General features: G+C 67.9%; 830 protein-coding genes, 4 tRNA genes, 10 pseudogenes and 1 riboswitch (2 of these 845 cut by a window edge). Of the genes and pseudogenes, 391 read left to right on the top strand and 453 right to left on the bottom strand.

The genetic code is table 11. The features are described 5' to 3' along the window. Positions 1-475, bottom strand: partial view of a sigma-70 family RNA polymerase sigma factor gene (locus tag A3OM_RS0110705; protein WP_018043755.1) — the 5' portion only. It extends 152 nt beyond the left edge of the window; the window shows 475 of its 627 coding nt (coding positions 1-475); the start codon lies at positions 473-475; its stop codon lies beyond the left edge, outside the window. A 250-nt stretch (positions 476-725) separates the two neighbouring features. Here A3OM_RS0110705 and A3OM_RS0110700 point away from each other — a divergent pair, with 250 nt between their 5' ends. The 9 genes from A3OM_RS0110700 (at position 726) to A3OM_RS25805 (ending at position 6,782) form a co-directional block, all read left to right on the top strand. Further along, complete coding sequence (locus tag A3OM_RS0110700; RefSeq protein WP_018043754.1) at positions 726-2,186, top strand: PAS domain S-box protein; 1,461 nt, start codon at positions 726-728, stop codon at positions 2,184-2,186. Between the two features lie 93 nt (positions 2,187-2,279). Then, positions 2,280-2,441 carry a CsbD family protein gene (locus tag A3OM_RS25810; protein ID WP_147831283.1) on the top strand — a complete coding sequence of 54 codons (162 nt, stop codon included), beginning with the start codon at positions 2,280-2,282 and terminating at the stop codon, positions 2,439-2,441. Positions 2,442-2,523: 82 nt separating this feature from the next. Next, positions 2,524-3,027, top strand: coding sequence for a CsbD family protein (locus A3OM_RS0110690; protein WP_018043752.1), 504 nt, complete (start codon positions 2,524-2,526; stop codon positions 3,025-3,027). 124 nt (positions 3,028-3,151) lie between these two features. Then, the gene (locus tag A3OM_RS0110685; protein ID WP_018043751.1) at positions 3,152-4,072 is read left to right on the top strand and encodes a hypothetical protein; all 921 of its coding nucleotides are present in this window, start codon (positions 3,152-3,154) and stop codon (positions 4,070-4,072) included. 77 nt (positions 4,073-4,149) lie between these two features. Beyond that, positions 4,150-4,353: a CsbD family protein gene (locus tag A3OM_RS0110680; protein WP_018043750.1), complete on the top strand. Its 204-nt coding sequence runs from the start codon at positions 4,150-4,152 to the stop codon at positions 4,351-4,353. 161 nt (positions 4,354-4,514) lie between these two features. Then, positions 4,515-5,015 carry a YidB family protein gene (locus A3OM_RS0110675; RefSeq protein ID WP_018043749.1) on the top strand — a complete coding sequence of 167 codons (501 nt, stop codon included), beginning with the start codon at positions 4,515-4,517 and terminating at the stop codon, positions 5,013-5,015. Between the two features lie 107 nt (positions 5,016-5,122). Next, entirely contained in the window at positions 5,123-6,256 is a 1,134-nt protein-coding gene (locus A3OM_RS0110670) for a hypothetical protein (protein WP_018043748.1), read from the top strand. A gap of 78 nt (positions 6,257-6,334) precedes the next feature. Continuing rightward, the gene (locus A3OM_RS0110665) at positions 6,335-6,610 is read left to right on the top strand and encodes a hypothetical protein (protein WP_018043747.1); all 276 of its coding nucleotides are present in this window, start codon (positions 6,335-6,337) and stop codon (positions 6,608-6,610) included. A gap of 25 nt (positions 6,611-6,635) precedes the next feature. Then, positions 6,636-6,782 carry a hypothetical protein gene (locus A3OM_RS25805; RefSeq protein WP_018043746.1) on the top strand — a complete coding sequence of 49 codons (147 nt, stop codon included), beginning with the start codon at positions 6,636-6,638 and terminating at the stop codon, positions 6,780-6,782. A gap of 226 nt (positions 6,783-7,008) precedes the next feature. On the opposite strand, the gene A3OM_RS0110650 is transcribed toward A3OM_RS25805, so the two are convergent. The 3 genes from A3OM_RS0110650 to A3OM_RS0110640 all read right to left on the bottom strand — a co-directional run bounded on the left by A3OM_RS0110650 (position 7,009) and on the right by A3OM_RS0110640 (position 10,042). Then, complete coding sequence (locus tag A3OM_RS0110650; protein ID WP_018043744.1) at positions 7,009-8,403, bottom strand: FAD-binding oxidoreductase; 1,395 nt, start codon at positions 8,401-8,403, stop codon at positions 7,009-7,011. 87 nt (positions 8,404-8,490) lie between these two features. Further along, entirely contained in the window at positions 8,491-8,973 is a 483-nt protein-coding gene (locus tag A3OM_RS0110645) for a nucleoside deaminase (protein WP_018043743.1), read from the bottom strand. Positions 8,974-9,031: 58 nt separating this feature from the next. Beyond that, on the bottom strand, positions 9,032-10,042 hold the full coding sequence (locus tag A3OM_RS0110640) for a hypothetical protein (protein ID WP_018043742.1): 1,011 nt from the start codon (positions 10,040-10,042) through the stop codon (positions 9,032-9,034). A gap of 385 nt (positions 10,043-10,427) precedes the next feature. Here A3OM_RS0110640 and A3OM_RS23800 point away from each other — a divergent pair, with 385 nt between their 5' ends. The 4 genes from A3OM_RS23800 to A3OM_RS0110620 all read left to right on the top strand — a co-directional run bounded on the left by A3OM_RS23800 (position 10,428) and on the right by A3OM_RS0110620 (position 14,288). Then, positions 10,428-11,081, top strand: coding sequence for a response regulator transcription factor (locus tag A3OM_RS23800; RefSeq protein ID WP_018043741.1), 654 nt, complete (start codon positions 10,428-10,430; stop codon positions 11,079-11,081). Between the two features lie 13 nt (positions 11,082-11,094). Then, a complete protein-coding gene (locus A3OM_RS0110630; RefSeq protein WP_157196464.1) occupies positions 11,095-12,393 on the top strand; it encodes a HAMP domain-containing sensor histidine kinase in 1,299 nt (432 codons plus the stop codon). Positions 12,394-12,555: 162 nt separating this feature from the next. Beyond that, entirely contained in the window at positions 12,556-13,809 is a 1,254-nt protein-coding gene (locus tag A3OM_RS0110625) for a glutamate carboxypeptidase (RefSeq protein ID WP_018043740.1), read from the top strand. Between the two features lie 389 nt (positions 13,810-14,198). Then, positions 14,199-14,288: transfer RNA gene (locus A3OM_RS0110620), tRNA-Ser, on the top strand. A gap of 301 nt (positions 14,289-14,589) precedes the next feature. Here the strand turns inward: A3OM_RS0110620 and A3OM_RS0110615 are convergent. After that, a protein-coding gene (locus tag A3OM_RS0110615) for an IS3 family transposase (RefSeq protein WP_085984263.1) occupies positions 14,590-15,758 on the bottom strand; the annotation gives its coding sequence in 2 pieces (ribosomal slippage) (positions 14,590-15,494 and positions 15,494-15,758; 1,170 coding nt in all). 62 nt (positions 15,759-15,820) lie between these two features. Here A3OM_RS0110615 and A3OM_RS26325 point away from each other — a divergent pair. Next, positions 15,821-15,928, top strand: a pseudogene (locus A3OM_RS26325) (electron transfer flavoprotein subunit beta/FixA family protein); the annotation flags it as partial. Positions 15,929-16,295: 367 nt separating this feature from the next. Further along, on the top strand, positions 16,296-18,155 hold the full coding sequence (locus A3OM_RS0110605) for a DUF1302 family protein (protein WP_157196463.1): 1,860 nt from the start codon (positions 16,296-16,298) through the stop codon (positions 18,153-18,155). Positions 18,156-18,415: 260 nt separating this feature from the next. Here A3OM_RS0110605 and A3OM_RS25795 read toward each other — a convergent pair. Continuing rightward, positions 18,416-18,613: pseudogene (locus tag A3OM_RS25795) on the bottom strand (IS21 family transposase); the annotation flags it as partial. 539 nt (positions 18,614-19,152) lie between these two features. Here A3OM_RS25795 and A3OM_RS0110595 point away from each other — a divergent pair. Both A3OM_RS0110595 and A3OM_RS23795 read left to right on the top strand, forming a co-directional pair. Further along, positions 19,153-20,829 carry a cache domain-containing protein gene (locus A3OM_RS0110595; protein WP_018043735.1) on the top strand — a complete coding sequence of 559 codons (1,677 nt, stop codon included), beginning with the start codon at positions 19,153-19,155 and terminating at the stop codon, positions 20,827-20,829. Positions 20,830-20,992: 163 nt separating this feature from the next. Then, positions 20,993-22,200 (top strand): annotated as a pseudogene (locus A3OM_RS23795) (IS3 family transposase). 30 nt (positions 22,201-22,230) lie between these two features. On the opposite strand, the pseudogene istA reads toward A3OM_RS23795, so the two are convergent. After that, positions 22,231-22,845, bottom strand: a pseudogene (gene istA / locus A3OM_RS23790) (IS21-like element ISMex39 family transposase); the annotation flags it as partial. A gap of 123 nt (positions 22,846-22,968) precedes the next feature. On the opposite strand from istA, the gene A3OM_RS0110575 reads away from it, so the two are divergent. After that, positions 22,969-23,514: an MFS transporter gene (locus A3OM_RS0110575; protein ID WP_018043731.1), complete on the top strand. Its 546-nt coding sequence runs from the start codon at positions 22,969-22,971 to the stop codon at positions 23,512-23,514. An 809-nt stretch (positions 23,515-24,323) separates the two neighbouring features. Here the strand turns inward: A3OM_RS0110575 and A3OM_RS0110570 are convergent. The 6 genes from A3OM_RS0110570 to A3OM_RS0110545 form a co-directional block, all read right to left on the bottom strand. Continuing rightward, positions 24,324-24,512, bottom strand: a complete 189-nt coding sequence (locus tag A3OM_RS0110570) for an Rmf/CrpP family protein (RefSeq protein WP_018043730.1) — start codon at positions 24,510-24,512, stop codon at positions 24,324-24,326. 160 nt (positions 24,513-24,672) lie between these two features. After that, on the bottom strand, positions 24,673-24,885 hold the full coding sequence (locus tag A3OM_RS0110565; RefSeq protein WP_018043729.1) for a hypothetical protein: 213 nt from the start codon (positions 24,883-24,885) through the stop codon (positions 24,673-24,675). 100 nt (positions 24,886-24,985) lie between these two features. Then, on the bottom strand, positions 24,986-25,762 hold the full coding sequence (locus tag A3OM_RS23785; protein ID WP_018043728.1) for a hypothetical protein: 777 nt from the start codon (positions 25,760-25,762) through the stop codon (positions 24,986-24,988). After that, a complete protein-coding gene (locus A3OM_RS23780; protein WP_018043727.1) occupies positions 25,759-25,977 on the bottom strand; it encodes a hypothetical protein in 219 nt (72 codons plus the stop codon). Before A3OM_RS23780 ends, A3OM_RS23785 begins: the two co-directional genes overlap by 4 nt. 115 nt (positions 25,978-26,092) lie before the next feature. Beyond that, complete coding sequence (locus A3OM_RS0110550) at positions 26,093-26,335, bottom strand: hypothetical protein (RefSeq protein ID WP_026175924.1); 243 nt, start codon at positions 26,333-26,335, stop codon at positions 26,093-26,095. Between the two features lie 717 nt (positions 26,336-27,052). After that, positions 27,053-29,515, bottom strand: coding sequence for a flagellin (locus tag A3OM_RS0110545; RefSeq protein ID WP_018043725.1), 2,463 nt, complete (start codon positions 29,513-29,515; stop codon positions 27,053-27,055). Between the two features lie 241 nt (positions 29,516-29,756). Between A3OM_RS0110545 and A3OM_RS0110540 the strand changes: the two genes are divergently transcribed. After that, positions 29,757-30,170: a flagellar biosynthesis repressor FlbT gene (locus tag A3OM_RS0110540; RefSeq protein ID WP_026175923.1), complete on the top strand. Its 414-nt coding sequence runs from the start codon at positions 29,757-29,759 to the stop codon at positions 30,168-30,170. A gap of 215 nt (positions 30,171-30,385) precedes the next feature. Here A3OM_RS0110540 and mdoH read toward each other — a convergent pair whose 3' ends face one another. Together mdoH and A3OM_RS0110530 are read right to left on the bottom strand one after the other, a co-directional pair. Continuing rightward, positions 30,386-32,536 (bottom strand): glucans biosynthesis glucosyltransferase MdoH, encoded by a 2,151-nt coding sequence (gene mdoH, locus A3OM_RS0110535; RefSeq protein ID WP_018043723.1) that lies wholly within the window; start codon positions 32,534-32,536, stop codon positions 30,386-30,388. After that, positions 32,524-34,101 (bottom strand): glucan biosynthesis protein D, encoded by a 1,578-nt coding sequence (locus A3OM_RS0110530; protein ID WP_245257780.1) that lies wholly within the window; start codon positions 34,099-34,101, stop codon positions 32,524-32,526. The genes mdoH and A3OM_RS0110530 overlap by 13 nt, the downstream gene beginning before the upstream one ends. Before the next feature lie 275 nt (positions 34,102-34,376). Between A3OM_RS0110530 and A3OM_RS0110525 the strand changes: the two genes are divergently transcribed. From A3OM_RS0110525 to A3OM_RS0110485, 9 genes are all read left to right on the top strand, one after another. Then, positions 34,377-34,616 (top strand): hypothetical protein, encoded by a 240-nt coding sequence (locus A3OM_RS0110525; RefSeq protein WP_018043721.1) that lies wholly within the window; start codon positions 34,377-34,379, stop codon positions 34,614-34,616. A gap of 136 nt (positions 34,617-34,752) precedes the next feature. Continuing rightward, the gene (gene glmU / locus A3OM_RS0110520; protein ID WP_018043720.1) at positions 34,753-36,156 is read left to right on the top strand and encodes a bifunctional UDP-N-acetylglucosamine diphosphorylase/glucosamine-1-phosphate N-acetyltransferase GlmU; all 1,404 of its coding nucleotides are present in this window, start codon (positions 34,753-34,755) and stop codon (positions 36,154-36,156) included. Positions 36,157-36,390: 234 nt separating this feature from the next. Then, positions 36,391-38,217 carry a glutamine--fructose-6-phosphate transaminase (isomerizing) gene (gene glmS / locus A3OM_RS0110515; protein ID WP_018043719.1) on the top strand — a complete coding sequence of 609 codons (1,827 nt, stop codon included), beginning with the start codon at positions 36,391-36,393 and terminating at the stop codon, positions 38,215-38,217. A gap of 189 nt (positions 38,218-38,406) precedes the next feature. Further along, entirely contained in the window at positions 38,407-39,453 is a 1,047-nt protein-coding gene (locus tag A3OM_RS0110510) for an endonuclease/exonuclease/phosphatase family protein (protein WP_018043718.1), read from the top strand. A 146-nt stretch (positions 39,454-39,599) separates the two neighbouring features. Further along, positions 39,600-40,241: a nitrile hydratase subunit alpha gene (gene nthA / locus A3OM_RS0110505; protein WP_018043717.1), complete on the top strand. Its 642-nt coding sequence runs from the start codon at positions 39,600-39,602 to the stop codon at positions 40,239-40,241. Further along, entirely contained in the window at positions 40,238-40,903 is a 666-nt protein-coding gene (gene nthB / locus A3OM_RS0110500) for a nitrile hydratase subunit beta (RefSeq protein ID WP_018043716.1), read from the top strand. The genes nthA and nthB overlap by 4 nt, the downstream gene beginning before the upstream one ends. Beyond that, positions 40,903-41,250 (top strand): nitrile hydratase accessory protein, encoded by a 348-nt coding sequence (locus A3OM_RS0110495; protein ID WP_018043715.1) that lies wholly within the window; start codon positions 40,903-40,905, stop codon positions 41,248-41,250. The genes nthB and A3OM_RS0110495 overlap by 1 nt, the downstream gene beginning before the upstream one ends. Positions 41,251-41,481: 231 nt before the next feature. Then, complete coding sequence (locus tag A3OM_RS0110490; RefSeq protein WP_018043714.1) at positions 41,482-41,679, top strand: hypothetical protein; 198 nt, start codon at positions 41,482-41,484, stop codon at positions 41,677-41,679. Positions 41,680-41,797: 118 nt separating this feature from the next. After that, complete coding sequence (locus A3OM_RS0110485; protein ID WP_043764323.1) at positions 41,798-42,601, top strand: DUF502 domain-containing protein; 804 nt, start codon at positions 41,798-41,800, stop codon at positions 42,599-42,601. Positions 42,602-42,711: 110 nt separating this feature from the next. Here A3OM_RS0110485 and A3OM_RS0110480 read toward each other — a convergent pair whose 3' ends face one another. Continuing rightward, positions 42,712-43,044, bottom strand: a complete 333-nt coding sequence (locus tag A3OM_RS0110480) for a hypothetical protein (protein WP_026175920.1) — start codon at positions 43,042-43,044, stop codon at positions 42,712-42,714. 283 nt (positions 43,045-43,327) lie between these two features. Beyond that, positions 43,328-45,469: an ATP-dependent DNA helicase RecG gene (gene recG, locus A3OM_RS0110475; protein ID WP_026175919.1), complete on the bottom strand. Its 2,142-nt coding sequence runs from the start codon at positions 45,467-45,469 to the stop codon at positions 43,328-43,330. A 270-nt stretch (positions 45,470-45,739) separates the two neighbouring features. Between recG and A3OM_RS0110470 the strand changes: the two genes are divergently transcribed. From A3OM_RS0110470 to mfd, 3 genes are all read left to right on the top strand, one after another. Next, a complete protein-coding gene (locus A3OM_RS0110470) occupies positions 45,740-46,003 on the top strand; it encodes a hypothetical protein (RefSeq protein ID WP_018043710.1) in 264 nt (87 codons plus the stop codon). Positions 46,004-46,085: 82 nt separating this feature from the next. After that, positions 46,086-46,379, top strand: coding sequence for a succinate dehydrogenase assembly factor 2 (locus tag A3OM_RS0110465; RefSeq protein WP_018043709.1), 294 nt, complete (start codon positions 46,086-46,088; stop codon positions 46,377-46,379). Positions 46,380-46,557: 178 nt separating this feature from the next. Next, the gene (gene mfd / locus A3OM_RS0110460) at positions 46,558-50,157 is read left to right on the top strand and encodes a transcription-repair coupling factor (protein ID WP_018043708.1); all 3,600 of its coding nucleotides are present in this window, start codon (positions 46,558-46,560) and stop codon (positions 50,155-50,157) included. Between the two features lie 105 nt (positions 50,158-50,262). Here mfd and A3OM_RS0110455 read toward each other — a convergent pair whose 3' ends face one another. Both A3OM_RS0110455 and A3OM_RS0110450 read right to left on the bottom strand, forming a co-directional pair. Further along, a complete protein-coding gene (locus A3OM_RS0110455) occupies positions 50,263-50,607 on the bottom strand; it encodes a hypothetical protein (protein WP_018043707.1) in 345 nt (114 codons plus the stop codon). Between the two features lie 303 nt (positions 50,608-50,910). Then, positions 50,911-52,197 carry an AMP-binding protein gene (locus A3OM_RS0110450; protein ID WP_081612738.1) on the bottom strand — a complete coding sequence of 429 codons (1,287 nt, stop codon included), beginning with the start codon at positions 52,195-52,197 and terminating at the stop codon, positions 50,911-50,913. A 446-nt stretch (positions 52,198-52,643) separates the two neighbouring features. Here A3OM_RS0110450 and A3OM_RS0110445 point away from each other — a divergent pair, with 446 nt between their 5' ends. Further along, on the top strand, positions 52,644-53,417 hold the full coding sequence (locus tag A3OM_RS0110445) for an invasion associated locus B family protein (RefSeq protein WP_018043705.1): 774 nt from the start codon (positions 52,644-52,646) through the stop codon (positions 53,415-53,417). A gap of 113 nt (positions 53,418-53,530) precedes the next feature. Here the strand turns inward: A3OM_RS0110445 and hspQ are convergent, their stop codons facing one another. Continuing rightward, on the bottom strand, positions 53,531-53,884 hold the full coding sequence (hspQ, locus tag A3OM_RS0110440; RefSeq protein WP_026175917.1) for a heat shock protein HspQ: 354 nt from the start codon (positions 53,882-53,884) through the stop codon (positions 53,531-53,533). Positions 53,885-54,176: 292 nt separating this feature from the next. Further along, a complete protein-coding gene (locus tag A3OM_RS0110435) occupies positions 54,177-55,229 on the bottom strand; it encodes a CoA ester lyase (protein WP_018043703.1) in 1,053 nt (350 codons plus the stop codon). A 329-nt stretch (positions 55,230-55,558) separates the two neighbouring features. On the opposite strand from A3OM_RS0110435, the gene A3OM_RS0110430 reads away from it, so the two are divergent. Beyond that, a complete protein-coding gene (locus A3OM_RS0110430) occupies positions 55,559-56,839 on the top strand; it encodes a patatin-like phospholipase family protein (RefSeq protein ID WP_018043702.1) in 1,281 nt (426 codons plus the stop codon). Positions 56,840-56,842: 3 nt separating this feature from the next. On the opposite strand, the gene A3OM_RS0110425 is transcribed toward A3OM_RS0110430, so the two are convergent. Then, positions 56,843-58,045, bottom strand: a complete 1,203-nt coding sequence (locus tag A3OM_RS0110425; protein WP_018043701.1) for an FAD-dependent monooxygenase — start codon at positions 58,043-58,045, stop codon at positions 56,843-56,845. A 195-nt stretch (positions 58,046-58,240) separates the two neighbouring features. Here A3OM_RS0110425 and A3OM_RS0110420 point away from each other — a divergent pair, with 195 nt between their 5' ends. Then, entirely contained in the window at positions 58,241-59,632 is a 1,392-nt protein-coding gene (locus A3OM_RS0110420) for a GntP family permease (RefSeq protein WP_018043700.1), read from the top strand. A 95-nt stretch (positions 59,633-59,727) separates the two neighbouring features. Further along, the gene (locus tag A3OM_RS0110415; protein ID WP_018043699.1) at positions 59,728-60,519 is read left to right on the top strand and encodes an alpha/beta hydrolase; all 792 of its coding nucleotides are present in this window, start codon (positions 59,728-59,730) and stop codon (positions 60,517-60,519) included. A 223-nt stretch (positions 60,520-60,742) separates the two neighbouring features. Here the strand turns inward: A3OM_RS0110415 and A3OM_RS0110405 are convergent, their stop codons facing one another. Continuing rightward, positions 60,743-60,946 (bottom strand): hypothetical protein, encoded by a 204-nt coding sequence (locus tag A3OM_RS0110405; protein WP_018043697.1) that lies wholly within the window; start codon positions 60,944-60,946, stop codon positions 60,743-60,745. A gap of 193 nt (positions 60,947-61,139) precedes the next feature. On the opposite strand from A3OM_RS0110405, the gene A3OM_RS0110400 reads away from it, so the two are divergent. Next, positions 61,140-62,114 (top strand): quinone oxidoreductase, encoded by a 975-nt coding sequence (locus A3OM_RS0110400; RefSeq protein ID WP_018043696.1) that lies wholly within the window; start codon positions 61,140-61,142, stop codon positions 62,112-62,114. A 48-nt stretch (positions 62,115-62,162) separates the two neighbouring features. Further along, positions 62,163-62,798, top strand: a complete 636-nt coding sequence (pncA, locus tag A3OM_RS0110395; protein WP_018043695.1) for a bifunctional nicotinamidase/pyrazinamidase — start codon at positions 62,163-62,165, stop codon at positions 62,796-62,798. Positions 62,799-62,823: 25 nt separating this feature from the next. Here pncA and rimO read toward each other — a convergent pair whose 3' ends face one another. Further along, positions 62,824-64,167, bottom strand: coding sequence for a 30S ribosomal protein S12 methylthiotransferase RimO (gene rimO, locus A3OM_RS0110390; protein WP_018043694.1), 1,344 nt, complete (start codon positions 64,165-64,167; stop codon positions 62,824-62,826). A gap of 271 nt (positions 64,168-64,438) precedes the next feature. Between rimO and pabB the strand changes: the two genes are divergently transcribed. From pabB to A3OM_RS0110370, 4 genes are read left to right on the top strand one after another with little or no spacing between them, the layout of a single operon-like run. Then, positions 64,439-65,848 carry an aminodeoxychorismate synthase component I gene (gene pabB, locus A3OM_RS0110385; RefSeq protein ID WP_018043693.1) on the top strand — a complete coding sequence of 470 codons (1,410 nt, stop codon included), beginning with the start codon at positions 64,439-64,441 and terminating at the stop codon, positions 65,846-65,848. After that, positions 65,845-66,447: an aminodeoxychorismate/anthranilate synthase component II gene (locus tag A3OM_RS0110380; protein ID WP_018043692.1), complete on the top strand. Its 603-nt coding sequence runs from the start codon at positions 65,845-65,847 to the stop codon at positions 66,445-66,447. The genes pabB and A3OM_RS0110380 overlap by 4 nt, the downstream gene beginning before the upstream one ends. Beyond that, positions 66,434-67,279, top strand: coding sequence for an aminotransferase class IV (locus A3OM_RS0110375; protein ID WP_018043691.1), 846 nt, complete (start codon positions 66,434-66,436; stop codon positions 67,277-67,279). Before A3OM_RS0110380 ends, A3OM_RS0110375 begins: the two co-directional genes overlap by 14 nt. A gap of 41 nt (positions 67,280-67,320) precedes the next feature. Continuing rightward, positions 67,321-67,701: a DoxX family protein gene (locus tag A3OM_RS0110370; RefSeq protein WP_026175915.1), complete on the top strand. Its 381-nt coding sequence runs from the start codon at positions 67,321-67,323 to the stop codon at positions 67,699-67,701. Between the two features lie 37 nt (positions 67,702-67,738). Here A3OM_RS0110370 and mazG read toward each other — a convergent pair whose 3' ends face one another. After that, a complete protein-coding gene (gene mazG, locus A3OM_RS0110365; protein WP_043764322.1) occupies positions 67,739-68,569 on the bottom strand; it encodes a nucleoside triphosphate pyrophosphohydrolase in 831 nt (276 codons plus the stop codon). 727 nt (positions 68,570-69,296) lie between these two features. Between mazG and A3OM_RS0110360 the strand changes: the two genes are divergently transcribed. Beyond that, positions 69,297-70,415 (top strand): replication protein RepA, encoded by a 1,119-nt coding sequence (locus A3OM_RS0110360; protein ID WP_018043688.1) that lies wholly within the window; start codon positions 69,297-69,299, stop codon positions 70,413-70,415. An 89-nt stretch (positions 70,416-70,504) separates the two neighbouring features. Next, positions 70,505-70,975: a winged helix-turn-helix domain-containing protein gene (locus A3OM_RS0110355; RefSeq protein WP_018043687.1), complete on the top strand. Its 471-nt coding sequence runs from the start codon at positions 70,505-70,507 to the stop codon at positions 70,973-70,975. Between the two features lie 3 nt (positions 70,976-70,978). Here A3OM_RS0110355 and A3OM_RS0110350 read toward each other — a convergent pair whose 3' ends face one another. After that, positions 70,979-71,677, bottom strand: coding sequence for a DJ-1/PfpI family protein (locus tag A3OM_RS0110350; RefSeq protein ID WP_018043686.1), 699 nt, complete (start codon positions 71,675-71,677; stop codon positions 70,979-70,981). A gap of 84 nt (positions 71,678-71,761) precedes the next feature. Here A3OM_RS0110350 and A3OM_RS0110345 point away from each other — a divergent pair, with 84 nt between their 5' ends. From A3OM_RS0110345 to A3OM_RS0110325, 5 genes are all read left to right on the top strand, one after another. Continuing rightward, on the top strand, positions 71,762-72,790 hold the full coding sequence (locus A3OM_RS0110345) for a GlxA family transcriptional regulator (RefSeq protein WP_018043685.1): 1,029 nt from the start codon (positions 71,762-71,764) through the stop codon (positions 72,788-72,790). Between the two features lie 145 nt (positions 72,791-72,935). Next, a complete protein-coding gene (locus A3OM_RS0110340; RefSeq protein ID WP_018043684.1) occupies positions 72,936-74,675 on the top strand; it encodes a glycosyltransferase family 39 protein in 1,740 nt (579 codons plus the stop codon). After that, positions 74,672-75,439 (top strand): glycosyltransferase family 2 protein, encoded by a 768-nt coding sequence (locus tag A3OM_RS0110335; protein ID WP_018043683.1) that lies wholly within the window; start codon positions 74,672-74,674, stop codon positions 75,437-75,439. Before A3OM_RS0110340 ends, A3OM_RS0110335 begins: the two co-directional genes overlap by 4 nt. A gap of 4 nt (positions 75,440-75,443) precedes the next feature. Further along, positions 75,444-75,785, top strand: a complete 342-nt coding sequence (locus A3OM_RS0110330) for a lipid-A-disaccharide synthase N-terminal domain-containing protein (protein ID WP_018043682.1) — start codon at positions 75,444-75,446, stop codon at positions 75,783-75,785. Continuing rightward, positions 75,772-76,404, top strand: coding sequence for a pyridoxamine 5'-phosphate oxidase family protein (locus tag A3OM_RS0110325; RefSeq protein WP_018043681.1), 633 nt, complete (start codon positions 75,772-75,774; stop codon positions 76,402-76,404). Before A3OM_RS0110330 ends, A3OM_RS0110325 begins: the two co-directional genes overlap by 14 nt. A gap of 34 nt (positions 76,405-76,438) precedes the next feature. Here the strand turns inward: A3OM_RS0110325 and metC are convergent, their stop codons facing one another. Beyond that, entirely contained in the window at positions 76,439-77,629 is a 1,191-nt protein-coding gene (gene metC / locus A3OM_RS0110320; RefSeq protein ID WP_018043680.1) for a cystathionine beta-lyase, read from the bottom strand. 288 nt (positions 77,630-77,917) lie between these two features. On the opposite strand from metC, the gene A3OM_RS0110315 reads away from it, so the two are divergent. The 7 genes from A3OM_RS0110315 (at position 77,918) to A3OM_RS0110280 (ending at position 84,811) form a co-directional block, all read left to right on the top strand. Continuing rightward, the gene (locus A3OM_RS0110315) at positions 77,918-78,913 is read left to right on the top strand and encodes an amino acid ABC transporter substrate-binding protein (RefSeq protein ID WP_043764613.1); all 996 of its coding nucleotides are present in this window, start codon (positions 77,918-77,920) and stop codon (positions 78,911-78,913) included. Between the two features lie 252 nt (positions 78,914-79,165). Beyond that, complete coding sequence (locus A3OM_RS0110305) at positions 79,166-80,326, top strand: ABC transporter permease subunit (protein ID WP_018043677.1); 1,161 nt, start codon at positions 79,166-79,168, stop codon at positions 80,324-80,326. A 3-nt stretch (positions 80,327-80,329) separates the two neighbouring features. Further along, positions 80,330-81,463: an amino acid ABC transporter permease gene (locus A3OM_RS0110300; protein WP_018043676.1), complete on the top strand. Its 1,134-nt coding sequence runs from the start codon at positions 80,330-80,332 to the stop codon at positions 81,461-81,463. After that, a complete protein-coding gene (locus A3OM_RS0110295) occupies positions 81,460-82,221 on the top strand; it encodes an amino acid ABC transporter ATP-binding protein (RefSeq protein ID WP_018043675.1) in 762 nt (253 codons plus the stop codon). The genes A3OM_RS0110300 and A3OM_RS0110295 overlap by 4 nt, the downstream gene beginning before the upstream one ends. 134 nt (positions 82,222-82,355) lie before the next feature. Then, entirely contained in the window at positions 82,356-82,763 is a 408-nt protein-coding gene (locus A3OM_RS0110290) for a hypothetical protein (RefSeq protein WP_157196462.1), read from the top strand. A gap of 138 nt (positions 82,764-82,901) precedes the next feature. Further along, positions 82,902-83,807, top strand: a complete 906-nt coding sequence (rarD, locus tag A3OM_RS0110285; protein ID WP_018043674.1) for an EamA family transporter RarD — start codon at positions 82,902-82,904, stop codon at positions 83,805-83,807. Between the two features lie 20 nt (positions 83,808-83,827). Continuing rightward, positions 83,828-84,811 carry a P1 family peptidase gene (locus A3OM_RS0110280; protein ID WP_018043673.1) on the top strand — a complete coding sequence of 328 codons (984 nt, stop codon included), beginning with the start codon at positions 83,828-83,830 and terminating at the stop codon, positions 84,809-84,811. 35 nt (positions 84,812-84,846) lie between these two features. Here the strand turns inward: A3OM_RS0110280 and A3OM_RS0110275 are convergent, their stop codons facing one another. The 3 genes from A3OM_RS0110275 to A3OM_RS0110265 all read right to left on the bottom strand — a co-directional run bounded on the left by A3OM_RS0110275 (position 84,847) and on the right by A3OM_RS0110265 (position 87,142). Beyond that, complete coding sequence (locus tag A3OM_RS0110275; protein ID WP_157196461.1) at positions 84,847-86,424, bottom strand: calcium-binding protein; 1,578 nt, start codon at positions 86,422-86,424, stop codon at positions 84,847-84,849. A 199-nt stretch (positions 86,425-86,623) separates the two neighbouring features. Further along, entirely contained in the window at positions 86,624-86,899 is a 276-nt protein-coding gene (locus A3OM_RS0110270) for a hypothetical protein (RefSeq protein ID WP_018043671.1), read from the bottom strand. 36 nt (positions 86,900-86,935) lie between these two features. Then, positions 86,936-87,142, bottom strand: a complete 207-nt coding sequence (locus A3OM_RS0110265; RefSeq protein ID WP_018043670.1) for a hypothetical protein — start codon at positions 87,140-87,142, stop codon at positions 86,936-86,938. Positions 87,143-87,427: 285 nt separating this feature from the next. Here A3OM_RS0110265 and A3OM_RS0110260 point away from each other — a divergent pair, with 285 nt between their 5' ends. Further along, on the top strand, positions 87,428-88,966 hold the full coding sequence (locus tag A3OM_RS0110260; RefSeq protein ID WP_018043669.1) for an ATP-binding protein: 1,539 nt from the start codon (positions 87,428-87,430) through the stop codon (positions 88,964-88,966). 12 nt (positions 88,967-88,978) lie between these two features. Here A3OM_RS0110260 and A3OM_RS0110255 read toward each other — a convergent pair whose 3' ends face one another. From A3OM_RS0110255 to rutA, 8 genes are all read right to left on the bottom strand, one after another. Beyond that, positions 88,979-90,289 carry a solute carrier family 23 protein gene (locus tag A3OM_RS0110255; protein ID WP_018043668.1) on the bottom strand — a complete coding sequence of 437 codons (1,311 nt, stop codon included), beginning with the start codon at positions 90,287-90,289 and terminating at the stop codon, positions 88,979-88,981. A gap of 109 nt (positions 90,290-90,398) precedes the next feature. Continuing rightward, complete coding sequence (locus tag A3OM_RS0110250) at positions 90,399-91,586, bottom strand: O-antigen ligase family protein (protein ID WP_018043667.1); 1,188 nt, start codon at positions 91,584-91,586, stop codon at positions 90,399-90,401. A 3-nt stretch (positions 91,587-91,589) separates the two neighbouring features. After that, on the bottom strand, positions 91,590-92,798 hold the full coding sequence (locus A3OM_RS0110245) for a glycosyltransferase family 61 protein (protein WP_026175910.1): 1,209 nt from the start codon (positions 92,796-92,798) through the stop codon (positions 91,590-91,592). Between the two features lie 313 nt (positions 92,799-93,111). Further along, the gene (locus A3OM_RS0110240; RefSeq protein WP_018043666.1) at positions 93,112-93,669 is read right to left on the bottom strand and encodes a flavin reductase; all 558 of its coding nucleotides are present in this window, start codon (positions 93,667-93,669) and stop codon (positions 93,112-93,114) included. A 120-nt stretch (positions 93,670-93,789) separates the two neighbouring features. Beyond that, positions 93,790-94,569 carry a pyrimidine utilization protein D gene (gene rutD, locus A3OM_RS0110235; RefSeq protein WP_018043665.1) on the bottom strand — a complete coding sequence of 260 codons (780 nt, stop codon included), beginning with the start codon at positions 94,567-94,569 and terminating at the stop codon, positions 93,790-93,792. Further along, entirely contained in the window at positions 94,566-94,955 is a 390-nt protein-coding gene (gene rutC, locus A3OM_RS0110230) for a pyrimidine utilization protein C (RefSeq protein WP_018043664.1), read from the bottom strand. The genes rutD and rutC overlap by 4 nt, the downstream gene beginning before the upstream one ends. A gap of 174 nt (positions 94,956-95,129) precedes the next feature. Continuing rightward, positions 95,130-95,861 carry a pyrimidine utilization protein B gene (gene rutB, locus A3OM_RS0110220; RefSeq protein ID WP_018043662.1) on the bottom strand — a complete coding sequence of 244 codons (732 nt, stop codon included), beginning with the start codon at positions 95,859-95,861 and terminating at the stop codon, positions 95,130-95,132. Further along, a complete protein-coding gene (gene rutA / locus A3OM_RS0110215; protein WP_018043661.1) occupies positions 95,861-96,961 on the bottom strand; it encodes a pyrimidine utilization protein A in 1,101 nt (366 codons plus the stop codon). Before rutA ends, rutB begins: the two co-directional genes overlap by 1 nt. Before the next feature lie 354 nt (positions 96,962-97,315). Here rutA and A3OM_RS0110210 point away from each other — a divergent pair, with 354 nt between their 5' ends. Further along, a complete protein-coding gene (locus A3OM_RS0110210; protein WP_026175908.1) occupies positions 97,316-97,675 on the top strand; it encodes a cytochrome c family protein in 360 nt (119 codons plus the stop codon). A 73-nt stretch (positions 97,676-97,748) separates the two neighbouring features. Here the strand turns inward: A3OM_RS0110210 and rutR are convergent, their stop codons facing one another. Continuing rightward, positions 97,749-98,393 carry an HTH-type transcriptional regulator RutR gene (rutR, locus tag A3OM_RS0110205; RefSeq protein WP_051074395.1) on the bottom strand — a complete coding sequence of 215 codons (645 nt, stop codon included), beginning with the start codon at positions 98,391-98,393 and terminating at the stop codon, positions 97,749-97,751. Positions 98,394-98,556: 163 nt separating this feature from the next. Beyond that, positions 98,557-99,444 (bottom strand): annotated as a pseudogene (puuE, locus tag A3OM_RS0110200) (allantoinase PuuE); the annotation flags it as partial. A 125-nt stretch (positions 99,445-99,569) separates the two neighbouring features. Between puuE and A3OM_RS0110195 the strand changes: the two are divergent. The 9 genes from A3OM_RS0110195 (at position 99,570) to chrA (ending at position 106,491) form a co-directional block, all read left to right on the top strand. Then, a complete protein-coding gene (locus A3OM_RS0110195; RefSeq protein ID WP_026175905.1) occupies positions 99,570-99,860 on the top strand; it encodes a type II toxin-antitoxin system RelE/ParE family toxin in 291 nt (96 codons plus the stop codon). A gap of 40 nt (positions 99,861-99,900) precedes the next feature. Beyond that, the gene (locus tag A3OM_RS0110190) at positions 99,901-100,191 is read left to right on the top strand and encodes an addiction module antidote protein (protein WP_018043656.1); all 291 of its coding nucleotides are present in this window, start codon (positions 99,901-99,903) and stop codon (positions 100,189-100,191) included. Between the two features lie 66 nt (positions 100,192-100,257). Then, positions 100,258-100,878, top strand: coding sequence for an urease subunit gamma (locus A3OM_RS23775; RefSeq protein ID WP_018043655.1), 621 nt, complete (start codon positions 100,258-100,260; stop codon positions 100,876-100,878). Beyond that, complete coding sequence (locus A3OM_RS0110180) at positions 100,875-101,435, top strand: HD domain-containing protein (protein WP_018043654.1); 561 nt, start codon at positions 100,875-100,877, stop codon at positions 101,433-101,435. Before A3OM_RS23775 ends, A3OM_RS0110180 begins: the two co-directional genes overlap by 4 nt. After that, positions 101,435-103,162 (top strand): urease subunit alpha, encoded by a 1,728-nt coding sequence (gene ureC / locus A3OM_RS0110175; protein ID WP_018043653.1) that lies wholly within the window; start codon positions 101,435-101,437, stop codon positions 103,160-103,162. Before A3OM_RS0110180 ends, ureC begins: the two co-directional genes overlap by 1 nt. Before the next feature lie 8 nt (positions 103,163-103,170). Further along, on the top strand, positions 103,171-103,692 hold the full coding sequence (locus tag A3OM_RS0110170; RefSeq protein ID WP_026175904.1) for an urease accessory protein UreE: 522 nt from the start codon (positions 103,171-103,173) through the stop codon (positions 103,690-103,692). Between the two features lie 79 nt (positions 103,693-103,771). Then, positions 103,772-104,446 carry an urease accessory UreF family protein gene (locus A3OM_RS0110165; protein WP_018043651.1) on the top strand — a complete coding sequence of 225 codons (675 nt, stop codon included), beginning with the start codon at positions 103,772-103,774 and terminating at the stop codon, positions 104,444-104,446. 11 nt (positions 104,447-104,457) lie between these two features. Continuing rightward, a complete protein-coding gene (ureG, locus tag A3OM_RS0110160; protein ID WP_018043650.1) occupies positions 104,458-105,087 on the top strand; it encodes an urease accessory protein UreG in 630 nt (209 codons plus the stop codon). 168 nt (positions 105,088-105,255) lie between these two features. After that, positions 105,256-106,491 (top strand): chromate efflux transporter, encoded by a 1,236-nt coding sequence (gene chrA / locus A3OM_RS0110155; RefSeq protein WP_051074315.1) that lies wholly within the window; start codon positions 105,256-105,258, stop codon positions 106,489-106,491. 48 nt (positions 106,492-106,539) lie between these two features. Here chrA and A3OM_RS0110150 read toward each other — a convergent pair whose 3' ends face one another. Next, entirely contained in the window at positions 106,540-106,920 is a 381-nt protein-coding gene (locus A3OM_RS0110150; RefSeq protein WP_018043648.1) for a hypothetical protein, read from the bottom strand. After that, positions 106,920-107,798 carry a hypothetical protein gene (locus A3OM_RS0110145; RefSeq protein WP_085984262.1) on the bottom strand — a complete coding sequence of 293 codons (879 nt, stop codon included), beginning with the start codon at positions 107,796-107,798 and terminating at the stop codon, positions 106,920-106,922. Before A3OM_RS0110145 ends, A3OM_RS0110150 begins: the two co-directional genes overlap by 1 nt. 307 nt (positions 107,799-108,105) lie before the next feature. On the opposite strand from A3OM_RS0110145, the gene A3OM_RS0110140 reads away from it, so the two are divergent. The 3 genes from A3OM_RS0110140 to A3OM_RS0110130 all read left to right on the top strand — a co-directional run bounded on the left by A3OM_RS0110140 (position 108,106) and on the right by A3OM_RS0110130 (position 109,935). Next, positions 108,106-108,675, top strand: a complete 570-nt coding sequence (locus tag A3OM_RS0110140) for a nitroreductase (protein ID WP_245257779.1) — start codon at positions 108,106-108,108, stop codon at positions 108,673-108,675. Between the two features lie 8 nt (positions 108,676-108,683). Next, entirely contained in the window at positions 108,684-109,295 is a 612-nt protein-coding gene (locus A3OM_RS0110135) for a flavin reductase family protein (protein ID WP_018043645.1), read from the top strand. A gap of 181 nt (positions 109,296-109,476) precedes the next feature. Further along, entirely contained in the window at positions 109,477-109,935 is a 459-nt protein-coding gene (locus A3OM_RS0110130; RefSeq protein WP_018043644.1) for a hypothetical protein, read from the top strand. Positions 109,936-109,968: 33 nt separating this feature from the next. On the opposite strand, the gene A3OM_RS0110125 is transcribed toward A3OM_RS0110130, so the two are convergent. Continuing rightward, positions 109,969-110,634: an aldolase/citrate lyase family protein gene (locus A3OM_RS0110125; protein WP_018043643.1), complete on the bottom strand. Its 666-nt coding sequence runs from the start codon at positions 110,632-110,634 to the stop codon at positions 109,969-109,971. A 49-nt stretch (positions 110,635-110,683) separates the two neighbouring features. Continuing rightward, positions 110,684-111,601: a LysR family transcriptional regulator gene (locus A3OM_RS0110120; protein ID WP_018043642.1), complete on the bottom strand. Its 918-nt coding sequence runs from the start codon at positions 111,599-111,601 to the stop codon at positions 110,684-110,686. A 99-nt stretch (positions 111,602-111,700) separates the two neighbouring features. Between A3OM_RS0110120 and A3OM_RS0110115 the strand changes: the two genes are divergently transcribed. From A3OM_RS0110115 to A3OM_RS0110100, 4 genes are all read left to right on the top strand, one after another. Further along, complete coding sequence (locus A3OM_RS0110115) at positions 111,701-112,870, top strand: MFS transporter (protein ID WP_018043641.1); 1,170 nt, start codon at positions 111,701-111,703, stop codon at positions 112,868-112,870. 116 nt (positions 112,871-112,986) lie between these two features. Next, the gene (locus A3OM_RS0110110; RefSeq protein WP_018043640.1) at positions 112,987-114,138 is read left to right on the top strand and encodes a hypothetical protein; all 1,152 of its coding nucleotides are present in this window, start codon (positions 112,987-112,989) and stop codon (positions 114,136-114,138) included. After that, positions 114,135-115,727, top strand: a complete 1,593-nt coding sequence (locus A3OM_RS0110105) for a DUF2336 domain-containing protein (protein WP_018043639.1) — start codon at positions 114,135-114,137, stop codon at positions 115,725-115,727. Before A3OM_RS0110110 ends, A3OM_RS0110105 begins: the two co-directional genes overlap by 4 nt. Before the next feature lie 64 nt (positions 115,728-115,791). Further along, positions 115,792-116,685, top strand: coding sequence for a DMT family transporter (locus tag A3OM_RS0110100; protein ID WP_026175901.1), 894 nt, complete (start codon positions 115,792-115,794; stop codon positions 116,683-116,685). Between the two features lie 221 nt (positions 116,686-116,906). Here the strand turns inward: A3OM_RS0110100 and A3OM_RS0110095 are convergent, their stop codons facing one another. Next, the gene (locus tag A3OM_RS0110095; protein ID WP_018043637.1) at positions 116,907-117,677 is read right to left on the bottom strand and encodes an NAD kinase; all 771 of its coding nucleotides are present in this window, start codon (positions 117,675-117,677) and stop codon (positions 116,907-116,909) included. Positions 117,678-117,763: 86 nt separating this feature from the next. Between A3OM_RS0110095 and cutA the strand changes: the two genes are divergently transcribed. Next, positions 117,764-118,084, top strand: a complete 321-nt coding sequence (gene cutA / locus A3OM_RS0110090; RefSeq protein ID WP_018043636.1) for a divalent-cation tolerance protein CutA — start codon at positions 117,764-117,766, stop codon at positions 118,082-118,084. Between the two features lie 102 nt (positions 118,085-118,186). Here the strand turns inward: cutA and A3OM_RS25790 are convergent, their stop codons facing one another. From A3OM_RS25790 to croR, 12 genes are all read right to left on the bottom strand, one after another. Continuing rightward, positions 118,187-118,354 (bottom strand): hypothetical protein, encoded by a 168-nt coding sequence (locus A3OM_RS25790; RefSeq protein ID WP_018043635.1) that lies wholly within the window; start codon positions 118,352-118,354, stop codon positions 118,187-118,189. 210 nt (positions 118,355-118,564) lie between these two features. Beyond that, a complete protein-coding gene (locus tag A3OM_RS0110080; RefSeq protein ID WP_027173505.1) occupies positions 118,565-118,762 on the bottom strand; it encodes a hypothetical protein in 198 nt (65 codons plus the stop codon). Between the two features lie 155 nt (positions 118,763-118,917). Next, complete coding sequence (gene oxlT, locus A3OM_RS0110075; RefSeq protein WP_026175900.1) at positions 118,918-120,213, bottom strand: oxalate/formate MFS antiporter; 1,296 nt, start codon at positions 120,211-120,213, stop codon at positions 118,918-118,920. A gap of 644 nt (positions 120,214-120,857) precedes the next feature. Then, positions 120,858-121,991: a glycosyltransferase family 2 protein gene (locus tag A3OM_RS0110070; protein WP_018043632.1), complete on the bottom strand. Its 1,134-nt coding sequence runs from the start codon at positions 121,989-121,991 to the stop codon at positions 120,858-120,860. After that, positions 121,988-122,740: a lysophospholipid acyltransferase family protein gene (locus A3OM_RS0110065; RefSeq protein WP_051074394.1), complete on the bottom strand. Its 753-nt coding sequence runs from the start codon at positions 122,738-122,740 to the stop codon at positions 121,988-121,990. Before A3OM_RS0110065 ends, A3OM_RS0110070 begins: the two co-directional genes overlap by 4 nt. A gap of 50 nt (positions 122,741-122,790) precedes the next feature. Continuing rightward, positions 122,791-124,332, bottom strand: coding sequence for a phytoene desaturase family protein (crtI, locus tag A3OM_RS0110060; protein ID WP_026175899.1), 1,542 nt, complete (start codon positions 124,330-124,332; stop codon positions 122,791-122,793). 181 nt (positions 124,333-124,513) lie between these two features. Next, entirely contained in the window at positions 124,514-125,719 is a 1,206-nt protein-coding gene (locus tag A3OM_RS0110055; RefSeq protein ID WP_018043629.1) for an ABC transporter permease, read from the bottom strand. After that, a complete protein-coding gene (locus A3OM_RS0110050) occupies positions 125,716-126,693 on the bottom strand; it encodes an ABC transporter ATP-binding protein (protein WP_018043628.1) in 978 nt (325 codons plus the stop codon). The genes A3OM_RS0110055 and A3OM_RS0110050 overlap by 4 nt, the downstream gene beginning before the upstream one ends. An 11-nt stretch (positions 126,694-126,704) precedes the next feature. After that, positions 126,705-127,109 carry a DUF2141 domain-containing protein gene (locus A3OM_RS0110045; RefSeq protein ID WP_018043627.1) on the bottom strand — a complete coding sequence of 135 codons (405 nt, stop codon included), beginning with the start codon at positions 127,107-127,109 and terminating at the stop codon, positions 126,705-126,707. A 14-nt stretch (positions 127,110-127,123) separates the two neighbouring features. Further along, positions 127,124-128,704: a phytoene desaturase family protein gene (gene crtI / locus A3OM_RS0110040; protein ID WP_026175898.1), complete on the bottom strand. Its 1,581-nt coding sequence runs from the start codon at positions 128,702-128,704 to the stop codon at positions 127,124-127,126. Positions 128,705-128,828: 124 nt separating this feature from the next. Continuing rightward, entirely contained in the window at positions 128,829-129,626 is a 798-nt protein-coding gene (locus A3OM_RS0110035) for an RNA methyltransferase (RefSeq protein ID WP_245257840.1), read from the bottom strand. A 95-nt stretch (positions 129,627-129,721) separates the two neighbouring features. Continuing rightward, positions 129,722-130,201 carry a 3-hydroxybutyryl-CoA dehydratase gene (croR, locus tag A3OM_RS0110030; RefSeq protein WP_018043624.1) on the bottom strand — a complete coding sequence of 160 codons (480 nt, stop codon included), beginning with the start codon at positions 130,199-130,201 and terminating at the stop codon, positions 129,722-129,724. Positions 130,202-130,379: 178 nt separating this feature from the next. Between croR and A3OM_RS0110025 the strand changes: the two genes are divergently transcribed. The 3 genes from A3OM_RS0110025 (at position 130,380) to A3OM_RS0110015 (ending at position 132,202) form a co-directional block, all read left to right on the top strand. Further along, positions 130,380-130,991, top strand: coding sequence for a cation transporter (locus tag A3OM_RS0110025; RefSeq protein ID WP_018043623.1), 612 nt, complete (start codon positions 130,380-130,382; stop codon positions 130,989-130,991). 10 nt (positions 130,992-131,001) lie between these two features. Further along, complete coding sequence (locus A3OM_RS0110020) at positions 131,002-131,853, top strand: metallophosphoesterase (RefSeq protein ID WP_018043622.1); 852 nt, start codon at positions 131,002-131,004, stop codon at positions 131,851-131,853. Between the two features lie 127 nt (positions 131,854-131,980). After that, positions 131,981-132,202 carry a hypothetical protein gene (locus A3OM_RS0110015; RefSeq protein ID WP_018043621.1) on the top strand — a complete coding sequence of 74 codons (222 nt, stop codon included), beginning with the start codon at positions 131,981-131,983 and terminating at the stop codon, positions 132,200-132,202. A 3-nt stretch (positions 132,203-132,205) separates the two neighbouring features. Here the strand turns inward: A3OM_RS0110015 and A3OM_RS0110010 are convergent, their stop codons facing one another. Then, a complete protein-coding gene (locus A3OM_RS0110010) occupies positions 132,206-132,583 on the bottom strand; it encodes a 4a-hydroxytetrahydrobiopterin dehydratase (protein ID WP_018043620.1) in 378 nt (125 codons plus the stop codon). Between the two features lie 254 nt (positions 132,584-132,837). Here A3OM_RS0110010 and A3OM_RS0110005 point away from each other — a divergent pair, with 254 nt between their 5' ends. From A3OM_RS0110005 to A3OM_RS0109975, 7 genes are all read left to right on the top strand, one after another. Further along, on the top strand, positions 132,838-133,824 hold the full coding sequence (locus tag A3OM_RS0110005) for an ABC transporter substrate-binding protein (protein ID WP_018043619.1): 987 nt from the start codon (positions 132,838-132,840) through the stop codon (positions 133,822-133,824). A 59-nt stretch (positions 133,825-133,883) separates the two neighbouring features. Next, complete coding sequence (locus tag A3OM_RS0110000) at positions 133,884-134,636, top strand: ABC transporter permease subunit (protein ID WP_043764318.1); 753 nt, start codon at positions 133,884-133,886, stop codon at positions 134,634-134,636. Then, positions 134,617-135,366, top strand: coding sequence for an ABC transporter ATP-binding protein (locus A3OM_RS0109995; protein ID WP_018043617.1), 750 nt, complete (start codon positions 134,617-134,619; stop codon positions 135,364-135,366). Before A3OM_RS0110000 ends, A3OM_RS0109995 begins: the two co-directional genes overlap by 20 nt. A 704-nt stretch (positions 135,367-136,070) precedes the next feature. Then, positions 136,071-137,873, top strand: coding sequence for a lanthanide-dependent methanol dehydrogenase XoxF1 (xoxF1, locus tag A3OM_RS0109990; RefSeq protein WP_018043616.1), 1,803 nt, complete (start codon positions 136,071-136,073; stop codon positions 137,871-137,873). A 134-nt stretch (positions 137,874-138,007) separates the two neighbouring features. Then, positions 138,008-138,613, top strand: coding sequence for a c-type cytochrome, methanol metabolism-related (locus A3OM_RS0109985; RefSeq protein ID WP_018043615.1), 606 nt, complete (start codon positions 138,008-138,010; stop codon positions 138,611-138,613). Beyond that, on the top strand, positions 138,613-139,467 hold the full coding sequence (gene xoxJ / locus A3OM_RS0109980) for a rare earth element methanol dehydrogenase accessory protein XoxJ (RefSeq protein ID WP_018043614.1): 855 nt from the start codon (positions 138,613-138,615) through the stop codon (positions 139,465-139,467). Before A3OM_RS0109985 ends, xoxJ begins: the two co-directional genes overlap by 1 nt. Before the next feature lie 72 nt (positions 139,468-139,539). Then, a complete protein-coding gene (locus A3OM_RS0109975; protein WP_018043613.1) occupies positions 139,540-140,085 on the top strand; it encodes a L,D-transpeptidase family protein in 546 nt (181 codons plus the stop codon). Positions 140,086-140,096: 11 nt separating this feature from the next. On the opposite strand, the gene folK is transcribed toward A3OM_RS0109975, so the two are convergent. The 14 genes and pseudogenes from folK to A3OM_RS0109905 all read right to left on the bottom strand — a co-directional run. Continuing rightward, on the bottom strand, positions 140,097-140,570 hold the full coding sequence (gene folK, locus A3OM_RS0109970) for a 2-amino-4-hydroxy-6-hydroxymethyldihydropteridine diphosphokinase (RefSeq protein ID WP_018043612.1): 474 nt from the start codon (positions 140,568-140,570) through the stop codon (positions 140,097-140,099). Then, a complete protein-coding gene (gene folB, locus A3OM_RS0109965; RefSeq protein ID WP_018043611.1) occupies positions 140,567-140,944 on the bottom strand; it encodes a dihydroneopterin aldolase in 378 nt (125 codons plus the stop codon). Before folB ends, folK begins: the two co-directional genes overlap by 4 nt. Beyond that, on the bottom strand, positions 140,941-141,777 hold the full coding sequence (gene folP, locus A3OM_RS0109960) for a dihydropteroate synthase (protein WP_018043610.1): 837 nt from the start codon (positions 141,775-141,777) through the stop codon (positions 140,941-140,943). The genes folB and folP overlap by 4 nt, the downstream gene beginning before the upstream one ends. Positions 141,778-141,989: 212 nt before the next feature. Then, positions 141,990-142,319 (bottom strand): hypothetical protein, encoded by a 330-nt coding sequence (locus A3OM_RS0109955; protein WP_018043609.1) that lies wholly within the window; start codon positions 142,317-142,319, stop codon positions 141,990-141,992. 19 nt (positions 142,320-142,338) lie between these two features. Continuing rightward, positions 142,339-143,052: a hypothetical protein gene (locus tag A3OM_RS0109950; protein ID WP_018043608.1), complete on the bottom strand. Its 714-nt coding sequence runs from the start codon at positions 143,050-143,052 to the stop codon at positions 142,339-142,341. Continuing rightward, positions 143,049-144,206, bottom strand: coding sequence for a pyrroloquinoline quinone biosynthesis protein PqqE (gene pqqE, locus A3OM_RS0109945; protein WP_018043607.1), 1,158 nt, complete (start codon positions 144,204-144,206; stop codon positions 143,049-143,051). Before pqqE ends, A3OM_RS0109950 begins: the two co-directional genes overlap by 4 nt. Then, a complete protein-coding gene (pqqC, locus tag A3OM_RS23770; RefSeq protein WP_018043606.1) occupies positions 144,203-145,279 on the bottom strand; it encodes a pyrroloquinoline-quinone synthase PqqC in 1,077 nt (358 codons plus the stop codon). Before pqqC ends, pqqE begins: the two co-directional genes overlap by 4 nt. Positions 145,280-145,427: 148 nt before the next feature. After that, complete coding sequence (gene pqqB, locus A3OM_RS0109935; protein ID WP_018043605.1) at positions 145,428-146,327, bottom strand: pyrroloquinoline quinone biosynthesis protein PqqB; 900 nt, start codon at positions 146,325-146,327, stop codon at positions 145,428-145,430. 44 nt (positions 146,328-146,371) lie between these two features. After that, complete coding sequence (gene pqqA / locus A3OM_RS23765; protein ID WP_018043604.1) at positions 146,372-146,461, bottom strand: pyrroloquinoline quinone precursor peptide PqqA; 90 nt, start codon at positions 146,459-146,461, stop codon at positions 146,372-146,374. A 181-nt stretch (positions 146,462-146,642) separates the two neighbouring features. Beyond that, positions 146,643-147,347, bottom strand: a complete 705-nt coding sequence (locus tag A3OM_RS0109925; protein ID WP_018043603.1) for a response regulator transcription factor — start codon at positions 147,345-147,347, stop codon at positions 146,643-146,645. Next, a complete protein-coding gene (locus A3OM_RS0109920) occupies positions 147,344-148,957 on the bottom strand; it encodes a HAMP domain-containing sensor histidine kinase (RefSeq protein ID WP_018043602.1) in 1,614 nt (537 codons plus the stop codon). Before A3OM_RS0109920 ends, A3OM_RS0109925 begins: the two co-directional genes overlap by 4 nt. A 176-nt stretch (positions 148,958-149,133) precedes the next feature. After that, positions 149,134-151,902, bottom strand: a complete 2,769-nt coding sequence (topA, locus tag A3OM_RS0109915; RefSeq protein ID WP_018043601.1) for a type I DNA topoisomerase — start codon at positions 151,900-151,902, stop codon at positions 149,134-149,136. 209 nt (positions 151,903-152,111) lie between these two features. Next, positions 152,112-152,945 (bottom strand): molybdopterin-binding protein, encoded by an 834-nt coding sequence (locus tag A3OM_RS0109910; RefSeq protein WP_018043600.1) that lies wholly within the window; start codon positions 152,943-152,945, stop codon positions 152,112-152,114. Between the two features lie 146 nt (positions 152,946-153,091). Further along, positions 153,092-153,955 (bottom strand): annotated as a pseudogene (locus A3OM_RS0109905) (cytochrome b/b6 domain-containing protein); the annotation flags it as partial. 190 nt (positions 153,956-154,145) lie between these two features. Between A3OM_RS0109905 and A3OM_RS0109900 the strand changes: the two are divergent. From A3OM_RS0109900 to dprA, 4 genes are read left to right on the top strand one after another with little or no spacing between them, the layout of a single operon-like run. Beyond that, positions 154,146-155,090: an aspartate carbamoyltransferase catalytic subunit gene (locus A3OM_RS0109900; RefSeq protein WP_018043598.1), complete on the top strand. Its 945-nt coding sequence runs from the start codon at positions 154,146-154,148 to the stop codon at positions 155,088-155,090. A 5-nt stretch (positions 155,091-155,095) separates the two neighbouring features. Further along, positions 155,096-156,406, top strand: a complete 1,311-nt coding sequence (locus A3OM_RS0109895; protein WP_026175896.1) for a dihydroorotase — start codon at positions 155,096-155,098, stop codon at positions 156,404-156,406. Continuing rightward, a complete protein-coding gene (plsY, locus tag A3OM_RS0109890) occupies positions 156,403-157,011 on the top strand; it encodes a glycerol-3-phosphate 1-O-acyltransferase PlsY (RefSeq protein ID WP_018043596.1) in 609 nt (202 codons plus the stop codon). Before A3OM_RS0109895 ends, plsY begins: the two co-directional genes overlap by 4 nt. 36 nt (positions 157,012-157,047) lie before the next feature. Then, positions 157,048-158,223: a DNA-processing protein DprA gene (gene dprA / locus A3OM_RS0109885; RefSeq protein WP_026175895.1), complete on the top strand. Its 1,176-nt coding sequence runs from the start codon at positions 157,048-157,050 to the stop codon at positions 158,221-158,223. A 198-nt stretch (positions 158,224-158,421) separates the two neighbouring features. On the opposite strand, the gene A3OM_RS0109880 is transcribed toward dprA, so the two are convergent. The 7 genes from A3OM_RS0109880 to A3OM_RS0109850 form a co-directional block, all read right to left on the bottom strand. Next, positions 158,422-159,351, bottom strand: a complete 930-nt coding sequence (locus A3OM_RS0109880) for a beta-propeller fold lactonase family protein (protein ID WP_018043594.1) — start codon at positions 159,349-159,351, stop codon at positions 158,422-158,424. Between the two features lie 240 nt (positions 159,352-159,591). After that, entirely contained in the window at positions 159,592-160,122 is a 531-nt protein-coding gene (locus A3OM_RS0109875; protein ID WP_018043593.1) for an SRPBCC family protein, read from the bottom strand. Next, complete coding sequence (locus A3OM_RS0109870; protein ID WP_018043592.1) at positions 160,122-160,748, bottom strand: DUF447 domain-containing protein; 627 nt, start codon at positions 160,746-160,748, stop codon at positions 160,122-160,124. The genes A3OM_RS0109875 and A3OM_RS0109870 overlap by 1 nt, the downstream gene beginning before the upstream one ends. A gap of 4 nt (positions 160,749-160,752) precedes the next feature. Further along, positions 160,753-162,336, bottom strand: a complete 1,584-nt coding sequence (locus tag A3OM_RS0109865) for a DUF6513 domain-containing protein (protein WP_018043591.1) — start codon at positions 162,334-162,336, stop codon at positions 160,753-160,755. Next, positions 162,333-162,911: a hypothetical protein gene (locus A3OM_RS0109860; RefSeq protein ID WP_018043590.1), complete on the bottom strand. Its 579-nt coding sequence runs from the start codon at positions 162,909-162,911 to the stop codon at positions 162,333-162,335. The genes A3OM_RS0109865 and A3OM_RS0109860 overlap by 4 nt, the downstream gene beginning before the upstream one ends. Beyond that, positions 162,908-163,615, bottom strand: coding sequence for a (5-formylfuran-3-yl)methyl phosphate synthase (locus A3OM_RS0109855; RefSeq protein WP_018043589.1), 708 nt, complete (start codon positions 163,613-163,615; stop codon positions 162,908-162,910). The genes A3OM_RS0109860 and A3OM_RS0109855 overlap by 4 nt, the downstream gene beginning before the upstream one ends. 35 nt (positions 163,616-163,650) lie before the next feature. Further along, complete coding sequence (locus A3OM_RS0109850; RefSeq protein WP_018043588.1) at positions 163,651-164,169, bottom strand: DUF3280 domain-containing protein; 519 nt, start codon at positions 164,167-164,169, stop codon at positions 163,651-163,653. Between the two features lie 320 nt (positions 164,170-164,489). On the opposite strand from A3OM_RS0109850, the gene A3OM_RS0109845 reads away from it, so the two are divergent. The 9 genes from A3OM_RS0109845 (at position 164,490) to A3OM_RS23760 (ending at position 173,808) form a co-directional block, all read left to right on the top strand. Further along, positions 164,490-165,716, top strand: a complete 1,227-nt coding sequence (locus tag A3OM_RS0109845; protein WP_018043587.1) for an ABC transporter substrate-binding protein — start codon at positions 164,490-164,492, stop codon at positions 165,714-165,716. Positions 165,717-165,870: 154 nt separating this feature from the next. Continuing rightward, positions 165,871-166,857 carry a YVTN family beta-propeller repeat protein gene (locus A3OM_RS0109840; protein ID WP_018043586.1) on the top strand — a complete coding sequence of 329 codons (987 nt, stop codon included), beginning with the start codon at positions 165,871-165,873 and terminating at the stop codon, positions 166,855-166,857. A 175-nt stretch (positions 166,858-167,032) separates the two neighbouring features. Beyond that, positions 167,033-167,467 (top strand): hypothetical protein, encoded by a 435-nt coding sequence (locus A3OM_RS0109835; RefSeq protein ID WP_026175893.1) that lies wholly within the window; start codon positions 167,033-167,035, stop codon positions 167,465-167,467. A 14-nt stretch (positions 167,468-167,481) separates the two neighbouring features. Next, the gene (locus A3OM_RS0109830) at positions 167,482-167,724 is read left to right on the top strand and encodes a hypothetical protein (protein WP_018043584.1); all 243 of its coding nucleotides are present in this window, start codon (positions 167,482-167,484) and stop codon (positions 167,722-167,724) included. After that, positions 167,721-168,476 (top strand): ABC transporter ATP-binding protein, encoded by a 756-nt coding sequence (locus A3OM_RS0109825; RefSeq protein ID WP_018043583.1) that lies wholly within the window; start codon positions 167,721-167,723, stop codon positions 168,474-168,476. The genes A3OM_RS0109830 and A3OM_RS0109825 overlap by 4 nt, the downstream gene beginning before the upstream one ends. Before the next feature lie 202 nt (positions 168,477-168,678). Then, positions 168,679-169,563: an ABC transporter permease gene (locus A3OM_RS0109820; RefSeq protein WP_018043582.1), complete on the top strand. Its 885-nt coding sequence runs from the start codon at positions 168,679-168,681 to the stop codon at positions 169,561-169,563. Beyond that, on the top strand, positions 169,560-170,186 hold the full coding sequence (locus A3OM_RS0109815; RefSeq protein WP_018043581.1) for a hypothetical protein: 627 nt from the start codon (positions 169,560-169,562) through the stop codon (positions 170,184-170,186). Before A3OM_RS0109820 ends, A3OM_RS0109815 begins: the two co-directional genes overlap by 4 nt. A gap of 548 nt (positions 170,187-170,734) precedes the next feature. After that, on the top strand, positions 170,735-173,185 hold the full coding sequence (locus A3OM_RS0109810) for a TonB-dependent receptor (RefSeq protein ID WP_018043580.1): 2,451 nt from the start codon (positions 170,735-170,737) through the stop codon (positions 173,183-173,185). Positions 173,186-173,385: 200 nt separating this feature from the next. Next, a complete protein-coding gene (locus A3OM_RS23760) occupies positions 173,386-173,808 on the top strand; it encodes a hypothetical protein (RefSeq protein ID WP_245257778.1) in 423 nt (140 codons plus the stop codon). Between the two features lie 115 nt (positions 173,809-173,923). Here the strand turns inward: A3OM_RS23760 and A3OM_RS0109800 are convergent, their stop codons facing one another. From A3OM_RS0109800 to A3OM_RS0109790, 3 genes are all read right to left on the bottom strand, one after another. After that, positions 173,924-175,468, bottom strand: a complete 1,545-nt coding sequence (locus tag A3OM_RS0109800; protein WP_026175890.1) for an undecaprenyl-phosphate glucose phosphotransferase — start codon at positions 175,466-175,468, stop codon at positions 173,924-173,926. 110 nt (positions 175,469-175,578) lie between these two features. Continuing rightward, positions 175,579-176,817: a glycosyltransferase family 4 protein gene (locus tag A3OM_RS0109795; protein ID WP_245257777.1), complete on the bottom strand. Its 1,239-nt coding sequence runs from the start codon at positions 176,815-176,817 to the stop codon at positions 175,579-175,581. 410 nt (positions 176,818-177,227) lie between these two features. Continuing rightward, positions 177,228-177,800 carry a polysaccharide biosynthesis/export family protein gene (locus A3OM_RS0109790; protein ID WP_018043576.1) on the bottom strand — a complete coding sequence of 191 codons (573 nt, stop codon included), beginning with the start codon at positions 177,798-177,800 and terminating at the stop codon, positions 177,228-177,230. A gap of 182 nt (positions 177,801-177,982) precedes the next feature. Here A3OM_RS0109790 and A3OM_RS0109785 point away from each other — a divergent pair, with 182 nt between their 5' ends. Further along, positions 177,983-180,262, top strand: coding sequence for a GumC family protein (locus A3OM_RS0109785; protein ID WP_018043575.1), 2,280 nt, complete (start codon positions 177,983-177,985; stop codon positions 180,260-180,262). A 31-nt stretch (positions 180,263-180,293) separates the two neighbouring features. Here A3OM_RS0109785 and A3OM_RS0109780 read toward each other — a convergent pair whose 3' ends face one another. After that, positions 180,294-181,559, bottom strand: coding sequence for a GNAT family N-acetyltransferase (locus A3OM_RS0109780; RefSeq protein WP_026175889.1), 1,266 nt, complete (start codon positions 181,557-181,559; stop codon positions 180,294-180,296). A 187-nt stretch (positions 181,560-181,746) separates the two neighbouring features. On the opposite strand from A3OM_RS0109780, the gene A3OM_RS0109775 reads away from it, so the two are divergent. Further along, the gene (locus tag A3OM_RS0109775) at positions 181,747-182,811 is read left to right on the top strand and encodes a polysaccharide deacetylase family protein (RefSeq protein WP_018043573.1); all 1,065 of its coding nucleotides are present in this window, start codon (positions 181,747-181,749) and stop codon (positions 182,809-182,811) included. Between the two features lie 31 nt (positions 182,812-182,842). On the opposite strand, the gene A3OM_RS0109770 is transcribed toward A3OM_RS0109775, so the two are convergent. Beyond that, entirely contained in the window at positions 182,843-183,259 is a 417-nt protein-coding gene (locus tag A3OM_RS0109770; protein ID WP_018043572.1) for a hypothetical protein, read from the bottom strand. A 117-nt stretch (positions 183,260-183,376) separates the two neighbouring features. Then, on the bottom strand, positions 183,377-183,595 hold the full coding sequence (locus A3OM_RS0109765; protein WP_018043571.1) for a DUF2842 domain-containing protein: 219 nt from the start codon (positions 183,593-183,595) through the stop codon (positions 183,377-183,379). 222 nt (positions 183,596-183,817) lie between these two features. Here A3OM_RS0109765 and A3OM_RS0109760 point away from each other — a divergent pair, with 222 nt between their 5' ends. The 3 genes from A3OM_RS0109760 to A3OM_RS0109750 all read left to right on the top strand — a co-directional run bounded on the left by A3OM_RS0109760 (position 183,818) and on the right by A3OM_RS0109750 (position 186,287). Then, positions 183,818-184,945 (top strand): COX15/CtaA family protein, encoded by a 1,128-nt coding sequence (locus A3OM_RS0109760; RefSeq protein ID WP_018043570.1) that lies wholly within the window; start codon positions 183,818-183,820, stop codon positions 184,943-184,945. 336 nt (positions 184,946-185,281) lie between these two features. After that, on the top strand, positions 185,282-185,470 hold the full coding sequence (locus A3OM_RS0109755; protein ID WP_018043569.1) for a hypothetical protein: 189 nt from the start codon (positions 185,282-185,284) through the stop codon (positions 185,468-185,470). Between the two features lie 136 nt (positions 185,471-185,606). After that, the gene (locus A3OM_RS0109750) at positions 185,607-186,287 is read left to right on the top strand and encodes a hemolysin III family protein (protein ID WP_018043568.1); all 681 of its coding nucleotides are present in this window, start codon (positions 185,607-185,609) and stop codon (positions 186,285-186,287) included. Between the two features lie 143 nt (positions 186,288-186,430). Here the strand turns inward: A3OM_RS0109750 and A3OM_RS0109745 are convergent, their stop codons facing one another. Next, positions 186,431-187,300, bottom strand: a complete 870-nt coding sequence (locus A3OM_RS0109745; protein ID WP_026175888.1) for a GH25 family lysozyme — start codon at positions 187,298-187,300, stop codon at positions 186,431-186,433. A 204-nt stretch (positions 187,301-187,504) separates the two neighbouring features. On the opposite strand from A3OM_RS0109745, the gene A3OM_RS23755 reads away from it, so the two are divergent. The 3 genes from A3OM_RS23755 (at position 187,505) to A3OM_RS0109730 (ending at position 189,347) form a co-directional block, all read left to right on the top strand. Further along, positions 187,505-187,948, top strand: a complete 444-nt coding sequence (locus tag A3OM_RS23755; RefSeq protein ID WP_043764316.1) for a DUF488 domain-containing protein — start codon at positions 187,505-187,507, stop codon at positions 187,946-187,948. A gap of 128 nt (positions 187,949-188,076) precedes the next feature. After that, on the top strand, positions 188,077-188,808 hold the full coding sequence (locus A3OM_RS0109735; RefSeq protein ID WP_018043565.1) for a LuxR family transcriptional regulator: 732 nt from the start codon (positions 188,077-188,079) through the stop codon (positions 188,806-188,808). Positions 188,809-188,870: 62 nt separating this feature from the next. Beyond that, positions 188,871-189,347: a VOC family protein gene (locus A3OM_RS0109730; RefSeq protein WP_018043564.1), complete on the top strand. Its 477-nt coding sequence runs from the start codon at positions 188,871-188,873 to the stop codon at positions 189,345-189,347. A gap of 27 nt (positions 189,348-189,374) precedes the next feature. On the opposite strand, the gene A3OM_RS0109725 is transcribed toward A3OM_RS0109730, so the two are convergent. Beyond that, positions 189,375-190,319 (bottom strand): DMT family transporter, encoded by a 945-nt coding sequence (locus tag A3OM_RS0109725; protein WP_018043563.1) that lies wholly within the window; start codon positions 190,317-190,319, stop codon positions 189,375-189,377. A gap of 118 nt (positions 190,320-190,437) precedes the next feature. After that, complete coding sequence (locus A3OM_RS0109720) at positions 190,438-191,382, bottom strand: DNA-3-methyladenine glycosylase (RefSeq protein WP_018043562.1); 945 nt, start codon at positions 191,380-191,382, stop codon at positions 190,438-190,440. 212 nt (positions 191,383-191,594) lie between these two features. On the opposite strand from A3OM_RS0109720, the gene A3OM_RS0109715 reads away from it, so the two are divergent. The 3 genes from A3OM_RS0109715 (at position 191,595) to A3OM_RS0109705 (ending at position 196,951) form a co-directional block, all read left to right on the top strand. Further along, entirely contained in the window at positions 191,595-192,659 is a 1,065-nt protein-coding gene (locus A3OM_RS0109715) for an efflux RND transporter periplasmic adaptor subunit (protein WP_026175887.1), read from the top strand. A gap of 1 nt (position 192,660) precedes the next feature. Next, the gene (locus tag A3OM_RS0109710; protein WP_018043560.1) at positions 192,661-195,816 is read left to right on the top strand and encodes an efflux RND transporter permease subunit; all 3,156 of its coding nucleotides are present in this window, start codon (positions 192,661-192,663) and stop codon (positions 195,814-195,816) included. Positions 195,817-196,159: 343 nt separating this feature from the next. Beyond that, positions 196,160-196,951: an SGNH/GDSL hydrolase family protein gene (locus A3OM_RS0109705; protein ID WP_018043559.1), complete on the top strand. Its 792-nt coding sequence runs from the start codon at positions 196,160-196,162 to the stop codon at positions 196,949-196,951. Between the two features lie 34 nt (positions 196,952-196,985). Here A3OM_RS0109705 and A3OM_RS0109700 read toward each other — a convergent pair whose 3' ends face one another. The 9 genes from A3OM_RS0109700 to A3OM_RS0109660 form a co-directional block, all read right to left on the bottom strand. Then, positions 196,986-197,789, bottom strand: coding sequence for an MBL fold metallo-hydrolase (locus tag A3OM_RS0109700; protein ID WP_018043558.1), 804 nt, complete (start codon positions 197,787-197,789; stop codon positions 196,986-196,988). A 43-nt stretch (positions 197,790-197,832) separates the two neighbouring features. Next, positions 197,833-198,630, bottom strand: coding sequence for a TatD family hydrolase (locus A3OM_RS0109695; protein ID WP_018043557.1), 798 nt, complete (start codon positions 198,628-198,630; stop codon positions 197,833-197,835). Between the two features lie 41 nt (positions 198,631-198,671). Then, on the bottom strand, positions 198,672-200,276 hold the full coding sequence (metG, locus tag A3OM_RS0109690; RefSeq protein ID WP_018043556.1) for a methionine--tRNA ligase: 1,605 nt from the start codon (positions 200,274-200,276) through the stop codon (positions 198,672-198,674). Positions 200,277-200,329: 53 nt separating this feature from the next. Continuing rightward, entirely contained in the window at positions 200,330-201,394 is a 1,065-nt protein-coding gene (locus tag A3OM_RS0109685) for a DNA polymerase III subunit delta' (protein ID WP_018043555.1), read from the bottom strand. Further along, positions 201,384-202,088 (bottom strand): dTMP kinase, encoded by a 705-nt coding sequence (gene tmk / locus A3OM_RS0109680; protein WP_018043554.1) that lies wholly within the window; start codon positions 202,086-202,088, stop codon positions 201,384-201,386. The genes A3OM_RS0109685 and tmk overlap by 11 nt, the downstream gene beginning before the upstream one ends. Beyond that, the gene (locus tag A3OM_RS0109675; RefSeq protein ID WP_018043553.1) at positions 202,085-203,344 is read right to left on the bottom strand and encodes a D-alanyl-D-alanine carboxypeptidase family protein; all 1,260 of its coding nucleotides are present in this window, start codon (positions 203,342-203,344) and stop codon (positions 202,085-202,087) included. Before A3OM_RS0109675 ends, tmk begins: the two co-directional genes overlap by 4 nt. 174 nt (positions 203,345-203,518) lie before the next feature. Further along, on the bottom strand, positions 203,519-204,958 hold the full coding sequence (locus tag A3OM_RS0109670; protein WP_018043552.1) for a septal ring lytic transglycosylase RlpA family protein: 1,440 nt from the start codon (positions 204,956-204,958) through the stop codon (positions 203,519-203,521). Positions 204,959-205,353: 395 nt separating this feature from the next. Beyond that, positions 205,354-205,659: a ribbon-helix-helix domain-containing protein gene (locus tag A3OM_RS0109665; RefSeq protein WP_018043551.1), complete on the bottom strand. Its 306-nt coding sequence runs from the start codon at positions 205,657-205,659 to the stop codon at positions 205,354-205,356. Then, on the bottom strand, positions 205,643-206,281 hold the full coding sequence (locus A3OM_RS0109660) for a ParA family protein (protein ID WP_018043550.1): 639 nt from the start codon (positions 206,279-206,281) through the stop codon (positions 205,643-205,645). The genes A3OM_RS0109665 and A3OM_RS0109660 overlap by 17 nt, the downstream gene beginning before the upstream one ends. Positions 206,282-206,756: 475 nt before the next feature. Here A3OM_RS0109660 and A3OM_RS0109655 point away from each other — a divergent pair, with 475 nt between their 5' ends. Continuing rightward, entirely contained in the window at positions 206,757-207,335 is a 579-nt protein-coding gene (locus A3OM_RS0109655) for a hypothetical protein (RefSeq protein ID WP_018043549.1), read from the top strand. Between the two features lie 15 nt (positions 207,336-207,350). Here A3OM_RS0109655 and cobF read toward each other — a convergent pair whose 3' ends face one another. Next, positions 207,351-208,109: a precorrin-6A synthase (deacetylating) gene (gene cobF / locus A3OM_RS0109650; protein WP_018043548.1), complete on the bottom strand. Its 759-nt coding sequence runs from the start codon at positions 208,107-208,109 to the stop codon at positions 207,351-207,353. A 42-nt stretch (positions 208,110-208,151) separates the two neighbouring features. On the opposite strand from cobF, the gene A3OM_RS0109645 reads away from it, so the two are divergent. The 4 genes from A3OM_RS0109645 (at position 208,152) to A3OM_RS0109630 (ending at position 213,967) form a co-directional block, all read left to right on the top strand. Further along, positions 208,152-208,613 (top strand): hypothetical protein, encoded by a 462-nt coding sequence (locus tag A3OM_RS0109645; protein ID WP_018043547.1) that lies wholly within the window; start codon positions 208,152-208,154, stop codon positions 208,611-208,613. A gap of 86 nt (positions 208,614-208,699) precedes the next feature. Next, positions 208,700-210,388, top strand: a complete 1,689-nt coding sequence (locus A3OM_RS0109640; protein WP_018043546.1) for an efflux RND transporter periplasmic adaptor subunit — start codon at positions 208,700-208,702, stop codon at positions 210,386-210,388. A gap of 12 nt (positions 210,389-210,400) precedes the next feature. Continuing rightward, on the top strand, positions 210,401-213,541 hold the full coding sequence (locus A3OM_RS0109635; RefSeq protein WP_018043545.1) for an efflux RND transporter permease subunit: 3,141 nt from the start codon (positions 210,401-210,403) through the stop codon (positions 213,539-213,541). A 15-nt stretch (positions 213,542-213,556) separates the two neighbouring features. Continuing rightward, on the top strand, positions 213,557-213,967 hold the full coding sequence (locus A3OM_RS0109630; RefSeq protein WP_018043544.1) for a DUF305 domain-containing protein: 411 nt from the start codon (positions 213,557-213,559) through the stop codon (positions 213,965-213,967). Positions 213,968-214,059: 92 nt separating this feature from the next. On the opposite strand, the gene A3OM_RS0109625 is transcribed toward A3OM_RS0109630, so the two are convergent. The 4 genes from A3OM_RS0109625 to A3OM_RS0109610 form a co-directional block, all read right to left on the bottom strand. Next, positions 214,060-215,604, bottom strand: coding sequence for a M10 family metallopeptidase C-terminal domain-containing protein (locus A3OM_RS0109625; protein WP_018043543.1), 1,545 nt, complete (start codon positions 215,602-215,604; stop codon positions 214,060-214,062). Between the two features lie 179 nt (positions 215,605-215,783). Then, complete coding sequence (otnI, locus tag A3OM_RS0109620; RefSeq protein ID WP_018043542.1) at positions 215,784-216,581, bottom strand: 2-oxo-tetronate isomerase; 798 nt, start codon at positions 216,579-216,581, stop codon at positions 215,784-215,786. A gap of 40 nt (positions 216,582-216,621) precedes the next feature. Further along, positions 216,622-217,335 carry an anti-sigma factor gene (locus A3OM_RS0109615; RefSeq protein WP_018043541.1) on the bottom strand — a complete coding sequence of 238 codons (714 nt, stop codon included), beginning with the start codon at positions 217,333-217,335 and terminating at the stop codon, positions 216,622-216,624. Beyond that, positions 217,332-217,883 carry a sigma-70 family RNA polymerase sigma factor gene (locus tag A3OM_RS0109610; RefSeq protein ID WP_018043540.1) on the bottom strand — a complete coding sequence of 184 codons (552 nt, stop codon included), beginning with the start codon at positions 217,881-217,883 and terminating at the stop codon, positions 217,332-217,334. Before A3OM_RS0109610 ends, A3OM_RS0109615 begins: the two co-directional genes overlap by 4 nt. Before the next feature lie 270 nt (positions 217,884-218,153). Between A3OM_RS0109610 and A3OM_RS0109605 the strand changes: the two genes are divergently transcribed. Beyond that, positions 218,154-219,128, top strand: a complete 975-nt coding sequence (locus A3OM_RS0109605; protein ID WP_018043539.1) for a S1C family serine protease — start codon at positions 218,154-218,156, stop codon at positions 219,126-219,128. 31 nt (positions 219,129-219,159) lie between these two features. Continuing rightward, positions 219,160-220,590 (top strand): methylenetetrahydrofolate--tRNA-(uracil(54)-C(5))-methyltransferase (FADH(2)-oxidizing) TrmFO, encoded by a 1,431-nt coding sequence (gene trmFO / locus A3OM_RS0109600; protein ID WP_018043538.1) that lies wholly within the window; start codon positions 219,160-219,162, stop codon positions 220,588-220,590. 130 nt (positions 220,591-220,720) lie between these two features. On the opposite strand, the gene A3OM_RS26565 is transcribed toward trmFO, so the two are convergent. From A3OM_RS26565 to A3OM_RS0109580, 4 genes are all read right to left on the bottom strand, one after another. Next, the gene (locus A3OM_RS26565; RefSeq protein ID WP_018043537.1) at positions 220,721-220,852 is read right to left on the bottom strand and encodes a hypothetical protein; all 132 of its coding nucleotides are present in this window, start codon (positions 220,850-220,852) and stop codon (positions 220,721-220,723) included. 6 nt (positions 220,853-220,858) lie between these two features. After that, positions 220,859-221,095 (bottom strand): hypothetical protein, encoded by a 237-nt coding sequence (locus A3OM_RS0109590; RefSeq protein ID WP_238253895.1) that lies wholly within the window; start codon positions 221,093-221,095, stop codon positions 220,859-220,861. A 36-nt stretch (positions 221,096-221,131) separates the two neighbouring features. Then, positions 221,132-221,656, bottom strand: a complete 525-nt coding sequence (locus A3OM_RS0109585) for a GNAT family N-acetyltransferase (RefSeq protein WP_018043535.1) — start codon at positions 221,654-221,656, stop codon at positions 221,132-221,134. Positions 221,657-221,796: 140 nt separating this feature from the next. Beyond that, complete coding sequence (locus A3OM_RS0109580) at positions 221,797-223,482, bottom strand: L-lactate permease (RefSeq protein ID WP_018043534.1); 1,686 nt, start codon at positions 223,480-223,482, stop codon at positions 221,797-221,799. 304 nt (positions 223,483-223,786) lie between these two features. Here A3OM_RS0109580 and A3OM_RS0109575 point away from each other — a divergent pair, with 304 nt between their 5' ends. Continuing rightward, positions 223,787-224,710 carry a manganese catalase family protein gene (locus tag A3OM_RS0109575; protein ID WP_026175884.1) on the top strand — a complete coding sequence of 308 codons (924 nt, stop codon included), beginning with the start codon at positions 223,787-223,789 and terminating at the stop codon, positions 224,708-224,710. A 228-nt stretch (positions 224,711-224,938) separates the two neighbouring features. Here A3OM_RS0109575 and A3OM_RS0109570 read toward each other — a convergent pair whose 3' ends face one another. From A3OM_RS0109570 to yajC, 5 genes are all read right to left on the bottom strand, one after another. Next, a complete protein-coding gene (locus tag A3OM_RS0109570; protein ID WP_018043532.1) occupies positions 224,939-225,817 on the bottom strand; it encodes a phytoene/squalene synthase family protein in 879 nt (292 codons plus the stop codon). Then, complete coding sequence (locus tag A3OM_RS0109565) at positions 225,814-226,200, bottom strand: MTH938/NDUFAF3 family protein (RefSeq protein WP_018043531.1); 387 nt, start codon at positions 226,198-226,200, stop codon at positions 225,814-225,816. Before A3OM_RS0109565 ends, A3OM_RS0109570 begins: the two co-directional genes overlap by 4 nt. Positions 226,201-226,202: 2 nt before the next feature. Next, entirely contained in the window at positions 226,203-227,150 is a 948-nt protein-coding gene (gene secF, locus A3OM_RS0109560) for a protein translocase subunit SecF (RefSeq protein WP_018043530.1), read from the bottom strand. Positions 227,151-227,437: 287 nt separating this feature from the next. Further along, positions 227,438-229,045, bottom strand: coding sequence for a protein translocase subunit SecD (secD, locus tag A3OM_RS0109555; RefSeq protein ID WP_018043529.1), 1,608 nt, complete (start codon positions 229,043-229,045; stop codon positions 227,438-227,440). A gap of 91 nt (positions 229,046-229,136) precedes the next feature. Next, the gene (yajC, locus tag A3OM_RS0109550; RefSeq protein ID WP_018043528.1) at positions 229,137-229,472 is read right to left on the bottom strand and encodes a preprotein translocase subunit YajC; all 336 of its coding nucleotides are present in this window, start codon (positions 229,470-229,472) and stop codon (positions 229,137-229,139) included. 233 nt (positions 229,473-229,705) lie between these two features. On the opposite strand from yajC, the gene A3OM_RS0109545 reads away from it, so the two are divergent. Then, positions 229,706-230,596: an ATP-binding protein gene (locus tag A3OM_RS0109545; protein WP_026175883.1), complete on the top strand. Its 891-nt coding sequence runs from the start codon at positions 229,706-229,708 to the stop codon at positions 230,594-230,596. A gap of 149 nt (positions 230,597-230,745) precedes the next feature. On the opposite strand, the gene A3OM_RS0109540 is transcribed toward A3OM_RS0109545, so the two are convergent. The 10 genes from A3OM_RS0109540 to argS all read right to left on the bottom strand — a co-directional run bounded on the left by A3OM_RS0109540 (position 230,746) and on the right by argS (position 241,681). Next, positions 230,746-232,158: a M23 family metallopeptidase gene (locus A3OM_RS0109540; protein ID WP_026175882.1), complete on the bottom strand. Its 1,413-nt coding sequence runs from the start codon at positions 232,156-232,158 to the stop codon at positions 230,746-230,748. Between the two features lie 212 nt (positions 232,159-232,370). Continuing rightward, positions 232,371-233,018 carry a protein-L-isoaspartate O-methyltransferase gene (locus tag A3OM_RS0109535; RefSeq protein WP_043764593.1) on the bottom strand — a complete coding sequence of 216 codons (648 nt, stop codon included), beginning with the start codon at positions 233,016-233,018 and terminating at the stop codon, positions 232,371-232,373. 69 nt (positions 233,019-233,087) lie between these two features. Continuing rightward, positions 233,088-233,852, bottom strand: a complete 765-nt coding sequence (gene surE, locus A3OM_RS0109530; RefSeq protein WP_018043524.1) for a 5'/3'-nucleotidase SurE — start codon at positions 233,850-233,852, stop codon at positions 233,088-233,090. After that, complete coding sequence (serS, locus tag A3OM_RS0109525) at positions 233,852-235,138, bottom strand: serine--tRNA ligase (protein WP_026175881.1); 1,287 nt, start codon at positions 235,136-235,138, stop codon at positions 233,852-233,854. The genes surE and serS overlap by 1 nt, the downstream gene beginning before the upstream one ends. A gap of 231 nt (positions 235,139-235,369) precedes the next feature. After that, positions 235,370-236,170, bottom strand: coding sequence for a twin-arginine translocase subunit TatC (tatC, locus tag A3OM_RS0109520; RefSeq protein WP_018043522.1), 801 nt, complete (start codon positions 236,168-236,170; stop codon positions 235,370-235,372). After that, positions 236,167-236,682, bottom strand: a complete 516-nt coding sequence (tatB, locus tag A3OM_RS24755) for a Sec-independent protein translocase protein TatB (RefSeq protein WP_018043521.1) — start codon at positions 236,680-236,682, stop codon at positions 236,167-236,169. The genes tatC and tatB overlap by 4 nt, the downstream gene beginning before the upstream one ends. A gap of 149 nt (positions 236,683-236,831) precedes the next feature. Continuing rightward, entirely contained in the window at positions 236,832-237,095 is a 264-nt protein-coding gene (locus A3OM_RS0109510) for a twin-arginine translocase TatA/TatE family subunit (protein WP_018043520.1), read from the bottom strand. Positions 237,096-237,270: 175 nt separating this feature from the next. Next, complete coding sequence (gene nagZ, locus A3OM_RS0109505) at positions 237,271-238,275, bottom strand: beta-N-acetylhexosaminidase (RefSeq protein WP_018043519.1); 1,005 nt, start codon at positions 238,273-238,275, stop codon at positions 237,271-237,273. Positions 238,276-238,480: 205 nt separating this feature from the next. Further along, entirely contained in the window at positions 238,481-239,905 is a 1,425-nt protein-coding gene (locus tag A3OM_RS0109500; protein WP_018043518.1) for an SPOR domain-containing protein, read from the bottom strand. A 30-nt stretch (positions 239,906-239,935) separates the two neighbouring features. After that, positions 239,936-241,681: an arginine--tRNA ligase gene (argS, locus tag A3OM_RS0109495; protein ID WP_018043517.1), complete on the bottom strand. Its 1,746-nt coding sequence runs from the start codon at positions 241,679-241,681 to the stop codon at positions 239,936-239,938. Positions 241,682-242,012: 331 nt separating this feature from the next. Here argS and A3OM_RS23745 point away from each other — a divergent pair, with 331 nt between their 5' ends. Beyond that, a complete protein-coding gene (locus A3OM_RS23745; RefSeq protein ID WP_245257776.1) occupies positions 242,013-242,543 on the top strand; it encodes a DUF1003 domain-containing protein in 531 nt (176 codons plus the stop codon). Between the two features lie 47 nt (positions 242,544-242,590). Here A3OM_RS23745 and A3OM_RS0109485 read toward each other — a convergent pair whose 3' ends face one another. Next, complete coding sequence (locus A3OM_RS0109485; RefSeq protein WP_018043515.1) at positions 242,591-243,859, bottom strand: deoxyguanosinetriphosphate triphosphohydrolase; 1,269 nt, start codon at positions 243,857-243,859, stop codon at positions 242,591-242,593. A gap of 99 nt (positions 243,860-243,958) precedes the next feature. On the opposite strand from A3OM_RS0109485, the gene A3OM_RS0109480 reads away from it, so the two are divergent. After that, positions 243,959-244,285, top strand: coding sequence for an iron-sulfur cluster assembly accessory protein (locus A3OM_RS0109480; protein WP_018043514.1), 327 nt, complete (start codon positions 243,959-243,961; stop codon positions 244,283-244,285). 131 nt (positions 244,286-244,416) lie between these two features. Next, complete coding sequence (locus A3OM_RS0109475; RefSeq protein WP_026175879.1) at positions 244,417-246,246, top strand: hypothetical protein; 1,830 nt, start codon at positions 244,417-244,419, stop codon at positions 246,244-246,246. A 67-nt stretch (positions 246,247-246,313) separates the two neighbouring features. On the opposite strand, the gene rnd is transcribed toward A3OM_RS0109475, so the two are convergent. Next, positions 246,314-247,465: a ribonuclease D gene (gene rnd / locus A3OM_RS0109470; protein WP_018043512.1), complete on the bottom strand. Its 1,152-nt coding sequence runs from the start codon at positions 247,463-247,465 to the stop codon at positions 246,314-246,316. Positions 247,466-247,559: 94 nt separating this feature from the next. Next, positions 247,560-247,979 (bottom strand): hypothetical protein, encoded by a 420-nt coding sequence (locus A3OM_RS0109465; protein ID WP_043764586.1) that lies wholly within the window; start codon positions 247,977-247,979, stop codon positions 247,560-247,562. A 189-nt stretch (positions 247,980-248,168) separates the two neighbouring features. Here A3OM_RS0109465 and aspS point away from each other — a divergent pair, with 189 nt between their 5' ends. From aspS to A3OM_RS0109450, 3 genes are all read left to right on the top strand, one after another. Then, positions 248,169-249,983 (top strand): aspartate--tRNA ligase, encoded by a 1,815-nt coding sequence (aspS, locus tag A3OM_RS0109460; RefSeq protein WP_018043510.1) that lies wholly within the window; start codon positions 248,169-248,171, stop codon positions 249,981-249,983. A gap of 180 nt (positions 249,984-250,163) precedes the next feature. Then, a complete protein-coding gene (locus A3OM_RS0109455) occupies positions 250,164-251,033 on the top strand; it encodes a glycosyltransferase family 2 protein (RefSeq protein WP_018043509.1) in 870 nt (289 codons plus the stop codon). Next, positions 251,030-251,362 (top strand): hypothetical protein, encoded by a 333-nt coding sequence (locus A3OM_RS0109450; RefSeq protein WP_018043508.1) that lies wholly within the window; start codon positions 251,030-251,032, stop codon positions 251,360-251,362. Before A3OM_RS0109455 ends, A3OM_RS0109450 begins: the two co-directional genes overlap by 4 nt. Positions 251,363-251,378: 16 nt before the next feature. On the opposite strand, the gene A3OM_RS0109445 is transcribed toward A3OM_RS0109450, so the two are convergent. Together A3OM_RS0109445 and A3OM_RS0109440 are read right to left on the bottom strand one after the other, a co-directional pair. Next, entirely contained in the window at positions 251,379-251,642 is a 264-nt protein-coding gene (locus tag A3OM_RS0109445) for a DUF3297 family protein (RefSeq protein ID WP_018043507.1), read from the bottom strand. A gap of 76 nt (positions 251,643-251,718) precedes the next feature. Then, positions 251,719-252,342, bottom strand: a complete 624-nt coding sequence (locus A3OM_RS0109440; protein WP_026175878.1) for a CatB-related O-acetyltransferase — start codon at positions 252,340-252,342, stop codon at positions 251,719-251,721. An 84-nt stretch (positions 252,343-252,426) separates the two neighbouring features. Between A3OM_RS0109440 and A3OM_RS0109435 the strand changes: the two genes are divergently transcribed. Beyond that, positions 252,427-254,760: an NADP-dependent malic enzyme gene (locus tag A3OM_RS0109435; protein ID WP_018043505.1), complete on the top strand. Its 2,334-nt coding sequence runs from the start codon at positions 252,427-252,429 to the stop codon at positions 254,758-254,760. A gap of 150 nt (positions 254,761-254,910) precedes the next feature. Here A3OM_RS0109435 and A3OM_RS26320 read toward each other — a convergent pair. After that, positions 254,911-255,278 (bottom strand): annotated as a pseudogene (locus A3OM_RS26320) (PhnA-like protein); the annotation flags it as partial. Between the two features lie 363 nt (positions 255,279-255,641). Between A3OM_RS26320 and A3OM_RS0109425 the strand changes: the two are divergent. Next, positions 255,642-257,084: an acetamidase/formamidase family protein gene (locus tag A3OM_RS0109425; RefSeq protein WP_018043503.1), complete on the top strand. Its 1,443-nt coding sequence runs from the start codon at positions 255,642-255,644 to the stop codon at positions 257,082-257,084. A 16-nt stretch (positions 257,085-257,100) separates the two neighbouring features. Here the strand turns inward: A3OM_RS0109425 and A3OM_RS23740 are convergent, their stop codons facing one another. The 5 genes from A3OM_RS23740 to A3OM_RS0109400 all read right to left on the bottom strand — a co-directional run bounded on the left by A3OM_RS23740 (position 257,101) and on the right by A3OM_RS0109400 (position 263,517). Then, entirely contained in the window at positions 257,101-257,424 is a 324-nt protein-coding gene (locus A3OM_RS23740; protein WP_018043502.1) for a hypothetical protein, read from the bottom strand. Positions 257,425-257,467: 43 nt separating this feature from the next. Then, positions 257,468-258,958 carry an exopolyphosphatase gene (gene ppx / locus A3OM_RS0109415; RefSeq protein ID WP_026175877.1) on the bottom strand — a complete coding sequence of 497 codons (1,491 nt, stop codon included), beginning with the start codon at positions 258,956-258,958 and terminating at the stop codon, positions 257,468-257,470. Positions 258,959-259,044: 86 nt separating this feature from the next. Then, complete coding sequence (locus A3OM_RS0109410; RefSeq protein WP_081612736.1) at positions 259,045-261,249, bottom strand: RNA degradosome polyphosphate kinase; 2,205 nt, start codon at positions 261,247-261,249, stop codon at positions 259,045-259,047. A gap of 445 nt (positions 261,250-261,694) precedes the next feature. Next, a complete protein-coding gene (locus tag A3OM_RS0109405; RefSeq protein WP_018043499.1) occupies positions 261,695-262,417 on the bottom strand; it encodes a DnaA/Hda family protein in 723 nt (240 codons plus the stop codon). 8 nt (positions 262,418-262,425) lie between these two features. Beyond that, the gene (locus A3OM_RS0109400) at positions 262,426-263,517 is read right to left on the bottom strand and encodes an AI-2E family transporter (RefSeq protein WP_018043498.1); all 1,092 of its coding nucleotides are present in this window, start codon (positions 263,515-263,517) and stop codon (positions 262,426-262,428) included. A gap of 283 nt (positions 263,518-263,800) precedes the next feature. Between A3OM_RS0109400 and A3OM_RS26560 the strand changes: the two genes are divergently transcribed. The 3 genes from A3OM_RS26560 to purN all read left to right on the top strand — a co-directional run bounded on the left by A3OM_RS26560 (position 263,801) and on the right by purN (position 267,454). Next, positions 263,801-265,489 carry a HAMP domain-containing methyl-accepting chemotaxis protein gene (locus tag A3OM_RS26560; protein ID WP_280790496.1) on the top strand — a complete coding sequence of 563 codons (1,689 nt, stop codon included), beginning with the start codon at positions 263,801-263,803 and terminating at the stop codon, positions 265,487-265,489. Between the two features lie 214 nt (positions 265,490-265,703). Next, positions 265,704-266,786: a phosphoribosylformylglycinamidine cyclo-ligase gene (gene purM / locus A3OM_RS0109390; RefSeq protein ID WP_018043496.1), complete on the top strand. Its 1,083-nt coding sequence runs from the start codon at positions 265,704-265,706 to the stop codon at positions 266,784-266,786. Next, positions 266,786-267,454, top strand: coding sequence for a phosphoribosylglycinamide formyltransferase (purN, locus tag A3OM_RS0109385; protein WP_018043495.1), 669 nt, complete (start codon positions 266,786-266,788; stop codon positions 267,452-267,454). The genes purM and purN overlap by 1 nt, the downstream gene beginning before the upstream one ends. A gap of 48 nt (positions 267,455-267,502) precedes the next feature. On the opposite strand, the gene A3OM_RS0109380 is transcribed toward purN, so the two are convergent. Next, positions 267,503-267,880, bottom strand: a complete 378-nt coding sequence (locus tag A3OM_RS0109380; protein ID WP_018043494.1) for a hypothetical protein — start codon at positions 267,878-267,880, stop codon at positions 267,503-267,505. A gap of 169 nt (positions 267,881-268,049) precedes the next feature. After that, positions 268,050-268,472: a nucleoside-diphosphate kinase gene (gene ndk, locus A3OM_RS0109375; protein WP_018043493.1), complete on the bottom strand. Its 423-nt coding sequence runs from the start codon at positions 268,470-268,472 to the stop codon at positions 268,050-268,052. A 313-nt stretch (positions 268,473-268,785) separates the two neighbouring features. On the opposite strand from ndk, the gene A3OM_RS0109370 reads away from it, so the two are divergent. After that, positions 268,786-269,325, top strand: coding sequence for a DUF2147 domain-containing protein (locus A3OM_RS0109370; protein WP_018043492.1), 540 nt, complete (start codon positions 268,786-268,788; stop codon positions 269,323-269,325). A 4-nt stretch (positions 269,326-269,329) separates the two neighbouring features. Here the strand turns inward: A3OM_RS0109370 and A3OM_RS0109365 are convergent, their stop codons facing one another. Then, positions 269,330-269,965 carry a glutathione S-transferase N-terminal domain-containing protein gene (locus tag A3OM_RS0109365; RefSeq protein WP_018043491.1) on the bottom strand — a complete coding sequence of 212 codons (636 nt, stop codon included), beginning with the start codon at positions 269,963-269,965 and terminating at the stop codon, positions 269,330-269,332. 211 nt (positions 269,966-270,176) lie between these two features. Here A3OM_RS0109365 and A3OM_RS0109360 point away from each other — a divergent pair, with 211 nt between their 5' ends. The 6 genes from A3OM_RS0109360 (at position 270,177) to A3OM_RS23735 (ending at position 276,161) form a co-directional block, all read left to right on the top strand. Further along, the gene (locus tag A3OM_RS0109360; protein ID WP_018043490.1) at positions 270,177-270,446 is read left to right on the top strand and encodes a hypothetical protein; all 270 of its coding nucleotides are present in this window, start codon (positions 270,177-270,179) and stop codon (positions 270,444-270,446) included. Positions 270,447-270,510: 64 nt separating this feature from the next. Continuing rightward, positions 270,511-270,927 (top strand): DUF4345 domain-containing protein, encoded by a 417-nt coding sequence (locus A3OM_RS0109355; protein WP_018043489.1) that lies wholly within the window; start codon positions 270,511-270,513, stop codon positions 270,925-270,927. Between the two features lie 53 nt (positions 270,928-270,980). After that, positions 270,981-272,948, top strand: coding sequence for an FUSC family protein (locus A3OM_RS0109350; RefSeq protein ID WP_018043488.1), 1,968 nt, complete (start codon positions 270,981-270,983; stop codon positions 272,946-272,948). A 12-nt stretch (positions 272,949-272,960) separates the two neighbouring features. Continuing rightward, on the top strand, positions 272,961-273,155 hold the full coding sequence (locus A3OM_RS0109345; protein ID WP_018043487.1) for a DUF1656 domain-containing protein: 195 nt from the start codon (positions 272,961-272,963) through the stop codon (positions 273,153-273,155). A gap of 35 nt (positions 273,156-273,190) precedes the next feature. Beyond that, the gene (locus tag A3OM_RS0109340; RefSeq protein ID WP_018043486.1) at positions 273,191-274,216 is read left to right on the top strand and encodes an HlyD family secretion protein; all 1,026 of its coding nucleotides are present in this window, start codon (positions 273,191-273,193) and stop codon (positions 274,214-274,216) included. A 139-nt stretch (positions 274,217-274,355) separates the two neighbouring features. Beyond that, positions 274,356-276,161 (top strand): methyl-accepting chemotaxis protein, encoded by a 1,806-nt coding sequence (locus A3OM_RS23735; RefSeq protein ID WP_018043485.1) that lies wholly within the window; start codon positions 274,356-274,358, stop codon positions 276,159-276,161. Positions 276,162-276,802: 641 nt separating this feature from the next. Here A3OM_RS23735 and A3OM_RS0109330 read toward each other — a convergent pair. From A3OM_RS0109330 to A3OM_RS0109305, 6 genes are all read right to left on the bottom strand, one after another. Further along, positions 276,803-277,201 (bottom strand): hypothetical protein, encoded by a 399-nt coding sequence (locus tag A3OM_RS0109330; protein WP_018043484.1) that lies wholly within the window; start codon positions 277,199-277,201, stop codon positions 276,803-276,805. Between the two features lie 262 nt (positions 277,202-277,463). Beyond that, complete coding sequence (gene gatB, locus A3OM_RS0109325) at positions 277,464-278,936, bottom strand: Asp-tRNA(Asn)/Glu-tRNA(Gln) amidotransferase subunit GatB (protein WP_018043483.1); 1,473 nt, start codon at positions 278,934-278,936, stop codon at positions 277,464-277,466. A 68-nt stretch (positions 278,937-279,004) separates the two neighbouring features. After that, on the bottom strand, positions 279,005-279,304 hold the full coding sequence (locus A3OM_RS0109320) for a hypothetical protein (RefSeq protein WP_018043482.1): 300 nt from the start codon (positions 279,302-279,304) through the stop codon (positions 279,005-279,007). Positions 279,305-279,314: 10 nt separating this feature from the next. Beyond that, positions 279,315-280,808: an Asp-tRNA(Asn)/Glu-tRNA(Gln) amidotransferase subunit GatA gene (gene gatA, locus A3OM_RS0109315; protein ID WP_018043481.1), complete on the bottom strand. Its 1,494-nt coding sequence runs from the start codon at positions 280,806-280,808 to the stop codon at positions 279,315-279,317. A 92-nt stretch (positions 280,809-280,900) separates the two neighbouring features. Next, positions 280,901-281,188 carry an Asp-tRNA(Asn)/Glu-tRNA(Gln) amidotransferase subunit GatC gene (gene gatC / locus A3OM_RS0109310; RefSeq protein ID WP_018043480.1) on the bottom strand — a complete coding sequence of 96 codons (288 nt, stop codon included), beginning with the start codon at positions 281,186-281,188 and terminating at the stop codon, positions 280,901-280,903. Positions 281,189-281,293: 105 nt separating this feature from the next. Then, positions 281,294-281,524, bottom strand: a complete 231-nt coding sequence (locus A3OM_RS0109305; RefSeq protein WP_018043479.1) for a hypothetical protein — start codon at positions 281,522-281,524, stop codon at positions 281,294-281,296. A 108-nt stretch (positions 281,525-281,632) separates the two neighbouring features. On the opposite strand from A3OM_RS0109305, the gene A3OM_RS0109300 reads away from it, so the two are divergent. Both A3OM_RS0109300 and ruvX read left to right on the top strand, forming a co-directional pair. Then, positions 281,633-282,172 carry an SMI1/KNR4 family protein gene (locus A3OM_RS0109300; protein WP_018043478.1) on the top strand — a complete coding sequence of 180 codons (540 nt, stop codon included), beginning with the start codon at positions 281,633-281,635 and terminating at the stop codon, positions 282,170-282,172. Then, entirely contained in the window at positions 282,169-282,669 is a 501-nt protein-coding gene (ruvX, locus tag A3OM_RS0109295) for a Holliday junction resolvase RuvX (RefSeq protein ID WP_018043477.1), read from the top strand. The genes A3OM_RS0109300 and ruvX overlap by 4 nt, the downstream gene beginning before the upstream one ends. A gap of 13 nt (positions 282,670-282,682) precedes the next feature. Here ruvX and A3OM_RS0109290 read toward each other — a convergent pair whose 3' ends face one another. Together A3OM_RS0109290 and A3OM_RS0109285 are read right to left on the bottom strand one after the other, a co-directional pair. After that, positions 282,683-282,883 carry a hypothetical protein gene (locus A3OM_RS0109290; RefSeq protein ID WP_018043476.1) on the bottom strand — a complete coding sequence of 67 codons (201 nt, stop codon included), beginning with the start codon at positions 282,881-282,883 and terminating at the stop codon, positions 282,683-282,685. An 18-nt stretch (positions 282,884-282,901) separates the two neighbouring features. Then, complete coding sequence (locus A3OM_RS0109285) at positions 282,902-283,963, bottom strand: hydantoinase/oxoprolinase family protein (protein ID WP_018043475.1); 1,062 nt, start codon at positions 283,961-283,963, stop codon at positions 282,902-282,904. 27 nt (positions 283,964-283,990) lie between these two features. On the opposite strand from A3OM_RS0109285, the gene A3OM_RS0109280 reads away from it, so the two are divergent. Beyond that, entirely contained in the window at positions 283,991-284,674 is a 684-nt protein-coding gene (locus A3OM_RS0109280; RefSeq protein WP_018043474.1) for a HisA/HisF-related TIM barrel protein, read from the top strand. A gap of 139 nt (positions 284,675-284,813) precedes the next feature. Here A3OM_RS0109280 and fae read toward each other — a convergent pair whose 3' ends face one another. From fae to A3OM_RS0109245, 7 genes are all read right to left on the bottom strand, one after another. Then, positions 284,814-285,326 (bottom strand): formaldehyde-activating enzyme, encoded by a 513-nt coding sequence (gene fae / locus A3OM_RS0109275; RefSeq protein WP_018043473.1) that lies wholly within the window; start codon positions 285,324-285,326, stop codon positions 284,814-284,816. A gap of 269 nt (positions 285,327-285,595) precedes the next feature. Next, positions 285,596-286,432 (bottom strand): triphosphoribosyl-dephospho-CoA synthase, encoded by an 837-nt coding sequence (locus A3OM_RS0109270; protein ID WP_026175875.1) that lies wholly within the window; start codon positions 286,430-286,432, stop codon positions 285,596-285,598. Beyond that, positions 286,429-287,343: a RimK family alpha-L-glutamate ligase gene (locus A3OM_RS0109265; RefSeq protein WP_018043471.1), complete on the bottom strand. Its 915-nt coding sequence runs from the start codon at positions 287,341-287,343 to the stop codon at positions 286,429-286,431. Before A3OM_RS0109265 ends, A3OM_RS0109270 begins: the two co-directional genes overlap by 4 nt. Positions 287,344-287,452: 109 nt before the next feature. Continuing rightward, a complete protein-coding gene (gene mch, locus A3OM_RS0109260; protein ID WP_018043470.1) occupies positions 287,453-288,439 on the bottom strand; it encodes a methenyltetrahydromethanopterin cyclohydrolase in 987 nt (328 codons plus the stop codon). Beyond that, entirely contained in the window at positions 288,436-289,605 is a 1,170-nt protein-coding gene (locus tag A3OM_RS0109255; protein ID WP_018043469.1) for an ATP-grasp domain-containing protein, read from the bottom strand. Before A3OM_RS0109255 ends, mch begins: the two co-directional genes overlap by 4 nt. A 194-nt stretch (positions 289,606-289,799) precedes the next feature. Further along, entirely contained in the window at positions 289,800-290,693 is an 894-nt protein-coding gene (locus A3OM_RS0109250) for an NAD(P)-dependent methylenetetrahydromethanopterin dehydrogenase (RefSeq protein WP_018043468.1), read from the bottom strand. 112 nt (positions 290,694-290,805) lie between these two features. Continuing rightward, positions 290,806-291,789: a beta-ribofuranosylaminobenzene 5'-phosphate synthase family protein gene (locus A3OM_RS0109245; RefSeq protein WP_026175874.1), complete on the bottom strand. Its 984-nt coding sequence runs from the start codon at positions 291,787-291,789 to the stop codon at positions 290,806-290,808. A gap of 375 nt (positions 291,790-292,164) precedes the next feature. Here A3OM_RS0109245 and A3OM_RS0109240 point away from each other — a divergent pair, with 375 nt between their 5' ends. The 5 genes from A3OM_RS0109240 to A3OM_RS0109220 all read left to right on the top strand — a co-directional run bounded on the left by A3OM_RS0109240 (position 292,165) and on the right by A3OM_RS0109220 (position 298,320). Further along, positions 292,165-293,244: a formyl transferase gene (locus A3OM_RS0109240; RefSeq protein ID WP_026175873.1), complete on the top strand. Its 1,080-nt coding sequence runs from the start codon at positions 292,165-292,167 to the stop codon at positions 293,242-293,244. Further along, the gene (locus A3OM_RS0109235; RefSeq protein ID WP_018043465.1) at positions 293,238-294,881 is read left to right on the top strand and encodes a formylmethanofuran dehydrogenase subunit A; all 1,644 of its coding nucleotides are present in this window, start codon (positions 293,238-293,240) and stop codon (positions 294,879-294,881) included. Before A3OM_RS0109240 ends, A3OM_RS0109235 begins: the two co-directional genes overlap by 7 nt. A gap of 39 nt (positions 294,882-294,920) precedes the next feature. After that, on the top strand, positions 294,921-295,877 hold the full coding sequence (fhcD, locus tag A3OM_RS0109230) for a formylmethanofuran--tetrahydromethanopterin N-formyltransferase (protein WP_018043464.1): 957 nt from the start codon (positions 294,921-294,923) through the stop codon (positions 295,875-295,877). Beyond that, entirely contained in the window at positions 295,874-296,674 is an 801-nt protein-coding gene (locus A3OM_RS0109225; protein ID WP_018043463.1) for a formylmethanofuran dehydrogenase subunit C, read from the top strand. Before fhcD ends, A3OM_RS0109225 begins: the two co-directional genes overlap by 4 nt. 821 nt (positions 296,675-297,495) lie before the next feature. Continuing rightward, positions 297,496-298,320, top strand: a complete 825-nt coding sequence (locus A3OM_RS0109220; RefSeq protein ID WP_018043462.1) for an outer membrane beta-barrel protein — start codon at positions 297,496-297,498, stop codon at positions 298,318-298,320. Positions 298,321-298,554: 234 nt separating this feature from the next. Here the strand turns inward: A3OM_RS0109220 and parE are convergent, their stop codons facing one another. After that, a complete protein-coding gene (gene parE / locus A3OM_RS0109215) occupies positions 298,555-300,645 on the bottom strand; it encodes a DNA topoisomerase IV subunit B (RefSeq protein WP_018043461.1) in 2,091 nt (696 codons plus the stop codon). A 181-nt stretch (positions 300,646-300,826) separates the two neighbouring features. Further along, complete coding sequence (locus A3OM_RS0109210) at positions 300,827-302,815, bottom strand: PhoX family phosphatase (RefSeq protein WP_018043460.1); 1,989 nt, start codon at positions 302,813-302,815, stop codon at positions 300,827-300,829. A gap of 133 nt (positions 302,816-302,948) precedes the next feature. Between A3OM_RS0109210 and A3OM_RS23730 the strand changes: the two genes are divergently transcribed. Continuing rightward, the gene (locus tag A3OM_RS23730; protein WP_043764315.1) at positions 302,949-303,146 is read left to right on the top strand and encodes a hypothetical protein; all 198 of its coding nucleotides are present in this window, start codon (positions 302,949-302,951) and stop codon (positions 303,144-303,146) included. 9 nt (positions 303,147-303,155) lie between these two features. On the opposite strand, the gene bchE is transcribed toward A3OM_RS23730, so the two are convergent. The 6 genes from bchE to A3OM_RS0109175 all read right to left on the bottom strand — a co-directional run bounded on the left by bchE (position 303,156) and on the right by A3OM_RS0109175 (position 308,792). Further along, the gene (gene bchE, locus A3OM_RS0109200) at positions 303,156-304,694 is read right to left on the bottom strand and encodes a magnesium-protoporphyrin IX monomethyl ester anaerobic oxidative cyclase (RefSeq protein ID WP_018043458.1); all 1,539 of its coding nucleotides are present in this window, start codon (positions 304,692-304,694) and stop codon (positions 303,156-303,158) included. A 28-nt stretch (positions 304,695-304,722) separates the two neighbouring features. Then, positions 304,723-305,433 (bottom strand): di-trans,poly-cis-decaprenylcistransferase, encoded by a 711-nt coding sequence (locus A3OM_RS0109195; RefSeq protein WP_018043457.1) that lies wholly within the window; start codon positions 305,431-305,433, stop codon positions 304,723-304,725. 38 nt (positions 305,434-305,471) lie between these two features. After that, entirely contained in the window at positions 305,472-305,840 is a 369-nt protein-coding gene (locus A3OM_RS23725) for a transcriptional regulator (protein ID WP_018043456.1), read from the bottom strand. Next, positions 305,833-306,444 (bottom strand): hypothetical protein, encoded by a 612-nt coding sequence (locus tag A3OM_RS0109185; protein ID WP_018043455.1) that lies wholly within the window; start codon positions 306,442-306,444, stop codon positions 305,833-305,835. The genes A3OM_RS23725 and A3OM_RS0109185 overlap by 8 nt, the downstream gene beginning before the upstream one ends. Positions 306,445-306,543: 99 nt before the next feature. Then, positions 306,544-307,272: an aspartate/glutamate racemase family protein gene (locus A3OM_RS0109180; RefSeq protein WP_018043454.1), complete on the bottom strand. Its 729-nt coding sequence runs from the start codon at positions 307,270-307,272 to the stop codon at positions 306,544-306,546. Positions 307,273-307,289: 17 nt separating this feature from the next. Beyond that, positions 307,290-308,792, bottom strand: coding sequence for an NCS1 family nucleobase:cation symporter-1 (locus A3OM_RS0109175; protein WP_018043453.1), 1,503 nt, complete (start codon positions 308,790-308,792; stop codon positions 307,290-307,292). A 321-nt stretch (positions 308,793-309,113) separates the two neighbouring features. Between A3OM_RS0109175 and A3OM_RS0109170 the strand changes: the two genes are divergently transcribed. Together A3OM_RS0109170 and A3OM_RS0109165 are read left to right on the top strand one after the other, a co-directional pair. Next, on the top strand, positions 309,114-310,694 hold the full coding sequence (locus A3OM_RS0109170) for a DEAD/DEAH box helicase (RefSeq protein WP_018043452.1): 1,581 nt from the start codon (positions 309,114-309,116) through the stop codon (positions 310,692-310,694). Positions 310,695-310,802: 108 nt separating this feature from the next. Next, a complete protein-coding gene (locus A3OM_RS0109165) occupies positions 310,803-311,870 on the top strand; it encodes a GGDEF domain-containing protein (protein ID WP_018043451.1) in 1,068 nt (355 codons plus the stop codon). Positions 311,871-311,900: 30 nt separating this feature from the next. Here A3OM_RS0109165 and A3OM_RS0109160 read toward each other — a convergent pair whose 3' ends face one another. Further along, positions 311,901-312,278 carry an iron-sulfur cluster assembly accessory protein gene (locus A3OM_RS0109160; protein WP_018043450.1) on the bottom strand — a complete coding sequence of 126 codons (378 nt, stop codon included), beginning with the start codon at positions 312,276-312,278 and terminating at the stop codon, positions 311,901-311,903. Positions 312,279-312,436: 158 nt separating this feature from the next. Here A3OM_RS0109160 and A3OM_RS0109155 point away from each other — a divergent pair, with 158 nt between their 5' ends. Continuing rightward, positions 312,437-313,030 (top strand): Uma2 family endonuclease, encoded by a 594-nt coding sequence (locus A3OM_RS0109155; RefSeq protein ID WP_043764581.1) that lies wholly within the window; start codon positions 312,437-312,439, stop codon positions 313,028-313,030. A gap of 6 nt (positions 313,031-313,036) precedes the next feature. Here the strand turns inward: A3OM_RS0109155 and A3OM_RS0109150 are convergent, their stop codons facing one another. The 7 genes from A3OM_RS0109150 to A3OM_RS0109115 form a co-directional block, all read right to left on the bottom strand. Then, positions 313,037-313,417 carry an SUF system Fe-S cluster assembly protein gene (locus A3OM_RS0109150; protein ID WP_018043448.1) on the bottom strand — a complete coding sequence of 127 codons (381 nt, stop codon included), beginning with the start codon at positions 313,415-313,417 and terminating at the stop codon, positions 313,037-313,039. A gap of 11 nt (positions 313,418-313,428) precedes the next feature. Then, positions 313,429-314,673: a cysteine desulfurase gene (locus A3OM_RS0109145; RefSeq protein WP_018043447.1), complete on the bottom strand. Its 1,245-nt coding sequence runs from the start codon at positions 314,671-314,673 to the stop codon at positions 313,429-313,431. A gap of 360 nt (positions 314,674-315,033) precedes the next feature. Continuing rightward, positions 315,034-316,356, bottom strand: coding sequence for a Fe-S cluster assembly protein SufD (gene sufD / locus A3OM_RS0109135; RefSeq protein ID WP_018043445.1), 1,323 nt, complete (start codon positions 316,354-316,356; stop codon positions 315,034-315,036). Between the two features lies 1 nt (position 316,357). Beyond that, on the bottom strand, positions 316,358-317,110 hold the full coding sequence (sufC, locus tag A3OM_RS0109130) for a Fe-S cluster assembly ATPase SufC (RefSeq protein ID WP_018043444.1): 753 nt from the start codon (positions 317,108-317,110) through the stop codon (positions 316,358-316,360). Between the two features lie 99 nt (positions 317,111-317,209). Further along, positions 317,210-317,662, bottom strand: coding sequence for a hypothetical protein (locus A3OM_RS0109125; protein WP_018043443.1), 453 nt, complete (start codon positions 317,660-317,662; stop codon positions 317,210-317,212). 89 nt (positions 317,663-317,751) lie between these two features. After that, positions 317,752-319,221 carry a Fe-S cluster assembly protein SufB gene (gene sufB, locus A3OM_RS0109120; RefSeq protein ID WP_026175872.1) on the bottom strand — a complete coding sequence of 490 codons (1,470 nt, stop codon included), beginning with the start codon at positions 319,219-319,221 and terminating at the stop codon, positions 317,752-317,754. A gap of 74 nt (positions 319,222-319,295) precedes the next feature. Then, complete coding sequence (locus A3OM_RS0109115; RefSeq protein ID WP_018043441.1) at positions 319,296-320,456, bottom strand: cysteine desulfurase family protein; 1,161 nt, start codon at positions 320,454-320,456, stop codon at positions 319,296-319,298. Between the two features lie 266 nt (positions 320,457-320,722). Here A3OM_RS0109115 and A3OM_RS0109110 point away from each other — a divergent pair, with 266 nt between their 5' ends. Beyond that, the gene (locus tag A3OM_RS0109110) at positions 320,723-321,379 is read left to right on the top strand and encodes an alpha/beta hydrolase (protein WP_018043440.1); all 657 of its coding nucleotides are present in this window, start codon (positions 320,723-320,725) and stop codon (positions 321,377-321,379) included. Between the two features lie 51 nt (positions 321,380-321,430). On the opposite strand, the gene A3OM_RS0109105 is transcribed toward A3OM_RS0109110, so the two are convergent. The 4 genes from A3OM_RS0109105 to A3OM_RS0109090 form a co-directional block, all read right to left on the bottom strand. Then, a complete protein-coding gene (locus A3OM_RS0109105) occupies positions 321,431-321,757 on the bottom strand; it encodes a type II toxin-antitoxin system PemK/MazF family toxin (RefSeq protein ID WP_018043439.1) in 327 nt (108 codons plus the stop codon). Beyond that, positions 321,754-321,975: an antitoxin MazE-like protein gene (locus A3OM_RS0109100; RefSeq protein WP_018043438.1), complete on the bottom strand. Its 222-nt coding sequence runs from the start codon at positions 321,973-321,975 to the stop codon at positions 321,754-321,756. Before A3OM_RS0109100 ends, A3OM_RS0109105 begins: the two co-directional genes overlap by 4 nt. Before the next feature lie 77 nt (positions 321,976-322,052). Further along, positions 322,053-326,168 (bottom strand): Pls/PosA family non-ribosomal peptide synthetase, encoded by a 4,116-nt coding sequence (locus A3OM_RS0109095; protein ID WP_018043437.1) that lies wholly within the window; start codon positions 326,166-326,168, stop codon positions 322,053-322,055. A gap of 154 nt (positions 326,169-326,322) precedes the next feature. Beyond that, the gene (locus tag A3OM_RS0109090) at positions 326,323-326,907 is read right to left on the bottom strand and encodes a histidine phosphatase family protein (RefSeq protein ID WP_018043436.1); all 585 of its coding nucleotides are present in this window, start codon (positions 326,905-326,907) and stop codon (positions 326,323-326,325) included. 182 nt (positions 326,908-327,089) lie between these two features. On the opposite strand from A3OM_RS0109090, the gene A3OM_RS0109085 reads away from it, so the two are divergent. Together A3OM_RS0109085 and A3OM_RS0109080 are read left to right on the top strand one after the other, a co-directional pair. Further along, positions 327,090-328,079 carry a polyphosphate kinase 2 family protein gene (locus tag A3OM_RS0109085; RefSeq protein ID WP_018043435.1) on the top strand — a complete coding sequence of 330 codons (990 nt, stop codon included), beginning with the start codon at positions 327,090-327,092 and terminating at the stop codon, positions 328,077-328,079. A gap of 60 nt (positions 328,080-328,139) precedes the next feature. Further along, positions 328,140-329,294 (top strand): AAA family ATPase, encoded by a 1,155-nt coding sequence (locus A3OM_RS0109080; protein WP_018043434.1) that lies wholly within the window; start codon positions 328,140-328,142, stop codon positions 329,292-329,294. A gap of 24 nt (positions 329,295-329,318) precedes the next feature. On the opposite strand, the gene A3OM_RS0109075 is transcribed toward A3OM_RS0109080, so the two are convergent. From A3OM_RS0109075 to A3OM_RS0109060, 4 genes are all read right to left on the bottom strand, one after another. Continuing rightward, positions 329,319-330,359, bottom strand: a complete 1,041-nt coding sequence (locus A3OM_RS0109075; RefSeq protein WP_018043433.1) for a hypothetical protein — start codon at positions 330,357-330,359, stop codon at positions 329,319-329,321. Positions 330,360-330,459: 100 nt separating this feature from the next. Then, positions 330,460-331,305 carry an enoyl-ACP reductase FabI gene (gene fabI / locus A3OM_RS0109070; protein ID WP_018043432.1) on the bottom strand — a complete coding sequence of 282 codons (846 nt, stop codon included), beginning with the start codon at positions 331,303-331,305 and terminating at the stop codon, positions 330,460-330,462. A 114-nt stretch (positions 331,306-331,419) separates the two neighbouring features. Beyond that, positions 331,420-332,361: a DnaJ C-terminal domain-containing protein gene (locus tag A3OM_RS0109065; RefSeq protein WP_018043431.1), complete on the bottom strand. Its 942-nt coding sequence runs from the start codon at positions 332,359-332,361 to the stop codon at positions 331,420-331,422. 202 nt (positions 332,362-332,563) lie between these two features. Then, complete coding sequence (locus A3OM_RS0109060; protein ID WP_018043430.1) at positions 332,564-333,091, bottom strand: RT0821/Lpp0805 family surface protein; 528 nt, start codon at positions 333,089-333,091, stop codon at positions 332,564-332,566. Between the two features lie 177 nt (positions 333,092-333,268). On the opposite strand from A3OM_RS0109060, the gene pdxH reads away from it, so the two are divergent. From pdxH to A3OM_RS0109030, 6 genes are all read left to right on the top strand, one after another. Next, the gene (gene pdxH, locus A3OM_RS0109055; RefSeq protein ID WP_026175871.1) at positions 333,269-333,847 is read left to right on the top strand and encodes a pyridoxamine 5'-phosphate oxidase; all 579 of its coding nucleotides are present in this window, start codon (positions 333,269-333,271) and stop codon (positions 333,845-333,847) included. Positions 333,848-334,057: 210 nt separating this feature from the next. Then, a complete protein-coding gene (locus A3OM_RS0109050; RefSeq protein WP_018043428.1) occupies positions 334,058-334,780 on the top strand; it encodes an SDR family oxidoreductase in 723 nt (240 codons plus the stop codon). Beyond that, a complete protein-coding gene (locus A3OM_RS24750; RefSeq protein ID WP_018043427.1) occupies positions 334,773-336,056 on the top strand; it encodes a hypothetical protein in 1,284 nt (427 codons plus the stop codon). The genes A3OM_RS0109050 and A3OM_RS24750 overlap by 8 nt, the downstream gene beginning before the upstream one ends. A 19-nt stretch (positions 336,057-336,075) precedes the next feature. Further along, complete coding sequence (locus A3OM_RS0109040; RefSeq protein ID WP_018043426.1) at positions 336,076-336,561, top strand: NUDIX hydrolase; 486 nt, start codon at positions 336,076-336,078, stop codon at positions 336,559-336,561. A 116-nt stretch (positions 336,562-336,677) separates the two neighbouring features. Further along, positions 336,678-337,106, top strand: coding sequence for a TIGR02301 family protein (locus tag A3OM_RS0109035; protein WP_085984260.1), 429 nt, complete (start codon positions 336,678-336,680; stop codon positions 337,104-337,106). A 167-nt stretch (positions 337,107-337,273) separates the two neighbouring features. Next, positions 337,274-337,528 (top strand): hypothetical protein, encoded by a 255-nt coding sequence (locus A3OM_RS0109030; protein ID WP_026175868.1) that lies wholly within the window; start codon positions 337,274-337,276, stop codon positions 337,526-337,528. 122 nt (positions 337,529-337,650) lie between these two features. Here the strand turns inward: A3OM_RS0109030 and A3OM_RS0109025 are convergent, their stop codons facing one another. After that, positions 337,651-338,985, bottom strand: coding sequence for a dihydroorotase (locus A3OM_RS0109025; protein ID WP_018043423.1), 1,335 nt, complete (start codon positions 338,983-338,985; stop codon positions 337,651-337,653). A gap of 155 nt (positions 338,986-339,140) precedes the next feature. Between A3OM_RS0109025 and A3OM_RS0109020 the strand changes: the two genes are divergently transcribed. The 6 genes from A3OM_RS0109020 to dxs all read left to right on the top strand — a co-directional run bounded on the left by A3OM_RS0109020 (position 339,141) and on the right by dxs (position 344,367). Then, on the top strand, positions 339,141-339,992 hold the full coding sequence (locus tag A3OM_RS0109020) for a folate-binding protein YgfZ (protein ID WP_018043422.1): 852 nt from the start codon (positions 339,141-339,143) through the stop codon (positions 339,990-339,992). 121 nt (positions 339,993-340,113) lie between these two features. Next, complete coding sequence (locus A3OM_RS0109015; protein ID WP_018043421.1) at positions 340,114-340,734, top strand: DNA-3-methyladenine glycosylase I; 621 nt, start codon at positions 340,114-340,116, stop codon at positions 340,732-340,734. Further along, entirely contained in the window at positions 340,731-341,327 is a 597-nt protein-coding gene (locus tag A3OM_RS0109010; RefSeq protein WP_018043420.1) for an HD family hydrolase, read from the top strand. The genes A3OM_RS0109015 and A3OM_RS0109010 overlap by 4 nt, the downstream gene beginning before the upstream one ends. After that, the gene (locus A3OM_RS0109005) at positions 341,327-341,839 is read left to right on the top strand and encodes a hypothetical protein (RefSeq protein WP_018043419.1); all 513 of its coding nucleotides are present in this window, start codon (positions 341,327-341,329) and stop codon (positions 341,837-341,839) included. The genes A3OM_RS0109010 and A3OM_RS0109005 overlap by 1 nt, the downstream gene beginning before the upstream one ends. A gap of 160 nt (positions 341,840-341,999) precedes the next feature. Continuing rightward, positions 342,000-342,284, top strand: coding sequence for an exodeoxyribonuclease VII small subunit (locus A3OM_RS0109000; RefSeq protein ID WP_018043418.1), 285 nt, complete (start codon positions 342,000-342,002; stop codon positions 342,282-342,284). 97 nt (positions 342,285-342,381) lie between these two features. Next, entirely contained in the window at positions 342,382-344,367 is a 1,986-nt protein-coding gene (dxs, locus tag A3OM_RS0108995) for a 1-deoxy-D-xylulose-5-phosphate synthase (RefSeq protein ID WP_026175867.1), read from the top strand. Positions 344,368-344,480: 113 nt separating this feature from the next. Here the strand turns inward: dxs and A3OM_RS0108990 are convergent, their stop codons facing one another. Then, positions 344,481-345,017 (bottom strand): superoxide dismutase family protein, encoded by a 537-nt coding sequence (locus A3OM_RS0108990; protein WP_018043416.1) that lies wholly within the window; start codon positions 345,015-345,017, stop codon positions 344,481-344,483. A 354-nt stretch (positions 345,018-345,371) separates the two neighbouring features. On the opposite strand from A3OM_RS0108990, the gene A3OM_RS0108985 reads away from it, so the two are divergent. Further along, the gene (locus A3OM_RS0108985; protein ID WP_018043415.1) at positions 345,372-346,046 is read left to right on the top strand and encodes a hypothetical protein; all 675 of its coding nucleotides are present in this window, start codon (positions 345,372-345,374) and stop codon (positions 346,044-346,046) included. Between the two features lie 126 nt (positions 346,047-346,172). On the opposite strand, the gene A3OM_RS0108980 is transcribed toward A3OM_RS0108985, so the two are convergent. Beyond that, the gene (locus A3OM_RS0108980; RefSeq protein ID WP_018043414.1) at positions 346,173-346,406 is read right to left on the bottom strand and encodes a GcrA family cell cycle regulator; all 234 of its coding nucleotides are present in this window, start codon (positions 346,404-346,406) and stop codon (positions 346,173-346,175) included. Positions 346,407-346,915: 509 nt separating this feature from the next. Further along, positions 346,916-347,326, bottom strand: a complete 411-nt coding sequence (locus A3OM_RS0108975) for an EF-hand domain-containing protein (RefSeq protein ID WP_018043413.1) — start codon at positions 347,324-347,326, stop codon at positions 346,916-346,918. Positions 347,327-347,574: 248 nt separating this feature from the next. Here A3OM_RS0108975 and A3OM_RS0108970 point away from each other — a divergent pair, with 248 nt between their 5' ends. Both A3OM_RS0108970 and A3OM_RS0108965 read left to right on the top strand, forming a co-directional pair. Beyond that, entirely contained in the window at positions 347,575-349,143 is a 1,569-nt protein-coding gene (locus A3OM_RS0108970) for a glycosyltransferase family 61 protein (protein ID WP_018043412.1), read from the top strand. A 313-nt stretch (positions 349,144-349,456) separates the two neighbouring features. Then, positions 349,457-351,541 (top strand): hypothetical protein, encoded by a 2,085-nt coding sequence (locus tag A3OM_RS0108965; RefSeq protein ID WP_018043411.1) that lies wholly within the window; start codon positions 349,457-349,459, stop codon positions 351,539-351,541. Positions 351,542-351,553: 12 nt separating this feature from the next. On the opposite strand, the gene A3OM_RS0108960 is transcribed toward A3OM_RS0108965, so the two are convergent. The 7 genes from A3OM_RS0108960 to A3OM_RS0108930 form a co-directional block, all read right to left on the bottom strand. Then, positions 351,554-352,561: a PAS domain-containing protein gene (locus A3OM_RS0108960; RefSeq protein WP_238253909.1), complete on the bottom strand. Its 1,008-nt coding sequence runs from the start codon at positions 352,559-352,561 to the stop codon at positions 351,554-351,556. Positions 352,562-353,035: 474 nt separating this feature from the next. Beyond that, positions 353,036-354,292, bottom strand: coding sequence for a Zn-dependent hydrolase (locus tag A3OM_RS0108955; RefSeq protein ID WP_018043409.1), 1,257 nt, complete (start codon positions 354,290-354,292; stop codon positions 353,036-353,038). Positions 354,293-354,478: 186 nt separating this feature from the next. Next, the gene (locus A3OM_RS0108950; RefSeq protein ID WP_018043408.1) at positions 354,479-355,510 is read right to left on the bottom strand and encodes an oligopeptide/dipeptide ABC transporter ATP-binding protein; all 1,032 of its coding nucleotides are present in this window, start codon (positions 355,508-355,510) and stop codon (positions 354,479-354,481) included. Further along, on the bottom strand, positions 355,507-356,568 hold the full coding sequence (locus A3OM_RS0108945; RefSeq protein ID WP_018043407.1) for an ABC transporter ATP-binding protein: 1,062 nt from the start codon (positions 356,566-356,568) through the stop codon (positions 355,507-355,509). Before A3OM_RS0108945 ends, A3OM_RS0108950 begins: the two co-directional genes overlap by 4 nt. Beyond that, on the bottom strand, positions 356,565-357,494 hold the full coding sequence (locus tag A3OM_RS0108940; RefSeq protein ID WP_018043406.1) for an ABC transporter permease: 930 nt from the start codon (positions 357,492-357,494) through the stop codon (positions 356,565-356,567). Before A3OM_RS0108940 ends, A3OM_RS0108945 begins: the two co-directional genes overlap by 4 nt. Beyond that, entirely contained in the window at positions 357,494-358,447 is a 954-nt protein-coding gene (locus tag A3OM_RS0108935) for an ABC transporter permease (RefSeq protein WP_018043405.1), read from the bottom strand. Before A3OM_RS0108935 ends, A3OM_RS0108940 begins: the two co-directional genes overlap by 1 nt. A 172-nt stretch (positions 358,448-358,619) precedes the next feature. Then, complete coding sequence (locus tag A3OM_RS0108930) at positions 358,620-360,170, bottom strand: ABC transporter substrate-binding protein (RefSeq protein WP_245257839.1); 1,551 nt, start codon at positions 360,168-360,170, stop codon at positions 358,620-358,622. A 319-nt stretch (positions 360,171-360,489) separates the two neighbouring features. Here A3OM_RS0108930 and A3OM_RS0108925 point away from each other — a divergent pair, with 319 nt between their 5' ends. Together A3OM_RS0108925 and cls are read left to right on the top strand one after the other, a co-directional pair. Beyond that, complete coding sequence (locus A3OM_RS0108925; RefSeq protein ID WP_018043403.1) at positions 360,490-362,712, top strand: FUSC family protein; 2,223 nt, start codon at positions 360,490-360,492, stop codon at positions 362,710-362,712. 68 nt (positions 362,713-362,780) lie between these two features. Further along, positions 362,781-364,217, top strand: coding sequence for a cardiolipin synthase (gene cls, locus A3OM_RS0108920; protein ID WP_018043402.1), 1,437 nt, complete (start codon positions 362,781-362,783; stop codon positions 364,215-364,217). Here cls and A3OM_RS0108915 read toward each other — a convergent pair. From A3OM_RS0108915 to A3OM_RS0108905, 3 genes are all read right to left on the bottom strand, one after another. Then, positions 364,108-364,851: an endonuclease/exonuclease/phosphatase family protein gene (locus A3OM_RS0108915; RefSeq protein WP_081612733.1), complete on the bottom strand. Its 744-nt coding sequence runs from the start codon at positions 364,849-364,851 to the stop codon at positions 364,108-364,110. The genes cls and A3OM_RS0108915 overlap by 110 nt on opposite strands. 154 nt (positions 364,852-365,005) lie before the next feature. Next, positions 365,006-365,188, bottom strand: coding sequence for a DUF3606 domain-containing protein (locus A3OM_RS0108910; protein ID WP_018043399.1), 183 nt, complete (start codon positions 365,186-365,188; stop codon positions 365,006-365,008). A 159-nt stretch (positions 365,189-365,347) separates the two neighbouring features. Then, the gene (locus A3OM_RS0108905; protein ID WP_018043398.1) at positions 365,348-365,719 is read right to left on the bottom strand and encodes a hypothetical protein; all 372 of its coding nucleotides are present in this window, start codon (positions 365,717-365,719) and stop codon (positions 365,348-365,350) included. Positions 365,720-365,817: 98 nt separating this feature from the next. Between A3OM_RS0108905 and A3OM_RS0108900 the strand changes: the two genes are divergently transcribed. The 7 genes from A3OM_RS0108900 to A3OM_RS0108865 all read left to right on the top strand — a co-directional run bounded on the left by A3OM_RS0108900 (position 365,818) and on the right by A3OM_RS0108865 (position 376,018). After that, entirely contained in the window at positions 365,818-366,750 is a 933-nt protein-coding gene (locus tag A3OM_RS0108900) for a LysR family transcriptional regulator (RefSeq protein WP_018043397.1), read from the top strand. A gap of 148 nt (positions 366,751-366,898) precedes the next feature. Beyond that, positions 366,899-367,687 (top strand): ABC transporter permease, encoded by a 789-nt coding sequence (locus tag A3OM_RS0108895; protein WP_051074311.1) that lies wholly within the window; start codon positions 366,899-366,901, stop codon positions 367,685-367,687. A 7-nt stretch (positions 367,688-367,694) separates the two neighbouring features. Then, positions 367,695-368,447 (top strand): ABC transporter ATP-binding protein, encoded by a 753-nt coding sequence (locus tag A3OM_RS0108890; RefSeq protein WP_018043395.1) that lies wholly within the window; start codon positions 367,695-367,697, stop codon positions 368,445-368,447. A 674-nt stretch (positions 368,448-369,121) separates the two neighbouring features. Further along, positions 369,122-370,093, top strand: coding sequence for a GDP-mannose 4,6-dehydratase (locus A3OM_RS0108885; protein ID WP_018043394.1), 972 nt, complete (start codon positions 369,122-369,124; stop codon positions 370,091-370,093). A gap of 38 nt (positions 370,094-370,131) precedes the next feature. Next, positions 370,132-371,082: a GDP-mannose 4,6-dehydratase gene (locus A3OM_RS0108880; RefSeq protein WP_026175863.1), complete on the top strand. Its 951-nt coding sequence runs from the start codon at positions 370,132-370,134 to the stop codon at positions 371,080-371,082. A gap of 489 nt (positions 371,083-371,571) precedes the next feature. Then, positions 371,572-374,748 (top strand): glycosyltransferase, encoded by a 3,177-nt coding sequence (locus A3OM_RS24745; protein WP_018043392.1) that lies wholly within the window; start codon positions 371,572-371,574, stop codon positions 374,746-374,748. A 158-nt stretch (positions 374,749-374,906) separates the two neighbouring features. Further along, a protein-coding gene (locus tag A3OM_RS0108865; protein ID WP_085984217.1) for an IS3 family transposase occupies positions 374,907-376,018 on the top strand; the annotation gives its coding sequence in 2 pieces (ribosomal slippage) (positions 374,907-375,156 and positions 375,156-376,018; 1,113 coding nt in all). A gap of 107 nt (positions 376,019-376,125) precedes the next feature. Here A3OM_RS0108865 and A3OM_RS23710 read toward each other — a convergent pair. Then, on the bottom strand, positions 376,126-377,043 hold the full coding sequence (locus A3OM_RS23710) for a rhamnan synthesis F family protein (RefSeq protein WP_081612650.1): 918 nt from the start codon (positions 377,041-377,043) through the stop codon (positions 376,126-376,128). Positions 377,044-377,237: 194 nt separating this feature from the next. On the opposite strand from A3OM_RS23710, the gene A3OM_RS23705 reads away from it, so the two are divergent. Further along, a complete protein-coding gene (locus A3OM_RS23705) occupies positions 377,238-378,119 on the top strand; it encodes a rhamnan synthesis F family protein (protein ID WP_018043388.1) in 882 nt (293 codons plus the stop codon). Between the two features lie 100 nt (positions 378,120-378,219). Here A3OM_RS23705 and A3OM_RS25175 read toward each other — a convergent pair. After that, positions 378,220-379,175, bottom strand: a protein-coding gene (locus A3OM_RS25175) for an IS630 family transposase (RefSeq protein WP_085984216.1) whose coding sequence is annotated in 2 segments (ribosomal slippage) — positions 378,220-378,824 and positions 378,824-379,175 — 957 coding nt in all. Because the reading frame shifts where the segments join, the coding sequence is not laid out codon by codon here. A gap of 146 nt (positions 379,176-379,321) precedes the next feature. Between A3OM_RS25175 and A3OM_RS0108840 the strand changes: the two genes are divergently transcribed. Further along, positions 379,322-380,392: an IS630 family transposase gene (locus A3OM_RS0108840; protein ID WP_026175861.1), complete on the top strand. Its 1,071-nt coding sequence runs from the start codon at positions 379,322-379,324 to the stop codon at positions 380,390-380,392. Between the two features lie 84 nt (positions 380,393-380,476). On the opposite strand, the gene A3OM_RS0108835 is transcribed toward A3OM_RS0108840, so the two are convergent. From A3OM_RS0108835 to A3OM_RS0108815, 5 genes are all read right to left on the bottom strand, one after another. Continuing rightward, a complete protein-coding gene (locus A3OM_RS0108835; RefSeq protein ID WP_081612649.1) occupies positions 380,477-381,685 on the bottom strand; it encodes an FkbM family methyltransferase in 1,209 nt (402 codons plus the stop codon). A 43-nt stretch (positions 381,686-381,728) separates the two neighbouring features. After that, complete coding sequence (locus tag A3OM_RS0108830) at positions 381,729-382,703, bottom strand: NAD-dependent epimerase/dehydratase family protein (protein ID WP_018043383.1); 975 nt, start codon at positions 382,701-382,703, stop codon at positions 381,729-381,731. Beyond that, positions 382,696-383,946 carry a glycosyltransferase family 4 protein gene (locus A3OM_RS25170; protein WP_198290815.1) on the bottom strand — a complete coding sequence of 417 codons (1,251 nt, stop codon included), beginning with the start codon at positions 383,944-383,946 and terminating at the stop codon, positions 382,696-382,698. Before A3OM_RS25170 ends, A3OM_RS0108830 begins: the two co-directional genes overlap by 8 nt. A gap of 10 nt (positions 383,947-383,956) precedes the next feature. Further along, the gene (locus tag A3OM_RS0108820; protein ID WP_081612647.1) at positions 383,957-385,069 is read right to left on the bottom strand and encodes a glycosyltransferase family 4 protein; all 1,113 of its coding nucleotides are present in this window, start codon (positions 385,067-385,069) and stop codon (positions 383,957-383,959) included. Positions 385,070-385,692: 623 nt separating this feature from the next. Then, positions 385,693-386,649 carry a rhamnosyl transferase gene (locus A3OM_RS0108815; RefSeq protein WP_245257775.1) on the bottom strand — a complete coding sequence of 319 codons (957 nt, stop codon included), beginning with the start codon at positions 386,647-386,649 and terminating at the stop codon, positions 385,693-385,695. Positions 386,650-386,922: 273 nt separating this feature from the next. Between A3OM_RS0108815 and A3OM_RS0108810 the strand changes: the two genes are divergently transcribed. From A3OM_RS0108810 to A3OM_RS0108800, 3 genes are all read left to right on the top strand, one after another. After that, positions 386,923-387,120 carry an Rmf/CrpP family protein gene (locus A3OM_RS0108810; RefSeq protein WP_018043379.1) on the top strand — a complete coding sequence of 66 codons (198 nt, stop codon included), beginning with the start codon at positions 386,923-386,925 and terminating at the stop codon, positions 387,118-387,120. A 149-nt stretch (positions 387,121-387,269) separates the two neighbouring features. Further along, positions 387,270-387,599, top strand: a complete 330-nt coding sequence (locus A3OM_RS0108805) for a hypothetical protein (RefSeq protein WP_018043378.1) — start codon at positions 387,270-387,272, stop codon at positions 387,597-387,599. A 257-nt stretch (positions 387,600-387,856) separates the two neighbouring features. Then, complete coding sequence (locus tag A3OM_RS0108800) at positions 387,857-388,207, top strand: translation initiation factor 2 (protein WP_245257774.1); 351 nt, start codon at positions 387,857-387,859, stop codon at positions 388,205-388,207. An 18-nt stretch (positions 388,208-388,225) separates the two neighbouring features. Here the strand turns inward: A3OM_RS0108800 and A3OM_RS0108795 are convergent, their stop codons facing one another. From A3OM_RS0108795 to A3OM_RS0108770, 6 genes are all read right to left on the bottom strand, one after another. Next, positions 388,226-391,198 carry a response regulator gene (locus A3OM_RS0108795; RefSeq protein ID WP_018043376.1) on the bottom strand — a complete coding sequence of 991 codons (2,973 nt, stop codon included), beginning with the start codon at positions 391,196-391,198 and terminating at the stop codon, positions 388,226-388,228. Between the two features lie 67 nt (positions 391,199-391,265). Next, positions 391,266-392,654, bottom strand: coding sequence for a pentapeptide repeat-containing protein (locus tag A3OM_RS0108790; protein ID WP_043764562.1), 1,389 nt, complete (start codon positions 392,652-392,654; stop codon positions 391,266-391,268). Positions 392,655-392,658: 4 nt separating this feature from the next. Next, entirely contained in the window at positions 392,659-394,569 is a 1,911-nt protein-coding gene (locus A3OM_RS23700; RefSeq protein WP_018043374.1) for an AI-2E family transporter, read from the bottom strand. A gap of 84 nt (positions 394,570-394,653) precedes the next feature. Further along, positions 394,654-395,034 carry a response regulator gene (locus A3OM_RS0108780; RefSeq protein ID WP_018043373.1) on the bottom strand — a complete coding sequence of 127 codons (381 nt, stop codon included), beginning with the start codon at positions 395,032-395,034 and terminating at the stop codon, positions 394,654-394,656. Positions 395,035-395,455: 421 nt separating this feature from the next. After that, positions 395,456-395,917 carry a DUF4126 family protein gene (locus A3OM_RS0108775; protein WP_018043372.1) on the bottom strand — a complete coding sequence of 154 codons (462 nt, stop codon included), beginning with the start codon at positions 395,915-395,917 and terminating at the stop codon, positions 395,456-395,458. Between the two features lie 154 nt (positions 395,918-396,071). Further along, positions 396,072-396,866 (bottom strand): lytic transglycosylase domain-containing protein, encoded by a 795-nt coding sequence (locus A3OM_RS0108770; protein WP_018043371.1) that lies wholly within the window; start codon positions 396,864-396,866, stop codon positions 396,072-396,074. Positions 396,867-397,341: 475 nt separating this feature from the next. On the opposite strand from A3OM_RS0108770, the gene A3OM_RS0108765 reads away from it, so the two are divergent. Next, entirely contained in the window at positions 397,342-399,561 is a 2,220-nt protein-coding gene (locus tag A3OM_RS0108765; protein ID WP_081612646.1) for a TonB-dependent siderophore receptor, read from the top strand. Positions 399,562-399,641: 80 nt separating this feature from the next. On the opposite strand, the gene A3OM_RS0108760 is transcribed toward A3OM_RS0108765, so the two are convergent. The 5 genes from A3OM_RS0108760 to A3OM_RS0108740 form a co-directional block, all read right to left on the bottom strand. Then, entirely contained in the window at positions 399,642-401,963 is a 2,322-nt protein-coding gene (locus tag A3OM_RS0108760; protein WP_018043369.1) for a TonB-dependent receptor, read from the bottom strand. Between the two features lie 63 nt (positions 401,964-402,026). Further along, a complete protein-coding gene (locus tag A3OM_RS0108755) occupies positions 402,027-402,428 on the bottom strand; it encodes a hypothetical protein (protein WP_018043368.1) in 402 nt (133 codons plus the stop codon). Positions 402,429-402,453: 25 nt separating this feature from the next. Continuing rightward, positions 402,454-403,854 carry a PepSY domain-containing protein gene (locus A3OM_RS0108750; protein ID WP_018043367.1) on the bottom strand — a complete coding sequence of 467 codons (1,401 nt, stop codon included), beginning with the start codon at positions 403,852-403,854 and terminating at the stop codon, positions 402,454-402,456. Positions 403,855-403,895: 41 nt separating this feature from the next. Continuing rightward, positions 403,896-404,258 (bottom strand): hypothetical protein, encoded by a 363-nt coding sequence (locus tag A3OM_RS0108745; protein ID WP_018043366.1) that lies wholly within the window; start codon positions 404,256-404,258, stop codon positions 403,896-403,898. 115 nt (positions 404,259-404,373) lie between these two features. After that, a complete protein-coding gene (locus A3OM_RS0108740; protein ID WP_018043365.1) occupies positions 404,374-405,042 on the bottom strand; it encodes a GntR family transcriptional regulator in 669 nt (222 codons plus the stop codon). A 299-nt stretch (positions 405,043-405,341) separates the two neighbouring features. On the opposite strand from A3OM_RS0108740, the gene mdcA reads away from it, so the two are divergent. The 9 genes from mdcA to A3OM_RS0108695 all read left to right on the top strand — a co-directional run bounded on the left by mdcA (position 405,342) and on the right by A3OM_RS0108695 (position 412,809). Next, the gene (gene mdcA / locus A3OM_RS0108735; RefSeq protein ID WP_018043364.1) at positions 405,342-406,988 is read left to right on the top strand and encodes a malonate decarboxylase subunit alpha; all 1,647 of its coding nucleotides are present in this window, start codon (positions 405,342-405,344) and stop codon (positions 406,986-406,988) included. A 14-nt stretch (positions 406,989-407,002) separates the two neighbouring features. Continuing rightward, a complete protein-coding gene (gene mdcC / locus A3OM_RS0108730) occupies positions 407,003-407,314 on the top strand; it encodes a malonate decarboxylase acyl carrier protein (protein WP_018043363.1) in 312 nt (103 codons plus the stop codon). Further along, entirely contained in the window at positions 407,314-408,246 is a 933-nt protein-coding gene (locus A3OM_RS0108725; RefSeq protein ID WP_018043362.1) for a biotin-independent malonate decarboxylase subunit beta, read from the top strand. Before mdcC ends, A3OM_RS0108725 begins: the two co-directional genes overlap by 1 nt. Beyond that, entirely contained in the window at positions 408,233-408,964 is a 732-nt protein-coding gene (gene mdcE / locus A3OM_RS0108720) for a biotin-independent malonate decarboxylase subunit gamma (RefSeq protein ID WP_018043361.1), read from the top strand. Before A3OM_RS0108725 ends, mdcE begins: the two co-directional genes overlap by 14 nt. After that, complete coding sequence (gene mdcG, locus A3OM_RS0108715; protein ID WP_018043360.1) at positions 408,957-409,628, top strand: malonate decarboxylase holo-[acyl-carrier-protein] synthase; 672 nt, start codon at positions 408,957-408,959, stop codon at positions 409,626-409,628. The genes mdcE and mdcG overlap by 8 nt, the downstream gene beginning before the upstream one ends. Beyond that, the gene (gene mdcB, locus A3OM_RS0108710) at positions 409,625-410,488 is read left to right on the top strand and encodes a triphosphoribosyl-dephospho-CoA synthase MdcB (RefSeq protein ID WP_018043359.1); all 864 of its coding nucleotides are present in this window, start codon (positions 409,625-409,627) and stop codon (positions 410,486-410,488) included. Before mdcG ends, mdcB begins: the two co-directional genes overlap by 4 nt. After that, complete coding sequence (locus tag A3OM_RS0108705) at positions 410,485-411,426, top strand: hypothetical protein (protein ID WP_018043358.1); 942 nt, start codon at positions 410,485-410,487, stop codon at positions 411,424-411,426. Before mdcB ends, A3OM_RS0108705 begins: the two co-directional genes overlap by 4 nt. 560 nt (positions 411,427-411,986) lie before the next feature. Further along, positions 411,987-412,436, top strand: coding sequence for a GNAT family N-acetyltransferase (locus tag A3OM_RS0108700; protein WP_026175858.1), 450 nt, complete (start codon positions 411,987-411,989; stop codon positions 412,434-412,436). Positions 412,437-412,515: 79 nt separating this feature from the next. Further along, the gene (locus A3OM_RS0108695) at positions 412,516-412,809 is read left to right on the top strand and encodes a hypothetical protein (protein WP_018043356.1); all 294 of its coding nucleotides are present in this window, start codon (positions 412,516-412,518) and stop codon (positions 412,807-412,809) included. A 21-nt stretch (positions 412,810-412,830) separates the two neighbouring features. Here A3OM_RS0108695 and A3OM_RS0108690 read toward each other — a convergent pair whose 3' ends face one another. Together A3OM_RS0108690 and A3OM_RS0108685 are read right to left on the bottom strand one after the other, a co-directional pair. Further along, positions 412,831-414,027, bottom strand: a complete 1,197-nt coding sequence (locus A3OM_RS0108690) for a phosphatase domain-containing protein (protein ID WP_018043355.1) — start codon at positions 414,025-414,027, stop codon at positions 412,831-412,833. Between the two features lie 87 nt (positions 414,028-414,114). After that, positions 414,115-415,104, bottom strand: a complete 990-nt coding sequence (locus tag A3OM_RS0108685) for an Ldh family oxidoreductase (protein ID WP_018043354.1) — start codon at positions 415,102-415,104, stop codon at positions 414,115-414,117. Positions 415,105-415,364: 260 nt separating this feature from the next. Here A3OM_RS0108685 and A3OM_RS0108680 point away from each other — a divergent pair, with 260 nt between their 5' ends. The 3 genes from A3OM_RS0108680 to A3OM_RS0108670 all read left to right on the top strand — a co-directional run bounded on the left by A3OM_RS0108680 (position 415,365) and on the right by A3OM_RS0108670 (position 418,636). Further along, positions 415,365-415,661 carry a hypothetical protein gene (locus A3OM_RS0108680; protein ID WP_018043353.1) on the top strand — a complete coding sequence of 99 codons (297 nt, stop codon included), beginning with the start codon at positions 415,365-415,367 and terminating at the stop codon, positions 415,659-415,661. Positions 415,662-415,971: 310 nt separating this feature from the next. Then, complete coding sequence (locus tag A3OM_RS0108675) at positions 415,972-417,075, top strand: tlde1 domain-containing protein (protein ID WP_018043352.1); 1,104 nt, start codon at positions 415,972-415,974, stop codon at positions 417,073-417,075. A gap of 388 nt (positions 417,076-417,463) precedes the next feature. Next, the gene (locus tag A3OM_RS0108670; RefSeq protein ID WP_018043351.1) at positions 417,464-418,636 is read left to right on the top strand and encodes a zinc-dependent alcohol dehydrogenase; all 1,173 of its coding nucleotides are present in this window, start codon (positions 417,464-417,466) and stop codon (positions 418,634-418,636) included. A 64-nt stretch (positions 418,637-418,700) separates the two neighbouring features. Here the strand turns inward: A3OM_RS0108670 and A3OM_RS0108665 are convergent, their stop codons facing one another. Both A3OM_RS0108665 and A3OM_RS0108660 read right to left on the bottom strand, forming a co-directional pair. After that, complete coding sequence (locus tag A3OM_RS0108665) at positions 418,701-419,981, bottom strand: D-serine ammonia-lyase (RefSeq protein WP_018043350.1); 1,281 nt, start codon at positions 419,979-419,981, stop codon at positions 418,701-418,703. A gap of 86 nt (positions 419,982-420,067) precedes the next feature. Beyond that, the gene (locus tag A3OM_RS0108660; RefSeq protein WP_018043349.1) at positions 420,068-420,532 is read right to left on the bottom strand and encodes an Lrp/AsnC ligand binding domain-containing protein; all 465 of its coding nucleotides are present in this window, start codon (positions 420,530-420,532) and stop codon (positions 420,068-420,070) included. Between the two features lie 160 nt (positions 420,533-420,692). Here A3OM_RS0108660 and A3OM_RS0108655 point away from each other — a divergent pair, with 160 nt between their 5' ends. Beyond that, positions 420,693-421,703, top strand: a complete 1,011-nt coding sequence (locus A3OM_RS0108655) for a 1-aminocyclopropane-1-carboxylate deaminase (protein ID WP_018043348.1) — start codon at positions 420,693-420,695, stop codon at positions 421,701-421,703. Between the two features lie 10 nt (positions 421,704-421,713). Here A3OM_RS0108655 and A3OM_RS0108650 read toward each other — a convergent pair whose 3' ends face one another. Then, positions 421,714-422,622, bottom strand: a complete 909-nt coding sequence (locus A3OM_RS0108650) for a LysR family transcriptional regulator (RefSeq protein ID WP_026175857.1) — start codon at positions 422,620-422,622, stop codon at positions 421,714-421,716. A gap of 176 nt (positions 422,623-422,798) precedes the next feature. On the opposite strand from A3OM_RS0108650, the gene A3OM_RS0108645 reads away from it, so the two are divergent. From A3OM_RS0108645 to A3OM_RS0108625, 5 genes are all read left to right on the top strand, one after another. Further along, on the top strand, positions 422,799-424,325 hold the full coding sequence (locus tag A3OM_RS0108645; RefSeq protein WP_026175856.1) for an ABC transporter substrate-binding protein: 1,527 nt from the start codon (positions 422,799-422,801) through the stop codon (positions 424,323-424,325). Positions 424,326-424,622: 297 nt separating this feature from the next. Then, positions 424,623-425,537: an ABC transporter permease gene (locus A3OM_RS0108640; RefSeq protein ID WP_018043345.1), complete on the top strand. Its 915-nt coding sequence runs from the start codon at positions 424,623-424,625 to the stop codon at positions 425,535-425,537. Continuing rightward, positions 425,534-426,499, top strand: a complete 966-nt coding sequence (locus A3OM_RS0108635) for an ABC transporter permease (protein WP_026175855.1) — start codon at positions 425,534-425,536, stop codon at positions 426,497-426,499. Before A3OM_RS0108640 ends, A3OM_RS0108635 begins: the two co-directional genes overlap by 4 nt. Positions 426,500-426,543: 44 nt before the next feature. Further along, the gene (locus A3OM_RS0108630; protein WP_018043343.1) at positions 426,544-427,965 is read left to right on the top strand and encodes a M20 family metallopeptidase; all 1,422 of its coding nucleotides are present in this window, start codon (positions 426,544-426,546) and stop codon (positions 427,963-427,965) included. Between the two features lie 3 nt (positions 427,966-427,968). After that, a complete protein-coding gene (locus A3OM_RS0108625) occupies positions 427,969-429,579 on the top strand; it encodes an ABC transporter ATP-binding protein (RefSeq protein WP_018043342.1) in 1,611 nt (536 codons plus the stop codon). A gap of 13 nt (positions 429,580-429,592) precedes the next feature. On the opposite strand, the gene A3OM_RS0108620 is transcribed toward A3OM_RS0108625, so the two are convergent. Then, positions 429,593-429,967, bottom strand: a complete 375-nt coding sequence (locus tag A3OM_RS0108620; protein WP_018043341.1) for a hypothetical protein — start codon at positions 429,965-429,967, stop codon at positions 429,593-429,595. Positions 429,968-430,025: 58 nt separating this feature from the next. Further along, the gene (locus tag A3OM_RS0108615) at positions 430,026-430,205 is read right to left on the bottom strand and encodes a hypothetical protein (RefSeq protein ID WP_018043340.1); all 180 of its coding nucleotides are present in this window, start codon (positions 430,203-430,205) and stop codon (positions 430,026-430,028) included. A gap of 248 nt (positions 430,206-430,453) precedes the next feature. Between A3OM_RS0108615 and A3OM_RS0108610 the strand changes: the two genes are divergently transcribed. After that, entirely contained in the window at positions 430,454-430,759 is a 306-nt protein-coding gene (locus tag A3OM_RS0108610) for a hypothetical protein (RefSeq protein ID WP_018043339.1), read from the top strand. Positions 430,760-430,772: 13 nt separating this feature from the next. Here A3OM_RS0108610 and A3OM_RS23695 read toward each other — a convergent pair whose 3' ends face one another. The 8 genes from A3OM_RS23695 to A3OM_RS0108570 all read right to left on the bottom strand — a co-directional run bounded on the left by A3OM_RS23695 (position 430,773) and on the right by A3OM_RS0108570 (position 439,698). Next, positions 430,773-431,372: a biliverdin-producing heme oxygenase gene (locus A3OM_RS23695; RefSeq protein ID WP_081612732.1), complete on the bottom strand. Its 600-nt coding sequence runs from the start codon at positions 431,370-431,372 to the stop codon at positions 430,773-430,775. Between the two features lie 32 nt (positions 431,373-431,404). Next, a complete protein-coding gene (locus A3OM_RS0108600) occupies positions 431,405-433,603 on the bottom strand; it encodes a histidine kinase dimerization/phosphoacceptor domain -containing protein (RefSeq protein ID WP_018043337.1) in 2,199 nt (732 codons plus the stop codon). Positions 433,604-433,937: 334 nt separating this feature from the next. Further along, complete coding sequence (locus tag A3OM_RS0108595; protein WP_026175854.1) at positions 433,938-434,864, bottom strand: histone deacetylase family protein; 927 nt, start codon at positions 434,862-434,864, stop codon at positions 433,938-433,940. Positions 434,865-434,931: 67 nt separating this feature from the next. Continuing rightward, positions 434,932-435,729, bottom strand: a complete 798-nt coding sequence (locus A3OM_RS0108590; protein WP_018043335.1) for an inositol monophosphatase family protein — start codon at positions 435,727-435,729, stop codon at positions 434,932-434,934. Continuing rightward, positions 435,729-436,667, bottom strand: coding sequence for a phosphotransferase (locus tag A3OM_RS0108585; RefSeq protein WP_018043334.1), 939 nt, complete (start codon positions 436,665-436,667; stop codon positions 435,729-435,731). Before A3OM_RS0108585 ends, A3OM_RS0108590 begins: the two co-directional genes overlap by 1 nt. Before the next feature lie 34 nt (positions 436,668-436,701). Further along, positions 436,702-437,652 (bottom strand): phosphotransferase, encoded by a 951-nt coding sequence (locus tag A3OM_RS0108580; protein ID WP_018043333.1) that lies wholly within the window; start codon positions 437,650-437,652, stop codon positions 436,702-436,704. Beyond that, positions 437,649-438,971: a Zn-dependent hydrolase gene (locus A3OM_RS23690; protein WP_018043332.1), complete on the bottom strand. Its 1,323-nt coding sequence runs from the start codon at positions 438,969-438,971 to the stop codon at positions 437,649-437,651. The genes A3OM_RS0108580 and A3OM_RS23690 overlap by 4 nt, the downstream gene beginning before the upstream one ends. Then, the gene (locus A3OM_RS0108570; protein ID WP_018043331.1) at positions 438,946-439,698 is read right to left on the bottom strand and encodes a DeoR/GlpR family DNA-binding transcription regulator; all 753 of its coding nucleotides are present in this window, start codon (positions 439,696-439,698) and stop codon (positions 438,946-438,948) included. Before A3OM_RS0108570 ends, A3OM_RS23690 begins: the two co-directional genes overlap by 26 nt. Before the next feature lie 826 nt (positions 439,699-440,524). Between A3OM_RS0108570 and A3OM_RS0108565 the strand changes: the two genes are divergently transcribed. The 3 genes from A3OM_RS0108565 (at position 440,525) to A3OM_RS0108555 (ending at position 443,583) form a co-directional block, all read left to right on the top strand. Further along, entirely contained in the window at positions 440,525-441,895 is a 1,371-nt protein-coding gene (locus A3OM_RS0108565; RefSeq protein WP_245257837.1) for a carbohydrate porin, read from the top strand. A gap of 216 nt (positions 441,896-442,111) precedes the next feature. Then, positions 442,112-442,675, top strand: coding sequence for a YcxB family protein (locus tag A3OM_RS0108560; RefSeq protein WP_018043329.1), 564 nt, complete (start codon positions 442,112-442,114; stop codon positions 442,673-442,675). Positions 442,676-442,809: 134 nt separating this feature from the next. Further along, entirely contained in the window at positions 442,810-443,583 is a 774-nt protein-coding gene (locus A3OM_RS0108555) for an MOSC N-terminal beta barrel domain-containing protein (RefSeq protein ID WP_026175852.1), read from the top strand. Positions 443,584-443,780: 197 nt separating this feature from the next. Here A3OM_RS0108555 and A3OM_RS0108550 read toward each other — a convergent pair whose 3' ends face one another. The 8 genes from A3OM_RS0108550 to A3OM_RS23685 all read right to left on the bottom strand — a co-directional run bounded on the left by A3OM_RS0108550 (position 443,781) and on the right by A3OM_RS23685 (position 452,538). Continuing rightward, entirely contained in the window at positions 443,781-445,337 is a 1,557-nt protein-coding gene (locus tag A3OM_RS0108550; protein ID WP_018043327.1) for an amidase, read from the bottom strand. Between the two features lie 60 nt (positions 445,338-445,397). Then, entirely contained in the window at positions 445,398-446,177 is a 780-nt protein-coding gene (locus A3OM_RS0108545) for an ABC transporter ATP-binding protein (RefSeq protein WP_018043326.1), read from the bottom strand. Further along, positions 446,174-446,941: an ATP-binding cassette domain-containing protein gene (locus A3OM_RS0108540; protein WP_018043325.1), complete on the bottom strand. Its 768-nt coding sequence runs from the start codon at positions 446,939-446,941 to the stop codon at positions 446,174-446,176. Before A3OM_RS0108540 ends, A3OM_RS0108545 begins: the two co-directional genes overlap by 4 nt. Then, complete coding sequence (locus tag A3OM_RS0108535; protein ID WP_018043324.1) at positions 446,938-448,026, bottom strand: branched-chain amino acid ABC transporter permease; 1,089 nt, start codon at positions 448,024-448,026, stop codon at positions 446,938-446,940. The genes A3OM_RS0108540 and A3OM_RS0108535 overlap by 4 nt, the downstream gene beginning before the upstream one ends. Next, entirely contained in the window at positions 448,023-448,889 is an 867-nt protein-coding gene (locus A3OM_RS0108530; protein WP_018043323.1) for a branched-chain amino acid ABC transporter permease, read from the bottom strand. The genes A3OM_RS0108535 and A3OM_RS0108530 overlap by 4 nt, the downstream gene beginning before the upstream one ends. Positions 448,890-448,900: 11 nt before the next feature. Continuing rightward, positions 448,901-450,151 (bottom strand): ABC transporter substrate-binding protein, encoded by a 1,251-nt coding sequence (locus A3OM_RS0108525; protein WP_018043322.1) that lies wholly within the window; start codon positions 450,149-450,151, stop codon positions 448,901-448,903. 228 nt (positions 450,152-450,379) lie between these two features. After that, positions 450,380-452,065: a methyl-accepting chemotaxis protein gene (locus A3OM_RS0108520; protein WP_043764551.1), complete on the bottom strand. Its 1,686-nt coding sequence runs from the start codon at positions 452,063-452,065 to the stop codon at positions 450,380-450,382. 260 nt (positions 452,066-452,325) lie between these two features. Beyond that, on the bottom strand, positions 452,326-452,538 hold the full coding sequence (locus tag A3OM_RS23685) for a DUF2934 domain-containing protein (RefSeq protein WP_018043320.1): 213 nt from the start codon (positions 452,536-452,538) through the stop codon (positions 452,326-452,328). A 507-nt stretch (positions 452,539-453,045) separates the two neighbouring features. Here A3OM_RS23685 and A3OM_RS0108510 point away from each other — a divergent pair. Continuing rightward, positions 453,046-454,170 carry a metallophosphoesterase gene (locus A3OM_RS0108510; protein WP_018043319.1) on the top strand — a complete coding sequence of 375 codons (1,125 nt, stop codon included), beginning with the start codon at positions 453,046-453,048 and terminating at the stop codon, positions 454,168-454,170. 424 nt (positions 454,171-454,594) lie between these two features. Next, positions 454,595-455,158, top strand: coding sequence for a hypothetical protein (locus A3OM_RS25780; RefSeq protein WP_157196460.1), 564 nt, complete (start codon positions 454,595-454,597; stop codon positions 455,156-455,158). A 301-nt stretch (positions 455,159-455,459) separates the two neighbouring features. Here A3OM_RS25780 and A3OM_RS0108505 read toward each other — a convergent pair whose 3' ends face one another. The 4 genes from A3OM_RS0108505 to A3OM_RS0108495 all read right to left on the bottom strand — a co-directional run bounded on the left by A3OM_RS0108505 (position 455,460) and on the right by A3OM_RS0108495 (position 457,785). Continuing rightward, positions 455,460-456,095 carry an NAD(P)H-binding protein gene (locus A3OM_RS0108505; protein WP_018043318.1) on the bottom strand — a complete coding sequence of 212 codons (636 nt, stop codon included), beginning with the start codon at positions 456,093-456,095 and terminating at the stop codon, positions 455,460-455,462. Positions 456,096-456,139: 44 nt separating this feature from the next. Next, the gene (locus tag A3OM_RS0108500; protein WP_018043317.1) at positions 456,140-457,117 is read right to left on the bottom strand and encodes an HWE histidine kinase domain-containing protein; all 978 of its coding nucleotides are present in this window, start codon (positions 457,115-457,117) and stop codon (positions 456,140-456,142) included. Positions 457,118-457,294: 177 nt separating this feature from the next. After that, positions 457,295-457,438 carry a hypothetical protein gene (locus tag A3OM_RS25775; protein WP_157196459.1) on the bottom strand — a complete coding sequence of 48 codons (144 nt, stop codon included), beginning with the start codon at positions 457,436-457,438 and terminating at the stop codon, positions 457,295-457,297. A gap of 59 nt (positions 457,439-457,497) precedes the next feature. Then, positions 457,498-457,785, bottom strand: a complete 288-nt coding sequence (locus tag A3OM_RS0108495; RefSeq protein WP_018043316.1) for a hypothetical protein — start codon at positions 457,783-457,785, stop codon at positions 457,498-457,500. A gap of 428 nt (positions 457,786-458,213) precedes the next feature. On the opposite strand from A3OM_RS0108495, the gene A3OM_RS0108490 reads away from it, so the two are divergent. After that, positions 458,214-458,447, top strand: a complete 234-nt coding sequence (locus A3OM_RS0108490) for a hypothetical protein (protein ID WP_018043315.1) — start codon at positions 458,214-458,216, stop codon at positions 458,445-458,447. A 17-nt stretch (positions 458,448-458,464) separates the two neighbouring features. Here the strand turns inward: A3OM_RS0108490 and A3OM_RS23680 are convergent, their stop codons facing one another. From A3OM_RS23680 to A3OM_RS0108455, 7 genes are all read right to left on the bottom strand, one after another. Further along, positions 458,465-459,703, bottom strand: a complete 1,239-nt coding sequence (locus tag A3OM_RS23680) for an MFS transporter (protein WP_018043314.1) — start codon at positions 459,701-459,703, stop codon at positions 458,465-458,467. Continuing rightward, positions 459,700-461,544 (bottom strand): glycoside hydrolase family 15 protein, encoded by a 1,845-nt coding sequence (locus A3OM_RS0108480; RefSeq protein WP_018043313.1) that lies wholly within the window; start codon positions 461,542-461,544, stop codon positions 459,700-459,702. The genes A3OM_RS23680 and A3OM_RS0108480 overlap by 4 nt, the downstream gene beginning before the upstream one ends. A 49-nt stretch (positions 461,545-461,593) precedes the next feature. After that, positions 461,594-462,751: a Gfo/Idh/MocA family oxidoreductase gene (locus A3OM_RS0108475; protein WP_018043312.1), complete on the bottom strand. Its 1,158-nt coding sequence runs from the start codon at positions 462,749-462,751 to the stop codon at positions 461,594-461,596. Positions 462,752-462,954: 203 nt separating this feature from the next. Then, the gene (locus A3OM_RS0108470; protein ID WP_018043311.1) at positions 462,955-465,360 is read right to left on the bottom strand and encodes a PAS domain S-box protein; all 2,406 of its coding nucleotides are present in this window, start codon (positions 465,358-465,360) and stop codon (positions 462,955-462,957) included. A 227-nt stretch (positions 465,361-465,587) separates the two neighbouring features. Continuing rightward, complete coding sequence (locus A3OM_RS26555) at positions 465,588-465,713, bottom strand: hypothetical protein (RefSeq protein ID WP_274533767.1); 126 nt, start codon at positions 465,711-465,713, stop codon at positions 465,588-465,590. Positions 465,714-465,943: 230 nt separating this feature from the next. Then, positions 465,944-466,513: a PIN domain-containing protein gene (locus A3OM_RS23675; protein ID WP_018043309.1), complete on the bottom strand. Its 570-nt coding sequence runs from the start codon at positions 466,511-466,513 to the stop codon at positions 465,944-465,946. Next, entirely contained in the window at positions 466,514-467,245 is a 732-nt protein-coding gene (locus A3OM_RS0108455; RefSeq protein ID WP_018043308.1) for a hypothetical protein, read from the bottom strand. Positions 467,246-467,398: 153 nt separating this feature from the next. Between A3OM_RS0108455 and A3OM_RS26110 the strand changes: the two genes are divergently transcribed. After that, positions 467,399-467,542 (top strand): hypothetical protein, encoded by a 144-nt coding sequence (locus tag A3OM_RS26110; protein WP_018043307.1) that lies wholly within the window; start codon positions 467,399-467,401, stop codon positions 467,540-467,542. Between the two features lie 48 nt (positions 467,543-467,590). On the opposite strand, the gene A3OM_RS0108445 is transcribed toward A3OM_RS26110, so the two are convergent. Beyond that, the gene (locus A3OM_RS0108445) at positions 467,591-469,015 is read right to left on the bottom strand and encodes a phosphatase PAP2 family protein (protein ID WP_018043306.1); all 1,425 of its coding nucleotides are present in this window, start codon (positions 469,013-469,015) and stop codon (positions 467,591-467,593) included. A gap of 388 nt (positions 469,016-469,403) precedes the next feature. Here A3OM_RS0108445 and A3OM_RS0108440 point away from each other — a divergent pair, with 388 nt between their 5' ends. Further along, positions 469,404-472,082, top strand: a complete 2,679-nt coding sequence (locus A3OM_RS0108440; RefSeq protein WP_026175848.1) for a glucosidase — start codon at positions 469,404-469,406, stop codon at positions 472,080-472,082. Positions 472,083-472,428: 346 nt separating this feature from the next. Here A3OM_RS0108440 and A3OM_RS0108435 read toward each other — a convergent pair whose 3' ends face one another. Then, positions 472,429-472,743 (bottom strand): hypothetical protein, encoded by a 315-nt coding sequence (locus A3OM_RS0108435; protein ID WP_018043304.1) that lies wholly within the window; start codon positions 472,741-472,743, stop codon positions 472,429-472,431. Continuing rightward, on the bottom strand, positions 472,740-473,111 hold the full coding sequence (locus tag A3OM_RS26105) for a hypothetical protein (protein ID WP_018043303.1): 372 nt from the start codon (positions 473,109-473,111) through the stop codon (positions 472,740-472,742). Before A3OM_RS26105 ends, A3OM_RS0108435 begins: the two co-directional genes overlap by 4 nt. 255 nt (positions 473,112-473,366) lie before the next feature. Between A3OM_RS26105 and nhaA the strand changes: the two genes are divergently transcribed. Both nhaA and A3OM_RS0108420 read left to right on the top strand, forming a co-directional pair. Continuing rightward, a complete protein-coding gene (nhaA, locus tag A3OM_RS0108425) occupies positions 473,367-474,566 on the top strand; it encodes a Na+/H+ antiporter NhaA (protein ID WP_018043302.1) in 1,200 nt (399 codons plus the stop codon). Positions 474,567-474,645: 79 nt separating this feature from the next. Then, positions 474,646-475,680 (top strand): cytochrome c peroxidase, encoded by a 1,035-nt coding sequence (locus A3OM_RS0108420; protein WP_018043301.1) that lies wholly within the window; start codon positions 474,646-474,648, stop codon positions 475,678-475,680. Positions 475,681-475,748: 68 nt separating this feature from the next. Here the strand turns inward: A3OM_RS0108420 and A3OM_RS26100 are convergent, their stop codons facing one another. After that, positions 475,749-475,910, bottom strand: coding sequence for a hypothetical protein (locus A3OM_RS26100; RefSeq protein ID WP_018043300.1), 162 nt, complete (start codon positions 475,908-475,910; stop codon positions 475,749-475,751). A 360-nt stretch (positions 475,911-476,270) separates the two neighbouring features. Between A3OM_RS26100 and A3OM_RS0108410 the strand changes: the two genes are divergently transcribed. Then, positions 476,271-477,305: a hypothetical protein gene (locus A3OM_RS0108410; RefSeq protein WP_245257773.1), complete on the top strand. Its 1,035-nt coding sequence runs from the start codon at positions 476,271-476,273 to the stop codon at positions 477,303-477,305. Between the two features lie 29 nt (positions 477,306-477,334). Here A3OM_RS0108410 and A3OM_RS0108405 read toward each other — a convergent pair whose 3' ends face one another. After that, a complete protein-coding gene (locus A3OM_RS0108405; protein ID WP_018043298.1) occupies positions 477,335-477,685 on the bottom strand; it encodes a hypothetical protein in 351 nt (116 codons plus the stop codon). A 145-nt stretch (positions 477,686-477,830) separates the two neighbouring features. Here A3OM_RS0108405 and A3OM_RS0108400 point away from each other — a divergent pair, with 145 nt between their 5' ends. Beyond that, on the top strand, positions 477,831-480,704 hold the full coding sequence (locus A3OM_RS0108400; protein ID WP_018043297.1) for an EAL domain-containing protein: 2,874 nt from the start codon (positions 477,831-477,833) through the stop codon (positions 480,702-480,704). Positions 480,705-481,959: 1,255 nt separating this feature from the next. Here the strand turns inward: A3OM_RS0108400 and pufC are convergent. The 12 genes from pufC to A3OM_RS0108340 all read right to left on the bottom strand — a co-directional run bounded on the left by pufC (position 481,960) and on the right by A3OM_RS0108340 (position 493,443). Continuing rightward, positions 481,960-483,054 carry a photosynthetic reaction center cytochrome PufC gene (gene pufC / locus A3OM_RS0108395; RefSeq protein ID WP_018043296.1) on the bottom strand — a complete coding sequence of 365 codons (1,095 nt, stop codon included), beginning with the start codon at positions 483,052-483,054 and terminating at the stop codon, positions 481,960-481,962. Then, positions 483,051-484,028, bottom strand: a complete 978-nt coding sequence (gene pufM, locus A3OM_RS0108390; protein ID WP_018043295.1) for a photosynthetic reaction center subunit M — start codon at positions 484,026-484,028, stop codon at positions 483,051-483,053. Before pufM ends, pufC begins: the two co-directional genes overlap by 4 nt. Positions 484,029-484,042: 14 nt before the next feature. Then, entirely contained in the window at positions 484,043-484,867 is an 825-nt protein-coding gene (gene pufL, locus A3OM_RS0108385; RefSeq protein ID WP_018043294.1) for a photosynthetic reaction center subunit L, read from the bottom strand. Between the two features lie 271 nt (positions 484,868-485,138). After that, positions 485,139-485,327 (bottom strand): light-harvesting antenna LH1, alpha subunit, encoded by a 189-nt coding sequence (gene pufA, locus A3OM_RS0108380; RefSeq protein WP_018043293.1) that lies wholly within the window; start codon positions 485,325-485,327, stop codon positions 485,139-485,141. 14 nt (positions 485,328-485,341) lie between these two features. Further along, positions 485,342-485,569, bottom strand: coding sequence for a light-harvesting antenna LH1, beta subunit (gene pufB / locus A3OM_RS0108375; protein ID WP_018043292.1), 228 nt, complete (start codon positions 485,567-485,569; stop codon positions 485,342-485,344). Between the two features lie 170 nt (positions 485,570-485,739). Continuing rightward, positions 485,740-485,973, bottom strand: coding sequence for a hypothetical protein (locus A3OM_RS0108370; protein WP_026175845.1), 234 nt, complete (start codon positions 485,971-485,973; stop codon positions 485,740-485,742). A 143-nt stretch (positions 485,974-486,116) separates the two neighbouring features. Continuing rightward, complete coding sequence (gene bchZ / locus A3OM_RS0108365; protein WP_018043290.1) at positions 486,117-487,583, bottom strand: chlorophyllide a reductase subunit Z; 1,467 nt, start codon at positions 487,581-487,583, stop codon at positions 486,117-486,119. After that, the gene (gene bchY, locus A3OM_RS0108360) at positions 487,583-489,160 is read right to left on the bottom strand and encodes a chlorophyllide a reductase subunit Y (RefSeq protein WP_018043289.1); all 1,578 of its coding nucleotides are present in this window, start codon (positions 489,158-489,160) and stop codon (positions 487,583-487,585) included. The genes bchZ and bchY overlap by 1 nt, the downstream gene beginning before the upstream one ends. Before the next feature lie 5 nt (positions 489,161-489,165). Continuing rightward, the gene (locus A3OM_RS0108355) at positions 489,166-490,152 is read right to left on the bottom strand and encodes a chlorophyllide a reductase iron protein subunit X (protein WP_018043288.1); all 987 of its coding nucleotides are present in this window, start codon (positions 490,150-490,152) and stop codon (positions 489,166-489,168) included. Next, complete coding sequence (gene bchC / locus A3OM_RS0108350) at positions 490,149-491,084, bottom strand: chlorophyll synthesis pathway protein BchC (protein ID WP_018043287.1); 936 nt, start codon at positions 491,082-491,084, stop codon at positions 490,149-490,151. The genes A3OM_RS0108355 and bchC overlap by 4 nt, the downstream gene beginning before the upstream one ends. A 100-nt stretch (positions 491,085-491,184) precedes the next feature. Next, the gene (locus A3OM_RS0108345; RefSeq protein WP_018043286.1) at positions 491,185-492,336 is read right to left on the bottom strand and encodes a methyltransferase; all 1,152 of its coding nucleotides are present in this window, start codon (positions 492,334-492,336) and stop codon (positions 491,185-491,187) included. Between the two features lie 237 nt (positions 492,337-492,573). Continuing rightward, positions 492,574-493,443 (bottom strand): polyprenyl synthetase family protein, encoded by an 870-nt coding sequence (locus A3OM_RS0108340; protein ID WP_018043285.1) that lies wholly within the window; start codon positions 493,441-493,443, stop codon positions 492,574-492,576. A gap of 86 nt (positions 493,444-493,529) precedes the next feature. Here A3OM_RS0108340 and crtD point away from each other — a divergent pair, with 86 nt between their 5' ends. Both crtD and A3OM_RS0108330 read left to right on the top strand, forming a co-directional pair. After that, positions 493,530-495,080 (top strand): 1-hydroxycarotenoid 3,4-desaturase CrtD, encoded by a 1,551-nt coding sequence (crtD, locus tag A3OM_RS0108335; RefSeq protein ID WP_018043284.1) that lies wholly within the window; start codon positions 493,530-493,532, stop codon positions 495,078-495,080. Then, positions 495,038-495,937, top strand: a complete 900-nt coding sequence (locus A3OM_RS0108330; RefSeq protein ID WP_018043283.1) for a hypothetical protein — start codon at positions 495,038-495,040, stop codon at positions 495,935-495,937. Before crtD ends, A3OM_RS0108330 begins: the two co-directional genes overlap by 43 nt. Before the next feature lie 82 nt (positions 495,938-496,019). Here the strand turns inward: A3OM_RS0108330 and A3OM_RS23665 are convergent, their stop codons facing one another. Further along, a complete protein-coding gene (locus A3OM_RS23665; RefSeq protein ID WP_051074310.1) occupies positions 496,020-496,910 on the bottom strand; it encodes a hypothetical protein in 891 nt (296 codons plus the stop codon). Further along, positions 496,907-497,170: a helix-turn-helix transcriptional regulator gene (locus A3OM_RS0108320; RefSeq protein WP_026175844.1), complete on the bottom strand. Its 264-nt coding sequence runs from the start codon at positions 497,168-497,170 to the stop codon at positions 496,907-496,909. Before A3OM_RS0108320 ends, A3OM_RS23665 begins: the two co-directional genes overlap by 4 nt. Positions 497,171-497,214: 44 nt before the next feature. On the opposite strand from A3OM_RS0108320, the gene A3OM_RS0108315 reads away from it, so the two are divergent. Next, positions 497,215-498,114, top strand: a complete 900-nt coding sequence (locus tag A3OM_RS0108315; RefSeq protein ID WP_018043280.1) for a Dam family site-specific DNA-(adenine-N6)-methyltransferase — start codon at positions 497,215-497,217, stop codon at positions 498,112-498,114. Positions 498,115-498,284: 170 nt separating this feature from the next. Continuing rightward, positions 498,285-499,090, top strand: a protein-coding gene (locus A3OM_RS25135; RefSeq protein WP_085984205.1) for an IS5 family transposase whose coding sequence is annotated in 2 segments (ribosomal slippage) — positions 498,285-498,615 and positions 498,615-499,090 — 807 coding nt in all. Because the reading frame shifts where the segments join, the coding sequence is not laid out codon by codon here. 163 nt (positions 499,091-499,253) lie between these two features. On the opposite strand, the gene A3OM_RS0108305 is transcribed toward A3OM_RS25135, so the two are convergent. After that, entirely contained in the window at positions 499,254-499,682 is a 429-nt protein-coding gene (locus A3OM_RS0108305) for a helix-turn-helix domain-containing protein (protein WP_026175842.1), read from the bottom strand. A 76-nt stretch (positions 499,683-499,758) separates the two neighbouring features. Between A3OM_RS0108305 and A3OM_RS0108300 the strand changes: the two genes are divergently transcribed. After that, positions 499,759-500,637, top strand: a complete 879-nt coding sequence (locus A3OM_RS0108300; protein WP_018043278.1) for an SDR family oxidoreductase — start codon at positions 499,759-499,761, stop codon at positions 500,635-500,637. 183 nt (positions 500,638-500,820) lie between these two features. Here the strand turns inward: A3OM_RS0108300 and A3OM_RS26095 are convergent, their stop codons facing one another. The 6 genes from A3OM_RS26095 to A3OM_RS0108270 all read right to left on the bottom strand — a co-directional run bounded on the left by A3OM_RS26095 (position 500,821) and on the right by A3OM_RS0108270 (position 506,496). Beyond that, positions 500,821-500,973, bottom strand: coding sequence for a hypothetical protein (locus A3OM_RS26095; RefSeq protein ID WP_018043277.1), 153 nt, complete (start codon positions 500,971-500,973; stop codon positions 500,821-500,823). Continuing rightward, positions 500,970-502,073, bottom strand: coding sequence for a phytoene/squalene synthase family protein (locus tag A3OM_RS0108290; RefSeq protein ID WP_018043276.1), 1,104 nt, complete (start codon positions 502,071-502,073; stop codon positions 500,970-500,972). Before A3OM_RS0108290 ends, A3OM_RS26095 begins: the two co-directional genes overlap by 4 nt. Further along, entirely contained in the window at positions 502,054-503,583 is a 1,530-nt protein-coding gene (locus A3OM_RS0108285) for a phytoene desaturase (RefSeq protein ID WP_018043275.1), read from the bottom strand. The genes A3OM_RS0108290 and A3OM_RS0108285 overlap by 20 nt, the downstream gene beginning before the upstream one ends. A 126-nt stretch (positions 503,584-503,709) precedes the next feature. Beyond that, positions 503,710-504,681 (bottom strand): ornithine cyclodeaminase family protein, encoded by a 972-nt coding sequence (locus A3OM_RS0108280; RefSeq protein ID WP_018043274.1) that lies wholly within the window; start codon positions 504,679-504,681, stop codon positions 503,710-503,712. After that, positions 504,681-505,355 (bottom strand): helix-turn-helix transcriptional regulator, encoded by a 675-nt coding sequence (locus A3OM_RS0108275; protein ID WP_026175840.1) that lies wholly within the window; start codon positions 505,353-505,355, stop codon positions 504,681-504,683. Before A3OM_RS0108275 ends, A3OM_RS0108280 begins: the two co-directional genes overlap by 1 nt. Before the next feature lie 13 nt (positions 505,356-505,368). After that, positions 505,369-506,496, bottom strand: a complete 1,128-nt coding sequence (locus tag A3OM_RS0108270) for a pyridoxal-phosphate dependent enzyme (RefSeq protein ID WP_018043272.1) — start codon at positions 506,494-506,496, stop codon at positions 505,369-505,371. A gap of 381 nt (positions 506,497-506,877) precedes the next feature. Between A3OM_RS0108270 and A3OM_RS0108265 the strand changes: the two genes are divergently transcribed. Continuing rightward, a complete protein-coding gene (locus A3OM_RS0108265; RefSeq protein ID WP_051074387.1) occupies positions 506,878-507,747 on the top strand; it encodes an amino acid ABC transporter substrate-binding protein in 870 nt (289 codons plus the stop codon). A gap of 12 nt (positions 507,748-507,759) precedes the next feature. Here A3OM_RS0108265 and bchO read toward each other — a convergent pair whose 3' ends face one another. The 17 genes from bchO to bchF all read right to left on the bottom strand — a co-directional run bounded on the left by bchO (position 507,760) and on the right by bchF (position 527,559). Beyond that, the gene (bchO, locus tag A3OM_RS0108260; protein WP_018043270.1) at positions 507,760-508,677 is read right to left on the bottom strand and encodes an alpha/beta fold hydrolase BchO; all 918 of its coding nucleotides are present in this window, start codon (positions 508,675-508,677) and stop codon (positions 507,760-507,762) included. 11 nt (positions 508,678-508,688) lie between these two features. Then, positions 508,689-510,452, bottom strand: coding sequence for a magnesium chelatase subunit D (locus A3OM_RS0108255; protein WP_018043269.1), 1,764 nt, complete (start codon positions 510,450-510,452; stop codon positions 508,689-508,691). Beyond that, entirely contained in the window at positions 510,449-511,423 is a 975-nt protein-coding gene (bchI, locus tag A3OM_RS0108250) for a magnesium chelatase ATPase subunit I (RefSeq protein WP_051074386.1), read from the bottom strand. The genes A3OM_RS0108255 and bchI overlap by 4 nt, the downstream gene beginning before the upstream one ends. Positions 511,424-511,784: 361 nt before the next feature. Beyond that, positions 511,785-513,002: a 5-aminolevulinate synthase gene (gene hemA / locus A3OM_RS0108245; protein ID WP_018043267.1), complete on the bottom strand. Its 1,218-nt coding sequence runs from the start codon at positions 513,000-513,002 to the stop codon at positions 511,785-511,787. 67 nt (positions 513,003-513,069) lie between these two features. Then, on the bottom strand, positions 513,070-513,987 hold the full coding sequence (gene puhE / locus A3OM_RS0108240) for a putative photosynthetic complex assembly protein PuhE (protein ID WP_018043266.1): 918 nt from the start codon (positions 513,985-513,987) through the stop codon (positions 513,070-513,072). Between the two features lie 11 nt (positions 513,988-513,998). Further along, the gene (gene acsF, locus A3OM_RS0108235) at positions 513,999-515,036 is read right to left on the bottom strand and encodes a magnesium-protoporphyrin IX monomethyl ester (oxidative) cyclase (protein WP_085984256.1); all 1,038 of its coding nucleotides are present in this window, start codon (positions 515,034-515,036) and stop codon (positions 513,999-514,001) included. Between the two features lie 50 nt (positions 515,037-515,086). Beyond that, a complete protein-coding gene (locus A3OM_RS0108230; protein WP_018043264.1) occupies positions 515,087-515,386 on the bottom strand; it encodes a hypothetical protein in 300 nt (99 codons plus the stop codon). Next, positions 515,383-515,856, bottom strand: coding sequence for a photosynthetic complex assembly protein PuhC (gene puhC, locus A3OM_RS0108225; RefSeq protein ID WP_018043263.1), 474 nt, complete (start codon positions 515,854-515,856; stop codon positions 515,383-515,385). The genes A3OM_RS0108230 and puhC overlap by 4 nt, the downstream gene beginning before the upstream one ends. Positions 515,857-515,874: 18 nt before the next feature. Then, positions 515,875-516,561, bottom strand: coding sequence for a photosynthetic complex putative assembly protein PuhB (gene puhB / locus A3OM_RS0108220; protein ID WP_018043262.1), 687 nt, complete (start codon positions 516,559-516,561; stop codon positions 515,875-515,877). Then, entirely contained in the window at positions 516,558-517,331 is a 774-nt protein-coding gene (gene puhA / locus A3OM_RS0108215) for a photosynthetic reaction center subunit H (RefSeq protein WP_018043261.1), read from the bottom strand. Before puhA ends, puhB begins: the two co-directional genes overlap by 4 nt. A 2-nt stretch (positions 517,332-517,333) precedes the next feature. Continuing rightward, complete coding sequence (locus A3OM_RS0108210) at positions 517,334-518,794, bottom strand: BCD family MFS transporter (RefSeq protein ID WP_018043260.1); 1,461 nt, start codon at positions 518,792-518,794, stop codon at positions 517,334-517,336. Beyond that, the gene (gene bchM / locus A3OM_RS0108205) at positions 518,791-519,534 is read right to left on the bottom strand and encodes a magnesium protoporphyrin IX methyltransferase (RefSeq protein WP_018043259.1); all 744 of its coding nucleotides are present in this window, start codon (positions 519,532-519,534) and stop codon (positions 518,791-518,793) included. Before bchM ends, A3OM_RS0108210 begins: the two co-directional genes overlap by 4 nt. Positions 519,535-519,546: 12 nt before the next feature. Continuing rightward, positions 519,547-520,440 (bottom strand): ferredoxin:protochlorophyllide reductase (ATP-dependent) iron-sulfur ATP-binding protein, encoded by an 894-nt coding sequence (gene bchL / locus A3OM_RS0108200; protein WP_018043258.1) that lies wholly within the window; start codon positions 520,438-520,440, stop codon positions 519,547-519,549. Next, complete coding sequence (locus tag A3OM_RS0108195) at positions 520,437-524,147, bottom strand: magnesium chelatase subunit H (RefSeq protein WP_018043257.1); 3,711 nt, start codon at positions 524,145-524,147, stop codon at positions 520,437-520,439. Before A3OM_RS0108195 ends, bchL begins: the two co-directional genes overlap by 4 nt. Next, positions 524,122-525,768: a ferredoxin:protochlorophyllide reductase (ATP-dependent) subunit B gene (gene bchB / locus A3OM_RS0108190; protein WP_018043256.1), complete on the bottom strand. Its 1,647-nt coding sequence runs from the start codon at positions 525,766-525,768 to the stop codon at positions 524,122-524,124. Before bchB ends, A3OM_RS0108195 begins: the two co-directional genes overlap by 26 nt. A gap of 4 nt (positions 525,769-525,772) precedes the next feature. Beyond that, on the bottom strand, positions 525,773-527,056 hold the full coding sequence (locus tag A3OM_RS0108185; protein ID WP_018043255.1) for a ferredoxin:protochlorophyllide reductase (ATP-dependent) subunit N: 1,284 nt from the start codon (positions 527,054-527,056) through the stop codon (positions 525,773-525,775). Next, positions 527,053-527,559, bottom strand: coding sequence for a 2-vinyl bacteriochlorophyllide hydratase (gene bchF / locus A3OM_RS23660; protein WP_018043254.1), 507 nt, complete (start codon positions 527,557-527,559; stop codon positions 527,053-527,055). The genes A3OM_RS0108185 and bchF overlap by 4 nt, the downstream gene beginning before the upstream one ends. Before the next feature lie 444 nt (positions 527,560-528,003). Between bchF and A3OM_RS0108175 the strand changes: the two genes are divergently transcribed. The 10 genes from A3OM_RS0108175 to A3OM_RS0108130 all read left to right on the top strand — a co-directional run bounded on the left by A3OM_RS0108175 (position 528,004) and on the right by A3OM_RS0108130 (position 538,081). Next, positions 528,004-528,747 (top strand): cobalamin B12-binding domain-containing protein, encoded by a 744-nt coding sequence (locus tag A3OM_RS0108175; protein ID WP_018043253.1) that lies wholly within the window; start codon positions 528,004-528,006, stop codon positions 528,745-528,747. A gap of 44 nt (positions 528,748-528,791) precedes the next feature. After that, a complete protein-coding gene (gene ppsR, locus A3OM_RS0108170; protein WP_026175837.1) occupies positions 528,792-530,228 on the top strand; it encodes a transcriptional regulator PpsR in 1,437 nt (478 codons plus the stop codon). Between the two features lie 103 nt (positions 530,229-530,331). Then, positions 530,332-531,255 (top strand): chlorophyll synthase ChlG, encoded by a 924-nt coding sequence (gene chlG / locus A3OM_RS0108165; protein WP_018043251.1) that lies wholly within the window; start codon positions 530,332-530,334, stop codon positions 531,253-531,255. Further along, entirely contained in the window at positions 531,255-532,592 is a 1,338-nt protein-coding gene (locus tag A3OM_RS0108160; protein WP_018043250.1) for a BCD family MFS transporter, read from the top strand. The genes chlG and A3OM_RS0108160 overlap by 1 nt, the downstream gene beginning before the upstream one ends. Positions 532,593-532,602: 10 nt before the next feature. Then, positions 532,603-533,787, top strand: coding sequence for a geranylgeranyl diphosphate reductase (locus tag A3OM_RS0108155; protein ID WP_018043249.1), 1,185 nt, complete (start codon positions 532,603-532,605; stop codon positions 533,785-533,787). Beyond that, a complete protein-coding gene (locus tag A3OM_RS0108150) occupies positions 533,784-534,305 on the top strand; it encodes a TspO/MBR family protein (RefSeq protein WP_018043248.1) in 522 nt (173 codons plus the stop codon). Before A3OM_RS0108155 ends, A3OM_RS0108150 begins: the two co-directional genes overlap by 4 nt. Next, positions 534,302-534,661, top strand: coding sequence for a hypothetical protein (locus A3OM_RS0108145; protein WP_018043247.1), 360 nt, complete (start codon positions 534,302-534,304; stop codon positions 534,659-534,661). Before A3OM_RS0108150 ends, A3OM_RS0108145 begins: the two co-directional genes overlap by 4 nt. A gap of 46 nt (positions 534,662-534,707) precedes the next feature. Continuing rightward, on the top strand, positions 534,708-536,276 hold the full coding sequence (locus A3OM_RS0108140) for a c-type cytochrome (RefSeq protein ID WP_018043246.1): 1,569 nt from the start codon (positions 534,708-534,710) through the stop codon (positions 536,274-536,276). Positions 536,277-536,593: 317 nt separating this feature from the next. Continuing rightward, positions 536,594-537,487: a transporter gene (locus A3OM_RS0108135; RefSeq protein ID WP_018043245.1), complete on the top strand. Its 894-nt coding sequence runs from the start codon at positions 536,594-536,596 to the stop codon at positions 537,485-537,487. A 195-nt stretch (positions 537,488-537,682) separates the two neighbouring features. Beyond that, complete coding sequence (locus tag A3OM_RS0108130) at positions 537,683-538,081, top strand: hypothetical protein (protein ID WP_026175835.1); 399 nt, start codon at positions 537,683-537,685, stop codon at positions 538,079-538,081. A 245-nt stretch (positions 538,082-538,326) separates the two neighbouring features. On the opposite strand, the gene A3OM_RS0108125 is transcribed toward A3OM_RS0108130, so the two are convergent. After that, the gene (locus A3OM_RS0108125) at positions 538,327-538,851 is read right to left on the bottom strand and encodes a hypothetical protein (protein ID WP_245257772.1); all 525 of its coding nucleotides are present in this window, start codon (positions 538,849-538,851) and stop codon (positions 538,327-538,329) included. 49 nt (positions 538,852-538,900) lie between these two features. On the opposite strand from A3OM_RS0108125, the gene A3OM_RS0108120 reads away from it, so the two are divergent. Genes A3OM_RS0108120 through A3OM_RS0108105 form a run of 4 tightly spaced genes read left to right on the top strand, consistent with a single transcriptional unit; the run spans position 538,901 to position 544,243 of the window. Further along, positions 538,901-539,191: a hypothetical protein gene (locus A3OM_RS0108120; RefSeq protein ID WP_018043242.1), complete on the top strand. Its 291-nt coding sequence runs from the start codon at positions 538,901-538,903 to the stop codon at positions 539,189-539,191. Then, positions 539,188-539,871 carry a TetR/AcrR family transcriptional regulator gene (locus tag A3OM_RS0108115; RefSeq protein WP_018043241.1) on the top strand — a complete coding sequence of 228 codons (684 nt, stop codon included), beginning with the start codon at positions 539,188-539,190 and terminating at the stop codon, positions 539,869-539,871. The genes A3OM_RS0108120 and A3OM_RS0108115 overlap by 4 nt, the downstream gene beginning before the upstream one ends. After that, positions 539,868-541,100 (top strand): efflux RND transporter periplasmic adaptor subunit, encoded by a 1,233-nt coding sequence (locus A3OM_RS0108110; protein WP_018043240.1) that lies wholly within the window; start codon positions 539,868-539,870, stop codon positions 541,098-541,100. Before A3OM_RS0108115 ends, A3OM_RS0108110 begins: the two co-directional genes overlap by 4 nt. Before the next feature lie 50 nt (positions 541,101-541,150). Beyond that, complete coding sequence (locus A3OM_RS0108105; protein ID WP_018043239.1) at positions 541,151-544,243, top strand: efflux RND transporter permease subunit; 3,093 nt, start codon at positions 541,151-541,153, stop codon at positions 544,241-544,243. A gap of 130 nt (positions 544,244-544,373) precedes the next feature. On the opposite strand, the gene A3OM_RS26550 is transcribed toward A3OM_RS0108105, so the two are convergent. Continuing rightward, positions 544,374-544,508, bottom strand: a complete 135-nt coding sequence (locus A3OM_RS26550; RefSeq protein ID WP_274533766.1) for a hypothetical protein — start codon at positions 544,506-544,508, stop codon at positions 544,374-544,376. On the opposite strand from A3OM_RS26550, the gene A3OM_RS0108100 reads away from it, so the two are divergent. From A3OM_RS0108100 to A3OM_RS0108080, 5 genes are all read left to right on the top strand, one after another. Beyond that, positions 544,507-544,785, top strand: a complete 279-nt coding sequence (locus A3OM_RS0108100; RefSeq protein ID WP_043764538.1) for a hypothetical protein — start codon at positions 544,507-544,509, stop codon at positions 544,783-544,785. The genes A3OM_RS26550 and A3OM_RS0108100 overlap by 2 nt on opposite strands. A gap of 69 nt (positions 544,786-544,854) precedes the next feature. Next, positions 544,855-545,928, top strand: coding sequence for an ABC transporter substrate-binding protein (locus A3OM_RS0108095; RefSeq protein WP_018043237.1), 1,074 nt, complete (start codon positions 544,855-544,857; stop codon positions 545,926-545,928). 9 nt (positions 545,929-545,937) lie between these two features. Then, positions 545,938-546,981, top strand: a complete 1,044-nt coding sequence (locus A3OM_RS0108090) for an ABC transporter permease subunit (RefSeq protein WP_043764311.1) — start codon at positions 545,938-545,940, stop codon at positions 546,979-546,981. Beyond that, positions 546,975-547,769, top strand: coding sequence for an ABC transporter ATP-binding protein (locus A3OM_RS0108085; RefSeq protein ID WP_018043235.1), 795 nt, complete (start codon positions 546,975-546,977; stop codon positions 547,767-547,769). Before A3OM_RS0108090 ends, A3OM_RS0108085 begins: the two co-directional genes overlap by 7 nt. Positions 547,770-548,101: 332 nt before the next feature. Then, the gene (locus A3OM_RS0108080) at positions 548,102-551,413 is read left to right on the top strand and encodes a DEAD/DEAH box helicase (protein WP_018043234.1); all 3,312 of its coding nucleotides are present in this window, start codon (positions 548,102-548,104) and stop codon (positions 551,411-551,413) included. Between the two features lie 45 nt (positions 551,414-551,458). On the opposite strand, the gene A3OM_RS0108075 is transcribed toward A3OM_RS0108080, so the two are convergent. Further along, complete coding sequence (locus tag A3OM_RS0108075; protein WP_018043233.1) at positions 551,459-552,811, bottom strand: LLM class flavin-dependent oxidoreductase; 1,353 nt, start codon at positions 552,809-552,811, stop codon at positions 551,459-551,461. A gap of 50 nt (positions 552,812-552,861) precedes the next feature. After that, entirely contained in the window at positions 552,862-554,079 is a 1,218-nt protein-coding gene (locus A3OM_RS0108070; protein WP_018043232.1) for an acyl-CoA dehydrogenase family protein, read from the bottom strand. Between the two features lie 324 nt (positions 554,080-554,403). Between A3OM_RS0108070 and A3OM_RS0108065 the strand changes: the two genes are divergently transcribed. The 3 genes from A3OM_RS0108065 to A3OM_RS0108055 all read left to right on the top strand — a co-directional run bounded on the left by A3OM_RS0108065 (position 554,404) and on the right by A3OM_RS0108055 (position 557,577). Continuing rightward, positions 554,404-555,801: an LLM class flavin-dependent oxidoreductase gene (locus A3OM_RS0108065; RefSeq protein ID WP_018043231.1), complete on the top strand. Its 1,398-nt coding sequence runs from the start codon at positions 554,404-554,406 to the stop codon at positions 555,799-555,801. A gap of 41 nt (positions 555,802-555,842) precedes the next feature. Next, on the top strand, positions 555,843-556,643 hold the full coding sequence (locus tag A3OM_RS0108060; RefSeq protein ID WP_018043230.1) for a MetQ/NlpA family ABC transporter substrate-binding protein: 801 nt from the start codon (positions 555,843-555,845) through the stop codon (positions 556,641-556,643). A gap of 115 nt (positions 556,644-556,758) precedes the next feature. Then, positions 556,759-557,577, top strand: a complete 819-nt coding sequence (locus A3OM_RS0108055) for a MetQ/NlpA family ABC transporter substrate-binding protein (protein WP_018043229.1) — start codon at positions 556,759-556,761, stop codon at positions 557,575-557,577. On the opposite strand, the gene A3OM_RS0108050 is transcribed toward A3OM_RS0108055, so the two are convergent. Next, a complete protein-coding gene (locus A3OM_RS0108050) occupies positions 557,541-558,128 on the bottom strand; it encodes a cytochrome c (RefSeq protein ID WP_018043228.1) in 588 nt (195 codons plus the stop codon). The two genes, A3OM_RS0108055 and A3OM_RS0108050, sit on opposite strands and share 37 nt — an antisense overlap. Further along, positions 558,118-559,371: a sulfite dehydrogenase gene (gene soxC, locus A3OM_RS0108045; RefSeq protein ID WP_018043227.1), complete on the bottom strand. Its 1,254-nt coding sequence runs from the start codon at positions 559,369-559,371 to the stop codon at positions 558,118-558,120. The genes A3OM_RS0108050 and soxC overlap by 11 nt, the downstream gene beginning before the upstream one ends. A 482-nt stretch (positions 559,372-559,853) precedes the next feature. On the opposite strand from soxC, the gene A3OM_RS0108040 reads away from it, so the two are divergent. From A3OM_RS0108040 to A3OM_RS0108000, 9 genes are all read left to right on the top strand, one after another. Further along, positions 559,854-560,978: a methionine ABC transporter ATP-binding protein gene (locus A3OM_RS0108040; protein ID WP_018043226.1), complete on the top strand. Its 1,125-nt coding sequence runs from the start codon at positions 559,854-559,856 to the stop codon at positions 560,976-560,978. Beyond that, a complete protein-coding gene (locus tag A3OM_RS0108035) occupies positions 560,968-561,633 on the top strand; it encodes a methionine ABC transporter permease (RefSeq protein ID WP_026175832.1) in 666 nt (221 codons plus the stop codon). Before A3OM_RS0108040 ends, A3OM_RS0108035 begins: the two co-directional genes overlap by 11 nt. 316 nt (positions 561,634-561,949) lie before the next feature. After that, positions 561,950-562,981, top strand: a complete 1,032-nt coding sequence (locus tag A3OM_RS0108030; protein ID WP_018043224.1) for an ABC transporter substrate-binding protein — start codon at positions 561,950-561,952, stop codon at positions 562,979-562,981. Beyond that, the gene (locus A3OM_RS0108025) at positions 562,953-563,897 is read left to right on the top strand and encodes an ABC transporter ATP-binding protein (protein WP_245257771.1); all 945 of its coding nucleotides are present in this window, start codon (positions 562,953-562,955) and stop codon (positions 563,895-563,897) included. Before A3OM_RS0108030 ends, A3OM_RS0108025 begins: the two co-directional genes overlap by 29 nt. After that, a complete protein-coding gene (locus A3OM_RS0108020) occupies positions 563,894-564,784 on the top strand; it encodes an ABC transporter permease (RefSeq protein WP_018043222.1) in 891 nt (296 codons plus the stop codon). The genes A3OM_RS0108025 and A3OM_RS0108020 overlap by 4 nt, the downstream gene beginning before the upstream one ends. 375 nt (positions 564,785-565,159) lie before the next feature. After that, entirely contained in the window at positions 565,160-566,122 is a 963-nt protein-coding gene (locus A3OM_RS0108015; protein WP_018043221.1) for a sulfonate ABC transporter substrate-binding protein, read from the top strand. A gap of 169 nt (positions 566,123-566,291) precedes the next feature. Further along, complete coding sequence (locus tag A3OM_RS0108010; protein WP_245257835.1) at positions 566,292-567,062, top strand: ABC transporter permease subunit; 771 nt, start codon at positions 566,292-566,294, stop codon at positions 567,060-567,062. Then, on the top strand, positions 567,059-567,793 hold the full coding sequence (locus A3OM_RS0108005) for an ABC transporter ATP-binding protein (protein WP_018043219.1): 735 nt from the start codon (positions 567,059-567,061) through the stop codon (positions 567,791-567,793). The genes A3OM_RS0108010 and A3OM_RS0108005 overlap by 4 nt, the downstream gene beginning before the upstream one ends. 269 nt (positions 567,794-568,062) lie before the next feature. Then, on the top strand, positions 568,063-569,088 hold the full coding sequence (locus tag A3OM_RS0108000) for an NrtA/SsuA/CpmA family ABC transporter substrate-binding protein (protein ID WP_018043218.1): 1,026 nt from the start codon (positions 568,063-568,065) through the stop codon (positions 569,086-569,088). A 102-nt stretch (positions 569,089-569,190) separates the two neighbouring features. Here the strand turns inward: A3OM_RS0108000 and A3OM_RS0107995 are convergent, their stop codons facing one another. The 5 genes from A3OM_RS0107995 to A3OM_RS0107975 form a co-directional block, all read right to left on the bottom strand. Further along, positions 569,191-569,793 carry a hypothetical protein gene (locus A3OM_RS0107995; protein ID WP_018043217.1) on the bottom strand — a complete coding sequence of 201 codons (603 nt, stop codon included), beginning with the start codon at positions 569,791-569,793 and terminating at the stop codon, positions 569,191-569,193. After that, complete coding sequence (locus A3OM_RS0107990; protein ID WP_018043216.1) at positions 569,790-570,938, bottom strand: YcxB family protein; 1,149 nt, start codon at positions 570,936-570,938, stop codon at positions 569,790-569,792. Before A3OM_RS0107990 ends, A3OM_RS0107995 begins: the two co-directional genes overlap by 4 nt. A 578-nt stretch (positions 570,939-571,516) precedes the next feature. Further along, on the bottom strand, positions 571,517-572,947 hold the full coding sequence (locus tag A3OM_RS0107985) for a phosphomannomutase (protein ID WP_018043215.1): 1,431 nt from the start codon (positions 572,945-572,947) through the stop codon (positions 571,517-571,519). Positions 572,948-573,152: 205 nt separating this feature from the next. Beyond that, positions 573,153-573,716, bottom strand: a complete 564-nt coding sequence (locus A3OM_RS24735) for a helix-turn-helix transcriptional regulator (protein ID WP_157196458.1) — start codon at positions 573,714-573,716, stop codon at positions 573,153-573,155. Positions 573,717-574,304: 588 nt separating this feature from the next. Then, complete coding sequence (locus A3OM_RS0107975; protein ID WP_018043213.1) at positions 574,305-575,273, bottom strand: LysR family transcriptional regulator; 969 nt, start codon at positions 575,271-575,273, stop codon at positions 574,305-574,307. Between the two features lie 142 nt (positions 575,274-575,415). On the opposite strand from A3OM_RS0107975, the gene A3OM_RS0107970 reads away from it, so the two are divergent. The 6 genes from A3OM_RS0107970 to A3OM_RS0107945 all read left to right on the top strand — a co-directional run bounded on the left by A3OM_RS0107970 (position 575,416) and on the right by A3OM_RS0107945 (position 582,572). After that, a complete protein-coding gene (locus tag A3OM_RS0107970; RefSeq protein WP_018043212.1) occupies positions 575,416-576,438 on the top strand; it encodes a carbon-nitrogen hydrolase family protein in 1,023 nt (340 codons plus the stop codon). A 92-nt stretch (positions 576,439-576,530) separates the two neighbouring features. Next, complete coding sequence (locus tag A3OM_RS0107965) at positions 576,531-577,844, top strand: substrate-binding protein (RefSeq protein ID WP_018043211.1); 1,314 nt, start codon at positions 576,531-576,533, stop codon at positions 577,842-577,844. A gap of 12 nt (positions 577,845-577,856) precedes the next feature. Continuing rightward, the gene (locus A3OM_RS0107960; RefSeq protein ID WP_018043210.1) at positions 577,857-578,732 is read left to right on the top strand and encodes a branched-chain amino acid ABC transporter permease; all 876 of its coding nucleotides are present in this window, start codon (positions 577,857-577,859) and stop codon (positions 578,730-578,732) included. After that, positions 578,732-580,648 (top strand): branched-chain amino acid ABC transporter ATP-binding protein/permease, encoded by a 1,917-nt coding sequence (locus A3OM_RS0107955; RefSeq protein WP_018043209.1) that lies wholly within the window; start codon positions 578,732-578,734, stop codon positions 580,646-580,648. Before A3OM_RS0107960 ends, A3OM_RS0107955 begins: the two co-directional genes overlap by 1 nt. Then, positions 580,635-581,339, top strand: coding sequence for an ABC transporter ATP-binding protein (locus A3OM_RS0107950; RefSeq protein WP_018043208.1), 705 nt, complete (start codon positions 580,635-580,637; stop codon positions 581,337-581,339). The genes A3OM_RS0107955 and A3OM_RS0107950 overlap by 14 nt, the downstream gene beginning before the upstream one ends. Before the next feature lie 231 nt (positions 581,340-581,570). Beyond that, on the top strand, positions 581,571-582,572 hold the full coding sequence (locus A3OM_RS0107945) for a polysaccharide pyruvyl transferase family protein (RefSeq protein ID WP_018043207.1): 1,002 nt from the start codon (positions 581,571-581,573) through the stop codon (positions 582,570-582,572). A 273-nt stretch (positions 582,573-582,845) separates the two neighbouring features. Here A3OM_RS0107945 and A3OM_RS0107940 read toward each other — a convergent pair whose 3' ends face one another. Next, complete coding sequence (locus A3OM_RS0107940; RefSeq protein ID WP_018043206.1) at positions 582,846-583,505, bottom strand: 3-oxoacid CoA-transferase subunit B; 660 nt, start codon at positions 583,503-583,505, stop codon at positions 582,846-582,848. A gap of 20 nt (positions 583,506-583,525) precedes the next feature. Then, entirely contained in the window at positions 583,526-584,254 is a 729-nt protein-coding gene (locus A3OM_RS0107935) for a CoA transferase subunit A (protein WP_018043205.1), read from the bottom strand. Positions 584,255-584,696: 442 nt separating this feature from the next. On the opposite strand from A3OM_RS0107935, the gene A3OM_RS0107930 reads away from it, so the two are divergent. Further along, entirely contained in the window at positions 584,697-586,628 is a 1,932-nt protein-coding gene (locus tag A3OM_RS0107930; protein ID WP_018043204.1) for an AsmA family protein, read from the top strand. Here the strand turns inward: A3OM_RS0107930 and A3OM_RS0107925 are convergent. Genes A3OM_RS0107925 through A3OM_RS0107910 form a run of 4 tightly spaced genes read right to left on the bottom strand, consistent with a single transcriptional unit; the run spans position 586,616 to position 590,059 of the window. Further along, positions 586,616-587,401, bottom strand: a complete 786-nt coding sequence (locus tag A3OM_RS0107925) for an ABC transporter permease subunit (RefSeq protein WP_018043203.1) — start codon at positions 587,399-587,401, stop codon at positions 586,616-586,618. The two genes, A3OM_RS0107930 and A3OM_RS0107925, sit on opposite strands and share 13 nt — an antisense overlap. Beyond that, entirely contained in the window at positions 587,398-588,285 is an 888-nt protein-coding gene (locus A3OM_RS0107920; RefSeq protein ID WP_018043202.1) for an ABC transporter permease subunit, read from the bottom strand. The genes A3OM_RS0107925 and A3OM_RS0107920 overlap by 4 nt, the downstream gene beginning before the upstream one ends. Further along, positions 588,285-589,370: an ABC transporter ATP-binding protein gene (locus tag A3OM_RS0107915; RefSeq protein ID WP_018043201.1), complete on the bottom strand. Its 1,086-nt coding sequence runs from the start codon at positions 589,368-589,370 to the stop codon at positions 588,285-588,287. Before A3OM_RS0107915 ends, A3OM_RS0107920 begins: the two co-directional genes overlap by 1 nt. Further along, the gene (locus A3OM_RS0107910; protein WP_018043200.1) at positions 589,367-590,059 is read right to left on the bottom strand and encodes a Crp/Fnr family transcriptional regulator; all 693 of its coding nucleotides are present in this window, start codon (positions 590,057-590,059) and stop codon (positions 589,367-589,369) included. The genes A3OM_RS0107915 and A3OM_RS0107910 overlap by 4 nt, the downstream gene beginning before the upstream one ends. A gap of 409 nt (positions 590,060-590,468) precedes the next feature. Here A3OM_RS0107910 and A3OM_RS0107905 point away from each other — a divergent pair, with 409 nt between their 5' ends. Then, positions 590,469-591,347, top strand: a complete 879-nt coding sequence (locus A3OM_RS0107905; RefSeq protein ID WP_018043199.1) for a UDP-3-O-acyl-N-acetylglucosamine deacetylase — start codon at positions 590,469-590,471, stop codon at positions 591,345-591,347. Positions 591,348-591,368: 21 nt separating this feature from the next. Here the strand turns inward: A3OM_RS0107905 and A3OM_RS0107900 are convergent, their stop codons facing one another. After that, positions 591,369-592,304, bottom strand: a complete 936-nt coding sequence (locus tag A3OM_RS0107900; RefSeq protein WP_018043198.1) for an AEC family transporter — start codon at positions 592,302-592,304, stop codon at positions 591,369-591,371. Positions 592,305-592,410: 106 nt separating this feature from the next. Between A3OM_RS0107900 and A3OM_RS0107895 the strand changes: the two genes are divergently transcribed. The 6 genes from A3OM_RS0107895 (at position 592,411) to A3OM_RS0107870 (ending at position 599,519) form a co-directional block, all read left to right on the top strand. Further along, the gene (locus A3OM_RS0107895) at positions 592,411-594,285 is read left to right on the top strand and encodes an ABC-F family ATP-binding cassette domain-containing protein (RefSeq protein WP_018043197.1); all 1,875 of its coding nucleotides are present in this window, start codon (positions 592,411-592,413) and stop codon (positions 594,283-594,285) included. A 71-nt stretch (positions 594,286-594,356) separates the two neighbouring features. Next, positions 594,357-595,373 carry an alpha/beta hydrolase gene (locus A3OM_RS0107890; protein ID WP_018043196.1) on the top strand — a complete coding sequence of 339 codons (1,017 nt, stop codon included), beginning with the start codon at positions 594,357-594,359 and terminating at the stop codon, positions 595,371-595,373. Between the two features lie 73 nt (positions 595,374-595,446). After that, positions 595,447-595,881: a heme-binding protein gene (locus A3OM_RS0107885; protein ID WP_018043195.1), complete on the top strand. Its 435-nt coding sequence runs from the start codon at positions 595,447-595,449 to the stop codon at positions 595,879-595,881. A gap of 8 nt (positions 595,882-595,889) precedes the next feature. Beyond that, positions 595,890-597,488, top strand: a complete 1,599-nt coding sequence (locus tag A3OM_RS0107880; protein WP_018043194.1) for a peptide ABC transporter substrate-binding protein — start codon at positions 595,890-595,892, stop codon at positions 597,486-597,488. Positions 597,489-597,501: 13 nt separating this feature from the next. Beyond that, on the top strand, positions 597,502-598,425 hold the full coding sequence (locus A3OM_RS0107875) for an ABC transporter permease subunit (protein WP_018043193.1): 924 nt from the start codon (positions 597,502-597,504) through the stop codon (positions 598,423-598,425). Next, on the top strand, positions 598,422-599,519 hold the full coding sequence (locus tag A3OM_RS0107870) for an ABC transporter permease subunit (protein WP_018043192.1): 1,098 nt from the start codon (positions 598,422-598,424) through the stop codon (positions 599,517-599,519). The genes A3OM_RS0107875 and A3OM_RS0107870 overlap by 4 nt, the downstream gene beginning before the upstream one ends. Before the next feature lie 295 nt (positions 599,520-599,814). Here A3OM_RS0107870 and A3OM_RS0107865 read toward each other — a convergent pair whose 3' ends face one another. Together A3OM_RS0107865 and A3OM_RS0107860 are read right to left on the bottom strand one after the other, a co-directional pair. Continuing rightward, complete coding sequence (locus A3OM_RS0107865; RefSeq protein WP_018043191.1) at positions 599,815-601,539, bottom strand: sensor domain-containing diguanylate cyclase; 1,725 nt, start codon at positions 601,537-601,539, stop codon at positions 599,815-599,817. A 535-nt stretch (positions 601,540-602,074) separates the two neighbouring features. Then, complete coding sequence (locus tag A3OM_RS0107860) at positions 602,075-602,329, bottom strand: hypothetical protein (protein ID WP_018043190.1); 255 nt, start codon at positions 602,327-602,329, stop codon at positions 602,075-602,077. A gap of 124 nt (positions 602,330-602,453) precedes the next feature. Here A3OM_RS0107860 and A3OM_RS0107855 point away from each other — a divergent pair, with 124 nt between their 5' ends. After that, the gene (locus A3OM_RS0107855) at positions 602,454-603,932 is read left to right on the top strand and encodes an MFS transporter (RefSeq protein WP_026175828.1); all 1,479 of its coding nucleotides are present in this window, start codon (positions 602,454-602,456) and stop codon (positions 603,930-603,932) included. A gap of 37 nt (positions 603,933-603,969) precedes the next feature. On the opposite strand, the gene A3OM_RS0107850 is transcribed toward A3OM_RS0107855, so the two are convergent. Both A3OM_RS0107850 and A3OM_RS0107845 read right to left on the bottom strand, forming a co-directional pair. Beyond that, the gene (locus A3OM_RS0107850; protein ID WP_018043188.1) at positions 603,970-604,671 is read right to left on the bottom strand and encodes an SDR family NAD(P)-dependent oxidoreductase; all 702 of its coding nucleotides are present in this window, start codon (positions 604,669-604,671) and stop codon (positions 603,970-603,972) included. A gap of 64 nt (positions 604,672-604,735) precedes the next feature. Continuing rightward, positions 604,736-605,209, bottom strand: a complete 474-nt coding sequence (locus tag A3OM_RS0107845) for a nucleoside deaminase (protein ID WP_018043187.1) — start codon at positions 605,207-605,209, stop codon at positions 604,736-604,738. Between the two features lie 139 nt (positions 605,210-605,348). On the opposite strand from A3OM_RS0107845, the gene A3OM_RS0107840 reads away from it, so the two are divergent. The 6 genes from A3OM_RS0107840 to A3OM_RS25765 all read left to right on the top strand — a co-directional run bounded on the left by A3OM_RS0107840 (position 605,349) and on the right by A3OM_RS25765 (position 610,836). Further along, entirely contained in the window at positions 605,349-605,552 is a 204-nt protein-coding gene (locus A3OM_RS0107840) for a CsbD family protein (protein ID WP_026175827.1), read from the top strand. Between the two features lie 139 nt (positions 605,553-605,691). Beyond that, a complete protein-coding gene (locus A3OM_RS23650) occupies positions 605,692-607,914 on the top strand; it encodes a pseudouridine synthase (RefSeq protein ID WP_018043185.1) in 2,223 nt (740 codons plus the stop codon). Next, a complete protein-coding gene (rsmD, locus tag A3OM_RS0107830; protein WP_018043184.1) occupies positions 607,911-608,468 on the top strand; it encodes a 16S rRNA (guanine(966)-N(2))-methyltransferase RsmD in 558 nt (185 codons plus the stop codon). Before A3OM_RS23650 ends, rsmD begins: the two co-directional genes overlap by 4 nt. Positions 608,469-608,526: 58 nt before the next feature. Next, positions 608,527-609,660: a spore photoproduct lyase family protein gene (locus A3OM_RS0107825; protein ID WP_018043183.1), complete on the top strand. Its 1,134-nt coding sequence runs from the start codon at positions 608,527-608,529 to the stop codon at positions 609,658-609,660. 299 nt (positions 609,661-609,959) lie between these two features. Next, complete coding sequence (locus A3OM_RS23645; RefSeq protein ID WP_026175826.1) at positions 609,960-610,316, top strand: hypothetical protein; 357 nt, start codon at positions 609,960-609,962, stop codon at positions 610,314-610,316. Positions 610,317-610,371: 55 nt separating this feature from the next. Continuing rightward, entirely contained in the window at positions 610,372-610,836 is a 465-nt protein-coding gene (locus A3OM_RS25765; protein WP_157196457.1) for a hypothetical protein, read from the top strand. Positions 610,837-610,841: 5 nt separating this feature from the next. On the opposite strand, the gene A3OM_RS0107810 is transcribed toward A3OM_RS25765, so the two are convergent. Further along, a complete protein-coding gene (locus A3OM_RS0107810) occupies positions 610,842-611,246 on the bottom strand; it encodes a helix-turn-helix domain-containing protein (protein ID WP_026175825.1) in 405 nt (134 codons plus the stop codon). 76 nt (positions 611,247-611,322) lie between these two features. Between A3OM_RS0107810 and A3OM_RS0107805 the strand changes: the two genes are divergently transcribed. Continuing rightward, a complete protein-coding gene (locus A3OM_RS0107805) occupies positions 611,323-611,934 on the top strand; it encodes an NAD(P)H-dependent oxidoreductase (RefSeq protein WP_018043180.1) in 612 nt (203 codons plus the stop codon). 4 nt (positions 611,935-611,938) lie between these two features. Here the strand turns inward: A3OM_RS0107805 and mutL are convergent, their stop codons facing one another. The 3 genes from mutL to A3OM_RS0107790 all read right to left on the bottom strand — a co-directional run bounded on the left by mutL (position 611,939) and on the right by A3OM_RS0107790 (position 615,233). Continuing rightward, complete coding sequence (gene mutL, locus A3OM_RS0107800) at positions 611,939-613,891, bottom strand: DNA mismatch repair endonuclease MutL (RefSeq protein ID WP_018043179.1); 1,953 nt, start codon at positions 613,889-613,891, stop codon at positions 611,939-611,941. Between the two features lie 71 nt (positions 613,892-613,962). Continuing rightward, positions 613,963-614,787, bottom strand: coding sequence for a hypothetical protein (locus tag A3OM_RS0107795; RefSeq protein ID WP_018043178.1), 825 nt, complete (start codon positions 614,785-614,787; stop codon positions 613,963-613,965). After that, entirely contained in the window at positions 614,784-615,233 is a 450-nt protein-coding gene (locus A3OM_RS0107790; RefSeq protein WP_018043177.1) for an abscisic acid-deficient protein Aba4 family protein, read from the bottom strand. Before A3OM_RS0107790 ends, A3OM_RS0107795 begins: the two co-directional genes overlap by 4 nt. A 39-nt stretch (positions 615,234-615,272) precedes the next feature. Here A3OM_RS0107790 and A3OM_RS0107785 point away from each other — a divergent pair, with 39 nt between their 5' ends. After that, positions 615,273-615,926 carry a TetR/AcrR family transcriptional regulator gene (locus tag A3OM_RS0107785; protein WP_018043176.1) on the top strand — a complete coding sequence of 218 codons (654 nt, stop codon included), beginning with the start codon at positions 615,273-615,275 and terminating at the stop codon, positions 615,924-615,926. Between the two features lie 85 nt (positions 615,927-616,011). Here A3OM_RS0107785 and A3OM_RS0107780 read toward each other — a convergent pair whose 3' ends face one another. Next, the gene (locus tag A3OM_RS0107780; RefSeq protein WP_018043175.1) at positions 616,012-617,001 is read right to left on the bottom strand and encodes a KpsF/GutQ family sugar-phosphate isomerase; all 990 of its coding nucleotides are present in this window, start codon (positions 616,999-617,001) and stop codon (positions 616,012-616,014) included. 327 nt (positions 617,002-617,328) lie between these two features. On the opposite strand from A3OM_RS0107780, the gene A3OM_RS0107775 reads away from it, so the two are divergent. The 4 genes from A3OM_RS0107775 (at position 617,329) to A3OM_RS0107760 (ending at position 621,879) form a co-directional block, all read left to right on the top strand. Beyond that, positions 617,329-619,017, top strand: a complete 1,689-nt coding sequence (locus A3OM_RS0107775) for a methyl-accepting chemotaxis protein (RefSeq protein ID WP_026175824.1) — start codon at positions 617,329-617,331, stop codon at positions 619,015-619,017. A 198-nt stretch (positions 619,018-619,215) separates the two neighbouring features. Further along, positions 619,216-619,710, top strand: a complete 495-nt coding sequence (locus tag A3OM_RS0107770; protein WP_018043173.1) for a hypothetical protein — start codon at positions 619,216-619,218, stop codon at positions 619,708-619,710. 99 nt (positions 619,711-619,809) lie between these two features. Then, complete coding sequence (locus A3OM_RS0107765) at positions 619,810-621,240, top strand: protein adenylyltransferase SelO (protein WP_018043172.1); 1,431 nt, start codon at positions 619,810-619,812, stop codon at positions 621,238-621,240. A gap of 42 nt (positions 621,241-621,282) precedes the next feature. Beyond that, positions 621,283-621,879 (top strand): hypothetical protein, encoded by a 597-nt coding sequence (locus tag A3OM_RS0107760; RefSeq protein WP_018043171.1) that lies wholly within the window; start codon positions 621,283-621,285, stop codon positions 621,877-621,879. Positions 621,880-621,964: 85 nt separating this feature from the next. Here A3OM_RS0107760 and hpxZ read toward each other — a convergent pair whose 3' ends face one another. The 3 genes from hpxZ to A3OM_RS0107745 are packed head-to-tail and all read right to left on the bottom strand — an operon-like array spanning position 621,965 to position 623,954. Beyond that, positions 621,965-622,345 (bottom strand): oxalurate catabolism protein HpxZ, encoded by a 381-nt coding sequence (gene hpxZ / locus A3OM_RS0107755; RefSeq protein ID WP_018043170.1) that lies wholly within the window; start codon positions 622,343-622,345, stop codon positions 621,965-621,967. 8 nt (positions 622,346-622,353) lie between these two features. After that, the gene (locus A3OM_RS0107750) at positions 622,354-623,748 is read right to left on the bottom strand and encodes an AtzE family amidohydrolase (RefSeq protein ID WP_018043169.1); all 1,395 of its coding nucleotides are present in this window, start codon (positions 623,746-623,748) and stop codon (positions 622,354-622,356) included. An 8-nt stretch (positions 623,749-623,756) separates the two neighbouring features. Next, entirely contained in the window at positions 623,757-623,954 is a 198-nt protein-coding gene (locus A3OM_RS0107745; protein ID WP_156465785.1) for a DUF4089 domain-containing protein, read from the bottom strand. A gap of 299 nt (positions 623,955-624,253) precedes the next feature. Between A3OM_RS0107745 and A3OM_RS0107740 the strand changes: the two genes are divergently transcribed. From A3OM_RS0107740 to A3OM_RS0107730, 3 genes are all read left to right on the top strand, one after another. Further along, complete coding sequence (locus tag A3OM_RS0107740; protein WP_018043167.1) at positions 624,254-624,979, top strand: NUDIX domain-containing protein; 726 nt, start codon at positions 624,254-624,256, stop codon at positions 624,977-624,979. Positions 624,980-624,996: 17 nt separating this feature from the next. After that, on the top strand, positions 624,997-625,980 hold the full coding sequence (locus A3OM_RS0107735) for an SPFH domain-containing protein (protein ID WP_018043166.1): 984 nt from the start codon (positions 624,997-624,999) through the stop codon (positions 625,978-625,980). A gap of 105 nt (positions 625,981-626,085) precedes the next feature. After that, complete coding sequence (locus A3OM_RS0107730) at positions 626,086-626,979, top strand: NAD(+)/NADH kinase (RefSeq protein WP_018043165.1); 894 nt, start codon at positions 626,086-626,088, stop codon at positions 626,977-626,979. A gap of 79 nt (positions 626,980-627,058) precedes the next feature. Here A3OM_RS0107730 and A3OM_RS0107725 read toward each other — a convergent pair. From A3OM_RS0107725 to xseA, 13 genes are all read right to left on the bottom strand, one after another. Then, positions 627,059-627,135 (bottom strand) — tRNA-Met (locus A3OM_RS0107725). A 116-nt stretch (positions 627,136-627,251) separates the two neighbouring features. Then, a complete protein-coding gene (trpB, locus tag A3OM_RS0107720; protein WP_018043164.1) occupies positions 627,252-628,493 on the bottom strand; it encodes a tryptophan synthase subunit beta in 1,242 nt (413 codons plus the stop codon). 135 nt (positions 628,494-628,628) lie between these two features. Then, entirely contained in the window at positions 628,629-629,273 is a 645-nt protein-coding gene (locus A3OM_RS0107715) for a phosphoribosylanthranilate isomerase (RefSeq protein WP_018043163.1), read from the bottom strand. A gap of 7 nt (positions 629,274-629,280) precedes the next feature. After that, a complete protein-coding gene (locus A3OM_RS0107710; protein WP_018043162.1) occupies positions 629,281-629,652 on the bottom strand; it encodes a lipopolysaccharide assembly protein LapA domain-containing protein in 372 nt (123 codons plus the stop codon). Between the two features lie 40 nt (positions 629,653-629,692). Further along, on the bottom strand, positions 629,693-630,013 hold the full coding sequence (gene ihfB, locus A3OM_RS0107705; protein ID WP_018043161.1) for an integration host factor subunit beta: 321 nt from the start codon (positions 630,011-630,013) through the stop codon (positions 629,693-629,695). Between the two features lie 78 nt (positions 630,014-630,091). Beyond that, the gene (gene sppA / locus A3OM_RS0107700; protein WP_018043160.1) at positions 630,092-631,072 is read right to left on the bottom strand and encodes a signal peptide peptidase SppA; all 981 of its coding nucleotides are present in this window, start codon (positions 631,070-631,072) and stop codon (positions 630,092-630,094) included. A gap of 380 nt (positions 631,073-631,452) precedes the next feature. Beyond that, a complete protein-coding gene (mqo, locus tag A3OM_RS0107695; protein ID WP_245257770.1) occupies positions 631,453-633,183 on the bottom strand; it encodes a malate dehydrogenase (quinone) in 1,731 nt (576 codons plus the stop codon). Positions 633,184-633,913: 730 nt separating this feature from the next. Further along, positions 633,914-635,644 (bottom strand): 30S ribosomal protein S1, encoded by a 1,731-nt coding sequence (rpsA, locus tag A3OM_RS0107690; protein ID WP_018043158.1) that lies wholly within the window; start codon positions 635,642-635,644, stop codon positions 633,914-633,916. A gap of 284 nt (positions 635,645-635,928) precedes the next feature. Further along, positions 635,929-636,507: a hypothetical protein gene (locus tag A3OM_RS0107685; RefSeq protein WP_018043157.1), complete on the bottom strand. Its 579-nt coding sequence runs from the start codon at positions 636,505-636,507 to the stop codon at positions 635,929-635,931. 155 nt (positions 636,508-636,662) lie between these two features. Beyond that, the gene (locus A3OM_RS0107680) at positions 636,663-637,373 is read right to left on the bottom strand and encodes a DUF1013 domain-containing protein (protein WP_018043156.1); all 711 of its coding nucleotides are present in this window, start codon (positions 637,371-637,373) and stop codon (positions 636,663-636,665) included. 225 nt (positions 637,374-637,598) lie between these two features. Further along, positions 637,599-638,543 carry a ribose-phosphate pyrophosphokinase gene (locus A3OM_RS0107675; protein WP_018043155.1) on the bottom strand — a complete coding sequence of 315 codons (945 nt, stop codon included), beginning with the start codon at positions 638,541-638,543 and terminating at the stop codon, positions 637,599-637,601. 126 nt (positions 638,544-638,669) lie between these two features. After that, positions 638,670-638,897 carry a DUF4170 domain-containing protein gene (locus A3OM_RS0107670; RefSeq protein WP_018043154.1) on the bottom strand — a complete coding sequence of 76 codons (228 nt, stop codon included), beginning with the start codon at positions 638,895-638,897 and terminating at the stop codon, positions 638,670-638,672. A gap of 171 nt (positions 638,898-639,068) precedes the next feature. Continuing rightward, positions 639,069-640,709 carry an exodeoxyribonuclease VII large subunit gene (xseA, locus tag A3OM_RS0107665; protein WP_026175823.1) on the bottom strand — a complete coding sequence of 547 codons (1,641 nt, stop codon included), beginning with the start codon at positions 640,707-640,709 and terminating at the stop codon, positions 639,069-639,071. 565 nt (positions 640,710-641,274) lie between these two features. On the opposite strand from xseA, the gene purD reads away from it, so the two are divergent. After that, on the top strand, positions 641,275-642,558 hold the full coding sequence (gene purD, locus A3OM_RS0107655) for a phosphoribosylamine--glycine ligase (protein WP_018043151.1): 1,284 nt from the start codon (positions 641,275-641,277) through the stop codon (positions 642,556-642,558). An 84-nt stretch (positions 642,559-642,642) separates the two neighbouring features. After that, positions 642,643-642,813 (top strand): hypothetical protein, encoded by a 171-nt coding sequence (locus tag A3OM_RS26090; RefSeq protein WP_018043150.1) that lies wholly within the window; start codon positions 642,643-642,645, stop codon positions 642,811-642,813. Between the two features lie 9 nt (positions 642,814-642,822). On the opposite strand, the gene A3OM_RS0107645 is transcribed toward A3OM_RS26090, so the two are convergent. After that, positions 642,823-643,833 carry a glucokinase gene (locus tag A3OM_RS0107645; protein ID WP_018043149.1) on the bottom strand — a complete coding sequence of 337 codons (1,011 nt, stop codon included), beginning with the start codon at positions 643,831-643,833 and terminating at the stop codon, positions 642,823-642,825. Positions 643,834-643,959: 126 nt separating this feature from the next. Continuing rightward, positions 643,960-644,706 (bottom strand): trehalose-phosphatase, encoded by a 747-nt coding sequence (gene otsB / locus A3OM_RS0107640; protein ID WP_018043148.1) that lies wholly within the window; start codon positions 644,704-644,706, stop codon positions 643,960-643,962. A 241-nt stretch (positions 644,707-644,947) separates the two neighbouring features. Between otsB and A3OM_RS0107635 the strand changes: the two genes are divergently transcribed. Further along, a complete protein-coding gene (locus tag A3OM_RS0107635) occupies positions 644,948-645,442 on the top strand; it encodes a DUF427 domain-containing protein (RefSeq protein ID WP_026175821.1) in 495 nt (164 codons plus the stop codon). 207 nt (positions 645,443-645,649) lie between these two features. Further along, positions 645,650-646,867: a serine hydrolase domain-containing protein gene (locus A3OM_RS0107630; RefSeq protein WP_026175820.1), complete on the top strand. Its 1,218-nt coding sequence runs from the start codon at positions 645,650-645,652 to the stop codon at positions 646,865-646,867. A 118-nt stretch (positions 646,868-646,985) separates the two neighbouring features. Here A3OM_RS0107630 and A3OM_RS0107625 read toward each other — a convergent pair whose 3' ends face one another. The 3 genes from A3OM_RS0107625 to A3OM_RS0107615 form a co-directional block, all read right to left on the bottom strand. Continuing rightward, positions 646,986-649,055 carry a hypothetical protein gene (locus A3OM_RS0107625; RefSeq protein ID WP_157196455.1) on the bottom strand — a complete coding sequence of 690 codons (2,070 nt, stop codon included), beginning with the start codon at positions 649,053-649,055 and terminating at the stop codon, positions 646,986-646,988. A 666-nt stretch (positions 649,056-649,721) separates the two neighbouring features. Then, the gene (locus tag A3OM_RS0107620; RefSeq protein WP_018043144.1) at positions 649,722-650,363 is read right to left on the bottom strand and encodes a DUF2147 domain-containing protein; all 642 of its coding nucleotides are present in this window, start codon (positions 650,361-650,363) and stop codon (positions 649,722-649,724) included. A gap of 294 nt (positions 650,364-650,657) precedes the next feature. Further along, positions 650,658-650,867 carry a hypothetical protein gene (locus A3OM_RS0107615; RefSeq protein WP_018043143.1) on the bottom strand — a complete coding sequence of 70 codons (210 nt, stop codon included), beginning with the start codon at positions 650,865-650,867 and terminating at the stop codon, positions 650,658-650,660. Between the two features lie 354 nt (positions 650,868-651,221). On the opposite strand from A3OM_RS0107615, the gene A3OM_RS0107610 reads away from it, so the two are divergent. Then, positions 651,222-651,419 carry a hypothetical protein gene (locus A3OM_RS0107610; protein WP_018043142.1) on the top strand — a complete coding sequence of 66 codons (198 nt, stop codon included), beginning with the start codon at positions 651,222-651,224 and terminating at the stop codon, positions 651,417-651,419. A 369-nt stretch (positions 651,420-651,788) separates the two neighbouring features. Beyond that, positions 651,789-653,045 (top strand): hemolysin family protein, encoded by a 1,257-nt coding sequence (locus A3OM_RS0107605; RefSeq protein ID WP_051074380.1) that lies wholly within the window; start codon positions 651,789-651,791, stop codon positions 653,043-653,045. A 68-nt stretch (positions 653,046-653,113) separates the two neighbouring features. On the opposite strand, the gene A3OM_RS0107600 is transcribed toward A3OM_RS0107605, so the two are convergent. From A3OM_RS0107600 to A3OM_RS0107575, 6 genes are all read right to left on the bottom strand, one after another. Next, positions 653,114-653,947, bottom strand: a complete 834-nt coding sequence (locus A3OM_RS0107600) for a 3-keto-5-aminohexanoate cleavage protein (protein ID WP_026175819.1) — start codon at positions 653,945-653,947, stop codon at positions 653,114-653,116. A gap of 193 nt (positions 653,948-654,140) precedes the next feature. Next, positions 654,141-655,073, bottom strand: a complete 933-nt coding sequence (locus tag A3OM_RS23635; RefSeq protein WP_198290814.1) for a hypothetical protein — start codon at positions 655,071-655,073, stop codon at positions 654,141-654,143. A 486-nt stretch (positions 655,074-655,559) separates the two neighbouring features. Next, positions 655,560-655,880, bottom strand: a complete 321-nt coding sequence (locus tag A3OM_RS0107590) for a hypothetical protein (RefSeq protein ID WP_043764525.1) — start codon at positions 655,878-655,880, stop codon at positions 655,560-655,562. A gap of 24 nt (positions 655,881-655,904) precedes the next feature. Further along, complete coding sequence (gyrB, locus tag A3OM_RS0107585; protein WP_026175818.1) at positions 655,905-658,358, bottom strand: DNA topoisomerase (ATP-hydrolyzing) subunit B; 2,454 nt, start codon at positions 658,356-658,358, stop codon at positions 655,905-655,907. A gap of 238 nt (positions 658,359-658,596) precedes the next feature. After that, on the bottom strand, positions 658,597-658,845 hold the full coding sequence (locus A3OM_RS0107580; protein ID WP_018043136.1) for a hypothetical protein: 249 nt from the start codon (positions 658,843-658,845) through the stop codon (positions 658,597-658,599). A 162-nt stretch (positions 658,846-659,007) separates the two neighbouring features. Further along, the gene (locus A3OM_RS0107575) at positions 659,008-659,652 is read right to left on the bottom strand and encodes an MBL fold metallo-hydrolase (RefSeq protein WP_018043135.1); all 645 of its coding nucleotides are present in this window, start codon (positions 659,650-659,652) and stop codon (positions 659,008-659,010) included. Positions 659,653-659,950: 298 nt separating this feature from the next. Here A3OM_RS0107575 and A3OM_RS0107570 point away from each other — a divergent pair, with 298 nt between their 5' ends. Both A3OM_RS0107570 and A3OM_RS0107565 read left to right on the top strand, forming a co-directional pair. Beyond that, on the top strand, positions 659,951-661,585 hold the full coding sequence (locus A3OM_RS0107570) for an AarF/UbiB family protein (protein ID WP_018043134.1): 1,635 nt from the start codon (positions 659,951-659,953) through the stop codon (positions 661,583-661,585). Between the two features lie 105 nt (positions 661,586-661,690). Beyond that, positions 661,691-661,951 (top strand): DUF3892 domain-containing protein, encoded by a 261-nt coding sequence (locus A3OM_RS0107565; RefSeq protein WP_018043133.1) that lies wholly within the window; start codon positions 661,691-661,693, stop codon positions 661,949-661,951. A gap of 89 nt (positions 661,952-662,040) precedes the next feature. On the opposite strand, the gene A3OM_RS0107560 is transcribed toward A3OM_RS0107565, so the two are convergent. Further along, positions 662,041-663,708: an alpha-amylase family protein gene (locus A3OM_RS0107560; RefSeq protein WP_018043132.1), complete on the bottom strand. Its 1,668-nt coding sequence runs from the start codon at positions 663,706-663,708 to the stop codon at positions 662,041-662,043. Between the two features lie 206 nt (positions 663,709-663,914). On the opposite strand from A3OM_RS0107560, the gene A3OM_RS0107555 reads away from it, so the two are divergent. After that, a complete protein-coding gene (locus A3OM_RS0107555) occupies positions 663,915-666,932 on the top strand; it encodes a transglycosylase domain-containing protein (RefSeq protein ID WP_018043131.1) in 3,018 nt (1,005 codons plus the stop codon). Between the two features lie 43 nt (positions 666,933-666,975). Next, a complete protein-coding gene (locus A3OM_RS0107550; RefSeq protein WP_018043130.1) occupies positions 666,976-668,043 on the top strand; it encodes a hypothetical protein in 1,068 nt (355 codons plus the stop codon). Positions 668,044-668,053: 10 nt separating this feature from the next. On the opposite strand, the gene A3OM_RS0107545 is transcribed toward A3OM_RS0107550, so the two are convergent. Continuing rightward, positions 668,054-668,260, bottom strand: coding sequence for a hypothetical protein (locus A3OM_RS0107545; protein WP_018043129.1), 207 nt, complete (start codon positions 668,258-668,260; stop codon positions 668,054-668,056). Between the two features lie 238 nt (positions 668,261-668,498). On the opposite strand from A3OM_RS0107545, the gene A3OM_RS0107540 reads away from it, so the two are divergent. From A3OM_RS0107540 to A3OM_RS0107515, 6 genes are all read left to right on the top strand, one after another. Next, complete coding sequence (locus tag A3OM_RS0107540; protein ID WP_026175816.1) at positions 668,499-668,747, top strand: hypothetical protein; 249 nt, start codon at positions 668,499-668,501, stop codon at positions 668,745-668,747. A 399-nt stretch (positions 668,748-669,146) separates the two neighbouring features. Continuing rightward, positions 669,147-669,950: a Crp/Fnr family transcriptional regulator gene (locus A3OM_RS0107535; protein ID WP_018043127.1), complete on the top strand. Its 804-nt coding sequence runs from the start codon at positions 669,147-669,149 to the stop codon at positions 669,948-669,950. A gap of 265 nt (positions 669,951-670,215) precedes the next feature. Then, positions 670,216-672,117, top strand: a complete 1,902-nt coding sequence (locus A3OM_RS0107530; RefSeq protein WP_018043126.1) for a PAS domain S-box protein — start codon at positions 670,216-670,218, stop codon at positions 672,115-672,117. Between the two features lie 300 nt (positions 672,118-672,417). Continuing rightward, complete coding sequence (uvrA, locus tag A3OM_RS0107525) at positions 672,418-675,408, top strand: excinuclease ABC subunit UvrA (RefSeq protein WP_018043125.1); 2,991 nt, start codon at positions 672,418-672,420, stop codon at positions 675,406-675,408. Between the two features lie 497 nt (positions 675,409-675,905). Next, on the top strand, positions 675,906-676,904 hold the full coding sequence (locus tag A3OM_RS0107520; RefSeq protein WP_018043124.1) for a hypothetical protein: 999 nt from the start codon (positions 675,906-675,908) through the stop codon (positions 676,902-676,904). A 278-nt stretch (positions 676,905-677,182) separates the two neighbouring features. Continuing rightward, a complete protein-coding gene (locus A3OM_RS0107515; RefSeq protein ID WP_085984253.1) occupies positions 677,183-677,695 on the top strand; it encodes a fasciclin domain-containing protein in 513 nt (170 codons plus the stop codon). Between the two features lie 132 nt (positions 677,696-677,827). Here the strand turns inward: A3OM_RS0107515 and hflX are convergent, their stop codons facing one another. From hflX to A3OM_RS0107495, 4 genes are all read right to left on the bottom strand, one after another. Continuing rightward, positions 677,828-679,237, bottom strand: a complete 1,410-nt coding sequence (gene hflX, locus A3OM_RS0107510; protein ID WP_026175814.1) for a GTPase HflX — start codon at positions 679,235-679,237, stop codon at positions 677,828-677,830. Between the two features lie 144 nt (positions 679,238-679,381). Beyond that, on the bottom strand, positions 679,382-679,636 hold the full coding sequence (hfq, locus tag A3OM_RS0107505) for an RNA chaperone Hfq (RefSeq protein ID WP_009866358.1): 255 nt from the start codon (positions 679,634-679,636) through the stop codon (positions 679,382-679,384). A gap of 166 nt (positions 679,637-679,802) precedes the next feature. Further along, on the bottom strand, positions 679,803-681,173 hold the full coding sequence (locus A3OM_RS0107500) for a sigma-54 dependent transcriptional regulator (RefSeq protein WP_018043121.1): 1,371 nt from the start codon (positions 681,171-681,173) through the stop codon (positions 679,803-679,805). Then, positions 681,170-683,491, bottom strand: a complete 2,322-nt coding sequence (locus A3OM_RS0107495) for a PAS domain-containing sensor histidine kinase (RefSeq protein WP_018043120.1) — start codon at positions 683,489-683,491, stop codon at positions 681,170-681,172. The genes A3OM_RS0107500 and A3OM_RS0107495 overlap by 4 nt, the downstream gene beginning before the upstream one ends. Positions 683,492-683,725: 234 nt before the next feature. Between A3OM_RS0107495 and A3OM_RS0107490 the strand changes: the two genes are divergently transcribed. The 3 genes from A3OM_RS0107490 (at position 683,726) to oxlT (A3OM_RS0107480) (ending at position 687,589) form a co-directional block, all read left to right on the top strand. Further along, positions 683,726-685,324 carry a gamma-glutamyltransferase family protein gene (locus A3OM_RS0107490; protein ID WP_018043119.1) on the top strand — a complete coding sequence of 533 codons (1,599 nt, stop codon included), beginning with the start codon at positions 683,726-683,728 and terminating at the stop codon, positions 685,322-685,324. Between the two features lie 52 nt (positions 685,325-685,376). Further along, positions 685,377-686,252: a class I SAM-dependent methyltransferase gene (locus A3OM_RS0107485; RefSeq protein WP_018043118.1), complete on the top strand. Its 876-nt coding sequence runs from the start codon at positions 685,377-685,379 to the stop codon at positions 686,250-686,252. A gap of 62 nt (positions 686,253-686,314) precedes the next feature. Continuing rightward, positions 686,315-687,589 carry an oxalate/formate MFS antiporter gene (gene oxlT, locus A3OM_RS0107480; protein ID WP_018043117.1) on the top strand — a complete coding sequence of 425 codons (1,275 nt, stop codon included), beginning with the start codon at positions 686,315-686,317 and terminating at the stop codon, positions 687,587-687,589. Positions 687,590-687,810: 221 nt separating this feature from the next. Here oxlT (A3OM_RS0107480) and A3OM_RS0107475 read toward each other — a convergent pair whose 3' ends face one another. The 5 genes from A3OM_RS0107475 to dusB all read right to left on the bottom strand — a co-directional run bounded on the left by A3OM_RS0107475 (position 687,811) and on the right by dusB (position 693,973). Beyond that, a complete protein-coding gene (locus A3OM_RS0107475) occupies positions 687,811-689,538 on the bottom strand; it encodes a GGDEF domain-containing protein (protein ID WP_018043116.1) in 1,728 nt (575 codons plus the stop codon). A 171-nt stretch (positions 689,539-689,709) separates the two neighbouring features. Then, positions 689,710-690,321 (bottom strand): DUF6886 family protein, encoded by a 612-nt coding sequence (locus A3OM_RS23630; protein ID WP_018043115.1) that lies wholly within the window; start codon positions 690,319-690,321, stop codon positions 689,710-689,712. Beyond that, complete coding sequence (gene ntrC, locus A3OM_RS0107465; protein WP_018043114.1) at positions 690,318-691,781, bottom strand: nitrogen regulation protein NR(I); 1,464 nt, start codon at positions 691,779-691,781, stop codon at positions 690,318-690,320. Before ntrC ends, A3OM_RS23630 begins: the two co-directional genes overlap by 4 nt. 9 nt (positions 691,782-691,790) lie before the next feature. Further along, positions 691,791-692,930: an ATP-binding protein gene (locus A3OM_RS0107460; protein WP_018043113.1), complete on the bottom strand. Its 1,140-nt coding sequence runs from the start codon at positions 692,928-692,930 to the stop codon at positions 691,791-691,793. Beyond that, positions 692,927-693,973 (bottom strand): tRNA dihydrouridine synthase DusB, encoded by a 1,047-nt coding sequence (dusB, locus tag A3OM_RS0107455; protein ID WP_018043112.1) that lies wholly within the window; start codon positions 693,971-693,973, stop codon positions 692,927-692,929. Before dusB ends, A3OM_RS0107460 begins: the two co-directional genes overlap by 4 nt. Positions 693,974-694,107: 134 nt before the next feature. Here dusB and A3OM_RS0107450 point away from each other — a divergent pair, with 134 nt between their 5' ends. Continuing rightward, positions 694,108-695,397: a bifunctional 2-C-methyl-D-erythritol 4-phosphate cytidylyltransferase/2-C-methyl-D-erythritol 2,4-cyclodiphosphate synthase gene (locus tag A3OM_RS0107450; RefSeq protein ID WP_018043111.1), complete on the top strand. Its 1,290-nt coding sequence runs from the start codon at positions 694,108-694,110 to the stop codon at positions 695,395-695,397. Next, entirely contained in the window at positions 695,394-695,903 is a 510-nt protein-coding gene (locus tag A3OM_RS0107445; protein WP_018043110.1) for a nicotinamide-nucleotide amidohydrolase family protein, read from the top strand. The genes A3OM_RS0107450 and A3OM_RS0107445 overlap by 4 nt, the downstream gene beginning before the upstream one ends. Positions 695,904-696,110: 207 nt before the next feature. Here A3OM_RS0107445 and A3OM_RS0107435 read toward each other — a convergent pair whose 3' ends face one another. From A3OM_RS0107435 to A3OM_RS0107420, 4 genes are all read right to left on the bottom strand, one after another. Beyond that, positions 696,111-696,371, bottom strand: a complete 261-nt coding sequence (locus tag A3OM_RS0107435) for a PepSY domain-containing protein (protein WP_018043108.1) — start codon at positions 696,369-696,371, stop codon at positions 696,111-696,113. A 91-nt stretch (positions 696,372-696,462) separates the two neighbouring features. Further along, the gene (locus A3OM_RS0107430) at positions 696,463-696,918 is read right to left on the bottom strand and encodes a type II toxin-antitoxin system RatA family toxin (protein ID WP_018043107.1); all 456 of its coding nucleotides are present in this window, start codon (positions 696,916-696,918) and stop codon (positions 696,463-696,465) included. A 6-nt stretch (positions 696,919-696,924) separates the two neighbouring features. Beyond that, positions 696,925-697,893 carry a lipoyl synthase gene (gene lipA, locus A3OM_RS0107425; RefSeq protein ID WP_026175813.1) on the bottom strand — a complete coding sequence of 323 codons (969 nt, stop codon included), beginning with the start codon at positions 697,891-697,893 and terminating at the stop codon, positions 696,925-696,927. 104 nt (positions 697,894-697,997) lie between these two features. Beyond that, on the bottom strand, positions 697,998-698,288 hold the full coding sequence (locus A3OM_RS0107420) for a GlsB/YeaQ/YmgE family stress response membrane protein (protein WP_018043105.1): 291 nt from the start codon (positions 698,286-698,288) through the stop codon (positions 697,998-698,000). A gap of 371 nt (positions 698,289-698,659) precedes the next feature. Between A3OM_RS0107420 and A3OM_RS0107415 the strand changes: the two genes are divergently transcribed. From A3OM_RS0107415 to A3OM_RS25130, 3 genes are all read left to right on the top strand, one after another. Then, a complete protein-coding gene (locus A3OM_RS0107415; RefSeq protein WP_157196453.1) occupies positions 698,660-699,889 on the top strand; it encodes an SDR family oxidoreductase in 1,230 nt (409 codons plus the stop codon). 108 nt (positions 699,890-699,997) lie between these two features. Next, positions 699,998-701,344 (top strand): sorbosone dehydrogenase family protein, encoded by a 1,347-nt coding sequence (locus tag A3OM_RS0107410; protein ID WP_018043103.1) that lies wholly within the window; start codon positions 699,998-700,000, stop codon positions 701,342-701,344. A gap of 252 nt (positions 701,345-701,596) precedes the next feature. Continuing rightward, on the top strand, positions 701,597-703,072 hold the full coding sequence (locus A3OM_RS25130) for a glycosyltransferase family 61 protein (RefSeq protein ID WP_081612637.1): 1,476 nt from the start codon (positions 701,597-701,599) through the stop codon (positions 703,070-703,072). A 134-nt stretch (positions 703,073-703,206) separates the two neighbouring features. Here A3OM_RS25130 and A3OM_RS0107400 read toward each other — a convergent pair whose 3' ends face one another. The 7 genes from A3OM_RS0107400 to A3OM_RS0107370 all read right to left on the bottom strand — a co-directional run bounded on the left by A3OM_RS0107400 (position 703,207) and on the right by A3OM_RS0107370 (position 710,182). Beyond that, the gene (locus A3OM_RS0107400) at positions 703,207-703,440 is read right to left on the bottom strand and encodes a hypothetical protein (RefSeq protein ID WP_018043101.1); all 234 of its coding nucleotides are present in this window, start codon (positions 703,438-703,440) and stop codon (positions 703,207-703,209) included. Between the two features lie 112 nt (positions 703,441-703,552). Further along, positions 703,553-704,992, bottom strand: a complete 1,440-nt coding sequence (lpdA, locus tag A3OM_RS0107395) for a dihydrolipoyl dehydrogenase (RefSeq protein WP_018043100.1) — start codon at positions 704,990-704,992, stop codon at positions 703,553-703,555. Between the two features lie 85 nt (positions 704,993-705,077). Next, complete coding sequence (locus A3OM_RS0107390; protein WP_018043099.1) at positions 705,078-706,487, bottom strand: pyruvate dehydrogenase complex dihydrolipoamide acetyltransferase; 1,410 nt, start codon at positions 706,485-706,487, stop codon at positions 705,078-705,080. A gap of 43 nt (positions 706,488-706,530) precedes the next feature. After that, on the bottom strand, positions 706,531-706,821 hold the full coding sequence (locus A3OM_RS0107385; protein WP_018043098.1) for a DUF5076 domain-containing protein: 291 nt from the start codon (positions 706,819-706,821) through the stop codon (positions 706,531-706,533). A gap of 142 nt (positions 706,822-706,963) precedes the next feature. Then, positions 706,964-708,409, bottom strand: a complete 1,446-nt coding sequence (locus A3OM_RS0107380; RefSeq protein WP_018043097.1) for a pyruvate dehydrogenase complex E1 component subunit beta — start codon at positions 708,407-708,409, stop codon at positions 706,964-706,966. Positions 708,410-708,650: 241 nt separating this feature from the next. Then, on the bottom strand, positions 708,651-709,736 hold the full coding sequence (gene pdhA / locus A3OM_RS0107375) for a pyruvate dehydrogenase (acetyl-transferring) E1 component subunit alpha (protein WP_018043096.1): 1,086 nt from the start codon (positions 709,734-709,736) through the stop codon (positions 708,651-708,653). 134 nt (positions 709,737-709,870) lie between these two features. After that, entirely contained in the window at positions 709,871-710,182 is a 312-nt protein-coding gene (locus A3OM_RS0107370; RefSeq protein ID WP_026175812.1) for a septum formation initiator family protein, read from the bottom strand. Positions 710,183-710,266: 84 nt separating this feature from the next. On the opposite strand from A3OM_RS0107370, the gene A3OM_RS0107365 reads away from it, so the two are divergent. Both A3OM_RS0107365 and mntR read left to right on the top strand, forming a co-directional pair. Then, complete coding sequence (locus tag A3OM_RS0107365) at positions 710,267-711,202, top strand: LysR substrate-binding domain-containing protein (RefSeq protein ID WP_198290813.1); 936 nt, start codon at positions 710,267-710,269, stop codon at positions 711,200-711,202. An 85-nt stretch (positions 711,203-711,287) separates the two neighbouring features. Further along, positions 711,288-711,719, top strand: coding sequence for a manganese-binding transcriptional regulator MntR (gene mntR / locus A3OM_RS0107360; RefSeq protein WP_244478851.1), 432 nt, complete (start codon positions 711,288-711,290; stop codon positions 711,717-711,719). Between the two features lie 116 nt (positions 711,720-711,835). Here the strand turns inward: mntR and A3OM_RS0107355 are convergent, their stop codons facing one another. The 4 genes from A3OM_RS0107355 to A3OM_RS0107340 all read right to left on the bottom strand — a co-directional run bounded on the left by A3OM_RS0107355 (position 711,836) and on the right by A3OM_RS0107340 (position 716,009). Then, the gene (locus A3OM_RS0107355) at positions 711,836-712,432 is read right to left on the bottom strand and encodes a hypothetical protein (protein WP_018043092.1); all 597 of its coding nucleotides are present in this window, start codon (positions 712,430-712,432) and stop codon (positions 711,836-711,838) included. Positions 712,433-712,888: 456 nt separating this feature from the next. Next, on the bottom strand, positions 712,889-714,190 hold the full coding sequence (locus A3OM_RS0107350; RefSeq protein ID WP_018043091.1) for a type III PLP-dependent enzyme: 1,302 nt from the start codon (positions 714,188-714,190) through the stop codon (positions 712,889-712,891). Beyond that, positions 714,183-715,685, bottom strand: a complete 1,503-nt coding sequence (locus tag A3OM_RS0107345; RefSeq protein WP_018043090.1) for an AMP-binding protein — start codon at positions 715,683-715,685, stop codon at positions 714,183-714,185. Before A3OM_RS0107345 ends, A3OM_RS0107350 begins: the two co-directional genes overlap by 8 nt. 54 nt (positions 715,686-715,739) lie before the next feature. After that, positions 715,740-716,009 carry an acyl carrier protein gene (locus A3OM_RS0107340; RefSeq protein WP_043764521.1) on the bottom strand — a complete coding sequence of 90 codons (270 nt, stop codon included), beginning with the start codon at positions 716,007-716,009 and terminating at the stop codon, positions 715,740-715,742. Between the two features lie 274 nt (positions 716,010-716,283). On the opposite strand from A3OM_RS0107340, the gene aqpZ reads away from it, so the two are divergent. Continuing rightward, entirely contained in the window at positions 716,284-717,024 is a 741-nt protein-coding gene (aqpZ, locus tag A3OM_RS0107335) for an aquaporin Z (RefSeq protein WP_018043088.1), read from the top strand. A 297-nt stretch (positions 717,025-717,321) separates the two neighbouring features. Here aqpZ and A3OM_RS0107325 read toward each other — a convergent pair whose 3' ends face one another. Both A3OM_RS0107325 and sseA read right to left on the bottom strand, forming a co-directional pair. Then, positions 717,322-718,155, bottom strand: coding sequence for an urease accessory protein UreD (locus tag A3OM_RS0107325; RefSeq protein WP_018043086.1), 834 nt, complete (start codon positions 718,153-718,155; stop codon positions 717,322-717,324). Between the two features lie 55 nt (positions 718,156-718,210). Beyond that, positions 718,211-719,059 carry a 3-mercaptopyruvate sulfurtransferase gene (gene sseA, locus A3OM_RS0107320; protein ID WP_018043085.1) on the bottom strand — a complete coding sequence of 283 codons (849 nt, stop codon included), beginning with the start codon at positions 719,057-719,059 and terminating at the stop codon, positions 718,211-718,213. 186 nt (positions 719,060-719,245) lie between these two features. Between sseA and A3OM_RS0107315 the strand changes: the two genes are divergently transcribed. The 6 genes from A3OM_RS0107315 (at position 719,246) to yciA (ending at position 723,210) form a co-directional block, all read left to right on the top strand. After that, positions 719,246-719,488 carry a hypothetical protein gene (locus A3OM_RS0107315; RefSeq protein ID WP_018043084.1) on the top strand — a complete coding sequence of 81 codons (243 nt, stop codon included), beginning with the start codon at positions 719,246-719,248 and terminating at the stop codon, positions 719,486-719,488. A gap of 2 nt (positions 719,489-719,490) precedes the next feature. Continuing rightward, positions 719,491-719,844 (top strand): hypothetical protein, encoded by a 354-nt coding sequence (locus tag A3OM_RS0107310; RefSeq protein ID WP_018043083.1) that lies wholly within the window; start codon positions 719,491-719,493, stop codon positions 719,842-719,844. A gap of 290 nt (positions 719,845-720,134) precedes the next feature. Next, positions 720,135-721,628 (top strand): DEAD/DEAH box helicase, encoded by a 1,494-nt coding sequence (locus A3OM_RS0107305; protein ID WP_018043082.1) that lies wholly within the window; start codon positions 720,135-720,137, stop codon positions 721,626-721,628. A 265-nt stretch (positions 721,629-721,893) separates the two neighbouring features. Continuing rightward, the gene (locus tag A3OM_RS0107300) at positions 721,894-722,079 is read left to right on the top strand and encodes a DUF1508 domain-containing protein (protein WP_018043081.1); all 186 of its coding nucleotides are present in this window, start codon (positions 721,894-721,896) and stop codon (positions 722,077-722,079) included. A 179-nt stretch (positions 722,080-722,258) separates the two neighbouring features. Continuing rightward, positions 722,259-722,558 (top strand): hypothetical protein, encoded by a 300-nt coding sequence (locus tag A3OM_RS0107295; protein WP_026175810.1) that lies wholly within the window; start codon positions 722,259-722,261, stop codon positions 722,556-722,558. Between the two features lie 238 nt (positions 722,559-722,796). Beyond that, positions 722,797-723,210: an acyl-CoA thioester hydrolase YciA gene (yciA, locus tag A3OM_RS0107290; protein WP_018043079.1), complete on the top strand. Its 414-nt coding sequence runs from the start codon at positions 722,797-722,799 to the stop codon at positions 723,208-723,210. 18 nt (positions 723,211-723,228) lie between these two features. On the opposite strand, the gene A3OM_RS0107285 is transcribed toward yciA, so the two are convergent. Then, positions 723,229-724,377 carry a putative zinc-binding peptidase gene (locus tag A3OM_RS0107285; RefSeq protein ID WP_018043078.1) on the bottom strand — a complete coding sequence of 383 codons (1,149 nt, stop codon included), beginning with the start codon at positions 724,375-724,377 and terminating at the stop codon, positions 723,229-723,231. A 372-nt stretch (positions 724,378-724,749) separates the two neighbouring features. On the opposite strand from A3OM_RS0107285, the gene A3OM_RS0107280 reads away from it, so the two are divergent. The 3 genes from A3OM_RS0107280 to A3OM_RS0107270 are packed head-to-tail and all read left to right on the top strand — an operon-like array spanning position 724,750 to position 731,461. Beyond that, a complete protein-coding gene (locus A3OM_RS0107280; RefSeq protein ID WP_018043077.1) occupies positions 724,750-728,019 on the top strand; it encodes a transglutaminase family protein in 3,270 nt (1,089 codons plus the stop codon). Continuing rightward, positions 728,016-730,547, top strand: a complete 2,532-nt coding sequence (locus A3OM_RS0107275) for a circularly permuted type 2 ATP-grasp protein (protein WP_051074306.1) — start codon at positions 728,016-728,018, stop codon at positions 730,545-730,547. Before A3OM_RS0107280 ends, A3OM_RS0107275 begins: the two co-directional genes overlap by 4 nt. After that, positions 730,544-731,461, top strand: a complete 918-nt coding sequence (locus A3OM_RS0107270) for a transglutaminase family protein (protein ID WP_018043075.1) — start codon at positions 730,544-730,546, stop codon at positions 731,459-731,461. The genes A3OM_RS0107275 and A3OM_RS0107270 overlap by 4 nt, the downstream gene beginning before the upstream one ends. 216 nt (positions 731,462-731,677) lie before the next feature. On the opposite strand, the gene nikR is transcribed toward A3OM_RS0107270, so the two are convergent. Continuing rightward, complete coding sequence (nikR, locus tag A3OM_RS0107265) at positions 731,678-732,196, bottom strand: nickel-responsive transcriptional regulator NikR (protein WP_018043074.1); 519 nt, start codon at positions 732,194-732,196, stop codon at positions 731,678-731,680. A 102-nt stretch (positions 732,197-732,298) separates the two neighbouring features. Here nikR and A3OM_RS0107260 point away from each other — a divergent pair, with 102 nt between their 5' ends. The 10 genes from A3OM_RS0107260 to atzF all read left to right on the top strand — a co-directional run bounded on the left by A3OM_RS0107260 (position 732,299) and on the right by atzF (position 745,896). Further along, positions 732,299-733,315 (top strand): ABC transporter substrate-binding protein, encoded by a 1,017-nt coding sequence (locus A3OM_RS0107260; RefSeq protein WP_018043073.1) that lies wholly within the window; start codon positions 732,299-732,301, stop codon positions 733,313-733,315. Then, entirely contained in the window at positions 733,312-734,457 is a 1,146-nt protein-coding gene (locus A3OM_RS0107255; protein WP_157196452.1) for an ABC transporter permease, read from the top strand. Before A3OM_RS0107260 ends, A3OM_RS0107255 begins: the two co-directional genes overlap by 4 nt. Further along, positions 734,454-735,407 (top strand): ABC transporter ATP-binding protein, encoded by a 954-nt coding sequence (locus A3OM_RS0107250; protein ID WP_018043071.1) that lies wholly within the window; start codon positions 734,454-734,456, stop codon positions 735,405-735,407. Before A3OM_RS0107255 ends, A3OM_RS0107250 begins: the two co-directional genes overlap by 4 nt. Before the next feature lie 603 nt (positions 735,408-736,010). Then, positions 736,011-736,787, top strand: coding sequence for a creatininase family protein (locus A3OM_RS0107245; protein ID WP_043764519.1), 777 nt, complete (start codon positions 736,011-736,013; stop codon positions 736,785-736,787). Positions 736,788-736,804: 17 nt separating this feature from the next. Next, complete coding sequence (glnT, locus tag A3OM_RS0107240; RefSeq protein WP_018043069.1) at positions 736,805-738,178, top strand: type III glutamate--ammonia ligase; 1,374 nt, start codon at positions 736,805-736,807, stop codon at positions 738,176-738,178. 230 nt (positions 738,179-738,408) lie between these two features. Continuing rightward, positions 738,409-738,870, top strand: coding sequence for a cupin domain-containing protein (locus A3OM_RS0107235; RefSeq protein ID WP_245257769.1), 462 nt, complete (start codon positions 738,409-738,411; stop codon positions 738,868-738,870). A 96-nt stretch (positions 738,871-738,966) separates the two neighbouring features. Next, positions 738,967-739,776, top strand: a complete 810-nt coding sequence (locus A3OM_RS0107230; RefSeq protein ID WP_018043067.1) for an urea amidolyase associated protein UAAP1 — start codon at positions 738,967-738,969, stop codon at positions 739,774-739,776. Positions 739,777-739,791: 15 nt separating this feature from the next. Next, positions 739,792-740,412, top strand: a complete 621-nt coding sequence (locus tag A3OM_RS0107225) for an urea amidolyase associated protein UAAP2 (protein WP_018043066.1) — start codon at positions 739,792-739,794, stop codon at positions 740,410-740,412. Then, a complete protein-coding gene (gene uca / locus A3OM_RS0107220) occupies positions 740,412-744,074 on the top strand; it encodes an urea carboxylase (protein WP_018043065.1) in 3,663 nt (1,220 codons plus the stop codon). Before A3OM_RS0107225 ends, uca begins: the two co-directional genes overlap by 1 nt. Before the next feature lie 22 nt (positions 744,075-744,096). After that, complete coding sequence (gene atzF, locus A3OM_RS0107215; protein ID WP_018043064.1) at positions 744,097-745,896, top strand: allophanate hydrolase; 1,800 nt, start codon at positions 744,097-744,099, stop codon at positions 745,894-745,896. Between the two features lie 9 nt (positions 745,897-745,905). Here the strand turns inward: atzF and A3OM_RS0107210 are convergent, their stop codons facing one another. Next, the gene (locus A3OM_RS0107210) at positions 745,906-746,940 is read right to left on the bottom strand and encodes a GNAT family N-acetyltransferase (RefSeq protein WP_018043063.1); all 1,035 of its coding nucleotides are present in this window, start codon (positions 746,938-746,940) and stop codon (positions 745,906-745,908) included. Between the two features lie 577 nt (positions 746,941-747,517). On the opposite strand from A3OM_RS0107210, the gene A3OM_RS0107205 reads away from it, so the two are divergent. Then, complete coding sequence (locus A3OM_RS0107205) at positions 747,518-748,060, top strand: sigma-70 family RNA polymerase sigma factor (protein WP_018043062.1); 543 nt, start codon at positions 747,518-747,520, stop codon at positions 748,058-748,060. A gap of 67 nt (positions 748,061-748,127) precedes the next feature. Continuing rightward, positions 748,128-748,253: a hypothetical protein gene (locus tag A3OM_RS26545; protein WP_274533734.1), complete on the top strand. Its 126-nt coding sequence runs from the start codon at positions 748,128-748,130 to the stop codon at positions 748,251-748,253. Here A3OM_RS26545 and A3OM_RS0107195 read toward each other — a convergent pair. Next, positions 748,242-748,317 (bottom strand) — tRNA-Ala (locus A3OM_RS0107195). The two genes, A3OM_RS26545 and A3OM_RS0107195, sit on opposite strands and share 12 nt — an antisense overlap. A gap of 112 nt (positions 748,318-748,429) precedes the next feature. Between A3OM_RS0107195 and A3OM_RS0107190 the strand changes: the two genes are divergently transcribed. Both A3OM_RS0107190 and A3OM_RS0107185 read left to right on the top strand, forming a co-directional pair. Continuing rightward, a complete protein-coding gene (locus A3OM_RS0107190; protein ID WP_018043061.1) occupies positions 748,430-748,732 on the top strand; it encodes a YggT family protein in 303 nt (100 codons plus the stop codon). Positions 748,733-748,782: 50 nt separating this feature from the next. After that, complete coding sequence (locus A3OM_RS0107185; protein ID WP_018043060.1) at positions 748,783-749,829, top strand: MaoC family dehydratase; 1,047 nt, start codon at positions 748,783-748,785, stop codon at positions 749,827-749,829. Positions 749,830-749,836: 7 nt separating this feature from the next. Here A3OM_RS0107185 and A3OM_RS0107180 read toward each other — a convergent pair whose 3' ends face one another. Both A3OM_RS0107180 and A3OM_RS0107175 read right to left on the bottom strand, forming a co-directional pair. After that, positions 749,837-750,634, bottom strand: a complete 798-nt coding sequence (locus A3OM_RS0107180; RefSeq protein WP_026175805.1) for a TSUP family transporter — start codon at positions 750,632-750,634, stop codon at positions 749,837-749,839. A gap of 67 nt (positions 750,635-750,701) precedes the next feature. Next, positions 750,702-751,238, bottom strand: coding sequence for a L,D-transpeptidase (locus tag A3OM_RS0107175; RefSeq protein ID WP_051074377.1), 537 nt, complete (start codon positions 751,236-751,238; stop codon positions 750,702-750,704). 1,068 nt (positions 751,239-752,306) lie between these two features. Between A3OM_RS0107175 and A3OM_RS0107165 the strand changes: the two genes are divergently transcribed. Both A3OM_RS0107165 and A3OM_RS0107160 read left to right on the top strand, forming a co-directional pair. Beyond that, positions 752,307-753,488: an efflux RND transporter periplasmic adaptor subunit gene (locus A3OM_RS0107165; protein WP_018043056.1), complete on the top strand. Its 1,182-nt coding sequence runs from the start codon at positions 752,307-752,309 to the stop codon at positions 753,486-753,488. 3 nt (positions 753,489-753,491) lie between these two features. Beyond that, entirely contained in the window at positions 753,492-756,653 is a 3,162-nt protein-coding gene (locus tag A3OM_RS0107160) for a multidrug efflux RND transporter permease subunit (protein WP_018043055.1), read from the top strand. 146 nt (positions 756,654-756,799) lie between these two features. Here the strand turns inward: A3OM_RS0107160 and A3OM_RS0107155 are convergent, their stop codons facing one another. Both A3OM_RS0107155 and A3OM_RS0107150 read right to left on the bottom strand, forming a co-directional pair. After that, a complete protein-coding gene (locus A3OM_RS0107155) occupies positions 756,800-758,482 on the bottom strand; it encodes an acyl-CoA dehydrogenase family protein (protein WP_018043054.1) in 1,683 nt (560 codons plus the stop codon). Positions 758,483-758,672: 190 nt separating this feature from the next. Next, positions 758,673-759,572, bottom strand: a complete 900-nt coding sequence (locus A3OM_RS0107150) for a DMT family transporter (RefSeq protein WP_043764310.1) — start codon at positions 759,570-759,572, stop codon at positions 758,673-758,675. A gap of 168 nt (positions 759,573-759,740) precedes the next feature. On the opposite strand from A3OM_RS0107150, the gene A3OM_RS0107145 reads away from it, so the two are divergent. Together A3OM_RS0107145 and A3OM_RS0107140 are read left to right on the top strand one after the other, a co-directional pair. Further along, positions 759,741-760,625: a YihY/virulence factor BrkB family protein gene (locus tag A3OM_RS0107145; protein ID WP_018043052.1), complete on the top strand. Its 885-nt coding sequence runs from the start codon at positions 759,741-759,743 to the stop codon at positions 760,623-760,625. A 123-nt stretch (positions 760,626-760,748) separates the two neighbouring features. Continuing rightward, a complete protein-coding gene (locus A3OM_RS0107140; RefSeq protein ID WP_018043051.1) occupies positions 760,749-761,576 on the top strand; it encodes a transglutaminase family protein in 828 nt (275 codons plus the stop codon). A 47-nt stretch (positions 761,577-761,623) separates the two neighbouring features. Here the strand turns inward: A3OM_RS0107140 and A3OM_RS0107135 are convergent, their stop codons facing one another. Continuing rightward, complete coding sequence (locus A3OM_RS0107135) at positions 761,624-763,405, bottom strand: glucan ABC transporter ATP-binding protein/ permease (protein WP_018043050.1); 1,782 nt, start codon at positions 763,403-763,405, stop codon at positions 761,624-761,626. A 277-nt stretch (positions 763,406-763,682) separates the two neighbouring features. On the opposite strand from A3OM_RS0107135, the gene A3OM_RS0107130 reads away from it, so the two are divergent. Together A3OM_RS0107130 and A3OM_RS0107125 are read left to right on the top strand one after the other, a co-directional pair. Continuing rightward, entirely contained in the window at positions 763,683-764,456 is a 774-nt protein-coding gene (locus tag A3OM_RS0107130) for a MotA/TolQ/ExbB proton channel family protein (RefSeq protein ID WP_018043049.1), read from the top strand. Between the two features lie 21 nt (positions 764,457-764,477). Beyond that, entirely contained in the window at positions 764,478-765,308 is an 831-nt protein-coding gene (locus A3OM_RS0107125; RefSeq protein ID WP_018043048.1) for a flagellar motor protein MotB, read from the top strand. A gap of 13 nt (positions 765,309-765,321) precedes the next feature. On the opposite strand, the gene A3OM_RS0107120 is transcribed toward A3OM_RS0107125, so the two are convergent. Next, the gene (locus tag A3OM_RS0107120; protein ID WP_026175803.1) at positions 765,322-765,813 is read right to left on the bottom strand and encodes a CAP domain-containing protein; all 492 of its coding nucleotides are present in this window, start codon (positions 765,811-765,813) and stop codon (positions 765,322-765,324) included. Positions 765,814-765,855: 42 nt separating this feature from the next. Further along, complete coding sequence (locus tag A3OM_RS23625) at positions 765,856-768,528, bottom strand: DUF3772 domain-containing protein (protein WP_245257768.1); 2,673 nt, start codon at positions 768,526-768,528, stop codon at positions 765,856-765,858. Positions 768,529-769,174: 646 nt separating this feature from the next. On the opposite strand from A3OM_RS23625, the gene A3OM_RS0107110 reads away from it, so the two are divergent. Then, positions 769,175-769,723 (top strand): HNH endonuclease, encoded by a 549-nt coding sequence (locus A3OM_RS0107110; RefSeq protein ID WP_018043045.1) that lies wholly within the window; start codon positions 769,175-769,177, stop codon positions 769,721-769,723. Between the two features lie 375 nt (positions 769,724-770,098). On the opposite strand, the gene A3OM_RS0107105 is transcribed toward A3OM_RS0107110, so the two are convergent. The 3 genes from A3OM_RS0107105 to A3OM_RS0107095 all read right to left on the bottom strand — a co-directional run bounded on the left by A3OM_RS0107105 (position 770,099) and on the right by A3OM_RS0107095 (position 773,084). Next, positions 770,099-770,926, bottom strand: a complete 828-nt coding sequence (locus tag A3OM_RS0107105) for an outer membrane beta-barrel protein (protein ID WP_018043044.1) — start codon at positions 770,924-770,926, stop codon at positions 770,099-770,101. Positions 770,927-771,144: 218 nt separating this feature from the next. Continuing rightward, positions 771,145-772,005, bottom strand: coding sequence for an outer membrane beta-barrel protein (locus A3OM_RS0107100; protein ID WP_043764514.1), 861 nt, complete (start codon positions 772,003-772,005; stop codon positions 771,145-771,147). 227 nt (positions 772,006-772,232) lie between these two features. Next, on the bottom strand, positions 772,233-773,084 hold the full coding sequence (locus A3OM_RS0107095; protein WP_018043042.1) for an outer membrane beta-barrel protein: 852 nt from the start codon (positions 773,082-773,084) through the stop codon (positions 772,233-772,235). A 229-nt stretch (positions 773,085-773,313) separates the two neighbouring features. On the opposite strand from A3OM_RS0107095, the gene A3OM_RS0107090 reads away from it, so the two are divergent. Next, positions 773,314-773,637, top strand: a complete 324-nt coding sequence (locus A3OM_RS0107090) for an MmcQ/YjbR family DNA-binding protein (RefSeq protein WP_026175801.1) — start codon at positions 773,314-773,316, stop codon at positions 773,635-773,637. Here the strand turns inward: A3OM_RS0107090 and glmM are convergent. The 7 genes from glmM to A3OM_RS23620 form a co-directional block, all read right to left on the bottom strand. After that, positions 773,634-774,974 (bottom strand): phosphoglucosamine mutase, encoded by a 1,341-nt coding sequence (gene glmM, locus A3OM_RS0107085; protein ID WP_026175800.1) that lies wholly within the window; start codon positions 774,972-774,974, stop codon positions 773,634-773,636. The genes A3OM_RS0107090 and glmM overlap by 4 nt on opposite strands. A gap of 98 nt (positions 774,975-775,072) precedes the next feature. Continuing rightward, complete coding sequence (locus A3OM_RS0107080; RefSeq protein ID WP_018043039.1) at positions 775,073-777,151, bottom strand: hypothetical protein; 2,079 nt, start codon at positions 777,149-777,151, stop codon at positions 775,073-775,075. Between the two features lie 158 nt (positions 777,152-777,309). Continuing rightward, entirely contained in the window at positions 777,310-779,229 is a 1,920-nt protein-coding gene (ftsH, locus tag A3OM_RS0107075; protein WP_018043038.1) for an ATP-dependent zinc metalloprotease FtsH, read from the bottom strand. 145 nt (positions 779,230-779,374) lie between these two features. Next, positions 779,375-780,382 carry a tRNA lysidine(34) synthetase TilS gene (gene tilS / locus A3OM_RS0107070; RefSeq protein ID WP_018043037.1) on the bottom strand — a complete coding sequence of 336 codons (1,008 nt, stop codon included), beginning with the start codon at positions 780,380-780,382 and terminating at the stop codon, positions 779,375-779,377. After that, a complete protein-coding gene (gene ybgF, locus A3OM_RS0107065) occupies positions 780,379-781,347 on the bottom strand; it encodes a tol-pal system protein YbgF (protein ID WP_018043036.1) in 969 nt (322 codons plus the stop codon). The genes tilS and ybgF overlap by 4 nt, the downstream gene beginning before the upstream one ends. A 116-nt stretch (positions 781,348-781,463) precedes the next feature. Then, a complete protein-coding gene (gene pal / locus A3OM_RS0107060) occupies positions 781,464-781,964 on the bottom strand; it encodes a peptidoglycan-associated lipoprotein Pal (protein WP_018043035.1) in 501 nt (166 codons plus the stop codon). Between the two features lie 323 nt (positions 781,965-782,287). After that, on the bottom strand, positions 782,288-782,686 hold the full coding sequence (locus A3OM_RS23620) for an Hpt domain-containing protein (protein ID WP_018043034.1): 399 nt from the start codon (positions 782,684-782,686) through the stop codon (positions 782,288-782,290). 93 nt (positions 782,687-782,779) lie between these two features. Here A3OM_RS23620 and A3OM_RS0107050 point away from each other — a divergent pair, with 93 nt between their 5' ends. Further along, complete coding sequence (locus A3OM_RS0107050; RefSeq protein WP_018043033.1) at positions 782,780-783,187, top strand: response regulator; 408 nt, start codon at positions 782,780-782,782, stop codon at positions 783,185-783,187. 11 nt (positions 783,188-783,198) lie between these two features. Here A3OM_RS0107050 and A3OM_RS0107045 read toward each other — a convergent pair whose 3' ends face one another. Then, positions 783,199-784,239, bottom strand: a complete 1,041-nt coding sequence (locus tag A3OM_RS0107045; protein WP_026175799.1) for a diguanylate cyclase — start codon at positions 784,237-784,239, stop codon at positions 783,199-783,201. Between the two features lie 143 nt (positions 784,240-784,382). Then, positions 784,383-785,306 carry a hydroxymethylbilane synthase gene (gene hemC, locus A3OM_RS0107040; RefSeq protein WP_026175798.1) on the bottom strand — a complete coding sequence of 308 codons (924 nt, stop codon included), beginning with the start codon at positions 785,304-785,306 and terminating at the stop codon, positions 784,383-784,385. A 304-nt stretch (positions 785,307-785,610) separates the two neighbouring features. On the opposite strand from hemC, the gene A3OM_RS0107035 reads away from it, so the two are divergent. After that, positions 785,611-785,886: a hypothetical protein gene (locus A3OM_RS0107035; protein WP_244478854.1), complete on the top strand. Its 276-nt coding sequence runs from the start codon at positions 785,611-785,613 to the stop codon at positions 785,884-785,886. Between the two features lie 369 nt (positions 785,887-786,255). On the opposite strand, the gene A3OM_RS0107030 is transcribed toward A3OM_RS0107035, so the two are convergent. Both A3OM_RS0107030 and A3OM_RS0107025 read right to left on the bottom strand, forming a co-directional pair. Then, entirely contained in the window at positions 786,256-786,555 is a 300-nt protein-coding gene (locus A3OM_RS0107030; protein WP_018043029.1) for an antibiotic biosynthesis monooxygenase family protein, read from the bottom strand. Between the two features lie 39 nt (positions 786,556-786,594). Continuing rightward, positions 786,595-787,461 (bottom strand): Kdo hydroxylase family protein, encoded by an 867-nt coding sequence (locus A3OM_RS0107025; protein ID WP_018043028.1) that lies wholly within the window; start codon positions 787,459-787,461, stop codon positions 786,595-786,597. A gap of 332 nt (positions 787,462-787,793) precedes the next feature. Here A3OM_RS0107025 and A3OM_RS0107020 point away from each other — a divergent pair, with 332 nt between their 5' ends. Continuing rightward, positions 787,794-788,237, top strand: coding sequence for a DNA-directed RNA polymerase sigma-70 factor (locus A3OM_RS0107020; protein ID WP_018043027.1), 444 nt, complete (start codon positions 787,794-787,796; stop codon positions 788,235-788,237). A 204-nt stretch (positions 788,238-788,441) separates the two neighbouring features. Beyond that, the gene (locus A3OM_RS0107015) at positions 788,442-788,633 is read left to right on the top strand and encodes a hypothetical protein (RefSeq protein ID WP_348625448.1); all 192 of its coding nucleotides are present in this window, start codon (positions 788,442-788,444) and stop codon (positions 788,631-788,633) included. Between the two features lie 57 nt (positions 788,634-788,690). On the opposite strand, the gene A3OM_RS0107010 is transcribed toward A3OM_RS0107015, so the two are convergent. Next, positions 788,691-789,164 carry an Hsp20 family protein gene (locus A3OM_RS0107010; protein ID WP_018043025.1) on the bottom strand — a complete coding sequence of 158 codons (474 nt, stop codon included), beginning with the start codon at positions 789,162-789,164 and terminating at the stop codon, positions 788,691-788,693. 179 nt (positions 789,165-789,343) lie between these two features. On the opposite strand from A3OM_RS0107010, the gene A3OM_RS0107005 reads away from it, so the two are divergent. Then, positions 789,344-790,348: an alpha/beta hydrolase gene (locus tag A3OM_RS0107005; RefSeq protein ID WP_043764309.1), complete on the top strand. Its 1,005-nt coding sequence runs from the start codon at positions 789,344-789,346 to the stop codon at positions 790,346-790,348. Positions 790,349-790,436: 88 nt separating this feature from the next. Here the strand turns inward: A3OM_RS0107005 and hisN are convergent, their stop codons facing one another. The 3 genes from hisN to A3OM_RS0106990 form a co-directional block, all read right to left on the bottom strand. Continuing rightward, entirely contained in the window at positions 790,437-791,225 is a 789-nt protein-coding gene (gene hisN / locus A3OM_RS0107000) for a histidinol-phosphatase (RefSeq protein WP_018043023.1), read from the bottom strand. 157 nt (positions 791,226-791,382) lie between these two features. Continuing rightward, positions 791,383-793,329 carry an AI-2E family transporter gene (locus tag A3OM_RS23615; RefSeq protein WP_018043022.1) on the bottom strand — a complete coding sequence of 649 codons (1,947 nt, stop codon included), beginning with the start codon at positions 793,327-793,329 and terminating at the stop codon, positions 791,383-791,385. 265 nt (positions 793,330-793,594) lie between these two features. Then, entirely contained in the window at positions 793,595-794,356 is a 762-nt protein-coding gene (locus tag A3OM_RS0106990) for a 5-oxoprolinase subunit PxpA (RefSeq protein ID WP_026175796.1), read from the bottom strand. A gap of 379 nt (positions 794,357-794,735) precedes the next feature. On the opposite strand from A3OM_RS0106990, the gene A3OM_RS0106985 reads away from it, so the two are divergent. Beyond that, on the top strand, positions 794,736-795,839 hold the full coding sequence (locus A3OM_RS0106985) for a methyl-accepting chemotaxis protein (RefSeq protein WP_018043020.1): 1,104 nt from the start codon (positions 794,736-794,738) through the stop codon (positions 795,837-795,839). On the opposite strand, the gene A3OM_RS0106980 is transcribed toward A3OM_RS0106985, so the two are convergent. Further along, positions 795,829-797,121, bottom strand: coding sequence for a nicotinate phosphoribosyltransferase (locus A3OM_RS0106980; protein WP_018043019.1), 1,293 nt, complete (start codon positions 797,119-797,121; stop codon positions 795,829-795,831). The genes A3OM_RS0106985 and A3OM_RS0106980 overlap by 11 nt on opposite strands. Before the next feature lie 375 nt (positions 797,122-797,496). Then, the gene (locus A3OM_RS0106975) at positions 797,497-798,000 is read right to left on the bottom strand and encodes a pyridoxamine 5'-phosphate oxidase family protein (RefSeq protein WP_026175795.1); all 504 of its coding nucleotides are present in this window, start codon (positions 797,998-798,000) and stop codon (positions 797,497-797,499) included. Between the two features lie 130 nt (positions 798,001-798,130). Between A3OM_RS0106975 and A3OM_RS0106970 the strand changes: the two genes are divergently transcribed. The 3 genes from A3OM_RS0106970 (at position 798,131) to mobA (ending at position 800,315) form a co-directional block, all read left to right on the top strand. Beyond that, the gene (locus A3OM_RS0106970; protein WP_018043017.1) at positions 798,131-798,433 is read left to right on the top strand and encodes a hypothetical protein; all 303 of its coding nucleotides are present in this window, start codon (positions 798,131-798,133) and stop codon (positions 798,431-798,433) included. A 125-nt stretch (positions 798,434-798,558) separates the two neighbouring features. Continuing rightward, complete coding sequence (locus tag A3OM_RS0106965; protein WP_018043016.1) at positions 798,559-799,695, top strand: Mrp/NBP35 family ATP-binding protein; 1,137 nt, start codon at positions 798,559-798,561, stop codon at positions 799,693-799,695. 5 nt (positions 799,696-799,700) lie between these two features. After that, entirely contained in the window at positions 799,701-800,315 is a 615-nt protein-coding gene (mobA, locus tag A3OM_RS0106960) for a molybdenum cofactor guanylyltransferase MobA (protein ID WP_018043015.1), read from the top strand. A 3-nt stretch (positions 800,316-800,318) separates the two neighbouring features. Here mobA and A3OM_RS23610 read toward each other — a convergent pair whose 3' ends face one another. The 7 genes from A3OM_RS23610 to A3OM_RS0106925 form a co-directional block, all read right to left on the bottom strand. Continuing rightward, positions 800,319-801,407 carry a GSU2403 family nucleotidyltransferase fold protein gene (locus A3OM_RS23610; protein ID WP_018043014.1) on the bottom strand — a complete coding sequence of 363 codons (1,089 nt, stop codon included), beginning with the start codon at positions 801,405-801,407 and terminating at the stop codon, positions 800,319-800,321. Between the two features lie 127 nt (positions 801,408-801,534). Further along, entirely contained in the window at positions 801,535-801,993 is a 459-nt protein-coding gene (locus tag A3OM_RS0106950) for a peptidylprolyl isomerase (RefSeq protein WP_018043013.1), read from the bottom strand. Positions 801,994-801,997: 4 nt separating this feature from the next. Then, complete coding sequence (locus A3OM_RS0106945; protein WP_018043012.1) at positions 801,998-802,471, bottom strand: hypothetical protein; 474 nt, start codon at positions 802,469-802,471, stop codon at positions 801,998-802,000. Between the two features lie 23 nt (positions 802,472-802,494). Continuing rightward, positions 802,495-803,061 carry a peptidylprolyl isomerase gene (locus A3OM_RS0106940; RefSeq protein ID WP_018043011.1) on the bottom strand — a complete coding sequence of 189 codons (567 nt, stop codon included), beginning with the start codon at positions 803,059-803,061 and terminating at the stop codon, positions 802,495-802,497. Between the two features lie 44 nt (positions 803,062-803,105). Continuing rightward, positions 803,106-803,606, bottom strand: coding sequence for a pantetheine-phosphate adenylyltransferase (gene coaD / locus A3OM_RS0106935; RefSeq protein WP_018043010.1), 501 nt, complete (start codon positions 803,604-803,606; stop codon positions 803,106-803,108). Positions 803,607-804,052: 446 nt separating this feature from the next. Continuing rightward, positions 804,053-806,809, bottom strand: coding sequence for a DNA gyrase subunit A (gene gyrA, locus A3OM_RS23605; RefSeq protein ID WP_018043009.1), 2,757 nt, complete (start codon positions 806,807-806,809; stop codon positions 804,053-804,055). 359 nt (positions 806,810-807,168) lie between these two features. Then, on the bottom strand, positions 807,169-807,543 hold the full coding sequence (locus A3OM_RS0106925) for a YciI family protein (RefSeq protein WP_026175794.1): 375 nt from the start codon (positions 807,541-807,543) through the stop codon (positions 807,169-807,171). A gap of 127 nt (positions 807,544-807,670) precedes the next feature. Here A3OM_RS0106925 and A3OM_RS0106920 point away from each other — a divergent pair, with 127 nt between their 5' ends. After that, positions 807,671-808,363 (top strand): HAD-IA family hydrolase, encoded by a 693-nt coding sequence (locus A3OM_RS0106920; protein WP_018043007.1) that lies wholly within the window; start codon positions 807,671-807,673, stop codon positions 808,361-808,363. A 251-nt stretch (positions 808,364-808,614) separates the two neighbouring features. On the opposite strand, the gene ssb is transcribed toward A3OM_RS0106920, so the two are convergent. Both ssb and A3OM_RS0106910 read right to left on the bottom strand, forming a co-directional pair. Then, complete coding sequence (gene ssb, locus A3OM_RS0106915) at positions 808,615-809,172, bottom strand: single-stranded DNA-binding protein (protein ID WP_026175793.1); 558 nt, start codon at positions 809,170-809,172, stop codon at positions 808,615-808,617. Between the two features lie 181 nt (positions 809,173-809,353). Next, positions 809,354-810,370: an NADP-dependent oxidoreductase gene (locus A3OM_RS0106910; RefSeq protein ID WP_026175792.1), complete on the bottom strand. Its 1,017-nt coding sequence runs from the start codon at positions 810,368-810,370 to the stop codon at positions 809,354-809,356. A 179-nt stretch (positions 810,371-810,549) separates the two neighbouring features. On the opposite strand from A3OM_RS0106910, the gene A3OM_RS0106905 reads away from it, so the two are divergent. Further along, positions 810,550-810,954: a DUF4174 domain-containing protein gene (locus tag A3OM_RS0106905; RefSeq protein ID WP_018043005.1), complete on the top strand. Its 405-nt coding sequence runs from the start codon at positions 810,550-810,552 to the stop codon at positions 810,952-810,954. A 167-nt stretch (positions 810,955-811,121) separates the two neighbouring features. On the opposite strand, the gene A3OM_RS0106900 is transcribed toward A3OM_RS0106905, so the two are convergent. Beyond that, complete coding sequence (locus tag A3OM_RS0106900) at positions 811,122-812,789, bottom strand: calcium-binding protein (RefSeq protein ID WP_018043004.1); 1,668 nt, start codon at positions 812,787-812,789, stop codon at positions 811,122-811,124. Positions 812,790-813,161: 372 nt separating this feature from the next. After that, the gene (locus A3OM_RS0106895; protein ID WP_026175791.1) at positions 813,162-813,629 is read right to left on the bottom strand and encodes a hypothetical protein; all 468 of its coding nucleotides are present in this window, start codon (positions 813,627-813,629) and stop codon (positions 813,162-813,164) included. A gap of 224 nt (positions 813,630-813,853) precedes the next feature. On the opposite strand from A3OM_RS0106895, the gene A3OM_RS0106890 reads away from it, so the two are divergent. Beyond that, positions 813,854-814,615, top strand: coding sequence for a phosphodiester glycosidase family protein (locus A3OM_RS0106890; protein ID WP_085984214.1), 762 nt, complete (start codon positions 813,854-813,856; stop codon positions 814,613-814,615). A 10-nt stretch (positions 814,616-814,625) separates the two neighbouring features. Here A3OM_RS0106890 and A3OM_RS0106885 read toward each other — a convergent pair whose 3' ends face one another. The 4 genes from A3OM_RS0106885 to A3OM_RS0106870 form a co-directional block, all read right to left on the bottom strand. After that, a complete protein-coding gene (locus A3OM_RS0106885) occupies positions 814,626-814,982 on the bottom strand; it encodes a hypothetical protein (protein ID WP_018043001.1) in 357 nt (118 codons plus the stop codon). A 20-nt stretch (positions 814,983-815,002) separates the two neighbouring features. Beyond that, a complete protein-coding gene (locus tag A3OM_RS0106880) occupies positions 815,003-816,121 on the bottom strand; it encodes an NADH:flavin oxidoreductase/NADH oxidase (protein WP_018043000.1) in 1,119 nt (372 codons plus the stop codon). A gap of 164 nt (positions 816,122-816,285) precedes the next feature. After that, a complete protein-coding gene (locus A3OM_RS0106875) occupies positions 816,286-818,229 on the bottom strand; it encodes a propionyl-CoA synthetase (protein WP_018042999.1) in 1,944 nt (647 codons plus the stop codon). 180 nt (positions 818,230-818,409) lie between these two features. After that, a complete protein-coding gene (locus A3OM_RS0106870) occupies positions 818,410-818,592 on the bottom strand; it encodes a DUF465 domain-containing protein (RefSeq protein ID WP_018042998.1) in 183 nt (60 codons plus the stop codon). A gap of 222 nt (positions 818,593-818,814) precedes the next feature. On the opposite strand from A3OM_RS0106870, the gene A3OM_RS0106865 reads away from it, so the two are divergent. The 3 genes from A3OM_RS0106865 to A3OM_RS0106855 all read left to right on the top strand — a co-directional run bounded on the left by A3OM_RS0106865 (position 818,815) and on the right by A3OM_RS0106855 (position 820,814). Next, positions 818,815-819,033 carry a DUF465 domain-containing protein gene (locus A3OM_RS0106865; RefSeq protein ID WP_018042997.1) on the top strand — a complete coding sequence of 73 codons (219 nt, stop codon included), beginning with the start codon at positions 818,815-818,817 and terminating at the stop codon, positions 819,031-819,033. A gap of 183 nt (positions 819,034-819,216) precedes the next feature. Then, positions 819,217-819,714 (top strand): 5-(carboxyamino)imidazole ribonucleotide mutase, encoded by a 498-nt coding sequence (gene purE / locus A3OM_RS0106860; RefSeq protein WP_018042996.1) that lies wholly within the window; start codon positions 819,217-819,219, stop codon positions 819,712-819,714. A 5-nt stretch (positions 819,715-819,719) separates the two neighbouring features. Beyond that, positions 819,720-820,814, top strand: a complete 1,095-nt coding sequence (locus A3OM_RS0106855) for a 5-(carboxyamino)imidazole ribonucleotide synthase (RefSeq protein WP_043764508.1) — start codon at positions 819,720-819,722, stop codon at positions 820,812-820,814. A gap of 7 nt (positions 820,815-820,821) precedes the next feature. Here A3OM_RS0106855 and A3OM_RS0106850 read toward each other — a convergent pair whose 3' ends face one another. Then, positions 820,822-821,577 carry a helix-turn-helix domain-containing protein gene (locus tag A3OM_RS0106850; protein ID WP_198290812.1) on the bottom strand — a complete coding sequence of 252 codons (756 nt, stop codon included), beginning with the start codon at positions 821,575-821,577 and terminating at the stop codon, positions 820,822-820,824. A 959-nt stretch (positions 821,578-822,536) separates the two neighbouring features. On the opposite strand from A3OM_RS0106850, the gene A3OM_RS25760 reads away from it, so the two are divergent. The 3 genes from A3OM_RS25760 (at position 822,537) to A3OM_RS0106840 (ending at position 824,783) form a co-directional block, all read left to right on the top strand. Then, on the top strand, positions 822,537-822,764 hold the full coding sequence (locus tag A3OM_RS25760) for a hypothetical protein (protein ID WP_157196451.1): 228 nt from the start codon (positions 822,537-822,539) through the stop codon (positions 822,762-822,764). A 414-nt stretch (positions 822,765-823,178) separates the two neighbouring features. Next, a complete protein-coding gene (locus tag A3OM_RS25755) occupies positions 823,179-823,325 on the top strand; it encodes a hypothetical protein (RefSeq protein WP_157196450.1) in 147 nt (48 codons plus the stop codon). A 585-nt stretch (positions 823,326-823,910) separates the two neighbouring features. Then, entirely contained in the window at positions 823,911-824,783 is an 873-nt protein-coding gene (locus A3OM_RS0106840) for a tetratricopeptide repeat protein (RefSeq protein WP_043764308.1), read from the top strand. 160 nt (positions 824,784-824,943) lie between these two features. Here the strand turns inward: A3OM_RS0106840 and A3OM_RS0106835 are convergent, their stop codons facing one another. From A3OM_RS0106835 to A3OM_RS0106810, 6 genes are all read right to left on the bottom strand, one after another. Further along, positions 824,944-827,451 (bottom strand): PAS domain-containing protein, encoded by a 2,508-nt coding sequence (locus A3OM_RS0106835; protein WP_018042991.1) that lies wholly within the window; start codon positions 827,449-827,451, stop codon positions 824,944-824,946. Continuing rightward, positions 827,451-827,642 carry a type II toxin-antitoxin system ParD family antitoxin gene (locus A3OM_RS23600; protein WP_018042990.1) on the bottom strand — a complete coding sequence of 64 codons (192 nt, stop codon included), beginning with the start codon at positions 827,640-827,642 and terminating at the stop codon, positions 827,451-827,453. Before A3OM_RS23600 ends, A3OM_RS0106835 begins: the two co-directional genes overlap by 1 nt. Positions 827,643-827,821: 179 nt before the next feature. Continuing rightward, complete coding sequence (locus tag A3OM_RS0106825) at positions 827,822-828,277, bottom strand: GNAT family N-acetyltransferase (RefSeq protein WP_018042989.1); 456 nt, start codon at positions 828,275-828,277, stop codon at positions 827,822-827,824. 5 nt (positions 828,278-828,282) lie between these two features. Then, the gene (glpX, locus tag A3OM_RS0106820; RefSeq protein WP_026175788.1) at positions 828,283-829,278 is read right to left on the bottom strand and encodes a class II fructose-bisphosphatase; all 996 of its coding nucleotides are present in this window, start codon (positions 829,276-829,278) and stop codon (positions 828,283-828,285) included. A 48-nt stretch (positions 829,279-829,326) separates the two neighbouring features. After that, complete coding sequence (locus tag A3OM_RS0106815; protein ID WP_018042987.1) at positions 829,327-830,649, bottom strand: homoserine dehydrogenase; 1,323 nt, start codon at positions 830,647-830,649, stop codon at positions 829,327-829,329. 187 nt (positions 830,650-830,836) lie between these two features. After that, positions 830,837-831,559 carry a ceramidase domain-containing protein gene (locus A3OM_RS0106810; protein ID WP_018042986.1) on the bottom strand — a complete coding sequence of 241 codons (723 nt, stop codon included), beginning with the start codon at positions 831,557-831,559 and terminating at the stop codon, positions 830,837-830,839. Positions 831,560-831,645: 86 nt separating this feature from the next. On the opposite strand from A3OM_RS0106810, the gene xth reads away from it, so the two are divergent. The 4 genes from xth to A3OM_RS0106790 all read left to right on the top strand — a co-directional run bounded on the left by xth (position 831,646) and on the right by A3OM_RS0106790 (position 835,189). After that, entirely contained in the window at positions 831,646-832,440 is a 795-nt protein-coding gene (gene xth / locus A3OM_RS0106805; protein WP_018042985.1) for an exodeoxyribonuclease III, read from the top strand. A 159-nt stretch (positions 832,441-832,599) separates the two neighbouring features. Further along, positions 832,600-833,847 (top strand): DUF3419 family protein, encoded by a 1,248-nt coding sequence (locus A3OM_RS0106800; RefSeq protein WP_018042984.1) that lies wholly within the window; start codon positions 832,600-832,602, stop codon positions 833,845-833,847. A gap of 26 nt (positions 833,848-833,873) precedes the next feature. Further along, the gene (locus tag A3OM_RS0106795) at positions 833,874-834,500 is read left to right on the top strand and encodes a class I SAM-dependent methyltransferase (RefSeq protein ID WP_018042983.1); all 627 of its coding nucleotides are present in this window, start codon (positions 833,874-833,876) and stop codon (positions 834,498-834,500) included. Positions 834,501-834,565: 65 nt separating this feature from the next. Next, positions 834,566-835,189 (top strand): glutathione S-transferase family protein, encoded by a 624-nt coding sequence (locus A3OM_RS0106790; protein WP_018042982.1) that lies wholly within the window; start codon positions 834,566-834,568, stop codon positions 835,187-835,189. Positions 835,190-835,330: 141 nt separating this feature from the next. On the opposite strand, the gene A3OM_RS0106785 is transcribed toward A3OM_RS0106790, so the two are convergent. The 11 genes from A3OM_RS0106785 to A3OM_RS0106735 form a co-directional block, all read right to left on the bottom strand. Continuing rightward, complete coding sequence (locus A3OM_RS0106785) at positions 835,331-836,230, bottom strand: tetratricopeptide repeat protein (RefSeq protein ID WP_026175787.1); 900 nt, start codon at positions 836,228-836,230, stop codon at positions 835,331-835,333. Then, the gene (ilvD, locus tag A3OM_RS0106780) at positions 836,217-837,947 is read right to left on the bottom strand and encodes a dihydroxy-acid dehydratase (protein ID WP_018042980.1); all 1,731 of its coding nucleotides are present in this window, start codon (positions 837,945-837,947) and stop codon (positions 836,217-836,219) included. Before ilvD ends, A3OM_RS0106785 begins: the two co-directional genes overlap by 14 nt. A gap of 417 nt (positions 837,948-838,364) precedes the next feature. Further along, entirely contained in the window at positions 838,365-839,174 is an 810-nt protein-coding gene (gene eutC / locus A3OM_RS0106775; RefSeq protein ID WP_018042979.1) for an ethanolamine ammonia-lyase subunit EutC, read from the bottom strand. Then, positions 839,171-840,571: an ethanolamine ammonia-lyase subunit EutB gene (locus A3OM_RS0106770; RefSeq protein ID WP_018042978.1), complete on the bottom strand. Its 1,401-nt coding sequence runs from the start codon at positions 840,569-840,571 to the stop codon at positions 839,171-839,173. The genes eutC and A3OM_RS0106770 overlap by 4 nt, the downstream gene beginning before the upstream one ends. Positions 840,572-840,640: 69 nt before the next feature. Further along, a complete protein-coding gene (locus A3OM_RS0106765; RefSeq protein WP_018042977.1) occupies positions 840,641-841,396 on the bottom strand; it encodes a hypothetical protein in 756 nt (251 codons plus the stop codon). Positions 841,397-841,651: 255 nt separating this feature from the next. Continuing rightward, positions 841,652-842,512 carry a transglutaminase family protein gene (locus A3OM_RS0106760; RefSeq protein WP_018042976.1) on the bottom strand — a complete coding sequence of 287 codons (861 nt, stop codon included), beginning with the start codon at positions 842,510-842,512 and terminating at the stop codon, positions 841,652-841,654. 149 nt (positions 842,513-842,661) lie between these two features. Continuing rightward, positions 842,662-843,255 (bottom strand): LUD domain-containing protein, encoded by a 594-nt coding sequence (locus tag A3OM_RS0106755; protein ID WP_018042975.1) that lies wholly within the window; start codon positions 843,253-843,255, stop codon positions 842,662-842,664. Positions 843,256-843,385: 130 nt separating this feature from the next. Next, positions 843,386-844,975: a lactate utilization protein B gene (locus A3OM_RS0106750; protein ID WP_026175786.1), complete on the bottom strand. Its 1,590-nt coding sequence runs from the start codon at positions 844,973-844,975 to the stop codon at positions 843,386-843,388. Further along, positions 844,972-845,715, bottom strand: coding sequence for a (Fe-S)-binding protein (locus A3OM_RS0106745; RefSeq protein WP_018042973.1), 744 nt, complete (start codon positions 845,713-845,715; stop codon positions 844,972-844,974). The genes A3OM_RS0106750 and A3OM_RS0106745 overlap by 4 nt, the downstream gene beginning before the upstream one ends. 93 nt (positions 845,716-845,808) lie before the next feature. Further along, a complete protein-coding gene (poxB, locus tag A3OM_RS0106740; RefSeq protein WP_018042972.1) occupies positions 845,809-847,569 on the bottom strand; it encodes a ubiquinone-dependent pyruvate dehydrogenase in 1,761 nt (586 codons plus the stop codon). Positions 847,570-847,650: 81 nt separating this feature from the next. Further along, on the bottom strand, positions 847,651-848,250 hold the full coding sequence (locus tag A3OM_RS0106735; RefSeq protein WP_018042971.1) for a cysteine hydrolase family protein: 600 nt from the start codon (positions 848,248-848,250) through the stop codon (positions 847,651-847,653). 299 nt (positions 848,251-848,549) lie between these two features. On the opposite strand from A3OM_RS0106735, the gene A3OM_RS0106730 reads away from it, so the two are divergent. Continuing rightward, positions 848,550-848,840 (top strand): hypothetical protein, encoded by a 291-nt coding sequence (locus tag A3OM_RS0106730; RefSeq protein ID WP_018042970.1) that lies wholly within the window; start codon positions 848,550-848,552, stop codon positions 848,838-848,840. A 185-nt stretch (positions 848,841-849,025) separates the two neighbouring features. Here A3OM_RS0106730 and A3OM_RS0106725 read toward each other — a convergent pair. Beyond that, positions 849,026-849,102 (bottom strand) — tRNA-Arg (locus A3OM_RS0106725). A gap of 219 nt (positions 849,103-849,321) precedes the next feature. On the opposite strand from A3OM_RS0106725, the gene A3OM_RS0106720 reads away from it, so the two are divergent. Then, positions 849,322-850,905, top strand: a complete 1,584-nt coding sequence (locus A3OM_RS0106720; RefSeq protein ID WP_018042969.1) for an integrase family protein — start codon at positions 849,322-849,324, stop codon at positions 850,903-850,905. Here A3OM_RS0106720 and A3OM_RS0106715 read toward each other — a convergent pair. Next, positions 850,887-851,108, bottom strand: a complete 222-nt coding sequence (locus tag A3OM_RS0106715; RefSeq protein WP_245257767.1) for a hypothetical protein — start codon at positions 851,106-851,108, stop codon at positions 850,887-850,889. The genes A3OM_RS0106720 and A3OM_RS0106715 overlap by 19 nt on opposite strands. A gap of 235 nt (positions 851,109-851,343) precedes the next feature. Here A3OM_RS0106715 and A3OM_RS0106710 point away from each other — a divergent pair, with 235 nt between their 5' ends. Further along, the gene (locus tag A3OM_RS0106710) at positions 851,344-851,886 is read left to right on the top strand and encodes a metallophosphoesterase family protein (protein ID WP_018042967.1); all 543 of its coding nucleotides are present in this window, start codon (positions 851,344-851,346) and stop codon (positions 851,884-851,886) included. 3 nt (positions 851,887-851,889) lie between these two features. On the opposite strand, the gene A3OM_RS26540 is transcribed toward A3OM_RS0106710, so the two are convergent. Continuing rightward, positions 851,890-852,018 (bottom strand): hypothetical protein, encoded by a 129-nt coding sequence (locus tag A3OM_RS26540; protein ID WP_280790495.1) that lies wholly within the window; start codon positions 852,016-852,018, stop codon positions 851,890-851,892. A gap of 960 nt (positions 852,019-852,978) precedes the next feature. Continuing rightward, positions 852,979-853,386 carry a hypothetical protein gene (locus A3OM_RS0106700; RefSeq protein WP_018042965.1) on the bottom strand — a complete coding sequence of 136 codons (408 nt, stop codon included), beginning with the start codon at positions 853,384-853,386 and terminating at the stop codon, positions 852,979-852,981. An 897-nt stretch (positions 853,387-854,283) separates the two neighbouring features. Here A3OM_RS0106700 and A3OM_RS0106690 point away from each other — a divergent pair. Continuing rightward, the gene (locus A3OM_RS0106690) at positions 854,284-855,123 is read left to right on the top strand and encodes a hypothetical protein (RefSeq protein ID WP_018042963.1); all 840 of its coding nucleotides are present in this window, start codon (positions 854,284-854,286) and stop codon (positions 855,121-855,123) included. A 64-nt stretch (positions 855,124-855,187) separates the two neighbouring features. Beyond that, the gene (locus A3OM_RS0106685; protein WP_018042962.1) at positions 855,188-855,784 is read left to right on the top strand and encodes a hypothetical protein; all 597 of its coding nucleotides are present in this window, start codon (positions 855,188-855,190) and stop codon (positions 855,782-855,784) included. A 134-nt stretch (positions 855,785-855,918) separates the two neighbouring features. Here the strand turns inward: A3OM_RS0106685 and A3OM_RS0106680 are convergent, their stop codons facing one another. Continuing rightward, positions 855,919-856,173 carry a hypothetical protein gene (locus A3OM_RS0106680; RefSeq protein WP_245257766.1) on the bottom strand — a complete coding sequence of 85 codons (255 nt, stop codon included), beginning with the start codon at positions 856,171-856,173 and terminating at the stop codon, positions 855,919-855,921. A gap of 247 nt (positions 856,174-856,420) precedes the next feature. Between A3OM_RS0106680 and A3OM_RS0106675 the strand changes: the two genes are divergently transcribed. Then, positions 856,421-856,702 (top strand): hypothetical protein, encoded by a 282-nt coding sequence (locus A3OM_RS0106675; RefSeq protein ID WP_018042960.1) that lies wholly within the window; start codon positions 856,421-856,423, stop codon positions 856,700-856,702. Between the two features lie 567 nt (positions 856,703-857,269). On the opposite strand, the gene A3OM_RS0106655 is transcribed toward A3OM_RS0106675, so the two are convergent. From A3OM_RS0106655 to A3OM_RS26300, 3 genes and pseudogenes are all read right to left on the bottom strand, one after another. Next, positions 857,270-857,482 (bottom strand): hypothetical protein, encoded by a 213-nt coding sequence (locus tag A3OM_RS0106655; protein ID WP_018042956.1) that lies wholly within the window; start codon positions 857,480-857,482, stop codon positions 857,270-857,272. A 1,351-nt stretch (positions 857,483-858,833) separates the two neighbouring features. Beyond that, positions 858,834-860,396 carry a hypothetical protein gene (locus A3OM_RS0106645; protein WP_245257765.1) on the bottom strand — a complete coding sequence of 521 codons (1,563 nt, stop codon included), beginning with the start codon at positions 860,394-860,396 and terminating at the stop codon, positions 858,834-858,836. 738 nt (positions 860,397-861,134) lie between these two features. Beyond that, positions 861,135-861,290 (bottom strand): annotated as a pseudogene (locus tag A3OM_RS26300) (IS630 family transposase); the annotation flags it as partial. Positions 861,291-861,500: 210 nt separating this feature from the next. Between A3OM_RS26300 and A3OM_RS0106635 the strand changes: the two are divergent. Further along, positions 861,501-862,669, top strand: a protein-coding gene (locus tag A3OM_RS0106635; RefSeq protein ID WP_085984250.1) for an IS3 family transposase whose coding sequence is annotated in 2 segments (ribosomal slippage) — positions 861,501-861,765 and positions 861,765-862,669 — 1,170 coding nt in all. Because the reading frame shifts where the segments join, the coding sequence is not laid out codon by codon here. Here A3OM_RS0106635 and A3OM_RS23585 read toward each other — a convergent pair. The 7 genes and pseudogenes from A3OM_RS23585 to A3OM_RS0106590 form a co-directional block, all read right to left on the bottom strand. After that, complete coding sequence (locus A3OM_RS23585) at positions 862,666-863,277, bottom strand: phage integrase N-terminal SAM-like domain-containing protein (RefSeq protein WP_018042951.1); 612 nt, start codon at positions 863,275-863,277, stop codon at positions 862,666-862,668. The genes A3OM_RS0106635 and A3OM_RS23585 overlap by 4 nt on opposite strands. Positions 863,278-863,655: 378 nt before the next feature. Continuing rightward, complete coding sequence (locus A3OM_RS26295) at positions 863,656-864,150, bottom strand: hypothetical protein (protein ID WP_245257764.1); 495 nt, start codon at positions 864,148-864,150, stop codon at positions 863,656-863,658. 514 nt (positions 864,151-864,664) lie between these two features. Further along, positions 864,665-866,626, bottom strand: a pseudogene (locus A3OM_RS0106620) (PAS domain S-box protein); the annotation flags it as partial. Positions 866,627-866,666: 40 nt separating this feature from the next. After that, the gene (locus A3OM_RS0106615; RefSeq protein ID WP_018042948.1) at positions 866,667-867,455 is read right to left on the bottom strand and encodes an alpha/beta hydrolase; all 789 of its coding nucleotides are present in this window, start codon (positions 867,453-867,455) and stop codon (positions 866,667-866,669) included. A gap of 460 nt (positions 867,456-867,915) precedes the next feature. Next, the gene (locus A3OM_RS0106610; protein ID WP_198290811.1) at positions 867,916-869,391 is read right to left on the bottom strand and encodes a diguanylate cyclase; all 1,476 of its coding nucleotides are present in this window, start codon (positions 869,389-869,391) and stop codon (positions 867,916-867,918) included. 833 nt (positions 869,392-870,224) lie between these two features. Next, a complete protein-coding gene (locus A3OM_RS0106600; protein ID WP_026175782.1) occupies positions 870,225-872,138 on the bottom strand; it encodes a potassium transporter Kup in 1,914 nt (637 codons plus the stop codon). Between the two features lie 576 nt (positions 872,139-872,714). Further along, entirely contained in the window at positions 872,715-873,254 is a 540-nt protein-coding gene (locus tag A3OM_RS0106590; RefSeq protein WP_348625447.1) for a response regulator, read from the bottom strand. A gap of 105 nt (positions 873,255-873,359) precedes the next feature. Here A3OM_RS0106590 and A3OM_RS0106585 point away from each other — a divergent pair, with 105 nt between their 5' ends. From A3OM_RS0106585 to A3OM_RS0106545, 9 genes are all read left to right on the top strand, one after another. Further along, positions 873,360-873,770, top strand: coding sequence for a response regulator (locus tag A3OM_RS0106585; RefSeq protein ID WP_018042943.1), 411 nt, complete (start codon positions 873,360-873,362; stop codon positions 873,768-873,770). A gap of 200 nt (positions 873,771-873,970) precedes the next feature. Beyond that, on the top strand, positions 873,971-876,709 hold the full coding sequence (locus A3OM_RS0106580; RefSeq protein ID WP_018042942.1) for a PAS domain-containing protein: 2,739 nt from the start codon (positions 873,971-873,973) through the stop codon (positions 876,707-876,709). Between the two features lie 223 nt (positions 876,710-876,932). Continuing rightward, positions 876,933-878,108 carry a hypothetical protein gene (locus tag A3OM_RS0106575; protein WP_018042941.1) on the top strand — a complete coding sequence of 392 codons (1,176 nt, stop codon included), beginning with the start codon at positions 876,933-876,935 and terminating at the stop codon, positions 878,106-878,108. 5 nt (positions 878,109-878,113) lie between these two features. Beyond that, positions 878,114-878,935: a mechanosensitive ion channel domain-containing protein gene (locus A3OM_RS0106570; protein WP_043764306.1), complete on the top strand. Its 822-nt coding sequence runs from the start codon at positions 878,114-878,116 to the stop codon at positions 878,933-878,935. Between the two features lie 105 nt (positions 878,936-879,040). Next, positions 879,041-880,030, top strand: coding sequence for a mechanosensitive ion channel domain-containing protein (locus A3OM_RS0106565; RefSeq protein ID WP_018042939.1), 990 nt, complete (start codon positions 879,041-879,043; stop codon positions 880,028-880,030). Positions 880,031-880,353: 323 nt separating this feature from the next. Further along, positions 880,354-881,493, top strand: a complete 1,140-nt coding sequence (locus tag A3OM_RS0106560) for a PAS domain-containing sensor histidine kinase (protein WP_018042938.1) — start codon at positions 880,354-880,356, stop codon at positions 881,491-881,493. Then, positions 881,477-881,902 carry a response regulator gene (locus A3OM_RS0106555; RefSeq protein ID WP_018042937.1) on the top strand — a complete coding sequence of 142 codons (426 nt, stop codon included), beginning with the start codon at positions 881,477-881,479 and terminating at the stop codon, positions 881,900-881,902. Before A3OM_RS0106560 ends, A3OM_RS0106555 begins: the two co-directional genes overlap by 17 nt. A 14-nt stretch (positions 881,903-881,916) precedes the next feature. Beyond that, complete coding sequence (locus A3OM_RS0106550) at positions 881,917-883,065, top strand: hybrid sensor histidine kinase/response regulator (RefSeq protein WP_018042936.1); 1,149 nt, start codon at positions 881,917-881,919, stop codon at positions 883,063-883,065. Continuing rightward, positions 883,056-884,771, top strand: coding sequence for an HWE histidine kinase domain-containing protein (locus A3OM_RS0106545; protein WP_018042935.1), 1,716 nt, complete (start codon positions 883,056-883,058; stop codon positions 884,769-884,771). Before A3OM_RS0106550 ends, A3OM_RS0106545 begins: the two co-directional genes overlap by 10 nt. Before the next feature lie 423 nt (positions 884,772-885,194). Here A3OM_RS0106545 and A3OM_RS0106535 read toward each other — a convergent pair whose 3' ends face one another. Both A3OM_RS0106535 and A3OM_RS0106530 read right to left on the bottom strand, forming a co-directional pair. Beyond that, positions 885,195-885,848 (bottom strand): 2,3-bisphosphoglycerate-dependent phosphoglycerate mutase, encoded by a 654-nt coding sequence (locus A3OM_RS0106535; RefSeq protein ID WP_018042933.1) that lies wholly within the window; start codon positions 885,846-885,848, stop codon positions 885,195-885,197. Positions 885,849-885,864: 16 nt separating this feature from the next. After that, complete coding sequence (locus A3OM_RS0106530) at positions 885,865-886,470, bottom strand: hypothetical protein (protein WP_018042932.1); 606 nt, start codon at positions 886,468-886,470, stop codon at positions 885,865-885,867. A gap of 123 nt (positions 886,471-886,593) precedes the next feature. Further along, positions 886,594-886,672: riboswitch (Fluoride riboswitch) on the top strand. Between the two features lie 23 nt (positions 886,673-886,695). Here A3OM_RS0106530 and A3OM_RS0106520 point away from each other — a divergent pair. The 3 genes and pseudogenes from A3OM_RS0106520 to A3OM_RS23575 all read left to right on the top strand — a co-directional run. Then, positions 886,696-888,090, top strand: coding sequence for a voltage-gated chloride channel family protein (locus A3OM_RS0106520; protein ID WP_018042930.1), 1,395 nt, complete (start codon positions 886,696-886,698; stop codon positions 888,088-888,090). A 10-nt stretch (positions 888,091-888,100) separates the two neighbouring features. Beyond that, on the top strand, positions 888,101-888,502 hold the full coding sequence (locus A3OM_RS0106515) for a DUF190 domain-containing protein (protein WP_018042929.1): 402 nt from the start codon (positions 888,101-888,103) through the stop codon (positions 888,500-888,502). 136 nt (positions 888,503-888,638) lie between these two features. Then, positions 888,639-889,277 (top strand): annotated as a pseudogene (locus A3OM_RS23575) (Na+/H+ antiporter NhaA); the annotation flags it as partial. Between the two features lie 176 nt (positions 889,278-889,453). Here the strand turns inward: A3OM_RS23575 and A3OM_RS0106505 are convergent. Next, on the bottom strand, positions 889,454-889,897 hold the full coding sequence (locus A3OM_RS0106505) for a hypothetical protein (RefSeq protein ID WP_018042927.1): 444 nt from the start codon (positions 889,895-889,897) through the stop codon (positions 889,454-889,456). 20 nt (positions 889,898-889,917) lie between these two features. Further along, complete coding sequence (locus A3OM_RS0106500; protein ID WP_018042926.1) at positions 889,918-890,562, bottom strand: TetR/AcrR family transcriptional regulator; 645 nt, start codon at positions 890,560-890,562, stop codon at positions 889,918-889,920. 234 nt (positions 890,563-890,796) lie between these two features. Here A3OM_RS0106500 and A3OM_RS0106495 point away from each other — a divergent pair, with 234 nt between their 5' ends. From A3OM_RS0106495 to A3OM_RS0106475, 5 genes are all read left to right on the top strand, one after another. Next, positions 890,797-891,873: an efflux RND transporter periplasmic adaptor subunit gene (locus A3OM_RS0106495; protein ID WP_043764499.1), complete on the top strand. Its 1,077-nt coding sequence runs from the start codon at positions 890,797-890,799 to the stop codon at positions 891,871-891,873. Beyond that, a complete protein-coding gene (locus A3OM_RS0106490; protein WP_018042924.1) occupies positions 891,870-892,943 on the top strand; it encodes an efflux RND transporter periplasmic adaptor subunit in 1,074 nt (357 codons plus the stop codon). Before A3OM_RS0106495 ends, A3OM_RS0106490 begins: the two co-directional genes overlap by 4 nt. An 87-nt stretch (positions 892,944-893,030) precedes the next feature. Further along, positions 893,031-896,126, top strand: coding sequence for an efflux RND transporter permease subunit (locus tag A3OM_RS0106485; RefSeq protein WP_018042923.1), 3,096 nt, complete (start codon positions 893,031-893,033; stop codon positions 896,124-896,126). Beyond that, positions 896,123-896,713 carry a TetR/AcrR family transcriptional regulator gene (locus A3OM_RS24730; protein WP_018042922.1) on the top strand — a complete coding sequence of 197 codons (591 nt, stop codon included), beginning with the start codon at positions 896,123-896,125 and terminating at the stop codon, positions 896,711-896,713. The genes A3OM_RS0106485 and A3OM_RS24730 overlap by 4 nt, the downstream gene beginning before the upstream one ends. Before the next feature lie 65 nt (positions 896,714-896,778). Further along, positions 896,779-897,987: a patatin-like phospholipase family protein gene (locus A3OM_RS0106475; RefSeq protein ID WP_051074374.1), complete on the top strand. Its 1,209-nt coding sequence runs from the start codon at positions 896,779-896,781 to the stop codon at positions 897,985-897,987. 51 nt (positions 897,988-898,038) lie between these two features. On the opposite strand, the gene A3OM_RS0106470 is transcribed toward A3OM_RS0106475, so the two are convergent. Beyond that, the gene (locus A3OM_RS0106470) at positions 898,039-898,947 is read right to left on the bottom strand and encodes a VOC family protein (RefSeq protein WP_018042920.1); all 909 of its coding nucleotides are present in this window, start codon (positions 898,945-898,947) and stop codon (positions 898,039-898,041) included. A gap of 42 nt (positions 898,948-898,989) precedes the next feature. Then, a complete protein-coding gene (locus tag A3OM_RS0106465; protein WP_018042919.1) occupies positions 898,990-899,430 on the bottom strand; it encodes a DoxX family protein in 441 nt (146 codons plus the stop codon). Positions 899,431-899,553: 123 nt separating this feature from the next. Between A3OM_RS0106465 and A3OM_RS25115 the strand changes: the two genes are divergently transcribed. Together A3OM_RS25115 and A3OM_RS23565 are read left to right on the top strand one after the other, a co-directional pair. Continuing rightward, a protein-coding gene (locus A3OM_RS25115; RefSeq protein ID WP_085984212.1) for an IS5 family transposase occupies positions 899,554-900,314 on the top strand; the annotation gives its coding sequence in 2 pieces (ribosomal slippage) (positions 899,554-899,893 and positions 899,893-900,314; 762 coding nt in all). 77 nt (positions 900,315-900,391) lie between these two features. Next, positions 900,392-901,318, top strand: coding sequence for a LysR family transcriptional regulator (locus A3OM_RS23565; protein ID WP_018042918.1), 927 nt, complete (start codon positions 900,392-900,394; stop codon positions 901,316-901,318). Here A3OM_RS23565 and A3OM_RS25585 read toward each other — a convergent pair. Both A3OM_RS25585 and A3OM_RS0106440 read right to left on the bottom strand, forming a co-directional pair. Further along, positions 901,228-902,136, bottom strand: a complete 909-nt coding sequence (locus A3OM_RS25585; protein ID WP_243910422.1) for a CsbD family protein — start codon at positions 902,134-902,136, stop codon at positions 901,228-901,230. The genes A3OM_RS23565 and A3OM_RS25585 overlap by 91 nt on opposite strands. Before the next feature lie 139 nt (positions 902,137-902,275). Continuing rightward, positions 902,276-903,190, bottom strand: a complete 915-nt coding sequence (locus A3OM_RS0106440) for a LysR family transcriptional regulator (protein WP_018042915.1) — start codon at positions 903,188-903,190, stop codon at positions 902,276-902,278. 124 nt (positions 903,191-903,314) lie between these two features. On the opposite strand from A3OM_RS0106440, the gene A3OM_RS0106435 reads away from it, so the two are divergent. The 5 genes from A3OM_RS0106435 (at position 903,315) to A3OM_RS0106415 (ending at position 906,646) form a co-directional block, all read left to right on the top strand. Further along, complete coding sequence (locus A3OM_RS0106435) at positions 903,315-904,025, top strand: SDR family oxidoreductase (RefSeq protein ID WP_018042914.1); 711 nt, start codon at positions 903,315-903,317, stop codon at positions 904,023-904,025. Between the two features lie 10 nt (positions 904,026-904,035). Next, a complete protein-coding gene (locus A3OM_RS0106430; protein WP_018042913.1) occupies positions 904,036-904,437 on the top strand; it encodes a VOC family protein in 402 nt (133 codons plus the stop codon). Continuing rightward, the gene (locus A3OM_RS0106425) at positions 904,434-904,964 is read left to right on the top strand and encodes an ester cyclase (RefSeq protein ID WP_018042912.1); all 531 of its coding nucleotides are present in this window, start codon (positions 904,434-904,436) and stop codon (positions 904,962-904,964) included. The genes A3OM_RS0106430 and A3OM_RS0106425 overlap by 4 nt, the downstream gene beginning before the upstream one ends. A 47-nt stretch (positions 904,965-905,011) precedes the next feature. Next, positions 905,012-906,136 carry an L-dopachrome tautomerase-related protein gene (locus A3OM_RS0106420; protein ID WP_043764305.1) on the top strand — a complete coding sequence of 375 codons (1,125 nt, stop codon included), beginning with the start codon at positions 905,012-905,014 and terminating at the stop codon, positions 906,134-906,136. Between the two features lie 84 nt (positions 906,137-906,220). Further along, positions 906,221-906,646, top strand: a complete 426-nt coding sequence (locus A3OM_RS0106415; protein ID WP_018042910.1) for a cupin domain-containing protein — start codon at positions 906,221-906,223, stop codon at positions 906,644-906,646. 350 nt (positions 906,647-906,996) lie between these two features. Here the strand turns inward: A3OM_RS0106415 and A3OM_RS26290 are convergent, their stop codons facing one another. After that, positions 906,997-907,137, bottom strand: coding sequence for a helix-turn-helix domain-containing protein (locus A3OM_RS26290; RefSeq protein WP_274533561.1), 141 nt, complete (start codon positions 907,135-907,137; stop codon positions 906,997-906,999). Between the two features lie 199 nt (positions 907,138-907,336). Between A3OM_RS26290 and A3OM_RS0106405 the strand changes: the two genes are divergently transcribed. Together A3OM_RS0106405 and A3OM_RS0106400 are read left to right on the top strand one after the other, a co-directional pair. Then, positions 907,337-909,520 carry a M48 family metalloprotease gene (locus A3OM_RS0106405; protein WP_018042908.1) on the top strand — a complete coding sequence of 728 codons (2,184 nt, stop codon included), beginning with the start codon at positions 907,337-907,339 and terminating at the stop codon, positions 909,518-909,520. 10 nt (positions 909,521-909,530) lie between these two features. After that, positions 909,531-909,818 carry the 5' portion of a hypothetical protein gene (locus tag A3OM_RS0106400; protein WP_018042907.1) on the top strand. 237 nt of this gene lie beyond the right edge of the window, so 288 of the gene's 525 nt are visible here — the first part of the coding sequence; its start codon is at positions 909,531-909,533; its stop codon lies beyond the right edge, outside the window.

The raw sequence follows: 909,818 nt of genomic DNA, 5'->3' as shown, positions 1-909,818 counted from the left end.
GGAGGGCGTCCAGGGCGCCCTGCAACGCGACGAGCGCGACCCGGTGCTCCTGGTCGGGGGGCGAGGACAAGGCCCCCGCGATGGCCCCGTCGACGTCCTCGATCTCGCGGCGCAGGCGCTTGCGCTGGTTCAGGTGGGCGTTGCGCAGGATCGTGAACAACCACGCGACGAGGTTGGTGCCGTCCTTGAAGCGGGACCGGTGTTCCCAGGCCCGCATCAAGGTCGCCTGCACCATGTCGTCGGCCTCCGCGGTGTTGCCGGTACGAAGCAGGGCGAAGCGGCGCAGGCGCGGCACGAGGGCGATGAGGTCGTCGCCGAACGCCTTGGTGATCTGGCGTTCCGCCTCCGCGTCGAGCAGGGCGGCCCTCAGTCGAAGCAGGACCCGGCCGAGGCGCGTATCGGTGTCGACCGCGCTGGCGCTGGGAATGAGTTCGTCCAGTCGCCGTCCGATCTGGTCCTGGACATGACGAGGCAATCCCTCGCTCGGCGAATGTTCTTCGGAGATTATACTGACATGCATAGGGAGGATTCGTCCTTTTTCCGGACAACGACCGGGTGTGTCCGCCCCTCTACGGTGGAATATGCGTGTCTGGTTGTGGCTGATCGCTCGCGTTCACGTCAATGATACAGATATACCAGATAATATCTTGCGCGATCCGGAACCGTCGCTGGTCGTCCCCTGTTACGGCTCGGTTCCATCCCAGCAGTCAGGAAGGCGGTCGCAGGTGACACTCGGCGTCGACAGGCATGAGCTTCGGCAGATCGTCGCCGGCCTCAGCGAGGGCGTGATCCTGGTCGAGCCCGACCAGACCATCGCCTACGCCAACGAGGCCGCGCTCGCGATGCACGGGGCCGAGACCGTCGGGGAGCTCGGCGGGACGGTGGACGCCTACCGCGAACGTTTCGCCCTGCGCTACCGCAACGACCACACCCCGAACCAGTATCCGATGGAACGGGTCGTCTCGGGCGAGCGCTTCCACGACGTCATCGTCGAGGTGACGCGGACCGACCAGCCCGATGTCGACTTCGTCCATTCCCTGCGCAGCCTCGTGGCCACGGACCGCGACGGCAACCCGAGCTGCCTCGCCCTCATCCTGAAGGACGTATCGGGGCAGTTCGAGGCCGAGGAACGGTTCGAGGCCGCCTTCGACGCCAACCCCGCGCCGGCCGTGATCTGCCGGCTCTCGGACCTGCGCCACGTCAAGGTGAACGACGGCTTCCTTGAGATGACCGGCTACACCCGCGACGCCGTGATCGGCCACAGCGTCTACGAGGTCGACGTGCTGGCCGGAGCCCGTAGCCGGGACCTGGCGATCTCACGCCTGAACGGCGGGGGCACCATCCCGCAGATGGAAGCCTGCCTCGATTTGCCGGATGGCGGATCGCGCTACGTCATCGTCGCCGGCCAGCCCATCGAATGGGGCGACGAGCCCTGCATGCTGTTCACCTTCGCCGACCTGGACCTGCGAAGGGAGGCGGAGACGGCCCTGCGCCGGAGCGAGGAGCGCTTCGCCAAGGCGTTCCACATGGCCCCGGTCCCGACCCTGCTGGCGCGCGTCGAAGACTTCTCCATCACCGGTGCGAACGAGGCCTTCACCCGGGTCTTCGGCTATGGCGCCGACACGGTGTCCGGGCGCTCGCCGGCCGATCTCCGGCTCTGGGTCCACGATGTCGCACGGATCAGGTTCGAGACGGCGATGGCGCGCACCGGTCGCGTGCTCGGCCTGGAAGTATGCCTGCGCCACGAGGACGGCACCGATGTCGACTGCCTGGTATCGGCCGAGCGCGTCGAGATCGGCGACCGGACGTTCGCCCTCGTAGTCCTTCAGGACATCACCGAGTGCAAGCGCACGGAGCGCGAACTGTTCGAGGCCATCGAGGCGGTGATGGCCGACACCTCGTGGTTCAGCCGCGGGCTGATCGAGAAGCTCGCCAACCTGCGCCGGCCGGCGAGCGAGCACGAGGACGGCATCGTCCCGAACCTCACGGTCCGCGAGCGGCAGATCCTCGACCTCGTCTGCCGGGGGCTCGGGGACGATGCCATCGCCAGGCGTCTCAACCTGTCCAGGAACACGGTGCGCAACCACTCGGCGTCGCTTTACCGGAAACTCGACGTGCACAAGCGCTCCGAGGCCATCGTCTGGGGCCGCGACAACGGGTTCCCGATATCCGAAACCAGCAAATAAAAACCTCATAACCAGTATATCTGCATCATTGCCGCCCGGAACCGGCGGGCCACTTGAGGGACGGTGTCAATCGCTGAGGCATTGGAGCACCCCGTGAGCGCGCAAAAGACGACCGACACTTCCGACAAGCTCAAGGGCTCGGTGAAGGAGGCCATCGGAAAGTTGGTCGGCGACCCGAAAGTCGAAGCCGAGGGTAGGTCTCAGCAGAAATCACCGACGCCCGACGTAAAACCAAAGACCACCCCCAAGTCGTAGCTCGAGCGTCACGTCGTAGCTCGGGCGTCACGAACACCGTTCGCGACAAGAACACCTGCGCGACAACATCAGGAGAGACATCATGGTCGATGCGGATCGCATCACAGGCGCCGCCAAGGAGCTCGGCGGCAAGGTGCAGGGCACGGTGGGCGACCTCACCGGTTCGAAGCGGGATTCGGCCGAGGGCCGTGCGCGCGAAGCGCAGGGGGCCGCCGAGAACCTTTACGGACAGGCCAAGGACACCGTGCGCGACGCGGCCGAGCACGTCGCCGACACCGCCCGCGACATCGGCGGCAGGGTTCGCGACACGGTCGGCAGCCTGATCGGGTCGGACGACGTCGAGGACCGCGCGCGCCGCGCCCAGGGAGCCGCCGCCGATACCTACGACCGCGCCGAGCGCTCCGTCCGCGGTGCCGGCCGCGAGGCCTACGACCGGGCCGAGGACGCCTACGAGAACGGTGGCCGGTACCTGCGCCAGGGCGGACGCGAAGCCACCGACCGGATCGCCGAGCATCCGGTGGCCGCCCTGCTCGTGGCTGGCCTCCTCGGCTACGGCGTCGGCCTGCTCATCCACCGGCGCGACTGATCCGCAAAGCCGCGATCGATCGGGCCTACCGCGCCGGAACTGCGCGGTCGGCCCCCTGAGTTCCACCAGCCCCCCTCGAACGACCGACCTTCTCGGACGACCGACGACCCGGAGTATCAGTATCGTGTCCACTTCCCCCCTTCTCGCGACTTCATCCACAACGGCCTCGGCCGATACCCGCACCGTCCTGCTGAACCAGGTTTCGTGGGGCGCGATCTTCGCCGGCGCGGTCACCGCCCTGGTGACCCAGGTCGTCCTCAACATGGTCGGCGTCGGCATCGGCCTGTCCAGCGTCGGAGCGAACGCCGCCGACAACCCGGCCGCCTCGACCCTGTCGCTCGGCGCCGGTGTCTGGTTCATNGTCTCGGGCATCGTNGCCGCTCTCGCGGGCGGCTTCATCGCCGGNCGCCTGTCGGGCAAGCCCGTGACGGGCGCGGCCGGCCTGCACGGCCTGGTCTCCTGGGCGGTGACCACCCTCGTCGTCCTGTATCTTCTCACCTCCGCGGCCGGCGGCCTCATCGGCGGCGCCTTCTCGGGCGTGACCAGCACGCTNGGCGGCGCCGGNTCNCTCGTCGGCGGTACCGTGCAGACCGCCGCGCAGGCCGCAGCCCCGTCGCTGTCCAAGATCACCAACCCGCTGGACGGCATCGAGCAGAGCGTCCGCCAGCAGGCGGCCGGCCAGGACCCGCAGGCCGCCAAGGANGCCGCCGTCGCCGCCATCCGCGCCCTGTTCACGGGNGATCCCGCCCAGAAGGCCCAGGCCGAGAACCGCGCCGCCGANGCGCTGGCCAAGGCCCAGGGCATCCCGGTCGATCAGGCCAAGACCCAGATCCAGGACTACAGGAAGCAGTACGAAGAGACCGTCGCCAGCGCCAAGCAGAAGGCCGAGGCCGCGGCNGTGGCCGCCAAGTCCGCNGCCACNCAGGGCGCNTTCTACGGCGCGCTCGCCCTGATCCTCGGCGCCCTCGCCGGCTTCTTCGGCGGCCGTCTCGGCGCTCCGACCCTCGCCACCCTCACCGATCGCTACGACGCCCGCCGCATCTGAGCCGGATCGCCGGCCGGTCACCGCGACCGGCCGGACCTTCCCTTTCGACGATCACCCCGAACCCAAGGAGCCATCCCATGAGCAGCACCACGGACAAGCTGAAGGGTCTCGCCAACGAAGCCGTCGGCAACCTCAAGGAAGGTGTCGGCAAGGTCACCGGCAACGACAAGCTCGTCGCCGAGGGCAAGGCCCAGGAACTCAAGGGCGAGGCCCAGCGCACCGTCGGCGAGGCCAAGGACGGTGTGGCCTCGGTCGTCGACAAGGTCACCGGCAAGCGGTGATCCACCACCGCTGACCGTCCCACGCCGACCCGCCGTCCAGGACCGCCATCCGGTCATCGCATGATGGCCGTCGCCCTGGCCCGGCTCCCATGCCGGGTCAGACCTCGCCGTTGCCCACGCGGCGGTCAACTCCTCCACCTTCCCACCCACAAGGACGACCGATGAGCAAGGGTTACCCCTCGATGACCGCGCTGCTGGGCCTGCTGGCCGTGGCCGGCTACCAGAACCGCGACAAGCTCGCCGAGCTTCTGAAGGGCCACGACGCCCCGTCGACCCCCTCCCTGAGCCCGAACCATGGCACCGTCCCACCGATCCCGAGCACCGGATCGAACACCGGAGCCACGGGTGGCTTCGGCAACCTCGGCGGCCTTCTGGGCGGCCTCGGCACCGCCGGCGTGGGTGGGCTGATCGCCAGCGGCCTGAGCGAGCTCGTCGACCACTTCACCAAGGGCGGCCATGGCGAGACGGCGAATTCCTGGGTCAACCAGGGCGCCAACCGCGACATTCCAGAGGCGGACCTCGAACGCGCCATCGGCCCGGACACCCTCGACCATCTCACCCAGCAGACCGGCCTGAGCCGCGCCGCGCTCCTGTCCCGCCTCTCCCGCGAGCTGCCCTCGGCCATCGACCGCTACGCTGCCGACAGCCGCAGGCCGGCCTGACGACACGACACGAGGCCGGTGCCACCGGGCGCCGGCCCCACACGATTCCGGGCGAGCCCGCGCCGGGGTTCGATCCACAGCCTTCCCCCGACGCTCGCGAGACCCCCATGGCCATCGACTACCGCTCGGAACTGCGCCGCCCCTTGCCCTTCAGCCTCGCGGTCGTGGCCGCAATCCTGCTGGTCTGGCTCATCGTCGCCTCCATCGCGGACGCGCGCCAGCGCAGCGCCCGGGACCACCGCATCGAGGACCTGCAGACCCAGCAGACGGCGCTCCGCGCCGACCTCGAGCGGCAGGTCTCGACCGCCGGTACCCTGACCGCCCTCCAGGCCAGGATCGCCACCGCCCAGCAGCAGGACCAACAGGCGAGCCAGGCTGCCGAGCAGGCGAAGTCCCGTGCCGCGACCCTGACCCAGGAGCAGCAGGCGGCCGAGACCAAGACGGCCGAGGCGAGGAAGGCGGCCGAGGCCGAGACCCGGAAGCTCACCGAACTGCAGAGCCAGGTCGCGCAGGCCGAGGGGAAGCTGGCGCCCCTGCAGGAGGCCATCACCGGCGCGGAGACATCCGCCGTCGACCGTGCCCGGGATCTCGCCGAGGTGGGACGCCGCCTCGAGGACGCCCGGGTGCAGGAGGCCAAGCTTCGTGCCGATCTCGCGACCATGACCCAGGAGGCGACGGCCAAGACCGCCGACCTCGCCAAGGCCGAGGAACGTCAGCAGAACGCCCGCGAGGCCGCCGCCGCCGCCCAGAAGGAGTTGGCCGACGCGCGGGCCGCGACCGAGCAGGCCACCCGGCAGCGCACGGACACCGATCAGGCCGTCGCCGCGTTGACCGTCGGCAAGGACAAGCTCACGTCCGAGATCGACCTCGCCAACCGCGACGCCCAGCAGGCCCGCGACGCCCTGGAGAACGTCCGCAAGGAGCTCGCCGAGGCCCAGGCGCAGCGTGACCGCGTCGTCTCCGAGCGTGGTCAGGCCGAGCAGGCCTTGCAGACGCTCTCCGCCGACCGCGATGCCGGCGCCAGCGCCCTCGATGCCCTCCGCAAGCGCCAGACCGAGGCGCAGGGAGAATTGGCCACGCTCACCGAGACCCTGGCCACCCGCAACAAGGAGGCCGCTTCCCTCGACGAGCGTCTGGCTTCCGCCCGGCAGGACCTGAGCACCGCCCAGGCGAAGCTCGCGGAAATCCGCCAGCAACTCGCCGCCCCGCCTGCCCCCGCGCCGAGCCAGCCGGCTCGCTGAGGCGATTTCGACCCACGCGGGCGGCCGCTCGCTCGCGTGGGTCGCCCATCCGGCCCCACCGCACGCAAAGATCTCGCGATGAAGCTCCGTATCCTCACCCTCACGGCACTCGCTCTCGTGGGAGCCCCGCATGTCTCCCGGCCATCCGTGGCGCAGGAGGGGCCCGAGATGGAGACCCTCCGGGCGAATTGCGGTGGCGATTACCTTCGCCTGTGCGCCGGCATGAAACCGGGTGGCCCCGAGGTGAAGGCCTGCTTCAAGCGCAATCGCCCGAATCTGTCGGAGGGATGTTCACGGGCCATCGCCGCCTACGAACGCTCCCGCGGCGGATCCTCCGGCGAGGCCGACGACTGACTCACCGGATGAGGAAGGCAGGTGGATGCGCTTGGCCGGCGGCCGGTACACCGCGATCGGCGACGCCAACCAGGACCAGATCCGCGATTCGGACCTGATCTGTCCCGGCCAGGTTTCCGTGCTGCCGAGCGAAGACATCGACGATGCCGTGCGGGACGAGAAGCGCGGCTGAGGAGAAAGCACCCATGACCACGTTCACCAAGACCGTCACCTATGTCCTGGCCGCCGCGGCCGTCGTCACGCTCGCCATCGTCGTCCTTCAATCGACGAGCATGCTGGCGAGCTCATAGCCGCGCTGACGGAACGAGAGTGTCGGTGACTTCGGCGGTCGGCCCTTGTGAAGGTCGGGCCGCGGGGGAGGGCATCGAGGACGGTTCGGACGTCTCGAGCGACGTGCTTCATTCGTCGCCGAGTGCGTCGAAATAATCGAAAAACACGCCTTCCGGATCGTGCTTGCGTCTCAGCGCACACAATCGTTCCCATTTCTCGGGCGTGAAGGCCTGTGGGACGTTCGCGGGCTGCTCGACCGTATTCGTCTCGCCGATATAGTAACCCGTATTGTAGGGGCGCAGCGTCGTCGTGATCCGGCGATGCCACTCGGTGTTGGCGGCGTCGTCCTCGGCCTTCCACCACATGGTCCATGGGCCGCCATAGACCTTGGCGGAGACGGAATAGGCCATGTCCTTCTGCGCGGCCGGGACATCCGGGCCGCAGAAGATGGTCAGCAGGAAGACGGAGATCGCGGACGGCGCATCGGGCAGCAGGGGCAGGATGGCCTGGACCAGCTCTCCCGGACTGTGATCGGAATAGGTCGCTTCCACGCGCGAGCGGGCGCCTTCCGGCCAGAAGGATCCCGACGCGTCGAAGAGCTGCTCGAAGGTGAGCGGTGTCGCGAAGGACGATGAAAGGGGTGTGATCGGAGAGCGCTCCAGCACCTGCAATGCAGTCCTCGCGGCGTCCGGCGTGTCTTCGAACGCCGTGGCCGTCACCATGCAGAGCCAGCCGTTCTCGGCGGCGGCCTCTTCTCTCAACTCCGGCGGAGCCTGCACGACGAACAGGCTCAACTCGACCGAGGGGGAAATGCCGGGGGCCAGCTTGCCGAGCCAGGTCCCGATCGCCGGAGCGTCCGCGAGGCGATAGTAAGAGGTGCTGCCATGCATGGCTTTCGGCAGCGGATGAAGCTTGAGATGGTACTTCGTCACGACACCGAAGAATCCGGACCCCGCCCCTCGGGCGGCCCAGAAGAAGTCCGTGTTCTGCGTCGCGCTCGCCGTGATCAGGTCGCCCTGGGCGGTGACGAGTTCGATGGCCTCGACGCTCTCCGCTCCGGAGCCCCAGACGGTCGGGTTCCAGGCCATGCCGCCGCCGAGCAGATAGCCGCTGGCTTTCACCTGAGGGCAATGGCCGGTCGGGAAGGCCAGCCCGAGGGGATTCAGCGCCTTCTGGATGTCACGGTTGCTGACGATCGGCTGAATCACCGCCTTCAGGTTATCGGCATCGACGGAGACGATCTGCGTGAGTTGCGAGAGATCGATCAGGATGCCGCCGTGACGCAGGCTCGGCTGGCACCAGTTGTGGCCGCCTCCGCGCACGACGACCTTCAGCCCGCTCGCGCGGGCGAACCGCACGGCCGCGACGACGTCGTCCTCGTCCAAGGCCTTCACGATCGCCTCGGGGGCGCGATCCGGGATCAGCCTGTTCCAGAGATTCCCGTGAATCGCCTCGAGGAATTGCGGATCACCCGCAGTGAAGACCTCGCCTTTGCAGGCATCCCTCAGACCGTCGATGTTCATGGCGTCACGCAGTAGGACTGAGGGACCGCCCGGACGACAACGATCCGGGCGGGAGATCTTGCTTCAGGCGGAATCCGAGCCGTCGGTTCAGTAAGGAACCCGGTCCGCCTTCTGGGCATACTTCTTCCAGACCTCGACGGCTTCCGTGCGCATGATCTGCGTTGTCGGAATGGAACGCTCGGAGACATCCTTCTTGAGCTCGGCATAGATCATGCTGTCGTCGAAGCCGCCGTATTCCAATGCGTCTTCGACCTGGGCGGCGTAGTACACGCGCTTGATGCCGGCCCAGTAGGCGGCCGCCATACACATCGGGCAGGGCTCGGCGCTGGTGTAGAGCGTCGCGTCGCGGAGCTTGAACGTCCCTTGCGACTTGCAGGCCTTGCGGATGGCCTCGATCTCGCCGTGCCAAGTCGGATCGTTTTCCGCGACGACGCGGTTGGCGCCCTCGGCGATGATTTCGCCGTCCTGAACGATGACGCAGCCGAAGACGCCGCCGGCGCTCTCGACCAGTGAGGTTTTCTCCGACAAGGCGATTGCCCGAGCCATGAAATCAGTGTGGTCGTGAGCCATTTCCAGTCTTTCTCGTTAGGTGTGGTCAGCTGATGCTGTCACGGGTGTCGATGAATTGTTAAAACAGGTGGGAGAACAAGAACATTTCGAGCCCGTAGAGGACGGCCAGAATCGTCACGCCCAGTGATTCCGTACGCCAGCGCGTCTGCGGATCCGGTTTCAGCCACCAGCCCAGGCCGAAGATCGCGACCGCCATCAGGGGCCACGACACCAGCGAGACGCTGATGGCATTGCCGATGAAGGTGGAGGCGGCCAGGGGCAACCCGTTCAGCAGAGGGCTGAGGAAGCGGATTTCCAGCATGACGACGGGAAACAGGACGAGCAGGACGAGGCAGGTCTGCTTCCAGGCCGGAGGCGGAGCGAGACGCTGCTCGTTGGCGAACCACCCGGCGAACGGGTTGCTCATCCGGTGGCTGTGCCAGGTCGAGACCTGAGGCGTCGCTTCGGCCAGGATGGCCTTCCTCTCCGCCGATTGCAGCCAGGCATCGAGGAAGGCCGGGCCTTCGAAGCGCACCAGCGTGGTCCAGTAGGGGACGTCCGACGACAGGGGCGCCTGGACGAGGGTGCCCATGTATCCGGGAAAGCGGGCCTGGACCTGCTGGATGCGCTCGGCCCAACGCCGGAACGCCTCCTCCTGCCCCGCCTTCACGATGGTCGTGATGACCTCCGTGACGGTGGTCGTCGAATGGTAATCCGGTGCCGCCTCGTCGGCACGGGACGTCTTGCCGTCGCCCTCCAGGGCCGCGAGGTCGGCGAGGAGGGCGGTGCGCGCCTCGTCCTCGATCCATCGGGTCAACGCTTCGGGCGAGCGGAACCGTTGGATGATCTGCCATTCGGACGAGCCGGAGAAGGCGGGGATGATCTCCAGGCTGACGAAGTCGTGAGAGGCCGAGACGACCCGGGTGAACTCGGCCTGCCACGCGGCGAAGCGCGCCTCCATGCCGGGCGGCACGGTGAGCTTCGTCGCGACGGCTTTCGTCGCCCCGACTTTTATCGAACGCGACGAATCCCGGCGGGAGCCCGGAGCTTCGCCTGCATTCGAGACATCGATCGCACCCGTTTCGAACATCGTCGACGAAGCCCTTCCATTGGCAGCTTCCAGAATACGCCACCCATGAGGCCGCCCTGTAGGTCGATGACCTACAAGACTTCGATCCTCACGCCTCTTTCGAAGGCACATCGTCAGCTACGCCCAGAACTGTAAACGGACTACGCCGCGTCGGTTCTGATTTATTGGCGAGACGAGCATGATCGCCGTGATGGTAAACGGCTGGTCTGCAATCCATGCCGCCTTGTCCGGCTGTCCTCAGCGTTTCGATCCCTGTTCGAAGGCTCGCTGTTCATGATCGCGAGCGATGGGCATTTGCCGGAGGCTGCTGTAGGTCGATGACCGACAGCAGCGGCACGGATTTTATGGAACACTACCCTGGTTGGCCGGCTCGCTCGGGGTAGACATGTCCTTCTTTCGGCTGCTGATCGTCGACGACCACCCGATCGTGCTGGCGGGCCTGAAGCTGCTGCTGCGTGGCGACGGCCGTTTCCACGTGTGCGGAGAAGCCCGATCGGCGCAGGCGGCCTGCCTCGAGGCCGAGCGGCTGCAGCCCGACGTCATCATCACCGACCTGATCATGGGAGACGGCGACGGCCTCGCGCTGATCGAGGATCTGCGCGCCATGCTGCCGGCCGCCAGGATCGTCGTCTATTCCAGCCGCGACGAGACGGTCTGGGGTCCGCATGTGATCTATGCCGGCGCGCATGGCTATGTCGCCAAATCCGAGCCGCTCGAAACCGTCGCCGTGGCCCTCGACCGGGTGATGGCGGGCGCCATCCATGTCAGCGAGCCGGTGCAGCAGCTGTTGATGCGCGATCTCGCGCGACGACGCGACCGTCGGACGGAGATCGGCGACCTGTCCGGCCGCGAACTGCAGGTGCTCCGGCTGATCGGCAGCGGTGCGACGCTGCAATCGCTGGCCAAGGAATTGGGATTGAGCGTGAAGACGGTCGGCACCTATAGGGAGCGCCTGAAGATCAAGCTCGGGCTGGACAGCGTCAGGATGCTCGAACGCCATGCGGCGGATCACGTCGCGGGGCGTCTCGATCCGTCATGAAGGACAGTCCGTCATGAAAAGCTGGCTGGCCCGCTGGGATGTGACCCCTGCCGAACAGGCCGGCATGACGTTCGGAGAGGTGCTGACCCTCGTCAATATCCGACGGGTCGAGATCGCCTGCATGCTGGGGCTGTTCACCAAGGCGATCGAGTTCGCCACCGGACTCAGGACCGTTCAGATCGTCGTGGAAATCGTGCTGGCGTTCGCCTTCCTCCTCGCCTCGCTGGCGTTGCGGCGCGGCGGCGGACCGTGGCTCCGGCGCGGCTTCGTCGCGGTCTTTCTGGTCCTGACCCTGCTCGACACCCAAGGGGCGATCGCCGCGATGGGCGCCAAGGGACGATTGACCAGCGGATATCCGATGATGCTCCTGTCCCTGACCCTGCTGTTCGTGCTGCCGCCCCTGGCTTTCGCGCTGGCCCTGATCCCGCTGCTGGTGAGCTATTGCTGGATCGTGCTCGCCACGGCGACCTTTCCCGCCGAGCAGGTCGTCGCCATCGTCAATGCCGCCATCGTCTCGGTGATCGCCGTCGTGGCCGCGGCGCTGATCCATTCCGGACGGCGCAGCGATTACGAGCAGAAGCGGACGATCCGTCTCCAGAACGATCGGCTGACGGAAAGGAACAGCGAACTCGACACCCTGATGGCGATCACCGCGCACGACCTGCGCAGTCCCCTCTACGGCCTGCGCAACCTGTTCGACCTCGCCGTCCGGCGCGCGCCGCGGGAGCCGGAACTGCCGCTCGTGGTGCTGCGAGAGGCGAAAGCGAGCATCGACGCGATGCTGGGTCTCGCCACGCGTCTGCTCGAGGCGCACGCCGCCGAGCATCGGCCGCTCGCGCGCCTCGCGAACGAGGATGTGCGCAGGCATGTGCTCGCCGCCGTCGACCGGATCCAGCCCCTCGCCCAATCGGCCGACGTCCGGATCGAGGTGGATCTGCCGGAACGGCCGTTGATCGCCACCCTCGATTCGGGCGCCCTCTCGCAAATCCTCGACAACCTCCTCAGCAACGGCGTTCGGTTCAGCCCGACGGGCGGCATCCTGACGATCGGCGCCGCGCGGGATGGCGGGTCCGTGGCGATCGAGGTCCGGGATCGCGGACCGGGCATCGATCCGGCCGGGTACGCTCTCCTGTTCAAGAAATTCCATCAGGCCGCCGGGGCACGCTCCGAAGGGGCGCCGAGCACGGGCATGGGCCTGTTCATCGTCGCGACCCTCGCCGACCGCATGGGTGCCGCGGTGCGGTGCGAGCCCGCGACGGATGGGGGCGCGGTTTTTGTAGTGACGCTGTCCGCGGGCGGGACCGAGACGTAGAGCGCCCGATGCCCGGTTCCCCATCGAGGGCGAGCGGATCGATCCTGCCCATCGAATTGATGCGTCGGCGTTTTGCGAGCAATGATACGCCATCCCCGAGGAACGCGGACCCGGCGCGTGCGGCATGACGTGCCGCGTCGGCCGCCGACGAACAGGATCTCCATGCGCACGATCGCCTCCTCGCTCGCCCTCACGCTGCTCGCGGCCCTGGCGCCGCTTCCGGCCCTGTCCGCGCCGGACAAGGGCGTTCTGGAAGCGGCCGAGGCCCAGAATGGCCCGTATCGCGAGACCCTGAAGGGGCTCGTCGACGTCGACACCGGAACCGGCGATGTGCCCGGCCTTTCCAAGGTCGAAGCGGTCCTGACGAAGCGCCTCGAAGCGTCGGGGCTGACCGTGAGCACCCGGACTGCCCCCGCCTTCGGCGGCAACACCCTCATCGGCACGCGATCCGGCACGGGCACGCGCAAGATCCTGCTCCTGGTGCATTACGACACCGTGTTCGGCACGGGCGACGCGGCCAAGCGCCCCTATACCGAGCGCGACGGCCGCGCCTACGGGCCGGGCGTTGCCGATGCCAAGGGCGGCGTGGCGATGATCCTGCATGTCCTCAGCGCGTTGGAGACATTGCGGTTCGACGGCTACGGCACCCTCACGGTGGTGTTCAATCCGGACGAGGAGCGCGGCTCGCGCGGGTCACGCGACGAGATCGCCAGGATCGCCCGCGAACAGGATGTGGTCCTGTCCTTCGAGCCTTCCTTCGCCGAGGCCGGCGTCGACGCCGTCACGGTGGCGACCAAGGGCATCAACTACGCGAGCCTGACGGTGAAGGGACGCGCGTCCCATGCCGGGGGCGCGCCGGAAGCCGGGCGCAACGCGGTGGTCGAACTCGCCCACCAGATCCTTCAACTGCAGGACCTCGGTGACCCGAGCAAGGGGACCAGCCTGCATTGGACCATGATCCAGGGGGGCACCAAGCCGAACATCATCCCCGAGACCGCCAAGGCGGAGGGCGACATGCGCTACTTCGTGCCGAGCGAGTACGACCGCATCCTGATGGAGGCCCGCAGGATCGTCGGTGCGCATCGCGTTCCCGACACGCAGGTGACCTTCGATCTCGCCAGGGGCCGTCCGCCGCTGCCGCGCAATCCGGCATCGACGTCGCTCGGCGACCGCGCGAAGGCGATCTACGCCGAACTGGGGGCGGGCCTCGCGCTGGCCGAGATCGGCGGCGGCACCGATGCGGGCTACGCCTTCCAGCCCGACAGCCCGGCAAAACCCGCCATCCTCGAGTCGCTCGGCATCGTCGGCGGCCACTATCACAGCACCGATGAGTTCGCGGTCCTCGCCAGCATCACGCCGCGGCTCTACCTCGCGACCCGCCTCGTGATGGAGGCGGCGCAGGACACGGGCCGTTGATCGGCCCGGCCAGGGCGTCGTCCCGAGCAGGTATCGCCGACATGGTCCCGGTTCTGCTATAGACGCCCGCGCTACATCGAAGAGCCTGCTTGGCTGCCGATAGAGGGCGCGACGCCCACCTCCGCCGTTCGCCGAGTGTCTCTCACACAACTCCCGCTTCCCCGTCTGCCGTGAGCGAGAACCGACGGTGACCGGGAGTGGTGTGAGGCGCTCATGATCGCTTTCCGTTAACCCCGGACTCGCTGCCTTGTGTGTGGGGCCGCGAAGGTTGACGCTGCCCTGCGTGCCGCCATAGACAAGGCGGCCGGACGATCGGGTCGCGATCCGGTAGCAAGGGCGAGAAACCCAAGCATCCGCAAAGGCAAATTATTCAGCCTTTGCACCAGCTTGGAAGGGTGGCCGAGTGGTTTAAGGCAGCGGTCTTGAAAACCGCCGTGGGGGCAACCCCACCGTGGGTTCGAATCCCACCCCTTCCGCCAATGATCCTTTCGCTGGCATTCGCACCCAACCGCTAAACCATTGAAAACGAACCACTTTGCGTCGCCTTGCTTTCGTGGGTGACCGCTGGCGTTTGCCTGATTTCGCGTTTATGGTGTGGGTAGAAACGTGGGTCGGATTGTATGGCTGGAAAGCTCACTTGGCCTGCCCCCTGAAAAGTGGTCCTCCCTGAGGTATGGCTTTGAGCCATGTGGAGGATGTCATCATGGGACGGAAGAAGCATACGGCTGAAGAGATTGTTGCCAAGCTGGCCTGCCCCCATGCGGTGGCCCAAGTTCGAAGTTAGTGCATCGTCGGTCGCGTGACGATGGCGGGGTGAGCGAGCGGCGCTGAGCTACTCGGTTCCGTTGGCCAGATAACGACCTCCGGTGCAGGTGGCTGGTAGCCCAGCGACGAGTGCGGTCGGATAGTATTGTAGTCTTTCCGCCACTGCTCGATGACGACACTGGCTTCCTTGAGGGTGTAGAACACCTCGCCGTTGAGGAGTTCGTCGCGGAGCTTCGCGTTGAAGCTCTCGCAGTACCCGTTCTCCCATGGACTGCCCGGCTCGATGTAGGCGGTCACTGATCCAACCGCCGCGATCCAGTCCTGAACAGCCTTGGCGATGAACTCCGGCCCGTTGTCCGAGCGGATGTGACCGGGCACCCCGCGAAGACTGAACAGGTCCGAGAGCACGTCGATCACGTCCAGCGCCTTGAGCTTACGAGCGACCCGGATTGCCAAGCACTCGCGGGTGAACTCGTCGATCACATTTAGCATTCGGTACTTGCGCCCGTTGTGCGTGCGGTGCTCGACGAAGTCGTAGGACCAGACGTGGTCGGGATGCTTCGGCCGTAGTCGCAGACAGGAACCGTCGTTGAGCCAGAGACGCGCTCGCTTCGGTTGCCGAGCCGGGACCTTGAGCCCCTCTCGTCGCCAGATCCGTTCGACCCGCTTCACATTTACCGTCCAGCCGTCACGCCGGAGCAAAGCCGTGATCCGACGGTAGCCGTAGCGCCCATACTGCAGAGCCAGGGCGATGATGGCGGCTGTCAGAGTGGCCTCGTCCTCGACCATCACAGCACACTTGCGCTGGGTCGAACGATGCTGTCCCAGGACACGGCAGGCAAAGCGTTGCGACACGCCATGCTTAGCAACGACGTAGTCGACACAAGCCCGGCGGCGAGCCGGGCTCAGAAGTTTCCCGATGCGGCCTCCTTGAGGATGAGCTTCTCCAAGGTCAGGTCAGAGATCGCCCGACGAAGCCGTTGGTTCTCTGTCTCCAGGGACTTCAGCCGCTTGACCTGGTCACCCTTCAGGCCGCCGTACTCAGAGCGCCAACGGTAATACGTGACCTCGGTTACCTCGATGGACCGGATTGCTTCGGCAACCTTGCGACCCTGCGAGACCAGAACATCCACTTGGCGCAGCTTGGCAACAATCTCTTCAGCCGTATGCTTCTTCCGTCCCATGATGACATCCTCCACATCGCTCAAAGCCATACCTCAGGGAGGACCACTTTTCAGGGGGCAGGCCAAAGGTGCTCAAGACAGCGGTGCCTCCAGAACGCTCTGCCGACGTAAAGGCCGGATCGGCGGCGGAGCTTGTACGCAAGCTCAGGATCGAGACTGGCGTCATCTGAACCCGGCCAGCCTTCGTCCTGAGCCGACTTGGCAGACCGGAACAGCCGCTGGGCAGCGCATGGCCTGTTCGCGTGTCGACCCATGGGAGGTCGACATTTCCGTCAATCGATCACATCAAAGCCCATTGATATTTGATATTAATCTGATATATGTGCCTTACTATGCAATATATAGTGCATTAACACTTTGAGGATTTGTATTAATAGCTATATATGCTCATTAAATTATTAAATTTGTATTAAAAAATTAGGAATTACATTTATTTACATTTAATTAATCAAAATAATATTAATTATAGACTGGAATTATGACAAACATCGACTCCATTAATTCAGCACCGATTCGAATCTCGGAGGCGGATCAGCCGTGAAACATCGTCACTATCTTTGGGCAGCTGTCGCTGCCGGTCTCGGCGCTATAGGCACGGCGCAGGCCCAGTCCCGACTACAGGTGAATCCGGCACCGTCCGACGCGAAAGTCCTTCCAGGCACACCCAACTCGGGCACTGCTGCTCCTCCAACATTCGCGGCCGAGGGCTTCGTGTTCAACAACACGATGTCGCTAGGCAGTTTGTGGCGGACACAACCTCGCGACTTCAGCCTTCTTGGGATTGCCAACGGCGGCACGGGAACCAGTTCGAACTGGGACAACGGCAACCTTAATTTCGATCAAGGTCTGGTGCTCGGAGGTTTGCGGGGAAGGGGCAGCATCGCGTGGTCGCACGGTCCTTTCGAAGCTTTGGTCGACGGCGTGTACTTCGCGAATGGGCTTAACAGCCGAGACCGATCCTATGTCGCGGGGACGGTCGATCGGCAGTTGAGCTTAGGTGGTTACCTCAACGATGCGTGGGTCGGCGCGAAGGTCGCCACAGATATCGGAGCAGTACGCCTGCGAGCCGGCAACCAGATCTTGCGCTGGAACGAAACGTCCTTCTCGTTCGGAGCACAGGTTACGAATCCACAGGTCTTCAGCCGAATCTTCCTTCCGGGCGCCGGTCTGGCCGATTCGCTCAAGGCGGTGCCGATGATTACCGCAGCGATGGGGGGCCCTGGAACGGGGGGCTTTGAAGCTTTCTACAAGCTCGACTTCGCGCCCGACGAGTCTATACCCTGCGGTTTCTTCCTCGAGACAAACGACTATACCTGTCCTGGTAGCCGCTTTCTCAGTCTGTCGGCGCTCGCGCCCGACGGGCCAAATTCCATCATTACGCCGGCAACTCCTCTTGGCTCCGGCCTGGTTAGAGGCCGGGACCGGGTCGAGAGTACGGCCGGCCAATTCGGCATCAATATCCGGTCACCCGATTTCGGCGGCCCCCTCAAAGCGAGCATATCGCTACTGGCTGCGCGGTTCACGGATATGGGCGGCGTGACCAGCGCGCTTAGAGGTACACAGTCGGATCTTCTGCGTATGACGGCCGCGAACTACGATGCCGGTGGTCAGTATATCCGCGATTATCGATCTGGTGTCGGGATGCTCGGCGCAGCCTTCAGGGCTAGCCTGACGTCGACGACGCAGATCAAAGCCGAGTATAGCATTCGCCTCGGCCAGCCCGTGCAAGTCGACGACGCACAACTCATCGGAGCCTTCCAACTGCCCGCAGCCGTCATCGGCGCCTGCTCCAATGCCTCGGCGTCCACTCCCTGCCAACAGGTGCTGGCAAGAGCCAACTCAAATCAGGTGATCAGTCGCGCCGGCGGAATCACTGCCGCAAATGCCGCAGGTTTCCTTGGTCAGTTCGTGAGTGGCGCCGACTATCATGATGTATCGCAATTCGGCATCGGCGTCGTCCAGACGCTGCCTCCCATCTTAGGGGCATCCGAGTGGTTTGCGGGGGCCGAGTTCGGCGGAATGTACGTTCATGATTATAACCCGCAGATACTTCTTCTCGACTCTCCGAGCTCCCCGAGGGCTGGCACGGCGAATGGAACAGCCGACCCCTTCTCCGGCGGTTATCGTCTATTGACCCGACTTGTGTTCAAGGACCTCCTCGGCCTCCGAAGCATCGCACCTGCTCTGGCGTTCCAACACGACGTGGCCGGCTTTTCGCCAGTGCCGTTGCCGCTCTTTCTCGAACGGACGATGCGCATCCGGCTCAATGTTGACGCCGCGATCAATGAGCGCTTAACCGCAAGCCTTACCTATGTCAGCAATATCACCAGGTCCAGCCGTGCGGACCTTCTGTCCGACAGGGATTACGTACTCACGTCGTTATCCTACCGATTCTAACTCATGTTGTGGCTCCCCGCGACTTCCGGACCAAAACCCGACTCAGTAATACCAGTCCTCGAAGAGCCGGACTCATCGAAGTCTGCCCACGCAACGGCGCGGCGGCGGTCGTCCGTCGGACCTCGGTGAGACCGGCCTATGGGCAGGTTTCATCGAGACTGGGTATAACATGCCGACCACCCCGGTGCCTGACCTCGCGTCGAGAGTACATCCGACACGAGGTCGTTGCCTGCTTAGGATCGGAGGCAGATCCAGACGAGGGCGAACGATAGCGGCACGAAGGTTTGCGTAGTGACGAAGGCGCGCTCGCGCTTCCAGGTCTTGGCACAGCGCCGAACGGCATCGCAGTCGCCCTCGTAGCAGAGCCCGCGCAGCGTCTCTTAGATCCGGATCAGCGTCAACCGCCCGCGGCAGGACCTGCCGGCGTTGATGAAAAGCATCCGATCGAGATCGTCCCATCCCGGCTGCGCTCCGCCGTGATCCATTGCCTTGTCATAGGCCTCGGCCGAGTGGCACGCGTGAACGCGGAAGCCGCCTCAAGAAACTGCAGGTTCATCAGTACGAATGCGGGCGATTTGTTTTTCGAAAGCACTAGAATAATCTCCTTGCAAGATAAGTTATAACTTATAATTTAGATAAATGCTGATTTTATGAGATTGAACACCGCATACTTATCTTGTAGATATGAAAACATAGTCAGTATTCAATGGCACAAGTACCGCAAAATATTGCATTGTATCAAGATATTGATTATGCAATGCTGGTATATACCTCCGGACCCTAGCTAGCCTGCGGCACCTAGTTTCAGCCGAGAGTTTTAATATCGGTGATTTCAGGACCATAACGGCGCTAGGAATTCCTCCGCTGACCGCCAACGCGCGTTCCTCCATAAAAAAGGCGGCACAACCGCACCGTCAGACCGCTCCAGTCAGGCAAATTTAACGGTTTATATTTATCTATGTGTGGAGCAATAGTTCTACGCTGATGGAATAAATCGATGAAAATTGGCATAGCTGCAAAAATTCAGGCAATAACCTTCATTAGCATCCTGGGTTTGATAAGTCTAATCGCGGTTGCAGTGAATGGCCTTCGCAACGAGGTCACAGATAGCCGAGTTCTCAGGACCAAGCAGCTCGTAGAAGTAGCGCTCGGAGTCGTCACATACTTCGAAGTGGAGGCCCGGGCCGGCCGCCTGACTGACGCGGTAGCGCGCGAGTCAGCGCTCGGTGCCCTAAAGACCTTGCGATATGGTGACGGGGAATATTTCTACGTCCTTGATGAGCACGGCCGGTTTTTGATGACCCCGATCAAGCCGGAACTCACCGGCAAGGACATGTCCGGCTTCAAGGATTCGACGGGCAGGGCTATTTTCGCCGAGATGCTGCAAACGGCTAAGGCCAGCGGCGGTGGCTTCGTCTCGTATTATTGGCCCAAGCCGGGCGTTGAGCGGCCTGTGGAGAAGATTGCAGGCGTCATCAGCTTCAAGCCCTGGGGCTGGATCATTGGCTCGGGTGTCTATGCCGACGATACGTTCGAGCATCTGAAGAACCTTGTGATCGGCTTGGCAATGGCGCTGGCCTGCATCACGCTCGTGGTCGCGGCGGCCGCACTTGTCATCGGTCGGCAAGTCTCGCGCCCCGTCCGCGATCTGACGAAGGCGATGAGTGCTCTCGCCCGTGGGGATCTCGCAACGGGCATCCCGGGCCTCACGCGTCACGACGAAATGGGCGAGATGGCGCGGGCGGTCGACGTCTTCCGCCAGAACTCCCTCGCCCGCGTCGAACTGGAGGCTCGTCAGACGTCCGAGCAATTAGCCCGCCAGCAACGGGCCGACCGGGTCGACCTGCTGGTGCGCGGGTTCGAGGCGAGGATCGGCGGCGCCATCGGTATCGTCACCTCGGCCGCCACGGAACTCGATGCGACTGCGCGCTCGATGACGAGCGTGGCCGATGCTACCAGTCGGCAAGCGACGGCGTCGAGCGCGGCGGCCGAGCAGACGTCGGCCAACGTGCAGACGGTGGCCGCAGCGGCCGAGGAGATGGTGGCCTCGCTCCAAGAGATCGAGCGGCAAGTGCAGCAGTCGAACTCGGTCGCGAGCGCGGCAGCCCATGAAGCGCAAGCGACCGAGGCGGCAATGACCAGCCTGTCCGAAGCCGCCGAGCGCATTGGCGAGGCCGTACACATGATTTCCAGCATCGCCAGTCAGACCAACCTGCTCGCCCTCAACGCCACTATCGAAGCGGCCCGTGCCGGCGAGGCCGGGCGCGGATTTGCGGTCGTGGCCAGCGAGGTGAAGGAACTGGCCGGTCAGACGGCACGGGCGACGGGCGAGATCAGCAGTCACATCGCGGCCATCCAGCAGGCGACCGCCCAGGCCGCAGGGGTGATCCGGCAGATCGGACAGACCATCGGATCGGTCAACGCGATTACGGAAACGATCGCCGCCACCGTCGTGGAGCAGACGATCGCCACGGGCGAGATCTCGCGCAACGCGGTTGAGGCGGCTAAAGGTACTCAGGACGTGTCGATCAACACCGCGCACGTCCTCACTTCGGCCGGAGAGACCGGCAGCGCGGCCCAGCAAGTGATGTCGGCAGCCGGCGAATTGTCCGCCCAATCGGTCAATGTGAAACGTGAGGTTGACGAATTCCTCGCGGCGATCCGCGTGGCGTAGAGCAAGGCAAGATGGCCATGGATCGTTATGGGAGTTCCCAAACCGGTTCGGACTCATCTCTTCGGACTGCTGCGCAAGGATGTCGCTTAGGCCGGGGATAATGATCCTCCCCCGGTTTAGCGAACACCTCTGATACGCTCCTTGCGGGCGGGGAAGGTGTTTGATGGCCAAGACGAGACGCGAGTTTGCTTCGCTGCACCTTTGGTGTCACGCCAGAGTTCAAACGCGAGGCGGTGGCCCTGCTGGAAAGCAGCGGCCGGCCGCAGATGCAGATCGCGGCCGAACTCGGGATCCAACCCTCGATGCTGAGGCAGTGGCGCTCGGCACTGATGGGAGGCTGCCCGCCACCGCGGCCAGCGGGATTGCCAGGAACCGCGCCGATGAGCCCGGTGTCATCGCGGTCCGATCAGGCGGCCGAGATTGCCCGCCTGCGGCGTGAACTCGACCGGACGCGCATGGAGCGCGACGTCCTAAAAAAAGCGATCGGCATCTTCGCGGAGATGCCCAAGTGACGTTCGCTTTCATCGCGCAGCATGCGGGCGACCCAAGCCGGTGCGTCTCATGTGCCGGGTGCTCGAAGTCTCCCCGAGCGGCTATTACGGCTGGCGATCACGCCCCGAGAGTGCCCGGTCGGCGTCGAACCGTCAGCTCCTGGCCGACGTCCAGCGTATCCATGCCGGGCATCTCAGGCGCTACGGCGCGCCTCGCGTGCATGCCGCGCTGCGGGCAGAGGGCCGAACGGCCAGTCGCGGGCGGGTGGAACGCCTGATGCGCCGTCACGGCATCAGGGCTTTGGCAGGACGTCAGTTCCGGCCCTGCACGACCGACAGCCGTCATGACCTGCCGATCCCACCGAACCTCCTGAAGCAGCTCTTCTCGGCCGCGCTGCCCAATACGGTCTGGCTGGCAGATATCACCTATCTGCCGACCGGAGAGGGCTGGCTCTACCTGGCCGCCGTCCTCGATCTCGCAACCCGCAAGATCGTCGCCTGGTCCATGCGCGAGAACATGCGGACCGAATTGACGTCGGCGGCTCTGATGATGGCCACCCAACGGCAACGACCGGGGGCTGGCCTCATCTGCCACTCGGATCGCGGCAGCCAATACGCCGCCGAGGCCTATCGCAAACAGCTCGCCGACATCAAGGCGACGCCCTCCATGAGCCGGACGGGCTGCTGTTACGACAACGCTCCCATGGAGAGCTTCTTCCATACCCTCAAGGTCGAACTCGCCCACCAGCGACGATGGACGACCCGGGACGAGGCTCGCCGCGACCTATTCGCCTACATCGAGGGCTACTATAATCGGCAGCGCATCCATTCGGCTCTCGGCTACATCACCCCCGAGCAAGCCGAGCGGAACGCGAGCTAACCACCGTGTCCGCAAAATCGGGAGAGGATCAGTCTCCACCGCGGTCTTCATGTTGTCGTAGATGCCGCGCTGGCAGGTGCCTTGGAAGAACGCGAACGCCCGGTCGTGGGCGTCGAACACCATCTCCTGGCTCTCGCGCGGATAGGCCCGCACGAACAGCATGCGCGAGTGGCAGAGTCGGACGTGGGCGACCTTGACCGTGACGGTCGTGCCGCCGATCAGCACGATCTCGTGGCTCCAGTCGAACTGGTAGGCCTCGCCCGGGGCGAAGATGAGCGGCACGAAGGCCTGGGCCGTGACCGAGGCGCGCTCGCGCTTCCAGGTTTTGGCATAGCGGCGAACGGCATCGTAGCCGCCCTCGTAGCCGAGCCCGCGCAGCGCCTCGTAGATCCGGATCAGCGTCAGCCGCTCGCGGGCGGACTTGCCGGCGTTGGTGGTCAGCATCCGATCGAGATCGTCGCGCCACGGCCCGAGCTTGGGCAGCGGCTGCACTTCACGCTCATAGGCGAAGGCGGTGGCCCCCGATCGGATGACCTTCCGGACCGTGTTGCGGGAGACGTGCAGATCGCGGACGATGTCCTTGATCGCGCGGCCGCGGGTGAAGAACTCGCGCCGGATGCGCGCAATCGTGTCCACGCCCTTCATCCCCCTACACCACCCTTCCGGCCGTACCGGAGGGCAGTCTGCCAGAACGAGGTTAGGGGGTCGGAATTGGACGCCGATCCCCCACCTCACGGGGTCAAAGTTGCACGCCGAAACACACCGGGGGTGCGGCCGGTGCTGGCGGTGACGCTCTGCTTCGTCCTGGCCCACAACCTCCTCTACACCTACATCGCGCCGCTTCTGGCCGGCCATCTCATGGCTGGACAGATCGACAGGGTCCTTCTGGTCTTCGGGGTTTCCGCACTTGTCAGTATCGGTCTGACGGGCATGCCGATCGACACATGGCTGCGACCATTGACCTTCACCGGCATAGGCCTGTTTCTCGTGGCCGTCTCGATACTTGCGGTGACGACCGAAGCACCGTTGGCGATCTACGGGGCTGCACTGATCTGGGGACTGGCTTTCGGCGGGTCGGCGACGCTCTTTCAGACCGCATCGTCGCGTGCTGCCGGTCCTGCGGCCGACGTGGCCCAGGCCATGATCGTCACGGCATGGAACATCGCCATTTTCGGCGGAGCCGTCTTGGGCGGCGCCATCCTCGACAGTGTGGGGGCGGATGGGCTGCCGTGGACAGGTATCCCCCTGCTTGTGGTCGCCGCTGGATCATCGCTGTGTATGGGGCGCTCCGCTGACGGATCACGCACGGTGTGAAGGCGGCCCGCCAGTGAGTCCTTCGCCGGCATCCGTGTTTGCCCGCTCAATCACGGAAAGAAAGAAATCACGCCGGGGCGCCTTCGCTGACGACCATGAGTGTTCGCTCGTTTTCACGTCCATGACTTGGGTGGAAACCTGGGTCGGCTGGAGCGGCGGAACGCGTTCAAGGTCGATGTCCCCCGAACCGACGTGATCGGCCGCCTCGAGGGCCGGATCGATGCCAGGGTGACGTCGGCGCGGGGCGTGAGGCTGAAAGCGTTCGTCGAGCGCCCGCCCCGTTGGCGGATCGCCACTGATACCCTCGCCGGGCCGCCTCCGGGTCGGCAATGCCTGAGCGACACCGAAAATTTTGTATTTTCGTCTGAAACCGGAGCAACGATTCGTCCGTTTCGGCGCACATGACGAAAGCGAAAGCCCGCCCGAGGCCCGCCCCCTTCTTATCGGTTACAGCCAGCCGTCTCCATGCTGCCGACGCGGCCTGGGCTGCAGAGCTTGCGGCATGGTTCGGCGACGAGATGGTCAATGCAGTCTCGAACCAACCGGCGGGCCGTGGGGAAGAGGGAACCAAACTTCGGGCTCTCTACGATGCCCGAAGCCGTGAGCTGACCGATTGGCAGCGCATCCGTGGCCTGAGCTAGCCCCGCGAACCCGCTCCTCCGAGATATCTGCCAAACCGAAAGCCCGGCCGCCGTGATGACGCGCCGGACTTTTTCTGCGTTCACAGGACCATTCGAGCAGTCCCCGTCTCGGCTTTCCTCTTACCTCCCGCTCCCTGGGGCCGGACAGCCATCTGGTCTGAGGAAGGCTCAGCGGCGGCTCTCGCCGGATGGCATATCGGGCCCATCCTCACGCGGCGTACCGTCGTAGCCCTCCATCCAAGAGGTCCGATCTTCGCTGTCGCGGGGATAGGGGCAGGCATCCTTGGGGTGACCGTGGATCCGCGCCTGGGCGCCCTGCTCGATGGGATCGGAATACGCGTGACGGATGTCGGCCATGAGACTGGCTCCGGGGTGTGGCTGTCATCGATCAACCCGCCCCCTCGTCCGATGATCCCGCGGCCAAAAGGTTCGGGCAGAGTCCAGGACGGTTTCGCAGACGTGGGCCCCGGTTCTGCGATGAAAACCTGCGACACATCAAAAAGCTAAGCAGGTTCGCTCACTTCGACCGCTTGGCCGGGGGCTTTGCGGCGGCGGCATCCGCGGCATCGCGCTCGAGACGCTGAGCCTTCAGGCGAACGATCTGATCGTCACGCGCCGTCTCCCGGCCTCTGACCTCTTCCCAGACCTGACCGGCGATGTCCGCGCGCTCCGCGGCCTTGGCCGCCTTGGTGTCCTTGCGATCCTGATGGCCGGCCTTGTCGTCCGTCACTTGGATTCCTCCGATTGGCACGGCGACGCACCGCGCTGCTATCCTCGACACCACGGCACCCGATGGGCGGGCGCGATCGACATGTTCTCCGACAGGTGGCTCAAGCCTGCGTCGGGAGAAGCATCAGGCCGTCCGGCTCCACATCGAGGCACACCCCGGACACGAGGGCACGCCGTTGATGCGCCCTCTCGCCTGCCTCCGTGCTGCATTTCTCCACGTGAACAACGCGGTTGACGACCTGAAGGTTCGGCGCTCCCCAGTAGGCCAGGAGTTTGGGCCAAGGGGCATCGCGGTGCTCGCGCCAGACGCGATAGAGCGGCGTGCGATGGTCGATTTCGGCCGTCTTCAGCAGGCGCTTCCCGGAGGCGGCGCAGCGATGGCGCTGATGCGCCTTCAAAACCTTCACCTGGTCGCTGGGCGCGGCCCAGAACTTCCAGGCCGTGACGCAGGCCGAATGCCAGCGGGCGTTCTTGTTCGGCGTGCCGGTGCCCCACAGATCCCTGTGCCAGCCGAAGCGGAAGACCGGCTGTCCGCAGATGCAGCAATGGCCGGGGCCGCGGGCATGCGCGGGCTCGCGATAGGGAGAGGGCGGCATCCGGAAGGTGGCGGCGAGGCCCGAGCCTTTCTCTGTTCCCAAGCGCCACGTCCATCCCTCCGGCTGGCCCGAGCGCGTGGCCAGCGCCCGCGCCAGGCGATCGGCACGGTGGACGTGGTTGCGCCAGTAGCTCTCGACGGCGAGCCGTGGTGTGGGCGGCAGCAGCGGGCGGGACAGCGCGTGCTGCAGGACGGGCGCGGGAAAGACGGCCGGGAGCGCCCGTTCCAGCCGGGCGCGGGAGCGCTCGTTCCGCTCCGCACGCCACTCCGATGCAGCGGTCACGCCGGGTCGAGGACGCGAGCGCGGGAGACCGCAGGCGCCGGTGCCGGGGCCGGTACGCCCGCGATGGCATCGGCGAGTTGGTTCAAGCGTAGCGCGAGGTCGCTCACCTCGTTCAAGGCGATGGCCTTGTCGCCGCTCTTCACGGCCCGGGTGATATCGCTGATCTGCATCTTCGCCATGCGCGACAGTTCGGCGGCAAGCTGGTCCCTGGTCATCGGTATCCGTCTCGGTTCGGCGGTTTCAAGCCTAACGAGGCCTAAAGCCGGAGGGTTACCGGGCGGTTTCAGCCGGCGGAAAGCGGGCGTGCCGCCGGCGCCCGATCCGCGACTGTCACGGCCGCGGTGCGGGAGCGGGGCTCTGCTGCGTCGGCGCTTGCTGGGTGGGGCTCTGCGGCGCCGGCGACGGCTGTTGCGGAGCCGGGCCGGGGGCGGTCTGACCGTCTGACAGCGTCTGGTTCGCCTTGGTCTGCAGCTGATCCGCCGTCTGCTGGTTGATGAGCCCATAGGACACGGCAGCGGCGAGGGCGACGGCGATGACGGCGCCGATGATCGTCTTCGTGAGCTTGCTCTGCATGGACATGCCTCCTGCGGTCGCCTCACGCGAGGCGTCCTCCACAAGAGCAAAGGTGGCGGCTCTCGGGCTGGTTCCGCTCGGGTCCTTCGTCCCCTCGAAAGACCGGAGCAGCCACGTCGAGCGTCTGGCGCCCGCTTCCTCGGCCTCACCCCCGGCCCTTCAGCTCTTCCCCCGCTTCGAAGCGTGAAATCGTGTCGGTCGATCCTTGCGCTGTCTCGGCACGCTCTCGGATGCCGACCCCCAGCGAGGCACGACCCCTCCATCCACGCCCGAATCCAGGCCACCACCATATCCCGCGAGGTGTTCGAGCGCCTGTGTCCGCGCGCGGGGCAGCGTCGCGGCATCGCGGGAGAGGACGGATGCCGGAATGTGCCGGCCGCTTTGCGCGATCCCGGTCTGCAAGGATCCCGGGAGGAACGCCGGGCGCCTGTGGCGCAAGCCGTGGACGCGGGTGCGGGGCAGGGTGACCGATGGGGGCGGGGAACCGCGTGAACGCGGGCGTCGGGCCGTTTGCCATTTGGCCGGCTCGTCGCCCCAGCATGAGGACGGCGTCGTCCGACAGGCGCATGCCGAGCTGGAGACGCTCCGCAGCCTGCCGAAGGCGGTGGCGGCGCGGTTCGTCGCCGGAGAAAGGTGCGCGCGGGGGAGGGACGGTCTACGCATAAAGAAACGGCCGGGGTTTCCCCCGGCCGCTCATCGTCGTGACGGCTGATCCGCTTAGCGGAGGAGCTGCAGGATGCCCTGCTGCGCCGTGTTGGCGAGCGAGAGGGCCGAGATGCCGATCGACTGGCGGGTCGACAGGGCCTGGGAGTTGGCGGCTTCCTCGTTGAGGTCCGCGTTCGTCAGGTTGGCCGAGCCGGTGTCGAGGATGTTGATCAGGTTCTTCGAGAAGTCCTGACGGTTCTGCACCACCGAAAGATTGGAGCCGAAGGTCGAGGATTGTGTACGAAGCTGGCTGGTGGCCGCCGTGATGGCCGTCAGCGTCTGGCTGATCTCCGTATCGGTCTGGAAGCCGCCGGTGGAGGCGGTGAGGCCGAGGCCGTCGGCATCCAGCTTGGAGCCGGCGATGGTCAAGCTGGAGGAGCCCGATTCGTTGAAGGTCACCTTCAGTGAGTTTTCGCTGGCATCGTCGCCGCTCCGGTAGAGCAGGTTGATGCCGTTATAGCTCGAATCCTTGGCCTGCTGGGTGATCTGGTTCAGGATTTCGTTGAACTGCTTTGCGAGAGTCTGACGGACCGTGTTGGTCGAGCCGGTGCTGTCTTTGCCAAAGCCGGACATAGCCGTGGCCGGACCTTGGCCCGCGACGCTGGAGGACTGAAGGCCAAAACCAATATCGGCGTTCAGGGAAGCTGTCGCACCCTGCGCTGCCTGGATCGTGAGTTTCTGGCTGGCGCCAGCAGTCGTGGAACTCAGCACGAGCTTATCATTCACATCGAGACTGGCCACGACGTTTCCGGCAAGACCCGTATCAGCACCAATCTGCTTGTTGATGGAGTCGACGATCTGCTGCTTGGTCGTCGTCGCCGGCGTGGTCCCGGTCGTGTTGTCGATCTTGATGGTCTTGGCCGGACCAGTCCCGAGCTGAATGGTGAAGTTGGCGTTCTTGGTGCTGAGGTCGAGACCAGCCGTCAGGGCTGCAGTGCCGTTGACCACGGCCTTGGCGGAACCGTCAGTGGCATCGGAACCCGTCGACGACAGGCCGATGGCTGCAGTGCCGGTTCCGGCTGAAGGCGTACCCGCGCTCGTCGCCGCATTGGTGCCGAAACCGAGACCGATCGTGTCGGAGCTGGCGGCGACCGTCACGCCGGTACCGGTGAAGGCGAGCCCAGTCGCTGCGCTAGCGGTGATGCCCGTTACGCCGCCTGCCGTGATCTTGGCGTTGATCGCCTCGAGCAGCTTAGCCTTGGCAGGGTTGTCACCCAGCGCCGTGCCACTCGCGTCGAGGCTGGTGCTGTCGATCTTAAAGGTCGTCGAATTCGTGCCGTTCCCGACGGTGAACGTCGCGGATTTACCACTCGACAGATCGGTGTTCGCACCAAGGGTGACGGAACCCGTGGAAGCAGCCGTGGCGCCGCTGCCCGAGGCCGTGCCGGCCACAGGCGTGAATGCGCCACCAAAGCCCAGATCGACACCACCGGCGCTGGGCGTCACGGTCAACTGCGCATCGGGGCCGGAATCCGTCGAGGAGAACACGAGCTTGTTGCCCGAGTTGATGCTCGCCGTGACCGTCGATCCACCGTCCTTGAGCTGCTTGTTGATGGCTGCCAGGACTTCCGTCTGGTCGCCCGATGTCCCGACCGTTCCGCCGTTGGCATCGGTCGCGCTGTTCTGATCGATCTTGACCGACACCGCTTTCAGACCGTCATTCACGGTGAAAGCCGCCGAACCGCCGCCCGAGAAATCGGTCGCGGCAGCAACGTTCGCGCCGGTAGCGGTGAGGGTCGCGACCTTGGCGCTCGACGCTTTGCCGAAGCCGATATCGAGAGTCGATCCCTTTGAGCCGGCCACGGTCAACTGCTGGGTCGATCCCGCACTGGTCGTCGAGAAACCAATGCGTCCATCGGAGCCGAGCGACGCCGAGACTTTGCCCTTCAGATCAGCGTTGTTGGCGATCTGGCTGTTGATCGCTGAAACGACCTGACCGGCGGTGACTTTGGTGAGGTCGGTACCAGCGCTCGTCAAAGTGGAGGAATCGAGCCGAATCGTTGCTGTCTTCGCAGCCGCACCAGTTCCGATGGTGATGTCGAGCGAGCCGTCCTTGCCCAGCGTCGAAAAATCCTGGGTGCCGTCGGCGGTACCGGCAAGGCCCTGGAAGCTCTTGCTGCCGTTCACGGACGCGGCAGTCGCTGCGAGTCCGCTGGTCGTCGCGCTCTTGTCTGCCAGCGCCTGATTGGCGGTGGACTTGGCGGAGTCGACCAGCTTCTGGATCGAGGTGATGCCCTGGTTGGCGGCCTGGATCGTCTGGACGCCGTTCGAGATGCCGTTGAGGAGCGAACCGAGATCGCCCGAGCGGCCCGAGAGGGCCTGCGAGGTGAAGAAGCTCGTCGGATCGTCGAGGGCCGAGTTGACCTTCTTGCCCGTCGACAGACGGTTCTGGGTCTGGGTCAGGAGGTCGGCGGTGCCCTGCAGCGAGAGCAGGTTCTGACGCGTTGCCGCGGTGAGCGTGATGCCTGAAGACATGTGGTCCGATCCATTCTGATCTGGAAGCACCCTTTTTTGGGTGCGACGTCACCAAACCACGAGGACGTTGCGAAGGTCTTAAGGCGGACAGTCAACGAAACATGTGAGAAATCCGCTGCATTCTCCTCATCTTCGCGACCTCCGGGGCGATGCCGGATTCGACCAAGCAACCCCGGCCAAAGCGGTGACGTATTGTTAACCGCCCGGATCGATGATCCCACCCGAACCCGAAGGACCGGTCATGCCCCTGAAGATCGAACTCAAGCCGTTCGAGCGGTTGCTGATCGGCGGAGCCGCGATCCGCAACGGGTCGCGGCGGTCGAGTTTCGTCATCGAGACGATGACGAAGTTCCTGCGCGAATCCGACATCATCACGGAGAGCGAGGCCGATACGGCCTGCAAGCGCCTCTACCTGACCCTCACGGTGCTCTATCTCTCCGACGACGTGTCGGAGATCGAGAACCTGTTCGTGGCCCAGGCGAGCGAATTGCTCGAGGCGGTGCCGAGCACGGCCCCCTATGTCCGGGACATCAACGCCCATGTGGCGGCGCGGGACTTCTACCGGGCGATGAAGCGGGGCAAGGATCTCATCCAGTACGAGGCCTCCCTGGCCGACCGCCTCGCCCAGGCGCCCGATTCGGGAAGCGCCGACTGATTCTTCTAATCGGCCGCCGAGCGGGCAGGGGGTTGGCATCGGCAATCCCGATGCGGCAGGCTCTCGTGGAGCCCGGCTCCGGGTCCGGACGCCCCCCGGTCTCAGGCAGGCTACCGGGTTCACACATCTGCTCTCGTAGGCAGACCGCGTCCCTCTCCCCCTTGTGGGCAGGAGGGCTCGTCAGCGCATCCCGCGACATGCGTGACTGTTGTAGCTCACGCAGGCGCGAGGCGGGTGAGGCGGTCGAGGAGGGCGCGGTCGTGGAGGAGGGCCATGCGCTCCTTGGGGCTGAGCCACTCGGCGGCCTCGGCGATGGTCTCGGCCTCCACCACCTTGGCCTGGGCGAGGGCGCGGTCGGTGTCGATCACGCCGCGGGGGCGTTGGGGCATCTCCGGCAGCATCAGGGCATGGGCCTCGGCGAAACCCGCATCGGCGTGGAGGGCGCGGATCGCATCCGATTCGTCGAGGCCGGCCTCGGCGTTGCGGGCGGCGATCGCCCCGGCGCTCGACGCGATGGCGGGCGGGTCGCGCTCCTCCGGGGTCATCAGCAGGCCGAGGCGCTTCAGGGCGAGGCCCCAGGAGAGCTGGCCGCTCGCCCAGGAGATCGGGATCGCCAGGACGAGGCCGAGGATGGTGGGCGACATCCAGAGGAACAGCGAGGTGGCGATGGCGAAGGCGGCGATGCCCGTCACCAGCCCCAGCACCATGTGCCAGCGGTGGCGGCGGACGATGTCGCGCAAGGGGATCGAGCCGTCGTCGCGCCGCTGCGGGTTCCAGCCGGTGTCGCGCCCCACCAGGATCTCGAAGACCGAGCCCGACTGGATCAGCATGGCGATGGGCGCGATGAGCGCGGAGAGGATCGTCTCGATCAGGCTCGACAGGACGAGGCGGATGGCGCCGCCCGAGGCCCGGCGCACCGGCCCGTCGATCAGCGCCAGGATCAGCCCCAGGAGCTTCGGGGCCAGCAGGATGCCCATGGTGAGCCCGAACAGCTGGAGCGCGCGCACGGGGTCGAAGCGCGGCCAGACCGGGTAGAGCCCGAATTCGGAGGTGAAATATTCCGGCCGCACATAGGCGGTCTGGAGCACCAGGGCGATACCGACCACGAGCTGGCCGAGCCAGAGCGGAGAGGCGACGTAGCCGGCGATGCCGGTGGCGAAATGCTGGCGCGAGGCCAGCGTCAGGCCCGCCGCACCGATGACGCGGCTGTGCTGCAGGTTCCCTTGCGCCCAGCGCCGGTCGCGCACCGCCACGTCGATGAGGGAGGGCGGGCTCTCCTCGTAGGAGCCGGGGAGGGCGGGCAGCATGGTCACGCTCCAGCCGGCCCGCCGGATCAGCGCCGCCTCGACGAAATCGTGGCTGAGGATGTGGCCGCCGAAGGGCGGCTTGCCCTTGAGGTCGGGCAGGCCGCAGGCCTCCGCGAAGGCGCGGGTGCGGATGATGGCGTTGTGGCCCCAGTAATTGCCGTCGCGGCCCGACCAGACGGAGAGGCCCGTGGCGATGACCGGGCCGTAGATGCGGGCGGCGAATTGCTGGACGCGGGCGAACAGGGTGTTGCGGTTGATGATGAGCGGCAGCGACTGGACGATGCCGGAATCCGGGTCCGCCTCCATGGCGGCGGCGAGATGCACCACGCAAGCGCCCGTCATCAGGCTGTCGGCGTCGAGCACCAGCATGTGGTCGTAGGCCCCGCCCCAGCGCGAGACGAAGTCGCCGATATTGCCGGCCTTGCGGTGGTGGTTCTTCGCCCGGTGCCGGTAATAGAGCCGCGCATCCTCGCCCCAGCGCGCGCGCAGATCGAGGAAGGCGCGCTCCTCGGCGATCCAGGCGTCTCCTTGCGTCGAGTCCGACAGGACGAAATAGTCGAAGGCCGCGCCGTGGCCGGTGGCGTCGATCTCCGCCCGCATGGCTTCCACGGCCGCGAAGGTGCGGGCGGTGGCCTCGTTGTAGACCGGCATGACGATGGCGGTCTTCGTGGCGAGCCGGGTCGGCGGAAGCGGAGCCTTCGGCCGGCGCAGGAGCGTGGCAAAGCCCAGGATCGCGCTCATGAAGGAGAGGGCGATCCAGGAGAAGTTCAGGGTGAAGAGCACGAGCAGCACGTATTGCAGCGCCGTCGTCCCGCCCGAGACGGCCACGACCTCGTACATCTCCAGGGCGCCGTAGGCGGTGAGCAGCGCCGCCCCGCCGAAGACGAAGGCGCGGGCGGCCCAGGGCCGCCGCGCGGGCTTGGCCGGACGGTGCCCCGATGCGGTGTCCCAGCGGTCGAGCGCCTGCACCGGCATGGGCAGCGGGGCTTCGGGCGGCATCGCGGGCCGGAAGGAAGCCGGGGCGGTGGGGGGAAGCGCGTGCGTGTTCAGGGTGTCCACCGGTAGAGCCAGGTTTCGGTGACGGGGGCCTCCCCACGCTTGAGCACGAGGCGCAGTTCGCAGGTCTTCTCGCCGCCCGTGTCGAGCTCGAAGGAGACCCGCACCGTCTTACGGTCGGGATAGCGGTACAGGGTCGGAGCCGCCACCGTGCCGGGCGAGGTCAGCAGCGTCGGCTGCAGGTCCGGATCGGCGAACAGGATGTCGCCGGTGAAATCCACCAGGAACAGGCGGCGGTTGCTCCCCGTCGCCTTGCCGCTGCGGGTGCCGGAGACGAGCGCCACGGGCGGCGCCTCCGGTGGCTGCCAGCACCAATGCTGGCGATAGCTGAACGCATGCTCGGTGCCCGCCGCCAGCGTCGCCTTCGGGCGCCAATAGGCCAGGATGTTCTCGTTGAACTCGGAATCGCTCGGGATTTCGAGGAGCGTCACCGCGCCCGGCCCCCAATTGCCGAAGGGTTCGAGCCAGAGCGACGGGCGCCACTCCCAATGCTGCACGTCGTCCTCGAAATCGGCGTAGCTGCGCGCCCGCTGCATCAGGCCGAACCCTTTGGGGTTCTCGTCGACGAAGGACGAGACCTGCAGCGTCTCCGGGTTGCGCGCCGGGCGCCAGATCGCCTCGTTGGCACCGGTGCGGATCTGCAGGCCGGTGGAGGCATAGGCGCCGGCGCGGGCATCGTCGGCGCCGCGCCGGTCGTAGGGGCCGAAGAGGTAGCTCGTGGTCATGCCGCCGAGACCGAGATGATCGATGGCCGCGCGGGCGAACACCGCGCCCTCGACATCGCAGAGCGAGGCGCCGCCGGGCCGCAGGCTCATCCGCAGGGCGGCGGTGGCCGAGGGGGAATCGACGAGGCAATGCAGCACCAGCGGGCCGCCGGGACCGGGACGCTCGACCCAGATGGCGCGTAGTTCGGGAAACTCCTCGCCGCGTGAATCGGCCGGGCGCAGGGTGAGGGCGCGGGCGGTGACGCCGAAGCCCTGGCCAGTGGCCACGAGGCGGAAGAACGAGGCCCCCTGGAACGTAGCGAAATCGGTGAGTTCGCCGCCATCGAACCGGGCGCGGATGCGCAGGCCCGAATAGCCGGGATCGTCCTTGAACTCGGGCAGGGCGATGCCCTCCGCCTCGAAGCGGGAGCGATCGTAGGCCAGCGGCCGCACCGTGCCGTCCTCCACCAGGGCCAGGGCCACGCGGCCGGTGAAGACCGAGCCGCGATGCAGGGGCTCGAGGGTGAAGCCGAAGGCCTCGTTCGCCCAGACCGCGCTGCCCGGCACGGTCCGGATGGCGTTGTATTGCTCGCGGTTGAGGCCGGTCAGGGCACCGGGTAGGTCGTCGGTGCGGGGGGCGGCGTAGGGGCGCTTGGCCAGCGCGCGGGCCAGGTCGGGCAAAGTATGGCCGAGGAACGGCGCGCCCTCGGCGGGGAGGGCGGGGGCATCGTCCGCCCAGGCGGTCGAGGCGGTGCCGGGGAGGGAGAGAGCCAGCGCGGCGGCGCTCGCCTGCAGGAAAAGCTCCCGGCGGCTCCGGTCCTGCGGTCCCGTCACCACGGGATCAGCGGAGGAGGGTTCTGTCACGGCGCGGCGAAGTCCCGGAATCGTCGGCGTCATTGGACCTGTAATGTCGGCGCGGGAAGGCGCGGGGTGCGATGCGGTATGTCCCGGCTTTACCACGGCACGGCCTGAACCCAACCTTAAGCCGGAAGGAACCGAAACCGTTCAACGGAACGCGGATTTTCCGACGGGCGAGCGGCCGGCCAGCGCCGGGCACGGCAGGCGAGGGGGCTCGGACTGGCCGAATGGCCGCGCTTGTGACAGATTCCGTGGGTCGTTCACCTCACACGAGGCACCTCATGGCGCTCATCCCATGCCCTGCCTGCGCGCGACAGGTCTCCGCGCAGGCCCTCGCCTGTCCGGGCTGCGGCCACCCCGGTGACGCCGCCTCCCCGGCGGGAGGCGGCGTCACGCGCATGCTGGGAACCGTCGCCGGCACCTACATCTCCACCACCACCCTGGCGAGCCTGGTCCTCGGGGTCGTCATGTTCGTCTGCGTGGCCGCCGTGCTGATCACCCTGATCCTCAAGAGCCAGTGACCGCGACGGGGCGGACCGGATCTCCGTCAGCGCGCCCGGCTTGCCGGCCGCGCAGGCTTGCTACCCGACAAGCCACGCAGTAGCGCAGCCGGACAGGACGCGAGCCGGCCCCCGGCCCGACAGCGGCGGAGCGACGATGACGGCGCAGACCCCCCATTCGACCGAGCCCGCCAGGACGGGCGGACGCAGCCTCACGGCCATCGTGCTCGCCGCCGGCAAGGGCACACGGATGCGCTCCGACCTGCCCAAGGTGCTGCATGCGGTGGCTGGGCGGACCATGCTCGGCCACGTGCTCGCCGCCGCGAGCGAGGCCGGGGCGACCCGCATCGCCGTGGTGGTGGAGCCGGGGCAGGAGGCGGTCGCCGCCGAGATCGCGCGGGCCGCACCCGGAGCGTCGGTCCATCCGCAGGTGGAGCGCCTCGGCACCGCCCATGCGGTGCTCGCCGCCCGCGAAGCCCTGGAGGCGGGCTCCGACGACGTGGTCATCGCGTTCGGCGACACCCCCCTCGTCACCGGGGCCACCCTCGCCCGCCTGCGCGCGCCCCTGGCCGATGGGGCTGCAGTGGCGGTGCTGGCCTTCACGGCGGAGACTCCCACCGGCTACGGACGGGTGCTGACGGAGGGCGGGCGCGTGCTCGCCATCCGCGAGGAGAAGGATGCGAGCGCGGAGGAGCGCGCCGTCACCCTGTGCAATGCCGGCCTCATGGCACTCTCCGGCCCCCATGCCCTCGGCCTGCTGACGCGGATCGGCAACGCCAACGCGGCGGGCGAGTACTACCTGCCCGATGCGGTCGCCCTCGCCGTGGAGGACGGGCTCGCCGTGGCGGTGGTGCCCGTGGACGAGGCCGAGGCGCAGGGCGTCAACGACCGGGTCCAGCTCAGCGTCGCCGAGGCGACGATCCAGGCCCGCCTGCGCCGCGCGGCCCAGATCGGCGGGGCCACCCTGGTGGCGCCGGAAACGGTTTTCTTCAGTGTCGACACGGTGTTGGGCCGGGACGTTCTCGTGGAACCTCATGTGGTGTTCGGCCCCCACGTGACGGTCGGCGACCGGTGCGTGATCCATGCCTTCTCGCATCTCGAGGGCGCGACCCTGGCGCGGGGCGTCCATATCGGCCCCTATGCGAGGCTTCGTCCCGGCGCGGTGCTGGAGACCGGCTCGCGCATCGGCAATTTCGTCGAGATGAAGAACGCCCGCCTCGGCGAGGGCGCCAAGGCCAACCACCTGACCTATCTCGGCGATGCCGAGATCGGGCCGGGCGCGAATGTCGGAGCCGGCACCATCACCTGCAATTACGACGGGGTGAACAAGCACCGGACCGAGATCGGGGCCGGCGCCTTCATCGGCTCGAACACCGCCCTTGTGGCGCCCGTGAGCGTGGGTGCAGGGGCCATCGTCGGCGCGGGCTCGGTCATCACCTCCTCTGTGCCGGCCGATGCCCTCGCCATCGCCCGCAGCCGCCAGCGCATCATCGAGGGCATGGCCAGCGGGATGCGGGCGGCGCTGCAGGCGATGAAGGCGTCTCGATCCAAGAAAAACTAGTCTCTTCAGTATTTTGCTAACAAGTATGAATGTAGGCATTGAGCCAAATTCGGCCTCGGATATGGCATGACGGCAGGAGCCCTGGCCGGATCGTGTTCCGATCCGGTACAAGGCCCTTCCAGAAGGCTTGGGCCGCTCCTTGCGTGGGCCACCGCCAATATCCCGGTCGGAGACGTCGGAGGCCTGTCCCGCTTCCGCCATTCCGGCCCGGCCCCTCGTGTGAGAGAAGCGACCATGTGCGGAATCGTTGGCATCGTCGGGCATGAGGCGGTGGCGGGACAGGTGGTCGAAGCCCTGCGCCGCCTCGAATATCGGGGCTACGATTCGGCCGGGGTCGCCACCCTGGCTCATGGCCGGCTGGACCGTCGCCGGGCCGAGGGCAAGCTCTCCAACCTCGAACTCAGGCTGCGCGACGAGCCGCTGCCTGGCGCCATCGGCATCGGCCATACCCGCTGGGCCACCCATGGCCGCCCCAACGAGACCAATGCCCACCCGCATGCCACGGCGCGGCTGGCCGTCGTCCATAACGGCATCATCGAGAACTTTCGCGAGCTGAAGGCCGAGCTGCAGGCCAGCGGCGTGCGCTTCGAGAGCGAGACCGACACGGAGGTCGTGGCCCAGCTCGTCAGCGCCGAGATGGACAAGGGGCTGGGCCCGGTGGAGGCCGTGGCCGCCGCCCTGCCGCGCCTGCGCGGTGCCTTCGCCCTGGCCTTCATCTTCACCGGCTACGACGATCTCCTCATAGGCGCCCGCCACGGTGCGCCCCTGGCCATCGGCTTCGGCGAAGGCGAGACCTATCTGGGCTCGGACGCCCTCGCTCTCGCCCCCTTCACCGAGGAAATCACCTATCTGGAGGAGGGCGACTGGGCGGTGCTGACCCGCGAGGGCGCCGCGATCCGCGACATCGACGGCAATCCGGTCTCGCGCCAGCGCCAGCGCATCGTCGCCCAGGCCTACCGGGTCGAGAAGGGCAACCACCGCCACTTCATGGCCAAGGAAATCCACGAGCAGCCCGAGGTGGTGGGCCGCACGCTGGCCCATTACGTCGACCTCGCCAACGGCCGGGTCGCCCTGCCCGAGGCGCTGCCGTTCGATTTCAAGGACCTCTCGCGGCTCTCGATCACCGCCTGCGGCACCGCCTATTATGCCGGGCTGGTGGCGAAATACTGGTTCGAATCCCTGGCGCGCCTGCCCGTGGAGATCGACGTCGCCTCCGAGGCGCGCTACCGCGAGCCGCCCCTCGACACGGCCGGCCTGACCCTCGTCATCTCGCAATCGGGCGAGACCGCCGACACCCTGGCCTCCCTGCGCTACGCCAAGAGCCAGGGCCAGCACACCCTGGCGGTGGTCAACGTGCCGACCTCCACCATCGCCCGCGAAGCCTCGGCCGTGGTGCCGACGCTCGCCGGCCCCGAAATCGGCGTGGCCTCCACCAAGGCCTTCTCCTGCCAGCTCACGGTGCTGCTGTGCCTCGCCATCGCGGCGGGCCGGGCGCGGGGCACCCTGAGCGCCGAGCGCGAGCGCGAACTCGTCGACGCGCTCATCACCGTGCCGGGCCTGATGGCGGACGCGACCAAGCTGGAAGGCGAGATCGAGCTTCTCGCCCGCGAGGTCTCGAAGGCCCGCGACGTGCTCTATCTCGGCCGCGGCACGAGCTACCCGATGGCCCTGGAAGGCGCGCTGAAGCTCAAGGAGATCAGCTACATCCACGCCGAGGGCTACGCCGCCGGCGAGCTCAAGCACGGCCCCATCGCCCTCATCGACGAGAGCGTGCCGGTCATCGTCATCGCGCCGCACGACGCGATCTTCGAGAAGACGGTGTCGAACATGCAGGAGGTGGCCGCGCGCGGCGGCCGCATCATCCTCATCGGCGACGCCAAGGGCGCGGCGGCCGCCGGCCTCGACACCATGGCGACGGTGACCATGCCCGACCTCGACCCGGTCGTGTCTCCCATCGTCTACGCCGTGCCGATCCAGCTCATCGCCTACCACACGGCCGTGTTCATGGGCAAAGACGTCGATCAGCCGCGCAACCTCGCCAAATCCGTGACGGTCGAATAGGCCGGAACCGCCACCGGAATCCGTCGATTGTCAGGCGCGCCTCGAAACGGGGTCGCGTGGCGGTCGAAGCGGGGGTCGCATGGCGGTCATACGGGGCCGCGTGGCGGTCGCGCGAGACGACGCGGCATGGCCCATTGAATGGCCCGGTTGGGCGGCTCCCTGACGGGCGCACGGCGGCGGAGACCAGGTTTGACGTATCTCACGCTCGCCCTGCAGGGCATCGCCGGTCTGCTCGTGGCAGCGACGGTGCTGCCCCTGATCGAGACCAATCTCGGCTTCATCCGCAGCCTGGACTTCCCCCGGCTCCAGATCGCGGTGGCGCTGGCGGCCTGCCTCGCCGGCCTCCTTCTGGTCTCCAGGGACACGACCTCCCTCGTCCTCGCCCTCGCCATGGCGGCGGCTTTGGTCATGCAGGTCCGCTACATCCTGCCCTTCACGCCGCTCGCCGCCACCCAGGCGAAGGCGGCCAAAGCCTGCGAGCCGGGAGCCCGGCTCAGCCTCGTGGTGCTCAACGTCCTGCAGACGAACAGGAATTACGGCGCGGCCCTCGATCTCGTCACGCGTCGCTCGCCCGATCTCGTCCTGCTGCTGGAGACCGATTCCGCTTGGCAGGAGGCCATGTCCCCATTGCGTGCGCTCTACCCGAACCGGGTCGAGCAGCCGCAGGACAACACCTACGGCCTGCTGTTCTACTCGCGCCTTCCCCTGCGCGGCCCCGAAATCCGCTTCCTGCTCCAAGACGACGTGCCGTCGCTGCGCACGCAGGTGGTGCTGCCGGACGGCGAGACGGTGAGGCTCCATGGCCTGCATCCGCGCCCCCCGCATCCCGGCCATAGCAGCGCGCCGCGCGACGCCGAACTGGTGATCGTCGCCCGCGAAGTCGCAGAAGCGCCAGGTCCCACCATCGTCGCCGGCGACCTCAACGACGTGGCCTGGTCCCGCACGACCCAATTGTTCCAGAGCATCAGCGGCTTGCTCGATCCGCGCCGGGGCCGCGGCCTGTTCGCGACCTTCCACGCGCAATGGCCGGTGATGCGCTGGCCCCTCGACCATGTCTTCTTCAGCGAGCACTTCCTGCTCGGCCACATGGAACGGCTGCCCGGCGTCGGATCGGACCATTTCCCGATCACGGTCAGCCTCTGCGCCGCGCCGCAGGCCCCCGTCCGGCAGGAGAAGCCCGAGGCCACCGCCGAGGATCACCGCGATGCCCAGGAGGCCATCGAGGCCGTGCGCTGAGGCTCTGCGAGGTGGTGTCGACACGGTGCCTCTCCGGTATCAGACTGGCGCTCGCACATCGCCCGGCGCGCCCCGTGCTTCGTGCTTGCCGGCCTCCGGGCCGGACAACCGACGTGAAAGCCGTTCCGGGCACAGGACGAGACGCCATGGCGCACGATCACGACCATCACCACGACCATCCGGACCACGCGCATGGCAGCGCCCTCAGCCCCATCGAGGCGCGGGTGAGGGCGCTGGAATCGCTGCTTCTGGAGAAGGGCTACGTCCAGGCCGACGCCCTCGACGCGCTGGTCGAGATGTACGAGACCCGCATCGGCCCCCATAACGGCGCCCGTGTCGTCGCCCGCGCCTGGACCGATCCGGCCTATCGCGAACGGCTCCTCGCCGACGGGACGCCGGCCATCGCGGAACTCGGCATCGGGGGGCGCGGCGGCGAGCACATGGTGGTGGTCGAGAACACGGCCGACAGCCACAACCTCGTCGTCTGCACCCTGTGCTCCTGCTATCCCTGGCCGGTGCTCGGGCTTCCGCCGGTCTGGTACAAGGCGCCGCCCTACCGCGCCCGCGCCGTCCTCGACCCGCGCGGGGTCCTCGCCGAGTTCGGCCTCACCCTTCCCGAGGCGACCCGCATCACCGTGTGGGATTCCACCGCCGAGACCCGGTTCATGGTCCTGCCCCTCCGCCCCGCCGGCACCGAATCCCTCAGCGAGGCCGAGCTCGCCGCCCTGGTCACGCGCGATTCCATGATCGGCACCGGGCTGCCGCTCACCCCGGAGACGGCCCAATGAACGGCGCGCAGGATCTCGGCGGCGGCCACGGATTCGGCACCGTCATGCCGGAGGCGAACGAGCCGGTTTTTCATTCGGAATGGGAACGGCGCGTCTTCGCCTTGGCTCTGGCGGTGGGCTATACCGGTACATGGACCCTGGACGGCAGCCGCGCCGCACGGGAATCGCTGCCCCCGGCGGAGTACCTCGCGTCGAGCTATTACGAGATCTGGCTCGCTGCCCTCGAAGCGCAGGTCGTCGCGCATGGCCTTGCCACGCAAGAAGAAATCGCCGCGGGCGCCAGCGCCGGGCCGGCGAGCCCGGTGAAACGGGTGCTGCGTGCCGAGGAGATCGCACCCCGCTTCTCCGCGGGATTCCCCAGCGACCGGCCGCCGGATGCGCCGGCTCTATATGCGGTACGCGACCCCGTCTTGACCCGCAACGACCACCCCATTGGCCACACCCGCCTACCCCGTTACGTCCGGGGCCGGCGTGGCGTCATCGAGCGGATCCACGGCGCCTTCGTCCTGCCCGATGCCAGCGCGGAGGGCCGGGATGCCCCGCCGCAATGGCTCTACACGGTGGGGTTCGAGGCCGCTGAGTTGTGGGGGGCGAGCGCCGACCCGGGCGGGCGCGTCACCGTGGCCGCCTTCGAGGGGTACCTCCTGCCGGGGACGCCGTAATGACCGCCACAATGACCGCCATGTGCCGGCCAGACGATCCGGGACCGTTCGCGGAACCCTGGGAGGCGCAGGTCTTCGCCCTGGTGGTCGCCCTGCAGGAGCGAGGCCTGTTCACGCAGGAGGAATGGGCGCGCGCCCTCGGGCGCACCATCCAGCCGGAGGGGAAGCCGGAAGCGGCGGCCGATTACGGACGCTGGCTCGCGACCCTGGAAGCTCTGCTCGCCGAACGCGGTGTCACCGATTCTGCGAGCGTCCAGGCCCGCAGTGACGCCTTCCTGCGCGCCGCCGCCGCGACCCCGCACGGCGAACCGATCCGGCTGGCCAACGACCCGCATCCGTCGCCCTGAGGACACCCAGCCCCCAGACGGGGCAGGGCGACCGCCTATGACATGCCGCTGCCGGCGGGGTAAGGGTCTGAACCTCCTGCATTTCTGGATCCCGGGCTCCGCTACGCGGCCCCGGGACGACGGGGTGCCGGCACAGGCCTTCCGCGCCTTCGCGTCACGTCATGGATCTGGCACAAGCAGCGTCGGCGGGGCATCCTGCCACTTCCCTCCCCGACGAGAACGGACACGACCATGGCAACGCCGCGCGACCTCAAGGTCCAGATGGCCGGCGAGACCCGCGCCCGCGAACGGGCCCAAGCCCTGGCCTCGGCCAGCGCCGTGCGGGCTCAGCGCGCCGAACTCGCCCTCAAGGAGGCCCTGGCGGAGCGGGATGCGTGGAAGGAGAGGGCGCTGGCGGCAGAGGCGGCGCTCGGCGAGACCAAGCCGTGATCCTCGGCCTCGGATCATCCGGGGCAGGGGGCGCTTCCTCGCGCTTGAGGTGACACGCCCGACCCGCTAACCCTTGTCATGCAGGCTGACGATCGGCCTCCCACGAGACAGGCCGCCCGTGCGCGAAACGCTCACCCCGTCGCCGGAACCAGACCCCGCCGGAGCACGGCCGCCGCCTCGGGTGAGCAAGAAGAGCCGCCTGCGGACCTACTTCCTCACCGGCATCATCGTCGCCGGGCCGCTGGCGATCACGATCTACATCACGTGGTGGTTCATCAGCCTCATCGACGGCTGGGTGAAGCCCCTGGTGCCGGCGAGCTACCTGCCGGACCATTACCTGCCCTTCTCGATTCCGGGCATCGGCCTCGTCATCGCTTTCATCGCCGTGACGCTGCTCGGCTTCCTCACCGCCAATCTCGTCGGCCGCAGCGTGGTGGAGTTCGGAGAGGTGCTGCTCGCGCGCACCCCGGTGATCTCGGGCCTCTACAAGGGTCTGCGGCAGATCTTCGAGACGCTGTTCTCGGCCAACGGCACGTCGTTCCGCACCGTCGGCCTGGTCGAATTCCCGGTGAAGGGAACGTGGTCGGTGGTGTTCGTCTCGGCGCCGGCCGGCCCCGACGTGCAGACGGCGCTCGGCGAGGAGAACGACCATGTGGGCGTGTTCCTGCCCTGTGCGCCCAACCCCACGACGGGGTTCTTCTTCTACCTGCCGCGGGCGGACATCATCGAAGTGCCCATGAGCATCGATGACGCGGCCAAGCTGGTCATGTCGGCGGGGGTCATCCAGCCGGAGGACCCGCAGGTCAGGCTGCAGGCCATGGCGGCATCGATCCGTGCGGCTCAGAACGGGCAGGCCACCGGGCCGGAGGCGGCGCTCGAAGCCTCGTCACGTCGCCAGGAGAAGCTCGTCAGCACGGAGTGAAACGCTCGCCCATGCAGGGCTGCCGGTGCAAGTCTTTGGGCAGGGACGTCGACCCGACGCACATCTCCCGAACAGCGAATTCGCCTTTCGGGAGCCCTGCTCGAACGCGCCTAGTTGTGGACCGTCATCGAGGCCTTCTCGATGGGCAGCGTCGGCGGCGAGGCATCGGCGACATGGCTGTTGGCGTGCGGGGCAATGGTGGAACCACCCCAGCCCATGGCGATCTGGGCAGTGACGGCCACCAAGAGCAGGACCATCAGGGCATTCGCCGCGATCTGGAAGGGGCGGGCGGATTGACGGACCGCGAGGAGGACATCGTCCGTCGTCTTCAGCGCGGGCTCCTTGCCATCCGAGATCGGAAGCAGCCAAGGCTCGCTCGGAAGGGCGTGGACGCTCCCCATTTCATGGGCACCCGGTAGGTTTTGGAACAGTCCGGCAGACATATCCATCCTCCTGAATTCTGTGTGGCAGCCCAGTCTGGCGGGCTGTTCGTTCATGTTCAGTTAAGGGGAGAATACGTTCATTTCAAGTTCAGGAAGTCCGTGCGGCACCGCACAACGGCTCGGGGAAAGAGGTCCGGAAGTCAGCCTACCCTTTAAAAGATAAGGGATTTCCGGCGTTCTGCGGCTGCGGTGCCATGGTTCGTGAAGCTGAACTGCGCAGACGTCATCGGGGGTCGATTCGTCGCTTTTGTGGCGATGCGTTCAGGTTTGGCGCGGGGCTCGTTCAGCCGGCTCCGAGCAACCGAATCGCCGCGTCCCGTTCGAACAGGTAGAGCAGCACCCGGAGTGCCCTGCCACGCTCGGATCTGAGGCCGGGATCGCGCTCGACGATGAGCCTGGCATCATCACGGGCCACTTCGAGCAGGCTGGCATCGCTCTCTAGATTCGCGAGGCGGAAGGCAGCCGCGCCCGATTGCCGGGTGCCCAGCACCTCCCCCTCGCCGCGCAGGCGCAGATCCTCCTCGGCGATGCGGAAGCCGTCATCGGTCTCGCGCATCATTTCGAGGCGGGCACGGGAGACCTGTCCCAGCGGCCCGCGATAGAGCAGCAGGCAGGTCGAAGCCTTGGCCCCGCGCCCGACCCGACCGCGCAGCTGGTGCAATTGCGCGAGACCGAAGCGCTCGGCATGCTCGATCACCATGATCGTCGCCTCCGGCACGTCGACGCCCACCTCCACCACCGTGGTGGAGACCAGGATCTTCGTCTCGCCGGCGGCGAACCGCTCCATGGCGGCATCCTTGTCCGGCCCCGGCATCTTGCCGTGGATCAGCCCGACGGCGTCACCGAATTCCTGCCGCAGGTCGGCGAAGCGGTCCTCGGCGGCGGCGAGGTCGACATATTCGGATTCCGCCACCAGCGGGCAGATCCAGTAGACCCTGTCCCCGGCGGCAAGCGCCCGGCCGAGCCCCATCACCACCTCGTCGAGCCGGTCGATGGAGACGAGGCGCGTGGCGATGGCTTGGCGGCCGGCCGGCTTCTCGTCCAGGACCGAGACGTCCATGTCGCCGAAGCAGGTCAGCGCCAGGGTGCGGGGGATCGGCGTCGCGGTCATCACCAGGATGTCCACCGCCGCCCCCTTGGCGCCGAGCGCGAGGCGCTGATGGACGCCGAACCGATGCTGCTCGTCCACCACGGCGACGCCGAGATCCTTGAAGATCACGCTGTCCTGGAACAGGGCATGGGTGCCGACCACGATATCGATATGGCCATCGGCGAGGTCGGCGAGCGTCGCTCGGCGCTCCGAAACCTTGTCGCGCCCGGTGAGGAGGCGTAGACGCAGCGAACCGACCAGCCCCGTCAGGCGCTCGAAATGCTGGCGCGCCAGGATCTCGGTGGGCGCCATCAGCGCCGCCTGCCGGCCGACCTCCACAGCCGAGGCCATGGCCAGCAGCGCCACTGCCGTCTTCCCCGAGCCGACATCGCCCTGGAGCAGGCGCAGCATGCGCCGGTCGGAGGCGAGGTCGGCGCGGATCTCCTCGACGGCCCGGGCCTGGGCGCCGGTGAGCGCGAAGGGCAGGGCGGCTTCGATCCGGTCCTTGAGGTGCCCGTCCCCGGCATTGGCCCGGCCGGGCGCGCGGCGGTTGCGGGCGCGCATCAGGGCCAGCGCCAGCTGCGAGGCGAGGAGTTCGTCATAGGCGAGCCGCCGCCGCGCCGGGGGGCGGGGCGTGATGCCGTCGCTCGCCGGTGCCGGCGGCGCGGCCTCGGGCCGATGCTCGGCCCTGAGCGCGTCGGCGAAGCCCGGCAGCCCCTCCCGCGCGAGCCAGGCCGGATCCTGCCATTCAGGGAGGGTCGGCAGCCGGTCGAGGGCGGAATGCGCCAGTTTCGAGATCGCCCGCGAGGTCAGGCCCTCGGTGGCGCCGTAGACGAGCTCGACGGCGGGCAGGGCGGCGAGCCCCGCCTCGTCCACGATCCGCGACGGATGCACCATCTGCCGGTGCCCGTCCCACAGGTCGATCCGGCCGGAAATGTAGCGATGGGCGCCGAGCGGCAGCATCTTCTCCACGCGGGCCTGCGGCATGCCGAAGAAGACGAGGGTGATGTCGCCGGTGCCGTCCTCCACCAGGACCCGGAACGGGCGCCGCCCCGTCCCGGCCTGGGGCGGGCGATAGCCGGTGACCGTGACGCCCAGCGTCACGGGCTCGCCCGGCGGCGCCTCGGCGATGGAGCCCATCATCGTGCGCGCCACCCCGCCCTGGGGCAGGTGGAACAGGAGATCGACGATCCGCGCGGGCTGCTCGGGCGTGCCGAGGAGCCGCTCGATCAGCGGCGCCATCTTCGGCCCGACGCCGGGGAGGGTCCGGGCCTGGGCGAAGAGCGGATCGAGGATGCTGGGGCGCAGGTTCGTCGAGCGGGGTTCGTCTGTCATGGGCGAAGCGACCATCCCTCGTCTGGATGCGGGACGGAAGACACCCGAAGGCGGGATGACAGTGCCGGACCTCGCGTATCCGTCATGTCCGGAGGAGAGAGCATGAGACCGGCATAGAATGCGGGGACCGAGCCGGGCAACGATCTCTTTGCCGCTGCCGCCGCGCGTGACGATATGGTCCGGCGGCGTTGCAACTCTGTCGGGATCGGCCATATTTGGGAAGCCGGTCCCGTTGTGGACATTGCGGCATGGAATTCCGGCGCACGCACCATGGCCACGATCGCCCTCGATACTCTCGCCATCGCCCGGAAGCTGAAAGCCGCCGGGTTCTCGGACGACCAGGCGGAGGCCGTGACTGGCGTCCTTCGCGAGACGCGGGAAACCGATCTGTCGACGTTGGTGACGAAATCCGACCTCAAGACCGAGATCGCGGAGTCGAAATACGACATTCTCAAATGGGTCCTGTCGGCTATCGGATTCCAGACCATCGTCATCGTGGGCGCAATCGTCACGCTTGCGCGAGGGCTGCGCTGAAAAGGCCTGCGCTGAACCTCGTGCGATCCGACCACTCCACCGATCCGGGGATCCCAGGATCGCAGCATCACAGGCTGACCCCATGTCCGGAACCACCCGCACCAGCGCGGATCTCGATCCGCGCCGCCGCCGCACCCTCTTCCGCGCCTGGCATCGCGGCATGCGCGAGATGGACCTGATCATGGGCCGTTTCGCCGATGCGGAGATCGGCACGCTGAGCGATGAGGAGCTGACCACCTTCGAGGCCCTGATCGAAGTGCCCGACCGCGACCTGTTCCGCTGGCTCACCGGCGAGGACGAGACGCCGCAGAATTACGACACGCCGGTATACCGCCGCCTCCAGGCGTTCCATAAGCACGACGCGCCGATTCACTAGCGGTCCAGGCGATGCGGGGCTCTCCTCCCCCTTGTGGGGAGGAGTTGGAGGTGGGGGTAGCGCCGCTCGCCTCCGCAGTTGGATTGTCACCCAACCACCCCCACCCTCGGTCCCTCCCCACAGGGGGGAGGGAGGCGCGTCGCGTCACACTTTCCCATGAGTTCGAAACCCCGACCCGATGGCCAAGCCCCAGCCCAAAGCGCCCGCTCCCGCTCCAAAGCCGCAGACGGCGCGGTTCGCCCTGCCGAAATCCGGTGCCCTCGCCCGTGCGCTGGAGGCGCTGAAGCGCGGCGACAGTCCGACGCTCGCCAACGTGCCCGAAGGGTTCGACGCGGTGGTGGTGGCCGATCTCGCCCGCGCCCTGTCGCGGAGTTTCGAGGGGCCGGCGGTGCTGGTGCATGTGGCCCGTGATTCCGGGCGCTCGAACGCGTTCCAGACCGGGCTGAAATTCGTCGCCCCCGAGATCGAGGTGATGAGCATCCCGGCCTGGGACTGCCAGCCCTACGACCGGGTCTCTCCGAACGCCGCCATCGCCGCCCAGCGGATGACCGCGCTGTCGCGGCTCTCGCGCTCGCGCTCCTCCGAGGAACAGCCGCGCATCCTCTGCACTACCGTCAACGCCCTGATCCAGAGGGTGCCTCCCAGAGAGAAGATCGCGGTGGAGACCTTCTCAGCGGCGATCGGCAACGTGGTGCCGATGGACACCGTCACCGCCTGGGTCGAGGCCAACGGCTTCCTGCGCACGGGGACGGTGCGCGAGACGGGCGAATACGCCGTGCGCGGCGGCATTCTCGACCTGTCGCCGCCGGGCCTGCCGAACCCGATCCGCCTCGACTTCTTCGGCGATACCCTGGAATCGATCCGCGCCTTCGACCCGGAGACCCAGCGCACGGTGGGCTCGCTCCGCTCCCTCGACCTCGTTCCGATGAGCGAGGTGCAACTGACCACGGAGACGATCCGGCGCTTCCGCCAGGGCTACATCTCCACATTCGGCGCGGCGACCCGCGACGACCGGCTCTACGAAACGATCAGCGAGGGACGGCGCTATGCCGGACTCGAGCACTGGATGCCGCTGTTCTACGACCATCTCGACACCCTGTTCGACTACGTGCCGGGCGTGCCGCTGGTCTTCGACGCGCAGGCGGAAGAGGCGGTCGCCGAGCGCCTCACCCTGATCCGCGATTATTACGACGCCCGCGCCGAGGCGATGAAGACGCCCTCCACCGGCGTCGCGCCCTACAAGCCGCTCAGGCCGTCCTCCCTCTACCTGACGCAGAACGACTGGAAGGAGCGGGTCGCCGCCGCCTCCGTCGCCCGGCTCTCGCCCTTCGCGGTGCCGGAAAGCCCGGACCGCCTCACCATCGATTGCGAGGGCAAGGCGGGCCGCAGCTTCGCCGCCGAGCGGGCGGACGAGACGGCCAGCGTGTTCGACGCCGCCGTCGCGCATGTGAAGGAACTCCAGGGATCCGGTCATCATGTGATCCTCGCATCCTGGTCCGACGGCTCGCGCGACCGGCTCTGTGGCGTGCTCACCGATCACGGCCTGAAGAAGCCGGTCTCCATCAACACCCTCACGGCGGTGAACGCCCTGAAGCGCGGCACCGACATGGCGGTGGCGGTGTGGGGGCTCGATTCCGGGTTCATCGTCGACAAGCTCGCGGTCATCTCGGAAGGCGACATCCTCGGCGACCGGCTGGTGCGCCAGAAGCGCAAGTCGAAACGGCCACAGGACATCATCCTGGAGGTTCAGGCGCTACAGCCCGGCGATCTCGTGGTCCATGCCGATCACGGCATCGGCCGGTTCGTCGGCCTCAAGACGGTGACGGCGGCGGGCGCGCCGCACGATTGCCTGGAGATCCAGTATGCCGGCGGCCTGCTGCTGCTGCCGGTGGAGAACATCGAGCTTCTGACCCGCTACGGCTCGGAGGATGCGGAGGTCGCCCTCGATCGTCTCGGCGGCGGTGCCTGGCAGGCCCGCAAGGCCAAGATGAAGAAGCGCATCCTGGAGATGGCCGGCCAGCTCATCAAGATCGCGGCCGAGCGCTTCGTGCGCCAGGCACCCCGCCTCCAGGCCCCGGATGGGCTCTACGGCGAGTTCGCCGCCCGCTTCGTCTTCGAGGAGACCGAGGACCAGGCCACGGCCATCGATGCCGTCCTCTCCGACCTCAATGCCGGCCGCCCGATGGACCGCCTCGTTTGCGGCGATGTCGGCTTCGGCAAGACCGAGGTGGCCCTGCGCGCTGCCTTCGCGGGCGCCATGGGCGGCAAACAGGTGGCGGTGGTGGTGCCCACCACCCTGCTGGCGCGCCAGCATTACCGGACCTTCGCCGAGCGCTTCAAAGGGCTGCCGGTGCAGGTGGCGCACCTGTCGCGCTTCGTCTCCGCCGCCGAGATGAAGCAGAACCGCGCGGGGCTGGCCGCCGGGACCGTCGACATCGTGGTCGGGACCCATGCGCTCCTCGCCAAGAACGTGGCGTTCAAGGATCTCGGCCTGATCATCGTCGACGAGGAGCAGCATTTCGGCGTGGCCCACAAGGAGCGCCTCAAGGCGCTCCAGGCCGATGTCCACGTGCTGACCCTGTCGGCGACCCCGATCCCGCGCACGCTCCAGCTCGCCATGACCGGGGTGCGCGAGCTCTCGATCATCGCGACGCCGCCGGTGGACCGCCTCGCCGTGCGCACCTTCGTGATCCCGTTCGACGCGCTGATGATCCGCGAGGCCCTGCTGCGCGAGCGCTATCGCGGCGGCCAGTCCTTCTACGTGGTGCCGCGCATCGAGGACCTGGCGGAGGTGAAGCGCTTCCTCGACACCGAGATGCCCGAGACCAAGGTTGCGGTGGCCCATGGCCAGATGGCGGCGGGCCAGCTCGAGGACGTGATGACCGCGTTCTACGAGGGCAAGTTCGACGTCCTGCTCTCCACCACCATCGTCGAATCCGGCCTCGACATCCCCACCGCCAACACGCTCATCGTGCACCGGGCCGACATGTTCGGCCTCGCCCAGCTCTACCAGCTCCGCGGCCGCGTCGGGCGCGCCAAGGCCCGCGCCTACGCCCTGTTTACGACCCCGGCCAACAAGCAGCTCACCGTACAGGCCGAGAAGCGCCTCCAGGTGCTTCAGACCCTCGACACCCTGGGGGCGGGCTTCCAGCTCGCCTCCCACGATCTCGACATTCGCGGCGCCGGCAACCTCCTCGGCGATGCCCAGTCCGGCCATATCAAGGAGGTCGGCTACGAGCTCTACCAGCAGATGCTGGAGGATGCCGTCACGGCCCTCAAGGCCGGCATCGAGGAGCCGGTGGAGGAGGCGTGGTCGCCCACCATCGCGCTCGGCGCCCCGGTCACGATCCCGGAGGATTACGTCGAGGACCTTACCGTCCGCCTCGGCCTCTATCGCCGGCTCTCCACCCTGGAGAACGATGCCGAGATGGAGAGCTTCGGCGCCGAGCTCATCGACCGGTTCGGACCGCTGCCGCCGGAGGTGGAGCAGCTCCTCAAGATCGTCACGATCAAGATCCTGTGCCGCGACACCAACGTGGAGAAGGTCGAGGCCGGGCCGAAGGGCGTCGTCGTGCATTTCCGCGACAAGTCGTTCGCCAATCCGCAGGGACTGGTGGCCTTCGTCGGCGGTCAGGCCTCCTTCGCCAAGGTCCGCCCGGACATGAGCATCGTGTTCATCCGCGAGCTCGATTCCATCCCCGAGCGCCTCAAGATCACGACCTCGATCCTTCGCGAATTGTCGAAGATCGCCCGCGCCACGAAGAAGAAGGCGGCCTGAACGGCATCGCACCGGACCACGAAAAAAGGCGGGCCCAACGGCCCGCCTCGCATGTAAATTCTCGATCTCGCTCAGTCGCCTACGACGACCTGTTCATCGTCGGTGTCAGAGATCCGGCTGGTTCAGGACGTAAGGCCCGATGCGGCTCTGCAAGTCGATCGCGGAACCGCCGCCACGCCCCGTCACACCGTCGATGACGATCACGGGGATGCCCGCCTGCTGCATCTGCTCGCGCAGGCGCTCCGAGAGCATGGCATAGGCCGGGTCGAGGCGGGACGAGGTCTGAAGGAGGATGGCCGCGGGGCGGGCGATGACGGCGAGAACGTCGTCGGCGGCCTCGAGGGATGCGGTAACGCTCGCATAACCCAGCTCGGCAAGCTCGGCGGCGAGGGAGTGATCGATGGCGCGGTGACCATCATCGACGACCAACACTTGTTGCAGCGCACTCATGACTGTCAGGGTTAGCCCATCAATCGCCCCTTGGGAAGGGACCTGTGCGATAACACACGTCAACCCGGATGGTTCGCCGGCTGTGGGGCGAAATTACTGCGGCTACCCGGCCGATGTCCCGGGGTCGGACGGCGACGTCGCGCGCTTGCCAGCCTTCACACATGACGTCAGCCGATCACTATAAGAAACTGCTTTCACACGCAGATTTTATTTTCCAAGCACACTGAATCTTGGCCTTTTGCGATGGCCGCTCACCATTCCTCGAAAGCGGTGGATTTCGGGCAAAACCCGAAGCCGGGACGATCAGCAGCGGACGATCTCGGTTGCTCGGCCGGCAAATATTTTTGCCGCGAAAGGCACGGCATTCCAGAGATCGGCGGTTTTTCCCGGCGGAATTCCGCGCTGCAATGGGCTGGCCCCGGAGGCGCGACCCCGGAACGCGAATCGCCCGTCCTCGTCCCGCGCGATATCGAGCAGGGCCGGAAACGGCGCCAGCGGGTGAGCATCCGCAAGGAAGTGGGCGAGATCCCCGTCGGCTCGCGAGGCGGTGAGGAGCGCCGTCTCGTCGAAGGCGAGGACATCGACCACCCGTCGCGGAGCATGGACGGAGGCCGGCGCCAGCAGCCGGGCGTGAAGGCGGGTCGGTAACCGATGGGCCAGGACGATGGATTCGAGTCCGTCCGGGCTGCGGCTCGCGGCCAAATTGCGTTCGAGGGCGGCCGGCGCGACGAGATGGGTCGGGCCTGGCCGGCCCAGCGCTTCGGCGAAGCGGCCGGCATCGAACGGCCCGACCATTTCCAGGCCGGCCCCCGCCACGAGGGCGGCACCGAGACCGGTGACGAGCCCCCTCAGGTCGACGGGAGCGAGGAGGGTCAGGATGCGCTCGCGGGGGGCGACCCGGGCCGTGGCGAGATGGACGGCGATGGTGGCGATCAGCGCGTCGGCGGGACGATAGACCGGCTGCGCGGGATCGGCGGCGGCGAAGGTGACGAGCCCGGCGCTCTCCGGTGCGAAGGGGCCGCCGCGTCCGTCGAGGACCATGCCGTCGAGGCTGATGACGCCGTCGGGCACGTCCGGCCCGAAAGCCGCGAGGTAGCGCAGGCCGAAATAGCGTACCGCCACCTGGCGCAGGCACTCGGCCGGAAGCTTTCCCGCGACCCGGGACTGGGTGAGCACGGCCTGGATGCCGGCGGCCTGGATGCCGGAGACCAGGGCATCCTCGTCCCATGCCTGGGGCAGGAGGCAGGGAATGTGGCCCGCGGCCTCGATGGCGAGGTAGGACAGCAGGGTCTCGGACCCGGCGGCGGCGATGAGGCCGACCCGGCTCGCCGGAGCCAGGCGCCATTGTCGCATTCCGTTGGCGAGGCGCGCGACGATCTCGGCGGCGGCCCCATAGGTCCAGGTGATGGGGCCGCGCCCGGACCAGCCTGCCTTGTCCTTCGGATCCACGAAGGCGACCCGGCCGGGATCGGCATGGGCGGTCGCCGCCAGCAAGGTGCACAGGCCGGGCCTGGCCGTTTCCGAGCGCTGGCTCGGCGCGACGGGGCTGTCCGCCGGTACGGGGACGGGGAGGGCGTCACGAAAGGACATGATCGCTGGCTGCGCCGACACCTCCGCTCAACTCCCCGCGCGCATCGACTCCTCGTGCCCTCCGGTCATGGACGATTAGGGTTAAACCTTGCTTAAACCGATCCGTGTCGAGGAGGCCGAACGGGGACGATCGCGCTCCTCCGGACGAGACAGGTGTCATGTCTTCGCCGCATTCCGCAGGGAAGCAGGCCGCCCGGTCGTTCGAGCGGGTTCGAGGCGTTGAGCGCCCCGTCCGGCGCCTTGGCGGGCCAGGTTGGCCATCCAAGCTCCGGGAACGGGCAATTTGCGCGCGCCGAGGGCTTGACCGCGCGGACCAGGGCGGCGAGGGCTCGACCGAACACCGTCCGCGGGTTTCGATCCGCACCATCGAGTTCAGGAAACGCCTTGCTGGGCTCGAGAGCCGCAGCATTCCTTCGTCATTCGCGATATCCAAGGGGTCAGAGCTGATGTTCTTTGCCAACCGTCCCGCGCGCCCGATGCGCGCCGCCGCGATTCTCGCCCTGGCCGGCATGATGGGCAATACGGGCTTGGCGGCACCGGCCTTCGCCCAGGCGCCGAAGGGCAAGGCGCCCGCTCCGGCCGCCCCGGCACCGGCGGCTCCGGCCACCCAGACCCCGGCCGCCCAGCAGCCGGCCGGCCCGCAGATCGTCAACGTGAAGTCCGAGCCGTCCCAGGCCGACTGGACCAAGGTGTGCGGCAAGGACCAGAACACCAGCACCGACGTCTGCTACACAACCCGCGACTTCGTCTCCGACCAGGGCCAGCCCGTCCTCGCCGTGGCGGTCTACGACATGAAGAACGCCCAGCAGAGCGTGCGCGTGGTGCGCTACCTGCTGCCGCTCGGCCTGCTCCTCGGCCCCGGCATCCGCTTCACCGTCGATGGCCAGCAGGCGACCCCGGGCAAGTTCGCCGTGTGCTTCCCCAACGGCTGCTTCGCCGAAGCCGGCAATGTCGGTAACGACCTCGTGAACGCGCTGAAGAAGGGTACCACCCTCAACATCAGCGTCCAGAACCAGGCCCAGCGCGAGGTGACCTTCGCCGTGCCGCTGGCCGGCTTCGGCAAGGCCTTCGACGGCCCGGCCGTGGACCCGAAGGTGCTGGAAGAGCAGCAGAAGAAGCTCCAGGCCGAGCTCGAGAAGCGCAGCGAAGACATGCGCAAGAACCTGGAAAAGCAGAACGCCGCCGGTACCGCTGCCGGAAGTGCCGCTCCGAAGCCCTGAGACCGTCTCCTGGCCTCGATCCGAACATGAAAAAAGGCCGGGCTCGTCGCCCGGCCTTTTTCATGCGCACATTCGACGACGGCGCCCCATGCCGTGGGGGACCCGTCCCGCACTCAGTTCGCGTGCGCGCTCCGGAGACGGTAGGCGCCGTCCGAATCCCGCTCGAACACCTCCGGAATCCCGGCATGGCGCAGGGCCTCGCCGGATGTATCGGGAACGAGGTTCTGTTCGGAGACGTAGGCCACGTACTCGCTCTCCGCGTTCTCGGCGAGGAGGTGGTAGAACGGCTGGTCCTTGCGCGGCCGGACCTCCTCGGGGATCGCCAGCCACCATTCCTCGGTGTTGTCGAAGATCGGGTCCACGTCGAAGACGACGCCGCGAAACGGGTAGATCCGGTGGCGCACCACGGCGCCGAGGCCGAACTTGGCGGTGCGCGTCTGGGTTCCGGTGGGAGAGAGATCGGTCATGACGCCAAAATAGGATGCGTCGGACAGGTTGTCATCGGCGGCGTTGCCACGCCGCATCGCAAGGTGCCGTCCCGGTCTGCAGATCCCGGACGGCATCCGGCCGATCGCTTCGGGATCCGTGGCTGCGGGAAGCGGCGGTGAGGGGGGGCGAACGAACGAGGCTGTGCCTGAGCCGCCCCCTCACCGTCGGCTGCCGCCTCGCTTCATGCCCCGACGAGGGGGCATGAAGCCCTTCTCCCCGCGTGCGGGGAGAAGGGGAGCCAGGGGAGGCCATCTCAGTTCGGGCCAGAGGTCACTTCAGGCCGTAGGTCTTGGCGAGCTCCGGGTCCTTCTCGGCCACCAGCCGGGCGAGGTCGACGATGACCTTGGCCTGCTTCCAGGTGGCGTCGTCCTGCATCTTGCCGTCGAGCATCACCGCACCGGTGCCGTCCGGCATCGCCTCGACGATCCGCACCGCGAAGGCGACCTCCGCCGGATCGGGGGCGAAGACGCGCTTGGCGATGGCGACTTGGTTCGGGTGCAGGGTCCAGGCGCCGGCGCAGCCCATGAGGAAGGCGTTGCGGAACTGGGCCTCGCAGGCATCCCCGTCCGAGAAGTCGCCGAACGGGCCGTAGAAGGCCTTGAGGCCGTTGGCCATGCAGGCATCGACCATCTTGGCGATGGTGTAGTGCCAAAGGTCCTGCTGGGCGCTGGCCCGAGCGGCGCCGTCGCTCGTCGGGTCGGCGATGACACGGTAATCCGGGTGGCCGCCGCCGACGCGGGTGGTCTTCATGCCGCGGGAGGCAGCGAGATCGGCGGGGCCGAGGCTCATACCGTGCATGCGCGGGGAGGCGGAGGCGATGGCGTCCACGTTGGCGACGCCCTCGGCCGTCTCCAGGATGGCGTGGACGAGGATCGGCTTGCCGACGCCGTGCTTCGCTTCGAGCTGGGCCAGCAGCTGGTCGATGTAGTGGATGTCCCACGGACCCTCGACCTTGGGCACCATCACCACGTCGAGCTTGTCCCCGACCTGGGACACGATCTCGAACAGGTCGTCGAGAATCCAGGGGCTGTTGAGGGCGTTGATGCGGGTCCACAGGCCTGTGCCGGACGCGGCGAAATCGGTCGCCTGCGCCATGGCGACGAAGCCCTTGCGGGCCGCCTCCTTCTGGTCGACCGGCACGGCGTCCTCGAGGTTGCCGAGCACTACGTCCACGGTGGCGGCGAGGTCCGGCACACGGGCGCGGACCTTGTCGTTGTGAGGCGGCACGAAGTGGATCATCCGCTCGAGCTTCACCGGCAGGTCACGGAACGGGGCCGGGGCGCCAGTGGCGAGGGGCTGGAAGAAGCGGCGCGGCAATTTCATGGGGTCTCGGGCTCCGTGTGTCGATCGATCGTCGGACTGGGTCATCGCTCTGGATATCGTATTCAGGACGATGCCGTAGGATGTTCAGGGCGCATCATCTTTGCCGAAAACTCGGGTCGGACTTTTCGGGGTGAGGCTCTAGCCTCGAAGCGGTTAGTCAAGGTTACCCCCCACGTAAAGGCGGGTTCGAGGCGAAGACCACTTTCCCAACGACGTGCGCTGGCGCATGTTCGACGCAGGGGCCCGTGCAGCGGGTAGGAACCGGCAGGTACAGGCCGGGTTCTCGCAACAGAGGCGGGCGTTTCGAGACTCATCAAGGACACTCTCTCATGTCCGGATCATCGACCCGACACGGTCTCCTCTACGCTGCCGGCCTCGTCGCGATGCTGAGCGTCGCCGCGCCGGGCGAAGCCGCTCCGGCCCATGCGGGCGCTCCGGCGAGAACCGCTTCTCCCAGGGACTCCTCCAAGGCATCGCCCGCCAGAGCATCCGAGCGCGTGCCGTTCACGGCCGGTGACGCCGCCGAGGCCCGGCCCGACGGCCTGAAGGGCCAGCTACGGATCGCGGCCGACGACACCAAGGCATTCCAGAGCCTCATCGACGGGGCGAGCGCGGCGGCCGATCCGTGGCTTGTCCTGTCGGGTGGCGGCGAGAACGGGGCCTTCGCCGCCGGCCTCCTCAACGGCTGGTCGAAGGCCGGCGACCGGCCCGATTTCGGAATCATCACCGGGGTGAGCACGGGGGCGATGATCGCGCCCTTCGCCTTCCTCGGCTCCAGCGCCGATGCGACGCTGGCGCGGGCCTATACCGAGATCTCAGCCGCCGACGTGTTCGAGTTCGGCGGCACCAATGAGGCGCTCACCGATACCTGGCCGCTCAAGCGCCGGATCGACCGGATGGTGACGGGCAAGCTCCTCGCCGACATCGCCGCCGAGCACGCCAAGGGACGGCGCCTGCTGGTGGCGACCACCGCCGTGGACAGCGAGCGCCCGGTCCTGTGGGACATGGGCGCCATCGCCTCCGAGGGCAGCCCGAAGGCGCTCGACCTGTTTCGCTCGATCATCCTCGCCTCCTCGGCGGTGCCGGGCGTGTTCCCGCCGGTGATGCTCGACGTGGTCGGTACGGGCGGGAAGCGCTTCCAGGAGATGCATGCGGATGGCGGCACCACCGCGCCGTTCTACCTGGCGCCGGAAGCCGCGATCCTCGGCAAGGCCAAGGTGAGGCTTCCCACGAGAACGGTCTACCTCGTGGTCAACAACACGGTGACACCGGACTTCCAGATGGCCACACGCACGACCCTGAGCGTGCTCGGCCGGGCGATGTCCGCCGCGATCAAGGCGCAGACCCGCGCGGCGCTCGCTCTCACGGAGCGTTTCGCCGAACGCAACGGCCTCGATCTCGAGGTGGCCGAGATCGACAACCGGTTCACGCGCACCAGCTCGGCACCCTTCGACCAGGATTACATGAAGGCCCTGTTCGCCCATGGCGAGAGCCTCGGGCGCGACGGCACCGCCTTCAGCCGCGGAACCCCCGCCGCCTCGATCCCCACCGGATCGACGGGCGACCGTGTCGGGTCGGCGGAATCGCCCACGAGTCTCGCCCGGCGCTGACCGTCACCGCATCAGCGAGGGTGCGCCGAGGCGCGGCAGCACACCCTCACGCATGACGACGCGGCGCAGCGGCCCGATCGTGGTCATCGCCAGCAGGCCGAGCCCGCGCAGGGCATCGACGGGAATCAGGGAACTGAGCAGGCTGCGGTTGAGGGTGTCCACCGCCGCCGTGCGCAGGCGGGCATCCAGCGACCGGGACCGGGCGAAGCCGGACAGGGCCTGGCGCGAGCCCGGATCGCGTCCGTCCGAGGTCGCGGCCAGGACGCTGTCACGCATCGCCGCCGCATCGCGCAAGCCGAGATTGAGCCCCTGCGCACCGATGGGCGGGAAGGCGTGGGCCGCCTCGCCGATGAGCGCGATGCGAGGCCCGACCGGGGAGGCGACGGAGAGGCCCCGCATGGGAACGAGCCCGCGCGGCCCGTCGATGCGCATGGCTCCGAGCATGGCCTGGGCCTGGTTCTCGATGGCGCGCGCGAGGTCGGCATCCTCCAGTTCGGAGAGGCGCCGCGCCGGTCCCGCGCCGGTGACCCAGACGAGGCTGGACCGATGCCCACCGGGGAGGGGGACCAGGGTGAACGGCCCCTGCCGGGTATGGAACTCGGTGGAGACGTCCCGGTGCGGGCGCTCGTGGGCGAGCAGCGTGGTGATGGCGGCCTGCGGATAGGACCACTCCCTGGTGGCGATGCCGGCCTGCTCCCGCATGCGCGAGCGGGCACCGTCCGCGCCGACGACGAGGCGAGCGACGACGGGTCCGCCCTCTTCCAGACCGATCCGGGCCTCGTCGGCATCCCGTTCCAGCCCCACCGCGTCGCTCTCGAACAGGGTCAGGCCGGGAGCCGACCGGGCCTGCGCCCGCAGGGTCTCCACGAGGCGGGCGCTCTCCACGTTCCAGCCGAAGGCGGGAAGGCCGATCTCGGTGGACACGAACCGGGCCGGCGGCGGACGGAACAGGCTGCCCGTGTCATCGACGATATGGAGTTCGGCGAGCGGCGCTGCATGCGGCGCCACCTCCGCCCAGGCCCCCAGTGCGTCGAGAAAGCGCACCGACCCGTCGAGGAGGGCGACCGTGCGTCCATCGGCGACGGGGGCGTGGCGGCCGACGAGGGCCGTGGCGATGCCCTCTCGGGCCAAGGCCAGGGCGAGACCGAGCCCGGCGGCACCCGCGCCGACGACGGCCACGTCGAAACGGGGAGGGGACGAATCCATGCATCGCTCCTCGGCGAGGGGTACCCTCACCAGACCAGTCGAAGCGGCACCGACCGGACCGCTGCCGTTTCAAATAGGTGCCGTCCGTCTCGGGTCACCTCGCTGTGGCATTGCCACGCTGCGGCTTCTAGCATCAGCTGAGCGTCCCGACAGGGGCAGAGTGCCCGGAGGTTGCCCCATCATGAGAGCGTCGTCATGAGCCTCGCCATCGCGCTGCTGGCGCTCGGATTCCTGATGCTCGTCGCCTATCGCGGCTTCAGCGTCATCCTGTTCGCCCCGGTGGCGGCGCTCCTCGCCGTGCTCCTCACCGACCCGTCCGCCGTGCTGCCGGTCTTCTCCGGCCTGTTCATGGAGAAGATGGTCGGCTTCGTGAAGCTGTACCTGCCGGTCTTCCTCCTCGGCGCGGTGTTCGGCAAGGTCATCGAGCTCTCGGGTTTTTCGCGCTCCATCGTCACCGCCGTCATCGATCTCGTGGGCGCGCGCCGGGCCGTGCTCTCCATCGTGCTGGTGTGCAACCTGCTCACCTATGGCGGCGTCTCGCTCTTCGTCGTGGTGTTCGCGGTCTATCCCTTCGCGGCGGAAGCCTTCCGGTTGAGCGAGATCCCCAAGCGCCTCATCCCCGGCACCATCGCGCTCGGCGCTTTCTCCTACACGATGGACGCGCTGCCCGGCACGCCGCAGATCCAGAACATCATCCCCACCACCTTCTTCGGCACCAACACCTGGGCCGCCCCCTGGCTCGGTCTGATCGGCGCCGCCTTCATCCTCGTGGCCGGCGTGGCCTATCTCGACTGGCGCATCGCCTCGGCCAAGGCCAGAGGAGAGGGCTACGGCAGCGGCCACACCAACGAGCCGACGCCCGTCTCCGACGAAGCCCTGGCGCATCCCCTGGTGGCGCTGCTGCCGCTCGTCGTTGTCGGCCTCTCGAACCTCACCTTCACCGCGCTCATCCCGCGCCTCTACGGGGCGAAGACCGAGACCATGCTGGCGGGGCTCGACAAGCCCATCGTCACCACGGTCTCGTCGGTCACCGCGATCTGGGCGGTGGAGCTAGCGCTGCTGGCCGGCATCCTCACGGTCTTCGTCTTCGCCTGGAAGCCGGTCTCGAAGAGCTTCGCCGAGGGCAGCCGCGCGGCGGTGGCCGGCTCGCTGCTGGCCGCCATGAACACGGCCTCCGAATACGGGTTCGGCGCGGTCATCGCGGCCCTGCCGGGATTCATCGTCATCCGCGAGGCCCTGTCGGCCATCCCCGACCCGCTGGTCAACGAGGCGGTGACGGTGACGGCGCTGGCCGGCATCACCGGCTCGGCCTCCGGAGGGCTGAGCATCGCCCTCGCCGCCATGTCCTCCACCTTCATCGCGGCGGCGCAGGCGGCCCATATCCCCATGGAGGTGCTGCATCGGGTGGCCGCCATGGCGAGCGGCGGCATGGACACCCTGCCCCATAACGGCGCCGTCATCACCCTGCTCTCGGTGACGGGGCTGACACACCGTCAGGCCTATGCCGACATCTTCGCGATCACCGTGCTCAAGACCAGCGCGGTCTTCCTCGTCATCGGGATCTATTACCTGACCGGGCTGGTGTGAGGCTCGGTCAGAGGCATCGCGGTTCCCGATGGCCTGGACTTTCTCGGGGCGCGGGCGGCCAATGCCGCGACATCCGATGCGACGGGAGCCTTCCGATGGATCGTCGAACCTTCCTGACACTCGCGGCCGCCGGTGCCGCATTCCCGCTTGGCGCGGACCCGGCCAAGGCGGAATCAGCCAAGGCGGACCCAGGCAAGGCGGCCCCGCCGCCGGCGCGGAACGTCGTCCTCGTCCACGGCCTCTTCGCCGACGGGTCGTGCTGGTCCGAGGTCATCGGGCGATTGCAGATGGCGGGCCTGACCGTCACCTCCGTGCAGAACCCGCTGACCACACTCGACGAGGCGGTGGCTTCGGTGCGGCGGGTGCTGGCGCGGCAGGACGGGCCGACCGTGCTCGTCGGCCATTCCTTCGCCGGCATGATCGTCTCCGAGGCCGGCACCGATCCGAACGTATCCGCCCTCGTCTACGTGGCGGCCCGCGCGCCGGATGCCGGCGAGGATTACGCGGCCCTGGCACGAACCTTTCCGACGCCCCCCGCCAGCGCCGGCATCGTCTTCGACGGAGAATACGGGCGCCTCGGCGAGGCGGCCTTCCTGCGTGATTTCGCCGGCGACCTTCCCGAGGCGAAGGCGAAGGTGCTCTACGCGGTGCAGCAGCCCTTCGCGAAGGCGCTGCTGGCGGGCAGGACCACCCAGGCGGCCTGGCGATCGAAGCCGAGCTTCTACGCGGTCTCGACGGAGGATCGGACGATCGACCCCGATCTCGAACGCTTCATGGCGAAGAGGATGGGCGCCACGACGATCGAGGTGAGGGCGAGCCACCTGTCCCTGATCTCCCAGCCCGACACGATTGCGATGCTGATCCTGAACGCCGCCGGACGGCCCTGAGGCATCTCGCGGGATCAGGGCGATGCCACAGCCCGAGCTCCCGTTTGCCGACTGCCGGGACCTGTCCTATCGTCCGATGCGGCGGTGCCGGATCATCGCCGGGAGAGGAGAGCTCACCATGGCATTCTTCATCGGGATCGCAGGTCCCTGGCTGGTTATCGCCGTCCTCGACCTCCTGGCGATCCGCCGCGACCTGGAACTGTCGCGGATCCCGTGAAAAGCTTCAGCCTTCCGGCTCCTCGACGATCTTCAAGGTGAGTTGCGTGAACGGCCTGATTTCCCAGGCGATCCCGGCCTTGAACATCATCACCACCCGGCAGCGGTCCATGACCTCGAAGGCGGGAAGGCCTGGCTCCGGCTGGAACACGAGCCCCGCGACGACGGCGGGATCGTAATCGGCGGGCCTGATCCAGACGATCTCTTCCATGGAACGCGGCACCCTCCTGCGCAGCTGCCGGGGAACGATACCGACCGGCCTGTCTCACGCGAAGCCGGGCGATGGTTTGCAACGGCCATGCCGCCCGCGCCTCCGGCCGGGCACCTCTATCGGCAGCACCGGGCTTGCTCCTTAAGGCCAGCAGCTTATGTCGCGTCCATCGAACAGACGAGGAGTGACGACGATGCCCAAGGCGATCCGGGTCTACGAGTATGGCGAGCCCGAAGTGATGCGCTACGAGGAGGTGGCGGTCGGCGAGCCCGGCCCCGGCCAGATCCGCGTCCGCCAGACGGCCATCGGCGTCAACTTCATCGACATCTACTTCCGCTCGGGCGCCTACAAGGCGGCGCAGCTCCCCTTCACGCCCGGCAAGGAGGGTGCGGGCGTGGTCGCCGCCATCGGCGAGGGCGTCACCGGGTTCCGGGTGGGTGAGCGCGTGGCCTACGGTTCGGCCGAGGGCACCTATGCGGAGGAGGTGGTGATCAATGCCGGCGCCGCCGTGCATCTCGCCGACGGGGTCGACGACGCCACCGCCGCGGCCATGATGCTGAAGGGCCTCACCGCCGAGTATCTCCTGCACCGCACCTGCCCGGTGAAGCCGGGCGACACGATCCTGTTCCACGCCGCCGCCGGCGGCGTCGGCCTAATCGCCTGCCAATGGGCCAAGCATATCGGCGCCACCGTCATCGGCACGGTGGGCTCGGCCCAGAAGGCGGAACTGGCGCGGGCCAATGGCTGCGACCACGTCATCCTCTACCGCGACGAGGATTTCGCCGCGCGGGTGAAGGAGATCACCGGCGGCAAGGGCGTGCGCGTCGTCTATGACGGCGTCGGCAAGGACACCTACCCGGCCTCCCTCGACTGCATCGCCCCGCTGGGGATGTTCGTGAGCTTCGGCTCTGCCTCCGGCCCGATCGAGAACTTCAATCTGGCCCTCCTCGCCCAGAAGGGCTCGCTCTTCGCCACGAGGCCCACGCTGTTCACCCATGCGGGGACGCGGGCCACCCTCGATTCCATGGCCGAGAACCTGTTCGGCGTGGTGGCGAGCGGCGCGGTGAAGATCCCCGTCCACGCGCGGGCGAAGCTCGCCGACGCGGTGCAGGTGCACAAGGATCTGGCCGGACGCCAGACCACGGGCGCCACGATCATGACCCCGTGATCCGGGCATCCCGTGATCTCGGGATCACCTGACGACAGGAGGAGGCGGATGATGCCCCCAGGCGAGCGTGACCTTCTCCTCGTGGTCGACGTCCAGAACGACTTCCTGCCCGGCGGAGCCCTCGCGGTGCCGGACGGTCATGCGGTGATCGCCCCGATCAACCGCCTCGCCGCCCTGTTCCCGCACGTGGTCCTGACCCAGGACTGGCATCCGCCCGGCCATGTCTCCTTCGCCTCCAGCCATGCGGGGAAGTCCCCCTTCGAGACCGTGGACCTCGCCTACGGCCCTCAGGTCCTTTGGCCCGACCATTGTGTCGAGGGCTCGCCCGGTGCCCGTTTCTCGTCCGAGCTTCACGTCGATTGGGCCGAACTGGTCATGCGCAAGGGCTATCATGCCCATACCGACAGCTACTCGGCCTTCTTGGAGGCCGATCGGAATACGCGAACGGGGCTCGACGGATACCTGCGCGAGCGCGGGTTCGAACATCTCTATCTCACCGGTCTCGCCACCGATTACTGCGTGCTCTGGAGCGCGCTCGATGCCCGCAAGGCAGGCTTTGCCGTCACCGTCCTCGAAGATGCGGTGCGGGGGATCGATATCGACGGATCGGTGGAACGCGCTTGGGCAACCATGCGTGAGGCCGGGATCGAACGGATCACGAGCGGGGCGATCGGGGGCGGATAGAACCTGAACACGCCGGTGCGCGGTCCTAAACCGCGCTGCCGTAGAGGTCGTAGGCGTCGGCCCGCTCGATCTTCACGGTGACGATGTCACCGACCCGCAACGGCCGGCGCGAGGTGACGTGGACGTTGCCGTCGATCTCCGGCGCGTCGTATTTCGAGCGGCCCTTGGCGATGCCGCCATTGGCCTCGTCGATGATGACGGGCAGGCGCTTGCCCACGCGCGCCTTCTGCAGGCGGACCGAGACACCCTGCTGCGCCTCCATGAAGCGGCGCTTGCGCTCGGCCTTGAGTTCCGGCGGGACGAGATCGCCGAGTCCGTTGGCCACCGCGCCGCCCACGGGCTCGTATTCGAAACAGCCGACGCGCTCGAGCTTGGCTTCGCGGATCCAGGTCAGCAGCTCTTCGAACTCGGCCTCGGTCTCGCCGGGGAAGCCGACGATGAAGGTCGAGCGGATGGCGAGGTCCGGGCAGATCTCGCGCCAGCGCCGTATCCGCTCGAGCTGTTTCTCCTGGTTGCCCGGCCGGCGCATGCGCTTGAGCACGGATGGGCTGGCGTGCTGCAGCGGCATGTCGAGATAGGGCAGGATCTTGCCCTCGGCCATCAGTGGGATGACGTCGTCCACGTGCGGGTAGGGATAGACGTAATGCATCCGCACCCAGGCACCGAGCTCGCCGAGTTCGGCGGAGAGGTCGTAGAACTTCGCCCGCACCTCGCGGTCGCGCCAGGGGCTCGTGGCATAGCGGATATCGACGCCGTAGGCGCTAGTGTCCTGCGAGACCACCAGCAATTCCTTGACGCCGGCCTTCACCAGCTTCTCGGCCTCGCGCAGCACGTCGCCGGCGGGCCGGCTGACGAGATCGCCGCGTAAAGACGGGATGATGCAGAAGGTGCAGCGGTTGTTGCAGCCCTCGGAGATCTTGAGATAGGCGTAATGGCGTGGGGTGAGCTTCACCCCCTGCGGCGGCACAAGATCAAGGAACGGGTCGTGCGCCGGGGGCACCGCCTCGTGCACGGCCGCCACCACCGATTCGTAGGCCTGCGGCCCGGTCACCGCGAGGAGGTTCGGATGCTTTTCGCGAATTTCCTCGGGCTGGGCGCCCATGCAGCCGGTCACGATGACGCGTCCGTTCTCGGCCATGGCCTCGCCGATGGCCGAGAGCGATTCGGCCTTGGCCGAATCGAGGAAGCCGCAGGTGTTGACGATGACCACATCCGCCCCGTCATGCCGGCGCGCGAGCTCATAGCCTTCCGCCCGCAGATGCGTGAGGATGCGCTCGGAATCCACCAGCGCCTTGGGGCAGCCGAGGGAAACGAACGAGATCTTGGGCGCGGCTTTCGCCGGGGTCGGAATGGTGACGGGTACGGTCATGGTCGCTCGTCGGTCGCGGCCGAGGAAAACTCGACCGGCCGTGATTCTCGGGGCGGAGGGTGCCGGGTTGCAGCCTTCCTATACGCCCATCCTCGCGCGGTTGCGAGGGCGGCGGTTCCGGGCACCATGCCGACAGCCTGCACGGCCCATGCAGCCCGCGCGGCTTCCGTCGAACCGCGACCCGTGTCACCTGTGGCGCGTTATCAGGAAACCATGCCGCAGGAGGGGCCCGTGTCCCCGCCCGCGCGAAGCTTTTAAGTCCGACAGCATCATGTGGACCCGCGAGATCCCCTTCATCGATCCCGTCGCGGCGGCGGAGGCGTTCTCGTCCCTGCCGGGGCTGGCCTTCCTCGACAGCGCCATGCGCCACGAGACCCTGGGGCGCGTCTCGATCGTGGCCGCCGACCCATTCGGGCGGTTCCGCTACGCGAACGACCGCGCGACGCTCGACGGACGGCCCCTCGAGGGGCGGCAATCCGGCGAAACTGGCCTGGAGGCGCTGCGCGCCTGCCTGGCGCCCTACCGGCTGGCGGGCGACGAGGGAACCGGCTTTCCCGGCGGGGCCATCGGCTATTTCGCCTACGATCTCGGCGCGAGCCTGGAGCGGGTGAGGCCGCCGGCCCGCCGGGCCGGCCTCACCGACGACATCGCCTTCAACCTCTACGACACGGTCCTATCCATCGACCATGACAGCCGCACCTGCCGGCTCGTCGCCACCGGCTTTCCGGAGCTCACGGAATCCGCCCGCGCCGACCGGGCACGGGCGCGGCTCGACCGTTTCGCGGAGTTGCTCGCGGCCGGCGGCACCGGAACGAGGACGGAGACGCCGCCGCTCGCCTGGCGCTCCAACTTCACCAGGGCCTCCTACGAGGCGGCGGTGGAGACGGTGCGCGACTACATCCGGGCCGGGGACATCTACCAGGCCAACATCGCCCAGCGCTTCGAGGCGGCGCTGCCGGCGGGATACGATCCCTTCTCGCTCTATCACCGCCTGCGCGAGACCAACCCGGCGACCTTCGGCGCCTATCTGTCCTTCGGTGCTCTCACCATCGCGTCGAGCAGCCCCGAGCGCTTCATGAAGCTGCAGGGCAGGGCGGTGGAGACCCGGCCGATCAAGGGCACCGTGCGCCGGGTGGAGGATCCCGCCGAGGACCGGGCTCTGGGCGAGGCGCTCCAGGCCAACGTCAAGGAGCGGGCCGAGAACATCATGATCGTCGATCTCCTGCGCAACGACCTCTCGCGCATCTGCGAGCCGCACAGCGTCAAGGTGCCGGTCCTGTGCGGGCTCGAATCCTACGCCTCGGTCCATCACCTCGTCTCGGTGGTGACCGGGACCCTGCGCCAGGGCCTCGACGCCATCGATCTGATCGCCGCCACCTTCCCCGGCGGCTCGATCACCGGGGCGCCGAAACTGCGCGCCATGGACATCATCACGGAGATCGAGGGCGATGCCCGCGAGCTCTATTGCGGGGCCATCGGCGCCATCGGTTTCGACGGGTCGCTCGACACCTCCATCGCCATCCGCACCGTGTTCATGGACGAGGCCCGCGCCGTGCTCCAGGCCGGGGGAGGGGTGACGCTCCTCTCCGACCCGGCCGCCGAATACGAGGAGACCCTGACCAAGGCGGCGCGGGTCTTCGCCGCCTTCGAGCCGGATCGCAACCGGGGCGAGGCGTCATGATCCTCGTCGTCGACAATTACGATTCCTTCGTCTTCAACGTGGTGCGCTACGTGAAGGAGCTCGGCCAGGAGGTGAAGGTGCTGCGCAACGACGCCGTCGACGTCGCCGGCATCCGCGCGCTCGCCCCCGAGGCGCTGATCCTCTCTCCCGGCCCCTGCACCCCCAACGAGGCCGGCGTGACCCTGCCCGCCATCGAGGCCCTTTCCGGCGAAATCCCGATCCTCGGCGTCTGCCTCGGCCACCAGGCCATCGGCGCGGCCTTCGGTGGAAGGGTCGAGCGGGCGGCGCGGCCGCTCCACGGCCAGGCGACGGCGATCCGGCATGACGGGTCCGGCCTGTTCGCGGGCCTGCCCGACCCGATGCAGGTGGGCCGCTACCATTCCCTCATCGTCACGCCCCAGCCCGGCATGGACGAATCCCTCGTTATCGACGCCGTGTCGGGGGAGGGCGAGGTGATGGCCCTGTCCCACCGGCGCCACCCGACGATGGGCGTGCAGTTCCACCCGGAATCGGTGCTGACCGAGAACGGCCACGCGGTGTTCGGCAACTTCCTCGACCTGGCGCGCCGGTGGCGGGAGACCCGCGATGCTGTGGTTTGACGGCGCCCTCCACGAGGGCAGCCGCCACGGTTTCGACCTCGCCGACCGGGGCCTGACCCTCGGGGACGGTCTCTTCGACACGGCCCTCTGCCTCGGCGGCCGCATCGCCTTCCGGGAGGCGCATCTCGCCCGGCTCGCCGCCTCGGCCGACGATCTGGGATTCTCCATCGACCGGGCGGCGGTGGGGGAGGCGATGTTAGCCGTCGCCGCCGCCATCGGCGACGGCGCGCTCCGCACCACGGTGACCCGCGGCACGGGCGCGCGCGGCCTCGCCCCGCCGGAGCCGGCCTGGCCGGTCTGGTGGATCGCCGCCACGCCGCGCCGGGCGGGATCGGGCTTCGCGCCGGTCTCCCTCCATCCGAGCACGATCCGCCGCAACGAGACCTCGCCGGCCGCGAGGATCAAGACGCTGGGCTATCTCGACGCCATCCTCGCCGCCCGCGAGGCGAGGGCGCGGGGCTTCGACGAGGCCCTGTTCCTCAACACCAGAGGCCACCTCGCCTGCGCCGGGACCGGCAACCTCTTCGCAATCCTGGACGGGCGCCTCGTCACCCCGCCCCTGTCGGACGGCGTGCTGCCCGGCATCGTCCGGGCGCAGGTTCTCGGCTTGGCGCGATCCCTCGGCATCGGGACCACGGAACGCTCCCTCGCCCTCGAGGAGGTCCTGGCCGCCGAGGCGGTGGTCATGACCAATTCCCTGCGCGGCCTGTCCCCCGTCACGACGATCGGGACGACGGCGTTTCCCGGCGGGCACGAAGCCGTCGCCGCGTTGAGCCACGGGCTCCGCCGTCTCATCGCCGAGGAATGCGGCGTCGTGCCGGAGGTGGCGTGAGGCCGGGCGGCATCGCGCCGGAGGCTCCTACGGAAAGCCGCCTGCTCTCGCGGCTATGCCTCGCCGCGCTCTATGGCGGCATCGGCCTCCTCCACCTCGCGGCCACCGACAGCTTCCTGCCGATCATGCCCGATTGGGTGCCCTGGCCGAGGCAGGTCGTCATCCTGACGGGCTTCTACGAACTCGCCTGCGTGGCGGGCCTGTTCGTCGCGCGCACCCGCCGCGCCGCAGGCTACGCCCTGGCCGCCTACGCGATCTGCGTGTTCCCGGCCAACATCAAGCACGCGGTGGAGGGGATCTCCGTTCCCGGCCTGCCCGACAGCTGGTGGTATCACGGCCCCCGCCTCGCCCTGCAGCCGGTTCTGGTCTGGTGGGCGCTCCACGCCACGCGAATCGTCGATTGGCCGTTCGGGCGGCGCTAGAGCGCGGGCGGCCGAACGGACCGAAGCGAGCCGGCGATCAGGCTTCCGAACGCTTCACCCGCTGCCAGGCGGCCTCCATGGCGGGAAGATCGGCCTCGTCCAGGCTTGCCCCATCCTCCGCGATCAAAGCCGCCATGGCGTGGAAGCGCCGCTCGAACTTGATATTCCCTTTTTTCAAGGAATATTCCGGGTCTATTCCGGAATGCCGGGCGAGATTCACCACCGCGAAGAGCAGGTCGCCGATCTCCTCGGCGAGGTGATCCGGATCGTCCCGCCCGAGCGCGTCGGCGACCTCGTCCACCTCCTCGCGGATCTTGGCGATGACCGAGGCCGCGTTCGGCCAATCGAATCCGTGCCGCGCCGCGTTGCGGCTGATCTTCTCGGCCCGGGTAAGGGCGGGCAGGGCCTTGGCGACGGAGCCGAGGAGGTCGCCCCCGGCGTGTTCGGACGGTCCCGTCTTCTCCGACCGCTCCGCCGCTTTCGAAGCGGTCCAATTGGCGTCGAGCTGCGCCAGGCTCAGGCGCTCGGGACCGTCCGCCAGCGGCGACCCATCCGCCTCGAACACATGCGGATGCCGCCGGATAAGTTTGCCGCAGATCGTCCGGACCACGTCGTCGAAAGCGAAGCTCCCGGCCTCCTCGGCGACCCGTGCCTGGAACACGACCTGGAGCAGGAGATCGCCGAGTTCGCCTTTCAGTTCGTCGAGATCACCGCGCTCAATGGCGTCCACCACCTCGTAGGCTTCCTCCAGCGTGTAAGGCGCGAGGGTTTCGAGGGTCTGGACCTGGTCCCAGGCGCAGCCCCGTTCGGGATCGCGCAGCACCGCCATCAATCGCAGCAGGGTCTCGATCGGCAAGTCGGATGTCACGGGTTCACCACGCTTGGGAAATCGGAGGATCGGGAAGAAGCGGAAGCGAGTGTTGGACCAGGGTTAGGCCACGCGGCGGGGTTTCCTCAACCCGCTGTCGCAAGGTGAGCGGTCCATCCTCGCCTGTGCCGAACCTGTGGACTGGGAGAGGAGGAATTCTGGAAATTCCAAGATATCGATCAAAAAACCGTGCCGTCCGTCAAAACGAACGATCCACCGGACCCTTAGGAAAGATATCAGTAACCTCTTTTTAGAGAGTCAGTTCAGCAAGTTATATGGGACGGCGAATTCGCGTGGTCGTCCCGTGGGTTGAGCCCCTTTCGCGTATCGAACTCTGCGCGGGGACGTATCGAACTCTGCGTGGCTCCGTATCGGATTCTGCGCTGTCGCGGCCCCGATCCGTATGGGATTCTGCGCCGATCCGTATGGAATTCTGCGGGGAGAACGGGGTTTGCCGGTGAAGTATGGGGATAGAACGGAATTCCGGCCCGTATCGAACTCTGCGTAGGCGCCGGAACGGCCAGGGGGCGGTCTCTTCCGGCGGCGGGATCGCCGCACGGGTGCGGCCCATCCCCCGGCTGCGGGGTTTCGTGGCCGAGCCCTTCGCCGAGCCCTTGGGACGACTCCGTGGATTGTCGGGATAAGACCCGGCCCCGGCGACTCCTGGCCTCGGAATCGTGCGATGGCGGGAGTTCAGTGACCAGAGCCGCCGGTATCGATGACAGCCATGGGGATCGAGGAGAAGCTCGCCCAGATCCGTGATCCCGACCTCCTGGAGGAGGTCGAGGCCGGCCGCGGCAGCTTCCTGTTCGGAAGCATCGTCGAGCATATCCTCCATCGGCAGCGTGCCCGCGACGCCGAGTCGGCGAGCCTGCGCGAGGCCGCCGACATGCGCGGCGCCATGCCCCGCGACCGGCGCCGGCGCGACATGGTGCGCGAGGTCATCGAGAACGAACCGACCCTGCCGGAGAACCTGCAGCACATCCACAGCGTGCTGGCCCTGTGCGGCCTGCCCTATCGCGATCCGGGCGATGCCCGCGAGTTCTTCCGGGAATACGGCCGCAACTCCCTCAGCCTGCTGGCCGGTCGCCTCAAGAACCCGGTCAATGGCGAGATGGAGTTCCAGGGCCTGCCCTACGGCCCCAAGGCCCGCCTCGTCCTGCTGCATCTCTGCACCGAGGCGGTGCGCCAGCGCAGCCCCACCATCACGGTGGCCGACAGCCTGTCGGGCTTCATGAAGGAGATGGGATTTTCCGTCACCGGCGGCGAGCGCGGCACGATCCGGCAGTTCAAGGAACAGCTCAACCGGCTCGCCGCCTGCACCCTGCAGATCGGCCTCTGGGACGGCAGCGACAAGGCCAGCACCCTCAACGTGCCGCCCTTCCGCCAGCTCGACCTCTGGCTCTCGCACGGATCGGGGGAGGGGCAGGTCTGGTCGAAGACCGTCCAGTTCCACCAGGATTTCTACGACAACCTGATCCAGCACGCCCTGCCGGTGGATATCCGCGCGGCCCGCGCCTTCGCCGGATCGGCCCGCAAGCTCGATCTCCTGTTCTGGCTCGGCTACCGCCTGCGCGTCCTGCAGCGCCCGCTGCGGCTGACCTGGGCCAACCTGCACAGCCAGTTCGGCGCCGACAATGCCAGCATCCGCAGCTTCCGGCAGGCGTTCAAGGCCGATCTCGCCCATATGCAGGAGGTCTTCCCGAAACTGCCCGTCTCCCTCGACGAGGCCGGCATGATGCTCCAGCCCGCCCATCCCAGCGCCCTGCTGGTGCCGCCCAGGCTCGGCGGGGCGAAGGCGGGCGCATCCAAGGCCGGTGCGGCACGGCGCGCCCTCGCGGGCTGAGGCATCTTCCAAATTTCCGTCTGGAATATTCCCTTCCGGTGCGTCATCTGGTAGATATTCCATAAGTGGAATATTCCAGAGGTATCACCATGTTCCTGACGGAAGCCGAGGCCGAGGCGCACCTCTCCGACCTCTATCGTGAACGGTCCCGCATCGAGCGGGCCATCGCCGACCTCACGCTCTTCCTCGATATCGGCCGGCGGATATCCGTGCCCGCCCGAGGGGCAGTGGACGGGCGGCGCGATCCGGCCCCTGTCGCCCCGTCGACGGATACGGCAAGCGAGGAGCCCACCCTTGAGGCCGGCGGCGACCGGTCGCAGGCCCGGCGCGAGGGCCGTCTCCTCATGGAGGCGGCCTCCGAGATCCTCGACGAGGCGGGCCGGCCCCTCCACGCCGCCGAGATCCTGGAGGGCCTGACCCTGCGCGGCCTGTCGGTTCCCGGCATCGACCCGGTGGCGGCCCTCAACACCCGGCTGTGGAAGCGCTCGGGACCCGACGGTCCGTTCCAGCGCCTCGGCGACGCGGTCTATGCCCTCGCCTCCGGGCCCGACGACGCATGAGGCTCAGAACCGCCCATTCCGGGTGATCTCCGCGATGATCTCTTCGCGGGCGGCGCGCGAGGCGGCGAATCGCGCGCGGGCGGCCACGACCACCTCCGGCGAGGCCGTGCCGGGATGGCCCGCCGAGAAGGGCGGGGCCGGCGCGTATTCGAGGGCCAGCTGGATCGTCTCGGCTTCCGTCCGGCCCGCGAGCTCGGCCACCGCCGCGAGGGCGAAATCGAGACCGGCCGTGACGCCGCCCCCGGTGATGATCCGTCCGTCGCGCACGATCCGCTCGTCGACCGGGATCGCCCCGAACGCGGCCAGCAGGTCGAGGGCGCCCCAATGGGTCGTCGCGCGCTTCCCCCGCAGCAGGCCCGCCGCCCCGAGGATGAGGGCGCCGGTGCAGACCGAGGTGACGAGGATCGGCCGCTCGGCCTGGGCGCGCACGAAATCGAGCACGGGCGCGTGCGTCATCAGGGCGTTCACGCCGATCCCGCCCGGAATGCACAGGAGGTCGAGGGGCGGGCAGGCGGTAAGATCCGTCGTGGGCGTCAGCGGCAATCCGGTGGCGCTGACGATGGTGGCGCGGTCGAGGCCGACGAGATGGACGCGCGCCCCCGGCAGCGAGGCGAAGACCTCGTAGGGCGCGGTGAGGTCGAGCTGCTGCACGCCCTCGAAGGTCAGGAGGCCGATCTCGAAGCGGATCTCGGTCTGGGACATGGCAAGGGTCTCCGGGAGGGGGGCGGCAACGGAAAGTCCGCGACTGGACAGCTCCGACGATACCGGCGCAGGCTGCCGGCCGACATGACCAAAAACCCTCCTATCCTGCCAAACCACCGGCCCCAGGAGCCGCCCCTCGCCGGGGCGATCATCACCGTGGCGATCCTGGCCTATCCCGGGGTGCAACTCCTCGATGTGGCCGGTCCGCTCCAGGTCTTTGCCACCGCCAACGACCTTTTCGTCGATGCCGGCCGGCCATCCCCTTATCGCGTCAGCGTCGTCGCCGAGCGCGCCGGCTCCGTCGCCACCTCGTCGGGCCTCGCGCTGACGGCCGAGGGGCTGGTCCCGGATACCGGCTCCATCGACACGCTGATCGTCGCCGGCGGGCGAGGGGTTCAGGCCCAGCTCGACAATGCCGACCTTCGGAGCTGGCTGCGCGCGCGGGCCGCCCGGTCGCACCGCGTCGCCTCGGTCTGCACCGGCGCCTTCCTCCTTGGGGCGGCGGGCCTCCTCGACGGCCGCCGGGTGGTGACCCACTGGACCCGCTGCGACGCCCTCCGGGCCCTCTATCCGGCGGCGAGGGTCGAGGCCGACCCGATCTTCATCCGCGACGGCGCGCTCTGGACCTCGGCCGGGGTCACTGCCGGCATCGATCTCGCGCTCGCCCTGGTGGAGGCCGATCTCGGGCGGGAGACGTCCCTGGCCGTGGCGCGGCACCTCGTCGTGTTCCTCAAGCGCCCCGGCGGGCAGGCCCAGTTCAGCGCGGCCCTTTCGCTCCAGGGCGGCGACGACCGGTTCGGCCGCCTCCATGCCTGGATCGGCGAGAACCTCGCCGCCGATCTGACGATCCCCGCTTTGGCCGACCGGGCCGGGATGAGCCCGCGCAGCTTTGCCCGGCATTACCGCGCCGCGACGGGCCGCAGCCCGGCCGAGGCGATGGAGGGCATCCGTTTCGAGGCCGCCCGCCGGCTGCTGGAGGAGACCGACCTGCCGCTGAAGCGCATCGCCGAACGCTGTGGCTTTGGCGCGGAGGAGACCCTGCGCCGGGTCTTCCTGCGCCGGATCGCGACGACGCCCGGCGAGTACCGCCGTCGTTTCGCTGCTTTTGCGTGATCCTGGCAGCCCTCCTCCGATGCGGGCGAATTTGACTTTCCCGGCCGCATCATCGACACCGCCGCCCGTCGCGGCATCGACCGATCGTCAAGGGCTGCCCGTCGGCCCGGAGCCGCCCCATGTCCGCCCCACTGCGTCCCGTCTCATGAGAACCGCCGATGCCGGACATGCCGTCCCGCCCGGCGCCGAAGCGGGTTTCCTCGACAGGCTGATCGAGGCGGCCTCGGCGAGCCATGCCCGCGCCTGCGCCCTGCTCCTGGCTCTCTGCCTCGTCTGCTTCCTGCCGGGCTTCGTCTCGCTCCAGCCGATGGACCGCGACGAGCCGCGCTTCGCCCAGGCCTCGAAGCAGATGATCGAGACCGGCGACATCGTCGACATCCGATTCCAGGGCGAGGCGCGCCACAAGAAGCCGGTGGGGATCTACTGGGTGCAGGCCTCCGTGGTGAAGGGGGCCGAGTCCCTGGGGCTCGACCACGCCCGCACCACCATCGCGCTCTACCGCGTGCCCTCGCTGATCGGCGCGCTGCTGGCGAGCCTGTTCACCTATTGGGCGGCTCTCGCTTTCCTGCCGCGCCGGGGCGCGCTCGTCGCCGCCGCCCTGTTCTCCGCCTGCATCATGATCTCGGCGGAGGCGCGCCTCGCCAAGACGGACGCCCTCCTCACCGCCTGCTCGGTCGCCGCGATGGGCGCGCTGGCGCGGGTCTGGCTCGGCCGGATCACGCCCGGACGGACGCGGGGCCGGCCCGATCTCACGACCGTGCTGGTGTTCTGGCTGGCCATGGCGATCGGCATCCTGATCAAGGGGCCGATGGTGCCGCTCTTCGTCGGGCTCGCCGCGCTCGCGCTGTCGCTGAAGGAGCGGTCCGGCCGCTGGCTCATGGACCTGCGTCCCGGCCTCGGCCTAGGGCTGACCCTGGCCATCGTCGCCCCCTGGTTCGTCGCCATCGCGTGGAAGAGCGGCGGCGCGTTCTTCGGCGAGGCGGTGGGGCACGACATGCTGGGCAAGGTCGGCGGTGCCGCCGAGAAGCACGGCGCGCCGCCCGGCACCTACCTGGCGGTGTTCTTCGCCACCTTCTGGCCGGGGGCCGCCTTCGCGGCGTTGAGCGCGCCCTTCGCCTTCGCCAACCGGCGCGACGATGCGATCGCGTTCCTCCTCGCCTGGATCGTGCCCGCCTGGATCCTGTTCGAGGCCGTGCCGACCAAGCTGCCGCATTACGTCCTGCCGCTGATGCCGGCCGTGGCGATCCTCACCCTCCTGGCCGTGGCGCGCGGGGCCCTCGATCCGGGCCGGCGGGGAGCCAGGGCCGTGGCCGCCCTGGTGGTGCTGATCCCGGTCGGCCTGACCCTCGGCCTCGTCGGGGTGGCCTGGACCTTCGACCACGTGATCCCCGTCGCCGGGCTGCCGCTGCTGCTGGCCTCCTGCGCTGCCGCGATCCTCGCTGTCGTCCTGTTCGCCCGCCGCCTGCCCGAACGGGCGCTGGCCTGCGCCATCCTGGCCTCGGCCCTGCTCTCGCCGGCGGTGTTCGGGCTGACCCAGCCGGTGCTCGCGGCGCTGAAGGTCTCGCCGCGCCTCGCCGCCCTCCGCGACGGGCTGCCCTGCGCCGCCCCGAAGGTCGCCAGCCTCGGCTACCGCGAGCCGAGCCTCGTCTTCCTCATCGGGACCGATCTCGCCATGATGAACACCGGGGCCGAGGCGGCGGAGTTCCTGGCAGGGGGCGGTTGCCGCCTCGTCTTCGTCACCGAGCCGTTCCTGGACGAGTTCCGGCGGGCGGAGACACGCGCTAAGGATACCCCCGTCAAGGCTGCCCCGGTCGGCCGGGTCTCCGGCTTCAACATCAACAGCGGCCGGCGGATCGACCTCTCGGCCTATGCGGTGACTCCGTGACCCAAACCGACACAGCCCCCTCCACCCGCCTGTCCATCGTCGTCCCGGTGAAGAACGAGGCCGGCAATGTCGAGAGCCTCGTCACCGAGATCGAGCGCGCCTGCTCGGCCCTGTCCCCGTTCGAGGTGATCTACGTGGATGACGGCTCCACCGACGCCACCGGGGCGATCCTTGGCGATCTGCGCCGCAGCCGGCCCTGGCTGCGCGTGGTCCGCCATGCCCGCAGCGGCGGGCAGTCGGCGGCGATCCGCAGCGGCGTCGCCGTGGCGCGGGGCGCCCTCATCGCGACCCTGGACGGCGACGGCCAGAACGATCCGGCCTTCATCCCCGCTTTGGTGGCGGCCCTGGAGGAAGGCGGCCGGAGCACCGGCCTGGCCCAGGGCCAGCGCGTCGGCCGCAAGGACGGGCGCCTGAAGAGCCTGCAATCGCGCATCGCCAACGGCGTGCGCGGCCGCATCCTCAAGGACGACACCCGCGATACCGGCTGCGGCATGAAGGTGTTCCGGCGCGAGGTCTACCGGGCGCTGCCCTATTTCGATGCGCTGCACCGCTTCATGCCGGCCCTCGTCGCCCGCGAGGGCTACCGCGTGGTCCATGCCGACGTGGTCGACCGGCCGCGTTTCACCGGGCGCTCCAATTACGGCCTGTTCGACCGGCTCTGGGTCGGGCTCCTCGATCTCGCGGGGGTGTGGTGGCTGATCCGCCGCAAGCGGCCCTCGCCCGAGGCGGTGGAGGTCGCGCTCGTCACGGACAGGGAGGCCTGAACCCATGCTGATGCAGCTTTCGGAAGACCTGAGCGGCTACGCCTATGACATCTTCGTCACCAAGTTCGACGGCTGGCTCGTCTTCGGCATCCTGGCCCAGGTGGTGTTCGGTGCCCGCTTCATCCTGCAATGGTTGGCGAGCGAGAAGGCCGGCCGCAGCGTCATGCCGCTCTCGTTCTGGTTCCTCTCCATCGCGGGCGGGCTGATGACCCTGGTCTACGGGCTGGTGCGGCGCGAGCCGGTCATCATCTTCGGGCAGGCTCTCTCGACGGGCATTTATCTCCGCAACGTCGCGCTGATCCTGAAGGAAAAGCGTCGGAAGCCCGGGGCGGATGCCGTTCCGTGACGTCCTCGGTATGACTCTCCCGACGATTCCGCTGCCGGATTTCTTCGACGATCTCGACGCCAGCCTGGCCCATCTCTGGCGGCTTCTGGAGGACGGGCCGAGGCTGCGCCGCAACGCGTTCCACATGCCGGCCCTCGCCACGGTGGATGCCGACGGCTGCCCGCAGGTCCGCACCATCGTCCTGCGCGAGGCCGAGCGGCGGACCGGGATCCTGCGCTTCCATTGCGACCGCCGGTCCCGCAAGGCCGCCGAGATCGCCGCCTCCGGCCGGGCCGCGCTGCACGGCTACGATTCGGCGAGCAAGGTCCAGATCCGGGTCTCGGGCCCGGCCACGCTCCATACCGACGATGCCCTGGCGGATGCCGCCTGGGACGGATCGATGACGATGAGCCGGGTCTGCTACGGCGTGGCGCCGGGACCCGGAACCCAACTCGCCTCGGGCGAGGGCTATTCCCTGCCGGAGACCGACGCGGCCATCGCCGCCGGCCGGCCGAATTTCTGCGCGGTTCAGGTGAGTGCCACCCGGCTCGAATTCCTGTTCCTCGACCGGCGGGGACACCGGCGCGCCGCCTGGAAGCGGGACGGCGACGGCTGGGCGGGGACCTGGCTGGCGCCGTGAAAGACCCTTCTCCCCACAAGGAGGAGGGAGGGGCTCATCCCATCGCGGCGCGCAGCCGTGCGAACCCCGCATCGAGATCGGCCTGCAAATCCGAAATCTCCTCGAGGCCGATATGGAAGCGCAAGCCCGGTCCGCCCGGCTCCCAGCGCGTGGCGGTGCGGTAGGTGCGGCAATCGAACGGGATGACGAGGCTCTCGAAGCCACCCCAGGAAAAGCCCATCCCGAACAATTCGAGCCCGTCGAGCATCGCCGCCACGGCGTTCGCCGGAGCCGGTTTGAGGACCACTCCGAACAGGCCGGACGACCCGGAAAAATCCCGCTTCCAGATGGCGTGGCCGGGATCCTCCGGCAGGGCCGGATGGAGCACCCGCAGCACTTCCGGCCGCGCCTGCAGCCAGCGCGCCATGGCGAGGCCCTGGCGCTCGTGCTCGCGCAGGCGCAGGTTCATGGTGCGCAGGCCGCGCAGGGCCAGGAACGCATCCTCCGGCCCGGCGCACATGGCGAAATGCTCGAAGGTGCGGTGGAGCGCGGGCCAGTATCGCTCGTTGGCCGAGGTCAGGCCGAGGAGCAGGTCCGAGCCGCCGCTGAGATATTTGGTCCCCGCCTCCACGGCGATGTCGACGCCCCGCTCATGCGGCGGGAAGAACAGCGGCGTCGCCCAGGTATTGTCCATGATGACGGCGGCGCCGTGCGCATGGGCGACCTCCGCGATGGCCGGCACGTCCTGCATCTCGAAGCTCTGCGAGCCCGGCGCCTCCACCAGCACCGCTTTCGTATTCGCGCGCATCAGCTCGCCGATGCCGGCGCCGACGAGGGGATCGTAATAGGTCACCTCCACGCCGAAGCGCTTCAGCACCCCGTCGCAGAAGATGCGGGTGGGGCGGTAGGCGCTGTCGGTGACGAGGAGATGGTCGCCCGCGCTCACCACGCTCATCAGGGCGACCGTGAGGGCGGCCAGGCCCGAGGGCGTCAGCACCGTGCCCGCCGCCCCCGCGAGCTCGCTCCAGGCCTGGGTGAGCGAATCCATCGTCGGCGAGCCGCTGGTGCCGTAATCGTAGCGCCCGCGCCGGTGCTGCAGGTCGTCATAGGTGGGGAACAGCACCGTCGAGCCGCGATAGATCGGCGTGTTGACGAAGCCATGCTGCGCGGAGGGGTCGCGCCCCGCATGGACGAGGCGGGTGGCCGGGCCGAAACGGGCGGGATCGCGGGGAGGGGTGTTCGACATGGAAACCGGTATGGGGGGAGGGCGGTTGCGCCGCAACCTCAGCCCGGCCTGTGCGATGGCGTCAAGCGGAAGCCCTTGACCGGACCTGCCGATCCTTTGCAATGCGCGGGCATGATCAACGGTCTCCCGGCATCGTCGACGCCTCATCCGACCCGTTCACCTCATCCTGAGGTGACGCCGCGCAGCGGCGGCCTCGAAGGAGGCCTCCAGATCGCACGATGCTGGCTGGAGGCCTCCTTCGAGGCCGCTTCGCAGCACCTCAGGATGAGGGTTTGGGTGGGAGGGATCATGCTGTTCTGCCTCACTCCCGCCCTCGCCCAGAACGGTTCCGCCCAAGGCACCCTCGCCCAGGTGAAGGCGCGAGGGCATCTCGTCTGTGGCGTCAGCGGCGGAGTCGCGGGGTTCAGCATTCCGGACAGCCAGGGCCAGTGGCGCGGGCTCGACGTGGATTTCTGCCGGGCGCTGGCCGCGGCGATCTTCGACGATCCGGCCAAGGTGCGGTTCATCCCGCAATCCTCGGCCGCGCGCTTCACCGCCCTGCAATCGGGCGAGATCGACGTCCTGTCGCGCAACACCACCTGGACCCTGTCGCGCGACACCGCCGCCATGAACTTCCCGGTCATCACTTTCTATGACGGGCAGGGGTTCCTGGTGCGCAAGTCCCTGAACATCGCGTCGGTGAAACAGCTCGACCGGGCGACGATCTGCCTGCAGCAGGGCACCACCACCGAGCTCAACCTCGCCGATTGGTTCCGCACGCGGGGGCTGACCTACAAGGTCGTCACCTTCGCCAATAGCGAGCAGACGCTGGGTGCCTACGAATCCGGCCGCTGCGATGCCTATTCCACCGACAAGTCCTCCCTCTACGGCGAGCGCCTGAAGACGGCGCATCCGGACGAGCACGTCATCCTCGACGAGGCGATCTCGAAGGAGCCGTTCGCCCCCGGCGTGCGCCAGGGCGACGACCAGTGGCGCGATCTCGTCGCCTGGACCCATTACGCCATGATCGACGCCGAGGAGGCGGGCATCACGCAGGCCAATGTCGAGGAGATGCGCCGATCGGCGCTGAGCCCCGACGCAAAGCGCATCCTCGGCCTCGAGGGCAAATACGGCGAGGGCCTCGGCCTCACCACCGACTGGGCCTACCGGATCGTCCGCCATGTGGGCAATTACGGCGATTCCTTCGAACGCAATGTCGGCGCGCAGACACCGCTGAAGATCCCGCGCGGCCTGAATGGCCTCTGGAACCAGGGCGGCCTGCAATACGGGCCTCCGATCCGGTGAGGGGCGTGTGGCACTCCCCCTCTCCCCGCTTGCGGGGAGAGGGTTTCGGCCCCCTCGCCGGGGCCGAAACGAGGCGGCAGCCGAGGGTGAGGGGGGGGCTTCGGACGAGCCTCTTCCGGGGGCACCCCCTCACCCTCGCTGCGGCTGACGCCTTCGCTTGCCGCAGGGACGACGAGGTCCCCGCGGCCCTCTCCCCGCCCAGCGGGGAGAGGGGATGGCGCGCGGATTTCTCGTTCAACGGGAAGCGGCTCCATGGCTGAATCCCGAAAGACCTCCCTTCGCGCCCTCGCGCTCCAGATCGTCCTGGCGCTCGCCGTCGCCGGCCTCGTCTACGTCGCCGCCGGCAACGCCGCGCAGAAACTCGCCAAACAGGGCATCGTCGCCGGGTTCGGCTTCCTGTCGCGCAATGCCGGGTTCGACATCAGCCAGCGGTTGATCCCCTACGCGGCGGCGACCTCGACCTATCTCGATGCGTTCTTCGTCGGGCTCTGCAACACGCTGCTGGCCGCGGCGCTGGGCATCGTGCTTGCCACGCTGATCGGCTTCGTGGTGGGCATCGCCCGGTTGTCGCCGAACCTCCTCGCGCGGGGGCTGGCCTCCGCTTATGTGGAGGCGGTCCGCAACGTGCCGCTGCTGCTGCAGCTCCTCGTCTGGTACGTGGCCGTGCGAGTGGCCCTGCCCTCGGCCGAGGCTCCCGCGAGCCTGGGGGGCGCCTTCGTCTCGCAGCGCGGCCTCGTCCTGCCGCGCCCGGATTTTTCAGGTTTCGCCTGGCTGGTGCCGGTGGCTTTCCTCGCCGGCCTCGCCGCCCTGTCGCTCCTGCGACGGCGGGCGCGCCGCGCGGCGGAGACCGGGCGACCCCCGGTCCGGGTCTGGCTGCCGGGGCTCGCCCTCACGATCCTCCTGCCGGGTCTCGCCTGGATCGGATTGGCGCTCGCCGGCCATCCGGTCGCGGTCGATTGGCCGGCGCGCGGTCCCTACGATGTCGAGGGCGGGTTGCCGATCCTGCCGGAATTCGCCGCCCTGGTTCTCGGGCTCTCCACCTATACCGCCGCCTTCATCGCCGAGATCGTGCGGGCGGGCCTTTCCAGCGTGGCGCGGGGGCAGGGGGAGGCGGCCTCCGCCCTGGGGTTGAGCCGGGGCCAGAGCTTGCGCCTCGTGGTGGTCCCCCAGGCGATGCGGGCGATCGTGCCGCCGCTCACCAGCCAGTATCTCAACGTCACCAAGAACTCGTCGCTGGCCGTGCTGATCGGCTATCCCGACCTCGTCCACGTCTTCATGGGCACCGTGCTCAACCAGACCAACCAGGCGGTGGAGGTGGTGGCGATCACCATGGCGGTCTACCTCACGCTCAGCCTCACCACGGCCTTCCTGATGAACCTCTACAATCGCCGCGTGACCATGGTGGAGCGCTAGAGGATGGAGCGATTCGTCCGTGCCGATCTCGTCGCCTCGCGCCCGCCACCCGCCACGGTCGGCGGACCGCTCGGCTGGCTGCGCCGGAACCTGTTCTCGAGCTTCGCCGACGGGCTCACCACCCTGCTGATCCTGGGATTGCTCGCCTGGCTGCTCCCCATCGCGATCCGCTTCCTCGTCATCGATGCGGTCTGGACCGGGGCGTCGGGGGATGCCTGCCGGCCGGAGGTGGCGGGGCGGCCGGTGGGGGCCTGCTGGGCCTTCATCGCCGACAAGATCAACTACCTCGCCTACGGCTCCTACCCCGCGCCGGAGCGCTGGCGCCCGAACCTCGCCGTCGCGCTGCTGGCCCTCGCCGCGGGATGGATGCTCTGGCTCGGGGCGCCCCGGCGTGATCTCGGCGCGCTCTTCGCCTTCGTCGCCTTCCCGGTCTCCGCCTACCTGCTGCTTGCCGGCGCGCCGTCGCTCGGCCTCCCGTCGGTGGCGACGGGCCTGTGGGGCGGCTTCCTCGTCACCGTGGTGGTGGCCACGGTGGGCATCGTCGTCTCCCTGCCGCTCGGCATCCTGCTGGCGCTGGGGCGGCGCTCGACCCTGCCGGTGGTGCGCGTGCTCTCCACCGCCTTCATCGAGTTCTGGCGCGGGGTGCCGCTGATCACGGTGCTGTTCATGGCCAACGTGATGCTGCCGCTGTTCCTGCCGGGCGACATCACCGTGGACCGCCTGCTGCGGCCGCTGGTCGGCATCGCCCTCTTCGCCTCCGCCTACATGGCCGAGGTGGTGCGCGGCGGGCTGCAGACCGTACCGAAGGGGCAGGCCGAAGCGGCGGCGGCGCTCGGCCTCGGCCGGGGCCAGGCGCTGCGCCTCGTCATCCTGCCCCAGGCGCTGAAGGTGGCGCTGCCCGGCATCGTCAACACGATGATCGGCCTGTTCAAGGACACCACCCTGGTCTCCATCGTCGGCATCAGCGATTTCATCCGCGTGCTGGAAGCCTCCCGCGCCGATCCGCGCTGGTCGGCCGCCACCATCCCGGCCACCGCCTACATCTTCGCCGCCCTCGTCTATTTCGCCGTCTGCTTCGGCATGGCGCGCTATGCCGGGTTCATCGAGCGCCGCCTCGCGGCGGGAGAGAGACGATGACGAGTGAATCCTTGACGACACCGCAGACTTCCCCCGCCGTCGCGCTCTCCGGCGTCAACAAGTGGTTCGGCGCCCATCACGTCCTGCGCGACGTCGACCTCACGGTGGCGAAGGCGGAGAAGATCGTGATCTGCGGTCCCTCGGGCTCGGGCAAATCGACCCTGATCCGCTGCGTCAACGGGCTCGAGGCTCACCAGCAGGGCACGATCCGGGTGGACGGGACCGAACTCACCGGGGCGCAGGCCAGCGTGGACGCCGTGCGCCGCGAGGTCGGCATGGTGTTCCAGCACTTCAACCTGTTCGCCCATCTCACCGTACTGGAGAATTGCACCCTCGCCCCCATCCACGTGAAGCGAATGGGCCGGGCGGCGGCCGAGGCGCTGGCGATGGAGTATCTTGAGCGCGTCCGCATCCCGCAACTGGCGGGGATGTTTCCCGGCCAGCTCTCGGGCGGGCAGCAGCAGCGGGTGGCGATCGCCCGCGCTTTGTGCATGAGCCCGAAGGTGATGCTGTTCGACGAGCCGACCTCGGCGCTGGACCCGGAAATGGTCAAGGAGGTGCTCGACACCATGGCCGAGCTGGCGCGCGGCGGCATGACCATGCTCTGCGTCACCCACGAGATGGGCTTCGCCCGCGAGGTCGCCGACCGCGTGGTCTTCATGGACGAGGGCCAGGTCATCGAGGTGGCGCCGCCGGCCGAGTTCTTCGACAGGCCGCGCCATGCCCGCACCCAGGCCTTCCTCAGCCAGATCCTGTGACCACCTCCCGCCCGCGACGGGAGGAAGGGTCAGAAAATGGCACGGTCGGGCCGGACGGCGATGCTCGGGTTCGTTAACGGCCTTGGTTTAAAAGCGGTATTCAAGGTGTTGAGTATTTGTAGAAAGCGTATCGCGTGCGTATTTTGCGCTTCCTCGTCGTCGGCAGCGTCTTCGGCCTGAGCGTCCTGGCGATCGGCTTCGTCAGTGCCGACCGGCTGGCCCATCTCCCCGCCCCGTCGCCGCCACAGATGGTGCGGACCCCCGTTCCCAGCGAACCGCAGGATACCGGCTCGATCCCGTCGCCGTCCTTGCCCCTCGGCGGCACGGCCAGCGTCTCCACCACCGCCCCCGCCGCACCCCGCCCGACGGGAGCCAGGCCCACCGGATCGAAGCCTTCCCCATCCTCCGCCGCCAAACCCGCGGTGACGAAGACGGCCTCGCTCAAGCCCGCGCCGGCCAAGCCGAAGGCCACGGACGGGTTCGACACCGAGCGCCTGAACGCCCTCCTGCGCGGCGACCCGATCACCCCGCCGCGCCGCTGATCGGCCTCCCCCCTTTCGCGGACGGGGAGGGCGAAGCGGCCCCTCGACGCATTGCTTCCCCCCATCCCGCGCCCGAGCTCCGCTTCGGATCTTGGTGTAAACCCCGTCCCATCCCCGAAGCGGGACGGGAGGAACGTCGTGGGGCTGATCTACGCGCTCGGAGCCTACCTGAGCTGGGGCATCGTCGTACCGGTGCATTTCCGGCTGCTCGATTCCGTGCCGGCCGGCAGCATCCTCGCCCATCGCATCGTCTGGTCGAGCGTGCTCGTGGTCGGTCTGCTGGCGATCCTGCGCCGGCGGGTGCGCAACCCGTTTCCCCTGAGGCGCCGCCACCTTCTCCTCGTCGTCTCGGCTGGGCTCATCGCGATCAACTGGCTGCTCTACCTCGTGGCGGTCCAGTCCGGGCACATGCTCGATGCGAGTCTGGGCTATTTCATCAATCCGCTGATGAGCGTGGCGCTCGGCGCCCTCGTTCTCGGCGAGCGGCTGCGGCCGGTCCAGGCCGTGGCGGTGGGGCTCGCCGCCGCCGGCGTGATCCTGGCGGTGGTCCTGGCCGGGCACCTGCCCTGGCTGTCCCTGACGCTCGCCGCGAGTTTCTCGCTCTACGGGCTGGTGCGCAAGGTGGTGGGCGTCGACGCCATGGTGGGCTTTGCCGCCGAGACCTTCCTGCTCCTGCCCGCCGCCGGCCTCTATCTCGTCCTCGCCGCCCCCGCCGTGGTGAACGGCGATCCCGTCCGCCTCGGCCTCCTGCTCCTCACCGGCGCCACCACAGCCCTGCCGCTGATCTGGTTCGCCGCCGCCGCCCAGCGCCTCACCCTCTCCACCCTGGGGCTGATGCAATACCTCGCCCCTTCCTGCCTGCTGGGCCTCAGCGTCCTCGTTTATGGCGAACGCCTGGAGCTGCATCGACTGGTCCTGTTCGTCCTGATCTGGCTGGCGCTGGCGCTCTATGCCGCCGATTCCTTCCGTGCGGCGCGGCGGACCAAGGAACCGCCCGAGCCCGCCGCCGCTGGCCCCGACCGCCCGGGCATGCGATCGTTCTGAGCGAGGTTCGGAGGCTCTGGATGCGCAACCTGATCACCGACATCGCCGGCATTACCGTGGGCCATGCCCAGGATGCGCGCGTGGCGAGCGGCACCACCGCGATCCTGTTCGACCCGGCCGTGGTGGCGGGTGTCGACGTGCGCGGCGGGGGGCCGGGTACCCGGGAGACCGACCTCCTCGACCCCGAGCGCACGGTGGAGCGCATCGACGCCCTGGCCCTGTCCGGTGGCTCCACCTTCGGTCTCGACGCGGGGGCCGGCGTCGTGGCCTGGCTCGCCGAGGCGGGGAGGGGGGTTCCCGTCGCCGACATCCGCGTCCCCATCGTCCCCGGCGCGATCCTGTTCGATCTCCTCAACGGCGGTGACAAGAACTGGGGCCGCTTCCCGCCCTACCGCGACCTCGGCTACGCGGCCGCCGACGCGGCGGCACGGGATTTCACCCTCGGCACCGTGGGGGCGGGCTACGGCGCGCGCACGGCCAACCTCAAGGGCGGCCTCGGCTCGGCTTCCTCCCTCGTGGACGGCACGCCCGCGCGGGTCGGCGCGCTGGTGGCGGTGAACGCCTTCGGCCGGGTCACGGTGGGGGAGGGGCGGCATTTCTGGGCGGCGCCGTTCGAGCGGGAGGGGGAGTTCGGCGGCCTCGGCTTCCCCGATCCGATGCCGGCGGACGCCTTCACCTGGCCCCGCGAGGCCCCGCCCGGCACCAGCACCACCCTGGCCCTCGTCGCCACCGACGCGATCCTCACCAAGGCTCAGTGCCGCCGCCTCGCGGTCATGGCACAGGACGGCCTGTCGCGGGCGATCCACCCCGTCCACACGCCGCTCGACGGCGATGTGGTCTTCGCGGTCTCCACCGGACGGATTCCCCTCTCCGACCCCATCACCGATCTCGCCCGTATCGGCGCGGCGGCGGCCGACACCCTCGCCCGCGCGGTCGCCATCGGAATCCACGCGGCGACCAGCCTGCCGGGTCTGGCGATGCCGCCGGCCTGGCGCGATCTGTAGGGCGGGTGAAGGCCCCGGAGTGCCCCCCGGTGCTCCTACAGGATGTAGAAATCGTCCGACGTCAGCTTGAGGTTCGCGTTGAGCGTGGCGAACTGCACCGCACTCGCACCGCCGTTGCCGTCGGCATCGTACGACACGGCGCCGGTCTTGAAATTGTAGAGAATCCGATCACCGGCATCAGTGGCCTTGGCGCCGATGACGAAGGCGTCGGAGGCGAGATGGCCCTCCGCGAGGGCGGCAAAGACAGGGTGATCGAGCCTGATCCTGTCGTCGGACACGGAAAAGTCGACGATCCTGTCCACGTTCGACACGGCATTCGGCGTGCTATCGAAGACGAAGGTGTCGTGGCCCGAACCGCCCGTCAGGATGTCCTTGCCGAGACCGCCGAAGAGAATGTCGGCTCCATCGCCACCCGACAGGCGGTCGTTTCCCGCAAGACCTCGAAGCGTATCGTTGCCGTCGAGCCCTAGGAGCGTATTCTTGAGCTGGGAGCCCGTGATGAAATCTCTCGACCCCGATCCGGTGACGTTTTCGATGGAAATCAGATCATCCTTTTTTCCCATCAAGTCGTAGCCGGACGATTGTTCCAAGTTTACCCTGATGCCGATGCCCCATCCGGTTTCGAGAGAGTAATCCACCGTATCGATCCCTCGTCCGCCGTCGAGATGATCGGCGCCCGCAAGGCCGGAGAGGATGTTGTTTTCATTGGAGCCGATGATCGTATCGTCGCTTGTCGTTCCCACGACGTCTTGAATGCCGATCAACCTGTCATCCTCAAGCGGGGAGAGGGAGCGTCCAAAGCCGCTCCCATCCGGATTGCCCGCCAGTTCGACGATCACGCCCGTCGAATTCGTGATGTCGTACCGGACCGTGTTGTGGGTTCCGCCGCCGCCGTTGATGATGTCCGCGCCATCACCGCCGCTGAACGCTTCGTAGGACGCCGTCTTCGATCCCATGAAGGAATCGGCCTTGTCCGTACCGATGATCAACTCGACGTTCTTGATCGAATCCACGAATCCGTAGGTATCGGTCGCCGTGCCCTTCTCGAGATCGACCTTGATGGCCCTGCCGCCGGACTCGCGACTGTAGTCCACGACGTCGTAATCCCCGATCCCTCCGTCGATCGCATCCTTGCCGGAGCCACCCACGAAGGTATCCGAGCCGAACCCACCGAGAAAGGTATCGGCCTTTTGGCCGCCGAAGAACTTATCGTCTAGAGACGCGCCGTAGACGGTCAGTGCAATGGGGGCGAACAGCTTGAGGAGCGGCCCCTTATCATCGAAACTCGAATCGGTCAGTGCAATACGAAAGGCATTCGCGTTGAGCGAAAGTCCCGACATCGTCCATTGCGTCGATCCATCGACGTGGATCAAGCTGATCGACTTGATCGTCCCGGCTTTGATGTCTCCGCTTTTCGTGTATTCGAAGCCGGATCCGACCAGCTCCATTCCATAGGAGGTGCCATCGTCGCGCGAGAGCGTATATTTGGTGGCCGATGTCTTTCTAAGAAATCCTGCGGACCATGCGCCATGGATTGCTTCAATATCGAAGTAGTTATCTTCAACCTGAACGGTGGCCATGGATGTTCCCCAGTCGATCAGGGGAGCAATCATGGGTTTTCAGGTGTAAGTCGAGATTCTCTTCCGCAACACTCTTAAAATCGACGGTCTGTTGCGATTTTGTCGCAGATCGATCGAGGACCTAGCCTGGTCGCGACGGACAGCGCCCGGAGAGGCGCGGGGGCCGCGGCATCTACCGCCGCACCGGGTTCCGCCGGCGGCCAGACCTGCGTGTGGAAGGGACCCGAGAAGATCACTCTCCCTTGGCATCCTCCACCAGCTGCGCCAGCCCCGCATCCACCTCGGCGCCGAGCATCGCTCGCTCCGCATCGCTGAGGTCGCGGGCCCAGGCCGGGCCTGCGAACCCGGCGGCGCATTTGGCGCGCTCGGCCGCGATATAGGCTTCCGTTTCCTCCGGCTGCCGGCGCATGGCCTCGGCGAAGCCGAACCAAGCCGCCCGCTCCACCACCGCGAGGCGGGCGCGCAGGCGGATCATCACCGCCCGGTCCGGGCTGACGTCGTTACTCATGGGGCTCCGTTCCTGGGGGATTCGCGCCCGGCCGGCTCAGCGCCGCGGCTCGCAGCGGGTCTTCACGTAGGTGTCCGGATTGTTGCCGTGGCCGGCATTGGCCGCCAGGACCGGCCCCTGCATCATGCATTCCTGAAGCGTGTGGGCAGGCCCCGTGATCACGTCGAGGGCCGTCTCGCGGGAGCAGTCGGGGGCCTGGATTGTCGAGGCGCAGACCAGGGCAACGATGAGGACTGGGTTCATGAGACCGGAATCTAGATGCGCGGGGCAGGGCGGCAAGGGCGGCCTGCAGGAAAATGCAGCGCCCATGGTCGATGGAGCGGCCGTGTGCGCGTCCGCAAAGCCTTGAGCGTGGAGTGTCTAGGATGTTCGTCCTTTGCTTAAAAACCTAGGGCAAATAGCCTAGGTCTTTATGTCCAATCGACGAGGCTCGTGCCTGTGGATGCGCCGCCCTCGTGCTCCGCACCCTGGGCCTATCCGTGCTAGGATCGGTCTCGTCGCGGGCGCGATACGGACAGCGGAGCGGGAATGACGGTGGGGATCGAGATGGGTCTGAGCATGGGGCCGGGCGAAGAGCCCGCCCGGCTCGATCTCGAGGAACTCTTGGCCACCCGACTCCTGGTCCAGGGCAATTCCGGCTCCGGCAAGTCGCATCTCCTGCGCCGCCTGCTCGAGCAGAGCGCGGGCTCGGTCCAGCAGGTGATCATCGATCCCGAGGGCGATTTCGTCACCCTGGCCGAGGCCTACGGCCACGTGGTCGTGGACGGCGCCCATGGGGAGGGCGATCTCCAGGCCATCGCGGCGCGGGTGCGCGCCCATCGGGTCTCCGTGGTCCTCACCCTGGAGAGCCTCGACATGGAGGCGCAGATGCGCGCCGCCGCCGCCTTCCTCGGTGGCCTGTTCGAGGCCGAGCGCAGCCATTGGCACCCCGTCCTCGTCGTCGTCGACGAGGCGCAGATCTTCGCGCCCGCTGCCGCCGGCGACGTCTCCGACGAGGCGCGCAAGGCCTCTCTCGGGGCTATGACCAACCTGATGTGCCGTGGCCGCAAGCGCGGGCTCGCCGGCATCATCGCCACGCAGCGCCTCGCCAAGCTCGCCAAGAACGTGGCGGCCGAGGCCACCAACTTCCTGATGGGCCGCACCTTCCTCGACATCGACATGGCGCGCGCCGCCGACCTGCTGGGCCTTGACCGCCGCGGCGCCGAGCGGTTCCGCGATCTGTCTCGCGGCGAGTTCGTGGCCCTCGGCCCGGCGTTGAGCCGCCGGCCGTTGGCCCTGCGCATCGGTCCGGTCTCCACCTCGGCGCGCTCGGGCTCGCCCAAGCTCGTGCCGCTTCCCGCTCCCGCCGACGCGGATCTGCGCGCCCTCATTCTCACCCGCTCGGCCGAGGATGGCCCGGCCTCCTGGGCTCCGGCACCGCGCACTCCGCCGACGCCCCGTGCGAGCCCCGCCGACCTCCTGCGCGAACTCAGCGCCTACCGGCCCGAGCCCGTCGAGGCGCCCGAGCCCTTGAGCGAAGAGGAGCTGCGCGCCGGCCTCGACGAGGTGCTGCGCGGCATCGCCGCCGACCCCGATGCCGGGCGCCAGCCCGTGGCCGTGATCTACCAGGACTTCCTCGTGCGCTGCCGCATGCGCGGGCTCGACGGCGAATCCCTCACCCTCGCCGCCTTCCGCCGCCGCCTCGGCGTGGCGCGGGCCGGGTTCGACGGTGAGGCCTCCCCGGCCGACGGGGACGGGCGCTGGGACGAGGCGCAGGCCGCCGCCGCCAACCTGCCCGACGAGGTCCAGGGCCTGTTCCTGCTCCTCGCCCGCGCGGCCCTGGCCGGAGAGCCCTGCCCCGGCGACGAGGCCTTGGCGCGGGCCATCGGCAGCCGCTCGCCGGGGCGCGCCCGGCGGCTCCTCGCCTATGTGGAGACGCGGGGCACCATCGTCTGCCGCACGGATTTTCGCGGGCTGCGCGTCATCGCCCTGCCCGTCCTCGGCTGCGAGACCGGGCCGGGCGACCCCAAGGCATCCCTGCCGGGAAGCGCCGTGCCGGAGATGCCGGGGCTGTTCGCTGCCGAATAGGCCGCGCCGTCGTCACACCCGCGCGCGTCCGATCCTCGTCATGCCGAGGAGGTGATAGATCAGGATGGCGCCGAATGTGGCGGTGCCGATGCCGCCGAAGGCGAAGGACCCGAATTTCAGGGTGAGGTCGCCCGCGCCCAGCACCACGGCGACGCCGACCGTGAGGAGGTTGCGGGCATTGGCGAAGTCCACCCGGTTCTCCACCCAGATCCGCCCGGCGGTAGCGGCGATCAGCCCGAACACCACCACCGAGAGACCGCCAATCACCGGCACCGGCAGGGTCAGGATCAGCGCCCCGAATTTCGGGCAGAGGCCGAACAGGATCGCGGTGAAGCCGGCTACCACGAAGACCAGGGTCGAGTAGATCCGGGTCATGGCCATGACGCCCATATTCTCCGCATAGGTCGTCACCCCCGTGCCGCCGAGCCCGCCCGACAGCATGGTGGCGAGGCCGTCGCCGAGGAAGGCGCGGGCGATGTAGGGGTCGAGGTTGCGGCTCGTCATCGCGCCGATGGCTTTGATATGGCCGAGATTCTCGGCGATCAGCACCACGAAGACCGGGGCGATGAGGGCGATCGCCTTGGGGTCGAAGACCGGCGCCACGAAGCCCGGCACGCCGATCCAGGGGGCGGCCATGACGGCGGAGAAGTCGATGGGCTTGGCGAGACCGAACCCGTTGGCGAGGAGGAGATAGAGCAGGTAGGCGAGGGCCGCCCCGATCAGGATTGGCAGGCGCCGGGCGAGGCCGGGCGCGTAGATGGTGATGACGCTGACGATGACCACCGTCAGAAGGCCGAACCAGGTGTCGAAGGCGGAGGCCGAGATGATCCGCGTCGCGATCGGCGCGAGGTTGAGGCCGATGGCGGCCACCACCGCGCCGGTCACCACCGGGGGCATCACCCGCTCCACCCAGGCATAGCCGACGAGGCCGATGACGGCGCCCACGAGGCCGTAGAGCAGGCCCGCCGCGACGATGCCGCCGAGCGCCACGGCGATGTTGGGGTTCGGCCCCGCCCCGGCATAGCCCGTGGTTGCGATCACCACCCCGACGAAGGCCGCCGACGAGCCGAGATAGCTCGGCACCCGGCCGCCCGTGGCGAGGAAGAAGATCAGCGTACCGATGCCGGAGAAGAAGATCGCCAGGTTGGGGTCGAACCCCATCAGGATCGGCATCAGCGCGGTGGCGCCGAACATCGCCACCACGTGCTGGAAGCCGAGGAGCAGGGTCTGGCCCGCGGGCAGCCGCTCGTCGGGCATGACGTCCGTGGCCTCCGACGTCGCATCCCTGGCGCGCCAGACGGGGAAATAGGATTCGGCTGCCATGATCGCGTCGTCTCCGGACCGGTGTGGGCGTGTGATGCGGATCGCGTGATGCAAGGAGCGTGGCAGCCGCACCCCATGGAGCGGCGGCGCGACGCTTCGGGACGATGTCCTAATCCAACCCGGTCGCGGCCTCCTCCGACTGCCCCGCCAAGGCGAAGGCGATGGGCAGCCAGAGGAAGAAGAAATGCATGTTCACGAACGAGAACGGGTTGGGAAGGTCCGATCCCATGTAGCCGAAGCTGAAGATCAGCGCGGCGGCGCAGAACGTCGAGAGCCCTCCGTCGACGGTCGCGAGGTGACGGCAATAGACGAAGGTCGTGGCCAGGGCGGCCACCAAGGCCGGGACGCCGAAATACATCGCCGTGCCGAAGAGGCCGTTATGGGCGTGGTTGAAGAGCGAATCGGCAAAGCGGAAGACGGGCGTGAAACCGAGCAGGGGCCTCTGCGAGATATGCTCGAACACCCAGGTCCAGATCTGCTGGCGGCTGGAGGGTCGGCAGAAATTCGACTGGTCGACGCAGAGCATCGCTCTCAGCCAGGGCTCGATCACGATCAGCGCCGTGGTCAGGCTCCAGGCCAGGAGGGCCACCGCGAAGAGGCGCCAACCGTCCGGACGCCACGGCAGCCGCGCCGCCGCCAGGGCGACGACCGTCGCGAGGATGGGACCGCGGCTCTGGGTCATGGCCACGGCCACGACGATCGGCAGCGCGGCCAGGGCGACGAGGGCGATCGTCGCGGGCGTGGCCGGGCGTGACCGGTCGCCGAGGAGGGCGACGATGCCGATCAGGGCGATGCAGAGGCCGCCGGCTCCCGGGATGGAGTTGGACGGCCGGCCCAGCGGCACGAGCCTGTCCGCCAAGGAGAGCCCCCCGCCGAAATGCAGGACGAGCGTCAGGAGGGCGCTGAGGCTGGCCACGGCAAAGAGCGCGCCCAGGATGAAGCGGAGGCCGCAACAGGCGAGCAGGCGCCGTCCCGCCAGGAGGGCGACGGCCAGGAGCGCGAAATTCGCCACCGCATCGCTCGCCGGCCCCAGGGGAATGCCATTGACGAGAAGGCCGAGCACCGTCCAGGCGGCGAAGCCCGCGAGCGCGGCGAGCCCCCATTCCAGGGGGCGCGGCAGGCGTTCGCGCAGGAGGGTCGGATCGCTCACGGCGATGGTGACGAGCCCCGCGATCATCAGCTTGGCCGAGAGGTTCTTGGCGATGAAATAGGCGGAGACCAGCAGCAGGAGGTAGCCGGCCACGCAGAGGGCGTTCCGCACCGCGAGGTCGCGTGCCGAGCTGTCCGGGGTCATCATGTGTCAGGCCCCGGCATGGAGTCTCGGTGCGGGTTCCACGACGCGGAGGATGGCCTCCGCCGTGGCCGCGGGATCGATCGCGAAGGATTGCCGGGCGCCCTCCGGGCCGCCCAGGACCGGCACGTAGCCGGCCCCGCCCTCACTCGCCCAGTGAAGCACGGTGCTCTTGCGGGAGGTCGAGGCCATCAGCTCGACGACGGTGGCGCCGGGCTTGCAGAAGATCGTGTTGGCCAGGGCGGCGCCATGCACGGCGGCCACGACGTCGGCACCCGCTATCGCCGCCATCTGCTCGGCATGGTTGCCCCATCCCGGCTCGAAGATGCGGAAGCCCGCGCGTTCCAGCCGCTCGACCAGCGCGTCCTCGCCCTCCACGACGCGCAGGCGCTGGTTGCGGCGCCGGAGATAGAGCTTCGAGGCCGGCGGCGTGACCGGATGCCCCCGATAGGCCGCGCGGAAGATGGCCCGTGCCGTATCCAGCGCCTGGGGTACGCCGAAGATCCGTTCGATATTGGGGCAATGGCTCCGGGCATAGACATAGCGCTCCGTGACCACATGATCCGTCGCCTTGAGCACGAGTTGCCGGATCGGGTAGCCGAGCGCCTTCAGCCCGTCGAGGAAGGCGGTCACCAGGGGCGGGTGCGAGGCGGTGACGAACACCGTCTCCTCCCGCTTGTCGATGGCACCGACCCGCACGGCCTCGCAGATCGGCATCAGCACGTCGGTGAGGAGATGGCCGAAATGGAAGACGGGTGGGATCGCGAGGCAGCGCTCCGTCAGGACGATCTTGCGCAGGCCGATCGGTGCGGGGTGGCAGAAGGCCCAGCGCGCCTGGCCCCGCTGGCCGAGGGAGATCTGGCGGCCCGTGTCGTAATCGGCGGGGATCACGGTGTGGCCGGGAATCAGGATGCCGCCGATCCCGGCGATCATCGTGCGGGTGGTGTCCCCCGTGCAGGCCGTCTCCAGCCCATTCATCACATCGGCGTTGTGGCGCATCACGATGGCCCGCGCCGCGTCGTAGCCGGGCGCGCAGAGGCGATGTGTCCGGGTCTCGTCGCTGATCACCCGCGCGCGGTCGGCCGGCCAGGCGAAGTCCGGGAAGTAACCCGTGCTCCGCCGCAGGGCGGGATGCCAGCCCAGCAGGGCAGTGCTGAAGGCCGACGCATAGGGTTTTAGATCGAACAGGCGTTCGAGGAAGGTATGGTGCCGAGCCAAGCAGGTCCCCCACGAAATCGCACGCTCGACCCTACGGCACCATTGGTGAAGATCGTTGGAACGACACAACCGAGTCTATGGTCTCGCCCCGCAGCGTAGGGCGGAAAGTGTATTTCGAATGCCCGATGCAAATAGAGAGCTTGGCACGCCCGGTCGAACCCGGTTCTCCGGGCCGATGCCGTGGCGCATGACAAGTCCGACGTCGTTCAATGGCTATGCGGTAAGCAGCCCCGGTGGATAAATCAACATCCTCCCGCCCATCGAACTTGCGCGATCAACGGCCTGATGGGCCGCATGGTTCGGATGCGCGGCGTCAGAGCGCCCCCAGCAGGCCGTCCGTCTTGCGGGCGGGCGCGGGTGACGCCGGCGATGACACGGGCAAGGTGTGGTAGCGCCGGCCGGCATAGACGAGGCCCTGTCCGCCGCCGGGCTCCGAGAGATCCACCACCTCGCAGAAGAGCACGTCGTGGCTGCCGACGGCGTGGCGCGCGACGATGCGGCAATCGAAGGCGGCGAGCGCCCCCTCCAGCACCGGCGCCCCGGTGGCGAGTTCGCCCCACGCCGCCGCGGCGAAGCGCTCGTCCATGGGGGTGCGACCGCCGAACGCACCCGCGATACCGGCCTGCTCGCCCGACAGGGTATTCACGCACAGGACCGCGTTGGCGTTCACCGCCGCGTAGGCCGAGGAGGTGCGGTTGATGCAGACCAGGAGGGTCGGCGGCGCGTCGCTGACGCTGCAGACGGAGGAGGCGGTGAAGCCCGCCCGTCCTCCGGGGCCATCGCTGGTGACGAGATGGACCGAGCTGGCCAGATGCGACATCGCCTCGCGGAAGGCGCCGGGTTCGACCGTGGGCATCGTCGTGTCGCTCATGGCCGGGGGCTTTCCTCTCAGCGGGTTCAGCAAAAGTGGTCACCGGTTTTGCGCCTCAAAACCTGCGACACTTCAGAGGCCTGAGCGAGGTGACGCGTTGGCTTGCCAATGCGAACCTGCTCAGGGTCGGTCGAGAAAGGCGAGGAGGGCGCGGTTGAACGCCTCCGCCTGCGTCACGCTATGGGCGTGGCCGCCGCCCTTGGCCAGATCCAGCCTGGCGTCGGGCAGGCCCGACGCGAGCCGCTCCGAGCACAGATAGGGCACCAGCACGTCGTCTTCCGCCGCCATCACCAGGGTTTCGTGCGGGATGTCGGCGAGACGATCGCTGAGATCGAAGGCCTCGAGTGCCGCGATCCGCCGAAACGTGTTCTCAGGCCCGGGGAAATGCGCCAGGGCATGGGCCTCGTCCGCCGCCACCCGCCCGGCGTTGAGGGACAGCCAGGGCGCCGGGTAGAGGAAGATGGCCTGCGCGGCCACATAGGCGTCCGGTCCGGCATGGGTCAGGAGCGCCTTGCGGGCGGCAAAGCAGCGCTTCGTTGCCGGATCGGCCCTGTCCCAGCCGTTGACGACCACGAGGCGCCCGACCCGGTCGGGATGGGTGCGCGCGAGTTCGAGGCCGGTCAGGCCGCCCAGCGCATGGCCGACGATGTCGGCGCTGGCGATGCCGAGATCGTCCAGCACCCGGAGCGCGTCGCGGGCCATCGCCGCGATGTCGTGGCCCTCCTCCAGGGCATCGGGCGAGCGCCCGGTGCCGCGATGGTCGTAGCCGACCACCCGGAAGCGCTCGGCCAGAGCCGGGATCTGCGGCGCGAAATAGCCGCAGGAGCCGCCGAGACCCGGCGAGAGCAGGATGGTGCGCGCTCCGGCCCCGTGGATCTCGTGGTGGATGGCTGCGCTCACGGCTTGCCCACATGCGCGATCGTGGCGATCTCCACCAGGGCGTCGGGCTTCACCAAGCCGCACTGGATGCAGTAGCGCGCCGGCTTCTCGCCGGGGAAGTAGCTGGCATAGACCGCGTTGATCGCGGCGTAATCGGCCCAGTCCTTCAGGAAGATGTGGTTGAAGGTGACGTCGTCCATGGTACCGCCCGCCGCCGTGACGACGCCCTTGATCGTCTCCAGCACGTGGCGGGTCTGGGCGCCGGCATCGCCCACATGGACGACGTTGGCGTCGGCATCCAGCGGCAGGGTGCCGGAGACGTAGAGCACGCCGTCGGCGAGGGTGCCCGGCACGTAGGGGGCCAACGGCTTGCCGGTGCCGGGGGGAATGATCACGGTCTTGGGCATGGTTCGCAGTACTCCCGTTCGATCGTCGAAATGGCCGTCTTCGTTGCCTGTGTTGCCTGTGTCGTCTTGCCCGCCCGTGACCTCATCCTGAGGTGCCGCAGCGTAGCGGAGGCCTCCTTCGAGGCCCGCTGACGCGGGCACCTCAGGATGAGGTCGAGGGCGGGAGGGAGGATGTCACTCCGCCACCACGGCGTCCCGCTCAGCCAGCGCCGCTTTGAAACTCGCCACGTCCGAGACCCAGCCGAAGAAGGTCTCGATATTGGCGAGCGCGGCCGCCTGCAGGCTGTCCGGCCCCGCCTGATGCGTCGCGTCGGCGAGGACGACGCCGAAATATTCGAGGAAGAACCCGTCGCGCAGGGTCGATTCCACGCAGACGTTGGTGGCGATGCCGGTGAAGACCAGGGTGCGGATGCCGGCCGAGCGCAGAAGGCTGTCGAGCTGGGTGTTGTAGAAGCCGCTGTAGCGCGGTTTGGGCAGCACGATGTCGCCGGGCTCGGGCTTCAGCGCATCCACCAGGGCGTAGTCCCAGGTGCCCTTGGCCAGCAGCCGCTCGTTCATGTCGGGGCGGCTGCGCATGGTCTTGAGGGCGTTCGACTTGTGCCAGTTCGGTGAGCCCGGCCCTCCGGCCTCGACATAGTCCGGGTCCCAGCCGTTCTGGAACCAGACGATCCTGATTCCGGCCTTGCGGGCGGCGGCGACGGCCGTCGCGATCCGTCCGATCACCGGCCCGGTCGCCGAGACGTCGAACCCGGCGAGATCGAGGTATCCGCCCTTCGTCGCGTAGGCGTTCTGCATGTCGACGACGATGAGAGCCGTGGCCTCGGCATCGAAGGCGATGGGTTCCGGCCGCGCGGGAAGGGTGATGCCGCCATGGCGCCCGGCCGGGTCGTGATAGCCGGCGACCATCACGCCACCTTCGCCATCGGCACCGCATCGGCGGTGACATGCGCCCGCGAGCGCATCAGCGGCTGGATGCGGGTGCCGTAGGCGTCGAGGCCTTCGAGGAAATCGTCGAACACCAGGAGCACGCCTTCGGTGCCGGGCACGGTGGCGACCTCGTCGAGCATCCGCGCCACCTCCGCGTAGGAGCCGACGAGGGTGCCCATGTTGATGTTCACCGCCGAGGTCGGGTCGGCCATCTGCCGCACGTTGGTGTCCGAGCCGGATTTGGTGTCGGCCGCCCCCTGGACCCCGAGCCAGGCGATGGCCTCGGCATCGGCCCCCGCCTTGTAATGCTCCCAGGTGGCGCGGGCCTCCTCGTCGGTCTCGGCGGCGATGATCATGAACAGCACGTAGGACGACACGTCCCGGCCCGTCTCGGCCTTGGCGAGTTCCAGCCGTTCCACCGTGGGGGCGAAGGCTTTGGGCGTGTTCACGCCCTTGCCGAAGCAGAAATTGTAGTCGGCATATTTCGCCGTGAACGCCATGCCGGCGGCCGATTGGCCGGCGCAGATGATCTTCATCTCCGCCTGAGGCCGGGGCGAGAGCCGGCAATCGTCCATCTGGAAGAACTCGCCCTTGAGGTCGCAGGACCCCGTCTCCCACAAATCGCGCAGCACCTGGGCGTATTCGGAGAGGTATTCGTAGCGCCGCGAAAAGTACTCGTCGCCGGGCCACAGGCCCATCTGCGAGTATTCCGGCCGCTGCCATCCGGTGACGAGGTTGAGGCCGAAGCGGCCGCCGGAAATGGAATCGATGGTGGAGGCCATCCGCGCGGTGATGGCGGGGGGCATGCACAGGGTGGCCGCGGTGGCGAAGAGCTTGATCCGGCTCGTCACCGCGGCGAGGCCCGCCATCAGCGTGAAGGATTCGAGGTTGTGGTCCCAGAACTCGGTCTTGCCGCCGAAGCCCCGCAGCTTGATCATCGACAGGGCGAAATCGAACCCGTAACCCTCGGCCTTCAGCACCACCTGCTTGTTGAGCTCGAAGCTCGGTCTGTATTGCGGCGCGTTCTCCGACAGGAGCCAGCCATTGTTGCCGATGGGAATGAAGACGCCGACATTCATGACCGCCTCGCTATTCTGGCGGAGATTGGACGATGGGATCCAATCCCGGTCAAGGTTGCGAACGGAAGAGTGTCCTGTTCGTCCCGTTCGATGATGAACGGTAGCTGTTTGGACCATATGGTCAAACTCGAAATCGGCCTTTTCGGCCGTTTGCTCAAACTCTCTTCGATCTGCCCGGCGGGAAGGCGGTTTCTGCTGAAACGGCGGGGGGGCCCGAGCGGGTTCGCGTCGGCGGCCCGGTTCATCCCCCCGCCGTGACACGTTCTCGTGAGGTCTCACTCGCGGACATTGCCTTCGCGGAGGGCGCGGTCAGTTTTCTGGAGGTATTCAAAACAACCACGGAGAGGAAACCCCATGCGGTACCCGATGCTCGGTGCTCTCGTCGCGATGCTGCTTCCGATGGCGGCCCATGCCGAAGGCGATGCGGCCGCCGGCGAGAAGGCGTTCGCGCCCTGCAAGGCCTGCCATGCCTTCGGCAAGAACGGTGTCGGCCCGGATCTGACCGGGGTCGTCGGGCGCAAGGCGGCCTCCCTCGACGGGTATTCCTACTCGGCCCCGCTCAAGGCGTCGGGCCTCACCTGGGACGAGGCGAACCTGCACGAATGGCTGAAGAACCCGAAGGCCAAGGTGCCGGGGACGAAGATGGTGTTCGCCGGCTATCCCGACGACAAGAAGATCGACGACGTGATCGCGTATCTCGCCTCGAAAAAGTAGGTTTTTCGGGGATCTCGCCGCCGATGGGGCCCGCTTCCCGAGCGGGTCCCGGGACGCGAAACCTGCCGAGTGCCTATCGCAGGCCGAGCCCGGTGAGGATCAGGGCCTGCGTACTCGCCACGGTGCTCTCGAAGAAGTCGGATTCGTCGAGGCTCCGGCCCGTGACCGCATCCACCTGGACCGCGAAATCGGCGTAGTGCTGGGTGATCGCCCAGATCGAGAAGATCAGGTGGTGGGGGTCGTGGGCACCGATGCGGCCCTGGTCGATCCATCCGCGCAGGATCGCCGCCTTGCTCTCCACCAGCCCGCGTAGGGGGCCTTCGAGTTCGGCCCGCAGGAGCGGCGCGCCCTGGACGATCTCCAGGCAGAACAGCCGCGAGGCCTGCGGCGCGTCCCGCGACAGGGTGAGCTTGGCGCGGATATAAGCCCGGATCGCCTCGGCCGGATCGCTGTCGGCGTCGAGTTCCTGCAGTGGGTCGAGCCAGACGTCGAGGACGCGTCGGAGCACCGCCAGATACAGGTCCTCCTTCGAGGGGAAGTAATAGAGCAGGTTCGCCTTCGACAGCCCGGCCCGCTCGGCGAGCCGGTCCAGGCTCGCTCCGTGCAGGCCGAGCCCCGAAAAGATCTCGAGCCCCGCATCGAGGATGGCCTCGCGCCGCGCCTCGCCGTCCTTGCGGCGGCGGCGGGCGGGGGGCTTGTCTGCGAGGCTCGTTCTCACGTCGATCTTTCCCTCCCGCTGCCACAAACCGGACGACCGCGCGGCGGCGGGCGTCCGCCGAGCGCGCCGAGGACGATCATCGGTCGGGATCGGCGCCGCTCGGGATGAGATCGAGAACCACGACGAACCCTACCGTCGAGGTCGGGTTCTATGCCCCCGCCGGGTGATGGTCGATCCAGTGCCGGGCGATGTCGATCCGTCGTGCCACCCAGACGTCCTCATGGGCGGCGATATGGTCGAGGAAGCGGGCCAGCGCCCCGATCCGGCCCGGCCGTCCGACGAGGCGGCAATGCAGCCCCACCGACATCATCTTCGGCGCGCTCTCGCCCTCCGCGTAGAGCGCATCGAACGTGTCGCGCAGGTAGGTGAAGAAGTGGTCGCCGGTGTTGAACCCCTGCAGCGCGACGCAGCGCATGTCGTTGGCGTCCAGGGTGTAGGGCACCACGAGGCCCCGCCCGCTCGGTTCCTCGATCCAGTAGGGCAGGTCGTCGGCGTAGGAATCGGCGAGCCAGGTGAAGCCGGCCTCCACGCCGAGATCGAGGGTGTGGACCGAGGAGCGGCCCGTGTACCAGCCCAGCGGCCGCTCGCCGGTGATCTCCGTGTGGATGCGGATCGCCTCGTCCATATGCGCCTTCTCCTCCTCGCGGGTGAAGTCGCGGTAGTCGATCCATTTCAGGCCGTGGCAGGCGATCTCCCAATCGGCCTCCTTCATGGCCGCGGCGATGTCGGGATGGCGGGCCAGCGCCGTGGCGACGCTGAACACGGTGACGGGAATGTTCCGCGCCTGGAGCAGCCGCCAGATCCGCCAGAAGCCCGCACGCGAGCCGTATTCGAACATCGATTCCATGTTCATGTGCCGCTGGCCCGGCCACGCCTGGGCGCCGACGATCTCCGACAGGAACGCCTCCGAGGCAGCATCGCCATGCAGGATGCAGTTCTCGCCGCCTTCCTCGTAGTTGAGCACGATCTGCACCGCGATCCGCGCGCCGTTCGGCCAGCGCGGATGGGGCGGGTTGCGGCCGTAGCCGACGAGGTCGCGGGGATAGGTCACGGGGCCTGCCGTTCGGATGGACATATGGACGTTCGACGCACAGTCCTGCCACGACCTGTCCCCTCGATCCAGATCGCGCCTGCTCCATCGATTGTAGAAACGTAGTCCATGAGCTACATTCCTGAATCATGGACATGCGCCGCACCGACGTGTTCGACGGCTGGCTGAGGGGCCTTCGCGACACCCGCGTAACGGCACGGATCGCGCTGCGCCTCGACCGTCTCGCCCATGGCAATCCTGGCGATGTAAGGCCCGTCGGAGAGGGCGTGAGCGAACTGAGAATTGATTATGGGCCCGGCTACCGGATCTATTTCGTTCGTCGGGGCGAGGCTCTCGTCATTCTCCTGTGCGGCGGTGACAAAGGAAGCCAGGATCGCGACATCGCTCGGGCCAAGGCGATCGCGCGGACCGTGTGAGGTGAGACTCCTAAAGCGAGAACTCCGCAAGGAATGAGCGATGACCACGACCCAGCCCTATGATTCTGCCGACTATCTCGACACCGATGAAGCGGTGGCCGAGTATCTGGCCGCTGCGTTCGAGGAGGGAGACGCCGCTCTCCTGCGACATGCGCTCGGCGTCGCCGCGCGCGCTCATGGCATGACCCAGATCGCCAGAGAGACGGGTCTCTCCCGCGAGAGCCTGTACCGAGCCCTGTCCGACGAGGGCAATCCGAGCCTCGATACGACCATACGCGTCCTGAAAGCCCTCAACCTGCGCTTGACGACGACGGTGGTCCCGGCTCCCTAGGAACGGCCCGCGCACGGTCCTTGCCTGCGCGTCACCGCACCCCGCGACCAACACCCGAGGTTTCCCGTGCTCCTGACCCCGCGCGAAAAGGACAAGCTCCTCGTCGCCATGGCCGCCCAGGTCGCCCGCAACCGGCTCGCCCGCGGCGTCAAGCTGAACTATCCCGAAGCGATCGCGCTCATCACCGATGCGGTGGTGGAGGGCGCGCGGGACGGCCGCTCGGTCTCCGAACTGATGCAGGCGGGCGCCCATGTGCTGACCGCCGACCAGGTGATGGAGGGCATCGCCGAGATGATCCACGACATCCAGGTGGAGGCGACGTTCCCGGACGGCACCAAGCTCGTCACCGTCCACCATCCGATCCGTGGCGCGCCCTCATCGGATGTGCCCGGCACGGTGACGACGCTTCCCGGCGAGATCGTCTTCAACGACGGCGCTCCGCGCACCCTGCTCACCGTGTCCAATGTCGGCGACCGGCCGATCCAGGTCGGCTCGCATTACCATTTCTACGAGGTGAATCCGGGCCTGACCTTCGAGCGCGAGAAGGCGAGGGGCCAGCGCCTCGACATCGCGCCGGGCACGGCGGTGCGGTTCGAGCCGGGCGCCACGCGGGAGGTCTCGCTGGTGCCGCTGCTCGGCGCGCGGACGGTCTACGGGTTCCGCGGCGGCGTGATGGGGTCCCTATGACCGACGAGACGTCCCGTCTGCGCGACGGCATCCTCCTCGTCACCCGTTCCGCCGAGTTCGCCGCACGGCGTCACGTGGGACAGACCCGGAAGGGCGCGGCGCGCGAGCCTTACGTGAACCACCTCGCCGAGGTGGCCTCGCTCCTGGCCGCGACCGCCGAGGAGCCCGACGCGCATCTCGTGGCGGCGGGCTGGCTCCACGATACGGTGGAGGATACCGGGACGAGCCGCGAGGAGATCGAGCAATTGTTCGGTCGGCGTGTCGCCGAACTCGTGGCCGAGGTCACCGACGACAAATCGCTCCCCAAGGCCGAGCGCAAGCGTCTCCAGGTCGAGCAGGCGCCGCACAAGTCGCCCGGCGCCCGCGCCCTCAAGATCGCGGACAAGATCAGCAACCTGCATTCGCTCGTGGCGAGCCCCCCGGACGATTGGGGCGCGGAGCGCGTGGCGAACTACATCGATTGGGCGAAAGAGGTCGTCGCCGGCTGTCGCGGCGTCAACGCGGCTCTGGACGCTCTTTTCGACCGCGCCGTCGCAGAGGCACGAGAGGCCGCCTGATGTCCAACACACCCCGCCCCGCGAGCCTGCCCCGCTCTGCCTATGCCGACATGTTCGGCCCCACCACGGGCGATAAAATCCGTCTCGCCGACACCTCCCTCGTCATCGAGGTGGAGCGCGACCACACCACCTATGGCGAGGAGGTGAAGTTCGGCGGCGGCAAGGTCATCCGCGACGGGATGGGGCAGTCGCAGGTGACGAATGCCGATGGCGCGGTGGACACCGTCATCACCAACGCCGTGGTCCTCGACCATTGGGGCGTGGTGAAATGCGATGTCGGCATCGTGAAGGGCCGCATCTTCAAGCTCGGCAAGGCCGGCAACCCGGACATCCAGCCGGGCGTCGACATCATCGTCGGCCCCGGCACCGAAGTGATCGCCGGCGAAGGCAAGATCCTCACGGCCGGCGGGTTCGACAGCCACATCCACTACATCTGCCCGCAGCAGATCGAGGAGGCTCTGTGCTCGGGCGTCACCACCATGCTCGGCGGCGGCACCGGCCCGGCGCACGGCACTTTCGCCACCACTTGCACCCCCGGCCCCTGGCATCTCGCCCGGATGATCGAGGCAGCGGACAGTTTCCCGATGAACCTCGCCTTCGCCGGCAAGGGCAACGCCTCGCGGCCCGAGAGCCTCATCGAGATGGTCCGCGCCGGGGCCTGCGCCCTGAAGCTCCACGAGGATTGGGGCACGACGCCCCAGGCCATCGACACCTGCCTCACGGTGGCCGACCTGCATGACGTGCAGGTGATGATCCATTCCGACACGCTCAACGAATCCGGCTTCGTCGAGGACACGATCCGCGCCTTCGCGGGGCGGACCATCCATGCCTTCCACACCGAAGGAGCGGGGGGCGGACACGCGCCGGACATCATGAAGGTGGCGGGGCTGATGAACGTGCTCCCGTCCTCCACCAACCCGACGCGCCCGTATACGAAAAACACCATCGACGAGCATCTCGACATGCTCATGGTCTGCCACCACCTCGATCCGGCGATTCCCGAGGATCTCGCTTTCGCCGAAAGCCGCATCCGCAAGGAGACCATCGCGGCCGAGGACATCCTGCACGATATCGGCGCGCTCTCGATGATGTCGTCGGACAGCCAGGCCATGGGCCGGGTCGGCGAGGTCGTCATCCGGACCTGGCAGACGGCGGACAAGATGAAGCGCCAGCGCGGGAGCCTGCCGGGCGACACCTCCGGCAACGACAACCTGCGCGCCCGCCGCTACATCGCGAAATACACGATCAATCCGGCCATCGCGCATGGCGTCTCGGCCCATGTCGGTTCGGTGGAGGCCGGCAAGCTCGCCGATCTCGTGCTGTGGACGCCGGCCTTCTTCGGGGTGAAGCCGGACCTCGTGATCAAGGGCGGCATGATCGCCACCGCTCCCATGGGCGACCCCAATGCCTCGATCCCGACGCCCCAGCCGGTGCATTACCGCCCGATGTTCGGGGCGATCGGGCGGTCGCCGTTCTCCACAGCGCTCACCTTCGTCTCGAAGGCCGCCATCGAGGACGGGCTCGGCGAGAGGCTCGGGGTGCAGAAGCGGCTCGTCGCCGTGGAGAACGTGCGCGGCGGCATCTCGAAGAAGAGCATGATCCTCAACGACGCCACGCCGACCATCGAGATCGACGCGGAGACCTACGACGTGCGCGCCGATGGTGAGCTCCTGGTCTGCGAGCCGGCCGAGGTGCTGCCGATGGCGCAGCGGTATTTCCTGTTTTGAGCTCTTCCCTGATCCGCGCCACGAAAGTGATCCGCCGAGACGCGCTCTCCGGCGAGATCGTCGACCGCATCGTCCTCGACCATGGCGACCGGCATCGCCGCCGCATGGCCATGCGCGGGGTCGGCGGCCTGTCATTCCTGCTCGACCTGCCCGAGCCGACGGTCCTCGACGACGGCGACGCCCTGGTGCTGCAGGATGGCCGCCTGGTCTGGGTCGAGGCCGCGCCCGAGCGCCTGCTCGAGATCCGCGCCGCGGACGATCTCGCCCTCAAGCGCCTGATCTGGCATATCGGCAACCGGCACATCCCGGCCGAGATCGGCACGGACGCGGTCCATATCGCCTACGACCATGTGCTGGCCGAGATGGTGCGGGGCTTAGGGGGGACGGCCGAGCCGGTGGAGCGTCCGTTCCGGCCCGAGGGCGGCGCCTATGCCGGCGAGGCCGCCGGGCACCACCACGGCCATGGCCATGCCCACGATCATGGGCACGACCACCCTCATCCGCACAGCCACGGCACGGTGTCCGGTTGAGCCTCGTCCTATGCCCCCATCCTCTGCCGGTTCGGGCTTCCAGGGAAGGGCGCCCGGCGCGATGAGGGGCGAATCCCCGATGATCGACACCGTCCGGCTCATGGCCTGGCTCTCGCCGGGCTATCCCGTCGGGGCCTATGCCTACTCGCATGGGCTCGAATGGGCGGTGGAATGCGGCGATGTCGGGGGCGAGGCTTCGCTGCTGGCATGGCTCGGCGACGTGCTCGAACGGGGCGCGGTGCGCACCGACCTGATTCTTCTGGCCCATGCCCATGCCGCCGCCGAGGCGGGGGACATTCCGGCGCTGGCGGAGGTCAACGACCTCGCCGTCGCCCTGGCGCCCACGCGCGAACTCCATCTCGAGACGACCCAGCAGGGTCGCAGCTTCCTCGACGCCACCCGCGTCGCCTGGGGAAGCGCGGATCTCGACCGGTTGAGCGAGGCATTGCCCGGCGAGGTGGCCTACCCGGTGGCGGTGGGGCTCTCGGCCGGCACCCACCGTATGGCGCTCGCCCCGGTGCTCGCCGGGTTCGGCCTCGCCTTCCTGCAGAACCTCGTCTCGGCGGCGCTGCGCTGCGCTCCCATCGGCCAGAGCGCCGGCACGCGGGTGATCGCGTCCCTCACCCCCCGGGTGGCGGCTTTGGCCGCGGCCATCCCGCCCCTGAGCCTCGAGGAGATCGGCACCGCGACCCTGCGCCTCGATCTCGGCTCGGCCCGGCACGAGACTCAGTATTCTCGGATTTTCCGCTCGTGAAAGACCCCGTCATGACCTCACTGAACGGCCCCTCACCGAACGGCCCCCTGCGCGTCGGCATCGGCGGCCCCGTCGGCTCCGGCAAGACCGCCCTGATGGAGCAGCTCTGCAAGCGCTTCCGCGATCGCTTCGAGATCTGCGCCATCACCAACGACATCTACACCAAGGAGGATGCCCGCATCCTCACCGTGGCGGGCGCCTTGCCCGAGGAGCGGATCATGGGTGTCGAGACCGGCGGCTGCCCGCATACGGCGATCCGCGAGGACGCCTCGATCAACCTCGCGGCGGTGGCCGAGATGCGCCGTCGCTTCCCGAAGCTCGACCTGATCCTGATCGAATCCGGCGGCGACAACCTCGCCGCGACCTTCTCGCCGGAGCTCGCCGACCTCACCCTCTACGTCATCGACGTCGCCGGCGGCGAGAAGATCCCGCGTAAAGGCGGCCCTGGCATCACCCGGTCCGATCTCCTCATCGTCAACAAGACCGACCTCGCCCCCATGGTCGGCGCCGATCTCGGGGTGATGGAAGCCGATACCCGGCGCATGCGGGGCGCGCGGCCCTACGTGTTCTCGTCCCTGCGCGAGGGACACGGCGCCGACACGGTGGCCCGCTTCATCGTCGAGGCCGGCGGGCTGGGATAGTTCCGGGGGCCATCCCACCCACCACCTCATCCTGGAGCGGCGCAGCGCAGCGGAGCCCTCGAAGGCGGCGTCCAGGGATCGCCAGTCAGGCTGGAGCCCTCCTGAGAGGCCGCTTCGCGGCATCTCAGGATGAGGAATTCGGGTAGGAGGGTGGTCAGGACCCGAGCCATGACGCCAAGGTCAACCACCGTGATGACACCACTGCCTTCCCGCGAGGGTTCCGTGCGGGAAGTCTTTCTCGCCTTCCTCAAGCTCGGCCTCACCGCCTTCGGTGGCCCGATCGCCCATCTCGGCTACTTCCGCGCCGAGTTCGTGCATCGCCGCCGCTGGCTCGACGAGGCGGCCTATGCCGACCTCGTGGCCCTGTGCCAGTTCCTGCCCGGCCCGGCCTCGAGCCAGGTCGGGTTCTCCCTCGGGGTGATGCGGGGCAGGGGGCTCGCCGGCGGGCTCGCGGCCTGGGCCGCCTTCACCCTGCCCTCGGCGCTCCTCCTCGTGGCCTTCGCCTATGGGGCGGACGCCCTCGGCGGCCCGGTCGGATCGGGCATCGTCCACGGGCTGAAGCTGGTCGCCGTGGCGGTGGTGGCGCAGGCGGTCTGGGGCATGGGCCGCACCCTCGCGCCCGATGCCACCCGCGCGGCCATCGCCTTTGCCGCCCTCGCCCTGACCACGGTGCTGGCCGGATCGACCGGTCAGGTCGCCGGCATCGGTCTCGGAGCCGTAGCCGGGCTCGCAGTCTGCCGCCGGGCATCCGGAGCGGCGGGCGGGCATCTCGGCATCCCGGTCTCGCGCCGGGCCGGCGCGGTGGCCCTCCTCCTGTTCGGCCTGTTCCTCGCGGTCCCGCCGTTCCTGGCCAGATCCCTGTCCTCGCAGGGGCTCGCCCTGTTCGATGCGTTCTACCGCTCCGGCGCCCTCGTCTTCGGCGGTGGCCACGTGATGCTGCCGCTCCTGCGCACGGCCCTGGTGGGGACCGGCTGGATCGGCCCGGATGCGTTTCTCGCCGGCTACGGCGCGGCACAGGCGGTGCCGGGGCCGCTCTTCACCTTCGCGGCCTATCTCGGCGCGGCCCTCGGACCGCAGCCGAACGGTCTGGCCGGGGCCGCCATCGCCCTGGTGGCGGTGTTCCTGCCGGGATTGCTCCTGGTCTACGGAGCTTTGCCCTTCTGGGATGCCGTCCGCGAAAGACCCCTGGCGCAGGCGGCCATGCGCGGCGCCAACGCGGCGGTGGTGGGGATTCTCGCCGCCGCGCTCTACGATCCGCTCTGGACCGGCGCCGTCCTCGGCCCGCGTGACTTCGCCGTGGCGGCCGGCGCGTTCCTGCTCCTGACGATCGGGGCGGCCCCGCCCTGGATCGTGGTCGTGCTCACGGCCGTCGCGGGGGCGGGCTTGGCGGTGGTGGGGGGCTGACGCTCGAGCATCATCGATTCGACGTCGCCGGAGCGAATCGGGAAGCGATCACCCGTCGCAATTCGCCGAGAGCAGCGCGAGTGTGCGTTGGAAACCCTGGTACTGCGCCATGCTGGACGGGTGCCGGATCTCGGCGGCGTCGGGCATGATGCCGGAAAAGCCCGACTCCGGATCGGCGACGAACGGGCGCGGGCCGACATGCGCGCCCATCCGGTTGGTGACGTCGACCTCGCCGCAGATGGCGCCCGCCTTGCCCCGGCGCAGCCGGCCGTAGCGCGCCTCGGCCGGGCTCTTGAGCCCGTGGCCGACCAGCACCATCACGGACGCCGACATCTCGGCCCCGATCGTGGCATCGGACCCGTCGATGACGGTCTGTGCCGTGGCGGGGACGGCGGCGAGTAGGGCGACGGCGAGGACGACGGCGCGCATCAGGAGGCCTTCGCCACCACTTCGATGTCCCGGTCCATCCCGCTTTCCACCTTGAACTCCCGTGTGAAGACCTGGCCGTCGTGGCGCGCGATGAGGACGTAGTCGCCCTCCGCCAGGGTGACCTGCGGGAAGGCGCCGATGGCCTCGCGGATCGTGTCGCCGCCCGGCGTCAGCACGCTGAAGGCGGTGCCGGCGAAGGCCTCGGCGCCGGGCGCGGCCACGAGCTTGAGGGTGACGGTGGCGGCCCGATGGTTGAGGGTGGCGTCGGTGACCTTGCCGTTCTCCACCTTGAGGTCGGCGCGCTGGATCGCGTTCGATTCCCCGTAATTCGAGACCACGTGGTAGGTCCCCTCCGGCAGGCGGATCAGCTCGCCCGCCTTCACGCCGCTGCGCACGAGGCGCCCTTCCGAATTGGTGCCGATGGGCACGAAGACCGAGAAGGCGAGGTCGGCGGGGGTGATCTTCATGTCGCCGATGGCACCCGAGAGCTTGAGCGCCCCCGCGGTGATCGTCAGGCGGTCGCTGAGTGCCGCGCCCGCCATGGTGATGCGCTTCGAGGCTGTGGCGAAGCCGTAGGTGACGGTGGCGACATAGGCGCCGGGCGCCAGGGTGAAGCTCGGATCCGCCGCCTCGGAGCGCGCGACGATGTTCGGCCGCACCCCATCGGACCGATCCTCGTAGATGCGCCAGGCGAGGCCGGAGCGCACCGGCTGGTTGCTGCCCGCGAACAGGGCGGTGAGGGTGAGGGGCGCCTCGCCCTCGACGGGGGGAAGCGGCAATTGCGGCCCCGTGATCGAGGGGGAGGGCAGGGCCGGGCCGTTGCGACCGCCGAACGGGCCGCGTTCCTGCGCCAGCACCGGCAACGCCGCCATCGACATGACTCCCGTCACCGCGAGCGCGCGCATTACCGGTCCCATCCGCTGTCTCCTTTACGGGTCCGCCCCGCACGGGTCCGCCATGCATGGCGGCGATTGCCAAGCTGCGGGCCGCACGGCATGTTTTCGCTTGTCGGCCGTTCCTTTGCCGAATGCGACATCCCGCTTTGGATCCAGACCGTGGCGGCTCCAAGGCCGACGCCTCTTATCGATCGCCGAAGCGGCCCGCCTCACCTCGCACCGGCCGCCCGGCGGTGCCCCCCACGTCCCTCATTCGCGCCGAACAGGTTCCATGGACACCATATCCGACATGCCGCGGAACGACACAATCGACCTCCTGCGCGTGCGCCGCTCCGTTCCGCCGGTCAATCTCGACGGGCCGGGTCCGAGCGCCGGAGAGCTCGATGCGATCCTCACCGTCGCCGCGCGCGTGCCCGACCATGGCAAGCTCAGCCCCTGGCGCTTCCTGGTGATCGAGGGTGAGGCCCGCCTGCGCGTGGGCGACACCATCGCGGAGGCCTACGCGGCGGATCATCCCGAGGCCGATGCCAAGCGCCTCGACCTGGAGCGCCACCGCCTCGCCCACGCCCCCCTGGTGGTCGCCGTCGTCTCCAGCGCCGCCCCCCACGTCAAGATCCCGGAATGGGAGCAGGTGCTGTCGGCGGGCGCCGTCTGCATGAACCTCGTCGTCGCGGCCAATGCCGCGAGCTTTTCCACCGCCTGGCTGACCGAGTGGTTCGCCTACGACCGTCGCATCCTCGACGCGCTGGGCCTCGACCCGCGCGAGAAACTGGCCGGCTTCATCCATGTCGGCCGCGCCCGCGAGGTCCCGAGCGACCGCCCGAGACCCGTCCTGTCCGACATCGTCACACGAGTCTGAGCGGCGCCATGCATTACGATTCCGAGAACCGCACCCTGCCGCACAACCCGCTGAAGGCCCTGGTGGCGCCCCGGCCCATCGGCTGGATCAGCGCGATGAACAAGCAGGGCCACGTCAACCTCTCCCCCTATTCCTACTTCAACGCCGTCGCCACCGGCCCCGACATGGTGATGTTCTCGTCCTTCGGCCGCAAGGACGCGATGACCTTCGCGGAGGAGGGCGGGGAGTTCGTCTGCAACTTCGCCACCTACGGGCTGCGCGACGCCATGAACGCCACTTCGGCCCCCCTCGCCCGGGGCGACAGCGAGTTCGTCGCGGCCGGTCTGACGCCGGTGCCCTCGCGCAAGGTGCGTCCGCCACGGGTCGCCGAATCTCCCGCCGCCCTGGAATGCCGGTGGCTCCAGACCGTGCCCCTGACACCTCTCGACGGCAGCGAGGCCAGTCACTTCCTGGTGATCGGCCAAGTCGTGTCGATCTATGTCGACGATGCCTTCGTCAAGGATGGCCGGGTCGATACCGGCGCGATGCACCCGCTCCTGCGCGGTGGCTATTTCGACTATTTCAGCGTCACCGACGAGGCACGTTTCGAGTTGAAGCGCCCTCCCGGAGCGGGTCAGTAGCCTCGTCTCAGCCTCTATCCTGCGAGAGGTGCAAGCTCAGCCATGGACAAGGGCGGCCGGGGAGTGCTTCGTGCCAAAAAGGGAACCAAGGCCGGGGCCGAATGCTTAATGGCCCGAGCCGCCGTGGAGCAGCTCATTTCCGCGAACCGCCTGAGGGGGCGCTCGCAGAGGTCTGCATCGTATGATCGTCAAGTTCACTGTACCGCTCCTCATCGCCGCCGGTCTTGCGACTCCCGCCCTGGCACAAGCGACGAACCGCCCGCCGACCATGCTGATCCATGGCAATTACTGCGGGCCCGGCAACAATGCCCCACTCCCGCCCATCGACGCCCTCGACGCGGCCTGCGCCCGGCACGACGCCTGCACGCCGGATGGCGGGCTGCCGACCAAGGCCTGTAACCTGCGTCTCCAGCGCGAGGCCGCGCTGGTCTCACGCGACGTGCGCCAGTCCGACGATCTCCGCTCGCTCGCCGGCCTGATCTCGGTGACCGCCTCGATGATGCTGGCGGATACGGCACCGCGTTCCACCCCCACCGCGACGGCGACCCCCGTCAGCCACGATGCCGTCTCGCCCGAGGCCCAGCGCGGGCCGGATACTCGGGCCGTGTCGGCGGTCGAGGACGGCGAGGACGCCGAATAGGTCGTATCCGAAGCGCATTCACGCTGAAGCGCTTCATCCCCGGCATCGTCCGCTGAATTCCCTGACGAATCCCGCCTGATCCGGTTCGAGGACGAGTTTCGCCTCGAACCCGTCATCCCGTGCCGCCTCGACCTCACCGGCGAGGTCGCCCCCGGTCAGGCATGGCGTATCGATCGCCGTGACCCTCGCCGCCGCGGCGGTGAGGCGAACCAGGGCGCGGACCTGAGCGAGGGGCGAGCTCAGCCCGCCCTCGTGATCGCGGGCGGTGGGCGCTCCGACTTCGGCCTTCACGGCCGCGGCGTCCCAGGCGATGCCGACGAGGCGTTCCCCCGCATCCGCGAGGGTGTGCAGGGCCAGCGCGCCCCTTGCCGTTTCGATGAAGGCGAGGATCTGCGTCGCCCCATCGGTCAGCCCCTGCATCGCCTCCTCGACGGCGAGGCGCGCGCCGAGGCGCATGACGTCGCGGGCGCCCTCGCAACGGGGCAGGACGATTCCGTGCGGTGCCGCGGCCATCATCGCCGGGAGGTCGCGTTCCAGGTCGTGCGAGCGCAGGTAGAACGGCGGTGCGCCCTGTCGGCGCTCGGGGAAGAAAGCCGGCGACGCGAGGCCCGTCACGTCCACGATCAGCGCATGCGCGTCGCTCGCCATCGCCGCCGCGACGGCTCGTGCGTCGCCGGGGACGATCAGGAATGCGCGCATGACGGCCTCTCCGAGGGGTTGGTGCGGGACGCCCGATCGCCGAGCACCGTCATGGAACCGGTCCCTGGCTGCGGCCCATGCGCTCGGCGAGGAAATCCACCAGCACCCGGATGCGGGCGGGCATGGCCGGGCCGCCGACGAACACCGCATGGATCGCCTCCCGGTCCTGGGGATTGTACGCCTCCAGAAGCGGCACGAGGTGGCCCGCTGCGAGATCCTCCGCAATATGGAAGGTGCCGACGCGGGTGACGCCGATGCCCTGCAGGGCGAGTTGCACCAGGGTCTCGCCGTTATTCGCCGCGATGTTGCCGCGCACCGCCAGGAGGTGGTCGCGCCCGTCCTCGCGGAACGGCCAGCCCGGCTCGATCCGGCGAAAGTTGAAGTCGAGGCAGTTGTGGCCGGCTAGATCCCCCGGAACCCGTGGCGTGCCGGCGCGGGCGAGATAGGCGGGCGAGGCCACGATCATCCGCCCGGTCTCGCCGAGGCGCCGGGCGGTGAGCGGGCTGTCGGCCAGCGGCCCGAACCGGATCGCCAGATCGGCCCGCCCGCCGATCACGTCCGCGACCTCGTCGCTGAGGTCGATCTCCACCACGATCCCCGGATGGCGGGCGACGAAATCGCCGATGAGGGGAACCACCACACGCCTGCCATGGGCCATTGAGGCGCTGACGCGGACCCGGCCGCGCGGGCAGCCCTGGTCGGCGATCTGCGCTTCGGTCTCGTCGAGATCGGTGAGGATCCGCCGCGCCGCCCGGGCATAGGTCTCGCCCTCGGCGGTGAGGTGCAGGGAGCGCGTGGTACGCACGAGGAGCCGGACGCCGAGCCGGGATTCGATGCGTGCCACCACCCGGCTCACGGCCGAGGGCGTCAGGCCGAACCGGCGCGCCGCCGCCGACAGGCTGCCTTCCTGGGCCACGGCGAGGAAGAGGGCCATGTCACCCGCCCGGTCGACCCTGTCGCGCAGCATTGATGCCTCCGGCGCACGGATGTTGGTCCCAGCCCGATACTACCTGGGAGAGGCGGTATCCGCCATGTGCTGGTCTGGAACAGACGGAAAGCACTCATCATGAGACTCAACCTTCCCCTGCTGGCGCTCTCGGCCGGTGCCTTCGGCATCGGCGTCACCGAGTTCACGCCGATGGGCATGCTGCCCCTGATCGCCAACGACCTCCAGGTCTCGATCCCGGCGGCGGGCCTCGTCGTCAGCGCCTACGCGATGGGCGTGCTCCTCGGCGCGCCGCTGATGACGCTGGCCTTCGCCCGGATGCCGCGCCGCCGCCTGCTCGTCGGATTGATGGGCATCTTCACCCTCGGCAACCTGCTCTCTGCGATGGCCGACAGCTACGCGATGCTGGTCGTCGCCCGCCTCGTCACCTCCCTGAACCATGGCGCGTTCTTCGGGGTCGGCGCGGTGGTGGCGGCCGGCATCGTGCCGCCCGAGCGCCGCGCCGCCGCCGTGGCCGCGATGTTCTCCGGGCTCACCATCGCCACCATCGGCGGCGTGCCGCTGGCGGCCTGGATCGGGGAGATGCTCGGCTGGCGCGCGGCCTTCTGGGGCATCGCCGCGGTGGGGGCCGTGGCCATGCTGTCGCTGCGCCTGGCCCTGCCGCCCCTCGAGGCCGAAGCCGGTGGCGACATGCGGGCCGAACTCCGCGTCCTGATGCGGGGGCCGGTGCTCGCCGCCCTCGCCCTCACCGTGCTCGGGGCGAGCGCGATGTTCACGGTGTTCACCTACATCGTGCCGATCCTGCGGATCGAGACGGGAGCCGCGACGCCGTTCGTGACGGCGATGCTGGTGCTCTACGGAATCGGCCTCACCGTGGGCAACTGGGCCGGCGGGCGCTTCGCCGACCGCTCGGTGGACGGCACACTCTTCGCCTCGCTGGGCGGACTCGTGATGGTGCTGGCCCTCTTCGCCTGGGGCGTGCGCTGGGAGGTGCCGGCCGCCATCCTGATCTTCCTCTGGGGCGTCGCCAGTTTCGCCCTGGTGCCCCCGCTCCAGATGCGGGTGATGGAGCAGGCGCGAGGGGCGCCCAACCTCGCCTCGGCCATGAATATCGGCGCGTTCAACCTCGGCAATGCCATCGGTGCCGCCCTCGGCGGAGGCGTGATCGATGCGGGGCTCGGCTACCCGGCCGTCCCCCTCGCCGGTGCCGCCATGGCCGCTGGCGGCCTCGCGATGCTGGTGGCCCTGCGCCGGGGGCGGCGCGGGGTGGCGGAACCTGTCGTGTCCTGAAACTTATGCAGGTTCGGGACGGCGCGGACGGCACTTCCTTTAATCTTTGTTTACCATGATCGGAACAGGTTGAGACTCAGGCCGACATCGTCAGGTCCGCCTGCAGCCGGACGGCCATGTTCCTCTTCACCACGCCCCCCGCCAGCACTCGCGAGACCGGCCTCGGCCGGGACGCGGGCACGCGGAACGGGGCGACCACGGGGACGCCCGCCGGATCGGCTTCGGCGGGCGTGGTCGATGCGATCCGCAGCGGCGCGCGCAGCACCGGCGCCGAGTTCGACTATCTCCTCGCCACGGCCAAGCGCGAATCCTCCCTCGACCCGTCGGCCAAGGCCGCCACCTCCTCGGCCACCGGGCTGTTCCAGTTCATCGAGCAGACCTGGCTCGGGACGATGAAGAATGCGGGGCCCAAGCTCGGCCTCTCGGCCTATGCCGACGCCATCACCGCCAGACCCGACGGCACCTATACGGTGCAGGACGCCTCGGCCCGCCAGACCATCCTGGATCTGCGCCGTGACCCGGCCGTGGCCGCCACCATGGCGGGCGCCCTGACCCAGCGCAACGGCGAGGCGCTCACCGCCGCCCTCGGGCGCGAGCCCACCAGCGGCGATCTCTACGCCGCCCATGTGCTCGGCGCGCGCGGGGCGGCGACCCTGATCGGCACCGCCCAGGCGAGCCCGGCGCGCGCCGCCGCCCTCGACATGCCGGAGGCGGCCGCCGCCAACCGGAGCCTGTTCTACGACAAGACCGGACGGCCTCGCGGCGCCGCCGAACTCTACGCGCTCCTGTCCACCAGCCAATCCGCCTCGCGGCCCGCCCCCACGGCCCTGGCGGGCGCCGCCATCGAGCCGGCCTCCACCGCCGATCCCGTCTCCGCCTATGCGGCTATTGACGGCGGCGGATTGCGGGCGCTGTTCCAGACCGACAAGCGCCAGGGGGCGATGTCCGAGGGGGTCGCCCGCCTGTGGCAGGGCAGGGCCGCGTCGCCGCCGGCCTCCTCGCCGCAGCCGACCCGCAGCGCGCCCACCTATTTCCCGCGCTCGGACGGGACGGGAGAGACGGCCTCGACAACGGCTGCAATCCCCGTAGAGCCGGCGAAGGTCGCGGCGACGGCGTCGCTTGCCGCCGCCCCGGCCACCGCTCTCGTCGGCGCTCCGCTGCCCCCGCGCCGGCCCGCCGAATTCACCGCCGCCGCCTCCCGGCAGGCCGGCACCGTCGCCTCCAAACCTCTCGATCTCTCACTCTTCGCGACCCGGAGCGGTCAATGATCATCCGCCAATTCCTGTCCTGGACCCGTGACGCCTCCATCGACCGTCGCGCGGAGGCGGCGGCGGCGCTGACCCGGGCCTATCTCTATGGCGGGCTCGATGCCGGGGCGGCGCGCGACGCGCGCTCGGCGATCCTGGCGCTCCTCGACGACCCGGCCCCCGCCGTGCGCCGCGCCCTGGCGCAGGCCTGCGCCGGTTGCGCCACCGCGCCCCGGCCGCTGGTCGTGGCTTTGGCCGGCGACCAGCCCGACATCGCCGCCCTGGTCCTGCGGCGCTCGTCCGTCCTCACCGATGCGGATCTCGTCGACGGCATCGCGGTCGGCTGCGAGACCACCCGCACCGCCATCGCCGGCCGGCTCGGTCTCTCCCACGCGGTGTCCGGGGCCATGGCCGAGATCGGCGGCGTCCCCTCCCTCACCGCCCTGGTGCGCAACCGGAGCGCCGGTATCACCACCGGCAGCCTGCTGCGCATGGTGGAGCGGCACGGCGACGATGCCGGCCTCAGGAACGCCCTGACGATACGGGCCGATCTCCCCCTCGAAGTGCGGCAAGCCGTCACCGCCCGCGTGGCGGCATCCCTCTCGGCCTTCGCCGTCGCCTCGGGCTGGCTCACCCCGGCGCGCGGGGAGCGGGCGAGCCGCGAAGCCCTGGAGCGCAGCACCCTGGAGGTGAGCGCCGGGGCTGACGGGGCGGACCTCGCCCGCCTCGTGAGCCATCTGCGCATCCGGGGCCAGCTCAATGCCGGCTTGATCCTGCGGGCGATCCTGTCGGGCCGCATGGCCTTCGCGGAGGCGGCGCTGTCCGATCTCACCGGCCTGAAGGCCGACCGCGTGGCCGGGCTGATGCACGACCCCTCCGCCTCGGGCTTCGCCGCCCTCCACCGCCGCGCCGGATTGCCCGCCGTTCTGCTGCCCGCCTTCGTGGCCGCACTCTCGGCCTGGCGCGAGGCCGGTCTCCAGGCCGAGCCCGGCCAAGCCAGGCCCGGGAGTGCCACCCTGTCGCGCCGGATGATCGAGCGCGCGCTCACCGCCTGCGAGACCATGCCGCTCGCCGAGGCGCAGAGCGTCATGGCGCTTCTGGCCCGCTACGAGGCCGAGGCCGCCCGCGAGGAGTCCCGCGTCGCCGCCAAGGCCATGGAGGCGAAGGCGAGCCGGGAGACCCGGACGCGGATGCAGATCCTCGACGTGGAATGGCGCCTGGCGCAGCAGCTCGTCTCCCAGCGGCCGGCCCAACCCACGCCGCTGGCGCTTCAGCCCATCCGCATCGACACCGTCGTCGAGCGGGGGAGGACGGTGGAAGCCGTGCTCGATTCTTTGTCCGACGGTCTGATGGCGAGTGTTCGCGAGGCGAGGGCGCAGGTTCGCCCGCTCGCCGCCGCGCCCATCGACCTGACCGGCCACGACCTCGTGACGATCGACGTGCCATCCATCGTCGTGTCCCAGCCGGAATTCGATGTCGTACCCGACCCCGTACGGATCGATGTCGGCATGTCGCCGACCCGCGAGGTCGATGCGGTCCTGGACGCGATTCCCGACGCCCTCATCGCCAGCTACCGCGCCGACCGCGACAGGATGCGCCTCGCCGCCTGACCCGGAGCGGCCATCCGGCGCCATGATCGTCGCCCCTTCGCCCTCATCCGGCTATGAGGGCGGCATGACAGGCACCGACACCCGAGCCGTTCTCGCCGGCCTCGCCCCCGTGGCCGCCCTGGTGGGCTCGATCGTCTCCCTCGTGATCGGCACCTCCTTCGCCAAACAGCTGTTCCCGGTCATCGGCGCGGAGGGCACCTCCGCCTACCGCGTCACCCTGGCGGCGGTGCTTCTGCTGGCCGTGTGGCGGCCCTGGCGCCGGACCCTCGGCCGGCGGGATGCCGGTGTGGTGGTGCTCTACGGGCTCGTGCTCGGCGGCATGAACCTGCTGTTCTACCTCTCCCTGCGGACGATCCCCCTGGGGCTCGCCATCGCCATCGAGTTCGTCGGGCCGCTCCTCGTGGCGGTAGCCTCGTCGCGGCGCGCCGTCGATCTCGTCTGGGTGGCGCTCGCCATGCTGGGGCTGTGCCTGCTGCTGCCCCTGGACCGGGCGAGCTCCGGCCTCGACCCCGTCGGCGTCGCCTGCGCGCTGGGCGCGGCCCTGTGCTGGGCGCTCTACATTCTCGTCGGCCAGAGGGCGGGGCACCTGCCCGGCGGGCAGGCGGTGGCCCTCGGCATGAGTGTCGCGGCCCTGGTGATCCTGCCCTTCGGGATCGCTCAGGCGGGCATGGCGCTGCTCTCCCCCTCCCTCGTCGTGGCCGGCCTCGCCGTGGCGATCCTGTCGAGCGCGATCCCGTATTCCCTGGAGATGGTGGCCCTGCGGGGCCTGCCGCGCCAGACCTTCGGCATCCTGCTCAGTCTCGAGCCGGTCTGCGGCGCGCTCGCCGGCTTCCTTATCCTCGGGGAGCGCCTCACGCCCCTGCAGGGTGCCGCCATCGCCTGCATCATGGCGGCCTCGGTGGGCAGTACGGTCGGTGCGTATCGGGCGAAACGAGAGAATCTGCGTCAAGCTGGGTGAGCGAGGAAGATATAGTCTCTGCAGTCTATTGCAGGCGTCCGTTCTTGCAATCGATGAGGATCTGCGCCGTTGACGCGGCACGTCTTGCCCCGACGCTCCGGGCGCCCGGGAAAGGTGCCGGCACTGACGGGAGCGGGAAAAGCCGCGCCCCTTCCCCGGACGGCTGGAGCGCCAGCGGGACCCGATCCGGCGGCCGGCGCGAGACGTCGCGCAGCGTCACGTCAGCCGAACTGTTCGCGAAGAATCCGCTCGTCGAGGCTGTGGCCGGGATCGTGGAGGAGGGTGAGGTCGGTCTTGAGGTCGAGCCAGGTCTCCACGGTGCAGACCCGGCGGAACTCGGTGTGGTCGGCCACCGCGGCCACCGGGCGATGCGCCGCGTCGAGCACCTCCACTTGGATGCGGGCGTGATCCGGCAGCAGGGCGCCGTGCCAGCGCCGGGGGCGGAAGGCCGAGATCGGGGTCAGCGCCAGGAGCCGCGAATTCAGGGGCAGGATCGGGCCGCCCACCGAGAGGTTGTAGGCGGTGGAGCCGGCGGGCGTCGCGCAGAGCACACCGTCGGCGATGAGCTCGGGCAGGCGCACATGTCCGTCCACCGAGATCTTGAGCTTGGCGGTCTGGTGCGTCTGGCGCAGCATGTAGACTTCGTTGATGGCGCGCGCCGTGTGCCGGCGCCCTTCCACGTCCACCGCCTCCATCATGAGCGGATGGATGGTGCTGCGCTTGGTGCTCTCCAGCCGTTCGAGGAGGTTGTCCTCGCGCCACTCGTTCATCAGGAAGCCGACGGTGCCGCGGTTCATTCCGTAGATCGGCGTGCCGGCCAGCATGAAGCGGTGCAGCGCCTGCAGCATCAGCCCGTCGCCGCCGAGCGCCACGATCACGTCGGCCTCTTCGGGCGCGACGCTGTCGTAGCGCCGCATCAGCGTGTCCGCTGCGCTCCTCGCATCGGCGGTGGGGCTCGCGATGAAGGCGATCCTCTGGAAGCGCCGCGCCATGGATGATCGTCCGCTCGTGTTGACGCCGGGCTTCGCCGCGCGCCTCATTCCCCTCGGAACAGGCCGCTGACCCGGAGACCCATAGCATGGAGCGTCCGCTTCTCGTCTACACCACCTTTCCCGATGCCGAGACGGCGCTGGCCATCGGCGAGGAACTGGTGCGCGGGCGGCTCGCCGCCTGCGTCAACGTCCTGCCGGGAATGCGGTCGGTCTATGCCTGGAAGGGGGCGGTGGAGCGGGGTGAGGAGGTCGTCGCCATCCTCAAGACGCGGGAGGGGCTCGCCGATTCCCTCGCCGCCGCGCTGAAGCAGCGCCATCCCTACGAGACGCCGATCATCCTGCATCTCGCCACGAGCGGGGCCGATGCCGACACCGCCTCCTGGATTCTTGCTGAGACCGGCGGCTGAGGCGCGTCCGATCGCCATCCCGCCGGGCCATGAAAAACCCCGCCGCGGCGGGGCCCGGCGGAGAGAATCCGTGGGGGAGGGGCCCGATCGACCGGTCTCGGCTCAGGCAGCCAGACGGTAGGACGCCCGGGCGTTGTCGTTGATGGCGACGAACATGCCGGCCGAGGTGGTGCCGGCGACCGGCGCGGCCGATTCGGGACGATCCGTGAGCAGGGCCAGGGCGGGGCCGACGGCGACGGCGGCGAGACCGAGGATGAACAGAGCGATCATGACAGGAGCCTCTCTTGCAACTGCAATGAAGCTTATATCGCACCGCACCATGATCCTTGGTATATCACATTCCGTATGACGCCCATGTTTCCGGCGCTGAGCTGCGCCGTCGTCTCGGCGGAGGCGATGCCGCGCGAGGGGAGAGGGATGGAGCGGGAGGGGAGCGCGTCGCTGTTCCGCGCCGCCTTTTCCTCCTCGGTCGAGGGCGTCTCAACGATGGTTGCCGCCGGACATGCCGGGCATCAGCGGCAGCGTGTGATGCCCGTCGCCGAAGATGATGATGGATAGGGTCAGGCCCAGGGCCGCGACATACAGAACCGCGAAGAGATCGCGGTTGGCACCGGCCGTGGCGAGCACCAGGGCGGCGAACGGAATACTTTGGAGGGCGAGGATGGCGGCGATGTTCATCTCGGGCACTCCGGCGACGGCCGAGCAGAGTTGGACATGACGGCGCATGGGGCGACACGGGAGTGCGGACAGGATGGCGCCCCTCGGACGGGACGCCATCGGCTCCTTCGGTCGTGCCGGGCTCGCCCCGCCGGTCGGGCGGGGCGAGGGGTCGGTCAGGCGTGGGCCAGGGCGCCGGCCGGACTGACCGAGCCGTTGGCAACGTGGTGGCGCTTGAGCATCGGCCGGAGGACGGCCACGGCCAGGAACGCGGCGAAGAGATCCATGATCGCCACCGTATACAGCACCGTCGCCCAGGTGCCCGTGGCCTGCATCAGGATGTTGCCGAGCGGGACGAACAGGGCGGCGAAACCCTTTGCGCAGTAGAGCACGCCGTAGATCTTGCCGATGTGCTTGGAGCCGAACGTATCGGCGGCCGTGGCACTGAACAGCGAGTAGACCTCGCCCCAGGCCAGGAACACGATGCCGGACAGGATCACGAAGGCCCAGGGGTTCGAGCCGAAGTAACCGAGAGCGACGATGCCGATGCCCTCCATGGTGAAGGCGATGAACATCGTCTTCTCACGCCCGATCCGGTCCGAGATGTAGCCGAAGAGCGGCCGCGAGATGCCGTTCATGATCCGGTCGAGCATCAGCGCGAAGGGCAGGGCCGCCATGGCGAAGAAGTACAGGTTGACCTGGAACTCCTTCACGCCGAGATCCTGCGCGATGACGCCGAGCTGGGCCACGGCCATCAGGCCGCCGGTGACCGTGCAGGTGAACATGAGCAGCATGACGTAGAAGACCGGCGTGCGCAGGGCTTCCCCGAGGGTGTAGTCGCGCCGGCTCTGCAGGACCTTGGTCGAGAAGATGACCTGGTCCTTGGCCGGGGAGCGCAGGCCGATGGCGGCCAGCATGATGACCGCGCCCTGGATCAGGCCGAAGATGAAGAAGGCCTGGGCGTAGCTGCCGTGCGAGATCATGCTGGCGATCGGCAGGATCGTGAGGGCCGAGCCGGCGCCATAGCCGCCCGCCGTCAGGCCGACCGCGAGGCCGCGCTTGTCCGGGAACCATTTCAGGGCGTTGTTGATGCAGGTGGCGTAGACGCAACCGACGCCGATGCCGCCGGCCACGGAGCCGAGATAGAAGCCCGTGAGCGAGGTGGCGTAGGAGTTGATGACCCAGGCGAGGCCGGTCATCAGACCGCCGAACATCACGACCCGGCTCGGGCCGTACTTGTCGATGAAGTAGCCTTCAATCGGGGTCAGCCATGTCTGCACCACGACGAAGATCGTGAAGGCGACCTGGATCGCGGCGCGGTCCCAGCCGAAGGTCTTCTGAATTTCCGGGACGAACAGCGTCCAGGCGTACTGAATGTTCGCTGCCGCGACCATACAGGCCACGCCGAGGACGAGTTGGAGCCATCGCTTTGAAGGTTGCGCCGTTATGGGCGCGGTCACGGACGTCGCCATGAGCTTTCTCCCTGATCATGGACATGGATACTTGAGGGCTTGGAGATCGAGGCACCCCAGCGGATCGGCTCCCTCCGCCGCGGCAAGTGATCGTCGGGATCAGAAGTCGTCGGCTGGTATTCAGTATTTGGCATATCAGATGTGCTGGCAAGCACCATAATGCATGTAAGGGCGGAGATTTGCTGGGATTTCGCGAAATCTTGCCCTATAGCGCCCCACGAATGAGCAGGATGTTTCATCCACCACAGTCGGGGAAATTAATCGGGACGGGGCGGTCCCGGGGGTGACGAGAAGCGGGACCATCGAAGCCATCGCATTCCGACCTGTTTGACTGGCACGGGCAGGCTATGATCGGATCCCTATCGGGGTAGACAATGTCGCGCCGCGTAGACCCGAGTATTCGATCTGCATAAATTATAAAACTAAGAGTTTTTGACATTTACGTCAAAAAAAACAAACACTTGGTATACTTCGTTCCACGGTCCGACGGACCTCGGTTCGGTCGACGCTTCATCGTCGTGACGCCGGGACTGTCCTTGCGTCACGGGGAGGGGAACCGTGCGCGCGGCCGTCACCCGGGGAGGCGGACGGGAGACGCCGCCGCTCGGAAACCCAGCCTCGCCGACAGCCGGGAAGAGGGCGAGTTACGCCCCCCGCACCGGATAGCTCCGCCCCTTCCACACCGCCGCTCCGGCGCGCTTAGGGTCCAGCAGGACGTTCCACTGGATCGCCAGGGCCACCGCCACCCCGAACGGGTGGAGGAGGACGGTCGCGGCCGGCTCGTGGGTGACGAGGGTGATCGCCGCGCGGGTGGCGAGCGACACGACGAGGGCGGCGAGCGCCACCAGCCCGGCCGTGGGTGTCGCGAGGCCGAAGGCGGCGGCGAGGACGAGGACGAGCGGCAGGACATGGCCCGCGAGCAGGAGCAGCGTCCAGACCGGGAGGGCGCGGGGCGTGGCCATGCCCTCATGGGCGTTCTTCGAGAACCCGGCCCAGGATTCGGCGAGGTTCCGGTACATCCGGCAGGTGGCGAGCGCGTGCCCCGCCACGAGGTCGGTGCGATGACCGGCATGGCGCAGGATCCGGGGCAGGAACACGCCGTCATGCAGGCGTCCGCGGATGGCGCCGTGGCCGCCGGTCTCACCGTAGACGGAGCGGTCGATGAGGACGAGCTGGCCGCAGGCGGCGCCGAGAGCCGGACGGAGCGAGGCGCGCATCATCGGCACGGGGAGGTAGCCGACGAGGAGGAAGTTGATCATCGGCACGGTGAGCCGCTCGCCGAGGCTGCGCATGATCTGGCGCGGCACGGCGCTCACCAGGGCGGCCCCCGTGGCGCGGGCATGGGCGACGAGCCCCGCCGCGGCGCCGGGCGTCAGGGTGACGTCGGCGTCGATGAAGAGGAGGTGCCCGCCCCTCGCCTCGGCCGCGAGGGCGGCGCAGGCGTGGTTCTTCCCCGTCCAGCCCTCGGGCAGGGCGGGAACCGGGACGAGCCGGAGCCGGGGATCGGTCTCCGCCAGGGCGCGGACGAGGCCGGCCGTGGCATCGGTGGAATGGTCGTCCCCAACCAGCACCTCCACGGCGATGCCGGTGCTCGCCAGGGCGGCCCGCACCGTGCCGACGATGGTACCCTCCTCGTCGCGGGCGGGGATCAGGATCGAGACCAGCCCGTCCTGCGCCGATTCCGGCTCCGGTGTGCGCAGGGCGATGAGGTTCGCGCAGGCCAGGATGGCGGGGAGGAGGGCGAAGGCGAGGGCGACGAGCGCCAGGACGAAGGTCACGGGGCTCTGTCTTTCTCGGAGCTGTGGGCCGGGTCGAAGCGGCGGCCGGTGAGGACGGCCCGCATCCGGCGCCAGCCGTCATAGATTCCGCCGATACCCTTGCCGCCGGAGGTCAGGGTCGTGAAGCGCTCGGGCTCGCGGGCGACGACGTCCGCGGAGAGCCGGTCGAGGGTGGCGGTCAGGTCGGCCTCCATCCGGGCCAGCCGCTCCGGCCGGGACAGGGCGAGGAGATCGGCACCCCGCACCGGCGTGCCGAAGGCCGCGAAGGCTTCGGCGCCTCGTTCTTCCCAGAAGGCGTAGTCCAGGGCGAGGGGCACGAACAGCGCGTCCGGGGCGATCTCGGGGAGTCTCGCCACTCCCGCGCGCAGGTCGAGCGGGCGGGCGCGGACATCGACGAAGCGTCCCTGCGCCGTGATCCAGAGCATCTGTCCGGGCGCGCCAAGGATCGCGCGGGAATGGGCAAGGAACTGCGCCGCCCCGCGCAGCGACTCGAGATCCACCGGAAACGCGCCGATTCGCCCGAAGACCGCGTATTTCTCCAGCGCCGCCGCATCGAACGGGGCGTGGCTCGTCCGCTCGGGAAACAGGCGGCCGGCCAAGAGGATCACCACGGCCGCGTCCCACCAGGACGGATGATTGAGGACGACGACGACGGGGCCGGGATGGCCGGTACAATCCGGCGCGCCCCAGCGGGCGAGCCGGAGCGCGTTCATGTGGCGGCGCAGGAAGCGGTCGAAATACCCGACCATGAACCGCCAGATCAGCGGCGAATGGCGCGGCGTGGGGGGAGCCGGCGGGCTCACGCGCTCTGCCGCACCTCACCGCGGGTGTCTCTGCCCTGCGCGTCGGAATCGAGCGCGTCGGCGGCGATCCAACCCGACATCATCACCATGGGCATGCCGGGGCCGGGATGAGCTGCGCCGCCGGCGAGATACAGGCCGCGCACCTGCCGCGAGCGGTTGCCCGGCTTGAACGCGCCCATGAACTTGCCGTGCGAGGCGAGGCCGTAGATCGCCCCGTTGAGCACCTTGTAGCGCTCGTGGATGTCCTGCGGCGTCAGATGGCGCTCGACAACGATGCGCTCTTCGAGATCCGGCATGTGGCCGGTGCGCTTGAGCTTGTCGAGGATGACCTGGCGGTAGGCCGGGAACATCTTGGACCAGTCGTGATGCGGCCTCAGGTAGGGCGTGTGGACGAGGACGTAGAGGGCCTCGCCGCCCTCCGGTGCCACGCTCGGGTCCGTGGAGGAGGGGGCGGCGAGATAGGCGGTCGGGTCCGGAGCCGGCTCGCCCTTGCGGTAGATGTAGTCGAACTCCTCCTCCGGATCGCGGGAGAAGACGAAATCGTGGTGGTTTAGGTGCTCGTAGCGCTTGTTCAGGCCGAGATAGAGCACCACGCCCGAACAGGCCGGCTCGAAGCTCTTCTTCTCGTAGGCCTTGCCGACATCGCCGCCGACGAGCTCGCGGTAGGTCCGCACCGAGTCCATGTTGGAGATCACCGCGTCGAACGGGGTGATGCCGGCGGCGGTCTTCACGCCCTTCACCGTGCCCTTCTCGATGGCGAGCCCGGTGACCTCGTCGCCCGGCCGCAGGGTCGCGCCGAGTTCGGAGGCGAGCTTCGTCAGCGCCTCGGCCACCGCGCGGGTGCCGCCCATCGGGTACCAGACGCCCTCGGCGGTCTGCATGTGGGCGATGGCGCAGAGCACGGCCGGCGCGCCGTAGGGGGACGAGCCGACATATTGCACGAAGTGGTCGAGCATCTGGGCGAGGCGCGCATCCTTGACCTTCGAGCGGATGGTGCCGGCCACCGACGAGCCCATGCGCAGGGAGAGCACGTCCCGCAGGGTACCGGGATTCATGTTGGCGCGGATGTTGATCGTGTCGAACAGATCCTCCACCGGCTTCCAGAAGAAGAACTTGTTCGAAACGTCGTGCAGGTGCTCGGAGATCTCGAGGAACTTCTTGTAGCCCTCGCCAGCGCCGGTATTGGGCGCGAAACGCTCCATGTCGGCGGCCATGGTGGGCACGTCGGCCATGAGGTCGAGATGGGTGTCGTCGTCGAAGAAGCAGCGCCATTGCGGATCGAGGCGGCGCAGGTCGAGGTAGTCGTGGATGTTGCGGCCGGCTTCTTGGAAGATCCGCTCCAGCACCTTCGGCACCGTGAGGATGGTCGGGCCCATGTCGAAGCGGAACCCGCCCTCGTGCAGCACCGCCGCCTTGCCGCCGAGCCAATCGTTCTTGTCGTAGAGGGTGACTGTGTGGCCGCGCGCCGCGCTGACGCAGGCCGCCGCGAGGCCGCCCAACCCTGCGCCGACTACGGCGACCGAAGACCCGACCCGCATGTTCATCGTCACTCCCTGGGCCCGGCCGATGCCATGCCTCACGGGTGAAGCTAGACCGGATCGCCGCGCGGTCAACGCGCTAACCGGTCGCGCCATCGGAGTTATCGCCCATTTCAGGGCCGGGAGCGGGGATAGGAGGTCCGGCTCGGCCAGTTTCGGGTTCGAGGTGACGCTCGCTGGCTCACACCACCCGGCGCGCCACCAGACCCACGGCGGCCACCAGGCCCAAGGCCGCCACGGTGATCATCACCCCCCAGGCCGGCATCGCCGCGGCCATGCCTTCGCCGAGCGCCGTCTGATAGGCCTCGATCGCCCAGGCGTTGGGGGTGAGCCAGCCGACCTGCTGCAGCCAGGGCGGCATCAGGAAGCGCGGCACCATGCTGCCGCCCACCGCCGAGAGCAGCAGGACGCCGAAGGTGGAGGCGAGATGCGCCTGCTGGCGGGTATTGGCGGCCGCGCAGGCGGCGAGCGCCAACCCCGCCGCCATGGCCGAGACGAGGAACGAGGTGACGATCCAGGCCGGCCAGTGCGGGCCGATCTCGACCCCATAGACGAGTGCGGCGGCGGCGAAGATCAGCCCGGCCTGGACCACGCCCTGGATCACCAGGAACAGGAACTTCCCCACCACCACCACGGCGAGCCCTCCGGGCCCGGCCATGAGCCTGTCGGCGAGGCCCGATTGCCGCTCCTCCACCAGGGACATCGCCCCCTGCATGGCCGCGAACAGCAGGAACACGGCGGTGATGGCGCCGGCATAGTAGCTGACCCGCTCGTTGGTGCGGCCCGAGGCGGTGCTCCGGCGCTCCACCAGGGAGGCGAAGGAGAACGGCTCCTTGCGGGCGCGCTGCTCGGCGAAGGCCGAGTTGAGGAAGGCGCGTTCGTCCGGCCCGATCTTGCCCGACCGTTCCACGTCGGCGACGATCCGGGCGAGGACCACGTCCGGCAGGGCCTCGTTGAGGATGCGCTGCAACTGGCCGAGCGCGATCGGCGTGGCCAGGGCCCGGGCGGGATTCTCGATGAGGATCACCGGCTGGGCGGCCTCGGGCGGGGCTCCGGCCACGGGTGCGTCGAGATCGCCGCGCAGGACCAGGGCGGCATCCACCTCCCCGCGCCGGACCGCGCTCGTCGCCCCGGCGAGATCGGTGGCCTTCAGACGCTCGATGCGCAGGGAGGTGTCGGCCTCCAGGGCCGCCATCAGCCGCTCGGTGGTTGCCGTGCGGGCGAGGTCGACGAGACCGAGATGGATGCGGATCCGGTCGCCGATGGCGCCCGAGAAGATCGCGGCGAAGATCATGAAGATCACGGTCGGCAGGACGAAGGCCATGACCAGGGCGGCGCGGTCGCGCCGCAGGCTGATCAGCATCACCCGGAAGGCGGCGGTGATCATGCCTCGTTTCCCGTGTGGAGGGTCAGGGGCCGGTCCGGTCCGGCGCGGTCGAGAGCCTCGCGGTAGATCGCGTCCAGACCCGGCGCGCGGATGCGGATTTCCCCCACCGGCACGCCTTGCGCCCGCAGGCTGCCGAGGAGCGCGGTTCCGTCGAGCCCGGCCCGGTGGCTCGCCCGCCAGGTCAGTCCGGTATCGATGGGGGTGAATCCCGCCCGGCGCAGGGCCGCCACGGCGTCCGGGCCGGCGGGATTGGTGAGCGCCACCTCGTGCTCGGGAACCTCCGCACGGATGCGTTCGAGGAGGAGGGCGAGCCGGCCTTCATGGATGAGCCGCCCGTCCGCCAGGATCGAGACCCGGTCGGCGAGGCGTTCGGCCTCGGCGAAATCGTGGGTGGCGATGAGGATCGCGGCGCCCTGCTCCCGCAGGCGGGCGAGCACCGCATGGATCGCGGCGCGCGCGTGCAGATCCACTCCCTGGGTCGGTTCGTCGAGGAGGACGAGGCGCGGCCGCGCCATCAGGCTCGCGGCGATGTTGGCCCGGCGCTGGTAGCCGCCGGACAGGTGGCCCACCGGACGCCGCGCCACCTCGCCGAGATCGGCCAGATCGAGGGCGGCCTGGACCGCCGCCTTGCGCTCGCGCCGGCCGATCCCGGAGAGCTGTGCGAAGACGGAGAGGTTCTCGGCCACGGTGAGGCGCGGATAAAGGGCGATCTCCTGGGGCACCCAGCCGATGGCGCGCCGCGCCTCGCGCTCACGGAACGGGTCGGCACCGGCGATCCGCACGGTGCCGCTCTCCGGCGGCAATCGTCCGGCCACGATGCGCATGAGCGAGCTCTTGCCGGCACCGTTCGGGCCGAGCAGGGCAAGGGTCTCTCCGGCCTCGATCCGGCAATCGACGCCGCGCAGGACGCGATGCCCGCGATAGGCGAGGGTGGCGCCCCGGACCACGACCAGGGGCTCCTGTCCCGGATTCATGAGCGGCGGGGTCAGTGGGGTGGCAGGGCGCGGACGAGGCGTACCCGCACCGCGACCCCGGGCTCGCGCAGGGTGAAGCGCGCGCGGCTGAAATCCGGGCGGGCACGGCCCATCTCGCCGGAGAAGCCATAGGGTTCCAGCGGCAGGCCGAGGCCGGTGCGGTCGAGGCGGCGGTTGCCGTCGAGATCCTGGTAGGCGGCGACCGCGTAGATACCGGGCTCGATCCCGGTGAGGACCACCCGCCGGCTGCGGCCGTCCGCCGGGACGTCCTGCCCGTTGCGGCATTCGGCCTCCGACAGGCCGCCCTGGCACAGGGCGACGTAGACCGTGCCGGCGCCGGGCTCGATCCCCTCCACCAGTACCTCAACCGTGGCCGCTTGCGCGCCGCCGCAGGCCAGGGCGACGGTGAGGGCCATCGCGAAAACGCCCCTCACGAAGCGTCGCCCGACGTGGCGAGCGGCTGGGTGGTGGGGATGCCGGCGGCCTCCGCGCCGACGCGCCCGGCGGAGAGCTCCTCGATGAGGAGGCGGGCGGTGATGCGCGCGCCCTCGTAGATCACCGGCAGGCCCGAACCCGGATGAGTGCCGCCGCCCACGAGGTAGAGCCCCGGTCCGAAGCGGTTGTGAGGGCGGAAATACAACATCTGCATCAGGTCGTGGGCGAGGTTGAAGGTGGCGCCCTGATACACGAAGAAATCGTCCCGCCATTGCGACGGGTCGACGATGCGCTCGTAGCGGATGCGATCCTCGATATCGTCGAGGCCGAGCAGCTTCAGCCGGTCGAGGACGAGGCGGCGGTAGCTCTCACGGGTGGCGGGCCAGTCGATCCCCGATTTCAGGTTCGGCACCGGCACGAGGACGTAGAGGCTGGTATGGCCGGCCGGCGCCATGCCGCCATCGGTGTAGCCCGCGTGCTGGACATAGAGCGAGGGCTGCATCGGCAGGGTGCCCTCGGTGATCTCCCGGATGTTGCGGGCGTATTCCTCCGACAGGAAGATGGTGTGGTGGCCGAGCCCCGCCGGCACTTTCCCCTCGATCCCGAGATACATCATGAAGGTCGAGCAGGAGAGGCGGGCCTTGTCGATCTTGGCGTCGCGCCAGCGCGGGCGGTGCGTCTGAGGAACCAGATCCTTGATCACCTTGGCGAAATCGCCGTTGATGACCACGGCGTCGGCCTTCAGCGTCTCGGTCCCGCAGACCACGCCGATCGCTTTCTTGCCCTCGAAGAGCACCCTGTCCACCGAGGTGCCGAGGCGGATGTCCACGCCCATGCGGCGGGCGAGCCCGGCCATCGCTTCCGACACCGCGCCGCAGCCGCCGACGGGATGATAGACCCCGTGCTCGTATTCGAGGAACGACAGGATCGTGAACAGGCTCGGGCACCGGAACGGCGACATGCCGAGATATTTGGTCTGGAACGCGAAGGCGAGGCGGACCCGCGGGTCCTTGAAGTAGCGCTGCAGGTCCTTGTCGACGCTGCGGCCGGGATGGAGGTGGGGCAGGGCGGCGATCATGGCCGGTGAGGCCATGGCGCGCAGGGTGTGGAAGGCCTGTTCCAGCACGGGCTTGAAGAATTTCAGCTTCACCCGGTTGTCGGCGAAGAACTTCCGGACGTTCTTGGCGTCGTCCGGGGCGATGCGGGCGACCTCGGCCTCCAGCCGCTCCATGTCGTTGGTGGCGCGGATCTCGCCGCCCGCCTCGAAGACGAGGTGGTATTGCGGGTCGAGCCGTTCGAGCTTGACGTGATCCTCGAGTCGCTCGCCGCAGGTCTCGAAGATGTCAGCGAGAATCTGTGGATAAAGGAAGAAGGTCGGGCCGATGTCGAACCGGTAGCCGCCGGGGGCCTCCACGGTCTTCGTCCGGCCTCCCACGGCCGGGTCCTTCTCGACCAGGGTGACGTGAACGCCGGCGCGGGCGAGAAGAAGTGCCGTCGCCAATCCCCCAGGACCGGCGCCGACGACGATGACGCGGCGTCCTGATAGGGTCCGCAGGCCATCCCGTGACTGAAGCAACGCAATCAACTCCCTCGTCGACGACCTCCGATGGGAAACCTCCCATGCGCCAGGCGTATCGGCATCCGTGCCAAGCTCAAAGCCCGGAGTCGGGGATGCCCCCCGTACCGGTCTAGCTTGCCGCCTAATCTCGACCGGCGGCAGGGGCGGGACAATTGCCACGGATTGTCGCGTGTCCGCATGAAGGACGCTGCATGGCCAGATGGTGGAGCCCCAATGCCCCGGCGGTGGCCACGTTCAGCGAATCGAAGCCGGCGGCCATGGGGATCCGCACGGTGCGGATCCGCGCCATTAGGCCGTGCGACAGGCCCGGCCCCTCGGTACCGAGCAGCAGGAGCGTGCGGGGCAGCGGCGGCAGCTCGGCGAGCACGTCGTCTCCCCGCGGGCTGAAGGCGAGGGGAACGAGGGCGTTGGCGTGCGCGAAGCCCAGCATCGCCTCCGCGTCGAGGCGGGCGAAGGGGACGGTCAGCGCCGCGCCGGCCGAGACCCGGATGGCCTTGCGGTAGAGCGGGTCGCAGGTGGCGGGGTCGAGGAGCACGCCGTCGGCCCCGAAGGCCGCGGCGTTGCGGAACAGGCCGCCGACATTGTCGTGGTTGGTCAGCCCGACGAGGCCGGCCACGAGGGCAGGGGCCGGAGGCGGCGGAAGGGCGAGGGGAGGCTCCGCTCCGCGCACCCCCACCGCCATCACGCCCCGGTGGATCGGGAAGCCGGCGATGGCGCTCATCACCGCCTTCGAGGCCGTATAGACCGGCACCGAACCGGGCAGGGCGGCGAGCGCATCGGAGAGGGGCGCCACCCGCTCATGGCTCAGCAGCAGCGATTCGGGCGCGAACCGCGCGGCCCCCGAGAGCAGCACCCGCAGGGTCACCTCCCCCTCGACGATGAACCGGCCCTCGCGCCCGACGAGGTCGCGCTCGCGCATGGCGGCATAGGCGGCGATGCGCGGATCGGCGGGGTCGTCGATGGGGATGGGTGTCACCGGTGGCCGCATCCTGTGCCCTGGCGGACGATGCCGCGCTACGCGCTCGCGGGACGTCCGCCCATGCGGATGGCAAGCGGGTCCGCCTCTTCCCTCGTGGGCACCTTCACCAGGGCCTCGCCGTCGAGCACGACCTCGCCGGCGACGGAGCAGGTGCATTTGAGACGGGCGCGGCGGCGCTCGGGGACGAGTTCCGCCACTTCGACGGTGACCTGAACCGTATCGCCGATGCGGACCGGAGCGCGAAAGTTCAGGGTCTGGCTGATGTAGATGGCGCCGGGGCCGGGCAGGCGGGTGCCGAGCACTGCCGAGATCAGGCCGGCGGTGTAGAGGCCGTGGGCGATACGGGTGCCGAAGGGCGTGCGCGCCGCGAAATGCTCGGAGAGGTGGATCGGGTTGCGGTCGCCGGTGATCTCGGCGAAGCCCACCACGTCGGAAGAGGAGATCTCCTTGTTCAAGGTTTCGGACAGGCCGACTTCGAGATCCTCGAAATACAGCACGCGCAGCTCTGGCATCATCGGTCGGTCTCCCCCGCCTCACGTCGTTGTCACGGGCATGATCCCGCGTCTGACGTGTCGCGTCGCACAAGCGGTGCTGCAAATCCAGCGCAGGGACATCGAAAAATCGGCGCTCGACAGGTGTGTCGTACCCAGTCCAAGAGGCGAAGACCTGCCCGCGAGCCGACCCTGAAAACCGATGACCGACGCATCCGCCCCGGCGATTCCCATCTCCCTGCGTCCCGTCGTCCTCCGGGTGGCGGGGCTGAACCTCGCCTATTTCGGCGTCGAGATCGCGGTGGCCGTGGCGATCGGCTCCCTCGCCCTCATCGCCGACAGCCTCGACTTCCTGGAGGACGCGGCCCTCAACCTGCTGATCTTCGCCGGGATCGGCTGGAGCCTGCGCAACCGCGCCCGCCTCGGCATGGTCCTGGCCGGCATCCTGCTGCTGCCCGCCCTCGCCACCGCCTACGCCGCCTGGGAGAAGGTGGCGGACATGGCCCCCCCCGCGCCATTGCCGCTGACGCTCGCCGGCCTCGGGGCGCTCGCCGTCAACCTCACCTGCGCCGTGATGCTGGCCCGCCACCGGGACGGGGGGGGAAGCCTGACGCGGGCGGCCTATCTCTCCGCCCGTAACGACGCCTATGCCAATCTCGCCATCATCGGCGCCGGCCTCGTCACGGCGTTGACGCTCTCGCCCTGGCCCGATCTCGTGGCGGCGGCCGGCATCGCCGTGCTCAACGCCGATTCGGCGATGGACATCCTCAAGGCCGCCCGCGCCGAGTGGCGCGCGGCCCATCCAGCGGCCTGAGAGGTCTCCCTTGCGCCTGTTCCCGATCTCCGACCTGCATCTCGAGCGCCGCCGTCCGGAAACGATCGCCCGGCCGGACGCGCCGTTCGACGTCCTGGTCTGCCCGGGCGATCTCTACGAGGGTCGACCGGAGGCCGGCCTCGCGGCGCTTCGCGGGATCGCGCAGGGACGACCCATCGTGCTCGTGCCGGGCAACCACGAGCATTATGCGCCGACCGGCGATTCACGCACCGCGCCCGCGCTGATCGCCGCCCTCGAGGCGGAGGTGGCGCGGATCAACGACGAGGGGGAGGGCGCTCCGGTCCACCTCCTCAACCACGGGGCATGCGTCGTCCTCGACGGCGTGCGCTTCGTCGGCACCACCCTGTGGAGCGACTGGGCTCTCGCCGGCCGCTGGCTCGACGAGACCGTGCCCGACCGCCCGGCCGATCCCGTCGCCTATGCAGCCGCGCGGATGACCCACCCGGTGACGGGCTCGCGCGAGTTCCGTGGCTCGATCCGCAAGGGAGATGGGAGCGTCTGGTCGCCGGCCGACGCCATGGCGGCGCATCTGGCGCAGAAGGCCGCCCTCGCCGCCGCCCTCGCCGCGCCGCATGCCGGCCCCACCGTGGTCGTCACCCACCATCCGGCGAGCCCGCTCGCGGCCGACGCGTTCCGGGCCATCCCCGGCGTGCCCTGGTGGGTGCCGGCCTTCTACGCCACCACCGCCCTCGACGACCTGCCCGAGGCGAGCCGCCCCGACCTCTGGGTCTCCGGCCATTTCCATGCCGGCCACGACCTGCGCATCGGCCGCACCCGCTGGATCGCAAACCCGGTGGAGGGCGGGACGTATTCGGCCGAGCGGTTCGTGGAGGTGGGGTGAGGGGCGGGCGCGGCCGGCCTCGGCTCTCGGATCGTCTTTCGAGAGCGCGCGTCCCGCGAAACCTCCTCCCCCCGCCCTACGTAGGGGCGGGCAGGGGCGCCGCCCCGCGCCAGGATCGGAGTCGCCCATGAACACCTTCATCGCCGTCGTGCTCGTCTGCGCCAACGCGATTCCGATCGAATCCTGCTCCGACGACAGGGCGAGCGAGGTGCGCAAGGTCCGCGTCTCGAACGAACTCGGCTGCACCAACGGCTGGCAGGAGATCATCTCCCGCACCGACCTCGGCGAGGAGATCGGCAAGACCGCCTACCTCAAGACCGAGTGCCGCCGGGTGAAGGAGGCGCAGTGACCCCTATTTGTCGTACTTGATGTAGGCGAAGCGCGCGTCGGTGGGCGTGCCCTCGAGGCCCTGGCCCTCCGTGCCCGGTTGCCAGCCCACCACCTCCTCGATCTTCTTGGCCAGGGCGAAGTCCTTGTCGGTGATGCCCTTGGCGGCGTGGTTCATCAGCCGCACCTCGACCCAGGCATAGGAGGCGGTGAGGTCCGGGTGGTGCCAGGCGGCTTCCGCCAGGTGGCCCACCGTGTTGATGACCATGAGGGTGCTCTTCCAGCCCGCCGTCTTGTAGGTCCGCCGGATCCAGCCGTCCTCGTAGGTCCAGGCCGGCAATTCGGCAGCCAGACGCTCCGAGATGGTGGCGTCGTCGAGGGCGTCTTCGCGCGATCCGGCCATGGCTGCACGTCCTTTGAATGAGTGGTGGTGGTCGAGGAACTCTGCGACGCGCCGCGTGTCCGGGCAAGGCCGGCGGCAAAGATCTCCGGAACCGCGAATGCCGTGGTCGCCTGCGACGTGGTGGCCCTGCCCCCTCCGGCAGCCGATCGGATCTGTGGACGCCGGGGGGGCGAGACCCTATGAAGAAAGAACAATAGTTCGTCGGTCCCGGATGCCGGGGCCGGATACGGGCCGGTTCCAGGGAGACGACGTTCATGCTGTCACGGCGCGGAGTGCTCGCGACGGCTGCGCTGTGGCCTCTGGCCGGGTCGGTGACGGCCGCGGCCGCCGCTCCCGCAATCCGTGTCGGAAGCCTGCCCTTCGGCACCGTGGCCTGGGAGGCGGCGGTGATCAAGGCGCGCGGGCTCGATGCCGCCAACGGTTTCACCCTCGACGTGGTCAAGCTCGCCGGCAACGATGCCGCCCGCATCGCCTTCCTCGGCGGACAGGTCGACACCATCGTGGGCGACCTGCTCTGGGCCGGGCGCCTCGGCAACGAGGGCAGGGCGATGCGCTTCATCCCTTATTCCACCACCGAGGGCTCGCTGATGGTGCCGGCGGGCAGCGCCATCGCCGGCCTCAAGGATCTCGTCGGCAAGCGGCTCGGGGTGGCCGGCGGACCGCTGGACAAGAACTGGCTCCTTCTCAAGGCCCAGGCCAAGGACGCCGCCGGCATCGATCTCGAATCGCAGGCGCAGGTCGCCTACGGCGCGCCGCCGCTCCTGGCGCTCAAGCTCGAACAGGGCGAGCTCGACGCGGCCCTGCTCTACTGGACCTATTGCGCCCGTCTCGAGCCGAAGGGCTTTACCCGCCTCATCGGGTCGGACGACATCATGCGCGCGTTCGGTGCCACCGGATCCATCGCGCTCATCGGCTACCTGTTCGAGGGCGCCACCGTATCGGAAAAGGCCGAGGCCATCGCCGGCTTCGCCCGCGCCGCTCGCACCGCCAAGGAGATGCTGGCCAACGATCCCACCACCTGGGACGTGGTGCGGCCGCTGATGTCGGCGGAGGACGAGCCGACCTTTGCGGCGCTCAAGCGTGATTTTCTCGCCGGCATCCCGCGCCGGCCGCTCGCCACAGAGCGCGCGGATGGCGAGCGCCTGTTCGGCGTGCTGGCCAGGCTCGGCGGCGAGCGGCTGGTGGGGGCGGGCAAGACCCTGCCCGCCGGCCTGTATTTCGACGGGGCCGGAAACGGTTGAGCCGCGTCACGCCCTCCCCCGCGGTACGCTGAATCGTGGCCCGGCCCGGCGCGAACGCCATGGGAGAGGCGACTCGGGGAGTGGCAACTCGTCTCGTCTCCGTGCTGGTGCTGCTCGCGGCCTGGCAGGTGGCGGCGTCACTCGCGGAATCGCGGCTCCTGCCCGCGCCCCTCGCCATCCTCGATTTCATCGTGAAGGAATCCGCCACCGGCGACCTCTGGCGCAACGTCGGCATCACGTTGACGCGGGTGGGCGTCTCCTTCTTCTTCGCCATGGGGCTCGGGGTGCTGCTCGGCATCGCGCTCGGCCGCTGGAAGGCGCTCAACCTCGTCCTCGATACGCCGCTCCTCATCCTCCTCAACACGCCAGCCCTGGTGATCACGGTGCTGGCCTACATCTGGGTCGGCCTCAACGAGAGCGCGGCGGTGCTGGCGGTGGTGCTCAACAAGTTGCCCAACGTGGCGGTGATCGTACGTGAGGGCGCGCGCGGCCTCGATCCGGGGCTCGAGGAGATGGCGCGGAGCTACCGTTTCGACCGCCGCACCTGGATCGCCCACGTCCTGGTGCCTCAGCTCCAGCCTTTCGTGGTGGCCGCCGCCCGCTCCGGCCTGTCCCTCGCCTGGAAGATCGTGCTGGTGATCGAGTTGCTCGGGCGTCCGAACGGGGTGGGTTTCGCCATCAACTTCTACTTCGTCCAGAGCCTGAACGTGGCGGCCATCATCGGTTACAGCGTCGTCTTCATGAGCGTGATGATCGCCATCGACATCCTCATCCTCCAGCGCCTCGAAGCCCATGTCCGACGCTGGCGCTGAGAGGGCGGACGCGCTCTCCGTCTCCATCCGCAGCAAGGTCTACGGAGCCGGCAGCCCGGAGCCGGTGGAGGCGGTGCGCGATCTCTCCTTCGTCGTCCGCCGGTCGGAGATCGCCTGCCTCATCGGCCCCTCGGGCTCCGGCAAGTCCACGACCCTGCGCATCCTGCTCGGACTCGACGACGCCTATGACGGCGCGGTGACCCCGGACCCACGCGAGGCCGGAATCGCCATGGTCTTCCAGGAGCCGCGCCTCCTCCCCTGGCGTAGTGTCGAGCAGAATGTCCGCCTCGGCCTGCCCCGTGCCGAGCGGGGGCGCGATCTCGACGCCCTGTTCGAGTCCCTCGGGCTGACGCCATGGCGCGGCCGCTATCCGGGAAAGCTCTCCCTTGGGATGGCGCGCCGCGTGGCGCTCGCCCGTGCCCTGGCCCTCCGTCCCCGCATCCTGGTGCTCGACGAGCCCTTCGTGTCCCTCGACGACAGGGCCGCGGCGTCCCTGCGGGAGATCGTGGTGGCGACCGTGGCGCGCGAGGGAATGAGCGTGCTCATGGTCACGCACAACGTGGCGGAGGCCATCGAGATCGCGGACCGGCTCCTGCTCGTCTCGGCGCGCCCGGCGAGCCTCCTCGCTGCCGTCGCCCTCGACCGGCCCCGAAGCGAGCGCGATAGGGCTTGGGCGGAAGCGATGCGGGAGGATCTCGCGAATCGTTTTCCGGGCGTCATCGCCGCCTGAATGCGCTTTCCCGGTGGCAGGGGAAGCGCACGATATCGCCGACGCGACATTATGCACATGTGCTCGGCGTTTAGGCCGCTCTCGGTGGCGTCTACGCAGTCATGCGGCGAGACAACGCAGCGCTCGATCGAATGGCGCCCAACCGATCCCGAGACATGCACGGCCAGCGCAGGATTTGCCGGTGAGTATTGCATGATAATTCATGTCGATGGAGCTTGAGTTTGGCCTCGTATCGAACGAAGCGACCGTTTTATCGAACAATCTTCGTCAGTTCAGGGGATGACTGGCATACCAAGCGACCTGCATGCGCGTGACGCATAAGAAGCGCCCGAGTCTTTTAAATGCTTTTGTCTTAAGGTTTCTCGATTTTGCAGCGCAACATTTTAGGGTGCGCTGGCTCAGATCACGGTCAACGAAGACGTTCGTTCACCAGGTCTTGATGCCGCCTGAGGTCAAGCTTGCTCAATCGAGTTGACGTCGCCGCGATTTTTCTTATAGTTCATTCAAGCTTCGGTTCGAAGGGGCGCCGCAAAGGGGTAGCGGCGACCGGGAGAGCAAGTGGTGGTTTGGGCGAAAATCTCGCGGAAACAACCGCTTAGGAAACTCTATCGAAGTGAACTATCCCTGTCGCAAATAACAGGTCGCACAAGTGGGGGCAGGTTTCGCTGCTCTCCAGGCGTGTCAAAGACTTGTCGGAGGAATGCATGAGAGCGGTCCATCTTCTCGCACTCGGCGCTGGTCTGGTGGCTTCGGCCCCCGCCTTCGCCAATGACGACGTCCTGAAGCGCTCGGCCGATCCGGCCCAGCAGGTTCTGCAGACGGTCGATTACGCCAACACGCGCTATTCGAAGCTCGACCAGATCAACGCCGGCAACGTGAAGCAGCTGCAGGTGGCCTGGACGTTCTCGACGGGCGTCCTGCGCGGCCACGAGGGTTCGCCTCTCGTCGTCGGCAACATGATGTACGTCCACACCCCCTTCCCGAACATCGTCTACGCCCTCGACCTCGACAAGGACGGCGTGATCGTCTGGAAGTACGAGCCCAAGCAGGACCCGAGCGTCATCCCGGTGATGTGCTGTGACACGGTCAACCGTGGCCTGGCCTATGCCGACGGCGCCATCATCCTGCACCAGGCCGACACCACCGTCGTCTCGCTCGACGCGAAGTCCGGCAAGGTGAACTGGTCCGTCGTCAACGGCGACCCCAAGAAGGGTGAGACCAACACCGCCACCGTTCTTCCCGTGAAGGACAAGATCATCGTCGGCATCTCCGGCGGCGAGTTCGGCGTGCAGTGCCACGTCACTGCCTACGACGCTAAGTCGGGCAAGAAGGTGTGGCGCGGTTACTCCGTCGGCACCGACGAGCAGATGATCATGGACGGCGAGAAGACCACGTCGCTCGGCAAGCCGGTCGGCAAGGATTCCTCGCTGAAGACCTGGGAAGGCGATCAGTGGAAGACGGGCGGCGGCTGCACCTGGGGCTGGTTCTCCTACGACCCCAAGCTCGACCTGATGTATTACGGCTCGGGCAACCCCTCGACCTGGAACCCCAAGCAGCGTCCGGGCGACAACAAGTGGTCGATGACCATCTGGGCGCGTAACCCCGACACGGGTGCGACCAAGTGGGTCTATCAGATGACCCCGCACGACGAGTGGGACTACGACGGTATCAACGAAATGATCCTCACGGATCAGAAGGTCGACGGCAAGGATCGTCCGCTCCTCACCCACTTCGACCGTAACGGCTTCGGCTACACCCTCGATCGCGCCACCGGCGAGCTCCTGGTCGCCGAGAAGTTCGATCCGGTGGTGAACTGGGCCTCCAAGGTCGACATGGACAAGGGCTCCAAGACCTACGGTCGTCCGCTCGTCCAGGCCAAGTACTCGACCGAGCAGAACGGTGAAGATACCAACTCCAAGGGTATCTGCCCCGCGGCCCTCGGCACCAAGGACCAGCAGCCTGCTGCGTTCTCGCCGAAGACCAACCTGTTCTACGTGCCCACCAACCACGTCTGCATGGACTACGAGCCGTTCCGGGTGTCCTACACCCCCGGTCAGCCCTACGTCGGTGCGACCCTGGCCATGTACCCGGCCCCCAACAGCCACGGCGGCATGGGTAATTTCATCGCCTGGGACGGCGTCGCTGGTAAGATCAAGTGGTCGAACCAGGAGCAGTTCTCGGTGTGGTCGGGCGCCCTCGCCACCGCCGGTGACGTGGTGTTCTACGGTACCCTCGAGGGTTACCTGAAGGCCGTCGACTCGAAGACTGGCAAGGAACTCTACAAGTTCAAGACCCCGTCGGGCATCATCGGCAACGTGATGACCTACCAGCACAAGGGCAAGCAGTTCGTCGGCATCCTGTCGGGTGTCGGTGGCTGGGCTGGCATCGGCCTCGCGGCCGGTCTGACCGACCCGAATGCCGGTCTCGGCGCGGTGGGTGGCTATGCCGCTCTCTCGAACTACACCAACCTCGGTGGTCAGCTGACCGTCTTCGCGCTCCCGAACTAATCGGTCGCACGAAGCCTGAGACGATAGGGTGCCGGCGCGGGTTTCCGCGCCGGCACCTTTATGATTAGATCGTTATTAAGAACACTTCGAACGTCGACCGAACGGGTCGACGGTTGCTCCTGGGAGAAACGTCGTTGCAGTACCAAAGCAAAGCCGCCATCCGTCCGCTCGTGGCCGCCCTCGTTTTCGCATTCGCCTCCGCCGGTGCCGTTCAGGCCCAGGACGCCAAGCCCGCCGATCCCGCCGTGGCGAACCAGCTCGATCCCAATGCTCCTGAGAAGGACGCCAAGCTGATCGACAAGTATCAGGCGGTGAAGGTCGAAGACGGCAAGTATTTCGACAAGGACGGCGCCCCGACCTACCACATCACCAACGACGGCAAGAAGTTCGACTGGTACGCCTATTCCGGCTACCGCCGCTATCACGCCGAGTGCCACGTGTGTCACGGTCCCGACGCCATGGGTTCGACCTACGCACCCGCCCTCAAGGATTCGCTCAAGCGCCTATCCTACGAGGAGTTCGTCGGCATCATCGCCGGTGGCAAGCAGGACATCAGCTCGAGCGGCACCAACGTGATGCCCGCCTTCGGCGATAACAAGAACGTGATGTGCTACGCCGACGACCTCTACACTTACCTGAAGGCCCGCGCCTCCGGTGCGATGCCGCGCGTGCGTCCGACCGACAAGGAAGACAAGCCGGAGGCCGCCAAGAAGGCCGAGAAGGAGTGCCTGGGCGGCTAATGGCTCGCTTTGGCTCCTTCACAACGACGGTTTGCGCGCTCCTGCTGATCTCGGCAGGGGTGCGCCCCGCATCTGCGCAGTCGCTTCCCGATCTCGTCACCACCGATGTCCTGCGCGTCTGCGGAGATCCCGGCAACATGCCGTTCTCCCAGCGTAAGGAGGACGGGTTCGAGAACAAGATCGCGGCAATCCTCGCCGACGAACTCAAGGTCAAGCTCCGCTATTACTGGCTGACGCAGGGGCCTGGATTCGTCCGCAATACGCTGGGCACCGGCCTATGCGACCTGATCATCGGTTCGGCCGCCGGTGGAGAACTCGTCCAGCACACCAACCCTTATTATCGCTCCAGCTACGCCCTGGTCACCCGCGACGGTGATCTCGAGGGCGTGACGAAGCTCGACGACCCGAAGCTCAAGGGTAAGGCCATCGGCGTCATTGGTGGCACGCCGCCCGTGAACCGGATGGGCGAGGTCGGCCTCATCGCGTCGATGAAGGCCTACGCACCTTACCAGCTCGATCCCTCGCGCAAGTACCAGACCGTCTCCGCCGAGGTCATCGGTGATCTCGCCGAGAAGAAGATCGACGCGGCGATCCTGTGGGGGCCGGCCGCGGGTTGGCTCGCCAAGCAGAGCGGTGTCGCCATGAAGGTCGTACCACTCCTTCAAGAGCCGGATCGTCCCGCTCTCACCTTCCGCATCGCCATGGGCGTGCGGATGGAGGAGAACGACTGGAAGCGCAGCCTCAATACGATCCTGCGCAAACGCCGGGCCGATATCGAGAAGGTCTTGCGCGACTACGATGTCCCGTTGCTGGAGGACGAAGGCAACAAGCTCCTCGAGCCGGCGGCACCCTGAGACCGGGCCTTGCCGGTCGTCACGATCGGCGGGGTTTGCTATGAGCCTCCCGGATCAACGGGGAGGGCGGTTATGGGACGAGTGCGGATCGGTCTTGCGGTCGGGGCTCTCGTCGCCATCGCTGCGGTGGGCGTCGTTGCGGCCGATCGCATGCAGATCGGCCGCGTCGCTCCGGACCTCGTTGCCGAGACCGAGCGCGCCGACCGCGTCCTCGTGGAGAAGTCGGCCCGGCGCCTGACCCTGTTCCGAGAAGGGCGAGTCCTCGCGACCTATCCCGTCTCCCTCGGCTTCTCTCCCATCGGCCACAAGCAGCGGGAAGGTGACGGGCGCACGCCGGAGGGGCTCTATTCCATCGCCTATCGCAACCCCCTCAGCGTTGCCCATCTGTCCCTGAAAGTGTCCTATCCGAACGAGGCCGACACCGCGGCTGCCCGTGACGGCGGCTACGAGCCGGGCGGCGACATCATGATCCACGGGATCATGAACGGCTTCTCCTGGCTCGGCCGGCTGCACCGGCTCACAGACTGGACCAGCGGCTGCGTCGGCGTCGCCAATGACGAGATGGCCGCCATCTACGCGCGGGTGGATGTGGGGACGCCCGTCGAACTGCGGCCCTGAGCGGCCGGATTTCAGTCCCGCACGATGCCGGCGGTGTCGAGCTTCGACAGGGCCTGGCTCACGGTCTCCTGCCCGATGACGAGATTCGGGGCGATCTCGGCGAGCGGAACCAGGACGAAGGCGCGTTCCCGTACGAAACGATGCGGCAGGACGAGACGCTCGTCCGAGATCGCCGCCCCTTCATACGAGAGCACATCGATATCGATGACGCGCGGTCCCCAGCGCCGCTCCCGCACCCGACCCATGGCGGTCTCGATGGCGAGGCCTGTCTCCAGCAGGTCGTGCGGGGTCAGATCGGTCTCGACGGCGATGGCCGCGTTGAGGAACCAGTCCTGGTCCGTATCGCCCCAGGGAGGCGTGCGGTAGTCGCTGGAGCGTGCCGTGAGCCGGATGCCCGGGCTGGCTTCGAGCCGTCGGATCGCCTCGGCGATGGTCGCGGCCTTGTCGCCGATATTGCTACCGAGACCGAGATAGGCGGTACTCATCCTGCCAGTCCCGCGCGGCTGCGCAAGATCGAGATGGCGACGCCGTCGATCACCGCCGGGACCGGCGCGCTCGGCTTGTCGACGCGCACGACGATGCTGTCCACGCCCTCGAACCGCTCGAGGATCTCGGCAGCGATGGCCTCGGCCAGAGCTTCGATGAGGGCGAAGCGCCGGGTGGTGGCGATGCGCACGACGATCTCGGTGAGATCGGCATAGCTCACGGTCTTCGCCATGTCGTCCGACAGGCCCGCCGGCCGCAGGTCGATCCGGCAGTCGAGGGAGATGTAGAAGCGCTGGCCGATCCGCGCTTCCTCTTCGAGGAGGCCGTGATAGGCGAAGACGGCGATGCGTTCGACGAGGATGCGGTCGGTCATGAGGCTGTCCGCATCACGGCGTCGACCACGCGGAGGGCGTCGACATGGGGAGCCACGTCGTGGACGCGGACGATGTCGGCCCCCAGCGTGGCGGCGAGGACATGGCTCGACAGCGAGCCGATCAGGCGGTCCACCGGCTTCGTCTCGGCATCGTGCAGGCGCCCGAGCATCGATTTGCGCGAGACGCCGACGAGGACGGGAAGGCCCAGCGCCTTGAGTTCGGGCAGGCGCCTCAGGGCTTCGAGATGCTGGGCCCAGCTCTTCCCGAAACCGATCCCCGGATCGAGCACGATGTCCGCGTCCGGGATGCCGGCGCGGCGGGCGATGTCGAGGGAGCGCTCGAAGAAGCGCAACATGTCGGCCACGATGTCGATGGCGGGATCGATGGTCTCGCGATTGTGCATGACCATGACCGGCGCACCATGGGCTGCGGCCACGCGGGCGATGTCGGGCTCGCGCTGCAGGCCCCAGACATCGTTGACGATGCGCGCGCCGGCAGCCAGCGCCGCATCGGCGGTGGACGCCTTGTAGGTGTCCACCGAGATGGGGACCGCAAGGCGCGGGGCGAGATCCCGGATGACGGGAAGGATGCGCGCTTGCTCCTCCTCCGCCGACACGGGCGTATGACCCGGGCGCGTCGATTCCCCGCCGATGTCGATCAGGGCCGCTCCTTCCGCCACGAGGGCATCGGCCTGGGAGCGCGCCGCTTCCACATTCTCGAAACGCCCCCCGTCCGAGAAGGAATCCGGGGTGACGTTGAGGATGCCCATGACGAGCACGCGCTCTCCGAGACCGGGCAGGAGGGCTTTCAGGATCGGAGGAGAAGACGTCACGGGGGCTCTTCGACGAGGGATCGATCTCTATGCTGTAGACCAGGACGATGCCATTCTTCCACCTCATCCTGAGGTGCCGAAGCAAAGCGAAGGCCTCGAAGGAGGCCTTCCGATCGCGCCGCGAGCGCGGGAAGGCTCCTTCGAGGCCGCTTCGTGTCACCTCGGGATGAGGGAGAAGGTGGGATCGCCGTATCCGAGAGGGGTCGAGCCGGTCACACCCCGCCGCGATAGCAGCGGATCTCGGCTTCGGCCTGGGCGCGGCGCAGATCCGCGACCTTGTCGTCGAACACCTTCGTCGAGCGGAACTCGTTCGAACGGGCGCCGATGCCCTGGCGCATGGACAGGACCGTGCTCGCCTGGACGTATTTGTCATAGGTGAGGATCGAGGCGAGGGCGTCGATGGAGCAGGAGCAGCGCGAGAGCGATTCCCGCGACTGCCCGTTGGCCGCCATGCAGCCGAACACGTAATCCGCCCGCGCCTCGGTGGGGTAGTCGTTCTCGCTGTCTGCCGCCTGGACGGGAGCGCCGGCGAGGCCGAGCATGAGGGCGAGAAAGCCGCCTTTAACCAGCGTTCGGATCATAGGTCAGGTTCTCCTGGAGAAGTTCGCCGCCATCCGCCGTCTTCGACTGCGCCTCGATGGAGAGTAGTTCGCCGGGCACGGCGGGCGACGTCACGAAGGTGTATTTCAGGTTCTCGAGGCCGCGCATGCGGTCCTTCATCTTGTCGTCGAGGAAGGGCTGCACTTCCACGCGCCAGGCATCCACTGTCTGTCCCTTCACGGTGGCGGTCGTCGCGGTCACGGTCGCGTTGTCGCGCAGGGCCTTGCGGATGCCGTTCTTGATGTAGCGCGGGTTGGCCGAGAGCACCTTGGCGAGGTCGATGAGGTGATGCTCGAGGAAGAGCGTCATCACCGGGTTGCCGGGCATGTCGTTGAACGGGCCGGCGGGGAATCGGTTCGCGCCCGAGAACATCTGCACGCGGATCGTCCGGTTCTCCGGCGCCCCGCCCGGCTCGATGCTGAGCTTGATCTGGTCGTCCATGGTCGGGCCGAACGGACCCTTGGAGATGCCGCTGCGCCGGAGATACGCGTAGGTGAGGGTCGAGCCCGGCGCCACATTCTTCATCTGCGGCTCTTCGAACAGCAGGTCCGAGGCATTGGGCGGGGTGGCGGTGTTGGCCTTGGTCACGGCGGGGGCATCTGCCGGGGGCGTGCCCTGCGCCAGGGCGGGCAGACCGGCAAACGACAGGGCGAACGCGACGAGAACGGGCTTCACAGGGGAGCATCCTCTTTCAGGGGCGGCGGCGCAGCGCGATCCACGTTGCTGCCGATCGTCCGGTAGACATAATCGGGCGGCGTCTCGGCCGCCTCTTCCGTGGCGAGTTCCCGCACCTTCGCATGGAGCGGAGAAAGCGAGCAGGCCGGGTCGGTGGCCGCGGCATCGCCGGCCAGAGCCAGCGCCTGGCAGCGGCAGCCGCCCCAATCCTTCTCGCGCCGATCGCAGGAGCGGCACGGCTCCTTCATCCAGTCCGTCCCGCGATAGGCGGTGAAGGCGGGGGAATTCGCCCAGATATCGGCGAGCGAATGGTCGGAGACGTACCAGAATTCGAGATGCTTGATGGTCTCGGCGGCGTGGCAGGGCAGCACCTTGCCGGCCGGCGTCACGTTCATCAGCTTGCGGCCCCAGCCGCCGGCGCAGGCCTTCGGGTATTTCGCATAGTAATCGGGAACGACGAGATCGATGACGAGCTGGCCCTTCAGCCGCTCGCGCGCGGCCTCGACGATGCGGATCGACTGATCGACCTGGGCCTTGTCCGGCATCAGGGCGGCGCGGTTCACATAGGCCCAGCCGTAATACTGGGTATGGGCGACCTCCAGGCGCTTGGCGCCGAGCTTGACGGCCAGATCGATGAAGCCCTCTACCTCGTGGATGTTGCCACGGTGGATCACGGAATTCAGCGTCAGCGGCAGGCCGAGCCGCGTCACGCGCTCGGCAAAGGCGAATTTCTGCGGCTGAGCGTTCTTCAGGCCGCCGATCTTCTCCGCGTTGGCCGCGTCGACGCCTTGCACCGACAGCTGCACATGGTCGAGGCCCGCATCGTAGAGGGCGTCGAGCTTGGCCAACGCACCGCCGACGCCCGAGGTGATGAGATTGGAATACAGACCCAGCTTGGCGCAGGTCTGGGTGATCTCGACGATGTCGCTGCGGGCCGTGGGCTCGCCGCCGGAGAGGTGGACATGCAGCACGCCGAGACCCGCCGCCTCCGTCAGCACCCGCTGCCACGTCGCCGTGTCGAGTTCGCCCGAGCGCCGGTCGAGTTCGAGCGGGTTCGAGCAATAGGGACAGCGCAGGGGACAGCGATGGGTCAGCTCCGCGAGGAGCCCGACCGGAGCCGGCAGGGAAGGGGTATTCGGCGTGATGGCGTTCATCGCTCCAGAACCCGTTTCGTGGCGAGGTCGTTGAGCATGGCCAGGACGTCGGCCTCGATCACGTCCGGGTCGGCGGTGAAGGTCTCGGCGAGCTTCACCGCAATGTCTCGCACGCTGCGCTGGCCATCGACCAGCGACAGGACCGCCACGGCATTGGCGTCGAGGTCGAAGGTGCGCTCGGGCGCCAGCAGCACATGCTGACCGCGGACCTCGTCGTGGCGCAGGCGCACGCCACGGGGCAGGCGTGGCACGTCGCCCGACCGGACCGTGCCGGTGCCGGCCGCCTGCGCCACTTCGGCGACGAGGCCGGTGCCGGGCGTCCAGGCATCCGGCGGGGTCATGCCCGGAGCCACGTAGGAGAAGTAGAGCGCGTCGAGCTGCGTCCAGAGCACGTTACACTTGAAGGTCAGCGCGGCCATGGCCTGACGCTGCAGTTCGGGTGTCGTGGCGTGCTGCTTGACGTAGTCGATGGCGAATTCCGCATCGCGCGGGGCCTGGGTCAGGCGCTTGTCGAAATAGGCCAGCGTGTCCTTGGTGATGAAATCGTAGTTCTTCAGCATCCCGGCCACGCGCTCGGAGATGATCGTCGGCGAGAACATCTCGGTGAGCGAGGAGGCGATGGCCTCCAGCAGCGAGCGCTCCTTCACGAAATGCACGTAGGCATCCACCGAGAAGCGGGTCGCCGACAGGATCCCTTGCGTCGATTCCACGTAGTCGCGACGGAAACCGACGCCCTCGGCGAGTTTCAGCCAACGCTCGATACCGCCGTCTCCGGGCGCGTCGCCATCATGGTCGACGATGCGCTGGCGCCACACGCGTCGCAGGCTCGCATCCTCCATGCGGGCGAGCACGGCGGCGTCCTTCACCGGGATCATCGCCTGGTAATAATAGCGGTTGAGCGCCCAGGCCCTGACCTGATCCTTGTTCAGCTTGCCGTCGTGCAGCAGGCGGTGGAACGGATGCAGGTTGTGATAGCGCCGTGCGCCGATGTCGCGCAACGCCGTCTCGAGTTCCTCGGGGCTGAGCAGGCGCTGGGACGCGTCGGTTTTGGGCGTGGGAAAGGGCGCGGTCATGGCGTGGCTCGGCGTTTCGACGAAGGGCGACGGTCGGAACTTTTCTTACAGATAGCGACGATCCCCGTGAAGGCCACGGACGACAAGCGCGCAATCCTATTGGACACAATATAAGGCGGCGGCATTAAAATGCCAGCCGTGCATTCGGCTAGAGCGACAGGGTCAACCCGTCATGGGCCACTGTCCAGCCCTCGGCCTCCACAGATCTCCGTTCGGCGGAGCCCTCTACCAGCACCGGATTGGTGTTGTTGATATGGACGAAGACCCGGCGGCCGATCTCCACCTCGGCCAGCGCCGCGATCGATCCGCCCTGTCCCGTCATCGGCACGTGGCCCATGCGCCATCCGGTCTTCACGCCGACCCCGGCGCGGATCATGTCGTCGTCGAGGAGCACCGTCCCGTCGAACAGAAGCGCATCGACGCCCGAGATGCGTTGCTTCAGCCCGTCCGTGACGCGCGCGCAGCCGGGAATGTAGGCGAGGCGGCGCCCATTCGCCTCGATCATCGCGCCCACCGTCGTCTCGGTCTCGGCGCCGATCTCCATGGTCTCGTCCTCGAGCCAGAGCGGCACCTTGCCCGGCACCGCGAACAGCGTGACGGTGAGGCCGGGGACCGGTTCGAACGCGTGGTCGAGCGCGATCTTCTCGCGCGTCACCACGTCGGCCGCCATCACGTCGAAGACCCGGTTGGCGTTGACGGAATCGAGGATGCCGGAGGTGGCGTAGAGTGTGTAGGGCTGGCCCTCGCGCAGGGTCAGCAACCCCGCCACGTGGTCGACATCGCCGTTGGTGAGGAGCACGGCATGGATCGGCGAGTGACGCAGGCCCTCCTGCGGATGCATCGCCGGATTGTCGAAGAGTTGCTGCCGGATGTCCGGGGAGGCGTTCACCAGGAGCCACCGCTCGCCATCGGGCGACACGGCGATGCTCGACTGGGTTCGTGGGCGCACTCTGGAGGAATCCTCCCGCGCGAGCGAGCAGATGGGGCAGCGGCAATTCCACTGGGGAAGGCCGCCGCCCGCGGCCGAGCCGAGGATCACGACATGCATGGCTGAACCGGCGCTGCCTCGATCCTCACGCGCGACGCGATATCTCAGTTGAAGGTGTCGATCTCAGCCGACTCGTAGCTGGTGACTTCCATGCCGACACAGATCTCGGAAACGACGGGGGCAGCCCAGGTCATGGTGTTTCTCCTCGGTATGTTTCTTGGACGTCAGCAGCATCCGGATCTCGTATTAAGGAGATCCTAAGACACTGACGGCGCAGTCATTTCTGTCGCGGGAGCTATATCGACAATTCCACCGGACTCTTCAAGCGATAAATTGCCGGATCGTCCCGCGATACGGCGAGAAAACGCATCACGCTCAATGGCGGAAATCTTGGCCCCGCAGGTCGAGCATGAAGCCGCGCCCCCGCACCGTGACGATGACCGGACCGCCGAAGCGGACGAAATCCGAGAGCTTGGTGCGCAGGTAACCCACGTAGACGTCGACGACATTCAGCGACAGGCCGCCCTGGCCGGCCCAGAGCTTGTCGAAGATGTCCCCGCGCGACACCGGCTGGTTGGCCTTGTCCATCAGCAGGGCCAACAACTCCGATTCGCGGGGCGTGAGGCGCGCGGTCGCATCCCCGAGGGAGACCTGCCGGATGTTGAGATCGAGAACGAGCTTGCCGGCGGTGACGATGGTGCGCGGCTGGTCCGATTCCTTGCGGCGCAGGAGGTGCGTCTGCAGGCGGGCCAGCAGCTCGTCGAAGACGAAGGGCTTGACGATGTAGTCGTCGGCCCCGAGCGCCAGGCCTTCGGCCCGGTCGCGGACCTCGTCGCGGGCGGAGAGGAACAGGATCGGGCCGGGATAGCCGCCCTCACGCAGGGAGCGGCAGACGTCGTGGCCCGACCCGTCGGGCAGGGTGATGTCGAGGACGACCGCACCGGGTGCCTCGTCACGGGCGGAGGTGAGGGCGTCGTCGACGCAGCCGGCCACCCCTACGGAGAACCCTTCGGCCTCCAGGCCCCGCGCCAGCATGGCCCTGATGTCGCTGTCGTCCTCGACGATGAGCACTCGCGTCATGCGGCGCCGTCCTTCCGCTTCGTTTCTTGTCCATCCTCGGGATCGAGGTCGAGGACGGGCAGGACGAGCGTCACGCGCGCGCCCGTCCCGTCCTCGCCGGCCCCGAGGCTGATTGCTCCATCATGGCGCTCCGTCACCCAGCGCGCCAGTGCCAAGCCGATGCCGAAGCCCGATTCCCCCGAATGGCCTTCCCGCCGGAAGCGTTCGAACAGGTCCGCCCCGGCCGCCGGAAAGCCAGCCCCGTCATCCGTCACCGTGATCGTGGCCGAACGTGCCTCGTCGACGGCGAGTGCGACCACCACCCGTGTCAGCCCAGTGGCGTGCCGAAGGGCGTTGTCGATCAGGCTCTCCACCACCTGCCGCAGCCATTCCCGGTCGGCGAGAAGCGTCGCGTCGCGGGGGGCGGGGTCGAGGATGAGGCTCACCCGCCGGCGCGCCGCCTCGGAGGCGGCGCTGTCCACGGCGTCGGTGAGGATGGCGAGGGCGCTTGCGGCGCGCCGGTCGAGCTCGATCTGGCCGGATTCGGAGCGCGCGACCCGCAGCAGATCCTCGACCCGGCGCTGCAGGCGCAGGGCCCGCTTGCGGATGGTGGCGAAGACCGGGGCGTAATCGACCCCCGCCCGGCCTGCCGAGCGGGCGGCGATGTCGCATTCGCCGAGGATCACGGTGAGCGGCGTGCGCAGCTCGTGGCTGACATCGGCGAAGAAGCGCCGGCGCGAGCGGTCCACCGCCTCCAGGCGCTCGTTGGCGGCGCGCAGGTCGGTGGTCCTCGCCTCCACCGTGTCCTCGAGGGCGGCGCGGTCGGCGGCGAGCCGCCCTTCGCGCCGGGCGAGGCGTGCGGCCATGCGGTTGAAATTCGCCACCAGCAGACCGAGCTCGTCCCGCGTCGCCACCGAGAGGCGCGTGTCGAGCTCTCCGCGCCCGACGGCACCCGCCGCCTGGCGCACCGCCTCGATCCGCGCCAAGGTCGGCCGAGTCACCGCCCGGTACAGGACGAAGACCAGGGCCAGTGCCAGGATGACGGCGGCGAGCGACGCGATCCGCAGGGTCGCTGAGAGCTGGCGCGCCTCGTCCGAACCCGCGATCATCGAGCGGCGCTCCACCTCGATGAGGAAGGAGAGCGGCTGGCCGGTCATGGCGCCGAACCCGTTCAGGGCGCCGCGGATGGAATTGCGCCGCTGATCCTCCTCGGATTGGCGCAGGACCTGGGAGACCTGCCGGTCGAGGATGGCGCGGGCCGAGCGGAGCTGGGCCAGCGGCCGCGTGCGCGCGGCATACTGCATCCGGTCGAGGGGATCGTCGCTGACGGCGATGCTCTTGCCCAGCGCCTCGTCGACGGCGACGAGCGCCCGGTCGACATTGGTGCGGGCGATGGCGAGCCCTTCAGGTTGGGCGTCCGGGTTGCTCACCGTCTCCAGCGCGGCGAGGCCGTACTGGGTCATGCGGCCGGACAGTTCCACCAGGAGTTCGAGCCGCGCCTGCGCCGCGAGCGTCCGGTCGATGGTGCGCTCGGCCGCGCCGATGGAGCCCAGCACCCCGAGCGCCGCCAGGATCACCAGCAACGCGGCGCCGCCGAGCAGCAGCGCGAACCGGACCTTCAGAGAGCGCATCGCGTAGGGCCGCCCGTGTCTCGCCGTTTCCTCGGGCGCGAGCGATAGCGCAATCCGCCCCGGCGTCCAGGGCCATAACGCTCAACGGTCCTTGTCCCGGTCGCTCGTGAAAGCGCATCCTCTCTCCCCGCATGCGGGGAGAGAGCCGCGACGCCCATCCTCGACGAGTCGACGGATCAAGCCTTCTTGCGTGCGGCCGTCTTTGCCGCCGGCTTCTTTGCCGTGGTGGTCTTGGGAGTGGTGGTCTTGGGAGTGCTCGTCTTGGCAGCGGTCGCCGTGCTCTTCGCCGCCGTCCCGGCTGCCGCCTTGGTCCCCGCCGCCTTCTTGGCGGGAGCCTTCGCCGTTCCCGCCTTGGTGGCGGTCTTGGTCGCCGTCTTGCGGGCCGGGGCCTTCTTCTTGCCGCCGCCCGCCGCCTCGCGGGCGGCGATCAGCTCCAGCGCCTGGGGCAGGGCGATGTCCTCGGCCGCCAGGGTCTTGGGCAGCGTCGCGTTGGTGGTGCCGTCGGTGACGTAGGGGCCGTACTTGCCCGACTTCACCACGATGGCCTTACCGGTCTCGGGATGGTTACCGAGCGCCCGGCCGGGATCGGAGGCAGGGCCGCGGCGTCCGCCGCCCTGCTCCTTGGCGACGATGAGGTCGATGGCGCGGTTGGCGCCGATCTCCAGCACGTCGTCGTCGCGGCCGAGATTGGCGTACATCTTCCCATGCTGCACGTAAGGACCGAACCGGCCGAGATTGGCCAGGATCGGCTCGCCGCTCTCGGGGTGCCTCGCCACTTCGCGGGGGAGGGCGAGGAGACGCAGCGCCTTCTCCAGATCGACGTCGGAGGGGCTCAATCCCTTCGGCAGGGACGAACGCTTGGGCTTGGGCGCTTCCTTGTCGGTGGAGGCTTCGCCGAGCTGGACGAAGGGACCGAAGCGCCCGTCGCGCAGGGTAACGGACATGCCGGTGACCGGATCGTCGCCGAGCACCCGCGTGCCGGGCTGGCCGCCGCCGGAGGTGCCGTCGCCCTCGCCCTCAACGGCGTTGGCCGCGAGCTGGCGGGTGTACTTGCACTCGGGGTAGTTCGAGCAGCCGACGAAGGCACCGAACTTGCCGAGCTTGAGCGAGAGCTGGCCCGAGCCGCAGGTCGGGCAGGTGCGCGGGTTCGAGCCGTCCGCCTTCTCGGGAAAGATGTGCGCCCCGAGGAGGTCGTTCAGGGCATCGAGTACCTCGGTGACGCGGAGCTCCTTGGTGCCGGAGATCGCGGCCGAGAAGTCCTTCCAGAAATCGCGCAACACCTCGCGCCAGTCGATCTCGGCGTTGGAGACCCGGTCGAGCTGGGTCTCGAGATCGGCGGTGAAGTCGTACTCGACGTAGCGCTTGAAGAAGCTTTCCAGGAAGCCGGTGACGAGGCGCCCCTTGTCCTCGGCCACCAGGCGCTTCTTCTCGATCCGTACGTATTCACGGTCGCGCAGGGTCTGCAGCACGGCGGCATAGGTCGAGGGCCGGCCGATGCCGAGTTCCTCCATCCGCTTCACGAGGCTGGCCTCTGAGAAGCGCGGCGGCGGCTCGGTGAAATGCTGGGTCGAGACGATACGCTCGCGCTTGAGCGCGTCGCCCGCCTTCATTGGCGGCAGGCGCTTGCCGTCCTCGTCCTCCTCGTCGTCCTTGCCCTCCTGGTAGAGGGTGAGGAAGCCGTCGAACTTCACCACCTGACCGGTGGCACGCAGCTCGATCCTACGAGGGCCGACGGAGGCGACGATGTCGACGGTGGTGCGCTCCAGCTCGGCCGATTCCATCTGGCTCGCCACCGTGCGGGTCCAGATCAGGTCGTAGAGCTTGGCCTGCTCCGCATCCACATAGCGGGCTACGGATTTGGGTAGCCGGCTCATGTCCGTGGGGCGCACGGCCTCGTGGGCCTCCTGCGCGTTCTTGGCCTTGGCGCTGTAGCGGCGCGGGACGTCGGGAAGGTAGCGTTCGCCGTATTCCTTGCCGATGACGCGGCGTGCGTCGGCGATGGCCTCGGGGGCCATGTCGACGCCGTCGGTTCGCATGTAGGTGATCAGACCCACGGTCTCACCGCCGATCTCGACACCCTCGTAGAGCTTCTGCGCCGCCCGCATGGTCTGGGCCGGCGCCATCCCGAGCTTGCGCGAGGCCTCCTGCTGGAGTGTGGAGGTGGTGAAGGGCGGGGCCGGATGACGCTTGGCGGGCTTGGCCTCGACGCTGCCGACCTGGAACGTGGCGAGTTCGAGGTCGCGCTTGAACGCGGCGGCGTCCTCGCCGTTGCCGACATCGAGACGCTGGATGCGCTTGCCGTCGGCACCCACGAGACGTGCCTCGAACACCGCGCCGTCCTGGGTCACCAGGGTCGCCACCAGCGACCAGTATTCGCGGGGCTTGAACGTCTCGATTTCGCGCTCGCGCTCGCAGACGAGGCGAAGCGCCACGGACTGGACGCGGCCGGCCGAACGGGCTCCCGGCAGCTTGCGCCAGAGCACCGGCGAGAGGTTGAAGCCGACGAGATAATCCAGGGCGCGACGCGCCAGATAGGCGTCCACCAGGGCCTGGTCGATCTGGCGCGGATTGCGCATGGCGGTGTCCACCGCCGCCTTGGTGATGGCGTTGAAGGTCACGCGCTCGATCGGCATGCCCTTGATCGCCTTGCGGGCGTTGAGGGCCTCGACCACGTGCCAGGAGATGGCCTCGCCCTCGCGATCCGGATCGGTGGCGAGGATCAGGCCATCGGCACCCTTGAGTGCCCTGACGATCTCCGAGACGCGCTTCGAGCCGCGGTCGTCGAGCTCCCACAGCATGCGGAAATCCGCCTCCGGGTCGACGGAACCGTCCTTGGCGGGAAGGTCGCGGATATGGCCGAACGAGGCGAGCACCTCGTAGTCGCGGCCGAGATACTTGTTGATCGTCTTGGCCTTGGCCGGCGACTCGACGACGACGACTTTCATGTGCGGATCAGCCTCTCGTCAGCGCCCGAGCTGCCGCCGGGACTCGCAGCCGGCGGGGTTTCTCCCACCGGGACTCACAGATTGTGTGCAAGACTTCGAACGTGGCCTGGCACCATGGCCGGCCCGGCGCTTTGCGGGGGACAAGTGGGTCAAGGGCGCGGGGTTGTCAAATCGGGAGGAGGCGGTGCCGTTGCAAGATGCGGTACCCGTCAGATCCCCGCATACCATTCGTAGCCGCGATCCTCCCAATAGCCGCCCTGGCCGTCGCCGATCCCGGACAGGCTCTCCACCACCTCGATCCGCATGACGTATTTGGCGTGTTTGTAGCCGAGCTGGCGCTCGACCCGCAGGCGCAAGGGGGCGCCGTTCGAGACGGGCAGGGCCTTGCCGTTCATGTCGTAAGCCAGGATCGTCTGCGGGTGGAAGGCGTCGGTGAGGTCGATGCTCTCGTAGTACCGGATCGGACGGCCGTTCGGACCGCCATCGCCAGCCTCTATCTCCGCCACGTCCCCGCCCTCGAGACCGCCACCGGCCATCTCCATCGTGTCGGCGCAATGGAACATGACGTAGCGTGCGTTCGGCTTCAGCCTCGCCCGGGTCAGGACTTCGCCGAGCGGGACGCCGGTCCATTTGCCGATGGCGCTCCACCCCTCGACGCAATCGTGCCGGGTGATCTGGGTCCGCGAGGGCAGGGCACGCAGGTCCGCGAGGGACAGGTCCTGCGGCTGTTCGACGAGGCCGTCGATCCTCAGTCTGAAGGTCGCGAAGCCGGCCTGCACCAGGGCCTTGTAGCCGTCGTCCGGAGGGTCGATCGTCCCGTTCGGCTTGAACCGGGGCGAGATGTCGCCCTCGTCGAACTCGTGGGCGAGGGAGGTCGGCGTCAGAAGCAGGCGCTGCACGAACAGGTTGGCATCCTCCCCGAGCTTCAGCGTGCGCCGGCCCCAATCGCTGCCGGCGATGCGGTCGCAGCCGCCGAGGACGGCGGAACCCAGCAGGCCGGCCGCGCCGGTGAGGATGCCGCGACGGTTGGGAGCGCGCGTCATCGGCCCTTCCCCGGATAGGAGGTCTTGCCAGGGTAGGAAGTCTTGCCCGGATCGGAGGTCTTGCCCGGATCGGAGGTCTTGCCCGGATCGGAGGTCTTGCCCGGATCGGAGGTCTTGCCCGGATCGGAGGTCTTGCCCGGATCGGAGGTCTTGCCCGGATCGGAGGTCTTGGTGGTCTCGATGACGAACCAGCCGGTGACCATGCCGCGCAGGTTGTTCCAGGCCCCCGAGACCAGCACGAGCGCCACATGGACGAGGGTGAACAGCACGAGCAGGTTCGTGACGATGAAGTGGACGGTCCGGGCCGATTGCCGGCCGCCGAACAGGGCGGGCAGGGGCAGCACGGCGTTGAAACCCGGCGACATGGCGAGGCCCGTGAGCAGCATCATCGGCAGGAGGAGGACGATGACGGCGAAATAGCTCAGTTTCTGCAGCGTGTTGTAGCGCCGGGCCTCGTCGCCTTTCGGGAAGGTCAGGGTGAGGTGCTCGCGGATCGAGCCGCCGAGATTCCGCAACTGGTCTCTTTGAGGCACGATCCGGCGGCGCAGCTGGCCGCTCTCGATGCCGTAGATGAGATAGACCAGCCCATTGATGAAGAAGGCCCAGGCGAACAGGAAGTGCCAGTGGCGCCCGGTGGCGAGGTCCTGGTTCGCCGGCAGGGTGATCCAGGCGGGGAAGGCCCTGCCCGTGGTTTGGCCCTGCGCGGTGGAGAGGCCGAGCCAGCCGGTCGTGTCGACCGTGCGATCGCCGATCCTGACGATTCCTCGCGCCGCGCCCTCCGCCGTCTCGTCGTTCGTGACGGCAAGGAGCGGCGCGTCGAAGGTCGAGGCCGAGCCCCAGTACAAAGCCGGATGGGCGTTGAAGATCTGCAGCCCGCTCATCAGCAGCACGGCGAGGCAGACGAGGTTGATCCAGTGGGCGGCCCGGATCACCGCGGGGTGGCGGAAGACCCAGCGGCGGCGGATCGTCTCGATCCGCTCGTTGGGCCGTCTCGTCGTGCTGGCTGCCAAGGGGCGGACTCCGGCCTCGATCACGAATCGCGCCCATCTGAGTCAGCCGGAGGGCGCATTCTAAAGGAGACTACGAGCCACGGGGCGGAAAGGTTACACGCCCCCGTCACGCCGCGGCAGCAAGCGACCGGTCCCCGGCCCATCGCTCCTTGCCGCTCCCCGTTCGCCTCCCTATAGCCATGGTCTCAGAATGACCGTCGCACCCGCCTCCTTCCCCCATCGGCACCTTCTCGGCATCGAGGGGCTGTCGCGCCCCGATATCGAGGCCCTCCTCGACCGGGCGGAGGATGCCGTGTCCCTCTCCCGCCAGGTGGAGAAGAAGCGCACCACCCTGCGCGGCCGCACTCAGATCAACCTGTTCTTCGAGCCCTCGACCCGCACCCAGAGTTCGTTCGAACTCGCGGGCAAGCGTCTCGGCGCCGACGTCATGAACATGTCGGTGGCCTCGTCCTCGGTGAAGAAGGGCGAGACCCTCATCGACACGGCCGCCACCCTCAACGCCATGCGGCCCGACATCATCGTCGTGCGCCACCACTCCGCCGGGGCCGTGCATCTCCTGGCCCGCAAGGTCGATTGTTCGGTGGTCAATGCCGGCGACGGCGCCCACGAGCACCCGACCCAGGCCCTCCTCGACGCGCTCACCATCCGCCGCAACAAGGGGCGGATCGAAGGGCTGCGGATCGCGATCTGCGGCGACGTCCTGCACAGCCGCGTCGCCCGCTCCAACATCATCCTGCTCCAGGCCATGGGCGCCCGCGTACGGGTCATCGGCCCCTCGACGCTGCTCCCCACCGGGATCGAGCGCTTCGGCGTCGAGGTCTTCACCGACATGCGCAAGGGGCTCGAGGGCTGCGACATCGTGATGATGCTGCGGCTCCAGCGCGAGCGCATGAACGGCTCCTTCGTGCCCTCGGTGAAGGAGTATTTCCGCTATTTCGGCCTCGATGCCGAGAAGCTGGCGCTGGCCGCGCCCGACGCCCTGGTGATGCATCCGGGACCCATGAACCGCGGCGTCGAGATCTCGTCCGAGATCGCCGACGGGGCGCAATCCCTGATCCGCGAGCAGGTGGAGATGGGGGTCGCCGTCCGCATGGCGGTCCTCGAAGCCCTCGCGACGCATCTGCCGAACGCGTGATGGCCATGACCGGACACGTCCTCCTCACCCATGCCAGCCTCCTCGATCCGGCCACGAGCCGCGAGGGGCCGGGCCATGTCCTCGTCCGCGACGGCCGCATCGCCGATATCGCCTGGGGCGCGGCACCGGCTGCCCCCGAGGGCGCCGAGATCGTCGATTGCGGCGGGCATGTCCTGAGCCCCGGCCTGATCGACCTGCGCGCCTTCGTCGGCGAGCCGGGCGCCGAGCACCGCGAGACCCTGGCCAGCGCCAGCGCGGCGGCGGCGGCCGGCGGGGTCACCACCCTGGTCTGCATGCCCGACACCAACCCGGTCATCGACGGGCCGGCCATCGTCGATTTCGTCCTGCGCCGCGCCCGCGACACGGCCTGCGTCACCGTCCTGCCCGCCGCCGCCATCACCAAGGGGCTGGCCGGCCAGGAGATGACCGAGTTCGGCCTGCTGCAGGAGGCCGGCGCCGTCGCCTTCACCGACGGCCTCAAGGCCGTTCGCAACGCCCAGGTGATGCGCCGCGCCCTCACCTATGCCCGCGATTTCGACGCCCTGCTGATGCAGCACGTGGAGGAGCCCGACCTCGTCGGCGAGGGCGTGATGAACGAGGGCGAGATGGCCTCGCGGCTGGGCCTCGTCGGCATCCCGCGGGAGGCCGAGACGGTGATGCTGGAGCGCGACATCCGCCTCGTGCGCCTCACCGGCGGCCGCTACCACGCCGCGATGATCTCCTGTGCCGATTCGGTGGAGATCGTGCGGCGGGCCAAGCACGACGGCCTGCCCGTCACCTGCGGCGCCTCGGTGAACAACCTCGTCCTCAACGAGGGCGATATCGGCCATTACCGCACCTTCTGCCGGCTCTCGCCGCCGTTGCGGCACGAGACCGACCGCCTCGCTTTGGTGGAAGCCCTGAACGAGGGGGTGATCGACGTCATCGTCTCCGATCACAATCCTCAGGATGTCGAGACCAAGCGCCTGCCCTTCGCCGAGGCCGCCGACGGGGCGCTCGGCATCGAGACCCTGCTGGGCGCGGCGCTGCGCCTCGTCCATACCGGCGACGTGGCTCTGCCGCGCCTGCTGGAGGCCCTCACCGTCACCCCGGCGGCGATCCTGCGGCGCGAGGCCGGGCGCCTCGCCGTCGGCGCGCCGGCCGATCTGGTGCTGATCGACCCCGACCTGCCCTACGTGCTCGACAAGCGGCGCCTCAAGTCGCGCTCCAAGAACTCGCCCTTCGACGAGGCGCGGCTACAGGGGGCGGCGATCCTGACCATGGTCGGCGGGCGCATCGTCTTCCGGGCGGTGCAGGGTACGGAGACGGCGGCGTGACCCCTCTGCTCGATGCCGGCTGGCCGCTCCTGCTCGCGAGTCTGGCCGGCGGCTATCTCGCCGGCTCGATCCCGTTCGGGCTGATCGTCACGCGTTTCGCCGGTCTCGGCGACGTCCGCGCCATCGGCTCGGGTAACATCGGCGCCACCAACGTGCTGCGCACCGGCCGCAAGGGGCTCGCCGCCGCGACCCTGCTCGGCGATGCGCTGAAGGGCACCCTCGCCGTACTGGTGGCCGCCCGCTTCGGCGAGGGCGCCGCTCTGGCGGCGGGGCTCGGCGCCTTCCTCGGCCACCTCTTCCCGATCTGGCTCGGGTTCAAGGGGGGCAAAGGAGTCGCTACTTTCCTTGGTGTGCTCCTCGCCTTCAGCCCCATCGGCCTCGCCGCCTTCGCGGCGATCTGGCTCGGCCTCGCCTTCACGTTGAAATACTCGTCACTGGCGGCGCTCGCCGCCTCGGCCGCGACACCCATCGTCCTGTGGGCGGCGGGACAGCCTGCGGTTGCGCTGCTCTTCCTCGTGCTCGCGATCCTGCTATGGTGGAAGCACGCTCCCAACATCCGCCGACTGCTCGACGGCTCCGAGGGGCGGATCGGGCAGAAGGGCTGACCCGATCGGCCGTCGAGGGAGGTCCGGGGCATGGGCATGCAACTCAACCCCGCCCAGCGCCTCGACTGGCTCCGACTGATCCGCACCGAGGGCGTCGGCCCGCGCACCTTCCGGACCCTGATCAACCGCTTCGGCGGAGCCGGCGCGGCGCTGGAAGCCCTGCCGGACCTCGCGAAGCGCGGGGTCAAGCGCGTCGTGCCGGTGACGCGGGCGCAGGCGGAAGCCGAATTGGAGGCGGCGGCCAGGATCGGGGCCCGCCTCGTGGCCATGGGCGAGGACGATTACCCGAAATTGCTCCAGGCCGCCGATTCGGCGCCGCCCCTGATCGCGATCCGGGGGCAGGCGGCGATCCTCTCCCGGCCCGCCATCGCCATCGTCGGCTCCCGCAACGCGTCGGCCGCCGGCCTCGGCTTCACCGAGCGTCTGGCGCGGGGCCTCGGCGAGGCCGGCCTCGTGGTGGTCTCGGGGCTGGCGCGCGGCATCGATGCCCGCGCGCACAAGGCGTCGTTGGCCTCGGGGACGGTGGCGGTGCTCGCCGGCGGCCATGACCGGATCTATCCGGCCAATCATCAGGCCTTGGTGGAAAGCATTCTCGATTCCGGCGGCGCGGTACTGGCCGAGATGCCCATGGGCTGGGAGCCCCGCGGCCGGGACTTTCCCCGGCGCAACCGCATCATCTCCGGCCTCGCCTACGGTACCGTGGTGGTGGAGGCCGCGCGGCGCTCGGGCTCGCTCATCACCGCGCGCTTCGCCCTCGAACAGGGCAGGGAGGTCTTCGCCGTGCCCGGCTCGCCCCTCGATCCGCGCGCCGAGGGCACCAACGACCTCATCCGCCAGGGCGCGACCCTGGTCTCGGAGGTGGAGCACGTCACTTCCGCCATCGCGCCGCTGCTCGGGCGCGGGGATTTCGAACAGGGGGCCGGACAATTGGCCCTCGACCGGCCCGACCTCGCCGACGCCCCGATCTTCTGGGACGAGCTCGACGGAATCGGCGGCCCGGCCCCCGAGGTGGAGGAGGAGCCCGAGGAGGCGGAACCCGCCGACGACCGCGCCCGCCTCATCGCCTATCTCAGCCCGACCCCCATCGGCACCGACGATCTCGCCCGCGCGGCGGGTCTCAGCGTGCGCATCGTCCAGACGACGCTGCTGGAACTCGAACTCGACGGCCGGATCGAACGGCATGGCAGCGGAGCGGTGTCGCTGGTGTCGTAGGGAGGACGGGTGTCCGTCCCTCTTGCGTCCCTCTCCCCCTTTTGGGGAGAGGTCAGGAGTGGGGGTGGCTCCGCCAGCCTCCGTAAGTCGAGGGTCGCCCGACCACCCCCACCTCCAACTCCTCCCCACAAGGGGGAGGAGGGTAGGGCGGCGCATCCCGCGACATGTGTGAATGCGCCGCCGGCGGGGATGCGCCCCCTACCGCAAAAAATCCCCGAACGAGCGTGGGCCGTCCGGCACCGGGATGTCCTTGATCACCTTGAGCGTCGTCGCGTCGATGACGCCCAGCGTGTTCGAGCCCCAGTTGGTCACGTAGAGAAGGCTGCCGTCGCGGGAGGCGGCGATGCCTTCCGGATGGTCGCCCACCTCGATGGCCGCCACGTTGGTGAGGGTCTTCAGGTTGAACACCGTCACGGTGTTCGAATACTGGTCGGTGACGAAGCCCCGCGTGGCGGTCAGCGCCACCACGTAGGGCCGCTCGCCGGTGGTGACCCGGCCGAATTCCCGCCGTCCGGAGACATCGATGACGGAGACGTCGTTCGACATGACGTTGGCGGTGTAGGCGCGGGTGCCGGTCTCATCGAGGGTGATGCCGAACGGGTGCTCGCCGACCGGGATCTTCACCGTCTCGGTGGCGGTGGCCGCATCGACCAGGGAGACGGAATTGCCCTCGCGGTTGGCCACCAGGATCGTGGCGCCGTCCGGCGTCACCGCGATGCCCGAGGGCGAGGCGCCCACCTGGATCTCGGTCTCGATCTTGGAACCGTCGGCCGAGACCACGAAGATGCGGCTGCCGTACCAGTCGGCCACGTAGACCGCCCCAGATTTCGGATTGACGGCGACGCCGAGCGGGCCGCCGGGCAGGGCGAGCGTGCCCGTCACCGCGCGGGCGTCGAGATCGACGATGGCGAGGCCGTGGCCCTCGGGGCGGGTGACGTAGGCGGTCTTGCGATCAGGCGACAGGGCGATGCCGGCCGGCGCCCCGTCCACCGGGATCTGGGCGGTGACGACCTGCGTGTCGAGATCGACCAGGGCGAGGATGTTGGCCCCCTGCGCCGTGACCAGGGCCTCGTCGGCGAGGGCGGGGGACGCGATCAACGCCACGGCGAGAGCACCTGCACGAGCCATCCCGGCAATCCCCTCTCCCCGCATGCGGGGAGAGGGCCGCGACGACCTCGTCGTCGGCGCGGCGAGGCGGCAGCCGAGGGTGAGGGGGCGGGGCCGATAGCGTCTCATCCGGAATGGCTCCTCACCGTCGCTTCGGCTTCGCCTGCGCTCATCGCGGACACGACGAGGTGCCCGCGATCCTCTCCCCGCGCGCGGGGAGAGGCGATGCGCACCGTCGCCGAGCCTTGGGACGTCCTTCGATCAAGAGCCCTTCTCGGCCTTGGCCTTCACGTTATCCAGGCCGGCCTTGTAGAGGCCGAGGACGGCCGCCTTGGAGGCGTCGTCGTTCAGGTCCGGCGGCGGATCGTTGTTCATGTAGCCGCGGTAGAACGCGCCGCGCCAGGTGACCTTGGTCTTGGCGCCGTCGCCCTCGACCTCGATGGTCGAGGAATAGTCGTTCACCGGCAGCGTCTTCACGTCCACCTTGTTGATCCGGTACATGTAGGTCTTCTTTTCGGCGTCGTACTTGGCGAGCTCTTCCTCGACCGTGGCGCCGCCCTTGAGGGTCAGGACGCGGGTGGCCTTGACCTCGTTGCCGCCCTTGCCCTCGGTCTTCTCGACCACGGGAATCCAGCTGGCATCCTGGAAGTTGCCGAGCACGGCCCAGACCTTGTCGGCCGGGGCGTTGATCTCGATGGTCTGCGAGACCTTCTGGCGGGTCGGGCCATGGGCCTGCGCCGCGTAGGATACCGTGGCGAGCGCCGCCACGGCGGCCAGCGTCTTGAATCTCATCAACCCTGTCTCCTCGGGAACGCACCGTCTAGGGTGCTTGGGGGGGCTCGTGCGAGAACCGGCTCGTCGCGCCCGAGGGCGGCGGCGACCTTGTCCTCGATCCAGTCCCAGGCCTCGCGCTCGGCGGGCCCGGCTGTCTTGGATATCGCGATGGCGTGGTAGCGCATCTCCGTCAGGATCTTGTCCGGCTCCAGCATGTGCAGGCGCGTCGACAGGATCGCCGCCTCCAGCACCGCAGCTTGAGCGCGGTTGTAGCCGAAGAACGGCATGTGGCTGGCGCTGTGTACCATGCGGGCGCGGTAGCGCGGGCGCGTCGCATCGTCCTCCACAGCGATCACCTCGAACTCGGCATGGCCGAAGCTCTTGGCGAGGCGCCGGCCCGGGATGCGGTCGCAGGGTAGGGTCGCCCAGTCGCGCCGCCCGGTGACCGCGCCGGCGATCACCCGCACGTCGCTCGGGCTCGACGCGGCGAAGACCGGGTTGGCGTCGAGGTTGAGGATGGTGGGCGAGGGCCGGAATGGGGCGAGCACCCACTCCTCGCCCTCGCGGATGAGGCCGAAGGGCACGAGATGCAGGTCGCCCGCGGGCGAGGTGGTGGTGACGATGGTCTCGAGGATCAGCGGCATCGGATCAGGACTCGCCGCTCTGGTCAGTCCGGTCGTTCGGGACGAATTTTCCGCAGACGATGCGGCCGCCCTCGTCCGAGAGCGCATCGCCGGCCCGCGACCGGCGGGGCTCGTTCGGGGCTGGCTCGATCGTCTCCGGCCTGACCGCACCCGCTTCCGGGGGCACGGCATCGCGGGTGGCGCGCTCCGCGCCGCCGGGGCCGGAATGCTTGGTATGCCCGGCCTTCTTGAAGGCGGTGGTGTCCTCGACCTCCTCGTCCGCGGCGACGCCCCAGCGCAGGGGCTCGTCCTGGACGTAGCGCTTGCCGAGACGCCAGGCCGTCTCGGCCTTGGTCAATTCGCCGCCGAGATAGAAGGCGTGGGCACCGTCAGAGGCGACATCGAGATCGGGAAAGAACGCCATGGCATCGGTGCCGATCGTGTGGACGTCGCGGTTGAAGGCGTGGATGCCGTCCTCGGCCACCGCGATGCGGTAGTTCGGATCGCGCACCTCCGCCGCCTGGGCCGCGATCTCCTCCGGGGTCTGCACGAAGGGGCGCTTGTCGTGCAAGGCCAGCAATTGGCGTCCGTAGCCCTTGGGCAGGGCGGAATCGGCCTTTGCGGCGAACATCACCCGGCGGGCGGCATCGTGCTCCTCCACCGTGCGCCGGGTGTGGTTGGAGACCTGCACGATCAGGACGTTGCGGATCGACAGTTCCGAGCACATGCCGACCAGGAGGGCGGTGACGCCGAGGCTGTCGGCCTCGGTGAGTTCGGTGAGGTTGCCGGTGCCCATCATCATCTCGATGCCGGGCCAGCGCTTGCGCGTCTCGTGATAGCGCGTGATCGATTCGACGAAGCCGAAATGGATCGGCTCCAGGATCGGATCGGCCATGTAGGGCCGGCCGGCCTTCTCCATGCGCTCGATGGCGCGGTCGAGGGAGGGCAGGTCGTCGGGCCGCATCGGCACCAGGACCGGCACCGCATCGGTCTCGAAGGCGAGGTCCAGGGTCTCCTCGTTGAGGCTGAGGAGAAAGTCGGCCCCGGCCTTCGCCCCGCGGGTCAACTCGTCGAGGGAGAAGGAATCGACGCTGACCTTCAGCCCCGCCCCTTTCAGCAGGCGCACGCACTCTTCGAGATGCGGGAACTCGGTGTCGGGCAGGCCGCCGAGATCGATCACGTCCGCGCCGCGTCGCGCCAGGTCGAGGCCCTTGGCCAGGATCTGCTCAGGCGTCATCTTCGAGGCATCGACGATCTCGGAGAAGATGCGCAGATCGTGGCGCGAGAGATCGACGTTGCGTCCCGCGAGGCCGAGATAGGCCGGAAGGTCCACCACCTCGTCCGGCCCGCGCTCCACCGGCAGGCCGAAATGGGCGGACAACGCCTCCGGATTGGCGCGGCAGCGGCCCGGCAGGACGATGCGGGTGGCGCCCTCTGGGATCGTCACGCGGCGGCGGATGATCTCCTCGGTCATCAGGGCCGCCACTTTCACGCCCGCATCGGCGATGCTCCAGGTGAAGCGCTCGGCCGGCAGGGCCGCGGCGACCTTCTCCAGGCGCGCCTTCGCCATCCGGCCGGTGATGAAGACGAGATGTTCGGGCGTGCTCACGCGGCGGCCCTTACGATGTCCGCGCCCGGACCCCGGATCACGATCTCGCCAGCGTAGGACGCGGCGAAGGCGGGAAAGGCCGCGTCGACCACGCCCATCCGGACGAGGTCGGACAGGCTCGCGCCCGCCGGGCGATCGATGGATTTCACCAGGATGCAGCGGGGTGCCCCGAGTTCGGTGGCGAGCCAGAGGGCGAGGCTGTCCGACGTGACGTCCCAGGATTCGGGGATGGAAGGGTGCCCGTCTTTCAGCGCGACAGGGTCCCAGATGACAGGCGCCTCGGCCGAGCGGGCTTCCCTCACGCTGCGCACGATGGCGAGGCGCGGCTCGCCCTCCGAAAGCACCTCCGCCATCCGGCCCATGGCATCGAGGGCGAGGCGGTGGGCGAGGGCGTCCGAGAAGCCCAGTCGCCCCTGGGCCTGACGCACCGCATCGGCGAACGGGCCACCGCCCGGCACGACGACGCAGCGGCCCTCGCCGCCATCCGCCAGTGCGCCGAGAAGGCGTCCGAGCCGCGCCGCGTCCGAGACGAGGCTGCCGCCGAGCTTCACGATGGTGGGAGACGCGCCCGTCACGCCGCGTTCCGCCGGTCGAGCCCGCGAAGCGTCTGCGCGGCCAGGGCCACGCGCTCCGGGTCGAGGCCGCGCGTCCGGTCGCTGCCGAAGCAGAGGCCGCCGCGAAAGCCGAGATAGTCCGGCCGGTGCGCGGCGAGGACGGCGATGTCGGCGATCGTCAGCGATCCCGCGAGGCCGGAGAGCAGGCCATGGCTACGGGCGTCGGCGGTGAAGGCCGAGAGGCGAGGGGCGGGCAGGAGGTCGCCGAGGCGCCGGCCGTCCTTGGTGGCGGTGTCGATCATCACCCCGGCAAAGCCCGCCCCGGCGAGGCGGCCGACGAGGTCGTCCGGCATCGGTGCTCCGGCGAAGAGGACCGCGATCAGGCGGCCGGGGGCGGCCCGCGCCGCGGCGGCGAGGGTGTCGTCGTCGAAATCGGCCCGCACGGCGACCTTGACGTAGCCGATGCCGGTCCCGGCCATCGCCGCCACCGATCCGGGCAGGGAGGCGGCGTCCTGCGGCTCGCCGGCCACCGCGCTGCTGACGGCCTCGTCCGCGATGGACGCGACGATCGCCCGGACCGTCTCGACGGGGAGCGCCCCGAGCGCGCCCCGGACGGGGTCCTTGGCATCGACGAGGTCGGCGCCCGCCCGCGCTGCCATCACGGCCTCGTCCGCGTCGCGGACGCTGACGAGGAGGCGGGGACGCGCGCGCAGATCGGATGACATCGGCTTCGACACGGAATGATGGGGCAACGGGAGACTCAGGATCGGTTGGGCAAGGGTTCGGCCAGGAGACGGTTCTTGACCACCCATCGCATGGCATGGGCCCATGTGTCGTCGGTATCGGCCCGGATCACCACCTGTCCAGCCCGCACCACCTTGCCGGAAGCGGCGTCCGAGATGAGGACGTAGAGATTGAAGATCTGGTTGGAGCCCTTCTCCACGAAACCGTTGACGGCGAGATCGGCCCCGAGGGTCTTGGCGATGGTGGCGGCGCAGCCCTCGCATTTGAAGAGGGGAGCCTGCTTGGCGATCTCGGCGGCCTGGGGCGCCACGTCCACGACCTCCACCGCATTGCCGGCGGTGAGCGCCTTGCGGAGCTCCTCCGTGACCAGGGCGAGGCGTCGAGCCTCGTCGGGACGCGCCTTGCGGCCGCCGACCACACCCGGATCGTTGAGCTCGATGCCGAAGATCGCCGCCTTGTCGGGAGCGGCGAGGGCCGGTCCTGCCAGGACCGATCCGGCCAGGATCGCGGCCAGGGCGAGGGCGGCGGGCCGCATCACCGCGCGTCCGAGGCCGGTTGGCGGCAATGACTTCACGCACTTTGGCATCATGGGCGTGGCGCGACGAGACCTGACGAATGGGGACATGGCGAACCTGTGTCACGATCGATGCGGCCTGCGGCGGACACCGCGCCCGAGCCTTCAAAGTCGAGCAGTGACCGGATTTGACAAGTCGTGCAAATCGGCTCGCCGGCGCGGAGCGATCTCGCGTGTATTCGCGCCCATCGGCACGCAAGCGACGCTCCGCCGCGCCTTAGGGTTTCCTTATGCTTCCGTGATTGAGCGTATCCGCGCAATGTTGTTAGCGTGCCGACCGTATGAACGCATCGCTCCTCTCCCGATCCGCCGCCCTCGTCCTCACGCTCGGCCTCGGCGGCACGGCGTCCCTCGCGGTGGCGCAGGAACCGGCGGCCTCCGCGCAGGCGGCGGAGGCCGCTCCGGGTGACACCCATATCGGCCTGATCTACCGGCCCGAGATCGCGCCGTCCTCCTACGATGCCGAGGCCGCGCCGGAGGATGAGGGCGTTGCCGGCGCCCGCATGGCGGTGAAGGACAACAATACGACCGGGCGCTTCACCAAGCAGACCTACGCCCTCGACGAGGTCGCCCTCACGGAGGGAAAAAGCGCCGTCGACGCCGCCCGCGACCTCGTGGGCAAGGGGATCCGCTATCTCGTCCTGGCCCTGCCAGCGGACGAGGTTCTGGCGGTGGCCGACGCGGTCAAGGGCGAGGGCGTGACCGTGTTCAACACCGCCGCGCCCGACGACCGCCTGCGCGGCGCCGATTGCCGCAAAAACGTCTTCCACGTGATCCCGAGCCGGGCGATGCAGACCGACGCGCTGGCGCAGTTCTTCACGCTGATGCGCTGGCGCAAGATGTTCCTGATCGTCGGCCCCAACGACAACGACAAGCTCTATGCCGACGCGTTCCGGGCCTCGGCCAAGAAGTTCTCCCTGAAGATCACCGCCGAGAAGCCCTGGACTTTCGGCCCGCTCGCCAAGGCGCGGGGCGACACGCCGACCCGCTCCGAGGCGATGGTCTTCACCCGCGGCGTCGATTACGACCTCGCCATCGTCGCCGACGAGGCGAACGATTGGGGCGACTACGTCCCCTTCCGCACGGTGGACCCCCGGCCGGTCGCGGGAACGCAGGGGCTCATCGCGGCCACCTGGCACCCGACCCTGGAAACCTGGGGGGCGGCGCAGGCGCAGAACCGCTTCCGGCGTCTCGCCGGCCGGCTGATGCGGCCCCTCGATTATCAGGTCTGGGCGGCTTTGCGCTCGGTGGGCGAGGCGGCGACGCAGAAGAAGACCGCCGACCCGGCCGTGCTCGCACCCTACTTCGCCGACCCGGCCTTCAGCCTGCCCGCCTACAAGGGCGTCTCGCTGACCTACCGGCCCTGGGACCACCAGCTGCGCCAGCCGATCATCGTGGTGCAGCCCAAGGCCATGGTGACCGTGGCGCCCGAACAGGGCTTCACCCATCAGCGCACCCCGCTGGACACCCTCGGTGTCGACCTTCCCGAGACGGCGTGTCGGTTCTGACGGTCCGCGAATGTTCGGGGATCTGCGAATTTTCGCGCCCGTCCTGCGGCAACGCGCTTGCGTTCCGCGTGCAGGCATGCGCTCCCCGTCAGGACAAACTGCACTATAATCACTGTCAATCGCGCAAAGAAGCGATGCCCAGGGAGAAGACGGAATGAGCCTCGGCTTCAAGGCAGGCGTGTGTGTGGCCGCCCTCGTCGGCGCGACGATGGCTCTGAGCGCCACCGCGCAGGCCTACACGGTCTACGTGACCAACGAGAAGGCCAACACCGTCAGCGTCATCGACACGGCGACGATGGCCGTGACCGGAACCTGGAAGGTCGGTCGGCGCCCCCGCGGGGTGACGACGAGCAAGGACGGCAAGGAGCTGTTCGTCTGCGCCAGCGACGACGACCGCATCGACGTGCTCGACACCGCCACCGGCAAGGTGGTGCGCTCGCTCCGCTCCGGACCCGATCCGGAGCAGTTCATCTTGGGGCCGGGCGGCAACCCGCTCTACGTCGCCAACGAGGACGACAGCCAGGTCACCGTCATCGACATCGAGAAGAACAAGGTCCTGGCCGAGGTGCCCGTGGGGGTGGAGCCGGAGGGGATGGGCCTGTCGCCGGACGGCAAGATCCTGGTGAACACCTCCGAGACCACCAACATGGCGCATTTCATCGACACCACCACGTTCCAAGTGATCGACAACGTGCTGGTGGATGCGCGACCGCGCTTTGCCGAATTCACCTCGGACGGGAAGTTCCTCTGGGTCTCGGCCGAGGTCGGCGGCACGATCAGCATCATCGACGTCGCCGCGCGGCGGGTCATCAACAAGATCGCCTTCAAGATCGCCGGCGTGAACGAAGAAGCGATCCAGCCCGTGGGCATCCGCATCACCAAGGACGGCACCAAGGCCTTCGTGGCCCTGGGGCCCGCCAACCGCATCGCGGTGATCGACGCCAAGACCTACAACGTCGAGAAGTACCTGCCCGTGGGGCAGCGCGTGTGGCAGCTCGCCTTCACGCCGGACCAGAAGTTTCTGTTCTCTACGAACGGCTCCTCCAACGACGTCTCGGTGGTGGATGTGGAGGCGAACAAGGTCATCAAGAGCATCCCGGTGGGATTGCTGCCCTGGGGCGTGGCGGTGTCGCCGAATTGAGGTGCACTTTCCCTCCCCCTTGTGGGGAGGGTCAGGGTGGGGTCGGCTCCGCCTGCCTCCGTAGAGGGTCACCCAGCCACCCCCACCTCCAACTCCTCCCCACAAGGGGGAGGAGGGACGCGCGGATATGCCGAAGGACGGACCGCCTCAAGGCGGCCAACGGGAGGACGATCACATGACGAGGACAATGCGGACGATCACCCTCGCCCTGGCGGCCCTGCTCGCCACGGGGCCAGCCTCGGCCCTCGATCTCACCAAGAAGCGCTCGAACCTGCCGGATCTGGTCCTCGGCAACGAGGAGGGCAACGATTTCGTGGTCGAGAACCGGGAGATCGAGCTCGAATCCGGCAAGGCCTATCGCCTGCGCATCGTCGCCAAGGGTCGGCAGGAGTACAAGTTCTACGCCACCGAGTTCTTCCGCAACATCTGGTTCAACCAGATCGTGATCCAGCATCTCGAGATCCACGGCAGCGGCCCGCCGGACCACCTCGAATTCGACGATCCGGGCGAGATCGCCATCGAGTTCGTCACGATCAAGCCCGGCGAATACCCCTGGTCGATCCATGGACTCGAATCCAAGGGCATGACCGGCAAATTCATCGTCAAGTAAGGCAGGGCCTCCGCATGCGTCTCCTCATCCCCACATTCGCCTTCCTCCTCGTCGCCGGCCCGGCGCTCGCCGACGACAAGGCCGCCTGTGCCGAGGGCATCGCCACGATCAAGGACGCCCTCGCCAAGGGGCCGTCCGAGACCGCCGCGCCGAAGCTCAAGAAGGCCCTGCGCGTGGCCGAGCGCGAGCAGGGCGAGGGCGAGTTCGACGAATGCCTCGACGCGGTCGGTGACGCCAAGCGGGCGATGAAGCCGTGAGCGACGGGGCAGGGGAGAGTGCGGCCCTCGACGTGGCCGGCGTGAGCCATCGCTTCGGCGCGCGCGCGGCCCTGTCCGACGTCTCGATCCGGGTGGAGCGGGGCCGGTTCATGGCCCTGCTCGGCCCCAACGGCGCCGGCAAGACCACCCTGTTCTCGGTGATCACCCGGCTCTACGCCAGCCAGGACGGGCGGGTCTCGATCTTCGGTCACGGCCTCGACCGCGAGCCGTCCCGGGCGCTCGCCCGCCTCGGCGTGGTCTTCCAGGCCCGCACCCTCGACACCGACCTCACCGTCGAGCAGAACCTCCTCTACCATGCCAGCCTGCACGGCATCGCGCGCCGGGCCGCGAAGGCCCGCATCGCGGCGCTGCTCGCCCGCGTTGGCCTGAGCGACCGGCGCGACGACAAGGTGCGCACCCTCTCCGGCGGCCAGTCGCGGCGCATCGAAATCGCCCGCTCCCTGGTGCATGAGCCGAAACTCCTGCTCCTCGACGAGCCCACCGTGGGGCTCGATCTCGAATCCCGTGCCGATATCGTCGCCATCGTCCGCGCCCTGGTGCGGGAGGAGGGGCTGTCGGTCCTCTGGGCGACCCACATCTTCGAGGAGATCGACGGGGCCGACGACGCGGTCGTCCTTCACAAGGGCCGCATCGTCGCGCGTGGAACTGCGGACTCCATCGCGCAAGGCGACGAGACCCTGGAAGCCGCCTTCCGGCGCCTCGTCGCCGAACCGCCGAGGCAGGCCGCATGAGTGCAATGCCCAAAGGCCTCCGATCCCACTCACGACCTCATCCTGAGATGCTGCGCAGCAGCCTCGAAGGAGGGTTCCAGGGATCATGGAGCGAACTGGAAGCCTCCTTCGAGGCCTTCGCTGCGCTCCGGCACCTCAGGATGAGGGTGGGGATGGGACGTGCCGATAGGCCTGTACCCCGGCTATCGATGGGTTCCTTCTCATGACAAAGACCATCGCCTCGACGGTTGCTGGCCCGACGGAAAAACCCGTGCCCCATCTCGGCCGCCTCGACGCGGTCGGCTACCTGATCTGCCTCGGCGGCATCGTCCGTCGCGAGTTGCTGCGGTTCTTCAACCAGAAGGAGCGGTTCTTCTCCGCGCTCGTGCGGCCACTGGTCTGGCTGTTCATCTTCGCGGCGGGCTTCCGCAACACGCTCGGGGTTTCGATCGAGCCGCCCTACCAGACCTATGTCCTCTACGAGGTCTACGTGGTGCCGGGGCTGGCCGTGATGATCCAGCTCTTCAACGGCATGCAATCCTCGCTCTCGATGGTCTACGACCGCGAGGTCGGCTCGATGAAGGTTCTGCTCACGAGCCCCTATCCGCGCTGGCTGCTGCTGCTGGCCAAGCTGATCGCCGGCGTCACCGTCTCGGTGGTCCAGGCCTATGCCTTCCTCGCCATCGCCTGGTTCTGGGAACTCGACATCCCGGCCATCGGCTACGTGGCGGCGCTCCCGGCCTTCATCGCCGCGGGGCTGATGCTCGGCGCCATCGGCCTGCTCCTGTCCTCGATGGTCAAGCAGCTCGAGAATTTCGCCAGCGTGATGAACTTCGTGATCTTCCCGATGTTCTTTGCTTCATCGGCCCTCTACCCGCTCTGGCGCATCCGCGAGTCGAGCGAGACGCTCTACCTGATCTGCATGGCCAACCCGTTCAGCCATGCCGTCCAGCTCGTGCGCTTCGCCCTCTACGGGCAGTTCGAACCTATCGCCTGCGCCGTCGTCGTGGGCACCACCATCGCCTTCTTCACACTCGCCGTCATCGCCTACGATCCCGGTCGCGGCATCATGGCCCGGCGCGGCGGACCGGCCGGAGACAATTCATGATTCTTTCGCGGACATTCGTACTGGCCCTGGCGGCCGGCGCTCTCCTCTGTGGGCCGGCCCTCGCCCAGCCCAAGGCGGACCCGGACTGGCCCTGCGTCCAGCGCAAGGTCTCGACCCTGAGCCCCGGCACCGTCTGGACGGGTCCGGATCTGGAGGCCGCCGGCCCGTGGGGCGACGATTACGAGGCGGCCTCGCTCGCCCAGAAGATCGCCTCGCGCCGCACCGAACTCGGCGAGGTCGATCCGCTGCTGGATGAGTTCGTCGCCAAGGCCGGCGACGACAAGGCCAAGCGCCTGACGCGGGTCTTCGCCGGCGTGTTCGAGGTGGTGAACAACGAGCGCAACCGGGTGATCGGGGGGATCACGCGCTACGCGCAGGGGCAGCGGCGGATGGCCGAGCGCATCCGCCAGGAGGCCGACCAGATCAGTTCGGTGAAGGACGGCCCCAGCGCCAACGACGCCCGCGAGATGCCCAAGGAGGCCTCGGAACTGGAGACGAAATTCGCCTGGGACCGGCGCATCTTCCAGGAACGCAGCCAGTCCCTGACCTATGTCTGCGAAGTGCCGACCCTGTTGGAGCAGCGTCTCGGCGAGGTCGCCCGCAAGATCCAGGCGCGCCTCTGACCCGACGTCACCATCGGGATTTCGCCAAGCCAAGTGTCCTCAGGCCCGCCGGACCCTCCGGCGGGCCTTTTGTACCCTGTATCAGTGACCCTGACCCATAGGTCAGGGTCACTGAGGTCCGGCGGACGAATGCCGCCGCGCAGTCGCGCGGGCAGACCTCGATGAGTCGGGCTCATCGAGGTCTGGTATTGCTCGCCGTGGATACTCGCCTCGGACGCGGAAGGATTGGACGCCGTCGATTCGCTCGACCTTCGTGACGGTCCGCCACGTACGAAGAGGCTCATCCCATCCCCAAGACGCGGAAAACATTCCGGCAGCGCTTGTTGCCTAATCGTCCCGCTTGTCGTTCCTATTGATCCTGAAGTCTTTGTATTCTCTGGCAAATCGTGTTGCCCGCAGATCACGCGCGGACGCCATCTCTGTGTGTCCTTATTAGAATCGTCGAATCCCCCCGCGACCGCATTGTCGAAGCCCGATACGCCCCGCAACATTCGGTAACGAGCCGGGACAAACCGGCCACGCCATTTTGAATCGAAGGGTCTCGGGACATGAAGAAGCGGACGCTGCGGAGCAGCCTCCTCGTTTCGGTAGCGCTGCTGCCGGGCGTCGCCTATGCGCAGACGACGGTCGTCGGCGGCCAGCAGGCCGTGACGCTGCAGGAACTGGACGTGGTCGCCACCACGCCGACGCCCACCCTGCGCAACGCCCAGGGCGTCCTGCTCGGCCAGGACCGTGACAAGCTTCCCCAGAACACCAGCGTCCTGACCTCGGCGGACGTGAACCGGGTCGGCACCCCGAGCGTGCTGCGCGCCCTCGACGAGCGGATCGGCTCGATCAGCATCAACAACGCGCAGGGCAACCCCTTCCAGCCGACCATCACCTATCGCGGCTTCGAAGCCTCGCCGCTGGGCGGAAGCCCCCAGGGTGTTGCCGTCTACGTCAACGGCAACCGCTTCAACACCTCCTTCGGCGACACGGTGCAGTGGGATCTCATCCCCGACATCGCCGTCGACCGCATCGAGCTCGAAGGCTCGAACCCGGCCTACGGCCTCAACGCCCTCGGCGGCGCGCTCAGCGTTCAGCTCAAGAACGGCTTCACCTATCAGGGCACCGAGCTGAACCTCTCGGGCGGTTCGTTCGGGCGCTTCGGCGGCTCGTTCCAGCACGGGCAGCGCTCGGACAATGTCGGCCTCTACGTCGCCGGCACGGCCCTCTCCGAGAACGGATGGCGCCAGCACTCGCCCTCGCGCCTGCGCCAGTTCTACGGCGATCTCGGCGTGCAGGCGGAGAAGGGTGAGTTCCACCTCAACTTCATGGGCGCGATCAACAGCCTGACCGGCAACGGAACCCTGCCCGTCGATCTGCTGGACTTCAAGCGCAACGAGGTCTTCACCTATCCCGACAAGACGCTGAACGCGTTCGGACGCATCGGGCTCTCCGGCACCTACGACATCACCCCCACCGTGACGATCCAGGGCAACGCCTATTACGGCCGATTCGAGCAGAACACCGCCAATGGCGACGCCGCCGAGGTGGAGCGCTGCGAGGCGAACGAGCGGTTCCTCTGCTCGGAAGGCGCTAACGAGGAGCAGTTCTTCCTGCGCGACCGGCTGAACCGTCGCGTCCAGGCGAGCAGCGTCAGGACGGCCAACTTCGCCCGGCTTCCGGCCTTCGCCGAGCGGTTCGACGAGGGCGGCCCCTACGCCTTCCTCAACTCGACCCGGACCAACACCGAGAATTTCGGCGTCTCGGTCCAGACCAACGTGCGCGAGACGCTGTTCGGGCTGCCGAACCGCTTCGTCCTCGGCGGCTCCTACGACGGCGGCCGCACGGCCTTCACCGCCGACAACGCGGTGGGCGGCCTGACCTTCGACCGCGGCTTCTTCGGCCCCGGCATCGTCGTGCGCAGCGACGACAACTCGATCACGCCGGTGAGCGTGAAGTCGAGCAACGATTACGGCGGCATCTACCTGCAGAACAACACCGACCTGACCGATCGCCTGACCCTGACGCTGCAGGGCCGGTTCAACATGGCCAAGATCGTGCTGGAGGATCAGCTCGGCACGGCCTTGAACGGCAACCACTACTTCCAGCGTTTCAACCCGGGCGTCGGCGCGACCTACAAGCTCGTGCCCGATCTCCTCACCGTCTATGGCGGCTATGTCGAGGCGAACCGTGCGCCCACCCCGGCCGAACTCTCCTGCGCCGATCCGCTCGCCCCGTGCTCGCTCACCAACTTCTTCGTCGGCGATCCGCCGCTGAAGCAGGTCATCTCCCGCACCGTGGAAGCGGGTTTCCGCGGCAAGCTGCCATCGCCGATCGAGCTCGGGGTGCTCAGCTGGAAGGCCGGCGTGTTCCGGGCTCGCAACGAGGATGACATCACCTTCGTGCCCTCCGACATCACCATCGGCCGGGCCTATTTCCAGAATGTCGGCTCCACCCGCCGCCAGGGCGTCGAGGCGAGCCTCGCCATCACCACCCCGGTCTGGAACGCCTTCATCGACTACGCCTTCGTCGACGCGACCTTCCAGTCGCCGCTGACCCTGGCCTCCGGCGGCAACCCCTTCGCGACGCCGAACCCGGCCCAGCCGGACAACTCGGAAGCCAACCAGATCTTCGTGCGGCGCGGCGACAAGCTCCCCGGCGTCGCGCCGCATCAGGTCAAGGTCGGCGTGCAGTACAACGTCACGCCGGAATGGCGGGTCGGCGTCCTCGGCCGTGTCGCCACCGGCAAGTTCCTCGTGGGCGACGAATCGAACCTCAACAAGACCACCGGCAACTACGCGGTCATCGGGTTCAACACGAGCTACCGGGTGAACGAGAACATCGAGCTCTACGGTTACGTAGAGAACGCGCTGAACGCGAAATACGCGACCTTCGGCACCTTCTCGCCGGTCGGCGAGGTTCCGATCCTGGCCCTGCCCAATGCCAGCTCCAACCGGAGCCTGGCCCCCGGCGCGCCGATCGCGGCCTATGGCGGAATGCGCATCTTCTGGTAGCCGCCCCTCGAGCCCCTACGATGGGCCGCCGCTCCGGAGACGGGGCGGCGGCCTTTTTTGTCGCTCGCCATGGTCGGTCGCCATGTGCGGCGGAGTGCCCCGTCAGGGGATGATCCGCCACAGGTTCGACGATGTCGCAGCAACATGCCGGGTGGGTCGAGCGTTGGCGTGCCATGTTCGACATCATCGGAAAGCATCGCATGACCAAGGCCCTTCGCGAGACCAGGACCTCCTCGGACAAGGCGCATTCGCCGACGACGGCCTCGCCGCTGATCCGGATCCTCGCGCCCGCTCTCGTCTTCACCGCCATTGCCGGTCCGGCCTTCGCCTCGGCCTGCTCCGACCAGATCGCCACGATCGAGCGACGCCTCAACAGTTCCGGCGCCGTGTCGGTCACCGGCACCGCCTCGGCCGACGGCAAGGTCGCGTCCAATCCGTCGATGGGCCTCGACGCCCCTCCCGGCGGCAAGCCCACCGATCCCTCGACCACCCCGAATGCCAAGAGTGTCGACCACGCCCGTCACCTGATCGAGCAGGCGCGCAAGCAGGAAGCGGCCGGAGATGCCAAGGGCTGCGAGAACACGATGACCGAGGCCAAGAAGGCTGCCGGTTCCCTGCCGTAACGCAGCACACCTGTCGCGCCGGCCTCCGGCGCAAGAACGGCAAAGGCCGCCCTTCGCGATGCGAGGGGCGGCCTTTTTGCGTCGCCGGGTGCATGCATCCCGGGAGGATATCGGATCAGTAGGCGTTCTTGGTGGTGACGAGGGAGAGCGGAGTCGCCAGCATGATCTGTACGTCGAACAGGATCGACCAGTTCTCGATGTAGTAGAGGTCGTGTTCGACGCGGCGCTGGATCTTCTCGTCGGTATCGGTCTCGCCGCGCCAGCCATTGATCTGGGCCCAGCCGGTGATGCCGGGCTTGACCTTGTGGCGGGCGAAATACCCGTCGACCACCTGATCGTAGAGGGTCGTGCTGGTCTTGGCCTGGACCGCGTGGGGCCGCGGCCCGACCAGGGACAATTCCCCCTTCAGGACGTTGAACAGCTGCGGAAGCTCGTCCAGCGACGTCCTGCGGATGAACCGGCCGAGGGGCGTGACGCGCGGGTCGCCGCGGGTGACCTGCTTCGCGGCCGTGAAATCGGACTGGTCGGCATACATCGACCGGAACTTGTAGACCTCGATCGTCTCGTTGTTGAAGCCGAGGCGCTTCTGCCGGAACAGGATCGGACCGGGCGAGGTGAGGCGAACCGCGATGGCCAGGCCGAGCATGACCGGCGCCAGCACGATCAGCATGGCCATGCCGACGACGCGATCGAAGATGGCCTTGGTGACGATGTCCCAATCGGCCATCGGCTTGTCGAACACGTCGAGGACGGGGACTGAGCCGAGATAGGAATAGGCCCTCGGGCGCAGCTTGAGCTTCGTCGCCTTGGCGGAGAGGCGGATGTCGATGGGCAGCACCCAGAGCTTGGCCAACATTTGGAGCAGGCGATCCTCGGCCGCGATCGGCAGCGTGAAGACCACGAGGTCGAGGCGCGTGGAGCGCGCGTAATCGACGAGATCGCTCACCGTGCCGAGCTTCGGGTAGCCGGCGATCACCGAGGAGGACCGGTTGTCCCCGCGATCGTCGAACACGCCGACGATGCGGATGCCCGCATCGGATTCCGCTTCCAATGCGCGGATGAGCTCTTCCGCCAATGGCCCGCCCCCGACGATGGCCGTGCGGCGGTCGAACTGTCCGCGCAGCATGCGGGCGGTGACGAAACGGAGCAGGACGAGGCGTTCGGCGAGGAGCAGGGCCAGCCCCAGGGCGTAGAACAGCGCGAGCCAGATGCGGGAATAATGGTCGGCGACCTTGGCGAAGACCATGACCGTGGCAACGACGAGGAACGTCAGCGACCAGGCGGCGGTGAGGCGCAGGGCGGGTTTGAAGAAGGTCCGAAAGGCGGCGATCCGGTAACTGCCGAAGATCTGGAACAACGCCACCGCGAGCCCGGCCACGGACAGGATCGCCGTGGGATAGCTCCATCCCAGTGCGACGATGCCGCGGAGTTGCACGAAGTGGGTGGTGAAGCCGAGGATGGCGATGAGCGCCATGTCCGCCAGCCGCACGCTGCCCGACAGCACGACGGGAGACAGGACCCCGCCATGGTCGCGGGGCGCCCCGATTTCGGCGGGAGGAATCGCGGATTCGGCGGAGCCGTCATGAGCCGTATCGACCGCATTCGGCTGGCTGGGATTCCCCGCCGCCTTCAGAAGGTCGCGAACGTCGAAGGCGCTCATCGTCTGCTTTCGTTCGAACTTTTCGTCGGTGAGATGGGGGGACGATGCCGAGCCGGCATCACGGAACATTTAACGAAGGCCCGGTCGCCGGAAGCATGGCAAAGAGCAAGTTAGCGCGACTTCGGCAGTTCCTTCATCGGCGGCAGCGCCGTTGCTAGGGTAAACGTTCCTCGAAGCCGCAGGGCGGCAGCGTAGCCGGATAGCACATCCGCCCCCATCCGTTTCATCGAGAACCGTGTCCGCACGGATTCGCTGAGTGCCTGGGCTCGCGCGAGACCCCGGGCGGGGTCTTCGTCGAGCAGGCGGAGGATGGCATCCTTGAGGGCGGCGGGGTCTTTGGGCGGCACGAGATCGTCCGCCGCCGCCCCGAATATCTCCGGGATGCCGCCCACATTGGTCGAGACGAGGGGCTGGCATGCCGCTGCGGCTTCCAGCACCACGTAGGGCAGGGACTCGGCGAGCGACGGAACCACCATGATCCGTCCCTTCGCCAATGCGGTACGGATCGGCTGGGGCGTCTCGAACGCCACGGAGGCGGACAGGCCGAGCCGCCGTGCCCGCTCCACCAAGAGGTCGGCGTCCGGGCCCGATCCCACCATGAGGAGGCGGCAGGGGCGCCCCTCGGCCCGTAGCGCGGCCAGGGCGTCGAGCAGGACCGCGATCCCCTTCGCCTCGCGCAACTCGCCCACATAGACCAGGTCGTAGGCGTCCGCCCGGTGCGGCACCGGCGCGAACTCCGCCTCGTCGATGCCGTTATGGACGATCCGTAGGGTGCGGGGCGTGCCCCCCACGAAGCGCCGGTGCCGCCCGGCCACGTATTCGCTCTCGAACAGGAACACGTCGGTGCGCGCCGCGAGCAGGCGCTCGACCCCCATGTAGAGCCGGTGGCGCAGGGAACCGGGTTTGTAATTGTAGCTGCCGCCATGCGGCGTGTAGGCCCGGATCGGCGAGGGCGAACCCGGGGGCAGGCGGGCGATGCGGGCATAGGCCCCCCCCTTGGCGCCGTGGCCGTGCAGGATCGTGGCGCGGACCTCCCGCGCCCGCGCGGCGACCGCGCGTACCGCGGCGAGGTCCGATCCGTGCGGGTTGCGCCGCATGGGGAGCCGGACGATGCCGAGTGCGAGGTGGGGCAGGAGTTCGTCGAGCGCCCGCGCCGCGTTCTCCCCGCCCGTGGAGGCATCGCAGACGAGGCCGATCTCGTGGCCGGCGGCGGCCTGGATCCTGACGAGGTCGCAGACGTGGCGGAACAGCCCTCCCACCGGCGCGCGGAAGACGTGAAGGATGCGGTAGACGCTCCCGCCCTCGCCGGTGGAGGGGCGAATGGACGGGATGGAGGCGGACGCACTCACGACGGACAAGCTCCACGCGACGACCATTCGAACCGGGCGACGGTATGACCTTAGCGAAGACTGGTTTCCAGAGATGCTACCACCGTCGAGGACCGTACGCCGCAGGATCGGTTCAGGCGGTCGTGAGATCGAAAACCTCTCGTTCGGTCAGGCGGCCCCTGACGGAATCTCGAAAGTGCGGATTTCCCCGCAAGGGTGAAGCCTGGCTTTCCGCCTTGCGGAGAGATCCGCCGGTGGCAGGCCGCTCCCCGAATGACCGGCCCCCGCCAGCGGCAAGGGAACGGACGCCCTCCTGGGCGGGGCCGGATGTTCGACACGGTGGTCGTCATCAGCAATGCCGCCAGTGCCGCGAGGATGAGTTATCTCGACATCGTCCGACCGGGCCTTCGTCGATCGACGACGAGACGTCCTCAGAAGAAGCGTTCCTTGATGACGATCGTGTCGCCGGGCCTCACCAGGTAGGTCATCGGGACGATGCCCGAGACGAGGCCGTTCGGTCCCTCGCGGGTGAGGACGGCATAGTCGCGGGCCGCCCGCGGCCCGAAGCCCGCCGCGATCGCCACCGCCGTCTCCACGGCCATGCCGTTCACGTAAGGGTACTGCCCCGAGGTGGTGACCTCGCCGAGGATGTAGAACGGCCGATAGGCATCCACCTCCACCGTCACATGCGGCTCGCGCACGAAGCCCGCCGCCAGCTTGGCCTCGATGGTCCGGGCGGCCTGGGCCGTCGATTGCCCTCCCACCTTCACGAGCCCGATGAGCGGCATGGCGATGCCGCCCGTCCCGTCGATGGCGTAGATGTTGGAGAGATTGTCCTGGCCGAAAACGATGACGCGCAGCCGGTCGCCGGTGGCGAGCGTATAGCGTCCGCCGATCGATCCGGTGGCGGTGGCGTCGAGCTGCGCGGTCCGGAAGTCGGGACGCAGGCATCCGCCCAGTGCCAGAGTGGAGGAGAGAGCGAGGAGAAGGGAGCGCCGGTTCATCATCCAAGCCGCTAAGAGCAAGTTTCTGCCTCTATTGGTAGGTTCATATGGTTAACAAAAGCTGATGCGCCGCCCGGAATGCGCTGCGTTGCAGTCGATCTTAACCGACGATCAATCTTAACGAGTTCTACTCTTCCGTGAGGCGTCCGATACGCCGTCCTGCCTTGCGTAAAGATCGTCTCATGCCCCGCTCGCAGCAGACCGTTTCCTCGATCGAACCGATCCCACAGCGGGACGAGGGGCTCGGCCTGTCCCAGCTGTTCGGGGTGCTGGCGCGGTCCTGGCGCTGGATCGTCCTTCCCACCCTGGCGGCGGGCATCGGGGCCATCGTCTTCGTGCAGGTGGTTCCGCCCCGCTATACCGGCGAGGCCAAGATCCTGCTGGAGAGCCGCGACGCGAGCTTCGCGCGGACCGCCCAGGAACGCGGCGAACAGCCCCTGGCCATCGACGAACAGGCGGTGGCGAGCCAGGTCCAGGTGGTGATGTCCCGGGATATCGCCCGGGAGGCGATCCGCCGCCTGAAGCTCGTGGGCAATGCCGAATTCGATCCCGAGGTCGACGGCATCGGTCCGGTCCAGCGCGTCCTGATGATGCTCGGGCTCGGCAGGAACCCGATGGAGCGGGCGCCCGAGGACCGGGTGCTGGAGACCTATTTCGACCGCCTCCTGGTCTACCCGGCCGGCAAGTCCCGCATCCTGACGGTCGAGTTCCGCTCGCGCGATCCGGACCTCGCGGCCAAGGCCGCCAACACCATCGCGGAACTCTACATCGCCTCCCTGGAATCGGCGAAGGTGGACACCGCCCGCTACGCCTCGACCTGGCTCGGCGGCAACATCGACACCCTGCGCACCCGCGTGTCCGAGGCCGAGGCGAAGGTCGAGGCCTTCCGCGCCCGCAACGGCCTGATCAGCGGGGGCGGCGGCACCACAAGCCAACCTCTGGGCACCCAGCAGCTCAGCGAATTGTCGACCCAGCTGTCCCAGGCCCGCACGGTCAAGGCCGATCTCACGAGCCGGGCCAAGCTCATCCGCGAGATGATCAAGGACGGCCGCGCCTTCGAGATCCCGGATGTGGCCAACAACGAGGTCATCCGCCGCACGGTGGAGCAGCGCATCACTCTGCGCGGGCAGCTCGCCCTCGAATCGCGGACGCTGATGCCGGCCCATCCCCGCATCAAGGAACTGACCGCGCAGATCGGCGACCTCGACGCGCAGATCAAGGCCACCGCCGACCGGGTGGTGCGGACGATGGAGAACGACGCCCGTATCGCCGAGGCCCGGGTCGAGAGCCTGAACGCCGCCGTCGACGCGCAGCGCGAGGTCGTCTCGAAGGGCAATTCCAGCGAGGTCCAGTTGCGCGCCCTCGAGCGCGAGGCCAAGGCCCAGCGCGACCAGCTCGAATCCTACCTCTCGCGCTATCGCGAGGCCTCGGCCCGCGATGCCGAGAGCGCGGCCCCCGCCGATGCCCGCGTGGTCTCCCGCGCCGTGGTGCCCCAGATCCCGTCCTTCCCGAAGAAGCTGCCCATCGTGGCCCTCGCCCTCGTGATGGCGATGCTGCTGTCCAGCGGCGGGGTGGCGGCGCGCCATCTCCTCCGCGATCCCGACGAGACCCGCCGCCGGACCGGGCCGGACGATCGGGCTCCCGAGCCCGCCCCCTTCGCCTTTCCGGAAGCGTCCACGGCCCTGTCGCGCACCGGCACCGCCGCCGCCCTCTACGAGGCGCCGTTGATCGCCCGCGTCGTCGTCCCCCTCGTCGCCGCCGCTCCGGCCTCCGTCCCCGAAGCCACGCCGCTTCCGGTGCGGGAGGATACGGAAGAGGCCGCCGGGGAAGCGGGCCGGACGGCCGTTCCCAGCTACGATCTCCAGGCCCTCACCCGTCGCCTGCGCGAGCGCATGGGCCGCAACGGCGGAAGCCTCCTCGTGGCGGAGACCGATACGGACGCCGACCGGCAACTCGCCGGGATCCTGGCGGAGGCACTGGCCGCGAGCGGGCGCGTCCTCCTCGTGGACGTCAATGGCCCGGCTTCTCCCTCGGACGATGCCGGCCTCACCGACCTCGTGGCGGGCGAGGCGGCCTTCCTCGACGTGATCCGGTCGGTGCCCTCGGTGCGCAGGCTCCATGCCATCCCGCGCGGCTTCGTCGATTGCGACATCCTCACGGACGAGCCGGAGGCCCTCGCCATCGCCCTGGATGCCCTGGCCCAGAGCTACGATTGGGTCGTCTATCGCCTGGGCGAGGCCCAGTCCGAGGGGGCTCGCGACCTGCTGACGGCCATGGCGGGCCGGATGAACGCCATCGTCATCGCCTCCGACACGTCGCCCGAGGATCCCGAGCTCGTCGCGCTCTACGGCCTCGCCGACCGGGAGGGATCCGGCTCCGTCCTCGTCGCCGGAGAGCACCCCGCGAACGAGCACGCCGCTGGGGGAAAGCCGGGGACCGGCGCAAGACTTTCGGCGGCCTGAGGACTTTCGGCGGCCTGAGCGAGTCGTCGCGTCAGGTTTGCGCCTCGCCGGCGCTCCGGCCATGGCGGGCCGAGCGTCGGATCGCCTTCTGAACCGCCTTCGCCCAGCGCGCCAGTCGCTCGCTCCGCTTGATCCGGCGCTTGAGGCGGGTAGCGGCCATGGCCGGAACCGCGAAGAGATGGCCGCGCAGGGTGACGGCGATGGTGACCTCGCCCAGCTGAATCGTCTCGTCGCAGATGTTGGCCTTGTAGCGGGCCTCCCCGACCCCGAGATCGAAGCTGCTGCGGCCACGCTCGGTCTGATCGCGGATGAGGTGCTGCAGCAGGATGTCGCCGGGGCTCGACCGTCCGACGATGGGATCCTGATCGAAGGAGGTCATCATGCCGCTGTAGCGCGCATCGCTGACCGCACCGGCGAAGGTCGCGAAGACCCGCCCATCGTTGCACGCCACCAGGGCGGAGACCTCGATCGCGGCGCCCCGGACCTCGTCCGGATCGTCCTGCCGGCAGGCGCCCGTGGCAATGAAGCGGCGGATCCCCTCGTCGGCATAGGGATTGGCGATGCCCATGGCGGCGAAGCGCGCGGCCTTCTGCGTGAAGAAGGCGGCGAGGTAGGCTCTCACCTCCTCGGCATTCGCGGCCACCCGATACTCCACGGGGCCGAAGGCCTCGATCAGCTTCCTTTCCTTCGAGCGCATCTTCTTGCGCGCATCGGCACTGAAGACGCGCTTTGCGGTGGTCTCGGGGTCGGGGCCGAGGATCAGGCCGTAAGCGTCGCTCACGGCCGGCGCGGCGTGGAGGGTCAACGGATTGGCGGCGCCGTCCCAGAAGCGCGGCTGATGCCCGAGCAGATAGACGTCGATGCCGGCCTCATGCCCGATCTGGCGCAGCAGGCCGACGAGATCCTCCGCGCGCATGGCCGCCGCCTCGCGGGAGGCGAACATCGGCATGTGATAGTTCGCGTGCTTGCAGCCGATCACCCGCGCCACGCGGACGCCGCGCTCGCGTGCCACTTGCAGCGGCAGGATCACGCGGGGCCGTCCGCCGGGATCGCGCAGGACGATGACCCGCAGGGAGGCGTCCTGCTCCGCAGGAGTGCAGCCGAGCTTGGCCGAGACGAAGGCCGAGACCCAGTCGAAGCGCTGATAGGGGGTCGACAGCGCGGCCGGATCGCTCTCGACGCTCCGCCACAAGGCCTCGACGCTGGCCAGGTCGCGAAACACCTCCGGAACCAGTTGCCCGCGGACGCGCTCCTGAATCATACCCGCTCCGGTGAGATCGTGAACAAGAACCGCCATCACCGCTCCCTGGCACGGCTCCGCGAGCGCGGCGCACGAGCATGCATCGTCCAGTACCTAGACCTCCGGCTCCTTAAGCGCCGGTGACGATGGAAAACGGCACGGCATCATCTCGCGATGTGGGTAACGAAACCTTGCGGGTTGGTGGTCGAATCTCCGCCCGTTCCGCTCTTCTCCGGTGACGCCCATGCCCTCGCCCGAGTTCCGTCACCGCCTGTTCGATGCGGGCTTTCGCGCCATCGCCGCCTCGGGAGCCGACCGCTGGCTGAGGCGGGTCGCGCAGGGGCGCGGCCTGATCCTGACCTTCCACCATGTCGATCCGGCCCCCGTGAGGGCCTACGCCCCCAACGGCATTCTCTCGATCACGCCGGACTTCCTCGACGAAGTCTTGGTCACGTTGGCCGCGGAGGGGTTCGACGTGATCGGCCTCGATTCCGTGCCCGAGCGGCTCGCCCGGCCCGGCGGGGACAGGCCCTTCGCCGTCCTGACCTTCGACGACGGCTACCGGGACAACGCCCGCCACGCCGTTCCCATCCTGAGCCGGCATCGCGTTCCCTGGACGCTGTTCGTCGCGAGCGACTTCGCCGAGGGGCGGGGCCGCCTGTGGTGGATCGAACTCGAACGCGCGATCGGTCGCCTCGACCGGGTGAGGGTGCGTCGGGACGAGGCCCCGCCCCTCGATCTGCCCGCCGCCACGGCTGGGGAGAAGAGGGCGGCCTTCGCCGTGATCTACCGATACCTGCGCGCCGGATCGGAGGAGCGCCTGCTCGCCACCATCTCTGACCTCTGCGGCGAGGCCGGCATCGGGATCGGGCGGGTGGCGGAGGAACTCTGCCTGTCCTGGGGGGAGTTGCGCGGCCTGGCGGCCGATCCCGCCTTGTCGATCGGAGCCCATACGATCGGCCATCCCATGCTGGCGAAACACGGGGAGGCGCGGGTCCGCCATGAGATCGGGGAGGGCAGGGCGCGGATCGAACGGGAGATCGGACGGCCGGTCAGGCACCTGTCCTATCCGGTCGGCGATCCGACCTCGGCCGGGGGGCGCGAATTCGACATCGCCCGCGAGGCCGGGTTCGACACGGCCGTGACGACCCGACCCGGCCATCTCTTCCCCGGTCATGCCGCCCATCTCCATGCCCTGCCACGGGTCTCGGTGAATGGGCTGCATCAATCGAAGGCGGCGCTCTGCGCACTGCTGTCGGGGGTTCCGTTCCTCGCCTGGAATCGCGGGCGACGGCTCGATGTCGCGTGAGCCCGGTCGGGTCAGTCCTGAACGGGGCCTGTCAATGTCGCCGGCGGCGGCGGTAGGACGAGCGGCCCTCGCTTCCACCCACGGTGAAGCTGGCGCTCTGGCGGCCGTGGCGGGTGTAGCGCCCGCGCCTGCCGCGCTGGCCCCTGCTTGCCTCCTGCGCAGGCTCGTCGGCCATGGGCAGGGATTCTGTGCTGACCGGCGGCACGGCGGCGAGCGCCGTCGCCACGGAAGAGGCCGATCCACCATCGCTGCCCCCGCCCCCGCCGCCGACATTCTTGGCGGCCGGTCCGAACATCGCGAGGCACTGGTTGTAGGCGAGGTCGTTCTTGAGACGCTCGCATTCCGCCATCGAGCGGGGCGCATTCTGCGCCGAGGCCGGCGTGCCGAGAGCCGGAAGAGCGGCGCAGCCGAAGCCTGCGAGCAGGAAGGACGCGAGGAATCGGTTCATGAGGATCGGATCATGGAGCGGCGGATCTCGGCCTGGGTCTGAGGGAACATCGAAGCGTGCCCAAGCCTGTGACGGCCGAGTGCGGCGAAATCCCGGCGTCGGGGGAAACCCCGGTTCTCAACTGCCGCCGTCGACGTCCTTCCGTTCCATCCAGCGGATCAGCGGCATCAACGGGAAGATCCAGGCGATGCCGAGGAAGGCGTAGAGGATCGCCTGAACGGCCGGGGGCGTCTGGGAGATGCGGCTGTCGGCCAAGGCCATGGCGAGGGGCGCGTAGAGCGCCACGAAGGCGAGCATGCCGATCGTGCCGAGCAGCGTGCGGGTGCGGCGGCGCATGAGCGCTCTCCTGTATAGGGGCCTTTGGCAAGGGCCTTCTCCCCAGCGTCAGGTCCGCCGGGGTTAGGCCGACCGCCCCGGCAAGGCAATCGCCGCTCGCGCCGCATCCAAACCCTCTGCGGCCCTGGGCGACGTTGCCCCGGTGGCCCCGCATGCGTAACGCAGGGCGCAAGGCACGGGAAACCCGCGCCGATCCCGACACCACGCGAGCTCCCCACCGCGATGCCTTCACGCGAAACCACCCCGACCGCGCCGGTCCGTTCCACGAACCCGGTGCGCATCTGGCTCTACACGCTGGCGATCCTCGTCGTGGCCATGGTCGCCGTCGGCGGTGCCACCCGCCTGACGGGATCGGGATTGTCGATCACCGAATGGCGGCCGGTGACGGGCGTGGTCCCCCCGGTCTCCGAGCAGGCCTGGGCCGCCGAGTTCGACAAGTACAAGGACACGCCGCAATACCGCATCCTCAACCAGGGCATGGGGTTGTCGGACTTCAAGGTCATCTATGCCTGGGAATGGGGCCACCGCCTGCTCGGGCGCATCCTCGGGCTCGCTTTCTTCGTGCCGCTCCTGGTGTTCTGGTGGCGCGGTCTCGTCGACCGGCGCCTGGGATACGGGCTCCTCGCCCTGGGCGTCCTCGGCGGTCTTCAGGGCACCATCGGCTGGATCATGGTCGCTTCCGGCCTCCAGCCGGGCATGACGGCGGTGGCGCCCCTCAAGCTCGCCCTCCACCTGACCACGGCGAGCCTGATCCTGGCCGGCCTCGTCTGGCTGGCCGCCGGGTTGAGGTCCGGCCCATCCGAGCCGGCACCCGGTCGCCTGCGGATCATGGCGGCCCTGCTGCCGGTCCTCGTCCTGCTCCAGATCGGTCTCGGCGGCCTCGTCGCCGGATCGAAGGCCGGGCTCGTGCACAATACCTGGCCAGACATGGACGGCGTCCTCGTGCCGGGGGCGTCGGACCTGTTCGCGGTCAGCCCGTGGATCGAGAACTTCGTCGACAACGTCACCCTGGTGCAGTTCAACCACCGCCTCATGGCCTATCTCCTTCTGGCCGTGGCGCTGTTCCACGCCGTCGACGCGGGCAGGCGGCTTCCCGGCAGCGGGACGGCCCGCCGCGCAATGGGCATCGCCGGCCTGACCCTGGCGCAGGCGGGGTTGGGCATCGTGACGCTTCTGCTGGCGGTGCCGCTCTGGGCGGGCCTCGCCCATCAGGTCTTCGCCATGGCGGTCCTGATGATGGCGACGGTGCATGCCCGGCTCAGCCGGGGAGCGACCCCGCGGACCCTGCCGTCTCTCGTCGCTGGTTCCGCCGCCTTCGGTTTCGAGGGCCTGACGGGCCGAGGCGCTTAGCCCCTCTCCGGGGACACATCGTAGCGGAGGCCGAGAGGGCTCGGGGAGACGGCCTCTTGACCGGACGCGAGGGGGTCTGTCCCGGCCCTCTTTCCGGATCTCGTCGGCGCGCCGGCTGCTGCATCGCACAGACCGCAACACCGCTATGCCGGATGATAAGCGCGGATTGGCCGGATGCTTGCACCGTGTCGGTCCACATCGGCGAGCGTCGCCCCGGCCATATTTTGTTGCATCGCAGCGAAACCAAGCTTGGGTTTGTACCGTTAGCCGATGTGTCGATGGCGCCGCGAAAGCGGCGTCCGGCAGTGTCACGCCACAACCGAAAGGCCGTCCAGCATGCACGACCAACGCCTCGTGTCGGAAGAGCAGGTACTCGTTGAGCGCGACCAGACGGCACGCGAGGGCGCCGACACGGACGGGACGCGCCATGCGCGGACCCGGAAGGTCGTCGTCGGTCTCACGGGACTTCTCGGCGCCGCCTGGGCCGTCGTCCTCGCAAGCCGCTTCACGACCTTCTCCTTCTAGGACTCCTCTCGCCGGGACAATATGCGGCAATCAGGTGGGCGGCGGTTCACGATGCTCGCCGCCTACGCAGTTCGATCAGGGAACGAGTCCAGGCCTTCGGTGCTTAAGCTTGGGTTAGGAAAGTTCGGAGTCAGCGATGTTCCTGGCTGAGGACGGTAGACCCATCGGACTGACCTGGAACTATACCCGCCGGGAGCTGATGGCGGATGCCGCCGTGCATATCGCTGGCATCGCGTTCGGTGTGGCAGGCTCCATTGCCATCGTCATCCTGGCGGCGATGGCCCCGCTGGATTGGACCGAGCGGGCGGCCGTCGCGGTCTATGCCGCCGCCCTGGTGTCGATGCTCGGTGTCTCGGCCACCTACAACATGTGGCCCGTGGGGCGCCGCAAGTGGATCCTGCGCCGGGCCGACCACGCCCTCATCTACCTCATGATCGCCGGCACCTACACGCCTCTGGTCGCCCTGGTCGGGCGCGGCTCGACGGCCTGGATGCTTCTAGCCTTCATCTGGGTGCTGGCGGCGATCGGCATCGCCCTGAAGCTGCTCCTGCCCGGCCGTTTCGACCGGGCCGCCATCGGGCTCTACCTGCTCCTCGGATGGAGCGGCGTCGCCACCTACGAATCGGTGATCGGCGCACTGAACCCCGAGGCCCTCTGGCTTCTGGCGATCGGCGGCGTGCTCTACTCGGCCGGGGTCATCTTCCATGTCTGGCGCAGCCTGCCGTACCAGAACGCGATCTGGCACGCCTTCGTCCTCGCCGCCACGGCCTGCCATTACGGCACCGTCCTCACCAGTGTGATGAGCGCCGCTCCCTAGAGCGCTCTCCGCCGAAGTGGATGCCGGTTCGGCGAAAAAGAGCGCGGCACAACAAAGGCCTAGAGGTGTGCCCCGACCCAACGTGGTCGGGCGTAGCTCTAGCGGCGCTCGGTGACACGTCCCCCGACGTTTCGGTTCTTCGCCTACTTCCCGTTGCAGAGACCCTGCCCGGCGAGTCGGTTGTGTTCGCGCGGATCGCAATCCGTAGCCAGGAAGGAGGCCCATTCCGCGGTGGAGCCGTAGAACGCGTTGCGGTCGACGTCGCCGCGCACGCCCGGAACCCGGCCCGTGGAGGTGAACTGCCACAGCATCCACTTGCGCTTGGCGTAGCGCTGCTCGGGCTCGGCCGCCGTGGAGCGGACCCAGTGCGGGTAGTCGGGCAGCTCGTCCTCGAGCACGTCCTTATGGAAGGTGATGTCGGTATAGATGATCGGACGCTTGCCGGTGTAGCGCTCCATCTCGTCGAGCATGTAGCGCATCATCGCCAGCGCCTGGGCTTTCGGCAGCTTCTTGGGGCAGAGCTGCGAATGGCCGTTCCACTCCACGTCGAGGACGGGGGGCAGGGCGGTCGGATCGTTGGGGACGTTCTTCTTGAACCACTCCATCTGGTCCTGGGCCGAGCGGCACCAGAACACGAAATGGTAGGCCCCACGGGGCACGCCCGCCTTGGCGGCGCCGTCCCAATTGGCGCGGAACCGCTCGTCCACGTGGTCGCCGCCCTCCGTCGCCTTGATGAAGGCGAACTGCGTGCCGGCACCGCGCACCGAGGCCCAATCGATCGGCCCCTGCCATTTCGAGATGTCGATGCCCTGGATCGGGTGCTGCTTGGCGCGCGCCACCCCCGGATGGGGCTTCACGTCGCCCTTGGTGGGGTAGAAGTCGCTGTGGTTTCCGGCGCAGGCCGCGAGAGTCGCGAGCAGGGCGGCGGTCAGAGAGCGTTTGGCCCAGCGCATGGCAACGCCGCGTGGCATCCCGGCCATGATTGTCGGGGCGATCCCGTTCTTAAGCGACATCGATGCCCGGCCCACCGTTCTCACGCGCTACACTCATCGCTAAGGGATGGCCCCTGCGCGGTTAACAGAGCTTTGACGGCAATGCGGCGGAATTCCGGAAGTCGTTGCCTACGAGCCACATAGGGTGCATTCCGGCGCTTAGGCCGCAGGCCGGCGCCCGAGGCTAAGTCACGAGTCGGTCTGGCGTTTCGAGGGGAGGGGAGACTGCAGAAGGTTTTGTTCACCATCGGCTACGAAGGGCTTGATTCCGAGCGTTTCGTGGCGACACTGAAGGATGCCGGCGTCGCGACCCTGGCCGACGTTCGCGCGGTGGCGAATTCGCGCAAGCGAGGTTTTTCGAAGAACGCCCTGAAGACGAGCCTGGAGGAGGCGGGTCTGGCCTACGCGCATGCGCGCGAACTCGGCACGCCCAAGGCCGGGCGGGAAGCCGCCCGGGCTCATGACGCGGCGCTGATGCGCCGGATCTACTGCGAGGAGGTCCTCGATACCGCCGATGGCGGCCTCGCCCTCGATGCTCTGTGCGAGCTCGCCGCGCGGGCGCCCACCTGTCTCCTCTGTTTCGAGCGCGATCCGGAACGGTGCCACCGCCGCGTCCTGGCCGAGCGACTGGAGGCGACCGGTTTCAGGACCGTCGACCTGTTCGGCTGATGCTCCCTCGGATATTCGTTTGTGCAAAATCGATCCTACCCGAGGGAAGGCGTTGACAATCTAGAGTTAGCGCGCTCACATGCCCTTCGATCATGTAAACGTGATCGGACTCTCCTGGCAGTACGCGTGTGACGCGCAAATCCCTCGATCAGACCCTCGGCTTCCTCCGCTCCCTCGATCGTACCGCAAGCGGCGAGGACGTCGCCCGGCTTCTGATGGCGGAACTGGCGGATCTCGGCGTCGCCCACATCATGGCGGCCACCGTGCCGGCCCGTGGCGCGCCCGTCCGACAGCAGCGCGGCCACGTCCTTCTCAACACTTTCCCGATGGAATGGGGCCGGCGCTACCTGACGCGCGGCTATGCCTTCCACGACCCCACGGTGCAGCGCCTCGGCCACTCCACCGCGCCCTTCGCCTGGAGCGACGCCACCGATGAGCATGCCGACGATCCCTTGGCGCGCAAGGTGATGGACGAGGCGACGGATTTCGGCCTGCGCGACGGCCTGACCATTCCGTTGATGACCCTCGACGGCGAGACCGCCGGATTCAGTGTTTCGGGCGAGCGTCTCGCCATCGATCCGGCGGATCGCGGCATGCTCCAGCTGGCCGCCACCTACGCGTTCGGCCACCTGCTGCTGTTGAACGGCCAGAACCCGGCGGCCTCCGCGCGCCTCGCCCCGCGCGAGCGCGAGGCCCTGCAATGGGCGGCCGAAGGCAAGACCGACTGGGAGATCGGCGAGGTCATGGGGATCTCCGCCCATGGCGTCGATTTCCATCTGCGCTCCGCCCGCGCCAAGCTCGGCACCGCCAACCGGACCCAGGCCGTCGCCATCGCCCTGCGGCGGGGGCTCATCATCTGATGGGCTCGAGGCCGGACATTCGATAGTCTCGCGCGAGCTCAACCTCGCAAGAGGAGTCGACGATGCCCAAGGTCAGCACCTGCCTGTGGTTCGGTAAGGACATCGAGGCGGCGGTCGGCCTCTACGTCTCCCTCGTCCCCGATTCGCGGATCGACCATGTCCAGCGCTCGCCCGGACCCTGGCCGGGCGGGGAGGCGGGCGATGCGCTGCTGGTGGCCTTCACCCTCGGCGGACAGAGCTTTCAGGCCCTGAACGGAGGCACCACGGCCGATTACGGCACGGCGGCTTCGATCTCCGTGGCCTGCGCCGACCAGGACGAGGTCGACCGGTTATGGACGGCGCTCACGGCGGATGGCGGGGCCGAGATCATGTGCGGCTGGCTTCGGGACAGGTGGGGTGTGCCCTGGCAGATCGTGCCGACGATCCTCCCCCGGCTGCTGGCCGATCCCGATCCGGCCGTGGCGCGCCGCGTCTTCTCCGCCATGCAGGGCATGATCAAGCTCGACATCGCCGCGCTCGAGCGCGCGGCCGCCGGCTGAACCGGACGTCTCGCCTCGCTCGCCGCCTCACTTGCCGCCCGGGCGTTCGCGGCGGCCGAAGCGCTCGGCGATGACGATGCCGCCGAGGACGAGGGCCAAGGCCGCGGCCTGGTACCATTGGAAGGGCTCGCCGACGACGAGGATGGCGAGGCCCGAGCCGAAGATCGGCACGAGGTTCACGAACACCCCCGCCCGGTTCGGGCCGATCAGTTCGACGCCCCGCATGAACGAGAGCTGGGCGATGAGGGACGGGCCGAGGGCCACGAAAGCGACGATGGCCCACCCCTTCGGTTTCGGCCAGATCAGGGTTCCGGCGGCCTGTTCGAGGACGAGGGCGGGCAGGGAGGTCACGAGGGCGGCCAGCGCCATGGCAGAGAAGAAGGTCAGACCGGACATCTTGGGCCGGTCGGCGAGGGCGACGGTGTAGCCGGCATAGAGCAGGCAGGCGCCGAGCATCAGCATGTCGCCGATGTTGAAGGACAGCGTCGACAGGATGTGCCAGTCGCCGTGGGTCGCCGCCACGCCCGCGCCGCCGAGGGTGATGACGACGCCGAGGATCTGCGCCCCGGTGACGGCGACGCGATGCACGACGTAGTTCAGCAGGATGACGAGGACCGGGATCGCCCCCTGGAACAGGGCGACGTTCACGCCGGTGGTGTAGATGCCGGCGGCGTAGAACAGGCTCGCATAGGCGGTGTAGCCGCAGGCCCCCATCAGCAGGACGTAGCGCCAGTGGCGCGCGATCAGGTGGCGCTCGGACACGATCCCGCGCCAGGCCGGCCAGGCCAGCGCGAGGCAGGCGAAGGCCCAGCGCAGGCAGGTGAGCACCTGGGGCGAGACCTCGCCCACGGCCCACTTGCCCGCGACCACGTTGCCGCCCCACAGCAGGGTCGTGAACAGGAGGAGCGGGTAGGCGGCGGCGACCGCGCGGGTCTCGACGGCCGGGCCGGGGGAGGCGGACGGAGAGGTCATGATCCCTTCGGCGGCTTTGCTCGGAGATGGTTCTTCGCTGGCGGTACCGCCGTCCCCTTCTGTCCCGCCCATGACGGGCGAAGCAAGCGCGCCGGAAGCAGGGCTGACATCGCGGATCCTACCCGGAGACGGGCCGGGCAGGGCGGCGCTTGGCGGCGGGTTCGGGGACAGGCAGTGCGGCGGCGATCCGCGCGGCGTCGCTCGTCCAGAGATGCACGGCGGCATAGGCCCGCCAGGGCCGCCAGGCTTCGGCCCGGACGAGCAATTGCGCCGGTGTCGGACGCCCCGCCCCGGTATCGAGGGACCGGAGCAGGGCGAGGTCGCTCGCCGGCAGCGCATCCGGTTCGCGCAAAGCCCGCAGGGCAATGTACTGCGCCGTCCACTCGCCGATCCCGCTCAACCCCCTCAGGGCGGCCACCGCCGGATCGAGCCCGCGTCCCCGTGCGAACAGGTCGGGCTTCGCATGGGCCTCCGCCGCGAGGGCACCGATCGCCCTGCCGCGTGCGCCGGGCATGCCCAGCGTCGCGGCCACGTCCGCATCGAGCAGGCGATCCGGCGTCGGGAACAGGTGGGTCAGCCCCGTCCCGGCGTAGTCCGGCGCCATCGCGTCACCGAAGGCGGAAACCAGACGGCCGGCGAGACGGGTCGCCGCATTGACCGAGACCTGCTGTCCGAGAATGGCACGTACCGCGATCTCGAACCCGTCCCAGGCGCCCGGAACCCGCAGGCCCGGCCGTTCGGCCACGAGGGGTGCGAGGTCGGGGTGGCGCGAGAGCGCAGCCGCGATGAGGGCCGGGTCAGCATCGCAATCGAACATCGGCCTCAGCCGCGCCAGGACGTCCGGCAGAATCGCCGGATCGGGATGATCCACCGTCGCGACGAGGGTATCGTCCCCGCCCCGCATGACGGAGATCGTGCCGGGGCGACCGCCGAGGTAGACGGTCCGGGCATAGGCGTCCGCCGTCACCACCTCGACACCCGGAATGGCCCGGCCGCCGAGATAGGCCAGGATCGCGGGCCAGTCGTAGGGCGGCCTGTAGGGCAGCGGGATGATGTGGGTCACGACGCTCTCCGGCCGCCTCCACCATCTCACGACCGCGGGAATCGCGAAACCGCGCGCAGGCCGGCGCAACGGTGCGGGGCAGGGCGAGAGGCAAGACGGGAGGCAAGACGGGAAAATCCGGCATCGCCCGTATCGGGTTGCGGGGCGACGCTGTATCCGTTCACGAGGGACGACGCGGCGTATCGATCGCGAGGCCGGGGAGGGCGGTTCTGGTGTCGTGGGTGCGTGGTCTCCTCTTCGCGGGAATCGTGGGTGGAATCGCCGCCTTCGCGGTGAGCGAAGCCGGCACGGCCCTCATCGCCGAACTGCGCGAGCGGGTCGCCCCCGGTCCCCCTGCCCCGCGCCATCTTCCGGCCCAGCGCACCGCCATCGAGGACGGGCGCACCGTGGTGCGGCTCAAGCCGGCGGAGCGCGAGCGCCTCGGCATCGCCACGCAGGTGCGGCCTTCCGCCCCCCACCGCGAGGAACTCCAGGCCTATGGCAGCGTCCTCGACGTCGCCAGGGTCACCGACCTGACCAATTCCTACGCCAGCGCCAGGGCGCAGCTCCAGACCGCCCAGGCCCGGGTCGAGGTCTCGCGCAACGCCTTCCAGCGCGCCAAGAATCTCGGCCCCTACGCCACCACCGTTCAGGTCGAGACCACCGAGGGCACGTTCCAGACCGACCAGGCCGCTCTGGCGGCGGCGGAATCGCAGGTCCGTACCCTCGCCGCCACCGCGCAGCAGGAATGGGGGCCGGTGATCGGCCGGGCCATCGTCGAGCGCTCGCCGGCCATCACCCGGCTGATCGAGCGCGTCGACTTCCTGGTCCAGGTGACCCTGCCGCCGGGCGAGAGCATCAAGGGCCAACCCGCCGCCGCCTTCGCCGAGGTGCCGCCGCAGAGCGCGCGGATCGCGCTGCGCTACGTCTCGCCGGCCACCCGGACCGACCAGCGCATCCAGGGCCTCAGCTACTTCTACACCGTGCCGGGTGACAGCGGCTTCCTGCCCGGCATGAGCATGCTCGCCTTCCTCGCCTCGGATCGGACCGTCACCGGCCTCAGCGTGCCCGAGGACGCGGTGGTGCATTGGCAGGGCGGAACCTGGATCTATCGCGCGGTGGCGCCCGACGCCTTCGCGCGCCACGCCCTCAAGGCCGACCCGCCCATGTCGGCCGATGCCTATGTGGTGGAGGACCTGCCCGGTGACACCGAGATCGTGCTGACGGGCGCGCAGGCGCTCTTGTCCGAGGAGATGAAGAGCCTGCTCTCCGTCTCCGGCGGCGTGGACGACGATTGACGTGAGCGACGTTCCGAACGCTTTCCCGAGTGGCCCCCAGGCGGCGCTCGTCGCCTTCGCGGTGCGCTTTCGCGGCATCGTCCTGGCGCTCAGCCTCGCGCTCGCCGGCTACGGCGTCTACGTGCTCGGGGACGCGAAATACGACGTGTTCCCAGAATTCGCGCCGCCTTCCGTGGTGGTCCAGACCGAAGCGCCGGGCCTCAACCCCGAACAGGTGGAGGTGCTGGTCACCCAGCCGATCGAGGTGGCGGTGAACGGCTTGCCGGGGATCGAATCCCTGCGCTCGAGCTCGATCCAGGGCCTGTCGGTCATCACCGTCACCTTCGGCACCGGCAGCGACGTCTACCGCGTCCGCCAGCTCGTCACCGAGCGCCTGACGGCGCTCGCCGGCCGCCTGCCCCAGGGCGTGCTGCCGCCGGCGATGACGGCGCTGACCTCGGCCACCAGCACCGTGCTCCTCGTCGGCCTGACCTCGGAGCGGCGCTCCGACCTCGACCTGCGCACCGTCGCCGACTGGACCGTGCGCCTCCGGCTCCTGGCGGTGCCGGGCGTCGCCCAGGTCTCGGTCTATGGCGGCGCCGTGCGCTCGCTCCAGGTCCAGATCCGCCCGGCCGACCTCATCCGCTACAATATCGGCATGAACGACGTGCTCGCCGCCGCCCGCAAGGCCACCGGCGTGCGCGGGGCGGGCTTCGTCGACACGATCAACCAGCGCGTCACCCTCCAGACCGAGGGGCAGTCGCTCACCCCGGAGGAACTGGCCCGCACGGTCCTCATCAACGAGGGCGGGGCGAGCGTGACCCTCGGCGACGTCGCCACCGTGGTCGCCGCCGGCGAGCCGCCGATCAGCGCCGCCCTGGTGGACGGCAGGCGCGGCGTGCTCCTCATGGTCGGCGCGCAATACGGCGCCAATACCCGCGAGGTCACCGCCCGCGTGGAGGCCGCTCTCGAAGACCTGCGCCCGGCCCTCGACCGGGAAGGCGTGGCTTTGCGGCCGGATCTGTTCCGGCCGGCGAACTTCATCACCATCGCCAATGCCAACGTGCTCCAGGCGCTCGGGCTCGGCGGCATCCTCGTCGTCGTCGTGCTGTTCGCCTTCCTGTACGATTGGCGCACCTGCGTGATCTCGTCGGTGGCGATCCCGCTCTCGCTCATCGCCGCCGTGGTGGCGCTCCAGGCCATGGGCGAGAGCCTCAACACCATGACGCTGGGCGGCCTCGCCATCGCCATCGGCGAGGTGGTGGACGATGCGGTGATCGGCGTCGAGAACGTGGTGCGGCGCCTGCGCGAGAACCGGCGCCTCGCTTCGCCCGTCCCGGAGGGGAGGGTGGTCATCGACGCCATTCTCGAAGTCCGTACCGCGGTCGCCTACGCCACCTTCGCCGTGCTGCTGGTGTTCCTGCCGGTGCTGGTCCTGTCCGGCATCGCCGGCAAGCTGTTCGCCCCCCTCGCCCTCGCCTACATCCTCGCCGTGGTGGCCTCGCTCGCCGTGGCGCTCACCGTCACCCCCGCCCTGTCGATGATGCTCCTCACCGGGCGACGCGAGACGGACATGCGCGACCCACCGGTGATGCGTTGGTCGCGCGGCGGCTACACCCGCCTCCTCCAGCGGATCAACCGCGCACCGCGCATCGTCATCGCCTCCGGCATCCTCGTGACCCTCGCGGGCGCCGCCGCGACGCCGTTCTTCGGCAGCACCTTCCTGCCCGACCTGAAGGAGGGCCACCTGATCCTGCACATGGCGGCGGCGCCCGGCACGTCGCTCGGGGAATCCATGCGCCTCGGCGGCCGCATCACCACCGAACTGCGCAAGATCCCCGGCATCCGCGCCGTGGCCTCGCAGATCGGCCGCGCCGAGGCCGGCCAGGACACCGCCGGCACCCATTACAGCGAGATCCATATCGACCTCGACCAGGGGCTGGACGGCGCGGGGCAGGGCAGGGCCGAGGCCGATATCCGCACCCTGATGGCGGGGTTTCCCGGTGCCGCCTTCTCGCTCAAGACCTTCCTCACCGAGCGCATTGAGGAGACCGTCTCGGGCTACACCGCGCCGGTCGTCATCAACGTCTTCGGCAACGACCTCGCCCGGATCGAGGCCGCCGCCCGCGACATCGCCCGTGAACTCGCCGAGGTGCGCGGTGCCGCCGACATCCAGCAGGCGTCGCCCGCCGGATTGCCGCAGATCAACGTCGGTCTCCGGCCCAACGACCTGCGCCATTGGGGGCTCTCGGCCGTCGAGGTGATGGAGGTGGTGCGCACCGCCTATCAGGGCGACGTGGTCGGCCAGACCTACGAGGGCAACGCGGTCTTCAACGTCCTCGTCATCCTCGATTCCGGGGCGAGGGGGCGCCTCACGGCTGTAGGCGACCTCCCCTTGCGCTCCTCGAACGGCCGCTTCATCCGCCTCGCCCAGGTGGCGGACATCTACGAGACCTCGGGGCGCTACCAGGTCCAGCATCAGGGCGCCCAGCGCGTCCAGGCCATCACCGCCAACGTCACGGGGCGCGACGTCGCCTCCTTCGTCGAAGCCGCCCGGCGCAAGATCGCCAAGGAGGTGGCGTTGCCGACGGGCGTCTATGTGAGCTTTGCCGGATCGGCCGAGGCCCAGGCGCGGGCCAAGCGCGACCTGCTGCTGTTCTCCGGACTGGCGGGCCTCGGCATCGTGCTGCTGCTGGCCATGGTCACGGGCAGCGCGCGCAACCTCATGCTGGTCCTGGTCAACCTGCCCTTCGCCTTCGTCGGCGGGGTACTGGCGGTCTTCGCCACCGGGGCCGTGCTGTCGCTCGGCTCCATCGTCGGCTTCGTGACGCTGTTCGGCATCTCGCTGCGCAACACCATCATGATGATCTCGCATTACGAGCATCTCGTCGCCGTCGACGGCCGGCCGTGGGACCGCGACACGGCGGTGGAAGGGGCCGCCGACCGCCTCGTGCCGATCCTGATGACCTCCCTGGTCACCGGCCTCGGCCTGCTGCCCCTGGCGCTGGGCGCCGGCGAGCCCGGCCGCGAGATCGAGGGGCCGATGGCCATCGTCATCCTCGGCGGCCTCGTGACCTCGACGGTCCTGAACCTCATGATCCTGCCGACCCTGGCCCTGCGCTACGGCCGTTTCACCACCGGCGAGGGCAGGGCGCCGGATACGGCGCGGGCATCCTAGAAGGCTCGGAGCCGGTCGTCGGGGAGGGCTGCCCGGGATGGCGATCCAAGCCCGTTCCGAACCCGCACCCGTCATTCGCATAAGATATATTATGGAACTTGAAGCCCCGGAGGACGGGGTGAGGGGGGCTTGCAGGGCAGCTTGACACGAAGCTGGGATTCACCATTCCATGAACTGTTGCCGAGAGATGGCGGCTTTACCCCTTGCTCACCAGCTTCCTTAAGCGATCCGCCAGTTTCAGGGGCAATCGTCACAATCCTATCTCAAACCGCGTGTCTAACCCGTGGCGGAGTGGGACCGGTCATCGCGACCGCCCGCCCCGATCGTTCTCGAAGCGGATCCGATGCTGACCCTGCTCAAACCCTGCGCCGCCCCGTTCCTCGTCCTGGCCCTCGCGGCTCTGGGCCTCGGTGCCCCGGCATGGGCGGAGCCGGTCGCGGCCAAGCCGGCGATCCCCGCCAGGGCGCTGGCCAAGCTCTCCCACGTGGCCGCCCTGGTGAAGGCGGGATCCGACATCCGCATCGTCGCCTTCGGCTCCTCGTCCACGGAAGGGTCGGGGGCCTCCTCCCCCGCCGCCGCCTACCCCGCCCAATTGCAGGAAGACCTGCAGGGCCGCCTCGATATCGCCGGCGCCAAGCACCCCATCGTCACGGTCCTCAACCGCGGCAAGGGGGGGGACGACGCCGAGGCCATGGCGCGACGCCTCGACCGGGACGTGCTGGCCGAGCGGCCCGACCTCGTGATCTGGCAGACCGGCAGCAATGACCCGATGACCGGCGTCACGGTGGAGCGTTTCACCGAATTGACCCGTCAGGGCATCACGGCGATGCGCGCGGCCGGCTCCGACGTCATCCTCATGGACCAGCAATGGTGCCGCCGCCTGACGACGACCAACGGTGCCGAGCGCTACGGCGAGGCGTTGCACAGCCTCGCGGCCGAGCTCGACGTGCCGGTGATCCGCCGTCACGCCCTGATGCGGACCTGGGCTGCCAGCGGCCTCCTGAGCCCGGCGCAAATGATCGGCCCCGACGGGCTGCACATGACCGATGCGGGTTACGACCGCCTCGCCAAGGCCGCCACGGCGCAGATCCTGGTCAATGCCGGCCTGATCCCGGCCGACCCCCTGCGCAACTGACGCGCGCCCTCCCCGGCGCTCCGCTCTGGCGAGCCTAGAGGTCCACGCTCACCGACAACCCGTCATAGGCCGGCACCACGCCCGGCGGCAGCTTGGCCGCGAGGGTGGCGTAGTCGAGATCGGTGTGGAGGTTGGTGAGGATCGCGCGGCGCGGGCGCACCTCTTCGATGAGCGCGAGCGCGTCCGAGACCGAGTAATGGGTCGGGTGAGGGGTGTCGCGCAGGGCATCGATGATGAGGAGATCGAGGCCGTGGAGCCGCGCCTTGGCCGCCTCCGGCATCAGGCTCACGTCGGGCGCATAGGCCGCCGGCCCAAAGCGGAAACCGTGGGCGGATTCGGCGCCGTGCTCCATGCCGAAGGCCACCGCCTCGATCGTACCGCCCTCACCTCCGATCGAGACCGGCTCGCCCGCCACGAGATCGTTCATGTCGAGGATCGGCGGATAGGCGCTGCCGGGCGGCGTCTCGAAGCAATAGCCGAAGCGCATCGTCAGCAGGGCGCGCGTCTCGGCATCGGCATAGACCGGGATGCGCCGGTGCATGTGGATCACCAGCGGTCGCACGTCGTCGATGCCGTGGGTGTGGTCGGCATGGGCATGGGTGTACAGCACCGCGTCGAGGCGGCTGACCCCCGCCGACAGCAATTGCTCGCGCAGATCGGGTGAGGTGTCCACGAGGAGGCTGGTGGCGCCCGCCTCCCCTCGCCGCTCCACGAGGATCGAGCAGCGCCGCCGCCGGTTCCTGGCATCGGCCGGGTCGCAGGCGCCCCAGCCGTAGCCCACGCGGGGAACGCCGCCGGACGAGCCGCAGCCGAGGATCGTCAGCGTCAGAGAACCCATTCGCACCTCCCGGTCCGTTGGTATCGGAGCGCGCGGGCCGCTGTCATGCCGCCCGGCCGCCGGATGGGGTCGCCTTGTCGAACAGACGGTGGAAATTGGCCGTCGTCAGGCTCGCGAAGGCCTCGAACTCCATGTCTAGGGTCTTGGCCAGGGAGCGGGCGGTGTCGGCGGTATAGGCCGGCTCGTTGCTGCGCCCGCGATGCGGCTCCGGCGCCAGGAACGGCGCGTCGGTCTCCACCAGGATGCGGTCGCGGGGCACCGCGAGGGCGATGTCGCGCAGCTCGTGCGAGCGCCGGAAGGTGACGATGCCCGAGAAGGAGACGAACAGGCCGAGTTCGACCCCGACTTCCGCCAGGCGTCGACCCGAGGAGAAGCAGTGCAGCACCGCCTTGAAGGCCCCGCGCTTCATCTCGTCGACGAGCACCGATTCCATGTGCTCGTCGGCATCGCGGGCATGGATGACGAGGGGGAGGCCGGTCTCGCGGGAGGCCGCGATATGCCGGCGGAACACCCGCTCCTGCACCGCCTCCGGCGCGGCGTCCTCGTAATGGTAGTCGAGCCCCGCCTCGCCGATGCCGACACAGCGCGGATGGTGGGTGAGGGCGACGATCTCTTCCGTGGGTACGTCGGGCTCGTCCCCTGCCCCGTTGGGATGGGTGCCTACGGTGTGCCAGATCTGCGGATGAGCCTCGGACAGGGCCTCGTAGACCCGCGCCTTGGCGATTCGCGTCGAGATCGTGAGCATCCCCGTCACGCCCGCCGCCTCGGCGCGGGCGATCACGCCGGGAAGATCCTCGGCGAAGTTCGGGAAGTCGAGATGGCAGTGGCTGTCGACCAGCATGGACAAAACTCGGGATTCTTGTTGACGCTGCGGACCCCGCCTCAGACGGCGGGAGCCTCCGGCTCGACGAAGCGCGGGAACAGCCCGCTCGGCGCGGGGAGCGCCGTGCCCGGCGCCAGCCGACCCCCCTCCCCGATATCGGCGAGCTGCCGCCTGCCCGCGGGCACGGCCAGGAGGTCGAGGAGCTTGGCGCCCGAATCCGGCATGAAGGGCTGCACCAGGATGCCGATGGCGCGCAGGGTCTCGGCCACCACGTAGAGGGAGGCGGCCATGCGGGCCGGGTCGGTCTTGCGCAGGACCCAGGGCTTCTGCGCGTCGAAATAGCGGTCGGACGCCGTCACCACGGCCCAGATGTCGGCGAGCGCCGTGTGGAGGGCGAGCTTGTCCATCGCCACACGCACGGAGCCCGGCAGGGCGTCCGCCAGCGCCAGGAGCGCCCGGTCGTCCTCCGTGAAGTCGCCGTGCTCGGGGACGAGGCCACCGCAATTCTTGGCGATCATGGAGAGAGAGCGCTGGGCGAGGTTGCCGAGCCCGTTCGACAGGTCCGCCGTGTAGCGGGTGATGATGGCCTCGTGGCTGTAATTGCCGTCGCCGCCGAACGGCACCTCGCGCAGCACGAACTGGCGCAGCGCATCGACCCCGTAGGTCGCGATGAGGTCCATCGGATCCACCACGTTGCCGAGGGACTTCGACATCTTCTCGCCCTTGGAGAGCAGGAAGCCGTGGCCGAAGACGCGCTTCGGCAGCGGCAGGCCCGCCGACATCAGGAAAGCCGGCCAGTAGACCGCGTGGAAGCGCACGATGTCCTTGCCGATGACGTGCAGGTCCATCGGCCAGAATTTTTTGCGGGAGTCGGCCTCGTCGGGGAAGCCCGTCACCGTGAGATAGTTGGTGAGTGCATCGACCCAGACGTACATCACGTGGTCCGGGTGCCCCGGCACCGGCACGCCCCAGTCGAAATTCGTGCGGCTGACGGAGAGGTCCTTGAGGCCGGAACGGACGAAGCTCGCCACCTCGTTGCGCCGTGTCTCGGGGCCGATGAAATCGGGCTGGGCCTCGTAGAGGGCGAGCAGGCGATCCTGGTAGGCGGAGAGGCGGAACAGGAAGTTCTCCTCCTCCATCCAGGTCACGGCCGTGCCGGTCTCCCGCGCGCGGCGCGTCCCGTCGGGGGCGGTCTCGGTCTCGTCCTCGTTGTAATAGGCCTCGTCGCGCACCGAGTACCAGCCGGCGTATTTCGACAGGTAGATGTCGCCATTGGCCTCCATGCGCCGCCAGAGTTCCTGGGCGGCGGCATAATGGTCCGGCTCCGTGGTGCGGATGAAGCGGTCGTGGCTGCAGTTCAGCGCCTCGGCCATGGCCTTGAAGCGCGCGGCCATGTCGTCGACCAGGGCCTTCGGGCTGATCCCGGCCTTGGAGGCGGTCTGCTGGATCTTGAGCCCGTGCTCGTCGGTGCCGGTGGCGAACAGCACGTCGTAGCCGTCGAGGCGCTTGAACCGCGCGATCGCGTCGGTGGCGATCACCTCGTAGGCGTGGCCGATATGCGGCGCGCCGTTGGGATAGGAGATCGCTGTGCTGATGCCGAAGGTCTTAGCGTCGAAACCGGACGTCTCGGCAATGGATGGGCTGGGCCCTGACTCGTTGGCCATCGCGTCGAAATACCCTCGGATACGCGGTTCATCGGATCACAGGACGAGCCTGCTCATGTCCCGGCGCGCACGGCCCCCGCGAGGTCGCCGAACAGCGAGAGGATCAGCGGCCGGCGGTCGAGATTGTAGGTCGCGGCCTCCCGGGCGGCGCGGGCGATCTTGTCACACACCTCCACCAGGGCCGCAAGGCGAGCGGGGGGCTCGTGGCGGCGGCGGTCGAGTTCCGACGAGACAAAGCGGAACACCGTGTCGAGGCTCGCGGCGAAATGCTCGTCCGCGTCCCGGCCGGAGAGTTTCTCGGCCAGTGCCAGGATGCGGCGCCAATCGGGATGGTCGAGGCGCGACAGCAGGGTCTCCATTTCGCCGACGAGGTTGGATGTCGCCGGATCGAGCATGGCGAAGCCCTGCGCCACCGAGCCCTCGGACAGGGCGGCGGCGCGGGCCAGGGCTTCCGGTTCCGGCCGCACGAAGGGGGGAGGGAAGCTCTCCAGCACCCGAGCCACCTCCCCCTCCCCCAGGGGGCGCAGGTTGAGCGCCCGGCAGCGCGAGCGGATCGTCGGCAACAGCCGGCCCGGCGCGTGGCTGACGATAAGGAACAGGCAGCGGGGCGGCGGCTCCTCCACCATCTTGAGCAGGGCATTGGCGCTGTTGGCGTTGAGATCCTCGGCGCTGTCGACGATGCAGATGCGGTAGCCGTCATTGCCTGCCGTCGAGCCGAACAGGTCGAGGGCATGGCGCGCGGCATCGACCGAGATCTTGGTCGCGAGCGTCTTGGCATTGTGCGGCCGGGTCCGGCGCAGGGCCACGAGGTTGGGGTGCGACAACGCCGCCACCTGCCGCGCCGCCGGATGCGAGGGATCGACCGCGAGGGTGTCCGGGACGTGGCCGGGGCGCGGGTTAGCGATCAGCCAGCGCGCCACCCGATAGGCCAGGGTCGCCTTGCCGATGCCGCGCGGGCCGCCGATGAGCCAGGCATGGTGCAGGCGGCCGGAACCGATCCCCTCGATGAAGGCGGCCTCCGCCTCCGCATGGCCGACGAGACCGGCCTGCTCGCGCGGGCGGGGGATGTCGGCGAGATCGCCGGGCTCGACGTCCTCGGGCGCGCGTTCAGGCCGCATCGTCGGCAGCCTCCGGGCGGGAGAGAAGGCCGGGCAGGCGGGCGGCGAGGGCGGCCGCGATCGCCTCTTCCACCGCATCGGGGGGGAGGCCGGCATCGATGACGACGCAGCGCTCTGGTTCCGCCGCCGCGATGGCGAGGAAGGCCTGCCGCAGGCGGGTGTGGAAGCCCAGCGCCTCCGCCTCGAACCGGTCGGCCGCCTCCCCTGCCCCGGCACGGGCCTTCGCCCTGGCGAGACCGATGGCGGGGTCGAGGTCGAGGATCAGGGTGAGGTCGGGCGTCATATCCCCGACGACGACCCGCTCCAGGGCCGAGAGCAGGGCGGGGTCGAGGCCGCCCGCCGCTCCCTGATAGGCACGGGTCGAATCCGAGAAGCGGTCGCACAGCACGGTCTCGCCGCGGGCGAGGGCCGGGCGGATCAGCGTGTCGAGATGGTCGATGCGGGCGGCGGAGAACAGCAGCGCCTCGGCGAAGGGTCCGTGCCGCTTCACCGTTCCGGCCAGCAGTGCCTCACGGATCGCCTCGGCCTTGACCGAGCCGCCGGGCTCGCGTGTCGTCACCACCGGGGCGGAAGACGCACCACGCAGGCGCGCCGCGAGACGGGCGATCTGGGTCGATTTCCCGGCCCCCTCCCCGCCTTCGAAGGTGATGAACGCCCCGCCCTGCCCGAGCCGCTTGCGGCTTCGGTCGATCACGACTTGGCGCCGGCCTTATCGGTCGCGCCGGCCTTGTCACCCGCGCCGACCTTGTCGAAGGCGCGCCGGAACAGCCCGGTCCCGACCTCCCAGGCCCCGTCGAGGGCGCGCTGCGGAATCGTGCCGGCCGGCACGTCCTCCCCGGCATAGACCGGTAGGTCGAGGGCCTGGGTGTCGCCACGGGTGATGCGCAGGCGGCCCACCTCCCTGCCTTGCTCCACCGGCGCGATCAGCGGCCCCTGATAGACGACGCGGGCGCTGATGCGGTCGCCATTGCCCCGGGGCAGGAGCACCCGCACTGGCTTCTTGGCCACCAGCGGGACGCTGCCCTGCGCCCCGCCGAAGACGGAGGCGTCGGCCACGGTCTCGCCGCTGGCGAAGATCTGCCTCGGCTCGAAGGCGCGAAAACCCCATTCCACCAGCTTGCGCGATTCGCCGGCGCGGTCGCGCGCCGTCTTGAGGCCGCTCACCACCATGATCAGGCGCTGGCCGTTCTGCACCGCCGAGCCGGTGAGGCCGTAGCCCGATTCCTCGAGATATCCGGTCTTGAGCCCGTCGGCGCCGATATCGAGGGTCAGGAGCGGGTTGCGGTTCTGCTGCTTGATCTTGTTCCAGGTGAACTCGCGCTCGGCGAAGATCTTGTAGAGATCGGGGTAGGTGTCGATCAGGTGGATCGCCAGCTTGGCGAGGTCGCGTGCGGTGACTTTCTGGTCCGGCGCGGAATAGCCGGTGGCGTTGCGGAAGGTGGAGCGCGTCAGGCCGATTTCCTTAGCCCGCGCGGTCATCATCCGACCGAAATTCTCCTCCGAGCCGGCGATGCCCTCGCCGATGGCGATGGCCGCGTCGTTGCCCGATTGCACGATCAGGCCGCGCAGCAGGTCGGACAGCTTGATGCGGCTGTTGAGCTGGGCGAACATCGAGGAGCCGCCTCCCCCGGCACCGCCCCGGCGCCAAGCGTCCTCGGTGATCTGGAATTCGCTGTCCATGCTGAGCCGGCCCTGCCGGATCTCGTTGAACACGATCTCCGTGGTCATCAGCTTGGCCATGCTGGCCGGCGAGAACGGCTCGTCGGCCGCCTTTTCGAACAGCACGGAGCCCGAATCCGCGTCGATCAGGATGGCGTGGGGGGCGGATGTCTGGAAGCTCTGGGCCAGGGCGGGAAGGGCGGCGAACCAGCCGATCGCCGACAGGCTCAAGCCGGCCAGTCCGGCCCGAAAGCCGGCGGCCAGATTCGTCCGGTTCGTCGTCGCACGCATCGTTCGCCTCATGCCCGTCGGCTCCGAGGCTTGGCTGATAAGCCCGGTCCGTTCTCGCCCCTGCGAGATGGTATAGCGGATCGCCCGCGAAATCGAACGCAACTTTGCCGATGAGGTCGCGACACGGTGGACCAGACGATGCCGCCGCCCGCACCAATCCCGACCGTTTTCCGGTCAGTTCACCTCGGCGATGCGCGAGCGGCGTGCCTGGGCCGGCTTTGCCGTGGCGGTGGCGACCGCCGGGGCGGGCGACTTGCCGCGCCCGGCCTGGGCGCCGGCGGGCTGGGAGCCGGCGGGGGGCACGGACAGCTTGGCGACGCTGGCCTTGGCCGTTCCCAGAGGGCCCGAGGGAGGCGAAACCGGACGCAGGTTCGCCACCGCGGCATGGCCCGTCGCGGAGCGTGCCGGGGTCGCGGCGCCCGCCGTCTTCACGACCGTGCCGCGTGCGGGGGCCGAAGCGGCGGCCATCCGCTGCGGTGCCGCCGTGACCGGCGACAGGGCGAGTTTCGTCTTCGGAGCGGAGGTCTCCACTTTGGCCTGAAGCGACTTCGCGTCCTTGGGCGTCCCGGCGCCGTGCTTCGATGCCGGGGCATGGGTGGGGCCGGCGATCGAGGCGAGGCGCGTCGGTGCCGGGGGCGGCGGTACGGCCCCCTTCGCCTTCGGCCCCGCATGGGCCATCTGCATGGCGGGAACCTGGAGAGCGGGAGCCGTGCGATCCGGCATGGTCGGCCGGAACCCGTGTGACCGGGACGCAGTGGGCTGCAGGGCCGCCGGCACGGCGACGCTGGAGCCGCCCGCCACCAGGACCGGCGCGGGCCGGACGGGACGCGGCGCGGGAGCGGCGTCGTCCTCGTCGGCCGCAGGCTTGAAGGCCAGGGCGGGACGCTGCGCGCGCGTCAGACGCTCCGGTTCGGCATCGGGTCCGAGATCGGCCATCATCACCGGCGAGCCGCCGCCGACGCGGGCGGGCGCCCCATCGGTGCGCAGGGTCGCCATCAGCTTGCGGTCGTCGCTGCCGGCGGTGGAGGCCTTGCCGACATACTCCACCCGCACCTTGGCGGTGCCGCTGCGATGGAATTCCAGGGCCTGGGCCACCTCCTCCGACACGTCCATGAGGCGATTGGCATGATAGGGGCCGCGATCGTTGACGCGCACGATCATCGAGTGGCGGTTGGCGAGGTTGGTCACCCGGACGTAGCTCGGCAGCGGCAGGGTCGGGTGGGCGGCCGCGATGGAATGGCGGTCGAACACCTCGCCATTGGCGGTCATCCGGCCGTGGAAGGCGCTGCCGTACCAGGATGCCAGGCCCTCGCGGACATAGCCCTTGGCATCGTCGCGGGGCACGTAGGTGCGGCCGGCCACCACGTAGGGCTTGCCCGAGAAGCGGCGGCCGCCTCCCTTGGGGATGGTGTCGCCCTCGTTATAGAGGCGCGGGCTGGCCTTCACGCCATATTTTGGATCGTAGGACGATCCGGAAGAGCCGGCCGGGCCAGCGAGTTTCTGGGTGTTCTGCGCGCAATTCGCGGTGGTCAGTGCCACCACGGACACGGCGAGGAGGCGCAGCAGCGGTACGCCCGCCGTTGGAGCCAATCCGGCCTTCGTCGAACGCGCCATACCGAACCGCCCAGCACTCTTACGCTCTCGAAACGCCATACAGGGCTGAGGAACGGAAGAGCGATCCGGTCCGGCCGTCGAAGGCCGCCCGGAAAGAGCGGGCTTCGATTGCACAGACAATTGTCGGGTTGACGTAAAGGAAACCTGAACGCTGCGGATGGGGCTCTGATTCGCCACCCATGGCTCATCCGTCGAACGAGGGCCCGGCCCTATCGGATTGCGGGATCGAATGAAATTGCTGTTCCGAGGATGTGGATATCATGCTCCGGATCCGTCCTCCCGACCCATTGGGAAGAGATGTCGCGGGCTGATGCGGGACGTGAGAGTTCAGGTGCAAGGCTCTGACAAAAAACGATTTTCTCCTGTCGATCGTCGATATCGACAGGAGAGGGCCGTCAGCGGTGGTTGGTCTCGTTCAGCCGCTCGATCGGCATGGTCCCCCGCTGTTTGAACAGGAGGTCGAGGGCTTCGAGCATGAGCGCGTGCATCTTGGTGCGCTCGGTATGGGCGAGGTCGCGGAGCTGGTCGTAGACCGGTGGCTCCAGATAGACCGACATCTGTCGGGCACGCTCCTTCAAGGTGCTCGGGGCCTTGCGGAGGGGAACGTGGCCCGTATCGAGCTGGACGATGTCGGCGCTCCTGGCCGGGGGAACGCTTCCCGCGACGATGGAGGCGAGGCTCGGCCTAGGCGGCTTTGGCATGCTTGGCGACCTGCATCCGTTTCTCGATCCACGTCCAGAGCCTGCGTACTTCGTCGGCGGCCTGGCCCTTGGGGTTGAATTCGGTGACACCCTGACCGACGCCGATCGCGTCCTGGTGATCGGTGCGCGCGACGATGTTGACGTCCGGCAGGATGCCCAGCACGGCCAGGCCATCGGCCGCGTCGCGGATCCGGTAGGAGCGCGGCGGGGTCTGGTTCAGCACGAAGGCGAACTTCTTCTCCAGGCGGTAGACCGCGGCCAGGGTTGGCTTGAACGCGCGCAGGTCCGCCGGGGTGGGGCGGCAGGGGATGATGCAGAGATCGGCCGCGCGGATCGCCGAGAGCGTGCCTGTGGAATCGACGCCCGGCGTATCGATGAAGACGTAATCGTAGGAGGAGTCGCGCAGCTGGGCCATGACGGCCTCGATCTGTGACGCATCGATCTGCGCGACTTCCGGCCCATCCACCGTGCGGTGGTCGAGCCAGTCGCTGATCGTCGCCTGACGATCCATTTCGAGGATGCAGACCGACAGGCCGCGCTCCTGCGCCGCGACGGCCAGTGAGATGCACAGCGTGCTTTTCCCACTCCCCCCCTTCTGGGTGACGAAGGTGATGGCTTTCATACGGGAGCCCTTCTCGCGTCCTGAGATGTCGCCTCCTGCCGTGCCGGGACGATCCCTCGGCCCAAAAAGCCGATCGAATCCCCTGCCTCGGATGGTCACCGGTCGGGCTCGCAGCCGCCGTCCCGTGACACCAGGATGCCCTGATCCCGGTTTTGGCCCGTCATGGTTAACCAGTGGTTAAGGGCGGGGCCGGGGATCGGCGCGTGCCGTGAACCGGGGATCGAGATCGCGACGAACGATGCCGCCTGCGTTCGACCCCAGGGCCTCAGATCAATCTCAGGTTGCCAAAAATTCCCGCAGGGCGTGTCTTGCCCTTCCAATAGGAGGCTTCGACGTTTAGGTTGCCGCTGACATCGCGGGTCGACGGGAATTATCAACTTCAGGTAAATTCGATGCGAGGGCGATCCCTGCCTCGTGTCGATCCGCGGTCACACGTTTCGTCCCCAGCGATCCGCCGCGGCGGCCCAGGAGATCCATGCCTGCGCGCACGAGCCTTCTCTCCGGTGACACGGACGGAATCCTGGCGGCACTCGACGCGTCGGGCGTCGTGGGCGTCTGGTCCCACGACGTCTGGGCCGGCCGGATCGTCGTCTCGGACTCCCTCGCGGACGTACTCGGTCTCGTTCGGGAAGCGGCGGGCGTGAGTCTCGACGCATTCCTGGCGACGATTCTCGCCGAGGACCGGCTTCGCGTGGAGAACGCCCTGCATGCCGCCGTCGAGGCGGGCGGCCCGTTCGAGATCGCGTTCCGGACGGTTCGAGGCGAACGCCGGCTCGGCTTGCGCGGACGGATCGACCGGGGCGAGGCCACCGGGCGGGCGAGAGGCCTCGGCATCGCCATCGATCGCAGCGAGGACCGGGCAAGTCTTCACCAGCCCGCCCTGCACGCAGAGGCTGCGGCCAACCGCATGGCGGAACACGCCATCGCCCTGCACGACCTCGCGGCCGACCTCCACCAGCCGAGACTGGTCGCGGTTCTCGACTGCCTGATGCGGGAGATCGCCTTCACCCTGGCCGGCCACCTCGGAGGCGCACGGCGTCCGCGCGAACATTGAGGGCGAGGATCCGGCTCAATCCGCGGGCCTGCGCAGGAGGTAGATGTCCATGATCCAGCCGTGGCGCGCCCTCGCCTCGGTCCGGAGGCGCCGGATCTCGCCGGCGACGTCGCCGAGGCGGCCCGACAGGGTGATCTCGTCGTCGCTCCCGAGATAGGCGCCCCAATAGATCGTCAGGTCCGGGTCGAGATGGGCGAAGGTCGGGTCGCCGTCGAGCATCACCACGGTGGTGTCGGCCTCGGCGGACAATCCTCCGGCGATCTGGCGCCCGGTTGTGATCTGCACCGGCGCACCGATGCGGTTGAGGGCGATGCGGTGGCTCGCCGCCAGGGCCTGAACGCTGGTGATGCCGGGAATCACCCGATGGTCGAAGGCGAGGCGCCCCCGCGCCACGATCCGGTCGATGATCCGCAGGGTGCTGTCGTAGAGCGAGGGATCGCCCCAGACCAGGAAGGCGCCGGTGCCGTCCTCGGGAAGCTCGCGCGCGATCATCGCCTCGTAGAGAGCCGCACGGGCGCCGTGCCAATCCTCCACGGCGACGCCGTAATCGGCCGGATTCCGGTCCCGCTCCGGGTCCTGCGCCTCGACGATGCGGTAGGGGCGGTCCTCGATGTAGCGCTCGCAGATCTCCCGGCGCAGGGCGACGAGGTCGGCCTTCTCTCCTCCCTTGTCGAGGACGAAGACCACATCCACCGTATTCAAGGCCCGGATCGCCTGGATCGTGACGTGCTCCGGATTGCCGGTGCCGATGCCGATCACGAGGATCTGTCTCACGCGTCTAGCCTTCCGAGTTGCGATCGGCCCTGTCGCGGGCGCATGCCCTATGCTACGCTCTTCGCCGACATGAAACCCATCCGGCGCAATCTGGACCGGAGCCTCGCGCTCTGGCTGATGACGGTGATCCTCGCGATCGCCGGCTTCGGCATGTCGTCGCCCGCGAGCGCCCATACGGGCCACGGGCACGATGGCGGTGCCCCTGTCGCATGGGTCCAGGCCCTGGACTCCCTCGATGCGCTGGCCGTCCGGGCGAATGCCGCCACCCCCGGCATGCATGAGATCGTGTCCGTCCTGCGGGCGGAACCCCATCTCGGCTGTGCCGGACCCTGCTGCACCGGTCCTTGCGGAGCCGCCTGCTGCTGCGCCATCGGCCTGGCACCGGCCGACGGGGATATGACGTCCGCAGCCGGCTTGACCGGTCCCGTTCCCGTGGGCGCCATCTCCGCCCGTACGGACGTCGCTCCGGATTCTCCGTCCGAACCGCCGAGACCCTTCGCCTGACGTAACGACGGCGTTCCGCGCCCGGCCGCCTGACGGCGCCGCGTGGAAAGCCGTCCCTGCTTCATCGGCGTCGAGGTTCTTCCATCATGTCCATCGTTTTCCCGGCAGCCCTGCGCCTCGTCGCGGCGTGCGCCATCGCCTGGGCGGCCCTGTCCGGCGCGGTCCTGTCCCATGAGGGCCATTCCCACGGAGACGAGGCCCCTGCCCTGCCCGTCGCGGCGGCCGCACCCCGGGCCGAGGCGAAGTCGGAGCGCTACGAACTCGTCGCCACCGTGCAGGGCCACGATCTCGTCTTCTATCTCGACGCATTCGAGACCAACACGCCGGTCACCGACGCCACCCTCGCCCTCTCGACGCCGGACGGACGCAGGAAGGCGGAACTCCAGACCGATGGCACCTACCGGCTCCCGGCGCCCTGGCTGGAGGAATCCGAGCACCACGACCTCCTCGTCGCGGTGACGGCGGAGGGCAGCACCGACATCCTTTCCCTCGATCTCGACCTGCCGGCCGCCAAAGCCGCGTCGCCGACGTCCGATTCGGCGGCCACCGCTTCCCTGGTCGAGCGCCTGACGCACCAGCCGCCCTCCGTCACCGCCGCCGGAGGCTTCCTCCTCGGCCTCGGCGCCGTCGTCCTGATCCGCCGTCGGCGCACGATTCCCATCGTCGTCGTCCTGGCGGTCACGGCGACGATCGTGCTGGGCAGCGCCGCCCTCGCCCATGAAGGCCACGATGCCGCGCCGGCCGAGGGGGGGATGATGGCGAGCCCGCCCTCCGGCGGCGCCGACCGGGCCAAACGCCTGGGCGACGGATCGATCTTCGTGCCCAAATCCCTGCAGCGGCTCCTCGTCCTGCGCACCGCCGTGACGGCGACCCAGAGCGTGGCCCGCACCGTGGCCCTGCCCGGCCGGGTCATCGCCGACCCCAATGCCAGCGGCGTGGTGCAATCCTCCGTGGGCGGCCGCCTGGCCCCTCCGGCGAACGGCTTCCCGCGCCTCGGAACCCGCGTGACGCGCGGCGAGGTCCTCGCCACCGTCACCCCGCCGGTCCAGGCGGTGGACGTCTCCGACATGCGCCAGCGCCAGGGCGAGCTCGACCAGCAGATCGCGATCCTCGACCGGCGCGTGGTCCGGTTCGAGCGTCTGGCGGGGACCGGCGCCGTGGCGCAGACCCAGCTCGACGATGCCCGCTCCGAGCGCGACGGGCTCAAGGACCGCCGCGCCGCCCTCGACACGGTCCGCGGCTCGCCCGAGGCCCTGGTCGCACCGGTGGACGGGGTCATCGCCGAGGCGAGCGCCACGGCGGGCGCCATGGCCGCCCCCGGCACCGTCGTCTTCCGCATCGTCGATCCGGGCAAACTCTGGGTCGAGGCGCTGAGCTTCGAGGCCCTGTCGCCGGAAGGCTCGGCGACGGCCCGCCTCGGGGACGGGCGCAGCCTTGCCCTGACCTATCGCGGGGCCGGCCTCGCCGACCGCAATCAGGCGGTGCCGGTGCAATTCGCGGTGGCGGGCGAGTCCACCGGCCTTCGGCTCGGCCAGTTCGTCACCGTCCACGCCCCCCTGACGGGGGAGCGGAGCGGCCTCGCCGTGCCGCGCTCCGGCATTCTGCGGGCGGAGGGCGGCAGCGTGGTCTACGAGCATGTCGGCGCCGAGCGCTTCGTGGCGCGCAGCGTCCGCACCGATCCCCTCGATGCCGACCGCACGCTCATCGCCGACGGTCTCGAGCCGGGACGGCGCGTCGTCGTGCAGGGCGCCGAACTCCTCGACCAGATCCGCTGAGGAACCGCGAAGATGTTCGGCCTCATCGTCGCGCAATCCCTGCGCAACCGCCTCCTCGTGGTGGCGCTCGCTTTCGCCCTGGTCCTGACCGGCGCGCTCTCCCTCGCGCGCCTGCCCGTCGACGTGCTCCCCGACCTCAACCGGCCCACGGTCACGATCCTGACCGAAGCCGAGGGCTTCGCCCCCACGGAGGTGGAGCAGCGGGTGACCTACCCGATCGAGACCCGCATGAACGGCCTGCCCGGCGTCAGCCGGGTGCGCTCGGTCTCCGGCATCGGCCTGTCCATCGTCACGGTGGAGTTCGAGTGGGACACCGACCTGTTCCGGGACCGGCAGTTCGTCAACGAGAGGCTGGCGCTCGCGCGCTCGGAACTGCCGCCCAACGTGGTCCCGCAGATGGGGCCGGTCTCCTCGATCATGGGCGGCATCCTGCTCGTCGCCGTCACCTCGAAGACCGCGACCCCGATGCAGGTGCGCGAGACCGCCGACTTCACCTTGCGCCCGCGCCTGCTCTCGATCCCGGGCGTGGCGCAGGTGATCCCCATCGGCGGCGAGGTGCGCCAGTTCCGGGTCGCCCCCAATCCCGCCGCCATGCGGGCGCTCGGCGTCACCGACGAGGCCCTCGCCCGCGCCCTCCAGAATTACGGCGGCAATGCCGGCGGCGGCTATTCCGAGGCCGGCGGCCGCGAGGTCCTGATCCGCGCGCTCGGCCGCACCACCGATCTCGACGACCTTCGCAATCTCGTCGTCACGACGCCGGGCGGTCCGGTCTACCTGCGGCAGGTCGCCGAGATCGCCTTCGGGGCGCGGCCCAAGCGCGGCGACGGCGGCTTCATGGGTAATCCCGCCGTGGTGGTCTCCATCGAGAAGCAGCCCGGCATCGACACCGTGCGCCTGACCCGCGAGGTCGAGGCGGCGCTCAAGGAGATCGGCCCCTCCCTGCCGCACGGAATCGAGGCCGGCAACGTCCTGTTCCGACAGGCGGACTTCATCGAGACGTCGCTTCGCAACGTGATCACGGTGCTGATCGAGGCCGTGGCCGTGGTGGCCGTGGTGCTGTTCGCCTTCCTGATGAACGTACGGACCACGCTGATCTCGCTCGCCGCCATTCCCGTCTCGATCCTCGCCACCGCCACGGTGTTTTCGCTGCTCGGACTCTCCATCAACACGATGACGCTCGGCGGCCTCGCCATCGCCATCGGAGAGCTGGTGGACGACGCCGTCGTCGATGTGGAGAACATCCTGCGGCGCCTGCGCGACAACCGGGCGGAGGGTTCGCCTCGCAGCACCTTCTCGGTGATCGTGGACGCCTCGAACGAGGTGCGCTCCGGCATCGTCTATGCCACGATCATCATCTGCCTCGTCTTCGTGCCGCTCTTCGCCCTGTCGGGCATCGAGGGCCGGCTCTTCGCGCCGCTCGGCCAGGCCTACATCATCGCCATCCTGTCGAGCCTCGTGGTCTCGCTGACCCTGACGCCCGCCCTCTCCTCCTGGCTGCTTCCCGGCCTCAAGAGCCTCGACCATCCCGAGAGCCGGCTGATCCGCGGCCTCAAGCGCGCCAACGGGCGCCTCGTGGAGACGGCCTTCGCCCATCAGCGCCTCGCCATCGTCTGCGCGATCGCCGCGGTGGTCGCCGCCGGCTATGGCGCGGGACGCTTGCCCCGCGCCTTCCTGCCGACCTTCAACGAGGGCTCGTTCACGGTCACCACCACCTTCACCCCTGGCATCTCGCTCGCCGAATCCGCCCGCGTCGGCGCCATCGCCGAGCGCCTGCTCCTAGACATCCCCGAGGTGGACAAGGTCGGGCGCCGCACGGGCCGCGCCGAACTCGACGAGCATGCCGAGGGCGTCCATTCCACCGATCTGGAGATCCGCCTGAAGCCCGGCGGGCGCGAACGCCCGGCCATCGTCGCCGACATCAGGGGGCGGCTGTCCGTCCTTCCGGTCACGGTGAATGTCGGCCAGCCGATCTCGCACCGGCTCGACCACATGCTCTCCGGTGTCCGGGCCGAGATCGCCCTGAAGCTGTTCGGCGAGGATCTCGACGCGCTGCGCCGCACCGCCGAATCCCTGCGCGAGACCTTGTCCGGCATTCCGGGCGTCGCCGACCTCCAGGTGGAGCGGCAGGTGCGCGTTCCCCAGATCGAGATACGGGTCGATCCGGCCAAGGCGGCGCTCTACGGTGTCTCCCCCGCGACGGTGGTGGAGACGGTGGGGAACCTCGCCAACGGCCGCGTGGTCTCGACCCTGGTGGACGGCCTTCGCCGCTTCGACGTGATCCTGCGCCTGCCCGAGAGCGGCCGCTCCATGACGGCCTTGCGCGAACTCCTCATCGAGACGCCCTCGGGCTGGGTGCCCGCCCACGCCCTGGCCGATATCGCCGAGCGCGACGGTCCCAACCAGATCCAGCGCGAGAACGGCCGCCGCCGCATCGTGGTCCAGGCCAACACCGTGCCGGGCTCGGACGGCTCGAAGGTCGCCGCCGACATCGCGCAGGCGCTGGCCCGGACGACGCTGCCGGAGGGGATCAGCGCGCGCCTCGAAGGCGCGTTCGAGGCACAAGGGGAGGCGACCCGCAGGATCGGCCTCCTCGGACTCGTCTCCTTCGCCCTTGTCTTCGCGCTGTTGGCGAGCCGCTACCGCTCCGGCGTGCTGGCCCTCATCGTCATGGGCAACGTGCCGCTCGCCCTCATCGGCAGCGTCGTCGCCCTCACCATCGCCGGGCTGCCCCTCTCCGTGGCCTCGATGATCGGCTTCGTGACGCTCACCGGCATCGTCGCCCGCAACGGCATCCTGAAGATCAGCCACGTGCTGAATCTCGGCCTCAGCGAAGGGCTGCCCTTCGGCCCGGCCCTGGTGCTGCGGGCGAGCAACGAGCGCCTCGTGCCGGTGTTGATGACGGCGCTCGCCGCCGGCATCGCCCTGGTGCCGCTCCTCCTCGACGGGACCGCGCCGGGCAAGGAGATCCTGCACCCGGTCGCGGTGACGATCTTCGGGGGGCTCATCAGCGCGACCCTGCTCGATGCCGTTCTGACGCCCGTCCTGATGCTGCGCTTCGGCGGCCCCGCCTTCGCTCGATTGCGCGAAGCGCCCGGCGATGACACGCCCTCCCCGGTGACGGGGGCCGCCCCCTCCCAGCCCGCAACCTTCTGACGACAGGAACCTTGCATGACGCCGACCCTCGTTACCGCGATCCTGGCCTTCGCCCTGGCCTCCCCGGTTCTCGCCGCCGAGCATCGGCACGACGACGGCACCGTGCACACCGACAGCCACGATCACGGCCCGAAGACGCCCGCAAAGGGCAAGGCCGCCGACACCCCGGCGACGCGCGCCTTCAAGGAGGCGGCGATGCGCATGCATGGCGACATGGAGATCCGCTATTCCGGCGACGTCGACCGCGACTTCGCCGCCGGCATGATCCCGCACCACAAGGGCGCCCTCGCCATGGCCAAGGTCGCGCTTCAGTATTCGAAGGATCCGGAGGTCCGAACCCTGGCCGAGGCCATCGTCAAGGCGCAGGAAGCCGAGATCGCCCAGATGGAGGCGATCCTGAAGCGAACCGATCCCGCCAAGAAGTGAGGCTCCCGCCTCGCCCCTGAACACTGTCGCTCAGGGGAGCCTCCGCTTGTCGTCCCAACGCCGGACCGGTCGCCTCGTCGACGGTGGGAAACCTAGACGACGAGGACATCCGCGAAGGTCAGGAGCACTTTCGTATCGATGACGGCGACGGTGCGGGCGGTGCCCGCGCCGCTCCCGTCGGCATCGTAGGAGAGCGTGCCGGTCGTGGCGTCGTAGAGAACCCGGTCATCCGCATCGGTCGGCCCCGACGAGAGGTCCTTGAACGCGTTCTCCGCGAGGGGGCCGGCGCGAAGGGCCGTGAAGACCTTGCTCGAGAGCGCGACGACATCCTCGGCGACGGAGAAGTCGCGGATGTGATCCGTGTTGCCGGTTCCGGGCCGCGTGCGGAACAGGAAGGTATCCGCCCCCTCCCCGCCGGTGAGGACGTCGTTTCCGGCCCCGCCCGTCAGCATGTTGGCGGCGCCGTTGCCGGTGATCGTATTGGCGACGGCGTTGCCGATGCCATCGACTGCGTTCGAGCCGAAGAGCCTCAGAGCTTCGAGATTCGTGCCGAGGCGGTGGCTGGCCGAACTCAGCACGTGGTCCGTACCGCTCCTGGCCGCCTCCTCGATCGTGTCGCGGCCGTCCGTGACATAGGTGTCGTTCCCGAGCCCACCGCTCATACGGTCGGCCCCCCGTCCGCCGTCCAGCCGGTTGGCGCCGTCGTTGCCGATGAGGATGTCGTCGCCCGCCCCGCCCTTCGCCTTCTCGATGGAGACACCGTTGGCGATGGTCACGCCGCCGGTCAGGGTTTCCGACGTGGAGAGCCAGCCGCCCCCGCCGATCTCGGCTTTCAGGGTCGCGGCGCGCAGGTCGATCTTGGCCGCGCTCGACCCCTCATAGACGATCGTATCGGAGCCGCCCGTGTCCCAGATCGTGGTGTAGCCGCGGTTGGCATCGACATCGTCGCTGAAGCGGTAGACGTCGTTGCCGGTGTTGTGGGCGCGGGCTCCGTAGAGATGCTGCAGGGCCGCGATGTCGATGGCACCGAAGGAGCCCGGCTGGGCGTTGAGCGGCGTATTCTCGTCGTGCTCGGGTGTGAACGGGTTGTCCTCGCCCCAGAACGGGAAGGTGTATCCCATCACCGTGTAGATCTGGGAATTGAGGTTGCCGGTGCCGAAATCGCCCGGCTCGACGACGCCCGGCAGCTTGCCGTTCTCCCCGTCATGGGGGTGGCCGAGCCCCAGGCTGTGGCCGATTTCGTGGATCCAGGTTTCGGAATAGGTGCCGAGGCGGACCACGTCCGCGGCCCCTTTCACGCTCGTCGGGTCGATGCCCACCGCTGTTTCCAGCGAGGTGGTGCCCGGGGCGGGCGTGCCGGATTCGCCGCCTCCGCCGACATCGAGCCGCTGGATCAACTGGGCCCGAGCCACGCTGCCTTCGACGAAATCGACATTCGCGACGCTGCTGACGGTGTCGTAGATCTCCCTGTAGAACGCCTTCCAGTCGCCCTCGGAGAAATCGTCGATCCCGTTCGCATCGATGTCCTGCGCCTTGAACCCGTAGGTCAGGGTCGCGGCGTTCCAGGCGCCGCCGAGGATGAGGCTGTCCACGACGGCGTTCCCCGTCACGCCGACGGGTTTGAAGAGGTCAGCCATCGATTGATCTGTCCCTTGGGGAAAAGCTTCTGGAAGCTTGGCCGTTCGAGCCAGCCGGGGCAGTCCCTAACCACGATGCCGCGTCATAAACAATTGACGGTCCCACACCTCCGCGGCGAACCGTGCCAGGTGAAAGCGGTATGCTTCATCGGGTTCGGGAGGGAAGCGGCCTCACCGCGCTAAATCCGTGCTCGTCCGCTCGCACAGGCGCTCAGCCAGCCGAGCCCATCCTCGGTTCGGCCACGCGGATTGTACTCGCACCCGACCGAGCCCGAATATCCGAGCCGGTCGAGTTCGGCGAAGACGAAGGCGTCGTTCACCTCCCCCGTGCCGGGCTCGTGGCGCGCCGGTACGCTCGCGACCTGGACATGGCCGATCAGCGGCAGGAGTCGGGTCAGCCGCGTGGTGACGTCTCCGTGCAGGATCTGGCAGTGGAAGATGTCGAACTGGAGCTTGAGGTTGGCGAGACCCTCCGCGCGCAGCTCCACCACGAGATCGGCGGCGGCATCGACATCGTCGAGGAAATAGCCCGGCATGGAGCGGCGGTTGATGGGCTCGATCAGGAGGTCGATGCCATGCTCGGCAAGGCGCCCGGCGGCGTGGCGCAGGGATCGGCGATAAGCTTGCCCGGCTTGGCTGTCGCGCCCGTCGGCCAGGCCCGCCATCATGTGCAGGCGCGGGCAGCCGGTCGCCAGCGCATAGGCGAGCGCCGTCTCGACCCCGGCGGTGGTCTCATCGAAGCGGTCTGGCAGAGCGGCGAGACCGCGCTCACCGGCCATCCAATCGCCGGGCGGCATGTTGAACAGGACGAGGTTGAGCCCGTGCGCGGCGAGGCGCGCGGCGATCGCCTCCGGCGAATGCTCGTAGGGGAACAGGAACTCCACCGACGTGAACCCGGCACGGGACGCGGCCTCGAACCGATCGAGGAAGGCGTGCTCCGTGAAGAGCAGCGTCAGGTTGGCGGCAAAGCGCGGCATGGGAGGGCTCCATGGTGGCGGGGTCCCATCCGGGCCGTCCTCAATCGCGGATCAGCTTGCCCGTATAGACGACGGGGCCGGTGGGCAGGCCGGTGGCCGAGCCGTTCGGCGGCTCCACCGAGACGGCGAAGACACCCTCGCCGCGCCGCGCGGCCTCGGATCCGGCGGGCAGAGCCAGGCGTGCGGCGTCCTTGCCGATCAGCCCGAGGGATTTCGGCGTCTTGTCGGCTCCCACATACCACAATTCGAGGCTGCGTCCCGCCGGCGCCTCGGCGCCCACCGGGCGTACCCGCGCGGTTCCCGCCGCCGTATCGATGCTGACGATGAGGGCCGGCGCCTCGCCGCCGCTGCTGACCACGGCGACGTAGCGTGTCTCGCCCTCCATGCCGGGACGGGGGCCGACGGCGATGAACAGGGCGAGCCCGGCGGCCAGGGCTCCGGCGCCCGCCGCTGCCGCCCGCCACAGACCGAGCTTGCGCGACAGGGCGGTCACGCGGTTGTCGTTCGCCGCCGGAGACGCGGAGGAGCGGTGGGGCAGCGCGCGCAGGATCGCCGGCCACACGCCCTCGCCCGGCTCGATCTCCGGTATGGCGGCGGCGAGGGGCGCCAGCCGGCGCTCCCACTCCCGCACGGCGGCGCGTGCGGCGGGATCGACCGCGAGTTCGAGATCCATGGCGGCGCGCTCGGTGGCGTCGAGCGTGCCGATGACGTATTCGGCGGCGCGCAGGTCGCGCTCGGCGGGGTCCTCGGTCATGCCGGCCCCTCCAGGCAGCCGCGCAGGGCCGCGAGCCCGCGATGCAGCCAGGTCTTGATGGTGTTGACGGGACGCGCGAACCGCTCGGCCAGCTCTTCCCGCGAATGGCCCTCGCAATAGGCGAGCACGATGCAGTCGCGCTGCGTCGCCTCCAGGCGGGACAGGCAGGTGCGAAGGGCGTCCCGCCCGAGAATCGCACCTTCGCTGTCATGCGGATCGGCCAACCGTTCCACCCAATCCTCTCCGTCCTCGCTCACCGGCCCCTGCACCTCGCCCTTGCGCCGAACCCCGTCGATCGCCCGGTTGCGGGCGATGGTGCAGAGCCACGGCAACGGGCGGCCCGCTTCCGGAGAGAACGAACCGGCATTCTGCCAGATGCGCAGGTAGACGTCCTGGAGCACGTCTTCCGCCATACCGCGATCCCGTTGGATACGGAGCACGATGCCGAAAAGTTTCGGAGCGGTGAGATCGTAGAGAGCCCGAAGGGCCTGCTCGTTGCCGGATGCCACGGCCGCGATCAGTCGCGCCAGTGCCGCGTCGTCACGCAAGGGTCGGGGCATCCTCTCGGCACGACATGATACGACCGTTCGATCTGGCGGGAACGTTGCAAGCGAGTCTTAATGGAGCGGACGCGCGCCGGCTACTGCATGGCGCGCGATCGATGGGGATCGGCATCCCTTCTCTCAATGCTGATCTGCGTGCGGCCGGGCGTGGGTGTTCGACGGCGAGCCGGCGACCTATCTCCCGCAGACGGCCGCCGATCCTTCGAGGATGTGGGGCCGCGGAACTCCCAGGCGCAGGACAAGGATACGGGATTCATGACGTCGCACGGAGACTGGAAAATTCCCGCCGCCGTGCAGCCCAAGGCGGGCGATTACGCGTACGACCTCGACAGGGCCCTGTCGGCGATCGTGTCGCTCTCGACACGCATCCCGCCGGAGGCGTTCACCGCCGAGACCCTGGGCACGGAGCGGGCCGGCAACGGCGTGGTGATCCGCGAAGACGGCCTCGTCCTCACCATCGGTTACCTCGTCACCGAGGCGGACAGCGTCTGGATGACGACGCATGACGGACGCTCGGTCCCCGGCCATGTGGTCGGCTTCGACGCCGTCACCGGGTTCGGCCTCGTCCAGGCCCTGGGCGACCTGGCGCTGCCGCCGCTTCCCATCGGACGCTCGGCCAGCCTGAAGATCGGCGACAAGGCGGTGGTGGCCGGAGCCGGCGGACGCACCCGCTGCGTCGCCGCCGAGCTGATCGCGCGACAGGAATTCGCGGGCTATTGGGAATACGTCCTCGACGAGGCCCTGTTCACCGCGCCCTCGCACCCGCATTGGGGCGGCACGGCCCTGATCGGTCCGGCCGGCGACCTCCTCGGCATCGGCTCGCTGCAGCTGCAGCAGGGCGGCGCGGAAGGCCCGAAGGCGATCAATCTGGTCGTTCCCATCGACCTCCTGCCGCCGATCCTCGAGGATCTGACCACTCGCGGGCGCGCGGATCGTCCGACCCGGCCCTGGCTCGGTCTCTATGCCAGCGACAGCGACGGGGCGGTGGTGGTGATGGGGCTCGCCGATGACGGCCCCGCCGAGAGCGCGGATCTGCGCGTGGGCGACGTGCTCGCGGCGGTGGCTGGCGAGCCGGTGGAGGATCTCGCCGGGTTCTTCCGTCAGGTCTGGGCACTGGGCGAGGCGGGGGTGCGGGTGCCGCTCACGATCGAGCGTGACGGGCGTCCGATCAAGCTCGTCGTGACGTCGAGCGACCGCGAGCGTTTCCTGGTCTCGCCGCAGCTGCATTGATCGGGACGGGACGCGGGTCTATCCCGTGCCCATGACGGACCGAGCAGACACTTCCCCCATCCATATCGTCGGCGGCGGCCTCGCCGGGTCCGAGGCCGCCTGGCAGATCGCCGAGAGCGGTCATGCTGTGGTGCTCCACGAGATGCGCCCGGTGCGTGCCACCGAGGCGCATCACGGTCAGGACCTGGCCGAGCTCGTCTGCTCGAACTCGTTCCGCTCGGACGATGCCAACGGCAACGCCGTCGGCCTGCTGCACCAGGAGATGAGGACGCTCGGTTCGCTGATCCTGCGCGCTGCCGACGCCAACCAGGTGCCGGCCGGCGGCGCGCTCGCCGTGGACCGGAACGGGTTCGCCGCCGCCGTCACCGCCGCTCTGGAGGCGCATCCCCTCGTCACCATCGCCCGCGAAGAGGTCGAGGGGCTGCCGCCGGAGGAATGGGGCCGGACCATCATCGCCACCGGCCCCCTCACTTCGCCCGCCCTGGCGGAAGCGATCCGCGGCCTTACCGGGGCCGAGGCGCTGGCCTTCTTCGACGCCATCGCGCCCATCGTCCACCGCGACTCCATCGACATGGACAAGGCCTGGTTCCAGTCGCGCTACGACAAGGTCGGGCCGGGCGGGACGGGGGCCGATTACATCAACTGCCCGATGAACCGCGAACAGTACGACGCCTTCATCCAGGCGCTGATCGCGGGCGACAAGATCGGGTTCAAGGAATGGGAGGCGACCACCCCCTATTTCGACGGCTGCCTGCCGATCGAGGTCATGGCCGAGCGCGGGCCCGAGACCCTGCGTCACGGCCCGATGAAGCCCGTCGGCCTCACCAACCCGCACGATCCCACGGTGAAGGCTTGCGCCATCGTCCAGCTGCGCCAGGACAATGCGCTGGGCACCCTCTACAACATGGTCGGCTTCCAGACGAAGCTGACCTATTCTGAACAGGTCCGGGTGTTCCGCACGATTCCCGGCCTGGAAAACGCCGAATTCGCGCGTCTCGGCGGCCTCCACCGCAACACCTATCTCGATTCACCCCGTCTCCTCGACGGGACCCTGCGCCTCAAGGCCCGGCCGAGCCTGCGCTTCGCCGGACAGATCACGGGCTGCGAGGGCTATGTCGAGAGCGCCGCCATCGGCCTCATGGCCGGTCGCTTCGCCGTGGCCGAGGCACGCGGCGAGACCCTGGCGCCGCTCCCCGCCACCACGGCGCTCGGCGCCCTCATCGGCCACATCACCGGCGGCCACATCGCAGCCGAGGAGGTCGGGAGCCCCCGCTCGTTCCAGCCGATGAACGTGAATTTCGGCCTGTTTCCGCCCCTCGCCCAGTCCCCGAAGGGCGAAGGCGGCAAGCGCCTGAAGGGGCCGGAAAAGGCGGTGGCGAAGAAGCGCGCCTATACCGACCGGGCGCGGGCGGATCTGGCTTCGTGGATGAGAGGCGAGGCGGTACCGATCGCGGCGGAATAGACGGCGCGTGCGCATGCCCTCTCCCCGCGTAGGGGGCGGGGGACATGCGAACCAAGACTTCGGTTTTTCCAGCGAACGCTTTCGGGGCAGTGCCACCAGAAGCCGCAACCGACCTCAGGTCCGTCCACGATCAATCGCGTGATGCGGGCTCGGTGCGGCGTGGGTGGCGCCGGTCGAAATCCATCGCCGCGAGCTTGAGCGCGGACAATCCACCAACGATGAGAATGGCGGCGAGGCCGGCGATCTGCAGGGAGAGCGTCATCGAGCTTCAATCCTCACTGCGCATGAATCGAAGAGCAGCGTGCCCCGCTAAATGTAGTGCGAGGGCAGCGAAAATCAAAATCCAATGTCCTCCGCTGAGCACGCCATATTGGCCTTGCGCGAGCGGCACGACGAAGGCGGCGCCGAATGTTGCAATCGACAAGGCGTTGAAGAGCGTCGCGAGAAGCTTGACGTGCTCATTGAACCGCTTGGCAAGAAATTTTCTATTGCCGCCTTCGGTCACGCCTCCCTCCGCGGCTGCGATTCCGACATCGTCCAATCACACCGGATCCAGCGAAAAGATGCGCCGGCCCGGCCGGTGGCCCTCGTCACCGGTATCGCGAAACCCGGTCTTGAGAAGGAGGCCGCGCGAGGCTTCGTTCTCGGGCCGGCACTCGGCGACGATGAAGCGGTGGGGGAAGCGCTTGCGCAGGATCGCGATGGCCCCCGTCACCGCCTCGCTGCCGTAGCCCTGGCCCCGGGCGCCGCCGCCGACCCAGTAGCCGAGTTCCACCGCGTGCTCGCCACGCAGGTGGAGACCGACCACCGCCACGAGAACGCCGTCGGCCTTGGCCCCGAGGAAGCAGTCCTTGGTCGGCTTCCCCCTGCCGATCAGGCGGCGGGCATGATCGAGGGTGAAGGGATCGGGCAGGAAATCCACCGCTCCCGTGATCGCCTGATCGTCGGTGAGGGCCTGGACCGCCTCCGCATCCGCCTGGACCAGCGGCGCGAGACGCAGGCGTGCGGTCGCCTGCGCGGGCAGGTTCGACAGGGAGTAGCGCGAGGCGAGCGTGCGGAAGAACATGGCTTCCGTGGTGGAGCCGCGCGGCCACGAGGGCAAGATCCCTCTTCGCCGAAGGGCTGGTTCCTCGCGCGGCGCGACAAAAATGAAACCCGCCCCGGCATCGCCGGGACGGGTCATCGATCCGGCCTATCGGTTCGCCCTTACGGATGGATGACCATCGCGTTGAACGGATAGACGTAGGCCTGCAGCATCACGAGCACGCCGACGAGGCAGGCCAGCACGATGGAGTGCCAGAACACGAAGCGCAGGATCTTGCTCTCCTGGCCGAAATAGCCGGTGGCGGTGGAGGCGACGACGATCGACTGGGCGTCGATCATCTTGCCCATGACGCCGCCCGACGAGTTCGCCGAGGCCATGAGGATGCCCGACAGGCCGAGCTGTTCCGAGGTGATTTTCTGCAACCCGCCGAACAGGACGTTCGACGCGGTGTCGGAGCCCGTGAGCGCGACGCCGAGCCAGCCCAGCAGGGTGCCGAAGAACGGGTAGAGGATGCCCGTGCCCGCAAAGGCGAGACCCAACGTGGCATCGACGCCCGCGTAACGGGTGAGCACGCCGAGCGCCAGCATCGCCGAGATGGTGATGAGCGAGTAGCGCAGCACCCAGATGGTCTCGATGTAGGCGGTCACGAGGCGCCAGGGCGAGAACCGCATCAGGAGGCCGGAGATGATGGCCGCGAACAGCACGCCGGTGCCGGTGTAGGACATGTAGGCGAACTTGAAGACGGCAGGCTCCGGATGGGCGGTGGCCACCACGGGGGGCACCTTCATGATGACGTTGTGCAGGCCCGGCACCGGATAGTTCCAGATGAAGATCGGGTCGACGATGTCCTTGAAGAACTTGGTGCCCCAGATCGCCACGATCACCGAAAGGATGATCCACGGCACCCAGGCCAGCAGGATCTCGGAAGAGGTGGCGGTGCGGGTGGCGGCGGCGGCCTTGGGGCCGTCGACGGTGGTGACGTAGCCGATGGACGGATCGTTGCCGCGAAGCGCCGGCGAGGTCCAGATCACTGCCGGGCGCCAGAAGCGCAGGAACAGCACCAGGGCGCCCATGGAGACGAGCGCGGCGCCGATGTCGACGATCCACGGGTTGACGTAGTTCGAGATGCCGAACTGGGCGAGCGCGAACGAGCCGCCGCAGACGAGGATGGCGGGCCAGATCTGCAGCATCCCGCGGAAACCCGCGAACACGCAGATCAGCCAGAACGGCACCAGCACCGAGAAGAACGGCAGCTGCCGGCCGATCATGGCGCCGAGAACGTAGGGGTCATAGCCGGTCACCGAGGCGAGGCCGGCGATGGGCGCTCCGAGCGCGCCATAGGCCACCGGGGCGGTGTTGGCGATGAGCGACAGGCCCGAGGCGGCCAGCGGCGAGAAGCCGAGGCCGATCAGGATGGCGCCGGTGACCGCCACGGGGGTGCCGAAACCGCCCGCTCCTTCGAAGAACGCGCCGAAGGCGAAGGCGACCAGCAGCAGCTGGAGCCGCCTGTCGGTGGTGATGCCGGCTACCGACTGCTGCAGGGTGGCGAACCAGCCCTTCTCCACCGTGAGCCGGTAGAGGAAGATGACGTTGAGGATGATCCAGCCGATGGGGAAAAGCCCGAGGGCGATGCCGTAGCCGGAGGCGCGGGTGGCCAGATCCGCCGGCATGCCGAACAGGAAGACGGCGACGCAGAACGCCAGGACAAGGGAGAGGACAGCGGCGATGTGAGCCTTGACCTTGCCGCTGGCGATCATGCCGAGCAGGGCGATCACCGGCAGGGAGGCGGCCAGTGTCGAGAGCCAAGGGCTCCCGAACGGGTCGTAGACTTGATTCCAGGTATTCACGGGCGTCGCGCTCCTCGGTGAGCCCGATCTCTCGCCGGGCCCTTGACATCGTAGCTAGCAGAGCAGTGGAGCAGGCTCAACGCGAAGAATCTTGTATTCAGATCATGTTGCGCGCGTGCTTCGCTTTCTGTCCGCCGAGACCGGAGACGCTCCAAAAACAGCAAGGCATGTCCTTCGAAACGCAAGCGGAGCCGTTCCAAAACGGAAGCGAAGCCGCTGTGCGACCTGTCGCAGCCTCGGAACATGAGAGTGGGGAGACCGTTCCCGTTGGTATCCTGCATACCGGCGATACGGAGATAAACCTATGTTTATGCGAGTCGACAAGCTACAAGCCGAGCTTCCCGCACCCAAAAGGAAAGATCCGAACGCCGCTGCGGCCCTGCAGGAATTGCTAGGCGGTAAGTATGGGGAGATGTCGACTCTTGGGAATTACATGTTCCAGAGCTTCAATTTCCGCAGCAAGTCTAAGCTACGCCCGTTCTATAGCCTCGTTGCCGCGATCACCGCCGAGGAGCTGGGCCATGTGGAGTTGGTGAGCAATGGCGTCGCCATGCTCAACAACGGCCCCGACAATGACGGCGACGAGAAAGATGGCGGCGACATTTCGGGTGCGCCCTTCGAGGACATGAAGGACATTCGCCTTGCGGCCGCGTTCCTGTCGAATGGCGGTGGCGTCACCCCGGTGAACAGCAACGGCGCGTCCTGGAACAACGATTTCATCACCACCACCGGCAACGTGGTCGTCGATCTGCTCCACAATTTCCATCTCGAATGCGGCGCCCGCCTGCACAAGCTGCGCGTCTACGAGACCCTGACAGACCCCACGGGCCGTGAGGTCTGCGGCTACCTTCTCGTGCGCGGCTCGGTCCACGCCCATGCCTACGCCCTGGCATTGAAGAAGATCACAGGCGTCGAAATCGAGAAGTTCCTGCCGACGCCGAACATCAACCTCGACAAGATTCCCGAATGCCAAAAATACCTGCAGGAGGGCTCGCACCGCCGGCTCTACACCTTCAGCCCCGGTGACTACACGGAGATGGCCGGCATCTGGGGCAATGGCGAGATGGCTCTGCCGGGTGATCCGCCGGGCGAATTGTCGGTGGTCGAGGGCATGCCCGACGGCGGCAAGATCCACCAGCTCACCGGCGTCCCTTCGGCCTTTACCCCGGACTACGCCCCGCAGGAGATGTTCGAGATCGCGGAGAAGCTGACGAAGAAGGCACGCTGAAGCCTTGGCCTCCCGACGGAGTACTGTCGGGGGGCTTTTCTTTCGTTTCGTGCGACGGGCAGGAATGCAGTCCGGGGTGCACGCCCTCCCACCCACCACCTCATCCTGAGGCGCCGGAGTGAAGCGCAGGCCTCGAAGGAGGCCTCCAGTTCGCGCCGCGGGTACTGGAGGTTTCCTTCGAGGCCGCTGCGCGGCGTCTCAGGATGAAGTGGCAGGTTGGGGGAAATCTCATCCCCTTCTTGACCCCCTCCAGAGGCGCCACAGCCGCCGCCAGCGCGGCAGGGCGATGATCGTGTTGAGCGGGTCGTAGCCCGGCCGCTCCATCATCGCGAGGCTCGGTTCCACCAGGGCCGTCGGCAGGAAGGCGGGCAGAGCGGCAGGCGCGATGGTGGCTCGCGCGTCCTCGAAGGCCTTAAGGTGGCGCCGGGCCAGGGTCCGCAGATCGGCCGTCGCCCCGAGGAGACCGGGGCCGCCGCGTCCCGTGACGATGTCTTCGCGGGTGACGCCATGATCCTTGAGGATATCGGCCGGCAGGTAGACCTGCCCGTTGCGGGCGTGCCACGGCAGCGCCCGCAGCAATCCGACGACACCGAAGGCGACACCGGCATGGCCGGCGGCTGCGGCGCCCCCCGGCTCCGCGCCGTCGCAGAGGACGAGGCCGCCGAGGCGGATGAGCGAGGAGGCGGTCTCCCCGCAATAGCCTTCGAGATCGTTCACCCGCGGCATCGGATCGTCGTAGAGGTCGAAGACGCGGGCATCGATCAGATCGACGAAGGGTTGGCGCCCGAGCTTGCGCTTGACGATGGCGTCGTCCAGCGCGGCGGCCACCGGGTTGGCCTTCACGTCCCCCCTCGCCTCCCCCTGCAGCGCGTCGCGCCACCATTGCAGGCGGATCTCGCCCGCCATCGGGTTGGTGACGGCGTCGCGCACGCGGGCGATGGTGAGGCTGAAGGCGGCAAGCGCGAAGAGATGCGGCCGGAAGGCTGCCGGCGCGAACAGGGTGGCGAAGTAGCGGTCCGGGTCGCCCTCGCGGACAAGGGCCTCGCAATGCGAGAAGGCGAAGGCGAGGGGTTCGGCCGTTCCGGGGCTGGTCTCGGTCTTCGTCACGCGACCGCGATCATCGCGGCGGCGACCTTGCGGTTCTCCGCCATCAGGATGTTGTAGGTCCGCGCGGCGGCCCCCGTCTGCATCACGTCCAGGCCGATTCCGTTGTCCTTGAGCCAGCGGCGCAGATTGTCCGGAAACGGCGCGATGTCGAGGCCGGTGCCGATGAGGAGGAGCTCGACCGCCCCCGCCTCGGCCACGACCGGGCGCAGGGCGTTGCGGTCGATGGCCTTGGCCTCCACGACATCCCAGGCCCTGATGCCCCCCGGCGTCACCAGGATCGAGCCGCGATGCGACATGTCGGCGAAGCGAAAGCCGCCATTGCCATAGGCGTCGATGAGGTGGCGCCCGGGAACGAACCCGTCATGCAGGCTGCCCTCCGCCATTTCTACTCCGCCGCCTGGGGCACGCGGCCGCCGGTGGGACGGCTCTGCGACTTCACGCCCGACAGCATCAGGCCGAGATAGATCAGGACCGGGGTCGACACGAAGATCGCCGAATAGGTGCAGATCACCACGCCTGCGAGCATCACCACGGCGAAGCCCTGGATCGCCTCTCCGCCGAACAGCACCAGGGCGAGCAGCGACAGGAAGGCGGAGGTCGCCGTCATCACCGTGCGCGACATGGTGGAGTTGATCGACAGGTTGAGCAACTCCACCGTGGGAATGGTCTTGTAACGCCGCATCAGCTCGCGGGTCCGGTCGAACACCACCACTGTCTCGTTCAGCGAGTAGCCGACGATGGTGAGGATCGCCGCGATCGAGGTCATGTTGAACTCGATCCGGCTGATGACGAAGATGCCGATGGTGAGCACGATGTCGTGCAGGGTCCCGACGATGGCGCCGAGCGCCAGTTCCCGCTCGAAGCGGAACCAGAGGTAGAGCAGCACCGCGAGCACCGACAGCACCACGCCGAGCGTACCCGACTGAACGAGCTCGCCCGAGACGCGCGGTCCCACTGTCTCGGTGCGGCGGAACTCGTATTCCGCGTCGAAAGCGCCGTGCGCCTTCTGCATCACCGCCGTCTGGCCCTGCTCGCCGGGCTGGAGCGGGAAGCGGACGAGGATCTGCCCGTCGCCGCCGAGTTCCTGCACCTCGGTCTCGCCGAAGCCGAAGCTGTTGGCGGTGTGGCGCACGGCGGCCACGTCGGCCGTCTTCGATTTCGCCTGCAGCTCCACCAGGGTGCCGCCCTTGAAGTCGATGCCGAAATTCAGGCCGACCGTCAGGAACAGGATCACCGTCCCCACCGACAGCAAGGCCGAGAGCGGGAAGGTGAAGCGCCGGAAGCGCATGAAGTCGACGTGCGACTCATCGGGCCAGAGGCGGAGCAGACGCATGTTCGGTCTCGGTCTTTCGGCAATGAGGTCGATCGGGTCGTCGAAAAGAGCGCGTCCGGTTCCACCGCACGTCCGTCATTCCGGGGCGCCCGCAGCGCGAGCCCGGAATCCAGGCACACAGGTGGAGGTTCTCCTGGCAATCCCGGGTGTCTGGATCCCGGGCTCCGCTTAGCGGCCCCGGGGTGACGGGATTGTTTTGCAGATGGACGGATCACTCGAAAACCGGATCGGGCTCCTCTCGCAAACTGTGAATGCTCGGACTGATTTCAGAACGGCAGAGCTTTGTTTCAGAACGGCAAGGCCTTGGGTCGGGCGTAGTTGTACCACAGGGCGATCATCATGCGGGTGAGCGTCACTGCCGTGATGACGGTGGTGAGGATGCCGAGGATGAACACCACGGCGAAGCCCTTCACCGGGCCGGAGCCGAGGAAGAACAGGATCAGGGCGGCGATGGCCATGGTCGAGTTCGAATCGATGATGGTGGCGAAGGCCTTGTCGAAGCCGGCCTGCAGGGCCGAGACGATGGAGCGTCCCGCCCGCACCTCTTCCCGCACGCGCTCGTAGATCAGCACGTTGGAATCCACCGCCGTGCCGATGGTGAGCACGATGCCGGCGATGCCCGGCAGGGTCATGGTCGCCTCCAGCACCGACATCAGGCCGAGGATGAGGCCCACATGGACGAGGAGGGCGATGTTGGCGAAGAAGCCGAATACCCCATAGGTGGCGAACATGAAGACGATGACGAGGATGCCGGCGACCATGGTCGCCTTCTTGCCCGCCTCGATGGAATCGTTGCCGAGGCCGGGGCCGACCACGCGGCGCTCGACCACGGTGAGCTTGGCGGGCAAGGCGCCGGCGCGCAGCAGGATCGAGAGGTCGTTGGCCTGCTTGACGGTGAAGTTGCCGGTGATCTGGCCCGAACCGCCGGTGATCGGGGTGTTGATGCGCGGCGCCGAGACGACCTCGTTGTCGAGCACGATGGCCATGCGGCGGCCGACATTCTCCGAGGTCGCCTGACCGAAGCGCTGGGCGCCCTTCAGGTTGAACTTGAAGCTCACCATGGGCTCGTGGCTCTGCTGGTCGAAGGCCGGCTGCGCGTCGGTGAGATCGCCGCCATCGGCCATGACCCGGCGCTCCACCGGTACCTTGCCGCCGCCCTCGTCCTTGTTGGTGAGCATGTCCACGTCGCCGGAGGGCGAATCGGCGAGCATGCGGAATTCGAGCTTGGCGGTCTTGCCGAGCTGATCCTCGAGCTGCTGCGGGTCCTGCAAGCCCGGGACCTGGACGAGGACGCGGTCGGCGCCCTGCTGCTGGATCGAGGGCTCTTTGGTGCCGCCGAAATCGATGCGGCGGCGGATAACTTCGATGGCCTGGGTCACGGCCCGGCGGGTGCGGTCGGTGAGGCCGGCATCGGTGAGCAGGAGCTGGATCGTGCCGTCGGGCCGGTCTGTGACGTCGAGGGTCTGGCCGCCGGCCTGGGCCACCATGGCGTTGGAGATCGGCTGGGACAGTTCGCGCAGCTTTGGCAGGGCCTTGGCGCGGTTGGCCGGATCGGAGATGCGGATCTGGACGCCACGCGGGATCACTTGGATTCCGCCTTCTGGGGTGATGCCGGCCTCGCGCAGGGTGCGGCGCACGTCGTCGCGCAGACCCGTGGTTTGCGAGCGGATCAGGTCGTTCCGGTCGATCTCGAGGAGGATCTGCGAGCCGCCCTGGAGATCGAGCCCCAGCACGATGGCACGCTGGGGCACGATCCAGCTCGGGAACCAGCCCGGCAGGGAGGCCATGAAGCCCTTGCGCTGCTCGGCCGAGAAGAAGCTCGGCACGGCGAGGCTCAGGCCGATGAGGATGACGGCCAGCGTCGCGACGATCTTGGTTCTCGAAAAGCGCAGCATCCGCCCGTTCCGTTTCTTCTTACGATGCCGGTGTTTGCACCGGCATCTTCAAGCGGTGCCTAAGGCAGCCGCGCGTGACGGCCCCGGGATGTCAGGCCGCTTTGACCGTGCCGCCCTTGACGCGGACTTCCGAAATCATGGTGCGGACGATCTTCACCCTGACGTTCGGGGCGATCTCGACCTCGATCTCGGAGGCCTCGTCGGCAACCTTGGTGACGCGGCCGACCAGCCCGCCGGTGGTGACGATGGTGTCGTCCCGGCGCACGTTCTTCACGAGGGCCTGATGCTCCTTCACGCGGCGCTGCTGCGGGCGGAGGATCAGGAAGTACATGATGACGAAGATGAGGACGAACGGCACCACCTGCAAGGCGATGTCCGCTCCGCCAGCGGCCGCGGTGGCCCCTTGCGCGAAGGCGGGGGTAATCAAGCGGGTGACTCCTTGGGCTGAGCCGGTCCTGGGGAGCTGCGCGCAGGCGGGTATGGGCGCGTCAGGACAGGTCGAAAAGCGCGCGGACTATAGCCATGCACTTGGTGAAAGCAACGGCGCGTCCGCAGGATGCGCGGATCGGATGGCCCGCCCCCGATGCCGCACCCGTGATTTTCCGCCGCATTGTCCGTATGGACGCGCTCGACAGCACATCCAAGGAGTTTCGAGACGCCATGACCTCGACCCCACCTGCCGACCGGGCGATGCTCGACGCGATCCTGCCCGTCCTCGAGCGGATCGCCGCCGCCCTGGAGCGTTCCGCCCCGGCCGCGAAGCCGGTCCTGGACCTGAATGCGGCGGATGCCTTCCTCTGGGGATCGGACCGTCGTCTGATCCCGGTGCCGAAGGTCAACCGGGTGGAGATCGATCTGCTGACCGGCATCGACCGGGCCCGCGACATCCTCGTGGACAACACCACGCGCTTCGCCAAAGGCCTGCCTGCCAACAACGCCCTGCTCTGGGGCGCGCGCGGCATGGGCAAGTCGTCCCTGGTGAAGGCGGCCCATGCCCGGATCAACGCGGAGTGGGCGGAGGGCGAGCTACCGATGAAGCTGGTGGAGATCCACCGCGAGGACATCGAGGCCCTGCCCGACCTCATGGCGACCCTGCGCGGCGATGCGCACCGCTGGATCGTGTTCTGCGACGACCTGTCCTTCGACGGCGACGACACATCGTACAAGTCGCTCAAGACGGCTCTCGACGGCGGCATCGAGGGCCGACCCGACAACGTGCTGTTCTACGCCACCTCCAACCGGCGGCATCTCCTCGCCCGCGACATGGTGGAGAACGAGCGCTCCACCGCGATCAATCCCGGCGAGGCTGTGGAGGAGAAAGTTTCGCTCTCCGACCGCTTCGGCCTCTGGCTCGGCTTCCACAAATGCAGCCAGGACGAGTACCTCGCCATGATCCGCGCCTATGTGGAGCGCCACGGGCTGAAGGCCGACCCGGATACGGTACGGGCCGAGGCCCTGGAATGGGCCACCACCCGCGGTTCGCGCTCCGGCCGCACCGCCTTTCAGTTCATCCAGGACCTGGCAGGGCGGCTGGGACAGCGGCTCGATTGAGGCCTCGCGCGCTCCCGGCCGAAACGGCGGATCGCCCCTTCTTCCCATTCACGACCTCGTCCTGAGGTGGATGGGTAGGGATCAGGCGGATCTACAAACGAAAACGGCGGCTCCTGCGAGCCGCCGTTTTCGTTGGGTCTTGAATGCGCTCAGTTGCTGGCGAGGTGCGGCATCGGATCGACCGGGGTCGCACCCTTGCGGATCTCGAAGTGCAGCTGGGGCGAAGTCACGTTGCCCGAGGCGCCGGACTTGGCGATGGTCTGGCCGCGCTTCACCTTCTCGCCGGGGCGGACGTCAAGTTCGCCGTTATGGGCGTAGGCCGAGACGTAGCCGTTGGTGTGGCGAACCAGCACCAGCTTGCCGTAGCCCTTCACGTCCGAGCCGGCATAAGCGACCGTGCCGTCCTCGGCGGCCTTCACCGCCGTACCCTCGGGCACCGAGATGTTGATGCCCTCGTTGCCGCTGGTGCCGTAGCCGGAGATCACCCGGCCCTTGGCGGGCCAACGGAACGACTGGTCGGGCTCGGCGGCGGGAGCCGCGACGGAGCCGGTGCTGGCGGGCTCGGCCTTCTCGGGCACGGGCGTCAGTGAGGCGACCTTGACCGGCGCGGTCTTGGCCTTGGCGGCTGCCAAGTCGGCGGCCTTGGCCTCGGCGACCTTCTTGGCCGCATCCTTGGCGGCTTCGGCCTTGGCGAGCTTGGCCTCGGCGTCCGCGGCCTTGCGGGCGGCCTCGGCCTTCGCCTTGGCGGGATCGACCTTCGGAGCCTCGGCCTTGGCGACCTCGACGGGCTTCTTCGCCTCGGCGGCCTTCTTCACCTCAGCGACCTTCTTGGCCTCCGCGAGTTTCCTGGCTTCGGCCGCATGCTTGGCATCGGCCGCGAGCTTGGCCTCCGCCAGCTTCTTGGTTTCCACGGCGCGCTTGGACTCCGACGCCTTGTTCGCCTCGGCGATCTTTTTGGCCTCGGCGGCAGTCTTGGCCGCAGCCAGCGTCCGGGCTTCGGATTCCTTGCGGGCGGCTTCCTGGCGGACGCTGTCCTGGCGCGCAGCCTCGGCGCGGGCAGCTTCGGCTCGAGCCTTCGCCTCGGCGGCCCGGGCCTCCGCGGCCTTGGCCCCGGCATTGAACGGGATGCGCGGCGGGGGCGCCGCAGGAACGGTGCGCGGGGTCGCGACCATGCCGCGGCCGGCATCCGGATTCATGCCCGCCGGATTCATTCCCGAGGGGTTCATGCCGGAGACCATCCCGGAGGACGGCGCGGTGGAGGCGACGCGGCCCGTGGCCATGGGAGGCGTCGCGGCCAGCGGACGCGGCGACATCGGCGCACCGAGGGCCTGCGACTGGATCCTGGGGGTCCGTACCGCCGGAGCCGGAGCCATCTCGCCGTCATCGGGCAGGCTGCCCGTGGCGCTCGGCTCACTCGAAACATTCGAGGCGAAGGGGTTCCCGAAGGGGTCGCCCAACCGCGACGCATCGGTTGAGCATCCGGCGGCACTGCCGCCGATCACACCGATGAGCGCGAAACGCGACAGCGTCCTCAACCCTAGACCAGTCCCGCGAACCCGCATCGACGCACCTGTTTGCCTGACGCAACTTGATGACGTCATTCAAACGGGATTCAGGTTAAACAACCGTTCCCGTTCACCACGTTTTCGGCGCGCAAGGAACTTTCCTGGCAGGCACGTCCCGGCTCGCTCCAAATCGACCGCGGTAGTGCCCGGCGAGAAGATCGTGATGGATCAAGGATTTGGGTCCCTGGATCCGGGCCTGTGCCCGTTGCCTAGAGAACGAAGGCTCTGCCGGGTGTGAGGGGCGCCAGCCTTAATTGGACGCCGAGATTTTTAACGACGGCGCCGTCCCCGCCCCGATCGGCGAGGACGAGGCGCGCCCCGCCCGACTGCGCGAGAGCGCCCACCAGCCTGCCGCCGGGCGCCAGGAGGGAGTCGAGATGGGCGGGCATGGCCGGCAGGGTGCCGTTGACCAGGATGCGGTCGAACGCCCCCTCCCCTGCGACGTCGGGATCGAGGCCGTCGCCGACCTCCACACGGGCGATCACTCGGTCCTCCGGGTCGAGGGCCGAGACGGCATCCTCCGCCAGGGTGGCGTAGCGCTCGACGCTCAGGATGGAGGCGGCGCCGAGGCGGATGAGCAGGGCGGTGACGTAGCCCGAGCCGGTGCCGATCTCGAGGATGCGGGCGCCGGGCTTCACCTTCAGGGCGGTGAGCATCGCGGCGACCACGGTGGGGGCCGACATGGTCTGTCCGCAGGCGAGCGGCAGGGCCACGTCCCGCCGGGCGAGATCCCGGTGCTCGCGGGGCGCGAAACGAGCGCGGGGCACCCGCTCCATCGCCCGCAGGGTATCGGTGTCGCGCACGCCGAGGCCGCGCAGGGCCATGACGAAGGCGGCATCCTCGACCGAGCCTTCCATCGTCATGGACGTCGTCTCACGGCTGTGCGCGGACGTTCCGATTCCCGGAGCGTCTCACTCGGCGAAGGCTCACTCGGCGAAGGCTTGCGCGAAGCGCGTCAGCGTCGGCTCGTCGGTGAGATCGAGGCGCAGAGGCGTCACCGAGATGCGATTCTCGGCGATGGCCTTCAGGTCGGTGCCGTGGCCGGGCTCGAACCGCGCCTTGGCGAAGGCGAGCCAGAAATACGGGTTGCCGCGTCCGTCATGGCGCGCATCGATGGCGAGCAGCGCCTGATTGCGCATCCCCTGCGCGGCCACGGAGGTGCCCGCGACTTCCTCGGGCTCGCAATCGGGGAAGTTGACGTTGACGACGATGCCGGGCTCGATCCCGATCTCCAGGATCTTCTTGACCACGCCCGGCCCGTGATGGGCGGCGCATGCCCATTTGATCGCCCCGCGCCCGCCGGCGCCGTAGGCCTGGCTCAGGGCGATGGAGCGCACGTTGAGGATGGTGCCCTCCATGGCCGCCGCGATGGTGCCGGAATAGGTCACGTCCTCGGCGACGTTCTGGCCGCGATTGACCCCGGACAGGACGAGGTCCGGCCCGTGGTCCTTGAGGATGTGGCGCACGCCCATGATCACGCAATCGGAGGGCGTGCCCTTCACGGCGAAGCGCTTCTCGGAGACCTGGCGCAGGCGCAGGGGATCGTTGAGCGACAGGGAGTGCGAGACGCCGGACTGATCGCTCTCGGGCGCCACGACCCAGACGTCGTCGGACAGGGTCCGGGCGATGCCCTCCAGGGTTTCGAGGCCCGGCGCGTGGATGCCGTCGTCGTTGGTGACCAGGATGCGCATCAGCTCTTGAGCCCTTCGATCTTCTCGATTCCGCCCATGTAGGGCTTGAGAACCGACGGGATGGTGACGCTGCCGTCCGGGTTCTGGTAATTTTCCATCACGGCGATGAGGGCGCGGCCGACCGCGACGCCCGATCCGTTGAGGGTATGCACGAATTGTGCGCCCTTGCCCTCCTTCGGGCGGTAGCGCGTATTCATCCGCCGCGCCTGGAAGTCGCCACAGACCGAGCAGGACGAGATCTCGCGAAACGTCTCCTGCCCCGGCATCCAGACCTCGATGTCGTAGGTCTTCTGGCTGGCAAAGCCCATGTCGCCGGTGCAGAGCGTCATCACCCGGTAGGTCAGGTCGAGCTTCTTCAGGATCGCCTCGGCCGAGCCGAGCATCCGCTCGTGCTCGTTGGCCGATTGATCGGGCGTGGTGATCGAGACGAGCTCGACCTTGTTGAACTGGTGCTGGCGCAGCATGCCGCGCGTGTCGCGCCCGGCCGACCCGGCCTCGGCGCGGAAGCACGGGGTCAGCGCGGTGAAGCGTAAGGGTAGCTCGTCCTCGGAGAGGATCGACTCACGCACGAGGTTAGTGAGGGGGACTTCGGCCGTGGGGATGAGCCAGTGCTCCTCTCCGGCCCGGAACTGGTCGTCCCGGAACTTCGGCAGCTGCGCGGTGCCGAACATCGCCTCGTCGCGCACCAGGATCGGCGGCGCCACTTCGGTGTAGCCGTGCTCGCCGGTGTGAAGATCGAGCATGAACTGGCCCAGCGCCCGCTCCAGCCGCGCGAGCTGGCCCTTGAGCACCACGAACCGTGCGCCGGACATGCGCGAGGCCGCCTCGAAATCCATCAGGCCGAAGGCCTCGCCGAGCTCGAAATGCTGGCGGCCGGTGGCGAGCTTGGTGCGGCTGCCGGAAAAGGCGCGGTGCTCGACATTGCCGTGCTCGTCGGCGCCTTCCGGCACCTCCGGGTTCGGGCGGTTGGGGATCGCCGCGAGGCGGTCGTCGAGGACTTTGCCGGCCTCCGTCTGGGCCGCCTCCAGGGCGGGCCCCTCCTCCTTCAGCCGCGCCACCTCTTCCATCAACTCGGCGGCACGCGCCTCGTCCTTCGCCTTCTTCGCGCCGCCGATCTCCTTGGCCAGCGCGTTGCGCCGCTCCTGGTTGGCCTGCGCCGCCGAGGTGGCGGCTTTGCGCGTGTCGTCGAGGGCGATCAGCTCGGCCGAGAGCGCGTCGAGGCCGCGACGGCGCAGGGCTTCGTCGAACGCTTGCGGATTCTCGCGGATGGCGCGGATGTCGTGCATGGGCGGCTCGGTTCGCTGTGAGTCGCCGACGCTTTGCAGCATCGGGGCGACCCCGACAAGGTCGGGCATGAGTCGACGGAGCATCCCCGATACCCCCTCATCCTGAGGCGGCACAGCGCAGCGCAACCCTCGAAGGAGGCCTCCAGACACCAAGGTGCGGACTGGAGGCCTCCTTCGAGGCCGCTTACGCGGCACCTCAGGATGAGGGGGTGGATGGCGTTTATGTGGCGCCTACGGCTCCAGCCCTTCCGCGACCCGCTTGGCTTTGCGGCGGCGCTCAACGCGGGCCACCGAAAAGATCGAGGCTTCGTAGAGGAGGAGCATCGGCAGGGCCAGCGACAACTGCGAGATCACGTCGGGCGGCGTCAGGATCGCGGCCGCCACGAAGACGAGGACGATGGCGTAGCGGCGCTTCTCGCGCAGGAAGACGGTGTCGATCACGCCGATCTGGCCGAGCAGGGTGAGGATCACCGGCAGCTGGAACGCCAGCCCGAAGGCGAAGATCAGGGTCATGATGAGCGAGAGATACTCGTCCACCTTCGGCAGAAGCGAGATCGTCGCTTCGCCCGGCTGGCCGACTTGCTGCAGGCTCACCGAGAACTGGATGAGCAGCGGCATCGCCAGGAAGAACACCACCAGTGCGCCGAGAACGAAGAAGATCGGCGTCGCCACGAGATAGGGCAGGAAGGCCTGACGCTCGTTGCGGTAGAGGCCGGGCGCGACGAAGGCGTAGATCTGCGTCGCGATGACCGGGAAGGCGAGGAAACCCGCGCCGAACACGCTGAGCTTGATGTTGGTGAACACCTGTTCGAGGAAATGCGTCGCGATGAGCTGCGCCTTCTCCGGGCCGACGATGGAGACGTAGGGGTGGAGCAGGATGTTGTAGATGTGCCGCGAGACGAAGAAGCACGCGAAGAACATCACGACGAAGGCCGCCAGGGACTTGATCAGCCGCGAGCGCAATTCGATCAGGTGGTCGAGGAGCGGCGCGCGTGACGCCTCGACCTCGGATTCGTCGACCGGATCGATCATGAGGTGGCGCCGGGCTCGGTAGGCTTGGTGGAGGGTTCGGTCGGGGCCATGGCAGTCCGGGGCGGGAGATCGGGCAGCGCGTAGTCCGGCGGGGGCGGTGGCTCGGCATGTGCCGGCTCGGCCGATGCGGGAGCCTGGATCGACGGCTCGGAGGGCGCGGGCGGGTCGTTCTCGGCGAGCTTGGCGGCCACGTTGGCCAGGGGCTGCGTGCTCGATTGCGAGCGTCCGTCCACGGCGCCGCGGATCTCGTCGCGGATGGTCTGGACCGGATTGAAAGTCGGCCCCATCGTGCTCGCAGAACGCTTGATGCCGTCGACCTCGCGGCGGACCTCGTCGAACTCGGCCTCGCGGATGGCCTCGTTGAACTGGGCGTGGAACTCGCCGGCCATGCGACGCATCTTGCCCGTCACCTGGCCCACGGTGCGCAGGGCTTTGGGAAGATCCTTGGGCCCGATGACGATGAGGGCGACGCCGCCGATCAGCATCACCTCGCCCCAACTCATGTCGAACATGGTGTCGCTCGTCCCGCGGCCGATGGCCTATGCCTTGTCACGACCGACGGCCTAGCATGGTTCACGCAAGACCGATCTCCGTCGGGCGATTTCGCTCACACGAACTTCGGGCGATCCCGTCCAGGACCGCCGATGTCGCCTTGACGGTCTCAGACGACCTTGCGGTCGGCCGAAACGTGGCTGGCGGTGGCCGGCTCGCCCTGGTGAGGCAGGGTGCGAACGGGCTCGCCGTTGCTCGGCGGCGGCACGGCCGGCGCCTGCCCGGCAGGCGTCTCATCCTCGGCCATGCCCTTCTTGAAGGCCTTGATGCCCTTGGCGACGTCGCCCATCAGGTCGGAGATCTTGCCGCGCCCGAACAGCAGCATCACGATGCCTGCGACGATGATCCAGTGCCAGATACTCATGCTGCCCATGGCAAACTCCTGCGCCCATGCGGTCGCCTGCCCAGCGACGCCCTCTCACGACGGATTGTCGGGAACCTAGGGATGGGAGGAAGCGAACACAAGAACCACGGGGTCTCTGGCCACGGCATTCGCGGCATCTGAGGCAATTGTGCAGTGCGTCATAAACGCGTCGGGAGCATCGCGCTCATGCCTGGGCGGAAAGGCCCGCCTCGAAGCGCGAGCGCGCCTCGGCGACGTCGAACTCATCCTGCGGTGCGAGCCGGGCCAGGGCGGCCTCGGCGCGGCGCAGGGCTTCGCCGGACAGGATCGGCGTGCCTTCGAGAACGGCCTGCATCTCTTGCCGATCGCCGTTGCAATGGAGAGCGACGTCGATTCCGGCGGCGAACGCCTTCTCGGCCTTCTCGCGAAAGGTGCCGTCCAGTGCCTTCATCGAGAGGTCGTCGGTCATGAGCAGGCCGTCGAAACCGATCAGGCCGCGGATCACCTGTCCGATCACCACGCTGGACTGCGTGGCGGGATGGTGCGGGTCGAGGGCGGCGTAGACCACGTGGGCGCTCATCGCCATCGGCAGGTCCGCCAGGGCGCGGAAGGGAACGAAATCGTGGGCGGCCAGGCTCACGCCCTCTGCCTCCACCACGGGCAGGTCCATGTGGCTGTCGCAGGCGGCGCGGCCGTGACCGGGGATGTGCTTGATGACGGGGAGGACGCCCCCCTCCATCAGCCCCTCGGCCACCGCGCGCCCCAGGGCGATGACGGCGTGCGGATCGGTGCCGTAGGCGCGGTCGCCGATGATGTCGTGGGCGCCGGCCACGGGCACGTCGAGAACGGGCGCGCAATCGACGTTGATCCCCACCGAGGCGAGATCGTGTGCCATCAGCCGCGCGCCGAGGCGCGCCATGGCGATGCCCGACCCGTCCAGCCGGCCGAAACGGGCGCCCGCCGGGTAGGACGGCCAGTGCGGCGGCCCCATCCGCTGCACCCGTCCGCCCTCCTGGTCGATCAGGATCGGCGTGTCGGCCCGGCCCGTCGTGGCCCGCAGGGCATCGGTCAGCGCCCTCACCTCGTCCGGCGAGCCGATGTTGCGCTTGAACATGATGAAGCCCCAGGGCTGCGCATCGCGGAAGAACGCGGCCTCCTCGTCCGAGAGGGTCCGGCCGGCACAGCCGAGGATCAGGGCGCGAGTGGTCATGGGGGATGCTGCTCGGCTTGAATGGACAGACGATCCGAGGGACGTCCGCCCCTGCTCGTTCCGGTCGCAGCGGTCCTCGCCCGGGCGGGGCTCGCACGAAGCGCCACCGGGATGCGAGGCGTCGACGATCGCCTTCGAGGTCTTCGCTTCGGCTCCCTCGGCCTGGAATCCTCAGGCCCGGATCCCGAAACTCAATTCCCTTGACTCAGTTCTTGGCCACGAAGCACTGGCCGCCTGCACCCTGCAGTTCGGTGCAGAGGGTGGTGGCTTCGGCCTTGGCCAGGGGTCCGACGCGGACGCGGTAGATCGTCTTGCCGCTGACCTCGGCCTGACGGATCAGGGCGGGCTTGCCGGAGAGCTGGCTGAACTTGCCCTGCATCTGCTTGAAGGCGGCCTGAGCCTCGGCCTCGCTGGTGCGCACCCCGAGCTGGACCGAATACCCGCTGACCGGCGCGTTCGAAGCCGCCGGAACGGGGGCGGGCGTCGGCAGGGCGGACGTCGCATCGGGAGCGACGGCGCTGACGCGCTGCGGGGCCTTCACGCGGGGAGCGGGGGCGGCCTGCTCGGGCGCCGCAGCTTCGTCGGCCGCTGCGGGCGTCGCCGTCGGCAGCTTTCCGACACGCGGATGCATCGACCCGCTGGTGGAGCCGCCGTTATCGCCCGGAAGCGTCATCGTGGGGATCACGGATTGGGCGGCGGAAGCCTCGCGCTGGGGCGGCGGCGGAGGCGTATCCGGCTTGACGGAGACGGTCCGCACCCGGCGTGGCTCGCCGAGGGTTTCGGTGAGGGGGGCCGTATTGCCGCCCTGCCCGGTCGAGGGCGTGGCTCCGCCCTCCCCGGCGCGCTGGGCGGAACGGGCGGCCTGCGCGACGTCGACCGGCTGCTCTTCGCGGTTGACGATGCGGATCTGGCCGTCCTTGGCGTTGCGATCGTAGATCTGCTTGTTCTGGTCGGGAATCTCGACGCCGTCCGCCTTCTGCGGGGCGATCTTCAGCGGAGCCTTGTCGGCCAGGATCGTCGGCACGGTGCCGTCGCCCTGGCTCGAATGCAGGCCGCGCCAGGTGAGCGCGCCGGTGACGCAGACCACCAGCACGCCGAGGCCGGCACCCACGGAGACGAGGCGGCTGCGCTGGCGGGGCCGTTCGGCCGCGCGGTTGAGGCGGTCGTCCTGCTCCGGCGCATAGGCCTCCGATCCGCGGGGATCGTGGACCCCGTCGGCATAGGCGCCGTGATCGACGGAGGCGAGATACTGGTCGAAGGCATCGGCCGGATGAGCCGAGAGCGAGGCCTCCGATTCGGACTGGTACTGGGGATGCTGGGCGTAGGCCGCAGGCGCAGGTGCATAGGCCGCAGGCGCCCCGGAATGGGCCGACGGGGCGGCTGCCGGTGCCTCGTCGTGGAAGCTCGGCTCCCTCCGCCCGCCCTGGCCCTGCGGCTGGGGCGCGGTACGGGAATCGCGGGCTTCGAGGAGGGCGCGGAAGGGGTCGTCCTGGCCAACGATGCGGGCGAGTTCCGCCAGCGGATCGGGCTTGGCCGCAGGCTGGGCCTGCGGCTGGGGCGGCGTCGTGGGCTGCAAGTCACGCGCGAAGGCGTCGAAATCGACAGGCGCTCGCGAAGCGTTCGTCGTCATGGCAGCATTCCTCTTCACGCCGAGATCACCTCACCGCATTTCATCCGGCGCGGTGACACCCAAGACCGCGAGGCCGGAGGCGACGACGCCCCTCAAAGCCTCCACGAGGGCCAGTCTTGCCCGTGTCGAGTTTCGGTCGTTTGGATTAATAAACCGTAATTGCGGCAGGTCTTTGCCTTTGTTCCAGAAACCATGCAGGGAACTTGCCAGCTCGTAGAGGTAGAATGCCACACGGTGTGGCTCGTGTGCCGCCGCCGCCGCTTCGATCACCCGCGGGTATTGGGCGATGAGCCGCATGATCTCGATTTCCGCGGAATCGGCCAGCAGCGTCAGATCCGCATCCGCGAGGCCGGCGACGGAAAAGTCCTCGCCGGGCATCGCTTCGCGCGCCTGCCGGAACACCGAGGCGCAGCGGGCATGGGCGTACTGGACGTAGAAGACCGGGTTGTCCTTGGATTGCTCCACCACCTTGGCGAGGTCGAAGTCCAGGGTCGCGTCGTTCTTGCGGTAGAGCATCATGAAGCGGATCGCGTCGCGGCCGACTTCGTCGACCACCTCGGCGAGGGTGATGAACTCGCCCGCGCGCTTGGACATCTTCACCGGCTCGCCGGCCCGCAGGAGCCGCACCAACTGGCACAGCTTCACGTCGAGGGTGGCGTTCCCATCGCTCACCGCCTTAACCGCCGCCTGCATGCGCTTGACGTAGCCGCCGTGATCCGCGCCGAGGACGTCGATCAGGTCTGTGGCGCCGCGCCTGATCTTGTCGCGATGATAGGCGATGTCCGAGGCGAAGTAGGTGAACGAGCCGTCCGATTTCAGCAGCGGCCGGTCGACGTCGTCGCCGAACTCCACGGTGCGGAACAGGGTCTGCTCGCGGTCCTCCCAATCCTCGGGCAGCTGGCCCTTCGGCGGCGGCAGCCGGCCTTCGTAGACGAGGCCCTTTTCACGAAGCTCCGCCAGAAGAGCGGGCACCGCCTCCTTCAGGGTGGCTTCCGAGAAGAACACATCGTGATGGATGCCGAGCCTAGCGAGATCGCCCCGGATCAGGTCCATCATCGCGGCGATGGCATCCGCCCGCACCTGCGGCAGCCAGTCGGATTCCGGCGTGTCGAGGAGCGCGCGTCCGTGCGTCTCGGCGAGCGCCTTGCCCACCGGCACGAGGTAGTCACCGGGATAGAGGCCTTCGGGCACGGGGCCGACCTCTTCGCCCAGCGCCTCGCGGTAACGCAGGAACGCGGAGCGGGCGAGCACGTCCACCTGCGCACCGGCATCGTTGATGTAGTACTCGCGCGTCACGTCGCGGCCGGCCGCCACGAGCAGGTTGGCCAGCGCATCGCCGAACACCGCCCCGCGGCCATGGCCCACATGCATCGGCCCGGTGGGGTTGGCCGAGACATATTCGATGTTGACCTTGCCGCCGGGCAGGTGGGCTCGGCCGTACTCGGTGCCCTCGCCGAGCGCGGCACGCACGACCTCGTGATAGGTCTGGGGCGTCAGGCGCAGGTTGATGAAGCCCGGTCCGGCCACGCTCGCCTCGATCACGCGGGGATCTTGCCGGAGCTCCGCCGCAAGCGCTTCGCCCAGCGCCTTCGGATTGGTCCGGGCCTCCTTGGCGAGGACCAGGGCGGCATTGGTGGCGAGGTCGCCATGAGTGGCATCGCGCGGCGGCTCGACCACCACGCGGGAGAGATCGAGCCCCTCGGGCAGCGTCCCGGACCGGATCAAGCGCTCGAGCGCCTCGCGCACGCGCGTCTCGAAGGTGGCGAAGATGTTCATGGGTAAGCCGAAACGTTCCAGTTGCGCGGCCGCGCCCAGGGCTGGGCCGCTCTCGTCCTGACCGGGCGGGCATAGCAAGGGCGGACAGGGGTGTCACGGCGCACATGCGGCGTGACACCCGATTGCTCGCGTTCCCGTCGGACAGGCGATAGAGTGCGCTTGGCCAGATACCCTGTGCGGGGCTGGCGGACTATCCGGCCGGGGTCGTCCGTCTGGTTGCGCGCGTGTCCGCCGTTCCAGACTGGATACCCTCATGGACGAGGCAGTTACCGATCTCGCGCGTCACCTGCTCGATGAGGGTCTAGAATGCCTGTCCGACCGCGAGCGCCGCGTGATCCGCCTCATCGCCAGACGCCGGCATGCGACCGTGGACGTGAACAGCGCATTCGCCGCGAAGGAGACCTTCGGTGAACGGATCGCCGACCGCGTCGCGCAGTTCGGCGGCTCATGGACATTCATCATCGTCTTCAGCGGGATGCTCGTGGCCTGGGTCGTGGTCAACACCGTGATCCTGTCCCGGCTCGGCGGCGGCTTCGACGCCTACCCCTACATCTTTCTCAATCTAATCCTCTCCATGGTCGCCGCCCTGCAGGCGCCGGTGATTCTGATGTCCCAAAACCGTCAGGCCTCCCGCGACCGCCTTGCGGCGGCGCTCGACTACGAGATCAATCTTAAGGCGGAGGTCGAGATCATGGCGCTGCACGATAAGCTTGACCGTCTTCGGACGGACCGTATCGAGGCGATGATTGGCGCGCAGACTGTGCAGATCGCCGCCATGGACACGGATCTGCGCGCCCTCCTTGCCGATCGGTCTGGGTCACGCGGCGACGATGCGGTCCGGCGAACGGAGACTGGCCGCTAGCGCAGCGTCTTTTTCCGAAAGCCGAGGCCACCTTTCAAAACGATGCTTCAATCCTCCGCCAGCGGCAGGCCCCGGCTCTCGGGGCTCCAGTGCAGGTCCGGCGTCGTCGGAAACAGGCGCTTATGGGCGAGCACCGCGTAGGTGTCGGTCATGCCGGCGATATAGTCGGCCACCCGGCGGGCGATGCGCCCCTCCCCCGCCGCCTCGAGCCCGGCCCGCCATTCCTCGGGCATGCAGGCAGGGTTCGTGCTGAAGGCATCGAACAGGTCCGCGACGATGATGTCCGCCTGCGCCCGCACCGCCAGCACGCTCGGGTGGCGGTACATCCGCGCGTAGAGGAAGCGCTTGATCGCGGCATCCGCCTCCTCCAGGGCCGGCGAGAAGGAGACGACCGCCTCGTCGGCCGCGCGGATATCGGCGACGGAAGCCGGTGCCAGGGCCTCGATCCGCCGGGTGCTCTCGGCGATCACGTCCTCCACGAAGCGGGTGATTACGCGCCGCGCCAGTTCGTGGATCTTTCGAGATTCCTCGAGATTCGGATGCAGCGCGTCGATCTCGTCGAGGATGTCCCGGAGGAAGGGGACGCCGTCGAGATCCGACAGTTCGAACAGGCCCGCCCGCAGACCGTCGTCGAGGTCGTGGCTGTCATAGGCGATGTCGTCGGCCAGAGCCGCCGCCTGCGCCTCCGGCCCGGCGAAACGGGCGAGGTCGAGGTCGTTCTGCGCGTTGTATTCGAGGATGGCGGCGGGAATGCCCCGTGCCGCCCAGCGCGGGGTCGGGTCGCCCTCCTTCGTGAGGAGCGGGCCATTGTGCTTGACGAGGCCCTCCAGGGTCTCCCAGGCGAGGTTGAGCCCGTCGAACCCGGCATAGCGCCGCTCGAGCCGGGTCACGATCCGCAGGGCCTGGGCATTGTGGTCGAACCCGCCGTGAGCGGCCATGAGGGCATCGAGCGCGTCCTCGCCGGTATGGCCGAAACAGGTGTGGCCGAGGTCGTGGGAGAGCGCCAGCGCCTCCGCGAGGTCCTCGTCGAGGCCGAGCGCGCGGGCCAGCGCACGGGCGATCTGGCTGACTTCGAGGGTGTGGGTCAGACGGGTTCGGTAATGGTCGCCCTCGTGGTGGACGAAGACCTGGGTCTTGTGCTTGAGGCGGCGGAAGGCGGCCGAATGGATGATCCGGTCGCGGTCGCGCTGGAAGTCGCTGCGCGTGGGCGAGATCGCCTCCGGGATCAGCCGCCCGCGCGTGGCCGCCGGATCGGTGGCGTAGCGCGCCCGCCAGCGTTCGCCCCTGTGCCGCACGTCACCTCCTGAATGCGCCATCGCGCGCAACGATCATCCCGCGTTGCAGCGCGTCTCTACGGCGCATATCTTGTGTGGGCTAGCGCTTCTGGCAATCGACGAAAACCCAAGAGCATCACGATGGCCGACATCACCCTCACCCCCCGCGCGGCCAAGCGCATCAACGAGATCATGGGAGCCGAGCCTCCCGGCGCGTCCCTGCGGATCAGCGTGAACGGCGGCGGATGCTCGGGCTTCTCCTACGCCTTCGACATCGAGCGGGCGCGGGCCGAGGACGACGTGGTGATCGAGCGGGACGGCGCCACCGTCCTCGTCGATCCGGTTTCCCTCGAATACATGAGCGGATCGACCATCGATTTCGCCAACGACCTGATCGGCCAGGCCTTCAAGATCGAGAATCCGCAGGTCACCTCCTCCTGCGGCTGCGGCACCTCGTTCTCGCTCTGAGGCTTCGTCATTCCGTCACATCGCGGCGTGAGGCAGCGCGATTGCCTCGCCGTGGAAAAAGCGGCACGGATGCGGTTCGGCGCGGCACCGTTGCACGAAGCGCCTTTTTTCGCAGCGCCCCGGATCCGCTCATGATCGTCCCACAAGGTCGTCCCTTTCTCATGCGGACGGCTGGCCTTTCGGTCTGCGCCCTCCTCGTCTTCGGCGGCGGCGGCCCGATCGGCCCCTTGCCGGTCTCGGCCCAGGAAGCCGCCTCCGCCGTGCAGGACGTCACGCTCCAGAACGTGACGATGACCTTCGGCGGCACGGTCCTCACCGCGCCGCAGGTCATCGTCAGCGGCACGCGCCTGACGAAGGACGACCTTCTCGCCCTGCTCAGATCCGGCCCCGAGCCTCTGCCAGCGCGTCTCGCGAAGTTCGATGCCGCGAGCATCGTGATTCCCGAGCTTCGCTCCGAGATACGGATCGGCACCAAGACCCAGACCGCGACCTATCGCGACGTGACGGCCAGGGATGTGCGCGGCGGCCGCATCGCCCAGGCGGCAGCGGCGGGGGCGACGGCTGCCGAGGCGGGAGGCGGCGAGAAGCGCAGCGCCAGCTACGGCCGCATGGAGATGCGGGACGTCGATCTCACGGCGATGGCGCGTCTCTACGGTGAGGCCGGCGATGCCAAGAGCCCGATGATGCGCCTCTATGGCGCGTTCTCGGTCTCCGATACGCTGATGGAGGCCGACGGCACGGTGGTGAAGGTGGCGCGCATCGAGGGCACCGACCTCAGCGGGCGCCAGATTCCGGCGACCTGGACGGGCGCGCTGGACGCGATGGCGCGCGCGGACCAAGCTCAGGGCAATCCCGCCGACAGGGCGAGAATCTTCGGGGTGATGGCGGACGTTCTCGACGGCTTCTCCGTCGGCTCGGTCCAGGCCACCGGGCTCACCATCAGCCAGACGAAGGACGGCGAGCCCGTATCGATCGGCATGGGGCGCATGGTCCTGTCCTCCGGTGGCCTCAGCATGGAAGACCTCGGCTTCACCGCGGGCGATGCCGCCGGAAAGCTCGCGCGCTTGAGCGTGGCGGGCTTCTCCTTCGCCCCGACCGTGGTGGCCATGCGCAAGCTTTCGACCCAGGCCGGGGAGCCCACCGAAGCGGATTTGCGGCAGATGACGCCGGCGCTCGGCACACTGGCATTCAAGGACCTGAGCCTCCACCTGCCGCCGGACGAGGTGCCCGCTTCGCCCAAGCCCCCCGGCGCCGCCTCGCCCGCGCTCCCCTCGGCCGTAACGGCGCCTACGCATATCGGCCTGCGCGACGGCGCTCTCGCCTTCGGCCCGCTGCGCGACGGCGTGCCCACCACCGGCCGGGCCAATCTCTCGGGTCTCACCCTTCCCGCCTCGGCGGTGGCCGGAATCCCGGGGCTCGGCTCCCTCGGCGCGTATGGCTACCGGGACCTCGACCTGAACGTCGTCGCCGACACGGCCTGGAACGAAGCCGCCAAGGAGCTCTCCTTCAGCGAGGTATCGGTGTCGGGCAAGGACATGGGCAGCGTGACGATCAACGGCACCCTCGGTGGTATCGGACCTGCGGTGTTCGACCCCGATCCGAGCGTCTCGACCTTCGCCATGCTGGGCGCCACCGCCAAGGCCCTCGACCTGCGGATCGAGAATACCGGCCTGTTCGAGCGCTTCATCGCCTCGCAATCGAAGAGCCTGAGCCTCAAGCCGGAGGAACTGACCCAGGAATACGTCACCGCCACCACGTTCGGCGTGCCGGCCATCCTCGGCAATTCGGCCGGCGCCAAGGCCATCGGCGCGGCCCTTGGCCAGTTCGTGACAAAGCCGGGCACGTTCTTGCTCAGCGCCAAGGCGAAGAATGCCGGCGGCATCGGCATGCTCGAATTCAGCGCGGCCCCGACACCGGGCGCCGTCCTCGACAGGCTGGATGTGAGCGCGAAGGCGAATTAAGCGACCCGGGACGACGCCCACGTCGCTCGCTCCCTACAGGAGGGGGGCAGAGCGTTTGGGGCCGGGTTCAATTCAGTTCGCGCACAACGATGCGGCCATTTTCGGCCGACAGGGCGAGGCGGCCGGCCTTGAGGGCGAGCGCCTTCTCGCCGAACAGCGTCCGGCGCCAGCCGTGCAGCACGGCGATGTCGGCCTCGTCGTCTTCGGCGATGGCTTCGAGGTCATCCATCGTGGCGACGATCTTGGGCGCCACGTCCTCGGCCTCGCAGACCGCCTTGAGCAGCACCTTCAGCAATTCCACCACGGCGCCGTTGCCGCCCCGGCCCCGGCTGCGCTCGGGCAGGACGATGTCGGACAGGTCGCGCTGGAAGCCGCGCTCCACGGCGGCGAGGATGTCGGCTCCGGTCCGCGAACGCTCGAAGCCCGCCGGGATCGAGCGCAGGCGCCCCAGGGACTCGACGCTACGCGGAGCGGAAGTGGCGATGTCGATCACCGCCTCGTCCTTGAGGATGCGCCCGCGCGGGACGTTGCGGGTCTGCGCCTCGCGCTCGCGCCAGGCGGCGACCTCGGCCAGAACCGCGATCTCGCGCGGCTTGCGCATGCGGCCGGACAACCGGCGCCAGGCCTGGGCCGGGTCGGCCTTGTAGGTCTCCGGCGAGGTGAGGACGCTCATTTCCTCGTCGAGCCATTCGCCGCGATCGGTGGAGAGGAGCTGCCCAGCCAGCACCTCGTAGACCTTCACTAGGTGGGTCACGTCGGAGAGGGCGTAGCTCGACTGGGCGTCGGAGAGCGGACGGCGCGACCAGTCGGTGAAGCGGGAGGATTTGTCGATCTTGGCCTTGGCCACGTCGTTGACGAGCTGCTCGTAGGAGACCGAATCGCCGTAGCCACAGACCATGGCGGCGACCTGCGTGTCGAAGAACGGCTGCGGCAGAAGCCCGCCGAGCAGCCAGATGATCTCGAGATCCTGGCGCGCCGAGTGGAACACCTTGACCACGCCCTCGTCGGCCATCAGCGCGAAGAACGGCGCGAGGTCGATGTCGGGGGACAACGGGTCGACGAGCACACCCGACCCGTCCGGCCCCGCCATCTGGATGAGGCAGAGCTTGGGGTAGTAGGTCGTCTCCCGCATGAACTCCGTATCGACGGTGACGAACGGCTGTCCGGCGAAACGGCTGCAGGCCTCGGCGAGAGCCGGCGTGGTGGCGATGAGATCCATGAGAGCCGGCTATATCGGAGGTTGACGCGCGAGGCGAGATCGTATCTCGCACCGCGCGCGCCTATCCCCGACATCCCGTGCTGCACGTCCCTCCTCAGGCGGCGCGCTTGCGGGACCGGTTCCGGCGCGCGAGGCTGCGCACCAGTTCGGTACGCTCGCGCCGCTGGGCCTCGGCACGGGCGAGAAGCCAGTCGAAGATGCCGCCATTCCTCCGAGGCCCGCCCTCCTCGGTCAGGCGCCGGATCCGGTCCACCCGGAAGCCGCGATAACCGCCGCGTGCGCGGTCGATGCCGCCGAGCAGCGTCCGGCCGGGGCCGAGCCTCAATTCGCGCGCGTCGAGGGCACGCGTGCTCCAGAGACCACGGGAATCCTCGTAGACGATCTCGAACCGGCCTTGGAGCGGCAGGACCTGCCATGCGCCGGGCTTATGCTCGCCCCATTCCGCGGGCTTCCCGCGTGCCGAGGGAGCCACTGCGGCCTCGTGCAAAATGTCGAAAAACGCGTTCGCATTCATGGGCTTGATATGGGAATGCACCCTCGTTCTCGTAAGGTCCCTCCCCCTCGGGCCCCTCGGCGGCGCCCGCTCCGGGTTCATCCCGGCTTCCGCTTACGCGCCCTGCCGTCGCGATCTCCTGGGATCGCCTTCGCCTTGACTTGCCCGCCCTCGCGTGAATGGTGCGCCGCTCAATCTGAAGAGCCCGTCATGCACCGTTATCGTACCCATACCTGCGGGGCCCTCCGCCCGTCCGACGTCGGCGAGACCGTTCGCCTTTCCGGCTGGTGCCATCGCATCCGCGACCATGGCGGCGTGCTCTTCATCGATCTGCGCGATCATTACGGCCGCACCCAATGCGTGGTCGATTCCGATTCGAAGGCGTTCAAGACCGCCAACCTCGCCCGCTCGGAATGGGTGATCCGCATCGACGGACGCGTGCGCACGCGCCCTGCCGGCACCGAGAATGCCGACCTGCCCACCGGAACGGTGGAGGTCTATATCGACGACATCGAGGTTCTCGGCCCCGCCGGCGAGTTGCCGGTGCCGGTCTTCGGCGACCAGGACTACCCGGAGGAGACGCGCCTCAAGTACCGCTTCCTCGATCTGCGTCGCGACAAGCTCCACGCCAACATCATGAAGCGCGGCGCGATCATCGATTCGCTCCGCCGCCGCATGCGCGAAGGCGGCTTCTTCGAGTTCCAGACGCCGATCCTCACCGCTTCCAGCCCGGAAGGCGCCCGTGACTACCTGGTGCCGTCCCGCGTGCACCCCGGCAAGTTCTACGCGCTGCCGCAGGCGCCGCAGCAGTTCAAGCAGTTGACGATGATCGCCGGCTTCGACCGCTACTTCCAGATCGCGCCGTGTTTTCGCGACGAGGATGCCCGCGCCGACCGCTCGCCGGGCGAGTTCTATCAGCTCGACATCGAGATGAGCTTCGTCACCCAGGAGGACGTGTTCCAGTCGGTGGAGCCGGTCCTGCGCGACGTCTTCAAGGAATTCGCCGAGGGCAAGCGCGTCACCGAGACCTTCCCGCGCATCCCCTATGCCGAGGCGATGCTGAAATACGGCGTCGACAAGCCGGATCTGCGCAACCCGCTGATCATCGCCGACGTGACGGACGAGTTCGCCCGCGACGAGGTCGAGTTCAAGGCGTTCAAGGGGGTGATCAAGTCCGGCGGCGTGGTCCGCGCCATCCCGGCCACGGGGGCGGCGACGCAACCGCGCTCGTTCTTCGACAAGCTCAACGACTTCGCCCGCGCCGAGGGCGCGCCGGGCCTCGGCTACATAATCTTCGAGGACGACAACGGCACGGTCACCGGCAAGGGGCCGATCGCCAAGTTCATCCCTTCGGAGATCCAGGCCCTCATCCGCGAGAAGACCGGCACGAAGGCCGGCGACGCAGTGTTCTTCTCCGCCGGCACCGAGGGCAAGGCCGCGGCTCTGGCCGGCAAGGCCCGCATCCGCATCGGCGACGAACTGAACCTCTCCGACAAGGACCAGTACGCGTTCTGCTGGATCACCGACTTCCCGATGTACGAGTGGAACGAGGACGAGAAGCGGATCGACTTCTCCCACAACCCGTTCTCGATGCCGAATTTCGACCGCGAGGAATTCCTCGCCCTCGATCCGAGCGAGGCCGAGAAGATCCTCGGCATCAAGGCGTTCCAGTACGACATCGTCTGCAACGGCACGGAGTTGTCCTCCGGCGCGATCCGTAACCACCGCCCCGAGGTGATGGAAAAAGCCTTCGGTCTCGCCGGCTACGGCCAGGAGGTGCTCGAAGAAAAATTCGGCGGCATGCTCAATGCGCTGAAGCTCGGCGCCCCTCCGCACGGCGGCATCGCGCCGGGAATCGACCGCATCGTCATGCTCCTCTGCGGCGAGCAGAACCTGCGCGAGGTGGTGCTGTTCCCCATGAACCAGCGCGCCGAGGATCTGATGATGGGCGCCCCCGCCGAGGCGACGCCGAAGCAGCTGCGCGAACTCCACATCCGGTTGAATCTGCCCGAGAAGCAGGGCTGAGCCGCGACACACCCCCCTCCCCACTGCGGGGGAGGGTACCTACGGAGCAGGCGGGAGTGGGGGCGACCTCTCCGGATTGCGCGCTCCCCTCTCCCGACCCTCGCTGACGCGAGGGCCACCCTCCCCCGCAGAGGGGGAGGGTTTGCAGCGCCCGATCCCTCCAACATTGACAGGGCCGACATGCCCTCCCTCGTCGCCATCGTCGTCAGCCATGACAGCGCGCATGCGCTGCCGACCTGTCTCACGGCGCTCGCAGCCGAGCACGTGCCGGCCATCGTCGTGGACAATGCGAGCCGCGACGGGTCGGCGGGCGTCGCCGAGGCGGCCGGGGCCAGGGTGGTCCGCAATCTTCGCAACGAGGGCTACGGCCGGGCCAACACCATCGGTATCCGCGCCGCCGACCGTGCGGAGCGCGTGCTCATCCTCAACCCGGACATCGTGCTGCGGGCCGGCGCGGTGGATGCGCTCCTGCGCGCGGCTGCCGCCTATCCGGATGCGGGCCTGCTCGCGCCGCGCCTGATGGAGCCGGACGGGCGGTTCTTCTACCAGCCCCGCTCGCTGCTCGCGCCCTACCTCACCAACCCACCCGGCAACCGTGCCCTGCCCGACGGCGATGCCTGCGCGCCGTTCCTCTCCGGCGCCTGCCTGATGATCCGGCGGGACCTGTTCCTCGCCCTCGGCGGGTTCGATCCGAACATCTTCCTGTTCTACGAGGATGACGATTTGTGCCGCCGGGTCGCCGATTCCGGCCGCTCCCTGGTCCATGTCCACGGCGCGGTCGCCCTGCATGGGCGCGGGCGCTCGTCGGCGCCGGAGCCCGGCCGGGTCTTCCGCACCCGCTGGCATCAGGCCTGGTCGCGGGCCTATGTCTCGCGCAAGTACGGCCTGCCGGACCCGAGCCCGTCCATGCTCGCGGTCAACGCTCCGAAGGCGGCCTTGGCATCCCTGGGCTTCCGCCGACCCCTGATCGAGCGCTATGCCGGTTCGGCGGCCGGCGCCCTCGCTGCCATCCGTGGGCGCACCGCCCTCGCTCGGGAAGGGCTCGCATGAGCCTGCTCAATCCGACGGCCGCCCTGGCCCGCGCCGTCGCCGGCGTCGCAGCGCAGGGCTTCGTGGTCGTCGCCCGCAACACGCGCGGCGACAGCGTCTACCTGAAGCCGGAGGGCTGCACCTACGCGCTTCGGGTCTCGAACCACGCCCGGACGCCCAAGCAGCGCAAGAACCATCCCGACGCGATCACCAGCCTGGTGATCCGGGCCTCCACCGGCCCGGCTCAGGTCGACGCCCTGGTCGAGACCGCCCTGCGCAACTTCGCCGGGGAGCGGCGCAAGCGCGAGGGAGACCGGGGCGGGGAGAACGACGGGCCGGCCGTTCCGTGACCGGGCGGGCCGAGGATCAGGCGGAGGCCGAATCGCCCTCGGCCGCATCGCGAAAGTACGGCTCTACCGGGCCCTTCAGCTTCACCGTCATCGGGTTACCGGCGCGGTCGAGGGTCTTGCCGGCCGACAGGCGGACCCAGCCTTCGCTGACGCAGTATTCCTCGACATTGGTCTTTTCGACGCCCTTGAAGCGGATGCCGATGCCGCGTTCCAGGATGGCCTCGTTGTAGAACGGGCTGGTCGGGTTCACCGCGAGGCGGTCGGGAGGCGTGTCGGACATCGGCGTTGCCTTGGGAATCGATGATCGGAGTCGAGCGATCGTTGACGCGTCGGGACGAAGGGTCCGGGTAAGCGATTCACGCCCCGCCCGCAACGCCGCCGGCCCTGGCCGCCCGCGCCGCCGCGATGAGATCGTCGATACGGTCGCTCTGAAGCAGGGGCACCAGAGCGTGCACCGCCTCGGGGGGCAGGTCCCACCACGCCGTCTCCAGCAGCGCCGCCACATGCTCCGGATCGAAGCGGTGGCGGATCACCCGCGCGGGGTTGCCGGCGACGATCGCGTAGGGCGGCACGTCCCGGCTGACGACGGCATGGGCCCCCACCACGGCGCCGTGCCCGATGGTGACGCCGGACAGGATCATGCAGCCCGAGCCGAGCCAGACGTCGCTGCCGATGGTCACGTCGCCGCGCGAGGCATGATAATCGGCCGGCGCCTCCACCCCCGGCCAGAGTCCCCCCATGGCCGCGAAGGGATAGGTGGTCACCCAGTCGAGGCGGTGGCCGCCGCCGAGGAGGATCTCGACCCTGTCGGCGATGGAACAATACCGGCCGATCGTAAGGTGCCGCCCAGCTTCCGGGAACCGCACTTTCGGACGGCCATAGGAGTACGAGCCGATGGAGAAACCATGGGTTTTCACCATTTTGGCGAGGTGCAGGCGGGTTTCGTTGTGCGGGTTGCGCCCACTCCGCAAGCGGTGCAACAGAGTTTTCAATCAATGCATCCCGAAGACCGGCGGGAAAGCTCCGCGGCGCCGTCAGAGCCCGCGATGAAGGGAGTGAGGCTCATGGGCGACAACATGTCCGACGATCTCAAATCCGGAGCCCTCGTCTACCACCGCCTACCCCGGCCCGGAAAGCTCGAGATCCAGGCGACGAAGCCGTTGGGGAACCAGCGCGATCTGGCGCTGGCCTATTCCCCCGGCGTCGCCGCGGCCTGCATGGCGATCTACGACGACCCGCAGGAGGCCGCCACACTCACCATCCGCCAGAACCTCGTGGCGGTGCTCACCAACGGCACCGCCGTGCTCGGTCTCGGCAATATCGGCCCCCTCGCCTCGAAGCCGGTGATGGAGGGCAAGGCGGTCCTGTTCAAGAAGTTCGCCGGGATCGACGTGTTCGACATCGAGGTGGACCAGAACGACGTCGGCAAGCTGGTGGACGTGGTCTGCTCCCTGGAGCCGACCTTCGGCGGCATCAATCTCGAGGACATCAAGGCACCCGAGTGCTTCGAGGTCGAGGAGCAGTGCCGGGCACGGATGAACATCCCGGTCTTCCACGATGACCAGCACGGCACCGCGATCATCGTGGCGGCGGCCGTCCTCAACGCCCTGGAATTCGCCGGCAAGCAGCTCTCCGACGTCCGCATCGTCACCTCGGGCGCGGGCGCCGCGGCGCTCGCCTGCCTCAACCTGCTGGTGTCGCTCGGCGCCAGGGTCGAGAACATCACCGTCACCGACATCAAGGGCGTGGTCTACAAGGGCCGCGCCGAACTGATGGACCGCTGGAAGGACGTGTACGCCAAGGAGACCGAGGCCCGGACATTGGCCGAGGTCATTCCGGGCGCCGACGTGTTCATCGGTCTCTCGGCCGGCGGCGTGCTGAAGCCGGAATACCTGGAGAAGATGGCCGAGAAGCCGCTGATCATGGCGCTCGCCAACCCCTATCCGGAGATCATGCCGGATCTGGCGCAGGCGAAGCGCCCCGACGCGATGATCTGTACCGGGCGCTCGGATTTCCCGAACCAGGTCAACAACGTCCTGTGCTTCCCCTACATCTTCCGCGGTGCCCTCGATGTCGGCGCCACCTCGATCAACGAGGAGATGAAGAAGGCCGCCGTGAAGGCGATCGCCGCGCTGGCCCGCGAGACTCCGTCCGACGTGGTCGCCCGCGCTTATGGCGGCGAGGCCCGGCCCTTCGGCCCGCATTCGCTGATTCCGAGCCCTTTCGATCCGCGCCTGATCCTGCGGATCGCCCCCGCCGTGGCGCAGGCCGCGATGGATTCGGGCGTCGCCGGCCGGCCGCTGGAGAACATCCAGGCCTACGCCGACAGTCTCGACCGCTTCGTCCATCGCTCCGGTTTCATCATGAAGCCGATCTTCACAAAGGCGAAGGAGAATCCCAAGCGCGTCCTCTACGCGGAGGGTGAGGACGAGCGCGTGCTGCGCGCCGCCCAGGCCATCGTCGAGGATCATGTGGCCCGACCCATCCTGGTGGGGCGCCCGCGGGTGATCGAGACCCGGATCAAGCGCTTCGGCCTGTCGATCCGGCAGGGCACCGATTTCGACCTGATCGATCCCGAGGACGATCCGCGCTACCGCGACTATGTCGCGACCTATCTCGAAGTCGCCGGCCGTCGCGGGATCACGCCGGATGCCGCGCGGACTCTGGTGCGCACCAACAACACGGTGATCGGCGCCATCGCCGTGCGCCGGGGCGAGGCGGACGCACTGATCTGCGGCCTGGAGGGCCGGTTCGAGACTCGCCTGCGGGTGATCCGCGACGTGATCGGCCTCGCGCCGGGCGTGCTCGATTTCGCCGCCATGAGCCTCATCGTCACCAAGGAGGGCGCCTACTTCCTCGCCGACACCCATGTCCGGCCCGATCCCAGCGCCGAGGAGATCGCCGACGTGGCGGTGGCCTGCGCCGGCCACGTAGCGCGCTTCGGCCTCACTCCGAAGATCGCCCTCCTCAGCCATTCGGATTTCGGCCAGTCCGATTCCCGCTCGGCCCAGAAGATGCGCGCGGCGCTGGGGCTGATCCAGGGCCGCCGGCCGGATCTCCAGGTGGATGGCGAGATGCAGGCCGATACCGCCCTGTCCGGCCTGATCCGCGACCGGGTGCTGCCGGGCTCGCCCCTCAAGGGCTCTGCCAACGTCCTGATCTTTCCCAATCTCGACGCGGCCAACATCGCCTTCCAGTTCTCCAAGGTCCTGGCCGACGCCCTGCCCGTGGGGCCGCTGCTGATCGGCCCGGCCCGGCCCGCCCACATCCTGTCGCCGTCGGTGACGGCGCGCGGCATCGTCAACGTCACCGCCGCGGCGGTGGTGGAGGCGCAGGCGGGCGCCGTCGAGCCGACGATCGCGTCGGTCGAGCCGGGTCTGACGCCCCTCTCCGAATAGGAAGAACAGGCGGGACGTCGCTCGTCCTCCGCGGCCGATGCCATGAAAAAGGCCCCCGATTCTTCGGGGGCCTTTTTCGTTCGTGTGCCCGGAAGCGGTGGGATCGGACAAGGCGGTCGCCGTAGGCGGACCGAGTCACGGCGCCGAATCGGCCGCCGAGGTGAGCAGGTAGACGATGACCAGGGTGGTGACGGCCCAGGAGACGAGGCCATGACAACCGCTGGTGTGGCCAGCGGCTTGCCCGAGAGGCGCCAGGCGAGGAGCCCGCCGGCGAGCGAGGCGACGATGCCGGAGACGACCCACCACAGGCCGGCGCCGGGGGACAGACTGGCGGCGGTCGGGGTGTCGTTGCCGGCGGGATCCAGGGTCGACAAGCCGATGCCGAGGCCGATCATGTTGAGGATCATCTGCGCCACGAGGGCCGCCACGGCGCCGGCGAAGATCGCGCCCCAGGAGACCTGATTGTACAGGGCCGGGCGGGCGTCGAGGTCCGGTGGCGTTGCGACGACAGGCTTCAGAGTGGGGGATTGAGCCAAGGAAGGAGATCCTGAAAACAGATGTGAAGGATGAGGATCACGCGCAAGGACACCGTCGCCCCGGCAGAATTTTGCGGGGAGCGTGAAGTCGTTCGTGTCTTCGATATCCAGGGACGCGTTCCAGCTTCCCCGACACGCTCGGGGAGGCTGGAAATCAGCGCCGGTCCACGTGCATCGTCGGGGAATGTTCGCTCCGCCCGACGGAAATCCATCCGCCCATCATCCCGTCGGTCCTCGCCTACCGGCGAGCGGATCGTGTCGGGATTTCCCTTGAGCTCCGGCGCGTGAAAACTGGCCACTGGATTGCATACAGGATTCGGATCAAGGGCCGGTCGGGAGATTCCAATGTGCCGTGGTGACGATCCGAACTGCACCCATTTCGCCGAGCATCGCCGCCGTTTCCTCGGCGACCTCGCGCCCGAGCGGCGGGCCTTCCTCAAGAGCGGCTTCGTCGCCACCGGGGGCGCGGCGGCGATGGCGGCCGGCGGCCTGTCCCTCGTCGGCCCCGCGCTGGCGCAGACGAGCGCCAAGGGCATCCGGCAGACGGCGCATTATCATCTGCCGGCCACAGCCGAGACCGTCCATTGGGGCTATTTCTCGAAACTGCTGAAGCCCCAGGTCGAGATCGCGTCCGGCGACTACGTCACCATCGAGACCCTGACCCACCACGCCAACGACGATGCCGAGCGCATGGTGACGGGCGATCCCGGCGCCGAGAGCGTGTTCCTCTGGACCAAGGACAAGAAGGGCGTCGCCCGCCGCGGCGCCGGGCCGGAGACCGGCCCCCTCGGACCGGGCGGGGGGCTCGGCGTCCACATCTGTACCGGCCCGGTGGCGATCCGCGGCGCGGAGCCCGGCGACGTGCTGGAGGTGCGCATCCTCGATGTGGCGCCCCGCCCCTGCGCCAACCCCGCCTTCAAGGGCCGCAGCTTCGGCAGCAACGCCGCCGCCTGGTGGGGCTACCACTACAAGGACATGATCACCGGCGACCGGGCGCGCGAGGTCATCACCATCTACGAAGTCGATGCGAGCGGCGCCCGCGACTGGGCGAAGGCGGTGTACAATTTCCGCTGGCCGGGGGTCACCGATCCGTTCGGCGTGGCGCATCCCACCATCGATTACCCGGGCATCCCCGTCGACCACACCAAGACGCAGCGCAATTTCGACGTGCTCAAGGGGGTGCGCGTGCCGATCCGCCCGCATTTCGGCACCATGGGCCTCGCGCCCAAGGAGGCCGACATGGTGAACTCGATTCCTCCGAGTTACACCGGCGGCAACATCGACAACTGGCGCATCGGCAAGGGCGCGACGATGTACTATCCCGTCGCGGTGCCGGGCGCCCTGTTCTCGGTGGGCGATCCGCATGCCAGCCAGGGCGATTCCGAACTCTGCGGCACCGCCATCGAGTGCTCGCTCACCGGCACCTTCCAGTTCGTCCTGCACAAGAAGGCGGATCTCGCCGGCACGGCGCTGGAGACCCTCGATTTCCCGATGATCGAGACGTCCGAGGATTGGGTGCTCTCGGGCTTCAGCTACCCGAACTACCTCGCCGATCTCGGCCCCGACGCGCAGAACGAGATCTTCTCCAAATCCTCCATCGACCTCGCCATGCGCGATGCTTTCCGCAAGATGCGGTCCTTCCTGATGCAGGCGAAGGGGCTGACGGAGGACGAGGCGATCTCGCTGATGTCCATCGCCGTCGATTTCGGCATCACCCAGGTGGTGGACGGCAATTGGGGCGTCCACGCCATCGTCAAGAAAGCGATCTTCGCGGACAGGCCGGCGTGACGCGCCGCGTCGTCGATCAGCCGATGAGGTGCCGTCGCAGCATGAAGAGATAGAAGATCTCGGCGGCGATCAGGATGGCTCCGACCGTCGCCATGTTTCGGGCGACAGCGGACCCGTCGTCGCCGGAGCCATGGCTGACGGCCACTGTCGCCATGACGATCAGGCCGATCGCCGGGATGAATCCGAGCGCGATCCATGTGGGCGCGTACCATGTCGGCTGCCCGTTCAGGCCCCATTGCATCGGAAGCCGGTCGAGATCGCCCACCCAAGAGCCCGCAAGGGCCGACAGGCATGAGAGAATGACGAAGGTCAGGACGGCGAAGACGTAGACGGTCGGCATCGACAATCCTCCGAACGGCCGAGGCTATGACCCCGCGACGCTATCAGGCGGTATCGATCCGCCCTTCCAGACCGAGCACGCGGCCGAGGCCGCGGACCCGGTTGAGGAGGCGATCGCCCGGCAGCGCGGCCAGATACGCAGGCAGGGTCAGGGTCACCCGTCGATCCGCGACGAGGAGGGGCATGCGCCACAGCGCTCCCTCCATCCCCGCCGAGATCGGGAAGGCGACACGCAGGAGGGCGCCGAGGAGGCGGGCCCGTTCGAACAGGCGCGGCCCGGCGAGACTGCGCAGCATCGGGCTGGCCTTGTCCGCCGCAACGCCCTCGTGGCGGAAATAGACCGCCAGGGCGAGATAGGCCCGTCCGGGGTGGTCGATCCCGACGAAGGCGGCATGCGTGATGACGTTGATGCTCTGTTCGCCCCGGTAATCGGGATGCGCGCGCCAGCCGATATCCGAGAGGAGACAGGCGGCGTGCCGCAGGCGGCGCTCGTCGGCCGTCTCCGGCCCGTCGAGGGTGGCGACGAACCGGTCGGTCCAGGCGATGAGGTCGCTGCCATGGCCCGGCGAGCGGGCGCGGAGGCGGTTCAGTTCCGCCGCCGCCGCGAGGAGCGGGTCGGTGAGGCGGGTGTCGCGGTCGAGCTGCTCGTAGAGCAGCCCCTCGCGCACGCCGGAGGCCGAGATGGCGAGCTCGCGGGGGCGGCCGACGCGGATGATCTCCTCCAGCACCACGGCGCCGTAGGCGAGGAGGGGCCGGCGCGCCTCCGAGACGGCCTCCACGTCCTGCAGCAGGGCGGCGTCGGTGCGCTCCACCACTTCGAGGAAGCTGAGTTCGTCGGAAGGCTCGATGCTGTAGCCGTGCATGACGTGGAGCGGGTAGCCCCGCGCGGCCTGATGCAGGCGGGCGAGCGCCCGCCAGGTGCCGCCCACCGCGTAGAAGCTGCGCCCGCGCAGGGTCTCCAACTGGGGGGCTGCCTTCGCGAGGTTCTCGCGGGCGATCTTGAGGGCCTTCTTCACCGACCCGCCGGAGAGATCCTGGAGGGCGAGACCGCCGAGCGGCATCGTCACCCCCTGCCCCACCGTGGCGCCGCGCACGTCCACCAGTTCGAGGGAGCCGCCGCCGAGATCGCCGACGACCCCATCCGGCGTATGGAAACCGGAGATCACACCGAGGGCGGAGAGCTCCGCTTCCCGCCGCCCCGACAGGAGCTCGATCCGGTGGCCGCAGGCGGCCTCCGCCGCGGCGAGGAATTCCGGGCCGTTCTGCGCGTCGCGCGCGGCGGCCGTGGCCAGCACGAAGACGCGGCCGACGCGCATGGTCTCGCAGAGGATGCGGAAGCGCGCCAGCGCGCTGAGGGCGCGCCGAACCGCCTCCTCGTTGAGCCGGCCCGTGCTGAAGACGTTACGGCCGAGGCCACACAGGACCTTCTCGTTGTAGAGCGGCGTCGGCGCGCGGTTCAGGCCGTCATAGGCCACGAGACGCACGGAATTCGAGCCGATGTCGATGATCGCTACCGGTTCCACGCGATCTTGCACGCCGGGATCCCCCTGAGTCGTGAAGCCCGTACCTGTCATGCCGTCACGAGGAAGTCCCACGACCAGCTCCTGCCGGTATCGTCCGCTCAAGGACGCTGGGCTCTACGGCTCAGCGCGCGCGGACTCGACTTCTTCGAGGACTTGCCCCGGCCGGACAGGCTCGGGTTCGTCATGAAGTACTTGTGCGCGTTGAACGGCTCCTCGCCCTCGGAGGGCTGGACACGTTCACTCGCGCCAGACGCCAGTACACGCCAGCTCTGCTGGTTGTCGAGGAGATTGGCGAGCATGATCTGGTCCAGCACCTGCTGATGCACGGTTTGGTTAGTGATCGGCAACAGCGCCTCCACGCGCCGTTCGAGGTTGCGGGTCATCAGGTCGGCCGACGAGATCGACACCGTCGCCTTCGGGTGCGGCAGGCCGAACCCGTTGCCGAAGGCGTAGATCCGCTCGTGTTCGAGGAAGCGCCCGACGATGGATTTCACCCGGATCGTATCCGACAGGCCGGGAATGCCCGGCCTGAGGCAGCAGATGCCGCGCACGATGCAGTCGATCTGCACCCCGGCCCGGGACGCGTCGTAGAGCGCGTCGATGATCTGCCCGTCCACCAGAGAGTTGCACTTGATCCAGATCGCCGCCGGCCGCCCGGCTTTGGCATGGGCCACTTCCGCCGCGATGTTTTCCAGGAGCCGGGGCTTGAGGGTCAGCGGCGAGACCGCCATTCGCTCGAGTTCGGCCGGTTCGGCATAGCCGGTGATGTAGTTGAACATGCGACTGACGTCGCGGGCCACCGCCGGGTCGGCGGTGAAGAACGACAGGTCGGTGTACACCCGCGCCGTGATCGGGTGATAGTTGCCGGTGCCCACATGGCAGTAGCTCACGAGCTTGTCGCCCTCGCGCCGCACCACCATCGACAGCTTGGCGTGGGTCTTCAGCTCGATGAAGCCGAACACCACCTGCGCGCCGGCCTTCTCCAGGTCGCGGGCCCAGCGGATATTGGCCTCCTCGTCGAAGCGCGCCTTCAGCTCCACCAGCGCCGTCACGGACTTGCCGAGTTCGGCGGCTTCCGCCAGCGCCGCCACGATCGGCGAGTTCGAGGAGGTGCGGTAGAGCGTCTGCTTGATCGCGACCACGTTGGGGTCGCGGGCGGCCTGGGCCAGGAACTGCACCACCGCGTCGAAGGATTCGTAGGGGTGGTGGACGATGAAGTCCTTCTGCCGGATGGCGGCGAAGACGTCGCCGCCGCTCTCGCGGATGCGCTCGGGGAAGCGAGGGTTGTACGACTTGAACTTCAGGTCCGGCCGGTCGATCCCGACGATCTGCGACAATTCGTTGAGGGCGAGCATGCCCTCGACCACGAAGATCGCGTCGTAGCCGATCTCGAGTTCGTCGGCGACGAAGGCGCGCAGATCCTCCGGCATTCCCGCCTCGACTTCGAGCCTGATGACGACGCCGCGGCGGCGCTGCTTCAGGGCGCTCTCGAAATGCAGGACGAGGTCTTCGGCCTCCTCCTCGATCTCGAGGTCGGAATCGCGGATCACCCGGAACGCACCCTGCCCTTTCACGAAGTAGCCCGGGAACAGGCGGCCGGTGAACAGGACGATGACCTGCTCGATGGCGATGAAGCGGGCGGTGGAATCCCCCGCGACCTCCGGCAGGCGCACGAAGCGGTCGAGGACGGCGGGCAGCCGGATCAGGGCGCGCAGGGTCCGCCCGTCGCGCGGGCGCACCATCATCAGGGCGATGCTGGAGCCGAGGTTCGACAGGAACGGAAACGGATGGGCCGGGTCGATGGCGAGCGGCGTCAGCACCGGGAAGACGTGGCTGAGGAAGTACTCCTCGAGCCAGGCCTTGTGATCGGGGGTGAGGTTGCCGGGCTCCACGAGGTCGACGCCGACACCGTGGAGGTCGTCACGCAATTCGCGCCAGCGCCGCTGCTGGTCGAGGGCGAGGCGGGAGACTTCGGAACCGATGCGGGTGAGCTGCTCGGACGGGCTGAGCCCGTCCTGCGACGGCTGGATCAGGCCGGCGCGGACCTGGTCGTGCAGGCCCGCCACGCGGACCATGAAGAACTCGTCGAGGTTGTTGGCCGAGATCGAGAGGAAGCGCAGCTGCTCCAGCAGCGGATGGCTGGCGTTGGAGGCCTCTTCCAGCACCCGGCGGTTGAACTGCAGCCAGGACAGCTCCCGGTTCACGAAGCGCTCGGGCGAATGGCGCAGGGCGCGGCCGGCGGCGAGCACGGTCTCCCGCGCCACGGGTTCGACTGTCGCTCGTTCTGTCGCCGTGTCGGCCATGATCGTCTCCGCCAGAATCGAGCCCGATTCCGTCTGTGCCTTGGGGGCCTCGTCGAACGAAGCCGATTCTGCCGGGAGAGGCGCTCCGGGGCCGGGCTTCGTCGTCCGTGTCCGGACGGTGGCGGGGCGAACCGGACCGGCCTCCGCCGGCCGGCGCCGGGCGGCGGGGCGTTTGGGCGCCAGGGATTCGGGTGCCGCGGAGCCGCGGCCGTCGTCGCCGGAGCGGGGTTCGTCTGGCGAGGCGTCGGCCGCTGGAGCGATCTTCCGCTCCTCGACAGCCGTTCCCTCCGTATCCGATCCCTTGATGTCCGACTCCTTGGCGATCGCGTCCGAATCCACTTCCGGCAACGGGTCTTCTCCTCACTCTGCTCGAACGAACGGCCTCGTAGCATGCGGCCGGGCCGTCGCGTCTGACAATTCCATGACAATCGGGATGGGCGGGCGATCAAGCCGGCGCGTCGTCCTCGTCGGTCTCGTCGTCCGGCACTCCCAGATCGGCCAGGACAGACATGGCCAGCGGCCTCGTGATGCGGCGGCCGCGCCTCAGGGCGTCGCGGTCGAGTTCGGCCACCACGGCCCTGGCTCTGGCGAGGGAGCGGTCGATCCGCAGGGCGATGGCCTCGACGACGCTGAGATCGACCACGAGCTGGCGGTCGACGAAGAGCTTGACCAGCACCGCCCGCATCAGCGCGTCGTCGGGGGGAAGGATGGTGGCGCCCGGTGCCAGCCTCAGGCGCGAGCGCAGATCGGCGGTGACGAGGCCGAGCGCCTCCACCGGTGCGGCCGCCGTGATGAGGACGGGGCTGCCGTTCTCGCGGGCGAGGTTGAGGAGGTGGAACAGGGCCGCTTCCTCGCGGCCCTCGGGGCGGTCTATATCTTCGATGACCAGGGCGCCGTTGGAAACGAGATGCGTGACCGAATCGGCGGTGACCTCGGAGGCCGGGACGGTCCAGGCATGGGAGCGCGTTGCCCAGATCGAGGCGAGGTGGCTCTTGCCGCTGCCCGATGGCCCGGTGATGAGGCAGACCGTATCGGGCCAGCGCGGCCAGGCCTCGATCAGCCCGTAGGCCGCCTCGTTGGCCGGCCCCACCAGGAAGTCCTCGCGGCCGTAGCGCGGGTCGAGGGGCAGGTCGAAGGCGAGCTGCTTCGGGGGCGCGGCCTCGCGCATCGGCGATCTCATCCCTCGCGCTTCTGAATCAGGATCGGTTCCTCGGCATAGTAGAGCGGACTCTGGAGATAACGCGAGATCGCGAAGCGCACGATGACGCCGATGGAGGCCGCGACGGGGACGGCCAGCAGCAGGCCGAGGAACCCGAACAGCGAGCCGAAGGCCAGGAGCGCGAACATCAGCCAGACCGGGTGCAGGCCGACCGAGTCACCGACGAGCTTGGGCGAGATGACGTTGCCCTCGAAAAACTGGCCCACCACGAACACGGCGACGGTCAGTCCGATATGGAGCCAGTCGGAGGTCGGCCAGAACTGGACCAGGGCGACGCCCACCGAGAGCAGGAACCCGACGAGGGTGCCGACATAGGGGATGAAGGTGAGGAAACCCGCGATCATCCCGATCAGCACGCCGAAATTCACGCCCACGAAGAACAGGCCGACGGCATAGAACGTCCCCAGGATGAGGCAGACCAGGGTCTGCCCCCGCACGAAGCCGATGATCGCCCGGTCGATCTCGCCGGCCAGACGCCGCACGGTGGTGCGGTGGCGCGGAGGGGTCCAGCCGTCGACGGTGGCGACCATCCGGTCCCAGTCGACGAGGAGGTAGAAGGCCACGACGGGGGTCACGACGAGGAGCGAGGCGATGGAAACCAGCGCCTGGCTGCCCGACCACAGCGATTTGAGGAACGCCAGGAACCACGTGCCGCCCTGCCCCACCAGGGCTCCGACGGAGGATTGCAGGTCGTTGAGAACGTCCGCTCCGCCGACCCGTGTGAGGATCGGCCCGACCCGCTCGACGATGATGCCCTGAAGCCGTGACACCATGCCGGGGAACGTCGTCACAAGCGCCGAGATCTGATTGGCCGCCAGGGGCACCACGATCAGCAGGATCACCACGAGCCCGACGACGAACATGGCGAGGATGAGGAGCGAGGCGGAGAGCCGCCCGAGACCCCAGCGCTGGAGCCTGTCGGCCATGGGGTCGAGGAGATAGGCGAGCGCCAGCCCTGCCACGAAGGGCAGCATCACGCCCGAAAGCAGATAGAGCAGAAGCGCGACGACGCCGAGGCCCACCAGTCCGATTACCGCCCTGCCGCGCATCGGCCCTCCTCCGTCTCGCCCGTCGCCCGCGCACAAGAGTGGGAAGGCGGTGCGGCGCGGTCAAGGCTCGCCCGCGGAGGCCCGGCCCGCGACCGGGGGCGGGCTTGGATGACTTTCATCGGCACGAGAGCGGATTTTTAACAAGATAGACTGCATTATTCCCGTTACGACGGGGGATAAAATGAGTCTATCGCGAAAGTTTGCTGTTTTAATCGCAGCTATGCTGGTATCCAGCTTGCTCCTGGCTGGGTCCATCATCCTTTATGGACGGGCTGTCGACCAGGTGAGCGCGGCCTACGCGACCCGCCAGCAATCGATCCTCCTCGCCGACGAGATCCGGCAGAGTTCGGACGACCTCACCCGGCTCGGCCGCACCTACGTCGTCACCGGCCAAGCGTCGTACAAGCAGCAATATTTGGACATCCTCGACATCCGCTCCGGCCGCAAGCCGCGCCCGGAGGAGTATCATCGCATCTACTGGGATTTCGTCGCGGCCGGCGTGGCGAAGCCGCGCCCCGACGGCGAGACCGTGTCGGTGCACGACCTGATGAAGCGTCTCGGCTTCAGCCGGCAGGAAACCGACATGCTGGCGGAATCCGTCCGGAATTCGGACGGGCTGGTTCATCTCGAGGTTGAGGCGATGAATCTCGTCGAGGGCAAGGACAAGGATGGCCAGCCCCTGGCACAACCGAACCCCGCCCGAGACCGCGATCGGGCGATCGGGCTCGTCCATTCGGAGGCCTATCACGGTTTCAAGGCGCAGATCATGAAGCCGCTCGACGCGTTCTACGGGCTGATGCAGTCCCGCACCGACGCGGCCGTCGCTGCAGACGAAGCCCAGGCACACTTCTACTTCGCCGTCGTCATCGGCACGCTGGTCGCCACCGTCGCCACCTTCCTGGCCCTCGGCTGGTTCGCCCACGAGGCGCTGGTCCGCGGCTACGGCGCGGTCGGCCTGGCCATGGGCCGGATCGCCGAGGGCGATTACGCCGCCGCGGTGCCCTGCCTGGACCGCCGGGACGAGGTCGGCAGCCTCGCCCGGGGCCTCGAAGCGTTCAAGGCCAACCTCGCCCGGGACGTGGCGGAGCGTCATGCCGGGGAAACCCGACAGCGCGAGATCGCGCGCCGGGCTCAGACCGAGACGCTGGCGCAGGCCTTCGAGGCGGCTTTCGGCGGCATCGTCCGCGCCGTGGCGACCTCCGTGGACGAGTTGCAGGACACCGCGCAGGCGATGTCGCAGATGGCCGGCGACACCGCCGACCGTTCCGGCGCGGTGATCCGTGCCGCGGAGGAGGCCTCGGCCAACGTCGCCGCCGTGGCGGCGGCGGCGGAGCAACTCAGTGCCTCGGTGTCGGAGGTCGGCCGTCAGGTCGACAGTTCGGCGGCGCTGACGCAGGCGAGCGCGACGGAGGCCGGGCGCACCGCCGGGCTTGTCCAGGATCTGAGCCGGGCGGCGACCCGTGTCGGCGACGTGGTGGCGATGATCAACGGCATCGCCAGCCAGACCAACCTGCTCGCCCTCAACGCCACCATCGAGGCCGCGCGTGCCGGCGAAGCGGGACGCGGCTTCGCGGTGGTGGCGGCCGAGGTCAAGGAACTCGCCACCCAGACCGCCAGGGCCACCGACGAGATCGCCTCCCAGATCGGCGACATCCAGTCGGTCACCCGGGAGGCGGTCACGGCGATCGGCGCCATCGCCGGGCGCATCGACGACCTGAGCGGGATCTCGGGCGCGATCGCGGCCGCGGTGGAGGAACAGGGGGCAGCGACCCGGGAGATCGTTCGCAATATCCACCAGACCGCCGATGGCACCGGTCAGGTCACGTCTCATATCGGCGGCGTCGCCGACGCGGCGCAGAGGGCCGGCGGAGCGGCCGAGAGGGTGCTTTCCGTCGCCTCCTCGGTCTCGCACGATGCCGACCATCTCGATGCCGAAGTCACCCGTTTTCTGGCGCAGCTTCGCGCCGCCTGAGGACGATGCTCCGATCCGCGCAAGGCGTCGCCTGTCCGGTTCATCGAAGCGGGCGCGGGGATCGGCGAGCCCGGTGCGGCCCTCGTCGAACGGTTGAGGCGATCGAAATCTGCTTCCGCGCCCGGCACCGGGTGCCGAACTCGTCAGCGACGACTCGCCGAGACCGCCGCGACCCGTTAGAGCAGCCGGGACAGGACGTTGAGACGAGGTGCCGATGACGGCCGAGAGCAAGAACGGCGAGAGCCGGAACGGAATGACCTACGCGGATGCGGGCGTCGACATCGATGCGGGCAACGCCATGGTCGAGACGATCAAGCCGCTGGTGCGCTCCACCCGCCGGCCCGGCGCGGATGCCGAGATCGGCGGGTTCGGCGGGTTGTTCGACCTGAAGGCCGCCGGCTTCTCCGACCCGATTCTGGTGGCAGCCAATGACGGCGTCGGCACCAAGGTCAAGATCGCCATCGAGACCGGCCGCCACGATACGATCGGCGTCGATCTCGTGGCGATGTGCGTGAACGACATCATCGTCCAGGGCGCCGAGCCGCTGTTCTTCCTCGATTATTACGCCACCGGCAAACTGGTGCCGGGGGTCGGCACCGACATCGTGCGCGGGATCGCGGCGGGCTGCCGGATCGCGGGCTGCGCGCTGATCGGTGGCGAGACCGCCGAAATGCCGGGCCTCTACGACGGGGCGGATTACGATCTGGCCGGCTTCAGCGTCGGCGCCGCCGAGCGTGGCAAGCTCCTGCCACGCCCCGGCATCGCGCCCGGAGACGTCGTCCTCGGGCTGCCCTCCTCCGGGGTGCATTCCAACGGATTCTCGCTGGTCCGCCGGATCGTCGAGGCAAGCGGCCTCTCCTACGACGACCCGGCCCCGTTCGAGCCGTCGCGCTCGCTGGGCGACGCTCTCCTCGAGCCGACCCGGATCTATGTGAAGCCGCTGCTGGCCGCCCTGAAGGCAACGGACGGGATCAAGGCGCTCGCCCACATCACCGGCGGCGGCTTTCCCGACAACCTGCCCCGCGTCCTGCCCGACGGTGTCGGCATCAGCATAGACCTCGACGCGATCATTCCGCCGCCCGTCTTCGGATGGATCTCGAAGGTCGGCGGGGTCGCGGAATCCGAAATGCTGCGCACCTTCAATTGCGGTATCGGCATGGTGGCGGTGGTCTCGCCGGAGAGCGTGTCGGCGGTGACCCGGGCGCTCGACACCGCAGGCGCCTCGCCGATCCGCCTCGGGCTCATCACCGAGCGCGGACCCGATCCGGTGACCTTCCAGGGCAAGCTCGCCCTGTGATGGCTCCCCGACCCAAGATGCGGGTCGCGATCCTGATCTCGGGACGCGGCTCGAACATGGTCTCGCTGATCGAGGCCGCGAAGGCCCCGGATTATCCGGCCGAGATCGTCCTCGTCGCCTCTAACCGGCCGGAGGCGGGCGGGCTCGCCCATGCCGCGAGCGCCGGGATCGCCACGACGGCGCTCGATCACCGCGCCTATCCCGACCGGGCGAGCTTCGATGCCGCCCTGAACGCGGAACTCGAAGCGGCCGGGATCGAGCTCGTTGTGCTCGCCGGCTTCATGCGGATTCTCTCCGCGGGCTTCGTCGAGGCATGGGCCGGGCGGATGATCAACATCCATCCTTCGCTGCTGCCGCTGTTTCGCGGCGTCCATACCCACGAGCAGGCCCTGGCGGCGGGCGTGCGCCTGCACGGCTGCACGGTGCATTACGTGGTGCCGGAACTCGATGCCGGGCCGATCGTGGCCCAGGCCGCTGTCCCGGTCCTGCCGGGCGACGATGCCGACAGTCTCGCCGCGCGCATTCTCGTGGAGGAACACCTCCTCTACCCGCGTGCCCTTGCGCTGATCGCCGGCGGACGGGCAAGGCTGGAGAGTGGCCGCGTGGTGTTCGCCGGAGACATCAGGCCGGCCGAGGGGGCCTTGCTCAGCCTGTCCGCGCAAGGCTGAGGCCCGAGCCGCCGATCCCGAGATATCGAGATCGGCGATGATGACGGCTTATGCCGGGCGCGGCAGCTGGCAGCTGTCGAGGGCCGACAGCGCCTTGGCGCGGGCGGAATCGTTGAAATAGCCGGTGGTGCGGTAGGATTCGAGCTCGGCCGGGTTGAGGCTCGCCAGGGTCTGCTTGGCGTAGCAGCCGCACGGGCGAGCGAGCGACGCCTCGGGGACGCTCTGCAGGCGGGACTGCGTCACCGTGCAGGCGTGGCGCACACGACCGGTGAGGTTGCCGGCGGAAGCCGTCTTCAGGGCCGGATCGGGCGTGTAGCCTTCGAGGGAAGCCGTGGGCGTCCCCTTGTTCGCGTTACACGCGGCGAGCAGGGAGATGAGGCCGGCGGCGAGCAGGATCCGGCCGGTGCGCGGAGCGATGGAGCGCATGGAATGTGGGGTCCGTGAAAGGGATTCGGTGAGGGAATTCCTTTCACGTTCACACGACTCGCGCGCAAGGGCGTTCGCGCCACACCCGGCATCGTTCCGCGCCACGCTCCCGGTTCACCGGACGACGATGCGATCACGAACCCGTTGGCGGCGCGAAAGCCGGTCGGGTTCAGCCGACGATGTCGGAATCCTGGAAGAACTGCGCGATCTCGATCTTCGCGTTCTCGGCGCTGTCCGAACCGTGCACGGTGTTCTCGCCGACCGACTCGGAGAAGGTCTTGCGGATGGTGCCCTCGTCGGCGTTGGCCGGGTTGGTGGCGCCCATCACGGTGCGGTAGGCGGCGACGGCGTTCTCGCCCTCGAGCACCTGCACGACCACGGGGCCCGAGGTCATGAAGGAGACGAGTTCACCGAAGAACGGGCGCTCCTTGTGGATCTCGTAGAACTTTTCGGCCTGGGCCTGGGTCATCTGGATGCGACGCTGGCCGACGATGCGCAGGCCCGCCTTCTCGATCACGGCATTCACGGCGCCGGTGAGGTTCCGCTTGGTCGCGTCGGGCTTCAGGATGGAGAAAGTGCGCTCGGTGGCCATGTTCAGTCCGGTTATGTTCGCTCAGCCGAAAACGGCTTCGGCGGCCGGCTTATAGCGGGCACGCCCCGTCCTCTCAACCCGAAGGACGAAGACGGCGCATCCACAACGGAATTCCCTTGGCCATGGCTTCGGCGCAACAGTGCCGGAAATTCGCCCGATTGCTGGTGTCTTCTCGCACCAGAAGACGCCGGCCCGGACCGCTCTCGGCGTCCGGCGCGGCCACGACCAAGCTTTCGACCCCAGGCTCACGACCCTTCGCGACGCTCCCGCCGATGCGCCGCGGCCCTTCACAGGCACCAGGAGACCAAAAGCCATGCGCGTTGCCCTGACCTCCGCCTTCCTGCTTTCCGGACTCGTCGCCGCCGCTGCGGCCCCGTCGAAGGACCCGTCCGGCACCTGGCTCACGAAGGACGGCCGCGCCAAGATCCGCATCGATCATTGCAGCCCGAACAGCGCGAACATCTGCGGCAAGGTCGTGTGGCTGAAGACGCCGACCACCGAGACGGGTGCGCCGCGCACCGACGCCAAGAACCCCGACCCGAAGAAGCGCCTGCGCCCGGTCATCGGCCTGCAACTCATCGAAGGTCTCGCCCCCGACGAAGAGAAGTTCTCCGGCGACATCTACAATATCGACGAGGGCAAGATCTATCAGGTCAGCCTGGAGCGTGAATCCGGCTCCGAGCTGAGCGTGTCCGGATGCCTTCTCAAGGTCCTGTGCGGCTCGGAAACCTGGACCCGCGTGCCGGACGTGAACCAGCAGGCCGCCGTGACTCCGGCTTCCGAAGCCGCTCCCAAGCCGGCGCCGAAGCCCGCGGCCAAGCCAGCCGCGCCTCAGGTCGAAGCCAAGAAGTAGCGGCTCAGATCGCGGCGAGGCCCCGTTTCACGGCGGGCCTCGCCAGGACTGTGTCGATCCAGCGACGGACATTCGGCAGGGTCGCCAGATCGATTCCCTGCTTCTCGTGATGCTTGGCCCAGGTCAGGACCGCGATGTCGGCGATGGAATACGTATCGGCGATGTAGTCGCGATCCGCCAAGTGCCGGTCGAGCACGCCGTAGAGACGATGGGCTTCCGCCGAGAACCGTTCGATGGCGTAGGGGATCTTCTCCTCCGCATGGATGCGGAAATGGTGCATCTGACCGAGCATCGGCCCGAAGCCGCCGACCTGCCAGAACAGCCATTCGTCCACTGCCACCCGGGCGCGTTCGTCGGCGGGGTATAGGCAGCCGGTCTTTCGCCCGAGATATTGCAGGATCGCCCCCGATTCGAAGACCGTGATCGGCTTGGCCCCCGGGCCGTCCGGGTCGACGATGGCCGGGATCTTGTTGTTGGGCGAGATCGCCAGAAAGTCCGGCGCCAACTGGTCGCCCTTGCCGATATTCACCGGCACCACCCGGTAGGGCAGACCGCACTCCTCCAGCATGATGGGGATCTTCCAACCATTGGGGGTGCCCCAGGTATGGATGTCGATGGGCTTCTGGGTGGCGGCGGCCATGGGAAACGTTCCGCTCGTGTCAGGGTCGCATCATGTCGCCGGATCAAACCGGGCGAGGGGCGGATGGTTGCAGGATCCGCGCCGCCATCGAACGGTGGACGGTGCGCCGCGGCACCGCGAAGGACCTTGCCCTTTCCCCGACTTCTGGCTGTGATGATGGCGGTTCCGGCGCCTCACCGTGAGCGCAGGACAACAGCCTGGGGTTGCGATCATGCGGTTTCGTTTTCTTCCGGCCGCGGTGGTCGCGGCGTCGATGGTGCTGGGTTTCGCGACGACGGCGTCCGCCAAGGACCCCGTTGCCGCCGCTCCGGAGCCCGCCGCGAAGGAACTGACGGTCGGGCAGAGCGCCGCCCGCGAGCGGCAGAAGAAATGCGGTGCCGAGTGGCGCGCCCTCTCGGTTGCCGACAAGGCCGCGCAGGGGCCGAAATGGCCGCAATATTTCAGTAAGTGCGTCAAGCGCTTGAAGGAGATCAAGGCCTGATCTAGTTCGACTCGGGACCGGCTCGAGCTACGATTGCTCCGGGCCGGAGCGGAGAAACGGGCGGATGCGGGAACGCGAGGCGCTGCAGCGCGTGGTGGCGGTGGCCGCGATCATACCGGTGGCGTCGGGGCTCTTCGGAATCCTGTTCGGGCTCGGAGGAGTCGGCGGCGACAGCCTGTCCCAGATCTCCGCCGACAGCCATTTCCGCTACCTGTCGGGCCTCCTGACGGGCATCGGCATCCTGTTCTGGAGCTGCGTGCCGGCCATCGAGTCGAAGTCGCGCCTGTTCCGCTTCCTCACCCTCGTCGTCGTGCTCGGCGGGCTGGCGCGGTTGCTGGGCCTCTACCTCACCGGCCTGCCCTCGGCGGTGATGCTGGGTGCCCTGGCGATGGAACTGGTGGTGACGCCCCTCCTCTGCCTCTGGCAAATGCGGGTCGCGGCCAAGGCCGCGGATGCGGCGGCGGCCGGGCCTTCTCCGTGAGCGTGATTTCCGCCGGAACACGCCCCTCCCCGGTCGACCGCGCCCTTTCGCTCATGGAGCGCATCGTCCCCGCGCCCTCCGCCTGGGCTTTCGCCCTGCGGATCTGGCTCGCCATGGTGCTGGCCCTCTACGCCGCGTTCTGGCTTCAGCTCTCCGGTGCCTCGTCGGCCGCCGTCTGCGTGGCGATCCTGGCCCAGCCCAAACGCGGCCAGGCCCTGTCCAAGGCGCTGTACCGCTTTCTCGGCACCCTGGCGGGGGGCGCGATATCGATCCTGCTGATCGGTGCGTTCGGACAGGACAGGGTTCTCCTCCTGGTCTCCGTGGCGACCTGGCTCGGCCTCTGCGTCTTCGTCGCCCACTTCCTGCAGGACACGCGGGCCTATGGCGCCATGCTGGCGGGCTACACTGTCGCCATCGTCGCCGTCGCCCATATCGACACGCCGCAGGCGGTCTTCGAGGCCGCCATCGACCGCGTCGCGGCGATCACCATCGGCATCGTCGCCATCACCTTCATCAACGACGCCCTGGCCTCGCCGAGCACGTGGCGCACCCTGCGCAAGCCGCTCTCCGAGGCCCTGTCGGCCACCCGGGCCTTCGCCTGCGAGACCCTGTCCCAGGCGGATCCCGGCTCGGAGCGGGCGGCGGCCCTGATCCGGCAGATCGCGGTGATGCGCGCCGATGCCAGCGCCATCGGCGGCGAGCTCGACGACGGCGCCCGCCGGGCCGCCGGGGCGCGCAGCGCCATCGCCGCGCTCTACGCCATGGCGGCGGCGAGCCGCGCCTTCACCGCCGCCGCTGCGATGCTGGGCCGCGACAGCGCGGCCGTCGCCGAGGCCCGCCGGATATGCCTGGGTCTCACCGATGACGGGACGCCCGATGCCGAGGCGGCCGCGCATCGCCTCGGTGCCCTGGTGGATGAGGCGATCCAGGGTGGGACGAGCGAGCCCCTGGAGATCCTGGCGATGCAGCGCGGCCTCGATTTCGCGCGCGCCGCCTCCTTCGCCGCGGACGGTCTGAACGCCCTCTCCACCGGCTGCCGACCGAAGCGCGATGTCGCCCTGCCGACGCATCGCGACATGCCCGTGGCCCTTCGTGGGGCGGCGCGGGTGGGCATCGCCTTTGGCGCCACCGCCCTCCTCCTCATCGCCGCCGGCTGGCCCGCCACCTCCTTCGCCCTGGTGCAGGTGGCGGCGACCTGTTCGCTCTCGGCCATCGCGCCGGATTCGAAGGCCTTTGCCCGCGGCGTCCTCATCGGCATGCCGCTCGCGGCGCTCTGCGCCGGGATCGTGCTCTTCGGCGTGCTGGGGGGCGAGCAGGGCTTCCCGCTGCTCGCCATCGCCATCGCGCCGGTGATCTTCGTGGCGTGCTTTCTCAGCCTGAACCCGCCGACCTTCGGAATCGGCTTCATCCTGCTCGTGTTCTTCATGGTCCTGCTGTCGCCGTCGAACCCGCAGACCTACGACGCACAGACCTTCCTGGCGAACGCGTTCCTGGTGACCATGGCGGCCTGCATCCTGTTCGTCGCGGTGCGGATCGTGCTGCCGATCTCGCGCGCCCAGCGCCGCGCCTTCGCCCTCGATTCGGCCCGGGATTCGGTGCTGGACGCGCTGGCCGGCGATGGCGGCGACGCCACCACCCGCACCAGCCTCAACAGCGATCGGCTGCTGCAATTCTCGCAATGGAGCTCGGGCAGCGGCGCCGTCCGCGCGGCGAGCCTGGACCGTGCCTTCGACCTGGCCCGCCTCGAATCGGCCGCCGCCCGCGCCCATGCCCAGCTGTGCCGCCTCCCCGACGATCCCGCCCTGAACGATGCCGCGAGGCAGGCGCGGGAGGGTCTGGAGGCGGCGGACGCGGCCACGCTCGCCCGGTCCGTTCGCGCGTTCCTCCGGCACGGCCGATCCGTGAGCGCCCCGACGCGGCTCGACATCGCCCGCCTCGTCAGCGACCTGGTGACGGCGGGCGGCATCATGGAGAGCCAGCAGCGCCTCCTGCGCCGCCTCGGCATCCTGCGACCGGCCTGATGGAGGCGCCCCATGCGGCATGACATCGATCTCGGCGGCGTCCTGATCTCGCCCTTCGTCGCCTATGTGCTGGCGGCCCTGGCCATCATGGTGCTCCTGCGCTTCGGCTTCAGCCGCATCCGCTTCAGCCGCTACGTCGCCAACCCGCCGCTGGCCGAGGCGGGGATCTTCGTCTGCATCCTCGCGCTTCTCATCGTTCTCTTCTGAGCAATGTGGCTCGCCGACATGGATCCTGCCTGACAATGGCCGACGACGATCTCTCCGACGCTCCCCCGTCCCGCGAGCGCGTGCCGTCCCTCGCGAGGCGCCGGCGTTGGCGCGTGGTGCGGCTCCTGGCGACCGTGGTGATCCCGGCCTGCGCCTGCCTGGCCGCCGCCCTGGTCTGGCAGTTCTACGTCACCGCGCCCTGGACCCGCGACGGGCGCGTCCGCGTGCAGGTGGCCAGCGTAGCGCCCCAGGTCTCCGGCCAGATCACCGAACTGCGCGTGTCCGACAACCAGACCGTCGCCAAGGGCGATGTGCTCTACGTCATCGATCCGGTGGATTTCGACATTGCCATCGCGACCGCCCAGGCGGAGCTCGAGAACCGCGAGGCCGACCTTCAGGTCAAACGGACCCAGGCGGCCCGGCGCGAGGCCCTGACCACCCTCTCCACCTCGGTGGAGGAGAAACAGCAATATGCGGGCACCGCCAAGATCGCGGAGGCGGCGCTCGCCTCCGCGAAGGCGCAGCTGCATCAGGCCCGGGTCAACCGAGGACGCACGGAAGTGCGCTCGCCGGTGAACGGGCGCGTCACCAACCTCCTCCTGCGCGCGGGCGACTACGCCGCCGCCGGCACCGTCAACGTTGCGGTGATCGATACCGATTCGTTCTGGATCGACGGCTATTTCGAGGAGACGAAGCTGGCCCATATCCATGTGGGCGACGCGGCGAAGGCCGAGCTTCTCGGCTACTCGGCGCTCATTGACGGCCGGGTGGAGAGCATCACCCTCGGCATCAGCAACGCCAACGCCTCGCCGAGCACGCAGGGCCTGCCCAATGTCGACCCGGTCTATACCTGGGTGCGCCTCGCCCAGCGCGTCCCCGTGCGCATTCGCATCGATCGGGTTCCCGACGGCGTCACCCTGGTGGCCGGCATGAACGCCACCGTCTCCGTGGGCGAGCCCGGTGCCCATGGCGGCACGTTCTGGAAGACCCTGCGCGACCGCTTCACGGGACCCTCCGCCTCCTTCGGGCAGGAGCGTGTTTCGGGGGCGGCGGCCCGCTGAAGCCCTGGCCAGGACGACGTCGCGCTTCGCCGAATGCCTCGGGGCAGCATGCCCAGGCGATGGAGCGGTGAAAACTTCTTCAGTATTGGCGCGAAGTTGAGCACGGATCGCGAAGCTGTTTCAACCGCGCTTAAGGACCATGAGCGATTCTTCCGGCATCTTCTCGGCTGGGTCGGGTCACGTGCTGAAATCCATCGACGCCTTTGAGAACGACCCGACCGCGGCGCCCGAAGACGGGGGCGTCACCGACGCGGTGGCCGGCATGGCGACACTCATGCGCCACGCCGCCCGCGCCAATGGACAGGCCGCCAGCTTCACCCGCGAGATCCGTCGCCAGTCGACCGGCGTCGACCGTTCCTTGGCGGCGACACTCGGCAGCGTCGGCCGCGACACGGCGGCGGGAACGGCCGAGCGCCTCCGCGTCGAGCTCGTGGATGCGGTCGGTCAGGCCATGCGCGAGATCAACGCCGAGATCGCCCGCATCGGCGCGCGCATCGACACCAAGGCCACCGAGGCGAGCCGGATCGTCGCCGCCATCGACGGGATCGGCGCGACGATCCGGATGCTGTCGTTGAACGCGACGATCGAGGCGGCGAGAGCCGGTGAGCATGGGCGCGGCTTCGCCGTGGTCGCCGCCGAGGTCTGCGCCCTGGCCGACCAGACCCGGGAGAGCGCGCGTAACGCGGCCGGCATCATTGATTTCTCCGATGTCCGCGCCGATCTCTCTGCCCTGCGCGTCTCGACGGACCATGCCCTCGACGGACTCGCCGGTTCCGTGCGGGCCACCGCCGACCGGATCGAAACCCTGCTCGGCGGTGTCGGCGTCGAACTGTCCGCGATCAGCGCCAGCAACGCCTCCATCGGTGAGGCTCCCGGTGCCATGCAGAGCAGCATCGACCGGACGGAGGCCAAGGCCGTCCGCGCCCTGGCTCTGGCCGATGCCACACTGCAGGCGGCCGCCTCGGGCCTGCCCGCGCCGGACATGGCCCGGCACGGTCTCGCCCGCCGCCCGAAAGGTTTCGATCTCCTCGACGACATCCGGGCTCGCGGTACCCTTCGGATCGCCGTGGAGCCCGATTTCAAGGGGTTGTCCTTCCGCAAGGCCGCCGGCGGCGCCCTGCTCGGCCTCGACATCGCCTATGCCACGGCCTTCGCGCGATCCCTCGGCGTTACGCCGGTCTTCGTCGAATGCCCCTGGGACCAGTGCACGGAACTGCTCGATGCGGGCCAGACCGCCGCCGAGGCGCCCGCCGACATCGTCTGGTCGGCCCTGCCGCCGAGCCCGGGATTCGGCGCCATCGCCTATTCGCAGGCCTATACCCATCTCCACTACGTGCTGGCGCGCCGGACCGGCGACACGCGCATCCGCAGCCTGTCCGACCTCGACGGCCGGACGCTCGGCGTCATCAACGATCCGAGCGCCTACGCCACGCTGGAGGCCGCCGGACTGCGCTGGGCCGAGAACCTGCAGGCGAAGGGAAGGCGGGTGGCGACCCTCGGCAGCCTCGTGCCGATCACCGACCAGGGCCGCATCCACGACGCTCTGGCCGAGGGCGTGGCGGATGCCTTCGCCGTGGACGCGCCGATCATGCACTGGGCCTGCACCGGCGCCGACAGCCCGTGGCGCGGCCGCATCGAGATCGTACCCGGCAACATCGCGCCCGCACCCTGGTACTACACCGCCGCCGTCGCCGACCATCCGAGCGCCTGCCGCCTGCTCATGGCGGCGGATGCCTTCATCGCCGCCTTCGCCGGCACGCCCGAGCGTGCCGCGATCGAGCGGCAATGGCAGGGCGGTGCCATTGCTGGCACGGGCGGTTACCGGGACGAGCCGGGAGGCTTGCGCGGCGCGGCGGAACTGGCGGCCGATTACGCGGAGGCGATGGGACGGATGCCCAATCTCGCACCTTCGCGCGGCGGCGTGGCACTCCGGAACGTTGCCTGAATCCGGCCCCGGAACGCGGACGATCCTTTGCCGACCACTTTGTCGACCACCTGGCCAACCACCTGAATGGGCAGCGCTTTTTAAGATGTGGCGGAATGGGAAAGAATACAGTTGCCGGAAAGACGAGATAGGGGCTTGACGTAAGGGCGATCCAGTCGCACCTTGATCATGTGCTCTTGAACAAAGCACAGCTCAAGCAACGAGGAGGCGTAGATCGGTTGTCGATCACGACCAACTTAGAGGCAGGAGATGGGAATGACTCCACCCCAGCAGGATGCTGCGACGATCATCCGGGACTAATTCGGCCTGGACGTTGAGCAGCACAAACGCGAATCACGGGACGGAAGCGGTCTCCGGGGCGCAGAAGCGGCCGATACGGCACGACTTCGAATGCGCAGAATGCCCCAATTCGACCGCTTCCGCCGCCTGTCCATTGTCTTCACCCGACGTGTCCGAGCCTCGAGGCCCGCAAGACCTTCCCACATGACTGATCGCTGATTTTGAGAGAGCGTGGTTTTAGCCCCAGGGCAAGAAACCGCCGTCCTCATACCTCCGGATCATGAAAGTGTTGGATGCTCTCGCGATCGATCTCGGAAGCCTTTCGCCCGCGAGGGGCCGGCTTGCCGAGCGCCATGGTCTCGTCAGCGCTGGCGGATCGGCCGCAGCGGGCCGTGGAAGAATCCGGGCTCCATCCCGATCTCGGCGGCGCGCTCACCGATCACGCCGAGGCCGCCCATAAGCCCCATGATCGGCGCATCCAGCAGGGCCGGATGGTTCAGGGCGTTGCCGATCTGGCGGCCCTCCCACCATAACTCCGCGAAGAGAAGGGCGAGGAGGCCGAGCAATCCCCAGGTCTCCAGGCCCCACCCGAGGAGATAGACGCCGTAGGGCGGCGACAGGACCGTGCTGAGACGGGACAGGCCGATCACCCCGGCGAAGCCCAGGACGAGGATCAGGGGCAGGCGAACGAGAAGGCGCCGATACAGGCGCAAGGCCAGGTTGAGTTCCTCGACGGAGGAGTGGTCGAGCCTGAGGGGCATTTGGGATTTTCCTGTGACGTTCGCGCGCCCGAGCGCCATGCCCCCCGATAAAAGTGGGAGATGTGTGGCTGACGGGCGCCCGCCCCGCCACCGGTGCCATCACGGGGGCCGACACGTGTGCCTCTAAGACATCTCGTCAGCCGCCTCCGCGCGCTCGCCGGCGCATGCCGCTGACCATGATGCGCCAGGGCCGATCGAGGATGTCTTTGTCGGGTTTGAGCAACCGGTTGAAATGAGAGCCTCGACAACGGCGCGGCGCGGGTCACTCGATCCCGAGCTTCGCCTTCAGCAGGGCATTGACCGCGGCCGGATTGGCCTTGCCGCCCGTGGCCTTCATGGTCTGGCCGACGAACCAGCCGAGCAGGGTCGGCTTTTCCTTGGCCTGCTGAACCTTGTCGGGGTTCTTGGCGATGATCTCGTCCACCGCCGCCTCGATGGCGCCTGTATCGGTCACCTGCTTCATGCCGCGCAATTCGACCAGTGCACGCGGGTCGCCACCCTCGGACCAAACGATTTCGAACAGGTCCTTGGCGATCTTGCCGGAGATCACGCCCTCGCCGATGAGGTCGACGATGGCGCCGAGCTGATCGGCCGAGACCGGGCTCGTCTCAATGCTGTGGCCCTCCTTGTTGAGGCGGCCGAACAGCTCGTTGATCACCCAATTCGCCGCGGCCTTGCCGTCGCGGCCCTTGGCCACCGCCTCGAAATAATCGGCGGAGGACCGCTCGGCGATGAGCACGCCGGCATCGTAAGGAGAGAGGCCGTAGGATTCGATGAATCGGGCCTTCTTGGCGTCCGGCAGTTCCGGCAAACCCTCGGCCAGCGCATCCACATAGGCCTGGTCGAATTCCAGCGGCAGCAGGTCCGGGTCGGGGAAGTAGCGGTAATCGTGCGCCTCTTCCTTCGAGCGCATGGACCGGGTCTCGCCCTTGCCCGGATCGAACAGGCGGGTCTCCTGGGAAATCGTGCCGCCATCCTCGATGATCGCGATCTGGCGCCGGGCCTCGACCTCGATGGCCTGCCCGATGAAGCGGATCGAGTTGACGTTCTTGATCTCGCACCGGGTGCCGAGCGGCGCGCCGGGCTTGCGCACCGAGACGTTCACGTCGGCGCGGAGAGATCCCTTCTCCATGTCGCCGTCGCAGGTGCCGAGATAGCGCAGGATGGTGCGCAGCTTGGTCACGTAGGCGCGCGCTTCCTCGGAGGAACGCAGATCCGGCCGCGAGACGATCTCCATCAGGGCGACGCCCGAGCGGTTGAGGTCGACGAAGCTCTGGGTCGGGTTCTGGTCGTGCAGGGACTTGCCGGCATCCTGCTCGAGATGCAGGCGCTCGATGCCTACCGTGATGGTCTCGCCCTCGGGCAGATCGACCAGCACCTCGCCCTCGCCGACGATGGGGTCCTTGAACTGGCTGATCTGGTAGCCCTGCGGCAGGTCCGGGTAGAAATAGTTCTTCCGGTCGAACACCGAGCGGTGGTTGATCCGCGCCTTCAGTCCGAGGCCGGTGCGCACGGCCTGGGCCACGCATTCCTCGTTGATGACGGGGAGCATGCCGGGCATCGCCGCGTCCACCAGGGAGACGTGGTCGTTGGGCTCGCCCCCGAATTCCGTCGAGGCGCCGGAGAACAGCTTCGAGCGGCTCGTGACCTGGGCATGGATCTCCATGCCGATCACGACCTCCCAGTCGTGCAGGCCGCCCTTGATGAGTTTCTTGGGGTTCACGGCAGCGGTCATGATGGCCCGAATTCAGTGTTGCGCGGCGCGAAACCGCACCGGAAAGGTGGAAGGACCGGCCGGCGCGGTCAAGCGCGCAGGCGATAGAGCTGATGGGCGAGGAAGCCGAGGGTGCCCCACAGGAAGCCCGCCATCCAGCGAATGGGGAAGAAGGTCGGCCCGTCATGGCTGATCGGCGCCGGCCAGGGAATGCCGATGGCCGTGACGGCCCAGGACACCAAAACCGAGATGGCGAAAGCCATCAGCGAGACCAGGATGACCTTCACGAACTGGTCCGACTTCCAGCCCATGACCAGGGCGATGGCGATCAGGACGGGATCGAACGCGGCCCAGATCCAGACGTCGAAGGGATAGACCGGAACGGTCATGGTCGCGCTTTCATGCCCACCACGCCTTCGGCAGCTTGGTCCGCCCGGCCGCCGTTTCGATCACCTGGGCGGCGGCGAACAGCGTCTCCTCGTCGAACGGGCGCCCGATGAGCTGGAGGCCCAGCGGCAGCCCCTGCGCGTCGAGCCCGGCCGGCACCGAGATGCCGGGCAGCCCCGCCATGTTCACCGTGATTGTGAAGACGTCCTGGAGGTACATCTCCACGGGATCGCCCGAGCCCTTCTCGCCGATGCCGAAGGCGGCGGACGGGGTGGCGGGGGTCAGGATCGCGTCGACGCCGGAGGCATAGGCCTGTTCGAAATCGCGCTTGATCAGGGTGCGGATCTTCTGGGCGCGGACGTAATAGGCGTCGTAATAGCCGGCCGAGAGCACGTAGGTGCCGATCATGATGCGGCGCTTCACCTCGCGGCCGAAGCCCGCCGCGCGGGTGTTCTCGTACATCCCGGCGATGTCCTTGCCGGGCACGCGCAGGCCGTAGCGCACGCCGTCGTAGCGGGCCAGATTCGAGGAGGCCTCGGCCGGGGCGACAATGTAATAGGCCGGCAGCGCGTAGCGGGTGTGCGGCAGCGAGATCTCGCGGATCGTGGCGCCCGCATCCTTGAGCATCGCGGCGCCCTTGTCCCAGAGCGCCTGGATCTCGGCGGACATGCCCTCGACCCGGTATTCCTTCGGGATGCCGATGGTGAGGCCCTTCACCCCCCGCGCCACCGCCGCCTCGAAATCGGGCACGGCCAGGTCGGCACAGGTGGTGTCGCGGGCATCCGCCCCGGACATGGAGCCGAGCAGGATGGCGCAGTCGCGCACCGTGCGGGCGATGGGGCCGGCCTGGTCGAGGGAGGAGGCATAGGCCACCGTGCCCCAGCGCGAGCAGCGCCCGTAGGTCGGCTTGATGCCCACCGTGCCGGTGAAGGCGGCGGGCTGGCGGATCGAGCCCCCGGTATCGGTGGCGGTGGCGCCAAGGCACAGATGCGCGGCCACGGCAGCGGCCGACCCGCCGGAGGAGCCGCCCGGCACCAGCTTCGTGTCGGAGAGCGTTCCGTTTTCCTGCCGCCGCCAGGGCGAGACCACGTCGCCATAGGCGGAGGTCTCGTTGGAGGAGCCCATGGCGAACTCGTCGAGGTTGAGCTTGCCCAGCATCACGGCGCCGTCGCGCCACAGATTGTGGGTCACGGCCGATTCGTAATGCGGCTGGAAGCCTTCGAGGATCTTCGAGCCGGCGGTGGTGGCGACCCCGTGGGTGCAGAACAGGTCCTTGACGCCGAGCGGCAGGCCTTCGAGGGGCCGGGCCTCGCCGGAGGCGATCTTGGCGTCGGAGACCTCCGCCATCTGCAGGGCGCGCTCGGGCGTCTCCAGCAGATAGGCGTTGAGGCCGCGCGCCGCCTCGATCGCCGAGAGATGGGCCTTGGCGAGGTCGGTCGCCGAGAAATCCTTGGCCTTCAGCCCGTCGCGAGCCTCGGCCAGGGTGAGTTCGTTGAGATGGGTCATGCCGCCTGCTGTCCTCAAAGCCCGCCGGACCCCGTCGCCATTCTCAGGCGCCGCGCGATCCTGGCCGGGCACGCATCACGAAATCGAGCGTGCTACTCGACCACCTTCGGGACGAGGAAGTAATGGTCCTCGGTCTCGGGGGCGTTGAAGACGATGTCGCGAGCGTGACCGCCGTCGGTCACCACGTCGGTGCGCTTCTTCATCGCCATCGGCGTGACCGAGGTCATCGGCTCGACGCCCTCGACATCGACTTCGGAGAGTTGCTCGACGAAGGCGAGGATGGCGTTGAGTTCGCCCTGGAGCGGCGCGACCTCCTCGTCGCTCACCGCGATACGCGCCAGATGCGCGATGCGCCTCACTGTGGTTGCGTCGACCGACATGCTGCCTTCGGACCTCGGGACCTGCGCCGGAACGCGCGTTCAGAGGCCGGGCTATAGCACCGGGCTTCGCGGCCCCGCAACGCCGGGGCGGGCGGAAGCGTCGTCTCAGACGATGGCATTGCCGGGATGAGAGGGAGCCTCGACCACGATCCCCTTGTCCTGGCGGAGCGTTTCCGACTGCCGGAAGCCGAGGACGAGGATCTCGAGGGCCAGGGCGAGCATGAGCTTGTGCCGGAACGGCATTTCGCGCGTGGCGTCGACGTTCCAGGCGCTGCCGCCTTTGCCGGGCGACCGTAACATGCCGAGAACCTGGGAGAGGCGGCCGCGCCGATTCATGCTGTCTCCGTATCGTTATCAAATCCTTAACGAGCTTATGGCGCATTCGCTCCCGGTGCGGCTATTCCCCTTCGGACGTAGGATCGGGTCGCGTTGGGGATAGACATCATGTGGCAGACGGTGTTCGCCGATTTCACCGCCGGGCCGAAGGCCGATCCGGCCGATCTCGACCGCGCGGAGACGGAGCTGGGGTTCCCGCTGCCGGAGAGCTACCGCAGCTTTTGCCTCGCTTGCGGAATCGGCCTCGCTTGCGGCTCCCTCCGCATCGCGATCCCGAGCCCCACCGAGAGCGCGGACCTCGGCACCCGTTCGGAACTGATGGCGCACAGCATCGCCTCCGTGCTGGAGACGCGGGAGGGGCATCGCTTCGAGGTGGAGGGCGACGATCCGAGCGTGGTCGAACGCGCCTGTTTCTTCGGTGAGACCGAAGCAGGCGAGTTCCTGTTCTGGGACGTGGTCGTCGGCGCGGACCAGACCGAGCGCCGGGAATACGAGATCTGGGTGATGGGCGCCGATCTCGAATCGGTGCGGTTCGGGGGCGCCGACCTCCCCGATCTCATGCGCCGGCTTCAAGGTCCCGCAGTGCGCGGCATTCTCGGCATGGGCGCCGAGCCCCTGCCCTCCAGTTTCCTGGGTCAGGTCTCGTGACGGAAGACGAGGTCCGGGCGTTCGTCGCGGCGTCCGCGGGCGGCCGGCGCCTCATCGGGATCGATCTCGGCACCAAGACGATCGGGCTCGCCCTGTCGGATGTGGGCCGGCAGATCGCCTCGCCCCTCGAGACCATCCGCCGGGTGAAATTCACGCCCGACGTCGCCCGCCTGCGCCTCCTGTGCGAGGCTCACCAGGTCGGCGGCCTCGTCATGGGCCTGCCCCTCAACATGGATGGCAGCGAAGGGCCGCGCGTCCAGGCTACGCGCTCCTTCGTACGCAACATGAAGCCCCTGCTCGACCTGCCGGTGCTGTTCTGCGACGAGCGCCTGTCCACGGCGGCGGTGACGCGGGCGCTGATCGCGGCGGACGCTTCGCGGGCCAAGCGCGGCGAGGTCGTGGACATGCTGGCGGCGGCCTACATCCTCCAGGGATGCCTCGACCAGATCCGGGGTCTGCTGGGGGACGAGGAGCGCGAGGAGCGCGACGCGTATTGAGGGGAGCGGCGCGTCACGCCGCGGCCGGCGGCTCGTCGTCACCGGGCTCGACCGGCGAATTGAGGATGTCCTCCAACTCGTCCACCAGCATGTCGATCTGGTCCTGGCTCGCCAGCACCTTGAGGGTCTGGCCGCTCTCGGTGGCGAGGGCGAGTTCGATTCCCGCGCCGGAGCGCGTGGCCAGGATGCGGGCGAGTTTGTGCGTGGCGCTCATGCGGGTCTCCCGTTCGGCTCAGTGTTGGATGATTTCGGCGGCCAGCAGGGCCACCGCCACGGCCGGGCCACAGGTGGAGGCCCAGTCGGCGCCCTCCTCCGCGAGCGACGGCGCGATGAGGTCGGTGAGCGCCACGGCGGGGCGTCCCAGGCGCCGGGCCAGCCGCCCGGCCAGGAACCGCCCTGCCCCGCAGACCACGAGGGGCGCATCCGCCGCGATGTCGGGGCGCGAGAGCAGGATCGCCGCCGCGTCGTGGAGGGGCCGCAACTGGCACTCGGCGAAATGCGCCGCGAGGGCACGCCAATCGGCCGAGTTTCCCTCCGCATGGTCGCGGCCGATCATCCGGGCGAGGCGGATCTCGGTCTCGGGGATCGATTTGCCCTTCATGTCGGCGCTGTGCTGCTGGTCGGCCCCCTCGGGCAGGTCGCCGGTGAGGCGGTAGACGTCGGCCGTGGTGGCGAAGGTCTCGGCCATCAGGCCCGTACGTCGGCCCTTGAACGGCGCTGATGCGGTGAAGGCGAGGACGGGCGTGCGCACCACGCCGGAATAGACCAGTTCGCCCGTCTCCAGGCGCTCGGCGTCGCTGTAGCCGGTGGCGGCGGGGCGGCCGCCCACGATGGGGATCAGGTCGGCGGTGGTGGAGCCGATATCGACGAGGAGCGCGTTCGTCGCGTGGCGGCCGACCAGGGCCGCCGTGGCGTGCCAATTGGCCGAGGCCACGTCGAGGGCGGCGCCCGTCGCCTCGCCGGGCGGGAGGAGCCCGGCCCGGCCGCCATAAATCCGCACCGAACCGGCGAGATTCGCGCTCGCCCAGGCGGAGAGCTGCGCCACGCCATCGGTGCGGTCGGAGAAGCAGTCGGTGAGTTCGCCGGTCATGGTCACCACATGGTCGGCCTCTCCGCGCGCCCAATCGGGCAACTGCGAAAACGTCTCGTCGAGGGCGGGCAGGCCGCGCCATAGACGGCAGGGTGCCTGTACCACCGCCTCGACACGGCCGTCGCGAACCAGGGCCGCCTTGACATGGACCCCCCCGAGATCCCAGCCGATCACCGGGTTGTGCGTGGATGCGGCAGGCGTCACGGGCAGGTCCGTACAGGGAGGAACGGGATGAAGGACGGGTTTCGGATCGTTCCGGTGATCGACCTGCGCCACGGAGAGGTGGTGCGGGCCAGGGCCGGGGATCGCGCCTCCTATGCCCCGATCGTGACGCCCTTGGCAAAGGGATCGTCGCCCGGGGATGTCGCGCAGGGGCTGGTCGCCGCGATCGCCGCCCGCATCCTCTACGTCGCGGATCTCGATGCGATCATCGACGGCAGGCCTCCCGATCTCGGGAGCCTCGCGCAGGTCGCTCGCGCCTGTCCGGGTGTCCAGCTCTGGGTCGATGCGGGATTCTCCGGCGGCCCCGGCGTGGATGCGTTCCTGGCGGAGGGGGTGGGGCGTCCGGTGATCGGCAGCGAGAGCCAGCACGATGCCGCCCTGGTGCGGGCGCTCGGAGACCGCGCAGTCTTCTCCCTCGACAGTCGGGGCGCGGAGCGGATGGGGCCGGCGGAGCTCCATGACGAGCCGGCGTACTGGCCCTCCGAGGTCATCGTGATGACCCTGAGCCGTGTCGGTGCCGGGACCGGGCCGGACCTCGACCGCCTGTCGGAGATCCGCGAGATGAGCCCCGCGACGCGACTCTACGCGGCGGGCGGGGTGCGCGGGCCTGCGGATGTCGCCGCGCTGGAGGAGATCGGCGTCGCGGGTGCCCTGGTGGCGACCGCGATCCACGACGGGACATTACGGAGGTAGCGGGCCGGAGACACAAAAAAACGAGGCGGCCGGAGCCGCCTCGTTTCATGTTTCATCGTCCGAGGAAGATGGAAGCCAGTCGCTGGAGCAGGCCCCGCGGTACGGGCGGAGGCGCGCTCTGCCCAGGACTGTCCCCGATCTAAGCGTTCGACGCGAAGGGGTGCGAAGCGGAGTTGCGCTGCTCGGTGGCGTAGGCAGCGGTGGGCTCGCCCTTGACGGCGCGCTGGATCGACAGCTTCACGGCGTCGTAGTTGTACTTCTGGATCTTGGCGTCGTCGGCAGCTTCCCAGTGAATGAACACGCCGACCAGGATGAACAGGTCGTCGGCTTCGTCAGCGGGGATGATGCCTTCGGCAACGGCGTCCTGCACGGCCTTGGCAACGCCGTACTGGGCGGGGCCGAACATCTGGACGGCCTGACGGGCGTCGTTGATGGTGACCTTGTTGAACATCAGGGTGTTCGGCTTGCAGGGCAGGTTCGGCGCGATGACCGCGAGCAGGCTGGTGAAGCCGTGCTTGTTGTTCACGAGGCCGTTGCAGAAAGCCGTCTCGGCCGGCGAACCGCGCGGTCCGATGATGAGATCGATGTGGGCGACCTCGTTGCCATCGCCGACGAGAGCCTCGCCGACCAGAACTTTGTTGATCTTCGCCATGTGGGGTTTCTCCCAGGAGTCTTGAAAAAGCATGACCGCCCCGTAGTTTGGCGCGGCCGAAAGCCATCCTTGTTCACGGCGTCCAGCCCCAATGGGACCGGACCGGTTTGCCCGGATCGCGGCGCGGACCCTACTCTGGGGTCTCTGCCGGAACAACCCTGCAAGGGGGGCGGATTCGAGCAAAATCTTTGCCGAACGGGGGCTTGAACGCGCCACGGCATCGATTATGGCGCCCCTCGCCGCCGTAGGGGCAGCTGAATTCCCTGGGTTTAGGTTCCAGCCGCCAGCAATCGGTCGGCGAAGAGGGTGGCCACCGTCATGTCCGCGCTGGTGCCCGGATTGAGGTTCTGGCCTTTCCACGAACGGTCCCGCACCAGGAGCTCGGTGACGGGGTGGGTGGCGAGATCGAGGGAGAGAAGCTCCGCCGCCTCGGCGCACAGGGCGTCGGCGCGGGCCGCGCCGTGCTTGCGCGCCACGTGGCTGTCGGGAACGGCCGCGAGGTAGCCGAGGAACACCGCCGTCGTGCTCCAGGGGGGCGTGAGGCCATTGCCGCGCGCCTCCGCCAAGGCGGGCAGGCCGATGCCGAAGATGTCGGCGAAGCCGGTGACGTAGGCGCGGGCGATCCGGTCGCGCGGGGCCGCCTCCGCCATGGCCGCGACGAGGCTGGCCGGGGCTTCCGGTCCGGTCACGTCGTGGCGTTCGGCCCGGCCGAGGCCGCCGGGATTGGCGGCGCGAATCGCGGCGAAGACGTCGGCCGCATCCGCCGCGTCGAGGGTATCGAGAACGTGGCTCAGCGCCCCGCGCAGAGGGCCGCCGCGCTCGGCGGCGAGCGCCAGGGGCGCGCAGAGGAGGAGAATGCCGAGATTGGTGTTCTGGCCCACCGCGCCGAGGGTCGCCTCCATGGCGGTGCGCACGCGCCGGCCGATCCGCGCGCCGGGTTCCGCCAGATGGGGCGCGGAGACCTCCGCGCTCGTGACGAAATCCGCCACCGCCATGCGATGGCCGTCGCCGAAGACATGGACGTTGCCGGGCTTCAGGGCATCGAGCTCGGCCAAGCAGCACGCCCTGTAGGCCGCGGCGATCACGTCGGGCGAAAGCCCGCTCATCCCGATGCCGCCAGGAGCCGGGGGGGCCTTGCCGCCCGCACGGCGTTGAGGAAGCCCCGGGCCACGGCGGCCGCGACGTCGACCGCGGTGACCTGTTGCAGGCCCGACCAGGCCGGCATGGAATTGACTTCGAGGACGAGGTAGCCGCCCTCCCCGTCCTCCACGAGGTCGATGCCGGTGTAATCGACACCGATGGCGGCCGCCGCGCGTTCGGCGAGTTCGGCGGCCTTCTCCGGCATCGCCCAGGGCAAGGGCCGGCCTCCGCGATGGACGTTGGTGATCCAGCCGTCGCCCTCGCGGATCATGGCGGCGATGGCCCTGCCCTCGCAGACGAAGACCCGGTAATCGCGCCAGAGGCCGTCGTTCCGCGCGATGTAGCGCTGGAGATAGTAGACCCGCGACACGGCCTCCTCGTCGGGCAGGTCTTCCGGCCGTTCGATGAGCTGCAAACCCTCGCCCTGCGAGCCGAAGAGCGGCTTGAGCACCAGCGGCCGGCCCGGTCCCGCCTCGCGGGCGACGCAGGCGGCGGCGGCCTCGCGGCTGGAGAACACGAAGGTGTCGGGGGTGGGGAGGCCGGCCCTGGCGACGAGGAGGCTCGTCATGGCCTTGTCCACCGAGCGCTCGATGGCGCCGGGGGAGTTCCACACCGTGACCCCGGAGGCCACGAGGGCGTGGAGCACGCCGAGCCGCATGGTGGTGGCCTCGAAGGTGCCGCCCGCGATGGTGCGCAGGAGGACGCCGTCGGGCAGGCCGTCCGCGAAGCCCGGCACACGAAGCGGCTCGCCCGCGCCGGTGACCACCGCCACGTCTGCGAGCGAAAACAGCACCGGCTCGGCGCCGAGATGTTCCAGGGCGGCCCTCAATCGGGCCTTGTGCCAGTTGCCGTTGTCGGCCGCGAGCCCGATGCGCATGGATGTGGTCTCACACGGTGATCCGGTCCCGGTCCGGCCGGGATGACAGGCGTTCCCCTCTCCCCGCCCGGCGGGGAGAGGGGCTGGCGCTGCGGCTTTTCCGTTCAGATCAGCTGAAGGAGGCGTCCACCAGTTCCGGCATCAGCCGGCCACCGCGGAAACTCTTGCCGGTGGTGACGGAGGTGACGATGACCTCGGCCGGGCTGAAGAGCGCGCCGTCGATTTTGTAGAAATCGCCGTTCACCCGGCCGAAGATCTCGGCGAAGGGGGCGCCGTGGTCGGCCGAGGTGGTGGAGGGCAGCTGCTCGGCGAGTTGCTTGGCATCCGCCTCGTCGGCCTCGACGAAGAGCTGCACCCGGCCGCCATAGATGATGGCGTCGTTGGTGCGGCCCATGGCCTGGATGAAATCGGGATGCTGCGGCGAGAGCGGGGCCGAGCCGATTCCGTCCACGATCTTGTGCAGGTCGAAGCCCACGGTGTGGGCCTTGTGCAGGGCGACTTCGAGGACGCGGGCGACGACCTGTGTCGCGCCGGCCAGCGACTGTGTCGGGGCGTAGATGAAGGTCAGCGCGTCCGCCGACAGGCCGCAGGCCTCGGCGACCTTGGCGATGACGGAGGCGGGCGGTCCGCCGGCGGCCTCGAGCACCAGGGCGGTTCGGCTGGCGGAATCGCGGTAGCCGAGTTCGGTGTAGAGATCTTCCACCACCGAGACGGCGCGGCCGGGGCCGGAGCCCAGGGCGAAGAAGCCGGAATCGCCGGTCTCGTCGGCCAGCGACCAGCCGGCATACTGGCTGCCGAGGCAGGCGAGCACCGGGTCGGCGGAGTGCACCACCACGGAATAGGGCCAGGCCGCGATCGGCCCGGTGGGGACGATCGACACGGTGCCGAGGCCGCCGAGGCAGATCTCGGCGATGCGCCGGCCGGCCTCAATGGAGCCGCGCACGGTGGCGCCGGCATCGACCATGCGTGCGCCGTTCTCCGTGGTGACGGCAAGGCGCAGGGCCTCTGCATCGGCCACCAGCTTCTCCACGAGGGGATTGGCGAGGGCGTTCAGGCTCGGCGTGGTCCGGAGCGTGGCGGGGGGATGGGTGGTCATCGGGCTTCCTCCGTCGGGGCGAGCAGGGTCCGCAGAGTGGCGGCCCGGACGCGCAATAGGTCTCGGGTGGCGGCCGAGTCCGGGCCTGCGGCGAACACGGTGCAGAGGGGAGCATCGCGTGGCACGCAGGTGCCGGATTGTGGGCGGTCGCGAACGAAATCCGGCCAGTCGAGGGGCGGCATCGGCGCGTAGCCGGCTGCCGCGTAACAGATTTCCGTGGCCGCCGCATCCACCGGTGCGGGTTCGATTCGCGGCAAAACGCCGAGGCTCGCGTCGATATGCGCGGCCAGGAGCGGCGTGTCGCGGCGGTCGAGGACGTCGAGGGTGGCTCCTGGGCGCGGGTTGATCTCGGTGAGCCACCACCCCGTCTCCGAGACGAGGAGGTCGGCGCTGGCGAGCCCGACGAGCCCGGTCTCCGCGACGAGTCCGGCGATGGCCGCCGTCACTTGGGAGAGGGACGCGGGCGACAGGGCCGGCGCCTCGTGGGCGGCGCGTTCCAGCGCCCCGGCATAGCGGAAGGGGCGTAAGGGAGACGGCGCGCTCCATTGCTCGGTGACCGCCACGATCGCCGCCTCGCGCCCGTCGGCGAGGAAGGCGACGGCGTGCGCCGTGCCGGCGACCCGCCGCTGAAAATAGGCGCCCGTCGGTGCCCTCCCCGCGCCGGCGAGGCGGATATGGCTGCCACCGGACCCGCCGGAGCGCTTGAGCAGCCAGTCCGAGCGATCCGTCACGGCCTTCCGCGTCACCGCCGGATGAGGAATCGCGAGGCGGTCGCAGAGGGCCGCGAAGGCGAGCGGATCCTTCAGCACCCGGACCGTATCGGGGCTGGCGCCCAGAAGCCTGCGGCACCGGCCGATCCTCGCCATCAGGTCGGGCGCATTCTCGAAGCCGCTGCCGAGCACGATCCCGATCGGTGGCTTGTCCGCCATGGCGGCCAGCGCATCGAGCCCGGCGAGCACGCCCTCCCCCGCCAGCCCGTCGCCGAAGCGACCCACGGCAGGGCGATAGCCTTCGGCGAGGGCGAGCGTGTCGGCATCGCCGAAGAGGTCGAGGACATAGGGGCGCAGGCCCGACCGGCGCGCGGCCTGCGCCAGGGCGCGCCCGGACTGGGCGGCGATGAGGATCGCGTCGCCCCGGGGCGGCGGCCGTTCGGATGATAATGCCATCGCGGCGATCGCTCGGGATCACTCCTACGCTGCTGTCACCACCCTGCCTTGTCCTGAGGCGACGAGCGAAGCGAAGGCCTCGAAGGAGGCTTCCAGTTAGCTCGGCGAAAGCTGGAGGCCTTCTTCGAGGCCCGCTTTCGCGGACACCTCAGGATGAGGTCATGGGCGGGATCGAGCGGGCGGGTGAGTGCCCGTCAGCCGGCCACCTCGACGGCGACCTTGTAGGCGTCGCGGAAGTCGAGGCAGAGGGGCTCGCTGGCGGCGAGGATCTGGCGGAACAGGCGTGACTGGGTCTGGTACTTGACGTTGCCGACCGCCAGCGCGCCGATGCCGATGCCCTTGCCGGTGGGCAGGGCCACGTCCTTGGCGTTGACGTCGATCCCGGCGATGCCGGCGGGCGGCACCGCGTTCACGTCGGAGGCGACCAGCAGCTTCGGCGCGGATTCGAGATCCGTCGCCGACAGGATCGGGACGCCGGCCGGGCCGGCCGAGAGGATCACGTCGGCCTCGGCGATGGCGACGCGGCGCGCCTCGGCGGTGGAGCCGTCGACGGCGCCGACCTCGATGCCGAAGCGCCATTTCATCGTGAAGGCGATCTTGCTGACTCGCTCCTCGCCGTCATGCCCGACGAGGACGGTCTTGGCGCCTTCGAGCGCACCGATCACCGCCGCCACATAAGCCACGACGCCGGCCCCACCGAAGATGACGATGCGCTTGCCCTTCAGGTCGGTGCCGAACTTCGCCTTGAGGGCGCGGGTCACCTCGGCGACCATGGCGGCACCGGTGGTGAAGGACCCGGCCGGATCGGCGACGATGTGGTTGGCGAAGGGCGGCACCAGGGCTTTCTTGGCCCGGTCCATCATGTCGAGGGCGTCCTCGGCGTTCTTGCCGCCGATGAAGATGGTCGTGCGGGCGCCATCCTGGGGCGAACGGGAAAAGATCGAATCCTGCACCAGGGAGGTCACGTCCGGCAGGGTCACGTCGGTATAGGTCGCGATCGTCTCGAAGCCGGCATCCACTGCCATGTTCACGTCGAACGGGCTCATGTGCTTGAGGGGCGTCAGCATATGCAGAATCGAGCGGGCCATCGTGTCTCTCCCTCCGCAAGTGTCCGGCGCCATCGCGGTGCCGCCTCTCGCATGTGTACTGTCGGAACCGGCCGGGCCGGCTGCGTCAAGCGTCGCTGATGCGCTTGTTGTCTTAAAGTGGCGTGACCGAGGCGCCGGTATTGCGACCGCGCGCGATCACGAAACGCAAAGGCCCTGGCCGGTCGAGGGACGCCACGAGGACGCGTGCCTCCGCTTCGGACGGCACCAGGGCGAAACCCGTCGGCCCCCACGAGCTCTGGCCGTAGCCGGCGATTCCCTGGGCGGCGATGGCGGCGAGCGCCTCGGCCACGGCAGGACTGGCGTAGCGCCCGCCCTGGTGAGGCGCGAAATGATCGCCGATGAGGCGCTGGATCGTGGTGATGCCGGCGCCGAAGCCATCCGGTTCGGCGGTGGCTGCCGCCGGCAGGACCTGCATCAGCACGATCCGGCAGATCGCGGCGGCCTGCTCCTCGGGAAAGCGCGGGAGATCGCGAAACGCCTCGACCTCGCGGGTGCCATGCACGCCGGTCATGCTCTCGTCGAGGATCAGCACGATCCGCCACGCCTCCGGATAGGCGAGGCGCGCGATCAGCGGCGGCGGGCCGTTGCTGGCGTCACGGCCGCCATCCACGATGAGGCCGCCCTGGGTGAAGGCGGCCAGACCCACGCCCGAGCGGTTGCCGCGATCGAGGGCGTCGGCGAAGGCGTCGGGCGAGAAGGGGCGGCCGTCGAGGGCGGCGAGCGCCGCCGCCACGCTGAGGGCGAGCTGCGTGCCCGAGCCGAAGCCGGCATGGGCCGGGATCGCCTCGTTCACCCGGATGGAGGCCGCTCCCCGAGGGCCGAGATGGCGCGCCGCGGCCTCGGCATAGGTGCGGGCGCGGGCCGCCTCCGGCCCGATCACGTCGAGGGCGGGGGCCGCACGCGCGATGAGATCGATGGAGGGGGCGTCGACGGCGAGCCCGATGCTGCCGAAGCGCCGGCCGAGGCCCCCGTGCAGATCGAGGAAGCCGAAGTGAAGCCGCGCCGGTGCGCGCACCCGCACCGCACGGGTCCGTCCCGCCGTCTCGGCCGGCCGTTGATCCGGGATCTGGTCCACGTCGACCCCCTTCATGCGATAAGCCTTCATCCCTGCGCCGCGCGGGCCGCGAGCCGATCCGCCCCGGCGGGGCCTGACCGGAATTGCGACCGCATGGCGCTTGCCGGCGCGGGCTTCTCCCACGGAGGACGGATCGGTCGCAAGCATCGCCATACCATCAATCGTCGGGCTTCCGCAGGCCGGGGCTCCACCGGAGGCCGGGAAGGTGCGGCGTGGCGGGACGGCAGAAGGGAGTCGACGGCGGTCGGTGGGGGGTTGCTTGCGGCGCCTCCGCGATGCAAACGTGCCGGCCCACTAGGAATGGACTGGCGCAGTCCCGCCGTGTGCGACGCTGAACACAGCGCGTGCCGGGCCCTCGTTCTCCAAGGTGTAGGCATGGCTGCCTGGGTAAAGGGTGGTGCGGCGGACGTGAGCGCAGCGGTGGAGGCCGCAGCCACGCTCCTCGCCGCAGCGAAGACTCCGATCGTCACGGGATTGAGTGCGGATACGAGCGCGGTGCGGGCGGCCTATCATCTGGCCGGACTCATCGGTGCCTCCGTCGATCCCGTCGGTGGCGACGGCCTCTATGCGGAGCTCGGCCCCCTCAGCCAGTTCGGCAATCTCAACACCACGCCGGCCGAGGCGATCGGCCGGGCCGATGCGGTGCTGATCGTCGGTCTGCGCCCGTGGGACAGGCCGATCGTGCAGGAGATCGCCGCTTCCGCGCCGGTGCGCGGTCGCGCCGCCGGTTCCGAGCGCACGCTGCTCTCCCTCGGCGGCCCCGGCGACGGCGCCACACGGCACGTCTCCTATCCGGCCGCGGCCGGCGGTCTCGCCGTCTCGGTGGCGCATCTGCGCGCCTACGTGAAGGGCAACCTCGCCGGCGAGGCGGCCTATGCCGATCTCGCCCGGCGCCTGACGACGGCCCAGTACGGTGTCGTCCTCTACGATGCCGCCGAACTCGGCGATCTCGGCGTCGAGATGCTGCAGGGGCTGGTGCGCGATCTCAACGATCTGACGCGCTTCTTCGCGCTCTCCGTCTCGGATGGGTTCCAGGGCCGCGCCGTGACCCAGCTCGCCTCATGGACCACCGGCCAGCCGCCGCGGGTCGGCTTCGGCCGTGACCTGCCCGAGCATGATCCCTGGCGGTTCGACAGCGCGCGCCAGGTGGCCGCCGGCGAGGCCGATGCCGCGCTCTGGCTCGCCTCCCTCCCCGCCCCGCGCCCTGACTGGCTCACCGCTCTACCCTCCATCGCCATCGTCGGTGAAGGAAGCCCCGATGCCACGGGCGACGTCGCCGAGATCGTCATTTCGGTGGGCGTACCCGGCGAGACCGCAGGTGGCGCCCTGTGGAACGAACGCCGTGCGGCGATCACCTATTCACCTCCGGTTGGCCAGCCGGCCGACCTGACTGCGGCCGGCGTGCTCGCCGCCATCCAGAATCGCCTCACGCAGAAGAAGGGCGCCTCATGCTGATCCTGATCCAGGGCGGCCGGGTCGTCGATCCCACCGCCGGCCGCGACGGCGTCGGCGACGTCTGGATCGAGGACGGCCGCGTCGTGGCCCCGTCCGAGCGCGCGCCCGACAAGACCATCGACGCCTCCGGCTGCGTCGTGATGGCGGGCGGCGTCGAGGTGCATTCGCACATCGCCGGCGGCAACGTGGTGATGAGCCGCCTGCTCCTGCCCGACCTCTATGTCAGCGAAGCCGCGCCCGAGGGCCATCCCTTCGCCCATGCCGGCGGCTCGGCCGCCTGGATCGGCGCGAACTACGCGCGGATGGGCTACACCATCGCCGTCGAGCCGGCGATGCCGCCGACGAACGCGCTGGCGACCCAGCTCGAACTCGCCGACATCCCGCTGCTCGACCGCGGTGCACTCACCGTGATGGGCAACGACGACCAGCTCCTCGACTTGCTGCGCCAGCGCGAGGGCAAGGCGGCGGTGCGCGACCTCGTCGCCCTGTCGGTGGCGACCTCGCGCGGTCTCGGCGTCAAGTGCATCAACGCGGGCGGCGCCTCGGCCTTCAAGGACGGGATGCTCAACCTCAGCCTCGACGAGGAGATCCCGGTCTACGGCCTCTCCACCCGCAAGATCATGAACGCCCTCCTCGATGCGGTGGAGGAGATCGGCGTGCCGCATCCGCTGCATGTCCATGCCAACAACCTCGGCATTCCCGGCGCCGACGATTCCTTCGTGGCGACGATGGAGGCGGCGGAAGGCCGGCGCATCCACTTCGCCCATGCGCAGTTCTACGCCTACGGCGCGGTCGATCCGGCCAATCCCGGCACCGGCGGCTTCCGTTCGGCGGCCGAGCGCATCACGGAGGCGATGGAGAAACACCCCAACGCCACCTTCGACGTGGGTCAGGTCGCCTTCGGCCAGACGGTGACGATCTCGCTCGATGTCATCCGCCAGTTCGCCGGCCGCAAGGGTGCGAACCCGAAGAAGTGGATCATCACGGCGGGCGACGCGGAAGGCGGCGGCATCGTGCCGTTCCTATACAAGCCGCGCGGCCCCGTGAGCTCCCTGCAATGGGCGATCGGCCTCGAACTGATGCTGCTCTCGGGCGACCCCGAGCGCACCATCCTCACCACCGACCACCCCAATGGCGGCCCCTTCACCGAATATCCGCGGATCATCCATCTGCTGATGGACAAGGAGGAGCGTGACCGCGAGATATCCTCCCTGCACAAGGTCATCGCCGAGCGCTCTGGCCTCTGCGGCATCGAGCGGGAATACACCTTCTCCGAAATCGCCCAGCTGACGCGCTCCGGCCCGGCCAAGCTCCTCGGCCTCGCCGATCGCGGCCACCTGCGCGAGGGCGCGCGCGCTGACGTCGCGATCTACCGCGATGACCAGAACCGGACCGCGATGTTCGCCCGCGCCAAACTGGTGCTCAAGGACGGCCACGTCATCGTCGAGGATGGCGAGATCGTCGATTGGCGCGCGGGCCATACCCTGGAACTGACGGTGGAATCCGACAAGGCGATGGAGACGCGCACCGACGCTTATCTCGATGCCCGTTTCGGTGCCGGTCTCGACAGCTTCACCGTGCCGGACGAGGCCTTCCCCGTGAGCGATGTGTTCGAGGACGTGGCATGTCGAGCGTGAGAATGATGACGACGCCTCGCGTGGGTACGGTGACCGAGCATGACTGACCTCACCCTCAACGGCATCCCGGTGATCGACACCTTCGCCGAGGCGTTCGACGTCGCCGGCACGGCGCTGATCATCACCAACGACACCGCCAAATGGGCGATGATCGCCGCCGTCACGATGACCGGGTTCGCGACCTCGGTGATCGGCTGCGGCGCCGAGGCCGGGATCGATTGCGAACTCTCGCCGGAGGAGACGCCCGACGGCCGCCCCGGTGTGCGGGTGCTGCTGTTCGGCTTCGAGCCGAACGGCCTCAAGGACCAACTCCTGAAGCGCGTCGGCCAGTGCATCCTCACCTGCCCCGGCACGGCCTGCTATGCGGGCGTCGACGGGCCGCACAAGATCAAGCTCGGTGGCGCGATCCGCTACTTCGGTGACGGCTTCGCCGTGGCCAAGCGCCTGACCGATCCCGTCACCGGCAAGGCGCGGCGCTATTGGCGCGTCCCCGTGATGGACGGCGAGTTCCTGTGCGAGGATTTCGTCCGCGCGGTGGATGGCGCGGTGGGCGGCGGCAACCTGCTGTTCCTCGGGCGCAACCATGCCGAGACCCTCAAGGTCGCGGAGATCGCCGTGGATGCCGCTCGTTCGGTGGCCGACGTGATCCTGCCCTTCCCCGGCGGCATCGTCCGCTCCGGCTCGAAGGTCGGCGCGCGCACCAAGGGCATGATGGCCTCCACCAACGACGCCTATTGCCCGACCCTCAAGGGCCGTGCCGGCTCGGAACTCGTGGCCGAGGTCGGCGTGGTGCTTGAGATCGTCATCGACGGGCTCACCTCGCGCTCGGTGGCCGAATCCATGCGCGCGGCGCTCCACGCCTCCACCGAAGCCGGTGCGGCGCACGGGCTCGTCGCGGTGACGGCCGGCAATTACGGCGGCAATCTCGGCCGCCACCATTATCACCTGAAGGACCTGCTCTCGAAGGAGCCGGCGAGCGAGGCTGGAGCGGCATGAGCACCCTCACCCTGCGCCAGGAGCCGCCGGAGCGGCTCGATTTCCTCCACGTGACTCCGCTCTCGCTGAGCGGCCTCTCCGAGACCGAGGCGGCCAGGCTCCCCATCGGCACCAGCCGACGCGGCCTGACGCTGGGCGACGTCTTCGCCATCAGCCTCGACGGATCCGACAGCCTGACCATCGAAGGCGGTTCGTCCCGCTTCGACAGTGTCGGTGCCTCGCTCAGTGGCGGCTCGATCCGCGTCGTCGGCGATGTCGGTCAGCGCCTCGGCGCCGGTATGGCGTCGGGATCGGTGACGGTCACGGGATCGGCCGGGCCTTATGCCGGATCGGGCGCCAAGGGCGGCACGATCACCATTGAGGGCGATGCCGGCGATCATGCCGGCGGGGCGGTCTATGCCGCCAAGGCGGGGCTCGACGGCGCCACGCTGGTGATCTGCGGATCGGCCGGCGACTATCTCGGCGACCGCATGCGGCGCGGTCTGATCCTGGTCGGTGCCGCGGGCGCTCATGCCGGATCGCGGATGATCGCGGGTACGATCGCGGCCCTCTCGGTGGGCGACCATCCGGGCTACGGCATGCGGCGCGGGACGATTCTCGCCGGCGGACACGGTGCCCTGAGCCCGAGTTTCGCCGAGACGGGAACGCACGATCTCGTGTTCCTGCGGCTGCTCGCCCGGTCCCTGCGTGCCCTCAGCCCTGCCCATGCCGACCTCGCCGCCGGTGCGCTCAAGCGCTATTCCGGCGATCTCGCCACCCTCGGCAAGGGTGAGCTCTGGGTCACGGCCGGGCGATAGGCCCTTCGATTCCTCCCCGGCGGCGGCACGGCCCCCGTCGGGGAGACGATCCCCGAAGCCTTCAGGGGCATGGCTTCGATCGAGGTTGCCCGCCGGGCATTGCCCGAAGACCTGCCGCCTCCCGCGAGGGATGGGCGTCTCCGTCGGTTCACCGGGCGCTCCCGCCAAACTCCGAGCACAGTCGGTCCGGGTAAGGCCCGCGACGGCCAAGCACCCAAGGCCAAGACCGATCACTGTCAGGACAAGTCGGACCTTGGTGGAGCGGCCGTATTGTGGTGTTGCCTTGCTACCCGAATGTCTCGGTCTCGCCTCGAGCCAGCGGCCGGATCACCAGGATGGATTCTGCCGCGACGGGGCCGCGAATGCCGCAGCGGGCTGAATGCCGGCTTCGGACGCGCGACCACGGAATCGTCGGGCGCGCTTAACCTTCTGTTGTCTGCATTTGCTTGCCGAGCCTTGCCGATGGAGCGACGCCTTCGCATCGCTCACCAGACGGGTAATCTTCACATCGCAAGCGGGGACAAAAAGCTGTTCCTAACTCGCATGATGCAGAATTGTTCCGCTTAATAAATGCTTGCGGGAAGTGAAAACCGGTCGTCACGGCAGTGTGATCTGGATCAGCAGCGAGGTGAGCCGGAAAGGCACCGGAAGTGCGCCAGAGCACGTCACTGGTCTCTCCTTCCTCACTTGCGCCTAACCTTTACCCTTCGTTGACGGGTGCCGCTGTATTCGATGGATGTTGTTGCAGGAATGCGACAGACCTCACGCCCGTCCGAGCCTACAAGCACCTAGGCTTAATGCCCATCAGGACCAGACACACAATGAAAAGACTGCTTCTCGCTACGACCGTTCTCGCCGGCCTGACTGCTGTCGCTTCGGCCGCCGACCTTCCCCGTCGCGCCGCCCCGCCGGTCTTCGTCCCGGTCCCGGTCTTCACGTGGACGGGCTTCTACGCCGGTATCAACGCCGGTTACGCTTTCGACGCCGGTAAGGAAGGCCCGAACGCCTTCACGGTTCCGGGTGCCTTCACTGAATCCCGCGTGCCGCAGGTCGCCACGTTCCGCAAAGACAGCCAGGACGGCTTCACCGGCGGCGCGCAGATCGGCTACAACTACCAGTTCACCCCGGGTTCGGGCGTAGTCGTCGGTATCGAAGCTGACGCCCAGTACCTCGATTTCGGCGCCAAGCGTCGTGACTCGGGTGTGGTCGCTCGTGACGGCTTCGCCATCAACGACCCGCGCGGTCTCTCCAGCCTCGACTACTTCGGCACCGTCCGCGGCCGTCTCGGCTACGCCTTCGACCGCACCCTCGTGTACGGCACCGGCGGTTTCGCCTACGGTGCGGGCAGCGCTGATCGTGACTTCGGTGGCTTCCGCGGCAACGATGACTTCCGCACCGGCTACGCCGTCGGCGGTGGTATCGAATACGCTCTTCCCACCGAGTCGTTCTTCAACTTCTTCCGCGCTTCCGCTGTGACGTTGAAGGTCGAAGGCCTGTACGTGAATCTCGATCGCGGTAACCGTAGCACTGGTCCTTTGGTGGTCACCACCGCTGGCGACATTGCGCGTTCGGTCAGCACCGGTCGTCGCGACGACGAGTTCGCCGTCGTCCGCGCCGGCCTGAACTACAAGTTCGGCACCTACTAGGATCGTCCATGATCGTCGCGCGGTCCTCATCGAGGATCGCGCGGCATCGGGATCGTCCACGTGAAAAACCCGGCCTCACGGCCGGGTTTTTTGCATTGATGGAGGCTTTCTCGCAATTCACCCGGCGTGACTCGAATGCGGACGCGACGTGGCACTTCGCCTCCGACTCCGTTGGTGCTCCACCCCTGGGAAGAGAGGCGGCTCGGATAGGCCGAACTCGCGACCCACCCGTCCTCAGATGTCGAGTGTCGCCTCGTCGGCGAAGGCGGCGCGCTCAGAGATGAAGGCGAAACGGGCCTCCGGCTTGTTGCCCATCAGCCGTTCCACGGCATCACCGGTGGAATCCCGCGCCTCGTCGAGGACAGCCACGCGCAGGAGCGTGCGCTTTTTCGGGTCCATCGTGGTCTCCTTCAACTGCGCCGGCATCATCTCGCCAAGGCCCTTGAAGCGGCTGATCTCCACTTTGCCGCCCTTGAAGACGGTCTTGATCACCCGCTCCTTGTCGGCGTCGTCACGGGCATAGACCGTCTTGGCGCCGTGGGTGAGCCGGTAGAGCGGCGGGATCGCCAGGTAGAGATGGCCCTTGTCGATGAGCTTGGGCATCTGCCGGTAGAAGAAGGTGATCAGCAGCGAGGCGATGTGGGCGCCGTCGACATCCGCGTCGGTCATGATGATGACCTTCTCGTAGCGGAGGTCTTCGCCCTTGTAGCCGTTACCCGTGCCGCAACCGAGCGCCTGGGTCAGGTCGGAGATGAGCTGGTTGGCGCCCATCTTGTCACGGCTGGCCGAGGCCACGTTGAGGATCTTGCCGCGCAGGGGCAGGATGGCCTGGCTGGCGCGGTCGCGCGCCTGCTTGGCCGAGCCGCCGGCGGAATCGCCCTCGACGATGAAGATCTCCGAGCCCGCCGTACCCGCCTTGGAGCAATCGGCGAGCTTGCCGGGAAGGCGCAGCTTGCGAGTCGCGGATTTGCGCGCGACCTCTTTCTCCTGGCGTCGGCGCAGGCGCTCCTCGGCCCGGTCGATCACCCAGTCGAGGAGCTTGTTGGCCTGGGCCGGGGAGGCGGCGAGCCAGTGGTCGAACGCGTCGCGGATCGCCGTCTCGACGATGCGCGAGGCTTCCACCGTGGCGAGCTTGTCCTTGGTCTGGCCTTGGAATTCCGGCTCGCGGATGAAGACCGAGAGCATCGAGGCGCAGGTCGCCATTACGTCGTCGGTGGTGACCGAGGTCATCCGCTTGGCCTGGCCGACGCGCTCGGCATGCTCGCGCAGGGCGCGCAGCAGGGCCACGCGCAGGCCGCTCTCGTGGGTGCCGCCCTCGGCGGTGGGAATCGTGTTGCAGTAGGAGTGCGAGACCCCGTCTTCCACCACCATCCAGGCGACGGCCCATTCGAGGGAGCCGTGGCCGCCGGGCTTCGTCACCTTGCCGGCGAAGACCGCGTCGGTGACGAGCTCCTTGCCGTCGAGGTCGCGGGCGAGATAGTCGCGCAGGCCGCCGGGGAAGCGGTGCACCGTCTCGGCCGGCACGTCGGCGATGCCCTCCAGCAGGGCGGGGGCACAGCGCCAGCGGATCTCGACGCCGCCGAACAGGTAGGCCTTGGAGCGCGCCATCTTGAACAGCCGGCGCGGATCGAACTTCAGCGCCCCGAAGATCTGCGCATCGGGGTGGAAGCGCACCCGCGTGCCGCGCCGGTTCTGCACCCGGCCGACGGTTTCCAGCGGACCCTGGACATGGCCCCGCGAAAAGGTCTGGCGATAGAGGACCTGGCTTCGGGCCACCTCGACTTCGAGGATGTCGGAGAGGGCGTTGACCACGGAGATGCCGACACCGTGCAGGCCGCCGGAGGTCTCGTAGACCTTCGAGTCGAACTTGCCGCCCGCATGCAGCGTGGTCATGATCACTTCGAGGGCGGATTTGCCCGGAAATTTCGGGTGCGGGTCCACCGGGATGCCGCGGCCATTGTCGGTGATGACGAGGTGGCCGGTCTCCTCCAGCTCCACCTCGATGTAGCTGGCATGGCCCGCCACCGCCTCGTCCATGGAATTGTCGATCACCTCGGCGAAGAGGTGATGCAGGGCGCGCTCGTCGGTGCCGCCGATATACATGCCCGGCCGGCGCCGCACCGGCTCCAGGCCTTCCAGCACCTCGATCGACGAGGCGTCGTAGCCGGCTTCCGCCGCATCGACCGGTGCTCTGTCGAGGGGAGCGCGCGCCGCCGAAGCGGCCTTCGCGCCGCGCACGGGCGCCTGACCGCCCGCGAACAGGTCGCTCGGCCGGCCGCCGGCGGGGGCCGGAACGGCCTGACGTGAGGTCTCGCGCTGAGTCATGGACCAACCATACAGGAACGAAACGGAAACGTGAAGCGATGCCGCCCTGGCCGGCGGCCGCTCTCCCGGTGTTCCTGCGCAGCTTGCGCCGATTCCGTTAATGCTGTGTCGCCGGGGTACCGGAAGCGGGGGCTCGGCCACGCCTGCCCCCTTGGCCGCAGGGGGCGTTCGCGTCGCCCCGTCAGCTTCCGACCCGGCCACCTCCACGCCTGGTGATCGCGACGATGGCGGGGCGGGGCGGCATTCCGTCGATGAAATCCGGCCAGCGGGTGGAGGGCGCCTCGAAGGTGGCGGGCATGGCCTTCGGATCTTCCTCGTCGGCCTCGCCGGGATGCTGCACGGCGACGAAGAACGTGGTGTCGTCGGGGGTGAAGTAGGGGCCGCACATTTCGGCGCCGTTCGGCACCCTGAAGAAATGCTTGCCCGTGCCCCGTCCCTGCCCTTCCGTCTCCATCGCCCAGATGCCGTCGTTTCGCCCCGTCTTCGACGGCGAGTTCCCGTCGGTGGCGACCCAGAGCCGTCCCTGCCCGTCCACCGAGCAGTTGTCCGGCATGCCGAACCAGCCGTCCTTCGTCGTCGCCGAGGAGAAGGTGGCGCCGACCGCCGCGATGGAGGGATCGCCGCATTTGACGAGGATTTCCCAGGCGAAGCCCGAGGCCGCGTGGTCGCCGTCGTCTGGGGTCAGTTCGACGATATGGCCGAAGCGGTTGTCGGGCCGCGGATTGGCGGCGTTCTCATCGCCGGGTTTGCGCTTCCCGTTGTTGGTGAGCATCACGTAGACCTTGCCGGTCTTCGGGTTGGCCTCGACATCCTCTGGACGGTCCATCTTGGTGGCGCCGAGGAGGTCGCCGGCGCGCCGGGCCTCGATGAGCACGTCGGCCTGGGCGGTGAACCCGTTCTCGAGTGTCAGCGGCCCCTGTCCGAACACCAGGGGCATCCAGGTACCGCGTCCGTCGGCATCGAACCGGGCGACGTGCAGCGTGCCGGAATCGAGGATGTCGCGGTTGGCCGCCCGGTCGGCGAGGTCCACGGCCGCGTCGGTCACGAACTTGTAAACGTAGTCGAAACGCTCGTCGTCGCCCTGGTAGACGACGTACCGACCACTCTTCGAGACGATGCCGGCGGCGCCCTCGTGCTTGAACCGGCCCATGGCGGTGCGCTTGACCGGGACCGAGGCGGGATCGAACGGGTCGATCTCCACCACCCAGCCGAAGCGGTTGGGCTCGTTCGGTTCCTTGGAGAGGTCGAACCGCTCGTGGAAGCGGCCCCAGGCATAGGCGTTGCCGGGCAGGCCGAGACGCTTGTGGTTGGTCGCCTCGGCCGACCCCTCTGCGAGGGTGCCGGAGAAGTAATAGTTGATGTTCTCCTCGCAGGTGAGCCACGTCCCCCAGGGTGTGGTGCCGCCGGCGCAATTGTTGATCATGCCCTTCACCGCGCGGCCGGACGGGTCGTCGGTGGTCTTCAGCCGATCGGAGCCGGCGGCCGGGCCGGAGAGGGCCATCGGCGTCTCGACGGTGATGCGGCGGGCGTATCGCGACCCCGGCACCACGGCCCATTTGCCGTCGTTACGCTTCACCTCGATCACCGAGCCGCCATGGGCGGCCATCTCGATGTCGACGAGGTCGCGATTCATGCCCTTGAAGGCCACGGTCTTGATGTCCTGGCGGCCGAGGCCGGGAAACATCAGTTCCTCGTTGGTGTATTCGTGGTTGACCACGAGAAGGCCATGCGCGGCCGGATCGGCGGCGCCGGGCATCGGGAAATAGCCGACGAAGTCGTTGTTGTAGCCGAATTGCCGGGCCTGGGCCGCGGCGCTCTGGTTGAGCGGGTCGAAGGCGGGCGCCCCGGGCAGGACCGGATCGCCCCAGCGGATCAGGATGTCGGCATCGTGCCCCTCGGCCACGTGATGGTGTGCGTCCGATCCCGCCTCGATCTCCATGAAGGGGAACGGCGTCGCCTGTCCCTGCGCCGCCGCGGCCGGGCCGGCGGCGAGCGCGCGGGGCGTCACCACCGCCGCGATGGCGCCGACCCCAAGAAGGCCGCGCAGTAGGTCGCGCCGGTCGAACCGGGCGGCGACCACGTCGCCGAAGGTGGCGTTCCGGCTCGGATTCGAACCGGCATCCTCGCCGTCTTCGGCGGCCTGCGAGCGAGTGCGCAGCGGCTCGGTCATGGTGAACTCGTTCCTTGGAATGGATCGAGTTCGAGTTAGGCGCGCGACATGGCGGGCGGATGACGCCGGCGTTCCGGAACCAACCCTGAGTTTGTGCGTTAGCACACATAGAACGTATCTATGGGAGAGCGACATGGCGCCGTCCGCAGCCTTGAGCATGGTGCGCCACGACGATCTCATTCGCGCATCGCAGGCGGCAGGCCGCGCCTTCTCGCCCATCGAGGATGGGCAGGATGAGGGCGCGGTCGCATCGTCCAGGTTTCTGGCCCTCTCGGCCGTATCGCTGGCGGGGTTCATCGCCAGCTTCGGTATCTTCTTCGTCTTCATCTGAGGTCGACCGTCACGCCGCATCGGCGCGGGGCCTCGCGGCTTCGGGACGCCGTTCCGCGTTGACGACGACCATGGATTCTTCCTCGCCGTCCTGTGGCTCCCCCCAGAATTCTGCGACGCTCGGCCCGTTCTTCACCAACGGGTCGCGCAGGAAGTTCCTGATCTCATAGGGCCATACCCGACGCCCCATCCGCGTGTACCAGCGCATGGCGTGGCGTAGTCCCGCGTCGCGATGGAACAGGACGCGTGCGAGTGCACGCGGGCGAGCCTGGACCGCCACCTCGATGAACTTGAACCACAGCAGCACCCGCCACGGCGCCATGTGCCGGGTCGCCAGCACCTGATGCTTGTAGTCCCAGCGGCGACGATCGGTCTGGATCACCCGCCGATTCGCGGCGATGCTGAAATACGGCGTCCAGCGATGGGGCGTCACGTAGAGCATCTGGATCTGGTCGGGATCGTAGGACAGGAGCTGGCGCAGGCCGCGCCAGTAATCCCGGTCCGTTTCTTCCTCGAACCCGACGACCCAGGTCGCCATGGAGAGGATGCCATGGCGGCGAAGAAGGCGGATCGCCTCGCGGTCCGTGGTGGTGGCGCCGCCCTTCCTGATGCGCGCGAGGGTCGCCTCGTCGGTGCTTTCCAGCCCGAGGAGGAAGCGCGTCCAGCCGGCGCGCTTGTAGAGATGCAGGATGTCGGCATCGCGCACGATGTCGTCGGCGCGGGTCGAGCCCACGAGGATGAGGTCCACATTCTCCGCGATCAGCGTTTCGAGGAAGACCCGCCACGCCTTCTTCGAGACGGTGGGGTTCTCGTCGGCGAAGTTGATGACCCGCACCCCGTGGTCGCGATGGAGCCGGGCCAGTTCCCTGGCGAACTTGACCGGGTCGCGATGACGCCAGCGGGTCCAGAAGCCACGCTGGCCGCAGTAATTGCAGAGATGCGGACAGCCGCGCGAGAACTGCACGACGACGGCTCTCCGGCCGCCCCAATAGCTGTAGCGGGCATGGTCGATGAGTTCCCAGCCGACGCGGTAGGCGTCGAGGTCGCGGATCACCGGCGCGGCCTGCGTGGCATGGGGACCGTCGCCGCTGCGAAAGGCGATGCCCGGCACGGAGGCGAGGGGCGATCCCGCTGAGAGCGCAGCCATCAGGCGGCGCGCCGTCTCCTCGCCCTCCCCGCGCACGATGGCGGTGACGTAGGGCTCGTCCCTCAGGATTTCGCGCCAGTGGTAGGTCGGAAACACACCGCCATAGACGATGGGGAGACCCGGCCGGGCGCTCGCCAGTCGAGATGCGATGTCGGCGATGACCGGATGGCCCGAGGTCGAGCCGGAATGCCCGAACAGGACGGCATCGGGACGGAAGGCCAGGGCCTCCGCGACGATGGCGTCCGGGTCCATCGGGCCGAACTCCCCGTCGATCAGGCGCACCTCGTGCCCGTCGTCGATGAGGGGGCCGCCGACGGCGAGAAGCCCCAGGGGCGGGAGATGGTCGTCGGGAATGCGGCTGCCGATGGCCGGGTGGGGCACGTTGACGAGGACGATGCGCATGGTTTCCCTTTCTCCTGTCTCGATCCTCTCAGGCGGCGGCGGACGTGGCATCCAATCCGCCGAATCGCCGGTCGCGGCACCGGTAGGCGGCAAGCGCCTCTTCGAGGTCGGCGGAGCTGAAATCCGGCCAGTGGCGGTGCGTGAAGTGGAGTTCGGCGTAGGCGCTCTCCCAGAGCAGAAAATCGGATAGCCGCTGCTCGCCGCTGGTGCGGATCACGAGATCCACCTCGGGCACGCAGGCATCGCCCGTCACCAGGGCCGAGAAGGCGGTGCGGGTGATGCCGGGATCGCCGGCGCCAGCGAGGGCGGCGGCGAGGATGGCGTCGCGGGCGGAATAATCGACGGCGATCCGGAGGTGCAGCGCCTTCCCGGCGAAGGTCGCGGCTTCCGCGCGGCCTATGGCGGCGGCGAGACCCTCGGGCAGACGGTCGCGCCGGCCGATCACGCTGAGCCGCACGCCATTCTCCACCAATCGGGAGACCTCGTTGCGGAGATAGAGCCGGAGGAGCCCCATAAGGGCGGAGACCTCCGCTTCCGGCCGACGCCAGTTGTCGCAGGAGAAGGCGTAGAGGGTGAGGGTGCCGATTCCCTGCTTCGGCGCCGCCTCGACGACCCGGCGGATCGCCTCGACACCTTCCTTGTGGCCGAGCGCGCGGGGCAGGCCGCGCGCCGAGGCCCAGCGCCCGTTGCCGTCCATGATGATCCCGACATGCAGGCCGGGTGTGTGTTCACTTTGCATTACAAAGTTCCTTGGCAAAAAAAGACGGATTTCGGGCGTCAGGCCGGTCGGGCGACGAGGGGGAGGTTCGCGGTTTCGGCGGCCTTGGCAGCGTCCCGGACGACCTGTTCGAGGACGGCGAGGTAGTCGAGGAAACGCGTGCGCCCGGCCTGCGTCAGGTGGCAGGTGGTGAGCGGCCGCGTACCGCCCCGGCCCGTGCCATGACCTTTGCGGATCTCCACGAGGCCGGCCTCCTGCAGCACCTGGAGGTGGCGGCTGAGATTGCCGTCGGTGAGGCCGCAGAGCTGTTTCAGGTCGCCGAAGGCGAGGCCCTTCGGGGCCGCCATCAGCGAGGTGAGGAGGCCGAGCCGGGCCTTCTCGTGGATGACCCGGTCGAGGCCGTCATAAGCGAAAGGTGCCTCAGGCATCGGTCTCCTCCCGGGCGCGGTAGAGGATCGCCGCCATGAGGAACTGGCCGATGGCGAAGGGCAGGCCCATGGTCCAGGGCGAGAGGGCATGGTCGGTACTGGCCAGCATCAGCACGGCGAGGCCTGCCACCATGTACCAGGCGCCGGGCAGCGCGACGCCCTTCGGCAGGGACCGCACCGAGGCGAAGAGCCCGAGGCTGACGAGCACCTGCCACAGGCCGGGCAGCATCCAGAGGCTTTCCGGCGAGACCCGCACCAGGACCAGGGCGAGCAGGGCGCCCGCCGCGCCCGCCGGCAGGAATTGCTCCACCGCGTTCACGATCGCCGTGTCGGTGAGCCCCGCATGGTCGCGCCGCGAACGGGCTCGCATCTCGGCGCCGATGAGGCCGGCGGAGGCCAGGGCGGTGGCGATCCAGCCGCCGAGGAACAGCAGCGGCTGCCCGGTCGGGGCGTCGAGCCAGGCATGCTGCGCCAGGGCGGTGCCGAGGGCGAGAACGCCCGTGGCGGCGATGGCGGAAGGGCCGAACCCGCAGAAGGCGTCGCCGCGGGCGAGCTGCGCGCGGATTGCTACGATATCGGCCAGGGCCTTGTCGAGATCGGACATCCGATACTCCCGGATCAACTTTGTATCGCAAAGTAAGCCGATCCGGCGGCCGCCCGCAAGTGCCTTCCGGCACGCGGGGTCATCGGCTGCGGGTTTCCTTCAATCCTGCGCCAGCCGCTCGGCCAGGGTGGGCGACAGGCCGATGCTCTCGATGGACGGTGCCGGCTGCCCCGGCGGCAATCCGCAGATCGCGGCGGCGAGGACCGCGCGGGTACCCACTTCCACCGAGCACAGGACGGGCACCGGAACCTGCGGCTGGATGCGCTCGGCGAGGCCGGCGAGCGCCGCTCCGCCGAGGATCACCACATCCGCCCCGTCGCGGAGGGCGCAGGTGGTGCAGGCGGCGGCCAGATCCGCCAGGGCCGCCTCGGGGTCCCGTGCGATGCGGTCTCCCGTTGGGGCGATGGTGCGGATGCCGGCGAGTTTGTCGGACAGGCCGATCCCCGCCACGAACTCCTCCAGCATCGGCCCCCACAGGGCGCCCCCGGTGACGATGGCGAAGCGCCCTCCCCGCGCGGTGGCGGCAAGGCACGAGGCTTCCGCCATTCCCACCACCGGAAGGGGGGAGATCTCGCGGAGCGCCCCGAGCCCCGGATCACCGAAACAGGCGAGATAGACCGCGTCGCAGCCCTCCGCGTGCTCGGCCAGCGCGTCGAGGGCGGCATGGGCCGCGATCGCCGACGCGGCCCGGCTGGTGATGTAGCGGGCGCCGAAGCGCCCGGTGACCGGCACGAACTCGGCGGCGTCGCCCGCCACCCGCCGTGCATGCCGGGTGACGAGGTCGGTGACGGAGTCGGTCGTGTTGGGGTTGATCAGCAGGATGCGCAAAGGGAATCGGTCTCCGGTCAGGCCTTGGCCGCGACCGCCGTCTTACGCATCAGGACGAGATAGATCGAGAAGCCCAGGGCCACGCCGATGAACCAGCTGAAGTTCGCCAGACTCCCCAGGGCCGGGATGACGGCGCAGAGCACCGGCACCAGGGCGGAGGGAATGACGCTGTAGATGGCGGCGCGGTTGTAGCCGCCATCGTACCAATACGTGCCCGTCGGGCTCATCGTGTAGAGGTCGTCCACCACCACGTGCTGCTTCCGCACCACGAAGAAGTCGGCGATCAGGATGCCGAAGAGCGGGCCGATGAACGCGCCGAGGATGTCGAGCGTGTAATGGATCACGGCCGGGTTGTTGTAGAGGTTCCACGGGGTAATGAAGATCGAGGCCACGGCCGCGATCATGCCGCCCATGCGCCAGCTGATGTGCTGCGGCGCCACGTTCGAGAAGTCGAAGGCCGGCGAGACGAAGTTGGCCACGATGTTGATGCCGATCGTCGCCGTCATGAAGGTGAAGGCGCCGAGCACCACCGCGTAGGTGTTGTCGATCTTGCTCACCGTCTCCACCGGATCGATGATGAGATGGCCGAAGACCGGGAGTGTCGACGAGGTGGTGATGACGGTGAGCAGCGAGAAGCCGATGAAGTTCACCGGCAGGCCCCAGAAATTGCCGGCCTTCACCGCCGGGAACGACTTTCCGTAGCGTGAGAAGTCGCCGAAATTCAGCATCGGCCCGGAGAAGTACGAGACGACCAGGGCGACCGCGTTGATCATCACCGGCAGGGCGTCCCAGCCCTGGTACTTCACCTCGCCTAGCGTGAGGCCGACATTCGACACGCCGGCCTTGGCCACGAGGTAGACCGCCAGGGCGATCATCACCACGTAGACGGCGGGGCCGGCCCAATCGATGAACTTGCGGATCGCCTCCATGCCGCGCCAGAACACGAGGGCCTGGATCACCCAAAGGGCCATGAAGGCCGCCCAGCCGAGGCTGGACAGGCCGGCGAAGCCGAACTGGGTTACGTCGGCATAGGGTTTCAGCTCCGGATAGAAGCGCAAGGCCACGATCATGAAGGCGCTGGAGGCGAGGTAGGTCTGGATGCCGTACCAGGCGACCGCGATGAGGCCCCGGATGATGGCGGGGATGTTGGCGCCCTTCACGCCGAAGGAGGCCCGGCAGATCACCGGATAAGGCGTGCCCGTGACCTGGCTCGGCTTGGCCACGAGGTTGCAGAAGAATTGCACGATGAGGATGCCGACGAGCAGCGAGACCAGCACCTGCCAACTCACGAGGCCGAGGGAGAACAGGCTGCCCGCGGTGATGTAGCCGCCGACGCTGTGGACGTCCGACATCCAGAAGGCGAAGAAATTGTAGGTGCCCCAGGTCTGCTTCCTGAGGGGGGCCAGGTCCTCGTTGGTGAGGCGGTCGTCGTAGCCGGGCTTGATCACCACGTCGGCATGGGATGTGGGGACGGCGCCTCCAGACGCGGCCGGTTCGGTGATCGATGCGCTGTGTGACATGAGCCCGGTCCTCCTTCGTCGAGAGGGCCGAAGCCCATGTCCGATGGGCGTCGGCCCAAGCAGGGCGTGTGCCAGCTTGGCAGTACTCCCGCTCACTCGGCCGATATCCCGTAGGGTGCGGTATGCACCGGATAAGCGAGGGTGCTCGGCGAGTGGTCGATTGACAAGACACCTCAAGGCTCTAAGTGTCCCGCAACGCGTGTGCGCGGCTGGTCTAGTGTTCGAACGATCTTTTTCGAACGGACCTCGAAGCCTGGTTCACGACGATCTTCTCCGCGCGGACCCGTACGAGTTCCTGCGCGCAACGGTTCACATCAGCATATGTCTTTTGCCGACCTCGGATTGAGCGACAAGGTCCTCCAGGCCGTCACGGCCGCGGGCTACACGGACCCGACGCCGATCCAGGCTCAAGCCATCCCGCATGTTCTGGCGCGTCGCGACGTGCTCGGAATCGCCCAGACCGGGACCGGCAAGACCGCCGCCTTCACCCTTCCGATGCTCACCCTGCTGGAGAACGGCCGGGCGCGCGCGCGCATGCCGCGCACGCTGATCCTGGAGCCGACCCGCGAACTCGCGGCCCAGGTGGTCGAGAATTTCGATCGCTACGGCCTGAACCACAAGCTCAACGTGGCTCTGATCATCGGCGGCGTCTCCTTCGCCGAGCAGGATGCCAAGCTGATGCGCGGCGCCGACGTGCTGATCGCGACGCCCGGTCGCCTGCTCGACCATTTCGAGCGCGGCAAGCTCTTGCTCACCGGCGTCGAGCTCCTCGTCATCGACGAGGCCGACCGGATGCTCGACATGGGCTTCATCCCCGACATCGAGCGCATCGTGAAGATGGTGCCGTTCACGCGCCAGACCCTGTTCTTCTCCGCCACGATGCCGCCGGAGATCGAGCGGCTGGCGGACGTTTTCCTGCACAACCCGCAGCGGATCGAGGTGGCACGTCCCGCCTCCACCGCAACCACGATCGTACAGAAGCTGGTGGCTGCCGGCTCGGAGGGCCACGAGAAGCGCGACCTCCTGCGCCGGCTCATCCGAGGGGAGGCCGACCTCAACAACGGCATCATCTTCTGCAACCGCAAGCGCGACGTCGCGCTGCTGCAGAAGTCGCTGGCGAGCCACGGCTTCAACGTCGCGGCCCTGCACGGGGACATGGATCAGCGCGCCCGCACGATCGCCCTCGACGGCTTCCGCTCCGGCGAGGTTCCGCTGCTGGTGGCAAGCGACGTCGCGGCCCGCGGCCTCGACATCCCGGCGGTGAGCCACGTCTTCAATTTCGACGTGCCGCATCATCCGGAGGACTACGTCCACCGCATCGGCCGCACCGGCCGCGCGGGTCGTGCCGGCCATGCCTTCACCCTGGTGACCCGCTCCGACGAGCGCTCGGTGACCGCCATCGAGAGCCTGATCGGCCAGCCAATTCCCTGGGCGGAGGGCGATCTCGGCACCCTGGCCGAGCCGTCGGTTGATGTCGTCGAAGAGGGGGAGACCCGGACCCGCCACCGCGGACGCAGTGGCGATGCCGCGCGGCGCTCGCGCGGCGGCGAAGGCGGTCGCTCCGAGGCGGCCAAGCCTGAGGGACGGCGCTCGTCGTCTCGTGAGCGCCCGCCCGCCCGGCGTTCCGAGCCCGCACGGGCCGAGGCCGCCGTCGTTGCCCCCCCCGCTCACGAGGACGTCGCCGATACGCCGCGTGAGGCCCCGCGCCGGCGCGAGCCGTCGCGTCCTCCGCAGGAGCAGCGCACCCCGGATCCGCGCAGGGCCGCCCCCGACCGTAGCCGCGACGAACGCCGTCCCTCACCCCGCCGCCGGGACGACGAAGAGGGTGACACGCCGCTGGGCCTGGGCGAGCATGTGCCCGCCTTCCTTCTGCGTCCGGTCGTTATCAAAAAGGCGAAGTAACGCGCGGGTCCGCAAACTGTTCCCGATACTTTAACGGGCTCTCCACCATCCATCCGCTAACATGCGCTCCCCGGCCATCGATGCCGGATCAGGGGGCGAACGGGGTCGATGAGTCACGGAAGCTACGGTGACAGGGAGAGAACCTTCGCTCTGGCCGACCGCGCCAACGTCCTGATGCGTGACTACGGTTCCTCGGCGACGCCCCAGGCCTATGCCGTCTGGTACACCTACGTGTCGGGCACGCAGCCGTTGATGAACGACGCGATCAAGGGGCTGACCACGGAGAACGGCAGCCTTTCGGATGCCGATATCGATTCCCTCTACGAGACCTATATCGACAGCCGCCGCCTCGTCGCCGCCACCGAGCGGATGAACGCGAACATGCTGGCCGAGATCGAGGGCATCATGGAAGTGATGGACCTCTCTCTGGGTTCGACGGCCCAATACGGCGAATCGCTTCAGGCCCTGTCGCACGACCTCGACGTATCCGACCAGAACCGCGCCCGCGTCCGCGAGATCATCACGACCCTGGTCTCGACCACCCGGGAAATCACCGCCAGCAACCGGACCCTCGAAGCGCGCATGCGGGAAAGCCGCAACGAGATCGAGACCCTGCGCGAGACCCTGGAAGCGACGCGGCTGGAGAGCCTCACCGATCCCCTCACCGGACTGTCCAACCGCAAGCACTTCGAGGAAAGCCTGCGCAAGATGGTCGACGGCGCCGCCAGCCAGGCGATCCCCTCCAGCCTGATCGTCATCGACGTCGATTTCTTCAAGCGCTTCAACGACGTCTACGGCCACCTCACGGGCGATCAGGTGCTCCGGCTCGTGGCCATCGTCATGCGCGAGCATCTCAAGGCTCGTGTCACCCTCGCCCGTTTCGGCGGTGAGGAATTCGGGATTCTCCTGCCCGAGACCAACCGTGCCGCGGCCGTCGCCATCGGCGAGAAGGTCCGTGCCAGCGTGATGGGCCGTGAACTGGTGAAGCGGACCACGGGAGAGTCCCTCGGCAAAGTGACGATTTCCCTCGGGGTCGCCACGTCGCGCCCAGGCGACACTGCCGTGTCCCTCCTCGAACGCGCCGACCAGTGCATGTTCATGGCCAAGCGCGACGGCCGCAACCGGACCGTGGACGATTCCCGCGTCGCGTTGGAGACGCTCACGGCCGTTGCGTGAGCGACTCTGCGAGCTGAGGCCGCTCTCGCTTCAGGCCGATGCGCGGAGCGCTTCGGGATTGGCCGGCGTGATCGCGACGGACTCGCCACAGCCGCAGGACGAGGTCTGGTTCGGGTTGTTGAACACGAACTGCGACGACAGCTTCGTCGTCTTGAAGTCCATTTCCGTGCCGAGAAGGAACAGGAGCGCCTTCGGGTCGACGAACACCGTCACCCCGCGATCCTCCACCATGTCCTCGCCCGGGTTGCGCCCTTCGGCATATTCCATCGTGTAGGACATGCCGGCGCAGCCGCCGTTCTTCACACCGACCCTCAGGCCGGCGATGGGCTTCTCGGCATCGGCGATGATGGCCTTGATCCGGTCCGCCGCTGCGTCGGTGAGGGACAGGACCTTGAAACTCTTGAGCATGGGTCTCTCCGGCAGCCGGGTTCAAGGCCCGGGCGGTTGAGGATGATGGTACGTCGTTAAGATAAGGATGGCGGAGGCCGCGGTCCACTGTCGTCATGAGGCACCAGCCGGCGGTCTTCGGATTATGCTATCATCCCGGGTGGCCGAGGACGGATTTCATGGCACAGACGGCACGACGCCTGATGAGCGTAGAAGAATTCTTTGATTGGCAGCAACGCCAGGATTTTCTCTACGAACTCGTCGATGGCGTGCCGGTCCCGCACGTGAAAATGATGACGGGTGCCATTGCGCAGCACGACCGCGTCACCGTGAACATCATTGCCGCTCTCCACGGCCAGCTTCGCGGAACGGGGGGTCGGCCGACGACGGACGATATCGGCCTGCGCACGGGGATCTCGACCTTGCGCCGGCCTGACGTGACCGTGGAATGCGGCGATCTCATCTTGGACAGCTACGAGAGCCGGACACCCAGACTTGTCGTCGAGGTATTGTCACCCTCGACGAGCACCATCGATCGCTTCCGGAAGCTGGAGGAGTACAAGCGTCATCCGACGATCGCTTACATCCTGCTCGTGGAGACCCGGTGGCCCAGCGCGACCTTGTATCGGCGCGACGGCGAGGCATGGATGACACAAGCCTTCGAGGCGATCGACGACACCATCGATCTGCCGATCATCGGGGCAAGGCTGCGGATGACGGATGTCTACGACAGCATGACGTTTGCCCCGCACCGCGAGGCACCGATCAACTGAGGCGTGCTACCACATGTCGAGGGCGACGCGGGCTTCGTCCGACATCCGGCTCTGATCCCACGGCGGATCGAATACCATCGTGACGCTGCAGGATTGGATGCCCGGCACGGCGGCGACCGCCGTCTCGACCCAGCCCGGCATCTCGCCGGCCACGGGACAGCCGGGCGCCGTCAGCGTCATGTCGATGGCGACCGTGCGGTCGTCGGCGATGTCGACCTTGTAGATCAGGCCTAGCTCGTAGATGTCGGCCGGGATCTCGGGATCGTAGACGCTCTTCAAAGCGGCGACGATGGCGTCGGTCAGCCGGTCGAGCTCTTCGGGCGGGATCGCCGAATCGCTGGCGATGGCGGGGGTGTTGGCTCCGCCGGTGATGGTCGAGTCGCTCATGGTGTGGATCCTCAGGCGAACATCATCTCGGCCTTGGCCAGTGCCTCGGCGAGGGCGTCCACTTCCGCATGGGTATTATACAGGCCGAACGAGGCGCGACAGGTGGAGGTCGCACCAAATCGTGTGAGGAGCGGCATGGCGCAATGGGTGCCGGCCCGGATCGCGACGCCGTAGCGGTCGATCACGGTGGCGATGTCGTGGGCATGCGCGCCTTTCATCTCGAAGGCGATGACCCCGCCCTTGCCCTTCGCGGTGCCGATCATCCGCACGGAATTCATGGCTCCGAGGCGCTCCTGCGCGTAGGCGAGCAGCGAGGCCTCGTGCGCCGCGATTCTCTCGCGCCCGAGGGTCATCATGAATTCCAGCGCCGCGCCGAGGCCCACCGCCTCGATGATCGCCGGCGTTCCGGCCTCGAACCGGTGCGGCGGGTCGTTATAGGTGATCGTGTCCTGCGAGACGGTCCGGATCATTTCGCCGCCGCCCTGATAGGGAGGCAGGCGCTCCAGCCATTCCTTCTTGCCGTAGAGCACGCCGATCCCGGTGGGGCCGTAGACCTTGTGGCCGGTGAAGACGAAGAAGTCGCAATCGAGCGCCTTCACGTCGATCTCCTGGTGGACCGCGCTCTGGGCGCCATCCAGAAGCACCGGCACGCCGTGAGCGTGGGCGATGCGGACGATCTCGGCCGCCGGTGTCACCGTGCCGAGCACGTTGGACATGTGGGTGATCGCCACCATCCTGGTGCGCGGCGTGAACAGTTTTTCGTACTCGTCGACGAGGAAATTGCCCGCGTCGTCCACCGGCGCCCACTTGATGACGGCTCCTCTGCGCTCACGCAAAAAGTGCCAGGGCACGATGTTGGAATGGTGCTCCATGATCGAGAGGATGATCTCGTCCCCCTCCCCGATCTGGCCGAGCAACCCCATGGACGAGGCCACGAGGTTGTAGGCCTCGGTGGCGTTGCGGGTGAAGATGATCTCGTCGGTGGACTCGGCGTTGAGGAACTGCCGCGTGGTCTCGCGCGCGCCCTCGAACCCCTCGGTCGCGGCATTCGCCATGAAATGCAGCCCGCGATGGACGTTGGCGTAGCCGGTCTCCATGCAGTTCACCATGGCGTCGATCACCGCGCGCGGCTTCTGCGACGAGGCCGCGTTGTCGAGATAGACCAGCGGCCGGCCATAGACCTTCTGGGCCAGGATCGGGAACTCGGCCCGGATCGCCTGGACGTCGTAGGGGGTGTTCGGGACGGGTGCGTTCATGGCGATACCTGTTGGGCGTTGGAGGCCCACGACCCTCCCCCCTCTGCGGGGGAGGGTGCCTCGCGGAGCGAGGCGGGAGAGGGGCAGCACTGCCGCTGGATGGCGTGTTCGACCGTGTCCATCACCAAACCGAGGTTGCTAAGGACGAGGTCTTTCGGGAAGCGAGGCGAGATTTCGTTCAGCTTCGGCGCCTGATCCATCGATCGTACCCCTTCAGCGTCTTACGCGGTCCTTCTCCCCTCTGCGGGAGAAGGTGGCCCGCGAAGCGGGTCGGATGACGGGAGCGCCCAATCTAGAAACGTCGTCCCCTCTCCCGGTCGCTCCGCGACCACCCTCCCCCGCAGAGGGGGGAGGGTTTTGTCAGGCCCGCGCCGCGAGCCACGCCTCGATCGTGCCGATCAGTGCCTCGCGGGCGCCCTCGTGGCTGACCGACTCGATGGCCGCCCCGAGGAAGGCCTGGACCAGCAGGCTCTCGGCCTGGGCCTTCGGCAGCCCGCGCTGCATCAGGTAGAACAGCAGGTCGTCGTCGAGTGCGCCGCAGGTAGCACCGTGGCCACAGGCGACGTCGTCGGCGAAGATCTCCAGTTCGGGCTTGTTCATCATCTGGCCCTCGTCGGACAGGATGAGACAGGCCGACATCATCTTGCCGTCAGTCTGCTGGGCCGCCTGCTGGACGATGATCTTGCCCTGGAACACGCCTGTGGCTTCGCCATCCACCACGGTCTTGAATAGCTCGCGGCTGACGCCGCCCGTGGCGGCATGGTCGGCCAGGAAGGTGGTGTCGGAGAGTTGCTTGCCGTTGAGCATGGCCGCGCCGTTCACCACCGCGCGGGCATCGGCCCCGGCGAAGTTCAGGTAGACCTGATGCCGGGAGAGCACCGCGCCCACCACCACGTTCACGGTCTCCACCGCAGCCTCGGCGCCAAGCTTGACGGACAGGGTCGACAAGGCCACCGCCTCGCGGCCCTCCGCGTTCAGGCGCGCATGCCGGAAGGTGGCGTTGTCGGCCACCACCACGTCCATGGCATCGTTGGGCTGGTAGGCGATGCCGTCCGGCCCTTCGTGACTCTCCAGGATCAGCGCTTCCGCGCCCTCCCCCAGCGTGACGAGCACGCGGGTGGCGGTGGAATAGGCCTCCGACCCGGTGCCGATGAAGCGCAAGTGCAAGGGCGTCTCGACCTTGGCCCCGGCCTCCACGCTGATCAGCGCGCCGTCCGCCAGGAAGGCGGTGTTGAGCTGGTAGATCGGGTTCTCGGAGGCCTGACGAACGGGGGTCAGTTTCTCCAGAAGCGCGTTCCCGGTGGTCAGCGCCTCGTTGAGCGGCGTCACGGTGATGCCGGCCGGGATGCGGCCGAGATCCGACTGGTCGGCGATCAGGTGACCGTTGACGAAGGTGAGGCGCACGGCGTCGATCCCCGCGAAGCCCTTCGCCTCTTCGACAGCCGCCTTGGCGGTGTCGGCGGAGGGCATCTCGGCCGGGTGGGCGGCATCGCGGAACGCGGAGCGCAGGTCGGTGTATTTGAACGCCTCGACGCGGCGGGTCGGCAGGCCCACCGCCTCGAAATAGCGGAAGGCCTCCTCACGGGCGATGGACACGCCCGTGGGGTACTTCATCTTCGTGGCTTCGAAGAGCTTCGACAGGCCGGTCTCGGCCGCCGTGCGCAAGGGGGTGATGTCGGCCATATCAGGCGGCCTCATTCGTGCGGTACTCGGCGTAGCCGGAAGCCTCGAGCGCCTTGGCGAGGTCCTTGTCGCCCGACTTCACGATCTGGCCCTGCGACATCACGTGGACCACGTCCGGCACGATGTAGTCGAGCAGGCGCTGGTAGTGGGTGATGACGAGGAACGAGCGGCCCTGCGCGCGGAGCGCGTTCACGCCGCCGGAGACGATGCGCAGGGCATCGATGTCGAGGCCAGAATCAGTCTCGTCGAGGACGCAGAACTTCGGCTCCAGCAGAGCCATCTGCAGGATCTCCATGCGCTTCTTCTCGCCGCCGGAGAACCCGACATTGAGGGCGCGCTTGAGCATCTCCTTGTTGATTTCCAGCTTCTCCGCCGCCCCATTCACCTTACGGATGAAGTCGGGTGTGGAAAGCTCACCCTCGCCGCGCGCCCGGCGCTGGGCATTGAGCGTCGCCTTGAGGAAGGTCATGGTGCCCACGCCCGGGATCTCCAGCGGGTACTGGAAGGCCAGAAACACGCCCGAGGCTGCGCGCTCGTCGGGGCTCATCTCCAGGATGTTCACACCGTCGAGCAGGATCTCGCCGTCGAGGACCTCATAATCCTCCTTGCCGGCGATGACGTAGGACAGGGTCGACTTGCCAGAGCCGTTCGGACCCATGATGGCGGCGACTTCGCCGTCCTTCACGGTGAGGTTGAGACCGTTGAGGATCTGCTTGTCCTCGATGGCGACGGTCAGGTTCTTGATTTCGATCATGCGTCGGTTCCGTCTAGTCAGTTATTCGTTGAGACGCCGAGGCGAAGCGCCATCGCCGGCCTCGTCTTGGTCGTCATGTTGCAACGGGCATCGCTGCCCTCAATCACCCATCCCGAGATAGCCGATCACCACCTGGATCATGCGCTTGCGCATGGCCGTCTTGGTGAGCGGATCGAACTCGCCGAGATCTACGCGTTGCATCGTGGCCCGCTGGCCGCCTGGCGCGAACAGCACCGAGAAATCGCCCCCGCCCGTGACCACGATGACGACTTCCGCCGGGCGGCCGGCCTTGGCGAAAGCAATCTGGTTGGGCTTGAATCCCGTCGATACGCCCCGCTGCTTGAGCGCCTTCGCGCTCTCCACGTCACTCTTGTAGAACGCGGCGAGAAACTCGCCCGCCGCGCGGTAGCGCATCCGCCGCTCCGCTTCCGCCCGCCGCTCCGCCGCTCCGAGTTCGCTGAGCGCCTGATCGAAGCCGGACGTCGTTGGCTCCTGACCCCACGCACTGTCCACATCGAGCGACTCGTGCGACGGAGGGTCTTCCTGGGTCATTGATCGTCGCTCCAAGCTCGCACCCAAGCCCTTCGCGTGCACAGGTGCCGGAATTGTTCCGACGCCTGTCGGTGCAAGATGCAGGCTTGTCACCCCACCGAGCCTTCGAGGCTGATCGAGATCAGCTTCTGGGCCTCGACGGCGAACTCCATCGGCAGCTGCTGCAGCACGTCGCGGACGAAGCCGTTGACGATGAGCGCGGTCGCCTCCTCGTTGGAGAGGCCGCGCTGCTGGCAATAGAACATCTGGTCTTCCGAGATCTTCGAGGTGGTGGCCTCGTGCTCGAACTGCGCCGACGAATTTTTGGACTCGATGTAAGGCACCGTGTGCGCGCCGCACTGGTCGCCGATGAGCAGCGAATCGCAGTTCGTGAAGTTGCGCGCGCCCGTGGCCTTGCGGTGCGCGGACACCAGCCCGCGGTAGGTGTTCTGCGAACGCCCGGCGGAAATACCCTTCGAGATGATCCGGCTCGTCGTGTTCTTGCCGAGATGGATCATCTTGGTGCCGGAATCGACCTGCTGCATGCCGTTCGACACCGCGATCGAGTAGAACTCGCCGCGGGAATTGTCGCCGCGCAGGATACAGGACGGGTACTTCCAAGTGATCGCCGAGCCGGTCTCGACCTGGGTCCACGAGATCTTCGAGTTGGCGCCGCGGCAGTCGCCGCGCTTGGTGACGAAGTTGTAGATGCCGCCCTTGCCCTCGTTGTCTCCGGGGTACCAGTTCTGGACCGTCGAGTACTTGATCTCGGCATCGTCGAGCGCGACGAGCTCGACCACGGCGGCATGGAGCTGGTTGTCGTCGCGCTTCGGGGCGGTGCAGCCCTCGAGATACGAGACGTAAGAGCCCTTGTCGGCGATGATCAGCGTGCGCTCGAACTGCCCCGTGTCGCGCTCGTTGATGCGGAAATAGGTCGATAGCTCCATCGGGCAGCGCACGCCCGGCGGGATATAGACGAACGAGCCGTCGGAGAAGACCGCAGAGTTCAGGGTCGCGAAGAAATTGTCGGTCACGGGCACGACCGAGCCGAGGTACTTCCGCACGAGGTCCGGGTATTCGCGGATGGCCTCGGAGATCGGCATGAAGATCACGCCGGCCTTCGACAGCTCGGCCTTGAACGTGGTGGCCACCGAGACCGAGTCGAACACCGCGTCGACGGCGACCCGGCGCTCGGGGGCGATGCCCTCCAGCACTTCGACCTCGCGCAGGGGAATGCCGAGCTTCTCGTAGGTCTTCAGGATCTCGGGGTCGATCTCGTCGAGGGACATCGCCGCCGGGCGCTTGGGGGCGGCGTAGTAGTAGATGTCCTTGTAATCGACCTTGTCATAGGAGACCCGCGCCCATTCGGGCTCCTTCATGGTCTGCCAGCGCTTGTAGGCGTCGAGGCGCCAGGCCAGCATCCATTCGGGCTCGTCCTTCTTGGCCGAGATGAAGCGGATCACGTCCTCGGAGATGCCCTTGGCGGACTTCTCCATCTCGATCGTGGTCTCGAACCCGTACTTGTACTGGTCGAGGTCGATCGAGCGGACCCGGTCGATGGTTTCCTGCACTGCAGGCATTGCACGTCTCCTGACCTACACCGGCGTCAAGGGCCGGGGGTTTTCGCGAGAGGATGGCTTGGGTGGGCGGCGCTTCAGGCCGCCTGCCCTCGCCGTTGATATAGGGTCCCCACGTGCCGTTCGAAGGCCGTGAGGAAGCGTGAGCGGTCGCTTTCCGTGCTGTTCCAGCCGAAACTGACGCGCAGCGCCCCCGCAGCCAGCGCGGGGCTCACGCCCATGGTGGCCAGAACGGTCGAGCGGGCGACCTTGCCCGACGAGCAGGCCGATCCGGACGAGATCGCGATGCCGGCGAGATCCAGCGCCATCAGCGCGGTTGCCGCATCGAGGTCCGGCACGGAAAAGCACAGGGTGTTGGGAAGGCGCGGCGCGCCGCTCCCGAAGATGACGGCATCCGGTGCGATCCGAAGAAGAGCGCTTTCCATGGAGTCACGAAGACCGGCATCGATCGCCGAGAGGCCCGCCTGGGCGATCCGTGCCGCCTCGCCCAGCCCAACGAGGCCGGGCAGGTTCTCCGTACCGCAGCGCAGGCGAGATTCCTGGCCGCCGCCGCGCAGGAAAGCCTGCTCCAGGGTGACGCCTTCGGCCAGCACGATGGCGCCCGTGCCCTTTGGCGCGGCGAACTTGTGTCCGGACAGGGTAAGGGCATCGAGGCCGAGCCCCGCACAATCAAGAGGGATTTTCCCCACCGCCTGCACCGCGTCGCTATGGACGAGGGCGCGGCCATGCGCTTTGGCCAAGGCGACGATCTCGGCGAGGGGCTGGATCACGCCGGTCTCGTTGTTGGCCGCATGGATGGAGACCAGCACGGCCTCCTCGCGCGCGCGCTCCAAGCCTCGCTCCAAGGCGGAGAGGTCGATCAGCCCGGACGGCAGCACCGGCACGACCTCCACCGATTCCGGCGCGAAGCGGTGTCCCGCCAGAACGCAAGGATGCTCGGTGGCGCCCACCAGGAGGCGTGTGGGCGCGGGACGTCCGGCCTTGGTCAGTGCGCCGGACAGGACCGCATTGGCCGCTTCGGTGCCGCCGCTGGTGAAGACGACGCGGCCCCGGCCGGCCCCGACCAGGGCGGCGACATGCTCGCGTGCCGCTTCCAGCGCGGCCTTCGCCGTCCGGCCCTCGCGATGGATCGACGAGGGGTTGCCCGGCAATTCCAGCGCCCGCGCGACCGCCGCCGCCACCTCCGGGCGAACCGGCGATGTCGCGTTGTGGTCGAGATAGGCGCGCGAAACACTCATGCGTTGGTCAAGGTCCGAACCGACATTTCCTTGCTTTTGCCCCCCGTCATCATGCTAAGGCGCCGGAACGACACGTCTTCGCCAAGCGCCGAGCTTCGGGAGGCGACCGATCCGAGATCTCTCGAAACGATCTAGTTTAGAATGATTCTAATAACCTAGAATTATTCTAAGAGCGTTTTTAAGAGTGCGGCGCAGCGAGTCAAGGCGCGTTGGCCGACAAGGATGGGTTGCCCTCGCACTGCGGCGCCAGGAGTTTTGGAAAGACCATGCCCGAAGTCATCTTCACCGGACCCGCCGGCCGTCTCGAGGGGCGCTACCAGGCGCCCAAGAAGAAGGGCGCGCCGATCGCGATCGTGCTGCATCCGCACCCCCAGTTTGGGGGCACGATGAACAATCAGATCGTGTACAATCTTTTCTACACCTTCGCCAATCGCGGCTTCGCAGCGCTTCGCTTCAATTTCCGCGGCGTCGGCCGCAGCCAGGGCAATTTCGACCATGGCACGGGCGAATTGTCCGATGCGGCCTCGGCGCTCGACTGGGTGCAGTCGGTCAATCCCGAGGCGCGGGCCTGCTGGATCGCCGGCGTCTCGTTCGGTTCGTGGATCGGCATGCAGCTGCTCATGCGCCGCCCCGAGATCGAGGGTTTCATCTCCATCGCTGCCATGGCCAACCGCTACGACTTCACCTTCCTCGCCCCCTGCCCGTCTTCCGGCCTGTTCGTGCACGGCTCCGAGGATCGCGTGGCTCCCGCCCGCGAGGTGATGCCGGTGATCGAGAAGGTGAAGGTGCAGAAGGGCGTCATCATCGAGCATCAGGTGGTCGAGGGCGCCAACCACTTCTTCGACGGCAAGGTCGACGAGCTGACCCAGACGGTCGACACCTATCTCGACAAGCGTCTCGGCCCGAAAGATCAGGTGGGCTGAGACCAGCGAGGGGAATGGATCCGTCGCCCTCGGCCTCTCGCGGGCGACCTCTCAATCGGCGAGACCCAGAACCACCGACAGCATCTGGTTCAGGGTGATCAGCGAACCGGTATCCAAGCGGCCGACAATGGCTCCGCATTTGTCTCGCGGCAGGGCCATGATCTTGTCGACCATGACCTGAGACGGAAGCTTGAGGCCGTTCCCGACGGAAGGCTGAACGGTCAGGCGGAAGATCGGTGCCTCCCGTAACGTGCTGGTGAGCAGGGCCACGAGCACGCTTTCCGTCTCGGTCAGCCAGTCGGATTGAACGACGATCGCGGGGCGCGGCTTGCCGTAGGCCCCGGGGGCCGAAACGGTGACGATGTCGCCTCTCTTCACGCCTCGAGCCAGTCGGACGCGGCGGCGATGAAACCGAGGGCCTCCGCTTCTTCCGGAGCCTTGCGCAATAAGGCCGCCTGGCTTGCAGCCGCCGCCTGAAAATCCGGGGAGCGGGGATCCGGCACCCAGACACGCAGAAGCTTCATTCCCCGGTGGGCTTGCGCCTCGCGGTAGCGCTTGAACTTGCTCGATTCGTCCCGGGGATCCGCGCGGGCCATGGCTTCTCCTACATAGCGCAACCGATGAGTCACATAGGTAGCGCGCTACCCCGGCAGACGGAAGAGCGGTCTCCGCGTCAGGCCCCCGCCGCCTTGTGAATCACCGGCACCGCCGGCGCCCCCTCCCATTCCGAATGGCTCGGGATCGATTCGCCCTTCATCACGATGGTGAGCGGGCGAAGCCGCGCGTAGTCGCCGACCTTGGTGTCGTAGAGGACGGTGGAGAAGGCACCCACGGACACGCCCTCGCCCACCACCACCCGGCCGACCTTCATGATCCGGTCCTCGTAGAGATGGGTCTGGAGCGCCGAAGTCCGGTTGATCACCGAATAGTCGCCGATGGTGACGCAATCGAACTCGGTGATGTCGGTGGTGAGCATGCAGACGCCCCGGCCGACCTTGACCCCGAGCAGGCGCAGCATCCAGGGCAGGAACGGCGTCCCGACCAGATGCTCCAGCAGCACCTTTCCGGCCAGGCCCCAGTACAGCACGGCCACGGCCTCGGTGCGCATGGCCCACCACGACCACATCGGCCGCATGCCGGGCTGGTAGACTCCCATCAGCAGCCATTTCACCCCGATCACGGTAAAGGACTGGATGAAGGCGATGGCGACACTGACGACGACGAAGCTGATGGCCAGACCGGTCCAGTCCTGGGCGAGGATCGCGGGGTAGAAGTAGAAATCGATGGCCGAGATCGCCAGCGTGATGAACAGCATCGGCGAGAACGAGGTCGAGAACGCCTCGAAGATGCCGCGCCGCAGCTTCGGTCCCAGACCCGGCTCGTAGGTCTGAGCGTTGGAGCCGAGATCGACCTTCTGGCGCGAGGGCAGCTTGATCGGAGGCGAGCCGAACCACGTATCCCCCGGCGCCATCAACTCGTTGGCGGGCGGCTTCGACTTGATGCCCACCAGCATGTCGTCGGGAATCACCGCCCCCGGTGGCACTACGGCGTCGTTGCCGACGAAGACGCGTGCGCCGGTGCTCACGGGATGCATGTGCATCCAGCCCCGGCGGATTTCCTCCTCCCCGAACACCACCTCGTCGGCGATGAAGTTGCGCGCGCCGACATCCGCCAGATCGTAGCGCCCGGCGAGGTTGGTGGAGATCTCCGCCCCCTGCCCCATCCGCGCGCCCATCAGCCGGTACCAGGCCCGCATATAGACCGTGGCGAAGAGCGAGGAGAGCGTCTCCAGCGTCACCTCGGCGGCGAGCGCCACCGCCCATTTGCGCAGGTAGAAGCCGCTATGGATCGAGTAGGTGCCCGACGAGACCCGCGGGAGGACGAGCCAGCGGATGCCCGCGATGAGGAGCACCGTGCCCGCCGTCATCAGCATGGCGGTGGGCCAGGTCAGCAGCGGCAGGTACCAATGGTAGTCGATGTCGGTGATGTCGCTGAGCGAGTCGCTGAGCTGGTCGAAGATGTAGAAGGCCGGGAAGATCGGCAGCAGGCCGACGGCCGGGATCGCCGCGAGCAGAAAGGCGTAGACGGCCAGGAACCCGGCGCGCCTACGGGGCGAGGCCTGGGCGGCCTCGGGTAGGTCCGCGGGATCGGCCGTGCCGACCTTGCGGCCGGGCGAGCCGTCCCATTGCTCGGCGCGTCCCACCACCGTGCCGGTGGGAATCGTCGTCAGATCGGCGATCTCGGCGAAATCGCCGATCGTCGTTTCGGGGCCGATGACGCAGGAAGTGCCGATGGCGACATCGGCGCCGATGCTGACGGGGCCGATGACGAGTTCGTTGCCCACCACCTCGGCATTGGCGATGACGAGGCGGCCGCCGAGCGAGGCTCCTTCCCCGACGGTGAGGAGGTCGGGCGCGCCGACCTCGATGTCCGAGATGAGGGCGTCCGCGCCGATCTTCGCGCCCAGCAGGCGCAGGTAGATGGCGATGGCGGGCGAGCCCTGGAGCCATTTCACGTGGACGAGCGGGGTCAACCGCTGCGTCAGCCACCAGCGGTAATAGTAGACGCCCCAGAGCGGGTAACGGCCGGGCTTGGTGCGCCCGAGGATCAGCCATTTGGCGGCCACCGCGATGGAGGCGGTGACGGCGTTGATGCCGATATAGACGAGGAGCAGCACCGCCATCTCGCCGAAGAATCCGAGCGAGCCGCCGGTGAGGAGCAGGTAGGTGACGAAGATGCCGAGCCATTGCGAGGTGGCCAGCGCGATGACGAAAGGCAGGGCGAGGGCCTGCGCGGTTCCGCAGAGGACGCGGCGGAGGAGCGGCGGCGCTACGAATCCGAGGTCGCGCACCGCCATCTGCGTGCCGACGCCGCCGGTGCGCTCGATCAGCGCCTCCGACATGGCCCGGAGGGTGCGCCTCGTATAGACGTCCTGCAGGGTGATGGCGGCCAGCGCGGGCGCCTCGCGCACCGCGCCGACGAAGCGGGCGGCCAGAAGCGAGTGCCCGCCGAGATCGGTGAAGAAGTCGGCCTCGAACGGGATCGGCTGGTTGCCGAACACCTGCTTGGCCGCGGCCAGCATCGCCGCCTCGGTCTCGTTGTCGGGCAGTTCCTGCTCGCCCGACAGGTCGGCGACCGTGAGGGTCGCGATGCGCAGGGCCTTGCGGTCGACCTTGCCTGAGGTGAGGCGGGGCAGCACCTCCACCACCTCGAAATGCCCCGGCACCATGTAGGGCGGCATCTGCTCGGCGAGGGTGTGGCGCAAGGCGGCCTTGTCGAACTCCGTTCCCCGTTCCGGGATCAGGAAGGCGACGAGCCGGTCGACGCCGTCGTCCTGGCGCAAAACCACCGCCGCCTGATTGATGCCGGTCTGCGCCTGGATGCGGGATTCGATTTCGCCGAGCTCCACTCGGAAGCCGCGGATCTTGACCTGGTCGTCGATGCGGCCGTGGAAGACGATCCGCCCCTGCGCATCGAGGGAGACCGCGTCGCCCGAGCGGTAGAGAACCGGATCGGTCCCATCGGAGGCGAACGGGTTGGCGACGAATTTCTCCGCGCTCAGTTCCGGACGCTGGAGATAGCCCTTGGCGACGCCCGGGCCGCCGATGAGGAGTTCGCCCTGCTGGCCGGGCCCGAGCAGTTCCAGTCCCTCGCTCGCGACATAGACGGAGTAGTTCGGGATCGGGCCGCCGATGGTGACGGGCTCGCCCGGCCGCATCTCGGCGGCGGTGGCCACCACCGTGGCCTCGGTCGGCCCGTAGGTGTTGAACAATTGCCGGGAGGCCGTGGCCCAGCGGGCCACCAGGGGCTCGGGCAGGGCCTCGCCGCCCAGGAGCACGAGGCGGACGCTCGGCAGCGTCTGAGACAGCATGGCGAGCAGCGTCGGCACCGTGTCGAGGACGGTGACGCGGTTCTGCGTCAGGATGTCGGGCAGCGCCTCGACATCGCCCATCATCGCCGGGCTCGCGACGAACAGCGTCGCTCCGACGAGGTAGGGAACCCAGATCTCCTCCATGGAGAGATCGAACGCCACCGAGGCGCCCTGGAACACCACGTCGTCGGGCCGCATGCCGTAGAGGGCGTTCCCCGAGCGCAGGAAGTGGCAGATATTGGCGTGGCTGATGACGATGCCCTTGGGCAATCCCGTCGAGCCCGAGGTGTAGATCAGATAGGCCGGATGCGCGGGGGTGAGGCCGGCGCCGCGCGGATCGGGGCGCGGCGCATCCGCCGGCACCTCGGCGAGAAGCGCCTCCGTCGTGAGGGACGGGGTTCCCGTGGGCGCCTGGGGCGCGAGGGCGGTCGAGACCAGGAGCAGCTTGGCTTGCGCGTCGTCGAGGCAGACCGCCACGCGGTCGGCGGGAGCCTCCGCATCGAAGGGGAGCCATGCGGCTCCCGACATCGTGATGCCGATCTGGGCGATCAGCAGGTCGGGGCCGCGTGCCATCCAGAGGCCGACGACGTCGCCGGGGCCGATGCCGCGATGGACGAGGCCACGGGCGATGGCGAGCGCGCGGGCCTCGACCTCCGCATAGGTGAACTTCGGATGACGGCCGGCCGCGTCCCGGCTCGCGCCGTCCACGATGGCCGGATGGTCGGGGCGCAGGCGGGCGCTGTCGGAAAAGATCTCTCCCAGAACCTCGTCCCGGATGAGGTCCGGGCGGCTCTCTCCGCGCAGTACGGCCTTCCGTTCCGGCGCTCCGGCGCCGCTATGCGACCCGATCTCGCCCCGTTCGGCCTTGTCCACAAGCGACTCCGCCCGAGGCCGGGTCGTCTCGGCGAGACTGCTCATCCGATGCTCCGCTGCCGGCCCCGCCGCTGCGAGACCGTCCTTTTGGCCGGGTTAGGCGCCCGGATCGTGCCGAAATCGCGGCGCCCCACTGTGGTCGCGCCCGCTTAGCACGTTTGCCGAGCCGCCTAGAACCGGTCTTCGCGGAGAAAGCGGATCAGGCCCAGCGCCAGCGGGACTGGTCGAGGACGAGGACGCTGCCCTGGCGGATGCCCATCCGGGGGGCCTCGCGGATGCTGGTATAGCCGAGGATCACCAGGATGGCGCGGGCGACCCCGCCATGGGCGACGATGACCGCCGGCCGCTGCAAGTCCGCGATCGCCGGCCTGACCCGGTCCACCAGCATGGCATAGCTCTCGCTATGCTCGCCCGGCGGACGATAGCCCCAGCGGTCCCGGTCGCGTGCCAGGGCGCCCCGGCTGTCGCGCCGGCGGATCTCGGCCCAGGTCGAACCCTCCCAGGTGCCGAAGTTGATCTCCATGAGGCGAGTGTCGACGGCATAGGCCTTCGGCGCGAGATCGAGGCTGGCCCGGAGCACCTCCATCGTCTGTCGCGTGCGCATGAGCGGGCTCGCGACGAACGCGGCCTCGGCAAGGCTGGCCCCCGCCACGGCCTTCAGCCGCTCGGCCACGCTTTCGGCCTGGCCCAGGCCCGTGGCATTGAGAGGCACGTCGCGCTGGCCCTGGAGGCGGCCCTCCGCGTTCCAGTCGGTCTGGCCGTGGCGGATGAAATACACCGTCATGCGCGCCGGCCGTTCGTGGCGGGGCGCCGCGCTTGTCCGGAACGGGCACGGCCGCGGATCGTTGTCGCGCTCAAGGTTGCTCCAGGCGTTACAGGCATCGGCACACTGCTTTCCCGGAGCGGCGGTGCCTTGGTGCGGTGCCCGCGGCATCGATTGAATATCGTATAAGGCGAAATGTGATCATGGCGAAGAAGCGCGGCAAGCGGCATTCGGGCCAATCGGACACCACGAGGGCGCGCAAGCCGAAACCGCTTAGCCCACGTCCGGAATCGGACAAGCCGCCCTCCTCCGCCGCCTGGGCCCGTTCGGCGATGCGCCATGCCAAGCGCGAAAGCCCGGTCGACACGGCCGCCCTCGGCTCCTGCGCGGCAGCCGGCATCGTCACCGTGCAGCCGGGCGAGGCGTTGGATCTGGCCGCGATCGACGCCAATGCCGATGGCGGGCTCGACAAGGAGGCGTCCAAACAGGCGCTCCTCGTGGAGCATGGCCGCATCCAGGCACTGCAGGAGCGGCTCTATGCCGAGCATCGGCGCAGCCTTCTCGTGGTGCTCCAGGCCATCGATACCGGCGGCAAGGACGGCACCATCCGGTCGGTCTTCGAGGGGGTGAACCCGCAAGGGTGTCGGGTGTGGTCGTTCAAGGTCCCGAGCGCGGAGGAGCGCGACCATGATTTCCTCTGGCGCTACCACGCCAAGGTGCCGGGGCGCGGCATGATCGGCGTGTTCAACCGCAGCCATTACGAGGATGTGCTCGTGGTGCGGGTGAAGTCCCTGGAGCCGGAGGGGGTATGGCGACCGCGCTACGACCTCATCAACGATTTCGAACGGATGCTGACCCTGTCGGGCGTCACCGTGCTGAAGTTCTTCCTGCACATCTCGAAGGACGAGCAGAAGGAACGCCTGGAGGCGCGGATCGCCGATCCCGAGAAGCATTGGAAGTTCGATGCGGCCGACCTCGTCGAGCGCCAATCCTGGGACGCCTATCAGGGCGCCTTCACCGATGCCCTGAGCCGTTGCTCCACCCCGCACGCGCCCTGGCACGTGGTGCCGGCCAACCGCAAATGGTACCGCAACCTTCTCGTCGCCCGCACCATCGCCAACACCCTGGAGGCGATGGACCCGCGCTATCCGGACGCTCAGCCGGGCATCGCCAAGCTGACGGTGCCGGATTGACCTGATCCGACCGCACGACGATGGTTCGTGCGTCGGGAGCCGGTGCTTGAGAATGCGCGCATGCTGACCGTCCGCGACGTGGCGGCCTCGGGATACCGCTCCCTGCGGTCCATCCGGTTTCCGGTGGAGGCCCTCTCGGTCTTCATCGGGGCCAATGCCGTCGGCAAGACCAACCTCTACCGGGCGCTCGAACGCCTGCAGGCCGCCGCCGCCGGCACGCTGGTGCGTGATCTCGCGGCGGAGGGCGGGATGGCCTCGGTCGTCTGGGCCGGACCACGCAGCGGCAAGGGGCCGGTGCGGGTGGGATGGTCCGTCGAGCTCGGCGACGAGGCTGCGTCCGTCGCCTACCGATACGAGATCGAGGTCGGTCTGGTGCCCCAGTCGGAGGACGGCCCCAGGGGGGCCGCCTTCCTGCTCGAACCGCAGATCAAGCGGGAGCGGCTCACCGTCCTGTCGGGCCGGCGGCCGGCGGTCATGCTCGAGCGTGACGGGCCTTCCGGCTTCGTGCGCGGCGATGACGGCCGCAAGCGCTCTCTCGGCTCGAGTCTCCTCGCCACGGAAACCGCGCTCGCGGCAGTTCAGGACGCGGTCGCGTTTCCTGAACTGCATCTCGTCCGGCATGCGCTGCTGGATTGGCGCTTCCACCACGATTTCCGCACCGACGCGGCCTCGGCCCTGCGCCGGCCCTGCCTCGCCGTCACCACGCCGACCCTGTCGTCGGACGGATCCGACCTCGCCGCCGTGTTCGCCACCCTCCGGCACATCCGCGAGGACACCGTCGATCTCGATGGGGCCGTGGGCGATGCCTTCCCCGGGGCGCGCCTCGTCATCCCGTCGCCCGGCCGCGAGGCGAGCTTCGGGATGGTCTTCCCCGATTACCCCAAGCGCGTGTTCGAGGCCGCCGAACTGTCGGACGGGACGCTTCGCTATCTCGCCCTCGCCGGGGCCCTCCTCGCCTACCGGCTCCCGCCCTTCATCGCCCTCAATGAGCCGGAGACGAGCCTCCACCCGGACCTGCTCGATCCCCTGGCACGGATGATCGTGACCGCGTCGCGTCGCACACAGGTCTGGCTGGTGACCCATTCGGAGCGGCTGGCCGACGCGATCGAGGAGCAGGGTGGCGTGTCGCCCCGCCGGGTGTTCAAGCGAGACGGGGCGACTTGGATCGACGGGCTCAAGCTGTCGGGAGAGTTTGCGGAAGCCGACGACGCTTGACGGGGGCTCTCATGGCTCAGCCGGTCATGCCCTGTCGCCGTGGTCGGGCCGCAAGCGCCGGAGAGATCCCGGCAGCGACCGCATCATCGCCCCGCCGATCCTGTCGGCATGGCGTTGGTAGAGGATGCCGAGGCCGATCAGGCCGAGACCGATGAGTGACAGGGCGAAGGGGAAGAGCAGCGAGTCCTTGAAGACGCGGTTCGCCAGGTCGCCGAGATAGAGAGCCACGCCGATGGCGCCGAACACCGCGTAGATCCGCCGAGACAGGAAGATGGCGAGACCGATGAGCGCGACGTTCAACAGGGCATAGAGCGCCTTCGCCACCTCGCTGTCGGAGGATTGCCAGGTCAGGGCGCCCCAGAAGGTGAGGATGCCGCAAAGATGGAGCCAGAACGCGTAATCCGTCCGCCTCTGGCGCAGGTCCACCGCCGAGGCGAAGGCGATGAGGGCGAGGCCGAACCAGAGCGAGATCGTCCGGCGGGTTTCCCAGTCGAGATCCGGCCCCGTGGCCCAGAGGCCGATATCCATGGACAGGAACCACAGGGCCACCGCCGCGATCAGGGTGATGAAGCCGAAGCGTGTGGCGCGCAGGGCGATGGCCGAGACCACGAGGGTCGCCGCTTCCATGGGCACCCAGCCGCCCTTGATCCAGGTGAAGACGTCGCGATAGGCGCCCGGCCGGCCCTGCTCGCCCCAGCCCCAGCTCTCCTGCAGGCCGTAGACGGCGAGCGGCGTCATGGCCACGGCGCAGGCGATGAGGAGACCGCCGGGGACCGGCAGGTCGTGCGCGATGCGAAGGTGCCGCCCGGCGGCGACGAAGGCCGCCGCGTAGATCAGGGCGGTGGCGGTGAGAGCCGGTCCGCCCATCATCCCGAAGGCGAGGGTCGAGAACAGGCCCATGGCGCCGATGACCACCAGGGCGCCAGCATACCAGAGCACGTGGGCGAGATCGAAGGAGACGGCCCCTCCCGGCCGTGTGGCATAGAAGGCGGAAAGCGCGCGTGCCTGTTCGGCGGTGATGATCCCGGCGGACGCCGCATCATCGAAAGCGGGACGGGTCTTCATGGCGAGAGAGCCTCGGCGGGACGCGGCCCCGGAGCGGGTCGGTCCCTCGCCTTATCCGCCGGAGCCGGCCGGCGCGGCGCGCTCCCGCACGCGGCCCGCCTCACTCCTTGCTGTCGAGCCTCAGATCCGGCGCGTCCGGGTTCTTCATGCCGACCACGTGGTAGCCGGCATCCACATGGAGGATCTCGCCGGTCATGCCGCGCGACATGTCCGATATCAGGTAGGAGGCGGTCTCGCCGACCTCCTCGATGGTCACCGTCCGCCGCAGGGGCGCGTTGTACTCGTTCCACTTGAGGATGTAGCGGAAGTCGCCGATGCCGGAGGCGGCCAGGGTCTTGATCGGGCCGGCCGAGATCGCGTTGACGCGGATCTTCGAGGGGCCGAGATCGGCGGCTAGATAGCGCACCGAGGCTTCCAGCGCCGCCTTGGCGACGCCCATGACGTTGTAATGCGGCATCCATTTCTCGGCGCCGTAATAGGTCAGGGTGAGGAGCGAGCCGCCATTGGGCATCAGCTTCTCGGCGCGCTGGGCCACCGCCGTGAACGAGTAGCACGAGATCATCAGCGACTTGGTGAAGTTCGCCTCCGAGGTCTCGACGTAGCGTCCCGTCAGCTCGTCCTTGTCGGAGAAGGCGATGCAATGGACGACGAAGTCGATCCCCTGCGGAAAGACGCGGCCGGCTTCCGCGAAGACGGCGTCGATGGAGGCGCCGTCGGTGACGTCGCAATGGCCAACCACATGGGCATCGAGCTCGCGCGCCAGGGGCTCGACCCGCTTCTTCAGGGCATCGCCCTGGTAGCTGAAGGCGAGCTTGGCGCCGTGGGCATGGGCGCTCTTGGCGATGCCCCAGGCGATGGACCGGTTGTTGGCGACACCGAGCACCAGACCGCATTTCCCGGCGAGCAAGCCGCCGACGTGATCGTGTACCGGGTTCGTGTCCGCCATGAGTCACCTGAGCCAGAGGCCGTCGCGCGCCGGAGCGCACCCGTCCGGACCTGGGGGGAAGCGCTCGCGCCGAGGCATCCTTAGCGGAGGTGCGCCGGGGACGGAAGTCCGCGCCTATGCCTGTCCAGAGGCGGTGCGCGCCGCCCGGCGCCCGTTGGCATAGGCGAGGAGGGTTTCGTCCTCGCTCGCCGGCAGCGAGATCGCCGTGGTGGCGAACAGGTCGCCGCGGGTGCCGTCCTTCTTCGGCAGACCCTTGCCCTTGAGGCGGAAGGTCCGGCCCGAACTCGTCATGGCCGGAACGCGCATCTCCACCGCGCCGGTGAGGGTGGGCACGCGGATCGGGCCGCCGAGGATCGCATCTTCGAGGGCCAGATCCACGGAGGTGCGCAGATCCGCCCCCTCCACGGTGAAGCGCGGATGCGGCAGGATGCGGATGGTCAGCAGGGCGTCGCCCGGCGAGGAGCGTGGACCGCCCGGGTTTCCGAGGCCGCGCAGGCGGATGGTCTGCCCGTCCACGACGCCCTTGGGAATCACCACGTCCACGTCGCGTGAGCCCAGCGAGATCCGCAGCTTCTCCTCGCTCGCCACCTGCTCCAGGGTCACGGAGAGTTCGGCCGCGAGATCCTCGCCTTTCATCGGTCCCCTGGCGCCCGGACCGCCACCGGCACCGCCCCGGAACGTGTCGCCGAACAGGTGCGAGAAGATGTCCTCGCCGATCCCGCCGCCACCGGCCCGGCTGCGCGCGGCGCTCTCGAAGTCGAAGCCCGCGGAGCGGGCGCCGCCCGGGCCGCCACCGAAGCCGCCGAACCCATCGAAGCCGGATGGCGCACGAGGCCTGCCGTCGGAGTCGATCTCGCCACGGTCGAACTGGGCGCGCTTGGTCGCGTCGCCGAGGATCTCGTAGGCGCTGTTGGCCTCCGAGAAACGGTCCTTGGCCTTGGCATCGTTCTTGTTGGTGTCTGGGTGGTAGGCCTTGGCGAGCTTGCGATAGGCCTTCTTGATGTCGGCCTCGCTGGCGCCCTTGGCCACACCCAGCACGTCGTAGGGATTGCGCATCGTCTGTTATCGGTCTCGGTGCCGCACGGGGCCGGGCTCATGCCCGCCCCTGTCGAAGTCTTCCGCTATGTGGAATGGATGTTGCTTCTATGCAACGGTCATCCGGCAGGATTCGACGGTTCGATCCACGCGTCAACCCGCCGCCACGCCGGACGATCCCAAAGGCGGCACGATCTTGCCAACAGCCGAGCCGTTCTCGGCGTCAGGCCTTGGCTTTGGCCGTGCGGATACGGGTCAATTCCCATTCGCCCCCCGAAGGCTTGCAGCCGGTACCGCGCACGAAACGACTGCGCGATGGCGCGATGACCGAGGCGAGGAAATCCCGGCAGATCAGGTCGTTGGCGACGTAGGGAAGGCCCGTCGGGTTGACGGAGCCGCGCAGGGACGAATCCGGGTTGTCCCACTTGACCGGACGACCGTTGCCCTGCGGATCGAGGGCCACCGCCAGGGCCGCGTGCGCCCGGCGCCAATCCTCGTCGGACATCTCGCTGCCGAAGCTCTTGGGGCGCTTGTCGATGCTCCCCGTGACCAGGGGCTCGGGGACCGTCACGTCCGGTTCCGACTTGCTCTCGCTCTGGAAGGTGAGGATCGGAATGCCGCAGCCGGCGAGCGACAAGGCCAGGGCCACGCTGCCCGACGTCAGCACCGCCGCGCACCGGGCGCGGGCCAGATGGGGTGCGACGACGGCACGGATGGAGACGGGTTGGGCTTTACTCTCGCTCCGACGCATTACACCTGTTCTCACGACGTGACCCGAACGACGACAAATCGTGTCCCACGTCGGTGCCCCCGACCCGGATCTCACTCACAGGATTACGCCTTGGATCGGTTAAGGATCGATGAGCCGGCCACGCCCGGCAGTGTCTCACCCGCCGCCTCCCCGCTCGGGGCCGGTGGAGACTTCACGCTGTCCACAGACCCCTGGGGACTGTTTTCCGCCTGGATGGGCGAGGCCGAGCGTGCTGAGCCCGAGGATCCCAACGCCATGGCGCTCGCCACGGCCGGCTCCGACGGCCTGCCGGACGTGCGCATGGTGCTGCTCAAGGGCGCCGATGAGCGGGGCTTCGTCTTCTATACCAATGTCGATTCCGCCAAGGGCGAGGAACTGGCGCAGAACCCCCAGGCGGCCCTTGTCCTGCATTGGAAGAGCCTGCGCCGGCAGGTCCGTGCCCGCGGACCCGTGAGCCATGTGTCGATCGAGGAGGCCGACGCCTATTTCGCGAGCCGCCGCCGCGAGAGCCGCCTCGGCGCCCATGCCAGCCGCCAGTCCCGGCCGCTCGCCGACCGCGCCACCCTCGAGGCGGAGGTCGCCGCCCTGTCGGCCCGCTACGAGGACCAGCCGGTGCCGCGCCCGGAGAACTGGACGGGGTTCCGCATCGCCCCGGTCTCCATCGAGTTCTGGCAGGATGGGCCGTTCCGGCTCCACGACCGCGTCCGCTTCACCAGGGACGGCGGTGGCTGGAGTGGGGCGAGGCTCTATCCTTGAGGGATGGAGTTCCGCCGCCAGACAGGCTCCCTCGCGGTGATCGTATCCTGGAGCAATTCCAGTCTTGCTGCGGCGCGGGATCGACCCTGGATTTCCCGGTCGCCGCGGCTTAGACCTTGGCATGGCACGGCGGGATGATCTCGGCTGTCCACCGCGTCCGAATCCTGAGGAACGGCTTTGGCCATATCGAGCAATGAACGCCGCCGCGTCATGCTGCTGACGGGCGGAAGCCGCGGAATCGGCCACGCCACGGTCAAGCGCTTCTCTGCGGCCGGGTGGCGGGTGATCACCTGTTCCCGCCATGCCTTCCCCGAGAATTGCCCCTGGGAGATGGGGCCGGAGGATCACCTCCAGGTCGATCTTTCGGACCCCGAGGATACGATGCGCGGTGTGGCTGAAGTCGCCGGCCGTCTCGCCGACGAGGGCGGCCTGCTCCATGCGCTGGTCAACAATGCCGGCATCTCGCCCAAGGGCTCGAACGGCGAGCGCCTCGGCGCCATCGCCACGGAATTCGGCGACTGGCGCAAGGTGTTCCAGGTCAACGTCTTCGCGCCCCTGCTCCTGGCGCGCGGCCTGTGCGAGGAACTGACCCGCGCCAAGGGCTCCATCGTCAACGTCACCTCGATCGCGGGGTCCCGCGTGCATCCCTTCGCGGGCGCGGCCTACGGCACGTCGAAGGCGGCGCTCGCCGGCCTCACCCGCGAGATGGCCAGCGATTTCGGCCCCCTCGGGGTGCGGGTGAACGCGATCTCGCCCGGCGAGATCGACACGGCGATCCTCTCGCCCGGCACCGACAAGATCGTGGCCGGCATCCCGCAGCGGCGCCTCGGCACGCCCGACGAGGTGGCCAAGGCGATCTACTTCCTCTGCACCGAGGCCTCCTCCTACGTGAACGGCGCCGAGTTGCACATCAACGGCGGCCAGCATGTCTGAACGAGGTGCGCTCTCGGCGCTCCTCGCGGTCTCCGTTCTCGTCGCCTCGCTTCTGAGCGCGCAGCCCGTCCGGGCCGATCCGGTCGTGACGATCCTCGACCTGCCGTTCAGGGCGCGCGCCATGCGCGGCCCCGGCAGCGAGGTGTCCCTGGCGGTGGCGACCTCCGGCCTCCTTCCGCTCGCCCGTCCCAAAGGGTTGAAGGGCGAGGTGGTGGAGGATGTGTCCCTGGCCGTCCTGTGGGGCGACGAGGGCGGTGCCGCCCTGACCCTCGCAGACGGCAAGGTCGCCACCACCCTTCTCGGTGCCGAGGCCATCGACGGGCTCGCGGTCTCCGAGACCCCGCGCGGCGCCGTTGCCGGCACCCGGCGCGCGACCCTCGGTCCGCTCAGTGTGCACCTGTCCGACCCCGTCCGCCCCAATGCCAGCGAGTTCGAGCGCGCCGGGACGCTCACCATCCGCGAGCGCCAGCCGGTGGGGATGAGCGCCGATCCGAAGCCCGTCCCCATCGTGACCACCGCGGTCACCGCCGGTCACGGCGCCGCTTTCGCCCTGCGGCGCCCCATCGCGATCCTCATCGACGGCCGGCCGGTCATCGTGGCGGTGACGGCGCAGGAGGGCGGATCGGCCCTGGTCGTGGTCGGCAAGCCTTCGGCAGAGCTGGGCAAGCCCTCGGCGGAGCCCGGCAAGCCTTCGGCGGAGCCCGGCAAGCCTTCGGCGGAGCCCGGCAAGCCCTCGGCGGAGCCCGGCAAGCCCTCGGCGGAGCCCGGCAAGCCCTCGGCGGAGTCCACCAAATCCCCGGCGGAGCCGGACAAAGCATGGGCCATTCTCGCCCGGAGCCCGGTCCAGGCGGCGGGGCCGGGTGGGCAGTCGCTGACACTCGCGGCGATCGGCGATGTCTCGAAAGCCGGACAACCCCGGATCGCTGCGGTGGCGGCGCCCGACGGGGCGGGCATCCTCCAGCTCTGGGCCTACGAGACCGGAGCCCTGCGACTGGTCGGCGAGGCCACCGGCTACACCACCCTGTCTCCGGGCGAGGCCGGGGCCGACCTGTCGGCCGTTCTCGATGCCGATGGGGACGGTGTGGCCGAACTCGCCTTGCCGGTGGCGGATCGGAGCGCCCTGGCCATCCTGTCCCTGAAGGACGGCATCCGCGAGGTGAAGCGCATCCCCTTGCCCGGCCTTGCCGCCTTCGGCGTCGCGGCAATCGGCCACGGCCCTCGCACACGCCTCCTCGTCGGCCTCGCCGACGGGCGGGTGGCGTTCATCTCTCCGTAACCGAGAAACGTCGAGCCCCATGAGCGAAGCAGCGAGCGAGGACGGTTCCGACGTCCGGCTCTTCCCGGCGCGCCCCTTCCTCGGCGCGTCCATCGCCGTCATCCGCGACGGGCGGGTGTTGCTGGCCGCCAGAGCCAACGAGCCCCTGCGCGGGGTCTGGACGCTTCCCGGTGGGCTGGTGGAGCCCGGCGAGACCCTGGCGCAGGCGGCGCTGCGGGAGCTCGGCGAGGAGGTCGGCGTCTCGGCCGTGGTCGTCCGCTCCCTGACCCCGACGGAGATCATCCTGCGGGCCGAGGATGGCCGCGTGCGCCATCATTACGTCGTCCATCCCCATGCCGCCCTCTGGACCGCCGGCGAGCCGGCCCCCGGCCCCGAGGCCCTGGACGTGCGCTGGGCTCTTCCCGACGAGCTCGCCGATCTCGCCACGACGCCCGGATTGCGGGAGACGGTGGACGAGGCCTTCGCGCAGGTCGCTGGCCAGGGTGGCGATACGGGATCCCGATGAGACCGACGGGCTCCTCGTCTCGACCGGGAAACGGTGTAAACCTGCCCGATGAGGTTCGCGGCGGAGGACGGGGCGTGGCTGTGACGTGGGTGAGGCGATGCCTGTCGCCCGTGCTGATGTTCGCCGCCCTCGCGGTGGGCATGCCCGATCTTGCTTCGGCTCAGCAGCGCGCCAACCCGGCGCGGCCCGCGCAGAAGGCCCCGGAGAAGGACAAGGAGCCCCCTGCCCCCGCCGAGCCGCCGCCCGCTCCCTACGACCGGGACCTGATGCGGCTCTCCGAGATCATCGGCTCCCTCTCCTTCCTGCGCAGCCTCTGCGCGGCGCCGGACGCCGCCGAATGGCCGACCCGGATGAAGGCGTTGATGGAGGCCGAAGGGGTGACGCCGGGGCGGCGGGACCGCCTCGCCGGGGCGTATAACCGCGGCTATCGCGGATATTCCCTCACCTACCGGGCCTGCACGCCATCGGCGACGGAGGCGGCGTCCCGCTATGTCGCGGAGGGAGAACGGCTGTCCCACGCCCTGGCCAGCCGTTTCGGGGGCTGAGGCGGCGATGTGTCTTTTGGGAGACAGGGCACAAGGCTGAAGGAAATTCGTCGCATTCGACCCCCGGCGTTAACCGCTTCGCAATTCTTGGCTTCCCGATGCGCGAAGCTCAGCCTATGTTTCGGTCATCCGCCGAGCCATTCTTCGGCGCAACCGATGTTATCGCCATGCAGATCGACACCGCCCCCGCGCCCTTCGAGGCCGATCTCGACGACAAGCGCGTAGCCCTCGGCTACGTCTCGGAAGCGTTCGCTGAAGGCTGTCTCGACGGGCTCGACGGCGATTGCATGGCGCAGGCCGCCCTGTTCGCCGCCTTCCAGGAACTGGTGATGACCTATGGCGAGGACGCCACCGCGCGTTACGCCGAGGGTTTTCCCGACCGCATCCGCGGGGGCGCCTTCACCACCGCCCCCCAGCATTGAGGCGCGGGACCGGGCCGCACCCGACCCGTTGACGTTTTGCGTGTGATCGATCGAGCCGCCCGGACAGGACCGGGCGGCTCGATGCGTTTCGGGGCCGGGATCGAGCTCTGCCGGTAAATCCGTTAACCCGGCGACAGCGCCTCGTCGAACACCACCGCCTCGCCGCTGGACGGGCCGACGAGGTCCCCCTGCCACATCACGCGCCTGCCGCGCACGATGGTGCCCACCGGCCAGCCGGTGACGGTGACGCCGTCATAGGGGGTCCAGCCGCATTTCGACGCGATCCATTCGTTGCGGATGGTCTCGCGGCGCTTGAGGTCCACCACCGTCACATCGGCGTCGTAGCCCACCGAGAGTCGGCCCTTGCGGCTGATGCCGAACAGGCGCTTCGGCCCGGCGCTGGTCATGTCGACGAAGCGGGCGAGAGACAGCCGTCCGTTGGCGACGTGATCGAGCATGATCGGCACCAGCGTCTGGACGCCGGTCATGCCGGAGGGGGAATCCGGATAGGGCTTGGCCTTCTCCTCCAGCAGGTGCGGCGCGTGGTCCGAGCCGAGGATGTCGGCGACGCCCTGTGTCAGCCCGTGCCAGATCCCGTCGCGGTGCGCCGCGTCGCGCACCGGCGGGTTCATCTGCACCAGGGTGCCGAGGCGGGCATAGGCCTCGGTCCCGTCGAGGGTGAGGTGGTGCGGCGTCACCTCGACGCTGGCCACGTCCTTATGGTCGGCGAGAAACACCATCTCCTCCGCCGTGGAAATGTGCAGGATGTGGATGCGGGCACCCGTCTCCTGCGCGATCCGCACGAGGCGCTGCGTCGCCTTCAGCGCGGCCTCGGGCGAGCGCCAGACCGGGTGCGAGGACGGATCGCCCGGCACCCGCAGGCCCTTGCGCTCGCGCAGCATGGGCTCGTCCTCGGCATGGAAGGCGGCCCGGCGCCGGGTGCGCTTCAGGATCTCCGTCACGCCGGCATCGTCCTCGACCAGGAGCGCGCCGGTGGAGGAGCCGACGAAGACCTTGATCCCCGCAGCACCCGGCAGGCGCTCGAGGATGGCGACCTCATGGGCGTTCTCGTGGGTGCCGCCGACCCAGAAGGCGAAGTCGCAATGCATGCGGTGGTGCCCGCGCGCCACCTTGTCGGCCAGGGTCTCGGCGCTGGTGGTCAGCGGGTTGGTGTTGGGCATCTCGAACACGGCGGTCACGCCCCCCATCACCGCCGCGCGGGAGCCCGATTCGAGGTCTTCCTTGTGGTCGAGGCCCGGTTCGCGGAAATGGACCTGGGTGTCGATGACACCCGGCAGCAGGTGCAGGCCGGTGCAATCCTGGCGCTCGCCCTCCGCCCGGGACAGGTCGCCGATGGCGGCGATACGGCCGTTTCGAATGCCGAGATCGGCGGTGTGCTCGCCGTCGTGATTGACGATCCTGCCGCCGGTGAGGAGGAGATCGAAGGGCTGGTCCATCGGGGTCGCTCCTGAACGGCGTTGAGACGCGGGTGGCGGCGGCTTATGTCAGCCTCGCGCGGCGTGCAACGCCGTGCCCTGCCGACAGGCCCGCCGGCGCATCGCCACGATGCGCGCCGGAGGGGCCTTTGCAGGATGACCTTCGAGGAGTTGCCATGCCGATCGCCCTGCTGCCGGACCGCGCCGTCATCGTCATCGCGGGCGAGGAGGCCGCGAGTTTTCTCCAGGGCGTGGTGACCTGCAATATCGAGACCCTCGAACCGGGTGAGGCGCGGCTCGGCGGGCTGCTGACCCCGCAGGGCAAGATCCTGTTCGATTTCCTGATCTGGCGCTCCGGCGACGGCTTCCGCCTGGATTGCCCGGCCGATCAGGCCCCGGCGCTCGCCAAGCGCCTCACGCTCTACCGCCTGCGCGCCAAGGTGACGATCGCCGTCGACCCGACCCTGGGGCTCGCCGCCGCCTGGGGCGGGGCGGAGGCCGCCGCCGCCACCGAGCGCCTCCGCGACGGGCGCCTCCCGGCGTTGGGCGAGCGCCTCGTCTCCGCCGAGGGCGCGTTCTCGGCCGATGCCACCGAGGCGGATTATCACGCCCACCGCATCGCCCTCGGCATCCCCGAGGGCGGACGCGACTTTGCCTATGGCGATGCCTTCCCGCACGAGGCGCTGATGGACCAGCTCGCCGGCGTCGATTTCAGGAAGGGCTGCTATGTCGGCCAGGAGGTCGTGTCGCGCATGCAGCATCGCGGCACCGCGCGCACCCGCATCGTTCCGGTGATCTCCCGCGACGGGGAGGCCGTGACCTCCGGCGCGGAAGTGACCGCCGGACCGCGCGTGCTCGGCACGGTCGGCAGCGTGTCGGGCGCGCGCGGCCTCGCCATGCTCCGCCTCGACCGCCTCGCCGATGCGGTCGCCGCCGGCGAGCCGGTGCGCGCCGGCGCGACGATCCTCGGTGTCGAGAAACCCTCCTTCGCCACCTTCGCCTTCCCGGAGGTGACGCCGGCCGGGTGATCGGTGGACCGGGGGCGATTCTGACGCTCGGCGCGCTTCCCCTTTTCCCGCTCTCAGGGAGAGGGAATGCGTACCTGTTCGCTGCTAGCGTTCTTGATCCGTTCCGATTATTCTCGATCCCATGCCGCACGATTCCACAGGCCTGATCCAACATCCCGACGGCTGCCCGCGCTGCTGGTGGGCCGGGCTCGATCCGGTCTACGTCGCCTATCACGACACCGAATGGGGCGTGCCCGAGCATGACGGCCGGGCGTTGTACGAGAAACTGATCCTCGACGGGTTCCAGGCCGGCCTGTCCTGGATCACCATCCTGCGGCGGCGCGAGGGGTTCCGCCGGGCGTTCGCCGGGTTCGACCCGGAGGCGATCGCGCGGTTCACGCAGGCCGATGTCGAGCGGCTGATGCAGGATACCGGGATCATCCGGAACCGCGCCAAGATCGTCGGCACCATCGCGGGCGCCCGCGCCTTCCTCGCCATCGAGGAGCGCGGCCCCGGCTTCTCGCGCTTCCTGTGGGACTTCGTCGAGGGCCAGCCGATCCAGGGCCGGGCGACGGACCGGGCCGGCATCGCCACCGAGACGGAGATCTCGCGGGCCATCTCGCGCGCCCTCAAGAGCGAAGGGTTCAGCTTCTGCGGCCCCACCATCGTCCATGCCTTCATGCAGGCGGTGGGCATGGTGAACGACCATCTCGCCGGGTGCCATCGACACGCTCCCTGCGCCGCCATGGGGGCGGGCCGATGAGCGCCACCGCCCCCCGCGCCTGGCAGCGGATGCTGTCGGGCCGGCGCCTCGACCTCCTCGATCCCTCGCCGCAGGACATCGAGATCGCCGACATCGCCCACGGTCTCGCCCGCGTCGCTCGCTGGAACGGCCAGACCGCCGGGCCGCACGTCTTTTCCGTGGCCCAGCACGCGCTGCTGGTGGAGGCCATCGGCGCGGATCTGGCCCCCGGCCGGACCCGGATGCAGCGCCTCGAACTCCTGCTGCACGATGCCCCGGAATACGTGATCGGCGACATCATCTCGCCGTTCAAGGCGGCGATCGGACCGTCCTACAAGGGTGTGGAACTGCGCCTGATGGCGGCGATCCGCCAGCGCTTCGGCCTGCTGGAACCCGACGAGGACGAGGTTCGCCTGGTCAAGCGCGCCGATGCGATGGCGGCCCATCTCGAAGCCACCCGCCTCGCCGGCTTTTCGGCGGACGAGGCCAGCGCGGTCTTCGGGCATCTGCACCCGGCGGCCCCGGAGGCGCAGGCGCTGATCGAGCCCTGGCCGACCGCCGAGGCTCAATCGAGGTTCCTCTCGCGTTTTCAGTTTCTTGCGAGCGCTTCCTGATGTCGGATATCCACGTCTGCCCCCTGTCGCAACTGCCCCGGATTCTGGAGCGCACCGGGGCGAGCCACCTGATGACGCTGATGAAGGTCGGCACCGCCATCGCACGCCCGGAGGGCATCGCCGACGGGCGCCATTGCGTGGTCGAAGTCAGCGACATCGTCGCCCCCCTCGACGGGCATGTCCTGCCGGGCGAGGTTCATGTGCGTCGTATCCTCGATTTCGCCGCTTCTTGGGACCGGGATCGGCCGCTGCTGATCCACTGCTATGCCGGGATCAGCCGCTCCACGGCGGCGGCCTACATCGCCGCCTGCGCCCTTGCGCCGGAACGGGACGAGGCCGAGATCGCCCGCGCCCTGCGCGCCGCATCGCCTTCGGCGACGCCCAATGCCCTGTTCGTGGAGATCGCCGACCGTCTGCTTGAGCGCGGAGGACGGATGTCCGCCGCCATCGCGGGGATCGGGCGGGGCGCCGACGCGTTCGAGGGAAATCCCTTCGCGCTCGCGCTGGGGTAAGGGCCGAGGCCGCGATCAGCTTGTAATTGTGATGAATCGAGTGTGGCCGAAACGACGCCACCCTTGACGAAGTGCTTGCCGATGGAGCAGCCAACGGCCCCTTGGGCTTGTCGGGCAGGCAGGCGCAGGCTTAGACCGGCACGATGAGGGGTACCCTGGGATGACCACAGCGCGATCCGCCGTGGCGGCGACAAACGATTCGAAGGTGTCCGACGAGGGACTCGACCTGCCGTTCGAGAAGGCGCTCGAACAGCTCGAGGAGATCGTGCGACGCCTGGAGAAGGGGGATGTGCCCCTCGACGAATCGGTAGCGATCTACGAGCGCGGCGAGATCTTGAAGCGGCATTGCGAAGGTCTGTTGCGCAAGGCCGAGGCGCGGATCCAGACGATCACGCTCGGGCCCGACGGGCGCGCGGCGGGTGTCGCTCCCCTCGATGTCGGCTGAACCCACGGGGTCGCAATGATCCGTGGTTTCATAAAAATTATTCATCTGCCGCAACAAGTTGCGCGCTTATCTTCCCTCCGGACGTGAGGTTGATTCGGTGTCACGGATAGAAACCTCGATCCTCGACGGGCTTGACGAGACGTCTGCTCTTCGCGCGCTTCCCGAGAGCCAGCTTCAGGCGGTGGCGGACGCTGTGCGTCAGGAGATGATCGACGCGGTGTCGGTGACGGGCGGTCACCTCGGGTCTGGTCTGGGCGTGGTCGAGCTGACGGTGGCCCTGCATCACGTGTTCGAGACGCCCGACGACCGGATCGTGTGGGATGTCGGGCACCAGGCCTATCCGCACAAGATCCTCACGGGGCGTCGCGACCGGATCCGGACGCTGCGCCAGCCGGGCGGGCTGTCAGGCTTCACCAAGCGGTCGGAGAGCGTCTACGACCCGTTCGGGGCGGCGCATTCCTCCACCTCGATCTCGGCGGCGCTCGGCATGGCGGTGGCGCGCGACCTCGACGAGGCGTCGGCCAAGGCCAAGGGCGCGCCCGCGCCCAGGCGCCGCAACATGATCGCGGTGATCGGCGACGGCTCGATGTCGGCGGGCATGGCCTACGAGGCGATGAACAATGCCGGGGCGCTGCATTCGCGCCTCATCGTGATCCTGAACGACAACGACATGTCGATCGCCCCGCCGGTGGGGGCGATGTCGGCCTATTTCGCCAGGCTCGCCTCGGGCGGGACCTATCGCGGCCTGCGCGAGACCGCCAAGCAGCTCGGCAAGCTCCTGCCGAAGGCGATCTACCAGCGCGCGGCGGCGGCGGAAGAGTACGCCCGCTCCCTGGTGGTGGGCGGCGGCACGATGTTCGAGGAGATGGGCTTCCACTATGTCGGCCCGGTCGACGGGCACAATCTCGACCATCTCCTGCCGATCCTGAAGAACGTGCGCGATTCGGACCAGGGCCCGATCCTGCTCCATGTCGTGACGCAGAAGGGCAAGGGCTACGCCCCGGCCGAGGCCAGTGCCGACCGCTACCACGGGGTGGTGAAGTTCGACGTCCTGTCGGGCGTCCAGGCCAAGGCCAAGCCGAACGCGCCGGCCTATACCCGCGTCTTCGGCGAGAGCCTGATCAAGGCGGCGGATGCCGACGACAAGGTGGTGGCGATCACCGCCGCGATGCCGGGCGGCACCGGGATCGACCTGTTCGGCAAGGCGCATCCGGATCGGACCTTCGACGTGGGCATCGCCGAGCAGCATGCGGTGACGTTCGCGGGCGGCCTGGCGACGGAAGGCTACAAGCCGTTCGTGGCGATCTACTCGACCTTCCTGCAGCGGGCCTACGACCAGGTCGTGCACGACGTGGCGCTGCAGAACTTGGCCGTTCGGTTCTGCCTCGACCGGGCGGGTCTGGTGGGTGCGGACGGGGCGACCCATGCGGGCGCGTTCGATCTGGCTTATCTCTGCTGCCTGCCGAACATGGTGGTGATGGCGGCCTCCGATGAGGCCGAGCTGGTCCACATGGTGGCGACCCAGCATGCCCATGACAGCGGCCCGATCGCCCTGCGCTACCCGCGCGGCGAGGGGGTGGGCGTGGACCTGCCCGAGCGCGGCGTGCCGCTTCCCATCGGCAAGGGCCGGATCGTCAAGCGCCCCGAGGGGGCGCGGGTGGCGCTGCTGAGCCTCGGCACACGTCTGTCTGAGGCGCTGAAGGCGGCCGACCTGCTGGAGAGCGCCGGGATCGCCGTGAGCGTGGCGGATGCGCGCTTCGCCAAGCCGCTCGACGAGGCGATGATCCTCGATCTGGCGGCGAGCCACGAGGTCCTGGTCACCCTGGAAGAGGGGTCGGTGGGCGGCTTCGGGGCCATGGTGCTGCATCTCCTGTCGGAGAAGGGGGCGCTGGACACGGGCCGGGTGCGGGTGCGGACCCTGACGCTGCCGGACACCTACCAGGACCACAACAGCCCGGAGGCGATGTACGTCGAGGCCGGCCTCGACGCCGACGGCATCGTCAGGACCGTCCAGGCCGCCCTCCCCGAGCAGAAGGCACGCAGCGGTGCCAAGCTCGTGAGCATCGGCAACGGCCAGCGCTGACCGGACGACAAACACGAGAGCTCGGCATCACGGCTCCGCTTCTGCGGCGGCCGTGATGCCGTTCGCGGCATTCGCATCCTCCGGCGGCCCTGCGCCGAGGATGCGATGGCCGGCTACTTGATGACCGAGCAGGCGAGGCGGGCGCCCGCCCCGCCGATCGGCTGGCTGGTATGGTCGTCCTCGTTGGCGTGGATGATGAAGGCCGAGCCGTCGGCATCCTTCAACCCGCCCTCGCCCGTGAGCGGCGTCTCGCTCGACACCTCCGCATTCACCGAGCCATCGGCATTGGCATAGACGTTGGGCAGGTCGCCCTCGTCAGGCCCTTCCGGGTTGAGCAGGCCGTGCTTGCTCTGGTCGTGATTGACGTGAGCCTTCGATTTCTCGAACTTCTCCATGTCCGAGCAATCGGCCACGGCGTGGAAATGGATGCCGTGCCAGCCAGGAGGCAGGCCACCGGGCTGGATCGCCAGACGCAGCACCAGGGCGCTCGCTCCATCGCGGATGGTGACCGTTCCGATCGGTTCGCCCTTCGTGTTGACGACCTTGCTCTCGTAGGTCTGCGGCGCGGTATTTGCCGCCGGGGCAGGCGCCTGCGCGAGGGCGGGCGCGACGCCGCCCACGAGGGCGAGGACCGACAGGAATCGTCTCATGGCGTTTCTCCTCTCCACGCCGGGGCGATTGTGGAGCTCTGCAAGGAAAATCCCGGCCGCGACCGTGTCCGACGACGATGGCCCGGGCAAGGCTGTCGTCGCGGTCGGGTCGGGTGCCATGTGTGTCGGCCGAGCCCGGACGGCAACCGCATCCGGACACCGAAGCAGGTCCGGTGCCGGGCATCCCCACGGGGCATCCACCCCAAACGGAATGCCGGTTAACATAGCATCGTGGACGCCATCGTAAGCTTTCGTTAAGCTGACATCTCAGTCCGACAGCGATTGCCGTGCGGCCGTGCGGAGGTGGAACGCCGATATGCGTCCGATCTCTCGGCACCAGCCTGGAGAGAGCCGATGCCAATCCGTCTTCATCGGTTTTCGACCATCGTTTCGGCGCTCGGCCTGTCGGCGCTCTGCGCCATGCCGATGATCGATACCGTTTCCGCTCAGGACGCGCCCTTCGCCAAAGACGCGACGCCCGCTCCCGCCGGCCGTGCATGGACCGATCCGCCCGACCGGAAGGCCGCACCCTCACCCGTCGCCGGGCGCGAGGATGGCAAGCAGCAGGATGTCCGGAAGGCCGACGCGACGGCCCGTGCCGGGAAGGCGGCGCGAAACCGCCGTGACGCGGCTGCCAGACCCCGGTCCGCCACGGCCAGCCGGCATGCGAGCAGAAAGGCACCCGGCCACGGGATCGCCCGACGCTTGGTCCCCGCCGGACGCGAGACCATCCGCCCCGTCGCCGTCAGGGCGCCCGCCAGCCGGGCGGCGAGAGACGGAACCTGGACCGTCCGCGCCTTTCAGCCGAACTACGATGACACTCCCGGCTATCGCTACGGCTACCTCCCGGAAGAGGGGCCGGCCTATCGCCGCCGGGATGACGGGGGCAGAGATTATCAGGCGGCCCGCCTGCGGGAGGCCCGCGAGGCGGGATATCTCGTCGTCCGCTCGAATGACCCCCGCACGATGGACGGACGCCCCTTGGAGGCTCTCCGCGGGCCCGAGGATCGGGGCGATCCCGAAGACTGATCGTGCGCGTCGGGCCTTACCGTCGACGTCAATGACTGAACTTGCGCGTGCCTCAGTCCATGCAAAAAACCTCGCTGGCGAGAGCCGGCGAGGCATTCCATGATAGCGGGGGAAGCGACGACCGCTTTAGCGAAGGCGGCCGGGACGTGCCGGCTCGAAGACGATGCGGCGGTGAAACGCACACCAGCTCTTGCCGTCCGGCGCAGGCGCACCGCAACAGACCGCGCGATCGTTCGGCTCGCCGATGATGAACTTGCAGACGAAGGCGCCCGACTGTGCGAAGGGGACGCGCAGTTCGGCCGACGGTTCGGCAATGGCGTCAGCATCGCCGATCTGTGACAGGCGAACGAGTTGATTCATGTAAAACGTACTCGCAGGATCTGCGTCTCTGGCGGGCGCACGCCCGGTGGGACCGTGGATTGAAATCCGCCGTACGAACGGTCCTTCCGCCACGAGGCACGACGATGCCCCGGTTGCTTCCGATCCGCCCCGTGACTTCATGGGAAGCCGCGATACGACGCTGTCATGATGTCACTGTATCTAGGGATCTTTCGCCCTTAAACAAGTCTCGACGCATCAAGGTGCTGCAGCGCACAGATTCTGGCGTGTTTCGGCGTGGTTCGAGGTCGAGTTCGCCTCTTCTAGCGCCAAATCCCTTTCTTTTTTGAGAATGCCGACCACCGAATCATCCGTCGTCGGTCGACGCCGCGCAGTGATTCGCCGGGTACGTCGGCCTTCGAGCGCCTCGCGAAACCTTCGCTCACGTCCGAGACGACGAAAAAACCCCATGCGCCGGCCGGCACATGGGGTCTGGTCGTTGTTCGAAACCGTGGTCCGGCCCGCTCGCGGCGAGCGCGGCCCCTGCCGGCTTACTTGAGCAGCTTGACCAGGGCCTTGCCGGCCGGGGTCTTCAGCTCAGCCGCATCGAGGGTGCCGTCGTTGTCCGGATCGGCCGCCTTGAAGCGGGACTCGACCAGGGCGAGGTACTCTTTCTTGTCGATCGTGCCATCCTTGTCCGGATCGGCTTCCGCGATCACCTTCTTGCCACCGCGACCCTTGAGCTCCTTGGCGTCGAGGGTGCCGTCCTTGTCGCCTTCGAGGGCGTCGAACTTGGCGCTGGCGACGGCCTGGACTTCCTTCAGGTCGATCGTGCCGTCATTGTCGGTGTCGATCATGGAGATGATCTTGTTGCCCTTGGCGGAGGCCGGGGTGGCGACGGCGAAGGGGACGGCCAGGGCGGCGATGGCAAGGAAAAGGGGGAGCTTTGACCGGTTGAGCATGCGTAAACCTCCTAATTGCGTCAGCGTTGTGGAACTATCACAGGCTTTTGCAGATGCGAAGGTACTCTATTGCAGGGCAGCGGCCCGTTCTTGGGCCGGCTGTGGATGACGGACTCTCCGATACCGGCGGATTGGAGCCCCAAAGGGCACGGGCACACGACACATGCCGCTGATGACGGATTGGTTTTCCCTTCTCCTTCATGAAGGAGCGATGCCATGGGAAGCAACGAAGGACATGATCCATCATTATGTTTCAGCCCGTCATGGAAACCGGCCGTCGTCTTCTCAGGCGCATCTGGCGTTGGGCCGTCTTCAGGGGGACGGGATTCAAGTACCGGGATTTCGAATTGGCCTTCGAGCGAGGCGATTGGCCGACGATCCTGACACGGGCCCGTAACGGCGAGCGACTCAAGAAAAGCCCGTCGATGATGGGCATGTTCATCCGCGCCGCCGGCGAGATGCGTGACGTCGAAGCATTGGCCTGGGCCGAAAGCCAGTGCCTGGGCGCGCGATGGTCGACGCGGGATCGGTATGCGGTGAGCCAGAGGTTCCTGATGCTCGGCGAAGCGGCGGCCGCATGGGCGGTCTTCACCGCCGATGCGGCCGTGATGGCCGAGGCGAGATTCGCCCACCAGGCGAAATCGTTCCTCCCCCATACCAAGGATGCCGCCCTCCGGTCGGCGATCAAGGCGGCCATGGCGAAGGCCGTCCCCGTCGGATCCTCCGCCGCGGCGGGCGTCGTCAAGGCGGCGGCCACGACGATTCGATTTCCGTTCTTCGGCTCCGGGCAGCGGGTTCAGGGCTCCGTCGAGATCCGGTCGAGCGAGCGAACCCCGCCGCGCCATGCCATCAAGGTCACCGCGGATATCGAGAGCTTCCGGACCAAGGTCGCCCGGGCCAAGCCGCCCGAGATCATCGAGCACCGGGAGGTGTTCGTGGACCGGAGCGGCCAGATCTGGAAGGAGGACGGCAGCGTCATCGTCTCGAAGGGAACGCCCATTTCCCGCTTGTCGCGCGCGGAAGCGCCCGGCATCGCGACAGGCTTCTTCGCCATCAAGAGCACGCGTGGCATCTATCACTGGCTGGTGGATCGCCTGCCGCTCTTTGCCTGGATGCTGGAGGACGGGGCGCCGGATGCGGTGATCCTCCTGAGCGACGAGGCCCCCTCCTTCGAGAAAGAGACCCTGCGTCTGGCCGGCCTGCCCCAGACGGTGGTGGATGTCGGTGATGCGGTCTTCGTCCAGCGGCTGCTGATCGCCCGCAGCGGCATGCAGGGTTTCAGCTATTGGGAGCAGGTGGCACCCGTCATCGAGCGGGTGAAGCGGTCCGCCCGTGCCATCGCTGCGCAGGAAAACGTGAGCGCCGGCGATGCTATCTACATCTCGCGCCGCGATTCGAGCCGACGGGTCATGAGAAACGAAGCCGAACTCGAGGCCCAGATCACGACGAGGGGCTATGCGGGCGTCGCCCTCGGGACCATGCCCCTGTGGCAGCAGGTCTTCGTCGTCTCGTCGGCGAAGCGGATCGTCGCTCCTCATGGGGCCGGGTTGGCACATATCGTCTTCTCGGAGCCCGGAACCCACATCACCGAGATCGTGCCGGTCCAGGACGGGACCTACTTCCTGCGTCTGAACTATGCCCGGCTCAGCCTCGTGATGGGACATCGCTATCGGGGCTGGCTGGAGCCTCACCACGGCGCCAGGGACAGTTGGACCGTGGATGCCCCGGCCTTCCTCGATTATCTCGATGAGCGGCCCGGCGATGCGGCCGCTCACGTTCGCGTGGAGGATGCCGGCGACCGGTCCCGGATGGGGTGAAGAGGCCCCTGTCCGGCAGCGGATCACGCGATTGTTGGAGGTGCCCCGACGAATGGGCGCCCTCATTCCGGCCACGTCGTTGCAGCAGGGGCTGCGTTCATGGGAGACACCCGGCACCGGCATGGGGGCCGGACTCGGTCGGCCGGGTCGAAGCGTTCGGCTAAGTCTTTGTCGAGACGCGGTGTATCGATGTGGGCTGTTGCGTCCTTGCGTGACGCGGCATTAGATTTCGGGTTGGGAGATCGGGATTGGGCGCTCGACCGGGAACACGTTCAGTGAAGGGCTGTCCACCGGTCTCCTGGCGAGATGGTTCATGCTGATCTTGGAGAACGTCTGGGTCAGGTCGCTCCAGTCGCGGTCGCATGCGGTTCTGTGCGGTCTCTCCGGGGTCATCCCGACGAACCGTCGCGTCGGCATCCTCTGCGCCTCGAAGATCGAGCGCCGTGCCTTCAGCGACCTCATCTCGGGGGTACGGCAGCCTGCCGTCGGCAAGGTGCGGCGCGAGGCGGACATTTCGAGTCCCGTCGGGCGCATGGCCGGGATCGTGCCGGCCCATTCCCTGAGACGGAACTGCGTGTTCGCCGCCAAGATGCACCGCATCGAACCGGGGAGCCTGATCAAGTTCGTCGCCTTCGTGGCCAATATCGATGCCTTCATGGACGTGCCGTACAAGCACGTGCCCGCCGATATCGCCTTAGCGTTTCGGTATGCCCTGTCCTACGGGCTGCCCTACGAGACCTACTTCATCGACGGCGACATTCTTCCGCAGACGGCCGAGTTCACCGACCGTTTCGCCAGCGTGATCAAGCAACGCTCGGCCACGAGCGGCTTCATCGTCATTTCGTCGAACGTCGCCCAGGTGCGGGAGTTTTGCGACATCGTCGGTGTGGTACAGGCCGATAAGATCGTCCTCTACTCCAATGCTCAGCGGGCCATCCACGAATACATGAGGCTGGTTGACCTCAACAAGCCCGATGTCGATGCCACCGAGACCTTGCTGGCGCGGATCCGTCGCGCCCTGAAGCTCGAAGATTGGCCGATGGTGGCCGCCATCGCTACGTCCGAGATGCAGGACGATCCGGATAGCCCCACGGCGATCTGGCTGTATGGGGAACTCGCCCTGTCGCGGGGGGACCGTCGACGCGGCATCGACCTGATCATACGCGCCTGTCAGGCCAACCCCTCCTTCGAGGAGCCGTGGAAGGCCCTGGTGCGCGTCGCCGAAGACGAGCAGGACGAGGAGAGGCTCAAGCTCCTGGCCTCCGTGCTGATGACCAACGATCAATGCCGGATCTTGCGGATGGCCGCCAAGATCATCGAGCAGACCGGCACCGATGAGGCTGCCGTCGATGCTTGGCGTAGAGTCGCTGCCGCGGCCCGGACGGATGTGGGCGTGCTGATCGAGGCCGGCGACCGCTTGCTCCGCGCGGGGGCGGGGGAGGATGCGGCCCGGATCTTCGAGGCCGCCTATGCGGCCGATCCGACGAATGGCCGCCTCCTGGTGATGCTCTACCGCAGTGAACTGCTCTTTTCCGACAACGAGCGGTTGGCCGAATTGGCGGCTCTCATCGTGGAGTTCTACCCGGAGGAGGCCGAACGGGCCGTGCGCCTCGCCCAGCGCGCGCGCCGTCCGGAGGTGAAGGCGATCGAGGATGGCGGCTCGTCTACCCTTCTCGAATCCGTTGCCGAGGAAGCCCTTCCGGTCAGAATCGGGCGCGCCCTGAAACAGCAGGATGTCGACGCCCTGGCCGAGATCGCGGAGGCCGAGATCCGGCGGGAGGCGGACGGCGCCACCGGCATCTGGCTTCTCGGTGAGATCGCACTCATCAAGGGAGATCGCGAGCGCGGCGGGGAACTGATCCTGCGCGCGTGCCAGGCGGATGCCGAGTTGGAAGAGCCGTGGAAGACTCTGGGGCGTCTTGCGGAAGAGGAAAAGAGCGAGGAGCGGCTCAGCTATTACGTTTCCGCCCTGATGACCAACGGTCAGGGGCGTATCCGTCGGCTGGCCGCCAAGGCGCTCGAGCCGACGGGCGACGAGGAATCGATCCTGGCGGCGTGGCGTGCCGTCGCCCATGTGGCCGGTGCGGATCTCGCCCTGATGCTGGAGGCGGGCGACCGGCTGTTCCGCTATGGCGCCGCCGGCGAGGGAGCCCAGGTCTTGTCACGGGCGCTTCAGGTCGATCCCCGGAACGGACGCGTGCTGATGCTGCTCTATCGCTGCGAACTGACCTTCTCCGACGACGAGCGCCTATTGGCGCTCGCGGGCCAGATCAACGATGTCTCCCCGGCCGATATCGACCGCGCCATCCGTCTCGCCTTTAATGCGCGCAAGGCGAACCTCGGCAAGCGGATGAAGGAACGGTTCAAGCAGCCCGCGCCCAGCGACGCGAGCGCCTGAGCGGAGGCGGCCTCACGCCTCCCGCACACCGGGCTTCTGCCCCGGATCGAAGGTGAAGACGACGCCCGCCTGTTCGAGAACCTGACGCACCGCCTGCACCGTGTCGCGTCGCGGGCGGATGGTCGCCTCCGGATCTTCGATCCGCACGATGGTCGAGACCGATACGCTCGCCCGCCGCGCCAATTCGTCCTTCGACAGGCCGGCCATCCCGCGCGCGGCCCGGACCTGTGCGGAGGTGAGATCCCCGCTGCCGCGGCCGATATCGGTCGCGGGCCCGCGAGCGTCCGTGCTCGACGAGGCCGCCTGGAAGCGGCTCTGTCCGGGGACGCTCAGGCACACGCCGACCCATTCCTTCACCGAGCCGTCCCGGTTCATGATCGGTACGCCACGGGCATTGAACCAGCGATAGACCCCATCGACGCAGAGGATTCTGTAGTCGGTGTTGTAGGCCGTGTCGTGGCTGAGGGCCGTCCGCCAGGCGAAGTTCGTGCGTTCCCTGTCGTCGGAATGCAGGACGTCGATCCAGCCGAGGCCCTGGAACTGATCGTGTCGCTGCCCGGTGAGCTCCTCCCAGAGCGGCATGTCGATCGACTTCCCATCGGGGCTGACGATCCAGACCACCGCAGCCGTGGCCGAGAGCAGAGCCTCGAAGCGATCGGGTCCCTGTTTGGTGGAATGCTTCGCATCGTAGCGATCGGTCACGTCCTCGACGACGCCGATCGCCTGGCTCGGGCGGTTGCCGGGGCCGAGCACCACCTCGGCATGGCTGGCGATCCAGCGCAAAGTCTGGTCCGGCCGGATGATGCGGAACTCGCGCCGGAGCGGCTGCCCTTCGCGCAGCAGGGTCAGCATATCCGTATGCGCGGCACGGTCGTCGGGATGCATCATGGCCTCCACGACGCCGAAGCTCAGGGCGACCGAGGGGGAGAGGCCGAGAACGCGATGGAGGCCGATCGATCCGTGGATGTCGAGCTCTTCGAGGTCCGCCGACCAGAAGCCGACATCCGTGGCATGTTGCATGAACTTCAGGAGGCGGCGGGAGGGCAACCGGCGCGATGCGCCATCCGACCGTCCGGATGGATCCATCGACGACCGTGGCGGCATGTTTCTTTCTCCTCGGCCGATGTGCCGCCTGACATGAACGATTTTATGCCAGGATGTTCCGAAACACTATGTCGTTGCGTGTTTTTCTCCTGCCGCACAACCCGCTGTAGGGCGAATGGGACATAATTTCGCTCGGTGCATTGTCCGTCCCCGTTGCCACCCCGTGGATGGGCGAGGTCATGCATCTGCCCTCGCCATCCCGGCCCTCCTGCGGGCGCCCGTCACAGCCGCGCCCATGACGGAACCGGTGCGATCGCTCCTTTCGATGCGGGCGAACTCGCATGTCGCGTGCCGGTGACGGGAACCTCAGAGGGATTCTCGGCGGTCTCGCGCGGTGAATGGCCGGAAGCGGTGCGGCGTCGGCTTCGCCCGGCGCACATGGCGTCCCGCTCAGCCGGCCCGAACCGGTGCGTTGGCCAGGGTCAGAAGGGTCTGGAGCAGGACATCGGCGCCGGCGGTGCAATCGCCCTGCGTCGCCGATTCCGCCTCGTTGTGGCTGATCCCGTCGCGGCAGGGCACGAAGATCATGGCCGTCGGGGCGAGGGCGGCGATGTTGCAGGCATCGTGGCCAGCGCCCGAGACCATGCGGCGATGGCTGAAACCCAAGCCCCTGGTCGCCGCCTCGACGGCGCCCACAACCCCGGCATCGAACGGCACGGGTTCCTTTCGCCAGATCCGGGTCAACTCGATAATGAGCTTGCGCCGGCCGGCGATGGCGTCGAGTTCCGCTCGTAACTCGCTTTCGACCGCGTCGAGGGTCTCGGCTTTCGGGTCGCGCACGTCGAGGGTGAAGCGGATGCGGCCGGGGATGACGTTGCGCGACGGCGCGCCGATCACCGCCTCGCCGATCGTCGCCACCGCCGTGGGACCGTGGGCATGGGCGATCCGCTCGACGGCCAGCGCGATTTCGGCGAAGCCGTTGAGGGCGTCGCGACGGCGCGGCATCGGCGTCGTGCCCGCATGGCTCTCGAAACCCGTCACCACGCCGTCGAACCAGGCGATCCCCTGCCCGCCCTCGACCACGCCGATGGTGGTCTCCTCGGCCTCCAGGATCGGCCCCTGCTCGATATGCAGTTCCACGAAGGCGCCGATCCTGCGCTCGCCCACCGGCTCGTCTCCGAGATAGCCGATGGCCTCCAGCGCCTGCTTCACGGCGATACCGGCGGCATCCCGCCGGGAATGGATGTCCTCCACCGTGAATTCTCCGGCATAGGCGGCGGAGGCCATCATGGCGGGGGCGTAACGCGAGCCCTCCTCGTTGGTCCAGTTGACGAGGAGCAGGGGCGCCTCGGTTTCGATGCCGGCGTCGTTCAGCGCCCGCATGACCTCCAGGCCCGCCAGGGTGCCGAGGATGCCGTCGAACTTGCCCCCCGTGGGCTGCGTGTCGAGATGCGAGCCGCAGGCGACCGGCAGGCGCGTCATGTCGCGTCCGCGCCGCAGGGCGAACTGAGTGCCCAGCGCATCGACACGCACCTCCAGTCCCGCCGCCTCGCAGGCATCCCGGAACCAGTCCCGGACCCGGCCATCCTCCTGCGACAGGGTCAGCCGGTTGATTCCGCCGGCCGGGGTGGCGCCGAACCGGGCGGTCTCCATGATCGTGGACCACAGGCGCGCGCCGTCGACGCGGAGATTGTGGGTCGTGCTCATATGCGTATCCGTTGTCTCGGTTCGGTCTTTTGGGACCTGGATCTGTCCTCCACCCCTCCTCCTCATCCTGAGTTGCCGCGAAGCGGCCTCGAAGGAGGCTTCCAGGGATCGGAGGGTGAATGGGAGGTCTCCTTCGAGGCCTGCGCTTCGCTCTGGCACCCCAGGGCGAGGTCGTGGGGAGGAGAGCTACGCCTCCACCATCTCCGCCCGCTGTGCCTGGAAGCTCCGCGCCGCCTCGTCGGTCTTCCAGCAGGCGGCGCGATGGCCAGGTCCGGCCTCGACCACCGGCGGGTCGCCCACGCGGCAGCGTTCCTCGGCGAGGAAGCAGCGCGGTGCGAAGGGGCAGCCCGGCTGGCGGTTGGCGAGGTCGGGCGGGCTTCCCGGGATGGTCTGGAGCCGCGAGCCCTTGGCGAGCGCCCCGTCGGCGCGGCTGCGCAGCAGGCCGATCGTGTAGGGATGATGCGGGTTGAGCACCACCTGCCGGGCCGAGCCCTCCTCCACGATGCGGCCGGCATACATCACCGCGATCCGGTCGGCGACCTCGACGGCGGCACCGAGATCGTGGGTGACGAAGAGGGTGGAGAGCCCGAGCTCCGCCTGCAGGTCGCGCAAGAGAAGCAGGATCTGGATCTGCACCGTGGCGTCGAGGGCCGTCGTCGGCTCGTCGGCGAGGAGGACCTTGGGGTTGCAGGCGAGGGCGAGGGCGATCATCGCGCGCTGGCGCATGCCCCCCGACATCTCGTGCGGATAGGCGTCGAGCCGCCGCTCCGGGCTCGGAATGCGCACCCGTTCGAATTGCTGCAGCGCGCGGGCGCGTGCTTCGGCCGCGCCGATTCCCTCGTGCTGGCGGATCGCCTCCATGATCTGGCGGCCCACCGTATAGACCGGATCGAGGGCCAGCAGCGGCTCCTGGAAGATCATCGCCACTTCGCGGCCGCGTAACGCCGTCAGGTCGCGCTTGCCCATGGCCATCACGTCGCGGCCGGCGACGAGGATGCGGCCTTCGATCGCCGTCTTGCGCTCGGGGTTGAGGCGCATGATCGCGCGCAGGGTCACGCTCTTGCCCGAGCCCGACTCGCCGATGAGGGCGATGGCCTGGCCTCGGCCGAGGGTGAGATCGACCCCATCCACGGCGCGGACCTTGCCGCCGAAGGTGACCTTCAGGCCTTGGATTTCGACGGCGGGTCCGGCCGGGGGCTTCGTCCTGGGCTCGCTCATGCTGCGACCGCCTCCGCGGACGGCGCCGCCGAATGGCCGGAGCCCGGCTGGCGGGCGAGGCAGGCGACGCGGTGGACGGGGTCGACCGGGGCGAGGGGCGGAGCATGGCTCCGGCAGATATCCTCCACGAGACTGCAGCGCGGGTTGAAGCGGCATCCCGGCGGCGGGTCGATGGGGTTGGGCGGGTCTCCGGCCAGCGGGGCCACGGTGGTGCGGTTGTCCGGGTCCATCGACGGCATCGAGGACAGGAGCGCCTTGGTATAGGGATGGGCGGGGTCGGCCAGCACGGTGTCGGCCGGGCCGATCTCCACCACCTGCCCGAGATACATCACCGCCACCCGGTCGCAGATGAAGCGGACGACGTTGAGGTCGTGGCTGATGAACAGGTAGGTGAGGTCGAATTCCTGCTTGAGGTCCATCAGCAGGTTCAGAACCTGCGCCTCCACCGACTTGTCGAGGGCCGAGACCGCCTCGTCGAGGACCACGAGGCGCGGCTCCAGCGCCAGGGCGCGGGCGATGTTCACGCGCTGGCGCTGGCCGCCGGACAGTTCGTGCGGATAGCGGGCGGCGAAGCGCGCCGGTTCCAGGCCGACACGGGCGAGGAGGCTGCGCGCCCGCTCGATGGCCTGGCGTTTGGGCACGCCGTGGACCCGTGGCCCGAAGGCGATGGACCCTTCGATGGTCATGCGCGGGTTGAGCGACGAGTAGCTGTCCTGGAACACCATCTGGGCCTGGGCGCGAAACTCGCGCAGGGGCAGCGCCCGGCTGCCGATGCGTTCGCCGTCGAACAGCATCTCGCCCTTGTCGTGCTGGGTCAGGCCCATGATGAGGCGGGCGGTGCTGGACTTGCCGCAGCCGGATTCGCCGACGACCCCCAGGGTCTCGCCCTTCTTGATATCGAAATCGACGCCGTCCACGGCGCGCACGACGGCCTTCTTTCCGCCGATCCCCTTCTTGACCGGGAAATGCTTCACCAACCCCTCGACGGTGAGGAGTGGCTGGCCCGGGCCGCCCCGGTCGCGGGAGGAGAGCGGGCTCGACGCGATGGGCGTGCTCATGACTTCACTTCCATTGCCGAACGCAGGCCGTCCGAGAACAGGTTGAACGAGATCGAGACGATGAAGATCGCGAGGCCGGGCAGCGCCGCGACCATTGGGTTCACGTAGATCGCGGTGCGCAGCGTGTTGAGCATCAGGCCCCATTCGGGCTCCGGCGGCTTCACGCCGAGACCGAGGAAGGAGAGGCCCGAGGCCAGGATCATCGACACGCTGATGAGGCTGGTCGAGTAGACGAAGATCGGTCCGAGCACGTTGCCGAGCACCTGCGCGCGCAGGATCGTCAGGGTGGAGGCGCCGGACAGGCGGGCGGCGTCGACATAGTCGCGTGAGCGGATCTGCGTCGTCACGCTCTCGGCCACGCGGGCGATCTGGGGCGTGAACACGCAGGTCAGCGAGACGATGGAGTTGAACACGCCCGCCCCCAGGGCGCCGGAGAGGGCGATGGCCAGAAGCACCGAGGGGAAGGCGAAAAACACGTCGATGGTGCGCATGAGCACGGTATTGAGCCAGCCGCCGACATAGCCGGCGAGGATGCCGATGCTGGAACCGAGGAGGAAGGCGAGGATCACCGGCGTGACGCCGATGAACAGAGAGAGGCGCCCGCCCAGCATCAGGCGGCTCAGCATGTCGCGCCCGAGCTCGTCCGAGCCGAGAATGTATGTGGCGTCGCCCACGGGCTTGAGCCGCCGCACCATCGAGCCACGATACGGGTCCATGGGCGTGATCCACGGCGACAGCAACGCGATGACCACGATGGCGAGGATGACGAAGGCGGCGATCATCGCCACGGGATCGCGCAGGAGCTTGGCCAGCACGTTGCCCCAGAACCCGCGCGAGGCGACGAAGGCCTCCGGCGTCGAGGTGAGCGGAGGGGCGCCCCCGGCGATGTCGATGGCCGATACGGCCGGACTGGTCCCGAGTGCCATCAGCCCCTCTCGATGCGCGGGTCGAGCGCCGTCTGCACGACGTCGACGATGAGGTTGAGGGCGACGAAGAACATCGCCAGGACGAGGATGGCGCCCTGCAGCAGCGGCAGGTCGCGCTGGAAGATCGCGGCGTTGAGGAGGAATCCGGTGCCGGGCCAGGCGAACACCGTCTCGATCAGGATCGAGCCGCCGAGCAGGTAGCCGAGCTGCAGCCCCATGATCGCCAGAGCGGTGGGAGCGGCGTTCTTCACCACGTGCTTGAACACGCCGAATTCGGAGAGGCCTTTCGCCCTGAGCGCCCCGACGAAATCCTGGGAGAGGATGTCGCCCACCAGCGCCCGGACGGTGCGGGCGATGACGCCCATCGGGATCACCGACATCGTGATGGCGGGCAGGATGATGTAGCGCAGGTGCTCGAGATCCGGCTTCCAGTTGCCCGACCCGTCGGGGCCGGCGCCGGTGGAGGGGAGCCAGCCGAGCTGGGCCGAGAACACGATCACCAGGACCATGCCGAGCCAGTAATGCGGCACGCTCACACCGAAGACCGAGATGGCGGAGGCCGCCCGGTCGAGCACGGAATCGCGGAAATAGCCGGCGACGAAACCGAACAGGCAACCGAAGGTGAAGCCGATCAAGGTCGCCACGGAGGCGAGGATCAGGCTGTTGACGACGGCGCGACCGACCTCGCTCAGGACCGGCCTGCCGGTGGCGATGGACGTGCCGAGATCGCCGTGGAGCACCTTCCACAGCCACAGGGCGTACTGGACCGGCAGCGGCTTGTCGTAGCCGTAGGCGATCCGCATGGCGTCGATCGTCTCCTGGGTGGCGTCCACCGGCAGGATGGAGCTGAGGGGATCGCCGTCCGCCAGATGTACCAGCGAGAAGCAGACGATGCTCACGCCGAGCGCCACCGGGGTGACGGTGAGGAGGCGGCGGAGGATGAAGCTCAGCATGGCGCGGTCCCTCGTCCCCCTCCCCCCTCTGCGGGGGAGGGTGGCCCTCGCGTCAGCGAGGGTCGGGAGAGGGGAGCGCCAGTTCCGGAGAGGTCGCCCCCTCTCCCGCCTGCTCCGCAGGCACCCTCCCCCGCAAAGGGGGGAGGGTTGGTATGCATGGCGGCCTTCGTCATCACTTCCCCACGGTGATGGGTGAGAAGTCCTGGTACCAATTCTGGGCCTGGACGAAGCCCTTCACTTTCGAGCTCATGGCGCGCGGGTTGGTGTCGTGGGCGACCATGAGGAACAGCGCCTCGTCGACGTATTTCTCGTGGACCTTCTGCAGCACCTTGATCTGCTCGGCCGGATCGAACGTCGTGCGGATCTGATCGAACAGCTTGTCCATCTCGGGGTCGCAGTAATGGCCCCAGTTCGTGCCGTTGGGGGCCGCCAGATTGCATTGCAGATGGCGGATGAAGCCGGTGAAGGGGTCCTGGATGAAGTAGGAGAAGTTCATCCCCGTGGCGCCGCGCGACACGTCGGCCTTCGCGCCGGCCCGCCACAGGTTGATGAGCGCGTTCCACTCGACGACTTCGAAATTCACCTTGATTCCGATATCGGCGAGGTTCTGCTGGATCAGCTCGTTCATCGGCAGGGGCTGCATCTGGCCCGAGCCCGAGGGCGCGATGAGAATCTTCGTGACGATGGGCTTGTTGGGGCCGTACCCGGCCTCGGCCAGGAGCTTCTTGGCCGCTTCGGGGTCATAGGTCGGCTTGAAGGTCGGCGAGCCGAACCAGGCCGAGCCCGGCGGCATGAAGCCCTGCGCCGGGATCATCAGGCCGCTGAGCATCTCCTTCATGCCCTCGCGGTCGACGGCGAGGTTGGCGGCCTTGCGCACGCGGATGTCGTTCCACGGCGAGCCCTCGGCCCGCGACAGGTGCCAGGTCCAGTTATGCGGATAGGCGTTGGTGACGATGCTGAACCCCGCTCCCTTGAGGGAGGCGATGGCGTCCGGCGGCGGGGCCTCGATCCAGTCGACCTGGCCCGAGCGAAGGGCCGCCACGCGGGCATTGGCCTCCGGCAGGGGAACCAGCACCAGCTTGTCGAGCTTGGGCACCCGCGCCTTGTCCCAGTATTCGGCGAAGGGGGCCATCTCGGCGCGCTCGCGCGGGGCGAAGAGGGTCAGCTTCCACGGGCCGGTCCCGGACGGCGTCTTGGCGAACGCGTCCCAGCTCTTGCCCAGCTTCTCCCACTGCGCCGGCGAGGACATCATGATCCAGGCGATCTGGTAGGGCAGCGTCGCGTCCGGTGCCTTGGTGGTGATCTCCACCGTCATCGGATCGACGACGCGGTAGCTGGCGACACCGGGGATGCGCGACCTACCCTGCGCCGACTGGCGCGGATCGAATTGCGGCGCATCGGTCTTGAGGAGCTTGTCGAAGTTCCACACCACCGACTCGGCGGTGAAGGGCGACCCGTCGTGGAAGGTGACGCCGGGGCGCAGCTTGAAGATCCACTTTGTCTTGTCGGCGGCATCCACCGCCCAGGAGGTGGCCAGACCGGGGGTGAGGTCGGAGGGCTTGGTCGCGCTCGACAGGTCCCAGTTGATGAGCGCGTCGTAGACCGTGTAGCCGGTGAAGCGCATGCCCTCGCCGCCATTGTCGGCCTGCCCCGTGGTGAGCGGGATGTCCGACGCGGTCATTCCGATGCGCAGCGTTCCCTGTGCCCATGCGGACGGCACCATGCCGCCGACGGCCAGCGCCGCGGCCACGAGTCCAACGCGAAGATGTTCTGCCAAGCCTCTCATCGTGTTACGCTTTTCCTCGGTCGACCGATGATCGGTGAAATTGCCGGTGTCGCGAACGCCCATGCAAGGCGCCGGCCAGACTGGACTCTTTCCAACCCCGGCGGGTGAAAATGTATACGAAATCCAGCGCGGCCGGGCGGTTCGCCATGCGCTGGGGGCCGGCCCGCCCGGCGGGGGCGACGTCGTGGGTTTTGCGCTGCGGCGATCGGCTCTAAACCGCCTCACACCGGGCATGCCGCCCGGCGGAGCGTCCCGGTTGTCCCTCCCTCCGAACCCAAGGGCCAAAGCGAGCGGCGCCGTCTCCGACGGCCTCCGGCGCGGGCGCGTGGCCGGCTTCCTCATGGGGCGGGGCTCCCTCTCCACGCCGGGATCGAACCTCGCGCGCCTGCCGATCGCCCTCGACCCGCGTGGGCTCAGCATCATCGAAGGCATCCGGGCGGCCTGCGCCTTCGGCACCGTCATCCTTCTCCACGAATTCGTGGCGTGGCCCCCGCTCCTGATCATGGCGCTGGCGGCCAACCTCACCTGCTTTGCCGATATCGGCGGCCCGATGCGCTCCCGCCTCATGGTGCTCGCCGTGTTCTCCGTGCTCGGCAGCCTGATCTGGAGCCTGTTCGGCCTGCTCCAGCCCCATGGCCCGGCACTCGTGGTGCCGCTCGCCACCCTCGTCATCTTCTGCTGCAGCTATGCGCGGGTCTGGGGCGTGCAGGAGCAGACCGCCGGCAACGTCCTCGTCCTCGTCCTGGCCTTCGCCCTCGACCGTCCCCTCACCGGCGGCGAGGCCGTCATCGCCGGAGCGATGGTGCTGGCCGGCGGCCTGTGGGCGACGGTGCTGGCCCTCGCTCTGTGGCGGCTCAACCCCTATCGCCCGACCCAGAGGGCCGTGGCCGAGGTCTGGCGCCGGCTCGCTCTGCTCAGCGGCGATCTCGAAGACCTCGCGGCCTCGGACGAGGCCGGCGCGGCGGGATTCGACGACCATGCCCGCGCCCATCGCCGCGGCGTGCGCGAGGCGATCGAGCTCGCCCGCGGCCTCATCGTCGACCTCGCCCGCAGCCGCGAGCGCGTCTCCGACCGCACCGCCCAGGCGCTGATCCGGCTGGAGAGCGCCGAGCAGATCTTCGCCGCCCTCATCGCCCTGTCCGACCGGATCGAGGCCGACCGCAACCCCAACCGCCAGGTCCGGACCCGGCGCCTGCTGCGCCGCCTGCGGCCGCTCCTCCTCGTGGTCGCGCGGGCGATCCGCGACGACACCGTCCTCGACCTGCCGCGCATCGAGCGCTCGATCGCGCGGGCGGGACGCGGATTCGCGTCCGACCCGGCCCTCAAGGCCCTGGCCGAGCGCATCCTCGACCGCGTCCGCATCGGGGCGAAGCTCTCGACGCCGGAAGGGTATCGCCCCGGCGGCACGCTGCTGGGGAGCGCCAGCCTGCCCCTGCGCCAGCGGCTCGTCGGCCCGTTGAAGGCGAACTTCACCCTGGCCTCGCCGAACCTGCGGCACGCGATCCGCGCCAGCACCGTCACCGCCCCGGTCCTCGGTCTCACCCTGCTCTGGCCGGGGCCGTTCACGCACTGGCTCACCATCACGGTGGTGCTGACCATGCAGCCCTTCTACGCCGCCACCTGGCAGCGGGCGCTGGAGCGGATCGGCGGCACGGTGCTCGGCGGGCTGTTCGGCGCATTGCTCGCCAGCCTCGCCACGACGACCCTGGCGCTCGCGGCGCTGATCTTTCCGTTGAGCATCATCGGTTTTGCCGCCCGGCAGGTGAGCTATGCCTTCTTCATCGCCTGCCTGACGCCCCTGGTGGTGCTGCTGGTGGAGGTGATGGAGCCCGGCCATGCCTCCTGGGAAGTCGCGGGCATGCGCGCCCTCTTCACCCTGCTCGGAGGTCTCATCGCGGTGGCGAGCAGCCTGCTGCTCTGGCCGGTCTGGGAGCCGGATCAGGTCCGTCTCGAACTGAGGAAGGCCGTCAAGGCCCATGCCGATTTCGCGCGCACCGTGCTCTCGAATCGGGCGGAGGCCGAGCGGAGCGGGGCGGCGGAGGCCGCGGCGCGGGCGAGCGGCCTCGCCCTCAACACCCTGGAGGCCGCCCTCTCCCGCGCCCTCCAGCAGCCCCGCGCCGGGCGTCACCCCCAGGTCGAGACCGCGATGGTCGCCGATGCGACCCTGCGCCGGATCGGTGCGCGCCTCTCGGCCTTGCGTCATGCCGCCGACCCCAAGCCCGCTCTCGCCGAAGAGCTCGCGGGCGATGCCGGAGACGAGGCGGAGGCGTGCCGCGCCTGGACCTTGTGGATCACCACCACCCTCGCCCGCCTCGCCGAGGATGGCGGCGCCCTGCCCGCCCATCCCGCCCTGCCCCGCGCCGAGTCTCTCGTGCGCCTCGTGACGCAGGTGGAACTGCTGGCCGAGACCCTGCGCCCGCAACGGTCGCGCGAGGAGGCCGCCCCCGCCGAGGCCGTCCCCGAGAAGGCCCGCCGCTAGGTCTTTCCACCCGCCCGGGGCTAAAGGGGGGCGTGTCTCGCGATCCCCTTCTCAGGCTGGGCTGATTCTTGGAAGACCTCCTCCACCGATGGCTGCAGGCGACCGGGTCGATCCGGGCCGACGTCCTCGCCGTCCTCGGCATCGTGCTGGCGCTTCTCGTCACGGTTCACGCCTTGCTGCGCAAGCGCGAGATCGGCACCGCCATCGGCTGGATCGGCCTCGCCTGGCTGTCGCCGATCTTCGGGACGGCCCTCTACGCGATCTTCGGCGTGAACCGGGTCTCGCGCCGGGCGCGCCAGTTGCGGGTGAGGCCGTCGCAACAGGCGGGCTCCCCCGTCATTCCCGACGCCAGCGTGCCCGAAGACCTGCGGCCCCTCGACCGCGCCGTCCGCCGGATCACGCGGCTCGTCCTCCTGGGCGGCAACGACTTTTCCATCCTGCGCAACGGCGACGCAGCCTATCCGGCGATGCTGGAGGCGATCGGGGGAGCGACGCGCAGCGTCGCCCTGTCGAGCTACATCTTCCGCAACGACGGCGCCGGGTCGCGCTTCTTCGAGGCGCTGGTGGCCGCGCGCGCGCGCGGCGTCGAAGTCCGGGTGCTCATCGACGGGATCGGCAGCGGCTACTTCTTCCCCGCCATGGCGCGGCGCCTGCGTCGGGCCGGGGTGCCGGTGGGGCTGTTCATGCATTCCGCCCTGCCCTGGCGCATGCCGTTCCTGAACCTGCGCACCCACAAGAAGATCCTCATCGTCGACGGGCGCATCGCCTTCACCGGCGGCATCAACATCGCCGACGAGAACCTCGTCGCCACCTCCCCTCCGGACCCGGTGCGCGACACCCATTTCCGCATCGAGGGGCCGGTGGTGGAGCAGCTGTCGCAGGCGTTTTCCGCCGACTGGGCCTTCGTCATGGGCGAGGAGCTCGACGGTCCGCGCTGGTTCCCCCCGCTCGGCGCGGCGGGCGAGATCGAGGCCCGTGTCGTCACCTCGGGGCCGGATGCGGATATCGAGAAGATCGAGTTCGCGGTGATGTCGGCGATCACCTGCGCGCAGCACAGCATCCGTCTCGTCACCCCCTATTTCCTGCCGAGCGAGATCCTGTCCACGACCCTGGCGCTCGCCGCGACGCGGGGCGTGCGCGTGGACGTCATCATCCCGCGGGCGAGCAACCACAGCTACGTGGACTGGGCGACGCGGGCGCATGTGGCGCCGCTGCTCGAGGCGGGCGTGCGGATCTGGCTCGACGAGCCGCCCTTCGACCATTCGAAGCTCCTCGTCGTGGACGGGGAATGGAGCTTCGTCGGCAGCGCGAACTGGGACATGCGCAGCTTCCGCCTGAACTTCGAGCTCAACGTCGAGGTCTACGACCGCGCCTTCGCCGACCGCCTCGACGCGTTCATGCGGACGAAGATGGACGCCCGCCTGACGGCCGAGGAGCTCGCGCGGCGGCCCTTGCCCGTGCGGTTGCGCGACGCAGCCGTACGACTAATGCTGCCATACCTCTGACGGTCCGCTCGCCCGCCTGGGCCGGCGCGGGGCCGAGATGCACCACGATGGGCCGGTGGTCGGAGGCGCCACGCGGCAGCACCGTGCGGCCGAGGCAGGCGAGCCCGCGCACGAGGCAGCGGTCGATGCGCAGGGGCACGAGATCGACCATGGCATGGGTCGGGATGCGGGGCCCGGCATCGCGGAACCCCGGCAGCAGGGCGGGGCCCACGAGGTTGTAGTCGCCGATCACCGCGGCGCGCGCCGGCAGGCTTTGCTCGATCCGCCGTAGCTGCCGCCGGTTGAGCACCTGCCCATGGGAGAGATGGACGTTGGCGACACCGAACTCGCCGAAATCGAGGATCTGGCAGACCCGGTCGACGACGGCGCCCGACGGCAGGGCGATGACCACGGGCGGGGAGGCCCAGGGATGCGGGCTCCACATGGCGAGCCCATGGATGCGGCCGGGCAGCGGTGCCCAGGCATAGACGCCGCCGAGCCGCTCCTCGATCACCGCGATGTCCTTGGTCGCCTCCTGCATCAGCAACAGGTCGGGCCGCTCGCGCTCCACCAGGGCGACGATGGCATCGACCTTGGCTCCGGTGCGCCGCAGCAGGTTCCAGCTCACGATCTTGCGGAAGTGGCTGCGGTCCAGCCCATCGAGGGCATGAAGGTCCGGGAATCGGGCGGGATCCTGGGACGCGTAGCGGCGGTCGTTGAGCGGGCCGCGCCAGGGCAGCGAAAAGTGTCTCTTGTCCGCCACCTGCCCGCCCCCGCCGTCGCCTCGTCCAGCCTGACGCTGCCTTCCTCTAACGCTTCTTGCCGAGTTCGGCTGCGATGTCCTTGATCATATGTCCGACCTTGCGGTGGGCGCTCGTCAACTGGTCGCGGGTGACGCCCCAGCGCTTCATCCAATGCTCGACGGCCTGCCGCTCGGACAGATCGAGCCTGTCCTTGTCGATGAAGCCGCGCTTGTCCTTCAGGCCTGCCATCTGTCCCGCCTACCTCGGTCCGCATCCCCGGCGATGCGCGTCTCCGCACGGCTCTTAACCCATGTGCCGGTGTGGTGACGAACACGAAAACAACCTCCCCGTCATCGCCGGCGGGGAGGTTGGTCCGGTTCGGCGAGCCCGGTCACGTCGGGCTCGCCCTCAATTCTGCGCCGCCGCTTCGCGGGTGACGTCCGGGCGCGGCCGGTTGACGGCGACGGTGTCTCCGGTGCGGCTGATCTCGACGGCGTCGGCGGTGCCGCCGAGTTCCTGCGGGGTCGAGAGGGTCACGCTCTGGCCGTTGGCCAGGACCGTCTCGAATCGCATTGCCCGGCTGGTCCCGGTGCGGGCCAGGGTGACGACCACCCGGTAGCCCTTGGGCTCGGCGGTGTAGTAGGCGACGCCCGAGAGCTCGCCCAGCGAGACGCTGCCACCGTCGAGGGGCTTGATCGTCTCGGCGGAGGCCGGAAGGGTGGCGACGCCCACGGTGACGTTGGCGAGGGCGGCGGCGGTGATGAGGCTACGGAGTGTCATGATGACGGGTCTCGCTGTCTTGGCAGGGGCGGTGCGCCCTTGCCGGTGACGCGAAGATGCTGTGCGGTGCATCATGGATCAAACAGATTGGATCGATAATGACTATTGACCATGTCGATCTATCCCGCATCGACCTCAATCTGCTGGTGGCCCTCGATGCCCTCCTCGCCGAGCGCAGCGTCACCCGCGCCGCCGCCCGGATCGGCATCGGCCAGTCGGCCATGAGCAGCAGCCTCGCGCGCCTGCGCACCACTTTCGGCGACGAACTCCTCACCCGCGCCCCCGAGGGGATGCGCGCTACTCCCCGCGCGCTCGCGCTCGCCGCGCCCGTGCGCACCCTCCTGCGCCAGATCCAGTCCCTGGTGCGCCGCGACGAGGCGTTCGATCCGCGCAGCGTCACGCGAACCTTCACCATCGGCCTGCCCGATTCCACCGAGGTGCTGCTCGGGCCGCGCCTTCTGGCCTACCTGCGCGAACATGCGCCGGGGATCAGCCTGCTCCTGCGATCCATCGACCGCATCCGCATCCTGCAGGAACTCGACGCGGACCGCGTCGATCTCGGCATCGGCACGTTCAGCCACGGCCAGACGCACCACAAGCAGCGGCTGCTCTACCGCGACCGCTACGTCTGCCTGTTCAATGCCGAGCTCGTCGGGCTCGAGCCTCCGATCTCCCTGGACGATTACCTGCGCTTTCCCCATGTGCTCACCAGCCTGAAGGAAACGGCGCACGGGGTGGTGGACGACGCCCTCGCCCTCCTCGGCCTGCGCCGCGACCTCGCGGTGACGACGCCGCGCTTCCTCGCCGTGCCCTTCCTGGTGCGCAGCGCGCCCGTCCTCACCACCATGCAGGAGCGCCTCGCCACCCTGTTTGCCGGAACCCTCGGCCTCGCCGTCAGCCCCGCGCCGGTGGCCCTCGACGAGGTGGCGATCTCGATGCTGTGGCACGCCTCCTACGACAACGACCCGGCCCATCGCTGGCTGCGCCAGACATTGCTCGCCCTTGCCGACGACGCGGCGCAGGTCGGTTGAGGCGCTTCGATTCTCGCCGCCCGGCACCACGTCCGGTCCGGATCTCCTGCCGCCGGCGACCCAAAACTTGCCAATGCGCGCAGGCGCGTGCTTTGGGAGGGCCGGCATCGGCTGCTCCGCAGGAGCAGGGCTCCGGGAAAGAGGCCGCATGGGTTTGGTAGCAGGAGGGGTCGCCGACGTCGTCGGAGGCTTCGGCGCGTGGCGCATGTGGTGGATGCTGGCCAAGAACGACGTGATTCGGCGGTATCGCCGCTCGCGCGTCGGCCAGCTGTGGCTGACCCTCAGCATGGCCGTGATGATCTTCGGCATGGGCGGGATCTACGCCTCGCTCTTCGGCACCTCCATGGCCGATTACCTGCCCCATCTCGGCACGGGCCTCGTGCTCTGGGGATTGATGTCGCAGACCATCAACGAAAGCTGCTCGAGCTTTACCGATAACGACAGCATCATCCGGCAGGTCGCGCTGCCGCGTTTCACCTACCTGCTGCGGACGATCGCCCGGAACCTCTTCATCTTCGCCCATAACCTGATCATTCTGCCGGTCCTGTTCCTCGTCACCGGCACGGTGATCGACTGGCACATCCTGCTGTTCGTCCCCGGCCTGCTGCTCGTGCTCGCCAACCTGGCCTGGATCGGCTACCTCCTGGCCATCCTGTCGGCGCGGTTCCGCGACATTCCGCAGATCGTCGCGAGCATCGTCCAGGTCGCGTTCTTCGTCTCGCCGGTCGTCTTCAAGCCCTCGCAATTGCGGGGTGACCATCCCGTTCTCATCCTGAACCCCTTCGCCAGCATGCTGGACGTGATGCGCGAGCCTCTGCTCGGCCATCTGCCGAGCGCGACGTCCTATCTCATCCTGCTCGGCCTGCTGGTCGTCGGGTGGCTCGTCGCCCTGGCCTTCTCGGGGAAATATTCGCACCGCGTCGTGTACTGGCTCTGAGGGCAGGATGGCTCATATCGTCCTCGACAAGGCGAGCGTCGAGCTCGCCGTCTACAATTCCCGCGGCCGGGCCCTGAAGAGCGAGATCCTGCGGCGCACGGTGGGCGGCGGCCTGCAGAACGACCGCGACAGCAGCATCCAGGTGATCAAGGCGCTGAACGCGGTCAGCTTCGAAGCGCGCGACGGCGACCGGATCGGTCTCGTCGGCGGCAACGGCGCCGGCAAGACGACGCTCCTGCGGGTGCTCAGCCGAGTCTATCCGCCGACCTCGGGCACCGCCACCATCGAGGGGCGCATCTCATCCCTGATCGACCTGTCCATGGGCATGGATACGGACGCCACGGGCTACGACAATATCGAGATGCGCAGCATCATGCTGGGGCTCAGCCACAAGCAGGCCCAGGCGATCGTGCCCGACGTGGAGGAGTTCAGCCAGCTCGGCGAGTTCCTGTCCCTTCCGATCCGCACCTATTCCAGCGGCATGATGCTGAGGCTCGCCTTCGCCGTCAGCACGGCGGTTCACCCCGACATCCTGATCCTCGACGAAGTGATCGGCGTCGGTGACGCTGCCTTTGCCGAGCGTGCCGAGCAGCGCCTGCACGGCATGATCCAGAAGGCCAGCATCATGTTCCTCGCCTCCCACGACAACGCCTCGATCAAGCGCTTCTGCAACCGCACGCTCTGGATGAAGGGTGGCACGCTGATGATGGACGGAGCTCCGGAGGAGGTGCTGGCGGCTTATGCGGCGGATAACGCATAGGGTGCGCCGTGCCCTCGCGTGAAGAGGACGCGAGAGCACCGAAGATGCTTCATTGCGCTCTGCGACGAGCGGCGTCAGGCGCTTGGCTGCTTGCGGAGCGGGTCTGCGACCAAGCCCTTGCTGACAGATCGCGATTGCCCTCGGCTGGCCTGGGCGGACCGCCGACTGGCAAGTGAGAGCGAACTGACTCGAGCAGTTGCCGTCCGGCCCCCATCCTCCATGGCGCCGCCGGCTATGAATCCCTGCCCCGCTGATTGAGGCCCCGCAGAAGGAAGTCGTCGTGTGTCCAGGCCCGGCATAGGCGGAGCCGTTCCATTGATAGCCTTTCTGATGCTGGATACTTGGCTCGCGACGGACGAGACACCCCTCTCCGGTTGCATCCGCCTCCGTAACATCCCGAGGTGAATGGCGTGGTCACGACCGCGCCCGAACTGGCGATGTCACAGGGAGACGAGACATCCGGCCTCGCCTTGCATTCCCTTAATGCCTGTCGGGCCATGTATCCTGGATGCACCGGACGCCCTCCGAACCCGCCGTGCTCCGAGGACGCTCCACGCAATCGCTGATCGTAAGTCCGGCCCCGCTCGCTCTCTTGCCTAGCCCTGGCGGAGGTTCTAGGAGCGTAGAATGACGAGGGAGCCGGTCAGCTTGCCGTTTTTCTTTGGAAGATATTCATGACGAAACGCGCATTCATAACCGGAGTGTTGGGGCAGGATGGTGCATATCTGGCCCGGCTCCTCCTGGAAAAAGGCTATGAGGTATCAGGGCTCGTGCGTCGTTCCAGCACCGCGGACGTCAACGATGTGCGCCTCAAGTGGCTGGGGATCGCCAATCATGTTCGTCTGATTGACGGCGATCTCCTCGATCTGTCGGGCCTCATCCGGACGTTGCGCGATGTCGGCCCCGCCGAGGTATACAACCTGGCTGCGCAGTCCTTCGTGCGTTCGTCTTGGCAGCAGCCGCTTCTCACCGGTCAGGTGACGGCGATCGGTGTCAATAACATCCTCGAGGCCGTACGTCTGACATGCCCGGAGGCGCGGTTCTACCAAGCTTCGTCATCGGAGATGTACGGGCTGATCCAAGAGGACATGCAATCCGAAACGACGCCGTTCTATCCTCGCTCGCCCTACGCTGTTGCAAAGCTTTACGGCCATTGGATTACGGTCAACTACCGCGAAAGCTTCGGGCTCCACGCATCGAGCGGCATTCTCTTCAACCATGAGTCTCCGCTGCGCGGCATTGAGTTCGTTACCCGCAAGGTCACCGACGGCGTGGCCCGTATCAAGCTCGGTCTCGCGAGTGAACTCAGGCTCGGCAACATCGATGCGAAGCGGGACTGGGGCCACTCGCGCGACTACGTCGAGGCCATGTGGCTGATGCTTCAGCAGGATATTGCCGACGATTATGTCGTGGCGACGGGACGCACAACGACCGTGCGGGACATGTGCAAGATCGCGTTCGAGCATGTCGGTGTGTCGATGGACAGGCATTTGGTGATCGATCCGCAATTATTCCGACCGGCTGAGGTCGATGTGTTGCTGGGAAATCCCGCCAAGGCGAAGGCCAAGCTTGGATGGAAGGCGACGACGACATTGGAAGAAATGATCGTCGAGATGGTGGACGCCGATCTCAAGCGTCTGGGCTGATCGGCGTCGATCTCTCATCAGCTACGGAGAGCGGCTCCATGTCCCCTGCATTCAGACCTTGGCGAATCGCCGTTACGGGATTGACGGGCTTCGTCGGCACGCATTTCCGGCGGCACATGTCTGAGCTTGGCCGGCCGGAGATCAAGGTCGTGCCGCTGGCCGTGGACGGCGATCGGACTGTTGACATCCGTGATGCGCGACAGGTCGCAGAAGCGATAATCGCATCTCACCCTGACGTCGTGCTGCACTTGGCGGCGATAGCGCTGCCGGCCTCGGCGAAGGCCGATCCGGGGACGGCCTGGGACGTCAACGTGATTGGTACGCTCAATATCGCTCAGGCGATGAAGTCCGGGGCGCCGCATGCACGACTGATCTATGTAGGCAGCTCTGAAGCCTACGGCAGCAGCTTTATGGACAGTGCTGAGCCCTTGCCCGAGCGTGCAGCTCTAGTGCCGCGCTCTGCTTATGGCTCAACCAAAGCGTCCGCCGACTTGATGATCGGTCAGATGGCGATGGACGGACTTAACGCGGTGCGGTTTCGCCCCTTCAACCATACGGGGCCTGGCCAGACCTCCGACTACGTTGTCCCCGCATTCGCCCGTCAGATCGCGATGATCGAACGCGGCCTTCAGCCCCCTGTCATGCAAGTGGGCAACCTGGAGGCGGAGCGCGACTTCCTGGACGTGCGCGATGTTGTTGCTGCCTACGCGCTAGCAGCGCTTCCCGAGACCGAGATGCCCGCCGGCGCGGTGATGAACCTTTCGACGGGATCGCCGTTGCGGATTGACGAGATCCTCTCGTCTCTCTTGACACTGGCCAAACTGCCCATCGCCACTGAGGTTGACCCGCTTCGCCTGCGTCCGACTGATATCAAACGCGCCTCAGGCTCCCCAAATTTTGCGAAATCCATGCTTGGCTGGGAACCGCGGATCCCGATCAAGACCGCGATTGCGGACGTGCTCGAGTTTTGGCGGAGTTCGAAGAATTGACATGCGATGCCGCTGATGAGCATCCTCTGACATGCGGTCGATGTTTTTTATGAAATCTATAATGGTGCTGGAGTAACAACGACGCTTAAGAGGCGCGAGAAAGATAGTTGCATCAGCTTTGGCTGCCGTTGATTTAAGATCTGTCGCTGATTGACGCTCTCTGATGTTATGTTTTTCAGGCGGATCGGGCTGCCGATGGGACCCAAAGGCGTCCGCCCGAATTTCGACAATGACCCGTCGACGTCGTCGAGGATCGTCCAGGGCGCAGATGAGCAGGTGCTGCCCGTTCGGCCACTATCTCTCGCCGTTTGCAAGACTTGAATTTAGCCAGCCCGGCCGCGCTGCGTCACCAACTGTTGTCTGCGCGGAACGGCAAAATTCGAATTATGTCTATGCGCTGATCCTGTTTAACCGCTATCTAGATTAGCTCCCAAGATCGGCGTCAGGCTTCAATCTCGCCGCAAGACCAAAGTGATGAGCGGATCGTAAATGGCCGATTTTCCCCCGGGCAGACTTTTGATGGCGATCCCGTCGATAAACGGCGGTCCGCTTTTGGCGCATATGCTCCCCACATTGCGTGTGCCGGGCGACTGCGTGATCGTGCTCGATCAGGGGAGCAGCGACGACACTGCCTCGATCTGTGCGAAGAATGGTGTCGAGCTGGTTCAACTCGGCCGGCCTCATACCTATACCGAAGCCTCAAATATCGGCGCACGAATCGCGCGGGAGCGTGGCGTCGATTACGTTTGCATTTCGAATAATGACATCGCTTTCAAGACGGATGTCCTGCGTCAGATGCTCGTCGAGATGGACGAAGATCCGCGCCTGGGAATCGTCGCTCCGTCGCAGATCATCGTGGACAAGACCCTCGATGCGCAGGCTCTTTCATATCGGGTTTGCTGGAATCTTGAGGCCGTAGAGTTTTTTCATGACACGATCGGATCGGTTGATCCGGTTCAGCGCCTTGAGGCCGATTTCTGTGAATTGACCTGTGCTCTGGTCAGACTGTCGGCGATCGACGAGATCGGGTTTCTGGACGACGAGTATGGGTTCTATCACGAGGATGCGGATTTCGGGTTCAGGCTCCAAGCTGCCGGGTACAGCTGCGCTTATCTTCCGACTGCGCAGATCGAGCATTTCTCCAGCTCGACGTTCAACCGGGAGCCAAATCAGAGAAAGGCGGAATATATTGCAAAGAACAGACTGTATTTTGCTTGCAAGCATCTTGGGCTGCGAATAAATTACGACCGGTCTTCCCCGCTGGATAGTACTGACGATCAGCTCGCGGCCACGCTTGGTGCCTACATCGAAAGCTACGGCTTGCTCGACCCGTCCGCGCCGGAACTGGTTATGGGCAATCCGGGCCCGCATCGCTCGGACTATCTTCTGACTACTTTCAGCGGGGCGTCGCTGCCGGGACACTGGGTCAAATATATAGACCAATACACGGCGATCATGGCCTCGTCGCGATGGACTCAGGCGCTCATGGAGAAGGCCGGGTTCGATCGGGTGTTTCACCTGCCGGTCGGAGTCGAAACCGACATCTTTCATCCTTGGGGCCAAGTCCGACCTCGCGGCCAGGGCAGGCTTTATCTCATGGTCGTGGATGGCGGCCAAGTTACCGGCATCGCTGCCGCACTGACGGCTTGGCGCCGCTTTCGAGCGAACGGACGTGATGCCAAGCTCATCATGCTTGGCCCCCGTCTTCACGACTGCATCGGGGGTGTGCCGAACTCGAGCTATCGCGATGGCAAATTCGATATCTCGTATTTCAAGGACGACAATATTGAGATCTACGAAACCCTTAACATGATCGATAGCCAAGTCCTGGCGACGTTCTACCGAACGGCTGATTATTCATTGTTCGTGACGTCGGACCCGGTATCCACCATCCCAATCCTGGAATCTCTGGCTTGCGGCACGCCTTGCCTTTTTGGGGCTTATGGAGCGGCTGCCGAGCTCGCGCATGAGCATGCGCTGACGTTTGCCGACGCTGGGCCGGGCTCCGTGTCCGCGTCTGTGTTTTCGCCCGGACTGGATGATCTTCTTAGATGCCTCGACAAAAGCTTCATGCTTGACGCCGGCAGTTATCAACAGCTTCGGCGCAGCGGGCTCAGTTTTGTCTGCTCGACGTATACGATGCGCCATACGGTTATGGCGCTGTACAATGCCCTAAGCACTTTGCAGACGCGCGATCCACGTGAGAAGCTCGACATCCTACGGCGTCGACAGCGCACCAGCGTGCAGGCCATCGGTTGGCAGAGGGACGTTGCCGCTGCTTCCCCGGGCGTCACACAGAAAGTCGGTGCCGTGTTAGCGCGGCGTACGATTACCCTTGGGCGGCTGATTCAGCAGTTCGGGCGGACCTGGCAGGACAGTGGGCTCCGGGTTGCGACGCGCACGATCACAGCCGAACTGCAACTTTTTACCAAGCACCGGTCCCGCCTGCTCGTACGCTCTGCGAGCAAAATAATCCGATCGGCGAGGTTTGCTATCAGGGGCAAGCTAGGAGCCTCCCGGGCAAAGCGCAGGCGGATCGAGAATGCAGCACTGCTAGTCGGCTATATCGACGCCGACCTTGGGCTCGGACAATCCCTACGGGGACTTGCGTTGGCGCTGTCCGGAACCGACGTCCGCTTCGGCATATATCCATTCACGGCTGGGGTGGAAGGGCGTCGCTCCAAGCCTTACATGCGCGAACGCTACGATCGCGAACACGTCTATGCCGTCAACGTCATCGAAGTCGCGACCAATGAGCTGCGGACTGTCTTCGAGAACGTTACAAACGCGCATTATGCCAATAGCTACAATATTTTGAGAACCTACTGGGAACTCAGCCGCGCGCCCGACGAGTGGCGCGGGCTTCTCGGACGCGTCGACGAGATCTGGGCTCCCAACAGCTTCGTCGCCGACAGCTTCCGGCACATTTTTGAAGGGCCCATCACCATCGTTCCACCCTGCGTCAAGGTTCCGGAGGTCGCCATCGATGGACGGATGCACTTCAAGCTGGATAACGGACGCTACTATTTCGTGTTCTCATTCGATTATTTCTCGTTTCCTCAGCGTAAGAACCCCCTCGCCGTGGTGCGGGCCTTCCGGCAAGCGTTCCCGGACCTTGCGACCCCCGTCGGTCTCATCGTCAAGTCCACCGGCGCAGTTGGTCATTTCCCGAAGGTCAAGCAAGAGCTTCAGGATGCAACGCGGCAAGATGGCCGGATCGAGATCATGGATACGACGCTCGATCGCACTGAAATGCTCGCCCTATTGAAGGCCGCGGACTGCTATGTGTCTCTGCACCGGGCGGAAGGTTTCGGATTGGGAATGGCAGAGGCCATGGCATTCGGAAAACCCGTGATCGCGACCGGCTATTCGGGTAACGCTGAGTTCGTCACGCCTGAGACAGCTTATCCGATACCCTACAAACTGCGGACAGTGCCGCCGGACGGTTATGTCTATCCGAAAGGGCAGGTATGGGCCGAGCCGGACGAGTTCGCCTGCGCGGCGGCGATGCTTCGCGCCTTCGGCGACAGGGCGGAAGCTGCTGAGCGAGCCCGGGCTGGACAAGACTTTATCGAGCGTCGGTTCGGCCCGGAGAACGTCGGCCGGATCGCTGCAGACAGGCTCAACGCAATATTTGCACAGCTTGCAGTCCGGCCAACCCCATGATTGTGCCGGCCAAGCGATCATAAGGACGGCGAGATCGGCAACGGCGGTACGGTCGCGTCGGTCCTGTCCGACCGACTCTGGCAGCCTGATCGTCCCTGACCTTGCCCCCTGGTTTGCCCTCGTTCTTAAGCTAGGGTCCGTCGATGAGGAGACGGACGATGAAGAAGAGCCGGTTCAGCGAAGAGCAGATCATCGGCATCCTGAAGGAGCAGCAAGCCGGGCTGCCGGTGGCCGAGATCTGCCGCCGCCACGGCATCAGCGACGCGACGTTCTACACGTGGCGCTCACGCTACGGCGGCATGGAGGTCTCGGACGCTCGTCGCCTGAAGTCGCTCGACGAGGAGAACCGCAAGCTCAAGAAGCTCCTGGCCGAGGCGATGCTCGACGTGGCGACGCTGCGCGAGGCTTTGGGAAAAAACTGCTGACGCCCGGCGCACGGAGAACAGCCGTGAGCTGGGCCATCGAGGAGAAGAGCTATTCCCAGCGTCGAGCCTGCGGGCTGATCGGCCTGGAGCCGAAGACGTACCGCTACGCCTCGACCCGTGGTGACGATGCGGCTGTGCGGGTACGCCTGTGCAGCCTGGCCGGCGAGCGCCGTCGCTTCGGTTACCGGCGCCTGCTCATCCTGTTGCGGCGGGAGGGCCTCACGCTGAACCACAAGAAGCTATTCCGCCTCTACCGGGAGGAACGTCTGTCGGTGCGAAGGCGCGGTGGGCGCAAACGAGCCCTTGGCACGCGGGCTCCCGCCGCCGTGCCGCAGGAGCCGAACCAGCGCTGGAGCCTCGACTTCATCTCCGACACGTTCGACGATGGACGGCGCTTCCGCATTCTGGTCGTGGTCGACGACTGCACGCGGGAGTGTCTCGCGCTGGTGGTCGACACGTCGCTGTCCGGCCAGCGCGTCGCGCGCGAACTCGACCGGATCATCGCAGGCCGGGGCAAGCCGCTGATGATCGTCTCGGACAACGGCACCGAGTTGACCTCGCACGCCATCCTACGTTGGCAGGAAGAGCGTGCGGTCGAGTGGCATTACATTGCGCCCGGCAAGCCGCAGCAGAACGGTTTTGTCGAGAGCTTGAATGGGCGCTTGCGCGACGAGTGTTTGAACGAGCATCTGTTCCGGAGCCTGCCGGCGGCCCGGACCCTCATCGAGGCGTGGCGGGTGGACTACAACACCTGCCGCCCTCACACGAGCCTCGGCGGGCTCACCCCGAACGCGTTTGCAACCCGGTCCAAACAGGACCAGAACCAGAACGGACTCTGGTTATGAACGGGGGCAAACAGGGGGCAAGGTCATCCCGGCCAAGCCGGTGATATTGGTTGTCTTCGGGGACCTGCATCATGCCCAGGTATACGACCGCCGGGGAGGGCCGATTCTCAACGGCGTATCCCGGTCCTGATCATCGAGAGAAGACGGCGAAGACGGGTGCGCGGTCGTGATTGCGGCGAGGCTGGAGGCCCGCCCGAGGAGACGCCAGGGGCGGGAAAGTAAACGTTGGGCACGTCGGCATGCGCGCGAGCGAGGGCGAAAAGGTCCTCACTGCTCTGGTCCGGTCTAGAGGCGGCCAAAGCGCCGATCGTCGTCGTTATCAAGCCCCGGCGACGCGTCTCGACCGCGAAGAGGCGCTCGATCGCATGAGCGATCGTACCGTCCAACTGTCCTTCCTCCGCCTCGAAAACACTTGGCAAAGCCGGATCCGCGAGCGCGGCGAGGGCCGGTTTCCGAAACCAGAACATGGAGCCGGCCGCAAAGAACGCGTCGTCCAGATCGGCATCGACGAGTTCATGGCCCAGGATACTCATTACTGTGGCCATCGGCTCGGCGTTGACGAAGACCCACGGGCGAACGCTCAGCGAGAAGCCATCGGGAGCGACGAGGCCAATACGACGATCGGCGCGCATTCGCGCCACGAGATTCGATACGCCGCCTTCGGGCGGCAGTAGCGTGTCGTACAACTGAGCCCGCCACGCGCTGCCATCGGTCCGCTGGGGCGACTTTTTCGTATGGAGCTTCAAGCCGATATCGAAGTCACCGATGTCGGCGAGCGCCCGCAGAAAAGGCAAGATGTCCCGGCCACGATTCTCGACCGGCAACACGTCCATGGCCTGCAAGAAAGATGTGGCAGGCCGGCGTAGTTCCGCCGCCTGCGTCGATGTCGTTACGACGAGGCGGAACGGGACATCCATGCGCTCGGCCAGTCGTTCGGCGAACTCGTTCCAGATATCCGGATAATGCACGTGAGCGAGAACGACCACCGGAGCGGATCGTGGAATTGGAGGGGTGACGGCATGCATAGCTTCGTTCCGATGTGGACTCGGTCACGGCATTCGATGCCGTAAGGCCCCTCTTGACGCGAGCCGGACTTTGCCGTCAATCACCACCCACGCGGGCAGCCATTGAGACGACTGCGCTTCCGGAGGGTGGGGGATGTTCCGGTGACGCGGCCGGTGGAGCCTCCTCGCCGGCCAGTTCGTACAGGTTTCTCCCCATGGCTTTGCCGACGCGCCTGACCGCCATCAGTGGTCTTGGGTTTCGCTCCCGTGCCTATGCTGTCCATGTCTATCAGAAGATCGCCACGCTCACGATCGGGGCCGTCTTCGTATCACCGATGGGGCAAAAGCTACGGAGACGGGTCGCCCGTTTCAGCGCGCCGGCACCTCGGCCGGATGTCCGGACGGCCCTTGTCGCGCACCTGTTTTATCTCGACCTTCTGCCGGAGCTTCTCGCATGTCGCGCGATGCTGCCCAATGGCGCTACGTTGCACTTGACGGTTCCGACTGATCGGGTCGAGGAGGCACAGCGGCTCGTTCAAGACGTGTCCGCGGTGGTCATGCACCCCTGCGACAACCGCGGCCGCGACATCGCGCCTTTCGTCGCTCTGCTCAATACCGGGGCATTTGACGGCTACGATGCCGTCCTGAAACTCCATACCAAGCGCAGTCCCCACCTGCTGGACGGTGAGATCCGGCGCAAGCTCCTCTTCATGCGGTTGGCGGGCGAGCGGAACGCCACGTGGCGGACGCTGGCAGCGTTCGCGCAGCCCGATACCGGCATCGTCGGCTGGAAGGCGTGTTATCGCGAAGCGCCACCCTATTGGATGAGCAACGAGCCGCGTGTGCGAGCGATCGCGGCAAGAATGAATGCGCCGGAGGACGCGGTCCGGCTGGGCTTTTTCGAAGGCTCGATGTTCTGGTTTCGACCCGCCGCGCTGGCTCGGCTGCGGCAGCTCCGGCTGACGGCCGAGGATTTCGAGCCGGAGGAGCGGCAGCTTGACGGGACGCTCCATCATGCACTCGAGCGAGCCTTCACCATCGCGGCTCGCTCTGATGGCTTCACGGTGCGAGGGCTCGACGGGCGGGTTCTGACCTGACGCGCTGTTCACCGCTCAACGATGCGGTCGAACCTGCGGGTTGACGCGGCAATCTGGGTGCGAGGCGTCGACTACCCGCGCCGGTTAGAGCCGTGCCCGCTCAGCTTGGATCATAGGCATCGTATCCAGCGGCGGTGAGATAGTTGCGGCACTCGTTCGGCCGGAAGGCGGAGAAAGCCTCTCGAATGGCGATGGTCAGGTCGTCGGCGGTTCGCGCTGCGGCGGTCCGAAGGAGGGCTTTGACCTTGGCAAAGACTTGCTCGATGGGATTGAAATCGGGTGAGTAGGGCGGGAGGTAGAGCACCCGTGCACCGACCGCCTCGATGGCTTCGCGCACCCCGGCGACCNTGTGGGCGTTCAGATTGTCGAGGATGACGGTGTCGCCGGCCCTGAGCACAGGAGCCAGGGTGTCGGTGACGTAGGCACGGAAGCGCATGCCATTGGTTGCTCCATCGAAGACGCTCCTGGCGATCAGTCCCGTGGCCCGCAGGGCGGCGGTGATGGTGGTGGTCTTGTAATGCCCATGCGGCACGGCGATCCGACAGCGTTCGCCGCGGGGAGCACGACCATAGCGGCGGGCCATCTTCGTCGTGGCGGCCGTCTCGTCGAGGAAGACCAGGCGATCCGGATCGAGGTCGGGTTGGCGCTCGAACCAGTCCTCGTGTGCGGCCTTCACATCCGGCCGCTCCTGCTCGGCCGCGTGGACAGCCCCTTTTTACGGGTGATGCGGTGCCGGGCGAAGAAGCGTGACAGGCTGCTCGTGCTCGCTTGGACACCGCGTTCCGAGAGAACGTCACGGAGCTCGCGCAGGAAGGATTGCGGGTGTTCTTCGTTGGCCCGAAGGATCAGGGCGGCCTGCGCTTCCAGGCGCTGCGAGTTGCGGTCGCCGCCCATGGGCTTGGGCGCGATCCGCCCTTCTTGCCGAAAGCAGTCGTGCCAGCGGATCGCGCTGGCCGCTCCGACACCGAAGCGTTTGGCTGCCTGACGCCGCGATGTGCCCGCTTCAATCGCGGCGACCACACGCTCGCGCAGATCGACCGATAGAGCTGAAGGCATGGTGATCCTCCCTCATAAGCCTGTCCAGTGAATCACAACCGGTCCAAATCGCCTACCCCCAACGATTCAAACCGCCAGGGCACGGCTCTAGTGCAGTGACGCGGACTGATGATTCACGCGGGTCGTGAAGCGTGCGAGTCTGGGCCATGGCTCAGACTGTCTGTGTACTCCTCGATGACGCCACGATGTCCCAGTTGGCCGGGATCGCGGGTGACCGCTCCCGTCCCCTCAAGCACATCCTGCGCGCCCGGATCGTCCTGCTTTCAGGCAAGCGCCTGACCGTGCAAGAGGTGGCTCGGCAAGCCGGCGTCAGTCGGCCCGCGGTCTGGCGCTGGCAGCAGCGCTTTGCCGAGGAGGGCGTCGAGGGCCTGCTACGCGACAAGACCCGCCCACCCGGCACGCCGCCGCATTCCACGCGGACGGTGGCGGAGGTGCTCGCACTGACCTGTTCGGAGCCGCCGGACGAGGTCACCCACTGGACCGGGCGCGCCCTGGCCAAGCGCGTCGGGATCTCCTTGCGCGCCGTGCAACGGATCTGGGAAGCGCACCGCCTGCAGCCGCACCGGGTGCGCACGTTCAAGCGTTCGCACGACCCCGCCTTCGCTGCAAAGGTCGAGGATGTGGTGGGTCTCTACATGGACCCGCCCGCCCATGCCGTCGTGCTGTCCATCGACGAGAAGAGCCAGATCCAGGCCCTGGAGCGCACGCGCCCCGACCGGCCCCTCGGACCCGGGCATCCGGCCTCGCAGACGCACGACTATACCCGCCACGGCACCACGACGCTGTTTGCCGCCCTTGACGTCCTGCACGGCACGGTGCTCGGCCGCTGCATGCAGCGCCATCGCCACGGTGAGTTCATCCGTTTCCTCAACGCCGTCGAGGCCGCGGTCCCTGCGGGCAAGGTGATCCACGTGGTGCTCGACAACTACGGAAGCCACAAGCACCCGAAGGTGCGCGCCTGGCTCGCCCGCCATCCGCGCTGGACCTTCCACTTCACCCCGACCTCGGCCTCATGGCTCAATGCGGTCGAAGGCTTCTTTTCCACGCTCACGCGCCGCCGCCTGCAACGGGGCACCTTCACCGGTGTCGTCGATCTTCAGGCTGCCATCAAACGCTACATCGCCGAGCACAACAGCAGCGCCCGCCCCTTCGTCTGGACCAAACCCGCAGCAGCAATCTTCAACGCCCTCAATCGTGCCACTGAACCATCCGTCTGAGTCAGTGCACTAGCTTCCTGAGGTATGTCGGCCGGAGCGCGTATCCCGATTGTAGTGCCGTCATTGTGACAAAGCATCGGGACTTCACGCAACGGGCCGAGGCCTCGCGATATAGTCAAGCTGCCGGTCTGGCGCTGTTATGTGCAGAACTTCTACCTCATAATCAAGATTATCGAATAATGCGTGTAAATCCTCGATTTTTGATCCATGAAGAGCGGCAAGATCCCGCTCCCACTCAAATAGAATAATGGGGCGACACCGTGCTATTGTCTGCTTCGCGCCTTTTAATACATTAAGATCTGAGCCCTGTGTATCGACTTTAATCAGCCTGACATTATCAAGCTCAAGAGCGTCCAGCGCGATCGCATCGATCTGCTTCTCGCCAGGGGCCGCGATTTCGAATGACAAGGCAGCGGCGTTCTCAACTCTATCGTATCTGGGATGGCCGTCTCGGATCGAAACCTCGACCTCCTGGTGGTCCTGTGGCGCCAACCGCATCGCAGAACTGCGATCATAGAGTGCAACATTATGGGTCGTGACGTTCAACCGTTCATTGAGGGCCAGATTGCCGCATAGAACTTGAAAGATGCCTTTCTGCGGCTCAAAGGCATGCACCGCTGAGAAGCAACGCGACATCGTTATTGTATGGATTCCAATATAGGCACCGGCATCCACAGCGATCCCGTCTAGCTTTGCGGCTGCCTCAATAGCCTTACGGACATGAGGCTCCCACTCTTCTCCATCTATAATCCGCCGTCCGATATGATCGTGCTGGCGCACTAAAAGACGATCTCCGGAAGAGCTCTTTGCGACGATCAAACCCTTGTCATCGGGGTGCGATGCCACCTGTGCCTGCACATCACGGATTGCCTGTTCGAGCTGTCCGTGACGCCGATCAAAGCCGTCCGTCGCTGAATAGAATTCCCTCATCAGGGATGACATGCGTTCGGTGAGGGTGCCGCGTTCCTCCTCAAGGCCTGCGAGGCGCTGGGCGATCGCGTAGGAATCCTTTCGTAAGCCACCCATCTGAGACGCTACTGTTGCGGCTAGCCGCTCCTGCCAGGTCTTCCCGAATTCGGCGGCGGCTGCGCTGCTGCCCGCACCGGCCGACGCATCGAGAGCATTGGCGGCGACAAGCGCATCGAATTTGGCGTTGATCTCAGCGTTGATCCGTGTCGCGGCACCGCGGAAATAGGGGGCGATGAGCCACCACACGATACGGCGCAGTGGATTGGTCGCCCACCCTGTGGCCGATCTAGATCGACCAAATTGCGCAAGGTTGCCAAGATCCATCTCAATTCCCCAGTTGACTTTTGAAGAGCGTCATGCCTGCCAATCAGATCAAGCTCGAAAACGAACGGCCGGTCTTCAAGTCCGCGATGGTATTCTCGATGCCCGTGGCCAGCGAGACGCGCGGTGACCAATCGAGAACACGCCTGACGCGTTCGATGCACAGCACATTAATCGGCACATCGATCGAACGTGAGGGCGTGCGCATCACTGCGACGGGATGACCTAAGACACGCTCGATCGTCTCAATCGCGTCATTGAGGCTCGCGCTACTCCCCGTACCGATATTGAATACGAAATCATCGGATCGAGGCACGCAGGCGAGTTCTGCCAAGCAGGATGCCAGATCTGCAATGTGGATGAAGTCCCGCACGACCCGACCGTCGCCCCAGATTACGATCTCTTCCCCATCCAACGCACGATGCAGGAAGGTCGTGATCGCTCCAAGCCCACGTTCAACGTTCTGCCCAGCGCCATAAGGATTGGCGATCCGGGCGATCCTGCAATCCAGATCATGCATGGCGCGATACAGGCTCAGATAGATCTCGGCAGAGACTTTGCCCGCGCCGTAGGCGGTGATCGGTCTGAGTACAGTGTCCTCCATGATGGGCGTGTTCAAGACTTTTCCGTAGACGGTCCCTCCAGACGAGGTAAACACGACACGACCGCCGCCCCGGCGCCTCAGAGCATCCAGCAGCCCTATCGTGGCGGAAACGTTCATTAGAAGGTCGCCAACCGGATTAGCATTGGCACTGGCCGGTATCGAACTCCACGCATAGTAGTGAACGACATCCACGTCCTCCACCAGACTATCCCAATCCGCGGATGCCAGCTCGAACCGTACTTTAGCGATGCGACCGGCGATGTCGGGTGGAAACTCGAAGCTCGGAAGCGAACGGTTGGCGATGGTCACCCGCTGCCCGCGCCGGGCCAGAAGAATCGCCACGTGGCGGCCGATGAATCCGTCGCCGCCCAAAATCAGATGATGCCGCTGCTCGGTCGGCTCGCCAACCTCAGCCAAAGCGCAACCTCACCGATAGATTGTGCTTGAGAAACAGAAGCAGAGGAAGCTTCGGATCATTCTGCAGGTTCCATGGGCGCATATGATCCTTAAAGGCGCTTTCCAGCTTGTCCAGATGACGATCAAACGACAGGTCGCTCATGACCAGACGGCGGCCGGCACGTCCCATCTTGGCGAGGTCGATGTGGCCGGCCGCGACATCCGACATGGCTTTGGCCAGATCGTCGACGGTACGCTCGATCTTGATGCAGTGGACGCCGTCCACCAGCCGTTCACTCGTTCCGCAATTGCGCGTGATGATGGGCGGTGCGCCACAGCCAGAGGCACATAGAGGCGCGAAGGGAAAGGGATCTCGCTCCCAGGTTGGGCATAAAAACGCGTCATAGTCCGCGTAACTTCTTAGCAAGTCGGCGTACGGCAACTGACCGCGGAAGCGAACACGGTCTTGCAGATGCAGCCTTTTCACCTTGTCAATATAATGCGGTATATCACCTTCGCCGAAGAGATCGACCGAGAAGTCTACGCCGGCATCGTGCAATCGAGCGCTGGCTTCAAGGATCAGGTCGGTACCTTTGTTCGGCCCAATGGAACTCGCTGCCACGAATCGCGCTTTTCCTTCGCGGAGGTAAGTCCCATGAGGGACCGAACTCGATAGATCCGCCCAGCCGGCCACAATATCTACGCCCTGCGAAAAAGTAATGCCCGACAATGTTTCAATTTCATTGAGGAGATTTTGGCTGACGGACTGGACGAGTGCTTTTTCGTAAATGTTGCTGCCCTGGCCATTGAACAGACCCCTGACGTCTTCAGGAACATTCGTAGCGATATCGACCGGGATCCGGTCGCCAAGCCAAATCGCCCATGGGACATCAAGATAGTTTAGAAGATCGAGCATTGCGAGGCCGCCAATTCCTATTATATTCCAGACCGAGACGATGTCGGGCCGAAAATCTGTTACCGCATCCAATAATTGCAATGTATTGGCATACGAGGAACAGACGGCGTTATGGAGATCTCGCGCTTCGTAAGTTGAGTTTGATGTATGAGGGATGTACCAATGCAAGTCTAGGCGTCGGTGAACCCAGCCCGCCGTCTGCGTTTTTTCAGGCAGGTGGGACCAGGTTGTCAGAACTCGAACGTCGTGGCCGCGTTTCTGCAATGCCTCTGCTGCTTGGGCGCAAGAAATCTCGTAGCCGCCAAGAACGACCGGCGGATAGAGGTTAGTCAGAAACAGAATGCGCAAGACCGTTCCTCTAGTTTTTCTTCTCAGCGATGATGCGCTTGTAGAACTTAGATAGCCTGTGCCCGATTGTATCGAAGCCATGGTTTTCTAGCACATGGGCACGTGCGAGTTCGCCTGCATTGGGGCCGGGCCAGGATCCCGCTGCAATTGCCTGCAAAATGGAAGCGAGGTCCTCCTGGTTGGCAAACACACGTCCGAATCGTGGATCCGGCACAAGTTCTGGAAGCGATCCAGCATCGGACACCAGCACCGGGAGACCAAACGACATCGCTTCCAGGGTAGTTAGGCCCATCAACTCCGGCTTCGCGATCTCGTTTCCATAGATATCGCGCGCAGTCGAGGCTTGCACAAACACGCCGCTGGCATCGTACAGATCCAGCAATGCATCGTCATCGGCATCAAGGATGAAGCGAACATTCTTTCCTTCAGCCATTTTACAAAGTAATTCATAGTATGGCTGATGATAGGCGCGGCCTACGATCGTCAGCGAAAGGGCGTCGGGCAACGCGGCGACGACCCGATCGATACCTTTGTGCGGCAAGATTCGGCTGACGCAAATGAGATTGCGTGTGTTGCGGCCCGTCTTGGCCGGGCCGGATTGGAAACGATCGGTATCGACAGGCCCGATCAGAATCTCATGGGGGCCCGTGAAGTAGGACCCCAGCAAATTATGGGCGTACTGCGAGATCGAAACGACGCCATCGAGCAGTTCGATGCAGCGTCCGCGGAGCATCTGCCTATCCTCGCCGCCGCCGAGGTCCGTGCCGATGGTGGGGATCCCTAATGAGCGAACGATGGCCGTGCTGTAAGCGCCAAACAAGGTGAGGCATTGATGGATATGAACCAGATCGAACCCGGCGAGCTCGCGCCACAAAGCGCCGGAGAACGCGTTGGTCATGCCAGGATGCGACGATTCATTGCGCAGCACACGGATCGGTATGCCGTCTCGTAGAAAAAACTGATCGTCCTTGCCCATGGAAAAAAGGACTTGGTCGAATCCGCCCGCAGACTGCAGTGACTGCATAATGTAGTCTACGTAACGCTCCCCGCCGCCAACATATGAATTTGGAGAAAAATAGGCGGGGTTTAAGTGAGCAATGCGGAGCTTTTGTTTGGTTAGCATTGCGCTCACAAGATTACATATTCAGCAGAGATCAATCGATTAAGCCCGTAAAAGCCGTCCAGCTGGAAGCCTATAAAATCAAAATTTACCTCTTATAAAGATTGGATAGGTGGGTTATTCTGCTAGTTTGGTCGTGGAACGATTTTCAGTTGCCGAGGCTTAGCCCGTGGGTAGTGATGGGTCAAGCTGGACCCTTCCAGAATCGCTGCTGCCATAATATGAAGTTGTGAGCCTGCGGGGCCATCAGGACCGGCCGTGACACCGATCTTTGACTGCTACCTCGAACGCGCGCTTCATGCGGGCGCTGCCAGTGAGACTGCAGCCCAAAACCTTGGCCCATGGTGCGTCTTGCCACTCGGTCGTGACAACCGTGCCATCTAACCGTGGGATCGGTGGCAGGGCGGTGGACGGTATGCGGCTGCGACCCGCACCGGTCAATCCTGGCGCGAAGGGCGCCCATTGGAGATGTAGGTGGTGCATTGTGCCGACGGCAGCCGAAGATGAGGAGGCTTCCTGCAGGAAAGGATGCATTCGCTGACCCGCCTCCGCTCCCATCCGGGGAGGAACGCGGCGAGGCGCCGGAAAGCCGTTGCTTGCAGTTGCGCATGCGAGAGTGGCCAGCCTCACTCGGACCTTTCGACCGCCTCCGCCTCATGGCGCCGTCGGCGCTCCAGTCCCTTAAGCGCGGTCTCCGGCGGTCCGAGCTTGGCGCGGGCGCCGTCGATTACGCCGTGCCAGAGCGCGCTCCGGATGTCCCGCGAGAAGCGGTTGTGCGCGAGATACACGGCGATGCGCAGGGGAAGCGCGAGCAGGGTCTTCGCCTTGTGAGCAAGCGGAACGTGGCCCATTCGCAGCATAGCCAGCTGGTTGCGCAGGAAGGTGTAGAGCCGCCGCGGCGGCTGGTCGGTGGGAAACAGGCCGAAGAGCAGCCGGATCAGGCCGCGCCCGAGTTCATGGGCCATCAGGACATCGTCCGCCATCCAGATCGAGTAGCCGCGGTAATTGGCGCGCATGCACCACTCGATGTCGATGGCGTCGATGAAGAAATCCGCGCGGAAGGGGCCGATCATCCGCGCCGCTTCGCAATCCACGAGGGAGCCCGAGGAGATGACGAACTGCACGCGCGTGACATGCGCCTCGTCCCTGTCGCTCGCCTCCCCCGGGGGCGCCCTCAGGGGCTTGCCGGACCAATCCGTCGGTCGCGGGCCGACGATGGCGGGGCGCTCGCCTGCCGCGCACAGGCGCCCGTGGATCGTGGCGAGGCGTGGGATTGTGCCCGCGGAAGGCAGGCTGTCCTGATCGAGGAGAAACAGGAAGGCACCGCCCTGACGGTGGGTATGGTCCAAGAGCGCGTTATAGGCGACCCCGAGGCCGAGATTGCCGCCGGGTCGTATCACGGAGAGGTCGGTGCCCTGCGCCGCCGCGCGCAGGCGGTCCTCCTCCTGCGAGGAGACGGCGGAATTGGCGTAGATCACGATCTCCCGCACGTCGGGCGCCAGCGCGCCGACGAGGCGAAGGAGGTTCGCCTCGTCGGGATGATAGATGACGATCCCGGCGATCGTCTGCGGTTGCGCGGACAAGGCGGCTTCCTGTTGCGGCATATGTCGGCGGGACTGCCATTCTGATGAGGCCTACGCAAGCCGCAGAGGTCATGTGGCGGAAACCATCCTCTTGCGGCGGAGGAGGGAACCCGCGGCGCCCGAGCCCGTTCTCATCTGGCTTAGAGACTCCACCTTCACCCGCCCGGCTCATGCCGCGGCGGGTTTTTCGTCGCAGGGCGAGGGTGGAATCGATCCTCCTCCCCGCTGTCGCGTTTCCCCGGTTCCAGAAACGGTCGGGATGGGAGACGAACCATGAGCGACGGCGCCACCGCGAGCGACAGCCCCTTCATCAAGGGGCGGAACGCCCGCCTCTACGGCAAGACACGCGACAGCTGTCCCTATTCCGAAGGCAGCGACGATCACGCCGCCTGGATACAGGCTTTCGATGAGGCCGCCGGCGACGACAGCGCGACGGACACCGGAACCGTCGATCCGCAAAAGGCGACCTGACCGCATGCCGTCCGGCCGGGAACACCCGGCCGGCGGTTCCTCTTTACCATCGCCGTGCCCTGATTCACGCGGGAAGAGGTCTCGAAGACTTGGTGTCCGTCATGCGATAGTCGATCCGGCCTGAACTTTTCCAAGCGCCGGAGCCATCCATGAACGGACGAAGCCCGAAGGGCGGCGGCGCCCGAGCCCTGTCCCAGCACATCCTGCCCGCGGCGGGAACGATGATCGGGGTCTGCACGACGCTCGTCGGGTTGGTGAAGATCGCCGAGGCTCAGATCGGCCCGAGCCACGTGGACGAGGCCGTGTCCCTCACGGCGATCCTGTTCCTCGTCAGTGCGGCGGCTTCGTATCTCTCCATGCGTCTCGACGACGACCGTCCCCTCGCCCTTCGGCTGGAGCGTGTCGCCGACATCTGCTTCGTCATCGGCCTCCTCGGCCTGTCCACGATCACGCTTCTTTTTGCCTACGAGACGATCTGAACCGACGCGGGGATCTCACCGTTGGCAGGCACGCCTCGAACTACCGACGGATGCCTGTGTATCGGGAATAAAGGGACGCGCTACTACTCTTGCGGGACGAGACCCGTCGCGCGACAACCTTTCGCCGACTGAGAATGCGGCGCATGGGGGACGTCATGGTGGGTCGGATTGTTAGGGCTGCGGCAATGGCCGCGGTGGGTGTCGGTTTGCTCGGATTGGGAGCGTGCGGCAGCATCACGCGCGGAACCTCCGAGAAGATGGCGTTCCAGACCGAGCCCGCCGGCGCCATGATGACCAGCACCAAAGGTTATGCCTGCCCGGCCACGCCCTGCTCGCTCGATGTCGACCGTTCCGACGAGTTCGACGTCACCTTCGCCAAGCCCGGCTTCCGGCCCGAGACCATTCCCGTGCGCACCAAAGTCGTGGGAACCGGGGCCGCCGGTATGGCGGGCAACGTCATTGCCGGCGGCATCATCGGCATTGGCGTCGATGCCGCCACGGGCGCGGCGTTCGACCATTTCCCCAACCCGGTCGTGGCCACCCTGGTGCCGGACAGCCTGCCCAGTGCCCAGCGCGAGCGCAGGCGCCGTGGCAGGCCCGGCGTGTGAGGGCGCAGCACCGTCCGCCTACGACGTGACCAGGGAGCGGAGGGCGTCGGCGAGGTCGGACAGGCTGAGCTGTCCCTTCTGCAGCACCCGGTCGGCCTGACCGGCCAAACGCCGGCGGTCGTCGGCGGTGACGTCCTTGGCGGTGAGCACCACCACGGGGATGTCGCGCCATTCGGGTTTCGCCCGCAGGACGCGGAGGAAGCCGAACCCGTCCATCTCCGGCATCATCAGGTCGAGGAGGATGAGGCAGGGCTTCTTCACCGCCACCGCCTCCAGCCCGGCCCGGCCGTGCTCGGCGGAGGTCACGCGCCAGCCCTCGCGGGTGAGCATCGCCGTCATCCGCTCGCGCACGTCGGCATCGTCGTCCACCACGAGGACCGGGCCGTCGGAGCCCGTGGCCCGGAAACGCTCCATCGCTTCCTTCAGGTGCCCCCATTCGATGGGCTTGTGCAGGTAGTCGGTGGCGCCCAGCGAGAAGGCGAGGCTCTGCTCGTCGAGCACCGTGACCATGATCACCGGCGTCGCCCCGAGTTCGGGATCGGCGCGCAGCGCCCGTAGAACCGACCATCCGTCCATGCGCGGCATGGTCACGTCGAGGAGGATCACCCGCGGGCGCAGGGCGCGGGCGCGCTCCAGGCCCTCGCGCCCGTCCGCCGCGCTGGCCACGCGAAAGCCGTCCTTCTCGAGGTAGCGGGTGAGGAGATCGCGGGTCGCGGGATCGTCGTCGATGATGAGGACCTGATCCCCCTTGGCGGTGGCGGAGGGCGCCGTCGCGGGTCCGTCATGGGCGATCGCGGAGGCGGGCTGCACCTCGACGTAGCGGGCGGGAATCCGGATCGTGAAGGTGGTGCCCTCCCCTTCGCGGCTCGCCACGTCGATCTGCCCGCCGAGCATGGTGGAGAAGGCGCGGGTGATGGCGAGGCCGAGGCCGGTGCCGCCGAACCGGCGCGTGGTCGAGGCATCGGCCTGGGTGAAGCGCTCGAACAGCTTGGCCTGCTGCTCCGGGCTCATCCCGATGCCGGTATCGGCCACGTGGAAGACCAGCCAGGTGTCCTCGCCATCACCCTCGCGCATGGCCGAGAGGGTGATCCGCCCGTTCTCGGTGAACTTCGCCGCGTTGCTCAGGAGGTTGATGAGGCACTGGCGCAGCTTGGTCTGGTCGGTATGGGCGAGCCCGAGATCCTCGGCGAGGTCGAGGTCGAGGGCGTTGCCCTTCTTCCCGATGAGGGCGTCCACGGTGGAGGCGACCTCGCGCACCATCTCGGCGACGGGGAAGTCCTCGGCGTAGATCTCCATGCGCTCGGCCTCGATCTTCGAGAGGTCGAGGACGTCGTTGATGAGGCCGAGGAGATGGCGGGCATTCGCCTCGATCTTGCGCATGTCGGCGAGCAGGCTCTCCTGGCCGAGATCCTCCATCTCCTCCTGCAGCATCTCGGAATAGCCGATCACCGCCGAGAGCGGCGTGCGCAACTCATGGCTCATATTGGCCAGGAACTGACTTTTCGCGCGGTTGGCCTCCTCCGCCGATTCCTTGGCGGCCTCCAGGGCCTGCTCGGCCTCCTTGCGCGCTGTGATGTCGGTATGGGCGCCGACCCATTCGCGGACCGTCCCCGCCTCGTCGAGGATGGGGACGCCGCGCACGGCCATGTGGCGCCACACCCCGTCGTGCCGGCGCAGGCGGTGCTCGATCTCGTAGAGCGTGACGTTCGAGACCGCGTGGTCCCATGCGAGTTGCGTCTTGTCGCGGTCGTCGGGGTGGATGGCGGCGAGGAAGCCGTGGCCGGCGGCCTCCGTCGGGCTCTGGCCGGTGAAGCGGGTCCATTCGGACGGGGCGACGGCGAAGCCGCCGTCCGGCGGGGTCGCCCAGACGATGGAGGACGTGGCCTCGGTCAGGGAGCGGAACCGCTGCTCGCTCTGGCGGGTGCGCTCCTCGGTGAGCTTGCGGAGGGTCTCGTCGGTGACGACGAAACCGACGCCGTCCACCGTCCCGTCGGAAAGGCCCGCCGCGCCCGGCAGCGGATAGACGCTGATCTGGAGATGGCGGACGCCGCCCGGCGCACTCGGGGTCGGCACGGCGACGTCGATATCGGGCGTGATCAGGCCATTGTCGCGCGCCGCCTCGAATTTCGGACGGAGCAGGTCTTCGAGCTCGGGAATCGCTGCCCAGATCGGGCCGCCGAGGGACGCCTGGAATCCGCGCGCGTTCATGGTCTCCAGGGCGCGGTTCATGTGGCGGATCGACAGGGTCTGGTCGAGGAAGCCGAGGCCCACGGGAGCGTTGGCCAGAACCCCATCGAGGAGCGCCGTCATGCGCTGGCTGTCGCGCCGGCGCAGCAGGGCGATGCGGCCCAGCAGTCCCATCGCGGCGAGCCCCGAGGCCGCGCAGACGAGGGACAGGATCAGCCCGCGCCAGAATTCCGTCGCCTCGGAGCGGGCGAGGCTGTCGCGGGCATGGTCCTGGCCGACCCGCGTGGCTTCGCGGATGCCGTCCATCATCCGTTTGCCCTCCCCGGTCTGGACCAGGGTCACGGCCGCGTCGAAGCCGCCGGCATCCCGCGCCTCCACCACCCGGCGGGCGAAATCGCGCTCACCCGTGATGAGGGTCCGCAGCTCCCGACGCCGGGCGGTTCCCGGATCGGCGGATTCCGATTCCAGCCGGTCGAGCTCGCCGATCTGTCCGTCGAGGGTGTCGACCGCGCGCTTGTAGGGGGTGAGGTAGTTCGGCAACCCGGTCAGGGTGTAGCCGCGCATGCCCGTCTCGAGGTCCTTCATGGTCGAGAGCAGGCGCTCGTTCAGCGTGATGATGTCGTGCTGGCGGGAGGCTTCCGTGCGGCTGCGCTCGGCGAACACGTAATTGGCGAGGCCGGCGACCACGGCGACCGCGAACAGGCCGAAGGCCACGGGGGAGCCCGGAATCCCCTGCAGGGCGGTGGGAACGGTCTTGGGGCCGCGCCAGCGCCAGAGGCGGCGGGATGAGGTCGGGGTGTCCATCGGTGCGGCTCGCGGTGATGTCGATGACGGATCGGTGGTGTGCGGGGACGGCGTTTCCGGCGGGTGCCTATCGTCGCAGCCGGTTGCCCAGGACGAAGCCGAACAGGCCCATCAGGATGATGCCGGCGGCGCCCTCGATCCCGACGAGGAGGTTGGTGAATCGCCCGACCGGCTTGACGCCGATCTCGGGAGGGTTGGCCGTCATCATGTTGAGGGCGCTGTAACTGAGGAGGTCGAGGGGGTTGTACGTCGCGCTTCCATTGCCGCCCTCGGGGATCAGCCCGCCGGCGATGCCGAACAGGGCGCCGAAAACGAAGATCAGGATCACGAAGGCGCGGGCGATGCGCGACAGGCTCTCCCCGTAATCGCACAGCCATTCCACGAACCGGTCGGCGACCCAGCGATAGCCCGATTGCAGGACGGGCTTCCAGGTTTTGGGTGCCCTGGTCCGCCGGGACCAGGCCGCCCGCGCCTCGGCGCCGGCATGGAGCCGGCCCATGCGACGGCCGCGCTTGTAGGCCCAGCTCGCCTCGTCATGGCTGCCGATGCTCTTCATGTTGTGCTCGATGGCGAGGTAGCTCGCCTGCGCGGCCTCGTATTCGCCCGCGATCTCCTCACCCACCGCGCCGCCGAGCTGGTCCACCCGGAAGCGGACACCGGTGAGGAGCGCGCCGGAGAATCGCGCATGGCGCAGACGGCACGACATCAGGTTGAGGCGCACGAGGTTGGTGTCGGACAGATCGGCGCCGGAGAGGTCGGCCCCGTCGAGGGCGGCGCCGGAGAGGCTGGCGCCGCGCAGGCGCGAGCCGGTGAGACGCGCCTTCTTGAGGCTCGCGCCGTCGAAATTGGCGAAGGTCAGGTTCATGTCGGAGAGGTTCGCCTCATCGAGGCGGCCGCCGTCGAACCGGCTGTAATCGGCATCCGCCCCGGTGAAGTCGGCCCCCCAGAGATCGGCGCGGGCGAAGGTCGCCCCGTCGAGGAGGGCGCGCTGCATCCGGGCAAAGCGCATCGTCGCGCCCGTGAAGTCGGCGTCCTCCAGCATCGCGTCGGAGAAATGCGCCTCGCCGCCGACGATGCCGGTGAAGTTCGCGCCGCTGCAATCGGCCTCGCTGAAATTCGCCTCCTCCAGGATGGCGCCTTCGAAACGGGCGGAGCGGGCCAGCGCTCCGACCAGGGAGGCGCCGGACAGGTTGGCGCCGGAGAGGTCGGCCTCGACGAGGTCGGCTCCGTCGAGATGCGCGCGGCACAGGCCGAGGCCGCGATGCCTGGCGTCCCACCACGGGGGAGCCGCCTCGTCGGGCGGGATGCGCGCCAGCAGAACCTCGCGCCCGGCCCGGAGGCCGGACAAGGCGAGGCGCTCGTCATCGGCGCGGAAAGGTTGCCCGTCCACTTCCGCGATACGGGCCAGCAGCCCTTCGGTGGCGGCGTGGGCGGGGGGGGGATCGCGATCGGCCATGGCCTCAGCCGCGTCCCGCCCGCCCCGGCGCGGCATAGCGCAGGGCCGCGTCGAGGGCGTCGTTGAGGGAGGTCACCAGCACGTCGGCGGAGGTGGTCCGGCGCAGGCGGTCGAGGGTCGAGGGGTCGCGCTCACGCCAGAACCCGACGAGCACCTTCACGCCCGGCAGTTCCTTGCGGGCCTGGCGGACGGTGAGACGGATCTGCGAGAGGCTGACCGGTTCGAGATAGGAGAAGCAGATCATCGCGATCTCGTCGGCGCGCTCGGGCCGCTTGTCGGCGCGCAGGTCGGCGAGCGAGGTCATCTGGGCGGCCAGACCATGACGGCCGAGGATCTGGCTCAGCATCAGGGTCGCGGCCTCGTCGAACGGACCCCGGCTCGACACACAGAGGATCGGGGTGGCGCCGCGCCAGTTCGCGGCGAGATCGTCCCGCGCCAGGACGATGCCGGCGCTGCTGCTGTCCGGCCCCGCCGCGGCGATGGCCGCCGCCGCCTCGGCATTTCCGGCGGAGCCCGACCGCTTGATCGGCGCGAGCTTGAGCCTGTCGACCACGGTGCGGATCGCCGCGCCGACTTCGCTCTGACGCGACCGGTCGAGGGCTCCGCGGGCGAGGTCGTCCTGGGCGAGGCGAAGGCCCGCCAGCACGACCTCGTCGTAATAGGTCACCAGCGCCCGCGCCTTCAGCACCTGCCGGCCCTGCTCGATCGCCTCGGCCGGGTCTCCGGCGAGCATGCGCTGGTAGAAGATTTCGGGCGGCGCCAGGGCCGGCTGGTCGCCGAGGATGACGTCGAGGAACCAGAGCCGGTCCACGTGACGGCCGAGGACGACGAGGCAGACCGTGATCGGCGTCGCGAGGACGAGGCCGATCGGTCCCCAGAGGAAGGTCCACACCGTGGCCGCCAGGATGACCGCCAGCGGCGAGAGGCCGGTGGAATGGCCGTAGAGCAGCGGTTCGACCACATGGCCGGCGATGGGCTCGACGATGAGGAACAGGAGCGCCGTGGCGATGACCATCGACCAGCCGGGATCCACCGCCGCCGCCAGGATCAGGGGCAGCAGGGCGCTGATGGCGCCGCCGATATAGGGCACGAAGCGCAGGATGGCGGCGAGCACGCCGAACAGGATCGGGCTCGGCACGCCGATGAACCAGAGGCCGGTGCCGATGACCGCGCCGAAGGCGATGTTGAGGGCGAGCTGCGCCAGGAAGAACCGGCTGAGCCGGCTGGTGGCGTCGTCGATGGCCGCCGTGGTGCGGCGCAGGTCGCCCGACCCGGCGAGCCGGATGGCGCGGTTTCGCAGGTCCTCCCGCTGCAGCAGGATGAAGATCGTGAAGAGCAGGATCAGGCCCGCTGTGGCGAGCGGGTGCAGGATCGGCCCGACGAAGGCGCCGAGCGTCGTGGCGAGGGCGGCCTGCGGGGTCGCGACCACAACGTGGAGGGGGTTGGCGCGACTGCCCGACCGGCCCGGAAGGTCTTCGTCCTTCGAAGGCGCTGGTTGCAACTCCTCGCCGAGGTCCTGCACCATGTCGACGATGCGCGACAGGGTTCCGCTGCCCGAGGTCGCCTCCTTCACAGAGGCGATCTTCTCGCGGATGGTGATTTGGTAGCGCGGCAGGTCGGAGGCGAGCTGCCCCGCCTCGGTGGTGATGAGCAGCCCGACCCCGATGATCGCCGCGAAGGCCGCCACCACCACGAGGGGCGCCGCCGCGGCGCGCGGCACCATCGCCCGCCTCAGCACGCGCACGGCGGGCACCAGGACGAAGCTGAGGAGGATCGCCAGGACCACGGGCACGATGATGTCGCGGCCGAAATACAGCATCGACGCGATGGTGACGACCAGCAGGCACGAGGCCAGGATCGTGAACACCGGCATCGCCTGCCGCATCAGGCGCGCGGTGATGGGATCGTCACTCATGGAGGATGGGTCTTCTCGTCTCGACGCGTGTCAGTGGAAGCCCCGTCCCGTCGGGACGCGCGAAGTCCTGGATCGGACCGGCGGTCAGGCCGGCGTTTCCGCGCCGCCCAAAGCCGCGCCGATCTGGGTGAGGAGCTTGGAGAAGTCGATGGGCTTGGGATGGTAATCGTCGCAGCCGGCCTGGATCGCCTTGTCGCGGTCGCCGAGCATGGCGTGGGCCGTGAGCGCGATGATCGGGATGTCCCGGGTGTCGCCGCTGGATTTCAGGGCGCGGGCCGCCGACCAGCCGTCGAGGATGGGCAGGTTCATATCGAGGAGGATCACGTCCGGCCGTCCGGCGCGCGCCTGCTGCACGCCGGCCTCGCCGTCATGAGCCAGGATGACGTCGTAGCCGCGTCGCTTGAGACGGCGGGAGAGGAAGTCCCAGATCTCTTCGTGATCTTCCACCAGTAGGATCTTGGCCATCAAGGGAACTCCGGCATCATGTCGACCCGACTCGTCGGGGCTGCGTTTGCGTGAGCGGTCGTTCGGCAGGCCGGGAGCCCTCACATCCGATCGCTCGTGTTCTGGTCATCACGTTCCGTGCCTGCCGGCCCGGTCGCCACATCCTTGTCACGACGTCCTTGTCACGACGTCTTTGCCCGCCTCCGTCGAAGACCGGCGCCGGATAGGTCCGGGCATTCGGCGGATGGGTGCAAAGAGGCATCGTCCCCTCCCCGCCCGGCCTCGGATGGCCGCTCCTCACGACGGAGCGCCCTGGTGTCAGGCGTGGTGACGAAGTGCAACGCACCAATCGGGCTTCCGGTCCTTGAGCACGACAATTCTGTCGACCGTCACGCAGGGGGGATCGAAGGGGTAGGGCCTGGAGCGAGACCCGGAGGCGGCGCTAGAGCGCACTCGTGACGAGGATCGCGGCGACGACGGCGACGGCATCCTCGGTGAAGGCGGCGGGCCGGTCCGAACCGAAGGCGGCGGCCATCCGCGCCCTCGCCCGTGCGCCGCCCAGCGTACCGATGACGGCGCCCGCCGCGCCCGCAAGGGCTCCGGCGACGGGCTGTCCCAGGCCGATCCCGATCGCGCCTCCGCAGAGGGTGCCGCTCGCGATCCGCGCGGCGAATTGCACGGGCACGGTGCGGCTCGGCGTGGCGGGAAGCGTGTCCGTGACGAACTCGGCGAGCGCGAGAAGGGTGAGGATGACGGCCGTCGAGCGGTAGCCGAGAAAGGCGAGCCAGCTCCCGTCGAGGGAGATCCAGCCGAGATGCGCCGCCCAGGCGATTGCCGCCGGTGCGGTCAACGTCCGCAGACCCGCCACCATCCCGATCAACCCTGCGAGAACGATCCCGGCCATGGAGTATGTCCCGCTGCGACGCCATCGTCGAAGCCGGAAGATCGACCGGGAAGGGGCCAAGTCAAGGTGGGCCTATGGAAACAGCGCCGAGCGAGCCTCCGGCGCGAAAGCCCGGCCCGAACGAAAACGGGGCCCCGCAGGGCCCCGTGATCCGTCACTGGCCGTCGATCTGGCGTCCGAGCTGGGCGATCGCCTTCTGGTAGACGGTGGCCGCGTTCCATCCCTGGATCGCCGCGAAGTTCGGCTCGCCCGGCTGGTATCCGGCTCCGGCCTTCCAGCCGTGACCCTTCAGGAAGTTCGCGGTAGCGTTGAGGGCATTCGGAATGCTGTCGAGGCTTCCGCCGGTGCCGTAGGTCAGCACGTTCTTGGGCAGGAACTGGGTATGGCCGACCTCGCCATGGGCGGCGCCGCGGGTCCCGGAGTTGAGGATGCCACGATCGACGAGGGTGAGGGCCGCGTAGAGCTGGTCGGTGAAGAAGTCCGAGCGGCGGCAATCATAGGCGAGGGTCGCCACGGCGGAGAGCGTGTTGATGTTGCCGCGAACCGCGCCGAAGCCCGTCTCCATGCCCCAGATCGCCAGGAGCGGGCCGGCCGGCACGCCGTAGCGCTGCTCGATCGAGTCGAACAGGGCCGCGTTGGTCTGCTTCAGCTTGCGGCCGCGGGCGACGATGGTGGGGCCCCCGCGCTTGGCCAGGAACTGGTCGAGGGTCAAACGGAAGCTCTTCTGGCCCCGGTCGGCCGAGATGGTGGCGCCGGAATAGGAGGTCTCCATGAGGGCGGCGAGGCTCGCGGCGCTGGCGCGTCCCTTCGCTTCCTGCGCGAACTGGGTCTTCCACGCCTCGAAACCGCTGGCCGTGTTGCCGCACTGGGCCGCCTGCGCCGTGCCGGCCATGCAGGCCAGGGCACCGAGGGCGGCGGCGATGGCCCCCTTGTAGCCGCGTCTGGTCATCCGAAACTCCTTCGTCGCGGCAGCTCTCAGGAGACTGCCAGCTTTGCCGATCGCCCTAAGCCGTTCCGCATGGGAAGGCTACAACCTTGCCGAGGTGTCGGTGCGGCCCGTGCCAGTTCCCGGCAAGATGTGATCTTACGGTTACCACCCTGACCGTTCGCGAGTGCGCTGCCGGCACGCGATCCGGCGGCGTTACACGCGCTGCCGAACCCGCGATGTGCCCGATCCCGCTCGCCTCCGAGGACCCCGCGAACGGGCGCACGTCGCATCACGCTTTAGATGGTCAGGCTATTGTGCATGCGAGATAAAGTAGCAGAAATTTAATTATTCGTGGATTGTCCACTCAGATGAAAAATATTGCCCAACAATCTACCATTAAATTGCATAATTAGAAGAATTACAATGTTTATAATGGATATTGTCAGCATATATCATTGGTAATACTTGTGCTTCCGGAGTGTTCCGGGAGCCGACGATGCAAGACCAAACAGGATGCCCGCCTCATGCGGCGAGGCTCGACCACAGAGCCGCCAATCGCCTGCCATGGTTGCTGGCGGGCGGGGCCGCCCTCGTCCTCGCGGACACGGCCTGGGCTCAGAACAACCCGGCGGCGGTGCAGACCCCCTCCACGACCGCCGTGTCCCTCGATCAGATCACCGTCGATGGCGATGGCGGCGGCACCATCGGCTACCAGCCCCGGCGTACCAGTTTCGGGGCCGGGTCGGACACTTCGCTCCTCGACACGCCCGCCAACATCGCCGTGGTGCCCGCCACGGTCCTGCGCGACCAGGCCGTCCTCTCCCTCGACGAGGCCTTGCGCAACGTCAGCGGCACCGCCCAGGCCAACAGCCTCGGGGGCACGCAGGAAGGCGTGATCCGGCGTGGATTCGGGACCACGCGGGACAGTTCGATCCTGCGGGATGGCCGCCGTACGGTCCTGCAGCAGAACTTCAACTACGCCATCGAGCAGGTGGAGGTGCTGAAAGGGCCCGCCTCCCTGCTTTACGGCATCTCGGAGCCGGGAGGTCTCATCAATCTCGTCTCGAAGCGTCCCGAATTCACGTCACACGGCGCCCTCAGCGTCACCGGGACGAGCTTCGGCGGCGGCCTCGTCCAGGCCGACGTGACCGGGCCGGTGGAAGGCACCAACCTCGCCTACCGGGTGGTCGGGGATTTCCAGGATTACCAATACTGGCGCAATTTCGGCGCGATCGAACGGCAGGTCGTGGCCCCGTCGCTCACTTGGAAGGGCGACGACACCAAGGTGACGGTGGCCTACGAGTTCGCGCATTATAATATCCCGTTCGACCGCGGCGCCATCTTCGATCCGCGCAACGGCCAGCCCCTGCGGGTCCCGCGCGACCGCCGCTTCGACGAACGCTTCAGCCGCGTGGACGCCACCAGCCATCTCGCCAGCCTCGACATCGAGCATCGCTTCAACGACGATTGGCGGCTGCATTTCGGCTACAGCTTCAGCCATCTCGGCTACGACGACAATCAGGTCCGCGCGGTCTCGTACAATGCCGAGACGGGCATGCTGACCCGACGGGCCGATTCCACGCAGGGCGGCGACTTCAACGCGCATGTGGCGCGGCTCGACCTGACCGGACGGGTCGACACGTTCGGCCTGCGGCACGACATCCTGGCCGGCGCGATGTACGAGCGGGTGGATTACTTCCGCAAGACCACCATTCGCGGAGCGAACCAGGGCGGTTTCGACGTCTTCGACCCGGTCTATGGTCGCCTCGGCCCGTCGAACCAGGTTTCGCTCACGGGCAGCGACGTCCGCGACCGGCTCAACAACACCAGCCTCTACCTCCAGGATTCGTTCCACCTCACCGACCAGCTCATCTTGGTGGCCGGTGTCAGCGCCCAGATCTACGATCAGCTCGCCTATGCCGGGCGGCCGTCCGTGGTCACCACCGACATCAACGGCGTGCAGCCGGTCCCGCGTGCCGGGATCGTCTACAAGCTGACGCCCGATCTCTCGCTCTATGGCAGCTTCAGCCGCTCGTTCCGGCCCAACGTCACCGATCTGGAGACCAACGGCTCCCTCGCCCCCGAGGAGGGGGAGGCCTACGAGGTCGGCGTGAAGGCCGATCTCGGCCCCGGCCTCACCGTGACGGGGGCGATGTTCGATGTCGAGAAGGCGAACGTGCTGGTCACCCAGGTGGTGGACGGAGCGCGGATCGCCACCACCGCCGGCAAGGCCCGTTCGCGCGGGTTCGAACTGGACTTCGCCGGACAGATCCTGCCCGATTGGGCGGTGATCGGCAGCTACGGCTTCACCCAGGCCCTCGTGACCGAGGACCCGGTTCTGGCGGGCAAGGAGCTCCAGAACACGCCGCGCGTGACGGCGTCCGCCTTCCTCACCCACCAGTTCGGCGCGGTGACGCGCGAGGGCGAGCTCGGCTCGCTGCGCCTCGGCCCCGGTTTCCTCGAGGCCGGCTTCGGCACCCGCTATATCGGCGAGCGGCCGGGCGATGCCGCCAACACCTTCACCATGCCCCACTACCTCGTCTGCGATGCCTTCCTGGCCTATCGCACGGCGGTGAACGGTCGGGCGACGACGATCCAGCTCAACCTCAAGAACCTGTTCGACGAGACCTATTATTCGTCGTCGGCGGCCAGCAACCTGCTGGTGGCCGTGGGCGAGCCGTTCCAGGCCCTGGTGACGGCGCGTGTGACGTGGTGACGGCAATCCGCCGATAGGCCGATCTCACGATCGGCCCCGATGGCGGCGGGCCGGATGTGGCATCCGGCCCGCCGCCATCATCAGAAGGACAGCCTCATCCCGGCGACCACGTTGCGCGGTGCCCCGGCGAAGACCGAGCCCGGGGTGGTGGCGAGCACGCCCGTGCCGTTCTGCAGGCCGGTCGTGGAACTGAGGGAGTTCGCGAGGTTCTGGGCCGAGGAGACGTAGGTCTCGTCGAAGACGTTGCGGACTTCCGCGTAGAGGCTGATGCGCTTGGCGTAGCCGCCGGGGAGGTCGGCCGCGTAATGCACGTTGGCATTGACGACGGTGTAGCCCGGCGCCTTCAACTGGTTGGCGTTGTCGATGAAGAACCCGTCCTGGACGACCGCCTCCACATAGGCGCCGAGGCCGGCGAGCGGCCCCGTCGGCTGGTCGTAGCCGATGCGGGCGAGGAGCTGATGGGCGGGCACGCCCGGAATGGCGTTGCCGGCGCGGTCGAACCTTTCGGTGAAGGCTCCGGCGCTGAGTTGCTCGGTGTATGTCGTGTAGATCTGGTCGTCGAACGTGTAGGCGGCGACCGCCCGCCATCCGGGTGAGAAGGCCCAGTCCGCCGCGAACTCGATGCCGCGATGCTCCGAGGCCGGGGCGTTGAACGTGTAGCTCAGGAGCCCGGCGCCGGGGGATTGCGACACGAGCTCGTTGCGGAAGAACTCGTAGAACCCGGTCAGGCTGAGGCGCAGGTTCTCCGTCGGCGTCCAGTCGGCGCCGAGGTCGAAGCCGAGATTCTCCTGGGTCTGGAGTTGGGTGTTGCTGCCCGGAACACCGGCGGGCGTAATGAACAGGTTGCTCGCCGCCGGCGTGGTGTATCCGGTGGCGACCCGCCCCCGGAACGCCCAGGCGGCGTTCGGCCGGTAGACCAGGGCGAGTTCGGGGGCGACGTTGAGGAAGCTGCGGTCGGTCGTGGCCACGGTGGTCGTCCGTCCGTCCGCCGAATAGCCGTAGGCGAGGTTGCGCCCGGTGATGGTGGTGTTCTCCGCCGCGATCCCAAGGACACCCGTCAACTGGTCCGAGAGCGCGACCTCCGTCCTTGCACGGCCGCCGAGATTCGATTGCACGGCCTCCTGGTCGCCGATCAGCGCGCCGAGGGTCGCCCCGCCATAGGGGGCGCGGTTGAAGGTCGTGATGTGGTTGTCGATGGTGTTGTAGGCCAGCGCCACGTAGCCCACCGCCGGCAAGCCGAAGAGCTCGCCGCGCCGGGTCAGGTCGGTGAGGAAGTTCCAGGATGGATAGGAGCCGCGCGACGAGGTCGTATAGAAGGGCTGGTTGAAGTTGCGCTCGTCGAAGCCGAGCTGGGTGCGCCACGTGGTCTGCGCGTCGATGTCGTGTTCCCAGCGGGCCGCCACGATGGTGCGGCGGTCCTTGCGCCCGAAGGCGCCCTCGTCCGCCGTGACCGGCACGGTGGCGCCGAAGGCCCCGTTGATGCGCAGGTTCGTGAGCGTGCAGCCCGGGGCCGCGGTGGCCGCCGCCGCGCAGCCGCGCTGGTAGGGGTTGATGCCGAACTGGTCGAGGGAGGAGCGGGCGGGAAGGTCCGCGTTCACCTGGTTGTTGATCACCTTCAGGGTGAAGCGGTTGTCCGGGGTCGGGGTGTAGCTCGCTAGCAGGTTGATGGTCTGGGTGTCGTAGGAGGAATGGTCCTGGTAGCCGTTGCCGCGCGCGTCGCTGGCGAACAGGCTGATCTCCACCGGACCGCTGGCGCCGCCGACGGTGAAATAATTGCTGAGATAGCCGAAGCTGCCCGCCTCGGTGCCGATCTCGTAACCGTCGATCTCGCGGCCGGTCCGCGTCCGGAAGGCCAGCGCGCCGCCGGTGGCGTAATTGCCGAACAGGGCCGATTGCGGCCCGCGGAACACGTCGATGCGGGAATAGGCGCGCGGATCGACGAGATCGAAGCGGGAGGCCCCGTCCGGCTGCGTCAGGATGAACCCGTCCTCCAGGACCACCATGTTCTTGGTGACGCCGGTGGAGCGGGCGTTGTTGCCCCGGATCGAGATGACGACGTCGCGCGCGCCGTTGCCCTGGCGCACGGTGACGCCCGGGCTGTTGACGAGGACAGAGCCGATATCGGTGGCGGGGCGGTTGTCGATCGTACCGCTGCGCCCGACCTGCGTCACCACCTGCCCCATGGGCTGTTCGATGACGCTGGGGGCCGAGCCCTGGGGCGAGGCGACACCGAAGCCGCTCCGGCCTGGCTCTCCGACGACGGAGAGTTCCGGCAGGGTGACGCCGTCCTCGGCGGCCTGCGCCAGGGCGTCGGCGCCCGCGAGCGGCAGGGCGGCGAGGGTGAGGAGGGCATGCCGGGCGCCGATGCGGCGGGCGGCATGAGGGGGACGGGAGCTGGGCATCGAGGGGGTTCGTTCCGGATCGCGGCAGAGGGGATGCGCCGTGGGAAGACGGCGCGCGCTGGATCAGGACGCGGTCGGCGGTGCGCGCGGCTGGCCGGCCGGGCGATGCGGACGGGCCGGCTCGGATGGCGGCGGGATCGGCCAGGCCAGCGCGTGCCATCCCTGGCGCCGCGCCACCGATGGTGCTTGGGGAACGAGGGGGCTCGACAGCCCGACCGCGCAGAGCGGGCAGGCCTTGCAGGCCGGCGTGGCGGGAGACGGATCCCCGATGGCGGGGGAGCCTTCCGCATGACCGCAGATCGCCGAGAGCGCGAGCGGGTCGACCGAGGCTCCCGGTACGGCGTGGTCCGCCATGATCCGCAAGCCGGCCAGCGGCGCGATCGCCTGTCCCCACAGGGCGAGCAGGATCAACCCGCTGCCGAGGCAGAGGCGCAGGGCGCGAAACTGGCGGATGAGGTCGGTCACGGGCGCGGTCCCCGCGTCGCTCGGATCAGGCCGCCGCCGGTCGCCGCCCTTGGCGCCGGAGGGCCTGGATGCCGAGGTCGAGCCCGATCATGGCGAGGATGGCGAGGCCGGTCAGCGGAAACAGCGCGCCGAGACCCAGGACCAGGGCGGTGACCGTGGCGGCGATCCGGCGGTCGCGCGGCCAGGGCGGGACGCCGAGGCCGCCCGCCGGCCGCCGCTTCCACCACATGGTTCCGGCTGTGACGCTGAGCAGGATCGTGGCGAGGCAGAATGCCAGCATCGCCAACTGGTTCAGGCGGCCCCAATACTCGCCCTTGTGCAGGCCGATCCCGTACTGGATCGCCTGCCCGACGCTGCCGAGATCGGCGAAGGCCACGTCCACCAGAGGGGCGCCGGTATATTGGTCGAGGGAGATCAGCCGCTGGCGGTCGACGTCGCGCGGGTAGATCGCGGCGGCATAGATGCCGGTGGGTCCCTCGGGCAGCGCGACCTCGTAGCCCCGTGGCATGCCGAGGCCGTCGAGGATGGCCAGGGCCCGGTCGAGGCCGATGGCGGGCGCGTCCGCCGGTTGCGAGACCGGCATGGGTGCGTCCTCCATGGTCCAGCCCGCCTGGGTCAGCCGGTCCTTCATCGGCACGGCGGACACCGCCTTCCCCGCCCACAGGGCGCGCGGCTGGCCGAGCCCCGCCTCGTTCGACAGGGCGCGGACCTGCTGGCCCCACCAGACCGACCAGGGCAGGCCGGTGATCGCGAGGACGAACAGGCCGGCACCGGCCACGAGCCCGGTCACCGCGTGGAGGTCCCGCCACCAGACGCGCTTGGACGGCCTCGCGCGGACTGTCACGACACCACCCCCCTTCCCGCCCCCTTGCCCGCGCGGCCACCACAGATAGGTGCCGGTGACGACGAGGATGATGGCGAACCCGGCCACCACCTCCACGATCCCGTTGGCGATCGTGCCAAAATAGCTGAGGCTGTGCAGGCGCCTCACCACCATCATCGGGTCGCTCTCGGTGTTCACGACGTCGAGGACGTCGGCGTTGTAGGGGTTGAGGTAGACCTGAATCCGGCTACCGCCTTCCCTCATGGTCACGAGGGCGGAGGCGGTCGCGGAGGCCGGGCCGGTGAAGGAGACCGGCACACCGCCCGGAACCGCTTCGGAGGCGGTGTAGACGAGGCGGCTCGCGCTCACGGACGCTCGGTTCTGCGCCGCCACCTCGGTGCGGTGGGCGAAGAGCGCGGCGTTGATCTCGTCCTTGAACAGGTAGATCGCGCCGGTGGTCGAGAGCAGGACGAGGAAGGGCAGGCACAGTAGCCCGGCATAGAAATGCCAGCGCCAGACGGCGCGATAGATGCCGTCGCGCGACGCGTGCATGGCGTCGGACCCGCGAAATGCGTGGGCGCCGCCCTGGGACGATGGGGTCATCGGGGTCAATCCGGGTCTGAGCGATCGAAACGGTTGATCTCTCAGGCGGAAGGCGGACCTCGCGATCCGATGGATTGGTCGGGCGGTGCCCGCGCGGCGGGGACCGCCACGTCCGGACGTGGCGCAAGCGGGGCCGGACGTGCCTGCCAGACCACCGTTGCGAAGGCCGTGTCCTGTCCCGGCGCCTGCGGTCCCGCATGGGCCGCCGTGCAGCACGCATGCGCGCAGGCCGGGCTCGCATCGGCAGGATCGCCCGCTGCGTCATGCCCGCAAAGGGCGCTTTCCCATCCCGCCTGGGCCGGTGGCGTCATCGTGACGAGAAACGCCTGGAGGCACAGGCCGTAGAGCGCGATCATGGCGATGATCGCGCGCAGGCCGGCCGTCCCTGGCGAGAGCTTCCGCATGATGAGGCCTTACGGCACGGGTTCTCGCGCCGTCAACGTGGTTCCTCCGAGTCCGCAGGCTCGTCCCCGACGGGGAAGACCTCGAAGGGCGCGCGGGTCCGAGAAATCGTGGACCTTAAGCGCCGGCATGTTCGGCGATGTAATGGCCGATGGCGCTGGCAGCGTTGAGCATGTGGGCGCGCATCCGCCTCGCGGCGGCGTCGCCGTCGCCCTCGGCGATGGCCGCCAGGATCTCGCCGTGCTCGGCGCGGGAGGTCCTGATCCGCTCGCCATGGCGCAGCTGCGTGCGGCGAAACCCCGAGAGCCTCGTGCGCAAGGCGAGCGCCTGTTCCAGCAGGAAGCCGTTATGGGTGGCGCCGTAGAGCGCCTCATGGAAGCTGCGGTTCAGCGTGTCGTAGGCGTCGACGTCGCCCGCCTCCACCATCGCCTCCGAACGGGCATGCAGGTCCATCAGGTGGCTGCGCTCGAGCGGCGTCATCCGGTAGGTGGCGAGGCGCACGCACATCGCCTCGAACTCGGCGGTGGCCTCGAACATGTCCATGATCCGTTCCGGCGTCATCCGGGTGACGACGACGCCCCGGCGCGGCCGCAGCTCCACGAGCCCGTTGAAGGCGAGCTGACGCAAGGCTTCCCTCACCGGCGTGCGGGAGGCGCCGAAGCGGTCGGCCAGATCCTGCTCGTCCAAAGCCGTGCCCGCGCTCAGGGTGCCGGCCGCGATCTCGTCGGTCAGGGCGTTGCGGATCAGGTCGGAGAGAAGCCCCCGCTCCTCGGCGATGCCGTCCATGGTCGTCGTCCCCTCCCCGCTTGCGTTGCCGGCCCGCCTTACGATGTCCCTCATCGCAGATGGGGCGGATCGTCAAGCGGGATTGGGATGCTCCTAGCACGCCCGGAATGCCGAGGCCTCGTCCTGTCGCCATCTCGTATTTTTTACCTGGCCGATAACCCATAACGGTATACCCAGAATTGACTTGGTCGCCAGACGGGGTACGCATGGCGCGATACGGGACGGTCCGCGACTTGTCGCTGGCCGCGCGTTCCCACGGTCTCCGCCGATGCGGGTCCGGATGACGAGAGGCGGATCGGATGACCGATTGGCGGGTGCAGCGGAAGGCCAGGGACGCGCGGATCGAGCGCGGCCGGGTCCATGCCGAGGGCAAGGTCGTGGCCGCGTCGGCGGTGGTCGACCTGCTGGAGGCGGTGCTGCTGCCCGGCGACCGGGTCTGCCTCGAAGGCGACAACCAGAAACAGGCGGATTGTCTCGCCAGGGCCTTGAGCGCCTGCGACCCGGCGCGGGTCCACGACCTGCACATGGTCCAGTCCGGCATCGTGCTGCCCGAGCATCTCGACATTATCGAGCAGGGCATCGCCCGGCGCCTGGACTATTCCTATTCCGGGCCGCAAGGCGCCCGCATCGCCCGGATGCTCTATGGCGGGCAGATCGCGCTCGGCGCGGTGCACACCTATCTCGAACTCTTCGCGCGCTACTTCATCGACCTGACGCCCAATGTCGCCCTCATCGCGGGCGTCTCGGCGGATCGCGACGGCAACCTCTATACCGGCCCCAACACCGAGGACACGCCGACGGTGGTGGAGGCCACCGCCTTCAAGAACGGCGTCGTGATCGCGCAGGTGAACGCAATCGTCGACCGGGTCCCCCGTGTCGATATCCCCGGCGACCGGGTGGATTTCGTGGTCGAGGCCGACAGGCCGTTCTACGTGGAGCCGCTCTTCACCCGCGATCCGGCGGCGGTCACCGAAACGCAGATCCTGATGGCCATGATGGCGATCAAGGGCATCTACGCCGAATACGGCATCCGCCGCCTCAACCACGGCATCGGCTTTGGCACCGCCGCCATCGAGCTGCTGCTGCCGACCTTCGCCGAGCGGCTTGGCCTCAAGGGCAAGATCGCCACCCATTGGGCGCTCAACCCGCATCCGAGCCTGATCCCGGCCATCGAATCGGGCTGGGTCGAGCAGATCCACTGTTTCGGCTCGGAAGTCGGGATGGACCGCTACATCCGCGAGCGGCCGGACGTGTTCTTCACCGGCTCGGACGGAAGCCTGCGCTCCAACCGCGCCTTCTGCCAGACGGCGGGGCTCTATGCCTGCGATCTCTTCATCGGCTCGACCCTGCAGATCGATCTCCAGGGCAATTCCTCCACCGTCACCACCAACCGGGTGGCGGGGTTCGGCGGCGCGCCGAACATGGGCTCCGATCCGCATGGCAGGCGCCACCCCTCGGACCCCTGGATGAAGGCCGGCGGGGAGGCCGGCGGCACCGGCGATCCGGCGCTACGCCGGGGCCGCAAGCTCGTGGTGCAGCTGGTCGAGACCTTCGGCGACAAGCTGGTCCCGGCCTTCGTGGAGCGGCTCGACGCCCTCGAACTGGCGCGCAAGCTCGATCTCGAACTGGCTCCGGTGATGGTCTACGCCGACGACGTCACCCACATCGTCACCGAAGAGGGCATCGCCAACCTGCTTCTGTGCCGGACGCTCGACGAGCGCGAGCAGGCGATCCGCGGGGTCGCCGGCTACACCGATGTCGGGCGCGGCCGCGACCACGCCATGGTCGAGGCGCTGCGCGCGCGAAAAATCATCCGCCGGCCGGAGGATCTCGGCATCGATCCCCTGGACGCCGACCGTTCGCTCCTGGCGGCGCGGTCGATCAAGGATCTCGTGCACTGGTCGGGCGGCCTCTACGAGCCGCCGGCCAAGTTCCGGAACTGGTGAGGGAGCGCCACCCCATGGAAAAGCTGACCTTCCGGCATCGGACGGCGAAGCCCCTGCCCGGCACCAAGGCCCAGGCGATCACCGGCGTGGTCGCCTCGGGCAATCTCGAAGTGCTGATGGAGCGCAGCCTCGCGCCCGACGCATGCATCGTCGAGATCGATACCGCGATCAACGGATACGGACCGGTCTGGGAGGCGGTGGTCTCCGATTTCGTGGCGCGCCGGCAGCCCGGCGGCCTGCGCATCACCATCAACGATGGCGGGGCACGGCCCGACACCGTGACCCTGCGCCTGCTCCAGGGTGCCCGGCTGATGGAGGCCGTGTGATGGCGATGAGCCCCGTCTCCCTCTCCGCCGATCCCCTCGACCAGAGCTGGTACGAGGCCAGCGCCCGCGCCCGCCTCGACGCCCTCGTCGATCCCGGTTCGTTCGAGGAGTTCCTCGGCCCCGAACAGCGGGTGATGAGTCCGCACCTGCCCGCCTTCGACCTGCCGCGCGCCTTCGACGACGGCATCGTGGTGGGACGCGGGAGCCTCGGCGGTTCGCTCGTCCTCCTGGCCGCGCAGGAGGGCCGCTTCATGGGCGGGGCCTTCGGCGAGGTCCACGGTGCGAAGCTCGTCGGCCTGCTGCGGGCCGCGCTCGCGGTGAAGCCGGCGGCGGTGCTGATCCTGTTCGATACCGGCGGCGTGCGGCTGCAGGAGGCCAATGCCGGCGAGACCGCCATCGCCGAGATCATGCGCGCCATCGTCGACCTGCGCAGGGCGGGCGTGCCCGTGGTCGGGCTGATCGGCGGGCGCGCCGGCTGCTACGGCGGCGGCGGCCTCATCGCCGGCACCTGCTCGCGCCTCGTCGTCTCGGAGGGCGGGCGCATCAGCGTCTCCGGCCCGGAGGTGATCGAGACCAACAAGGGCGCGGAGGAATTCGATTCCCGCGACCGGGCGCTGGTCTGGCGCACCATGGGCGGCAAGCACCGCCGGCTCATCGGCGGGGCGGACGCTTTCGCGGACGATACGATCCGCGCGTTTCGCGATGCCGCCCGCGAACAGATCGGCAAGGCGCCGGCCTTCGATCTCGCCACCCTGGAGGCAGAGCAGGCGCGCCTCGAGGCTCGCCTCCACCGGTTCGGCGACGCTCGCGACGCCACCGAGATCTGGGGCCGCCTCGGGGTGAACGATCCCGCCGCCGTGCCGGGCCTCGACGGTCATGCCTTCGACGCCCTTCTCGCCCGACTGCCGGAGGCGCCTCATGACGCTCGCTGAGATCCTGCATTCGCTCTTCCCCGAGGGGCATGGCGTCGAGGTCGTGGACGGCCTCATCGGCGGCGACGGGCCTTTCGGAGCGGGCCGTCTCGCGGTGGTCGGAATCGACGGCAACACCCCGCTCGGGATCGAGGGCGCCTGTCTGCTCGCCGGGCGCGTTCTCGATGTGGTGCGCCGGGGCGGCGAGACGCCGATCCTCGTCGCCGTGGATTCGGACAGCCAGCGCATGAGCCGCCGCGACGAGCTGCTGGGCCTCAACGAGTATCTCGCCCATCTCGCCAAGGCGCTGCTCCTCGCCGATGCCAGCGGCCATCCCACGATCGGCCTCGTCTATGGGCACACGGCGGCCGGCGCCTTCATCGCCACCGCCCTGGCGACGCGGGTGCTCGCCGCCCTGCCCGGCGCCCATCCGAGCGTGATGGACCTGGCCTCGGTGGCGCGGGTCACGAAGCTCCCCCTCGAGCGGCTGGAGGAGATGGCGACATCCACCTCCGTCTTCGCGCCCGGCCTCGACAACATGGTGAAGGCGGGGGCGGTCCACGCGGTGCTCGACCCCACGGCACCGCTCGGCCCCCAGATCGAAGCCCTCATCGCCGGGAGTTCCACAACGGATGGCCGCGACGCCCTCGGCCATGAGCGCGGCGGGCGGCTCATGGCGCAGGACATCGCCAGGCGGGTTGTGCGGGCGGCGACGGGCGACGTGGCACCCCGTGACTGAGGACGAGGCGTCGGGGCTCGCTCGCCACGACCTCCTGCGTGTCGACCCGGCATCCTGGGAGCGCCTCCTCGCCGGGCGCGGGGATCTCGACGGCGTTCCCCATCTCGCCGAATGGGCCCGTCGCGGCTGGCCGGTCATCGTCCGACGCCGCGATCCCGGCGAGCCTGCGGACCACATCCCCGCCGGCCTGCCGCTGCCGCCTTCCGCCGGCAAGCGTCGGATCGGCCTTGCCTTGCCGGCCGCCGCCGCGAGTCGGTTTGGGCCGGTCACCCTGGAGAGCGCGCGGGAGACCGCACCGCCGGCATGGCGGCCGGTGGTCGATGAGGTGCTGGCCCTCGAGCGCGAGCACCGCCTCGTGCCGCATGTGTTCGGAAGCCTGCAGTGGCAGGCTTTGACCGGTCTTCCCTATCTCGGGCCGGGCTCCGATCTCGACCTCCTCTGGCCTGTCTCTGGCCGGGTCGATCCCCGGTTTCTGCAGGCCCTCGCGCGGATCGAGGCGCGCGCGCCGATGCGCCTCGATGGCGAGATCGTCCTGCCCGACGGGGTCGGCATCAACTGGCGCGAACTGCTCGACGCTCCCATCGGCGGAACCGTCCTGTGCAAGGGGCGGGAAAGCCTCGCCCTGCGCCCCGCCGCGTCGTTTCTCGCGGAAGTGACGTCATGATCGCCCTCGCCCGCTCTCCGATCAGGGACGCCCGGATTCCGCTCAGCCCCGGCGACATCGCGGAACGCGCGGTCGAGTCCCTGCGCCGCGAAGTCGAGACCTATCCGAAGCCCGGCCTCGTCAGCCATGTGGATCGCGGCAGCCATGCCGACATGGATGCCGGCACCTTTCGCGCCAGTGCCACGGCCCTCCTGCCCTCCTTCGCCGAGTTGGCGGATGCCGGAGCCGCAGGGGCCGGGATGCCTGCCCTTCGCCGGATCGGCATCGAGGCCGAAACCGCCATGCGGGAGGCGACGGGCGGGGTGAACACCCATCGCGGCGCCATCTTCGGCCTCGGTCTGCTCGCCGCTGCGGCGGGCGCCCTCGCCCACACGGCCTGCCGCTTGCCGCCGGGAGCGCTCGGGCGCCACGTGAGCGAGCGTTACGGCGGGGCGATCCTCGCCGGACCCGTCCTGCTCCATGCGCCGGGCGCGGCGGCACGGCGGCGCTACGGAATCGGCGGCGCGCCCGCCGAGGCTGCGGCGGGATTTCCGGCCCTCTACATGGTCGGGCTGCCCGCCCTGCGCCGGGCGCGAGGGCTGCGGCCCGGGGACGACGAGGCCGCGCGCGTCGAGGCCTGCTTCGCCCTGATCGCCCATCTCGAGGATACCAACCTGCTCCATCGCGGCGGCGAGGCGGGCTATGCCTTCGCCCGCGCCTCGGCCACGGCCTTCCTCGCCGGAGGAGGCGTCGCGCGGGACGATTGGCGGGCACGAGCGGAGGCCGTCCACCATGCTTTCGTCGCGCGCAATCTCAGCCCCGGCGGCAGCGCCGACCTCCTCGCCATGACCCTGTTCGTCGACGGATTGGAGACGGCATGAGTCTCGCGGTCCTGCTCTCGGGCCAGGGTGGCCAGCATCCCGCCATGTTCGATCTCGTGGCCGATCATCCCGCCGCTCAGGAGATCTTCGCGGCGGCGACGCTTCTCCTCGGCGCCGACCCGCGCGACCTCGCCCGGACGGGCGGCCCGGCCCTGCACGGCAACCGCACCGGTCAGATCCTCTGCTGCGTCGCCGGCCTCGCCGCCTGGACCGTCCTGCGAGACGGGAGCCACGGCCGTGTGGTCCTGGCCGGCTACAGCATCGGCGATCTCGCCGCCTGGGGCTGCGCGGGACGGTTCTCCCCCGCCGCGATCTTGCAACTGGCCGCCGCGCGCGCCGAGGCGATGGATGAGGCCAGCGGGCCGGGCTACGGGCTCGCCGGCCTTCGCGGCCTGTCGCGCGCGCGGGTCGCGGCCCTGGTCGAGGAGCACGGCTGCCATCTCGCCATCCTCAACGCCGCCGACAGCGTGGTCGCCGGCGGGGCCGTGGCCGATCTCGAATCGCTCTGCGCTCGGGCTCTCGCCTCGGGGGCGGCGCGGGCGGTGCTGCTTCCGGTCCATACCCCCTCGCACACGCCGCTCCTGGCGGCGGCCAGCGCGCGGTTTCGCGCGGAGCTGGCGCGGGCCGAGATCCTGCCGCCGTCTCGTCTCGGCCCGCCGCCTCGCCTCCTCAGCGGTCTCGACGGTGCCCCGGTCTTCGATGCCGCCAAGGGGCTCGACAAGCTGGCCGAAGCGATCTCGCGGACCATCGATTGGGCGGCCTGCCTCGACGGCATCCGCGAGGCCGGAGCGCGGGCCGTCCTCGAACTCGGCCCCGGACATGCCTTGGCGACCATGGCGCGGGACGCCATGCCGGGAGCGGCCGTCCATGCCGTCTCCGACTTCCGCTCCCTGTCCGGGCTCACGGACTGGCTCGCGGCGCAGGAAGGCGCGGGCTGAACCGCCCCGGCTTCCGCCGTGAACCGTATGCCCCGCCAGCGCGTTGAGGAGTCGGGCGGAGGCTTGACCATGTCGAGATGGATCTACGGGGCCGGTATCCTGAGTGCCGCGCTGGCATCGGCGATCCCCTGTGCCGCTCAGAACATGGCGCTGACACCGCCAGCACCCCGGCCGAGCACTGTCCCGAGTGAGCCCGTCCGACATCCCGAGCCTCCTGCGCGACCGCAGCTCCATGCTTTCAGCGGCGAGCTTCCGAACCAGAGGACCGGCCCGATGCGCAACCGTGTGGTCCGCGACATCTGCATCGGCTGCGACCGCTGAATCGGCGGGTCGGGCGAGGGGCGGACATCATCCAGAAACAGAACGGCGCGAAACGGATCTGCTGCGCTCCGACTGCCCCCAAGCGAGGCGTGGCGGATGGACGGAGCGGTGTGCCGAGGGTGCGCCGCCCCGTCCGTCTTCATGACCGCGCGGACGGGTCGCGCGCGAGGACGAGGAGACGTCCCGAGTTCTCCGCCGGTGGTCTATGGATGTCCCAATGACATCCACCGGAGACGCGTTTGGCTAGCCGCTATGGGCTTGAGATCCGGGCTGCGACCGCTGCCGATGCGGCGGGCCTTGCCGCCCTGTTCCAGGCATCGGGACAGTCCATAGCGGTGAGCGATCTGGCCGAGCGGCTGGAGGCCTTGCGCCTTGGGAGCGGGACGGCCCTCATCGCCGTCGAATGGGGGCCGCCGAGCGGTCTCGTCGTCCTGCACTGGTACCGTTCGCTGACGGCGGCTCAGCCCGTCGCCCAGATCACCGGCCTCCTGGTCGGACCGGACGAGCGCCGACGCGGCATCGGCCGTCTCCTGCTGAAGGCCGCGTCGCAGGCCGCCCGGATGGCGGGATGCACCACCCTCGAACTCGCCGCCGCGCCCGGTGAGGAGACTTTGCCGGCCTTCTGCGACAGCACGGGATTCGAGCGGGCCGGATCCTTGTTCACCCGGCCGCTGCGTAAGAAGAGCTGATACCGGTCACTCCGGGAACCGTGCGATTCACCGCGTCGTTGCTTCCAGTGATCACTTCGACCCGATCAAGGAGACCGGCATGACACGGACTCTCATCCGCACGACCCTCGCCTCGGCATTTCTCCTCGGCCTCACCGGTGCCGCCTTGGCGCGCGGCGGCACCGGCGGTGGTGGCGATGGGCTCTCGCCTTACTCGGCATTGAGCGGCAACGACCGCTCGGCCGGCGTGAACAACGGCAATTACCGCGATCCCCGCCTCGATCCCTATCTGCAGACCTATGGCCGGCGCTACGTCGCCCCCCGCCCCTATGGCGGCGCCGGCGAATACGGTTATCGGCCCTCGCGCCGGGGCTATGACGGATACGGGTACTGACGGGGCGACGCAGCCCCGCTCTCAGGCCGGAGCCTTCTGGGCGGTGGCTTTGTCGTCGCCCGGTTCGATGACGATCGGCTCCACCGTCTCCGGCATGTCCTGTGACCGGCATTCCGCCAGGATCGCGTCGGCTCCCTCCTTGCCGATGAGGCCGAGCGAGAGGGCATGGTCGGCCATGATGGTGGTGTCCCCCGCCAGCACCAGGCTGCTGCCGGCCTCGAGGATCGCCTGCGACAGGCGCTCGATCTGCTCGGCCCGGCACGGGTCGCGCGAGACGTTGCGGATGTAGACGGCGAGCACCCGGCCGGGATTCTCCGAGACGATCTTGGCATAGACTTCCGGGTCGTGCTGGCCGCTGTCTCCGATGAGGACGAAGGGCAGGTCGCCGTAGAGCGCCAGCATGTGGCGGATCAGGTCGCGCTTGTGGTCCTCGGCACGGCGCGGCAGCGGATGGCGCCAGGACAGGCCCCATTCCCGCAGGAACAGCACCGGCCCCGCCGGAATCCCGTGCTGCCGGAAGAACTCGCTGAGCATGTCGTAGATGCCCCAGGGGGCGCGGGAGACGTAGAGCATCGGGTTCGACTGGTCGCCGGTGGCGCCCGCATGCAGCGCCCGGCTCAGGGACGCCGCTCCCGGGAAGGCGACGCGGTCCTCCGCATCGGCCACGAACAGCCGCCACAGCATCTTGAGCTTGTTGGCCACGCCCGTATGCATGATCGTGTCGTCGATATCGCTGATGACGACGAAGCGGCACTTCTCCGGCGGGATGAACACCTGCCCCTGCGCCCGCACCGGCGGATCGGCCACGAGTTCGAGTTCGACGCTGTGCCAATGGTCCTCGCCGGCGGGCACGTTCGGCGGCTTGAGGCTCACCCGGAAATAGCCGTCGCGGTCGGTCACGGCGGTCGTCTCGGCCCCGCCGAAGCGCGCGACGACGGACGCATCGGCGACCTTGCGCCTGCGGATGCGCCGGGCGATGTCGCGCAGGTCGGCGGCGATGTCGTCGGCCTCGGGGTCCGGGTCGCGGCGTGCCTGCCGGAAGACCCGGCCGATCAGCAAGATCTCCCTCGTCGAGCCGTAGCCGCGATAGGCCTCGATCACCGTCCCGCCCGTCCCCTGCGCCCGGCGCACCGGTCGGGCGGCCAGCGCCAGCAGGCGCCCGCCCGCCCTGCGCCAGCGCGGCGTCGCCCGTTCGGGGGTCGGAGGAGGTGAGGTCATGGGCCGGCCCGAAGCAAGACGATCGTGATCGCGGTCAAGCCGCCGTCGGGGCCGAAGGTTGCGAGGGACCTCTCGGTTCGAGCGTCGTCACAGCCGCTCGATCTCCGCCAGCAGCGTCTCCGAGAGGGTGATCCCTTCCTCGGCGGCACGGGCGCGGGCGGCGAAGCGGCGTGTTCCGGGCAGCCGTGCGCCGTCCTGTTCCGCCACCGAGCGGGCCATCACGGCGAAGCGCTCCAGGGCATTGCCGGCAAAGGCCGTGGCGTCGATGGCGAGGATGAGCTGGCCGGTGGCGGGAGGGCCGCCCTCGGCATCGAGGAAGGACGTGGCTTCGCTGGCGAAACGCGCTCCGGTGAGGCCGGCGGCGAGCAGTTCCACCATGAGGGCGAGGGCCGTGCCCTTGGCATCGCCCAACGGCACCATGGTGCCGGCGAGCGCCGCCACGGGGTCCGTGGTCGGATTGCCCTCAGCGTCGAGGGCCCAGCCCTCGGGGATCGCCTCGCCGCGCTGCTTGGCGGTGATGATGTTGCCCCGCGCCACCTTCGACAGGGAGAGATCGACGATGACCGGCTCCGCCCCCGGCAGCGGGCAGGCGAAGGCGATGGGGTTGGTGCCGAAGACCGGCCGGGTTCCGCCCCAGGGCGCCATGGAGGCGGGGGCGTTGGCGAACAGGATGGCGACGAGACCCCGTTCGGCCAGGGCCTCCACCGGCCGCCCGGCCGCCCCGCAATGATGCGAGCGCCGGATGGCGGCCGCGGCGATCCCCTGTGCGCGGGCGATCTCCGGCAGGAGGGCGATGGCCGTGTCGAGGGCCGGATAGGCGAAGCCGTGGGCCGCATCGATGGCGAGCAGTCCCGGTTTCGGCCGCGCGCTCGTGACGACGGCATCGCCGACGATCTTGCCCGCCCGCACCTGCTCGCCATAGGCCAGCAGCCGCATGAGCCCGTGGGTCCGCAGCCCGTCGGCTTCCGCCGCGACGAGGGCGCGGGCGACGCTCTCGGCATTAGCAGGCGCGGTTCCGCAGCGGACCAGGGTGTCCGTGGCGAGGCGATGGGCGGCGTCGAGTCGAAGGATCGGCATGGCGTGGCCTTAAGACAGCTCTCCGTGGCCTGTCGAGGGAGAAGTCCGGCTCCGCACCGGGCATCGCCGGAGCCGGCTCTAAGCTGAACGTTCCCGATGGTATGATTTAAGACAAAGCGGCCAGTGGATAAGCTGAGCCGTGGTCGTCAGCCGATGTGCGACGTATTCTAAAATGAAAATTTCCGGGGCGTTATTTCATTGAACCATGTGGGCAGTGCGACGTTATTAGGTCAAGTTCGTAAGACGTGAGGAAATAGACTATGCAGATCAAGACATTCGCCATCGCTGCCGCCTTCGCCGTTTCGCTGAGCGGCGCGGCCTTCGCCCAGACGGCCGCTGGCGGCGGAAGCGCCGAGGGCAACATGACCAATCCCGGCAGCGTGAAGAGCAACGGTGAGAAGGGGGCGGAGCGCATGGGCGGCGCCAACACCACCGGCTCCACCATGGCTCCGGGCATGGCGACCGACGTCCCCTCCAATGCGACGCCGGGCGCGCCGGCCGGTTCGAATGGCGGCAACGCCGCCACCGGCAGCGGTGCGGCTCCGAGCGGCAAGTAAGGTTCCGGGTCGCCCGCCACGAAGGCGGAGTGCCGGATGTATCAAGAAACCGCCCCGTCCGCCGAAAGGCAGGCGGGGCGCCTTCATAGGGGGGCGGAAGGTGTTCGGGCGGCCAGTACATTCTCTCGAAAAACATGCTCGCGATTTATCGGTGATTAACCAACTTCGCGCTGAATGGGAGGCATCAAGGTTGATGGTTCCCTAAAACGACATGGACGATCGATGTGACCTTCGCGGGGCTCCTGGCGGAGCTTGGCGAGGTCGTTCGAGGGCCGTGCGGGCAGGGTACGCGTATCCGAGTACAGCCCGCATGATCGACGATGCGTCCACCTATCGCCGCCGCCCACGCCGTTCCCGGCCGCGCAGCCGCGTTCTTCTGAAGACGGCCGTCGTCGCGCTGTTCGTCGCGACCTTTCCCCGGTTGACCGGGTTGGACACGCCCGTGCCCGCCGCGACGGCGCCCTACGCCGGCCGGCAGGTCTCCCCCGAGGCGACGCCCGCCGCCGCCGTCCGCAGCTATGCCTGGATGCTGGACCCCTCCCCCGCCTTGGGTGCGCGGACACCGGACTGGCGCGCCTCGGAGCCCATGCAGGTGGCCGGGTTCGCGGCCCCGCAAGCCTCGCCCGTCGAGATCGCCCCCGGTATCGCGCTCGCCGCCGTGGCGCCGGCCTCCTCAGACCTCGCACCCGCTTCACGGCCGCTCCAGCAGACGGCCCGCCTCGTCCAGCCGATGCCCGCCCCGGTGCCGCGCCCTTTCGACCTGAAGCCTCTCTCCCGCGAGCCGCGCCTCGCCACCCGCCGCCCGTCGTCGCGGACGGTGGTGGCGGCCCGGCAGGACGTGGAGGCCGAGCGCTCGTTCTTCGAGACGGTGTTCGGCCGGCGTGATCCCGAACGCAGCCCCGCTCCCGCCCTCGCCTATGCCTCCGCCGATACGGGCGCCATCGATCTCAGCCAGCGCCGGGTCCTCGACCGCGTGCCCGCCACGGCGGGCGGCGGGACCGCGATCTACGACATCAGCGCCAGCACGGTGACCCTGCCGAGCGGCGAGCAGCTGGAGGCCCATTCCGGCCTCGGCCAGCACATGGACAACCCGCGTCTCGTCCATGTCCGCATGCGCGGGGCGACGCCGCCCGGCACCTACGATCTGACCGAGCGCGAGGCCCTGTTCCACGGTGTGCGCGCCATCCGCCTCAACCCCGTTGGCGGCAGCGCTGCCATCCACGGCCGCGACGGCATCCTCGCCCATACCTACATGCTCGGACCGAGCGGCGCGTCCAACGGCTGCGTGGTGTTCAAGGACTACAACCGCTTCCTGCAGGCCTATCTGCGCGGCGACATCCGCCGCCTCGTGGTGGTGGCCGGCCATAAGGGGGACGCGCCGGCCTCGTTCACGGCGAGGCTGTTCGGCCGCTGATCCCCGGTCGTCTCCCATCCGGCCGGTACCCGTCCGATATAATCCTGTACGCCACGAGGTTAGCCCGCGACGCGTCCTGCATGTCGCAGGCTAACTTCGTGGCGTGCCGTGACGGAGCGACAGTCCTTCCTACCGGTACGGCGAATAACTTATGTTTGGGTATGGTATTTTTCGGCATAAATAGCCTGTCTTAATTCATACAAACCGCATTGCGATATGCTCAAGCTCGAACTTGCTTGAACCGGTGCAATCGACATTCTGGAACTCATGGACTCGGCTGGTGTTTTCCATCGGAGACCTCGGCAACGGAATTCGGCCCTGCGGCGTCATGGCCGCCAAGGGTGTTCCCGGGGCTCGTCCTGACAGTCCGGCTTCGAGAGATTGCACGATGAAAGCACTGTGTTGGCACGGCAAGGGTGACATCCGCTGCGATACGGTGCCCGATCCCCGGATCGAGGATTCGCGCGACGTCATCATCAAGGTGACGTCCTGCGCCATCTGCGGCTCGGACCTCCACCTGATGGACGGTCAGATGCCGACCATGGAGAGCGGCGACGTCCTCGGCCACGAATTCATGGGCGAGGTGGTCGAGGTCGGCCAGGGTTTCACCAAATTCAAGAAGGGCGACCGCATCGTCGTGCCCTTCAACATCAATTGCGGCGAATGCCGGCAGTGCAAGCTCGGCAACTGGTCGGTCTGCCAGCGCTCGAACCGCAATGCCGAGATGGCGGCCGCGCAGTTCGGCTACACCACCGCCGGCCTGTTCGGCTATTCGCACCTCACCGGCGGCTATGCCGGCGGCCAGGCGGAATACGTGCGCGTGCCGATGGCCGATGTGGGACCGATGCTGGCGCCGGAAGGCGTCGACGACGAGTCGCTGCTGTTCCTCACCGATATCCTGCCCACCGGCTGGCAGGGTGCCGAGCATTGCGAGATCAAGGGCGGCGAGATCATCGCGATCTGGGGCGCGGGCCCGGTGGGGTTGTTCGCGATCCAATCCGCCAAGATCATGGGCGCGGAGCGCATCATCGTCATCGAGACGGTGCCGGAGCGGATCGAACTCGCCCGGAAATACGGTGCCACCGATATCATCGACTTCATGAAAGAGGACGTGTTCGAGCGGATCAAGGAGATCAGCAAGGGCGAGGGCGCCGACGGCGTGATCGACTGCGTCGGCATGGAGGCCACCGCCGGCCACGGCGTCGCGGGGATCGTCAGCACCCTGCAGGAGACATTCACCTCGACCGAGCGCCCCTACGTCCTCATGGAGGCGATCAAGGCCGTGCGCCCCTGCGGGATCGTCTCGATCCCCGGCGTCTACGGTGGCCCGCTGCCCATCAACATGGGCTCGATCGTGCAGAAGGGGCTGACCCTGAAGAGCGGCCAGACCCATGTGAAACGCTACTTGGAGACGCTGACGAAGCTGATCCAGGAGGGCAAGATCGACATGACCTCGATGATCACCCACCGCTCCACCAACCTCGCGGACGGCCCCGACCTCTACAAGACGTTCCGCGACAAGAAGGACGGCTGCGTGAAGGTGGTCTTCCACCCGAACTGACGGCATCGACGGGGATATGGCCCGGAACGAGGCCATATCCCGTCATAGGCCCGGGGCTTCATCGTTATCCCCGCGCCAGGGCGTCCCGGAACTCCGCCTCCGGCAAAAGCGCCCCGCCGGTGGTCCAGACCACATGCGTCGCCCGCGCAGGTGCGGAGGCGTCGAGATAGGGCCGGATTGCGGCGAACCCCGCCGCCGCCGAGGGTTCGAGCCGCAGGCCCGGATCGGCCCAGAGGCGTTTTACCCAGGCGAACAACTCGGTATCGGCGACCGTGACCACCGCCTCGATGAGCGGGCCGACCGTGCCGGCCACCAGCATCGAGGCACCCGCCACCGCGAGCCCATCGGCGGCGGTGCGGTTGTCGAGGCCGATCTCGTAGACGTCCACCGGGCGCGACAGGCCGGCGGCGAGCTGCACCAGCATGCAGGGCGAGGCCACCGGTTCCACGAAGATGCAGCGGATGGCGTCGCCGAACAGCAGCTTCAGTCCGAGCGTGACGCCGCCGGGCGCGCCGCCGACGCCGCAGGGCAGATAGACGCAGAGCGGGTGGGCTGGATCGACCCTTATCCCGGCCTCATCCAGTTGGCGGCGCAAGTCGAAGGCCGCCGCCGCATAGCCGAGGAACAGGTCCACGGAGCTCTCGTCATCGACGAAATGGGCGTCGGCCCGTCCCTCGAAGGCCGAGCGTGCCGCCGCGACCGCGCTGCCGTAATCGCCCCGATGCTCGACCACGCGGGCGCCGATATCCCGCAGGCGCTGCTTCTTCCACGCCTTGGCGTCGTGGGACATGTGGACTTCGACCGCGAAGCCCAGCGCCCGCGCCATGACGCCGACGCTGAAGCCGAGATTGCCGGTGCTACCGACCGCGACCGTATGCGCGCCGAACGCGTCGCGGGCTTGCGGCTCCGCAAGCCGGGCATAGGAATCCCCCGGCCGTAGCAGGCCCCTCTCGAGCCCGAGCCGCTCGGCATAGACCAGGACCTCGTAGACTCCGCCCCGCGCCTTGATGCAGCCGGTGACCGGCAGATCATGGTCGGCCTTCACCCAGACCGCGCCGCCCGTCGGACCGGCGATGGCCTGCGCGATAGAATCGGAGAGGGGCATCAGGGGCGAGTCGATGCGCCCGGTGTCGAGATCCTCGAAGAGGTGGCGCAAGAGCGGATCGAATCGGCGCCAGCGTGCCTCCGCCTCCTCCACATCGGCCAGGGAGAAAGCCTGGCTCGGCAGGAATTCGGCGGCCGGCCGGAGATGGGGATTGAGCCAGGTGGTGGGCCGGGCCTCCCGCACGCTCGCCGGGATGGCGTCGAGGGAAGGGTTAGGCGGGGTCTCGGCATCCCTGCTCATGCGGTCCGTTCTCCTGTGATCCCGATGGCCCGGGCGCCGTCGCGGCGCTCGATGGACCAGTGCCACGGCCTCGCGCAAGTCTCACCTCAGAGATCCATCGGCGCATTGTCCACCACCTCCTTCATGACGAAGAAGGTCCGCGTCTGCCGCACCCCCGGCAGCGCGATCAGGGTGTCGCTGTGCAGGCGGTTGAAATCCGCCATGTCGGAGACGCGGATCTTGAGGAAATAGTCGAAATCCCCGGCCACGAGATGGCAATCGAGCATGGTCGGCATCGCCTGGGCGGCGGCCTCGAACGCGGCGAAGCTCTCCGGCGTCGAGCGGTCGAGCACGACGCCGACGATGACGAGGGACCCCCGCCCGACCTTCTCCGGCGCGATCCGCGCATGGACGCCGCGGATGTATCCCTCGTCGAACAGGCGCTGCGTGCGGCGGTGGCAGGTGGCGGGGCTGGTATTCACCCGCTTGGCGATCTCGGCATTGTTCATGCGCCCATCGGCCTGGAGCAGGCGCAGGATCTTCAGATCGATCCGGTCGAGCGATGGCGACATGGAAGAACCTTCCGTATTTTCAGCAGAAACGACGTTTTATGCTAAGCTTGACCGGGTATGACCCGCAATCTTGTGGCATAATTTGTCGTCATTCGAGAGCACCTTTCGCGCGAGTTTTGCTAGCGTTCGGTTCTCACTGATGCGAGGACGTTGCCAAGCCATGCTGTCGAAATTCGAGCGCTATCCCCTCACCTTCGGCCCGAGCCCGATCGAGAAGCTGTCGCGCCTCACCGACCATCTCGGCGGCGATGTCGAGATCTACGCCAAGCGCGAGGATTGCAATTCCGGCCTGGCTTACGGCGGCAACAAGCTGCGCAAGCTCGAATACATCGTGCCCGATGCCATCGCGAGCGGAGCCGATACGCTGGTCTCCATCGGCGGCGTGCAATCCAACCACACCCGCATGGTGGCGGCGGTGGCCGCCAAGATCGGGATGAAGTGCCGGCTGATCCAGGAAGCCTGGGTGCCGCACGAGGATGCGGTCTACGACCGGGTCGGCAACATCCTGCTCTCGCGCATCATGGGCGCGGAGACGCAGCTCGTGGATGACGGGTTCGACATCGGAATCCGCGAGAGCTGGAAGGCGGCCCTGGAGGATGTGAAGGCCAAGGGCGGCAAGCCCTACGCGATTCCCGCCGGCGCCTCCGTGCACAAGTTCGGCGGCCTCGGCTATGTCGGCTTCGCCGAGGAGGTCCGCGCGCAGGAGGCCGAGATGGGCCTGCGCTTCGACTACATCGTCGTGTGCACCGTCACCGGCTCGACCCATGCCGGCATGGTGGTGGGCTTCGCCGCCGATGGCCGCGCCCGCAACGTCATCGGCATCGACGCCTCCTGCACCCCGGCCCAGACCAAGGCACAGGTGCTCGACATCGCGCAGAAGACGGCCGCCCTCATCGGCGCCCCCGAGATCACGGAAGACGACGTGGTCCTCAACGAGGATTACGCCTACCCGGTCTACGGCGTGCCCTCCAAGGAGACCGTCGAGGCGATCCGCCTCTCGGCGCGGCTCGAGGCCATGATCACCGACCCGGTCTACGAGGGGAAGTCGATGCAGGGGATGATCGATCTCACCCGGAAGGGGTTCTTCCCCAAGGGCTCGAAGGTGCTCTACGCCCATCTCGGCGGCGCGCCGGCCCTGAACGGCTACAGCTACACGTTCCGGAACGGCTGATCGGGACGGTTCACGCCCTGCCGGGCTCCGCCGGCGGCAGGGCGGCGATGAGCTGGCTGAGGAACGCCTGCGCCGCATGCGGCAGCTTGCGGTCGCGCATCAGCTGGACCTGAATGCCGCGCCGCAGGCTCGCCTGTGATTGGATCGGGATGCAGACCAGTTCGCCAAGGCGCACCGGCGTCTGCACCGAGAGGGCCGACATCAGCGCGATCCCCTTCGTCCGCCGCACGAAGGGGAGGAGCGCCGTGAGGATGTTGGAGGTCAGCGTCGGCTCGATGGCGATGCCCTCCGCCCGGCAGGCCGTGTCGAAGACGAGACGCGCCGTGGTGTCGAGGGGCGGCATCGCGATCGGATAGGCCTGGAGTTCGTCGATCCGGATCGACGCCCGGCCGGCCAGCGGATGGTCGGGGGCTGCGAGCGCCACCATCTCCACCGTCGCGTCGTAGATCACCGTGACGAGGTTCGTCGGCGCGAGCACGAAGGTGATGCCGATATCGGCGTCGCCCGCCGCCACCACCTGCGTCACCTGAGCCGGCGGCAGGACCTGAATCTCGAACCGGATACCGGGATGGCGCGCGTGAAACTCGGCGATGGCGTTCGGCAAGAGGTCGAGGGCGAACCCTTCCGCCGTGGCGACGCGGATGAAGCCCCGCGCCAGCCCCTGCAATTCCTGGATCTCGGCCGCGACCTGCTCGGCCCGCACCAGGGTCTGGCGGGCATGCCGGGCCAGCAGCTCTCCCGCCGGGCTCAGGACCATGCCGCGGGGACGGCGCTCGAACAGGACGCAATCGAGCTCCGCCTCCAGATTGGCGATCTGCCGGCTGATCGCCGAGGCCGCGACGTTGAGCTGGGCGGAGGCCGCCGCGATGGAGCCCGTGCGGGCAACGGCGAGGAAATAGCGCAGGCCTGACATCTGCATGGTCGATCTCCCGAGCCCCGCCGGCCGAACGAGCATTGCCGAAACGGCACGGCAAGCTTCGACAAATTCTACTTGTTGCGATGCAAAATGCACAACATCATGGCACGACGAAAAAAGCGGCAGGACGGGTGCGCAAGTGTCCGTCGCGATGTCGCGGAGCTGAAGGGATGCAGATCATGGCGAGATACCTTCCCGCGGCAGGCGCCACACTCGCTCTCCTGCTGACGACGTTCAGCGTTCCGGCGCTGGCCGGCAAGGCCAACGATACCCTGGTCTATGCCTCGGATACCGAGCCGGAAAACGTGAGCCCGTATCACAACAGCGCCCGCGAGGGCGTCGTGCTCGCCCGCAACGTCTGGGACACCCTGCTCTACCGCGACCCGAAGACCGGCACGTATCAGCCGATGCTGGCCACCGCCTGGAAATGGGTCGACCCGACGACCCTCGAACTGACCCTGCGCGAGGGCGTGACCTTCCATAACGGCGACGTCTTCGGCCCCGAGGACGTGGCCTTCACCTTCAATTACGTGCTGACGCCGGAAGCCCGCACGGTGACGAAGCAGAACGTCGACTGGATGAAGTCGACGGAGGTGGTGGACGCCAAGACCGTCCGCATCCACCTCAAGACCGCCTTCCCGGCCGCCCTCGAATACCTCGCCGGACCGACCCCGATCTTCCCGGCCGCTTACTTCAAAAAGGTCGGCCTCGACGGGTTCGCCAAGGCCCCCATCGGCACCGGCCCCTACCGCATCACCAGCGTCGAGAACGGACGCGGGGTGAAGATGGAGCGCAACGCCAAGTACTGGCCCGGCAGCCCGATCGGCACGCCCAAGATCGGCAAGCTCGAATTCCGCGTCATCCCCGATGCCGACAGCCGCATGGCCGAGCTCGTCACCGGCGGCATCGACTGGATCTGGCGGGTGCCGAGCGATCAGGCCGACCAGCTGAAGGGCGCTCCCAACGTCACCGTGCTGAGCGCCGAGACCATGCGGGTCGGATTCCTGCAATTCGACACGCTCGGCCGCGCCAAGGAGAACTCACCCCTGAAGGATCCCCGCGTCCGCCAGGCGATCTCCTACGCCATCGACCGCAAGGCGATGGTCGACAACCTCGTCCGCGGCGGCAGCCGGGTCATGAACGCCGCCTGTTTCATCGACCAGTTCGGCTGCACCGACGAGGGCGTGCCGCGTTACAGTTACGATCCGGCGAAAGCCAAGGCGCTCCTGAAGGAGGCCGGCTATCCCGACGGGTTCGAGATCGATCTCGGCGCCTATCGCGAGCGCGACTACGCCGAGGCCGTCATCGGGTATCTCCGCGCCGTCGGCATCACCGCCCGGCTCAACTACCTGCGCTACGCGGCGCTGCGCGACATGATCCGGGGCGGTAAGGTCTCCATCGCCTTCCAGACCTGGGGCTCGTTCTCTGTGCTCGACGTCTCGGCCTTCACCGGCGTCTACCTCAAGGGCGGTGACGAGGATCTGACCAAGGATCCCGAGACCATCGCGGCGCTCCAGGCCGGCGACGGCGCCACCGATCCGGCCGCGCGCAAGGTGAAATACGCCGAGGCGCTCAAGCGCATCGCGGCTCAGGCCTACATCCTGCCGCTGTTCTCCTACTCGACCAACTACGCCTTCACCTCGGACCTGACCTTCACGGCGCAGCCCGATGAGTTGCCGCGCTTCTACGCGGCGAGCTGGAAGTAAGGGTCGCATCCGAGGCGCGAAGCGCGGCTCATGGAAGGCGTACCCGTTCACTCATCGCGGATGCAGCCCGCGCCGTCCCCTCTCCCCTTTGCGGGAGAGGGTGGCCCGCGAAGCGGGTCGGGAGAGGGGAGCGACGCTTCCGGGTAGCGCGCTCCCCTCTCCCGACCCTCGCTGACGCGAGGGCCACCCTCCCCCGCAGAGGGGGGAGGGAGAAGCCCGCGGATCGCTCTCGGCAGAGCCGAACAATCGTCCGGACGACGAACGTCACGACCCGTAACGGACTAAAGGAACCGGCCCATGCTCAGGTTCATGCTGCAACGCATTCTCGTCGCCATCGCGGTCGCCGTGACGGTGTCGGTGGCGAGCTTCATGCTGCTGCACCTATCCGGCGACCTCGCCACCGCCATCGCGGGGCCGGAAGCCACCTCCGCCCAGGTCGAGGCGATCCGCGTCCAGTACGGGCTGAACCAGCCGATGCTGGCGCAATTCACCGCCTGGGCATGGAAGGCCCTGCATTTCGATTTCGGCAATTCCTTCTACTTCCGGGAAAGCGTGGTCGACCTCCTCGCCTCCCGCATGCCGATCACCCTGTTCCTCGGCGTGGTGGCGCTCACCGTCGCCCTGTTCGTGGCGATCCCGCTCGGCGTCCTGGCGGCGGTGAAGCGCGACACTTGGATCGACCGGCTCGCTCTATCGGTCTCGGTGCTGGGCCAGGCGATGCCGAGCTTCTGGTTCGGCCTCACGCTCATCATGATCTTCTCGGTGAATCTGCGCTGGTTGCCGGTGTCGGGCAACACGACCTGGAAGCACTTCGTGCTGCCGGCCATCGCGCTCGGCTACTACGCCATGCCCGCCGTGATGCGGCTCACCCGCAACGGCATGTTGGAGGTGCTGGCCTCGGACTATGTCCGCACCGCCCGCGCCAAAGGTCTCCCACCGCGAAAGATCCTGATCCGGCATGCGCTCCGCAACGCCGTGATCCCGGTGATCGCGCTCGCCGCCGTGCAGTTCGGCTTCATGCTCGGCGGCTCCATCGTGATCGAGGCGGTGTTCTCGCTCCAGGGGCTCGGGCAGCTCGCCTGGGAATCTATCGCCCGCAACGACTTCCCCGTGGTGCAGGCGATCGTGCTGGTCCTGGCGATGATCTACATCGCCCTGACCCTGGCCGCCGACCTCCTCAACGCTTTCCTCGATCCCCGGCTGCGCCAATGACCCTTCAGCCGTCTTCCTCTCCAGTGGCTCCCGCCCTTCCCTCGGCCGACCTGCTGGTCCAGGCCGGTCCTGTGCCCGACGCGAACGCGCCGCTGCCGGCGTCGCGCTCGCCCACGGCGCTGGCCCTCCGGCGCGGCCTCCATCACGGCGGCTTCATGATCGGGGCCGTCATTCTCGGCGGGATCGTCCTCGCGGCTCTGGCCGCGCCCCTGATCGCCCCGCACGACCCCTATGCCCAGGACGTCTCGCGCCGCCTGATCCCGCCGATCTGGAACGCGAAGGGGACGTGGGACCACATCCTCGGCACCGACAAGCTCGGGCGCGACTATCTCAGCCGCCTGATCTACGGCAGCCAGATCTCCCTTCTCATCGGGATCGCGGCGGCCTGCATCTCCGGCCTGATCGGCACCGTGCTCGGCATCTGCGCCGGCTATTTCGGCGGCAAGGTCGACGCGGTGGTGAGCTACGTCGTCACCACGCGCCTCGCCATGCCGGTGGTGCTCGTGGCTTTGGCCATGGCCTCCCTGGTGGGCGGTTCGCTGAAGGTGGTGGTCCTGGTGCTGGGCCTGCTGCTGTGGGACCGTTTCGCCGTGGTGACGCGTGCCGCCACCCGCCAGATCCGCGACCAGGATTTCGTCGCGGCGGCCCGCGCCGCCGGCTTCTCGAACGCCCGGATCCTGTTCCAGGAGATCCTGCCCAACATCTTCAACGCGCTCATCGTCGTGGCGACCCTGGAGATGGCGCACGCGATCCTGCTGGAGGCGGCCCTGTCGTTCCTCGGCCTCGGCGTCCAGCCGCCCCTGCCCTCCTGGGGGCTGATGATCGCCGAGGGCAAGCCGTACATGTTCTTCCAGCCCTGGGTCATCACCATCCCGGGCGTCGCCCTCCTCGTCCTCGTGCTCGCCATCAACCTCCTCGGCGACGGATTGCGCGACGTCACGGCACCCGAGGGGCGGCGCTGAGCGCTCCCCTCGGCTCCCATTCTCACCCGACACAGAGTGGATCCATGTCCCGACACGATGCGATCGCGCACGCCGCGCGCCACTACGACGGAGGCGGTTTCCGCGCTGTCCTGCAGGATGCCGTCGCCCGCCCCACCGAGAGCCAGACCACCGGGCAATTGCCGGCGCTCCAGGCCTACCTGTCCGACTTCCTCATGCCCGCCATCGCGCCTCTGGGCTTCACCGGCCGCATCCTCGACAATCCCGACGGCGAGCACGGCCCCTTCCTCATCGCCGAGCGCCACGAGGGCGACGCCCTGCCCACCGTGCTGATCTACGGCCACGGCGACACCGTGCGCGGCTACCCCGAACAATGGCGCGCCGGCCTCGACCCGTGGGCGATCGTCGTCGAGGGCGACCGCTGGTACGGTCGCGGCACCGCCGACAACAAGGGCCAGCACATCATCAATCTCGGCGCGCTCGAGGCGGTGATGGCGGCGAGAGGCGGACGCCTCGGCTTCAACACCAAGCTCCTCATCGAAATGGGCGAGGAATCCGGTTCGCCGGGTCTGCGCGACCTGTGCCGGGCCGAGGCGCGCGCTCTTGCCGCCGACGTGCTCATCGCCTCGGACGGGCCACGGGTGAGCGCGGAACGCCCCACGCTCTTCCTCGGCTCGCGCGGCGGCTACACGTTCGAGCTCGTCGTGAACCTGCGCGAGGGCAGCCACCATTCGGGCAATTGGGGCGGCCTGCTGCGCAATCCCGGCACGGTGCTGGCCAACGCCATCGCGACCCTGGTCGACGGGCGCGGCAAGATCCTCCTCGATGCCCTGCGGCCGCCCGCGATCCCCGAGGGCGTGCGGGCGGCGCTCGCCGACATCGCGGTGGGCACCGATCCCACCGCGCCCACGATCGACGAGGATTGGGGCGAGCCCGGCCTCAATGCGGCCGAGCGCGTCTTCGGCTGGAACACCCTCGAAGTGCTGGCCTTCAAGACCGGCGACCCGGACGGCCCGCTCAACGCCGTGCCGCCCCACGCCAAGGCGACGCTGCAGCTGCGCTTCGTCGTCGGCACCGACTGGGAGGGCCTGATCCCGGCCGTGCGCGCCCATCTCGACGCCAACGGCTTCCCCATGGTCGAGGTGCGGGCGGCCCGTTCCGAGGTGTTCCGCGCCACCCGCCTTCCCGTGGAGGACCCTTGGGTCGGCTGGGCGCTCGCCTCCATCGAGACCAGCACCGGCAAGCGCCCGGCCCTGCTGCCCAATCTCGGCGGTTCGCTGCCCAACGACGCCTTCTCCGAGATCCTCGGCCTGCCGACCCTGTGGGTGCCGCATTCCTACCCGGCCTGCCTTCAGCACGGGCCGGACGAGCACCTGCTCGGGCCGATGAGCCGCGAGGCACTGATGCTGATGGCGGGCCTGTTCTGGGATCTCGGGGAGACCGGACCCGGCATCCTGGGCCAGCGCGACGCCAAACGGGAGACCTGAACCATGAGCGAGCCTGTCGTCAGCATCCGCAACCTCACCCTGGCCCTGCCCAAGGGAGCGGACCGGCCGCATGCGGTGGAGGATCTCTCCCTCGACCTGATGCCGGGCAAGATCCTCTGCGTCGTCGGCGAATCGGGCTCGGGGAAATCCATGAGCGCCTATGCGCTCACCGGCCTGCTGCCGCGTGCCCTCACGCCCGTCGGCGGCAGCATCGTGTTCGAGGGGCGGGACCTGCTCACCCTCGGCGAGCGCGACTGGCGTGCCTTGCGCGGGCGCCGCATCGCCATGGTGTTCCAGGAGCCCATGACGGCCCTCAACCCGGTCATGCGGATCGGCGACCAGATCGCCGAGATGTTCGAGGCGCACGGTCTCCTCACCAAGGCCGAGCGGCGGGCCAAGGCCATCGCGCTCGCCACCGAGGTCGGCCTGCCCGACCCGGCGCAGATCGTGCGCGCCTATCCGCATCAGCTGTCGGGCGGACAGCGCCAGCGCGCGATGATCGCCATGGCCCTGGCGCTGGAGCCCTCGATCCTCGTCGCCGACGAGCCGACCACGGCGCTGGACGTCACCACCCAGGCGCAGATCCTGAAGCTCGTCCGTGACCTGCAGCGGCGGCGGGGCATGAGCGTCCTGTTCATCACCCACGATTTCGGCGTCGTCGCGGATATCGCCGACCATGTGGCGGTGCTCCAGCGCGGCAAGCTGGTGGAATCGGGCTCCGCCGACGAGGTCCTGAGGAACCCGCAGCATCCCTACACCAAGGCGCTGCTGGCGGCGGTGCCGAGCATCGTGCCGCCGGAGCGCGCATCACGGGAGGGCGCGCCCATCGCCCTGTCTGCCATCGGCTTGACGAAAACCTACACGTCGCGTCGTGGCCTGTTCGGGCCGCCGCGCATCGTCCACGCGGTCAAGGAGGTGGCGTTCGACGTCCGGCGCGGCGAGACCCTGGGGCTCGTGGGCGAATCGGGCTCGGGCAAATCCACCACGGCGCGCCTCGCCATCCGGCTCATCGACCCGGACCGGGGCACCGTCCGCCTCGGCGCGCTGGATTACACGGCTTTGGGGCCGCGCGCGCTCCGCGCCGAGCGCAAGCGCATCCAGATGATCTTCCAGGACCCCTTCGCCTCCCTCAACCCGCGCCGGACCGTGGAGCAGATCATCACCGCCGGGCCGATCGCCCATGGCACGCCCGTCCGCGAGGCAAGGGAGCGGGCGCGGGAACTCCTCGATCTCGTCGGCCTGTCGCCCAGCGCCGCCGAGCGATATCCAAATGCCTTCTCCGGCGGCCAGCGCCAGCGCATCGGCATCGCCCGGGCGCTCGCCATGGAGCCCGACGTGCTGGTCGCCGACGAGGCCGTCTCGGCCCTCGACGTGTCGGTCCAGGCCCAGGTGCTCGACCTTCTCGAGGATCTGAAGCAGCGCCTGAACCTCGCCATGCTGTTCATCACCCACGACCTGCGCGTCGCCGCCAAGATCTGCGACCGGATCGCGGTGATGCATCGCGGGGAGATCGTGGAACAGCGGCCGACCGCCGACCTGTTCCGCCGGCCGGACCATCCCTATACGCGCGATCTGCTCTCGGCCGTGCCGGGATTGCAGATGGAGCGGGCCTGACGCGCGAGCTGTGTTACTTGCGCCAGGCGTCGATCAAAGAGGTTACCGGGTCGACCACGTAGGACAGGAGCGAGGTGGCCCAGCCCCTCGCCCTCGCGCCGATCGATGGCTTGCCCTGTCGACGGGCCTCGGCCTCGGCCGCCTGGGCTACCAGCATCGCCGAGACGTAACTGTTCTCCAGGGTCTTGCACTCGGCCAAAGCGGCCTTCTGCGCGGCATGGGTCGGCAGGCCGGCGGGTTGCCCGGAAAAGGCCTGCCGCACGCATTTGTGCCAGCGCCGCTCCAGGAGATCGAGATCGGCGCCTGCTGCCGGCGCGTCCTGAGCCATCGCCTCCTGAGCAAAGGCTCCCGCCGATGCCGCAAGGCCCGCCACGAAGGCAGCCGCCATCAGGGCCTGAGTCGCTGCCCGGCGGCCCGGTCGAGGATACGTCGTCGTCCGAGGCTCGCTAGCGGGCAAGGGCCCGCGTCTCGTCGAGGACGGCTTCCACCGCGGCGATCGCATTTTCCAGCTCCGCGATGCGGCGCAGCGTGCTGTCGGCCGGCATCGTTTCATGCTCCGCCGCTTCCAGGATCAGGGCGCGCTGACGAGCTTTGAGACGGTCCAGGAGAGATTCGAGCTTAGGCATGAGCCGCACTTAACCGCACGTTGCGCGATCGACAACATTTGTTTGCACCGAAATTGACGCCCTGTTGGTGGGGAATGACCCTGAAACACAAGATTCCACCGGAGTGTGGCCAAGATGAAATAGCGCCTGCGTACTTCACCTCCGCCCCGTGCTGTCCGGCGAGGACGGCTAAGGTCGCGTGCTGAACCTTTCCCACGGCCGCGGGTTCACAAAGCCTCGAGGCAACCCCCACCCCGGAAACCGTGATCATGTCGAAGACGATGTCCGCCGACTTCAAGAGCCGCCGCGATGCCGAGACCGCAGTCGAGCACATCGTCCAGGAACACGGGATCGACCGGGGCGCCGTGACCATCGCCCCCGCCGGCGACGACAACACCGCCGGGACCGAGGCGGCGCGGGCCGATATCGAGGATGGCCGCCTGAAGGAAGGCACCGAGGGCGAGCCCGCTCTGGAGGGCGAGATCCGCGTCACCGTCGCGTTCGACGACGGGCTGACCGAGAAGGTGATGACGTCGTTCGAGACCTATGGCGGACGCGCGATCGACGCCGTCTGATCCGGCTCGACGATCACCGCTGTGACGGCTCGGCCCGACCGGAATCCGGCGGGAGGCCGGCGGTGAGCCAGAGCTTGAGGGCGTCGAAGGTCCAACGGGCGCCCTCGATCACGTGATGCGGTGGGCCTTCCTCGCCGGACCGGTCGAGGAAGGTTCGAAACGAGGCCCACATCGCCCCCGTGTCCCGCTTGCCGTAGCCTTCGTAATAGGCGCACCCGCCCGATGCGATCTCCGCCCCGAGGCTGCGGTGAAGGTGATGGGCGATGACCTGCCCGCCCAGGGTCGAGCCCTCCGTGACGTAGAGTGCGCCGAGGAGGGCGGGGCGTGAATGGAAGCCGGTGCCCGCCGCAAAGCGCGGCAGCGCCTCGATCGTGTCCTTCGTCAGTCCGAAATGGACGAGATCGCGTTCCAGCAGGTGCAGCTTGCCGCGCGGCTGCGCGAAGGCGGGTTCGAAGCTCGCGGCGATTGCGGGCTCGAAGACCCGGTGGAACCCCCACCAGCGGGTGAGGAGAGCGAGGTATCCCTCTCGCGTCGCCATCCGCTGCCGCCAGTCGAGCCGGTGTTCCAGATCCTCGTGACGGTCACGCGTCTCCTCTCGGAGCCGTTCGCTCAATGACGGGGCCGCGGACGCATGGGCCGCGCCGCTCACGGCAGGCCGGCCGGCTCTGGCGCGCCGATCGGGGCGGTCATGATCACCCTCAGCCCCGGGTGATTGTTGGTGTTCTCGATGGTGCCGCCGAGGCGGTCGACCATGGCGTTGAGCATCCGCGTCCCGAATCCGCTCCGCGTGCCGGTCTTGCCCTGGCCCTGATCGGCGACGATCAGGCGGAAGCGGTTGCGATGCTGTTCGAGGCTGATGGCGATCGGCCCGACGGCACCGGCATAGGCGTATTTGTTCGCGTTGATGACGAGCTCGGTCAGGATCAGCCCGATGCTCACGGCGGCATCGGTGGGAATGGTCACGGGGGCGAAATCGGTGCTGAACTGATCCGTCCAGTCGGGTCCCATCGACGACTTCATCTCCGTGACGAGATCCTCGAGGTAGCGCGCGAGATCGATCATCTCGACATTGTCGTCGCTGTAGAGCCGCCGGTGGACCAGGGCCACGGCGGACAGACGGCGCTGCGCCTCGCCCAGGGACTTGCTGAGATCCGCGTTGCCCTCCGCCCTCGCCTGCAGGGACAGGAAGGCGGAGACGAGCTGAAGGCTGTTCTGGACGCGGTGGTTCACTTCCTTGATCAGGTAGTCCTTCTGGACCAGCAGGCTTTCCTTGTCCGCCACGGTGGCGCCGAGTTCGCGGTTGAGCTCGCGGATGCGCCGGGTCTGGCGCGCCTCGTACAATTCGCGGACGATGCGCTGCGCCGCCTCGATCTCGGGAAGGGTCCAGGGTTTGGCATGGCCGTGGACCTCCTCGGTCCAGGCCTCGAAGGAGGCGCGGGGGCTCAGGGTATCGCCGACGGCGACGGCGGCCTTGTGCGGGTTGCCCGCCCAGTTCACGAGTTCGATCTGCTCGGCCCGGAACCACATCAGGATGATCGGCTCATCCCCCGACAGGACCACGGCGAGGAGACCGCTCGCCAGCGCGCGATAGGCGTCGGCACGCGGGAACCGCTTGCTGAGGGCGTGGGTGTGGAGGGCCTGCGCGCCGCCCACCGTCCGGACCCAGGCGGCGATCTCGCGCAGGTCGGCCTCCTCGGCGCAGCGTCCGGTCCGGTGGAGATCCCTGCCCTGCAGGAGCGCGAAGCCATCGGCCCCGAGCATGCGGCGCAGATCCTCGCTCGTCTCGATGAGGATGTCCGAGAGGGGCGCTTCGCCCAGGACCTTTCCGGAGACCACGTCCTCGGCGCTGCGCAGCTGGAGCCGCTCGCGGTAATCCTCGGCTTCCTCCCGCGACCTGATCTGGCGCGCGACGCTCCCCGCCAGAGCCTGGCAGGCCATCCGCTGCCCGAAGGCGAGGATGCGGGGCGTGCGGTGGTGGCAGGCGACGAGCCCCCACAGGATGCCGTCCTTGACGATGGAGATCGAGGCCGAGGCCGCCACGTCCATGTTGCGCAGATATTGAAGGTGGATCGGCGAGACGCTGCGCAGGTCGACATCGCTGAGGTCGAGCCGGGACAGCTCCTTCGGCCGGATCGGTTGCGGCACATAGGCGACGTCGGGGATCACCCGGACGCGGTTGCGGATGTAGAGCGCCCGCGCCTGTTTCGGGATGTCGGAGGCCGGGAAGTGGTGGTGCAGGAAACTGCCGAGTTCGGGGACCCGGCTCTCTGCGATGACCACACCCGCATCGTCGTCGAGGAAGCGATAGACCATCACCCGGTCGAACCCGGTGACCTCACGGAACGACGTCGCCGCCCGTTCACACAGCGTCTTGAGGTCGGCGGCCCGCTCCAGCGCGCTCCCGGCACGGTCGAGCCAGCCGAGCAGGCTGGCGGCATCGGTCCATTGGGCGGCCTGCGGCTCGAGCTGCACCAGCCATTGGCCGTCCTGGAAGCGGGCGGTGGCATCCATCGCCGCGTGCAGGCCCTCGACCCGGCCGATCACGACGGTCTCGTCCTGCGGCGCGTCGACAAGGAGAGCGGCATGGGTCGCGCCGAGAAGTTCCGACAGCGTCCGGCCGGTCCATTCCGTGGCCAGCAGGCCCTCGATGTCGCCGGCGCCGCCGACCACCCTCTGGTCTTCGGCGCCCGCGATTAGCAGGAGCCCGTGCGGCTGGATCGCCCCCGGGACATGGATCGGCTCTCGGTCGCAGACGGTCAGATCTGGGCCGAGATCCGAGACGTCACCGTCCTGGCGAGGATCCAGGGCCGGATCGACCGTCTGGGGGGCACTCAGTTGCGTCATACGTCCATTCTGTAGCGTCTGTAGGCCGTCGGAAACCTGAACGGCCAACCTCCCGCATCCCCCGAACCGCGTGTCCGAAAGACAATCCTTCTTGGGCGGCCGAGTAGGAGCCGATTCGCCGACCCCCATCCCGCCGTGTGGAGACACGATACGGGAGGAAATCTGCCGCCCGTCGAAGGTGGGGCGAGGATTTATTTAGTGACTCTACGCAGCTTTGCCATATCGACGCCACACATAGTTTGCCAGTCTTATATGTGTACTTTCATACAAACGGAATTGTGTTGATTGAAGCTCGGCTGTACTGACGGGAGCGACTGTCCCGGATCGATGCCGATCACGCCCCCATCAGGACCGATACGTGGGCGGCCACCGAGTCGCCGAGGCCCTTCAAGTCGTAGCCGCCCTCCAGCAGCGACACGATCCTGCCGTCGCAGGTGCGGTCGGCGATCTCCATCACCTGGGCCGTGGCCCAGGCGAAATCCTCGGCCTCCAGCATCAGGTTGGCCAGCGGGTCGCGCCAATGGGCGTCGAAGCCGGCGGAGATGACGATCAGATCGGGTTTGAACGCCTCGAGACGGGTGAGGATGCGGCTTCGCATCGCCTCCTTGAAGGCGTCGCCATCGGCGAAGGGCTTGAGCGGCGCGTTGACGATGTTGCCGTGCTCGCCCTCCTCGGACACCGCTCCGCTGCCGGGATAGAGCGGCATCTGGTGGGTCGAGCAGAACAGCACCGACGGGTCCGACCAGACGATGTCCTGCGTGCCGTTGCCGTGATGCACGTCCCAATCGACGATGGCGACGCGCTCCGCCCCGTGGACTTTCCTGGCGTGAAGGGCGGCGATCGCCGCGTTGTTGAACACGCAGAAGCCCATCGCCTTGGTGCGTTCCGCGTGATGCCCCGGCGGCCGCATGGCCGAGAAGGCGTTGCGGGCGGCACCCGTCATCACGAGGTCGACGCCCTGCACCGCCGCGCCGACACCGCGCAGGACGCAATCCATGGTGCCGGGCGAGAGCACCGTGTCTGAATCGAGATGGGCAAGCCCCTCGCTCGGGACCGAGCGGAGGATGGCGCGGACCCATTCCTCGGGATGGGCGAGGAACACCGATTCGAGGGTGGCGGCGTCCGGCGAGCGACGGTCGAGGCCGGAGAAGTCCGCCGTCCCGAGGGCCTCCCGGACCGCCTTCATGCGCTCCGGCCGCTCGGGATGTCCGTGCGGCGTGCGATGCTCGAACGCGGCCGCATGATGGAACAGGACGGTCATCGACATCTCCCCTCGTCAATCTGGCATTGGGTATACCAGCTTGAGCGAGGGATGACAGGAGCGCGGATCAGGCTCGCAGGCGCCGGAGGGCCTCGGCGTGGAGGCCGGCATTGGCCGCGGCCACGACCCGTCCGTCGAAAGCCGGGGTCAGGGGGCGACCGTCCCAGTCTGTCATCACGCCGCCCGCCCCTTCCACCACCGGCACGAGGGCCATGACGTCGTAGACCTGGAGCCCGGCTTCCACCACGAGATCGCAATGACCGCTGGCGAGGAGGCCGTAGGCGTAGCAATCGCCGCCGAAGCGGCGCAGGCCCACCGCTCCGCTGAGCCGTGCGAAGGCCTCCGCATCCGCGCCCACGAAGATGTCCGGGGAGGTGGCGAACAGGCGGGCCTCGGGAAGGTGCCTGTCGCTCGTCCGGGCGGGCAGAGCGCCGAACCACGCCGCGTCGCCGGTGCCGCACCAGCGTTCCCCGAGTGCCGGCATGTCGATGACGCCGACGATTGGCCGCCCCTCCGAGACCAGGGCGATGAGCGTGCCGAAGAGCGGCATGCCGGTGATGAAGCTCTTGGTCCCGTCGATCGGGTCGATCACCCAGGTGAGCGGCCGTTCGAAATCGCCGCCCTCCTCCTCTCCGAGGATGCCGTGGTCGGGATAGACGCTGCGGATCTCGGCGCGCAGCAGGGATTCGATGGCGCGGTCGGCGGCGGTGACCGGGCTCGCATCCGCCTTGGCTTCCACCGGCAGTTCGGTGCGGAAATAGTGCCGGGCGAGGGGGGCGGCGAAATCGGCGAGGCGATGGGCGAAGGCGATGACATCCGCCTTCGCCCCGTCCCCGGACGGGATCGCCAATGCGTCCACGCCCATCACAGGCGCCTCAGCCAGAGCGGCCAGTCGGGGTGATGGAACAGGGTGCGGGCCCGCATGTGCTTCCAGGTTCCGTATTTGTAATAGTCGAAATCGAGGGTGGAGACGGCCTCCTGGATCATCGCCCAGGTCGCCCATTTGAGATCGCCCAGCGCCTTCAGCACCGCGACCCGCGCGTCGATCTCAGGCGTCCAGCGGCCGAAATAGGCCTCGATCATCTCGCGCTCGATGATGTCGGGGAACGCCATCTCGTCGAACCAGAGGGCGAGCTCGTAGGCGCGCTCGTTGTTGGAGGCGTATTCGAAGTCGACCAGCAGGACCGTGTCGGACGCGTCGATCATGAAGTTGCCGGCCAGCGTATCGTTCATGCACGGCACGAGATCGAGGCCGGAGGCCGTCATGGCCGCCTTCGCCTCGGCCACGCAGCGCATCAGATGGGCCTGGTCGGCGGGGAGCCGGCCGCCCACCTCCGCGACCTGCTCCACATGCTCTTCGATCATCGCGAAGATCGTCTTCGTCAGCCCGAGCGGCGGGGAATCGTTGAAGGCCTTGAGGGCGCGCACGGCGTTGTGGCGGACGGCGGGGCGCAGGAAGTCGAGGTTCGACGAGGCACGGTAGCCCTCGACGAAGGCGAAGATCTCGACGCCGGCCTCGGGCAGGTAGTCGATCACCTCGACGCCGTAGCCGCAGGCATGGGCGCGGCGGCTGGCTTCGTTGGCGTGGTCGCGGGTGATGAACATTTCCGTGCCGCGACCGGGCATCTTCACGAAGACATCCCGCGCGTCCCCGATGGCGACGTGCCAGTTGGTGTTGCTGATGCCACCCGCCACCGGTCGGTAGCGCATCGGCCGGCCCTGCCAGGAGGCGATGCCGGCCAGCACGCCCTCCAGGGCGCGCTCGCCCTCGCTGATGCCGTCGCCCAAGCCTGTCCAGCTCATCGCCGTTCGGTGCCCCCCATCTTGAGTGATCGAGTCACAGCCGGCGCAGCCAGCTTTCGAAGTCACGTGCGCCCATGGTCGTGCGCGCATGCAGGAGCCGCCAGGTTCCGTATTTGTAGAACTCGATTCCGCTGCGCGCCGAGGTGACCGCGCGGGTGACGCCCCAGAGGCCGCCCATCACGTCGTCGACGGCGCCGTAGAGGCGGCAGCGGTTGTAGAGGCGCTCGTCGAACCGGCCTGCATAATGCTCCACCGCCTCGCGCCGCTCCGGCTCGAAGGCGCAGGTCTCGTTGAGGAGGGCGCCGACATCGAACCAGGGGTCGTTGTCGCCGGCGAGGTCGAAATCGACGAGACGGACCTCGCCCTCCCCGATCATGACGTTCGAGGCGATGCCGTCATTGTGGCAGAAGGCGAGGTCGATCCCCGACGCATGGATGGCCTCGCGGACGAGTGCCATCGTCGCCACCAGCCGGTCGGTCCCGTCGGGAAGCGGCGCGTCGGCGGCACGGGCTTCGGCCGCGAGGCTCTCGATCCGCCCGAAGGGGCAGAATCGATGGCCGAGACGACCGTCACCATGGAGCCGCTTCTTGGCGTCCAGCACCTCGGCCAGGACCGCCCCGTCCTGAAGGTCGCCGACGCGGGCATAGCGCCAGGGCTCGGGCAGGTAGGCGAGGCCGAGCGCTCCGTCCGCCTCGTGGACCACCTCCGGGGCGACGAGGAGGCGCGCGGCCTTGCGGGCCGCCAGCCCGGCCACGGGCGTCACGTCGTCCGCCATGTCGGCGTGGCGTAGCTTCAGGAAGACCGGCTCGCCCTCGCGGAACGCGATCCGGACGCAATCCGAGGCCACGGCCCGGTGAGTCGGGGACGCCACCGGCGCCGCGGCCAGCCCATAGCGAGGCTGGCGCGCGATCCAGTCCGGCCGCGTGGCGATGACGGCCTCCACGCGGTGGTCGAAGGTGGTGCCGGCCTCGCCGTAGGCTATCATCGCTCCCCTCCGAACGCGTCGTTCGGCCGCCTGAAGAGCAAGGCCCGTTCCGGAGATCCGCCGGCGCGGCACAGGCGCCATGCGGCGAGCAGTCCCACCGAGAGCCCGGCTTCGAGATCGGCCGGCCGCGTCAGCTCGGCCTCGTTATGCGCGATGCCCCCGACGCTGGGGACGAAGACGATGCCGGTGGGGCATTGGCCGAGCAGGCTGATCGCGTCGTGGCCGGCCACGGTATCCATGCGCAGCGACCGCAGGGAGGTCTCCTCGGCGCAGGCGGCGACGAGATCGCACACGGCCTCCGGCAGGCTGCGGATCGGCCGCAGGGTCCGGCCGGGGATCGCCGCGACGACGCCTGCCCGCTCCGCCGCTTCCGTGATCGCCGCCTCCGCCATGAGGGCCGCATCGGTGAGGAGGGCATTGTCGGCCGAGCGCAGTTCCACGCTCAGTTCCACCCGCGCGGGCACCACGTTGGGGGAATTGGGCTCCACCAGGATGCGGCCGACGGAGGAATGGAAGCGGCCGGGCCAGCGCTCTGCGATCTCCCTCACTTCGGCGATGAGATAGGCGGCGGCGAGCAGCGCGTCGCGCCGGCGCGGCATCGGGGTCGGGCCGGTATGGGCCTGCTCGCCGGTGAAGACCACGTCGATCTTGGCCGCCCCCCAGTTGCGGGTGACGATGCCGATGCTCGCCTTGGCCTTCTCCAGGACGAGGCCCTGCTCCACGTGGAGTTCGAGATAGCAGGCCGGGAGCGGCGGCGGCCGGTCCGTGCCGAGGAACCCGATCCCGTCCAGGGCCTCCCGAAGGGTGATCCCGGCATCGTCGCGGCTGGACAAGGCCTCCTCGATCCGGCGCGCGCCCGCATAGGCGCCGCTTCCGAGGAGGCTCGGCCGGAAGCGCGCGCCCTCCTCGCCGGTCCAGTTCACCGCGCAGAAATCCCCCCCGAAGGTCTCGCCAGCGCGCCGCGCCCGCATCAGGGCGGCGCCGATGGCGGCGGCCGCGACCACGCCGTAGGTCCCGTCGAAGCGGCCGGCCTTGGGCTGGCTGTCGAGATGGGAGCCCAGCATCACCAGGGGGGCGCCCGGACCGTCCGCGAGGGGGAAGATGGCGAACTGGTTGCCAACCCCGTCCACGAGGATGTCGGCCCCCGCCTCCCGGGCGGCCTCGGCGAAGAGGCGACGGGCCTGCCCGTCCTCGGCCGAGGCGCAGAGCCGGGTGATGCCGCCGCCCGGCGTCGCCCCGCAGGCGGAGATCTCCGCGAAGAGCGCGTGGAACGCGCGCGCCGTCGCTGCCGCGTCAGGAGCTGATGAGATCGATGTCATGCTGGGTGAAATGATCCAGGAACGGCTGCGGCGGCGGCCGGTCGGTGACGAGGGTGAGCCGTTCCGAGAGCCCGAAGGTGCAGATGTTCGCCTGACGCCCGAACTTGCGGGAATCGGCCAGAAGCACGCTCTGGCGCGCCTGGCCCCGCAGCACCTTCCGCAGGGCGGATTCGTGCTCCTCGTAATCCATCCAGCCATGGGTGAGGTCGCAGGCCGCGATACCCATGAAGGCGATGTCGAAATAGAACCGCTGCGCGTAGGCCACCGTCTCGTAGCCCACCAGGGCGTTGTCCCGCGCCCGCAGCATCCCCGGCGTCAGGTTCACCCGCGCGGGGCCGCTGCCGAGATGGAGCGCCACGTCGATGGAATTCGTCGTCACCGTGAGGTTGCGGCCGCTGAGGCGGCGGGCGAAGGCGAGCGTCGTGGTGCCGGTATCGATGAAGACCGACATCCCGTCGCGGATCAGCCCCTCGGCATTGGCCGCCACCTTCGCCTTCTCGCGCGGGTTGGTCTTGCCCCGCTCCTGGAGCGGCCGGTCCTGGTCCAGGCGGGGCGGCACGGCGCCCCCGTGGATCCGCCGCAGGACGCCGCGCTCCTCCAGCACCTTGAGGTCGCGCCGGATGGTCTCCTCGGAGACCCGCAGATAAGCGGCCACGTCGGAGACGCCGACCCGCCCCGTCCCGTTCAGACGGGACAGGATCTCCTGGTAGCGGTGGTCGGTCAGCATCGGCGTCGGCGTCTCCCCAATCCTCCGAAGAGTAGCGATTTTGGTGAGCCGAGGCCGCAGGAAAACACGTATCCCACAGGGTGTTTCCCACGGAGATTGCAATCGCGTCGCTCGTGCCGGGGGAAGCCGCCATCGCTACCCGTTTCCGGAACCCTCCGGCGATCGGGAGCCGCGCTGGAGCCGGATGAGCGGGATCGGGCAGATCCAACGCGTCGGCCTGTCCTGTCCGATTGATCATGCCGCCAGAATCACGCTGCCTGAGCCGAGATGACGAGGGATGCCGGTGCCGCTTTCCATGACGACACGTGACGGCCGGACCTCAGCGGAAAGGTCCCCGGCGCAGGTCGCCTGTCAATCTGATTCTGACCGAAATGTGGGATTTATGAGTATTTGCCTGAATTTTCCGCCTTATGCCATCTGTGGGATCACACATGCCCGTTTCCGTGCCCGGCTTGTCCATCCGGCTCCCGCAGGTCCGCCGCGTCAGGCTTCGTAAGCCTGCTTCTTCTGGTTGAATATCAATCGTTTAGCGTCGAGAACACAATCTGTCCGTGTCGTACAAAGAATTCGGGTGAGAAATGGAACTTTTCTCGAGTGCGCTCCCCGTTGTGGCACTGGCCTTGCGGAACCCTCCCAATCTCACAATTCCCCGCGCCTGGGCTCCTCCGACGAGCATGAGACCCGAAAGGCGCGGGGAACAGCAGCAGGGGGACGTTCGACGATGCCGAGAGACGCGACAGAGAAACCCGCGAGCGCCGCCGTCGCGCGCTCCGCTCGCCGCACCGGGCTTCCGGTTCTCCTGGGCGGTGCGTTCCTCGCCGCGGGCATGCTGTCCGCCGAGGCTCAGACCGCCTCGCCCGTCGGCGAGCTCAACGCCCAGACGCAGCCGCGCACCGACCGGGACATCGCCTCGAAACCCGCCGATCCCGTGCGCACCGGGCCGCTTGCGCCCTGGGCCACCGACATGGCGGCGCGGGGACTGACCTTCGACGTCAACATCTACGATTTCTACCAGGCCAATCCGAGCGCCGGCCTGCGCACGGGCGAGCAATCGAACGCCGCCTATTTCGTGCTCAGCATGACGGCCGACATGCAGAAGCTCGCCGGCATCGCCGGTGGCTCGATCAACTTCACCCAGACCTTCTTCGGCCTCGTGCGCAACCTCAACATGGCCGGCGACATCGGCGACACCACGGTGGGCTACCAGCCGCCCTACACGCCCAACAGCACCCGCCTCTCGCTGCTGACCTATCAGCAGAAGCTCCTCGACGACCGCCTCGTGGTGGAGGTCGGCCGCACGCATCCCGACCGCTATTACGGCCTGCCGCCGTGCAACTCGATCAATTCCTGCTTCCAGGACATGTTCTACTTCAATGCCGGCTTCACCTCGCCGCTCTTCGGCGTCTGGGGCGCCAACATCGCCTACAAGCTCTCGCCGACGACTTACATCCAGGCCGGCGCCTTCAGCGTGAACCCCAACACCAACGTCCTGTCGGGCTACGATTTCGGCTACGAGCGCCTGTCCGGCGCCGTCGTGATGACCGAGATCGGCCGGAAGACCGACTACACGATGGAGGCCTATCCCGGCCGCGTCTCGCTCACCGGCTTCTACAACACCGCCGACCACGACGATAACTTCAAGACTATCGCCGGCACGTCGAAGGGCCTCAATCCGGGCACGCCGTCGCTGCAGAAATCCGGCACGTCGGGCGTCGTCCTCACCGGCACGCAGACCCTGTGGCGGGCCGATGGCGGACTTGACGCGAGCAACCCGCATCCCACCGCGATCTCGGCCTATACCGGCACCGGCTACGCCTTCGACCCGACGATCCCGATCCGCTTCAACTCCTTCGCCGGCCTGCTGCTGTCGGCGCCCGACCAGGGCCGTCCCAACGACACCTACGGCATCAAGGCCAACTGGCAGCGGCTGAACCAGAACTATGCCGACTTCCTGTCGGATGCGAACTTCATCTCGGGCGGCACCGGCGAGCCCTATTCGCGTGACAAGTTCGTGTTCGAGGTCAACGCCCATTTCGATCTCGGCGCGGGCGTCGTCCTCGAGCCGGTGGTGCAGTACGTCGTCAACCCGAATTCCTTCTACAACCCCTATACGGCGCGGCGCGCCAAGGACGGGTTCTACGGCGGCTTCACCCTCGTCGTTCCCCTCGGCACGCTGCTGGGCCTCGCGCCGGGCTGATTCATCCGTCCGAGACGCGGCACCGTGTCTCGCGACCGACGACAGGGCTACGGATCCGCCGCCGGTCTCGCAGATCGGCGGCGGATCCGTTCTCGTTTCGGGGCGGCTGCGCGCCGGAAGAAGGCAGGCGGGTCCGGGGCGGGTTGAACCACCGATCCCGTCGCGGCAGAAGGTCGGCATTGCGCGCATCGCGTCGTTCGGACGTCAGGTCCCGTCATGCTCGAAACCAACACGTCACCGCCCGCGCCCGGCGCCGCAAACAGGACGGAACTGGTCTACGAGGTTCTCAAGGCCGACCTCGTCGAGGCGGGTCGCACGACGTTCCGGGCCCAGATGAGACGACCGGGCCTGCGCCTGTTCCTGATCGGCTGTGCGGCCATGATGGTGGTCTTCGGTTTCGCCCAGAACGACGTCGTCGGCTTCGTCAGCTGGGTCATCATCGTCTGCCTCGTCGCGCTCCTCCTGCCGCACGCGATCACCAGGGTACTGATCCCCTGGCAGGCCGGCATGACGGTGAGGCGGGACGAGCGGTTCCTGCATCCCTGGCGCGCGGTCATCGCGCCGGAGGCCTTCACCATCGCCACCTCGCAGGGGGAGACGCGCTATCTCTGGAGCGCGTTCACCTCCCGCCTGTCCTCCCCGGACATGACGCTTCTCATGCTGGGAACGCGGGTGTTCGTGCCGATCCCCGGCCGGGTCCTATCCCCCGACGACCTGGCGGCGATCGATGCCCATATGGCGGCATCGCGGCCGGCGCCCGCCGCCGCGTCGCCGGCCTGATCCGGGGGAGCCCGACCGCGGTCCGCGCCGTCGCCGAGACGGCCGGGATCGCACCGGGGATCCTGCGCAAAACAGCGTATGGCGCATCGGCCCCGCCCCCGGCATCGAGGGTGCACATCTTCGAGGAATCCGCCATGCCCGCCGTCGACGCCCTCTACCGCTATCCGATCAAGGGTCTGTCGGCCGAGGCCCTGACACGCCTGAGCGTCACCCCGCAGGACGGGCTCGCCCATGACCGGGAATACGCCCTGGCGCTGGGGACCACCCCGTTCGATCCGGAGAAGCCGGAGCCCCTGGACAAGGGCTTCTTCCTGATGCTGCGCAACAACACGGCGCTGGCGGCCCTTTCGACGCGGCTCGACCCCGAAAGCCATCGCCTGACGATCCGGCGCGACGGGGAGGAGGTGTTCGCCGCCGACTTGTCCACCGAGGCCGGGCGTGCCGGGACGGAGGATTTCTTCGCCGATTACCTCGGCGAGGAGACTCGCGGGCGACCCCGCCTCGTGCGAGCCGAGAACCACAAGTTCACCGATGCCAGCGTGCTCTCACCGGTGATGATGCGGGCGATTTCGGTGGTGAACCTCGCCTCGGTGCGGGCGCTGTCCGAGGCGACGGGGCGGGAACTCGATCCCCTGCGCTTCCGCGCCAACATCCATCTCGACGGGCTGGAGCCGTGGCAGGAGCTCGATTGGGTGGGGCGCGCGCTCAGCATCGGCCCGGTGCGCCTGCGCGGCCTCGCCCGCACGCCGCGCTGCGGCGCCGTCAACGTCAACCCGAAGACCGCCGAGCGCGACGCGAACCTGCCGAAGGCCATCATGAAGCATTTCGGGCATGTGGACCTCGGGATCTATCTCGAGGTCGTGGAGGGCGGCACGATCGCCACGGCGGATGGTGTCACCCTCGGCTGAGGGAGGTCCAATCTCTCTTGTGGGCTTCTCGATTCAGAAATCTGGTCGAGAGCCATTGCCTCTGTTCAACAGGGTTCGTCATGAGGCGTCACGGGCTCCCTCTCCTTCCAGGAGAGGGGACCCGTGTTGCCCGCGAGAGGTGCGACTATCGTAGCCCGCAAGGGGGAGGAGGGCCTCGGGTCAGGCGCTCTCCGTCCTCAGCTTGGCCTCAGCAGGCTCGGCGCCTTGCGGTAGCCGGTGGCCGCCTCGTAGGCATAGGCGAAGCCGAGGAGGTCGGCCTCGCTCCACATCCGGCCCACGAAGATCAGGTTGAACGGCGAGCCGCTGGCATAGGCCCCGGCCGGCAGCGTCACGCCGGGCAGGCCGGCGATGTTGATCTCGCAGACCGTGGTCTCGTTGATGGCGAGGCCGCCATGCAGGGGCGGCAGTTCATCGCGCATCTGCGGGAAGACGAGCCCGTCGAGGCCGTTCTCGTCCATCACTTGGTTGAAGATGTCGAGATAAGCCTCTCTGAGGGCGAGGAAGTCCGACAGATCGGGCGGGCGCGTCGGATCGGCCAGGATCGCCTCGAAGACCGGATATTGGTGCAGGTAGCGCAGCACGCCCTTGGGGCCGAACGCATCCTCCTCCGCCGTCGCCTCGGCGAAGGACGCGACGCTCCGCAGCGCGGCGCTCCCCCCGAGGCGCTGCAGGTAGAGATGCAGGTCGTAGGGCACGGATTCCATGCCGCGGGCATCGAAATAGTTCAGGCCCTCGGTGGGTTCGGCCAGCGCCGCGAAGCCCGTGCCGGCGAAGGGATCGGCGACCAGGGTCGCGCCGCAGGCGGTGATCTCGCTTTGCGCCCGCGCGTAGAGGTCCGTCGCCTCCGCCGAGAGCGGCAGGTCGCGCCAGCCGGGTCCGAACAGGCCGAGGCGCTTGCCCTGCAGCCCGTTCCTGTCGAGCTTCGAGGTGTAGCCGCCCTTGGGCCGCTTGCCGATGCCCGCCACGGTCTTGGGGTCGGCGGCGGTGTAGCCGGCCAGCACGTCGAGGGTCAGCGCCGCGTCGCGCACGCAGCGGGCGATGGGGCCGACCACGTCGCGGGTGCTGCCGGCCAGGGGCACCACGCCGGCATTGGGGACGAGGGCGAAGGTCGGCTTGATGCCGACCAGCCCCTGCGCCGAAGCCGGGTTCTGGATCGAGCCGCCGGTCTCCTCGGCGAGGCCGAGCACCGCGAGGCTGGCGCCCACCGCCGTGGCCGTGCCGGCGCTGCTGCCGCCGGGCAGGCAATCGGGCGCCGCCGAATTCAGGGTCGGTCCGGCCCAGCTGTCGTTGGCGTGGCTGCCGGTGGCGCTGAGGACGGGGACGTTGGTCTTGCCGAGCATGACGCAGCCGGCCGCCCGCATCCGCGCCACGACGGGCGAGTCGGTCTCGGGGATCAGGTCGACGCCGCCGGCCTTGGCGCTGAGGAAGCGCCAGCCCGCCGTCGTCGGCAGCCCGGCCATGTCCATCGGGTCCTTGATCACCACCGGCACGCCGGCCAGCGGTCCCAGCGCCTCGCCGGCGGCGCGGCGCGCGTCGATGGCGCGGGCGTCGTCCAGCGCCTGCGGGTTCATGACGATGATGGCGTTGTAATGCGGGTTGTAGGCGGCGATCCGGTCGAGGAAGGCCAGCGTCAGCGCCTCCGAGGTGACCCCGCTGGCGAAAGCGTCGGCCACGTCGGCCAGGGTCATCTCGACGATGTCGAGGTCGGGGCTTGGTGTCGGGGCGGCGGCCATCGCGCAATGTCTCCTTGGTTGGAATGGATGGAAGGACTGTACGGGATGAGGCCGGCGGCCTCACTCCATGCCGACGAATTCCTCGATCATCGCCCGGTCGCGGGCGATCTCGGGCGGGATCTCGCGGGTGACGACGCCCTTCTGCAGGATCAGCACCCGCTCGGAGAGGCCGGCGATGAAGGTGAGGTTCTGCTCGACGAGCAGGATCGTCAGGCCGCGCGCCCGGCCGATCGCCTGCAGCGTCTCGATGATCTCCTCGATGATCGAGGGCTGGATCCCTTCCGTCGGCTCGTCGAGGAGGAGGATGCGGGGATTGCCGCAGAGGCAGCGGGCCAGCGCCAGCAATTGCTGCTCGCCGCCCGAGAGTGCCCCGCCCGGCCGGTCGAGATAGGCCTTCAGCCGAGGGAACACGGCGAGGCTATCCGCGATGGTCTCGTCCTCGTCCCTGTCGGAGAGGAGGCAGCCCATGCGCAGGTTCTCGCGCACGCTCAAGGTCGCGAAGATCTCCCGCCCTTGCGGCACGAACCCCATGCCGAGCCGTGCTCGCGCCGTGGGCGAGCGCCGGGCGATGTCCTCGTCCCCGAGGCGGATGCGACCGGCGGTGACGGGCAGGTAGCCCATCAGGGTGCGCAGCAGGGTCGTCTTGCCCATGCCGTTATGGCCGAGGATGCCGACGAACTCGCCCTCCCCCACGGTGAGCGAGACGCCGCCGAGGATCGGGATGCGGCCGTAGCCGGAATGCAGGCCCTCGACGGACAGGAGCGCGGGCTTCGCCGCCGGGACGGCGTTCGGGCAGGCGGAGAGCGGTATCGGCGGGATCGCGTTCATCGTGCGGCTCATGCGGCCTGCTTGCCGAGATAGACGTCGCGGACGCGCTGGTCGGCCAGCACCCGTTCCACGCTGTCCTCCATCAGGATGCGGCCCTGGTTGAAGACGGTGACGGTCCTGGCGATCATCCGGATGAAGGGCATGTCGTGCTCCACCACGATGAGGGCGTGGGTGCGGTTGATCTCGCGGATGAGCTCGGCGGTGCGGTGGACCTCGTCATGGGTCATGCCGGCGGCGGGCTCGTCGAGGAGGATCAGCTCCGGTTCCTGGGCCAGCACGGTGGCGATCTCGACCCATTGGCGCTGGCCGTGGGCGAGCTGGCCGACATTGCGTTCGGCGATGGCGGTGAGCTGGAGCCGCGTCAGGGTCTCGTCGACGATGGAACGCGTCCGGGCGATCGACTTGCGTCGCCCGGCCGCCACGAACACGTTCTCGCGCACCGACAGGCCGTTGAAGACGTTGGGCACCTGGGTCTTGATGCCGACCCCGAGCCTCGCGATCCGGTGTGGCTCGGCCCCGGTGATGTCCGTGTCGCGGAAGCGGATGCTGCCCTCGCTGGGCGTCAACTGGCCAGTGAGCATCTTGAAGAAGGTGCTCTTGCCCGCGCCGTTGGGGCCGATGAGGCAGCGCAGCTCCACCTCGCCGAGGGTGAAGTCGACATTGCCCACCGCGGTCACCCCGCCGAAGCGCATGGTGACGCCCTTGGCCTCGACGAGCGGGCGAAGCGGCGGGCGGACCGGGGAAGCCGGCGCCGCCGCTGTCGTGGTGATGCTCATGGCCGGACCTCCCCTGCCAGCGCCTCGCGGGCGGGATCGGCGGGTTTGCCCGCCTTCGCCTCGACGATTTTGGCCTTCAAGAGCTTGGCGGGGAGTTCGGGGATCCGCATCAGCAGGGTCCTCACCACTGGCAGGAGCCCCTGCGGGATCAGCAGGACGAACGCCACGAGGACGATGCCGAGGCCGAGATTGGAATCGACCACGTTCTGCGAGCCGGCCTCGATGATGAGCCACTGGATCAGCACCGCGCCGAGCATCGGCCCGACGAGGGTGCCGAGGCCGCCCACCAGCACGAAGATGATCACCTGCGCCGACATCGACAGGCCGAACACGGTGGGGCTGATGAAGCCGCCCCAATTGGCGTAGAGGCAGCCCGCGAGCCCGGCGACGGCGCCCGAGATCATGAAGGCGAGGAGCTTGTACAGGCGCGGGTCGTAGCCGATGAGCTGCGCCCGGGTCTCGTTCTCGCGGATCGCCACAACGACCCGGCCGAAGCGGCTGGCCAGCACCCAGCGCAACAACGCGTAGACCAGGATCAGGGCCCCCATGGCGGCGTACCAGATGCCGTCGTTGTCGAGCGGGTTGCCCGCGTCGCCGAGCTTGTTGAGGGCGGGGATCGCCGGGATGCCGTTGAACCCGCCGAGTTCCGCCTCGCCGATCCGGTACTGGCTGCCGGAGGTGGTGTTCACGAGCTGGAACAGGATCACCGAGACGGTCAGCGTGATGACGCCGATATAGGCGTCCGAGATCCGGCCGTAGAACATGAAGTAGCCGAGCAGCCCCGCGAACAGGGTCGGCACCAGGATGGCGATGAGGATGGGCAGCGTGCTGTCGCCCATGTTGATGACGGAGACGGCGTAGGCGTAGCCCCCGAGCCCGAGGAAGGCGGCCTGCCCGAAGGACATCACCCCGCCATAGCCCCAGATGAAGCCCTGGCTCAGGGCGAACATGGCGAGTGCTGCAAAGCCCGTGGCCTGGACGAGGCCGAACGTGTCGAGGATGTGCGGCGCCCCGAACAGGATGGCGAGCATCAGGCCGAGGGTGACGAGGAACCCCACGGTGGAGCGACGGGTGACGGGATTCATAGGCTGCGCCTCAGGTAGCGGCCGGTGATGCCCTGCGGCAGGACGCGGATCAGCAGGATCGCGGCGACGAGGAGGGCGACGTCGCCGATGACGGGCGTGGTCCTGAACGAGACCAGTTCGTTGATGACGCCGAACACCGAGGAGGCGAGGCCCGTGCCCGTGACGATGGCGGGGCCGCCGCCCAGCACGGTGATGAAGGCGCGGGAAATGTAGGCCGCTCCCATGGACGGGGAGACGCCGGAGATCGGCGCGAGCACGCCGCCGGCCAGCCCCGCGAGGGCCGCGCCGAGGCCGAACGTCGCCATGTAGATGCGGTCAGGCGACACGCCCATGGCGGCGGCCATGCGCGGGTTCTGCATGGTGGCGCGCAGGATCAGCCCGAACTTCGTCATGCGCAGCAGGAGGAACATGCCCGTCAGCACGGCGAGCGCCGTGGCGACGATGACGAGGCTATAGAGGCTGGCGCCGTAGCGGCCGATCTCGAAGCTCCCGACCGGAGTCGAGACGCCCCGCACGACGTTGCCGTAGAGCGTGGTGATGAGGCCGATCAACCCGAGGCTGATGCCCCAGGTCGCCAGCATCGTGTCCATCATCCGCCCGTAGAGGAAGCGGATGACGGTGCGTTCGAGGATCAGCCCCACCGCCCCCACCACCAGGGGCGGCAGGACCAGCATGGCGATCCAGATGTTCACCCCGGCGCCGTTCGCCATCACGGCGGTGTAGGCGCCGAGCATCATGAACTCGCCATGCGCCAGGTTGATGATGCGCATCATGCCGTAGATCACCCCGAGACCGAGGGTGATCAGGACCAGGGTGGCGATGCCGGTGGCGACGTTGAAGGTCAGGAGCCCCGCGAGATCCATGAAGAGGCGCCTCAGCCCTTCAGGTCGGGCGTGAACTGCTTGTTCATGCGCGGGTTCTTGACGAGGTCGCAGGCGCCGCCGGTATCGGCCGGGAACGAATCCGGGAAGGTCGCCAGCTGCTCCCATTTCCGGTCCTTGGGCCGGGCGAGGTAGGTGTTGCGGATGGTGTGGTGGGTGCCCGGATCCATCGTCACCTTGCCCGTGGGCGAGTCGATGCTGATGCCGCTCTCCAGCGCCGCCACGACGGCGTCGCGCTCGATCGAACCGGCCTTCTTCACCCCCTCCGCCCAGAACATGATGCCTTCGTAGGTGGCGGTGTCGAGCTCGCTCAGATCGGTGACGTCGGCGCCGAACTTCGCCTGCATGCCGGTGACGAAGGCCTTGCTCGCGGGCGTGTCGAGGTCGTTGTACCAGCCGTAGCAGGTGAGGATGCCGTTGGTGGTGGAGGTGTCCATGGTGGTCAGCTCGTCGCCGAGGCCGAACACGCTGGCGCCCATGGGGATCTTGCCCTTCATGCCGGCGGCGTCCCATTGCCGGTAGAAGCCCGAATGGTTGGCGCCGACGAGGGCGGAGAGGACGATCTCCGGCTGGGCCTGCTGGATGCGGCTGATGGCGGAGGAGAAGTTCGTGACGTCGAGGGGGAAGAAGTCGGTGCCGGCCACGGAGCCGCCGCCATCCTTCATGAACTTCGTCATCCAGCTCGCGGTGATGTGGCCGTAATTGTAGTCCGCGGCGACGATGTAGGCCTTCTTGCCCCAGTTCTTGAGGGCGTAATCGACGATGTGGTTGACGGTCTGGGCCGGGGTCGAGCCGGTGCAGAAGACGTTGCGGTCGCAGACACCGCCCTCGTACTGGGTGTTGTAGAAGTAGAGGGTCTTGGAACGGCCGAAGATCGGCCGGATCGCCTCGCGCGAGGCCGAGGTGATGCCGCCCTGGATGACGTCGACCTTGTCCTTCAGGGCGAGGGTCTGGGCGTATTGCGTATAGAGTTGCATGTTGGACTGGGTGTCGTAGGCGATCAGCTTGATCGGCCGTCCGAGCAGGCCGCCGGCCTTGTTGAGCAGTTCCACCGTGTATTCGGTGGTCTCGATCATCCGCTTGCCTTCGAGCCCGAGCGCCCCGGTCCCGTCGAGGAGGCTGCCGAGCTTGATCGGCTCCGCCGCGAGGCCGTTGCGCGCGAAGAACGGCATCGCCACTGCGCCGCCCGCCCCTGCCAAACCGAGCTTGAGCGCATGGCGACGGTTCATCGTGCCCTTGGTCATCGATATCACTCCGCTTCGTGCCGTCTGCACGGACGATCGCCGCCGGCCGCGCGGGAGTGATGTAACAAGATCGATGCCAACAAATCTCACATTACGGGCAAGGTCGGGCGAGCGCGCCGGATGCCTCCTCCATAGGCAGGCGAGGCGCGGTTTCGCCTCGCCTCAAGGCACGAAAGCCACAGATCACGCACGTGCCGCATCGGCGCGGAGAGTGTCCCGCGTGGCCGGTCAGGCGGCACGCACGGTGGCGAGGAACCGGGCCACCTCCGTGCCGAGATGGTCGGATTGCTGCGACAGCGCCGAGGCCGAGGCCAGGACCTGGCTCGCGGCGGCGCCGGTCTCCTCGGCCGCGTTCGCGACGCTGGCGACGTTGGCGGTGACCTGTCCCGTCCCCATGGCCGCCTGGGACACGTTGCGGACGATCTCCTGGGTGGCGGCGCCCTGTTGCTCCACGGCGGCGGCGATGGAGGTGGCGACGGTGCTGATCTCGCCGATCCGCGTGGTGATGGTTCCGATCGCCGAGACCGCCTGCCCCGTCGAGGCCTGGATGCGGCCGATCTGGTCGCCGATCTCCTGGGTCGCGCGGCTGGTCTGGCTGGCGAGCTGTTTCACCTCGGCGGCGACCACGGCGAAGCCCCTGCCCGATTCACCGGCCCGCGCCGCCTCGATGGTGGCGTTCAGCGCCAGCAGGTTGGTCTGCCCGGCGATCTCCGAGATGATCGACACCACGTCGCCGATCCGGCCCGCCGCCAGGCTGAGTTCCTCCACGAGGGAGGCGGTCCGTGCCGCCTCGTTCACCGCGAGGGTGGCGAGATTGGCCGATCCATCGACCTGACGGCCGATTTCCTGGACCGAGGAACCGAGCTGTTCGGCCGCCGCCGCCACGGTGTTGACGTTGGACGCCGCCTCTTCCGCCGCCGCCGCCACGGTCAGGGATTGCGAGGCGGTGTGCGTGGCCGTCGCCGTCATCGCGCGCGCGGTGTCCTGGAGCTGGCTCCCCGCCGCCGCCACGGTGCCGACGATGCCGCCCACGGCCCGTTCGAAATCCCCCGCCAGCCTGTGCATGGCGGACTGCCGCTGGGCTTCGGCGTCGGCGCGCGCGAGCACGGTCTCTTCCTCCAGGGTGCGCATCTCGATGAGGCGCGTCTTGAACACCTGCACCGCATCCGCGATCGTGCCGATCTCGGTCCCCTCCCCCTGGCGCGGGATCGCCACGGACAGGTCGCCCGAGGCCAGCGCCTGCATCGGCTCGACGACCGAGGCGATGCCCCCGGTGACGCCGCGGATGATCCAGAACGCGAGCAGGGCCGACAGGACGAGGCCGCCGAGGCCCGCGCCGAGGACGAGGGTTTCGGTGCGGTCGAAGGCCTGCCGGCTGGCGAGGCGGGACGTCTCCGCCACCTCGTTGTTGATGGCCACGAGCCGGTCCGCCAGGGAGGTGCACAGGCGCTGGAGTTCGGTGGACTTCCCCTGCAGCCGCTCGAGCCCATCCTCGTTCATCCCGCTGCGCGAGAGATCGAGGATCGCCTTGTTCTCCTTCTGGTAATCGAGCCAGGTCGTGGTGAGCGTGTCGTAGACGGCCTTCTCGCCGGGCGAGGTGGCCAGCCTCGCATACTCGGCCAGGATGCGGGTGACCTTGCCCTGACGGTCGACGATCTCGGCATCGTAGCGCGCCTTCGAATCCGGATCGATCGCGCCGAGATGGCGATAGATGCTGATCGCGTAGCGCCCGATCCAGCCGGAGATCTCACCGGCCTTGGCGACGCTCGGCAGAGCGTCCGATTGCACGCTCACCAGATGTCCGTTGATCGTCCGGGTGGCGGTCAACGCCACGGCCCCCAAGCTCACGAGGAGCAGCGTCGTGATCGAGAAGGCGCCGATGAGGCGCGCGCGCAGGGAAAGGCGGCTCAGCATGAAAAGCATTCCGGTGACGGGAAGCCATCTCTGGATGGTATCCGACCGGAAGGTGCGCAAAATATCTAAATAATTCTTAAAGCGGAGCGGTGGCCTTTTTCGAGATTTGTGGCCAAAACCCAGGGCGCATGACCGCGAGTTGTGCATTTTGACTATCATCGTGCAAGAATTGACCGAATTTAGTCATGCGCTCATGCATTTCTGACATGAGCGTTATGTGCGGGTAATGCGGTTGCGGGCAAGATCGTCTTGCCGTTCGCTCACGCTTGCTGGGGCGGGAGGGAATCGCCGCCCTCCGTCGCCTCGGCCCTCGCCGCACGGTCCCGCTCGGCCCGCAACTCCTTCTCGGCCATGAGCCAGAACTCGATCTCGAACCCCATCGGCTGGTGATTGCGCTCCCAGAGTTCATAGGCGCGCCGGCGGATCTGATCGAATGTCGGCCCGGTGGCGCGGGCCGTCGCATCCCGCATCATCTGTGCCGTGCCTCGTGCTGATCCTGCCTCATCCGAACCCTGTTTCAGCATTCCCCGCCGGCCTCGTTTCGCGTCTGTCGCGTGTGATGTGGATGGGGCCATGGCATGGCCCCGGCGCCGGGACATTCACACATGGCAAGAGCGAGACGATTTCGGGCCATTCCCCGCGACGGCTCCCCGATCGACAACGATCCACCTCGAACCAGGGCGCCTCGGCGCCGTTGTCGCACATGCAAGAGGCGGGCGCGCGCCCGCGGGAGGGGGATGGAGCGTACGGGAGGGCTCTTTCCGCGCGTCCTCCACCCGGGCGGGTCGCAGGACGAGAACGGGCCGTCGGACGTGAAATCCCCCGCCCCTTCGGCGAGGGCGGGTGTGCTCGGAAGCACGTGATGGCGCGTGCGAGGTGGATCGACGCGTCCCGCGCCGCGCGGTCGATGATATGGCCTCGTTCCACGCGGGAGCAGGATCGGCTCCGTGCCGATTGTCCACCGTCGCCGATACGAGAGCATGTTCCACCTGATCTTCGGTTTGCCCTGCCTGTACGTCATCACCAGGGTGCTCTGGCCCCTGCCATGGCCGCTCGCCGTGAAGGCCGGCGTCGCTGTCCTGCTGCTCATCGCCTCGCAGTACCATCTGTGGAGCCGCCTCTCGTCCGGCTCGGTCTTCGCGCCCGAGTTTCCCCGGCTGTTGATCGTGCTGTTCAATTGGGCCTTCGGGGCGATCGTCCTCCTGGCGGCGATGCAGCTGGCCCTCGACGTCGTGGCGCTGGCCTCCAGGGTCATGCCCGGCGGAGGCTGGGCGATCCCGGCCGGCTGGCGCTACGCCGAGGCGGCGCTGGCCATGCTCCTGTCGGCGGTGGCGGTGCAGCAGGCGGTGCGGGTGCCGCCGCTCAAGGACGTCACCGTCGAGATCGAGAACCTTCCGGCCGGTTTCGACGGCTTCACCCTGCTCCAGCTGACGGACCTGCATCTCAGCCGCCTGTTCCCGGCGGCCTGGGCGCGGGAGGTGGTGACGCGATCCAACGCGCTCGGCGTCGATCTCGTGGTGGTCACCGGCGACCTGATCGACGGCGCCCTCGCATCGCGTCGCGCCGATGTCGAACCGTTGCGGGATCTCCGTGCCCCGGACGGGGTCTGGGTGATCCCCGGCAACCACGAGTATTTCTTCGACTATGCGGGGTGGATGCACCGCTATGCCGAGCTCGGCATGGGCGTGCTGGAGAACCGGCATACGGTCCTGAGGCGCGGTGCCGATGCGTTGGTCCTCGCGGGCGTGACCGACCTGTCGGCGTCGCATTCGGGCCGGCCGGTCCACGACCTCGACGCCGCTTTGGCCGGTGCGCCGTCCGATGCCCCCATCGTCCTCCTCGACCATCAGCCGAAGGATGCGGCGCGGGCGGCCGCGAAGGGGGTGGCCCTGCAACTTTCCGGGCACACGCATGGCGGGATGATCTGGGGCCTCGACCGCCTGGTCGCGCGCGCCAATGCCGGCTTCGTCTCCGGCCCCTACGCGGTTGGCGCCATGACACTCTACGTCAACAACGGCACGGGGCTGTGGCCCGGCTTCGCCTTGCGGCTCGGGCCACCATCCGAGCTGACGCGCATCACGCTCCGGGGCAAGCCGCGATCCTAGAACTGCGCGCGACCGCGTTGGGGTGGGCGCAGCTCTGGTGGTGAAAATCTGACGTTTGGTCCACGCTGCCGGGGCTGCTTTCGACCCTTCACAGGCCCTCGGAAGGTCCGCTTCTGGGTATCTTGATCGAACAGATGCGTATGGCTGCGTTGAAGCTGAAGGCCGCTCTGCAACTCAAGACCAAGGCCAGACCAACCCGTAAGGGCCTCGTTAATCCTTGGTCGTGTGTAATCATGGCGTGACATACTCCTCGGCCATCCAGAAACTTTATGGCGAACTCGCTGCCTCAATGGTGCGCGCGACTACCGGTTTCTGTGAGCCGCATGCCCGTGCTGGCGCTAGACTTCGTGGCCCATCAGTCTCGGCATTTCAAGTTGCATACACTGAACTCTCGAGGCTACGATTAGCCTCTCGTGAGGGTATCTTGCTCGTCGATAGTGACGAAGTGGCAAACTTCGTCGCGGAGGTAGTTCTGTCGGATCAATCTAATTATCCTCCTATAGATGAGGTGCTTGAGGCTTGGCTGTCCTTATTTGTCGGCCAATTGGATTATGCATGTTCGAAGCGCCTGCCTTTTACACCGCATCCGGATATCAAACTTGCCATGGATGCGCTCGCAAGCTGCGGCTATGCACAGCGGCTCATCGATAACTTTATATGGACTGAAGAGATTGGCCGCGCCATGCTAATGAGCGGCTTGTGGAACGAAGATGGATTGTCGTGGGAAGAGCTCAACGAACGAGAAATTGATTTAGACATGCGCAAAGCGCTTGCCTCCATCCCGGACGATGTCAAGCATGCAGCCCTTAGGAACGACCGTGTCGCAGTAGGAAAAGCTTTGGCGGCGCGTTGGATTAATGACGTGTGGTTACCTGACACTGCAGACGAAGCCCCATGGTGGCGCCTCGCCGCGATCGCTCCTGAGGCAATCCGCTTAATAGATTTGACCAATAGCATTGGCTGCCCAAATATTAATGATGTTAATTAATTTATTTAATATAAATAAATCTGCTGGATAACAGTTTTTTGAAGGCAGATTTATTATCTTAACCTGCTATTGCTGGTCATGAAATGTACTAATAGGCTCGATTTGGGACGGCATCTACAAAAATTTATGCTTGCAAATTGGGTTGGGGCGCAGTGTCCACTTCGGAGCAGAAGGTCAGAGTCTGCCTTCCACCCACTTCGGACGCTCACAGTGGGTTCCATTCGTCAGGTTTTTGACCACCAGCCCCTCGTTGCACCGAGATTTTTCTCCCCAAACCGGCATCACTTCGGCGAATTGCACTCTAGCCGACGAGGACGACGGCCTTGCGCTCGTAGGATCGCCCGTCGATCTCACCGGCGATGAAATGCGCCACGTCGGCCCGGGAGATTAGGCCGTTCCGCCAGGAAGAGGGTTCCGTCAGGACCTTGTAGCGTCCCGTGGCCGAGCCGGGCGTCAGCACGCCGGGGCGGACGAAGGTCCAGTCCAGGCCAGAGCGGCGGATCCGCATCTCCTGGGCGTCCTTGTCGTCATAGGCCCGCCCGAACACGAGGCGGAAGGGGATGCGCTGCAGCAGGCCGATGGCGTCGCGGCTGTCGCCGGTGCCGAAGCCCGTGACAGAGAGGATGCGCCGCACGCCGGCTGTCTCCATGGCCGGCACCAGCGCGTTGGTGGCGGAAGAGAACAGGGTCACCGGCCCGAGCAGGTTCTTCGCCGGCACGCCCAGGGCCTGCACCACGACGTCGATGCCCTCCAGGGCGGAGGCGATATCGGCGGCATTCAAGGCGTCGCCGGGGAAGCGTTCCAGCCCCTGGCCCGACAGCGACATGCTCGCGGCGGACCGGGCGAAGGCCCGCACGCGATGGCCGGCCGCCAGGGCCGCCTTCACGGTTTCCAGGCCGATGCCCTGGCTGGCGCCGATGACGAGGACGTGGGCCATGTCCGGTTTCCTGGTGGGTGAGGTGAAGAGGGACGGATGATCGGTCAGGCGACCGGGACCTGCATCGCGAAGCCGAGACCGGCCTCGTCGATCCGGCGGGTGAAGCTTCCGCCGAGGCTGCGTTCGATGGTCTGCTTCAACAGGCGGGATCCGAAGCCGCCGCCATCGGACGCGACCGCCCCCGAGGATGCCGAGGTCTCCTTCCAATCGAGCGTCAGCGTGCCGTCCGCAACGCGGCCCGTCACCGTCAGCGTGCCGCCTCCCGACAGGGCGCCGTACTTGGCCGAGTTGGTGGCGAGCTCGTGCAGGATCATGGCGTAGTCGTTGACCTTGTCGGGAGGCGCCACGGCGGCCTCTTCGACGTCGATCGCGATGTTGCCGCCGTCGAGATAGGGGGACAGGATCCGCTCGGCCAGCGTCCGCAGCCTGACGTTGCCGTGGTCGCCGGCCTGTGCCCGCGTGGCGAGGGTTGTGGCTTCGTGCAGCACGCCGAAGCGTTGCGACAGGTCCTCGGCGAAGTGCGGAGTCGACGTGGCGCCCCGGGCGACGATGGCGGTCAGCGCCCGGGCGACGGAGAACATGTTCGAGACGCGATGGGCGAGCTCCGCCGTCAGGAGGTGCTCGGCCTCTTCGGCGCGTTTCTGCCGGGTGACGTCGAGAAAGATGGCCTGGACCCATTCGCCGACCTTGCCGGCCTCCCCACCCACGCCGCGGGCGGAGACCCAGCGTGCGTGAGGGCCGTCGCCGATGCGGAAGTCGAAGCTGTAGGGATGGGAATCCGCCTCGCTCGCCGCCCAGTCTCGCATCATCGCGCTGCGGTCTTCCGCGTTCACGCGCTCGAACAGATCGTCGATGGGGACGACGGACTCGGAGGTTCCCCAGAACTCGCGGCAGAGCCCATCGAGCTGGGCCAGCCTACGCGTCGGTGACCAGGCCCACAGGGCGACGCCGCCACGATGGATGGTGTCGGTAAAGCTCGCCAGCGTCCACTCGTAGCCAGTCGACGTCACATCCTCGGCCATGCAATTCCTGATCGATCCCTGAAACACCGGCGATGCCGATCGCATCGCCGGGGGGACAAGCCGCACGGCCGTAATTTGCTCCCTCACGCCATCGTCATCATACAACCGCGGCGATCGTTTCTCCTTGCGAAACCGCAAGCGGTCGGACCGCCCCCATCCTCCCTGGCGTTCGAGGCTTCAGGTCGGGCCGATTCCCGGTTCGACGAGGAGGGGCAGGTGGTCCGTGGCCCGGCCCGACGACGACATGGTCGATCCACCTCGCAGGCGGCGACGACGGATGCCGTGGGACAGGACGCGGACGCCGATCGAACGGGAGGGCACGGACCGTGACCGGCGCGCGCGCGCCCCCGCGAAAGAGAAAGAGGATGCCGCTGCGGCGCTCAATCGTCGTCGTCGTCGACGGGGGATCCGGAGGGGATCGGGCTGCCGTTCTCGACCCCGTTCTCGAACATGCCGGGCGGACCGTCGAAGCCGACGACGCCGTCCGGATTGTCCGGCGACACGTTGGGGTCCACCGGCGGCGGCATGGTCCGGTCGAGGCGGCGCTCGATGCGTTCCTCGCGGCGCAGATCCTGGGTGATCGGCACGTCGCGGGGGCTCTGGGCCAGGGCCTCGGCGGCCGGGGACGCCGCGAAGAGCCCCAGCAGGATAGCGGATCCGAACTTCATCTCATGCCTCCAGGCGCCGGGTCGGCTCCGTCGCCAGAGGTTATCGAGCCGCGGCCAATAAAGACCAGTCAATTTTGATGCTGAAGAACGATTAAAACAGGCTCGCGAGGACTGTAATTTGCGCCGATGCGGGCGAGCGCTTCTCGAATTCTGCGCGCATGCATGGTCGTCCGCGTATCGGGCGGGACAGCGCGGGTGAGACCGCGCCCGCCTCCGGTCGACCGGCGGATGTGGGGCCGCCGCTGCGCCGGCCCGCGCATTGCTAAGCTCCGTCCATCGGCGTTGGGTCGGGTCGGTGGAACGCTCTTCCCGTCGATGACCGAAGGCGCGCCGCGTCCCGATCGTTATCCTCGTTCGCAGATGACACCCGAGACATCAGGACGAAACAGACACCTGGGACGTTGTCCTTTTCGGAAAGGGAGATCTGAATGGACACGAGCCTCATTGCGATGAACGACGAAGCCAACCGGATCGGCTCCGAGCGACTTCTGACGCAGCTGCGCGAGGAGGGGCTCGTCTATCGTCTCTGGGTCACGGGCACGGCGAAGGGAAGCCGCCTGCACATGCAGGTCAACGGGCTCGACGACGAACTCGAAGGCCGCCTCGTCCGCGTCCTCAGGGGCCGGGGCATGCAGCTCGATATCCAGCCGCTGACGTCGTAGGCGGCGCGGCCCGCCGCTCACGCTCCACGACGTGTCGCCGAGGCGGCGCGGGGCCGTTCCAGCGAGGCGGAGACCGCCCAGAGCGCCAAGCCACCGAGTGCCAGGGCGACGCCGACCCAGCCGGTGGAGGGCAGGCCGAACCCGGCGGTGAGGGCGAGGCCGGCGAGCCAGGGGCCCAGGGCATTGGCGAAGTTGAAGGCCGAGTGGTTGAGCGCGGCAGCCAAGGTCTGCGCGTCCTCAGCCACGTCCATCAGCCGGGTCTGCAGGATGGTGGCGAGGCCGCCCCCGCAGCCGATGAGGAACACCACCGGCGCCAGGGTCCAGACGCTCTCCACCGCGAACGGGTAGAGGGCGAGAGCCGCCGCCGCCCAGACCAGGGTCAGCCCGGCCGCCGGCATCAGGGCGCGGTCGGCGGCCCAGGCGCAGACGAGGTTGCCTGCCGTGAGGCCGAGGCCGAACACGGCGAGCACCAGCGGGATCGCCACCGGCGCGGCATGGGTGACCTCGATGAGCGTCGAGGCGAGATAGGTATAGACCGAGAACAGGCCGCCGAAGCCGATGGCGCCGATGGCCAGGGTGAGCCAGACCTGCCCGCGCCGCAGCGCCCCGAGTTCGCGGAGCGCACTGGCGCCCGACGCAGGACGGCCGAGGGGCGCCAGGACCCGCACCGCCACCGCCGTCAGCAGCGCCAGGACGGCGACGAGCCCGAAGCTCCAGCGCCAGCCAACGAGCTGGCCGATCCCGTTGGCGAGGGGCACGCCGGCCACCGTGGCGAGGGTGAGACCGAGGATCACCCGCGAGACCGCCTGGGTCCGCCGCTCCCGTGGGACGAGGGAGGCGGCGACGAGAGCGGCCACGCCGAAATAGGCGCCGTGCGGCAGGCCCGCCAGGAATCGGAACAGCAGCATCCCGTGATAGTTCGGGGCCAGGGCCGACAGGACGTTGCCCAGCGCGAACAGAACCATCAGCCCGACGAGCAGCGTCCTGCGGGCCATGGTGGCCGCCAGCACCGCGATGACCGGCGCACCGACGACCACGCCGAGGGCGTAGGCGCTGATGACGTGGCCGGCGGTCGGCGCGTCGATGCCGAGATCGGGCGCGAAGGCCGGAAGCAGGCTCATCGTGGCGAATTCGGTGGTACCGATGGCAAAGCCGCCCATGGCCAGGGCGGTGAGGACGAGGCCGGGATGCCGGCTGGGCGCGGCATCCGGCAGGCTGAGAGTGCCGGAACGGGTATCGAGGGTGGTGCCGGTCATCGGGCCGCTTTCAAGTCTCGTTCGCGGTCGCCACGCAGGGAACAGGCCGCGTGAAGCAGGGCGAGATGGCTCAGGCCCTGCGGTGTGTTGCCGAGATGGTCGCCGGTGTCGGGATCGACCATCTCGCTCATCACGCCGACGCCCCGGGTGACGGCGCTCAGCGTGCCGGTGAAGACCGCCTCGGCCTCGTCCTGCCTTCCGAGCTCGGCCAGGGCCTCCACCAGCCAGAACGAGCAGGCGACGAAGGCGCCCTCCTCCGTCTCCGCTCCAGAATAGCGATAGAGAAGCGGGCCGCGCCCGAGTTCCTCGCGGATCGCGTCGAGGGTGGAGGACAGGCGGTCGCGCCCGTCGAAGCCGAACCGGACCGCCAGGGTCAGGGAGGCGTCGAGGCGGTCGGTGCCGGGATAGAACGTATAGGCTTGGCGCGTCTGCGACCAGCAATGCTCCTCGATCCAGGCCTGGATCCGATCCCGCTCCCGCGACCAGCGCGGCACGCAGGTCGCCGAGATATGGCCGGCCTCCGCCAGTTCGACGGCGCGGGCCAGCGCCTGCCAGGCGCTGATCTTCGACATCGTGTAATGCTGCGGGACTTCCAGTTCCCAGATCCCGGCATCCTTCTGGCGCCAGCGGTCGGCGCATTCGTCGGCGAGGTCCGCCAGGACCGTCGCGCTCTTCTGGTCGAGGATGTTGCCGTCGGCGACGAACAGGGTCGCGGTCTCGAAGATGTCGCCGTAGATCCCGTGCTGGTGCTGGCGGGCCGCCGCGTTGCCCACCCGGACCGGGCGCGACCCGCGATAGCCGGCAAGATCGAGGGAGGTCTCCTCCGGCACCTTCCCCCCGCGCAGGGTGTAGAAGACCTGCGCCCCATGCGCGCCGAGATGCTTCATCAGCCAGGAGAAGGCGGCCTTCGCCTCCGGCATCGCGCCGACGCGCAGGAAGGCGTTGACGGTATAGCCGGCATCGCGGATCCAGGCGTAGCGGTAATCGTAGTTCTTCGGCCCGCCGATCCGTTCGGGCAGGGAGGTGGTGGCGGCCGCGGCGATGGCGCCGCTCGGCGAGTAGAGCAGCAGCTTCAGGGCGAGACCGCTGCGCCGCACCTCGGAACGGTGCGGGCCGTCGTAATGCAGCCCCTCCGCCCAGTGCCGCCAGGCGTCGTCGCTGACATCGATGCGCTCGTCGATCTCCGCGATGGTGGGGATGCCGAGCGGCTCGTCCTCACCGGCCAGAAGCGCCACCAGCGCGCGCTCCCCCTCCCCCAGCGTCACCGTCGCGGCGATGGTGCGGTCCTCTTCCTCGAGGATGCGGATGTTGTCGCTGAACCGGATCACCCCGAGGACCGGTCCCACATGGAAGACGCAGCCGTTGGGGTTCGGCTGGAGCCAGGGCGAAAGCGAGTCGCCGCGCGTGCCGAAGACGGCGCGGATCCGGAACGTCACCGTGCCGGAGACGCCTTCCAGCCGGCGCGCGAGTTCGCACCAGGGCAGGCGGCCGGCACGGCTGCTGTTGAGGGATTCGGTGATCCGCGCCGTGCCGGTCGCGGTGGTGACGATCGTCTCCAGCACGTTGCTGTCGGTGCGGTAGCGCCGCTCCATCGTGAACGGGCCATCGGGGCGAACCTGGAAATAGCCGCCGCTGTCCGGCTCCAGGAGCCGGTCGAACAGGGGCGGCGAATCCATTTCGGGGACACACCACCACGCCACCGCGCCGTCCGGGCCGACGAGGACGACGGAACGGCCGTCGCCCAGGGCGGCATAGTCCTGGATCGGGTGCTCCGTGCCGTCCGGGTCGATGCGCCGGGCATCGACGGTGAGGTCGGTGCCCGCCTGGGCTCGGTCATTCATCGCGGGAGCTTGTGGAGCGAGGGACGGGAACGGTCTCGAAATGGAAGGGCTAGTTCAGCGGAACCTTGTCCTTGCCCTTGCCGGGATTCGACGTGTTGACGAGCTCCGGCGATTTTTGTGCCGAGAGCGTCTGTTCCTGGGCCTTCGTGTCGATGCGCTTGGTGCGGGTGAAGGGTTCGAGCGTCTGGGACGTCCCGGTCTGCAGGGCGCGGACGATGCCTTCGATCACACGAAGATCGGCCAAGCCTTCTTCGCCATCGGGCTCGGGCTCGCGGTCATGAAGGATGCAATCCGAAAAGTATTTCAGCTCGCCGCCGAAATGGTCGGTGTTCTTGAAGCTGGCGTGGCTCTTGTCCTCGCCGATGGTGACGGTGTGCTCCAGGGGCTTGCCGTACATGTAGGCCGGGTTGACCTCGACGCTGCCCTTGGTGCCGACGACCGAATAGCTGTCGAGGGTATTGCCGTAATAGGACAGCACGAACTGGGCGATGCGGTTCTGCGGGAATCGGAGCGTCACCGCGACGGTATCGTCGAAATCGCCGAGGCCGGCTTCGGGGTGGCGGATGCCCACGGCCGAGACCACCTCCGTCGGCTCGTCGCCGAAGATGTAGCGGGCGGCGTTGATCGGATACGGACCCATGTCGAAGATCGGGCCCGCCTCGATGCCGCTCGTCGCCCGATGGTTCTCGGGCGAGACCATCTGGGTGAAGGTCGAGGAGAAGGTCAGGAGGTCACCGAGCTGGCCGGAGCGGATCAGGTCGATGGTCGCCAAGGTGCAGGGCTCGAAATGCAGCCGGTAGGCCACCATGAGCTTGGCGCCGGAGGCCTTCTGCGCCGCGATGATCTCTCTCGACTTCTCCGCCGAGATTTCCAGCGGCTTCTCCAGGAGGACATGGATTCCGGCCTTCAAGGCGGGAACCGCGAACTCCGCATGACGCCAGTTCGGCGTGGCGAGATAGATCGCATCGATCGTGCCCGAGGCCAGCAGCGCGTCGAACTCCTCGTAGCCGTAGGTATCGGTGACGCCGTATTGCGCGCCGACGCCGCGCGCCTTCTCCGGGTCGCCGGTGACGAAGGCGACGATCTCTGAATTGCCGGTGTGCTTCACGCCGGGCAGCATGGCTTCCTGCGTGATGTCGCCGAGGGCGACGAAGGCGTAGCGGACCTTTTTCGAAGAGGTCAGGCCGAGGGCGGAGGCGATGCTCATGGGGATGTCCGTATCGGGCGGGCGTCGTTCGGTGCCGGCCTGGAATGCGCGGGAACCGGGCGAGGCGGCGATGACGGGCCGTGCGGCGACGACAGACGTGCCCCATCGCCCCGGTGACCACGCGCCGGCTTTCATGAGGAGGGAACGTTGCACTGCAACAGAGGTTGCCGCGTCGCCCGGTCGCGCCCGCTTGGCGGGCCGCGTCAGCGCGAGACGGCGAGCCGCAGGATGCGCGACAGGTCGGCCACCGAATAGGGTTTGCGCAGGAGCTCGAACCCATGGCTGCCCTCCTCGGCGAGGACGTGGCTGTAGCCCGAGGTCAGCACGATCGGCAGGTCCGGCCATGTGCGGCGGATCGCGTGGCCGAGATCGATGCCGTTCATGCCCGGCATGACCACGTCGGAGAAGACCACCTCGAAACCGGCGGAGTCGCGCGCCAGGGCTTCGAGGGCCTGCTGCGCATCCGTCACCCAATGCGTGACGTAGCCGAGTTCCTGCAGGGCCTGGGTCGCGAAGGCGCCGACCTCCGCGTTGTCCTCCACCACGAGCACGCGGGTGCCGTGCCGCTCGGCCAGGGGCGGGGGCTCCCGCACCGGCTCGGCCGCCACGGCCTCCCCCGCCGCGCGCGGGAGATAGAGGGTGAAGGTCGTGCCCTGGCCAAGGCGGCTTTCCACCACGACTTCGCCGCCCGATTGCTTGGCGAAACCGAAGACCTGGGACAGGCCGAGGCCGGTGCCCTGCCCCACGCCCTTGGTGGTGAAGAACGGCTCGAAGATCCTGTCGAGCACCTCCGGCGCGATGCCCGAGCCGGTATCGGCGACGGAGACGGCGACGAAATCCCCCCGGATGCGGGGATGCGCGCGCACGGCCGGGATGATCGACGCGCGGCGAACCCGGATGGTGAGCCGGCCCTCGCCGTCCATGGCGTCGCGGGCGTTGACGACCATGTTGACGAGGGCCGTGTCGAACTGGCTCGGATCGGCGTCGATGAGGCAGGCCAGCGGCTGTCCCGCATCGTCCCGGCCGGTCTCGATCTGGGTCACGACCTGGATGCGCGCGCCCGTGAGCGTGCCGACCATGTCGGCCACGGAGGCCACGCCCTTGGCGACGTCGAAGACCTCGGGCGTCAGGGATTGCCGACGGGCGAAGGCCAGGAGCTGGCCGGTGAGCTTGGCCGCGCGGGTCACCGTATCCGAGATGGCGTCGACATAGCGCCGCCGGCGCTCCTCCGGCAGGTCGGGACGGCGCAGGAGGTCGGTGGAGGACCGGATCACGGTCAGCAGGTTGTTGAAGTCGTGGGCGACGCCGCCGGTGAGCTGGCCCACGGCTTCGAGCTTCTGCGATTGGCGGAGCTGCTCCTCCAGGGCCTTGCGCTCGGTCACGTCGCGGCCGGCGGCGTAGAAATGGTCGCCCTGGGGAATCGCGTTCCAGGAAATCCAGCGCTCGCTGCCATCCGCCGCCATCTGCCGGATGTCGAGGTTGTCCAGGATGGCGCCGCTCCGCAACTGGTCCATGGCCTGTTCGGCCGCCTTGCGGTCCTCGGGATGCACGAAGGCGTCGAACCGCGCGCCGACCAGGGAATCCGCGGGCCAGCCCAGCATCTCGTTCCAGGCCGGATTGACCGACCGGTAGAGTCCATCGAAGCCGCAGATCACGAGGAGGTCGCGGCTCGCGCGCCAGACGAGGTCGCGCTCCGTGGTCCGCTCGCGCGCCGTCGTCCTGAGCACGGTCTCGGCTTCGCGCCGGTCGGTGATGTCGTTGAACAGGATGGCGACGCGCCGCTGGACGGGTTCTCCGATGCGCAGGGCGTGCACGTCGAACCAGCGGCCCAGCGTCACCGCCCCGCTCTCGAACCGCACGGGATTGCCGCTCAGCGCGACCTCGCCATAGGTTTCGAGCCAGCGGGGTTCGATGCCGGGAATGACCTCGCTCACCCAGCGGCCCTCGACGTCGCCGAGGCCGGCCTGACGTTCGAAGGCGGGATTGACCTCGATGAAGCGGTAATCGATGGCGCGGCCCGTGGCGTCGAACCGCATCTCGACGATGCAGAACCCGGCATCGATGGCGTCGAACAGCGTCCGGTAGCGGGCCTCGCTCTCGGCGAGCTTGCCCTCCTCGGTGCGAAAGCGGGTGACGTCGAGCTGGCTGCCGAAGAAGTAGCGCAGGCGCCCGTTCCGGTCGAAGACGGGGCTGACATAGAGTTCGTTGCGGAACGGCGTTCCGTCGCGGTGATAGTTGATGATCTCGACCACAACGTCGCGCCGCGCCGCGATGGCGTCGCGCACGCGCGCCACGTCGGCCGGGTCGGTTCCCGGCCCCTGCAGGAACCGGCAATTGTGCCCGACGAGTTCCTCGGCCGAGTAGCCGCACAGGTCCTGGAAGGCGCGGTTGGCGAAGACGATGGGATTGTCGGGCTGGTTCGGGTCGGTGATGATTTGCGGCATGCGGGTCTTCTCCGCCGCCGTGAACAGCAGTTCCGGCCCCGCCGCCGAGGTCTTCTGGCCGCTCTCCGGGGAATGGATGCCGGACGCGATCTCCGCCTTCAGCCGCGCGATCTCGGCTTCGAGATCGGCCTCGCGCTGCCGCAGCCGATCGATGTCGTCCTCCATACCGCCCGTTCCCCTCCGGCCGCCGCGTTCATCCGGGCTCGAGGGAGCCCAACGGTCGAGACTGCGGTCGGCTCCCTAACCCATCGGGCGGGCGGCCGTCGCGCATCCGAAGGGTCCCCGTTCCGCCCTCACGATCGGGCGTCGCTCGCGACGAAAGTGCTGCCTCAGCCGTCCCGGTGACGCCATCGCGCGGAACGACGCAGAGGACGTCCGGAGCGGGGCCGCGATCAGCCGATGACGTCGTCGTCCCATTCCACCCGCGGATAGGAGACCGGCGGCTCGCGCAGAACCCAGAGCCCCAGGCATCCCACGGCACAGACCGAAGCGCTGATGTAGAGGATGAAGTCGAGCACGGACGAGGCCCTCGCGGCAGGCTGATGATGGGCCATTCTCCCGTGGCACGGCTAAGAAAGCCTGAACGCTCGGAATACAGCGGCGTTTAGAGGGCCTCACAAAATTCCCGGTCACGGTCGGTTCTCGCTCGGAGCACGACGGCGCAGCGCGAGTTTTGTGGGAGACACTTAAACACTTACCCTTGGAACTGTGTGTCAGTGGCATGGCAGCGATTGGTAGAGACTGATGTTCAGCCAGAATCAGCCTCACGTGGCGCCCCGTCCGTATCATCAGAGGAAAGAGGATCGAAAAGATCGCCGACGTATTTTTCGAGCGATTGTTCTGAGCGAGCAGTGGGTGCTTCAGGAAGCTCATCCATCTCGACCACCTCAAGCGAGCTACCAGCAGCGAGCCGCCTGATGTCGCGGTCGTTGCTGTAGATGACGCTCGCTCCCTCGACGAGGGCAATGGATACGATTTGACGGTCGTACTTCACCTTGGCCCATGAAGGCGATCCCTCCTTCTTGTCGCCGGCTTTGATAGCCTCCCGGTGAGCCGCGGCGGCTTCTACGGCTGCCCGCTCCGCAAAGGGCGCCACCTTGAAGCGCGCAGAGGCATTGATGATTGCGAGGTATCTCGGTGCTGCGTCACCTGCCCCGACAAGCACCTCGCTTAGGGCAGGTGCTGGAATGATGATGGTCGCCTTCTCCTTGTCGAGGGTCGCCAGGAGGTGGGTGAGGCGTGGATCCAAGTCGCCCTTCTCGCCGTATCGGCTGTCGAACAGGATGATGAGGAAGGAGCTATCGAAGGCAACCAGCATCTAGTGCTGGTCTCCCTGATCGCGTCGCAACCCGAGTAGATCGGTCAGCGACTGATCCCCCCACGCTCCCCCTTCTACTGCATGAAGACGCTCTACCATCTCGGCCAGAGACGACTCGTCCAGAACCTCGAAATCCTCAATGTCGAACCGCTGCAAGGTCCACGTCTTGTCTTCTTCGCGGACCCATTTTCCGCTCCCATGCACCCGCAGCTTGGCCCCAAGGTAGTGTTGGGCGAGGCGCTTCGAGACCGCAATGGAGGCTTGGCAGATGTACTCGGCCTCGCCGTCACGGAGCAGGACGGGGATTGTTTCGTCACGACCGCCGAGCCGTATGACGATACCGTCAAGCGAACCGCGCTCACGGAAGGGGCCGTACTGCATCGGCTTGGGCCGGGTCCGGCCGGGGAAGGCGATGATGTCCGCGCCCTCAGGTGGGATCAATGTTCCAATGGCGTTATCGCGAGCAAGTAGGTTGTCGAGGGTCTTGAACGCTTCCAGGGCCTCCCTTGGGGCGCGGCCTTCCCGAACTCGTTGCAAACGCTCCCCCACCTTGGGAACCGCGGGCTCTTCGATCCTCGAGACAAGGATGGCACTCCCAGGCTCCAGATCCTTGAAGTGGACATGGTCCTGTTCGCCAAGCAGGCGTGCGAGTCCGGCCATGTACTCGGCAAGCCGAGCCATAGGGATCGTGTCGATGCTGAATGCGTCGATCCTGAACCGGTACTCGCTCATAGCCCTGCGGTTGTGTTCTCAATCCGTTCGGCCGTCAATCGGTTGAAGCGTCCCAACCATCTGGTACCCCTACCAGAGGCGATTTGGCATCATTCCTTGCCGATGCAATGCGTCCCAGAACCCTCCCCTCTTCGCCGAGAAGTGAAATGGGCGATGTCCGCCAAATGGGTCCTCGCGTTGACGGTCCTGGTCTTCTTGACCACCGGCCGGGCGCCGGGAATGCGTGAGCTGCGAAATCCCGACGCCGAGTCCGGCCATTCCCGCATCGTCCACATGGTCAAGCGCGTGTCCGAGTGAGGATGCGCGGCCCGTCGTCCGCCACCGCATGCGCCGGCGCGGTGAGTGCTACGGGGCGGCGGCCCGCCGGGTGGCGGCGAGGGCCGCCGCCTTGCCCCCGGCCGCGTAGAGGTCGAGCCGGGAATACAGGCCGAAGACCGAGCCGTCGTCGAGGAAGCCGCCGGCCGGGCCGAGGGTGTCGGTGAGGATGGCGTTGGCCTCGGCAAGCGTCACCGCCGGATAGGCGGCGGTGAGGAGGTGTCCGGCCTCCGGCGCGACCCGCGCGACATCCACCGCCTGGCCCGACCGGTCCCGATGCACCACCGGCAGGCCGTAGGTCTGGGTGGAGGCGTAGAAGGCCCCGTTGGCGGCGGCATCCTTGAACCGGCTCCGGTCGGCGGCGGCGCAGGCGGCCACCGTGTCGCCGCAGCCCTCGCGAAGGAAGGCCTGGAGTTCCGCGCGCGCAGCCTTCAGGGCCTCGGGATAATCCGTGATGGTCACCGCGCCGTCGGTGGCGCGGCTCATCTCGTTGTCGATGGCCGGGTTCGCGCGGGTCTGGCCCACATAGGCGGGGTCGTTGGCCAGCAGATGGGCGACGGCGTGGAGCGCGACGCTCCGGCCTCCGAGCACGTCCATGGCGTAATGGGCGCCGACCACGATGCGGTTGTTGCCGTACTCGGCGCCGCGCGCGATCATCTGCTGGTAGCGCTCGGGCACCAGCAGGGCGAGGAGCAGGGATTCCGTGTAGCCGTAGGTGGTGTGCCCGCTCGGATAGGACGGGCTGTCCGTCAGGTTCTGTTTCGGCCCCCGCAGCCAGTCCATGCTGTGCGAGGCGGCGCCGAAATAATCCTCGCCGCGATAGGCGAGAAGGCTCGGCTCGGTCTGGAACGGGCGCGAATTGCCGAAGGCGTCGGCACCCGGTGTCCCGGCGGGACGGTCATAGGCCCTGCCGAAGACATCCGTCGTGCCGCCGAGCTTGGTGAGGATGGCGCGGGCGGGTTCGGAGACGGGGGCCTCGCCATTCGTCGTCGCATTGGCGAAGAAGTACTTCCCCGCATTCGAATCCGACTTGGTGATGTTGTTGGTGTAGCCGATCAGGCGGGCGAGGCTGCCAGAGACGCTGGTGAAGGTCTTGAAGTCCTCGTAGCGCGCCTTGGCCTGGTAGGCCTCTCCCAGGGCGGTGCCGAGGCCGTCGGCGAGCTGCGCGGCGTTGCCGTCGGTGATGAAGCAATCGCGCAGGGCGAGCCGCTGCTGCTCGGCGAAGGGCAGCAGCAGCGGCTGGTCGTGCCGCCCCATCTGGATGTCGCCGGTGACCGTGAGGTTCGCCGCCAGCGCCGCCTTGCCCTCCGGCGTCGCCGCCAGGGCGCTCACCGGCGCCAGCCCGCGCAGAGCTTCCAGATTCGTCGCCGATTGTGCCAGCGCGTGAGCGGGCGCCAGGGCGAGGCATGCGATGAGCCCGAGCGTGCGGGCCGTGTTCGTGCGTGGTCTGGTCATGGCACCGGAATCAGGCTGTCGTGGCGGTGGCGCAGGCTAGCAGAGTGCTCGGCCCGCCGCCGCCGGATTTCGCGGCGGATCACGCGCATCATTCCGTGACGCCCGCGTGACCGTTCTCCGGCGGCCGGTCGAGGACCGCCCCTGGCGGCATGTTCCTCCAAGACATATCGGCGCTTGGCGCCAATGGTGCATCTCGGCTCCCACTGAGCCAAAGCCCATCGGGACCGATGACCGCCCAAAAGTCGCCCTCTACGTCTTGCTGCACGATTCCTTGCCGCAGAATTCCCCGCCGCACGATCCCCCGTCCTTGCCGGCCGTCGCCCGCCGCGCGCCGGTCATGTCCGTTCGGCGCCTGCGTCCAGCGTGGTCCGGCACGAGGGGAATCGGCGTGAGCGAGCTCGACGGCTGGGCCGAACGCCGCCGCATCGCCGAGCAGGCGCGCGGCGAGCGCGCATGGTCCCTGTGGGGGCCGTATCTCGCCGAGCGCCAATGGGGGACGGTGCGGGAGGATTACAGCCGCGACGGCAATGCCTGGCGCTCGCTGACGCATGAGGAGGCACGCTCGCGCGCCTATCGCTGGGGCGAGGACGGGCTCGCCGGCATCTGCGACGAGCGTGGGCAGATGTGCCTGTCCCTCGCCCTGTGGAATGGCCGCGACCATATCCTGAAGGAACGGCTCTTCGGCCTGACCAACGAGGAGGGCAACCACGGCGAGGACGTCAAGGAGGTCTATCACTACCTCGACGCGACCCCGAGCCATGCCTACCTGAAGTTCCTCTACCGCTATCCGCAGGCCGCCTATCCCTATGACGAGCTCGTCCGCGAGGGGCTGCGCCGGGGCCGGGACCAGCCGGAATACGAGATCGAGGACACGGGCGCCTTCGCCGAGGACCGCTTCTTCGACGTCACCGTGGAATACGCCAAGGAGGAGATCGACGACATCCATGCGGTGATCACGGCGACCAACCGTGGCCCGGAGGCGGCGGATCTGCGCCTCGTGCCGCAGCTCTGGTTCCGCAACATCTGGTCGTGGCGCGAGGGACCGCCGGAATCGCGCCCCAGGATGGCGGTGCAGCCCGATGGGAGCATCGCCTGCGAGCATCCGCGCCTCGGCCGCTACCGGCTCTCCTATGACGGCGAGCCGGAGGTGCTGTTCTGCGAGAACGACACCAACCTGCGCCTGCACGGCTACCAGCCCGACGCCCCCGGCCCGTTCAAGGACGGGCTCCACGCGGCCATCGTCGGGGGCGACGAATCCGCCGTGCGGCGGGATCGGGGGACCAAGCTCGGCCTGCATTACGCCTTCCGCCTCGAGCCCGGCGAAACCCGGCGGGTGAACCTCAGGCTGTCGGCGGGGTCGCGGCCCCGTCCGGTCGACCACGAGGGCGCCATCCTGCTGCGCCGGATCGCCGAGGCGGACGCCTTCTACGACGCCCTTCAGGACGGCATCGCCGATGCGGATTCGCGCGCCATCTTCCGCCAGGCCGCCGCCGGGCTGATCTGGTCGAAGCAGCTCTATTGCTACGACGTGCGGCTCTGGCTGAAGGGTGACCCGCTCCAGCCGGCCCCGCCGCGCGAGCGCGACGGCGGGCGCAACGTCCACTGGCGTCATTTCGCCGGGTCCGACGTGCTCTCGATGCCGGACAAGTGGGAATATCCCTGGTTCGCGGCCTGGGACCTCGCCTTCCACTGCCTGCCTCTTGCGCTGCTCGACCCGGATTTCGCCAAGAAGCAGCTCCTGCTCCTCACCCGCGAATGGTACATGCACCCCAACGGCCAGCTTCCGGCCTACGAATGGGAGTTCGGCGACGCCAACCCGCCGGTCCATGCCTGGGCCACCTACCGGGTGTTCGAGATCGACCGCGACCGGCGCGGCGGGCGCGGCGACCTCGCCTTCCTGGAAGGCGTCTTCCACAAGCTCCTGATCAACTTCACCTGGTGGGTGAACCGCAAGGACGCTGACGGCCGCAACGTCTTCCAGGGCGGCTTCCTCGGCCTCGACAATGTCGGGGTGTTCGACCGGTCGCGCCCGCCCCCCGGCTTCGGCCGCATCCACCAGGCCGACGGCACCGCCTGGATGGCGATGTATTCGCTCAACATGATGCGCATCGCCCTCGAACTCGCGCTCCACAACGACGTCTACGAGAGCACCGCCTCGAAGTTCTTCGAGCATTTCCTGCTCATCGCCGAGGCGATGACCGACATGGGCGGCGAGGGCTTCGGCCTGTGGGACGAGGAGGACGAGTTCTACTACGACGAGGTCGACATTCCCGGCGGCGGGATGCTGCCGTTGCGCGTCCGCTCCGTGGTGGGGCTGGTGCCGCTCTTCGCCGTCGAGGTGATCGAGCCCTCGGTGCTGCAGCGGCTGCCGGATTTCGCCCGGCGCCTGAACTGGCTCCTCGAGAACCGCCCCCACCTCGCCTGCCTCGTCTCGCGCTGGGACGAAGGCGGCGTCGGCGACCGCAAGCTGCTATCGCTCCTGCGCGGGCACCGGATGAAGGCGCTGCTGCGGCGCATGCTCGACGAGGCCGAGTTCCTCTCGGACCACGGCGTGCGCTCCCTGTCGAAGGCGCATCTGGAGCGGCCCTATTCCCTCAACGGGTTCGGCGACGCGTTCACGGTGCGCTACGACCCGGCCGATTCCACATCGAACATGTTCGGCGGCAATTCGAACTGGCGCGGCCCGGTCTGGATGCCGGTCAACTACCTCGTCGTCGAGGCGCTGCGGCGGTTCCATTCCTATTACGGGGACGACTTCCTGGTGGAATATCCCACCGGATCGGGCACGTTCCTGACCCTCAACGCCATCGCGGACGCCCTCACCGACCGCCTGATCTCCCTCTTCGCCAAGGGCGAGGACGGTAAGCGGCCGGCCTTCGGCGATCGCCCGCCCATCGCCTCGGCCCCCGGTGCCGACGACGCCCTGCTGTTCCACGAGTTCTTCGACGGCGATACCGGCCGCGGCCTCGGCGCCTCCCACCAGACCGGTTGGACGGCGCTGATCCTCAACCTGCTGCACCAGAAGGCGCGGCGGACGGAGGTGGAGACAGGTGAAACGGCGGCGTGACGGGCCATGTGATGGGCGACCTGCGGTTCCCGGGTAAGGTGGCATCCCGTTTGCCCGAGCTCGGAACCCTGATAGCTTTGAGTAATTGTCTGATCAGCATAACCCGACGTGCAACTCGATATTGAGCGGAGCGGGATCTCCCCTGGGTCTCGTGTTTGGCCCTGAATGGCGCTGTCATCCACACAGGGCAGCAACTGGTCGCTACGGCGAACGCTCAAGCCCTGCCAGGTTGGGCACGTCTCGGTCTTGGACTCCGCTGCTCGGCCTTATTGGAAGGGGGCCGCACAATGTTCCGCGCCAATGTATTGAATGTGGCGGGGCGAATTACTGGAACTGCACAGCTTCTCTACCGATCGTAGGATTTGCCGCGAGTGCTGATGCCGTACAGCATTGAAGAGTAGGGCAGTCGGGCAATGATGGTTGCCTGGCTCGCTACCCTACCGGCGACCATGCCTCGGCAAAGGAGGTTCACATTCCCCATTTCCCGCTCACAGAATGCATCTGGGCTGTCGATGAAGTTCAGATTCGTCAACCGTGAGATGATGACGGTTCGCCCTTCAGGTATGGCGCCGATAGGCTGGATGACGAAGATCGTGACGAACTGTGCAGCGATGACAAGCGCGACAGCCATAATAGCGAGGGTGGCTAGCGCTTTCTTCAAGAGACCGCTCCTCGAAGCATGGTCTCTAAGTCCTCACGGTTTTTGAATTTAATCGTTCGGCCATTGACGATTGCCACCACGCCACCGTCTGGCTCATTCCGGTAGGGCGTGCTGCCAATCACACCATCGGCGGCAAAGTCCACTGCTGACTCACGCACAGGGGTGAACCCCTTGCTGGCCAATTGAAGTGCTTTCTGCTTGTTGGCCTCTTCGCTCCCCTCGGCAGGTTTCATAATAAGCGCATGAGGCAACGCAACAATAAAGAGGGCCGCACCGTAGATCCACCACAGCGCGAACGACTGCCCTTTTTTCTGAGCAATGAAAGCTGGGATCAACCCAATTAGGGCTGCGATTACAAGGATTTCCACTTCCCGCCCCTAACTGCCTTCACCCGCATTCTACCGAAGGTGGTGGTATCCGCTAGGTACAAAGGCAGACAGACGGCTTGAGGGAATATATCCTATGGCATTAATGTCACAGGGTCTCGGCTCTGTTGTCGATGTTGATCGACCTCTCATCGGCAACTGTGCGGCCCGCGCGAGTACCGGTCGGGACAGGAACGCATGCCCGTTCCGATACTCTGACGGCTTGCCGTCGGGCTCGTCCCCTGGCAGGCGTGTTCCATGCCGGAAACCTCGCCCGCCCGCCGTCCCCTCTCCGCCCTGCGCAACGCCCTCCGGAGCGAGGCGAGCGGCGGATTGATCCTGATGGCGAGCGCCGTGCTCGCCCTGATCGTCGCCAATTCCCCCCTCGCGCCGAGCTATTTCGCCCTGCTCGGCGCCTATGTCGGCGGCCTCAGCGTGCTGCATTGGGTCAATGACGGACTGATGGCGCTGTTCTTCCTGCTCGTCGGCCTGGAGATCAAGCGCGAGGTGCTCGATGGGCGCCTGCGCACCTGGCCGGACCGTGTCCTGCCGGGGGTGGCGGCGTTGGGGGGCATGGTCGCCCCGGCGCTGATCTATGTCCTCGTCAACCGGTCCTCGCCCGAGACCCTGCGCGGTTGGGCGATCCCCACCGCCACCGACATCGCCTTCGCGCTCGGCGTCCTCGCCCTGCTCGGATCGCGCGTTCCGGTCTCGCTGAAGGTGTTCCTCACCGCACTCGCCATCATCGACGACCTCGGCGCGGTGCTGATCATCGCCGCCTTCTACACCGCCGACCTGTCGTTGCCGATGCTGGCGGGGGCGGGCGTCACCGTCGCGCTCCTGGTCGGGCTCAACCGCGCGGGCGTGAGCCGCCTCTCGCCCTATCTCGTCCTCGGCGCGGTCCTGTGGTTCCTCGTGCTGAAATCCGGCATCCACGCCACCATCGCGGGGGTGCTCCTCGCTTTGACCATTCCCCTGCGCCCGAGCCCCGCCAGACCCGACGATCCGGCCTCGCCGCTCCACAAGCTGGAACATGCGCTCCATCCCTGGTCGGCCTATCTCGTCCTCCCCGTCTTCGGCTTCGCCAATGCGGGCGTGTCGTTCAGCGGCATGTCGCCGGCGATGCTGTCCGACCCGGTGACGCTGGGCGTGGCCCTTGGCCTGTTCGCCGGCAAGCAGATCGGCGTGTTCGGCGCGGTCGTCGCCGCCGTGAAGCTCGGCCTCGCCCAGCGCCCGGCCCATGCCGGCTGGTGGCAGATCTACGGCCTGTCGCTCCTCTGCGGCGTCGGCTTCACCATGAGCCTGTTCATCGGCCTCCTCGCCTTCGTGGATAATCCCGGCCTGGAGACGGAGACCAAGATCGGCGTGCTTCTCGGGTCCGTGACGTGCATGATCGCCGGAGCTATCGTTCTATTTCTTGCACCGCGTCCGGTGCGGGAGGCTGGCTCCGCGGCGTGAGGACGCGCCCCCGGTCAAAAACCCGCGGGGCAAGACAATCTTAATCGGAGCATCCTACGCTGCGCAGTCGGAGAGCGGGATGAATCGAAAGGCAGGCTCGGCGTTCGGCAAGGCGGCATTGACGGTTTCCGTGGCGGCAGCTGTCGGCTCGGGCCTCTTCGCCACCCATGGCATGACCGACGACGCCACCGCCTGGCGCAGCGCCTTCGCGCGCCCGTCCGCATTGGCCGTGCCCGACGGCATTCCCGATACGGAGGCGCAGGTCGAGCTCGGCCGGACGCTGTTCTTCGATCCGGTCCTGTCGCGATCCCGCTCCATCTCCTGCGCCACATGCCACGAGCCGTCGCGCCATTGGGGTGACGGGCGCATGCGCGGCATCGGCGAGCCCGGGATCGAGCTGAAGCTGCGCACGCCCACCCTGCTCAACGTCGGCTGGATCGCGCCGCTCGGCTGGGACGGCAAGTTCCCGGACCTCGAATCCGTCGCCTTCACGCCGATCACCGGCCCCAACCTCATGAACCTCTCGGAAGAGGAGCTCATCGCCCGCCTGCGGGCCGACCCGGATTACGTCGCCGCCTTCGCCGCGACCTTCGAGGATCGCGAGATCACGCGGGGCGGGATCGAGCGGGCGCTGGCCGCGTTCCAGCGCACCATCGTCTCGGGAAGCGCGCCGTTCGACCGCTGGCGCGACGGCGATGCCTCGGCGATCGGAGCCTCCGCGAAGGCGGGGTTCGCGCTGTTCAACGGCAAGGCCGGATGCCACGAATGCCATGGCGGCTGGGCGTTCACCGACGGGTCGTTCCACGATATCGGCGTCGGCCGGGACGACGATATCGGGCGGGGACGCCTGTTCCCCACGTCGAAGAGCCTGCAATACGCCTTCAAGACCCCGACCCTGCGCGATGTCGCGCAGCGCGGCCCCTACATGCATGACGGTTCGGTGGCGACCCTGCGCGACGTGATCGATCTCTACGATCGCGGCGGCATCGAACGCCCGAGCCGGTCGCCCAAGATCAGGCCGCTCCATCTCTCCGAGACCGAGAGAGCCGATCTCCTGGCGTTCCTGGACACGTTGACGGCTGCGGAGCCCAAGCAGAAGGCCGCGTCGAAGTGAGTCTCCGGCGCGGGCTTCGCCGTCTCGAAGCGCGCCGCTGAAGTCGCCGACGGGTTGCCGCTTCGGTTCTACCGGAACAGCGTCAAGCCGACACCGGCGAGCGACAGGCCCACGATCATCAGCGATCCGCCCCAGGTCTCGTAGGCCGCGGCCCGCGCCGCCACCCGCGTCGACGCATAAGCGAAGCTGCCGCCCGCGATCAGGGTGGACAGGCTGAGTGTTGTAATCACGCGAGAGCCTTTCTGCTTGATGCGAAGCGAGGGCTTGGGCGCCGCCCCTCCATGACTATCAGAGTTTGCCGAATGATCCCGTCGATAATCCCATCGATGATCTCGACGCACGGCGACGCTGTTGCTCGGGGGTGACGCTGTGGTCCCTCTTCAGCCAGAACGCATACGCCGACCGGGCTTCATCCGCGAGAGTCCACCGGCGGCCGGCACCGGAATCATGGCAGGAGCGACACATCGCCGACCATGCTGACGCTGCTGAAGATTCATTAACGAAATCCTTTCAGGATCGCCAGAAACTACGTAGAACAATGTCGCTGCCGCCGGCCGTCGGCGTTTCAGCTTTCGCCGAGGCTTCATCACATGAGTCTGCGTTGTCGGTTGCCCGGCCCCAGTGCATTGTCCGCCGCCCTGTTTGTGCTCGTTACGGGCTCCACTGGAGCCAGTGCTCACGTCAAATGGTTCTGTGCTTTCGACGTCGCTGGTTCGCCGGTCGGTCTTGCCGAGGTACTGTGCGATAGCTTCGAGCAACTCGTCATCGTCTCGCTCCTGGCCCTGTTCGTCGGCGCGCTGCTCGAGCGGACGATCCTCGGCGAGGCGATGATGCGCTCCCTCGACCGGGTCACGGCCTGGGCGCGGGAGAACACCGAGCTGATGTTCCGCGCGGTCTGCGGCGGCTTCTTCGTCTCGCTCTGGACGCTCGGCGGCGTGATCCTCACGCCCGAGCTCACCACCACCAGCACCGCCCTGCCCTGGTTCCAGCTCGCCATCGCCGCCGGATTCCTGTGGCGGCAGACGATGCCGCTCTCGGCGCTCGGCATCGTCGTCCTGTTCGGGATCGCGGTGGCGAATTACGGCGTGTTCCACCTGGCCGATTATCCCGTCTTCCTCGGTGTCGCCGCCTATCTCGCCCTGACGGGCCTCCGGCGGGAACTGTTCGGGATCCGGCCCCTCGACATCGTCCGCTACTCGGCCGCCGTGACGCTGATGTGGGCCTCGGTGGAGAAATGGGCCTATCCGCAATGGTCCTACCCGCTCTTCATCGACCGCCCGGAACTGACGATGGGGTTCGACGGCGCCTTCTTCATGAAGGCCGCCGGCGCGGTGGAATTCGCCCTCGCCTTCGCGCTGATCTGCACGCCCCTGGTGCGCCGCCTGGCGGCGATCGTGCTTGCGGCGGCCTTCGTCTCCGCGATCTTCGAGTTCGGCAAGGTCGACGCGATCGGCCATTCCCCGATCATCGTGGCGATGGTGGCCATCGCCGCCGACGATGTCAGGGTCCCCCTGCGGGTCCGCCAGCTGGCGACCCTCCCCTTCGGATACGGGGCCGCCCTCGCGAGCTTCATCGGGCTCTATTACGGCGCCCATGCCGCGCTGTCGGCGGCCGGCGCCCTGTAGCCCGGGCCGGCATCCGAGACGCGTCGCGGTCAGTTGCCGTCGACGCGGACCGCCAGCTTCATCTTGGGGTGGATGCCGCACAGGACGGCGAAGGTCCCGCTCACGGGGAAGACGATCTCGGCCTTGCCGCCCGGCTCCTGATCGCCGGAATCGTAATGGAACGTCGGCGAGTCGACATAGGCGTGATGCAGGAGATCGCCGTCGTCGTTGACGATCTGGACGGTCTCCCCCTTCTTGATCACCAGGGCGCTCGGCTGGAACGCCCGGCCCTTCTGCGAGACGCGGTAGACCTGTCCGGCCGCCGAGGCATGGAGGGCGAAGGCGGCGACGCCGGTGGCAACGAGGGCGAACGCGAGACCGAGTGAAGTGATGCGTCTCATGCCGTCCGCCGATACGATTTCGTCCTTTTGCATCCTTGCCGGTGCAAGTAAACAGGCTGTTAATTGGCCAAAATTTACAAAGATTTCAAGCCCGACTTAACTATTGCAGGCGAAGAATTTCCGATGGCCGGATGAGACGAACTGGATGAAATCTATCTACGGTTGGAAATCTGCCAAGGCTGGCGAGAGGAACTGGCCGAGGCCCATCACCGCGGTCGCCTCTTTCGCGGGCACCATCCGCGGCCGGATTCTGGTCGCCTTTCTCATCATGAGCGCCATCACGGGCATCCTCGGATTGTCGGCGGCGTCAGGGATTCGCCGGGCCGACGAACTCGTGAGCCGGACTTTCGATCAGTCGCTCATGTCCATCAACTATGCGCGGGCCGCCGCCGCCGATTTCGCCAACATGCGCTCCCTGGAGGCCCGGCGGCGGATGAGCGCCGACCCCGGCGCGAAGGCGCAGCTCGAAGGCAGGCTCGACAGCCTTCGCCATGTCTTCGCGGAGGATCTCGCCGTGGCGGTCGAGCGCGCCCAGTCGAGCCGTGCGACCCAGGCGGCCCAAGCCGTGGAGCGGGCGGTGAAGGATTGGGACGCCGCCCGCTCCGTCCTCGCCGGCCGCGACACCCGGGATCCCGATTGGGACGCGGTCGACCGGCATGCCGGCGCCGTCGAGGAGCATCTCGACCTCTTCATCAACCACACCGCCGGCGACGGTTTCATCTACCGGCAGCAGGCCAGGGCCATCGTCGCCCGCGAGACCCAGATCAACCTCTTCGGCACCCTGCTGGCGCTGCTGATGTCCGCCTCCGTCGCCTTCCTGCTGGCCCGGCGCATCATGCGGCCGGTGGCGGACGCCTCCATGGTCGCCTCGCGGATCGCGGCCGGGGACCTCAGCGTGACGATCCCGTCCGGCAGCGCGGACGAACTCGGCGCCCTCCTCGCCTCCATGGGCGTCATGCGCGACAACATCCGCCGGGCGATGGAGCAGGAGGTCGCCCAGCGCATCTCGGCGGAGGCCCATCTCGCCGACGCCCTCGCGACCTCCCTCGAAGGCATCGTCGTGGTCGACGAATCCGGCCGGATCGCGCTCATCAACGGGCAGGCGGAGGATTTCCTCGGGTTCGGTCACGAGCCGCTGCCGCGGGACACGTCGATGGCCCGCGTCGCGTTCGAGGGCAACGCGCTCGCCCGCACCCTGCTCTCCGAGGACGACGATTGGACGGCGCCGCGCGAGACCCAGCTCTTCGACGGGCGCTGGCTCCGGATCAGCCGCAGCCGCACGCGCTCCGGCGGCTTCATCGCGGTCTGCAGCGACATCACCCTGCTCAAGGTCCAGGAAGCCCATCTCCAATCGACCAATCTTCGCCTCGACACCGCCCTCGACAACATGTCCCAGGGCCTGTGCCTGTTCGACGCCGAGGGGCACCTCACCGTGGTCAACCGGCGCTATTGCGAGCTGTTCGACCTCTCGCCGGACGACCTCCCCCTGGGCACGCCCTACGAGGACGTGGCCTCGCTCTATCTGGCCTCGGCCGAGGAGGGCACGGTCTTCGAGATCGAGGGGCGGCAGATCTCGGCCGCCGGTTCGGGCTTCCGCCAGATGGGCAACGGACGGGTCCTCGCCGTCACGCACAAGCCCGTGGCCGGGGGCGGCATGGTCTCCACCTACGAGGACGTGACCGACCGGCGCCAGGCCGATGCCCGCATCGCCTACATGGCGCGCCACGACGTCCTCACCGGCCTGCCCAACCGGGCCATGTTCGGCGAGCGGATCGAGGAGGCCCTGGCCCATCTCGGGCGCGGCGGCATGTTCGCCGTGCTCTGCCTCGATCTCGACCGGTTCAAGGAGGTCAACGACACCCTCGGCCACCCGGTGGGAGACGAGCTCCTGAAAGCGGTGGGCAACCGCCTGACCGCCTGCCTGCGCGAGGTCGACACCGTGGCCCGGCTCGGCGGCGACGAATTCGCCATCATCTTGGCGGGCGTGACCTATCCGGAAGAGGCCACCATCCTGGCGCGGCGGATCGTGGACGTGGTCAGCAACACCTACGAGCTCGACGGCCAGCAGGTCGCGGTCGGCGTCAGCATCGGCATCTGCCTCGCCCCCGGCGACGGCACCAGCTGCGACAAGCTCCTCAAGAACGCCGACGTCGCCCTCTACCGCGCCAAGGCCGACGGGCGCGGCACCTGGCGCTTCTTCGAGGTGGAGATGGACATCCGACTCCAGGCCCGCCGCGCCCTCGAACTCGACCTGCGCGAGGCGGTGGCCCAGGGCGCGTTCGAGATGTTCTACCAGCCGATCTACGATTTCCGCGGCCGCCGCGTCGGCGGGTTCGAGGCGCTGATGCGGTGGCGCCATCCCGAGCGCGGGCTCGTCTCGCCCGCCGAGTTCATCACGGTCGCCGAGGAGATCGGCCTGATCGTGCCGCTCGGCGACTGGGCCCTGCGCACGGCCTGCAGCGAGGCCATGCGCTGGCCCGACGGCATCCGGGTCGCGGTCAACGTCTCGGTGGCCCAGTTCCGGGACGGCATCGTCATCCAGTCCGTCAAGGACGCGCTGAGCGTGAGCCGCCTCCCCCCCGCCCGCCTGGAGCTCGAGATCACGGAATCGGTCCTGCTCAGGGACAACGCCGCCACCCTCGCCACCCTGCACGCCCTGCGCCGCCTCGGCGTCCGGATCGCCATGGACGATTTCGGCACGGGCTACTCGTCGCTGAGCTACCTGCGCAGCTTCCCCTTCGACAAGATCAAGATCGACCAGTCCTTCGTCCGCGACATCACCGCGGCCGACGAATCCGCCTTCATCGTCCGCGCCGTCATCGGCCTCGGCCTCAGCCTGCACATGCGCACCACCGGCGAGGGGATCGAGAACGAGATCCAGTTCGAGCGCCTGCGCCAGGAAGGCTGCGACGAGGGCCAGGGCTACTATATCGGCCGCCCCGACGACGCCGGGAGCATCCCCGATGTGCTGGACCGCTGGTCCGGACGGCGCGGAGCCACCAAGCACGCCGTGGCGTGAAGGGTTGGTCGGCGACCACGCCTACGCCTCTCCCCGCCGGGCGGGGAGAGGACGTCGTCCTCCCCTTGCCGGGAGGCGACGTGAGCCCGTCAGGGCGAGGGTGAGGGGTGCTCTCCGGGTATGGCTCCTCCGGCCGCGCCCCCTCACCCCCGGCTGCCGCCTCGCCGCGCCGACGACGGGGTCGTCGCGGCCCTCTCCCCGCGCGCGGGGAGAGGGGAATGCGCACCGGCCTCCGGGCCAGGTAGGCATAGGGTCCGTCCCTGTTCGGAAAAGGCTGGTCCCCCTCTCCCCGCCGGGCGGGGAGAGGACGTCGTCCTCCCCTTGCCGGGAGGCGACGTGAGCCCGTCAGGGCGAGGGTGAGGGGGTATCTCCGGGTGTGGCTCCACCGGCCGCGCCCCCTCACCCTCGGCTGCCGCCTCGCCGCGCCGACGACGGGGTCGTCGCGGCCCTCTCCCCGCGCGCGGGGAGAGGGGAATGCGCGCAGGCCTTCGGGGCCGAGAGCCGGAGGACACTTTCCTATTCGAAAAAGGCTGGTCCTCCTCTCCCCGCCGGGCGGGGAGAGGACGTCGTCCTCCCCTTGCCGGGAGGCGACGTGAGCCCGTCAGGGCGAGGGTGAGGGGGGCTCTCCGGGTATGGCTCCTCCGGCCGCGCCCCCTCACCCTCGGCTGCCGCCTTGCCGCGCCGACGACGGGGTCGTCGCGGCCCTCTCCCCGCGCGCGGGGAGAGGGAATGCGCACCGGCCTCCGGGCCAGGTAGGCATAGGGTCCGTCCCTGTTCGGAAAAGGCTGGTCCCCCTCTCCCCGCCGGGCGGGGAGAGGACGTCGTCCTCCCCTTGCCGGGAGGCGACGTGAGCCCGACAGGGCGAGGGTGAGGGGGGGCTCTCCGGGTGTGGCTCCACCGGCCGCGCCCCCTCACCCCCGGCTGCCGCCTCGCCGCGCCGACGGCGGGGTCGTCGCTTCCCTCTCCCCGCGTGCGGGGAGAGGGGAATGCGCGCAGGCCTTCGGGGCCGAGAGCCGGAGGACACTTTCCTATTCGAAAAAGGCTGGTCCCCCTCTCCCCGCCGGGCGGGGAGAGGACGTCGTCCTCCCCTTGCCGGGAGGCGACGTGAGCCCGACAGGGCGAGGGTGAGGGGGGCTCTCCGGGTATGGCTCCTCCGACCGCGCCCCCTCACCCCCGGCTGCCGCCTCGCCGCGCCGACGACGGGGTCGTCGCGGCCCTCTCCCCGCGTGCGGGGAGAGGGGATGCGCACCGATTTCTATTGCGGCGCGGGGGGCGGCGCCGGGTCCGCGGGTACGGGATCCGCCGCGCTCGCCGTCTCGGTGGATTTGGCCAGTTCCGGATAGGCCTCGATCATCGATGCGCCGTTGAGGGGCTTGCTCTGGCCGTTGTGGCAAGTGGTGCAATTCACCTTCGGCACGTCGCCGAGCACGCCGAGGCGGGCGGTGGGGAAGGTGGAGGTCAGCGGCTCGAGGTAATTGCCGTTGATGTCCCGCACCATGCGGATGCCGTGCCAGGCGGTGGTGCGCTGGGGCGTGCTCTGCGACCAGTTCGAGATCGCCCGGGTGTTGTGGCAGAAGGTGCAGTTGACCCCGAGACCCTCCGACATGTGGATCATCAGGCCGTAGGTCTTCTCCGCGTCCTGGATCGGCTTGCCCTTGGTGGTGGGAAGCGCCGTGGTGGCGTTCACCCTGATGGCGTTGTTGTCGATGGTCTTGTCGGCGAGGTATTCGGTCAGGGTGTCGTAGGGCAGCGAGGCGAGCCCCACCGAGGCCTTGGCCAGGTTCTGCCCGTTGTTCCGGGCGGTGAAGCCGCCGGGCCGGTTCGGGCCGGGATCGGTGAACCAGACATGGGCCGGCACCGGCTGGCCGCGATGGCAGGTGAAGCAGGTGACGCCCGTGCCGCCCACATGCTTGTCCTTCCAGCTTTCATTGATGTGCTGGGTCATCTGCAGCATCCGGCGGGCGACCTTCTTCTGGTAGAGGCTGTCGTCGGCCATGTTCTCGGTGTTGTGACAGTAGGTGCAGCCCTGTTCGGGGCTGACCCATTCGGTCATCGAGACCATCAGGCGGTTGAACTCGTTGACGCTGACGTTCTTGAGGACCTGGACGTTCTCGTAGGTGGCGCCGGCGAGTTCCTCGCCGGGCTCGGCCGGGTCGGCCGGCGCCGGCGCGACATTGGCCGCCTTCGTCTCGGCCGCCCCGGCGCGGGTATGGATCTGGTCCATCGCCGTGCCGCGAAAGCCGCTCTGCTGGACCGCCAGGGGCGGCCGGTCCCAGTCGGTCAGTCCGAACATCGCGATGGTGAGGAAGAAGGCGATCGAGGCGCCGAGAACTGTGACGAACGTCTTCATGGGACCGCCCCCGGCATGCTCAAGGGATCGACGACCGGCGCGTAGACCTGCGGATAGGACGGGGCGACGCCGTGCTTGACCGCCCAGAGGTACCAATTGTCGACCACCGTGCCGGTGAGCAGGATGCCGATGCCGCCGGTGAGGGTGGTCAGCACCGCGAACCACCAGGCCCAGCGGTGGATCGATTCCATCGTGGCGTTGAAGCCCATGGTCCAGCGCCAGAACAGGGCGGCGCGTTCGGTGGCGGTGCCGCGATCGACGATCTGGTCGATCTCGCGCTCACCGCCGAAGCGGCTCACCGCCAGGATGGTCGCGCCATGCATCGCGAAGAGCAGCGTCGACCCGTAGAGGAAGACGATCGAGAGCATGTGGAACGGGTTGTAGAAGAGATTGCCGTAGCGGAGCGAGAAGGCGGCGGTCCAGTCGAGATGCGGGAAGATGCCGAAGGGCACCGCCTCGCTCCACGACCCCATCAGGACCGGCCGGATGAAGCCGAGGACCAGGAACAGCCAGATGGCGGAGGCGAAGGCCCAGGGCACATGGGTGCCGAGGCCGAGCGCCCGGGCGCGGCGATAGAGCCGGACCCACCACAGCAGGATCGAGGCGGTGAGGAAGAAGCCGGCGATCAGCCACCACCCGCCCTCCTGCAGCGGCGGCAGGATCTTGAGCCCGTATTGCGGTCGCGGCGGCTCCAGGGCGAGCCAGGGCAACTGGCGCACGAACTGGACCGGGTCCCAATTCACGCTCGCCCACATGTTGAGGCCGACGATCTCGAAGGCGATGAGGAAGCACACGCCCGAGAGGGCGCCGAGATAGCCGATGTAGATCGGACCCACCTGGGCGTTGCCGAACAGGCCGAACAGGTAGCTGTGGAACGGCGTGCCCCAGCGCCGGTCGACATCGACGGGAACGCCGAGTTCCGGAATGGTGGAGCGGACTTGGACCTCGGTGAAGATGTTCTGATAGTAGGCCATGGTCGTGCCCCCCTCTAGCGCCAGACCGGGAGATTGAGCCACCAGCCCCACCATTCCGGCCAGCCACGGGTCCAGAACGGGCCGCTGATGATGATGCAGACGGCGCTCCAGAAGCCCGCCGACAGGGCGAGGAACAGGCCGAGCCGGTGGATGCCGAGCGTGCCGATCGAGTAGCCGATCGTGTCGCGGAAGAAGGTGTCCTCGTGCTCGGGCGTCTTCACCACCTGGCCCTTGCCCGGATTGGTGGCCGAGAGGATCAGGGCGCCGTGCAGGGACAGGGCGAAGGTCGTCGTGAAGAAGAACGACACCGCCAGCATGTGCGCCGGATTGTAGTGGAAGTGCAGGTACTGGTAGCCGGTGTTCGAGACCCAATCGAGATGGGAGAGGATGCCGTAGGGAAAGCCGTGGCCCCAGGCGCCCATCAGGAACGGCCGGATCACCACCAGCGAGACATAGGCGAAGATCGCCACCGCGAAGGCGAAGGGCACGTGGTAGCCGATGCCGAGCTTGCGGCAGATCTCGACCTCGCGCAGGGCCCAGGAGACGAACGACCCGATGGCGCAGAAGGTGATGATCTGCCAGAGGCCGCCCTCCTTGAGGGGGGCGAGCGCCAGCCCGTATTTGAGGTCGGGCGGCGCGATGTTGATCTGCCAGATGTTCCAGGTCGGCCCGAGTGCGGCGCCATAGATGATCAGCGCGGTGCCGAGCACCGAGAAGAACAGCGTCGTGACGCCGAAGAACCCGACATAGAACGGCCCGACCCAGAAATCGAACAGGTCTCCGCCGAGGAGCGTGCCGCCGCGGACGCGGTATTTTCGTTCGAAACTCAGCATCGCCATCGCGAATACCTCCCGGCTTCACAGGTCACGATTCTTGATGGATTCGCGCATCCGCCCTTATCGGCAGAGCGCGTCCCTCTCCCCCTTGTGGGGAGGGGCTAGGGGTGGGGGTGGCGCCGCCAGCCTCCGCAGCAGGAGGGTCGCCCGACCACCCCCACCTCCAACTCCTCCCCGCACCCATCTCGGGCTTGCCCGATATGGGCACCGGAGATGCGGGTCTCGGGCGAGCCCGAGACCCGGAGGGGGAGGAGAGTGATCCGCATCCCGCCGGTCAGGCGGGCATCGTCGGCAGGACCAGCGTCTGCGCATTGGCGGCGCGCGGGGCCTTGGGGCCTTCCAGCCAGTTGAACCGGTCGGTGCTGAGCAAGATGAAGTGGATCAGCAACGCCAGAATGAACAGGAAGGTGAAGAGCGCCACCAGCGTGCGGCGCGGATCGAAGAGAAGCCAGACCTTGTGCATGGGTGCGTTCCTCCTCAGGAGATCATCGAGACGAGGCCGTGCGCGGCGCTCGTGACGGTGTCGAGGGCGGCGTAGCCCTTGGGGCCGGGCAGCCACGGGCGCCACATCCAGACGAGGATATGCGCGACCACGGCGATGGCCGTGAAGATGATGAAGCTCGTCAGGAAGATCGCGTGGAACTCCTTGGCTTCGGGTTCGGTCAGCCCGGACAGGCTGCTCGCTTTTTCGATTCCACTGGACATGATGTGAGCCTCCGCTTTCGTCTGGCCGTGCGTGCTCCACGCGCGGCGGGTGAGGTCGCGGGGGCCGGCAGCGGCGCTCGCGACGGTCGTTCCCCCCTCGTCGGACGGGAGGTCGTTCGGGTTCCGGATCGGGCGGGCATCGGCCCGGGGCGATCCGGCCCCGGAAAGCGTCAGCCCATGAAGACGAAGGGGATCGCCGACACGGCCATGGCCTTGGCCTCGCCGAAGACCGAGCGCCGGGCGATGAGCCCGTGGCCCGCCGGAGCCCGTGCCGGGACGAGGCGCTGGAGCGCCGCCGCCGCGAGGAAGAACGGGTAGGTCGCCACCAGGAGGAGGCGGAACTGCAGCTCGTGCCGCTGCAGGCGCGACGGGGCGGGACGCGACAGAGCCTGGCGGGAGGGCATGGTCCGGGGGAACATGGTCATCGACTGCATGGCGGAGATCTCCTGTCCGCGATCCGCGGCGGTCGGCCTCGCGAAGAGGCCGGTTCTCGACGGAAACGGCGCCGCGCCGCTCCAGCCGGAAAGAGGGTGTGGGGCGGGGGCGCTCATGCCGCCGCTCCGAGGGTCAGGTCCGCATGGGCGCGCTCGACCTCGGCCGGGGAGACCCGCTCCTGTCCGGCATTCCGGGTCGCCCGTTCGGCGGCGTCGCGCAGGCGCTTGGCCACCGAGATCCGCACCAGCACCGGATGGGCCTCGACGAGGTCGTCGAGGAGGGTGCGGGCGGCCTCGTCCCAGGGCAGTTCGCGATGGATCCGCGCCGGCGTCGCCTCGACCCGGTCCATGTCGCGGGCCAGGGGCAGGATGTGGAAGAGCATGTCGAACAGGGCGTTGCAGACCTCCTGGATGAGGTAGGTCGCGCCCGAGAAGCCCATGAACGGCGTCCCGGTATGGCGCCGGATGATGGCGCCGGGGAAGGAGGCCGGCACGAACACCGCCCGCGATCCGCATTCGGCCGCGTACATGCGCTCGTTGAACGAGCCGAACAGGACGAGGGGCGGGTTGGCCTTGATGGCCTCGCGCACCGCCGCGTTGTCGGTCTTGGCGCCGGGCCGGCGCGAGATCGCGAAGGTGCAGGGCAGGCCCATCTCGTCTTCGAGGAAGCGGCGGACGCCCCGCGCATAGGTGTCCGAGGCGACGATGCCGAAGCTCGCCGTGCCGAAGAAGTCCTGGGTCACCGAGCGCCACAGGTCCCAGACCGGCTTGATCGTGGTGTGGCGCTCGCGCTCGATGAAGGGCTCCGGATCGAGGCCGAGGATCTCGCCGAGCTTGCGCAGGAACTTGGTGGTGGCGTGAAGCCCGATCGGCGCCTGCAGGTAGGGCCGCTCGAGGGCTTCGCAGAGCAGGCGGCCGAACTCGCGGTAGAGGCAGATATTGGCGTCCGCGTTCACGAGTTTCGGCACGTCGGCGAGATGCGAGCCGAGCGGAAAGGCGAGGTTCACCTCGGCCCCGATCCCCTCCACGAGGCGGCGGATCTCGGCCAGATCCGAGGGCATGTTGAAGGTGCCGTAGGCCGGGCCGATGATGTTGACGCGGGGGCGCTCGCCCTCCTTGCGGGGAGGCCTTGCCGGGATGCCCTTCTTGGCGAATTTGCGCGCGCCGTATTCCTGCCAGAGCCAGGACATCGCCCGGTCGGCGGTCTGCCACTGGTCCTCGTCGATGGTGCGCGGCAGGAAGCGCTGGAGGTTGGTGCCCTCCGGCGTCACGCCGCCGCCGATCATCTCGGCGATGGAGCCGGTGACGACCACGCTCGGCATCCCCGGATCGAGGGTGGCATGCGCCCGCTTCATCGCGGCCTCGGTGCCGTGGCGGCCGAGCTCTTCCTCGGCGAGCCCGGTGACCACGATGGGCAGTTCGTGCGGCGGCAGCGCGTCGGTGTAGTGGAGCACCGAGGTGACCGGCAGGTTCTCGCAGCCGACGGGTCCGTCGATGACGACCTGCAATCCCTTGATGGCGGTGAAGACGTAGACGGCGCCCCAGTAGCCGCCGGCCCGGTCGTGATCGAGGACGAGCATCAGGCCATCTCCCCGATCGGGTTGTGGGAGGGTTTTCCGCGCGTCGCCGAGGCGACGTTCTGGCGGACCTTCGGCACCTCTTCCCAGATGCCGGCGGCATGGCCCTCGCCGACCCCGTCGAAGAAGTCCCGCATGGCGTCGAACCGGTGGCGGTTGCCGAGCGCCGTGTTGATGACCTTGGCGAGCGACCCGGCTCCGGCGACGCCCATGAGCGGGCGGGCCGAGATCAGGTTGGTGAAGTAGAGGGCGGGGATCGCCCGCTCCTTGGCCGCCTGCACCACCGGCGTGGTGCCGATGGCGAGGTCCGGGCGGAACTCGCGCATGGCGGAAAGATCGTCCTCCAGCGAGGCGCGAAAGCGCACCATGACGCCGCGTGATTCCAGCCAGTCGCGGTCGGCCTCCGAATAGGGCGTGCGCGGGCAGGCGGTGCCGACATAGGCGAGATCCGCCCCGCTCTCGACGAGGAGCCGGCCCACCAGCAGTTCCGAGCCTTCGTAGCCCGAGAGCGTGATCCGGCCCTTGATCGGTGTGGCGGCCAGCGCCCCCCGGATCATCGGGAGGAGACGGTTCTTGGCGGCCTCCACCGTGGCGCGCGGTACGGCGCAGGCCTCGCCGATCCGGTCGAGCCAGTCGGCGGTGCCGTCATGGCCCACGGGGGCGGAGCCGACGATGGGGCGCCCGGCGAGTTCGAATTCGCGGATCGAGGCGGTGTAGAACGGGTGGATCGCCGCCACCGCCGCGCAGTCGAGGGCCGCGTAGAGTTCGCGCCATTCGCGGGTCGGCACCACCGGGCCGGCGCTGAGGCCCAGCGGCTCCAGCAGGCCGCCGATCACCACCGGGTCGGCCGGGAACATCTCGCCGAGCAGCGTCACGCTGGGGCGCTCGGAGCGGCCGAGACGCGGGGCCTGGACCGGACCCTGCTCGGCCTCGGAGCGGGCGAATTTCAGCATGGCCCCGGCGAGCACGTCCTTGGCTTCCGCATGGGTCGGCACGCCGAAGCCCGGCACGTCGATGCCGATGATGCGGACCCCGTCGATCTCCTTCGGCAGGAGGCGCAGCGGAACGCCGGAGGCGGTGGGCACGCAGAGGTTGATGACGACGACCGCGTCGTAATCGGCGGGCTTGGCCACGTCGAACACCGCCTCGCGGATGTCCTCGAACAGCTTGCCGGTGACGAGGGTCTCGGAATTGAAGGGGACGTAGCCGACGCTGCGCTTGGCCCCGTAGAAATGCGAGGTGAAGGTGAGGCCGTAGACGCAGCAGGCCGAGCCCGACAGGATCGTCGCCGTGCGGCGCATGCGCAGGCCGACGCGCAAGGAGCCGAAGGCCGGGCACATGCTCTGGGGCTGGTCGTGCGGCCCTTGGGGGTAGTCTTGTCTGAGCTGCTCCAGCGTCTCCGACATCCCGGCGGCTTCGGCGGCCGCCCGCATCGCGTCCTTGCCGGAATGGCAGCCGAGCCCGTCGGTCTCGGTGGCGGCGAGATTGACCGCCTCCGCGGGCAATGCGGCGGGAGCCAGGGTCGAGGCGGGACGCTCCTTGCGGGCGCGCAGATCGGCGATGTCGAGGGAGACGGCCATGCGCGTCAGACCTCGTCGTAGACGACTTCGAGGGACGGCTTCACGACCAGGGCCGTGCCGCACATATCCTCGAAGGTGGCGGGGACCAGGGTGACGCCGCGGCCGACGGCCTCGCCCTTGAACAGGCCGAGGAGGCCGTCCTGGGAGAGCGGTGTCGGATGGTTGGCCGCCGCGTCGTGGACGTTCTGGGCCAGATCCGCGAAGAGCGAGCCCCATTGGCTCTCGGGCCTGCCGATGATCTCGTAATTCGCGCTCTTCTTGCGGATGTCGTCGTCGGCCGGGATCGAGGCCAGGACCGGGATGCCCACGGCGGCGGCGAAGGCCTGGGCCTCGCCGGTTCCGTCGTCCTTGTTGATGACGAGGCCGCCGACACCGACATTGCCGCCGAGCTTGCGGAAGTATTCCACCGCCGAGCAGACGTTGTTGGCCACATACAACGATTGAAGATCGTTCGAGCCGACGACGATGACCTTCTGGCACATGTCGCGGGCGATCGGCAGGCCGAAGCCGCCGCAGACCACGTCACCGAGGAAGTCGAGCAGGACGTAGTCGAAGCCCCATTCGTGGAAGCCGAGCTTCTCCAGCAGTTCGAAGCCGTGGATGATGCCGCGCCCGCCACAGCCGCGCCCGACTTCCGGGCCGCCGAGCTCCATGGCGTAGACGCCGTCGCGCTTGAAGCAGACATCGCCGATGGCGACCTGCTCGCCGGCGAGCTTCTTCTTGGTGGAGGTCTCGATGATGGTCGGGCAGGCGCGGCCGCCGAACAGGAGCGAGGTGGTGTCGCTCTTCGGGTCGCAGCCGATGAGCAGGACCTTCTTGCCCTGCTGGGCCATCATGTAGCTGAGATTGGCCAGGGTGAACGACTTGCCGATGCCGCCCTTGCCGTAGATCGCGATGATCTGCGTCTCCTTGGTGGCGGAGACGGGGGCCGCATCCGGCTCGATGGCGGCTTCGGCGCGCAGGAGTGCGGCTCCGTTCAGCTGCATGTTCATGAAGCGGCTCTCCAATCGAGGATCATCTTCAGGCATTCGGGCTCGCCGAACGCCGTGCGATAGGCGGACGGCGCGTGCGCCGCCGGTTCACGATGGGTGATCAGGCCGTCGAGGGAGAGGCGCCCCCCCTCGATCAGGGTCAGGACCGCGGCGAGATCCTCCGGCCGCCACTGGGCGGCGACGCGGATGCGGGCCTCGCGCAGGAAGGCGGGCGGGAAGGCGAAGGAGAGCGGCGCCTCGTAGAAACCGGCGAGCACGATCTCGCCGCCGGGCCTGAGCCGCCCGATCAGCGTGTCGAGGATCGCGGCGTCGCCGCTGACATCGGTGATGGCGCCGTAATCGCGGGTCTCGTCCGCATCCGGATGCAGGACCTCGTAGCCCTGCGCGCCCGTGGCCCGGACCGGGTTCGTCTCCCACACCACAGGCTCGCCGCCGGCGATCCGTGTCAGGCGGGCGAGAAGCCGCCCGAGGACCCCGTGGCCGACGATGAGCGAGCGGCCCTCCGGGCGGGCGTGGAGAGCGTGGTAGGCGGTGGCCGCCAGGGCGATCAGGATGCCGTGTTCGCGCAAATCCGCATCGATGGGAACGAGGCGCGCGCCTTCGCTCACCAGGCGGGAGGCCGCGCCGCCGAACAGGCCGCGCACCGGGCCGAAGCAGCGGGCGCCGGGGACGAAGACCCGCTGCCCGACCGCGAGGCCGGAGGCGGGGCCGGCTTCCACCACCTCTCCCACCGATTCGTAGCCGGGGACCAGCGGATAGCCCATGCCCGGGAAGGGCGGCATCCGGCCCGTCCAGAGCAGGCGCTCGGTGCCGGTGCTGATGCCGCTCCACAGGGTCTCCACCACCGCGTCGGCCGGGCCCGGAGCATCGAGGGCGAGTTCGGCGAGCGACAGGTGTTCGGGGCGTTCGAAGAGGACGGCCAGCGCGTGCATCGTGTTCGACCCTCCCCTGTCTCGTGCCTCGACCCGATGGCGACGGGTGCGGCGCTTGTTCGATGTGTCATCCTAGATTGACACTTTTATTCGTCAAGCCTTACTTACGCTGCAGCGTGTCAATTCGTCTGGACACCAGCAGGCGGGTCAGGAGCGGGCGCCGCGTCGGGATCTCGCGGCAGTCGCGGAAACCGGCCTCCTGGAGGAGCGCGGTCAGCTCGGCGGGGCGGCGGCAGCGGCCGCTTCCCATCGCCAGCAGGTAGAAGCCGAAATAGGCGTCGGTGACCGGCTCGGCCCCCGCCGTCCCGGCCATCGGCTCGGCGATCAGGAGCGTGCCGCCATCACCGAGCGCGTCGTAGGCGGCGCGCAGGAGCAGGCGGACGGTGTCGTCGTCATGGTCGTGGACGACCCGGACGAGGGAGATGACGTCGGCACCCGTCGGCAGGGGCGCGGTGCGGAAACTGCCGCCATGGGCTTCGGCGCGGTGGGACAGGCCCTCGGCCGCGAAACGCTCCGTGGCGCGGGCGGCCACCGCCGGCAGGTCGAACAGCCGGACGGCGAGACCGGGCGTCGCCCGCATGGCCGCGCGCAGGAAAGCCCCCTCGCCGCCCCCCACATCCATCAGCAGGCGGTGCCGGTGCATGGGATAGGCGTCGAGGATGTCCTCGGCGATGAGGGATTGGGAGGCGGCCATGAGGGCCGAGTACTCCGCCACCGCCTCGGCCGGGATCGCCGTGGCGCCGGCCGCTCCGGCATAGGGCCAATAGGCGGCGAGCCGGCTCGTGCCCCCCTCCCCGCGCAGGAGCGCCACCGGGTCGCGCAGATCCTCGTAGAGGAGCGCATGGTGCTCGATCATGGCGGCGATGGAGGGGTTGCCGATCAGCGCCGCGCCGAGATCGGCCAGGGCGAAGCGCCCGTCGGGCAGGCGCCGCAGCAGGTCGAGCGAGGCGGCGGCGTCCAGCAGGCGCAACGCCCGCTCCGGCCTCAGGAGGGTCCGCTCGGCCAGGGCCTCGAGCCCGAGCGGGCCGGGGGCGAGGATGGCGAACAGGTCGAGCCTGATGCAGGCGAACAGGGTCTGCGAATAGACGAAGCCGGCGCAGAGATCGAACAGCGCGCGGGTGTTGCGCCGGGCGATTCCCCGCGTCAGCGGAAACGCGGCGGCCCAGCGCTGGAAGGCCGGGTTGGCGATGGTGCGGTTGCGGAAGGCGAGCCAGCGCTCGCGCCAGGTCGCGCGCTGTCCCCCTCCCCCCACGGATCTCGGGCTTGCCCGAGATCCGTCTCTGACTGACCAAGTCGGGCAGGCCCGACTTGGTGTGGGGGAGGGTGGCCCTCGCGTCAGCGAGGGTCGGGAGAGGGGAGCGCCATCTCCGGAGAGGTCGCCCCCTCTCCCGCCTGCTCCGCAGGCACCCTCCCCCGCAGAGGGGGGAGGGTTCATGATCGGCGTCGCGTCAGGCGCGGAATCGGCCCGCAACATCGGGTCAAGCCCCGCTCACGCCAATTCCCGCGCCAGGCTCGCCGGCAGGAACAGGCGCGTCTGCGCCTCGATCTCGGCGCGGAGTTGATCGGCGCCGGGGCAGGCGGGGATCACCTCCACGGCTTCCCGCACGAGGCGCTTGAGCCGCGCGAGCGCGCCGGCCATGCCGAGCAGGGCGGCGGCGTTGGGCCGGCCCAAAGTGGCGTCGCGGCCCACCGGCTTGCCGATCTCTTCCTGGCGGCAGGCGACATCCCGCAGGTCGTCGGCGACCTGATAGGCCTCGCCGAGGCATTCCCCCAGCAGCCGCCACGGCAGCGCCTGCGCGCCCGCCGCCGCCGCGCCGGTGACCGTGGCCGCCGCGAACAGCGCGCCGGTCTTGGCCTGCTGGTACTCGGTGAGCCCCACATGCCGTTCCGATTCCCAGGCCTGCCCGGCGGCGATGCCGTTGGGCGAACCGGCCGCGCGGGCGACGAGGCCGACGAGGGCGGCGAGCCGGGCCGGCGAGCGCGCAGCACCCCGCGCCAGGGTCTCGAAGGCCGAGACGATGAGCGCATCCCCGGTCAGCACCGCCAGGGGCTCGCCGAAGGCGGCATGGACCGAGGGTTTCTGCCGCCGCGTCGGCGCATCGTCGAAACAGGGCAGGTCGTCATGGACCAGGGAGGCGCAGTGGATGAGTTCGATCGCCGCCGCCGCCGCGTCGGAGGCCGCCGGATCGTCGTCGCCGCAGGCCCTCGCCACCGAGAGGCAGAGCCGGGGCCGGATGCGGTGGCCACCGGGAAAGACCGCGTAGCGGATCGCCTCGGCCAGGAGCGGCGGCGCGCCGGGCGCCTCCGCATGGGCGACGGCAGCGTCGAGAGCCTGCTCGATCCGGCGGTTGGCATCCATGGCGCCACTCCCTGGTGTCTTTTCGTATTGCCATTGCAAAGTGTCAGATAATATTGACACTCGTCAAGGCAGAAACGGGTGACACAGTGGCGGCACAGCGGGTTGCGGTGATCGGAGCGGGGATCGGCGGGCTGGTGGCGGCCCTGCGCCTCGCCCATGCGGGGCTCGACGTCACCGTGCTCGAACGCGCGGCCGCGCCCGGCGGCAAGATGCGCAGCGTCGCGGCGGACGGGGCGCGGGTGGAGGCCGGCCCCACCGTCTTCACCATGCGCTGGGTCTTCGAGGAGATCTTTTCGGAATGCGGCGCCGACCTGTCGGACCGCGTGGAGCTCCGCCCGGCCTCCATCCTCGCCCGCCATGCCTGGGGGGCGGGGGAGCGCCTCGACCTGTTCGCCGATCCCGAAGCCTCGGCAGCGGCGATCCGCGCCTTCGCCGGCCCCCGCGAGGAGGACGGCTATCGCCGTTTCCGCGCCCGCGCGGCGGAGGTCTACGGCACGCTGGAAGGGCCGTTCATCCGGGGCGAGCGGCCGAGCCCGGTCGATCTCGGCCGCCGCGTCGGCCTGTCGGGCCTCGGCGGTCTGCTGCGCATCCAGCCCTTCACCACCCTGTGGGGGGCGCTCGGCGAATATTTCCGCGATCCCCGCCTGCGCCAATTGTTCGGGCGCTACGCCACCTATTGCGGCTCCTCGCCCTTCGAGGCCCCGGCGACGCTGATGCTGGTGGCGCATGTGGAGAGCCAGGGCGTCTGGCATGTGGAGGGCGGTCTCAGCCGCCTCGCCGCCATCATCGCCGAACTGGCGCAGGAAAACGGCGCCCGCATCCGCTATCGCGCCGAAGTGGCCGCCATCGCGGTGGAGAACGGGCGCGGCATCGTCGGTGTCGACCTCGCCGATGGCGAGCGGATCGCGGCCGATCTCGTGGTGGCCAATGCCGATGCGGCGGCCCTCGGCGCGGGCCTGTTCGGATCGCGCGCGGCGCGGGCCGTGGAGGCTGTGCCGTCGAACGCCCGCTCCCTCTCGGCGGTGACGCTCTGCGCGAAGGCCAAAACTTCCGGCTTCCCGCTGGTGCGGCACACCGTGTTCTTCTCGGGCGATTACGCGAACGAATTCGCGGAGCTCCGCGCCGGCCGGCTGCCTTCTGACCCCACAATCTATGTCTGCGCGCAGGACCGCGCCGACGACGATTCGGCCCTCGACCGACCCGAGCGCCTGCTCTGCCTCGTCAACGCCCCGGCTCTCGGCCTCGAACGCCCCCTCGCCCCCACGGAGATCGCCACATGCGAGACCAATCTGCGTCGCAAGCTGACGGAATGCGGGCTGACGATCGAGGCGACGCCCGGGACGGTGACCACCGATCCGGCGGGGTTCGAGCGGCTGTTTCCGGCGACGGGGGGCGCCCTCTACGGCCGGGCCTCGCACGGCTGGATGGCCTCGTTCAAGCGTCCGGGCGCCAGGACGGCGCTGCCGGGGCTGTATCTGGCGGGGGGCAGCGTCCATCCGGGGCCGGGGGTGCCGATGGCGGCGCAATCGGGGCGGATCGCGGCGGACAGCCTGCTGGCCGATCTCGCCGCGAAGGGCCGCGCTTCGACACGCCGGTGGCCCGGGACGGTTACGTCTGGTGGTATGTCGACGCCCTGAGCGAGGACGGCCGCCAGGGGCTCACCATCATCGCCTTCATCGGCAGCGTGTTCTCGCCCTATTACGCCCTGGACCTCAGCCGCGACCCGTTCGACCACTGCACCATGAACGTCGTGCTCTACGGGGAGCGCGCCAACCGCTTCTGCATGACCGAGCGCGGCCGGGATGCCCTGAGCCGGGACGCGTCGCAGATCCGAATCGGCCCGAGCGGTCTCGCCTGGGACGGCACCACCCTCACCATCACCCTCGACGAGGTGACGGCGCCGATCCCCTCGCGGGTGCGCGGCACGATCCGCCTGCGCCCCAACGGCTTCACGCGGGACACCTTCACCCTCGACGCGGAGGGCCGGCACCGCTGGTGGCCGATGGCGCCCTCTTCCCCCGTGGAAGTGACCCTCGACGCCCCGAGCCTGTCCTGGCGCGGCACCGCCTATTTCGACACCAACCACGGCGACACCGCTTTGGGCCGGGATTTCAGCGACTGGACCTGGTGCCGGGCCGACCTCAAGGACGGATCGGCGATCCTCTACGACGTGCACCGCCGCGACGGCAGCCTCCAGAACCTCTCCCTGCGCTTTGCCGCCGACGGCACCCGCCGCGACATCCGCCCGCCGCTCCCCGCTGCTTTGCCGCCGACGCGGTTCTGGCGCATGCCCCGCACCACGCGGAGCGACGACGGGGCCTCCACGGTCGTCCGCACCTTCGAGGACACGCCGTTCTACGCCCGCTCGCTCCTCGCCTCGACCCTCGACGGCGAGCCCGTGCGCCCGGTCCACGAGAGCCTGTCCCTCGACCGATTCCGCAACCCGCTGGTGCAGTTCATGCTGCCGTTCCGGATGCCGCGGCGGGTGGGGTGATGGGGGCTGCCGGCTTTTCCGCTAGCAGTGCAGAGAAAGCTACTTGTAAAAACTTGTCTGGAATGAGGCTTTTAAACTTACTCTACGCCGGTGCGGCCGGGTCTGCATCACCGCGGTCCGTGTTGCTGCCAGCCAGCTTCATCCATTCCTTCACAAGAATAGGTATGCGCTCCTCGACTTCGGACCCAAACAGTAATTCATCGACGTAGCCCATATGTAGCATGTCGACCATCCGACATAGATAAGCTTTACCCTTGCCCCACCATGTTTCATACGCGTCCACAATGAGATAGTGTTTCACATCTACGTTGTGGCTCTCACGAAGTTCTTCTAACTCCAACCCATCCAGTAGGCTCTCGTAAACGCCATCTGCAACCCGAGAGCCAAAAGTTGTCGTGTAGTAATATTCCTTTATCTCCCAGATCGCGACCGGGTTCACGGAACGCGGGAATGCTCCGTCCACCCTTCGCGCAAGGGTCCGCAGTGGCACGCCGTCCTTTGTGATGGTGGTGAGCTTACGGGGGTCGTAGTCGCAATCGGCTCCGCCCGAGTGCTTTTCAATGAGCATATTGACCACGCACGTCAAAAAAGCATGGTCCTTCTTCTCTTCCTTTTGCTTGTTCATAGGAAGCGGGCATTTTGGCTTTTCCTTAAATAGGCCCAGCGTTCGCTCATACATTTCACGTGCTTCGTCCACCCGCAACAGCTTCGTCTGTGCATGTCTATTTAGCACATCGGCGCGGTACTCGAAATATGAACGTAGTGTTTTAGCTAGATCTGTCGGCCTATTACGTTGATCTGCAATAATTTCAGGGTTCAATTCAAGATTTACAAACCCCCTACGCATGTCCTCGATTGAAGGAATCTTAACTTTATCTTTTTTTCGTTCGGTGTATCCGAGGTCCTGGCTTAGAGAGCGTACGCATGCCCAGAAAGATTTATCTTGCTTTACGAACCGTTCATCGGGCTTCACGGGTATGCCTCTTTAATGATCTCGCGCTCGAAAGCGGCGATGAGGGATTGAATGTCAATGCCCACTGCTCCGCAAACGATCCTAAGTTCAATAAGGTCCAAGCGCCGATGCCCGGTCTCCCATTTGCTAACGAAGCTCTGTGGAATGCCGAGCCGGTCGGCAAGCTCGGCCTGCTTCAACCCAGCGTGAACTCGCGCCTCACGTAGGACGCATCCCAGGACAGCGCTTTGTCGGCCGTCAGCCAAAGGTCGTTGACGCATATCCTTAAATCGAATAAGATTGATCGACGGTTGAGGTGAGGTCTATGCAGTACGCGTTCTTTGATGCGCGAGTCGAGCGCGACGTGGTTCCGATCACGACGTTTCGTCACGAGCCTTTCAAGCAACAGCTTCTAAAGTGGGTAGGCAACAAGCAGCGCTTCGCCCACGAGATCGCGGACTTCTTCCCAGCGACGGCCGGCACCTACTTTGAACCGTTCCTAGGATCTGCGGCGGTTCTGGGAACGTACGCTCCTCCGAGAGCTATAGGCTCGGACATCTTCGCCCCGCTAATTGGTATCTGGCAGGCGCTGAAGGACAATCCCGATGCGTTGGTTGGCTGGTACGGCAAGCGCCTTACCATGCGTGCCCAGATGGGAAAGCAAGTGGCGTACGACACGGTGTTGGCGAGCTACAACTCGCACCCCAACCCGGCCGATTTCGTATATCTCTCTCGAGCTTGCTACGGAGGTGTCGTCCGATTTCGCCGGGACGGGTACATGTCAACACCTTGCGGTCCGCACGAACCTGTCCCGCTAGTGTCGTTCGAGAAGCGGGTACGTGTCTGGCGGGAGCGCGTTGAGGGCGCCCGCTTTGAGCGCCTAGATTATCAAGAGGCGATGTCGCATGCAAAAGCGGGCGACATCGTATATTGTGATCCCCCCTATACTCATACACAGGCAATTCTATACGGGGCTCAGAGTTTTAACTTGGCGCAATTGATGGCCGCAATTGCAGATTGTAAGTCACGGGGTGTTCATGTCATCTTGAGCATCGACGGTACTAAGAAGTCCGGCTCAGTTTTTTGTGATATTCGTATACCGGACGGCTTGTTTGAGAGAGAGATTGCAGTGAACGTCGGCCGCTCGATGTTGCGTCGCTTTCAACTTAGCGGCGAAACATTGGAGCACGAGGTCGTTCACGACCGTTTGTTGTTGACTTACTGAGCCTATTCAAACGGGAGAATATTGGAGAGACCTCAGCTTATTCTTGATTGGACTTTGACGATTGGAAATCGTAGCGCTAATCTATGCGACATTCTCTTGGTCATGCAGTCACACAGCTTTAGAGCGCCTAACAGAACGGCACCGAGTCGGATGTCGAGCGTTGGTTTTGCATGGCCAGACCGCTTCTCCCCGATGATCTCTGGGATGAGATCGCTCCGCTCCTCCCGCCGCCTCGGTCCCGTCCGAAGGGCGGGCGTCGTCCGATCGAGAATCGGGCCGCACTGACGGGCATCCTGTTCGTGCTGCGCTCGGGTCTGCCGTGGGAGATGCTGCCGGCCGAGATGGGCTGCGGCTCCGGCATGAGTTGCTGGCGGCGGCTGCGGGATTGGCAGGCGGCGGGCGTATGGAGCCGCCTGCATCACGTGCTGCTGGAGCGCCTGCACGCAGCGGGTGAGATCGACTGGAACCGGGCTTGCTTGGACAGCGCGTCTGTCCCGGCTAAAAAAGGGGGCCTGCCACCGGCCCGAACCCGACGGACCGGGGCAAGCCGGGCACAAAGCGCCACCTCGTCACCGACGCGCGCGGCACGCCGCTCGGCTTCTGCCTGAGCGGGGCCAACCGACACGACACCGTCATGATGGCGGCCACCCTCGATGCCATTCCGCCTCTGCGGAGTGGCCGACGAGGGCGACCGCGACGCCGTCCGGACAAGCTGCACGCCGACAAGGCCTACGATGCCCGACCCCGCCGACAGGAGTGCCGGGCGCGGGGGATCGTCCCGCGCATCGCGCGGAAGGGTATCGAAAGCAGCGAGAAACTCGGTCGGCATCGTTGGGTCGTCGAGCGTACCCACGCGTGGTTCAACCGCTTCCGCCGCCTACCCGTCCGCTACGAGCGACGCAGCGACATCTACGAGGCCTTCACGAGCCTCGCGACCAGTCTCATCACTCTCAACCAGATCAAACGGTTCTGTTAGGCGCTCTTAATGTCTGGCCGTACATAGCGATACGATTGGTGATCAAGCTAGGGGCGGTAATTGCCAACGTGTCGGTGCGAGAGCAGCGGATGCTATTGCACATCCGCGCATCACGCGCTGAACCGAGGCCGATGATAGCCGTCAGTGCAATTGAGCTTGCCTCCTACCCCCCATCGAACCGCACCCGTGCCGCCTCGATCTCCGCATGGCTCCGCTCCGCCCAGCGGACGAGGGCCGCCAGGGGCTCCATGAGCGTGCCGCCGAGAGCGGTCAGGCGGTACTCCACGCTGGGCGGCTTGGTCGGGTAGACCGTGCGGGCGATGTAGCCGTCGCGTTCGAGGTCGCGCAGGGTCTGGGTCAGCATCCGTTTCGAGAGGTCGGGGATCAGCCGGAGGATCGCGCTGAACCTGTGCGGGCCGCCGGCGAGCGCGGTGAGGATCAGGATCGACCATTTGTCGCCGGTCCGGTCCAGCACGTTGCGGACGGGACAGCGGGAGGCCTCGAACGCCCTCGTCCGCCAGCCCGCGAAGGTCCGCGCCAATTCGGCCTGAGCCGGTGCTGGGGCGGTTCCCTCGGCGTCACCTTGTCCCAAAATCCTGCCTCCTTCACAGCCGATGCGGTCTCAACTAGTTCCCTTGTGCCGAAAGTGAACCCTGGGTAAGCCCGCCATGTCCGACACCCCTCATCCGACGCTCTTCGTCACCGGCGCCTCCGGTCAATTGGGGCGCCTCGTCATCGCGGCTTTGCTGGAAAGGGTGCCGGCCGGCGCCGTCGCCGCCGGTGTGCGATCCCTGGAGAGCGAGGCTGCTCAAGGCCTGCGAGACCGGGGCGTCGTCGTGCGGGTGGCCGATTACGCGCGGCCCGAAACCCTGGCCGAGGCCTTCCGGGGCATCGAGCGCCTGCTGCTGATCTCCTCGAGCGAGGTCGGCCGGCGCGTCGCCCAGCACGGGAACGTCATCGCCGCGGCGAAGGCGGCCGGGATCGGCCGGCTCGTCTATACCAGCCTCCTGCATGCCGACACCTCGCCGATCAATCTGGCCGGCGAGCATCGCGCCACGGAGGCCGCCATCGCCGCATCAGGCCTGCCGGCGACGATCCTGCGGAACGGCTGGTACACCGAGAACTACACCGCCTCGATTCCCGGCGCGCTCGCCGGCGGCGCCTTCCTCGGCAGCGCCGGTGACGGCCGGATCGCCTCGGCCGCGCGGGCCGACTTCGCCGAGGCCGCCGCCCTCGTGCTCACCGGCGACGGCCATGAGGGTCGGACCTACGAACTGGCGGGGGACGCGGCCTATACCCTGGCCGATCTCGCCGCCGACCTCTCCCGGCAGACGGGCCGCGACATCCCCTACCGGGACCTGCCGCAGGCGGACTATGCGGCGCTGCTCAAGGGCTTCGGCCTGCCGGACGTCCTGGCCGATTCCCTCGCCGCGTGGGACGTGGACGCCGCGCACGGCGCCCTGTTCGACGAGGGCCGCCAGCTCTCGACGCTCATCGGCCGCCCGACGACGCCGCTGTCGGCCAGCATCGCCGCCGCGCTGGGGTGAGGCCGGCCTCGGGCCAGACCATTTCCGAAGGATCGCTACGGTCTCCGGCGGGCGCGGGTCCCCTCTCCTTTCAGGAGAGGGAACCTGTCGCGCTTCGTGCCGAACCATTTCGGATAAAGACCGGCCGTCCAGTGGATGAATGAATCAAGTCGCCTTGTGGGGAGGAACTGGAGAGGAACGCCCTCACCCGGCGGGATCGTCCGGGGGGCGGCGGGCGGCGGCGTCCCGGTCCTTGGCGATGCTGCGCCGGACGACGATGAGCTGCCAGAGCGCCAGCCCCAGCGCGAGGGCGAAGACGAGGCCGATGTCGAAGGCGGCGAAGAGCCGGTCGCTCACGAGGGGGCGGGCGCGCGGCCGAGCGCCTCACGTTCGCGCAGGGTCTCCACCAGGTCGAGCACCTGCGCTACCTGCGCCGGGACGTTCCACCAGGGTGGGATCCGGGGCGCCATCGACGGAAGTGCGGCCACCGCCTCGATCAGGAACAGGATTTCCGGCAGGGGTGTTTCGCGCAGGGCCGCCCTGTCCTCGCTCGAGACCAGGGCGCGGGCGAGGAGCGCGAGCTTCCGGCGCCCGTCCACGCGGGCGCGGCGGGAGACCGAATCGTAGCCCGCCCGCTCCACCTCGCGGCCGATCTCGGCATAGATCAGCCGCGCCGCGCGGATCGCCGGGCGGCAGGCGGGGGGCAGGCCGGCGATGCCGGATTCCGAGCGCGCGTAGAGAAGCTCCGCCGCCGCCAGCAGGCGCGCCACGACGCCGCCGAGGGCGGGGCTGAAGGCGGGCTGGCGCAGGAACGCGTCCGGGTCGATCCCCGCCTCCCGCAGCCAGGCGCGCGGCAGGTAGAGCCGGCCGGCCCGCGCGTCCTCGCCGACATCGCGGGCGATGTTGGTGAATTGCATGGCGATGCCGAGGTCGCAGGCGCGGGCGAGCACGTCGGTGTCGCGCACGCCCATGACCAGGGTCATCATCGCGCCCACCGAGGCGGCCACCCGCGCCGCATAGGCGGTGAGGTCGGCAAGCGTCTCGTAGCGGCGGCCGCCCGCATCCCAGGCGAGGCCCTCGATCAAGGCGGCGGGCAGCGCCTGGGGGATGGCGTGATCGGCGACGATGTCGGCCAGCGCCCGGTCCGCCGGGGCGTCGCAGGGCTGTCCGTCATAGGCGCGGGCGAGGCGCATCCGCAGCCGCGCCACGGCGGGGCGGCGTCCGCTTTCGGCGACGTCGTCCACCGCATCGTCGGAGAGGCGGCAGAAGGCGTAGAGCGCGTAGGCCGGCCGGCGGATGGAGGGCGGCAGCAGGGCGGAGGCGGCAAAGAAGCTGCGCGACCCGGTGCGGATCGCCGCCCGGCAGGCGGCGTGGTCGGCCGCCTCCGCATGGGGGATCGCCCAGAGGGGCGGCCGAAGTAAGTCAAGCCGGGAAAGGTTAGGCGAAGACGCGCGCATCCGGCACCACGGTATCGAGAATTCGGGCGGAGGAGAGGACGCCGGGCAGGCCGGCGCCGGGATGGGTGCCGGCCCCTACGAGGTAGAGCCGCGCCACGTCCTCGGAGGCGTTGTGCGGCCGGAACCAGGCCGATTGGGTCAGCACCGGTTCGAGGCCGAAGCCCGAGCCGCGAAAGCTCAGGAAATCGGCCGCGAAATCCCCCGGATGCGTCACCTTGGAGGTGACGATGCTCTCCGACAGGCCCGGCATCACGGTGGCCTCGAGATGCTGCGCGATGGCGCGGCGATAGGGCTCCGCTTCCACCGCCCAATCCTGGCCGCCGGCGAGGTTGGGCACCGGGGAGAGCACGTAGAACGCATCGCAGCCCGGCGGCGCCAGCAGCGGATCGGTGGCGGTGGGGCGGTGCAGGTAGAGGCTGAAATCCTTCGACAGAACCTTGCGCCGGAAGATGTCGTCGATGAGCCCGCGATAGCGCGGCCCCATCAGGATGGTGTGGTGGGCGATGTCCGGAAACGTCCGGTTCGTGCCGAAATACCAGACGAACAGGCCCATGGAGGAATGCGACCGGTCGAGCCGGCGGTCGGTCCAGCGCCGCCGCACCCCGTCGGGCAGGAGGGTGCGGTGGGTGAAGGCGGAATCGGCGTTGGAGACGACGATGTCGGCGGCGATGCGCTCGCCCGAGGCGAGGGCGACGCCGGTGGCGGCCCCGTCCTCCACGAGGATGCGCGAGACCTCCGCGCCGCAGCGGAGCGCCCCGCCCTGCCCCCGGATCAGCCCGGCGAGCCCGTCCACCAGGCGGCCGGTGCCGCCCAGCGCGAAATGCACGCCCCAGCGCCGTTCGAGATGGGCGATGAGGCAGTAGATCGCGCTCGCCCGGAACGGGCTGCCGCCGATGAGGAGCGGGTGGAAGCTGAAGATCGTCCGCAGGCGCTCGTCGCGGATATGGCTCGCCACCACGTCGTAGACGCTGCGATGCCCGCCCAGCCGCATCAGATCGGGCATGATCCGCAGCATGTCGGCGACCGACGTGAAGGGCACGTGGCCGAGCCGCTCGAACCCGACCTCGCAGATCGCCCGCGAGCGCTCCATGAAGCGCTCGTAGCCGGCCACGTCCCCGGGCGAGAACCGCGCCACCTCCTCGCGCATGGCGTCGAGATCGCCGCTGTAATCGAAGGTCGCGCCGTCCTCGAAGCGGATGCGGTAGAACGGCAGCATCGGCGCCAGGACCACGTCGTCCTCCATGCGCCGCCCGCACAGGGTCCAGAGTTCCTCGAACAGGAACGGCGCGGTGACGATGGTCGGCCCGGCATCGAAGGTGAAGCCGTCCTGCCGATGCACCCGCGCCCGCCCGCCGGGCTGCTCCAGCCGCTCCAGCACCGTGACCCGGTAGCCCCGCGCCCCGAGCCGGATCGCGGCGGCCAACCCCCCGAAGCCACTGCCGATCACCACCGCATGGGGGCGCTTGGCCGGCCGGGACGAGGAGGTCGGCACATCGCTGAGTGTCAACATAGGGTGACACTATCAGGGGAAATTAGGGAGGCAAGTGGTGATTTGGGGAGTGGGGTGTGGATGTTTGAGGGCTGTGTCCAGGGGGAGCTCGTCCGCTAGCCTTTCAGCGGTTGGAGACTTTGCGTTTCACCATGGCCAATGCATGCGTGTGCCATATCCGCCCTCCCCCGCGCGTTGCAGCAGCATGCGGGCCACCGTCAGGTCCTGCAGGGCTATACCGGTCATGTCGAACACGGTGACGTCCTCTGTCCTCCGGGCAAACTGGACCCGACCGGTCAAAAGGTCGCCGATCTCCGTGACATCGAAGCCGTCATACCATTGACCTTCGCCGATGGTCCGGCATTGCTCCCGGTCGTCCGTGAACACCCGTGCACGATCCAGCAGTCCTTCCGGCAACTCGCGTTTGCCGATGGTGTCCGTTCCAACCGCGTTGATATGCGTGCCCGGCCGCACGGCATCGGCAGCGAACAGCGCAGACCGTCCAGGTGTCGCGGTAATGACGATATCGCTGTCAGTAACAGCAGCATTGGCGTCTATTGCATGCTGTACCGTGCCTTGCTTGGCAAACGCCGCTTCAAAACCTGCGTCGGGAGTGCCGCGCGAGGTCAAATATCGAACCTGCCGGATCGCCGGCAGCAGGGCCAGGGCAAGCGTCAACTGAATACGTGCCTGAACGCCGGTTCCGAAGATACAAAGGCTCGCGCTATCGGGGCGAGCGAGTTCCCGGAGTCCCAGGGCTCCGGCCGCACCGGTGCGGGTCGTGGTAATGGCGTTGCCGTCGATGAGGCAGGTCGGCCGGCCCGTGGCCGGATCGAACAGCATCACCGTCGCCTGATGCGGCTCACCGCCCAGCCCGCGGTTCGCCGGCCAGAATCCGGCCGCCTTGAAGCCGAGCAGGGCTTGCGCCTGCACATCGCCCGACTTGATGCCGAACACCCCGCCGGTGTCGAGGCGTTCGCGCACCAGCGGAAAGACACGACCCTTTCGCTCGCTGTGCAGGATGAAGGCTTCGCGAACCGCAGCGAGGACATCGGCCGGCTGCAGCAGTGGCTCGACTTGGGGGCCGGACAGGATGAGGAGTTCGGCGTCGCTGGGCATCACTTGACTGCGTCCGTGAGTTGCTTGGTGTCGGCGTAGACGGTGGCGCGGGACACACCTAGATGGGCCGCGATGACCTCCGAGGAGCGGCGCACCTGCATGCAGCCGGTATCTTTCAGTTCTCGCAGCAGCATCCGGCGCTGCTCCGTTTTGAGAGCCCGTGGCGTCGTCGCTTGCTGGGCCGCAAACAGGTCGATACGTGCCCGGATGGCGTCCGCATTGGCGGGGTTGAGAGTTTCCCCGGGGCCGTTCTCTGCATCGACATGAGTGAATTGGCCGATGGCACTTTGCAGGCTTTGGAACAGTGTCAGGTCGACGTTCAGGCAGAGCGCTGCCACATAGGCACCACTCGCGTCCTTGATACCGACCGATGTGCTCTTGGCCTGCCGCCCGTCCGCGAAGGCATTGGCGTAGTTCGCGATGATCTGCGGATAGTCCGGGTCTGCGATGCGGGCGAGCCCGAGTTCCGTCGCCGGCTGTCCGACCTCACGGCCGGACAGGTTGTTGTGAATGGCGACGATCGCATTCTTCGGATCGGTCAGGTCATGCACCACGACCTCACAGAACGGAGCAAAGGTCTCGCCGAGCCCCTGTGCAATCTGCTGGAGCTGCACGAACAAAACCTCTTTGTTCGCGGCCGCTGACCGCGCCAAATCTGCCTGCTTCCTGTTCACAATACGTCCTGCTCTATTGAACGAGATCGGCGACGGTCGCGGCGGCCTTCAGGCCGGTTCCGGTGACGATCACCACGGTGGTTTCATGTGACGTGATGGTGCCCGCTCTGGACAGTTTGTCCAGAGCGGCCGCCGCACTGGCGCAGGTCGGCTCGACGAACAGGCCTCGGCGGGCAAGACCGCGCAGCGCCGCGACGATCTCGTCCTCGGTCAGCGCGATGGTGCCGCCACCGCTCTCGCTGAGGGCTTCGATGATCTGACGCATGCGTAGCGGATTTTTGATGGCTGTGCCTTCCGCGATGGTCTTGTGCACCTCGCGCGGCACAAATGTATCGACGCCGGCCTGGAAACGAGCGTCGATCGGCGAGCAGTTCAGCGGCTGGGCCACGAACAGGCGCGGCAGCTTCGCGATCTGCCCGGCCTTCAGCAACTCGCGGAAGCCGAAGGCGCAGCCGAGAAGGCTGCTGCCCGCGCCGACGGGGATGATGACGTTGTCGGGTGCTTTGAAGCCAAGGTCTTCCCACAGCTCATAAGCCAGCGACTTGGTCCCTTCGAGGAAGAAGGCCTGCCAGTTGTGGCTGGCGTAGAAGGTCTGATCCGATTGCCGGATGGCTTCCGCTTCCGATTCCTCGCGCGGTCCCTCGACCAGCTGCACCTCGGCGCCGTAGGCACGCACCTGGGCGATCTTGGCCGGTGAGGTGGAGGCGGGTGCCAGGATCTTCACGCCCATGCCCCCGGCAGCGCCGAAGCCGGCAATGGATGAGCCGCCGTTGCCCGAACTGTCCTCCAGCACGGAAGAGATGCCGATCTGCCGGAGGAAGGACAGCATCACGGACGAGCCACGATCCTTGAAGCTTCCGGTTGGATTAAACCATTCCAGCTTGAACAACGGGCGCAGGTCGCCCCATGGCCGCTCGATCAGCGGTGTGCATCCCTCACCCATCGTGATGGGATCGGCGATGGCGATCGGAAGGGATGCCCGATAGCGCCATAGCGAGCGCGTCCGGCTTTCCACGTCGTCCCGGGATATGCCGCGACCTGGCGTGACGAGCAGCGGCGTGCGATCGTTCGAGCACCACCGGGGCACGTCGAGCGGATAGAGTGTCCCGTCGCGGGGGTCGATATAGCTGGCGGACGACATTCCGGGTCCTCGCTTACTGGCGCTGAAGTCTGGATATTATGTCCAGAAATGGACTTTATGTCCACATAATTTCGCCGCTCATCCATGCTGACAATCCGGCGAAACGCCTGACCGAATGGCCCTACGGCAACGCCGCGCACTGCGCCTGCAAATGCGGCAGGGACGCCTGCTTTTTTGACTTGTTGAAATGTCTGTTGTTGGACTAAGTGTCTAGATATCAGCGTGACGCGGTTTAGATCATCGCGACGGCAAGTCATTGACTGCGCCTCAATCGTCCTGATCGCTCCAGCGCTTATTACCTGTCAGGTGACGCTGACACCTGTATAACATTGGATGATCATGATGCGCAGGTGCTATTCAGCAGTGTTTGCTACCTTCACGATGCTTGTTGCGGATGGAGCCGGTGCCGCCGAGCTGACGGGGACACTCAAGAAGATCCATGAGACTGGCGCGATTGCGCTTGGCTTCCGCGATTCCTCAGTGCCGTTTTCCTACCTTGGCGGTGACCAGAAGCCGGTCGGGTACACGATGGACATCTGCTACAAGATTGTCGACGCGGTGAAGGTCGCCCTCAAGCTCGACAAACTCGATGTGCGCCTGATCCCGGAAACACCGTCGACCCGTATTCCCCTCATCGCCAACGGCACCCTTGATCTGGAATGCGGTTCGACCACGAACAATATCGACCGCCAGAAGCAGGTCGCGTTCACCAATTCTCACTTTCTGACCGCGACCCGCTTCGTCTCGAAGAAGTCGGCAAACCTGCACATCGTTGAAGACTTGAAGGGCAAGACCGTCGTCTCGACCTCCGGTAGCTCGAATATCCTGCAGATCATCGACGCCAACAATCAGCGTAATCTCGGCCTGACGATCCTGCCGGCAAAGGACCACGCCGAAGCGTTCCTCATGGTCGAAACCGGCCGCGCCGCTGCCTTCGTCATGGACGACGTGCTGCTTGCCTCGTTCGTCGCCAACTCGAAGACGCCCGAGGCCTACGAGATTTCCTCGGAGACACTGTCGAAGCCCGAGCCCTACGGCATCATCCTTCGTAAAGATGATCAGGACTTCAAGCGAGTCGTCGATGACGCCACGCGCACACTCTACATGAGCGCAGAAGGCAAAGCGCTTTACAACAGGTGGTTCATGCAGCCGATTCCGCCGCGCGGCATCAATATGAAACTGCCGATGAGTGAAGCGATGCTAAAGCAGTTTGCCAAACCGATCGATAGTAGCGATCCAGCAGCCTACTGACATCTCCTATCGTCACGGCGATACGCCAGCCCCAACCGCCTCCCCCACCGCCAAATCCATCGCCCCAAAAATCACCTCTGCCACCTTCTCCGGCGCCTCCTCATGCGCGAGGTGGCCGAGGCCGCGCAGCAGCTCCACGCGGGCGTGGGGCAGGCGCGTCTTCAGGGCGAAGGCGGTGTCGGGGGCGATGGCCTTGTCCTCGCTGCCGACCACGAGGAGCGTCGGGGTGGCGAGGCGGGGGATCGCGCGGTCGAGGGTGGCGAGGTCCCAGTTCGCCATCATGCCGAGCGCCCCGGCCACGTGGCCGGGGGTGCGGAACAGGCGTCGGTAGAGATCGAGCCCCTGCGGGTCGAGGCGCGAGCCGGTGCCGCGAATCAGGCGCTCCACCGCCGGGCGGTCGGCGGTCCAGGCGAAGAGTTTTGGGGTCACGGGGTTGAGGAAGAGCAGCCGCGCCATGCTCGGGAACAGCACCGAGGCGAGGCCGGGAAACGGGGTGAGCGCGCCGTTGAGCGCCACCAGGAGGTCGGGCGCGATCCGCCCGTCGAGGCAGAGCCGGACCAGGAGCGCCGCCCCCGCCGAATGGCCGACGACCAGGCTCGGGCGGAGGGCGAGGCTGTCGAGGAGGTCGCCGACGGCGCTCGCCATCCCCGGCAGGGAGAGTTTCGCGGCGGGGAGCGGGTCGGTGAAGCCGTGGCCCGGCAGGTCCGGGGCGAGAACCCGGAACCGCGTCGCCAGGAGGGGCATCAGCCCGCGCCAGGAATGGGTGGCGGCCCCCGTGCCGTGGAGGAGCAGCACGGTCGGTGCCCCGTCCTCCCCCATCTCCTGGATGTGCCAGTTGAGGCCGGAGGCCGTGACGAAGCGGCTCGCCTCCCGGTGCGGCCAGTCGGCGCCCTCGCGCTCCCAGCGGGGTCGTTCGGCGGGCGCGCGCATGCTGGAACCCTTTATTCCCTCGCCGACCGGATCGCGGCGCTCATCGCCCCCGCATCGGCATGGGGCAGGGGCAGATAGCGCGCCCCCATGGCGGCGGCGAGGCGGCGCGCCGACTCCTGCGGCCTCTGGGCGGTGTCGATCAGGATGGCGCGGACATCCGCCTCGCGGAAAAGGCGGGCGGCCTTGAGCGAATCCTCGCCCGCGCGCTCCCGCCCGGCGATGCCTGAGCGGGCGACGTTGGCCCGTCCATCGGTGAGCATCACCACCACCGGCGTCCCGCCGCCGCGCCTGACCCCGAGGGCGACCGCTCCGGCGGCGTCGATGCCGGCGGCGAGCGGCGTCCCACCGCCTCCGGGCAGGGCCGCGAGCCCGCGCCGCGCCCGCACCAGGGAGCGCGTCGGCGCGAGGACCAGTTCCGCGCCGGCACGCCGAAAGGCGACGAGGGCGACCTTGTCCCGCCGCGTATAGGCCTCGGCGAGGAGGAGCTCGACGGCCCCCTTGGCCTCGGCCAGCCGCTCCAGGGCGGAGGAGCCGGAGGCGTCCACGGTGAAGATCGTCGTGGTCTCGGTCCGCTGCCGGAACCGGGTGATTCGGATGTCGTCGGGGCGGATCATGAGACAGGTGCCGCCCCCCTCCGCCGGCCGGCGGAGGCCCTGCCAGGGGGCCGCGGCGCGCAAGGTCGCGATGAGATCGAGCCGGCCCCGGCGGGGATCGCCCGGCCGCGCGCCCATGGGCCGGCCGGAGCGGGCGGAGACGGCCTTCGCCCCGGCCTTGCCGGCCCTTGGCATCCGCAGGCGCGGGCCGTCCCGCATCAGCAGCGCCAGGAGCCCGGCGGGAATCGCGGCGCGGGCGGCCTCGACGATGCGGTCGTCGGGGGGGGACGCGGTGCCCTCCTTCGGGTCGGGGCCGGGGGCCGCCCCGTCCGGAGGCGGCGGCGTCTCCGGCGCGCCCTCCTCCCGCTCCTCCTCCTCGGGGGACGACTCGCGTTCCGGCAGGCGGGTGGCGCGGTGGCCGAGGACGAGGCGCGCGGCCTCCCGCACATCCGCCTCGGCGATCTCGGCGCGGCCGTCGAGGCGGGCGAGGAGGCGGGCGACCCGGAGGGCAAGGAGCGGCGCGCGCAACGAGGCGATGCCGAGCCGGGCCGCGACCTCGCTCAGCTCGGCGACGGGATCGTGGCCGCTCCGCCCACCGCCATGCGGCGGCGTTTCGGATTCCGGCGAAAGGCCGTCGCATGGCGGTCGAAGCACCGGTCGCATGGCGCTCGGCGGAACGGTCGTGAGGTCGAGATGGAAGGCCAGCCGGTCGGCCAGGGCGGCCGGGGCGGCCTCGTCCTCGCCGATCCCCTCGTCGAGGAGGACGAGCCCGAACCTCGCCGGCCGGGTCTCCGCCAGCCCGTCCCGCTCCACCCTCAGACGCCCGGTATCGAGGGCGGCGGCGAGATGCGCGGCGGTGCCCTGCCCCATCCGCTCCGCCATCGCGGCGACGAGAAGCCCCCCATCGGCCTCGGCCAGCAGCCCGGCCTGGGCCACAGGCCGCCCGGCGGCGAGCGTCGCCGCGAGGTCGAGCCCGCCGACGAGCCGATCCTCGGCGATGCCCGCCGGCATCCGCCGTAACGGCTTGCCGGGGTTGAGGTTTTCGCGAACGATGTCGAGCCAGCGGTCGCGCACCGGGCCAGCCCCGGCACGCACCACCACGCCGCCGCAGCCATGCGGGTCTACGGCCACGAGCCGGGCGACAAGCAGGGCGTCGGCCCAGATCGCCAGACCCTCGCTCACGCCCCCAGCACCTCCTCCACCGCTCGCGCGACGCGGGCGGTGGAGCCGGATTCGTCGAGCGGGTTGCGGCGCAGGCGGTGGCGCAAGGCCGATGGCGCGACCTGCCGGAGATGGTCGATCCCCACGGTGTCGGCCCCCTCATAGGCGGCCAGCGCCCGGGCGGTGCGCATCAAAGTCAGCTCGCCGCGCAGGCCGTCGGTGCCCAGAGCGAGGCAGAGCCGGGCCGCGGCCTCCAGGGTCGCATCGGGCATGTCGAGCCCGGCAAGGCGCGCCCTGGCGGCGGTGAGGCGCTTCTGCAGCGCCCGGTCGGCCTTGGCATAGCCGGCGCAGAACCCCGCGGGGTCGCGCTCGTAGGCGTCGCGCCGGCGCACCACGTCGATGCGGGTGGGCAGGTCGGTGGGCGTCGTCACCTCCACGGCGAGGCCGAACCGGTCGAGGAGCTGGGGCCGCAGCTCGCCCTCCTCCGGGTTGCCGCTGCCCACCAGAACGAACTTCGCCGGGTGCCGGATGCTCAACCCCTCGCGCTCCACGGTGTTGATCCCGGAGGCCGCCACGTCGAGGAGGAGATCGACGAGGTGGTCGTCGAGGAGGTTGACCTCGTCGATGTAGAGGAAGCCGCGATTGGCCCGGGCCAGCAGGCCGGGCTCGAACGCCTTCTCGCCACGGGTGAGCGCCCGTTCGAGGTCGAGGGCGCCCACCACCCGGTCCTCGGTGGCGCCCAGCGGCAAGTCCACCACCGGCACCGGCGCGAGGTGGCTTCGTCTGGCGTCGGCGCGGCCGGAACAATGCGGGCACTCGCCGGCGGGTTTGCCGGGGTCGCAGGAATAAGGACAGCCGACCACCGCCTTCATCGGCGGCAGCAGGGCGGCGAGGCCCCGGATCGCGGTGGACTTGCCGGTGCCCCGGTCACCGAAGACGAGGACGCCGCCTACGGACGGGTCCACCGCCGCGATCATCAGAGCCCGCCGCATCTCGTCCTGGCCGACGATGGCGGAGAACGGGAAGGTGATGGGCGGGGCCGTGATGGACGGTTCGGGGTCGCCTCGGGGCTTCCGGAGGGCCTCGTCGAGGCCCACCTTGCGCTCCTGCGCCTCGGGACGAGAGCGAGGATGGGAGGCTGATCCGGGAGACACCGTTCGGGTCGTTCCATTCAGGACCATAGGCCGTCTCCCAGTGTCTCGACATGGTGTGCGCCTCTCCCTCTCCCCTCTGCGGGAGAGGGTGGCCCGCGAAGCGGGTCGGGAGAGGGGAGCGCCGGTTCCGGAGGGGGCGACCCCTCTCCCGCCTGCTCCGCAGGCACCCTCCCCCGCGGAGGGGGGAGGGTTCTTGCCTTCACTCCGCCGCCGCCTGCTCCACGCCCATCCGCGTCCAGATGGCGGACAGCGCACCGACGAGATGGTCGATGTCGGCGTCCGAATGCAGCGGCGACGGGGTGATGCGCAGGCGCTCGGTCCCGCGCGGCACGGTGGGGTAGTTGATCGGCTGGACGTAGATGCCGAACTCGTCGAGCAGCGTGTCGCTGATCGCCTTGCACAGGACAGGGTCGCCGACCATGACGGGCACGATGTGGCTGTCATTGGGGAGATAGGGGATGCCGGCGGCGTCGAGCCGGGCGCGGACCTGGGCGACCCGCTCCTGGTGCCGGGCGCGCTCGGTGCCGCTGGCCTTCAGGTGCTTGATGCTCGCAGCGGCCCCCGCCGCCACGGCGGGCGGCAGCGAGGTGGTGAAGATGAAGCCGGAGGCGAAGCTGCGGACGAAATCGCAGAGCTTGGCCGAGCCGGTGATGTAGCCCCCATGCACCGCGAAGGCCTTGCCGAGCGTGCCCTCGATGACGTCGAGGCGGTGGGCGAGGCCCTCCCGCTCGGAAATGCCGCCGCCGCGCGGGCCGTAGAGGCCGACCGCGTGGACCTCGTCGAGATAGGTGAGCGCGCCATGCGCTTCGGCGACGTCGCAGATCTCCGCGATGGGCGCGATGTCGCCGTCCATGGAATAGACCGACTCGAAGGCCACGAGCTTGGGCCGCGCCGGGTCGATCATCCGCAGCTTGCGGTCGAGGTCTTCCGGGTCGTTGTGGCGGAAGATGTGGCGCTCGGCGCGGGACGCCTTGATGCCTTCGATCATCGAGGCGTGGTTCTCGGCATCCGAAAGCACGACGCAGCCCGGCAGCTTGCCGGCGAGCGTGCCCAGCGCCGCCCAGTTCGAGACGTAGCCGGAGGTGAAGAGCAGGGCCGCCTCCTTGCGGTGGAGGTCGGCGAGCTCCTGCTCCAGAAGCACGTGGTAATGGTTGGTGCCGGAGATGTTGCGGGTGCCGCCCGCCCCGGCGCCGCAGCGGTCGAGCGCCTCGTGCATGGCATCGAGCACGACCGGGTTCTGGCCCATGCCGAGATAGTCGTTGGAGCACCAGACGGTCACCGGGCGCTGCCCGCCCGGGCTGTGATGGGTGGCGTGGGGGAAGCGGCCGTTCCGGCGCTCGAGATCGGTGAAGACGCGGTAGCGGCCCTCGCGGTGGAGACCGGACAAGGCATCGCCGAAGAAGTCTTCGTAGTTCATGGCCGTCCCCTTCCCTATGGATCGCGATGTTTCGCGTTGGCTGCTTGAGACTCGTCGTGCTGGAGCGTCAGAGAGCGCTCCCTCCCCCCTCTGCGGGGGAGGGTGGCCCTCGTGTGAGCGAGGGTCGGGAGAGGGGAGCCGCCTCTCCGGAAAAGCCTGTGCCGACCCCCCTCACGCCCGTTCCGCAGGCACCCTCCCCCGCATAGGCGGGAGGGTTCGGGGTGCCCGCAGCCTTCGGCAGGCTCCAGGCCCACAGGGCCGCCGAGGGCAGGGGCAGCATCAGGAAGCCGTGTTCCAGGGTCGCCAGCGCCATCAGCGTGGTGACGATGGTGAAGCCGGCCACCTCGTGGGCGCCGATCCCCTCCCCCATCGCGGCCCACGCGAGCAGGATCGTCACGAGGGCGGCGATGCCGACCGAGAACGGGAAGAGCGCGTTCATGCGCCGGTTCCTGAGGAAGCAGGCGAGGTAGCCGAGGCGTTCGGGCAGGAACTCGGCGTTGAGGTTGCGCACGCCGAGGAACATGTTGAGCCGCGCCGAAAGGTTCATTCCCCAGAGGATCAGGTAGGTCCACAGGGCGAATTTGTTGGGCTCAGCCCAGGTCAGGGCGAGAATGCCGGCCATCCCGGCGACGATGGCCGCCTCGTGCCACAGGCTCGTGGCCGCCGCCGCCCGGAACAGGGCGAACCCGGTCGTCGTGGGAGGGCAGCCGGTTTTGCGCGGCCCCGCGACGTAGCCCATGTAATAGCTCATCTCCTGCCAGCCCCAGACGAGGAGTGAAGCCGTGAACGCCGTGTAGGCGCCCGCCTCGCTGGTGTCCCCGGCGCTGGCGCCGATGGCGTAGAGCGCGGCCACCAGCACCAGGGTGCCGGCCGCCATGCTCCAGGGATGGGTATGGCGGGGGCGGTGATCGAGCAGGATGATGAGCCCGGTGGAGAACCACCAGATCAGCACCGCATAGAGCGCGGGAACGGCGTGGGCGGCCATCCTCCCGCGTCCTACCAGACCGGCTCGAGGCGGATTTCGGCGGGCATCGGGTTGTCGATGGTGGGCAGGGCATAGAGCCGGACGAAGTTCACCGCCGAGGCCGCGATCCACGCGCCCTGTTTCAGCCTGCCCACGATCCCGCCCTGCGCCTTGGCGTCGGCGAGCTTGTTGGAACAGACGAGAAGCCGGTCGAGAGCCGCCTTGAACTTCGGATTGTCGAGATCGAGGGTGAGCGGGAAGGTCTGTTTCGAGATGTCGGAGGTGATCCGGAACACCTTGAAGTCGTAATCGGTCGGATCGACCCCGAGCGCCTTGTGGAAATGCGGCCGGCAATGGTCGCGCACATACATGGTCGCGAAGACGGCGAGCAGGAAGAACTTGATCCAGTAGCGGTTGATCCCCGTGGTCAGCTTGGGGTTGGCGCGCATCAGCAGCGCGAAAGCCTCGCCGTGGCGGAACTCGTCGTTGCACCACTTCTCGAACCACTTGAAGATCGGGTGGAAACGCCGGTCCGGGTTGCGCTCCAGCTCCCTGAAGATCGTGATGTAGCGGGCGTAGCCGATCTTCTCGGAGAGATAGGTGGCGTAGAAGATGAACTTCGGCCGGAAGAAGGTGTACTTCTTCGACTTCGTCAGGAATCCCAAGTCGACGCCGATACCGAAATCCTTGAGCACGTCGTTGATGAAGCCGGCATGGCGCGCCTCGTCCCGGCTCATGAAGCCGAACAGCTCGCGGATGTCTGGGTTCTTGGCGCGCTTCCTCATCTCCGCATAGAGCACGCAGCCCGAGAACTCGGCGGTGATCGAGGAGACGAGGAAATCCATGAATTCCTTGCGCAGGTCCGGGTCGAGGCCGGACATGTCGAGGTCGAACTCCTCGTTGCGGGTGAAGTGGCGCTTGTTCGGGTCGGCGCGTAGTTCCGCGATCAGGATGTCCCATTGCTTGCGCACGGGCTCCACATCGGTGCGGTCGAGTTCCTCGAAATCGGTGGTGTAGAAGCGGGGTGAAAGGAAGGTCGTCTCCTGGGCGGCCTTGGTGCCCTCGTTCATGGGCAGCTTGGGCGTGACGCACTTCGGGCCTTGGTGCTGGATCGAGACGTTCACAGGCGCCTCCTCTCTGAGAAGCTGACTTCGTAGAGTTCGGTGAGCTCGAAATGGCCGGTGAACTTGGTCCAGAGCCGCTCCAGGATGCCGGCACGGGTGACCGTGGCGGTGCGGCGGACCACGAGGCGCTCGCCGTAGGGCACGGATGTCGGCGCGTCGTGGACCTGGACCTCGTCGCCCGGCTCGATCTCGAACGCGGCGTCCAGGGTCACATGGGCGTGGAGCGTCTCGGGGGTCTGCTCGATCTCGACGGTGCAGGGCACCTCGACAATGCGACGTCCGAACGACGCGATCATCGGACCGCTCCGCTGTCGGCGAGCCTCGTCTCGGGGAGGAGCCTCGTGAAGGCGACGAAGTTCGACGGGCCGAAGGCGCCGAGATTGACGGCGCGGCCCGTCGACGGGTCGGAGAGTTCGAGGCCGCCGTCTGTCAGGCGCGTCAGGCGGAAGGGCTGCTCCCGGCCGAGGCCGGCGCGCAGGCGGGCCTGGCCGAAACCGCGCAGGGTGGCGCGGACGAAATTGTCCTGGCCGGGCTCGACGGTGGTGATGACGTCCTGGGTCCGGGCATCCCGAATGACGATGGCGCCGTCGGCACGGTCCTCCGGGGTCAGATCGACGGAGCGGACGATCCGGGCCGGCGGCATGTGCGAGAGGCCGATCCCCTCACTGCGGCCGACCCCCACCACGACGGTCACGAACCCCATGAGCCCGAGCGCCCCGATGACCAGCGGTCGCGGAATCCGGGCGGCATCAGCCTTCGCCGTCATCGCGTCTCCTCCCTGATTTCAACTCGCGTTGGCGAGGCGCGGCGGGCGAACGGGCCGTTGCCGCGCGATAACCATAGGAGTCCCAGTTTCCTCTGTTGTGTCAAGTGCGCTTGACAGTGCGCGGGCAAGGATTTCGGCGGCGCGCTTCGCATCAGGCACCGATCGCATCATCGGTTCGGGGTTGGTGACGGCCCAGGGACGGGCGTGAGGCCACAGGTGAAGGTAGGCGACGCGGTTGCCCCTGCGCAGGCGTAAAGGCAGGTCACCACTCCCGTCCGTAAAGACCTTGCACCCCGCGCCCTCGATCAGGCTGAAGGGCAGGTTGAGGGTCATCGGCAGCGCGATGCCGAGGCGCATCACCACCCGGCGGTTGGTGATGGTGTAGGTGGTCGAGCGCGCCGAGAGCCAGCCGAGGAGGCCGAGGAGCGCGACCGCGCCGGCACCGACGAGGAGGGTCGGACCGGCCAGATGCACCGCCTGTCCGAAGGCACCCTCGCCGAGGGGCGGGATCGCCGCCCACAGGGCCAGCCCGACGAACCAGAGGCCGACGAGGCGGGCATGCAGCGCCCGCGCGGCGATGCCGAAGGCGCAGGGACGACCCTGCCAGAGGATATGTTCTCCGGGAGGCAGCGGCGCGGGCAGGCCGGGCGGCGCGTCGAAGGCGTTGGCGGGCACGCCGAGGGGGGATTTCGCGGCGCGGCTCACAGGAACGGCTCCTGGCGTTCGGCCGTGGCGTAGAGGGTGCCGGCGCCGAAGAAGGCCATGATCCGCTCCTCCTCGTAGAGGGTCACCGAATCCGGGTCCTTCTGGCCGGGGATGTCGGCGAACTGGTGGGCCAGCAGGGCCTCGGTCTTCACCGTGCGCGAGAACCGCCCGGTCCGGCAGAAGGTGTTGGGCATCAGCACCCGGCGCCCGCCCGAGCCGAGCTCGACCTCGATGTAGCGGACCATGGATTCGCCGCGGTCGATCCAGAGATCGGTGACGGTGCCGGCCACCTGCCGGTCGGCGCCGAACACGGTCATGCCGATCGGGTTCGGGCCGTCCTCGTGGACCACGAAATGCTCGGCGACCCGAAGCGGAACGATCCGCTTCTCGTCGTCCCAGGTGCGGTCGTGGTGATCGTCGCGATCGGCGTAGGAGCCGGGGCCGATCTGGTCGTGCAGGCCATCGCCGTCCGGCTCGAGCGGCGAGCCGGGCCAGACCTCGCGCTTGTGGCCCTTGTAGTTCCAGGCCGGCTGCATGTCGGTCTGGGGGGCGGTCTTCACCAGGCCGTTGGAGAGCAGGAATTGCTTCGGGCTCGGGATCAGGATCGGGTCGGGGCGCTTGAGGCGGCCGGCCGCTTCGCTCTCCAGGGGATAGCCTTCGCGGCGGTCCTCCTGGCGCAGGTAGAAGACGAGGCCGGCGAAGAAGATCCAGAACGCGTAGAGCACGACCTGGGCGACATCGACATAGCCCGTGATTTCACCTCTTGGCATGATCAGGCTCCTTGACCGGGAACAGGGGACGGCAGGAGGGCGCGTGCCTCCCTGCCGCGTGTGGGGGTGTCACGACTGTCGGTGTCGCGGACCAGCGGTCCGATGGCGACGAGGGTCGCGAACAGCAGGGCGATCTCGATGTGGTAGACGATGAGGTAGCCGACGGACGGATCGCTCATGGCCTCGCCGAGCGCGCCTGATGCCGAGAGGCTGGAGCCCACGTCCCGCAGGATGCCGCTCGCGGCGATGGCGATGCCGGCCGCACTGGCCTGGACCGCGCCCCAGGCGCCGAGTGCCAGGCCGGTATCCTCCGGCCCGGCCTTCGCCATGGAGGCGGTGAGCGTGCCGTGGGCGAACAATCCGCCGCCGAGGCCGATGAGGGTGACGCCGGTGGCGAAGAGCTGGGCCGAGGCGAGGGGGGCCGCGAAGATCACCGCCGAGAAGGCCATGATGCCGACCCCGCTGCCGGCGGCCGCCACCCGGAACGGATCGCCGCCCCGGCCGAGCCAGCGCGCGGCCAGAAGCAGGCCGACCCCACCCCCGGCCGCGAGCATGGCGGTGAGCGCCGTGGTGGCGGCGACCGGCAGGTGCAGGATCTGGCCGCCATAGGGTTCGAGCAGGATGTCCTGCATCGAGAAGGCGGCGGTGCCCAGCCCCGTGGCCACGAGGCGCCGGCGGGCGAGGCCGCTGCCGGCATAGGCGGCCCAGGATTGCGAGAAGCTCGGGCGCGGCAGGTCCGTCGCCGTGCGTCCGGGCCGTCGCGCCTCCTGCTTCCACAGGGCGATGCCGTTGAGAACAATGGTCACGACGGCCGCGCCCTGGATCACCTGGATCAACCGCAGGGCCGAGAAGTTCGCCAGCAGCAGGCCAAAGGCGATGGCGCTGATCATCATGCCGGCTAGCAGCATCGCGCAAAGCAGCGCCACCACCCTCGGCCGGGCATGGGCGGGGGCGAGATCGGTGGCGAGCGCCAGCCCCACGGTCTGGGTGGTGTGGAGGCCGGCCCCCACCATGACGAAAGAGAGCGCCGCCGCCACATGGCCGGGCCAGACCGGACCGGTGGTGTCGCCCGACAGGATCAGCAGGGAGAACGGCATGATGGCGAGCCCGCCGAACTGCAGCAGCGTGCCGAACCAGATGTAGGGGACACGGCGCCAGCCGAGGACCGAGCGGTGCCTGTCCGAGCGAAAGCCAACCAGCGCCCGCAGGGGGGCGAACACCAGGGGCAGCGACAGCATCACCGCCACGATCCAGGCCGGGACTTCGAGCTCGACGATCATCACCCGGTTGAGGGTGCCGATGAGGAGCACGGCGGCCATGCCCACCGTCACCTGGAACAGCGACAGCCGCAGAAGCCGACCCAGCGGCAGTTCCGGCGTCGCCGCGTCGGCGAAGGGCAGGAACGGCATCAGACCGGGGCCGAGGCGCGTGAGCAGGCGGGCGGTGAGATCGGCGGGTTTCATGACAGGCGCCCTCCCCCTTGCGGGAAGGGATGGGGAGGGTCGAGGCGCTTTAGCTCGACGGCGTTAGAGAGGTAGAACCCGCTGTTGACCCGCTGCGTCCGCCCCACGGCGAACCCGGCGAGCGCGGCCTCCCCGCCGATCCTGCGGCGCAGGCCGCCTTCGGTGATAGGCACGATGGCGGGCGCCCGGTCGCCGCGCGGGAAGAGCCGGCCCGCGGCGTGCATCAGCGTGAGGAGCGCCGTGCGCGGGGCCACGGTGAAGACCAGGGACCCGTCGGTGCGCAGCCCCAACTCGGCGAGCGCCCGGACGATGTCGCCGGCGTTGTAATGGATGAGCGAGTCCATCGCCACCACGTGGTCGAAGCGCCCGAGCCGGGGGTCGAGCATGTCGCCGACGCGGAAGTCGATGCGGTGACCGCCGAGAAGCTCGGCGCTGCGCTCGCGGGCCAGATCCACCAGCGTCGGCGAGACGTCGATGGCGACCACCTCCGCTCCCCGCCGGGCGGCCTCGACGCCGAGGGCTCCCGTCCCGCAGCCGGCATCGAGGATGCGCCGGCCCGTGAGATCGTCGGGCAGCCAGGAGAGCAGGTTCGCTCGCATGGCGTCCCGCCCCGCCCGCACCGTGGCGCGGATCTTCGAGACCGGGGCGTCCGTGGTGAGGCGCGCCCAGGCCTCCACCGCCGTGCGGTCGAAATAGGTTGTCAGTTGCGACCGGCGCGCCGCGTAGCTGGTGCTCGTCATGGCGCTTAACCCTCAATCGAACCCGAGGAACTCGAACAGGTCGCGGTCCTTCATCGGCATCGCCGAGAGCGGCTTGCCGCCGGCCCAGAGATGGGCGGCCAGCCGCATGTACTCGTCCGTCACCGCGATGAGTTCCGGCGTCGGCTCCATCTCGAACAGGGTCGATTTCTTGAGGCGCGAGCGCCGGACCACGTCGAGATCGGGGAAATGAGCGATGCGCTCCAGGCCGACGGCCGCGTTGAAGCGGTCGATCTCGTCGGTCTTGGCCGAGCGGTTGGCGATGACGCCGCCCAGCCGCACCGGATAGTTCTTCGACTTCGAATGGATCGCGGCCACGATCCGGTTCATGGCGAAGATCGAATCGAAGTCGTTGGCGGTGACGATCAGTGCCTGGTCGGCATGCTGGAGCGGCGAGGCGAAGCCGCCGCAGACCACGTCTCCCAGCACGTCGAAGATGACCACGTCGGTGTCTTCGAGAAGGTGATGCTCCTTGAGGAGCTTCACCGTCTGGCCGACCACGTAGCCGCCGCAGCCGGTGCCCGCGGGGGGGCCGCCGGCCTCGACGCACATGACGCCGTTATAGCCCTCGGCCACGAAATCCTCGATCCGCAATTCCTCGGAATGGAACTGCACCGCCTCCAGGGCATCGATCACCGTGGGTGCGAGGCGCTTCGTCAGGGTGAAGGTCGAATCGTGTTTCGGGTCGCAGCCAATCTGCAGCACGCGTTTCCCGAGCTTCGAGAACGCCACCGACAGATTCGACGAGGTGGTGGACTTCCCGATTCCGCCCTTGCCGTAGACGGCAAAGACTTTGGCGGTGCCGATCTTCAGCGCCGGATCGAGCTCGACCTGGAGGCTGCCTTCCTCGCGGCGCGAGGCCACGGGATTACGGATGGCGATGTTCATGCGGCGACCCCTGCGGTGATGCCTTCGAGACGGTCTTCGAGCTCCTCCTCGGCACGGTCGAGCGCGTCGCGCGTGGCCGCGTCGGGAGTCCAGAAGCCGCGCTGGTGCGCCTCGATCAGCCGATGCGCGACCTTGGCGGACGCGGTCGGGTTGAGGGCGGCGAGGCGCTCGCGCATCGCCGGATCGAGGAGGTAGGTTTCGGTGATGCGCTGGTAGATCCAGGGCGCGACGGCGTTGGAGGTGGCCGACCAGCCCATGGTGTTGGTGAGATGCGCCTCGATCTGGCGCACGCCCTCGTAGCCGTGGCCGAGCATGCCCTCGGTCCATTTCGGGTTGAGCATGCGGGTCCGGGTCTCCAGGGAGACCTGCTCGGAGAGGGAGCGCACGACGCCCTCCCCCCGTGTCTGGTCGCTGATGAAGATCGGCACGGCCTCGCCCTTGGCGCGGGCCACCGCCCGGCCCATCCCGCCCAGACCGTCGAAGTAATGGTCGACGGAGGTCACCCCGACCTCCACCGAATCGAGGTTCTGGTAAGCGAGATCGACCTTGGCGAGCACGCTGCCCATCAGGGCCCGCTGGGCGGTGGGCCGGCCGTTGCGGCCATAGGCGAAGGATTTACGCCGCGAAAAGGTCTCGCTGATCTCGTCCTCGTCCTCCCAGCGGCCGGATTCGACGAGGTTGTTGACGTTGGCGCCGTAGGTGCCCTCGGCGTTGGAGAACACCCGCAGGGCGGCGGTCTCCATGTCGATGCCGTGCTCGTCCATGTGGGCGAGGGCATGCTTGCGCACGAAGTTCCGCTCTGACGGCTCGTCGGCGGTGGCCGCGAGATAGGAGGCTTCCGCCAGCAGCTTGGTCTGGAGAGGGAGCAGATCGCGAAAGATGCCCGACAGGGTCACCACCACGTCGATGCGTGGGCGGCCGAGCTCTTCGAGGGGGATCAGCGTCGCGCCGCAGAGGCGGCCGTAGCCGTCGAAGCGCGGGCTCGCGCCGATCAGGGCCAGGGCCTGGGCGATGGGGCCGCCCTCGCTCTTCAGGTTGTCGGTGCCCCAGAGGACCAGGGCGATGCTCTCGGGCAGGGGCGCGCCCTCGTCGCGGTAGCGGGCGAGGATGCGGGCGACCTGCCGCGTGCCGTCGGCCACCGCGAAGGCGGAGGGCAGGCGGTAGGGGTCGAAGCCGTGGATGTTGCGTCCCGTGGGCAGTACGGACGGGTTGCGCAGGAGGTCGCCGCCGGCGACCGGGGCGATGAAGCGGCCGTCGAGCGCCCGCAGCAGGGCGTGAAGCTCGTGGTCGTGCGCCAGCAGGGCGTCGGTGTCGCGCAGGGCGGCGAAGGCGGCGCGGTGCTCCTCGTCGAGGGGCAGGCCCGCTTCGGCCAGCGCCCGGTCGAGGGGGGCTCCCGCCACCAGGGCTTCGATGCCGGCGCGGTCGGGCTTCAGGCCGCCCGACGCGTCGGCCAGGGCGAGCAGCAGGTCGATCCGCTCCTCGGGGGGCGTGCCTTCCCCGACCACGTGCATCCCGTGCGGGATCAGGGTGTGTTCGAGTTCACTGAGTGCGAGGCCCAGCGCCAGGACCCTGCCGGACATGTCCCCGAACCAGGCCGGCTCGGCCGATGTCAGGTCGAGGGCGGAACCCTGCGCCTGGATCATCTGGCCGAGGTCGCGGCGCTCGGCTTCCGCCTCGGGCTCCAGGCCGCGCCAGCGCTCGATGGAAGCCTTGAGGTCGATGAGGCCCCGGTAGAGCCCGGCCTGGGTGAGACTCGGGGTGAGGTAGCTCACCATGGTGGCGGCCGAGCGGCGCTTGGCGATCATGCCCTCGGAGGGGTTGTTGGCGGCGTAGAGGTAGACGTTGGGCAGCGGCCCGATCAGGCGCTCGGGCCAGCAGGAATCCGACAGGCCGGTCTGCTTGCCGGGCATGAATTCGAGCGCCCCGTGGGTGCCGAAATGCAGAACGGCGTCGGCGCGGAAATCCTCGCGCAGGTACCGGTAGAAGGCGGAGAAGGCGTGGGTCGGGGCAAAGCCGCGCTCGAACAGCAGCCGCATCGGGTCGCCCTCGTAGCCGAAGCCCGGCTGCACGCCGACGAAGACGTTGCCGAACTGCGCGCCCAGCACGAAGATCTGTGAGCCGTTGCTGTTCTGGCGCCCCGGCGCCGGACCCCATTGCGCCTCGATCTCGGAGAGATGCCGCTCGCGCCGGACATGGTCGTCGGCCGGGATGCGGTGATGGACGTTGGCGCTGGTGCCATAGCGGGCGGCGTTGCCGGCCAGCACCGCGTTGCGCAAATCGTCGACGCTGTCGGGCACCGCGACGTCGTAGCCGTCGGCCTTCAGGCCCTTCAGGGTGTTGTGGAGGGACTGGTAGACCGAGAGGAAGGCGGCGGTGCCGATGCTCCCGGCATTGGGCGGGAAGCCGAACAGGACGATGGCCACCTTGCGCGCGGCCCTGTCCTTGCGGCGCAGGGAGACGAGGCGCTCGACACGGGCGGCGAGCATGTCGGCCCGCTCGGAATGGACGCTCATGTCTCGGGCATTGGCGCCGGGCGAGCGGCTGGAACGGCCGCCGAACACCATCGGCGCGGTGGCCCCGTCGAGTTCGGGGATCGCCACCATCATGGTGGCCTCCACGGGGGAGAGGCCGCGGTCGGAGGCCTCCCACTGCTCCACGGTCTGGAATTCGAGGGCGTGCGCGGCGAGGTAGGGGACGTCGAGGTCGCGCAGGGTGGTCTCGGCGGCGGCCGCGTCGTTGTAGGCGGGGCCGCCCACCAGGGAGAACCCGGTGAGCGAGACGAGGGCGTCGATGGCGGGCCGGCCGTTGCTCCGGAAGAACGCCTCCACCGCCGGACGGTTGTCGAGGCCGCTGGCGAAGGCCGGCACGACACTGAGCCCGCGCGCCTCGATGGCGGCGATGACGCCGTCGTAATGGGCGGTGTTCCCGGCGAGCACGTAGGAGCGCATCACCAGCAGGCCGACGCGGCCCTTCACCCCTGCGGACGGAACCGGCAGCCGCGAGGGATCCTCGCCGATCCGGCCCTTCATGCGCGGGTGGTAGAGACCGGTCTCGGGGTAGCTCAGGGGCGCCGGCGCGGCGGCGATCCGGCGCCAGCTCTCGCGCGGCCCGGCGGCGTAGCGGCCGACGAGGAAGCGTACGAGGTTGGCGATGTTCTCGTCCGAGCCCGAGAGCCAGTATTGCAGGGTGAGGAAATAGGCCCTGACATCCTGGGCCGAGCCGGGGATGAAGCGCAGGATCTTGGGCAGCCGGCGGATCATCGCCATCTGGCGGGCGCCGTTGCCCTGGGCACCGGTCTTGCCGCGCAGCTTCTTCAGGAATTCGAGGGCGCCGCTTTTGGTGCCGTCCATGTCGAAGCGGTTGAGGCGGGTGGTCTTGACGATCTCGCTGGCCGAGAGGCAGCCGATCATCGCGTCGCAATGCGGGCGGCGGGCGAGCAGTGCCGGATGGATGGCGCGGACGTGCTCGTCCATGAACAGCATGGTGGAGACCACGATGTCGGCGCGGGCGATGTCGGCCTTGCAGGCGGCCAAAGCCGCCGGGTCGGTGTCCCATTCCGCCGCCGCGTGGAAGCAGAGCGTGAGCCCCGGCATCTCGTCGCGCAGCCGGTGACGGGCGCGCTCCAGGGCGCTGGCCATGTGGTTGTCCATCGTCACGACGACGAGGCTGAGGGCGGGACGCTCAGCGTCCGAAATGCGCTTTGGCATCGTACAGCGTCTCGACGGTGATGAGGGGGAGCGCCCGCTCTCGGGCGAAGCGTTCGGTGTTGGCGCGAGCTTTGCCCCGCACGAAGAACGGGATTTTTTTCAGTTCTTTCTCGGCATCGGGAGCCCACGTGCTGTGTGCGGAACCGGAGCACCCTCCCCCCTCTGCGGGGGAGGGTGCCTGCGGAGCAGGCGGGAGAGGGGGCGACCTCTCCGGAACTGGCACTCCCCTCTCCCGACCCTCGCTGACGCGAGGGCCACCCTCCCCCGCAGAGGGGGGAGGTAGCGGCTGGTGACCGGGGCCGAGATGGGAGGGCGCGGCGTCGGCGTGGAACTCGGAATCCTCGCGGAACATGCCGAGCAGATGCTCTTCGAGCCCCATCATCAGGGGATGGACCCAGGTGTCGAACAGGACGTTGGCGCCCTCGAACCCCATCTGCGGCGAGTGCCGGGCGGGGAAATCCTGGACGTGGATCGGGGCCGAGATCACCGCGCAGGGCAGGCCCAGACGCTTGGCGATGTGGCGCTCCATCTGCGTGCCCAGCACCAGTTCGGCGGCGCTGGCCTGGATCGCCGCCTCCACCTCGAGGTAATCGTCGGTGATCGTCGCCTCGATGCCGTGGAGCGCCGCCTCGGCCCGGATCTCGCGGGCGAATTCGCGGGCATAGCTGCCGAGACCCACCACCTTGAAGCCGAGTTCGGTGGCGGCGATCCGGGCGGCGGCGAGGGCATGGGTGGCGTCGCCGAAAACGAAGACGCGTTTCCCCGTGAGATAGGTCGAATCGACCGAGCGCGAATACCAGGGCAGCCGCGAGGGCGCGCCGGACAGGACCGGGGCCGGATCGACACCGGCGACCGCCGCCACCTCCTCCACGAAGCGGATCGTGGCGGCGACACCGATCGGAACGGTCTCGACCATCGGCTGGCCGAAGGTCTTTTGGAGGTGCTGCCCGGCGGCGCGCGCGATCTCGGGATAGAGCACCACGTTGAAATCGGCCTCGCCGAGGCGGCCGAGATCGGCGGGGCTCGCGCCGAGCGGCGCCACCACGTTCACGTCGACGCCGAGGGCGTCGAGAAGCGTCCGGATCTCCACGAGGTCGTCGCGGTGGCGGAAGCCCAGGGCCGTGGGGCCGAGGATGTTGCAGGACGGGCGCCGTCCGGCCTTCCCGACCGTCTCCGCCTTCGGTCCGCACAGGGTCCGCACCAGCCGGTAGAAGGTCTCCGAGGCGCCCCAGTTCTCCTTCTTCTGGTAGGCGGGCAGGTCCAGCGGGATCACCGGGATCGGCAGGGCCAGGGCCTTGGCGAGACCGCCGGGATCGTCCTGGATCAGCTCCGCCGTGCAGGAGGCGCCGACGATCATCGCCTCGGGGCGGAAGCGCTCGTAGGCGGCCGCGACCGCGTCCTTGAAGATCGCGGCGGTGTCCGAGCCGAGGTCGCGCGCCTGGAAGGTGGTGTAAGTCACCGGCGGGCGGGCATCGCGCCGCTCGATCATGGTGAACAGCAAATCGGCATAGGTGTCGCCCTGGGGGGCGTGCAGCACGTAGTGCAGGCCGCGCATCGCGGTGGCGACGCGCATGGCGCCGATATGGGGCGGTCCCTCGTAGGTCCAGACGGTGAGCTGCATCGGGCTACACCTCCAGCCGGGTACGGCGGACGAGGGGGCGCGCGAATAGCTCGGCGAGGTCGCCGGCCTGGTCGTAGCCCTGGATCGGGGTGAACAGCAGCTCGATCGACCATTTGGTCGCGAGCCCTTCCGCCTCCAGCGGATTGGCGAGGCCGAGCCCGCAGACGGTGAGGTCGGGCCGGGCCTGCCGGCAGCGGTCCATCTGGTCGTCGAGGCTCTGCCCTTCCACGATCCGGGTGCCGCGCGGTAGCAGGGCCATCTCGCGGTCGAGATGCCCGCGATGGAGGTAGGGGGTGCCGACTTCCACCAGTTCGGCGCCCATCTCCCGCGAGAGGAAGCGCGCCAGGGGGATTTCCAGCTGCGAATCGGGAAAGAAGAAGATCCGGCGCTGCGCCAGCATCGCCCGGTAGGGGGCGAGCGCCTGCTCGGCCCGGCGCAGCCCCGGCGCGGTGGCGGCCTCGAACCGTCCGGCCGACACGCCGAAGGCTTCCGCCGCCGCTTTGAGCCAGCCCGTGGTGCCTTCGGCTCCCAGTGGGAACGGAGCGGCGAGCCGTGTGGCGCCCCGCTCTTCCAGCGCCCGCGCCGTGTCGGCGAGGAAGGGCTGGGCCAGGAGGTAGCGGGTGTTTTCCCCGACAGGGGGCATTGCGCCGGCCCGGCGCGCGGGCAGGAACCGCACGGGGCCGATTCCCAACTCCGAGAAGATCCGGGCGAACTGGTCCTCGACCACGTCGGCGAGCGCGCCGACCACGAGGAGCGAGGTCTCGGCCTGCGCCGCCTCGGCCGGCATCTCGGGCACGAGGGAGGCGAGGCAGGCATCCTCCCCTTGCGTGAAGGTGGTCTCGATGCCGCTCCCGGAATAGCTCAGCACCCGCACGTCGGGCGCGAGGCTGCGCGACAGCCTCTGGGCGGCGCGCGACAGGTCGAGCTTGATCACTTCCGAGGGGCACGACCCCACCAGGAACAGGAGCTTGATCTCGGGCCGGCGCGCCACGAGGCGGCCCACCACCGCGTCGAGTTCGTCGTTCATGTCGGCGAGGCCGGCGAGATCGCGCTCGTCCATGATGGCGGTGGCGAAACGCGGCTCGGCGAAGATCATCACCCCGGCGGCCGACTGGATGAGATGCGCGCAGGTGCGCGACCCCACCACGAGGAAGAAGGCGTCCTGGATCTTGCGGTGAAGCCAGACGATGCCGGTGAGCCCGCAGAACACCGCCCGCTGGCCGCGTTCCTGCCGGATCTCCAGGCCGTGCTCGTTCTCGAACGCCGTGACGGGAGCGTGGGCATTCATCGCGCGCCCTCCGTGAAGAGGACGGCGTGGGGCGACGCCTGCAGGCGGGCGGCCCGCAGCTTCAGCAGGAATTGCGCGGCGTTGACGGCGTAGGAGGCGTAGGCGGCCAGCGCCAGGAGCATCAGCCCCGTCGTGTCGAGGGCGCCCGTGGCCAGCGCCACGAGATAGGCGGTGTGGAGGGCCAGCACGAGCATGCTGACCATGTCCTCCCAATAGAAGGCGGGGGCGAAGAGGTAGCGCCCGAAGACGTCCTTCTCCCAGATCGAGCCGGTGACCATGATCGCGTAGAGGACGAGGGTCTTGACCACGATGGAGGCGTTGGCGGCCGACGCGCCCTCCCCCGTCGCCAACGTGCGCAGGACCAGGCCGAGGCTGACGAGGAAGACCAGGAACTGGAGCGGCGCGAGGATGCCCTGAACCAGAGTCCAGGCGGAGGCGTCTCGCCGGGCGCGCTCGGCCGGCGAATAGAGAGGTCGTCTCGGCTGGCCTCCTCTTGCAGGCATCGGCTCCACCCCGTCTTGAACCCGGCCCCGCATGGTCGGAGGCCCGTTGAGAGGAGGTTAGGAACCCGCCGGAAGAGTGTCAAGCTAGCTTTACGTCGTTTTCATTTTACAGATTTGATGCATAATAATGTGAGAGGCGGGATTGCCAAATCGTTGGTAACCGGTATCGTCATCGTCAAGGCCCGCTTGTAACCATTTTCATGTTGCTCGCAGCGTCAAAGGCATTCGCAAGTCGATGATGCGAAGTTCGACACTCAAGATCGAGCTGGATCAAGAAGCCGTCAGCAACATTGGGAGGTTCCAATGGATGACGTCAGTTCGCTTCGGGCGGCCTCGATGTTTGAGAGGTCGTCCAGCGAAGTCCATCCGCAACGTAATAGTGCATTATATCCCGATCGGCCGTTTCAGGATCGGAGCCCGGCCTGGGACCGTGACCTCGCCAGCGTGGTCGAAGCCGAGATCATCCCGCGGTTGATGCTGGCCCACCGGGCCGACCCCCGCTCCGAGCGTCCCGGAATCCTGCCGACGCCGGACCAGATCGCCGAGTTCGCCGCCCTGGTGCTCGCGCCCGATTGCGACGATGTGGAGAGCCGGATCGTCGTCCTCATCGACGACGGCCTCGCCCTCGACAGCCTGCTCCTCGACCTCCTCGCCCCCACGGCACGCCATCTCGGCCACCTGTGGGAGGAGGATCTCTGCGATTTCGCGGAGCTCACCATCGCCATGGGGCGCCTCCAGCGCATCATGCACGACCTCACCGCCCGGTTCCGCTCGGAGCCGGCGCCGGACCCGCACGGGCGCAGCATCTTCCTGATGGCCTGCCCGGGCGAGACGCACAGCTTCGGCCTCTCCCTCATCGAGCGTTTCTTCCGCGATGCAGGATGGGACGTCACGAGCGCGGCGCACGAGCTCCACCCCGACCCGATCCGGACCGCCCGCACGGGCTGGTTCGACGTGATCGGGGTGTCGCTCGGCTCCGAAACCCTCCTTCCGGCCCTCGCGAACATGGTGGCGGAGCTTCGGCGCGCCTCGCGCAATCCGTCGGTTCGTGTCATGGTCGGTGGGCCGATCTTCACCGAAAACCCCGACCATTCGGTTCTCGTCGGCGCTGACGCGACGGCGAGCGATGCCCGTCTCGCCATTTCCATTGCCGAGAGCTTGCTTGATCCGCGGGCCAGACCCTGCTGAAAGACCGGCTCGACGTCGTCACATCGTGGTGATCCTTGACCAGTCTGGCACTCCCTGCAGCGGCGGAAACGTTCGCAGCGCTTCGCAAAACCCTCGGTCCCCTCGATGCGGAGGCGGCCGGGCTCCTCGTCGCCGCGGCGACGGACCTCGCGTTGATCGTCGACGCGGACGGGGTCATCCGCGATGCGGCCTTCGGCAATGCCGATTTCACCGACGAGGGCTGCGAGACCTGGCTCGGCCAGCTCTGGGTGGACACCGTCACCGTCGAGAGCCGGCCCAAGATCGCCGCCCTCCTGCGTGACGCGGCCCCCGGCGCGGTCACGCGCTGGCGCCAGGTGAACCATCCCTCCGCCACGGGCATCGACCTGCCGGTGCGCTACTCGGCCATGCGCCTGGAGACCGGCGGCCCGGTGATCGTCATCGGCCGCAACCTGCGTGCGATGGCGGCGCTGCAGCGCAAGCTCGCCGAGACCCAGCAGGCGCTGGAGCGCGACTACCTGCGCCTGCGCGGCGCCGAGACCCGTTACCGCCTGCTGTTCCAGCTCGCCGGCGAGCCGGTCCTGGTGGTGGATGCCGCCACGCGCCGGGTCACCGAGGTGAACCCGGCCGCCGCCCGCCTCATCGGCCGCGTGGAGAAGCGCATCATCGGTCAGGACGTGGTGGACCTGTTCGATGCGGGCAGCACCCGCGAGCTCGAATCGCTCTTCGCCGGCCTGCGCGTGACCGGACAGGCGGGCGACCTCGTCGCCCGTCTCGGCAACGGTCGCGGCGAGACCCGCGTCGCCGCCTCGCTGTTCCGGCAGGAAAACGCCACCAGCGCCCTCCTGCGGCTGTCGGCCGAGCCCACCGACGCGGCTTCCCCGAGCCGGAGCGGGGCCTCGGCCCTCGACGTGATCCAGAGCCTGCCGGAGGGCTTCGTCGTCACCGATCCGCAGCGGCGCATCCTCGCGGCCAACTCCGCCTTCCTCGATCTTGTGCAACTCGCCACCGAGGAGCAGGTGCGCGGCGAACCCCTCGACCGCTGGCTCGGGCGCGAGGAGACCGAGGCCGCCGCCCTGTTCTCCACCCTCGGCCACCACGGCTCCGTGCGCCACTACGCCACGAGCCTGCGCGGCGAGTACGGGTCGGTGGAGGAGGTCGAGGTCGCCGCCGTGGCGGTTCCCGGCGGCGGTCAGCCCTGCCTCGGCTTCACCATCCGCTCGACCCCCCGCCGCACCGCCGCCGCGCCCGGCGGGCGGGAATTGCCGCGGTCCGTCGAGCAGATGACCGAGCTGGTCGGGCGGGTCTCCATGAAGAACCTGGTGCGCGAATCGACGGACCTGATCGAGCGCCTCTGTATCGAGGCCGCCCTGCGCATCACCCGCGACAACCGCGCCTCGGCCGCCGAGATGCTGGGCCTCAGCCGCCAGGGGCTCTACGCCAAGCTGCGCCGCTACGGGATCGGTGACCTCGACGGGCCGGATCTGGCCGACGACGAATGAGCCTCGGCGACGGGCGGCCTGCGTCCGACTGTCGCCCTTATTTGTCGGCCCAAGTGTAAATCAAACTTGACACACCGAGGCGTCGGAACCTAGCTTCGACGTCATGGCAACGTCGGTCTCCTCCGCTCCTTCCGCCATCCGCGGACTGCCCGCTCCCAGCGCCCTGCTGGAGCTGCTGAAGCCGATCACCTGGTTCGCGCCGATGTGGGCCTTTGCCTGCGGGGTGGTCTCTTCCGGGGTTCCGGCGAGCGGGCACTGGCCGGTCATCGTCGCCGGGATCGTGCTCGCCGGCCCCCTGGTCTGCGCCACCTCGCAGGCGGCCAACGACTGGTACGACCGCCATGTCGACGCGATCAACGAGCCGAACCGGCCGATCCCGTCCGGCCGGATGCCCGGCCGCTGGGGCCTCTACGTGGCGCTGGCCTGGACCGCCCTCTCCCTCTCCGTCGCGGCCGCCCTGGGGGTCTGGATCCTCTATGCCGCCCTGTTCGGGCTGGTCCTCGCCTGGATCTACAGCGCGCCGCCCTTGAGGCTGAAGCAGAACGGGTGGTGGGGCAACGCCGCGGTGGGGCTCTGCTACGAGGGCCTGCCCTGGTTCACCGGTGCCGCCGTGATGGCCGGCGCCCTGCCCGACCACCGCATCCTCACCGTGGCCTTTCTCTATTCCGTGGGCGCCCACGGCATCATGACCCTCAACGATTTCAAGTCCGTGGAAGGGGATGCGCGCCTGAATCTCCGCTCGCTGCCGGTCCAGCTCGGGACCGACCGGGCCGCCCGCCTCGCCTGCCTCGTCATGGCCCTGCCCCAGCTGGCGGTGATCGCCCTCCTCTACGCCTGGGACCGGTCCGGGCATGCGGTCTTCGTCGCCGGCCTGCTCGCCGCGCAACTCGTCCTGATGTCCCGCCTGTTGAAGAACCCTCGCGAAAAGGCGGCCTGGTACAACGGCACCGGCACCACCCTCTACGTGCTCGGCATGCTGGTGGCGGCCTTCGCCCTCAGGGCCCTCGCGCAGCAGGGAGCCGCGTGATGGCGCCGACCTTGGGCTGGCTCGCCATCGTCCGCCTCGGCCTCGTCCAGACCGCTTTGGGTGCCGTGGTCGTCCTCATGACCTCGACCCTCAACCGGGTCATGGTGGTGGAGCTCGCCTTGCCGGCGATGATTCCCGGCGCCCTCGTGACCCTCCATTACGCCGTCCAGGTCCTGCGCCCGCGCTGGGGCTACGGCTCGGATATGGGCGGGCGACGCACGCCCTGGATCGTCGGCGGCATGGCCGCGCTGTGCCTCGGCGGCTTCGGCGCGGCGGCGGCGACCGCCCTCATGGAAACCCATCTTTCCGCCGGCATCGCTCTGGCGATCCTGTCCTTCCTCACCGTGGGCATGGGGGCGGGTGCCGCGGGCACCTCCCTCCTCGTGCTCCTGGCCGGCGGCGTCGAGGCGCGCCGCCGGGGGGCTGCGGCCACCATCGTCTGGGTGATGATGATCGCGGGTTTCGCCATCACCGCGCCGATCGCCGGACATTTCCTCGATCCGTTCTCCGGCGCCCGGCTGGTGGCCGTGTCGGGCACGGTCTCGCTCGTCGCTTTCCTCCTGGCCGTGCTCGCGGTCGGCGGCATCGAGCCGGGGCGGGCGCCGTCCAGCCATGCGGAGGGCGCCCCCAAGCGGCCGTTCCGCGAGGTGCTGGCACGGGTCTGGGCCGAGCCGGCCTCGCGCCGCTTCACCGTTTTCATCTTCGTGGCGATGCTGGCCTACAGCGCGCAGGAGCTCATCCTCGAACCCTTCGCCGGCCTCGTCTTCGCGATGACGCCCGGCGTCACCACCAAGCTCTCGGGTCTGCAGCATGGCGGCGTGCTCGCCGGCATGCTCACGGTGGCCGGCCTCACCATGGGGATCGGCGGCCCCTATCTCGGCTCGCTGAAACTGTGGACCGCCACCGGCTGCGCCGGTTCGGCCCTGGCGCTGGCGGGGATCGCCGGAGGCGGCCTGATCGGCCCGGACTTCCCCCTGCGCGTCGCGGTCTTCGCCCTCGGCCTGTTCAACGGCATGTTCGCCGTGGCCGCCATCGGCTCGATGATGGGCCTGGCGGGTGCCGGCGGCGAGGCCGAGCGCGGCACCCGGATGGGGGTCTGGGGCGCGGCCCAGGGCGTCGCCTTCGGGGCCGGCGGCTTCCTCGGGACCATGGCGGTGGATCTCGCCCGTCTCGTCAGCCCCGAGCCGGTCCATGCCTATGCCGCCGTGTTCCTGGCCGAGGCCGCCCTGTTCCTGGTGGGCGCGCTCCTCGCCCTCAGGATCGAGCACGCGGGCGCGACGCTGCTGCGCCGTGCCGCCCGCCCGCGACGGCCCGTGCTTCAACCCCGCTATCGCTGAGGTGAGTCCCATGCCGGAGCCGGAGACCTTCGACGTCGTGGTGGTGGGGGGCGGCCCGGCCGGGGCCACCGCCGCCACCGATCTCGCCCGGATGGGGCGCCGCGTCCTGCTCCTCGACAAGCCGGGCCGGATCAAGCCCTGCGGCGGCGCGATTCCCCCGCGCCTGATCCGCGACTTCGCGATTCCCGACCATCTGCTCGTCGCACGCGTGCGCTCGGCGCGGATGGTCTCGCCCAAGGACAAGCGTGTCGACATGCCCATCGGCGACGGTTTCGTCGGCATGGTCGACCGCGAGCATTTCGACCCCTGGCTGCGCGACCGCGCGGCCCTGGCCGGGGCCGACCACCGCCCCGGCAGCTTCACCCGCATCGTCCGAGACGACGACGGCGGGGCCACCGTTCATTACCGCTCCGGCGAGGCCGAGCACCGGGTCCGCGCCCGCCTCGTCATCGGCGCTGACGGGGCGAGTTCCGTGGTCGGGCGGGCCGAGATTCCCGGCCACGCGGCCATGAAACAGGTCTTCGCCTATCACGAGATCGTCCGGCGTCCGGCGGATGGGAGCGGCGACGTCGAGGGGACGCGCTGCGACGTCTATTACCAGGGCAAGCTCTCGCCGGATTTCTACGCCTGGGTCTTCCCCCATGGCGACACGATCAGCATCGGCACCGGCAGCGCCCGCAAGGGCTTCTCCCTGCGCGGGGCGATCCGGGCCTTGCGCGCCTCCACCGGCCTCGATGCCGGGGAAACACTGCGCCGCGAGGGCGCGCCGCTGCCGCTGAAACCGCTCAAGCGCTGGGACAATGGCCGCGACGTGCTGCTCACCGGGGACGCCGCCGGCATCGTCGCCCCGGCCTCGGGCGAGGGCATCTACTACGCCATGCTCGGCGGCCGTCTCGCGGCGGAGGCGGCCGACACCTTCCTCGCCACAGGCAAGGCCGCCTCCCTGGCCCTGGCCCGGCGTCGCTTCATGCGCCTGCACGGCCGCGTCTTCCTGATCCTGCGCATGATGCAGTGGGTCTGGTACCGCAACGATGCCCTGCGCGAGCGCTTCGTCTCGATCTGCAAGGACAAGGACGTCCAGCAGCTCACCTGGGATTCCTACATGAACAAGGAACTGGTGCGGGCAAAGCCCGCCGCCCATGTGCGGATCTTCTTCAAGGACCTGGCGCACCTGTTCCGCTGGGTCTCCCCATGATCGGCGGGTTCGAGACCGGCCCGGTCGTGACCGCGGCGGCCGCCGCCCTCGTCACCGCCCTCGCCGGCGGGCTCCTGACGACCACCGGCCCCTGGTATCAATCCCTGCGGCGGCCCTCGTGGAAGCCGCCGGACTGGGCCTTCGGCCCGGTCTGGACCACGATCTTCACCCTCACGGCGATCTCCGCCGTGATCGCCTGGCATGCGGAGGCCGGAACCTCGGCGCGTGGCGCATTGCTCGCCACCTACGGCGTCAACCTCGTCCTCAACATCGCCTGGAGCGGCATCTTCTTCCGCCTGCGCCGGCCGGACTGGGCCTATCTCGAGGTGATCGCCCTGTGGCTCTCCATCGTGGCGCTGATCGCCGTGACGGCCCAGGTCTCGGGGATCGCGGCCCTCCTGCTCGCGCCCTACCTCGCCTGGGTCAGCGTCGCGACACTGCTCAACCGGGCGATCGTGCGGCTGAACGGGCCGTTCGGTGAGGCGCGCTCCGCTCGCAGTATCGGAAGCCGGGCATGATTCCGGATGCGGCGACCCTGGCGGCATTGTTCGCCTCCGGGCGGATCATCGACCTGATCCTCGGTCTCGTGGCCCTGGAGGCCGCCGCCCTCGTGGCATGGCGCCTCTACGGGGGGGATCGCCCGCTCCTTGCGCCCCTTTTCTGCAACCTCGCCTCGGGCGCGGCGCTGATGCTGGCGATCCGCGCCGCGCTGATTGGCTCGGATTGGACGGTGGTGGCGCTCTGCCTCATCGCCTCTCTGATGGCGCATCTAGGGGAGGTCGCGTTGCGCATGTTCGGGGGGTCGCGTTCCGCATCCGATCCGGCCATGCCCGACCTTGGCCAACCGGGCAGAACGGTCACGAGGCGTGCCTGAATTGCAGCTGTACAACCTTCGGCTTCATGAGTGGAGAACCGGCTTCATGCGTCGCATATCTGCCCTCCTGCTCGGTTCGGCCGGCCTCATGGCCGCCGCGACCTGTGCCTCGGCCCAAGATGCGGAACAGATCAAGCGGGGTGAATACTTGGCGACGGCGGGCGATTGCGTCGCCTGCCATTCGGCGCCGGGGGGCAAACCGTTCGCGGGGAACTACGTCCTCAACACGCCGATCGGGAAGATCCGCACGCCGAACCTCACACCGGACGACGAGACCGGGCTCGGCAAATGGACCGCCGACGACTTCTACCGCGCCCTGCACGAAGGCATCGACAACGAGGGCAGCTATCTCTATCCGGCCTTCCCCTTCGCCTGGTACACCAAAGTCACGCGCGAGGATTCCGACGCGATCTTTGCTTACCTGCGCTCCCTCGAACCGGTGAAGGAGCCACGCAAGCCTTCCGAGATCCCGTTCCCGTTCAATATTCGCACGGCGCTCATCACTTGGCGCACCGCGTTCTTCACCGCGGGCGAGTTCAAGCCGGATCCGAACGCCAGCGCCGAGGTCAATCGCGGCGGCTACCTCGTGGAGGGGCTCGGCCATTGCGGCATGTGCCACAACGCCAACAAGATCGTCGGAAACAGCGGATTGGCCGGAAAACTCGGCGGCGGCGTCATCGACGGCTGGTACGCCCCCAACATCACCCCCGACGACCACACCGGCATCGGCTCCTGGAGCGACGATCAAGTGGTCGAATACCTCAAAACCGGCGCCGCTCCGGGCAACCAGCCGGGCGTCGCGGCAGGGCCGATGCGTCAGACCATCGAGGAATCCCTCTCCAAGCTGACCGACGCCGATCTGAAGGCGATGGTCGCCTACCTGCGCACGCAGAAAGCGAAAGAAAGCTATAAAGTCAAGGATCTTCAGGCGTTTAACCAGACCGATGCGCCGGGTGCCGCGACCTATCTCAGTTATTGCTCCTCCTGCCACAAGCCGGACGGCAAGGGGGTCGAGGGGGCGATCCCGGCGCTCGCCGGCAACACGTCCGTCCAGGCGGAAGGCCCCGAGACGGTGATCCGCGTCGTGCTCGGCGGGCTCGCCGCCCAGAACGGCTACGCGCCGATGCCCGCAGTGGGGGCGGGCATGACCGATCAGGAGGTCGCCGACGTGACCGATTACATCCGCAACGCCTGGGGCAACAGCGCCCCCGTCATCGCCGAGCGCGGCATCGTCGGCACCGCCCGCGCCGCCACGCAGACCATGCTCGCGGGAACGGCACCCTGCGCCGTCATCGCCCAACCGGATGTGGCCAAAGCCATCGCCAATACCCCCGCCGCGACGAGCCTGAAGGGGTTGGCACAGGAGAACTTCATCCCGGTCGTCGACGCTCTGCTGCCCAAGGTGAAGGCCGCGGCCGGCGGCGCCAAAGATGACGACATCGTCAACGGACTGACCACAGCGTTCTGCCAGGCCGCCCGCAACGACCCGGCCTACGGCAAGCCCGGATGGCACGCGGTGATCGGAAGCTTCTCCAGCATCGTCTACAGCCAGATCAGGAACCCCGAAAAACGGGTCGCTTTGCCGGCTCCCGCGGGTACCGCGCCGACGCCGTGATCGATACGGGCCGACGTTGCCTTCTTCGGCGCAGGTGGAGACTGCAAGTCTTCCATTAATAGATTTGCAGGCGCATTGGATGAAATCACCGCATGTAATAACACGAATATATATACTGTAAGACAAAATGAGGATCGATTGATTTATCATTCGTTGTCTTGACCATCGAACGGCGGGCTATGCAAATGTGACCTTTGGGTGACAACGCCGCTACGATTGAGGGACGGAGGGAATGGGATCCGGTGCTGGTGCGTCGATGAGTGAGAGCTTGCTCGAATGCGGCGCTTTCCCTGTCGCGCTCCCGGAAGAGGCACTGGATGATTCACGGTTTCCGCTACGCAACCTCTACGCTCGGTCTCGCCCTGTGCGTCGGCCTCGGCCTGACGACCCTCGCCTCCGGGCCGGCCCAGGCCGGTTCGGCGGCACAACCCGGGCAGACCGTCGGCCTTCCGGTCGGCGCCCAGCTCCCCGTCGGCCTCTATTTCGTCAACACGTCGAGCTTCGGCGTCCGCGACACTCGACCGCTCGATTCCGAATCGAACATCAACCTGCCCACCTTCCTCTGGGCAACGCCGTGGAGCCTGCTGGGCGGGCGTCTCAACCTCGCGGCGATTCAGCCAGTTGTGGCATCGAGCCCGCGCGGCACGCCCTATCAGATCGGCATCGGCCAGCCACTTCTTGCCGCCCAGCTCGCCTGGAATCTCGGCTACGATATCGGGGTGAGCTATCTCTTCGGCGGATATCTACCGATTGAGACGAGTTTCCTGACCCAGAACGCGTCGCTGAGCCACCGTTTTGCCGCGACGTATAGCGGCAACGGTTTCAACCTCACTGCCAATCTGCTCTACGGGGTCTTCGTCGATCCGGTGACTGCACAGGGCGTAGTCTATCCCGACTATCTCAACCTCGATCTCACTGCGACGAAGAAGTTCGGAAAGTGGGAGGTCGGCCCTGTGGCCTTCGCCTCCACCGATCTGCCCACGCGTTTCCCCGGCTATCGCCGCCAGGGCCAGATCGCGGTGGGCGGCCTCGTCGGCTACAATTTCGGGCCGGTGAACGTCCAGGCCTACGTCACCCGAGACGTGGCCGAGCGCAATTATGGTGGCCGCGAGACACGCGGCTGGCTGCGGCTCATCGTGCCGATCTACAAGGAAAGTATCAATTCGGCGGCGCCCTTGATTCCGCTGAGCTGGCGGCAATCCCTGCGGTAGGGCATCGTCACAGGGCGGCGACAGGCGCGCGGCATGCGATCCGTCTCCCTGCTCCGCAGGCAGTGGGTGCTCCTTCGAGACAAGCCCGGCGTTTACCGTAAACCGCCCATTAATCCGACTCGTCGAAACCTAGCGATCGTTGGGGCCACAGCGGCGTTCGCTGGTCCCCACGTGTGGTTTCAAAGGTAACGGTGTATGCGTAGCGTTCACACGGCGATCGACAACGTGGTTCCTTTCCGGCGTCCTGGTAGGCCCCAGCCCCAGGCTCCTGTCGTCTCGCCCTCCCTCGCCGCGAGGCGTGTGGACCAGCGCGCGCTCATGGATGCGGTCTATGCTAGCGGGACGCTCGCGGTCGCGGCCGGTGACCGCGAGACCAAGCTGATCGCTGCCCGTCTGCAGGTCTATGGCTTTCTCACCGTGGAGGAATTGGGAGAGGATAGCGCATTACGGCGCCTGCGTCCGTCTGAGGCCATCCGCGCGCAGGTCGATCGTCCATGGCGCCTGTCGAAGGCCGCCTACGGTTCGGGCCTGTCCGTCACGGTCCCGGCCGCCGATGATTTCCTGTTCGATTCTTCCGCCGGCGCCTCGGCCTGATCTCTCCCCGCAAACCGGCCTTCTCACGGCAGGCTAGTTGGCGCGTCCTGCTGGGGTGGATTGACAACCGGGTCATCGAGCACAGTCAACGCTCCACGACCCGGTAGAATATCTCGCGATCAGCAATGATCCTCTCCTCAGCCTGCCGACACTTGCAGCCTGATCCTTCCGGCCCAAGCCGATGGTGGTGGCCCTCCTCAAGCTACACCACGTCCAAGGACACGACCCGGCCGCCGGAGGAAATCTTAGCGGTCGCGCTTGTCTACCACGGCGCATCCGGTCATCGGTCCGCGGCTTCCGTTCATCACCGAGCACGTGACGAGGGCTGTCGCCGCGTCTGCGTGACTGTGTCGGGTGACGACCGCCTGCTCGCGGGCGCGTCGCGCGGCCGCCTCGATCAGGTCGGCCCCGATGCCGGTGGCGATCCGCCCGGCCCGGCCGAACAGGTCATAATAGGCATCCCCGGGCGTCTCGCCCTTGAACTGCACGCCGACCGCTGACGGGTCACCGCAGGCGAGCGTCAGCGTCATCCCGTCTGTCGACGACATCTCGGCGAAATCGATGGTGCGGTTGACGAGGGTGGCTTTCGTTTCGGCGACCACGCTGTCGATGAGATCACCGCAGGAATCGGCGCGTGCCGACAAGGCTGAGAGCGAGAACACGGCGGCGGTCAGAATGATGAGGCGCATCGCCGGTAAAATAGGCGCGCCGCCCGCCCTGTCGAGGTGGACCATTGCAAACACCACGACGGCTATTGAATGACTGTTCATTGACTTCTGAATGAACGTTCAATAGACATTGAGGCAACGGGAGGGCGGCATGGGCGAGTTCAGTTGCTATGACGATGTCGATGCGCCGCGCCAGTGGGATGCGGGGCGCATCCTGGCTTCGATCCGTTCCGCCTGCGGGCCGTCAACCCTCTTGCCGGGGCTGCTGATCCTGGTCGGCTGGCTCGCTTTCCTGGGCTGGACCGGTGCGGGCTCCGACGGCTGGCAGGCGCGCGTCTGCGCCGATCACGCCGAGCAATCCTGGTCCTGGCAGGCACGGTCCTGCGGAATGACCCAACAGGAAGGTGCTGGCCTCGGCGCGGACGGGAGGTCGGCGTCGTGAGCGCCGGTGCTGCCATCGAAGTGAGGTCCGGCCCCTCGGCCAGGCGCCAGGACATCCTCGATGCCGCCGAGACCTGTTTCGTGCGGAACGGTTTCCATCGGACGACGATGCAGGATCTTGCGCGCCAGGCCGGCATGACGGCCGGCAACATCTACCACTACTTCAAGTCGAAGGAGGCCGTGGTCCTCGGGCTCGCCGAGCGTGAGCGCGGGCATGGCATGACCCTCGTCGAGGAAATGGAGCGGGCCGGCGATCGCCGCGGCGCCCTGATGAGGATCCTCGAACGCTACTTCGCCCAGGCGACCCGCGAGAGTGCGGTCCTGCGCGTCGATCTCTGGTCCGAAGCCACCCGCAATCCCGACATCGCCGCCATGATCGATCGGGGCGAGACCGAGGCCCGCCTCTGGTTCGTCGAGACCCTCGCGTCCCTGGCTACTTCGCCGGCCTGCGATGCCGCCGCCCTCTACGAGGAGACGCTGAATCCGCTGATGAAGGGCATCCTCGTCAACCTGGCCCTCCGGCCAGCCTTCGATCCGGCCCCGGCCGTGGCGCATCTGTGTGCTCTGATCGAAGCGGGTCTGGCCGGACGGCTACCGACGGCGTCATTCGAATCAGAATCCAGCATCCTGCTCGCCTCTCCCGGTCATCCATCACGAACCGTCTTGGAGAGCAGCCGATGAGTGCCGTCCTCAAGGTCGTCCGTCCCGCGATCCTCATCCTCGGCCTCGGCCTGCCCTCGGGGTCGGTCATCGCCGAAGTGACGCCCACCCCGGTCAGACTGGCGCCGGCAGTGAGCACCGTCGAGGCCCGGCGTCGCGAGATCGTCGAGCAGGTCGTCGTTACCGGAACCCTCGTCCCCCGCGACGAGATCCTGGTGACCCCCGAGATCGAGGGCTATCGGGTGACCGAAGTCCTCGTCGAAGAGGGTATGCGCGTGGAGAGCGGTCAGGTCCTCGCCCGGCTCTCGCGCGACCTCATTGACCGCCAGATCGCTCAGCAGAACGCCGTCGTCGACAAGGCCGCCGCCGTCGTGCCGCAGGCTCAGAGCAGCATCGAGCAGGCGCAAGCCGCCGAGATGGAGGCGCGCCTTTCCCACGACCGGGCGAAGCAACTCATGCAGAGCGGCAACGGCACGGCAGTGATCATGGAGGGACGCATCTCCACCCTGCGCCAGGCCGAAGGCAAGCTCGCCTTCGCCCGCAACGGCCTCGTCATCGCCAGGGCAGAGCTCGCCCAGGCGAGGGCCTTGCGCGACGAACTCGATCTGCGTCTCGCCCGCACCGAGATCCGTGCACCCGAGGCCGGGATCGTCAGCCGCCGCGTCGCCCGCGTGGGCATGGCCGCCTCGTCCTCCACCGAGCCCCTGTTCCGGTTGATCGCGCGCGGCGAGATCGAACTCGAAGGCGAGGTCATCGAGACCAAGCTGCCGGTGCTGCGCGAGGGCACGCCCGCCTCGATGGAGCTCCCCAATGGTGAGCGGGTGCGGGGCAGCGTGCGCGCGGTCTATCCGGAAGTCGACAGGGCGAGCCGCCTCGGCAAGGTCCGCGTCCGGCTCGATCCCGATCCCCGCCTGCGCATCGGCACCTTCGCCCGTGGCGCCATCGAGATCGCCCGGACCCGCGGCGTAACCGTGCCCCAGGCCTCCGTCCTCTATGGCGGGCCGAAGCGTAGCAGCGTCCTTGTGGTGACGGACGGGGTCGTTGAGGCACGCGAGGTCCGCGCTGGCCTCTCCGACGACGACGACATAGAGATCCGGGCCGGTCTTGCCGAAGGCGAGGCCGTGGTCGCGCGCGCCGGCAGCTTCCTGCGCGACGGCGACCGGGTCCGCGCCGTGCCCGTCGCGCAATCGGCACCGGCCATGGTAGCCGCTCCGTCGCGCAAGGAGACCGCGGAGGCGGGCCAGCCCTAGGGCTTGCGCCTGCCTTCCCCCCTCCCGCACCATCAGAACGGGTTGCCGCGATGCGCCTCAACATCTCCGCCTGGGCGATCCGCAAGCCGATCGGCCCGCTGGTCCTGTTCCTCGTCCTGATCGTGCTCGGCCTTGTCAGCTTCCGGGGGCTGCCGGTCACGCGGATGCCCAATATCGATGTTCCCATCGTTTCCGTGGTGATCACGCAGTCGGGGGCGGCGCCCTCCGAGTTGCAGACCCAGGTCACGAAGTGGGTCGAGGATTCGATAGCCGGCGTGCGCGGGGTGAAGCACATCACCTCGGTCATCACCGAGGGCTCGTCCGTGACCACGGTCGAGTTCCGCCTTGAGGTGAACACCGACCGCGCCGTTAACGACGTGAAGGACGCGGTCTCCAAGATCCGCATCAACCTGCCCCGTACCATCGACGAGCCGGTAATCAGCCGCGTGGAGATCGCGGGCCTGCCGATCCTGATCTACGGGGTGAAGGCGCCGGCCATGACCCCCGCCGAACTGTCCTGGCTGGTGGAGGACAAGATCGCCCGCACGCTCCAGGGGGTGAAGGGCGTCGGCGGCGTCGAGCGCGTGGGCGGCGTCGCCCGCGAAATGCGAGTTGTGCTCCAGCCCGACCGTCTCCTGGCGCTGAGCATCACCGCTGCGGAGGTCAACCGCCAACTGCGCCTCACCTCTGCTGACATGGCGGGCGGGCGCGGCGAGGTCGGCGGGCGCGAGCAGTCGATCCGGACGCTGGCCGCCTCCCGCACCGTGCGCGATCTCAAGGCGACCTCCATCGTCCTCGCCGGCGGCCGCAAGGTGCGTCTCGACGATCTCGCCCTGGTGCAGGACGACATCGAGGAGCCGCGCACCTTCGCCCGCTTCAACGGCGAGCCGGTGGTGGCCTTCGCTGTGTCGCGCGGCTCGGGCGCCAGCGACGCCGAAGTGGCGGCGGGCGTCGAGAAGCGGATCGCGGAGTTCCGCCGGACCTATCCGGACCTCGAATTCGAGACGATCGATTCCTCGGTCTCGGCCACCATCGGCAGCTACGATTCGGCCATGCACACGCTGATCGAGGGCGCCGTGCTCGCCGTCATCGTGGTGTTCCTGTTCCTGCGCGACTGGCGCGCCACCCTCATCGCCGCCGTCGCTCTGCCGCTCTCGGTCTTCCCGACCTTCTGGGCCATGGACGCGATGGGTTTCACCCTCAACGGCATCAGCCTGCTGGCCATTACCCTCGTCACCGGCATTCTGGTGGACGACGCCATCGTCGAGATCGAGAATATCGTTCGGCACATGCGGATGGGGAAATCCGCCTATCGCGCCGCCCTCGAAGGCGCCGACGAGATCGGGCTCGCCGTCATCGCCATCACCGCGACGCTCATCGCGGTGTTCGCACCGGTCTCGTTCATGGGCGGCATCGCTGGTCGCTACTTCATGCAGTTCGGGCTTACCATTGCCGTCTCGGTGTTCATGTCGCTGCTGGTGGCGCGGCTGATCACGCCGATGCTCGCAGCCTACTTCCTGCGCGACCACGGCCACCACGATGAGCGTGAGGGATGGGTGATGCGCGCCTATGGCCGGCTGGTGGGCTGGTCCGTGCGCCACCGGGTGATCACGCTGATCGTCGGCCTCGCGCTCTTTGCCGCGTCGCTGGCCTCCACCGGGTTGCTGCCCTCGGGCTTCGTGCCGAAGCAGGACAACGCCCGAACCCTCTTCATGGTGGAACTCGCCCCCGGCGCCCGGCTGCCCGACACGATCGCCGTGTCCGACCGCCTCGTCGCCCGCATCCGCTCCCTGCCGGAAGTCACCTCGGTCTTCGTCGATGGCGGACGCCAGGTCGGCGGCAAGAAGGAAACGCGGCTCGCCACCCTCATCGTCAACCTCACCCCGAAGAACGGCCGCGCGAAGAAGCAGGCGGCCGTGGAGACCGACATTTCCGCCCTTATCGCCGAGGAGCCCGATATCCGCTCCTGGTTCCTGCGCGATTCCGGCCAGCGCGACCTCGCCTTGGTGGTCGGCGGCTCCGATGCCGAGGTGGTGGCCGAGGTGGCCGCCCGGCTCCAGCGCGACATGGCGGCGATTCCTCACCTCGTCTCGGTGATGTCCACCGCTCCCCTCAACCGCACGGAGGTTCGGATCCGCCCCAAGGAGGGCTCGGCCGCCGATCTCGGCGTCTCCACCGACACCATCGCCGAGACGGTGCGGGTCGGCACCATCGGCGACATCGGTTTGAATCTCGCCAAGTTCAACGCCGCCGACCGCCAAATTCCGATTCGGGTTCAATTGCCCGAGAGCGCGCGGGGCGCGGTCTCGCGCCTGGAGAATCTCAAGGTTCCGGCCAAGAACGGCACCGCGGTGCCCCTCGCCGCCGTGGCCGACATCGAGCTCGACCAGGGCCCCGGCGCCATCGAGCGCTACGACCGCGTGATCCGCGTGGCGGTGGAGGCCAACATGGAGGGGTCGGACGCCCTGGGCTCCCTCATCGCCCAGGCCCTGGAGACGCCGACCGCGAAGTCGCTGCCGCCGGGCGTCACCATCCGCCAGACCGGCGATGCCGAGATCATGGGCGAGGTCTTCTCGGGCTTCCTCCTCGCCATGGGAGCCGGGATCATGATGGTCTACGCCGTGCTGGTGCTGCTGTTCGGCAACTTCCTGCAACCGCTCATTATTCTGTTCTCCTTGCCCCTCTCCATCGGGGGGGCGATCCTCGGCCTCCTCATCCTCAACATGCCGATCTCGATGCCCGTGGTCATCGGTATCTTGATGCTGATGGGACTGGTGACGAAGAACGCGATCATGCTCGTGGACTTCGCCGTCGAGGAGATGGCGCGGGGCGTCGATCGTGTCACCGCCATCGTCGATGCAGGGCGCAAGCGGGCGCGCCCCATCGTGATGACCACCATCGCCATGGCCGCCGGCATGGTGCCTTCGGCGTTGGCGCTCGGTGTCGGTGGCGAGTTCCGCGCGCCGATGGCGGTGGCGGTGATCTCCGGTCTGATCGTCTCGACCCTGCTGTCCCTGGTCTTTGTGCCGGCGGTGTTCCTGCTGATGGACAGCCTCGGCGCGCTTATCGGGCGCCTGTTCGGCCGCTTCGTCGGCGCCCGCGACGAGGCGGTACCCGACCCCGCCCCGAGCGCTGCCCGCTGACGCGGCGGCGAGGCCGGGATCAGGAACTTTCCCGAACCATCCGTCGGGCGAGATCTCCGGCCTGCCGATCGCGGGACATTTGGAAGCACATTTCGCGCGCCCTCGCCTATAGTTCGGCTTGTCAACACGTCTATCGGCCCGTTGCCGATGCGAGGGCGAAATGAAGAGCCTCAACCTCAAACACAACCGTTGCCGCAATGCGTGTCTCGCCGATCTCGGCGGCGCTCATCATGGGACGATTCTGGCGAATGAGGTTGATGGTCATGGGTTATCACGACACACGATTTGAAGCGGTCGGGTCCGGTCCCGCATTTGCTTTCGGCGGCGCCATCGCGCCCAGGCACTTTCGCCGCGCCTATGGCAGGGCGGCGGTGGCGGCTGCCATCGAGAACGGGCTGATGCCCGAGGAACTGTCCGAAGTGCTGGGCGGCCGCCGCGTCGTCGAGGCCTTTCCGGTCGATGGCGGAGAGAGCGTCAACGACTACGCCCACCGGGCGGTGGCCGAGATGATGGTCGCCTATCTCAGCTACGCCCCGGCCTGACCCGCCGCCAGCCTCCTCGACATTCCATCGATCCATGAAGGCGGGCCGCTCGCGGTCCTGGAGACGACCATGACCGAAGACCTGCTGTCCCGTCGCCGCCTGCTGAGAGCGGGCGCGACCGTCGCGGCCGCCCTTCCCCTCGGCCTCACCGCGACGGCGGGGCGTGCCTGGGTTCCCGGCCCCGCCGCGCCCTTCGATCCCGGTCCCCTCTGCGCGCCGGCGGCGGCCACCGAGGCGTGGAGCGGCCCGCTCCGGCCCATCAAGCTCGCCTGGAACGCCAATGCCGTCTGCACGGCCGCCGCCCCGGTCGCCAAGGAGCGGGGGATCTTCGCCGCCCACGGGCTCGACGTGGACTTCATCAATTTCGGCGGATCCACGGAGGCCCTGCTGGAGGCCATCGCCACCGGCAAGGCCGATGCCGGGATCGGCATGGCCCTGCGCTGGCTGAAGCCCCTCGAACAAGGCTTCGACGTCAAGATCACCGCTGGCCTGCATGGCGGCTGCCTGAGGCTGCTCGGCGCGAAATCCGCCGGCATCAGTGACATCGCCTCCCTGAAGGGCAAGACCATCGCCATCAGCGACCATGCGAGCCCGGCCAAGAACTTCTTCGCCCTGCTGCTGTCCGATGCCGGCATCGATCCCGACCGGGAGGTGGAGTGGCGGCAATACCCGGCCGATCTCCTCAACCTCGCCGTGGAGAAGGGCGAGGCCCAGGCCCTGGCCGATGCCGACCCGCGTACCTTCATCTGGCTCAAGGACCCGCGCTTCACGGAAGTGGCCACCAATCTGACGGGCATCTTCGCCACGCGCTCCTGCTGCGTCGTGGCCCTGCGCGGCAGTCTGATCCGCAACGACCGGGCGGTGGCCACCGCCCTCACCCGCGCCATCCTGGAGGGCGGTCACCGCGTCGCCACCGATCCGCAGGACGCCGCCGGTATCTTCTCGAATTACGGCGGCAAGGGCTCTGTGGAGGATCTGGCGGCGATGCTGCGCAGCCATACCCACGATCACCGGCCGGTGGGCGTCACCCTCAAGCAGGAAATCGCCCTCTACGGCGACGAGTTGAAGCGCGTGAACGTGATCCGCCGCTCCACCGACACGGCGAAGTTTGCCGACCGGGTCTATGCCGACGTTCTGAGCTGAGGGGCATCCATGTCGAGTTCATTGACGGGGGCGTTCGGCGGCGGCTTCCGCCGGGCGGCCGATGCGGAGGACACGTCCTCGAACGGCTCAGCATGGCGGATCCGTCTCGCTGCCCTGTGGTGGGTCGGCCTTGTCGCCAGTTCCCTCTGGCTCGCCCTCGCGGGCCTGACCCTCGTTCTGCCGGAGAACGGCGACTTTCCCTATTCCGCCACGTTCGGCCACGGCGCCGGACTGATCGGGGCCGTCCTCCTCCTGGCGAGCCTTCTTCTCCCGTTCCTCGGCCGGCTGGGAACCCGCCTGCACCATTGGGGGCCGTGGATCGTCGCCCTCGCCTTCGGCTTCATTGCCTGGGAACTGGCGACGGCCAAGCTCGAATGGCTGCCGATGCCGTTCTTCCCACCGCCCCAGGCGATCCTCGAAGTCTTCGCCGAGGATTGGCCGAAGCTGGGCGGCAGCATCGTCAATTCGCTGATCCTGCTGTCGGGCGGCTACCTGATCGGGGCCGCCGTCGGTGTCATCCTCGGTGTGGCGGTGGGCTGGTCGCGCGCGGCCGGGTACTGGGTCCATCCGGTCCTGCGCTTCGTCGGGCCGCTGCCGGCCACCGCCTGGCTGCCGCTGGCCTTCTTCGTGTTCCCCTCCTCCTGGTCCGCGAGCACCTTCCTCGTGGCTCTGGCGACGGGGTTCCCGGTGACGGTGCTGACCTGGTCCGGGATCGCGGCCGCCAACAAATCCTATTACGACGTCGCCCGGACGCTCGGCGCCTCGCAGAGCTTCCTCATCCGCAAGGTCGCGATTCCGGCGGCCCTGCCCCACGTCTTCGTCGGCCTGTTCATGGGGCTCGGCGCCTCCTTCGCGGTCCTCGTGGTGGCCGAGATGCTTGGCGTGAAATCCGGCCTCGGCTGGTACCTGCAATGGGCGCAAGGGTGGGCGGCCTATGCTAATATGTACGCTGCCCTCATCGCCATGGCGCTGATGTGCTCGACCCTGATCACCCTGCTGTTCCGCCTGCGCGACCGCGTGCTGTCCTGGCAGAAGGGGCTTGTCCAATGGTAGCGGCCACCCTCGAAGCGCCGACCGGCGCCTCCGCTTCCAGCCGGCGGGGAGCCCTCGCCGTCAGGAGCGTCTCCCACGCTTTCGACATCGGCGGCACGCGCCTGCCCGTCCTCGACGACATCGACCTGACCATCGCGCCGGGCTCGTTCGTCGCCCTGCTCGGCCCCTCGGGCTGCGGGAAGTCGACGCTGCTGCGCCTCGCCGCCGGTCTCGAACCTCCTGAATCCGGTATCCTCGCCCTCGACGGGGAGGCGATCGCCGGACCCGATCCGGAACGGCTCCTCGTGTTCCAGGACCCGACGCTCTATCCCTGGCGCACGGTACGGGGGAATGTCTCGCTGGGCCTGGAGGCGCGCGGGTTGCTGCGCCGTCATCGGCACCGCATCGAAGAGGCGCTGGACCTCGTCGGGCTCGCCGACTTCGCCGAGGCTTATCCCCACCAGCTCTCCGGCGGCATGGCCCAGCGCACCGCGCTCGCCCGGGCTCTCGTCAACGACCCGCGCCTGCTCCTCCTCGACGAGCCCCTGGGCAAGCTCGACGCTCTCACCCGCCTCGCCATGCAGGGCGAACTCGTCAGGCTCTGGCAGGAGAGCCGCTTCACGGCGCTCCTCGTCACCCACGATGTCGAGGAGGCCCTCATCCTCGCCCAGCGGGTGATCGTGCTGAGCGACCGGCCAGCCCGGATCAGGACCGAGATCGCGGTGGATGCCCCCTATCCGCGCCGCCGCGACGACCCGAAGCTCCTGAGCCTGCGCACCGAGATCCTCGGCATCCTCGGGCAGAAGTGACCGCCATCCGAGGGGGCAAACCACCGCCATCGGAGGGGGGCTTCATGCGCCATGCGACGGGCTTTACTCCAAGGCGGAGGATCCGCCGGATTCTCCCTCTTTCGCGCTCGAAACCGGCCTGGATTCACGCGGGCGGAGGGTTGTGTGAGCCATAGGTCCAGAACGGGGAGGATTGCCCCGCGCGGCCATGGAGGACGCCCTCGTCCACCCCATCGTCCCGCGCTCGGTACGGTCTGCGACAAACTGGGGACAGGCCGGGATTCGACGGAGCGGAGTCGCGTCGGCCTACGTTTGCCGACTCCCGACACCAGTGATGGGCAGCGCACTCCCCGATGGCAAAACGCCGGACTAGGACGTCTCCCGACAGCGCCTCCGAAGAGGTCGTCGCTCCCCTCGTTCCCACCGGCGCCCTGGCGGTGGCGCTCCTCGACCTCGTGGCCCTGAACAAGCCCCTGATCCACATGGTGCGCGAGACGCACCGGCAGGAGGCCATCGCGGCGATCCTGCGCGCCCTGGCCCCGGATCGCAGCGTCGCGATCTACCCGGAATGGGATTGCCTGCCCTTCGACCGGACCTCGCCGTCGCGCGGCGTCATGGGGCAGCGCACGGGCGTGTTGCGCTGGCTCACGGACGCCGCCGCCCTCCCCGACATCGTCCTGACGACCGCCCCTGCCCTGATCCAGCGTGTTCCGCCGCCCGAGACCTGGGCGGACGCCCATCTCGAGATCCGGGTCGGCGATGATTTCGATCCTCACGCGATCACCGCGACGTTGCAGCGCCTCGGCTACATCCTCGACGACCGGGTCGACGAGCCCGGCGAAGTCGCGATCTGGGGCCGAACGGTGGACGTGTTCCCCGCCGCCGCACCGCGCCCCTGCCGGATCGAGCACGAGGGCGGCCGTGTCACCGCCATCCGGTCCTACGATCCGGTGTCCCAGCGCTCCCTGGCGGAGGCCGAGCGCCTGGTCGTCGACCCGGCCACGGAGATCCTTCTGCCCGAGGGATCCGAGACCGGGCTGCGGCCCTTTACCGGCCAGGAGCACCAGCTTTCCCGCTTCTACCCCGCCCTGACGACGGTGCTCGACTACGTCCCCGATGCCCGCCTCGTGGTGGAGACCGGCGCCGAGGAGCGCGCCGCCGCCTTCTTCGAACAGATCGCCGAGGGGCAGGACACCGGCAGTCGTAACGGCGGCAGTCGTAACGGCGACTTGGGCGAGCTCTACCTCGATCCCCGGAGCTGGGCCTCGCTTCAGGAGGCGCGCCGCGTCGCTACGGCCTCAGCGGAGGAATCCGAAGATCTGGCGATTCCCGCCTTCGTGCGGAAGGCCCGCCCCAACGCCGCCCTGGCCGAGACCCTTCGCCGGCACCTGGAGGCGGGCGACCGCATCCTGCTGACGGGACCGGAGGAGCCACTCGGTCGCCTGATCCGCGTCGCCGAGCGGGTGATGGGGCGTAAGGCCCGGCGCGTCGCGAACTGGATGGATGTGGCCCGCGCCAGGTCCGGCGCGATCCTGGCGCTGGCCGCGCCCATCGAGGCGGGGTTCAGGGTACCGGGACAGGGTGTCTGCGTCATCGCTGCCGCCGACCTGTTCGGGAGCCGGGCCGCCGTCGCGGAGGGCGAGCCCGTCGCGAGCCTTCCCATCGGCGAGGTGGAGCTGCGCGTCGGCGACGTGGCGGTGGATCGCGACAACGGTCTCTGCGTCTTCGAGGGGCTGGAGCGCGTCGTCACCGGAGAGGATGGCGGCGAGGACGCTCTCCGGCTGCGCTTTGCCGGGAACGCGATCCTGATGGTCCCGGTCTCCCAGGCCGACCGGATCTGGCGCTACGGCTCGGAGGCCGAGGCGGTGACCCTCGACAAGCTCGAGGGCGGGTCCTGGGGCCGTCGGCGCCTCGAAGCCGAGGCCTGCATGGCAAAAGCCGCCCGCATGATGCTCGCCGCCGCCGAGGCGCGCCGGGCGGTCGAGGCGCCGGTCCTGTCGCCCCCGCTGCGGGAGATGGAGCGCTTCGCCGCCGGGTTCGGGTTCAACCTCACCGCCGATCAGGCGAGGGCGGTGAACGGGGTCCTGGGCGACCTCGCCTCGGGGCGGCCGATGGACCGGCTCGTCTGCGGCGATGTCGGCTTCGGGAAGACCGAAGTGGCCCTGCGCGCCGCCGCTGCGGCGATCTTCGCCGGTCGCCAGGTGGCCGTGGTGGCGCCCACCACCGTTCTGGCCCGGCAGCATGTGCAGACCTTCACCCGGCGCTTCGCCCGGTTCGGCATCGAGGTCGCCCATCTCTCCCGCCTCGTCTCGCCGGCCGAGGCGAAGCGCGTGAAGGCGGGGCTCGCCGACGGCAGCATCCGCCTCGTCATCGGCACCCATTGCCTCACCGCCAAGGGCGTCGCCTTCTCCGATCTCGGCCTCGTGGTGATCGACGAGGAGCAGCGCTTTGGGGCCAAGATGAAGGAGGCCCTGCGCAAGACGGCGGGAGACGGCCACGTCCTCACGCTCACGGCGACGCCGATCCCCCGCACCCTGCAATCCGCCCTCGTCGGATTGCAATCCCTGAGCGTCATCGCCACGCCGCCGGCGGTGCGCCAGCCCATCCGCACGGTGATCGCGCCGTTCGACGCAGATGGCCTGCGGGACGCGCTCCTGCGCGAGCATCGCCGGGGCGGACAGAGCTTCGTCGTGTGCCCGCGGATCGAGGATATCGGCCCCATGGCGGAGCGTCTCGCCAAGCTCGTCCCCAACCTGCGCACGATGATCGCCCATGGCGAGCTCAAGGCGGTGGATATGGACGACGTGATGGTGCGCTTCGCCGATGGCGAGGGCGACGTGCTGCTGGCCACCAGCATCATCGAGAGCGGCCTCGACGTGCCCCGCGCCAACACGATGCTGGTCTGGGACGCGGAGCGTTTCGGCCTGTCGCAGCTGCACCAGCTGCGGGGCCGGGTCGGGCGCGGCCAGCGCCGGGGCGTCGTCCACCTGCTCCACCAGCCGGAGAAGCCGCTGAGCCCGGCCACGGAGAAGCGCCTGCGCACCCTGGAGGCCCTCGACCGGCTCGGTGCCGGGTTCGCCATCAGCGCCCGCGACCTCGACCTGCGCGGGGCCGGCGATCTCGTGGGCGAGAACCAGGCCGGCCATGTGAAGCTGATCGGGCTCGGCCTGTATCAGCACCTTCTGCATCTCGCCCTGAGGGCCGCGAAGGGGGAGACGGCCGAGGATTGGACCCCCGAGATCCGGATCGGTCTCTCCGGCGGCGTGCCTGCGGATTACGTACCGGAGCCGGAGGTGCGACTGAGCCTCTATACGCGGCTCCTGCGCCTCACGACCCCGGACGAGGTCGAGGCCCTCCGCCACGAGGTGGCCGACCGGTTCGGTCCGCCGCCGGAGGCGTTCGAGGCCCTCGTCACCCTGGCCCGCCTCCGGGTCGGCTGCCTCGAACTCGGGATCGCGCGGTTGAGCGGCGGCCCGCAGGGGCTGGCGGCGGATTTCCGTGCCAATGCCCCTCCGATTCTGCTGCCGGTCAACGCGCATATCGAGCGCCGCGACCGCCGCGTGCTGCTGCGCGCCGGCTGCGACGATGCGGTCGAGCGCGGTCGCCTCGCCGCCCGGTTCCTCGAACGCCTGCGGGAGGCCAGCACGCGGCGCCCGGCGGGGTGAGATCGCCGCTCGGGTCTTCACCGGGCGGCGCCGGCGGAGATGGGGCTACGGCGCCCGCGAGGCTGCGTGGCGGCGGTGACGGGGGCGCTGAAGGCCGAGATTCTCGCGCAGGGTGGTCCCTTCGTATTCCGTGCGGAACAGCCCGCGCCGCTGCAATTCGGGGATCACCAGCGTGGCGAAATCGTCGAGCCCGCCCGGTAGCGTCGGGGGCATGATGTTGAACCCGTCGGCGCCATAAGCTTCGAACCGCTCCTGAAGCGCATCGGCGATCCGGGCGGGTGTTCCGATCAGGGTCCAGTGGCCGCGCGCTCCGGCGATGCGCAGGTAGAGCTCGCGGATGGTCAGGCCTTCGCGCCGGGCGATGGTGACGAGGAGGTCCTGCCGGCTCTTGCCGCCCTCCGTCCCGCTGGCCTCCGGAACGGGCGCGTCGTCGGGATGGCCGGAGAGGTCGAGTCCCGCGAGCTGTTCCAGGAGCGAGCGGCCGACGACGGGGTGGATCAGCTCCTGCAATGCGCCGTACTTGTCCTCGGCCTCGGCCTGCGTGCGGCCGACCACCGGGAAAGCGCCCGGCAGGATCTTGAGCGCGTCGGGCTCGCGGCCGTGCCGGCCGAGCCGGCCCTTCACGTCGGCGTAGAACGCGGTCGCATCCTCCAGGGTCGCCTGGGCGGTGAAGATCACCTCGGCGGTTCGTGCCGCCAATGCCTTGCCGGCCTCCGAGGAGCCCGCCTGCACGACAACCGGGTGGCCCTGGGGCGGACGGGGCACGTTGAGCGGCCCGCGCACGGAGAAATGCTCGCCCTCATGGCCGAGCACGTGCAGCTTGGCCGGGTCGAAGAAGCGCCCTTCCTCGCGGTCGCGGACGAAGGCGTCGTCCTCGAACGTGTCCCAGAGGCCGGCGACCACATCCACGAATTCCTCGGCGCGGGCGTAGCGGCTCGCATGGGCGAGATGGCTGTCGCGGCTGAAATTGTAGGCCTCGCGCGGGTCCGCCGAGGTGACGAGGTTCCAGCCCGCCCGGCCTCCGCTGAGATGGTCGAGGGAGGCGAACTTGCGCGCCACGTGGAACGGCTCGTTGTAGGTGGTGGAGGCGGTGGCCACGAGGCCGATGCGCTCCGTCACCGCCGAGAGATGCGAGAGCAGGGTCAGCGGCTCGAATTGTCCGACATAGCGGATCGCCGTGCGGCTCAGGGCGTCGATATCGTCGCCGCGGATGCTGACCCCGTCGGCGAGGAAGATCAGGTCGAACTTCGCCGCCTCGGCCACCTTAGCGAGGCGCCGGTAATGGGCGGGGTCGATCCCCGCATCCGCCTGCGACGCGGGATGCCGCCATGCCGCGACGTGATGACCGCCCGGATAGAGAAAGGCACCGAGGCGCATCGTGTCCCGGCGATGTGACATGGGTCTTTCCTTGATCTCGCGTTCCGATGGGCTTGCTCGGCAGGGGGCGTTCAGGCCGAGCCGACCCGGTATTGTCGCGGCGGGGCGGTGCCGTTCACCGCGAAATCGCCCACCGCCCGGTCGCGGTAGATCCGGGGATTGTGCGAGGCGATGGTGCGGGCGTTGCGCCAGTGCCGGTCGAGGCCGAGCCCGCTCTTCACCGCCGAGGCGCCGAGCGCATCGAACAGAGTCGTGGTGGCGTCGAGGACGAGGTTGGTGACCACGCTCACCGCCTGGTTCACCTCGATGTCGGCGATGCCCGCCGCATGGTCCGCCGCTTCTCCGTTGCGGTGAACGTCGTAGGTCCGCTGCAGGGCCTCCGCCGCCTTGAGGACGATGGCGCCCGCCGCATAGGCCGCGCCGCGCACGCGCCCGACCACTTGTTGGATCTGGGGATCGTCGCCGGCCCGGCTGCCGTTGCCGTGGCTGTAGACCCGCTTGCGCTCGGCCACGAGCCGCGACACGTCGATGGCGGCCGAACGGCCGATGCCGGCCAAAGTCGCCAGATGGACGAGCTGGAAGAACCCCATCGCGTAGGGGAAACGCTCCGGATCGGGCTTGATCAGTTCCGGCCCGATGAGGACGTCCGTGAAGATCGCCGTGCCGCTCGCGGTGAGCGACTGGCCGAAACCGTCCCAATCGTCGACGATCTCGACGCCCGGCGCTCGCACCGGTACGGCTGCCACCAGGGGCGCGCCCGCCTCGTCCTGGGCCGAGACGTGGATCCAGTCGGCGAAGAGCGAGCCGGTGGTGTAGAATTTTCGGCCGTTGAGCAGCCATTGCCCGCCGTGGGGCCGCAGGACCGTGTCGAACTGCCCGACCTTGGCCTCGCCGGTCTCGGACACGCCGCTGCCGACGGTCTGGCGATCGCCGATCCGGGCGGTCCAGCGCGCCCGCCATTCCGGTGAGGACGAGCACAGCATGTCCTCCGTGAAGCCGAAATGCGCGCGCAGGGCGTTGGTGACGTTGGGGTCGGCCTGGGACAACTCGATGAGCAGGTTGAACAATTCGGGCAGGCTCGCGCCGTGGCCTCCCTCCTCGCGTGGGAGGCGCAGGGTGGTGAAGCCCGCCTCTCTCAGCCAGCCGATCTCGTCATGGGGGAGCGTGTGCGCGAGATCGCGGGCGATGGCGGTGGCGCTGATGCGCGCGAAGACCGGCCGGAAACCGGCCGCGAGCGCCTCGTAGCCCGCGCTCGGTCCCGCGCCCCATCCCGCTTCCGTCTGAGACATTCCGTCGATCCCGTGCCTGTGATGCCGTCACGCCGAAGGGGCTCGCGCTCGATGGCCCCCGGCCCCGTGGTCGTCCTGATCGACAATCCGGGCAGGGCAGACAAGTATAAATTAGGGTCGGATATGCGATTTAGCGATGTTATGCTCTAATCAATCGTAAAATAGACGATGTATGCTTGAAAGGGATGATCGTTGAAAGATCATTCTCGTTGACCGGATAGGATCACCGGCTAGGCTCATGCGTAGGAATGCCTCGCGCATCGCGTGAACGAGGCCTCTCTCTCCATCACACGATACCGTCGCCCCGGATTGCCTGGATCTGCCATGAGCGCACGCCGCGAATTGAGGCTGAACGCCTTCGAGATGGGGGCGCCGGGCCATACCTGGGCCGGGCTGTGGCGGCACCCACGCGACGCGGCGGCGCGCTACAATACCCTCGAGTACTGGGTGTCGCTGGCCCGCACCGCCGAGCGCGGCCTGTTCGACGGGATCTTCCTCGCCGACGTGGTCGGGGTCTACGACGTCTACGGTGCCAGCCCGGCCACCGCCGTCGCCCGGGCGGCGCAGGCGCCGAACCTCGACCCGTTCCTGCTGGTGCCGGCCATGGCCCATGCCACGACGCACCTCGGCTTCGGGGTCACGGCGAACCTCACTTACGAACACCCCTATACCTTCACCCGCCGGCTCTCGACCCTCGACCACCTCACCAATGGGCGGATCGGCTGGAACGTGGTCACCGGCTATCTCGAGAGCGGCGCGCGCGGCATGGGCCTGCCCCAGGCCCGCGAACACGATGCGCGCTACGATGCCGGCGAGGATTTCCTGGAGGCCGCCTACAAGCTCTGGGAGGGAAGCTGGGAGGACGGCGCGGCCCTGCGCGACCGGGCAAGCGGCCTGTTCACGCAGCCGGGCCGGGTCCACCGCGTCACCCATGACGGGCCGAGCTACCGGGTCGACGGGCAGCATCTCAGCGAGCCGTCGCCGCAGCGGACGCCCGTGCTCTACCAGGCCGGGGCCTCGTCGCGCGGACGTCTCTTCGCCGCCCGCCATGCCGAGAGCATCTTCCTCAACGGCCAGACCAGGGCCATCGCGGGCAAGGCCGTGCGCGCCACGCGGCAGGCGGCGAAGGAGGCGGGCCGCGATCCCTACGACATCCGGATGTTCCTCGGCGCCACCGTGATCGTCGCCCCCACCCGCGCCGAGGCGCTCGATCTGCGCGACGAGTACGCGCGGTATCTCGACGTGGAGGGCCAGCTCGCCCTCGTCTCCGGCTGGACCGGGATCGACCTGTCCGAACTCGATGCCCATGAGGGGCTCGCCTACGTCAAGACCAACGCCATGCAGTCCCTGCTGGAGAACCTGACGCTGCCCGGCGAACGCCCCTTCACCCGTGCCGATTTCGCCGAGTTCGGCCCGCGCGGGGCACGAGCCCCCTTCATCGTCGGATCGCCCTCGGACGTCGCCGACGCGCTGCTGTCCTGGGCCGACGAGGCCGATATCGACGGCTTCAACCTTACCCGCGCCGTCGCGCCCGAGACGATCGAGGCCTTCGTCGACCTCGTCGTGCCCGCGCTGCAGGACCGGGGCGCGTTCAAGACGCGGTATCGCGAGGGCACGCTCCGCGAAAAGCTGTTTCCAGAGGGCGGCGCCCACCTGAAGGCGACCCATCCCGGCGCCCGCTTCCGCCGGGGCGGCGGCGAGGCCCGCGCCTCCGCCGCCTGACCGGCCCCCCCCTCTCCCCTCCCCGATCACAGGCTTCCCCGATGCTCCCGCTCCGTACCCGCCGCACCCTCCTCGGCGTCGCGGCTGTCCTCTTCGCTCTGGCGACCGGCCCCGCCTTCGCGGAAAAACCCCTGCGGATCGGCGCGACGCCGGGACCGGTGGGGCAGACCCTGGCCTTCGCCGCCGATCTCGCCCGCAAGCAGGGGCAGAATGTCGAGATCGTCGAGTTCACCGATTGGGTGACGCCCAACGAGGCCGTGGCCTCGGGCGATATCGACGCCAACCTGTTCCAGCACGTGCCCTACCTTCAGAACGCGATCCGCTCACGGGGCTACAAGCTGGTGGCCGTGGAGGGCGCGATCGTCCTGCCGGTGGGCCTGTTCTCGAAGACGGTGACCAGCCTCGACACGGTTCCCGACGGCGCTTCGGTCGCCATCGCCAACGATCCCGTCAACGCGGCGCGGGGCTTGCGCCTGCTGGAAACCGCCAAGCTGCTTACCCTGAAGCCGGGCGTCGGCGACGAGGCCTCCGTCGCCGACATCGTCGCCAACCCCAAGCGCCTGCGGATCATCGAGCTCGAAGCGGCGCAATTGCCGCGCGCGATGGACGACGTGACCCTGGCGCAGGTCAGCTTCACCTACCTGATCGCCGCCGGCGGCGACCCCAGGACCTCCCTCATCACCGATGGAGCCGGGGACCGGCGCTACACGCTGAGCTTCGTCGCCCGTCCGGACAATCGCGACGATCCGCGTCTCGCCGCTTTCATCCGCAGCTTCCGGTCGGCGCCGGTGCGGGACTACATCGAGCGGACCTACAAAGGCTTCCTCGAGCCGGTCTGGTAGCGCGGTCTCCGACCGAACCCCCCGCCCCGACCCGTTTTCTCAAGCGCGCCCGCCCGGAGCCCTGCGATACGCTCGATGGCGGACGCGCCGGCACGCCCGAACAGAGAGGATCACCATGCCCCTGAACCGTCGCGCCCTGCTGGGCGGCACCCTTCCCCTGCTGGGCGGCACCTTTGCCCTCATCACGGCCTCCACGGCCCGGGCCGCAACACCCCTCAAGGTGGTCGCCTCCTCGGTGCCGCATGCCGAGATCCTGACCTACGTGCAGGACACGCTCGCTCCGGACCTGCCCCTGCGGATCATCGAGATCAGCGGCGACATCCGCCCGAACCGCCTCGTTCTCGATGGCGATGCCGACGCCAACTTCTTCCAGCACGTGCCGTATCTGCGCAGCGAGGAGGCCGAACTCGGCGTCCGCTTCGCCGTGACTGCGAGCGTGCATGTGGAGCCCCTCGGGCTGTATTCGCGCCACGTCCGCAGCCTCGCCGACCTGCCGAAGGGGGCGACCGTCGCCCTGTCCAACAACGTCACCAATTTCAGCCGGGGGCTGAAGCTGCTGCAGGAGAACGGCCTCATCCGTCTCAGGCCCGGCGGCGACGGCACCTTCGCCACGGCCGGCGACATCGCCGAGAATCCGAAATCCTTCAGCTTCGTCGAGGTGGCGCCGCCGCACTTGCCGCGCTCCCTCGACGACGTCGCCCTGGCGGTCATCAACGGCAACTACGCCCTCGAATCCGGCCTCGACCCGGCCAAGGATTCCCTCGGCCTGGAGCGGGCGGAGGGCAACCCCTACGCCAACGTGCTGGTGACGACGCAAGGCCTGGCCCAGGATGCGCGCATCCAGACGCTCTCCTCCCTCCTGCAATCGGCGGAGGTCGCCGGCTTCATCCGCGAGCGCTATCGCGGTGCGGTGATCCCGGTGAGAAGCGCCTGACCGGAGCGCGCCGGCACGTCGGGGCGGCTGTCCGTGGTGAAGCCGTCCCGGTTCGGCATCCGCACCTTCGGCAGGGAGGCGGCATCGAGTTCCGCCCCCTCCGGCAGGATGCCGTTGAGATGCAGCACATAGGCGCTGAGGGCGTAGGTCTCGTCGGCGCTCAGGGATTGCGGCGCGTCGTAGGGCATGGCGCGGCGGATATAGTCGAACAGGGTGGTGGCATGGGGCCAGAAGCTTCCCACCGTCCGCACCGGCTTGCTTGTCGCGAGGCTGCCCTGGCCACCCGCGAGCCTGTCGGCGGATGCACCCTCCCCCTGCGCCCCGTGGCAGGCGGCGCAGCGCGCCCCGAACAGGGCCTCGCCCTGGCGCACGCTGCCATGGCCGGCGGGCAGGCCCTGACCGTCGGCCCGCACGTCGATGTCCCAGAGGGCCAGGGTCTGCGGGGTCGCGGGGCGGCCGATCCCGGACAGGGAGACCGGCCCGGACGGGTCCGCCAGGGCGGCGCCCGTCACCGTCAGGCAGGCGAGAAGGCCGAGGCCGCTAAACCGCATGGCTCACGCCTCCCTCGGCGGCGATGTGCCAGCCGGCGATTCCGTTGTTGTGGTAGAAGGATTGGGTGCCCCGGACCGAGACCAGCGCCGCGCGCGGCGGCTGGACGTAGCCCGTCTCGTCGGTGGCCCGGCTGAGGAGATGCGCCGGGCCGCCCTCCCAGCGCCAGGGGAGCCGGAACCGCGTGAGGCATCTGGGCAGGATCGGACCCTCCAGAATGGCCGCCTGCCAGCGCGCGCCGCCGTCGGTGGAGACCTCGACGCCCGCGATGCGGCCGCGCCCCGTCCAGGCGAGGCCGCGGATCTCGCGAAAGCCGGGCGCGCGCAGTTGCTCGCCGCCGGACGGCGTGGTGATGACCGATTTGGCCTCCATCACGAAGGTGAACTGGCGCGCCGACCCGTCCGGCATCAGGTCTGTGTATTTCGAGGTCTCCTCGCGGGTCTGGAACGGCTGGTCCCCGACCTTGAGCCGGCGCAGCCACTTGATGCTGAGATTGCCCTCGACCCCCGGCACGAACAGCCGCAGCGGGTAGCCCTGTTCCGGGCGGAGCCGCTCCCCGTTCTGGGCATAGGCCAGGATCGCGCCGTTCCGCGCGAGGTCGAGGGGGATGCTCCGGGTCATCCCGGCCGCGTCCGCGCCCTCCGCCAGGATCCAGGCGGCGCCGGGCTTCACCCCGACCTCGTCGAGGAGGGTCGCCAATTCGACCCCGGTCCATTCGGCGCAGGAAAGGAGACCGTGGCTTTCCTGGAGGGTCCAGCCCGGCTTGGCCCCGAGCCACGGCGTGTTGCCCGAGCATTCGAGGAAATGGATGCGCGAGACCGACGGCATCCGCACGAGATCGTCCATGGTGAGGAGGAGGGGCCGTTCCACGAGGCCGTGGATCGCCAGCCGGTGGCGGTCCGGGTCGATGGCCGGGACACCGGCATGGTGGCGCTCGAAATGCAGCCCGTTGGGCGTGATGATGCCGTGCAGGTGCTGGAGCGGCGTGCCGGTGGAGGAGGCGCCGGGAAAGGCCGGCGGCGTCCGCGACTTCCGGCCTAGGTTCTCGTAGGGCGAGGGCCGGCCATAGGGCGGCGATGCGGACGGCGCTCCGGGCGTACGGCTCCATTCGGGGATGGCGAGGGGATCGCCCGTCTCCAGGGCGTGGGCGGCGGTGGCGATCCCGCCCGCCGCGCCGCCGGCCAGCCGAAGGAAGCCGCGCCGGCTCGAAGACCGGCGCGGTGCGCGCGATGTGTCAGACGGCATGACAACGGGGTCCGAATGGGCGTTCGGAGGAGAACGCGAAGCGAGATGTCGGGGGCGATGGCGAAAGAAGAGCGTGGCTGCGTCTCTTTCGATGATTGTCATTGGACCGTATCCGGCCTTCGCAATCAACGGCATGGATTTTTCAATTCTTGCGGGGACGCGAATACATCTTCTCTCGAACCGGGACGCCGAGGGACCATTTTTCGGATTACGTAAGGCCGCTTGGGCGATGCCGGGATTGCCCTGCCCGACGCCGCGCATGCGGCCCGTCCCGAATGCCGGGCGACTTGAATGTTGGGCAACTTGGAGGATCGTTCTCTCGCGGTAGGGCTGCGGGGATCGATCTTGCTTGAAGGGCGAAGAATTCGGCAGCCGATTTCATTGAATGCGACAAGTATAGGTCATAGAATCGCAGGATAGATGTTCATCGTTCCGTTCCACCGCCCGGCGCCTGCGCGTGCCGGGCGCATGAGGTTTGGCGAGTGCCTGGAATTCAGATCGACCGCGGCGGCGATGCCGTCCCGCCGCCGCCGGATGCGCTGATCCGTTTCGAGCAGGTGGCGAAGACCTACTCCACCCGCGACGGCGCCGGCGTCTCGGCGCTGAGCGGGATCGACCTGTCGGTGGCGGCCGGTTCGGTGCTGGGGGTGATCGGCCGCTCGGGCGCGGGGAAATCGAGCCTGATCCGGCTCATCAACGGCCTGGAGCGCCCGAGCGCGGGTCGTGTCCGTGTCGGGGATGCGGAGGTCTCGTCCCTCGACGAGCGCGCGCTGCGCCGGATGCGCCGCGGCATCGGCATGATCTTCCAGCATTTCAACCTGCTCTCGTCCCGCACCGCCTTCGGCAACATCGCCCTGCCCCTGGAGATCGAGGGCCGGGGAAAAGCCGCGATCCGCGCCCGTGTCGAGGAATTGCTGGCCTTGACCGGGTTGGAGGAGCAGCGCGACCGCTATCCCGCCGAACTCTCGGGCGGCCAGAAGCAGCGTGTCGGCATCGCCCGCGCGCTGGCCACGGGGCCGAGCGTGCTTCTCTCCGACGAGGCCACCTCCGCCCTCGACCCGGAGACCACGCGGTCGATCCTGGCGCTGCTGCGCCGCATCAACCGCGATCTCGGCCTCACCATCGTGCTCATCACCCATGAGATGTCGGTGATCCGCGCCGTGGCGGACCGCGTCGCCGTGCTGGAGGCGGGCCGCATCGTCGAGCAGGGAGACGTGTTCGAGGTGTTCACCCGTCCACAGGCCGAGATCACCCGGACGCTGCTGGCGGGAGAGATGGGGCTGGCGCTGCCGGCCGGACTTCGCGCCGAGATCGACACCCAGCCGATTCCCGGCGGCACGGCGGTTCTGCGGATCGCCTTCCGCGGGCCTCACGCCAACGACCCGATCGTCGCGCGGCTCGCGCGCGAGACCGGCATCGAGGCCAACATCCTGTCCGGCACCGTCGACGAGATCGCCGGCCAGCCCTTCGGCTCGCTGACGGTGGGGCTGCCCGCTGGGCCGGACGTGGTCGGCCGGGCACGCGCCTTCCTCGACGCTCACGGCCTCGTCTCCGATCTCCTCGGCTACCTGCCGGCCCACAGCGTGGAGGCTCGCCGTGTCGCCTGAAATGATCCGCCTGCTGCTGCAGGCCACCGGCGACACGCTTTCCATGGTGGCCGTGGCGGCCGTTCTCGGCACGCTGTTCGGCCTTCCGCTGGGCGTCTTCCTGGCGACCAGCCGGCGCGGGGAATTGCTCGCCGCGCCCTGGCTCAACGGCGTGCTGGGCCTCGTCGTCAACGCCACCCGCTCGACGCCCTTCATCATCCTGGTCGTGGCCATCATCCCCTTCACCCGGCTCATCGCCGGCACTTCCATCGGGATGTGGGCCGCCACGGTGCCGCTGACGGTGGCGGCGACGCCCTTCATCGCCCGCCTGGTGGAGGCGGCGATCCGCGAGGTCGATGCCGGGCTGGTGGAGGCGGCGCGCGCCTTCGGGGCCGGCCCGCTCACCATCATCCGCAAGGTGCTGATCCCGGAGGCGCTGCCCGGCATCCTCCTCGGCCTGACCCTCGCGGTGGTGTCGCTTCTCGGCTACTCGGCCATGGTCGGCGCCGTCGGCGGCGGGGGGCTGGGCGATCTCGGCATCCGCTACGGCTACCAGCGCTTCCGGCCCGAGATGATGCTGGCCGTGGTCGTCGTGCTGATCGTCCTGGTCCAGGCGGTCCAGACCATCGGCGAGCGTCTGGCCGGCCGGCTCAACCGGCGCATCCGCCGGGCGTGATCCCGCTCCGGCAGGTTTCATCGGGGCACGCACCGGATAACCCGCCCGGAATGTCCCATATAACGAACGCCGGGCGTGATGAGATAAATCGACGGTCTCCCACATATCGTCGCTCGGCCGGAAATATTCTTCGCATTGCTGCGACGGGCTCGATAACGACTACGATCCGTCTGTTCTAGAGACGGATCATCTCCTTTGTCCGTTCTATAAAGAGAACGATTTCATTGACGGCGAGGGCGCCGCCGAGCAGATTCGGAGGACACTTTCTCACCCCGGCTCCGCGTCCCGCGTCCGAGTTACGACAGCAGGTTTCCCCATGACGACCCGACGCCCGACTCTCTCGCGCCGGAAAGCGGCGGCTCTTCTGGGCGGCTTCGCCCTCTCCCTGGCGAGCCTCGGCCCTGCCGCCGCCGCTGAGGGCCAGCTGCGCATCGCCAAGCAATTCGGTGTCGTCTACCTGCTTCTCAACGTCGTCGAGGACCAGAAGCTCATCGAGAAGCACGGCAAGCAGGCGGGCCTCGACATCAAGGTGGAGTACGTCCAGCTCTCCGGCGGTTCGGCGGTCAACGACGCACTGCTGTCCGGCAATATCGAGATCGCCGGGGCCGGTGTCGGCCCGCTCTTCACCCTCTGGGACCGCACCCGGGGACGGCAGAACGTCAAGGGCGTCGCGTCGCTCGGCAACTTCCCCTACTACCTCGTCACCAACAATCCCGACGTGAAGACCATCGCCGACTTCACCGAAAAGGACCGCATCGCGGTTCCCGCCGTCGGCGTCTCGGTTCAGTCGCGCATCCTGCAGCTGGCCTCGGCTAAGCTCTGGGGCGACAAGGACTTCGCCAAGCTCGACAAGATCAGCGTCGCTGTTCCGCATCCGGAGGCCACTGCCGCGATCGTCAAGGGCGGCACCGAGATCTCCGGCCATTTCGGCAACCCGCCCTTCCAGGAGCAGGAACTCGCCGACAATCCGAAGGCCCGGATCGTCCTCAATTCCTATGACGTGCAGGGCGGGCCGGCCTCCTCGACCGTGCTCTACGCCACCGAGAAGTTCTACAAGGACAGCCCGAAGACCTACACGGCCTTCCTGGGCGCCCTCGACGACGCCGCGAAGTTCATCACCGCGAATCCGGAGAAAGCCGCCGAGATCTACGTTCGGATCAACGGCAGCAAGATCGACCCGGCCTTCCTGACGACGATCATCAAGAACCCCGCCGTATCCTTCAAGGTGACGCCCGAGAACACGCTCGGTCTCGGGACGTTCATGCACCGGGTCGGCGCCATCAAGGCGGAGCCGAAGACGATCGGAGACTACTTCTTCGATGACCCGCGCATCAGCAACGGCAGCTGAGCGGCGCGCCATGATCTTCACGGCTCCCCGCTCCGAATTCGCCATCACAGGGCTCCCCGATCCCCGCGCATGGGGATCCGCGCGGCGTGAGGAGGCGCGCGCCCATGCCCCGGTCGCGGCCGAGGCATCGCCGCTGCTGCGGATCAAGGGCGTGACCCTCGAATACCGCACGCCGGAGCGGGTGGTGCGCGCCACCCATCGCATCGACCTCGATATCCATGAGGGGGATCGGTTCGTCCTCCTCGGGCCGTCCGGCTGCGGCAAGTCCACCCTGCTCAAGGCCGCGGCCGGTTTCCTCCGCCCCGTGGAGGGGGAGATCACCCTCGGCGGCGTGCCCGTGCGCGAGCCCGGCCCCGACCGCATCGTGGTGTTCCAGGAATTCGACCAGTTGCCGCCCTGGAAGACGGTCGCCCAGAACGTCGCCTTCCCCCTGCGCGCGGCCCGTGCGCTGGGCCGGCGCGAGGCCGCCGAGCGGGCGCGGCACTACATCGACAAGGTCGGGCTGACGCGCTTTGCCGACAGCTACCCGCACCAGCTCTCGGGCGGCATGAAGCAGCGCGTGGCGATCGCCCGGGCGCTGGCGATGCAGCCGAAGGTCTTGATGATGGACGAGCCCTTCGCGGCCCTCGACGCCCTGACCCGGCGCCGGATGCAGGAGGAATTGCTGTCCCTGTGGGACGAGGCCCGCTTCACCCTGCTCTTCGTCACCCATTCCATCGAGGAGGCCCTGGTGGTCGGCAACCGGGTGGCGCTGCTCTCGCCCCATCCGGGCCGTGTGCGGGCCGAAATCAACAGCCATGCGTTCGATCTGACCAGCATCGGGAGCCGCGATTTTCAGGGCGCGGTGCAGCGTCTGCACAGCCGCCTGTTCGAGACCGCTCCCGAACCCGAAGCATCCACGGAGGCGTCCGCATGAGCGATGCCAGTCTCGCGGGCCGGACCCTCGTGCCGCCGATCCGCCCCGAATACGACCACGTGCTCGCCCCCTTCGTGGAAGCCCCGGTGGAACGGGTGCTGCCGTTCTCGACTCGGCTCTGGCAGCAGGATTGGCTGCGCAAGGGCCTGATCATCGTCGCCCTCGTCCTCGTATGGGAGGGGCTGGCGCGCTGGCAGGACAACGACCTGCTGCTGCCCGGCTTCGGCGCCACGATGGCCGCCCTGGTGGACGGCCTCGTGAACGGCGAACTGCTGGACCGGGTGCGGATCTCCCTCGTCGTGCTGCTGCAGGGCTATGTCTGCGGCATCGTCCTGGCCTTCCTGCTGACCACCCTGGCCGTCTCGACCCAGTTCGGCCGCGACCTGCTCTCGACCCTGACGGCGATGTTCAACCCGCTGCCGGCGATCGCCCTGCTGCCGCTGGCCTTGCTCTGGTTCGGCCTCGGTTCCGGCAGCCTGATCTTCGTCCTCATCCATTCGGTGCTCTGGCCGATGGCGCTCAACACCTATGCGGGCTTTCAGGGCGTGCCCGAAACCTTGCGCATGGCCGGGCGCAACTACGGTCTGCGCGGCCCGTCCTACGTGATTCAGATCCTCATCCCCGCCGCCCTGCCGGCGATCCTGTCCGGCCTCAAGATCGGATGGGCCTTTGCCTGGCGCACGCTGATCGCGGCGGAACTCGTCTTCGGCGCATCCTCGGGGCGCGGGGGGCTGGGCTGGTACATCTTCCAGAACCGCAACGAACTCTACACGGACCGCGTCTTCGCCGGTCTCGTCCTCGTCGTCGTCATCGGTCTCGTCATCGAGAACGTGGTGTTCGCGGCCTTCGAGCGGCTCACCGTGCGGCGCTGGGGCATGGCGCGATAATCCCGACCGATGTCGGAGGCCAAGCTGCCCCGCGCGAAAGGTTCTACTTTCACGAGCGTCCGGCAGAGCAGTTTTCGATCGTTCCGCCTCTATCTTTAAAAGATCATATTATCGACTTTTGCTGATTGCCCCTAGTATAACGGCTCTCGCAAAAGCTTTTATTCAGTATTTCGTCCGCCGGCGGGACTGGGGTGCCGGCCGGATGGCCCCGCTTCGATCGCATCGCTGTCCCGTCTCGCCCTCGACGCCATCGGGCTCCGGCATGGCGCCGGGCCCATCCTCGACCTCTTGCGCCTGCCATGAGGGCGTGAGCGACCGCTTCACCGATGCCGCACCTTTTCGCCGGGCGGATGTAGATTCAAGGGAGATCAATCCGTGACGATCACCAGACGCCGCGTGCCGGGCCTGCTCCTTGCGCTCGGAGCCGGCCTTTCCGCCCTCACCGGTGCCGTCGCCGGGGAGGCCGCGCGGAAGGAGTTCCGGATCGGCTACCAGAAGATCGGCCTCATCGTCGTCGCCCGGCAGCAGGGGGTGATCGAGAAGCGCCTGGCCGCGCAGGGCACCAAGGTGCAGTGGGTCGAGTTCCAGGCCGGGCCTCCCCTGCTCGAAGCCCTGAGCGCGGGCAGTATCGATTTCGGCTATACCGGCGACGCGCCGCCGATCTTCTCGCAGTCGGCGGGCGGCAACCTCGTCTATGTCAGCGCCGCGGCGCCCTCCGGCGACGGCGAGGCGATCCTGGTCAAGGAATCTTCGCCGATCCGGTCGGTCGCCGATCTGAAGGGCAAGAAGGTCGCGTTCGGTCGCGGCACGAGCGCGCACAACCTCATCATCGCCGCCCTGGAGAAGGCCGGCCTCACCTTCTCGGACATCACGCCCGCCTACCTGACGCCGGCCGATGCCGGCTCGGCCTTCGCCAACGACAGCGTCGACGCGTGGTCGATCTGGGATCCCTACTTCGCCGTGGCGCAGGCGCGGAGCAAGACCAGGGTCCTGGCGACCTCCGGCCAGACCCTGGACGTGTCGGCCTATTTCCTGGCCAACAGGACCTTCGCCGACACGCATCCGGGCGTCATCGTCCATAGTCTGGCGGGTCTCACCGAGGCGGCCGCCTGGGCCGACGGGCACCGCGACGAGGTGGCCAAGGCGCTGAACGCCGTGACGGGCATCCCCTACGAGATCCAGAAGGTCGCGGCGGACCGTACCCGGTTCGGGGTCCGGCCCCTCACCGACGCGATCCTCTCCGGGCAACAGGCCACGGCCGACCGCTTCCATCGTCTCGGGCTCATCCCCCGCGCGATCCAGGTGCGTGACGCCGTCTGGACCCCGCCGCGCACCTGATCGCGTCGACCCGCAAATTCCGTCGACCCGCAAGGCCCGGAGCCCCCACATCGTGACCACCCTCGACCCCCTCGCGAGTCTGTCCCTGCCGGGAGCGGGCGTCCCGCCCCGGCGGGCGCTGCCCAAGGCCGTTTCCCCCTCCCCCTCGCGCCACACGGCCCGGTCGGGCTTGGGCCCCTACGGTCTCTTCGTGATCTCGTGGCTCGCCCCCGTCGCCCTCGTGGCGGTCTGGGAAGTCCTCGCCCGTGCCGGCTGGATCTCGCCGCAGGTGCTTCCGGCACCGAGCAAGGTCCTGACGACCGCCTGGAAGCTGACACTGAACGGTTCGCTGCTCCTCGATCTCGGCACCAGCCTGCTGCGCGCGGCGGTGGGCTTCGCCATCGGCGGCGGAATCGGTTTCGCCCTCGGCACCCTGGTCGGGTTTTCCCGTCTCGCGGAGGCGGCCATCGACCGGAGCGTCCAGATGATCCGCGCCATCCCGTTCCTCGCCCTGCTGCCCCTGGTCATCGTGTGGTTCGGCGTCGGCGAGAGCCAGAAGATCTTCCTCGTGGCGCTGGGGGTCGCCTTTCCGATCTACATCAACACGGTGCTCGGCATCCGGCAGGTGGACCCGAAGCTCGTCGAACTCGGCCGGGTCCGGAACCTCGGTCCGATCCAGCTGATCCGCCGCATCATCCTGCCCGGCGCCCTGCCCTCGATCCTCACGGGCGTCCGCTATGCCCTGGCGACGGCCTGGCTGGCCCTGGTGGTGGCCGAGACGATCGGCGCGCAAGCCGGCCTCGGCTTCCTCGCGATGGATGCCCGTGAGTTCCTGCGCACCGACGTGATCGTGCTCGCCATCGTGCTCTACGCGCTGATCGGCATCGCCGCCGATTCCATCGCCCGTCACCTGGAGCGCTCGCTCCTCGCCTGGCACCCGAATTTCGGGGACCGCCGATGAGCCGCGCCCATGCCGGGAGCGTTGTGGCCGCGTCCCCTCCCTCGCGTCCCGCCGTCGTCGTCACCGACCTCACCCGCGCCTACGGCGCGCGCGTCGTCATCGACGGCCTGAACCTCGTCATCGAGCGCGGTGAGTTCGTCGCCCTGCTGGGCGAGAGCGGTTGCGGCAAGACGACCTTGCTGCGGGCCCTGGCGGGGCTCGATCCCGTCGATCACGGCCGCATCGACGCGCCGGGAGAGGCCGCCGTCGTGTTCCAGGAGCATCGGCTGCTGCCGTGGGACAGCCTCTGGCGGAACGTGGCGCTGGGCCTGCCGGACCAGGGGGCTCGGGAGCGCGCCGCCGCCGCGCTCTCCGAGGTCGGGCTCGGACACCGCCTCGACGATTGGCCGCGCAATCTCTCCGGCGGTCAGGCGCAGCGCGTGGCTCTCGCCCGCGCGCTCGTGCAGGAGCCGGAACTGCTGCTGCTCGACGAACCCTTCGCGGCGCTCGACGCCCTGACCCGCATCCGCATGCACGGGCTGGTCAAGGAACTCGTGGCCCGCCACCGGCCGGGCGTTCTCCTCGTCACCCACGATGTCGACGAAGCCATCTCGCTCGCCGACCGCGTGCTGGTGATGCGGGCGGGGATCATCGCCGCCGAGCACCGGCTCGACGGCTCCGGCGATCGGGTGGCCCTCCGCCTCCGCCTCCTCGCCGAACTCGGCGTTCACGCCGAATCCGAGCCCGCCTGAGTGTGTCCCGGAGGATCTATCAGCGGATGCCCATGCCCAAGTGAATCACAAGTGGATCATCTGCCGACTTCTATCATCCAAGCCCACCACCTCATCCTGAGGCGCCCGCGTCAGCGGGCCTCGAAGGAGCCCTCCAGACACCAGAGCGATCCCTGGACGCCTCCTTCGAGGCCGCTACGCGGCACCTCAGGATGAGGTAAAGTCTTGGAAAAACAAATCAAACAGGCCCGCCTGAATTTCCCCTCGTAGCCGACCCACCAGAGACTCTCATGACGACCTCATTCCGCTCTCCGTCCTCCGGCCCTTCCCGCCGCCGTTTCCTCGAGACGTCCCTGCTCGGTGCCGGTGCCCTCGCGGGTGGTCTCGCGGGTGGTCTCGCGGGCCATTCGGCCGGCGCCGCCACCGGCCGCACCACCGACACGCTGCGCCTGACCTGGGGCTATACCGGCCTCACCTTCATCGCCAAGGAGCGCGGCGAACTGGTGAAGACGCTCGCCAGAGACGGGATCAAGGTGGAATGGGTCGGCCCGTTCCCCAACCACGCGCCGACCCTCCAGGCGGTCACCGGCGGCACCGCCGATTTCAGCTTCGGCGGCAGCACGACCCCTGCGCTCGCCGCCATCTCCGCCGGCTCGCCGCTGGTCTTCACCCAGTTCCTCATCTACAGCCCGCGCACCACGGCCATCATCGCCAAGGACGGGTCCGGCATCGACAAGGTCGAGGATCTCGTCGGCAAGTCTGTGGCGGTGAACCGGTCGGGGCTCGGCGAGTTCCTGGTGGTGGCGGCGCTGGAAAAGCACGGCATCGACCGGTCCAAGGTCAAGTTCGTCTATCTCAACCCGCCCGATGCCGCTCCGGCGCTGGCCTCCGGCAAGGTCGATGCGTGGTCGATGTGGAGCCCCGGCGTGGACATCGCCCGCGTCGACTACAACGCCCACGACATCTTCCTCGAAGAGCGCGACCTGCCCTTCCAGATCGATTTCACCTCCTACCTGACGCGGCGGGATTTCGTCGCGAAGAACCCCGATCTCGTCCGCGCCTTCCATGCGGCGCTGAAGAACGACGCCGATTGGGCGTCCGCGAACACGGAAGAGGCCGAGCGGCTCACGCAGGCCAAGGCGGGCTACAGCGACCGGGTGCGCGACCACTTCATCGGCCTGCGCAAGCAATACAAGCTCTACGCGACGGACGATCAGGCCTTCCTGTCGGAGTTCCAGAAGGCGGCCGAGTGGCTGGTCACGCGCAAGGTCCTGCCCGAGCCGGTGACCGTCACCGATCATCTCGTCCGGGTCTGACGGGATCGTCGCCCCGTTCCAGGCCCCGGTCCTCGCGTCCCAGCGGCGGACCTCGTATCTTACCGGAACGGGACGGGAGCCGATGCTTCCCGTCGGCCGGAGCTATTCCGAACGTCTCGCACTCCCGAGCAGCGCGCGGGCGGCTTCGTGACGGATCTCGCCCGTCTCGCAGGTCTTGCAGATCGCCCCGAGATAGCGACCGTCGATCACCGTCGCGGCGAACAGCCCAGACTTGAAGCGGTTCGCGGCCTGTGTCTCCACGGCGTACCAGAGGCGTGTCCCGAACCGCACCTTGCCGAATTCGCCGCGCAACGTCGCGTCCCTGCTCGTGCTTTTCAGAGCGCTGCGGATGCGGGTGTAGCGGGAGGTGGGCGAGGCGTAGAGCCCGTCGAGACGGGCTGAGTCGTCGCCGTCGTCTCCGACGGGATCGCGTCTCAGGAACAGGGTGCAGACCTCTAGGGTGCGCTTGCAGGAGAGCGTGCCGCAGACGAGACGCACGGTCATCCGGCCCGTGGCGTCACCGGTCGCCTCGGCGGGATCTTCCAGGGTCCATCCCTCCGGGAGATCGATGACGAAGCCCTGGTCCAGACGGACCGTCCGTGTCCTCGCGGTCTCCCCGCCCCAGGCCGCTCCCGCGACGGTCAGTGCCGGGAACACGCATGCGAGGGCGAGCCAGCCGGAGCGGCGTTTCGGAGCACGGCTCATAACGGTCCGCCGTCCGAAGGCAGATGGCGCGCCGCGAGCGCCTCGAAACGGGCGAGTGCGTCCGGATCGAAGGCGCGTGTCGGGAGTGGCAATACGCTGCCCCAGCGCATCGGCAGGACGATGAGCTCGCCCAGCCGCTCGCAGCCCCGGAAGTTCGTCCAGCCGAGGCGTGCCCAGGCTCCTCCTTGGGCGACCGAGAGGCCCCGGGCGTCGGCATGGGCATAGGACGTGCCGGGCCGTGCCTCCCGCGCGAGATCCCGTCCGAGCTCGCGCGCCGCCCAGCGACGGTTCCAGGGACCGAGCGCGAGGACGAGCAGGACCACCGCCGCGGCCCCTATGGCCGGCTTCAGGAAATCGGTTCCCGCCATCTCGAGGAAGAGCGGGAACGCGATGGAGAATGGGACGCGGTAGGGGTCCACCGCCCACACGAAGGCGACGATGCCGGGAACGAGCAGGCTCAGACCGACGAAGAGCAGCACTGCCCCGCGCATCCGTGCTCGCCGCATCGCCGGCCGGTCGAGGGTCCTGGTCACGAGCGCCGCCCGATCCTCCGCCGTGAGCGTGAAGGCGATGCGCACCGCATCCCCGGCTTCGTCGGCGAAGGGATCGGTGTCGTCGGGCGGGTGGGGCGACAAGGGCCGCCCGGCGGCGGTCCAGGCCCGAACGCCGTCGGCCTGCGCCGTCGTGAGATCGGCCTTGGCGAGGACGATGGGTTCGCCCTCGACATCCGTCAGGACGAAGAGGTGGAGACGGTCCTCGTCCAGCCCCTTGATGAGATGCCAGGGCAGGAAAGCCTCCAGATCCGCACTCGTCTGCGTGATCCCGGCATCGTCGAAGCGGTAGGTCATCGGCACGGGCGTGTCTTCGCCGGGGGGGCCGATCGCGGCGACGAGCCGCTGCTGCAGCAGCCACGGGTAGGCCGCGTGAAGGGTGAGGCAGGCGAGTGTCACGACCGCGAGGAGCGCGGCCAGCGGCCAGAGCGACAGGTCGGGGAGGTCCTGCAGAAACCCGGATATGGTCTTGCCTTTACGCCCCCCCTCCGTCGCCCAGGTCGAGACGAAGCCGAGCAGGGCGAAGAACCATAGCGCGGGTAGTCCGACCGTCAGGATACGCCGCCGGAATGCCGCCGAGCGAGGTCGGTGCATCCAGGCGATGCCGGCGAGTCGATGGGTGAAGTGAAGCGGGGCGGCGAAGACGAGGGGCGCGCGGGGGGATAGCGGACGTGCCGAAATGGATGGGACGACGGGCAGGGTTGCATCTCCTACGACGCGCGGCGTGCGCTCATGGCGCTACGCGGGTTTCGCAAAAGTGGTCGCTGGTTTTGCGGCCGAAAACCTGCGACGCTCCAAGGGCCAATGCGGACCCGCACAGGTCCGGCAGGCCTCCATCGTGCCCGGACCGGGCGGCTGAGACAACCGCCGACGACACGGGGTGGTTGAGAGCATCGCCGGATTCGAACGCCCGCGCACCGAATTTGCCGCCGGCGGCCGCTTCCGGGCGTGCCGACACGCGAGAGTTCGGGGCCCGATCCGACGAGACCGGGCCGCGGGCGGACTTCCCTTTGGAACCGAGCGGTCCAACGGGCTGTGTCGATCGAGGGTCCTGGCTCACCGAGCCGGTGCTAGAGCGCTCTTCGCCGAAGTGGATGCCGGTTCGGCGAAAAAGAGCGCGGCAAATCAAAAACTTAGAGATGTGTCCCGACCCAACGTGGTCGGGCACAGCTCTAGACCTGCCCGGCCGCGTCTTTCATGGCCGCCGCCGCCGCTGCCAGTCCCCAGCGGACCATCTCCTCCGCGTCGGCGGCCGTCCCCGCCTCCGCGTAGCAACGCAGCTCGGGCGCATTGCCGGACGCCCGGAAGTGGATCGTGCGTCCCCCGTCGAGTTCGACCCTAACACCGTCCTGTTCGTCCACGGATTGCGGCGTGCCGAGCGGGCGGAAGAAATCCGCGCGGAACGCCTCCCGGCCGAGCTGGCGCAGCAAGGCGCCGCTCCGCTCCGCCGGGGTTTCGGGCAGGCGGTCGCTGGCGGTCTCGCCGACCTTCAGGGAGACGACGAGTTCCGCGAGCGTCATTCCGGCGTCCCGTGCCGCCGCCAGGGTCGCCACGATCGGAAGGATCGCATCGCGCGTGGGCAGGGCCGCGAGGATCCCGTCGCCGACGGCAATGTCCGAACCGAGGAGGAAACCGCCATTGGCTTCGAAGCCGACGACGCTCGTGGCTCCGTCCCTCTGCGCCTGGCCCATCCCGGCGATGACGAACGGCGAGCCGACCTTGGTGCGCAGCACGCGTCGGAAGCCGCCCGCATGCTCGATGGCCGAGCCCGCCGTGACGGGGACGACGACCGTGTCGACGCCGAGATAGCGGGCGGTGATCAGCCCAAGGACATCGCCCCGGACGATCCGCCCGGCGGCGTCCGCGAGCAGCGGCCGGTCCGCGTCGCCATCGGTCGTCACCAGCGCGTCGAAGCCGCCCGATGCCATCGCGTCGCGGATGAACGCGATATCCTCGGGGCGGTGGGCCTCCGTGTCGATGGGCACGAAACTGTCGGAGCGGCCGATGGCGACGATGTCGGCCCCGAGGGCGGCCAACACGTCGGCGAGGAGATCGCGCGCCACGGAACTCTGCTGATAGACCGCGATCCTCTGGCCGGCCAGGATGGTGGAGGGGAAGGCATCGGAGTAGCGCTGACGGTAGCGGTCGATCGCCCCCGGCTCCCGCGTGGCGGCGTCAGTCGGCGGCATGTCGCCGACCCGGGAGATGTCGCCCAGGGCGGCGAGGATCGCGACCTCGTCGGTCTTGGTGATCTCGCCATCGGGGCGATAGAATTTCAGGCCGTTGCGATCCGAGGGAATGTGGCTGCCGGTGACCATGACGGCGCAGGCCCCGCGCCGGATGCCTTCGAGCGCGAGGGCCGGCGTCGGCAGGGCACCGCAATCGAACACGGTCAAGCCGGCCCCCGCCGCGGCGGCGGCCACCGTCGCGGCGATTCCCTCGCTGCTGTCGCGCAAGTCCCGGCCGATCACGACGTCGCGGCTGCCGCCGGTCGTCGCGGCAATCGAGCGGAAGAACGCGCTGGCATAGGCGTAGCTCGGCCATCCCACGAGGTCTGTCACCAATCCGCGCAGGCCACTGGTCCCGAATTTCAGACTGCTCATGAGCTTTCCACTTGCGATGGGCGCGACGGTGCGACGAGCCCCGCTTTTAGGTGGAGTGGGCCGCCGCCTCAATCGGTTCCCGTCGGGGCGTTTCCCCCGCCTTCAAGCGCCGGGGCGGATTGCCATGCGATCACCGGGCGTTCGAAGTGCCACGCGACGCTCACCGTCACTTCAGGTCGGTTGTGGCCGCAGGCTTGAGGCCGCTTCACGCGATCGCGGTGATCCGATGCAGAAGCGACATCAGATCGGATTGGCGCCGCGTCTGCGTCTTCGAGAAGATCGACGCCAGATGTGTCCGCACGGTCCACAACGTGATGCGCTTGTCGGATGCGATTTCCGCGAGTGTCTTTCCAAAGCAGATCTGCTTGGCGATGCTGGACTCGGTCTGCGTAAGGCCGAACATCTTCTGCATGACTTCGTTGCTGGGGTCCGGGTTCTCGTTCAGATCGACAATCGTCACGAGCGTATAGCCGTAAGCGTCCGTTTCGTCGCCAGCGGGCATGGCGTGAATGGCCAGGGAGCGCTTTCCCTGGCGCGGCACCATGATCCACGACTCGGACCTGTGCCGGAATCGTGTTCCCCCCGCTTCGAGCACGCTCTTGAAGCCGGCCCTCAGGTCCACGGACTTGGGCGTCTCCTCGTCGTTGAATTCCTGGATGGCTCGGATAGCCGCCTGATTGGATTCCACCACATCCCCGTCGGAATCCAGAAGTAGAGCGCCACAACCCATGCGATCCAAAACGCCGAAGAAACGGCTGTTGAGCGACACGATTTGCTCCCCAATGCAGCTTTGTTCAGTATTATTGTGTCCGACGCTCGCTACGTCTTCGACGCTACAGGGACGGGGCCGGCCTGATTTGCCTCGCGAGCGGACAGGCCTGCAAGGCGAGGGGAAATCTCCAAGGTCCGCATTCCCTCGTCCAACTACTTAAGTAGCCATCATGGCGGCTCGCCAAAAGCTGCAAGCGCCGCGAACTCATTCACGCATGCCTTATAGCGATTGTTTCCACAACGAAACGTGCATGTCCATAATTCTCGCACGCTCCGATGGTTGCTAGTCCATGTTACGGGGCGGGCCGATATTTTTCCATCCCCATGATAACTGATTGACCGACGTGGGAAATTCTCGATTGTCAACAGATCGGGGATCGCGGCTCGATCTCTGCTCGAGGGATGATTTCGGTTTGTCATCCCTCATATGAGGGAGGCCGGCGAGATTTTATTTGTGGGTCGCTCCCTCGGACGTGCGATGTCAGACGCTTCCCCACGGATTAAACTAAAAATTGCATTTTTGAGATACCGACCAGTGACGCCCCCCCTTTTGGTGGGCCGCCTCCGCCGGGTCCACCGGGCGCGCTCATCCCGCGTGGTGCAACCCCTCCGGGGCAAGGGTGCGGAGGCAGGGAAGTGACGGTGACGGCATCCCGACCTGCAGTGAGGGGTCGGCGCGGAACAGCCGCTTCAGGAACCCCGTGACCGCCTGGATGCGGGGGGAGAAGCGCAGGTCCGTATGCACGTTGAGCCAGAGATCGCGGCTGGTCGAGGCGGTTTCATGGAGCACGGGGACGAGGTCGTCGCGCCCCTTCACGGCGAAGCTCGGCAGAAGCACGAGGCCGAGACCGCCGGCGGCGGCGTTCTTCTGGGCGATCATGCTGTTGGAATGGAACACGATGTGACGGTCGAGCACGACGTCGTCGAGCCAGCGGACGCAATCCACCTGGATCAAATCGCTGATGTAGGAGACGAAGGCGTGATGGCGCAGATCGTCGATGCTCTGCGGCATGCCGGCCCGGGCGAGGTAGGTGGGGGCGCCGTAGAGGCCGAGCCGGAAGCGTCCCACCTGTTCGGAGACCAGCCCCTGGCCCGGCGGTTTGAAGAAGCTCAGGAAGAGGTCGGCCTCGCGCCGGTTGACGTAGACGGTCTGGGACGAGGTGACGAGTTCGATCGCGAGATCCGGGTGGGTCTCACGCAGGCGCACGAAGCGTTCCGCGAGGTAGAGCGAGGCGATGCCCTCCATCGTCGCGAGCCGCACCCGCCCGCTGGCCTGCGCCGCAGAGGGGGAAACCTCCTCGCCCATGGCGATGACCGCGCTCTCGACCCGCTCGGCATGCCCGAGGAGGCGCTGGCCCGGCTCGCTCAGCCGAAGCCCTGACGGCACGCGCTCGAAGAGCGCGATGCCGAGCGCACTCTCCAGATGGGCGAGGCGGCGGCTCACCGTCGATTGATCGACCTTCAGGCGCTTGGCCGCCCCGGCGAGGCTGCCGCCCCTGGCGGCGTTGAGGAAGACCTTCAGGTCGTCCCAGTCGAGCAGATCGAGCGCAGCCATGGGGATCGGTTGGCAAGACTCGCGCCAAGCCCGGCCGTCCGGCCGCCGCCCGCGCCGGGTTCCTTCCGCAAGGCGCCTTGCAGATTTGCCCACTTCGCGCGCGCCGGGCGCCGGCTAGGCTGGTTCACGAAAGGGTGAATCCATGCTTCCACGCTTCAAGGCCGCCGCGATCCACGCCGCCCCCGTCTTCCTCGACGCCACCGCCACCACCGACAAGGCGGTCTCGTTGATCCACGAGGCGGCGCGGGCGGGGGCGGGTCTCGTCGCCTTCCCGGAGACCTTCATCCCGGCCTTTCCGGTCTGGGCGGCGCTCTCGGCTCCCATCGACAACCACGATCTCTTCGCCCTCATGGTCGAGCAATCCGTCCTGGTCGACGGGCCGGAGATCGGGCGCATCCGTCAGGCGGCGCAGAAGGCGGGCATCGTCGTGTCCTTGGGGCTCAGCGAGCGCTCGGCCGTGAGCGTCGGCTGCCTTTGGAACGCCAATCTCATCATCGGCGCGGATGGCGCGATCCTGAACCATCATCGCAAGCTGATGCCGACCTATTACGAGAAGCTCATCTGGGCCCCGGGCGACGGCGCCGGGCTGAAGGTGGTGGAGACCGGGATCGGGCGCATCGGCCAGCTCATCTGCGGCGAGAACACCAACCCGCTGGCGCGCTATGCCCTGATGGCGCAGGGCGAGCAGTTCCACATCTCGTCCTGGCCCCCGGTCTGGCCGACGCGGCGGCCGAAGGGGGGCGGCAATTACGACAACCTGGCGGCCAACCGCCTGCGGGCCAGCGCCCATTGCTTCGAGGCCAAGGTCTTCGGCCTCGTGACGGCGGGCATGCTGGACGGCAAGGCCTACGATTTCCTCGCCGCCCGCGGTCCCGGCGCCGCCGACGTGCTCGACGCAACGCCGCGCGCCGCCTCGTTCTTCGTCGATCCCACGGGGGCGCAGATCGGCGAGGCGCTGCAGGACGAGGGGATCCTCTATGCGGAGATCGACCTCGATGCCTGCATCGAGCCCAAGCAGTTCCACGACGTGGTCGGCTATTACAACCGCTTCGATGTGTTCGACCTCGGGGTGAACCGCCAGCGGCTCGTTCCCGCACGGTTCCGCGACGGCCCGGAGCTTGCTGCCGCATCCGAGCCCCCGGCCCCGCCAGCGAACGGCGCGTGAGCGACCGACCCCGCGGAAGTCCGCTCCTCTTCCTTGCCTGCGATCCCTCGCCCCCGATCCTTCGCGTCAACGACCCAGAATGGAGATGTGCCATGACCATCGACCGTCGCAAGCTCATCCTCGGAGGTGCCGCCGGACTGATGCTGCCGGATCTTCGCGCAGCCTTCGCCCAGAGTCCGGCACAGATCGGAACGTTCCCGGGCGGCGTCGGCGCGGATTCGGTCTTCATCGGCCTCAACATGCCGCTCACCGGGGTCTTTTCCGGCGATGGCAGCGACCTGAAGCTCGGCTATGAACTCGCCATCGCGCAGATCAACGCGGGCGGCGAGATCGCCGCCGCCTGGGGGCTCAAGGGCAAGGGCGTCCTCGGCCGCCAGATCCGCCACAAGATCGCCGATACGGAGGGCAAGCCCAACGTGGCGGTCCAGGCCGCGACGCAGTTCATCCAGCGCGACAAGGCCATCATGTTCCAGGGCTCCGTCAGCAGCGCCGAGGCCATCGCCCTCGAGGAGCTCGCGAGCCGCGACAAGGTCCTCTACATGGTGGGCATCGCCGGCTCGAACGACGTCACCGGCAAGAACTGCCAGCGCTACGGCTTCCGCTCGCAGCAGAACGCCTACATGGCCGCCAAGGCCCTCGCTCCCGTCGTCGCCAAGGCGCTCGGCAAGAAGCTCAAGGCCGCCTTCCTCGTCCCCGACTACACCTACGGCCAGACGGTCTACGAGTCCTTCTCCAAGTTCTCGAAGGAGCAGGGCTGGACGCAGGTCCTGAAGGAGACGGTCCCCCTGGGGACGGCCGATTACAGCTCGGCGCTCCTCAACATCGCCAACAGCGGCGCCGACGTCTTCGTCAATATCTGCTTCGGCTCGGATGCCGTGGCCTCCACCAAGCAGGCCGAGCAGTTCGGCGTCCTGTCGAGCATGAAGCTCGTGGTGCCGAACCTGTCCTCGTTCCAGGACAAGGAAGTCGGCCCGGAACTGATGCAGGGCGTCTACGGCTCCTGCGACTTCTGGTGGACGCTGCAGGATCGCTTCCCCCTCGCCAAGACGTTCGTGGAGGCCTTCCTCGCCCGGAACGCCTATCGCCCGCGCTGGGGCGCCCACATCGCCTACATGCAGACCTATCTCTGGGCGCTCTCGGTGGAGAGGGCGGGCGGTTTCAACCCCGTCGACATCATCAAGGTGATGGAAGGCTCGAAGGCGCAGCCCTACGAGACCACGATCGGCCGCGTCTATTTCCGCGCCGAGGACCACCAGATGGTCCGCCCGATCCCGATCCTGCGCGGCAAGGCGCCCTCGGCCATGAAGGGGCCGGAGGATTTCTACGAGGTCGTGGACCTCGTGGACGGCGAGACCGTGATGAACCCGCCCGATCTCTTCGGGTGCAAGCTCGGCCCCTACAGCTAAAGGCGCGCCGTCATGCCGAGCACCGCCGTCCTCCTCTCCCAGGCCTTCAACGGCCTCGCCCTCGGCAGCCTCCTGGCTCTCGTCTCCAGCGGGCTCACCATCATCCTCGGGACGCTCGGCGTCCTGAACTTCGCCCATGGCGCGCTGTTCGCTGTCGGTGCCTACACGGCCTTCGTGATGATGCAGGCCACGCACTCCTTCGTGCTCGCCATGCTCGGCGGCTGCGCCATCATGCTCATCATCGGTTTCACGATGGAGCGGCTCGTGATCCGCCACTTCTACGCCCGGCCGGACGAGGACCAGATCCTCGTCACCTACGGGATCGGCATCGTCCTGGTCGAGGGATTGCGGGCCGGGTTCGGCGGCAACAGCCAGCGGGTTCCGGTGCCGTCCTGGGGCACCGGCGCGACGAAACTCGGGTTCATGGTCTACCCGACCTATCGCCTGCAGCTCATCGGCATCGTCGCGGCGCTCCTCGTGGGCCTCTACCTCGTGCTCTACCGGACCTCGGTCGGCCTCGTGGTGCGGGCCGGCATCGAGAATGCCGGCATGGTCGGCATCCTCGGCATCGACGTGCGGCGGACCTTCCTGCTCGTCTTCGCGGTGGGCATCGTCGCCGTCGGCCTCGCCGGCATGCTCTACGCCCCCGTGGTGGCGGTGACGCCCGACATGGGCGCGAGCTTCATGGTGCAGTCCTTCGTGGTCATCGTGCTCGGCGGCCTCGGGTCCTTTCCCGGCGCCATCGTCGGCGGTCTCATCGCGGGCGAGATCATCAGCCTCACCAGCGCCTTCGATTCCGCCTACTCGGAGGTCATGCTCTACGGCCTGATGGCCCTCGTCCTCGTGGCGCGGCCGCAGGGCCTGTTCGGCACGGAGGGACGCGTCTGATGACACCCGGCCCTCTCCGGGCACTGTTGCCCGAGCTCGCCCTCCTCGTCGTTCTCCTCGCCGCCCCCATCCTCCTGCCTCCGCTCGGCTTCTCCCACGACCTGCTGTCACGGGCGCTGAACTGGGCCCTGTTCGGCCTCGGCTTCGACATCCTCTTCGGGCTCGCCGGCCTGCTCTCCTTCGGGCAAGCGGCCTTCTACGGGGCCGGCGGTTTCGTCGCCGCCTACCTGCTGGTCTCGGGGACGATTCAGAGCGTCTGGCTCGCCTTCCTCATCGGCACGCTGGCCGCCGGCCTGTTCGGCATCGCCGTCGGCTGGCTCGCCGTGCGGCGGATCGGCATCTACTTCGCCATGATCACCCTGGCCTTCGGCCAGATGGCCTATTTCATCCAGAACTCGTCGCTGTCGGACTACACGGGCGGCGAGAACGGCATCGCCGGGGTGCCCGTACCGGTGATCGGTTTCGGTGATGGCGCCTTCCGGATCACGGCGGGCCTGCCGATGTATGCGCTCCTGGCCGCGACCTTCTTCTTCGGCTTCGTGCTGGCCCGGCGCATCGTGCGGTCGCCGGTGGGCCTGATCCTGAAAGCCATCAAGGAGAACACGCCCCGCGTGGCCATGCTCGGCCACGACGTCCCCGCCTACAAGCTCGCGGCCTTCACCATCGCGGCGCTCTATGCGGGCCTGGCCGGAGCGATGCTCGGCTCCTTCCAGAGCTACATGCCGCCGGACGCCTTCGCGCTCGAGACGTCCGGCCAGCTCGTGGTGCAGACGATCGTCGGTGGGGTCGGCACCCTCGTCGGCCCCCTGGTGGGGGCGGCGCTCTGGCTGTGGCTGCGCGACAACCTTCAACTCGTCCCCGGCCTGGGCCCTCTCTGGAAGCTCATTCTCGGGATCGCCTTCATCGGTCTCGTGATGGGCCTGCGCCGCGGCATCTGCGGCGAGATCCTGCACCGCTGGGAGCGTCGTCGCGATGCGGCACTCCTGCGTGCCGCCGAGGCCCGCACCGCGGCGATGGAGGCGGCGACCGGCACGGTCACTCCCGAAATCCCGGCCGAGGTCGCGCTCCCCATGCCCCGGCCGACCATCGACGGCCGCGCGTCGCACGCGGAGATCGCCCTGGAGGCTCAGGATCTCGCCCGCCATTACGGAGGCTTGAAGGCCGTGGACGGGGTCGGCTTCCGGGTCCGGCGAGGATCGATCCATGCGGTGATCGGCCCGAACGGCGCCGGCAAGAGCACCCTGTTCAAGATGCTCTCCGACGAGGTGAGCCCGAGCGCCGGCTCGGTCCTGCTGTTCGGTGAGCGGCTCACGGGGGCGGGGGTGACCCGTGCCACTCAGCTCGGCGTCGCCAAGAGCAACCAGCTCAACCAGCTCTTCCTCAACCTCACGGTGCGGGAAAACCTGCGGGTGGCCGCCCTCGCCCGGGCGCGGGGCAGGTTCCGCCTCGATCTCCTCGCCCCCTCGGTTGGTCGGGCGGAGGTGGAGGATCAGGTGGAGACCATGCTGGCCATCCTCGATCTCGGCCCGCGGGCGGAAACCCGCGCCAGCATCCTGGCCTACGGCGAGAAGCGCCGCCTCGAAATCGGGATGGCGCTGGCGACGAGCCCCAACGTCCTCCTCCTCGACGAACCGCTCGCCGGGATGAGTCCCTCCGAACGGGTCGCGACCTGCGCACTGATCCGGCGGATCGGACGGTCCTGCACGATCCTCATCGTCGAACACGATCTCGATGCCGTCTTCGACCTCGCCGAGCAAGTCACCGTCCTCAGCGACGGGCACCTCCTCGCGGATGGACCGGCCGAGGACGTGCGCCGCGATCCCGCCGTGCGGAAAGCCTATCTCGGCACGGGGCCGGAGGAGGACGAGACCGGCGAGTCCACCCGCATCCGGGGAGCCATGAATGAGCCTGCTTGAGGTCGAGAGCATCAATACGCTCTACGGGGATTCGCACGTCCTGTTCGACGTGTCGCTCCGGGTCGAGGAGAACGAGGTCGTGGCGCTGCTCGGCCGCAACGGCGCGGGCAAGACGACGACGCTCCGGACGCTGATGGGCGCCCTTTCTCCGCGCAGCGGGACGATCCGCCTCGACGGCAAGCCGATCCACGGCCTGCGGCCCGAGAAGATCGCGCGTGTCGGGATGCAGCTCGTCCCGGAGGAGCGCGCCGTCTTCGGCACTCTCACGGTGGAGGAGAACCTGCGCGTCGCCCGCCTGACCGCGCAGAAGCCATGGTCCCTCGACCGGATCTGGGAGGTTTTTCCGCGATTGAAGGAGCGCCGCACGTCGCGGGGGCGCACCCTGTCGGGTGGCGAGCAGCAGATGCTCTCGATCGCTCGGGCGCTCATCCGCGATCCCCGGATCATCCTCCTCGACGAGCCGTTCGAGGGCCTGGCCCCCCTCATCGTCCAGGACCTCATCGCCTTGACCCGACGCCTCGCGCAGGAGGGCCGGACGATCGTCGTGGTGGAGCAGAACGTGGCGGCGGTGCTGAGCTTCGCCCAGCGGGTCTACGGTTTCAACAACGGCCACGTCGTCTACGAGGGGCAGGCCGCCGATCTCCGCGCCGACGCCGCGCCGATGCGGGCCTTCATGGGGCTTGCCGGGTAGAGCGCCCGTCCCGGATGGCGGCCTACGCGTCGGACGATGCCGCATCCGTCACACGACACGAGGCTGCATGCGAGGAGAGCACACCGAAACGCCTCGACAGGGGCTTTGCGCCCTGAGATAAGCCTCCGGCGATCGCTGGATGACGAGGCGTTTTAAGTCTTTGTCGCCGCGTGGCATTTTTCCGAGAAGCGGCTCCGGATCCCGAGCCGGCTCTGTAGGGAGAGGCGAACATTGGCGATTAATGAAGAGACTATTGCCGAGAAGACGTTCCTGACCTTCCTCCGGAATGGGGAGCGGGACGCCTTCCTCCAACTGGAAGCCGAATTGCTGGGCCAGTCCGTCGAGAGATGGGGAGCCCTGGTCGCGGCGTATCGCTCCCTGCTCACCCTCGACGACATCGCGGCGGAGGCCGGGCTCGACGAGCGGTTTCGTCCGAAGATCTGGTGGATGCGCAGTCCGTTCCCGGGGAATTTCGGCGATATCCTGACACCCTACGTGCTCTGGCATGCCTTCGGCGTTATGCCCCGCTGGTACAATTCGAAGCAAGCAGACGGGCTCTGCATCGGCAGTATCGCCAAGTTCGCCCGGCCCGGCATGTATCTGTGGGGGACGGGCATGCCCCGCAACACCGACGACATCTGCCCGACCGCGATCTATTCGGCGGTTCGCGGGCCGCTCTCGCGCGACGCCGTTCTGGCCGCCGGTGGACAATGCCCCGAAATCTACGGCGATGCCGCCATCCTGCTGCCCGAGCTCTACGCGCCTGCGGTGGAGAAGACCCACAAGGTCGGCATCATCGCGCACGTCCTGCAGGAAGCGCGGATCCGCGAGGCCGTGGAGGCGGTGGGCGCCGACCACGTCAAGGTCATCTCGCTCCTCGCCGTGTCGTTCGAGGACATCGAGCGGGTGATCCGTGAAATCCTCTCCTGCGACGAGATCGTCACCACCTCGCTGCACGGCCTCATCGTGGCGCATGCCTATGGTGTCCCCGCTCAATCGGCGCGGCTGTCGGAGGGCAAGAAGGAGGCGAAGGATTCCTTCAAGATGCGGGACTACAAGCAATCGGTGGGTCTCTCCGACGAAGCCCTCGAACTTCCCCGGACGTTCAGCGACCTTGCCTGGCTCGACCACCGCGCCTGCGTGCTGCCGCCCTCCCCCCTCGACACGAAGCCTCTGCGGGCGGCCTTCCCGTTCCCGGTCCGATTTCAGGAACCGCCGGCCGCGAGGACCTGAGCAGGTTCGCATTGGCAAGCCAATGCTTCACCTCGCTCAGGCCTTTGGAGTGTCGCGGGTTTCGGGACGCAAATCCCGTGACCACTTTTGCTGAACCTACTCAAGGGACCCACGCGGAAAGATCGGTCCTGTCAGGCAAAAGGCTCCCGATGCGGTTGCATCGGGAGCCTTTTCATTATCGGGCCGCGGCGACTCGGGGGCCTCGGACAAGACCTGGCCACTTACGGCTCTCGTTCTAGGTACGTCGGCGCAGTGAGAGTTTGAAAGAGCCGCTCAGTTCAGCGCCACGGTGAAGGCGCCCTGGGTCTTGGAGCGGATCTCCTCCTCGGTGACGCCGTCTGCGAGTTCGACCAGGACCATGCCGCCATCGCCCTTCTTGTCGATGGTGAAGACGCCGAGATCGGTGATCACCATGTCGACGACGGCGGTGCCGGTCAGCGGCAGGTCGCAGGCGGTGAGGAGCTTCGGGCTTTCCGACCCGTCCTTTCCCTTGGCGGTGTGCTCCATCACCACCACCACCTTCTTCACGCCGGCCACGAGATCCATGGCGCCGCCCATGCCCTTCACCATCTTGCCGGGGATCATCCAGTTGGCGAGGTCGCCGTTCTCCGCCACCTGCATGGCGCCGAGGATCGACAGGTTGATGTGCCCGCCCCTGACCATGCCGAAGGAATCGGAGGACGAGAAATAGCTCGTGGTCGCTAATTCGGTGATCGTCTGCTTGCCGGCATTGATGAGGTCGGGGTCTTCCTCGCCCTCGTAGGGGAAGGGGCCCATGCCGAGCATGCCGTTCTCGGATTGCAGCTGAACCGACATGCCGTCGGGGATGTAGTTCGAGACCAGGGTCGGAATGCCGATGCCGAGGTTCACGTAGTAGCCGTCGCGCAGCTCCTTGGCGGCGCGCGCCGCCATCTGTTCGCGGGTCCAGGCCATGGTGGTGTCTCCCTAGGATGTCAGACGGCGGCGGAAGAGGCGGCGGCCTCGCCACGCTTGCGCGTGGTGCGCTGCTCGATCCTCTTCTCGCGGATCGCCACGTGGATGATGCGCTTGACGAAGATGCCTGGCGTATGGATCGCGTCGCCGTCGATCTCGCCCGGCTGGACCAGGTGTTCCACCTGAGCGACCGTCACCTTGGCGGCGGTGGCCATCATCGGATTGAAGTTGCGGGCGGTCTTCCGGTAGACGAGGTTGCCTTCTGTATCGCCCTTCCAGGCATGGACGATGGCGAGATCGGCGAAGAGACCGCGCTCCATCACGTAATCCTCGCCGTCGAACTCGCGCACTTCCTTGCCCTCGGCGATGAGGGTTCCGACGCCGGTCTTGGTGAAGAAGGCCGGGATGCCCGCCCCGCCGGCGCGGATGCGCTCGGCCAGGGTGCCCTGGGGGTTGAACTCGATGGCGAGTTCGCCGCCGAGATACTGGCGGGCGAATTCCTTGTTCTCGCCGACATAGGACGAGATCATCTTGGCGATCTGGCGGGTCTGCAGCAGCTTGCCGAGACCGACATTGTCGATGCCGGCATTGTTGGAGATGACGGTGAGATCCTTGACCCCTGACGCCTGGATCGCGTCGATCAGTTCGTCGGGAATGCCGCACAGGCCGAAGCCGCCGGCCATGATCGTCATGCCGTCCTTGAGCAAGCCGGTGACCGCCTGCGTGGCGTCGGAATATACCTTCTTCATCTCAAGCCTTCCTCCCGAAATCCGGTTCCTGGCGCCGTTTCGGGCTGCCCTGCGAAACGCGAGCCAATCCCGCCTCCCCGGCCCGGCTCGCGCGGGGCTCGGATCGACAAGGGAGGGCCGCGTCCGTCTGTCCTGTCTCTGCGCCAGGACATGCTCTGCGCCAGGACATGGCGTTTCGGCAAGATCCTGCGGGAGAACATCGTGGTGGAAAGAATAAGGGTCACGAGACCTGTAGCAGGTCGAGCCGTCGGGGAAGGACGGCTCCAAGGACGAGAGCCCGTTTCCGAATGCTCCACTGCGGAGAAATGATGCATGGCAGACAAACCCCGTCCGGCTCGGTATGGAATGAAACGGGGGGCAGGTTTTCGAAGATCGACCGCAGCGGCTGGGCGAGGCCGTGCGCGGGACCGCGCGTCGCGGTTTTGCTCCGATAGGGAGAGATATGCCGCTCCGTCGCCTCCTGCCGGCCGTCTGTATCGGCAGCCTCGTCCTCGCCCTGATCGCTGCCTGCCTGCCCTGGTCCGTCGCCTCCGCGCGCCTCACGCGGGGCGTCGGCAAGTCGCTGGCGACCGGTTACGGAATCGCTTTGACCGCCGGGGGGCGGGCGGGCATCGCCCTGCTTCCCATTCCACGGCTGGATTTCGAGGGAGTCCGTCTCAGCGCCGGGACGGTGGACGGGCCGCTTCTCGCCGAGGGCGGAACGCTCACCCTCAAGCTCGGGATCCGCGCCCTCCTCGCCGGCCGTATCGAGATCGATACCCTCTCCCTTGAGCGCACCACGATCACCCTCCCCGTCGATGACGGGGACCGGCGTTGGGTCGAGCCGTCCCGCCGGCTCAAGGCGCGCCTGACCGAGGGCGGCGCGTCGCGTCCCCGTCGCATCAGCCTCACGGATGCGATCCTGGTGGGGCGCGATCCGCGCGACGGCAGTGCCCAGACCGCCAGCGACGTCGATCTGGTCCTCGCCTGGCCGTTCTGGAGTTCGCAGACCAACGTCGCGGGAAGCTTCGTCTGGAATGAGACTCCCACCCGGTTCTCGCTCTCCGGGGTTCGTCTGGACGAGCTGTTCTCGGGCCGTGAATCCCCGTTCTCCGCCAGCGCGACCTGGCCCGCAGGCCAGATGACGGCGGAGGGAAGCGGCAGCCTCGCCGACGGGGTGTCGCTTCGCGGCCAGGGCAGCCTGCAGACCCGTTCCCTGCGCGAGACTTTGGCCTGGGCGGGGACGGACATCGCCCTGTCGCCCTTGCTCGATACCTTCGCCATAGACGGTACGTTCGAGAGTTCGGGCCGCAACTTGCTTCTGCCGACCATGCGTCTGCGGCTCGGTGACAACAGCCTGGAAGGTGCCGGCTCGATCAGCTTCGGCCAGGGCCGCCCGGCCCTGCAGGCGACCCTGGCGGCGGAGAACCTGAACCTCGCCCCCGTTCTGGCCACCCTGGTCCGGGTCTTCGGCTCGGACGACACGTTGAACGCCAACGGCTGGAGCCGTCAGAGCCTGGCCCTGCGGCCCTTCACCGGCGGCGACCTCGATCTGCGTCTCTCGGCGGGCAGTGCCCGCCTCGGCCCGGTGGTGATGGAGGATCTCGCATCCAGCCTGCTGGTGCGCGACGGCAGCGTCGAGGGCTCTCTCGTCCGCGCGATGGTGAGGGGCGGCCTCGTCAAGGGACGGTTCGGCCTCACCACCTCCGCCACCGATCGCGGCGAGACCGAACTGCGTGCGCAGGGGGCTTTCGACCAGCTCGATCTCGGCGCCTTCCTGGTCGATGTCGGGCAGGAGGGCTGGATCCTGGGCAATGCCCAGGGGCACTTCACCCTTGAGGGATCGGGCCGTACCGCCGCCGGGCTGATCGCTCACCTCAATGGACGTTCGTCCTTGGCCATGGAGAACGGCACCCTCGCCGGCCTCGACCTCGCCGACGTGATCCACCGCAACGGCGTCGCCGCCGATGGCGCCCTGGTCCGCCGGAACGGCCGTACGCCCTTCGAACGCGCGGGGGTGGTGCTGCGCTTCGTCGACGGGATCGGCGAGATCACGGATGGAATGCTGAAGACCACGTCGCTGTCCGCATCGCTGCGCGGAACCCTGTCGCTGCCGGAGCGGACCCTCGCCGGCAGGGCGGAACTGACACCGCGTGCATCCACCGACACCGTCCTGCGGTCGGTCTCACCCAAGAACCTGTCTTCGGCCCCGGCGCAGGGGCCGCTCTTCGACATCGACGGTCCCTGGGACGCCGTCGCCGTTCGCGTCATCCCGCGGGAGGGCGGTTCCGACCTCGACTCCCGGGGCGGCTCGATCCTGGCTCCCGATGCGATGCAGGGGCCGCGGACGGGGGCGCTCGACCTGCCGACGCGGGTGCGCGCCTATGTGCCCTGAGCGCTGGCGGAGGGGCGGCCGGTGAGGAAGGACGCCGTCAGCACGACGAGGGTGACGCCGCCGACCAGAAGTGTCGAGGCGGCGTTGATCTCCGGGTTCACGCCGAGGCGGACCTGGCTGTAGAGCCGCATCGGCAATGTCGTCGCCCCCGGCCCCGAGACGAAGCTCGCGATGACGAGGTCGTCGAGGGAAAGGGTGAAGGCGAGGAGGAATGCCGCCGCCAGGGACGGTGCGATCAGCGGCAGGGTGACGGTGGCGAAGACGCGGATGGGTCCTGCTCCCAGATCCGCCGCCGCCTCCTCCAGGGAGCGGTCGAGCCCCTTCAACCGGGCGCCCACCACCACGACGACGAAACCGAGGCCGAGGGTGGCGTGGGCGACGACCAGGGTCACGAGGCCACGGTCGAGGCCGAGCCCGACGAAGAGCAGCAGCAGCGACAGGCCGGTGATCACCTCCGGCATCACCATGGGCGCATAGACGAGGCCGGTGAAGGCACCCCGTCCGCTAAAGCGGCCGCTGCGGTCGAGAGCCAGCGCCGCCAGGGTGCCGAGGACGGTCGCCGCCAGCGCGGCGAGCGACGCCACTTTCAGGGAAACGAGAGCGGCGGCGATGAGCGGGCCGTCGTTCACGAGCACTCCGTACCAGCGTGTGGAGAACCCGCCCCAGACCGTCACGAGGGACGAGGCGTTGAATGAGAAGACGACGAGGACGGCGATCGGCGCGTAGAGGAAGGCGAGCCCGAGCCCGAGGCTGATCCGGTTGAGCCGGCTCATCGGCCGACCTCCCCTCGCCCGCGTTCGGCATCCCGGAACAGCACGATCGGTCCCACGATGAGGACGAGGAGCAGCACCGCCACCGCCGAGGCGAGGGGCCAGTCGCGGTTGGAGAAGAACTCGCTCCACAGGACACGGCCGAGCATCAGCGTGTCCGAGCCGCCGAGGAGATCGGGGATGATGAACTCGCCCACCATCGGAATGAAGCAGAGGAGCGCGCCCGCTACGATGCCGGGCCGGGCCAGCGGCAGCGTGACGGTCCAGAACGCCCGCGCCGGCGAGGCTCCGAGATCGGCGGCGGCCTCCGTCAGGGTCGGGTCGAGGCGGGAGAGCACCGCGTAGAGCGGCAGCACCATGAAGGGCAGGTAGGCATAGGTCAGCCCGATCATCACCGCCGCCGGCGTGTTCAGGATGTCCAGGGGGCGGGCGATGAGACCGGTCCAGACGAGGCCGGCATTGAGCAGGCCCTCGGGCTTCAGGATCGCGATCCAGGCATAGATGCGGATGAGGAAGCTCGTCCAGAACGGCACGATCACCAGGGCGACGAGGAGCGGCTGGAGCCTGGCCGGCGAGCGGGCGAGCGCATGGGCGACGGGCGTGCCGAGGATCACCAGGATCGCCGTCGCCGTGGCCGCATAGACCAGGGAGGACAGGGCCGCGTCGCGATACAGGCTGTCCCCGGCCAGGGTCTCGAAATTGGCGAAGTCCAGGGCTTCGAGGAACGCGCCCCAACCGTCGATCCCGGCGCTCCAGTCGAGCACCGGCAGGTAGGGCGGCTGCACCGTCGCCGGCGAGGACAGGCTGATCTTGAGGGTGATGAGGCAGGGCAGCAGCACGAAGGCGGCGAGCCACAGATACGGAGCGACCGGGAGGAGCCGCTTCATCACGCCGCCATGACCGTCGCGGCGTCGGGGGCGAAGGACAGGCGGACCGGGGCGCCGCCGGCGATCCCGGCTCCGGCCGGTAGGCTCGCGCGGATCGTGCTGCCGTCCGCCATGCGGATCTGGAGACGGATGCGGTCGCCGAGATAGGTCGAGCCCTCGACGTGCCCGTCGAGGGCGTGGCGATCCCCGGTGGCCATCGGATCGACGGGTGAAGCCCCGATGCGCTCGGGGCGGAGGGCGACCAGCGCGGAGGCGCCGGCGGCCGGGGCGCCCTCCCCGAGGGCGAGGACCGGACCGAGGGCGGTCTCGACCCGCACCAGCCCCCCGTCGGTTTCCCCGACCGTCCCCGGAATGAGGTTCACGTCGCCCAACAGCCCGGCGACGAAGCGATTGACCGGCCGTTCGTAGAGCGTCTCGGGCCGGCCGATCTGGACGAGACGGCCCTTGTCCATCACGCCGATCCGGTCCGCGAGCGCCATGGCCTCGGAAGGGTCGTGGGTGACGATGACGAAGGCGGTGCCGAGGCGGCGCTGGATCGCGCGCAACTCCCCCTGGGTCTCCTCGCGAAGCCCCCGGTCGAGGGCGCCGAGGGGCTCGTCGAGGAGGAGCACCTTCGGTTCGCGCGCCAGGGCGCGTGCGAGGGCGACGCGCTGGCGCTGGCCTCCGGAGAGGGTCTCGGGTGCCCGGTTCCCGAAATCGTCCATCCGCACCAAGCGTAGCAACGCGTCCACGCGGGCGGAAGCAGCGGAACGGCCGAGGCCTTTCAGCCCGTAGGCGATGTTGCGCGCGACGCTGAGATGGGGAAACAGCGCATAGGACTGGAACATCATGTTCACCGGCCGCCTGTGCGGGGCGAGGCCGGTGAGATCGGTGCCGTCGAGGCGGATCGCCCCCTCAGTCGGCGTCTCGAACCCGGCGATCAGGCGAAGCAGGGTGCTCTTGCCGCAGCCGGAGGGGCCGAGCAGGCACAGGATTTCGCCCGACGGCATGTCGAGTGAGAGATCCGCCACCGCATCATGGGTGCCGAACGTCTTCGTCAGCCGTTGGAGGGTGAGGAACGGGAGCACGGCGTTCCGCGCCGTCAATTGTCCTCGCGCAAGGCTTCGGCCACCCGCGCCTCCAGCAGGTCGGGCCGGCGGATGACGAGGGCGCCACGGGTCCGGTCGATCAGGCCATCGGCCGCCATGACGGTGAACTCGCGGGTCACCTGCTCGCGCCGGCAGCCGATGCGGGCGGCCAGCACGTGGTGATAGGGCGGCGGCGTCACCACCCGTTCGCCGTCGCCGCCGGCGCGCGGCACGGACAGGCGCAGCAACTCGGCATAGAGGCGGTGGCGCAGGTCGAGGAGCGCGTGTTCCATCAGCCGCGTGTTGAGTTCGCGCACGCGCTTGGCGAGCAGGCGGAACAGACGGTCGGCGATAGCCTCGGAGGCGAAGATCATCTGCCGGAAGATCGGGGCCGGGACGACACAGACCTCGCCGCGGGTCAGGGCGGTGACGTTGGCCGAGCGGCCGATCCCGTCCAGAGCCGCGAGCTCGCCGAAGAACGCGCCGCCCCGCATCTCGCCGAGGATCACTTCCTTGCCCGATTGCGAGCGGTTGAGGATGCGGACCTCGCCGGAGGCGAGGAAATAGACGTCGGTGGAGATGTCGTCGTAATCGACGAGGACTTCGTTCTCGTCGAACCGGCGCCAATGGCAGCGGGTCTCATAGGTCGACAGCTCGATTCCCGGCTCCTTGAAGAAGGGGATTGTCGCCAGCCGTCCTGCGGTCACGGGTATCGTCTCCTAAAGCGGGTGATCGTTAAGCTGCCGGTCCCGTGGGTCAACCCATTCCGGCGGCCCATCCCTACCAAAAAGTCGGTCCGCCGGATTTAGGGGTCCGCTGCGGCTTCGCGATCGCGCCGAGGAAAGCGCCCTCTCCTCGCGCGTAGTTTACCTGCCTTTGCGATCGAGCGGGGTTACGATAGGCGCGCGCCGGAAATGAACACCCTGTCTCATGACAATCCCGGTTGATCGCTCCGGGAGCCGAGACGTGCTGGTAAGGTCAGCGTCATCGAGAGACGTCGCGGGCGCGACCCGTCAGCCGGGGCCACCCAGGATCGAGGCGGACGTCCCCTCGCCGTGGTGGACGCGAGACGTCGCGGCCGATTCCCCCGCCCCATCGGTCCAGGCCGCGCACGACGTGGCGCCGGCGAGTGCGCGCCAACGGCAGGCGACCCTGTCCGCGAGCGTCCGTCTGACGGGCTACGGCCTTCATACCGGGCGCCGCGTCACGGTCACCGTCGCGCCCGCCGGCGACGACCACGGCATCGTGTTCCGACGCGATCTCGGCCGTGGCCGCACGGTGGATGTGCCGGCCCTGTGGACTTTTCGCGAGACGCAACCGCTCTGCACCGCCCTTCGCTCGCCCCACGGCCCCCTGGTCCGGACCGTGGAGCATCTTCTGGCCGCGCTCTACGCCCATCGCGTCGACAACGCGCTGGTCTCCCTCGACGCGGAGGAACTGCCGATCTTCGACGGGGGCGCACTGCCCTGGTGCGAGGGGTTGCGCGCGAGCGGCCGGACCGAGAGCGACGCGCCGCTGCGCAGCATCCGGGTGCTGCGGCCGGTCGAGGTCCGACAGGACCACCGGACGTTGAGGATCGCCCCGGCGGATGTGCTTCACCTCTCCGGTCGTCTCGAACTCTCGCATTTCGACCCCATGCACTGGTCCGGCACGATCACCCCGGAGGTGTTCACCGAGCAACTGGCTCCCTCGCGCAGTTTCGGGCGGGCCAAATGGGCGATTCCGGCCAAGATCTACGGCACGCTCCTGCGCAAGCCGCTGCTGCGGGGGGCGAACCTCTCCTCGACCGCGTGCATCGTCGGCGGGCGGATCATCGGCGGCATGACCGTGCCCGACGAGCCGGTGCGCCATCGCATGCTTGACCTCGTGGGCGATCTGGCGCTGGCGGGATACCCGATCCTCGGCCGGATCGAGGCCGCGCATACGGGGCACGAACTGAACCACGCCCTGGTCGCGGCCCTGTTGAACGATCCCGCCGCCTGGGAGCTGACCTGACGCGGGTCCCGCCGGGGCGCCTCAGCCGATTCCGGCCAAAGCCAGCACAATGGCCAGGACGAGGGGGAGCGCCACCCCGGCGATCACGGTCTGGGTCGCCGTGATCCCTGCCATCAGCGGCGCGTCCCCGCCGAGCTGGCGCGACATGATGTAGGACGACGACGCAGTCGGCAGGGTCTGGAACAGCAGGGCCGTCACCGCGGCCGGACCCTTGAGCCCCAAGGCGAGGCAGGCCAGCACGGTGGCGGTCGGCATCAGCCCGAACTTGATCACGGACGCCACGGCGACCGGCCGGACCCAGCTTCGCACCGCTCCGAAATCGAGGGCTGCCCCGACGCAGAGCAGGCCCAGCGGCAGCGACGCCTGCCCCAGGGCCCGCAGCATCGGCTCGAGTCCCGGCGGCAGGCCGAGCCCCGAGGCCTGGAGCGCGATGCCGCCCAGGCTGCCGAGGACCAGCGGGTTGAGGGCGATCTGCCGCGCGAGGCCGAGGGCCGAGGGTCGGCCCGCCGTGCCGAAGCGGGCGAAGACCAGAACGCAGAGGACGTTGACCGTCGGCACGATCGCGGCGTTCGCCACTGCCGCGAGCGCGATGCCCTGGGCGCCGTAGAGACCCGCCGCCGCCGAGACCCCCACATAGTTGTTGAACCGGATCCCACCCTGGAACACCGAGGTGAACGCCGGTCCGTTAAAGCCAAGGCGTGGCCGGGCCGCCAGCGTCAGGCCCGCCACCGCCAGGGTCGAGGAAACCAGGACCAGGGCGAGCGCACCCACTGGGATGTCGGCGAGGCGCGCGGTGGCGAGGCTGTCGAGGAGCAGGCTCGGCAGCAGCACGTAATAGGCGAGGCGTTCGGCCTGCGGCCAGAAGCCCTCGGCGAGGAAGCCAAGGCGGCGCAGGGCCGCGCCGAGGCCTATGAGGAGTGCGATCGGAACGAGGGCGGCGAGAAGCGTCACGGTCATGGCGGCCGGATTACAGCGCTCCGCCCCCGCCGGATACGGCACCCTGCTGCCCTCGCCTCGTGACGCTCCCCTTGCAACCCTTGCCGCGCGCCGCCAGAAGCCTTCCATGCTCCGCGTCAACGACCTCACCTACCGCATCGGCGAACGCCTGATCCTCGACGGCGCCACTTTCGTCATTCCGGACCGGGCCCGCGTCGGGCTCGTGGGCCGCAACGGCGCGGGCAAGACGACGTTGTTCAAGGCGATCCTCGGCGAGTTGCCCACCGAGGGCGGCACCATCTCGATGCCCAAGGGCATGCGCATCGGCGCCGTGGCGCAGGAGGCTCCGGCCGGCCCTGAAACGCTGCATTCCGTCGTGCTCGCCGCCGATACCGAGCGGGCGCGCCTGATGGCCGAGGCGGAGCATGCCGACGGCCTGCGCCGGGCCGAGATCGAGACGCGCCTCGTCGATATCGAAGCGCATTCGGCCCCGGCCCGCGCGGCCGCGATCCTGCACGGCCTCGGCTTCGATGCGGAGGCGCAGGGGCGGCCCTGTTCCGACTTCTCGGGCGGATGGCGCATGCGCGTGGCGCTGGCCGCGGTGCTGTTCTCCGAGCCCGACCTGCTCCTCCTCGACGAGCCCACCAACTACCTCGACATCGAGGGGACGATCTGGCTCTACGACTACCTCGAGCGCTATCCGCGCACCGCCGTCATCATCTCCCACGACCGCGACCTGCTCGACGAATGCGTCGACCACATCCTGCATCTCGATCGCGGCAAGCTCAGCATCTACCGGGGCGGCTACACTTCCTTTGCCCGGCAGGTGGCCGAGAAGCGCGTGCTCCAGTCCAAGGCCAAGGCCAAGCAGGATGCGGAGCGGGCGCATCTCCAGAGCTTCGTCGACCGGTTCAAGGCCAAGGCCACGAAGGCGCGCCAGGCCCAGTCCCGGGTCAAGCGCCTCGCCAAGATGGAGATCATCGCCTCGGTGATCGAGGACGACGTGCCGGCCTTCCGCCTGCCGAGCCCCGAACGTCCGCTCTCACCGCCCATCGTCGCCATGGAGCGGGTGCAGGCGGGCTACCCGGACCGGATCGTGCTCTCGGGGCTCAACCTGTCGCTGGCCCCCGACGACCGGGTCGCGCTGCTGGGCGCCAACGGCAACGGCAAGTCGACCTTCTGCAAGCTCATCGGCGGGCGCCTGCCCCCCTTGAGCGGCGAGATGCGGCGTTCGGGCAAGATGGAGGTGGCCTATTTCGCCCAGCACCAGCTCGACGAATTGCGCCCGGCCGAGAGCGCCTACGCCCATGTCCGCGACCTGATGCCGGACGTGCCGGAATCGAAGGCGCGCGCCGCCGCCGCCCGGCTCGGCTTTTCGGGGACCAAGTCGGAGACGCCGGTCTCGCAGCTCTCCGGCGGCGAGAAGGCGCGCCTGCTGATGGGGCTGGCGGCCTTCAAGGGGCCGCATCTCCTCATCCTCGACGAGCCCACCAACCATCTCGACATCGAGAGCCGGCAGGCCCTGGTGGAGGCGATCAACGACTACGAGGGCGCGGTCATTCTGGTGAGCCACGACCGCTTCCTGGTGGAGGCCTGCGCCGACCGGCTCTGGCTCGTGGCGAACGGCAGCGTGAAGGCCTTCGACGGGGACATGGACGATTACCGCCGCTTCGTCCTCGCTGGCCCCGAACGCGAGGCTCAGACGAGCGCGTCCGAGGCGACCGGCGGGGTGAAGGCGCTTGAGCGCCGCTCCAACGCCGACCGCCGCGTGGCTCTGGCCCCTCTGCGCAAGAAGCTGGAGGCCGTCGAGGCGCGGATGAAGAAGCTCACCGACGCCATGACCAAGATCGACGCGGCGCTCGCCGACGGCACCGCTTTCCAGACCAACGCCGCCAAGGCCGGAGAACTCGCCAAGATGCGCTCCGACGCCGCCGCCGCCCTGGAGGCGGCCGAGGAGGAATGGCTGGAGCTCAGCGGCGAGATCGAGGGCGCGACGGCGTAGCGAGGGGTAAGCCTGGATCGACCGGGCAGCCTTCGCGTTTCCCGCAGACGATTCCCTACCCGGACGAGACGATGACCGCACCGATCCGCCGCGACAGGCCTGCATCCCGCGTGAGCCTCGCCGCCAAGCTCGCCCTCCTGCCCCTCGGCGCGGCGGGCGCATGGATCGCCTATAGCCGGTTGGGGATCGACCACGATCAGACGCTGCATCCCGCCCTGCCGGGACGGCACGAGCGCCTGGAAACCCTGGCCGGGGATATCGGCCTTTATGGCGACGCCACCGCGCCGGGCGTTCCGCTGCTGCTGATCCACTCCGTCAACGCGGCGGCGAATGCCTATGAGATCCGTCCGCTCTACCGGCATTACGCGGGGAGCCGCCCGGTCTATGCCCTCGACCTGCCGGGCTTCGGTTTCTCGGAGCGCAGCGACCGGGTCTACACGCCCCGCCTGATGTCCGATGCGATCCAGGCCGTCACCGCCGAGATCCGTGCTCGACACGGCGTTGGTAAGATCGATGCGGTCGCCCTGTCCCTGTCCTGCGAATACCTCGCCGCCGCCGCTCTCGAGGCGCCGGGCGATTATCGCAGCCTCGGCCTCATCAGCCCCACCGGCTTCGATTCCCGCTTCGTCGGCCGACACCGCGAGCGGACCCGTCACGGCGGCGCCGTCGCCCGCACCATGCTGAACGCGCCGCTCTGGGGAGAGCCGCTGTTCGATCTCCTCGTGAGCCGGCCGAGCATGCGCTTCTTCCTGGAAAAGACCTGGGGCTCGAAGGACATCGACGAGGGCCTGCTCGCCTACGATCACGCCTCGGCGCATCGTCCGGGCGCGCGGCATGCGCCGTTCTCGTTCCTGTCCGGTGCCCTGTTCCCGGACGCGCCGGGGCGGTTCTACGAGGCGCTCACCCTCCCGGTCTGGATGATCCACGGGGTGCGCGGCGATTTCGTCGATTACCGCCATGCCGACCGTGTCGCCGGCCGCCCGAACTGGACCGTCGATGTCCTGCCCACCGGGGCCTTCCCGCATTTCGAGGATCTGGCGGCGGTGACGCGGCACTACGATGCGTTCCTGGCCGACCGCGACGGGTGAGGCCGGGGCTGGTCCGGCATCGACGGCCGGGCTACGTCCGGTATGACCCGTGACCTCATCCCCCGGTAAGCCGATGCCCGACCTGACCCTCGCCGCCGCCCAGACCATCGTCGCCACCGCCCTCGAGACGGCGCGCGGGTACAGCCTGAAGCCTCTCGCGGTGGTGGTCTACGATGCGCGCGGCGCGCTCAAGGCCCTGGCCGCCGAGGACGGCACGTCCCTGCGCCGGGCGGAGGTCGCCATGGGCAAGGCCAATGGCTGCCTGGCGCTGGGCCTCGGCGGGCGCGCGATCCACAAGCGGGCCGAGGAGCAGGCCTATTTCGTCGCGGCCGTGAGCCATCTCGTCGGTCCCGCCGCGCTGGTGCCGGTGCCGGGCGGTGTCCTGATCCGCGATGGCGATGCGGTCATCGGCGCCGTCGGCATCTCGGGCGATACCTCCGACAACGACGAACTCTGCGCGCTCGCCGGTATCGAGGCGGCCGGCTTCACCGCGCAGACCGGCGCCTGAGCGCCGCCATGCGCATGGACCGGCGCGCCTGCCTTCTCGGTGGCGGCGCCCTGCTCGTGGCCGGAACCGGTCCGGCGCGAGCGGCTGCGTCCTCTGTCTACCGGCGCGGCAACGATGCCGATCCGGAAACCCTCGATCCGCACAAATCCTCCACCGTGGCGGAGGCGCATATCCTGCGCGACCTCTACGAGGGGCTGCTGACCTACGACAATCACGGCGCCATCATTCCGGGCGCCGCGACGCACTGGACCGTCTCCGACGACGCCCTGACCTACACGTTCCACCTGCGCGAGAACGGACGCTGGTCGAACGGCGATCCCGTGGTGGCGGCGGATTTCGTCTTCGGTCTGCGCCGGATCATGGCCCCGGAGACGGCGGCGAAATACGCCGAGGTGCTGTATCCGCTCAAGAACGCCCGCGCCGTGAACCAGGGCGAAGCCGCGCCCGAGACGCTCGGCGTGACCGCGCCGGATGCCCGTACCCTCGTCGTCACCCTCGACCGGCCGACGCCCTACCTCCTCGAACTTCTCACCCACCAGACCTCGCTGCCGGTCCACCCGCCCTCGATCGCGCGCTTCGGCGATGCCTTCACCCGGCCGGGCAACCTCGTCAGCAACGGTGCCTACGCCCTCGTGGACATGGTGCCGAACGACCGCATCACCTTGCGGCGCAACCCCTATTTCCATGCGGCGGCCGGCGTCTCCATCGAGACCGTGGCCTTCCTGCCGACGCCCGACCTGTCCAGCGCGGTCCGCCGCTACGCCGCCGGCGAGATCGATTCCCTGGCCGATCTGCCGGGCGACCAGATGGCCTCCCTCAAGGCGAGGTTCGGCGATCAGGTCGTCCTCGGCCCGTCGCTCGGGCTCTATGCCCTGGCCGTCAACACCCGAAAGCCCCCCTTCGACGACGTCCGCCTGCGCCGGGCGCTGTCCCTGGTGATCGACCGGGAGTTTCTGGCCGAGAGGCTGTGGGGCGAGACCATGGCGCCGGCCTATTCCCTGTGCCCGCCGGGCCTCGACAATTACCGCACGCCGCCGGAACTCGAAGGCCGCAGCGCCTTGCCCATAGACCGCGAGGAGGAGGCGCGGTCATTGCTCGCCGAGGCCGGGTTCGGCCCGCGCGGCAAGCCCCTCCGCATCGAGTACCGCTTCAACAGCACCGACAACAACCGCAACACGGCGGTCGCCATCGCCGACATGTGGCGGGGCATCGGCGTCGACACGCGCCTCGTCTATACCGATGCCAAAACCCATTTCGCCCACCTGCGCGACGGCGGCGATTTCGATGTGGCCCGCATGTCCTGGGTCGCCGATTACTCCGATCCGCAGAACTTCCTGTTCCTGCTGGAGACCGGCAACGACGGGCTCAACCCCGGCCGTTACGGCAATCCGGCCTATGACGGGCTGATGCGCGAGGCGGCCGCGGAGCGGGATCTCGCCAGGCGGGCCGACCTCCTGTTCCGGGCCGAGACGATCGTCCTCGACGATTTGCCGTGGATCCCGGTGCTCCACACACGGTCGAAGGCGCTGATCTCGCCCCGTCTCACCGGCTATCACCCAAATCCGCGCAACGCGTCGCCGACGCGCTTCCTGAGGCTCGCACCGTGAGGCCGGCGGCGGCATGATCGGCCTCATCCTGCGCCGCCTCGCCCAGGCGGTCCCGACCCTGTTCCTCGTGGTCACCGGCAGCTTCTTCCTGATCCGCCTCGCCCCCGGAGGGCCGTTCGACCTGGAACGTCCGCTGCCGCCGGCGGCGATGCGCAACCTCGCCGCCATCTACGGCCTCGATCAGCCGCTGACCGTCCAGTACGGGCGCTATCTCGGCGCGCTGATGCGGGGCGATCTCGGCCCGTCCTTCTCGTTCCGCGACCTCACCGTCGCGGATTTGTTCGCGCGCGGCCTGCCCGTCTCGATGACCCTGGGCGGCCTCGCCCTCGTCCTGGCGCTGGCCTGCGGGATCGGCTTAGGGAGCTGGGCCGCTCTCCGTCGCGGCGGGTGGATCGACCGGGCCATCGGCCTTCTCGCCGGGCTGACCCTGGCGGTGCCCAACTTCGTCGTGGCGCCGCTGCTCCAGATCGTGTTCGGGCTGACCCTGCGCTGGCTCCCCGTGGGAAGCTGGGAGGGCGGCGCGCCCTCGCATCTCGTGCTTCCCGTCCTCACCCTCGCCCTGCCGCAGATCGGCGCCATCGCCCGCCTGACGCGGGTCTCGCTCAACGAGACCCTGAACGCCCAGCCGGTCCGCACCATGCGCGCCATGGGCCTGCCGCCCCACCGCATCGCCCGCCATGCCCTGCGCGGGGCGCTGCTGCCGGTGGTGTCCGTCCTCGGGCCGACCGCCGCCGCGCTGCTCACCGGCTCCGTCGTCGTGGAGACGATCTTCGGCCTGCCCGGCATAGGCCGCGCCTTCGTCGACGGGGCGCTCAACCGCGACTACACCCTGGTGATGGGGACCGTGGTGCTGGTGGCCGTGTTCGTCACCCTCCTCAACATCGTCGCCGACATCGTCTGCGCCGTCCTCGATCCGCGCCTGAGAACGGCCCGATGAGGCGCGCATGGACCCGGTTCGCGCGCAACCGCGGCGCCCTCGCCGCTTTCCTGGTTCTCATCGCGATGACGCTCGCCTGTCTCGTCGGGCCGCGTCTCACCGGCCACGAGCCGGGGCGGATCTACCCCGACCTCGTGCGCACCGCGCCGGGCCTCGCCGCCCATCCCGGACCCGACGAAATCGCCCCCGCCCTCACCCGCCTCGCCTTCCGCATGCGGCTCGCGGTCTCGGACATCGCGGTCACCGGCGACACGGTCCGCATGGTGTTTTCGGGTGTCTCCAAATCTGTCGATACCAGGCCCATCGACGAACGGGTCCTGGTCTACCTGCCCCGTTCGGACTTGTTCGGTCCCGCCTCCATCGTCGAGCGCCAGGACGGGGGGCGCCGCCTCGTGGTCGAGGCTCCCCTGCGGCGCCTGCGCTTCCTCATGGGCACCGACATGCTGGGGCGGGACGTCCTCACCCGGAGTCTCGTCGCCGGGCGTGTCTCCCTCCTCATCGGGGCCGTCGCCACGGTCGTGGCGCTCCTCGTCGGGGTCGCCTACGGAGCGCTCGCCGGCTATCTCGGCGGCGTGGCCGACGCGGTGATGATGCGCGTCGTCGACATGCTCTACGCCCTGCCCTTCGTCTTCTTCGTGATCATGCTGCTGGTGTTCTTCCGCTCCGGGCTGGGGCTGATCCTGGTGGCCATCGGCGCGGTGGAATGGCTCGACATGGCCCGCCTCGTCCGCGCCCAGACCCTCTCCCTGCGGCATCGCGATTTCGTCCGCGCGGCCGAGGCCCTCGGCTTGTCCACGGCGGCGATCCTGCGCCGGCACATCGTCCCGAACACCCTCGGCCCCGTCACGGTGGCGGCGACCCTCCTCGTGCCCAAGGTGATCCTGCTGGAGAGCTTCCTGTCGTTCCTCGGCCTCGGGGTGCAGGAACCGGCCACGAGCTGGGGCGCCCTCATCGCGGAGGGCGCGCGCGCCCTCGAATCCGCCCCGTGGATGCTCGCCGGCCCCGCCGCCTTCCTCGTCTCGACGCTGGTGGCCCTCAACGTCCTCGGTGACGGCCTCGGCGACGCCCTCGATCCCCGGATCGCCGGCAGGTGACGGCCTCGGGGCCGTGGCCCTACAGGATACGCACATCTGCTCGACGGACGTGTCTCTACCCATGAGGGTTCGGCATGAGGCGCGACGGGCTCCCTCTCCCGTTTGGGAGAGGGTTGGGGTGAGGGGCGTGGACTCTCCGAAAAGGTCACACCCCTCACCCTGTCCCTCTCCTTCCAGGAGAGGGGACCCGTGGTGCCCGCCAGATGTGGGAATGCCGTAGGCCGTGGCCTGAGGGAAACAGGCATGGATCCCGCCGTCCTCGAATTTGGGGCGGGCATCGGATCCCGAGGGTTGGCTATGCCACCGATCTCAGGTCGGCGATGTCCGCCGTGAAGGTGTGGATGCAGTTGCGTCCCCGCGATTTCGCCTCGTAGAGGGCACGGTCCGCGCGCTCGATGGTGTGGTCGATGTCCTTGTCGGACGAGTCCGCCTCGGCGATGCCGATGCTGATCGTCGCCAGAAGGCGATTGTTGTCGGGCTCGAACACGGTGCTGGCCACGCTCTGGCGAATGCGCTCCGCGATCAGCGCCGCGCCGACGGCGCTGCTGTCGCCGAGCAGGACGATGAATTCCTCGCCGCCGAAGCGCGCGACCTTGTCCGTCGTCCTGATGGTGTCGCTGATGATGGAGCCGACCTTGCGGATGACCACATCGCCCGCCGGGTGGCCGTAACGGTCGTTGACCCGCTTGAAATGGTCGATGTCGATCATCAGCACCGCGATGGGGCGGCGGTAGAGCTTGAAGGCGTTCAAGGCTTCCTTCGCGAGGGGAAGGAACGCGCGCCGGTTGAGGAGGCCCGTGAGAGCGTCCTTGTTGGCGATGAGCTGCAGGGCGTGGAGGTCGTCGCCGATGCGCCTGACCCGGTCCTGCGCGGCCTGCACCGCCCGGGACGCTTCGGTCTCGACGTCTCGCGCATCGGACTCGGCGGTGCCGATCCGTCTCAGCAACGACCTGACGGCGGCGGACAGGCGCAGCACCTCGGGCGAGCCATGGACCCGCTCCGTCATCGTCGCATTCGGCTCGCGGCCGATCCGGTCCACCGCATCCGTGAGGTTCACGAGCGGGCGGCTCAGGCGCGTCACCACCAGGAAGATGCCGAGAACGCCGACCGCACCCGCGCCGAGGCCGATCAGGGTGATGAGGAGGGTCAGGCGATTGGCTCCCGCGAGCGCCGTATCCTCCGGCTGGAGGGCGACCACGATCCAGCCGAGACCGCTGTAGTCGCCCCGGCCGCGGGTGGCCGAGACGGCGGCGAGCCGTTTGCCGTCCGGGCCGCTCGCGATGAAATGTCCCGCCGCGAGATCGGCGGGGGAGTAGGGTGTGGTCCCGAGGTCCGGCCCGAGGAGCACGCGGCCGGTCCGGTCGAGGACGACGATCTCCTCCTTCAGCTCCGGCCTGCGCGAGGACAGGACTTCCCGTCGCACCACGTCCGCCCAGCTCCAGCTGAGATGGCTTCCCAGGACGCCGATGATCCGGCCCGACGCATCGGTGACGGGAGATGCGAAATCGACGAAGCGGAACGGGGTCTTGTCCCCGCTGGGCTTGAGCAGGCTCTGCAGCAAGGCCGCGACGTGAACGTCCTCGGCGACCGCGCCCTTCATCCCGTCGATGAACCAGGGACGCTGGCCGACATTCGCGCCTTCCAGGATGCCGCCGGTCGCCGCGCGGACTTTCCCGGTCTCGTCGGCAAAGCCGATCCAGGCATAGTCCGGAAGGGTTTTCTGCATCGTCTGCAGCACCTTGCGCAGACTTCCGGTCTCTTCCATCCAGTGGGGCTGGAGCGGATCGAGGGCCGCCACGTTGCGAATCTCGCGCAAGCGCTCCGCCATGTCCTGGTCCAGGCGATCGGCGACGGAGCGGGCCACCTGCAGCAGGGCGTTCTGGGCCATATCGGTGGCTTGCCCGCGCGCCAGCAGCGCGGAGCCCAATGTGCTCGCGGCTACGATGGACAGGCCGACCGCCCCGGCGAACAAGCTGATCTGGTGCCGCAGGGATATCTTGTCGGCGAGCCGTCCCAGCATCGATCCTGACCCTCAATCGGACCCGACCCTGCAACTCATAGGCTTGCCAGAACGTCAATCCTTAGAGTCAATTTTTCGTATAAATGAGAGTTTTCGCAAATCGGACATAGACGATGGGATGGTCCATTCGGCGGTGGTCGAGCATTGCAGGGCGACCGCAGTCACACTTTTGTCTATTGACGATGAGACTGTCGGTATATTTGCGATATGAAATATTTATGATGCGGTTTTCATCATAGATGTATCTAGAATGCGGTTGCTTCTATCTATATGTTCGCAGTCATATGTAAATAACTTGCATCAAGGCAATGTAGGACAGTTGATTTGAGTCATTCAACCGCATCAATATTTTGATTATTGAGTTCGTTTCATTATTTACCGTTGTCCCAATCGTATTACGCTGTAGTGGCGAGCCGCCATTGAGTCGCGCGAACCAGTCGCCCTTTGCCGGGCGGAGCGACCGCCGAATGGTCGACCCAAGGTGGAGGCTCGTATCCGCGCCGTCGGCGCGCGCCTGCGCGGCCGGGCCGGATGCTCACCGGTCGGCCAGGAGGCCGGGATAGACCACCCGCACCGCGCGCCGCTCCGCCGGGATGTCGGCGCTCGGGCGGTCCTTGATCGCCGCACCGGTACTTCCCGTCGTCGTCACGTCGGCGGGGCGCAGGCGCCAGCCTTCGGCGCCGCGCGGCGGCCTATGTGACGCCTCATTGGCGCGCAGCGGCGGCGGCGCGAGCGCGGCACCCGCAAGCACCGTGGTGGCGAGGATGGCGGAGAGGAGGCGGGGATTCATCGGTCGAGGCACCCGGAGACGCGTGCTCCGAGTGAAGCGTGAACAGGTAAAGGCGCCGACGGAACCGCGAGGCTTGGCCGTTCATTGCCCACAGCAATCGTATCCGAGAGTTAACGAGGCGTCGATGACGAGTATGGTCGAGGCAAAGCCGGGCTCCGCCCCGCCGGAGCGGGTTCCGATGGGCACGGTGATCGACACCGATATTTCCGCTCGTCTCGACCGGCTGCCCTGGGGACGCTTCCACATCCTCGTCATCGTGGCGCTGGGCATCACCTGGGTGCTCGACGGCCTCGAAGTCACCCTGGCGGGCTCCCTCGTGGGCGCCCTGCGGGCCGAGCCCATGAGCTTCACCGAGTTCGATATCGGCCTGGCGGCGAGTTCCTACCTCGTCGGCGCGGTGGTGGGGGCGCTCGGCTTCGGCTGGCTCACCGACCGGATCGGCCGCAAGAAGCTGTTTTTCATCACCCTGGCCCTGTACCTCGCCGCCACCGCGGCCACCGGCCTGTCCTGGAACATCTACAGCTTCTGCATCTTCCGGTTCCTCACCGGCGCGGGCATCGGCGGCGAATACACCGCCATCAACTCCACCATCCAGGAACTCGTCCCGGCCCGTGTGCGCGGCTGGACCGACCTCGTCATCAACGGGTCGTTCTGGATCGGGGCGGCCTTGGGCTCCTTCCTCTCCATCGCCGTGCTGCGCCCCGGCATGATCGACCCGGCCTGGGGCTGGCGCATCGCCTTCTTCGTCGGCGGCGGCATCGGCCTCGTGATCTTGGCTCTGCGGACATGGATTCCCGAGAGCCCGCGCTGGCTCGCCACCCACGGCTACGTCGCCGAGGCGGACAGGGTCGTCACCGGCATCGAGAAGCGCTTCACCGACGAGGGCATCACCCTGCCGCCGGTGGACGAATCCAAGCGGATGAAGCTGCGGACCCGCAGCCACACGCCGCTGAAGGAAGTCTTCGGCACCATGCTGGTCGGCTATCGCAAGCAGACCCTGGTGGGCCTCGCCCTGATGATCGCGCAGGCGTTCTTCTACAACGCGCTGTTCTTCACCTACGCCCTCGTGCTCCAGCGCTTCTACGGGGTGCCGGGGGACCATGTCGGCTGGTATCTGCTGCCCTTCGCGCTGGGCTCCTTCCTCGGCCCGCTGCTGCTCGGCCGGCTGTTCGACACGATCGGCCGCCGCCAGATGATCGCCTTCACCTACGGCATCTCGGCGGTGCTGCTCACCATCACCGGCTACCTGTTCAAGATCGAGGTGTTCGGTCCCGTGGGCCAGACGGCGGCCTGGATGGTGGTATTCTTCTTCGCCTCCGCCGCCGCGAGCGCCGCCTACCTCACCGTGGCCGAGACCTTCCCGCTGGAGATCCGGGCGCTCGCCATCGCGGTGTTCTACGCGCTGGGCACCGGCATCGGCGGCGTCTCCGGCCCGCTGCTGTTCGGTGCGCTGGTGGAGACGGGGTCCCGCGACAACGTGCTGATCGGCTACGGCATCGGTGCCGCGCTGATGCTGATCGCCGCCATCGTCGGCGGCATCTGGGGCACGGCCGCCGAGGGCAAGTCCCTGGAGGATGTCTCGAAGCCGCTGGCGGCGGCCTGACTGACGGCCGGGCGGTTCCGAGGCGCTCCCAAATGCCTCAGAACCGCTCCACCCACGGACGCAGCGCGACCTCGGAGGTCCAGGCGCTGCGATCCTGCCGCAGGACGTCCCAATAGGCCGAGGCGATGGCGTCGGGATCGAGCAGGCTGTCGGGGGCATCCGCCGGCTCCGGGCGGGAGGCGCTGCGGATCCCGCCGTCGATGACGAAATGGGCGACATGGATGCCCTTCGGCTGGAGCTCCCGCGCGAGGCTCTGCGACAGGCCGCGTAAGCCGAACTTGCCCATGGCGAAGGCGGCGGATTCGGCATAGCCCTTCACGCTGGCCGACGCCCCCGTGAACAGGATGGCCCCGTGGCGGCCCGGCAGCATGCGTCTTGCTGCGGCCTGGGCCACGAGGAAACCGCCATAGGCCGAGACCATCAGGGCGTGACGCACCGCGTCCGGGTCGAGATCGGCGACGGGGCCGCGCAAGCGGCTGCTGGCATTGTAGATCACCACGTCGGGCGGGCCGCCCAGGGCCGGTTCCATCCGGGCGAACAGTGCCTCCACCTCCGACGGATCGACGGCATCGCAGGCATGCAGGGCGGCGCCGGTCTCGGCCGCCAGTTCTTCGAGCTTGCCGATGGAGCGCGATGCGAGGCCGAGGCGAAGGCCTTCGCGGGACAGGCGGCGCGCCAGCGAGGCGCTCAGGCCTTCGCCGGCGCCGACGATGAGGGCACGCTGGTAGGTCGGGACCATGGGGCATCTCCGGATGGCGAGGGTCTGTTGCCGAACGTCCCAGGGCCCGGGAAGGCTCCTGGCTTCAGCCCTCCCGCCGATCGCGAAAAAAATCGCGCAGGAGCGTGGCGGCCTCCGCCTCGCGCAAGCCGCCATAGACCTCCGGCGCATGGTGGCAGGTGGGCTGGTTGAAGACCCGCGGCCCATGCTCGACCCCGCCGCCCTTCGGGTCGAGGGCCGCGAAATAGACCCGGCGAATGCGCGCGAACGAGATGGCACCCGCGCACATCGGGCAGGGCTCCAGGGTGACGTAGAGATCGCAGCCGATCAGGCGCTCGTCGTCGATGGCGGCGCAGGCGGCGCGGATCGCCAGGATCTCCGCATGGGCGGTGGGATCGCGCAGCGCGCGGGGGCGATTATGGGCGACGCCGAGGATCGCGCCGTCCCGCACGATCACGGCCCCCACCGGCACCTCTCCTTCGTCGGCCGCGCGGCGGGCGGCATCGAAGGCGAGGCTCAGAGGGTCGGTGCCGGTGCTGGGGGAGAGGGGGGCATTCACTGTCGTCGAACCCAAGATCTGTCTTCATCGAGAAACCCGGCGGGTCGAGATCCCGTGATGGCCCGGCAGGAACATCGCGGCGATGGAGCCGTTTCCTTCCCGACGCGGCAAGGCCGCAGGATCTTTTCAGGAGCAGACGATGAGCAGCACCACCGACAAGATCAAGGGTCTCGCCAACGAAGCGGTCGGCAACGTGAAGCAGGGCATCGGCAACGCCACGGACAACGACAAGCTCAAGGCCGAGGGCAAGGCCCAGGAACTGAAGGGCGAAGCCCAGAAGACCGTCGGCGATGCCAAGGACGGCGTCAAGAACGCCGCCGACACGGTGAAGAGCAAGCTCTGAGCTTCGGCACGGGATATTAGAGAAGGCGGCCGGGAGGCCGCCTTTTTCGTATGCGGCTGCAACGCCCCCTTGCGCGGCGGGCGGGCCGCTCCACGCGCAATCGCTCGCAACCTCGCCTCCGCTCTGTTATGGGGCTCGGATGAGCGACAAGACAGACGAACAGACGGGCGGGTCCGAGGACGCGCCCGAGACCAACAACGTTTCCGGCCAAGCGTGGTCCCCGGCGACCGATGCGGGTGTGCCCGGACCTTCCGCCGAAGAGCAGCCGGCTCCGCGCCGGGCCGCGCCCGCCAGGGGCGGCGACGCCCCCCTGCGCCGCAAGGCGGCGTTGCCGCGGCCGGCGGCCAAGGCCGTCGAGGCGGGTGCCACCGGTGATTCCGATTCGGCGACGCCCGAGGGCGACCGTATCGCCAAGGCTATCGCGCGCGCCGGCATCGCGTCCCGCCGCGACGTCGAGGTTATGATCGCCGAGGGCCGCGTCACCCTCAACGGCAAGGTGCTGACCTCGCCGGCGATCAACGTGACGGATGCGGACGAGATCACCGTCGACGGTGAGCCCCTGCCCGCCCGCGAGCGGACCCGGCTGTGGATCTATCACAAGCCGCGGGGCCTCGTTACCACGGCACGCGATCCGGAAGGGCGCCAGACCGTCTTCGAGGCCCTGCCCGAGGACCTGCCGCGCGTGGTCGCCATCGGCCGCCTCGACATCAACACCGAAGGCCTGCTGCTGCTCACCAACGATGGCGGCCTCGCCAAGGTGATCGCGCATCCCGATACCGGATGGCTGCGGCGCTACCGCGTCCGCGCGCATGGCGACACGAATCAGGCCGAGCTCGACAAGCTGCGCAAGGGCGTCACCATCGACGGCATGGATTACGGCCCCGTGGACGCGGTCCTCGACCGGGCCTCGGGCGACAACCTGTGGCTGACGCTGGGCCTGCGCGAAGGCAAGAACCGCGAGGTCAAGCGCATCCTCGAGCACCTGGGTCTGGCCGTGAACCGGCTGATCCGCCTGTCCTTCGGCCCGTTCCAGCTCGGCGACCTCGAAGTGGGCCTCGTCGAGGAGATCCGCACCAAGGTGCTCAAGGAGCAGCTCGGCCCGACCCTCGCCGACCAGGCCGGCGTCGATTTCACCAGCCCCAACCGTGAGCCGATCGCCCCGTTCGGTTCGCCGAAACCCGCGCAGCAACAGACAAAGCAGCCCGCCCGCAGCGCCTCGGCCGCCGCGGCGCGAAGCGCCGGGCGCAGCTACGACGACGCCCCGCGCGGCGGCGAGCGCGGTGGCGACCGCGACCGTGGCGGCGACCGCCCCCTGCGCAGGCCCGCCGAACCCGCACGGGTTCCCACGGGCGGCAACAGCGCCGGACCCCGCCGCTCGGTCTGGCGCGCCGAAGAGGCAGCACCCCAGGAGGATGGTGCGCGCCGGGTCAAGATCCCCCGCCGTGGCGCCGATCCCAAGGCCGAGCGTGAGGCCTCCGCCGCTCGCGGCCGGGAGCGCGTGGGCGCGATCAATACCGGCGAGCGCCGTGTTCTGGTGGAGCGCCTGAAGGCGAGCCCGCAGGAGCCGGCCCCCGAGCCGCATCGCCGTGATCGCGGTGCCCGGCGTGACGAGACGGGCGGCGCCGAGCGCCCGGTCCGGACGCTGCGCCAATCCGATGCCAAGGCGGCCCGCCGCGAGGAGGCCGATGCCCGGCCGCCGCAGCGCCGGTTCGACGGAGATTCCAGGCCCCCGCGCAGCGATGCGAGGCCTCCGCGCCGGGACGATGCTCCGCGCCGGGAAGATGCTCCGCGCGGCGGTTTCGGGCGGCCCGCCGATGGCGCCGAGCGGCGCGGTCCGCCTCGTGGCGGCGACGAGCGCCCCCGCAGCTTCAAGCCTCGCGATGGCGGCGGCTTCAACGACCGCGCGGAACGTCCGGCTTTCAATCGCGGCGAGCCGCGTGGAGACAAGCCGGCGGGATTCCGCAGCGAGAAGCCGGCCTTCAATCGTGGCGGAGACGATCGTCCCGGCGGCGGCCGGCCGGGCGGGTTCAAGCCCGGCGGCTTCAAGGGAGCGGGCTTTAAGGGCCGCTCCGACGACCGCCAGGGCGGCGACCGTGACATCGGCGCCGAACGCTCGGGCGCCGATCGCGGCGGCTTCCGGCCCGGTGGCAAGCCCGGTGGGTTCGGCAAGCCCGGTGGGTTCGGAAAGCCCAGCGGATCGGGCAAGCCCGCCGGGGCCGCAAGGCCGGGCGGGTTCAAGGCAGGCGGTTCCTCCCGTCCCGGCGGTTCGGCCAAGCCCGGTGGGTTCGGCAATCGCGGCGGTGGTGCGGGCGGCAAGCCCGGTGGCGGGGGCGGACGTCCGCCCCGTGGCGGCTCGCGGTGAGGATCGTCGGCGGCGACCTGCGTGGACGCCGCCTCGCCACCCCGAAATCGGACGCGATCCGGCCGACCTCGGATCGACTGCGCGAGGCGCTCTTCAACGTCCTCGCCCATGCGTATGACGACGCGGTGGCCGGCGCGCGGGTCCTCGATCTCTTCGCCGGAACCGGGGCGCTGAGCTTCGAGGCCCTGTCCCGCGAGGCGAGCTACGCCCTCCTGGTGGACGAGGGGGCGGAGGCGCGCGGTCTGATCCGCGAGAACATCGATGCCCTGGGCTGCGCCGGCAAGACCCGGCTGTTCCGCCGCGATGCGACCAAGCTCGGTCCGGCCGGTACTAGCGGGACCTTCACCCTGGTCTTCTGCGACCCCCCCTACAACCGCGACCTCGCGCCGGCTGCGCTGGCGAGCGCATCCCATGGCGGGTGGCTCGCCCCCGGCGCCCTTGTGGTGGTGGAGGAGGCGGCGGGCGCCAATGTCGCGCTGCCGCCCGGCTTCACCGAATTGGAGCGGCGGGTCTACGGCGACACCGCCCTGGCTTTCTCGCGCTTCGAGGCCTGAGCCTGCGACCCCCGCGCGCGCCGGGAACCCCGGGGCATCGCCGCCGCGTTGCCCCGGCATGGTCCTCGATGACGCCACGCGCGATCCCGTCACGGCCGACCCGGCGAAGGCCGAGACGGCGGATGCTCCGCGTGACCCGCGCTTGTGGCGGCCCCGCCGTGTCCTGGTGACGCCGGCGGCCCTGGACCATGCCCAGGGCCGCGCGATGCTGGCGCGGGCCGAGGCGCTCGGTCTCCCTGTGGAGCGCCTGACGAGCAACCGCCTCACGGGCCTGCGCGACGACGATCCGCGCCGCGCCTATCGCGAGGCGAAGGCCACCCTCGCCATCGTGGTGGCGCCCCCGAGCAAGCTGCGCCTGCAGCCGATCCCGCCCAGTGCCGACTGGCGCTTCGATCTCGCGGAGGGCTGCCCGGCCCATTGCCAATATTGCTACCTCGCCGGCTCCCTCTCCGGCCCGCCGGTGACGCGGGCCTATGCCAATCTCGACGCGATCCTCGGGAACCTGCCGGCCTATCTCGGCGAGGGCAGCGTCACCTCGGCCCATGCCGGCCGTGTCGAGGAGGGCACCACCTTCGAGGCCTCGTGCTACACCGACCCCCTCGGCATCGAGCACCTGACCGGCTCGCTGTCGGCGGCGATCACGCATTTCGGCGCCTGGGACGCGGCGGTGCAATTGCGGTTCACCACGAAGTTCGCCGCCGTCGAGCCGCTCCTGGCCCTGCCCCATCGGGGTCGGACCCGCGTGCGGTTCTCCCTCAACGCCCGTGCCGCCGCGCGCTACGAGGGCGGCACCGCCAGTCTCGACGCCCGCCTGCAGGCGCTCGGCGCCATGGCGCGGGCCGGCTACCCGGTGGGGCTCACCATCGCGCCGATCATCGCCGTTCCCGATTGGCCGGACGCCTATGGAGGGCTCCTGCGGGAGGTGGCGGAGGCGCTGTCCGACGTCTCCAACCCCGACCTCACCGTGGAGCTCATCACGCACCGGTTCACACCGGGGTCGAAGGACGTCCTCCAGGGCTGGTATCCGGGCTCCGACCTGCCGATGCGGGAGGACGAGCGCAGTCGCAAGCTCACCAAGTTCGGTTCGGTGAAATACGTCTATCCCCGCGACCTCATGCGGACCATGCGGGAGACGATCACCGCCGCCGTCGCGCGCGAATTGCCCTTCGCGCGGATCCTTTACTGGACCTGAGCGGCCGGTCTTCCCGGCGAGTCAGCCTCCGAGCGCCCTGGTCTTAGTGTCGGGATCGATGAGCGGTTCGACACGCCGCTCAGGCCCTGCCTCTATCTTCCGCTCGAGATCGACGGCCGGTGCCGCGTCGAGCTACGGCAGGCGGCATGACCGGGCTTGAACGCCGCCGTCTTGTTGTCCTGACATTCGTCACGTCCACGATACGCCACTGAGGCAGTCGCAGAATGGCGGGATCGAAAACTTCAATGATGCCGATTTGGCGATAGCCCATATCTTGGTGACCGCATGAGGAGGACGTCTTGGAAACCCATTTCGAGCATTTCGGCCAAACTGACCTTGGTCAGCGCCTCATCGCCCTCATTGACACACCCGACCGTTACACTGAGTTCCGTGCGCTCTCGGAAAAAGGCCTCCCGGCTGTCACGGCGCTGGTCCCAGTCTTGTCGCCGGTCCTGATGCCGTTAGAGCGGACTGATCTGAAGCGTTTGAACGCCGCTAAGCAATTCGTTGGGCGGTATGTTGGAACGATCATGCGGAAATACGGGCATACCATTGTGCGTCCGTCAGCAAGTGTTCCTGGCAAGCTGTTTGACGTCGCTGCCGTCTGGAGTGGCGCCCCTTCATCTGATGCCGAAGAAGACACTCAGGCAGATTGATCCAAGATGAGCGGTAAAGCACTGCGCATCGCAATATATCCCGATCTGATTCAGTATGCGGTATGTCATTGCTGATATAATACTAATAAACGTCTTAATTGTGAGTAAATATGGTAATTTTGTAACTAAAAACCGCGCTACTAAGAACGATATCACCAAGATCGTCGGTGCATCCGAGCTTATGATCGATGGCGAGCCTTTCGATCGACGTAGCATCACCGCACGTCGCTGGTGCTCTTCTTTTGCTGATCTTGCAATGCAGATTGGTGGTGGTGTCACTCTCTCCGAAGCGATGATGCTCCGGCGCGCCGCGAACCTCGCCATGATGTGCGAACGAGATGAGGCGCGCGTGATGAGGGGTGATGAGGACGACGTGGTGGATGAGGAGCACTATCGCCGGAACGCCTCTGCCTCAAAGGCCGCACTGATGGGGCCCGGCATGGCATCCACGGCCCGCATCTCGACCGTGCGCTTGTTCCCACCCCGTTTGGCCGGCGGGATCCGCCCCCATTCCGCATAAGACACTTACGCCGCGTCGGGCTCGGCGCCCGCGTCGAAACGGGTCCGCGCGGCCTGGATCGTGGGCAGGTTCGCGAAGGCCCAGGAGCCGAGCGCCTGGACCGGCACCTGAAGCGAGCGGCCGAGCTCGGTGAGTTCGTAATCCACCCGGGGCGGGATCGTCGGCGTGACCGTGCGCGAGACGAGGCCGTCGCGCTCCAGGCCGCGCAGGGTGAAGGTGAGCATCCGCTGCGAGATGCCGCCGATGATCCGCTTCAATTCGTTGAAGCGCCGGGGGCCGTCCGTGAGCGTCATCACCACGAGGATGCTCCACTTGTCGCCGACCCGCGCCAGGACCGTACCGACCACCCGGCAATCGCCGGGGCGGTGAATCGGCTGTGCCTCGGTTACCTCCGTGTGTCCGGGTTCCACGAATGTGCCTCCTTGTGCGAGCGCTGCTCCGGTACTCTATAGCGCCTCGGTATCATTCTGATACCGAGGATCGAACATGAATCTTCTGCACATCGACAGCAGCATCCTGGGCGAGCATTCCGTCAGCCGCGCCGTCTCGGCCGCCATCGTCGCCCGTCTCCGCACGGGAGCGCCCGATCTCGAGGTGACCTATCGCGATCTGGCCGCCACGCCGATCCCTCATCTCTCTGGCGCCTATCTCGCGGGCCATCAGCCCAACGCCACCAACACGCCCGACATCCAGAACGACGTCGCGCTCGGCCGCGCGGTGCTGGCGGAGTTCCTGGCCGCCGACATCGTGGTGATCGGCGCACCGCTCTACAATTTCACGATCTCGACGCAGCTCAAGGCCTGGATCGACCGCATCCTCGTGGCCGGCCAGACCTTCAAATACACCGAGAGCGGCGCCGTCGGCCTGGTGCCGGAGAAACGCGTCATCGTCGCCGTGGCGCGCGGCGGCCTCTACGGTGCGGGGTCCCCTGCCGCCTCGGCGGAGCATGCCGAGACCTATCTGCGGGTCGTCCTCGGCTTCATCGGCGTGACCAACCCGGAATTCGTCATCGCCGAGGGGATCGCCCTCGGTCCGGAGGCCCGCGAGAAGGCCCTCGCCGGGGCGCTCGACGCGGCTTCCGCTCTGGCTGCCGTCTGAAGGCCTAGCGCCGGCCGAACAGCCGCTCGATATCGTGGAGCTTCAGTTCCACGAAGGTCGGGCGGCCGTGGTTGCAGGTGCCGGCGAACGGGGTGGCCTCCATCTCGCGCAAGAGGGCGTTCATCTCCTCGGGGCGCAGGCGCCGGCCGGCGCGGATCGAGCCATGGCAGCTCATGCGCGAAAGGATCGCGTCGAGGCGCCGCCCGAGGGGGCCGCCCTCGGTGCCGTCCGCACTCCCCTCCTCCAGTCCGCTCTCGTCGAGGGCGTCGAGGATGTCCTCCAGGAGATGGCGGGTGGACGAATCGGCCAGCGCCACCGGAACCTCGCGCACGAGGACGGCGCCGGTGCCGAAGGCCTCCAGAGTGAGGCCGAGACGGTCGAGGTCGGGGGCGGCCGCGATCAGGCGCTCGGCGTCCTGGGGCGCCATCTCCACCACGTCGGGGATCAGGAGGCCCTGGCGGGCGATGCCGCCGGCGGCGCGCTCGCGCTTCAGCCGCTCGTAGACGAGGCGCTCATGGGCCGCGTGCTGGTCGACGAGGACGATCCCGTCGTGGGTCTGGGCGACGATGTAGGTCTCGTGGAGCTGCGCGCGGGCGGCCCCCAGGGGATGCTCGCTGTCGGGCGGTTCGATCTCCGGCTGGCGCAGGTCGGCGCCGGGTGGTGCGAGATCGCCGGAGAACAGCGCCTGCCCTGCTTCCTCGAACCCTGTCTCCGGCCGGCCGAACGCCGCTTGCGGGGCCTCGAACAGGCCCCCGCGCGCCCCGAAGGACGATGCCGGCGCGAGGCCGGCGGGTGCGCCGAACGAGGGCAGGCCCGGCGGAAGCGGCACCCTGCCCGACCAGGCGCCACGACCCGAATGCGCCTGCATCGCCGGTCGCATCGTCGATGAGGGATGGCCCGGGCGCAGGGCATCCAGGGTGCGGGACGCGCCGGTGCTGGCATTGCGCGCTCCCACCTGCCGCAGGGTCTCGTGAATGGCGCTGACGATGAGGGCGCGCACGAGGCCCGGCTCGCGGAAGCGCACCTCCGTCTTGGCGGGATGGACGTTCACGTCGACGAGGGCGGGATCGCAGGTGATGGCGAGGCCGAGCACCGGATGACGGTCCGAACTCATCGTGTCGGCATAGGCTCCGCGCACGGCGCCCAGCAGCAGACGGTCGCGCACCGGGCGGCCGTTGACGGTGAAGTGGATCTGGTTGCCCGCGCCGCGATGGTAGCTCGGCAGGCCGATATGGCCGGACAGGGCGAAGCCCTCCCGCGCCATGTGGAGGGGGGCCGAGCTCGCGCCGAAATCCGGCCCCAGCACCGCCGTGAGCCGGCGCAAGGCCGCGTCGTCGCCGGTCTCGGCGGAAAAGACGAGGGGGCTGCCGCTCTCGGAGCGGAGGGCGAAGCGGATCCGGGGCTGCGCCACGGCGAGGCGCCGCAACCCATCGGCGATGGCCAGCGCCTCGGCGCGGTCGGATTTCAGGAATTTCAGCCGCGCCGGCGTCGCCGAGAACAGGTCCGTGACCTCGATCCGCGTGCCGCGCGGGCTCGGCGCGGGACGGACCTCGCCCTTGACGCCGGCATCCACCACCAGGGTCGATCCGCTCTCGGCCTCGGCGGTGCGGCTGGTGAGGGAGAGGCGGGCCACCGCCCCGATGGAGGGCAACGCCTCGCCGCGAAAGCCGAGGGACTCGATGCGGCTCAGGTCGCCACCGGGAAGTTTCGAGGTGGCGTGGCGCTCCACCGCGAGGGCGAGATCGTCGGCGCTCATGCCGGCGCCGTCATCCACCACGCGGATCAGCCGGCGGCCCCCCGCCTCGATCGTCACCTCGATGCTGGTGGCGCCCGCATCGATGGCGTTCTCCACCAGTTCCTTCACGGCGGAGGCCGGGCGCTCCACCACCTCGCCCGCGGCGATGCGGTCCACGAGGATCGGGTCGAGGCGGCGGACGGGGCGGAGCACGGGTGGCATTGCCCCGACCATAGGCGAGCGCGCCGCCGCCTCAAAGCGCCGCCGACGTCATCGCGGTGGGAAGGACGCGATCAACCGAAGGGAAAGGCGAGACCACGCCCCGCCTGGACCCAGGCCCCCGCGATGACACCGCAGAGGAGGCAGGCCGCCAGGGTCACGAGCACCCGTCGCCTCGGCAGGCCGAGGGCGATGAAGGAGGCGGCGGCGAGCGGCACGATCTGTTCCCCATGCATGCCGAGGAAATGCGCGATCCTCAGGTCGCCGCCCGCCCGGTTCCAGCCGAGCAGGGGCAGGCTCGCACCGGTCGGGCCGACCGCATGGCCATGGTTGGCGCTGAGGGCGATGCCGGTGGCGGCCCCGAGGATCACCGTCGTCGCGAGGCCGAAAATGACCGCCAGGCGCAGGCTCGGCTCGAGGCCGGGACGTGGCCGGACCGCCACCGCGATGGCCAGGGGAATCTTGGCAGCGAGCAGGGTGAGCGCCATGATCCCCATCAGGGCGTAGAGGGACGCGTGCAGCGGATCGCCGTCGTTGAAATGCGAGGCCTCGGCCCGCGCCGCCTGCAGGATGATGTAGGCGAGCTCGAACCCGCCCGCGATGATGAGCAGGAGCCGGCCGGTGCGCAGGGAGCGGGAGCGGCGCCGATCCGGCCGGACATAGCCGGTGAACCAGGCGAAGGTCAGGGCGTACACACCGACCGAAACGAAGAACTTCGCGGTCTTCGCCCAGACGAAGGCGCCATCGATGAGCCTCCCATCGACAAGGGGGAGTGCCAGGGTGACGGCGCCGGTCAGCAGACAGGTCAGACCGAAGGCGGTGAGGAGGGGATCGTCCGCCCGAAGCCGGGCGAGTGCCGTGGGGCGGGGAGCGTCTCCGCCGAGGGTGAAGGCGATCATGGCCGGGTCTCCATTCCGAGCCTGCCGGTGCTGAATCCGATGACGAGGGCGAGGAGCAATCCCGCCGGGCCGACCAGGAAGGTGAGGACGAGGCAGGGCAGGAGCAGCAGCGGCGAGATCCCCGCCCCGATCCCGGCGCGAGCGATCCAGGTGCCGACGAAGAGGTCGAAGGCGAGATAATGGATCCAGCCGGCGGTGAGCGCATGGTCGTTCGCGAACAGGGCGCGGACCGCCTCGATGGAGTCGAAGCCGCCCTTCGCGCCGCCTGCCAGGCCTGCCGCCAGGGCACCGAGATAGGCCACCGCCAGGAACGCCGGCAGGACGAGGCCGGTGCCGATCCAAGTGGCCCTTCGGAGCCGGGGAGCGAACAGCGCGATGGCGAGGGCGATCCAGCCCAAGAGGGCGATCGTGCTGCAGAGGGAGAACAGGCTCGCTGCGGGGATCACGTGTTGCCCGACCTTATCTTGACATCGTATAGATCGAGGATGAGCCAGCATCTTGACACTGTCAAGTCACCGCAGGGTGTCGCAGCCGCAGAGCCCTCGGCCTATCATCATGGCGATTTGAGTTCCGCCCTGATCCGGGCGACGACGGCCATCCTGCGCGAGCGCGGGATCGATGGATTTTCGCTGAGGGAGGCGGCGCGGCGCGCGGGCGTTTCGCCGGCGGCCCCGCAGCATCATTTCGGCGACGCGCGCGGGTTGCTCACCGCCGTGGCGACGGAGGGCTTTAGGATGCTGGGCGACGCGCTGGCCGCTGCCGATTCCGCCGCGACGGACCGAGACGGGCGCATCCGTGGCCAGGGCCGGGCCTATGTCGCCTTCGCCCTCGACCATCCGGCCGAGTTCGACACGATGTGGCGCTGTGCGCGGATCGATACCGGCAATGCCGCTTATGCTTCTGCGGCCGGGCGCGCCTTCGGGCTCCTGAAAGCGGCGGTGGCCGGAACCGCTTTCGAGGATGACGGGCTACCGGCGGTGTCCCATCATACCGCCCCGGACCCGAAGGCCATCGCCTGCTGGTCCCTGGTCCATGGTCTCGCCCGGCTCGTCCTCGACGGTGCGCTGGGGCCGGCCGAGGCGGCGCGTGGGGCCGTCGATGCGATGCTGGAGCCTATCCTCGACTGCCTGACGGTGTGATGCCGAGCCAGCGCGGCCTGACGCGCGCGCTCATCGCGAGACCGGTGGTGGATCCGCTCGGGATTTCGCCGAGCTGGGCCCGGCGTCAGGCGACCCCGGCCCGCAGCAGGTCGTGATAATGGACGAGGCCCACGGGGCGCTCGTTCTCGACGACGATCAACGAGGTGATCTTCATCGATTCTTGGATTTCCAGGGCCTTGGCGAGAAGGGTCTCCGGGCTCACGGTGCGCGGCCGGACGCTCATCAGCGCCTCGACGACGAGGCTGTCGAGATCGGCTCTGAACACGTTGCGGCGCAGGTCGCCGTCGGTGAGGATGCCGGCGAGGCGGCCGTCTTCTTCCACCACCACCACCGATCCGAAACCCTTGGCGTCGATCTCGGCGATGGCGGCCCGCATGCCCGTGCCGCGCCGGACGACCGGCAGCTGGTCGCCCGCATGCATCACCTCGCGGACCTGCCGGAGCGAGGCCCCCAGGCGTCCGCCGGGATGGTAGATGCCGAACTCGCGGGCTGAGAAGCCGCGGGCCTCGAGCAGGGCGATGGCGAGGGCGTCGCCCAAAGCGAGCTGCATCGCCGTGGAGGTGGTGGGCGCGAGCCCGTTGGGGCAGGCCTCGCGGGCCTTGGGCAGGGTGAGGCAGATATCGGCCTCACGCCCGAGGGTCGAGCCGGCATTCGCCGTGATGGCGATGAGGCCGACCCGATAGCGCCGCGCATAGCCGATGATGTTGGCGAGTTCCGTGGTCTCGCCCGACCATGACAGGGCGACGACGACGTCCTCCGGCTGGATCATGCCGAGATCGCCATGGCTCGCCTCGGCCGGATGGACATACAGCGCCGGCGTGCCGGTGGAGGCCATGGTCGCCGCTATCTTGCGGCCGACATGGCCCGATTTGCCCATGCCGGTGAGGATGGCCCGGCCCTTGGCGCCGGAGATCCGGGCGACGGCCTCGGAGAAGGCCGTGCCGAGCCCGTTGCCGATGGCCTCCATCAGGCAGCGCAGGCCCTCGCGCTCGGTCTCGATGGTGCGCAGGGCCGAGGCGATGGCGGGCGCATGGCCGGCATCGGGGGGCGACATCCGCTTCTCCGCTGCAGCACCGCCCATGACAATCCCCGCCTTCGCCGGCGCGCGCGGCGCCATGACGTGCCGCCTATGCAAGGCGAATGTGGTCGGATGGGGGCTTGGGCGCGTGGGACGCGGCGCACCGGTATCGGCGGCGGCGCGCCGGAGACCAGGGTATCGGGGGTGGGCGGCAGGAGTCCCAGGCTGCCCACTGGATGGAACTATACTACGCCGATGCTGAAAAATTTCCGATCGCAACAAGTGATCGTTAACCGTTCGGCTGGAATGTCAAATCCCAAGTATAGGCTGATCGTCGCGAGCCGCGGTCAGGAAGAGGTTTCCATGTCGATCCAAACTCGCTCGATTCGTGCCAAGCTCATCACGGCATTTTCCCTGCTTACTTTGTTCATCATTGGTCTGGGAGTGCTTGGGATCGTCAGTACGCAGCGCATGCGCGAACAGGCGCTCGACATCGAAAACAACTGGCTTCCGAGCGTTCGTGTCCTCGGCGAGATCGATACTCTGACGGCTCGCAACAACGGCGTCATGCTGCGTCATACGCAGGAGACCGACCCCCAGAGGCTGACGACCATCGAGGGCGACCTGGTGCGGTTCGGAAAGAGGATCGACGAGAAGAAGGTCGCCTACGAGCGGATGATCGCGTCACCGGAAGAGCGCGAGCTCTACGAGACGTTCACGCGCGAGGCCGCCAAATTCGCCGCGATCCGCCAGACCATCCTGGACATGTCCCGCAGCGGAGAGAAGGCGCAGGCCTTCTCGTTCTACGAGACCAAGGGGATCACCATCCGCCGGGGCATGTCGGACGCCCTCGAAAAGCTGGTGAGCCTGAACAATGTCGGGGCGGATCAGGCTCAGGCGCGGAGCAAGTCGGTCTTCGAACAGGCTCGGACCCTGGGCATCGCCGCCATCGTCGTCGCGGTCCTCCTCTCCGTCCTGTCCGCCTTCCTGATCATCCGCGGCGTGACCCGAGACATCGATTCCGTCGTGCGGCCGATGCAGGCCCTCGCCGCCGGCGACCTGTCGGTGACCATCCCGCACCAGAACGCCAGGACCGAGATCGGGCGCATTGCCGACGCCGTGCAGGTGTTCAAGGACGGATTGCACCGGATGAAGGCTCTGGAAGACGAGACCGTCCTGGCCCGTGCCGGCGCGGAAGCACAGCGCAAGGCCGCCATGCGGTCCATGGCCGACGGCTTCGAGTCCGCCGTGGGCGGGATCATCCAGACCGTGTCCAGTTCGGCGACGGAGTTGCAGGCCACCGCGCAGAGCATGGCCGGCACCGCGACGCAGACCGCCGCGCAATCCACCAGCGTCGCCGCTGCCGCGGAACAGGCCGCCTCGAACGTCACCACCGTGGCGGCCGCGGCCGAGGAGCTCGGCTCGTCGGTGCAGGAGATCGGCCGTCAGGTCAGCGCCTCGGCCAGCCTGGCCCATGTCGCCGTCGAGGAAACCGCGCGGACCGCGCTGCTCGTGAAGGACCTGAACAGCGCCGTGGCGAAGATCGGCGACGTGGTGACGATGATCAGCGCCATCGCGGGCCAGACCAACCTCCTGGCCCTGAACGCGACCATCGAGGCGGCCCGTGCCGGCGAGTCGGGGCGCGGTTTCGCCGTCGTCGCCGCCGAGGTGAAGGAACTCGCCAACCAGACCGCCAGGGCGACCGAGGAGATCGGCGGCCATATCGCCTCGATCCAAGGCTCCACCGATCAGGCGGTCTCGGCGATCGGCGGCATCACCACCCGCATCCAGGAGATCAGCGCCGTCGCCACCACGATCGCCGCCGCGGTGGAGGAGCAGGGCGCCGCCACGCAGGAGATCGTCCGCAACGTGTCCCAGGCCGCCGCCGGCACGGGCGAGGTCACGGTGAACATCGCGGGCGTGGCCGGTGCCGCCGAGGAAACCGGCGCTGCCGCCAGCCAGGTGCTCGGTGCGGCATCGGAGCTGTCGCGCCAGTCCGAACATCTCAACTCCGAGCTGGGCCGCTTCCTCGCCACGATCCGCGCGGCCTGACCGGGGTCGGGCTCCCGCGGAGGGAGCGCCGTCTCCCTCCGCGACAGGTCTGGTCGCCTCATGGGTTCGCCACGAGCGTCACGTGGCGATTGCCCTCCGGTGTCGCCCATTTCGACTCGGATCGGAGGGCGACGGCGCGGCGCCGGATGCCCCTAGGTCGACTGGCGAAATCCTCCCCCGGCGCGGTATGCCTTTCGGATGCAGCGCGTCATCGTCATGGGGTCGCCCGGAAGCGGGAAATCGACACTGGCGCGGCGTCTCGGCGCCGCGCATGACCTGCCCGTCTTCCATCTCGACCAGGCCTATTTTCGTCCCGGCTGGGAGCCCGCGCCGGCCACCGAGTTCCGTACCGAAGTCGAGCGCCTCGCGGCCCTCCCCCGCTGGATCATCGACGGGAACTACACGGACCTCATCGGGCCGCGCTTCGAGGCGGCGGATACCCTGGTCTATCTCGATCTCCCGGCCTGGCTGACGATGGCGCGCGTGATCCGGCGCCTGGCGGCGAGCTATGGCCGGGTCCGACCGGACGCGGCGCGGGGATGCCCGGAACGGCTCGACGCCGAGTTCCTGCGTTACGTGTGGACCTGGAACCGCAAGAGGCGAGCCCGGAACCTCGCCCTGATCGAGAGGTTTCCCGGCAAGGTCGTCATCCTGGCGAGCCGGGCGGAGCAGCGGCGGTTCGGAGGTGCGTGACCCTTCTCCGATCGGCGCTCGCGTGGTCGGGGGCGGCTGTCATCGCCGGCCTGCCCTCGTTAGAATCCCGGCCGCCCTCGCAGGAACCCGCGCCCGCCCATGCCATCACCCCGCACCGCCGCGAAGCACGCCGAACTCGGCCCCGATTTCTACGACGTCGTCGCCGCCGCCGACTTCCCGAAGACGATCCTGCGCTACCGGAACCGGCCCTGGTCGGCGCGGGTGGGGCTCGACGACCTTTCCGACGAATCGTGGGTGGCGCGTTTCGGCCGGTTCCAGCCCCTCGCCGGCAGCCTGCCCCAGCCTTTGGCGCTGCGCTATCACGGCCACCAGTTCCGCTCTTACAACGCCGATCTCGGCGATGGGCGCGGCTTCCTGTTCGCCCAGCTTCACGACCTCGCTGACGGTCGCCTCCTCGATCTCGCCACCAAGGGCAGCGGCACCACGCCGTGGTCGCGCACGGCAGATGGCCGCCTCACCCTGAAGGGAGGCATGCGCGAGATCCTCGCCACCTCCATGCTCGAGGCCCTGGGCGTCGACACCTCGAAGACCTTCAGCCTCATCGAGACCGGCGAGGAACTGGAGCGGGGCGACGAGCCCTCCCCCACCCGGTCCAGCGTTCTGGTGCGCCTCAGCCATTCCCATATCCGCATCGGCAGCTTTCAGCGCCTGCTGGCGCTGGACGAGCCGCACAACATCGAGAAGCTCCTCGATCATGCGGTGCGCACCTACCTGCCGGAGGCCTGGCGCGACGAGACCGCCCCCCGTGCCGTCGCCTTCCTGGAGGAGGTCTGTCGCAGGGTCGCCCGCACGGGGGCCCAGTGGATGGCGGCGGGCTTCGTCCACGGGGTGCTCAACACCGACAACATCAACATCACGGGCGAAAGCTTCGATTACGGTCCGTGGCGCTTCACGCCGACCAGCGACCCGGGCTTCACCGCCGCCTATTTCGACGTCCATGGCCTCTACAGTTTTGGCCGCCAGCCCGAGGCGCTGTTCTGGAATCTCAGCCGGCTCGCCGAATGCCTGATGCCGCTCGCCGACCGCGACGCCCTCGAAGGCGCGCTGAAGGTCTTCGGGACGAGCCTTCAGGATGCCTTCGCCGAGGCGCTCCTGGCCCGGCTGGGCCTGGCAAAGCCGGCGGACGAGGCGGATTTGCACCGGTTCGTCGCCGCCTTCTGGGGCTTCCTGGCGAAGAGCCGGGCGCCGTTCGAGCAGACGTTCTTCGATTGGTATGGCGGCCTCGCTAGCACCGACCGCGCTGCGGCGAGCCCCTCCTCCGCTTTCTACGAGCGCGAGGATTTCGCCCCCGTCCGGGCCAGCCTCGCTTCCCTGTCCCCGGTGGAGGGAATCCGGCTCGATCACCCGTATTTTGCGCGGCGCGAGCCCTGCACGATGCTGATCGAGGAGGTCGAGGCCCTGTGGGATCCCATTGCCGAGCGGGACGATTGGTCGGCGCTCCATGCCAAGCTCGATGCCATCGCCCAGATGGCGGAGGCCTATGGCACGGCGCCTGCTCCCCTCGCCTGAACGACGCCCTGTTTCGGACACATGGCTGCGTAGGTTCGGGCGATGGCGGCGGTCGACGTCCGCCAGGACGACACGATGACGGATATTCGGATCACGGCGGGCTCCTTCGGCGAGGGAGTGGCCACCTACGACAACGGCGTGTTCCGCTTTCCCAACGGCGATCTCCGTGGCGTGGAGGATCTCTCCGATCTCGGCCTGCCGGCCGAACCGGCGACGGAGCCGCATTGGAGCGGCGACATCGTGCGCGGTCTCCAGGGGGCGCTGGCCACCTCGACGAAGGGATTGCCGTCGCCCTTCGGTTTTGCGGCCTCCTTTGTCGGGCTCGGACTCGACGTGCTCGAATCCTCGGCCACGACCACCGCGACCCTGCCGATCACGTTCAGTGACGGCGCCGGCGCGACGATGGCCGCCGACAACGCGATGACGGCGCTCATTCTGCGCGACCGCGAGGTGGTGCGCCTCGCACTCGAACGGAGGGCTCCCCCCCCGGTGGTCGAGTCTGCACCGGCGCCCGAGCCGGCACCGATGAGCCCGGCATCGGATCCGGCCGACCCGACCCTGACCTCGATGTTCCAGTACGAGAAGCGCAAGGGTCGCCTGCGCCGCGTCGTGACCGAGACGACGCCTCAGGAGACGTGAACAGGCGCGGCCTATCCGCACGTCGCTGGGACGCACACTCTCCTGCGCGGTTTCCGCGAGAGGGGCAGGCCAGGGCTCTCCGCGCCTATCCGTCGATGACGCTCACATGCGCGGCGACGACCTTCCAGCCGTCGGGAAAACGGATCCAGGTCTGGCTCTGCCGGCCCACCTTGCCGGGCGATCCCTCGCGGCGGAACAGGGTCATCGCCACGGCCGTATCCCGCCCATAGGCGGTGATCACCGTATCGGACAGGGTCCGCTCCAGCCCGGCCGGCGAGCGCGCGCGACGGAAGGCACGGATCGCGTCCATGCCGTAGAGGTTCTCAGCCCCGCCGTAGCGGATGGTCCGGGGATCGTCGTGGAACAGGGCTTCCAGGGTCGCCACGTCGTTGCCGGTCAGCGCCTTTTCATAGGCCGCGAAAGCGGCCTCGACTTCCGCGAGCACGTCTGGCGCATCGATCTCCATCGGCTCGCTCACAGGTTCGCATGCGGCGCGGAGACCACGCCGTTCCTCTCCAGGTGGCGCGCGACCCGGAGCGCCAGATCCTCGCGCCACGGAGCGGCGATGACCTGGACACCGAGGGGCAGGCCGTCATCGACCCGCACGGGCACCGCCACCACGGGCAGGCCGATGAACGAGATCGGCTGCGTGAAGACGCCGATATTCGCCCGCACCGGCAGGGTCACCCCGTCGAGCTCGAAGGTGACCTGACCCGATTTCGGAGCCCGGCACGGGGTCGAGGGGGCCAGGATGATGTCGACCTCGCGGAAGAGGTCGAGCATCGCCGCCCGGTACCAGCGGCGGAAGCGCTGGGCACGCTCGACGAAGGGAGCCGGAATCATCGCCCCCGCGATGAGCCGGTCGCGCACGGCCGGGTCGAACTCGGCGGCGCGCGTGCGCAATCGGTCGAGATGGAGGGCGGCGCCCTCGGCGGCGGTGATGAGGTAGGCGGCGGCCCTCGCCCGCGCGGCTTCGGGGATCTCCACCCGGCGCTTGGCGCCCAGGGAGGCGGCGAGGGTTTCCACCGCCGCGAAGGCCTCGTGATCGCCGCCACGCGCGAAGTATCCGCCCGCCACGGCGATCCGCAGGTCGCCGATGCCGTCACCGAGGCCCGGCATGGCGTGATCGGGCGCGCGGGTGGTCGCCACCGGGTCGTCCGGATCGGGTCCCTGCATGGCATCGTAGGACAAAGCGAGGTCGGTGACGCTGCGTGCCATCGGCCCGAGATGGTCGAGGCTGCCGACGAAGGGGAAGCTCCCCGCCCGCGTCAGCCTTCCATAGGTGGGCTTCAGGCCGAAGCAGCCGCAGAAGGCGGACGGGACGCGGATCGAACCGTTGGTGTCCGAGCCGAGGGCCAGGGGGACGAGGCCCGCGCCGATGGCGCCGCCCGAGCCACCGGACGATCCGCCGGACATGTGCCCGAGATCGTGCGGGTTGCGGGTGGCGCCGTCATGGACGTTCTCGCCCGTGAAATCATAGGCATACTCGCCCATGTTGAGGCCGCCCACGAGGATCGCCCCGGCGGCTTCGAGCCGTCGCACCAGGGCGCCGTCCCGTTCGGCGGGGGCGAGATCGCGGTTGATTTTCGAGCCCGCCCGTGTCGGCAGGCCCGCGATGTCGATGAGGTTCTTCACCGCGAAGGGCACGCCCGCCAGCGGCCCGAGCGCGTCCCCACGGTTCCGTGCCGCATCGACGGCGTCGGCTCGCGTCAGAGCGCGGTCGGCCAGCACGTCGGTGAAGGCGTTGACCGCCGTGTCCACCCGCGCGATGCGCGCGAGCACGGCCTCGACCACCAGGCGGGCGCTGATCGCCCCATCCCTGACGGACCCGGCGATGTCGGCCGCGTGCATCGTGCTCGGATCGGTCATACCGCCGCTCACGCCGCGAAGACCGGAGCCGGCTCCGCCTCGTCTGGCAGGGGAAACCCCGCGACGAGGCCGGCGGCGCCCTGAAGCACGGTGAGGTTCGCGCCCACCGCCGCGACCCAGGCGGGATCGAGGGGAATGCCGAGGAGGGCGGAGGCGGCGTCGATATAGGCATCGAGCCCACCCGATACGGGCTCGGTCTTCGGCATCTCGGCCATGGCTTCCTCCTCAAACCCCGATCCGGCGGAACCGTCGCATCCCGGGGAGCAAGGGTCGGGCCGGACTATGTGACGATCTCACGGAAGCACCCTGTGCGTCATGGCCGTCTTTAGGAGGTTGAGCGTCTTTCCCCATCCGCCGTCCTGAGATCGTGAGAGCGGGCGAAACGGGTCAGTCGGACCCGACGGCATCCGATCCTCACCATCGTTTCGGATGACGTCGAACTCTGTCCTTGTCTTATATGCAATTTGCATCTAACTAAGATGCAGAACGCATATAAGGCTCGCCCGTGACCGAAACCGAATTCCTGGCCGAGTACGATCCCACCGCCTACGAGCGCCCTGCCCTCGCCGTCGATCTCGTCCTGCTGGGCCTGCGCGAGGGCCGCCCGGCGGCGCTGCTGCTGAAACGCGAACAGCATCCGCATGCGGGTCGCTGGGCGCTGCCCGGCGGCTTCGTGGGGATCGACCAGACCCTCGATGCGGCCGCTCTCCATGTCCTGCATGAGAAGGCGGGGATAACCGGGGTGCATCTGGAGCAGCTCTACACGTTCGGCGCGCTCGCCCGCGATCCGCGCATGCGGATCGTCAGCGTGGCCTATCTCGCCCTCCTGCCGGAGGCGGCCCTCGCCGAGGCTTTGGAGCGCGCACCCTCCCTCGTGGCGGCCGGGATCGAGGTGCCCTGGTCGGGCGAGGCGGGCGGAGACGTGGTGGCACTGTCGCCCAAGGGTGAGGTTCTGCCCCTCGCCTTCGACCATGCCGACATCCTGGCGATGGCCATGCTGCGCCTGCGCGGAAAGCTCGATTATTCGGATGTGGGCTTTGCCCTCCTGCCCGAGCATTTCACCCTGCGACAGCTGCAGGACGTGCACGAGGCGGTTCTCGGCACCACGCTCAACAAGCCGGCCTTCCGACGCCGGATGCTCGACCGGGGCTGGCTGGCGCCGACCGGATCGCGCGAGGCCGGAACGTCGTTCCGCCCCGCCGAACTCTACCGATTTCAACCGTCCCGCTGACCCGACAGGAGGTTTCCATGGCATCGATCCGCAACATCGGCCTGGTCGCGCAATTGCGGAGCGAGGCGAGCAGCCACGTCATCCGCTATCGCCGGGGCCGCATCCGCCAGAGCGGCCGGGGCCTCGTCTTCTGGTTCCGCCCGGAGACGTCGAGCATCGCCGAGATGCCCATGGACGACCGCGAGATGACGCTGTTCGTCCGTGGCCGCAGCCAGGATTTCCAGGCCGTCGCCGTGCAGGGGACGATCGGCTGGCACGTGATCGATCCGGAACGTCTGGCCAGCCGCATCGATTTCTCCATCGACCTTCGCACCGGTAAGCTCCAGGGCGAGCCGATCGAAAAGATCGAGGCGCGCATGGCCGGCATCGCCAGTCAGGCCGTGCTGCAATATCTCGGCGGCAAGCCGGTGCGCACCATCCTCGATGCCGGCCCCGAGCCCCTGCGCGGGGGGCTGGAGGCCGTCTTGGCGGCGGACCAGTCCCTGGCCGAGATCGGCGTCGCCGCCGTGTCGGTGCGGCTCACCAACCTCGCACCCACGAGCGAACTCGAACGCGCCTTGCAGACCCCGACCTTCGAGGCGCTGCAGCAGAAGGCCGACGAGGCGACCTTCTCCCGCCGCGCCCTCGCCGTGGAGAAGGAGCGTGCCATCGCCGAGAACGAGCTCGCCACGCGCACGGAACTGGCGCGCCGGGAGAAGCTCCTCATTTCCGAGGAGGCGGAGAACGCGCGAAACCGGGCCGCCGGTCTGGCCGAGGCGCAGGGCGTCGAGGCGACGGCGGAAGCGGAGCGCATCCGCCTCGTCGAGGGAGCCAAGGTCCAGGCCGAGGCGCAGCGCGTCGCGATCTACCGCGACCTGCCGCCCGCGATCCTGCTCGGCCTCGCCGCGCAGGAACTGGCGGGCAAGCTCGACACGATCGAGCATGTCAGCGTGACGCCCGATCTCCTCGCCGCCGTGATGGGTGAGTTCCACAAGGCCCGTCCGATGGTGGGGGCGCGCTAAGCAGGTTCGCGTCGGCAAGCCACCGCTTCACCTCGCTTAGATCTTTGAAATGTCGCAGGTTTTAAGACACAAAACCGGTGACCACTTTTGTGAAACCTGCTCAGCATGGCCGCCCTCACCCACCGCGCCGTCTTCGTCATCCGCGAGACCGATTACGAGGCCCTGATCGCTCGGCACGCCACGAGCGGGCAGGCGCGCTTCTTCCTCGAGAGCCGCGGGCAGAAACTCGAGGATGTGGTCGAGCGGCACGAACGGTTCCACGCCGTACTCTCCCGGGCACGGGCCTCGGTACCGGGGGAGTGGCGCCAGGCCCTGGTGGGGCGCGCCGACCTCGACCGTTTCCTGTTCGCCGCGGACGACGTCGTCGTCGCGGTGGGCCAGGACGGGCTTGTCGCCAATGTCGCGAAGTATCTCGGCGCGCAGCCCGTGATCGGCGTCAACCCGGCGCCCGACCTCTATGACGGGATCCTCGTCCGGGTCGCCGTCGAGCGGCTCGGGCAGGTGCTCACCGCGAGCGTCAACGGCGCGGCGCAGGTGGAGCGGCGCACCATGGTCAAGGCCGTGCTCGACCATGGCGAGACGCTGTTCGCACTGAACGAGATCTTCGTCGGGCACCGCAGCCACCAATCCGCGCGCTACCGGGTCGAAGCGGCGGGCGAGGCCGAGGATCAATCCTCCAGCGGGCTCATCGTCGCGTCCGGTACGGGGGTGACCGGCTGGGCGCGGTCCATCGCCGAGGCGACGCATCTCGCCGTCCCCCTCGGCACGGAGGAGGCGGCGGTGGGCTACTGGGTGCGCGAGCCGTTCCCGAGCGTCGCCAGCGGCACGCGGCTGCGCGCGGGCAAGCTGACCGATGCCGGGCTTCTCGTGACCTCGCGCATGAACGATGGCGGCGTCGTCTTCGCCGACGGCATCGAGCAGGATTTCCTGGCCTTCGAATGGGGCCGCCAGGTCAGAATCTCGCCGGCGGATCGCACGCTCAATCTCGCCATCGGCTAGGCGTCGCCGGGATGTTTCGGCGGAGCGAGAGTGCGCAAAGAAAAACCCGCTAAGTCAGAGACTTAGCGGGTCGAATTCTTGGTAGCGAGGGAGAGATTTGAACTCCCGACACAAGGATTATGATTCCTCTGCTCTAACCAACTGAGCTACCCCGCCATAACAAAGGAACCCGCGCGGTGCGGGCGCCCCTGAAGAGATCGGCGGTATAAAGAAATCCGCCTTCGGGTGTCAACGGGGAGTTTGCGACTTGGCCACTCCCAGGCGCGGTTTTGTCAGAGGCGGGTGCCCAGGATCTCGGCCACCTGCGGGATGTCCTTGTCGCCACGGCCCGAGAGATTGAGCACCATCAGATGCTCGGCGGGCTTCGTCGGCGCGATCTCGAACACCTTGGCGAGGGCATGGGCCGGCTCGAGGGCCGGGATGATCCCCTCCAGCATCGAGCACAGCTTGAACGCCTCCAGCGTCTCGGAATCCGTTGCCGAGAGGTAGGTGACGCGCTTGGCCTCGTGCAGCCAGGCGTGTTCGGGGCCGATGCCGGGATAGTCGAGGCCGGCCGAGATCGAGTGGGCGTCGGCGATCTGACCGTCTTCGTTCTGCAGCAGGTAGGTCCGGTTGCCGTGGAGCACGCCCGGCTTTCCGCCGGACAGGGAGGCGGCGTGCAGGCCCGAGGCAATGCCATGGCCGGCGGCCTCGACCCCGTAGATCTCCACCTCGCGGTCGTCGAGGAACGGGTGGAACAGGCCCATGGCGTTGGAGCCGCCGCCGATGCAGGCGACGAGCGAGTCGGGCAGGCGCCCTTCCATCTCCAGCATCTGCTCCCTGGTCTCGCGACCGATGATCGATTGGAAATCGCGCACCATCGCCGGATACGGGTGCGGTCCGGCCACCGTGCCGATGCAGTAGAACGTGTCGGCGACGTTGGTGACCCAGTCGCGCAGCGCCTCGTTCATGGCGTCCTTGAGGGTCTTGGTGCCGGATTCCACCGGGATCACCTCGGCGCCGAGCATCTTCATGCGGAAGACGTTGGGCGCCTGGCGCGCCACGTCGACGGCGCCCATGTAGACGACGCATTTCAGGCCGAACCGGGCGCAGAGGGTGGCGGTGGCGACCCCGTGCTGACCGGCGCCGGTCTCGGCGATGATCCGCGGCTTGCCCATGCGGCGGGCCAGCATGATCTGGCCGAGCACGTTGTTCACCTTGTGCGAGCCGGTGTGGTTCAGTTCCTCGCGCTTGAAGAAGACCTTGGCGCCATGGCCCGGAGCCGACTTCGTCCGTAAGTGCTCGGTGATTCGCTCGGCGTAGTAGAGCGGGCTCGGGCGGCCGACGTAATGGGTCAGGTGGCCGTTCATCTCCTCCTGATAGGATGGATCGGCCTTGGCCTCCATATAGGCCTTCTCGAGATCGAGGATGAGCGGCATCAGCGTCTCGGCGACGAAGCGACCGCCGAAGATGCCGAAGCGGCCGCGCTCGTCCGGTCCGTTGCGGAACGAGTTCGGAGAGGGGGCGATGGTCACGGTTGTCGTCCTTCGCGTCTTCGGCCGGCGAGTCTCCGCCGGGCCTGTGCGTTCGGTATTGGGTTGCGCCAATGCCTAGACCCGCGTGGGGGGCGTCTACAATGCGGCGAACGCGTCGATTTGTGAAATCGGACCCTATTCGTAGGCCCGAACCGCCGCGATGAAGGCGGCGATGCGTTCCGTGCTCTTCTCTCCCGGTCGCGTCTCGACGCCCGAGGAGACGTCGACGGCGCGCAGGCCCGTGCGGGCGAGGGCTTCGGCGAGGTTCTCCGGGGTGAGACCGCCCGAGAGCATCGTCCCCGCCGGCAGGGTTTTTCCTGCGAGAAGATCCCAATCGAAGGCGAGGCCGTTGCCGCCGGGAAGTGCCGCATCCGGCGGCGGCTTGGCGTCGAGGAGTATGCGGTCGGCTGCCTCGTACGCGGCGATGGCGGCGAGGTCCGAGGGCGTCGAGACGCCGAGCGCCTTCATCACGGGGCGACCACTGCGATCGCGGATCGCCGCGACCCGCTCGGGCGTCTCGTGTCCGTGGAGCTGGATCCAGTCCGGATCGACGGTGCCAACGGCCGCATCGATCAGGGCATCGTCGGGATCGACGAGGAGGACGACCCGCTCCGCCCTGCCCTTCGCCCGGTCCGACAGCAAACGCGCCGTCTCCAGCGGGACATGGCGCGGGCTCTTGGGGAAATGCACGAAGCCGACGAGGTCGGCCCCGGCCGAGAGCGCCGCGTCGAGAGTGTCGGGCGCGCTCAGCCCGCAGATCTTGACGCGGATGGACGGCATGACGGCTCTAACGCGGCGCGGGGAGCGCGACGCGGCTGTCGAGGCCGGGATAACGCTCGGCCGGAGCGGGCTCGCTCGCCGCGACACGCGACTTCAGACGCTCGGTCTCGCCCTCCAGGCGCCGGATCTCGCGGCGGCGGGCCGCGCTCGTCCGCCGTGTGCTCGACTGGCCCAGCCACGTGCCGATGCCGCCGCAGAGGATGCCGATGGCGACGGAAGCGAAGATGAGGACGTAGAGCGGCAGCGGCAGGCTGAAGGCCGGCGTGTCCGTCGTGAACGGATCGAAGGACAGGCGGACGACCTCCCGATTGGCGACGGCCAGGGCGACGACCACGATCGCCACGGGAAGCAGGATCAAACCCTTGAGGAAGCGGATCATCGAGACACTCCGGTCGATGGGACGAGGCTGTGCATGGCGTTCAGGATTCCTCGCTTTCGGAGGGCTCCTCGGCGCCGATCCCGGCCTCATTGAGTCGCTGGCGCATCTCCTTGCCCGTCTTGAACACGGGGATGGCCTTCTCGGAGACGGCAACGGGCTCACCGGTGCGCGGGTTGCGCCCCCGTCGCGCATCGCGGCGCTTGACCGAGAAGGCGCCGAAGCCCCGCAGTTCGACACGGTCGCCGCGCGCCAACGCCTCGGCGATCGTGTCGAGGATCGCCTTCACCAGGGTTTCCACGTCGCGCTGGTAGAGATGCGGGTTCTGCTCTGCGATCCTGAGCACGAGCTCCGACTTGATCATGCGGCGGTCTTCCCTGACTTCATGCGGTTCCGGCACCCCTGCGGACGTGATCCGGGCAGGCGTGATTCGGCGTCGCCCTCAAGGCGCATCGGCGGAACCCGGACGCCAGAGGGCGAGCATGCCCCCTTGCGCGAGACCTGCCGTCTCGTCGCCGGCCTGACGCAGGCGCGTGGCGAGGCCGCCCAGCCCCATCAAGTCGGCCCCCATGCCGAGAGCCGACCAGAGCTTGAAATCGCTCTCGGATTTCGGCTTCCAGTCGCGCACGGGCAGACCCTTGGCGACGTTGCGCTCGGTCTCGAGCCAGGCGATTGCCTGACGCTCACCGCCGACACCGTCCACCAGCTTCAGCGGAACGCTCTGGCGGCCACTGAACACGCGCCCGTCCGAGACGGTCGCGAGTTCCTTCTCGGAGAGCTTGCGCCGCTCGGAGACGAGTCCCTTGAACCAGGCGTAGGTATCGCCGACGACGGAGGCCAGGGCGGCGCGGGCCTCGGGCGAGGTCGGGGTGAAGCCCGACGGCTCTGCCTTCAGAGGCGACGACTTCACCGACTCGACCTTGACCCCGACCTTGTCGAGGAGGCCGGACAGGTCGGGATACTGGAACAGCACGCCGATGGACCCGACGAGGGCGGTTTCCCGCGCGACGATATGATCGGCCGCGATGGCGGCGATATAGGCGCCCGACGCCGCCGTGCCGTCGACGAAGGCCACCATGGGCTTCTTCTCGGCCAGCGCGCGCAGGTTGCGGTAGAGTTCCTCTGAGCCGGTGGTGGTGCCGCCAGGCGACGAGATCGAGACGATCACGCCCTGCACCGCGCCGGCGTCGCGGACCCGCTCGATGAGTTTCGTCGTCGATTCGCTGCCGGCGATGAAGCCGCCGATGGAGATGCGGGCGATCTGCGGTTTCACGGCCGGGAAACCGAAGCCGTCATTGCCCCGGACCCGGTAGCCCAATGTCCCGACGGCGACGATCAGCCCGCCGATCCCCACGACGCGCCACAGGGAGAGTTTGCGGCGCAGGCGCCGACGATCGATCAGAAGTTCGGCGTCTGCGGCCATGCGATCGTCCCGCTCCCTTGACTCGTCCGACCGCTGCGGCCGGCTGTTCGCTCACGACACGTAAGGATGTACCGGTAAAGGTGCCCCCAAACGTCCCCTCGAGATGTGTTCCACACCCGCCGCCGGATTGCACCAAGCCGTTGGCAGCTCTCGCGTCCTTCCGCCGGACGACCGATGGAGTCCGGGGTACGCGAAAGCAGGGCCGTGTTCTAGCGCCCCCTCCGGTGGACCGGCAAGAGGACTCGTCGACGGGAAGCGAAGCTTGGGAGCGAAGCCGTGGGGATGGGGGCTCGGCGGGTGGTTCGATCGCTCGGCCGAAACAGAATCCTCCGATGTCGAACCGGTGACATCGGAGGCTTTTGGCGGCCAAACTCACTCGCTCAGGGAGCGAGGTCGTGGACCGGCTTCGTCGTGGTGGTGCGGTTGCTGTTGAGGACGGTGTTGCTGACCTGTGTCTGCTTCAGTGCCTCCAGGTCGATCTGCGGGGGAACCGGCAGCTGCAATTGCTCGCTCGTATAGGCCCAGGCCTGCGCGACCCGCTCCGGATCGTCGTTCAGCTTCAATCCGTAGCTGGGGACGATCTGCCGGAGCTTCGCCTGCCATTCAGGGGACGACACCTTGGAAGCGAAGACCTTCTCCAGCACCTTCAGCATGATCGGAGCCGCGGTGGACGCGCCCGGCGAGGCGCCGAGCAGGGCCGCGATGCTGCCGTCCTTCGCGCTGACGATCTCCGTGCCGAGCTTCAGAACGCCGCCCTTGTCCTTGTCGCGCTTGATGATCTGCACGCGCTGGCCCGCCTGCCACAGGCGCCAGTCCTCCTTCTTCGCCTTGGGGAAATACTCACGCAGGGCGGCGATGCGGTCATCGTCCGAGAGCATCAGCTGCCCGGCCAGATATTCCACCAGGGGATATTCATCCACGCCCACGCGAACCATCGGCCAGACGTTGCTGGTGGTCGTCGAGGACAGGAGGTCGAAATAGGAGCCCTCCTTCAGGAACTTGGTGGAGAAGGTCGCGAAGGGACCGAACAAGAGGACGCGCTTGCCGTCGAGGACGCGCGTGTCCAGATGCGGAACGGACATCGGCGGCGAGCCGACCGAGGCCTTGCCGTAGGCCTTCGCCAGATGCTGCGTCGTCACATCGGGATTCTCGTTGACGAGGAACGAGCCGCCGACGGGAAAGCCGGCGTAGTCCTCGCCTTCCGGAATACCGGATTTCTGCAGGAGATGCAGCGATCCGCCGCCCGCGCCGATGAACACGAACTTGGCGTCGAAACTCTGCTCGGATCCGTCCTTGAGGTTCCGGGAGACCACGCGCCAGGAGCCGTCGGGATTCTTGTCGATGGTCCGGACCTCGGACGAGGCCTTCAGGTCGAAGTTCGGCTGGCTCTGCAGATGCCCGACGAACTGGCGGGTGATCTCGCCGAACTCCACGTCGGTGCCCAGAGAGGTCCAGGTGGCTGCGATCTTCTGCTTGGGATCGCGGCCCTCCATCATGAGGGGGACCCATTTCCGGATCTGCTCGGGATCGGTCGAATAGTCCATGCCGGCGAAGAGCGGGCTCGCCTTGAGCGCGGCATGGCGCTTCTTGAGAAAGGCGATGTTCTCGTCGCCCCACACGAAGCTCATGTGAGGGGTGTAGTTGATGAACGAGCGGGGGTTCTTGAGGACGCCGTTGCGAACCTGCCACGCCAGGAACTGGCGCGTGACCTGAAAGGCCTCGTTGATCTCGACGGCCTTGGTGATCTCGATCTGGCCGTCCTTCTTCTCGGGCGTATAGTTGAGCTCCGCGAGGGCGGAATGGCCCGTGCCGGCATTGTTCCAGCCGTTGGAGCTCTCCTTCGCCACGCCGTCGAGCCGCTCGATCATCTGGATCGACCAGTTGGGTTCGAGCTCGCGCAGCCAGACACCGAGCGTGGCGCTCATGATGCCGCCGCCGATCAGAAGGACATCGACCTTCTTCGCCGGAGGGGCCGCGAGAACCAGGGTGCCGGGCACGGCCACGGCCGCCATCCCGGTCAAGGCCGTGCCGAGGATCTGCCTGCGGTTCAGGGCAGGCGCCGTGGAGGAAACGCCCTTGGACGGGCACATATCGTTGTCGTCGGCGCTCATCGCCATACCTCGTTCTGCGGAACACGTCCGAAGGACCCTCATCGGACGGCTGTCCGCCCAGGGCATCGGATCGAGAGGATCGGAGGAGCGCTTCTTCCCAGAGGGCATTCTTGCCCGGTGTGCTGGATTGACCAGTCTGCCGGATCGATGCCTCGCCGATCCCGGTCGGTAAAGGGGTCGGCAGTAGTCTTCCAGCTATTATTTGTCAGTCCGGTGGTGCGATTGGACGTTCTGACTTTCTCTCTGGAACATTTACAGATGAGAGGTCGATACGACGCCTCGGGACTTCGGCTATGTTTCCATGTCCGAGAGGATTCCGCATGGGCAACTCAGCCCTGAACGAGGCGAGCCGGTGCGAAGGGCATCGGCGGCTGCCATCCGCGAAGTGCCAGGGCTGTTTCAGTTGATCGTCGTGCGGCCCGAATGTCCCATCCGGGCTGCCGCTCCGGAATCCCGTCCCGTACCGGCGATGTCTCGAACCGTGGCGTTTTCAGTTCGAGCCGATCCCTCGGTGCCCGTCTCCTAAACGATGGCCCGGAGGGCAACAATCTGTGGCTCGCCGCAATCCGTTCAAATGCCGGATTTTGAAACCGGCATGTCAGGGCGAGTCCGCTCGAGAGAGAGCGTGTCGAGACGAAGAAACGCCCGCGCGGGAGGCGATCCCACGCGGGCGTTCAGGATGCGATCACCGACTCCAGGGAGTCGGCGACCGTTCATGTCGGCGCCGGATTTAGTCCTGCGCGTCGTCCTTGTCGTCGCTGGTGCGGGCCTTCTTGAAGGCGGCACCGAGGATCTCGCCGAGGGAGGCGCCGGAATCGGCGGAGCCGAACTGGGCCATCGCCTCCTTCTCCTCGGCCATTTCCAGGGCCTTGATCGAGAGCTGGACCCGACGCGCCTTGCGATCGAACTGGATCACGCGGGCATCGAACTTCTCGCCGGCGGCGAAGCGCTCGGGGCGCTGATCGCCACGGTCACGAGCCAGCTCGGCCCGGCGGATGAAGGTGGAGAGGTCGGTGTCGACGATCTTCACCTCGACGCCCGAATCCTTCACTTCAAGCACTTCGCAGGTCACGATCTGACCCTTCTTGAACTCGCCGGCCTCCGTGAAGGGGTCGCCGCCGAGCTGCTTCACGCCGAGCGAGATACGCTCCTTCTCGACGTCGACGTCGAGAACCTGGGCGCGCAGCATGTCGCCCTTCTTGAACTCCTCGATGACCTGCTCGCCGGGACGGTTCCAGTCGAGATCCGACAGGTGGACCATGCCGTCGACGTCGCCGTCGAGACCGATGAACAGACCGAACTCGGTCTTGTTCTTGACCTCACCCTCGACCTCGGAGCCGACCGGATGCTGCTCGGCGAAGGCCTCCCAGGGGTTCTGGAGGGTCTGCTTGAGGCCGAGCGAGATGCGGCGCTTGACGGGATCGACTTCGAGGATCTGCACTTCCACTTCCTGCGAGGTGGAGACGATCTTGCCCGGATGAACGTTCTTCTTCGTCCAGGACATCTCGGAGACGTGGATCAGGCCTTCGATGCCCGGCTCCAGCTCCACGAAGGCGCCGTAATCGGTGATGTTGGTGACACGGCCCTTGAGCTTGGCGTCGACCGGGTAGCGCTGGGCGATGCCCTCCCACGGATCGGCGAGCAGCTGCTTGATGCCGAGCGAGATACGGTGGGTCTCGTGGTTGATCTTGATGATCTTGACCTTGACCGTCTGGCCGATGGTCACGACCTCGGACGGATGGTTCACGCGGCGCCACGCCATGTCGGTGACGTGGAGCAGGCCGTCGATGCCGCCGAGATCGACGAAGGCGCCGTACTCGGTGATGTTCTTGACGACGCCGTCGATGACCTGACCCTCTTCGAGGTTGGCCACGAGCTCGGAGCGCTGCTCGGCGCGGCTCTCTTCGAGGACGGTGCGGCGCGACACGACGATGTTGCCGCGGCGGCGATCCATCTTGAGGATCTGGAACGGCTGCGGGGTGCCCAGCAGCGGGGTGACGTCGCGGACGGGACGGATGTCCACCTGCGAGCGCGGCAGGAACGCCACGGCGCCGTCGAGATCGACGGTGTAGCCGCCCTTGACCTGGTTGAAGATCGCGCCGGTGACGCGCTCGTTGGCCTCGAAGGCCTTCTCGAGCTTGACCCAGCTCTCCTCGCGGCGCGCCTTGTCGCGCGAGATGACGGCTTCGCCGAGCGCGTTCTCGATGCGGTCGACATAGACCTCGACCTCGTCGCCGACGGCGAGTTCGCCTTCGCGGCCGGGGCCGTTGAATTCCTTGAGGGCGACACGGCCTTCCGTCTTGGCGCCGATGTCGATGACGGCCACGTCCTTCTCGATCGCGACGACGCGACCCTTGACGACGGAACCTTCGGTGATCTCGTGCTCGAGGAAGCTCTCCTCGAGGAGAGCCGCGAAGTCGTCGCGGCTCGGGTTACGCTGCAGGGCGCTACCAGCGGTCATTCTGTCTCCTGACAGGCCTCATGATCGAGGCCGGCGTCGGCGGTTCGTGTGACGGGGCACCCTCGGCGATCGCCGCCCGCGCGCCCCCTGGAGGACTCGACAGGCTCACCCCCCGCAGGAGGGCCGACGCAATCTGGAACAATGGTCGAGGGCCATTCCCCAACGGGTCGATGGCGGGACGAAAAGCCCGCGCACAGTCGAATCCGAAGGGAGGACGGCGCTGCCATAACCGATCGCGTCCGTTTCGGCAACAGAACGCTTGCGATCCGCGCGGGAGGATGCGTTCACGTAAGCATCCAGCGCGGCGTATCGGCGTGGCGCAGCCAGATCGCGGAGGCGACCGAGAGCGCCTCGATCGGCATCTCCACGTCGCCGCGGCCCTTGTCCCAGAGTTCGATGCCGGAAAAGCCGACCTTGCGGATCGTCAGCCACGCGCCGAAGGGGAATGTCGCGTCGGTACCCTGGCCGGGGCCGAAACATTCCTCGAAGGCCAGGGGATCGATCATCATCTGATCGTATTTCCGGAGGTGCTCAACCATCGAGACCTTGGATCGGAACAGGATGCGGTCGCGGATATGGGACGAGAAACACGGCTCGTATTCCGTCAGCGTCATCCGGAGCTTGCCTCCGATGCGCAGATAAGGCGGATTCGGCCCGGCCTCGCTGAAGTTGAGCAGGCTCCAGCCCTCCTCATTCATCAGTGATTCGGCCAGCGTCACCGGTTCCGATGCCCCCAGTCGAGGATCGGCGTCGCGAGCCGCCGTATCGGGGCCGGTTCCCGTGGCCAGGATGTCGGACCCGATCGTGTGGCCGCCCGGCTCGTATTCCGCCACGTCGTGTGCCGTCTCGTGAGAGGCCATCATTCGCCCCGTAAAAGTGTCCCCGGCAATCGAGGGCGGTCAATATTGCGCATTTTCTCATGCTTGGCGATCATGCAGCGCACCAACACGATAAAGGCGCCGCAACAGCGGCGCCTCCGGTAGTATGTCTGTCGGTTGGCGGACGCTCGACGCGACGATTATTCCTCGTCTTCGTCCTCGGTGCTGCGCATGCCCTTGAGCTTGGCGAAGACCGAATCCGCGTTGAGCTTCTCGTCGCGCTCGTTGCGGTGATGCTCGTCGGCTTCCTCGAAATTGCCGGCCGTGGAGACTTCGGTGGGCAGCAGGGTCGCGCCGGCATCGGTGGGCAAGACCGCCGGGCGGTCCTTGGCGGCGCGCTGGACTTCGAAATCGAGGTCGATCTGCGTGCAGAGGCCGAGGGTCACCGGGTCCATCGGCTGCAGCGAGCCGGAATTCCAGTGGGTCCGCTCACGGATCTGCTGGATCGTCGACTTGGTGGTGCCGACGAGGCGGATGACCTGCGCGTCCTTGAGCTCGGGATGATTGCGCAGCAGCCAGAGGATGGCGTTCGGCCGATCCTGACGGCGCGACAGCGGGGTGTAGCGCGGACCCTTGGTGGTGCGCTTGACCTCGGGCAGCTTCACCTTCGAAACAGCCACCTTGAGCTTGTAGTTGGGGGCCTTCTGCGCCTTCTCGATCTCGTCGCGGGTGAGCTGCCCGGTGGTGATCGGGTCGAGGCCCTTGATCCCCGCCGCGACTTCGCCATCGGCGATGCCCTTCACTTCGAGGGGGTGCAGCTTGCAGAAATCGGCGATCTGCTCGAAGGCGAGGGACGTGTTCTCGACCAGCCAGACGGCGGTCGCCTTCGGCATCAGCGGACCTTGGGACATGCTCTGTGGCTCCGACGTTAGCGGGGGAACGGGCGGCGCCGGGCATCGGTCCGCAGGCTCCGGATCAGTCGATCCGGAAGTCCCGTCTCACGCTCTCAAAAGGGGATCAGCGTATATAGGCGGCTGCCGGAGGGCGCGCAATTGCCTTCACGTCCGGTCGTCGACGATGGACAGCCGGATACGCCCGCTCTCCCCCGTCGATTGGCAGCCGTGCGGCGTCGACCGTCAGACGAACAGGCTCGAGACGCTCGATTCCGTCGCGGTCCGGCCGATGGCCTCGCCGAGGAGCGGAGCGATGGTGGCGACGCGGATATTGCGGGCGAGCTTGACCGCCTGCGTCGGCTGGATCGAATCGGTGATCACCAATTCCTTCATCCGCGAGGCGGCGATGCGGGAGACCGCGCCGCCCGAGAGCACGCCATGGGTGATGTAGGCCGACACGTCCTTGGCGCCGGCGTTGAGCAGGGCCTCGGCCGCGTTCACCAGGGTGCCGCCGGAATCGACGATGTCGTCGACGAGGATGCAGGACCGACCCTCGACCTCGCCGATGATGTTCATGACCTCCGATTCCCCCGGGCGCTCGCGGCGCTTGTCGACGATGGCCAACGTCGCGTCGATGCGCTTGGCGATGGCGCGGGCGCGGACCACACCGCCCACATCGGGGGAGACCACCATCCATTCCTTCGGGTCGAGGCGTTCCTTGATGTCGCGCACGATCACAGGCGCGGCGAAGAGGTTGTCGGTGGGGATGTCGAAGAAGCCCTGAATCTGCCCCGCATGGAGATCGAGGGTCATCACCCGGTCGGCGCCGGCCTCGGTGATGAGGTTGGCCACGAGCTTGGCCGAGATCGGGGTGCGGCCGGAGGTGCGCCGGTCCTGCCGGGCATAGCCGAAATAGGGGATCACCGCCGTGATGCGCCGCGCCGAAGAGCGCCGCGCCGCGTCGATCATGATGAGCAGTTCCATCAGGTGATCGTTGGCGGGGAAGGAGGTCGACTGCACGATGAAGACGTCCTCGCCGCGGACGTTCTCCTGGAGTTCGACGAAGATCTCCATGTCCGCGAAGCGGCGGACCATGCACTTGGCCAGGGGAAGCTCGAGATAGGCGGAGATCGCCTCCGCCAGCGGACGGCTGGAATTTCCAGCGATGATCTTGATCGAGGACTTCATGCCGCCGTCTTCATCTCTCGATTCCTGCGCCGCGCCGGATACCGGCCCCTCGGCGCGGCACCCCTTACAGCCCCCGACCCGGTGTCACAATGCCTTCACCGATCATTGAGGGCTGCCCTGCACAGATCACGGCTCTAACAGGCGATGGAGGTGGACGATGAAATAGCGCGTCTGAGCGCTGTCGACGGTGGCCTGCGCCTTGGATTTCCAGGCGCTCTGCGCGGAGGCATAGTCTGGAAAGATTCCGACGATGTCGAGCCCCTTCACATCGCGGAAGTTGATGCCTTCGAGGTTCTCGAGCTCGCCGCCGAAGACGAGATGCAGCTTCTGTCCGCTATCGATCGTGGTGGTCATCGTCTCTCCTTGGCAGGCCGTGGGGCCGCTGGCACGGGGTGGGATCGAGGGTGCGGGCCGACATTCGGCGCCGCGCTTTAGCGGTGTTCGCGACGCGAAGCGAGATGCCGCATGTCGGCAAGCATCCGCCGGGCCAAGAGTCACGGCCCCGCCATGCGCCGGCCCCGGGACTCACAGTTCGAACAGGGATTGCTGAGGCGGGGCCTCCGCCGACTTTCGCGGCTGCCGCTTGCGCTTCGGCGGCCCCTCCCCGCCGGGCGCCGTATCGTCCGCGGCCTCGGACCGGGCGAACCGCGTGCCGTCCGCGAATTCGAGCCCGAGCCGCTGGCCCGGCGTCACCGAGGCGGCGGCGCGGATCGGGGCTCCGTCCTCGTCGCGGACCAGGGCGAAGCCGCGCGCGAGGACGGCGCGGTAGCTCAGCGTGCCGAGGAGTGCCGCGAAATTACCGAGCCTGTCGCTCCGCCGCTCGTTCAGGCGGCGGATTGCCTGGCCGAGCCGGGCATCCAGGGCGCCCAGGCGCTCGAAGCGGCGGGCGGTCTCCGTGCGGGCACGGACGAGGGTCTGTTCGCGGGCCACGACGAGGCGCCGGCCGAGATAGCCCAGCGCCTCGCTTTTTCGTGTCGCATAGTTCTGCAAGGCGGAACGAGGGCGGTCCGCGACGAGGGCGAGGCGGCCGCGCGCCTGGGCCAGCCGCAATCCCGGCGGGTGCCGCCCGAGCCGATCAAGCAGGCGGCCGAACCGCGCCCGGTGATCGCGCGCATTGCCGGCCAGCGCCGGCATGAGCCGGGCCTCGGCGAGGTCGAGCCGTTGGCGTTTTCCCGCGAGGAAGGCATCCGCTCCCGGCATGGCACGCAGGAGCGCGCGCAGGTCGGAGCCTTCGCGGTCGAGCTTGCGCCGGACGGCTTCGCCCTGGCGGTGGCCGAGGTCGCGGATCTCGGCGACGAGATCGGCGCGGACCGGCACGGCCATCTCGGCGGCGCCCGTCGGCGTCGGTGCGCGGCGATCCGAAACGAAATCGATGAGGGTGGTGTCGGTCTCGTGGCCCACCGCCGAGATCAGGGGGATGGTGCTCTCCGAGGCGGCGCGGACCACGATCTCCTCGTTGAACGCCCACAGATCCTCGATCGAGCCGCCGCCCCGCGCGACGAGGAGCACGTCCGGCCGTGGGATCGCTCCGTCCGGCGGGAGCGCGTTGAAACCGCGGATGGCGGCGGCGATCTCCTCGGCCGCCCCCTCCCCCTGGACGCGCACGGGCCAGACCAGGACCGGCCGGGGGAAACGGTCTTCCAGCCGGTGAAGGATGTCCCGGATGACGGCGCCGGTGGGCGAGGTCACCACTCCGACGACCCGCGGGAGATAGGGAATCGCGCGCTTGCGGTCCGCGGCAAACAGGCCTTCCGCCGAGAGGACGCGCTTGCGCTCCTCCAGCAAGGCCATCCAGGCACCGATCCCGGCGGGTTCGAGGGTCTCGACGACGATCTGGTAGGACGATTTGCCGGCGAAGGTGGTGATGCGCCCGGTGGCGACGACCTCCAGCCCCTCCTGGGGGCGCTGGCGCAGGCGGTTGAAGGTTCCCTTCCACACCACCGCATCGATGCGGGCAGTGCCGTCTTTGAGCGAGAAATACGCGTGTCCGGAACCGTGCTGGCCGCGATAGCCGGAGATTTCGCCGCGCAGCCGGACATGGCCGAACGCGTCTTCCAGCGTCCGTTTCAAGGCCGAGGCGAGGTCCCCCACCGACCATTCTGGCGCGTTGGAGACGGCCGGTGTCGGGGCGGCAGGATTTGAAGCAGGGGGAGGAACGAGGGCCATGGCGCGGGGACGCTAGGCCGGGTCGGCGCGCGGGTAAACCCCGGCGCGGTCGGTCAGAACATCAGAGCCAGCAGGAGGATGCCCGACAGCACGGGAGCGACGCCGATGGCGAGCGCCCAGGGCCAGAAGCCGGGGATATGCGGGGGACGGTTGTCGTTGACGGGTCTCACCGAGGGTCGGCCACTCACGAGGAACTGCGACAAACGCAGGCCCGACCCGGTTTGCGGGACGATCGGGAGAGCAGTGGAGTGGCGACATCCTGGCATGACGGTGTTCAACCCGCAGACGGCCCGTATCGTTCCTGCGACGGCCATCGATTGCGTGAGGTCGGAAGCGGTAATTAGAGCATCGATGCGAACGGCGCGCCAGGGCCTCCGTGAGCGCCTGCCTCGCGGGAAGACTGTCCATCTCTCGCTTTTCGGGGGAAACCCTGTGCGGGAAGGCCCGCCGCCCTGCGCTGCGGGCCTTCGAGGATGCTATGTTTCGGACCGACCGTTCGCTACCTGGCCACTCGCGCCGGCTCCGGCATCCCGGCATGCCTTCCGCGTCTTTCGAAGCGTGACTTATGAACATCCTCCTCATCGGCTCCGGCGGACGCGAACATGCCCTGGCTTACGCCATCGCCAAGAGCCCGCTCTGCTCCCGCCTGTTCACGGCCCCGGGCAATCCGGGTACGGCCGAATACGGCGAGAACCGTCCCGATCTCGCGGTCACCGACCATGAGGCGGTGAGGCGTTTCTGTGAGACCGCCGAGATCGGCCTCGTGGTGGTCGGGCCCGAGGCGCCCCTCGTGGCGGGCCTCGTGGACGATCTCCAGGCGGCGGGCATCCGCGCCTTCGGGCCGACCAGGGCGGCGGCGCAGCTCGAAGGCTCGAAGGGCTTCACCAAGGATCTCTGCGCCGAGCGCGGCATCCCGACCGCCGCCTTCGCCCGCTTCACCGATCAGGATGCGGCCCTCGCCTATCTGGCGCAATCCGGTGCGCCCATCGTGGTGAAGGCCGATGGGCTCGCCGCCGGCAAGGGCGTCGTGGTGGCGGAGACCCTGGAGCAGGCCGAGAGCGCGGTCCGCTCCATGCTCGGCGAGCCGGGCGCCGAGATCGTCATCGAGGAATGCCTGTTCGGGGAGGAGGCGAGCTTCTTCGCCCTCTGCGACGGCACGAACGCGGTGCCGATCGGGACGGCGCAGGACCATAAGCGCGTGTTCGACGGGGATCGCGGCCCGAATACCGGTGGCATGGGCGCCTATTCCCCGGCCACCATCCTGACGCCCGCCCTCGAACGGGAGGTGATGGACACGATCATCGCCCCGACGCTCGCCGGGATGCGGGAGCGCGGGACGCCCTTCACCGGCATCCTCTACGCCGGCCTGATGCTGACGGCCGATGGCCCTAAGCTCATCGAGTACAACACCCGCTTCGGCGACCCCGAGGCGCAGGTGCTGATGCCCCGTCTCGCCTCCGACCTGGTGCCGGCCCTGCTCGCCGCCTGCGAGGGCGACGTCACCGGCATCGCGCTGCAATTCGACGCTCATCGCGCGGCCCTGACCGTGGTGATGGCGGCGGCCGGTTACCCCGGCGCGGTGATGCGCGGTTCGACGATCCGGGGGATCGCCGAAGCCGGCGCCAGCAACGCGGTCATCGTGTTCCAGGCCGGCACGCGGGCGGAGAATGGCCGCATCGTCGCCGATGGCGGCCGGGTGCTGGCGGTGACGGCCATTGGCGACAGCATGATGGAGGCCCAGGCCCGCGCCTATGCGGCGGTGTCGCGGATCGACTGGCCCGAGGGCTTCTGCCGCCGGGACATCGGTCGGCGGGCCGTGGCCCGCGAAGTGGCGGGGGACGGCATCTGACGACGCCGCGCCCTTGAAATTGCGGGCGCCCGCTCATCTTGCTCGGTGACGGCCGGTATTGCGCCGGCGCGGAGGAATCGACCGATGGGCTACGTCTCGAAGACCGTAATGGAAGAGGGCAAGGCCGCCAAGATCGCGGGCCAGCCGGATGGGTCCAACCCCTACCCCGCCGGATCGCAGAACAGCGCCGACTGGCTCGAAGGCTACACCTACGACGAGGCCGAGCAGAACGTCGACAACGACTCGGACGAGTAGCCGCCCGGTTCAGTCCTTCGTCCAGACCTGCCCGTGATAGACGAACACCCCTGGCCGGTTGGCCAGGGCGGCGAGACCCGAAAAGGCCGGGTCCTGAACCGAGATCACGCTGGTGGGGATCGCCTCCATCTGCGTGACGAAGGGCGGCTTGTGCTCGAAGGACCGCCGGAAACCGCCCTTCTTCAGGATGGGCAGGATCCGCGGGGCGATGCCGCCGCCGATATAGACGCCGCCCGTGGCGAGGAAGGTCAGGGCGAGGTCGCCGCAGACCCGTCCGAGCAGCTTGGCGAACAGGGTGACGGCCTCGGCCGCAACCGGGTCGCTGCCGTCGATAGCCGTATCGGTCACCTTTGCGGGCTCGGCATCCGCCGCCTCCCGCCCGGTTCGCGCGAGATGGATCGCCTTGTAGAGCCGTGCGAGGCCGGGTCCCGAGAGCAGCGCCTCCACCGTCACCCGCCCCTCGATACGCTCCACATGCCGCCAGATCTCCTCCTCGTCGGCATCGGCGGGGCCGAAATCCACATGGCCGGCCTCGGTGGAGACGATGGCGAGATGATCCGCGTAAGCGATCACGGCCGCCGCGCCGAAGCCGGTGCCGGGGCCGAGGACGAGCCTCGTCCCCTGGTCGCCCTTCAGCCCGCCATCGCGATGGGGGCCGACCGGCGTCAGGTCGGTGGGGGCGATATCCACGGCGCCGGCGGCGACGGGGACGTAATCGTTGACGACCACCGCCCGCGAGAGGCCGAAATCCCGGCCGATCCGCGCGCCTTCGATGACCCAGTTCGCATTGGTGAGACGGACGGCGGGACCGTCGATCCGGGCAGCGACCGCCAGGATCGTCGAGCGCGGGGCCGGTCCGTCATACTTTTCGAGAACGGAGCGGATCGCGGCGCTCGGGTCGGGGAAGGCGTTGGTCGGGACATGGCCGACGATCTCCGCCCCGGCGCCCGCCTCCGGCACGAGTGCGAAGCGGGCATTGGTGCCGCCGATATCGCCGACGAGGACCGGGAACTCGAACATGTGTGCGGTTGTCCTTCGCGCTGGAATCCGGGGTTTCACATCTCTCCCGCCCTCGAGGCGGGTGCGGGGCGTCACGGTCAGGTCTGCGGCACCGGCCCCGATGCGGGATCGCGGCCGGTCGCGCCCTCAGGCGGGCGGCAGGGCGTCGGGGTCGATCGGTGCGCCGTCGGCCCAGGCATAGATGAGGGCGCGCACGGCATCGGGATCGGTGAGGCGCCGGGTGGCGATGGTGTCGCTGCCGCCGATGCGGACGCTGACCCCGCCCTCCTCGTTGACCACGGCGAAGGCCTTCTCGTCGGTGAGGTCGTCGCCCAGAAACATCGCACGGCGGCCGGCATAGGGCGGCGCCTCGGACAGGGCGCGGATGGCATGGCCCTTGGTCGCGGAGGCCGGCACGATCTCGCCGACCGCCTTGCCGAGTTGGAGCCGATAGGCGTCACCGAGATCGGAAGCGGCCGCCTTCACGGCCTCCTCGGCCTTCGCGGCGTCGGTGGGCGTGGCGAGGCGCCAATGCACCGCGACGGAAGCGCCCTTGTCCTCGATCAGCACGGATTCGAGGTCGCGCACGGCGTCCTTCAACCCCGCGATGCGGGCGCGCAGGGCGGGATGATCCTCGGCGCTGCCTCCCGACACCACCCCGTCGACCCGCCGCTCGACCCCGTGAAGCCCGGCGACGTCGAACCTGGCGGGCGAGAGGAAATCGTCGATCACCGCGATGGGGCGGCCGGTGACGATGGCGAGCGCCCCGCCGAGCCGGTCCCGCAAGCGCAGGAGCGCGGGCGCGAGCTCCGGGGGCACCACCACCTGGTCCGGGCGCGGAGCAATCTCCACCAGGGTGCCGTCGAAATCGAGAAAGAGGGCGAAATCCGTCACAGGCAGTGTCCCAGGGTGTCTGGCTCGGGATGGCCGGCTCACCGAGACGGCCGATCCATCGGAGCGGCCGAATGTCTATCGTCCGCGTCGCGAGCCGGGCTAGCATGGCCCGCGCCACGCGCAAACGCCGCGTCTCGAATATCGCCTGCGTGCCGGCCCCCATCTCGAAAACGGCCTCCCGGTTTCGGGAGGATGCTCTCCCGGCAACCCCTTGATACGCCTTCGAAATTGGATGATGCCCATGCACCCGACCCCCCTGCCCTGCGGTCCCGGCCAGGAAAGCGTGTGGGATTATCCCCGCCCGCCTCGGCTGGAGCGCGTGGCCCGGCGCCTGCGCGTGGTGTTCGCCGGTGCCACCGTCGCCGAGACGGTGGCGGGGTGCCGCGTGCTGGAGACCAGCCATCCGCCGACCTATTACCTGCCCCCCGGCGATGTGGCCGACGGCGTGCTCGGGCCGCCCATCATGGGGGGGATCTGCGAATGGAAGGGCCGCGCCGTCCTCTTCGATGTCCTGGCCGGCGGCCGTCGGGCACCGGGCGCGGCCTGGGCCTACCCGACGCCGACGCCGGATTTTATGGCCATTGCCGGCTTCGTCGCCTTTTATGCCAGGGCGATGGAGGCCTGTTTCGTCGATGACGTGAGAGTCGAGCCGCAGCCCGGCGGCTTTTATGGCGGCTGGATCACGCCGGAGATCGTCGGCCCGTTCAAGGGCGGACCGGGCAGCATGGGCTGGTGAGCGCCACGGCCCACGCTGTCGATGCGCCACGCGACGGCCCTTCGACGCGCCATGCGACGGCTCTTCGGCGTTTGACCGACAGCCGGCAAATACCGGTACCCATGGCGCCGAACGATGCTCTAAAGGCCGGACCCAGGTTCGACGAGACGGCCGCCCGAGGGCGGTGAAGACGGAGAGGCGCGCATGCAGGACACCCCGGTTCAGGACTTGCCCGTCACCGACCCAAAAACCCTCGGCCTCTGCCCCGAGCGGCTTGAGCGGGTCGATGGCTGGATGCGCAGGCTGGTGGCCGAGGGCAAGCTCGCCGGCCTCTCGGTGATGCTGTCGCGGCGCGGGGAGACCGCCTTCTTCCGCGCCCATGGTCTCGCCGATATCGCGCGGGCGACGCCGTTCGCCGCCGATACGATCACCCGCATCTACTCGATGACGAAGCCGCTGACCTCGGTGGCGGTGATGATGCTCTACGAGGAAGGGCGCTTCCAGCTCGACGATCCGATCACCCGCTTCCTGCCCGAATTTACCGACATGCGGGTTTTCACCGGCGGCAACCGGGTGAAGGCCGAGACGGTGCCGGCCGAGCGCCCGATCACCATCCGCGACTGCCTCACCCATACGGCGGGCTTCACCTACGGCTTCATGGAAGCCACCCTCGTGGACGCGCTCTACCGGCAGAACGGCGTCGATTTCGGCGAGAACCAGGATGCGAGCCTCGCCGAGGTGGTCGCCCGGCTGGCGCGCCAGCCCCTCCTCGCCCAGCCCGGCGCGGAATGGAACTACAGCGTCGCCACCGACCTCCTCGGCCACCTCGTCGCGGTGGTCTCGGGCCAGGAGTTCGGCGATTTCCTGAAAACGAGGGTGATCGACCCGCTCGGCATGGTCGACACGGATTTCCACGTACCCGCCGACAAGGTGTCCCGGCTGGCGGCCAATTACAGCCTGTTCCGCGACCGCAGCCTCAAGCTCTACGACGACGCGGTGGGAAGCCGCTTCGCCGCCAAGCCGGCGATCGCCTCCGGCGGGGGCGGCCTCGTCTCGACGGCGTCGGACTACATGCGCTTCTGCCGCTTCATCCTCGGGCGCGGCGCCCTCGACGGCGTGCGGCTCCTTGGGCGCAAGACGGTGGAGCTGATGCTGATGAACCATCTGGGCGGCGACCTCGCCTCGATGGGCCAGCCGCGCTTCTCCGAATCCTCCTATACCGGAATCGGCTTCGGGCTCGGCTTCTCGGTCATGCTCGACCCGGCGCGGGCGCAGATCGTCGGCACCCCCGGAGAGGTCGCCTGGGGCGGCTTGGCCAGCACCTCGTTCTGGATCGACCCGGCCGAAGACCTCGCCGTGGTGATGCTGGCCCAGCTCATCCCCTCCTCGGCCCTGCCGATCAGACGGGAATTGCGGGTGCTGACCTACGCCGCGCTGGTGGAGTGACGGGGCTTCGGGCGAGGCATCGCCCCGGATTTGAGAGCCGGGACGGCGCAGGCCGGCATGAACCAGCATGACGAAAGACCCATCCCGGCCACCCCGGTGTCGAGGTCGCGCGGAGACGTCAGCGGCAGAGGCTTTGCCGCGCGAGGCAGGGCAGCAGGCTGTCTTCGGGGAAGGGCAGCGCCACCTCCCCCGTCTTGGATTCGAGCCTGGAGATCGCCCACTCCCCCTTCGCATCGGCCACCGGCTCGATGAGCCAGCGAAGGGAGCGCACCTGATCGCGGCCTCGCTCGGTCGGAAGCCGTGCCTCGACATATTGCTTGGACCACCACAGCATGCCGGAGGTGGGGAAGGTGACCGTGACCTTCTGCCTCGCCGCCTCGCAGACGAGCTGACGGACCCGGAAGCTGTTGCCCGCTGCGGCCTTCGGCCTGAGCGCGGCCTCCAGCAGGCCGGAGCCGCCGCCGGACGCCTTGAGGGCTTCCTGACACCGGAGCTCGTCGCGCCGGGCGGCCAAGGCGCGGCTTCCCTCCTGGCAGGCCTGAACGAGCGGCCTCAGACTCTCATGCGACGGAATCATGCCGCGCCCGCATTGCAGGATGCCCGACGCTGGGGCGTCCGACGAAGGATCGGCGGCCGCGAAGGCCTTGTCGACTTCGCCCGTCGCAATGCGGACGGCCTCGGCCCGGGCGTCGGCGACCTTGCCGTTGAACTCCGTCACGAGGGCCGTCGGCGGATAGATCCCGCGCACATCGCTTGTGCCCATCAGGAACCAGTTGTTGGCCTCCAGCCCTGCGAACGTCTTCGGTGCGGCCTCGATCCGCCCGGCCTGCTCCTGGAAGACCTGCCGGACGCTTTTCGCCACGTAGTCTTCCGCGATTCCGGTGCAGGTCTTGTAGAGGCGCGACAGGGCCTCGTTGCCCCATTGCGTGCCGACGAGCCGGTCGCATTGCGAGCGAGCCTCGTTGAGGGGGAGGCTCTTGAGGCTGTCGCCGCCGAACACCTCCTGAAGCTCCCGAGCGGCGGCCTGTTCCATCTCGGTGCGACGGGGTTCGAGCGGGACTCCGAGGAAGCGGTCATGGGCCATCCGCGTCACGCCGTTTCGGCGAAGCTCGTCCCCGCCGAGCTGCAACCCGTTCGTCTCACGGAACGACGTCAGGGTCAGGGGAAGGGCGAGCATGCGCTCCCGCTCCTCGCGCAGCCAGAGGGCGGCCTTCCGGCGCTTCTCGATGTCGGGATAGGATTGGGACAGCAGCCGGACGACGGTCCTGCCGTCCTTGCAGGACTGGGCCTTCTGGAGGAGGTTCTCCGTGAAGGCACGGTCCCAGTATTCGACCGGCAGACCCACCGCCCATTCGAGCCGCTCGATGTCGAGATAGCCGAACGTCGCGATTCGCTCGCACACGGTATCCCCCGGCAGGGCCTCGAGCGGTTGCCCGCTCGCCGCGAGGCGGTCGGCGACGATGCGCAGGAACTCCAGGGCAGCCTGGCGGGCTGCCCCGTTGCGGTCGAGCGACCCATCGGGCGCCAGAGCGGGGCTGGTCGCCGCGCGCATCTCTGCGACGACCTGAGCTTGGGCGGCCGGCGGATCGACGGGAAGCTCCGCGAGCCGCTTGCGCTCGGCGTCGTAGAAGCGCCTCCAGAAGGTCGGCGCAGCCTCGGCGTAGCGTTGACGATAGGCTTGCTGGTCGAGGTCCGGCAAAAGGTCGAAGGGGGGAAGCGTCTGCTGCTCCCCGGCGACGGCCCGCGCCGTGTCGACGGAGGGGTGGGCCTCGCCGAGCAGGCCGAAGAGGCGATCGATGCGGGCCTTCACGCTCTCGCTCCGAGCGAGCGTGAACGGCTCGCAATCGGCCTGCGGCTTGCCCTGGCCGGTGAGCCACCGCCCCTGGAGGCTGTCGCCGTTCTGCCCGAATCGCACCGCCACCCAAGGTCGGCCGCGTCTGTCCACCAGGATGAGACCACCCTCCGTGTCCTGAGCGAGCAATTCCAGCTTTTGGAAAGAAGACGCGTTCGTCTTGCGAAAGAAGACGTCGAAAGCCGAGCCTTCGGGTCTGAATTCCCAATCGTCCAGCGTCGACACGCCGCCGCAAACGTGGCTCCCCTTGAAGAAGTCGGCATCGAATGCTTTGGCTTCCCCCGATACCGTTGCGGACATTGCGAGGACGACGAGGGCTTTCAGGCTAAATGTCATGGATCGACCTGGGTCTCCGCAATGATCGTGCATCCATTCCCCCATTTTCAGGGGTCGAACGGTGCCTTTGACAAGCAGAGTTTATGTCGAGCCTGCGGCGCACTCAACGTTTGTCCGTCTGCGACAGCGGCCGACCGGAATGAGCCGGCTCGGTACGGTCGTTCCCGACTGGACGGGGCGCGGACGTGAGGCGTTCGAACCGGCTGACGGAGCCGTCCGATCCGGATGATCTCCGGTTCGGCGGGCGGTCGTGGCGGACGGTCAGACGGTGGAAGCGGTCGAACCGGGCGCGGAGAAGACGCCCTCGGCGATGTCGAACCGGATGGCCGAGGTCGAATGGGAATGGGACGGTTCGGTGGACGGGACGCGCCCGCCACGCGCGCATCGTCGCGGACCTGTGGCTGGCGTCGTCGTCGAGGACCGCGCGTCCGGTCCGGTGGGAGGCGCCGGACGGCCCGCATCGCGGCAACGGTGCCGCTGGGCCGCGGCTCCATACCTGGGAAGAAGTCGTCGCGCATCCGACCCTCGGACGCCCACCGCGCGATCTCCCGCACCGTCGGGCGTCCGCCCCGCCTCGGCACGATCCGGCCAGGCGGGATGGGATCGAAGCGGTCGCCGGCAGGTCCGACGAACTCCGCCCCGGATCGAAAGGGGCGGTCCGGTACCCTACTCGGCGGGCTTGGCCGCGGGCTTCGGTGCCGGCGCGGCCGGTTTCGTGGAGGGCGCGGCAGGCGCGCCGGTCCCCGTGGCGGCCGGCGCGGCCTTCGGCGCCCATTCCGGATCGGAGCGGGGACCGCCCGGGCCGTTGGTGGGGCCGGTGATCTGTCCCGGCGCCGTATCGGTGACCTTGGTCCAGGCCTGCGACATGCACATGAAGCGCAGCATGCATCCGCGCACGGTGAGTTCGCCGGGCTTCTCGCTCCAGATCGTCACGTCGTAGAACGACCCGTCCTCGGCGTTGTAGATCTTGCCCTCGTAATGGTTCTCGGCATTGGGCTTGATGCCCATGACGAGTTGGTGGCCGAGCGAGGGGCGGGACTGCTTCTTCGGGTCGGGGTTCTTGAAGTCGATCCGGGGCTGGCCCTTGTCGTTCAGCGGCACCTTCAGCCAGACGACGTAGCCGCACAGGTGATCGTTCTTCGGGCCGCATTTCTCGAGACGGACGCGAGCCCGCCCGTCCTCGGTGAGCCAGGTTCCGCTCGGATCGTTGGGAGCAGCCATGGCGAGGCCGGACATCGCGCTGAGCGCAAGACCGGCCACCGGCGCCAGGAGGCGCCCGGCCACGGCCGAAATGGGTCGATACGTCATCAAGAACATCCTTAACCCGCCCCGAAACGCCGCTGTCCGCGCCCATGCCGTCCGCCCGTCCGGGGCGCGTGGTCGAGCGCGCGGTGGCGGGAGCCGCCCCTCGTCTGAAGGCCCCGGCTTCGGATGCGAACGTGACCGGATCATGACCGGCTCACGGCGTCCTAACGGATTTCGCGCAAGCCGCGAGAGAATTCTTCGTGAGGTTCGGTGTGTCTCGGCGAAGACGATGCCGCATGAAAAAGGGCCGGTGCTCACGCACCGGCCCCGATCCCGCCACCGACGAGGAAGGTTGGCTTACTCGGCCGCCGTCATGTCGGAGGTGAAGTGACCGCACCAATCCTTGGACGCCACCACCGGCCACAGGCCCGGCGACTTCGGCTCGGGCTGGCTCACCGGCGGGTTATAGCGGCAGAGACCTTCGTCGCCGGCCGACTGACCGCCATTGATCTTGTGATCGTCGAAGAAGCGGCAGCTCTCGCAGGCCGCGCTGGTGATGTGTGCCATGTGTCTCTCCCAATGATCCGGTCCAGGGGGCAGGAGGCCTGCCGAGCCCCGCCATCCGCGTGGTTCTTAATTAGAATAACTCCAGACTGGGGTCAAGGGCGTCATGCGGCTCGATCCGGCGGCTCGGCGCGTGGGTGATGGACCACGAGGCGTGTCGTGAGCACTCGCGTTTGGGGATGTCGACCAACGGCTCTCGTCAAACGAGACATGCGTGGACCGACAGACCGTTCAGGCCAAAGCGGCTCCGGCCCGGCCGGTTCGTGCCGGCCCGTGGACCCTCGAACGTCGTCCGGCTCTCTCGCCCGATGCCGCTCGCTGGCGTATAACGGGCAGCGAACGTCTCGGAGACCGATCTTGTACAAAGTTAAGGCAAACGATCACGCCGGACGCGCGCTGGTTTTCGCGTGCGGCACCGCTGATCAGGCTCTGGAGAAGACCTGGGAGCTGGCAGGCCGGGGCTTCAAGGATATCTGCGTGGCCGATCCGAAAGGCCGCGAAATGAAAGCGGCCGCCTTCGAACGCGCCATGGATCTCGATGTCGACTGGAGCTGAGGACGCGAGGGTATCCCAAGCTTTCGCAACGTCATCGATAGCCGTCGATTGCGTGGAGGCGCAGGCCCGATCGATCCGTCGAACACAGATATCGAGCGGCGTCATGCACGCATCGTTGCGCGACCGACAATCAGCCGCGATTTGTCGGGAAAGACTGAGCATTACGACATAGCGAGTCGTTCGATTTGAGTGCCGGCTATGGTGTCGGGCCATCGATCCTGTGGGCGTGAATCTGGGCATCCGCCTCCCCGGCCATTTGGATCGATCGCCCCTTGGCTGGTAAGTGAAGCCGTTCATTCGAAAAGGGTCACGGCGATTTCCGAAGATGCATGGTCGACCGTGCTGGGGCTGGTGGCGGTCCTGGTGCTGGTGTTCGCGAACGGGTTCTTCGTTGCCGCTGAATTTGCCCTCGTCTCCGTGCGCCGCTCGCGGGTCGCGGAACTCGTCACCGAACGTCGCGCGCATGCGAGTGCCCTGCAGCGGGCGACCGACCGGCTCGATGCCCATCTCGCCGCAACGCAGTTCGGCATCACGTTGTCGTCCCTTGCGTTGGGCTGGGTCGGCGAACCCGCCCTCGCTCACCTCGTCGAGCCTGCGCTGACATGGCTGCCGATCGGGCTCAGCTCGGTCGCCTCGCACACCGTCGCGGTCGTCGTCGCGTTTTCCATCATCACGTCCCTGCACATCGTGCTCGGCGAGCTCGCCCCGAAGAGCCTCGCCCTCCAGCGCAGCGAGCGCACGGCACTGGCGGTCGTCCGCCCCCTCAGCCTGTTCCTCCTCGTCTTCCGCCCTGCGATCCTCTTCCTCAACGCCCTCGGCAACGGGGTGCTGCGCCTCTGCGGACTTCAGCCGGGGCATGGCGAGGGCTCCCTTCATTCGACGGCCGAGCTCAACCTGCTGATCCAGGCGAGCCAGGAAGCGGGCCTCATCCGGGAGGTTCAGCAGGAGGCCGTCGAGCGCATCTTCGCCATTGGGGAGCGAAAGGTGCGGGACATCATGACCCCACGCCACGAGGTGTTCTGGGTCGATCTCGACGACCCGCGAGAGGTGGTTCTCAAGGCGATCCGCGAATGCGACCACGCTCAGGTGGTCATCAGTCGCGGAGAGGTCGACGAACTCGTCGGCATCGTGCGCAAGCAGGACCTGCTCGACCAGGTCCTCGACGGCAAGGAGATCGACCTCGCCGTGGCCACGCAGCCGCCCATCGTCGTGCACGAGAGCATGACCATCCTGGCCGTCCTCGAGACCTTCCAGAGCCAGCCCATGCGCATGGCCGTGGTGGTGGACGAATACGGGACGTTGGAGGGCATCGTCACGCAGACGGACCTCCTGGAAGCGATTGCGGGCGATATCCCGGAGGTGGGCGAAGAGCCCGACGTCGTCGAACGCGCAGACGGATCGCTCCTCATCGACGGCATGATGCCGGCCCGGCAGGCCTTCGAACGTCTCGCCTTCTCCGAGGCGCCCGACAGCGACGACTTCACCACCCTGGCCGGCTACGTCATCTTCCAGCTCGGACGGATCCCCGGCGTCGGCGATGCCTTCGATGCGGGAGGATGGCGCTTCGAGGTGGTCGACATGGACGGGCGTCGCATCGACAAGGTGCTCGCCAGCCGGAGGCACTGACCACGCGACGGCCTCCGACGTGACCCCCGGCTTCATCCAGCCGGATGAAAAGCCGGGCCGCTCATCCGTCAGGTCGCCAGCCCGAGGGCGGTGCGAGCCTCGGCCGGGCTGGCGACCCGCCTGCCATGACGGATCACCGTGTCCACGGCGCGGCCGACGAGTTCGGCGTTGCTGGCCGCCAGGCGGTCCTTCGTGATGCGGATGTTGTCCTCCAGGCCGGTGCGCACCGCGTCGGCCCCGCGAGCCAGGGCCCATTCCATCACGACCGCCTGATTGCGGCCGATGCCGGCCGCCGTCCAGGTCGCCTCGGGCAGGATGCGCCGCATCTCGCCGAGCAGGATGTCGAGCAGGCGCTCGTCCGCCGGCATGGCGTTCTGCACGCCCATGACGAACTGCACATGCGGGCGCGCGTCCATGAAGCCCGCCTCCACCAGGCGCTTGGCGCCGTGCAGGTGCGAGAGGTCGAAGATCTCGATCTCCGGCCGGACGCCGTATTCCTGCATCTGGCTGGCGAGAGCGGTCACGAGGCTCGCGGGGTTCTCGTAGACGATGGTGGGGAAGTTCACCGAGCCGGTGGACAGCGATGCCATGTCGGGCCGATGCTTCAGCGACAGGCCGCGCCCGGCCGGGTCGCGCCCGCGTCCTCCGGTGGAGAACTGCACGATCATCCCGGGGCAGTGCCTGCGCAGGCCCTCCTGCACGGCGGCGAACTTGTCCGGATCGGAGGACGGGCTCTCGTCGTCGTTGCGGACGTGGATATGGGCGAGCGTCGCGCCGGCCTCGAAGGCCCGATGCGTGGACTCGATCTGCTCGGCGACAGTCACCGGCACGGCCGGGTTGTCTTTCTTGCGCGGTACCGAGCCGGTGATCGCCACGGCGACGACGACGGGGTTGCGATTCATGGCTCTGTCCTCCGGCGGCAGGTCGAAGACCGCGGTTTCGGCCTCGTCGCAGAGTAGGAGGCTGTCCGCCGGATCCTCGCGAACCCGACGAGACACGCATCCGTATTCCGGGCGATGAATGCCTTTTCGCGCGGAAAGGCGGTTCGTCACAACCGCCCGGCGCCTCGATCCGAGCCCGCGATCCGGCTCCGCCTCAACCGCCGAACATGAAGTGGTCCGCCGTCAGCGAGGTCGGGAGGACGTCGTGGACGATGATCTTGTTCGACGGATCGGTGTCACCGATGACCGTGATGACAGCGTCCCCGCCGCTCGTGCGCCCGATCTTCAAGTCCGTGAACGCTGAGACATCGCTGCCAAAAGCGAAGCGATCTTCGAGGATGTCGAACTTGTAGATGTTGTCCCGGCCGTTCCCTTCCGGGAAAACAAACAGATTGGAGCCGTCACCGGCAAAGAGCTTGTCGTTTCCGGCGCCCCCAAGGATGGTGTCGCTCCCCTTTCCGGCGACGATGCGGTCGGCGCCGCTCGTGCCGATGATCGTCGCGCTGTTATCGACCGTGCTTGCCGATTTTATCGTCATGCCGCTCGAGACACCGGACATGTTGAGCGAGGATCCGCTCCGCACCTGGATCGCTTCGATGCCACTGAAGTTGTCATCGTTCAGTTCGGCGCCGCTGTCGGAACCGATGAAGAGGAGGTCCTTGCCGAGGCCGCCTTCGACCTTGGTGGGCGTGCTGGTGATGACGAACCGGTCGTCCCCGTCATTGCCAATCAGTGTATCGGAGCCTCCGCCGCCCCTCAGGGTGTCGTTGCCGGCACCGGTGGTGAGGACATCGCCGAAATCGCCGCCGGTCAGCTGCGTCGCGCCGTCGAAATCGCTCAAATCGAAGTTATAGCCGCCGCTCGAAGGACCGAAGTCGGACGGAAAAGGGATGGGTGATCCGGGCGATCCGACGACGCTGTCAAAACGGAGCGTCATGTGGTCGCCATCGCTTTCGATGCCAGTCAAGACATTGAGTGGACCGATCAGAACGGCGGCCGTTCCCGAAGGGACTACATTGCCCGAGACCAGGGTGACATTCGTCAAAACGTCAAAATCTGCGCCGCTCGTTACTTGAATCGTTGCCATCGTCGTGACTTTCTCAGAAGGGCGCCGGCATTCATCCGCCTGAGCTGTCATCTTCGATAAATTATAACAAAAACATAATATATCAGCTTATCTTTAGGGTGATATATTGGAATATGACAGAAGCTAATTTTTGTAGTAATCTAATGTAAAAAATATATTCTGATATATTTGCTAAATGTTCTTCGGGTCGTTTCATAGGATAATCGACAACGATAATTGTCTTCATGGCGCGTCTAGGAGCGGGATCGGGCCTTATTTATATAAGAGTACGTTCGGTCTCGCTGAAACTCTTCTTTGTACCTGTCATCGTTGCGTCTACCGGACACGGAACTTGAAGCGGCACCGCCGTCATACGGCGAAGGTCAGCCGGGTTTGGGTTCGCCGCCCCTTGGTTCGGAGAACAGCCCGGACTTGCTGCCAATGACCGCTGCGGCCGCTCAGGGAGGGGCACGAGAACATTCGTGACGCGATCGTCGTAACGGGGCGTCAGGCGATGCCCGGAGTGTCGTCGTCCTCGTCGATCAGGCTCAGCGTGCGGAGGATCGCGAGGGCGACCATCTCGGCATCCACCTCGCCCTCGGCCGTGGCCGGCAGGATCGCCACGGTGCTGACTTCCTGTCCGGAGAGACGCCCGACGACGACCTTGTAGACCTCGCCACCGGGCGCGTCGTCGTCGCGCACGAGGCAGACCCGGTGATCGCCGGCCTCCCCGTAGACGCGCTGCGTCGTCACCTCGACCCGGTCGTCGTCACTGACGGGCTCGGGTCGACGCGGCTGACCGAAGGTCGGACGGATGATGTTGCTCATGTCGACCCTCCCGGCCGCATTCATTCAGACGTCGAGATTGGCGACGCTGAGGGCGTTTTCCTGGATGAACTCGCGGCGCGGCTCCACCACGTCGCCCATCAGCTTCACGAACAGGTCGTCGGCATCCTGGGTGTCCTTGATCCGAACCTGGAGGAGCGAGCGGACCTCGCTGTCGAGGGTCGTCTCCCAGAGCTGCTGCGGGTTCATCTCGCCGAGCCCCTTGTAGCGCTGGAGCTGGAGACCCTTGCGGCCGAAGGCCATCACCGCCTCGAACAGGCCGACGGGGCCGTGCAGGACGGTCTCCTCGCCCTTGCGGGCATAGGTCACCGGCTCGCCGTAGATCTCGCGCAGGGCCTCGGCCCGGTCGGACAGGCGGCGCGCCTCCTGCGAGGCGATGAGCGAGGCATCCAAGGTCACCACCTGGCGCACCCCGCGCAGGGTCCGGCTGAGAACGTAGCCGCCTTCGCTGACGGAGCCTTCCCAGCCCTGCTCGATGTCGTCGGCGATGACGTCCATGCGCCGGGCGATCTCGGCGGCGCGCTTCGTCGCCTCGTCGGGGTTCTCGTCCACGTTGGTGCGGAAGGCCCCGGCGATCATCGCCTGTTCCACCGTGGCGCGGTCGTAGCGGGTGTGCAGCGCCTGCATCAGGCCGCGGAACTGGCGCGCCTCCTCCACAAGGACCTTCAATTGCGGCCCGCCGAACTCGGCGCCGGAGGCGAGGCGCAGCACGGCCCCGTCGACGCCGGCATCGATGAGGTAATCCTCCAGCGCCCGCTCGTCCTTGAGGTAGATCGCGGTCTTGCCCTTGGCGGCCTTATAGAGCGGCGGCTGGGCGATGTAGACGTAGCCGCGCTCGATCAGCTCCGGCATCTGCCGGAAGAAGAAGGTCAGCAGCAGGGTGCGGATGTGGGAGCCGTCCACGTCCGCATCGGTCATGATGATGATGCGGTGATAGCGCAGCTTGTCCGGGTTGAAGCCCTCGCGGTCGGTGGAGGAGCGGCCGATGCCGGCGCCGAGCGCCGTGATCAGCGTGCCGATCTCGGCCGAGGACAGCATCCGGTCCGCCCGCACGCGCTCGACGTTCAGGATCTTGCCGCGCAGGGGGAGAACCGCCTGGAAGTGGCGGTCGCGGCCCTGCTTGGCCGAGCCGCCGGCGGAATCGCCCTCCACTAGGAGGATCTCGCATTTCGACGGGTCGCGCTCCTGGCAATCGGCGAGCTTGCCGGGCAGGGAGGCGATGTCGAGCACGCCCTTGCGGGTCACGGTCTCGCGGGCCTTGCGCGCCGCCTCGCGGGCGGAGGCCGCGAGGATGACCTTGCCCATCACGGATTTGGCCTGGGCCGGGTTCTCCTCGAGCCAGTTGGAGAGGCCCTCGTTGAGGACGTTCTCCACGGCCGGGCGGACTTCCGACGAGACCAGCTTGTCCTTGGTCTGCGACGAGAATTTCGGGTCGGGCACCTGCACCGAGATCACGGCGGTGAGGCCCTCGCGGCAATCCTCGCCGGTGAGGGTGATCTTCTCGCGCTTGGTGATGCCGGTGGATTCGGCATAGCCGGTGATCTGCCGGGTCATGGCGGCGCGGAAGCCCGCCATGTGGGTGCCGCCGTCACGCTGCGGGATGTTGTTGGTGAAGGGCAGCACGGTCTCGTTGAAGGAGTCGTTCCACCACAGGGCGACCTCGACGCGGATGTTGTCGCGCTCGGCCCGCACGAAGACCGGCTTCGTCATACCCTCGATCGGTTTGCGCGAGCGGTCGAGATAGCGCACGAAGGCCTCGATCCCGCCCTCGTAGAACAGCTCCTCGCGCTTGTGCTCGGCATGGCGCGCGTCGGTGAGGACGATGCGCACGCCGGAATTGAGGAAGGCGAGTTCGCGCAGGCGCTTCTCCAGCGTGGCGTAGTCGAACTCGATCATCGTGAACGTGTCGGTGGAGGGCAGGAACGACACTTCCGTGCCGCGCCGTCCGTTGCCGTCGCCCACGACGACCAGTGGCGAGACCGCATCGCCGTGGCGGAACTCCATCGCGTGCTCCTTGCCGTTGCGCCAGATGCGCAGGCGGAGCCATTGCGACAGGGCGTTGACGACGGAGACGCCGACGCCGTGCAGGCCGCCGGAGACCTTGTAGGAATTCTGGTCGAACTTACCGCCTGCATGGAGCTGGGTCATGATGACCTCGGCGGCCGAGACCCCCTCCTCCTTGTGGATGTCGGTGGGGATGCCGCGGCCGTTATCGGACACCGTCACCGAGCCGTCGGCGTTGAGGGTACAGGTGACGACGTCGGCATGGCCCGCCAGCGCCTCGTCGATGGCGTTGTCCACCACCTCGTAGACCATGTGATGCAGGCCCGACCCGTCGTCGGTGTCGCCGATATACATGCCGGGCCGCTTGCGCACGGCATCCAGGCCCTTGAGCACGCGGATCGATTCCGCGCCATAGGCCGTGGCCGCCAGGTTGCGGGAGGTGTCGTCGTCGGTCATGTCGGACATCAAGTTCCCCAGGCAGGCGGGTCTTTGCTTGATTTTCGTGCCCCGGCTCGGTCCCCGGGTACGCCTGCGATTCGTTCAGTGGGCTATATATAAGCGGTGCGTCTTGAAAATGCACCGCATGAGCATAGCTGTGACGCCCCGATCCGATGGGGCGGCGGAAGGTGCCCGCGCGTCGGGCAGGAGGCGAGACAGGCAGGCTGCTTCGGAGCCCGAACGAGCCCAATTCACCTCATGGCCCGAGCACCTTGATGAAAGCCGCACCCGCGCCGAAGAACGCGGCGCCGGCAGCCATCCCCGACAAAGCGATCTGCCAGGGTGCGAGCATCCGATCGCGCGCCAGCTTCGATGCTTCAGCGGCCAGTTTGCTCTGCTCGGCGATCAGTTTGTGCTGCTCGGCGACGAATTTGCGGGTCTCTTCCTGAGCCCGCTCGATTCGGGCGCGCTGCTCCTCGAGATCAAACGGCACCGTCTCCGACATCGATCATGGTCCTCGAACGAGCAGACGATCCGAGGTCATCCGCCGCTGAGATATGAGGTGGCGCCGCGGCAAGTGGCAAGAGCCGACAGCCTCCCGCCGTCCCACACCCGCAAAATGGTGACGGTGCCGGAGGACGACGACATCACCGACCGGTCTTCGGCCTCACTCCTGCAGGAACGGGTTCGTCATCCGCTCTTCGCCCAGCGTGCTCGTCGGGCCGTGGCCTGGGATGAAGGCGATATCGTCGCCCAGCGGCAGGACCTTCTCCTTGATGGCGCGGATGAGCTGGTCGTGGTTGCCGCCGGGCAGGTCGGTGCGGCCCACCGAGCCCTTGAACACCACGTCGCCCACCAGGGCGAAGCGCGCGTCGCGGCTGACGAAGACCACGCTGCCGGGCGAGTGGCCGGGCGCATGCAGGATGTCGAAGGCGAGATCGCCCACGCTCACCGCGTCGCCCTCGGCGAGCCAGCGGTCGGGCGTCACCGCGCGAGCCCCGTCGATGCCGTAATTCGCGCCCGTCTCGGGAAGGCTGTCGAGGAGGTAGCGGTCGGCCTCGTGCGGGCCCTCGATGGGGACGCCGAGCCGTTCGCGCAGTTCGTCCGCGCCGCCGGCATGGTCGATATGGCCATGGGTGAGCAGGATCTTCTCGATGGTGATGCCCTGGTCGCGGATCGCGGCCTCGATCCGGTCGAGGTCGCCGCCGGGATCGACGACGGCGCCGATCTTGGTCTCGTCGGACCAGATCAGGGTGCAGTTCTGCTGGAAGGGCGTCACCGGGATGATGCCGGCGCGGGGCGTACCTGCCATCGGGACCGTCTCTCCGTCGATTGGGCGCGAGGATCGCGCGGGAGCCGCCTGTCTAAGCGGGTTCGCGCCGGCACGCCAACGCTTCCGCTCCCTCGGGCTTCTGACGCGTCGCGGGTCCTGGCTCGTCGAGCCGTCCGCTGTGCCGCGTGCCGACGATTGCCGCTGCGCCGCCAAAATTCGGCCTCGCCGGCTTCCTAGACGTGGCCTATCTGGACACCGGCACCGTCCAGGACAGGCCCGCCGGCCTGAGACGACGACACGGCCATCCTCACGCCAGCCGGGGCAGTCCCTTGAGCACATGCTGAAAACCGCCTTCGTCGCCGCTCGCGACAGGCAACGCCTGAGCGAGATCGCCGCCGTCCTGATCGGCTACGGCGTCACCAAGGTGGTGGAGCGCCTCGGCCTCGGCCATCTGGCGCGGTTCGCCAAGCGCCGCCGGCCGCAGGTGGACGTGGCGCGCCTGTCCCAGCCGCAGCGCGTGCGCCGGGCGATCGAGGCCCTGGGGCCGACCTTCATCAAGCTCGGGCAGATCCTGGCGAGCCGGCCGGACCTGCTGACGCCGGAATGGACCGAGGAGCTGGAGAAGCTCCACAGCCAGGTCCGGCCCATCGCCTGGGACAAGATCCGGCCGCAGCTGGAGGCCGATCTCGGCGCGCCGCCCTCGGAGATCTTCGCCGAGTTCGACACCGTTCCCCTGGCCGCGGCCTCCATCGCCCAGGTCTACCGGGCGCGGCTGATGTCCGGCGAGGAGGTGGTGGTGAAGGTCCTTCGTCCGGGCCTGCGCAAGATCATCGAGGCGGATCTGCGCCTCCTGGCGCATGCGACCCGGATCGTGGTTCAGGAATGGCCGGAATTCGGGCGCTACCAGCCCCACGAGCAGATGCGCCATCTCGCCAGCGGCCTCTACGGCGAGCTCGACCTCATCAACGAGGCGCGCAACTGCGAGACCATCGCGGCGATCTTCGCCGACCGGGACGACATCGTCATCCCGAAGATCCACTGGGAGTTCACCTCCGAGCGCGTCCTCGTCCAGGAATTCATCCACGGCATCCCGCCCAACGACCATGCCCGCCTGGACGCGGCCGGGGTCGACAAGGTCAAGGTCGCCCAGAAAGGCACCGACGCCTTCCTCAACATGGCGCTGATCGAGGGCGTGTTCCACGCCGACCCGCATCCCGGCAACATGCTGGTGATGCCCGGCGACCGCATCGGCTTCATCGATTTCGGCATCATCGGCCGCCTCTCCGAGCGCCGCCGCACCCAGCTCCTGATGCTCATCGGCGCGATGCTGAAGGAGGATTCCGACGGGCTGATGGCCGTGCTGCTGGACTGGACCGGATCGAGCAATCCCGACCTCACCAAGCTCGAATCCTCGTCGCAGGCCTTCATCAACCGCCATGCCGGCTCGGTGCTGAACTTCGGCGACCTGCTCACCGACTTCATGACCATGGCCCGCGAGAACGACCTCGCCATGCCCACCGACCTCGCCATCCTGTTCAAGGGGCTGGTGACGGCGGACGGGGTGATGCGCCATCTCGACCCGAAATTCGACCTCTTCACCGCCGCCGGCCCCACGGTGAAGAGCAAGCTCGCCTCGCAATTCTCGATCAAGGGCATCACGCGCAAGGTCGAGGCGGTGGGCGCCGGGTTGTTCGGCGCGGCCTCCGAACTGCCGACCCTGATCCATCTCATGCTGGTGCGCCTGAAGCAGGGCCGCGTCACCGTCGAGATCGAGCTGAAGGGCATCGAGAAGCTCACCCGCGGCATCGAGCGCGCCGCCGCCCGCATCGCCGTGGCGCTCATCGTCGCCGCCTTCGCGACGCAGCTCGCTCCCCGCTTCATGGACCTCGGCACCCCGGCCTTCGTGACGGTGGGCGCGATGGTCTGCGTGATCGGAATCGGCTGGCTCGTGCTGCTGGGGCGGAACAAGTAGGGGCGGGCCCCGGCGTAAGTTTCCCTTAGGTTGAAAATTAGCGTGGTGTAACTACCTCAAGTTTGCCGTCTGATGAGAGCGGCAAACGGAAAGGATTCATGCATCATGGCTGATCGTGCGGTCAGAAAGACGGGAAAGAATTCTCATGGAGATATCACCTCCCTTTGCAATGATGGCGATTTCTGGTCGCCTCGTTCGAAGCAGGATGCCATCAACGACATCGAACGAGGGATTCATACCTATCACGTCCCCTGGACGAGCGGGCGGACCGAGATACGGGTCGTACAGGGATCGAACGGGAAATACCTGCGCACGGATCGCGATCAGACCACCCGAAACAACCTGGACGATCTTCCGGATTGCTGATCCGAGCTCAGCCTTCTATAGGGCATTCTCGCCGAGCGCGGCAGGCAGGATCGATGGTGTCCGCCGCGCTCTCGGCCCGAGACAGCTCTTCACCCCACCCGTCGCTTCAGCGGCGCGTCGAGGCCGCCGAGCCGGAACCAGTGGTAGCCGTAGCGCTCCATCATCAGGCAGTGCCGGCCATCGTCATCCGCCTCGCTGCGACGGCCAGTGAGGAGATCGACCAGGACACGGCCCTCCGGTCCCTCCACCTCCGGTGACAGGGACACCTCCATCGGCGTTCCCGAGAGGTTGTGGACGCAGAGCACCGAGTTGCCCTCCCAGTCGTAACGGATCGCCAGGATCGCGGGCGAGGCCGTCTCGATCACCACGAAATCGCCCCAGCCGATCTCCGGCACCTCCTTGCGGGTGCGGATGACGCTCTCCATCCAGTTGAGCAGCGAGCCGCGGTCATGGCGCTGGCTCGCCACGTTCACGTGGTCGAAGCCGTAGGCGCCGCTCCCGATCACCGGCAGGGTCGGGGTTTCGCTCTTGGTGAAGCCTCCTTGCGCCTCCGCATTCCACTGCATCGGCGTGCGGGTGCATTCGCGCTCCTTGAGCGAGAGGTCGTCGCCCATGCCGATCTCGTCGCCGTAGCGCAGCACCGGCGTGCCCGGCAGGGTGAACATCAGGGAATAGGCGAGCTCGATGCGCTGCTGGTCGCCGCCCAGCATCGGGGCGAGACGGCGCCGGATTCCGCGGTCGTAGAGTTGCATCCCCTTCTCCGGCCCGAACGCGGCGAAGACCGCCTGGCGTTGGCTCTCGGTGAGGCGTCCGAGATCGAGTTCGTCGTGATTGCGCAGGAACACCGCCCATTGCGCCGAATCCGGTCGATTCCAGGTCTTGCGCATGGCCTTGGCGAGCGGGCGCCCGTCGCCGGAAGCCAACCCGTAGAAGAGCGCCTGGTTGACCTGGAAATTGAACAGCATGTGGAGCCGGTCGGCATCGTCGCCGAAATAGTCGAGATCCTTCTTCGGCAGGATGTTGGCCTCGCCGAGAATGATGGCGTCGCCCTGGCGCCATTGCAGGAACTCGCGAAAATCCCGGAGCAGGTCGAATTGCTCTTCGGGCTCGCCCGTGACTTCGGGCCCCTTCTTGGCGATGACGAAGGGCACCGCATCCATGCGGAAGCCCGAGACGCCGAGCTGGATCCAGAACCCCATGATCTTCTGGATTTCGGCCCGCACCGCCGGATGGGCCGTGTTGAGATCGGGCTGGAACGGCATGAAACGGTGGAAGTAATAGGCTCCCGCCTTGGCGTCGCGAGTCCAGGTCGTGGTCTGTACGCCGGGGAACACCATGCCCTCGTCCGCATGCGGCGGCTTGGATTTCGACCAGACGTACCAGTCGCGGTAGGGGGAATCCGGGTCCGATCGTGCCGACTGGAACCAGGGATGCTGGTCCGAGGTGTGGTTGACCACCAGATCGATGAGGACGCGCAGGCCCCTCTGCTTGGCCGCATGGGTGAAGGCGACGAAATCGCCGAGCGAGCCGTAATCCGGGTCGACGCCATAGTAATCGGTGATGTCGTAGCCGCCGTCGCGCTTCGGCGAAGGCTGGAAAGGCATCAGCCAGATCGCCGTGATGCCCATGCCCTGCAGGTAATCGAGCCGGCGCTCCAGTCCGACGAAGTCACCGATGCCGTCGCCATTGCCGTCGAGGAAGGTCCGGACGGACAGGCAGTAGACGACCGCGTTCTTGTACCAAAGGTCCTTGATCATGCGACGCAGATCTCCCGAGGGCCGCGCCGGCCGGCGCATCCGCCTGCAACGTCGCCGGGGACGGAAGCGTTGCGGGAGGCCGGTCCCGCGCCGGTCTCCTTAAATCAGCCGCCTTGTGCATCCCATCTCGGGCCGTGTGCGTTGCGGCTGCCGATCCTGTCGTCCGTGCCCTGTGACGCGTCCTGGATTTCGGTGCCCTTCCCTCGATGAACATCATCCTGATCAAGCTGTTCGCGACGGCGCTGACGCTCAGTCAGGTGACGACGCGGCCGGATGCCGTGAAGACGCAGTTCGATCCGGTGGCCGACAAGGCCCAGGTGGTGCAGATCCTGCGCGACGGCTGCGCCCATATGCGGAAAGCCTTCGACATCGAGGACATCAACCTCGACGAGCTGATCTCCACCGCCATGGAGGACCCCTCGGCCATCGCCGGTGCCTCCGCGCCCAAGCTCCTGCACGGGCTCGATATCGGCGAGCTCAACACGAGCTACCGCCAGTTCTGCAAGGGCGAGAACCCGGCGAACTCGCCCTTCGACGCGGCCGAGGTCATCGCCTTCTACAACAAGGCCGTGTCCGATCTGCCCTCGGCCCAGGACCTCAAGGACCGCAAGCTGCCGGGCGCCAGCCTGATCCTCGACGGGGCGGGCAAGCGCTACGCCGAGGCGTTCGAGGCCAACGGGCGCCGCCTCAGCGTGCCGATCTCCGACGTGCCGGTGATGGTGCAAAAGGCGTTCGTGGCGGCCGAGGACAAGCGCTTCGAGACCCACAAGGGCATCGACGAGCGTGGCGTCATCCGGGCCTTCATCGGCAACCTCGCCTCGCCGGGCCGGCCGGCCGGCGGCTCCACCATCACCCAGCAGGTGGTCAAGAACCTGTCGGTGGGCGACGACGTCACCTACGAGCGCAAGATCCGCGAGATGATCGTGGCCTCGCGCCTGGAGCGGATCCTCGGCAAACCACAGATCCTCGAACTCTACCTCAACGGCATCTATCTCGGCCGCGGCTCCTACGGGATCGAGATGGCCGCGCGCAGCTACTTCGGCAAATCCGTGGGCCAGCTCACGGTGCCGGAGGCGGCGCTGCTCGGCGGCATGCCGAAGGGGCCGAACTTCTACAATCCGGACAAGTATCCCGACCGCGCCAAGGAGCGCCGCGCCTATGTGCTGGCGCGGATGAAGGACGAGGGCGTCATCACCGAGGCGCAGCTGACCGAGGCCGCCAACGCGCCCCTCGGGCTGAAGCCGATCGAGACCACGCGGCGGGATTCGGGGTTCTACTTCGTCGATCACCTCACCCGCGAGGCGCGCACCTTCGCGGGCATCGACTCGCTCACCTCCGCCTCCCACGTGGTCCGCTCCACCATCAATGCCGGCCTCCAGACCGCCGTGGAATCCGCCCTGCAGGACGGGCTCGCCACTTACGAGCGCGCCACCGGGCGCCAGCGCTACGAGGGGCCGGAATTCAACCTCGCCGACAGCATCGCCAAGCTCGGCGGGGCGACGCCCGCCGTGGAAGGATCGGTCCAGTCGGTCCCGCTCGTCGTCGGCGGCGAGGCGAAGCCCAGATCGGCCGCGGACAAGCCTGCGGTGGCGGTCGCCGGGCCGAAGCCGGTGCCGCAGAAACCCGACTGGCAGCGAGCCCTGGAGAGTGCGCGGCCTGTGCTCTACGACGTGCATTGGCCGCTCGCCGTGGTGCTCGAATCCGGGCGCGGACCGGTGAAGGCGGGGCTCGCCGACGGGCGCATCGTCAACCTCGATCCCGGCATCGCCAAGGGCCGTTTGCAGACCTACGACGTGGTGCGGGTGAAGCTGCGCGACCCGAAGGCCAAGGCTCTCCGCGCGGATCTGCGCGTGCGCCCCTCCGTCCAGGGCGCGGCCCTGGTGCTGGAGAACCGCACCGGGCGCATCCTCGCCATGGACGGGGGCTTCTCCTACCCGCTGAGCCAGCTCAACCGGGTGACGCAGACCGTGCGCCAGCCCGGTTCGACCCTGAAGCCGCTGACCTATCTCGCCGCCCTGAATGCCGGCCTCCAGCCCAATACCCTGGTGATGGACGCCAGCGTCACCCTGCCGCCCATCGGCGGCGTCGGCCAGTCATGGAGCCCAAAGAACTACGATGGCGGCGGGTCGGGTGCGACGACCCTCCGGCGCGGGCTCGAATTCTCGAAGAACCTCGTCACCGCGCGCCTGCTCCAGGGCGGCATCGCCGACACCGCGCCGGCGAGCCTCACCCGCATCTGCGACCTCGCGCTCGAAGCGCAGCTTTACGCCGAATGCGAGCGCTACTATCCCTTCGTCCTCGGCTCGCAGCCGGTCCGCATGGTCGATCTCGCCGCCTTCTATGCCGCCGTGGCCAACGAGGGCGCGCGTCCGGCTCCCTACGCCCTGGAAGCGGTCGAACGCGACGGCAAGGTTCTCTACAAACGCGAGCCGAAGGAGCCCGTCCGTATCGGCTCGGCCGACAGGGTGGCGTTCTACCAGCTGAAGACCATGCTGCAGGGCGTCACCAACCACGGCACGGCGGCGGCCCTCGCCCGCTTCTCGGGTTCCATCGCCGGCAAGACCGGCACGTCCGAGAACGAGAACGACGCCTGGTTCGCCGGCTTCTCCAACGAGATCACCATCGTGGTCTGGGTCGGCTACGACAATGCCGACGGCACCCGCCGGACCCTGGGACGCGGCCAGACCGGGGGGCATCTCGCCGTGCCGATCGCCGGCACGATCCTCCAGGCCGCCTGGGCCAACGGCGTGGCGCGCACCCCCCTCGCCCCGCCCTCCCCGGAGGCGAAACGCCTGCTCGCCGACCTGCCCATCGACCCTCGCAGCGGCGCGCGCGTCTCCGGCGGCGGCTTCATCGAGCATTTCCGGCTGAGCGACGGCCGCGTGGCCGATACGCAGTACCAGTTGCTGCCGCGCGAGGTGCAGACCGCCATGCGGCCGGATTCCGAGGACGGCGACACCAGCGGCCTCGACGATGGCGCCGACGTGGTGGGCGACCTGTACGGCAACCTCACCACGCGGCGCGAGCCCGAGCCGGATCTCTTCGACCCCTTCGGCGAGCGGCCGGCCCAGCCGCGCGGCCGCCGTGCTCAGGGCGAGGGCTACGAAGGGTCGCGGAGCCCGTCATGGCCGGGCACCCAGCGCTCGCCCTTCGGCGAGGACGAGCCGCCCCGCGCCCGGCGCCGCGATCCCGACTACCTGTTCGGCGACGACCCGCGCTACTGAAGGCGCGGATCCCCTCCTCTCATCAGCAAACCGAGGCCCCGACGTGAAGACGCAGCTTCCGGCGACACGTGTGCTTGCCCAGATGATCGCTTTCCTGCCCGTGCTGGCGCTCGGCGTCCCCGCCTCCGCGCAGGAGGGAACGAAGGTTCAGGTTCCCGCCGACCGGATCAAGGAGGTTCCCGCCATCGAGCCGTCGGGCCTTTCCGCCCTCAAGCCCGGCACGATCCTGTTCACCGACCACCGGGACAATCCGGCCAACCCCGAGAGCGGCCTGACGCCCTATCTCGAATGGCGAAAGCTGCGCCCGGCCGAGCAGGCGGCCCTGGCGCCCTACCCCGCCTATGCCGAGCCCGATTACAGCGTGACGCTCAACGGCGTCTCGAAGCAGCGGCACGAGACCCTGAAGGTCTATGTGGCGCAGGGGCGATTCGTGGTGGGAAAGCCCGCGGAGTCCATCGATCTGTCGGCCTTCGCCAATCTCGGCTTCGTGTCCAAGATGGACCCCGTCATCAAGCACAAGACCCTGAGCCCCGCCGAGGTGACGCCCACCAAGGATCCGGCCGCCGCCTTCGCCCGCCGCCCGGACCGGGCCTGGTGCGAGGGGGCCGCCGCCTGCATCGAATCCCGCTACGACCTCGAGGGCAAGCTGCCGCTGGGCGTGAAGCTCGCCAACAAGCTGGAGGACGGCGCCTCGAAGAAGGTGGCCGAGTTCGTCTCGTTCCAGAGCGAGTTGCGGACCCTACCGGCGGCCGAGGCGGCCTCGCTCGCGGCGCTCACGCGGGTCGACACGCCGGTGGCCGGCGGCCTCGAACAGACGATCTTCTGGGTCAACCAGATCCTGCGCTTCGGCAAGTTCCTCGCCGTGTTCCAGCCAATGCCGAACGATCCCGGCAAGACGGTGGTGACGACCTACATGGCGCTGGCGATCAAGGCCGATGTCCTCGACCGCAAGCAGGAATACGCCCGCGTGCCGGTGCTGAAGAACCTGCTTCCGGCGCAGGTGCTCATGGGCAATTCGTCCTTCAACACCGGCACGTCGATCAGTGCCGGCCTGCCCACCTACGCCCGCAACCGCATGATCGCCTTCGCGGACGCCCTGGCGAAGAACTGAAGGAGAAGTCTCAGTTGCCGCGGCTGACGATGGAGGGCATCGACGGGGCGGTGTAGGCGCGGTTCACGTCGCGGCGGGTCTGGGTGCCGTTGGTGTCGTTGGAGCGGCGGTAATTCTCGGTGCTGAAGCTGTCCGAGAAGCCGCTGCGGTCGGCGCTGTTGCAGGCCCCGAGGGCACAGAACAGGCCGGCGGCGACGAGGAAGGCGGTGGGACGCATCGGAGGTTCCTGGGGTACTGATCCTGCTGGATCGATCGCCCCTGTCGTGGTGCCGGGGAGGTCGCCGCGTCAAGCACAAGGATAACGAAACGTCACGGCTTACTGGCAGAGTGATGTTCCCGCGCCACGAAAACGCTCACTACGCTTGACGACATTCGGGCATCGGAGGCGCAATCCTGCGGAATCGCCGCCCCTGGATCTGGTGCTCCGGCCCACCTTGGGCGACACATTGTCCGACATGAGCAACGTAGTCCCCTTCTCCCGCCCCCGCGCCGTTCCGGCGCCACAGATCAGCGACGTGGTTGCGGTCGCAGACGATCTGTTCGCCGCCCTGGAGCTGCTTCAGGGCGTCACCCATCGTGCCGCAGCCATGGGCCGTCCCCGCAGGGAGATGGAGCTCACCGTCCGCAACCTGCGCGAGGCCGTCAGTGCCGTGGAGCGCGCGCTCGACTGCATCGGCGAAGGCGACGAGGCCGGCCAGGGCTGAGCCGAAACCGCTTCGGAGCGTGACGCGCTCGGGTGCCTCCTCGACCTGACGGGCGGGGCTACGGCATTCACATCGTTCGCGGGATGCGCCTCCCTGCCCTCCTCCCCAGCGGATCTCGGGCCTGCCCGAGATCCGTCGAGCTTTCGGGGAAGAGTTGAAGGTGGGGGTGGTTGGGTGACCCTCGGGTGCGGAGGCAAGCGGAGCCACCCCCACTCCTGACCTCTCCCCACAAGGGGGAGAGGGACGCGCTCTGCCTGCAAATGCAGATGTAGGAATGCCGTAGCGCGCGCCGAATTCCGCCGGGACGGTATATTTCTCTTCGCCTTCGTCCACTTGTGGACAGACGCTCCATTGATGATACGCTATGGCGCGAGACAGAAGGTGAACACCGCGTGTCCCATGCTCTCGACGACTGAGTCCTTCTTCGAAGGCAATCTCCTGCTGAAGGCTCTGTCCCCGGAGGATCGGGGACTGCTCGCGCCTCATTTCGAGCGTGCCGACGTTCGGCGTGGCGAGACCCTGTTCACCGTCGGAGCCAAGGTCTCGTTCATCTCGTTTCCCTGCGAGCAGACGGTCATCAACCTGATCGTCTCCATGCGTGACGGGCGGAGCGCGGAAACCGCCACGATCGGGCGGGAGGGCGCCGTGGGCGGCGTCGTCAGCCACGGCAGCCTCCCGGCCTTCAGCACGGCCCTGGTGCAGATCGGCGGGCCGGTCCTGAGGCTCGATGCCGCCAAGCTGCAGGACGCCAAGCTCCGCTCGACCACCCTGCGCAACCTCTTCACCCGCTACGCGGACTGCCTGCTGGGACAGGTGCTGCAATCCGTGGCCTGCAACGCCCTCCACCCGATCGAGGAGCGCTGCCTGCGCTGGCTGCTGACGCTGCAGGACAGGATCGGCACGGAAACGCTGCCCGTCACCCATGAACTCCTGGCCAACATGCTGGGCGTCCAGCGGACCTATCTCACCCGGATCCTGCGGACCCTGCAGATCCAGGGGCTGATCGAGGTCGGGCGCGGCCGCATCACCATCCTCGACCGCGCCAGGATACAGGAGGCGGCCTGCGAGTGCCACGGCGCCGTGGTGAGCCATTTCGAGACCGTGCTGGGGGCCGTCTACGATGCGGAGGGGCGGATGCTCTCCGTCGATCCTCCGACACAGCCGCGCCAGGACGATTCCGCCCGTGCGGCCGAAGCCGTCTGATTCCGGGATGGTCGAGCGCCGCGGGAGTGGACGAGGCGTGCCGCTCCGGTGGAGACTTGCCGGGCTCAGTCTCCAATCTCATATCCGTGACGGAAAGCGTGGGGGCAACTTGCGAAATCTGACGGCGAGACTTGTTCGCCGCAAGATCTGACGGCATCTGATGGGACGGCGACCGACCGAGTCTGACGCGAATACGATGACCATTGCGAAAGTCCCGTCACCCCTCCGGGGGAGCCGTCGCGATCCTTCATCGCCGGCGCCGGCTATGGCCGTCGGCGACAGGCGGGACGGCGTCGGTGCGAATGCCGACGGCGACAAGCCGTGCCGTGAGCGGAACTCCATCGACGAGCGCTACCGGCTGGTGGCCAAGGCGACCAACGACGTCGTCTGGGACTGGGATCTGGAGCACGACGCCATCGTGTGGAACGAGGCGCTCGAGACGTCCTATGGCTGGCCTCCCGGCCATGTCGGCCCGGGCTCCGCCTGGTGGCTCGGCAACATCCATCCCGACGACAGGGGCGCGGTCTCCGCCGGCCTGAACGCCGTCTTCGAAGGGCGCTCGGACCTGTGGAGCCATCAATACCGCTTCCTGAAGGGCGGCGGTGGCTACGCGGACGTGCTGGATCGCGCGTATCTCGTGCGTGACGCTTCGGGCATCCCGCTGCGGATGGTCGGTGCGATGCTCGACATCACCGTGCGAACCCAGTTGGAGGCACAGTTCCGCGCGGTGTTCGAGGGCGCGAATATCGGGATCGTCCAGTTCGATCCCCGCAGCGTCCTGGCGCTCCGGGTCAACGCCAAGCTCTGCGAGATCTGGGGCGCGCCGGAATCCGAGATCGTCGGGTGCTCCCTCGCCCAATGGACGCCCGCGGAGGATGCGGGCGAGCGCGAGGCCCTGCACCGGCGCCTGGCCACCGGCGAGACCCTGCAGGACCGCTTCGAGAAGCGCTATCGCCGGCGGGACGGGCGGCTGATCTGGGCGCGGGTCAACCTGGTCTCGCAGACCCTCGGCGACGAAGTCCACGCCATGGCGATGATCGAGGACATCACCGAGGAGAAACGCGCGGATGCACGCCGTGACGCGCTCCTCAGCCTGGGCGACCGCCTGCGCGAGCTGCGCTCGAACGCCGAAGTCGTGGCGATGACGGCGGAGATCCTGGGCCGGACCCTGGCCACGACGCGGGCCGGCTACGGCATGGTCGACCTGCCGGCCGGACTGGTGACGGTGGCGCATTCGTGGTCGTCCGACGGACAGGTCTTTCCGAGCCAGACCCTGCCGCTGGACGAGTATCCCGCCAGCATCGCCAGCCTGCGGCGCGGAGAGGTGCTCGCGGTGCCCGACCTCGCCTCCGCCTCCGATCTCGACACGGATGCGGCCCTCTACATCGCCCAGGGCGTCCGGGCGGTGATCTCCGTCCCCCTGCTCCGGCGCGGCCGCCTCGTCGGCGTGCTCTACGCGACGGAGGCGTCGCCGCGCGCCTGGACCCAGAACGAGATCGATTTCGTCCGTGACGTGGCGGAGCGGGCCTGGAGCGGGCTGACCCGGATCGAGGCGGACGAGCAGCAGCGCATCCTCAACCGCGAACTCAGCCATCGCATGAAGAACACCCTGGCGATGGTTCAGGCGATCGCCTCGCAGAGCCTGCGCAACGTCACCGACATCGAGGCCGCCAAGCATGCGCTCGCCGCGCGCCTGATCGCCCTGGGCAAGGCCCACGACATCCTGCTGACCGGACAGCGGGAGAGCGCGGAGATGGAGGCGGTGCTGACGAGCGCCCTGTCGCTGCACGACGACCAGCAGCCCGGCCGGTTCCACCTGTCGGGTCCCGACATCGTCATCGGCTCGAAGGCGGCGTTGTCCCTCGCCCTGATGATGCACGAACTCGCCACCAATGCCGCCAAGTACGGCGCCCTCTCCCGGCCTGACGGCCGCGTCACCGTGACGTGGAGCGTGGTCGCGGCGGACGAGGACGACACGATCCACCTCACCTGGTCCGAGCGCGGCGGCCCGCCCGTGCAGCCCCCGACCCGGAAGGGCTTCGGCTCGCGCCTCATCGAGCGCGGCCTCGCCGGCGCGGTGGGCGGCGAGGTCTCCCTCGCCTACGAACCGGACGGCCTGGTGTGCCGGGTCATGGCGCCTCTGTCGGGTTTCCAGGGAAATTTCTAGCGGCGGAAAGCGTCCCGCTCGCGTGGCCGTTTCAATCGTGAAAGCTTCGCCGGGTTCCGGCCGGGGGCAAAATCCGACGCCGATATTGTAGCTGTACGCTTTTTGTTCTAGCTGGGTGACGGATATGCGTGGCGTGCGTCTTGCCCGCCCGGCCCGTGCGCCCGACATGGCGACCGGTGGCGGGGCCGTCGTCGTCGACCTCGCCGCATGACGTCTCGGAGACGATCGCCGCCGAGCGTCGTTGTCGACTGCCCGTTCCTGCAAGCCCTGCCGCTCAAGTCCTGCCGCCGAAGAGACCCAATGGCCAAAGCAAAAGCCGCCGCCAAGACACCACGGGGCCGGAAGACCCAAGCCGCGCAGGCGCAGGAAGAGAGCGTCGAGTCGCGGATCGAGAAGCTGTTCGAGGGAAGCCCCGACCGTCGCGTCATCGCCGTGCGCGGCGCGCGCGAGCACAACCTCAAGAACATCGATCTCACGATCCCGCGCGACAAGCTCGTGGTCTTCACCGGCCTGTCGGGCTCGGGCAAGTCGTCGCTCGCCTTCGATACGATCTACGCCGAAGGTCAGCGCCGCTACGTCGAATCGCTCTCGGCCTATGCCCGCCAGTTCCTCGAGATGATGTCGAAACCCGATGTCGATCAGATCGACGGGCTCTCGCCGGCCATCTCCATCGAGCAGAAGACGACGTCGAAGAACCCGCGCTCCACCGTGGGGACGGTGACCGAAATCTACGATTACATGCGTTTGCTCTGGGCGCGGGTCGGCATCCCCTATTCGCCTGCCACCGGCCTGCCGATCGAGAGCCAGACCGTGAGCCAGATGGTCGACCGGGTGCTGGCCCTGCCCGAGAAGAGCCGGCTCTATCTCCTCGCCCCCGTCGTCCGGGGTCGCAAGGGCGAGTACCGCAAGGAGATCGCCGAGTTCCAGAAGAAGGGCTTCCAGCGTCTTCGCATCGACGGCGAATACTACCCGATCGACGACGCGCCCAAGCTCGACAAGAAGCTCAAGCACGACATCGACGTGGTGGTGGACCGGCTCGTGGTGCGGGCCGACATCGCCGCGCGGCTGGCCGATTCCTTCGAGACCGCCCTGGAACTGGCCGACGGCATCGCACTGATCGAATTCGCCGACCCGGCCGAGGGTGAGACCATCACCTTCTCGTCGCGCTTCGCCTGCCCGGTCTCCGGCTTCACCATCGCCGAGATCGAGCCGCGCCTGTTCTCGTTCAACAACCCGTTCGGAGCCTGCCCGACCTGCGGCGGCATCGGCCACGAGATGCGGATCGACCCCGAACTCGTCATCTCCGACGTCAAGCTCAGCCTCAAGCGCGGTGCCGTCGGCCCCTGGGCGAAATCGACCTCCCCCTATTACGGCCAGACCCTGGACGCCCTGGCCAAACATTACGGCTTCAAGACCAGCGTGCCCTGGTCGGACCTTCCCGAGACCGCGCACAAGGTCATCCTCTACGGCTCCGGCCGCGAGTCGATCCGCTTTGCCTACAATGACGGCATGCGTGCCTACGAGGTGAACAAGCCGTTCGAGGGCGTCGTCCCGAACCTGGAGCGGCGCTACAAGGAGACCGAAAGCGATGCGTCCCGCGACGACATCGCCCGTTTCATGAGCGAGACGCCCTGCGCCTCCTGCGGCGGCAAGCGCCTCAAGATCGAGGCCCTGGCGGTGAAGGTCGCCATGCAGGACATCGGCGACGTCACCGCGCTTTCCGTGCGCGAGGCGCATCGCTGGTTCTCCGAACTGTCGGAGAAGCTGACGCCGAAGCAGAACGAGATCGCCTTCCGCATCCTCAAGGAAATCCGCGACCGGCTCACCTTCCTCGTCGATGTCGGCCTCGATTATCTCACCCTGGCGCGCGGTTCGGGCTCGCTCTCCGGCGGCGAGAGCCAGCGCATCCGCCTCGCCTCGCAGATCGGCTCCGGTCTCACGGGGGTGCTCTACGTCCTCGACGAGCCCTCCATCGGCCTGCACCAGCGCGACAACGAGCGCCTGCTCGGCACGTTGAAGCGCCTGCGCGACCTCGGCAATTCGGTGATCGTGGTCGAGCACGACGAGGACGCGATCCTCCAGGCCGATTACGTGGTCGATGTCGGCCCCGGTGCCGGCATCCATGGCGGCCGGATCATCGCCCAGGGCACGCCGGAGGAGGTGCTGAAGAGCCCCGACTCCCTCACGGCGAAATACCTCACCGGCGAGATGAGCGTGCGGGTGCCCACCGCCCGGCGGAAGGGACGGAAGGGCAAGCTCACCCTCGTCGGCGCGCGGGGCAACAACCTGAAGGACGTGAGCGTCGAGATCCCTCTCGGAACCTTCACCTGCGTCTCGGGTGTCTCGGGCGGCGGCAAGTCCACCCTCATCATCGACACGCTCTACAAGGCGGTGGCCAAATCCCTCAACGGCGCCATGGAGCACCCGGCCCCGTTCGAGCGCCTCGACGGGCTCGAGAATCTCGACAAGGTCATCGACATCGACCAGTCGCCCATCGGGCGCACGCCGCGCTCCAACCCGGCGACCTATACCGGGGCCTTCACGCCGATCCGCGACTGGTTCGCCGGATTGCCGGAGGCGAAGGCGCGCGGCTACCAGGCCGGCCGCTTCTCCTTCAACGTGAAGGGCGGGCGCTGCGAGGCCTGTTCGGGCGACGGCGTCATCAAGATCGAGATGCACTTCCTGCCGGACGTCTACGTCACCTGCGACGTGTGCAAGGGCCGCCGCTACGACCGCGAGACCCTGGAGGTGAAGTACCGCAACCATTCCATCGCCGACGTGCTCGACATGACCGTCGAGGAGGCGGCCGACCTGTTCAAGGCGGTGCCGACGATCCGCGAGAAGATGGAGACCCTGGCGCGGGTCGGCCTCGGCTACGTCAAGGTCGGCCAGCAGGCCACCACCCTGTCGGGCGGCGAGGCGCAGCGGGTGAAGCTGTCCAAGGAGCTCTCCAAGCGCGCCACCGGCCGTACGCTCTACATCCTCGACGAGCCGACCACGGGCCTTCACTTCCATGACGTCGCCAAGCTCATGGAGGTGCTCCACGAACTCGTGGACCAGGGCAACACCGTCGTGGTGATCGAGCACAACCTCGAGGTCATCAAGACCGCCGACTGGGTCATCGACATGGGACCCGAGGGCGGAGATGGCGGCGGCGTCGTGGTGGCCGAGGGGACGCCGGAGCAGATCGCCAAGTCGAAGGCGAGCCATACCGGCCGGTTCCTGCGCGATGTGCTGGCCCGCCGTCCCCTCACCGAGGTCACCGCCAAGGGCCGGGACGCGGCGGAATAAGCTGCCCGCCCGGCCAAGGCCAAGCTCGATTCGACGGCACCTGGGAACGATGGCCCTGCTGCGGTGCACAGGCACCGGGCATGCGGGGATCGTGGTCCGCTGGCGATGCGCAAACTCCCGCCGTCGATTGCGCAATCGTCCTGCCACATGGATCGGTCGCAACGGTTTGACCGATCAGCGTTATTTTGCCGACGCGTTGCCCGTTGCGGCGTCATGCCCGCCGGAATTCTGCTGAAAAAGTTAACAAAACCTTGCGCTGCACCGCGTCGAAATTGCGGCTTTTCCGCAACGGTTCGTTTGGAACTGCCTCGATCCGAAGCATTGGACTGTCAATCCGATCCGACCTGTAGAATAGTTCTCAGCGTTGAGACACGAATTCGGGCCGCAAGGGGGGCCCTACGCACTGGATGTCAGCAAGCCGCAACAATGCGGCACTCGGCACGATGGTTCGTAGGTCTGCGCGGCGAATGCCTGAAATCCTTGGGAAGGACGAGACAATGACGAAGAATTGGCTGGCCACCGGCGCACTGGCGCTGACCATGGGCATGAGCGCCACGGCTTCCTACGCACAGACCACGACTGTTCCCGGTGAGCAGGTCGGCCTCGCCACCGGCGCGCCGCTGCCCGAGGGCATCTACGCCCTGAACACCTTCGTTTATCAGTCGCGCGACAAGTCCGACCTCGATGTCGGGGTCAACATCCCCGTGCTGGTCTGGTCGACCCCGCTGGTTCCGCTCGGCGGCCGCATTGAGCTCCTCGTCGCTCCGCCGACCGTCTTCGCCTTCGGCAATCGCGGCGGCCCCGCTGGTCTGCGTGATCTCTCGATCAACGTCGGCACCTTCGTTGGCGGCATCTGGGCCTTCGATCTCGGCAACAACTTCGGCGTCAGCTTGCTCGGCGGTGTCTACCTGAACGAGCTGAACGGCGACCGTGGCGTTCTGGTCCGGAACGACGGCGTCCTGGCCAATGTCGCGGGTGGCGGTGTCGGAGGTGGCGCTGTGCTGCCGCAGCTCTCCTCGAACACCTACCGCTTCGGCGTTGCCGGCAGCTACACCGGTGATGGCTACAACCTGACCGCCAACCTGACCGCCAACATCTACGACTCGCCGTCCTCCTTCGGTGGTGGCCGTGCCCCCAACCGGGCTGGCTTTTCTCAGGTTTACTCCCTCTCCGACTCGCTGAACATCGACCTGACCGCGACCAAGAAGTTCGGCAAGTTCGAGATCGGCGCCATCGCTTACGGCACCCTCAACTTCGACATCAGCGCCAAGGCTGGCGGAATCATCAACGCAGCCCAGGCCGAGGGTCGCGGCCGGTTCCTGATGGGTGGCCTCGTCGGCTACGACTTCGGCTTCGCCACCGCGCAGGTCTACGTCGCCCGCACCGTCGCCTCCAGCAGCTTCGACAGCACCGAGATCTCGGGCCGCCTGATCGTTCCGCTGTACTCGCCGACCCCGGTCGCCGCTGTCGCAGCCCCGATCATCCGCAAGTACTGATCTCGAGCTCAGCGGCGAGGGTTGTCCTCGCCGCCGTGCGGATCACGAAAGCCCGTCCGACCTTCAGGTCGGGCGGGCTTTTGCTTTGAAGGGGGCGCTCCCGTCCCGCCGTATCTCGCGCGAACACGGTTTTCCGCAGCGTTCCCGAAACTTTCCTCTTCCGGGCTCCGTAACGAGCGATGACCCCCGCGAAGGGGATAGCTCAAGAGGAACGCTCCATGACCAACACCCGTCGCCCCGTGGCCTCCACGTTCGCCGCCGTCGCCCTCGCCTTCACCATGGGCGCCGCTTTCCCGGTGGCCGCTCTCGCCAAGAACCCGATGGTCGGCGGCGCTCCGATGTATGCGTCCAAGAACATCGTCGAGAACGCCGTCAACTCGAAGGACCACACGACCCTCGTCGCCGCCGTGAAGGCCGCCGGCCTCGTCGACACCCTCGCCGGCCCCGGCCCCTTCACCGTCTTCGCGCCCACCAACGCGGCCTTCGCCAAGCTGCCGGCCGGCACCGTGGAGACCCTGGTGAAGCCCGAGAACAAGGCGACGCTGACCGCGATCCTCACCTATCACGTCGTCCCCGGCACCCTGACCGCCAAGGACCTCATGAAGATCGCCAAGGACGGCGGCGGTGAAGGCCAGATCAAGACCGTGCAGGGCACCCCGCTCGTGGTCCAGACCAAGGGCAAGGCCGTGTACCTCACCGATACCAAGGGCAACACAGCCAAGGTGACCATCGCCAACGTGATGCAGTCGAACGGCGTGATCCACGTCATCAACGGCGTTCTGCAGCCGTAAGACGTCTTTCCGGACCCGAAACTCATCCCCCGGCTCCCTTGGAGCCGGGGTTTTTTTATGGGCCTTCGAAGCCCCCGCGGTCGCGGATGGACGATCGCCCTTCCGCTGCCCCACCGGAAGGCTTCTCCTCTCTCAGTCCGCGCGGCTGAGCTTGCGTGCGCTGGCGAAGCGGTTGAGGAAGCGCGGCTCCTTTTCCGGCGCCACGCGGATGGCGAGGTGGATCGTGCCCGCCTCTTCGGCACGGCGGTCGAGAACCTCGGCATTCTCGTAGAGCCAGTTGAGCGCCGCACCGTCCTCGGGCGCGAGGGTGACGGCGAAGGTGGAACGACGCTTGGCGATCCGCGCCTCGATTCGGCCGGACAGGGCCGCCAGGCCCTCGCCCGTGAGGGCCGAGACCAGGATCGGCACGTCGCTGTCCCGGTCGTTGCGCCCCTGGGCACTCAGGTTGAGGAGGCGCGTGCGCTCCGAATCGTCGAGCAGGTCGGCCTTGTTCCAGACCTCGATGATTCGCTCGGCCGTGGTTTCGATCCCGAGTTCACGCAGCACGTCGCCGACATCCTCCGCCTGCGCCTCCGAATCGACGTGGCTCACGTCGCGGACATGGAGCAGGATATCGGCCTCGATCACGTCCTCCAGCGTGGCGCGGAAGGCGGCGATGAGGGCCGTGGGCAGTTCCGAGATGAAGCCCACCGTGTCCGAGAGGATCACCGTCTCCCCATGCGGCAGCTTCGTCGCGCGCGCGGTCGGGTCGAGGGTGGCGAACAGCATGTCCTTGGCCATCACCTCGGCCTTGGTCAGGGCGTTGAACAGCGTCGACTTGCCGGCATTGGTATAGCCGACGAGGGCGACGATCGGGTACGGCACCCGCGCCCGGCTCTCCCGGTGCAGGCCGCGCGTGCGGGTGACGCTGTCGAGCTCGCGCTCGATCTTCGTCATCCGCTCCTGGATCATCCGGCGATCGGCCTCGATCTGGGTCTCGCCGGGGCCGCCGAGGAAGCCGAAGCCGCCGCGCTGACGTTCGAGGTGGGTCCAGGACCGCACCAGGCGGCTGCGCTGGTAGGCGAGATGGGCGTGCTCGACCTGCAGCGTGCCCTCTCGGGTGGAGGCGCGCCGGCCGAAGATCTCCAGGATGAGGCCGGTGCGGTCGATGACCTTGCAGCCGAACGCTTTCTCCAGGTTGCGCTGCTGCACCGGCGACAGGGCACAATCCATGACGACGAGGCCGATCTCCTCGGCCTTGATCCGGCCGGCGAGCTCTTCGACCCGGCCCTTGCCGAGATAGGTGGAGGGGCGGATGCGCGAGACCGGCGCGATGATCGCCTCGGTGACGTCCAACTCGATGGCCACGGCGAGACCCGCCGCCTCGTCGATCCGCGCCTCGCTCGAGCGCGAGACGTCGGCCGGTCCGCCGCCCGTCCGGGGAGCGGCGGACCGGGTGAGATAGGGGCCGATCACCAGCGTATGGGTCGCGGCCGCGATCTCACCTTCGGGAGCGGCCATCGCCTGGAGCCGGGCTTCGCCCGGCGTTGTCATTTGCGTCATGAAATTCGGTTCGACCCTGTCCCCTGAAGATGAGGAGAATGGGCTTTTGCCGACGTCAAACAAGGGCAGTCTTCGGTCCTCGTCCGATGTTCGGCGTCAAACGTCTCTCAACGTCTCGTCATGGGCAAGACTGCCGACGTCGCTTCACGCCTTATCGGGGGCCGTCTCGTCCGGCTCGAACAACTGAACCGGATGGCCGGGCATGATCGTCGAGATCGCGTGTTTGTAGACGAGCTGCGAATGCCCGTCCCGTCGCAGGAGGACGCAGAAGTTGTCGAACCAGGTCACGACGCCCTGGAGCTTGACGCCGTTGACGAGGAAGATCGTGAGCGGGATCTTGTTCTTGCGGACATGATTGAGAAACGTGTCCTGCAGGTTCTGAGCGCGTTCGCCCGCCATTTTTTATTAATCCTTCTTAAGAACCTGCCGCCCGCCGTGACTGGCGGGTTCTTGTTGGTTCGAATGCGTAGCAGACCGGTGAAAACAGACAACCTCGACTATTACACGGTCATTGTCACGCACATGCAAGGGGCACGCACATGTAAGGCGAAGGTCGCCCAGGCCCTCAGGGGCCGATGCCGAGCGACTTCAGCTTGCGGTGGAGGGCCGAGCGTTCCATGCCGATGAACTCGGCGGTGCGCGATATGTTTCCGGAGAATCGTGCGATCTGCGCGATCAGGTATTCGCGCTCGAAGATTTCCCTCGCCTCGCGCAGGGCCAGGCTCATCAGCTTCTCGCCCCCCGCGCCGTTCGGCGTCGTCGGAACCAGGGCGCCGATCTCGGTGGGCAGCATCTCCGAGGTCACCTCCTGCTCCGGGTCGGTATGGGTGAGGATCATCAGCCGCTCGACGTTGTTGCGCAGCTGGCGGATGTTGCCCGGCCAATCGTGCGATTGCAGCACCGCCATGGCGTCCTCGGCGATGCGCCGGCGGGCGAGGCCGGTGGCGGCCGAGATCTGCTCCATGAAGAAGTTGATGAGTTCGGGCACGTCCTCGCGCCGCTCGGACAGGGACGGCACCCGGATCGGCACCACCGAGAGGCGATGGAACAGATCCTCGCGGAATCGGCCGGCGGCGATCTCCTCGGCGAGGTCGCGCGAGGAGGAGGAGATGATGCGCACGTCCACATGGACGCGGGTGGTGCCGCCGACACGTTGGAAGTTCTGGTCCACCAGCACGCGCAGGATGCGGTTCTGGGTCTCGCGCGGCATGTCGGCGATCTCGTCGATATAGAGGGAGCCGCCATGGGCCTCCTCCAGGGCACCGACCCGCCGGGCGCGGCCCTCGCCGGCCTCGACGCCGAACAGTTCCGCTTCCATGGTCTCGGGCGTGATCATCGCCGCGTTGATGACGACGAAGGGACCGCTGGCGCGGGACGAGGCGGCGTGGAGGGTCCGCGCCGAGAGTTCCTTGCCGGAGCCCGGCGCGCCGAGGATCATCACCCGCGCATTGGTGGGGGCGACCCGCTCCACCGTCTGGCGCAGCTGGTTGACCGCCACGGACCCGCCCACGAGCCGGCTCGCCTGGCCGGAGCGCGCCTTGAGGTCGCGCACCTCGCGCTTGAGGCGGGAGGCTTCGAGGGCGCGTTCGGCCACCAGCACCAGCCGGTCGGCCTTGAACGGCTTCTCGATGAAGTCGTAGGCGCCCGCCTTGATGGCGGCCACCGCCGTCTCGATGTTGCCGTGGCCCGAGATCATCACCACCGGCAGGTCCGGATGCCCGAGCTTGATCTGGTCGAGCACCTGCAGCCCGTCGAGGCGCGAGCCCTGCAGCCAGATGTCGAGGAACACGAGGTGGGGGCGGCGCGACTCGATGGCCGCCAGCGCCTCGTCGGAGCCTCCGGCCGTGCGGGTGCGGTGGCCTTCGTCGTCGAGGATGCCGGCGACGAGGTCGCGGATGTCGGCCTCATCGTCGACGATCAGGATATCGGCGCTCATGACGTCATCTCCGCGATTGGGGGTGCCGTCGGTGCGGCAACCTTCTCAGCCTGCGCGGAGGGTTTCCCCTCCGTCGTCTTGTCCCGGGTATCGAGGGGAACGCGCATCCGCACGCATCCGCCCCTACCCGAGGGGTTGTCGTTCAGTTCGATGCCGCCGCCATGCTCTTCGAGCACCTTGCTGACGATGGCGAGTCCGAGCCCGGTGCCGCCCTCGCGGGTGGTCATATAGGGCTCGAGCAGCCGCTGGCGCCCCTCCACAGGGAAGCCTTTGCCGTTGTCGGTGATCTCGATGACCGCGAACCCCTCCTCGACGAGGAGGCGCAGGTCGACCCGGCCCTTGCCCAGTTCGGACTCGGGCACGGCGGAGACGGCCTCCACCGCGTTCTTGAGGATGTTGGTGATCGCCTGCGACAGGAGCCGGATGTCGAAGGCGGCGTGCAGGCGGTCCTGCCCGGCCTCGGTGAAGGCGAAATCCATGTCCGGATGCGCCACCCGCATCATGAACAGGTTCTGCTTGGCGATCTCGCTCAGGTCGTTCCGGGCGATGGCCGGTTTCGGCATCCGGGCGAAGGACGAGAACTCGTCCACCATGCGCTTGATCTCGTCCACCTGGCGGATGATCGTCGCCGTGCACTGGTCGAACACGTCCTTGTCCGCGACGATGACCTTGCCGTATTTGCGCCGGATGCGCTCGGCCGAGAGCTGGATCGGCGTCAGCGGGTTCTTGATCTCGTGGGCGATGCGGCGGGCGACGTCCGCCCAGGCCGAGGTGCGCTGGGCCGTGACGAGGTCGGTGATGTCGTCCAGCGTCACCACGAAGCCGCGGGCGCCGCCTTGCGCCTGCTCGCTGGTGACGCGCACGGTGACCGTGCGCTCGCGCCCGTCGCGGGTCAGCTGGATCTGCTGCTGGAGGGCGCGCAGGCGCCCCTCTCCGCCCTCGGGCAGGATGGCCTGGAGCTCGGGCACGGCCTGGACCAGCGGCTTGCCGATGATCGCATCCGCCTTGAGCCCCAATGTGCGCTCGATGGAGGGGTTGGCGATGGTGACGAGCCCGGCCGCGTCGACGCCGATGACGCCCGGCGAGACTCCGGCCAGGACCGCTTCGGTGAACCGGCGGCGCCGGTCGATGAGTTCGCTCGCCGCCGTCAGCCCATCGTGTTGGCGGCGCAGCTCCTGGGTCATCTTGTTGAAGCTCTCGCCGAGATGGGCGAGGTCGCCGTCGCTCTTCCGGGCCGGGACCTGGGCGTAGAAATTGCCGGAGGCGACCTGATCGGCCGCGTTGATGAGCCGGCGGATCGGCGCAACGAACCGGTTGGCGAAGTTGAGTCCGAACCAGACCGCCGAGAGCAGGGCGATCAGCGCGATCAGCACGAAGATCGAGGCGAAGCTGATCTGGATCGAGCGCTTGAGGGAATCGTAGGTGAGGTACTCGGCGGCCGCCGCCCGCGAGACGCCGGGGAAGTCGACGGCGAGCTGGCTGACCTCGCGCTGCACCAGCAGCACGGCCCCGTCATAGGCGGGCATCCGCAGCAGGGCGGCGAAGACCCTCCCCTCGCTCGGCCTCAGACAGATCGTCTCGTTGGATTTGGCAGCCTCCTCGAAGGCCGCGGCGGAGGGCAGCCTGCGCTCCTTGAGGACGTCGATCTTCGCCCGTGCCACGAGCTCGTTCGGTCCGCGCATGATCTCGGCGACCGGCAGTCCCAGCGCGGTCGCCCGCGTGGTGAGGAAGTTCTCGAACCACTCCCTGTTCACGTCGAAATTCGGCCGTGCCCGCGTGAGGTCGTCCGTGAGGATGCGGATCTCGCGGGCGAGCGACTGGCACTGGTTCTCCTGGTAGGCGTCGGCCACCTCGACGGATTTCAGCACCACGTCGCGGACGCGGTCGGTGAAGCCCAGCGAGAGCCCGCGATCGATCGTCACCGCCGCCACGACGGCCAGTAGCACGGTGGGCAGGATCGCGATGAGGCTGAACAGGCCGACGATGCGGGTGTGCAGGCGCGCCACCGCCGCATTGGCCCGGCGCGCATGCAGGAAGACCCGCGCCTCCCAGGCGATGATGACGAACAGGCTGAGGACCAGGAAGACGTTGATGCCCAGCAGCGTCAGGCCGATCGTCGGCGTCGGCGTCACCCGGATCACGCCGGCGAGGATCAGGAAGGTCGCGATGGCCGAGATCAGGGCCGTGGCGACGACGAGCGCGCCGATCCAGCCGGGGCCGCGCGGTGCCGCCCGGATGGTATGAGGTTCGGCCTCGCCCTCCGGTGAGACATCGTCTCCCGGGGCGGCCGATTGTTTGGAACGTCGAAGCCACGCCATGGCTGATGCGTCGCCACAACAGTGTGGCGAAATTAATACGAATCGGGCCATCGTGTCGGTGGACACCATGGGCGCGGCACGCGCCGCGACGGCGCCTCACGCCGTGAAACCGATGGCACCGCAGCGATCTGCGACCGTTTCTTGCTTGGAAATCTCTCGGTCGACCGGCCGAGAAAATACATTATTCTCCAAGCCTCTCCTCAATCCTCCAAGCCTCCTCACACCGAGTTCGCGATGCCCGAGACGCCCGTCTATTCCTCCGCCGCCGTTGCCGCGCCTCACCATCTGGCCGCCACCGCCGGGCAGACCGTGCTGGCGCAGGGCGGCAACGCCATCGAGGCCATGGCGGCCATGGCGGCCACCATCGCCGTGGTCTACCCGCATATGAACGGCATCGGCGGCGACGGGTTCTGGCTCGTGCGCGAACCGGGCGGGCGGGTGCGCGGCATCGAGGCCTGCGGCCCGGCCGGGTCCCTCGCCACGGTCGAGCGCTATCGCAGCCAGGGCCACGAGACGATCCCCTCGCGCGGGCCGGATGCGGCGCTCACCGTGGCCGGCGCCATCGGTGGCTGGCGTCTCGCCCTCGACCTCGCCAGGGCGCTGGGCGGCCGGCTCCCCCTCGAGACGCTGCTGGCCGATGCGATCCGCCATGCGCGACAGGGCTGCGCGGTGTCGCCTTCCGAGGCCCGCTACGTGCCGAAGGAGATCGACACGCTTCACGACCAGCCCGGTTTCGCGCAGACCTTCCTCGACGGGGGCAAGCCCTTCGCCGCCGGCGCCACCCGCCGCCTGCCGGCCCTGGCCGATACGCTCGAACAACTGGCCCATGCCGGGCTCGACGATTTCTACCGGGGCGACCTCGGCCGCGAGATCGCCGCCGACCTCGACCGTCTCGGCGCGCCGGTGACGCGGGCCGACCTCGAAGCCTATGCGCCGCGGGAGCGGGCGGCCCTGTCGCTGCGCCGTCGCGACGCGGTGCTCTACAACTTCCCGCCGCCCACCCAGGGCCTCGCCGCGCTCATCATCCTCGGCATCTTCGACCGGCTGAACGTGTCGCGGCCCGAGAGCACGGCGCAGTATCACGGGCTGATCGAGGCGACGAAGCGCGCTTTCGCCATCCGAGACCGCACGGTCACCGATTACGACCGGCTGAGCGTCGATCCGGCGAGCTTCCTCACCCCGGAGTGCCTCGACCGCGAGGCGGCCCAGATCGACATGCGCCGCGCCGCCTCCGTGCCCCTCCGGGGACCGGGCGATGGCGACACCGTCTGGATGGGCGCCATCGACAAGGACGGTCTGGCCGTCTCCTACATCCAGTCGATCTACTGGGAATACGGTTCGGGGATCGTCCTGCCGAAGACCGGCATCCATTGGCAGAACCGCGGCACTTCGTTCTCGCTGGAGAAGGGCGCGGTGAACCCACTGGAGCCGGGGCGCCGGCCGTTCCACACCCTGATCCCCGGACTGGCCGCCTTCGACGACGGCCGCGTGATGTCCTACGGCAGCATGGGTGGCGACGGGCAGCCGCAATTCCAGGCCCAGATTTTTTCGCGGTATGCCGATTACGGCATGAGCCCGGCCGAGGCGGTGGACGCGCCGCGCCTGCTCTACGGCCGTACCTGGGGTGCCGAATCCCTAAGCGTGAAGGTGGAGGACCGGTTCGATCCGGCCTGCATCGCCGAGTTGCGCTCCATGGGCCACGAGATCGAGGAACTGGGCGGTTCCTACATCGATTCCCTCGGCCATGCCGGCATGCTGGTCCGTCATCCCGGCAACGGGCGGATCGAGGCGGTCCACGATCCGCGTTCGGATGGCGGCTCGTCCGGCCTGTGAAACGGGTCCCCGCCGGGGGCCGGACGATCGATGTTCAGAGACCGGAAGGTTCATGATGGCGGATGGCGCGATCACCCAGCGCGACTACTGGAACGGCGAGGTCGGTGCGCGCTGGGCGCGCAACCAGCGCAGGATCGACGCGGTCTTCGCGCCCCTCACCGCCGCCCTGTTCGAGGCGGCGCGCCTTCGGGTGGACGGCTCGGCGCTGGATATCGGCTGCGGCGCCGGTGACTGCGCCATCGCCGCCGCGCGCCGGCTCGGCCCCAGGGGGCGTGTGGTGGCGGCCGACCTCTCGGCCCCCCTGCTCGCGGTGGCGCGCGAACGGGCCGGGATCGAGGCCCCCGCCCTGGCGCCGATCGCATTCATCGAGGCGGACGCCCAGACCCACGATTTCGGCGATGCCTCCTTCGAGCAGGCGATCTCCCGCTTCGGGGTGATGTTCTTCGACGATTCCGGCGCCGCCTTCGCCAACATCCGCAAGGCCCTGGTCCCCGGCGGACGCCTGACCTTCCTGTGCTGGCGGCGGATCGAGGACAATCCCTGGATCACGGTGCCGAGGAACCTCGTCCTGCCCCTCGTGCCGGAACCCGAACCCGGCCCCGCCGACGCGCCGGGGCCGTTCCGCTTCGCCGAGGCGGAGACCCTCCATGCGGTGCTGGCGCAGGCCGGCTTCCTCGACATCACGCTCGAGGCGATCGACCGGCCCCTCACCCTCGCGAGGTCCGGCGACGGCACCGCCCGAGATGCGGCGGAGGCCGCCGCGGATTTCGCCACCGAGCTCGGCCCGGTTTCCCGGCTCCTGCGCGATCAGCCCGCTTCGGTCCGTGCGGACGCCCTGAAGCGGGTGAGCGACGACTTCGCGGAACGGGCCGTCTCCGGCGCCGTGTCCCTGGATGCCGGCTGCTGGCTGGTTTCCGCGCGGCGCTGAAAGCCGGGCCTTGCAATCTGGTATACACTTTGCGTGTCCGTGCCCGCAGCATGGAGTGCATAATGGATACGAATCTTTCCCGGCAGCGCTGGATACAGCTCGGCCTCGGCCTCGTCGCCATGATGGCGATCTCGAGCCCGCAATACGTCTGGACCCTGTTCACCAAACCGCTGATCGCGACGACGGGCGCGAGCCTGCCGCAGCTGCAATGGACCTTCACGATCCTGATCGTGCTGCAGACCTTTTTCTCACCGGTCCAGGGCTACCTGATCGACCGGTTCAGCCCCAAGCTGATGATCGCGCTGGGCGCCATCCTCTCGGGCCTCGGCTGGGTGCTCGCCGCCCGCGTCGACACGCTCTGGGGCGTCTACGCCACCTACGGCCTGTTCTGCGGTCTCGGCACCGGCATCGTCTATGTCGGCATCGTCGGCCTGATGGTGAAATGGTTTCCCGATCGCCGGGGCTTCGCCGTGGGCGTGGTCGCCGCCGGCTACGGCATGGGCGCGATGCTGAGCACCTTCCCGATCAGCGACATGCTCACCGCCTCTGGCTACCGCCACACGCTGACGGTGTTCGGCATCATCCTCGGCGTCGTCGGCGCGCTGGCCGCCCTCGGCCTGAGGGCTCCCCGCGCCGACGAGGTCCTGCCGGCCCCGGCCCGCAACCTCTCGACCTGCGTCCACGATACCGCCCCGAAGGAGATGCTGAAGACGCCGCTGTTCTGGCTGATGTTCGCGATGATGACGATGATGTCCACCGGCGGCCTGATGGTGGTGGCGAACTTCGCCTCCTTTGCCCGCGACTTCGGTGTGGCCGACGCGATCATCTTCGGCTTCGTGGCCCTGCCCTTCGCCCTGACCTTCGACCGCATCACCAACGGCCTCACCCGGCCCTTCTTCGGCTGGGTCTCGGACAAGATCGGCCGCGAGAACACGATGGGCATCGCGTTTGCCGCCGAGGCGGCGGCCATCGCCCTCCTGCTGGTTTTCCGCGAGAATGCTTACGCCTTCGCCCTGCTCTCGGGCGTCGTGTTCTTCGCCTGGGGCGAGATCTTCTCGCTGTTCCCCTCGATCCTCACCGACACGTTCGGCACCAAGCACGCCACCACCAATTACGGCTTCCTCTACATGGCGCAGGGCATCGGCTCGCTCTTCGGCGGACCGATCGCCGCCTGGATCTACCTCGTCCAGGGCTCCTGGCTCCCGGTCTTCGCCATCATCATCACCCTCGACGTGCTGACCGCGATCCTCGCCTATTTCGTCCTCAAGCCCATGCGCCGGACCTGGCTCGGCCTCGGCGAGACGCGCGCCATGTCGGCCAAACCCGCCATGGCCTGACGTTCCCGGCCAGATCGATTCTGCGAAGCGCGGACGGGGAAACCCGTCCGCGTTTTGCGTTGAGGCGCTGTCGGCGATGAACGTCCGGTGCGTGATGGCAATCGTGCGGCCCGTCTTTCATCGACCCAGAGCAGGCCCCGGGACGATCCCCGCTCGGGCGCTCGGCGATACGCAGAGGACGTCCCGGTTGGGTCGAGCCCTCGCCGAGTTGCGTCGAAAAGTTATTCGGCCGCGACGCGAAGGTGCTCCTGTGGGCTGGCCTGCACTTCGCGGTCGGCACGCCAGCCCGATTGAACCGGGGCGATCGCGACCTGGTTTCGTCCGCCGTGCTTGGCGCGATAGAGGGCCGTGTCGGCTGCCTTGACGAGGTCGGCGCTGTTGCTCGACGTGCTCGGCAGGGAGGACACGCCCAGCGATGCGGAGACCTTCGCACCATGGCCCCCGGACAGAGCCTCTATCCGTTCCCGGATCTGTTCTGCCTTGAGCGCCGCATCCTCGAGGCTGCAATCGGGGAGAAACACGATCATTTCCTCGCCACCGTAGCGACAGGCGACATCGGTCTCCCGGAGCGCTCCGACGATCGCCGCCGCCGCCTCCCTCAGAACCGCGTCCCCCGTCGCATGGCCGTGCTCGTCGTTGAGGCGCTTGAAGTGGTCGAGGTCGATCATGATCACCGAGACTTTCCGCCCCTCGCGCTCGGCGATGCGGACATATCGGTCGAGACTGTCTTCCATGTAGCGTCGGTTGTAGAGGCCCGTCAGCGGATCGCGGAGCGCCTGGTTGCGCAGCTTCTCGCGCAGAGCGATGTTCGACAGGGCGAGCGACATCGCGTCCCCGAGCGCCGAACTCAGCGGCAGGATGGCGGCGAGGCGTTGCTCCGCCTCCAAACCCTGCCCGAAGATTTGGAGAAGGCCGAGGTTCTCGCCCCGCGCGACCATCGGGATTTCGAGGGCCGCGAGACCGGAGGCATGGTGCTCACAGCAGAGGGCTCTGGAGCCGCTGCGGTTGATGTGCGGCTTGCCGCGCTTCATGGCCCAGCACTGGTTGATCGCGATCACCTCCGGCGGGGGTGAGCCATCGTCGCATGCCCAGGAGGTCGAGAGGACGAGGCGGTCCCGTGAGTTGTTGAAGACGTAGAGCGCGCCGCTGAAGCCGCCGATCAGTTCGCCGGCGGTGGCTCGGAGGACCGCGTTCGCATCGTGATGGTCGGTGGCGCTCTGGAGCATGTCCGTCATCTCGAACAGATGGCCGATCTGCGTTCTGGACGCGTCCATGTCCGCGATGGCCGTCGCCCGGGCCTGGGCATCTCGCGCGCTCGATCGGAATGCGAAGATCATAACTCCGGCAATCAAAATCTGCGAGAGCAACACGATGCTCTTGCCGATCTCGATGCGCGTCTCGTGATCGGCGAAGTGCGAGTTCCAGTCCGCCAGGAAGGCATCGAACGCGCGACGCATCGTGCCGAGCAGAGCTGCACTCCTGCGTTCCTTGAGCAGGGTCTCAGCCGCCTCCAGCTTTCCGGCGCGGACGAGTTCGAGAGCATCCGTCCAGATGGCTTCGAGCGACTTGATGCTGGCGTCGGCGGAGACGCTGGTCCCGTCGGGCATCCTGAGGAATGGATCGAGGCGAGCCAGATGCGTATCGCGACGGCTATGGAGCGCTTCGAAGGCGCGGCTGTACTCGCTGTATTCGGTATCCCGGTCGCCGAGGACTCTGTTGAGGACGTAGGCTTCCGCGTCCATGAGCGCTTCCTGGGCGATGCGCATCTGCCGCCCGCCCTCGCGCAGGTCGATGAGGGCCTGCTGGTGCCGGTTGGTGTAGAAGAAGCCCGAGAGCACGATCGTGATCATGACCACGACGAGACCGACCTGAGCGGCAAGGCGATGCCGGACATTGCCGCGCCGGGTGCTTGCCGTTGCAACTCCCGCTTCGCGCTCACTCAGTGCCATTGCCGGTCCTACGATATCGGAACCGACACGGATCGGCACGCGGGAGACAGAAAGGCACCAACCTCCTGTCTCCGCGTGAACGAAGATGGCTAAGAGATTGGTTTTTTGAGCCGCTGCGTTTCGGGGGACCGTCCGCGGTTCGCTCCCGCTCGGCCATGGCGGAGCGTCCCCTCACCGCACACGAGCATCCGTGATCGGCCTCGGCGGCCCCCCTTCCGGCGTCACCCAGTCCTGCGCGTTCCTGAGGCGGATGCCGCTGGCGTGGAGGGTGGAGCGCCAGATCGGCGCGAGCGGCGTGAGGCGGGGCAAGGTGCGGAGTTCGACGCCTCGCGCCTTCATCGCGTCGGGCAGGTCCCGTATCGTGTCGTGCCCGCTAGGGATGACCGGGCTCTTCGAGACCCAGCTGCCGGGCTCGCCGGTGGGTTCGAAGGTCTCGGGCGGCATGCGGTAGCGCTCGATCGCGGCGGTCGCGATCCTCTCCGCCCAGGCCTCCTCCACATAGGCGACGGCGCGGCCGGCGACGTCGCCGAACCAGGCGCGCCGATCCTCCGGCGAGGTCCGTTCGGTGGGCCAGATCACGATCCGGGGGCAGTCGCGCGGAAACAGGTAGAGCAGGCTGTGGGCGTCATCGATCGCCCAGACCAGGGGGCCGTTCAGCCAGGCCCCCGCCTGTCCGCGATCCACGCCGACGCGGACGGGGCGCGGCGCGAAGACCCGGATCGTCGGGTCCTCGCTGAAATGGAACAGGTCCCCTGGTTCGCCGGACGTGTCGCGCGGGCTCACCGTGCGTTGCGGAAGACCTGAAGGTCGAGGTCCCGCACCTTCTTGCGCAGGGTGTTGCGGTTGACGCCAAGCAGTTCCGCCGCGCGGATCTGGTTGCCCCGGGTGGCGGCGAGCGCCGCGCCTATGAGCGGGCCTTCGATCTCGCGTAAGATGCGGTGGTAGAGGCCGGGCGGGGGCAGCGTGTCGCGATAACCGCTGAAATACTCGGCGAGATGCCGCTCCACCGCCGCCGACAGGGTCTCGTTGTCCGCCGCGCCGGCCTTGCGCGCACCGGACCCGTTGGCCTGCGGCTGGGCGAGGGGCAGCGTGTCGAGCTCAGCCTCGATGACCGGGCCGGTGATCGTCTCCTGCGGATACAGGGCGGCCAGGCGGCGCACGAGGTTCTCGAGTTCGCGGACGTTGCCGGGCCAGCGGTAGCGCTTCAGGCGGTCCATCGCCTCGCCGTCGAGCTGCTTGCGGCTCAGGCCCTCCTTCTCCACCAGGATGAAGAAGTGGCGGATCAGGTCGGGCACGTCCTCCGAACGCTCGCGGAGCGCCGGCAGGCGCAGTGGCACGACGTTGAGCCGGAAGAACAGATCCTCGCGGAAGATGCCCTGCTGGATCGAGACGCGCAGGTCCTTGTTGGTGGCCGCGATGATGCGGACATTGGTCTTGATCGGGACCCGGCCGCCTACCGTGGTGTATTCGCCCTGCTGCAGCACGCGCAGGAGGCGGGTCTGGGCCTCCATCGGCATGTCGCCGATCTCGTCGAGGAAGAGCGTGCCGCCCTCCGCCTGCTCGAACCGGCCGGCCGAGCGCGAGAGCGCGCCGGTGAAGGCGCCCTTCTCATGGCCGAACAGCTCGGATTCGATGAGGTCGCGCGGGATCGCCGCCATGTTCACCGGCACGAACGGCCCGGAGCGGCGACGGCCGTAATCGTGCAGCGCGCGGGCCACCAGCTCCTTGCCGGTGCCCGACTCGCCGGTGATCATCACCGTGAGGTCGGTGGGCATCAGGCGGGCGAGCGCCCGGTAGATCTCCTGCATGGCCGGCGAGCGGCCCACCAGCGGGATGTCCTCGTTGCCGGGATCGGCGCCGGGGGCGGGCGTGCCACGCGGCCGCGACAGTGCCCGGCCGACGATGGCGATGAGCTCCTTCAGGTCGAAGGGCTTGGGCAGGTATTCGTAGGCCCCGCGCTCGGAGGCGCGGATCGCGGTCATGAACGTGTTCTGCGCGCTCATGACGATGATCGGCAGTTCCGGCCGCACGCGCTTGATGCGCGGCAGCAGGTCGAACACGTTCTCGTCCGGCATCATCACATCGGTGATGACGAGGTCGCCCTCCCCTTGCGCGACCCAGCGCCAGAGGGTGGCGCAGTTGCCGGTGGAGCGGACCTCGTAGCCGGCCCGCGACAGGGCCTGGTTGAGGACGGTGCGGATGGCGGCGTCGTCGTCCGCGACGATGATGTGGCCGTTGGGCATGACGCGACTCTATTGCTCCGCGGCCGACTCGCGCCCGTCACGGGCGCTCGACATGGGAAGGAGGAGACGGAAAGTGGTGCGGCGCGGCACGGGATCGCATTCGACGATGCCACCGTGATCGCCGATGATCTTGGCCGCCAGTGCAAGTCCGAGGCCGGACCCCTGGGCTTTGGTGGTCACGAACGGGTCGAACAGGTCGGGCAGGAGCTCGGCCGAGACCCCCGGCCCGTTGTCCCGCACCGCCACTTCGATGGGCAGGCTCACCCGTTCGCGCGTGCCGGGCACCTGCATCTTCAGCCCCGTGCGGAAGGCGGTGGAGAGGGTGATCTCGCCATCCACCGCATCGGCGCCGATGGCCTCGGCGGCGTTCTTCACGAGGTTGAGGATCACCTGGATCAACTGATCGCGGTTGCCCAGGACCGGGGGCAGCGACGGGTCGTAGGTCTCGACGAAGCGGATGTGCCGGGCAAAGCCCGACTGGGCCGAGCGCTTCACCTGATCGAGCACGCCGTGGACGTTGACCGGTCCGCGCTCCACCGGGCGCTCGTCGCCGAACAGTTCCATCCGCTCGACGATGCGGACGATCCGGTCGGATTCGTCGCAGATCAGCCGGGTGAGCAGGCGGTCGTCCTCGGTGCCCGATTGTTCGAGGAGCTGGGCCGCGCCTCGGATGCCCGCGAGCGGGTTCTTGATCTCGTGCGCCAGCATGGCGCCCAGCGCGATCATCGAGCGCGCGGCGCCGCGATGGGTGAGTTGCCGGTTCATCTTGTCGGCGATGGTGCGCTCCTGGAGCATCATCACCACCGCATCCTCCTCGTCGCCGAGGGGGGTCGCGAAGACGTCGACGTTGCGCTCCAGGCCGGAGCGCGGCTGGACCAGTTCGACGCCGTATTCGCTGACGCTCGCCTTGCGGCGGCGCACTTCGGCCACGAGGGCGCTGATCGGGGACGAGAACGGGATGATGTCGCGCAGGTGCCGGCGCTGCATCAACCGCGCGGAATGATCGAAGAACGTCTCCGCCGCGTGGTTCACATGGAGGATGCGGTCGTCGGCGCCGATGGTGATGACCGGCAGCGGCAGGGCGTTGATCACCGCCTCGCTCGTGGGCGGGGCGATGGTCCGGCCGCCATGTTCCTTGTCCGCGCTCACGCTGCCTCCTCGGTGACGAATGGTACGCGCGGGTGCCGCATCGCCTTCGAGAGAAGGTCGGCTGCGATGGCCGGATCGGTGGTGGTGAGGAGCCGCGTCCGGTCGTCGGGGCCGAGCGCGCCGGACCCGTCCACGTAGGCCGCCAGGTGCTTGCGCGCGTGGCGCACGCCCATGGCGGGGCCGTAGAGCGCGAGGAGCCCCTGGTAATGCTCCAGGGCGAGGGCGGTCTTCTCCTCGGCGTCGAGGGAACGCGGTGCCCGGCCGGCGAGACCGGCGGCGATCTCGCCCACCAGCCAGGGACGACCCAGGGCTGCGCGGCCGATCATCAGCCCGGCGGCGCCCGAGGCGGCGAGGCAGGCCCGCGCACCGGCGAGATCGACGACGTCGCCATTGGCGATGACCGGGATCGAGACCGCATCCACCACGGCGCGGATGGCGGCCCAATCGGCCTGGCCCTTGTAGAATTGCTGCCGGGTGCGGCCATGGACCGTCACCGCCGCGAGGCCGAGCCCCTCGGCGCGCCGGGCGAGATCGGGGGCATTCAGGCTCGCATGATCCCAGCCGAGGCGCATCTTGACCGTGACCGGGATCGCCACCGCCGCGCGGACGGCGGCGAGGATGCGCGTGGCCCCCTCGATGTCGCGCATCAGGGCGGAGCCCGCCTCCCCGCCGGTGACGGTCTTGGCCGGGCAGCCCATGTTGATGTCGATCACATCGGCGCCATTCGCCTCGGCCAGCCGTGCGGCCTCCGCCATCGATTCGGGCACGCAGCCGGCGAGCTGGACCACGTGGGGATCGACTCCGCCGCCCTCGGCCCGCAGGCGCGCCTCCTCCGCCCCACGGGCGAATTCGGCCGCCGCCACCATTTCCGAGACGACGGCGCTTGCACCCAGACGCCGCGCGATGCGACGCATGTGCAGGTCGGTGACGCCCGACAGGGGGGCGAGCAGGACCGGCACCGAAGCCGCGGCGCCTGCCTTCTCGCCGGCCTGCCCCTGGCCATCGCCCGAGCGCAGAACGCTCAAATAATCATCAGCTTTCATTGTGCCCAACAAATAGACAATCGCCGGGGCGACGCAAGCGCCTTGCGCGATTTGATTTCAGGCTATGCCCCGCTTAAACGACAGACCACCCCAGCCATCCACGCTACCTCGAACTGATGCGGGAGCACTTTTCCATGTCCGGCACCGCCTGGAACGCCGCGGTGGTCGTCGCAGCCGGCCGCGGGATCCGCATCGGCGGTGACGTTCCCAAGCAATATCGCAGCGTCGGCGGACGCGCGGTCCTCACCCGGACCCTCGCCGCACTGGCGGCCCATCCCGACCTCGCGGTGATCCAGCCCGTGATCGCTGCGGACGCGGCTTCGTTCTACCACGCCTGCGTCGCGGAACTCGACCCCGTTCTGCGCGCCAAGCTCGCGGCCCCCGTCGAGGGCGGCGCCACGCGCCAGCAGTCCGTGAGGTCCGGTCTCGAAGCCTTGGCCGGTCTCGAAGCCTTGGCCGCATCGTCGGCGGTGACGGGCGCGCCGGGTCTCGTCCTGGTTCACGACGCGGCCCGTCCGCATGTGGACACGGCCTTGATCGACCGCGCCCTCGTCGCCGGCCGGGACCATGGCGCGGCGGTGCCCGGCATCGCCGTCACCGATACGATCAAGATCGTCGAGGATCTCGGGACGGGGATCGGCCGGGTGCGCGAGACCCCTGCCCGTGAATCCCTGCGCGCCGTCCAGACCCCTCAGGCCTTCGCCTTCGCGCCCCTCCTCGCCGCCCACCGCAAGGCGGCGGAGGCGGACCTCCACGGCTTTACCGATGACGGGGCTTTGGCCGAATGGGCCGGGCTCGACGTGGTGGTGTTCGAGGGCGACCCGCGCAACCGCAAGATCACCCAGCCCTCGGACCTGATCGAGGCCGACCGCGGCTTTTCCGGCAGCGATGTGCTGCCCTCCGAACCAGAGACCGATTCCATGACGACCTACGTGACCCGCCTCGGGACCGGCTTCGACGTCCATGCCTTCACCGAGGGCGACCATGTCTGGCTCGGCGGCGTGAAGATCCCCGCCGATCGCGGCGTGCTGGCCCATTCCGACGGGGACGTGGCGCTGCACGCCCTCACCGACGCTCTCCTCGGGGCGATCGCGGATGGCGACATCGGCACGCATTTCCCGCCGAGCGACGAGCAATGGCGCGGCGCCTCGTCCGACCGCTTCCTGGCCCATGCGGTGAAGCTCGTCCGCGACCGGGGCGGCCGGATCGACCATCTCGACATCACCGTCCTGGCCGAAGCCCCGCGCATCGGCGCCCATCGCGAGGCCATCCGCGCCCGCATCGCCGAGATCTGCGGCGTGAAGCTGAGCTCGGTCTCCATCAAGGCGACGACCACCGAGAAGCTCGGCTTCGTCGGCCGCGCCGAGGGGCTCGCGGCCCAGGCGGCGGCGACGATCCGCCTGCCGGAAGACGACGCGGCGTGATCGACGACCCGGCGCTCCTCGCCCGCGCCGAGGCGCTGGTGGCGGCCTATGCCGCCGCCGGGCTTCGCGCGGCCTGCGCCGAATCCTGCACCGGCGGCCTCGTCGCCGGGCTGCTCACCGCAGTCCCCGGCTCCTCGGCGGTGGTCGAGCGCGGCTTCGTCACCTATTCCAACGACGCCAAGTCCGAAATGCTCGGTGTGCCCGCCGACCTCATCGCGACCCACGGGGCGGTGAGCAAATCCGTGGCCCGCGCCATGGCGGAGGGGGCGCTCGCCCATTCGCACGCGGATGTGGCGGTCTCGATCACCGGCATCGCCGGCCCGGGCGGCGGCAGCGAGGCCAAGCCCGTGGGCCTCGTGCATTTCGGCCTCGCCCGCCGTGGCGCCGCGACCCGGCATATCGAGCGCCGTTTCGGCGATCTCGGCCGGGGCGAAATCCGCCGCGCGGCCGTGGCGGAGGCGCTGGACCTGTTCGGCCGGGCCGTGGAGCCCGTCGGGACGGATTGAGGCCTATGTCAGTTGCTTTTTTCCAAGGCTTCACCTCAGCCTGAGGTGCCGCGGAGCGGCCTCGAAGGAGGCTTCCAGCCAGCATCGCGCGATCTGGAGGGCTCCTTCGAGGCCGCCGCTGTGCGGCGTCACCTCAGGATGAGGTGGTTGGCTAGGATGATCGACTTCAGTCTCGCCATCCGCTGAGACATCCGATCAAGCCGGCTCTCAATCGGCGACTTCGCCGAGGATCGCGCCCGTCTTCGGATCGGCATCGAACTTCATCTTTCGGCCGTTCTTGATGCCCTCGCCGTCCCAATGGCCGTCATCGGCCTCGAGCTTCGTGATCTCGGTGTAGCCCTCGGCCATCAGCGCCTTCTTCACTTGATCGACCGGCAGCCAGTCGGGGCCGGGTTGGTCCGCTGCGGCGAAGCCGGAGAGGCCCGCATTCAGGGCGAGGGCGAGGGCGAGAGTCGGGATCGGTCTCACGGGGGTGTTCTCCGGTGGCGTTGCGCCCCTGTATCTAGGGCTCCGCACGGCATCCGCCCGCCTGTCCCTCCAGAGAACGGGCACCGGCGCGTCAGGCGACGCCGTATACCCGGTCCGCCCTGCCCTCGAACGCATCGGTGAACTTGCGGAAGGCGCGGTCGAACATCGTGCCCATGAGGAGGCCGAGGGTACGGCTCTTGAACTCGTAGGTGATGAAGAAGTCCACGTCGCAGCCGGCGGGAGCCCTTTCCTTGAAACCCCAGCGGTTCTCGAGGTGCCGGAAGGGTCCGTCGATGTATTCGGCGACGATCTTCAGGTTCTGCGGGTCGAGGGTGACGCGGGTGGTGAAGCGCTCGCGGATCGCCTTGTAGCCCACCCCCATCTCGGCGACGAGGATCTCGGTGCCGTCCGGGCCGGGCTGGCGGCGCAGGACGCGCAGGGATTCGCAGAGCGGCAGGAATTCCGGGTAGCGTTCCACGTCGGCCACGAGGTCGTACATCTGCTGCGGCGAGTGGCGCACCGCGCGGTTGATCCGGAAGGAAGGCATCGGCCCTCAGGCGTTGGCAGGCGCGAGCCGAGCGAGCCGGGCGGCCTTCAATCGTGAAAAATCCTCGCCCGCATGGTGCGAGGAGCGGGTCAGGGGCGTCGCCGAGACGAGGAGGAAACCCTTGGAATAGGCGGTGGTTTCAAGGGTCTTGAATTCTTCCGGCGGGACGAAGCGCTTCACCTCGTGGTGTTTCTTCGTCGGCTGCAGGTACTGGCCGATGGTGAGGAAGTCCACATCCGCCGAGCGCAGGTCGTCCATGAGCTGGACGATCTCGTTCCGCTCCTCGCCGAGGCCGACCATGATGCCGGACTTGGTGAAGATGGTGGGGTCGAGCTCCTTCACCCGCTGCAGCAGCCGCACCGAATGGAAGTAGCGCGCGCCGGGGCGGACGGTGAGATAGTTGCCCGGCACCGTCTCCATGTTGTGGTTGAACACGTCGGGCCGCGCCTCCACCACCAGTTCCAGCGCGCCGTCCTTGCGCAGGAAATCGGGGGTGAGCACCTCGATCGTGGTGGCGGGGCTGCGCTCGCGGATGGCCCGGATGGTGCGGAAGAAATGCATGGCCCCGCCATCGGCGAGGTCGTCGCGGTCCACCGAGGTGATGACCACGTGGTGCAGGCCGAGCTTGGCCACGGAATCGGCGATCTTGGCCGGCTCGTCCCCGTCGAGGGCGTTGGGCAGGCCGGTGCGCACGTTGCAGAAGGCGCAGGCCCGCGTGCAGGTGTCGCCCATGATCATGAAGGTGGCGTGCTTCTTCTCCCAGCACTCGCCGATATTGGGGCAGCCCGCCTCCTCGCAGACCGTGACGAGGCCGTGCTCCTTCACGATGGCGCGGGTGGCGTTCCAGCCGGGCGAACCGGGTGCCTTCACCCGGATCCAGTCGGGCTTGCGCTGGATCGGGTTGTCCGGGCGATGCGCCTTTTCCGGGTGCCGGGGGCGCTGGTCGTTTCGCAGGAGGTCGAGGACGACGGCCATGGCATACCGGGCAAGCTGCGCCGGCAACGGGCCGGCGCTCGGTTCGAAAGGTAATGACTCGGCTCCCGCATCGCAAACGATCGGGAAACGATCCGCCGAACCTGTCAGTAGCTCATGCCGCGTCCGCGGATGGCCCTGTAGATGGTGATGATGATCACCGCCCCCGCCGTGGCCGAGAGCAGATTGCGCCAGAAGCCGTAGACCGGGATGTGGAGCTTGGCGGCCAGATAGTTGCCGAGAAGACCTCCGAGGATGCCCATCGCGATGTTGGCGAAGAGGCCCATATTCGCCGAGGTGAACTGTTCCGCGAGCCAGCCCGCCAGGGCGCCGATGACGATCGCCATGAACAATCCCACGCCCGGTTGCCCCAGCGCACCGTAGACTTCTCCATTCATACCCGTCGCTCCTTCGCAAGGAGCGGGGCGTGCCGGTCGCCCCGCTATGGGTCCTACCTGTGACGCTCTCCCCCGCAGCGCAAGTCGCGGCGGCATGGAACTGGGCGGGGACTGCCATTCCGGATCGCCCGCGACGGTGCCGACCGTTCGGCATGGGGAACGTCCGCTCCTGGCGCGATACCCGGCCTGAGCGAGAACGAAGCGGAAAATTAATTATTAATTTTAACTATATTCCGAACAAGCTTCGTATAGATCCGTAAAATTCTACGTATTGATTTCCGTCGACTTGTCAGCGTCTCGTTAACGTTCTCTTAACTTTCTTTGGGTTGCCGCGACGTCGTCCCGGATGCGCGGCCATTGGAGCGAGTGCCGTGAGTCGAATTCTTTTGACGGGTGCGACGGGGCTCATCGGCGGTGCCGTCCTGCACCGTGCCCTGGCGATGAAGACGGATACCGAATGGGTCTGCCTGGTGCGGGCCTCGGACGAGGAGGCCGGGCGTCAGCGCATCGCGGCGCGTCTCGGCCGCTTCACCAGTGTCCTGAACGCCCAGCGTCTCGCGCAGCGCGTGGAGATCGTGGCGGGGAATTTCACCCATGCCGACACGATCGCCGATCCCCGCCTCGATACGGTGACGCAGGTTCTGCATCTGGCCGCCGACACGTCGTGGTGGGCGCAGGAAAAGGTCCACCGGACCAACCATGACGGCACCCTGGCCCTGGCCCGGCGCGCGGCGCGGATGCCGCGGCTCGACCGTTTCCTCCATGTGAGCACGGCGATGATCTGCGGAGGCCAGCCGCCCGCGACGGTGGACGAGACCCTCTACCCCGACGCGGAGGCCATCCATCTCGTGCCCTACAGCGCCTCGAAAGCCGCGGCCGAAATGTCGTTGGCGGCCCGCTTCGCGGACCTGCCCCTGGTCGTGGCGCGCCCCTCCATCGTGCTCGGCCACACCACGCTGGGCGCCCGGCCGGGTTCGAGCATCCTCTGGGTGATCCGCGCCTGCGACCGGCTGAGGCTCGTCGCCGGTTCCCGCGACGGGACCGTCGACATCGTCCCCACCGACTGGGTGGCCGACACCCTGGTGGAGATGCTCGCGAGGCCCGCCCTCGCCCACCGGACCTACCACCTCTCCGCCGGCACCTCGAGCCGCACCCGCTGGAGCGAGCTCGGCCGCACCCTCGACCGCGTCGACCCGGCCGAGAGCCCGCGCCACTACGAGGAATTCTCCGCCCGCGACCGGGCGACCCTTCACAGGCGCTTCACCGAGGTCTTCGGCATGGACGAGGCGATCAAGGTGGCGATGTTCCGGGCGCTGCAGGCCTATTACCGGTTCTGCGAACTCGACGTGACCTTCGACAATACCCGCCTCCTGGCGGAAGGCTTCGCGCCTCCCCCCGCGCTCTCGGAATACATCGGCCGCTGCATCGAGACCTCCGGCGAGATCGTCGACCAGTTCCGGGAGGATTTCGGGAACTTCGCCGGCATGCCCGCTCGGGGCAAAACGCCCAGGCACACGAGGCTACCCCTTTCCGATGGCGTCGCCGCACGCGACATTTCTGCCGGGCAGAACGCGGCGAGACGCGGATCGGCACCAGGCTGAACCATCCCGCGTCGGAGCCAAATCCTCTCTCGGCGCTTGTAAATCCACTTTCGGCGCTTTTACTGGGCGGATGGCGCCCGGGATCGGCGCCGATTTGAGGTCACAACCATGCGGAATCGGTCGAAGCTCGGCCTTGCGGCTCTGGCGGTGGTGCTTCTCGGCGGAGCGGCGTTCCTCCGCTTCGTCGTCTACCCCGAGAAGGCCAGTCTCGAAGCCTCGGCCGGGATAGGCCCCAACCCCACCCTGCCCGCGCCGAACCCGACCTTGATGCCCACCGTGAACATCGCCCGCGTCGCCCGCTGGGAGAACGGCGCCAAGCCGAAGGCGGCGGCGGGGCTTCAGGTCGCGGCCTACGCGGACGGGTTCGACCATCCTCGCTGGATGTACCTCCTGCCCAATGGCGACGTGCTGGTGGCGGAGGCGAACAAGCCCAAGACCGACGACCCCTCCACCGGCATCGCCGACTGGGTCGCCGACAAGGTGAAGAGCATGGCCGGCGCCGGCGTGCCGAGCCCGGACCGGATCGTCCTCCTGCGCGACACGAACGGCGACGGTGTCGCCGAGGAGCGCCACGTCTTCCTCTCCGGCCTGCATTCACCCTTCGGCATGGCCCTGGTGGGCGGCGACCTCTACGTGGCCAATGCCGATGCCCTGGTGAAAGTGCCCTATGCGCCGGGCCAGACCGAGATCGCGGCCAAGCCCGAGACCGTGGTCGCGCTGCCGTCCGGCATCAACCACCATTGGACGAAGAACGTCATCGCGAGCCCGGACGGCACCAAGCTCTTCGTCACCGTGGGCTCGAACAGCAATGTCGGCGAGAACGGTCTCGACAAGGAGACGGGCCGCGCCGCGATCTGGGAATACACGATCGCGACGAAGCAGATGCGCGAGTTCGCCACGGGGCTTCGCAACCCCAACGGCCTCGCCTTCGCGCCCAACGGCGGTGCCCTCTGGACGGCGGTGAACGAGCGCGACGAGATCGGCAGCGACCTCGTGCCCGACTACGTCACCTCGGTGAAGGAAGGCGGCTTCTATGGCTGGCCCTACAGCTACTGGGGCAAAAACGTCGACGAACGGGTGTCGCCGCAGAAGCCCGACCTCGTCGCCAAGGCCATCGCGCCGGACTACGCTGTCGGCACCCACACCGCGTCTCTGGGCATCGCCTTCTCCAACGGCTCGGCCCTGCCGGAGGCGTGGACAAGCGGCCTCTTCGTGGCCCAGCACGGCTCATGGAACCGCCGCCCGAAGAGCGGATACAAGGTGATCTACGTCCCCTTCAAGGACGGCAAGCCCACCGGCCAGCCGGTGGACGCGCTCACCGGCTTCCTCGATGCCGACGAGAAGGCGCAGGGGCGCCCTGTGGGCGTGATCCTCGACAAGACCGGGGCGCTGCTGGTGAGCGATGATGTGGGGAAGGTGGTGTGGCGGGTGAGTGGTTCGGGAGGGACACAATAGTTGCAGTCCAACTTTCCGTATCGACTGGTTCAGTCTACGGCGGAGACGGAAGCCTTCCGTCTCTTGGTCACCGTTCTGTGCTTCCGATGTCTCACAATACGGTCGATCTCCTGTGAGAGATATTGCGATGTTCTCATGGGTGGCCGATCGCGAGAGCTTGCGCCAGCGGATGAAAGTTGAAAGAGGTTTATGGGGGCAGGCTCGGTGCCGAACTGAATTTCCCCGGTCCGATATGCCTCTGTCGGTAAAAGCATGACAAAGCCCAAAGACAAGGCCCTGGACCGATCCGCCCGGGAAACCCTCAAGCTGTGTCGCGCCGACGTCGAGCAGGGACGCTGGAACGACGTCGTCGCTCGAACGCACGACCCCACACTGATTTTGTCACTACCGCAACTCCTCATCTACCGCTTGAGCGGTGCTCTCGCCACCGGACGGGACGACGTGATCGATGAGGTCGCGGGCCACGTCTCATCGCTGACCGGCAGAGAGGCCATAGCGTATGCCGTCATACGCGACTTGGTCGCGAATCGGAGAAGCGGTCTGGCGGGACGGGTACTGCTCGATAACGCCTTCCTGCACGTCGATCATCGACTCCTGGACGCGGCCAGCACCATCATCAGAAACACGCTGGACGAGGATTTGCAGATTGCTTTGGGCGAGTTGAAGAAGGTTGCCAGTCGTGGCGGATCGGAAATGAAGCCGATGCCCACGGAGTTTCGGTTCTCTCCCCAGCCCTCTATCGATCACCTGGGTAGCGTGAAGGTTCAAAGATCGTCCGCGACCTCCCCTCATCACGTCATCGCCTTACGGCGGGAAGCTAGGTTGTTCCGAAAGGTGATCTCTGCTCAGCTTCAGCCGAAGGTTCTGGAACGTCGCAACGTGTTCACCAGCGCGATCGGTCAAATCTGGACCGAGGATGGCCGGATTCTCCGGCCGCGGAAATCACCGATCCCGTGGGTCGAACGATCCTCCGTTCCCCAGATCGGCATCGCGCTGTCGTCCAATCGGCCATCGGCGGGGATCTATCACTGGCTGGTCGATCACCTTCCCCGCTTCGCCTTCCTCGGTGACAGCGGGCTGGTCGCGGACGACACATTCAAGGTTCTGTTGAACGGCAGCAATCCCGGCTTCGAGCAGACCTCGCTGGATATGATCGGCTTGGGTGATTCGACCTATCGCATCGACCGGCCGGTCTTCGTCGAACGCCTTCTCGTTCCTGTCGTGCCTTTCGAGGGGATGGCCGGATGGCGGCATCTCGACAGCGTCTTCGCGGTGATGGTCGAGCGAGCGATCGAGATGGCGCGCGCTCACGGCGTCACGCTTCCGGAGCGGGTCTACATCACCCGACGGGACGCGAAGCGTCGCCCGCTCACCAACGAGGTCGACATCGAGCAAGTGATGCAGTCCCACGGCTTCGAAATCGCGGAATTCTCCACCCTCCCGCTCTGGCATCAGATCGCCATCGCCCACCAAGCGTCGGTCATCGCCTCGCCGCACGGCGGGGGCCTCGCCCATCTCATCTTCTCTCGCCCCAAAACGCGAGTCATCGAGATTCTTCCCATCAAGGACGGGGCCTATAATCTCCGTTTCAACTATGCGCGCCTCTGCCTCACCAAGGGGCACGATTACGTCGCTTGGATGGAGCCCCAGCCGGTCAAGGGCGATGCCTGGACGGTGGACCTGCGCGCCTTCGGACCGTTTCTGGCCCGCACGATGCGGGGAGCGTGACATCGGCCTGCCGTCAGGGTGAGTCCCGGTAGGACAGTGGCGAGACGGCGGCGCATGTTCGTCCTCGGTGCGGCCCGAGGGGACTTGGGCCGAAGCGGTCGCACTTCAGGCGATGCGGTCTGCTTAAACCTGCTTCAGCCCCTGAGGGCGGAGCGGACATAACCCCGCGAAATCAACCGGCTGGTCTCGCGTGCCCGACGCTCGGCCTGCATCAGGTCGGACAGCGCGTCGGTGATGGCGCAGCGGAGCGCGATCTCCGCGTCCCCCGCCGTGCTGGTGAGATAGGCCTGGGCGATCTCCTCCACCGGGCAGTGAAGGCCCGGCGCCGCCTCATCCTCGTTCCTGATCCTGGTCAGCGTCTTCGGCATGGCCCGTCTCCGACTCGCGTTGAGAACGAAGACAGAACACGCCACGAGAGTTAACGGATCCTTAACGGGGTCGATAGAAGCCTGTGGACATCCGCGAGACGGGTGTCCGGGCTCAGCTGTGGATCACCTTGCCGTAGGCATCGAGCACGCTCTCGTGCATCATTTCGCTCAGGGTCGGGTGCGGGAAGACCGTGTGCATCAGGTCTTCCTCGGTGGTCTCGAGATTCATGGCGACGACGTAGCCCTGGATCAGCTCGGTGACTTCCGCTCCCACCATGTGGGCGCCGAGCAGCTGGCCTGTCTTGGCGTCGAACACCGTCTTCACCAGCCCGTCCGGCTCTCCGAGGGCGATGGCCTTGCCGTTGCCCGCGAAGGGGAAGCGGCCGACCTTCACGGAGAAACCCTGCTCCTTGGCCTTGGCCTCGGTGAGGCCGACGCTGGCGATCTGCGGCTGACAATAGGTGCAGCCGGGGATCTTGGCCTTGTCCATGGCGTGGGTGTGGAGACCCTTGATCGTCTCGACGCAGAGCACGCCCTCGTGCTCGGCCTTGTGGGCCAGCATCGGCGGTCCGGCGACGTCGCCGATGGCGTAGATGCCCGGCACGTTGGTCCGGCCGAGGCCGTCGGTGACGACGATCCCGCGCTCGATACCGATTCCGAGTTTCTCGAGGCCGAGATTCTCGATGTTGCCGACGACGCCCACCGCCGAGATCAGCTTCTCCGCCGTCAGCTGCTGGCTCTTGCCGTCCGTGGTCTCGATGGTGGCGGTGACGGAATCGGCCGCCTTCTCCACCTTCGTCACCTTGGCGCCCGTGAGGATCTTGATGCCCTGCTTCTCGAAGCGCTTGCGGGCGAGGCCGGCGATCTCGGCATCCTCCACCGGCAGGATCTGGGGCAGCAGCTCGATCACCGTCACCTCGGCGCCCATGGTGCGGTAGAACGAGGCGAATTCGATGCCGATGGCGCCCGAGCCCATGACGAGCAGGCTTTTCGGCATCGTTTCCGGCACCATGGCCTCGTAATAGGTCCAGATCTGCTTCTTGTCCGGCTCGATGCCGGGGATCGCGCGGGGGCGGGCGCCCGTGGCGACGATGATGTGCTTGGCCGAATAGGAGCCGGCGGCGAGCGCGCCCTTCGGCGCGGGCGCGCGGCTCGTCTCCTTCACCGTGACCGTGCCGGGCTCGTTACCCTTGGCGGCCGATTCGATGACGGCCTCGCCCCAGATCACATCGACCTTGTTCTTCTTGAGCAGCATGCCGACGCCGCCGTTGAGCCGGGTCGAGACCCCGCGCGAGCGCTTGACGATGGCGGCCGTGTCGAACCCGACCTTCTCGGCCGACAGCCCGTAATCCGAGGCGTGCTGCATGTAATGGTAGATCTCGGCCGAGCGCAGCAGCGCCTTCGTCGGGATGCAGCCCCAGTTCAGGCAGATGCCGCCGAGATGTTCGCGGTCCACCACCGCGGTCTTGAACCCGAGCTGCGCCGCCCGGATCGCGGCGACGTAGCCCCCGGGGCCGGCGCCGATGACGAGGATGTCGTAGGTGTTGGACATGGCGCGCTCCTACTCCCCTCCCCCTTGTGGGGAGGGGCCGGGGGTGGGTGATTGCCGGGCTGGGGGACGGGTCAGTGGATTCCGGTCACACCAGCATCCCCATCGGGTTCTCGATCAGGTTCTTGAAGGCCGAGATGAGTTCGGCGCCCAGAGCCCCGTCGAGCACACGGTGGTCGCATGACAGGGTGGCGGTCATCACCTGAACCACCGCAGGCGCGCCGTCCTTCACCACGACGCGCTTCTCACCGGCGCCCACCGCCAGGATCGAGGATTGCGGCGGGTTGATCACCGCCGTGAAGTGCTTGATGCCGAACATGCCGAGGTTCGACACCGAGGTGACGCCGCCCTGGTACTCTTCCGGCTTCAGCTTCTTGGCCCGCGCCCGGCCGGCAAAGTCCTTCATCTCGTTGGAGATGGTGGACAGCGTCTTCTGGTCGGCCTTGCGGATGACGGGCGTGAACAACCCGCCGTCGATGGCCACCGCCACGCCGACCTCGGCATTGTTGAAGCGCAGGATCCGGTCCTCTGCCCAGACCGCGTTGGCGGCCGGCACGCGCATCAAAGCGAGGCCCATCGCCTTGATGACGAAGTCGTTCACCGAGAGCTTGAACAGCGGCTTGCCGTCCTTGGTGGTGCCGGCACTCTTGTTGAGCTGTTCGCGCAGGGCCATCAGCGCGTCGAGCTCGCAATCCACCGTGAGGTAGAAATGCGGGGCCACCTGCATCGCCTCGGTGAGGCGCTTGGCGATGGTCTTGCGCATGCCATCGAGGGGAACCTCCTCGAACGTGCCCTTCTGGTAGAATCCGCGCACCTGATCGGTGGTGAGCCCCTGTGCGGCGGCCTTTGGTGCGGGCGTTGGCGCAGCGGGAGCCGGAGCGACCGCAGGCGCTGCGGCGGGGGCGGTTGCCTTCGGCGCGCCGGCCTTGGCCGAGCCGCTGGCGATGGCGGCGCGGACGTCGCGCTCGATCACGCGGCCATGCGGGCCGGAGCCCGAGACGGCGGAAAGGTCGATGCCTTCGAGCTTGGCGATGCGGCGCGCCAGCGGCGAGGCGACGATGCGGCCGCCCTGCCCGGCCTGCGGCGCGCTGTCTGGCTTGGCGCCGTCCGGCGCCGCGTCGACCCGCGCGTAGGATTTGTGGCCGTCGCCGGGGGTGGTGTTCAGTGCGGGCGTGTCGCTTTTGGGCGCATCGGCCTTGGGAGCCTCCGCTTTTGCGCCGCCATCGCCCGCGGTCCCTACGGTCTTCGGGTCTTCGCCCTCGGAGGCGATGATGGCGATGAGATCGTTCACCGGCACGTCGGCGGTGCCCTCGGCCACGACGATCTTGGCCAGAATGCCCTCGTCGATGGCCTCGACCTCCATCGTGGCCTTGTCGGTCTCGATCTCGGCGAGGACGTCGCCGGATTTGACCGCGTCGCCCTCCTTCTTGAGCCACTTGGCGAGGTTGCCCTTCTCCATCGTCGGCGACAGGGCGGGCATCAGGACGTTGATGGGCATCGGTGTGGATCCTGATCGTCAGCGGATGGGCGTGGCGGGGCGTTCAGTTCAGGGTGCCGCCGGGCGGCAGGTCGGGGTCGAAGCTCTCGGAATCCAGACCGGCGCGGATGCGCTCGAACGCCTCTTCCTCCGACATCTCGGTCTCCAGCGCGTAGACCCGGGCGGCCTGACGGGCGAGGTCGATGAGAAGGCGGCCCCAGGTATAGGGATCGTCGAAGGAGCGGCGCAGGGCCACGCTCACCGCGCCGTCCACCACGCTGGCACGCACGACCTCGATGCCGCCATTGTTCAGGGCGTCGGGGGGAGCGGAGAGTTCCTGGAACTTGTCGGTCATGGTGCTGCTCTACTCTCCTCCCCCTTGTGGGGAGGAGTTGGAGGTGGGGGTGGTTGGGCGATCCTCGACGTGCGGAGGCTGGCGGAAGCACCCCCACCCTCGATCCCTCCCCACAAGGGGGAGGGAAGTTGGCGTGGTAGGCTCACCGATAGCAAACCGCCTTCACCGCCTGGATCACCTCGGCGACGTTGGGCAAGGCGAGCTTTTCGAGGTTGGCGGCGTAGGGCATCGGCACGTCCTTGCCGGTGACCCGCAGGACGGGGGCGTCGAGGAAATCGAAGGCGTCGGCCATGAGGCGGGCGATGATCTCCGCGCCGATGCCCGATTGCGGGAAGCCCTCCTCGACGGTGACGCAGCGGCCGGTCTTCTTCACCGATTCCACGATCGTGTCGGTATCCATCGGGCGGAGCGTGCGCAGGTCGATGACCTCCGCGTCGATCCCCTCTTCGGCCAAAGCCTGCGCCGCCTTCAGCGCGTAGGTCATGCCGATGGAGAAGGAGACGATGGTCACGTCCTTGCCGGTGCGGTGGATGCGCGCCTTGCCGATGGGGAGCACGAAATCGTCGAGCTTCGGCACCGGGAAGCTCTGGCCGTAGAGGATCTCGTTCTCGAGGAAGATTACCGGGTTCGGGTCGCGGATCGCGGCCTTGAGCAGGCCCTTGGCGTCCGAGGCGGTATAGGGGGCGATGACCTTGAGGCCGGGCACGTTGGAGTACCAGGCGGAGTAATCGTGGCTGTGCTGGGCGCCGACACGGGCGGCGGCACCGTTGGGGCCGCGGAACACGATGGGACAGCCGAGCTGGCCGCCGGACATGTAGAGGGTCTTGGCCGCCGAGTTGATGATGTGGTCGATCGCCTGCATGGCGAAGTTGAACGTCATGAACTCGACGATGGGGCGCAGGCCGGTGAAGGCGGCGCCGGCCGCGATGCCGGCGAAGCCATGCTCGGTGATCGGCGTGTCGACCACGCGGCGGGCGCCGAATTCCTGCAGCAGGCCCTGGGTCACCTTGTAGGCGCCCTGGTACTCGGCGACTTCCTCGCCCATCACGAAAACCGAATCCTCGCGGCGCATCTCCTCGGCCATGGCGTCGCGGAGCGACTCGCGCACGGTCATGGTGACCATCTCGGTGCCGGCCGGGAATTCCTCCATCACCGGCGCGGGCGCCTTGTTGGTGATGACGGCCGGGGCGGCGGGAGCGTTCGCCTTGTCGTCGCCGGATTTCGCCGTGGCGGCCGGTGCCGAGGCCTGGCCCTCGGCCTGCATCGTCGGCGTGGGGGCCGATTGCGCCGGGGCCGAAGCCTCGGGCTTCGAGCCTCCGCCCGCCGCCGCTGCGGCCACGTCCTCGCCCTCACCGGCGATGATGGCGATCGGTGTGTTCACCTTCACGCCCTCGGTGCCTTCCTCGATGAGGATCTTGGCGAGGATGCCCTCGTCGATGGCCTCGACTTCCATCGTCGCCTTGTCGGTCTCGATCTCGGCGAGGACATCGCCGGATTTGACCGCGTCGCCCTCCTTCTTGAGCCACTTGGCGAGCTTGCCTTCCTCCATCGTCGGAGACAGCGCGGGCATGAGGATGTCGGTCGCCATTATTTCACCAACTGCCAGACGTTGCGCCCGTTCTCACGTCCGAGCGTCAGTTGACCCGCGTTACGCAACTTTTGTGCTGCCCACCGCATTTCATATTGCCAAGTATAGAAGAAGTCGCCCGAATTTTTCAGATCAACTTCGTGGTGTTCCCAGATATGCTTTGCGACTTGGACAATTGTACTTTGTCCGCCATTGTCTTCGATGGCACGAACAACAGCACCAAGAAGTCGCTCTCGGTCCATTAAGCGCGGGCTTCCAGCAGGATGTCGGTCCAGAGCTCGGACGGATCCGGCTCGGGATCGTGCGTGGCGAACTCGGCCGCGTCGTTGACGGTCTCGCGGACCTTGGCGTCCGTGGCCTTGAGGTCGGCTTCCGGCACGCCGTGCATCTCGATCAGGCGCTTGCGCACCATCTCGATCGGGTCGTGCTCGTCGCGCATCTTGGAGACTTCGTCCTTGGTCCGGTATTTCGCCGGATCGGACATCGAGTGGCCGCGATAGCGGTAGGTCTGCATCTCGAGGATGTAGGGGCCCTGGCCGGAGCGGGCATGCTCCACCGCGCGGCTCGCCGCCTCGCGGACGGTGCGGACGTCCATGCCGTCCACCTGCTCGCCGGGGATGCCGAACGAGATGCCCCGCTTGGAGAAGTCGGTCTGCGCCGAAGCGCGTGCCACCGACGTGCCCATGGCATAGCGGTTGTTCTCGATCACGTAGACCACGGGCAGCTTCCACAGCTGAGCCATGTTGAAGCTCTCGTAGACCTGGCCCTGATTGGCCGCGCCGTCACCCATATAGGTCAGGCTGACCTTGCCGTTCTTCTTGTAGGCGTCCGCGAAACCGAGGCCGGTTCCAAGCGAGACCTGTGCGCCGACGATGCCGTGGCCGCCGAAGAACTGCTTCTCCTTGGAGAACATGTGCATCGAGCCGCCCTTGCCGCGGGAATACCCGCCGCGCCGGCCGGTCAGCTCGGCCATCACGCCCTTCGGGTCCATGCCGCAGGCGAGCATGTGGCCGTGGTCGCGGTATCCGGTGATGGTCTGGTCGCCCTCGACCGAGGCCATCTGCATGCCGATGACGACCGCTTCCTGGCCGATATAGAGGTGGCAGAACCCGCCGATGAGGCCCATGCCGTAGAGCTGGCCGGCCTTCTCCTCGAAACGCCGGATCAGCAGCATCTCGTGATAGGCGTGGAGGTCTTCCTCCCGGGTGAACTGGGGCGTGTTCGGTGCGGGAGCATGCGTCGGGGCGTCTCCGCCCCCCGTCCCCAACTGAGCCGAACCCTGGGCCGAATCGGCTTTCGCCTGACCCGCTTCGTTGGCGGCATCCATCGGCTTTCCTCCCGTGAACGGCTTTTCTGGAACCGTTTCTAGGACAGGGTTTTGCGGAAAGCGAGGCCGTCCCGTCGACAGATCGGCCGAGTTGTCAGGCGGAATGCGACGGGAAAAACGCGATCGGGGTACGATCAGGGATTGATGATGACGACATCGTTCGCGTGGACGCGGCCGAGGACGATGCGGGCGCGTTCCTCCAGGAGATCCCGGTCGATCTGCTCGCTGCGCAGGAGCGCCACCCGGTGCTCCCAGATCGCCCGGTCGGCCTTGGCGGCGTTCAGTTCCTGCTTCAGACCGTAGGCCTGAATTTTCAGAGCGCGCTTGGCCTCCAGGCCGCGGTTGCCGCTCTCGGCCTGATGCACGAAATAGCCGACCACGAGCGCGGACACGGCGTAGAGGCCGAGCGGCATGAGGACGGAACGGACGCGGCGACGGACAACCATGTCCGAACCATCGCGCCACAGGGTTAAGGATGTGTTGCCGATGCCGGTCTCTTTCCCCATGCCCGCCTGCCCCATGCCCGCCCGATGATGCGGTTCGACCTCGTCGATCTCGGCCTGTTCCGCCATGTGGCCGAGGCGGGGTCGATCACGCACGGGGCGGCGCGCGCCAACCTGGCACTCGCCGCGGCGTCGAGCCGGATCCGGGCGATGGAGGTGTCCCTCGGGGCGGCCCTCCTCGGCCGGAGCCGCCAGGGCGTCGTCCTGACGCCGGCCGGGCGGGCGCTCCTCGCCCATGCCCGTTCCCTGCTGGAGGGCGTCGACCGGATGCAGGGGGATCTCGCCGCCTATGCGGGCGGCGCGATCGGCCAGATCAAGGTCCTGTCGAACACCCACGCGCTCACCGAATTCCTGCCGGAGGCCCTGAGCGCCTATCTCGCCCTCCATACCGGCGTGAGCGTCGATATCGTCGAGCGGACCTCGGACGAGATCGTCGGTCTCGTGGCGGAGGGAGCCGCCGATCTCGGCATCGTCTCCGGCACGGTGGATACCGGCACCCTGGAGACCCACCCGTTCCGCCAGGACAGGTTCGTGGCGGTGATGCCCTCCGGCCATCCGCTGGGGGAGCGGGACGGCGTGCTGTTCGCCGATGTGCTGGATTACGACCTCGTCGGCCTCGATCGGGCGAGCGCCATCACCCGCTTCCTCGCCGACAAGGCCATGCGCACCGGGCGGCCGCTCATGCGGCTGCGGGTCCAGCTGCGCGGCTTCGATGCGGTGTGCCGGCTGGTGGAATGCGGCGTCGGGCTCGGGATCGTCCCCGAAACCACCGCCCGGCGCGCCGCGCGCTCCATGGGCCTCGATATCGTGCCGCTCCTCGACCCTTGGGCGGCGCGCGACCTCACCATCTGCCTGCGATCCCTCGAAGCGCTGCCGGTTTTCGCCCGGGAATTCGTCGCTCACCTGCGCGTGGGCGCATCACGGACCGGTTTAGGGCTCCCCTCGGGGGCCGGCCTTGGCTAAACACGGCTCGGGAACGGAATGGTCCGTGTCCGTGACACCGATGAAGCAAGGGGTGCCCGGCATCATGCAGGATTCGTCGCGATCCATGCCCGACGCCCCTCTGGTCGATCCGGACGTCCATGTGGAGAGCTTCCGGCAGGCCCGCGAGGCGCGCCGCCTCGAGCTCGTGGAAGATTATGTGGAGCTGATCGCCGATCTCATCGGCGATGGCGGCGAGGCGCGGCAGGTGGATATCGCCGCGCGCCTGGGCGTCGCCCAGCCCACCGTCGCCAAGATGCTCAAGCGCCTCGCCGAGGACGGCCTCGTGCAGCAGCGCCCCTATCGCGGCGTGTTCCTCACCGAGAGCGGGCGCATGCTCGCGGTCCAGAGCCGCGAGCGCCATCGCATCGTCGAGCACTTCCTCTGCGCCCTCGGCGTCAGCGCCGAGACCGCCAGGCGCGATGCGGAGGGGATCGAGCATCACGTCAGCGCCGAGACCCTCGAGGCATTTCGCGACTTCACGGAACGCAAGGGCTGAGCGGAACGAGGCCCTGAGCGGGCTCGCGGTGGCACTCCACCGCGTCGGGCCGCTTGGCGCCTCGATGTGTCGCAGGTTTCTATCGTAGAACCGGGGACCGCTTCTGCGAAACCCGCTCAGGGTTTTCGCGCCGAGACATGCCGCGTCGAACGGCTCGACGGCAGCGACAAGGTCGTCTCGCGTTCGCGCGAGGGACGGGCGAGCCCGCCGATGTCCCCCCATCCGCCCAATCCGGTCGACCTCTTAAGGAGCGGGGATGCCTGGATGACGCCATCCGCCACGGAGAGGTGGCCGGTGGCGACGCCGCGGATCATCTCGGGGGCGTGTTGCCGGGCGGCGATCCCGTAGAGGGAGATGCCTTTGCTGCCGGGCGCCAGAAGCGTGCCGAGGGCGCCCTCCGGCGGGTCACCGGCGAGACGCGTGATCCCCCTGCCGGAATCGAGCACGGCCGCCGCCGCCTCGATCTCGCCGAACGCCAGGAGCTTGCCGGCGCGGGTGATGCGCACCTCGTAGCCGTATCCGTCCCGGTCCCGATACAGGCGGGTCAGGCCGAGCTGAAGCGATTCGCAGATCATCTGGACGTGGTCGCGCGCATAGTCGTCGCTCGTCATGACGGTCGAGAAGACCTCCGGGCCCGACTGCGTGCTGGCGACGATGTGCTTGAGAAACTCGAGCTTGGTCGATTTCTGCCTGACGGCGAGACCCCGTCTCAATCGGTCACCTCCCGCACCGCGTCCGAACGCTGCGGATTCTAATGGGGCGAGGGTTTCCGTTCCGTTGCGAAACTCGGCGGCTCTCGGCGGATCGGCATGCCGATGCCAGCCTGCTTCGGCCATGTTCGAATCGATTCCTCAACGGATGCCGATGCCCACGTGGATCATCCAATCCGACCACCTCATCCTGAGGCGCCCGCGTCAGCGGGCCTCGAAGGAGGCCTCCAGAACCCGGCGCGCGAACTGGACCCCTCCTTCGAGGCCTCCGCTTCGCTGCGGCGCCTCAGGATGAGGATTCTGCCGGGATGAGAATGGCTTGACGAGGCCGAAGTTCGCCTTCTCCCACCCGACCACCTCAGGATGAGGTAAGCCACTGGAGATACAATTCAAAAATGGATTTGGGGCGATGCCGTGGCTCGTCAGGAGCCGGCTGTCCCATGAAGGCTTGCCGCGTCGTCAGTCCGCCGGCCGCCCTGCCGTGCCGACCTCGCGCGCCCTGCCCTCGTCCACCAGGAGCTCCGCCGGTGGCGGATGGCTGAGAAAGCCGGTGGGGCTCGCCGTCAGCCCGTAGGCGCCCGATTGCAGGACGGCCACGAGGTCGCCCGCCGCGAGGTCCGGCAGCGGCGTCGTGCGGGCCAACATGTCGAGGGGCGTGCAGAGCGGGCCGACCACGGCGCAGGGCGAACGCGGGCCGCCGCGATCCACCACGCTCGTCACGGGGTAATCGCGTTTGACCACCTGACCGAGATTGCCGGACGCCGCGAGATGGTGGTGCATGCCGCCATCGGTGATGACGAAGCGGCTGCCCCGCGAGACCTTCACCGCCCTCACCCGCGCCACGTAGACACCCGCCGGCCCGGCGAGGAAGCGTCCGGGTTCGAGCACGATCCGCGCCGCCCTGAGGCGGGGGTCGGACTTCACACGGGCGATGAGCGCCGGCATTCCGTCGCGGATGGCGTCGAGGTCGAGGGCGGTGTCGGTGGAGAAATAGGGGATGCCGAGGCCGCCGCCGAGGTCGATCGTCTCCAGCGGACGGGCGATCCGGTCGGCCACCCGCTCCGCCAGGGAGAGACCGTAGGCCCATTGCGACAGGAGGGTCGCGGCGACGAGCCCCTGCGTTCCGGCGAAGAGGTGGATGCCCGACAGGTGCAGGCGCGGCTCGGCCTCCACCGCATCGACGACGGCCTCGAGCTCCTCCTCGTCGAAGCCGAAGGGCGACGGCTTGCCGCCCATCCGCATGGCGCCCCCCTGCGCGTCGGGCCCCGGATTGATGCGGATCGCCACCCGCTGGACGGTGCCGTGGCGCTCCGCGGCCTCGGCCACGCGCCTCATCTCCTCGCCGTTCTCCAGATGGATCTCGCCGATCCCGCCGGCGACGGTGGCCTCGATGTCGGCGTCGCTCTTGCCCGGACCGGCGAACAGGATGCGGCGGGGATCGACACCGGCCGCCCAGGACGCGGCGAATTCCGCAGCCGATGCGATCTCGGCCCCCGCCCCCTCGTCGCGGAAGACGCGGATGATTGCGGGGGCCGGGTTGGCCTTCACCGAGTAATCCACCACCGCGAAGCCGGCGACCGCCCCCGCGAGGTCGCGATAGGCGCGGCGCAAGAGGTCGGCGTCGTAGACGAAGAACGGCGTGCCGTGGGTCTCGGCGAGGCCGCGAAGATCGAGGCCGCCCACATGGAGCACGCCGTCGCGTCGCGAAAAGTTGGCGGCGACGAGGCGGTCCGCGAGGCTGTCGCCGATCGGGTCAGACATAGCTCGTCCGTTCCGCCACCAGGCGCTTGTAATCGACCTTGCCGTTGGGCGTCGTGGGCAGGGCCGGGACGGTCTCGACGGCGCGCGGAACCATGTGCGGAGGCAGCGTCCGCCGCACGGCCTGCAGCACCTCGTCCGGAGCGGGGCCGCTCCCGGCCGGCACGGCGACGGCGTGGATGCGCTGCCCGAGGCCGGGATCGGCCAGACCGATCACCGCCACCGCCCGGAACGCGCCGGTCTCCATCAGCGCCTCCTCCACCTCGGTGGGGCTCACGCGGAAGCCGGCGCTCTTGATCATCGCGTCCTCGCGGCCGAGGAAGCGGAAATAGCCGTCCTCGTCCTCCACCACGAGGTCGCCGGAGCGGCAGACGAGGGTGCCGTCCTGCGGGAAACGCGGGTCCGGCACCAGGACGCGGGCCGTATCCTCCGGCCGGTTCCAGTAGCCGAGGGACACGGTGGGACCGCGATGGTGGAGGATGCCGGGCTCGCCGGGCCGGGTCCGCCGCCCGTCGGCGTCCACGGCGAAGATCTCGGTCTCGGGGATGGCGCGGCCCATGGAGCCCGGACGCGCGTCGATCTCGCCCGGAGGCAGGTAGGTGGAGCGGAAAGCCTCGGTGAGGCCGTACATCAGCACGATATCGGTGTGCGGGAGCGCCCTGCGCAGGCGCGCCACGGTCTCCTGCGGCACCGCGCCGCCCGAATTGGTGAGGATGCGCAGGCTCGCCAGATCCGCCTTGCCGAGCCTCGGCGCCGCGCGGGTCAGCAGGGTCCACAGGGTCGGGACGCCGGCCAGGATCGTGATCCGGTGATGTTCGACGGCCCGCACCACCTCGTCGCCGAAGCGGAACTCGAGGAGGACGAGACAGGCGCCCTGCTCGACGCTCGTGAGGAGCTGGTTCAGGCCGTAATCGAACGAGAACGGCAGGACCGACAGGATGCGGTCCTCGGGCGCGATGGCGAGATAGCTGCGCACGATCCGTGTGCCGGCCAGGAGATTGGCGTGGCTGAGCATCACGCCCTTCGGCAGCCCGGTGGAGCCGGACGTGTAGAGGATCGCCGCGAGGCCGGGCGGCGGAGCGGTGACGGTGTCGGGGGCGAGCCTGACGATCAGCGGGTGGGCGAGCCCTCCCCCCTCTGCGGGGGGAGGGTCGAGGGCGGGGAGCAGGGTGGCGTCGGTGACGAGGAACCGTGCCCCGCAATCGGCGAGGATATGCCGGACCTGACGCGGGCGCAGGCTCGGATGGATCGGCACGACGACCGCCCCGACCCGGCCGACGGCGAAGATCGCCACGCATTCGGCGATGGATTTCGGAAGCAGGATGGCGATCCGGTCGCCGGGTTCGGCGCCGTCCTCGCGCAGCCTCCGGGCCAGATGCTCGACCTCGGCCCGCAATCCGCCATAGCTCAGCCGCTCGTCGCCGGAGACCAGGGCGATCCGCTCGGACGCGCAGGCCGGACCGTCGAGGAGATCGTGAAGCAGGGCGGGCGCCGGCATGGGGCTAAGCGGGGTCTGCAAAAGTGCTCACCGGTCTTGCGTCCTCGGACCCGCTCAGGATTGCGCCCCGGCCCGCTTGGCCTCGACGAAGGCGGCCAGGGCGTCGACGCTCTCGAAATGCGCGAGCGCGAAGGCATCCTCCTCGATCTCGAAGCCGAACCGGTCGCCGAGCTCCATCATCAGGTCGAGCACGCCGATGGAATCGAGGGCATCGCTGGTGACGAGGGAGGTCGATCCGGTCACCGCACCCGGCGCGAGGCCGGGATTGCGACCGGCGATGAAGGCGAGGATCGCCTCGCGCGCGGCGGCATGTGTCTCGACCACGTTCCGGTCCCCCATCGGCCGTCCCGTCGGCCGTCGCCGCCCATAGCGATGTCGGCCGGGCAAGTCCATGAGCCCCTCCCCGGCGCGGCCTTCGGGCGGTAAGCAACCTGCACAATAACGGCGTCGCCCATCGGCCGGTCCGATCGGATACGCCCAATGAGCGATTGCCAGGGGGCGTGGCGAAATCTAGGTTCCGTGCGTCAAGACCAAGGATAAAGCCGATTCTCGTGGTGTGAATACATGAGAATTTCTCCTGCATTCGAGCGGGGCTGCCATGACACATGACACGATCCGGCGATCGACGGCCGAGTTTTTCGGGACGTTCTGGCTCACCTTCGGAGGCTGCGGCGCGGCCATCGTCTCCGCATCCTACCCCGCCCTCGGCATCGGCTTTCTCGGCGTGGCCCTCGCCTTCGGGCTCACGGTGCTGACCATGGCCTATGCGGTGGGGCATATCTCAGGCGGCCATTTCAACCCGGCCGTCACCCTCGGCCTGTGGTCGGCCGGACGCTGCGCCGACCATCACGTGGTCCCCTACATCGTGGCGCAGGTCGTCGGAGCGGTGTTCGGCGCGGGCGTGCTCTACCTCATCGCCTCCGGCAAGGCCGGATGGGTGCCGGGCGGTTTCGCCTCGAACGGCTACGGCGACCTCAGCCCGGGCAAGTACGGATTGCTTTCCTGCTTCCTGGTGGAGGCCCTCGCCACCTTCTTCTTCCTGTTCATCATCATCGGAACGACGTCGAAGGGCGCGGCCACCGGGTTCGCCGGCATTCCCATCGGCTTCGCCCTGGTCCTGATCCACCTGATCTCGATTCCGATCACCAACACCTCCGTCAACCCGGCGCGCAGCAGCGGCCCGGCCCTGTTCGCGGGCGCGGAGGCCATGGGGCAGCTCTGGCTGTTCTGGCTGGCGCCGATCCTCGGTGCCGTCACGGCGGGCGCCATGGCGCGCTGGCTCTACGAGCCGGACACGCTCATCGAGACCACCATCGTGGAGAAACGGTCGGCGGCGTGAGGGTCGACCGGCCGAGCGGTTGGGCCTCGGGGCCGAGGTCCGCCCTCTCCCACCCGACGACCTCATCCCGGGGCGCCGCGAAGCGGCCTCCAGAACCCGGAGTGCCAGTTGGAGCCCTCCTTCGAGGCCTCCGCTTCGCTCCGGCGCCTCAGGATGAGGATTCTGGTGGGATGAGAATAGGATGACCGAGGCCGACATTCTCCTCTTCCCACCCATCCACCTCATCCTGAGGCGCCGCGAAGCGGCCTCGAAGGAGGCCTCCAGAATCCACGGCGCGAACGGGAAGCTCCCTCCCCTCTAACTCTGCCAGACCCGCGGCATCGGCATGCCCCGGTAAGCCACGAGGAGGCGCGTGGCCGTCGCCCGCAGGGCGTCGGGGGCGGCGCTCAGGAATCGGGCAACGAGGTGCCCGTTCCAGGCACTGGCGGCGACGTCGACCCCCGGTGACGCGAGCGCGTCCACGTGGCTGCGGAACGCCTCCAGCCGCGCCTCGGCATCGGGCGAGACGTCGAGGAGGGTCGCCATGGCCCGGGCGCCGCCGCCGAGGGCGGTCCGCTCCAGCAGGGCGGTGATCGGACCGTCGAAGGCGAGGGATTCGGCATAGGCCAGACGCCCGCCCCGGCGGATGCGCCACGCATCCCGGAACAGGCCAGAGTCCAGGCGCTCGTGGCGGGCGGTGCGCCCGAAGACGACGGCCTCGAAGGCGAGCAGGCGCGCATCCGGGGCGAGATCGGCCTCGAACCGCCGCTCCATCCGCGCCCGGTCGAACAGGATGGTCTCCTGCGGCAGCCAGTCGAGGCGTGCCCCCTCGGCGAGCACCGCCCGCGTGCCCACGTGACTCGACGGTCCGTCGGATTTGTAGATCTTCTCGGCGGCGGTGGTGGTGAGGACGAGATGGGCGCCCGGGCCGATCTCAGCCTCGACCTGGAACCCGTCGCCGCAGGCGATGCCGCCCGCCGTGTTCAGGAGGACCGCCTCGCAGGCCCCCGCGGCGTGGCGCGGAAGCCGCAGGCGCAGCGGCCCGGCCTCGGAGAGGTCGGCCACATGCGTGCCGATCCCGTGGCGGACGACGCGCACGCGGACGCGCCCGTCGGAGCGCTGCCGCGCCGGCGCCGCGTCGGGGGACGGCACGGCGATACTTAATCCATCATGGGCCACGCGCGTGCGGGCTCGGTCGTTCGCCGCCTCAGGCCGGTCCCGTGGCGACGGGCCGCGCGGGGTCGACGCCCCATTCGGACCAGGAGCCGTCATAGAGCGCGCGGGGGGGATGACCGAGGGTCTCGAGGGCCAGGGCGACGATGGCCGCCGTCACGCCCGAGCCGCAGGTGGTGACCACGGGTCGGGCCGGATCGACGCCGGCATCGGCGAAGACCTTGCGCAGGGCCTCCGCGTCCTTCAGCCGGCCGTCGGCCTGGAGCGCGGAATAATGGACGTTGCGTGCGCCCGGCATGTGGCCGGGGCGCACGCCGGGGCGCGGCTCGGCCTCCTCGCCGCGAAAACGCGGGGCGGAGCGGGCATCGACCACCTGGGCCGAGCCGGTCTTGAGGGCGCGGGCGACGTCGGCGGCATCGGCCACGGCCCCGTGGTCGAGGCGCGCGGAGAAATGGCGCCGGTCGCGGCGCGGGCCGTCGCCATCCTCGGTGGGACCGCCGGCGGCGAGCCAGGCCGGAAAGCCGCCCTCCAGGATCTGCACGTCGCGCACGCCGAAGGTGCGCAACATCCACCAGACGCGGGGCGCGGAGAACAGGCCCATCCCGTCATAGACGACGATGTGCATGCCGTCGCCGATGCCGAGCTCGCGCATGCGCGAGGCGAAGACCTCCGGCCGGGGCAGCATGTGCGGCAGGGGCGAGGTCTCGTCGCTCATGGCGTCGATGTCGAAGCGGATCGCGCCGGGGATATGGGCGGCCTCGTATTCGGCTGCGGCATCGCGCCCCTGGGCGGGCAGGTACCACGACGCATCGAGCACGATGATGCCCGGTGCGCCGAGACGCTCCTTGAGCCAGCCGGTCGTGACGAAATGCGAAGGCGCCATGTCTGCTCTGTCCGATCATAAGGAGGTCGACGCCACTCAACCACATCCGCCCCCGGCTTGCCCAGTCGCCGGCTCGCCGGGGCGGCACCTTGCGCACGCCCCATCTTGCACAGGCGCCACGTTGAGGCGAAAGCTCCCCGCAATGACCAGCCATCGCCACAGACGTCATCCGGAGGCCGCCCGATCGTGACTCCGCGCGAGACGTTCCACATCGAGATCCTCGGCTCCGAGGACGAGGGCGAGGACCGCGTGCGCCAGCGCCTGTCGATCCGCGCGAGCGGGGCGGAGAGCGCCACGGAGCGCGCGCTCCTCCTGTTCGCGCGGGCACGGGCGCCGCAGCGCTCGGGCGGACCGGCCGAGGCGGTGCGCGTCATCGACGGGGCCGGGACGGAGGTGTTCCACCGGACCCGCTTCGACGAGACCGCCTGACCATGCGCCTCCTCGCGGCCCTCTGCGCGATGCTGCTGTTCGCCGGCCTGTTCGTGCGCAGCTACACCGTGCCTCCGGCTCCCGACCGGCGGGGCGGCACCACCCTGGCCCTGGCCTATCCCAACCGCGCCCTGTTCGGCAGCCCGCGCGGCGATTGCGTCGGCACGCCCCCGGACGAGGTGGTCATCGCCTGCCTGATCGGCTCCGTGTCCCGGTTCCGCGCCGAATCGATGCCCCTCGTCCAGCTCCCTTTCTGCGGCACCTGCTACGGCCTGTCCCAGAGCCTCGCCGCCCTCGGCCGCGACGAGACGGCGGTCCGGGCCAGGCTCGATCAGATGGCGCGCTACGGCTGGTAACCCCCGCGCCCGGCGAATGGCTCGGGCACCACGTTGACTTCGCAGGCGCGAAAGCGCATATCGCAGTCGCAGCGTCAGCGACCGTGACAGGTTCGCTTGAGAGGGCTGCGTGACGGATCGCCGATTGCGCGTCAGCGCGGCCCAAGCGACCTGAGCCCCTCTCTTCAACGTGCATGCACCCGGATCGCCCCATCACGCGGGCGGCCTCCAGCTCAACGGACCAGCCCCTTCGACAAGACGGCCATCGTTTCGGTGGTGTCCGGCCGGTCCCGCTGCCTGAAAGTCTACCCTTGACCCAATTCACCGATTTCGGCCTCGCAGAGCCCGTTCTGCGCGCCCTGGATGAGGCCGGCTACAAGACCCCGACCCCGATCCAGGCCCAGGCCCTCCGCCCCGCCATGGAAGGCCGCGACCTCTGCGGCATCGCCCAGACCGGCACCGGCAAGACCGCGGCCTTCGCGCTGCCGATCCTCCACCGCCTCGCCCAGAACCCGCGCAAGGCCATCCGTCGCGGCTGCCGCGTGCTGGTGCTCTCGCCCACCCGCGAGCTCGCCAACCAGATCGCCGAGAGCTTTTCCGACTACGGGAAATACCTGTCGTTCACCAACACCGTGGTGTTCGGCGGCGTCACCATCTCCCGCCAGGAGAAGGCGCTCGCCAACGGCGTCGACATCCTCGTCGCCACGCCGGGCCGCCTCATGGACCTCATCGAGCGCCGCTCGCTGACCCTCGAAGCCGTCGAGATCCTCGTCCTCGACGAGGCCGACCAGATGCTCGACCTCGGCTTCATCCACGCCCTCAAGCGCATCGTGAAGATGCTGCCGAAGGAGCGCCAGAGCCTGTTCTTCTCGGCCACCATGCCGAAGAACATCGCCGGCCTCGCCGACCAGTATCTCCGCGACCCGGTGCAGGTCGCCGTCACCCCCGTGGCGACCACCGCCGAGCGCGTCACCCAGGAAGTCATCTTCGCCCATACCGGGGCGAAGCAGGCCCTGCTCAACCACATCCTGCGCGACCCGAAGATCGAGCGCGTGCTCGTCTTCACGCGGACCAAGCACGGCGCCGACCGCGTGGTGCGCGGCCTGGAGAAGGTCGGGATCAACGCCTCCGCCATCCACGGCAACAAGTCCCAGCCGCAGCGTGAGCGGGCTCTCGCCGCGTTCAAGGACGGGTCCTGCCGGGTGCTGGTCGCCACCGACATCGCCGCCCGCGGCATCGATGTCGAGGCGGTGAGCCACGTCATCAACTACGACCTGCCCAACGTGCCCGAGAGCTACGTCCACCGCATCGGCCGCACCGCGCGCGCCGGGGCGAACGGGCTCGCCATCTCGTTCTGCAACGACGAGGAGAAGGCCTACCTGCGGGATATCGAGCGCACCACGCGCCAGAAGATTCCCGTCGGCGCCTTCCCCGAAGGCTTCAACCCGCCGACCCGCCAGGAGGCCGCCGAGGCCGCCCAGGCCGAGGAGCGCCGTCCGGCGCCCCAGGGCCAGCGTCCCGGCCAGCGCCAGGGCCAGCGTCCCGGCGGCGGTCGTCCCGGCGCCGGTGCCCGTCCGGGCGGCGGTCGCGGTGGTCAGCCCGCCGGGCAGGCCAGGTCCGGCCGTCCCCAGGAGGGCCGCGGCGATCGCCCGTCGGACGGACAGGGCCGCGGCCCCCGTCCCGACCAGCGCGGCGACAACCGCGCTCCGCGCCAGGGCGAGCGCCCGCGCAGCGGCGGCGCCGGCAGCAATGCCGGCGGCGAAGGCCGTGCCATCGGCTGGCTCGATCGCTTCCCGCGTTCCTGATCTCACTTAACGCTTCGACGGTCGGGTTCGCCCGGCAAAGCAGGTTCGCGTTGGTAAGCCAACGCGAACCTGCTTGGTTTTCTGGTGTGGCGCAGGTTTAGGTCGCAGAACCGGCGGCCGCTTCCGCGAAACCTGCTTAGACGCCGCCCCGGATCATCCGGGGCGGCGTTGTCGTGTCCGGGCTCGCTGCCGGGACGGGATTGCCGACGGGCGATTCCGCGCCATCTGACCCTATAGCGGTCATCGCCGCGAGGGAGGCGTGGACATGCGTTTCGAACTCTACCGGGATTCGGGTGGCGAGTGGCGCTGGCGCCTCAGGGTCACGAACGGCAACGTCATCGCCGATTCGGCCGAGGGTTATGCCCGCCGGGAAGATTGCGAGCACGGCATCACCTTGGTGAAGGGCTCGGCCGAGGCCAGCGTGGTCGACATGACGCTGAAGATCGCCTGACCCGTCCACCCGGCCCCGCTCGGGCGAAAGCCGTTCGCGACAAGGCTAACCGTTAAGCGTGCCGGCAGGGGGCATGAAACGGTTTGCCGATTCCATGCGTTCGGCTGACGGCCAAGCATGCATTCCCGCGCATGCCGTCGTATCATCACCGTCGTTCGATCATCCGAGGAGTCATGAACGTGCTGAGGAAACTCCTTCTGGCCGCATTGCTGGCCCTGGGCTTCGCCGCCCTGGCCCCCCAGGGCGCTTCGGCCGCGCCCATCGGCCCGGTTTCCGCCCTTCAGAGCGAGGCCGCGCCGGCCGTCGTCGAGAAGGCGCAGTATTACTACCGCCGGCCGTATTACCGTCGCCCGTTCTACCGTCGCCCCTATTACGCCCGCCCGTATTACCGTCGTCCGTACTTCGCGCCGCGTCCGTTCTACCGTCGCCCGTACTACGCCCCGCGCCGGTTCTACGGCCCGCGTCGCTTCTACTACTGAGTCGGCCACGCCGGCCGGTTTCGAGGCCCGGTCGTCCCCTTCGGGACGGCCGGGCTTTTGCTTGACCTGACGCCACCTCTCGGCCGATGCAGGAGGCCAAGCCGCGCCTCGGACGAACCAAGGCCGCGCCTCGGACGAACCAAGGCCGCGCCTCGGACGAACCAAGGCCGCGCCTCGGACGAACCAAGGCCGCGCCTCGGACGAACCAAGGCCGGCGGCGATCAGGGGGGAGACCGCAATGGGCGAGACCAGCGACCCGCGTGGGGACCTCACGGTGCGCACCATCGCGATGCCGGCCGACACCAACGCCAACGGCGACATCTTCGGCGGCTGGGTGATGTCGCAGATGGACCAGGCCGGGGGCATCGCCGGCGTCGACCAGGCGCAGGGCCGCGTGGTCACGGTGGCGGTCGATGCGATGACCTTCATCCGCCCGGTGCGGGTGGGCGACGTGCTCTGCGTCTATACCCGGGTGGAGAGTGTGGGCCGCACCTCCATGAAGATCCAGGTCGAGGCCTGGGCCCGGCGCTTCCGCACCAAGCTGCGCGAGAAGGTCACCGAGGCCACCTTCACCTTCGTGGCCATCGACGACGACGGCCGCCCGCGCCGGCTTCCCAAGCCGGAGCCGGAGAGTTCTTCGCCGGAGCCGTGAGGCCCTGAGAGGCGGGCATCAAACATTCGGAGGGGCCACGCGCTGGCGCAGGCCGGTGATGACGGCCTTCAGGACGTCGGAATCGACCTGATGCCCCGCGGCCGAACGGACGGCGTCGACCCGGTCGTGGACGAAGGCGAGCTTGGCGATGACGGCCGGGGTGAGCTTGAAGGGATAGAGCGCCGGCTGCCCCATGCTCCGGCTGAGGGAATTCACCGCGTAGGTCAGCGGCAGCCAGACCGAGACCAGCCGGTCGAGGTCGGGGGACTGGTATGGATCGAAATCGATCACCACGGGCTCCGGCGCGCTGCTGCGCAGGCGCGGCCGCAGATGGAGCTCGAAGGCGCTCGCCGTCTCCACCGTGTCGACGATGTGGAGGTAATGCGCCCAGGTCTCGGCGAAATCCTCCCACGGGTGGCTGGTGGCGTAGGCGCTGACGTAGGATTCCTGCCAGTCCGGCGGCGCGCCCTGGGCGTAGTAGCGCTGCAGCGCCATGCCGTAGCTGGCGCGCTCGTCGCCGAACAGCTCGCGGAACGCCCAGATGCTCGGGTCGTAGCGGACCAGGACGTTCCAGAAATAATGCCCGATCTCGTGGCGGAAATGCCCGAGCAGGGTGCGGTAATACTCGCCGAACAGCATCCGCCGGCGTTCGCGCTCGACGTCGTCGGCCTCGGCGATGTTGAGGGTGATGAGGCCGCTGCGATGCCCGGTGAGGACGGGCGGGCCGACGCTGTAGCTCTCGGCCGGATCCACCAGGAAATCGAAGGCGAGGCCCGTGGCCGGGTTCTCCTCCCGCGTCATCAGGGGCAGGTCCAGGCGCAGGAGCGAGTAGAACAACCGGTGCTTGGCCGCCTCGATCTGGCGCCAGCGGGTGAGGTTCCAGTCGAGCGCTAGGTCCGGGACAACGCGGTTGTGCCGGCAGGAGGTACAGTAGCGGTCCTGGCTGTCCTCCGGCACCAGCCAGTTGCACGCGTGGTAATCGGAATTCGCGCAGAAGCGGTATTTTTGGGCCGGGTCGGCATAGGCGTGCCAGACCGAACCGGAGGGTTCGAGGGCCGACATCTCATGCGACTGGCAGACATAGCCGAGCCGCCGCTGGCAGCTGTCGCATTCCGTGCTCTCGAAGCTCACCGGCTGGTCGCAGGCCTGGCACTGAAAGACCTTCATCGGGCGGCCGTGCCCGCCGGACGGTCGCCGCGGAGGGCGAGCGGGAGCGCGTCGCGGCGGCGTCCCGCGCCACGATGCACGGAATTTGCTTCATGCCCGGCGACGGGCCGCATCGCCACGCCGTATGTCTGAACTGCCAGGGCCAAGATCCTCACGCGATGAACGTCTTCGCCTTCCACCACCCGGTCGGGCAACGTCGCTGTAGACTAGCACCGAATTCGACTGCCGTCGGCGCTGTTCCCGGCCTATGGTCATTCGGCCTCGAAACGCCGATGACAGCCGGGATGCGCTTCGGCGATGCGCTCCGGCTTCCCGCCGCCGGCGCGCGTTCATCGCGCGCCCGGCACCACGTCTGAACCAGCGGGAGTCCCCGTGTCCATCAAAGCCGCCCTCCACCACGTCACCCACTACAAGTACGATCGGCCGATCCAGCTCGGACCACAGGTGATCCGCCTGCGCCCCGCGCCGCATACGCGCTCGTCCGTGCCGGCCTATTCCCTGAAGATCCTGCCGGAGAACCACTTCATCAACTGGCAGCAGGACCCGAACGGGAACTGGCTCGCCCGGCTGGTCTTCCCCGAGCGGACCACCGAGCTGAAGATCGAGGTCGATCTGATCGCCGAGATGGCGGTGATCAATCCGTTCGACTTCTTCGTGGAGGACTACGCCCAGAGCCGCCCCTTCGCCTACGAGAGCGACCTCACGGCGGAGCTGAAGCCCTATCTCGTCACCGACGACGCCACGGGACCGGAGATCGACGCGCTGCTCGAGCGGCTGCCGGAACAGCCCAACACCGTGCTCTTCCTCGTGGCCCTCAACGCCATGATCGCCTCCGAGGTGACCTACGGCGTGCGCATGGAGCCGGGCGTCCAGACGCCGGCCGAGACGCTGACTCTGAAGAGCGGCTCCTGCCGCGACTCCGCCTGGCTCCTCGTCCAGGTGCTGCGCCGCATCGGTCTCGCAGCACGGTTCGTCTCCGGCTACCTGATCCAGCTCATTCCCGACACGACGGCGGTGGACGGCCCGGCCGGCACCTCCACCGACTTCACCGACCTGCACGCCTGGGCCGAGGTCTACCTGCCGGGCGCCGGCTGGATCGGCCTCGACGCCACCTCCGGTCTCCTCTGCGGCGAGGGTCACATCCCGCTCGCCGCCACCCCGCACTACCAGTCCGCCGCGCCGATCTCGGGCCTCGCCGAACCCGCCGAAGTGGAGTTCGGCTTCGAGATGACGGTGACCCGCGTGGACGAGGCGCCGCGCATCACCAAGCCCTTCTCCGAGGAGGTCTGGGCCAAGATGGATGCGCTGGGCGAGCGGATCGACGTCGATCTCGTCGAGCAGGACGTGCGCCTGACCATGGGCGGCGAGCCGACCTTCGTCTCCATCGACGATTTCGAATCGGCCGAGTGGAACGCCGCCGCCGTGGGGCCGACGAAGCGCGGCCTCGCCGACAAGCTGATCCGGCGCCTGCGCACCCGCTTCGGACCGGGCGGCATGCTGCATTACGGCCAGGGCAAGTGGTATCCGGGCGAGAGCCTGCCGCGCTGGGCCTTCGCCCTGTACTGGCGCCGGGACGGTAAGCCGATCTGGAGCAATCCGGACCTGGTCGCCAAGGAGGACGGCCCGCGTGACGCCACCTCCAGCAAGGCGAAGGCGCTGATCGACGGCGTCGCCAAGCGCCTCGGCCTCGAGTCTTACGTGTTCCCCGCCTTCGAGGATCCGATCTACTGGGAGGAGAAGCGGGAGGAGCTGCCGATCAACGTCACCACCTCGGACGCCAAGTTCCCGAATCCCGAGACCAACGCCCGCATCGCGCGGGTATTCGAGCGCGGCCTCGGCGAAGCCGCCGGCTATGCCCTCCCCCTGGCGAGCCTGCCGCTCGGCAAGGACGATCCCGACGACCGCCGCTGGATCTCGGAACCCTGGCAGTTCCGCCGTACCCACGCCTTCCTGACGCCGGGCGATTCACCGGTGGGGTATCGCCTGCCCTTGAGCTCGCTGCCCTTCGTGCCGCCGGAACACTACCCCTATTACCAGCCCCAGGATCCGCTGGAGGAGCGGGGGGCGCTCCCCGAGGGCCATCCCGGCACGAAGACCGAGAACGGATCGGGCGTCACCGGCGTCGCCGTGCGCACGGCGCTCGCCGTCGAGCCGCGGGACGGGGTGATGCGTGTGTTCATGCCGCCACTGCAGCGCGTGGACGAGTATCTCGAACTCATCGGACATCTCGAGGCCGTCGCCGCCGAGCTGAAGCAGCCCCTGCATATCGAGGGCTACGAGCCGCCGTTCGATCCGCGCCTCAACGTCATCAAGGTCACGCCCGATCCGGGCGTCATCGAGGTGAACGTGCATCCCGCCACCTCCTGGCGCGAGGCCGTGACCATCACCAGCGAACTCTATGAGGATGCCCGCCAGATCCGCCTGGGCGCGCAGAAATTCATGACCGACGGCCGCCATACCGGCACCGGCGGCGGCAACCACGTGGTGCTGGGCGGCGCGACGCCCAACGATTCGCCGTTCCTGCGCCGGCCGGACCTGCTGAAGAGCCTCGTGCTCTACTGGCAGCGCCACCCCTCGCTCTCCTACCTGTTCGCCGGCCTCTATATCGGCCCGACGAGCCAGGCGCCGCGCATGGACGAGGCCCGGCACGACGGGCTCTACGAGCTCGAAATCGCCATGGCGCAGGTGCCGAAACCCGACGAGCCCAACATCCCGCGCTGGCTGGTGGACCGGATCTTCCGCAACATCCTCGTGGACGTCACCGGCAACACCCACCGCTCCGAGATCTGCATCGACAAGCTCTACTCGCCGGACGGCCCCACCGGCCGTCTCGGCCTGCTGGAGTTCCGCTCCTTCGAGATGCCGCCGGACCCGCGCATGAGTCTGGCCCAGCAACTCCTGCTGCGGGCCATCGTGGCCTGGGCCTGGCGCGAACCGCAGGAGGGCGGCTGTGTCCGTTGGGGCACGGGCCTGCACGATCGCTTCATGCTGCCCCACTTCCTCTGGACGGACTTCCTCGGCGTGCTGGAAGACCTCCGCCAAGCCGGTTACGACTTCGACCCGGCGGCGTTCCAGGCGCAGTACGAGTTCCGCTTCCCCGTCTTCGGGACGGTGGAGCAGGGCGGCGTCAAGCTGGAACTGCGGCAGGCATTGGAGCCCTGGCACGTGCTGGGCGAAGAGGGGGCGATCGGTGGAACGGTGCGGTACGTGGACAGCTCGGTGGAGCGTCTGCAGGTCAAGGTCGAGGGCTTCGTGCCCGGCCGCCACGTCATCAGCTGCAATGGCCGGCGCCTTCCGATGACCGGCACCGGCACGGTGGGCGAAGCGGTGGCGGGCCTGCGCTTCAAGGCGTGGCAGCCGGCCTCCTCGATGCATCCGACGATCCCCGCGCATTCGCCCCTCACCATCGATATCCTCGATGCGTGGAGCGGACGCTCACTCGGCGGCTGCCGCTACCATGTCAGCCATCCCGGCGGGCGCAACTACGAGACCTTCCCGGTGAACACCTACGAGGCCGAAGGGCGCCGTCTCGCGCGCTTCCAGGCCCACGGCCACACCCCCGGCAAGGTCGAGATGCCGGTCGAGGAGATCAGCCGCGAATTTCCGCTCACCCTCGATCTCAGAACGCCAGCACCCAGATGACCCAAATGGCCGAGGCGCCAGCCGGAGGAACGGCGTCGCATGTCGTGCGCTGGACCTCGGACTACCGACCTCGGCCCGGAATCCCGGACGAGTTCGCGGGGCCGGACGGGCCTTGCGAAGGGCCTTGCAAAGGCGCCTGGCCACGTCTGCTCGACCGCCTCGGCGCCCTCAGCGGAGCCGAGATCACCGCCCGCTTCGCCTCGGCCGAGCGGCACATCCGCGATACCGGCATCTCGTATCGGATCTACGGCGACCAGCGCGAGCATGCCTGGCCGCTCAGTTCCCTGCCCCTGGTGATCGAGGGTGCCGAATGGCGCGCCCTCAGCGCCGGCATCGTCCAGCGGGCCGGGCTGATGGAATCCATCGTCTCGGACATCTACGGCCCCGGCCGGATGGTGTCGGAAGGGGTGCTGCCGGCCGCCCTCGTGGCCGGTGCGCCAGAATTCCTGCGCCCGCTCTCGGGGGTGACGCCGCCGGGCGGGCGCTGGCTCAAGCTCTATGCCGCCGATATCGGCCGGGGGCCGGACGGGCGCTGGCGGGTGCTCGCCGACAGGACTCAGGCCCCCTCCGGCCCCGGCTACGCGCTGGAGAACCGGATGGTGCTGACCCGCGCCTTCCCGGACCTCTATGCCGACCTCCACGTCGAGCGCCTGGCCCCGTTCTTCCAGGCGTTTCGCGATGGGCTGGTCATGGGCGCGCAGCGCAGCGACCCGCGCATCGGCCTGCTGACGTCCGGCCCCTTGAGCTCGACCTATGTGGAGCAGGCGGCGCTGGCGCGCTATCTCGGCCTGCTGCTGGTGGAGGGCGACGACCTCGTGATGCAGGACGGGGTGCTGCATGTGCGCACCGTCTCGGGCCTCAAGCGCATCGACGCCCTGTGGCGGCGCATCGATTCCGACTATCTCGACCCGCTCGAACTCAACCCGGCCTCGCGCCTCGGCGTGTCCGGCGTGCTGGAGGCCCTGCGCGACGGCAGCCTCGTCGTCGGCAACATGCCGGGTTCCGGCATCCTCGAATCGGGGGCGCTCGGGGCCTACCTGCCGCGCATCGCACGCTACTTCCTCGGCACCGACCTCAGCCTCCAGGGGCCGAAGAGCTGGTGGTGCGGCGATCCCGAATCCCTCGCCCATGTGCGCGACAACCTCGAACGGCTGGACCTGCGGCCGGTGGCGACCCCGACCAAGGGCATGGGGCGCGACGCCATCCTCGGGCCGCACGCCATCGTCGCCGAGCGCGAGCGCGTGGTGGCCGCCCTGCGCGACCGTCCGATCGACTACGTGGCGCAGGAGCACGCCCCCCTCTCCACCATGCCGGGCTGGGAGCCCGGCCCCGACGGGATGCGCCTCGTGCCCCGCCCCTTCGTGCTGCGCGTCTTCGCGGCGGCGACGCCCGACGGCTGGCGGGTGATGCCCGGCGGCTTCTGCCGCATCTCCGAGCGGCCCGACGTGAACCCGATCGAGATGCGGGCCGGGATCAAGTCGGCGGATGTGTGGGTGCTCTCGGACGGCCCGGTGGAGCCCGTCTCGCTGATGCATCCGGGCGCGCCCCGCGTGCGCCGCATCGCCGGCCACCTGCCGTCCAGGGCGGCCGACAACCTGTTCTGGTTCGGCCGCTACGTGGAGCGGGCGGAGGCGGTGATCCGCCTCGTCATCGCTCATCTCGGCAGCGTCGGGAACGCGGTGATCGCCGACATGGCCGGCACCGAGAGCGCGCCCACCGCTCTCCGCATCCGCGCCCTGCTGGACGAATGGGGCGCCATCGAAGCGCCCGACCTGCCGACGGCGAAACTCGCACAGGAAGCCCTGAGCGGGCGGGCGACCTACGGGTCGGCCCTGTCCCACAGCCTGTCGGCGCGCCACAACGCGGCCTCCCTGCGCGAGCGGCTCTCGAGCGAGGCCTGGCGCGCCCTGGCCGATCTGAGGGACCTCCTCGACCTCGACGAGGCCAGGGAACTGGCCGAGGCCGAACTCCTCGGGCTGGCGGAGCGGGCGCTCGGCCACATCGCCGCCCTGGCGGGGCTGGCGCAGGAGAACATGAACCGCACGGCGGGCTGGCACTTCGTCGATCTCGGCCGCCGGATCGAGCGGGCGATCAACACCTGCTCCTTCGCCGCCCGGTTCGCGGGGGACGAGGCGACGGCCGAGGATCTCGGCGTCATGCTGTCCCTCTGCGATTCGCACGTCTCCTTCGGCGCGCGCTACATGCAGGGCGTGGCCATCGACCCGGTGCGCGACATGGTGCTCCTCGACCCCTTCAACCCGCGCTCCGTCGCTTTCCAGATCGAGGCGATCTGCCGGCATCTCGCCGACCTGCCGGCGCTGCGCGTCGACGGCCTGCCCGAGTCGCACCGGCGCCTCGCCCAGAAGCTCGCCGCCGAATTCACCACGGCCGAGGCGTCGGAGCTCGACGGGGCGGCCCTGTCCCGCCTCGAGAACACCTTCGAGGGCCTGGCCGACGCGATCGTCACCCGCTACTTCCCCAACGGACCGCATGCCATGCGGCCGGAAAAGCTGGTGGGGCTCGCGTGATCTATACGCTGCGCCACCTCACCACCTACCGCTACGGCAAGCCCGTCCGCTACGCCCGCTGCGCCCTCAGGCTGCAGCCGCGCGACGGGGAGGGGCAGAGCGTCCTGTCGAGCGAGCTGACGATCTCGCCGACGCCGCGGACCCGCACCGTGCGGCGCGACTATTTCGGCCTGGAGGTGGTCACCTTCCTGATCGACACCCCGCATAGCGAGTTGCGGGTGGAGGCCCTCTCGCGGGTGGAGGTCAAGCGTCCGCCGCTGCCGCAGCCGGAATCCGGCATGCCCTGGGAGACGGTGCGCGACACGGCGATTTCCGGCCGCTCGATGGCGCCCGACGCGCCCGTGCATTTCGTGTTCCCGAGCGTCAGGGTTCCCCTCGACCCGGACGTGACCGACTATGCCCGGGCGAGTTTCACCCCCGGCCGGAGCGCCTATGGCGGCGCCGTCGACCTGATGCGGCGCATCCGCACCGACTTCACCTTCGACGCCAAGGCGACCACCGTCCACACGCCGCTGGCCGAGGCCTTCGCTCTCAGGGCGGGGGTGTGCCAGGATTTCGCGCATATCATGATCGCCGGCCTGCGCGGGCTCGGCCTGCCCGCCGCCTATGTCAGCGGCTACATCCGCACCATCCCGCCCGCCGGCCGGCCGCGCCTGCGGGGCGCCGATGCCAGCCATGCCTGGGTCTCGGTCTGGTGCGGGGATGGCTGGATCGGCCTCGATCCCACCAACAACATCGGCGCCTGCGACGACCACATCGTGGTGGCGCGGGGCCGCGACTACACCGACGTCTCGCCCATCGACGGCATCGTCTCCTCCTCCGGCCCGCAGAAGCTCAAGGTCGAGGTGGACGTGATCCCCGACGGCGAGGCGATGCCGGAGGCGGCGGGCGAGCCGGAGGCCGAAACGGCCTGAATCCGGGCCTCGAAGGAGGGGCCAGTCCGCGCTCCGAGTTCTGGAGGCCTCCTTCGAGGCCGCTTCGCGGCGCCTCAGGATGAGGTGGTCGGGTGGGAAGGCGAACCTCGGTCCCGGTAACTCATTCTCATCCCATCAAAATCCTCATCCTGAGGTGCCGCAGCGAAGCGAAGGCCTCGAAGGAGGCATCCAGATCGCACAACGCTGCTGGAAGCCTCACCCGCCCCCCTCCCCCTGGAACGGATGGATCGGCGGGATCAGCGCCGCGGCGAGTTCCAGCCGGCCGGAGATGACGCCGCGCTCGGTGATCATCGTGTCGGCGATGGTCTGCAGCGTCGCCGCCGGCCCCTGGACCAGCACCACTTCGAGGGTCTGGTTGTTCATCAGGTGGACGTGGAGCGAGGAGATCACCTCGGCGATGTAGCGCCGCTGCAGGTCGGCCAGACGCTGCTGCACGCCCGGCGCGAGATGATCGTAGAACAGCGTGATCGTGCCCACCATCACCCGGTCGCCGACCTTGTGTCGGTGCTCCACGAGCGAGCGGTGGAGGATCGTCGCCACTGCCTGGGAGCGGCTGGCGAAGCCCCGCTCCCCCACCATGGTGTCGAGTTCGCAGAGCAGGTCCTCGGACAGCGACAGGCTGATCCGGCTCACCGGCTTGCGCCGCCCGCCCGCGCCCTCCTCCGGGACCGCCCCGTCATCGGCACCCAATTCGGTCTCGTCGCCACCGGCCATCGGGCCTCTCCTCCATGCCGGGCCGAACCTGGCACGTCTCTTGTATGGGTGAAACGCAATCGGTATTACGATTTCCAGCGATCGTACTACGCGGTTCGGAGAATGCAGATGCACCTTTCCACGATCCTGACCGCCGGACGCAAGGCCATCACGGGCTGCGCCCTCGCCCTGGGCCTCCTCACGGCCTCCGCCTCCATCCCCGTGGCGCACGCCGCCGAGCCCCTGCGCATCGGCTACAGCGACTGGCCCGGCTGGGTGGCCTGGCAGGTCGCCATCGAGAAGGGCTGGCTGAAGGAAGCCGGTGTTGACGCGAAGTTCGAGTGGTTCGACTACTCGGCCTCCATGGACGCGTTCTCCGCCGGCAAGCTCGACGCCGTCACCTGCACCAACGGCGATGCCCTGGTGATGGGCGGCAACGGCGCCAAGAACGTCATGATCATGCTCACCGATTATTCCAACGGCAACGACATGATCGTCGGCAAGCCCGGCGTGAAGGCGCTGGCCGACCTCAAGGGCAAGAAGGTCGGCCTCGAAGTCGGCCTGGTCGAGCATCTCCTCCTCATCAACGGCCTGGCCAAGCTCGGCCTCAAGGAGACGGACGTCACCCTGGTCAACGCCAAGACCAACGAGACCCCGCAGGTGCTCGCCTCCGGCGACGTCTCGGCCATCGGCGCGTGGCAGCCCGTCGCCGGGCAGGCGATGAAGGGCGCGGCCGGCGCCAAGCCGCTCTACACCTCCGCCGACGAGCCGGGCCTGATCTACGACGTGGTCACCGTCTCGCCGGCCAGCCTGTCGGGCCGCCGGGCCGAGTGGATCAAGTTCGTCGGCGTCTGGAACAAGGTCGTCGCCTATATCCAGGACCCGAAGACGCAACCCGACGCGGTGGCGATCATGGCGGCCAAGGTCGGCATCGACGCGCCCACCTTCACCCGCTTCCTCAAGGGCACCAAGCTCCTCACCCTGGCCGAGGGCGCCAAGGTGATGAAGGATGCCGACGGGTTCGGCTCCCTCTACGGCTCCAGCCGCTACGCCGACGCCTTCAACGTCAAGTACGAGGTCTACAAGACCGCCCAGGACGTGAAGAGCTACATCGACCCCGCGCTGACCGACGGCAAATGAGCGCGGAGATGCGCCAGGGCGTGGAGCGAGCGCCCCTTCTCCCCCCTGCGGGAGAAGGTGGCCCGCGCCGCGGGTCGGATGAGGGGAGCGCCATTTCCGGAGAGGTCTCCCCCTCTCCCGGTCGCTCCGCGACCACCCTCCCCCGCGAAGGGGGGAGGGACGCGCCGGCCCTGCGGCCGTCCCCCCGCCGCCGCTCCTGGGTCGGCGTGGCCCGGCCGCTCTCCCCACGCCGGCGGACGAGCCTCGCCATCCTGTCGTTCCTGATCCCGCTCCTCGCCTGGGCGGCGGTCTCCTACGTGCCGTTCCTGTGGCATCCCCTGGTGGAGGTGACCGAGCCCGGCGACATCGCCTGGATGGAACCGGGGATGCGCGTGCCGAAGGCCGCCTTCGCGGAGGAGGTCGCCTCGGCCAAGGCCGCCGGCACCGCCGAGCCCGCGGGCAGGCCCGCCAACCCGGTCTACCTCCCCGCCCCGCACGAGGTGGCCACCGCGTTCTGGACCTCGCTGACGGCCCAGCCGACCCAGCGCGACGCCATCCGCCTGCCCTTGAGCCTGTGGCACTCGATCCAGATCATCGCCCTCGGCTTCCTGCTGTCGTCGCTGATCGGCGTGCCGCTGGGAATCCTCTGCGGCGCCCAGCCGACTTTGGCGCGCCTCACCGAGCCGGTCATCGAGTTCGTGCGCTACATGCCGGCCCCCGCCTTCGGTGCGCTGATGGTGGCCATCCTCGGCATCTATGACGGGCCGAAGATCGCGATCATCGTCATCGGCACCTTCTTCCAGCAGGTGCTGGTCATCGCCAACACCACGCGGCGGATCGAGCCCCTGCTGATCGAGGCGGCGCTGACGCTCGGCGCGCGGAATCTCCGCCTCATCCGCCGGGTGATCGTGCCGGCGATGCTGCCGCAGCTCTACCGCGACCAGCGCATCCTGCTCGGCTGGGCCTGGACCTACCTCATCGTCGCCGAACTCATCGGCACCTCGTCGGGCATCACCTTCTTCATCACGCAGCAGGCCCGCTACCAGCATTTCGACAACGTCTACGCCGCGATCCTCATCATCGGCCTCGTCGGCTCGGCCACGGATCTCGCCCTCGCCTGGCTCGGCCGCCGGCTGTTCCCCTACGACAGGAGCGAAGCGTGAACTCGGTCTCTCCCGTCTCCTCGCCCGTCGCCTCTCCCGTCGTCCTGCCGATCGAGGCCTGCGATTACCGCACCCAGTGCGAGCCGGTCCGTGCCCGGTTCGAGAAGCTGAAGAGCCGCGAGGTCGCCCTCCGGGTCGAGAAGCTGACGAAGACCTTCCGCAAGCCGGATGGCGGCACCACGGTGGCCCTGAAGGACATCGACCTCGTCACCCACCGGCGCGAGTTCCTCTGCGTCGTCGGGCCTTCGGGCTGCGGCAAGTCCACCTTCGTGCGCATCCTCGCCGGGCTCGAGACTTCCACCTCGGGCGTGGTCAGCGTCGAGGGCGTGCCGGTCTCGGGGCCAGGGGCCGACCGGGGCATGGTGTTCCAGGGCTACACCCTGTTCCCCTGGCTCAGCGTGCTGCGCAACGTCGCCTTCGGCCTGGAGGAGAACGGCACGCCGCGTCGGGAAGCGGAGCGCGAGGCCCGGCAATGGCTGGCGCTGATCGGGCTGGAGGCCTTCGCCGACAGCTACCCGCACCAGCTCTCCGGCGGCATGAAGCAGCGCGTGGCCATCGCCCGGGCGCTGGCCACCCGGCCGCGCATCCTGCTCATGGACGAGCCGTTCTCGGCCCTCGACACCCAGTCGCGCGCCCGGATGCAGGCCTATCTCATCGAGATCTGGAAGAAGATCGACATCACCATCGTCTTCATCACCCACGACCTCGACGAGGCGGTGCATCTGGCCGACCGCATCCTCGTCCTCAGCGCCCATCCGGGCGAGGTGGCCGAACTCATCGAAGTCCCGGTGCCGCGCCCGCGCAGCCACAACCAGGCGCTCACCCCCGAATTCCGCGCCACCCGCGCCCGCCTCGATGCGCTGATCCACCCGCCGAAGGACGAGGCCGAAGACAGCGTCGCCCCCGACGTGGTGACGCGCATGACGTCTGCGGGGGACGAGGTGGAATGATGGCCCGCGCTCATTCTCCCGGTGTCGTGCGCATCCCCCTCTCCCCGCGTGCGGGGAGAGGGCTTCCTGCCCCCTTGCCGGGGCAGGAAGCGAGGCGGCAGCCGACGGTGAGGGGGCGGTTCCGGATGAGCCACATCCGTCGACACCCCCTCACCCTCGCTTCGGCTTCGCCTGCGCTACCCGCCGGCACGACGGGGTGCCGGCGGGCCTCTCCCCGCCCGGCGGGGAGAGGGGGGCGCGCCTGCGTCGTCGACCTTCAGGCATCCCGGCCATGACCACACCCTCCCCCCTCCTCTGGGCGAACAGCACCTGGGACGAGATCCCCGGCGACCTCGCCGCCGTCTCGCGTGCGGCTGAGCGCATCCCCCTCTCCCCGCTCGCGGGGAGAGGGCTTCCTGCCCCCTTGCCGGGGCAGGAAGCGAGGCGGCAGCCGACGGTGAGGGGGCGGTTCCGGTTGAGCCACATCCGTCGACACCCCCTCACCCTCGCTTCGGCTTCGCCTGCGTTACCCGCTGGCACGACGGGGTGCCTGCGGGCCTCTCCCCGCCCGGCGGGGAGAGGGGGCCGCGCCTGCGTCGTCGTCGACCTTTGGTCGTCCCGGCCATGACCACACCCTCCCCCCTCCTCTGGGCGAACCGCACCTGGGACGAGATCCCCGGCGACCTCGCCGCCGTCGCCTATGCCGCCATCCTGCCCGTGGGGGCCACCGAGCAGCACGGGCCGCATCTCGGCACGGGCATGGATTTCGTCCTGGCCGAGGCCCTGACCCATGCGGTCTCGGCGCGGACCCGCGTGCCGGTGCTCCCTACCCTCCCCTATGGCTGTTCCCTCGGGCACAGCCGGCGCTGGCCCGGTACGATCACCCTCGATCCCGTGATGATGATGCGGCTCGTGGCCCAGATCGGCACCTCGGCCTACCAGTCGGGCGTGCGGCGGCTGTTCATCGTCAACGCCCACGTCACCAACGCCGCGCCCCTGCGCTGCGCCCTGGAGATGCTGCGCGCCGCCCATGACGACCTCATGGTCGCCCTGGTGAACTCCGCCACGGTGAGCGAGCGCGTCCGCGCCGCGCATTTCGCCGACGCCGACGACTGGCACGCCAACGCCGCCGAGACCGCGCTGATGATGGCGACGGCGCCCGATCTCGTGCGCCCGGACCGCATCGCCGATGCGGACGATCCCGACCGGACGGAGGGGCTCGTCTTCTCCCATCCGGTCAACCGGACGAGCCTGAACGGCGTCACCGGACGCCCCTCGCAGGCGAGCCTCGAAGACGGGGAGCGTCTGTTCGGCTGGATGGTCGAGGACCTGTCCGCCCTCGTCCTGCGGGGCCTCTCCGAGACCCCGCCGCTGCCCCATTCCTTCTCCGTTTCCGCTTAAAACCAAGGAGCCGCCCGATGGCGCATGCCACCGAAATCGATCCCGCCATTGCCAAGCTGCAGGACGACCTGCGCGCCAAGGGCGTGAAATACGTCATCGGCGCCTATGTCGACATCCACGGCGCACAGAAGGCCAAGGTGGTGCCCGTCGACCACCTGCCGCAGATGGCGGCGGGGTCCGAGCGCTATACCGGCTATGCCCTCGACGGGCTCGGCCAGGCCCCGAACGAGGACGAGCTCGCCTCGGTGCCGGACTTCTCGCAGCTGATCCAGCTGCCCTGGGAATCGAAATTGGCCTGGTGCCCGGCCGACCTCACCTTCCAGGGCCAGCCCTACCCGCTCTCCACCCGCGTCGCCCTGAAGACCGTGCTGAAGGATGCCGAGGCCATGGGCTTCGGCTTCAACCTCGGCATCGAATGCGAGATCTTCCTGCTCAAGCAGGAGGCGGACGGCTCGCTGCACACGCCGATCCCCGACGATAAGCTGGTGAAGCCCTGCTACGACGTGCGCGGCTTCGTCGACAACTTCACCTGGCTCGACAAGGTCGCCACCACGATCAACGATCTCGGATGGGACTTGTATTCCTTCGACCACGAGGATGCCTGCGGCCAGTTCGAGTTCGATTTCAACTATGCCGACGCCCTGACCATGTGCGACCGGCTCACCTTCTTCCGCATGATGGCCAAGCACTATGCCAAGGAAGAAGGCCTCATCGCCACGATGATGCCCAAACCCTTTGCAGATCGCACCGGCAATGGCGCGCATTTCAACATGTCCCTCTCCGACAAGGAGACGGGCAAGAACGCCTTCGCCTGCGACCCGAAAGACGATCCGCGCGGCCTCGGCCTCACCGAGACCGGGTACCACTTCATCGGCGGCGTGCTGAAGCACGGGCGGGCGCTCTGCGCCGCCTTCGCGCCGACCGTGAACAGCTACAAGCGCCTCGTGCGCCAGGGCTCCATGGCCGGCTTTTCCTGGGCGCCGGTGTTCAACTCCTACGGCTCGAACAACCGCACCAATTCGGTGCGCGTGCCGGCCGGCGGCGGACGCTGCGAAAGCCGCAACGCCGACGGCGCGGTCAATCCCTACCTCGCCGCCGCCCTGGTCCTGGCGGCGGGTCTGGAGGGCGTGCGCGAGCGGATCGATCCGGGGGCTCCCAACGAGGACAACCTCTACGACCTCACCGACGCCCAGCGCGCCGAGCGCGGCATCGAGTTCCTGCCCCAGACCCTCGCCGAGGCGGTGGACGCCTTCGCCGCCGACCCGCTGGTGGAGAAGACCCTGGGCAAGGCGCTCCGCGACGAGTTCATCCGCTACAAGCGCGCCGAGTGGGAGGAGTATCACCTCACGGTCAGTGCCTGGGAGATCGAGCGCTACAGCCATCTGTTCTAGGCAGGCTCAACAGACGTGGTCGCCGGTTTTGCATCGTGACACCGGCGACACGTCAAAGTCCCTGGCGAGGTGAAGCATTGGCGGGCCGATACGAACCTCGCTTGTCGTTAACCCTCGCTCGAAGCGGATTCTCAACACACTCATGCTTCTCTCCCGCTGTCATTATTGGTATTCGCAAGGGTGGCCGGGATTCGGCCGGCCGCGGATGCGGTTGCGGGGGAGATGGTCCGGTGGAGATTGCGCGACTGCTTCATACGTTCGGCGGTCCGTTGCTCGCCCTGTTCGGCGGAATCGGCGCGCGGTCGATGGGGACGCTCGTGACCGGCATGGGCAGCGGCGTCCGGACCGTGGATTTCGCCGGGTCGCCCCGCCCCTGCAAGCCCTACCGGCCGGACCCGGGCCGGATCGTCTCGGGCGATCCGGCCCAGACGGTGAGCGTCGCCTACCAGAGCGACGACGGTCTCTTCTCGGCCGGAACCTGGACCTGCCAGCCGGGCAAATGGCACATCGAGTTCGCCCAGAACGAGTTCGTGCACATCCTCGAAGGGGTGGTGGTGGTCACGGACGGGGACGGGCTCGCCAAGACCTACCGGGCGGGGGACGCCTTCGTCTCTCCCGCCGGTTTCTCCGGCACCTGGGACGTCAGGGAGCCGATGCGCAAGTACTTCACACTCGGTGGTCCGCCGGGTTAAGCAGCACCCCTAACGACGCATGCCCGCCGGGACGACCCGGCCGCGCCAGGGCTGTTTTTCCGGGACGACCCGGAGAACAGCTTTGAGGAGACGGGCATGACCGACACAGCCAGCATCATCGCCGAGAACCGGCGCCGCTACGAGGAACTGAAGGCGCAAGGCCAGGGGCATGCCCCGCGCACCCTGCCACCGCCCTCTTCGCGGGACTTGCCCCTCGACGAGGCGGCGATCCTCCATACCGAGACCATTCCCGGCGGCTGGTATCGCACCTTCGAGCTCAATGCCGGCGAAGCCCTGCGGATCGGCCTCGAACATGGCCCGTCGAGCGTCGCCCTCGTCGCCTGGAACGCCGCCGAGACCTCGGAACGCCTGAACTACGCCGACACCGTGAAGGTGCAGTGGACCGCCGCCCTCCAGCGCGGCCGGGTGCTGTTCTCCGACATGGGCCGGGTGATGCTCTCGCTCATCGAGGATTCCTGCGGCGCGCACGACGCGCTCGTCGGTGGTTCCAACGCCGAATCCAATGCTGCGCGCTACGCGGGCGGCCCCCATCGCAACACCCGCGACAACCTCGTCCTCGCAGCCCTCAAGGCCGGGCTCGACCGGCGCGACATCCCCGCCTGTATCACGCTGTTCGCCCCCGTCTCCGTGGGCGCGGAGGGGCGCTTCGCCTGGAACGAGGCCGGCCGCCGCGCGGGCGACTTCGTGGACCTGCGCGCCGAGCTCGACCTCCTCGTCACCCTCTCGAACTGCCCCCACCCCCTCGACCCGAACCCGGATTACGCGCCCAACCCCGTGGTGGTCACCCGCTTCCGGGCGCCCGTCCCGGCGGTGGACGATCTCTGCCGCAACGCCACGATCGAGGCCGTGCGCGGCTTCGAGAACAACGCCGCCATCGGCTTCTGACGGGAGGGACGCATCATGACCGACGACACCCAGCTTCTCCTCAATGAGGTCGTGCCGGCCCAGGCGCCCTGGTCCGGCCTCGTGCGCAAGGGCCAGATTCTGCGCATCACCGACACCGACGGCTGCCAGGCGGTGGACACCCTGTTCTACCGCGCCGGCGACATGGGCGAGCGCTATTCCTCGCAGGACACCCTGCGCGTCCAGGGCTCGGCCTATGTGACGACGGGCACGCGCCTCGTCTCCAACGAGGGCCGGGTGATGGCCACCGTCACCGCCGATTCCTGCGGCCGGCACGATACCTCGGCCGGGGCCTGCTCCTGCGAGGCGAACACCGTCCGCTTCGGCCACGCCACCCGCTATCTCCATGCCTGCCGCGAGAATTTCGCCCTGGAAGTCGCCAAATACGGCCTCTCGAAGCGCGACATCCCGCCCAACATCAACTTCTTCATGAACGTGCCCATCGAGCAGAACGGCGAGCTCGCCATCGTCGACGGCGTCTCCGCTCCCGGCGACTACGTCGAGGTCACGGCGGAGATGGACGTGATCTGCGTGATCTCGAACTGCCCGCAGATCAACAACCCCTGCAACGGCTTCAACCCGACGCCGATCCACGTCTCCATTCGGGACGCGCGCTGATGTTCGGCAAGATCCTCATCGCCAATCGCGGCGAGATCGCCCGGCGGATCGCCCGCACCTGCCGGCGCATGGGTGTCGCGTCCGTGGCCGTCTACTCGGATGCCGACCGGTTCACCCGCGGCGTGCTGGAGGCGGACGAGGCCGTCCGCCTCGGACCCGCCCCGGCCGCCGAGAGCTACCTGAACGTCGACGCCGTGATCGCCGCCTGCAAGGCGACGGGGGCGCAGGCCGTCCATCCCGGCTACGGCTTCCTGTCGGAGAACGTGGCCTTCGCCGAGCGTCTGGCGGCCGACGGCATCGTCTTCATCGGCCCGAAGCCCGAGCACCTGCGCGCCTTCGGCCTCAAGCACACGGCGCGCGACCTCGCGCGGGCCAGCGGCGTGCCCCTCCTTCCCGGCACCGGCCTGCTGCCGGATCTCGACGCGGCGATCGCAGCCGCCGAGACCATCGGCTACCCGGTGATGCTCAAGAGCACCGCCGGCGGCGGCGGCATCGGCATGCGCCTCTGCGCCTCGGCCGACGAGCTCCGCGAGCACTATACCAGCGTGGAGCGCACGGCCCGCGCCAGCTTCGGCGATGCCCGCGTCTATCTCGAACGCTTCGTCGGCGAGGCGCGCCATGTGGAGGTGCAGATCTTCGGCGACGGCGCGGGCCGCGTGGTGGCGCTGGGCGAGCGCGACTGCTCGCTCCAGCGCCGCAACCAGAAGGTCATCGAGGAAACGCCGGCGCCGGGCCTGTCGGACGCCGTGCGTGCACGCCTCCACGCGGCCTCGGTGGCCCTGGGGACGAGCGTCGCCTACGCCTCGGCGGGGACGGTGGAGTATATCTACGATCCCGTCCGCGAGGATTTCTCCTTCCTCGAAGTGAACACCCGGCTCCAGGTCGAGCATCCGGTCACCGAGGCGGTGTTCGGCATCGATCTCGTCGAATGGATGATCCGCCAGGCGGCGGGCGAGGACGTGATCGCTGCCGCCGGCCCCCTGGTCCCGCGCGGTGCCGCCATGGAAGCGCGGCTCTATGCCGAGATTCCGCACGCCAATTTCGCCCCGAGCGCCGGCCTCCTCACCGAGGTGCGGTTCCCCGCCGAGGCCCGCATCGACGGCTGGATCGAGACCGGCACCGAGGTCACCACCAACTACGACCCGATGCTCGCCAAGATCATCGTGACCGGCGAGGATCGCCCGGCGGCGCTCGCCGCCTTGCGCCAGGCCCTCGACGACAGCGCGGTCTCGGGGATCGAGACCAACCTCGATTATCTGCGCGCCATCGCCGGTTCCGAGCTCTTCGCCTCGGGCCGGGTCGCCACCACGGCGTTGCGCGACTTTCCCTATGCGCCGCGCAGCATCGAGGTGCTGGTCCCCGGCGCGCAATCGAGCCTGCAGGAACTGCCCGGCCGCATCGGGCTCTGGCATGTGGGCGTGCCGCCGAGCGGGCCGATGGATGCGCGCTCGTTCCGCGACGCCAACGCCCTCGTGGGCAACCCGCCCGACACCTGCGCCCTGGAACTCACCGTGTCCGGGCCGACCCTGCGCTTCCACGCCGCCGCCACCGTGGCCCTCGCCGGGGCCGCGATGACCGTGCGCCTCGACGGGGTCGCGCAGCCTCACGGGAAGGCTTTCGCGGTCGAGCCCGGCCAGACGTTGAGCGTCGGCGCCATCGCCGGCCCCGGACAGCGCAGCTACCTCGCCCTGCGCGGCGGTTTCGCCGCGCCGGTCGTCCTCGGCTCGCGGGCGACCTTCGCGCTCGGCGCCTTCGGCGGCCACGCCACCGGCGTCCTCAAGGCCGGCGACGTCCTCCACCTCGGCGATGCGCCCGAGGTCGAAGCCTCGATGCCCGAGCCTGCGCCCCTCACCCATGCCTGGGAGATCGGCGTGGTCTACGGGCCGCACGGCGCGCCGGACTTCTTCCGGGACGAGGACATTTCGGACTTGTTCTCAGCCTCTTACGAGGTTCACTTCAACTCGGCCCGCACCGGCGTGCGTCTCGTCGGCCCGACCCCGCTCTGGGCACGCAGCGACGGCGGCGAGGCGGGGCTGCACCCGTCGAACCTCCACGACAACGCCTACGCCATCGGCTCCATCGACTTCACCGGCGACATGCCGATCCTCCTGGGGCCGGACGGCCCGAGTCTCGGCGGCTTCGTCTGCCCGGCGGTGATCGCCCGCGACGAGCAGTGGAAGATGGGCCAGCTGCGGCCGGGGGATACGGTGCGGTTCAGGGCGGTGGCGCGGGTGGGGGACGATTCCTTCGTCCTGTCCCAACCACATCCTCATCCTGAGGCGCCGGAGCGTAGCGGAGGCCTCGAAGGAGGGCTCCAGAGAACGCCGCGCCCCCTGGAGGCCTCCTTCGAGGCCGCTTGCGCGGCACCTCAGGATGAGGTCGTTGGATTGGGGGGAGGGAAAGATCGCGCCGGCTCGCCCATCCTCGCCACCGACTCCTCCGGCCCCGTGCCGGTGGTCTACCGCCGCCAGGGCGACGACAACCTGCTGGTCGAATACGGGCCGATGGCCCTCGATATCGGCATCCGTCTGCGGGTCCACCTCCTGGCAGAGGCGGTGGCCGAGGCGCAGTTGCCCGGTCTCATCGACCTGACGCCCGGCATCCGCTCGCTCCAGATCCATTACGACGGCACCACGCTGCCGCGATCCCGTCTCCTCGGGCAGTTGCGCGAGATCGAGGCCGCCCTGCCCGCCGTCGAGGACGTGACGGTGCCGAGCCGCGTGGTCCATCTGCCCCTGTCCTGGAACGACCCGCAGGCCGAACTCGCCATGCGCAAGTACCAGGAACTGGTCCGCCCCAACGCGCCCTGGTGCCCCTCGAACATCGAGTTCATCCGCCGCATCAATGGCTTGGAGTCGGAAGCTGACGTAAAACGCATCATCTTCGATGCGAGCTATCTCGTGATGGGGCTGGGCGACGTCTATCTCGGCGCGCCGGTGGCGACGCCGGTGGACCCGCGCCACCGCCTCGTCACCACCAAGTACAACCCCGCCCGTACCTGGACGCCGGAGAACGCGGTGGGCATCGGCGGCGCCTATATGTGCATCTACGGCATGGAGGGGCCCGGCGGGTACCAGCTCTTCGGCCGCACCATCCAGATCTGGAACACCTGGCGGATGACGAAGGAATTCGTCCCCGGCCATCCCTGGCTGCTGCGCCCGTTCGACCGCATCCGCTTCTTCCCCGTGAGCCACGACGAACTGACGGAGGCGCGCGCCGCCTTCCCGCACGGGGCCTACCCGCTGACCATCGAGGAGGGCACGTTCTCCTATGCCGAGCACCGGGCCGAGCTCGCCCGCAACGCCGTCGAGATCACGGCCGCGAAGCTGCGCCAGCAGACCGCCTTCGAGGCCGAGCGGCAGCGCTGGCAGGATGAGGGGCTCGACAGTTTCGTCGCCGACGAGGGCGCGCCCGTGGGCGAGGAGGATGCGGTGCCGGCCGGCCATGTGGGCGTGCCGACCACCGTGCCGGGCAATGTCTGGAAGGTGCTGGTCGAGGAAGGCCAGAGCGTCGCGGCCGGCGAGACGGTGGCGATCCTCGAATCGATGAAGATGGAGATCGCCGTGTCCGCCCCGGTGGCGGGAATCGTGCGTGAGGTCCGGGTGAAGCCGGGCCGCACCCTGCGCGGCGGCGATCTCGTCGCCATCCTCGAAGAGATCTGAGCAGGTGAGAGAGCCGACCGACATGCTGCCGACCATCCTCGACCTGTCGACCCTGCGCGCCCTTTACGCGTCGGGCCGTGCCACCCCCGTCACCGTTGCTGAGGCCGTCGCCGAAAGGATGGAGGCGTCGACGGACCCCGCCATCTTCATCACCGCCCTCGACCGGGAAGCGTTGGTGAACGCGGCGCGGGATCTGATGGCGCGCTACCCCGAGCCGAACTCATTGCCGCTCTGGGGCGTGCCCTTCGCGGTGAAGGACAATATCGACGTCGCCGGCCTGCCGACGACGGCGGCCTGCCCGGCCTTCGCCTACGATGCGAAAGCGGATGCCGAGGTGGTGGCGCGCCTGAAGGCGGCGGGTGCGTTCTGCACGGGCAAGACCAATCTCGACCAGTTCGCCACCGGCCTCAACGGCACCCGCTCGCCCTACGGCGCGCCGCGCAGCGTGTTCAGCGCCGTCCATGTCTCGGGCGGGTCGAGCTCCGGCTCGGCGGTCGCCGTGGCGGCGGGGCTCGCGAGCTTTTCGCTGGGCACCGACACGGCCGGCTCCGGCCGCGTGCCGGCGATGTTCAACAACCTCGTGGGGATCAAGCCGACGCCGGGCCTGTTCAGCACGACGGGCCTCGTCCCCGCCTGCCGCAGCCTCGACTGCATCAGCATCTTCGCGGCGACCGTCGGCGACGGTCTCGCGATCCGCCGCATCGCGGAAGGGTACGATGCCGCCGATCCGTTCTCGCGGCGGGCGGTGCCGCATTCCCTCCCCGCCCGGGGCCTGCGCTTCGGCGTCCCGACCCCAGCCGAGCGCGAGTTCTACGGCGATGCCGAGCGCGAGGCGCTCTACGATGCGGCCATCGCCCGCCTCGAAGCGCTGGGCGCCGTGGCGGTGCCGTTCGATTACGCGCCGTTCCGCGAGATCGCGACCCTGCTCTATAATGGGCCGTGGGTCGCCGAGCGCCTGGCCGCCATCGCCGGGTTCTTCGCCGGGAATGCCGACGCCCTCGACCCGAGCGTGAGGAGCATCGTCGAGTCCGCCAAGGACTACAGCGCCGTCGATGCGTTCGAGGGCCGCTACGCGTTCGAGGCCCTGCGGCGGCGCACCGAGGCGACCTGGGCGGAGATCGACATCCTGCTCCTGCCGACCTCGCCCACCACCTACACGGTGGAAGAGATGCTGGCCGACCCGATCCGCCTCAACAGCCATTTCGGGCATTACACCAACTTCGCCAACCTTCTCGGCCTCGCCGCGATCGCGGTGCCCGGAGGCTTCGGCGCCGATGGATTGCCCGGCGGCGTGACGCTCGTCGGCCCCGGCTTCAGCGACGAGGCTTTGGGCCACTGGGCCGACGCGCTCCACCGCGCGGCGGCGTGCGGAATGGGGATCGCACGCGGCGCGATTCTGCCCGAGGCCAGCCGGGTGCCGGCCCCGGAGGCGGACGAGATCGCCATCGCGGTGGTGGGCGCCCATCTCACGGGCCTGCCCCTCAACCACCAACTCACCGATCTCGGCGGCAGGAAGGTGCGGGCGGCGCGGACCTCGGGCGCGTACCGCCTCTACGCCCTGCCCGGCACCCGGCCGGCCAAGCCCGGCCTGGTCCACGAGCCGGGCTTTGCCGGCGGCGGGCTGGAGGTCGAGATCTGGGCCCTGCCCCCGGCGGGCTTCGGCCGCTTCACCGCCGCGATCCCCGCCCCCCTCGGCATCGGCAAGCTCACCCTGGAGGACGGCTCGGACGTCTCCGGGTTCCTGTGCGAGGCCCATGCGGTGGCGGGCGCCGAGGACATCACAGTCCACGGCGGCTGGCGCGCCTATCTCGCCTCCCGCTGACGCGGCCCGTCAGGGCGCGGGCTGCGATCCGGTCTCCGGCGAAGCGGGGATGCCGCCCGCCGGCGACCACAGCCTTTCGCAGAAGAAGCGCTCGCGCAGGAGCATCACCAGGGCCGCGCGCTTGTGCGGGAAATCGAAGGTCTTGATCCGCGCGAAGCCCGACCGCTCCAGGTTGCGCAATTGCTGGACATGGTCCGCCTTGGGCTCGCCGACGATCCGCTCCGTGCGCGGGTCGTCGAGGAAGAGCGCGTGCATGAGCGAGGGTAGCCAGGCCGAGATGTAGGCCTTGCCGCGAAACCGGCTCTCGCCGATCAGGACATGCCAGCCGCGATCGTAATCCTGCACGTCGTAAAACGGGGCGAGGCCGTTCTCCTTGGCCCAGTAGATCTCGAAATAGCCGAACGGCTCGCCGCCGATCGTCCCGATCAGCGGGATCATGTGCGGATCGGCGATGAGGCCGGCGAGATAGGCTTCGTGCTTGTCGCGCCCGCCGGCCTCGCCCCAGGCAGCATCGACCACCGGATCGTTGAACCAGCGATGCAGGGTATCGACGTCGTCGATCGTGGCGGCGCGGAACGCCACGGCCTGCCCGAGCCAGGGGATGAAGCGGGAATAGATCACGCCCTTGGGCTTCGGCGGCCGCTGCGGATGGCGCTTGCCGCCGCTCATCACCGGCCGCGCCGGAAAATCGCGCGATGCCAGGTTGGCGAGCCAGGGGTCGGGGCGCTGCCACAGCATCATTGGATCGACGCCGAGGCCGTCTCCCTCCCGCACGGCAAGCCCGCGTTCCATCAGGGAATCGGCGAGGCCGGCGAAGCTCGCGGGATCGAGCCCGATCCACCCGGCCTCGGGATGGGTCGCCGAGACCATCTCGAAGGCTGCCGTGACACCGGCGAGGACGTCTCGCGGGTCGGGTCTCACCGGCTCCTCGATGGAGAGATGCGGGCCGGCTCCCCCCTGGAGGCGCAGGCGGAGACCGACCCGGCCTTCCGCCACGACGCTGAGCCGGTCGCCGTCGCGATAGACTTCGAGGGGACGGCCCATCGCCTCGCCGCATCGAAAGGGTGCTGTCGTCCGGAGCATCGCGTCTCGTCGTTGGCTGGAACAGGCATCCGCGAAGCGGGACGCCCTTTTGGGAGAGGACGACCGGCGGCGCGGTAAATTTAGTGGCGTGCACGAAACTCCCGCCGATCGCCCGCGGCCCGGCCGGACGACCCGGCACCTGCCGGTCCACGTCCTCACCTCACACGACCTATCTAACGCTCTGCGGGTAAGATATTCTCGATACAACCGATCACGATCCGAAGATGTCGCCGCTCATGCAATGGACGATCCGCGGCCATGCAAAGCCGCGATTCGGGCGGGTGCGGTGTCTTGCGGCAGCATAAGTCCTTCCCAGTGAGCCTAAATCTCCACCAAACCGTGATTATCGACTATCCGATACGAGTTTAGAAGACTTCTAATTCAAATATTTTCTGACAAAAGCGCCCTTGTAAGTCTGTGAAATTTCCCACTTTAGCCTCGTTATCTGAGGTGGGGGTGGCACTTGCCCGGCTGTTTGGCGCGGCGGGGTGGCTTCGCCCGGTTTCGTCCTGGCCTGCACATTCGAAGAAGGTCGTCCATGGGACAACGTCATACGCACGAGACGCGCCGCGACATCGACGCTCCGCTCCTGGCCGTTCTCGTCGCCGAACAATCGGGCCTGGTCGCCTACGCGACGCAGATCCTGCACGATCGCTCGGCGGCCGAGGACGTGGTGCAGGAGGTGGTGCTCAAGCTTTGCGAGGAGCCGGCCGCCGACCTGCGGCAGGGCCGCCGCATCGAGGCGCCGGTGCCTTACCTGCGGCGGATGGTGCGGAACGCCGCCATCGACTGGGCGCGCCGGACCTTGCGCGAGCGCTGCCGCTTCGTGCCGGACGAACTGGCCGAGGCCGTCGCCGCTCCCTGCGCCTGCCCTCAGGATCGTCTCGAACAATGCCAGGCCCTGAAGGCCGCCCTGGCCGCGCTGGAGACGACGTCGGAGCGCACCCGCCGGGTCTTCCTCGCCCACAGGATCGACGGCGTGCCGCAGACCGTCCTCGCCCGCGAGAACGGCGTCTCCCCGACGCTGGTGAATTTCATGATCCGCGACGGCACGGCCCTGTGCCGATCCGCGGCGTCCTGAGCAGGTCTCGCACCGGTACGGGCCACCGCCATCCGGCAGGGGACGCTTTCAGGGAAAGGAGGGTCGGATGGCGCTCGAAGCGACGTCCGATGGCGCTCGAAAGCACCGTCTCGTGGCGGTGGCGATGACGCGCGCCACGATCGTCACAAGATCGTTGTTCACCAGGGACTTGAAAGAAACCTGGTGGAGCTGAGCGGGATCGAACCGCTGACCTCCGCAGTGCGATTGCGGCGCTCTCCCATCTGAGCTACAGCCCCGTTCCGAGGTGCCGGCCTTGTAGGCGCGCGTACCTCGACCTGTCAATTCCGGAATTCCCGACGTTAGACCCGAGCCTGACAAGGCGGGGCGAACGAGGACATCAGACCGCGCATGTATGCTCTTCTCTGGCTCTTCGACACCGTCGTGCAGCTCTTCATCTATGTGCTCATCGCCAGCGCCGTGCTGAGCTGGCTCGTGGCCTTCAACGTGGTCAACGTGCGCAACCCGATCGTCTCCCAGATCGGCGAGGTGCTGTATCGGCTGACCGAGCCGGTCCTTCGCCCGATCCGCAGCATCCTGCCCAATCTCGGCGGCATCGACCTGTCGCCGATCGTCCTCGTGCTCCTGCTGCTCTTCGTGAGCCGCCTCCTGCACGAGGTCATTCCGCCCCAGACCGTCGTCTATGGCGGCTGAGGCCGCGCCGCGCTGAAGGCACAAGAAACACTCCGAGGGACGACCAAGAGATGAAGACCAATCCCGGCCGATTCTTCGAGGATTACCGCCTCGGCGAGACCATCCGCCATGCCACGCCGCGCACGGTGACGAGCGGTGACGTCGCGCTCTATACCTCGCTCTACGGGCCACGCTTCGCGGTGCAGTCCTCGGATGCTTTCGCCAAGGCGATCGGCTACCCGCAGAGCCCGCTCGACGACCTCCTCACCTTCCACGTCGTGTTCGGCAAGACGGTGCCGGACATCTCCTTGAACGCACTCGCCAATCTCGGCTACGCCGAGGGCGGCTTCCGCCGGCCGGTCTATCCCGGCGAGACCCTGTCCACGGTCTCCGAGGTGATCGGCCTCAAGGAAAGCTCGAACCGCCAGACCGGCGTGGTCTACGTCCGCTCCACCGGGTCCGACGCCAACGGCGAGACGGTTCTGAGCTATTGCCGCTGGGTGCTGGTCAAGAAGCGCGATCCGGAAGCGAAGATCGAGCAGGAGCACGTCCCGACCTTCGCCAAGGTTGTCGACCCGGCCGATCTCGCCGGCGCCCTGCCGCCGCTGAACGTCGGCGCCTACGATCTCGACCTTGCCGGCTCTCCGCACCGCTTCGGCGATTACGTGGTCGGCGAGAAGATCGACCATGTCGATGGCATGACCGTCGAGGAGGCCGAGCACCAGATCGCCACGCGCCTCTACCAGAACACCGCCAAGGTGCATTTCGACGGCTTCGCCGCCAAGGATACCCGGTTCGGCCGTCGCCTGATCTATGGCGGCGTGGTGATCTCGCTGGCCCGCGCGCTGAGCTTCAACGGCCTCGGCAACGCCTTCGCGCTGGCCGGCATCAATGCCGGTCGCCACGTGGCGCCGCTCTTTGCCGGTGATACGGTCTATGCCTGGAGTGAAGTGCTTGAAGCCGCAGAGCTTCCCGGCCGTTCCGATATCGGCGCCCTGCGCCTGCGTACCGTGGCTACCAAGAACCAGCCCTGCGGCGCCCATCCGGACAAGATCGGCGACGGCTACGACCCCGCCGTGATCCTCGACTTGGATTACTGGGCCTTCATGCCGCGCTGACGCGTGCTCAACTCCCGGCGAACAGGCCCATCACGGTTTGCCGCAGCGGGTTCTCGGGGTTCGACAGCAACCGGATCGCCATCGCGCAGGCGATGGTGACCAGCAGCGGCCGGATCAGCTTCGCACCGAGGCGGATCGCCAGGATCGAGCCGATCTGGGCCCCGATGAAGGCTCCGAAGGCCATGGCGATGCCGATGGTCCAGACCACATGGCCCGAGGCCGCGAACAGGGCGAGGCTGCCGAGGTTGCTGGCGGCATTGGCGAGCTTGGTATGGGCGGTGGCGCGCACCACGCCGAGGCCGAGGAGCGTCACGAACCCGATCATGTAGAACGCGCCGGCGCCCGGGCCGAACACGCCGTCGTAGAAGCCGACGGCGGGCGCCCAAGTGAGCGCGAACAGGCCGGGCCGCATCCGCGCCGCCGCGTCCTCGCTGCTCATCCGCCGGGCGAAAGCGAAATAGAACGCGATCCCGATCAGCAGCACAGGAACGGCCGCGTCGAGGACCGGTCGCGGCAGTAGGCTGACGCAAAGCGCACCGCCGATCGAGGCAAGACCGGCGGCGAGCGCGATCTTCCAGGCCGCCGGCCAATGGATGTGGCCCCGCCGCGCGAAAGCGATGGTCGATGAGACCGCGCCGGCGCTGCCCTGAAGCTTGTTGGTGGCGATGGCGCTCACCGGATCGAGTCCGGAGAGGAGCAGGGCCGGCACCGTGATGAGGCCGCCGCCGCCCGCGATGGCATCGACACACCCGGCCGCCACGGCAACCGCGAATAGGCCCGCGACGAGGCTGATGTCGACACCCAAGATCATTCCGTTCTCTCCTCCGTCCGGTCGCGACCGACCGAATGCCGGCGGGAGGCGGATGGGTCTTTTAGTTGCGCACGATCACCTTCGTGCCGACCTTCACCCGGTCGTAGAGGTCGACTACATCCTTGTTGGTCATGCGGATGCAGCCCGACGAGACGGCGGCGCCCATGGTCTCCGGCTCGTTGGAGCCGTGGATACGGTAGAGCGAGGAGCCGAGATACATCGCCCGTGCGCCAAGGGGGTTGTCCTGGCCGCCGGCCATGAAGCGAGGCAGGTCGGGCCGCCGCGCCAGCATCTGCGCCGGAGGGCGCCAAGCCGGCCATTCCTTCTTCATCGTCACCGACTTCTGGCCGGACCAGGAGAAGCCCTGACGGCCCACGCCGACCCCGTAGCGCACAGCCTGGCCACCGCCGAGCACATAGTAGAGCCGCCGCTGACTCGTCGAAACCACGATGGTGCCGGGCTTCTCCGCCCCCTTCCACGCAACCGTCTCGCGCGGGATCGCCTGCTCCTTGAAAATGTTCATGAAGTCGGCGATCGGCCCGCTGTCGAACGGGTTGCCGGCGCTGGCGCCGCCGCACGTGGCGAAGCCCATGCCCATCGCGAGAACCGTGGCGGCGAAAAGGGAGCGCGTGCCCATTGTAATCGTCTCCGTCCGGACCTGGACAGGCGGCGCGTGTGCACCCCGTCTCCCATTCCGGTGAGGTCCAGCCTCAATGAGCCGGACTTCAGATGATCGGGTCGGCAGACTTGGCCGGATGGTTAAGGACGGTCAACCCGCTGCGATGCGAACGGAATATGCTGTGGGATTGGAGCAACGGCTGTGATTCGAACTGCCATTCGACTGTTTGACAAAATGTCGCAGGTTATTGCGTTGCGGGAACTTTCGCACCACCCTCAGTTTCGTGACCTCATCGCCGACCAGTTCCGCCTCTGCCCCTCTGGAGGCAGGATGCTTCGCTTCGACCGCCCCGCAAGGGCAGGCGGTCGTCCGTCTGCGCTCGGCGCTGTCGACCATGCTGGTGTTACTCTCCCTGCTCGTGATGGTGCTGTCTTGCCTCCCGCAAGGGTTGCGGGCCGGTGGCGTCGGGGCGCCGGTCTCGAGCCAGTGGCCCGATGGTTTCACGAGCCAGTGCGAAGCGCCTTCGACCGGTTCCGCATCGCATCTGGAGATCGACGACGCTGTGACGCCGTCCTCCCTGTCTGGATCGCGGCTCCTCGGTGAAGCCTTGGAGCCGGCCTTGCGAGGTCGTTCCGCCCTGTCGCTCGGGATCAGCGCGGATGCACCGCTCTACCGCCCTCCCAGGACTACGGCGTGAGAGCTTGGCCGCGGCGTTTTGACCACCCGGCCGCGTAGATCGTCCTTTTACCGGCTCGTGTCGCGCGATCGCCAAGATTGTGAACGATTTCTGAAGCCGTGATGTGTGTGGTCGGCCCCTAGTCGGCCGACGCATGCCCAATGACGCCATGGCCGCCTCGCGTGGCCCAGCGATTGCCACGGTGCCGAAGTCGCTTCGCGGATCTTCGCCCGGGACTTGAGTGTCAGAGCTGCCAATCCGCCGGGCGGGTTGCGATCGACCGCGTATCGCACAGGAGCGAAATCATCGTGACGTCTACTGCCCTCCGTACCCGACGTGTCTGGCCGGCCTCCCTGGCTGCTGCCTCCGTCATGGTCGCCCTGTCCGCCTGCAATCAGAAGCAGCAGGCCGCAGCTCCGGTTCCGAGCCCACCCGCCGAAGTGAGCATCGTCACCGTCCGCGAGCAGCCGATCCCTTATCTCCGCGACCTCCCCGGCCGCGTCGCGCCCCTGCGCATCGCCGAAGTGCGTTCCCGCGTCTCCGGTCTCGTGGTCAAGCGCACGTTCGAACAGGGCAGCTTGGTCAAGGAAGGCGACATCCTCTACAAGATCGATCCTGCCCCGTTCGAGGCGGAACTCGCCAGCGCAGAGGCAGCGCTCGCCCGCACGGAGGCCGCCCAGGTTCTCGCCGGCCAGCAGGCCGACCGACTCGAGCAGCTCCTGTCCCGCCAGACCGCGAGCCAGGCGCAGTACGATAGCGCCTATGCCGGCCTGAAACAGGCCCAGGCCGAGGTCGCCGGCGCCAAAGCCGCCCGCGACCGGGCCAAGCTGAACCTCAACTATACCGACGTCCGCGCCCCGATCTCTGGCCGGATCGGCCGCGCCCTTCTCACCGAGGGTACGTTGGTGGAACAGGGGGCCACCGCCAACCTCGCCACGATCCAGCAACTCGATCCGATCTACGTGGACATCACCCAGTCCGTCGGCGAGCTGAACAAGCTCCGCAGGGACCTCGCCAGCGGCGAACTCTCGCGCCTGTCCAACGACACCGCCAACGCGCATCTGATCATGGATGACGGTTCTCTCTACGGCTCGGCCGGCAAGGTGCTGTTCTCCGATGTCACCGCCGATCCGAGTACCGGACAGGTCACCCTGCGCGTGCTCTTCCCGAACCCGCATGACGAGCTGTTCCCGGGCATGTATGTCCGCGCCCGCATCAAGCAGGGCATCGACGTCGATGCCATCGCGGTGCCTCAGCAGGCGATCCAGCGCACCAATGACGGCAAGGCCGAGGTCTGGGTGGTCGGCAAGGACGACAAGGTGATGCTCCAGCCTGTGGAGGTCGGACCCGTCGTCGATTCCCAGTGGGTCATTCGCGACGGGCTCAAGTCCGGCGACCGCGTCGTCGTGGAGGGCGTCCAGAAGATATCGGTCGGTTCGTCGGTCAAGACCGTCGAGATGAAGGTGGCTGCCCAGGCGGAGGCCAAACCCTACGATACCGATCTCGACGACAAGTCGGCCGCCGCGCAGCCCGCTTCCGCTCAGGTGCGCTGACCCATGGCCCGCTTCTTCATCGATCGCCCGATCTTCGCATGGGTCGTTGCGCTTTTCATCTGCCTCGGCGGGATCCTGTCGATTCCGAGCTTGCCCGTGGCGCAGTATCCCGTCATCGCTCCGCCCTCGATCGCCCTCTCCACCTCCTATCCCGGAGCGTCGGTCGAGAACCTCTATACCGGCACCACCCGCCTCATCGAGGATGAGCTCAACGGCGCGGCCAACATCCTCAGTTTCGAATCCGCGAGCGATGCGTTCGGCGTCATCGAAATCACGGCGCAGTTTCAGCCGGGCACGGATTCGAGTCTCGCGGGCGTCGAGGTTCAGAACCGCCTCAAGCGCGTCGAGGCGCGCCTGCCGGCCGAGGTACGCCAGCAGGGCACGCTGGTGGAGGAAGCCTCAGCCGCGACACTGAACATCATCACCCTGATCTCGCCCGACAAGTCGATGGACGAGATCGCGCTCGGCGACTTCCTCATCCGCAACGTCATCAACGAGATCCGCCGTATCCCCGGTGTGGGTCGCGCAACGCTCTACTCCACCGAGCGCAGTCTCCGCATCTGGATCGATTCCGACAAGCTGCGCGGCCTGTCCCTGAACGCGTCCGACGTCTCGAAGGCGATCACCAACCAGAACGTCCAGATCGCATCGGGCGCCGTCGGCGCCATGCCGAGCCCGGCCTCGAACACCGTCAACTTTCCCATCATCGTCAAGGGTCAGATGACGGCGCCCGAGGAATTCGGCGCCATCGTCCTGCGAGCCAACCCGGACGGGTCGAATGTGCGCCTGCGCGACATCGCCCGGATCGAGCTCGGCGGTGAAGACTACAAGTTCACCACCCGGCTGAACGGCGGTGAGGCGGCGGGCATCTCGGTGACCCTGGCGCCGGACGGCAACGCCCTCGAGACCGCCTCCGCCATCCGCGCGAAGATGGAGGAGCTGTCGCAGTTCTTCCCGTCCAACGTGCAATGGGACATCCCCTACGACATCACGCCCGCCGTCGAGGCCTCGATCAAGAAGGTGCTGATGACGCTGGTGGAGGCCGTCATCCTCGTCTTCGTGGTGATGTTCCTGTTCCTCCAGAACATCCGTTACACCCTGATCCCGACCATCGTCGTTCCGATCGCCCTCATGGGGACCTGCACGGTGATGTTGCTCGCTGGCTTCTCGGTGAACGTGCTGACGATGTTCGGCATGGTGCTGGCCATCGGCATCCTCGTCGACGACGCTATCGTGGTCGTCGAGAATGTCGAGCGCATCATGAACGAGGAAGGGCTGTCTCCGAAGGAGGCGACCCGAAAGGCGATGAGTCAGATCACCGGCGCGATCATCGGCATCACCCTGGTGCTGATCGCCGTCTTCATCCCGATGGCGTTCTTCCCAGGCTCGGTGGGCATCATCTATCGCCAGTTCTCCATTGCCATGGTGACGTCCATCGGCTTCTCGGCGCTTCTCGCCCTGACGCTGACGCCGGCTCTCTGCGCCACCCTGCTCAAGCCCATCGAGAAGGGCCACGGCCATTCCAAGGGCGGCGTGTTCGGCTGGTTCAACCGGATCGTCGACCGCGAGACCGCGCGCTACGGCCGCGGCGTGGCAGGGATGATCAGGCGCTCGGGCCGGGTGATGATGGTCTACCTCGCCCTCGTCATCGGACTCGCCTTCGCCTTCGTGCGGATGCCGGAAGGCTTCCTTCCGGTCGAGGACCAGGGTTTCTTCACGGTCGATATCCAGACGCCGCCCGGCTCGTCTTTCAACCGCACCCTCAACGCCGTGAAGGCGGTGGAGGAGCACCTGATGGCCCAGTCCGGCGTCGCCACGGTGACGGTCGTCAACGGCTTCTCGTTCTCCGGTCAGGGCCAGGTGACGAGCCAAGCCTTCGTGACGCTGAAGCCCTGGGGTGAGCGCGATGCGGCCAACTCGGCGGCTGCCTTGGTGGAGGGGACCAACAAGGCGCTCGGCACCTATAAGGACGCCGTGATCCAGGCGCTTGAGCCGCCGCCGATCGACAACCTCGGCAACGCTTCGGGCTTCAGTTTCCGCCTTCAGGATCGTGCCCAGAAGGGCTACTCGGCCCTGATGGCTGCACAGGAGCAACTGCTCTCCCTCGCGAAGAAAAGCTCGATCCTGCAGAAGGTTTATGTCGAGGGGCTACCTCCGGCACCGCAAGCGGAACTCGTCATCGATCGCGAGAAGGCGGCGGCCCTGGGCGTCGACTTCGAGGAGATCAACAACACGATCCAGGTCAATCTCGGTTCGGTCTATACCAACGACTTCCCGAACCGGGGCAAGATGCAGCGCGTGATCGTGCAAGCCGAGGACAGCCAGCGCCTCAAGGCGGCCGACCTGCTGAATTACGGGGTGAAGAACAGCCAGGGCGCGATGGTGCCGATGTCGTCCTTCGCCGATCTCAAATGGAGTGTCGGGCCGGCGCAGATCATCGGCTTCAACGGCTACCAGTCTGTGCGCATCACCGGCGAGCCGGCAGCGGGCTATACCTCCGGCGATGCGATCGCCGAGATGGAGCGTCTGATGCAGCAGTTGCCCAAGGGCTTCGGCTACATTTGGACTGGCCAGTCGCTGCAGGAGAAGCAGGCCGGCAGTCAGGCGACGCTGCTGCTGGCCCTGTCGATCCTGATCGTGTTCCTGTGCCTTGCCGCCCTTTACGAGAGCTGGTCGATCCCGTTCTCGGTGCTGCTGGTGATCCCGCTCGGCGTCATCGGCTCGGTGGCGGCGGTCTACCTGAGGGGCATGCCCAACGACGTCTACTTCAAGATCGGGCTCATCACGATCATCGGCCTCTCGGCCAAGAACGCGATCCTGATCGTGGAGTTCGCCAAGGACCTGTGGCGGCCGGGCAAGTCCCTGGTCGATGCGACCATCGAAGCCTCCACGCTCCGCTTCCGGCCGATCGTGATGACCTCGCTGGCCTTCATCTTCGGTGTAGTGCCACTGGCCATTGCCTCGGGCGCGGCCTCGAAGAGCCAGCAGGCCATCGGTACCGGCGTGCTCGGCGGCATGATTTCCGCCACGATCCTGGCAGTCCTCTTCGTGCCGGTCTTCTTCGTCTTCGTCATGCGCCTGTTCAGGACGAAGCCGGTCGAGCACGAGCCGAAAGCGGCCGAGACGGGTTCGATTCCGTCGAGCCATCACGCTCCGGCGGAGTAGGATCGGTTCTTCTCCGCATACCGGGAGAGGAGCCTCGACATGAAAAAGGCCTGGAGCCGGGGAGAAACCGGTTCCAGGCCTTTTTTCTTGAGATACTCACTTGGCGGCCGGGCTGACTGCCCGGTCGCCGCCTCCTAACGGAAGGCTCAGGCAGTCTCGAGCAGGCGGCGGGCGATGACCTGGGCCTGGATCTCCGCGGCACCCTCGAAGATCGAGAGGATGCGCGCATCGCAGAGCACACGGCTCACCGCGTATTCCAGCGCGAAGCCGTTGCCGCCATGGATCTGGAGGGCATTGTCCGCTGCCGCCCAGGCGACGCGGGCGCCGAGCAACTTGGCCATGCCGGCCTCGAGATCACAGCGCTTGCCCTCATCCTTCTCGCGGGCGGAGAAGTAGGTGAGCTGGCGCGCGATGTTGATCTCCACCGCCATCATGGCGATCTTGTCGGCGACGCGGGGGAAGTTGATCAGTGCCTTGCCGAACTGCACCCGATCCTCGGCGTAGCGCAGGCCTAGGTCGAGGGCGTTCTGCGCCACGCCGATGGCGCGGGCCGCCGTCTGGATGCGGGCGGATTCGAAGGTCTGCATGAGCTGGGTGAAGCCCTTGCCTTCGACCTCGCCGAGGAGGTTGGCCGCCGGCACTTCGAAATTGTCGAAGGCGAGCTCGTATTCCTTCATGCCGCGATAGCCGAGCACGTGGATCTCGCCGCCGGACAGGCCGGCCACCGGGAAGGGATCCGCATCGGTGCCGCGCGGCTTTTCAGCAACGAGGAGCGACAGACCCCGGTGACCCTTTTCCTCGGGCTTGGTGCGCACGAGGCAGGTCATGATGTCGGCGCGGACCGGATGCGTGATCCAGGTCTTGTTGCCCGAGATCTTCCAGACGTCGCCGTCCTTCACGGCCTTGGTCCGGAGGGACGCGAGGTCGGAGCCGGTATTCGGCTCGGTGAACACGGCGGTCGGGAGGGTATCGCCCGACGCGATGCCGGGCAGGAAGCGGTGCTTCTGCTCCTCGGTGCCGCCACACAGGATCAGTTCGGCGGCGATCTCCGAGCGGGTGCCGAGCGAGCCGACGCCGATATAGGCTCGGGACAGCTCCTCGGAGACGACGCACATGGAGATCTTGGGCAAGCCCATGCCGCCGTATTCCTCCGGAATCGTGAGGCCGAAGACGCCGAGCTCGGCCATCTTGGTGACGATCTCCATGGGGATGTAGGCGTTCTGGCTGTGCCACTCATGGGCGTGCGGCACGACTTCGGCGAGACCGAAGCGGCGCATCTCCGAACGGATCGCTTCCATGTCCTCGTCGAGACCGGATTTGCCGATAGTGGCAGAGCCGCCATTGTCGCGGATGCGTGCCACGAGTGCGGCGCGGTTCTCAGGCGTGTTGCCCTCGGCGATCATGCTCTCGACGGCATCCGTCCGGAACTTCATGACCTCGCGGGCGGACAGACCCAGCGAGCCGGTCGGACGCACGATCTCGCCCTGGCTCATGGGAATGCCGGAGAACATCTGGTCGAGATATTCTCCGATACCGATCTTCACGAGGAGCGCCTCCGTCTCCCCGAACTCACCGGTTTCGGTCAGGCGCGCCGCATAGGCGCCGAGTTCACGCACGCCCTCGGCATAGGTGGCGAGCCAGGCGAGGCCGTGGGCCGCATGCTGCTCGGCCTCGAGCTTCTCTGGCGAGATCTTACCCTCGGCGGAGAGGACCTTCGCGCGAACCCGGCGGGTTGCCTCGGCGACGAGGGCCTTGGCGGCTTCGCCGGCGCCCTGGGCCAGTGTCAGGAGATCCTGCGGTTCGGTGGAGATGGCCGGGGAAGCGGACATGGTTCGAATCTCTCAAATCAGAATGAGGGTTGGCGCTCATTATAGGCAGGTTTGCCAAGTCTGTAGAGGCGTCTCGCCGCAGCGCGGCACTATCCCACCTGAATTCATTATTTCTCGCCGTGAAAAGCCTGGTTCTGCTCGGCAAAGCCAGGAGATCTGAATTTTATTGAGAGACGAATCAAAGAAAAACTCATCTTCGGCTGGCGACCGCGACCCCAATCGTGGCCACCGCCATGCCGGCCATCTGAATCGGGGCCAGTGTCTCGCCGAACAGGAGATAGGCCATCGCCGCCGAGACCGGAGGGACCAGAAAGAGCAGGGAGGCGACGCCGGCCACCTCGCCACGCCGGATCAGGGCGAGAAGAAGCAGGATACCCGCCACCGAATTCACCAGGATCGACCACGCCAGTCCGCCCCAGAGCGGCAGGGACGCGTCGAAACGGCCCGTGCCGAACAGAAGCGCCGCCGGCACGGCAAGGAGCGCGGCCCCGACGAACTGGATCGCCGCATTCGGCAGCAATTCGGCCTGCCCCGCATGGCTTTTCTGCCACAGAGTGCCGATGGTCATCGCCACCATCGCCCCGAAGCAGGCGACGAGAGGCAACGCCGGGATGCCGGACGCGTCCGCCGCACCGATCTTCGGGGCGAGTACGAGAAGCGCACCGGCGAAGCCCGTGGCGATCCCGGCCCAGCGACGCGGGCTGACGACCTCGCCAAGGAACGGCCGCGCCATCGCTGCCGTCAGAAGGGGCTGGAGACTGCCGACCAGGGCGGCGATGCCCGATGGCAGACCACGCTCCACCGACCAGAATACGCCGATGACGTAGATGCCCTGCATCAGCACGCCGGCCACCAGGGCATCGCGCCATCCCGCGCGGCTGCGAGGGTATCTCGCGCCGAGGCCGAAGGTGATGGCGCTCAGAACGATGGCGACGCCGACGAGCCGGATGGCGACGAAGGTGAAGGCCTCCGCATGGGGCGCCACGAAACGTGCGGCGACGAAGCCCGACGCCCAGATCAGGACGAAGACCGACGAGACCACGGAAGCGGGCAAGGTGCGGGTTGGGGAAGCCGGCGTATCGACTGACATGACGGTGGCGCAGGCAACACACCGAACCGCTGAACACAAGCCGCACCGGTAACGGGCGGTACTGCATCGACCTGACGACCGACCCGGACGTTGCGCCGTCGCCCGGCCTCGCGTTTAGACAGTCTGTATCGTCGAGCCCCACAGATCACGAGAAGCGCCCCACCTGCCGTGAGCCGTCTCCGCAACAGCGCCAACATCGCCAGCCTCGCCGCCCAGCGCTTCGTCTCACATGACGGCTGGGCGATCGCGAGCCATATCGCTCTCTCGATCCTGACCTCGCTGTTTCCCTTCCTGATCCTGCTCGCGGCTTTGGCCGGCCTCCTTGGCACCAAGTCGCTCGCCGACGAAGCCGGCATCCTTATTTTCGATGCGTGGCCTCGCGAGGTGGCCAAACCCATTGCCGGGGAGGTTCACCGGGTGCTCACCGAGCAGCGCGGCGGCGTGCTCACCATCGGTGCTCTCCTTGCCCTCTACTTCTCGTCCTCGGGTGTCGAAAGCCTGAGGGTGGGGCTCAACCGTGCCTATGGCCTGCGCGAGACCAGGCCATGGTGGCTCACCCGCCTCGAATCGATCGGCTATGTCGTCTGCGGCGCCTTCGCCATGCTCGCCTTCGCTCTGCTGGTTGTCCTGGGGCCGCTGATCTGGCGCAGGGTCATTGACGTGGCGCCGGGGCTCGAGCCGTTGAGCCTCACTGTCGCCCTCGGCCGCATCGGCATCACCGCCTTTCTTCTCGCGGCGGTTCTCGTCATCGCCCACAAATTCGTGGCGGCCGGCCCCCGTCCGATCCTCTCGGTACTGCCCGGCGTCGTGGTGACGCTGGTGCTTTGGTTCCTGGCCGGCCTCGGGTTCGGCTTCTACCTCGACCGATTCTCCACCGCTTACGCCTCCACCTATGGCGGATTGGCGACCGCGATGGTCTTTCTGGTTTTTCTCTACTGGCTCGCCGCGATGTTCCTGTTCGGTGGCGAAATCAATGGCACCGTCATTGCAGCACGACGCCAGCGGCTCCAGGCCCGGATGCTGGCGAGACAGGCCGAGGCGCGCCGGCACTGAAGCAGGGTGCCGCCGCCGGCATGCCGACATCCACCTGTGACCTTCGCGGCCTATGCCGAACGGTCTCGCGCGGGCATGAGGGCGGCAGGGCTGGCGCGATGGTCGGTCGGAGGTTCAAGGGTAATGCGCATCAGGTTCGGCTGCGAGATGGGCTACGACTTCGCCTATCCTACTCCGATGATCGTCCGGTTGACGGCGCATCCGAGCCGGTTCGCGCGCGCGAACGAGCCGGACCGTCTGGCCATCGGCCCCGAGACGCCGCACGAAGTGTTCATCGACGATTTCGGCAACCGGTGCTGCCGCCTCGTGGCACCGGCGGGGGCGGTGACCCTGTCGGTGGAGGGATGGCTCGATGATGACGGCGATCTCGATCCCGTCGTGCCGCAAGCGATCCAGCATCCCATCGAGGATCTGCCCCTGGAGGCCCTACCCTTCCTGGTGGCGAGCCGCTACTGCGAGTCCGATCTGCTCTCGAACGAAGCGTGGCGCCTGTTCGGCGATGTCCCGCCCGGATGGGCCCGCGCTCAGGCGGTCTGCGATTGGGTCCACGGCCATATCAGCTTCGGCTACGGCTATTCGAACGTAGACCGCACCGCTGCAGATGCCCTCGCCGTCGGGCGCGGGGTCTGTCGCGACTATGCTCACCTGTTCGTAGCGTTCTGCCGTGGCCTCAACATGCCGACGCGTTATTGCACCGGCTATCTCAGTTTCATCGGCGAACCAGAGCCGCATGCGCCCGGGGATTTCGCCGCCTGGACCGAAGTCTATCTCGGCGGCGCGTGGCATGTCTTCGACCCGCGCAACAACGCTCCTCGTCGGGGCCGCATCCTCGTCGCCCGGGGGCGCGATGCGGCGGACGTTCCATTGACCCATACGTTTGGATCGAACGTGCTGACGAAGTTCCGGGTCTGGGCTGAGGAAGAGGTGGAGATCGAGACCTCCGTCGGATAGTTTCCGGAGTGGCCCCCTCCCCGACTCCGGGGGGAGGGGCGTTCATCTTAGGCCGCGAGTGCGAGGGCGGGCTCGGAGGCGTCCGCACCGGCCATGAACTGCGCCCGGGCGAGGTCGGCGAAGCGGCCGTTCTCCGCGACGAGTTCCTCGAAGGTTCCCGATTCGACGATCCGGCCCTCGTGGAAGACGAGGATACGGTCGGCGTTGCGAATCGTCGCCAGACGGTGGGCGATGACGAAGGTGGTCCGGCCTTCCATCACGGCCTCGAGGGCACCCTGCAGCTTGCGTTCTGTGGTCGCATCGAGAGCCGATGTCGCCTCGTCGAGGATCAGCACCGGCGGGTTCTTGAGCAACGCGCGGGCAATGGAGAGGCGCTGACGTTCGCCGCCGGAGAGCGAGCGGCCGCGCTCGCCGATGATCGTGTCGAGACCGTCGAACTGGCGATCCATGAACTCCGTCGCCTGGGCGCGGTCGAGGGCGTCGAGCATCTCCGCATCGGTAGCATCGGGACGGCCGACTTGGAGATTCTCGCGGATCGAGCGGGCGAACAGCATCGGCTCCTGGAACACCACGCCGATGTTGTGGCGCAGGGAGGCGAGGCCGATATCGCGGATGTCGGTACCGTCGATACGGATCGCGCCGGTATCCGGGTCGAACGCACGGTGCAGCAGACCCAGTGTGGTCGACTTACCCGAGCCGGTGGTTCCTACGAGGGCGATGGTTTGCCCGGCCTGCGCCGTGAAGGAGACACTCTCCACGGCCTTGCGGCGCGGGGTGTAGGAGAAGCCGACCTGATCGAAGGAGACCTCGCCCTCGAAACGGGCCACCTGCATGGCGCCGGGACGATCGTGGACGGCCGGGGTCGTGTCCAGAATCTCGAAATACTCGGCGATCTTGGGCATCTGCTGGAACAGACCGTTGATGCAAGTGGCGACCTGATCGAGGCGGGCGACGAGCATGGTGGCAAGGCTCATGAAGGCCACCACTTCGCCGATCGAGGCCATGCCGTGCTGACGCAGGGCGATACCCGTGATAAAGATGGCCGTCATGGTCAGGGTGGCGGCGGCGCGGGTCGCGACATTGGCGAGCGCCCACCACGACAGGACCGGGATCTGAGCCGCGAGCAGGTTGCGAATGATGCCGTGCATGGCCTCCTTCTCCGCCTTGGCGCGGGTGAAGGACTGGATGACGGCCACATTGCCGAGGGCGTCGGAGGCATGGGCGGCAAGGCCTGACTGGTAGGCCTCGACCCGGCCCTGCAGCATCTCGGTGCGACGCATGACGAAGGTGGTGAGCACGGTGAACATCGTCACCAGTACGACCAGGATGGAGCCGAGCTGCCAGTTCACGAACAGGGTCATCGGCAGGAGGACGGCGAGGGAGACGACGGCGACGAAATGATCGCGGAAGAAGCCGAGCCAGAGCCAGAACATGCCGTTCGATCCTTCCAGCATCGCCTTCAGGACGCGGCCGGAATGGTTCGAGGAATGGAAGGCCAGCGGCAGTTCCAGCACATGCTCGAAGTAATTCGCCATGGAAGCGAGACGATTGCGATGGGCCAGCCGGTCCGCATGCAGTGCGATGGTGACGCCGGCCGCGATGGTGAACAGCCCGAAGGCGACCCATGCGCCGATGAGCGGCGCCAGTGTCGAGAAGGCGTTACCGTCGCTCTTCAGATGCGTCAGCTGATCGATGATGCGCCCCATGAGCAGCGGCTCGGCGAAAGCCGCGACCGCGAGGGCCACATTGGCGACAGCGAGTAGGGCTGCCAAGCGCCGATCGGCGCCCAGTAGGCCCATGACGCGCGCATAGAGACGAACCAACGGCATGACGACGTGTGCTCCGATGCCAATCACGGCGCGGTCCTTTTGCCGGAACCTTCGCCCTCAACCCTTCGCCTTCGACCCGGCCCCCATTCATCGGAGATCACAAGCCATTCGGCGTGCTCGGCTTATCGCAAGGCCACCCTGAACGGCGAATGACAGGAATGCGCCGGGCGGACCGTTATCCTTTACGGTTCGTTCAGCGCGTCCGCCTAACTCTGGCCAAGTCGCTTTCCGCTCGGATGCTGTTCCGCGGTGCTGGGTAAGCCGACCAGGGTTCACCATGGATCTCGCAACCGGTATCGGGCTTCTCGGCGGCTTCGGTGTCGTCTTCACCCTGATCATGATCGATGGCGGCAACTTCGCCGCCTTTTTCGACAAGCACGCGGTCATCGTCATCTTCGGCGGTTCCACCGCGGCCACGATGATCCGTTTTCCGTTCGCCACGATGATGCATGGCCTGCCGATGGGTATGCGCTACGCTTTCACCATGCGGGCGATCAGACCGCGCGAACTCATCGAGGAGATCACCAAGATCGCCGATGTCGTGCGGAAATCCGGTCCGATGGCGCTGGAGAATATGGAGATCTCCGATCCCTTCCTGGCTCAGGGCGCCCGCTACATCGCCGACGGCTACGACCGCGAGTTCATCCGCGACACGATGGAGCGCGATCGCGACAACTTTCTCATGCATCTCGACGAGGGCTCGAAGATCTACCGCGCTTTCGGGGACTGCGCCCCCGCCTGGGGCATGATCGGCACCATTCTCGGCATGGTGACGATGTTCGCCAACATGTCGGACCCCTCCAAGCTCGGCCCCGCCATGGCGACCGCGCTGCTCGCCACTCTCTACGGCGCGCTGATTTCCAACATGATCGCGCTCCCGCTCGCCGACAAGCTGCACGTGAAGCTGGAGGAGGAGGACGTCTCCCGCTCCCTCATCATCGACGGCATCCTGCTCATCCGCGACTCGAAGAGCTCGTCCCTCGTGCGTGAGATGCTGGTCGCTTATCTGCCGCACAACCACCGCGACGACCTCGCGGCGGAAGCAGCCTAGCGGGAAGAGGGGTAATCGGCCGTGGCCAGGAAGAAGCGCGGAGGCCATGGCGGTCACGGATGGTTCGTGACCTTCGCCGATCTCATGGCGCTGCTCATGAGCTTCTTCGTGATGATCGCAGCCTATTCCACCCAGGACCAGAAGAAGATGCAGGCCGTGGCCGGCTCCATGCGCGATGCGTTCGGCGTCAACAAGGAATCGCGCTTTTCCGGAATTATCGAGGTGAACGGCCTGCCAACGCCGGGGCATATCAAGAACCGCAGCGATATCGCGCCGGAACAAGCCACCGATCGGCCAAAGCCGCCGGACAACGAATCGAATGCCCCGGAGGGGATTCAGGACAGCGGCTATCCGGAAGCGTTCGGCCTTGCCGCCGCCAGTCTGCGTCAGGCGATGCAGGACATGCCCGAGATCTCGGAACTCTCGAAGAACATCATCGTCAATCCGACGCAGAAGGGCGTTGATCTCTCGCTTGTGGATCAGGACGGCAGCACGATGTTCCCACACGGGTCGAGCCGCCCGAACGATCGGACCCGGCGCCTTCTTGAGAAACTCGCCCCCGTCATTCGAAAGCTGCCCAACCGTATCACCGTCACGGGCTATACCGCCACGGACCGGCCCGGCACGCGCCCCCCTGCCCCGCCCTGGGAGCTCTCGGCCGGTCGCGCCATCAGCGTGCGCGAAATCCTCGCCAGCGCCGGCGTGCCCGACGATCGCTTCGCTTCGGTCTCCGGCAAGGCGGATACCGAGCCGCTCTTTCCGGACAACCCGTACCTGTCCTCAAACCGGCGCGTGACGGTGACGCTCATGGGCGAGCAGGCACCGACGCCGCGCTCGATGAAGCTGCCCTGAGAAGAACGCGGGATCACTCGGCGACCAGCAACGCCCAATAGACCTTGTATTTCGAATTGGGTGCATAGGCCGTGGCGATGCCCATGCGTGTCGCCCGAGGGGCCAGCATGACGGCGTTATGGGCTGGGCTGTCGCGCCATCCCGAGAAGGCCTCCGCCAAGGTGTGGTAGCCGGCGGAAAGATTGGCCTGCGCGCCCGCATAGCCGAGCCGCTGCACCGCGACCTTCACCGTCTGGGCCTGGCTCGGCTTGTCTGCGGCCGCCATCGCCGCCGCCTCGGCTTCGGCCAGACGCTGCAGGTCCGGGTCGATCCGTAGTGGGGCACCGCCGCTTCGCGCACGATAGGCCGAGATCATATCACGCGCGGTCGCCGTATCGACCGATGCGCCGGAGGTGGTCATCGGCCAGTACAGGCTCGGAAGCGCACCGGTGGTCGGTGCTTCCTTGGCGCAGCCGGATAGCGCCAGACCGCCCAGAAGCGCGAGGCCGAACACCCGGAATCCCATCGTCATCGTTCTGGCCCCGCCTTCATCGTCGATCGTGTCGGTCTACGACACCTCCGCAGGGCTCCTACGCCGGTTCGGTTCACGGGGCGTTGCCGAGCGCATCGGCTCGGCTTCCTCGTTCGCGGAAGGGCTGACCTGCCGGTCATCGACCTCCTCCGCCTGAGCCGGCCGATCCTGGCTCCAGTTTTGCGCGAACACGCCGGCGATCTGCCCGAGCGCGGTCTGGACCGGCTCCAGGCCCTGGACGGTGACGACGCTCGATCCGGGGCCGAGAGCCGGGATGAACCCTGCGCCGGACAAGGCTTGAAACACGGAAAAGTTCAGGTCGCTCGTGACCTTCAGGCCCATGCTGACATCGACGATCATCGCGATCAGTTCGAATTCGAGGAAGGGATCGCCGATCTTGCGGAACACCACTCGCGGCGCCGGCTCCTTCAGCACGTCCGGATGGGCAGAGGCGCAGGCCACCAGCATCTCGGCGGCACGGACCGGATCCTGGTTGCGCAGGACGTTGACGGTGATGGTGACGCGGCCGGTGCGGTCGCCGCGAACCCGGTTCTTCACGATACCCGAGATGAGGTTCGAGTTCGGCACGATCACCGCCGAACGATCGAAGGTCTGGATCTCGGTGGAACGCACGGAGATGCGCTTCACGATGCCCTCGCTGTCGCCGATGAGCACCTGATCGCCGACGCGGATCGGTCGCTCCCAAAGCAGCAGCAGGCCCGAGACGAAGTTGTTGACGATGGATTGAAGGCCGAAACCGATACCGACCGAGAGCGCACCGGCGACGATGGTCAGCTTTTCGAGGCTCAAGCCCAGATAGGAGAAGGCCAGCGCCAGGGCGATCAGGAATCCGCAATAGCCGGTGATGGTGGAGATGGAGTTGCGCAAACCGGCGTCGAGGTCGGTGGCCGGCAGGTAGGTCTGTTCCAGCCAGCGCTGGACCGCGCGCGTGATGACGACGCCGATGACGAGAAGTCCCACCGCATACGCGATGGTCGAGAGCGAGATCGTCACGTCTCCGACCTTGAAGCCGAAGAAGGCGCTGCGTACGGAGGTGAAGACGTCGGTGGAATCGAGGCCCCAGGGCGCGAGCGCCAGCAGGGCGGCCACCAGGATCAGAACGACCCGGGCGAGCCCGGTCGACAGAACGGCGATCTGGTTGATCGAGCGCTTACGCAGCCCGGTATTGGCCTGAAGCGCTGTGGCGAAGCGGGTCTCGTCCTTGAGCGTACCGCCGATGAACGTGTCGGCGCTGGAGATCAGGAGGTAGAGCAACGCGATCAGGCACGCCGTCCAGACCAGCTGGTCGATGAGGAAGGCGGCGAAGGCGACATAGCCGACGAGGGGCGCGATGCCGATGACGATGACGGCCGCCCATCCAAGGAGACGCGCCGGTCCGCCGATCGTGGTGGTCGATTCCGGAGCGACGTAGGGACCGAAGCAGGCCTCCTCCTTGTCCGCCGTGTCGGCGAAGCGATGCAGGCCGATGGCGAGGATCAGGATGGTGGCGAGGGCGCCGATGCCACGGGTGGCGATGGAGATCGACAGGGCGGCGTAGATGCCGGAATTGAGCGCCTCGATGGATTTCACCACCGTGATCACCGTGGCGATGCCGACGGCGAGCCGCGTCAGCCGCGACGCGGTCGAATCGCTGAGCGGTGCCGGGCGCCAGGACGGCTTTTCCGGCGACAGCAGCGCATCGCACAGGGCCTCGACGAAGGCGATGAAGGCGAGGCCGCCGAGGATGGCGCCGGCCACCGGCATGAGCCGCTGCGGCAGCAGGTCCGTGGAATCGAGAGCGTAATAGACGGCGTAGCTTCCCACCACCGCCGGCACGGTGCCGAGGAGGAAGACGCGCCAGGCCGCCATCAGCTTCATGCGCTGAGTCGGATCGACCACGCTCTGGCTGCGCCGCCCGAGGCGCGGGGCGATGTTCCGGCGTCCGAAATACAGCGCCACGGAGATGCCCAGAGCTACCCCGAGTAGGAGGAGATTCCAGATCGATCCGTTGCGGCCGAACAGGCCGGCGATGTCGGTGACGGCGGCTTGCAGAGCCCGTATGTCGCGCGGGACATCGTCGGCGATACGCATCCAAAGGTCGGGATTCACCAGTGCCGACGAGCGCTCGAACAGGCCGCGAGTGAAAGCCGCCCTACGCTTGTTGGTGATCTGGTCGATGATCTGGTCGCTCTGCACGAGGAGCGATTTCGCCAGCCGCTGCGTCTCGTCGATCTCAGCGACCGCATGTTCGCGCTCGACCCGCTCCTTGGCGACGTCCTCGCCCTCCTCGCCTTCCTTCGGTTTCGGGCCGAGCTGCGTCAGGCGCTCGCGGGCGGCTTCGAGGCGCGGGGTGGTGGCATCGATGATTTGACGGATTCGGTCTGCGATGGCGTCGAGGCCGTCGCGTGCTTTCAGCAGGTTGGCGGGATCGACGTTGCGGCCTGCGAGAAGCTTCTCGCGCTCGTCGAGATTGGCCTTGGCTTCGTCGAGCCGGTCGCGGACATTCTTGATCGCCTCCGACACCGCCTGTTTCGGTGCTGGCGGCTTCGCGGCCGGAGCGGGGGCTGTAACAGCGGGTGGGACTGCGGCGGGCGGCGGCTTTGCCGGCTCCGTCTGCGCGGGGGCGGCGGGCGCCGCCTGGGCCAGAACCGGAAGGGGATTCAGTAGGGAAGCACCCATCCACGCGGCAAGGAGCGCTGCATGTCGCATTCTGCCCTTCATGAATCCCAGTTCCATGTCGTTCCTTTCATCGGCTCAGAACGCCCGCCCCTCTGGCGTCGGCAGGCGGACCCCGGCGCGTGGGGCAGGCACTTTACAGGCCCCGTCTCCGGCAAGGGCCGTGGCCATCACGGGAGCGCCAGCGAAGGCACCTCACACGCCGCAAGCGGCCGCGGGTCAAAAGTCGGATCGTCGGATGGCCGATCAATGGGGCGAAAGGGTGCCGCAGACACATCATTCGCTGAGGCGGCCCGAAAGATTGTGGGCCGCGACGTCGGGGATCGACCGGGCAACCTTCACAAGCGTGTCATGCTGATATTAGACTACCGCGCAATGGACAGAGCCTTTTCGTATCGACGCGAGGAGGTGGCGTTGGCCGTCCATGTTGATGTGCCTCGCCACGAACCGGGCGTTCCCGCCCGATACGACCGCTTTTGGCTAAGCCCAGGCCGGTCCACCCTCCCCGATCATCTGTTCTCTTCGCATCTTGTGCCGGTCCGGCGACCGAGATTTGTTCCCCGGATGCCAAAGTCGAAGACCGAACTGCCGGGACCACCGATCTTTCATCATCCGGGGACGATGCCGCGCCGTAACGCGTTGCGTCGTCCCTTCGTCGATCCGTCAAGAGAGTAGCGCCATGCTGGATCTCCAAACGCTCGTCCTCAACGCGGATTACCGGCCGCTTTCGTATAATCCGCTGTCCCTATGGTCCTGGAAGGACGCTTTCACCGCCCTGTTCCTCGACAGGGTCACGCTGGTGGCCAGCTACGATGTCGAGGCCCGCTCGCCGAGCCGCGCCCTGCGGGTCCCGAGCGTCGTCGCCCTCAAGAACTACGTGACCCTGGCGCGCAGTCCGGCCTTCACGCGCTACAACATCTACCTGCGCGACACCTTCTCCTGTCAGTATTGCGGGCTTCGGATGCCCTCGGGCGGGTTGACCTTCGACCACGTCATTCCGCGTTCGCGGGGCGGATTGTCGAGCTGGGAGAATGTCGTAGCCGCCTGCTCACCGTGCAACCTGCGCAAGGCGAACCGCACTCCGGCGGAAGCGGAGATGCCGCTTCTGCATGAGCCTCACCGGCCGACGCGGCATGAACTCCATCGTCGCCAGCCGGAATTCGATCACCGCGAATACCACCACACCTGGCTGGACTACCTGTACTGGGACAGCGAACTGGAAAGCTGACGCCGGTCAGTCGTTGGAAAAGCGCGGTGGAGGTTCGTTGTAGACCGGTGCGTTGGGGTTGTGTGTGGGAACGAGCTCCATGGCGAGCGGCGGCTGGTAGATGGTCCGCGCAATGCGTGGTGCTGGTCGGTAGCAATGGTCGCGATAGGGAATCTGCGTCGGCGGAAGGCTGCGATGGCGATCAACATCCGTGAGGTAATCATGTCCTACATGGACGCAGGATAGTCGGTCTCCCGCCTCGGCATTCGGCACAGAGACGAACGCGATAGCCGCAATGCCGATGACGATCGTAGATCGTAGCATGGCGCAATCTTTCGGAGTGAGGATGGGACAAGCGGCCGGGTGTCTTGAGTAGACTCCGGTTTCAGGGGATAATCAGAACTTGATGCCGACCGCGCCACGAACAGTATTGACGTTTACTTTCACGTCTCCGAATTTCGCGAACTGCAGATATTGGTACTCACCGCGTACGAATATGTTTTGTGTAAGCAGGTAATCTCCGCCGATACCAAGCGCATATCCAAGGCTGTATTTCTCTTTGGTGGTGCCGCCGTTTTCGCTCAGGCCGCCGACCAGATTCGTTCGATTGATGTCCGAATATTCCCTGAGATCGACGCTCACGTCATTGCCGACTACGGCTCGACCTATCGCCAACCCGGCTGTCACGAAGGGCAGAAATGCTCCCATCGGATAACCCGCTCGCATGCGTATCGTCGCATAATCCTGAAGGCTGGCATGCGCGGCGGTGGAAATCCTGTAAATATCATAGGTTCCGTTGCTGAGCATCACGCGCCGGGTGAGGCTGTCCTCTGATCGTCCTTTCTGATTGACGCTGGTATAATCGACCTCCAGGCCAATGACTGCCTCGTCGAATTGATAGTTGTAGCCGGCAAAGCCTCCAGTCCCGACATCGTGGGGCCGAGCAGGTTTCAGAGTATTGCTTCCCGAGATGCGATACTCGCTCTCGATAGCCGTGCTGCGAAGGATCTGCGCAAGATCCGATTGACCGGAGGATCCAAAATTCAGCGACGTCGTGGTGTATCCGGCATGGCCACCGAAATAGCCACCGTTCCAATCAATCTCGGCCGAGGCCGTCTCGTAATCCGGGCCTCGCAACACGCCATAGTCAAGGTCGGCAGCGTGGGCTGCTGGATGGCAAACGAGGGCAACGCCGGTGAGAAGTGCAAGGGTGACGGTACGCATTGAGGTCGTCCTCAGGGCTGCAGCCCGATTGTTCTTTCCGAACCTTGCGTCGTTTCTAATACAGTAACCTTAATGGTCCGTTCCGGTCGGATTCAATGAATTACGGCAAGGTCTATTCTCGTGGTCGCACGACGAGAAAGCCCGCACGGCGTGGGCCGGGCGGGCTTTAAGCGTGAATGTGTAAGACGCCCGAAGGTCCCGGCGCGCCCCGCCCTGCCCTACTCGTAGGGATTGCCGCCGCCGTAACCGCCGCCCCCGAAGGCGGCGGCACCGCCGGCGAAGCTGTAGCGCAGGCCGACGCGGACCTCGTTGGCCGAGATGTCCTTCAGGCGTGTGCCGAAGCCGAAATCGTCGAGGCCCGTCTTGGCGCGGCCGAGATTGACGTAACGATAGTTCGCATCGATCGCGAAGCCCGCGCCGATCTCATAGGAGACGCCTCCGGTCAGCGCCCAGGCCAGCGAGGTGACCGAACCGTTGCGACGCGCAGCAGCGGGACGAGGGCCGACCACCGGGTTTCCGTCACAGCCCACGGGAACGTTGCAGGTCGTCTGGGTATAGGCGTTGCGGAAGTCCTTCTGAGCGATACCGATACCGCCGCCGATATAGGGGGTAAGTCCCCACCATGTTCCGAGATCGGCATAGACGTTCACGAGGGCCGTCAGCACGTCGAGCTTGCCGGCTTCGATGTTGTATCCTCTCGCGAAGGTCGGGTCGGACGACGAGTAGGTGGTGAAACGGCTGGGCAGGCGCTGGTCGATGGTGGCGTCCATGCGCAGCCAGTTGTTGAAGCGGTAGCCGATGCCGCCGCCATAGCCGGGTTGATGGCTCAGGCGCAGCCGCACCAGGGGCGGCGTGCCCGGTTCGACCAGCGTCGCGTCTTTGGGGTGATCGAAATAGCTCTCGGTGAAATCGGCACGCAGGTACCAGCCGCTTCCGATCTGGACCGGGGCGGGAGCCGGCGGAGGTGGCGGCGGTGGCAAGAGGTCCGCGGCGAGGGGCGGCGCGGCAGTGCCGATCGCCAGTCCGGCGAGGATCGCAGCTACGGCTGCGGAGCGGTATAGGCGGGGCGGAGTCATCATGGTCCTCACGGAGGCATCGGCCGGAAAGCGCATGGTACGGATGCATGCCGGCGAGGGGTTCGACTGACCAAGATGATGAATTTAAAAGGTTATGATCGCCTTAACCCTAACGGTCCCCGGGCCGGGAAAAGAAAGATCGCGGCAGCGTTAACCCGGCGGTCGTGCGCGCACGAACGAAGACGGCGCGGATACCGATCCGCGCCGTCTTCGTGGTGTCATTGATACATTCAGTATTTACGGACGATCGGTTCCGGCATCGGCTGATACTCAACCGCCGGAGCAACGGCGCCGCCGAGGATCCAGCGCATGCCGACCTTCACATCATGCGAGGCGATGTCCTTCAGGTGGTAATCCGTTTTGCAGAAGGGCGGCGCGTCGCAGGTGATCGTGCCGGTCTGCGCTGAACCCATGTTGAGATAGCGATAGGCGAGCTCGAGCTTGAGGTTCGGCGTAATGGAATAGCCGAGACCGGCATGGGCCGCCCAAGCGAAACTGAGCTTCTGCTTCTCCGGACCCGAGCCAAAGCCGCCCTGATAAAGGCCTTGGCCGTTGTCGGTCACGCCGCCGAACATGTGGTGGGCAAAGCCGACACCTGCGCCCACGAACGGGGTGACGCCGTAATATGTGCCGAGATCGACGTAGCCGTTGGCCATGCCGACCACTGAGGAGAACTTCCCGGACGTGCGATTGATGCCGCCGCTCGGCGTCTCGGCCGCATAGAAAATCCATTTCGCTTCCGAGCGGTACTCGCCGGTGAAATCGAAACGAAGCCAGGAATTGGCCTGATAGCCGATACCCGCGCCCACGAACGCCTGGTTGCCCAGATAATCCTTGAGGACATTGTACTTGTACGGGATCGGAGGGATGGTGACGTCTTTCGCGACGGTGTGCCCTTCGCCCAGAATACCGGCACCGGCGTCGCCGCGCAGATACCACGCCCCGCCGATCTCGATCGGCGGGGGCAGCGGCTCGGGCGGTAAAGTGGGAAGCAAGTCGGCGGCCTGCGCGAGGCATGGCGCTCCCACGCTCGCAAGGAGCGTGATCGAGCGCGCCAAGGCAGAAAGCTTGGAACGGCGCATAATGGATCCTTCAACTCGATCGTTCGGCTGAAGTGTGGGAGCACCAGCCTGGATGACGACTCCATCATCCGTCGGATGAGTTAAATCGTGCTTAACGTTAAACGTTAGCCTTTCCGAACCGTTAGAGTCCAAAGCCCTACTGCAACTTGCAGACGATATCGTCGCGTCGCAGGGCTTGCATTCGCGCTGCGTCTCCTTGGTTGTCGCGAGTCATGAGGCGGAGAAATCGATGCGTCCTGAAGACGTGCGCGCCCTGGCGCTAATGCTGCCCGGCGTGGAGGAAGGCGCCCATATGGGCCATCCGGATTTTCGCATCGGCGGGCGGATCTTCGCCACCCTCTGGATCGACGACGAACGCGTCGTTCTCAAATTTCCGGCCGAGCATCAGGCGCTCTTGGTCGAGGCGGAGCCGGACCTGTTCGACCCCGTTCCCGGCGCCTGGGGGCGGCGTGGCTGGACCAACCTGTTCCTGGATGGAGCGGATGAGGAGACGCTCAGAAGCGCTCTCCTCACGGCATGGCGCTACCTCGCGCCGGAGGCGTTGCGTGATTAGGCCGCGGCCTTGGCAACGGCGTCAACGATATCGTCCACTACTTCCGTGACGAGGCTACGGTCATCGCCCTCCGCCATCACGCGAATGACCGGCTCCGTGCCTGAGGGCCTGATGACGACGCGGCCGGTCTCACCGAGACGCTCGCGGCCATGGGCGATGGCGGTGACGACCGCATCCTGCTGCAGCGGCGCGCCGGAGCGGTAGCGCACGTTCTTGAGGATCTGCGGCAGCGGGTCGAAGCAATGGCAGACTTCGCTCACCGGCCGCTCCTGGCGCTTGACCACGCTCAGAAGCTGGAGTGCCGCTACGAGACCGTCCCCGGTGGTGGCGTAATCCGACATGATGATGTGCCCCGACTGCTCGCCGCCGAGATTGTAGCCGTGCTCACGCATGTGCTCGAGGACGTAGCGATCACCGACCGCCGTGCGAGCGAGGCCGAGGCCGATCCCGCCGAGGAACCTCTCGAGGCCGAGATTGGACATGATCGTTGCGACGATGCCGGGCTGGGTCAGCCGGTCGTCGTCCTTCCAGGACCGCGCCACGACGGCCATCAACTGGTCGCCATCCACCGATTGGCCCTTCTCATCGACGATGAGAACACGGTCCGCGTCGCCGTCGAGGGCAATGCCGATATCCGCCCGCAACTCCCGCACCTTGGCGGCAAGGGCCGCGGGTGCCGTCGAGCCGACATCGTGGTTGATGTTGAAGCCGTCGGGGTCGACACCGATGGCGATCACTTCTGCACCGAGCTCCCAGAGAGTTTCCGGCGCGACGCGGTAAGCCGCGCCGTTGGCGCAATCGACCACCACCCGCAGGCCGTCGAGGGTGACGTTGCGGGGCAGCGTGCGCTTGGCGAATTCGATGTAGCGGGCATGCACGCTCTCGATCCGCTTGGCGCGGCCGAGATCGCGCGGGCCGGCAAGCTTCTTGTGCAGCTCCCCGTCGATCAAGGCTTCGATGGCGCGCTCGACATCGTCGTTCAGTTTGAATCCGTCCGGGCCGAACAGCTTGATGCCATTGTCCTCGAACGGATTGTGCGAGGCGGAGATCATGACCCCGAGATCGGCGCGCATGGAGGGGGTGAGCATGGCCACGGCCGGCGTCGGCATCGGGCCGAGCAGCATCACGTCCATGCCCACCGATGTGAACCCCGCGACGAGAGCCGTCTCGATCATGTAGCCGGACAAGCGGGTGTCCTTGCCGATCACGACCCTGTGGCGGTGATCGCCCCGCTGGAACACCAATCCCGCCGCCTGCCCTACCTTGAGGGCGAGTTCAGGGGTGATCACCCCATTGGCGCGGCCCCGGATGCCGTCTGTGCCGAAATACTTACGCACGTTCTTCAATCCTGATCGTCACGGCCCGTCATAGCCGGTTTCGTTTCGCTGAATGGTATCGAAGCATGGCAAACGAATGGTGCTGCGTCCCAGTTCGGTCAAGCTTCGTCGCGGGTGAGGAGGCCGGTGAAGCCGGTAATGATCAGGGAAACGAGGACGGCGCCCTCGATCTGCTCTGCGATGCTGAAATAATAGAGCGCCACCCCTCGCCAGGTCGCCGTGTTTACCCGCCAAAACCGGTCCGTGCCGGCATCGAAGAGCGGCATGAAGGTATCGAACGAATAGGCCAGCGGATCGAAGGCCGGGTAAAGGTTGACGAGCTTATCCCTCGCCTCGTCGCTGCTCGTGACGCCGGGCACGAAATCGGCCGCCGCCGTTCGGACGAAGATCTCTCCGTCCTGGCAGAGACGTGGCCCCGCTTTGCAGGATTCGAAGGCAGCGCCGGTATAGACGGCGGCCCAGACCACGATGACCACAATCGACCAGCCCACGGCCTTCCACGGATTGAACCCATAATCGGCCAGGACGTGCAGCAGCCAGTTGATGCAGCGCAGGAACCACCCGGTTTCACGCGCGTGCCGTTCGGCCACGCGGCGGGCGATTGCGATGCGGTGAGCATCCTCCTCGTAACCCTGGCTCGCCAGCACCTTGGCGAGATGGCGCCAAGGTTGCGGGCGAAGCCGGGTGAAGAGATCGTCGCGGGATTGCCCGCGGAGCCAGCGCTGCCTCGCCGTATGCGTCGGCAGCGAGGGCACTGCGTCGCCGTCTGGATTGTCTAGATGCTGGTATTCGAACCCGTCTAAGATGAGGTGATCGGCGTCGCGATCCTTCGCATCGCGAAACCTGTCAGGACCGAGACTACGGCGGAGGGGCACAGGAACTGGCCAGGCGGAGGCAAAATCCACATAGGTGCCCACCTTCAGCCGGGAGAGATCGACGATTCCGCGCGGGCGTCCGCATCCCGGATACCGCATGTCTGTGGCATCCGGCATGATCAGGTGCGAAATATTGGATTCGCTCAGATCAAGGGCAACGAAGCGCAAGGGATCGTCTTCAAAGCTCGCCACCCCATGCGCAGCTTCGCCGTGGGTGTCCTGGGCAATCGCGCTTGACAGGATGTGGCTGCCGGAGAGATCGAGGGAGCCGCGAATCTCGACCCCCGAGAGCAGGATCGCACCGGTGACATAGGCGTCGCGCCCTATGATGAATCGTCCCTTCGTCTCGATGCCGCGCCCATCGAGCGCACCGGACGGGCCACCCGTCAGAGTGCCTCCGCTGATCTCGAAATGATGCTCCACGGTTGCGCGGCTGAAATTGAGGCCGCCGTTGATCGTGCTGGGAATGGGGACGTTGTCAGGTCCGACTCCGCCGCGCAGGATGACGCTGCCGATACGGCTGCCCTGGGCATTGATGGCGGTACCATTCGGTTGGTGGAATGTCGCCCCCTCGGCGGCAAACTGCGCGGCAATGTGAGCGCTGACGAGGTGGCAGGTGCCCATGATGGTCGCGCCATCGAGGAAGATCCCCGCTACCGTCATGTCCTGCACATCAATGGCATCGCCGGCGGGGTTGTCGAAGACCGCACCCACGGCGACGAATTGCCCTCGGATCGTCGCACCGAGGAAGCGGCACCCTCCCTTCACCGTCGCATGATTGAGGAAAGACCCAGCCATGGAACTGCGCTGGGCGTTGATCGCATCTCCATTGGGGTGATCGAACACGGCTCCGTCTGCCGTGAATGTGCTGGCGATCGAGGCTCCGCTGATATCGCAGGTGCCGGTGAAGGTGGCATGCGAGATGAAGAGCGGTCCGGCAATTGTGACGCCTTGAGCCGACAAGCCGTTACCGATGCGGCTCTTCTCGAAAGACAATGTCCGCGTATGGCTGTTGCTGATGTCGATGCCGTCCGGGATCTCCGCATCGTCGATCCAGAGCGGTCTGACAAGGTAGCGGTCGGCACAGGCAAGGAGGCCCACGACACGGCCGCCGACCAGCCGCACGCCCTCGGGAGCCACGGGCCAGTCCGTTCTCTCGACGCAGACGAGAGCCCGGATCACGCTGGCGCGGATGGCCTCCCCGGGGGCGAGCCTTAGGATGTCACCTGCACGGCCGGCCTCGACGAGACGGTATTCCGGATCAGTCAGTTCACCGATCGCGTCCTGTGCCGCTTCGTGCATCGATAGTGGCGCCTTATCGCGACGATGGACACGGCCGACCCGCGCCTCGCCATATGGTCGATCCGCGATGCCGTCCGGATTGGGCTTTGGCAACCAAAAGAAAAGCGGCGAGGTCGCCCTCGCCGCTTTGTTATCCTCGTAGAGTGATCACGTGGGCGTCACGCCTGCGGTTGGGGCTCCAGCCCACCCTCGCTGTCCCGCGGACGGCCGCGACCAGCGGAGGGGACGGAAGAACCGCGAATAGGCGCCGGTCCATCGCCCGCATCGCGGATCGGCGGCTTTCCTGCGATCAGGTTCTTGATTTCGTCTCCCGAAAGGGTCTCGTACTCAAGGAGCCCCTGAGCGAGTGCCTCGAGATCGTCCTTGTGCTCACCGAGGATGCGACGGGCTTCCTCGAGGCCGGTCTCGACGAGACGGCGAACCTCGGCGTCGATCTTCTGGGCGGTAGCCTCGGAAACCGTCTGCTGACGGCCCATGGACATGCCAAGGAAGACCTCGTCGTTGTTCTCGCCGTAGGCCACCGTACCGAGCTCAGGAGAGAAGCCCCACCGGGTCACCATCATGCGAGCGAGACGGGTCGCCTGCTCGATGTCGGACTGGGCGCCCGATGTCACCTTGTCGGCACCGAAGGTCATCTCCTCGGCGATGCGGCCGCCCATCATGATGGCAAGACGGGAGGTCATCTGCTCGAAGCTCATGGACAGCTTGTCGCGTTCCGGCAGCTGCATGACCATGCCGAGCGCCCGCCCGCGCGGAATGATCGTCGCCTTGTGAACGGGATCGGTGGCCGGCACGTTGAAGGCGACGATGGCATGGCCGCCCTCGTGATAGGCGGTGAGACGCTTCTCATCCTCGGTCATGACCAGAGTGCGCCGCTCGGCACCCATCATCACCTTGTCCTTGGCGTCTTCGAACTCGTGCATCGTGACGATTCGCTTACCACGACGAGCCGCGAGGAGAGCGGATTCGTTGACGAGGTTCATCAGGTCGGCGCCGGAGAAGCCCGGGGTGCCGCGCGCGATGACCTTGAGGTCGACATCCGGTGCCAAGGGCACCTTGCGGACGTGGACACGCAGGATGCGCTCACGGCCGACGACGTCGGGATTTGGCACCATGATCTGACGATCGAACCGACCCGGACGCAGCAGGGCGGGGTCGAGCACGTCAGGGCGGTTCGTGGCCGCGATGATGATCACGCCCTCGTTGGCCTCGAACCCATCCATCTCCACGAGGAGCTGGTTCAGGGTCTGCTCGCGTTCGTCGTTGCCACCGCCCAGGCCGGCACCGCGATGGCGGCCCACTGCGTCGATCTCGTCGATGAAGATGATGCAGGGTGCGTTCTTCTTCGCCTGCTCGAACATGTCGCGGACACGCGACGCGCCGACGCCGACGAACATCTCGACGAAGTCGGAGCCCGAGATCGTGAAGAACGGCACGTTGGCCTCGCCCGCCACCGCACGGGCAATGAGGGTCTTACCCGTGCCGGGAGGGCCGACGAGGAGCACACCGCGCGGAATGCGGCCGCCGAGACGCTGGAACTTCTGGGGATCGCGCAGGAACTCAACAATCTCCTGCAGGTCTTCCTTGGCTTCCTCGACGCCGGCGACATCGTCGAAGCTCACGCGGCCCGACGCCTCGGTAAGAAGCTTGGCCTTCGACTTCCCAAAGCCCATGGCGCGCCCGGCACCCGACTGCATCTGGCGACTCAGGAAGATCCAGGCACCGATGAAGACGAGGATGGGCAGCCAGCTCACGAGCAGCTGAATGAACCAGGGCGTGTTGTCCGAGGGGGGACGCGCGGTGATCTGCACGCCTTTGCTCTGAAGCTTGGACACCAGGTTCGGATCGTTGGGCGCGTAGGAGGTGAAATTGCCACCACCGACATAGGTACCGCTCACGTCCTGCCCGGAGATCACCACCGTCTGGATCTTGCCGGAATCGGCATCGTTCAGAAGCTGGCTATAGGCGATCTCGCTGCCGCCGCCGCGATGTCCCGGATTCTGGAACAAGGTGACGAGCGCCAGCACGAGCAGGAAGATGACGACCCACAAGGCAAAGTTGCGGAAGTTCGGGTTCATCGATCAATCCCTGGGGGCGTCCGGTCCCGCGTTTGGTGTACGGATCACGCGGATGCATGTCGGCAATGTAGGCAGTGCCGCCCCCCTTGCCAAGTAAATCGGGCCAGCCTGCGGCAAGCCAGTCAGGGGAAAGGTGAGCGCGCCCCTAAGATGGAGACCGCCGGGGCGGGGCTGTGCGTAAGGAGAGGACGCCCTCCGCGTTCAGATCGACGAGGATGCCGCGAAGGGTCCTCCGCATGGCGGTGCCTGCAACGAGAGCCGGCCGGAGACCGTCGACGACGAGACGTTCCAGGCGTTCGAGGCGAATAGCCCCTCCCCCGCCAGCCTCGTGCAATGCGAGTCCGACAACGCGGATGAGGATCGCGTCCGGCAAAGCGGCCAGCTGAGGGGCATCCAATACGACGGCATCTGCGGTGATGCGGAGTGCGGTGAAGGCGGCGCAGGCGGCGTCGCGTAACGCGTCTTCGTCGCGAGCCATGCGGGCGGCGAGGCGGCGGAGCCGTTCGGGGCTGAGGCCTTCCGCCGCGAGATCTGGCATGAGGCGACGCAGGCGCGCGCGCGCGAAGCGCTCATCCACATTCGAGGGATCGCGCGCGGAAACCAGCCCATGGGCAGCGCAGTAGGCGACGAGGTCCGCCTTCGGGATATCGAGGAAGGGCCTCGCTAGGCGCATTCCCGGCGCGAGGTCGCGTTCGCGCCGCATCCCGGCGAGCCCCCCCGGACCGCTTCCGGCGAGGAGCCGCATCAGCACGGTCTCCGCCTGATCGTCGGCGGTATGACCGGTGAGAATGGTATCGGCACCGATCCGGCCCGCGCATCCTGCGAGGAGGGTGTAGCGCGCGCGACGGGCGGCGGCTTGAATACCACGTATCGGCTTGTCGCCGTCCCAGGTCAGGATGTGATGGCTCAGTCCGAGTGCCCTGGCGGTGAGACCGACGCTCCGGGCCTCGTCGCCTCCTTCTGCTCGGAGGCGATGATCCACCGTTGCAACCTGGATCGGATGCGCCGAACCGAGCCGGGCGGCCGCATGCATCAACGCGGTGGAATCCGGTCCGCCGGAGACGGCGATGAGAAGGCGGCTGGACCTGAGATACGGCGCTAGCGCGACGGCGAGCGTCGCATCGATGCCGTCACTCGATGGAGCGGCGTTCAAGCGGCGCAGCGTGCGCGTTTCTGCTCGCGGACCACGCTCTGGCGGACACCCTGTGCGGCGGAAGGAAATTTGCGTTCCAGTTCCGCGAGGGTCGCGCAGGCCTGTTCGCGAGCGCCGAGGGCATTCAGCGAGATTCCGAGCTTCAGCATCGCGTCCGGCGCCTGGGGCGAGCGGGCGTAATCCGTGGAGACCTTCAGGAACTGCTCGGCCGCCTCGCGGTTGCGGTTTCGCTGGAGGTAGCTCTCACCGAGCCAGTAGGTCGCCGACGGCACCTGCGCGTCGCGCGGATGCGACTGAATGAACTGGCGCAGGCTCATCTCCGCCTGTTCGTAATGCCGTCCGGCGATGTAGCCGTAGGCCGTCTCGTAATCCGCCCGTGCGTCACCCGTCGTGGTCGCGGCCACGCTGGTCATTGGGCGTGCCGGGCTCGGCAGCGTGCCGGTTGTGGGCACGCGTGAGGGGGGCGTGAGGTCGACGGGGCCGCCCAGGCCGGGAGGAGACAGGCCACGCTCCTCGTCATCGGCATCGACCACGGTGGGCGGCACACTCGGGCCCCGTGACGACGGCGCAGCGGCGATGGCGGCGGAGGGGATGGTCGTGCCGAGTTGCATCGGCCCGCCGGGACGGCCCGGATTCTGCTCCGGGTCGAAGGCATCGCTGCGCTTCTGCTGCTTTGCTTGTCCGGGATTGGTGCCGGACGGAGGGGCAGCAGGCTTTCCACCGCCGCCCTTGCCTTCCTGCAGCCGGTATTCGACGTCCTCCTGGAACTTGCGAAGCTGTTCTTTGAGCTGGCGATTCTCGTATTGCAGCGTCTCGATCTGACCCGCCATCTGGCGAGACTGGTTCTCGATGCGGTTCAGGCGAACGACGAACTCCGACGCATCCTGAGCCGCCGCCGGACCGACGGCGGTCAGAGGGGCGAGGAATGCGAGAAACGTGGCCGTGAGAAGCAGGCGGCGGAGCATGGGAATCGGCACCTGTGGTCGGATCGGACGGGGATGCATCGGCAGCGCTCCGCCGATAGCAGATGTGCCGGGACGCGGCAAAAATAGGGCCACGCCTGCAAAGGTCACCTTCGCCGTCAGGAGCCGGCGCCCCGGTCGAGGACGGTCACGGCGCGGCGGTTCTGAGACCAGCAGGAGATGTCGTTACACACGGCGACCGGGCGCTCCTTGCCGTAGGAGACCGTCCGCATCCTTCCGGCGGCGAGTCCACGCGAGGACAGGTAGTCCTTGACGGATTGAGCCCGGCGCTCGCCGAGCGAGAAGTTGTACTCGCGGGTGCCGCGCTCGTCGGCATGGCCTTCGACAAGGAATGTGTAGCGAGGGTAGCGCTGCAACCACTGAGCCTGTTTGTCGAGGGTGGCGGTGGCAGTCGGCGTCAGGTCGGTCGAATCCGATTCGAAGAAGACGCGGTCGCCGATATTGACGACGAAGTCTTGAGCGCTGCCCGGCGTATTGGCGCCGCCTGCAAAACCCGAGGCGTCGGCGAGATCCTTGTCGTTGGTGCAGGCAGCGACACTGAGCGCGGCGCAAAGGGCTGCCGCGAGCGGAAACACGCGAAAGCGCGCGGTCATGGACATGGTCTTGCTCTCCTCGGGCGGGGCGTCCGGTTCCGGGACGTCCCCACGGGGCCGTTCGGTGGTGCGACCTGTGTAGGTCGAGCGGGTTAAGCGAAGGTTCCGTCAACCTTGACGGGGTGTTTCAAAGGCCGAATTCCAGTCGCCGTATGTGACGCTCGGCACCTCGATTTCCCAGAATGGCCTCGTGACCTGCGCAACGATCCGTGTCGCACCTCAAATGCGGCAGTCACGCGACGGATACGCCGCGCGCTCCGCACTCTTGGCCAGTGTGCCTTCGGCGCAACGGGTCAGTGCCATGAGCTTCTCAAGGAGCACGATGGCCATCACTCGCGCGCGCCCAAGACGGCGAGGGCGGTCAGCGCGCGGTCGGCGGCGATCCGCCCTTCCTGCAGCGGGATGGCGATGTCGTCGCCCTTCAGGCAGGCCTGTTCGATGACCGAACAGCACCGCGAAAGGTCGAGAAAACCGAGAGACCCGCTCGATGCCAACAGAGCATGGGCATCCTGCGCGATAGTGGCCCGATCGTCGTTCCCGGCGGGAAAGCGGACGCGGATCTCGACGACGAGCAGGGACAGAAGCCGTTTCAGATGGTCGTGCCCGAGAAGAACCTCGAGTTCGGCGAGCGTTGCCTCGTCGCAGACCGTCCCTCTCCCCTTGTCGGACGTGTGCTCCACCGCTGCCTCACGCATCGTCGAAGGGTATTTGAACGACCCACCGTCCATGTCGCCGACGATCTCCGAATCGACGCGACCATTGATGGAAGCTTAACCATTAATGCAGTTATTTGTTGATGTATGAAAGGGTCGACAGCCGGCATGAGTGGCGCACCGAACGTTCTGATCGTCGAGGACAATTTCCTCCTGCTGGATATGTTGATGATCCAGTGCGAGCGTGCCGGCCTCACGGCCGTCGCGGCGTCCAGTGGCGAAGACGCTCTGACGCTTCTCAGGACGCGTGGTGCCGATTTCGACTGGTTGCTGACGGATATCAATCTCCCGGGATTGATCGATGGATGGACGGTGGCTCGCGCCTTCCGCGAGGTTCGTCCTGACCGCCCGGTCATCTATGCGTCGACGAATGCCTATTTCGATCGCAGGCCACTTCGAGGAAGCCTCTCGGTCCGCAAGCCGTTTCAGATCCGCGAGATCGTCGCCCTTGCCCGGATGATGGCGGCGGAGCGCGCCCTATCCCCTGCTCTGGTATCGCACCACGCATCGGCGTGAGACGGTCGCCGTCATTTCGCCGGAGGGGCTAGGCGGAATGTCCCGCGCCCATCCGCCTTGGCCGCATAGAGGGCCATGTCGGCCTCCGCGAAGAGGTCCTCCGGACTGTGGCTCACCATCGTGGCGATGCCGATGGAGACGCCGATCGTGAAGGTCCCCTGCCCCCAGGCGATGGGCGGCGCCATGGCGGCGATGATCCGTTTCGCCAGTGTCGCGAGGCCCTGTGTGCCGATGGTGGCGCCGACGACGACCCCGAACTCGTCACCCCCGATGCGTGCGACGAATTCCGTGTGGCGGCACGTCTCTTTGAGGCGGCGCCCCACCTCGGCGAGACAGGCATCGCCGGCCATGTGGCCATGAAGGTCGTTGACCTGTTTGAAGCCGTCGAGGTCGAGGAGCAGCAGGGCTCCCAGTCGGTCCATCCGGGTGAGGCGGCCGTAGAAGCTTGTGCGGTTGGGCAGGCCCGTCAGGGTATCGAACTCCGCAAGATAGCGTGTCCGGTCGGCGAGAATCTTCTCCTCGGTAATGTCCTGCTTCATGCCGAAGATGCGGACCGGTATTCCTCCCTCGCATTCCACCGTAGCGGTCAGGCGGATCCAGCGTCGGTTGCCCAAAGCCGTTACGATCTCGGCGTCCAGGGTAAAGCCGCCTCGCTCGGCGATGGCCTCGCTCCGAAGTGTGTCGAGGCGGACGCGTGACTCCGGGCTGTAGCAGCCCAGGGTCGTTTCGCGGTCCACCGCGGAGCCCACCGGCAGGTCGAACATCCGGTAGACGGCATCGGTCCAGGTCAGCGCCTCGTCTTCGAGGCGGCATTCCCACACTCCGATCCTGGCCACGGCCGAGGCGCGTTCGAAGATCTTACGGCTGTGGGCAAGAGACAGGGCCTGCGCGTCGATGAAGCGGGCCTGGTCCTCGATACGGGCCTGGAGGGCCGCGATCACTTGCGCATCCTCGCGGCGCTCGACCGTGATCTCTTCCCGTCCTGGGGTATCCCCGTCGAGATGGATCAGCATCGGTGAGCGGGACGACGAGTGGGCGCAGACCTCATCCATCTGTATCCCCGGGCCGCAAAGAGTATAAGACTGTACACTAACCGTAGCCGATCAGCGATTAACCGTTCCTCTCCTATCCGCAACGCGCGAAGTTGCCGCGCCTACCCCGGATCGGCACTGATGCCGTTGGAGTGAGAGACCGCTTATTGCAGATGTTTGGCGTAGGTGTCGCCGGCTGCGCGTTTCAGTTCGGCTCCGGCATCCTGTCCGATCCGAGCGGCGTCCGATACCGCGCCCCTACGGCGGACCGCCCATTGGGCGCTGCCGTCAGGCAGGAACAACAGACCGTCGAGGGTCAGCACGTCGCCGTCGATCCGCGCCAGGGCCGCGATGGGTGTGCGGCACGATCCATCGAGTTCCGCCAGGAGCCCGCGCTCGGCGTCGAGTTCGGACGTGGCCGTGGCGGATCGCAGAGGGGCGAGCAACGCACGAACGTCGGAATCCGCCTCCCGGCATTCGATGCCGAGCGCGCCCTGCGCCACGGCGGGGAGCATCTCGTCCACGGCCAGGACGCTCCGGGCCATGTCGGCCATACCAAGGCGTTCGAGGCCGCAAAGGGCCAGGAGAGTCGCCTCGCAGGTGCCCTCCTGAAGCTTGCGCATCCGGGTATTGGCGTTGCCGCGCATGGGGACGATGCGCAGGTCCGGGCGGCGCATGAGGACCTGAGCGGCTCGGCGCAGGGAGGACGTGCCGACGCGGGCGCCCGGCGCGAGGCCGGCAAAACCCTCCGCTTGCGCAGAGAGGAAGGCATCGCGCGGATCGTCCCGTTCCAGGATGCAGGCGATGACCAGTCCTTCGGGCAACCAGGTCTCGACATCCTTCATCGAATGCACGGCCACATCGACCACGTCGGCGAAAAGGGCCTGTTCGAGTTCCTTCGTGAAGAGTCCCTTGCCGCCGATCTCTGAGAGCGGTCGGTCGAGGATGCGGTCGGCCACCGTGTTGACGACCACCAATTCTGTTTCCAGCCCCGGATTAGCCGCCACGATCTTGTCGCGGACCATTCCCGTCTGTGCGAGAGCCATTGGGCTACCGCGGGTGCCGATGCGGAGGGGGCGCTGGATCATGGGCGATGGACGCCTGTGCAAGGACGCTACGGATGAAGCCGCCTCTATCGAGGACGGTTTCCCTCAGTAAGCAGTCCACGGTCGGCTGTCACCGTGGCGAAGGCTTCGCTCGAATCGCGCGCCAGGGTGTGGAAGGATTCATTTCATCCAAACCCGATCATCGAATCCTTACGAAAGACGGCCGACTGTGGCGAGATCTGCGGTCGAGACGAGAGAGATGGCTCCGAGCAAGCTCGAACGGTTCCGAGACGCGCATTTTCCCCAGGCCGACGACGAAGCTTCTGGTCAGCCAACCGAGCGGAGCGTGCCGTTGCGTCGCATCGACCCGCCGCACTCCGAAAAGTCTTCTCCTCGACGGCGGCGTGGCGTCTTCGGCCGAGCCTATGTCGGTCTCAAGCTGATCCTGACACTCGGGCCGCTTGCCTTCCTGCTTCTCTCGGCCGTCGCCGAATGTGGACCCCGCTCGTCGGCGCTCTTGCCGGACTTCCTGCAGGCCAGTGCCTGCGCACGGCGCGACCTCACCCGCCACGTATGGTCCATCGAAAGTACGCTGAAGACCGTATCGGACCGTCTTCGCTGAAGCCGTACGGCAGCGGTGTGATCCACGAAAGAATTTTTAATCCTAACCGAACGTTACGGCGAGTTGCGCAGATTTCAGCTGCATGCCGCACAGGTTGGTCTGTACCCCCTCCAAGAGCAAAGCCTGGGAGCGTGATGCAACCGGATTCGCCCGCCGTTCTTCCGTTGCACTCAGGCACCGCTGACATCGGGCTGCGCCCTGGCAGAGTGGTAGCATCGCGGCACGCCGATCGGAGCGACGCCAAGGACGTTTTCGGCGATGTCACGACGGTGCGCCGAGGCTGGGTGATGGGTCTTTCGCTGGATGCCGCGTGAAGCCCTGGGCGCTCCTCGACAGCCGCATCGAAATGCTTATCCGGCAATCCGGGCGTCAGAACGCCTGGAGGGTGAGCTCCGTATGCTCGACGCTGGGCGGTCCTTCGAAGAACGGAGAGACCATCGCACGATAATCCTTCCACGCCTGCGACCCGGTGAAGAGTTCGGTATGGTCGGCGAGCGTCTCCCACTCGATTAGCAGCCGGTAGCGCTGGGGTTTCTCCACGGAACGGCGCACGGCGAAGCTCTTGCAGCCTTTGGCGACCTTGAAGATCTCGGATGCTTTGGCGATGCTCGCTTCGAAATCAGCCTCCATGCCGGATTTGATGTCGATCTGTGCAATCTCGAGGATCATGGCGTGGTCCTAAACCCGGTCTCTGTGGTGGGGGTGATCTTAACGGAGTTTGCGCCCGAGCTTCTTGGCGAGGATCCGCTGCGGGCTGCGCTCCGGATCCGCCTGGCTCGTCACGGGCAGGTAGGCCGTCTGTTCCAACATGTAGCGGCCGCCCATGGCGCCATGCATGACAAGGTCCGAGAACGTCACCCAGGTCTGGCCCGGGGCGAACTGCACGTCGGCCTGGGGACCCTTCTGCTGGTACTCCATGTCCTGCTTCAGCGCATCGTGGAGATGCAGCATCAGGTGGTCGTATTCGGAGCGGCGCGCCTTGGTGATACGCAGGGCCGCCAGCAGCCGCGCCGACAAGGGCGAGTAGCCGGGCAGGCGCGGCAAGAACTTCTCGGCCATCGAGCCGAAATCCTCGCCCACCCGCCACAGGCGGGGCTGCCCGTTCGGGTTGATGTTGCGGAAGATGCGAAGGATGCGCTTCTCGCCGATCGGGTTCGACGGAAAGGCGTCCACATGCAAGCGTGTATCGTCCCGGCGCCAGCTGAGCTTGCGCTGGTCCACCTCGAACGGGCGGTAGGAGGTGCCGGCCAGCGTGATCTTGCCGGTATAGGCCGGCAGATGGCGGTCGATCAGCCCCTGGGCGAAGGCTTTGTAGCGGATGAGAAGCTGGCGCAGAGCCTCCTGCTCCTCCGGCGTTCCGGCTGCCCCTCTCAGTGAGGCCTCTTTGCCGCGGATGTTGACGTTCTTGGCCTTGCCGTCGGCAAAGGGTCGTTCGACGAAGCGCTTCTCGAAATCGCTGAAGGGGAAGTCTTCATCGTGGAAGACGAGAACCGAGCCGCTCTCCAGAGCTTCGACAAGGGAGGGGACGCCGGGCGCTGATCCGTCGCGGGCGACGGAAAGGATCGGACTGATCATTGGGGAAGCGTCCTCGAAAGCCGCGTGTGCCGCGCGGTTTAGCCGAAGCTCGGGCTTTCCGCCAAGGGCAGGACGCCAGGGGCAGGCTGCCAAGAGAAAGGGCGAGCCCGTCGCGGGCGACGACGCGCGCCAGAACATCGATACGATCTCGAGCGACTGATGATGCATTAGCGGTGGATGAATTCTTCACCTGGTTGTCATTGCCGCGGTGTCGGCCCAACCCTGCTCAATCGAGCGAGAGCATCCGTCGCAACCTTGGCGCATGCCCGACCGTTCTCTCGGTGACGGGCCGGTCCAATGGTTCGGCCGCGACGGCAGCGAGGAAGCCGACGATGGCGACGTTGAAGGAATTCGAAGAGGCCCTGCGCGAGCAGGGCATGAACATGGCGCTCGCCCTGCTCCAGCGTCTGCGCGAACGCGACCGGGCGACCCGCACGATCAAGCCGGCACGACGCCTCACGGGGCAGAAGATGACGCCGGATCTGGCGCGAGCCATCCTTGATCTCCACGCCTCCACGGGAATGACCCAGCAGGAGATCGCCTTCAAGGTCGGCGTGAACCAGGGGCGGGTCAACGAGGTGATCAAGCGCGGCAAATGGCTGAGCGACAACCCGAATGCACCTGAAGCCGTGGCCCGCGACAAAGCAAAAGCCCGGATGCGCGGCGAGCCGAGACAGCACCGTCCTGCATCAAAACCTCCGGTTCGCAAGGAGGCTCCGGTCGCTGCACGCCGCAGGCAAAGCCCTCAGGGGCAACTCGTCTTCGGCGACCTCTGAATCCTCTACCGAAACCTGGCTGATCGGCTTGGAGTTACCTCGGTGAGACCGCGTTTCCGTGCGGTGGAAGACGAGGGGCGTTGGGCTGTGTTGAAGGTTTACCGTTTCATCTGCGTTATATGTACCGTCATCGGCATCAGTTGGCCCGCCATGGCACAGCGGCCATCAACCCTCGACATGACCTGCCCAGAGGCGAGAGCCGTCGTGTCACGGAGCCGGGGCATCGTCCTCGGGACAGGTGGATCGACCTACGATCGCTTCGTGCGCGACCGTGGCGCATGCGAGGTCACTGAGATCACCATCCCCGCCTACGCGCCCACCTGCGATATGGCGGATTGCTTCATCGGCTACCGATGCCGGGAGCCGGGCCGAGGCGACCGGTTCGATGGATTTTGAACGCGAGCAGGCGCCCCGACCTCCCGGTCGGGGCGCTCATGGTCGAAAGACCGGCGATTACGCCGCTGCTTGCACCTGACCTTCGATCACGGGCGCTTTCACGGCGCCCGACGTGGCGATCTGGATCTGGCGGGGCTTCTTAGCCTCCGGAATCTCTCGGACGAGATCGATATGGAGCAGGCCGTTCTCCAGGGCCGCACCCGTGACCTGAACATAGTCGGCGAGCTGGAACCGGCGTTCGAACCCGCGAGCTGCGATCCCCTGATGAAGAACCTCGGCTTTGCGGGTCGTGTCGGGACTGCGCTCGCCCTTGAGCGTGAGCGCGTTTTCCTTAACCTCGATGGTGAGGTCGGATTCGGTGAACCCAGCCACCGCGACGGTAATACGGTAAGCGTTTTCGCCTGTGCGCTCGATATTGTAGGGCGGATAGGTCGGGACCGCATCGGCGCTCACGAACTGGTCGAGGGCCGAGAAAAGACGGTCGAAGCCGACGGTAGAGCGATAGAGGGGAGCAAGATCGAACTGGCGCATGACATATTCTCCGTAGGAAGCAACATGTAACGTTATCGTCCGCCCAAAGGGCCGGACCGTTGCGCCGCCGTATCGGCCAGCGCTCCTCCAATATCGGAGGTGCGTCGGAAGGCTTCAAGAGTCTGGATAGCCCTTCTCATGCAAAATTTACCGCTGCTTCTCTTGTCTGGATCCTCCACATGCTGACCCTTGCTTCCACGCCTGGAAATCCGGCCCCTCCGGGGGGGACGTTGGTCGTCGTCCATGCAGATGACGGGATCCGGCTGAGGGCAGCTCATTGGCGCCCGACGACCCGGTTGGCAAAGGGAACAGTGTGCCTGCTGCAGGGCCGGGCCGAGTTCATCGAAAAATATTACGAGACCATCTCGGAGCTGCGCCGGCGCGGGTTCGCCGTTGTCGCGTTCGATTGGCGGGGCCAGGGGGAATCACAACGGCAGGTCTCCGATGCGCATCGCGGCCACGTCGCGCGTTTCGACGATTACCGCCGCGATCTCAAGGCGATCGAGGATGCGATCCTGCGGCCGCTGATGCCGCATCCGCATATGTGTCTCGCCCATTCCATGGGGGGCGCCGTGGCGTTGACCGGGGCGATGGATGGGTGGCTGCCCTTCGCCCGTCTCGTGACGGTGGCACCGATGCTGTCGATCCGGATGATCCGTTTCCCGGCGGCGTCGTTCTTCCTTGCTCGCGTTCTGCACAGGCTGGGTCTCGGGCGCAGCTACATCCCGTTCGGCAAGCCCGCCTCTTTGGCTACGAAACCGTTCGCGGGAAACCGCCTCTCGGGCGATCCCACACGCTATGAACGCAACGCTCAGGCGGCCCGGGCCGTCGGCGCCAGCGCCGTGGGGGATCCGAGCGTGGCCTGGATCGTCGGCGCGTTCCGGGCGATGGCGAAGCTCGCCGATCCGCGAAAAGCCGCCTCGATCCGCATTCCGACTCTCGTGATCGGCGCCGGTGCCGACCCAGTTTGCGACACCGCGATCACGGAACGGTTCGTGGGCCGCCTCTCCTCCGGTTTCCTCCTCGTCCTGCCCGACGCCCGTCATGAGATCCTCTCGGAACGCGACGCGATTCGAGACGATTTCTGGGCGGCGTTCGACGCCTTCGTACCGGGGACGGTCGTGTCGGAAAGGGCTGAACACGCCGATGCGGGGCGGGCCGTCGCCGCCGCGATGACGCCGTGAGACACGCCCCCGATTGACCGGAAGAGGCCATCGCTTCTCCTCGGCCAAACGAGTGACGCAGAGCCTAAGCCTCTAAAGAATCAGTGTATTACGGGTTGAGGTGGCGCAGGGCCGCTGCGTGGAGCCGGACGTCCCCGGCGGCGACGATCCGGCCGCCCTTCGCGGCTGAACCGCCATCCCAGGCGGTGACGATGCCGCCGGCGCCCTCGATGATCGGGATCAGCGCGACGATGTCGTGCGGCTTCAGGCCGGCCTCCACCACGAGGTCGATCTGCCCTGCCGCGAGCATGCAATAGGCGTAGCAATCGGTGCCGTAGCGCGACATCCGCACCGAATCCTCGATGCTGCGAAAGCGATCCTGCTCGTCGCCCGGCGCGAACAGGCGCGGATCGGTGGTGGCGAGCAGCGCATCGGCGAGGCGCTCGCAGCGGCGGGTCATGAGCTTGCGAGGGCCGCGAATGCCGTGGAACGAGGCGCTTGCCCCATCCCCCACGAAGCGTTCGCCGAGATAGGGCTGGTTCATCAGCCCGCGCACCGGCACGCCGTCATGGAGCAGGCCGATCAGCGTTCCCCAAGTGGGAAGCCCCGTGATGAAGGCGCGGGTGCCGTCGATGGGGTCGAGGACCCAGACGCATTCGGCATCCGCGTGGTCGGAGCCGAACTCCTCCCCGACGATGCCGTGGGTGGGGAATGTGCTGCGGATCCGTCCGCGCAGGATCGTCTCCGCCGCCCGGTCGGCCTCGGTGACGGGATCGAAGGCGCCGGTGTCCCGGCCCTTGTCGTCCATGCCGAACGAGGCCCGGAAGAAGGGCAGGATGGCCTGGCCCGACTCGGTGGCGAGGTCTTCCATGAACCGTGCGAGATCGACGACGCTCATCGAAAGCCTCCCTGTGGAACCGCCCCGCAACCGAAGCGGTGACGGGCGACCCGCGTCAAGCCCGGACCGCCACGAACAGGCCCGAAACACCGCCATCCCCCGGGCGGAATCAGCGGAATCGCACGGCTCTTCGGCCGCGGCGGAAAACCCGCCGCGTTCAGGTCGGGATGGCGGCGGCGACCGGCGCCGATGGCGGCAATTCGGGTGGCATTTCCGGCGGAATCTCGGGCGCTGAAGACTCCGGTTTCGCGACCGAGGCCGTGGTGCCGGCCCGGGCGAGGACGGCCTGCAACGCGGCGTCGAGGGACGACACATGCGTATCCGCGCCGATAGCCGCCCGCTGACCTTCGTCGTTAAGGATCTCGTGATCGGCCTGCCAGAGACCGACGACGATGGGCAGGCCCGGCATGCGATTCTTCAGCCGTCCGACGAGGCGGCGCAGATGCGTCGGCTCCCCGTTGATGGCGAGGGATACGATGCAGAGCATCCGGGCCGGGCCGGGGTCGAACCCGTCGATCTGAACCCGGGCCACGTCGGAGAACGGAACGATTCGGGTGCCGATGCCGCGCTTGTTCAGCAGTTGGGCCAGGATCGTGCAGGCCGATTCGTCGACGAAGCTGCGGCCCGTCACGCACAGGACCGCGCCGTCCTGCTTCCAGGCCTCGGGGATGTCGTCCGGAATGGCGAAGTCGTCGTCGGGCACCTCGACCTCGCGGCGGTCGAGGCCGGCGATGAGGACGGCCACCGTGTCGCGGATATCGTTCTTCTGCTCCGGGGTGAGCACCCCGCGCGCCGCGTCACGGGCGGCGAGTTCGAGCCCCTTCAGCACCACGTCGTCGTAATAGGAGGAGAGCGAACATTCCTTCAGGATCAGCTCGGCATGCTCCTCGGCCTCCTCCGGGTCGTCGGCGAGGATGCGCTGGTAGAAATTCTCCACCGGGGTCAGGGCCGGCCGGTCGCCGAACAGCACGTCGAGGAATTCGAGCTTGTCCACATGGCGGCCGAGAACCACGAGGCAGACGGTGAGCGGCGTCGACAGCAGCAGGCCGACCGGTCCCCATAGCCATGTCCAGAACAGGGCCGAGACCAGCACGGCGAAGGGCGACATCCCGGTGGACTGCCCATAAAGCATCGGCTCGATGACGTGCCCGGTCAGCGGTTCGAGGATCAGGAACACCGCGAGAGTCGCGATGACCATCGTCCAGCCGGGATCGACCGCCGCCGCCAGGGCCAGGGGGAACAGGGCCGCCAGCGCCGCGCCGATATAGGGCACGAACCGCATGAGCGCCGAGAAGATGCCCCAGAGGGCTGGGTTGGGCACGCCGATGACGGAGAGGCAGATGCCGATCACCACGCCGAAGGCGGCGTTGAGGGCGAGCTGGACCAGGAAGTAGCGGCTGAGACGCCGCGCGGCATCGTCCATCGCCACGGTGGTCCGGTGGAGATCGCTCGACCCGACGAGGCGGATCATGCGGTCGCGCAGGTCTTCGCGCTGCATCAGCAAGAACAGCAGCACGATGAAGACGATGCCGGTGGTGGCCAGCGGATGCAGGATCGGCGACAGGATGGTGTTGGCCAGGGCCAACGGGTCCGGTGCCCGCTCCTTCATCTCGACGACGACCGGCTTCTCGGGCGGCGGAGCGCTGGGTTTCCCGGCCTCGGGCTTCGGAGCCTCGGGCTTGGCGCTCTCCTCGCCGCCCTGGTGCATCGTCCGGCCGATATTGGCGACGTAATCGGCCAGCCGGCCGGCCGGGCTGTCGCGCAGGCCCTCGACCTTCTGCTCGATGGTGGTTCGGTAGCGGGGCACGTCCTTGGCCAGATCCGCGAGCTGGACGCCGATGAGGGTGGCCAACGCCGCCGCCACCCCGAGCGCCATGACGACGGAGGTGGCGACCGACAGGAACCGCCCGAAGCGCAGGCGCCGCAGCAGGTAGACGATGGGGCCCAGCACGAAGGAGAGCAGGACCGCGATGGCGATGGGAATCAGGACGTCACGGCCGATATAAAGGCCGGAGACGATCAGCGCGGTGACGATGAGGGGCGAAACCAGCGAAGGAGGAAGCGCTTCGGCCGCCGCGATGCGCGTCGCCCGAGGCGGCAACATCGGTTCCCGCAAAGGCGTCGCCCGGGAGATGCCGGTTTTGCCACTCGCGGAACTCTTGGAACCGGCAGAACCCTTGCCACTCGCGGACCCCGCCTTCGGCGCCTGCGGCGATGCGGCCTCAACCGGGGTGGGTGTCGCCATGTCGGTCCCGTCTCAACGCTACGCACACGATGGGCGGCGGTTTCGCCAGCGTCGTCGCCATGGGGAACGGAGTATCGGCGGGAAACGATCCCTGCTGCTTTCGACGTTTGTATTCATTCCGAGATCAGGCGGCGGCGAAGGCGGCCAGTTCGAAGCCCGCTTCCCCGAGGGCCAGCCGCACCGCGCGCGCCGTCTCCACCGCCTGCGGCGTGTCGCCATGGACGCAGATCGTGTCGATGGACACCGCGATCCTGCGGCCGGACAGGGTGATCACCGCCCCGTCCTCCACCATGCGGCGGACCCGCGCCGCCGCCTCGGCCGCATCGTGAATGACGGCCCCTGGACGCGAGCGCGCGCAGAGCTGCCCGTCCTCCTCATAAGCTCGGTCGGCATAGATCTCCCGCACCACGGCGAGGCCGGCATCGAGAGCCGCGCGCTCGGCCGCGAGGCCCGGCATCACCACCAGGGGCAGGGTCCGGTCGACGGCGAGGACCGCCCGCGCGAGAGCCTTCGCCACATCTACGTCGGAGTTCGACAGGTTGGCGAGGGCGCCGTGCGCCTTCACATGGGTGACGCGATGATGGCCGAGGGCCGCGCAGGCCTGGAGCGCTCCGATCTGGTAGGCCACCCCGGCCTCGATCTCGGCCGCGCTCTCGGCCATGATCCGGCGGCCGAAGCCGCGCAGGTCCTGGAAGCCCGGATGGGCGCCGATGGCGACGCCGCGCGCCTTGGCCGCCGAGGCGGTGGCGACCATGATCGCGGGATCGCCGCCATGGAAGCCGCAGGCGACATTGGCCGAGGTGACGAGATCGAGGAGGGCCGCGTCGTCGCCGAGCGTGTAGGGGCCGTAGCCTTCGCCGAGATCGGCATTGAGATCAATCCGCATGAGGTCCGCCTTGTGGGTTCTACCTTCGTCCATCATCATAGGTTCGCCGATGCGGTTGCGAAGTAACCGGTGCCGTCCGACGAGTAACCGATCCCGTATCCAGGCCGCCGTCGAAGTTCTGGCAGCACAACATTGCTTTCAAGGCAAGACAGTGTCGTTGCCACGATATATTCATCAGGATCATGGCCCGGGAGCCGCTGATCCGAAACCCGATGGCGCGCTGCCTGTTCATGATGTCGGATTTTGTTGTTCGGCATAACTATTTCGTGATGGACGAATTGGGATCTAAAGCGCCAATTTCAGTCAAGACAACATAATTCATCGATTCTTATAAGATCGTGCCTCATTTGATCGATCGATTTTATTTGTCGGCGGGCACATGGGCGACGTGGTTTTCATGCGGGATGATCGGGCGGGGTCTCCGGATGCCGAAACCGGTGATTCGAGCCTGCGCGGCGTCGCGGCCGAGCTCGCCGAGCTCAAACGCATTTCCTCGGACAAGAGCCGCCGCATCCAGGGCATCACGGCGCAGGTGAAGATACTGGCCTTGAACGCGCTCATCGAGGCGGCGCGGGCCGGTGAGATGGGGCGCGGCTTCGCGGTGGTGGCGCAGGAGGTGCGCGCCATCGGCGCGGAGGTCGAGACCGTGGCGAAGGCCCTCGAAGCCGAATTGTGCGGCCGGATCGTCTCGGTTCAGTCCCAGGTCGAGAGATTGTCCGAGCGATCCCATAACACGCGCCTCATCGATCTCGCCCTCAATGCCGTCGAGCTGATCGATCGCAACCTCTATGAGCGGACCTGCGACGTGCGCTGGTGGGCGACCGATAGGGACCTGGTGGAATGCGCCGCCGATCCGACGCCGGAGCGGGCCGCCCATGCCACGGAGCGCCTGGCCGTGATCCTCGGGGCCTACACGGTCTATCTCGATCTCTGGCTCTGCGGATTGGACGGACGGGTCATCGCGCATGGGCGGCCCGACCGCTTCGGCGACATCGTCGGCCGTGACGTTTCGGGCGAGCCCTGGTTCAGGAAGGCGGCCGGCCTACCCGATGGCGACGCCTATGTCGCCGCCGAGGTGGCTCCCCAACCGGGTCTCGGTGGCGCGCAGGTCGCCACCTTCTGCGCCGGCATCCGCGAAGGCGGCCGGAGCGAGGGACGGCCCATCGGCATCCTGGCGATCCATTTCGATTGGGAGCCGCAGGCCCGGTCCATCGTGGATGGCGTTCGCATCGACCCTGCGGATCGCGAGCGGACGCGGGTGCTGCTGGTCGACGCGCAGGGGCTCGTCCTCGCATCCTCCGGCCGCCGCTCCCTCCTCCGGGAGATTCTGCCGTTTCGGCCGGGCGAGCGGCGGAGCGGCGCCGATTCGGCAGGCGCCGTCACCGCCTTCCACCGTACCCCCGGCTACGAGACCTATGCCGGGCTCGGCTGGTACGGCGTCATCGTGCAGCAGCCCAAGGAATGGCGGACGCTCACACGATGACCGGCATCGCCGCCATCTCCCCGGTGCCGAAGACGCGCTTGTAACGGGCGATCTCGTCGGCCGGCCCGATGGCCTTGGACGGGTTGTCGGAGATCTTCACGGTGGGGCGGCCGTTGGCGGCGATGACCTTGCAGACGATGGAGATCGGATCGAGCCCGTGATCCGGCACCAGCCCGCGGAAATCGTTGGTGAGCAGGGTGCCCCAGCCGTAGCCGATGCGCATCCGCCCGTGGAAATGCGCGTGGATCGCCTCGATCGTCCCGACATCGAGCCCATCCGAGAAGATCGCGAGCTTTTCGTGCGGGTCGCAGCCGCGTGACGCCCACCAGGCGATGGCCTCCTCGCCGCCCTCGATCGGGTCCTTCGAATCGATGCGGATGCCGGTCCAGGCCGTCATCCAGTCCGGCGCATGGGCGAGGAAGCCGGTGGTGCCGTAGGTGTCGGGCAGCATCACCAGCAGGTTGCCGGCATAATCCTGCTGCCAGTCGCGCAGCACGTCGTAGGGCGCCTGGGCCAGGGCCGCGTCGTCCTCCGCCAGCGCGGAATAGACCATCGGCAGTTCATGGGCATTGGTGCCCACCGCCTCGACTTCGCGGCGCATGGCGATGAGGCAGTTCGACGTGCCGAGGAAGGCCTCGCCCAAGCCCTCGCGCATGGCCTCGACGCACCAATCCTGCCACAGGAAGCCGTGGCGGCGGCGGGTGCCGAAATCTGCGATGGAGAGGCCCGGCAGGCGCTTCAGCCGCTCGATCTTCTCCCACACCCGGGTCATCGCCCGCGCGTAGAGCACCTGCAGCTCGAACTTGCCGAGCCCGCGCAGGATTCCGCGCGAGCGCAACTCGTTGAGGATGGCCAGCGCCGGCACCTCCCACATGGTGGTCTCGATCCAGGGACCGTGGAAGGTGAGGACGTATTGTCCGTCGCGCGCCTCGAGTTCGTAGTCCGGCAGGCGGAAGCCTTCGAGCCAATCCATGAAATCGGCCGAGAACATCTGGCGGTTGCCGTAGAAGGTGTTGCCGCGCAGCCAAGTGGATTCCCCCCGGCTCAGGCGAACCGTGCGGGCGTGATCGAGCTGCTCGCGCAATTCGCCCACATCGACGAAATCGGCGATGCGGACGGAGCGGCTGCGGTTCTGGATGCCGAAGGTCACGTCGGCGTCGCGATGGCGGCGAAAGATCGTCTGCGCCATCAGGAGCTTGTAGAAATCCGTATCGAGCAGCGACCGGATGATCGGGTCGATCTTGAAGTTGTGGTTGTAAACCCGCGTCGCGAGATCGAGCATGGTCGGGAGGGATCCGGCGCGGGACCCGGGCGCCCGCTCACCGGCGAAGAGCGCATGGGCCTCGGGCGCGAGTCAATCGTACACCCGGCGATTGGCGGGGGCTGACGTCGACTGAACGGTTCGGCCCCTCGGGTGTATCGCGGGAGAGCGAGGGGAAGCGCGGGTCTCTCTCCCCCTTGTGGGGAGAGGTCAGGAGTGGGGGTGGCTCCGTCAGCCTCCACCGGCGGAGGGTCGCCCCCCCACCTCCAACTCCTCCCCGCAAGGGGGAGGAGGGTCCCGCACAGTCTCGCGGCAGAGAGAGGCGTGAGCTGGACGACGCAGAAGGGCGGCCACCCGCTTCGGATGACCGCCCCACTGTCCGTCCTATCAAAACAATCAGGCGAGATCGACCTTCTTGGTCTCGGTCTTGGGCGACTCGCCGGTGAGCGCGGCCTTCACGTAGCCGTAGATGTGCAGGGCCGTGGCGTTGGGGCTGTCCCAATACTCGCCCTTCTCCGGGTGGATGCGGATGAGCGCGACTTCCGGGTCGTCCTTGCCGTTGGGGAACCAGGTCTTCATGCTCTCGCTCCACTTGTCGTCGACGATGGTTTGATCGGTGACGATCTCGGCCTTGCCGGCGATGGAGACGTAAGTCTGGCTCGACGGGTCGGAATAGGCGAGGTTGACCTGATTGTCCTTGCCGATCTCCGCGGTCTTGGGCGTGTGCAGCTTGGTGAAGAACCAGATGTCGCCGTTCTCGTCGATGTCCTGGCTCCACATCGGGCGGCTGTAGAGCTTCCCGTCCTGATCCGCCGTGGTCATCATCGCGACCTTGATGTCCTTGACGAGATCGAACAGCTTCTTCGCGCCCTCGTGGTCGCGGTGGTTGCCTTGATGCATGAACATGGTCTCCTGAAGGTCTGTCGTCCGTATCGGGGCGCGGCGCTCCCGGTCGCGGGCCGGCCCTGAAGGCTGCACTCACAACGGGCCAGGGCTCGCTTGGTTCAGCGCCGTTCGGAGAAGAGGAAGAATGTCTTTGCCCATCCCGATCCGGGGAATCCTCAATCTGCTCTTGGGCGTCACCTGCGCCCTCCCCGTCCTCACCGCGCCCGTCGCGGCGCAGGTCCGCTTCGGTCCCGGCGTGCGAATCGGCGGTCACGATTTCTCCCACCGGCGCTACGGCAGCGTCCATATCCAGCGGGTGAAGCGGCTCCCCGGTCCCCCCGGATGCCGCCATGTCCGCAACGGGACGTATCGGCGCGGCGACGGCTCGGTCGTGCGCGGGCCGATGGAGCGGTGCAACCTCATCGCCATCCCGCCGGGGCGGCGCTGAATCCGTCCTCGTCGCGCATATCGGGGGGGTGAGACCGCAAGAGGTCTGGCGTTCTCGTCTTCGTCGGTTACATGCAGAGGGGCGTCCGGTCCGCCGTGTCCGCCTGCCTCGCCCGGAGAACCATCTTGGCCATTACTCGCGACGACGTGCTCAAGGCGCTGTCCGCCGTCACCGTCGATGCCGGCGGGACCACGCTGCCCGCATCGGGCCGCCTCTCGCAGGTGGTGGTCGACCCCACCAACCGGGTCATGTTCTCGATCCTGATCGACCCGAGCGAGGCGGATCGGTTCGAACCGATCCGTCGCAAGGCCGAGGGCACCGTCCTGGCCATGGCGGGTGTCTCCGGCGTGTTCGCCAGCCTCACCTCGGAGCGCGGCCCGAACCAGCCCGCCCCACCGGCGCAGGCCGCCGCCCCGCAACCGCCCCAGCCGGGACGGCCCGCCCCTCCCCGCACCGGCCCTGCTTTGCCGGGCGTGCGCCACATCGTGGCCGTCGCCTCCGGCAAGGGCGGCGTCGGCAAGTCCACCACCGCCTGCAACCTCGCCCTCGCCCTCTCGGCACAGGGGCTCAAGGTCGGGCTGCTCGATGCCGATATCTACGGCCCCTCGGTGCCCAAGCTGTTCGGCCTCTCCGGCAAGCCGAAGGTGATCGAGGAGCGCCTGCTCGCGCCCATGGACGGCTACGGCATCAAGGTCATGTCCATCGGCTTCCTGATCGAGCCCGAGACGGCGATGATCTGGCGCGGCCCGATGGTGCAGTCCGCCATCACCCAGATGCTGCGCGAGGTCGCCTGGGGCGAGCTCGACATCCTCGTGGTCGACATGCCGCCCGGCACCGGCGACGCCCAGCTCACCATGGCCCAGGCGACGCCGCTTTCCGGGGCCGTCATCGTCTCGACGCCGCAGGACCTGGCGCTGATCGACGCGCGGCGCGGGGTGACGATGTTCCGCAAGGTCTCGGTGCCGATCCTCGGCGTCATCGAGAACATGGCGACCTTCATCTGCCCGAATTGCGGCCATGCCTCGCACATCTTCGGCCATGGCGGCGCGCGCGAGGAAGCGGCGCGGCTCGACGTGCCGTTCCTCGGCGAGATCCCCCTGAACATGACCATTCGCGAGACCTCCGATTCCGGTCGTCCCGTGGTGGCGGTGGACCCGGACGGGCCGCACGCGAAGGTCTATCGCGGCATCGCCGCCCAGCTCTGGGCCAACCTCACCGGCGGGCCGGCCCCCCGCGCCGCGCCGCGCATCGTCATCGAATAATCCCGATGGAGCCCGTGCTCGGCGTGATCCTGGCCGGCGGCCTGTCCCGCCGGATGGGCGGCGGCGAAAAGCCGCTGAGAATGCTGGCGGGCCGCACCCTCCTCGACCGGGTGGTGGAGCGGTTCGCGCCGCAATGCGGTCTCGGCATCGTCCTCAACGCCAATGGCGACCCGGCCCGGTTCGCAGAATTCCCCGGCCCGGTCGTGCCGGACGGGGTGCCCGACAATCCGGGGCCGCTCGCCGGAATCCTCGCCGCCCTCGATCACGCAGCCGCGCGCCACCCCTCGGCGACGCATGTCGCCAGCGTCACGGGCGACGCGCCGTTCCTGCCCCTCGACCTGGTGGAGCGTCTCCGGACCGGCCTGTCCGGCTCCCCCATCGCCATGGCCTCATCGGCGGGGCGTGAGCATTTCACCGTGGCGCTCTGGGCCGTGTCCCTGCGCGACGATCTCCGTGCCTCCCTCGTCGAGCGCGGCGAGCGCCGCGTCGGCGCATTCCTCCGCCGCTACGGTGCCGTGGCGGTGGACTGGCCGGCGGACCCGGTCGATCCGTTCCTCAACATCAACACGCCGGAGGATCTGGCGCTGGCGGAGGCGCTGCTTCCTCACGCCGATCGGTGACTGCTATGGAGACGATGCCGGAAACCCGACCTGCGTCGGCTCGTAGCCCAGCATTTCCCCATGCGCGCAGACGGCTTGCGTGATGGCGATGCGCCCGGTCTTGTCGAGGCGTGCGGCGCCTGTTTCCAGGTGACGGCGCCAGGAGGGACCTCGGCTCCACGCCTCGACCCAGGAGGCCGCCAGGGCAACGGGCTGGTTCCGGGCCAGGGCCGCGATCAGGAAGCTCGCCTGAGTCAGGTCCTTCGCCTGTTTCTCTCGCTCGGTCCGCTCGTTCGCCACAATGAGTTTGTGAACGGCGTAGCGCTCTGGAGCAGGCACCGTGACCGAGATTCCGCCGGCATGGAGCAGCGTCGAGCGGACCGGGTCCCTGATGAGGAAATCGAGATAGCGAAGCGGCTGGGCGCTGACACCGCCGAGGGCCGGCATCGGGATGAGCGCCCCGGTCAGATCGTCCGAGCCGCGGTTCGAGATGAGAAACTCGACCCGAAACCCGTTGGCGTTCGCGAAAGCGCTCGTGCGGTCCGGCCGCGACAGGTTCGGCACCGGACGGAAGCTCGCATCCACGGCCTGAAGTTCCTCGTGAACGGGAGGCATGCTCTCTCCGATCGCGACCGAGATGCCGTAATCTCGTGCGAGATCGATGTCGCCGGTCCTGAGCGCTCTCATAGGGCGCTCTCCGACGAGGCCCGGATAGGTCTGGAACGCCACCGTGCCGACCAGGACCCCACGCAGGCGAAAGAAGCCTGCCTGCGCCAGACGTTCGAGGACCCGGCCCGTCAGGGCGTCCGCTGTCGGAAACCCGGCGCTCCGCAACATCCGAACCGCGTCGATACGGGTGCGGTAATCGACCCGCTGGCGGTCATGGGCCTCGACCCGGCGCGTGGTCTCGGCATCCGCCACCGTGCCCACATAGCGGTTGGATTTCGTGCCGGTGGCGGCATCGTAGCCCTGATAGTACCAGTATTCGCGCGCCTTGATGGTGCGCTTGATGAACTTGCCGTTCTCCGGAAAGTCGCGGTCGAACTCCGCATCGGCGCAGCGCTGATTGAGATCGGCGAAGACCGTCTGCGCGGCGGCATCGATGGACGGCATGGCTCAGCCCCGTGCGTTACATGAAAATCGCCGTTTTCATGTAACGCACGGGGCTGAGCCCCAAAAACGAGAAAGGGCGTCCGCGCGGGTCACGCGCGGACGCCCTTTTCATGGACAGGCTGTCGGATCAGGCGGTGCCGACCGTGGCCTTGACGATCTTGTCCGGCGAGCGAGGCGGCTCGCCCTTGTTGAGGCTGTCCACCACGTCCATGCCTTCGGTCACCTTGCCCCAGACGGTGTATTGCTTGTCGAGGAAGCGGGCGTCGCCGAAGCAGAGGAAGAACTGCGAATTCGCCGAATGCGGGAAGTTGGTGCGGGCCATCGAGCAGGTGCCGCGCACATGCGGCTCGTCGTTGAACTCGGCCTTCAGGTCCGGCAGGTCGGAACCGCCCGAGCCGGTGCCCGTCGGGTCGCCGGTCTGGGCCATGAACCCGTCGATGACGCGGTGGAACGGCACGCCGTCGTAGAATCCCTGCCCCGCCAGCGTCTTGAGACGCTCGACATGGTTGGGGGCGAGATCCGGGCGCAGCCCGATGACGACGCGGCCCTTGGTGGTTTCGAGGATGAGGGTTTCGGTATCGGCCATGGGGTCAGACTCCTTGTCCCTGGGGACCTTGGTAGATGAACCGCAGGGCGATCGGGCGCCCCGCGATGGCGGCGCCGAGCGCCGGCGTGATCGCGACCGGCGTGCAGCGTCGGATCGCGTCGAGGGTTGAGCGGGTCAGGATGTCCCTGCCGCGCTGATCGGCATTCTGCATCGAGAAGGTGATGCGAGGCTCGCCGATGACGGACCCGTCGCGGCGGAGCGCGAAACGGGCGGTGATCTCGGTGCGCGGGAAGCCGGCGAGGCCTTGCGGCACCTCCCAGCAGGCGGCGAGTCGGGGGTAGAGCTCCTGGAGCGTGTCGGCCGGACTCGCGGCGATGCCGCCCTCCGGGGCCTGCACCGTGGAGCGCAGGGACGCGGGCGGCGTCAGCGGCAGTCCGGCTCCCGCCAGGGCAGCCGATGCAAAAGCCGCCGCGAGCGGGATGGCGACCGCCGACCCAGCGACCGCGAGGCGCGTCATACGCCTCACTGTCGCGCTTCTGCTCACTTGGCGCCTTGGGCCATCTGCATCTTCACGATCTTGTCGGGGTTCTGGACCGCGCCACCCGGAGCGCCCGCCGCCGCCTTCTTGATCTTGTCGACGACCTCCATCCCAGAGGAGACCAGTCCGATCACGGTATACTGGCCGTTCAGGAACGGCGCATCGCCGAGGCAGATGAAGAACTGCGAGTTCGCCGAGTTCGGATCCGACGAGCGGGCCATGCCGAGCGTGCCGCGCCGGAACGGCGATTGGGAGAATTCGGCCGGGATGTTCGGCAGGGAGGAACCGCCGGTGCCGTTGCCCTTCGGGTCGCCGGTCTGGGCCATGAACCCGTCCATGACGCGATGGAACTTCAGCCCGTCATAGAAGCCCTTCTTGATGAGGGTCTTCAGCTGGGCCACGTGCTGCGGCGCGAGATCGGGGCGCAGCTCGATGGTGACACGGCCGTCCTTGGTGTCGAGATAGACCGTGTTGTCGTCCGCCGCCCGTGCCACGGGCGCGAACCCGATCATGGCGGCAAGCGCCAGGGACAGGAAGGCGGTCCGCCGATGGAGGGTCCGATGAGTCATGAGGGGGCGGTCTCCGGTCCGTTGAAGGAGGTGGATGGAAGGGATCAGGCTTGCGCGAAGCGCGCGGCGAGCCGTTCCGCCACGAGGGGAGGAACGAAGGGCGAGACATCGCCGCCCATGGCCGCGATCTGGCGCACCAGGGTGGCGGTGATCGGCCGGACGCCGGTGGAGGCGGGCAGGAACACGGTCTGCACCTCCGGCGCCATGGCGCCGTTCATGCCGGCGAGCTGCATCTCGTAGTCGAGATCCGTGCCGTCGCGCAGGCCGCGGATGAAGATGCTGGCGCCCGAGCGCCGCGCGGCCGACACCGCCAGATCGTCGAAGGTGACGATGTCGAGGCTGGCGCCTTCGGCCTCCGCCAGGGGCGCGCAGGTCACTTGCAGCAGATCCGCCCGTTCCTCGGGCGAGAACATGGGGGCCTTGCCCGGATGCACGCCGATGGCGATCACCAGGTGCTGCACGAGCCGGCATGCCTGACGGATGACGTCGAGGTGTCCGTTCGTGACCGGATCGAAAGAGCCAGCGTAGAGCGCGGTGCGGATCATCACCGGTGGGCGTAGAGCATTTCGCCCCGAAACGGAACCGCCCGCGACCATCCCGGCCCGATGGCGAATCCTCCCGGCAATGGACCGGCGCACGAAAAAGGGCGGATGCCCCGATGGAGCGCCCGCCCGAAGTTTCGGTCTTCGAAGTCTGGTCGACGACGTCCGGCTTATGGATTCGCCAAGCGAGTTGCCGGAACGGCAGAGCCTTTTCGCAACTCCACGCTGCGCCGAACGTCTCGTTCGGTCCGGCGCGGACGATGGAGCGATATCTCTCTGGGGCCGAACTTATCCGTGCACCGCGGCGCCGGATATGACTTGGCTGCAACACCGAAGATCAGTGACCGAAACGAGAATGCCGGCCAAGTCTTGCGACATGACCGGCATTCGGGTCGAAAGTTTTCAGGCTGATTCCGAATGATTCCAGATCAGTTGGAATAAGGCCTCTTTCAGGGGGCGTCTCCCGTGGGATCGATTGCCGTCACCTCTCCGGCATCGTCCTCACCTTCGCCTTCACCCTCGATATGCTCGACCGAGACCACGCGCTCGGTTTTCTCGGTGTTGAACACCGTGACACCCTGCGAGGCGCGGCCGACGATGCGGATATCGTCCACCGGCACACGGATGAGTTGTCCGGCATTGGTCACCAGCATGATCTGGTCGGAGGGCTGGACCGGGAAAGACGCGACGAGGTTGCCGTTGCGCGGGTTGACCCGCATGGCGGTGATGCCTTTGCCGCCGCGACCCGAGATCCGATACTCGAAGGACGAGCTGCGCTTACCGAAGCCGCGCTCGGAGAGGGTGAGCACGAATTGCTGGGCCGCGCCCATTTCGGCGTAGCGCTCCTGGGAGAGAAGCGGCGCATCGGTGGCGATGTCCTCGGAATCGGCATCGCCGCCCTCGGTGTCGCCGATCACGGCCCGCTGCATCTTCAGGAAGGCGCCCCGCTCCTCGGGCGTCGCATCGAAGCTGTTGAGGATCGTCATCGAGATGACGCGGTCGTCCTGCGCCAGGCTGATGCCGCGCACGCCGGTGGAATCGCGGCCCTTGAAGACGCGGACATCTTCCACCGGGAAGCGGATGCACTGGCCGGCCTGTGTGGTGAGCAGGACGTTCTGATCCGCGCGGCAGATCTCCACGTGGACGATGTGGTCGCCTTCATCGAGCTTCATGGCGATCTTGCCGGCGCGGTTCACCTGCACGAAGTCCGAGAGCTTGTTGCGCCTCACGCCGCCGCTGGCGGTGGCGAACATGACGTCGAGCGTCTCCCAGGACGCTTCGTCCTCGGGCAGCGGCATGATCGTGGTGATGCGCTCCGTGCCCGCATCCATGGCGAGGATGTTGACGAGCGCCTTGCCGCGCGCGTTGGGCGCGGCCATCGGCAGGCGCCAGACCTTCTCCTTGTAGACCTGCCCTTGGTTCGAGAAGAACAGGACCGGCGTGTGGGTGCTGGCCACGAACAGGCGGGTGACGAAATCCTCGTCGCGGGTGGACATGCCGGAGCGGCCCTTGCCGCCCCTGCGCTGGGCCCGATAGGTCGAGAGCGGCACGCGCTTGACGTAGCCGGCATGGGACACGGTGACGACCATGTCCTCGCGCTGGATCAGGTCCTCGTCCTCGACGTTGGAATCCCAGTCGAGGATCATGGTCTTGCGCGGCGTCGCGTAGGCCTCGCGGACTTCGCGCAGCTCGTCCTTGACGATGGTCATGATGCGCAGGCGCGAGCGCAGGATGTCGAGGTAGTCGGCGATCTCGTCGGCGAGCTTCTGGAGCTCGTCGCCGATCTCGTCTCGTCCCAGAGCCGTGAGTCGCTGCAGGCGCAGGTCGAGGATGGCGCGGGCCTGGATTTCCGAGAGACGGTAATTGCCGTTCTCGTCCACGCGGTGGCGCGGATCGTCCACCAGGGCGATGAGCGGCGCGATGTCGAGGGCCGGCCAGAGGCGGCCCATCAGCGCCTCGCGGGCGGTGTTCGGATCGGGCGAGGTGCGGATGAGGCGGATGACCTCGTCGATATTGGCCACCGCGATGGCGAGACCGCACAACACGTGGGCGCGCTCGCGGGCCTTGCCGAGGAGGAACTTGGTCCGCCGCGAGACGACTTCCTCGCGAAAATCCACGAAGGCCGTGAGCAGGTCCTTCAGGTTCATCAATTCGGGGCGGCCGCCGTTCAGCGCCACCATGTTGCAGCCGAACGAGGATTGCAGCGGCGTGAAGCGGTAGAGCTGGTTCAGCACCACGTCGGCCATCGAATCGCGCTTGATCTCGATGACGATGCGCATGCCGTCGCGGTCGGATTCGTCGCGCAGGTCGGAGATGCCCTCGACGCGCTTCTCCTTCACCAGCTCGGCGATCTTCTCCATGAGCGTCGCCTTGTTCACCTGATACGGGATCTCGGTGAAGATCAGCGCCTCGCGCTCCTTGCGCAGCTCCTCCACATGGGACTTCGCCCGCATGATGACCGAGCCGCGGCCCGTGGCGTAGGCCTGCCGCACGCCGGCGCGGCCGAGGATCGAGCCGCCGGTGGGGAAGTCGGGGCCGGGGACGTATTCGGTCAGCTGCTCGATGGTAAGGCCCGGATCGTCGATGAGGGCGATGCAGGCGTCGATGAGTTCGCCGAGATTGTGCGGCGGGATGTTGGTGGCCATGCCCACCGCGATGCCGCCCGCTCCGTTGACGAGGAGGTTCGGGAAGCGCGCCGGCAGAACCTTCGGCTCCTCGCGCGACTCGTCGTAGTTCGGCTGGAAGTCGACGGTGTTCTTGTCGATGTCGGCGAGCAGCGCGTTGGCGGGCTTGGCCAGACGCGACTCGGTGTAGCGCATGGCCGCCGGCGGATCGCCGTCCACGGAGCCGAAATTGCCCTGCCCGTCGATGAGCATGAGCCGCATCGAGAAGTCCTGGGCCATGCGGACCAAGGCGTCGTAGATCGATTGGTCGCCATGCGGATGGTAGAGACCGATCACGTCACCGACGATGCGGGCCGACTTGACGTATTTCCGCTCGGGCAGGTGCCCGCTCTCATAGGCCGAGTAGAGGATGCGCCGGTGCACCGGCTTCAGGCCGTCCCGCGCGTCGGGCAAAGCCCGGCTCACGATCACGCTCATGGCGTAATCGAGATAGGAGCGGCGCATCTCGTCGGTGATGGAAACGGGCTTGATGTCCGAGGCGGGCGGCGTCGCGCCGGCGCCGGTATCGTCTTTCTCTGCCAAGGTCTTCGATCTCTGCCTGTGACGGTCCCGGCGGGCCGGGTCCGCGTGGAGCGACGGGCGCTACGGAAAGTGGGGGGCGGGACGTTCCGCGTGACCTCGAAAAGGCCGGCCGCGTCACGTCCTGGCTCGGACGTCCGTCATACGCCATCCGGTGTCGCTACGCCACCGCCGGACATGTCGCGACCACATCGACAAAGCCCATGCGTCGCAAGCGCTTGCGATGCCGATTTCAGCGGATGAGCGCTCGTCGTTTCCAGGCCTCTTCCCCGGATGGGTGGAGGCTCGGCGGAACCCGATCCGGGGGGCTGTCGGCGTGTCGCGAGGTGGCCCAGAATGGTGGGGTCGGAGCCTCGTGCCCCTCACCCCGCCGCGGCGCCCGCAAAATCGGACATCTCGTAGAGCGGCCGGATCTCGATCTCGCTCGGGCCGGGCATCGGGTTGGGACAGCGCTTCACCCAGTCCAGCGCTTCCGCCATGTCCTTCACCTGCCAGAGCCAGAAGCCGGCGACGAGTTCCCCGGTCTCGGCGAAGGGGCCGTCGCTGACGGTGCGGGAGGCGCCGTCTAAGGCAACCTGCTTGCCCTTGGCGGAGGGGTGCAGGCCCTCGCCGGCGAGGAGGATGCCCGCCTTGGCGAGTTCCATGTTGAACTCGCCCATGGCGGTGAGCAGGTCGAGGGAGGGCATGATCCCCGCCTCGCTGTCCGCGGTCGCCTTGACCAGAACCATGACGCGCATCGATTCGCCTCCCCTGCTCGATCGCGCCCAGGGAAGCACGAAGACGTGGTTCGTGTGAACTCACCGACCGCTGGGCCGGTTACCCGAGATCATCGATCCCGCCGCATCGATCCACAGGGGCACCGTCATGCTCAATCGCCCGAAAGCCGTCGCTTTCGACATCATCGGTACGGTGTTCAGCATGGAGCCGATGCGGCCCGCCCTGGTGGCGATGGGCCTGCCGCCCCTCGCCCTGGACTTCCTCTACACCGCCGGCCTGCGGGACATGTTCGCCCTGGCGGCCACCGGCACCTTCGCGCCGTTCCAGTCCGTCCTGTCGGGGTGCCTGGACGAGGTGCTCGCCATGCACGGCCTCTCCGCCTCGCCGGAGGACAGGAATGCGGTACTCGGCATGATGAAGGCTCTTCCGCCGCACGAGGACGCCAAGGCGGCATTCGAGGTTCTGGCCGATTCCGGCATCCGGGTCTTCGCCCTGAGCAACGGCGCGGCCGCCACCACGACGGGACTGCTCCGCGCGGCAGGCATGGAAGGTCTCGTGGAGCGGGTTCTGTCCGTGGAGGAGGTGAAGCTGTCGAAGCCGCGCGCCGAGGTCTATTGCCACGCCACGCGGGCCGCCGCCCTCTCTCCGGGTGACATGGCGATGATCGCAACCCACCCCTGGGACCTCCACGGCGCCAGGATCGCCGGCCTCAAGACAGGCTACGTCGCTCGGGGTGTGCCGTATTCCCCTGCACTTGAGCCGCCGGACCTGACCGGGGAGACCCTGCTGGAGGTCGCATCGGCGATGGCGCGGCTCGCGCCGTCGCAACCCGACGCCTGATGCCTGTTCTCTATTAGGGAGCCCGTCCGTCCTCTCCATGAGCGGCTGCTGGAGTCACCCATCTGCTCGACGTCTGTTCCTCGGTTCACGAGGGGGCGATATGAGGCGCAACGGCACGCCCTCTCCTTCCAGGAGAGGGGACCCGCGCTGTCCGCGAGATATGTGACTATCGTAGCCGTGAGCGGACTTGGTGGAGGCCGATACACAATGCTTCCCGTCTGTCGGATGCCGATGACGGGAGCGGCAGATCCCTAGAACGGGATATCGTCGTCGAGGTCGTAATTGGGCTTCGACGAAGCCGCCGCCGGCCGACGCTCGCCGCCCGAGGAACGGCCGCCGCCGTATTCCCCGCCGCGATCGCCACCCCGGTCCCCGCCACGGCCGCCGCCGTAATCGCCGCCGCGGCTGATCTGGCCGCCGCCCTCGTCGTCGGCGCCCATCTCTCCGCCGCCGCCGCTGCGACCGTCGAGGAGCGTGAGTTCACCGCGGAAACGCTGGAGCACCACCTCGGTGGTGTATTTCTCGACGCCGGACTGGTCCGCCCATTTCCGGGTCTGGAGCTGGCCCTCGATATAGACCTTCGAGCCCTTGCGCAGATACTGCTCGGCCACGCGGGCGAGGTTCTCGTTATAGATCACCACCGAGTGCCACTCGGTCTTCTCCTTGCGCTCGCCCGAGGCCTTGTCCTTCCAGGATTCGGACGTGGCGATGCGCAGGTTGACCACGGGATCGCCGGAGGCGAGGCGCCGGGTCTCGGGATCGCGCCCGAGATTGCCCACCAAAATCACCTTGTTGACGCTGCCGGCCATGCCGCTCTCCTCTCGATCGATCTCACTGACGGAAAGGGCCTCACACGCCCTCCGTCCCGCTCGCCCTTCATGAACTTCGGACAGGCGGCCCGCAATCGGGAGGGCGAATTTGTCCCCACCGATCACAGGCCCATGTTCTATCTTTGTTCGTTTTGACGCGCAAGGATCCCGCGCCTGGCCGTCACGCGATCCGCACAAGCATCTTGCCGAAATTCCGGCCCTTCAGCAGCCCGATGAAGGCCTCCGGCGCCGCCTCCAGTCCGTCGACGATGTCTTCCCGGTGCTGGATGCGTCCATCCCGCAGCCAGGTTCCGACCTCGCTCAGGAACTCCTCCTCCTGGTCCGCGAAATCCCACACGATGAAACCGCGCAGGGTCAGGCGCTTGGTCAGGATGGCGCGCATGACGACGGGGCTGCGGTCCGGTCCCGGCGGCAATTCGGTGAGATTGTAGCCCGAGACGAGGCCGCAGACGGGGATGCGGGCGAAGTCGTTGAGGAGGGGCAGCACGGCGTCGAAGACAGGGCCGCCGACATTCTCGAAATACACGTCGATCCCGCCGGGACAGGCGGCGGCGAGCGCGCCGGGCAGGTCGTCGGTGCGATGGTCGACGGCCGCGTCGAAACCGAGCACGTCGGTGAGGTAGGCGCATTTCTCCGGGCCGCCCGCGATGCCGACGGCGCGCGCGCCCTTCAGCTTCGCGATCTGGCCGACGAGGGAGCCCACCGGCCCGGCGGCGGCGGCGACCACCACGGTCTCCCCCGCCTTCGGCTGGCCGATGGTGAGGAGGCCGGTATAGGCGGTCATGCCCGGCATTCCGAGGACGCCGAGCGCCGTGCTGACCGGCGCCGCCTCGGGATCGAGCTTGCGCAGGCCACGGCCATCGGAGACGGCAAAGTCCTGCCAGCCCCCGAAGCCGGTGACCACGTCGCCCTCATGGAAATCCGGATGCCGCGAGGCTGCGACCTCCGACACGGTGGCCCCGACCATGGGCGCGCCGATGGCGACGGGTTCGGCATAGGATTTCGCCGCGCTCATCCGTCCGCGCATGTAGGGATCGAGGGAGAGGAGACGGTTGCGGAGCAGCACTTCGCCCTCCCCCGGCGTCGGGGTGCGGTTCTCCTCGAGCCGGAAATGCGCGGCCGTCGGCTCTCCGTGCGGGCGGGAGGCGAGGACGATGCTGCGGTTCATAGCGACCATGATCTGACGCTCCGGTTGGGTTGAAGGATCTTCTGGACGGGCGTTCCAGTCTCAGGGGACATCTCGACAAGGCCGATCGGGCGCCGGTGTTCCAGCAACGAGGCCGAGGCACCGCCTGCGCCGAGCGGCGTTGACGCGCAAGGATTTCTCCCCCGCTCCGTCCCGATAGGACCGTCTCGATGACCCGCATGCTCCCCCTCGCCGCCATCGCCGCGATGTCCGGCTTCGCAGCGCCGGCTTCGGCCGACGACCCCCTCGCCGCCCATCGCTGGAAGTCGCGGGTGCTCGTCATCGTGGCCCCGGAAGGCGGAGATCCGCGCGTCGAGGCGCAGAGGCGCGAGGCGCGGGTGAGACGCGCGGATTACGCCGAGCGCGACCTCGTTCTGGTGGAAGCGATCGGGACCGGTGCCGAGGCGGACCGCATCCGTCATCGGTTCGGAATCGGCGCGGGGGATTTCCGCGTCGTTCTGGTGGGCAAGGACGGCGAGGCGAAGCTCACCGAGGCCGCACCGATCCCTTCGACCCGCCTGTTCTCGATGATCGATGCCATGCCAATGCGGAGGGATGAGAAGGGCCGGCGGTGAGGGCCGATCAATGAAACGCTCAGGACAGGACGGGCGACGTGGTTGCTTCACTCGCGCGAAGACGTCTGTTCGTCGATGCATCGACACGGCGAAAGCGGATCGGGACGGCATGGTGTCCCGATCCGGTCTGCGGATGATTGCAGCCCCCGGCCGTCGTTCAACTCAGGTCAGATGACGAAGACATCGTCCGTCAGGAGGGGGCTGGCCCCGCTGAAGCTTGAGATCACAACTGCCGACTCGGCGCCGCTCCCATCCTTGTCGTAGTACAAGGTTCGCGTGCTGGTGGAGTAGATCAGCCGTATGTCAGCGGTGGCGGCTGTCGTGCTCGACCCGATCTGAAACGTACTGGCGGAAACTTGCCCCTTTGGAAGGGTATTGAACACGTCGCCGTCCAAGTGAATGACGTCACCCGCTGCTCCTGCAAGACTTTGAAAGCCTAGGATTGAGTCGATGTTGGTTGCCGTCGGCAGGGTGCTGAACACGATCGTATCGGAATCCGTCACCGATCCTGAAAGAATGATCGTATCGGAGCCCGCCCCCCCATTGATGATGTTGTTGCCGGCGTTCCCCACGATGTAGTTGTCCAACGAGTTTCCGGTCGCGTTGATGTTGTCGATGCCGGCCAATGTCAGTTTCTCGATCTGCAGACCGGCGAGGGAGAAGGTTACCGCCGACGTCACCAAATCTGTCCCGCCGTTGGTCGCCTCCACGACTTTGTCGCCGGTCGAATCGACCGTGTAGGAATCGTTGCCCCCGAGGCCGATCATCACGTCGGCGCCCGCGCGGCCATCGATTACATTGGCATCGTCGTTGCCGGTCAGGCTGTTCGCCAGTGCATTGCCGGCGATACTCGAGCTCACGCCTCTTGCGATCACCGTAAGGACGAAGTTCTCGATGTTGTCGAACGTGCCCAGATCGCCATTCATGTTCGACCGGATCGTATCAATGCCGCCGTTCCTGCCCTCGACGAGGGTATCGCCGTAAAATGCAAGGATGACCTCCCCGGTAACGGGATCGGTTCTATTTTCGTAGACGGGTATGCTGATCACGTAGGTGTCGTCGCCCGTGCCGCCGACGAGGAGGTCCGAGCCCGCACCGCCATCGAGGTAGTCGTTTCCGTCTCCACCGTGGAACGTGTCCTCATCCCGGCTCCCGTAGAGACGATCGTCTCCAATGCCGCCGTAGACGATGCTCTCGACCGTCTTGCCATCGCGTCCTTCGTAGACGTCATTGCCGCCGCCCAGGGCGATGTCACCAATCATCGTCCCCTTGTTCACGATCCGGTCTGCGGCAACGTTGTTGTCGCCGCCATAGAAGCTGAACTGCTTGCCCTCAATGGAGCCCGTGTTCTTTACGACTAGGCCTTCGGTATCGCCCCCCGCAAGGGAATGAGCTATCCCGTAATCCGTGGCGAGGATGTCGCCCTTGTTCTCGATGGTAGATTTGGTCGCCTTCGAAACGCCCGACATGAGGATGCCGTACCGGTGGCCTTCGATGTCGCCGTCGTTGTAGACGAGGCTGGAATAGGCCGTGACCGAAACGCCGGCTCCGTTCACGGCGTCGATCTCGGCGCCGGAATAGATCCAGACGCGCTGATCGTGATCGACGGCCCTGTTGTCGCCGAGGCGAACCCCGTCGGTGTCGGCAATGATCCACCCTCTGTGCATGACGTCGTGGTCGCTGCCGAGGCCGCGTATGCCTTCGGCGTAGCTCGACGTGATCATGCCGTCGAGGACGACGACATCGGTCAGTTCGGTCGCAACCGGCGACAGTTCGATACCGGCCGCACCGACAGCCTCCGCGGCAATGTTGTCGCTGACGTATCGTGTGCCCATCGCCCCGCCCCTTTTCCCAAAGCCAACCTCTGATCGCCGCTGTTGCCGACTGCCGAAGGATCCCCCGGACATGTCGCGACGGTGAACTGCATCGGTCGGCAGCGTGAGCGTTACCAGGGTAAACGGACGGTCACATCACTCATCTGGGGGATAGGCTCGCAGGGCGGCCTGCGATGTTCCGCGACTATAGCGTCGACGTCACATCGTCTCAAACCCTCGCGTCGACGAAGGCATGGTCCGTCACGGGAATCACGTGGGCATCGTCGGGTGAACATTGTGACCCCGATAACGGCGATACCGTAGAAACAGAAAGAGGCCGCTTGAGGCGGCCCCTTCCGATCATTGTTGATACTCAGGATCGAGCGGAACCGTTCAGTAGCAGCGCTCGACCAGGATCCGGCGAGGTCCGTAGGGAGTCCAGCGGGTGCGCGGGACGGTGTAGCATTCACCACCGTATCCGCCGTAGGCGGCAGGAGCATAGCCGTAGCCATAGGCCGGGTATCCGCCATAGCCACCGTAGCCGCCATAGAGTCCGCCGGCGGCGAGGCCGAGGCCGACACCGAGGCCGAGACCGCCGAGGCCGTAACCGTAGCCGCGGCCGTAACCGCCGCGCCAGCCGTAGCCGCGATGTCCACCCCAGCCGCCGCCATAGCCGCGGAAGCCCGCGCTACGGAAACCGCCTCCATAGCCGCGGAAACCGCCGGCGTGTCCACCCCAGCCACCATGGCCGCCATGCCAACCACCGTGACCACCACCCCAGCCGCCGCGGGCTTCCGCCGTCGCCGGGATCATCGCCAGAGCGCCGACCATCGCGGTCGCTGCCAGAACAATGCGTTTCATCGTCTTGTCTCCAAAGACAGGTTCTTGTCCCCAGTGGTTATAGAACACCCAGGGTCCATGAACAGTTCATGGCACATTTTGTCCCGCACGCGTTGGGCCGATCACAGGTCGGTGAGAGCGGCGGTCGGCACGCCTTGAAAACGCCTCCCGTTTCGGGCGAGGACACCGCGCGCCACCTCGTCCGCACGGGAGGGCAGATGATGGCTCCGCCTCGGGATTCAACGATGATGTCACTGCGACGCGCATTTGCCGGAGCCATGCTGTTCGCGTTCGCTGCGGGTCTCGCTCCCCAGCCCGCGCGGGCCGCGCCCGCCGCCGCGTCGCCGTGCAAGGCGGTTCAGTCCGAGGGCGAGACCTTCACGGTCTGCACGGTGGATCTGCGCCGCGAGCGGGTGCGGGTGTTCTGGCTCGGCGCCGACGGTCTGCCCTATTCGTCGCTCTCGACGCTGGGGGAAAAGATCGGCCCCAAGCTCAGCTTCGCCATGAATGGCGGCATGTACGACAAGGGCCAGGCGCCGGTGGGCCTCTATGTGGAGGAGGGCCGCGAGATGAAGGGCGTCTCCACCGCCAACGGGCCGGGCAATTTCCACCTCAAGCCCAATGGCATCTTCTACGTGAAAGGCGAGCGCGCCGGCGTCGCCGACACGACTCGCTTTCTGCGCCAGAAAATCAAGCCGGATTTCGCCACCCAATCGGGGCCGATGCTGGTGATCGACGGCAAGATCCACCCGAAGATCTCCACCGACGGGCCGAGCCAGAAGATCCGCAACGGCGTCGGCGTCCGCGACGACGGCCGCACCGCCATCTTCGCCATTTCCGAGCGCCCCGTGACCTTCGGTTCCTTCGCGCGGCTGTTCAAGGACACGCTCGGCTGCGCCAACGCCCTGTTCCTCGACGGCAGCGTCTCCAGCCTCTACGCGCCGGGTATCAACCGGTCGGACATCAGCCGGCCGTTGGGGCCGCTGGTGGGGGCGGTGGCGAAGTAGGGCGGGCGGATCAGGCCAGCCGTGCCCGCTTGCCGAAGGCGACCCTGAGCCGCGCCTTTGCGAGTTCGGCGATCTCCGTCATCGATTCGATCCGCACCATCGGCATCTCCGCCCCGATGAGGCTCGTCGGCTCGAAGCTGAAGAGCAGGTGGCGCACGCCGATCTCCAAAGCCGTCACCCCGTCGGACTGGGTGAGATCCTCGCCGAAGATCTCGATGAGCGGCCCGTCCGGGTCGCCCTTCTCGATCTGGATGATGAAATAGCCGGCGGGTTCCTCCTCGTCGTCCGCGCCGGAGATCAGGCTGATGCCGTTCTCCTCGTCGTAGCGGACGCGCTGCACCGTGATCGTCGTGATGTCGTCGTCCATTGTCTTTGCCTGAAATCGGGTCAGCGTTGCCCGAACTGGGTATCGCGGAACAGGGTCTTGAACTGGCGCGGCTGGCAGCGCCAGTACTGCTTGGGCGCACTCACCTGGGCGCCGAGCTCGGCCGCCGCATGCCACGGCCAGCGCGGATCGTACAGCATGGCGCGGGCGAGCGAGACCGCGTCGGCCTTGCCCTCGGCCAGGATCGATTCCGCATGGGCCGCCTCGGTGATGAGACCGACCGCGATGGTGGTGAGCCCGGTCTCGGCCTTCACCCGCTCGGCGAAGGGAACCTGATAGCCGGGCGAGAGCGGGATCTCCTGGCGGGTGGAGAGGCCCCCGGTGGAGACGTGGATCGCCGCCGATCCGCGCCGCTTGAGCGCATGGGCCAGTTCCACCGTCTCGTCGAGCGTCCAGCCGCCCTCGACCCAGTCGGTGGCCGAGACCCGCATCCAGACCGGCTTGCCCGCCGGCACGACTTCGCGCACCGCCTCGAAACATTCCAGCGGAAAGCGCATCCGGTTCGCGAGGCTGCCGCCGTAATCGTCCGTGCGCTGGTTGGAGAGCGGCGAGAGGAACTGGTGCAGCAGGTAGCCGTGGGCGCCGTGGAGTTCGAACCCGTCGATCCCGATGCGCAACGCGCGCTTGGCCGTCTCCACGAACCCGTCACGGATGCGCTTCAACCCCTCCGCATCGAGGGCATGGGGCGGCACCTCGCCCTCGCCATGGGCGATGGCCGACGGCGCCTCCGTGCGCCAGCCTTCGGGCGCCTGGGGATCGATCTGCGAGCCGCCGTCCCAGGGCGCACGGCTCGAGGCCTTGCGGCCGGCATGGTTGATCTGGATCGCGATGGGGATCGGCGCACGGAGCCGCACCGCATCGAGCACCCGGCCCAGCGCCAGCTCTGTCTCATCCGAGTAGAGGCCGAGATCGGTGGGCGAGATCCGCGCCTCCGGCGAGATCGCGGTGGCCTCCAGCGTCAGCAGGCTCGCGCCCGACATGGCGAGCTGCCCCAGATGCATCAGGTGCCAATCGCCCGCCTGTCCCGCATGGGCCGAATACTGGCACATGGGGGCGACGATGATGCGGTTGGGCAGCGTCAGGCCATCGAGGGACAGAGGCTCGAACAGGCGTGCGGTCATGTGCGGGCTCCGGTCTTCGGCTGACAGCCTAGATGGAGCACCTGAGTCGCCCGCGCCAGGGATGGACGGCTCCGTATCCGCGTTTCCATGGCGCTACGCATCTCTTTATAGCTGGCCCCCGGATCGGGTTCCGCTGGAGCTGCACCGGTCGAGGGAGGGAACGCTCACCCCCCGATCCCCCTCCCCTTCAAGCTCTCGCCGATCTCGTCCAGCACGGCGGCGTCGTCGATGGTGGGCGGGGTGGTCCAGGCTTCGCCGTCGGCGATCTTCTTCATGGTGCCGCGCAGGATCTTGCCCGAGCGGGTCTTGGGCAGCCGTGCCACGGTGAGCGCGAGCTTGAACGCCGCCACGGGGCCGATGCGCTCGCGGATGGAGGCGACGAGTTCGCGCTCGATCTCGGCGGTGTCGCGGGAGACGCCGGATTTCAACACCACGAAGCCGCAGGGCTGTTCGCCCTTCAGCGCATCGCGGATGCCGATGACGGCGCATTCGGCGACATCGGGATGGGCGGCCAGAACCGCCTCCATGCCCCCGGTGGAGAGCCGGTGCCCGGCGACGTTGATGATGTCGTCGGTGCGCCCCAGCACCGTGACGTAGCCGTCCGCGTCGACGATCCCGGCATCCGAGGTGTCGTACCAGCCCGGATAGGTGGTGAGGTAGCTCTGGCGGAAACGCTCGTCCGAACCCCACAGGGTCGGCAGGCAGCCGGGCGGCAGCGGGAGCCGCAGGGCGATGGTGCCCATCGTGTCGGGCGGCAGCGGCTTGCCGGCCTCGTCGAGCACCGCGAGGTCGTAGCCCGGCATCGGCACGCAGGCGCTGCCATGCTTCACCGGCAGCATGCCGACACCCACCGGATTGCCGGCGATGGCCCAGCCGGTCTCCGTCTGCCACCAATGGTCGATCACCGGCCGGTCCAGCGCCCGCTCGGCCCAGGCCACGGAATCCGGGTCGGCCCGCTCGCCGGCGAGGAAGAGGGAGCGGAAGCCGGAGAGGTCGTAGGAGGCGACGAGTTCGGCGCGCGGGTCGTCCTTCTTGATCGCGCGCAGGGCCGTGGGCGCCGTGAACAGGCAGGCGACGCCGTATTCCGCGGCCACCCGCCAGAGCGCCCCGGCATCGGGTGTCCCCACCGGCTTGCCCTCGTAGAGAACGGTGGTGCAGCCGTGCAGCAGCGGCGCGTAGACGATGTAGGAATGGCCCACCACCCAGCCGATGTCGGAGGCGCAGAAATACACCTCGCCCGGTTTCACGTCGTAGAGGTTGGGCATCGACCACGACAGCGCGACGCAGTAGCCGCCGGTATCGCGCACCACGCCCTTGGGTTTGCCCGTCGTGCCCGAGGTATAGAGGATGTAGAGCGGGTCGGTGGCCGCGACGGGGACGCAATCGGCGCTGATCCCGGCGGCCTTCGCCCGGGCCACGGTCTCGGCCCAGTCGCGGTCCCGCCCCTCCACCAGGCCCGCCTCGGCCTGCGGGCGCTGGAGGATGAGGCAGGCGTCCGGCTTGTGCGGCGAGGCCGCGATGGCCGCGTCGAGGAGCGGCTTGTACGGCACGATCCGGCTCGGCTCGATGCCGCAGGAGGCGGCGAGCACCACCTTCGGGGCGGCGTCCGTGATGCGGATGGCGAGTTCGTTGGCGGCGAACCCGCCGAACACCACGGAGTGGACCGCGCCGAGGCGCGCGCAGGCGAGCATCCCGAACAGGGCTTCGGGAATCATCGGCATGTAGATGACGACCCGGTCGCCCTTCTCCACGCCGAGCAGCGAGAGGATGCCGGCGAGCGTCGCCACTTCGTCGCGCAAGGCCGCGTAGCTGATCGTCCGCTTCGTGCCCGTGACGGGCGAATCGTACAGGATCGCCGCCTGCTCGCCCCGCCCCATCGCCACGTGGCGGTCTACGGCATTGTGGCAGGCGTTCAGCGTCGCGTCGGGGAACCAGCGTCCATACGCGCCGGCCTCCGGGTCGAAGGCGCGGGAGGGAGCGGTCTCCCAGTCGAGGGCGGCGGCGGCCTTCAGCCAGAACCCTTCGGGATCGGCGAGGGACGCCGCGTGGATCGGGCGGTAGGCGTCCGTCCCTTCGGTCGAATCGGGAGGTGTCGCAGCGGCCTGCATGGCGGTTCGTTCCCGGCCGGCCGGTCTGAGGATGCCGGCATCTGCGGGGGAATGTAGCCCAACCTGCCCATGACGATACAAGGGACGAAGATACAAGGGGTGACGGCGCAAACGAAAACCGCCGCGCTGGGCAGCGCGGCGGCGAAGGTCAATCAAGGAAAGGGAATGATGGGGAGCTGGCTAGTGCACCGAGTCCGTTTCGGCACGAAGCCGATTGATCTCGTCCTTCAGGTGAAGTTTGCGTCGCTTCAATTCCGCGATCCGTAGATCGTTCTCGGAAGGGCTTTGAATCGCGGAGTGGATTTCCCGCTCGAGGGCTTCGTGCTTGAGGGCGAGCTGGCTCAGATGCGTCTGCAGCGACATGAGTCGTTTCTCCTGTCTCGTTCCGACTCAGGCAGATTGGCACAGTATGAGCCGGCTGTCGAAACCGAAATCGGCCCTCGGGGCAACATTGGTTAATCACGATCGCCGGAGCCCTCCCCGATGGAAGAAGCGTCTTCCAGAGCCAATTGCGGGCATCGTCTTGCCGCAAGAGCGCCTGTGCCGCATGGTTTCGGGACGGTGCGTGTCGAGGCTGCAGGTGCGATGGCGGGCGAGTTCGAGGATAACGGGACGGCGGAATTCGTCGAGGAACTGGCGCGGCTCCGCCAGGAGCACCGCGACCTCGACGGGGCCATCGACGCATTGGAACTGAGCGTCGCCGGCGACCAGCTGCAGATCCAGCGCCTCAAGCGGCGCAAGCTCGGCCTGCGGGACCGGATTTCCTATCTGGAAGACCAGATCACGCCCGACATCATCGCCTAGCTTCGGTTTGCCTTGATCACAGGATTGGCCCGGGCACCGTCTTGCGGGCGGTCGCCCGCCCGCGTATGCGGCACGGTCCGGGTGCAGGATCGCGTCCCGGGATCGCGCCGCCACGAAGACATGGCCTGAACCCGGCCAAGCAGACCAGGCGACCGCGATCGTCTCGGGAAGGAAGTGACGACGATGGCGGGAGCGCCCCCGGTCGCGATCATCATGGGAAGCCAGTCGGACTGGGCGACCATGCAGCACGCCGCCGACACCCTCGACGCCCTCGGCGTGCCGCACGAGGCGTTCATCGTCTCCGCCCATCGCACGCCGGATCGCCTCGTCGCCTTCGCCAAGGGTGCGAAGCAGGCGGGCTACAAGGTCGTGATCGCCGGCGCTGGCGGGGCCGCGCATCTGCCCGGCATGACCGCATCCATGACCCCGCTGCCGGTCTTCGGCGTTCCGGTGGAATCGAAAGCCCTGTCCGGCCAGGACAGCCTGCTCTCCATCGTGCAGATGCCGGCCGGCATTCCCGTGGGCACCCTCGCCATCGGCCGGGCCGGAGCCGTCAACGCGGCCCTCCTCGCCACCGCCGTCCTGGCGCTGACCGACACCGCCCTCGCCGAGCGCCTCGATGCGTGGCGGGCCGCGCAGACCGCATCCGTGGCCGAGAGGCCGGAGACACAGATTCCGTGACCGACATGTCCCTCGCGCCCGGTTCCACCCTCGGCATCGTCGGCGGCGGCCAGCTCGGCCGTATGATCGCGCTGGCCGCGGCCAATTACGGCCTCAAGGTCCATGTCTACGCTCCCGATGCGGCGAGCCCGGCCTTCGATGTCGCGGCCGAGACGACCTGCGCCGCCTATGACGATGCCGAGGCGCTCGCCCGCTTCGCGGCGAGCGTCGATGCCGTGACCTACGAGTTCGAGAACATCCCGCGCGAGACCGCCGACCTGCTGGCGCGCCACGCGCCCCTTCGTCCCAGCGCCGACGCATTGTCCACCACGCAGGACAGGCTCTCCGAAAAGAGCTTCATCAACGGCCTCGGCATCGCCACCGCGCCGTTCCGGCAGGTGGACACGCCGGACGACCTCGCCCGTGCGCTGGAGGCGATCGGCCTGCCGGCCGTGCTGAAGACGCGCCGCTTCGGCTATGACGGCAAGGGCCAGCGCATCATCCGCACCGCCGAAGAGGGCGACCGGAACGCGATCTTCGCCGAGTTCGGTGGCGCGCCGCTGATCCTCGAAGGGTTCGTGCCGTTCGAGCGCGAGGTTTCGGTGGTGGCGGCGCGGTCCCCCGACGGGAGCTTCGCGGCCTTCGACCTGTGCGAGAACGAGCACCGCGATCATATCCTGGCCCTCACCCGCGTGCCGGCCCCGAACCTGTCGGAGGAGACCGCCCGGATTGCGGTGGAGATCGCCCGCCGGATCGCCGAGGCGCTGGATTATGTCGGGATCCTCGCCGTCGAGATGTTCCTGGTGCGCGACGAGGCCGGCGAGCGTCTGATCGTCAACGAGATCGCGCCGCGGGTGCACAATTCCGGTCACTGGACAATCGAGGGCGCCGTGACCTCGCAATTCGCCCAGCATGTCCGCGCCGTCTGCGGCTGGCCCCTTGGCGATGCTTCGCGCGTCGCCGGCGCCTCCGTGGAGATGCGGAACCTGATCGGCGACGATATCGACGCCTGGCCGTCTCTCCTCGCGGAACCCGGCGCGCATCTCCACCTCTACGGCAAGGGCGACGCCCGGCCGGGCCGCAAGATGGGCCATGTCACGCGGGTGATCCCGGCTTCGTGAGGACGGCTCAACCCTGCCGGAGGGCGCGGACGTCGTCCTTCGCCGACATGCCGAACCGCCGCTTGAAAGCCTTGCTGAAGCCGGGTGCATCGGTGAAGCCGCAGGCATGCATCAGGACGTTGATGGGCGTGCGGTCGTTGGAGGCCGATGTCAGCCAGCGATGGATGCGGTCCAGCCGGGCATCGCGGATCTCGGCGGCGATCCCTTCGCCGTCGGCGAAGGCACGATAGAGTTTCGAGCGGGAGACGTTGAGCGCCGCGGCCATCGCTCGAGGCCCATACGACGCGTCATGCGAATGCCGTTCGATGTGCACGCGCGCGAGAGACCGGAGTACCTCGGACGAAGCCCGATCCCCATCGTCCCGAGCTCCGACGAGCGCGCGCACGATGTGAAGCGCGCCCTCGACCGCGAGCCCGGCTTCGGCCTCCGACATCCCCGTGGCAGATCGCGCGACGTCGTGCATGTAGGTCGTCAGCAACTCGGTGGAGGGACTCGCGCGGATGCGACGGCCGGTCAGGGCGTCGGCGTTCCCGACCCGTGCCTCGAAATTCACGCGAGGGACGCTGAAACGGAGCTCCCGATACGGCGACAGACCTCCCACGGCAAAGGGGCGGTCGAGCCTCATGAAGCCGATATCCCCCACACCGACCACATGACCGCAACTGCCCTGTTCCAAGTAGCCATGCCCCGACAGGAAGAAGCTGACGACGACCTCGTCGCGGCCGGCCCGCCGGATATGGCGTAGATCGCCCTCGACGCTCACCGGGCTGCTCTCCGTGAGAAGCAACGTCGTGTGCGCTGAAAGGGCGGCCAACCGGTTGGCGGAAAATGCTTCGTGGGGGTTCGGCCGATCCACGATGCCGAGATTCTTCAACGCGGTGTTTCGCCAGAATTCGAAGGCTCGAACAGGCTCGACGTGCTTCGTCGTTTCGACAACCGTGAGCACCTTCGCGGGGGGAAACACGCACTACTCCTGGTCTCGTTCGAGGGGAACTCATGGCCGGCGCCCGACGCGCGCGTGGAGGGGCGCATCACCTCGTGCCGACGTCACGAGCGTAATCGTCAGCCGACCCAACAACATTCGATGGCGCTGTTGGTTCACTGATGAAGTCTTGTGGTAGACTGCGTAAGTATGCAGCGGCCTGTCGCGCCGCTGCATCCGGAACCATGATTTTGGGACGGAGAGACAATTTCTGAACGTTGACCCAATCCGCTCGATGCGGGTATTTCCATTGGCGCAGCCCGCACGTTGCGCCATCTATGATGATTGAAAGTAATAAGTATTTCCTCCAATGTTTCCTAAATGCTGTGATCATATCGAATGGTATGTTTCTTATAATAGAACGGTATTTTTCTTTCTATAACAAGACTTATTTCTATATAACGTTATGCAATTGCGGGTTGTACTAATAAAGTGACTATTTTTATTGAGAATGATAACTCTGGTTGTATTGTATAGCAATTTTCTATTATTGATCTGCTATCGAAGTCACCAAGCGAGTCTTGCGCTGTATAGTTCGTTTCACCTCTCGCGAGATGGTGGGGAATACTGCAAGACATCGGTCGTTCAGTCGCCGAGTTGCCTTCCGCGATCGTCATCGTTGAGATGTCGATCCACATGACATGGACAAATACTGATCGAGCATCGTCGTCGCGCCATCAGTGAGACTGGCGACAAAACAAAGTTCAACTTGAAATAGCAGCATGAACAGGAGAAGTTCCATGGCTTGGATCAAGCTCACCAAGGGATCTGGTCAAGAAATTTACGTCAATACGTCTCTTCTAATTGATGTAACTGCGTCCGGTTCCGGCTCACGGATCAGATATGCCGGACATTCCGGGGCCGCAGGTGCTGTGAAACCGATATCCAGCAACGTCAATCAACCGCCTGAAGAAGTCATGGATCTGATCGGTCAGATCGAGACATCGAGACAATCAGGCCATTACTAGACCACTCTCGACCTTGGGCCACCTGATTCGTCTGTCGAAGGTGATTCGTATGTCGGCGACGTCAGGGGCACTAGTGCATACATACTGGTATCGAAACCGGAGACGCTTGGCGTTATCTTTGGTGAATCTTGAGATTCTTAAGTGAATACAATTTATTTCACGGACATTTAACGGAACATCTCGTATTGTCGCGTTGTGGCCGCTGAAGGCTGGGTTTCAGGGCTCATATCAGATGAGTTTGCCAATAAACTATCTTATTCGAGGGACCTCGCCGTGGAACGGACAATCGTCGCATTCGCCAAACCAATAGCTCTGGGACTCATTTGTTTCGTATCGATACTCTAAATATCGAAGAATGTTGGAGCAGCCTTCGTCATCAGCCTCGTCCCGTTGCTGTTGGGCTGGCTCGGGATCATGGAAACGTTTGCCTACGCGATTGCGGCGATGGTGTTCTTGGCGGCGGTGGCATGGGCCGCGACGCCGGTATCGGTCAAAAGTATTCTGGCCGAACATTCGGAGCGTGCGCTCACCGATATCCAGCAGGAAATAAAGACGCGATAGGGCGAGCCGGTTGTATCGGGCCGGCGTGCTGATCCGGGGGGGCAAGGGCAAGGGCAAGGGCCGCAAGGATTCGCTGGCCTTGCCCTGCCCCGTTCCGTGGACTCGTCCTCCATCGCCAATCCGCTCAATGGATGCATTGCGCCGGGCGGATCCCGCTGGGTTTCCTCAGCCTTGGGTGTTCGAGCCAGAGGTGTCGCCTCGTCGGCCGGGCTCGCGAATCTTCGATCTGGACGCCGGGCGTCTGTCTGAGACGGCCGGTCGAGCCATGGCGGGATAACCTCCAGGGTCATCGTGTAGGGCGTCGAAACTGCGTCTTGTCGGACACAGTCTGTCCTCGCCGTGACCTGCCGGACGGCCTTCGCGACCCCGCGCGGAAGCGAGCCTTACCTTCGCCACATCGCGCCGCTTCAGCGGGTGAGCCGGCGGGTTTTAAGCGCGTGTTCACCGCGATGCGAGACTGTGCCGGCACTCGTCGTCCTGTCCGGCATCCGAAGCGCTTCGAGGCGCCATGGTGGATGGGATGATCGATTGCAGCGGACGGGAGCGTGCCTCGGGGGGCATGGCGATCCCGAGGGGAGAGGGGCAATGACGTTTGTAGTGCCGCGTGCGAAGGCGGGTCTGGTCGGGGCCGTAGCGATCGCGGCGGCTTTGGCCGGGTGTGAGACCTATGGCGGTGGCGGGGCTTCGGCGACGCGCCAGTTCGCCGTGGTCGAGAGCGACGCCACGGGTGCCACCAGCGTCAACATCGCCTCGCTCACCGAGGTGATCCAGCGTAATCCCAACGATGCCGGCGCCTACGTCACCCGCGGCGCGGCCTATGCCCGCTCGGGCCAGTTCAACGACGCCATCGGCGATTTCACGAAGGCCGTCCAGATCGATCCGAATTCGGCCTCCGCCTACTACAACCGGGCGCTGGCCTACCGCCAGACCGGCCGCAACGATGGGGCACTCGCCGACTTCTCGAAGGCCATCTCGGCCGATTCCAACTACGGTCCCGCCTATATCGGTCGCGCCAACGTGCTGCGTGCCCAGGGCGATCTCGACGGTGCGATGTCGGATCTCAACCAGGCGATCCGCCTGACGCCGGAATCGGCCGAGGCCTACCATGCGCGCGGCCTCGTGCGTCAGCGCCAGGGCCAGAACACCCAGGCCATTGGCGATTTCGATGCCGCCATCGACCGCAATCCCTTCGTGGCGGCGCCCTACGCCGCGCGGGGCCAGAGCCTCATCGCCACGAACCAGTTCGACAAGGCGATCGAGGATTACAACGCGGCCCTCAACGTCAACAACAAGGACGCCAGCTCCTGGGCCTATCGCGGCCTCGCCTACGAGAAGACGAACCGCAAGAAGGAGGCGATGGAGAGCTATCAGCGCGCCGCCCAGCTCGAACCGGGCAACCCCGTGGCCAAGCAGGGGCTGGGACGCGTCTCGGGCGGTGTCGGATCGCTGTTCAACTGATCCGTCGCTAAGGTTACGCCGCGGCTTCACGAAGGGCGTCGCCGCATCGGCGACGCTCGCGCCGTCGTCCAGGCGGATCCGGGCCATCGGGTCTCGTCCGACTTCGCGACGATCGAGCGCTGCGTCGGAGCCGCCGGGGACGGACGAAACGCCCCGCCGATCAGCCGACGAGCCGGTTCGTCCGCTTCATCGTCAGTTGCCTCAGAATGCGCCCGAGCTGTTCGGCCGAGTATGGCTTGTGCAGGAGCTCGAATTCCTCCGCGCCATCCTGCGCCAGCACGTGGCTGTACCCGGACGCGAGAAGCACCGGCAGGCTCGGCAGACGCTCGCGCAATCGCTGGGCCAGGGCGATGCCGCCGATGCCCGGCATCACCACGTCCGAGAACACCGCATCGTATCCGTTGCCGTCCGTGCCGAGCTGCTCGAGAGCTTCCTCGGCGTTGACGGCCCAGGTGGTCCGGTAACCGAGATCTTCCAGGATCTGCGTGGCGAAGCGGCCGACCTCGATATTGTCCTCGACCACCAGGATACGCTGGCCCACCCCCATCGGCGAGCCCGGCTCCGGTTGAAGCATCTCCCGGTCCGCGCCGTTCTGCTCGATCACGATCTCGGGCAGGTAGAGCGTGAACGTCGTACCTTGCCCGAGCCTGGTCGACACGTCGACATCGCCGCCGGACTGCTTGGCGAAACCGAACACCTGGCTGAGGCCGAGGCCGGTTCCCTTCCCCACCTCCTTGGTGGTGAAGAACGGCTCGAAGATGCGGCCCAACTGCTCAGGCGCGATTCCGGTGCCCGTATCGGTCAGCGAGATCGCCGCGAAGGCTCCGGGAGCGACCGCATGCCCACGGATCGGCGGCAGCTTCTCCTGCTGCACCAGAGTCAGGGTCAGGGTCCCCTCCCCGTTCATCGCATCGCGGGCATTCACCGCCATGTTGACGAGGGCGGTCTCGAACTGGCTGAGATCCGCCTTGACGAAGCAGGGTTCGTCCGGCGTCTCGACCGTCAGGCGGATGCGGGCCCCCGTCACGGTGTCGATCATCTCTGAGACGGCGCGCAGGCGCTCGCCGACCTCGAAGACCTCGGGCTTGAGGGCCTGGCGGCGGGCGAAGGCGAGGAGCTGCCCGGTCAGCTTCGCGGCGCGGTCGACCGTATCGGACACCGCGTCGAGGTAGCGCCGCTTGCGCTCTTCGGGCAGCTCCGGCCGGCGCAGGAAATCGACGGAGGAGCGGATGATGGTCAGGAGGTTGTTGAAATCGTGCGCCACGCCGCCGGTCAGCTGCCCGACGGCCTCCATCTTCTGCGACTGGCGCAGCGCCTCCTGCGTGCTGGCGAGCTCGGCCTCGGCGCGCAGCCGCTCCGAGATGTCCTTGGCGTAGTGGAACGCCCCGACGATGCGTCCTCCCTCGTCGCGCAACGGCGAGTAGGACACCTCCCAATAGGGCTTCGCCAGGTCGGGGTCGCCGAACTCCTCGGTGACGGTGAACGTCTCGCCTCGGAGGGCGCGCTCCATCAGGCCGCGCATGACCGGGGCCTGGTCCGCCGGGAAGAGGTCGGGGAACACCTCGCCGACCTGCACCCGGTGGGCGAAGATGCGGAAGAACTCGTCGCTATGGGCTTGGTTGAACGCGATGAGCCGGTACGCGGTGTCGAAGGCGCAGATGGGCGCGGCGCTGGATTGGAGGATGTCGCGCGAGAGACGAAGCTCCGCCGTCCGCTCCGCGACCTGCCGCTCCAGGTCGTCGTTCAGGGCCTGCAGCGCCTCCGCCCCGGCTTGTCGCGCAGTCTCGGCCCGGTAGCGCTCGGTGATGTCGCGGGAGATGCCGACGAGCTTGAGGGCACCGCCCTCGTCGGGCTGGAACGGCGCGAAGCTCACCTCCCACCAGCGGAGGTCGTCGCCGACGGTCTGGGCCTGCCCCTCGATGCGTGAGACTTCTCCGGCGGCCGCCCGCCGGACGGCATCGCGCAGCTTCGTGCGCTCGCCTTCCGGCCAGAGCCCGGCATATTCCTGCCCGACCACGTCCTGGAGCGATCCGATCCGGTTCAGTTCCAGGCCCCGCGCACTCATGAATTCCAGCGTGCCGTCGGCGGAGAGCACCTTCACGCAATCCGGGCTCGCCCTGAGGATGCCTCTGACGAAGGCGTCGCTGCGCTGGAGCGCCTCCCGGTCGGCGAGGCGCCTGTGCGCGTCGAGATGGAAGCCGATGAGGTCGGCGAACATCCTGAACATGCCGACGATCTCCGGCGTGTTCAGCCGGGCCGGACGAGGGTCGATGGCGCAGAGGGTGCCGAAGAAGCTGCCGTCCGGCAGGTTGATCGGCATCGAGATGTAGCTCTGGAAGCCGTACATCTCCGGGGTCGGATGCGCCTGGAACGCCGGGTCCTCGGACACGTGATCGATGACCACGCCCGTCCCGGACGAGCGGATCGCGTCGCAGATCGTGGTGGCGACCGGCAGCTCGCCGCCGGGCACCAGACCGAAGGCGATGTCGTCCTTGACGCTGCAGGCGACCCAGCGGTCGTCCGTCACCCTGGCGACGGCGGCAAAGCCCATGCCCGTCGTCCGACAGACCACGTTCAGGATGGTCTGAACCGCGGCGATGCCCTCGACCGCAATGATATCCGCCTGGAAGTCGTTCTGGGCGGACGGAACGGCGATTGAGGTGGTCATCATCGGTCCGCCGCTTTAACGGAGCTATGGCCGCGGGAGCGAGGCACCTTGTGGTCACGCTCGATCAAAAGGCGGAGACCGGCGCGGACGACTTCGCTGGCATTCGCATAATGCCCACTCGCGACCTGACCCTTGATGTAGCTCTCCAGCTCATGGGTCAGGGCGATGTTGCGGGTCGGCGTATTCGACATGGCCGGACGGTGTCATAGGCCCCCGGAGCTGTCAAAAGTTGGCAGCCCTGAGTTCCGCCGGGCATCCGCGTGAACCGTCGGCAAAGCCCCCGATCCGAAAGCGGCCGGCCTGACATCCGCGCGATTCTGAGAACCGGGGCGGGGCTCGCATGTGGGATGCCGGCCACCCCATCATCCGCTCAGCCCGGACCCAGTATCCGGCGGTACTGGATGAAGCCCGACCGGTCGGCGAGCCTGTCGTAGAGGGCGCGGGCCTGGGTATTGTCCTCCATGGTCAGCCAGTGGACGCGGTCGGCGCCGGCGTGCCGGGCCTGCGCGGTCACGGCCTCGATGAGCGCGCGGGCGATCCCCCTGCCCCGTGCCTTAGGCGCCGTGAACAGGTCCTGCAGGTAGCAGTAGGGGCCGCGTGTCCAGGCCGAGGCGTGGAAGAGGTAGTGGACGAGGCCGACGGTCTCGCCGTCCGTTTCCGCCACCAGGGCGTGGAGCGGCACCAGCGGATCGTGCAGACGAGACCATGTCAGGTCGCGCATCTCCGGCCCGATCGCGGCCCGGTAGAAGTCGAGATAGCCCGACCACAAGCCCTCCCAGGCCTCGCGCTCGTCGGGCCGTACCGGGCGGATCGTCGAATCCGACACGGCGCTCAGGCCTCGAAACGCTCGGGCCGGCGATGTTCACCGACGATGCGGCGGACCGTACCGGTGGCGGACCGGTAGATGACCGTCTCGGTCACGATCATGCCGGACTTGAAACGCACGCCCTGCAGGAGCGCACCGTCGGTGACGCCGGTGGCGGCCACGATCACGTCGCCCCGCGCCATGTCGGCGAGCTCGTACTTCCGGTTCGGATCGCTGATGCCCATGCGGGCCGCGCGCTCGCGCTTGTCGTGGCTGTCGAGGATCAGCCGGCCCTGCATGTGGCCGCCGATGCAGCGCAGGACGCCGGCCGCGATGACCCCTTCGGGCGCCGCGCCGATGCCGAGATAGATGTCGGCACCGGTCTCGTCGGGGCTCGTCGTGTGGATGATGCCGGCGATGTCGCCGTCCGAGATCAGGCGGATTCCTGCGCCGGTCTCGCGCACGGCCGCCACGAGGGCCATGTGGCGCGGCCGGTCGAGGATGATCGCGGTGATCTCGGATGGGGCGCAGCCCTTGTGCCGGGCGAGCGCAGCGATGTTGTCGGCCGGGCTGGCGTCGAGATCGACGAGGCCCTGGGGGTAGCCTGGGCCGATGGCGATCTTCTGCATGTAGACGTCGGGCGCCGCCAGCAGCGACCCGTGCTCGGCGAGCGCCATCACGGCGATGGCGCCGGGCATGTCCTTGGCACAGAGGGTCGTCCCCTCCAGGGGGTCGACGGCGATGTCGACCTTCGGGCCGGCGCCGGTGCCGAGCTGCTCGCCGATATAGAGCATCGGCGCTTCGTCGCGCTCGCCCTCGCCGATGACGACGGTGCCGTTGATGGGCAGGAGGTTGAGCTCGCGCCGCATGGCGTCGACGGCGGCCTGGTCGGCCTCCTTCTCCCGCCCCTGCCCGCGCAGGCGGGCGGCGGCGATGGCGGCGCGCTCGGTCACCCGCGCCAGTTCGAGGCTCATGGTGCGGGACACCGGACGTCCCACCCCCCCAACGATATCGTCCGCCATCTTGGTCCCGTCCCTCACCTGGTGTCTGGGCCGCGATGGGCGGCCTTCTTATTCGCGTTCGATCCGGATCAATTGCGGCGCCTCGGCGAGGAGGCCATCGGCCGCGATGGCGTCGAGCGCCGCGCGGATGGTCCCTTCGGTGGCGGCGTAGGTGATCAGCACCAGGGGCACCGGCTGGCCGGAGCGGCCATGCGGGTCCTTGCTGGCGGCGCTCTCCGAGCGGCGCTGCAGGATGCTCTCGATGGAGATGTCGCGCTCGGCCATCCGCGTGGCGACGCCGGCCGCGACGCCGGGCCGGTCATGGACCGTGAGGCGAATGTAGTAGCCGCCCTCGTGCCGCTGCATCGCCACCCGCTCCGACGGGGCGAGACTCGCGGCGGGGCGTCCGAAGGTCGGGCGCGCGACGCCGGCCGCGATGTCGGCGATGTCGGCGACCACCGCCGAGGCGGTCGCCTCGCCGCCGGCTCCCGGGCCGATCAGGGTGAGTTCACCCACCGCATCCGCATCGATGGTGACGGCGTTGGTGACGCCCATGACCTGGGCGATGGCGGAGGATTTCGGCACCATCGTCGGGTGGACGCGCTGCTCGATTCCGCCCTCGGCCACCTGCGCGACGCCGAGCAGCTTGATCCGGTAGCCGAGTTCCTCGGCCATGGTGAGATCGAGGGGTTGGATCGCCGAGATGCCTTCCACCGAGACACCCTCGGCATCGATCTCCACACCGAAGGCGAGGCTGACCAGGATGGCGAGCTTGTGGGCGGTGTCGAACCCCTCGACGTCGAAGGTCGGGTCGGCCTCGGCATAGCCCAAGGCCTGCGCGTCCTTGAGGCAGGCCTCGAAGGTCAGGCCCTCCCGCTCCATCCGGGTGAGGATGTAGTTGCAGGTGCCGTTCATGATTCCGTAGACGCGCGACACGGCATTGCCGGTGAGCCCCTCGCGCAGGGCCTTGATGACGGGGATGCCGCCGGCCACGGACGCCTCGTAGGCCAGGGTCACGCCCTTGGCCTCGGCGGCCTTCGCCAGGGCCGCGCCGTGATGGGCGAGCAGGGCCTTGTTGGCGGTGACCACGTGCTTGCCGGCAGCGATGGCGGCTTCCACCGTGGCCTTGGCCGGCCCTTCCGAGCCGCCGATGAGCTCCACCACGCAATCGACCTCGCCCGAGGAGGCCAGGGCGACGGGATCGTCGAACCAGGTCACGCCGGTGAGATCGAGGCCGCGGTCGCGGGTCTTGTCGCGAGAGGAGACGGCGGTGACGCGCACCTCGCGGCCCGTGGCGGCGGCGATGGCTCCTGCGCGGCGAGCCACCATCCGAACGACGGAAGCACCGACGGTGCCGAGACCGGCGACGCCGAGGCGGAGGCTCTGTGACATGGACGCGATCCGTATCTGACTTCGCTCGGCCGAGAGCGGGTTACCCGTCGTCCAAGCCTGTGCGCGACGCCGCTCCTTCGAACGGCCGGCTCTTCTGCAACGAATCCCTGTGTGGTGCAAGAAAACCCGTGGTTCCTCGCGACGCGGCGTCGAGGGGGAAAATCGGAGACCGACGGAGCCGTCCTCCTCAGGGTGCGGAACGCCGATCGTCAACCACTGCCTCGAAGCGCCACGCCGTGGCGATGAGGCCGTACAGGACAGCGGCGTTGAGGCAATGCCAGAGGAAATGGGTGCCGATCGGCAGGCTCGGGCAGAGGGCGGCGTCCAGGGTCCGGAAGGTCAGGGAGAGGGCGAACAGCGCGGCGATGGCGAGGAGCGAGAGGCCGGCGCGGCTCCGTGCCGGGCCGAGGAAGCATGTCTGTGGCATCAGCAAGCCGGCGGCGACGCCGACGAGGGCGAGGATGGCGGGTGCGTAGGCGACGGAGCCGTTGCTCAAGCGGTCGACGGATTGGCCCGTGAGCGCGTCGAGGGCCGGTTCCAGCCCGGCCGCGAAGCCGGCAAAGCCGAGTGTCGTCAGGATCGCCGGAGCGAGGGAAAGGCCGAGGAGACGCCGAAGGGCCAGGAAGAAATACGCGTAGATGAAGAGGGCGATGGGGATGACGTCGGCGAGCATCGCCCAGCGGACGGCGAGGGTGTGGAACAGGAACGACCCGATGCCGACGAGGGCGACGAGCCCGGCCAGCGCCGTCGCCGCCCGGTCGCCTTTCGGGCCGGAGCCGGCGAGGCGGAAGGCCAGGAACGCGGCGACGAGGAAGGCGCCGTTGGAGGCGGCGTTCAGCGGCTCGGCCCAGAAGCCCGCATCCCCGCGCTCGCAATAGGCCCGGATCGGTGCGAACCAGCCGTCGGACATCCTGACTTCCTCCCCCGCGCATGCCTTGCCAGCCCGACGCGAAGGCCCGATGACGGGCAGCCCTCTCCGACCGGATCTCAGAGCCCATGCGGATCGCCACCTGGAACGTCAATTCGATCAAGCAGCGGGTCGGCCATCTCGTCGGCTTCCTCGACGAGGCCAAGCCCGACGTGGTCTGCCTGCAGGAGCTGAAATGCCAGGACGAGGGCTTTCCCCGCGCCGAGCTCGAGGCGGCGGGCTACGCCGTCGAGACGCTCGGGCAGAAAGCCTATAACGGCGTGGCGCTGCTGGTGCGGGCGCCGCTCGGCATGAGCGAGATCCGCCGTGGCCTGCCCGGCGACGAGACCGACGAGCAATCCCGCTACATCGAGGCGCTGATCTCGGGAGAGGATCTGGCCCCCGTCCGGGTGGCCTCGATCTACCTGCCCAACGGCAATCCGACGCCGGGACCGAAATACACCTACAAGCTCGGCTTCATGGAGCGGTTGCGGCTGCATGCGCGCGCGCTCCTGGCCGATGAGGAGGCCCTGGTGCTGGCGGGCGATTACAACGTGATCCCCGAGCCCGAGGACGCGGCGGACGCGAGCGCCTGGGTGAACGACGCGCTGTTCCTTCCCGAGACCCGTTCCGCCTTCCGCGCGCTCCTGGCGGAGGGCTTCACCGAGGCCGTGCGCGCCTGCGACCCCTCCCCCGGCCTCTACACGTTCTGGGATTACCAGGCCGGCTGCTGGCAGCGGAACCAGGGCATCCGCATCGACCACCTGCTGCTTTCGCCGCAGGCGGCTGACCGCCTTGTCTCCGCCTCCGTGCAGAAGCACCTGCGCGGCCTGGAAAAACCCTCGGACCATGTGCCGGTGACGGTCGAGCTGCGACCGCGCTGAACGAGACCCGCGCCATGGATGTGCCAGGCGGGGCAGGACAGGTGAACGAATGATCCGTCCCCGGAGCCATCCGGAGACGATCCTCCGTCACCGGGCGGTCATGCGGATGCCGTAACGGCCCTGGCGTCGATCACGCCAACCAGCGACGCGAGACCTCGCATGACGCGCGCAGCACGGGCCATCCGCCGCGAGACGAGTCTGGGGCTCACCCAGGCCGTCCATCGCAACCGGGCTTTCTCGAAGGCGGGCGTGTCGGAACGCCTGTTCACGGCGGCCTTCAGCGGTCTGGTCTATCCGCAGATCTGGGAAGATCCGGTGGTGGACATGGCGGCACTCCGGCTGCAGCCCGACGACCACGTCGTCACCATCGCCTCCGGGGGCTGCAACGCGCTCTCCTACCTTACGGCCAACCCGGCCCGGATCAGCGCCGTCGACCTCAACGGCGCCCATGTGGCCCTGGGGAAGCTCAAGCTTGCCGCCCTCCGGCATCTGCCCGACCATGGCGCTTTCTTCGGCTTCTTCGGCCGCCCTGCCCGGCCCGAGAACGTCGCTGCCTATGACGAGATCATCCGCCCGCATCTCGACGCCACGTCCCGCGCCTATTGGGAGGCCCGACGCCTCGACGGGCGCCGCCGCATCTCGGCCTTCGAGCACGGCTTCTACCGCTACGGCCTGCTCGGGCGTTTCATCGGCGCGGGCCATTGGCTCGCCCGCCGCTATGGCTGCGATCTCGGTGCCGTTCTGAAGGCGCGGGACCTCGCCGAACAGCGGACGATCTTCGAGAAGGAACTGGCCCCGCTCTTCGAGAAGGCCTTCATCGGCTGGCTCATTCGCCAGCCGGCCTCGCTCTACGGTCTCGGCATCCCGCCCGCGCAATACGTAGCCCTGGCGGGCGACGGCCCCGGCGGGATGGCGGCCGTCTTGCGCCACCGTCTCGAGCGTCTCGCCTGCGGCTTCCCGATCCGATCCAACTACTTCGCCTGGCAGGCCTTCGGCCGCGCCTACGACACCGCGCCCGACGCATCGCTGCCGCCCTATCTCCAGGCCGGGAATCATGCGGCCCTGCGCGAGCGCGCCGGCCGCCTCGACTTCCGCCAGCAATCGATGACCGAATTCTTGCGGGAGAGCCCGGCCGCCAGCGTCGATGCCGTGATCCTCCTCGATGCGCAGGACTGGATGACGGATGCCGACCTCACCGACCTGTGGACCCAGATCACCCGCGCGGCCCGGCCCGGCGCCCGCGTGATCTTCAGGACGGCGGCGGACGAGCGCCGGCTGCCCGGCCGGGTGCCGGATTCCATCCTCGGTGCCTGGGATTATGCCGAGGAGGAGAGCCGCCGCCTCAGCGAGCAGGACCGGTCGTCGATCTACGGGGCGTTCCACCTCTACCGGCTGGCCTCGTCGTGAGCGAGGCGGCGCGGCTGATGGACCGGATGTACCGGCACCAGCGGCACATCTACGATGCGAGCCGGAAGTTCTACCTCCTCGGCCGCGACGGCATGATCGCGGATCTCCGCCCGCCCGCCGGGGGCAGCGTGCTGGAGATCGGCTGCGGCACCGGGCGCAACCTCGTGCGCATCGCGCGGACCTACCCGGACGCCCGCTGCTTCGGCCTCGACGTCTCGGCCGAGATGCTCGATACGGCGGGCCGTGCCACCGCCCGAGCGGGCCTCGCCCACCGCATCCGCCTCGCCCGTGGCGATGCCACGGACTTCGACCCCGCCGCCCTGTTCGGGGAGGCCGAGTTCGACCGGATCGTGATCTCCTACGCCCTGTCGATGATCCCGCCCTGGCGCGCCGTCCTCGCCGAGGCCGCCGGTCACCTCGCGCCCGGCGGCGCCCTGCACGTGGTCGATTTCGGCGATCAGGGCGGTCTGCCCATGCCGGCCCGATGGCTGCTCAACCGATGGCTCGCGGGGTTCCACGTCACTCCGCGTCAGGGGCTCGCCGACACTCTCGGCGAGGTCGCGCGGACGTCGCTCCGACGCGCCCGGATCGTGCAGCGGTTCGGCGGCTATGCCGTGCATGGGGTGATCGAGCCGGATCGAAGCCCTATCTGAGGGGTCGGACGGCAAGAGCCATTCGGCCTGCCCCTTCCTCCCGCCACAACAGGTTGTTTCTCCGCATGATTCTCTACGGCACGAGCTATTCGCCCTTCGTCCGCAAGATCCTCGTCACGCTGGCCGAGAAGGACGTCGCTTTCGAGCACAAGCCCGTCTTCTTCCACGCGCCGGACGAGTCGTTCCAGGCCTGCAGCCCGCTCGGCAAGATCCCGGCGATCGAGGATGACGGCTTTCGGCTGGCCGATTCCTCGGCGATCTCCGCCTATATCGAGGCCAAGCACCCGAATCCGGCCCTGTGGCCGCAGGCGCCGAAGGAGCGCGCACGCGCCGTCTGGTTCGACAAGTTCGGCGATACCGAGCTGTTTCCGGTGCTGATCAAGCCCTTCGCCGAGCGCGTGGTGAAGCCCGTCCTAATGGGCAAGCCCGGAGACGAGTCCGTGGCGGTGAAGGCGGTGACGGACGAGTTCCCGAAGCTCTACGATTACCTGGAGAGCCAGATCGACGGCCCCTACCTCGTGGGCGGCGCCTTCAGCATCGCCGACATCGCGGTCGCCACGACCTTCCACAACCTCCGGCTCGCCAAGGAGCCCGTCGATGCGAGCCGCTGGCCGAAGCTCGCCGCCTATATCGACGCGACGCTCTCGCGTCCGTCTTTCGTCACGGCGATCGCGGCGCCGACGAACTGAGCCAGCCGGGAGACGGCTGTTGCTTCCTTCCCGGATCGCCTGGAGCGCTCTCCGCCGAAGTGGATGCCGGTTCGGCGAAAAAGAGCGCGGCACAACAAAAGCCTAGAGATGTGCCCCGACCCGAGGTGGTCGGGCGCAGCTCTAGCGACGGCGCCGGGACGATCCGGTGACCTGCGATTGAGCCTGGAGGGCCTGGGCCTGAGCCTGGGCCTTCTCTTCTTCCGAGGCGGTGGCCCAGGCCTTATCGGACAGGATGACGATCCAGTCGTCCTTGCGCCCTTGCGCCGATTCCCGCGCCAGCGACAGCCACATCAGGCCACGGGCCCGCTGGGCCGGAACGCCCTGCCCGTTCACCAAGAGGTCACCCAGCAGAGCCTGGGCCGGAGCATGGCCCTTCTCGGCGGCGAGGTTGAACCAGCGCGCCGCCTGACGCGGGTCGGCATCCACGCCGGTCCCTTCGAGGTAGAGTCGCGCGAGATTGTACTGGGCGTTCGGGTCGCCGAAATACGACGCCGCGTAGTTGAACATGTCGTAGGCCCGCTCCGGGTTCGGGCGCACGTAGGTGCCCTTGATCCCGTCGAGGAAATACGTGCCGAGCGCCGTGAAGGCGCTGGCGACGACGCCGGAATTCTGGGTGTCCGGCCCGTCGTCGGTGTTGTCGTCGGCGATGCGCGAGAAGAACTCGAAGGCCTTCAGGTCGTCGTGGGGCACGCCGTCGCCCTCGGCATACATTCGGCCGAGCTTCCACAGGGCGAGGGCGTGGCCCTGGCCGGCGGCGTATTCGAGGGCGCGGGCGGCACCCTCCTTGTCGCCGGCATTGTAGTCGCGGACGCCCGAGCGAAGGGCTTCGCGCGCCGTGCGGTAACCGCCCGTCGCGGGCACGGGCGTGCGCGCGGCGGGGTCCAGCGCCAGGGCCGAGGTGGCGCCGACGAGGAGCAGCGCGAGGGCCGCTCCCATCCGCCTCACCCGACGTGCGGCGCGACCGGGATCGGCCCCTGCCGGCCGTGCGGGCCGGCGAAGGTCAGTCCTAGACATCCGCATAGGTTTGAATCTCCTCGGCGCCCCCGGGATGGGTGACGGCGCCGTCCACCGCGGGACCGACGGTCTGCATGTATTTCCAGAGATAGCCGGAGGTCGCGGTGTTGGTCCGCGGCGTCCATTCCGCCCGCCGCTTGGCGAATTCCTCGTCGGTCACGGCCACGTCGAGCGTGCCCTTGATCGCGTCGAGGGTGATCATGTCGCCATCGCGGATCAGGCCGATCGGCCCGCCGATGGCGGCTTCGGGACCCACATGGCCGACGCAGAAACCGCGCGTCGCGCCGGAGAAGCGGCCGTCGGTGATGAGCGCGACTTTGTCGCCCATGCCCTGGCCGTAGAGCGCGGCGGTGGTCGACAGCATCTCGCGCATGCCGGGGCCGCCCTTCGGGCCTTCGTAGCGGATGACGAGAACCTCGCCCTCCTTGTAGGTGCGCTTCTGGACCGCCTCGAAACACGCTTCCTCGCCGTCGAACACGCGGGCCGGGCCGGTGAAGACCTGCTTGTCTTCCGACATGCCGGCGACCTTCACGATGGCGCCCTGAGGCGCGAGGTTGCCGCGCAGGCCGACGACGCCGCCGGTGACGGTGATGGGCGCGTTGGCGGGCCGGACCACGTCCTGGTCAGGGTTCCAGGCCACATGCTCCATGTTCTCGGCGATCGTGCGGCCGGTCACCGTCATGCAGTCGCCGTGGATGAAGCCGTGGTCGAGGAGCGTCTTGATCAGGAGCGGAATACCGCCGACCTCGAACATGTCCTTGGCGACGTAGCGTCCGCCCGGCTTCAGGTCGGCGATGTAGGGCGTGCGCTTGAAGATCTCGGCCACGTCGAACAGGTCGAACTTGATGCCGCATTCATGCGCGATCGCCGGCAGATGCAGGGCCGCGTTGGTGGAGCCGCCCGAGGCCGCGACGGCGGCGGCGGCGTTCTCCAGGCTCTTGCGGGTGACGATGTCGCGCGGGCGGATGTTCTTGGCGATGAGCTCCATCACCTTCTCGCCCGCGGTCATGCAGAATCTGTCGCGGATCTCGTAAGGGGCCGGGGCGCCCGCCGAGTAGGGCAGCGCGAGGCCGATGGCCTCGGAGACCGTGGCCATGGTGTTGGCGGTGAACTGCGCGCCGCAGGCCCCGGCCGAGGGGCAGGCGACCTGCTCCAGCTCGTCGAGATCGTCGAGGCTCATGTCGCCGACGGCGTGCTTGCCCACCGCTTCGAACAGGTCCTGCACCGTGACGGGCTTGCCTCGGAACGAGCCGGGCAGGATCGAGCCGCCATAGATGAAGATCGACGGCACGTTGAGACGCACCATGGCCATCATCATGCCCGGCAGGGACTTGTCGCAGCCGGCCAGCCCGACGAGGGCGTCGTAGGCATGGCCGCGCATGGTCAGCTCGACCGAATCGGCGATGACCTCGCGGGAGGGCAGAGAGGCGCGCATGCCGGCATGGCCCATGGCGATGCCGTCGGTGACGGTGATGGTGCAGAACTCGCGCGGCGTTCCGTTGGCGGCGGCGACACCCTTCTTCACCGCCTGCGCCTGGCGCATCAGCGAGATGTTGCAGGGCGCGGCCTCGTTCCAGCAGGAGGCGACGCCCACCAGCGGCTGGTGAATCTGTTCCTTGGTGAGACCCATGGCGTAGAGATACGAACGGTGCGGCGCCCGCTCGGGCCCTTCCGTGACGTGGCGGCTCGGAAGCTTCGACTTGTCTGTGGTACGCACGTCCATCGTCTCTCTCGGCCCCGGTCTCAGGCGCTTCGGGTGAAGCCCGGCTGTCGGCTCTCAACGCGATGGCATGCGACGCCGGTGAAGCGTCGTTCGACACCGTGAAACGCAGTCTCGGAATTCAGCGGTAAAGTGTTGGGGAAACTGTCGTTTACCGCGGATGTTGAGGTGGTCCCGGTTTATGGCGGGATCGCGGCGAATGAGGGCGTCTCCCAAGGCGAAGTCGGGATGCTTTCGCGGTGTTGCGACCCCGCCACAGCCACGCTTCGTCGGTGAGGACGGCGGGCGGGATCGGAGTCGGGGAGCGTTCGGCAAGACGATGCGCTGCGCCGCGAGCGGTGACGCGGCCCTAAATGGCGGATCTTCCGGGACGAGGGAGCGCGTGGCGCTCGGGCTTCGCGGATGGCGTAGGCCGTTTCGTCAGGTCCGGGATGCGGTATCGATTCCGTCTTCCAGAGCCTGCTGACGCGGCGGCGGCTCTAGTTCCGGCCCGCTGCCGTCCTTGAGGTTCACGCCCGTGATTCCGCGCACGAAGGCCTCGCGCAGGAGCCAGTCGAGCTTGAACGCGGCGAGGTCGTGCGAGAGCCCGGCGGGTCGGACGTTCGAGATGCAGTTGCGTTCGGCATCCGAACGCCCGACGCGCGGGTCGAGGGTCAGGTAGATGCCGAGGCTGTCGGGCGAGGACAGGCCGGGCCGCTCGCCGATGAGCACGGCGACGGCACGGGCCTTCAGCGCCGCGCCGATCCCGTCGCCGAGGGCGACGCGCCCCTGCGTCGCCACCACGATGGGAGCCAGCGTCCATCCGGCCTTGTCGATATGCGGCTTGAAGGCGGCGAGGAACCCGGCCGCGCCCTCGTGCACCGCCCGGGCCGAGAGGCCGTCCGCCACGACGATGGCGAGGTCCACCGGCTCAGAAGGTTTTTCGGCCAGGATCGTCGCGCTGTCCTCGCCGAGCGTGCGGCCGAGGTCTGGCCGGCGCAGGTAGGTGGCGCGGTCCGGCGCCGCCGAGGCGAGGGTGAGGGTGGGATAGCCCAGCGCCTCGATCCCCGCGGCGACCTCGGCGGCATCCATCGGCGTGTGGACCGCGTCCCGCGCCTGGGCATGGGCGAGGCCGAAGCGCAGTACCTCGATGGTGGGCATGCCGGTGCCGGCGCGCCCGAGGCCGATCCGCGCCGGCGTCAGGCGGCTCAATCTGGTCCACGGATCCTCGGAGATGTCCTCGGCGCTCATGCGGCGATCCCCTTCTGCGCGGACAGGCCGGGAGCCGCCGCGATGAGCCGCGCGCTCGGTCCCTCGGGCAGGAGTGCGCCCTCAGCGTCGGTCAGGCCGATCTGTTCGAGCCACGCCTCGAATTCCGGCGCGCGTTTCAGGCCGAGCACCTCCCGCACGTAGAGCGAGTCGTGGAACGAGGTGGATTGGTAGTTCAGCATCACGTCGTCGGCGCCGGGAATACCCATGACGAAGGTGCAGCCGGCCGCTCCCAGCAAGGTCAGCAGCGTGTCCATGTCGTTCTGGTCGGCTTCAGCATGGTTGGTGTAGCAGACGTCGCAGCCGAGCGGCAGGCCCATGAGCTTGCCGCAGAAATGGTCCTCCAATCCGGCCCGGATGATCTCCCGCCCGTCATAGAGGTATTCCGGCCCAATGAAGCCCACCACCGTATTGACGAGAAGGGGCCGGAACGGACGAGCGACGGCGTAGGCCCGTGCCTCAAGGGTCTGCTGGTCGATGCCGTGATGGGCATTGGCCGAGAGCGCCGAACCCTGCCCGGTCTCGAAATACATGCAGTTGTCGCCCACCGTGCCGCGTTTCAGGGCAAGGGCGGCTTCATGCGCCTCCTTCAGAATGGGAAGGGTGACGCCGAAACTGGCATTGGCCTTCTGCGTGCCCGCGATCGACTGGAACACGAGATCCACCGGCAGGCCCCGGTTCATCGCCTCCAGGGTGGTGGTGACATGGGTAAGGATGCAGCCCTGCGTCGGGATCGAGAGACGCTGGATCAGGTCGTCGAAGAGGTGGAGCAAACCGCTCAGGGTGGAGACCGAATCCGAGGCGGGATTGAGCCCGATCACGGCATCGCCGCAGCCATAGGACAACCCGTCGACGATGGCGGCGGTGATGCCGGCGGCATCGTCGGTGGGATGGTTCGGCTGGAGCCGGACGGAAAGCCGGCCGGGCAGGCCGATCGTGTTGCGGAACTTCGTCACAACCCGGCATTTGCGTGCCACGAGGATCAGGTCCTGATGGCGCATGATCTTCGAGACGGCGGCGGCGATCTCCGGCGTGATGCCGGGCGAGATCCGGGTCAGCGTCTCTGAGGACGCCTTGATCAGGAACTCGCGGAAATCGCCGACGGTGAGATGCGCGATCTCCCTGAAGGCCACCGCATCGTGCGTGTCGAGGATGAGGCGGGTGACGTCGTCCTCCTCGTAGGGAATGAGGGGTTTCGCCAGGATCTCCGACAGCGACACCTCGGACAGGCACCAGCGCGCCGCCATCCCCTCTTCCGCCGATTCCGCCGCGATGCCGGCGAGCCGGTCGCCCGAGCGCAGCGGGGTGGCCTTGGCCATGAGCGTCGCGAGATCCGCGAAGACGTGGGTCTTGGGGCCGACGATGTGGCGATAGGTCATGTCTCAATGCTCCTGCATCGCCGTCGCGAAAACCATGCGTCGCGAAAATCGAGCCACCCGGCAGGGTGGTTATCCCACCTCTCGCCTTGGGCTGAAAAGACCGAGCTCCCGAAAGATCTGCGCCTCGAGGACGGCGCGAAGGACGAGGCCGAACAGGGAGAACGGGAGAATCAGAATTTCCGTGAGGATCGAGGGCGGCGTCCCTGCCCTACCGGCTGGCTGATCGCTGGAGGCGAAGACCAGAATGCCTAGAAGGAGCGCGAGCGCTACGAGCGGTAGGGCCACGCGAAAGCCGATGTAGAAGATGGTCCAGACCTGACCGGCCGTGGCCCGAAACGCGGCCTGCGGCGTGACCTCCAACCCCTCGATCGCGAGGGTGGGTCCGACGGTGAAGAGACGGCTTGTCAGCCAGATGGTGAGGACGAAAGCGGGAATCATCAGGAGACCGAGCGCAGCCATGGGAAGGATCGCCACCCGCGCCCACAGGATGCCGATGAGAAACCATCCGAGGTGATAGGCGATAAGATCCTTCCGCCGCATCGCCTCGTTCAGCAGGGTCTGGGCGCTCTCCGGCCGCAAGCCGAGGACATGACGATAGATCGCCATCGTGTAAGGGACGAGGAGGATGGTGACGGCGATCTCGATGAGAGCGGCCGTCAGTGATCCGCTCGAGTTTTTCGAACCGCTCATACGGGCGGTGAGGAGAGACTGAACGATCAGGGCGAGGGCGGCGAGCCCCGTCTCGCGCCACAGGGAAGTGACCGCGCGAAACGCATCGCGGTAAGCCGCGGATGTGGATCCGCGCGTCTGAAGAGGGGCTGCCATCCTGCCTCGTTCCCTACCGTCGTGCGCATGGAAAAACCGATCTATAGCCGGCCGAACCAGCGTTCGACTGAAAAAAGCGAGGGTGATCCCCTTTAATTCAGTATCAGGCATAGGAGGGGGCAGGGCTTAGCGTCCGGCGGGATGTGTCGGCTCGATGTCGACCCCACATGACATCCCCTCCGAATATCGCGCGTGCCTCCTTCCAGATGAACCGGGCGCGGATCACAGGATGCCGTCATCCTGTGATCCTGTCGTTCAGGCCGCGCCCGCATGCGGGGCCGGCAACTCCGTCGAGATCGCGTCGACCGTGCGCTGGGGCGGGCTGCCGACGCCGTCGGAGCGGGCGATGCGGATTTGCTGGTTGACCGGCTGCATGTTGCCATAGGGCGTCGAGAACGCAATCTCGGCCGCATCCCGGCCGACGCCGATGCGGACCAGGCCGTCGAGATCGGCCTGACGGGTGGCGTCGAACAGCCACCAGCGGCCGTCGAGATAGGCCTCGAACACCGCGTGGAAGTCGCTCGGTACGAGCCCGTGGGCATAGCAGCTCACGAAGCGGGCGGGGATGCCCAGGGCCCGGCAGAAGGCCGTTCCGATGTGAGCGAAATCGCGGCACACGCCGGCGCGCTTGAGCAGGCTCTCGTCGGCCGTCGTCTCGCCGTCGCTGGTGCCGGGCTGATAGGTCAGGTGATCGTGGATCCAGTTGCAGATCGCGTTGACGCGCTGATGTCCCTTGGGGTGCGCCCCGAACTCGGCCTGCGCGAAGGGCGTCAGCCGGTCGGAGGAGACGAAGCGGCTCGGCAGCAGGAAGGGAAGGATGTCGAGGGGAAGCTGCGAGATCGGCGTCTCGTTGATCGTGGCCGGATCGGCCCGGTGGACGGTGAGTTCGACCTCGGCGTTGTACTCAAGGGAGAACTGGCCGGCGGGGACGTTCACGCCGAGATAGCGGTTCTGCAGGTCGGGCGAGATGTAGATTTCCCGCTTCAGGTCCGGCTTGAGCGTCAGCGTCTCGCTCAGAATCTCGAGGCTCTTCAAACGAGCCACTTCGATATTGAAGATGAAGGTCGTGTCCGAGAGTATGTTATAAGACAGACTGCAACCGAGCGTGTAGCGCATGGACGTTCCTTCCTCCGTTAGGGATGTCCTAGCAAGGATTACGCCCGTCGTGGCGACAAGGATCCTGCGGGAAAGGCCGAGTTCTGCCGTTTCCCGGGGGCAGTGCCAGGGGAGGCGCAGCCCACCCATCGCCCCTTGAGGCCGACCCGTCAGGCGTGGGGGAGCAGGATCACCGTGAGCGAGCGCACGCCCTGCGCGCCGTGGATCAGCACGCCCTCGATGTCGGCGGTGGCCGACGGACCGGTATGGAGCACGGCATAGGCCGCGCGGCCGAAATCCGGCCGGCGATAGGCCGCCTGGATGTTGACCAGGATGTCGGCGGGATCGAGCAGCACGACGAGGTGCTGGGCGAGATAGGCCACCGCGTTCACCTTCAACTCGTCCTGCGTGAACAGCACGGACCCTGTCTCGGCCACGCCGAACACGGCGCGGACGACGGCGACGTCGACATCGGCGAGATCAGCGGGCAACGCCACGCGAGAGAGATCGCGATTGCCGGCGATCTCCGGCACCCCCGAGGCGATCACCGCGCTGTCGTCCAGCCGCTCGCGCACGGCGGAGAAGGGGTCCTCACCCGGAACCGGCGCCGCGATGCGCCCGCCCATGCGCTTCAGGCGCTCGCCGAACTCCGCCACGAGATCGTCGCCGACAAGCGGCTCGAAGTCCGGGATGTCCGGCAGGGGATGGTCGCCGGCGGGGCGGTTCTTACGGATGCGGGCCAGGGTGTCGTCGCGGGAGCTCATCGGCCGACACTCCAACGACGATCACTCGGCCATAGGGCGTCTCTCAGGACGTGGCTCCCCTGGATACTCCCCCTCACCTTCGGCTGCCGCCTCGGCCGGAGTGAGCCGTGGAGCACGACGTTCGGCCCGCTCACGCGTCCGTCTCCGGCTTCTTGTCCATCCGGTTCTGCTTGTACCAGCTGTGGAAGCTCTGGCGCGGGCTGTCGGGCATCTCGCGTCCCTTCCCCCAGGTATTGAGCGGGTTGTAGACCGCAAAGCGCGGCAGCGCCCTGAGGGCGGAATCGGCGGCACCGATGGCGGCGCGGTAGGTGGCGGGCCGGCTCAGCACCTGCCCCGCCGCCTTCATCATGCCCTGCTTCAGGAGCGGGATCTGGTGCTCCTCCGCCAGGACCTTGCGCCAGGCGAAGATCTGCTCGTGAATGTTGATCTTCACCGGGCAGACATTGGTGCAGCTGCCGTTCATGGTCGAGGAGAACGGCAGGGTCGAGTATTTCTGCTTGTTGAAGGTCGGGTCGATGATGAGGCCGATCGGGCCGGAATAGGTCGCGCCGTAGGAAAGGCCGCCGCTGCGCCGGTAGACCGGGCAGGTGTTCATGCAGGCGCCGCAGCGGATGCATTTGAGCGAGGTCCAGAATTCCTTCATGCCGAGCCGCTCGGAGCGGCCGTTATCGACCAGCACGTAGTGCATCTCGCTGCCCTCGCGGGGCGCGCGGAAATGCGAGGTGTACTGGGTGATCGGCGAGCCGAGGGCCGAGCGTGCGAGCAGGCGCAGGAACACGCCGAGATGTTCGATGCGCGGGATCAGCTTCTCGATGCCGATGGAATGGATCTGAAGCTTCGGCACGTTGCCCGAGAGGTCGGCATTGCCTTCGTTGGTGCAGGTCACCACCGTGCCGGTCTCGGCAATGGCGAAGTTGCAGCCGGTCATGCCGGCATCCGCTTCGAGGATGAGCGGCCGCGTATGCATGCGCTGGCTCTCGGCCAGGTAGTGGGCGTCGTCATTCTCCGGGTCGGTGCCCATGGTCTTGGCGAAGACGGCGGCCACGTCGAACCGGGTCTTGTGCACCGCCGGCACCACCACGTGGCTCGGCTCCTCGTTGTCGAGCTGCTGGATGCGCTCGCCGAGATCGGTCTCTATCACCTCGATGCCCGTACCGGCCATGTAGTGCCGGAAGCCGCATTCTTCGGTGAGCATCGACTTCGACTTGATCAACGACTGGGCGCCGTGATCCTTCAGGATGCCGTGGACGATACGGTTGTGCTCGGCCCCGTCCGCCGCCCAATGGACATGGACTCCGTTGGCCTTCGCATTCGCCTCGAATTCTTCAAGATACCGGTCGAGATTCGACAGGGTGTGCGCCTTGATCTGAGAGGCGAGGTCGCGCAACTCCTCCCATTCCGGAATACCGAAGGCCGCCGTGTCGCGCTTCTTGCGCAGGTCCCACAGGCGCTCGTCATGGGCCTTCTGGTGAAGTGGGGCCGCGAGGAAGCGCTCGGCGGCCTCGGCCTGATCGATCGGCCGGTTACCACGAATTTTTGCGCCGCGCGGTTGCGCTTCGCGCACCGCCTTCGCTTTGGGCTCCGCGCCGATCGGCCTCGTGGTCGCTTCGGCGTGATCGAGGCGGCGACCATCCTGGTCGCGCTCGCTCTCGTCGATGGCCTTGGCGACGTCCGGATGGATCATACGGTCGCGGGGACCGCTCTCCTCATGCGCGCTCATGCCGAGACTCCGTTGAGGATGCGGGCGATGTGGATGAACTTGAGCGGCACGCCGATCCGCGCGGCGCAGCCCTTCTGGTGCATCATGCAGGACGAGTCGGACGAGACGACGTATTCGGCCCCGGCACGGCTGTGGTCGCTGACCTTGTCGTAGCCCATCTTGGCCGACACGGCCGGCTCGAACACGCTGAACGTGCCGCCGAATCCGCAGCATTCGTCCGGCCGTGCCGGTGTGACGATCTCGATCCCCTTCACCTTGGACAGGAGATCGAGGGGCTTCGAATAGGCCGGCTTGTTGAGCTCGGAAGGCCGCGCGTGATGGATGCCGCGCAGGGCGTTGCAGTTCGAATGGTAGCCGACCTTGTGTGGGAACTCCGCCCAGGGGAAGGCATCGACCTTCAGCACGTCGTGAAGAAACTCCACCAGTTCGAAGGTCTTGGCACGGACGTCCTTCACCTCGTCCGTCTGCGGGATCGCGGTGAGATGCTCGCGCACCTGATGCACGCAGGAGCCGGACGGGGCGACGATGTAATCGAACGGGGCGAAGTTCCTGACGAAGAGCGCCTCCGTCGCCGCAGCCTCGGCATGGCAACCGGTATTGGTCATCGGCTGGCCGCAGCAGGTCTGGTCGAAAGGATAGGCCACGTCGAGGCCGAAGCGTTCCAGCAATTCCAGCGTCGCGATGCCGACTTCAGGCTCGAAAGCATCGACGTAGCACGGCACGAACAGTCCGATGCGCATGGAAACCGGTCTTCTCTCCTCGGATGCGGCCGCCGTTCAACCCGTCGGCCGCATCACCGTTCAGTTTGGATACGTTCAAAGATAGAGCGTGGTCTACCGGATGATGTTGGTCTTGGCGAGATCGAGAACCGAATCTCCGCGGCCACTCATCACCGCACGCAGCACGTAGAGGCTGAACCCCTTCACCTGCTGTCCGTCGATCTTCGGGGGGATCGAGAGTTCCTGGCGGTTGACCACCACGTCGAGGACGGCCGGTCCGTCATGGGCGAGCACATCCCGGACCGCGCCCTCCAGTTCGGCCGGATCCTCCACCCGCACCGCGTGAAGGCCGACGGCCCGGGCCATGGCGGCGAAGTCCGGGTTCTCGAGGGCGACACCGGTCTCGAGATATCCAGCGGCCTTCATCTCCATCTCGACGAAGCCAAGGGAGCCGTTGTTGTAGATCACGACCTTCAGCGGCAGCTTCTCCTGCCGCAGGGTCAGCAAATCGCCCATCAGCATGGTGAATCCGCCGTCGCCCGAGAGGGACACGACCTGCCGGCCGGGACAGGCCGCCTGTGCGCCGATGCCCTGCGCCATGGCGTTGGCCATGGAGCCATGCACCCACGAACCGAGGAGACGGCGCTTGCCGTTCATCTTCAGGTAGCGCGCGGCCCAGATCGTCGGTGTGCCGACATCCGCCGTGAAGACGGCGTCGTCCGCCGCCGCCTCGCTGACGAGCTTGGTGAGGTATTGCGGATGGATCGGGGACTTGGCCGATTTCAGGCCGAACCAGCCCTTGGTCGGCGCCCCGGTGGCGAGATCGTCGAGGTCTTCGCGGGCCTTGGCGTAATGTTTCAGGCTGGCATCGAGCCAGGCCCGGTCGGACTTGACGCCGAGCTTCGGCAGGAGCGCGGCGATCGTGTCGCGTACGTCGCCGACCAGGCCGAGATCGAGCTTCGTGCGCCGGCCGAGCTGGTTCGGCCGCAGATCGATCTGCGCCACCTTGGCATGGGCCGGATAGAACTGCTTGTAGGGAAAATCGGTGCCCAGCATCAGCAGCGTGTCGCAGTCGCGCATCGCCGCGTAGCCGGACGAGAAGCCAATGAGGCCGGTCATGCCGACGTCGTAAGGGTTGTCGTATTCCACATATTCCTTGCCGCCGAGGGCATGGACGATGGGGCTCTTCAGGGCCTCGGCGAGTTGCAGCAGTTCGGCATGGGCGCCGGCGCAACCCCGGCCGCAAAGCAGCGTGATCTGCGACGAACCGTCGAGCAGTTCGGCGAGCGCGTCGAGCTCGGCATCGGCGGGGCGGATAACGGGTTTGGTCGGCAGCAGACCGGCATTGGGCGCGATGGCCCGGGCCGGCGCATCCTTCAACGCCACGTCGCCGGGGATGATCACCACGGCGACACCGCGCTCACCCACCGCTGCGCGGATGGCGTTCTCGAGGACGAACGGCAGCTGCGAAGGATCGGACACGAGTTCACAATAATGGCTGCACTGCGCGAACAGGGCCTTCGGGTCCGTCTCCTGGAAGTAGCCGGAGCCGATCTCGGCCGAGGGGATATGCGCGGCGATGGCCAGGACCGGCGTCCGGGTCCGGTGGCAATCGAACAACCCGTTGACGAGATGGACATGGCCGGGGCCGCAGGAACCGGCGCAGACCGCCAGCTCTCCCGTGAGTTGGCTTTCCGCGCCCGCCGCGAAGGCTCCGACCTCCTCGTGGCGTACATGCACCCAGTCGATGACGCCCCGCGCCCGGATCGACTCCGTGATGGCGTTGAGGCTGTCGCCGACGACACCGTAGATCCGCCGCACACCCACCTGCTGCAAGGTTTCGACGACGAGATCCGCGACGATGTCGATCTTCATGGGTTCAACTCCTGCTTCAGAAGCCGAACGATGATGCGCCGCACACGTTCCCGTCCGGCGGATACGAGGCGCCGGGACGGGTCAATCCGCGATGTCGCCGACACCTGGAGCGATCACGGCAAAGAGATCACCGAGGGTGGCGAGGCTCGCGGCCTGCAGAGCGCTCGCGCTCACCACCGAACCATCGGGGCCGGGCAAGGCACGGGTGGCCGTGGTGGACGCCACAACCGTAGGGCTGAAGCCGAGGTTGAAGGCGCCGCGTGCCGTCGAGTTGATGCACATATGCGTCATGAATCCGGCGAGCAGCACCGACTGTACGCCGGATTCCTCGAGATGCTTCTGCAGGTTCGTGCCGACGAAGGCGTTGGGGTAATTCTTGACGATGACCGTCTCGCCGGCTTGCGGCGCCACCTCGTCGCTGATCCGCCCGATGGCGGCGGAGATGTCATAGGGCGAGCCCTGCCCGGCATCGTGCTGGATGTGGACAATGGGGATGCCGGCCTCCCTGGCACGGTCGAGGAGTTCGCGCGCGGCGCGGATGGCGGGCTCCACCTGCTCCAGCCGCATGATTCCCTCGCGGTAGGTGTTCTGCAGGTCGATCATGATCAGGGCGGAGGCGCGCAATCGGGCCGGCGCCGGGCTCAGGCCCGAGACGTCGCGAAGGGTCTTGAGGTCTGGCATGGCGAGGTTCCGATCTGTCGAAGGCATGGTGGGCGTAAGAACGCTGCGGGGGAGGAGACCCCATCCACGGTCGACGTCAATCCCATCCGTCACGGCGGGGGCGCCCGCACCCGCCCGGGAGCGTAAGGCTCTCGTTCGCGCCTTTCTCAATCACGAAATCGCGCGTTCAAGCACCGGGTCGCCGTCGGTTGATGCAGGCAGCGAAAATGTCAGAATTTGTTCAGCGATCGGGTGTCTTGATGCAGCACGCCCCGAGGTGAAGCTGTGGTCCCGAGGGGATGCGATCCGGAGTTGATGTCATGAAACACGTGAAGACTTTCGGCCTCATCGGCGCCGTCATCGGTGGCCTGACGATGGCTGCCGCGAGCACGACGACAGCCCAGGCCGCCGGCGGCTGCGGCTACGGTTTTTATCCGTCCGCGTTCGGATGCCGGGCCACATCCCGTGCGTACGGCTACTACGCGCCTCGTCCAGTGCCGGTCTACGGCTATGGCTACGGCTATAGGCCCCGTCCGTATTACCGGCCTTACGCCTATGGCCCCCTCCCCTATGCCTACGCCCCCCGACCCTACGTGCGGTTCGGCTACTGAGTGGTGAAGGGCTATGCTCCCGGCCTGGCCGGGAGCATCCTTGCCCACGGGCGAGGCCCGGGGTGCACCCATGACGATCCACAAGGCGCTTCCGAGCCAATCGGAGGCGCCTTCTTCATGTCCTGGGAGGAAGCGGAGACCGAGGTGACCGGATCAGCCTCGCGTCATCACCGCGAAGGTGTGCGTGGCGACCCCGCCTGGGCTCGAACCAGGGACCTGCCGCTTAGAAGGCGGCTGCTCTATCCAGCTGAGCTACGGAGTCATGCGCCAAATCCCGTGTAGCAGGCCCCTCCCCACCCGTCCATAACAGACTCATCCGCAAGGCGTTTCGCCTACGGAATGGCCCCATTTTCCCGGTATCCGGGCAGGCCTTTCGTAACCCTGGCGTCGGATCCCGAAACGCCATCCACAGCCGGGGGGCGGGAAATCCATTGCCACTGGCGTGCTACTGGGTAGAGCAGACGCTCACCCCGGAGAGCACATGGCAGCCAAGGCCGCTCTAGTATTCGACGCATCCATCGTCGCCACCCTGATCAGGGAGGCAACCGGTCCGGCGCGCGACGTCGCGGACGGCGGGTGCCCCGGCCTGACGATGCGCCTGTCCCCGACTGCGGCCGCGTGGCATGTCCGCGCCCGGTACGAGGGCAAGCAGCATCGCGTGTTGCTCGGGGATGCCCGGACGTGGACCCTCCCCCAGGCCCGGGCCGTGGCCGTTGAGGTTCGCCGGCACATCGATGCCGGTAAGGGGGAGCCCGCCCGGGAGTGGATCGAGCTCAAGCGGGCCGCGGTCGCCCGGGAGGCGAAGCGCCGCCGGGGCCAGGCCGCGGGCGACGAGATCGCCGTCCCCGACTTCATGCCCCGCACCGCGCCGCCGGCGACGTGGACGTACGGTGAGGCCCGCGCCGCATGGAAGGATTGGATGAAGCGCGAGGCCGAGGCCGGGAGCCTGAGGTCCGCGACCGTCCGGAACTACAGCGGCGTCGTCGGGGGGCCGTCGATGCGGACCCTGGACAAGCGATTCGTTTCTAGGATCGAGGCACCGGACGTCGCGGCCATCGTCGAGGTCCTGGTCTCCGAGGACAAGCGGTCGACCGCCAAGGACGTCGTCCGGGTGGTCCGTCGGTTCTGGGAATGGATGGCCGAGCCCGGCCAGGTCCGGCGGTCCGGCGCGAAGGCGGGAGCGATGCTCGGGCTCAAGGCCCCCCGCCTGGGTAGCGTCAAGGCGCGCCGCCATTTCCCGCTCTTGCCCGAGGTCGCCCATATGCTTGCGGTCGCGCAGCATGGCGTCCTCTCGGACAGCGTGGGGATGGCCATCGAGCTCCTCATCTACACCGCGCAGAGACGCCTCTCCGTCGTGAAGGCGCGCGTCGACGAGTTCGAGGAATGGCCGGCCCGGGAGGGCTGGGGACTCTGGTGGCAAGGCCATCGGAAGATCTCGCGTGGCTCCCCCACGGCCGAGGATCCGCGACGCGGGTCTCATGCCCTGCCGCTCCCCCCGCATGTGTGGTGGCGGGTACAGGCGTACCTCCGGCGGACCACATCGGACGCCAGCCCCCGGTCGCAGTGGCTTTTCCCGGGGATGCGGCCGCGGCGCGCCGGAGGCATCGTGGAGCACATGAGCGAGGACACGCTCACCCATGCGGTCGCGGCCATGCCAGGGCGCCGCGCAAGCCCGCACGACGTTCGTCGCGCGTTCGCGACGGTCTCGCAGAAGGACCACGCGATCCCTACCACGCAGGTCGGGATGGTCCTTGATCACGCCAACTCGGACCTGCTCCAGGTCGTGGACGGGAATGGTGTGACGCGGCGTTACACCGGCGATCAGATGCTCGAACTGAAGGCCCCCGCCCTGCAGGCATGGAGCGACGCCCTGGTGGTTGCCCGGCGGGCGGTCGAGCTCCCTGACAGCGAGACGCTCAAAGCCATGCTCGTCGCGGAGAACCTCAGGCAGCGCGGGGTCAAGGATCCGGTCGCGGAAAAGGCCAGGCGCGCGGCCGCCTCGGCGAAGGCATGGGCGGAGGGGCGGACGTCACGCCAGCGCGCGCGTCAGACGGCGGCGACCTGACCCTGCCGGTCTCGCCGGTCCCGCCCAAGTTTCCTGGCGAGATCCGCCGGCTTGCCCGCCCGGACGAACCCCTTGCTCACCTGGCGGTCCACGGCCGCGAGCTCCTGCAGGGCATCGCCCAGAGCCCTCCGCAGGGCGTCCCGCGCGTCTCCGTCGCAGGCCTCAAGGTAAGCGCGTTCCATCTCGTCCACGACCGTCTCCATCGATTCGTTCATGAGAACGAATGAAGAACAAACTGGCGGCTGAGTCGATCCCGAAATGCGCCCAGGGATTTCTTTACTCTGCCCAAACGTCGCGCTTGCCCACCCTCCGGCGAGCTGCGATCGTCCATATTCACCCCGTCACCGAGGCCTCCCCATGTCGCGAAAATCCTGGCGCACCGCCGCCCATCCCGACACCTGAGGAGGACCTGAGCGCGCTGCGCCGGCCTCCAAAAAAATGGAGGCCGACATGGCCAACTTCTTCACAGCCGACAGTCACTTCGGGCACGCCAGCATCTTGCACGGATTGCGGACCGGGTTCGCCGGCATTGCGGAGCACGACGCGATGCTCATCGAGGCCTGGAACTCGACCGTCGCGCCGGGCGACACGGTCTACCATCTCGGCGATTTCGCGCTCTCGACGCCCGAGTATGCAGCGAAGATTTTCCGGCGCCTGCACGGTCGCAAGATCCTCGTCGTCGGGAACCACGACAAGAAGAACCGTCGCTTGCCGTGGGCCGAGCAGCACCAGGGGATCCGCGAGGTCTCGGTTGACGGCCGCCATCTCGCCCTTTGCCACTACCCCATGCGGTCCTGGCCGCGTGCGTTCAAGGGGAGCTTGCACCTCTTCGGGCACACGCACGGGCTCTTGCCCGGCACGACGCAGTCCTGCGATGTCGGCGTGGACGTCTGGTCGTACCGCCCGGTATCCCTCACCCAGATCCTCGAACGCATGGCCGCTTCGGACACGCAGCCGGAGGAGCGTGTCCTTACGCGGTGACCGCTACACACAGATGCCCTCCAGCCCCTCCAGGGCCTCCTCGTCCTCGGCGGTCAGGTCGAGGGGGGCTGGCTCAGGAGGGAGCCAGGCCAGGTGCCTGTCCGCTGGCGTCTTGCCATGCCAGGTGGGCACGACCACAGTCGCATCGTAGATCGCCCAAAATCGACGGAGCGCCACTTTCGCACTGCCGCCCTGCACGAGAAATTCGATTTCACCGCTCGGACCGGGCACGTACGACCAAGCAATCCAACCCTCCGTCGGTGGCCGGTCGCGATGGCGCTTCGTGATCCACGACCCCCTTGCGAGCCATACGCCGTCACTGCCCTCCTGGGGACCGACGGCCGACATGGGATAGATCGCGCTCGACGGCGGGGGGTGATGCAGGCCCCGGCGGACAATGACGGTGAGAAAGCCTGGGCCCGGGACAATACAAATGATGTCGGGCCACACGCACGCGTCGCCAGGCGTGTGATGCCTGCTGCTGTTTATGATGTACCGCAGCGGCCGGCCAAGCCATCGTGACAGACCGGGGAGTGCGAGTCTGCAGATCAAATTCAGACGCCGGTCCGGCCCTTCCAGCGGGCGTGTCAGTGAATGCCGCTCCCGCCATGGACACTCCTTTATACCATAGTAGAATGTCATAGGGTACAAACGGACAAATTCACTTCTCAATGTAGTTATACGTACTCGCAGACGATTGAATCGATGTCGCAGGCGACCCTTAGTCCAAGAATCGTCTTTATCAGATAGTATAAAAGCAGATGCACGGACGAACTCGCGGTCCGCGATATCGAGGCCCGAGAACGCGTTTCGGCAAGCGTTTTGCCACTCCGCTTTCTTCTGAACCCTTGGTGGCGTCCAATATCTGGAAATGTATTTTATTTAACTCGGGTCGTAAACATACGGATACATATTAGTCTTGGGCATGTGCGTTTGCGTTCCGCTTCAGAGCAAGCCAGTTTTACGATCAAGCTCTGAACCAAGGCGGCTCCCTGGGCGCTCAAACGCGACCGCCCAGGGTCATAGATGACTAACCCTGGGCGGTGTTGATGCGCCCCTAGCCGGGCGCCCAGGCCTCGAAATTCGGGGGGGCTAGATTCTGGTGGGTGCGCCCCGGGCTCCCGGGGGAAGCGGCGGTGGGGGAAGCGGCCGAGGCATTCCTGACGCGACCGGATCGGGGGGCTCGTCCGCGAGGAGCTCGTCGAGGATCCCCACGACCGCCGCGCGCTCCTCGGGAGACCGGCTGGCGTCGAGGTCAACGCGTTCCTCGACGGGCTCCTGGGCGGCCTCGATCTCACCGGCAAGGTGGAACAAGGCGTTTCTCGCGAAATCGAGCAGCCGGGCATCCATCTCGTCCATGGCAGCCGCGAGGTTGTAACGCCGGATCTCCGGGATCTCTGGGTCGTCGATCAGGGCCCGCGCGGCGGCCCGTGCCTGCGTCAGGCGGGCCCGGACTTGGGCGAGCCCGAGTCCCTGCAGGTTCTCGATGAGATCGCACATCAGACCCCCCCCTCCCGGCGGCGGTAGAGCGTTTCGCGCGTGACACCCAGACCCTCGGCAGCATGCGAAATCGGGGCACGAGAGAGGACGATCTCTCGCATCACTTCATATGTGATCCGGGAGGGGCGACGGGGGATCCTCGTGCCGTGACGGTACGCGCACTGATGCACTGCTTGGATCGTCACGCCGAGCCGGTCCGCGACCTCTCGGACAGTCTCCCGGCCCTCACGCGCGCTCTCGACGTCTGGCAGCGTGACAACCGGCTGGCGCGGCTGAGATGTGAGCCCGAGGCCGCGGCAGTGGGTGGCGATGGTCTTCTCATCCCAGCCCTCACGAGCCGCGATCTCGCGATAGGTCATCCCGAGATCGAGGTACTCCTCGCACCGGGCTCGGGAGAGCCGGCAAAATCGCTTCGGTCCCCTGCGGCCGTCTGGACGTACCTCACCCGGCGCGAGAGCCCCAGAGCTCTCAGGACCTGTCCGGCAGGCTCCCTCCTGCCCAAGAGGACGTCCGAAACGTGCTGTGGCGAGAGGCCTGCCTGACGCGCCCATGCGTCCTGAGATCCGGCTTTGCGGCATGCCCCTCGGAGCAGCGTCCGGACGTCCCTCTCCGTCAATTCCACCATCCATCTGAGCCCTCCGCGAATCTGCCGAGGACATTATATCGCAACCCGGAATAGAATTTCTAGAGTATCCCAAATTATGCCTTTGGTTTCATACAACCATTGCGATAGATTCATGCTTTATGCCATTTGAACAACAGTTTCGACAACACCGTGTTGTTTAAATCGTTGTCGAAATTTCGGTGTTGCGTTGTCGAAATTGCCTGTCGGGTTTCTATTGTGATCCGTAATACGATTGCTAAATTACTCAGATCCGCCGATATGAGGATTCGAAAATGCCCCACACGACGCCGCTGTTGCCACCCTACGTCCACCCTCCCGCGTGGCTCGGCCTGCAGTGGCAGCCTGGCGAGCTGCTCCATACGCGGCGCGGCCCGCGGTACCTGAGCCGCGCCCCGAGGACGCCCGAGTTCGATGAAGCTATTGACCAAGAGGTGATTTGCTTTTGGGACCTAGGCCTCACCCGAGAGGGCCGGGAAGTCCTTTTTTGGCAGGCGCCCGACCACGACCTGGCCGCCGTTCAGGCAGCAATCGACAGCATCCCCGCCCAGGTCGCCGCCAGGGAGGCGGAGCGGGCGGCAGCGGCCGCGGAGCGACGGGCTCGCGAAGAAGCGGAGGCGGCCGCGCTAAGGGAAAAGGAGGCCGCGTTCATCGCCCATGCGCGGGCCGAGGCTGAGCATTCCCTGAAAAAGCGGCGCTGGTCATGGGCCCGCCGTGTCGACGTCGACGAAGCACAGGGGCTCCTGGACAAATCGGATTTCGACGCCGTGGACGCGAAGCGGCTTCTGACGATGGTCAAGCGCGCTGCGGCAAACGTGCAGAGGTCCGAGGACAAGGTTGCCCTGCTGCATCCACCCGAACAGAATCTGGCCGCCCTACCCGTGGTTCGGAATGCGGCCCTGGCTGCAGTCCGGCTGATCACCGCGGACGATCAAGACCGGGCCATGGTCCAAAACAATATCGGCTGGTCAAAATCGACGACAATCGATGGGCACGTCCTCGCCGCCCTGCCCTCCCTCGACGTCGCCCAGGCGAGTCACGCGCTCAGGCTGCTCCGCGTTCACCAAAAACAACTGCCTAGGGCGGTCGTCGAGCGCATCTTCGCCGCGGCCTAATTTGTCGATTGCGAGGCGCCCCGGACAATCGAGATCGTCACCCCCCAGCACAGGACCACCGCCCATGAGCTTCCTCGCCCGTATTGCCCTCCTCGCCGCGGTCGCCGTCGCCACCCTCTTCGCCCTCGTCTGGGAGAGCGGCCGCTGGGTCCTCCGCGCGGTCCGGTCCGCAACGGGGATCACAACCCCGGCCCTCCCCGCTACCGATGCGGCCGCGGCGTACCTCGATGCCCCTGCCCCGGCGGTTGCCCCGTCCCCGGCATGGGGCCCGGCCCCTCGCCACCAGGTCGGCGTCCCGCTTGTGTCGTACGCTCGGCACCTCGTTGCAGGGGGGCCCGCGGCGGATGTGTCCGCCCTACCCAAGCCCGTCATGACGTGGGTCCGGGGCCTGTCGCACGGCGAGCTCGTGACGCTCGCGGCGGCACTCCCGCATGAGGCTGAGGCACACGTCGGCGGCATCCTGATCGAGGGCCTGCCGTCGCTCACCCCGGCCGCACCCCGCGAGACGATCCCGGCCCCCGTTGTGGACGTGTCCGCAAAAGATGCGGATGCGTCCGCAGAATGGACGTGGACGCGTCCGCTTTCGGCCGATCCCGAGGACGTGGAGATCGCCAATCTGGTCAACCTCGCCATGGAGCGTCGACGTCGCAAGGTGGCCTGAGCACCCCCCTCCCCTTGATGCGAAAGGGCCCGCCGGATGACCGGCGGGCCCTTTTTTCCATGGTCCGCAAATGGCCCATTTGCGGTCCGGATTCGGTCCGCAGGGGAAAGGCACAACCCCCAGGCGTATAATTCTCACTGACGGCGGGCGAGACGCAGTGCGCGGATTTCCGCCTGAGCGGCCGCCAAGTCTCGGGCAAGCTCGGCCTCCCGGCGACGCGATGCCAGGAGCGCCTGCCCGAGGCGGTGGACGGCGCTCTCGGCATCGGCATCTGCCTGCGCCCAAGCCTGAGCCTCACGACGCGCACGTTGGCCTGCCACGAGAGCGACGCCGACCGCCATCATGCCGCCATGCATGCCGTTGTGGAAGTTGTCGGTCTGCCTGCTCATTGTCGTATCCCCCGTCGCCCAGGCCTTCATAGATTCAGCTCCAGATTGCCCTGGCAAGACGATCCTGGCCCCAGGGTTACCGTTTCCCTGGGCTATGATTGCCGAGGATGCGTCCGGTGATTGCTCAGAGCAAAGGGGGCGCACCCACCCGTTACTCCTATAAACAGCATCGAAAATCCAAGGGGACGCGGGCACCCGGTTTCGCGGCGGGCTCGTCGGTTTCACGGCGGGGTCCGACGATGACGTCATGGCCAGGATCGACATCACGGTAGACACCTCGCAACTCGAACTCGCGCCCGTCGAGCTCGACACCCACCTCGTCGATGCCGACAACGACCTCGCGGATATGGGGCGGGCACCCGAGGACCTCGGCCTTCATGCGCGCAATGTCCTTCTCCAGGTACGCCCGGAAATGCTTCTGGAGGCAATCGTAGAGGGCATTCTCGTCCACCCCGAGCTCGGGGCCGCCATCTTGGCCGCGTGCTTGTCCGGGAACCGGAACAGGCCCGCACGGAACTCCCGGGCCTAGCCCTGCACCAGGGTGAAGGCCGGGGCTCGCTCGATCACCGACTTCTCATCGACCTTCCGCTTGATCTGTTCGCCGCAGGCTTTCTCCATGGTCTACGCGGCGCGGGCCTTGTTGACGTCGGGACCGGCGGCCTCGGGTCGTCCCATGACAACCGCGGGTCCTGCGGCAGGTGCAGGGCTTGACGTGGCCGCATGGGTCGAGGGCCGCTCCTGTTGCATGGCCTTATCGACATTGGCGGGGTAGTGGGCCCTCGCCCGCTCGGGGTCGAACAGTCCCCCAGGCAGCTTGGCCTCAGCGAGGCGGGTGTCCCTAATCTTCCGGACCGCCCCCTCGGAAATACCGAGGAGCTTGGCCAGCGCACGTCCCGAGACCCCGGCCATCAGTCAGCCTTGTGCCTGGCCTTGGTGTCCTGCCGCTTGAACTCGATCCCGAGGCTCTAGGCCTTGGCACGGAAGGTCATGCCCCCGCCGGCCATAGGGGCCTCTCCCTTGTTCTGACGCTCCCACGCGATGATGAGGATGTCGGCCGCTCTGAGGTCGTTCAGGCAGGCACCAGCCACGGTGAAGGTTAGGGCCCGAGCATCCACCGGTCACTGGCCCTGCACACCGCGGGCTCCTTGGTGACGGTCAACTCCCGTGGCGGCTCCTCCTCGGGCTCGGGCGCCCGGACCTCCGCGAGATTCTTGAGCTCGGCCTCTTCGAAGCCCGCATCCCCCAGGTCGAAATCGAACTCGCCGGCGTCGATGGCCTCCTGGATGAAGGCGACCTCCTTGGCTAGCATGGACTCGTCTCACGACGAGTTGAGGGCGACACGGTTGTCCGCGAGGACGAGGGCCGCGCTGCGCAACGCTCAGGCCGGGACGCCGGATGACGGAGACCTGCTCCATGCCAAGGCGCTTCGTGGCCTCAAGGCGGCTGTGCCCCGCGATATGGTGTCGTGCTCGTTTACGATGAGTGGAACGAGGAAACCGAACTCGGTGATTAGGGCCTGGATCTGTCCAATCTGGGCCTCGTCGTGCGTACGCGAATTCCGGGAGTACGCACGCAGGGTGCGCACCGCGACGAGGGCGGTGCGGAGTACGCGAGAGGGTCGTCGGTACGCACGGTAACCCTTTGATCCGTCAGGCGGTACGCACGCCGCGTACCCAAAAATTTCCACTGTACCCGGGCGGATGTTGCACCTTCGCGACTTCTGCTTTCGGCCCCCCAGGGGGGACCCATCCCCCCCTATCTTGCCCTTTGTCACCGGCTTTCCGCGAAGGGGATGCCCTCCCGTCGCCCCCCTTTGGAGGGGTCAGGGAGGGCGAGGCAGTGCGGACCAGCGCACGATCGGGATCCTGCCCCCTGCCCGTGTAACGGACCATCCCAGGCCCTCGGGGGCCTCAGGGGACGCAAGGCATCGGGACCGCCACCGGGGATGCCCCTGCATCAAATGATGCAGGGGTGAGGGCCGGGGTACGCATCACCCCCGCAGGGATAGGGATGCCCGTAGGCTACGCCCCTGACGGGTCAGAGGGGGGCGCGAGACGGGCCACCAGGGCCGCACGTATCGCCTCCGTCTGAAGGGGGACGCCTCCGCTCTCCCGTCCCCAGAGACCACGCAGGGCAAGGCGGAGGACCTCCTTGACGTCCACTGCGCTTGCAACAAGACGCTCCCCGGGCCGGGTCCCAGCCGAAGCCGCGGAGGCGAGGAGTGCGTCCCGGAGCGCGTCGACTAGCGCAGCATCAAGTTGACGCGGATCAGGCGCACCGGCTTCCCTGAGGGCCTGACGAGCGGCGCGTTTGCGTTGCCTGTCGGCATCGCGACGGGACGCCTTCGAGGCAGGTGGGGTGGGGAACGGGGGGATGCCGGCGTGCATGGCAAAATGGTGCGCCCGAGCCTGGCAAGGGACAAACGAAGAAACCCCGCCTCCGGGATTACCAGAGACGGGGTTTCGAGGTTGAGGTGCAACGCCCGGTCCCATGCGGAGACAATCAAAAAGGTAGCGAATTCCCTCGAATTCTACAAGGGGAGAAGCGACCTAACCTACGGTCCCGGAAGGAAAAAGTTGTCTCGGTTGGCTACGCCCCTGACGCTATAGGAGGCTCTCCTAAGGCCTCCGGCCCCTTTCAGGGATAGGGAGACCCGAAGGCTACGCCCTGACCTCGTGGAGGGTGACCCGAGGCCTCCGGCCCTTTCCTACGGAACCGGATTTCCTTGGGCTACGCCCCCGTTTGATGGAGGCTGCCGTAGGCCCAATACGGTCAGGAACGATGTGCGTCGGGAAGGCACGCATCCCGGTCTCGTTCTCGTGCAAACATACCGATTTCGCGATTGCACGAGCATTAGCCTCTCGTCGCTCCCAAACCTCGAAAATCCCCTCTCGCCGCTCCTCAGACATCAAGATCCTCTCGATCTTGATTTGGTAAGCGATCATCGCCTCAAGCCTCTCCGCCGGGTCCCAGCGCAAGGGCCGCGGGGCAGGAGGAGACACGGGCGGGACAGGAACGAAGACCGTCTTAGATGGGACGACCACAGGAGACGCGGAGGCGGAAGCACCCACGCAACCACCGGAACCAACCGGCGCTCCCATCTGTGGGGTGAATCCCCTCTTTCTTGAGGACTGACAGGGGTTTATCGCGGCGCGCGTCGCATCCATGACTTCGGCCATAATGGCGGTCACCGTGGCGCCCTTCGAGGCCTGCGTCACGAAGGAATCGTGCACCGGCAGTGCCGGGACATTCTCTCGCTCGCAGCGCTTCAGGACGTCGACGCACATCTGGCTCTCGATGTGCATGAGGGTGATCCCCATGTCCGCCCCGAGGAAATGGGCGATGGGCTCGTGGCGGTGCATGACCGCCTTCATGAGGCCTTTCGTGTAATCGAGGGAGTGGAGCCATTTGCCCGGCTTGTCCTTCTCCCGCTTCATCAGGCTCTGGACACCGCCGTAGGTCGACCTGGTGTTCATGACGGTGAGGAGCGCCGCCTTTACGTGGCTCGGGTTGTACCCGTCCACGTCATAGATCTCGCCGACCGGCAACTTACCGGCCATGGCGTAGAGGAGCCTAGGGTGACAGGCGCTCCAGTCCTCCTCGAACGCCACCTCGCCATTGATGAGAAGCTCCAGGCGTCGGGCCTGGGGGAGCTGCTGCCACCAGCCATACAAACGCCCGTGCATGTCCCACCGGCCCCGACCGTAGATCCGGACCATGCGTGGGGCCGGCGTCGGGCGGAGGCCAACCCAGCCACCGGTCTTATCGGACCGGGCACTGACGTACCCGGGCGTGTGGAGCCAGCCGTCGCCCTCGGGCATGTCGATGCGGACGGCACTGGCGGCCTCATTGCGGGCTGCCATGGACTTGCGCAGGCGCCGGGTGTGATCCGTGTCGACGTACGCCATACGCTCTCCGTTCGCGTCCCGGAGCTCGATGAGCTCCCTGGGCCCGACATGCTCGAAGGGGCAGTCGTGGAACGCGGCGATGAGCCGGTCGGTGGCCCGCATGCGGGACTGCCAGCCGTGCGACGCGGGACCGGGGAGCGCGCGCTCCTCCTCAATCAGGCCGAGGTGCAGTAGCTCCTTCACTGCCGCCTTGACCCGGTCGTACGTGAACGCGGTCCCTTCGTACCGGGACAGGGGCTCGTAGAACCGCTTTGACCGCGAGTAGGAGACCCATCCGCCCTGGCCCGCGAGAGCGGAGCGGACGAGGCTCGTCATGATGCTGTTCCGGGCCTCAAGAGCCCGGGGGTGGCCTATCAGGCTGACGCCGGCGGCGGCGATGAAGGCAGGCTTGGTCCTCCAATGGAAGTCCAAGGGGAAGTCATGCCCCTGGGGGGGGCGATCGGTTCGGGGGATCATTTTATCCGCATGGTGTCGACCGTGCGCGGCCCGGCACCTCTGCGAGCCCGCACATTCGAAACGTGCGCTCGGCGTCGGCATTTCACCAGTCGTTACAGGGGCCTAGCCTTAACGCCTGAAGTTAACGCGAGACTTGCCCTACCCCCTCCCTTGTAGTGCCCATGGGAAGCCCATTTTCTCCCATGCGATCTCCATGAGTTTTGGGTGACCTTCACTATTTTACCCCGGCTATGTCAGACTGCCCTGGTGGTAATCCAGGGGCGTTCTAGGGGCATGCAAATAAATTTGGGATTGATGCTCTGATCCTCGGGGGCCCCCATGCGGAGGCCCATTCATTCCCGTGAAGCCATTGGGCCACCAAGGGGAGATACGAATCACGCATGGCATCCTTTGAGCATCCCAGACTACTTCCCGCGGTGAAAGGCCGGTCCAAAGACGCTCAGGTTGCCGCACAGACCTCATTCATTGATGCACCGTGGTTCGCCGGATGCAGGGCGAAAGCGATTTGTTCGCTCGCGAAGCGTTTGCGAGGCATGGCATCCACCCTCCTTCAGGGTTCAGGATGTCCAGAAAACTTGCGCTTAGAGCAGCAACCAATCAGGTAGCGTCGTATCCTACAGCAGCGAGATAGTTTTGGCCCTCAGTTGATCGAAAGCGTGGCAGAGCGCGTTTGATGGCGTCCCGCAGGTCCGGGATGGTGCGAGTCGCCTCGGTGCGTAGCGAGGCCTTGAGCTTAGCAAAGGTCTGCTCGATTGATGGTGTGGATGGTGGAGATCGCCCGTAGCGGGGCGCGCGAATTTCAACGGTGAAAGGATTAACGTTCACATTCGAGCCTTTGAAGATCTCCCAGTAGCGATAGCTGTCGTACTCGAAGCCCATCAGCAGGGTGTAACGGAAGTGGCCTGCCCCCTGAAAAGTGGTCCTCTCTGAGGTATGGCTTTGAGCCATGTGGAGGATGTCATCATGGGACAAAAGAAGCATACGGCTGAAGAGATTGTTGCCAAGCTGCGCCAAGTGGATGTTCTGGTCTCGCAAGGTCGCAAGGTTGCCGAAGCAATCCGGTCCATCGAGGTAACCGAGGTTACGTATTACCGCTGGCGGTCCGAGTACGGTGGCCTGAAGGGCGATCAGGTGAAGCGGCTGAAGTCCCTGGAGACCGAGAATCAGCGCCTTCGCCGGGCTATCTCTGACCTGACATTGGAGAAGCTCATCCTGAAGGAGGCGGCATCGGGAAACTTCTGAGCCCGGCTCGCCGCCGGGCTTGTGTCGACTACGTCATTGCCGAGCACGGCGTGTCGGAACGCTTCGCCTGCCGTGTTCTGGGTCAGCATCGTTCGACCCAGCGCAAATCCGCCGTGGTGGTCGAGGACGAGGCCGCTCTGACGTCCGCCATCGTCGCTTTGGCTCTGCAGTACGGGCGCTACGGCTATCGCCGGATCACAGCCCTGCTCCGGCGCGACGGCTGGACGGTGAACGTAAAGCGCGTTGAACGCATCTGGCGGCTCGAAGGGCTCAAGGTTCCCGCTCGCCAGCCGAAACGGGCACGCCTTTGGCTCAACGACGGCTCCTGCCTTCGCTTACGGCCGGAGCGGCCCGACCATGTTTGGTCCTACGACTTCGTCGAGCACCGCACGCACAACGGCAGGAAGTATCGAATGCTGAACGTGATCGATGAGTTCACGCGCGAGTGCCTGTCGATCCGTGTATCCCGCAAGCTGAAGGCCCTCGACGTGATCGACGTACTCTCGGACCTGTTCAGCCTACGTGGAGTGCCTAGTCATATCCGCTCCGACAATGGTCCGGAGTTCATCGCCAAGGCCGTTCAGGACTGGATCGCGGCGGTTGGCTCGCAGACCGCCTACATCGAGCCGGGCAGTCCGTGGGAGAATGGGTACTGCGAGAGCTTCAACGCCAAGCTGCGGGATGAACTCCTCAACGGCGAGGTGTTCTACACCCTCAAGGAGGCCAGCGTCGTGATCGAGCAATGGCGCAGGCACTACAACAGCATCCGCCCGCACTCGTCGCTCGGCTACCAGCCGCCCGCACCGGAGGTCGTCATCTGGCCAACGGAACCGACCGGATCAGCGCCGCTCGCTCACCCCACCATCGTCACGAGACCGACGATGCACTAACTTCGAACCTGGGCCGCCGAATGGGGGCAGGCCAGTCGCGGCGGTCGTAGCTTTGCCCCGGGAAACAGAAGATCGGCGGACAGCATCACGTTGCGGTCTCGGCCGCCTTTGCCACGCTTGATCCGCAGGAGCGTGCGCGTCGAGTCGACAGCGCCGACCTTGAGCGCCGCGACCTCGGCCACGCGCAATCCCACGTCATAGGCCACCGACAGGGCCGCCAGATGCTTGAGGCAGACCGTGGCGCCGAGCAGCCGGCCCACCTCCTCGGCGCTCAGAACGTCGGGCAGCGGGCGCGGATGGTTGAGGCGGACCAGCCTGCAAGGGAGATCGGGCCGCTCGATCGTCTGGACGAAGAAGAACCGCAGGGCTGAGACGATGGCATTCATCGTCGGCACCCCGAGGCCGACCTCCTGCTGCGCGATCTGGAAACGGCGCAGGTCGTCGACGGTCGCCGTGTCGGGCGAGCGCCGCAGGAACGTCGCCAGACGCCCGACGTCGCGGATGTAGTTGCGCTGCGTCTCACGGGAGAACCGGCGCAGGGTCATGTCGTCGGTCAGGCGCTGACGAAGCGAGCCGACGGCAGCGGCGGGAACGGCAAGGATGGTCATGGGATGGCTCCACTCGGATGAAGGGAGCCACGATCGTCCGCCCAGGCCAGGCAACGCTCAATCAGCGCAGGGCGCTCGTCTCAATCCGCAAATCTAGAAGCTGCCACCCATCCCGCGAAAGCGGGTTCGTTCATCCACCTGACCTGGTCATAAAGCGGACGGACGGGTGCCGACCCAACCGAGCCGCCTGGATCGCCATGCGCGCTTCCCGTGAGCGGCCATTCGTTGGTCGTCCGGCAGCGTCGGCTTGGGGTGGGTGTGTCTCGGTGCTACGAGTTTGAGGAGCAGACCCGCTGCGTCTGCCGTCGATTATCGGCAGCACGACAGCTTCTAGGAAGGGCCTCTAAGGCCGGCGACGATCAGCTATGACACCTCGTGTCAGCAGCCTGGCACGCACGTTGATGTACCCCAGCCTCGTTTTACATTATCCAGGGCTGTGATTGAACTGAGGCGTTTGAGCAAATGCGAACTTCGGACGGCACTGACGTCGATCCATGGCGTGATGAGTTGCAAGCTGTCCTTGAGGATGCCGATGCAGTTGGTCGCTGGCAGGTCGACGCCCGCCAAAATCTTGTCACTGGCGACGCCATGATCGCTTTCCTGTTCGGCTTCACCCCCAAGTTGGCTGAGGAGGGCATTCCGTTTGAAACGTTCAACGGCGGCGTCCACCCGGAAGACCGGGCGCACGTCATGGGGCAAATCTGGCGATGCGTGATATACGGCGGTTGGTTTATCGCTGAGCACCGCGTTTGTTCGGCCGACGGGCAGACGCGCCGGATTCTGGCACGCGGGAAGTTCGACAAAGATGACACTGGCGCCGTGGTATCGGGCCGCGGCATTGTCGTAGACATTACACACAGTGAGGAAGGGCATAGCCCCCTCATCATCACGAGTGCAGATCAAGCGGCTATGCCGTTGGAGCGAGCGGCGGGCTTCATTTTAGCGGGTTATAGGTCACTCCAAGAGGCTGAAGAGCCGGAGGCCCTCGCCTTGGCGGAGAGGCTGCTGTTAGAGCTCGGTCGCAGCCTAGCCCGGGCGGAAGTTCGCACTCGTCTCGCACAATTGCATTAACCGGACATCATCCTGTCGAAGTCACAGTGGTAGAGCGCCCTTGGTTCAGCATCGACAACAACTGGGGCTGTAACTCCGTCCCTTCGTTGTTCTGCTGAGAGCTACTCGAACTTACGCGCAAAGCGTCCGATTCGGAGTAGACGCAAGAGCTGGGTGACGACCGCGATAGTTCGAAGCCATTTTGCGTCGCAGTTCGAAAGAATGTGGGATTTGCAAGAAATTTCTGCTCGAAAGCAGACTGGCAAAAATCCACCCGACTTGGTCGTAGAGCAGACTGGCCAGTCTTACCGAAAGGGCCGAGCTGCCCCGGCTCTTTCTAGCGCTTTCCCTCGATCATCGAGCGGATGCGTGCAGCCATGGTCTCGATTGGGAACGGCTTAGTCAGCACCGCCATACCCGGGGCAAGGTGGCCATTGCCCAAGACCGCGTTTTCGGCATAGCCGGTGACGAACAGTACCTTGAGGTCCGGGCGGGACACGCGGGCTGCATCGGCCATCTGCCGTCCGTTCATGCCGCCGGGCAGGCCTACGTCCGTAACCAACAGATCAATACGCACGTTCGATTGCAGCACCTTGAGGCCGACCGCGCTATCACCGGCTTCGATGGCCGTGTAGCCCAGGTCCTCCAAGATGTCGGTTACGAGTATCCGTACGGACGGTTCGTCATCGACCACCAGCACCGTCTCGCCCTGCTCGGAACGGGGTAAAACAGCGAGCTTGGCGGTCGGATCGTCGACATCGACCTCGCCGTAGTGGCGCGGCAGGTAGATGCACACCGTGCTTCCCTCGCCCACCTCGGAGTAGATCCGCACCTGCCCGCCGGATTGCTGGGCGAACCCATAGATCATCGACAGGCCGAGCCCCGTGCCCTCGCCGATGGGCTTGGTCGTGAAGAACGGCTCGAACACGCGCGCAACCACGTCCTTGCTCATGCCGATCCCGGTGTCGGTCACGCACAGCGACAGGTACTGGCCCTCCGGCATGTCAAGCTTGCGGGAGGCGCGCTCGTCGATCCACCTGTTGGCTGTCTCGACGGTGATGCGCCCGCCAGTCGGCATCGCGTCGCGGGCGTTGATGCACAGGTTGAGCAGCGCGTTTTCAAGCTGTGGGGGATCGACGAGGGCGGGCCAGAGGTCGGCCGCACCGACCACTTCGACCGAGATGCCCGGTCCGACCGTGCGCTGGACCAGCTCGTGCATGCCGGCAACGAGACGGTTCACGTCCGTGGGCTTGGGGTCGAGCGTCTGGCGGCGGGAGAACGCCAGTAGGCGGTGCGTCAGGGCGGCAGCGCGCTTCGAGCAACCCTGGGCAACCGCCATGTAGCGCTCGACGTCGTTGAACCGCCCCTGCTGCATGCGGTTCTGCATCATCTCCAGCGACCCGGAGATGCCGGCAAGCAGGTTGTTGAAGTCGTGCGCCAGGCCACCCGTAAGCTGCCCCACGGCCTCCATTTTCTGCGACTGGCGCAGGGCGTCGGCCTGCTCCCGTTCGAGCGTGATGTCCCGGCCCGAGGCATAGATGCGATTGTCCTCGAACGCTGCCGTCCATGCGAACCAGCGGTACGAGCCATCCTTGTGCCGGAAGCGGGACGCGTGTGGGACCGCCAGAGGCCTCGTCAGGACCTGCATCAACGCGGCTTGCGCCGCCTCAAGGTCGTCCGGGTGGGTTCGCTCCACGAATGAGGCGCCGACGAGCTCCTCGTCCCGCCAGCCGAGAAGCTCGTTCCAGGTTGGGTTCACGCTCTCGAAGGTCCCGTCCGGAAGCGCTACGACGAGCAACTCCTGCGACAAACGCCAAGCTCGGTTACGCTGCGCCGTCCGCTCTGCGACCTGGGCCTCTAGCTTCGAATTAAGATTCTGCCATGCGACGGAGGCTTGGTCGGCAGTACGCCGGGCCTCAAGGAGGTCACGCTCGTAGCGCCTGCGGTCGAAGGCGTTAAACACCGTGATCCGGATGAACCGGAGCTCGCCGGCCTCGTCCCGCCGTGCCACCGCGTTGACCAGGACCGGCAGAGCCGCCCCGTCCGCGCGCACGAGGTCGAGGGCGACCTCGTTGAAGAAGCCTTGCATCCGGAGTAGCGGCGCGAAGTGGGTTTCGTAGTAGATCTTGCCCGCGATGTTCAGGAGGTCGAGGAAGCGGCGGCCGACCAGTTCCTTGGCCGTGTAGCCCGTCCAGGTCGCGAGCGTCCGGTTGACCCTCGACAGGCGTCCGTTCGGCAGGGCCGAGGCGTAACCGCATGGCGCGTTTTCGAACAGATCTTCAAGGTCGTCGGCTGCTTGAGCCGAAGCGATGGGCGTCACCTCCTCCACGTCATTGGCCTCAAAGGAAGGCCTCGATGGCCGCGACAGTCGCCTCCGGCGCGCTCAGGTTGGGGCAATGCCCGCTAGCGTCGAGCAGTACGAGTTCGCTGCCCGGCAGGTTGCGGTGCACGTACTCGCCAACTTCCCGGGGGGCGATCACGTCCTCCGAGCATTGGAGGACCAGGCAACGCGCCGTGACGCCCTCCAGGTCGGCCCGGTTGTCGGCCAGGAAGGTCGTCCGAGCGAAGCGCTTGGCGATTTCCGGGTCGGTGCGGCAGAAACTGTTGGTGAGCTCCTCTCCGAGCTCCGGGCGGTCCGCGTTGCCCATGATGGTCGGCGCCATGGCCTGCGACCACCCCATGTGGTTGCTGTCGAGGAATTCGAGGAGCTCGTCGATCTGCGGTCGGGTAAAGCCACCGATGTAGTCGCCGTCGTCGACGTACCGAGGAGAGGGACAGACGAGGACCAGGCTCTCGAATAGCTCGGGTGCTTTCTTCGAGGCGAGGATGCCGACCATGGCGCTCACCGAGTGGCCGACGAAGATGCCGCGCTCCACGCCGAGGGCGCGGGAGAGCTCTACGACGTCATCGGCATAGCCTTCGAGCGAGGCGTATTTGGCCGGGTCATAGGCTGAGAGGTCCGAGCCGCCTGCGCCGACATGGTCGAACAGGATTGTGCGGAAGCGGTCCTCGAAAGCAGGTGCCACCCACCGCCACATGTTCTGATCGCACCCGAAGCCGTGGGCGAAAACCATGGCGGTGTCACCCGACCCGGTCTGTTTGGTGTTGTGGCGCTCGATGACCGACAAAACTCGTCCCCCCTGCCTTTCTACCATCTAGCAGTTTTGAGCCAGGGGTCGATTGGCTCAGTGACGCTACGCGGCGTCGTGAAGGGCTGCTCAACCCTAGGTTCTGGGCATGCTGCAGTCCAAAGCACCCCAGCCGTTCCCGGCCCGTTTGGGCTGCAAGGTTCCGATGCACTCAACAGCCTGTAAGCAGGCGTTCCCAGCTTCCGCGAAGGATGTGAGCGAGCCCGGCGGCGATGTCCGCATCCATAGGCTGCCGGACCAAAGCGGACTGGCGGAAATCCACCCGACCCGGACGTAGGTCATCCTACACCAAGTTGCTACCAAGCAGACGTTCCAACGGTCTGGGAAGGGTCGAATGTAGTCGGTTGAAGCGTAGGGACGCAGGGAAGAGACGGTTTGGTCTGCGACTTTTCGATCTAGAGCCGCGGTGGCGACCCGGGGTCTACCAGCATGATGCCGGCTAGTGCCTGCCAATCCTTGGTCTCAGGTGTGCCACGTCTTCCGGGACGATTACGCGTTCCTCCCCGGCGACCGCAGCGGACCCACGTTGGTAATTTTTTGCCCGGTAAAGGGCTTCGTCGGCCCGTTTCATCAAGCCGCTGCGGCTCGCGATTGTCACGTCGAAGTGGCAGGCCCCGATTGTGGCCGACACGGTGATGACGCGTCCGTCCGTTTCAACATCATGGCGTAACGTGGCGAGGAGATGCCCAAGGCGCCGTTCTAATTCGGCATCGTCAAGGCTCTCGGACAAGACGAGGGCAAACTCGTCGCCACCTAGCCGAGCCGCAAGCCCGTCCGCTCCGCAGGAGGCCTGGAGCTTCTCGGCCATCACTCGCAGAACGTCATCGCCGGCAGGATGCCCACAAGCGTCATTCACGGCCTTGAAGTGGTCGAGGTCGATGAGCAGAAGAACGAAGCCGCTATCATTCTCGCGTACCAGCCGAATTCGCTCATCGAGAAACAGGTTGAGGCGGCTTCGGCTGGCGAGGCCTGTAAGGTCATCGGTCTGAGCAGCGTGGCGAAGGGCCTGCTCCATGGCGTGCCGGTCTGTGATGTCCTGAAGCACCCCAATCAGGGCCACTGCCTCATCAGCACGGAATTCCAGTTCGCCCTTTAAGCGCACGCGCAAGGCCTCGCCTTGAGCATTACAAAAGTCGCTTTCGATGTCGAAGGACTCACCGCTTGAGATTGCGCGCGAGACCGCCGTCTCGATCATGATGCGTCCTTGTGCCGAGTAGAAATCGAGGACTGCTTCCAAGGGCACTTCGTTGCCTACAGGCATTCCATGAATGGCATAGGTCTGATCCGAGAAGGCCATGACCTTCGTGCGAAGGCAGAGTCTCCACGAGCCGATCCTGGCCATCCGTTCTGCCTGACGAAGCTGGCGGTTGCTCCGGTCAAGTGCTTCCAGGGTCCGACGGCGCTCTTCCGCGAGCCGGACGAGCGCGAAGGTATTGCTGCGTGCCGTTAGTAGGGCTTCGGCAAGCTGCGCGAGGTCCCGCAGAACCGTCATGCCAGCCTCATCCAGTTCCCGCGGCCGACGGTCGATAACGCAGAGCGTAGCCACGGCGATGGGGCCGGCGCCGTGCGGGCGTTCGACGCGAATTGGCATGCCGGCATAGAAGCGAATGTGCGGGTCCCCCGTCACAAGGGGATTATGGGCAAAGCGCGAATCGACTGTTGCATCGGACACGACGAGCAGGTCGTTGGCCTTGAGTGCATGAGTGCAGAACGCGTCCTCACGCGGTGTTCCGTCGATACTCAATCCGCAAACGGCTTTGAACCACTGCCGGTTCTCATCCACCATCGTGACAAGGGCGATGGGACATTCCAGCACTTGCCCGGCCGTCCGCACCAAAGTGTCGAACTCATGCTCGGGCGGCGTGTCGAGGATGCCGAGGCTCCTGAGGCATGCGAGCCGTTCGGCTTCACTCACGATTGCGTGCATCATTTCCCTCTAATGAATTGCGCAGCTTAACGCTCCCCTACCTCTATATGCGGTATCTGACAGAACCACAGCTCGTGGACGACTACGAGCCCTGAACGGGGTACCATACGTCTGATTTCCTTCCCCTAGGTGGCTTGAAAGCGGAGCTTCCCAAGGCCTGCTAAGGGTCGTGAGCGGACTCGGCGACGATGTCCGCTTCCTCGCATCAATGCCTCAGAGCGGACCAACTGAAATCCACCCAATCCAGTCAGCTGAGCTGACAGGCGGGTCTCGACCCAACCTAGTCGTAGAAGCCGCCGCGAACTCAGCTCAAAAGCGGACGTAAGCCTGAGCTTCAATCAATAGCGGAGGAATGCTTCGTTGCTGACGTAAGGCGTCGCAGTTCGGTTATAGTATTCTATAGCCCAAAGCAGTCGCTTCGCGGACGGCGATAGCTTCGACAAGCCTGGACTGCCGGTGCGTCGGGCGTTCCAAGAAGGCCCCGGCACGGCGGCCTCCCCGCGATTGGCCGGGATGCCGTTTGCGAGAGCGAGCGAGACCGTGAGGGTGCGCTCGCCGTTTCTGGCATTCCCCCGGCGTTTGCAGCCAGGCAGCCCAGGTCACGGTGTCGTAGATCGTCGCGATGTGGCGCTGTCGCCGCTCGACGAGGACGAGGTGGACGACCCGGAATGTCCTTTCGGCATCTCAGGCGCACGGACGCCGGAGGGACACCTCGAAGCTAGCCGTGAAGCCGCCGACAGGATTGATGATGCGCCGGACCGAGGCCATCGTCGCGCTCCTCTGATCCTCGACCGGTCCCTCGGTGCGGCGGGCAACCGTGCTCAGATGTCGATCCGGGCACCGATCTCGACAACCCGGTCGACCGGGATGCGGAAGTAGCGGGACGCGTCCGTGGCCGCACGGGCCATGGAGATGTAGAGCCTGTCCTGCCACACCGGCATGCCGGTCTCCGGCGAGGCGACCAGCACGCGCCGCGTCAGAAAGTAAGACAGGTCGCCCTTGTCCAGGCCCGCAGCGGCAAGGGCGCGCGGCAGGTCGGGCAGTTCGGTGAACCCGAAACGCACTGTCACGCAAGAGAAGGCGTCGGACAGCTTCTTCACGGCGACGCGCTCGGCGTCGGCCACCCGCGGCAGGTCCTCCGTGACGACGTGCAGGATGAAATTGTTCGCGTGCAGCACGCGGTTGTGCCTGACGTTGTGCATCAGGGCCCCCGGGGTATCACCGGGGGTACCTGTCAGGAACATCGCCGTTCCCGGCACCCGCTGGATCGAGCCGGTCTCGGCCATTTGCGTAAATTCGGACAGCGGCACGCGCCGACGGTGGATCTCCTCGGCGATCAGAGCCGAACCACGTCGCCAGGTCCACATCGCTGTGACGAGGGCGGCACCGATGGTCAGCGGTACCCAGCCCCCATGGAGGATCTTGAGAGCGTTGGCCGAGAGGAACACCACCTCAATGAGCAGGAACGGCGCGATGACCGCGGCCGCGACCGCAGGCGACCAGCGCCAGACCTTCCAGGCGACGACGAAGAGCAGGCAGGCGGTGATCACCATGTCGCCGGTGACCGCGATGCCGTAAGCCGCCGCCAAGCCGCTCGATGATTTGAACAGCACCACGACGAATACGACCGCGACGAGCAGCCACCAGTTCACCCGGGGGATGTAGATCTGCCCCTTCTCGGTCTCGGATGTGCGCAGGACGCGCATACGCGGCAGCAGACCGAGTTGCATCGCCTGCTGTGTAATCGAGAAAGTGCCGGTGATCACGGCTTGGCTGGCGATAACCGTCGCCACCGTGGCGAGCAGCACCATCGGCAGCAGCGCCCAGGACGGATAGAGTAGGAAGAGCGGGTTCTCGGCCCGCTCCGGGTGGGCGAGCAGCATGGCTCCCTGGCCGAGATAGTTCAGCGCGAGCGCCGGCAGCACCAGCCCGAACCAGGCCGCGCGGATCGGCGTGCGACCAAAGTGTCCCATGTCTGCGTAAAGCGCCTCCGCCCCGGTCACAGCGAGGAACACGGCACCGAGCGCCAGCAGGCCGGCCGTGCCGTGGCTCAGGATGAAGGAAATGCCGTAGGCGGGATTGAGCGCACCCAGAATGCTCGGATCGTCGACGAGGTGGCTCAGGCCGCCAAGCGCCATGACGATGAACCAGAACGCCGTGAGGGGGCCGAAGAAGGTTGCCACCCGCGCCGTCCCGTGGCTCTGGACTGCGAACAGGCCGATCAGGATGGCGAGGCTGATGGGCAGGACGTACGGATCGGTGGCCGGGGTCACCAGCTTCAGCCCCTCCACCGCCGAGAGCACCGACATGGCCGGCGTGATGATGGCGTCGCCGAAGAACAGCGAAACGCCGACCATGCCCAGCACGATGACGAACCCGCCGGAATGGCCCAGCGCGCGCTGGGCCAGCGCGACCAGGGAAGGCGTGCCGCCCTCGCCGTCGTTGTCGGCCCGCATCACCAACAGCACATACTTGAGCGTAACGATGAGGATGAGCGCCCAGAGGATCAGCGAGACGACGCCGAAGATCATCTCGCGGGTCGGTGCGTGCCCCCCTCCGGCGGCTGCGTGCAAGGACTCCTTCAGGGCGTAGAGCGGGCTGGTGCCGATGTCGCCGTAGACCACGCCGACCGAGCCGAGTGTCAGCGCCCAGAACCCTGTCTTTGGCCCATCGCCGGCCGCGGAGGGCAAAGGGGTCTGTGCCGTCGAGTATTCGGTCCTGGCTATCACGGGCATCCATGGGCTCCACGTCCGCGAACGTGGGGAGCTCGCAAGGCAAGCCTCAACGATCGAAGGGACAGGAACGTTCGCGCTTCCAAACGTGGCTGTCGTCGGCCCACGACCTTTCGCATCTAGCGGATTTCGCTGGAAGTCTCGTCGCCAGTCCCAATCGAGCCCGGCGCCCCGGAAGGCCGCCGAGTATACTGGCTAACGAAGGGTCGCGCTCTCGTCGGATTTCAGCTGCCGATACTCGCCCTCCGCCCCTCCGAGTGAGACTCGCAAGTTCAATCGAGCCAAGTGGTCGAACACATGCTTGAAAGCGCTCGTCGCGGCCTGCTCGAAGGATCCATCGCCCTTGCCCTGGGCATCTTTGAAGGCTTCGAGCAGCCTATGGTGCGTTTCGCTATCGCCCGAAAAGACACTCTCTCCAGCCGGCCCAAGCACTGGTCAGGTGCTGCAAGCCCGTGGGCTGACCGCAGTTCCGGCTCGGGTCCTCCTCCTCCCCACAGGCTAGGGACGAAGACAGGCCATGTCAGGGAAGGGACCGGGCGTCGTACACCCACCGACGGTCAAAAGTTTCCCGGTGGTCGATCAGGTGGCGTGGTGGATCGCGTCGATGACTTGGTCCGCGCTGTAGGGCTTGGGGACAAACAAGCCGTGGTCGGGGATGTCCCCGTCGACTAGACGTTGCCGCCCCGAGGTTACGACCAGGCGGATATCGGGCCAGGCGTCGTGTACGCGCCCGGCCAGGGTGACACCGCACATAGAACCCGGCATGTCGACGTCGGTGAAAAGTGCCCCGATGTCGGAGCGCTCATGCAGGATGAACCAAGCCTCGTCGGCATGCCGTGCCTCGACGATCTCGAAACCGGCATCCTCCAGCATTTCGACGGCGAAGAGGCGCACGAGGTCGTCGTCCTCTACGACGAGCACGGCAGTGGCTTTCATGGAGCGCTTCGTCGTCATGAGATCGCAACACAGGTTAGCTCGATAAGTTGCCCTTCTTGAGCATCCCAGTTGAAATGTCCCGGCCGATGCGATGAGCGTGCATGCAGGAAAGCGGCTTTCGCCGACGTGCGCAGTACCGTCGGGATAGACCCTGTCGTTCACCCGCTCGTATCCGCGCAGCATGTCGAGGCTTCGGTCCCCACGACAGTGCGCCGTGAATCGGCAAGCGACGCCAAAACAAACTTATGCTACCCGGCAACCTCTGGACGAGGTTGGCCTTACCCCTTGATGACCCTGCCTGGCCCTTCCGATGCGCCCTTCGCCCTCGTGGTCGACGACGACGCCCTGATCCTGATGGATGCTACCGATATCCTGGAGGATGCGGGCTTCGCGGTGCTGGAGGCGATGAACGTGGCCCAGGCGATCAGGGTGCTCGACGAGCACCACGGCAAGGTGCAGTTGCTGTTCACGGACGTGCAGATGCCGGGCGATGGTGACGGTTTCGACCTCGCGCGTCGGACCGCCGAGTTGTGGCCGCACATCACCATCGTCGTGGCCTCCGGCCACGTACGACCCGAACGCGGAGACCTGCCGGACGGGGCGACGTTCATCGCGAAGCCCTTCAGTCCCTCGGTTGTCCGGCACCATGTCCGCAATACGTTGCCGTCGGAAAAACATCCCGAGTCCCTCAAGAAGTAGCGGCGGTCTTGGGCTGGCGCCGAGAACCACCACCTACGGGGGCGTAGCACTCTGGACGAACCGCTCCCGAACGATCCGGCCATCGTCGCACGGAGACGCTCCAGAACCTTCGAATACCATTGTGCGGTGAGGCGTTTAACGGCAGGCCGCTTTTCGGTCGGCAGTAGGCCGCAACAGCATCGGAAGTCGGCTGGAGGGCCATGGCGGGAGGCAACAAACAGGCCGATGGACTTCGCCGGCACGAACTGGCGAGCTACGACATCCTCGACACGCCCGCCGAGACCGAGTTCGACGACATCGTCAGGGTGGCGTCGGAAACTTGCGGCATGCCCGTGTCGCTGATCTCGCTCCTGGACGGCGAACGCCAATGGTTCAAGGCCGAGACCGGCTTCGGACGGAACGAGACGCCGCTGTCCCAATCGATCTGCGCCTACACCGTGCAGCAGGACGACGTGTTCGAGATCGAGGACCTGACCCTCGACGCGCGTACGTCGGACAACCCCCTGGTGACCGGCGGACCCGAAGTCCGCTTCTATGCGGGAGCTCCGCTGCGAACTGCCGACGGCGTCGCCCTCGGGGCGCTGTGCGTGCTCGATACCAAGCCCAACAAGCTGACGCCCTCCCAAGCGTTCGTGCTTCGCACCCTCGCGCATCAGGTCATGACGACCCTGGAGCTACGCCGGTCCCTGCGCCAACGTCGTGAGACCGACCGGCGCAACACGGCGATTCTTGAGAGCGCCCTCGACTACGCCATCGTCTCACTGGATCTCGCCGGCATGGTGACGAGCTGGTCCCCGGGCGCCGAACGTATCCTCGGTTGGGACGAGGCCGAGATGCGTGGCAAGCCCGCCCATGCCTTCTTCACTGACGAGGACGTCGCGAACGGCGTCCCAGAGCAGGAAATGGCCTTGGCCCTGCTGTCCGGGCGGGGCGCCGACGAGCGCTGGCATGTTCGAAAGGACGGCAGCCGGTTCTGGGCCAACGGCGAGATGATGCCCCTAAGGGACGAGCACGACAGGCACGAGGGTTTCCTCAAGATCCTGCGCGACCGCACGGAGCAACGGAACGCCGCGGCCAAGGAGCAGGCGGACGCCGCGTTCATGCGCGGCGTGCTGTCCTCCTCGGCCGACTGCATCAAGGTGCTCGATCCCGACGCACGGCTGACCTTCATGAACGAGGGCGGGCTGGCCGTCATGGAGGCCGACGACTTCAACCAGGTGAAGGGTTGTGACTGGACCGGGTTCTGGAAGGGACAGGCCCAAATGGACGCAAAGGCGGCATTCTGGGCGGCGTTGGCCGGCGGCACCGGCCATTTCCAGGCCCCGGCCGAAACGCTCAAGGGCACGGCGAAGTGGTGGGACGTGCAGGTCACACCGATCCGCGGCGCTGATGGACGGCCGGAGCGGCTTCTGGTGGTGTCGCGCGACGTCACCGCCCAGCGCGCCTCCGAGCAGCGCATCGTCGAAAGCGAGAAGCGCTGGCGCGGCCTGTTCGAGGGCATGCAGGAAGGCTTCTTTAGCGGCGAAATCATCCGCAACGCGAACGGGAAGGCCACGGACTACCGGTTCGTGGAGATCAACCCGGCCTTCGCCGCGCAGTCTGGCCTCCCTGTCGAGACAGTGGGCCGGACCCTGCGCGAGGCCATTCCCGACATCCCCGACTGGCTGATCGAAACCTACGCACGGGTGGTCGACACCGGCACTCCCGAGGTCTTCGAGATTTCGGTGCCGCAGCTCGGGCGCGTGTTCGAGGTTCGCGCATACCGTGAAGCGGAGAATCGTTTCGCCGCGATGTTCATCGACGTCTCGGACCGCAAGCAGGCCGAGACCCGGCGTGCCGCCCTGGCGGAGCTCGGCGACCGCTTACGCAATTCGGACGATGCGGGGGAGATCGCCTGCGTGGCTGCGGAGATCCTTGGCCGCACCCTCGGGCTATCCCATGCGGGGTACGGGGCAGTGGACCACGACCGGGAAACCATCGCCGTCGGTGACGGCTGGACCGCTCCGGGCATTCCGGGCATCGGCGGGGTGCATTCGTTCCGGGATTACGGCTCGTACATCGAGAACCTGAAGTCCGGCCATGCCGTGATCATCGACGACGTCGCAAACGACGTTCGGACGGCGAATGATGCGGAAGCCCTCGCGGCCATCCACGTGCGTTCGCTTTTGAACTTGCCGCTCATGGAGCACGGTCGGTTCGTCGCACTGCTGTTCGCGTTGAAGGCCAAGCCATACGCCTGGACGGGCGAGGAGATCAGTTTCGCCAACAACATCGCGGACCGGACCCGCGCGGCGTTGGCACGGATCGAGGCGGAGGAACGTCAGCGAACCCTGAACCTCGAACTGAGCCACCGCATGAAGAACATGCTGGCGATGGTCCAGTCCATCGCCACCCAGACCATGCGCACGGCAACCGACCTGAATGCGGCCAAGGACGTCCTCGCCGGTCGGCTGATCGCGCTCAGCAAGTCGCACGATCTCCTGCTTGGCGGAGAGATCGGGTCGGCACCTATCGAGACCTTGATCGAGAGCGCCTTGCAGACGCACCGGGACAATCCGGGGCGGTTCGTCCTCAAAGGACCCACCTTCACCATCGGGTCGAAGGCGGCGATGTCCCTCTCGCTGATGCTGCATGAGCTCGCGACCAACGCGGCCAAGTATGGGGCCCTTTCGACGGCCCAGGGCAAGGTCTCGGTCGAGTGGACGCTTCGCGAGGATGGCGGCGAGCCGCACTGCGCCCTGCGATGGTTGGAGCAAGGTGGTCCCGTCGTGAAGGCGCCGACACGGAGCGGTTTCGGTTCTAGGCTGATCGGGCGCGGACTTGCCGGCAACTTCGGCGGCGAGGTGGATCTCTCCTATCCGGCGACGGGTGTCATGTGCACCATCGACGCTCCTCTTAGAGGCCTGCAAGCGGAGGACGCACCGGCAACCAGTCGATAGCGGCAGCGCCCGTAGTCGGGGACCCGGCGTCGAGGGCACCCAGTCCCGAGAAGGGCGTTGGATGTGCCATTTGCCCTCGGTGGCATCCTACCCTTCGCCGTCCTTCAGGTCGTAGTTCCGGGCCGAAGGTGCCTACTTCGTGACCGGTGAATGCCAGCGGCACCGGCAACAAACCTGGGCGGTTCACGTTGTCGACGACCTTGGAGTGGACTGCCGCGCGCCGATGTCGAAGACTGAAGGCCCTGCGTTCCTGATCCCACTCGACGATGCCCAGACGCCACCTGTCCCCAGGGATGAGGTCGCCCGGAGGTACCTCGGGCGGCTTATCGCCCTGTTTCACCGCGAAAAGTCCGAGCCGTTCATCGCGGACGATAAGCTGCACCGTGCAACCCTGAGGCGTCTCGACGAGGTCGTGGCTCCCCCCGCCTGCGGACCGGTCCTCGCCGAAGTTGGGGCAACCGTCGGCAAGTGGTTGGATCGCCAGCCTGGCGCATCACACATCCTGACGGTGGTGCTGCCGCCCTGCGACGAGAACGCGGTCATTCAGACCTGGGCGTCGGAGGCGGGACACCAGGTCCTAGCGCCGCCCTCGCGGCAATCGCTCGTCGCCGCCAATCAGCCCATCCTGCCGGACATGATCGGGTCGGGGATCCTGGTCATCCCCAGGCTGGAGGACTGGTTCCTGCGGCATCGGGAAGGCCTGAGGGCCGTGCGCGCGCTCCTCGCGGCCATCGACGGACTGGATCGACCGGTGGTCGTCGGCTGCAACGCCTGGGCCTGGTCGTTCCTCGCCAAGGCGGCCGGCGCCGACGCCCTTCTGCCCGATGCCGTGACGATCAAGCCGTTCGACGCCGTCCGCCTGCATGGCTGGTTCGTCCAGCTCTCGACCTCCGAGGCCACCGGGGCGATGCGGTTCCGCCTGCCTGCCGACGGCGAGGACGTGCTCGCGGTCGACGAGGCGGGTACGCTTCGCAACGACTACCTGCGCAAGTTGGCCGGGCGCAGCCTCGGCATACCCTGGGTCGCCTGGCACCTCTGGCGGCGCAGCCTGCGTACGGGTGACGACGCTGACGTCGCCGTGGACGCGAAGGCCGCGATGTCGGATGGCGATGCCAGCGAGCAGACCCTCTGGGTGGCCGCCCTCGACGAGTACCTTCTCCCAGGTACGGACGACGGCACCGCCCTCCATGCCTTGCACGCGCTGCTGATACACGGGCCGTTGACCCGCGAGGAACTTCTGCTCGTCCTCCCAGGCGTGGCGGACCCGAACGTCGTGCCCGTCCTGCTCAGGGCGGGCTTCCTGGAACGTAAGGGCGACCGGTTCGGCTGTCGGGCGGCGGCCTACCCGGCGATCCGGGACGGCCTCGAAGCGGCAGGATTTCCCGTGGGACGGGTTTGAACGACATGGCCACCGCACAGGACGTCCAGGACGGCGGCGTACAGCTCGTCCACAGCCTCCAGGACATCCGATTCTGGGAGATCGGGCTCATCGTCGTCGGCACATGGGCGGCGATCTGGCTGGTGCGCAGCACCTTCCCCTACCTCGCCGAACGCGGCCCGAGCCGATTGAGGCTCTACCTCCTGGCGGCCGTGCCCATCGCCCGGCTGGTCCTGATGATGCTCGCCATCGTCTGGATCGTGCCCATCGTCTTCAACATCACGCTGCAGAACTTCCTCGTCATCGCCGGTGCGGCCAGCGTCGCCATCGGCTTCGCCTTCAAGGATTACGTCAGCAGCCTGATCGCCGGGGTTGTGGCCCTGGTCGAGCGGCCCTACCGGCCTGGAGATTGGGTCAAGGTCGGCTCCGACTACGGCGAGGTGCGCAACGTCGGGCTGCGCGCGATCCTACTCCAGACACCCGACGACAACGCGGTCACGGTTCCGCACTCGACGATCTGGACCGACCGGATCACCAACGCGAACGACGGCGCCGGGACCCTGCAGTGCGTCGCCGACTTCTACCTGCTGCCCCGGCATGACGGAGCCCTCGTGCGCGCCTTGCTGACGGACGTGGCGTTGACCAGCCCGTACCTGAACTACGGCAAATCGGTCCGCGTGGTGCTGCACGAGGAGCCCTGGGGCACGCACTACAAGCTGCGCGCCTACCCGTTCGACATGCGCGACCAGTTCGCCTTCGTCAGCGACCTGACCGTTCGCGGCAAGCTGGCCATCGCCGACGCCGGTGCAATGGAGGCGGTCGCGCTGACGCCGTCTCCGACAAGCTGATCGGCCGACGACACCCACCCATCCGTAGACCGGACTTCGCGATAGCGGTCCGTCACATTTAGGCTCGGACGCGACCGCGTCCTAGACCACACGAAGGACCAACGCGTGCATTTCCTCGGAATCGACTGGGTCGGCGTGAATGCCGAAAACGGGCGGAAGCTCTTGCTCTCCCTGATCTTCATCGCGGTGATCGTCGGGGGCGGGATCGGCCTTCGGGCGTTCGTCGGGCTGGTCCTGAACCGCACCGACCATTCCACGCTCCAGACCAAGTTCTGGACGCGCCAGGGCATCAGCCTTCTCGCGGCGGTGCTGCTTGTCCTCGGCCTGCTCTCGATCTGGTTCAACGATCCCGCCCGCCTCGCCACCGCCTTCGGGCTGATGTCCGCCGGCCTCGCGTTCGCCCTTCAGCAGGTCGTCACCTCGGTCGCCGGCTACTTCGTGATCCTGCGCGGCTCGACCTTCACCGTGGGCGACCGCATCACCATGGGCGGCGTGCGCGGCGACGTGCTCCGCCTCGGCTTCATCCAGACCACGATCATGGAGATGGGCCAGCCGCCGGCGGTGCAGGGCAGCAGCCCGGCCATGTGGGTACGCAGCCGCCAGTTCACCGGTCGCATCGTCACGGTGAGCAACGCGCAGATCTTCTCCGAGCCGGTGTTCAACTACACCCGCGACTTCCCGTTCATCTGGGAGGAGATGTCCATCCCGATCACCTACGAGGCCGACAGGGCGAAGGTCGAGGCGATCATGCTCTCGGCAGCGAAGAAGCACGCCCTGGATACGAACGTCATGACCGACGAGGCCAAGGCGAACCTGCAGAACCGCTTCGGTGTCGAGCCCATCGACCTGGAGCCGCGCGTGTTCTTCCGGATCACCGACAACTGGCTGGAGCTGACCGTCCGCTTCATCCTCGGCACCCACCAGATCCGAGGCGCCAAGGACGCCATGAGCCGCGAGATGCTGGTGGGCCTCGACGCCGCTGGCATCGGCATCGCCTCGGCCACCTACGACATCGTCGGGCTGCCCCCCGTCGAGCTCGCCGGCCGGCGACGCGCCGGACGGACCGCCGCCCCGGCCCCGGAGGCTGCCGAATGACGGACCCGAGGGCGCATGCGTCGCCGCGGCCTTCCCGGGCGATCCGGTTTCGGTCTAGGCCGCCGACACTCCGCGTTTCCGTCGCATGGCTGGAGCGGCACTTGCGTTATCGAACCCGCCGCAGCCAGGACGGACATTGTCCGCCGCCTGGGGGACCGAGCCGGCCGAGACAGGCGCGGTCGTCGTGCGATGGGATCCTCCGGTGGATCCCTTGATGCGGATCACCGACGCGGGTGGACAAGGGCACCGAGGACGCGAAAAGACGTGCTCTACACGTTCGACCGCGAGCGGACGCCGGTGAGCCACCAAACAAGGGAAACGCCATGACAGACGCCGTGGCGCCGACGCCGACCGCTCCGGACGCGTCCGACTTCCGCAACCTCGCAGACACCCTGCCGCAGATGGCCTGGATCGCGGACGCGAATGGCGACATCTTCTGGTACAATCAGCGCTGGTACGACTACACGGGCACGACTATCGATTCCATGAAGGGATGGGGCTGGAAGGCCGTCCACCATCCCGATCACGTTGACCGGGTCGTCGAGCGGATCTCGCACGCCTTCAAGGCCGGCGAGCCGTGGAACGACACCTTCCCCCTCCGCAGCGCCACCGGCGAGTACCGCTGGTTCCTCTCGCTCGCCAACCCGTTTCGCGATGCGGAGGGGCGAGTCATCCGCTGGTACGGGACCAACACGGACATCACCGACCGCAAGCGCATGGAGGCACGTCTGGCCGGCAAGGCCCGCGACCTGCGCCGCACGAACGAGGAACTGGAGCAGTTCGCCTACGTCGCCTCGCACGACCTCAAGGCGCCGCTCCGCGGCATCGAGAACCTCGTCGGCTGGATCGAGGAGGACCTCGAAGGTGCCCTGACAGGCGACGTCCAAACCAACATGGAGCTCCTCAAGAGCCGGGTCCAGCGCCTGGAGAGCCTGCTGGACGACCTGCTGGCCTACTCAAGGGCCGGACGTGCCGACGTGGCCTTCACGCAGGTCGACACCAAGGCCCTCGTCGACGAACTCGCCGTGCTGGTGAGCCCACCCGACGGGTTCGAGATCGTCGCCGCCGACGACCTGCCGACGCTGAACGCGGCGAAGGCCCCGCTCACCCAGGCGCTCCAGAACCTGATCGGCAACGCGATCAAGCATCACGACCATCCGGGGGACGGTCGTGTCCGCGTCGATGCGCACCCGATGGGCGATATGGTAGAGTTCGTGGTCACGGACGACGGTGCCGGCATCCCGGAGCAGTTCCGCGAGCGCGTGTTCGGCATGTTCCAGACCCTGAGGCCCCGCGACGAGGTCGAGGGCAGCGGCATGGGTCTGGCCATCGTCAGGAAACTCGTCGAGCGCCAGGGTGGCAAGGTCTGGCTGAACGAAGGCCGGGAGGGGCGTGGCCTCTCGGTGCATTTCACGTGGCCGCGGGACGGCGCGAAGGGGGGGGCTGATGGGTTCGACGGTTAACCTGCTGCTGGTCGACGACGACGAGGTCGACGTTCAGGGGCTCAAGCGTGCCTTCAAGAAGAGCAAGATCGGTAACCCGATCACGGTCGCCCGCGACGGCATCGAGGCGCTGGAGTACCTGCGCGGCCAGAACGGCAAGGAGAAGCTCCCGAAGCCCCACCTGATCCTGCTCGATCTCAACATGCCGCGCATGAACGGCATCGAGTTCCTGGAGGAGATCCGGGCCGACGAGGACCTACGCACCGCCGTGGTGTTCATGATCACCACCTCGAAGGCGGACGAGGACCGCATGCGGGCCTACGGGCACAACGTGGCCGGCTACATCGTCAAGCGCGATCCGGCCAACACCTTCATGGAGGCGGTCTCCATGCTGGAGCACTTCTGGAAGGTGGTCGAGTTCCCGCAATAGCGCTCGGCAGACACGTGGAATCCCCCACCCGCATCCTGCTGATCGACGACGACGACGTCGACCGGACGTCCGTGCGCCGCGCCCTGAAGAAGTCGGGTTTGAAGCATGACCTGACCGAGGCGCCCGACGGCACGACCGGGCTGCGGCTGGCGCGGGAGGGCGCGTTCGATTGCATCCTGCTCGACTACCGCCTGCCGGACGTCGACACCTTCGACCTCCTCGCCTCGCTCCTCGCCCTCCCGGGCGAGGGTCACGCCGTGCTGATGCTGACCGGCGAGGCGGACGAGGACCTGGCATTCCGGCTGATGCGGGCCGGCGCCCTCGACTACCTCGCCAAGGCGGAGGCGACGCCGTCGAGCCTGGCTCGGGCGATCCGGTACGCTGAGGCGCGCCGCGGCTTCCAGGCGAAGCTCGACGAGGCTCGGCGCGAGGCCGAGGCGAAGTCGCTGGAGCTCGATACCCTCAACCGGCAGAAGACCCTGCTGTTCTCGATCATCGCCCACGACCTGCGCAACCCGTTCCAGTCGCTGCTCGGCCTGTCGGAGGTCCTGGGGAAGGCGGTGGCGACGCGGGACCACGCCTCCATCGAGCGTCGTGCCAAGGGCATCAACGACGCCGCCACGCAAGCCTACGCCCTGCTGGAGAGCCTGTTCTCCTGGGCGAGCCTGCAGATGGACACGATGGCGGTGACGATTACCGACGTCGCCCTCGGCACGGTGGGGGCGGAAGTGATGCAGGGCGCCGCCGAGGCGGCTGCCGACAAGGGTCTGACCCTGTCCATCGACTGCCGGGGGACCACGGTCCGCGCGCAGCGGGACATGCTGGCTACTGTCCTGCGCAACTTCGTGAGCAACGCGGTCAAGTTCACCCTGCCGGGCGGCACCATCACGGTCGCCGGCCAGCGGACCGGGAGCGGCATTGAGATCACGGTCTCTGATACCGGTGTCGGTATGCCCGCCGGAAAGGTGGCCGACCTGTTCCGGCTCGACCGGCGCAGCACGACGAACGGGACGGCGGGCGAGCGCGGGAGCGGGTTGGGGCTTCTGCTGTGCCGCGACCTCGTGGAGCGCCAAGGCGGCGAATTGACCGTCGTGAGTTCTCCCGACCAGGGCACCACCTTCCGCTTCACCCTTCCGGAAGCGGCCGGCGCCCCATGTCCCTGACGACCCGCATCCTGCTCCTCGTGCTGCTTGCCCTCGCGCCCGCATTGGCGATCCAGGGCTACAACGAGCACGCCTTGCGCACCTCGCGCGACGAGGTCGTGCGCGCCGATACGATGGCGACGGCCCGGACCGTCGCCGAGGACCTTTCGCAGGTCGCGGAGTCGGCCCGCCAAGCCCTCAACTTCCTGGCTCAGGACCCGGCGGTCCGGGCGATGGAGCCCTCGGGCTGCACCGAGTACCTCCGCCGGGCCGTGCGCGACAATCCGCAATTCGCGGTGTTCGCGCTGACCCGGTCGGACGGGACCGTCGTGTGCAACAGCCTCGGGTCCGCGCCCGGCTCCTACGCCGTACCCGACCGGGTCTACCAGCGTCGCGCCGTCGCCGAGGGCACGTTCGTGATGGGGACCTATGCTCGCGGCAATGCCTCCCGCAGGGACTCGCTGCACTTCGCCCAAGCGCTGCCCGACGCGGAGGGGCGCACGGTCGGCGTGCTCGCCGTCGCCGTCGACCTCGGGTGGCTCGACGGTTACCTTAGGCGCAACCTGAGACTTCCCAGCACGTCCGTGACGGTGGCGGACCAGGAAGGCATCATCCTGGTTCGCTATCCCGACGGGACTGGTTGGGTCGGAAAACCGGTGCCGCCGGATCGACAGCGCATCGTGATGAGTCGTGGCGAGGGTGTCCGCGTCGACTTCGGCATCGACGGACGCGAACGCATCCTCGCCAATGCCAAGCCCGGCGGCGCGGCGTCTTCGGCCTGGGTGACGGTCGGCCGCGACCGGCAGATTGCCTTCGCGGACGTGGACGCCGCCACCCGCAGGGGCGTGGTGCTGATCGCGCTGGGTGCGGTTCTGGCCGTCGCCGCCGCGTTCCTGGCGGGGCGCGCCTTCATCCGGCGCCCCTTCGACCGCCTGCTCCGGACGGCATCGAAATGGCAGGCCGGAGACCTCGCCGCCCGGACCGGGTTGGACGGCGCCGACGAGTTCGGCCGCCTCGGCAGCAAGCTCGACGCGATGGCCGGAAGCCTTCAACGCAACGAGGCCGACCTTCGCGACGAGGTCCGCAACGGTCGCGCGATGCAGGAGCGTCAGGTGACGATGCTGCACGAGTTGAACCATCGCGTGAAGAACACCCTCGCCACGGTCCAGGCCCTGGCACGGCAATCGACGCGCGGCGGCGAGGCGCCAGGCGAGCGGCTTGAGGCGCGCATCCTCGCCCTGTCGAAGACCCACGACCTCCTGACGCGGGACGACTGGTCGGGCGCCCCCTTGCGGGCGGTGTTGGAGAACGAGCTCGGTCCCTACCGGGGTGGCGACGCGACCTTCGTCGTGGACGGACCCGATGTGGACCTGCCGCCGCGCCACGTCCTCTCCCTCGGGATGACGTTGCACGAGCTCGTCACCAACGCCGCCAAGCACGGAGCCCTCTCGGTGCCGGACGGCGAGATCCGCGTGACCTGGCGCGTGGTCAGGACCGAAGGCGGTGCGAGGCGATTGCGGCTGGACTGGGTTGAGGACGGGGGTCCGGCGTCGCCGCCGCCAACGAGGCGCGGTTTCGGCACCCGGCTCATCGCGGTGAGCATCGAGCGGGAGCTCGACGGAAAGCTCGCCCTCGACTTCGCGTCCGAAGGCTTGCGCTGCTCCGTCGACGTGCCGCTCCCGGCCCCGACGGTGGCCACTATGAGCCCGTTCACTCCGCTGCAGTAGGGTCGCGCGTGCGAGACGCCCGTGGCGCTCAGAGCAGGCCCATGGCGAGCCTATGCAGGAGGTCGTCGAGCCACGCCTTCTGATGGTTCCCCCTCAACGCCAGGCCGGGACGATGTCCGATGTCGGCCAGGAGCCCCCCAAGGCTCATGAGTAATCCCGCTTCCAGGGTGTTGTAACCACCGGGCCTTCTCTGGTCTGACCGCCCTCGAAGTAGAGACCTTCGGGATGATCGGACGTGAAGGTTCGTTGAAGGCGCGAGGCTGCCTTGCGCCGCTCTCAAAGCCAGCGTCAGCTTTTCTATCTTTTAAATCCTAAACCGGACGGGCAGAAATCCACCCGACCCGGCCGTGGAGCAGGCGGTCAGTACCCGACCCAATTTCGCCGCTCAAGGTAACGCGCGCTGGACCCGGAAGCAGTCGTCCGCTAGCCGATCAGCCAGCGCGAAACGATGGCCGTGTCGAGCCCGAACCCGTAGATCCGAATTGATCCGGTCGCGAGTTTGAGAGATTCGATCGCGTTCGGCCCTAATCCTTCGAGGGCCATCACCAGGGCCCGCAACGAGTTGCCGTGGGCGACGACCAGCGTCGGACCCCGCATCGTCGCCGGCTGGATATGCCTCAGGTAAAAGGGCACCACCCGGGCAACGGTGTCGCGGAGGCTCTCGCCCCCGGGCGGAGTACCCGCATAGGAGCGCCTCCAGCCCTCGATCCGTTCCGGCCCGAAACGCAGGGCGGCGGTCGCCTTGTCGAGCCCGCTCATGTCGCCGTAATCGCGCTCGTCCAGGGCTGCGGTGCGGTCGGGGACCAGCGCGGGCTGACCGAGGGCATCGAGCGCCAGGCGCGCGGTGTCGATGGCCCTCGACAGGGTCGAGGTGAATGCCGCGTCGAACCGGAAGCCCTCCCGTCCGAGGCGCGATCCGGCCGCCTCGGCTTCCCGTCGCTCCCTCTCGGTCAGGGGCGCGTCGATCATCCCCGTGAACAGGCCTTCGGCGTTCGCCCGGCTCTCGCCGTGCCTGACCAGAACCAGCTGTCGGATCGGTGGATGTTCGACCGAGGCGACCACGGAGGCTTGCGTCAATGTCTCGCTCGACCGCTTAGGATTGCATGATGGCAAGCGACGTGAAGTAGGCGCCGTAACCCAGCACCATGACGGCGGCGACACCGTCGAGGACGTAGGGCGTCACGTTCCGGTAGACCCCGGTCCCGCCAAGGACGAGCCCCGCTCCGACGACGACGGCCAGGCCGAGACCGACGCCGAGCGTTGCGGTCCCCGCGCCTTCGCGTAGCGTCACGCCGAGCCAGACCACGAGGATCTCCAACCCCTCGGCGACGAGGGCCCATGCCGCGACGCCGAGGCCCGCCGCGTTCAGGGGGCGGTTCCAGTGCCCATCCACCGACGCGGCCGCATCTCCCGCGCGCCGTTTCGAATACCCGTCGACGAACTCGTAGGCGAGGTAGAGGCCGAAGCCGAGAAGCAGGACCGCCGAGATCCAATCGATCACGTTCAGCGCCAGAAGGTAGGCCGCCGAGCGAAGGGCGACCGCGAGCGCGGCAACGGCGAGCGCGCCGACGACGGAGCCGGCAAGGATGCTCCGCCATCCGAACCGGTAGGCGCCGGTCAGCATCACCGAGGCGGCGATGAAGAGTTCGGTGAAGGTCACCTGGAAGGTGATCAGGGCACCGAGCCACGAGATGGTCATGAATGGGTCCCCGGGGTTGGCTCGCCCGCTCCTATCACCGCTGGCCGACCCGTTCGCGGATTTCGTGGCGCCCGACCTCCATCGATCCCCCGGGATTGACCGCCTTGAGGCAATCGCGAATAAGCCCAGCACGGTAATGGTGTCTGCCGGGCTTTGAGCCGAACCGCCGATCCCTGATGCGGCTGATGACTCCTACTTTTCGCGCTTTTGCGAACTGGAGGAGTCATGCGCGCGTCGTTCCGGAACCTTTTCCACGACCTCGATCTAGCCGGCTTCCTGCGGACACGCCGGTCGCACGCCATCTCGGTGGCGCGCTGGTCGGTCATCCTGTTGCCGATGGCCGTTGCCGTGGGCACCCTATGCGCCGCCTTCCTGTGGAGCCTCGACGCGGCCACCGAGGCGCGCTTCGACCATCCCTGGCTGCTGTTCCTGCTTCCCGTCGGCGGTTTCGCCGTGGGTCTTCTCTATCTTCTGTTCGGGAAGAGCGTGGAGGCCGGCAACAACCTCATCGTCGAGGAGATCCACGATCCGGACGGCGGCGTGCCGCTCCGGATGGCGCCGCTGATCTTTCTCGGCACCATCGTCACGCACCTGTTCGGTGGGTCGGCCGGGCGCGAGGGCACTGCGGTGCAGATGGGCGGAAGCCTCGCCAGCGGCTTTGGCAAGCTCTTCGGGGTGGATGCGGCCGGGGTCCGGGTCCTCCTGATGGCGGGCATCGCCGCCGGCTTCGGTGCGGTCTTCGGCACCCCCATCGCCGGTGCGGTGTTCGCGCTGGAGGTGCTCGCGGTCGGTCGCGTCGAGTATGCCGCCCTGGTACCCTGCCTCCTCGCCGCGGTGGTCGGCGACTGGACCTGCCAAGCCTGGGGCATCCACCACGGATTCTACCACGTCGACTTCCTCGCCGGCGGCGCGAAGGCCCTGACCGTCGATCCACTGCTTCTCGCCAAGGTCGCCGTCGCCGGCGTCGCGTTCGGCCTCGTCGGTTTGCTGTTCGCGGAGGCCAACCACCTCCTCGGCGGGTGGCTCAAGCGCTTGGTCCCGTACGGACCGCTTCGCCCGGTGATCGGCGGTCTGGCCGTGATCGGCCTCGTCTACGCCCTCGGGACGCGCGACTACCTCGGGCTCGGCGTCTCGGCGGCCGACCCCGGCGGGATGACCATCAACACCTTCTTCGGTCCGGACGTGCACCCCTGGAGCTGGGCCCTCAAGATCTTGTTCACGGTCGTGACCTTGAGCGCGGGGTTCAAGGGCGGCGAGGTCACCCCCCTGTTCTTCATCGGGGCCGCGCTCGGCAACGCCCTGGCCGGATTGCTCGGCGCGCCGGTGGACCTGTTCGCGGCGCTGGGGTTCGTCGCGGTCTTCGCGGGCGCCGCTAACACGCCGCTCGCCTGCACGCTGATGGGCATCGAGCTCTTCGGCGCGACGCACGGGGTCTACCTCGCGGTGGCCTGCTTCCTCGCGTACCTCTGCTCGGGCCACAACGGCATCTACCTGTCGCAGCGCATCGCCGTCCCGAAGGCGGCGACAGGCATCGCCGGCGGCGCGACCTTGCGCGAGGCGCGGTCGGGGCGCGCGCCGGCCGTCGGGCCCCGGCCCGCCCCCTCGTCCACCGTCCACTGAAGGAGCCGACATGAACGCTTCGCATCGCGTCGTCGCGACCGAGACCGGCATGATCCGGATCTACATGAGGCCCCGGGACCGGGCGGGCACCGGTCGGACCGGATGGTTTTCCGGCGGCAGGCCGCTCTATCGGGAGCTCGTCGCCCAGGCCAAGGCGGAGGGCCTCATGAACGCCGTCGCCCACCAGTCCCACCACGGCTACAGCAACCATGGGCCGATCCAGGACGATGGGGCCGAGTCGCTCAACCCCGAGCTGACCATGTGCGTCGAGCTGATCGGTACCCGCGAGCAGCTCGAAGGCTTCTGCGGCCGGCACGGTGCCCAACTCGCGAACAAGGTCATCGTCTACAAGCACCTTGAGCACTGGAGCGTCAGCCATGTCGGCGTCGGCGCGGCGGGGCGGGCTGCCTGACCTGGACCGTCCCGGGCCGTTCCAGGCATCGGAGCGCCGGATAGGCCAACGGATGCGATAGCCGGCCATGGGTGCGCGGTCCGACCTTCGGACCGGCAGGCTTCAGCGCTGGTCGGACCGCCAGCGCGGGAGACCTATGCCCTTGCCGCTTCGCCCGATCTCCGCCCTGCGTAACGTCCTCCAGGGGGAGGCATCCGACGGCCTGATCCTGATGGCGAGCGCCGCCCTGGCGCTCGCCATCGCGAACTCCGGCTGGTCGGACGCCCACTTCCCAGTCCTCAAGACATACGTCGGCGGCCTCAGCGTCCTGCACTGGGTCAACGATGGTCTGATGGCGGCGTTCTTCCTGCTCGTCGGCCTGGAGATCAAGCGGGAGGTCCTTGATGGGCGCCTGCTGACCTGGCCGGACCGAGTGCTGCCTGGCGTCCCGGCGCTTGGCGGCAGGGTCGCTCCGGCGCTGATCTACGTCGCGGTGAACCGGCACTCGCCCGAGACCCTGCGCGGCTGGGCGATCCCGACCGCGACCGACATTAACTTCGCCCTCGGGGTGCTGGCCCTGCTCGGATCGCGGGTGTCCGTGTCGCTCAAGATCTTCCTGACCGCGCTCGCCATCATCGACGACCTCGGGGCGGTACTCATCATCGCAGCCTTCTACACCGCGGACCTGTCGCTTCCGATGCTCGCCGGGGCGGCGGCCGTGTTCGCGGTCCTGTTCGGCATGAACAAGGCGGGGGTGAGCCGGCTGACGCCCTACCTCGTCCTCGGCGCCGTGCTGTCTTATCCCCCCCCCCTGCTGCATCCGGACCATCAAGCATGGCTGCCAATAAATTATTGAATACCGAATTTACCGGAAAATAAGTGCCCTATCGATTATAAAACTCGGATGTGTATTTTTGTGACCGTTCCCTATCGGATCTATTGTGGTGCGTGCCACTGCGTTTCGGGGGCGTTCTAGATACGGAGAACTTCGAGTTCCCGTCTGCAGGTCTCGCCGAAGTCGGCGAGGGGGTCCGCGTCCTTCCCCTGTCTGATCCTGTCCTGGATCTCGGCGAAGGTCAGGTTCGGCGAGGCATAGATGGCGACCACCTGTGAAAGCAGCCGCTCGGCCGCCTCGATCACCGGGCGCGTCGACCTCAGGCGCATGCGGCCGATGAGGGCGAACATGCCGACGACCACCTCCGGGCCCTCTGGGTCGTGGGTGATCGCGTCGGCCAGACACTTCGACGCCTCGGCGATGAACTCGTCGTAGAGCGCCTCGCGCTTCCCCGCCTCCTGCACCTGCCATTGCGCCTTGCGCGCGCCGTTCTGGGTCAGCCACGTCGTCACCAACGACGAGGCCGCGCCCACGAGGGAGCCGGCCAGGCCGGTGGCGGCCGTAAGGACCGCGATTTCCATGACGTCCTCCTGATCGAATCTCAGCGACCTTCGCCTGCGCGACCCACGACGAGGGTCCGTTCAAGCATGTCGAGGTGGGCGTCGAAGTAGGCGGCCATATCCATGGGGTAGGCATCCCCGAACTGCGTGCGCCAGATCGAGGCGGACACGGCCGCTGCCATCATCAGGTTCGGGAACTCGCTAGCGGCGACAGGCCGGAATTCGCCGCGTTCCACACCGTAGGCGAGGACGGCGGCCAACCGGGCGTTCACCGGCCCGATGACCTCGTCGTGCCACCGCACAGCCAGTTCCGGAAAGCGTGTCCCGTCGGCTAGCAGCAGCCGGAGCAACTCCCGGCCGCGTCGGTCATGGACCAGGGCGTCGTAGACGAACCGGAAGTAGGCCCGGAGGATCTCCATCGCCGGGCCCTTCGGATTGGTCGCCAAGCTGGCGAGTAGGTCGAGGGTGGGCTGCACCATTTCCTTGAAGGTGGCGACGAAAAGATCCTCCTTGCTCGGGAAGTAGAGGTAGACCGTGCCCTTCGTGATCCCGGCGCGCAGGGCCACGTCGTCGACCCGCGTCCCGGCGAAGCCCTTTAGGGCGAACTCCTCGAACGCCGCCTCCAGGATCTCGCCCGGTCGCGCTTCCTTGCGTCTTTGCCTGGGTCCGACCGCCACCTTGCTCATTGCATTCCTTGTTGACTGACTGGTTAGTTATTAGTAGATCATGGGCATCCCGGCAAGCGCGTCGCCGTCATGGCCGTATCGCCGCCCCGGGAAAACCTTTTCGCCCCATCCCGGGGCACCGGAATGGCCGTCGCCCCCTCCTCAGGTTCGACGGCCAAGAAGGAGCGGCTGCTCCGCCCCCTCGCAGCCGCTCCTTCGCCTCCCATCCACGCGGGTGACACGGAGCCCGATCCCATGATGACCCGCCTGACGCTTGTTTCGGTCGCGCTGCTCGCCGCCGCCGATGCGGTTGCGGCCGACGGTCGGCCTACGACCGAGGCGGTCTCCGTGAAGACGGTCACCGCGATCCGCACCCCGGTCTCGGAGGACGTGGTGCTGAGCGGGGACATCCAGGCGAAGTATCTATCCAACGTCTCCTTCCGCGTGACCGGCAAGATCGCGGAGCGCCTTGCCGAGGTCGGGGACCACGTCCAGGCCAATCAGGTCATCGCGAGGCTGGAGCCGCAGGAGCAACAGGTCAACGTCGACACCGCCCAGGCCGCGCTGAACTCCGCCGAGGCGCTCCTCACACAGGCCAAGGTGAACTTCGAGCGCCAGCAGACCCTGATGAGGAGCGGCTACACCACCCGCACCACCTACGACGGGGCGGAGCAGCAGCTTCGAACGACGCAGGCGTCGGTCGATTCGGCCCGGGCGGCCCTCGGGACGGCCAAGGAGCAGTTCACCTACACCGAGCTTCGAACCGGCGTGGCCGGCATCATCACCGCCCGCAGCGCGGAGGCGGGCCAGGTGGTCTCCTCGGGCCAGACCGTGTTCACGCTGGCGCAGGACGGGAGTCGCGACGCCGTCTTCACGGTCCCGACGATCCTGCTGGAGCCGCCCCCTGAGAGCCGGAAGGTCGACGTCTCGCTCCAGGCCGACCCGCGCGTGACCACCGTCGGGACCGTGCGGGAGATCTCCCCCACCGTGGACACGAACTCCGGCGGCGTCCGTGTGAAGATCGGTCTCGACACGGTGCCGGCCGGGATGTCGCTGGGGGCGGTGGTCCTCGGACGTGCCCGCCTGCGCCCGCGGGATGCGGTGACCCTGCCGTGGAGCTCGCTCTTCCGTTGGAAGGACGCGTCGGCGGTCTGGGTCCTCGACCCGGGAACGGGGAGCGTGTCGCCCAAGCCCGTCGAGATCGACCGCTACGAAGGCTCGGGCATCGTCCTCGCCGGTGGCGTCGAGCCTGGCGAGGAGGTCGTCACCGCCGGCATCCAGTTCCTGTCACCGGGCCGAAAGGTCACCGTCGCCGGAAAGGGCACGCCGTGAGCCGCCTCGTCCTCCCCATCGCCGTCCTCGTCGTCCTTTCGGGCTGCAAGGAGCAGAAGGCCGAGGCCCCGCCGCCGGTCCGCCCGGTCCTGACGACGACCGTGGCACTGGAGGAAGCCCGGATATTCGGCCCCTTCGCGGGCACGGTCCAGCCACGCTACGAGAGCCAACTCGGCTTCCGGATCGGCGGTCGCATCGTCGCCCGCGACGCCTTCGTCGGCGACCAGGTCGCCAAGGGCACGCGGCTCGCCGCCCTCGATCCCACCGTGCAGCAATTCGCCCTGGTGCGGGCCCGCGCCGACTTGGCCGATGCCCAGGCGCAGGTGAAGAACGCCTCGGCCGCCGAGGGGCGGCAACGCATCCTGTTCGAGAACAACAGCGCCGTGACGCAGGCCCAGCTCGACGGGGCGGTGGCCAATCGCGACACCGCCGACGCCCGGCTGGCCCAGGCCAAGGCCGCCCTGCAGAAGGCCACGGACGAGCTCGGCTACGCCACGCTCACCGCGGGCTTCGACGGCGTCGTCACGGCGTGGAGCGCCGAGGTCGGGCAGGTGGTCCCGCCGGGGCAGGTGGTGGTCACGATGGCGCGTCCCGACGTGCGTGAGGCCGTGGTCGACATCCCGGACGATCTGATCGACGAATTGCCGAAGGACATCGAGTTCACCGTCCGGCTTCAGGAGGTGCCCGAGGTCACCGCCTGGGCCCGCGTGCGCGAGATCGGTCCCCTGGCCGAAGCCTCGACCCGGACGCGACGCGTGCGCATGTCCCTGATCGATCCGCCCGACGGTTTCCGCCTCGGCAATACCGTCACGGTCGCGTTCGAGCGCCCGGTCTCCCCGCGCTTCCCCGTGCCGTCGACGGCCCTCGTCGAGGACGACGGCCATGCCGCGGTCTGGGTCGTCGCCCCGGATGGCAGGACCATCAACCGCCGCGAGGTCACGATCCTGGAACGCGAGGAGGGTCGCGCCTTCGTCGGCACCGGTCTCAAGGCCGGCGAGAAGGTCGCCGTCGCCGGCGTCCACGGCTTCGCCGAGGGCCAGGCGGTCCGGCTTCCCGAGACCGGCCTCTAGGCCCGATCCGCCTCGCCCTTCCCCTTCAATCGCCCTTTCCGTTCACCCGCGGGTCCCGGACCTGTCGCGCCTCGCGAGGATGCGCCGATGAAATCCTTCAACATCTCGGAATGGGCGCTGTCCCACCGGTCCTTCATCTGGTTCCTCATGGCCATCGCCCTGTTGGCCGGGGCCATGGCCTACACCAAGCTCGGGCGCGAGGAGGACCCGGCCTTCGCGATCAAGACCATGGTCGTCCAGGCCCGCTGGCCGGGCGCCACCATCGACGAGACGCTCCAACAGGTCACCGAGCGCATCGAGAAGGAGGTCAAGCAGATCAACGCGGTCGATTACACGAAGAGCTACACGACCCCGGGCCAGACCACGGTGTTCGTGAACCTTCGCGAGACCACGCCCCCCAAGACCATCCCGTGGCTGTTCTACCAGGTGCGCAAGCGCCTCGGCGACATCCAGGGCACGTTCCCGCAGGGCGTCCAGCCGCTGGGCTACAACGACGAGTTCGGCGACGTGTTCGGCAACATCTACGCCTTCACGTCGGACGGCCTCTCGATGCGTCAGCTCCGCGACTACGTCGAGCAGGTGCGCACCGGCGTCCTGGCCGTGGAGAACGTCGGCAAGACCCAGGTCCTGGGCGCGCGCGACGAGGTGATCTACCTCGACTTCTCGGTGCGCAAGCTCGCCGCGCTCGGCATCGACATGCAGAGCGTCATCAACACCCTCCAGGCCCAGAACGCCGTCCAGCCCTCGGGCGTGATCCAGGCCGGTCCCGAGCAGATCAGCGTACGCGTCGGCGGGCAGTTCACGGACGAGAACAGCCTGAGGGCCATCAACCTTCGGATCAACGACCGCTTCTTCCGGCTTTCGGACGTGGCCGAGATCTCCCGCGGCTTCACCGATCCGCCCGAGGCGCTGTTCCGCTACGACGGACAGCCTGCCATCGGGCTCGCCGTCGCCATGCAGGCCAGCGCCAACCTCCTGCATTTCGGCGAGGCGTTGAAGGAGAAGATGCGGGAGCTCGAAGCCGACCTGCCCGCCGGGGTCGGCATCCATCTCGTCTCCGACCAGCCCAAGATCGTGGAGGAGGCCGTGGGCGGCTTCGTCCAGGCCCTGATCGAGGCGGTGGTGATCGTGCTGGCGGTGAGCTTCATCAGCCTGGGATGGCGCGCCGGCCTCGTCGTCTCGCTCTCCATCCCGCTGGTCCTGGCCATCACCTTCGTGATCATGGACGCCATGGGGGTGACGCTCCAGCGCATCTCGCTCGGCGCCCTCATCATCGCGCTCGGCCTCCTCGTCGACGACGCCATGATCTCCGTCGAGATGATGGTCGCGCGCCTGGAGGTCGGCGACAGCCTGCAGAAGGCCGCCGTCTTCGCCTACACCTCCACCGCCTTCCCGATGCTGACGGGCACGCTCGTGACCGTAGCCGGCTTCATCCCCATCGGCTTCAACGGCTCGTCGGCGGGCGAGTACACCTACTCGCTCTTCGTCGTCATCGCGGTCTCGCTCCTCGTCTCATGGGTGGTGGCCGTGGCGTTCACCCCCCTGATCGGGGTCAAGATCCTGCCGAAGACGATCAAGGGCCACCACGACAAGCCGAGCCGTACGCTCTCTGCCTTCCGCGCCCTGCTCCTGCCCGCCATGCGCCATCGCTGGCTGACCGTGACGGTCTGCGTCGCGCTGCTCGGGGCCTCCGTCTACGGCCTCGGCTTCGTGCAGCAGCAGTTCTTCCCGTCCTCGGATCGGCCCGAGGTCCTCGTCGACATGACGTTGCCGCAGAGTGCCAGCATCGGCGAGACGCAGGCCCAGATGGACCGCTTCGAGAGCGTGCTGAAGGGCGATCCCGAGATCCGGCACTGGACCTCCTACGTCGGACAGGGCGCCGTCCGCTTCTACCTTCCGCTGGACCAGCAACTCGCCAACGCCTTCTTCGGCCAGATCGTCATCGAGACGGCCTCCCTGGAAGCGCGCGGCCGCACCATCGCGCGCCTGAGCGAGGTCGCGAAGCGGGACTTCGTCGGCACCGACGTCTTCGTGCATCCGCTGGACATCGGGCCGCCGGTCGGACGCCCGATCCAGTACCGGATCGGCGGCCCCGACCTGCAGGTGGTGCGCCAGTCGGCGATGACGCTGTCGAACATCATCGCCGCGAATGCCAGCCTGTCCGTCCCGACCCTCGACTGGAACGAGCCCGGCAAGGTGCTCAAGGTCGAGATCCTGCAGGACAAGGCGCGCCAGCTCGGCATCACCTCGAAGGACATCGCCACCATCCTCAACGGGGTCGTGGGCGGCGGCAGCATCACCCAGGTCCGGGACTCGATCTATCTCGTGAACGTGGTCAGCCGCGCCCAGGCCGCCGAGCGGCACTCCATCGACACCCTGAAGAGCCTCCAGGTCCCGCTCCCCAACGGCAGCACCGTCTCCCTGCTGGCCTTCGCCAAGATCCGCTACGACCTGGAGCAACCCATCGTCTGGCGGCGCGACCGGCTCCCCACCATCACCGTCAAGGCCACCATCAAGGACGCCACGCAGGCGGCCACGGTCGTGGCCGCCCTGAAGCCCGAGATCGAGGCGTTCCGGAAGACGCTTCCCGCGGGCTACGTCCTCGCGACGGGTGGCGAGGTCGAGGAGAGCGGGAAGGGTGCCGGTCCCATCGCGGCCGTGGCGCCCGTGATGCTCCTCGCCATGGCCTTCTTCCTCATGGTGCAGCTGCAGAGCATCCAGAAGCTCTTCCTGGTGGTCAGCGTCGCGCCCCTCGGCCTCATCGGCGTCGTGGCGGCCCTCCTGCCCTCGGGGGCGCCGCTCGGCTTCGTCGCGATCCTCGGCGTGCTGGCCCTCATCGGCATCATCATCCGCAACTCGGTGATCATGGTCGCCCAGATCGAGGATTACGAGGCCACGGGCATGCCGAGGTGGGACGCGGTGGTCGAGGCGACCTGCCATCGCATGCGGCCCATCCTCCTCACAGCCGCCGCCGCCAGCCTCGCGATGATCCCCATCGCCCGCGAGATCTTCTGGGGGCCGATGGCCTATGCCATGATCGGCGGCATCATCGCCGGCACCTTCCTGACCCTGTTCTTCCTGCCCGCCCTGTATGTCGGCTGGTACCGGATCAAGCCCGGTCGGGGCGAAGGAAAGGCGGCGACCGCCGCGGACCCGCATGGCCACAGTCAGCTGCCGGCGTGATCCTCGCGGCCCACGATCCGATGGGATCGGCCACGCCGCCGGCATCGCCGATCCGCGGCCGGAGGGGCTCTGACCGCAAGGAGCGGCTCCTCCGGGCCGCTTGCCGCGTGCTCCTGCGCCATGGCGTCCAGGCGCTGACGTTGGAGGCCGTCGCGCGGGAGGCGCGCACCAGCAAGGGCGGGCTCCTCCATCACTTCCCCAGCAAGGCGAGGCTGCGGGCCTCGTTGCTCGACGACCAGATCGACCGGCTCCAGCGGGACCTGCTCCGTCTCGTGGCGGCCGATCCCGACCCGCGCGGGCGTCGTCTGAGGGCCTACGTCCAGGCCCTCGTCGCGCCGGACCCTGCCTGCGACCGGTCCCTCATCCTGGCGGCGCTGCTGTCCGACCCGGAGGCGCTCCACAAGTGGCAGGGCTTCTCCGACGCATGGCTGGGCCCGGACCTGAACGGCATCGACCCGGGCCGTGCCGACGCCGTGCGGGCTCTCGTCGAGGGCTCCTGGCTCGCCCTCGCCCTCGGGCTGGGACCGGCCGACCCGGCCAGGCGGGCCGCGGCCCTGAAGGACCTTCTGCGCCTCGCCCAAGCCTGAGCCGGCCGAGCGCGCGCGTGACCGACCCTCGGTCGAGGGCAAGCGAGAGGCTTACGATGAAGACCATGCCATTCGCAGGCCGGATACGGGCCGTCCTCGCGGCGTCCGCCCTGTCGAGCCTCGGGGCCTGCGCCTCGCTTCCGCGGACGCCCTACACCGCGAGCGAATCCGCTGCGGCCGAAGTGGCGGGGATTCCCGGCGCCCGGATCTTCGCCGACGTCCCCCTGGATCGGTACGCCACCTTCATGGGGACCCGGCCGCCGCGTTCGAGGCTGTTCACATACCTGGCGCTGTCGGGCGGCGGCGGCGACGGCGCTTACGGGGCCGGGGTTCTCAACGGCTGGTCGGCGGCGGGAACGCGGCCTGAGTTCTCCCTCGTCTCGGGCGTCAGCACCGGGGCGCTGATCGCGCCGTTCGCCTTCCTGGGCGCGGCCTACGACCCGGTCCTCACCGAGATCTATACGAGCGGCGTCGCGTCCTCGCTCGTCGCCAATCCCAGCCTCGCCAACGTGGTCTTCGGATCGGGGTTGTTCGGGGACCAGCGCCTTCGCGACCTCGTCGGGCGATACGTCACCACCGACCTGCTGGCGGCGGTGGCAAGCGAGCACGCGAAGGGTCGACGGCTCCTGGTCATGACCACGAACCTCGACGCCAAGCGGGCCATGGTCTGGAACATGGGCACCATCGCCGCGAGCGGCGCCCCGAACGCCGCCGCCCTGTTCCGTGACGTGCTCACGGCGTCGGCCAGCGTGCCGGCGGTGTTCCGGCCGCAGCTTCTCGACGTGCAGGCCGAGGGACGCGTCCACCAGGAACTCCACGTCGACGGCGCCGTGGTCGCGCCGGTCTTCATCCTGCCCCAGGCGGCGCTCGTCGGTGACAGGATCCGTGGCGCCCCGGGGAAGGCCGACTTCTACGTGCTCATGAACGGGCGGATCGATCCCGAGTTCGAGATCGTGCGGGCCGAGACCCTTCCCATCGTCCAGCAGACCCTCGCCACCGGGGCGCAGGCACGTAGCTCGGCGAGCCTGGCGGCGGCCTACGCCTTTGCTGCGAGCCACCGGGCAGGGTTCCACCTCGCCTACATCGACGGGGCCGCTCCCAGGCCGACGACGGTGAACGGCTTCGAGGTCTCGTACATGCGAAGCCTCTACTTGGCCGGCTTCGGGAAGGCGCGATCCGGGACCGCCTGGCGCAGCACGGTTCCGCTGACCGCGCCCGGCGACGTTGCAAGCTCGGTCGGAGCGCCTCGGCGAGGCCCGGGATCCGAGTTCTGAAGGGGCCGATGTTCGGATTGCATCGTTCCGCGATGATTCGCGGTCGATGCCTCACAAAGGGTTCGCCTGACCCAACGCGCTCCTCACGCGAACCGATGTGTTCCAGGGATCACGGAGGATGAGGTCGCCGCCGTCCTCTCGGGTGTCCTCTCGGATGGACCGCACGGTCGCTCGAAGCGCCGTGAGGCAGGCCGCGTCGCGCATGAGGATCTCGAAGCCCGCGAGACCTGCACTGCCTGGCTTGCGCGGTCCGGCCCCGGCGCTTCTCCAGATGTTGGCCGCGAGCTGATGATGGTACCCGCCCATGCCGTAGAAGCGTGCGCTCGGCACCAGTTCGTTGGCCTGGAAACCGAGGAGCGTCGCGTAGAACCGATCCGCCAGGGCGAGGTCGCCGACCTGGAGGTGGACATGCCCGATGCAGCCGTCTGACGGCATCCCGGACCATGGACGGTCCTTGGCCCGCATCAGCTCTCGAAGGTCGAGCCGCTCGCTGCTCATCCGGACGAGGTCGTCGATGACCGTCCAGGTTTCGCTCGGCCGGTCCGCATAGACCTCGACGCCGTTCCCCTCCGGATCGCGGAGGTACAAGGCCTCGCTCACGCGATGGTCCGATGCGCCTTCGAGGACGACCCCGCGCCGCATCGCGTGATCCAACCATCCCCCGAGCTGCCTCCGCGACGGCAGCAGGAAGGCGGTATGGAAAAGGCCGGCCGAACCCGGTGCCGGCGCATTGGCGTCCGGCTCGTGCGTCAGGGACAGAAGGGCCGGGCCACCGGCGCCGAGGTGGAGCGTCGGCCCCTCGCGGCCCATCGGGGCGAGGCCGATGGTCTCCTCGTAGAAGCGACGGGTTCGGTCGAGGTCGCGGACGACGAGGTCGACGCGCCCGATCCGACCGGGTGCCTTGTCGAGGAGACTGGGTGATCCTTGGTCGTGGTCGACGGTCTGGTCGGTCAGGGACATGGCAAACGGCCCGGGTTGGATGTCGGAGGGGTCTTTCGAGGATCACGAGCGCGGTGCGATGGGCGCCCTGGTGGCGCGGCCCCACAGGACGAAGGCCGAGAGGGTCAGCAGCACGAGGTTGAGCGGCAGCACCGGGATCTCGCCACGCGAGACGTGGAAGGCCATCGCCAGGAGTTGCAGCACCACGCAGCAGAGCGCGGTGACGACCGTCAGGCGAGGCAGGATGCGGGTCGCGGCCGGAAGGATGATCCCGAGCCCGCCCGCGATGTCGACTATGCCGATCAGGCGGACGAACGCCTCGGGGAACTGCCCGGTCCAGGGCATCATCGTGGACAGGTCGGGGATCGGCGTCGTCAGCTTGGTGAAGCCCGCGAGGACAAACACGAGCGCCACCAAGCCCTGGGCGATCCAGAGACCGATGCGGAGGGCCTTGCCGGAAGACCGGTCCGAGGGCCGCAGGGCGGGAGAAAGGGTCTGGGACATCGTCGAGGGCTCCGGTTTGGGTGTTGAGCGACCCACAACGTGCTAGGGCGTGGTGACGATTTAAGGATTTGGGATTCCCAGCAGGGCTGAATTCGGATTCAACGCTGATTTTGGAGATCGGCGATGGATTGCGACGCACTTCGGGACGACCAATGGGAGCGGATCAAGGATTTTGTGCCCGGCGGGACCAGAGGCAAGCGTGGTCCCCGCACGGACAATCGGCGGTTTCTCGATGCGCTTCTCTGGATGGCGCGTTCGGGCGGGCGCTGGCGCGACCTGCCTGAGCGCCTGGGCGATTATCGCTCGGTGAAGCGGCGTTACTATCGCTGGATCGAGATGGGGGTCCTCGACGCGATGCTGTCGGTGCTGGCGCGGGATGCCGACCTCGAATGGCTGATGATCGACTCGACCATCGTGCGGGCTCATCAGCATGCGGCCGGAGCCCGCAGGGAAAAAGGGGGGCGGATGCCCAGGGCCTGGGTCGGTCTCGAGGCGGACTGAGCACCAAGATCCACGCGGCAACGGAAGCGCTCGGCCTACCGGTCCGCCTGATTGGCTCTCCCGGACAGAACAACGACATCACAGTCGCCCATGACCTCGTCGAAGGCTTCGACGCCAAGGCGACCATTGCCGACAAAGGATACGACGCCGATCACTTTTGCGACGGTCTCGCCGAGACCGGAACGGAGATCGTCATTCCGCCCAAGCGAAACCGCAAGATCCAGCGCTCCTACGATGTCGAACTCTACAAAGAGCGCAACCGCATCGAACGCTTCTTCGCCAGACTCAAACAGTACCGACGCGTCGCCACACGATACGACAAACTTCTCGCCAATTTCATGGGCTTCGTCAAAATCGCTGCCATCGCCATATGGCTCAAATAGTTAAATCGTCACCACGCCTTAGGTCTCGAACATCGATGAAACCGGGATTGTCTCGATGATCCCCATCGGATCTGACGATGATGATGGATGCCCTCACGCTCGACCAGTTCCATGTGTTCGTGGCGGTGGTGGAGGCCGGCAGCTTCTCGGAGGCTGGGCGCAGGCTCAACCGGGCCCAATCCGCCATCACCTACGCGATCCAGAAGCTTGAGGAGCAGGTCGAGACCGAGCTCTTCGACCGGACCGTCTACAGGCCCACCTTGAGCCCCTCGGGTCTGGCGCTGCTGCCCCAGGCGCGCCGCATCCTCGACGATGTCGGCCGGTTCCGTATCCAGGCCCGGGAGATCAAGCGGGGGTTGGAGACGGGCCTGCACCTCAGCCTCGGCGCCCTCGTGCCGGTGGGGCTACTCGCGCCGGCCTTCGCCGCCTTCGCCGACGCCTATCCGAGCGTCCGGCTCCGCATCGGCATCCAGCCGTTCTCGTTGGACGTGCGGGACGGCGCGGGATCGAGGGAGCCCGCGGACATCCACGTCGTGTTCGGCATGCTGCTTCCGGACACGATGGTGAAGCGGGCAATCGGGGCGATCACGCTCATCGACGTGGCCGCGCCGTCCCACCCGTTGGCGGCCCTGGCCGGCCCGCTGGGTGCCGAGACGTTGCGCGACCACCTCCAGATCGTGCTGACGGAAGGCACGAAAGCGCCCGCCGACCAGGAGATCGGCGTCGCGGCGGCCAACACCTGGCGGGTGACGGATTTGGCGGCCAAGCACGCCCTGCTGCTGGCCGGCATCGGGTGGGGCAGGCTCCCCGATGCGCTCGTGGCGGATGACCTTGCCGCGGGCCGCCTCGTGCACCTCCCCACGGAGGACTGGAACGACAACGGGGCGCTCCGCCGCATCACGCTGGTCGCGGCCTATCGGCGGGACGAGCCCCTCGGCCCGGCGGGCCGCTGGCTTCTTGCGAGGCTGGGCGGCGGCGAGGACGCGCAGCCGCCCGTGTCCTGAAGGCCGGGGCGGCTGCGCGTATGACCAGGGCGACCGTTCGTCCCGGAGTTCGGGGACCCAGCGTGGGCGTCAGTGACGCCGGTGGACGAGCAGCGAGAGGCCGTCGCCGAGAAGACCGGCGACGAGCAGCCCGTTGACCGGGTGCTCGGAGTTTCGATGCGCCGCCTCGCGTCGTGCAGGTGGCGGCCGCCGGTGCGATAGGCGTCCTCGGCATGGGCGCGGGCCTCCCGGGCGACGTGGCGTGCCGTTCGTTCCGCATCATGGAAATGCGCTTCGGCTGCATCCCTAGCCAGGTGCAAGCGATGCTCGACCTCGTCCCGGTCGGCGAGATGTCCGACGGCGTCCCGGACTCGGGCGCCGGCGTGGCGAGCGGCATCCTCGACCTGGTCCGCGACGTCGCGCACGGCATCCCGTGCCCGGCCGTAGAGGTTCTCGGCGGCTCCCTCGGCCTCGTGAAGACGTCCCTCCGCCGAATGGCGGTGCGAACCTGTGAGGTCGCCGACGGCGCCCTGTACCTTGCCGCCGAGTTCCTTGGCGGCGCCCGTGATGCGATGCGTATCGACTATGTTGTCGTTCCTTCTTGGGTTGGAGAGGGGTGGTGTTCTTGGCCCGGCGCTCCTCAGGTGACGAGGTACCGGACCATGATCTCGCTCGCCGCCCGCGGGCCGTAGTCCACCGGGTCCTCGTCGGGATGCGGCGGGACCAGGTCCGTGGGGTCGAGGCCTTCGAGGACTTGACCGAGTTCGCCGACCGTGAGGCCGAAGCCGAGCGCCTCGCGGACGGCTTGGCGGGCGTGCGTCCCGAGCCGCGAGGTGCACCGTGAGGAATAGGGAGGCCGCAGGGTCGGGACGCTAGGCGTTGTCCGCGACGAGAGCGGGCTCGCGCGAATGACCGCCTGATCGTCAGCGGAGCACGTGGGCCTTGCCTTCCTGAAGACGTCGGAGGCGGGATGGCCGCTTAGGTGGGCATGACGGCCGATGCGTTCCCGGGATCCGCCAGTTCGACGACCATCGCATCGATGAACACCCTCGCCCTGGTCGACATCGTTTGGGCGGATGCGAACAGGGCGTAGACCGGCGACGGCGCGCTCGCATAGTCCGGGAGCACCCTTTCCAGCCGATTCGCGGCGAGGTCGGTTGAGAGGTCCAGGGCGGACTTCAGCATGATGCCTGCCCCCGCAAGAGCCCAATCGTGCACCGCGTCGCCGCTGTCCGAGCGAAGGCGCATCCTGAGACGGAACTCCGTCTCGACGCCTCCCGGACCAAGCAAGCGCCACGGCATCGTCGCATCCCCGTAGCTCAAGCCTTCCAGGCCGACGACGTCTTCAGGCTTCGATGGGCGTCCATGCCGGTCGAGGTAGTCGGGCGCCGCGACCAGGATACGCCGGTTGTCGGCTAGCCGACGCATGATCATCGTGCTGTCGCGTGGGGGCCCGATGCGGATTGCCACCTCGATGCGCTCGCCGATGAGGTCGGTAACGCGGTCGTCGAGCCTGAGGTCGACTTCGAGCCGGGGATGCCGTGCCGCGAGGCGGCACAGGACCGGTGCGACGTGCTGCCGCCCGAACGAGACCGGCGCGCCGACCCGCAGCAATCCCATCGGCTCGTCACGCCCGGTCGCGAGGCGCTCCTCGGCGGATTCGATGGCGTCCAGCGCCCGTTCCACCTGAACGAGCAGGGTCTGGCCCTCGTCCGTTATCGACAGGCTCCGCGTGGAGCGTTGGATCAATCTCACACCGGCCCTGCGTTCGAGCGTCGTCAAGCGCTTGCTCACAACAGCCAGCCCGACCCCGAGATCGCGCGCCGCCGCCGTCAGGCTGCCAAGCGCTGCGATGCGACGGAAGGTGCGTAACTCGTTCAGATCGTCGAGCATCGATCCTCAACCCTCTTTCAAGAATGACTCAACTGTAACCTGGCTTATGAGCCGAAAAGCAAGAGGTAGGTTGTGGTGACGAACGGGGTCGCTTCCCCGGCGCAACTTAGAGGAGACTGATGCCATGCCTCTGGACCTGAACGGACGGACGGTCCTCGTCGTCGGCGCTGCCGGCGGAATTGGTTCGGCGACAACGCAGCTTTTCGCGCGGAGCGGTGCCCGGGTCGTCGCGGCGGGCCTTCCGGGCGCGAAGCTCGACGACGCCGCGCGAGCCGCAGATGCGGAGGCGACCGCGCTCGATTTCACCAGGCAAGCCGAAGTCGAAGCCTTCTTCGGCGGCAGGAAGCCTTTCGACCACATCGTCGTCGCCGCAGCTTCCACGAAAGCCGGCTCGGTGGCCGAGCTTCCTTTCGAGGACGCCAGGTCGGCGATGGATTCGAAGTTCTGGGGTGCCTACCGTGTCGCCCGGTCGGCGCGGATCGTCGACGGCGGATCCCTGACCTTCGTCTCGGGCTACCTGAGTCACCGTCCTAGTCCCACCGCCGTCCTGCAGGGGGCGATCAACGCCGCGCTTGATGCCCTTTCGCGCGGCCTGGCCTTGGAGCGGGCGCCGGTCCGGTTCAACACGGTGTCGCCGGGGCTCGTGGATACGCCGCTCTATGCGCGGATGGATACGGCCGACCGGCAGGCGATGTTCGAGCGCCGCGCTGCGCAGCTGCCTGCACGCCGGATCGGGCATCCCGACGACATCGCCCAGGCCATCCTGTTCGTGGCCACGAACCCCTATGCCACCGGCTCGACCGTCACCGTCGACGGCGGCGGCACCATCGCGTGAAGGGCCGCCGATGCGCCTCGACCACGCCACGCTCCGCACCCGCGACCTGGATGGCCACCGTCGCTTCTTCACGGATGTCTTCGACCTGAGCGAGGGCTTCCGCCCGGCCTTCGGCTTTCCCGGGCACTGGCTCTACGCGGACGGGGAACCCATCGTGCACCTCATTCCAGCGCGAGCCGGCGTGCCAGTTCCGGACGGGTCGGCCGAGTGCATCGACCACGTCGCCTTCCTCCGCGACGACCATGACGCCTTCCGCCGGCGCCTCGACGACCATGGCATCCCCTACAGCCGGATGGAGCTCCCCGAGATCGGCGAACGCCGCATCTTCCTGCACGCCCCGGGCGGCACGCTGATCGAGGTCGCCTTCCGCGACAGTGAACCGACAGAAATGAGCCAGGAGTTCAACCGATGATCCCGTCGCTTCGTTTCGCCACCATGGCCGTCGTGCTGGCGACCACCCCCGCCGCCGCAGAGACGCTCGTCTCGCCAGGCGTGCTTGTCGTCGATCCCGGCCAAGCGTCGCAACAGCGCGAGGCCGTGGTGCTGGCAGCCCGGCGATACGCCACTTTCTGGAACACCGGCGACCCGGCCTACGCCCGGGCGGCGCTGTCCGAGGACTTTGTGGACGAGACGCCGCCGCCCGGGCGGGTGCAAGGTCCGACCGGACCGCTCCTGGCCTCGGAAGGTTTTCGAAAGGCTGTTCCGGACCTCACCTGCGAGGTCGAACAGATGATCGTGGCGGGCGACCGGGCCGTGCTGCACCTGCGTTTGCGCGGTCATTTCACCGGCACATTCGAGGGTCGCCAGGGCCGGGGCGAGCCGGTGGCGTTCATCGCCACCGATATCTACCGCGTCGTCGACGGACGCATCGCAGCCAACTGGCACATCGAGGACAACCTTACCCTGCTTCGGCAGCTTGGCACCGTTCCATCTCCATAAGCCCAAGCGCCACCTCGCCAGGACTGCAGACCATCGGGAAACGCATCATGACCGTCCCTCGTCGTAACATCGTCGCGAGCCTTACCCTGTGTTTCCTGGCGGGAGCATTCTCACTGCCCGGCTCCACTCGTGCGTTTGCGGAAGAGGATCCCCGCCTCGTGACGGCGATGACCCTCGACACACCATCGACCGGGGTTAGCATCGCCCCCGATAGGCGCCGTTTCCTCGTGCTCGCGCGGCTCGACGGCTCGGCCGGTCCGCAGATCGTGGAGTGGAAGGACGGCATCCTCGTCCCATATCCGGACGTGACGTGGAACGGCTGGGCGAAGGGCCAGGACCCGTCCAAGGCCTTCGTGCGCGTCAACGCCCAGCGTATCGGGCCCGACGGGGCCCTGTGGCTGGTCGATACCGGCGCCCCCGGCATCGGAAACCCCGTCCTACCCGGCGGCCCGAAGCTCATCCGCATCGACCTCGCGACGAACCGGGTCGCCCGCGTCTACCCGTTGGGCTCGGTGACGAAGGCGGACAGCTTCGTCGACGATGTCCGCTTCAACGGCGGCCACGCCTATCTCACCGATGCCGGCGCGCCTGGTCTAATCGTACTGGATCTCGGCTCGGGCCAGGGACGACGCGCCCTTGACGGTCACCCCTCGACCGTAAGCGACCGGGCGGTCTCGGCCGAAGGTCGACCGATGTACGGCCCGGACGGCAAGCCGCTCCACATCCATGCGGACCAGATCGAGGTCTCCCCCGACGGGCGCTGGGTCTACTACCAGCCGAGCTCCGGCCGGATGTCGCGCATCGATACCCGCTATCTCGATGATACGGACTTGGATGCGGCGAGCCTCGCCACCCATGTCGAGCGCTTTGCCGATACGCCTTCGACCGGTGGGACCGCCATCGATGCCGAGGGCAACATCTACGTCAGCGACACCGACCAGCTCTCCGTGCTGAGGCTCACGCCCGACGGAACCCGCACAACAGTGGTGCGGGACCCTCGCCTCGTCTGGGTCGATGCGATGTGGATCGACGCTGACGGGCGTTTGTGGATGCCTGCAGCGCAACTGAATCGAATGGCCCCCTTCAACGGCGGCGTCGACCGGGTGGCGAAGCCACTGAGGGTGTTCACCCTCGACATCGGTGCCAAGCCTGCCCCCAACGACCATCGCTGATCCGAGGCAGCGACCGGAGTTGGCCGGCACTGTTATGAGGTGGATGACGAACCGCGCCCCAACGATTATCGCTCAGGAGCGAACATGTCGGACTCGACAAAGACCAGACGTTTCGACCTCACGGCTATCGCGGCCGCGCTCCCCGAGACGGCGCAGACGCTTCTCGTCGACACTTATCTGACCGACCGCGAGGCGGCGAGCGCTCGGGTTTTCCGCGTCTATCGCCCCACGCCGCCGCATTACCACGCTACCTGCGACGAGTACCTCTACGTGCTGTCGGGGCGCGGCACATTCTGGATGGGTGATGCCGGAAAGGAGGCAGAGTTCGGGCCGGGAGAACTCCTGTTCTTCGAACGTGGTACCGTTCACGCCCTGCCGACACTTTTGGAGGAACCTGTGGTTTTCCTCTCGGTCGATACGCCGCGTCGCGCACCTTCCGATATCGTCTTCGTCGATCCCGCCGACGGTTCGCCCGAGACTTTCATGGCCCGCAATGCTCCAACGCGATGAGCGTAATCTGTTACCCGGCGAGCGGCTTCAGGCGCGCAATCTGATAAACACTATGTAGTCTTGATCGAACGGTCGTTGACATCTGCGTTCATGTGTTAAGTGGATTTTAAGTGGTCTTCGAGGCTATGTCCGCTTGATACATCCGCCGCCTGAAAGCGGACTGGCGGAAATCCACCCAAGTCGGTCGAAGAGCGGAGGGACAGCTCCCGACCCAACACAGTCATTAGGATCGCCATCAGCGCTTCCCAAAAGCGGCCATTCGTCGGCCGTCCGGCAATTTCGGCTCGGGATGGGTAACGGACCTTGACCTTCTGCCCCGAAGCGGACACCGAACCATTGGAGTGCAGCAGTCACCGTCTACCGGCAGAGGCCAAGCTGCCTCTGTCAATGATCTCGACCGCGCCACGACGTAGCTCGACCAGACCAGCCTCTGCCCATTGCGCCAGAATGCGACTCACCACCTCGCGGACGCTGCCGATGTCAGTAGCTATTTCCTGGTCAATCGAAAGACTGGCGCCATGGACCTGATCAAGGGTGAGAGCCGCAAGGTCGATAGGATCTCGTGCCGCAAGCACGACAGCCTCATCCCGATTCCAGTGGACGAGCGTCCGGCGAACAAATTCTGAGTGACCCGTTCTGGCTCCGAACGCATCTGAGGAGGCGGGTATCCCTGACGTAGCTAATTCGCGCATGCCCTTGCGCTTGCGTTCCGTCACGCACCTGATCGCCGCCACCGTCCTCCTGCCCCTGGGCATCCTGCTCCTCGGCCTGTGGGAGCAGGAGCGGGCCGGCGCCGATTGGGCGGACCTCGTCGCCGAGCGGGAGCACCTGACCCGGATCGTCGCGGATCTGGAGGCGCGGGCGCCGCCGGACGGGCGCCCCGATTTCCGGATGCAGTTCCGCCGCAACGGCAAGGGTTATGGCGGTCCACTCGCCCTGGTTCAGGCCCGGGCGGCCCGGGACGAGGTCGCGACCCTGACGACGGTCATGGACTGGCGCCGCCTGCTCCCGCCCGTGGTCGTCGCGGCCGGGGGGGGCGCCGCACTCCTGTCGATCCTCGTGCTCCTCGCCGGCGCCGCTCTCGGGCGGCTGGGGCGGGCCTCGCGCGACGCGCTGGTGGCCGGCTTCTCGTGGATGCGCCGCCTGCTGCCGCCGGTGCTCGCCCTCCAGGTGCTCCTCACCACGGCGGGCTTCGTCGCCGCCGTGGTCTTCGAGGCCGGGCTGCTGGCGCGGCCCGGGCTGGGCGGCGGCGAGATCAAGATGCTGTTCCTGGCCGCCGTCGCCGTCGGGGCGGTCCTGATCGCGGCGGGCGCCACGGTTCTGGGCCTGCGCCGGGCGCTGTCCGCCTTCGAGCCCGACCCCCTGTCGATCTTCGGCCGGGTCGTCTCGCCCGCGGAGGCGCCCGGCCTGTGGCGGCTCACCGAGGGGCTGGCCGACCGGCTCGGGGCGTTGAAGCCCGAGGCCGTGGTGGTCGGTCTCACGGGGGGCTTCTTCGTCAGCGCCGGCCCGGCCGTGGTCGAGCCCGGCGGCGCGCCGCTGACGGGCCGGATCCTCTACCTGCCGCTGCCCTACCTCGCCCTGCTGCGGGGCGACGAGGTGGCGGCGATCATCGGCCACGAACTCGCCCACTACGCCGGGGGCGACACCGTCTACAGCCAGCGCTTCCTGCCGATCTATGCCGGCGTCGGCCGCTCCCTCGACGCGGTGGCGGAGGGGCATGCCGGGTCCTTCGGGCTCCTCGGCCCGTCCTTGCGCCTCGGCGTCTTCGTCATGGAGAACTTCCACCTCGCCGTGCGCCACTGGAGCCGGACCCGCGAGTTCGCGGCCGATGCGGCGGGCGCCGGCCCGGCCTCCGTGGACGCCGCCGCGCGGGCGCTCCTGCGCACGGGGGCGGTGGCCCCCCGCATCGCCGAGACCTTGGACGCCGCCGCCGAGGCGCCCGGGTCCGCCCCGGCCGACCTCGTGGCGGCGAGCCTCGACCACGCCATCGCGCGCGGCCTCGACGATCCGGCGACGCATCTCGAGGCGGAGCAGGCCCACCCCACCGACACCCATCCGCCGACCCGCGAGCGCGTGGCGGCCCTCGGCCGGACCCTCGACGCCGAACTCCTGGCCGCCGCCGCCGCCGTTCCGCCCCCGCACGCGCTCGGCCAGCTCGCGGCCTACTTCGCCGATCCCGCCGGCCTCTGCCGCGCGGCGACGCACGATTTCCTCGACGCGGTGCGGGCCCACGATGCGGCCTTCCGCGCTCATCTCGAAGCGACGGCGGCGGAGATCGGCACCGAGGCGCGGGAGCTGCGCGAAAGCACCCGCCCGGGGGCCATCGCCCTCCTGGTGGCGGGCGGTTTCTTCATCGGGGTCGCCCTCCTGTGGCTCCCCCCCNNCCTGCCCGGCCTGTCCGCCAGCCAGGCGGGGGCCGTGGTGGGGGTAGCGCTGGCGTGCGGGGCGGTCCTGGGCGGCTTCGGCGGATTTCGGCTGTGGCGGGGCGAGCGCACGACGATGATCCTGACCCCCGAGGCCCTGGCGGTGCCCGGCCTCGACCGACCGATCCTCTGGGACAGCATCGCCGACCTCGACATGACGACCCGGCAGAACGGCGTCGTCACCCGCCTGCTGCTGCCGCCGGAGGCGCCGTTCCCGCAGGCGGTGCCGGGCGGCCGCAAGGTGAAGCTCGACGCAGGGCGCGGCATCGTCACCGTCACGGCCGGCCTGCCGTACCGGATGTCGGTACAGGACTTCGCCGACCTCATCGGCCGCTACCGGCAGGCGGCGCAGGCGCGCCGTGTCCTGGCCGAGACTGCGGCGCAGGCGCGCCGTGTCCTGGCCGAGACCGCGGCGGCTTCCGAATCCTCCCAGACCCCCGTGATCCCGTGAGGTTCCGACCATGAACACCGCCGCCAACCGCCCCGAGCCCTCGCGTACCGAATCCTTGCGCCTGCCGCCGCCCCGCCAGGGTTGGGGCAACATCTTCTGGACCCTGTTCGGCCTCGTGGCGCTGGGTGCCCTCCTCGTCGCCTGCGCCGTCTACACGGCCCCGCCGGTGGTGACGGATTGGCAGATCCGCGACACGGCGCGTCCCGTCGCCGCCGCGCGGGTGAGCGACGGCAAGTGCAGCACCAAGATCGTGCTCCACCTCTGCGACATGACCCTCACCCTGCCCACCCCGTCGGGC

Source organism: Methylobacterium sp. 88A, assembly GCF_000376345.1.
GTDB classification, from domain to species: Bacteria; Pseudomonadota; Alphaproteobacteria; order Rhizobiales; family Beijerinckiaceae; genus Methylobacterium; species Methylobacterium bullatum.
This window is presented reverse-complemented; position numbering and strand designations above follow the sequence as displayed.

Bases quoted from the DNA above. Each gene is read 5' to 3' on its own strand.
- A3OM_RS0110690 (WP_018043752.1), top strand. From the start codon at position 2,524: ATGGTCGATGCGGATCGCATCACAGGCGCCGCCAAGGAGCTCGGCGGC.
- A3OM_RS0110680 (WP_018043750.1), top strand. From the start codon at position 4,150: ATGAGCAGCACCACGGACAAGCTGAAGGGTCTCGCCAACGAAGCCGTC.
- A3OM_RS0110675 (WP_018043749.1), top strand. From the start codon at position 4,515: ATGAGCAAGGGTTACCCCTCGATGACCGCGCTGCTGGGCCTGCTGGCC.
- A3OM_RS0110670 (WP_018043748.1), top strand. From the start codon at position 5,123: ATGGCCATCGACTACCGCTCGGAACTGCGCCGCCCCTTGCCCTTCAGC.
- A3OM_RS0110665 (WP_018043747.1), top strand. From the start codon at position 6,335: ATGAAGCTCCGTATCCTCACCCTCACGGCACTCGCTCTCGTGGGAGCC.
- A3OM_RS25805 (WP_018043746.1), top strand. From the start codon at position 6,636: ATGCGCTTGGCCGGCGGCCGGTACACCGCGATCGGCGACGCCAACCAG.
- A3OM_RS0110650 (WP_018043744.1), bottom strand. From the start codon at position 8,403: ATGAACATCGACGGTCTGAGGGATGCCTGCAAAGGCGAGGTCTTCACT.
- A3OM_RS0110645 (WP_018043743.1), bottom strand. From the start codon at position 8,973: ATGGCTCACGACCACACTGATTTCATGGCTCGGGCAATCGCCTTGTCG.
- A3OM_RS0110640 (WP_018043742.1), bottom strand. From the start codon at position 10,042: ATGTTCGAAACGGGTGCGATCGATGTCTCGAATGCAGGCGAAGCTCCG.
- A3OM_RS23800 (WP_018043741.1), top strand. From the start codon at position 10,428: ATGTCCTTCTTTCGGCTGCTGATCGTCGACGACCACCCGATCGTGCTG.
- A3OM_RS0110630 (WP_157196464.1), top strand. From the start codon at position 11,095: ATGAAAAGCTGGCTGGCCCGCTGGGATGTGACCCCTGCCGAACAGGCC.
- A3OM_RS0110625 (WP_018043740.1), top strand. From the start codon at position 12,556: ATGCGCACGATCGCCTCCTCGCTCGCCCTCACGCTGCTCGCGGCCCTG.
- A3OM_RS0110595 (WP_018043735.1), top strand. From the start codon at position 19,153: ATGAAAATTGGCATAGCTGCAAAAATTCAGGCAATAACCTTCATTAGC.
- A3OM_RS0110570 (WP_018043730.1), bottom strand. From the start codon at position 24,512: ATGGCCGACATCCGTCACGCGTATTCCGATCCCATCGAGCAGGGCGCC.
- A3OM_RS23780 (WP_018043727.1), bottom strand. From the start codon at position 25,977: ATGACCAGGGACCAGCTTGCCGCCGAACTGTCGCGCATGGCGAAGATG.
- A3OM_RS0110550 (WP_026175924.1), bottom strand. From the start codon at position 26,335: ATGCAGAGCAAGCTCACGAAGACGATCATCGGCGCCGTCATCGCCGTC.
- A3OM_RS0110545 (WP_018043725.1), bottom strand. From the start codon at position 29,515: ATGTCTTCAGGCATCACGCTCACCGCGGCAACGCGTCAGAACCTGCTC.
- A3OM_RS0110540 (WP_026175923.1), top strand. From the start codon at position 29,757: ATGCCCCTGAAGATCGAACTCAAGCCGTTCGAGCGGTTGCTGATCGGC.
- A3OM_RS0110525 (WP_018043721.1), top strand. From the start codon at position 34,377: ATGGCGCTCATCCCATGCCCTGCCTGCGCGCGACAGGTCTCCGCGCAG.
- glmU (WP_018043720.1), top strand. From the start codon at position 34,753: ATGACGGCGCAGACCCCCCATTCGACCGAGCCCGCCAGGACGGGCGGA.
- glmS (WP_018043719.1), top strand. From the start codon at position 36,391: ATGTGCGGAATCGTTGGCATCGTCGGGCATGAGGCGGTGGCGGGACAG.
- nthA (WP_018043717.1), top strand. From the start codon at position 39,600: ATGGCGCACGATCACGACCATCACCACGACCATCCGGACCACGCGCAT.
- nthB (WP_018043716.1), top strand. From the start codon at position 40,238: ATGAACGGCGCGCAGGATCTCGGCGGCGGCCACGGATTCGGCACCGTC.
- A3OM_RS0110495 (WP_018043715.1), top strand. From the start codon at position 40,903: ATGACCGCCACAATGACCGCCATGTGCCGGCCAGACGATCCGGGACCG.
- A3OM_RS0110490 (WP_018043714.1), top strand. From the start codon at position 41,482: ATGGCAACGCCGCGCGACCTCAAGGTCCAGATGGCCGGCGAGACCCGC.
- A3OM_RS0110480 (WP_026175920.1), bottom strand. From the start codon at position 43,044: ATGTCTGCCGGACTGTTCCAAAACCTACCGGGTGCCCATGAAATGGGG.
- recG (WP_026175919.1), bottom strand. From the start codon at position 45,469: ATGACAGACGAACCCCGCTCGACGAACCTGCGCCCCAGCATCCTCGAT.
- A3OM_RS0110470 (WP_018043710.1), top strand. From the start codon at position 45,740: ATGGCCACGATCGCCCTCGATACTCTCGCCATCGCCCGGAAGCTGAAA.
- A3OM_RS0110465 (WP_018043709.1), top strand. From the start codon at position 46,086: ATGTCCGGAACCACCCGCACCAGCGCGGATCTCGATCCGCGCCGCCGC.
- mfd (WP_018043708.1), top strand. From the start codon at position 46,558: ATGGCCAAGCCCCAGCCCAAAGCGCCCGCTCCCGCTCCAAAGCCGCAG.
- A3OM_RS0110455 (WP_018043707.1), bottom strand. From the start codon at position 50,607: ATGAGTGCGCTGCAACAAGTGTTGGTCGTCGATGATGGTCACCGCGCC.
- A3OM_RS0110450 (WP_081612738.1), bottom strand. From the start codon at position 52,197: ATGTCCTTTCGTGACGCCCTCCCCGTCCCCGTACCGGCGGACAGCCCC.
- A3OM_RS0110445 (WP_018043705.1), top strand. From the start codon at position 52,644: ATGTTCTTTGCCAACCGTCCCGCGCGCCCGATGCGCGCCGCCGCGATT.
- hspQ (WP_026175917.1), bottom strand. From the start codon at position 53,884: ATGACCGATCTCTCTCCCACCGGAACCCAGACGCGCACCGCCAAGTTC.
- A3OM_RS0110435 (WP_018043703.1), bottom strand. From the start codon at position 55,229: ATGAAATTGCCGCGCCGCTTCTTCCAGCCCCTCGCCACTGGCGCCCCG.
- A3OM_RS0110430 (WP_018043702.1), top strand. From the start codon at position 55,559: ATGTCCGGATCATCGACCCGACACGGTCTCCTCTACGCTGCCGGCCTC.
- A3OM_RS0110425 (WP_018043701.1), bottom strand. From the start codon at position 58,045: ATGGATTCGTCCCCTCCCCGTTTCGACGTGGCCGTCGTCGGCGCGGGT.
- A3OM_RS0110420 (WP_018043700.1), top strand. From the start codon at position 58,241: ATGAGCCTCGCCATCGCGCTGCTGGCGCTCGGATTCCTGATGCTCGTC.
- A3OM_RS0110415 (WP_018043699.1), top strand. From the start codon at position 59,728: ATGGATCGTCGAACCTTCCTGACACTCGCGGCCGCCGGTGCCGCATTC.
- A3OM_RS0110405 (WP_018043697.1), bottom strand. From the start codon at position 60,946: ATGGAAGAGATCGTCTGGATCAGGCCCGCCGATTACGATCCCGCCGTC.
- A3OM_RS0110400 (WP_018043696.1), top strand. From the start codon at position 61,140: ATGCCCAAGGCGATCCGGGTCTACGAGTATGGCGAGCCCGAAGTGATG.
- pncA (WP_018043695.1), top strand. From the start codon at position 62,163: ATGATGCCCCCAGGCGAGCGTGACCTTCTCCTCGTGGTCGACGTCCAG.
- rimO (WP_018043694.1), bottom strand. From the start codon at position 64,167: ATGACCGTACCCGTCACCATTCCGACCCCGGCGAAAGCCGCGCCCAAG.
- pabB (WP_018043693.1), top strand. From the start codon at position 64,439: ATGTGGACCCGCGAGATCCCCTTCATCGATCCCGTCGCGGCGGCGGAG.
- A3OM_RS0110380 (WP_018043692.1), top strand. From the start codon at position 65,845: ATGATCCTCGTCGTCGACAATTACGATTCCTTCGTCTTCAACGTGGTG.
- A3OM_RS0110375 (WP_018043691.1), top strand. From the start codon at position 66,434: ATGCTGTGGTTTGACGGCGCCCTCCACGAGGGCAGCCGCCACGGTTTC.
- A3OM_RS0110360 (WP_018043688.1), top strand. From the start codon at position 69,297: ATGGGGATCGAGGAGAAGCTCGCCCAGATCCGTGATCCCGACCTCCTG.
- A3OM_RS0110355 (WP_018043687.1), top strand. From the start codon at position 70,505: ATGTTCCTGACGGAAGCCGAGGCCGAGGCGCACCTCTCCGACCTCTAT.
- A3OM_RS0110350 (WP_018043686.1), bottom strand. From the start codon at position 71,677: ATGTCCCAGACCGAGATCCGCTTCGAGATCGGCCTCCTGACCTTCGAG.
- A3OM_RS0110345 (WP_018043685.1), top strand. From the start codon at position 71,762: ATGACCAAAAACCCTCCTATCCTGCCAAACCACCGGCCCCAGGAGCCG.
- A3OM_RS0110340 (WP_018043684.1), top strand. From the start codon at position 72,936: ATGAGAACCGCCGATGCCGGACATGCCGTCCCGCCCGGCGCCGAAGCG.
- A3OM_RS0110330 (WP_018043682.1), top strand. From the start codon at position 75,444: ATGCTGATGCAGCTTTCGGAAGACCTGAGCGGCTACGCCTATGACATC.
- A3OM_RS0110325 (WP_018043681.1), top strand. From the start codon at position 75,772: ATGCCGTTCCGTGACGTCCTCGGTATGACTCTCCCGACGATTCCGCTG.
- metC (WP_018043680.1), bottom strand. From the start codon at position 77,629: ATGTCGAACACCCCTCCCCGCGATCCCGCCCGTTTCGGCCCGGCCACC.
- A3OM_RS0110315 (WP_043764613.1), top strand. From the start codon at position 77,918: ATGCTGTTCTGCCTCACTCCCGCCCTCGCCCAGAACGGTTCCGCCCAA.
- A3OM_RS0110305 (WP_018043677.1), top strand. From the start codon at position 79,166: ATGGCTGAATCCCGAAAGACCTCCCTTCGCGCCCTCGCGCTCCAGATC.
- A3OM_RS0110300 (WP_018043676.1), top strand. From the start codon at position 80,330: ATGGAGCGATTCGTCCGTGCCGATCTCGTCGCCTCGCGCCCGCCACCC.
- A3OM_RS0110295 (WP_018043675.1), top strand. From the start codon at position 81,460: ATGACGAGTGAATCCTTGACGACACCGCAGACTTCCCCCGCCGTCGCG.
- A3OM_RS0110280 (WP_018043673.1), top strand. From the start codon at position 83,828: ATGCGCAACCTGATCACCGACATCGCCGGCATTACCGTGGGCCATGCC.
- A3OM_RS0110275 (WP_157196461.1), bottom strand. From the start codon at position 86,424: ATGATTGCTCCCCTGATCGACTGGGGAACATCCATGGCCACCGTTCAG.
- A3OM_RS0110270 (WP_018043671.1), bottom strand. From the start codon at position 86,899: ATGAGTAACGACGTCAGCCCGGACCGGGCGGTGATGATCCGCCTGCGC.
- A3OM_RS0110265 (WP_018043670.1), bottom strand. From the start codon at position 87,142: ATGAACCCAGTCCTCATCGTTGCCCTGGTCTGCGCCTCGACAATCCAG.
- A3OM_RS0110260 (WP_018043669.1), top strand. From the start codon at position 87,428: ATGACGGTGGGGATCGAGATGGGTCTGAGCATGGGGCCGGGCGAAGAG.
- A3OM_RS0110255 (WP_018043668.1), bottom strand. From the start codon at position 90,289: ATGGCAGCCGAATCCTATTTCCCCGTCTGGCGCGCCAGGGATGCGACG.
- A3OM_RS0110250 (WP_018043667.1), bottom strand. From the start codon at position 91,586: ATGATGACCCCGGACAGCTCGGCACGCGACCTCGCGGTGCGGAACGCC.
- A3OM_RS0110240 (WP_018043666.1), bottom strand. From the start codon at position 93,669: ATGAGCGACACGACGATGCCCACGGTCGAACCCGGCGCCTTCCGCGAG.
- rutC (WP_018043664.1), bottom strand. From the start codon at position 94,955: ATGCCCAAGACCGTGATCATTCCCCCCGGCACCGGCAAGCCGTTGGCC.
- rutB (WP_018043662.1), bottom strand. From the start codon at position 95,861: ATGGTCGCCGGCTATCACGACCCGGCCGGGCGCCATGGCGGCATCACC.
- rutA (WP_018043661.1), bottom strand. From the start codon at position 96,961: ATGAATGTCGGCGTCTTCATTCCCATCGGCAACAATGGCTGGCTCCTG.
- A3OM_RS0110210 (WP_026175908.1), top strand. From the start codon at position 97,316: ATGCGGTACCCGATGCTCGGTGCTCTCGTCGCGATGCTGCTTCCGATG.
- A3OM_RS0110190 (WP_018043656.1), top strand. From the start codon at position 99,901: ATGACCACGACCCAGCCCTATGATTCTGCCGACTATCTCGACACCGAT.
- A3OM_RS0110180 (WP_018043654.1), top strand. From the start codon at position 100,875: ATGACCGACGAGACGTCCCGTCTGCGCGACGGCATCCTCCTCGTCACC.
- ureC (WP_018043653.1), top strand. From the start codon at position 101,435: ATGTCCAACACACCCCGCCCCGCGAGCCTGCCCCGCTCTGCCTATGCC.
- A3OM_RS0110165 (WP_018043651.1), top strand. From the start codon at position 103,772: ATGATCGACACCGTCCGGCTCATGGCCTGGCTCTCGCCGGGCTATCCC.
- ureG (WP_018043650.1), top strand. From the start codon at position 104,458: ATGACCTCACTGAACGGCCCCTCACCGAACGGCCCCCTGCGCGTCGGC.
- chrA (WP_051074315.1), top strand. From the start codon at position 105,256: ATGACGCCAAGGTCAACCACCGTGATGACACCACTGCCTTCCCGCGAG.
- A3OM_RS0110150 (WP_018043648.1), bottom strand. From the start codon at position 106,920: ATGCGCGCCGTCGTCCTCGCCGTCGCCCTACTCGCCGCCGTCCCCGCC.
- A3OM_RS0110145 (WP_085984262.1), bottom strand. From the start codon at position 107,798: ATGTCGATGGCGGCGTTGCCGGTGCTGGCGCAGGAACGCGGCCCGTTC.
- A3OM_RS0110140 (WP_245257779.1), top strand. From the start codon at position 108,106: ATGCCGCGGAACGACACAATCGACCTCCTGCGCGTGCGCCGCTCCGTT.
- A3OM_RS0110135 (WP_018043645.1), top strand. From the start codon at position 108,684: ATGCATTACGATTCCGAGAACCGCACCCTGCCGCACAACCCGCTGAAG.
- A3OM_RS0110130 (WP_018043644.1), top strand. From the start codon at position 109,477: ATGATCGTCAAGTTCACTGTACCGCTCCTCATCGCCGCCGGTCTTGCG.
- A3OM_RS0110125 (WP_018043643.1), bottom strand. From the start codon at position 110,634: ATGCGCGCATTCCTGATCGTCCCCGGCGACGCACGAGCCGTCGCGGCG.
- A3OM_RS0110120 (WP_018043642.1), bottom strand. From the start codon at position 111,601: ATGCTGCGCGACAGGGTCGACCGGGCGGGTGACATGGCCCTCTTCCTC.
- A3OM_RS0110115 (WP_018043641.1), top strand. From the start codon at position 111,701: ATGAGACTCAACCTTCCCCTGCTGGCGCTCTCGGCCGGTGCCTTCGGC.
- A3OM_RS0110110 (WP_018043640.1), top strand. From the start codon at position 112,987: ATGTTCCTCTTCACCACGCCCCCCGCCAGCACTCGCGAGACCGGCCTC.
- A3OM_RS0110105 (WP_018043639.1), top strand. From the start codon at position 114,135: ATGATCATCCGCCAATTCCTGTCCTGGACCCGTGACGCCTCCATCGAC.
- A3OM_RS0110100 (WP_026175901.1), top strand. From the start codon at position 115,792: ATGACAGGCACCGACACCCGAGCCGTTCTCGCCGGCCTCGCCCCCGTG.
- A3OM_RS0110095 (WP_018043637.1), bottom strand. From the start codon at position 117,677: ATGGCGCGGCGCTTCCAGAGGATCGCCTTCATCGCGAGCCCCACCGCC.
- cutA (WP_018043636.1), top strand. From the start codon at position 117,764: ATGGAGCGTCCGCTTCTCGTCTACACCACCTTTCCCGATGCCGAGACG.
- A3OM_RS25790 (WP_018043635.1), bottom strand. From the start codon at position 118,354: ATGATCGCTCTGTTCATCCTCGGTCTCGCCGCCGTCGCCGTCGGCCCC.
- A3OM_RS0110080 (WP_027173505.1), bottom strand. From the start codon at position 118,762: ATGAACATCGCCGCCATCCTCGCCCTCCAAAGTATTCCGTTCGCCGCC.
- oxlT (WP_026175900.1), bottom strand. From the start codon at position 120,213: ATGGCGACGTCCGTGACCGCGCCCATAACGGCGCAACCTTCAAAGCGA.
- A3OM_RS0110065 (WP_051074394.1), bottom strand. From the start codon at position 122,740: ATGGTCGGGTATTTCGACCGCTTCCTGCGCCGCCACATGAACGCGCTC.
- crtI (WP_026175899.1), bottom strand. From the start codon at position 124,332: ATGCGGGTCGGGTCTTCGGTCGCCGTAGTCGGCGCAGGGTTGGGCGGC.
- A3OM_RS0110055 (WP_018043629.1), bottom strand. From the start codon at position 125,719: ATGATCACCGCCGCCTTCCGGGTGATGCTGATCAGCCTGCGGCGCGAC.
- A3OM_RS0110050 (WP_018043628.1), bottom strand. From the start codon at position 126,693: ATGAATCCGGGACAGGAGCCCCTGGTCGTGGTCCGGGGCGCCACCCTC.
- A3OM_RS0110045 (WP_018043627.1), bottom strand. From the start codon at position 127,109: ATGGCCCTCACCGTCGCCCTGGCCTGCGGCGGCGCGCAAGCGGCCACG.
- A3OM_RS0110035 (WP_245257840.1), bottom strand. From the start codon at position 129,626: ATGCGCGAGCGCGACCTCGTCGGGCGCGAGGGCCGGTTCATCGTCGAG.
- croR (WP_018043624.1), bottom strand. From the start codon at position 130,201: ATGATGCCAGAGCTGCGCGTGCTGTATTTCGAGGATCTCGAAGTCGGC.
- A3OM_RS0110025 (WP_018043623.1), top strand. From the start codon at position 130,380: ATGACCGACGCATCCGCCCCGGCGATTCCCATCTCCCTGCGTCCCGTC.
- A3OM_RS0110015 (WP_018043621.1), top strand. From the start codon at position 131,981: ATGAACACCTTCATCGCCGTCGTGCTCGTCTGCGCCAACGCGATTCCG.
- A3OM_RS0110010 (WP_018043620.1), bottom strand. From the start codon at position 132,583: ATGGCCGGATCGCGCGAAGACGCCCTCGACGACGCCACCATCTCGGAG.
- A3OM_RS0110005 (WP_018043619.1), top strand. From the start codon at position 132,838: ATGCTGTCACGGCGCGGAGTGCTCGCGACGGCTGCGCTGTGGCCTCTG.
- A3OM_RS0110000 (WP_043764318.1), top strand. From the start codon at position 133,884: ATGGGAGAGGCGACTCGGGGAGTGGCAACTCGTCTCGTCTCCGTGCTG.
- A3OM_RS0109995 (WP_018043617.1), top strand. From the start codon at position 134,617: ATGTCCGACGCTGGCGCTGAGAGGGCGGACGCGCTCTCCGTCTCCATC.
- xoxF1 (WP_018043616.1), top strand. From the start codon at position 136,071: ATGAGAGCGGTCCATCTTCTCGCACTCGGCGCTGGTCTGGTGGCTTCG.
- xoxJ (WP_018043614.1), top strand. From the start codon at position 138,613: ATGGCTCGCTTTGGCTCCTTCACAACGACGGTTTGCGCGCTCCTGCTG.
- A3OM_RS0109975 (WP_018043613.1), top strand. From the start codon at position 139,540: ATGGGACGAGTGCGGATCGGTCTTGCGGTCGGGGCTCTCGTCGCCATC.
- folK (WP_018043612.1), bottom strand. From the start codon at position 140,570: ATGAGTACCGCCTATCTCGGTCTCGGTAGCAATATCGGCGACAAGGCC.
- folB (WP_018043611.1), bottom strand. From the start codon at position 140,944: ATGACCGACCGCATCCTCGTCGAACGCATCGCCGTCTTCGCCTATCAC.
- A3OM_RS0109955 (WP_018043609.1), bottom strand. From the start codon at position 142,319: ATGCTCGGCCTCGCCGGCGCTCCCGTCCAGGCGGCAGACAGCGAGAAC.
- pqqE (WP_018043607.1), bottom strand. From the start codon at position 144,206: ATGAACGCCATCACGCCGAATACCCCTTCCCTGCCGGCTCCGGTCGGG.
- pqqC (WP_018043606.1), bottom strand. From the start codon at position 145,279: ATGACCGCGCCCTTTCCCACGCCCAAAACCGACGCGTCCCAGCGCCTG.
- pqqB (WP_018043605.1), bottom strand. From the start codon at position 146,327: ATGCATGTCGTGATCCTCGGCTCGGCCGCGGGCGGCGGCCTTCCCCAG.
- pqqA (WP_018043604.1), bottom strand. From the start codon at position 146,461: ATGACCTGGGCTGCCCCCGTCGTTTCCGAGATCTGTGTCGGCATGGAA.
- A3OM_RS0109925 (WP_018043603.1), bottom strand. From the start codon at position 147,347: ATGACGCGAGTGCTCATCGTCGAGGACGACAGCGACATCAGGGCCATG.
- A3OM_RS0109920 (WP_018043602.1), bottom strand. From the start codon at position 148,957: ATGCGCTCTCTGAAGGTCCGGTTCGCGCTGCTGCTCGGCGGCGCCGCG.
- topA (WP_018043601.1), bottom strand. From the start codon at position 151,902: ATGAAAGTCGTCGTCGTCGAGTCGCCGGCCAAGGCCAAGACGATCAAC.
- A3OM_RS0109910 (WP_018043600.1), bottom strand. From the start codon at position 152,945: ATGACGCGCGCTCCCAACCGTCGCGGCATCCTCACCGGCGCGGCCGGC.
- A3OM_RS0109900 (WP_018043598.1), top strand. From the start codon at position 154,146: ATGACCGTCGCACCCGCCTCCTTCCCCCATCGGCACCTTCTCGGCATC.
- A3OM_RS0109895 (WP_026175896.1), top strand. From the start codon at position 155,096: ATGACCGGACACGTCCTCCTCACCCATGCCAGCCTCCTCGATCCGGCC.
- dprA (WP_026175895.1), top strand. From the start codon at position 157,048: ATGCAACTCAACCCCGCCCAGCGCCTCGACTGGCTCCGACTGATCCGC.
- A3OM_RS0109880 (WP_018043594.1), bottom strand. From the start codon at position 159,351: ATGGCTCGTGCAGGTGCTCTCGCCGTGGCGTTGATCGCGTCCCCCGCC.
- A3OM_RS0109875 (WP_018043593.1), bottom strand. From the start codon at position 160,122: ATGAGATTCAAGACGCTGGCCGCCGTGGCGGCGCTCGCCACGGTATCC.
- A3OM_RS0109870 (WP_018043592.1), bottom strand. From the start codon at position 160,748: ATGCCGCTGATCCTCGAGACCATCGTCACCACCACCTCGCCCGCGGGC.
- A3OM_RS0109855 (WP_018043589.1), bottom strand. From the start codon at position 163,615: ATGTCATCCGATCTGCGCGCGCGTCCCCGCCTCCTCGTCAGCGTCCGC.
- A3OM_RS0109850 (WP_018043588.1), bottom strand. From the start codon at position 164,169: ATGCGGCCCGCCGCCCTCGCCCTGGCCGCGATCCTGGCCGGATCGGTC.
- A3OM_RS0109845 (WP_018043587.1), top strand. From the start codon at position 164,490: ATGAACGCATCGCTCCTCTCCCGATCCGCCGCCCTCGTCCTCACGCTC.
- A3OM_RS0109840 (WP_018043586.1), top strand. From the start codon at position 165,871: ATGAGCCTCGGCTTCAAGGCAGGCGTGTGTGTGGCCGCCCTCGTCGGC.
- A3OM_RS0109835 (WP_026175893.1), top strand. From the start codon at position 167,033: ATGACGAGGACAATGCGGACGATCACCCTCGCCCTGGCGGCCCTGCTC.
- A3OM_RS0109830 (WP_018043584.1), top strand. From the start codon at position 167,482: ATGCGTCTCCTCATCCCCACATTCGCCTTCCTCCTCGTCGCCGGCCCG.
- A3OM_RS0109820 (WP_018043582.1), top strand. From the start codon at position 168,679: ATGACAAAGACCATCGCCTCGACGGTTGCTGGCCCGACGGAAAAACCC.
- A3OM_RS0109815 (WP_018043581.1), top strand. From the start codon at position 169,560: ATGATTCTTTCGCGGACATTCGTACTGGCCCTGGCGGCCGGCGCTCTC.
- A3OM_RS0109810 (WP_018043580.1), top strand. From the start codon at position 170,735: ATGAAGAAGCGGACGCTGCGGAGCAGCCTCCTCGTTTCGGTAGCGCTG.
- A3OM_RS23760 (WP_245257778.1), top strand. From the start codon at position 173,386: ATGACCAAGGCCCTTCGCGAGACCAGGACCTCCTCGGACAAGGCGCAT.
- A3OM_RS0109800 (WP_026175890.1), bottom strand. From the start codon at position 175,468: ATGAGCGCCTTCGACGTTCGCGACCTTCTGAAGGCGGCGGGGAATCCC.
- A3OM_RS0109790 (WP_018043576.1), bottom strand. From the start codon at position 177,800: ATGAACCGGCGCTCCCTTCTCCTCGCTCTCTCCTCCACTCTGGCACTG.
- A3OM_RS0109785 (WP_018043575.1), top strand. From the start codon at position 177,983: ATGCCCCGCTCGCAGCAGACCGTTTCCTCGATCGAACCGATCCCACAG.
- A3OM_RS0109780 (WP_026175889.1), bottom strand. From the start codon at position 181,559: ATGGCGGTTCTTGTTCACGATCTCACCGGAGCGGGTATGATTCAGGAG.
- A3OM_RS0109775 (WP_018043573.1), top strand. From the start codon at position 181,747: ATGCCCTCGCCCGAGTTCCGTCACCGCCTGTTCGATGCGGGCTTTCGC.
- A3OM_RS0109770 (WP_018043572.1), bottom strand. From the start codon at position 183,259: ATGAACCGATTCCTCGCGTCCTTCCTGCTCGCAGGCTTCGGCTGCGCC.
- A3OM_RS0109765 (WP_018043571.1), bottom strand. From the start codon at position 183,595: ATGCGCCGCCGCACCCGCACGCTGCTCGGCACGATCGGCATGCTCGCC.
- A3OM_RS0109760 (WP_018043570.1), top strand. From the start codon at position 183,818: ATGCCTTCACGCGAAACCACCCCGACCGCGCCGGTCCGTTCCACGAAC.
- A3OM_RS0109755 (WP_018043569.1), top strand. From the start codon at position 185,282: ATGCACGACCAACGCCTCGTGTCGGAAGAGCAGGTACTCGTTGAGCGC.
- A3OM_RS0109750 (WP_018043568.1), top strand. From the start codon at position 185,607: ATGTTCCTGGCTGAGGACGGTAGACCCATCGGACTGACCTGGAACTAT.
- A3OM_RS0109745 (WP_026175888.1), bottom strand. From the start codon at position 187,300: ATGTCGCTTAAGAACGGGATCGCCCCGACAATCATGGCCGGGATGCCA.
- A3OM_RS0109730 (WP_018043564.1), top strand. From the start codon at position 188,871: ATGCCCAAGGTCAGCACCTGCCTGTGGTTCGGTAAGGACATCGAGGCG.
- A3OM_RS0109725 (WP_018043563.1), bottom strand. From the start codon at position 190,319: ATGACCTCTCCGTCCGCCTCCCCCGGCCCGGCCGTCGAGACCCGCGCG.
- A3OM_RS0109705 (WP_018043559.1), top strand. From the start codon at position 196,160: ATGCTGACCCTGCTCAAACCCTGCGCCGCCCCGTTCCTCGTCCTGGCC.
- A3OM_RS0109700 (WP_018043558.1), bottom strand. From the start codon at position 197,789: ATGGGTTCTCTGACGCTGACGATCCTCGGCTGCGGCTCGTCCGGCGGC.
- A3OM_RS0109695 (WP_018043557.1), bottom strand. From the start codon at position 198,630: ATGCTGGTCGACAGCCACTGCCATCTCGACTTCCCGAACTTCGCCGAG.
- metG (WP_018043556.1), bottom strand. From the start codon at position 200,276: ATGGCCAACGAGTCAGGGCCCAGCCCATCCATTGCCGAGACGTCCGGT.
- A3OM_RS0109685 (WP_018043555.1), bottom strand. From the start codon at position 201,394: ATGCGGCCTGAACGCGCGCCCGAGGACGTCGAGCCCGGCGATCTCGCC.
- A3OM_RS0109675 (WP_018043553.1), bottom strand. From the start codon at position 203,344: ATGCGTGCGACGACGAACCGGACGAATCTGGCCGCCGGCTTTCGGGCC.
- A3OM_RS0109670 (WP_018043552.1), bottom strand. From the start codon at position 204,958: ATGGCGCGTTCGACGAAGGCCGGATTGGCTCCAACGGCGGGCGTACCG.
- A3OM_RS0109665 (WP_018043551.1), bottom strand. From the start codon at position 205,659: ATGCCAAAGCCGCCTAGGCCGAGCCTCGCCTCCATCGTCGCGGGAAGC.
- A3OM_RS0109660 (WP_018043550.1), bottom strand. From the start codon at position 206,281: ATGAAAGCCATCACCTTCGTCACCCAGAAGGGGGGGAGTGGGAAAAGC.
- A3OM_RS0109655 (WP_018043549.1), top strand. From the start codon at position 206,757: ATGCCTGCGCGCACGAGCCTTCTCTCCGGTGACACGGACGGAATCCTG.
- A3OM_RS0109645 (WP_018043547.1), top strand. From the start codon at position 208,152: ATGCCCTATGCTACGCTCTTCGCCGACATGAAACCCATCCGGCGCAAT.
- A3OM_RS0109640 (WP_018043546.1), top strand. From the start codon at position 208,700: ATGTCCATCGTTTTCCCGGCAGCCCTGCGCCTCGTCGCGGCGTGCGCC.
- A3OM_RS0109635 (WP_018043545.1), top strand. From the start codon at position 210,401: ATGTTCGGCCTCATCGTCGCGCAATCCCTGCGCAACCGCCTCCTCGTG.
- A3OM_RS0109630 (WP_018043544.1), top strand. From the start codon at position 213,557: ATGACGCCGACCCTCGTTACCGCGATCCTGGCCTTCGCCCTGGCCTCC.
- A3OM_RS0109625 (WP_018043543.1), bottom strand. From the start codon at position 215,604: ATGGCTGACCTCTTCAAACCCGTCGGCGTGACGGGGAACGCCGTCGTG.
- otnI (WP_018043542.1), bottom strand. From the start codon at position 216,581: ATGCCGCGCTTTGCCGCCAACCTGACGCTGCTCTTCACGGAGCACGCC.
- A3OM_RS0109615 (WP_018043541.1), bottom strand. From the start codon at position 217,335: ATGACCGAGGACCCCGCCGAGCGCGACCTGCGCGCCGCCGAATACGTC.
- A3OM_RS0109605 (WP_018043539.1), top strand. From the start codon at position 218,154: ATGACGTCGCACGGAGACTGGAAAATTCCCGCCGCCGTGCAGCCCAAG.
- trmFO (WP_018043538.1), top strand. From the start codon at position 219,160: ATGACGGACCGAGCAGACACTTCCCCCATCCATATCGTCGGCGGCGGC.
- A3OM_RS26565 (WP_018043537.1), bottom strand. From the start codon at position 220,852: ATGACGCTCTCCCTGCAGATCGCCGGCCTCGCCGCCATTCTCATCGTT.
- A3OM_RS0109585 (WP_018043535.1), bottom strand. From the start codon at position 221,656: ATGTTCTTCCGCACGCTCGCCTCGCGCTACTCCCTGTCGAACCTGCCC.
- A3OM_RS0109575 (WP_026175884.1), top strand. From the start codon at position 223,787: ATGTTTATGCGAGTCGACAAGCTACAAGCCGAGCTTCCCGCACCCAAA.
- A3OM_RS0109565 (WP_018043531.1), bottom strand. From the start codon at position 226,200: ATGGCGGAGGGCAGCCTGCATGACGGGTTCGTTCCCGGGCGCCACCTC.
- secF (WP_018043530.1), bottom strand. From the start codon at position 227,150: ATGCGTCTGCTCCGCCTCTGGCCCGATGAGTCGCACGTCGACTTCATG.
- secD (WP_018043529.1), bottom strand. From the start codon at position 229,045: ATGCTGCGCTTTTCGAGAACCAAGATCGTCGCGACGCTGGCCGTCATC.
- A3OM_RS0109545 (WP_026175883.1), top strand. From the start codon at position 229,706: ATGACCTCGACCCCACCTGCCGACCGGGCGATGCTCGACGCGATCCTG.
- A3OM_RS0109540 (WP_026175882.1), bottom strand. From the start codon at position 232,158: ATGCGGGTTCGCGGGACTGGTCTAGGGTTGAGGACGCTGTCGCGTTTC.
- A3OM_RS0109535 (WP_043764593.1), bottom strand. From the start codon at position 233,018: ATGGAAGGCTCGGTCGAGGATGCCGCCTTCGTCATGGCCCTGCGCGGC.
- surE (WP_018043524.1), bottom strand. From the start codon at position 233,852: ATGCGCATCCTGGTCACCAACGACGACGGCATCCACGCGCCGGGCCTC.
- serS (WP_026175881.1), bottom strand. From the start codon at position 235,138: ATGCACGACATCCGCGCCATCCGCGAGAATCCGCAAGCGTTCGACGAA.
- tatC (WP_018043522.1), bottom strand. From the start codon at position 236,170: ATGATCGATCCGGTCGACGAATCCGAGGTCGAGGCGTCACGCGCGCCG.
- tatB (WP_018043521.1), bottom strand. From the start codon at position 236,682: ATGTTCGACATGAGTTGGGGCGAGGTGATGCTGATCGGCGGCGTCGCC.
- A3OM_RS0109510 (WP_018043520.1), bottom strand. From the start codon at position 237,095: ATGGGCAGCATGAGTATCTGGCACTGGATCATCGTCGCAGGCATCGTG.
- nagZ (WP_018043519.1), bottom strand. From the start codon at position 238,275: ATGACCACTCGCGCCCTGATCCTCGGCTGTGCCGGCCGGACCCTCTCG.
- A3OM_RS0109500 (WP_018043518.1), bottom strand. From the start codon at position 239,905: ATGACGACGAACGCTTCGCGAGCGCCTGTCGATTTCGACGCCTTCGCG.
- argS (WP_018043517.1), bottom strand. From the start codon at position 241,681: ATGAACATCTTCGCCACCTTCGAGACGCGCGTGCGCGAGGCGCTCGAG.
- A3OM_RS0109485 (WP_018043515.1), bottom strand. From the start codon at position 243,859: ATGGCGCATTCAGGAGGTGACGTGCGGCACAGGGGCGAACGCTGGCGG.
- A3OM_RS0109480 (WP_018043514.1), top strand. From the start codon at position 243,959: ATGGCCGACATCACCCTCACCCCCCGCGCGGCCAAGCGCATCAACGAG.
- A3OM_RS0109475 (WP_026175879.1), top strand. From the start codon at position 244,417: ATGATCGTCCCACAAGGTCGTCCCTTTCTCATGCGGACGGCTGGCCTT.
- rnd (WP_018043512.1), bottom strand. From the start codon at position 247,465: ATGGATCTCATCGCCACCACGCCGGCTCTCGCCGAGGCCTGCAGCCGT.
- A3OM_RS0109465 (WP_043764586.1), bottom strand. From the start codon at position 247,979: ATGAATGCGAACGCGTTTTTCGACATTTTGCACGAGGCCGCAGTGGCT.
- aspS (WP_018043510.1), top strand. From the start codon at position 248,169: ATGCACCGTTATCGTACCCATACCTGCGGGGCCCTCCGCCCGTCCGAC.
- A3OM_RS0109455 (WP_018043509.1), top strand. From the start codon at position 250,164: ATGCCCTCCCTCGTCGCCATCGTCGTCAGCCATGACAGCGCGCATGCG.
- A3OM_RS0109450 (WP_018043508.1), top strand. From the start codon at position 251,030: ATGAGCCTGCTCAATCCGACGGCCGCCCTGGCCCGCGCCGTCGCCGGC.
- A3OM_RS0109445 (WP_018043507.1), bottom strand. From the start codon at position 251,642: ATGTCCGACACGCCTCCCGACCGCCTCGCGGTGAACCCGACCAGCCCG.
- A3OM_RS0109435 (WP_018043505.1), top strand. From the start codon at position 252,427: ATGGGCGACAACATGTCCGACGATCTCAAATCCGGAGCCCTCGTCTAC.
- A3OM_RS0109425 (WP_018043503.1), top strand. From the start codon at position 255,642: ATGTGCCGTGGTGACGATCCGAACTGCACCCATTTCGCCGAGCATCGC.
- A3OM_RS23740 (WP_018043502.1), bottom strand. From the start codon at position 257,424: ATGCCGACCGTCTACGTCTTCGCCGTCCTGACCTTCGTCATTCTCTCA.
- A3OM_RS0109410 (WP_081612736.1), bottom strand. From the start codon at position 261,249: ATGGCCGACACGGCGACAGAACGAGCGACAGTCGAACCCGTGGCGCGG.
- A3OM_RS0109405 (WP_018043499.1), bottom strand. From the start codon at position 262,417: ATGCGCGAGGCCGCGCCCCCGAAGCAGCTCGCCTTCGACCTGCCCCTC.
- A3OM_RS0109400 (WP_018043498.1), bottom strand. From the start codon at position 263,517: ATGCGCGGCAGGGCGGTAATCGGACTGGTGGGCCTCGGCGTCGTCGCG.
- purM (WP_018043496.1), top strand. From the start codon at position 265,704: ATGACGGCCGAGAGCAAGAACGGCGAGAGCCGGAACGGAATGACCTAC.
- purN (WP_018043495.1), top strand. From the start codon at position 266,786: ATGGCTCCCCGACCCAAGATGCGGGTCGCGATCCTGATCTCGGGACGC.
- A3OM_RS0109380 (WP_018043494.1), bottom strand. From the start codon at position 267,880: ATGCGCTCCATCGCTCCGCGCACCGGCCGGATCCTGCTCGCCGCCGGC.
- ndk (WP_018043493.1), bottom strand. From the start codon at position 268,472: ATGGCCACCGAGCGCACTTTCTCCATCCTGAAGCCCGACGCGACCAAG.
- A3OM_RS0109370 (WP_018043492.1), top strand. From the start codon at position 268,786: ATGCGCGTTGCCCTGACCTCCGCCTTCCTGCTTTCCGGACTCGTCGCC.
- A3OM_RS0109365 (WP_018043491.1), bottom strand. From the start codon at position 269,965: ATGGCCGCCGCCACCCAGAAGCCCATCGACATCCATACCTGGGGCACC.
- A3OM_RS0109360 (WP_018043490.1), top strand. From the start codon at position 270,177: ATGCGGTTTCGTTTTCTTCCGGCCGCGGTGGTCGCGGCGTCGATGGTG.
- A3OM_RS0109355 (WP_018043489.1), top strand. From the start codon at position 270,511: ATGCGGGAACGCGAGGCGCTGCAGCGCGTGGTGGCGGTGGCCGCGATC.
- A3OM_RS0109350 (WP_018043488.1), top strand. From the start codon at position 270,981: ATGGAGCGCATCGTCCCCGCGCCCTCCGCCTGGGCTTTCGCCCTGCGG.
- A3OM_RS0109345 (WP_018043487.1), top strand. From the start codon at position 272,961: ATGCGGCATGACATCGATCTCGGCGGCGTCCTGATCTCGCCCTTCGTC.
- A3OM_RS0109340 (WP_018043486.1), top strand. From the start codon at position 273,191: ATGGCCGACGACGATCTCTCCGACGCTCCCCCGTCCCGCGAGCGCGTG.
- A3OM_RS23735 (WP_018043485.1), top strand. From the start codon at position 274,356: ATGAGCGATTCTTCCGGCATCTTCTCGGCTGGGTCGGGTCACGTGCTG.
- A3OM_RS0109330 (WP_018043484.1), bottom strand. From the start codon at position 277,201: ATGCCCCTCAGGCTCGACCACTCCTCCGTCGAGGAACTCAACCTGGCC.
- gatB (WP_018043483.1), bottom strand. From the start codon at position 278,936: ATGACCGCTGCCGTGAACCCCAAGAAACTCATCAAGGGCGGCCTGCAC.
- A3OM_RS0109320 (WP_018043482.1), bottom strand. From the start codon at position 279,304: ATGACCGTTCCGGTCTATCCCTTCGACGTCTGGATCTGGGCCGCGTTC.
- gatA (WP_018043481.1), bottom strand. From the start codon at position 280,808: ATGACCCATCTCAACGAACTCACCCTGGCCGAGGCTCGCGACGGGCTG.
- gatC (WP_018043480.1), bottom strand. From the start codon at position 281,188: ATGTCGGTCGACGCAACCACAGTGAGGCGCATCGCGCATCTGGCGCGT.
- A3OM_RS0109305 (WP_018043479.1), bottom strand. From the start codon at position 281,524: ATGAATCGGCGCGGCCGCCTCTCCCAGGTTCTCGGCATGTTACGGTCG.
- A3OM_RS0109300 (WP_018043478.1), top strand. From the start codon at position 281,633: ATGTGGCAGACGGTGTTCGCCGATTTCACCGCCGGGCCGAAGGCCGAT.
- A3OM_RS0109290 (WP_018043476.1), bottom strand. From the start codon at position 282,883: ATGAGCGCCACGCACAAACTCGCCCGCATCCTGGCCACGCGCTCCGGC.
- A3OM_RS0109280 (WP_018043474.1), top strand. From the start codon at position 283,991: ATGAAGGACGGGTTTCGGATCGTTCCGGTGATCGACCTGCGCCACGGA.
- fae (WP_018043473.1), bottom strand. From the start codon at position 285,326: ATGGCGAAGATCAACAAAGTTCTGGTCGGCGAGGCTCTCGTCGGCGAT.
- A3OM_RS0109270 (WP_026175875.1), bottom strand. From the start codon at position 286,432: ATGAGCGGGCTTTCGCCCGACGTGATCGCCGCGGCCTACAGGGCGTGC.
- A3OM_RS0109265 (WP_018043471.1), bottom strand. From the start codon at position 287,343: ATGCGCATCGGGCTCGCGGCCGACAACGGCAACTGGCACAAGGCCCGA.
- mch (WP_018043470.1), bottom strand. From the start codon at position 288,439: ATGACCACCCATCCCCCCGCCACGCTCCGGACCACGCCGAGCCTGAAC.
- A3OM_RS0109255 (WP_018043469.1), bottom strand. From the start codon at position 289,605: ATGGCATTATCATCCGAACGGCCGCCGCCCCGGGGCGACGCGATCCTC.
- A3OM_RS0109250 (WP_018043468.1), bottom strand. From the start codon at position 290,693: ATGGCCCGCTCGATTCTGCATATGCTGACGCCCCTCAAGCACATGAGC.
- A3OM_RS0109240 (WP_026175873.1), top strand. From the start codon at position 292,165: ATGGCTGCCTGGGTAAAGGGTGGTGCGGCGGACGTGAGCGCAGCGGTG.
- A3OM_RS0109235 (WP_018043465.1), top strand. From the start codon at position 293,238: ATGCTGATCCTGATCCAGGGCGGCCGGGTCGTCGATCCCACCGCCGGC.
- fhcD (WP_018043464.1), top strand. From the start codon at position 294,921: ATGACTGACCTCACCCTCAACGGCATCCCGGTGATCGACACCTTCGCC.
- A3OM_RS0109225 (WP_018043463.1), top strand. From the start codon at position 295,874: ATGAGCACCCTCACCCTGCGCCAGGAGCCGCCGGAGCGGCTCGATTTC.
- A3OM_RS0109220 (WP_018043462.1), top strand. From the start codon at position 297,496: ATGAAAAGACTGCTTCTCGCTACGACCGTTCTCGCCGGCCTGACTGCT.
- parE (WP_018043461.1), bottom strand. From the start codon at position 300,645: ATGACTCAGCGCGAGACCTCACGTCAGGCCGTTCCGGCCCCCGCCGGC.
- A3OM_RS0109210 (WP_018043460.1), bottom strand. From the start codon at position 302,815: ATGACCGAGCCGCTGCGCACTCGCTCGCAGGCCGCCGAAGACGGCGAG.
- A3OM_RS23730 (WP_043764315.1), top strand. From the start codon at position 302,949: ATGGCGCCGTCCGCAGCCTTGAGCATGGTGCGCCACGACGATCTCATT.
- bchE (WP_018043458.1), bottom strand. From the start codon at position 304,694: ATGCGCATCGTCCTCGTCAACGTGCCCCACCCGGCCATCGGCAGCCGC.
- A3OM_RS0109195 (WP_018043457.1), bottom strand. From the start codon at position 305,433: ATGCAAAGTGAACACACACCCGGCCTGCATGTCGGGATCATCATGGAC.
- A3OM_RS23725 (WP_018043456.1), bottom strand. From the start codon at position 305,840: ATGCCTGAGGCACCTTTCGCTTATGACGGCCTCGACCGGGTCATCCAC.
- A3OM_RS0109185 (WP_018043455.1), bottom strand. From the start codon at position 306,444: ATGTCCGATCTCGACAAGGCCCTGGCCGATATCGTAGCAATCCGCGCG.
- A3OM_RS0109175 (WP_018043453.1), bottom strand. From the start codon at position 308,792: ATGTCACACAGCGCATCGATCACCGAACCGGCCGCGTCTGGAGGCGCC.
- A3OM_RS0109170 (WP_018043452.1), top strand. From the start codon at position 309,114: ATGTCTTTTGCCGACCTCGGATTGAGCGACAAGGTCCTCCAGGCCGTC.
- A3OM_RS0109165 (WP_018043451.1), top strand. From the start codon at position 310,803: ATGAGTCACGGAAGCTACGGTGACAGGGAGAGAACCTTCGCTCTGGCC.
- A3OM_RS0109160 (WP_018043450.1), bottom strand. From the start codon at position 312,278: ATGCTCAAGAGTTTCAAGGTCCTGTCCCTCACCGACGCAGCGGCGGAC.
- A3OM_RS0109155 (WP_043764581.1), top strand. From the start codon at position 312,437: ATGGCACAGACGGCACGACGCCTGATGAGCGTAGAAGAATTCTTTGAT.
- A3OM_RS0109150 (WP_018043448.1), bottom strand. From the start codon at position 313,417: ATGAGCGACTCGACCATCACCGGCGGAGCCAACACCCCCGCCATCGCC.
- A3OM_RS0109145 (WP_018043447.1), bottom strand. From the start codon at position 314,673: ATGAACGCACCCGTCCCGAACACCCCCTACGACGTCCAGGCGATCCGG.
- sufD (WP_018043445.1), bottom strand. From the start codon at position 316,356: ATGGCCGACATCACCCCCTTGCGCACGGCGGCCGAGACCGGCCTGTCG.
- sufC (WP_018043444.1), bottom strand. From the start codon at position 317,110: ATGATCGAAATCAAGAACCTGACCGTCGCCATCGAGGACAAGCAGATC.
- A3OM_RS0109125 (WP_018043443.1), bottom strand. From the start codon at position 317,662: ATGACCCAGGAAGACCCTCCGTCGCACGAGTCGCTCGATGTGGACAGT.
- sufB (WP_026175872.1), bottom strand. From the start codon at position 319,221: ATGCCTGCAGTGCAGGAAACCATCGACCGGGTCCGCTCGATCGACCTC.
- A3OM_RS0109115 (WP_018043441.1), bottom strand. From the start codon at position 320,456: ATGAGTGTTTCGCGCGCCTATCTCGACCACAACGCGACATCGCCGGTT.
- A3OM_RS0109110 (WP_018043440.1), top strand. From the start codon at position 320,723: ATGCCCGAAGTCATCTTCACCGGACCCGCCGGCCGTCTCGAGGGGCGC.
- A3OM_RS0109100 (WP_018043438.1), bottom strand. From the start codon at position 321,975: ATGGCCCGCGCGGATCCCCGGGACGAATCGAGCAAGTTCAAGCGCTAC.
- A3OM_RS0109095 (WP_018043437.1), bottom strand. From the start codon at position 326,168: ATGAGCAGTCTCGCCGAGACGACCCGGCCTCGGGCGGAGTCGCTTGTG.
- A3OM_RS0109090 (WP_018043436.1), bottom strand. From the start codon at position 326,907: ATGACGGTGTATTTCATCCGCCACGGCCAGACCGACTGGAACGCGGAG.
- A3OM_RS0109085 (WP_018043435.1), top strand. From the start codon at position 327,090: ATGGCGAAGAAGCGCGGCAAGCGGCATTCGGGCCAATCGGACACCACG.
- A3OM_RS0109080 (WP_018043434.1), top strand. From the start codon at position 328,140: ATGCTGACCGTCCGCGACGTGGCGGCCTCGGGATACCGCTCCCTGCGG.
- A3OM_RS0109075 (WP_018043433.1), bottom strand. From the start codon at position 330,359: ATGAAGACCCGTCCCGCTTTCGATGATGCGGCGTCCGCCGGGATCATC.
- fabI (WP_018043432.1), bottom strand. From the start codon at position 331,305: ATGGCGGACACGAACCCGGTACACGATCACGTCGGCGGCTTGCTCGCC.
- A3OM_RS0109065 (WP_018043431.1), bottom strand. From the start codon at position 332,361: ATGCGCAATCCCTACGACGTGCTGGGTGTGGCCAAGGGCGCCAGCGAG.
- A3OM_RS0109060 (WP_018043430.1), bottom strand. From the start codon at position 333,091: ATGCGTCGGAGCGAGAGTAAAGCCCAACCCGTCTCCATCCGTGCCGTC.
- A3OM_RS0109050 (WP_018043428.1), top strand. From the start codon at position 334,058: ATGCTGCTGACGGGCGGAAGCCGCGGAATCGGCCACGCCACGGTCAAG.
- A3OM_RS24750 (WP_018043427.1), top strand. From the start codon at position 334,773: ATGTCTGAACGAGGTGCGCTCTCGGCGCTCCTCGCGGTCTCCGTTCTC.
- A3OM_RS0109040 (WP_018043426.1), top strand. From the start codon at position 336,076: ATGAGCGAAGCAGCGAGCGAGGACGGTTCCGACGTCCGGCTCTTCCCG.
- A3OM_RS0109035 (WP_085984260.1), top strand. From the start codon at position 336,678: ATGTTCGCCGCCCTCGCGGTGGGCATGCCCGATCTTGCTTCGGCTCAG.
- A3OM_RS0109030 (WP_026175868.1), top strand. From the start codon at position 337,274: ATGCAGATCGACACCGCCCCCGCGCCCTTCGAGGCCGATCTCGACGAC.
- A3OM_RS0109025 (WP_018043423.1), bottom strand. From the start codon at position 338,985: ATGGACCAGCCCTTCGATCTCCTCCTCACCGGCGGCAGGATCGTCAAT.
- A3OM_RS0109020 (WP_018043422.1), top strand. From the start codon at position 339,141: ATGCCGATCGCCCTGCTGCCGGACCGCGCCGTCATCGTCATCGCGGGC.
- A3OM_RS0109015 (WP_018043421.1), top strand. From the start codon at position 340,114: ATGCCGCACGATTCCACAGGCCTGATCCAACATCCCGACGGCTGCCCG.
- A3OM_RS0109010 (WP_018043420.1), top strand. From the start codon at position 340,731: ATGAGCGCCACCGCCCCCCGCGCCTGGCAGCGGATGCTGTCGGGCCGG.
- A3OM_RS0109005 (WP_018043419.1), top strand. From the start codon at position 341,327: ATGTCGGATATCCACGTCTGCCCCCTGTCGCAACTGCCCCGGATTCTG.
- A3OM_RS0109000 (WP_018043418.1), top strand. From the start codon at position 342,000: ATGACCACAGCGCGATCCGCCGTGGCGGCGACAAACGATTCGAAGGTG.
- A3OM_RS0108990 (WP_018043416.1), bottom strand. From the start codon at position 345,017: ATGAGACGATTCCTGTCGGTCCTCGCCCTCGTGGGCGGCGTCGCGCCC.
- A3OM_RS0108985 (WP_018043415.1), top strand. From the start codon at position 345,372: ATGCCAATCCGTCTTCATCGGTTTTCGACCATCGTTTCGGCGCTCGGC.
- A3OM_RS0108980 (WP_018043414.1), bottom strand. From the start codon at position 346,406: ATGAATCAACTCGTTCGCCTGTCACAGATCGGCGATGCTGACGCCATT.
- A3OM_RS0108975 (WP_018043413.1), bottom strand. From the start codon at position 347,326: ATGCTCAACCGGTCAAAGCTCCCCCTTTTCCTTGCCATCGCCGCCCTG.
- A3OM_RS0108970 (WP_018043412.1), top strand. From the start codon at position 347,575: ATGTTTCAGCCCGTCATGGAAACCGGCCGTCGTCTTCTCAGGCGCATC.
- A3OM_RS0108965 (WP_018043411.1), top strand. From the start codon at position 349,457: ATGCTGATCTTGGAGAACGTCTGGGTCAGGTCGCTCCAGTCGCGGTCG.
- A3OM_RS0108960 (WP_238253909.1), bottom strand. From the start codon at position 352,561: ATGCAACATGCCACGGATGTCGGCTTCTGGTCGGCGGACCTCGAAGAG.
- A3OM_RS0108955 (WP_018043409.1), bottom strand. From the start codon at position 354,292: ATGAGCACGACCCACAATCTCCGCGTCGACGGCGCGCGCCTGTGGTCC.
- A3OM_RS0108950 (WP_018043408.1), bottom strand. From the start codon at position 355,510: ATGAGCGAGCCCAGGACGAAGCCCCCGGCCGGACCCGCCGTCGAAATC.
- A3OM_RS0108945 (WP_018043407.1), bottom strand. From the start codon at position 356,568: ATGAGCACGCCCATCGCGTCGAGCCCGCTCTCCTCCCGCGACCGGGGC.
- A3OM_RS0108940 (WP_018043406.1), bottom strand. From the start codon at position 357,494: ATGGCACTCGGGACCAGTCCGGCCGTATCGGCCATCGACATCGCCGGG.
- A3OM_RS0108935 (WP_018043405.1), bottom strand. From the start codon at position 358,447: ATGCTGAGCTTCATCCTCCGCCGCCTCCTCACCGTCACCCCGGTGGCG.
- A3OM_RS0108930 (WP_245257839.1), bottom strand. From the start codon at position 360,170: ATGGTGCCGTCCGCATGGGCACAGGGAACGCTGCGCATCGGAATGACC.
- A3OM_RS0108910 (WP_018043399.1), bottom strand. From the start codon at position 365,188: ATGGCAGGCCTGAAGGACAAGCGCGGCTTCATCGACAAGGACAGGCTC.
- A3OM_RS0108905 (WP_018043398.1), bottom strand. From the start codon at position 365,719: ATGACACTCCGTAGCCTCATCACCGCCGCCGCCCTCGCCAACGTCACC.
- A3OM_RS0108900 (WP_018043397.1), top strand. From the start codon at position 365,818: ATGACTATTGACCATGTCGATCTATCCCGCATCGACCTCAATCTGCTG.
- A3OM_RS0108895 (WP_051074311.1), top strand. From the start codon at position 366,899: ATGGGTTTGGTAGCAGGAGGGGTCGCCGACGTCGTCGGAGGCTTCGGC.
- A3OM_RS0108890 (WP_018043395.1), top strand. From the start codon at position 367,695: ATGGCTCATATCGTCCTCGACAAGGCGAGCGTCGAGCTCGCCGTCTAC.
- A3OM_RS0108885 (WP_018043394.1), top strand. From the start codon at position 369,122: ATGACGAAACGCGCATTCATAACCGGAGTGTTGGGGCAGGATGGTGCA.
- A3OM_RS0108880 (WP_026175863.1), top strand. From the start codon at position 370,132: ATGTCCCCTGCATTCAGACCTTGGCGAATCGCCGTTACGGGATTGACG.
- A3OM_RS24745 (WP_018043392.1), top strand. From the start codon at position 371,572: ATGGCCGATTTTCCCCCGGGCAGACTTTTGATGGCGATCCCGTCGATA.
- A3OM_RS23710 (WP_081612650.1), bottom strand. From the start codon at position 377,043: ATGCATGCCGTCACCCCTCCAATTCCACGATCCGCTCCGGTGGTCGTT.
- A3OM_RS23705 (WP_018043388.1), top strand. From the start codon at position 377,238: ATGGCTTTGCCGACGCGCCTGACCGCCATCAGTGGTCTTGGGTTTCGC.
- A3OM_RS0108840 (WP_026175861.1), top strand. From the start codon at position 379,322: ATGGCTCAGACTGTCTGTGTACTCCTCGATGACGCCACGATGTCCCAG.
- A3OM_RS0108835 (WP_081612649.1), bottom strand. From the start codon at position 381,685: ATGGATCTTGGCAACCTTGCGCAATTTGGTCGATCTAGATCGGCCACA.
- A3OM_RS0108820 (WP_081612647.1), bottom strand. From the start codon at position 385,069: ATGCTAACCAAACAAAAGCTCCGCATTGCTCACTTAAACCCCGCCTAT.
- A3OM_RS0108810 (WP_018043379.1), top strand. From the start codon at position 386,923: ATGAGCGACGGCGCCACCGCGAGCGACAGCCCCTTCATCAAGGGGCGG.
- A3OM_RS0108805 (WP_018043378.1), top strand. From the start codon at position 387,270: ATGAACGGACGAAGCCCGAAGGGCGGCGGCGCCCGAGCCCTGTCCCAG.
- A3OM_RS0108800 (WP_245257774.1), top strand. From the start codon at position 387,857: ATGGCGTTCCAGACCGAGCCCGCCGGCGCCATGATGACCAGCACCAAA.
- A3OM_RS0108795 (WP_018043376.1), bottom strand. From the start codon at position 391,198: ATGGACACCCCGACCTCATCCCGCCGCCTCTGGCGCTGGCGCGGCCCC.
- A3OM_RS0108790 (WP_043764562.1), bottom strand. From the start codon at position 392,654: ATGGCCGATCGCGATCCCCCCCCCGCCCACGCCGCCACCGAAGGGCTG.
- A3OM_RS23700 (WP_018043374.1), bottom strand. From the start codon at position 394,569: ATGAGTGACGATCCCATCACCGCGCGCCTGATGCGGCAGGCGATGCCG.
- A3OM_RS0108780 (WP_018043373.1), bottom strand. From the start codon at position 395,034: ATGGCCAAGATCCTACTGGTGGAAGATCACGAAGAGATCTGGGACTTC.
- A3OM_RS0108775 (WP_018043372.1), bottom strand. From the start codon at position 395,917: ATGGCCGGGATCGTTCTCGCAGGGTTGATCGGGATGGTGGCGGGTCTG.
- A3OM_RS0108770 (WP_018043371.1), bottom strand. From the start codon at position 396,866: ATGACCAGACGCGGCTACAAGGGGGCCATCGCCGCCGCCCTCGGTGCC.
- A3OM_RS0108765 (WP_081612646.1), top strand. From the start codon at position 397,342: ATGCAAGACCAAACAGGATGCCCGCCTCATGCGGCGAGGCTCGACCAC.
- A3OM_RS0108760 (WP_018043369.1), bottom strand. From the start codon at position 401,963: ATGCCCAGCTCCCGTCCCCCTCATGCCGCCCGCCGCATCGGCGCCCGG.
- A3OM_RS0108750 (WP_018043367.1), bottom strand. From the start codon at position 403,854: ATGACCCCATCGTCCCAGGGCGGCGCCCACGCATTTCGCGGGTCCGAC.
- A3OM_RS0108745 (WP_018043366.1), bottom strand. From the start codon at position 404,258: ATGCGGAAGCTCTCGCCAGGGACGGCCGGCCTGCGCGCGATCATCGCC.
- A3OM_RS0108740 (WP_018043365.1), bottom strand. From the start codon at position 405,042: ATGGACGGCATCGCCGAGGAGCGGGGGCTTCTCTCCGACCTGATCCGC.
- mdcA (WP_018043364.1), top strand. From the start codon at position 405,342: ATGACCGATTGGCGGGTGCAGCGGAAGGCCAGGGACGCGCGGATCGAG.
- mdcC (WP_018043363.1), top strand. From the start codon at position 407,003: ATGGAAAAGCTGACCTTCCGGCATCGGACGGCGAAGCCCCTGCCCGGC.
- A3OM_RS0108725 (WP_018043362.1), top strand. From the start codon at position 407,314: ATGGCGATGAGCCCCGTCTCCCTCTCCGCCGATCCCCTCGACCAGAGC.
- mdcE (WP_018043361.1), top strand. From the start codon at position 408,233: ATGACGCTCGCTGAGATCCTGCATTCGCTCTTCCCCGAGGGGCATGGC.
- mdcB (WP_018043359.1), top strand. From the start codon at position 409,625: ATGATCGCCCTCGCCCGCTCTCCGATCAGGGACGCCCGGATTCCGCTC.
- A3OM_RS0108705 (WP_018043358.1), top strand. From the start codon at position 410,485: ATGAGTCTCGCGGTCCTGCTCTCGGGCCAGGGTGGCCAGCATCCCGCC.
- A3OM_RS0108695 (WP_018043356.1), top strand. From the start codon at position 412,516: ATGACACGGACTCTCATCCGCACGACCCTCGCCTCGGCATTTCTCCTC.
- A3OM_RS0108690 (WP_018043355.1), bottom strand. From the start codon at position 414,027: ATGACCTCACCTCCTCCGACCCCCGAACGGGCGACGCCGCGCTGGCGC.
- A3OM_RS0108685 (WP_018043354.1), bottom strand. From the start codon at position 415,104: ATGCCGATCCTTCGACTCGACGCCGCCCATCGCCTCGCCACGGACACC.
- A3OM_RS0108680 (WP_018043353.1), top strand. From the start codon at position 415,365: ATGCAGATCAAGACATTCGCCATCGCTGCCGCCTTCGCCGTTTCGCTG.
- A3OM_RS0108675 (WP_018043352.1), top strand. From the start codon at position 415,972: ATGATCGACGATGCGTCCACCTATCGCCGCCGCCCACGCCGTTCCCGG.
- A3OM_RS0108670 (WP_018043351.1), top strand. From the start codon at position 417,464: ATGAAAGCACTGTGTTGGCACGGCAAGGGTGACATCCGCTGCGATACG.
- A3OM_RS0108665 (WP_018043350.1), bottom strand. From the start codon at position 419,981: ATGAGCAGGGATGCCGAGACCCCGCCTAACCCTTCCCTCGACGCCATC.
- A3OM_RS0108660 (WP_018043349.1), bottom strand. From the start codon at position 420,532: ATGTCGCCATCGCTCGACCGGATCGATCTGAAGATCCTGCGCCTGCTC.
- A3OM_RS0108655 (WP_018043348.1), top strand. From the start codon at position 420,693: ATGCTGTCGAAATTCGAGCGCTATCCCCTCACCTTCGGCCCGAGCCCG.
- A3OM_RS0108650 (WP_026175857.1), bottom strand. From the start codon at position 422,622: ATGCAGATGTCAGGCCTGCGCTATTTCCTCGCCGTTGCCCGCACGGGC.
- A3OM_RS0108645 (WP_026175856.1), top strand. From the start codon at position 422,799: ATGGCGAGATACCTTCCCGCGGCAGGCGCCACACTCGCTCTCCTGCTG.
- A3OM_RS0108640 (WP_018043345.1), top strand. From the start codon at position 424,623: ATGCTCAGGTTCATGCTGCAACGCATTCTCGTCGCCATCGCGGTCGCC.
- A3OM_RS0108635 (WP_026175855.1), top strand. From the start codon at position 425,534: ATGACCCTTCAGCCGTCTTCCTCTCCAGTGGCTCCCGCCCTTCCCTCG.
- A3OM_RS0108630 (WP_018043343.1), top strand. From the start codon at position 426,544: ATGTCCCGACACGATGCGATCGCGCACGCCGCGCGCCACTACGACGGA.
- A3OM_RS0108625 (WP_018043342.1), top strand. From the start codon at position 427,969: ATGAGCGAGCCTGTCGTCAGCATCCGCAACCTCACCCTGGCCCTGCCC.
- A3OM_RS0108620 (WP_018043341.1), bottom strand. From the start codon at position 429,967: ATGGCGGCTGCCTTCGTGGCGGGCCTTGCGGCATCGGCGGGAGCCTTT.
- A3OM_RS0108615 (WP_018043340.1), bottom strand. From the start codon at position 430,205: ATGCCTAAGCTCGAATCTCTCCTGGACCGTCTCAAAGCTCGTCAGCGC.
- A3OM_RS0108610 (WP_018043339.1), top strand. From the start codon at position 430,454: ATGTCGAAGACGATGTCCGCCGACTTCAAGAGCCGCCGCGATGCCGAG.
- A3OM_RS0108600 (WP_018043337.1), bottom strand. From the start codon at position 433,603: ATGACGCAACTGAGTGCCCCCCAGACGGTCGATCCGGCCCTGGATCCT.
- A3OM_RS0108595 (WP_026175854.1), bottom strand. From the start codon at position 434,864: ATGACCGTCCTGTTCCATCATGCGGCCGCGTTCGAGCATCGCACGCCG.
- A3OM_RS0108590 (WP_018043335.1), bottom strand. From the start codon at position 435,729: ATGGGCGTGGACGCATTGGCGATCCCGTCCGGGGACGGGGCGAAGGCG.
- A3OM_RS0108585 (WP_018043334.1), bottom strand. From the start codon at position 436,667: ATGAGCTGGACAGGCTTGGGCGACGGCATCAGCGAGGGCGAGCGCGCC.
- A3OM_RS0108580 (WP_018043333.1), bottom strand. From the start codon at position 437,652: ATGATAGCCTACGGCGAGGCCGGCACCACCTTCGACCACCGCGTGGAG.
- A3OM_RS23690 (WP_018043332.1), bottom strand. From the start codon at position 438,971: ATGACATCGATCTCATCAGCTCCTGACGCGGCAGCGACGGCGCGCGCG.
- A3OM_RS0108570 (WP_018043331.1), bottom strand. From the start codon at position 439,698: ATGCTGACCGACCACCGCTACCAGGAGATCCTGTCCCGTCTGAACGGG.
- A3OM_RS0108565 (WP_245257837.1), top strand. From the start codon at position 440,525: ATGCTGTCCGCCGAGGCTCAGACCGCCTCGCCCGTCGGCGAGCTCAAC.
- A3OM_RS0108560 (WP_018043329.1), top strand. From the start codon at position 442,112: ATGCTCGAAACCAACACGTCACCGCCCGCGCCCGGCGCCGCAAACAGG.
- A3OM_RS0108555 (WP_026175852.1), top strand. From the start codon at position 442,810: ATGCCCGCCGTCGACGCCCTCTACCGCTATCCGATCAAGGGTCTGTCG.
- A3OM_RS0108550 (WP_018043327.1), bottom strand. From the start codon at position 445,337: ATGGCCGCCGCCCCGACACCAAGCCCCGACCTCGACATCGTCGAGATG.
- A3OM_RS0108545 (WP_018043326.1), bottom strand. From the start codon at position 446,177: ATGAGCCGCACGATGAACGCGATCCCGCCGATACCGCTCTCCGCCTGC.
- A3OM_RS0108540 (WP_018043325.1), bottom strand. From the start codon at position 446,941: ATGAGCATCACCACGACAGCGGCGGCGCCGGCTTCCCCGGTCCGCCCG.
- A3OM_RS0108535 (WP_018043324.1), bottom strand. From the start codon at position 448,026: ATGAATCCCGTCACCCGTCGCTCCACCGTGGGGTTCCTCGTCACCCTC.
- A3OM_RS0108530 (WP_018043323.1), bottom strand. From the start codon at position 448,889: ATGGATCTCGCGGGGCTCCTGACCTTCAACGTCGCCACCGGCATCGCC.
- A3OM_RS0108525 (WP_018043322.1), bottom strand. From the start codon at position 450,151: ATGACCAAGGGCACGATGAACCGTCGCCATGCGCTCAAGCTCGGTTTG.
- A3OM_RS0108520 (WP_043764551.1), bottom strand. From the start codon at position 452,065: ATGCTGAGCCGCCTTTCCCTGCGCGCGCGCCTCATCGGCGCCTTCTCG.
- A3OM_RS23685 (WP_018043320.1), bottom strand. From the start codon at position 452,538: ATGATGCGGGATGCGACGGCCCGCGCCACCGGGCCGACATTCGATCAG.
- A3OM_RS0108510 (WP_018043319.1), top strand. From the start codon at position 453,046: ATGTTCCACCTGATCTTCGGTTTGCCCTGCCTGTACGTCATCACCAGG.
- A3OM_RS0108505 (WP_018043318.1), bottom strand. From the start codon at position 456,095: ATGGCCCACGTCCTCGTCATCGGCGCCAGCCAGGGCATCGGCCTGGAA.
- A3OM_RS0108500 (WP_018043317.1), bottom strand. From the start codon at position 457,117: ATGGCCGAGGATGTGACGTCGACTGGCTACGAGTGGACGCTGGCGAGC.
- A3OM_RS0108495 (WP_018043316.1), bottom strand. From the start codon at position 457,785: ATGAAGTTCGGATCCGCTATCCTGCTGGGGCTCTTCGCGGCGTCCCCG.
- A3OM_RS0108490 (WP_018043315.1), top strand. From the start codon at position 458,214: ATGGACACGAGCCTCATTGCGATGAACGACGAAGCCAACCGGATCGGC.
- A3OM_RS23680 (WP_018043314.1), bottom strand. From the start codon at position 459,703: ATGACCGGCACCACCCTCGATACCCGTTCCGGCACTCTCAGCCTGCCG.
- A3OM_RS0108480 (WP_018043313.1), bottom strand. From the start codon at position 461,544: ATGAATGACCGAGCCCAGGCGGGCACCGACCTCACCGTCGATGCCCGG.
- A3OM_RS0108475 (WP_018043312.1), bottom strand. From the start codon at position 462,751: ATGAGCATCGCCTCCGCCCTCGGCCTGACCTCTTCGAAAAAGGTCCGC.
- A3OM_RS0108470 (WP_018043311.1), bottom strand. From the start codon at position 465,360: ATGGAGGACGACATCGATCGGCTGCGGCAGCGCGAGGCCGATCTCGAA.
- A3OM_RS23675 (WP_018043309.1), bottom strand. From the start codon at position 466,513: ATGCTGGTTGCCTTCGATAGCTCCTTCCTCATCATCCTGTTCGACAGC.
- A3OM_RS0108455 (WP_018043308.1), bottom strand. From the start codon at position 467,245: ATGAGCGAGTACCGGTTCAGGATCGACGCATTCAGCATCGACACGATC.
- A3OM_RS26110 (WP_018043307.1), top strand. From the start codon at position 467,399: ATGTCCGCCAAATGGGTCCTCGCGTTGACGGTCCTGGTCTTCTTGACC.
- A3OM_RS0108445 (WP_018043306.1), bottom strand. From the start codon at position 469,015: ATGACCAGACCACGCACGAACACGGCCCGCACGCTCGGGCTCATCGCA.
- nhaA (WP_018043302.1), top strand. From the start codon at position 473,367: ATGCCGGAAACCTCGCCCGCCCGCCGTCCCCTCTCCGCCCTGCGCAAC.
- A3OM_RS0108420 (WP_018043301.1), top strand. From the start codon at position 474,646: ATGAATCGAAAGGCAGGCTCGGCGTTCGGCAAGGCGGCATTGACGGTT.
- A3OM_RS0108410 (WP_245257773.1), top strand. From the start codon at position 476,271: ATGAGTCTGCGTTGTCGGTTGCCCGGCCCCAGTGCATTGTCCGCCGCC.
- A3OM_RS0108405 (WP_018043298.1), bottom strand. From the start codon at position 477,685: ATGAGACGCATCACTTCACTCGGTCTCGCGTTCGCCCTCGTTGCCACC.
- A3OM_RS0108400 (WP_018043297.1), top strand. From the start codon at position 477,831: ATGAAATCTATCTACGGTTGGAAATCTGCCAAGGCTGGCGAGAGGAAC.
- pufC (WP_018043296.1), bottom strand. From the start codon at position 483,054: ATGAAGACGTTCGTCACAGTTCTCGGCGCCTCGATCGCCTTCTTCCTC.
- pufM (WP_018043295.1), bottom strand. From the start codon at position 484,028: ATGGCCTACTATCAGAACATCTTCACCGAGGTCCAAGTCCGCTCCACC.
- pufL (WP_018043294.1), bottom strand. From the start codon at position 484,867: ATGGCGATGCTGAGTTTCGAACGAAAATACCGCGTCCGCGGCGGCACG.
- pufA (WP_018043293.1), bottom strand. From the start codon at position 485,327: ATGCACAAGGTCTGGCTTCTCTTCGATCCGCGCCGCACGCTGGTGGCG.
- pufB (WP_018043292.1), bottom strand. From the start codon at position 485,569: ATGTCCAGTGGAATCGAAAAAGCGAGCAGCCTGTCCGGGCTGACCGAA.
- A3OM_RS0108370 (WP_026175845.1), bottom strand. From the start codon at position 485,973: ATGCCCTCCCGCCAGGCTCTGTCGCGTCCCGCCCCGTCGCGCCTGCAG.
- bchZ (WP_018043290.1), bottom strand. From the start codon at position 487,583: ATGCTCGTCCTCGATCACGACCGGGCCGGCGGCTACTGGGGCGCCGTC.
- bchY (WP_018043289.1), bottom strand. From the start codon at position 489,160: ATGGCCGTCTCCCTCGACATCGCCGATCTGCGCGCCCGCAAGGAGCGT.
- A3OM_RS0108355 (WP_018043288.1), bottom strand. From the start codon at position 490,152: ATGAACATGCAGCTGAACGGAGCCGCACTCCTGCGCGCCGAAGCCGCC.
- bchC (WP_018043287.1), bottom strand. From the start codon at position 491,084: ATGCACGCGCTGGCCGTCCTCTTCGAACGCCCCGAACACCTGTCGCTC.
- A3OM_RS0108340 (WP_018043285.1), bottom strand. From the start codon at position 493,443: ATGGATGCCAACCGCCGGATCGAGCAGGCTCTCGACGCTGCCGTCGCC.
- A3OM_RS0108320 (WP_026175844.1), bottom strand. From the start codon at position 497,170: ATGCGTCAACGACCTTTGGCTGACGGCCGACAAAGCGCTGTCCTGGGA.
- A3OM_RS0108315 (WP_018043280.1), top strand. From the start codon at position 497,215: ATGCAGTACGCGTTCTTTGATGCGCGAGTCGAGCGCGACGTGGTTCCG.
- A3OM_RS0108300 (WP_018043278.1), top strand. From the start codon at position 499,759: ATGTCCGACACCCCTCATCCGACGCTCTTCGTCACCGGCGCCTCCGGT.
- A3OM_RS0108290 (WP_018043276.1), bottom strand. From the start codon at position 502,073: ATGCGCGCGTCTTCGCCTAACCTTTCCCGGCTTGACTTACTTCGGCCG.
- A3OM_RS0108285 (WP_018043275.1), bottom strand. From the start codon at position 503,583: ATGTTGACACTCAGCGATGTGCCGACCTCCTCGTCCCGGCCGGCCAAG.
- A3OM_RS0108280 (WP_018043274.1), bottom strand. From the start codon at position 504,681: ATGCCCAGCGACGCCGAACTCCTCATCCTGTCCGGCCCCCAAGTCGAG.
- A3OM_RS0108270 (WP_018043272.1), bottom strand. From the start codon at position 506,496: ATGTCGTCCGCCAGCTATATCGACCCCCGCGACGGGACACTCTATCCG.
- A3OM_RS0108265 (WP_051074387.1), top strand. From the start codon at position 506,878: ATGCTTGTTGCGGATGGAGCCGGTGCCGCCGAGCTGACGGGGACACTC.
- bchO (WP_018043270.1), bottom strand. From the start codon at position 508,677: ATGCGCGCGCCCGCCGAACGACCCCGCTGGGAGCGCGAGGGCGCCGAC.
- bchI (WP_051074386.1), bottom strand. From the start codon at position 511,423: ATGCGGCGGGCTCTGATGATCGCGGCGGTGGACCCGTCCGTAGGCGGC.
- hemA (WP_018043267.1), bottom strand. From the start codon at position 513,002: ATGAACTACGAAGACTTCTTCGGCGATGCCTTGTCCGGTCTCCACCGC.
- puhE (WP_018043266.1), bottom strand. From the start codon at position 513,987: ATGGCCGCCCACGCCGTTCCCGCGCTCTATGCGGTGCTGATCTGGTGG.
- acsF (WP_085984256.1), bottom strand. From the start codon at position 515,036: ATGAACGAGGGCACCAAGGCCGCCCAGGAGACGACCTTCCTTTCACCC.
- A3OM_RS0108230 (WP_018043264.1), bottom strand. From the start codon at position 515,386: ATGATCGCGTCGTTCGGACGTCGCATTGTCGAGGTGCCCTGCACCGTC.
- puhC (WP_018043263.1), bottom strand. From the start codon at position 515,856: ATGACGGCGAAGGCTGATGCCGCCCGGATTCCGCGACCGCTGGTCATC.
- puhA (WP_018043261.1), bottom strand. From the start codon at position 517,331: ATGCCAAGAGGTGAAATCACGGGCTATGTCGATGTCGCCCAGGTCGTG.
- A3OM_RS0108210 (WP_018043260.1), bottom strand. From the start codon at position 518,794: ATGAAACCCGCCGATCTCACCGCCCGCCTGCTCACGCGCCTCGGCCCC.
- bchM (WP_018043259.1), bottom strand. From the start codon at position 519,534: ATGACGAGCACCAGCTACGCGGCGCGCCGGTCGCAACTGACAACCTAT.
- bchL (WP_018043258.1), bottom strand. From the start codon at position 520,440: ATGAACATCGCCATCCGTAATCCCGTGGCCTCGCGCCGCGAGGAAGGC.
- A3OM_RS0108195 (WP_018043257.1), bottom strand. From the start codon at position 524,147: ATGCCAAAGCGCATTTCGGACGCTGAGCGTCCCGCCCTCAGCCTCGTC.
- bchB (WP_018043256.1), bottom strand. From the start codon at position 525,768: ATGCAGCTCACCGTCTGGACCTACGAGGGACCGCCCCATATCGGCGCC.
- A3OM_RS0108185 (WP_018043255.1), bottom strand. From the start codon at position 527,056: ATGAATGCCCACGCTCCCGTCACGGCGTTCGAGAACGAGCACGGCCTG.
- bchF (WP_018043254.1), bottom strand. From the start codon at position 527,559: ATGCCTGCAAGAGGAGGCCAGCCGAGACGACCTCTCTATTCGCCGGCC.
- chlG (WP_018043251.1), top strand. From the start codon at position 530,332: ATGGCAACGTCGGTCTCCTCCGCTCCTTCCGCCATCCGCGGACTGCCC.
- A3OM_RS0108160 (WP_018043250.1), top strand. From the start codon at position 531,255: ATGGCGCCGACCTTGGGCTGGCTCGCCATCGTCCGCCTCGGCCTCGTC.
- A3OM_RS0108155 (WP_018043249.1), top strand. From the start codon at position 532,603: ATGCCGGAGCCGGAGACCTTCGACGTCGTGGTGGTGGGGGGCGGCCCG.
- A3OM_RS0108150 (WP_018043248.1), top strand. From the start codon at position 533,784: ATGATCGGCGGGTTCGAGACCGGCCCGGTCGTGACCGCGGCGGCCGCC.
- A3OM_RS0108145 (WP_018043247.1), top strand. From the start codon at position 534,302: ATGATTCCGGATGCGGCGACCCTGGCGGCATTGTTCGCCTCCGGGCGG.
- A3OM_RS0108140 (WP_018043246.1), top strand. From the start codon at position 534,708: ATGCGTCGCATATCTGCCCTCCTGCTCGGTTCGGCCGGCCTCATGGCC.
- A3OM_RS0108135 (WP_018043245.1), top strand. From the start codon at position 536,594: ATGATTCACGGTTTCCGCTACGCAACCTCTACGCTCGGTCTCGCCCTG.
- A3OM_RS0108130 (WP_026175835.1), top strand. From the start codon at position 537,683: ATGCGTAGCGTTCACACGGCGATCGACAACGTGGTTCCTTTCCGGCGT.
- A3OM_RS0108125 (WP_245257772.1), bottom strand. From the start codon at position 538,851: ATGAACAGTCATTCAATAGCCGTCGTGGTGTTTGCAATGGTCCACCTC.
- A3OM_RS0108120 (WP_018043242.1), top strand. From the start codon at position 538,901: ATGGGCGAGTTCAGTTGCTATGACGATGTCGATGCGCCGCGCCAGTGG.
- A3OM_RS0108110 (WP_018043240.1), top strand. From the start codon at position 539,868: ATGAGTGCCGTCCTCAAGGTCGTCCGTCCCGCGATCCTCATCCTCGGC.
- A3OM_RS0108105 (WP_018043239.1), top strand. From the start codon at position 541,151: ATGCGCCTCAACATCTCCGCCTGGGCGATCCGCAAGCCGATCGGCCCG.
- A3OM_RS0108100 (WP_043764538.1), top strand. From the start codon at position 544,507: ATGGGTTATCACGACACACGATTTGAAGCGGTCGGGTCCGGTCCCGCA.
- A3OM_RS26550 (WP_274533766.1), bottom strand. From the start codon at position 544,508: ATGACCATCAACCTCATTCGCCAGAATCGTCCCATGATGAGCGCCGCC.
- A3OM_RS0108095 (WP_018043237.1), top strand. From the start codon at position 544,855: ATGACCGAAGACCTGCTGTCCCGTCGCCGCCTGCTGAGAGCGGGCGCG.
- A3OM_RS0108090 (WP_043764311.1), top strand. From the start codon at position 545,938: ATGTCGAGTTCATTGACGGGGGCGTTCGGCGGCGGCTTCCGCCGGGCG.
- A3OM_RS0108085 (WP_018043235.1), top strand. From the start codon at position 546,975: ATGGTAGCGGCCACCCTCGAAGCGCCGACCGGCGCCTCCGCTTCCAGC.
- A3OM_RS0108080 (WP_018043234.1), top strand. From the start codon at position 548,102: ATGGCAAAACGCCGGACTAGGACGTCTCCCGACAGCGCCTCCGAAGAG.
- A3OM_RS0108075 (WP_018043233.1), bottom strand. From the start codon at position 552,811: ATGTCACATCGCCGGGACACGATGCGCCTCGGTGCCTTTCTCTATCCG.
- A3OM_RS0108070 (WP_018043232.1), bottom strand. From the start codon at position 554,079: ATGTCTCAGACGGAAGCGGGATGGGGCGCGGGACCGAGCGCGGGCTAC.
- A3OM_RS0108065 (WP_018043231.1), top strand. From the start codon at position 554,404: ATGAGCGCACGCCGCGAATTGAGGCTGAACGCCTTCGAGATGGGGGCG.
- A3OM_RS0108060 (WP_018043230.1), top strand. From the start codon at position 555,843: ATGCTCCCGCTCCGTACCCGCCGCACCCTCCTCGGCGTCGCGGCTGTC.
- A3OM_RS0108055 (WP_018043229.1), top strand. From the start codon at position 556,759: ATGCCCCTGAACCGTCGCGCCCTGCTGGGCGGCACCCTTCCCCTGCTG.
- A3OM_RS0108050 (WP_018043228.1), bottom strand. From the start codon at position 558,128: ATGCGGTTTAGCGGCCTCGGCCTTCTCGCCTGCCTGACGGTGACGGGC.
- soxC (WP_018043227.1), bottom strand. From the start codon at position 559,371: ATGCCGTCTGACACATCGCGCGCACCGCGCCGGTCTTCGAGCCGGCGC.
- A3OM_RS0108030 (WP_018043224.1), top strand. From the start codon at position 561,950: ATGACGACCCGACGCCCGACTCTCTCGCGCCGGAAAGCGGCGGCTCTT.
- A3OM_RS0108025 (WP_245257771.1), top strand. From the start codon at position 562,953: ATGACCCGCGCATCAGCAACGGCAGCTGAGCGGCGCGCCATGATCTTC.
- A3OM_RS0108020 (WP_018043222.1), top strand. From the start codon at position 563,894: ATGAGCGATGCCAGTCTCGCGGGCCGGACCCTCGTGCCGCCGATCCGC.
- A3OM_RS0108005 (WP_018043219.1), top strand. From the start codon at position 567,059: ATGAGCCGCGCCCATGCCGGGAGCGTTGTGGCCGCGTCCCCTCCCTCG.
- A3OM_RS0108000 (WP_018043218.1), top strand. From the start codon at position 568,063: ATGACGACCTCATTCCGCTCTCCGTCCTCCGGCCCTTCCCGCCGCCGT.
- A3OM_RS0107995 (WP_018043217.1), bottom strand. From the start codon at position 569,793: ATGAGCCGTGCTCCGAAACGCCGCTCCGGCTGGCTCGCCCTCGCATGC.
- A3OM_RS0107990 (WP_018043216.1), bottom strand. From the start codon at position 570,938: ATGCACCGACCTCGCTCGGCGGCATTCCGGCGGCGTATCCTGACGGTC.
- A3OM_RS0107985 (WP_018043215.1), bottom strand. From the start codon at position 572,947: ATGAGCAGTCTGAAATTCGGGACCAGTGGCCTGCGCGGATTGGTGACA.
- A3OM_RS0107975 (WP_018043213.1), bottom strand. From the start codon at position 575,273: ATGGCTGCGCTCGATCTGCTCGACTGGGACGACCTGAAGGTCTTCCTC.
- A3OM_RS0107970 (WP_018043212.1), top strand. From the start codon at position 575,416: ATGCTTCCACGCTTCAAGGCCGCCGCGATCCACGCCGCCCCCGTCTTC.
- A3OM_RS0107965 (WP_018043211.1), top strand. From the start codon at position 576,531: ATGACCATCGACCGTCGCAAGCTCATCCTCGGAGGTGCCGCCGGACTG.
- A3OM_RS0107960 (WP_018043210.1), top strand. From the start codon at position 577,857: ATGCCGAGCACCGCCGTCCTCCTCTCCCAGGCCTTCAACGGCCTCGCC.
- A3OM_RS0107955 (WP_018043209.1), top strand. From the start codon at position 578,732: ATGACACCCGGCCCTCTCCGGGCACTGTTGCCCGAGCTCGCCCTCCTC.
- A3OM_RS0107950 (WP_018043208.1), top strand. From the start codon at position 580,635: ATGAGCCTGCTTGAGGTCGAGAGCATCAATACGCTCTACGGGGATTCG.
- A3OM_RS0107940 (WP_018043206.1), bottom strand. From the start codon at position 583,505: ATGGCCTGGACCCGCGAACAGATGGCGGCGCGCGCCGCCAAGGAGCTG.
- A3OM_RS0107935 (WP_018043205.1), bottom strand. From the start codon at position 584,254: ATGAAGAAGGTATATTCCGACGCCACGCAGGCGGTCACCGGCTTGCTC.
- A3OM_RS0107930 (WP_018043204.1), top strand. From the start codon at position 584,697: ATGCCGCTCCGTCGCCTCCTGCCGGCCGTCTGTATCGGCAGCCTCGTC.
- A3OM_RS0107925 (WP_018043203.1), bottom strand. From the start codon at position 587,401: ATGAGCCGGCTCAACCGGATCAGCCTCGGGCTCGGGCTCGCCTTCCTC.
- A3OM_RS0107920 (WP_018043202.1), bottom strand. From the start codon at position 588,285: ATGAAGCGGCTCCTCCCGGTCGCTCCGTATCTGTGGCTCGCCGCCTTC.
- A3OM_RS0107900 (WP_018043198.1), bottom strand. From the start codon at position 592,304: ATGACCGTGACGCTTCTCGCCGCCCTCGTTCCGATCGCACTCCTCATA.
- A3OM_RS0107895 (WP_018043197.1), top strand. From the start codon at position 592,411: ATGCTCCGCGTCAACGACCTCACCTACCGCATCGGCGAACGCCTGATC.
- A3OM_RS0107890 (WP_018043196.1), top strand. From the start codon at position 594,357: ATGACCGCACCGATCCGCCGCGACAGGCCTGCATCCCGCGTGAGCCTC.
- A3OM_RS0107885 (WP_018043195.1), top strand. From the start codon at position 595,447: ATGCCCGACCTGACCCTCGCCGCCGCCCAGACCATCGTCGCCACCGCC.
- A3OM_RS0107880 (WP_018043194.1), top strand. From the start codon at position 595,890: ATGCGCATGGACCGGCGCGCCTGCCTTCTCGGTGGCGGCGCCCTGCTC.
- A3OM_RS0107875 (WP_018043193.1), top strand. From the start codon at position 597,502: ATGATCGGCCTCATCCTGCGCCGCCTCGCCCAGGCGGTCCCGACCCTG.
- A3OM_RS0107870 (WP_018043192.1), top strand. From the start codon at position 598,422: ATGAGGCGCGCATGGACCCGGTTCGCGCGCAACCGCGGCGCCCTCGCC.
- A3OM_RS0107865 (WP_018043191.1), bottom strand. From the start codon at position 601,539: ATGCTGGGACGGCTCGCCGACAAGATATCCCTGCGGCACCAGATCAGC.
- A3OM_RS0107860 (WP_018043190.1), bottom strand. From the start codon at position 602,329: ATGAATCCCCGCCTCCTCTCCGCCATCCTCGCCACCACGGTGCTTGCG.
- A3OM_RS0107855 (WP_026175828.1), top strand. From the start codon at position 602,454: ATGACGAGTATGGTCGAGGCAAAGCCGGGCTCCGCCCCGCCGGAGCGG.
- A3OM_RS0107850 (WP_018043188.1), bottom strand. From the start codon at position 604,671: ATGGTCCCGACCTACCAGCGTGCCCTCATCGTCGGCGCCGGCGAAGGC.
- A3OM_RS0107840 (WP_026175827.1), top strand. From the start codon at position 605,349: ATGAGCAGCACCACCGACAAGATCAAGGGTCTCGCCAACGAAGCGGTC.
- A3OM_RS23650 (WP_018043185.1), top strand. From the start codon at position 605,692: ATGAGCGACAAGACAGACGAACAGACGGGCGGGTCCGAGGACGCGCCC.
- A3OM_RS0107825 (WP_018043183.1), top strand. From the start codon at position 608,527: ATGGTCCTCGATGACGCCACGCGCGATCCCGTCACGGCCGACCCGGCG.
- A3OM_RS25765 (WP_157196457.1), top strand. From the start codon at position 610,372: ATGCGGTATGTCATTGCTGATATAATACTAATAAACGTCTTAATTGTG.
- A3OM_RS0107805 (WP_018043180.1), top strand. From the start codon at position 611,323: ATGAATCTTCTGCACATCGACAGCAGCATCCTGGGCGAGCATTCCGTC.
- mutL (WP_018043179.1), bottom strand. From the start codon at position 613,891: ATGCCACCCGTGCTCCGCCCCGTCCGCCGCCTCGACCCGATCCTCGTG.
- A3OM_RS0107795 (WP_018043178.1), bottom strand. From the start codon at position 614,787: ATGATCGCCTTCACCCTCGGCGGAGACGCTCCCCGCCCCACGGCACTC.
- A3OM_RS0107785 (WP_018043176.1), top strand. From the start codon at position 615,273: ATGAGCCAGCATCTTGACACTGTCAAGTCACCGCAGGGTGTCGCAGCC.
- A3OM_RS0107780 (WP_018043175.1), bottom strand. From the start codon at position 617,001: ATGTCGCCCCCCGATGCCGGCCATGCGCCCGCCATCGCCTCGGCCCTG.
- A3OM_RS0107775 (WP_026175824.1), top strand. From the start codon at position 617,329: ATGTCGATCCAAACTCGCTCGATTCGTGCCAAGCTCATCACGGCATTT.
- A3OM_RS0107770 (WP_018043173.1), top strand. From the start codon at position 619,216: ATGCAGCGCGTCATCGTCATGGGGTCGCCCGGAAGCGGGAAATCGACA.
- A3OM_RS0107765 (WP_018043172.1), top strand. From the start codon at position 619,810: ATGCCATCACCCCGCACCGCCGCGAAGCACGCCGAACTCGGCCCCGAT.
- A3OM_RS0107760 (WP_018043171.1), top strand. From the start codon at position 621,283: ATGGCGGCGGTCGACGTCCGCCAGGACGACACGATGACGGATATTCGG.
- hpxZ (WP_018043170.1), bottom strand. From the start codon at position 622,345: ATGGAGATCGATGCGCCAGACGTGCTCGCGGAAGTCGAGGCCGCTTTC.
- A3OM_RS0107750 (WP_018043169.1), bottom strand. From the start codon at position 623,748: ATGACCGATCCGAGCACGATGCACGCGGCCGACATCGCCGGGTCCGTC.
- A3OM_RS0107745 (WP_156465785.1), bottom strand. From the start codon at position 623,954: ATGCCGAAGACCGAGCCCGTATCGGGTGGGCTCGATGCCTATATCGAC.
- A3OM_RS0107735 (WP_018043166.1), top strand. From the start codon at position 624,997: ATGGCATCGATCCGCAACATCGGCCTGGTCGCGCAATTGCGGAGCGAG.
- A3OM_RS0107730 (WP_018043165.1), top strand. From the start codon at position 626,086: ATGGCCGCCCTCACCCACCGCGCCGTCTTCGTCATCCGCGAGACCGAT.
- A3OM_RS0107715 (WP_018043163.1), bottom strand. From the start codon at position 629,273: ATGCCGTCCATCCGCGTCAAGATCTGCGGGCTGAGCGCGCCCGACACT.
- A3OM_RS0107710 (WP_018043162.1), bottom strand. From the start codon at position 629,652: ATGATCCGCTTCCTCAAGGGTTTGATCCTGCTTCCCGTGGCGATCGTG.
- ihfB (WP_018043161.1), bottom strand. From the start codon at position 630,013: ATGATCAAGTCGGAGCTCGTGCTCAGGATCGCAGAGCAGAACCCGCAT.
- sppA (WP_018043160.1), bottom strand. From the start codon at position 631,072: ATGGCCGCAGACGCCGAACTTCTGATCGATCGTCGGCGCCTGCGCCGC.
- mqo (WP_245257770.1), bottom strand. From the start codon at position 633,183: ATGAGCGCCGACGACAACGATATGTGCCCGTCCAAGGGCGTTTCCTCC.
- rpsA (WP_018043158.1), bottom strand. From the start codon at position 635,644: ATGACCGCTGGTAGCGCCCTGCAGCGTAACCCGAGCCGCGACGACTTC.
- A3OM_RS0107685 (WP_018043157.1), bottom strand. From the start codon at position 636,507: ATGATGGCCTCTCACGAGACGGCACACGACGTGGCGGAATACGAGCCG.
- A3OM_RS0107680 (WP_018043156.1), bottom strand. From the start codon at position 637,373: ATGTCCCAAGGTCCGCTGATGCCGAAGGCGACCGCCGTCTGGCTGGTC.
- A3OM_RS0107675 (WP_018043155.1), bottom strand. From the start codon at position 638,543: ATGAAGTCCTCGATCAAGATCATCGCTGGAAATTCCAGCCGTCCGCTG.
- A3OM_RS0107670 (WP_018043154.1), bottom strand. From the start codon at position 638,897: ATGACCACCACGATCGATAGCGGACAGAAGCTGCATCTCGTCTTCGGC.
- xseA (WP_026175823.1), bottom strand. From the start codon at position 640,709: ATGGCCCTCGTTCCTCCCCCTGCTTCAAATCCTGCCGCCCCGACACCG.
- purD (WP_018043151.1), top strand. From the start codon at position 641,275: ATGAACATCCTCCTCATCGGCTCCGGCGGACGCGAACATGCCCTGGCT.
- A3OM_RS26090 (WP_018043150.1), top strand. From the start codon at position 642,643: ATGGGCTACGTCTCGAAGACCGTAATGGAAGAGGGCAAGGCCGCCAAG.
- A3OM_RS0107645 (WP_018043149.1), bottom strand. From the start codon at position 643,833: ATGTTCGAGTTCCCGGTCCTCGTCGGCGATATCGGCGGCACCAATGCC.
- A3OM_RS0107635 (WP_026175821.1), top strand. From the start codon at position 644,948: ATGCACCCGACCCCCCTGCCCTGCGGTCCCGGCCAGGAAAGCGTGTGG.
- A3OM_RS0107625 (WP_157196455.1), bottom strand. From the start codon at position 649,055: ATGACATTTAGCCTGAAAGCCCTCGTCGTCCTCGCAATGTCCGCAACG.
- A3OM_RS0107620 (WP_018043144.1), bottom strand. From the start codon at position 650,363: ATGACGTATCGACCCATTTCGGCCGTGGCCGGGCGCCTCCTGGCGCCG.
- A3OM_RS0107615 (WP_018043143.1), bottom strand. From the start codon at position 650,867: ATGGCACACATCACCAGCGCGGCCTGCGAGAGCTGCCGCTTCTTCGAC.
- A3OM_RS0107600 (WP_026175819.1), bottom strand. From the start codon at position 653,947: ATGAATCGCAACCCCGTCGTCGTCGCCGTGGCGATCACCGGCTCGGTA.
- A3OM_RS23635 (WP_198290814.1), bottom strand. From the start codon at position 655,073: ATGGCAACGATTCAAGTAACGAGCGGCGCAGATTTTGACGTTTTGACG.
- A3OM_RS0107590 (WP_043764525.1), bottom strand. From the start codon at position 655,880: ATGAGCAACATCATCCGTCCGACCTTCGGTCAGCCGCGTCGACCCGAG.
- gyrB (WP_026175818.1), bottom strand. From the start codon at position 658,358: ATGACCGACGACGACACCTCCCGCAACCTGGCGGCCACGGCCTATGGC.
- A3OM_RS0107580 (WP_018043136.1), bottom strand. From the start codon at position 658,845: ATGTCGGAGACGGTGCCGTTTGATCTCGAGGAGCAGCGCGCCCGAATC.
- A3OM_RS0107575 (WP_018043135.1), bottom strand. From the start codon at position 659,652: ATGGCAGGTACGCCCCGCGCCGGCATCATCCCGGTGACGCCCTTCCAG.
- A3OM_RS0107570 (WP_018043134.1), top strand. From the start codon at position 659,951: ATGCTGAAAACCGCCTTCGTCGCCGCTCGCGACAGGCAACGCCTGAGC.
- A3OM_RS0107565 (WP_018043133.1), top strand. From the start codon at position 661,691: ATGGCTGATCGTGCGGTCAGAAAGACGGGAAAGAATTCTCATGGAGAT.
- A3OM_RS0107560 (WP_018043132.1), bottom strand. From the start codon at position 663,708: ATGATCAAGGACCTTTGGTACAAGAACGCGGTCGTCTACTGCCTGTCC.
- A3OM_RS0107555 (WP_018043131.1), top strand. From the start codon at position 663,915: ATGAACATCATCCTGATCAAGCTGTTCGCGACGGCGCTGACGCTCAGT.
- A3OM_RS0107545 (WP_018043129.1), bottom strand. From the start codon at position 668,260: ATGCGTCCCACCGCCTTCCTCGTCGCCGCCGGCCTGTTCTGTGCCCTC.
- A3OM_RS0107540 (WP_026175816.1), top strand. From the start codon at position 668,499: ATGAGCAACGTAGTCCCCTTCTCCCGCCCCCGCGCCGTTCCGGCGCCA.
- A3OM_RS0107535 (WP_018043127.1), top strand. From the start codon at position 669,147: ATGCTCTCGACGACTGAGTCCTTCTTCGAAGGCAATCTCCTGCTGAAG.
- A3OM_RS0107530 (WP_018043126.1), top strand. From the start codon at position 670,216: ATGGCCGTCGGCGACAGGCGGGACGGCGTCGGTGCGAATGCCGACGGC.
- uvrA (WP_018043125.1), top strand. From the start codon at position 672,418: ATGGCCAAAGCAAAAGCCGCCGCCAAGACACCACGGGGCCGGAAGACC.
- A3OM_RS0107520 (WP_018043124.1), top strand. From the start codon at position 675,906: ATGACGAAGAATTGGCTGGCCACCGGCGCACTGGCGCTGACCATGGGC.
- A3OM_RS0107515 (WP_085984253.1), top strand. From the start codon at position 677,183: ATGGGCGCCGCTTTCCCGGTGGCCGCTCTCGCCAAGAACCCGATGGTC.
- hflX (WP_026175814.1), bottom strand. From the start codon at position 679,237: ATGACGCAAATGACAACGCCGGGCGAAGCCCGGCTCCAGGCGATGGCC.
- hfq (WP_009866358.1), bottom strand. From the start codon at position 679,636: ATGGCGGGCGAACGCGCTCAGAACCTGCAGGACACGTTTCTCAATCAT.
- A3OM_RS0107500 (WP_018043121.1), bottom strand. From the start codon at position 681,173: ATGAGCGCCGATATCCTGATCGTCGACGATGAGGCCGACATCCGCGAC.
- A3OM_RS0107495 (WP_018043120.1), bottom strand. From the start codon at position 683,491: ATGGCGTGGCTTCGACGTTCCAAACAATCGGCCGCCCCGGGAGACGAT.
- A3OM_RS0107490 (WP_018043119.1), top strand. From the start codon at position 683,726: ATGCCCGAGACGCCCGTCTATTCCTCCGCCGCCGTTGCCGCGCCTCAC.
- A3OM_RS0107485 (WP_018043118.1), top strand. From the start codon at position 685,377: ATGATGGCGGATGGCGCGATCACCCAGCGCGACTACTGGAACGGCGAG.
- oxlT (WP_018043117.1), top strand. From the start codon at position 686,315: ATGGATACGAATCTTTCCCGGCAGCGCTGGATACAGCTCGGCCTCGGC.
- A3OM_RS0107475 (WP_018043116.1), bottom strand. From the start codon at position 689,538: ATGGCACTGAGTGAGCGCGAAGCGGGAGTTGCAACGGCAAGCACCCGG.
- ntrC (WP_018043114.1), bottom strand. From the start codon at position 691,781: ATGCCCAACGGCCACATCATCGTCGCGGACGACGACGCCGCCATCCGC.
- dusB (WP_018043112.1), bottom strand. From the start codon at position 693,973: ATGAAAGCTGATGATTATTTGAGCGTTCTGCGCTCGGGCGATGGCCAG.
- A3OM_RS0107450 (WP_018043111.1), top strand. From the start codon at position 694,108: ATGTCCGGCACCGCCTGGAACGCCGCGGTGGTCGTCGCAGCCGGCCGC.
- A3OM_RS0107430 (WP_018043107.1), bottom strand. From the start codon at position 696,918: ATGCCTTCCTTCCGGATCAACCGCGCGGTGCGCCACTCGCCGCAGCAG.
- lipA (WP_026175813.1), bottom strand. From the start codon at position 697,893: ATGGCCGTCGTCCTCGACCTCCTGCGAAACGACCAGCGCCCCCGGCAC.
- A3OM_RS0107420 (WP_018043105.1), bottom strand. From the start codon at position 698,288: ATGAATGGAGAAGTCTACGGTGCGCTGGGGCAACCGGGCGTGGGATTG.
- A3OM_RS0107410 (WP_018043103.1), top strand. From the start codon at position 699,998: ATGCGGAATCGGTCGAAGCTCGGCCTTGCGGCTCTGGCGGTGGTGCTT.
- A3OM_RS25130 (WP_081612637.1), top strand. From the start codon at position 701,597: ATGACAAAGCCCAAAGACAAGGCCCTGGACCGATCCGCCCGGGAAACC.
- A3OM_RS0107400 (WP_018043101.1), bottom strand. From the start codon at position 703,440: ATGCCGAAGACGCTGACCAGGATCAGGAACGAGGATGAGGCGGCGCCG.
- lpdA (WP_018043100.1), bottom strand. From the start codon at position 704,992: ATGTCCAACACCTACGACATCCTCGTCATCGGCGCCGGCCCCGGGGGC.
- A3OM_RS0107390 (WP_018043099.1), bottom strand. From the start codon at position 706,487: ATGCCCATCAACGTCCTGATGCCCGCCCTGTCGCCGACGATGGAGAAG.
- A3OM_RS0107385 (WP_018043098.1), bottom strand. From the start codon at position 706,821: ATGACCGACAAGTTCCAGGAACTCTCCGCTCCCCCCGACGCCCTGAAC.
- A3OM_RS0107380 (WP_018043097.1), bottom strand. From the start codon at position 708,409: ATGGCGACCGACATCCTCATGCCCGCGCTGTCTCCGACGATGGAGGAA.
- pdhA (WP_018043096.1), bottom strand. From the start codon at position 709,736: ATGGATGCCGCCAACGAAGCGGGTCAGGCGAAAGCCGATTCGGCCCAG.
- A3OM_RS0107370 (WP_026175812.1), bottom strand. From the start codon at position 710,182: ATGGTTGTCCGTCGCCGCGTCCGTTCCGTCCTCATGCCGCTCGGCCTC.
- A3OM_RS0107365 (WP_198290813.1), top strand. From the start codon at position 710,267: ATGATGCGGTTCGACCTCGTCGATCTCGGCCTGTTCCGCCATGTGGCC.
- mntR (WP_244478851.1), top strand. From the start codon at position 711,288: ATGCCCGACGCCCCTCTGGTCGATCCGGACGTCCATGTGGAGAGCTTC.
- A3OM_RS0107350 (WP_018043091.1), bottom strand. From the start codon at position 714,190: ATGTCTGACCCGATCGGCGACAGCCTCGCGGACCGCCTCGTCGCCGCC.
- A3OM_RS0107345 (WP_018043090.1), bottom strand. From the start codon at position 715,685: ATGCCGGCGCCCGCCCTGCTTCACGATCTCCTCGACGGTCCGGCCTGC.
- aqpZ (WP_018043088.1), top strand. From the start codon at position 716,284: ATGACACATGACACGATCCGGCGATCGACGGCCGAGTTTTTCGGGACG.
- sseA (WP_018043085.1), bottom strand. From the start codon at position 719,059: ATGGCGCCTTCGCATTTCGTCACGACCGGCTGGCTCAAGGAGCGTCTC.
- A3OM_RS0107310 (WP_018043083.1), top strand. From the start codon at position 719,491: ATGCGCCTCCTCGCGGCCCTCTGCGCGATGCTGCTGTTCGCCGGCCTG.
- A3OM_RS0107300 (WP_018043081.1), top strand. From the start codon at position 721,894: ATGCGTTTCGAACTCTACCGGGATTCGGGTGGCGAGTGGCGCTGGCGC.
- yciA (WP_018043079.1), top strand. From the start codon at position 722,797: ATGGGCGAGACCAGCGACCCGCGTGGGGACCTCACGGTGCGCACCATC.
- A3OM_RS0107285 (WP_018043078.1), bottom strand. From the start codon at position 724,377: ATGAAGGTCTTTCAGTGCCAGGCCTGCGACCAGCCGGTGAGCTTCGAG.
- A3OM_RS0107275 (WP_051074306.1), top strand. From the start codon at position 728,016: ATGACCCAAATGGCCGAGGCGCCAGCCGGAGGAACGGCGTCGCATGTC.
- nikR (WP_018043074.1), bottom strand. From the start codon at position 732,196: ATGGCCGGTGGCGACGAGACCGAATTGGGTGCCGATGACGGGGCGGTC.
- A3OM_RS0107260 (WP_018043073.1), top strand. From the start codon at position 732,299: ATGCAGATGCACCTTTCCACGATCCTGACCGCCGGACGCAAGGCCATC.
- A3OM_RS0107255 (WP_157196452.1), top strand. From the start codon at position 733,312: ATGAGCGCGGAGATGCGCCAGGGCGTGGAGCGAGCGCCCCTTCTCCCC.
- A3OM_RS0107245 (WP_043764519.1), top strand. From the start codon at position 736,011: ATGACCACACCCTCCCCCCTCCTCTGGGCGAACCGCACCTGGGACGAG.
- glnT (WP_018043069.1), top strand. From the start codon at position 736,805: ATGGCGCATGCCACCGAAATCGATCCCGCCATTGCCAAGCTGCAGGAC.
- A3OM_RS0107230 (WP_018043067.1), top strand. From the start codon at position 738,967: ATGACCGACACAGCCAGCATCATCGCCGAGAACCGGCGCCGCTACGAG.
- A3OM_RS0107225 (WP_018043066.1), top strand. From the start codon at position 739,792: ATGACCGACGACACCCAGCTTCTCCTCAATGAGGTCGTGCCGGCCCAG.
- uca (WP_018043065.1), top strand. From the start codon at position 740,412: ATGTTCGGCAAGATCCTCATCGCCAATCGCGGCGAGATCGCCCGGCGG.
- atzF (WP_018043064.1), top strand. From the start codon at position 744,097: ATGCTGCCGACCATCCTCGACCTGTCGACCCTGCGCGCCCTTTACGCG.
- A3OM_RS0107210 (WP_018043063.1), bottom strand. From the start codon at position 746,940: ATGGGCCGTCCCCTCGAAGTCTATCGCGACGGCGACCGGCTCAGCGTC.
- A3OM_RS0107205 (WP_018043062.1), top strand. From the start codon at position 747,518: ATGGGACAACGTCATACGCACGAGACGCGCCGCGACATCGACGCTCCG.
- A3OM_RS26545 (WP_274533734.1), top strand. From the start codon at position 748,128: ATGGCGCTCGAAGCGACGTCCGATGGCGCTCGAAAGCACCGTCTCGTG.
- A3OM_RS0107190 (WP_018043061.1), top strand. From the start codon at position 748,430: ATGTATGCTCTTCTCTGGCTCTTCGACACCGTCGTGCAGCTCTTCATC.
- A3OM_RS0107185 (WP_018043060.1), top strand. From the start codon at position 748,783: ATGAAGACCAATCCCGGCCGATTCTTCGAGGATTACCGCCTCGGCGAG.
- A3OM_RS0107175 (WP_051074377.1), bottom strand. From the start codon at position 751,238: ATGGGCATGGGCTTCGCCACGTGCGGCGGCGCCAGCGCCGGCAACCCG.
- A3OM_RS0107165 (WP_018043056.1), top strand. From the start codon at position 752,307: ATGGTCGCCCTGTCCGCCTGCAATCAGAAGCAGCAGGCCGCAGCTCCG.
- A3OM_RS0107160 (WP_018043055.1), top strand. From the start codon at position 753,492: ATGGCCCGCTTCTTCATCGATCGCCCGATCTTCGCATGGGTCGTTGCG.
- A3OM_RS0107155 (WP_018043054.1), bottom strand. From the start codon at position 758,482: ATGTCCGCTTCCCCGGCCATCTCCACCGAACCGCAGGATCTCCTGACA.
- A3OM_RS0107150 (WP_043764310.1), bottom strand. From the start codon at position 759,572: ATGTCAGTCGATACGCCGGCTTCCCCAACCCGCACCTTGCCCGCTTCC.
- A3OM_RS0107140 (WP_018043051.1), top strand. From the start codon at position 760,749: ATGCGCATCAGGTTCGGCTGCGAGATGGGCTACGACTTCGCCTATCCT.
- A3OM_RS0107135 (WP_018043050.1), bottom strand. From the start codon at position 763,405: ATGCCGTTGGTTCGTCTCTATGCGCGCGTCATGGGCCTACTGGGCGCC.
- A3OM_RS0107130 (WP_018043049.1), top strand. From the start codon at position 763,683: ATGGATCTCGCAACCGGTATCGGGCTTCTCGGCGGCTTCGGTGTCGTC.
- A3OM_RS0107120 (WP_026175803.1), bottom strand. From the start codon at position 765,813: ATGGGATTCCGGGTGTTCGGCCTCGCGCTTCTGGGCGGTCTGGCGCTA.
- A3OM_RS23625 (WP_245257768.1), bottom strand. From the start codon at position 768,528: ATGCGACATGCAGCGCTCCTTGCCGCGTGGATGGGTGCTTCCCTACTG.
- A3OM_RS0107110 (WP_018043045.1), top strand. From the start codon at position 769,175: ATGCTGGATCTCCAAACGCTCGTCCTCAACGCGGATTACCGGCCGCTT.
- A3OM_RS0107105 (WP_018043044.1), bottom strand. From the start codon at position 770,926: ATGCGTACCGTCACCCTTGCACTTCTCACCGGCGTTGCCCTCGTTTGC.
- A3OM_RS0107100 (WP_043764514.1), bottom strand. From the start codon at position 772,005: ATGATGACTCCGCCCCGCCTATACCGCTCCGCAGCCGTAGCTGCGATC.
- A3OM_RS0107095 (WP_018043042.1), bottom strand. From the start codon at position 773,084: ATGCGCCGTTCCAAGCTTTCTGCCTTGGCGCGCTCGATCACGCTCCTT.
- A3OM_RS0107090 (WP_026175801.1), top strand. From the start codon at position 773,314: ATGCGTCCTGAAGACGTGCGCGCCCTGGCGCTAATGCTGCCCGGCGTG.
- A3OM_RS0107080 (WP_018043039.1), bottom strand. From the start codon at position 777,151: ATGCACGAAGCGGCACAGGACGCGATCGGTGAACTGACTGATCCGGAA.
- ftsH (WP_018043038.1), bottom strand. From the start codon at position 779,229: ATGAACCCGAACTTCCGCAACTTTGCCTTGTGGGTCGTCATCTTCCTG.
- ybgF (WP_018043036.1), bottom strand. From the start codon at position 781,347: ATGCTCCGCCGCCTGCTTCTCACGGCCACGTTTCTCGCATTCCTCGCC.
- pal (WP_018043035.1), bottom strand. From the start codon at position 781,964: ATGTCCATGACCGCGCGCTTTCGCGTGTTTCCGCTCGCGGCAGCCCTT.
- A3OM_RS23620 (WP_018043034.1), bottom strand. From the start codon at position 782,686: ATGGACGGTGGGTCGTTCAAATACCCTTCGACGATGCGTGAGGCAGCG.
- A3OM_RS0107050 (WP_018043033.1), top strand. From the start codon at position 782,780: ATGAGTGGCGCACCGAACGTTCTGATCGTCGAGGACAATTTCCTCCTG.
- A3OM_RS0107045 (WP_026175799.1), bottom strand. From the start codon at position 784,239: ATGGATGAGGTCTGCGCCCACTCGTCGTCCCGCTCACCGATGCTGATC.
- hemC (WP_026175798.1), bottom strand. From the start codon at position 785,306: ATGATCCAGCGCCCCCTCCGCATCGGCACCCGCGGTAGCCCAATGGCT.
- A3OM_RS0107030 (WP_018043029.1), bottom strand. From the start codon at position 786,555: ATGATCCTCGAGATTGCACAGATCGACATCAAATCCGGCATGGAGGCT.
- A3OM_RS0107025 (WP_018043028.1), bottom strand. From the start codon at position 787,461: ATGATCAGTCCGATCCTTTCCGTCGCCCGCGACGGATCAGCGCCCGGC.
- A3OM_RS0107020 (WP_018043027.1), top strand. From the start codon at position 787,794: ATGGCGACGTTGAAGGAATTCGAAGAGGCCCTGCGCGAGCAGGGCATG.
- A3OM_RS0107010 (WP_018043025.1), bottom strand. From the start codon at position 789,164: ATGCGCCAGTTCGATCTTGCTCCCCTCTATCGCTCTACCGTCGGCTTC.
- A3OM_RS0107005 (WP_043764309.1), top strand. From the start codon at position 789,344: ATGCTGACCCTTGCTTCCACGCCTGGAAATCCGGCCCCTCCGGGGGGG.
- hisN (WP_018043023.1), bottom strand. From the start codon at position 791,225: ATGAGCGTCGTCGATCTCGCACGGTTCATGGAAGACCTCGCCACCGAG.
- A3OM_RS23615 (WP_018043022.1), bottom strand. From the start codon at position 793,329: ATGTTGCCGCCTCGGGCGACGCGCATCGCGGCGGCCGAAGCGCTTCCT.
- A3OM_RS0106990 (WP_026175796.1), bottom strand. From the start codon at position 794,356: ATGCGGATTGATCTCAATGCCGATCTCGGCGAAGGCTACGGCCCCTAC.
- A3OM_RS0106985 (WP_018043020.1), top strand. From the start codon at position 794,736: ATGGGCGACGTGGTTTTCATGCGGGATGATCGGGCGGGGTCTCCGGAT.
- A3OM_RS0106980 (WP_018043019.1), bottom strand. From the start codon at position 797,121: ATGCTCGATCTCGCGACGCGGGTTTACAACCACAACTTCAAGATCGAC.
- A3OM_RS0106975 (WP_026175795.1), bottom strand. From the start codon at position 798,000: ATGCATCAAGGCAACCACCGCGACCACGAGGGCGCGAAGAAGCTGTTC.
- A3OM_RS0106970 (WP_018043017.1), top strand. From the start codon at position 798,131: ATGTCTTTGCCCATCCCGATCCGGGGAATCCTCAATCTGCTCTTGGGC.
- mobA (WP_018043015.1), top strand. From the start codon at position 799,701: ATGGAGCCCGTGCTCGGCGTGATCCTGGCCGGCGGCCTGTCCCGCCGG.
- A3OM_RS23610 (WP_018043014.1), bottom strand. From the start codon at position 801,407: ATGCCGTCCATCGATGCCGCCGCGCAGACGGTCTTCGCCGATCTCAAT.
- A3OM_RS0106950 (WP_018043013.1), bottom strand. From the start codon at position 801,993: ATGGCCGATACCGAAACCCTCATCCTCGAAACCACCAAGGGCCGCGTC.
- A3OM_RS0106945 (WP_018043012.1), bottom strand. From the start codon at position 802,471: ATGACGCGCCTCGCGGTCGCTGGGTCGGCGGTCGCCATCCCGCTCGCG.
- A3OM_RS0106940 (WP_018043011.1), bottom strand. From the start codon at position 803,061: ATGACTCATCGGACCCTCCATCGGCGGACCGCCTTCCTGTCCCTGGCG.
- coaD (WP_018043010.1), bottom strand. From the start codon at position 803,606: ATGATCCGCACCGCGCTCTACGCTGGCTCTTTCGATCCGGTCACGAAC.
- A3OM_RS0106925 (WP_026175794.1), bottom strand. From the start codon at position 807,543: ATGCGCGTCATGGTTCTGGTCAAGGCGACCGCGGACAGCGAGGCGGGG.
- A3OM_RS0106920 (WP_018043007.1), top strand. From the start codon at position 807,671: ATGCTCAATCGCCCGAAAGCCGTCGCTTTCGACATCATCGGTACGGTG.
- ssb (WP_026175793.1), bottom strand. From the start codon at position 809,172: ATGGCCGGCAGCGTCAACAAGGTGATTTTGGTGGGCAATCTCGGGCGC.
- A3OM_RS0106910 (WP_026175792.1), bottom strand. From the start codon at position 810,370: ATGGTCGCTATGAACCGCAGCATCGTCCTCGCCTCCCGCCCGCACGGA.
- A3OM_RS0106905 (WP_018043005.1), top strand. From the start codon at position 810,550: ATGACCCGCATGCTCCCCCTCGCCGCCATCGCCGCGATGTCCGGCTTC.
- A3OM_RS0106900 (WP_018043004.1), bottom strand. From the start codon at position 812,789: ATGGGCACACGATACGTCAGCGACAACATTGCCGCGGAGGCTGTCGGT.
- A3OM_RS0106895 (WP_026175791.1), bottom strand. From the start codon at position 813,629: ATGAAACGCATTGTTCTGGCAGCGACCGCGATGGTCGGCGCTCTGGCG.
- A3OM_RS0106890 (WP_085984214.1), top strand. From the start codon at position 813,854: ATGATGTCACTGCGACGCGCATTTGCCGGAGCCATGCTGTTCGCGTTC.
- A3OM_RS0106885 (WP_018043001.1), bottom strand. From the start codon at position 814,982: ATGGACGACGACATCACGACGATCACGGTGCAGCGCGTCCGCTACGAC.
- A3OM_RS0106880 (WP_018043000.1), bottom strand. From the start codon at position 816,121: ATGACCGCACGCCTGTTCGAGCCTCTGTCCCTCGATGGCCTGACGCTG.
- A3OM_RS0106875 (WP_018042999.1), bottom strand. From the start codon at position 818,229: ATGCAGGCCGCTGCGACACCTCCCGATTCGACCGAAGGGACGGACGCC.
- A3OM_RS0106870 (WP_018042998.1), bottom strand. From the start codon at position 818,592: ATGTCGCTGCAGACGCATCTGAGCCAGCTCGCCCTCAAGCACGAAGCC.
- A3OM_RS0106865 (WP_018042997.1), top strand. From the start codon at position 818,815: ATGGCGGGCGAGTTCGAGGATAACGGGACGGCGGAATTCGTCGAGGAA.
- purE (WP_018042996.1), top strand. From the start codon at position 819,217: ATGGCGGGAGCGCCCCCGGTCGCGATCATCATGGGAAGCCAGTCGGAC.
- A3OM_RS0106855 (WP_043764508.1), top strand. From the start codon at position 819,720: ATGTCCCTCGCGCCCGGTTCCACCCTCGGCATCGTCGGCGGCGGCCAG.
- A3OM_RS25760 (WP_157196451.1), top strand. From the start codon at position 822,537: ATGGCTTGGATCAAGCTCACCAAGGGATCTGGTCAAGAAATTTACGTC.
- A3OM_RS25755 (WP_157196450.1), top strand. From the start codon at position 823,179: ATGGAAACGTTTGCCTACGCGATTGCGGCGATGGTGTTCTTGGCGGCG.
- A3OM_RS0106840 (WP_043764308.1), top strand. From the start codon at position 823,911: ATGACGTTTGTAGTGCCGCGTGCGAAGGCGGGTCTGGTCGGGGCCGTA.
- A3OM_RS0106835 (WP_018042991.1), bottom strand. From the start codon at position 827,451: ATGACCACCTCAATCGCCGTTCCGTCCGCCCAGAACGACTTCCAGGCG.
- A3OM_RS23600 (WP_018042990.1), bottom strand. From the start codon at position 827,642: ATGTCGAATACGCCGACCCGCAACATCGCCCTGACCCATGAGCTGGAG.
- glpX (WP_026175788.1), bottom strand. From the start codon at position 829,278: ATGGCGGACGATATCGTTGGGGGGGTGGGACGTCCGGTGTCCCGCACC.
- A3OM_RS0106815 (WP_018042987.1), bottom strand. From the start codon at position 830,649: ATGTCACAGAGCCTCCGCCTCGGCGTCGCCGGTCTCGGCACCGTCGGT.
- A3OM_RS0106810 (WP_018042986.1), bottom strand. From the start codon at position 831,559: ATGTCCGACGGCTGGTTCGCACCGATCCGGGCCTATTGCGAGCGCGGG.
- xth (WP_018042985.1), top strand. From the start codon at position 831,646: ATGCGGATCGCCACCTGGAACGTCAATTCGATCAAGCAGCGGGTCGGC.
- A3OM_RS0106800 (WP_018042984.1), top strand. From the start codon at position 832,600: ATGACGCGCGCAGCACGGGCCATCCGCCGCGAGACGAGTCTGGGGCTC.
- A3OM_RS0106795 (WP_018042983.1), top strand. From the start codon at position 833,874: ATGTACCGGCACCAGCGGCACATCTACGATGCGAGCCGGAAGTTCTAC.
- A3OM_RS0106790 (WP_018042982.1), top strand. From the start codon at position 834,566: ATGATTCTCTACGGCACGAGCTATTCGCCCTTCGTCCGCAAGATCCTC.
- A3OM_RS0106785 (WP_026175787.1), bottom strand. From the start codon at position 836,230: ATGCGGATGTCTAGGACTGACCTTCGCCGGCCCGCACGGCCGGCAGGG.
- ilvD (WP_018042980.1), bottom strand. From the start codon at position 837,947: ATGGACGTGCGTACCACAGACAAGTCGAAGCTTCCGAGCCGCCACGTC.
- eutC (WP_018042979.1), bottom strand. From the start codon at position 839,174: ATGAGCGCCGAGGACATCTCCGAGGATCCGTGGACCAGATTGAGCCGC.
- A3OM_RS0106770 (WP_018042978.1), bottom strand. From the start codon at position 840,571: ATGACCTATCGCCACATCGTCGGCCCCAAGACCCACGTCTTCGCGGAT.
- A3OM_RS0106765 (WP_018042977.1), bottom strand. From the start codon at position 841,396: ATGGCAGCCCCTCTTCAGACGCGCGGATCCACATCCGCGGCTTACCGC.
- A3OM_RS0106760 (WP_018042976.1), bottom strand. From the start codon at position 842,512: ATGCGCTACACGCTCGGTTGCAGTCTGTCTTATAACATACTCTCGGAC.
- A3OM_RS0106755 (WP_018042975.1), bottom strand. From the start codon at position 843,255: ATGAGCTCCCGCGACGACACCCTGGCCCGCATCCGTAAGAACCGCCCC.
- A3OM_RS0106750 (WP_026175786.1), bottom strand. From the start codon at position 844,975: ATGAGCGCGCATGAGGAGAGCGGTCCCCGCGACCGTATGATCCATCCG.
- A3OM_RS0106745 (WP_018042973.1), bottom strand. From the start codon at position 845,715: ATGCGCATCGGACTGTTCGTGCCGTGCTACGTCGATGCTTTCGAGCCT.
- poxB (WP_018042972.1), bottom strand. From the start codon at position 847,569: ATGAAGATCGACATCGTCGCGGATCTCGTCGTCGAAACCTTGCAGCAG.
- A3OM_RS0106735 (WP_018042971.1), bottom strand. From the start codon at position 848,250: ATGCCAGACCTCAAGACCCTTCGCGACGTCTCGGGCCTGAGCCCGGCG.
- A3OM_RS0106730 (WP_018042970.1), top strand. From the start codon at position 848,550: ATGAAACACGTGAAGACTTTCGGCCTCATCGGCGCCGTCATCGGTGGC.
- A3OM_RS0106720 (WP_018042969.1), top strand. From the start codon at position 849,322: ATGGCAGCCAAGGCCGCTCTAGTATTCGACGCATCCATCGTCGCCACC.
- A3OM_RS0106715 (WP_245257767.1), bottom strand. From the start codon at position 851,108: ATGGAGACGGTCGTGGACGAGATGGAACGCGCTTACCTTGAGGCCTGC.
- A3OM_RS0106710 (WP_018042967.1), top strand. From the start codon at position 851,344: ATGGAGGCCGACATGGCCAACTTCTTCACAGCCGACAGTCACTTCGGG.
- A3OM_RS0106700 (WP_018042965.1), bottom strand. From the start codon at position 853,386: ATGTGCGATCTCATCGAGAACCTGCAGGGACTCGGGCTCGCCCAAGTC.
- A3OM_RS0106690 (WP_018042963.1), top strand. From the start codon at position 854,284: ATGCCCCACACGACGCCGCTGTTGCCACCCTACGTCCACCCTCCCGCG.
- A3OM_RS0106685 (WP_018042962.1), top strand. From the start codon at position 855,188: ATGAGCTTCCTCGCCCGTATTGCCCTCCTCGCCGCGGTCGCCGTCGCC.
- A3OM_RS0106680 (WP_245257766.1), bottom strand. From the start codon at position 856,173: ATGAGCAGGCAGACCGACAACTTCCACAACGGCATGCATGGCGGCATG.
- A3OM_RS0106675 (WP_018042960.1), top strand. From the start codon at position 856,421: ATGGCCAGGATCGACATCACGGTAGACACCTCGCAACTCGAACTCGCG.
- A3OM_RS0106655 (WP_018042956.1), bottom strand. From the start codon at position 857,482: ATGCTAGCCAAGGAGGTCGCCTTCATCCAGGAGGCCATCGACGCCGGC.
- A3OM_RS0106645 (WP_245257765.1), bottom strand. From the start codon at position 860,396: ATGACGAGCCTCGTCCGCTCCGCTCTCGCGGGCCAGGGCGGATGGGTC.
- A3OM_RS23585 (WP_018042951.1), bottom strand. From the start codon at position 863,277: ATGACCATCCTTGCCGTTCCCGCCGCTGCCGTCGGCTCGCTTCGTCAG.
- A3OM_RS26295 (WP_245257764.1), bottom strand. From the start codon at position 864,150: ATGCCCTTCCTCACTGTGTGTAATGTCTACGACAATGCCGCGGCCCGA.
- A3OM_RS0106600 (WP_026175782.1), bottom strand. From the start codon at position 872,138: ATGCCCGTGATAGCCAGGACCGAATACTCGACGGCACAGACCCCTTTG.
- A3OM_RS0106590 (WP_348625447.1), bottom strand. From the start codon at position 873,254: ATGCTGCGCGGATACGAGCGGGTGAACGACAGGGTCTATCCCGACGGT.
- A3OM_RS0106585 (WP_018042943.1), top strand. From the start codon at position 873,360: ATGACCCTGCCTGGCCCTTCCGATGCGCCCTTCGCCCTCGTGGTCGAC.
- A3OM_RS0106580 (WP_018042942.1), top strand. From the start codon at position 873,971: ATGGCGGGAGGCAACAAACAGGCCGATGGACTTCGCCGGCACGAACTG.
- A3OM_RS0106575 (WP_018042941.1), top strand. From the start codon at position 876,933: ATGTCGAAGACTGAAGGCCCTGCGTTCCTGATCCCACTCGACGATGCC.
- A3OM_RS0106570 (WP_043764306.1), top strand. From the start codon at position 878,114: ATGGCCACCGCACAGGACGTCCAGGACGGCGGCGTACAGCTCGTCCAC.
- A3OM_RS0106560 (WP_018042938.1), top strand. From the start codon at position 880,354: ATGACAGACGCCGTGGCGCCGACGCCGACCGCTCCGGACGCGTCCGAC.
- A3OM_RS0106555 (WP_018042937.1), top strand. From the start codon at position 881,477: ATGGGTTCGACGGTTAACCTGCTGCTGGTCGACGACGACGAGGTCGAC.
- A3OM_RS0106545 (WP_018042935.1), top strand. From the start codon at position 883,056: ATGTCCCTGACGACCCGCATCCTGCTCCTCGTGCTGCTTGCCCTCGCG.
- A3OM_RS0106530 (WP_018042932.1), bottom strand. From the start codon at position 886,470: ATGACCATCTCGTGGCTCGGTGCCCTGATCACCTTCCAGGTGACCTTC.
- A3OM_RS0106520 (WP_018042930.1), top strand. From the start codon at position 886,696: ATGCGCGCGTCGTTCCGGAACCTTTTCCACGACCTCGATCTAGCCGGC.
- A3OM_RS0106515 (WP_018042929.1), top strand. From the start codon at position 888,101: ATGAACGCTTCGCATCGCGTCGTCGCGACCGAGACCGGCATGATCCGG.
- A3OM_RS0106505 (WP_018042927.1), bottom strand. From the start codon at position 889,897: ATGGAAATCGCGGTCCTTACGGCCGCCACCGGCCTGGCCGGCTCCCTC.
- A3OM_RS0106500 (WP_018042926.1), bottom strand. From the start codon at position 890,562: ATGAGCAAGGTGGCGGTCGGACCCAGGCAAAGACGCAAGGAAGCGCGA.
- A3OM_RS0106495 (WP_043764499.1), top strand. From the start codon at position 890,797: ATGATGACCCGCCTGACGCTTGTTTCGGTCGCGCTGCTCGCCGCCGCC.
- A3OM_RS0106485 (WP_018042923.1), top strand. From the start codon at position 893,031: ATGAAATCCTTCAACATCTCGGAATGGGCGCTGTCCCACCGGTCCTTC.
- A3OM_RS0106475 (WP_051074374.1), top strand. From the start codon at position 896,779: ATGCCATTCGCAGGCCGGATACGGGCCGTCCTCGCGGCGTCCGCCCTG.
- A3OM_RS0106470 (WP_018042920.1), bottom strand. From the start codon at position 898,947: ATGTCCCTGACCGACCAGACCGTCGACCACGACCAAGGATCACCCAGT.
- A3OM_RS0106465 (WP_018042919.1), bottom strand. From the start codon at position 899,430: ATGTCCCAGACCCTTTCTCCCGCCCTGCGGCCCTCGGACCGGTCTTCC.
- A3OM_RS23565 (WP_018042918.1), top strand. From the start codon at position 900,392: ATGATGATGGATGCCCTCACGCTCGACCAGTTCCATGTGTTCGTGGCG.
- A3OM_RS0106440 (WP_018042915.1), bottom strand. From the start codon at position 903,190: ATGCTCGACGATCTGAACGAGTTACGCACCTTCCGTCGCATCGCAGCG.
- A3OM_RS0106435 (WP_018042914.1), top strand. From the start codon at position 903,315: ATGCCTCTGGACCTGAACGGACGGACGGTCCTCGTCGTCGGCGCTGCC.
- A3OM_RS0106430 (WP_018042913.1), top strand. From the start codon at position 904,036: ATGCGCCTCGACCACGCCACGCTCCGCACCCGCGACCTGGATGGCCAC.
- A3OM_RS0106425 (WP_018042912.1), top strand. From the start codon at position 904,434: ATGATCCCGTCGCTTCGTTTCGCCACCATGGCCGTCGTGCTGGCGACC.
- A3OM_RS0106420 (WP_043764305.1), top strand. From the start codon at position 905,012: ATGACCGTCCCTCGTCGTAACATCGTCGCGAGCCTTACCCTGTGTTTC.
- A3OM_RS0106415 (WP_018042910.1), top strand. From the start codon at position 906,221: ATGTCGGACTCGACAAAGACCAGACGTTTCGACCTCACGGCTATCGCG.